Consider the following 836,715-nt stretch of genomic DNA (forward strand, 5'->3'; position numbering starts at 1 on the left):
CGGCGATCAGGAACAACCACGCCGAGCCAAGCATCAGCCGCAGCGAGATCAGTAGGCGCGGCAGCAATTGCGGCAGCACCACGCGCAGCATCAGCGTCCAGGTCGAAGCGCCGAGGGTCTGGGCCTTGATAAGCAACTCGACCGGAATCTCTCGGGCGCGTTGCTCCAGATCACGGGCCAGGCACGGGGTGATGCCGATCACGATCAGCATGACTTTCGACAATTCCCCCAAGCCGAACACGATGAACAGAATCGGCAGGATCGCCAGCGGTGGCACCATCGACAGCACCGTCAGCAACGGCGACAACGGCGCGCCAAACAGCGGCAGCGTACCGGCGGCGATGCCCAGGCACAGCCCGGCCAACGCGCTGATACCGAGGCCGATGGCCAGGCGGCGCAGGCTGGATGCGGTGTCTTGCCACAACACGTATTCGCCGGTGCGGGTGTCGGCGGTGAAGGCCAGGCGTTTCACCGCGTCGGTCATCTGCACGGCGCTCGGTAGCAACTTGTCGTTGGGGTTGTCCGTCAGCCGCTCGGCCGAGCCCATGAAGTAGGCGAACAGCACCAGGGCGAACGGCAGGATCACCAACAGCAGGCGACTCGGGCGATCCGGGTGGCGATTGATCAGGCGCATGGCCAGGTCCTCCTGATTACAGCTTGGCGTCGGCGGCCAACTGCACGTAGGTCGGGTCGAAGCGCAGCTTGAGGTTGTTCTTGTCGCCGCTGGTCACGCCGTTGGCGAACACCATGCCGACCGCGCTGGTGTCCTTGGCGCCTTCACCCAGCAAGCCATGCAGGAAGGAGAACTCGGCCACTTTGCGCATGGTTTCCGGCAGTTGCTTGCTGGTGGAGAACGCCAGGGCTTCTTTGGGGGTGGCGAACAATTTGGTGGTGTCCAGTTGCGACTGGAAACCGGCCAGATCGGTGCCCGAGGCTTTGGCCATGTGTTCGAGGGCGGCTTTGCTGGCGGCGTTTTTGGCGTTCATCAATTCCACCACTTCGAACCAAGCGCCGGTCAGCGCTTTGCCCAGAGCCGGGTTGTCTTTGAGGGTGGCGCTGTTGACCACCATCATGTCCATGATTTCGCCGGGGATCTGGCTGGAGTTGAACACTTCGGTCACCGCAGGCTTGGCCTTGATGTCCGAAAGCATCGGGTTCCAGGTGGTGACGGCGTTGACCTGATCGGTGTTGAAGGCCGCCGAGATGTCGGCGTCGGAGGTGTTGACCACTTTCAGGTCTTTCTCGGTGAGATCGACCGAATCCAGCGCACGGGCCAGCAGGTAGTGGGAAACCGAGAGTTCCACCAGATTGACGTCCATGCCTTTGAGGTCGGTGACTTTCTTGCCGTCGCCTTTGAGCACAATGCCGTCGTTGCCGTTGGAGAAGTCGCTGACGATCAGCGCGGTGCTGTCGACGCCACCGGCCGCCGGAATGGTCAGCGCGTCCATGTTGGTCATGGTGCAGCCATCGAACTGGCCGGCGGTGTATTGATTGATTGATTCGACATAGTCGTTGAGCTGCACCACATCGATCTTGATGCCGTACTTCTTCGCCCATTTGTCGACGATGCCTTGGCTGCCGGCGTATTCCCACGGCATCCAACCGGCGTAGATGGTCCAGCAGACGCTGAAGTGGTCTTTCTGTGCGGCTTGGGACGAGACGCTCACGAGGGCTGCGAAAGCAGCGGCGAGCAGGGCGGGTAAACGAAGCTTGAGCATGGGTGGTTCTCCAGTTGATCAAGGGCGGGCAGGAGTCAACGCGGCACCGTGAACGGTGGCTTGTCTCCCGGGCTTTTATCCCGCCGTGTAACCTCAACTGGAGGTCGCCAACTCTCGGACCAGCCACTCGCCTTAGCGAGCCGGAACCCTAGTCAGCCATTGCAAATTGTGGTGCCGCGAACCTGTGATGACTCCTGCACGTCTTTGCTAAAGCGAGAGCCGTGCCAAGTTGGCTTGAGCGCTCTAGCGTGGGCATTTACGCAATTAGCGCGTTGAGGAGAGGTGGCGACGTCGCCTTGTGATGGTGCATGGGTGCACCGCAATGGATCGGGACGGCCGCTGATCTGAAGGTCCTGGCGGCTCGGCACTCGATGGAATATTTCCAGTCAAAACAGGTGTCAGCCGGCGTGTTCCGGCTGTGGGTCTTTCAGGAGGCCGCCATGTTTCGTCGACTGTTGTTTGGTGTTGTTCTCGGTCTGGGGTTGTCCGGCTGCTACTACTACGCCGGTGGCTACGATGTGTATTCCGCGCCTTATTACTACCCCGACTACTCACCCTATTCCTACTATTACGGACCGCGCTATTACCACGGGCCGCGCTTTTATGGCGGCTATCGCTACTACTATTGGGGCGGGCATTCGCCTCGTTATTACGGAGGTGGATATCGCGGTGGCCACCATTAATCAGCGGGCGAATGATGAAAAACCTTTCATCGGCGACTTGTTTCAATCTGTTTCAGGAACGCACCAGATTTGGAAAACGATGTCTGATCTTTCGACAGTCACCGAATAATTGACTGTCGCCTGCCAGCGTCGCTGGTGTGGCTCACTCGCGGTCCAGGAGGCCGCCATGTATCTGCGAATTCTTCTGATTGCTGTATTGGGATTGTCTCTTGGTGCATGCGTGCCCTATTCCGATGGAGGAGCCAGCTACTACAGTTCCGAGGTCTATACTTCGCCATCCTATTATGACGGCGGACCTTACTATTCAGGCGGCGGCGGTTACTACACGCAACCACGCCGGTACTACGCACCGCCAGCGCGGTATTACCAGCCAACACCGCGGTATTACTACCAGCCGCGGGTTTATCAACCGGCACCGCGTTATTACCAGTCGTCGCCACGAGCCGATTACCGGGCTCATCAGAATCGCGGCTGGGATGACCATAACCGCGGCGGCTGGGATAACCATAACCGTGGCGGTTGGGACGGTCGTAGCCGCGGTGGAAACAACGACTATCGCGGCGGTCATGGCGGACGCGACAACCGTGGCGGAAGGGGCGACCACAGCGGTCGCGGTGATAACGATGGCCGAGGCGGCCACCGTTAAACACTCATAAAAAAGCGGCGCATGAAGCGCCGCTTTTTTATGCCCCGATTTCAGTATTCCTACAGATCGGCCAGAGGATGCCGGCCTTCCCAGGCCTTGTGGAAATGCGCTTCTACCACCGCATCCGGCAGGTTATTGATGTCTGGCCAGTGCCAATGCGGTTTTTGATCCTTGTCGATCAACCGTGCGCGCACGCCTTCGCTGAACTCAGGATGACGGCAGCAGTTGAGGCTCATGGTGTATTCCATCTGAAAGACTTGAGCCAGCGACATGTGCCGGGCGCGGGCGATCTGTTCCCACACCAGATGAGCGGTCAGGGGCGAGCCTTCGCTCATGGTTTTCGCGGCACGGCTGAGCAGCAGATCCGTGTTGTCGCGCAGCTGGCTGATGGCCTTCCAGGCGCAGCGCACGTCACTGACATCCAGCAGCTCATCGATCTGCTGGCGTCGTGGTAGCCACTGGGCTTCAGGCATTTGCGCGATGGCTTCCTGCTGCAAGGCCTTGAGCAGGCTGTTCAGCTGCATCGGTGTCTGTTCCTGCCAGTTCAACTGCAGCAGGCCTTCCATCAGCTCTTCCTGCTGTTCATCGAGCAGGAAACGGTCGGCCAGGTCGAGATCGATCGCATCGCGACCGTTCATATGGGCGCCGGTCAGGCCGAGAAACAATCCGAGCTTGCCGGGCAGGCGCGACAGAAACCAACTGGCCCCGACATCCGGGTACAAACCGATACTGATCTCCGGCATTGCCAGGCGGGTGCTCGGCGTGACAATCCGGATGCTCGCCCCTTGCAGCAGCCCCATGCCGCCGCCGAGCACATAGCCATGCCCCCAGCAGATCAGCGGTTTAGGATAAGTGTGCAGATTGAAGTCCAGGCGATATTCCGCCGCAAAGAAATGCGCGGCCAACGGCGGCACTTCGCCGGGATGGGCACGACAGGCTTCCACCAGGCTGCGGACTTCGCCACCGGCGCAAAAGGCTTTGGCACCGTTGCCGCGCAGCACGACGCAGACGATTTGTGGCTCTTTGGCCCAGACGTCCAGTTGATCGCGCAAGGCGTTGATCATCGGCAAGGACAGGGCATTGAGGGACTTTTCGGCATCCAGGCTGGCGACTCCGATGCGTGCGCCGTCGGTGCCAGTGAGTTCTTCGAAGTGCAGATTCATCGTGACCTCGATCGGGAATTTGAGCGTTCAGTATGATCGCTATGTAGGAAAGTGCTGGATCTGCGTCAGATCAATTGACAAGCGTGATGGGCTTTCCTAGGGTTCGCCCCATTGTTTTTGCCGGATGTAACCATGACTGCTGACGACCGTATCAAACTCGAACCGAGCTGGAAGGAGGCACTGCGTGCCGAATTCGACCAGCCCTACATGGCAGAGTTGCGCAACTTCCTGCAAGAGGAGCGCGCGGCAGGCAAGGAAATCTACCCTCCAGGACCGATGATTTTCAACGCGCTCAATTCGACGCCGCTGGATAAAGTCAAAGTCGTCATCCTCGGCCAGGACCCGTACCACGGTCCGGGACAGGCCCACGGCTTGTGCTTTTCAGTGCAACCGGGCGTACCGGCGCCGCCGTCGCTGGTGAATATCTATAAGGAGTTGAAACGCGATCTGAACATCGACATCCCGACCCACGGTTGCCTGCAAAGCTGGGCTGACCAGGGCGTGCTGATGATCAACACCACCATGACCGTGGAACGCGCCAACGCCAACGCCCATGCGGGCAAAGGCTGGCAACACTTTACCGATCGGATTATCGAAGTGGTCAGCGAACACCAGCCACATCTGGTGTTCCTGCTGTGGGGCGCGCATGCCCAGAGCAAGCAGAAACTGATCGATGCCACCAAGCACCTGGTGCTGACGTCGGTGCATCCATCACCGCTGTCCGCCTATCGCGGCTTCCTCGGGTGCGGGCACTTCAGTCGAACCAACAAGTTTCTTGAGCAGAATGGCGAAACGCCGATTGAGTGGCGGTTGCCGCCAGTCGCGTAATGATCGTTCCCACGCTCTGCGTGGGAATGCAGCCCGGGACGCTCTGCGTCCCATCCAAAGCCGAACGCGGAGCGTCCGTTGAGGCATTCCCACGCGGAGCATGGGAACGATCAGGTTAGGGGGCGTCGGGCTGCCGATTCCAATACTTGAACAGCGGTTCCGCCAGAAACAACACAAACAACAAGCGCATCACCTGCATCGCCGTCACCAACGGCACCGACAACTGCAATGTCTCTGCCGTCAGGCTCATCTCCGCAATCCCGCCGGGCATCATGCCTAATGTCAGCGAACGCAAATCCAGATGCGTCAGCGCACTCAACCCCAATGCTGCCAGCGTGGCGATCAACATGGTCAGCACCGTGCCGATCAAGGTCCGCCCCATAAACGACGGCGCACGCCGGAAAAACTGCCGATTGAAGTGACACCCCAACCCGCTGCCAATCAGCCATTGGCCGATCTGGCTGCCGCCGTTGGGCAAGCTGATGTGCAGATCCCAGCCAATGCTCACCGCCGCACTCACCAGCAACGGCCCGAACAGCCACGGATTGGGTTGACGCAGACGCTCCCAGAGCCAGGCGGCGAGGGCGCCCGCCGGGAATAGAAGTGCCAGCCAGCGCCAGTCAACGGAAGTGGCATGGGACAGTGGTGCACCGTCACCCAGCCAATACTTGAACGCCGCCGGCACACACAGCACCACCACCAACACCCGCAGACTTTGCCCCGCCGCAACGCGATTGAGCACCGCGCCGTTACGCGCGCCGAGGTTGACCATCTCCCCGGAGCCGCCGGGCATGCTGGAAAAGAACGCGGTGGCGCGATCTTCACCGGTACGCCGCATCAACCAGACACCCACCACGGCCGAGAGGCTGGTGACCAATGCACCGAAGAAGATCAGGCCGAAGTGGCTCAGGACCTGCTCCATCACCACCGGGGTGAAGTGCAGGCCGATGCCGATGCCGACAATCCACTGGCCGCACTTGCGGCCGCCAGGAATTTCCGCCAATTGCCAGGGTGTCAGGCAACGCACCAGGATGATCGCCAGCAACGAGCCGACCATCCATGGCAGTGGCCAGCCAATCTGGCTGGCCAGGTAACCGCCCAGCAGACCGACCAGCGGAGTTCCCCACCAGGCTTTGAAGGGTGTTCGATCAGACATCGGCGATAACGCGCCGGGCGACCGAACGTTTGCGCCAGATTCGCAGGATCGGCATCAGCAGCATGATTGCGGTCAGTACCCAGACACCGAAGGTGATCGGGCTGGACCAGAGGATTTCCAGCGCGCCGTTGGAAATCGACAGGGCGCGACGCAGGTTCTGCTCCATCAGGCCGCCGAGAATGAAGCCCAACAGAACCGGTGACAACGGGAAATCCAGCTTGCGCAGGATGTAACCGAAGATGCCGATGCCGATCATCAGGAACAAGTCGAAGGTGGTGGCGTGCACCGCGTAGACGCCGATCCCGGTGATGATCGCAATCACTGGCACCAGCGCCCAGTTCGGCACGGCCAGGATGCGCGTGAAGATGCGGATCATCGGGATGTTGAGGATCACCAGCATGATATTGGCGACGAACAACGAAGCGATCAGGCCCCAGACAATGTCCGGTTGCTGTTGAAACAACAGCGGACCCGGGGTGATGTTGTACAGCGACAGCGCGCCGATCATTACCGCCGTGGTACCGGAACCCGGAACGCCGAGCGTCAGCATTGGCACCAGGGCACCGCAGGCTGCGCCGCCGATGGCGGTTTCCGGTGCCGCAAGGCCACGCATGTCGCCTTGTCCGAACGTGCCATTGGCGCCGGCGATACGTTTTTCGGTCATGTAGGCCACGGCACTGGCCAGTGTTGCGCCGGCCCCCGGCAGAACGCCCATGATGAAACCGAGCAGACCGCAACGGATGTTCACCACGAACACCGATGACGCTTCCTTGAAGTTGAACATCATCCGGCCGGTCGCTTTCACCGCTTCCTGGCCGCGATGGGTTTTTTCCAGCAGCAGAAGGATTTCACTGATGGAGAACAAGCCCAATACCAGCACAACGAACTGAATGCCGTCGGTCAAATGGATGTTGTCCCCGGTAAAACGGTACACGCCGCTGTTGGCATCGATCCCGACGGTCGACAAAAACAAACCGATCAGCGCGGCGATAAAAGTCTTCAGTGGTCGATCACCGGCCATGCCGCCGAGGCAGACAATCGCGAACACCATCAGCACGAAATACTCTGCCGGTCCAAAGGCAATCGCCCATTTCGCCAGCAGCGGGGCGAACAGCACCATGCCGCAAGTGGCGATGAACGCACCGATGAACGAACTCCACGCCGACAGCGACAACGCTACACCCGCCAGACCCTTGCGAGCCATCGGGTAACCGTCGAGGGTGGTCATGACGGTGGAGGCTTCGCCCGGAATGTTCAGCAGGATCGAGCTGATCCGGCCGCCGTATTCACAACCCAGGTACACCGCCGCCAGCAGGATCAGCGCCGACTCCGGCGGCAGACCGAGGGCGAATGCAATCGGAATCAGCAACGCCACGCCGTTGATCGGGCCCAGGCCTGGCAATAGCCCGACGACGGTGCCGATCAGGGTGCCGCACAGCGCGGTCACCAGGTTGTACGGGCTCAGCGCGACGCCGAAGCCCTGACCCAAATAGCCAAGAGTATCCATATCAGTTCTCCAGAACGTCGAGCACGCCCAGCGGCAGTGGCACGTCCATCACCTTGTCGAACAGCAGATAAAGACCGATAGCCATCAGGCTGATGATCACCGTACTGGGTAGCCAGCGGCCGCCATACAGGCGTGCCATAGGGATGCCAATCAGAATGCTGGCGACGATGAAACCAAGGGGTTCGAAGGCCCCGGCGAACACCAGCAACAGCAGTACGCAGATGCCGATCTTGATCAGGGTTTCACGGTCGAGTTTCGGGTCGTCGTCACTGTGCACGATCGGTGTCGGACGAAACACCATGTACAACAGACCAAGGCCCATCAGGCCGAGCATCAATAGCGGGAAGGCTCGGGGCCCCACCGGTTCGTAGGAAAAAGCCGCTTGATACGGCCACGCCATCAGCGCCAGGCCAACACAGGCCAGCAACAGCGCCGAAGCGAAAATGCGTTGTAAGAGCATGAGAAACTCCTGTGCCGCGGCCCCGCAGAACGGGGGCCGCAGCCGCTAGACAGAGGCGATCACTGAATCAGGCCGAACTCTTTGGCCAGCACTTTGTAGTCCGCCACCTGCTTCTTCACGTAGGTGTCCAGCTCCGGACCAGTCATGGCGAACGGGAACAGTTCACGCTGATCGCGCAACTTGGCGAACTCTTCAGAAGCCAGCAGTTTGTCGAAAGCGTCTTTCCACCAGGCGTAGTCTTCATCGCTGACTTTTGGCCCGAGGTAGAAGCCGCGAACCACTGGCCAGACGATGTCGTAGCCTTGCTCTTTGGCGGTCGGAATGTCTTTCATTTCCGGCTCGTCCAGACGCTTCTCGGCGAACACGGCCAGCAAGCGCATGTCGCCGCTCAGGATGTGTGGCATGGAGTCAGAGATGTCGGTGCTGCCAACCTGAATGTGGCCGCCGAGCAGGGCGGTGGCGATTTCACCGCCGCCTTCGAGGGCGACATAACGCAGGTCGCGCGGGTTGATCCCGGCAGCCTTGGCGATCAGGGCGGTCTGCATCCAGTCCTGGCTGCCGACGGTGCCGCCGGAGCCGATCACCACTTTGCTCGGATCTTTCTTCAACGCCTGAACCAGATCGTCCAGGGTCTTGTAAGGCGAATCGCTTTTCACCGCGATGGCGCCATAGCTTGTTCCAACGGCGGCCAGCCAGCGCACGGCGCTTTCATCAAAACGGCCGAACTTGCCTTGGGCCAGGTTCAACAGCGAACCGCTGGACCACGCCACCAGCGTGCCAGCATCGGCCGGACGCTGGGCGACCACCGCGTTGTACGCCACCGCGCCGACACCGCCGGGCATGTAGGTCACGCGCATCGGTTTGGTCAGCAGTTTCTGATTCACCAGCGCGCTTTGCGCCAGCTTGCAGGTCAGGTCGAAACCGCCGCCTGGCGAGGCCGGGGCGATACATTCCGGGCGTTTGGGTTCGGCGAGCAATTGGCCGGCGAACAGCAGGGCGCTGGCGGTGAGAGCAACTTTACGCAGTGATAAGTTCATTCAAGTCTCCTGGGGAGTTGTTGTTATAGGTTTACTGAATTACCAAAGGGCAACGCTATAGCTCACCAGCAGACGCACTTCATCGGCATCGCGAGCGGAGTAGTTGGAGCGGTAAGTGGCATTACGCAGGCGCACGGCGACATCCTTGAGCGCGCCGCTTTGTACGACGTATTTGATTTCGGTGTTGCGTTCCCACTCTTTGCCTTCGTCACCGTTCTTGAGCTTGATGTTGTCACCGCTCAGGTAACGGCTCATGAAACTCAGGCCGGGAATGCCAAGTTTGGCGAAGTCGTAGTCGTAGCGCGCCTGCCAGGAATGTTCTTCGGCGCCGGCAAAGTCATTGATCTGAACGAAGTTGACCAGGTACGGGTCACTGCCATCGACATAAGGGAACGCGCTGTCGCCGGACATGTGCTGATAGCCGGCGCTGAATTTATGCCCGCTCAAGGCGTAGCTCACCAGGCCGTTGAGGGATTTGTTGTCGATCTTGCCGCCACGGGCCGCACCCTGGTCATCACTGATGGCCAGGCGCAGATCGGTGCCGAAAGTACCGGGGCCGAACGGTTGCGAAGCGACAACACCGAGGAAGTGCTGGTTGTAGACTTCATCAAGTTGCGCGAAGTGGTAGCTGCCGGTGATTTTGTCGGTGAACTTGTAGTCCAGGCCGCCAAAGTCGAAATGCTTGCCGGCTGCGGTGCCAGCGAAGCGGCTGTTCTTGTTGTTGAGGGCGATGTCCTCGAAATCGGTGCTGTCGCGGTCCTTGGCTTTCTCCAGACGCCCGCCGGTGAAGGCCAGGTTCTTGATCTCTTTGGAGGTCAGCATTCCACCTTCAAAAGTCTGCGGCAGGATGCGCCCGTCGTTGGGCTTGAGGATCGGCAGTTCCGGAATCAGGCTGCCGATTTTAAGTTCCGTGGCGGAGATTTTCACTTTGCCGGTCAGGCCAAGCTTGGAATACTCATCGGCCGCGCGGCCGTCGTCATGGGTTGGCAGCAGGCCGGTGCCGGTGCGATCGGGACTCGAATCGAGTTTGACCCCCAGCATGCCCAGCGCATCGACACCGAACCCCACGGTGCCGTCGGTGTAACCCGATTGCAGATTGAGCATGAACCCCTGAGCCCATTCGTCCCGCTTGGATTGCTGGGCGCTGGTACCGTCGCGAAAGTCGCGGTTGAAATACATGTTGCGGGTTTCGAGGGTTGCCGTACTGTCTTCGAAGAAGGCAGCCTGGCTCAACGGCGAAAAGCCGGCGAGGGCGGCAGCACTGGCAAGGGCGGTGTAGCTGAGGCGGGAAAAGCGAGCAGGCGGGCAAGCCTGGAGCTGCATGGACTGCATCTTGAAGTACTCCGTTTATTGTTCTTATTGGCGAAAACGCTTCGAGGCGTTTTTCGTACGCTATGTGCGGTAGCGACGGCAGTCGAAACTGTCCGTGGCTGGACTCTAACCGGCCAACCTTTCGCTAACCTTTCAGAAGACTTTCACGGTTTTCGGGCTTCACAGCGGCGGTTGCGGCTGTAAACTCCGCGCCAAAGAATGGCGTCGGCCATCCCTGAATGAGGTAAGGATCCATGCGTGTTCTGCTCGTCGAAGACCATCTGCAGCTCGCCGAAAGTGTGGCCCAGGCGCTCAAGAGCACCGGGCTGACCGTGGATGTGCTGCACGACGGCGTGGCGGCCGACCTGGCGTTGAGCAGCGAGGAATACGCCATGGCGATTCTCGACGTCGGCCTGCCACGCATGGATGGCTTCGAAGTGCTGGCGCGCCTGCGGGCGCGGGGCAAGAACCTGCCAGTGTTGATGTTGACCGCCCGCAGCGACGTCAAGGATCGGGTCCACGGCCTGAACCTTGGCGCTGACGATTACCTGGCCAAACCTTTCGAACTGACCGAACTCGAAGCCCGGGTCAAAGCCTTGCTGCGCCGCAGTGTGCTCGGCGGTGAACGCCTGCAGCGCTGCGGTGTGCTGGCCTATGACCTGGACACCCGGCGCTTCACCCTCGGCGAAGAGTTGCTGACCCTGACCTCCCGCGAGCAGGCTGTTCTTGAAGCGCTGATCGCCCGTCCCGGTCGGGTGATGAGCAAAGAGCAACTGGCCTCGCAAGTATTCGGACTGGACGAAGAGGCCAGCCCCGACGCCATCGAGATCTATGTCCATCGCCTGCGCAAAAAGCTCGACGGCCAACCGGTTGTCATCGTGACCTTCCGCGGTCTCGGCTACTTGCTGGAAAGCCGCGATGCATAAGCCCAGCAGCCTGCGCTGGCGGTTGCTGTGGAATCTGGCGCTGTTGCTGGTGGTGTTGATGTTGGCCAGTGGTTTGAGCGCTTACTGGAACGGTCGCGAAGCGGCCGACACCGCCTATGACCGGACCTTGCTGGCCTCTGCGAGGACCATCGCTGCGGGCGTCTCCCAGCGTGACGGCACGCTGAGCGCCGACGTGCCCTACGTGGCCCTCGACACCTTCGCCTACGACAGTGCGGGACGGATTTTTTACCTGGTCAACGACATCAATCAGAAACTGATCTCCGGTTACGAAAACCTTCCGCCACCACCGCCGGGAACGCCGCGCACCGATGACTATCCGGCACTGGCGCGCTTCTATAACGCCAAGTACCAGGGGCAGAACGTGCGCGTGGTGAGCCTGCTCAAACCCGTGAGCGAGCCGAACATGAACGGCATGGCGGAAATCCGCGTGGCGGAAACCGATGAAGCGCGGGTCAGCATGGCCCGCAGCCTGGCGGCGGACACGTTGCTGCGTCTGGGCATGCTGGCGATGGGTGCGTTGTTGTTGGTGTGGTTTGCGGTCAGCGCCGCGTTGCGTCCGCTGGAACGCTTGCGCACCGCGGTGGAAGAGCGTCAGTCGGACGATCTGCGGCCATTACCGTTGGTGGAAGTGCAACGCGAATTATGGCCGCTGGTGCGCGCGCTCAATCACTTTACCGAGCGCTTGCGCGGGCAGTTCGAGCGTCAGGCGCAGTTCATCGCCGATGCCGCCCACGAGCTGCGTACGCCCCTGGCGGCGCTCAAGGCACGACTGGAACTGGGTTTGCGCTCGACCGAACCTGAAACCTGGCGCAATACATTGGAAACCGTCGCCCAAGGCACGGACCGTTTAACCCACCTTGCCAATCAATTGCTCTCGCTGGCACGGGTCGAAAACGGCGCCCGGGCCATCGCCGAGGGCGGCGCGCAGTTGCTTGATCTCAGTCAGCTGGCTCGCGAACTCGGCATGGCCATGGCGCCGCTGGCCCACGCACGTGGTGTGGCGCTGGCGCTGGAAGCGGACGAACCGGTGTGGTTGCGCGGCGAGCCAACGCTGTTGAACGAACTGTTGAGCAATCTGGTGGATAACGCGCTGGCGCACACGCCGTCGGGTGGCAACGTGATTCTTCGGGTCACGGCACCGGCCGTGTTGGAGGTCGAGGACGATGGCCCAGGCATTCCTCTTGAAGAGCGCGATCGGGTGTTCGAGCGCTTTTACCGGCGCAACCAGCAGGTGGCCGGTTCGGGGTTGGGACTGGCGATTGTTGGCGAGATCTGCCGCGCACACCTGGCTCAAATCAGCCTGCACGATGGCGAGCAGGCGGGATTGAAGGTGCGGGTGAGTTTTATCGCTGGGTAGTTTTGTAGTGTCTGGACTGGCCTCATCGCGAGCAGGCTCGCTCCCACACTGAATCTTTGTAATACCGAAGTTCCCTGTGGGAGTGAGCCTGCTCGCGATGAGGCCGCTGCAATTCCTCGATCAATAAAACATCGACCGCGACTCTTCCAGATCGCGGCACACTGCCTCGTTCTCCGGATCAATTCCCAGCTTTTTGAACGCCGGTACGCTGAATGCGTCGATACGGGCGAGGGGATGATCGGTGTCCTTGTGGCAATACAGGCTGGCCACTTGCACCAGATCGACATAGTCGACCTGCTCGGACTGTCGATTGAAGTCCAGATAAAGCCCCGGCACCTGTACCAGCATCTCCGGAAACTCCCAGACCCTGAGCAGTTTGTCGCCGAGCAGTGGATGAATGTGATCGATCACATGGTTGAGGCTGACCGGGTCAGCCAGCAGTTCATAGTGATCTTCGGCGTAGGTCAGGATCGGCAACACACCGATCTGATGCACCAGTCCGCCAAGGGCTGCCTGGTCGGGCTTGAGTTGTGTGTACCGGCGGCACAATGCATAACTGATCCCGGCGATTTCCAGGCTTTTGCGCCAGACATCGCGCATTTTCTGTTCCACCACCTCGGAACGGGCATGGAAAATCTGTTCCATGACCAGACCGATGGCCAGGTTGCTGCTGTAATTGATGCCCAATCGAGTGATTGCCGTGTGCAGGTCAGTGACTTCCTGGGTCGCGCGCAACAGCGGGCTATTGACCACTTTGATCAGACGCGCCGACAGCGCGGTATCGCGGCCGATCACTTTGCTCAGGGTGCTGACACTGATTTCCGGGTCTTCGGCGGCCTTGCGAATCTGCAGGGCCACTTCCGGTAACGTTGGCAGAACCAGGTCATCGTTATCGATGGCCTCAACCAAATCCTGTTGGACCTTTTCCGCCAGCTCGCTCATTTCGTTTCTCTAGGTATTGCGACAAATGCTGCTGTTAACGCTGGATTTCGCGATCGCGATCCAGTTCGTAAGGCAGGTCGAGCAGGTGCAGGGCTGGCCCTTCGAGCGCGCCCAGATGGATATCCCCCCCGTCCGCTGCTTCGGCTTGCAGCACGGCCAGGAGTTCAATGTTTTGCCCGGCGTTGGCGGCCAGCACCACTTCGCCGATAGAGCTGCCGTGAGTAGGGGAAAACAAGGGTGTGCCAGGTTCAGGCAACTCGTTGGCATCCAGTGTCAGGCGATACAAGCGGCGCTTGAGTTTGCCCAGGTACTGCATGCGCGCAACGATTTCCTGGCCGGTGTAGCAGCCTTTCTTGAAGCTCACGCCACCCACGGCTTGCAGATTGAGCATCTGCGGGATGAACAGTTCGCGAGTGCTCGGCATGACCTGACCGATCCCTGCGCGGATCTGGCCCAACAGCCATTGATTCAGATCGCCTTTGGCCAATACGACGGCCAGCTTGCCCTTGATAAGGTCGGCCTGGTCGGCGGCGACCCAGAGTTCGGCGCGGTCCGGCGAGACGCGAATGGCGATCAAGCCGTCATTGCGCGCGACGCTGTCGGTGTCAGCCGGAAGATCAAGACCGAGGCTGATCAGCGCCGCATCGCCATGGTCGATGCCGAAGCGGACCCAGGCTGCGCTTTCGTCGGTCAGTTTGGATTTGGAAAACACCGCGTACTTTTTCAGGTCCGCCAGTTGCGGTTCCAGCAGTTCGGCGGCCATGGCCATCAGAACGCCGTCGCCTTCCAGCAGGATGCGGAAACTCGACTGCATCCGGCCCTTCTGCGTGCAGCGGGCGCCGAGGCTGGCCTGGGTGTCACTCAGGTAATTGAGGTTGCAGGTCAATTGGCCTTGCAGGAATTTGCCGGCATCCGCGCCGCGTACTGCGAGAACGCCTTCGTGAGACAGGGTGCAGAAAAAAGCAGAATCGGCCATGGGTCATCGCAGGATAAAGAGTCTGGGGGACATCATAAGGGGGCGCTCTTGAAATGGGTAGTTCACAAAGGATCGTTGGTGGCCGACCAAAGCCGAGTGTTCGACTCCGCCTGGGGCTGTATACTTGCCGCCTATTTGAGGAGCGCTCCATGGTCGAAGATGTTGAACTGAATCGCCTCTACTGGCACAGCCGCCGCGGCATGCTTGAGCTTGACGTGTTGCTGGTACCGTTCGTGAAGGAGGTCTATCCGCACCTCAATGATGTCGACCGCGATTGCTACCGCAAGCTGCTCGAATGCGAAGATCAGGACATGTTCGGCTGGTTCATGGAACGCGCCGAATCGGAAGATCCGGAGCTTCAGCGCATGGTTCGCATGATTCTGGATCGTGTCCAGCCCAAATAATGCGTTCGAATGCCGCTGGCATGCCTCACGGCAGTTGCTGGCGGCGTATCTTCTGGCCCAGCTGTTCGCGCTGGGTTCGCTGTGTCTTCTCTCTATACCGGTCTGGGCCAGTCTGCTCGGCGCTTTTTGCTGTCTGGCTCACGGTGCTTGGGCGTTACCGCGACAAATTCTGCTGACACACCCTCAGGCATTTCGCGGCTTGCGTCGCGATGCCGATGGCTGGCAGTTGTGGAATCAGGCAACAGGTTGGCAGCCAGTGCAGTTGCGACCGGACAGCTTGGCATTGCCATTGATTGTGGTGCTGCGTTTTCGACTGCGAGACGAGCGGCGGGTCAGATCAATCTGCGTTCCCCGCGACTCGCAGGCGGCGGATCTGCACCGGCGCCTGCGGGTTCGGCTCACGTTCAGTCGACGTAGGTGGGCGGCACCAGAATAGTGTCCAGGGCCACCGGCAGCATGTTCGGATAGTCGAGGGTGTAATGCAGGCCGCGACTCTCCTTGCGTTCCATGGCTGACTGGATCATCAGTTCGGCCACCTGGGCCAGGTTACGCAGTTCGATCAAGTCCCGACTGACCTTGTAGTTGCTGTAGAACTCGTCGATTTCATCCAGCAACAGACGCACGCGGTGCTGTGCCCGTTGCAAGCGCTTGTTGGTGCGCACAATGCCGACGTAGTCCCACATGAATCGCCGCAGTTCGTCCCAGTTGTGCGCAATGATCACGTCCTCATCGGAGTCGGTGACCTGGCTTGCATCCCAGACGGGCAGGGCGGTCGGAATCGAAACCTGCGGCAGCTGCTCAAGAATGTCCGCCGCCGCGGAGCGCGCGTAAACGAAACACTCGAGTAATGAGTTGCTGGCCATGCGGTTGGCGCCGTGCAGGCCGGTGAAGCTGGTTTCGCCAATGGCATACAGTCCCGGCACGTCGGTGCGCCCCTGCTGATCGACCATCACGCCGCCACACGTGTAGTGCGCCGCCGGAACCACTGGAATCGGTTGCTTGGTGATGTCGATGGAGAATTCGAGGCAGCGCTCGTACACCGTCGGGAAGTGAGTCTTGATGAACGCTTCCGGCTTGTGGCTGATGTCCAGATAGACACAATCGACGCCCAGGCGCTTCATTTCATGGTCGATGGCGCGTGCGACGATGTCCCGTGGCGCCAGCTCGGCGCGAGGGTCGAAGCGTTGCATGAAGCGTTCGCCGTTAGGCAGCTTCAGGTGTGCGCCTTCGCCGCGCAGGGCTTCGGTGATCAGGAAACTCTTGGCTTGCGGGTGATACAGGCAAGTGGGGTGGAACTGGTTGAACTCCAGATTCGCCACCCGGCAGCCCGAGCGCCAGGCCATGGCAATGCCATCACCGCAGGCACCGTCGGGGTTGCTGGTATAGAGATAGACCTTTGCCGCGCCGCCCGATGCGAGGATCACAAAGCGAGCGGCGTAGGTGTCGACTTCACCGGTCCCGCGATTGAGGACGTAGGCGCCGAGGCAGCGATCACCTTCAAGGCCCAGGCGCTTTTCGGTAATCAGGTCGACCGCGACCCGCTGCTCCAGCAGTTCGATGTTCGGTCGTTGCCTGGCCTTGTCGAGCAAGGTTCTGAATATCGCGGCGCCCGTGGCATCGGCGGCATGGATGATACGCCGATGACTGTGACCGCCTTCGCGGGTCAGGTGGAACTCGAATCCGCCATCTTCGGTACCGGACTGTTCATCGCGGGTGAAGGGCACACCTTGGTCGATCAGCCATTGAATCGCCTCTTTACTGTGCTCGACGGTAAAGCGCACGGCGTCTTCGTGGCACAGGCCGCCGCCAGCATTGAGGGTGTCATCGACATGTGATTCAACGGTGTCGGTGTCATCCAGGACGGCAGCGACGCCACCCTGGGCCCAGAAAGTCGAGCCATTGGCGAGGTCGCCTTTGCTCAGTACGGCGATGCGCAAATGACCGGGCAAGGTCAGCGCAAGGCTCAAGCCGGCAGCACCGCTGCCAATTACCAGAACATCGTGTTGAAACTGTTGGCTCATTTCAGGATTCCGCTCAAAGCGACCCGGGTCGGGGTTGGCGCAAGACACCTGGATCGGCGAGTCAAGACAGCCACACAGCCCACTAGTATATAGAGGGGGGGAGCGGCACAATAGCGAGCGCACATGGCATTGTGAAACTACTGTGACGGAAAATACCTGACGCTTCGTCGGATGGTTTTTCGGCCGCTTCGGCGACAAGACGACTGTATCAACGATTTAACAGTTTTTTTCCATTCACGATTGCACAATGTCGCTTTTGCGCAGCTATAAATATTTGGAACTTTTGCCAAAGGCCCAAGACCAATAGACCGTTGCCTGATTCAAGGGACAGTGTCGGCTTCAACGCGGGATCTGTGATTTGATCCTTGCCGGCGAATCCGATGACAAGATTATTCGCGCAGCCGGGTTAACCCGCGCTGCGCTTTTCGTGCGTGCCAAATCAGAGCCCGCAGGAAACTTGCTTGGAGGGGGAGAACTTTTGCGAAAAGCCCGAGTCTATGTTTGCAAGTCTGGTTGTTTAGTTATGCAAGCCTCCTTCGAGCTTATCGAGGAGTGTTCATGCTAACCCAGGAAGAGGATCAGCAGCTGGTCGAGCGCGTTCAACGCGGCGACAAGCGAGCTTTCGATCTGCTAGTGCTGAAATACCAGCACAAAATTCTCGGGTTGATCGTGCGTTTCGTGCACGACACCCATGAAGCCCAGGATGTGGCGCAGGAAGCCTTTATCAAGGCGTACCGTGCACTTGGAAATTTTCGCGGGGACAGCGCGTTTTATACGTGGCTTTACCGCATCGCCATCAACACGGCGAAAAACTATCTGGTTTCACGCGGCCGTCGGCCGCCGGATAGCGATGTCAGTTCCGAGGATGCAGAGTTCTACGATGGCGATCATGGCCTCAAGGATCTCGAGTCGCCAGAACGTGCATTGCTGCGGGATGAGATCGAAGGCACCGTCCATCGAACCATTCAGCAACTGCCAGAAGATTTGCGTACGGCTTTAACTTTACGTGAATTCGATGGTCTGAGTTACGAGGACATTGCGGCCGTCATGCAGTGTCCGGTGGGTACCGTGCGCTCCCGGATTTTCCGCGCTCGGGAAGCCATCGATAAAGCCCTGCAGCCGTTGTTGCAGGAAAACTGAGACAGCGGCGACAGCCAAGAGAGGAACGCCATGAGTCGTGAAGCCCTGCAGGAATCGCTGTCCGCAGTGATGGATAACGAAGCGGACGAATTGGAATTGCGTCGGGTATTGAATGCCTTTGACGATGTAGAAACCCGTGATACCTGGGCTCGTTATCAAATCGCTCGGGCAGTTATGCACAAGGATTTGCTGCTTCCACGTCTGGATATCGCTGCGGCAGTTTCTGCTGCGCTGGCTGACGAAGCCGTACCTGCAAAAGCCACCCGTGGTCCATGGCGCAGCCTGGGTCGTCTGGCGGTCGCTGCTTCGGTAACCCTCGCCGTACTGGCAGGTGTTCGTCTGTATAACCAGGACGAAATCGCTGGGGTCGAACTGGCTCAACAATCCAGTCAACCAGGTCTGGCCGTTCCTCAGGTCAAGGGTCCAGCTGTATTAGCAGGCTACAATGAGAGTTCGGAAGCCACTGGCCCTATGGCCAACGGCGTGTTGCAAGGTCAGCAAGGCTCGCACGATCAGCGTCTGCCAGGCTATTTGCGCCAACATGCTCAACAGGCTGCACTGAAAGGTACTGAGAGCGCTCTGCCTTACGCTCGTGCAGCAAGTCTGGAAAACCGTTAAGGAGGATCATGCGCGCCATCCCTCTACTTACGCTTCTGCTCGGTGGCTGGTTTGTTGTTCCAGCCCATGCTGATGAAGCCCAGAACTGGTTGACCCGTCTGGGCCAAGCCGAGCAACAGCAAAGTTTTCACGGTACATTCGTCTACGAGCGTAACGGTAGTTTTTCTACCCACAACATTTGGCACCGCGTCCAGGATGGCAAGGTCCGCGAGCGTTTACTCCAGCTCGACGGCTCGGCACAGGAAGTCGTGCGCATTGATGGACGTACTCAATGCGTTAGCGGCATTCTGATAGCAGGGCTTGGAGATTCCCCCAGCTCCGCTGCTCGTGCACTCGATCCACAAAAGTTAAAGAATTGGTACGACCTTGCCGTCATTGGCAAGTCGCGTGTGGCTGGGCGTGCGGCAGTAATCGTTTCACTGACACCTCGCGATCAACACCGCTACGGTTTTGAATTGCATCTGGATAAAGAAACCGGCCTGCCTCTCAAATCATTGCTTCTGAATGAACGAGGGCAGTTGCTGGAGCGATTCCAGTTCACGCAACTGGATACCGCCGATCTTCCGTCCGACAGCGACTTGCAGCCTAGTGCCGATTGCAAAACTATTGCCCTCGACAGTGACAAGGCTTCTGCAACCAAGGCGGCGCAAGTATGGCGTTCGGACTGGTTACCGCCTGGTTTCGAGCTGACCAGCAGTACCTCCCGCAAGGATCCAGAGACCAAAACCCAAGTCAACAGTCTGATGTATGACGATGGTCTGGCGCGTTTCTCGGTTTTCCTAGAGCCGTTGAATGGCGCAACAATTACTGACACTCGCACCCAGTTGGGGCCGACCGTTGCAGTTTCCCGACGCTTGACTACCCCGCAAGGCGAGATGATGGTGACCGTGGTCGGTGAGATTCCGATTGGCACCGCTGAACGGATTGCGCTATCCATGCGCAGCGACGCCACTGCAACCAAGTAGTGAGCTGAAATCGAAATGTTTGGTGAGCATTTCAACTTGCAAATATCCCCGATTTTTTCTATAGGTCAGAGCCTCTCGGCTCTGGCCTTGTTTGTTGTTCCCGGAACAAAAATACCGGCGTATCGTTCCCGGTGTTCCTTGCTCCATATCGCTTAACCATGCTCGTCGTAACGGGAGCCGTATGTCGATACCACGCTTGAAGTCTTATCTCTCTATTTTTGCCACCGTGCTGGTGCTTGGTCAGGCGGTCGCTGTTCAAGCGGCTGAGTTGCCTGACTTCACACAGTTGGTCGAGCAGGCCTCGCCCGCGGTGGTAAACATCAGTACCACGCAGAAACTGCCTGATCGCATAGTGAGCGAGCAGATGCCCGACCTTGAAGGCTTGCCGCCCATGTTGCGCGAGTTCTTCGAGCGCGGTATGCCGCCACAGCCGCGTACGCCCCGCGGTGATCGTCAGCGTGAAGCCCAATCCCTGGGGTCGGGTTTCATCATCTCGTCTGATGGCTACATCCTGACCAACAACCATGTGATTGCCGATGCAGACGAAATCCTCGTCCGCCTCGCTGACCGCAGCGAATTGAAAGCCAAACTGATTGGCACCGATCCGCGTTCCGACGTGGCTCTGCTGAAAATCGAGGGCAAGGATCTGCCGGTCCTCAAGCTCGGCAAATCCCAGGACCTGAAGGCCGGCCAATGGGTTGTGGCAATTGGCTCGCCATTTGGTTTCGACCATACCGTGACCCAAGGTATCGTCAGCGCCATCGGTCGCAGCCTGCCAAACGAAAACTATGTGCCGTTCATCCAGACCGACGTGCCGATCAACCCGGGTAACTCGGGTGGTCCGCTGTTCAACCTGGCCGGTGAAGTGGTTGGCATCAACTCGCAGATCTACACCCGTTCCGGCGGCTTCATGGGCGTGTCGTTCGCGATCCCGATCGACGTCGCCATGGACGTTTCCAATCAGCTCAAAAGCGGTGGCAAAGTTAGCCGTGGCTGGTTGGGTGTGGTGATTCAGGAAGTGAGCAAGGACCTGGCCGAATCGTTCGGTCTGGAGAAGCCAGCTGGCGCGTTGGTGGCTCAGATCCAGGATGACGGCCCGGCTGCCAAGGGTGGCCTGCAAGTAGGGGACGTGATCCTGAGCATGAACGGCCAACCGATCGTCATGTCCGCCGATCTGCCACACCTGGTGGGCGCGCTGAAGGCCGGCTCGAAAGCTGATCTGGAAGTGATTCGTGAAGGTAAGCGCAAGAATGTCGAGTTGACTGTCGGCGCTATCCCGGAAGAAGGCAAAGAGCTGGATTCGCTGCCGAAATCTACCACCGAGCGCAGCAGCAACCGGCTGGGTGTTTCCGTGGTCGAGCTGACGGATGAACAGAAGAAAACCTACGACCTCAAAGGCGGCGTCGTGATCAAGGAAGTCCAGGACGGTCCTGCTTCTCTGATTGGCCTGCAGCCAGGCGATGTGATTACTCACCTGAATAATCAGGCAATTGGTTCCACCAAGGAGTTCACGGATATCGCCAAGGCGCTGCCGAAGAACCGCTCGGTGTCGATGCGGGTTCTGCGTCAAGGTCGCGCCAGTTTCATCACCTTCAAACTGGCTGAATAATCCGGTTGTTGGCTGAATAAAAAACCGCCTCGAAAGAGGCGGTTTTTTTGTGCCTGTCATTTTGTTTGAACAGCAGGTCAGCCCATCATGTCCTTGATCATGCGCTCCTGTTCCATCAGCTCACGTTGCCGTGCATCGATCCGCGATGACAGCGGGAAGTTGGTGCCGGCCTTGCGCTTGGCGAAGTCCAGTTGCTGAATGGCCTGGCGGTAATCCCCGACCAAGGCGAAATACTCGGCGCGGGCCTGATGCAGGCCGATGATGTTGCCTGACAGGCCGCGAGTCTCGGCCACCATGTACCAGACATCCGGATCGTCAGGACGGCTCTTGAGCAGATTCTCCAGTGCTTTTTCCGCTTCGGGTGCACGGTTCTGCTTGAGCAGCAGGTCAACGCGCACCGAGTTCAGCGGATAGTTGCCGGGATACTGCGTCAACATTCGGTCAACCCGGGACTGGGCGTCCGGCAGGCGATTGTTGGTGATGTCCAGATCGACCTGCGCCAGGTTGTAGATGATCTCGTTCGGCGACTTGGCCAGAAGCAGCTTGAGGTTTTCCCGTGCTTCATTCAGTTGGCCGCCCTTGATCTGCGCGATGGCCAGGCCATAGCGAGCGACATCATTTTTCGGGTTTTCATCAAGCTGGGCGCGAAAGCGTTTGGCACCCAGGCCTGGGGTTTCTTCATAGATCAACTGGACCCGTGCACGAATCAGCTGATAACGCATCGTGTCTTCGATGCCGCCGGGTTTTGCCTGTTCGGCGCGGTTGCGCGTGTCAGCGATCCGCGACTCGGTCACCGGGTGAGTCAGCAGAAATTCCGGTGGCTTGGCGTCAAAACGGTACTGGCGCGCCAATCGCTCGAACATGGTCGGCATCGAGCGCGGATCGTAACCGGCCTTTTCCAGATTGAGGATGCCAATGCGGTCAGCTTCCTGTTCATTCTGGCGAGAGAAACGCCGTTGTTCCTGAATGGCTGCCGCCTGCGTGCCCGCAATGGCCGCGATCCCGGCGTTACCGCCGCCGGCTGCGGCAATCACGATCCCGGCCAGCAGCGCGGCCATCATCGGCACTTGCATGCGCTGTTGGGCTTCGACGCCACGGGCGAAGTGGCGCTGCGACAAGTGAGCCAATTCGTGAGCGAGTACGGAGGCGTATTCGCCTTCGGTCTGGGCATTGAGGAACAAGCCGCCGTTAACCCCGACAATACCGCCCGGTGCGGCGAAGGCGTTGAGTTGCGGGCTGTTGATCAGGATGAACTCCAGGCGCCGGTCATTGACCTGGCTGGTCTCTACCAGCCTGTAGACGCTGGATTCGACGTAGTCCTTGAGCTGTGGATCGTTGAGCTGCGAAACCTGGCTGCGCAACAGCGCCAGCCAGGCACGGCCCAATTGATGTTCCTGTTGCGGCGAGACGATGGCAGAACTGGCGTCGCCGAGTGACGGCAGGTCGTCGGCGAAGCCCGGTGAGGCGAGCAGGCAAGCGAGCGTCAGCAGGGTAGGGCGCAAAAAAGTCATGCACAAAGCCTTAGTCGACAAAGACCTTACTGTAGCCGGACACTACGCTTCGGACCAGATATTCTAGCCGCTCGACCACCTGTCCCCGGAGTGATGCAATGACCGACGCTGTAGCCCATGACGCCGAGCTCGACGCCAGCGGCCTGAATTGCCCCTTGCCGTTGCTCAAGGCCAAGATGGAACTCAATCGACTGGCCAGCGGCGCAGTGCTGAAGGTCATTGCCACCGATGCGGGCTCGCAGCGCGACTTCCGCACCTTTGCCCGATTGGCGGGTCATACGCTGCTTCGTGAAGAAGATGAAGCGGGTGTTTACCGCTACTGGTTGAAAAAAGCCTGAATTCTGCTGCGTTCGTTTCTAAGGATTATTGATGTTCAAAGTGTTACGCGACTGGATTCAGCGCTACTTCTCCGACGAAGAGGCTGTTGTGCTGGCGGTCCTGCTGTTTCTGGCGTTTACCGCCGTGCTGACGCTGGGCGGCATGCTTGCGCCAGTGCTGGCCGGGATGGTGCTGGCGTACCTGATGCAAGGGTTGGTCGTCACCCTCGAACGCCTGCGCATGCCGGGCGGGGTGGCGGTGGGACTGGTCTTTGCGTTGTTCATGGGGCTATTGCTGGTGTTCATCGTGGTTGTGGTGCCGTTGCTCTGGCATCAGTTGATTACGCTGTTCAACGAGTTACCCGGCATGCTTGCCAAGTGGCAGTCGCTGTTATTGCTGCTGCCCGAGCGCTACCCGCATCTGGTATCCGATGAGCAGGTGCTGCAGGCCATCGAAGTGGCGCGGGGCGAGATTGGCAAGTTCGGCCAGTGGGCGCTGACGTTCTCGCTGTCGAGTCTGCCGTTGCTGGTGAACATCATGATCTACCTGGTGCTGGTGCCGATCCTGGTGTTTTTCTTTCTCAAGGACCGGGAGATGATCGGTCAGTGGGTGCGTGGTTACTTGCCTCGTGAGCGGGCGCTGATCACCCGCGTCGCTCATGAGATGAACCGGCAGATTGCCAATTACATTCGTGGCAAGGTCATCGAGATTTTCATTTGCGGTGGCGTGACCTACATCGGTTTCGTTGTTCTGGGCCTGAACTACGCGGCGCTGCTGGCATTGCTGGTGGGCGTGTCGGTGGTGGTGCCTTACGTCGGCGCTGTGGTGGTGACCGTGCCGGTCATGCTGATTGCGTTGTTCCAGTGGGGCTGGAGCGATCAGTTCATCTATTTGATGGCGGTCTACGGGATCATCCAGACGCTGGACGGCAACGTGCTGGTGCCGTTGCTGTTCTCGGAAGCGGTCAATCTGCATCCGGTGGCGATCATCTGCGCGGTATTGTTGTTTGGCGGATTGTGGGGATTCTGGGGGGTATTCTTTGCGATCCCCCTGGCGACCTTGTTCAAGGCTGTGCTGGATGCCTGGCCACGCAAGGAACCGGTGGTGGCGCCGCTGCTTTAACTGCCGGGTAAGGCATAAGGCCTCTTCGCGAGCAGGCTCGCTCCCACATTAAACCGCGTTTGTCTGGACAGCTCGGGTCAACTGTGGGAGCGAGCCTGCTCGCGAAAGCGTCCGAAAGGACGCTGAAAATCAGGCCTTGTTCAGCGCCTGAGCGGCAGCCAGAACAGCATCCACATGACCCGGCACCTTCACACCACGCCATTCCTGACGCAGCACACCGTCCTTGTCGATCAGGAACGTGCTGCGATCAACGCCCATATATTCTTTGCCATAGAGCTTTTTCAGCTTGATCACGTCGAACTGCTGGCAGAGCGCTTCTTCCTTGTCGCTGATCAGCTCGAAGGTGAACGCCTGCTTGGCCTTGAAGTTTTCGTGTGATTTAAGGCTGTCGCGGGACACGCCAAAGACTTCGGTATTGGCAGCTTTAAAGGCGTCGAGCTGGTCACGAAAGCCCTGACCCTGAGTGGTGCAGCCTGGCGTGCTGTCCTTCGGATAGAAGTAAATCACCACCTGCTTGCCTTTGAGGCTCGCGAGGTTGACGGTCTGCCCGCTGGTGGCGGGTGCTTCGAAGTCGGCAACCGGTTGGTCGATGGCAACGGCCATGAAAGCTTCCTTACATTGGATTTTGTGGGCGCCACGGTTCGATCAGGGCATCCAGGTTCAGCGCGTCGGCGAAATCCAGGAACTGATCGCGCAGCCAGCTGATTTGCACCCCGGCCGGCAAGGTCACGGTAAACGTGGCATTGAGCATGGTGCCGCCGGTTTGCGGAGCCTGATAGGTGTCGCAGGTCAGGTTTTCCAGCTCGACGTTGTGGTCCATGAAGAACTGGCACAGCTCGTTGATGATGTCCGAGCGGTAAGCCGAGCTGACATAGGCGACGTATGGCAGGGCTTGAGGACGATTCTCCAGCGCTGCGCTGCGCACCACGTTGACCGTAAAGGCGTGCTTCTTGGCGAGGCTCGGCAGGCTGCCTTCGAGGCGCGCCAAGGCATCCCAGCTGCCGGAGATCTCGAGGATCAACGCACTGCACTCGCCATGACGCGTCAGGCGAGAGGTGACCACGGCGCAGCGGTTTTCATGGCTGGCGCGGCACAGGACGTTAGTCAGCTCCATGGGGTTGGCGCCGAGGGCACTGATGACAAGGAATTGTTCGCGAACTGTGGGGGTGGACATGCAGCATTCCTAAAGCGATGAGCGGTCGATACTTCTACGGGCTTTTTTTACCGGGGGCGAGCCTGCGGATGCGAATTCAAAAAACCCGAGCCACAAGGTTGCAACATGCTCCAGTGAGGCAGGAGCGAGGGGCGGCAACGCTGGATCGGGGCTTGTGATGCCGAAAATGGAGGCTGGAACCCGGCGTACGAGCTTATCAGTACCGATCAAAGTCTGAAGGGTAGCGAAAAGCGACGCCAAGGGGAATGGCAGCAGCGCAGTACTTTGCTTGTGCAAGCATCTTGGCGCCAGTACCATTACCGCTCTCTTTTTCCGGCAGGAGCGGTTTCATGATTGCGGGCAGTATGGTGGCACTGGTCACACCCATGGATGCACAAGGGCGTCTTGACTGGGACAGCCTCAGCAAACTCGTGGACTTCCACCTTGAAAACGGCACCCATGCCATTGTCGCGGTCGGTACTACCGGCGAGTCGGCAACCCTCGATGTGGACGAACACATCGCTGTCATCAAAGCCGTGGTCAAGCAGGTCAATGGCCGTATTCCGGTCATCGCCGGTACCGGCGCCAACTCGACCCGCGAAGCCGTAGAACTGACCCGCAACGCCAAAGCGGCCGGCGCCGACGCCTGTCTGCTGGTCGTTCCGTACTACAACAAGCCGACTCAGGAAGGCTTGTACCAGCACTTCAAGCACATTGCTGAAGCGGTCGACATTCCACAGATCCTCTACAACGTTCCTGGCCGCACCTCCTGCGACATGCAGGCCGAGACCGTGATTCGCCTGTCCACTGTGCCGAACATCATCGGTATCAAGGAAGCCACCGGCGACATGAAGCGTGCCAAGGCAATCCTTGATGGCGTGAGCAAGGACTTCATCGTGCTGTCCGGCGATGATCCGACCGCTGTCGAGCTGATCCTGATGGGCGGCAAGGGCAACATCTCCGTCACCGCCAACGTCGCCCCGCGCGAAATGGCTGACCTGTGCGAGGCCGCGCTCAAGGGCGACGCCGAGACTGCACGGGCAATCAACGAAAAATTGATGCCGCTGCACAAGGATCTGTTCATCGAAGCCAACCCGATTCCGGTGAAGTGGGCTTTGGTCGAGATGGGCCTGATGCACGAAGGCATTCGCCTGCCGCTGACCTGGCTGAGCGCACCCTGTCATGAAACGCTTCGCACGGCCCTGCGCCAGTGCGGCGTCCTGGTTTAATTGAGGAAGTACTACGCATGAAGCGATTGGCCGGACTTTCCGCACTTGCCTTGATCATCTCCAGCACCAGTGGCTGCGGATGGGTCTGGGGCCCGGAAGGTTATTTCCGTGACCGCGGTAGCGATTACCTGGAAGCGCAACAGACTGCACCCATGCAACTGCCGCCGGATGTCAGCACTGCCAAACGTCTGGATCCGCTGTTGCCGATCCCGCGCAACGTGGCCGATGACTCCGTCAAGGGCGAGTACATCGTTCCTCGTCCGCAGCCGTTGTCGGCAGCGGCTGACGCCAGCGCCTACTCCCTGCAAAAGACCGGTGATTCGCGTTGGATCGTCGCTCAGAACCCGCCGGCCGAAGTCTGGCCAGTGGCCGTGCAGTTCTTTCAGGACAACGGTTTCCGTCTGGACGAACAGCGTCCGCAAACCGGCGAATTCACTACCACCTGGCAGCATTCCGACGAACTGTCCGCTGCAATGGCCAAGCGCCTGAGCGCAGCCGGTGTCGGCGCTGACAGCGAAACCCGCGTGCGGGTCCGCATCGAGCCAGGCGTGCAGCGCAACACCAGTGAAATCTACGTGGTCAGCGCCGAGCGTCCTGCCGGTAGCACCTCCGACGTGGCCTTCACCAACCGTTCGGTCAACACTGGCCTGGACGCGGCACTGGTCGACGACATGCTCGCGAGCATGAGCCGCACCTCGGAGAAGGGCGGTTCGGTCTCCATGCTGGCTTCGCGTGACTCCGATACGCCAAGTCGTGTCAGCCTGAGCGAAGACGGCAGCGGTAACCCTGTCCTGAACGTCGGCACCGACCTGGATCGTGCCTGGTCGAGCGTTGGTCGTGCGTTGGAACAGGGCGAATGGCGCGTTGAAGACATCAACCGCAGCCTGGGTCTGTACTACATCAACCTGGCCGAAAAAGCCGAGAAGAAGGACGAGAAGCCAGGTTTCTTCAGTGGCCTGTTCGGCAGCAAGCCGAACAAGGAAGAAGTTGAAGCCCGTGCCGAGCGTTATCAGGTTCGCCTGAGCAAGGTTGGCGAAAACGTCCAGGTCACCGTCGAGAAAAACATCAACACCGTGGCGCCGGCCGATGTGGCGCGCAAGGTATTGAGCGTGATTCAGGACAACCTGGGCTGATCACATGCGTTTTGCCGTTCTCGGCAGCGGTAGCCAAGGGAACGGCACGCTGATAGCCAGCGCTGACACGTATGTGCTGGTGGATTGTGGTTTCTCCCTGCGGGAAACCGAAAAGCGTCTGCTGCGCCTGGGGGTTAACCCGGCGCAGTTGAGTGCGATACTCGTGACCCACGAACATGCCGACCACGTGCATGGCGTGGGTTTGCTGTCTCGGCGCTACAATCTGCCTGTCTACCTCAGTCGCGGTACCCTGCGCGGGATGCGCAAACCAATTGAACCGGCTGGCCTTCTGGCCGGCGGCGAGCAACTGCAGATCGGCGCACTGAGCATCGGCGTCATTGCGGTGGCCCATGATGCACAGGAACCGACGCAATACGTCTTCAGTGACGGTGAGCGGCGCTTCGGCCTGTTGACCGACCTGGGCTCGTATTGCAACAAGGTGCTGGACGGCTATCGGGATCTCGATGCGTTGATGATCGAGTCCAACCATTGCCGTGACATGCTGGCTCGCGGTCACTACCCGTACTTTCTCAAGCAACGGGTAGGCGGTGAACTGGGGCATTTGAACAACCATCAGGCGGCATTCCTGGTGTCCGAGTTGGGCTGGCAAGGCCTGCAACACCTGGTCCTGGCCCATCTGAGCAGCAAGAACAACCTGCCGCAGCTGGCCCGGCAATGTTTTGTCGACACCCTCGGGTGCGACCCGGACTGGCTGCAACTGGCCGATCAAGATTCAGGGCTCGACTGGCGACACATCGCCTAGCCCACCTACTTAGCAAGCGGAGCCCATCATGGAAAAACGTGAAGAACTCTACCGCGGCAAAGCCAAATCGGTTTTCAAGACCGACGACGCTGACCGCTTGATCCTGCTGTTTCGCAACGACACTTCGGCGTTCGACGGCAAGCGCATCGAGCAGCTCGACCGCAAAGGCATGGTGAACAACAAGTTCAACGCCTTCATCATGCAGAAACTCGAAGCAGCCGGCGTGCCGACCCAATTCGACAAACTGCTGGGCGACAATGAATGCCTGGTGAAGAAGCTCGACATGATCCCGGTCGAGTGCGTCGTGCGTAACTACGCCGCCGGCAGCCTGGTCAAGCGCCTGGGCGTCGAAGAGGGCATGAAGCTCAACCCTTACACCTTCGAATTGTTCCTGAAGGACGACGCCAAGGGCGACCCGTTCATCAACGAATCCCACGTCGTGGCTTTCGGTTGGGGCACCGCTGAGCAACTGGTTCGCATGAAAGAACTGTCGCTCAAGGTCAACGAAGTCCTGAGCAAACTGTTCGACGACGCCGGCCTGCTGCTGGTCGACTTCAAACTGGAGTTCGGCGTGTTCTCCGACGGCTCTATCGTCCTGGGCGACGAATTCAGCCCGGACGGCTGCCGTCTGTGGGACAAGGCCACCGGCAAGAAAATGGACAAGGACCGCTTCCGTCAGGGCCTCGGTGACGTCATCGAAGCCTACGAAGAAGTCGCCAATCGTTTGGGCGTACCGCTTTAATCGACGCAAGCATCTGATAGCACGGAAAAATTTCGCTTAGGGGGTTCGCTTCCGGCAAAAGTGTTGTTATGATGCGCGCCGTTGGAGAGATGCCAGAGTGGCCGAATGGGACGGATTCGAAATCCGTTGTACCTTCACCGGTACCTAGGGTTCGAATCCCTATCTCTCCGCCATTATTGAATAAGACTAAGCCCCTGAAATTGTTAAAGATTTCAGGGGCTTTTTCGTTTCTGGCGTTTCGTTTAGGGCAAATTTGCCGACTGTTTCGCCGGCGAACGGTACGACTTACTCGCGAAACACAGGTGATATCGCCCTTTGCTATCGAACCTGAACTCTCGCCTGGATCACCCACAATCCCAGCAACGTCAGAGCAGCAAAGCCGCCACCCATCAAGAACGTGCCTTGGAAGCCTACCGTGTCCCACAGCGCTCCAGCGATGACGCTGGCCAGCAGCAAGGCCAACCCGGTCAACAGGTTGAACATGCCAAATGCCGTCCCGCGCAGTTCAGCCGGCGCGCAATCGGCGATCAGGGCGGCGAATATCCCTTGGGTAAACCCCATGTGCAGCCCCCATAGAACGACGCCGACGACCAGGCCTCCGATACCCGGCGCGAACGCCAGCGTCAGGTCGGCAGCAATCAGCAATATCAGACCTGCGCCGAGCACCGCCACGCGGCTGACACGATCAGACAAGGCCCCGGCGGGATAGGCTGACAGTGAGTACGCCACCCCCATCAGGACAAGCACCGCTGGCGCCCACATCGGCGCGAGCCCGACGGCCTGGCCGCGCAATATCAGAAAGGCTTCGCTGAAACGCGCCAGGGTGAACACTGCAGCGACACCCACCACCCACCAGTAACCAGCGCCCAGTCGGGCTAATTCCCGTCGGCTCAAAGGCGCACGCACCCGGTACGTCCCTTCCACTGCTTTGGGTTCATGAACGAACACCAGCAGCACCGCGACGGCAAGGAAGGCCGGGATGACGGCCACCCAGAACACGGTCTGGAAGTGGTTCGCGGTTAGCCACATCAACCCGATCGCCAGCAACGGCCCCAGGAATGCACCAACGGTATCCAGCGTTTGCCGCAGGCCGAAAGCTGCGCCCCGTATCGCGGGCGGCGTGATATCGGCCACCAACGCATCGCGCGGGGCGCCGCGAATACCTTTGCCAATGCGGTCGATAAAGCGAGCCCCGATCAGCCAGTCCAGCGAGCCCGCCAAAGGAAAGATCGGTTTGGACAGTGCCGCCAACCCATAGCCCAACGCCGCGAGCAGTTTGCGCTTGCCCAATCGATCGCTGAGTGCCCCGGAGAATACCTTGGTGATCGAGGCCGTAGCCTCGGCTATGCCTTCGATGAGACCCACCGCCAAAACGGAGGTCCCTAGTACGGTGACCATGTAGAGCGGCAACAATGCATGGATCATCTCTGAGGAGATGTCCATCAGCATCGAGACGAAGCCCAGCGCCCAGATGCCGCCAGGCATGGTGCGCCAAACGTTGCCGGTTGACGTTTTCTTGATTGGCGCAGTAACCGAAGTGCCATCTGACTTGTCGGTGGTTTTCATCATGAGCCTCGAAATCCTTGTTTGGCACAGGCCTCTAGCGCCTCGCACCCCCGCAGCCGCGTTGCCGCTACCTCCGCCAAGATACGCTGTATCGATGAGTGATTTCGATCAAACAGATTGCGCCGATCCCACATCAGTTTGTTCTGGCTTACGGTGTAACCCTGGTCATTAGCTATCATGCAATACAGGGCAAATCACCGGATGACGGGGGAATGCATGAACAGATGGCGACGGATTTGGGTGTTTGTGAAGCTGGTGGCAGCATTTGCGGCATGCCTGGCTGTTGCTGTTCAGGCTTTCAGCTACATGTTGGAAAGCCCCGATGCAGCGCAGATGCACCCTTTGAGCATTTTGGTGGTTGGACTGATCTTTGGCTTCGTCACCTATGGAATCCTGTCACTGATTGAAAGGCTTGTGCGGGGGTTTCTGCCCCATCCTGACCCAGTCACCACCACGGTAGCGGCTCAACCTCAAACCGACCTTGAGGAAGATGCCGTGGTGATGGAAGAACAGCCTTTGACCCTGTCAGCTGACGATTCAACTCAGCAGAAAAATCACTGAACAGTCTGTAAGGCATGTATTGCCGGGCGATCACCAACGGCTTGAATCAGCGTTTTTGCGTCGGACCAGATAGCATCGCAGCGTAAGAAAAATATGCTTCTTCAAGGGAAAAGTTACTCAGCGCAGTCACCCAATTTACCGCCCCCCGAATCTGTTGGTCGTCCCGCCAATCAAGGCTGAATCTGCGAAACATCCCCTGACATTGAAAGACCCTGCTGCAAAAAAACCTCATCTACTCTCGTTTCGCAGATCACTGATCTGCCGTCATCAGCAATCGCAAGGAGCGAGCAATGTATTTCGAGATTTACAGGCAAACCCGTGGCATCGCACAGACCGGCAAAGGTCAATGGCGGTGGCGTTTGAGGGCGGGTAACCATGAAACGATTGCCAGTGGGGAGGCTTACGTCAACAAGTCTGATTGTGTGCATGCCATCAGTTTGATCAAAGGGACCCATGATCAGACCCCGGTCAAGGAAATCTAGGCTTCAGGTGGTGAAGCTGCTCAGCCAGAGCAGCTTCGTTTCAACGGGCGGTCTCATGGTTATGAGTGCCGCTGCCGGATTGCGGATTAAACACAAACTGCTTGAGTCGCATAGACGCCGATTGCGACAGCTACCTAAACTGTCATCAGATTTGGGAGCGGGGTCAGTGGATGAATCGTAACGAACTACGCAAGGCCGACATCAACCTGATGGTGGTGTTTGAAACGCTGATGCTCGAACGCAACGTCACCCGGGTGGCTGAAAAGTTGTTTCTCGGCCAGCCGACCATCAGTTCGGCGCTCAATCGCTTGCGCACGATGTTCAACGACCCGCTGTTCATTCGCGTCGGCCATCGTATGGAGCCGACGGCGCGGGCCGAGGAGATTATTTTGCACCTGTCGCCGGCGCTGGATTCGTTGTCGGTGGCATTGAGCCTGACCCATGATTTCGACCCCGCCAGCAGCACCATGACCTTTCGTATCGGGCTGTCGGACGATGTCGAGTTTGGCCTGCTGCCGCCATTGCTGCGTGCCTTGCGCCAGGAAGCACCCAAGGTGGTGTTCGTGGTGCAGCATGTCGATTACTGGCGGATTCCGGATTTGCTGGCGTCCGGCGATATCACCGTTGGTATCAGCCAGACTCGCGGGCTGCCGGCCAACGCCAAGCGCAAGTTGTTGCGGCACATCCTGCCGAGCATTTTGCGCGCGGACGCATCGGACACACCGTTGACGCTCGATGAATATTGCGCACGACCGCACGTGCTGGTTTCCCACACCGCCAATGTCAGTGGTTACGCCGATGAGTGGCTGGCGGAGATTGGTCGTACGCGCCAAGTCGTCCTTTCCGTGCCGCAATACAGCTCGTTGCCGGCCTTGCTTGCAGGGACCGATCTGATCGCCAGCCTGCCGGACTACGCCGCCGAAGCGATGGCCGCGTCCGGCCAGCTGTTCAAGGAACCGTTTCCGTTCAAGACGCCGACCCTGGATCTGTCGATGGTCTGGCTCAGCCATGTCGATACCGACCCGGCCGAGCGCTGGTTGAGGTCGCGGCTGGAGGCGTTCATGAGTGAACGCGCGGTTTTACCGCCCGAGTGAGTAGGGTGATGCTGTGTTATATGTACGATCTTTCTGCCCACTTTCAGGAGCTCAGTCATGCCTCACCTGCACATGGAATACACCGCCAACCTGCCCGAGCTCAATGCCGACGTGGCGTTGATCCGGCTCAATAATACGTTGGTGGCTTCCGGTCAGTTTGCTGCCGAATACGACATCAAGAGCCGAGCGGTGAAGGTTGAGACGTTCAAGGTCGGCACGGTGTCAGGTGAGCGAGCCTTTGTGCATGTGAAACTGGCGCTGTTGAGCGGTCGTTCGCCGCAGATCAAGCAGCAGTTGTCCGAAAGTTTGCTGGCGGTGGTGCAGGAGCTGTGTGAATGGCCGAAGGACATTGAAGTCCAGCTGGCCGTGGAAATCCTCGACATCGATCGAGAGTCCTACACCAAGATTGCCATCAGCCACTGAGTTTCAGGCCATTTCCTGCTCGGTGCAGGCCTTGACCACTTGCTCGCGCAGCCAGGTGTTGGCGCTGTCCTGATCGACATTCTGGCTCCACTGCATGTCGAGGCTGAAACCCGGCAAGCCGTTGGGCGCTTCGCAATGATTGAAGATCGCGTCGTTGGCCAGCAATTGCTGGATACGCCGAGGCAGGGTCAGGATGAAGTCGGTGCCGGTGATCATCTTCAGTGCCGCGCTGTAGCTGTTGGAGCGCGCGACGATCTGCCGTTTTTGCGCCTGCTGCGCCAGCCAGCCGTCGACCATGTTGGTGGTGGAGGTCCAGGGTGTCGGGAACACGTGCCGGCGTTCAACAAAGGCTTGCAGGCTTAAACGCGGCTCCGGCGGTGTGGCACGTTTATCGAAGACACAGACCAGGTCGTCCTCCAGCAGCATCCGGGATTTGAAATCGCCGTGACTGCGATGAAAGTTCGGGCCGAAGCAAATCACCAGGTCGAGGCTGCCGTCGCGCAGTTCTTCGGCCGGAATATCGGTTTCGAACTTGTGCATGTTGACCATGACTGGAAGGTCGGCGAAATCGAAGCTTTTCAACAGGCGCGGCAGGATCAACTGCTCGAAGTATTCCGGTGCGCAGATATTGAAGGTGACGGGTTGCAGGGTGGGGTCGAATGCTGGCGCACCGGCGTGACACAGGTTGATGCTTTCCAGGATCTTCAGCACGTGGGCGTACATGGTGCTGGCTTTGTAGGTGGGGCGCATACCCGCGCGGGTATTGATGAACAACTCGTCTTCGAAACTGGTACGCAGCTTTTTCAGGCAGTAACTCACGGTGGACTGGCTGACGCAGAGCGCCTCGGATACACCGCTGACGCTGCTTTGCTCATACACGGCGATAAACACCATGAGGTCCTGCATATCGAGCTTTCTAAGCAAGTTACTGTTCAACATCCGTTCGTCTCGCTGTGCTCCTTGCGCTGACTGTGCGCAAACTTGTGCGAGTGATCCTAACGGAACGATGGTGCCAGGAGAATGCCTTGTAGGCGTTTTCATGGAAAGTTGTGGGGCAATTCCAGAGGGCTTCAGTCCTGAACGGCGGCAGGCACCCCTCGACGACTGGACATCAGCAGTGCCCACATACCGACTCCGACCAGCAGCGCGCCAATGATTTCCAGCGACAGTGGCGACTGACGTAACCAGAACCAGTGAAACAATGTAAGAAACAGTGTGCTCAGGTAAATGTAGGAAATGACCGAGGAGGGGGCGATAACGCCGATGGCCCGATGCAGCAGCCAGAAGGTCGCCAGCGTGGCGAACACCGCCAGGTAAATCAGCCACCAGAAATCGCTCACGGTCAGCAATGACGCCGATCGCCAGCCGCCGCTGAACCCACAGAATGTCAGCAGAAACAGCGCGCCGAACAGCATGTTCCAGAACGTCATGCCCACCGGGCCGCGACCCTTGAGGCTGCGAGTCTTGAGCCGTTGACTCAGGGGCGAATAGAGCGCCATCGCCAGGCAACCGACGCCATACACCGACACTGCATACAGCGAAGGCAGCTCACCAGGGCCTGCGCCTTTCAAAACCAGCAACACGGCCCCGGCAGCGGCAATCAGCATCGGCAGCACCCGTTGTTTCAGGTGGCTGTCGGGCATCAAAACGGTTTCGAACAGCAATGTCAGCAGTGGCACCAAGGTGAACATCGTCCCGGTGTTGACCGCCGAGGTATAGCGCAGCGCCTCGAACAGCGAGCCGAAATACACCGCCAGCAGCAAGCCGAGCACGGCATGGCCGAACAGTCCGCGGGCGGTCATGGCGGTATCGCCCTTGAACAGCAGCAGCGGCAAAAATACCAGGGCGCAGAACAGCAGGCGCAAACCGGTCAGCAGGATCGGGTCGATGGCTTGGCTGACCTGTGCTGCCGCCGAAAACGATGCAGCGATCAACAGTGCCCAGAGCAGCATGCCGACGTGAGCGGCGGCGAAACCGGTGTGTTTCATGGTGGGGTTTCCGGGTCAGTGAATGTGTTGGGCGTAATGCCGCGGATCGAAGCGCAAGACCATCAGGATCATCAGTGCCATGACGCCGGTCAGTGACCACCAGGCCCATTCGAAGCTGCCGAGCTGATCGCGGATCAACCCGGAAATCAGCGGCGAGAGACCGGCGATCAGGTAGCCGATGCCTTGCACGAACGCGGTCAGGCCACCGGCACGCTGGGGATTGTCCAGATGATCCAGGGACACAATCAGGCTCATCGGGAACAGTCCGCCGATGCCGAGCCCCAGCAGACATGGCCATAACAGAGCCAGGTGTTGCGGACTGAGAACAAGCCCGCAGAAACCGGCCATGATCAGCGCCAGCAACACCACCAGCACCACGCGCCGGTCACGGCTGCGATTGGCGATGGCCGGTGTCAGCAGGCCGGACAACACTTCCATGGCGGTCAGGAAACCCAGCAGCAACCCGGCGTTTTGTTCGCTCCAACCCTTTTCCACGTAGTACGGCGCCAGCCAGGCCAATACACAGGTGTAGGACGCCGTGCCCAGGCCGAAGAAGATTGCGAGCAGCCAGGCGCGGGAATTGCCGAAGAAGGAGCCATTGCGCTGCGCCTGAGCAGTCTGCGCCGGCAGCCTTTCACGTTGCACGCACCAAAACAGCAGCGCTACCAGCGCCAGTGCCGCCCAGATCGCCAGGCCTACGCGCCAGCTGCCAGTGCGGATCATCACCAGCGGCGCAAACGACGCCGCAATCGCTGCGCCGCCCATGATCGACGTGACGTAGAGCCCCATGCAGACGGCAACGTTGTCGCTGAAGCGGGATTTGATCAGCGCCGGCATCAACGCCTGGATCAGCGCGATACCGATACCCGCCAGCACGGCGCTGAGGATCAGTTCGGCCGCCGAATCGAGGAATAACCGCGATACCGTGGCCACGCCGATGATCAGCAGCGAGAGCACCACGGTGCGTTGTTCGCCGATTCGTTGGCTGACGCCCAGCCCAAAGAACATCGCCAGCCCCATTGCCATCACTGGCAGCATGGTCAACAACGAGGCCAGGCTGAAACTCAGTGCAATGTCGCCGCGAATCGCCGACAGCAAAGGACCGACGGCGGCCATGGTCGGTCGCAGGTTCAGGGCGACAAGAATGATGCTGAACATCAGCCAGAGGGCGGGGCGGGAGATTACGCGAACGTTTTCCATCTATCGGGCCTTGAATGACAAGGAGCCGATTAGGCGCGCGAGGCCTGCGGGCCGCAAATCAGAAAGTCCGGAGCAGTATTTAGAAATTAAATATCTCTGCCGCTCCCACATTGGATAGTGGTGTTTTGGAAGTTGAATGTTTAGCCAACTCGCAACCAAAGTTCTTCAAATCCCGATTTAACGGCTTATCTACCCGTGTGACGCTGCGGCTCATCTGTTTTCTGTGGTTTTTTCTATGGACGGTTGTCCCGTCGCACTTCCCTGCGAATTAGCCTTTTGGGCGCTGTGGCACTGCCGTCACGCGCGCCCACCGGATTCCTGCATTTCCCGTTGATTGTTCTTACAGGTCCCGCGCGATGCGCCGGGATCAAAGCGGCGACGCCTGTGCGTTTGCCTGACGCGGAAATAAGAGAATTGCCATGAGTGTTGCCACGACATCTTTCGCCTCCAAGCAAGAAGCCCTGACCTTTCTGGAACAGAACCCGGATATCGAGATGTTCGAGTTGTTCATCCTCGACAATAACGGTGTACCGCGGGGCAAGTTGCTGCACCGCGATGAGTTGCTGGCGGTGTACGAAAGCGGGCGGCCATTGCCGAGCACCATTCTTGGCCTGACCATCAACGGCGATGACGTGGAAAACTCCGGTCTGGTCTGGGACGTTGGCGATATCGACTGCCGGGCGTACCCGATCAGCGGCAGTTTGACGCGCATGCCGTGGCGGCTGATTCCTACGGCGGCGGTGCAGGTCAGCATGCACCCGAAGGAGGGCATGCCCGCGACGATTGCCGATCCACGGCATCTGCTGGCGAAAGTTATCGAAGGCTTGCAGGCCGACGGTTATTACCCGGTGATGGCGGCGGAGCTGGAGTTCTACCTGCTGGATCAGCAGCGCGACAGCAACGGTCGACCGCAACCGGCGCGGGATGTCGATGGCGGACGGCCGCGAGGGACTCAAGTCTACGGATTGCGTGAACTGGAACAGATCGAGCCGTTTCTGGCCGATCTCTACAGCGCCTGCAAACTGCAGGGCATTCCGGCACGCACGGCGATTTCCGAATACGCGCCGGGGCAAGTGGAAATCACCCTCGAACACCGCACCGACGCCTTGCAGGCGATGGACGAAGCGGTGCGCTACAAACGACTGGTCAAAGGCGTGGCGCACAAGCACGGGATGACGGCGTGCTTCATGGCCAAACCGTTCGATGACCTGGCGGGCACTGGCATGCACATGCACGTCAGCCTGGCGGACAAGGAGGGCAACAACCTGTTCGCCAGCGAAGCTGCGGACGGTACTCCGCTGCTCAAACAGGCGGTCGGCGGGATGCTCAGCACGTTGCTCGATTCGTTGCTGCTGTTCTGTCCGAACGCCAACTCTTACCGTCGCTTTCAAACCAACAGCTATGCGCCGCTGGCACCTACGTGGGGCGTGGACAATCGCACCGTGAGTTTGCGCGTGCCCGGCGGGCCGGCGTTTTCCCGGCATATCGAACACCGCATCTGTGGCGCCGACGCCAACCCGTATCTGGCGGCCGCGGCGATTCTGGCCGGGATCCATCGCGGTATTCGCGAGCAACTCGATCCTGGCGCGCCGGTGGAGGGCAATGGGTACGCCCAGGCCACGGAACTGTTGCCGACTGACTGGCTGACCACGTTACGAGCGCTGGAGGGTTCGAGCTGGGCACGGGAAGCCTTCGGCGGTGAATTTCTCGGTGTGTACCTGGCAGTAAAACGTGCCGAGTATCGACAGTTCATGGGCGAGGTCGGCGAGCAGGACTGGCGTTGGTATTTGCATCAAGCCTGAACAGAACCTGAATCGTTCTCAAATAAGTTAGAGATTTTGGCCCAACGCCATGAGCCAACCAATCGTTGGCTTCTTTTTCACAAAATATTGATGGTTGGCTGACTAAAATTAGTGCTGTCACGGTAAATGAAATTTTCACATTTGCCGAAGGCGCTTCTTTTCAGGAACAACCGATCATAATGTTGAAGATTAAAGCCGTGCGGCCCGAGTGGGTAACACTGATTGCCAGTGCCTTCCTATTAACGGGCTGCAACCTTGTTCTCTGGCAACACCTGTTTGAGATCACGTCATCTGACGGCCAAGGCATCGTCATGCGCGTGGCGTTCGGCTTGATGATTCTGGCTGCCTTCAACATTGTGCTGACCCTACTGGCGTTCCGGCCTGTGCTCAAACCGGTCTTGACCCTGATCTTTATGATCAGCGCCGGGGTGGCGTATTTCATGGCCCAATACGGTGTTTTGATTGACACCGGGATGTTGCGTAACTTTGCGCAAACCAATGCGACGGAAGTGCGTGACTTACTCTCGATCAAGTTGCTTGTTTATATTGTTTTGCTCGGTGTTTTGCCGTCTTTTTTGTTATGGAAGACGCCGGTTAGTTACCGTCGCTGGCACCGTGAGCTACTCAGTAAAGTTCTCGTGAGTGTCGCATCGGTTGCTGTGATCGGGGGGGTCGCACTGGTTAACTATCAAGGCTTGTCCTCATTGTTTCGCAATCACCATGAGTTGCGCCTGATGGTGGTGCCGAGCAACTACATCGGTGCCTCGGCCGGCTATCTGCGTGAGCAGGTCGTCTCTGCGCGGCAACCCTTCGTCAAACTGGGCGAAGATGCCCAGCGAAATCCCGCCTTGCAAACCCACGGCCGCAAATCCCTGACCGTACTGGTGGTGGGCGAAAGTGCCCGGGCCGAGAACTTCGGCATCCTGGGGTATGACCGTGACACTACGCCCAAACTGAGTAAAGAAGCCGGCCTGATCGCTTTTACCGATGTGCATTCCTGCGGGACGGAAACAGCGGTGTCGGTGCCGTGCATGTTCTCCGACATGGGCCGCAAGAATTACAACGCCAGCAAGGCAAAAAACCAGGAAGGCCTGCTGGACGTGCTCAAGCGCGCGGGTCTCGATGTGATCTGGCGCGATAACCAATCGGGCTGCAAAGGCACGTGCGATCGGGTCACCCTCGACGACGTCAGTAACCTGAAAGACCCGGTACTGTGCGCCAATAGCGAATGCCGCGATGAAATCCTGCTGCAGGGTTTGCAGCACTTCATCGATACCCTGGATAAAGACACGGTACTGGTGTTGCACCAGATGGGCAGTCACGGTCCGGAATACTTCAAGCGCTACCCGAAAGAGTACGAGCGCTTCACCCCGGTTTGTGAAAGTAACGCCCTGAACAATTGCAGCCGCGAAAGTATCGTCAATGGCTACGACAACACCCTGGTGTATACCGACCACGTGCTGTCCACCCTGATCGATTTGTTGCGTAGCAATCAGGGTAAAGTCGACACCGCGATGCTCTATCTGTCGGACCACGGCGAATCCCTGGGTGAGTACAACTTGTTCCTGCATGGCACGCCTTACATGCTCGCGCCGGAACAACAAAAACATGTCGCGATGCTGGCCTGGTTTTCCGACAGCTATCAAAAGTCGTACTCGGTGGACGCTAATTGCCTGCAACAGAGCCGCGAAAAACCCTTGAGCCAGGACAACCTGTTCCATTCGATGCTCGGTTTGCTGGAGGTCAAGAGCAAGGTCTACAACCAGGACCTGGATATGTTTGCCGGGTGTCGCGGTGCGGTGACCGACGGTGTGTTGGCCAAAGAGTGAGTGCTTCAACCTTTTTTCCACGCACCGGTCGCTAACCTGCGGCCGGTTAGCGTTTTTCCCCCGAGAACCATTGCACATGTCTGCTCAATCCCCATCCGCCATCGAGCTTGAGATCGCCCGGCGCTACGATCAGGAGCACGCCCGCGTCTGTCTTCAGCCGCGCCCCCGTGGCCTGGCCGGGCGGTTGACGTTCTGGCGTGACGAGCAACTGGTGCGCAACGCGCTCAAGGCTGCCGGCGAACCGGGGTTGGTGCTTGATTTGGCCTGCGGTGTCGGGCGCTACTGGCCGGTACTGGCTGAGCATGCAAACCGGGTGATTCTCGCGGCCGACCCGTCGCAGGACATACTCGATCATGCCCGCACCCACCATCCGCAGAACTTGCTGGAGCGGGTCAAGACCTTTCAGAGTTCAGCGTTCACCATTGGCTTGTCGGCGAATGCGGTTGACTGCATTTTTTGCATGCAACTGTTTCAACACATCGCCTGCCCTGAGCATCGTTTGGCCATGCTTAAGGAATTCCATCGGGTCAGTCGCGATACGGTGATTGTGGCGGTACGGGTCGATGCTCATTTCAAAGGCCGGCGCATAGATGTACAGGGCGTTCCGGTCCGACCGTTGGTCAGCAAGGCCGAGGTGGAAGCCGAGTTCAAGCGCGCAGGTTTGCGCTTGCTCAGTCATCAGGACTTCCTGCCCGGCTGTGCGCGGATGCGCGTCTACGTACTGCGTAAGGCCGGCTAGTCTCCGCTTATCAGACATTTCTTGCTGTTCGGCAGGCATTTTCGCTAAAGCTCTTGTTCAGTGGATGCGAGGAAATCGCCGGGGGCGATATATACTGCGCGCCATTCTTCAAGGGAGAGCCGTGTGGCCATCGATATTCACTGGATTCGCGACAACGATAGCCTCGGTCAGTTTTGCGCCGAATGGCAGCAGCTGCCATTCGTTGCCCTCGACACCGAATTCATGCGGGTCGACACCTTTTATCCGATTGCAGGCCTGCTGCAGATCGGCGATGGCGTACGCGCTTACCTGATTGACCCGCTGAGCATCGACAACTGGCAGCCTCTGGCCGCATTGCTGGAAAACCCGGCCGTGGTCAAAGTCGTCCATGCGTGCAGCGAAGACCTCGAAGTCCTGCTGCGCCTGACCGGCAGCCTGCCAGTGCCGCTGTTCGACACTCAGTTGGCCGCCGCTTACCTGAATCTCGGTTTTTCCATGGGCTATTCGCGGCTGGTGCAGGAAGTGCTCGGCATCGACCTGCCCAAGGGCGAGACCCGTTCCGACTGGCTGCAACGTCCACTTTCCGACACCCAAATCAGCTACGCCGCCGAAGATGCCTTGCACTTGGCGGAAGTTTTTGTACAGCTGCGTCCGAAACTGTCTGACGACAAGTACGCCTGGGTCCTGGAAGACGGCGCCGAGCTGGTGGCCAACCTGCGCCGTGAAGTTGATCCGTATGAGGTCTATCGCGAAGCCAAGCTGGCCTGGAAGCTTTCCCGCGCCCAGCTCGCTGTATTGCGTGAACTGTGCGCCTGGCGCGAGCGCGAAGCCCGCGCCCGTGATCTGCCGCGCAACCGCATCGTGCGGGAGCATTCCCTGTGGCCGCTGGCGCGGACTCAGCCGGACAACCTTGGCGCGTTGGCGAAAATCGAAGACATGCACCCGCGCACCGTGCGTCAGGACGGCGAGTTTCTGCTTGATCTGATCAAACGCTCTGGCAGTGTGTCGCCAGATCAATGGCCGCCAGCAGTGCCGGAGCCTTTGCCGGTGGACGCCGCCGCACTGGTCAAACAGCTGCGTGCGATCGGCCAGGCCGAAGCCGAGCGCCTGAACATTGCGCCGGAGCTGATGCTGCGCAAGAAAACCCTGGAAGCGCTGCTCAAGAGCGGCTATCCCAACGGCCCCTACCAATTGCCTGATTCGCTGCGTGGCTGGCGCCGCGAATTGATGGGCCAGGCGCTGCTCGACAGCCTGGCCACCGCCGGAGAACAGCCTTGAAGCGTATTTGTTCCATTTATCGAAGCTTGAAGAAAAACGAGATGTACCTCTATGTGCTCAAAAGCGATGCACTGGAGCGCGTTCCGGAAAGTCTGATGGCCGCCTTCGGCAAACCGCATCACGCCTTCGACCTGGTGCTGACCCCGGAGCGCAAACTGTCGCGCGAGGACATCACCGTGGTGTTGGAAAACCTTGAGAAGCAGGGTTACCACTTGCAAATGCCGCCGGCCGAAGACGAATACATCGAACACTTGCCGGAAGAATTGCTGCGCCGCAACGACCCGATGTGACCGGCAGACAGGTTCTGTTCAGAGCCTTTATGAAACACTGGAATGATTTTGGCGATGGCCAGGCCGATGGAGCGTTACTCCATCGGCGGCCGACTGCTCTGTTTTTGAAAGGTTTGAACCATGCGCGTGCTGATTGCTGAACACGACCACCCGGTGTACGCCCAGCTGTTGCGTCAAGCAGCGCCCGACCTGGAAGTGCTGACCAGCGGCGACTCCGCCGAACTGGCCAGCCAGGCCGCTGATTGTCCGATCTGGCTCGGTCAGCCGGACTTGCTGGCGACCTTGCTGCGTCAGGGCCACGAGCCACAATGGCTGCAATCGACCTGGGCGGGCATTACGCCGCTGCTGGCCGACGGCTTGCCACGTCACTATCGCCTGACTCGGGCGGTGGGGATTTTCGGTCAGGTTATGGCCGAATACGTGCTGACCTACATGCTCGGCCACGAGCGCGAAGTACTGCCGCGGCTGGTCAGCCAGGTCGAGCGCAAGTGGGACAGTCGCCAGGGCCAAAGCCTGGCCGGCCGCAAAGTGTTGATCGTTGGCACCGGTGATATCGGCCAGACCGTGGCGCAGTTTCTTCTGCCGTTTGGCGTCGAGTTGTACGGCATCGCCAGCGAAGCCCGCGAGCAGGCGCCGTTTGTCGAAGTCGGGGCATTGGCTGATCTGCCGCGTCTGGTGGGTGAAGTGGATTACGTGATCAATCTGCTGCCCAATACACCCAACACCCACGACCTGTACGACGCGGCGCTGTTCAAGCAATTCAAACCGACCGGGTTGTTCATCAACGTCGGGCGTGGCGTGGCAGTGGTCGATGCGGACCTGGTGGAGGCCTTGAAAGAAGGGCATCTGGCCGGAGCCGTGATTGACGTCTGCCGCCAGGAGCCGCTACCGCAACGTCATCCGTTCTGGACCGCCTGGGGCCTGCTGCTGACCGGCCACAGCTCGGCACCGACCTCGCCATCGATGATGGTGAACCTGTTTGTCGAGAACCTGCGGGCGTATCAGGCGGGTGAGGCATTGCGTGGGGAAGTGGATTTCAATCGTGGGTATTGAATTACACCGATGATCGTTCCCACGCTCTGCGTGGGAATGCATCCGGTGACGCTCTGCGTCACATCTCAAAGCGGAACGCGGAGCGTCCCTGGCGGCATTCCCACGCAGAGCGTGGGAACGATCGGGTTCAGCGCGCTTAGAGGGTGAAGTCGCCTTCTGCGGCCAACTCGCTCAGCGGACGACGTGGGCTTGGCTCTTCACGCGCTTGCAGGTACTCCGCCAGCGTCGCCTTGTCGCCCAGTTTGCCCACCGCCACCGCTGCGTGCAGCGCATAACCCTCTGGAATGTTCAGCTCCTTGCGCGTCAGGTCCTGGTCGAAACCGGCCATGCCGTGGGTGTGCCAGCCGCTGATGCTCGCTTGCAGCGCCAGATGGCCCCAAGCGGAACCGGTGTCGAAGGTGTGCCACAAGGCCGGGGTTTCTTCGGTGGCGCCAGGTACCGCGAAGGTGGTTTTCGAGATCACGATTACCAGTGCCGAGGCATGCTGCGCCCAGCCGCGGTTGAACTCATTCAGCAGGCCCAGGAAACGCTCCCAGTTCGGCGTGTCGCGACGCGCATACAGAAACCGCCAAGGCTGCGAGTTGTACGCCGATGGCGCCCAGCGCGCGGCTTCGAAGAAGCTCAGCAGCGTTTCTTCCGGGATGCTTTCGCCGGTAAAGGCGCGGGGCGACCAGCGGTCGGTGAACTGAGGGTGGATGGCATAGTCGGCAACGCGTGGATTAGCGCTCATCAAGTGATTCCTTGCTACGTTTGAAAGAATGGGGCGACGCAAAACCCTACTGGGCGGCGCAATAACTGACAAGCTCGTTTTACCGGCAGTCGCCAACGCTTGGCCCACAAGGGCCTTGGCACTAGACTGGCGGCCTTTTCACCACCTGATGTTGATGCTTGAGCCATGGCCGCCAAAGTCGAACCGTTCTGGATACGCAAAACCCTCGATCAACTCGATCAAGAGGAATGGGAATCGCTGTGCGACGGCTGTGGCCTGTGCTGCCTGCAAAAGCTCGAAGATGAAGACGACAACAGCGTCTACTACACGCGTATCGCCTGCAAACTGCTGGACCTGAAAACCTGTCAGTGCACCGATTACCCGAACCGCCGCGATTTCGTCCCCGATTGCATCCAGCTCACGCCCGGCAAGGCCGATGAGTTCAAGTGGCTGCCGCCGACCTGCGGCTATCGACTGGTCAGCGAAGGTAAGGACCTGCCGCTTTGGCACCATCTGGTGTGCGGTGATCGCGATGCGGTGCATCACGAGCGAATTTCCCAGTCCGGGCGCATGCTCGCCGAAGGCAGCGTGGCCGAAGACGATTGGGAAGACCATCTGATTTTTCGGGCGGGTTAATTCCCACTCACAAAATGGGTAGTGATTACTAGAATTTAGGGCTGCTACGCAGCCCAGCGCGAGCAAGCTCGCTCGCCACAAGGAGTGTGTATGGCTGTGGGATGGCGGCTTGCGTTGGCCTTTGGGCTTTTGGCCCTGAGTTCACCCGTGTGGGCGGTGAAGAAGGTTGATCTGGATTACCACGTGCGCCTGTTGCCGCAAAGCGATCAGGCTGAAGTGCGACTGACTCTGGCCCAGGGTTCGGCAGTACGCAGCCTGGATTTTGACCTGGGCGACGGTAGCCAATACAGCGATTTCAAGGCCGACGGCCAATGGCAGTTCACGCCGGGCAAGCAGACCCGTGGTGTCTGGCGTCCGGCCGCCGACAAGGCCAGCCTGACCTACCGCGTACGCATCAGCCAAGGGCGCAAGAGCGGCAGCTTCGATACGCGCATGACGCCAACGTGGGCGCTGATGCGCGGCGATGATCTGGTGCCGGCGGCCAAACTCGATCAGCAGGACGGCATCGAGTTGGTTTCACGCCTTGAATTCGAATTGCCCACCGGCTGGAAAAGCGTTGAAACTGCCTGGCCGCGAATCGGCAAGAACAAATTCCGGGTCGATAACGTTTCTCGCTTGTTCGACCGGCCCACGGGCTGGATGCTCGCTGGCCGCCTCGGTAGCCGTCGCACGCGGCTTGGGGAAACCGAAGTCACCGTCGCCTCGCCTCAGGGCCAGGGCATGCACCGCATGGATGTGCTGACGCTGCTGACCTTTGTCTGGCCGCAAGTGCAGGCGGTGTATCCCCGTCATCCCGTCAAACTGTTGATCGTCGGTGCCAATGACCCGATGTGGCGTGGCAGTCTGGGCGCTCACGAATCGATCTATCTGAACACGCGTCTGCCGCTGGTCAGCGAAAGCGGCACCAGTGCACTGGTACGGGAATTGGCGCAGGTGTTCGGACGGATCAACGACCAGCAGCGCAGTGACTGGATCAGCGAAGGATTTGCCGAGTATTACGCCATCGAACTGGTGCGCCGTGCCGGCGGCATGAGCGATGAGCGGTATGAGAGTTTGCAGAAGAAGTTGGCCAAGGACAGCCAGAAGGTCACGACCTTGCGTGGTGATCAGGCCAGCCCGGCGCAGGTGTCGAAAGCGGTCGTGTTATTGCAGGAACTGGATCGCGAGATTCGCCTGAAGACCCGCAACAAGCGTTCGCTGGATGATGTGTTGCGCGGGGCGATGCATTTGCAGAGTGTGGATACCAAGGAGTTTGTTCAACTGGCCGAAAGCGTGATTGGCGAGTCCTCCAAAGTCCTCGATACCGAGTTACTTCAGTAACACCGCCATCGTCGGAGCGCCGCCCGGAGCAGGCTCGCTCCCACAGGTGAACGCATTCCAATGTGGGAGCGAGCCTGCTCGCGAAGGGGCCCTACGCCTCAATGAAAATCTCGGGTTAAACCCCGGTTTTAGGCGACTTCAACGAATCATTACCGGTCACGGTAGCGGTATTGGTCGCCGCTTCGGCATTCGCCTTCAACCGGTTCAGCTCTTCACCCGCCCGCTGAATCTTCGCCCGCACGTTGTTCATGTCCTGACGGCTTTTCTCCAGCAGGCTTTTCGCCGAACTGTGCCCGGTAATACCACGCGCCAGGGCCACACCGCCGATCGCCACTTGAATCAACCCGAACACACCACCGCGACGCAGGCCCTTGCCGAGCATCACCACGCCGCCGGCCAGTGAACCGATACGTTCCCAACCCTGCACGTTCTGCTCCGTGTGAGTCTGGAACGGGGTGGATTCGATGCGTTCTACGCGTTTGAGTTCGCTCATGATCTGTCTCCTGGCTGGAATGACTGCTTCAAGAATAGATAATTAAGCTGACTGCCGAGGCGGGCGGCTTGTTCCATCGGATATGTGCTGAATCAGCGAAACTTTGCCCCGGAACGAGTGTTGAGCCCCTTGGACATGCGGTCATAGAGCACGACGTTGACGGTGGCCGCCAGGTTCATGCAACCGGTGGTGGGGATGTAGACCACGTCTTCGCACCAGTCGCGAATCTCTTTATCCAGCGAGCCGTCTTCCGGGCCGAAGATGTACAGCGCGCGGTCCGGATGGGTGTATTCCGGCAGCGAACGGGCACCTTCTACCAGTTCCACAGCGACTGGAACACAGCCCAGCGGCAGGATTTTTTTCAGGTCGTCAATGCCGATCAGCGGAATGTCGTAGTGGACGCGCTTGGTGTCGGTGACGAAGTCGGCGGCGCGTTCATAACGCTTGCCGGTATAGAACACGGACGCCACGCCATAACAGCCAGCGGCGCGCATCACCGAACCGACGTTCTCCGGTGATTTGGGGTTATACAAACCAATGCAGCTGTACCGTTTGTCTGCCACGAGCGGGGTGCCTTCGGGGAAAAAACGGCGATTATACGGGGATTGGGGGAGGGCGGGCAGTGATCGTTCCCATGCTCTGCGTGGGAATGCCTCAACGGACGCTCCGCGTTCGGCTGTGAAAGGGACGCGGAGCGTCCCGGGCTGCATTCCCACGCAGAGCGTGGGAACGATCAGTAGCACTGAAGATCTTCAGTCTTCTTTCTTCATCAAGCCGGCCAACGCGGCAAACGGGTTGTGCGTCGCCTTGGCGATTTTCGGCGAGCTCAGCGAGCCTTCACCGAAATACTGTTGATCGGTGTACCGCGAGTGTTCGTTGTCGTGGCAATACAGGCACAACAATTCCCAGTTCGAGCCATCCTGAGGGTTGTTGTCGTGGTTATGGTCGCGGTGGTGCACGGTCAGTTCGCTCAGGCGCTTGCCGGAAAACTCACGGGCGCAGCGACCGCACACGTGCGGGTACATTTTCAGGGCCTTGTCGCGGTAACCCATTTCCTTGTCGCGCTGGTTGTCGGCAAGGATGCGGTCCAGTTTCGACGTGTTAGTAGGTGTTGACGAACTCATGGGTTCACCTTTGTAAAAGACTAATGACGGTATTAATCGCAGTTTAGCTCAGCCCTTGAGCTTCTCGGCAATCCAGATGGTGTGACGGGTGCCTTTGTTGCCGTGGGCGAAGACCTGGACTTCCTCGGCCTTGAAGCCGGCCTTCTTCAGTTTGTCGGAAAACTGTCGGTCAGCGCTCGCGGACCAGACGGCCAGCACGCCTTTAGGCCGCAGGGCCTTGGCGCAGGCGCTCAGGCCGCCAGCGGAGTAGAGCCAGCTGTTGGCCTTCTGGGTCAGGCCTTCGGGGCCGTTGTCGACGTCGAGCATGATTGCATCGAAACCTTGTGGCTCGGCTTGCAGGACGTTGGCCACGTCTTCCATGCGAATGACCGTGCGCGGGTCCAGCAGCGGGTTCCCGGCTTTCTCACCCAGCGCGCCACGGTTCCACTCCACCACCCCCGGCACCAGTTCCGCGACCACCACTTCAGCGGTCTTGCCCAAATGCTTGAGGGCCGAGGCGAGGGTGAAGCCCATGCCCAGGCCGCCGATCAGCACGCGCGAATTCGGCCGGCCGGCCACTTTACGGCACGGGATCTCCGCCAGAGCGTCTTCCGAGCCGTGCATGCGGGTGTTCATCAGTTGCCCGCCGTCGCCGCCCTGGATCTTGATGACGAAATCCTCACCGTATTCGAACAGGCACAAGGCACCGCCATTTTCAGGAATTGGAGCGGTGTCGAGCAGAACGAAACGTTTCATGGGACTCACTTGAGGAGAAATTGGCATAAGAGGGAGAAGGCAAACACGCGCCGTTGGGAGTAGCCTGCAAAAACACAAAAAGGCCAACGGAGCCATTGATGAAGCGCATCATTCTAACGGTCATTGCCTTGGCCGCGCTCTCGATAACTGCAGTGCAGGCCCAGCAGTTGCAAACCACCCCCACTAGCCCTGCGCCGCTGCCCGGTTCGCCCGGCACCGCGACCCCGACACCGTACCCGCAAATCACCCCGACCAGCGTGCCCAAGGTCGGGCCCGGCAGTGGCGGCCCGCCGTTGGTGCCGATTGAAATGCCTAGCCCGCCGACCAAGGACCAGCCACTGCCGGTGCCGGAGCAAACCCCGTCGAAAGCCAAACCGCCCGGCGGTTAAACCTGCTGCGAGAGCAGTTGCCCATCGGCCATGCGCAGGCGTTTGGAGAGGGAAACGGCGAGGGCGCGGATGATTTTGGCGGCGATTTTCGGCGCGTCGTTGAGCATCTTTTCCAGCGAATCCTTGCCCAGATTGAGCAACTGGCAATTGCTCGCGGCCACGCAACTGGCCGAGCGGCGTTCGCCGTCGAGTACGGCCATTTCGCCGAACGCCCGACCGCTGCGCAACGTTGCCATGGTCACCAGGTGACCGTCGCTGTTGGTTTTCTGCACCGCCACCTGGCCGGTATGGATGATGCACATGAAGCTGCCGGCATCGCCCTCATGGAAAATCTCTTCGCCCTGAGCAATGGTGCTGATGCTGAAGTAGCCCGAGGCCGCGGCGAAGTCCGCCGGCAGCAGTTGATCGAACAGGCCACAGTCCATCAGCCAGTCGCGAATTTCGTTGTTCAGTAAGGTCGGTTCTGACATGTCGTCACGGTCTTTTTCTTGTGTCTGGTTCCGGTTTTCTGGACGTCCCCAATCCCTGTGGGAGCGAGCCTGCTCGCGAAGAGGCCAGTACATTCAACATCAATGTCGACTGATCGACCGCTTTCGCGAGCAGGCTCTCCCACAGTGGAGTTGTGTCGCCTCGGGCCCGGTGTTCGGTGTTAAGACCGACACGCCGGGCCAAGTTCCTCAGGCGATGCCCAAAACCTTGAAAACAAATGCGTATTCGAGTGCTACGTCACGCAATCCCTGATAACGACCGCTCATCCCGCCGTGCCCGGCACCCAATTCGGTCTTGAGCAGCAGGGGGTTTGCGTCGGTTTTGGTCGCGCGTAATTTCGCCACCCACTTGGCCGCTTCCCAGTACTGCACGCGACTGTCGTTGTAGCCGGCGATCACCAGCGTCGCCGGATAAGCTTGTGCGGTGACGTTTTCGTACGGGGCGTAGGCCTTGATCCGATCATAGACGTCCGGTTCTTCAGGATTGCCCCACTCGTCGTATTCGGTGACGGTCAACGGCAGGTCCGGGTCGAGCATGGTGTTCAGCACGTCGACGAACGGCACTTCGGCAATCGCAGCAGCAAACAACTCCGGCCGCTGATTGAGCACCGCGCCGATCAGCAGGCCACCGGCGCTGCCGCCGCTGATCGCCAGTTGCTGTGAAGTCGTGAAGCCATTGGCGATCAGGTGTTCGGCGCAGGCGATGAAGTCGCTGAAGGTGTTGTGTTTATGTTCCTGCTTGCCGGCGCGATACCAGGCTTCGCCCAGTTCACCGCCGCCACGCACGTGAGCGATGGCGAACGCCACGCCACGGTCCAGCAGACTCAAGCGGGCGTGGGAGAACCACGGGTCGAGGCTTTCGCCGTAAGCGCCATAGCCGTACAGATAAAGCGGCGTCGGCTTGCCGAGTGCTTCGCGTTTGACGACGAGGCTGATCGGCACTTTCGTACCGTCAGGTGCCGTCGCCCACAGGCGCTGACTGACGTAGGCGTCGGCGTCGAACGGGCCAAGCACCGGGGTTTCCTTGAGGACTTTCTGCTCGCCGCTGCCCAGTATCAGTTGGCGGATTTGCGCCGGACGGTTCAGCGCTTCATAGCGCAGGCGGATCCTGTCGCTGACGAACTCCAGGCTGTTCTGCACATGAAGGCTGTAGGCCGCATCCGGTAATTGCACGCGGTAGCTCGGCAGGTCTTGCGGATGAACTTCGATGATCGGCAAGCCACCCTCACGCAAGCTCAGGGTCATGGCGCCGGTATTCAGGCTCATGCCTTCGATCATCACCGTGTCGCTGTGCGGGATCAGGTTCTGCCAGTCGGCCTCGGTCGGCGCCACGCCGGTGTCTACGGCGTGGTACAGGGCAAAGTTGATGCCGTCGCGATTGGTGCGAATGAACCAGGTCCATTGACCGTCGAGCGCGCTGTGGTCGACGTCGTACTCGTGGTCTTCAACCCTCGGTGCGATGCAAGTAAAGGCTTGTTGCGGCTGGAACGCGTCGAGCACCCAGACTTCGCTGGTGGTCTTGCTTCCAAGGGACAGCAGCAATTGCTGCTCGGAACTGGAGCGGTAGCAATGCATGAAGAATCGACCGTCCGGCTCATGGAACACTTCTTCGGCCGCCGTACCGTCCAGCCGATAGCGGAACAGTTTGTGCGGGCGATGGGTGTCGTCCAGTTCGCCAAAGAACAGCGTCAGGCTGTCATTGGCCCAGGTCATGCTGCCGTCGCAATCCTGGAATTCCAGTTCACTGACACGGCCGTTGGATAATTCCTTCACGAACAGCGTGAAAATCTCATCACCCGTGGCGTCAATGCTGTAGGCCAGACGCTGGTGGTCCGGGCTGATACTGAAGGCACCCAAGGAAAAGAAGCCGCCGTTGGCCAGTTCATTGGGGTCCAGCAGCAGTTGTTCCTGGCTTTCGTCGAGCTGCAGGCTGTCATCGGCAGGGCGCGGGCAGCGGTAGTGACGGGCATATTCATCACCGGCCGTGGTGCGCGTGTAATACAGGTACGGACCCCAAGGGGAGGGCAAGGACAGGTCGGTTTCGAGAATCCGGGCCTTGATCTCTTCGAACAGGGTTTCACGCAACCCGGCCTGATCGGCGGTTTGCGCCTCTTGGTAGCGGTTTTCCGCTTTCAGGTAGTCGAGCACCGCGTCGGTGTCGCGCTCCTGCAGCCAGGCATACGGGTCGTCGCCTTCGGCCTTGTGGGCGATGGGAGCGTCGGAAACGTTGACGGATAGGGGCATGAAGGACTCTCGAACAATGTACAGAATAAGGGCTTCGCAGACGGCATTGTAGGAGCCGAGCTTGCTCGCGATGTCGGCGGCACGGTCAATATTGATGTGCCTGACAGATCGCCATCGCGAGCAAGCTCGGCTCCTACACTGGCATTGGAGCAAGCCTGACGTGCGAAAAGTCGTTACTATAAGCGCCTCTTTGCCTGCCTTGCCATGGACACCATGACCGAGAACGACTATCTGATCGCTTGGGGCCTCTACGCCTTCGCCGCTTTGGGCTGCCTGTTGGTGTGGATGCGTATCACCCGCTGGATGTGGCGCTGGCTGCGTGAGCCGCTGCGGCTATTGGTTGCTGTGTTGCTGTTCAGCCCGACCATCATTGATCCGGTGAAGGAAAAGGTTGCCCCGGCCATCGCCATTACTGCCCTTGATCTATTGTTCAAGGTCGGCAACAACGCCTGGCGCGCAATTTCCGACCTGTTCATGTACGGCATGATCGCCTTCGGCATTTACCTGGTATTTGTGGCGATCCGTTTCCCTATCGAACGTGCGTCGAACGCTCGCAAGGAACAGGCTGCCGCTGCCAAGGCTGCGGCCAGGTCCGATGATTCTGAAGAGGATCATCCCTTCGGCGGTGCGGGCGATGATCGTTACGGTCGTCCACCGGTGCCGAGCAACCCTCAGCGAATGCGGGTCGAACCGCGACTGTAACCTGCCCCTGCCTTTGAGCGAGAATCCGAGCATGTGTGAGTTATTGGGCATGAGCGCCAATGTGCCGACCGATATCGTGTTCAGCTTCACCGGGCTGATGCAGCGCGGCGGCCGCACCGGTCCGCACCGTGACGGCTGGGGCATCGCTTTTTACGAGGGCCGTGGCCTGCGCCTGTTTCAGGACCCGGCGGCGAGCTGTGAGTCCGAGGTCGCGAACCTGGTGCAGCGCTATCCGATCAAGAGCGAAGTGGTGATCGGGCACATCCGCCAGGCCAACGTCGGCAAGGTCTGCCTGTCCAATACCCATCCGTTTGTGCGTGAGCTGTGGGGCCGTAACTGGTGTTTCGCCCACAACGGCCAGCTCTCGGACTTTCAACCGATCAAGCGTTTTTACCGCCCGGTCGGCGATACCGACAGCGAAGCGGCGTTCTGCGATCTGCTCAACCGCGTGCGCGCAGCGTTCCCGGAACCGGTCGAGGTCGAAGAACTGCTGCCAGACCTGGTGGCCGCCTGCGCTGAATACCGCAGCAAAGGCGTGTTCAACTGCCTGCTTAGCGATGGCGACTGGTTGTTCTGCTATTGCTCCACCAAGCTGGCGCAAATCACCCGTCGCGCGCCCTTCGGCCCGGCGCGCTTGAAGGACGTCGATGTGATCGTCGATTTCCAGGCCGAAACCACGCCCAACGACGTGGTCACGGTGATCGCCACCGAACCCTTGACCGAAAACGAAACCTGGACCCGCTACGAACCGGGCCAATGGAGCCTCTGGCGACGCGGTGAATGCGTCAGCCAGGGCAAGACCGAATAAGGATTTCCCTTCATGTTGCTCAGTTATCTACGGCTGGTGTTGTTCGCGGCGGGCCTGTTGATCGGTGTCCAGGTGCCGGGATTCATCAACGACTATGCCAAGCGCATCGAAGCGCATCTGATTGAGGCGCAGACCGGCCTGAGCGGTTTTCAGGGCACGGCGAATCAGTTCTTCAAGGGTGACATGCAGGCATTGGTGGCCCATTACCGCGCCAGCGAAGACCCGATCTTTCGCAGCGATGCCGACAGCCTGAGCACCTTGTTGACCCGTCAACTGGCCCTCGATAAACAGTTCCAGGCCATGCAGGGGCCGTGGTACATCCGCTTCCTGCAAGTGGCATTGGCCGCCGATCCGGATATTCGCAAGGAAACCTGGAATGGCTACAGCTACCAGATCCTGCTGACGCCGGAAGCGATGATCTGGGGCATGAGCGGGGCGATGCTGTTGTCGTTCGGCATTGAATGCCTGTTCCGTCTGATCGACTGGGTGGTGCTGGGCGGCAAACGCTTGCGCCAGAGCCGGCCGATCGAAGATCGGGATGTGCGCGGGTTGTAAGGGGGTTACGCGATCTCTGTGGCGAGGGGGTTTACCCCCGTTCGGCTGCGCAGCAGTCGTAAAACCGGCACACGCGGTTTACCTGATACATCGAGGCGTCTGGTTTTGGGGCCGCTTCGCGACCCAACGGGGGTGAACCCCCTCGCCACAGGGGGGCGGTGTTCAGCGGGCTAGGACGATGTAGTTCTCACCCACCTTCTTCGCATACCCGTCCAACACCTGCTGACACAACGCCACGATTTCTTCGACCCACTCCACGCCAACCCGCCACGACACCACCACCTGCAAATTCGGTGGCCGTTGATCGATGGCCAGCAAGGTCAACTCCCCCCGCGCCAGTTCCTCGGCGACCAGCACCGGTGGCAGCGCGCCAATACCGAAACCATCCCGCAGCAACCGGGTGATCGCCGATACCGAGTTCACGCAGTTCAACCGTGGCGTCAAGATGCCGTTGGCTTGCATCAGGGCGAGAATCTCCTGATGCGGATGGGAGTTTTTCGAATAGGTAATGATCCGTTCCCGCGCCAGGTCGGCAATGCCGGAATACTCGCGGTTGTAGATCGAATTCGTAGCCACAATCCAGCCCATCGGGTGACTGGCGAGCTCAAGGCTGCGCACGCTTTCCTGACGCAACAGGTCGGTTTGCAGGATCAGATCGAGAAAGCCTTTTTGCAGCTGATCGCAGAGGTTGAGCGCGGTATCGGCCACTAACTCGATTTCCACCAGCGGATAGTGATCCATCATTTGCGCCACCAACGGGCTCAACCAGGTATGGATGACCGTGTCCATCACGCCAATGCGAACCCGTCCGACCTTGCTCGAGCGGGTTTCGATCGACTGCTTGAGGGCTTGCATGGTGTCCATCATTTGCTCGGCGTACTCGAGCACTTTCAAGCCTTCGGGCGTCAGGCTCACGCCGCGTGAATCGCGCAGGAACAGCTTCACCCCGAGCTCGCCTTCAAGCACGGCAATGCGGCTGGAAATCGACGCCTGGGTGGTGAAGAGCTTGTCTGCCGTCAGGCGAAAACTCTTGAGTCGGGCGACCCAGACAAAGGTCTCGAGAAACTTCAGGTTCATAAGGACAAATTTTTCTTATGTCTAGAGCGGGTTTTTATTAGTTGGACGCAGCAGGGCAGGGAGCCCAAAAATCAGGTCATCCGGTTCCCACGATAGGCGTCGTCGGGGCTCAGAACAATACCAATAAAAATTAGCGCGGAGATTTGCCATGAGTGCGCCCGACACGCTCGACATCCCCAAAGCCACGGTTCGTCCAGGACCTTTCGACTGGTACCACAATATCAACAAGCAGGAGCGCCGCACCTTCTGGAGCTGCAAGATCGGCTATGGCCTGGACGGCATGGACACCCAGATGCTCAGCTTCGTGGTGCCGACCCTGATTGCGATGTGGGGCATCACCACCGGCGAGGCCGGGTTGATTCACACCAGCACCCTGATCGCCTCGGCCATCGGCGGTTGGGTGGCGGGGATTCTCTCCGACCGCATCGGTCGCGTACGCACCTTGCAACTCACCGTGCTGTGGTTCGCCTTCTTCACCTTCCTCTGCGGTTTCGCCCAAAACTACGAACAACTGCTGATCAGCCGCACGCTGATGGGCTTCGGTTTCGGCGGCGAATGGACCGCTGGCGCGGTGCTGATGGGTGAAGTGATTCGCGCCAAGGACCGCGGCAAGGCTGTTGGCATGGTGCAATCCGGCTGGGCATTGGGTTGGGGGCTGACGGCGATCTTGTATGCGCTGCTGTTCTCGGTACTGCCGCCGGAAGACGCCTGGCGCGCACTGTTCATCCTTGGCATCGTGCCGGCGATCTTTGTGATCTTCGTCCGTCGACTGGTCAAGGACCCGGAAATCTATCGCGAAGCCAAGGCCAAGCAAGAACCCGGCAACCCGGCAAAATTCTACGAGATCTTCGCTCCCGGCATCCTTTTCACCACAATTCGCGCGTCGGTGCTGACCACCGGTGCTCTGGGCGGCTACTACGCGATCACCTCCTGGTTGCCGACCTTTCTGAAGAACGAACGCGGGTTGAGCGTACTCGGTACGGGTGGTTATCTGGCGATGGTGATCATCGGTTCCTACGTTGGCTATGTCATCAGCGCGTATTTGACTGACATCCTCGGGCGTAAAAAGAACTTCATTCTGTTCGCGGTCGGCTCGTTCACCATTGTTCTGCTCTACACCCAATTGCCGGTCAGCAATGGCGTGATGCTCTGGCTAGGCTTTCCTCTGGGCTTCTTCGCTTCGGGGATTTTCAGTGGCATGGGCGCGTTTTTGACCGAGTTGTTTCCAACGCGGATTCGCGGTTCGGGTCAGGGCTTTTGCTACAACATCGGCCGGGCGCTGGCGGCATTGTTCCCGCTGTTGATCGGTTTGATGAGCCAGAAGGTGCCATTGAGTGTGGGAATCGGTGCTTTTGCGGCGGTGTCCTACGGGGTGGTGATTCTTGCGGCCCTGAGCCTGCCGGAAACCCGTGGCAAGCAACTCGAAGCCCAGTAACTTAATGCACAGCAACTGATAATCTGCGGGCAAATGCCTTACAGATAGTAAAGAATAAAACTTACAGGAGTGTTCACCGTGAGCCGCCTGCTATTGAACTGCGACATCGGCGAGAGTTTCGGCAACTGGACCATGGGTCTGGACGCCGAGGTCATGCCCTTCATCGATTGCGCCAACATCGCCTGCGGCTTCCACGCCGGCGACCCTAGCATCATGCGCAAGACTGTCAGCCTGGCCTTGAGCAATGGCGTGCAGATCGGCGCACATCCGGCGTATCAGGATCTGGTCGGCTTCGGCCGCCGTTCCATGGCCTACACCGCCCAGGAACTTCAGGACATTGTGCATTACCAGATCGGCGCCCTCGACGGCATTTGCCGGGCTCAGGGCGCGCGGGTGAGTTACGTCAAACCACACGGCGCGATGTACAACGACATGATGGCCAACCCGGCGCAATTGCGCGCGGTGCTTCAGGCCGTGGCGTCCTATGATCGTGAGTTGCCGCTGATGTTGATGGCCACTCGCGACAACAGCGCAGCCCAGCGATTGGGCGATGAATACGGCGTGACCCTGTGGTTCGAAGCCTTCGCCGATCGCGCTTACGACAGCGCGGGAATGCTGGTCTCGCGGCAACTGCCAGGCGCAGTGCATCACGATCCCGAGACAATCATCGAACAAGCCCTGACCATTGCCCGTGGCGGCAATCTCACGGCCAGCGATGGCAGTGCCTTGCACTTGCAAGCCAATACTCTTTGCGTACACGGCGACAATGCCAGTTCGGTAGCCGCCGTACGGCGTATTCGCGAAGCACTTGATCAGCAGAGCGCGCCATGAACCTGCGGGTAGAAGTGGTGGCGCTGGATTGTTTGATGGTCCGTCTGTTTGATCAGATCAGCGAGGCCAACATGCCGTGGATGCTCGCCGCCAGTGAAAGTCTGCGTGCTGCATTCGCCGGGCATCTGATCGATCTGGTGCCGTCCTATACGACGTTGATGGTGCATTACGACCTGACCGCGTTGAGTCCGGCCCAGGCTCGGGAGTTGATCGCCGAGGCCTTGATCGATCTGTCGCCCAACGCCTGCACCCGCGGCAAATGTCATGTGTTGCCGGTCTGGTATGACTTGAGCGTTGGCCCGGAGTTGAGCCTATTGTCCCAGCGCAGCGGATTGGCCGTGGATGAAGTGATCCGCCGCCACAGCGCGCGCGAATATCAGGTGTTCGCCTTGGGCTTCGCGCCGGGTTTCGCCTTCATGGGGCTGGTGGAAGAAGCGTTGGCCGCGCCGCGTTTGAACACTCCGCGTAAAAAGGTGGCCGCGGGCAGTGTCGGCATCGCCGAACGGCAAACCGCTGCTTATCCGGTGGTGTCCCCCGGTGGCTGGAATCTGATCGGCCGCACCCCGGCCAAATTGTTCGACCGTGAACGCGACGGCTACAGCCTGATGCAACCAGGCGACACGGTGCGCTTCGAAGCCGTCAGCCATGCCGAATTCATCAATCTGGGCGGTGATGACACGCCGTTGGAGGCGCAGGCATGAGCCGTCTATCAATAGAAGCGAGTACACCGCTGTGCCTGTTGCAAGACGCTGGCCGTTTCGGCGTGCGGCATCTGGGCGTGACCCAGGGCGGGGCGGCGGATTGGCGATCGATGTCTTGGGCCAATTGGTTGCTGGGCAATGGCCTGGGTGCACCGGTGATTGAAATCACCCTCGGCGGGTTTACCGTCGTGGCCCAAGAGGATTGCGTGCTGGCGTTGGCCGGGGCGGATCTGGGGGCGCAAGTGGATGGCGAGGCGTTGGCGCCGTGGCGCAGTTTCAGGCTGAACAAAGGTCAGCGATTGCAATTCACTCAGCCGCTACTTGGCGCCCGGGCATATTTGGCGGCCCCGGGCGGATTTGATGCGCCAAAGGTGTTGGGCAGTAGCGCAACAGTGGTCCGTGAGGAGCTCGGTGGGCTTGACGGTATGGGCCGGGCGTTGGCCAAAGATGCGCAGTTGAGCTACTCGGGCAGCTCGCTGTTACTGCTGCGGCAATTGGCGCCCGAACAGGTGCCGGATTTCAAACTCAACGCGCCGCTGGACCTGGTGCTCGGCGCCCAGATCGGTGAGTTCAGTGGACAGAGTTCGTTTGACGCGTTCAACAGCATCTGGACCCTCGACAGTCGTGCCGACCGGATGGGCATCCGCTTGCTGGGAACGGCGTTGCAGTATCAGGGTAAGCCGATGATTTCCGAAGGCATCCCGCTGGGCGCGGTTCAGGTGCCGCCGGACGGGCAGCCAATTGTGCTGCTCAATGATCGGCAGACCATTGGCGGCTATCCGCGATTGGGGGCGTTGACGCCATTGGCCCTGGCGCGACTGGCGCAGTGTTTGCCGGGGGCGAAGGTGCGGTTGAGGCCGGTGGTGCAGGATGTTGCGCATCGGGAGCAGATCGAGTATTTGCGGCGGTTTGTGAACCGCTAAAAGCATCGCGGGCAGGCTCGCTCCTACATTGGATTTTGGTCGTACACAAATAATGTGCACGCTGGAGATCAACTGTGGGAGCGAGCCTGCTCGCGATAGCGTCAGGACAGACAACAGCAATTACTTGGAGAGAAACCGCATCCCTTCTTCAAGCCCCCGCAACGTCAGCGGATACATCTGGTCGTTAATCAAGTCCCGCACGATGTTGGTCGAAGACGTATAGCCCCATGTATCTTTCGGATACGGGTTGATCCAGATGACCTTCTTGTACTTCTCCATGAACCGCTGCATCCACACATAACCCGCTTCTTCGTTCCAGTGCTCGACGCTGCCGCCGGCCTGGGTGATTTCGTACGGGGCCATGGCGGCATCACCGATGAAGATCACTTTGTAGTCGGCGCCGTATTTGTGCAGCAGGTCCTGGGTCGAAGTGCGCTCGGACGTGCGGCGCATGTTGTTCTTCCACACCGATTCATAAACGAAGTTGTGGAAGTAGAAATACTCCAAGTGCTTGAACTCGGTCTTGCAGGCCGAAAACAGCTCTTCGCAGATCTTCACGTGGGCGTCCATCGAGCCGCCGATGTCGAACAGCAGCAACAGCTTGACGGTGTTGCGCCGCTCCGGACGCATCTGAATATTCAGCAGCCCGGCATCGCGCGCGGTGTGGTCGATGGTGCCATCGATGTCCAGCTCTTCCGCCGCACCCTGGCGCGCGAATTTGCGCAGACGTCGCAGGGCGACCTTGATGTTGCGCGTACCCAGTTCCACCGAATCGTCGAGGTTCTTGTACTCGCGCTGATCCCAGACCTTGACCGCTTTGCCCTGGCGTTTGCCGGCATCGCCGACCCGAATGCCTTCCGGGTTGAAACCGCCGGAACCAAACGGGCTGGTGCCGCCAGTGCCGATCCACTTGTTACCGCCGGCATGGCGTTCTTTCTGTTCTTCGAGGCGTTTCTTGAACTCTTCGATCAGCTTGTCCAGGCCACCGAGGGACTGGATCGCCGCCCGCTCTTCGTCGGTCAGCGAACGCTCGAACTCCTTGCGCAACCAGTCTTCCGGGATCAAGGCCTGAAGGTGGTCGTCGAGTTTTTCCAGACCGTTGAAATAGGCGCCGAAGGCCCGGTCGAACTTATCGAAATGCTTTTCGTCCTTCACCAGAATCGCCCGGGACAAGTAATAAAACTCGTCCATGTCGGCGAAGGTCACGCGCTGTTTCAGGGCGTTGATCAGGTCGAGCAGCTCCCGTACCGAGACCGGTACCTTGGCTGCGCGCATTTCATTGAACAGGTTAAGCAGCATGGCTATCGCCCTCTATCTTGTTAAACAGAGGGATCAGCGAGTGCCGCGACGGCTCATGAACGCCAGACGCTCAAGCAATTGCACGTCTTGTTCGTTCTTCACCAACGCGCCGGCCAGTGGCGGAATAGCCTTGGTCGGATCGCGCTCGCGCAGCACGGCTTCGCCGATGTTGTCGGCCATCAGCAGCTTCAGCCAGTCCACCAGTTCGGAGGTCGATGGCTTTTTCTTCAGGCCCGGCACCTTGCGCACATCGAAGAACACGTCCAGCGCTTCGCTGACCAGGTCTTTCTTGATGTTTGGGTAGTGCACATCGACGATCCTCTGCATCGTGGTGCGATCCGGAAAGGCGATGTAGTGGAAGAAGCAGCGGCGCAGGAAGGCGTCCGGCAGTTCTTTCTCGTTGTTGGAGGTAATGATGATGATCGGGCGTTTCTTGGCCTTGATAGTCTCGTCGATCTCGTAAACGTAGAACTCCATCTTGTCGAGTTCTTGCAGCAGGTCGTTCGGGAATTCGATGTCGGCCTTGTCGATTTCGTCGATCAGCAGGATCACCCGCTCTTCGGATTCGAAGGCTTCCCAGAGCTTGCCCTTTTTCAGGTAGTTACGAACGTCGTGAACCTTTTCCGTGCCCAGCTGCGAGTCGCGCAGACGGCTGACCGCGTCGTACTCGTACAGGCCCTGATGCGCCTTGGTGGTGGACTTGATGTGCCAGGTGATCAATTTGGCGCCGAAGGACTCGGCCAGTTGCTCGGCGAGCATGGTCTTGCCCGTGCCCGGCTCGCCCTTGACCAGCAGCGGACGCTCCAGGGTGATGGCGGCGTTGACCGCCAGCTTCAGGTCATCGGTGGCGACGTAGGCCTGGGTGCCTTCGAACTTCATCTGCTAATCCTCGAACGGTAACGCCGACCTGAACGAGGCAGGGCGGGGCGCAATAATTGTAGTACCCGACTATAACGCGGTGCCTGGGCGACTGTGAACGCAGACGGCTTATTCAGTCTCTGAATGGAGCGTCACATCTTGACTCAGTTTCGGCCGCTAGCCAGTATTGAGCTATCGCCATTTTGGCGATAGCTTGCGGGGCATGTCTACTAAATACCGATTTCGCGATACATACCGCATTCAGTTACGCGAGAAGGATCACCCGCCGCCCCATGTTCACCTGACCGGTGGCGGGCTCGACGTGATGCTCAGCCTGGAAACCGTCGAAGTGATGGTGGGCAAGGCGCCGCCGCTGATTATCAAGGAAGCGCTGGCGTGGGTCAGGGCCCATCAGGTGCAATTGCTGGAGGATTGGAAACAATGTTACCCATGAAGCGACCACGGCTGTCGGCCGTGCAGGCGTTGCCGGATCACCGCCTTATGCTGACCTTTATCGACGGTCAGCAACTCACTCTCGATTTGAGTCGGGACCTGCGCGCCTACCCTGGATTGCAGCCATTGCTGGAGGTGGTCGCTTTCGAAAGAGCAACCCTGGGTGATGAAGGCTGGAGTGTCGAGTGGCCCGAGCTGGACATCCAGATCGGCGCAGACACCCTGTATCTGGATGCTCTCGCACAAAATGCAGTAGACGAAAACACCCGGATCTTCATCGACTGGCGCGCGCGCACCGGGCTGCCGCTCAATCAGGCGGCCGAAGCGTTGGGGGTCAGTGCCCGCAGCATCACGCGCTACAGCAGTGGTCGTGAAGCTGTTCCGCGATCGCTGGCACTGGCCTGCCTGGGCTGGGACTTCTTGCAGCAGCAATCGAACCCGGCGCGGGCGGCGGAAGAAACCGGTCGTTACACCGTCACACGCAAGTCTTAGCCGGCATCCGGTTTCGGCCGTTCGTACTGGGCATTGAACGCCTCGATGAAACCATTACGCAAAATCTGCAAAAAAGCCTCGAATGCGCTGATATCTTGTTGATGCACGCTGCCTCTGAGCTGGACGCGAGTGGCGAACTGGTTTTTCGGCTGGTTCTTCAACACATTCTCGGTACCCCCGACGAGTGCTTCCCAGATGGAGCGAAAAATCCCTTTGTCTTTGTTTTCCACGTCCTGTTGCCAATTGAACACATCGACGTCCTTCAGCAGCGGTTTGATGTAACCCGTCAATTGAGCTTTTTTAGCCTCGGCTTCAATGACCACATCACCGTGACCGGCATTGAAGTCGAACTTGCCATAGGCCGAAGCGAAGTCGTTCAAGCGTTTGAGTTCGATGTCTTTGGCCCGCAGGCGGAACTCGAAATCTTCAAAGTTGCTAAAAGGGTCGAAGGTGGCGGTGGTTTCCAGTGGTGCGTGCCCAAGTAGCAGCGCCTTGCCGTCGAAGCGAGCGTCGCGTTTGCCTTTGGTATCGACCACGTTGGTCAGGTTGTAAATGCTGGCATTGACCTGAGTGGCATTCATGTTCACGGGCGGTTTTGAATTGAAGTTTCGGAAGGTGACCCGCCCGTCGTTGATCCGTACTTCGTTCAGGGTAATCGGCAGCAATTTTTCCAATTGTGCCCGCCAGTCGGTACCTTCACCGGTCTGGGAGTTTTTCTTGTTGGCACCGCCGTCGACGAAGTTCACCTCGGGTTTGTCGAACTGCGCCTCAGCTACCACGGCGTGGTCGTACCAGAGTGAGTGCCAGCTGACGGAGAGGTCAATCAATGGCGCGTTGACGAAAGGCACGGGGACCTTGCCATTGACCTTGACGATTTTCAGTCCATTGATTTTGTAGGCGCCGCGCCACAGGGCCAGGTCCACGTCGGTAATCTGCCCACGGTAGTCACCCATGTTCGCCAATCTTTCGTTGAGGTAGTCGCGCACCACGTAGGGCAGGGCAATGTGCAGGGCAACCAGCAGCACGACGAGGCCGGCGAGGGTCCACAGGGGCCAACTGTATCGACGCTTCATGGCGGCAAATCTCTGGCGGTATAAAGCGATTGACTGCTGCGGTTACGGGACGTTCGACTGACTGGACGACCAAGGGCAACAGGCATACCTTGGAGAGCTTATTTAACGCTGTATAAGGACCCAGCCATGAGCCGTATCTACGCTGACAACGCCCATTCCATCGGCAATACACCGCTGGTGCAGATCAACCGTATCGCCCCGCGCGGCGTGACCATCCTGGCCAAGATCGAAGGGCGTAACCCCGGTTACTCGGTCAAGTGCCGGATCGGTGCAAACATGATCTGGGACGCCGAAAGCACCGGCAAACTCAAGCCTGGCATGACCATCGTCGAACCGACCTCAGGCAACACCGGTATCGGCCTGGCGTTCGTCGCTGCGGCTCGCGGTTACAAGTTGATGCTGACCATGCCGGCGTCCATGAGTATCGAGCGACGCAAAGTGCTCAAGGCTTTGGGGGCCGAACTGGTACTGACCGAACCGGCCAAGGGCATGAAAGGAGCGATCGAAAAGGCGGCTGACATTGTCGCCAGCGACCCGGCGGCCTACTTCATGCCGTCACAGTTTGAAAACCCGGCCAACCCGGCCATCCACGAAAAAACAACCGGTCCGGAAATCTGGAACGACACGGACGGTGCAGTCGACGTACTGGTGGCAGGTGTCGGAACGGGTGGAACCATTACCGGGGTTTCGCGGTATATCAAGAATACCCAGGGCAAACCGATTATTTCGGTGGCGGTGGAGCCAGCGGTGTCGCCAGTCATCACCCAGGCAATGGCCGGTGAAGAAATCAAGCCGAGCCCTCACAAGATCCAGGGTATTGGTGCCGGTTTTGTGCCGAAGAATCTTGATCTGTCGATGGTCGATCGGGTCGAGTTGGTCAGCGATGAAGAATCCAAGGCCATGGCCCTGCGCCTGATGCAGGAAGAAGGGATTTTGAGCGGCATTTCCTGCGGCGCCGCCATGGCGGTGGCCGTTCGCCTGGCGGAAACCCCGGAAATGCAGGGCAAGACCATCGTGGTGATCCTGCCGGACTCCGGTGAACGCTACCTGTCGAGCATGCTGTTCAGTGATCTGTTTACCGAGCAGGAGAATCAGCAATAGGCGTTGCGGTTTTTGATCCAGTGGGATGGGGTTGATTCAGGTCAGCCCCCGTTCAGGAACCTTATGTTAAGAAGTGCTTTATTGCGTAATCCTTAACACTGAATGTTGAAATGCACGGGTGTTTCCCGAGGCCGGTAATGTTTATCATGACGGGCTGCCACGTCGGGTAAATGGCGTTATGCAAAGTTGTCTACTATCAAGGAGTTGTTGATGACCGTTTCCCTTGCCGCAAAGGCGTCGCTGTTGTTGCTGTTCTTCGGCAGCACTCTCTATGTGCATTTGCGCGGCAAGGCGCGTTTGCCGGTCTTGCGTCAGTTCGTCAACCACTCGGCGTTGTTCGCACCCTATAACGCCTTGATGTACCTGTTCTCCAGCGTGCCGTCCAAACCCTATCTTGACCGCAGCAAGTTCCCGGAACTGGATGTACTCAAGGACAACTGGGAAGTCATCCGCGACGAAGCGATGCATTTGTTCGACGAGGGTTACATCCGCGCCGCCGAAAAGAACAACGACGCTGGTTTCGGTTCGTTCTTCAAGAAAGGCTGGAAGCGCTTTTACCTCAAGTGGTACGACAAACCACTGCCATCGGCCGAAGCCCTGTGCCCGAAAACCGTGGCATTGGTCAGTAGCATTCCCAACGTCAAAGGCGCCATGTTCGCGTTGCTGCCAGGCGGCAGCCACCTCAACCCGCACCGTGATCCGTTCGGCGGTTCCCTGCGTTATCACTTGGGGCTGTCGACGCCGAACTCCGACGATTGCCGGATCTTCGTCGACGGTCAGGTCTACGCCTGGCGTGATGGCGAAGACGTGATGTTCGACGAAACCTACGTGCATTGGGTCAAGAATGAAACCGACAAGACTCGGGTCATCCTCTTTTGCGACATCGAACGACCGCTGAGCAACCGCCTGATGACCCGCCTCAACCGCTGGGTCAGTGGTTTTTTGGGTCGCGCCACTGCACCGCAGAATCTTGATGATGAACGTGTTGGCGGGATTAACCATGTTTATGCATGGAGCAAGAACTCCAGCGACAAGTTCAGCGGTGTGATCAAACAGTGGAAGCGTCGCAATCCCAAGGCCTACCGTGTGCTGCGACCAGTGTTGGCGGTGGTGGTGTTTACGTTGTTGGGGTATTGGTTGTTTGGGTGATTCCGTGCAAGAAATGAAAAACCGCTCATCGGAGCGGTTTTTTTTCGCCGAAGTTATGGTCGCCCGGCGAGCACGTCAGGTTCGCCTTCGATACCCGTCGCAAGGACCTGTAAAATGCGCCGCTGACTGGCCGTCAGTTCTACTTTGACAGGTTTGTTTTCCTGGGCAGAGGAGCGTTTTCTTATGTGCGGGTTTCTGATGACTCCGTGCATATTTCCTCCGTTATCGGTCATTAATTGAACAGTTTTCACGATACTAGGCTCTCCACAGTTTTGACAAGTCGACGCTTCAGCGTCTTCGTAGAAATCGAGTCGTTTATAAATAGAAATTGCACCTTCCAGCGGTTCCTGTACTTCGATGAATCTACTACCGATAATCACGGCGTAATGTTCGATGGCCGAAACAGCGAGGGCCGCAATCCGGTTTTTTAAAGGATGTGCTTCTCGCGGTCGCCCTTCCAATCGCACGATGCGGATTCGTTGCCGACTGTTGTTCGGATTCGCGAAGCATAGTCCGCACAATTCCTCTTCGAACCAGATGGCAATATCCAGAGACAAAGGCTCCTTTGCTTTCCATCCTATGACCTCATTCCATAAAAAGTGTGGATCCTCCCAGCGCTCGCAAGCATCCAGCGCCTGCGCATTGATGGCGTCAAACCGCACCCGCGATAGATCAATGTCCGTTGGGCCTGCCAGTTCCAGTTCATGTTGCAACTGAGCAGCGCTGATAGCAGCAAGCGTTCTAGCCCTCGATCGATACAACTGATACCGAAGATGCGTCCGTTCCCTTGGCATGTGATCTCGTGCATTCCCTGTCCCTCATAGCGGGCGTTTGCATTTCTCTCCAAGGTAGATTGCGGTGCTGCAGCTGTCGTTACTGGCCCTTTGACCAAGTCATTGCAATCTATGTCGCGGGCTGGTTATAGTCGGCGCTCGCCTGCTTTCCCGAGCACGGCCCTCAAAAAAGATCAGCCCATGCCTGCTTCCCTCATCAACGCGGTAGTCGATTCAGCGGTCAACGCTGGCGTCGTGCCGTGCGGGAATCAGCAGCCTGCGCAGATCAGTCATTACCCCCCACCTGTCAGTAGCTCGCCGGTGTGCGCAGTCGTATCACCGCCAGGCGTTGGCTTTTCGGGCTGATCAGCTTTTTTCTGCTGTTCCCACGCCCGTCTGAAAAAGCGCTCGCTTGAAAAAAACTACTGAATTTCAGCTTCGGCTGAGTTGGCTTTTTGCCTGACTACAGGTGGTATTCATGTTTGTCCTTTCGAAAAACACCGCGCTCGCGGCGGCGTCCACGAGCCTGTTCGTTCTGCTGTGGAGCAGCGGGGCGATTTTCTCCAAATGGGGCTTGGCCCACGCGTCCCCCTTTGCCTTTCTGCTGTTTCGCTTTGCCATCGCGCTATTCGGTCTGGTGCTGCTGGTGCCGTTGCTCAAGTTGAAGCTGCCCAAGGGCGGCAAGCCGATGGTGTATGCGATGGCCACGGGTGTGGTGTTGCTGGGGGCTTATCAGATTTTCTATCTGCTGGCCCTGGACCTGAAAGTCACCCCGGGAGTGATGGCGACGATCATGGGCGTGCAGCCCATTCTCACGGTGGTGATCATGGAGCGTCAGCGATCAGCCAGCAGAATGTTTGGTCTGACGCTGGGGTTGGCCGGGTTGATCATGGTGGTTTACCAAGGCATCGGTCTGGCCGGTATTTCGCTGGCCGGGATGCTCTTCGGTTTGCTGGCACTGGCGAGCATGACGTTCGGTTCGATCATGCAGAAGCGCATCACCGACAATCCACTCGGCACGCTGCCCGTGCAGTACCTGGCGGGGCTGTTGCTCTGCGGAGTCTTCGTGCCGTTCCAACCCTTTCATTTCGAACACGGCACCGGTTTTATCGTACCGGTGTTGTGGATGGGATTGGTCGTGTCGGTGCTGGCGACCTTGCTGCTGTATCGCCTGATCGCCCGGGGCAACCTGGTCAATGTCACCAGTCTGTTTTACCTGGTGCCGGCGGTGACGGCGGTGATGGATTACCTGATTTTCGGCAACCGGCTGGCGGCGTTGAGCATGCTGGGCATGTTGCTGATCATCGTCGGTCTGGTGTTCGTATTCCGTAAAAACGCTTGAAACAAAACAAGGCCTGGGGCATGAGCTCCAGGCTTTGTTTTATGGTTCTTCACGGAATCCCGGGAAACACAGAAACAAGAACGCCAATCCGCTGGAGATTCGGCGGCTGGTGGATGGCGAGGTGAGTGATTTGGCTCTGTAGTCGTCTGAACCGACGCCATCGCGGGCAAGCCTTGCTCCTACAGGTTTGATGTCGTGCGCAATGTACGTGAACGACACGGCACCGTAGGAGCAAGGCTTGCCCGCGATGGCGTCATCAGCAACACCGTCAAACTACTTGGCAGCCACCCCAACAGCCTTCACCACCGATGTCTTCAACACCAACCACAACGCCGCCGCAATCAACACCCCGCCATAGATGTGCGCCATCGACAACGGTTCATCCAGCAACAACGCCCCCCACAACACCCCGAACGGCGGAATCAGAAAGGTCGTGGTCATCGACTTCACCGGCCCGACCGAGCTGAGCAGGCGGAAGTAAATAATGTACGCAAGCGCCGTACATACCAGCCCCAACCCCAGCAGCGACAACCAGACACTCCAGCCGCCCCAGCTCTCCGGTGGCTGGCTGATCACGCTGTAACCGAACAGCGGCAACAGAAACAACGTCGCGCCCAGCATGCTGCCCACCGCCGATAGACGACTGTCGAGACCTCCGGCCTGATCGAGCCAGCGGCGCGCGAGGAATCCGGCGAAACCGTAGCAGGTCGTGGCGAGCAGGCAGGCGAGGGCGCCCATCAGCAGTTCCATGTCGAACGCCACCGGACCGGCTCGGGTCAGGATGCCCACGCCAAGCAACCCGAGGAACACGCCGCCAAGCTTGGCGGCGGTGAGCCTTTCATGGAAGAACAGACCGCCGATCAGCACGCCCATCAATGGCGTTGTGGCGTTGAAAATCGCCGAATAACCGGCCGGTAACACTTGCGCAGCCACCGAATAGAGGGTCGCCGGAATCCCGGAGTTGATCACTCCGAGCAGCATCACGGTTTTGAGTTTGCCTTTGAAATCCCAGCTGATGCGCATCAGACCGAGAATCACCAGCAGGCCGGTAGCGGCAATCGATACGCGGAAAAAAGCAGTGGGGATTGTGCCAATTACCGGGGCGATGATGCGCATGAACAGAAAGCTCGCGCCCCAAATGGCGGCAAGCGATAACAAACGCAGAGTATCGACGGGGTTCACAGCACGTTCCTTCCTTGATGGGCGCGCAAGTGTCGCGCCAGTCAGGACGCAAGGCAATGGTTGCGTTGCGTAACAAAGGGCCACTAAGCTCAGGCCCCACGATAAGCATCAGCCGCCGAGGTTTTACCTATGCCGCAGCAATGGCCAGCCGCCGACATCGCCCGAATGATCCTCGATGGCTTTGACGATTACCGCGAGCATTTCCGCCAGATCACCGACGGCGCCCGGGCTCGCTTCGAGCAGGCCAAGTGGCAGGAGACGCAATCGGCGTCGGCCGCGCGGATCAATCTCTACGAAGAAAAAGTCAGCGAAACGGTGGAACGGCTGCGCATCGCTTTCGACGCCGACACGCTGGATGTCAGCTGCTGGCCGCTGGTCAAAAGCGCTTACATCACGCTGATCGACCTGCGCTTCGACGATGAACTGTCCGAAACCTGGTACAACTCGATCTTCTGCGGGCTGTTCAGCCACGACTTGATCAGCGACGGCTGCATGTTCATTCACACCACCCGGCCGAGCCTGCGCCGGGCCCGCGCCGCACAAACCCGTACCTACAAGCCTCAGGGGCAGCTGTCCGGGATGCTGGCGAGCATTTTTGCCGACTACCGCTTCAGCGAGGATTACGCCGACCTGGCCGGCGACCTGCGCCGCCTCGAAGCTCAACTACGTGAAAACCTGCCGGACTGGGTCTGCAAGGACCCGGAATTGAGCGTCGAACTGTTTTCCTCGGTGCTTTACCGCAACAAAGGCGCGTACCTGGTCGGGCGCATCTACACCCAGGACGAACAATGGCCGCTGGTGATTCCGCTGCTGCATCGCGAAGGTCGCGGGATTCAGATCGATGCGCTGATCACCGATGAAGCGGACGTGTCGATCATCTTCTCGTTCACCCGTTCGTATTTCATGGTCGACGTGCCGGTACCGGCGGAGTTCATCGGTTTCCTCAAGCGCATTTTGCCGGGCAAGCACATCGCCGAGCTGTACACCTCGATCGGCTTTTACAAACACGGCAAGTCCGAGTTCTACCGGGCGCTGATCAATCACCTGGCCAACACCGACGACCAGTTCATCATGGCCCCGGGCGTGCGTGGCATGGTGATGAGCGTGTTTACCCTGCCGGGTTTCAACACCGTATTCAAAATCATCAAGGACCGCTTTTCGCCGTCGAAGAACGTCGACCGCGCCACGGTGATCGAGAAGTACCGCTTGGTGAAAAGTGTCGACCGGGTCGGGCGCATGGCCGACACCCAGGAATTTTCCGACTTCCGTTTCCCGTTGAGCAAGTTCGAGCCGGCCTGTCTGCAAGAATTGCTCGAGGTGGCCGCGTCCACCGTGTCGGTAGAGGACGACACCGTGCTGATCCGCCACTGCTGGACCGAACGGCGGATGACGCCGTTGAACCTGTATCTGGAGAACGCCAACGACGCTCAGGTCCACGAGGCGCTGGAAGATTACGGTCTGGCGATCAAGCAACTGGCGGCGGCGAACATTTTTCCCGGCGACATGCTGCTGAAGAACTTCGGCGTCACGCGTCACGGGCGAGTGGTGTTTTATGACTATGACGAGATCTGCTTCCTGACCGAGGCCAACTTCCGGCATATCCCGCAACCGCGCACGCCGGAAGATGAGATGGCGTCGGAGCCTTGGTATTCGATCGGACCGCTGGATGTGTTTCCTGAAGAGTTTCCGCCGTTTTTGTTTGCTGATTCCGGGCAGCGCAAGTTGTTCGATCAGTTGCATGGTGAGTTGTACAACGCCGATTACTGGAAAAGCCTTCAGGAAGCGATTCGCGCCGGGAAGGTGATTGATGTGTTCCCGTACCGCCGTAAGGGCCTCGACAACGAATAGTCCCGCTGAGTGAACCCCCTGTGGCGAGGGGATTTATCCCCGTTCGGTTGCGAAGCAATCGTAAACCGGTCAGCGCGGTTTATCTGAAATGCCGCGGTGGATGGTTTTAGGGTCGCTTCGCAACCCAACGGGGATAAATCCCCTCGCCACAAAGGCAGGTTGAGTTCGTCGCCGAGCCCCCAAATCTGCGACAATCCACCCCCTGCGCCACTAGACGACTTATTGCGTACCTGATGACTGACGAATCGCCTTCCATCGACAAACTGCTGAAAAACCTCGATCACGCCATGCTCGCCGACCGCCACCGGCTGCGGCGGCAGTTGCTTGAGCTGCGCAAAAAACCTGACGAGGCCAAGCTGGCCCAGTGGGTGACGCGCACGCAGGCGTCCTGTGATCAGGTGTTGGCGCGGCGGGCCAGCCTGCCGGTGATTCGTTACGACGACAGCCTGCCGATCGCCGCCAAGCGCGACGAAATCAAAGCAGCGCTGCTCAAGCATCAGGTGCTGATCATTGCCGGTGAAACCGGTTCGGGTAAAACCACCCAGTTGCCGAAGATCTGCCTGGAAATCGGTCGCGGTCAGCATGGCCTGATCGGCCACACCCAGCCTCGTCGAATCGCCGCCCGTAGCGTGGCGAGCCGGGTCGCTGAAGAACTGGCGACGCCGTTGGGGGCGCTGGTCGGCTATCAGGTGCGGTTCGAAGACCAGAGCGATTCCAACACCCTGATCAAACTGATGACCGACGGCATCCTGCTGGCGGAAACCCAGAACGACCGCTACCTCGAACGCTACGACACGATCATCGTCGACGAAGCCCACGAACGCAGCCTGAACATCGACTTCCTGCTCGGTTACCTGAAAACCCTGTTGCCGCGTCGTCCGGACCTGAAAGTCATCATCACTTCGGCGACCATCGACCTGGAGCGCTTCTCCAAGCACTTCGATGACGCGCCGATTGTCGAAGTCTCCGGCCGCACCTTCCCCGTGGAAACCTGGTATCGCCCGCTGACCCTGGAGCAGGACGAAGAGGGCAACCGCGTCGAGGACGACTTGACGGTGGATCAGGCGATCCTCGCCACCCTCGACGAAATCGCCGCGTTCGAACGCAGCGAGCGCAAGAGCCCTGGCGACGTGCTGGTGTTCCTGCCCGGCGAGCGCGAGATTCGCGACGCGGCGGACATGCTGCGCAAGGCCCAGCTCAAGCACACCGAGATTCTGCCGCTCTATGCACGGCTGTCGCCGGCCGAACAGCAGCGGATTTTCCAGTCGCACCCAGGTCGCCGCGTGGTCCTGGCGACCAACGTCGCGGAAACCTCGCTGACCGTGCCGGGCATTCGTTACGTGATCGACAGCGGTACCGCGCGCATCAGCCGTTACAGCTACCGCGCCAAGGTCCAGCGCTTGCCCATCGAAGCCATTTCCCAGGCCAGCGCCAACCAGCGTAAAGGTCGCTGCGGGCGGGTCGAGCCGGGTATTTGTATTCGTCTATACGGTGAAGAAGATTTCATTGGCCGGCCAGAATTTACCGATCCGGAAATCCTGCGCACCAACCTCGCGGCGGTGATTTTGCAGATGCTGCATCTGCGCCTCGGCGAGATCACCGATTTCCCGTTTATCGAGCCGCCGGATGGCAAAGCCATCAGCGACGGTTTCAACCTGCTGCAAGAACTCTCGGCGGTCGACCGCAACAGCCAACTGACGCCGCTTGGCCGCCAATTGGCGCGGCTGCCGGTGGACCCGCGCATGGGCCGCATGCTGCTGGAAGCGGCGAAACTCGGCAGCTTGCAGGAAGTGCTGATCGTCGCCAGCGCCATGTCGATTCAGGACCCGCGCGAGCGTCCGCCGGAACGTCAGCAAGCGGCGGATCAGGCTCACGCGCAATGGAAAGACGTGGACTCGGATTTCGCCGGGCTGGTCAATCTGTGGCGTGGTTTCGAAGAACAGCGTCAGGCCCTGACCGCCAGCCCGCTGCGCAATTGGTGCCGCAAAAACTTCCTGAATTACCTGCGTCTGCGCGAATGGCGCGACTCCCATCGGCAGTTGAGCCTGATCTGCCGCGACATGCAGTTGAGCCTCAACAAAGAGCCGGCGGATTACCCGAAACTGCACAAAGCCGTGCTCTCGGGGCTCCTCAGCCAGATCGGCCAGAAAACCGATGAAGGCGATTACCTCGGTGCGCGTCAGCGGCGCTTCTGGATTCACCCGTCATCGGGCCTCGGTAAAAAGCGTCCGCAATGGCTGATGGCTGCCGAACTGGTAGAAACCACCAAGCTCTACGCGCGCATGGTCGCCAAGATCGACGCCGACTGGATCGAGCCGCTGGCCGGGCACCTGATCAAGAAAAACCACTTCGAACCCCATTGGGAGAAGAAACGCGGTCAAGTCGTGGCGTTCGAGCAGATCACGTTGTTCGGGCTGATCGTGGTCGGTCGCCGGCCGGTGCACTACGGGCCGATCGAGCCGGTGGTGTCTCGTGAGTTCTTCATTCGCGAAGGTCTGGTACGCGGCGAGATTCAGTCCAAGGCCAAGTGCCTGACAGCCAATGCGCAGTTGCTGGAACAGCTCGACGAACTGGAAGCCAAGGCTCGCCGTCGCGACATTCTGGCCGACGAAGAAACCCTGTATGCCTTCTACGATGCACGACTGCCGGCGGAGATCCACCAGACTGCGACCTTCGACAGCTGGTATCGGGTCAACAGTCAGAAAGACCCGCAGCTGCTGATCATGCGCGAAGAAGACGTGCTGGCCCGCGAGGCGAGTGAAGTCACCGCTTTGCATTACCCGGACACCTTGCACATCGGTGATCTGGAGTTGGCGCTCAGTTACCACTTCGAACCGAACCATCCACGCGACGGCGTAACCCTGCGTGTGCCGGCGCCGTTGTTGCCGATGCTGCCGCCGGAGCGCCTGGAATGGCTGGTGCCGGGCGTGATCGAGGCCAAGTGCATTGCGCTGGTGCGCAACCTGCCCAAAGCCCTGCGCAAGAATTTCGTACCGGTGCCGGACTTCGTCAAAGCCGCATTGCAGCGCATGACTTTTGCCGAGGGCTCGTTGCCTCAAGCGCTGGGTCGTGAACTGTTGCGCATGACCGGTGCGCGGGTCAGTGATGAAGCCTGGGCCGAAGCGTCGCAGCAGGTCGACAGTCATTTGCGGATGAACCTGGAAATCGTCGACGGCCAAGGCAAGTTCCTCGGTGAAGGGCGCGATCTGGCGGAACTGACCGCACGCTTTGCCGAAGCCAGTCAGGCTGCATTGGCTGTGCCGCAAACCGCGAAAAACCAGCAACCGGTGGAGCCGAAAGTGTTTGCCGCCGTCGCCGAGAAAACCCAGCAGAAGATCGCCGGGCTATCGATGACGGTGTATCCGGCGCTGGTGGAAGAGAGTGGCACGGTCAAGGAAGGACGTTTCTCGACGCCGGCCGAAGCCGAGTTTCAACATCGCCGCGCCTTGCAGCGTTTGCTGATGCAGCAGTTGGCTGAACCGGCGAAGTTCCTGCGCAGCAAGTTGCCGGGGCTGACCGAATTGGGCCTGATGTACCGCGACATGGGCCGCATCGACAGTCTGGTCGAAGACATTCTGCTGGCCAGCCTCGACAGCTGCATTCTCGACGGCGAAGACCCGCTGCCACGGGATGGCGCCGGGTTGGCTTCACTGGCTGAACGCAAGCGCGGCGGCTGGACCGAGCATGCCGAGCGCTTGGCCAAGCTGACGCTGGAGATTCTCAAGCTCTGGCACGGCCTGCAAAAACGCTTCAAGGGCAAGATCGACCTGGCGCAAGCCGTGGCCCTGAACGACATCAAACAGCAGCTGAGTCATCTGGTGTATCCGGGCTTCGTCCGGGAAACCCCGATGCAGTGGCTCAAGGAGTTGCCGCGTTATCTGAAAGCGGTCGAGCAGCGCTTCGAGAAAATCGGCGCTCAGGTGCAGAGGGACCGGGTCTGGAGCGGCGAGTTGTCTGGTCTGTGGACGCAATATCAAACCCGCGCCAACAAACATGCCCAGGAAGGCAAACGCGATCCGCAGCTGGAACTCTATCGCTGGTGGCTGGAGGAATACCGGGTTTCCCTGTTCGCCCAACAATTGGGGACCAAGGTGCCGATATCCGACAAGCGCCTGAACAAGCAATGGACCCAGGTCGAACCGTAAACCCTGTGGGAGCGGGCTTGTGTGGAGAGGGGATTTACCTGTGGTGAGAAATTTATCTGTGGTGAGGGGATTTATCTGTGGCGAGGGGATTTATCCCCGTTGGGTGGCGAAGCCGCCCCAAAAACCTGCAACCTCGGTATATCAGGTACACCGAGTGTGCTGGTTTCACGACTGCTTCGCAGCCGAACGGGGATAAATCCCCTCACCACAGATAAATCCCCTCGCCACAAAAGTTCCCACATTAGGTACGCGTTACTCTCGCAAAAGGCGCCAAAACCCATTGTTTATGGCAAACTTCGCGCCTATAAACGCCGGCCCCGCGGTTTTGAGCCTTCACAGGTCTGGGCGGATCGGAATAAAGCGATGCCAGGTTTGCTCCCCCTGACGGGAGCAGATCCTTTGTGTGTTGGTACGTCGGTGCCAACACTTTCTGCCTGAACAGATTAGAGAAACGACCATGCATAACGTCGTCATCAGCGGCACCGGCCTGTACACCCCGGCCAACAGCATCTCCAACGAAGAGCTGGTGCAGTCTTTCAACGCCTACGTCGCGCAATTCAACGCCGACAACGCCGACGCTATCGCGCGCGGCGAAATCGAAGCGTTGACCGAATCCAGCGTGGCGTTTATCGAAAGGGCGTCTGGCATCAAAAGCCGCTTTGTCATGGACAAGGAAGGCATCCTCGACCCGCAACGCATGGCGCCACGCCTGCCGGAACGCTCGAATGACGAGTGGTCGGTGCTTTGCCAAATGGCCATCGGCGCCGCCGAGCAAGCCTTGCAGCGTGCCGGCAAGACCGCCGCGGACATCGACGGCGTGATCGTCGCCTGCTCCAACCTGCAACGGGCCTATCCGGCCATCGCTATCGAAGTCCAGGAAGCCTTGGGCATCCAGGGTTTCGGTTTCGACATGAACGTTGCCTGCTCCTCGGCGACCTTCGGCATTCAGGCTGCGGCCAACAGCGTGCAACTGGGCCAGGCCCGGGCGATCCTGATGGTCAACCCGGAAGTCTGCACCGGTCACCTGAACTTCCGCGACCGTGACAGCCACTTCATCTTCGGCGACGCCGCGACTGCGGTGATCATCGAACGTGCTGACCTGGCGACGTCCAAGTACCAGTTCGACATCGTCAGCACCAAGCTGCTGACCAAGTTTTCCAACAACATCCGCAACAACTTCGGCTTCCTCAACCGCGCGGCGGAAGAGGGCATCGGCGCCAAGGACAAACTGTTCGTGCAGGAAGGCCGCAAGGTGTTCCGCGATGTCTGCCCGATGGTCGCCGAGCTGATCGCTACGCACCTGGAAGAGAACACGCTCAACATCGGCGACGTGAAACGCTTCTGGCTGCACCAGGCCAACCTCAGCATGAACCACCTGATCGTCAAGAAGCTGCTGGGCCGCGAAGCCACCGAAGAAGAAGCCCCGGTGATTCTCGACACCTACGCCAACACCAGCTCCGCCGGTTCCGTGATTGCGTTTCACAAGAACCAGGACGATCTGGCTGCCGGTTCGCTGGCCGTGCTCAGCTCGTTCGGCGCTGGTTACTCGATTGGTAGCGTGATTCTGCGCAAGCGCTGATCGCTATCGTGATGAGGGGCATTTCTGCCAAGTGAGATTACCTGTGGTGAATGAGAATACCTGTGGCGAGGGGATTTATCCCCGTTCGGCTGCGAAGCAGTCGTAAACCATCCGATACGGTCTACCTGGCAAATTGCGGTTGCCTGTTATGGGACCGCTTCGCGCTCCAACGGGGATAAATCCCCTCACCACAGGTGTCGGCAGGGGGCGCCAACAAAAAAAACTCGCGCTGCAGTATCGGACGGATGATGGGGACCGATACCACAACGCGAGTTTGTAAAAGCGCCTCGGGCTTCCTTGCCCGAGTCGTGTAGCGGGGAATCAGAACTTCGCTTCGGCATCCAGTTGCAGGGTGTTGATGTCGGAGTCTTTCAGGTTGGCGTTAGTGTAGTCAGAGTTAGCCATGAAGTACGTCGCGCCGAGGTTGAAGTTCTTGTCCAACTCGTAGCTCACTTTCAGCTTGCTGCCGCGCGAACCGGTGAAACCGTTGGCGAAGTCGGAGTCGGTGAAGGCGCCGACCACCGCGTTACGCTGTACGTCGCGGTAGTTGTAGTCCACTGCGAAGCCGTAGAACTTGGTCTTTACACCGGCCAACCAGGCAGAGTCCTGATCGTTGCTGGCGTCCTTGTTGTTCACGTACTGACCGTACAGCGAGAGCGGCATAGGCAGGCCACCGATGTCGAGCTGGCCGAAGCCTTCGTACAGTTTGAATTGCTCGTTCGGGCTGTTGCCGTTGATGGCCAGTGCGGCTGGAATGCTGGTGCCGCCTGTGCGGATGTCGTCGTCGTTGTCGTAGCCGTAGACGCTGCCACCCAGGGTCAGTTTCAGGTTGTCGGTGATAGCGAAGCGCGCGCCCAACTGGCCGGCGTACAGACGCAAGTCGTGCTTGAACTGCACGCCGTCGCCGTCGACGTTGTCCTTGAGGGTGTAGTGGCCGGCGCTACCGAACAGCTCGGTGCTGGCGCCCAGCGGGTATTTGTAAGCCAGCGACAGACCTTCCGGGCTGATGTCGCTATCCCAGATGATGTCGCCCATGCTCACCCATTGCTGCGGCATCTTGCCGCCAACGATGTGCAGGTTCTTGATGGCGTCCGGGTGGTAGTCGACGTAACCCTGGTCCAGCCAGATCTGCTTCTTGTCGAAGTAATTGTCCAGACTCTGGTTGGTGGAGCGAGCGTCGTCGTTGTTGCCGGTGGCGATACGAATACCGGTGTCGACCTGAGGGTTGATCTCGCTGTAGGCACCCAGGCGGGCACGAATGCGCTGACGATCCTGGTCTTTGCTGTTTGAAACGCCATCGTTGTGGACGTTTTCCTGACGGAAACGCACGTCACCCTTGAATTGGGTCTTGGCGGCCCACGCCAGTTTCTGGTCGAAGGTACTCAGTTCATTGGTTTTCTTCGCAGTCGCCGCGATCTGCTCGTTGGTCTCTTGTTGAGCCTGGCGGGCGATTTGCTGGTCTTTCTGATCCCTGGCCAGCTCGGCTTGCAGTTCGGTGTACTGCGCAGGCGAAATCGAGCCGTTTGCCTTGAGCATGTCGAGCAGTTTGGCGTCGACTGCGGCGCTGGCCGGTACACTCATGGCCAGCAGCAACCCGCCACACAAGGCCGCCGCAGTTTTCGTGGAAGCAAGACGCATATCAATCTCCGAAGATGTAATGGGATGACTGAGCCATCCAGGACACAACCGACCGTTGAGGGCGGAAAACAGTGACCAGGTTTAGAACCCGGCGCTCTAAAAACAGGCGCCAGTATCGCGATGGTTTATGACAGGGCAGTGGCAATGTGATGGCGTCTCGATGACGATACAAAGTCATCGAGAACTATTGAGCTAGAGCGCTGTCGTCGAATTGCTCGTGTGGATTTTTTGGCGATGGGCGATACTCGCCGGGCTTTCACGCAAAGAAGTAGGAAAGAACCGATGCCGCTGCAACGTCTGGAAAGTCTGTCCGAAATCGCGTCGCAGACGTGGGATGCCCTGGTGCCCGAGAATCAGCCCTTTCTGCGCCACGCCTTTCTCAGCACGCTGGAAGACAGCGGCAGCGTCGGCCCTCATTCCGGCTGGCAACCCGAGCATTTGTTGCACATCGAAGGCGATCGCCTGATTGCCGCGCTGCCCAGTTACCGCAAATGGCATTCCTATGGCGAGTACGTGTTCGACCACGCCTGGGCCGATGCCTGTGAGCGTGCCGGGATCGATTACTACCCCAAGCTGCTGACGGCTGTGCCGTTCAGTCCGGTCAGCGGCCCGCGTTTGCTGGCGGCCACGCTCGAGGACGGTTTTGAACTGTTGAAAAGCCTGCCGGGCTACCTTGAAATCGAACAACTCTCCAGTGCCCACATCAACTTCACCGACCCGTTCACTGACGCAGCCTTGGCCGAGCAGCCGGGCTGGTTGCAGCGAATCGGCTGTCAGTACCACTGGCAGAATCGCGGCTATCGGGATTTTCAGGACTTCCTCGACGCTCTCAGTTCGCGCAAGCGCAAACAGATGCGCAAGGAGCGCGAGCAAGTGGCGGGGCAGGGCATTGATTTCGAATGGCTTGAAGGTAGGCAACTCGATCAGGCGCAGTGGGATTTTGTCTATGCCTGCTACGCCAACACCTACGCAGTGCGTCGGCAAGCGCCGTATCTGACGCGGGAGTTTTTCAGTTTGCTGGCCGAGCGCATGCCAGAGTCGATTCGTGTGGTGTTGGCCAAGCAAGGCTCACGGCCGGTGGCCATGGCCTTCAGTCTGGTGGGCGGCGACAGTTTTTACGGTCGTTATTGGGGCTGTCTGGCGGAGTTCGACCGTCTGCACTTCGAGACCTGTTTCTACCAGGGCATGGACTACGCAATTGCCAATGGCTTCCAGCGTTTCGATGCCGGTGCCCAGGGTGAGCACAAGTTGATTCGCGGGTTCGAACCCGTGATCACTCATTCATGGCACTACTTGCGTCATCCCGGGCTGAAAGCCGCCGTCAAAGACTTCCTGCAACAAGAGCGCGCTGGTGTGCTGGCGTATGCCGAGGAAGCGAGGGCAGCCTTGCCTTACCGGCAAGCCTGAAGGGGGGCAAGATCGTTCCCACGCTCTGCGTGGGAATGCAGCCCGTGACGCTCCGCGTCACTGGACGCGGAGCGTCCCTTGAGGCATTCCCACGCAGAGCGTGGGAACGATCATCAATCGATGCCGACAAATCCACCTGTCTGGTGTTGCCACAACCGCGCATACAACCCGCCATGGGCCAGCAGTTCGGCGTGGCTGCCAGTTTCGGCGATCTTGCCTTTTTCCAGCACCACCAGCCGGTCCATGCGGGCGATGGTCGAGAGCCGGTGAGCGATGGCAATTACGGTTTTGCCCTGCATCAGGGTTTCGAGGCTTTCCTGGATCGCTGCTTCGACCTCCGAATCCAGCGCCGAGGTGGCCTCGTCCATGATCAGGATCGGCGCGTCCTTGAGCAGCACGCGAGCAATCGCAATCCGCTGACGCTGACCGCCGGAGAGTTTCACCCCGCGTTCACCGACGTGGGCATCAAAACCGATGCGACCTTCGGAGTCCGACAACAACGGGATGAACTCGTCGGCGCGGGCCTTGTGCACCGCCTCCCAGAGTTCGGCGTCGGTGGCGTCGGGTTTGCCGTACAACAAATTGTCGCGGATCGAACGATGCAGCAGGGACGTGTCCTGGGTGATCATGCCAATGCGCTCGCGCAGGCTTTCCTGGCCGACTTCGGCGATGTTCTGCCCGTCGATGAGAATGCGGCCGCCCTGCACGTCATAGAGGCGCAGCAGCAGGTTGACCAGGGTTGATTTGCCTGCGCCGGATGGACCGATCAGGCCGATTTTCTCACCGGGCTTGATGGTCAGGTTAAGGTCGCCGATGATCCCGCTCTTCTTGCCGTAGTGGAAATCCACGTGCTCGAAACGCACCTCGCCACGGGTGACCGCCAGCGGTTTGGCCTGCTCGCGATCGGTGACGCTGACCGGTTGAGAAATGGTCTGCAAACCGTCCTGGACCATGCCGATGTTTTCGAAAATGCCGGTGACCACCCACATGATCCAGCCGGACATGTTGACGATGCGGATCACCAGGCCGGTGGCCAGGGCAATCGCGCCTACGGTGATCAGCGACTGCGTCCACAACCACAGGGCCAGGCCGGTGGTGCCGACGATCAGCAAGCCGTTCATGCTGGTGATGACCACGTCCATGCTGGTGACCACCCGGCCGGCCAGTTGGGCTTTTTCGGTTTGTTCCTTGATCGCTTCGCGAGCGTATTGCTGTTCGAAGTTGGTGTGGGCGAACAGCTTCAGGGTGGTGATGTTGGTGTAGCCGTCGACGATCCGCCCCATGAGTTTGGAACGCGCATCGGAGGACACGACCGAACGTTCCTTGACCCGTGGCACGAAGTAGTAAAGGGCACTGATGAAGGCGACGATCCAGGTCAGCAGCGGGATCATCAGGCGCCAGTCGGCTTCGGCGAACAGCACCAGCGAACTGATCGCGTAGATCAGCACGTGCCACAGCGCGTCCACCGCTTGCACGGCTGAATCGCGCAGCGAGTTGCCGGTCTGCATGATGCGTTGGGCGATGCGCCCGGCGAAGTCGTTCTGGAAAAAATTCAGGCTCTGTTTGAGCACATAACTGTGGTTCTGCCAGCGGATCAGGCTGGTCATGCTGGGGCTCAGGGTCTGGTGCACCAGTAGGTCATGCAAGCCGACAAAAATCGGCCGGAACACCAGGGCTACCACCGCCATCCAGGCCAGCTCGATGCCATGTTCCTTGAAGAAATCGACGTTCGGTGTGCCTTGGGTCAGGTCGATGATGCGGCTCAGGTAACTGAACAGCGCCACTTCGATCAGCGCACCGATCAGACCGACGATCAGCAGGACGGCGAAACTCGGCCAGACCTGTTTCAGGTAATAGGTATAAAAAGGCAGAACCCGATCCGGCGGCGCGGCCGTCGGGGCCTCGCGGAAAATGTCGATCAGTTTCTCGAAACGGCGATAAAGCATCAGTTCTCCGCCCGCGCACGGGCTCTCCTTTGAACAGTGTGAGCGGCGCACTCCGGCAGCCGCTCAAGACTTCCTGTGTAGCTTAGTCGATGACTTTGGCCGACTTGATGAACACAGGGTCGGCTGGCACATCTTTCATGCCGCCACGGGTGGTGGTTTGCGAGTTGACGATGACATCTACCACGTCCATGCCTTTCACGACTTTACCGAAGACCGCATAGCCGTCACCGCTGTCGAGGAAGTCATTGTCCTTGACGTTCACGAAGAACTGGCTAGTGGCCGAATCAGGATTGGAGGTGCGGGCCATGGACAGCGTGCCACGGACGTTATGCAGGCCGTTTTTGGACTCGTTCTTGATCGGTGCCTTGGTTTCTTTCTGCTGCATTTGTTGAGTGAAACCACCGCCCTGGATCATGAACCCTGGAATCACACGGTGAAAAATCGTGTTGTTGTAGAAGCCGCTGTTGACGTAATCAAGGAAGTTTTTGGTACTGATCGGCGCCTTGACCGGGTCCAGTTCGATTTCGATCTGGCCATTGGTGGTCTCCAGCAGCACGTGCGGCGCCTTGGCGGGCGTTGCGGCCATCAGGTTGGCGGCAAACAGAACGGAGCCAGCGACGAGGGCGATTTTTTTCAGCATGGGTCAGTGATCCTGAGTGAGGTGGTGTCGACTGCGGTGAGAAACTCGAGCAGCGTTTGGTTGAATATTTCGGGTTGATCCAGCGGGGTGGCGTGGCGCGAATCGGCGATCACCACCAGCCGCGCATCGGGCAGCAGTTTTACGTAGGTCTCTTTCAGCGAGACCGGTGTGTAGTCACGGTCGGCGCTGACGATGAGCGTTGGACAGGACACCTTCGAAAGTCGTTCCTGAACCCCCCAGCCAACGATTGCATCGAAGCTGGCGAGATAAGCATGTTTGTCGTTTTTTGCCCAGCGCTCGGACATTTTTTGTCGCAGGTCAGCCTGTTCCGGTTTGGGAAACAGCTTGCCTCCCAGAGCCGTGCCGATGGCGCCGAGACTGAGGACACGCATCAGGCTCCAGCGCTTGAACCACTGCCAGTAATCGTCGCGGCTGCGCAGTTTGACCTCGGGCGCGCTGTTGACGATGCACAGGCTTTTGAGCAATTGCGGCTGGTCCACGGCCAGTTGAAAACCGATCATGCCACCCATGGACAGGCCCACGTAATGAGTGGGGCCCAGGTTCAGGTGTTCAATGAGGGCGACCAGATCGGCGCTGAACCCGGCGATGCTGTAGCGCTCGCGAGGTTTGTCGGAGCGACCGTGGCCGCGTACATCCGGGACGATCACCCGGTAGCGGGCCGACAACGCCGGGATCTGCTTTTCCCAGTCCAGGGTGCTGGAGCCGAGCCCGTGGACCAGCAGCAACGGCGTGCCGTGGCCATATTCCTCATAGTGCAGGTTGCAACCTTCGTGTTCGAAATAGGCCATGCGTACACTCCGTGTCAGGCTTGTTCAGGGGCTGCGAAAGGTGCATCCAGCGGCGCAGTGTCGAAAGTGCGCAGCAGTTCGATGAGAATCTGCGTGGCCGGACCCAAGGGTTTGTCCTTGTTCGAGTACAGATAGAAGCTCGGGTTGCGGCTGCCACCCTGGTCCAACGGTAGCAGCTTGAGCAGGCCTTCCTTGATTTCCCGTTCGATCATGTGCCGAGGCAACCAGGCGAAACCCAGGCCGCTGCTGACAAACGTTGCCGCGGTGGCCAGGCTGCCGACGGTCCAGCGCTGTTCCGCGCCGAGCCAGCCGACGTCCCGTGGCTGCTGGCGACCGGAGTCGCGGATGACGACTTGCAGCTGGCTTTCCAGGTCCTGGAAATTCAGTTCGCGGTTGAGACGGTGCAATGGATGTTCGGGATGGGCAACCGCCACGAACTCGACGTCGCTCAATTCCGCGCCCAGGTAACCGGGAATGCTGAAGCCACTGATGGCCAGATCGGCCACGCCTTCGAGCAAGACTTCTTCCACCCCCGACAATACTTCTTCGCGCAGACGCACCCGGCAGCCACGGCTTTGCGGCATGAACGCGGTCAAGGCGCGAACGAGGCGGGCGCTCGGGTAGGCGGCGTCGACCACCAGCCGCACTTCTGCTTCCCAGCCCTGTTCCATGTGATGGGCCAGGTCTTCCAGCTGACTGGCCTGTTTCACCAGTTGCCGCGAGCGGCGCAGCAGCACGCCGCCGGCTTCGGTCAGCACCGCTTTGCGGCCGTCGATGCGCAACAGCGGTACGCCGAGTTGGTCCTGCATGCGCGCCACGGTGTAGCTCACCGATGATTGCGAGCGGTGCAGCGCTTCGGCGGCCTGGGCGAAACCGCCGTGGTCGACCACGGCCTGTAACGTTCGCCATTGATCAAGGGTCACGCGGGGCGCTTTCATGAATAGCTCCTCTTGTCCTAAGCTGGCAGTCCATATTGGAGACTGCTGAATGAAAAAGCTTTGTGGTGTGGTATCGGGTTGTGTGCTGCTGGCGATGCTGCCGCTGACGGCGTTTGCCTATCCGATCGACGTTGAAAAACAGCTGAACGGCATGAGCATCGACTACAACGCGTATGACACGGATAACGACATCGCCTCCATTCAGGTGAACAACTACGGCACCACCGATGCGGCCTGTAAGGTAGTTTTCAACAATGGCCCGGAAGCGCCACGTACCCGCAATATCGAAGTCGCCGCCGGTAAACACAAAAATGCTACCGCCAAGTTCAACCGAAGCATCATCAAGATGCGTATCAAACTGACCTGCACCCCCAAATGACATTACAACCCTGTGGGAGCGGGCTGTGGTGAGGGGATTTATCCCCGTTCGGCTGCGAAGCAGTCGTCAAACCATTGCATGCGGTTTGACTTTGAAGTGCTGGGGCCGCTTCGCAGCCCAACGGGGCGGTGCGACGTTTCGCTAAATCCCCTCACCACAGCCCGCTCCCACAGGGCATGCTCTGCTTATAAACGAATTTATTGATGGTTTATAGCAGTTATTTGCGCTTTTTCATCGATTTAACTCTGTTTAACCTTCACTCCATCGACTTACAACATTCTCAGATGGAGGCTACATCCCATGTCCCGCGTTCTGATCATCGAAAGCAGCGCTCGTCAGCAAGACTCGGTTTCGCGTCAACTGACCCAGACCTTCATCAGCCAGTGGCAAACCGCGCACCCGAACGACCACATCACCGTTCGTGACCTGGCCGTCAACCCGGTGCCGCATCTGGATATCAACCTGCTGGGCGGCTGGATGAAACCTGCCGAGCAGCGCAACGACATCGAACAGGTTTCCCTGGAACGCTCCAACCAGTTGACTGACGAATTGCTGGCTGCCGATGTACTGGTCATGGCCGCGCCGATGTACAACTTCGCCATCCCGAGCACCCTCAAAGCCTGGCTCGACCATGTGCTGCGTGCTGGCGTGACCTTCAAGTACACCGACACTGGCCCGCAAGGCTTGCTCAGCGGCAAACGTGCCTACGTACTGACTGCCCGCGGCGGAATCTACGCCGGCAGCACCGCGGATCACCAGGAACCCTACCTGCGCCAGGTCATGGCGTTCATCGGGATCCACGACGTGACGTTCATTCACGCCGAAGGCATGAACCTGGGCGGTGACTTCCAGGAGAAAGGCCTGAGCCAGGCCAACGCCAAACTTTCCCTCGTCGCCTGAGGTTTTAATCGCCAGATAATCCCTTGATGTTCAAGTGATCTGGCGCAACCCCTTCATGGCTTTACGCGCATCGAACCTCCCTTTGCACTTGTTGCTCCTGAGTGCTGTAGCCCGATTGAACGCTTTAGCGAGATCGGGCTTTTTTTTGCCTGCGATTTGGTAATGAGCACACAACCCTTGTGGGAGCGAGCCTGCTCGCGATAGCGGTGTGTCAGCCAACATCAATGTTGAATGTAACGCCGTCATCGCGAGCAGGCTCGCTCCCACAGGGGGGTGTGTTGCCTGACAGGTCGCGATGGCTGGCAAAAAAAGCTATCGTCGCCGCCATTCGAAACGAGGCAAGCATGGGCTATCTACTTTTTGTCACGCTGATTCAGGCGTTTTCCTTCAGTTTGATCGGCGAGTACCTGGCCGGTCATGTCGACAGTTATTTCGCGGTGCTGGTGCGAGTGGTGCTGGCGGGGCTGGTGTTCATTCCGTTGACCCGCTGGCGTTCGGTTGAACCGGCGTTCATGCGCGGCATGCTGCTGATCGGCGCGTTGCAGTTCGGCGTGACCTACGTCTGCCTGTACCTGAGCTTTCGGGTGCTGACAGTGCCGGAGGTGTTGCTGTTCACCATCCTCACACCGCTGCACGTGACCTTGATCGAAGACGCGCTGAACCGGCGCTTCAATCCGTGGGCATTGGTCGCGGCACTGGTGGCGGTGATGGGTGCGGCAGTGATTCGCTACGACCGGATCAACCCGGATTTCTTCATGGGGTTCCTGCTGCTGCAACTGGCCAACTTCACCTACGCCGCTGGACAGGTGCTTTATAAACATCTGGTGGCGCGCCACCCGAGCGATTTGCCGCATTACCGGCGCTTTGGCTACTTCTACCTGGGGGCATTGGCGGTGGCGCTACCGGCGTTTCTGCTGTTCGGCAAACAGAACTTCCTGCCCGAAGCACCTCTGCAATGGGGCGTGCTGGTATTCCTCGGCCTGGTCTCGACGGCGCTCGGGTTGTACTGGTGGAACAAGGGCGCGTGCCTGGTGAATGGCGGGACGCTCGCGGTGATGAACAACCTGCATGTGCCGGTGGGGTTGCTGATCAACCTGCTGATCTGGAATCAGCATGAAGCGCTGGGGCGGTTGCTCCTGGGTGGGGCGGTGATTTTGATGGCGGTGTGGATTAGCCAATTGGGTGTGCGAAAGTCTTTGGCGGTCACCTGACCCCGGAGGCTTGGTGCTGTTGTACTGCGATACGTAGCGCCGCCCATTGACTGGCGGGGCATACAGGCTGTGCTAGGGTTTCGGTACCAATTCTTCACCTTTGGGCACCAGCCATGGACGAAACTATCGTTAACGTTACCACCGCGAAGTTCAACGCGTTAATCGCGCTGGTGCAACAGTATGGTGCCGCTTTCGCGGTGAAGATCCTCTCCGCCATAGCCTTCTGGATCGTCGGACGCTGGCTGATAGGCTTTGCTGTCGGCATGGTGCAGCGGGCCCTGGGCAAACAAAAGGTCGACCCGACCGTACTGCGCTATGTTGGCTCAGCCATTACCGTGACGCTGAACATCATTCTGGTGATCGGTATCCTCGGCTACCTCGGCATGCAGACGACCACCTTTGCCGCGCTGCTCGCTGCGGTCGGTCTTGCAATCGGTCTGGCCTGGTCGGGGTTGCTGGCCAATCTGGCGGCGGGCGCGTTTATTATTGTCCTGCGCCCATTCAAGGTCGGCGACTTCATCTGCGCGGGAGGGGTAACGGGTACGGTCACCGAGATCGGTCTGTTCGCTACCGCTATCAACACCCCGGATAACGTGCTGACTCTGGTCGGTAATAACAAAATTTTCAGCGACAACATCCAGAACTTCACCCACAACCCGTTCCGCCGTGTCGAACTGAAAGCACAGCTATCGGGCGCGGCCGACTGGAAAGCGGCGGCGGCCTTGCTGAAACAACACATTGCCACGATCCCCAATGTGCTTGCCGAGCCAGCAGTGGAGGTGGAGATTTTAGAGTTCAATCTGGTCGGTCCGGTGTTGGCGGTGCGTCCTTACTGCCACAACGAGCACTATTGGCAGGTCTATTTCGACACCAACCGCATCATCAAAGACGCCCTCGGTGAAGCCGGTTTCCCGGCTCCGATGCCGGCGCAGACGGTAATCATCCAACAGCAAGCCGGGTGAGCCGAGGTGGTTACATGATGTGTTTTTCGGGCCCAGGGATGTGGCTCGCGCCTAACATGGCCGGCAACAACCCCGCCCGCAAATCCCCGCCACTTGGCTGCTGATACAAGCTCAAGCCAAACTCCGGCAACACCGCGAGCAGGTAATCAAAAATATCCCCCTGGATCCGCTCGTAATCCGCCCACACGGTGGTGCGGGTGAAGCAGTAGATCTCGAGGGGAATGCCCTGCGCGGTGGTTTGCATCTGGCGGACCATGCAGGTCATGTTCGGCTGAATCTCCGGGTGACTCTTCAAATACGCCAGCGCATAGGCGCGGAACGTCCCGATATTGGTCATCCGCCGACGGTTGGCCGACATCGCCGCCACATTACCCTGGGCTTCGTTCCAGGCCTTGAGTTCAGCCTGCTTGCGACTGATGTAGTCGGTCAGCAGATGCACCTGAGCCAGTTTTGCCTCTTCGTCGTCGCGCACAAACCGCACGCCACTGGCGTCGATGAACAGGCTGCGCTTGATCCGTCGTCCACCGGATTGCTGCATGCCGCGCCAGTTCTTGAACGACTCGGACATCAGGCGCCAGGTTGGAATCGAAACGATGGTCTTGTCGAAATTCTGCACCTTGACCGTGTGCAGCGTGATGTCGACCACGTCGCCGTCGGCGCCGACTTGCGGCATCTCGATCCAGTCGCCGACCCGCAGCATGTCATTGCTGGTCAGCTGCACGCTGGCGACGAACGACAGCAAGGTGTCTTTGTAGACCAACAGAATCACCGCCGACATGGCGCCCAGCCCTGACAGCAGCAATAGCGGCGAACGGTCGATCAGCGTGGCAACGATGATGATCGCGCCAAACACGTACAAGACCATTTTCGCCAGTTGTATGTAGCCTTTGATCGAGCGGGTACGGGCATGTTCGGTGCGCGCGTAGATGTCGAGCAGGGCGCTGAGCAGGGCACTGACTGCCAACAGCAAAAACAGAATGGTAAATGCCAGCGCCACATTGCCGAGGAAGATCAGACTGGTCTTGCCCAACTCCGGCACCAGGTGCAAGCCGAACTGGATCACCAGCGAGGGGGTGATCTGCGCCAGACGATGAAAGACCTTGTTATGCCGAAAGTCATTGATCCAGTGCAATGCCGGCTGGCGACCGAGTATTTTGGTCGCATGCAGAATGAGGAAGCGCGCCACTCGTCCGAGGACCAGCGCAACCACCAGCAATACCACCAACGCCAGGCTGGAATGCAGGAGGGGGTGCTGATCAAGGGCACCCCAAAGGTCTTGGACGTTGAGCCAGAGCTGTTTGATATCCATGGGTAAAAACGGTTCTTCTGTAGGACGCGACGGGGCGATTAGAGCATTTAAGACGCTTTGGATGACGTTTGAGGACAAAAGACGCAACAAAAAAACCACTGTTTAGCGCCGTTTGTATAAAGAAACTCGGCCTGAGCGCTCGAAACCGTTACCCTATGCAGCTGTTTTTTTGCATTTCTTCGAGGTAGCACCCGTGTTTTCCCAATTCGCCCTGCACGAACGCCTGCTCAAAGCCGTGGCCGAGCTTAAATTTGTCGAGCCAACGCCTGTGCAAGCAGCGGCTATTCCGCTGGCGCTCCAAGGGCGTGACCTGCGGGTGACAGCGCAAACCGGCAGCGGCAAAACCGCTGCATTCGTTTTGCCGATCCTCAACCGCTTGATCGGCCCGGCTAAAGTCCGCGTCAGCATCAAGACCCTGATCCTGCTGCCGACCCGCGAGCTGGCCCAGCAGACCATCAAGGAAGTCGAGCGTTTCGCTCAGTTCACCTTCATCAAGTCTGGCCTGATTACCGGCGGTGAAGACTTCAAGGTCCAGGCCGCCATGCTGCGCAAGGTGCCGGACATCCTGATCGGTACGCCGGGCCGGATGATCGAGCAACTGAACGCCGGCAACCTCGACCTCAAGGAAGTCGAAGTACTGGTCCTCGACGAAGCTGACCGCATGCTCGATATGGGCTTTGCCGAAGACGTCCAGCGTCTGGTGGAAGAGTGCACCAACCGCCAGCAGACCATGCTGTTCTCCGCCACTACCGGCGGTTCGGGCCTGCGCGAGATGGTCGCCAAGGTACTGAACAACCCTGAGCACCTGCAGCTCAACAACGTCAGCGATCTGAATGCGACCACCCGTCAGCAGATCATCACCGCTGATCACAACCAGCACAAAGAACAGATCGTGAACTGGCTGCTGGCCAACGAGACCTACCAGAAGGCCATCGTGTTCACCAACACCCGGGCCATGGCCGACCGTATCTACGGCCGCCTGGTGGCGCAGGAATACAAAGCGTTCGTCCTGCACGGTGACAAAGACCAGAAAGATCGCAAGCTGGCCATCGACCGCCTGAAGCAGGGCGGCGTGAAAATCCTCGTCGCCACCGACGTCGCCGCTCGCGGCCTCGACGTGGAAGGCCTGGACCTGGTGATCAACTTCGACATGCCGCGCAGCGGCGACGAATACGTTCACCGCATCGGTCGTACCGGTCGCGCCGGCAACGATGGCCTGGCCATCTCGCTGATCTGCCACGGCGACTGGAACCTGATGTCGAGCGTCGAGCGCTACCTCAAGCAGAGCTTCGAGCGCCGCACCATCAAGGAAGTCAAAGGCACCTACGGCGGTCCGAAAAAGGTCAAGGCCTCGGGTAAAGCCGTTGGCGTGAAGAAGAAAAAAGTCGACGCCAAAGGCGACAAGAAGAAAACCGGCGCCAAGGCCCCGACCAAACGCAAAATCGCCAACCGTCCGAAGACCGACGCCCTGTCGCTGGTCAGCAAGGACGGCATGGCGCCGCTCAAGCGCCGCAAGCCGGAAGCGCCGGCTGCTGAATAAGCAGTTCTAACGACCCATAAAAAAACCGGACTTATGTCCGGTTTTTTTATGCCTGGGATTCCTGAGCCGGATCAACCCTCGGTTTTCTTCTCTGCGGAATCCAGCTCCTTCAATCGCTGATCGATCAACTGGCACTTGTCCGGCAGATCCTTGCTGGCCGTCCCCAGATCCATCTTCTGTAACTCGGCGTTGATCTCCTTGGCTTTGGCTGGGTTTTGTTCGGTGAGCTTGGCGACTTCTTTGGCCAGTTGTTCGCGCTTAATGGTGGCTTCTTCGGGCGTGCAGGCCCAAACGGGGAGGGCGCAGGCGAGGGTGGCGGCGAGGGTGAGTTTGAGCAGGGTTTTCATGGGGTGGGCCTCATTTCCGGTTAAGGCGGGTTATCCGGTTGAGGGCTGAAGTGTGGAAAAAGTTCAGAGACGACAAACCCGGTCGCCTTTTGGGCGATGGTTTGCCAACATCTGTGGGAGTGACCTCGCTCCCACAGATGATTTGCAGTGTTTGGGGATAGGGTGTTCGGCAGATGCTCTACCCTCCATGGCAGCAACTGGCCGAGACCTTGTCGTCATACTGATCGTGAAGCCTTACCCATTCCATGATTTCTTCTTCGTTGCGCCCTTTGGGTGTGAGATCCAGGTAGTTATAGGCCCCGACCAACATGTCCAGACCTCGGGCATAAGTGGAATAGGTGTGAAAAATCTCTCCAGCTTCATTGCGATAAAACACGCTGAGGCCGGGGAGTTCTTCTTCGGCGCCGTCGGATTTTTCGTAGTTGTAGGTGGCTTTACCGGCGGTGACGTCTTCTGCTCGGGCCGAAACGCCAAAGTCGTAATTGAAATCGCTACCTTCTGACGACACCCAATCGAATTTCCAGCCCATGCGTCGTTTGAAGGCTTGGAATTCGGCGAACGGTGCGTGGGAAACCGCTACCACGGCGACGTCATGATGGGCCAGGTGTTGGTTGGCGCCGTCAATGTGATCGGACAGGAACGAGCAGCCAGAGCAGCCTTCGTCCCAGCCTTTGCCAAACATGAAGTGGTAGATGATCAACTGGCTACGGCCGCCGAACAGGTCAGCCAGTTTCAGTTCGCCGTTCGGGCCCTGGAAACGGTAGTCCTTGTCGATTTTCACCCAGGGCAGGGCGCGGCGTTCGGCGCTGAGTTTGTCTCGTTCTTTGGTGAAGGCTTTTTCGTGGGCCAGGTGTTGTTTACGGGCGGCGAGCCATTCTTCTCGGGAGACGACGGGATGATTCTGAATGTTCATTGGGATTCTCCTGCGGGGTGCTGGGAGGGGACTTACACAGCCTAGTCGTTTGGCCTACGCCCAATTCGACATACCGCCGGTCGGTGCTGTTCAAAACCTCAGCTGAACGGCTACGAACTGCACCGGTCACAACCTATGAAGGCCATTTCACTGGCGGGCACCGGAGGTTGAATCAGGATGACGACTTATAACTGGGATTTGATTGAACGCTTGCTGCATGAAGTGCAGAACGGCGCTGGCCATACGTTCACCCCACGACCCTACGCCGAGCAGTATGCGGCGGAGAAAGCGTCGAAAGGTGAGCCGTTTGAGAACCTGGATCACCTGAAAACGGTAGCTGGTGAGTACGAAAAGTTACTGTTGTTACGGGGCTATATCGAGCCTCGGCCAGAAGATCAGGGTGGCAATGGCGAGAACTACATTTTGACGCCTCGGGGCTCGAGTTTATTGAGCTTGATCGACAGCAGCATTCCGGGGAATGACCATCCGCGGCAGGTGTTGGATGAGCAGGAAGATGCGCTGGATGAGGTGAGGTTTGATGAGATCGCATCGAGGGCACAGATTGCCTGAAGACGCGCATATCCCCTGTGGGAGCGGGCTTGCTCGCGAATGCGGTGTGTCAGGCAACTATAAGTTAACTGGTACATCGCATTCGCGAGCAAGCCCGCTCCCACAGGGGAGTTGTGTAGCGCTTAACTTTGTTTTGCTGCCTTCAGGCACTTCAAATCGTTGAAGTCCTTGCGCACCCCTTCTATTTTCTTCAGCAACCGCTGGCGCTGTTCCGGCGTGCTTTCGGCCATCAAATCTACAAACAATCCCCGTGCCTGGGCTTCGGTGTTGGCGTAGGCCTGGCGATAAGCGGGCGTCCACAAACTCTCGCGATTGACCAGAAGTGTCTCGATTCGCTGTGGGAATTCTGGACTCTGGCGCTGCGAAACCGCTGCACTGAACTCCTTCTGCCAATGGACGCGGTTGGCGATCCATTGCGTATTCTGGTCACCCAAGGCGTTGGACCACGCGACCACGCGTAGCTGCTGGGTTGCACTGAGTGGGCCGAGCCAGTCATTCAGGCGTTTTTCCATGCGCTGACTGCGTTGCTTGATCTGTTGATCGAGAGACGGTTTGAGGTATCGCTCCTGGCGTTTGTTCTGGTCCTTGGCAAAGGCGTCGTTCATTTCCGCGACTTGTTTGTCATCCAGCCCCTGTAACAGCTCAATGGCCGATGGGGTGATTTCCTTTGCGGTCTGGGCGATGGCCTGTTTGGCTTCCTGGGTGCGGGTTTGCAGTGCGGCGTCGGTGACCTGATTGGTCTCTACCATGACTTTCAAGCGATCCAGCCAGTCGAGGTAGCCCGGCAATTGCGTGGTGCAGTGCCAGATCAGGTGCTCTTTGAGGCGTTCATTAAACCAATCTTTTTGCTCGCCGTTCATGTTCAGGTAGTCGCTGAGCGTCCACGGAATGATCACGTCGAGGTTGCGATAGGCCAGGCCCACGCGGCTGCACGCACCGAGGGCGAGACTGAGGGTGATAATGACGGCGAGACATTTCAACCAGCGCGACATGGGCGAATCCTTTGCGAAGGCCTGGCTTTTTTAATGGGCTTCTTTATGTGAACGCAGGATGAGCCTCGCAGTTCAGCCGATCAGTAAAAGGCGCGTTCGGCCTTGAGGGTGACCAACCCGTCGCATTGGCTGTTGTGCCCGGAATAGGCGGAACAACTGTTGCCGCTCAAGCTGGAGTCACTGTAGATCAGGTCCAGATCGACGCCCATGAACGGGCGGGAAAGTTTCACTGACCAGTCGGTGAAACTGCCTACATACCCACCGTCGACGGACACCGGCGCGTTGAGCTGGTGGGTGGTGTATTTCATGCTGATCCCGATGCCAAACGGCTGATTGCCACCGAGGTCGGCGAATACGGTGCTGTTCTGTTTGTCGGGGTCGTTGCTGAAGGCTGCGCCGAAACGGCTGCCCAGAAAGGTCAGGCCACCGAAAAGCTCCTGGCTGTCGAGGGTGTCCACTTTCGGGTAGCTGTAACGGATCATGCCGACTTCGTACCCGAGGGTATTATCGAAAGGCTGTTTAAAGCCCATGTAGGAGTCGACTTCAAGGTTGGCCCCTGGCGTTAAACCCATGCTCGGTGCCCATTGGCCCACGTAAAAACCGCTGTCGTGACTCAGGTCGAGACCACCGTGGAACGAGCCGGTGCTGGAAGGTTTGACCAGCCCTTGGGCCATGCTGCGGCTGGGGGTGGTGCCGAGTTTGAGATCGAAGTCGCCCAGTTCACCCTGAAAGGTTTGCGCATTGGCGACTGAACACGACAGCAGGGTGCCGAGCAGTAAATAGGAGGGTTTGAGCATGCGTCACTCCATGACAGCGAGGTGCAGGCACTAAAAACCTACTGAAACGCTTGATCTAGACGTGTGTAAGCATACCGGCGAATGATCGGCATCGAGGGCCGTTCGTCGATTTTTGAAATATTGGTGTTTTGCGGGGGTGTTGCGAGGAGGGTTCCAGTCCAAGCGCTTCGAAGCTCAAAGCGCTTAGGGACCAGGTGACGCGGCGGATCTTGGGGAAGTTACTTCTTGCCCAGAGTGATCTGCTTGGACGGGCCGAACGTCTGGCCGCTGACGCCTTTGGCAATTTGCTGGATCTCTCCGCCGGACTTGAGGAACGCAGCAATCTGGTTGTTGATCGATTCGCTGGTTTCAACGGCTGGAGCTGGCTTTGCTTTGCTGTTGGATGCTTTTACACGCATGGCGGCCATTAACCTATAGAAAATTAACTTGGCCAGGCATCGTACAGGAAATACTTGACAATTGCTTGGTAAATATCCCCCCGAAATACACAGGGCAGATGAAGAATTAATCACAAGTTATTATTCTGAATTGGTCTCTAAGCTGCTGTTTTAACTAAGAACGATCGTGAGAAATTACAGTTTTCCGCCTGGCGGACAGGTGCGAAAACCTCCAGAACGGCCTGACGAGCGGCCTGGCGTGTGCGGTAAAGCCCAGGAAAATTAAGCCCTTCAGAGGATTTTCTTGCGCCACTGGGCTGGCCAGCGAACGCGGCCCGCAAAACCGGGTAGAATGCCGCCCACGCAATGAGGGTATTGGAAATGGCTTTAGTCGGGCGCTACAACAGTTTGCAAGTGGTTAAACACACTAACTTCGGTTTATATCTGGACGGTGGCGCGGATGGCGAAATCCTCCTGCCTAATCGTTATATTCCCAAAGATATTCCCAGCGAAGATGAAGATTGGCTCAACGTTTTTGTTTATCTGGACAGCGATGACAAACTCATCGCAACTACCGAAAAACCGAAAGTTCAAGTCGGTGAATTCGCCAGTTTAAAAGTCGTTGAAGTCAACAGCATCGGTGTTTTCCTGGATTGGGGTTTGCCGAAGGATCTGTTGCTGCCGTACTCCGAAGAAAAGCGTCAGATGACCGCCGGCGAGTATGTCGTGGTACACGTCTACCTGGACAAGCACACCCGCCGCATCACCGCGACGGCGCGTCTGGACCGCTACCTCGACAAGACCCCGGCCAACTACACCCCTGGCCAGGAAGTTGATTTGCTGGTTGCCGAAGCCACCGATATGGGCTTCAAGGCGATCATCAACAACAAGCATTGGGGCCTGATCCACAAGAACGAAATCTTCAAGTTCATGCGCGCCGGTAAAGAAGAGAAGGGCTTTATCAAAGAAGTCCGTGCTGACGGCAAGATTAGCCTGAGCCTGCAACCGGTAGGCGAAGAAGCCGCCACCAGCCTGAACTCGAAGATTCTCGCCAAGTTGCGCGACAACAATGGCAGCCTGCCGGTCAGCGACAAGAGCGACCCAACGGTGATCAGCAGTATGTTTGGCGTGAGCAAGGGCAACTTCAAAAAGGCCATTGGTGCGTTGTACAAGAACGGCCAGATCGTCATTCACGCCGATCGCATTGAACTGAGCTGAGCGTAATACCGGTCAAACTCTTGTAGCAGCTGCCGAGTTTCTGCCATGGATTGTGTTGTCGAGGTATCACGGTGAGCGCCACCCGGCGCAGTGCCGATGGGTTTGCCCTGCAAGTGATGATTGGGCTGTGCCTGATCTGGGGTATTCAACAGGTGATGATCAAGTGGGCGGCGCCAGACATTGCGCCGGTCATGCAGGCCGCCGGGCGCTCGGGTATTTCCGCGTTGCTCGTAGGATTGTTGATCTGCTGGAAGGGCGGTTGGGATCAAGTGGGCAACACTTGGCGCGGTGGACTACTGGCCGGCGCGCTTTTTGGCCTGGAGTTCTTCTTCATTTCCGAAGGCCTGCAACTGACTACGGCCGCGCACATGTCGGTGTTCCTTTACACCGCGCCGATCTTCACCGCATTGGGCGTTCATTGGTTGTTGCCGAGTGAGCGTTTAAGGCCGGTCCAGTGGTTGGGGATTTTCCTCGCCTTCGTCGGGATTGCCATTGCCTTTGCCGGTGGGGTCTCGTGGGACAACCTCGATCACCGTATGTTGATGGGCGATGCGCTGGGCGTGCTGGCCGGCGCGTCATGGGGGGCGACCACGGTGGTGGTGCGCGCTTCGCGCCTGTCGGAAGCGCCGGTGACGCTAACGCTGTTCTATCAATTGATTGTCGGTTTCGTAGGCCTGTTGCTGATTGCGATCCTCAGCGGCCAGGTCACCCACGTCAGCCTGACCACCGTGGCGGTGGCCAGTGTGTTGTTCCAGGGATTGGTGGTGTCGTTCTTCAGTTACCTGACCTGGTTCTGGCTATTGCGCCGTTACCTGGCGGCGAACCTGGCGGTGTTTTCGTTCATGACGCCGCTGTTCGGCGTCACGTTCGGTGTGCTGCTGCTGGGCGAAAAGCTGAGCTTCAACTTCGTTGTCGGCGCGGTGCTGGTGTTGTTGGGCATCACCTTTGTCAGCGCTGAGCAGTGGGTGCGCCGTCGCTTGCGCAAAGCCCTTGGACAGAGCTGACCGGGCGCAATAACAGACCGCCAGCGACAATCAAACCACTGCCGGCGAACACCAGCGCGGGCTGCAAACCACCGCTGAAATGGCTGCTCAACGCCGCGAGCATCGGCCCGCTGAGCTGGCCCACGGCAAAGCATGCCGTCAGCAGCCCGGCGTTGCGCTGGGTGGCGTGGGGCGCCAGTTCCCGGGAGCGTTGCATCACCAGCTGCATGCAGGCCAGGAACGGCGTGCCGCAGAGGATCACGCCCAAGGCCAGGCCTGGGCCACTGCCCAACAAGCAGGCGAAGACCCCGGCGGCTTGCAGCCACAACGTCGCCATCAGCCAATAGCGAGTGCCATGCGGGTGTTGTCGACGCAGACTCACCAGCACCACCCCGATGGCCGAAGCAAGTCCGAAGCAAGGCCAGAACAGATCGGCCTGCCATTGGCCATGGAACTGCGCGTTGGCCATTTGCGAGAGGAAAGTGGCCGGAATGATGTAGCCTAAACCGTACAACCCATAGACCACACCTAAACGGCTGATGCCATGATTGCCCGAGCCAGCGACGCTGGGGGCGGCGGCCACGGTCGTGGCCGGTTGCGGCAGGAACGGCAGAATCCCCAGCAGCATCGCCAGCCCGACGCCGGCATACACCAGCCACAAGGCTGCTGAAGTCTGCCCCAGCAGGTTCGATCCCAAGGCCAACAAGCCCGTCAGAAAAATCCCCAGACCCGGTCCGGCAAATACCAGGGCGCCAAGCCGTGGGCGACCGGCCGCCGCGGCCAGTGGCTGGCTCAACGCGGTGATCATCACCAGCACCCAGGCGCTGGCCACGCCGGTGCCGAACCGCAGCACCAGATGGGACCAAAACCCGTTTGCCCAGAACGAGGCCAACGTCAGCAATACACAGAGCCATAAACCGCCCAGCAAACGCCGGCGCACTTGCTGGGGGCGGCGAGAGAACATCGCGTCCACCGCACCGACGAAGTAGCCGAGGTAGTTGGCCGCGGCAATCAGACCGGCGGCGGTCAGGTCGATCTGACCTTCGCTGAGCAGGTGCGGCAACTGCGGCGTGAGGGCGAAACGCCCGATGCCCATGGCCATCATCAGGGCGATGAAACTGGCGAGTAAGCGAATCAGAGGGGACATGGTCTGAATTCCAGCAGAGGATCAATGACCGTCAGGCTAGGACTGATTGACTTTCTTTTAAAATGAATAATAGTGAGTAACTTGTTCTGATTTGGAGAATGGCGTGGAATTCAGCCAATTGCGGATTTTCCAGGCAGTAGCGCAGGAGGGTTCCATCACCCGCGCTGCCGAACGCCTGCACCGGGTGCCCTCGAACCTGTCGACCCGGCTTAAACAGCTGGAAGAGCAACTTGGTGTAGAACTGTTCGTGCGTGAACGTCAGCGTTTGCAGTTGTCGCCTGCAGGAAAAGTCCTGTTGGACTACACCGCCAAGCTGTTCAATCTGCGCGACGAAGCTCAGGCGGCGGTGCAGGGCGGGCAACCGGCCGGGGACTTCGTGCTCGGCACCATGTACAGCACGGCGGCGATTCATCTGCCGGGGTTGTTGGCGCGTTATCACCGCACTTATCCGGCGGTGAACCTGCAAGTGCAGTCCGGCCCAAGCGGCGAATTGCTTGAAGGTTTGCTCACCGGGCGTCTCGATGCGGCGCTGGTGGACGGTCCACTGGAGCTGGCCGGGCTCGACGGCGTGCCGTTGTGCGACGAACGGCTGGTGCTGATTAGCGAAGCCGATCACCCGCCGATCCTCAGCGCGCTGGATGTGGAAGGGCGCTCGGTGTTCACGTTTCGGCAGGGTTGTTCCTACCGCATGCGCCTGGAAGCCTGGTTCTCTCATTACCACGCGGCCATGGGCCGGGCGATGGAAATCGAGTCTTATCCAGGGATGCTTGCCTGCGTGATCGCCGGCTCAGGCGTGGCGCTGATGTCGGAGTCGATGCTTGCCAGTCTGCCGGGCCGCGAAAGCGTGGCGGTGCATCCGTTGGCCGAGCCATTTGCCAGTGCCACCACGTGGCTGATGTGGCGCAAAGGCATGGTCGGGGCGAACTTGAACGCCTGGCTTGAACAGCAACAATTGGTCTATCCATCGGCGCCGAGTCAGGCTCGGGAGATGGCTTGAACTATCGGTCAGGTATTTTGATCAATTCAGTAACAGATCATTGCGACTTTGGGCGAGCATTGCGTAGGACTTCGGACTATTATCAGTGCGAAGTGGCTACAGAATTTTTGGCTACTCGGCACTACCCTGAAGGGGGCACCATGAAAGAGAAAATCCAAAACTGGCTGCACGACCTGGGGGTTGCACTCGGTTTGATCGAACCGCCTCTGCAACCTGTGCCTATTCGCACTGACGACGAACAACGCCGACGCCAGCAGCGTCGCCGGTAACTACCGACACGAGGTCTGTGGCGAGCGGGCTTGTTGTGGAGAGGGGATTTATTCCCGTTGGGCTGCGAAACAGCCCCCAGACCATTCAACCGGGGTTGTATCCGGTTGGCCGCGTCAGGCGATTTTGCGACTGCTTCGCAGCCGGACGGGGTGGTGCGGCATTCCGATAAATCCCCTCGCCACAGGACGGTGTGTCCACTAGTCAATACTGATTAGCAACGGGTGAGTATTTGGCAACCCGTCTCAATCCCGCCCGATCTCGATCAAAAACCTAAACGCCGTCAAACCCAGCTGATCTTCCAGATGGAAGATCAGCTCTTCGATATCTCCTTTGTCCAATCCCAATTGCGCCAGGCTCGCGTTGTCGGCTGAGTACAGCAGGCCTCAGGCGTGCAAGCGTTGCCACTCGTCAATCATCGTGCGCAAATGCTCCCCGGAAAAACTCCCGAAATGCCCGCCATGCACCGTGCGGATCGGCAACTCGCGCAAACGCTGCAGGCTGCGGGCGTAGTCGTCGAGGTTGGAATGGTAGGCGTCTTCGATCAGCGGCCCGTCGTAGATGATGTCGCCGCTGAACAGGGTCTCGGTCGCCGCTTCGTACAGGCTGATACCGCCGGGTGAATGCCCCGGTGTGTGCAGCACTTGCAGCGTGCGGTTGCCCAGATCGAGCACGTCGCCTTCTTCGATCAGGCCGGTGGCTGGGGCAGCTTTGACCCGATACTCGGCGTAGCACAACGGGCAATCCGGGTGCGCTTCGAACATTTCGTCGCCGACAAACGCCGTGCTCAGCGTGTTCTCGCCGTCCGGTGACGCGAGGATCTGTGCTTCGGCCGGGTGCACCAGCCGTTCGGGGAATTCGTGATGCCCGGCGATGTGGTCGAAATGGCAATGGCTGGCCACGGCGACCAGCGGCCGCTCGGTGATCCACGGCAATTGCTCGCGCAGACTAACCAGCCCGGAACCGCTGTCGAGCAGCAAGTCCTTGTCGCGGCCCTGAATGTGCCAGAGGTTGCAGCGATAGAAGGGGCGGATGTAAGGCTCGTGAATCAGGCGAATACCGTCGCTGAGCTGTTTCACTTCAAACCACTGATCGCGAGAAACAATCTTCATCAAAGGTTTTCTCCAGACGAAAAAAAACGGGTGTGGCAACCGACGCCACACCCGTCGAAGAAAGCATCAAGTCGTTATGTTCAGCTTAGGCAGGGCTGGCCACTGCTGCTGGACGAGGGGACAGCAAACTGACCACCACGAAACTCACCAGACCCACACCGAGGCTGTAGTAGATCGGGGTGTTGGCATCCAGACCGTCTTTGAACATGAACACCAACGCTGTGGCGAAGCCCATGCCCATGCTGGCGATAGCACCGGCGGTGTTTGCACGTTTCCAGAAAATCGCACCGATCAGCGGGATCAGCATGCCGCCCACCAGCAGGTTGTACGCCAGGGTCAGGGCGCTGATCACGTCATTCACAACCAGAGCGATGCCGAGTACAACGATGCCGGTCAACAGGGTGAACAGGCGGTTGATGCCCAGAGTCGACTGTTTGCCGCCGCGCAGTTTCGGCAGCAGGTCTTCGGTCAGGGTGGTGGCGGCGGCGAGCAGGCCGGCGCTGGCGGTGGACATCATGGCCGCCAGGGCTGCGGCGATCACCAGGCCACGGATACCGTCCGGCAGGGACAGTTTGACGATGGCGGCGAAGGCGTTGTTGACGTTGTCCAGGTCCGGGATCAGCACATGTGCGGCCATGCCGATCAGGGCGCAGGCCAGTCCGTAAAGGATGCAGTAGAAGCCTGCGAATGTACCGGCGACCTGAGCCACTTTGGCGCTCTTGACGGTGAACACACGCTGCCAGATGTCTTGGCCGATCAGGATTCCGAAGAAGTAGATCATGAAGTAGGTGATGATGGTGTCCCAGCCAATCGTGGTGAAGCTGAAGGCGGTGGCCGGCAGTTTCAACACCAACTCATCCCAACCACCGACGCGGTACAGGCAGATTGGCAACAGGATGAACATCAGGCCCACGGTCTTGATCACGAACTGGACGATGTCGGTCAGGGTCAGGGACCACATGCCGCCGATCGCTGAATAAATCACCACCACGCCACCGCCGACCAGTATCGACAGCCAGAACGGCAGGTCGAACAGCACTTGCAGCACGGTGCCAATGGCCAGGATCGAGACCACGCCGATCATCAGCGCATACGCCAGCATGATCACCGCGCTCGCCGAGCGGGCCATCGGGTTGTAGCGTTTTTCCAGCACCTGGGTAACGGTGTAGATCTTCAGTTTCAGCAGCGGTTTGGCGAGGAACAGGTTCAGCGCCACGATCCCGCAACCGAGGGCCGCGCAGAGCCAGAAACCAGAGATACCATGGACGTAGCCCAGGCGCACGGTGCCGACGGTGGACGCGCCGCCCAGGACGGTGGCGGCCATGGTGCCCATGTACAGGCTCGGGCCGAGGTTACGACCGGCGACCAGAAAGTCTTCGTTGGTCTTGGCCTTGCGCATGCCGTAGTAGCCGAGTATCAGCATCGCGGCGGCGTAGATGAGTACGACGAATAAATCCAATGCCATGATGGCGTGTCTCCGATTGTCTTTTTTATGGTGAAACAAAAATATTTCTGTGGGGCATCCCCCTGTGGGAGTGAGCCTGCTCGCGATAGCGGTCTTGCAGTCACATCAATGTTGGATGTGCCGCCGTCATCGCCGGCAAGCCGGTCTCGCTCCCACAGGTGGATCAGTGTCAGGCGGGCTGACGGAGTTCAGGCTTTGCCATGGTGTGTGTGCCCTTGCTGCGTGCATCGTTTGGACCAAACACCGCGGCCGATTCCGGGAACAGGCTCAACAGCGTCAGGTACACCAGCGACGCCAGGCCAAGGGTGACCGGCAGGCTGATGTCGATGCCGCCGGCCAGTTCACCGAGCGGACCCACGAACTGCCCAGGCAGGTTCACAAAGCACAAGCCCACCGCGGCACTTGGAATCCAGGCACCCAGACCACGCCAGTTCCAGCCGTGCGTGAACCAGTAACGACCACCTTTCTCGCCGCGGGTGAACACTTGCAGGTCATCCGGGCAGTAGAAACCGCGACGCACCAGCAGACCGATGATCATGATCACCATCCACGGGGTGGTGCAGGTGATGATCAGCACGGCGAAGGTCGATACGCTCTGCACCAGGTTCGCTGCAAAACGGCCGATGAAGATGAAGGCAATCGACATCACACCGATCAGCAGCGTGGCCTTGACCCGCGACAGTACCCGTGGGAACACGCTGGACATGTCCAGCCCGGTGCCATAGAGCGAGGTGGTGCCGGTGGACATGCCGCCGATCACCGCGATCAGGCACACCGGCAGGAAGAACCAGCTCGGTGAAACCGCCAGCAGGCCGCCGACGTAGTTGTTGGCCGCGATGTAGTCCGGCGCCTTGATCGCTACGATGGTGGCGGTGGCGAGGCCAAACAGGAACGGGATGAAGGTTGCGATCTGCGAGATCACCACGGCAGCCATGATGCGGCGCTTGGAGGTGTCACGCGGGATGTAACGCGACCAGTCACCGAGGAACGCGCCGAAGGAAATCGGGTTGCTCATCGCCACCAGCGCCGCGCCGATGAAGGCGGCCCAGAAGCCGGGTTGGCCCATGCTGACGGTGCCGGCGTAGTTCACATCAAGTAGTTCACATCAAACGGACCGACGAAAGCGAAGATGCCCAGCAGGAACAACAGGCTGGCGCTCCATACCGCGATCTTGTTGACCCACAGCAGGAAGCGGAAGCCGTAGATGCAAACGGTCAGCACCAGGATCGCGAACAGACCGTAGGCCAGGCCCAGGGTCAGGTCGGTTTCCGGAAGACCGATCAAGCGCTTGGCGCCACCAATCAGCGCATCACCCGAACTCCACACCGAAAGCGAGAAGAAGGCGATGGCGGTCAACAGCGACAGAAACGAACCGACGATCCGCCCGTGCACGCCGAAGTGCGCACCGGAAGACACGGCGTTGTTGGTGCCATTGATTGGACCGAACAGACCCATTGGCGCAAGGATCAGCGAGCCCAGCAACACGCCCAGCACAATCGCCCAGACGCCCGCCTGAAAAGACAGGCCGAACAGTACCGGGAAACTGCCGAGCACGGCGGTGGCAAACGTGTTGGAACCACCGAAGATCATCCGGAACAAATCCGTCGGGCCTGCGGTGCGTTCACTGTCCGGGATCTGTTCGACCCCGTAGGTTTCAATGTGCGTAAGGCTTTGGTCTTTGTTGTTGTTATTCATGATCAGCTCCGATCATAAAGGCGCGCTCATCGTGTGTGAGCGTCACCTGTTTGGCTAAGGGGGTGGCAGCCCTTCCGGCATCGCGGACAAATGTTCGTGGCAGGCCAGCCATAGGCCTTGTTGTTGTCGGCGAAACACAATGGTCTCGCGCTCCTGGCTGAAATGTTGCTCCCCTTGCATGCGCAGCTCGGTGGCCACGTCATGGATGAAAATCGCCACGTCACCCTGCAGGCTGACGAAGGCGTTGCTCGAGGTGCACGAAAGCACTTCGAAGCCATCCTCCGAGCGCCAGGTGTCCCACAACGCTTGATAGGCATCGCGCGACAGCAGGGGCTGTTCGAGGGGGTAGAACACGAAGCTGGCGTCGGTGCTGAATGCTCCGAAGTAAGCTTCGCGATCGTTACGGGCAAAGGCGGCTACCAGATCGGCAGCGGCCTGGAGTACCTGATCACGTTCGTTCACGACCAATCCTCAGCGGTGGACTACGCCAGGCAGTACGCAGAGCATTTCGTACAGCAGGTTGGCGGCCAGCAGCGAGGTGTTGCCGGTGGTGTCGTAAGCGGGCGAGACTTCTACCAGATCGCAGCCGACCAGGTCGAGGCCTTGGCAGCCGCGAACGATTTCAATCGCCTGAATGGTCGTCAGACCACCGATTTCCGGGGTGCCGGTACCTGGCGCCCAGGCTGGATCGATGCCGTCGATGTCGAAACTCAGGTACACCGGACCGCCGCCGACTTTCTCGCGAACTTCGGCCATCAGCGGAGCCAGGGATTTGTGCCAGCACTCTTCGGCCTGAACCACACGGAAGCCCTGGTTGCGGCTCCAGTTGAAGTCATCGGCGGTGTAGCCCTGAGCGCGCAGACCGATCTGTACTACGCGGTCCGGATCAAGAAGACCTTCTTCGACAGCGCGGCGGAAGGTGGTGCCGTGGGCGATTTTCTCGCCGAACATGTGATCGTTCACATCGGCGTGAGCGTCGATGTGCACCAGGCCGACCTTGCCGTGCTTCTTATGGATCGCACGCAGGATGGGCAGGGTGATGGTGTGGTCGCCGCCGAGGGTCAGGGGGATCACATTGTGTTCGAGGATTTTGTGGTAGGACTCTTCGATGATCCGTACCGCGTCCAGCAGGTTGAACGTGTTGATCGCCACGTCACCGATGTCGGCAACCGACAGCGAGTCGAACGGTGCAGCGCCGGTGGCCATGTTGTACGGGCGGATCATCACCGATTCGGCGCGGATTTCGCGAGGCCCGAAACGGGTGCCTGGGCGCAGGGACGTGCCGATGTCCAGCGGGACGCCAACGAAGGCAGCATCCAGACCGGCAGCGGTTGGCACATGGGGGAGTCGCATCATGGTGGCGATGCCGCCGAAGCGCGGCATTTCATTGCCGCCCAGTGGTTGGTGAAGAATCTTGTCCACGGGTAAGGCCTCATCGTCGTTGTTTTATTTATGTCGGTTGCGCAGGTCGGGGAGACGCAGGCACCGCTGTGGGGCGATTCTGCGAAATGTAGTGGCCGGGAAGAATCGCTACGGGCAAATACTTAGTTCAGATTTTTCTAAACTAATGGCCGCGGCGACGATAGACTTCTCCGCATGATCGTTCCCATGCTCCGCGTGGGAATGCATCCACGGACGCTCCGCGTCCCGCTAATTCGTGTATGTGACGCAGAGCGTCACGGGCTGCATTCCCACGCAGAGCGTGGGAACGATCAATATTGCTGGAGATCCTCATGGCCAACGCATTACCCGACCTGAAACTGTTGCGCATTTTCGTCAGCGTGGTTCGCCATCAGGGGTTTGCCAACGCCCAGCAAGAGCTCAACCTCTCGACCTCGGCCATCAGTACTTACATGAGCCAGCTCGAAGCCGCCCTCGGCCTGGTCCTATGCCATCGCGGTCGTGGTGGTTTCAGCCTGACCAGCAAAGGCGAACTGTTCCACCAGGAAACCCTGCGTCTGCTCGGCGAACTCGAAGGCTTCGAGCAATACGCTGCTGCCCTCAAAGGCGAACTGCGCGGTACCTTGAACCTCGGTGTCATCGACTCCACCGTCAGCGACAAGGCCTTGCCCTTCGCCGAAGCCATTGGCGCCTACAGTCAGGAACACCCGGCCGTGCATTTGCATTTGTCGGTCATGAGCCCTTACGAACTGCAACTCGGCGTGCAGGACAATCGCCTCGACCTGGCCATCGGTGCGTTCTCCACGCGCATGAGCGGTCTGGTCTATATGCCGCTGTACCGCGAGCAACACTGGTTGTATTGCAGCAGTCGTCATCCGCTGTTCACCGAGCGGCGCATCCCTGAACAAGTGATCACCCAGCAGCGCATGGTCGGCCGCGGTTACTGGAGCCAGGCGGAACTGGCACGCCACGGTTTCAAACACAGTGCGGCGACGGTGGAAAGTATGGAGGCGCAGCTGATTCTCGTGTTGTCGGGCGCCTACATCGGCTACCTGCCGGAGCACTACGCTCAGGCTTGGGCCGACAAGGGCGATTTGCGGGTGCTGCTGCCGGCGACCTTCGGCTATCAGGCGCCGTTCTCGATGATCGTGCGTCGTGGCCGCAGCCGCGAGCCGTTGATCCAGACCTTTCGCGATTTGCTCAAAGCACAACTGAATCAGGCCGCTTAACGGAAAAACAAGCCATGTCCAGAATCCAATGTCCGCGCTGCCTGCGTCCGCAAACTCATTGCCTGTGCCCGCTGATTCCGAGCCTCGACAGCCGCTCCCGGGTGTTGCTGTTGCAGCATCCGAGCGAAGTGAACCATGCGCTGAACACCGCGCGGTTGGCGGCGTTGGGGTTGAAGAATGCCGAGTTGATCGTTGGCGAGGTGTTCGAGGATTTGCCAGCGCTGTTGAATCAACCGGGCTATCAGGCGCGGCTGTTGTTTCCCGCCGATGATGCGCAGCCGTTGCAGGCTTACACGCTAAATGATGAACCGATGTTGTTGGTGGTTCCGGACGGCACCTGGCGCAAGGCGCGCAAGATGCTGCACCTCAACCCGCTGCTGGCGGCGCTGCCGAGGGTGACGTTGGCGCAGGGCGCAGTGTCGAGATATCGATTGCGCAAGGCACCGGGGCCGGGCGCGTTGTCGACGGTGGAGGCGATAGTGCAGGCGTTGCAGACCCTCGAAGCGCCGACCACTTTTGACCCGTTGTTACGGCCGTTCGAGGCGTTGATCGAGGGGCAGATCGCGGCGATGGGGGAGGAGACCTTTCAGCGCAATCATGGGCCGAAATGATCATTGCCTGTGCGGGCCTCATCGCGAGCAGGCTCGCTCCCACAGTTAACCGAGTTCCTCCAGGAGAAATGCGATCCACTGTGGGAGCGGGCTTGCTCGCGAAGACGGTAGAACAATCAAAGAAAATCCCAGCAGAAACTATCTCCCACAGTTGACCGAGTTCTTCCAGAAGAAATGCGATCAAATGTGGGAGCGAGCCTGCTCGCGATAGCGGTAGAACAATCACAGAAAATCCCAGCAGAAACTATCTCCCACAGTTGACCGAGTTCCTCCAGGAGAAATGCGATCAAATGTGGGAGCGAGCCTGCTCGCGATAGCGGTAGAACAATCACAGAAAATCCCGGCCAGAGACTAACGTTCGCGCATCGCCTCGGTCCGGGCTTTGAGCACGGGTTTAAGCAAGTAATCCAGCACGCTTTTCTCCCCGGTGATGATGTCTACCGTCGCCACCATCCCCGGAATGATCAGCAACGGTTTCACATCCCCGCCCAAGTGATTCTTGTCGGTCCTCACCTGAATCAGGTAGAAGCTGTTGCCCTTGTCATCCGTAATCGTGTCCGCCCCAATCAACTCCAGCTTCGCACTCAACCCCCCATAAATTGTGTAGTCGTAAGCACTGAACTTGACCATCGCTTTCTGCCCCGGGTGCAGAAACGCCACGTCCTGCGGCCGGACCTTGGCTTCGATCAACAAGTTGTCTTCAATGGGCACGATTTCCACCATGTCGCTGCCCGGCTGGACCACGCCGCCAATGGTGTTGACCTTCAGCACTTTGATAATCCCGTGAACCGGCGACACCACCGTGGTGCGGGTCACTCGGTCATCGATAGCAATGCTCGTTGCCGTGATTTTCGACAGATCAGTGCGTTTTTCATTGAGCTCCTTCGCCGCGTCGGAACGGAAGGATTGTTCGGACTCATCAATCTTGCTTTTGATCTCATTGATCGCCGATTCCGCACGGGGAATCGCCAGGGTCGTGGCGTTCAATGAACCGCGAATTTCCACCGCGCTGCGTTTGAGTCGCAAAATTTCCACCGGCGAAACTGCCCCGGTGCCTACCAGGGGCGTGGACATGTTCATTTCTTGCTGCAGCAACGCCAGGCTTGAACTGAATTGGCCCTGTTTGGAGCGGAACTCTGCCAGTTCCTGGGATTTTTGCCGAAGCTGCTCACTCAAGGTGCGCTGTTCGCTGGCCAGTCGACGTTGCCGTTGTTCGTACAGCGAGCGTTCGTCCTCGGCCACTTGCGGCGCCTTGGCGATCACTTCGGGGGACAGTTTGAACGGCCGGCCTTCCGCCTCGGCCGACAGACGTTCGACCTGCGCCGTCAGTGCATAGCGATCCGCCTCGCTTTCGCCCTTGTTCGACAGAAATCGTGTGTCATCGAGGCGCAGCAAGGTGTCGCCCTTGTTCACCATTTGCCCCTCGCGAACGAAAATCTCAGTGACGATGCCGCCCTCCAGGTTCTGGATCACTTGGATCTTGCTCGACGGGATCGCCTTGCCTTCGCCCATGGTCACTTCCTGCAGCACCGCGAATTTGGCCCAGACCACCGCCGTGATAATCAGCGCAGCCGCGAGCCACACGGTGATCCGCGACCAGCGTGGTGAGTCCTGCAACGAGGCGCCGGCGGTTTCCGGCATGAATTCGCTTTCGGCGCTTTTGCTGAAACTGCTGAAGTAGCCGCGCGGCTTCGAATTGGACGAGGTGTCGGAGGATGAACGGGCCATGGCTAGCTCCTAGACAGCCGCAGAGCCGACACGGCCCTTGCGCAGTGCATCGATGACCACTTCTTTCGGACCGTCGGCGACGATCCGCCCGTTGTCCAGCACCACCAGGCGATCCACCAGGCTGAGCATCGAGGTACGGTGGGTCACCAGCAGCAGGGTTTTGCCCTGGACCCAGCGGTGGAGTTTTTGCCGCAGGATGTCTTCGCTGCTGTTGTCCATGGCGCTGGTGGGTTCGTCGAACAACATGATCGGCGGATCCAGCAACAAGGCGCGGGCCAGCAACACCGCCTGGCGTTGCCCGCCGGACAGCAGTTGTCCGCGTTCACCCACTGGCCGGTCGAAGCCTTGCGGATGCTGACGCGCCAGCTCGGTGACACCGGTCAGTTCGGCGACTTCGAGCATCCGTGAATCGCTGATGTAGCGTGCGCCGAGGGTCAGGTTGTCGCGCAGGCTGCCGGCCAACAGCGGCAGGTCATGGGCGACGTAACCGATTTGCTGACGCAGGTCGGCGACGTCCAGTTGCCGCAGGTCCAGGCCATCGAGCAGCAGCTGGCCTTCTTCCGGCGCGTAGAAACCCATGACCAGCCGCGCCAGCGTACTTTTGCCAGAGCCGCTGCGACCGATGATGCCGATCCGCTCACCGGGTTTCACGCTGAAGCTGATGTTGGCCAGGGCCGGAGCGTTCTGGCCGTTGTAATGGAACGTCACACCGCTGACGTCTATTGCGCCTTGCAGTTGCGTGCGTTCAAGCGGCCGTTGTTTGGCGTCGCGTTCCTGGGGCAAGGACATCAGCGCATCGGTGCTTTTCATGGTCAGTTGCGCTTGCTGATAGCGCGTGATCAAACCGGCAATCTGCCCCAGCGGCGCGAGCACCCGGCTGCCAAGCATGTAGGTCGCGACCAGCGCGCCGACGCTGAGGTTGCCGGCGATGATGCTGTAGACCCCGGCGACGATGGTCGCCATGCCGCAGAATTGCTGGATGAACAGCGTGCCGTTGGTGGCCAGCGCCGAGAGGTTGCGCGCATGGCTGTCGAGGCGGGTAAGGGCGCCGTGGGTGCTTTCCCATTTGTGCTGGCGCTCGCTTTCGGCGCTGCACGCCTTGAGGGTTTCCAGACCTCCGAGGGTTTCGATCAGCAGCGCCTGGCGTTCGGCGCCGAGGGTCAGGCTTTTCTGTACGGTGTCGCGCAGGCGGACCTGGATCACCATCGCGAAGAGGATCGTGATCGGAAACGCCAGTAACGGAATCACCACCAGCCAGCCGCCGAGCAGGCCGATCACCACCAGCATCAGCACGGCAAAGGGCAGGTCGATCAGGCTCGTCAGCGTTACGGCGGTGAGGAATTCCCGCAGGCCCTGGAAGTCATGGATGCTTTGGGCGAAACCACCAATGGTCGCCGGCCGCGCTTTCATCGACATACCAGTGATGCGTTCAAACAACGTGGCCGAAAGGATCACGTCGGTTTTCTTCCCGGCGGTGTCCAGCAGGTGCGCGCGCACCACCCGCAAGACCAGTTCGAAACCGGTGCCGATCAGCAAGCCGATGGACAGCACCCACAACGTCGACGTGGCCTGGTTCGGCACCACCCGGTCGTAGGTCTGCATGACGAACAGCGGCACCATCAGCCCCAGCAGGTTAATCAGAAAACTCGCCAGAATCGCGTCGCTGTACAGCCACTTCGACAGCTTCAAGGTGTCGCGAAACCACGCTTCAACCCGCGGCACCAGCGGCGAACGCAGGTCTTCGAGTTCATGCCGTGGCCGCGCGAACAAGGCCTGGCCACTGTAATTTTCGGCCAGCTCCTGCGTGCTGACCCATTGTTCACCGCCGTCGGCTTCGCTGGGCAATATCAACAACTGCCCGTCATCGCCGATGCGTCGCAGAATGGCCGTACGGCCGTTGTTGAGGATTAGCATTACAGGCAGGTTGAGAACGGAAATGTCCGCCAGTTCACGGCGCAGCAATCGCGCCTGCAAACTGGCCCGGGCCGCTGCGCGAGGCAGCAGGTCCAGGCTCAAGCGTTGTTTGTTCAGGGGCAGTCCGGCGCTCAGGCTGGCGCGACTGACCGTCGCGCCGTGGAGTTTGCAGAGGATCAACAGACCGTCCAGAAGCGGGTCATCGAAGCTCAGACGCGGATCGACACCGATGTTGCCGGATTCCATGCTGGTCACATTGATCTCTCCACAGGCCTACTTCAGTTCAGGCAAACGGGCTTCGTTTTTTACTTCCGTGGAGGCGATCGCATCGGCGGGCAACACCACCCGTTGTTTGCTCAGCAACTGCCCCATGTTCGCCAGCACGCGGTACATCGAGAACTCCTCGGTGTAGCGCACTTCGGTGTAGCGGCGGTTGGCGTTGTAGAGCTCGTTTTCACTGTCCAGCAGGTCGAGCAGGGTGCGTTGGCCGAGGCCGAACTGGTCCTGATAGGCCACGCGCACGCGTCGGCTGGTGTCCGCGTATTCGCGGGCGGTCGGGGTTTGTTTCTTGGCATTGACCATGGCGTTCCAGGCCAGGTGAATGTTCTCGTTGAGTTGGCGCAGGGCATTGTTGCGGACGTCCATCGCCTGGTTGATCAGGTGCGCATCGGAGGCCAGGCGAGCCTTGTCGCTGCCACCGCGGAACAGGTTGTAGTTCATCACTATGCCGACTCGCCATTCGTTGTCGTGGCCTTCATCGCCCTGCACGTTGTTGTTCGCACCCACGGCGGCTTCGGCGTCGAAGCGAGGGTAGAACGGCGACTTGGCAACTTCGTACTGGCTCTCGGCCGATTGCACATCGGCCTGGGCGGATTTCAGGTACGGGTTGTTTTCCACCATGCTTTGCTGGGCTTCCTGCAGGGTGGCGGGCAGTTCGCCGCGGGTCGAGGGCGGGGCTTCGAGTTCATCGGGCAGGCGCCCCACGACGGCGTAGAAGTTCGACTCGGCATCCGCCAGATCGACTTCAGCGGTATCGAGGTTGTTTTGTGCCAGTGCCCGGCGAGCGACGGACTGGTCAGAGTCGGCGGTGCTGCCGATACCACGCTGGGTGCGCAGACTGATCTGATCATTGACCCGCATGTGAGCTTGCAGATTGTTTGTGGCCAGGGTCACCAGTTCGCGGCGCTTGAGCACTTCGAGGTAGACCTCGATGGTGCGCAGGGCCAGATCCTGAGCGGTGCCCTGCGCGTAATAGGCCCGGGAGTTGACCACGCCTTTAGTGCGCTGGACTTCGTTCGAGGTGTTGAAACCATCGAAGAGCATCTGCCGTAGACGCAATTCCGATTGGGTGTAGGTCAGAATTTCGGTGTGGTGATTACCTAATGCCCGGGTGTTGGTGTTATCGCTGTACCCGCGCCCGTAGGCGGCATTCAGATCAACCGATGGATAAAATCCTCCCTTGGCGACTTTCACTTGTTCATCGGCCGAGAGGCGGCTGTCCACTCGAGACGCCAGCTCCGGGTGGGTCGCGATGGTGCTCTGGATTGCCTCCGTCAATGACATGGCTTGAGCCTGAGAAGCGCAGGCCATGGCCAGCAGAATTGCGCTGCAGAGGGGGGTTAATACGCGCATGGGTGCCTCTCCCTGATTCCTAATGGTGCTTATTAGTCGCCAAATATTTGACGGCATTTATAGTGAAAACCGTTTCATGCTTGTAACAACACAGCTAAGAACATTCTAGGGAAAACCATAGAAGAATTTTTCATAAGGCTTATGCCAAAAAAAACTTATGCGCTCTGCAAAATCCAGCACATTGTTCACTCCGAAAGCCCTTGATTTACGAGCGTTAGGGCGCTCAGCGGGGCTTGAGGAAAGTTCCAGACCACATATCGACTTAGGGCGGGGAAGTGCTGGAGGGGAGGGAAGCGGACGGTTTTAAGGTGACGGTTTTTTGTCACCTTGGTGGATCAAAGCCGTTACGCATCGCTCAAAAGGTGACGTGGTGCGAAAGTGGATCCCGATGCCATTGATTGCAGAGGGTTTTTATCCCGCAGCAGACACGTCGCCCGCGAGCGGCACGCTTGGCGAGAACGGCGCCAGGGCAGCGGCTTACTCGAAGTAACCGCTGCCAGCAGGCGATTCCGCCAGGCAACCCGTAGGAGCCATGAGCACGTTCTTCGCAAAAACAGGATGCCGACAGCGGTTGGCAGCGGAGGAAGTGCACATGGCTACGCTCATCGGTATTGTCAGTAAGGTCATTGGTCAGGTATTCGCGGTTGCGGGCGATGGCACCCGACGCGCGCTGGTCGAGGGGGACCGGTTATTCGCCGGCGATCAACTGGTCACCGGGGCCGAAGGCGCGGTGGCGGTTCATCTGCACAATGGCCAGGAACTGACACTTGGGCGTGGCAGCAGTATGGAGATGACGCCTCAGTTACTCGCGAATCAGGCACCTCATGTAGACACCGCTGAAGCGGTGACACCGACTCAAGCGCAACTGACCGATGTCGAACAACTGCAAAAAGCGATCGCTGCCGGCGATGACCCGACCCAGACTGCTGAAGCTACGGCGGCCGGACCGGGTTCGACCGGCGCACCCGGTGCACTGGGCGGCGGCCACTCGTTTGTCATGCTTGAAGAGGTGGGCGGGCGGGTCGATCCGACGATTGGTTTTCCTACCGCAGGCTTCAACGGCATTCCCGGATTTCCCCTGGGGCGGCTGGCCGGAAACCCGGACAACGGCGATAACGGTGCAGGCGGTGCAGGCGGTGCAGGCGGTGCAGGCGGTGCAGGTGGTGCAGGTGGTTCGGATGGTGCAGGTGGTTCAGGAGGGACAGGCGTTCTTCCTGTGACACCGGATGTTCCTGTTGTTCCTGTTGTTCCTGTGACACCGATTGTTCCTGATGTGCCGAACAATCCGGTGACCCTCACCGGCCTGTCGGTGGCAGGGGGAGAACTGACCGTCAATGAGGCCAACCTGGCCGACGGTTCGGCCCCCGACCCAGAGGCACTGACCAAGACCGGCACGTTCAGCGTGTCTGCTCCTGACGGGCTGACCAGCCTGAGCATCGCAGGGGTCAACGTGATCAGCGGTGGCGTTGCCGCAGGCTTCCCGCAATCGATCACTACCCCGTTGGGCAACACCCTGACCGTCACCGGCTACAACCCGGCCACGGGGGTTGTGAGTTACAGCTACACCCTCGTCGACAATGAAACCCATCCGACCGGTGGCGGCGCCAACAGCATCACCGAGAATCTCAACGTCGTCGCCACCGATACGGACGGCAGTTCGGCGACCGGGCAAATCAACGTCAACATCGTCGATGACCTGCCGACCGCCAACCCCGACTCGACCGCGGTTGCGGAGGGCGGCATCGTCAGCGGCAACGTGCTGTGGAACGACGTCGGCGGCGCCGATGGCCTCGCCGCAGGAGGCGCGGTGCTCGGCGTGCGTGCCGGTTCCGACACCTCGGCGCCGGCTGTTGGCGGCCTCAACAGCCAGATCAATGGCACCTACGGTTACCTGACGCTGGACGCCAACGGCAACGCCGTCTACCACAGCAACCCGAACGCCGTGAGTGGCCCTGGCGCGACGGACACGTTCACCTACACCCTGCGCGATGCCGACGGTGACCAAAGCACCACCACCATCACCATCGACGTGCACAACTGCAGTATCAGAGCGGTCAGCGATAGCGACGTGACCGTCTACGAAAAAGCCCTCGACCTGAACCAGGACGGCCAGGATCTGGCGCCCGGCACCGTTACCGGCAGCCTGCCGGGCAACACCGGCGAAACCGCCAGTGGCACGCTGGCTGGTTCGGTCAGCGGCGCGGTCGGCGCGATCACCTACACCCTGGTCGGCAGCGCCACTGGCACCTACGGCCAAATCCTGCTCAATCCCGATGGCTCCTATACCTACACCCTGACGTCGCCGGCCAGCACCACGCCGCATGCCAACGACGGGCCGAACACCCTGAGCGAAAGTTTCACCTACCAAGCCACCGACGCCCTGGGCAACAGCACCACCAGCACCATCGTGGTCAACATCGTCGATGACCTGCCGACGGCTCATGCCGACGAGGCTTCGGTCGCGGAGGGCGGCGTTGTCAGTGGCAACGTGTTGTGGAACGACGTCGGCGGCGCCGATGGCCTCGCCGCAGGAGGCGCGGTGCTCGGCGTGCGTGCCGGTTCCGACACCTCGACCTCGGCCATCGGCGGCCTGAACAGCCAGATCAATGGCACCTACGGTTACCTGACGCTGGACGCCAACGGCAACGCCGTCTACCACAGCAACCCGAACGCCGTGAGCGACCCTGGCGCGACGGACACGTTCACCTACACCGTGCGCGATGCCGACGGTGACCAAAGCACCACCACCATCACCATCGACGTGCACAACAGCAGCATTCTGGCAGTCAGCGACAGCGACGTGACCGTCTACGAAAAAGCCCTCGACCTGAACCAGGACGGCCAGGATCTGGCGCCCGGCACCGTTACCGGCAGCCTGCCGGGCAACACCGGCGAAACCGCCAGTGGCACGCTGGCTGGTTCGGTCAGCGGCGCGGTCGGCGCGATCACCTACACCCTGGTCGGCAGCGCCACTGGCACCTACGGCCAAATCCTGCTCAATCCCGATGGCTCCTATACTTACACCCTGACGTCGCCGGCCAGCACCACGCCGCATGCCAACGACGGGCCGAACACCCTGAGCGAAAGTTTCACCTACCAAGCCACCGACGCCCTGGGCAACAGCACCACCAGCACCATCGTGGTCAACATCGTCGATGACCTGCCGACGGCTCATGCCGACGAGGCTTCGGTCGCGGAGGGCGGCGTTGTCAGTGGCAACGTGTTGTGGAACGACGTCGGCGGCGCCGATGGCCTCGCCGACGGGGGCGCGGTGCTCGGTGTGCGTGCCGGTTCCGACACCTCGACCTCGGCCATCGGCGGCCTGAACAGCCAGATCAATGGCACCTACGGTTACCTGACGCTGGACGCCAACGGCAACGCCGTCTACCACAGCAACCCGAACGCCGTGAGCGACCCCAGCGCGACCGACACGTTCACCTACACCGTGCGCGATGCCGACGGTGACCAAAGCACCACCACCATCACCATCGACGTGCACAACAGCTGCATCATGGCTGTCAGCGACAGCGACGTGACCGTCTACGAAAAAGCCCTCGACCTGAACCAGGACGGCCAGGATCTGGCGCCCGGCACCGTCACCGGCAGCCTGCCGGGCCTCACGGCTGAAACAGCCAGTGGCACCCTGGTCGGTTCTGTTACTGGTGCCACCGGCGCGATCACCTACACCCTGGTCGGCAGCGCCACTGGCACCTACGGGCAAATCCTGCTCAATCCCGACGGCTCCTACACCTACACCCTGACCTCGCCGGCCAGCACCACGCCGCATGCGAACGACGGGTCGAACACCCTGAGCGAAAGTTTCACCTACCAAGCCACCGACGCCCTGGGCAACAGCACCACCAGCACCATCGTGGTCAACATCGTCGATGACCTGCCGACGGCTCATGCCGACGAGGCTTCGGTCGCCGAAGGCGGCATCGTCAGCGGCAACGTGTTGTGGAACGACGTCGGCGGCGCCGATGGCCTCGCCGCAGGAGGCGCGGTGCTCGGCGTGCGTGCCGGTTCCGACACCTCGACCTCGGCCATCGGCGGCCTGAACAGCCAGATCAATGGCACCTACGGTTACCTGACGCTGGACGCCAACGGCAACGCCGTCTACCACAGCAACCCGAACGCCGTGAGCGACCCTGGCGCGACGGACACGTTCACCTACACCGTGCGCGATGCCGACGGTGACCAAAGCACCACCACCATCACTATCGACGTGCACAACAGCGGCTTCATGGCGGTCAGCGACAGCGACGTGACGGTCTACGAAAAAGCCCTCGACCTGAACCAGGACGGTCAGGATCTGGCGCCCGGCACCGTCACCGGCAGTCAGCCGGGCCTCACGGCTGAAACCGCCAGTGGCACCTTGGTCGGTTCGGTCAGCGGCGCGGTCGGCGCAATCACCTACACCCTGGTCGGCAGCGCCACTGGCACCTACGGGCAAATCCTGCTCAATCCCGACGGCTCCTATACCTACACGCTGACCTCGCCGGCCAGCACCACGCCGCACGCCAACGATGGCGAGAACACCTTGAGCGAAAGTTTCACCTACCAAGCTACCGACGCCCTGGGTCATTCCACCACCAGCACCATTGTGGTCAACATCGTCGATGACCTGCCGACCGCCAACCCCGACGCGGCCTCGGTAGTGGAGGGCGGCATCGTCAGCGGCAATGTGCTGGCGAACGACTTCGGCGATGCCGATGGAGTTGGGGTGGTCGGCGTGCGTGCCGGTTCCGACACCTCGACCTCGGCCATCGGCGGCCTGAACAGCCAGATCAATGGCACCTACGGTTACCTGACGCTGGACGCCAACGGCAACGCCGTCTACCACAGCAACCCGGACGCTGTGAACGGTCCCGGTGCGACCGACGTGTTCACCTACACCTTGCGCGATGGCGATGGCGACGAGCGGACCACCACCATCACCATCGACGTGAACAATAGCTGCATCATCGACAACGGCGGCGACCAGACCCCAGTCATTGCGAACGCGCCACCCGTGGCAGTCGATGACCACATCATCACCAACGTGCTGTCGGACCACATCGTGGTACCGGAGGGGTTGCTGCTGGCCAATGACACCGATGCGGATAAGGATCCGCTCACTGCATCGCCGACCTCATTCAACACTGGCTGGATTGCCAAAGGCGCGGACTTCACCGGTACCAATCAAAACTTCAGCTTCATCGGCGGTAACGAGCAGGCGGTGACCCTCGCCCGCAGTGCATTCGTCGCCAACACGACAGCCATGACGGCGGTGTTGGTCGTCAGCGGGGCGCTGGGACCGGTCGACAACACCCACGCTGAGGACCGCATCACCATCGACCTCAAACAGGGTGAAACCCTTAACCTGGATCACAATCTGCCGGCCGATCATGTCGCCATGGAGTACTCAATCAACGGCGGCGCATGGGTCGCCCTCGCGGACGGGCAAACCCTCACCGCAACGTCGGACAGCACCTACCAGATCCACATCACCAACATCGACAACCCTGGCCCGGGCAACAGCGGGAATGGGGCGGAAAACTACCAGTTGACCATGACCGTCGACTACGCCGGAGCCCACGACATCACGCCAGATGCCCACGGCACCTATGCCGCCAACGACAGCCATGGCGGCAGCGACAACGGTGCCGTGACCATCACCTATCAGGATGGCCACACCCTCACCGGTACGGCGGGCGACGATGTACTCCTGGCGGGCGCCGGTAACAACGTGATCAATGCCGGCGACGGCAACGACGTACTCACCGCCGGTTCCGGCAACAACGAAATGCACGGCGACGCCGGCAACGACTTGCTGTACAGCGGTGCGGGCAACGACCTGCTCGACGGCGGCACCGGCGTCGACACCGCGAGCTATGCCCACGCCACGGCCGGGGTTACGGTCAATCTGGGCGTGCTGGGTGCGCAGAACACGGCGGGCGCCGGGACCGACACCCTGACGGCGATCGAAAACCTGACCGGTTCAAATTTCAACGACAGCCTCACCGGCGACAACCACAGCAACATCATCAACGGCGGCTTGGGTGACGACATGCTCAACGGTGGGGGCGGCGACGACTTCCTCATCGGCGGCCTGGGCAACAACACCCTCACCGGCGGCAGCGGTGCCGACACTTTCCAGTGGCTCAAAGGCAACAGCGGCCACGACGTGGTCACCGACTTCACGCCGGGCATCGACAAACTCGACCTGTCGCAACTGCTGCAAGGGGAAAACAGCACCGCGGCGTCGCTGGATGACTACCTGCACTTCAAAGTCACCGGCAGCGGCGAATCACTGGTCACCAGCATCGACGTCAGCGCCATGGCGGGCGCCGCGCCGAACCAGACCATCGACCTGGCGGGTGTGAACCTGGCCAGCCATTACGGCGTAACGCCGGGGGCGGGTGGGGTGATTGCCGATGGGCACGATACGGCGACGATTATTAACGGGATGTTGAATGATCATTCGTTGAAGGTGGATACGGTGTGATCTGATATGACAAAACCCGTCATCCCCCTAGAAAGGGATGGCGGGTTTTTTGTTGATCGTTCCCACTCTCTGCGTGGGAATGCAGCAAGGGACGCTCTGCGTCCCAAAAGCGGACGCGGAGCGTCCGGCGAGGCATTCCCACGCAGCGTGGGAACGACTATTAACGAACGGTCGTTCCCCTCACATCGGCTCCGGCGGCCCAATCAACCGCCCCATCACCCCAAACAGTCCCAACTCCCGGATCACCTCCAGTTCTCCTTTGGTCTCGACCATCTCCGCAATCAACGGCAAATCAATGCTGTTGGTGGCTCGAAAAATCGCCTCGATAAACAGCCGTTTATCGCTCTGCTCATCAATGTGACGGATGTACGCCCCATCGATTTTCAAGTAAGCCAGCCCCAGTTGAGCCAGGTTGCCGATCTGGCCGAAGCTGCCGCCGAAATGCTGCAGACCGATGCGGTAACCGGTGTTGAGCAGGCTGTGGCTCAGGCGTTGCAATTCTTCCTGAGGTGGCAGTTGGCGTTCGTCGATTTCCAGAATCAGCAACGGCGCGAGTTCGGGCAGCGATTGGAGCATGTCGAGGATGTGTTGCAGTTGCGCTGGATCGCGCAGGGTGCTGCCGGACAGGCTTAACGCCAGGGGCCAACGGTTGACCACGAGGTAGTCGAGGGTGGCTTCGAGCATGGCCAGGTCGAATCGGGCCGACCAGCCGAGTCGCTCGATCCACGGCAGGAAATGCCCGGCGGCAATGGCCTCGCCGTGTGGGTCGAGCAGGCGCGCGAGGACTTTGTGATGCAGCACCTGGCTGGTGTCGGCGCATTGCACCACCGGCTGGAAATACAGTTGCATCTTGCCTTGGTTCAGGGCGTCGTCAATCCAGGTTTGCCAGTCGTTTTGGGGCGGGTTCGGCGCGGTGATGGAATCGGCCAAGTGGACCCACGGGCGCTCGGGATGTTGCCGGGCTTCGGTCAACGCCCGGTCCAGTCGCGTCAGCACAACACTGGCTGGTTCACCGGGGTGGTAAGGGGCGATCCCCAAATGCGCCACCGGCATGGCGTCGCTGGCGCCGGTCAGGCGCAGGTTTTCCAGGGTGGCGCTGATTTCGCAGGCCAGGCGTGCGGCGTCGGTGCTATCCAGGCCAGGCGTCAGCAGGCTGAATTCACCACCACGATTGCGCGCGGCTAGCCAGGTGCGACGTTCCGGTGGCTCAGTCAGGCGCTTGAGCAATTCGCCGACGGCGCTGATCAACGCATCGGTGCGCTGGCCGCCCAAGCGCTGGTTGAGACCGGCCAGATCGTTGATCCGCAGCATCAGCAAATGGCCATCGCTGCTCTGCTCGGAGACCAGCAATTCGTCGGCAAGCTCTTCATCCAGCAAGCGCCGATTGGCCAAGCCTGTAAGGCTGTCCTGATAAGACTCGACCCGCAGTTTTTCACTGCGTGCGACCTCTTCGGCGAACAGCGCCTTGAGCTTCTCGACCATCTGATTCATGGCCAATACCACGCGTTTCAACTCCGGTGTGCGCGGCAGTTTCGGCAGGCTGAGGAACTCGCGTTTGCTGATGGCTTCAGCCTGTTTGACCATGGTGTCGAGTGGACGAAATTGCCGGCGCAGCAGCCAGCCTCCAAACACGGCACTGAGCAGGCCGCACACCAGTAACCAGATCAGGCTGCCGAGGGTGCTGTCCCAAAGTTTGGCCAGGGCGAACTGCGGATTGCTCAACACCTCGACCCGTGCCGCCTGGGCCCAGCCACGCATGATCAGCGCTTCGCCACCGGGTGGGTGCAGGTTGACCAGGTTCACAAACCAGGCGGGAACGCCCTCGATTTGCCCCGGCGCACTGCGCTCTACCAGTACCTGCGCATTCTCGATGTTAATGATTCGAATGCTGCTGAAATAACCGCTGTCGAAAATCGAGCTGACCATTAATTCGATCATGGCCGGGTCATCGATTTGTGCCGTCAACGACAAACCCAACGCGGTGGCCGCGTCCTGAGCGTGGGAGCGCAACTGGCTGAGCATCTGGTCGCGAGAGCTTTCCAGGCTGACAAAAAAACTGCCGCTGAACGCCACCAGCAAGAACAGGCAGATGGCGAGAAACAACTGTTTACGCAGTGACATAAATCGCTCCTTGCTCAGGTGGCTAGCCGTCGCCCACGGCGAACCCTTCAGCCTGCATCTTTTTCAGTACGTCCTGCCAGCGCGACAGTTTTTTCGAGTCGCCGCTGCGTTTGCCACCATTGGCTCCCGGCAAGTACAGGCCTTCGGCGTTGAAGGCGTACACCGGCAGCAAGTCTTGGCGTTGGGAGGCGGGGCGGACCTCGCCAATCAAGTTGTCCAGCACCAGCGGATCGGCCGTGGGGCTGTTGTAGAACGTCAGCACCATGTGCGCCTGGTTCTGGGTCAGGGCTTTCACGTAGGTGATGCGTAGTTTTTCGCTGGGAATTCCCAGGTAGCGCAGGCTGAAATATTTCGCCAGTGCGTAGTCCTCACAATCAGCGGCACCCTTGATCAGGGATTCGACGGGCGTGGCCCAGTAATCGGTCTGATGCCAAATGCGGGTGTCGTCCAGAAAACTCAGTTGCTGATTGAAGAAGCGATTGACTGCGTTCAGCTGCTCGCGCTCGGGCGCGTTGACTTCGCTACTGATCATTTGACTCCAGGCCTCGATCCTTCCCCGTCCCGGGCCCAGGGTGCCGTAGCGATTTTCGGCGGTTTGCAGAATCTGCGCAAAATCCCAGTTGGCCCCGACACTGCCCAGCCCGGCCAACAGAAAAGTGATCAGCAACAGCCATCCGCCGAACCGAAGTCGGAGCGTTGACCATCTTGGGCTACGCGGACTGCGGGACATGTCTGGCCGCTCGGGTGCAGATGTCTGAAGTCTAGGCGGTGTTTTTTGAAAGGTAGGGTTGATCGTCGGGTCAGTTCGCGGACTGATCGTTCCCACGCTCCGCGTGGGAATGCCGCCCGGGACGCTCCGCGTTCCTTCGACGCGGTGACGCAGAGCGTCACTGGATGCATTCCCACGCGGAGCGTGGGAACGATCATTGTGGCGTTTTCAAGGTTTGTGCAGGGTTTTCTGTTTGAGGATGTAGAGGGTCACCAGCACGGCGCTGGTCAGCATGAACCCCCGCGCCCACGGCAGGGGCACCAGATAGCAGGAGAGCAGGATACTCGCCCACATCAGGCCGATGGCGTAGACCTTACCCTTGAGCGGAATGCCGTTGCCGCTCAGGTAATCGCGAACCCACGGCCCAAGCCGCGGATGTTCAACCAGCCAATGATAAAAGCGCGGCGAACTGCGGGCGAAGCAGGCGGCCGCCAGCAGCAGGAAGGGCGTGGTGGGCAATACCGGCAGGAAAATCCCGATCACCCCCAGCGCTACGCTTAGCCAGCCGATGGCCAGCAGCACGTAGCGCAACATCAGGGAGCGGTTGCCTATGGGGTTGTCCATAGGCAAAACCTTAGTGGTGACGAGGCTTGAGGATCGCCGGTTTTTCGTCTGGTGCCTGGCACAGCAGGTACAGCGCGGTCAGGGCTTCCGGGATCTGCACGATCATGTCGTCCATCAGGTTGGCGTCTTTGGCGATGTCTTCGAACTCAGGCTGTTCGTCGAACAGGCCCGAACCGACCATGATCGGCAGCAGCATTTCGCTGACTTCGTCTTCGGCGGTCTCGAACCAGGCTGCTTCGCGCAGGAACACGCCTTCCATGAAACCGATGCACCAGCCGCGCAGGTCGGAATCGTCCGGCTCTTCACCCAGGTCCAGGTCACAGGGCAGCTCAAACTCTTCATCGGACGCCAGTTGGCGAGCGATGTGAGCCTTGAGGGCCAACAGGGTGGATTCGATCGCTTCACGCTCGGTGTCGTCGGCGTAATGCGGCTCTTCGGCGAAGAGGGCGTCGATCCATTCACGGTCGGGAACGGTTTCGGAACAGATCGACAGCGCAGTGAGGTAGCCGTGGGCGGCCACATAGTCCAGCGCCTCGTCATGCAGTTCGTCGGCGTCGAGGAAGACTTGCAGGCGGGTTAGTTGCTCAGCGAAGGACATTAAAGGGCTACCTTGGGGAATATACGATGCAGGAATTCTAGGCCTTCTTGAGCGGTCAGGCCAGCCGCGCGGAATATTTGGACCCATGCAGGAGTATGGAGCGCCGCAATCCCTGTGGGAGCGAGCCTGCTCGCGATGGCGGCGTTACATTCAATATCAATGTTGATTGGGCTGCCGCCATCGCGAGCAGGCTCGCTCCCACAGGTGGCGGACGGTGTTCGTCCTTGTGTCTTATCAGCGGCACCCTTTGCAGGGGAGGGCTCGGGTATACTCCCGCGTTTTGTGATGCCCTGCCGGCGTCGCGGCTGAAATGTGACGCGTCATGCAATGCGCACTTACGATTTGTCGGTGCAGCCTTCGTGGTTCTGAACCAGCCTTGCAGGGATGTTTTTGTGATTTTTGGAGTTTCTATGCTCGAACAGGCTCAACGCGTCCTCAAGGACATCTTCGGCTACGACAGTTTCCGTGGCCGTCAGGGTGCAATCATTGAGCGCGTGGCCAGTGGCGGCGATGCCCTGGTGCTGATGCCTACCGGTGGCGGCAAGTCCTTGTGCTTCCAGGTGCCGGCGCTGTTGCGCGAAGGCCTGGCAGTGGTGGTGTCGCCGCTGATCGCTCTGATGGACGACCAGGTCGCTACCCTCGAAGAGCTGGGCGTCGCTGCGGCGGCATTGAACTCCACGCTCAGCGCCGAGCAGCAGCGCGATCTGGCGGCACGGATCAAGCGCGGTGAAGTGAAAATGCTTTATCTCGCGCCCGAGCGTCTGGTTCAGCCACGAATGCTGGCGTTCCTGCAAAGTCTTGAAATTTCCCTGTTCGCCATCGACGAAGCCCACTGCGTGTCCCAATGGGGCCACGACTTTCGCCGCGAATACCTGCAATTGGGCCAGTTGGCGGAATTGTTCCCCAACGTCCCGCGTATCGCCCTGACCGCGACTGCCGACAAGCGTACCCGGGAAGAAATCGTCGACCGCCTTCATCTTCAGGATGCCGAGCGCTTCCTGTCGAGTTTCGACCGTCCCAACATTTTCTATCGCATCGTGCCCAAAGAGCAGCCGCGCAAGCAGTTGCTGGCGTTCCTCGCCGAGCGGCGCAGCGATGCCGGCATCGTCTATTGCCTGTCGCGCAAGAAAGTCGACGAAGTGGCAGTGTTCCTCAGCGAGCAAGGTTTCCCGGCGCTGCCGTATCACGCCGGTCTGCCCAACGATACCCGGGCTCACCACCAGAAGCGCTTCCTCAATGAGGAAGGCCTGATCATGGTAGCCACCGTGGCGTTCGGCATGGGCATCGACAAGCCCAACGTGCGCTTTGTCGCTCACCTCGACTTGCCAAAATCCCTTGAGGCTTACTACCAGGAAACCGGTCGCGGCGGCCGTGACGGTCTGCCGGCAGACGCCTGGATGGCTTACGGCCTGCAAGACGTGGTGATGCTCAAACAGATGTTGCAGAACTCCGAGGGCGACGAACGCCACAAACGTCTGGAGCAGCACAAGCTCGACGCCATGCTCTCGCTCTGCGAAGAAACCCGCTGCCGTCGCCAGACGCTGTTGGCTTATTTCGACGAAGACATGCCCGGGCCGTGCGGCCATTGCGACAACTGCGTCGATGGCGTGCAGACCTGGGACGCCACCGAGCCGGCCCGTCAGGCGCTTTCGGCGATCTACCGCACCGGCCAGCGCTATGGTGTCGGGCATTTGGTCGATGTATTGCTGGGCAAGGACAACGAAAAGGTCCGCAATTTCGGCCATCAACATCTGTCGGTATTTGGTGTAGGCAAGGCGATGGGGGAGAGCGAATGGCGCTCCTTGTTCCGTCAGCTGGTTGCCCGCGGTCTGGCGGACATCGACCTGGAAGGCTACGGCGGTCTGCGCCTGAGCGACACCTGTCGACCGCTGCTCAAGGGCGAAGTAACCCTGGAGCTGCGTCGCGACCTCAAGCCGCAAACCACGGCCAAAAGCAGTAAGAGCCAGGCGAGCCAACTGGTTCGCGGCGAAGAGCGCGAACAGTGGGAAGCCTTGCGCGCCCTGCGTCGAAAACTCGCCGAAGAGCATGGCGTGCCGCCGTATGTCATCTTCCCCGACTCGACACTGCTGGAAATGCTCCGCAGCCAACCGACCTCGCTGTCGGAAATGGCCACGGTCAGCGGCGTTGGTGCGCGCAAGCTGGAGCGTTACGGCGAGGCCTTCCTCGAAGTCCTCGGCGGGCAAGTCGAGGCGCCGAAAGTGGTGGCCGATCTGCGCCACGAACTGATCACCCTGGCCCGAGCCGGCATGACACCGTTGCAGATCGCCGGTCAGCTGCAATGCTCGGAAAAGAACGTCTACACCCTGCTCGCCGAAGCGATTGGCAAGCAGCAGTTGTCGCTGGAGCAAGCGCTGGATCTGCCTGAAGAATTGATGGGTGAGATCCAGGATGCGTTCCTTGACGGCGAGGGCGAATTGCCGCCCGTGTCGGAGATTGCCGCACTGTTTGCCGGGCGAGTGCCGGAAGGCGTTTTGTACTGTGTTCGGGCGGCGCTGCAATCCGAATTCGAGATTTAGGTGATCTGCCACATAGATGTAACGATTCAGTACAGAGCAAGCCTTGCCTCTGGCCAAGGGTCATGCTTAGCTGACTAATAATTAGTTTTTCTTTATTTCAGTCTAATCATGAGTGTTTTATGCCGTTAACCGAACAACACCGCTTTGGCATGCAATTGGCCCAGATGTCGCGCGGCTGGCGTGCCGAACTGGACCGCCGTCTGGCTGGCCTGGGGCTGTCCCAGGCGCGCTGGCTGGTGCTGCTGCACCTGGCGCGTTTTGATGATGCCCCGACCCAACGTGAACTGGCGCAGAGCGTCGGCGTTGAAGGGCCGACTCTGGCTCGTCTGCTCGACAGCCTCGAAAGCCAGGGACTGGTGCAACGTCAATCGGTGCTGGAAGATCGCCGAGCGAAGAAAATCGTCCTTTGCGCGCCGGCGCTTCCCTTGATCGAACAAATTGAAACCATTGCTACCCAACTGCGCCACGAGTTGTTCGAAGGCGTCGATGAGGCAGACTTGAAGGTCTGCATGCGTGTCCACGGGCACATTCTGGCCAACCTGGAAAAATCTTGAGGCATTAACGCCCCCAAGACTTTTGAGATACTCCGTTGGGCAGACTATAAAGAACTACTTGGCAATATCGTGTTCGTACCGGATGTGCGAACGCGTACAAGATGGTTCTGGTTATCTAAGGGATGCTCATGCTCGAGAGTTGGCACATGGCTTTACGGTGTTGCGCCAGGCTGCTTCTGGTCGGTGGTGCTGTCACTTACTCGGCATTGGCGCCCGCGTTGGGCTTGGGTGATATCACCCTGCATTCAGCGCTGAATCAGCCGTTGCGCGCCGACATCGCACTGGAAGATGCCGCAGGTCTGGAGGAGGGCGAGCTCTCCGTCAGCCTGGCGACAGCAGACGAGTTCAGCCGCGCCGGCATCGATCGGGTGTTCTTTCTCAATAATCTGAAATTCACCCCGATCCTGCGCGGCAACCGCAGCCTGATCCGGGTGAGCTCCAGCAAACCGGTCAATGAACCTTTCCTGAATTTCCTGGTGCAGCTCAATCAGCCCAACGGGCGGGTGCTGCGCGAGTACACGGTGCTGATCGATCCGCCAGGTTCGCCGGGGATTGTTCCCGTCAATGACGAACCGGTGACCGACGTTCAGCCCTCTGGATTCCCAACGGTTGAGCCGGCTGTTGCGAAGCCACCCGCGGCGAAAGGCAAACAGTCGCCACCCCCTCCTGCCGCCGCGCCTGTGAGTGATCCCGTTGCCGAACAACTGGCCGCCAGCGTGCTGCGAAACCAGCAGCTGCAAGCAACCATCGATGAATTGACTGCGAAGCTTCAGGCCCAGGAGGAGCAGATCTCCGGTCAGAAAAAGCAGGTGACTGAACTGCAAACCCAATTGGCGGAAATCAAGACCGCAACGGTGGAGCCGGCTGCACCCGCCGTTGTGGCTCCCGCGCCGGCTATTGTTGAAGAGCCTGAGGCTACTAACTGGGGGCTGATTCTCGGGTTGTTGGCGGTGGTGGCTCTGGTGTTGCTGGGGTTGTTCGTGAGGCGTCAACGACAACAGGTTCAGGCATTGCCCGACGCTTTACCTGATTTGCCGTCACGGCATGAACCGGTGCTCAATCGCACGGCAGAACCGGTTTCACAGTCGTCAGAGGTGCAACCGGCAACTGAATCGGGTGAAGAGTCGCCCGCAGGCGATGTGCTTGAAGGGGTTGATATCTATCTGGCCTATGGCCGTTTTTCCGAAGCCGCCGGTTTGTTGCGAGAGGCGCTGATCAAGGAGCCGCAACGCACGGATCTTGCCGTTCAGCTGTTGGAAGTCTTGGGTAAACAGGGTGACGCACCCGCCTATGAAACACAGGAAAACAACCTGCGTGACGCCGGATACGACCTGCAAGAACTTCAGAATATTCGCGCCCGGCACCCGAAATTGAACAGTGCGGCACCGTTGGCCGTTGCAGCGTCAATGACTCCCCCCAAGGCTGCGATCGCCGAAGCAGCACCCAACGATGAGTTCCAGTTGAACCTGGATGACCTGTCGATGGATTCGAGTTGGGACCTGATCAGCCCTTTTGAACACTCGCCGTCGGCCGCGAAGCCATCGAGCGAATCCGCGCCGGTCGAGCCGCCGTTTGCCTCGAACCTGCACGTCTTGCCCGAGGTGTTTGAAATGCCCGATGAGTCGACGCTGGACGAGCCCGAACTTGAATGGGTCGCCGAGCCTGATTCACAGACTCTGGATGACGCCTTTCTCAACGAGTTCAGCGATCCCGGCCAGTCGCTGGAACTGCAACCGCTGAACCTGGAACCGCCCGAGCCGAGCAGCGCCGAAAAACTCGAACAAGCCCAGACCTGCATTGATGACGGCGATCTGGACAGCGCCATCGAATTGCTCAACGAGTTGCTCAAGGAGGGTAACGAGCCGCTTAAGCAGACCGCCCGGAACCTGCTCGCCGGGCTATCATAGCGGCGCCCTCTGGCTCAGGAGTTTCGCCGATCATGACTGCACGCAAACCGGAAATCATCATCACGTATTGCACGCAATGCCAGTGGCTGTTGCGTGCTGCCTGGCTGGCCCAGGAACTGCTCAGTACCTTCGGTGACGATCTGGGCAAAGTGTCGCTGGTGCCCGGCACCGGTGGGGTGTTTCACATTTTCTGTGACGATGTGCAGATCTGGGAGCGCAAGGCTGATGGCGGTTTCCCGGAGGCCAAAGTGCTGAAGCAGCGGGTCCGTGATCAAATTGATCCGGACCGCGACCTGGGGCACAACGACCGCACTCAGTGAGAGGCGGCTTCTGCCGCAACGGCTTTCTTGCTTGAGCCGCCCGAGAGTCGGCTGGAGACCACGATCGCCACGATGATCAACGCGCCACCGATCAGCATGCGCAGTGTCGGATTTTCATCAAACAGCAGCCAGGCCATGGTGATGCCGTAAACCGGCTCCAGGGCGAACACCACGGCCGCGGTCCGCGCCTTGATCACTGCCAGGCTGGCGACAAAAAGACTGTGAGCGATGCCAGTGCAGAACACCCCGAGCAGACCGATCCACAACCAGTCGATGGCGCGCACTTCGCTTAACTGCGGTGCCGCCACCGGCAACAGGCACAACGCGACCACCACGTTCTGACACAGCGCCGCCTGCACCGCCGGGATTCGCCCGGAGCTGGCGCGGTTGGTCAGCGATAGCAGAGAGAACAGCAAACCTGAGCCCACCGCCCACAGCAGACCCATTGTGGCGCCGCTGGCCAGATCGAAATCAGGGGTGACCAGCACCAGCCCGACACTGACCAGCACCACCAGCAGGATTTCGTTGGTGCGAATTCGCTCGCGGAAGATCAACCCTTCAAGGATCACGGTAAACGCCGGGAAGCTGGCGAAACCCAGGGTCGCGATTGCCACGCCTGCGACTTTCACTGCAATGAAAAAACTCACCCAGTGTCCGGCCAGCAGTAAGCCGCTGAGCAACAGTCGGCGCCAGTCCACAGCCTCGAGTTTCTGCCAGCGAGTAGTGCTGGCGAATCGCGCAAAAACGGCCAACGCCAGCACAGCGAATGCAGCGCGCCCGAAGACGATGACGGCGGGGGAGGCGGCAGCCAGTTTGCCGAAGACACCGGTCAGGCCGAACATCAATGCGCCAATATGCAAAGCGCCAAGGGCGGTACGGGGAGTCATTGCAATCCTTGAAAAACGTATAAAACCAGGCCCTACATTGAACCGCGCAACTTCCCGTTGTGTCTGTCGCCAGACTATCGTCCTTTGTCGCCAGCCTCTCGGCGCAACTTGCCAGGCGATGCGCCAAACTCCCGCAACACCGCTGCAGCAAATGCACTCTGGGAACTGTAACCGACCCGACTGGCAACCTCGCCGATGGGCAATGGCGAATCCCGCAGCAGTCCCACAGCGATATGCAAACGTCGACTGCGGATGTAATCCATCGGCGTCTGCCCGCATTCAGCAACGAACCGCGCATGCAGCCGTGCGCTGGACAGACCGGCGACGCGTGCCAGATCGGCGACTTGAAGTGGATAGGCGGCGTACTGATCGATGTGCGCATTCAGCGCCGCATAAGGCAGGCGCCGACCGCCGACGATCTCGGGTTTGGCGTTGTTGAGGCTGGCCAGCAACAACACCGCGCCTTGTTGCGCGATCAATGGATCGTTGACCTGACTGTCCGCCAACCAACTGACCAATTGGCTTTGCCCGGCATCCAGCGGCAGGCGACCGGCGTTGTCGAGCAAACGACGGCTGGCCTCGGCGTGATCCCCCAGGGACTGAGCAACCCATTGGTCGCTGGGCACATCCAGCACCAGGCAACGGCTGCCATTGGCGCTACCGCAGGCGTGATGGAAACCGGACGGCACCACCACGAAACTCTGTTGAACCACCTGACTGCCATGCCCGTCGACCTCGAAATCCAGCGCACCCGACAGCCCGAACACCAGTTGCGCGTGGTCGTGACTGTGGACGATCAGGTCATGAGTGTATTGGCGTAGCGTGAGGATCGGTCTCATCGCAGGTCTCCTGGTCAAGGTGCGGTCAGTCTACACCGGCCGGGCGCTGTCACAGGACTGACTCGCCACTGTCATGGGCGATTAACCCGACCGGCGCAAGCTTGCAAAAACTTTTCCAGAGGGTTGCCCATGACCAGCGCCGAGCTCGCCAAACCCAGTCGTAAGCAACGTGTGCGAACCTTGTGGATTTCCGACGTGCATCTGGGCACCCGGGATTGCCAGGCCGAACACCTGTCGCAGTTTCTCAAGGGCTATCACGCGGACAAGATCTACCTGGTCGGCGACATCATCGATGGCTGGAAGCTGCGCGGCGGCATGTACTGGCCTCAGGCGCACACGAATGTGATCCGCCGCTTGCTGACCATGAGCAAACGCGGCACCGAGGTGATCTATGTCACCGGCAACCACGACGAATTCCTGCGCCGCTATTCGAAGCTGATTCTGGGCAATATCCAACTGGTGGATGAAGCCGTGCACGTGACCGCCGATGGTCGCCATCTCCTGGTCATTCATGGCGACCAATTTGACGTGATCACGAGGTATCACCGCTGGCTGGCCTTTCTCGGCGACTCGGCCTACGAATTCACCCTGACCCTCAACCGCTGGCTCAACCATTGGCGCGCACGCTATGGCTACGGTTACTGGTCGCTGTCGGCGTACCTCAAGCACAAGGTCAAAACCGCGGTCAGCTTCATCAGCGATTTCGAAGAAGCCATCGCTCACGAATGCGTCAAACGCGAGTTGCACGGCGTGGTATGCGGGCACATTCACCATGCCGAGATACGCAAGGTCGGCGGGGTGGATTACCTCAATTGCGGGGATTGGGTGGAGTCGTGCACCGCGCTGATCGAGCATTGGGACGGAACGATCGAGTTATATCGATTGGCGGATGCCCAGGCGCGGGAGGCCGAGTTGAAAGCCATCAAAATCGCAGAGCCGGCCTGAAAAGCAGAGTGTCTGGTCTGGCCCCATCGCGAGCAGGCTCGCTCCCACAGGGGATGTGTGTACAACACAAGTCCAATGTGGGAGCGAGCCTGCTCGCGAATGGAATGCGCAGCAGTCCCCGGGATTTATCAGGCTGGCGAATGTTCTTCCATCGCCGCCTTGTAAATCGAGTACTTGGGCTGCGCAAACAACCGTTCCATCATCGGTTCAAAGAAGCTCAGCGGCAGCGTGTCATACGCTGGGTCAAACGCCGCGGCGTCATATTTGGCGCAAAACTCAATGGTCGCCTGATACTGCGGATGCCCGCTGAATTGCTCGCGCAAATGCCGGTCCATCCCTAGATGATGGAAGAAGTAATACCCCTGGAAAATTCCGTGTTTCTCGACCATCCACAGGTTCGCGGCACTGACGAACGGCTTGAGGATTGCCGCAGCGATGTCCGGGTGGTTGTAGGAACCCAAGGTGTCGCCAATGTCGTGAAGCAGCGCGCAGACCACGTATTCTTCATCGCGGCCATCACGCCAGGCACGGCTGGCGGTTTGCAGGGAATGGGTCAGACGATCCACCGGGAAGCCGCCAAAATCACCCTCCAGTAATTTCAGGTGCGCCACAATCCGTGTCGGCAATTGCCTCGCATAGGCACTGAAATCTGCGGCGATGATCGCCCAGTCTTCCTGCGTGCCGTCCTGCATGTGGGTGAAACGGGCGTGGGCGTTCATCGGCTCTCCGCTTGTTCTTATCGAAAGGGATTTTTTGAGTGTAGAGCCTGGATCCAATACCGCACTGGCTGCGCAGGACGCTTTTGTGGCCCGTCGGGCCTAGAAAGGCACGCGACCCAGAATCATGTCTCGGTACATGACGAAATCGCCGAGCAGGCTGTAAAACGGATGTTGAAAGGTCGCGGGACGGTTCTTCTCGAAAAAGAAATGCCCGGCCCAGGCGAAGCTGTAACCCGCCAGAGGAAGGGCCCATAACAGCAGCCAGGCGCCTTTGCCGATGGTCAGGGCCAGGATGAAAATAACCAGCGTCGTGCCGATAAAGTGCAATCGTCGGCAGGTGCTGTTGCTGTGTTCGCTGAGGTAATACGGGTAGAACTCAGCGAAGCTGTTGAAACGTTTGATGTTTTCCACGACTGCGATCTCTGTGGTTATTGTTCTGACTGCAAGTTGTTCTGCGGGTAGCTTATTTGAGTCTAGAGTGATCATTGGCATCAGCCAGTGACAATAGGCGCCACTTTAGTATCCTTCGGAAATTGGCCGCGATAGACGGCTCACTAAGTAGTAAGTAAACGCCATGAGCGAACGAACGACTTCTGCAAGCTGGGCGATGGGGATTGTCAAAGCACTGGAGATGGACGGCCTGGATTGCCGGGTGCTGTTCAAACAGCTGGGGCTCGACTACGCGGCACTGGATGATCCGGACGCGCGCTTCCCGCAGGATTCCATGACACGGCTGTGGCAGCGCGCGGTTGAGCTGTCCGGCAACCCGGCGATTGGCCTGAACATGGGCAAGGTCGTGCGACCGGCCTCCTTTCATGTGGCCGGTTACGCCTTGATGTCCAGCCAGACCCTGGCCGAAGGCTTTCAACGGCTGGTGCGCTATCAGCGGATCATTGCGGAAAGTGCCGACCTGAGTTTCCGATTGTTGGAAGAAGGCTACGCGCTGATTCTGACGGTCCACGGCGACCATCTGCCACCGACCCGGCAGAGTGCCGAAGCGTCACTGGCCTGTGCCCTGGCGTTGTGCGGCTGGTTGACCGGGCGCACCTTGCAACCGCGCAAGGTGCTGGTGCAGGGCGAAGAGCCCGCCGATCTCGAACCTTATAAACAAGCCTTCCATGCGCCTTTGGTGTTCAACGCACCGTATGACGCCCTGATCTTCGAACGCGCTGACATGGAGGCTCCGCTGCCTACCGCCAACGAGGCGATGGCGCTGTTGCATGACCGGTTTGCCGGTGAATACCTGGCGCGATTTTCCGAGAGTCGCGTGACCCACAAGGCGCGACAGGTGCTGTGCCGTTTGCTGCCCCAGGGCGAACCCAAGCGCGATACCGTGGCGCAGACGCTGCACCTGTCGCAACGCACCTTGCAGCGACGCTTGCAGGAAGAGGGCACGAGTTTTCAGACGTTGCTGGACGACACCCGACGTGAACTGGCCGAGCAATACCTGGCGCAGCCGACCATGACCTTGCTGGAAATTGCCTACCTGCTGGGGTTCGCCGATCCGAGCAACTTCTTCCGCGCTTTCCGCCGCTGGTTCGACGCCACCCCTGGCGAGTACCGGGCGCGGCTGATGGACGCGCTTGCGCCTGTCAGTGACGCCAGAACGCCGGAATACACAGAACAAACACCGTAATGATTTCGAGTCGGCCCAGTAGCATGCCGAACGAGAGAATCCACTTGGCCGCGTCCGGCAGGGTGGCGAAGTTGCCCGCCGGGCCAATGGTCTCGCCCAGGCCCGGGCCAACGCCGGACACTGTGCTGGCGGCGCCGGTAAGGGCGGTCATCCAGTCCACGCCGAGCAGCGACAACAGCAGTGCGATCACGCAGATGGTGATGGCGAAGAAAAACGAAAAGGTCAGAATCGAACGCACGATCTCTTCGTCGAGGCGATGACCGTTGTACTTCTGCTTGATCACCGCGCGTGGATGAATCAACTGGTTAAGGTTGGCCTTGAGCAGGATGTACGCAACCTGGAAGCGGAAAATCTTGATCCCGCCGGCGGTCGAGCCCGAGCAGCCGCCGACAAAACCCAGATAGAAGAACAGCATCAGTGAGAAGTTGCCCCACAGGCTGTAGTCCCCGAGTGCGAACCCGGTGGTCGTCACCACCGAAGTCACGTTCAGCGCCACATGCCGCAGCGCCTCCAGCCAATGTAACTGGGTGGTCCACCAGTACCAGGTGCCGAGCACCAGCCAGGTTACCAGCAACATGCCGAGCAAGCCTTGAACCTGCTGATCCTTGATCAGTGCTTTGCGGTTACCGCGCAAGGTCGCTACATACAGGGTGAACGGCAGGCTGCCGAGGATCATGATGACGATCGCCACCCAGTGCACCGCCGGTTGCGTCCACTTGGCCAGAGACTGGTCGGACGTTGAGAAACCACCGGTGGAAATCGCCGACATCGCGTGGTTGATCGCATCGAACAGGCTCATACCGGCCCACCAGAACGCCAGGCTGCCGAAAATGGTGATGCCGACGTAGGCCGCAACGATCAAACGCGCCACCATGTGCGATCGGGGCATGATTTTTTCGGAACGGTCTGACGACTCGGTCTGAAACAGCCGCATGCCACCAATGCGCAGCAGTGGCAGAATCGCTACCGCCATGCCGATAAAGCCGATGCCGCCGATCCAGTGCAGCAACGAGCGCCACATCAGAATGCCAGGGGACATGGCGTCCAGGCCCGTGAGCACCGTCGACCCGGTGGCGGTAATGCCGGACATGCTTTCGAAGAACGAATCGGTGTAGCTGATGTGCTGGGTCAGCAGGAACGGCAGCGCGGCGAAGATGCATACCACCAGCCAGCTACTGACGGTCAGCAGGTACATGTCTCGCGGGCGCAGGTGTACATGTTCCGGGCGACCGGGGATGACCAGCGCGAGGCCGGCGACAAAGGTAATCATGCTCGCCCAGAGGAACGACGTCAGGTCGCTGGTACGGTCGAAAATCACCAGCGTGGCCATGGGCACGACCATGGCGATGGCCAGGGTGATCAGGAAGATGCCGATGATGAAACCAATGAGACGTAAGGTCGGCAACGCCATGAAGTCTGCTCGGGCTGAAATAAAGAAGGGCGCCATTCTACCTGTGGGGTCTGCTATGTAAACCGGCACTCCCGAGGTGGTTGCAGCTAGAATAGCCTCACATTTTTTTCAGGAGGTGGCCGATGCAGGCTCTCGACGCTTTGCTCAACCGTGTTTCCGTTCCACGACTGATAGAACCGGCCCCCACCGCAGAACAGCGTGAAGTGCTGTTTGGCGCTGCGATGCGAGCGCCAGACCATGGCCACTTGCAGCCTTGGCGCTTCCTGACAGTCGAAGGCGCGGCGCGCGAGCAAATGGGCGAGTTGCTGGCCGAAGCGGCGAAGCTGCAGGACAGCGAAGTGTCCGAGGCGGCGTTGGACAAGGCGCGTAACGGTCCACTGCGCGCGCCACTGGTGGTTGTGGTGATCGCCCGGTTGCAGGATCACGTCAAATATCCGAAGTCCGAACAACGGCTGGCGGCGGGCTGTGCGGCTCACGGGATTTTGCTGGCGGCTTATGCGCAAGGGATTGGCGCGGTATGGCGCACGGGTGAGCTGGCGTATTCGGCGCATGTGGCCAAGGGTTTGGGTTTGGCGGAAGGGGAAGAGGTGATAGCGTTTCTTTACCTTGGCACGCCGCAGAAAGAACCGCGCGTGGCGGAGAAAGTCGACCTGGCTGAATTCGTCAGCGCCTGGCCTTCCAAGGGCTGAGAGCGGTCGTTTGTGAGTGAGGGGTGAATCATTGCGATCCAGCCCTCACCCTAACCCTCTCCCGGAGGGAGAGGGGACTGATCGAGGTGTTCTTGGAGCGGCATCGACCTGAAAATCCGAGTTGAACTCAGGATATGAAATGCCCCCGATCTGCTCCCTTTCCCCCTCTCCCCCGTGGGGAGAGGGCTGGGGTGAGGGGCGGGTTTCAGAGCTGCACCATAGCCCCAGGCACCAACGGCAATTCGAGACTGGCGATAAACCCGCCCTCCGGGTGATTAGCCAACACCAGACTCCCGCCATGCCGTTCCGCCGCACGGCGCGCAATCGCCAATCCCAAACCATGCCCGGCCGCCGTCTGCCCCGGCGCCCGGTAGAATGGCTCACCCAACTGACTCAAATGCGCAGCCTCTACCCCCGGCCCATGGTCGCGCACACTGACCACAATCCGCTCACCCTGACGCACCGCCTGCATTTCAATCGATTGCCCCACCGGGTTGAACCGCTGAGCATTGCGCAGCAGGTTGTCGAGGGCGCGCTCGATCATCGTCGGCCAGCCTTTAAGGTTCAACTGCGGCTCGGCCTCAAGGTGCACGTTCTGCTCCGGCGAACCCAATTGAGCATCCTTTTGCAGGGTGTTGAGCAGCGCATTGAGATCAACCTCTTCAGCGCTGGCGTTGTCGGCATCGACCCGCGCCAAAACCAGGATTTCGCTGATCAGTGCTTCCAGTCGGTCGCACTCCCGAGTGAGACGCGGCCAGAGTTTTTGCCGTTCTTCAGGGTTGGCCCGCTCGGCCAGAGCCAGCGCAATTCGCAGCCGGGCAAGCGGTGAACGCAGTTCATGGGACACATCCCGCAGCAACTGCCGCTGACTGCCGATCAAACTTTGCAGACGCGCGCCCATGCGGTTGAAGTCGTTGGCCAGCACGCCGAACTCATCGCGCCGATTGGCCAGTTTTACCAGGCTGTTTTGTTGGTAGGTGGTTTGCCCCAGATCATGCACTGCGCCGCGCAAGCGGTTGAGTGGGCGAGTAATGGACATCGTCACGAACAGGCTGAACAAGGTCAGGACCACCAGCGCGATACCCAGCGCACTCAACGGCCAGAGCAGGCTTTCGCGGTGCCACGCGTCCAGCTCCGGGTGCGGAATGCGGTAGATCAGCAGGTAGGTGTCGCCGGTTTTTTCGCTGGTGTACTCCGCCGTCAAACGACGCCATGGCAGGCGGCGGTCGTCGTTGTTCTGTCGAGCTTCGAAGGCGGCCGCCCGGCGTGGGAAGGTGCCGCGCACCACCGGATCGCCGCTCTCGTTGAGCACTTGAACGTCGATGTGATACTGGCGCTTGCGCTGTTCCAGAATGTCCTGGGCCGCGTCTTCACCCTGTGATTCGTAGGTTTGCGTCCACTGTTCGGCCAAGGTGTTGAGGCCCGGATGGCGGCTGAGAATCCACGCGTCCTGGTTGAGCATGTGCCCCAGCAGAATGGAAAGCCCTGCAACCAGAGCGATGGCCAACCAGAAGCTGGCCAGAATACGCCAGAACAATGAGCGCACAGAAAATCCTCAAACAAACACAAATCCCATGTGGGAGCGAGCTTGTGTGGCGAGGGGATTTATCCCCGTTCGGCTGCGAAGCAGTCGTCAAACCATTGCTTGCGGTGTATCTGAAACACCGCAATGTTCGATTCGGGGCCGCTTTGCAGCCCAACGGGGATAAATCCCCTCGCCACACAAGCCCGCTCCTACATGGGACTGAATGGAATCAGACCCGACGGTGTTAGCCGTCAGGTCCGGGGGTTAGCACATTATTGCGCCTTTTGCGCCTGTTGCGCTTTCCAGGCCTTGAACTCGGCCCATTCGGCGCGACGCTCAGCCTGTTTTTTCTGGATCTCGTCGAATTGCTTCTGTTGATCCGGTTTCAGCAAGGCGCGCACGTCGGCTTCGGCTTTCTTGTGGTTGGCCGCCATTTCATCTTTCATGGCTTTCTGGTCGGCTGGCGAGAGTTTTTCCAGGTACTTTTCGACCACTTGCTTACGCTCGTGCATCTGCTCGCCCATGATTTTGCGGATCTGCTCGCGCTGTTCGCGGCTCAGGTCCAGCTGGCTGTACGGGCCTTTGCCGTGCATGCCGTGCATCTGACCGCCATGGCGTGAGTCGTCCATCGGGCCACCCATCGGGCCGGCACCTTCAGGCATGGCGGCCATGGCAACGGTTGGCAGGGCGGCAGCGAACATTAGAGCGATAAGAGTCTTGCGCATGGTGAATCTCCTTGTCTCGTTCCCGGTACGTTCCGGATGAGTACAGATTACGCAGATCAAGGTCAGCGGCGGTCAGCGGAGCGTAAAGCTTGGGTAAAGACGATTTCTCGCCGACCTGACAAAACTTACAGGCATCGTAGGAGCACGGCTTGCTGGCGATGGCGTCCTTGAGATAGTCATCGCCGGCAAGCCGTGCTCCTACGGGGGAAGATATTCGGGATTAGAGGCTGTAGTAATAGCCGCGGCTGCGCAGGGCCACGATGCGTGGGCGGCCGTCGGGGTGCGGGCCGATCTTTTTGCGCAGGTTGCTGACGTGCATGTCCAGGCTGCGGTCGTACAGCGTCAGTTTGCGGCCGAGGGCGATTTGCGCCAGTTCCTGTTTGTCCAGCGGCTCGCCAGGTTGCTTGAGCAGGGCTTCGAGCAAACGGCTTTCGGAGACGGTGAGGGTGAATTCCTGTTCATCGATGCTGACCACGCCACGTACCGGGCTGAAACACAGGTCGCCCAATTCGAGCTGACTGGAGACGGCTGCCGGATGACTGCGGCGCAACACGGCGCGCAGGCGGGCTGTCAGTTCCCGTGGGTCGCACGGTTTGGCCAGGTAATCGTCGGCACCGAGTTCCAGGCCGAGGATGCGGTCCAGCGGTTCGCCGCGAGCCGAGAGCATCAGCACCGGCAAGTCCGGGTGATCGCTGCGCAATTGCTTGAGCAGCTCCAGACCGCTGCCGTCCGGCAGCATCACATCCAGCACCACGGCTGCCGGCGATGTTTCGGCCAGTGCGCGACGAGCACTCTGACCATCGTGGCAGGCGCGGACGTGGAAGCCTTCCTGGCTCAGCCAACTGCTCAGGAGCTCGCACAGCTCCTGGTCATCATCAATTAATAACAGCTCGCTCATGACTCACTCAATTTAGCCATTGCCTACGTTTTCTGGTGGCACCACTGGCGAAGATACCGCAGAGCAGCGCCAATAGCGCTACCCCGGCGCCGATGACGAACCACTGTTGCTGGTCGGTCAATAGACGCGGCAGCGGGTTGCCGGCCTGGGCTTCCTTGAGTTGCAGCTTGAGGCGCTGATTCTCTTGGCGCAACCGGCTCAGCTGAGCGCTTTCGCGTTCGGCATCGGTATTTTGCAGTTGTTTGCTCAGTTCTTCTCGTTGCTGTTCGCTTACCTTCAAGCGCTGTTGCAACTGGGTGATCTGGCTGCCGGCGCTCAGGGACAATGGCGTGGAACTACCGCCCTCGGCGCTTTCTTCACCGTGGGCAGGGGCCACAATCGACAACGTCACCAACATCAGACACAACGGACCTTTGCGCATCGCCACTCCTGATTCCAATACGAGTATTGGGCAGGTTGTCGGCCGGTAAACGAGAATAATGAGCGTTGAGAGCACGATGAACCGACAAGGTTCATCGTGGGGGGAGAAATTACGGGAGGACTTGCTTGAACGGTTTGACCGAAACGTTGGCGTAGACGCCTGCGGCGATATACGGATCAGCGTCGGCCCAAGCCTGTGCGGCGCTCAGGGAATCGAATTCGGCGACGATCAGGCTGCCGGTGAAACCCGCAGCGCCCGGATCATTGCTGTCGACCGCCGGGTTTGGACCGGCCAAAACGATGCGACCTTCACCTTTGAGCACTTGCAGGCGCTCAAGGTGTGCAGGCCGTGCGGCCAGGCGGGCTTCCAGGGAGTTGGCGACGTCTGTGGCAATGATTGCGTAAAGCATGTCAGTCCTCGGTTTTTGGCGTAGTGGTATCGGCGTCGTGCAGGTGGCGGGACAGGTAAATGCCCTGGCCGACCAGGAACAGCAGCGTCATGCCCAGGCTGCCGAAGACTTTGAAGTCGACCCAGTAGTCCTGAAAGGTGAACGCGACGAACAGGTTGGCGGCACCGCAAAACAGGAAAAACCCGATCCAGGCGATGTTCAGGCGGGTCCAGACCGGATCCGGCAGGGTCAGCGCGTGGCCCATGATGCGTTTGATCAGCAGTTGCTCACCGACGAAGTGGCTGCCAATGAACGCCAGGGCGAACAGCCAGTTCACCACCGGGGCTTTCCATTTCAGGAAGGTTTCGCTGTGGAACGCCAGGGTCAGGCTGCCGAAGACCAGGCAGGCGATGAGGGTCAGCCACTGGCTCTTCTCCAGCTTGCGCTGCTTGATGAACAGCGTGCCGTAAACCACCAGGGAGCTGATGATCAGCATGGCGGTGGCGCTGTAAATACCGCCTACAGTCAACTCGTGACCGGCGATGTCGACGACCCGGGGATCGAGCTTGAAGACGATGAAGAACAGCAGAAGCGGGATGAAATCGATGAATTGTTTCACAGTGGCAGCCAGAAGCAGGATGTGGCGGCATAATAACAAACATATGGGCGCGCGATAGCGCCAGCTGATTTGAGGTAAAAAAGTCCTGTGAATGTTGATTTGCACTGCCATAGCACGGCCTCCGATGGCGCTCTCGCGCCTGCAGTACTGGTTGCGCGTGCGTTCGAGAAAGGCGTGCGAGTCCTGGCCTTGACCGATCACGACACCCTCGAAGGCCTTGATGAGGCCCGCAGCACCGCGACTGCGCTGGGGATGCAACTGGTCAATGGCGTCGAATTGTCCTGCACCTGGGGCGGCGCGACCATTCACGTGCTGGGCTATGGTTTCGACGTCAACGCTGCGCCGTTGGTCGAGGCCATCGCAAAATTGCACGATGGCCGCTGGTTACGGTCCGAAGAAATAAGCCGCAAGTTGGCGCTTAAAGGCATGCCGGGTGCGCTGGAAGGTGCCCGGGCGATCCAGCAGGAACTGGGCGACAGCGGCAACGCGCCGGCCCGTCCGCATTTCGCCGACTGGATGGTGCGTGAAGGTTTCGTCAAGGATCGCGCCGAAGCGTTCCGCAAATGGCTGGGTGCCGGCAAGCTGGGGGACGTCAAGCAACACTGGCCGACCCTGGAAGACACGGTCGAAACCCTGCGCGCCGCCAAGGCCTGGGTCAGCCTGGCGCATCCGTGGCACTACGATTTCACTCGCAGCAAACGTCGCCGGCTGATTGCCGACTATATTCAAGCAGGGGGCCACGCAATCGAAGTGGTCAATGGCCATCAGCCCGCCGAGCAAGTGGGCAGCCTGGCGATTCTCGCCCGTGAGTTCGGTCTGCTGGTCAGCGCCGGCAGTGATTTTCATGGTCCTGGAGGCTGGTCCGAGATCGGTGAATACCGCCCGCTCCCGGAGGATCTGCCGCCACTGTGGTGTCGATTCAAACATGACCCAATTATTGCCGCCGTCTGAACAGGTAGAGAATGTGAGTCAATTTTTCCAGATTCATCCGGAAAACCCGCAAGCGCGCCTGATCAAACAGGCTGTCGAAATCATCCGCAGCGGCGGGGTGGTGATTTATCCCACAGACTCGTCCTACGCCATTGGTTGCCAGATCGGCGACAAGAATGCCGTGGAGCGCGTGCGTCGGTTGCGTGGACTGGATGACAAGCACAACTTCGCACTGATTTGCAGCGACCTGTCGCAACTGGGGCTATTCGCCAAGATCGACACCGGCCTTTTCCGTTTGCTCAAGGCCCACTTGCCGGGTCCGTATACCTTCATTCTCAACGCCACCCGCGAAGTGCCGCGGCTGTTGTTGCACCCGAAAAAACGCACCATCGGCCTGCGTGTGCCGAGTCATCCGATTGCCCTGGCGCTGTTGGAGGAACTCGGCGAACCGCTGATGAGCGTGACCCTGATCATGCCCGGCGACACTGACCCGATGACCGATCCTTACGAAATGCGTCAGTTGCTTGAGCATCAGGTCGACCTGATCATCGACGGCGGTTTCGGCGGAATCAAGGCGTCCACCGTGATCAACCTCGCCGACGGCGAGCCGGAAGTGATCCGTGTTGGCTGCGGCGACCCGACGCCGTTCATGGCCGAGGCGTAGATGTCTGCAGTAGAACCCGTTGTTGACAGTCAGGCCGGAGCCCAGCAAGAGCTGCCCTTCGCGATGGTCTATGGCCAGGCGGTCATGGAAATGCCGCTGGACCTGTACATTCCGCCGGATGCGCTTGAGGTCTTTCTCGAAGCCTTCGAAGGCCCTCTCGACTTGCTGCTGTACCTGATCCGCAAACAGAACATCAACATCCTCGACATCCCGGTGGCGGAAATTACCCGTCAGTACATGGGCTATGTCGAGTTGATGCAGTCGGTGCGCCTGGAGCTGGCCGCCGAGTACCTGGTCATGGCCGCAATGCTGGCCGAGATCAAATCGCGGATGCTGCTGCCGCGTGCCGAAACGATCGAAGCCGAAGAAGACGACCCCCGCGCTGAACTGATTCGCCGCTTGCAAGAGTACGAACGCTTCAAGGCCGCAGCCGAAGGCATCGATGGCCTGAGCCGTGTGGGCCGTGACGTGGTAGTCCCCAAGCTCGACGCCCCGGAAGCCCGGGCACGCAAGCTGTTGCCAGACGTGCGTCTTTCAGAGCTGCTGTTGTCCATGGCCGAGGTCCTGCGCCGAGGCGACATGTTCGAAAGTCACCAGGTCAGCCGCGAGGCACTGTCCACCCGCGAACGCATGAGCGATGTGCTGGAGCGCCTCAAGGGCGGCGGTTTCGTGCCCTTTGCCGAGCTGTTCACCGCTGAAGAAGGACGTCTGGGGGTGGTGGTGACCTTCATGGCGATTCTCGAACTGGTCAAGGAATCTTTGGTCGAGCTGGTGCAGAATGAGCCGTTCGCAGCGATCCACGTGCGGGCCCGAGCCGAATAACGAGTTGAATCATGAACCTGACTGAACCCCGCGAGCTGGCGCCACTGCTTGAAGCCTTTCTGTTGGCCTCGGGAAAACCGCAATCGCTTGAACGCCTGTTCGAACTCTTCGAAGAGGGCGAGCGCCCGGAGCCGCCGGTCTTCAAGAAAGCCCTGACGATTCTCGCCAAGTCCTGCGACGGCCGCGCCTTTGAGTTGAAGGAAGTGGCCTCCGGGTATCGCTTGCAGATCCGCGAAAAGTTCTCGCCGTGGGTCGGACGTTTGTGGGAAGAGCGGCCGCAGCGCTATTCCCGCGCCATGCTCGAAACCATCGCGCTGATCGCTTATCGCCAGCCGATCACCCGGGGCGAGATTGAAGACGTGCGGGGCGTGGCGGTCAACAGTCACATTGTCAAAACCTTGCTGGAGCGCGAGTGGATCCGCATCGTCGGTTACCGCGACGTGCCGGGTAAACCGGCGATGTTTGCCACCACCAAGGCCTTTCTCGATCACTTCAACCTGAAAAACCTCGACGATTTGCCACCGCTGGCCGAATTGCGCGAGCTTGAGCCTGACCCGGTGCTCGATTTCGACGATGCTCCGGTGCCTGCCGCACTGCAGGAGTTGGCCGACGCCAGCGCCGAGCCGGAAGAGCCGAAGGAAGAAACCAGTTTCCACACCCTGTTGCTGGAACTGGACACCATGGAGGAGGGGCTCAAGACCGACTTCGACGATCTGTTGCGCGATGGGGCGGTGACCGAGACCGAAGGGGAGTTGGCAGAGCCCGAGCCTGACACTGAAGTTGAACTTCAAGTCGAGGCTGAAGCCACTGTCAAAGAAGAGCAGGAACCAGAGCAGGAAGATGACATTCTTGGTGTTGCCGACGCTCGCGCAAAGCTCCTGGCCGCTGTAGCCGCGCTGGACCAGTCGACACCTGAGCTCAGCGATGAAGAGGCCGAAGCCCAAGCCCTCGCCGAAGCGATCGAAAACGAACGCCGCCAGCACGAAGACTGACACGAGCCCAATGTGGGAGATCTATGTTGCAGCGCAACCTTGCCTTCAGGCGCCGTTCTTGAGCAACTGGCTGAACGCCTCCAGCTCACTTTTCTCCAGATCGGAAACCAGTACAAATTGCATGTGGTTTTCTTGCCAGAACACGACGTTAAAGCCGCGGACCATCTGACTCTGAAGCGGCTTGTCCGCCTCCTGCGTGGGCAGGATAAACACATTGATAATGTGCTTGGCGCGCCCATAACTCAGGGCCGCCGTGGTCTGATGTTGCAGGTAATCCAACCGTCCACCCAATAATGGAAAGCCCTGCGCCGAGTAATCGAATACCGGTGGCGAGAAGTCGAGCTTGCCGGTGAACCAAGGCTTCACTGTATGGCGGTCGGATGAAACCACATCGTTCAAATGTTCACCCATTAACGAGCGGACATGGCTGGAGACCGCCTCATCCATCAACGGCTGTTCGCTGGCCGGCGTGACGACATACAGCATCACTGCCAAGGCCAGCGCTGTCGCCGAAAAAACAGGCGCGAACCATTTTCGCCAACGTTCCACTGCACGGGTTTGTGGCGCAACAGGGGCGAAAAGGTTGGCAGTCAACGACACCGGTGCCGAGTAATACGGCGCATGTCGCTTCACGCTGACCTTCAGTAGCCGCGCCTGATCATGCAACCGCGCGCAGTTGGCACATACAGCCAAATGCCCGGCGACCCGGGCAGCCATCACCGTATCGAGTTCCTTGTCCAGATAGCCATGAACCAGCATCTGGCAAGCCGTGCAGTCGAGTTCATTCATGATCATGCAACTTCAGTAGTTCGAGCTTGAGCATGGCGCGAGCCCGGGCCAGTCTCGACATGACGGTGCCGATCGGGATGTCGGCGACCAAGGCGATGTCCTTGTAGGGCATGTCTTCGAGCTCCTTCAGAATAATCACCTCGCGAAATATGGGCGGCAGGGCGCACAGGGCTTGCTGGACAAGCATCGCGTTTTCCGTGTGTATGGCCAGCAACTCGGGGGTTTGGCCGTGACTCAACGCGGCATCGTCTTCGGGCAGTTCATCGCCGATAGCCACCCAGTGGTGGCCGGCCGAGGCCTTGAGCCAGGTGTAGCTTTCGTTACGCACGATGGTCAGAAACCAGGCCTTGGCATTGCCGTCGGTGAAACGGTGCAAGAATCTGAAGGCCCGCAGGGCGCTTTCCTGCACGACGTCGCGCGCGGCGCTGTCGTTACCGGTGAGCCAGCGCGCGAGGTTGTAGGCGGCGTCCATGTGGGGCGCAAACAAGTCCTCAAATCGCTTCATAGTGATTCCCGCAACGTCCCACCCCTATAACTGTCATTCGCTGTGTTTTATTCCCGGGGAAAAAATAATTTTGCGACGTGGAATAAAGACTCGTCCCACAAGGTTGTATCTCGTGTCAGCTACATCACTGTAGTCCGCTAGCGAGGGCACACCGATGGACATTCATACGAAACACGAACGACGCACCGACGGTCCGCTGAACCCCGACCGCCGGACACTGCTCAAGTGCTCCGCGTGGGCCGGGGCCGGGGTGCTCTGGGCCCTGAGCGGCGGTATTCCGCGGGCCTTTGCGCTGGACGATTCCGGCAACGTCTCCGACCCCAAGGCGCTGGCCAGCACGTTCCACTTTGTGCAGATCAGCGACTCGCACATCGGTTTCAACAAGGAGGCCAATCCGGAACCGTCGAAGACCTTGCAGGTGGCCATCGACAAGGTCATCGCATTGCCGAAACGGCCGTCGTTGATCCTGCATACCGGCGATATCACCCACCTGTCGAAACCGGAAGAATTCGATACGGCGGCGCAACTGCTCAAGGGCCTTCCGTCCACCGTGCACTACGTGCCGGGCGAGCACGACACCCTCGACGAGGGCGGCGGCAAGCTCTATCTGGAGCGTTACGGCAAGGGCACCAAAGGCAATGGCTGGTACAGCTTCGATGACCACGGCGTGCATTTCATCGGGTTGGTGAATGTCTTCAATTTCCAGGCTGGCCATGAAGCGACGCTTGGCGCCGATCAACTGGCCTGGCTGGCCGATGACCTGCGCGCTGTGACGAGCAGCACGCCAATCGTGGTGTTTACCCATATTCCGTTGTGGACGATTTATCAGCCGTGGGGTTGGGGCACCGAAGATGGCGATCAGGCGATTGCCATGCTGCGCAAGTACGGTTCGGTGACGGTATTGAACGGGCATATCCATCAGGTCATCCAGAAGGTTGAAGGCAATATCACCTTCCACACCGCCCGCGGCACGGCTTATCCACAACCTGCACCGGGTACGGCGCCGGCACCGGGACCGATGACGGTGGCGGCTGATCAACTGCGCAATTATTTAGGGCTCACCGATGTGCGAGCGACGCAGGGCGAGCATCCGCTGGCGCTGATCGATTCGACACTGGTTTAGCGGAGGAACGGGGATGAAAACGCGAATGTTGGCCGTTGTCTGCCTGATGCTGTCTATGCCGGTGTGGGCTCAGGAGGTGAAAATCGATATCAAAGAGTTCATGTTTGCGCCCAAGGATTTGAACGTGGCCGTGGGCACCAAAGTGACGTGGGTAAACGATGACCAGATCCCGCATACGGTGGCGGAAACCCATAAGGTGTTTCGCTCAGGGGCGCTGGATACGAATGACAGCTTTTCCTGGGTGTTCAACACGCCGGGGGAGTTTGAGTATTTTTGTGCGCTGCATCCGCAGATGATCGGGAAGATTGTGGTCAGCCAGTGATGTCGCAAGCAACTTGCGATAGATCGAGCTAAAGAAACCCTAACCCCTGTGGGAGCGAGCAGGTTCGCTCACACAGGGGGGCAGTGTCGCGGTTGAGCAAACTCGGCACCACCGGTCGGCGGAAAATCAAGTAAGTCGCCATTGATCAGCTAGTCTCTGATGCGCGAACGCTCCCATGAGCGTATGATTCGCGACCCTTCGGCGATCCCTTTGCCCTAGACCCAGCTTTCAACTCTTCAGGTCCCTCACTTCAGAGCTGCCTGAACAGACCACACCGGGAGGTGCCCAGATGAGTATCAACGACCAGAAAGACGACCAGGAAATCGGCCCAGCAGGCGAAAAACTGCAGAAAGTCCTCGCCCGTATCGGCGTCGGCTCGCGCCGTGACGTAGAAGCCTGGATCAGCCACGGCCGCATCAAGGTCAATGGCAAAGACGCCACCCTCGGGCAGCGCGTCGACATGCACGACGCCATCACCATTGATGGCAAGGTGATCAAGCGCGAAGAAGCCGCCGAGTCGGTACGCCGCGTGATCATGTACAACAAGCCGGACGGCGAAATCTGCACCCGCCTCGATCCGGAAGGCCGTCCGACCGTTTTCGACAAGATGCCGCGCCCGAAAGAAGGTCGCTGGATCAACATCGGTCGTCTGGACATCAACACCACCGGTCTGCTGATGTTCACCACCGACGGTGAACTGGCCAACCGCCTGATGCACCCTTCCTACGAAATGGACCGTGAGTACGCGGTGCGTGTCCGTGGCGAAGTCGATGACGAGATGATCGAGCGTCTGAAAGCAGGCGTCGTCCTCGAAGACGGCCCGGCCAAGTTCACCGACATCAAGCAGGCGCCAGGTGGCGAAGGTTTCAACCACTGGTACCACTGCGTGGTGATGGAAGGTCGCAACCGCGAAGTCCGTCGTCTGTGGGAATCCCAGGGCCTGGTGGTCAGCCGTTTGAAGCGTGTGCGTTTCGGTCCGGTGTTCCTCAACTCCGACCTGCCGATGGGTCGCTGGCGCGAAATGAGCCAGTACGAAGTCGACATTCTGAGTGCTGAAGTCGGCTTGACCCCGGTGGCCATGCCGCAAATGAACGCCAAGAGCAAAGACAAGCTCGATCGCATGCAGCGTAAATCGTCGCGTCCGATGGGCAAGACCGAGCGCGTGCGTTCGTTGCGTCCAGCCATCGGTAACCAGAGCGCTGCTACGCCGCGTGATACCCGCGAACCGCATATCGAAGGCGAACGTCCAGCCCGCAAACCAGCAGCACCTCGTGCTGACGGCGAGCGCGGTCCACGCACGCCACGTCCGGCCAATGGTCGCACCGAACGCGGCGAAGGCCGCAGTGCGCCAAGCGGTGGTCGTAGCGATCGCGGTGCTCCAGCCGGTCGTGGCGAGTCTCGTGGTGAGTCGGGTCGCGGTACGCCTGTGGCAGACCGTCCTTCCGACACCAAGCGCCCGGCCAAGGCTCCGGCGAAGAAGCGTCCAGGCATCGTTCTGGTCGACAAGGACGCGCCATCGGGCAAGCGCCGTGGTGCGCCAGCCGGTTCGGGCCAACGTCCGGGCTTCGGTCGTCGCAAGCCTGAGTAATCGGTAAGCGCCCCTCTAAAAAACGCCAACCTTCGGGTTGGCGTTTTTTTATGTCTGACTTTAAGTAAGGTGGTGACTGTTCGGGCCTCATCGCGAGCAGGCTCGCTTGTATGGTAGGACTTGAAGGGAGGAGGAGGAACGCGGTCACCTGTGGGAGCGAGCCTGCTCGCGATGAGGCCCGTAGCGGCACCGCCTACTTAGTGGCTAAAACACAAACCGCCCATCAAACACCGGCTCATCATCCAGCGCCAACACGCCGCTGGAAAAGATCAGGTCCAGATGATGGCTACCCTTCGCGCCACCGCCCAATCCCAGATGCAGCCCGCAATGGCGTTCCTCGAACCCGGCATTGCGCGCATACAGCGTCTTCACGCCTTCGTTGGTGCCGATCCCCAGCTCCTCAATCCGTCGATTGGATGGATTGGCCTCCAGGTACTTGTTGAAGTCATGTTCCAGTCCCGGCACCTCGGTGGCGATTTTGCTGATGGTCGAATTCTCGATCCACAACTCCAGTGGCGACTCCAGCACCCCGTATTTGCGGGCAAATGGAATGGTGCTGAGAAAAGTCCCCATGAACTTGACCCTGCCGTTAATGGCCTCGCTGTGCGTGGCAATCTCACCCGGCGCCAGATCGAAGTTGCCGACACCGTTGATGTCGGTCCACTTCTTGATACTGCTCAACGGTGTTTCGAACCACGAGCCGTGATCATCTTTGAAACTTAACGTGGTGGCATGGGACATGCGCTGGATCAAGTGGCTGTTCAACCCGGCAATGCGCTGCGGGGTGACACTGAACGTGTCGTAGAAGTAATCGCCGTAATCCTTGAACAGCAGCGACTTCTTCCAGTTCTCGGCCATGACGCCTTGCAGCGCGCGGACAAATTCCGGGCCGTCGGGGCGCGGGTTGGGCAGGGTGGAAGAGTCGTAGAAGAAAATGTACAGATCGCTGTCGGCAATCGCCTGGGCCAGCAATTCCGTGGGCTCCAGATCCAGTCGCATTGCGCTGAAACTGAAGCGTGGGCTGGCACCGGCCTGTTCGGCGATGGTGCTCGTCAGTGCCTGATAATCAGCCGTGTGGCCGAGCAAGACCTTCGCCGGGTTGATGCCGACAAGGGCAGGGTGCTGTTCGAGGTAGTAAAGGAAATGCGAAATGGCGCGTTGCTTATCCATGTAGTCCTCCCTGACAAACCGAGAAAAAGTGGCAGGCACAACCGGCCGGATCGTGCCTGCCGGGATGTCTTACAGAGGCCACATCGCCGTGCCGAACGGAACAACCGCATCGGCTTGCATCATTTCAACGGCGGCGTCATGGGTCGGTGCTTCAAACCAATCGTCCAGTTGCAGTTCAGTTTCCAAGTCTTTTTCAAGTGCTTGCATTGTGAATCTCCTAGATGACTTTTTCGGTAAGTGCTGCGGCGCGTTTTCAGTCATTGAATAACCCGCCAACTTGCTGATTGATGCGCCTCGGCAAGTCGCTGAAAACCTAGTTCACAGGTTTTTAAATTGCAAAAAAATAATCAAATAAGATTTGTTTGAACTTTTTGTTCTGTTTTTTATTAAGCAATTTGTTAATAAAAAACAGAAAACTAACTCGACCTTTTCCTTAGGAAGCTTCCTACCGTCAATTTGCAGTCAGGCTAACGTCAAATCTGATTCGGCAAATTTACGTTACGGCATGTAAAGAAATGCTGACGAAATAGAGCCTCAAAGCCCTTGGTTTGACGCTTGCGGAAGGGATGTAAGGAAAACCTTCCGCCCAGCAGCCATTTAACCTGCGCGCAGGGCTCTGGCCCGCTTGTTTCAGGCGCGGTTGAAGGGTGAGATGCGCCCCATGCCTGTCGTGCAGGTGCATAACAAGAAGGAGGCGCAATGTACGCCGTGACTCATTTCCACTTCTCTGCGAGGGGCGATTTTTCCGCCGTCCCCGTCGATGACCCGCAAAGGTCTGACTCAATTTTTGCAGCCGCCCGAGACCCTCGAGGCGGACACAGGCAATCCCGGCAAATGACACGCTGATCCAGCAGTGTCTGGCAGCAGGGGGTTACAGGTGTACAATGCGCCGCGTTTTAACTGTGACCTCCTGCGCATCTGCGCAAACCTCAAGGCTATCCGTCTTGTTCACTCCGCCGCGCCACAAGCGTGTCGGGTTCGATTTCGTCACAGATAAAAACAAACAGGTGACGCATGACCGTTGTAAAAACGCTGAACTCCTTTTGCCTTCGCTGGGGTTTGATCGGCGCTGCTTGAAATCGCAACCGAGCAGCAACGTCTAACGAACATCATCAAACCTTGCGTGAGACCCTTTTCATGAGTGGACAAAACTCGCATTCAGGCGAGCTGAAACGCGGCCTGAAAAATCGCCACATTCAACTGATCGCCCTCGGTGGCGCGATCGGTACCGGGCTGTTCCTCGGCTCGGCCGGCGTACTGAAATCCGCCGGCCCGTCGATGATCCTCGGCTACGCCATCTGCGGCTTCATTGCTTTCATGATCATGCGCCAGCTCGGCGAAATGATCGTCGAAGAGCCTGTCGCCGGTTCCTTCAGCCACTTCGCCCATAAATACTGGGGCGGTTTCGCCGGCTTCCTGTCGGGCTGGAACTGCTGGATTCTGTACATTCTGGTGGGCATGTCGGAGCTGACCGCAGTCGGTAAATACATCCACTACTGGGCGCCAGACATCCCGACCTGGGTCTCGGCAGCCGGCTTCTTCGTCTTGATCAACCTGATCAACCTGGCGAACGTCAAAGTCTTTGGTGAGGCCGAGTTCTGGTTTGCGATCATCAAGGTCGTGGCCATCGTCGGCATGATTGCGCTCGGCAGCTACCTGCTGGTCAGCGGCGACGGCGGCCCGCAAGCGTCGGTGACTAACCTGTGGGCCCACGGCGGCTTCTTCCCGAATGGCGTCAGCGGTTTGGTGATGGCCATGGCGATCATCATGTTCTCCTTCGGCGGCCTGGAAATGCTCGGTTTCACCGCCGCGGAAGCCGACAAGCCGAAAACCGTGATCCCGAAAGCCATCAACCAGGTGATCTACCGGATCCTGATTTTCTACATCGGTGCGTTGGTTATCCTGCTTTCCTTGACGCCATGGGACAGCCTGTTGGCGACCCTGAACGCGTCGGGTGATTCCTACAGCGGCAGCCCGTTCGTGCAAGTGTTCTCGATGCTCGGCAGCGACACCGCTGCGCACATCCTCAACTTCGTGGTCCTGACCGCGGCGCTGTCGGTGTACAACAGCGGCACCTACTGCAACAGCCGCATGCTGCTGGGCATGGCCGAGCAGGGCGATGCGCCGAAAGCCTTGTCGAAGATCGACAAGCGCGGCGTGCCAGTGCGTTCGATCCTTGCGTCGGCGGCGGTGACATTGATTGCCGTATTGCTGAACTACCTGATCCCGCAAAACGCGCTGGAACTGTTGATGTCGCTGGTGGTTGCCACCCTGGTGATCAACTGGGCGATGATCAGCTTCTCGCACTTCAAGTTCCGCCAGCACATGAACAAGACCAAACAGACACCGCTGTTCAAGGCCCTGTGGTACCCGTACGGGAACTACATCTGCCTGGCATTCGTGATGTTCATTCTGGGCGTCATGCTGCTGATTCCGGGGATTCAGATCTCGGTGTATGCGATTCCGGTGTGGGTCGCGTTCATGTGGATTTGCTACGGCATCAAGAACAAGCGTCGTGACCGGCATGCGTTGCAAGCTGCGGGTTCCGTAGCGAAATAATGTAAGTACAGAAACAACAAACCCGGCCATGTGCCGGGTTTGTTGTTTTCGGGTTTTACACAAATCCCTTGTAGGAGTGAGCCTGCTCGCGATAGCGGTGTGTCAACATCTTAGTTGCCTGACACACCGCTATCGCGAGCAGGCTCACTCCCACAGGGACCGCATTCTTTCAGTTCATTCGCGGTATCCTGAGCGTTCTGAACCCGGACGCTTTTCCATGCTGGTAATTTCCAACAACGTGCATCTGCCGGATGCCGAGATCGAATTGACCGCCATCCGCGCCCAAGGCGCCGGAGGGCAGAACGTCAACAAGGTCTCCAGCGCGGTGCACCTGCGTTTCGACATTCCGGCCTCGTCCTTGCCCGAGTTCTACAAGGAGCGGCTGCTGGCGCTGCGTGACAGTCGTATCACCAGCGAAGGGGTGTTGATCATCAAGGCCCAGCAATACCGCACGCAGGAAGCCAATCGCGCGGATGCGTTGGAACGGCTGACCGAGTTGATCCTCAGTGCCACCAAGGTCGAAAAGAAACGTCGCCCGACCAAACCGACCCTCGGTTCGAAGAAGCGTCGGTTGGAGTCCAAGACCAAGCGCGGCAGCATCAAGGCCGGGCGTGGCAAGGTCGATTTTTAGCGGGCTTGGCGTTCTTCCCGGTACTTTTCATTGAGATGCTTCGGCGCCTGCCGGTACAAGTAAACACTCAGTGCCAGACCGCTCAACGCGGCAATCGCGGCGAACAGGAAAATCGAGGCAAAGCCAAAACCTGCCGCAATCGCACCCGCCACCGGCCCGGTGATCCCCAGCGACAAATCGATGAACAACGAATAAGCCCCGACTGCCGCGCCACGACTTGAGGCCGGTACCAGGTTGACCGCTTCCACCCCCAGCGCGGGGAATACCAGCGAGAAACCGAACCCGCTCAGTGCCGCACCGGCCAATGCCCAATGAGCGTCCGGCGCCAGCCACAGCAGCAGCAAGCCGAGGGTTTCCACCGACAGGCAGGCAATCGCCACGCGAAAGCCGCCGAGGCGGTTGATCAGGTTGCCGAACAGCAGCCGCGCACCAATGAAACTGGCACCGAACAGGCTCAGGCACAGCACCGCGTTGTCCCAGTGTTGCGTGGCGTAATACAGGGTGATGAAGGTGGCGATGGTGCCAAAGCCGATCGAGCCCAGCGCCAGACCGCAACCATGTGGCAGGACGCGCCCCAGCACATGCATGAACGGCAAACGCTCGCCGACCACAATCGGTGCGGCGGTTTTCGGCCAGGCCAGCACGAGGCCGAGGACGGCCAGCAACACGATGCTCACGCCCATGCTCCACAAGCCCAGCTGATTAACCAGCAGCACGCCCAGCGGTGCGCCGACTGCCAGTGCGCCATAACTGGCGATGCCGTTCCAGGAAATGACCTTGGCGGTGTTCGCCGCGCCGACCCGGCCGATGCCCCAGCCAATCGAGCCGGAGCCCACCAGGCTTTCCGCGCTGCCGAGTACCAGACGGCCGATCAACAGGCTGATCAGGCTCAAGGTCGGCAAGCTTTGGGTCCAGGCCGAAATAAGCATGAACACGCCGCTCAAACCGCAGCCGGCGAGGCCGTACATCACGGCGAGTTTGCTGCCCTTGTTATCGATGATTTTTCCGGCATACGGACGGCTGAGCAGGGTGGCCAGGTATTGCACGCTGATCACCAGGCCGGCAATGACGGCGCCGAAGCCCAGATCGCTGTGGACGTAACCCGGCAACACGGCCAGGGGAATGCCGATATTCAGGTAGCCGATGAAGGTGAACAGGACGATGGAAACGACTTGCAGCGTGACCGCCAGGGGGCGCTGGTTTTCAGACATGGGTAAAGATCCACGGGGAAGCAGGATAGATAGGCTGCTTATGATAGCGGCGCGAGCGGCTACTGGTCGTGGAAAAAGTAAAACTATTTGCCGGACGGGGATGAATCAGGGTTTGGCGGGTGCGACCAGGTGCGTGGTGACCAGGGCGGCCAAGGCGTTTTCTTCGCTGCCGAAGCGGGCGAGCAGCGCGGCGCGTTTTTCGGGGGACAGGCGATTCCAGATCTCGATCATCTTCTCGGTGGTGCCGATCAGGACGCTGGCTTGCTGAGCTTCGTCAAAAGTAGGGCTGAAGTCGTCGGTCATGGTGGGGCTCGGGGTTCAGGCGGTGTGGAAAGCGCATGTTAGCGCTTTCCACACGGTCTGGCATTGCAGGTAAATCAGTCTTCGCTGTCGGCCTTGCGGCGTTCAGTGGCTTCTTTCGGCTCGGGCTGTTGGGCGCCGGCTTGTTGCGTGGGCGTCTGCTCAGTTTCGTGCAGGCTTGGGAAGGGGAGATTAGGGATCTCGTGCATATCGCGCTCCTCGCAAAGTCTGTTGATAGATCTGGTAGATCCGCGCTTTTAAAAAGCTTGGGGAGGATACAGCAGAAGAAATGACAAATAGACTTTTATATCCAATTGTTGCGACGGATGGGATTGTCTAGACAGGTCTGCAAGAGGGAGCGACACAACATAAATGTGGGAGCGAGCCTGCTCGCGAATGCGGAGTGTCAGTCGACATCAACACTGACTGATCCACCGCATCGCGAGCAGGCTCGCTCCCACAGGGGGCTGTGCAGGGTTTGATGCTTATTTGCAGACTTCGGCGATTGCCTCGGCCAGCAAATCAAGGCGTGTGGCATCGATTCCGGCGACGTTTGCCCGACCAGTGCCCACCATGTAAACACTGTGATGATCACGCAATTGTTTGACCTGTTCCGGCGTCAAACCGGTGTAGGAAAACATCCCGCGCTGCACGCCGATATGCGCAAAGCGCTCGCGCAAACCATGAGGTTCAAGCGCTTCAACCAAACCGCTGCGCAGTTGGGCGATACGCAAACGCATGGCTTCCACTTCGTCGGCCCAGAGGCTTTTCAGCTCTGGATCACCGAGGATGGTCGCTACCACAGCAGCGCCGTGATCCGGCGGTGTCGACCACAGGTTGCGGGCGATGTTGGCCAGTTGGCTGCGGATATCCACCAGCTTGTCAGCGGTTTTCGCGCAGACAATCAGCGCACCGGTACGGTCGCGGTACAGGCCGAAGTTCTTCGAGCAGGAACTGGTGATCAGCACTTCCGGCAAGGCGGCAGCGAACAACCGGGTTGACCAGGCATCCTGTTCCAGGCCATCGCCGAAGCCTTGGTAGGCGAAATCGATCAGTGGCACCAGATCGCGACTGCGCACCACATCCAGCACCCGGCGCCAATCATCATGGGACAGATCGAAACCGGTCGGGTTATGGCAGCAAGCGTGCAGCAGCACCACATCGCCCTTCGGCGCTTCATTGAGTACTGCGAGCATCGCTTCGACGTCGAGGCGGTTATCGCTGCCGACATACGGGTAATGACTGACCTTGACTCCGGCTGCCGCGAAGATGGTTTCGTGGATCGGCCAGGTCGGGTTGCTCAGCCACACGCCACGGCCCGGTAGGCACTGGGCGATAAAATCGGCGCTCAAGCGCAGCGCGCCGGTGCCGCCCGGCGTTTGCGTCGCGCCAGTCCGTTGTTCGGTGATCAACGGAGAATCGGCACCCAGCACCAGTTCAACGATGGCCTTGCCGAACGCCGATTCACCGTGGCCGCCGATGTAGGTCTTGGTGGTCTGACGATCCACCAGGCGTTGCTCGGCGAGCTTCACGGACTGGGGGATCGGTGTCAGGCCCTGGGCATCTTTATAGACGCCCACGCCGAGGTCGAATTTGCGCGGGTTGGGGTCCTGCGCATAGGCCTCCATCAGGCCGAGAATCGGGTCGCCGGGTACTCGTCCGATGGCGTCGAAATGCATTATTTGCGGCCCTCGGCGTCCTTGGCCACTTCGTCAGTGCGCGCGGCCATGATGAAATCGTTGCGATGCAGGCCCTTGATGGAATGGCTCCACCAGGTCACGGTGACTTTGCCCCACTCGGTCAGCAGGCCTGGGTGGTGACCTTCAGCCTCGGAGATTTCACCGACGGCGTTGGTGAACGCCAGTGCGTGCTTGAAGTTCTTGAACAGGAAAACTTTTTCCAACTGCATCACGCCGTCGCGCACTTCGATGTTCCAGTCGGGAATCTGCTTGATCAGTACCGGCAGTTCTTCGTCGCTGACTTGAGGGGCATCGGCGCGGCAGGCTTCGCAATGGGCTTGGTTCAATGTGGACATGATGGGTTCCTGAAATCGAATTATTGGAAATCGGCCGTCAGTGTCACCACGCTAAACCAAAGCGTCGGTTCCTGACAGGCTCACTTGATTCTAAAAGCTGCGGATCACGCGGCCTTTGGCGGAAATTTTGGTGTGTGCAAGCCCAGCTGCATGCCTTGCTTGACCATGCCCATGATGTCTTCGTGGGCGAGATCGAACAGGCGCTTGAGGTTCGGCAGGACAAAGTACAGCGGTTGCAGGATGTCGATGCGGTACGGCGTGCGCATGCATTCCAGCGGATCGAAGGTCTGATGTTCAGGTTCGTCCGACAGGCAGTAAACGGTTTCTTTCGGCGAGGAGAGAATGCCGCCGCCGTAGATGCGCAGGCCTTCAGCTGTATCGACCAGGCCGAACTCGATGGTCATCCAGTACAGACGCGCCAGGTAAACGCGTTCTTCCTTGGAAGCCTGTAGGCCGAGTTTGCCGTAGGTGTGGGTGAATTCGGCAAACCAGGGGTTGGTCAGCAGTGGGCAGTGGCCAAAGATCTCGTGGAAAATGTCCGGCTCTTGCAGGTAATCCAGCTCTTCGCGGGTACGAATAAACGTCGCCACCGGGAACTGCTTGTTGGCGAGCAATTCGAAAAAAGTCTGGAAGGGGATCAGTGCGGGTACCCGGGCAACCTGCCACCCGGTGGTTTCACCGAGGACCTTGTTGATCTCACCGAGTTGCGGAATGCGGTCGTGGGGCAGACCGAGTTTTTCGATACCGTCCAGGTATTCCTGGCACGCACGACCCTCGATCACTTTCAGTTGGCGAGTAATCAGCGTGTTCCACACCGCGTGTTCTTCGGCGGGGTAGTCGATAAAACCTTGCGCATCGGGCTCGCGAGCCACGTATTGCGTCTGCTTCATGCTGCTCTCCTGCTAGGGGATTTCGTTCTTGTTATGTCCTGCTATGGACCTAGAAATACCTCAAGAAATGCAGTGTTGCAGCACGCGAGTTGCACCGTTCGTAGGAAATTTCGTCGGTTTTCGTAAAGTATTCGTTACGGATTTGCCGCAATGGCACAGGGATTGAGATTTTCGGGTTTGAAATGGCTTGCAGGTGTCACATAATCTTGACGACTATCTTCACGCTTGACAGAAAAATCTGCCGGGCGCGTTCAATTGAGCGCTGCGATTCCCGTGTGGGAGTGAGCCTGCTCGCGATAGCGGTGTGTCAGCCAGCATAAATGTCCACTGACATACCGCTATCGCGAGCAGGCTCGCTCCCACAGGGAATGCGCACAGGTACTGATCTCATTTATCGTTTTTCGGGCCATTTATATGCGTATCAAAGTCCACTGCCAGAACCGCATCGGCATTCTGCGTGACATTCTCAACCTGCTGGTGGAGTACGGGATCAACGTCGCACGCGGCGAGGTCGGCGGTGAGCATGGCAACGCGATCTACCTGCATTGCCCGAACCTGATCAACATTCAGTTTCAGGCATTGCGTCCGAAGTTTGAGGCGATTGGCGGGGTGTTCGGTGTCAAGCGTGTAGGGCTGATGCCCAGCGAACGTCGGCACATGGAGCTCAATGCGTTGCTCGGCGCCTTGGAGTTTCCGGTGTTGTCGATCGACATGGGCGGCTCGATCGTTGCGGCCAACCGTGCGGCGGCGCAGTTGCTTGGCGTGCGGGTAGATGAGGTGCCAGGGATACCGCTGTCGCGTTACGCCGAGGATTTCGACTTGCCGGAACTGGTGCGCGCCAACAAGTCGCGGATCAACGGCTTGCGGGTGAAGGTGAAGGGCGACGTGTTTCTCGCCGACATTGCGCCACTGCAATCAGAGCATGACGACAGCGAAGCCATGGCTGGCGCGGTGCTCACGCTGCACCGCGCCGACCGGGTCGGTGAGCGCATCTATAACGTGCGCAAGCAGGAGCTGCGAGGTTTCGACAGCATTTTCCAAAGCTCGAAGGTGATGGCCGCGGTGGTGCGCGAAGCCCGACGCATGGCGCCGCTGGATGCGCCGCTATTAATAGAAGGTGAAACCGGTACGGGTAAAGAATTGTTGGCGCGCGCCTGCCACTTGGCGAGTCCGCGGGGGCAGTCACCGTTGATGGCGCTCAACTGCGCCGGCCTGCCGGAATCCATGGCGGAGACGGAGCTGTTCGGCTACGGCCCCGGCGCTTTCGAAGGGGCGCGGGCCGAAGGCAAGCTCGGTCTGCTGGAACTGACGGCGGGCGGTACGCTGTTTCTCGATGGTGTCGGGGAAATGAGCCCGCGCTTGCAGGTGAAATTGCTGCGTTTCCTGCAGGACGGTTGCTTCCGTCGTGTGGGCAGCGATGAAGAGGTTTATCTGGATGTGCGGGTGATTTGCGCGACGCAGGTCGACCTGTCCGAGTTGTGCGCGCGGGGTGAGTTTCGCCAGGATTTGTATCACCGTTTGAACGTGCTTTCACTGCACATCCCGCCACTGCGCGAATGCCTCGACGGTTTGACGCCGCTGGTCGAACACTTCCTCGATCAGGCCAGTCGACAGATCGGTTGCCCGCTGCCGAAACTGGCGCCGGCGGCGATGGAACGGCTCAGTCATTACCATTGGCCGGGCAATGTCCGGCAATTGGAAAACGTGTTGTTCCAGGCGGTTTCCTTGTGTGAGGGCGGGACCGTCAAGGCCGAACATATTCGCCTGCCGGACTACGGCGTGCGTCAGCCACTTGGCGATTTCTCGCTCGAGGGCGGGCTGGACGAGATTGTCGGGCGTTTCGAGAAAGCGGTGCTGGAGCGGCTGTATTCCGAGCATCCGAGCAGTCGCCAACTGGGCAAGCGGTTGGGGGTTTCGCATACGACCATTGCCAATAAGTTGCGTGAGTATGAAGTCGGCAAAGAGCCCGGCAGCGCCTGATTATTGATCGTTCCCACGCTCCGCGTGGGAATGCAGCCAGGGACGCTCCGCGTCCCAAGAGCGGACGCAGAGCGTCCATTGAGGCATTCCCACGCAGAGCGTGGGAATGATCAGGCGACAGAAACCGTGGATTGCCTCGAAGCGGCATAACACCGCCGGTTTTTCGTCTTTGACACAATCCCCGTTTCCCCTCCGAACCCCTCAAGTCCTTTGTTTGCCGGGCCCTGCGCCGCCAGAAAAAAGTTGGTCTGCAAATTGCTTATCGCTCAGCAGTACAGCGGTGGACGGCAAACGTCCGGCATGCAGAGGAAAGAGTGTGGACAAGTACCTTTATGTGGCAATGACCGGCGCCAGCCAGAATGCACTGGCGCAGAAGGCTCATGCGAACAACCTGGCGAACATCTCCACCAACGGTTTCCAGAAAGACCTGGAACAGGCGCGTTCGATTCCGGTGTTCGGCGACAGCTTTCCGGCGCGTGCGTTTGCCCTGTCCGAACGTCCGGCCACCGATTTCTCCCCTGGCGCATTGGTGGAAACCGGTCGCGACCTCGATGTCGCGGTGCAAGGCAATGGCTGGATCGCCGTGCAGAACCCTGATGGCGGCGAAAGCTACGTGCGCACCGGCAGCCTGAACGTCGACGCCCTGGGCGTGCTGCGGGCCGGCAACGGTATGCCGGTGATGGGCAATGGCGGGCCGATTGCCGTGCCGCCCGAGCAGCAAATCGAAGTGGGTGAGGACGGCACCATCAGCATTCGTGCGATGGGCGAAGGTCCGCGCGTGATGGCGGAAGTCGACCGCATCAAACTGGTCAACCCGGACTTCAAGAACATGACCAAAGGCCTGGACGGTTCGATTCACACCAAGGACGGCAAGCCTGCGCAAGCCGATGCCAACGTCAAACTGGTGTCCGGTTTCCTTGAGTCGAGCAACGTCAACGCCGTGGAAGAAATGACTTCGGTGCTGGCCCTGGCCAAGCAGTTCGAGCTGCACATCAAGATGATGAACACCGCCAAAGACGATGACCAGGCCATGGCTCGGGTCTTGCAGATCAGCTAATTATCAGAACGTCGCGCCGTAAAACAGGCGCACGAGGAGAATCGAATGCTTCCGGCTCTATGGGTTGCCAAAACAGGTCTGTCCGCCCAGGACACCAACCTGACGACCATTTCCAACAACCTGGCCAACGTGTCGACCACGGGTTTCAAACGTGACCGCGCCGAGTTCCAGGACTTGCTCTACCAGATCAAACGCCAGCCAGGCGCCCAGTCGACCCAGGACAGTGAGCTGCCGTCGGGTCTGCAAGTGGGTACCGGTGTGCGCATCGTCGGCACCCAGAAAAACTTCACCGCCGGCAGCCTGCAAACCACCGAACAGCCGTTGGACATGGCCATCGACGGTCGCGGTTTCTTCCAGATTCTGCAGCCGGACGGCACGACTTCCTACACCCGTGACGGTACGTTCCACCTGGACTCCAACGGTCAGATCGTGAACGCCAGCGGCTTCGCCCTGGAACCGGCCATCGTCATCCCGAACGATGCCCAGACCTTCACGGTCGGTCGCGACGGCACCGTGTCCATCACCGTTGCCGGCAACCCGGCCTCCCAGGTGATCGGCAACCTGCAAACCGCCGATTTCATCAACCCGGCCGGTCTGCAGGCTGTGGGCAATAACCTGTTCCTGGAAACCGCTGCCAGCGGCGCGCCGCAAGTCGGTACCCCGGGCCTGGCCGGTTTCGGCACCACGCTGCAGAACACTCTGGAAACCTCGAACGTCAGCACCGTTGAAGAGATGGTCAACATGATCACCACTCAGCGCGCTTACGAGATGAACTCCAAGGTGATCTCCACCGCCGACCAGATGCTCTCGTTCGTAACGCAGAATCTGTAATCAAGTCTATGAGGCGGCCATGAGGTCGCCTGCAACACCGTGAGGTAGGGTCATGAATCGCTATGTATCTGTTCTGGCACTGAGTGGGATCGCCGCGCTTTCGGGTTGCGTCGGTCCGACGCCCAAGCCCAATGACCCTTACTACGCCCCGGTGTTACCGCGCACGCCGCTGCCGGCGGCGGCCAATAACGGCTCGATCTACCAGGCCGGTTTCGAACAGAACCTGTACAGCGACCGCAAGGCGTTCCGGGTCGGTGACATCATCACCATCACCTTGAACGAGAAGACCCAGGCCAGCAAAAACGCCAATTCCCAGGTCGGCAAGACCAGCAAGACCAGCATTGGCCTGTCCTCTCTGTTCGGCGGCGGCTTGAGTACCAACGATCCGATTGGCAGCGGTGACCTGAGTCTGGATGCCGCTTACAGCGGCGACCGCGCGACCAAGGGTGACAGCAAGGCTGGACAGGGCAACAGCCTCACTGGCTCGATCACGGTGACCGTTGCCGACGTGTTGCCTAACGGCATCATCGCCGTGCGCGGCGAGAAGTGGATGACCCTCAATACCGGTGATGAACTGGTGCGGATTGCAGGGCTTGTTCGCGCCGATGACATCGCGACGGACAACACCGTTTCGTCGACCCGTATCGCCGATGCACGCATCACCTATTCGGGCACCGGTTCGTTTGCCGATGCGAGTCAGCCAGGCTGGTTCGACCGTTTCTTCCTCAGCCCGCTGTTCCCTTTCTAGGTGGCCACGTTGAATCTTAAACACCTCATGGTGGCCGCCCTGATGCTGTCCGCAGCGTTCAACGCTCAAGCCGAGCGGCTGAAGGATATCGCCAGTATTTCCGGCGTGCGTTCCAACCAATTGATCGGCTACGGCCTGGTGGTCGGACTTAACGGCACCGGTGACCAGACGACGCAAACCCCCTTCACCCTGCAGACTTTCAACAACATGCTCTCGCAGTTCGGCATCAAGGTGCCGCCGGGTTCGGGCAACGTGCAATTGAAGAACGTCGCGGCGGTGTCGATCAGTGCTGATTTGCCGGCGTTCGCCAAGCCGGGTCAACAGGTCGACATCACCGTATCGTCCATCGGTAACTCCAAGAGCCTGCGCGGCGGCACCTTGCTGCTGACGCCGCTCAAGGGTATCGATGGCAACGTCTATGCGGTCGCTCAGGGCAACCTGGTGGTCGGCGGTTTCGACGCCGAAGGTCGTGACGGTTCGAAGATCACCGTCAACGTTCCGTCGGCCGGTCGTATCCCGGGTGGTGCGTCGGTTGAGCGTTCGGTGCCGAGCGGTTTCAACCAGGGCAACAGCCTGACGCTGAACCTCAACCGTTCGGACTTCACCACGGCCAAGCGCATCGTCGACAAGATCAACGACATGCTCGGTCCTGGCGTTGCCCAGGCCATCGACGGCGGTTCGATTCGCGTCAGTGCGCCACTCGATCCGAGTCAGCGCGTCGACTATTTGTCGATCATCGAGAACCTTGAAGTCGACCCGGGTCAGGCGGTGGCGAAAGTCATCATCAACTCGCGGACCGGCACCATCGTGATCGGCCAGAACGTCAAGGTTTCCCCGGCCGCCGTGACCCACGGCAGCCTGACCGTGACCATCACCGAAGACCCGATCGTCAGTCAGCCCGGCCCTCTGTCCAATGGGCAGACGGCGGTCGTGCCGCGCTCGCGGGTCAACGCCCAGCAGGAAGCCAAGCCGATGTTCAAGTTCGGCCCGGGTACCACCCTCGACGAAATCGTGCGTGCGGTGAACCAGGTCGGCGCGGCGCCAGGTGACTTGATGGCCATCCTTGAAGCACTGAAACAGGCCGGTGCGCTGCAAGCCGACCTGATCGTGATCTGAGGACGGCGACCATGGATATGCGCAAGGGCGGATTGGGGGTCAGCAGCAACGATTCGGGTTCCTATTCGGACCTCAATCGCTTGAACCAGCTCAAGGTCGGCGACAAGAACAGCGACGGCAACATGCGCAAGGTGGCGCAGGAATTCGAGTCGCTGTTCCTCGGTGAAATGCTCAAGTCCATGCGCTCGGCCACTGAAACGCTGGGCCAGGACAATCCGCTCAACACGCCGGCAGCCAAGCAATATCAGGAAATGTACGACCAGCAGTTGGCCGTTTCCATGTCCCGTGAGGGTGGCGGTATTGGTCTGGCTGACGTGCTGATGCGTCAGATGTCGAAGAACAAGCCGATGGCCCCGGGCGAGGCCGCTGCCGCGTCAGCCGCCAAGCAAGCTGCCGCGAAAGCCGCCGTGGAAACCCCGATAGCCGCCGGTACGGTCGCCACCAACGGGCCGCTGTCGCGCCTCAATGGCGAGCGTCCGTTGTGGGCTTCGCGCTCGGTGAAGTCGGCCAGCGCGGGCGAGGGCACTCATCGCAATGATATGGCGCTGATCAATCAGCGACGTCTGGCGCTGCCGCCGAAACTGGCCGACCGCTTGCTCGCAGGGCTGGTGCCGTCGGCAACGCCCCCTGCCGCGACCGCCACGACGGCGCAGAACAGCATCCAAACGCCGCAGAGCACCAAGACCGGTGCCGGTCCCCTGTACAACGGCGATTGGCTGGCTTCGCAAACGGATGCGACATCCAGCGGGCGCCTGCAGATTTATGGCCGTGCCATGGCACAAATACCGCTGGCACCGGCGAAGAAAGCGTTCAGTTCCGCCGACGAATTCGTCAACACCATGCTGCCGATGGCCAAAGAGGCCGCCGAGCGCATTGGGGTCGATCCGCGTTACCTGGTGGCGCAGGCCGCCCTGGAAACCGGATGGGGCAAATCGGTCATGCGCGCCCAGGATGGCAGCAGCAGTCACAACCTGTTTGGCATCAAGGCCAGCGGTAGTTGGAAGGGCGAATCGGCGCGGGCAATCACCAGCGAATTCAGGAATGGCGAGATGGTCAAGGAGACGGCGCAGTTCCGTTCCTATGACTCTTACAAGGACAGCTTCCATGACCTTGTGACGCTGCTGCAAACCAACAATCGCTATCAAGATGTTGTGAAGTCGGCCGATAACCCAGAACAGTTTGTGCGCGAGTTGCAAAAGGCCGGTTACGCAACCGACCCGGACTACGCGAGCAAGATTTCGCAGATAGCCAAGCAGATGACGAGTTACCAGAACTACGCTGCGGCGGGCGCTTCCACCACGCCTTTATAGGCACAAGGATTAAGGTCTGAACCATGAGTTTGCTCAATATCGGGATGTCGGGTCTGGCGGCAAGCCAATCCTCTTTGGCTGTGACAGGCAACAACATTGCCAACGTCGACACCGCCGGTTATTCGCGTCAGCAAACCGTGCAGGGCACCAAAGCCTCGCAGCAGTACGGGAATGTCTTCATCGGCACGGGCACGACGCTGGCGGATGTTCGTCGGGTATACAACGCCTACCTCGATTCCCAGTTGCAGACCGCCACCTCGCTCAATAGCGAAGCCGCCTCGTACCAGGCTCAGGTCACGCCGCTGGACTCGATGCTTTCCGACACCAATACTGGGATGACCGGTGTACTGCAGAAGTTCTTCACTTCAATGCAAGGTGTGTCGACGTCCGCGACCGACGATACGTCCCGCCAAGCGGTGCTGACTGGTGCCCAGGCGTTGACCAATCGCTTCAACACCATTGCCAAACAGTTGAACGACCAGAACACCACCATCAACGGCAGCCTGTCGGACATGGCGGCGCATGTGAACAAGCTGGCCACATCGATTGCCAACCTCAACCAGAAGATTGGTGAGCTCTCTGCCGGCGGCGCCCAGCCGAACGATCTGCTCGATTCTCGTAACGAAGCGGTGCGCCAACTGTCCGAGCTGGTCGGTGCACAAGTCGTCGAGCGCGGCACCAGCTACGACATCTACCTCGGCAGCGGCCAGCCGTTGGTGATGGGGAACACCACCAATACTCTGGAAACCGTCGCCAGCAAAGATGATCCGTCGCGCTTGGGTCTGCAGATGAACCGTGGCTCCAGCACCATTGACATCACGGCGGTGATCAGTGGTGGCGAAATCGGTGGTCTGCTCACTTACCGTAAGGAAGTGCTCGACCCGTCGCTCAATGAACTGGGGCGTGTAGCTCTGGTGGTGGCTGACCAGATCAACAGTCAGCAAGCGCAAGGTATCGACAAGAACGGCGATTTCGGCGCGGCGATTTTCAACAACATCAACAGTGCTGCATTGATTAGTCAACGCAGCATTGGCCAGTCGGGCAACAGCGCCGGCTCCGGCAACCTGAATGTCACCATCAAGGACACCGGCAAGCTGACCACCAGCGACTACCGGGTTACTTTTACCAGCGCCACCGACTACAGTGTCAAGCGCTCCGATGGCACTGATATGGGCACCTTCAGTACCACGACCACACCGCCTCCGGTGATCGATGGCTTCAGCCTGTCGCTGAACGGCGGGGCCCTGAGCGCCGGCGACAGCTTCAAGGTGACTCCGACTCGCGGTGCCGCAGCCAGCATCCAGACCGTATTGAGCGACCCGAAAAAGATCGCGGCAGCAGCCCCGTTGGCTGGCGTGGCCAGTTCCAAGGCCACGGGCACTTACACCCAGCCGACGCTGAGCAGCACGATCGATATCTACAACTCGGCAGACCAGGCCGACATGCAGGCTGGGCTCAAGTACTCGACGCCGGTCAAGATAACGTTCGGCGCCCCAAGCGGTGGCAGTCAGACCTATAACATGACCGATGCCCAAGGTAATCCGCTGGGCAGCGGCACCATTGTCCCAGGCCAGAGCAATACCCTGAACCTGAAAGTCCCCATGGTCGATGCCAGCGGCAATCCGATCATGGGCGGTACCCCGCCAGTCCAGAAAACCTTCACCGTGCAGACTACTGTGGGTGGTTCGCCCACCAGCGGCGAAAGTTTCTCGATGTCCCTGACCGGCGCGGCTTCTTCGGACAACCGCAACGCGCAAGCCCTGGTAGGTCTGCAAACCAAGCAGACCGTGGACACCGGTTCCGCGAGCAAGGGTGTCAGTCTGACCGACGCCTACAGCACGCTGGTGACCAGCGTTGGTACCAAGGCTGCCCAAGGCAAGTCCGACAGCGCCGCTACCACGGCGATCCTGACCCAGGCCAAGGGCGCTCGTGATTCGCTTTCCGGGGTCGACCTCGATGAGGAAACCGGCAACCTGGTCAAATACCAGCAGTACTACACCGCCTCTTCGCAGATCATCAAGGCTGCGCAGGAAATCTTCAGCACGCTCATCAACAGCCTTTAAGGAGTCGTAATTCATGCGCATTTCCACCGCCCAGTATTACGAGACAACCGCTGCCAACTATCAGCGCAACTTCAACAAGGCGATCGCGACCAGCAACGAAGCCAGCAGCCTGACTCGTGTCAACACGGCCGCTGATGATCCAATCGGTGCGGGGCGTTTGCTGAAACTAGGTCAGCAAAGTGCGGCGCTGGCTCAGTACAGCACCAACATCGACAGCACCAAAAGTACGTTGAGCCTGCAGGAAACCATGCTGGATTCCATCAGCACGGCCTTGCAGCGCGTCAAGGAACTCGGCCTCAGCGCCGCCAGTGGTAATGCCACCGACGCTGACCGCAAGGCCTATGCCGCGGAAATGAGCCAGATCCAGCAGCAAGTCGCGGGGCTGATGAACTCCAAGGATTCGGCCGGCAACTACCTTTTCTCCGGTTCGAAAACCGACACCGCGCCGTACACCCAGAATTCCGATGGTACCTACACTTACAACGGCGACCAGAGCAGCATCAATCTGACCGTCGGCGATGGTTTGACGGTGGCCACCAACACCACCGGCTGGGACGCATTCCAGCAGACCATCAACACCAGCCGCACACAGACCACCATGACGGCTCCTGCGGTGGATGATGGTCGAGTGGTTCTGTCCAGTGGTCAGGTGGGCAACAGTGCAACTTACGACGCCAAGTTTGCCAGCGGCCAGCCATACACTGTCACCTTCCTGAGCAGCACCCAGTTGCAGATTACCGACGCGCTGGGTAATGACGTGACTACCGAGGCCAGCCAGAACGGCGCATTCAGCAACAGTAACGGCGCCAACCAGGTGGTCAGCTTCCGTGGCGTCGACCTGAACCTGAACATCAATCTCAAGTCGGGCGATGTGGCGGACACGGTTATCGCCGGCCACACCTTCCAGTTGTCGGCCAAGCCGGACACGTTCAACGCCACGCGTAGCGCCGGTAACCTGTCGACTGCCGTCATCACGAGTTCCTCCGTGACTGACCCGGTGGCCTACAACGCTGCGTTCCCGACGGGCGGGGCGATCATTAAGTTCACGAGCGCCACCGGGTTTGATCTGTACGCGGCGCCAGTGACTGCCGACAGCCGTCCTGTCTCGTCGGGCGCCGTGGTGGCTGGCCCTCCAGCTACTGCCACCGCTGCAGGCGTGACGTTTGCTCTGGGTGGCGGCGCTCCGGGCTCGGGCGACCAGTTTGCGATCCAGTCCAACAATCACCAGACCCAGAACGTACTCGATACCCTGGGCAAGATGATCACGGCGATGAATACGCCGGTTGATGGTGATCCGGTTGCCAAGCAGAAGTTTCAGGCGGCCATGGATTCGGGTCTTGACAACGTTGACAGCGCCAGTATTCAGCTGGGCTCGGCGCTCACGTCGATCGGTGCACGTGGCCAGTCGCTGGATGATCAATCCACGACCAACCAGAGCCTGAGCCTGGCGAACACCACGACCCAGTCGTCGATTCGCGACTCCGATCCGGCTGAAGTCATGACCCGCCTGACATTGCAGCAAACCATGTTGCAAGCGGCGCAACTGGCGTTCAGCAAGATCTCTTCGCTGGGCCTGTTCAACAAGATCTGACGGTGTTCAGGTGCGCAAACGCCCGTTAGCCCTGACCCTTCTGTATTTATCGTCTTTTTTCGCGGTTTCAGAGGGCTCGCTGTTCTGAGCGGGTTCCTGCCGCATGTGAGCCCGCCGTGAATTCACTTCCTCTTGTCAGTATTGTCATCCCTGCCTTCAATCCGCGCTTTTTCGACCAGGCATTGCGCAGTGCCGTCGGTCAGAGTTATGGCAATGTCGAGATCATCGTCTGCGACGATAGCCGCGGCAATGACATCAAAGACGTGGTCGTGTCTGTGGTCGAGCAAACCGGTTGCGCGGTGCGTTATGTGCGCAATCCGCGGACACTGGGGATGGTTGGTAACCTGCAAGCCTGCCTGAAAGAGGCGCAGGGCGAGTTCATCAAGGTTCTTTGCGATGACGACCGCCTGTTCGGCGACTGTATCTTGCAACAGGCTCAAGCACTGATCGACCATCAGGATGTCACGCTCGTGTTGGCCCAGCGTTTGTTCTGGGATGCCGACGACTTGATCTTGCCTTCGCGCCTGGAAAACACCCCGTTTTCCCCTGAAAGCAGTTTGTTCAAGGGCGATGACATGCTGGCGATTTTCGAGGGCTTCCCGGTCAACATTTGTGGCGGGTTCAGCAACACTCTGTTCCGTCGCGCAGACGTGATGGAGTTGCTGCCAGCACTGACCCCGCTGGGCCACAGCTTTGTGGCGACCCTTGATTTTGCTTTGTATATATGCTTGCTGCGGCGGGGCAACCTACTCGTGTCCAATAACATTCTGAGTGTCGAGCGCCTGTACCCGGAGCGCTTGAGCGCGCAGCAAGCGATGAAGGACGCGGTCGAAGTGGAGCGCGAATGGCTGGTGCAAATGCTCAAGGTTCGCGGTGGTGAATCTGCCCCCGCACCGGGTTGGGTACGTTATGTGACGGTGGCCCAGGCTGACGAGTCGCCCCGGGTCTGGCAAGAGTTGGCCTTGAGCAGGGGCATGGGCACCAAACAGTCCACTCTGCGGTGGAATGTCGGCGCTACCAGTGAAAGTTTTTCACAGGTATACGCGCAATGGCTGGCGTGCCGCACGCTCTCCGACGTCCAGAAGACATTGCTGCCGGACACGTTGGCGGGCTGGCCGTGCACTCCCAAAATCGTGCCGATCATCATTGATGAACTCGGCAGCAGCTCGGCGCTGGAGCTCACATTACAGTCGCTCGCAGCGCAGCATTATGCACCTGAACTGACTCTGGTCCTGTCGTGTGCCTGTACCGAAGCTGAGCTGGATGAGCGGGTATTCCGCTTGCCGCTGCGAGATGACGGCTTCGAACAGATCAATGAACTGCTGCCACAACTGGAGGGCGCCAACTGGTTCTATTTGTTGCGTGCGGGCGATCGTCTGGTGGCGCCGGCTTTGCTCATGATGGCCGAGCAGATTGCCCTGTCGCCCACTTTGACGTGCCTGTACAGCGATGAAGGCAGCCTTCATCAGGGTGAGTCGGCAAAGCCGGCGTTCAAACCGGACTTCAACCTCGACCTCATGCGCAGCTACCCCTACGTGGGGCGAGCCCTGGCATTTGAGCGCGAGCGTTTTCTGGCGGTAGGCGGTTTCGATCCGGTGTTTTCGGCGCTGACTCCTCACGATGTGCTCTGGCGCATGGTCGAACATGCCGGCGCACAGGTCATCGGGCACATAGCCGAGGTGCTGCTGGAGTCGGCGTTTGACCTGTCCGAATGGTTGGCCCTGCCTGACGTGGTGGAGAATAGCCCGCGCCTGGTGGAGACCCACCTGCAACGCCTGGGCGTCGCCCACACGATTCGCCGCGGCAGTGCCAAGCTGCTGAATCGATTGGATTATCAGCATGAAGAGCGACCGTTGGTGTCGATCATCATTGTCACCAAAGACCAGACGGTCGCGTTGCAGCGTTGCGTCGAGAGCCTGCTGGAGAAGACTGCCTACGCCAACTACGAATTGTTGTTGGTCGACAATGGCAGCGAGAGTGCCGAGGCCCGTGCCTGGCTGAGCGGCATGGCGCAACTGGGCAGTGAACGAATTCGCGTGCTGGCGTACCCGCAACAGGGTAATGGCGCAGCGCTGCGTAATTTCGCCGTAGGGCAGGCCCATGGCGATTACGTTCTGCTGCTCAACCCTTACGCCGTCATCACCCAGGCTGACTGGCTGGACGAGCTGCTCAATCACGCGCAGCGGCCGGAAGTCGGAGTGGTCGGTGCGTTGCTGTTCAACCCGGACGGTCTGGTGTTGCACGCTGGGCTGATCCTCGGCTTGCAGGGGCCAGCCGGCGCCCAATTCTACGGCGTGTCTCAGCAGGGCGCCGGTTATATGTTCCGCTTGCAGGTGGCGCAGAACCTGAGTGCGGTAGGCGGCGATTGCCTGATGATCCGCAAGGCTGTGTTTGACGCTGTCGGCGGTCTGGATGAGCAGAGCCTGACCCAGGCCCTCAACGACGTAGATCTGTGCCTGCGAGTCGGTCACGCCGGGTATCTGGTGGTGTGGACACCTTATGCTAGGCTGGCGCTGGGGGCGCTACCGGCAGTGGTAATGTCAGACGAAGTACAGGCGTTGTGTGAACAAGAAAAGGAAGTGTTTTACAAACGCTGGTTGCCGCTGATTGCCCGCGATCCGGCCTATAACGTCAACCTGTCATTGAAAGGGTTGGGCAATACGAGTTACAGCCTTGAGCCAGGCCTTACCACCGGATGGAGCCCTTTTGTCAGCTCGCAGTTACCGAACGTACTCGTGCTGCCAGTCAATACGTCTGCCGTCGGCCACTATCGCTTGACGCAACCGATGATCGAGCTGGAAGCCGCGGGAAGGGCGCAAGGGCGTATTTGCTACAGCATGCCGCTGATTATTGAAGTCGAGCGCCAGTCACCTGACGTTATCGTGCTGCAGGGGCGGTATTTCGAAACCTCCCTTGCGGATATTCCGCCGCTGAAAACCTACTCCAATGCCCGGCGAATCTACGAGCTGGATGACTATGTGATTAACATTCCGCGCAAGAATGAGCACATCCGCAATATGCCGACCCGGGATGAGATGGAGAGCCTGGTACGGCGCGGCATCGGAATGTGCGACCGCGTAGTGGTGTCTACCCAGCCGCTGGCTGATGTGTTGTCGGACATGCACCACGACATTCGCGTCGTACCGAACATGCTGGCCAAACATCTGTGGACCAACATGAACAGCCAGCGCCGCACCTCGATAAAACCGCGAGTCGGCTGGGGCGGCGGCACCAGTCACCACGGTGACCTGGCGGTGATTGCTGATGTAGTCCGTGAATTGGCCAATGAAGTGGATTGGGTGTTTTTCGGCATGTGCCCGGATGACTTGCGCCCCTACATGCACGAATTCCACGGCGTCATCGGGCTGGACGTCTACCCGGCAAAACTGGCCAGTTTGAACCTGGACCTGGCCTTGGCTCCGCTGGAGTTTCATATCTTTAACGACTGCAAGAGTAACCTGCGTTTGTTGGAGTACGGAGCTTGCGGCTATCCGGTGATCTGCACCGATACCAAGGCATATCAGGGCTATTTGCCAGCCACCCGGATCAAGACCAATACCACCGATGAATGGCTGCAAGCCATCCGCATGCACCTGGCTGACCCGGACGCCAGCTATCGCATGGGCGATGAACTGCGTGAGGTTGTGTTGCGCGATTACGTATTGCGCGGCGATAACCTGCGGTACTGGGAGCATGGCTGGCTCGCCGATTGATCTTCATGCAACGAAAAAAGGCGACTTTGAGTCGCCTGTTTTTTCGTTGCGAATCCATGGCTTCCCGGCACTTTATGCTCGCTGCGCCACGCCCCCCCCCTCGATCGAAAGAGCTGGCGCGTTTCCTGCAAGACTCCCTCCATATCGCCATAAAACGAGCGTTGGCGGCATAGCCGGCAGTGCTCGCTGCGGCGCTGAGCGTTTTCTCCAGATGGCCTGCAAAAGCTTGATAAAGCTTGGCTGAGCCCTGTGACGAACAAGAGGGAAAGAGGATGAAGGCAGTTATTTTGGCGGGTGGCCTCGGCACGCGCATCAGCGAAGAGTCGCACCTCAAGCCTAAGCCGATGATCGAGATCGGCGGCAAGCCAATTCTCTGGCACATCATGAAGCAGTACTCCGCGCACGGAATCCACGATTTCGTGATTTGCCTTGGCTACAAGGGCTACGCGATCAAAGACTTCTTCGCCAACTACTTCCTGCACACCTCCGACGTCACCTTCGACATGTGCAACAACCGCATGGACGTTCATCAGAATTACAGCGAACCATGGCGCGTCACGCTCATCGATACCGGCGAAGAAACCATGACCGGCGGCCGTCTGCGCCGGGCCGCCCGCTATCTGGAAGGTGAGCAGGCGTTCTGCTTTACCTACGGCGATGGTGTCTCGGACCTCAACATCGGTGCTCTGGTGGATTTCCACCTGAACCACGGCAAACTGGCCACCGTGACAGCGGTACAGCCACCGGGACGCTACGGCGCTCTGGAGCGTGATGGTGACGCAGTATTGGGCTTCACCGAAAAGCCCCGCGGGGACGGCGGCTGGATCAACGGCGGTTTCTTCGTACTGTCGCCAAAGGTCCTGCCATACATCCCCGACGATCACACTTCCTGGGAAGCCGAACCGTTGGCGGCACTGGCAAGTGAACAACAGTTGCAGGCCTTTCAGCACGATGGCTTCTGGCACCCGATGGACACTCTGCGCGACAAGAACTACCTCGAAGCGCTGTGGCAGAGCGGGGAGGCCCCATGGAAGCAATGGGACTGAGCCCGGAATTCTGGCGCGGCAAACGCGTTCTACTGACCGGCCACACCGGGTTCAAGGGCAGTTGGCTGACCTTGTGGCTGCAAAGCCTGGGCGCGCAAGTCAGCGGTTTTGCCCTCGACCCGTCGACCGAACCGAGCCTGTTCGAACTGGCCCGGGTGCATGAGGGCATCAATGATCAGCGCGGCGATTTGCGTGACCTCGGCGCGCTGCTGGAACTGATCGCCGAAACGCAGCCGGAAATCGTCCTGCACCTGGCGGCCCAGCCACTGGTGCGCGAAGGCTATCGCGATCCGCTCGGGACCTATTCCAGCAACGTCATGGGCACCCTCAACCTGCTCGAAGCGATCCGTCAGGTCGGTGGCGTACGCGCCTGCGTGCTGGTGACCACCGACAAGGTTTACGCGAACAAGGAATGGCTGTGGCCCTACCGCGAAGACGAAGCCCTCGGCGGCCACGACCCTTACAGCAGCAGCAAGGCCTGCTGCGAGTTGCTGGCCCAGTCCTATGCCGCTTCGTTTTTCCCGGCCGAGCGCTATGCCGAACACGGTCTGGCGTTGGCCACGGCCCGGGCCGGCAATGTGCTGGGCGGTGGTGACTTCGCTCCAGAACGCTTGATCCCTGATGTGCTCAAGGCCTGGTCGGCGGATGAGCCGGTGACCCTGCGTTACCCGCAAGCCGTGCGCCCTTGGCAGCACGCTCTGGAACCGTTGGCCGGTTACCTGCAACTGGCCGCCGGTCTCTATGAAAAAGGTCCCGGGTTTGCCGGTGCCTGGAACTTTGGCCCGAGCGAAGCGGACATGTGCAGCGTCGGCGAAGTGGTCGAACTGCTCGCCAACCGCTGGCCACAAGCGCGCGGATTGCGCATCGAACCGAGCGATTTGCATGAGGCCGGTCTGTTGCGCCTCGACAGCAGCCGCGCCCGTCAACTGTTGGCCTGGGAACCGCGCTGGTCGTTGCAGCAGTGCCTGACCCATACCCTCGATTGGCACCTGGCCTGGCAAAACGGCGACGACATGCGCGCCATCACGTTGGCCCAGTTGAACCTGTACCGAGGCGCGCTGTGAGTGAGTTTCTGTTGAAGTCATTGCCGCTGGCCGGACTGTTCAGCGTGCAGCACAAACGCTTTGAAGATGAGCGTGGGCACTTTGCGCGACTGTTCTGCGAAGGCAGCCTGAGCGCCTTCGGCCAGCTGTTTCATATCCACCAGATCAACCATTCCTGCACCCGTGAGCGGGGCAGTGTGCGGGGTCTGCATTATCAGAACGCCAGCGCACCGGAAGCCAAATTGATCACGTGTCTGCGCGGTGAGGTCTGGGACGTGGCGGTGGATTTACGCCCGGACTCGGAGACCTTTCTGCACTGGCACGCCGAACACCTGCGGGCCGGCGACGGTCGCAGCTTGTTGATCCCGGCCGGTTTTGCCCATGGTTTCCAGTCCCTCACCGATGACGCCGAATTGCTTTACCTGCACAGCGCTGATTACACGCCTGCGCATGAGGGCGGTTTGTCGGTGAACGATCCACGGCTGGCGATTGCCTGGCCGTTGCCTGTCAATAATCTGTCGGCCAGGGATTCCAGCCATCCCGTGCTCGATGAACACTTCGCTGGAGTGCGTGTATGAACTGCCGTGGTTGCGCAACGCCGCTGGCCTTGCCGCTGATTGATCTGGGCACTTCGCCGCCGTCCAATGCTTATGTGCGCGCCGATCAGCTGGAGCAATCCGAGCAATGGGTGCCGCTGAAGGTTGCAGTGTGTCAGCAATGCTGGCTGGTGCAGACCGAGGATTACACCAGCGCCGACAGCCTGTTCGACGCCGAGTACGCCTACTTCAGTTCGTTTTCCAGCACCTGGCTGACCCATGCCGAGCGCTATGTGGGCGAGATGGTCGAGCGTTTCGGTCTGACGGCTGACAGCCGTGTGGTGGAAATCGCCGCGAACGACGGTTACTTGTTGCAGTACGTGGCCGGGCGCGGCATCCCTTGCCTGGGCGTCGAGCCGACCCGCAGCACCGCGCAAGCTGCACGGGGAAAAGGCCTGGAAATCCGCGAGCTGTTCTTCGGCCGCGATACCGCGTTGCAGCTGACAAACGAAGGCTGGGCCGCCGACCTGATGGCGGCCAACAACGTGTTGGCCCACGTGCCGGATATCAATGATTTCCTCTGCGGTTTCGCTACTTTGCTCAAGCCGACGGGCGTGGCGACATTTGAATTTCCGCAGTTGCTGACCCTGATGGCAGGGCAGCAATTCGACACGCTGTATCACGAGCACTATTCCTACCTGTCCCTGACCGCCGTGCAAACGCTGTGCGAGCGCAACGGTCTGGAAGTGTTCGATGTCAGTCAGCTCTCGACCCACGGCGGTTCGCTGCGCGTGTTCGTTCAGCGCGTCGACGGTGTGCGCCGCGAAGTCCTGCCAGCGGTTCAACTGCAACTGCAAGCGGAGCTCGATGCCGGTGTAAAAACCCCCGAGTACTACGCAACCCTCGCGCCCGCCGCCGAACGCATCAAGCACGAACTGCTGCGCTTCCTGTTGCAGGCCAAAGCCGACGGCAAGCGTGTGGTCGGGTACGGCGCCGCTGCCAAGGGCAACACCTTGCTCAACTACGCAGGGGTCAAACCGGACTTGCTGGCCTGGGTCGCCGATGCCAACCCGCACAAGCAGGGCAAGTACCTGCCGGGCAGTCGTATCCCGATCGTTTCGCCGGCGCAGATCGACATCGAGAAACCGGATTACGTGCTGGTCTTGCCGTGGAATTTGCTGCATGAAGTCAGTCAACAATTGGCCCAGGTGCGTCAGTGGGATGGCCGTTTCGTGATCGCCGTGCCCGAGTTGACCGTCCTGTGAAAGTGCTCGTGACCGGCGCCACCGGGTTTGTCGGCCGGCATCTGGTCGCGGCCTTGCTTGCTCGTGGTTGCGAAGTTCGCGCCGTGGCGCGCAACGCCGAGACCGCCGCGAGCATGCCGTGGATCAATGCGGTGGAGTTCATCGCCGCGGATATTCACGCCGCTGACCTGGACATCGCCAAGCTGACCACGGGTGTCGATGCCTTGGCGCATCTGGCCTGGCCGGGGTTGCCGAACTATCAGGCACTGTTCCATTTCGAGCACAACCTGATGGCTGACTACCGGTTCATCAAGGGCGCGGTCGAGGGGGGCGTGTCCCAGGTGCTGGTCACCGGAACCTGTTTCGAATACGGCATGCAGAGTGGGCCGCTCAGCGAGCAGACCGCGCCGCAGCCGAGCAATCCTTATGGGCTGGCAAAGAACACCTTGCGCGTGTTCCTCGAAAACTTGCAGCGCGAGAAGTCATTCACCCTGCAATGGGCGCGGCTGTTTTACCTGCACGGCAGCGGACAGAACCCCAATAGTTTGCTGGCAGCGCTGGATCGGGCGATCGATGCCGGCGACGAACGTTTCAACATGTCGGCCGGTGAGCAACTGCGCGATTACCTGGCCATCGAGACTGCCGCCGGTTATCTCACGGCGATCCTGCAACAGCGGGACTTCAATGGCGTGATCAATTGTTCCAGCGGCCAGCCGATATCGGTCAGAGCGCTGGTCGAGCAGCGGCTGCATGAACGTGACGCATCGATCAGTTTGAACCTCGGTCACTACCCATACCCGACCCATGAACCGATGGCGTTCTGGGGCGTGGCGGACCGCTTGCAACAGCTACTGGGAGCAGAGCATGAGGCATGAGTTGTATCGGGTCGCCGACCTTCCGGTGTTGCAGAATCGCACCTTCGCCGACCCGCAATCGGCCAGGGCTTCGGCCTCGGCCGACATGGTGTTGGTACAGGATGAGCAGAGCGGGTTGATCTTCAACCAGGCCTTCGATGCCGACAAGCTCAGCTACGACGCCGACTACCAAAATGAGCAGGCGCATTCGGTCCAGTTTCAGAAGCACCTGAGCGATGTCGAAGGCATTATTGCCCGCCACTTCAAGGGCCAGGAATTGATCGAAGTCGGCTGCGGCAAAGGCTACTTTCTCGAACTCCTGAAAGGTCAGGGCTATGCCATCACCGGCATCGACCCGGCCTACGAAGGCGACAATGTCGACGTGATCAAGGCCCCGTTCACGCGCGGGCTGGGTCTGGCGGCGGACGCCATCGTGCTGCGCCATGTGCTCGAACACATTCAGGATCCGGTGAGCTTTCTTGCCGAGATCGCCGAGGCCAATCAGGGCGGGCAGATCTACATCGAAGTGCCGTGCTTCGACTGGATTCTCGAGCACCGCGCCTGGTTCGACCTGTTCTACGAGCACGTCAATTACTTCCGTCTCGATGACCTGCGCCGGATGTTCGGCACCGTGCAGGAGGCCGGTTACCTGTTCGGTGGCCAATACCTGTACATCGTTGCGGATCTTTCGACCTTGCGCCTGACCCCGGAACACCCGGTGCCGCGCCTGGACCTGCCCGAAGGTTTCACCCGTAGCCTTGAACGTGCGGTGCAGATTATTCAGGCCGACCCCGAACAAGGTTCGGCGATCTGGGGGGCATCGTCCAAAGGCGTGATCTATTCACTGTTCCTGCAACGGGCCGGTGTGGCAGTGGACCGCGTGGTGGATATCAATCCGGCCAAGCAGGGCCGTTATCTGCCGCTGAGCGGTGTGCGGGTGTCCTCTCCACAAGAGGCCATGGAGGCTCTGCCCGAAGGCGCCAATCTGTTTGTGATGAACTCCAACTACCTCGAAGAGATCAAGCGGATGACTGGTGGACGCTACGTCTATCACGCCGTCGACAACGCTTCGTTCCAGTGACCATTGAGAATTTTGAAATGACCGACAACAGCATCAACAAAGCCTTCGAAGCCGAATGCCAGGCAGAAATCGCGCGTCAGGGCGATGACCAGAAACTCACCGGCCTGGCCCGGGATTTTTTCAATGAATCGGCCAGGCACAAATACAGCTACCACTTCTCGTGGATGGGCCGTCCGATCATCCAGTTGCCGCAAGACATGATGGCCATGCAAGAGATCATCTGGCAGGTCAAACCGGACCTGGTGATCGAATGCGGTATCGCCCATGGCGGTTCGATCATCTACTACGCATCGTTGCTGGAGCTGCAAGGCCACGGCGAAGTGCTGGGCATCGATCTCGACATTCGTGCGCACAACCGCGAAGCCATCGAGAGCCACCCGATGAGCAAGCGCATTTCGATGATCGAGGGTTCGAGCATCGACCCGGCCATCGCCGCCAAAGTGCGCGCTGCGGCCGAAGGCAAGAAAGTCATTCTGGTGCTGGACTCCAACCACACCCACGACCACGTGCTTGAAGAATTGCGTCTCTATGCGCCACTGGTTTCGGTGGACAGCTACTGCGTGGTGATGGACACCGTGGTTGAAGACATGCCGGCCGACTTCTTCCCGGATCGTCCATGGGGCCCGGGCGACAACCCGAAGACTGCGGTATGGAAGTACCTGGAAGAGAACAAGGACTTCGAAATTGACCAGCCACTGCAAAACAAGCTGCTGATCACCGTGGCGCCGGACGGCTACCTACGTCGCGTTCGTTAATTTCGGCACATCATTGAAGCGTTAATCAGGCATTTCGCCGTTTGTGGGGAGAAGTTATGCAAGGCAAGTACGTTTCCGAGTACACATTGCCACTCAATGAATTGCTGACGGTGGTGTTGATTTCCCACAACCGTCCGGCTTTTTTGCGTAGGGCGATCAAGTATTACAGCACCTTGGGTTGCAAGGTCCTGGTGCTCGATTCCGCTGCCGAGCCTCTCCAGAGCGAGTTCTTTGAGGCGGACTACCAGCACGTGCCGCAGTTTGCCTACGACGGCTTCCAGGCCAAACTGGCCTATGGCGTGGAGCAAGTGACCACGCCTTACATGGTGCTGGCGGCCGACGATGATTTCATTGTGCACGATGCGTTGTCCCAGTCGGTAGGCTTCCTAGAGGAAAACCACGACTACGGCATGTGCCACGGTTATTGCCTGATGTACCTGGCCTTGCGCGGCAGCGTGAGTTACTTCCGCCGCGACAAGAAAGTCAACGAGGACTATTCCTCCGATCGACCTCAGGATCGCGTGGTGGACTACATGCGCCATTACGTGCCGCCGTTTTATGCGGTAACGCGCACCTCGCTGATGAAATCCTGGTATTCGCTGTTGCCGCCGGGCACCAGCTTTCAGTGGCAGGAAATCGGTCACGTGTACTACATGCTGGCGAGCGCCAAGGCCCGTATCCTGCCGATCGCTTACGTGGTGCGCGAGATCAATTACGGTCACTCCGAGCACAGCACCGAGGTGTATCACTCGCTGGCCTATAACGACGCCAAATCGGTGGCTGAGCGCGAAGCGTTTGCCGAACTCCTGGCCTCGTTGCCCACCGGGATCAAGGGGCTTGACGCCGAACAGGGCAAGGCGTTTGCCCTGGAGAGTTTCGCAGCCATGACCGACGCCCTGGTCACGGGACGGTCGCTGACCGCAGAGCTGATCTTCGAGTCCACCTGGAACCAGGCCCTCAAGGCCCCGGACCGTCGTTTCGGGCCTAAGCAGTACGTCGAAATGCCGTTCTACAATCCGGTGTTTTTCGACCTCCTGACCGAGTTTGAATTCATGCTACACGCCATGCCGGCCGGGCGTGTTCAATTGGAAGGTCTGGAAGGTGTGTGGACCCAGCAAGAGCACTTGCTGCGCGCACGCAACAACGACACCCCGGAAAGTGTGGTTGACCGTTTGTGGCAGGCTTACGACCGCAATGCGTTCAATCGCACCGTGGTCAAGCGTCTGGCAGCACAACTTGAACTGTTGGGCGAGGAAGACGAGGCACAGAGTATGCGTGACTGGATCGCGCGTCTTGAGGCGTTGTCGGTCGTGGATCATCACGCAACGTTTGACACCATGCAGTCGGGCCGTTTGCTCCAGTGGCTGGAACCGCGTCAGCCCGATGCACAGCAAACCGAGTCGATTGCCCGGTATCTGGCGGCCAACAACGGCGGCCCGCAGTTCGGCATTTTCCTGCTGGACCTGGACAACGACATTAACAAGTTACAGGTCACCCTCGACAGCTTGGTCGAAGGTCGCAGCAAGGCTTTTAAAATCGTCGTGTTCACTACGGGTGAACCACCCGCTGCGACCACCGCACAAAACACTTTGCACTTTGTCCGGGTCACGCCAAACAACTTTGTCGACAAGCTGAACCAGAGTGCCCGACAGTCACGGTGCGAGTGGCTGCTGTTGGCGGCGGCTGGCGATGAGTTCACCGCCAGCGGCTTGTTGCGCGCCAGCCTGGAGTTGATGTCTGCTGCGGATTGCCGCGCGGTGGCCACCGACGAAATCCAGCGCACCCCTGAAGGTTCGCTGGTGGATGTGTTCCGCCCAGGCTTTAACCTTGACCTGCTGCAAAGCCTTCCGGCCCTGATGGCCCGGCACTGGTTGATCCGTCGTGACGTGCTGATCGATGTGGGTGGCTATGAGGCCGACTTCAGCAAAGCCCTGGAATTCGACCTGCTGCTACGCATCATCGAGCAGGGCGGCCTCGGCGGTCTGGCCCACCTCGACGAGCCGTTGCTGATTTCCCAGGCTCCGGTTCTGGAAGAAAACGCCCATGAACGTCAGGCGTTGCTGCGTCATTTGGGCAACCGTGGCTACAAGGCCATGATCACTTCTGAGGTGCCGGGCACTTATCAGGTTGATTACCGTCACTCCGAGCGCCCGATGGTGTCGATCATCGTGCCCGCTGGGGATGATCTGCTGGCGCTGCGGCGCTGCCTGGAAGGGATTCTGCTCAAAACCCGTTACACCCGCTATGAAGTGCTGATTGCGGCAAATCCGAATCAATCGGTCGCTGTCAACGATTGGCTGGGCATGTTGCAGAACGCCAAGGTGGGGGTGTTGTATGCCGATCAGCCGCTGGGCGAAGTGGCGTTGTACAACGCCGCCAGCCAAGAGGCGCAGGGCGAGTACCTAGTGCTGATGGCGACTGAGGCAGAAGTGGTCCATCCGAACTGGATCGAATTGCTGCTCAACCACGCCCAGCGTCCGGAAGTGGGCATCGTCGGTGCCAAGCTGGTGGGTCGCGACGGCAAAGTCTCCCACGCCGGGCTGATTCTTGGGCTCAATGGCAGTGTCGGTTCGCCCTTCATTGGCGAGCGCCACGATGCCAGCGTGTATATGCAACGTTTGGTCGTAGAGCAGAACTACTCGGCCGTGTCGAAGGGGTGCCTGATGGTGCGCAAAGCACTCTTCGACGCGCTGGGTGGCCTGGACAGCGAGGCGTTCGCCGAAGGTTTCAGCGACGTCGACCTGTGCCTCAAGGCTGGTCAGGCTGGTTACCTGACCGTGTGGACGCCGCAGGTGCAAGTTCTTCATTGCAGCAATGTGCCTCAAGCGCCGCAGGCCCTTGAAACCTTGCGTGAAAAGTGGAGCGCAGCCTTTGCGCACGACTCGGCCTATAACGCCAATCTGTCGCTGACGGGCAAGGGGTTCTCCCTGGGCGAAAGTACTCCGATCAACTGGGCAAAGCTGATTGCCTAAAAGGATTCACGGCATGTTCAACGGTAAATCGATTTTTATCTCGGGCGGCACCGGTTCGTTCGGGCGCAATTTCATCCGCCGCTTGCTGGAGCAATACCAGCCCAAGCGCGTGGTAGTGTTCTCGCGCGACGAACTCAAGCAGTACGAAATGCAGCAGACGTTCAACGCACCGTGCATGCGCTATTTTCTTGGAGATGTGCGCGATGCCGAACGTTTGCGCCAGGCCATGCGCGGCATCGATTACGTGGTGCATGCCGCGGCTCTGAAACAAGTGCCCGCCGCCGAGTACAACCCGACCGAATGCATTCGTACCAATGTTAATGGCGCGGAAAACATCATTGCGGCGGCGATCGATAATGGTGTCAAGCAGGTGGTCGCGCTGTCCACCGACAAAGCGGCCAGCCCGATCAACCTGTACGGTGCGACCAAGCTGCTGTCGGACAAACTGTTCGTGGCCGCCAACAACATTGCCGGCGAACAGCAGACCCGGTTTGCCGTGGTGCGCTATGGCAACGTTGCCGGTTCACGAGGCTCGGTAGTGCCGTTCTTCAGCAAGCTGATTGCCGAAGGTGCGACAGAGCTGCCGATCACCGACGAGCGCATGACACGCTTCTGGATCACCCTCGATCACGGCGTGCAGTTCGTGCTCGACAGCTTTGCCCGGATGCATGGCGGTGAAGTGTTCGTTCCCAAGATCCCGTCGATTCGCATTGTCGATCTGGCGCTGGGCATGGCCGATCACTTGCCGCACAAACACGTGGGGATTCGTCCGGGAGAAAAACTCCATGAACTGATGGTGCCGCTGGATGATGCGCGCATGACCCTGGAATTCACCGATCACTACACGATCCAGCCGTCGATCCGCTTCACCAGCGTCGACGTGGATTTTGCCGTGGATAAATTGGGCGAACAGGGCAGGCCGGTGAGCGAAGATTTCGAATACCGCTCTGACACCAATCCGCATTTCCTGTCGCTCGGCCAGATCGTCGATCTGCATGCGGAACTGTCGGCATGATTCCCTATGGCCGACAGAGTCTTGATCAGGCGGACATTGACGCGGTAGTGGCCGTGTTGCAGTCCGAGTGGCTGACCCAGGGGCCGACCATCGAGCGTTTTGAGCAGGCCATGGCCGAGCGTTGCCAGGCTGATTTCGCGGTGGCGGTGTGTAATGCCACGGCAGCATTACACATCGCTTGCCTGGCGGCCGGGCTCGGGCCGGGTGACCGTTTGTGGACCACGCCAAACACCTTTCTGGCCTCGGCTAATTGCGGTCGTTATTGCGGTGCCGAGGTGGACTTCGTCGATATCGACCCATTGACCTGGAACCTCGATGCCTACGCCCTGAAAGCCAAGCTGGAAGCGGCGGAGGACAACGGCACGCTACCCAAAGTCCTGGTGGCGGTGGCCTTCTCCGGGCAGAGCTGCGATATGCGGATGATCGCCGAACTGGCCGAGCGTTATGGTTTCACGATCATTGAAGACGCCTCTCACGCGGTCGGTGCGACCTATGCCGGGCGGCCGGTGGGCTGCGGTGATTTCGCGGCGATGACGGTGTTCAGTTTTCATCCGGTGAAAATCATCACCAGTGCCGAAGGTGGCATGGTGCTGACCAATCGTCGGGACCTGGCCGAGCGCCTGCAACGTTTGCGCAGCCACGGCATGACCCGCGACCCCGGGCAAATGACCGAACCCAGCCACGGCCCCTGGTATTACCAGCAGATTGAACTGGGCTTCAATTACCGCATTACCGACCTGCAGGCCGCTCTCGGTTTGTCGCAGTTGAACAAGCTGAATGCCTTCATCGAACGCCGGCGTGAACTGGCAGCGCGTTATGAGCGCTTGCTGGCGTACTTGCCGCTGACCTTGCCCAGCCCTCAGCCAGAGGCGGAATCGGCGTGGCATCTGTATGTAGTGCGCCTGCAACTCGATCGAATCAACCTCAGCCATCGACAGGTGTTCGAGGGTTTGCGAGCTGCCGGTGTGGGTGTGAATGTGCACTATATCCCGCTGCACTTGCAGCCGTACTACCGTGACCTGGGGTTTGCCGAGGGTGACTTTCCGCAGGCTGAGCGTTACTACGCCGAGGCCATCAGCCTGCCCCTGTATCCATTGCTCAGCGATGAACATCAGGACTACGTGGTCGAGCAACTGCGGCGGCTGACCGAATGAATGCTCCCACAGGTGCGGTGCTTGAAATGAGAGTGTGCGATGCGTGAACTGAGTGAGCAGGAAAAATTCTGGCAAGGAGATTTCGGTAACCAATACGTCGACCGCAATGTCGGGCAAGCACTGGTAGCCGCCAACCTCGCCTTGTTTGCCAAGGCATTGACGCGGGCCGGGCGAATTGAAAGCCTGGTAGAGCTAGGCACCAACGCAGGGAACAACTTGCAGGCATTGCATCAGTTGTTGCCCCAATGCGAATTGTTCGGCGTGGAAATCAATGCCAGCACGTGTGCCCAGGCGCAGGCACTGGGCATTGCGCAGATCTGGCACGGTTCGCTGTTCGATTTCCCCCGTGAACGCAGCTTTGACCTGACCCTGAGCAAAGGCGTACTGATTCATCTGGCGCCGGAGCTGTTGCCGGCGGCGTATGCGCAGCTGTATGAATTGAGTCAGCGTTATATTCTGATCGCCGAGTACTACAACCCGGCGCCTGTCGAAGTCTCGTATCGCGGTAACAGTGGCAAGTTGTTCAAACGTGATTTTGCCGGTGAAATGCTCGATCGTTATGATGACTTGCAGCTGGTGGATTATGGTTTCGGCTACCACCGCGACAGGCAATTCCCTGTGGATGACGTCACCTGGTTCCTTTTGGAAAAACGCCCTTGAACAGCGTCGCAATCATCCCGGCCCGCGGTGGCAGCAAACGCATACCGCGCAAGAATCTCAAGCCGTTCGACGGCGTGCCGATGATTGCCCGTTCGATTCGAACCGCCCTCGATTCGGGGCTGTTCGCCCAGGTGGTGGTCAGCACCGACGATGACGAAATCGCCGAACTGGCGCGGACTTACGGTGCGCAGGTGCCATTCATGCGGCCGGCGGTCTTGGCTGATGATTTCACCGGCACGGCGGCAGTGGTGGCCCATGCCCTCGAAGAACTGCATCGACAGGGCCACGATTTTGATTACGCCTGTTGCATCTATGCCACGGCACCGCTGTTGCAAACGCGATTTTTGCAACAGGGTCTGAACCTGTTGGCGCTGCATCCTACCAAGTCTTTTGCGTTCTCGGTGTGCGATTTCGGATTTCCGGTGCAGCGTGCCCTGACCCTTGATGATGAGGGCGCATTGACCGCGTTGTACCCGCAGTTTCGCGAGACACGCTCACAGGACCTGCCGCCGGCCTATCAGGATGCCGGGCAGTTCTATTGGGGCCGTAGCGACGCCTGGTTGCGCGGCGATGTGGTGTATTCGCCGCAAAGCCTGCCGGTGATTCTGCCTCGCTACCTGGTGCAAGACATCGATACCCCCGAAGACTGGACGCGCGCCGAGTACCTTTACGCTGCGTTGCAGGCGGGTGGTGAATTGCAATGAGAGTGCTGATTCGCGCCGATGCCTCGCCGATCATTGGCAGCGGTCATATTGCCCGCTGCCTGACCCTGGCCAGGGTTTTGCGCCAGCAGGGCGTGCACGTGGCGTTTGCCTGTCGCCGTTTGCCGGGCCATCGGCTCGAGAGTCTCGATGCCGAGGGTTTTGAAACCTTCGAGCTGCCGGATCGTTATCCCGAAGAAGACCCGCGACAGCCCATCGAAGCCATGTTGCCGTGGCAGGCGGATATTGCTGCGATGGGGCAAGCGCTGGACCACCACCCAGCCTTCGACTGGATCATTGTCGACCACTACGGCCTCGATCATCAGTGGCAGACCGCTGCCCGTCGCTGGGCGCCACGGATCGCGGCGGTGGACGATCTGGCGACGCGCACCTACAGCGTCGATTTGCTGCTCAACCAGAATCTCTCCGGTACGCCAGCGGCTTACGTTTCGTTGCTTAAGCCGAATTGCCAGACCTTGCTTGGCCCACACTTCGCCATGTTGCGCGAGGAGTTCTGCTGCCCGGCGATTGAAATCAAGCCTGAGGCCAGGCGTGTGCTGGTGAATTTCGGCGGTTTTGATGCAGCGATGCAGACCCATCACGCGATGCTGGCGCTGATGGACTTCGCTGAGCTGGAAGTCGATTTTGTGGCCGGTGCCGACAACCCGGCGTGGGACGCGATGCAAGCATTGGCGGTCGATCGTCCGAACTGGCGCTTGCAGCGTTTTGTCAGCGACTTTTACCGGTTGATGACCGAGGCCGATCTGTTTGTCGGTGCCGGTGGCGGGACCAGTTGGGAACGGGCCGCGATGGGGCTCCCGGCGATTTGCATTGCCGTGTCCAACAATCAACAAACCAACGGTGAGGTCATGGCCACCGCGGGCGCCCATGTGTTCCTCGGGGCGCGGGAGCAGGTCAGTGTCGAGCAACTGCGCCAGGCCATCGGTTTTGTCGCGGGCAATCAGGGCTTGCGTCAGAGCCTGGCCAAACGTTCCCGGCAGTTAGTCGATGGCCGTGGAGCGCAGCGGGTGGCGGCAGCGCTGGTCGGTGCGATGTTGCCGGTGCGCGAGGCGACTCTGGACGATGCACGATTGTTGTTCGAAGGGCGCAATGCCGAAGCTGTACGGCGTTGGTCGCTGGACAGCCGCATTATCGATTGGCCGTCACACCTGGCCTGGCTGGCGGCGAGTTTGAACAGCGAGCAGCGCTTGCTGTTGATCGCCGAGGCGGGCGATGGCCCGGTCGGTGTGTTGCGTTACGACCTTCATGGGGTGAATGCAGACGTCTCGATTTATCTGTTTGACGGCCGCTTTGGTCTGGGCTGGGGCAGGGCGCTGTTGGCGCGGGGCGAAGCCTTCGTGACCACCCACTGGCCGCAACTGCAGGCCATCACCGCTCAAGTGTTGCCGGCGAATCAGCCGTCGCTGAAGCTGTTTCGCGAAGCAGGATTTACCCAGCGTGCTTGCGCGTTCACGCGCATATTGAAGGATCACCGCAATGACTAGCTTCAAGATTGGCAATCGTTCCATCGGTGCCGATGCGCCGCCGTTCATCATCGCCGAGATGAGTGGCAACCATAACCAGTCCCTTGATGTGGCGCTGCAGATCGTCGAAGCCGCGGCCAAGGCCGGAGCGCATGCCCTGAAGCTGCAAACCTACACCGCCGAGACCATGACCCTGGACCTGTCCGAAGGTGAGTTCTTCATCAAGGACCCTAACAGTCTCTGGGCCGGTTCTTCGCTGTACGCGTTGTACGAGAAGGCCCATACACCGTGGGAATGGCACGCGCCAATTTTCGCCCGGGCCAAAGAACTGGGCATGCTCGCGTTCTCCACACCGTTCGATGACACCGCAGTGGACTTCCTCGAAAGCCTCGACGTACCGGCCTACAAGATCGCCAGCTTCGAAAATACCGACCTGCCATTGATTCGTCGGGTCGCTGCGACCGGTAAGCCATTGATCATTTCTACCGGCATGGCCAGCATCGCTGAACTCGATGAAACCGTACGTGCTGCCCGCGAGGCCGGTTGCAAGGATCTGGTGTTGCTCAAGTGCACCAGTACTTACCCCGCGACGCCTGCCAACAGCAACGTGCGGACGATTCCTCACTTGCGTGAATTGTTTGGCTGCGAAGTTGGCCTGTCCGATCACTCCATGGGTGTGGGAGTGTCTGTCGCCGCGGTGGCACTGGGGGCGACGGTGGTGGAAAAACATTTCACCCTCGACCGTGCCGCGGGTGGTGTGGATGCCAGTTTCTCCCTCGAACCTGCGGAGCTGGCCAGCCTGGTGATTGAAACCGAGCGCGCCTGGCAGGCCATGGGCCATGTGCATTACGGCGTGACCGAAGCCGAGCGCAAGTCCCTGGTGTACCGTCGTTCGCTTTATGTGACTCAGGACATGGCTGCCGGTGAGCCCTTCACCGCCGCCAATCTGCGGGCGATTCGTCCCGGCCTTGGGCTGGCGCCTAAACACGCGGAAAGCCTGCTGGGCCGCCGCGCCCGCCAGGCCATCAAGCGTGGTACGCCGTTGGATTGGTCGTTGGTCGAATAACCTGTTGTGGGCTGATTCGGCAAAATAGAGTGACCTGCGAGTCATAACGCGCATCTTCACTGTATTGTATTAATCGGGGAGGTGGCGCCTGGTGTCTTTTTGACCCAGTGATAGCCTTTTATTCTTCCCGTCTGTCGCTCCCTCGGGGCGACATTTTTCTCTGTTTGTCGGCGCCCCTCGATTCCTTGCGAGCGGTGGTATTGGGCTGTTTATTATTGGGAAGCCGTAATGATTGGCATAAAGAGCATTGCGAGCTACGTTCCTGTAGCCGGCGTGGACAATTACGCACAAGGTGCAAAGTTCGAAAAGGATGAAGAATTCATCCTGGGCAAAATCGGTTCGGCCTTCCTGCCGCGTAAAGACGCCGGGCAGGAAACTTCGGACCTGTGTGTCGAAGCAGTCAATGCGCTGTTCGCCAACAATCCCGATTTGAACCGTGAATCCATCGACGTGCTGATCGTCGTCACTCAGAACGGCGACGAAGAAGGCCTGCCGCACACAGCGGCCATCGTTCAAGACAAACTCGGACTGCCGACCACGGTCGCCGCGTTTGATATTTCCCTGGGCTGCTCCGGCTATGTCTACGGAATCTATGCAATCAAGGGGTTCATGGAAGCCGCCGGCCTCAAGAATGGCCTGTTGGTGACTGCCGATCCGTACTCGAAAATCGTCGATCCGGAAGACCGCAACACCACCATGCTCTTCGGTGATGCGGCTACCGCCACCTGGATGGGCGAAGACGCGCCATGGCAGTTGGGCAAGGCCAAATTCGGCACTGACGGTTCCGGCGCACCGCACCTGAAGGTCACCGATGGCGTGTTCTACATGAACGGCCGTCAGGTGTTCAACTTTGCGTTGCTCAAAGTCCCGGCGCATTTGCATGAGCTGCTGGGCGACTCAGGCCTGACGGCCGACGATATCGATGCTTTCTGCATTCACCAGGGCAGTGCTGCGATTGTCGACGCGGTGGCACGACGCTTTGAAGGTGAGCCCGAGAAGTTCATCAAGGACATGGTCGAGACCGGCAACACGGTGTCATCGAGCATTCCGTTGCTGTTGGAAAAGCATGTCCTGGACTCCAGCTGGAAACGTGTTGCATTGAGCGGTTTCGGCGTTGGTCTGTCATGGGGTTCGGCGATCATCTATCGTCCTTGAACCACTAAAAGCCAGGCACAAAAAAAGCGTTCAAGGTGTAATCTTGAGCGCTATTTTTTTGCCTGTGAAAAGAGCGAGACAGCATGAGCGAAAGCTTTGACGAGAATGCTCGGGTGATAGAACGGCGCTGGCCAATGCTGTATACGAGATTGATGCTTGAAGATAGTGCGGCGATCCATGCCGAGTTGTCCGAGGGGCTGGTTTCTACGCTGAGTATTGGCGGCATTCAACTCACCAGTCGTCATGATCGTGTCCGTGAAGCCCGTGTGCAGGCGGCCAGTCTGCCAACGAGCAAGGCGCAACTGCATGTCTATGGCACAGGACTGGGTGACTTGCCGAATGTCCTGCTGGAGCGTGCCGAGCTTGAGCGGCTGTATATCCACATCCTCAACGGCGCCCTGTTTGTGTTGGTGTTGCAATTGCTCGACCAGCGGCAATGGCTCGACGATCCGCGCGTGGAACTGCTGTATGCCGGTGATCACACGGATATCTACACACCGTTTTTTGCGCTGCCCTCCGAGATGGTGCTGGCAGACGACTTCAACGCGAAGATTCGCGATCGTCTGGTCAGTGAGGTGCATCTGAGTTTCAACAACCGCGATTTCGATCCGCAATCCCCGTTGATTCTCCAGCGCTTGCAGGACAGCCTTGAAGTGCTGCTCGCCGACGACGATGTCGCGCAGTTATTCGGTACTTGCGCGGGTCAGGAAATCTATGTGATTGGCACCGGCCCTAGCCTGGAAGGGCATTTCGAGCAATTGGCCGCGATACGTGAACAGACACTGCGACCTCTGTTTATTTGTGTCGACACGGCTTATCGACCGTTGCGCGAACACGGGGTCAAGCCTGATCTAGTGGTGAGCATTGATCAGCGCATCAGCTTTCGACACTTGCCTTTCGAAGCGTCCGACGGCATCCCGCTGGTGTACTTGCCTATGAGTGACCCGCAGGTATTGAGCGCCTGGAAGGGCAAGCGTTATGGCGGTTACTCGGCCAGCCCGATCTATGCCACGTTGCGCCAACAGCACCCCAGGGCGGAACTGTACGTGGGCGGCAGCGTGATTCATCCGGCCGTGGATCTGGCAGTGAAAATGGGGGCGGGGTGCATCACCCTGTTCGGCGCCGACTTTGCGTTCCCGATGAACAAGACCCATGCGGGCTGGAGTGATGGTGACCTAGGGCCGGCGGTCAGTCAGGCCAGGCACTGGGTGCGCGACGGGCATGGGCGGCGGGTCAGGACGCAATTGAATTTTCGCAGTTATCTGTGTGAGTTGGAGCGCTACATCGTCGGTCACCCCGAGGTGCGCTTCTTTAACAGCAGTCGGGCCGGCGCGATGATTGCCGGCACGCAGTTCAATCAGGAGTTCGTACAGTGAGTGCGCTGTCGCAATGCGTCAACGAATGCCGCCAGTGTGCAGGGTTGTTTCGGCTGGGCCGCGATGTAGAGGCGGCGTTAACCATGGTTGATGTGTTCGACGAGGCGCAGCGACTGTTGTCGACGGCGTCCCGGGAGGTCCAGCAGCAGTGGGCGCAGGTGCTCACCCATATGCTGGCCTGTCAGGAGCGTCAGGATTGGCTGGGGCTGGCTGACTTCATGGAGTACGAACTGGTTGATTTGCTGGGAAACGTGCAGGTTTGAAGACCGGGTGACGGCTCTGTTTTGGGTGTTTGGGCGCCGGACGGTTTTATGACGTCATTTTTCGGGTGGTCAGGGGGCGCTAAGCCTTTGTTTTTTAGGGGGTGGCAGTGTGATGGCAATATTTTTTTAAAAAGCCCTCAAGCAACCTGCATTCCCGACGATAACTATTACGAAGGTTCTCTAGGCCATACCCGGCGGTTGCCAGGGCCGGAAGCCGCAGTACCCAACCAACGAGGAATTCGTCATGGCTTTAACAGTAAACACCAACACCACGTCGTTGAACGTTCAGAAAAACCTGAACCGCGCTTCCGACGCTCTGTCGACTTCGATGTCTCGTCTGTCTTCCGGCCTGAAAATCAACAGCGCTAAAGACGACGCTGCCGGCCTGCAAATCTCCAACCGTATGACCAGCCAGATCCGCGGTCAGAACGTTGCAGTTAAAAACGCCAACGACGGTATCTCGATGGCTCAGACCGCTGAAGGCGCTCTGCAAGAATCGACCAACATTCTGCAACGTATGCGTGAACTGGCTGTACAAGCGCGTAACGGCACCAACGGTACTGCTGACCAAACTGCAACCAACTCCGAATTCGCTCAGATGTCTGACGAATTGACCCGTATCGCTGCTTCGACTCAATTGAATGGCAAGAACCTGCTGGACGGTTCGGCTGGTACTGTACAGCTGCAAGTTGGCTCCGCCACTGGTACTGCCAACCACATCGACCTGGTGCTCAGCTCCAAGTTCGACGCCGTCAGCATGTCGGTAGACAAAGCTACTCTGGCTCTGACCGGGGCAACCGTTACCGGTGCTCAAGCCAACATCGACAACGCGATCACCGCGATCGACGCTGCAATCGCTCAGATCGGCGCTACCCGTGCAAACCTGGGTGCTTCGCAAAACCGTCTGACCAGCACCATCTCCAACCTGCAAAACATCACTGAAAACGTTACTGCTGCACAAGGTCGCGTACAAGATACCGACTTCGCCGCAGAAACCGCTAACCTGACCAAACAGCAAACTCTGCAACAAGCTTCCACCGCTGTTCTGGCCCAGGCTAACCAGCTGCCATCCGCTGTACTGAAACTGCTTCAGTAATATCGGATTGGGTTTTGGCGGGGGAGTGCGCTTGCGTGCTCTCTCGCTTTTTCCGTTTAAGAGGTGATGGTCATGGACATGAGCGTGAAGCTGAACTTGTCTTACCCTGCCGCGAAACCGGCGGTCAGCACTACCGATAAGCCGGCTGAAAAGCCTCGCGTCGAAAGCACCCAGGCTGTCACTGCAGTGGGTAAAAGCTCGGATTCTGACAATTCGGATAAGTTGAAGATGGCTGTTCAGGAGATTGAAAAGTTCGTTCAGTCGGTCAAGCGTAATCTCGAGTTTTCCATCGATGAATCGTCCGGCAAAGTCATCGTCAAGGTAATCGCCAGTGAATCCGGTGAAGTGATTCGACAGATTCCGTCGGCGGAAGCCATGAAGCTGGCTGAAAGCCTGCACAACGCCAGTAACGTGTTGTTCGATATGAAAGCCTGACACTGGCATGAAACGTGTTTGTACGTTCATTGGCCGCGCCTAGTGGTCAAAAGACCGGCGAAATACAGATAGGGAGATGCACATGGCAAGTCCAATTTTACCGGGTTCGGGTCTAGGGTCCGGTCTCGATATCGGTGCGATCGTGACCGCGCTGGTCAACTCCGACAAATCTGCCAAGCAGACGCTGATCACCAATCAGACGTCCATCAACACGGCCAAGATTTCTGCTACCGGTGCTTTGAAATCAGCGCTGGCGGCGTTCCAGACCGCCATGACCAACCTGGGTAAAAGAGACGCGCCTTCATTTTCGGGGTTTAACGCGACGTCGAGTACGCCGGCGACGTTGACCGTCACCTCGGATAACACCGCGGTAAACGGTAGCTACAGCGTTACAGTGAATAATCTGGCGACCGGTTCGAAAGTGGCCAGTGCGGCGTTTGCCGGCGGTGCCAGCAGTGCCATTCCGACTGGTACATTGAAAGTCAGTCAAAATGGTATTGATTATCCGGTGACGATCGCGAGCGGCGCGACCTTGCAGTCGACCCGTGACGCAATCAACACTACGCTGCAGGGCAAAGGTATCAGCGCCAACATTGTCACCGACGCCAATGGCTCGCGATTGGTTATCGGTTCTACGGTGACAGGCGCAGGTTCGGATCTAAAGGTCAGCGGCATTGCCGGCCTGGAAGTCGACGGGACCAACAGTTTGGGCAGCACCCCGGCCGCCGGGGATTCCGGTAATATTGGTGGTTTGGCCGCGGATGCATCGGTCATGATCGATGGTCTGACTGTCACCAGCAAAAGCAATACGATTAGTCAGGCGGTCGGCGGTATCAGCATGACTCTGGTGGCGAAAAGTGCGACACCGGTTACGGTCACGGTAGGCACCAATACCGAAGGGCTGAAAACCTCGTTGCAATCGTTCGTCGATGCTTACAACAACGTGATCAACACCCTGACCAAGCTGACCAAGCCAAGCCTCGATGATGAAGGCAACCCGACCATCGGGGCGGCAATGACCGGTGATTCCCTGCCACGTAACCTGATCACTGCCGTGCGCAATGAGCTGGTGGCGCCGGGTGCGGGCGGTCAATTATCGGTGCTGTCGCAGTTGGGCGTTCAGACCGATCAGAAGACCGGTGCGCTGACGATCGATGCGACCAAGTACGCCAAGGCTATGGCGACTCCGGGGATGAGCAGTTCGGTACAGACTTTGTTCACGGGTACTGACACTAAAAATGGCCTGCTGGCGCGCATGTCGGCGGCGATCACGCCTTATTCCCAGACTGGCGGTATCCTTGATCAGCGCAACAACAGCCTGAGCAGGGTGCAAAAGGACCTGACCACTCAGCAGTCGGCACTCGACCTGCGGGTGACCAACCTGACTGCATCCCTGACTGCCAAGTACAACGCGATGGATCTGCTGGTCGGCCAGATGAAGGCCACCGCCAGCAACATTACTGGTTTCTTCGCGTCGTTGAACGCTCAGCAGTCCAGCAAGTAGTCATGAGTTGATGACAAAAACCCGGCTACGCTTTTCGGCGTACGCCGGGTTTTTGTCTTCTGATCTAAAGTTTTTGGGTTCGTGGACGATACACTGCATACGAGTCATTGAGTGGCAACGAGGTAGAACATGAATCCGATGTTGGCCCTTCGGCAATATCAGAAAGTTGGAGCGCAGGCCCAGACTTCCGAAGCCAGTCCGCACCGTCTGGTGCAAATGCTGATGGAAGGCGGCCTGGATCGCATTGCCCAGGCTAAAGGCGCGATGGAGCGCAAGGACATTCCCGGCAAGGGATCGTCGATCAGCAAGGCTATCGGGATCATCGGCGGCTTGCGCGAAGGCCTGGATCTTGAAAAAAACGCCGATACCGTCGGTGAACTTGACCGTCTCTACGCTTACATGATGAAGCGTCTCGCCGAGGCGAACATCAAGAGCGACCCGCGGATTCTCGATGAAGTCGCTGGTTTGCTGCGCACGGTAAAAGAAGGCTGGGATGCCATCGCCGCGCCGGGTCCGCAGTTTTAAGGGAGATCACCATGAGTCTTGTATTGCAGCGAATCGAACAAACCCGCGAAGCGCTGGTCGGTGCACTGGCCGAGCGCAACTGGGAGGCCATCGGTCAATTGGACCTGGCTTGCCGTTCCTGCATGGAAGACGTCTTGAGTGAAGCTTCGGTGGACGAGGCCGCGTTACGCGACAATCTTGAGGAGTTGTTGGGGGTGTATAAACAGCTTCTTGAGGCGGCTACGGGGGAGCGGCAAGCGATAGTTGATGAGATGTCGCAGATCCACCAAGCACAGAGCGCGGCAAAGGTTTACCATCTGTTCGGTTAATTAATCCCCGGTTAATCCAAACATAGTGCGCCATAAATTTGACTGTGCACGGTTTTTTGACTTAACTAGTGGCTGGTTCCAGATTTCAGGCGTCTACAGGCATAACGTGTCTGCAAGCGTCTAGCTTGCCCCATCATTTTGGGCATTGAGTTGACTAGGGAAGTTGCTATTGCATGTGGCGTGAAACCAAAATTCTGCTGATTGATGACGATAGCGTCCGCCGCCGCGACCTGGCGGTGATTTTAAATTTTCTTGGCGAAGAAAATTTACCCTGCGGTAGCCATGACTGGCAGCAGGCTGTCGGCTCATTGTCATCAAGTCGTGAAGTAATCTGTGTCCTCATCGGGACGGTCAATGCTCCTGGCGCACTCGTGGGCCTGTTAAAGACACTCTCGACCTGGGATGAGTTCCTTCCGGTTTTGTTAATGGGCGATAATTCTTCCGTTGACTTGCCTGAAGACCAGCGCCGCCGAGTGCTTTCGACCCTCGAGATGCCACCCAGCTACAGCAAATTGCTCGACTCCCTGCACCGTGCCCAGGTCTATCGCGAGATGTACGACCAGGCCCGCGAGCGCGGCCGTCACCGTGAGCCCAATCTTTTCCGCAGCCTTGTCGGCACCAGCCGGGCGATTCAACACGTCCGTCAGATGATGCAGCAAGTCGCCGACACCGACGCCAGTGTGCTGATCCTCGGTGAGTCCGGGACCGGCAAGGAAGTGGTCGCGCGCAACCTGCACTATCACTCCAAGCGTCGTGACGCGCCGTTCGTACCGGTCAACTGCGGCGCGATCCCGGCCGAGTTGCTGGAAAGCGAACTGTTTGGCCACGAGAAGGGCGCCTTCACCGGGGCAATCACCAGTCGCGCCGGGCGTTTCGAACTGGCCAATGGCGGCACGCTGTTCCTCGATGAAATCGGTGACATGCCGTTGCCGATGCAGGTCAAGTTGCTGCGCGTATTGCAGGAGCGCACCTTCGAGCGCGTGGGCAGCAACAAGACCCAGAGCGTCGATGTGCGGATCATCGCGGCAACCCACAAGAATCTCGAAAGCATGATCGAGATCGGTACCTTCCGCGAAGACTTGTACTACCGCCTGAACGTGTTCCCGATCGAAATGGCGCCACTGCGCGAGCGTGTCGAAGACATTCCGCTGCTGATGAACGAGTTGATCTCGCGCATGGAGCACGAGAAGCGTGGGTCGATCCGTTTCAATTCCGCGGCGATCATGTCGCTGTGTCGCCACGGCTGGCCGGGCAACGTCCGCGAACTCGCCAACCTGGTGGAGCGCATGGCGATCATGCATCCGTACGGGGTGATCGGCGTGGTCGAGCTGCCGAAGAAATTCCGTTACGTCGACGACGAAGATGAGCAACTGGTCGACAGCTTTCGCAGCGATCTTGAAGAGCGCGTGGCCATCAACGGTCATACTCCGGACTTCTCTGCCGGCGCCATGCTGCCACCGGAAGGTCTGGACCTGAAGGACTACCTCGGTGGTCTGGAGCAAGGGCTGATTCAGCAGGCGCTGGATGATGCCAATGGCATCGTGGCGCGCGCGGCAGAGCGGCTGCGTATTCGTCGCACCACGCTGGTGGAAAAGATGCGCAAGTACGGTATGAGCCGTCGTGACGGTGATGAACAGGCAGATGATTGACGCCTGTTTTTCAAGTCCTTCATTTGTAGGCGGTTTTTTTTAGGCACGGGTATTGCTACGTCCCTCGCAACGTTCCGTTTCACTGACGGTCAGCCAAGCGAGAGAGCACGATGCCCCAAGCCGCCCAGATGTCTCCTGTCCCTGACGCTTCGGGGCAACCGTCGTCCGTAGAGCAGGCGAGCCGGCTTGGCCTCGAGCAGGCGTTTGCACTGTTTAGCCAGATGTCGAGCCAATTGACCGATTCCTACAGCATGCTCGAAGCCCGGGTCACCGAGCTCAAGGGTGAGCTGGCGGTAGTCAGTGCTCAGCGCATGCAGGAGCTGGCGGAAAAAGAACGCTTGGCCAACCGGCTGCAAAACCTCCTCGATCTGTTGCCCGGCGGCGTCATCGTCATCGATGCTCAAGGCATCGTGCGCGAAGCCAACCCCGCTGCCTGCGAACTGCTCGGTCTGCCCCTCGAAGGCGAGCTGTGGCGTCATGTCATTGCCCGCTGCTTTGCGCCCCGTGAAGACGACGGTCACGAAATCTCGCTCAAGGACGGTCGGCGCTTGTCGATCTCAACGCGCTCGCTGGATGCCGAGCCCGGTCAGTTGGTGTTGCTCAACGACCTGACTGAAACCCGTCATCTGCAAGATCAGTTGGCCCGCCACGAGCGTCTGTCATCCCTCGGCCGAATGGTCGCTTCGCTTGCTCATCAGATTCGTACCCCCTTGTCCGCCGCCTTGCTCTACGCCAGTCATTTGACTGAGCAAGCGTTGCCGGTCGAGACCCAGCAACGTTTTGCCGGGCGCCTGAAAGAGCGTCTGCATGAGTTGGAACATCAGGTTCGCGACATGCTGGTGTTTGCGCGCGGCGAGCTGCCGCTGACCGATCGCGTCACGCCCAAAGTGCTGATGCAGTCGCTGCAGGCGGCAGCACTGACCCATGTGCAGGATCTGCCGATTCGTTGGCAGTGCGACTGTCATTCGGGCGAGTTGTTGTGCAATCGCGACACGCTGGTCGGGGCGATCCTGAACCTGATCGAGAACGCCATTCAGGCCAGCGCCGGCGATGTGCGTTTGAAAGTCCATTTCTATACCCGTGACAACAACCTGCATGTAGCGGTCAGCGACAGCGGTAGTGGCATCGATACGAAAGTACTGGCGCGTCTGGGTGAACCCTTCTTTACCACTAAAACCACCGGAACCGGCCTCGGCCTGACCGTGGTCAAGGCAGTGACGCGTGCTCATCAAGGAGAATTGCAGCTGCGCTCGCGGCTTGGTCGCGGCACGTGTGCGCAGGTGATCCTGCCACTTTTTTCGGGTGAAAAGCCCAGCGCTCAAGGCGCGGAGTGAAGGACATGGCAATCAAGGTTTTACTGGTCGAGGATGACCGCGCGCTACGCGAAGCACTGGCCGATACGCTGTTGCTCGCCGGCCACGATTTCAAAGCCGTAGGCTCGGCCGAAGAAGCGCTGGGGGCGGTCGGTGCCGAGGCGTTCAACCTGGTGCTGAGTGACGTCAACATGCCGGGCATGGACGGCCATCAACTGCTCGGATTGCTGCGCACTCGTCAGCCGCAGCTGCCGGTGTTGCTGATGACCGCTCACGGTGCTGTCGAGCGGGCGGTCGATGCGATGCGTCAGGGCGCAGCGGATTACCTGGTCAAGCCATTCGAGCCCAAAGCCTTGCTCGATCTGGTGGCGCGACATGCGCTGGGCTGTCTCGGTGCGACCGAGGGCGAGGGGCCGGTAGCGTTCGAGCCGGCCAGTGCGCAATTGCTGGAATTGGCCGCACGGGTGGCGCGCAGTGATTCCACGGTGTTGATTTCCGGTGAGTCCGGGACCGGCAAGGAAGTGCTGGCGCGTTACATCCATCAGCACTCTCGCCGCGCCAGTCAGCCGTTCATTGCGATCAACTGTGCAGCGATCCCGGACAACATGCTCGAAGCCACCTTGTTCGGTCACGAAAAGGGTTCGTTCACCGGCGCCATCGCAGCGCAGGCCGGCAAGTTCGAGCAAGCCGATGGCGGCACGATCCTGCTCGATGAAATCTCCGAAATGCCCCTGGGCCTTCAGGCCAAGTTACTGCGGGTATTGCAGGAGCGCGAAGTCGAGCGAGTCGGCGCTCGCAAGCCGATCACGCTGGATATTCGAGTCGTGGCGACCACCAACCGTGACCTGGCCGCTGAAGTGGCAGCGGGGCGTTTTCGTGAAGACCTTTACTATCGCCTGTCGGTGTTTCCGCTGGCCTGGCGTCCGTTGCGCGAACGTACCGCCGACATCCTGCCATTGGCTGAGCGTCTTCTGGGCAAGTACGTCAATAAAATGAAGCATGCCGCGGCAAGGTTGTCGCCCGAGGCTCAGGCGTGCCTGATCGGTTATCCGTGGCCGGGTAATGTGCGGGAGCTGGATAACGCGATTCAGCGGGCGCTGATCCTGCAGCAGGGCGGATTGATACAGCCTGAGGATTTCTGTCTGGCCGGGCCCGTCGCCTGTGCGCCGTTGCCAGCCTTGGCGCCAGCGTCCGTGCGAACCGTGGAGGTCGAATCCGAGTCGGCCGGGGCGCTGGGTGATGACCTGCGTCGTCGTGAGTTCCAGATGATCATCGACACCTTGCGCTCCGAACGCGGCCGTCGCAAAGAGGCCGCCGAGCGCTTGGGCATCAGCCCGCGCACCCTGCGTTACAAGCTGGCGCAGATGCGTGATGCCGGAATGGACGTGGAAGCTTATTTGTTCGCCACCTGATTCGTTAGCCATGCAAAGCCCGGGACGGCTTTTGTTTAGAGCGGCCACGGAGCTGGCACCCTTGTTGCTAACACCTCACTACCCGCCGAGTGAGTGTCAAAAAATTGCGGGTCGCCAGAGAGAGTAGACCATGAGCCAAGGTATTGAATTTAATCGATTGATGTTGGACATGCGTTCCATGCAAATGGATGCCATGTCTGCGTCGAAATCGACTGCCGCTGTTCCTGAAATGGGTGGCAGCAGCTTTTCCGACATGCTCGGTCAGGCCGTCAATAAAGTGAACGACACCCAACAGGCGTCCAATCAGTTGGCCAGTGCCTTCGAGATCGGCAAGAGCGGCGTCGACCTGACGGACGTGATGATTTCCTCGCAGAAGGCCAGCGTGTCTTTTCAAGCGTTGACCCAAGTACGCAACAAGCTGGTTCAGGCATACCAAGACATCATGCAGATGCCGGTTTAAGGACGAGATTGAGTCATGGCAGAAGCAGTCGCCGATAATGTTCCGGCCAAGGCCACTCCAATAGATGGCAAGCCGCCGCTGTTCGGGTTGTCCTTCCTGGAAAACCTCTCCGAGATGACCATGTTGCGTCAGGTGGGCCTGTTGGTCGGCCTGGCTGCGAGCGTGGCGATTGGCTTTGCCGTGGTGTTGTGGTCCCAGCAGCCGGACTACCGGCCTCTGTATGGCAGCCTTGCCGGTATGGACGCCAAACAGGTCATGGATACCCTGGCCGCAGCCGACATTCCCTATACCGTTGAACCGAACTCCGGTGCCTTGCTGGTCAAGGCCGATGACCTGTCCCGTGCGCGAATCAAACTCGCGGGCGCTGGTGTCACTCCCAGCGATGGCAACATCGGTTTTGAAATCCTCGACAAGGACCAGGGCCTGGGTACCAGCCAGTTCATGGAAGCGACCCGTTATCGTCGCGGTCTCGAAGGCGAACTGGCTCGCACCATCTCCAGCCTGAACAACGTCAAGGGTGCTCGCGTGCACCTGGCGATTCCGAAAAGTTCGGTGTTCGTGCGCGATGAGCGCAAGCCGAGCGCTTCGATTCTGGTGGAACTGTACGCCGGCCGCTCGCTGGAGCCGGGTCAGGTGCTGGCAATCATCAACCTGGTGGCCACCAGCGTTCCCGAACTCAGCAAATCCCAGATCACTGTTGTCGACCAGAAGGGCAACCTGCTGTCGGATCAGGCGGAAAATTCCGAGCTGACCATGGCCGGCAAGCAATTCGATTACAGCCGTCGCATGGAAAGCATGCTGACTCAGCGCGTGCACAACATTCTGCAACCGGTGCTGGGCAATGATCGCTATAAAGCCGAAGTCTCGGCCGATGTGGATTTCAGCGCTGTCGAGTCGACCTCCGAGCAGTTCAACCCGGACCAGCCGGCGTTGCGCAGCGAGCAGTCGGTCAACGAACAACGTACCGCCAGCAATGGCCCGCAAGGTGTGCCGGGTGCCCTGAGCAACCAGCCGCCGTCGCCTGCCTCGGCGCCGCAAACCACTGGTGGCGCTACCGCGTCGGCCGGCATGGTGCAGCCAGGCCAGCCACTGCTGGATGCCAACGGTCAGCAAATCATGGACCCGGCCACCGGCCAGCCTATGCTTGCACCGTACCCGGCGGACAAGCGTCAACAGTCCACCAAGAACTTCGAACTCGACCGTTCCATCAGCCACACCAAACAACAGCAGGGCCGTTTGAATCGCCTCTCGGTGTCGGTGGTGGTGGATGACCAGGTCAAGATCAACGCGGCCAACGGTGAAACCACCCGTGCACCGTGGACCGCCGATGAATTGGCGCGCTTCACTCGCCTGGTACAGGACGCCGTCGGCTTCGACGCCAGCCGTGGCGACAGCGTCAGCGTGATCAACATGCCGTTCTCCGCCGAGCGCGGTGAAGTGATTGCCGAAATTCCGTTCTACTCCCAGCCTTGGTTCTGGGACATCGTCAAGCAAGTACTGGGTGTCTTGTTCATCCTGGTGCTGGTGTTCGGTGTGCTGCGTCCGGTGCTCAACAACATCACCGGCGGCGGCAAAGATAAACATCTAGGCATCGGCAGCGACGTCGAGTTGGGTGGCATGGGCGGCCTGGACGGCGAACTGGCCAACGACCGCGTCAGTCTCGGTGGCCCGACCAGCATTCTGCTGCCGAGCCCGAGCGAAGGCTATGACGCACAGTTGAACGCAATCAAGAGTCTGGTGGCAGAAGATCCGGGTCGTGTGGCCCAGGTCGTGAAAGAGTGGATTAACGCAGATGAGTGATAACCGAGCCGTTGCCGCCAAACTGTCCAAGGTCGACAAAGCCGCGATTCTGCTGCTGTCCCTGGGTTCGACCGACGCCGCCCAAGTGCTGCGCCACATGGGGCCTAAAGAGGTCCAGCGGGTGGGTGTGGCCATGGCCCAGATGGGTAACGTGCACCGCGAGCAGGTCGAGCAGGTGATGAGCGAGTTCGTCGATATCGTCGGCGACCAGACCAGCCTCGGCGTCGGTTCTGATGACTACGTGCGCAAAATGCTCACCCAGGCCCTGGGCGAAGACAAGGCCAACGGCCTGATCGACCGCATCCTGCTGGGCGGCAACACCAGTGGCCTCGACAGCCTGAAGTGGATGGAACCGCGTGCCGTCGCCGACGTGATCCGTTACGAGCACCCGCAGATCCAGGCGATCGTGGTGGCGTATCTTGATCCGGACCAGGCCGGCGAAGTGCTCGGCAACTTCGACCACAAGGTGCGCCTGGACATCATTCTGCGGGTCTCCTCGCTGAATACCGTGCAGCCAGCGGCCCTGAAAGAACTCAACCAGATTCTTGAGAAGCAGTTCTCCGGCAACTCGAATGCTTCGCGCACCACCTTGGGTGGCATCAAGCGCGCGGCGGATATCATGAACTTCCTCGACAGCTCGATCGAAGGTCAGCTGATGGACTCGATTCGCGAAGTCGACGAAGACCTGTCCGGTCAGATCGAAGACCTCATGTTCGTGTTCAACAACCTGTCCGATGTCGACGATCGCGGTATTCAAGCGTTGCTGCGTGAAGTGTCCTCCGACGTGCTGGTGCTGGCCCTCAAGGGTTCGGACGAAGGCGTCAAAGAAAAGATTTTCAAGAACATGTCCAAACGGGCGGCCGAACTGTTGCGCGACGACCTCGAGGCCAAAGGCCCGGTGCGCGTCAGCGACGTGGAAACCGCGCAGAAAGAAATCCTCACCATTGCCCGCCGTATGGCCGAAGCCGGAGAAATCGTTCTCGGCGGGAAGGGCGGCGAAGAGATGATCTAAGGTCACTATGTCGTCCAAACATGATGAGTCCAACACCGACCTGATCCGCGGCAAGGACGTCGATGGTTTCGACGTCTGGTCGCTGCCCAGTTTCGATCCGTTCGTGCCGGAACCCGAGCCGGAACCTGAGCCCGAGCCGCCGGAAATGGAAGAAGTGCCACTGGATGAAGTCCAGCCACTGACCCTCGAAGAACTCGAAAGCATTCGCCAGGAGGCCTACAACGAAGGCTTCGCCACGGGCGAGAAAGAAGGTTTCCACAGCACTACGCTCAAGGTCCGCCAGGAGGCCGAGGTGGCCTTGGCCGCCAAAATTGCCGCTCTGGAGCAACTGATGGGGCATTTGTTCGAGCCTATCGCCGAGCAGGACACCCTGATCGAAAAGTCCCTGGTCGACCTGGTGCAGCACATCACCAAACAGGTGATTCAGCGCGAACTGGCCATCGACTCGACGCAAATCGAACACGTCATGCGCGAGGCCCTCAAGCTCTTGCCGCTGGGCGTGGGCAATGTGCGGCTGTACATCAATCCGCAAGATTTCGAGCAGGTCAAAGCCCTGCGCGAGCGTCATGAAGAAACCTGGCGCATCGTCGAGGACGAGGCATTGTTGCCCGGCGGTTGCCGGGTCGAGACTGAACACAGTCGCATTGATGCCACGGTCGAAACCCGCGTTGCGCGGGTCATGGACAAGCTCTTCGATCAGTTGCACGAACAGGTCTTGCATCCGGCCGAGCCGGATCTGAGCCTGGAACTGCCGATCAGCGACAAACCAGCGGTCGTGCCGGTCGAACCTGAACCGGACGTTCCCGATGCGCCTTGATCGCACCAGCTTCGCCAAGCGCCTCGGCAGTTACGCCGAGGCCACGGAGCTTGCAGGCGCGCCGATCCTTGAAGGCCGCTTGTTGCGCATGGTCGGCCTGACCCTCGAGGCCGAGGGCTTGCGCGCCGCCATGGGCAGCCGCTGCATGGTCATCAACGACGACAGTTATCACCCGGTGCAGGTCGAAGCCGAAGTCATGGGCTTCTCCGGCAGCAAGGTGTTTCTGATGCCGGTCGGCAGTGTTGCCGGCATCGCTCCCGGTGCTCGTGTGGTTCCTCTGGCCGATACCGGCCGTCTGCCGATGGGCATGAGCATGCTCGGGCGGGTGCTCGATGGCGCCGGTCGCGCGCTGGACGGCAAGGGCGGGATGAAGGCCGAAGACTGGGTGCCGATGGACGGCCCGACCATCAACCCGCTCAAGCGCGAACCGATCAGCGAGCCGCTGGACGTGGGCATTCGCAGCATCAACGGTTTGTTGACGGTCGGTCGCGGTCAGCGTCTGGGCCTGTTCGCCGGTACTGGCGTGGGCAAGAGTGTGCTGTTGGGCATGATGACCCGCTTCACCGAGGCCGACATCATCGTCGTCGGGCTGATCGGTGAGCGGGGTCGTGAAGTTAAAGAATTCATCGAGCACATCCTCGGTGAAGAAGGCCTCAAGCGTTCGGTCGTGGTGGCGTCCCCGGCGGACGATGCGCCTCTGATGCGTCTGCGCGCGGCGATGTACTGCACGCGAATCGCCGAGTATTTCCGCGACAAGGGCAAGAATGTCCTGTTGCTGATGGACTCCCTGACCCGTTTTGCCCAGGCCCAGCGGGAAATCGCCCTGGCCATCGGCGAGCCGCCAGCGACCAAGGGCTATCCGCCATCGGTGTTCGCCAAACTGCCGAAACTGGTGGAGCGGGCCGGTAATGCCGAGAAGGGCGGCGGTTCGATCACTGCGTTCTACACCGTACTGTCCGAAGGCGATGATCAGCAGGACCCGATTGCCGACGCCGCGCGAGGCGTGCTCGACGGGCACATCGTCCTGTCCCGGCGCCTGGCCGAGGAAGGTCATTACCCGGCCATCGATATCGAAGCGTCCATCAGCCGGGTCATGCCGTCGGTGGTTACGCCGGAACACATGATGCGCGCCCAGTATTTCAAGCAACTGTGGTCGCGTTATCAACAGAGTCGAGACTTGATCAGCGTCGGCGCCTACGTCGCCGGTGGTGATCGGGAAACCGACCTGGCGATCTCCCTGCAACCGCAGTTGGTGAAATACCTGCGCCAGGGCCTGAACGACAGCATCGGCCTGGGCGAAAGCGAAGCCTATCTCGGCACGATTTTCGCTCCCGCGGCCGGCGGCTAACCGGCCATGGCCCAGAGCCGAGCCTCGCGCCTGGCCCCCGTGGTCGAAATGGCCGAAAAGGCCGAGAAAACCGCGGTCCTGCGTCTGGGACACTTTCAGGGGCAAGTCCGTCTGGCGGAAAGTAAACTCGCTGACCTCGAAGCCTTTCGTCTCGATTACCAGGAGCAGTGGATCGTGCGCGGCAGCAGTGGCGTGTCGGGCCAATGGCTGCTGGGTTATCAAGGCTTTCTTGCGCAACTGGGGACCGCCATCGACCAGCAGCGACAAAGCCTGGTATGGCATCAAAACAACCTGAACAAGGCGCGGGAGTCCTGGCAGCAGGCGTTTGCCCGGGTCGAAGGCTTGCGCAAACTAGTGTTGCGCTACAGGGATGAGGCGCGGCGGCTGGAAGACCGGCGTGAGCAAAAGCTGCTGGATGAGTTGTCCCAGCGGTTGCCGCGTCAGGATCCGTATTGATCAGGCAGGGTTCAACCGTTTCCCGCCTTGCTCCTGCCCTCGCCAAGTGCTAAACCTTGTACACGTACGTTCACCAATGACAAGGAAGCCGTTAAATGCCAGTTGTTACAGAAGTCTCCCAAGATGGGCAAAAGCTGACGATATCGGTCAAGGGACGTTTCGATTTCGCCAAGCATCAGGAATTTCGTGAATCCTACGAAAATCTTTCGCCAAAACCCGAGTCCTTCGAAGTGGATCTGAAAGATGCCACCTACCTCGACAGCTCAGCGCTCGGCATGCTGCTGCTATTGCGTGATCACGCGGGCGGCGAGAATGCCGAGATCACGTTGACCAACGCTAACGCAGATGTGCGCAAGATTCTCGCCATCTCCAACTTCGAACAAATCTTCGACGTGGCGTGACCGCCATGCAGGCCTTGTTCGAACCGCTGACGATCCTGATCGCCGAAGACAGTGCGGCCGATCGCATGCTGCTGTCGACCATCGTTCGTCGCCAGGGGCATGAGGTGCTGACCGCTGCCAACGGTGCCGAAGCGGTCAAAGCGTTTCGCCAGCAACGACCGCAACTGGTGCTCATGGACGCGATGATGCCGGTGATGGACGGTTTTGAGGCGGCGCGGCAGATCAAGGTATTGGCAGGGGAAACCCTGGTGCCGATCATCTTCCTCACCTCGCTGACCGAAAGCGAAGCGCTGGCCCGCTGTCTGGAGGCCGGGGGCGACGACTTTCTGGCAAAGCCCTACAACCAGGTGATCCTCGGCGCCAAGATCAAGGCGATGGACCGCTTGCGACGATTGCAGGCCACGGTGTTGCAACAGCGCGACCAGATCGCCAAGCACCACGAGTACCTGCTCAACGAGCAGCGCGTGGCCAAGGCGGTGTTCGACAAGGTGGCCCACTCCGGCTGCTTGAGTGCACCCAATATTCGCTACCTGCAATCGCCCTATGCGTTGTTCAACGGCGATCTGCTGCTGGCCGCGTTCACCCCTGCCGGCGACATGCATGTGCTGCTCGGTGATTTTACCGGTCACGGTTTGCCGGCCGCGGTCGGTGCCATGCCCTTGGCCGAAGTTTTCTATGGCATGACCGCCAAGGGTTACGGCCTGTCCGAAACCCTGCGCGAGATGAACGCCAAGCTCAAGCGCATCCTGCCGGTGGACATGTTCTGTTGTGCAACGATGCTGTGCCTGAGTTTTCAGCGACGCTCGGTGGAGGTCTGGAACGGCGGAATGCCGGACGGTTACCTGCACAGCATCGCCAACGGTGAGCGAACGCCACTGGCGGCTCGGCATTTACCGCTCGGCGTGCTGAGCCCGCAATCCTTTGTTGACCGCACCGAGGTGTTTCCGATGGCGGTCGGGGATCGGGTCTTCCTGTTGTCCGACGGGGTGATTGATACCTGCGATGCCAATGAACAGTTGTTTGGTGTGGAGCGATTGCAGCAGGTGTTTGCGGCCAATCGTCAGCCTGATGAGCTGTTCGAAGAGATCGAGCAGGCGTTGCGGGACTTTCGCGGCGAGGCCCGTGATGACGTAAGCATGGTCGAGGTCAGTCTGCTGGAGGCCGCACAACTGAGCCCGCCGGCGCCGGTGTATTCCGACAGTGGTCAGTCCTGCCCGCTGGACTGGTCAGTGAGTTTCGAATTTCGCGCCGCCACGCTCAAACGCTTCAATCCGCTGCCGTATCTTCTTCAATTGCTGCTTGAGGTCCACGGTCTGCGGGCTCAGAGCGGGGCGCTCTACAGTGTTTTGGCCGAACTGTATTCCAATGCCCTGGAGCATGGGGTGCTGGGGCTGGATTCGGCGCTCAAGCGCGATGCCTCGGGTTTTACCCGCTATTATCAACAGCGCAATACCCGCCTGGACGCGTTGCAGGACGGCTTCGTGCGGGTGCATTTGCAGGTGACACCCAAGGGCGAGGGCGGGTGCCTGATTGTTCGGGTTGAAGACAGTGGCAAGGGTTTCGATGTCGCGCGGGTGATGGAGCGGCCCGTTGATGGTGTCCGTCTGTCGGGACGTGGCGTCAGTCTGATCCGTCAGCTGGGCCGCAATGCAAGTTGGTCTGACGATGGTCGAAGTGCCCGCGTGGAGTTTTTCTGGGAGGCTCTGGCATAATCCACGCATTCTTGATCAAGGAGTGAGCAAGTGGCTGACACACACCTGGACCGCGACGTGTTGAACGCGTTGCAAGAGGTCATGGAGGATGAGTATCCGATGTTGCTGGATACCTTTCTCGCCGATTCCGAAGAGCGTTTACGCATCTTGCGAAAGGCTGAAGATGCCGCGCAGCTCATGAATGCTGCCCATAGCTTCAAGGGCAGCAGCAGCAACATGGGCGCCATTCGCCTGGCTGAGTTGTGCCATGAGCTGGAGGAGCGCGCCAAGCAAAAAAGCCTCACCGGCATTGAAAAACTGGTGGACGAAATTGATGACGAATTTGCGTTCGTCCGGCCGCTCTATGAGGCCGAGCGTCAGCGTTCCCTCTCTGGCAATGAGACCGTCCGGCGCTTTTAGCGCCTGTCGCTCAAGTCTGGCTCGACCTTTGCACTAATCTCAATCAACTGTACCTACGATCCCAGTGCAGCGGAGACCGTTCCATGCCCGTTACCCCCAATACGCTTCTTCAGGCCGCCGCGCAGGCCAAGACTCAAGTCGCTTGCGCCAATACACCGGCGCTGGCCGCTGAGCCTGGGGACAAGGCATCCAGCTTCGCTCAGGTCTACGCCAATCAAGCCCGGAGCAAACCCTCTGCGGTGGATGATGGATCGGCCAGGCCGATACGCGATAAAGCGCCGGACAGCCCCGATAAAAAGGACGTCAGCAACGACGAGTCTGCCGCCGCGGAGCCTGCGGTTGCCGATAGCGGCAAATCCTTGCCCGCCGATAAACCGGCGCAGGCTGACGACGAGGCCGCCAGTGATGACGGGTCGGATACTGCGCAGACGCCGGTTGCCGATGCCGCGCCCGTTGACCCGGCGCTGGATCCTGCGTTGATGCAGGCAGTACAACCTGCGGTGCCAGCGCCGGTACCGGCCGCTCCGCCCGTTGTAGTCACCCCGCAACTGCAGGTCGAGGTGGCTGTGACGGCGGCAACGACTCCGGTCGTTGCAAGCACTGACACCGATTTCGATCCCGAAGCTGATCCTCTCGATGCATTGCCGGCCGTGCGTATGGCCATGGAGCAGGGCGGCCATATTTCGGCTGCGAGTCAGGCCCAGCCCAAAGCGGCGCCGACCTCGGCCCAGGCACAGGCCGACGGCGAGTCAACCTCGGCGCAAACCTTCGCCGCCGGCATGGCGAGCATGCTCGATGTGCAAGCCGACAAGGACAGCACCAGCCAGGGCGGCGACAAGGCCTTCAGTGGTCTTATCGATGACGGTCTCAAGGACCTGAAGTCCGCGAGTAGCGATACCCGGGTCGACGATTTCGCCAACCGTCTGGCGGCACTGACCCAGGCGGCCACGCCGAAAACCGCCAACGCGTTGCCGGTGAATCAACCGATCGCCATGCATCAGAGCGGCTGGACCGAAGAAGTGGTGAACCGGGTCATGTACCTGTCCAGTGCCAATCTCAAGGCCGCCGACATCCAGTTGCAACCGGCCGAACTGGGGCGCCTGGACATTCGGGTGAACATGGTTCCGGATCAGCAGACCCAAGTGACGTTCATGAGTGCTCATCCAAGTGTTCGCGAAGCGCTGGACGGGCAGATGCATCGCTTGCGTGACATGTTTGCGCAGCAGGGCATGGGCCAGGTCGATGTCAATGTGTCCGATCAGTCTCGTGGCTGGCAGGGCCAAGGGCAGGAGCAGGCGCAACAGGGTCAAAGTCAGGGGGGACGCACCAACGCCAGCGGTGGTCGTCTCGATTCCATGGACGAAGAGCTGGCACCAACAGCTGCCGAAGTAGCGGCCAGCACCACCAGCGTCATTGGCTCCAGCGCCGTCGACTACTACGCCTGATAAAGCCCAACACGAATCCCTGTGGGAGCGAGCCTGCTCGCGATGAGGCCTGAACAGTCAACATCTTCATTGACTGTTCAACCGCTATCGCGAGCAGGCTCGCTCCCACAGTGGATTTGCAGCGTTCTTCAAATTGCTATCAGTCCCACCCATCTCCCTTCAGACACTTCTGGCATAACACTTGCTCTTGCCTTGCCGTGCGACTGTGAAAACCCGAATAGTGACGGATTATTGGCATGGCGAAGAGCGAAGCAGCAGTAAAAGACCCCGCAACCAAAGGCAAACTCAAGCTGATCATTGTGATCGTGGTGGCCCTGCTGCTGGCGATCGGTTTGTCCGTGGGAGCAACCTGGTTCTTCATGCACAGCGCCCAGAGCAAGCCTGCCGCCGCGGCTGAAACCGCCCCGGTCGGCAAGCAGCCAGCGATTTTCGAGCCCATGGCGCCAGCCTTCGTGGCCAACTACAACCAGAACGGCCGTCAGCGCTACATGCAGGTGAGCATCACCATGCAGGGTCGCAATCAGGCCGATCTGGACGCGCTCAAAGTCCACATGCCTGTCATCCGCAACAACCTGGTCATGCTGTTCTCCGGGCAGGACTTCGCCACCCTGGCATCGCCGGTCGGGCAGGAAATGTTGCGTCAGAAAGCCACGGCCAGCGTCCAGGAAGTGGCGCAGAAAGAACTCGGCAAAGTGGTCATCGAACAGTTGCTTTTCACTAATTTCGTACTGCAGTAGGAACACGACATGGCCGTGCAGGACCTGCTGTCCCAGGATGAGATCGATGCGCTGTTGCATGGCGTCGACGATGGTCTGGTACAGACCGATACCGCTGCTGAACCCGGCAGTGTCAAAAGCTACGACCTGACCAGTCAGGATCGCATCGTCCGTGGACGCATGCCGACCCTGGAAATGATCAACGAACGTTTCGCCCGTTACACCCGCATCAGCATGTTCAACATGCTGCGCCGCTCGGCGGACGTTGCCGTCGGTGGCGTGCAGGTAATGAAGTTCGGCGAATACGTGCACTCGCTGTACGTGCCGACCAGCCTCAACCTGGTCAAGATCAAACCGTTGCGCGGCACCGCGTTGTTCATCCTCGACGCCAAACTGGTGTTCAAGCTGGTGGACAACTTCTTCGGCGGCGACGGCCGTCACGCGAAGATCGAAGGGCGTGAATTCACCCCCACCGAATTGCGTGTAGTGCGCATGGTGCTGGAGCAGGCCTTCGTCGATTTGAAAGAAGCCTGGCAGGCGATCATGGAAGTGAACTTCGAGTACATCAACTCGGAAGTGAACCCGGCCATGGCCAACATCGTCGGCCCGAGCGAAGCGATTGTGGTGTCGACGTTCCACATCGAACTCGATGGCGGTGGCGGCGACCTGCACGTGACCATGCCCTACTCGATGATCGAACCTGTACGCGAAATGCTCGACGCCGGCTTCCAGTCGGACCTCGACGATCAGGACGAACGCTGGGTCAACGCCTTGCGCCAGGACGTGCTGGACGTTGACGTACCGATCGGTGCCACGGTTGCCCGTCGCCAGTTGCGCCTGCGGGACATTCTGCACATGCAGCCGGGGGACATTATCCCGGTCGAGATGCCGGACGAAATGATCATGCGCGCCAACGGCGTGCCTGCGTTCAAGGTCAAGATGGGGTCGCACAAAGGCAACCTCGCGTTGCAAGTGATCGAGCCGATCGAGCGCCGCTGACCGGCGCTCCAAACCCCCTGTGCTTTTAACTGACGGCTCCTGATTGAAGGGATGCCCGCCGAGGACAAATTGATGGCTAACGATATGAACACCCAGGACGACCAGGCGCTGGCCGATGAATGGGCTGCGGCCCTGGAAGAAACCGGTGATGCCGGGCAGGACGATATCGACGCCTTGCTGGCCGCCGACGCCGCCAGTTCGCCGTCCAACCGTCTGCCGATGGAAGAGTTCGGCAGCGTGCCGAAAAACCACGAACCGGTCACCCTCGACGGTCCGAACCTGGACGTGATTCTCGATATCCCGGTGTCGATTTCCATGGAAGTCGGCAGCACTGACATCAACATCCGCAACCTGCTGCAGCTTAACCAGGGTTCGGTGATCGAGCTCGATCGTCTGGCCGGTGAACCGCTGGACGTGCTGGTCAACGGCACGCTCATCGCTCACGGTGAAGTAGTGGTGGTCAACGAGAAGTTCGGCATCCGCCTGACTGACGTGATCAGCCCAAGCGAACGCATCAAGAAGTTGCGCTGAGTGAAAAAGGTTCTGGGGTTTGTGCTGGCGTTGCCGTTCAGCGTTCTGGCTGCCGAGCCGGTAGCGACCGCTACTGCGGCCGCTGCCCCCGCGGTCAGCAGCGGCGTGGCTGGGCAATTGACGCAGTTGGTGCTCGGTTTGCTGCTGGTGCTGGGGTTGATCTTTTTCCTCGCCTGGTTGCTGCGTCGAGTCCAGCAGGCCGGGCCCGCCGGCAAGGGGCAGGTCATCGAACTGATCGGCTCCCGCGCGCTGGGCCCTCGCGACCGGTTGATGTTGGTGCAAGTCGGCAACGAGCAGATCCTGCTCGGCCTGAGCCCCGGCACCATCACCGCGTTGCATGTACTCAAGGAGCCGGTGCAAGTGCCGAGCGGTACTGAAAAAGCGACCCCCGAGTTTGCCCAGCGCCTGATGGAGCTGTTGGGCAAGGATCAGAAGGATAAGAAGTAATGGGTGCGTTACGCATCGTCTTGACGCTGGCCCTGATGCTGGCCGCGCCGCTGGCGTTCTCCGCCGATCCGTTATCGATCCCGGCAATCACCCTGGGCACCAACGCCAACGGCGCCCAGGAATACTCGGTCAGCCTGCAAATCCTGCTGATCATGACTGCGCTGAGTTTTATCCCGGCGTTCGTCATGCTGATGACCAGTTTCACCCGGATCATCATCGTCTTCTCGATCCTGCGTCAGGCCCTGGGCCTGCAGCAGACACCGTCTAACCAGATACTTACGGGTATGGCGCTGTTTCTGACTATGTTCATCATGGCGCCGGTATTCGACCGTGTTAACCAGGATGCCTTGCAGCCGTATCTGGCGGAGAAACTCACCGCTCAAGACGCCGTGGCCAAGGCGCAGGTGCCGATCAAGGATTTCATGCTCGCCCAGACTCGCAGTAGCGATCTGGAGTTGTTCATGCGCTTGTCCAAACGCACTGATATCGCATCGCCCGATCAGGCGCCGCTGACGATTCTGGTGCCGGCGTTCGTCACATCCGAGCTGAAAACCGCGTTCCAGATCGGTTTCATGATCTTCATTCCGTTCCTGATCATCGACCTGGTCGTGGCCAGTGTCCTGATGGCGATGGGTATGATGATGCTCTCGCCACTGATCATTTCCCTGCCGTTCAAGATCATGCTCTTCGTGCTGGTGGATGGCTGGGCGTTGATCATCGGTACGCTGGCGAGCAGCTTCGGCGGTGTATCGCCATGACGCCAGAAGTTGCGGTAGACATCTTCCGGGAAGCACTGTGGCTGACCACCATGATGGTTGCCGTGCTGGTGATTCCGAGTTTGCTCGTGGGCCTGTTGGTGGCGATGTTCCAGGCCGCGACCCAGATCAACGAACAGACCCTGAGCTTCCTGCCGCGCCTGCTGGTAATGCTGGTGACGCTGATCGTCGCCGGTCCGTGGCTGGTGCAGACCTTCATGGAATACATCCTGCAGTTGTATGGCAGTATTCCTCAGGTCATCGGCTAAACCATGTCGCTGCTTCAGCTGACCGATACCCAGATCAGCACGTGGGTAGCTTCCTTCATACTGCCGCTGTTTCGCATCGGCGCGGTACTGATGACCATGCCGATCTTTGGCACGACCCTGGTGCCGACCCGCGTACGTTTGTATTTCGCCCTGGCAATCACAGTGGTCGTCGTGCCCGGCCTGCCACCGATGCCACAGGTTCATGCGCTGGACCTGAGTGCGCTCCTGCTGATCGCTGAACAGGTGATTATCGGCGCATTGATGGGTCTCTCCCTTCAGCTGTTTTTTCAAGCGTTTGTCGTCGCCGGACAGATCATTTCGATTCAGATGGGGATGGGCTTCGCGTCTATGGTCGACCCTACCAACGGCGTGTCGGCAGCGGTGATCGGTCAGTTCCTGACGATGCTCGTTACCCTGTTGTTTCTCGGCATGAATGGGCATCTGGTGGTGTTCGAGGTGTTGACGGAAAGCTTCACCACCTTGCCGGTCGGCAGCGCGATGTTGATCAACCACTTCTGGGAAATGGCCAACAAGCTGGGGTGGGTGCTGGGTGCGGCGATGCTGCTGGTTTTGCCCGCGATTACGGCGTTGTTGGTGGTTAACATCGCTTTCGGGGTGATGACGCGGGCGGCACCGCAATTGAACATCTTTTCCATCGGTTTTCCGCTGACCCTGGTTCTGGGTCTGGTGATCTTCTGGGTCGGTCTCGGCGACATTCTCAATCAGTATCAGCCCTTGGCCACCGAGGCCCTGCAGCTATTACGTGATATGGCACAGGCGCGCTAGCCATGGCCGAGAGCGAGAGTGGTCAGGACAAAACAGAAGACCCCACGGATAAGCGCAAAAAGGACTCCAGGGAAAAGGGCGAGATTGCCCGATCCAAAGAACTCAATACCTTGGCAACCATGCTGGCCGGTGCTGGCGGGTTGTTGATCTACGGCGGCGGGCTGGCCCAGGATCTGCTGGAAATCATGCGTCTGAACTTTTCGCTGCCGCGGGAAGTGTTGCTCACTCCGGGGGCGATGGGGCAGTACCTGCTGCATTCCGGCAAGATCGCGATTCTGGCGGTGCAGCCGATATTGCTGACGCTGCTGCTGGCGGCATTCCTGGGACCTGTCTCCTTGGGTGGCTGGTTGTTCGCCGGTAGTAGCCTGGCCCCAAAATTCAGCCGGATGAACCCGGCGGCGGGTCTCAAACGGATGTTCTCCAGCAGTGCCCTGATCGAACTGCTCAAGGCGCTGGCCAAATTCCTGCTGATTTTATTCGTTGCATTGTCCGTCCTGCGTTCGGACATTGACGATCTGTTACGCATTGCCCATGAACCGCTGGAGCAGGCGATCATCCATAGCGTTCAGTTGGTGGGCTGGAGTACGTTGTGGATGGCTTGTGGGCTGATTCTGATTGCCGCGGTAGATGTCCCGGTGCAGCTTTACCAGAGCCACAAAAAATTGCTGATGACCAAGCAGGAAGTACGCGACGAGCATAAGGATCAGGAAGGGAGGCCAGAGGTTAAACAGCGCATTCGCCAGCTGCAGCGCGAAATGTCCCAGCGTCGGATGATGGCGGCGATCCCCGACGCCGATGTGGTCATCACCAACCCTACCCACTACGCCGTAGCGCTCAAGTACGATCCGGACAAGGGCGGGGCGCCGATGCTGATCGCCAAGGGCAGCGACTTCCTGGCCTTGAAGATCCGTGAAATCGCTGTGGCCAACCAAGTGCTGCTGCTTGAGTCGCCGGCACTGGCGCGTTCGATCTACTATTCCACCGAGCTTGATCAGGAAATCCCTGGCGGGCTCTACCTTGCCGTCGCCCAGGTGCTCGCTTACGTCTACCAGATCCGCCAGCACCGCGCCGGCAAGGGTAAACGTCCGGATCCGCTCAAGGACGACCTGCCGATTCCACCGGATCTGCGGCGCGATTCTTGAGAACCGCCGTCTGTCCGAAAACGCTGTGTACCTGTTAGTTCTGACAGTAGACACGCTTCCTCTTAAACGATGTCATGGCCTTGGGGATTCTCCCCTTCGATGTTCTTGCCATGGTCGTTCAATGAGTGGTTGATCGCTATGGAGGGGCGTTCATTCAGGCATTTGAGGTTACGGTCATGGCAGAACTTGAATACAGGAAGCTTCAAGGAATGGCGTTGGAATTTGTTTCGGGAGTCCTGGAGGAAGATCGGTTAAAGCGCACGATCAGTTACTCGGCTACGTTCGACATGGCGCTGGACTTTACGCATTTTGTGCAAATGGCCAATGCCTATATCCCGGGTTATCTGGATAACCCTATCAATGCGATTCGTCCCGAGCTGGACGGGCTCGGCTACCACTATGCATACAACTACTTCTTCGATGCGGCTGGCAAAATTGGTAATAACAGCGCGTTGTTCGATGTCTTCACTTCCTCGGGTAATTACATGGACAAGTGGTCAAGTGGAGGGCTGGAGGAGTGTTATCAAAAGCCCCGATTCAATGTGACCGATGGTCGTTTGCAGGTGGTCGCGCGTAAGGATTTTCGTTGGGAGAATGGGGACGAGATCAACGTCGAAGACTTGCCGGTCATTCGCTTTCAATGGGCGCTTAACCTCATGCAAGGGCACGACTTTTCTGTTGCTTCGAAGGCGCCTTTATCCGTCGTGGTGCTCGGTTATGCAGAGGAGGATTTTGTAGAGGTGGAGGGTCTTCAAATGCTTAGAGGTACGCGGTACATGGTCGGCAAGACGCTTCATCTCGGCCCGATCCACAAAGAGCAGATTCTGACGGCACGTTGATCCCTGTTTGCAGTCCGTTGCCTTTGTAGCAGGCTCGACAGCTGCTACAAACGCTCAATACCCCCCTCTATTCCCCCGCCTCGGCAAAAGTTGGAAGGCTTCTTGCAGTAGCCGCTCTGCGCCTGCTTCAGGCGTCAAAAAGTCTGCTTTAAAGGAACGGGGAAAACCGGTGGATCGCTCTCAGTTATTCAACACTGCACGCACAAACGTTGCCGACCTGAGTCGAGGCAATCTGGGTGTGCCGTTGTTGCTGCTGGTCATGCTGGCGATGATGATGTTGCCGGTGCCGCCGTTCCTGCTGGACGTGTTCTTCACCTTCAACATTGCCTTGTCGATTGTCGTGTTGCTGGTCTGTGTTTACGCGTTGCGACCGCTGGATTTCGCGGTGTTTCCGACCATTCTGCTGGTGGCGACCCTGTTGCGACTGGCGTTGAACGTGGCTTCCACGCGGGTGGTGATGCTCCACGGTCAGGACGGTCATGCCGCCGCCGGTAAGGTGATCCAGGCCTTCGGCGAGGTGGTGATCGGTGGTAACTACGTGGTCGGTATCGTCGTCTTCGCAATTTTGATGATCATCAACTTCGTCGTGGTGACCAAAGGTGCCGGGCGGATTTCCGAGGTGAGCGCCCGTTTCACCCTCGATGCGATGCCCGGTAAACAAATGGCCATCGACGCCGACTTGAACGCCGGCCTGATCGACCAGAACCAGGCCAAACTGCGCCGGATGGAAGTGGCCCAGGAAGCCGAGTTCTACGGTTCCATGGACGGTGCCAGCAAGTTCGTTCGCGGTGACGCCATTGCCGGCCTGCTGATTCTGTTCATCAACCTGATCGGCGGCATGGCGGTCGGTATCTTCCAGCACGGCATGTCCTTCGGCGATGCCGGTCGGGTGTACGCCTTGTTGACCATCGGCGACGGTTTGGTGGCGCAATTGCCATCACTGCTTTTATCGACAGCTGCAGCGATCATGGTGACCCGTGCTTCCGGTTCGGAAGACATGGGCAAGCAGATCAATCGCCAGATGTTCGCCTCGCCCAAAGCGTTGGCCGTGGCGGCGGGTTTGATGGCGGTGATGGGCCTCGTGCCGGGCATGCCGCACTTTTCCTTTCTCAGCATGGCAGCCCTGGCGGCGGGCGGTGCGTACCTGTTCTGGAAGAAGCAGAACGTGGTCAAGGTCCAGGCCTTGCAAGAGGTCAAGCGTCAGCAGGAGCTGCTGCCATCGCCGGCTCGCGCTCAGGAAACCAAGGAGCTTGGCTGGGATGACGTGACGCCGATCGACATGATCGGCCTGGAAGTCGGCTATCGGCTGATTCCGCTGGTGGACCGCAATCAGGGTGGTCAATTGCTGGCGCGGATCAAGGGTGTGCGCAAGAAGCTGTCCCAGGATCTGGGCTTCCTGATGCCGACGGTGCATATCCGTGACAACCTCGACCTGGCGCCGAGCGCCTATCGCCTGACCCTGATGGGGGTGATTCTGGCCGAAGCGGAGATTTACCCGGACCGTGAACTGGCAATCAACCCGGGCCAGGTCTACGGCACGCTCAACGGCATTACCGCCAAAGATCCGGCTTTCGGTCTGGAGGCGGTCTGGATCGAAATCAGCCAGCGTGCCCAGGCTCAATCCCTCGGTTACACCGTGGTCGATGCCAGTACGGTAGTGGCAACCCACTTGAACCAGATTTTGTACAAGCACTCGAGCGAGTTGATCGGTCACGAAGAAGTGCAGCAACTCATGCAATTGCTGGCCAAAAGCTCGCCAAAACTGGCCGAAGAGCTGGTGCCGGGCGTGGTGTCGCTGTCCCAGCTGCTCAAAGTATTGCAGGCGTTGTTGGCCGAACAGGTGCCAGTACGGGACATTCGCAGCATTGCCGAGGCCATCGCCAACAATGCCAGCAAGAGTCAAGATACTGCCGCGCTGGTGGCCGCGGTGCGCGTCGGTGTATCCCGCGCAATCGTCCAAAGCATTGTAGGGACTGACTCCGAGCTGCCAGTGATCACCCTGGAGCCAAGGTTGGAACAAATATTGCTCAATAGTCTTCAGAAGGCAGGACAAGGCTCGGAAGAGGGCGTTCTGCTGGAGCCAAGCATGGCTGAGAAACTGCAACGCTCGTTGATCGATGCGGCGCAGCGTCAGGAAATGCAAGGTCAACCGGTGATTCTGCTGGTAGCCGGTCCGGTTCGCGCGATGCTGTCGCGATTCGGCCGATTGGCAGTCCCGGGTTTGCATGTGTTGGCTTACCAGGAAATTCCTGACAACAAGCAAGTGACCATTGTTGCGACAGTAGGGCCCAACGGCTGAGGTAGTGGTTTATGCAAGTTAAGCGTTTTTTCGCCGCCGATATGCGTCAGGCCATGAAGCTGGTTCGTGATGAGCTGGGCGCTGATGCCGCCATCATTGGCAACCGCCGGATCGCCGGTGGTGTCGAGCTGACGGCTGCCCTGGATTACAAGTTGTCGGCGCTGGCTCCGCGCGTTCCGAACATGGAACTTGAAGACGAGCTGCGCAAGACCCAATCGCGGATCGTCACCGCCCAGGCCGAACTGAGCCTGCGCAGCGATGGCGAGAGTGATAAGTCCACCAATCGCCAATTGTTCGCCGGCCTGCCACTGACCGCCGCCGAGCCGCTGATCGAACCGACCTACACCGAACCCCGTCGTCCTGCACCGGCTGCGGCACCTGCCTCCGGCGGCGTCGACCCACGGGCGTTCGACTCGATGCGTTTCGAGCTCAACAGCCTGCGCGAACTGATGGAAGTGCAACTCGGCTCCCTGGCCTGGAATCAGCTGCAAGGCAGCCGTCCGGCCCAGGCCAGTCTTTGGCGCCGCCTGCAACGCATCGGCCTGTCCGGCCCGTTGTCGCGCGATTTGCTGGCACTGATTACCGATATTGAAGAACCTCGTCAGGCCTGGCGCATGTTGCTGGCCCACCTGGCGCGGATGATCGCCACACCGGAAGTCGAGCCTCTGGAAGAGGGCGGCGTGATTGCCATGGTCGGCCCCGCCGGCATGGGCAAAACCACCACCCTGGCCAAACTCGCGGCCCGTTACGTGCTCAAGTACGGCGCGCAAAATATCGCGCTGGTCAGCATGGACAGCTACCGTATCGGTGCTCAGGAACAACTCAAGACGTTGGGCCGGATCCTCAATGTGTCGGTGACTCACGTCGATCCGGGGCAGTCACTGGTACAGGCGCTGGAGCCCTTGCTGCGCAAACGCGTGGTGCTGATCGATACTGCCGGCCTGCAGGCCAGCGATCCGGCACTGCGCATGCAGCTCGAAAGCCTGGCCGGTCGTGGCATCAAATCGAAAAATTATCTGGTTTTGGCAACCACCAGCCAGAAACAGGTTCTAACGGCCGCTTATCACAGTTACAAGCGTTGTGGGCTCGCTGGCTGCATCCTGACTAAACTGGATGAAACGGCAAGTCTGGGCGAGGTGTTGAGCCTGGCCATCAGTCATGAATTGCCGGTGGCCTACCTGACCGATGGCCCGCGGATTCCGGATGATTTGCATCTACCGCGTCGTCATCAGTTGGTCAGTCGCGCCGTAAGCGTGCAAATGCAAGAAGAACCCAGCGAAGAAGCCATGGCTGATATGTTCGCTGATATTTACCACAGCCCGACCAAGCAGGTCGGCTGAGGTACTAATGACAGTTTTGTACCTACATCGATGGTCTGCCATGCATTGTTCCGTTTGTGAACGCGCAGCCAGTAATGTGGCCTCCGTCTAAGTAAGACAAGGTAAAGAAATTCATGGGCAGCATGCATCCCGTACAGGTGATCGCGGTGACCGGCGGCAAAGGTGGCGTCGGGAAGACTAACGTGTCAGTGAACTTGTCCCTGGCTCTAGCTGAGCTCGGTCGGCGCGTCATGCTGTTGGACGCCGATCTGGGGCTGGCGAACGTCGACGTCCTGCTGGGACTGACACCCAAACGTACTTTGGCCGACGTGATCGAAGGCCGCTGCGAGCTGCGCGACGTACTGTTGCAAGGCCCTGGCGGCATCCGCATCGTCCCGGCCGCGTCCGGCACACAGAGCATGGTTCATTTGAGCCCGGCTCAACACGCCGGCCTGATCCAGGCGTTCAGCGATATCGGCGACAACCTCGACGTGCTGGTAATCGACACCGCAGCGGGCATTGGTGACTCGGTCGTCAGCTTCGTTCGCGCAGCGCAAGAAGTCTTGCTGGTGGTCTGCGACGAGCCGACCTCGATCACCGATGCCTACGCACTGATCAAACTGTTGAACCGCGATTACGGCATGAACCGCTTCCGCGTCCTGGCCAACATGGCCCAGAGCCCGCAGGAAGGTCGCAACCTGTTCGCCAAGTTGACCAAGGTCACGGATCGCTTCCTCGACGTCGCCTTACAATACGTCGGTGCGGTGCCTTACGACGAAAGCGTGCGCAAGGCTGTGCAGAAGCAGCGCGCCGTTTACGAGGCCTTCCCGCGGTCCAAGTGCTCACTGGCGTTCAAGGCCATTGCACAGAAGGTCGATACCTGGCCGCTGCCTGCCAACCCGCGTGGGCACCTGGAGTTTTTCGTCGAGCGCCTCGTGCAACAAACCGCAGGACCGGTGCTATGACAGCCAGTGGCTACAACCTCTACAAGAAGTCGGCACGTGACGCGCAGTACGAGCTGATCGAGCGTTACGCGCCACTGGTTAAACGCATTGCCTACCACTTGCTGGCGCGTCTGCCGGCCAGTGTCCAGGTTGAAGATCTGATCCAGGCCGGGATGATCGGCCTGCTTGAAGTGTCAACCAAATACGACGCCAGCAAAGGCGCGAGTTTCGAGACGTACGCGGGCATACGAATCCGCGGCGCGATGCTCGACGAAGTACGCAAAGGGGACTGGGCGCCACGTTCGGTCCACCGCAATACCCGAATGGTCAGCGACGCCATTCGCTCGATTGAAGCTAAAACCGGCCGTGACGCTAAAGATCACGAGGTTGCGGCCGAACTCCAATTGAGTCTCGACGATTATTACGGGATTTTGAACGACACCCTGGGCAGCCGGTTATTCAGTTTCGACGATCTGTTGCAGGACGGCGAACACGAAGGGCTGCACGAGGATGGCGCCAGTGCACATCTGGAGCCGTCACGCGATCTGGAAGATGAACGCTTCCAGGCAGCGCTGGCGGACGCGATTGCCAATTTGCCGGAGCGTGAGCGACTGGTGTTGGCGCTGTACTATGACGAAGAGTTGAACCTCAAGGAAATCGGTGAGGTCCTGGGGGTCAGCGAATCTCGGGTCAGCCAGTTACACAGCCAGTGCGCGGCCCGTTTGCGGGGGCGTTTGGGGGAGTGGCGAGCGCGCTGAAGGCAGTGTGGGGACACTGCGAACGCGACTGGTGGGGTGTTGAACCGTACCGGTCCCGATCTGTTGTGCTCCAGACAGTCATCGAGTGCTTTGCCGGATTGATTGAAATGGCGCGTCCAGGTGCTGGGCGCGTTTAAGACTGCTTGGAGGTCGAATTGGACAAGAACATGAAAATCCTCATCGTTGATGACTTCTCAACGATGCGGCGGATCATTAAAAACCTGTTGCGTGACCTTGGGTTCACCAACACGGTCGAGGCCGACGATGGCACTACTGCCATTCCGGTGCTCAACAGCGGCAGCATCGACTTTCTGGTAACAGACTGGAACATGCCTGGCATGACCGGTATCGACCTGCTGCGCCACGTGCGTGCCGATGAAAAGCTCAAGCACCTGCCGGTGCTGATGGTGACCGCTGAAGCCAAGCGCGAGCAGATCATCGAGGCAGCCCAGGCCGGTGTTAACGGCTATGTGGTCAAGCCCTTCACGGCCCAGGCGTTAAAAGAAAAAATCGAGAAGATTTTCGAACGCATCGGTTGATGTGCGAAGCCACTGCGCCACGGGGGGAGCTATGGAGCATTACGAGTCTTCACAGGGCGATTTCGAATCGACTCTGAAAAAACACGCGGTCGAACTGGTCGAAAGCCTTGAAAAAGGCAGGTTCGGCGACGCTGTGCAATTGATCCATGAGCTCAATCAGACCCGTGACCGTGGCCTGTATCAAGAGGTGGGCAAGCTCACTCGCGAGCTGCATAGCGCGATCGTCAATTTCCAGATTGACCCGAACATGCCGCAAGCCGAGGAAGTCTCGCAGATCACGGACGCCACCGAGCGTCTGGGTTATGTGGTCAAGCTGACCGAGGCTGCTGCCAACCGCACCATGGACCTGGTGGAAAACGCCACGCCGCTGGTCAACGGCCTGAGCAACGAAGCCCAGGCCTTGAGCACCGACTGGGGACGGTTCATGCGTCGCGAAGTCGGGGCTGAAGAGTTCCGCGAGCTGGCTCGGCGAGTCGACGGTTTCCTGACACGCAGCAGCGAAGACAATCGCGTTGTGTCGAGCAACCTCAACGACATTCTGCTCGCTCAGGATTACCAGGACCTCACCGGTCAGGTGATCAAGCGTGTGACCCAATTGGTCACCGAAGTTGAAAGCAACCTGCTCAAGCTCGTGCTTATGGCCAGTCAGGTGGACCGCTTTGCGGGCATCGAACATGACCGTGAAGCGATGCTGGCAGAAAAAGATCCGCAAAAACATCTCTCTCAGGGTGAAGGTCCGCAGATTCATGCCGATAAAAGAGAAGACGTTGTGTCCGGTCAGGACGATGTAGACGATTTGCTTTCCAGCCTTGGATTCTAGGAGCACCCCTACACATGAGCTTCGGCGCCGATGAAGAGATCCTTCAGGATTTCCTGGTTGAGGCCGGCGAGATTCTAGAGCAACTGTCCGAACAGCTGGTCGAGCTTGAAAGCCGACCTGATGATGCGGACTTGCTCAATGCAATTTTTCGCGGTTTTCACACTGTAAAAGGAGGCGCCGGCTTCCTCCAGCTCAACGAGCTGGTGGAGTGCTGTCACATCGCCGAGAACGTGTTCGACATCCTGCGCAAGGGTGAGCGTCGCGTCGACTCGGAACTGATGGACGTAGTTCTCGAAGCGCTGGATGCGGTGAACGGCATGTTTACCGAAGTCCGCGAGCGCAGCCCGATCACGGCTGCCACGCCAGAATTGCTGGCGGCACTGGCCCGTCTGGCCGAGCCGCAAACCGCCGATGAAACGGCACCGGTCGCCGACGTGGTGGAAGAACCTGCCGCCGAGAGCGAATCGGGTGACATCACCGATAACGAATTCGAACAACTGCTGGACTCGCTGAACGCCGTCAAGGCTCAGGCAGAAGCCCCGGCCGCTGTGCCAGCGCCGAGCAGCAATGCAGCGGCCAGCGACGAAATCACCGATGCCGAGTTCGAGTCGTTGCTCGATCAACTGCACGGTAAAGGCCAGTTCGCCGTCGATGCGGTAGCCCCGGCGCCAGCCGCACCGGCTGCCCCGAAAGCGGCAGGCGACAGCTCCGATATCACCGACGACGAATTCGAAGCACTGCTCGATCAACTGCACGGCAAGGGCAACTTTGCCGTTGATGCGCTGGAATCGGCCATTGCTGCGGTCCCGGCCCCGGCTGCACCCACCGCTAAAGCGGCTGGGGGCGATCTGATCTCCGATCACGAGTTCGAATCGCTGCTCGACGAATTGCACGGCAAAGGCAAGTTCACTGAAGTCGGTACCGCGTCGGGCGCCAGCGCTCCGGTTGCGGCGCCAGCGGCCAAGGCTGTTGCACCGAAACCCGTTGCCAAAGCGCCCGAGCCTAAAGCCGAAGCGCCGAAGCCTGCCGCTGCTGCCCCGGCTCCGGCTCGTGCCGCGTCCGCGCCGCCACCGGAAAAACCGGCCAGCGAAGCCGAGACCACCGTGCGGGTCGATACCGCGCGTCTCGACGAAATCATGAACATGGTCGGCGAGTTGGTACTGGTGCGTAACCGCTTGGTCCGTCTGGGCCTCAACAGCGGCGACGAAGCCATGTCCAAGGCCGTGTCGAACCTCGACGTGGTCACGGCCGACCTGCAAACCGCGGTCATGAAGACCCGGATGCAACCGATCAAAAAGGTCTTCGGGCGCTTCCCGCGTCTGGTTCGCGACCTGGCTCGCCAGCTCAAGAAAGAGATCAACCTGGAACTGGTTGGCGAAGAAACCGACCTCGACAAGAACCTCGTCGAGGCCCTGGCCGACCCGCTGGTCCACTTGGTGCGCAACTCGGTCGACCACGGTATTGAAGAGCCGGCCGAGCGTGAAGCGATGGGCAAGCCTCGCAGCGGCAAGGTGATCCTGTCCGCTGAACAGGAAGGCGACCACATCCTGCTGTCGATCTCCGATGACGGCAAGGGCATGGACGCCGACGTTCTGCGCGGCATTGCCGTGAAGAAAGGCTTGATGGACAAGGATGCAGCGGATCGCCTCAGCGAATCCGATTGCTTCAACCTGATCTTCGCGCCGGGTTTCTCGACCAAGACCGAAATTTCCGATGTCTCCGGACGCGGCGTGGGCATGGACGTGGTGAAAACCAAAATCGCCCAGCTCAACGGCACCATCAATATCTATTCGACCAAGGGCAAGGGCTCGAAGATCGTCATCAAGGTCCCGTTGACCCTGGCGATCATGCCGACGCTGATGGTCATGCTGGGCAACCAGGCGTTTGCGTTCCCGCTGGTGAACGTCAACGAGATCTTCCACCTCGACCTGTCGACCACCAACGTGGTGGATGGCCAGGAAGTGGTGATCGTGCGGGACAAGGCGCTGCCCTTGTTCTACCTCAAACGCTGGCTGGTCAGCTCCGCCGCTCACGAAGAGCAGCGCGAAGGCCATGTGGTGATCCTTTCGGTGGGCACTCAGCGGATCGGCTTCGTCGTCGATCAACTGGTGGGCCAGGAAGAAGTGGTCATCAAGCCATTGGGCAAAATGCTCCAGGGAACCCCGGGCATGTCCGGCGCCACCATCACCGGTGACGGCCGCATTGCGCTGATTCTCGATGTTCCGAGCATGCTCAAGCGTTACGCCGCACGGCGTATTTGATTCTGGTGGGGCGGGGCGACTGAGCCTCGCTCCCCCTAACGGAGTGTTTATGGCAGTTAAAGTCCTGGTGGTGGACGATTCGGGGTTTTTCCGCCGCCGCGTCTCGGAAATTCTTTCAGCGGATCCGAATATCCAGGTCGTCGGCACGGCGACCAACGGAAAAGAGGCGATTGATCAGGCGCTGGCCCTCAAGCCAGACGTGATTACCATGGACTACGAGATGCCGATGATGGATGGCATCACGGCAGTGCGGCACATCATGCAGCGCTGCCCGACCCCGGTGTTGATGTTCTCCTCGCTGACCCACGAAGGCGCTCGGGTAACCCTCGACGCGCTGGACGCTGGCGCAGTGGATTTCCTGCCGAAGAATTTCGAAGACATCTCCCGCAACCCAGAGAAGGTCAAGCAACTGCTGTGCGAGAAGATTCTCAGCATCTCGCGCAGTAACCGTCGCGCCAACACCTACAGTGCTCCGGCACCGGCCGCCGCACCTGCCCCGACGCCTGCACCTTCGAGCGTCAGCAGCTACGGCAGCAGCGCGCCTGCGCGTCCGGCACCGGCCCCGATTCCGGCGCGTGCCCACGCGTTAGCCTCGTCGTCGCCCGCGCCTAAACGCAAAGCCTACAAACTGGTCGCTATCGGTACGTCCACTGGCGGCCCGGTTGCCTTGCAGCGGGTTCTGACCCAATTGCCGGCCAACTTCCCCGCACCGATCGTACTGATCCAGCACATGCCGGCTGCCTTTACCAAGGCCTTCGCCGAGCGTCTGGACAAGCTCTGCCGCATCAGCGTCAAGGAAGCCGAGGATGGCGACATCCTGCGTCCGGGCCTGGCGTTGCTGGCGCCGGGTGGCAAGCAAATGATGATCGACGGCCGTGGCGCGGTGAAAATCCTCCCAGGCGACGAGCGTTTGAACTACAAGCCGTGCGTGGACATCACCTTCGGTTCCGCGGCCAAGTCTTACGGTGACAAAGTTCTGGCGGTCGTATTGACCGGCATGGGCGCCGATGGTCGCGAAGGCGCGCGTCTGCTCAAGCAGGGCGGCAGCGCAATCTGGGCTCAGGATGAAGCCAGCTGCGTGATCTACGGCATGCCGATGGCCATCGTCAAAGCTGAACTCGCCGACGCAGTGTACAGCCTGGACGATATTGGCAAGCATCTGGTCGAGGCTTGTATCTGATGGATGTTTTAAGCCTTATCGGGATCATCATGGCGTTTGTCGCCATCATTGGCGGCAACTACCTTGAAGGCGGTCACCTCGGTGCCCTGGCCAACGGCCCGGCAGCGTTGATCGTTCTCGGTGGGACCATCGGTGCGGCGCTGTTGCAGGCGCCGATGAGCGCCTTCAAGCGCGCCATGCAGATTCTGGCCTGGATCCTGTTTCCTCCGCGCATCGACCTCGCCGGCGGCGTCGATCGCGTCGTCAACTGGAGCCTGACCGCGCGCAAGGAAGGCTTGCTGGGTCTGGAAGGGGTGGCCGACGCCGAACCTGACAACTACTCGCGCAAAGGCCTGCAACTGTTGGTGGACGGCGCCGAGCCGGAAGCGATTCGCAGCATCCTTGAAGTGGATTTCTACACCCAGGAAAGCCGCGACATCGAAGCCGCCAAAGTCTTCGAAAGCATGGGCGGCTACGCGCCGACCATCGGTATCATCGGCGCGGTGATGGGTCTGATCCATGTGATGGGCAACCTGGCCGATCCCTCGCAACTGGGTAGCGGCATTGCCGTGGCCTTCGTCGCGACCATCTACGGCGTGGCCAGTGCCAACCTGGTGCTGCTGCCGATTGCCGCCAAACTCAAATCCATCGCTTTGCGGCAGTCGCGTTATCGCGAAATGTTGTTGGAAGGCATTCTGTCGATCGCCGAAGGTGAAAACCCTCGCTCTATTGAGTTGAAGCTTCAGGGCTTCATGGATTGATGGGGGTAATGGACTATGGCTCGTCGTCGGCAACCTGAAGAACATGTAAACCATGAACGTTGGCTGGTTTCGTACGCCGACTTCATTACGTTGCTGTTCGCTTTCTTCGTGGTGATGTACTCGATTTCTTCGATCAACGAAGGCAAGTACAAGGTTATTTCCGAAGCGTTGATCGGGGTCTTTACCGACTCCGACCGTGCCCTCAAGCCGATCCCGATCGGTGACGAGCGACCGAAGACCGTGACCCCGGCCAAGCCGCTGGTTAAAGACGCCGAGCAGGTCGACGCCGGTATCGCGGGTGCCAGCGATCCGCTCAAAAGCATCGCCGACGACATCAGCGCCGCGTTCGGCGACTTGATCAGCTCCAACCAGATGACCATTCGCGGCAACGAACTGTGGGTCGAGATCGAACTCAATTCCAGCCTGTTGTTCGGCAGCGGCGACGCCATGCCCAGCGACATCGCGTTCAACATCATCGACAAGGTCGCTGCGATTCTGAAGCCGTTCGACAACCCGATTCACGTCGAAGGTTTCACTGACGATCAACCGATCCGCACCGCGCAATACCCGACCAACTGGGAGCTGTCCTCGGCCCGTTCGGCGAGCATCGTGCGCATGTTGGCGATGCAGGGTGTAAACCCCGGTCGCCTGGCGTCGGTGGGGTACGGCGAGTTCCAGCCAGTGGCCAACAACGCGACGGCCGAGGGGCGGGCGCGTAACCGTCGCGTGGTGCTGGTGGTGTCGCGAAATCTCGATGTGCGCCGTAGCCTCACGGGTACCGGAACGGCCAATGCGAAACCGGATGCCGCGTTGAAGCGTGCTGGCACACAAACTGCACCGACCCCAGTCAAGTCGCCGGGACGAGAGAGTGCCGTCAATTCTCCGTCACCCGCATTAATACGTTGAGCTATTTCTCGGTCCGCCATTTCGACCGGGAGGAACAATCCGAATGAGAGTCTGGGCCGTTGCCAATCAAAAGGGTGGTGTTGGTAAAACCACTTCCTCTATCGCTTTAGCCGGTTTACTGGCCGAGGCGGGCAAGCGCGTGGTTGTGGTCGATCTCGACCCCCACGGCTCCATGACCAGCTACTTCGGTTACGACCCCGACAGCCTGGAACACAGCAGCTACGACCTGTTCCTGCACAAGGGCAGTGTGCCGCAAGGCCTGCCCGGTCAGTTGCTGTTGCCCACCAGCCACGAGAGTATTTCCCTGCTGCCGTCGAGCACCGCGCTCGCGACCCTCGAGCGCCAGTCGCCGGGGCAGAGCGGCTTGGGCCTGGTGATTGCCAAGAGCCTGGCGCAACTGTGGCAAGACTTCGATTACGCCGTGATCGACAGCCCGCCGTTGCTCGGCGTGCTGATGGTCAATGCCTTGGCGGCGAGCCAGCAATTGGTGATCCCGGTGCAGACCGAACACCTGGCGGTCAAAGGCCTGGAGCGCATGGTCAATACCCTTGCGATGATCAACCGTTCGCGTAAACAGGCGCTGCCGTTCAGCATCGTGCCGACCCTGTTCGACCGCCGCACACAGGCGTCCCTCAGCACGCTGCGGGTGTTGCGCGACAAATACCCGGAAGAAATCTGGCAGGGCTACATCCCGGTCGATACCCGCTTGCGCGACGCCAGCCGTGCCGGCGTGACGCCTTCGCAGTTCGACGGCAAGAGCCGTGGGGTGCTGGCGTATCGCGCGCTGCTCAAGCATCTGCTGGCCGCACAACTTGTTCCGCAGGTGGCGTGAGATGAACTCATTACCTGTAGGAGCAAGGCTTGCCCGCGATAGCTTCACTGCGGTTTTCATAGCTACACCGAGTTATCGTTCATCGCGGGCAAGCCTTGCTCCTACAACAACGGTGCGCGCATGAATCGGCCGGTCAAGATCACCTCGCGTCCGCAACTGGCGCTGCAGTCTTATCTGGACAGCTTGCTGATGGAGGCGACTGAAGAGTTGCCGCCGGAAATCGAAGCGTTGGTTGAAATCGTTGAGGTTGTTGAAGCGGTCGAAGTTGAAGCTGCGCTGGACGAGTTCCAGGCAGCGGTGCTTGAAGAGCAGGCTCGCGATGCGCAGAAACCCGCCGTGGTTGCCGCGCCAGTAGCAGCGCCTGTGGTGAAGGCTCCAGTGGCGTTGATCGAAGCACCCGCGCCGGTTCTCGCGCCGGTATCGACCATCGCACCGCTGCTGCAAGCCTTGGTGCCGCCGGTGGTCGAAGTCCATCGGCCGCCGAGCAACACGCCGCCACCCGTGGAAACCGATGGTCGCCCGTCCTGGGCCGCCGAGCCGTTCGAATGCCTGTTGTTCGATGTTGCCGGGTTGACCCTGGCGGTGCCGCTGGTGTGTCTGGGTTCGATTTATTCGTTGGCCGGCCACGAGCTGACGCCGCTGTTCGGTCAGCCGGAATGGTTCCTCGGGATCCTGCCGAGCCAGGCTGGCAACCTGAAAGTATTGGACACCGCGCGTTGGGTCATGCCCGACCGTTACCGCGACGATTTCCGTCAGGGCCTGCAATACGTTATTTCGGTTCAGGGCTACGAATGGGGGCTGGCGGTGCATCAGGTCAGCCGCTCGTTGCGCCTGGACCCGAACGAAATCAAATGGAGAAGTCATCGAGGTCAGCGGCCATGGCTTGCCGGCACGGTGATTGAGCACATGTGTGCGCTGCTGGACGTTTCCGCCCTGGCCGAGTTGATCGCCAGCGGCGGGGCAAAGCACATGAGCGGCAGCAAGCCGCTACACAAACCGACATAGCTGCCGACATAACAAGTATGCGACGGCATTGTTGAATGCCGCCTAAAGAACACACACCGCCAGAAGCGGTTTTTCGAGGGGTCAGGGTATGAGTAATCAAGCGACGAATGCAAAAGGTTCTGAAGATCCGATCCTGCAATGGGTAACCTTCAAACTGGACAACGAAACCTACGGCATCAACGTGATGCGCGTTCAGGAAGTCCTGCGTTACACCGAGATCGCCCCGGTCCCAGGTGCACCGAGCTACGTGCTGGGCATCATCAACCTGCGCGGTAACGTGGTCACCGTGATCGACACCCGTCAGCGCTTCGGCCTGATGAATGCCGAGATCAGCGATAACACCCGTATCGTCATCATCGAAGCCGACAAGCAAGTCGTCGGGATCATGGTCGACAGCGTGGCCGAAGTGGTTTACCTGCGTCAGTCGGAAATCGAGACCGCGCCGAACGTCGGTAACGAAGAATCCGCCAAGTTCATTCAAGGCGTGTGCAACAAGAACAACGAACTGCTGATCCTGGTCGAGCTGGACAAGATGATGAGCGAAGAAGAATGGTCGGACCTGGAGAACATCTGATTGATTCTTGAGGTAGCGGTCATTGTCCTGTTCCTCTTCTGGGCAGGCACGCTGGCGATGTTTCTGGCGTACATACGAGGCCAACGACTGATCGCCGCGCAACAGGCCCAGGGCGATGCGCTGCGCGATCAGCGCATCAAGGACCTGGCCAGGCGCGTCGAGGACTACCAAAGCGGCAACGTGCGCATGGGTGAAGACCTGCACGAACTGCGCGCGGTGGTTGGCCCGTTGCCGGACAAACTGGCTCAGCTGGAACAGCGCGATCCGTCGAGCCTGTCGTTTGCCCAGGCGGCAAAACTGGTCGGTATGGGCGCGAGCGTCGATGAACTGACTCAGTCCTGCGGCTTGACCCAGGCTGAAGCGGAGTTGATGAGCAAGTTGCACAAGAACTGACGCCTACCCAAGATCGTTCCCACGCTCTGCGTGGGAATGCCTCTTGGGACGCTCCGCGTTCCGCTGTTGAATGTGACGCGGAGCGTCCCGGGCTGCATTCCCACGCGGAGCGTGGGAACGATCAGTAGTCTTCGCCGCGATCGGTGATGTCTTTCTCGACCATCGGCGCATTCGGATCATGCCCCGCCGGGAACTTACCCTTCAAATTCCACGCAAACGCAATAATCTCGGCAATCGTCCGATACAACTCTTCCGGAATACTCTCCCCCAATTCCATTCGCGCCAGCAGTTTTACCAACTCGGGGTTCTCGTAAATCGGTACTTCGCATTCGCGGGCAATCTTCAGGATGGCTTCGGCCAGTGCTTCGTCACCTTTGGCCGTGAGGGTAGGGGCGTGGCTGCCGTCGTATTTGAGGGCGACGGCCTGGCGCGGGGTGTTGGGGTTTTTCATGCGGTTTCGTCGACCCAGCGTTGTTCGAGACGGGTTTGAGGGCCTTGTGGCGGTGTGCCGAGGTGGCAATCGAGATCGCCGACATTCAGGCCGGACGCCAGCAGACGCTGGCGCAGTTCGGCCAGATGACTTTCGATCAGGCTGGCGGTGTACGGGCGTTCGGCCCACAACTGGCTGGACAGGCTGCCTTTGATCAGTTGTGCCTGAATCTGCAACGGGCCCAGGGGCTCCATGTCGAACGCCAAGTCCACTCGCCACAATTGTTGTTTGGGTTCGCGTTCGTCGCGGCGTTCGTTTTGCTGATCCTTCTCGGGCGCTTCTTCGCGCTGGAACTTGACCTGCAACGGCACGATGTCCTGCAGATTGCGCATCGGGATTTCCAGTTGCCAAGTGCTCATCAACCGACCGTCGTCAGTGACGCCGGTCTGTTCCAGGCTCGACAGTTGATGACTTTGCAGGCGTGAAACCGCCGCGGCGGCCAAACGCAGCAAGTGTTCGAGATCGCCTTCGCCGTCCATGCTCTGTAACAGGCGCTCGGGCAGCGGGAAGCGGGTTGGCGGCGGTTTGGCGCTGACCTGACCGAGCATGCCGAGGGCGCTGCGCACGAAGTTCGGCATGGCCTGGGCCAGTGTGTTGGCGGCAATGATCGCGCTGAGATTGGTGTTGGCCGGCAGGCCTGGCGTCAATTGTGCGATCAGCTTGAGCAGATCACCTTTCATGTCCGGGGCCAGCGTCGGGTTCTGACCGCTGAGCAATTTGGCTTCAAGGAACAGGCCGCTATTGGTCAGTGCCTGGGCCAGCCCCTTTGGCGTGCTGAGTTGTTGAACATCGGGCAGGCCGGCGAGCAACTTGCCGACGGCGGCACGCAGATCACTGGACGTCTGGTCCGAGGCCGGCAGGTTTTGCAGGAGTTTGAGCAGGCCATCCAGCGAGCCTTGGCGGCTCTGTTGGTTGACCAGTTGCTGGGTCACCGCCAATTGCTCCTGGCGGCTGCTCAATGGCACGAACTTCAATGTCTGGGTGTCCTGCACCAGCGCGCTCAGCAAGGTGCCGATGCGCAGCGGCGTCGGGCTGTCGATGTTCAGGGTGCTGCCGCTCAACGCGGTGTTGAGCAAGCTCACCATCGAGCGAAACACCGTCGGCTGGCCCGGCGCCTGCGGCAACACTTGAGAGGTCAGTACTTTGCCTTGCAGCAGGGTGCCGACGGGCAGTTGTGCCGTGTCGATACGGGTGAGAGTGGCGATGCTGGAGGCGATGGCCTGTTGCACGGTGACGGCCAGATTGCCCGCCGACGGCTGAGTGATCGCCAGGCTGGTGCCCTGAGGCAGCGGTTGGCTGCTGGTGGCCTGGACTGTGGTCTGACGGCCGCTGTCGAGGGTGACCTTGAGCAACAGTTGAAAGGTTTGATCCGCCTGCTTGAGCGACAGCACTTCGGCCTTGGCGGTCTGGCCGGCAGTGATCAGGCCCTCCATCGGCGTCAGTAACTTCAGCAGGTCGCCACTCACCACCAGCGGTCGCGAAGTCGCGGGCATGGTTTGCGGGAGCGGAAGGATGTTCATTTCGCCTGTCATACGCGGTCACAACCTGAGGAAATTGCCCTCTTGAGAGTAGGGCATGGCATGTATAATGCCGCCCCGTTGCACTCGGGGCGCTGAAAACATTTCAAATACTTGATCCAGCTCCTTAGAACGGGCCGCCAATGCATTTATCCTGCATATCTTTAACGGCCGCTCCACTGCCGACTTGAACCCAAAAGGCCCGTGATCTCTTGACCAGTCCTGTCCTGCAAACCGTTGCCCTCGCCTGTGAGCGAGACCTTCGGCTGCTCTTCGAAAATCTCGAATTGAGACTGGCCAGTGGCGAAATGTTGCAAATCAGCGGCCCCAACGGCAGTGGCAAAACCAGCCTTTTACGTCTGCTTTGCGGGCTGATGCAGCCGACTGCCGGTCAGGTGCTGCTCAACGGCCAGCCATTGAACGAGCAACGTTTTGAGCTGGCGCGTAACCTGCTGTGGATCGGCCATGCCGCCGGGATCAAGGATTTGCTGACGCCGGAAGAGAATCTGAGCTGGCTTTGCGCCTTGCATCAACCGGCCTCCCATGAGGCGATCTGGCAGGCGCTGACCGCTGTCGGACTGCGCGGTTTCGAGGATGTTCCTTGCCATACGCTGTCTGCCGGGCAGCAACGCCGGGTCGCGTTGGCGCGGTTGTACCTGGAAAGCCCGCCGCTATGGATCCTCGATGAGCCGTTCACCGCGCTCGACAAACAAGGCGTGGCGCAACTCGAAGAACACCTGGCCGCACACTGCGAGCGCGGTGGCATGGTGGTCTTGACCACTCACCACACGCTGACCCGGATGCCGGCCGGCTATCGCGACATTGATCTGGGGAATTGGGCCGTATGAGAGTTTTCGGCCTGTTGGTCGCCCGTGAAGCCCGATTGTTGTTCCGCCGCCCGGCGGAGTTGGCCAATCCGCTCGTATTCTTCGCGATTGTCGTTTCCCTGTTCCCGTTGGCGGTGGGCCCCGAGTCTCAATTGTTGCAAACCTTGTCTCCGGGACTGGTCTGGGTAGCGGCCCTTTTATCGGTTTTGCTCTCGCTGGACGGGCTTTTCCGCAGTGATTTCGAAGACGGATCGCTTGAACAGTGGGTCCTTTCGTCGCACCCCCTGCCTCTTCTGGTTTTGGCCAAGGTACTGGCACACTGGTCCTTCTCTGGCCTGGCACTGGTTTTGCTCGCTCCATTACTGGCATTGATGCTCGGTTTGCCAACCGCCTGTCTGCCGGTGTTGCTGCTTTCCTTGTTGCTGGGTACACCGGTGCTGAGCCTGCTCGGTGCGGTGGGCGCAGCCCTGACGGTGGGATTGAAGCGCGGTGGCCTGTTGCTGGCGCTGCTGATTCTGCCGTTGTACATCCCGGTGTTGATTCTCGGCAGTGGTGCCTTGCAGGCGGCATTGCAGGGCATGCCGGCGACCGGTTATCTCTTGTGGCTTGGTAGCCTGACCGCCCTGGCGATAACGCTGACACCTTTTGCAATCGCTGCTGGCCTGAAGATCAGCGTCGGCGAATAATGAGGTCTGATCAAATTTTGATCAGCAAAGACCCTTCGCTGCTCGTGATGGCGAGCAGCAACCGTGATGGAAACAGTAATGAACTGGACTTGGTTTCATAAGCTCGGCTCGCCCAAATGGTTTTACGGCATCAGCGGCAAACTGCTGCCGTGGCTGAGTGTCGCGGCGTTGCTGCTGATCAGCGTTGGTGTAGTGTGGGGCCTGGCCTTCGCGCCGCCGGACTACCAGCAAGGCAACAGCTTTCGCATCATTTATATCCACGTTCCGGCCGCCATGCTGGCCCAGTCCATCTACGTGATGCTGGCGGTCTGTGGCATCGTCGGGCTGGTGTGGAAGATGAAGCTGGCCGACGTCGCCCTGCAATGCGCGGCGCCCATCGGCGCCTGGATGACCGCCGTGGCGCTGGTCACCGGTGCGATCTGGGGCAAACCGACCTGGGGCTCGTGGTGGGTCTGGGATGCACGACTTACGTCCATGCTTATTCTGCTGTTTCTGTACTTCGGTCTTATTGCGCTGGGCAATGCGATCAGCAATCGTGACAGTGCCGCCAAGGCCTGCGCGGTATTGGCGATTGTCGGCGTGATCAACATCCCGATCATCAAATACTCGGTGGAGTGGTGGAACACCCTGCACCAGGGCGCGACGTTCACCCTCACCGAAAAACCGGCAATGCCCGCCGAGATGTGGCTGCCACTGCTGCTGACGGTGCTGGGTTTCTACTGTTTCTTCGGCGCGGTGTTGCTGCTGCGCATGCGTCTTGAAGTGCTCAAGCGCGAAGCCCGCGCCAGTTGGGTCAAGGCCGAAGTGCAGAACAGTCTGGAGGCCGCTCGATGAGTTTTGCTTCATTCGGCGACTTCCTCGCCATGGGCCATCATGCCCTGTATGTCTGGTCAGCCTATGGCATCTGCCTGGCGGTGCTGGCCCTCAACGTGGCGGCGCCAATCCTGGCCCGCAAGCGGTATCTGCAACAAGAGGCGCGTCGTCTGCGCCGGGAGAACGGCAAGTGAATCCGCTGCGCAAAAAGCGTCTTATCATCATTCTCGCGATCCTGGTCGGCGTCGGTGCTGCCGTCGGCCTGGCCCTGAGCGCCCTGCAGCAAAACATCAATCTGTTTTACACCCCGACCCAGATCGCCAACGGCGAAGCCCCGCAAGACACGCGCATCCGCGCCGGCGGCATGGTCGAGAAAGGTTCGCTGCAACGTTCCGGCGATTCGCTGGACGTGAAATTCATCGTCACCGACTTCAATAAATCCGTAACCATCACTTATCGCGGCATCCTTCCGGACCTGTTCCGCGAAGGGCAGGGCATCGTTGCCCTGGGCAAGCTCAACGCCGACGGCGTGGTGGTGGCCGACGAAGTGCTGGCCAAGCACGATGAAAAGTACATGCCGCCGGAAGTGACCAAGGCTTTGAAAGACAGTGGTCAATCTGCTCCAACGCCCGCGAAGGAGGGTTGATCGATGACGTCTGGACTCTATATTCCTGAACTCGGCCATCTGGCCATGATTCTGGCGCTGTGTCTCGCGCTGGTTCAGGCCGTGGTGCCGTTGCTCGGTGCCTGGCGCGGTGACCGCTTGTGGATGAGCCTTGCTCAACCGGCCGCCTGGGGGCAATTCGCGTTTCTGCTGTTCTCCTTCGGTTGCCTGACTTACGCCTTCATGACCGACGATTTCTCCGTCGCCTACGTTGCCAGCAACTCCAACAGCGCCTTGCCGTGGTACTACAAGTTCAGCGCGGTGTGGGGCGCGCACGAGGGGTCGTTGCTGCTGTGGGCGTTGATCCTCGGTGGCTGGACCTTTGCGGTGTCGGTGTTTTCCCGACAGTTGCCGCAAGTGATGCTGGCTCGCGTGCTGGCGGTGATGGGCATGATCAGCACGGGTTTCCTGCTGTTTCTGATCCTCACCTCGAACCCTTTCGCCCGTATCCTGCCGCAGATTCCTGCGGACGGTCGTGACCTCAACCCACTGCTGCAAGACATCGGCCTGATCGTTCACCCGCCGATGCTGTACATGGGTTATGTCGGTTTCTCCGTGGCCTTCGCTTTCGCCATCGCTGCACTGCTGGGCGGTCGTCTTGATGCGGCGTGGGCTCGCTGGTCCCGTCCGTGGACCATCGTCGCCTGGGCCTTCCTCGGTATCGGTATCACTCTCGGTTCATGGTGGGCGTACTACGAACTCGGCTGGGGCGGCTGGTGGTTCTGGGACCCGGTAGAAAACGCCTCCTTCATGCCTTGGCTGGTGGGTACGGCGCTGATTCACTCGTTGGCGGTCACGGAAAAACGTGGCGTGTTCAAGAGCTGGACCGTATTGCTGGCCATCGCCGCGTTCTCGTTGAGCTTGCTGGGGACTTTCCTCGTACGTTCCGGCGTGCTGACCTCGGTTCACGCCTTTGCGTCCGACCCTGAACGCGGTGTGTTCATCCTGATCTTCCTGCTGTTTGTAGTCGGTGGTTCGCTGACGTTGTTCGCCCTGCGCGCTCCGGTGGTGAAGAGCCACGTTGGCTTCAACCTCTGGTCCCGGGAAACCCTGCTGCTGGGTAACAACCTGGTGCTGGTGGTGGCGGCCTCGATGATTCTGCTGGGCACGTTGTATCCGCTGATCCTCGATGCGATGACCGGCGCCAAGCTGTCGGTCGGCCCGCCATACTTCAACGCACTGTTCATTCCGTTGATGGCCTTGCTGATGGTGGTGATGGCGGTCGGCATGCTGGTGCGCTGGAAAGACACCCCGGTCAAATGGCTGATGAGCATGCTGACCCCGGTGTTGCTCGGCAGCGCCGCGCTGGCCGTGATCGCCGGTGTCGCTTATGGCGATTTCAACTGGGCAGTGATTGCGACCTTCATGCTCGCTGCCTGGGTGTTGCTGGCCGGTGTGCGTGACATCTTCGACAAGACTCGCCACAAAGGCCTGATCAAAGGCCTGCCGACCCTGACCCGCAGTTATTGGGGCATGCAGGTCGCTCACCTCGGCATCGCCGTGTGTGCCCTTGGCGTCGTGCTGTCGAGCCAGAACAGTGCCGAGCGCGACCTGCGTCTGGCGCCGGGTGAGTCCATGGACCTGGGCGGTTACCACTTCGTGTTCGAAGGTGCCAAGCATTTCGAAGGCCCGAACTTCACCTCCGACAAGGGCACCGTTCGGGTGATCCGCAACGGCAAGGAAGTCAGCGTGCTGCACCCGGAAAAACGCCTCTACACCGTGCAGAACTCGGTGATGACCGAAGCCGGGATCGACGCCGGTTTCACCCGCGACCTCTACGTCGCACTCGGCGAACCGTTGGGCGATGGCGCCTGGGCCGTTCGCGTCCACGTCAAACCGTTCGTGCGCTGGATCTGGTTCGGTGGTCTGCTCACCGGTTTGGGCGGTTTGCTGGCGGCGTTGGATCGCCGTTACCGGGTCAAAGTGAACAGCCGTGTGCGTGAAGCACTGGGCATGACGGGAGCCACGGCATGAGACGTTGGTTGATGCTGTTGCCCTTGGCGATTTTCCTGGTGGTGGCTGTTTTCCTTTATCGCGGTCTGTTCCTGAACCCGGCCGAGCTGCCTTCGGCGATGATCAACAAGCCGTTCCCGGAGTTTTCCCTGCCGGCGGTGCAGGGCGACAAGACCCTGACCAAGGCTGACATTCTGGGTAAACCAGCGCTGGTCAACGTCTGGGGCACGTGGTGCATTTCCTGCCGGGTCGAGCACCCGGTGCTGAATAAACTGGCCGAGAAGGGCGTGGTGATCTACGGCATCAACTACAAGGACGTCAACGCTGACGCCTTGAAGTGGCTGGTGGAATTCCACAATCCGTACCAGCTGGACATTCGTGACGACGCCGGCACTTTGGGTTTGAACCTGGGTGTGTACGGCGCTCCGGAAACCTTCTTCATCGACGCCAAGGGCATCATCCGTGACAAGTTCGTTGGTGTGATCGACGAACAGGTCTGGCGCGAAAAACTGGCGGCCAAGTATCAGGCGCTGGTTGATGAGGCCAAGCCATGAAGCGCTGGATAGCCGCAGCGGTATTGGGTTTGAGCATGGCCGGCGTGGCGCACGCGGCCATCGACACCTACGAGTTCGCCAAAGAAGGTGATCGCGAGCGTTTTCGCGAGCTGACCAAAGAGCTGCGTTGCCCCAAGTGCCAGAATCAGGACATTGCCGATTCCAACGCACCGATCGCCGCCGACCTGCGCAAAGAGATTTTTCGCATGCTCGGCGAGGGCAAGGACAACCAGCAGATCATCGACTTCATGGTCGACCGCTACGGTGATTTCGTCCGCTACAAACCCGCTCTGAACGCCAAGACTGCTGTGCTCTGGTTCGGCCCTGCCGGCCTGCTGCTAGGCGGTTTTGTGATCATCGCCGTGATCGTCCGCCGTCGTCGCGTGCAACGCGCTGACACCAAGGATGAGCTCTCTGCCGAGGAGCGTGAGCGCCTCGACCACCTGTTGGATAAAACCAAGAATGATTGATTTCTGGCTCGCTGCAGGTCTGCTACTTCTGGTTGCCCTGAGTTTTCTGCTGATTCCCGTTCTGCGTGGTCGTCGCGCCCAGCTTGAAGAGGATCGTACGGCCCTGAACGTCGCGCTGTATCAGGAACGCGTGGCTGAGTTGCAGACTCAGCAGGAAGAGGGCGTTCTCGACGCCACGCAAATGGACACCGGTCGCGCCGAAGCCGCCCGTGAATTGCTCGCCGACACTGAAGGCGTCGAGGCGCCTCGCGTGTCCCGCCTGGGCAAACCGTGGCCCTTGCTGGCGGCGATTCTGGTGCCGGTGCTGGGCCTTGGCCTGTATCTGCATTTTGGGGCGAGCGACAAGGTCGAACTGACCCGCGAATTCTCCCAGGCGCCGCAGTCGATGGAAGAGATGACCCGTCGCCTGGAACGTGCGGTCGCGGCTCAGCCGGATTCGGCTGAAGGCCTGTATTTCCTCGGTCGCACGTACATGGCTCAGGATCGCCCTGGCGATGCGGCGAAGATCTTCGAACGCACGGTGAACCTGGCCGGTCGTCAGCCGGAGCTGTTGGGTCAATGGGCGCAGGCTCAGTACTTCGCCGACGGCAAAAAGTGGTCGGACAAGGTTCAGGCCCTGACCGACGAAGCACTCAAAGCCGATCCGAAAGAAGTCACCAGCCTTGGCTTGCTCGGTATTGCTGCCTTTGAAAGCCAGCGTTATCAGGACGCCATCGATTACTGGAATCGCCTGCTGGTGCAACTGCCACCGGAGGACAGTTCCCGCGCCGCGCTGCAAGGTGGCATCACTCGGGCCTCCGAGAAACTCGAAGCCAGCGGTGGCAAGGTCGCCCAGGCGCCCGCCGCCAAGGTGGCGGCACTGCTCAAGGTGCGAGTGGATCTGGCTCCAGAGCTCAAAGCCAAGGTCCAGCCGGGCGACAGCGTATTCATCTTCGCCCGCGCCACCGCAGGGCCTCCGGCACCCCTGGCCGCGAAACGCCTGACCGTGGCCGACTTGCCGGCGACCGTCGAGCTGGGCGACGCCGATGCAATGATGCCGCAGTTGAAACTGTCGAACTTCCCTGAAGTCCAACTGGTTGCGCGCATCTCCCGCGCCGGCAAACCCACTGCCGGCGAATGGATCGGTCGCAGCCAGCCTCTGGCCAGCAGCACCACTGCGCAGCAAACACTGACCATCGACAGCCCGGACAAATGACAGGAAACGCCACTATGACCGCCATCGCCCGTATCACCCTGCTCAGTATGGTTTTGGGGTTAAGCGCTTGCGTGGTCCAACCGCAGCAGCCTGAACGGCTGCCACCGATCCCGCCGTCGCAGCCACGTCCGACGCCGTCCCCGACACCGGGCAAGCCGAGCATCCCGGCCAAGCCCGCCAAACCGCTGCCACGCACCTCCGCCAGCTTCGCACCGCCGCCGGGTGGCAACAGCCATTGGGACGCCAAGCTCGGCGTGTACGTTCTCGATGATCAGACCAACACCTTCTACCGCCAGCGCACGTACTACCGCTGGAACAACGGCTGGAGCCGGTCGATCAGCCCGAACGGGCCGTGGGAAGAGACAGACATCCATGGCGTGCCGGGCGGGTTGGGACGGCAATTCGGGGAGTAAACAGAAACGGCGATCTCAGGATCGCCGTTTTGCTTTTTGGAATCTGAGAAAGTCGTTCAGAGAATGGCGCGGTACTTGGTCAATGCCTTACTCGACTGAACCAAGCCTTGGCGAAATAGAAGATCAAGATAGCTGCTGACATTCATCGGTGGCATCTTCAATTGCTTGCGTTGGCGTTGCGCCGCCGTGACCACTGCTGAAGGGTCGAGGTTGAAGAGGTTGTCGACGAACTCGTCAGGATGCTGAGCCTCGATACCGAAAGGGCCCAATGCTTCACCGGGGAAGTCTTTCTGATTGAACGTGACAATGACGCTGGCGTTGCAGCGAATGGCGGCTGCCAGCACATGTCGATCATCGATGTCTGGCAGCTTCAGCCCTTCGATCAGGTCTTCGTATCCTGTGACACAAGCGTCGGGTAAGGCCTGATCCATCAGCCCGGATGTGCGATCCAGTTGCTCAACGGTTAGATCCGGACGGTTTCTCAGCAGATTGCGTTTCCATTCGTTGTGTATCTCCAAGGACCATTTCGCTCTGAAACGCCCGGAGAGCGCGAGCCACATCAGTAAATCTCTCAAGGGAGCGGGGTACAACACACATGCGTCATATACAGCGGTAAAAGAGGATTGCCTCACTCGTATCCTGTCCTTAACGCTTGTGCCTGCTCGGCGAGAAGCGTCATTGCTTGCTCGCTGGCAGTGTCGCGCCGGTTTTTATAGTCCATCAAATCGGCGAAGCGCACACGTCGGTGCTTGCCTGTTTTGTGGTAGGACAACTCGCCGGATTCAAGCAGCTTGATCAGGTGCGGGCGTGAGACGTTAAGCAGGTCAGCGGCTTCCTGGGTGGTCAATTCGGCGTGAACCGGGACTACTTTGACAGCGTTGCCCGCTGCTAGCTCAGCCAGAATGTCGACCAGTAACCTGAGGGCTGAGGTGGGCAGTTCGACAGTGTGAGCTTCATTCTGCTCGTCGAAAATCTGGATGTGCTGAGTTTCGAATTGAGTGGCGAGGTAGGCAGCCAGAGCGCGTTGGCCTTCGCTAGCAGCCTGAACTTCGCGCTCCATGGGTAGATTGATCGGTGGATGGATGACTGGCGACATGATGGTTTCCGACATTCTGAAAAAACAATGCTGGAAGGCTATTCGAATCAAACGAAAATCGCAATAAACGAAACGAGTGGGTTTCAGGCCTCCTTGGCCAACAACCCCTGCACATACTGCACAAACGCCCGAGCCTTCGCACTGGCCATTCTGCCCGTGGGAAACACCGCCCAAAGGTCCTGATTCGGCAACGTCCAATCCCTCATCACTTCCCTGACCGCGCCGTTGGCCAGTTCCGGGGCAAACATCCATTCGGACGCCATGGTCAGCCCTTGATGGGCAAGCACGGCTGCACGCAGACCTTCGGCGGCGTTGACGCGGATTCGCCCGCTGATGATGACGGACTGATCATCTGTCCCGTTGTGCAATTGCCAATTGGCATTACCGCCCAAGGTGTAGATGACCGCTTGGTGTTTGCTCAGATCGGCAGGGCAGGTGGGCTCGCCGTGTTTTTCGAAATAGTCGGGCGTGCCCAGCACCACGCGTCGACACTCGGCGATCTTGCGGGCGGTGAGGCCGGAGTCGCTCAAGGCGCCCATGCGCAAGGCGATGTCGACGCCTTCTTCCACCAGATTGACGTTGCGATCGTCCAGCATCAAATCGATGTTCAGGCCCGGGTTCTGATCGAGAAATGGCCCCAGGTGCGGAACGATGTGCAGCCGGCCGAAGGTCACGGCGGCGCAGATGCGCAGATTGCCGGTGAGGCCGCTGGCGGCACCGCGAGCGGCATTGTCGGCTTCGTCCGCTTCTTCGATGGCACGCTTGGACCGTTCGAAAAAGGCCAGGCCAGCTTCGGTGGGTGTCAGGCCTCGGGTCGAGCGCAACAGCAGCCTGACCGCGAGGCGCGCCTCCAACTGCGCGATGGCTTTCGAGACCGCGGGCTGGCCGATATTCAAGCGCCGGGCAGCGGCGGAAAACGAGCCGGTTTCCACCACGTAGACGAAGGTTTCCATTGCGCCGAGGCGGTCCATCCGAAGTCCTTGTGAAGATCAAATTGTGGGAGCGAGCCTGCTCGCGATGATGGCGGCACATCCAGCATTAATGTGACTGACAGCCCGCCATCGCGAGCAGGCTCGCTCCCACAGGGGAATTGATGTTGTTGGTTAGAACGCAGCTTTGCCGATTGAGGCGCCGCCATCGACAAACAAGGTTTGCCCGGTGATAAACCCGCTCTGCTCGGACAACAAAAACGCAATCGCCGCCGCGATCTCCTGCGGTTGCCCCAACCGCCCCATCGGCACACCGGCCAGATACCGCGCTTCACCCTCACTGCCCGGCGGATTGTTGGCGCGAAACAGTTCGGTTTCGGTCGGGCCCGGGGCCACGGCGTTTACCGTTACGCCGGTTTGCGCCAGTTCCAGCGCCCAGGATCGCGTGAAGCTGATCAACGCCGCTTTGGCCGCCGCGTAGGCGGTGCGTTGCGTGATACCCAGCACGGTCAGGCTGGAAATGTTCACCACCCGACCCCAGCCCTTGGCGCGCATGTTCGGCAGCAATGCCTGAGTGGCCTGCAATGCCGAATGCAGGTTGACCCGCATCACGTCGTCGAACGTGTCGAGGTCGATTTCCCCCAGCACCTGCGGGCGCACCAGACCGACGTTATTCACCAGCCCGTCGAACTCATAGGTCATGGCCAGATCCGCCAGCACTTCCTGAGTCAGTGCCCTGTCGCTCAGATCCAGCGGAAACAGGATGCCGGGAAAGCTCAGGTCGGGCGATCGGGCGATTCCGACCACCCGATGACCCGCGCGATCCAGATGCTCGGCGACCGCACGGCCGATGCCTTTGCTGGCGCCGGTGATGAGAAAGGTACGTCGGGTCATTGCACACTCCTTGAAAGAACATGCCGCGGCTCAGGCGGCATTTGATCGGTTCAGCCGCGAATCTCATCCCGCATCGCGTCAGGCTCAGGACGTTGAGTGTAATCCGGGTTGACCTCGGCGTAACGGATCAGGCTGAGCGAAAGTATTCATTCTTGGGAAGAATGCCGCGGCCCGCGATCACACTCTGTAAAACAACCGAGCGTCGAATTCCGGATTTTTGTGCTTGAGTAAAGGTAACTCTAGGGTTACTTTTGTTTGAGCCTGAGCAAGGAGGCTATTGGTGCAGAGCAGGCTATTGATCAAGGAGTTGGAGGAGGCTGGCTGGATGCTGGATCGGATTGCCGGCAGTCATCACCTCTTCAAACACCGATACAACCCGTACACGATACCCGTCCCTCATCCGAAAAAGGATTTGCCGATCGGGACGGTCAAAAGCATCAGGAGGCGAGCCGGGCTGTATTGCCCGGGAGCCAGTTATGCAGGAGATCCATAATGCAATATCCAATCTGTATCGAGTGGGGCGACGAGAACACCGCCATCGGTATTCAGATCCCCGATATTCCAGGCGCCGTAACGGCCGGGGATACGTTTGAAGACGCCTACAACGCGGCGGTCGAGATTGCCCACATCATGCTTCAGGAGATTGCGGCTGACGGGGAGTCGATTCCCATGCCTACATCTGCTGCCGCCCACCGTGGGAATCCGGACTTTGCCGACATGGGCTGGGGAATGCTGGAGCTGGACATCGCGCCGTACATGGGCAAAACCGAGAAGGTCAATGTGACGCTGCCCGGTTATGTGATTCAGCGTATTGATCGTTATGTGCGTGAGCACAATGTCAAAAGCCGCTCTTCATTTCTGGCAGATGCGGCGATGGAGAAGTTGGTTCGGCACTGAGTGATTTCAGTCACACAGCAATCGCAGGCAACCTCGCTCCCGTAGGAGCGAGCGGTGCCGCGGTCCGACTTGCCCGCGATGCTTTTAAAGCTTCACGCCGTCGCCAACGAACGCTTCTCTGAAACACTCAAAAACCGAATCAACGCCAGCAGTGGAAACGCGCTACCCACAATCACGATCCACAACCAGCCGCCGTGTTCATACACCGCACTGGCCACCGAGGAGCCAAACGCCCCACCGATAAAAATGCTGGTCATGTACAGCGCATTCAGGCGGCTGCGGCTTTTGGCGTCGAGGGCGTAGACCGCGCGTTGGCCGAGGACCATGTTCATCTGCACGCAGAAGTCGAGCACCACGCCGGTGACCGCGAGGCCAATGACGCTGTAGACCGGATGGATGAAGGCGGGTAGAAAACTCAAGCTGGCGAACAACAGGGCGAGCAGTGAAGCAACGCGGGTGTGGCCGGCATCGGCCAGTCGACCGGCAATGGGGGCGGCGATGGCGCCGATGGCCCCGACCAGGGCGAAGATCGCGATCTGGGTTTGCGACAAGCCATGATTGCGCGCCAGTTCCAGTGGCACGGCGGTCCAGAACAGGCTGAAGGTGGCGAACATGCACCCCTGGTAAAACGCGCGCTGACGCAACACCGGTTGTTGACGCAACAGGGTCCACAGCGAGCCCAACAACTGGCCATAAGAAGCGCTGTGATCAGGCTGGCGCTTGGGGATCGTCAGCGCCAACACCATGCTGATCGCCGCCATCAGCACCGCTGCAATCACAAACATCGCACGCCAGCCAAAATGGTCAGCCACCACGCTGGACACCGGTCGCGCCAACAGAATCCCCAACAGCAAACCGCCCATGATCCCGCCGACCACACGGCCACGAGACTCTTCCGGCGCCAAGTGCGCAGCCAGTGGAATCAGGATCTGCACCGACACTGAACTGAACCCCACCAACAACGAAATCAGCAGAAACACGTTTGGCTGATCGGTGAACGCTGCACCCAACAGACTGGCAATCGCCACCACGGTCGTGATGATCATCAAGCGGCGGTTTTCCAGCAAGTCACCCAGCGGCACCAGGAAAAACAAACCCAACGCATAACCGATCTGGGTCAGCGAAACGATCAGGCTGGCCATGGTGCTGGTCAGGCCGATGTCCGGCGCGATCAGGCCGATGATCGGTTGGGCGTAGTAAATGTTGGCAACGATGGCGCCGCAGCAGAAGGCAAACAGCAGCACCATGCCTCGGGTCATTGTTGCGGTGCCGTGGGGCACTGGGGTCGCTGGGTTCATAACGGGTCTCGCTGAGCAAAAGAGAATGCGCGCAGGCTAAAGGGCTATCGGAATGGGCAGAAGAGGGTTTGGAGTGATAGCAATCATTCCGTTGCGGAATGAGTGACGGACGTTTGTGATGCCCATCGAGGAACCTGGCGTCAAAACATTGAGGTCCGATGATACATTCACTTACATCCTGTTCGATAGCGTGCTTATGTTCTCTCCTCACGTTTCATAACCGGAAGGCACTTCCATGAATGCGATGTTTCGTCACCTGATTCGCGGCGCTTCAGTGGTTACCTTGATCGGCTTGTTCACGGCAGGTCTTGCCCAGGCTGCTGACGCGCCAGGCATGCGTATCGGGGTTCGCGGCGAGATCACCGGGGTCAGCCCCGACGTGCTGAAAGTCCACGTCAACACTGGTGAAAACGTGGTCATCAATCTGACCAAGGACACCAAAGTCCACGCCGTCACCCTGGCCAATATCGAAGACATCAAACCCGGCAGCTACATCGGTTCGGCAGCCATACCGCAGGAGGACGGAACCCTCAAGGCACTGGAAGTCCATGTCTTTCCACCGGAACTGGCCGGCAGCGGCGACGGCCATCGGCCCTTCGACCTAGCCAAGGGCAGCAGCATGACCAATGGCAGCGTGGGTGATCTGGTGGTCAGCAATGGTCGGGTCATGACCGTCAACTACAAGGGCGGCCAGCAGAAGATTCTGGTGCCGGAGGATGTGCCGATCGTGAACCTGGCGCCGGGGGATCGCAGCTTGCTGAAGGTGGGGGTGAAGATCGTGACGTTTGTGACCCAAAGTGCTGACGGGACACTCACCGCGCAATCGATCGCGGCCGGCAAGGATGGCGTGACACCGCCGATGTAACTGCTTGGCGCAAACCCTGTGGGAGTCGAGCCTGCTCGCGATAGCGGCGTGTCAGGCAACAAATTTATCGAATGGATAAATGTCATCGCGAGCAGGCTCACTCCCACAGGGGATCTTCAGCGAACACGAGCCACAAAAAAAGGCGACCTTCTCAGGTCGCCTTTTTCATTGGACTCAGGAATTACTGACCGCTGTAGATCTGATCAAAGATCCCGCCATCATTGAAGTGAGTCTTCTGCACAGTTCTCCAGTCACCAAAGGTCTTCTCCACCGACAGGAAATCCACTTTCGGGAAACGATCGGTGTACTTGGCCAGCACCGCCGGATCACGCGGACGCAGGTAGTTCGCCGCAGCGATCTCCTGACCTTCCGGCGACCACAGGTACTTCAAATATTCCTCGGCCGCCGCGCGGGTGCCTTTCTTGTCGACGGTTTTGTCGACCACCGACACGGGCGGCTCGGCTTCGGCGGAGACGCTTGGGTAAATGACTTCGAACTGATCACGACCAAATTCACGGGCAATCATTTCCGCTTCGTTTTCGAAGGTCACCAGCACATCACCAATCTGGTTGGTCATGAAGGTCGTCGTGGCGGCGCGGCCACCGGTGTCGAGCACCGGCGCTTGCTTGAACAGCTTGCCGACGAAGTCTTTGGCTTTGCTTTCGTCGCCACCGTTTTTCAGCACATAACCCCAGGCCGAGAGGTAGGTGTAGCGGCCGTTACCCGAGGTTTTCGGGTTTGGCACAATCACCTGCACGCCGTCCTTGAGCAGGTCAGGCCAGTCTTTCAGGGCTTTCGGGTTGCCTTTGCGGACGATGAACACAGTGGCCGAGGTGAACGGCGCGCTGTTGTTCGGCAGGCGGGTAACCCAGTTGTCCGGAATCAGTTTGCCGTTGTCCGCCAGTGCGTTGATGTCGGTGGCCATGTTCATGGTGATGACGTCAGCCGGCAGGCCATCGATCACCGAACGCGCCTGTTTGCTTGAGCCGCCGAAGGACATCTGCAGGGTGATGTTTTCGTTGTGCTCGGCTTGCCAGTGTTTCTGGAAGGCAGTGTTGTAGTCCTTGTAGAAATCGCGCATCACGTCGTAGGAAACGTTAAGCAGGGTCGGTGCGGCCTGCGCCATGCTGGTCAGTGCCAGGCCAGCGGCCAGAAGTGAGGCGCTAAAGAGTTTTTTCACTGCGCAGTCCTTGTTCGTAAAGTTTTTATTTAAAAGTGAGGCAATTTGCCAGCGACTATAACGGGGCTCGCATAGTCCCTTAAAGATTAAAAAATACTTTGCTTATTCCATTTTCTTAAACAACGCATTCCCGCATTGTGAGCAGAATGCCGCCCCATGCTCGTGGTTGTTTTTCTTGCACACCGGGCAGTCATGTTGCAGTTGTTCGCCGCGCATTGCGTTGGCCAGTTCTGCGGTGAAAATTCCCGTCGGCACGGCGATGATCGAGTAACCGGTGATCATCACCAGCGACGAAATCACCTGACCCAGCGGCGTCTTGGGCACGATGTCGCCGAACCCCACGGTGGTCAGCGTGACGATAGCCCAATAGATGCCTTTGGGAATGCTGGTGAAGCCGTGCTCCGGGCCTTCGATCACGTACATCAGCGTACCGAACACCGTCACCAGGGTGCAGACGCTGACCAGAAACACCACGATCTTCTGCTTGCTGCCGCGCAATGCGGACATCAGATAGTTGGCTTGCTTGAGGTACGGACTCAGCTTGAGCACGCGGAAAATCCGCAGCATCCGAATGATCCGGATAATCAGCAGGTACTGCGCATCGGCGTAGTACAACGCAAGAACGCCGGGCACGATCGCCAGCAAATCCACCAACCCATAAAAGCTAAACGCATAGCGCAACGGCTTGGGCGAACAGTACAGCCGCAGGCCGTATTCGATGGCGAAGATGACCGTGAAGCCCCACTCGATGTACGCCAGCAGGTCGGCGTAGTTCTGGTGAACCGCGTCGATGCTGTCGAGCATCACGATCACAATACTGGCGAGAATGATCAACAACAGGATGCCGTCGAAGCGCCGCCCAGCCACTGTATCGCTCTGGAAAATCATGACGTAGAGGCGCTGGCGCCAGTCGTTGTTACTGTCCATTAGGTCTTGCCCAAGCCGAAAATCAGAGAAGCGTGGGTGATTGACGAGGATTGCGCAAGCGGGACGCCGAGTAGGCCATGTTCAGCCGGTTTTAGTCGTTCATGGCTTAAGAAATTGATGATCTCGTCGATATAGCGACTTCCCACAGAACAAGAACCTTTGTCTCGATGTGCTGCCCGGATTTCAGGCGAGGGGTTTCAAAAACACACGGAAGCGATATGGATAGTAAGTTTTTCAAGAAAAGCCTGCTGGCAATGGTTATCAGCGCTTCGACCGCTCAGGCATTTGCCGGCGAGTACGACCTGGGTCAGGGTTTCAAGAACTGGACGGGTCAAACCCTTAGTGAAACCTTGACCCTGACCGGGCAACGGACCCGCCAGAGCAACACGGACAAAACGGGTGTCACGTTCTTTCAGAACACCGTCGCGGGCTCACTCATTAACCGGGGCGACTTCACGTTCGACGCTCAAGGCGCGACGGTGACCGGGATCGGACTGGATGTCAGTTTCCGCAACACCAGCGGCAGCAACATTCAGGGTGACTTCATCAATGCCGGCAAGCTTTCTCTTTCCAACGTGAATAGCGCTGAGGGAATCGAGATCGCCAATACCACTATCACCGGCAATGTCATCAATGCCGGGACTGTCTCCATCACCCAGGCATCGGGAGCCAATATCTATGGCTCGCCTGAGGGTATCTACCTCCATGGGACCACTATTGGCGGCGATCTGATCAACAGCGGTGTTGTCGATGTGCAGGGTGACTCTGTCACGGGGCTGATTCTGGATTCCCATGGCGTGCTTCCCGTGAGCATCGCCGGCAGGCTGCTCAACTCAGGGACGATTCGTGCCACGGGTCAGAACGCCTCCGCTTTTCACGTCGAGACCCAAACCAGCGCGTTGAGGATCGAGAACAGCGGCTCGATCATGAGCGTTGGCAAGAACTCCGAGGCTATCGTTTTTTTCGATGGTTCAGTCGATTATTTGCTCAACACCGGGACTATTGAGGCATCGGGTGAAGACGCCGTTGGCATCAAGCTCGACGGAGCCACTTTCACGCAGAATGCTGTGTCTGGCGCTCGGGGCATTATCAACGCCGGCAATATCACTGCGGACGGTGTTGCGATCCGGGTCGATGCGGACCAGACATCAGCGTTCGAGATCAACCAGCAAGGTGGCGAAATTCGCAGCAATCATGCGGCGGCCATCGATGGCGCAGGGTTGGCGCAACTGAACTGGACCGGCGGTGCGATCAAGGGCGATCTGCTCAACCTCAATGGGGTGAATGTCGCGGGTCAGGCCAATTACACCGGTAGCAAAATCGGCAGCACGGTTTCTGTGACGTCGGGCTCTCTGAATCTGCAAAATCAGGGGGTCGTGATCACTGGCGACTTGAACGTCGGTGCCAACAGTGGCATCGATATGTTGCTTTCGGATCGCGTCACACCCGCCACGCCTTATTTGACGGTGGACGGCAAGGCCACCTTCGCCCAGTCCTCCAACGTGACATTGAATGCCAAACCAGGTGATTTCACGCCGACCGCTGCCGGCACTCAATACACACTGGTCAAGGCCAGTAGCCTGCAGAACAACGGGTTGAGCGTCAGCAGTTCGTCTTCGTTGTTGAACGTCGCCAGCTATACAACCGATGCCCAGACGGTTAACGCGCTGGTCACACTGAAAAGTGACCATCAGGTGGATGAAGAGCAGGGAAGCATCGGTACTTCCAGCAGCACCCGCAAGATTCTCAATCGCTTCAAGAATGGCCCGCTGGGACAATTGAACAGTGATGATGCGGTCTTCAAAGCCTTTGCCAACGCCTCCTCCCAAGAGGAACTGGCAAAGCTCGGTGAGCAACTGGCTCCGGACGTCAGCGGTGGGGCGGTCAATGCGGCAGTGTCGGGTCAGGCGATGATGAATGGCGCGATCAGCAACCGCGTTTCCGGTCTGCGCTCGGGGCTCTCATCAGGGGATTCGCTGGCAGAGACCGGCGTATGGATTCAGGGGTTGAGCAGCAACCAGGATCAGGACAGTCGTGATGCGGTCGCTGGTTATTCGGCCAACAGCAGCGGTGTTGCTGTCGGGGCGGATGGCAAGTTGAATACTAATACCACCGTGGGTCTGGCCTATTCGTATCTGAACACTAACGTCACTTCCGATACAGGAGATAAAACCGATGTACAGGGCAGCGCATTGACGCTGTACGGTAGCTGGGATCTGCGCAACTGGTTTGTCGATGGCAGCCTCAGTTACGGACGCAATGACAATGACAGCAAACGTTACATCGCCGACAGCGTGGCCAAAGGCAGCTACAACAGTGACGCGTGGGCTCTGAGCGCCTTGGGCGGTTATACCTTCAAGCTCTCTGACCAACTGATTGTCGAACCCCGTGTCGCCGCACGTTACACCAATATTCAGCTGGACAGCTTTAATGAGCATGGCTCTTCGGCCGCCCTGCACTCCAATGCCCAGCGCTTCGAAATCGGCGAGCTGGGCGCCGGGTTGCGAATGGCTGCCGACGTGCCATTGCTCAATGGCACCCTTACACCTGAAGCGAGTGTGATGGCTTACCATGACTTCATCGGTGACCGGATCAATCAGACCTCCAGTTTCACCTTGGGGGGCTCGCCTTTCATTGTCTCGGGAGCCAGTCCGGTACGTGATAGTTATGAAGGTCGCATAGGGGTGAAGTATCAAATTGATGCTCTAACCCTGGGGACCCATTACAGCTATCAAGCGAAGACCGGTTTTAACGCCGACACCTTTACCCTTGAAGCGCGCTACGCTTTTTGATCGACTGGATTGCAACGGTTCGCGCGGGTGGGCCGTTGCGTCTGATCAACAGGTTAAAACCATGTTTAAAGCACTGGCTGCCATCGGCTTCGCGCTCCTCGGGCTCAGCGGGTGCTCGGGTAAAGTCGATTTGCAGGCGCTAAGCCAAGGCTCTTCGCTTACTCCTGGAACGCTCGATAGTTCGCCTTACACACTCATGGCCTTGCTCCCGCCACCAGGGGGCTACAAGCATCTGCGTGTGTACATTGAAGGCGATGGTCGGGCGTGGGCGACACGATCTCAACCGAGTATCGATCCGACCCCTCGCGTGTCCTTGATGGCGAGACTGGCCGCTGGAGATCGGGGGCCCAGTGCCTATCTGGCGCGCCCTTGTCAGTTCGTGACATCACCAGGCTGCAACCCTGATGTGTGGACTTCCGGTCGTTTCAACTCATCAGTCATAGAGACCATGAGCGCGGCCCTTGATCGTCTGAAAAGCCGCTTTGCCGTGGAGCAGTTCGAACTGGTCGGATACTCGGGTGGCGCGGCGATTGCCTTGATCCTTGCGGGTTCTCGTAACGACGTCACTCAGGTGCAAACGATTGCCGGCAATCTCGACCCGGTAAAGTGGGCGGAGCTGATGCAGCTCGCGCCATTCTCGAAGCCGGTGACACCTCTGGAGTTTCGCGACAAGTTGCGGGCGCTCCCGCAACGTCATTTCATCGGTTTGAATGACAAGGTCGTGCCGCCTCAAATGCTCCGGGTCTATACCACGCAGCTTCAGGGCAACTGCCTGGAAGTCGTCGAAAGCCTCGCCACCCACGATCAGGGATACGATGAAAGTTGGGACGCGCGATCGAATCTGCCATTGGCTTGCGAGACTGATCCATTGCGCTGAATGCAGATTCAGCCCTATCAGGCGCCACCCTTGGTTTGGCGCTCAATAGCACAAGGCGCACTGTCGACAGCGGTCTGGCGTAGCACTCGATTACCGGCACGGATCAGCCAGCAGGAGAGGATGAACGGCGCGGTCAGCGTTGGCAGACCGATGGTGGCAAACATCGGCGTCAGCAACAGCGCTGATGCAATACCGGCCAGCGGCAGCCAAGGCTTCTGGCGCTGCGAGCTGAGGGCGAGGGCGGCGAGGACGGCGTTATAGCCACCGAGGCCGATCAATGCGGTGTAGAAGTCGTGATGCAGCATGCTCCAGCCCATGCCCGCGACAGACGTCAACAATGCCCAGCAGAATGCGCGGCGATCAGCGATCAGCAAACCCACGGCAATCATCGCACCGGCCAGCGGATGACCGAGGAACATCACCTGGCCGAGGCCTTTGAGTGGCGCTGCGAGCATGTTCAGCGTATTGATTTCGATCAAGTGCGCATTGGTCGAGGGCGTGGCGAAGCACAGCAGCAACCAGCCCAGCCCCACGAAGGGCGCCGTATAGGCAGGCAGGTAGTGGCTGACCCGGACGCGCTTGAGCCATTGTTGAGTGAACATCGCGCTCAGGCCGCCAGCGGCGATGATCAGCGGCGGTAACAGCGCTGACCAGGGGAAGTAGAGGCTCAGCAGCAAACCGAGCAGAACACCGTTGTAACTGAAGAGTCCGGCCTGTCGATCGGCCTTGGCATAGCCGCGTCGTTGCGCGGTGAGCAACCCGGCGACACCGCCCAGCAGTGCACCGCCGAGCAGGGCGGGCGCGGTGAACAGAATGGCCAACAGGCACAGCAGACCGCACAGCGGGTTACGCTGGAGGAAGATCTGGCTGAAGCCGTTGAACAGGGCAGTCGCCCAATCGGGGCAGTGGGTGTTGAAGTGGTTGGCAGGCATGGCAGTTCTGAAAGACAAAGGGAGCGAGTCGTCGAGCGCGACCCCGGCTGATCGCCAGCAGGCTGGCTCCCACACTGAATCTCAGTTCAGTATTGATTCTGTGATCGACACAAAACCAATGTGGGAGCCAGCCTGCTGGCGATGAGGCCGGTATGGGCGCTCTAGATCAACGTCTCGATACGCAAGGAGTTAGTCGACCCCGGCTGCCCAAACGGCACACCCGCGGTGATCAATAAGGTGTCGCCACGTTTGGCCATGCCCTGCGCCTGGGCAATCTCCAGCGCCGTCGAGCACACCTCATCCACCTGCCGCAGCCGATCATTGACCACCGAGTGCACGCCCCAGGCCACCGTCAACCGGCGAGCGGTCTGCAGGTTCGGCGTCAGGTTGAGGATCGGCACCGTTGGCCGCTCCCGCGCAGCACGCAAACTCGAGGTGCCGGATTCGCTGTAATTCACCAGGACCGCCACCGGCAGCACATTGCTGATGCGACGAATCGCGCAGCTGATCGCATCGGAAACAGTCGCGTCAGCCTTGGGTCGGCTGACGTCCAGTTGCGCCTGATAGTCCGGACCATTTTCCACCTGACGAATGATCTTGCTCATCATCTGCACGGCTTCCAGCGGGTACTCACCGGACGCTGTTTCCGCCGACAGCATCACCGCATCCGCACCTTCGGCCACGGCGTTGGCAACATCGGTCACCTCGGCACGGGTCGGGGCAGGGGAGAAGCGCATCGACTCGAGCATCTGCGTCGCCACCACCACCGGTTTGCCGAGCTGACGGCAGATGGTGATGATGTTTTTCTGAATCTGCGGCACGCTTTCGGCCGGCACTTCCACGCCCAGGTCACCGCGAGCGACCATGATCGCATCGCTCAATTCGGCGATCTCGCGCAGTTGCGTCACGGCCGAAGGCTTCTCGATCTTGGCCATCAAAAACGCTTTGTCGCCGATCAGTTCGCGCGCCTCGCGGATGTCTTCCGGGCGCTGCACAAACGACAGCGCGACCCAGTCCACACCCAGCTCCAGACCGAAGCTCAAATCGCGACGGTCCTTGGCGGTCAGCGGGCTCAGTTCCAGCACCGCTTGCGGTACGTTCACGCCTTTGCGATCCGAGAGTTCGCCGCCATTGAGTACGGTGGTGTCGATGGCGTCGGCGTACTTTGTCACCACGCGAAGGCGCAGCTTGCCGTCATCCAGTAGCAGGTCCATGCCCGGTTCGAGTGCGGCGATGATTTCCGGGTGAGGCAAGTTGACCCGGCGCTCATCCCCCGGCGTCGGGTCCAGATCCAGGCGAAGCGCCTGACCGCGATGCAGTTGCACCTTGCCTTCGGCGAACTTGCCGACCCGCAGTTTCGGGCCTTGCAGGTCCATCAGAATGCCCAGCGGATAATTCAGCTGGCGCTCGACTTCACGAATCCACTGATAGCGCTGAGCGTGGTCGGCGTGATCGCCGTGGCTGAAGTTCAGGCGAAAGATGTTGACCCCGGCCTGCACCAGCTCACGGATGTCGTCGATCCCGTGAGTGGCAGGACCGAGGGTGGCGAGGATTTTAACCTTCTTGTCAGGCGTCATTTTTAGGGCTCTCGAGAATCAGGATGGCACGGAAGTCGTTGACGTTGGTGCGGGTCGGTTCAGTGACGATCAGCGCGTCCAGCGCCTCGAAATAGCCGTAGCCATTGTTGTTGTCCAACTCGTCGCTGGCGCTCAGGCCGAGGGCGGCGGCGCGGGCGTAGCTGTCCGGGGTCATGATTGCGCCGGCATTGTCTTCGGAACCGTCGATGCCATCGGTGTCGCCGGCCAGCGCGTAGACGCCGGGCAGGCCTTTGAGGCTGTCGGTCAGGCTCAGCAGGAATTCGGCGTTGCGTCCGCCACGGCCATTGCCGCGTACGGTGACCGTGGTTTCACCGCCCGAGAGGATCACGCAGGGCGCCGCCAATGGCTGACCGTGCAGCACGACCTGACGGGCGATGCCGGCGTGAACCTTGGCCACTTCGCGAGATTCGCCTTCCAGGTCGCCGAGGATCAGCGGGCTGAAACCGGCCTGACGCGCTTTCACCGCAGCGGCTTCAAGCGACTGTTGTGGGCGGGCGATGAGTTGGAAGTGACTGCGCGCCAGGCTCGGGTCGCCGGGTTTGACCGTCTCTGATTCCGGGTTCTGCAGCCAGTTGCGCACCGAGGCCGGGACTTCAATGGCGTAACGCTTGAGGATCGCCAGGGCTTCGCCGGAAGTGCTCGGGTCGGCCACGGTGGGGCCGGAGGCGATGACCGTGGCGAGGTCGCCCGGTACATCGGAAATCGCATAGGTATAAACAGTGGCAGGCCAGCAGGCTTTGCCGAGGCGGCCGCCCTTGATCGCGGAGAGGTGCTTGCGCACGCAATTCATCTCGCCGATGGTGGCGCCGGATTTGAGCAGGGCTTTGTTGATCGATTGCTTGTCGGCCAGGGTGATGCCGGCCGCGGGCAACGCCAGCAGGGCAGAGCCGCCGCCCGAGAGCAGGAAGATCACACGGTCGTCTTCGGTCAGGTTGCTGACCAGTTCCAGCACGCGTTTGGCCACGGCCAGACCGGCAGCATCAGGCACCGGGTGAGCGGCTTCGACCACTTCGATTTTTTCACACGGGGCGCCGTGACCGTAACGCGTCACCACTAAACCTGATACTTCACCCTGCCAGCAACGCTCCACCACTTGAGCCATGGCCGCGGCGGCTTTGCCGGCGCCGATGACGATCACCCGACCGCTGCGGTCTTTGGGCAAATGGGCTTCGAGGACTTGCTGCGGATGGGCCGCGTCGATGGCTGTGGCAAACAGCTCGCGCAGGAATTGTTGCGGATTGACCGACATGGCGGGCTCCCGGATTTCTTGTTATTGGAGGGTGGAGCACCCCGGATCCTTGTGGGAGCCAGCCTGCTGGCGATTCAGGCGCCGGGGTCTATCAGACACACCGCGTCGATTTCATCGCCAGCAGGCTGGCTCCCACAGGTCAGGCAGGGCTTGCTACTTATCGCGAATCGAGAAATTCGCCATGTGTTCCAGGCCCTTGATCAGCGCCGAGTGGTCCCAGTTGCTGCCGCCGATGGCCGCGCAGGTGCTGAACACTTGCTGGGTGTTGGCGGTGTTCGGCAGGTTGATGCCCAGCTCGCGCGCGCCGGCCAGGGCCAGGTTCAGGTCCTTCTGGTGCAGGCTGATGCGGAAGCCTGGATCGAAAGTGCCTTTGATCATACGTTCGCCGTGCACTTCGAGGATCTTCGAGGACGCGAAGCCACCCATCAGTGCTTCACGCACCTTGGCCGGATCGGCACCGTTTTTCGAAGCAAACAGCAGGGCTTCGGCCACGGCCTGAATGTTCAGCGCCACGATGATCTGGTTCGCCACTTTGGCGGTTTGACCGTCGCCGTTGCCGCCGACCAGGGTGATGTTCTTGCCCATCGCCTGGAACAGTGGCAGAACGCGTTCGAAGGCATCGGCCTCGCCGCCGACCATGATGCTCAGGGTCGCAGCCTTGGCGCCGACTTCACCGCCGGACACTGGCGCGTCGAGGTACTGAGCACCTTTTTCGTTGATTTTGGCGGCGAAGGCTTTGGTGGCGGTTGGCGAGATCGAGCTCATGTCGATCACGACTTTGCCTTTGCCAACACCGGCCGCAACACCGTCGGCGCGGAACAGCACGTCATCGACCTGCGGGGTATCCGGCACCATGACGATGATGAATTCAGCCTCTTGCGCGACTTCTTTCGGGTTCGCCAGGGCGACGGCGCCACCGGCAATCAGGTCAGCAGGCGCAGCGTCGTGATGCGCCGACAGGAACAGGCTGTGACCGGCTTTCTGCAGGTTCAACGCCATTGGGTGGCCCATGATGCCGGTGCCGATAAATCCGATTTTAGCCATGAGAAAATCCTCTTGTTTTTGTGTTGCTCCCGGCTCTGGACCGATGAGCTCTTTGTGGCGAGGGGATTCATCCCCGTTGGGCAGCGAAGCTGCCCCAAATTTGTTTTCGCTGTGATTCAGGTAGAGCGCATGTGCCGGTTTTACGACTGCTTCGCAGCCGAACGGGGCGGTGCGACGATTCGATGAATCCCCTCACCACAAAAGCCCGCTCCCACAGGGATCTGCGTCAGATTGCGTTATGGGTTTTGAGCCAGCCCAAACCCGCTTCAGTGGTGGTCAGCGGCTTATATTCGCAACCAACCCAACCTTGATAACCGATGCGGTCCAGGTGTTCGAACAGGAAGCGGTAGTTGATCTCACCGGTGCCCGGTTCGTTGCGCCCTGGGTTATCGGCCAACTGGATGTGGTTGATCTCGCCCAGGTGCGCAGCCATGGTGCGGGCCAGGTCGCCCTCCATGATTTGCATGTGGTAGATGTCGTATTGCAGGAACAGGTTGGCGCTGCCGACCTGTTCGCGAATCGACAGGGCTTGCGCGGTGTTGTTCAGGTAGAAACCCGGGATGTCGCGGGTGTTGATCGCTTCCATCACCAGTTTGATGCCCGCCGCTTGCAGCTTGTCGGCCGCGTACTTGAGGTTGCTGACGAAGGTTTTTTCCACGGTGGCATCGTCGACGCCTTGTGGACGAATACCGGCCAGGCAGTTGACCTGGGTATTGCCCAACACTTTCGCGTAAGCAATCGCCAGGTCGACACCGGCGCGGAACTCTTCAACCCGGTCCGGCAGGCACGCGATACCGCGTTCGCCCTTGGCCCAGTCACCGGCCGGCAGGTTGAACAGCACCTGGGTCAAGCCATTGGCATCGAGCTTGGCTTTGATCTCGGCGGAGCTGAAGTCGTAAGGGAACAGGTATTCGACACCACTGAAGCCGGCCTTGGCGGCAGCTTCAAAACGGGCAAGAAAATCCTGCTCGGTGAACAGCATGGACAGGTTGGCTGCGAAACGCGGCATGGTGGTCTCCTGTAAATATGTGCAGATCCCCTGTGGGAGCGAGCTGTGTGGTGAGGGGATTTATCCCCGTTAGGGCGCGAAGCGGCCTCAAACCTGAAAACCGCGGCGTATCAGGTACACCGCACACAATGGTTTACGACTGCTTCGCAGCCGAACGGGGATAAATCCCCTCACCACACAGCTCGCTCCCACAGGGAGAGCGGTCAGCAATTAGTCGAGCAACGAAATCGCGGTTGGCGCATCGTTGCCGACCAGCGCCAGGTCTTCGAATTCGTTGACGGCGTTGATCTCGGTGCCCATGGAAATGTTGGTCACACGCTCCAGAATAATCTCGACGATCACCGGCACCTTGAACTCTTCGATCAGCTCCTGAGCCCTGCGCAGGGCAGGCTGGATCTGACTCGGTTCGAATACACGCAGCGCCTTGCAGCCCAGGCCTTCAGCGACCGCGACGTGGTCGACACCGTAACCGTTGAGTTCTGGAGCGTTCAGGTTGTCGAAAGACAGCTGCACGCAGTAGTCCATGTCGAAACCGCGCTGAGCCTGACGAATCAGCCCCAGGTACGAGTTGTTCACCACCACGTGGATGTACGGCAGCTTGAACTGCGCGCCCACCGCCAACTCTTCGATCATGAACTGAAAGTCATAGTCGCCCGACAACGCCACAACCTTGCGGGTCGGATCAGCCTTGACCACGCCCAGCGCTGCCGGAATGGTCCAGCCCAACGGGCCGGCCTGACCGCAGTTGATCCAGTGACGCGGTTTGTAGACGTGCAGGAACTGCGCGCCGGCAATCTGCGACAGACCGATGGTGCTGACGTAGCACGTGTCCTTGCCGAACACCTGGTTCATCTCTTCGTAAACGCGCTGCGGCTTGACCGGCACGTTGTCGAAGTGAGTCTTGCGCTGCAGGCTGGACTTGCGCTGCTGGCAGTCTTGCAGCCAGGCACTGCGGTTTTTCAGCTTGCCAGCGGCTTGCCATTCGCGAGCGACTTCGATGAACACGGTCAGCGCGGCTGCGGCGTCGGAAACGATGCCCAGGTCCGGGGTGAACACGCGGCCGATCTGGGTCGGTTCGATATCAACGTGAATGAACTTGCGGCCTTCGGTGTAAACGTCGATCGAACCGGTGTGACGGTTGGCCCAGCGGTTACCGACACCCAGCACCAGGTCGGATTTGAGCATCGTCGCGTTGCCGTAGCGGTGCGAGGTTTGCAGACCGACCATGCCGACCATCAACGGGTGATCGTCTGGAATGGTGCCCCAGCCCATCAGGGTCGGGACCACCGGAATACCGGTCAGCTCGGCGAATTCCACCAGCAACTCGCTGGCGTCGGCATTGATGATGCCGCCACCGGCCACCAGCAACGGACGCTCGGCCTGATCGAGCATGGCCAGGGCCTTCTCGATTTGCACGCGGTTAGCGGTTGGCTTGGCCAGCGGCAGTGGTTCATAGGCGTCGATGTCGAATTCGATTTCAGCCATCTGCACGTCGAACGGCAGATCGATCAGCACCGGGCCTGGACGGCCGGAGCGCATTTCGTAGAAGGCTTTCTGGAACGCGTAAGGCACCTGACCCGGTTCCATGACGGTGGTTGCCCACTTGGTCACTGGCTTGACGATCGAGGTGATGTCGACAGCCTGGAAGTCTTCCTTGTGCATACGGGCGCGGGGCGCCTGGCCGGTAATGCAAAGAATCGGGATCGAGTCGGCCGAGGCGCTGTAGAGCCCGGTGACCATGTCGGTACCGGCAGGTCCCGAAGTGCCAATGCACACGCCGATGTTGCCGGCCTTGGTGCGGGTGTAGCCCTCGGCCATGTGCGAGGCGCCTTCAACGTGGCGAGCGAGGACGTGATCGATGCCACCGACTTTCTGCAAGGCGGAGTACAGCGGGTTGATCGCGGCGCCCGGGATGCCAAAAGCGGTATCAACCCCTTCACGGCGCATCACCAGAATGGCGGCTTCGATTGCTCTCATTTTGCTCATGGTTTTGGTGCCTCTTACGTTTTGTAATTGTATACAAGTGGCTTTGCGCAGAGTGTATTCACGGCGGACGGCGCAGGTCAATCCATTTTCTCAAGCGGCCGTTTCATTCGTCGGAAGCCCAATCTACTGTGGCTTTTCGTCGCATGTGGCGTTTTTCGAGAATTATTGTATACAAAAAAATAATTCATTGTGTTCTATTTGTTGCATCGGACTTCGGAACAAAATGCAGTCCAGCAGCTTTCCCTATAACAAAATGAGGACGGCACCATGAGCGCTTTAACCTTGAAAGTCGCAGTCAACCTGGCCAATCAGGCTATCTCCGCAGGGCGTGCAATCTCGGCGGCTCCTTTGACCATTGCAGTACTGGATGCGGGTGGACACCTGGTCACCCTGCAGCGTGAAGACGGCGCCAGCCTGCTGCGGCCGCAGATCGCCATCGGCAAAGCCTGGGGCGCCATCGCCCTGGGCAAAGGCTCACGCCTGCTGGCGCTGGACGCACAACAACGACCGGCGTTTATCGCCGCTTTGAACAGTCTGGGGCAGGGCAGCGTCGTCCCGGCACCGGGTGGGGTGTTGATTCGGGATCAGGATGGGAACGTGCTGGGGGCTGTTGGTATCAGCGGTGATCTTTCTGATGTTGATGAGCAATGTGCGATCAACGCAATCGAGGCGCTGGGGTTGCGGGCGGATGCGGGGGTGACTGCTTGATTAATGGGTGATTGATACACCGCTATCGCCAGCAGGCTGGCTCCCACAGTTTATCTCTGACACTCAGATAATCCCCTGTGGGAGCCTGCCTGCTGGCGATAGCGGCCAACCAGACACATCCTGCCAAAAATCCGCCCCCGCCTTTCGGTTATCACAAGGCTAGGCTCTTTTTGATTTCATCATGAAAAGGGCAAAGGAATGCCGGATTTACCTGCTTCAAACCGTTTGCGCATCGGCCGCTACGCCGAGCAAAGCCGCATCTATCTGTTAACGACAAACACACTCGACCGAGAACCTGTTTTCAAGGACTTCACCTTGGGCAGATTAGTCGTCTCGCAATTTCGCGCTGCGCAGGACCAAGGTTGTGCAAACTCACTGGCCTGGGTCGTCATGCCGGATCATTTTCATTGGCTGATCGAGTTGCAGCAGGGCTCGCTGGCTGGACTGATGCAAAGGACCAAATCATTGAGTACCAAGGCAGTGAATCTGTCTACCGGTCGTGGCGTCAGTCTTTGGCAGCGAGGTTTTCATGATCGAGCGCTGCGTCGTGAAGAGGATTTGGTAAAAGTCGCTCGGTATGTTGTGGCTAATCCATTGCGGGCCGGGTTGGTAGGACGGCTTGGCGACTATCCGCTGTGGGATGCGATCTGGGTTTGATCCAAAACCGAGTCGTCCCCTATCGCCAGCAGGCTGGCTCCCACAGGTGGATTATCTGAGTGTCAGAGATCCACTGTGGGAGCCAGCCTGCTGGCGATAGGCGCACTGCGGTCTATCGGTCAGGCTCACACCCCTTGAGCACCAACCGGATAATCGTCTGCGCCGCCGCTTCATAGTCGGCCTCATCGAGCTTGGCCTTTCCGGTCACCGCAGAAATCTGCCAGTCGAAGTCGGCATAGGTCTGGGTCGCGGCCCAGATGCTGAACATCAGGTGGTTGGGGTCGATCGGGGCGATCTGGCTGCGGTCGATCCAGGTCTGGATGCAGTCGATGTTGTGCTTGGCCTGGCCGTTGAGCCGTTCAACCAGATCGGCGCTCAGGTGCGGCGCGCCGTGCATGATTTCGCTGGCGAACACCTTGGAGGCGAAGGGCAGGTCGCGGGAGATGCGGATTTTCGAGCGAATGTAGCCGCTCAGCACTTCACTGGGCACGCCGTCGGCGTTGAACGGTGTCGAGGCCTGCAGAATCGGTTCGATGATGCTTTCCAGGACCTCGCGGTAGAGGTTTTCCTTGGATTTGAAGTAGTAGTAGACGTTGGGCTTGGGCAATCCCGCCTTGGCTGCGATGTCACTGGTTTTGGTCGCAGCGAAGCCCTTGTCGGCAAATTCTTCACTGGCGGCACGCAGGATCAGTTGTTTGTTGCGCTCGCGGATAGTGCTCATAAACCAAGGGGTTCCTTGCCTGTTCTGGCGGTTGCGCATGGTAGCACCGGCCTCGCGCGGCGCTCAAGAATGCCCCGCGGCACGTTAGGCCGCGCTATGCTGCGCGGCATTCATTATTCGAAGGAAGCCTGATTCATGGCAGGAAGCAGTTTGCTGTTGCTGATCGACGACATTGCCGCGGTACTCGACGACGTGGCATTGATGACCAAAATGGCCGCCAAGAAGACCGCCGGCGTGCTCGGTGACGATCTGGCGCTCAACGCCCAGCAGGTTTCCGGCGTGCGTGCCGAGCGGGAAATCCCGGTGGTATGGGCGGTGGCCAAGGGCTCGTTTCTCAACAAGCTGATCCTGGTGCCCTCGGCATTGGCCATTAGCGCGTTCATTCCGTGGCTGGTCACGCCGCTATTGATGGTCGGTGGCGCCTATCTGTGTTTCGAAGGTTTCGAGAAGCTGGCCCACAAATTCCTGCACAGCAAGGCTGAAGATCAAGCCGAACATGCTGAGCTGGTCGAGGCCGTAGCCAATCCGGCGGTCGATCTGGTGGCGTTCGAGCAGGACAAGATCAAAGGCGCCATCCGCACCGACTTCATTCTGTCGGCGGAAATCATCGCAATTACCCTGGGGACCGTGGCAGATGCCTCGCTGACCCAGCAAGTCATCGTGCTTTCGGGCATTGCCATCGTCATGACCATCGGCGTGTATGGCCTGGTGGCCGGCATCGTCAAGCTCGACGACCTCGGTTTGTGGCTGACCCAGAAGCCTGGGCAGATGGCCAAAAGTATCGGCGCCGGGATTCTGCGTGCGGCGCCGTACATGATGAAAAGCCTGTCGGTGATCGGCACGGCGGCGATGTTCCTGGTGGGTGGCGGGATTCTCACCCACGGTGTGCCGGTGGTTCATCACTGGATTGAGAGCGTCAGCGCAGGGGCGGGCGGTGCCGGGTTTATCGTGCCGACGTTGCTGAATGCGGTGGCGGGGATTGTCGCGGGTGCGGTGGTGTTGGCCGGCGTCATGGTTGTCAGCAAGCTCTGGCGCTCAATTAAAGGCTGAAGCTGTCCAACTGTGGGAGCGAGCCTGCTCGCGATAGCGGTGAGTCAGTCAGTAAAGATTTTGACTGTGCTGACCTCATCGCGAGCAGGCTCGCTCCCACAGGGGATTTGTGGTGCGGCGAGTATGTAAAAAGGCCATTCGATTCGCATTGAATGGCCTTTTTTGTTGCCGATGACTTACTCGGCGATCTGCAACTTTCGCGACTCGGTGTAGACGTAGCGCACTTTCTCGTACTCGAATGGCGAGTTCAGCTGGCCATAGCGGAAGCTGTTCTGGTGGCGCTTGTCGATGCCACGCAGGACCCAGATTTCCGGGTGGTTTTCGCTGACATCGGAGACGTTCAGGAAGTTGATCGCCGACTCTGCGGTGAAATCGACCGCCAGGCCCCCGGTGTCGCGGATGTTCGAAGGGCCGAGGATCGGCAACACGAAGTAAGCGCCGCCCGGCACGCCGTAGAAGCCCAGCGTCTGGCCGAAGTCTTCGCTCTGGCGCGGCAGACCCATGGCGGTGGCCGGGTCCCACAGGCCGGCGATGCCCACGGTGGTGTTGAGCAGCAGGCGTGCGGTGGTTTCCATCGAACGCTGCCCCTTGAACTGCAGCAAGCTGTTCAACAGGTTCGGCACATCACCGAGGTTATTGAAGAAGTTGCTGACACCGGTGCGCAGGAAACTTGGCGTGATGTAGCGATAGCCATTGACCACCGGCAGGAACACCCATTGGTCGAAACGGTAATTGAAGTGGTAGACGCGGCGGTTCCACTCTTCCAGCGGGTCGTAGACGGCCAGCGCGCTAAGCGTCGAGCGTTCGAACTCGCGCTGATCCAGCCCCGGGTTGAATTTGAGTTTGCTCAGCGGCTCCTTGAAGCCGTCACTGTCAATCACAACCGGTGCGTTGGCTTTGCTGTTGTCGGCATTGGCGACGCCTGCGCAGAGTATCGCTGCGATAAGCAGGAGGTATTTAGCCACGGAAGAACTCCAGCATGGCGTCGCTGTTGACGCGGTAATTAAGGTTGCCGCAATGGCCGCCCAGTGGATAAACGGTTAAACGATCGCCAAAAGTCTTGCGCAGGAACCCAAGGTCGCCAGGGCCGAGAATCACGTCGTCGGCGTTGTGCATGACGGCGATTTTCGGGCTGTCGTGCAGGTAATCCTTGAGCGCGTACAAACTGACCTGGTCGATCAGTTGCAGCAGGCTGCCGCCGTCGGTGCGGGCGCGCCACATCGGGATGACCTGTTCGGTGATGTAACAGTCGAAATCGCACTGCAGCGCGCGTTTCAGGAACGGCGTGAGGGTGGTGCCTTCGGTGATCGGGTATTTCGGGGGAGTGATCAGACCGCGGCGGTTGATCAGGTCCGAGGTGAAGGCAATGTCGGCTGCCGAGAAGCGGAACGAAGTGCCGATCAGCATGGCCATCTGTTCGTTGCTCAGGTGCTGCTTGGACTGCTGGAAGTCGTAGAGCAGGGCATCGTTGAGGTCGATGTAGCCTTTCTGCTGGAAGTAGCGAGTCAGTTTGTTCAGCACCAGCTCATAGAACGTTGTGCTGTTGTTGATGCCCTTGACCTCGGTCTGGACCAGCTTGTCGAGGTTGGTGATCGAGGTGTAGAGGTTGACCGGTGGGTTGAGCAGCAAGACTTTCTTGAAGTTGAAGCTGCGGCGGGTTTCATCCAGGTGCGCGACGAACGCCGCATCCAGTGCGCCCAGGCTGTAGCCGGTCAGGTAGTAATCGGTAACGTCCACATGCGGGTTTTGTGCCCGCACGGCCTGCATCACCCGGTACATGTCTTCGGCGTCTTCCTTGGTGATGCCGGGTGTGGCAAAGCGTGAGGCGGCGCTCATGAAGTCGAAGCTGGTGGGCGACGACAGTTGCACCACGTGGTAGCCGGCCTTGTAGTAGAGCTTCTTCAGGTATTCGTTAAGGCTGCTGTCATAGCGCGCGCCGGTGCCGGCGATCAGGAAAATCAGCGGAGCGGCTTTATCCTGGGTGGCGATGCGATAGGTGAGTTTCTTCACCGGCCAGAAGTTGTCCGGCAAATCGAATTCACGCTCCGGGCGTAACCTGACGCTGCGGGTTTCCTGATTGATGTCATCGTCCAGCGGCAAGTCCGGACGCAGGTCCGGCGGTGTCGTCGCGATGGTCGCCTCGAACGGGTTGGTCAAAGGGTAGCCATAACTGGCGGCGTCGATGTCCGCCGCCAGTGCGGACGCACTCAAAATAAGGCCGCCAAACAGGGCGGCGAAGCGCAAGGAACGGAGCATGACTAGATCCCTTAGAGAAAGGTGCCAAATGAAGTTCGCAGGCTATGACCACGGGGTTTGCGCCAAAGTGCCATGGGTCGGCACCAATCAGGGCTAATTTCGGAGTAATAGTAGCTGGACGATACACTTTGCAGCGATTTGGTGGCCAATTATCTGTCACATGCGTTTGCTTAGCGCTGGCGGGGGATTAAGCTGGCCGCCGTTTTCGTTTATTGGAGTGTTTCATGTCCCGCCGTCTGCCTGTGATTCTGCTGCTCGTTCTCCTGCCGTTATGGCTGGCCGCCAGTTATGGCGCGCGTTATGGCTTTATGGAGGATGCTCAATGGGTCGGCATCTGCGTGGACGAAGCGAGCCGCTGGGAATGCCAGGTTCGTTCGAGCCTGGGCTTGATGATTCACTTCAATGTCTTGGGCTTCGCGGCATTGGCGGCAGCCGTAATCGGGTTTGTGCTGCCGGGCCGGGCCGGGTGGTGGTTGGCGGTGCTGGCGCTGGTGTTCGGGTTTCCGGCGTTGGCGTTGTACAACACGACGCTGGCTGTTTTTGCGGTGGTGATTGCTGGATTGCGTCTGGTCCGGGCGTCACGTAGCGCCTGATAGATCGAATCGCGGGCAAGCCTTGCTCCTACAATATCGTGCTGTTCACAGATGATGCGGCCGACGAAAGTCGGTAGGAGCAAGGCTTGCCCGCGATGAGGCCGGCAAGCTCGCTGAAAGGTTAAGCCCTGCGAGCCCGCAAACTGCGCCACAACGCTGCAACCATCAACACACTCACCAGCGCCCAACCCCAGGCCTGCTGATTCTGCAAGCCTTCACGATAAAGCTGCGGCGCAATGCCGGCACCGATGATGAAGGTCAGCAGGGCAATCTCCCGGCGCGGCACACTCACCGGGCGGCACAGATAAACCAGCGCCGGCAGGATGAACGCGACACTCGGGAAACTGCGATAACGCGGGTCGAACACCAGCTCCAGCATCGTCACCGCAGCGGCAAACCCGGCCGCCGCCAGCAACCAGCCCGCCCGACGTTCCAATGCATTGAACGCGCGTCCGCGCCAGCCGGTGCGAGCGCTCAGGGTCAGTGCCGCATGGGCCAGCACCAACACATTCAGCGCTGTCAGCAAAGCGACCCACAACCACTCACTGGTAAACCGCGTAGTGACACGGGCCAGGTCGCCCCAGGCGCCAATCGAGCAAGCGGCCAGCGCACCGAGCAGCGGTAGAACCAGCGCTGCGCGAGTGCTGCGGACACGGCCGCCGAGGATTAACGTGCCAAGGAAAATCAAACAACCCACCACCAGCCACTGCGTCCAGTAAGGCACGTTCGACACCGGACCGGCGAGCACGCCCTTATCCTGGCGATCGGCATCGAACAGCCCCCAGTAACCACCGACCGCACCTTCGCTGGCGCGTTTCCACGGCTGGTCGAAGGCTTCGATCAGGTTGTAATGCCAGCCTTGCTGCTCCGCCATGATGACAAAAGCGCGAATGAACTTGGCTTCATTGACCCGGCTCGGCAGGGCGGTTTCACGCTGACGGCCTTCGCTGGGCCAGCCGGTTTCGCCAATCATCACGTCCTTGGGTGCGAACTTGTTGCCGAACACCTGACGTACCTCGGCCACATGCTGCAGGGCGGCGTCGATATTCGACGGGTCATCTTCCCAGTACGGCAACAAATGGATGGTCAGGTAATCCACCGCAGGGGCGATTTCCGGGTGCTTGAGCCAGAACTCCCAGACGTCGGCGTAAGTGACAGGTTGTTTGACCTGGCTTTTGACTTTGTTAATGAGTTTTGCCAGTTGCGCGCCAGTGACTTCCTTGCGCAACAGGGTTTCGTTGCCGACGATTACCGAGGTCACCACGTCCGCGTTGGCGTTGGCCGAGGCGATCAGCAGGTCGACTTCCTTGGCGGTGTCAACCGGGTTGCTGTTGACCCAGGCGCCGATCATCAGTTTCAGCCCGTGCTTGCGCGCCAGGTCGGGCAAGGCCTCGAGGCCGGTCATGGAATAGGTGCGGATGCATTCGAAGCTTTTGGCCAGCAGCGCGAGGTCGGCGTCCATGCGCTCGGGGCGCAGCTTGAACGGCTGATCGAACGGCGATTGGTCCTTGTCGAACGGGGTGTAGGAGGCGCATTGCAGCTTGTGCGTCGCGCTGGCCACATCCGGCAGCACCACCGGTTTACCGAGGCCATACCAGAAGCCACCCAGGGCAAAAAGCCCCAGCAGGCAGGCGAATAGATAAGCAAAAAAAGGAAAGCGGGATGTCGCGGGCATGGTCAGGCCGTCTGGGAGCAAAGCCGCGCATGTTACCTTCATTTGCCGCGTGCTTGGTGGCCTGCATACTTTTGACATGCAAAGTTTGGGCGGATTGGCGGGCAGACTTCCGGTGGTCTAAATTAATGGCGTTCTGATGTCGTTTCTCGATGCCTTGAGGTCGCTGGCAGAGAAGGTCGCCATTGTCTTGAGGTTGATTATCGAGACGTCAGTACTCCGCTGATGTTCGGATGAGTTTGCGGTGGGCGTGATGGGGGCGCTGTGCACCATAACAATACGTTGACGCGACTCGGCATCCGTCGAGCGCAGCACTTTCGGGGAAGTAACGATGAAGATGCGACGACTCTTGGGCGCAGGTGCCGCTTTGGTGCTGGCGATCAGTTCTACTGTGGCCAGCGCTGAAGGCAAGGCAGTGACTATCGGTTATGTTGACGGCTGGTCGGACAGTGTCGCCACGACCAACGTGGCCGCTGAAGTGATCAGGCAGAAACTCGGTTATGACGTGAAACTGCAAGCGGTCGCCACCGGGATCATGTGGCAGGGTGTGGCCACAGGCAAACTCGATGCCATGATGTCTGCGTGGCTGCCTGTGACTCATGGTGAATACTGGACCAAGAACAAGGATCAAGTCGTCGATTACGGTCCGAACTTCAAGGACGCAAGAATTGGCCTGATCGTGCCCGAGTACGTCAAAGCTAAAAGTATTGCCGATCTGAAAACCGACGACAGCTTCAAAGATCGCATTGTCGGCATCGACGCTGGTTCGGGTGTGATGCTCAAGACCGAGCAGGCCATCAAGGACTACGATCTGACCGGCTATCAACTCAAGGCCAGTTCCGGCGCCGGCATGATTGCCGAGCTGACCCGTGCCGAGAAGAAAAACGAATCCATTGCTGTCACCGGTTGGGTGCCGCACTGGATGTTCGCCAAGTGGAAACTGCGCTTCCTGGACGACCCGAAAGGCGTTTATGGCGCGGCTGAAACTGTAAACAACATCGGCAGTAAAGAACTGGCTACCAAGGCTCCGGAAGTTGCCAAGTTCATGAAGAACTTCCAGTGGGCGTCGAAAGACGAAATCGGCGAAGTCATGCTGGCGATTCAGGATGGTGCCAAACCTGAAGCCGCTGCGAAGGATTGGGTCGCCAAACACCCGGAACGCGTTGCAGATTGGACTAAATGATTTGAGCTGACGCGTCTGGTCAGCACTTCTCAAGGCCGCTTGGCATAACCGCCAAGCGGCCTTTTGTTTTTCCATGTGGGAGCGAGCCTGCTCGCGATAGCGGTGTATCAGTCGATATTGATGTTGACTGATACACCGCTATCGCGAGCAGGCTCGCTCCCACAGTGTTTGATGCAGACCGGAAAATGGCATAACCGTCATGTCGTTCTAATACTAAGGTCGTCTGGAACCAGTTCCGTAGCCGCATAGAGTGGATAACGTTCCAACTTCATCTGTGCTGCGAGGATAAAAACAATGAACGACAGCATTTACCTCTCGATTCAAAACAGCCCACGCTTCAAGGAGCTGGTTAGTAAGCGAGAAAGGTTCGCCTGGATTCTTTCGGCGATCATGCTTGGGCTTTACTCCGGATTCATCCTTTTGATTGCTTACGGGCCGCATATTCTGGGGGCGAAAATCAGCCCCGAGTCTTCGATTACCTGGGGGATACCCATTGGTGTCGGGTTGATTCTCTCGGCCTTTATCCTGACTGCAATCTACGTACGACGCGCCAACGGCGAATTCGACGACCTGAACAATGCGATTCTCAAGGAGGCTCAGCAATGATCCGGCGTCTAATGGCTCTATTGAGCATCGCAGCCTTTGCACCTGGCGCCTGGGCAGGTGAAGCCCTGACCGGCGAAGTGCAAAAACAACCGCTCAACGTTTCCGCGATCCTGATGTTCGTCGCGTTCGTTGGTCTGACCCTGTGCATCACCTACTGGGCTTCCAAACGCAACAACTCGGCGGCTGACTACTATGCGGCGGGTGGCAAGATCACCGGCTTACAGAACGGTCTGGCAATCGCCGGCGACTACATGTCGGCGGCGTCCTTCCTGGGTATTTCCGCCCTGGTGTTCACTTCTGGCTACGACGGCCTGATCTACTCGATCGGGTTCCTGGTGGGCTGGCCGATCATTCTGTTCCTGATCGCCGAGCGCCTGCGTAACCTGGGTAAATACACCTTTGCCGACGTGGCGTCCTACCGCCTTGGGCAAACCCAGATCCGCACGCTGTCCGCTTGCGGTTCGCTGGTGGTGGTGGCGTTCTACCTGATCGCGCAAATGGTCGGTGCCGGCAAGCTGATCCAGCTGCTGTTCGGTCTCGACTACTACGTTGCGGTGATCCTGGTCGGTATCCTGATGTGCATGTACGTGTTGTTCGGCGGCATGCTGGCGACCACTTGGGTGCAGATCATCAAGGCCGTGTTGCTGCTGTCCGGTGCTTCGTTCATGGCGCTGATGGTCATGAAGCACGTCAACTTCGACTTCAGCTTGCTGTTCTCCGAGGCGATCAAGGTTCACCCTAAAGGTGAAGCGATCATGAGCCCGGGCGGCCTGGTGAAAGATCCGGTCTCGGCATTCTCGCTTGGCCTGGCACTGATGTTCGGTACCGCTGGCCTGCCGCACATTCTGATGCGCTTCTTCACCGTGAGTGATGCGAAAGAAGCTCGCAAGAGCGTGCTGTATGCAACCGGCTTCATCGGCTACTTCTATATTCTGACGTTCATCATCGGCTTCGGCGCGATCTTGCTGGTCAGCACTAACCCTGCCTTTAAAGATGCGGCTGGCGCGCTGTTGGGCGGCAACAACATGGCGGCGGTGCACCTGGCTAACGCGGTGGGTGGCAGTATCTTCCTGGGCTTCATCTCGGCAGTCGCGTTCGCAACCATTCTGGCTGTGGTGGCTGGTTTGACCCTGGCCGGTGCTACGGCGGTGTCTCACGACCTTTACGCCAGCGTGATCAAGAAGGGCAAAGCCAACGACAAGGACGAGATCCGCGTTTCGAAAATCACCACCGTCTGCCTGGGTGTGTTGGCAATCGGTCTGGGCATTCTGTTCGAAAGCCAGAACATCGCGTTCATGGTGGGCCTGGCGTTCTCCATCGCGGCGAGCTGTAACTTCCCGGTACTGCTGCTTTCCATGTACTGGAAGAAGTTGACCACGCGTGGTGCGATGATCGGCGGTTGGTTGGGTCTGATCAGTGCCGTTGGCTTGATGGTCCTTGGGCCAACCATTTGGGTGCAGATCCTGCATCACGAGAAGGCTATCTTCCCGTATGAGTACCCAGCACTGTTCTCCATGGCCATTGCGTTTGTCGGGATCTGGTTCTTCTCGATCACTGACAAGTCGACGGCCGGTGTTAATGAGCGTGCGTTGTTCTTCCCGCAGTTTGTTCGTTCGCAGACGGGGTTGGGGGCGAGTGGGGCGGTTGCTCACTAAGGCTTCAGACTTGGCTATATAAGCTGCGTTAAACAGAAATGCCCCGGTCGAGAGATTGGGGCATTTTTTATTGGGCGGTTATCTCCCGCTATAGGAGCATGGCTTGCCCGCGAAGGCGGCCTGACAGCCGACCTGTCTCTTTTGGGTGTACATATCCATTTGTGCAGTAACGGCGGCTTATGGTTTCGCCCTTACGGCGAGGCACTTTTTTCAAACGCCAAAAAAGTACCCAAAAAGGCTCGCCCCGAGCGTCCGGCCCCTCGCCTAGGCTCGGCGTTCCTTCGCTCCGGTGTCCATCCGGGGACACTGCCCTCCGGTCTGCTTCGCGACGACCTACATGCAGCGTGTTCGACTGCGTCGAACGGCGCTGCGCGCCACTCCCCGGATGAACACCTCCACTCAGCCTCCCGAAGGGGCGGGTAGATCAAGATCAAGATCAAGATCAAAAACCAAAGCCAAATCCAAAGAAAGATCAACAGCCACCGGGCGCTCACGCACTGATCGTTCCCACGCTCTGCGTGGGAATGCCGCCGGGGACGCTCCGCGTTCCGCTCTCGACGCCGGACTTGAGTTCTGCGCAAGGGTGACGCGGAGCGTCAGGGGATGCATTCCCACTCAGCGCGTGAGAACGATCAGGTTCATCGCACAAACAAAAACGGCCTCTATATAAATAGAGGCCGTTCCCGGTGCAACTTTAAGACGTTATCGCAAGACAGGTCTTATTTGCGGTCTTCCAGCTTGGTGATGTCACGCGACTCGTAGCCGGTGTACAGCTGGCGCGGACGGCCAATCTTGTACGGGCTGGAGAGCATTTCTTTCCAGTGGGAGATCCAGCCGACGGTCCGCGCCAAAGCGAAGATGACGGTGAACATGCTGGTTGGAATGCCGATCGCCTTGAGGATGATCCCCGAGTAGAAGTCGACGTTCGGGTACAGCGAGCGTTCGATGAAGTACGGGTCGGTCAGGGCGATCTCTTCCAGGCGCATGGCCAGTTCGAGTTGCGGATCGTTGGTAATGCCCAGTTCTTTCAGCACTTCGTCGCAGGTCTGCTTCATGACTGTTGCGCGTGGGTCGCGGTTTTTGTAAACCCGGTGACCAAAGCCCATCAGTTTGAACGGATCGTTCTTGTCCTTGGCCTTGGCGATGTACTTGTCGATGTTCGACACATCGCCAATTTCATCGAGCATGGTCAGAACAGCTTCGTTCGCGCCGCCGTGGGCAGGGCCCCACAGTGCAGCGATGCCGGCGGCGATACAGGCGAACGGGTTGGCACCCGAAGAGCCGGCCAGGCGTACGGTGGAAGTCGATGCGTTCTGCTCGTGGTCGGCATGGAGGATGAAGATCTTGTCCATGGCGTTGGCGAGTACCGGGCTGATCGGTTTGATCTCGCACGGGGTGTTGAACATCATGTGCAGGAAGTTTTCCGCGTACGTCAGGTCGTTGCGCGGGTACATCATGGGTTGCCCCATCGAGTACTTGTAAACCATCGCTGCCAGGGTGGGCATCTTTGCAACCAGGCGGATCGCGGAGATTTCGCGATGCTGCGGGTTATTGATGTCCAGGGAGTCGTGGTAGAAGGCCGAGAGGGCGCCGACTACGCCGCACATGACGGCCATCGGGTGGGCGTCGCGACGGAAGCCGTTGAAGAAGGTCTTCAGCTGCTCGTGAACCATGGTGTGGTTCTTCACGGTGCTGACGAACTGGGCCTTCTGTTCTGCGGTCGGCAATTCGCCGTTGAGCAGCAGATAGCAGGTTTCCAGGTAGTCCGACTTTTCAGCCAACTGTTCGATCGGGTAGCCGCGGTGCAGCAGGATGCCGTTGTCGCCGTCGATATAGGTGATCTTCGACTCGCAGGAAGCTGTCGACATGAAACCAGGGTCAAAGGTGAAACGGCCCGTGGCCGTCAGGCCCCGAACATCGATAACATCGGGACCAACGGTGCCGGTTAAAATGGGCAGCTCGACGGGGGCTGCGCCCTCGATGATCAACTGCGCTTTTTTGTCAGCCATGTGGCCTCCTATTTATGCTTGAAATCATCAGACAGACCCCCCACGCAGGGCCCGCACCACTATAGTGAGATAAATTTGAATGTCAATTTGCCTAAAGTCTTGCTCCAGAAGGCTTTAACCGGACTTTTTCCTCGAAATTGACTGCCATTTACGCCTTTTATACGACTTGTGCAATGAGCTATTAGGGGAAGGCGATTGCGTTGTCATTAGTAGCCTAACTGTCTATACTCGGCCTCCGACCGCCAGGGGCTTTTGGGCCTGCTTTACTGGGGGTCGCACTCCCTGGGTGGTGGGTACCTGACCAGTGCACTCCCCAACAACTTTGCCCTGATTGTTAGGGGCTCTTCAGTGTGAAAAAAAGCCGTGAATAGCCAACGACCTGTAAACCTAGACCTAAGGACCATCAAACTCCCAGTCACTGCTTACACGTCCATTCTTCACCGAATCTCCGGAATCATCCTCTTTGTCAGCCTGGCCATCATGCTTTATGCATTGGACAAGTCGCTCGACTCGGAAGAAGGCTTCGGTCAGGTGAAAGCGTGTCTGACCAGTCCGCTAGCCAAGCTAGTGACATGGGGCATCCTGTCCGCCTTGCTGTATCACTTGGTTGCCGGTGTGCGCCATTTGATGATGGACATGGGCATCGGCGAGTCGCTTGAGGGCGGCAAACTGGGCTCGAAAATCGTTATCGCCTTTTCCGTGGTGGTAATCGTTCTGGCAGGAGTTTGGATATGGTAACTAACGTCACGAACCTGTCGCGTTCGGGCCTCTATGACTGGATGGCACAACGTGTGTCTGCGGTCGTTCTCGCGGCTTATTTCATCTTCCTGATCGGATACGTCGTTGCCCATCCTGGCATCGGCTACGCCCAATGGCATGAACTGTTCGCAAGCAACTGGATGCGTATTTTCAGTCTCCTGGCCCTCGTTGCCCTAGGCGCTCACGCCTGGGTCGGCATGTGGACCATCGCGACCGACTACCTGACGCCAATGGCGTTCGGCAAGTCCGCGACTGCAATACGTTTCCTTTTCCAGGCAGTATGCGGCGTTGCGATGTTCGCGTACTTCGTCTGGGGTGTGCAGATTCTCTGGGGTATCTGATTCATGTCTACTACAGTTAATACGCTTTCGTTCGACGCCATCATTATTGGCGGCGGCGGTGCTGGTATGCGCGCTGCTCTGCAGCTGGCACAAGGTGGTCACAAGACCGCCGTAGTTACCAAGGTTTTCCCGACTCGTTCGCACACTGTATCCGCCCAGGGTGGCATCACCTGCGCCATCGCCTCGGCAGATCCGAACGATGACTGGCGCTGGCACATGTACGATACCGTCAAGGGTTCCGACTATATCGGTGACCAGGACGCTATCGAATACATGTGTTCCGTAGGCCCGGAAGCGGTCTTCGAACTCGAGCACATGGGCTTGCCGTTCTCCCGTACCGAACAAGGCCGCATCTATCAGCGCCCGTTCGGCGGTCAGTCGAAAGACTTCGGTAAAGGTGGCCAGGCTGCCCGTACGTGCGCCGCTGCCGACCGTACCGGTCACGCACTGCTGCACACCCTGTACCAGGCCAACCTGAAGGCCGGCACTGTATTCCTCAACGAATACTACGGTGTCGACCTGGTGAAGAACGAAGATGGTGCCTTTGTCGGCATGATCGTCATCTGCATCGAAACCGGCGAAACTTCCTACGTCCGCGCTAACGCCACTGTACTGGCGACTGGCGGTGCAGGTCGTATCTACTCGTCCACCACCAATGCCCTGATCAACACCGGTGACGGCGTCGGCATGGCTCTGCGTGCTGGCGTGCCGGTACAAGACATTGAAATGTGGCAGTTCCACCCGACCGGCATCGCCGGCGCCGGTGTACTGGTTACTGAAGGTTGCCGCGGTGAAGGCGGTTACCTGATCAACAAGCACGGCGAGCGTTTCATGGAGCGTTATGCTCCGAACGCCAAAGACCTGGCGGGTCGTGACGTTGTTGCCCGTTCGATGGTTAAAGAAATCATCGCCGGCAACGGTTGCGGTCCGGATGGCGACCACGTAATGCTGAAACTCGATCACCTTGGTGAAGAAGTTCTGCACAGCCGTCTGCCAGGCATCATGGAACTGTCCAAGACCTTCGCCCACGTCGATCCAGCCGTGTCGCCGATTCCGGTCGTTCCAACCTGCCACTATATGATGGGCGGCGTGCCGACCAACATCCACGGTCAGGCAATCACTCAGGATGCCGACGGCGTTGACCAGATCATCCCGGGCTTGTTCGCAGTAGGCGAAGTGGCCTGCGTATCGGTTCACGGTGCCAACCGTCTGGGCGGTAACTCGCTGCTCGACCTGGTGGTGTTCGGTCGTGCTGCCGGCCTGTTCCTGGAACAGACCCTCAAAGAAGGCGTCGACTACACCCGCGCTCGCCAGTCCGACATCGACGCTGCCCTGGCACGTCTCGATGGCCTGAACTCGCGTACCGAGGGCGAAGACGTCGCCACCCTGCGTAAAGAGCTGCAAAGCTGCATGCAGAACTACTTCGGTGTATTCCGTACCGGCGAATACATGCAGAAGGGTATTGCTCAGTTGGCTGATCTGCGTGGCCGTATCGCCAACGTCAAGATCAACGACAAGAGCCAGGCGTTCAACACCGCTCGTATCGAAGCTCTGGAACTGCAGAACCTGCTGGAAGTGGCCGAAGCTACCGCCATCGCTGCAGAGATCCGCAAAGAGTCCCGCGGCGCTCACGCCCGTGAAGACTACGAAGATCGCGACGACGAAAACTGGCTGTGCCACACCCTGTACTTCCCGGGTGACAAGCGCGTAACCAAGCGTGCTGTGAACTTCTCGCCGAAGACTGTTCCGACTTTTGAACCTAAGATTCGGACTTATTAAGGGTGGCCGCCATGTTGCAAGTCAGTGTTTATCGCTACAACCCTGATCAGGACGCTGCGCCGTTCATGCAGGAATTTACGGTCGATACCGGTGGTAAAGACCTGATGGTGCTGGACGTGCTGGCTCTGATCAAAGAGCAGGACGAAGGTTTCTCCTATCGTCGCTCTTGCCGTGAAGGTGTTTGCGGTTCCGACGGCATGAACATCAACGGCAAAAACGGTCTGGCGTGCGTCACGCCGCTGTCCGCTGTCGTAAAAGGTAACAAGCTGATCGTTCGTCCTCTGCCAGGTTTGCCGGTAATCCGTGACCTGGTCGTCGATATGAGCATCTTCTACAAGCAATACGAAAAGGTTAAGCCATACCTGCAGAACGACACGCCGGCTCCGGCCATCGAACGTCTGCAGTCCCCTGAAGAGCGTGAAAAGCTCGACGGTCTGTACGAGTGCATCCTGTGCGCTTGCTGCTCGACCTCTTGCCCGTCCTTCTGGTGGAACCCGGACAAGTTCCTGGGTCCAGCTGCTCTGCTGCAAGCGTATCGCTTCCTGGCAGACAGCCGCGACACCAAGACTGCCGAGCGTCTGGCTTCGCTGGATGACCCATTCAGCGTATTCCGCTGCCGCGGGATCATGAACTGCGTCAACGTCTGCCCGAAAGGCCTGAACCCGACTAAGGCCATCGGTCACGTACGTAACATGCTGCTGCAAAGCGGCGTGTGATTCAGCTGTAGTATCCGCAAGACCGCTGTACCCGTAGATGCTACGGCGCAGGCTTCAACCGGCGCCGTAGTTTTAACCTGAGCAGCAGCTTATAAGGCTGCGGCTCTTATTTTGAAGAAATGAGACAAGCAGGGGCATCCGGGCTGGTACCCGGACTATCAGCGTGATCCTAAGTGGCTTGTTTTAGTCGCTGCATTCGGACTTCTGCAAGCGTGCTCGGTGTCGACGCCGGTGGTGTTCCCCTAACCGAGGGTGACCAAGCATGCAAGAAAGCGTGATGCAGCGCATGTGGAACAGCGCCTACCTATCCGGTAGTAACGCTGCCTATGTGGAAGAGCTCTACGAGCTCTACCTGCACGACCCTAACGCTGTGCCAGAAGAGTGGCGCACCTACTTCCAGAAGTTGCCTGCTGACGGCAACACTGCCACCGATGTTTCGCACTCCACAATTCGCGATCATTTCGTCTTGCTGGCAAAGAACCAGCGCCGCGCCCAACCGGTTTCCGCCGGCAGCGTGAGCAGTGAGCACGAGAAGAAGCAAGTTGAAGTGCTGCGATTGATCCAGGCCTACCGTATGCGTGGCCACCAGGCAGCCCAGCTTGACCCGCTGGGGCTGTGGCAGCGTCCTGCACCTGCAGACCTGTCGATCAATCATTACGGCTTGACCAATGCCGATCTTGATACGACCTTCCGTGCCGGCGACCTGTTCATCGGCAAAGAGGAGGCGAGCCTACGCGAAATTCACGAAGCGTTGCAGCAGACATATTGCCGCACCATCGGCGCTGAATTTACGCACATCACCGATTCCGAGCAGCGCCAGTGGTTCCAGCAGCGTCTGGAAAGCGTGCGCGGCCGTCCGACGTACTCCGCCGACATCAAGAGCCACCTGCTCGAGCGTGTCACCGCCGGCGAAGGTCTGGAAAAATACCTGGGTACCAAATACCCGGGTACCAAGCGTTTCGGTCTGGAAGGCGGCGAGAGCCTGATTCCGATGCTCGACGAGCTGATCCAGCGTTCCGGTTCCTACGGCACCAAGGAAATCGTTATCGGCATGGCCCACCGTGGTCGTCTGAACGTGCTGGTCAACACCTTCGGCAAGAACCCGCGCGAGCTGTTCGACGAGTTCGAAGGCAAGAAGAAGGTCGAGCTGGGTTCCGGTGACGTTAAATATCACCAGGGCTTCTCGTCCAACGTAATGACCACCGGTGGTGAAGTTCACCTGGCCATGGCGTTCAACCCGTCCCACCTGGAAATCGTTTCCCCAGTGGTCGAGGGTTCGGTTCGCGCCCGTCAGGATCGTCGTAACGACCCTACCGGCGAGAAGGTTCTGCCGATCTCCATCCACGGTGACGCGGCATTCGCCGGTCAAGGCGTGGTCATGGAAACCTTCCAGATGTCGCAAACCCGCGGTTTCAAGACCGGCGGAACCGTGCACATCGTGATCAACAACCAGGTCGGTTTCACCATCAGCAACCCACTGGACTCGCGCTCCACCGAGTACGCGACCGACGTTGCCAAGATGATCCAGGCGCCGATCCTCCATGTGAATGGTGATGATCCGGAAGCCGTGTTGTTCGTGACCCAGCTGGCCATCGACTACCGCATGCAGTTCAAGCGTGACGTGGTGATCGACCTGGTCTGCTACCGTCGTCGTGGCCACAACGAGGCCGACGAGCCAAGCGGCACCCAGCCAATCATGTATCAGCAGATCGCCAAACAGCGCACCACCCGTGAGCTGTATGCCGATCGTCTGACTCAGGGCGGTGTGCTGGACGCAGAGCGTGTTCAGGCGAAAGTCGACGAATACCGCAATGCGCTGGACAACGGTCTGCATGTTGTAAAAAGCCTGGTCAAAGAGCCGAACAAAGAGTTGTTCGTGGACTGGCGTCCGTATCTGGGCCACGCCTGGACCGCGCGTCACGACACTCGCTTCGATCTGAAAACCTTGCAGGAACTGTCCGCCAAGCTGCTGGAAATTCCGGAAGGCTTCGTGGTACAGCGCCAGGTCTCGAAAATCTACGAAGACCGTCAGAAAATGCAAGCCGGCGGCCTGCCGATCAACTGGGGTTACGCCGAAACCATGGCGTACGCGACCCTGGCGTTCGAAGGTCACCCGATTCGCATGACGGGTCAGGACATCGGTCGCGGTACGTTCTCGCACCGTCACGCTGTCTTGCACAACCAGAAAGACGCGGGTACCTACATCCCGCTGCAAAACCTGTACAAGGGCCAGCCACGTTTCGACCTGTACGATTCGTTCCTGTCCGAAGAAGCCGTGCTGGCGTTCGAATACGGTTACTCGACCACCACGCCTGAGGCGCTGGTGATCTGGGAAGCCCAGTTCGGCGACTTCGCCAACGGTGCCCAGGTGGTTATCGACCAGTTCATCACCAGTGGCGAGCACAAGTGGGGCCGTCTCTGCGGTCTGACCATGCTGCTGCCGCACGGTTATGAAGGTCAGGGTCCGGAGCACTCTTCGGCTCGTCTGGAGCGTTACCTGCAGCTGTGCGCCGAGCACAATATTCAGGTCGCCGTCCCGACTACGCCTGCTCAGATCTACCACTTGCTGCGTCGTCAGGTGATTCGCCCGCTGCGCAAGCCGTTGATCGTCCTGACTCCTAAGTCGCTGTTGCGTCACAAACTGGCCATCTCGACCCTGGAAGATCTGGCCGAAGGTTCGTTCCAGACCGTTATCCCGGAAATCGATACCCTGGACCCGAAAAAGGTCGAGCGCATTGTTCTGTGTAGCGGCAAGGTCTACTACGATCTGCTGGAAAAACGCCGTGCCGAAGGTCGTGATGACATCGCCATCGTGCGTATCGAGCAGCTGTACCCATTCCCTGAGGACGACTTGAAAGAAGTCCTGGCTCCTTACACCAACGCCAAGCATGCCGTTTGGTGTCAGGAAGAGCCGATGAACCAGGGTGCCTGGTACTGCAGCCAACACCACTTGCGTCGTAGCATCAGTACGCTCAATAAGTCTCTCGTACTCGAGTACGCGGGCCGTGAGGCTTCTGCTGCACCTGCTTGTGGTTATGCATCGATGCACGCTGAGCAGCAGGAAAAACTGCTGCAAGACGCCTTTACTGTTTAACGCCTTCGCGCACCTGAAACCGAATTTAAGGACCCACAGATAATGGCTATCGAAATCAAAGCCCCCACTTTCCCGGAATCGGTTGCCGATGGCACCGTTGCCACCTGGCACAAAAAGCCGGGCGACGCCGTCAAGCGCGATGACCTGATCGTCGACATCGAAACTGACAAAGTCGTACTGGAAGTGTTGGCCACCGCTGACGGCGTACTGGGCGCTATCGTCAAGAACGAAGGCGACACCGTTCTGTCCGACGAAGTCCTGGGCTCCATCGAAGCGGGCGGCGCTGCTGCCGCTCCAGCTGCTGCCGCTGCTCCGGCCGCTGCACAAGCTGCTGCTCCTGCCGCTGAAGGCGAAGATGATCCTGTTGCTGCACCGGCTGCTCGCAAGCTGGCTGAAGAAAACGGTATCAACATCGCTTCCGTTGCCGGCACTGGCAAAGGCGGTCGTGTGACCAAGGAAGACGTTGTTGCCGCTGTAGCTGCCAAGAAAGCTGCTCCGGCTGCCGCACCTGCCAAGGCTGCTGCGCCTGCCGGTGCTGCTCCAGTGTTCGCTGCCGGCGATCGCATCGAGAAGCGCGTACCGATGACCCGCGTGCGGGCCACCGTTGCCAAGCGTCTGGTTGAAGCTCAATCGAACATGGCAATGCTGACCACTTTCAACGAAGTCGACATGACCGAAGTCATGGCCCTGCGTTCGAAGTACAAGGACCTGTTCGAGAAGTCCCACAATGGCGTGCGCCTGGGCTTCATGTCGTTCTTCGTCAAGGCTGCCACCGAAGCGCTGAAACGCTTCCCGGCTGTCAACGCGTCGATCGACGGTGCTGACATCGTTTATCACGGCTACGCTGACGTCGGTGTTGCTGTTTCCAGCGACCGCGGCCTGGTTGTTCCGGTTCTGCGTAACGCCGAACTGATGAGCCTGGCTGAAATCGAAGGCGGCATTGCCACCTTCGGCAAGAAGGCTCGTGACGGCAAACTGTCGATGGACGAGATGACCGGCGGTACGTTCACCATCACCAACGGTGGTACTTTCGGTTCGATGATGTCGACGCCGATCGTCAACCCGCCTCAAGCGGCCATCCTGGGCATGCACAACATTCTGCAGCGTCCTATGGCGATCAACGGTCAGGTTGTTATCCGTCCGATGATGTACCTGGCTCTGTCCTACGATCACCGTCTGATCGATGGCAAAGAAGCTGTGACCTTCCTGGTTACCATCAAGAACCTGCTGGAAGACCCGGCTCGTTTGCTGCTGGATATCTGATTTCGTTGCACGGGCCATCCAGTGATGGACGGCCCTCCTGTAATGACCAGCTTCGTCCCACGACGGTCCTCAAAAGGGGCCGTCCGGTTTGATTCGAGAAGGAATGACACATGACTCAGAAATTCGACCTGGTAGTGATTGGCGCGGGCCCTGGCGGTTACGTGGCTGCCATTAAAGCAGCGCAACTGGGCCTCTCCACTGCCTGCATCGAGAAATACACCGACAAGGAAGGCAAACTGGCCCTCGGCGGTACTTGCCTGAACGTCGGCTGCATTCCATCCAAGGCGCTGCTGGACAGCTCCTGGAAGTTCCACGAAGCCCAGGACGGTTTCGCGATCCACGGTATCAATCACGCTGGCGTGACCATGGACGTACCAGCAATGGTCGGCCGTAAAGCCAACATCGTCAAAGGCCTGACTTCGGGTGTTGCCACCCTGTTCAAAGCCAACGGTGTGACCTCGATCCAGGGCCACGGCAAACTGCTGGCCGGCAAGAAAGTCGAAGTCACCAAGCCAGACGGTTCGGTAGAAATCATTGAAGCCGAGAACGTGATTCTGGCTCCGGGCTCGCGTCCAATCGACATTCCGCCAGCTCCCGTTGACCAGAATGTGATCGTCGATTCGACTGGCGCGCTGGAATTCCAATCCGTACCTAAACGTCTGGGCGTGATCGGCGCTGGCGTGATCGGTCTGGAACTGGGTTCGGTCTGGTCCCGTCTGGGCGCAGAAGTCACCGTTCTTGAAGCGCTGGACACCTTCCTGATGGCCGCTGACGCTGCCGTTTCCAAGGAAGCGCTGAAAACCCTGACCAAACAAGGTCTGGACATCAAGCTGGGCGCTCGTGTTACCGGTTCCAAAGTGAACGGCAACGAAGTAGTCGTGAACTACACCGATGCCAATGGCGAACAGAACATCACTTTCGACAAGCTGATCGTAGCCGTTGGTCGCCGTCCAGTGACCACTGATCTGCTGTCCGCTGATTGCGGCGTGACCCTGGACGAGCGCGGTTTCGTGCACGTTGACGATCACTGCGCCACCACCGTACCGGGCGTTTACGCGATCGGCGACGTGGTTCGCGGCATGATGCTGGCACACAAGGCCTCGGAAGAGGGCATCATGGTCGTCGAGCGCATCAAGGGCCACAAAGCCCAGATGAACTATGATTTGATCCCTTCGGTTATTTATACTCACCCGGAAATCGCGTGGGTCGGTAAAACCGAGCAGACCTTGAAGGCTGAAGGCGTTGAAGTTAACGTTGGCACCTTCCCGTTCGCAGCCAGTGGCCGTGCCATGGCAGCCAACGACACCGGCGGTTTCGTGAAAGTCATCGCTGATGCCAAGACTGACCGCGTATTGGGCGTCCACGTGATTGGCCCGAGCGCTGCAGAACTGGTTCAGCAGGGCGCGATCGGTATGGAATTCGGCACCAGCGCTGAAGACCTGGGCATGATGGTTTTCTCCCATCCGACCCTGTCCGAAGCCTTGCACGAAGCAGCTCTGGCTGTGAATGGCGGCGCCATCCACATTGCCAACCGCAAGAAGCGTTAAGACAAGACAATAAGAAACCACGGCGGAAGGCCCGTCGTGAGCCTTGCGTGCAAGACTCACCGCGGAATGTCCGCCGGACGCAGCCTTGCGTAGTCTCGCCGGTTATCCGGAACACCTACGCAAGCAGCAGTCACAGGTGGTGCGGCACTTGAACAAGTGCAGCACCGAATGCGCAGTACCTAACGAAGACGGTAATAAGCATGAATCTTCACGAGTATCAGGGTAAGCAGCTGTTCGCTGAATACGGCCTGCCAGTATCCCAGGGTTTCGCCGTAGACACCCCGGAAGCAGCAGCAGAAGCGTGCGACAAAATCGGCGGGACCGAATGGGTTGTCAAAGCCCAGGTTCACGCAGGTGGTCGCGGTAAAGCGGGCGGCGTTAAGCTGGTTCGCAGCAAAGAAGACGCCAAAGCATTCGCTCAACAGTGGTTGGGCAAGCGTCTGGTGACTTACCAGACTGATGCCAATGGTCAGCCAGTCACCAAGATCCTGGTTGAATCGTGCACTGATATCGCTAAAGAGCTGTACCTGGGCGCTGTCGTTGACCGTTCGAGCCGTCGCATCGTGTTCATGGCTTCCACCGAAGGTGGCGTGGACATCGAGAAAATCGCTCATGACACCCCTGAGAAAATCCTCAAGGCCACTATCGATCCACTGGTTGGCGCTCAGCCATTCCAGGGTCGCGAGCTGGCATTCCAGCTGGGTCTGGAAGGCAAGCAAGTTGCTCAGTTCGCCAAGATCTTCGTAGGTCTGGCCAAGCTGTTCAAGGATCACGACCTGGCTCTGCTGGAAGTGAACCCGCTGGTGATCAAGGCTGATGGCGATCTGCATTGCCTCGACGCCAAGATCAACATCGACGCCAACGCCATGTACCGTCAGCCTAAGCTGAAGACTTTCCACGATCCGTCGCAAGACGATCCGCGCGAAGCGCACGCTGCCAAGTTCGAACTGAACTACGTAGCGCTGGAAGGCAACATCGGTTGCATGGTCAACGGTGCTGGCCTGGCCATGGGTACCATGGACATCGTCAACCTGCATGGCGGCAAACCAGCCAACTTCCTCGACGTGGGCGGCGGTGCTACCAAAGAACGCGTTACCGAAGCGTTCAAGATCATCCTGTCCGACACTAACGTTGCTGCAGTATTGGTCAACATCTTCGGCGGCATCGTTCGTTGCGACATGATTGCCGAAGGCATCATCGGCGCAGTGAAAGAAGTCGGCGTGAAAATCCCGGTTGTTGTTCGCCTTGAAGGCAACAACGCTGAGCTGGGCGCTAAAGTACTGGCAGAAAGCGGTTTGAACATCATCGCTGCTACCAGCCTGACCGACGCTGCTCAACAAGTTGTCAAAGCTGCGGAGGGCAAATAATGAGCGTCCTGATCAATAAAGACACCAAAGTTATCTGCCAGGGTATTACCGGTTCGCAAGGTAGTTTCCACACCCAGCAAGCCATCGAATACGGCACCAAGATGGTGGGTGGCGTAACTCCAGGCAAAGGCGGCACCGAGCACCTGGGTCTGCCAGTGTTCAACACCGTGAAAGACGCTGTAGCTGCCACTGGCGCCACCGCCAGCGTGATCTACGTTCCAGCTCCTTTCTGCAAGGACTCCATCCTGGAAGCAGCATTCGGCGGCATCAAGCTGATCGTTTGCATCACTGAAGGCATTCCTACCCTGGACATGCTGGATGCCAAGGTCAAGTGCGACGAGCTGGGCGTAGTCCTGATCGGTCCTAACTGCCCAGGCGTGATCACTCCAGGCGAATGCAAGATCGGCATCATGCCAGGTCACATTCACTTGCCAGGCAAGGTCGGTATCGTTTCCCGTTCCGGCACCCTGACCTACGAAGCTGTCAAGCAAACTACTGACGCCGGTTTCGGTCAGTCGACTTGCGTCGGCATCGGCGGTGACCCGATCCCAGGCTCGAACTTCATCGACATCCTGAAGCTGTTCCAGGAAGACCCGAAGACCGAAGCGATCGTCATGATCGGCGAGATCGGCGGTTCGGCTGAAGAAGAAGCGGCTGCCTACATCAAGGCACACGTGACCAAGCCGGTTGTTTCCTACATCGCTGGTGTGACTGCCCCTGCGGGCAAGCGCATGGGCCATGCTGGCGCAATCATCTCTGGCGGCAAAGGCACTGCAGACGAGAAGTTTGCTGCCCTGGAAGACGCAGGCGTTAAAACCGTGCGTTCGCTGGCAGACATCGGCAAGGCTTTGTCCGAGCTGACTGGTTGGGCAATCAAGTAAGCCTCGCGCTTATCTGACGCTTCACCAAACAAAGGCCACCTTCGGGTGGCCTTTGTCGTTTCCGGGATTTGTACCGGGCTCTTGTGGTGAGGGGATTTGTACCGGGCCCTTGTGGTGAGGGGATTTATCCCCGTTCGACTGCGCAGCAGTCGTCAAGTCAAGCAATGCAGTGAGCCTGATGTACTGCATTTGATTTGAGAGGGGGGCGCTTCGCGACCCAACAGGGATAAATCCCCTCGCCACAGGGTTCTTTGTAGGAAAATTAGATATGTAAACGCGACACGGAAATGTCGCGTATCGGATAGATCGCACCCTAACAGTGCGTTTGTCGGGCAAATTCGTTAGGCTAGCAGCCATTTTTGCGTCCGCGGCCCACAAGGTTGCTACGCGCTAAACGGGTCAGTCCTATACGGACGGACGGCATTTCCCTCACCCTCAGGGAAATCCCTCTCTAAATTCCGATTCAGTAGTGTGGTATTTCCTTAATGAAAGTGTTGAAAGGCCAGGACATCCTGGCACTTGGTTTTATGACGTTTGCCCTGTTTGTCGGGGCTGGCAACATCATCTTCCCGCCTATCGTCGGTCTGCAGTCCGGTCCAAACGTCTGGATGGCGGCGCTGGGCTTTCTGATCACCGCAGTCGGTCTGCCGGTGATCACCGTTGTCGCCCTGGCCAAGGTCGGTGGCGCCATGGATGCCTTGAGCAGCCCGATCGGGAAAGTCGCCGGTGGCCTGTTGGCGGCCGCGTGCTACCTCGCTGTCGGCCCGCTGTTCGCGACACCGCGCACCGCCACCGTTTCATTCGAAGTCGGCTTGGCGCCACTGACCGGCGAGAGCCCGCTGGCGCTGTTCCTCTACAGCTCGGTGTACTTCCTGCTGGTGTTTTTCATCTCGCTCTATCCGGGCCGGCTGCTGGATACCGTAGGACGTTTCCTCGCGCCACTGAAGATCATCGCCCTGGCCGCGCTCGGCATCGCCGCGTTTGCATTGCCGGCCGGTGATGTCGGCGTGGCCACCCCGGAATACGTGGCGGCACCGCTCTCCCAAGGCTTCATCAATGGTTACCTGACCATGGATACCTTGGGCGCGCTGGTGTTTGGCATTGTCATCGTCAACGCAATCCGTTCCCGTGGCGTCGAGTCGCCGGTGTTGATTACCCGTTACGCGATCATCGCCGGGCTGATTGCCGGCGTGGGCCTGGCGCTGGTTTACATCAGCCTGTTCCGTCTCGGTTCGGGCAGCCATGAAGTGGCTGCAGGTGCCACCAATGGCGCGGCGGTGTTGCACGCTTACGTACAACACACCTTCGGCTCTCTGGGCAGCGGTTTTCTGGCGGTGCTGATCTCCCTGGCCTGTCTGGTGACGGCGGTGGGGCTGACCTGCGCCTGCGCCGAATACTTTAGCCGTGTGCTGCCGCTGTCCTACAAGACGTTGGTTATCATCCTGGCGGTGTTCTCGCTGTTTGTGTCCAACCTGGGCCTGACCAAGCTGATTGCGTTCTCGATCCCGGTGCTGACCGCGATCTATCCGCCGTGCATCGCCCTGGTCGCCCTGAGCTTCTGCAAGGACTTCTGGCATGAGCAGGGCCGTATCGTCGGTCCGGTGATGCTGGTGTCGTTCATCTTCGGTTTGATCGACGCCCTCAAGGGCGCGGGTCTGGCGGACTGGATGCCGACTCAGTTGTCCCACCTGCCGCTGAGCGAGCAAGGCCTGGCCTGGCTGGTGCCGTCGGTCATGACCCTGGTCGTTGCAGCGGTTTGCGATCGCCTGCTGGGCAAACGCGAAGAAGCACTGGCTTAAGTCGCTTCATGGCCCGCCACAAGCGGGTCGTGAACACACATGGAAATGCCCCGTATCAATCGATACGGGGCATTTTTTTTTGGAGGGGGTGCAGTGTCTTTTTCCTTAAGCTAACGTCGAAGCAGTGCCAAGACCTAATGTGGGAGCGAGCCTGCTCGCGATAGCGGTAGATCAGTCAACATATGTGTTGAATGTAAATCCGTCATCGCGAGCAGGCTCGCTCCCACAGGAATTATGTACTCCGCATCTACATCACAAGGACCTGCATGTCGTTCATCCACGCCAACATGATCCACATCCTCGCCGCGCTCTGGTTCGCCATTTGCTGGGGCGGCTACACCCGTTATGCGACGTGGAAGGGCCGCGACACCGCGTGCCTGGCCAGTGTGCTGCACCTTTATCGCGAAGACTGGATGCGCCGCATGCTGTTGCGCGACAACCGCATCGCTGACGCCAGCGTGATCGGTAACCTGGAGCGCAACGCCTCGTTCTTCGCCTCCAGCACACTGATTATCCTGGCCGGCATTCTCACGGTACTCGGAGCCTCCGAAAGGGCAGTATCGTTATTGGCGGATATCCCGATGGTGCAGCAGGCCTCTCAAGGGATGTCCGAGATCAAGTTGCTGTGCCTGGCGCTGGTGTTTGTCTATGCGTTCTTTACGTTCAGCTGGTGCATGCGTCAGTACAACTTTGCGGCCATTCTGGTGGGCTCGGCGCCTATGGTCGGTGAGCGTCACGTTTCCGAACAGGAGCGCAAAGCCTTTGCTGCCCGGGCGGCCCGCGTTATATCCATGGCCGCCAACCAGTTCAACTTCGGGCTGCGGTCCTACTACTTCGGCATGACCATGCTGGCCTGGTTCGTCAGCCCGTGGTTGTTCATGTTGATGAGTGCCGGCGTGGTGCTGGTGTTGTATCGCCGGGAGTTTCATTCCGACGTTCTTGACGTGATGGTCTATACACCTACAGAGGCGCCATTGCCCGAGGCGATTAAAGAGGCTGTTTGATGAGTATTCCGTTCTGGTGTGTATTTATCAGCGCATTGCTGATTTATGTGTCGAGGATTCCAGTCGCCAGGGCGATGAGCGAGCAGGGTGGTTATGACAACCACTTGCCGCGCCAGCAACAAACGCAGCTGACAGGCTTTGGTGCCCGTGCGTTGGCGGCTCATCAAAACTGTTTTGAGGCGTTCATTCTGTTCGCAGTGGGGGTGTTGATGGCGCATACCACGCAGACGGCGGGATGGCTGATCGACTTGCTGGCAATCATCTTCGTGATCACGCGAGTCATTTATTTACTGTGCTATTGGGTTGATCTGGCCTGGCAGCGGAGCCTGGTATGGTTCGTCGGACTAGTGTGTTCGTTGCTGTTGATGATTAGTCCGACTTTTAAAACTATTTTGCTGTAACGCCTGCTTTGCAAAAAACCAGGCAAAAGAAAACCCGCACTTGGCGGGTTTTCTTTATCACTCTAAAAACTGTTTTAGTTTTTAGGTGCTTCTTTTGTGGCTGCTTCGTTCGATTCAGCCTGAGCTTTGGCGGCTTCGGCGTTTTCTTTCGCAGCGTCGTTCACTTTATCCTGAGCTTTGCTCATGTCTTGCTGAGCTTGCTCAGCATGTTTGGTGGCTTCTTGAGCTTTGTCCTCGGATTTTTTATCGCAGGCTGCGAGACCGAGGGAAGCGGTCAACATCAAGGCAATAGCTAAAGTCTTACGCATGGGGTGTTTCTCCTTATGGAAAATATCTACTTGGCCTTTCGAGCGCTGCCCATAGCGTTAAGTTCCTCAATTCATACAGATATATAAGTTTATTCCGACGGGAACTTTTACTAAAAACGCCTGGTACGTTGGCTGAACACTAAGAAGAGTTTTATCAAAATGGCCGAAATCCCCGTTTTTGAGCGCGCTACACGATTTCTATCGGCGCTGCGACATTGTCAGGTACTTGGGCTGCGGGTTCACAGTGCCAGCAGCGAAGGCCTGACAGTTATCCTGCCGTACAGTCCTCAAATTGTTGGCAACCCGCAAACCGGCGTGATTCATGGCGGGGCACTGACCTCGCTGATGGACACGGCCTGCGGCATGTCCACCCTCTGCGTGCTGCCCGAGTTCGAAGTTTGTCCTACCCTCGATCTGCGCATCGACTACATGCACGCCGCCGAGCCGCATAAAGATGTCTACGGTTTTGCCCAGTGCTATCGGGTGACCACGGATGTGATCTTTGCTCGTGGTTTCGCCTACCAGGACGACCCCGAGCAGCCCATCGCCCATGTGGTGGGCACCTTCATGCGCATGGGTAAAGCCATCAAGGGCACCAAAGGCTTTGGCGGCGTCATCGCCGGAGGTGCGAAATGACCGACGCGTTCAAGGAACAACTTCAGCAGGCACATGAGCAGGGCGACTACGCCTCGCTGCTGCACCTGATTCCCTATGCCAAATTGATTGGCGTCGAATGTTCGCGGGTGGGGGATGATCTGCTGTTTCGCTTGCCGGCCAACAAAGACAACATTGGTAACCCTTTATTGCCGGCGATTCATGGTGGCGTGATCGCCGGGTTCATGGAGTTGTCCGCAGCGCTGCACCTGCTGATTTTCACCGGTTCGCCGGGTGTGCCGAAGATCATCGATTTCTCCCTCGACTATCTGCGCGCCGGGCAGTTTCGCGACACTTGGGCCAGGTGCCAGGTTTGCCGGCAGGGCCGCCGGGTGGCGAACGTTGCGATTACGGCCTGGCAAAGTACTGAGGCCGAACCGATTGCCACAGCCCGCGCCCATTTCAAAATTGAATAGCCCTTGAAATCCTGAACTCAGCCCCCAACTTTGATGACAACCCGCCGCCGACCCTTCAGGTCGCGGCCACTGCCATCTGATTGGAGTTTGATGACCATGAGTGTGGAAACTCAAAAGGAAACCCTGGGCTTCCAGACCGAGGTGAAGCAACTGCTGCACCTCATGATCCATTCGCTGTATTCCAACAAGGAAATTTTCCTTCGCGAATTGATCTCGAACGCCTCTGACGCTGTCGACAAATTACGTTTCGAAGCCCTGTCCAAGCCTGAGTTGCTGGAAGGTGGCGCCGAACTGAAAATCCGTGTGAGCTTCGACAAGGACGCTAAAACCGTCACCCTCGAAGACAACGGCATCGGCATGAGCCGTGAAGATGCGATCACCCACCTGGGTACCATCGCCAAATCCGGCACTGCCGATTTCATGAAACATCTCTCCGGCGATCAGAAAAAAGATTCGCACCTGATCGGTCAATTCGGTGTGGGTTTCTACTCTGCATTCATCGTCGCCGATAAAGTCGACGTGTTCAGCCGTCGTGCCGGTGCTGCTGCCAGCGAAGGCGTGCACTGGTCGTCCAAGGGTGAAGGCGATTTTGAAGTTGCCACCGTCGATAAAGCCGAGCGCGGCACTCGCATCGTCCTGCACCTGAAATCCGGTGAAGACGAATTCGCCGATGGCTGGCGTCTGCGCAACATCATCAAGAAGTACTCCGACCACATCGCGCTGCCGATCGAGTTGCCGAAAGAAGTGGCAGCCGTTGAAGGCGAAGAGCAACCGGCCGTTGAATGGGAAACCGTCAACCGCGCCAGCGCCCTGTGGACCCGTCCGCGTACCGAGATCAAGGACGAGGAATACCAGGAGTTCTACAAACACGTCGCTCACGACTTCGAAAACCCGCTGAGCTGGAGCCACAACAAGGTCGAAGGCAAGCTCGAGTACAGTTCGCTGCTCTACGTGCCGGCCCGTGCTCCATTCGATCTGTACCAGCGTGAAGCGCCGAAAGGCCTGAAGCTGTACGTGCAGCGTGTGTTCGTGATGGATCAGGCAGAGTCGTTCCTGCCGCTGTACCTGCGCTTCATCAAAGGTGTGGTCGATTCCAACGACCTGTCGCTGAACGTGTCGCGGGAAATCCTGCAGAAAGACCCGATCATCGATTCCATGAAGTCGGCGCTGACCAAGCGCGTTCTCGACATGCTGGAAAAGCTGGCGAAGAACGAGCCTGAGCAATACAAGAGCTTCTGGAAAAACTTTGGCCAGGTCATGAAAGAAGGCCCGGCAGAAGACTTCGCCAACAAAGAGAAAATCGCTGGCCTGCTGCGTTTCGCATCGACCAACGGTGATGACGGCGAGCAAGTGGTGGGTCTGGCCGAATACCTGGCTCGCGCCAAGGAAGGTCAGGACAAGATCTACTACCTGACCGGCGAAACCTACGCGCAAGTCAAGAACAGCCCGCACCTGGAAGTCTTCCGCAAGAAAGGCATCGAAGTGCTGCTGCTGACCGACCGCATCGACGAGTGGCTGATGAGCTACCTCAGCGATTTCGACGGCAAGAGCTTTGTCGACGTGGCGCGCGGTGATCTGGACCTGGGCAACCTGGATTCGGAAGAAGACAAGAAAGCCGCGGAAGAAGTCGCCAAGTCCAAAGAAGGTCTGGTTGAGCGTCTGAAAACTGCACTGGGCGACTCCGTTGCTGAAGTGCGGGTTTCCCACCGTCTGACCGACTCCCCGGCGATTCTGGCCATCGGCGAGCAGGACCTGGGCATGCAGATGCGTCAGATCCTCGAAGCCAGCGGTCAGAAGGTTCCGGATTCGAAGCCGATCTTCGAATTCAACCCGGCTCACCCGCTGATCGAGAAGCTCGACAACGAGCAGAGCGACGAACGCTTCGGCGACTTGTCGCACATTCTCTTCGATCAGGCGGCCCTGGCCGCCGGCGACAGCTTGAAAGACCCGGCCGCCTACGTGCGCCGTCTCAACAAGCTGCTGGTTGAACTGTCGGTTTAACTGCGTTGTACAAAAACCCGCTTCGGCGGGTTTTTTTTATTCTGCTGAGCTACGGCGGCGCGGTGCATTCATTCACCGATCCGCACGCCAATGTGCCGGGCATGATGATGTATGACGCGAAGACGGCGGCTCGGGCGTTTACCTCGATGCACAATCTGCTGGATGAAGTGTTCAAGGATTGATTGCTGCATACGTGATCGTTCCCACGCTCCGCGTGGGAATGCCTCTAGGGACGCTCCGCGTCCAGTGACGCGGAGCGTCACGGGCTGCATTCCCACGCGGAGCGTGGGAACGATCATTACAGCGGGGTTGGCTCGCTTCGTCCTTTTGGCAATTCGATCCGCTCACTTTCCCCCGGCACCGTCGGCCAATCCCCGGCCGCCCAGCGTCGCCGCGCTTCATCGATCAACGCCGGATCGCTCGCCACGAAGTTCCAGTTGATCCGCCGCGGCCCATCCAGCGGCGCACCACCAAACAGCACGGCATGACAGTCGCTTTCAGCGAACAGTGTCATCTCTTCCCCGACCGGCAACACCACCAGCGAATGCGGTTCTATCAGCTCGCCATTCAGTTGCACCTCGCCGTCCAGCACATACAGCGCCCGCTCTTCATGCTCGGTAGGAATCAGCAAGGTGGTCGCCGTTTGCAGGTTCAACTCGGCATACAAGGTAGGAGAAAGCACCGGGACCGGTGACTCCAGGCAAAAGCCTGACCCGGCAATCATCCGGATCTTCACCCCCAGGTTATCGCTGACCGGCAGCGTGGCCGCCGGATGGTGGCTGTAGTGCCCGGGGCCGTGCTCTTTTTCTTTCGGGGAGGCCAGCCAAATCTGCAAACCGTGCATCGTGAAGCCGCTGTCCTTCAACGCCTCAGGCGTGCGCTCGACGTGGGCAATTGCGCTGCCTGCCGTCATCCAGCTGACATCACCGGCCTCCACTACTTGGTCGGAGCCGAGGCTGTCCTTGTGCTGGATTTTTCCTTCGAACAAGTACGTGAGGGTCGACAGACCAATGTGCGGATGCTGACGGATGTTCATGCCTTTTCCCGCCTCATAACGGGTTTCGAGCATGTGGTCGAAAAACACGAAAGGCCCGACGCTGCGGCATTTGGCTGACGGCAGTGGGCGAAGAATGGGTTGGCCTTCGACATCTTCGGCGCGGGGACGGATCACGAGCGGAGTGTTCATGCTGCATTCCAGGCTGAGCGGGTAATGCGTGGAGCATAACCCGCTTGCGCAGCCCTTGCCGCTATTGGCTGAAGGCACCTTCAGGCAGGTGCGTTTCAATGCTGACGTCGGTGGTGGTCATCAACTTGTGGACCGGGCAACGGTCGGCCACGCGGTGCAGCTCATCGCGCTGAGCGTCGGTGAGCACACCTTTGAGGGTCAGTTTGACGTGGAGGGCATATTTACCTTTCTGCTCTTCGCTGTTGTCACGTTTGACTTCGACGGTGACACCGGTCAGCGGGATGTCTTTCTTCTTCGCGTACATCTTCAGGGTCAGGGCCTTGCAGGCACCCAGGGCCGCGTCGAAGTAATCGTGTGGCTCGGGCGCCGAGTCTTCGCCGCCGAGAGATGTCGGTACGTCGGCAAAGAGTTGATGGTCATCGATCTGTACGCTGTGACGAAAACCTTCGGCGGAAACAGTATTGACGGTGACAGTCATGGGAAACCTCGTAGGCAACAGGAAAAGTCATTCGATCAAAAAAGACCTTGAAGGTATAGAGCATTCCTCCTGTTACGCGTTCCACTTTCTTGTTGGTCCGTTCCCGAGCGCTGAATCGTTACCGCCCGGCAATCGAAGCAGTCGAGGCGTTTTGATATCACGTTTTCGTCTTACGCAAAATTTCTCCGGGCCGATACCTTCTTAAGCAACCCGCTGCAGGGTTGATGCAGCGCTTTTGGAAGGAACCAGAGCAATGAGTATCAGAAGTCTCAATATTGCGCCGCGCGCGGGCCTGGGTTTCGGCCTGCTGGCGTTGATGGTGTTTGGATTGGGGGCGTTCGCCCTGCAGCAAATGTCGAACATGCGCGCGCAGTCCGATCAGGTCGATGACAACTGGCTGCCCAGCGTGATGGCGGTCGGGGAGATGAATCAGGACATGTTGCGGCTGCGGGCATTGACCATGCGCCTGCTGCTCAATCGGGACCCGCAGGCGCTCGCGCAAAACCTCAGCAAACTCAACGAGCTCAAAAGTCTCCTGAATGAGCCTCAGCAGCGCTACGACGCGCTGATTGTGCTGCCCGAAGAGCGGGTGCTGTTCGACCGTTTCAAAACCTCGGAGCAAAAATACCTGCAGTTCCAGACTCAGGTGATGGCGCTCTCGTCCCAAGGACAGGTGGAAGAGGCGGCCGCCATTCTCAATGGCGAGATGAGTCCATTGGCCGATGAAATCACCGCCAACCTCAAGGCATTGATCGAGCTGAACAAGCACAACGCTAACCTGGCGACGGAGGCGGCGCGCCGGGTGTTCAGCCAATCGCGGCTCTGGGTCGGGGTAATGATCGGCCTGACGGCGCTGATGACCATCGGCCTGGCGCTGTTGCTGACCCGCAGCATCGTCGTGCCGCTTTCCCAATCGTTGAAAGTGGCTGACGGGGTGGCTGGCGGCGATCTCACCGGTGATATCAGCATCAGCGGCAAGGACGAGCCGGCGCGGCTGTTGCACGCCCTCAAGAGCATGCAGGGGAGTTTGCGTGAAACCCTGCGGCGTATTTCCGACTCATCCAGCCAATTGGCCTCGGCCTCGGAAGAGCTCAGTTGTGTGACCGAAGAGGCCACCCGGGGCCTGCATCAGCAGAGCCTGGAAATCGACCAGGCCGCCACGGCGGTGAATCAGATGACCGCAGCGGTGGAGGAGGTCGCGAGCAATGCGGTGGCCACGTCCGAAGCGTCTCGGGAATCCGACCGGATCGCCCAGCACGGTCGTGAGCAGGTGCATCAGACCGTGTTGTCCATCGAGTCCCTGGCCGACGATGTCACGGCCAATGCGACCCAGGTCGAGGACCTGGCGCAGAAAGTTTATGGCATCAGCAAAGTCCTGGATGTGATTCGGTCGATTGCCGAGCAGACGAACTTGCTGGCCCTGAACGCGGCCATCGAAGCGGCGCGGGCCGGGAGTGCCGGGCGCGGTTTTGCGGTGGTGGCCGATGAAGTGCGGGCGCTGGCGCACCGGACGCAGCAATCGACCCAGGAAATCGAACAGATGATCTCCGGCATCCAGAAAGGCACTGATGCGGCGGTCAGCTCGATGCAGCAGAGCAACACGCGCGCGCGTTCGACCCTGGAAGTGGCGAAAGCAGCGGGCACGGCGCTGGAGGAAATCGCCACGGCGTTTACCCTGATCAATGAGCGCAACCTGGTGATCGCCAGCGCCTCAGAGGAACAAGCGGCTGTCGCGCGCGAGGTGGATCGCAACCTGATGAACATCCGCGATCTGGCGTTGCAGACGTCGGCCGGGGCGAATCAAACCAGTGCTGCGAGCCAGGAGCTGTCTCGGTTGGCGGTCGATCTGAATACGATGGTGGCGCGGTTCTCGGTCTGAAGTTCGAGCGGTTTTGTCGTTCCGGCGGCGCTACCGGCTGGCTGTGCAAGGTTGCGGGTGGCGCCATCCCGGCCTATGGTCCAAGCGATACTTTACTTGCGACTGGCGCGTGATGACTCGCCGTCGGTTGCTGTCCATCCAGTGCTGATTTGCGTAGCGAGGTGACGACATGCCCACCGACTCCCGACCCGCCGTGCTCGAACTGATCGGCAATACGCCACTGGTGCGCGTCAGCCGTTTTGATACCGGCCCGTGCACGCTGTTCCTCAAGCTCGAATCGCAGAACCCCGGCGGTTCGATCAAGGATCGCATCGGCCTGGCGATGATCGACGCCGCCGAGCGCGATGGCAGCCTGCGCCCCGGCGGCACCATCGTCGAGGCCACCGCCGGCAACACCGGCCTTGGTCTGGCCCTGGTCGGTCGTGCCAAGGGTTACCGAGTGGTGTTGGTGGTGCCGGACAAGATGTCCACCGAGAAGGTCTTGCACCTCAAGGCGATGGGCGCCGAGGTGCACATCACCCGCTCCGACGTCGGCAAGGGCCATCCCGATTACTACCAGGACGTTGCGGCGCGGCTGGCGCTGGAAATTCCCGACGCTTTTTTCGCCGATCAATTCAACAATCCGGCCAACCCGCTGGCCCACGAATGCAGCACCGCGCCGGAAATCTGGGCGCAGACCCAGCATGACGTGGACGCCATCGTCGTCGGCGTCGGTTCGGCCGGAACACTGACCGGGCTGACTCGTTTCTTTCGCCGCGTGCAACCGGAGCTGGTCATGGTGCTGGCCGATCCGGTCGGTTCGGTGATGGCCGAATACAGCCGCAGCGGCACCATGAACACGCCCGGCTCCTGGGCGGTGGAGGGCATCGGCGAGGACTTCATTCCGTCGATTGCCGACCTGTCCAGCGTGCGCCACGCCTACTCGATCAGCGACGAGGAAAGCTTCGATCATGCCCGCCAACTGTTGCGCGCCGAAGGCATACTCGGCGGCTCTTCGACCGGCACACTGCTGGCGGCGGCGCTACGTTACTGCCGCGAGCAGACCGAGCCGAAGCGGGTCGTCAGCTTCGTCTGCGACACCGGCACGCGCTATCTGTCGAAGGTCTACAACGATCAGTGGATGAACGATCAGGGCCTGCTGAAGTACAAACATTACGGCGATCTGCGCGACCTGATCTCGCGGCGCTTCGAGGATGGCCGGGTGATCAGCGTGGGCCCGGACGATACGCTGCTCACCGCGTTCCAGCGCATGCGCTTGGCCGATGTATCGCAACTGCCGGTGCTGGAGGGCGGGCAGCGGCTGGTCGGCGTGATCGACGAATCCGACATTTTGCTGGGCATGCAAGAAGATGCTTCGCACTTTCGCGCGAGCGTGGCCAGCGCGATGACCGATCAACTGCAAACCCTGCCTCCAAGTGCCAGTCTGGCTGAACTTCGGGCAGAGCTCGACCGTGGGCTGGTGGCGATCATCGCCGACGCTTCGGGCTTCTACGGCTTGATTACTCGAGTCGACATGCTCATTCATCTACGGAGATCCCTTACATGAGTCAACACGATGAAAACGCTGTGCCACGTGCCTTCGCCACCCGTGTGATCCATGCCGGGCAAACGCCCGACCCTTCCACCGGGGCGCTGATGCCGCCGATTTACGCCAACTCCACCTATTTGCAGCAGAGCCCCGGTGTGCACAAAGGCTTCGACTACGGGCGCTCGCACAACCCGACGCGTTTTGCGCTGGAGCGTTGTGTCGCGGACCTCGAAAGCGGCACCCAGGCCTTCGCGTTCGCCTCCGGGCTGGCGGCGATCTCCACCGTGCTCGAACTGCTCGACGCGGGCTCGCACATCGTCTCCGGCAATGATTTGTACGGCGGCACCTTTCGGCTGTTCGACAAGGTGCGCAAACGCAGCGCCGGGCATCGCTTCAGCTTCGTCGATCTGACTGACCTGGAGGGATTCGAAGCGGCACTGCAGTCCGACACGAAAATGGTTTGGGTCGAGACGCCAAGCAATCCCTTGCTGAGTCTGACGGACCTCGCTGCCGTCGCACGCATCTGTCGCTCGCGAGGCATCATTTGTGTCGCCGACAACACCTTTGCCAGCCCGTGGATACAACGCCCGCTGGAGCAGGGTTTCGACATCGTGTTGCACTCGACCACCAAGTACCTGAACGGCCACTCCGACGTGATCGGCGGCATCGCGGTGGTCGGACAAAACGCAGACCTGGCGGAACGTCTGGGCTTCCTGCAGAACTCGGTAGGCGCGATCGCCGGGCCATTCGACGCTTTCCTCACCCTGCGCGGCGTGAAGACCCTGGCGCTGCGCATGGAGCGCCACTGCAACAACGCGTTGGACCTGGCGCAATGGCTGGAGCGTCAACCGCATGTGGCGCGCGTCTATTATCCGGGCCTGCCATCGCACCCGCAGCACGCCCTGGCGCAGCGGCAGATGCGCGGTTTCGGCGGGATGATATCCCTCGACCTGAACTGCGACCTAGCCGGTGCCACGCGCTTCCTCGAGAGTGTGCGGATCTTTGCCTTGGCCGAGAGCCTGGGCGGGGTGGAAAGCCTGATCGAGCACCCTGCGATCATGACCCACGCCAGCATCCCCGCGGATACTCGTGCGCAACTCGGCATCGGCGATGCCTTGGTGCGGTTGTCCGTGGGGGTCGAGGATGTCGAAGATCTGCGCGACGACCTGGCACAGGCGCTGGCGCGGATCTGAATATCAGCAGGCAAAAAAAATCCGGAACCCTTATCGGGTTCCGGATTTTTGTGTCGAGCCGGATCAGCTGCCTTTGACAGCCTTGCCGTTGACCGTACCGTCGAGGAGCATGATGTTGTACTCCTTGCCGTCGGTTTCAACCTGTTGCAGACGAACCAGCAGGTAATCCCAGTCCTTGGCGAACCACAGGACGGTGATGCGCTTGCTTTGCGTCGGGTCGCGCACGCGCTCGACCTTGATTGCATCGATCTGGCCAGCCTTGGTGTCGACCTTTTCCGAACCCAGCACGCGGAAATCATAGGTATCGACTTCACCATCGTCGACGACTTGATAACTCATGCTTTTCTTGCCAGCGGCCACGTCGTGCTGCAGGGCGAGCTGATAAGTGGATTTGTCGACCATGCCGCGGTTGAGCGGGATCTTGACCGGGTCACCGCGATCGGTGCCGGTGACCATTTTGTTGGTCCAGTCGAAATCCAGGTCAGCCTTCTTGGCTTTGCCCAGGCCGCCACGTTCGAAGTGGTAGGACTGCGGCAGCATGGTGTCCTTGTCCAGCGTCAGGGTGCTTTCTTCGGTCAGGCTGGCGATCATCATCGAGGCCTTGAAACTGAGCTTCCAGGCGCCGTTGGCTTGCTTGGTCAGGCTTCGTTCAGCGGTGCCGCTCATGGGCAACTGCTTCCAGTCAGCGGTATAGCTGGCGGAGAAAGGTTGAAGTTCTGCAGCCTGCGCAAATGGCAGTGCGAGCAGAGCGCAAGCGAAGAGCAGGGCACGACGCATAAAATCTCCTAGGTTCGAATCAAGTGGCCGCTGGCCGCGAGTAACTTTCCATCCAGTAAAGCACCTTGCTCGCCGAGTGATAAACGACCTTCGGCAAACCAGCGTACAGCCAACGGGTAGATCAGGTGTTCCTGGGTATGAACTCGCTGCGCCAGACTTTGCGGCGAATCGTGCAACTCTACCGGTATTACTGCCTGTACGACCAGTGGTCCGCCATCGAGTTCCTCGGTGACGAAGTGCACGGAACAGCCGTGCTCGGTGTCGCCGGCCTCCAGCGCGCGCTGATGGGTGTGTAACCCTTTGTATTTGGGTAGCAGCGAAGGATGGATGTTGAGCAGGCGACCCGCGTAGTGACGCACGAAGTCAGCGCTGAGAATGCGCATGAAACCGGCCAGTACCACGAGTTTGGGGTTGAACGCGTCGATCTGTTCGATCAGCGCGGCATCGAAGGCCTCGCGGCCTTCGAAAGCCTTGTGATCCAGGGTGCGGGTGTCGATACCCGCGTCCCTGGCGCGTTGCAGGCCGAAGGCGTCGGCGCGGTTGGAAATCACCGCAGCGATGCGGACCGGGCTGTCGCCGGTCCGCGTGCTGTCGATCAAGGCCTGCAAGTTACTGCCGGTGCCGGACAACAGCACCACCACATCACAGGTCTGGGACATCAATGAGCCTTGAGGTTTTTCAGTTCAACCTGGGCCGCGCCTTCGGCAGCGGTGGAGATCTGACCGATGACCCAAGGCTGCTCGCCGGCTTCGCGCAGGACGTTCAGCGCGGTTTCGACGTGCTCTTGAGCAACGCAGATGACCATGCCCACGCCGCAGTTCAGCACGCGGTGCATTTCGTTTTCGTCGACGTTGCCTTTCTCTTGCAGCCAGTCGAACACGGCAGGACGGGTCCAGCTCGCGACGTCAACCACCGCTTGTGCGCCTTTTGGCAGAACGCGCGGGATGTTGTCCAGCAGGCCACCACCGGTGATGTGGGCCATGGCTTTGACCGCGCCGGTTTCCTTGATCAGCTTGAGCAGCGGCTTCACGTAGATACGGGTCGGAGCCATCAGCAGGTCGGTCAGCGGTTTGCCGTCGAGCTGGATGTTTTCGATGTCGGCACCGGACACTTCGATGATCTTGCGGATCAGCGAGTAGCCGTTGGAGTGCGGCCCGGAAGACGGCAGGGCGAGCAGGGCATCGCCGGCAGCGACTTTGGAACCGTCGATGATTTCGGATTTTTCCACGACGCCGACGCAGAAGCCGGCCAGGTCGTAGTCTTCGCCTTCGTACATGCCAGGCATTTCAGCGGTTTCGCCGCCAACCAGGGAGCAGCCGGACAATTCACAGCCAGCGCCAATGCCGGTCACGACCTGGGTCGCGGTTTCGACGTTGAGTTTGCCGGTGGCGTAGTAGTCGAGGAAGAACAGCGGCTCGGCGCCGCAGACCACCAGGTCGTTCACGCACATGGCAACCAGGTCGATGCCGATGCTGTCGTGCTTGTTCAGGTTCAGCGCCAGACGCAGCTTGGTGCCGACGCCGTCAGTACCGGAAACCAGCACGGGCTGCTTGTAGCCGGCCGGGATTTCGCAGAGGGCGCCGAAACCGCCCAGGCCGCCCATGACTTCCGGGCGCGCAGTGCGCTTGGCGACGCTCTTGATGCGTTCGACCAATGCTTCACCGGCGTCGATGTCTACACCGGCGTCCTTGTAGCTCAGGGAGGGTTGCTTGCTCATGATCCAGGCCTTTAGGGGGGATTCAGGGGTAACGACCGAGTCCAGTGGGACCACCGAAACTGACGAAGGCGATTGCCATCCGCGAATTTCAGGGTGCCCGGCTGTTGCCGGTCTGCGAAGGCGCGCGATTTTATCAGGCTTGAGGGGCAGCGGCCATCCTCACGCCGACGGCAGGGGCATATCCGCTTAAAAAAACCTTCATTGCCCGTGTTGGCCGCATCCTTCATGGCTGTATAAGGTATCGCTATTAACCGTCTATCGTTAGGACAGTGCAAAAACTTACCAGGGTCAGGTGAATGTTTTGCTGGGGGGCGTGGTCACAGCCTTGCTCAATCCGGTTCACGCGGCCTGTTCCAGCCGCTCTTGTCGTCAGGAATCCTCCATGCGTTTTTTTTCTAGATTTTTGTTTGCCGGCTGTATGTCATTGGTCAGCCTGGCGAGTCATGCCGAAACCGTCAAAAATCTGTATCAGGTGCGTCAGCCTGTCAGTGGTCAAACCCCGGAAGTGCGCGATCAAGCGACCCAGCAAGCGCTGGATACGCTGGTGTTGCGTCTGACCGGCGATCCCAAGGCTGCGCAAAGTCCGGGGTTGGCGGCGCTGCGCAAGGACCCGCAGCAAATCATCAGTCAGTACGGCTTTGACGCCGGCCCGCCGGAAGTGCTGAAGGTCGATTTCGACCCGGCCACCACCGAGCAAGCGTTGCGTCGTGCCGGGCTGTCGTTGTGGGGGGCGAACCGGCCTTCGATCCTCGGCTGGTGGTTGAACGATTCCACCGAGGGTTCAAGCCTGGTCGGTGATGGCCAGGCCAGTGCTGCACCGCTACGTCGAGCAGCACAACACCGTGGTCTGCCGCTGCGCCTGCCGCTGGCCGATCTGAGTGAGCAGATCGTCGCCACTGCGCCGAATCTGGAAGGTACGGACGCGACGCCACTGCGCGGGGTATCGGAGCGTTACAGCGCTGACGCCTTGCTCGCGGTGCATGCCCGTGAAGAGGGCGGACAGTGGCAGGCCAAGTGGCATTTGTGGCTCGGCGACCAGAAGGAGGCGGGCAGCGTGCAGGGCGCGGATCAGGCCGCGGTGGCCGATGCGGTGATGCTGGCGGTCAGCGAGCGGCTGGCGCCGCGGTTTGTCGTCAAGCCGGGTGCTTCGGGCGAACAATTGCTCGAAGTGCAGGGCATGAACCTGGAACACTACGCGACGCTTGGGCGTTTGCTGGAACCGTTTGGTGCGCGCCTGCAAAGTGTCGACGGCGACCGGATTCTCTATCGGGTCAATGGCAGCGCCGAACAGTTGAAGGCGCAATTGTCGCTGGCCAGGTTGCAGGAAGTTCCTGCAGGTGAGGCGCCAGCCCCCACCGCACCCGTTCAACCTGCCGCCGCCGGTTCGGCTCCGGCCGTAGCACCAGCGCCGGCACCGATGCCGCAATTGCGTTTCCGTTGGTAAGTTTTTCTTTCTTTATATAGATGCATATGGAGTTGTACATGGCCGATACGCGGCGTTGGTTCTGGTTGGGTGGGGTGGTTCTGCTCTGCGTGTTTGTCTGGCTGTTGCATCCGATCCTGACGCCGTTTCTGGTGGCGCTGCTGTTGGCTTATCTGTTCGATCCATTGGTGGATCGGCTGGAGAAGGCCGGCCTTTCTCGGACGTGGGGCGTGGTGGCGGTGTTTGCGCTGTTTACCTTGATCTTCACGACACTGCTGGTGGTGTTGGTGCCGATGCTCGCCAAGCAGCTGTTTCGCTTGTACGAATTGGCGCCGCAGATGCTCGACTGGTTGCAGCACACCGCACTGCCGTGGGCGCAATCGAAATTCGGACTCTCGGATAATTTCTGGAAATTCGACAAGCTCAAGGCGGCAATCAGCGAGCACATGGGCCAGACCACTGACATTGTCGGGGTCGTGCTGAGTCAGGCGACGGCTTCCGGGCTGGCGCTGATCGGTTGGTTGGCGAATCTGGTGCTGATCCCGGTGGTGAGTTTCTATTTGCTGCGGGACTGGGACCTGATGATGGCGAAGATCCGCGGTCTGCTGCCCCGTGATCGCGAAGAGCGCGTTGTGATCCTGGCGGGTGAATGCCATGAAGTGCTGGGTGCATTCGTGCGCGGGCAGTTGCTGGTGATGGTGGCGCTGGGCGTGATCTACGCGGCGGGCCTGATGTTGGTTGGGCTGGAACTGGGGCTGTTGATTGGGATGATTGCCGGTCTGGCGGCGATCGTGCCGTACATGGGGTTCGTTATCGGGATCGGTGCTGCCTTGATTGCCGGTCTGTTCCAGTTCGGTGGCGATCTGTATCCCATGATCGGAATCGTCGCGGTGTTCATGGTGGGTCAGGCGCTGGAAGGCATGGTGCTGACGCCATTGCTGGTGGGGGACCGGATCGGTCTGCACCCGGTGGCGGTGATCTTCGCGATTCTGGCCGGGGGCGAGCTGTTCGGTTTTACCGGTGTGCTGCTGGCGCTGCCGGTGGCGGCGGTGATCATGGTGCTGGTGCGCCATGTGCATGATTTGTATAAAGATTCTGATATGTACAGCGGTGTTGATGAGCCCGAGATTTAAGAGGGCCTGATCAAACATCACGGGCAGCCTGGTTCATTGCCAGGTTGACCCGAATCCCTCACGCGGCTGTCACATGCGCCGCCAAAGAAACTGGCATAAAACCAGTGTGTTAACGCAAACCTTTGATTTTGCTTGTGGTCTGTCGCATTGTGCGACCCGCCTCACGGGTATAAACTTCGCAAACTTTACACAGAGGCCACTAACGGTTCCTTTGGAACTGTTCAGTCAGCATGAAACCGATTCAGCTGCCCCTAGGTGTGCGTCTGCGTGATGACGCTACCTTTATCAATTACTATCCAGGCGCCAATGCCGCTGCACTCGGCTATGTCGAGCGGCTTTGCGAAGCCGACGCCGGCTGGACCGAAAGCCTGATTTATCTCTGGGGCAAGGACGGGGTAGGGCGTACGCACTTGTTGCAGGCGGCCTGCCTGCGCTTCGAGCAACTGGGGGAGCCGGCGGTGTATTTGCCGTTGGCCGAACTGCTCGATCGCGGCATCGCCATCCTCGACAACCTCGAACAGTACGAACTGGTCTGCCTGGATGATTTGCAGGCGGTGGCCGGTCGTGCGGATTGGGAAGAGGCGTTGTTCCATCTGTTCAACCGTCTGCGTGACAGCGGTCGACGTCTGCTGATCGCTGCATCGACATCCCCGCGTGAGCTGCCGGTGAAGCTGGCAGACCTTAAATCCCGTCTGACGTTGGCGCTGATCTTCCAGATGCGTCCGCTCTCCGACGAAGACAAGTTGCGTGCCTTGCAACTGCGCGCCTCTCGTCGCGGCCTGCACCTGACCGATGAAGTCGGGCATTTCATTTTGACCCGCGGTACGCGCAGCATGAGTGCGCTCTTCGAGCTGCTTGAGCGTCTCGATCAGGCTTCCCTTCAAGCTCAACGCAAGCTGACCATTCCCTTTCTGAAAGAAACGCTCGGCTGGTAACAAAAGCCGGTAAAGCCAAGGCCCTGGCGGGTTTCGGCATCTTTCAGGCGTCAAGAATTCCGCTTTCCTACAGGGCTGCAGGCTGCGCGAACGTCTAAAACGGGCTTAAGCGCTTAGATGTAAACGCGAAACCAAGAAGTCACATAAAGATCGATTGAATTTGCAAATGAGGTCGATAGTAGGCATAGTCTCGGCTTCTTTAGAACTATCAGCCACGGTCGTGCCCATGCTAAATCGCTTTGCACCCCTCGTGCCTCTCGCACTCGTCACCCTGTTGTTCGGTTGCGCTGCTCACTCTCCAGTGTCCCAGCAAGAGCAACAACAGCAGGTTAAAAATTCTGCTACCGCTCAATCTTCCGCTCTTTATCAGCAAGCTCTTTTCCAGGAAGAAGCGGCCACCGATAAAGAACTGGCAGACTTCGCCGGCGGCAAGTCGTACCAGCTTCCGGTTCTGGCCGACAGCATCCTCGAACGCGGCATGTCCCTGATCGGTACCCGTTACCGTTTCGGCGGCACCTCCGAAGCTGGCTTTGATTGCAGCGGCTTCATCGGTTACCTGTTTCGTGAAGAAGCCGGCCTGAACCTGCCACGCTCCACTCGCGAAATGATCAACGTCGACGCTCCGCTGGTTTCTCGCAGCAAGCTGGAGCCGGGCGACTTGCTGTTTTTCGCCACCAATGGCCGTCGCGGCCGCGTCAGTCACGCCGGGATCTACCTGGGTGACAACCAGTTCATCCATTCCAGCAGCCGCAAAAGCGGTGGTGTACGGATCGATAACCTGGGCGACAGCTACTGGAGCAAGACCTTCATCGAAGCCAAGCGCGCACTCGCGATGGCACCGACTGCGGCCCCGATCGTCACGGCGCGCAAGTAAGCGGACTTTTTGTAAGGTGAACTTAAAGTCTTACTTGAAGTTTGCCACGTAGCAGCTAGAATCCGATCTTATTATTGATGGCAAACCGCCTGCGTCCTGCGCAGGCGGTTTTCTTTTCTGCGCCCCCTGCAGAAAAAGCCGCAGCCAGATCAGGATGCTCTGCATATGTCGATGTCGGCCCGCCTCGCAATCATGTTCTTCGCAGCGCTGCTCAGCGCCTGCGCCAGCCGTACACCGCCACCTGCGCCGGTGGTTCGCGCACCCATTATTTTCAGTTCCTCCCAAGCATTCTCCCCTGAGGCAGAAGACGTCTTGTTCCGCGCGCTCGGCCTGGTGGGCACGCCGTATCGATGGGGTGGGAACACGCCGGATTCGGGTTTCGATTGCAGCGGGCTGATCGGTTATGTCTACCGTGACGTCGCCGGCATCTCTCTGCCGCGTACCACGCGCGAGATGATCAGCATGCAGGCGGCCAGCGTGGGCAAGGAAGGCCTGCAAACCGGTGACCTGATCTTCTTCGCCACCAATGGCGGTTCCCAGGTCAGTCACGCCGGGATCTACGTCGGCGAAGGTCGCTTCGTCCATGCACCGGCCACCGGTGGCACGGTGAAGCTCGATAGCTTGTCCAAAGCTTACTGGCAGAAAGCCTATCTGAGCGCCAAGCGCGTCTTGCAACCTGAGCACTTGGCACGCAATCCCTAAATGGCAGAGGTTGTCATGACCGCTCGCACACTCAATCTCGACGATTCCCTGTATCAATACCTGCTCGACGTTTCCCTGCGCGAAACGCCGTTGCTCAAGCGTTTGCGTGACGAAACCCAGGCGCTGCCCATGGCTCGCTGGCAGGTGGCACCGGAGCAGGGGCAATTCCTCGCGCTATTGGTGAAACTCACCGGTGCCAAGCGTTTGCTGGAAATCGGCACCTTCACCGGTTACAGCGCCTTGTGCATGGCGGCTGCATTGCCGGATGACGGTTCGTTGATCTGCTGTGACATTCCCGGTGACTACAACGCCACCGCGCGCCGTTACTGGCAGGAAGCGGGGCTTGCCGAGCGGATCGATCTGCGTCTGGCCCCCGCGCTGGAAACCCTGGCTCAGTTGGATCAGCCAGAGTCATTCGACCTGATCTTTATCGATGCCGATAAAGCCAACTACCCACGCTATCTGGAGCACGCATTGCGACTGCTGCGCGTCGGTGGTCTGGCGGTGTTTGATAACACGCTATGGAGTGGTCGGGTGCTTGAGGACAATCCCGAGAGCGAAGACACCCGGGCCATTCAGGCGCTCAATCGCGCCTTGAAGGATGACTCGCGTGTGGATTTGTCGTTGTTGCCGTTGGGGGATGGCCTCACGCTGTGTCGCAAGCGTTGAGCGCGGGTATTGTGGGAGCGAGCCTGCTCGCGAATAGCGGTGGGTCAGGCAAGTTCAATGTCGAATGTGCCGGCCTCATCGCGAGCAGGCTCGCTCCCACAGTTGATGTGTATTGCAGTTATTGGGTTGCCGACACGCGCCACACCTTGTTGCCCACGTCATCCGCCACCAACAAATCACCCTGTCGGTCAATCACCACGCCCACCGGTCGGCCCATGGCTTTTTCCTCGTTGTTGAGGAAGCCGGTGAGCACATCCACCGGCGGCCCGCTCGGTTTCCCTGAGCTGAACGGTACGAAAATCACTTTGTAGCCACTGTGCGGTTTACGGTTCCACGAGCCGTGCTGGCCGATGAATGCTCCTTCCTTGAATTGCGCTGGCAGTCTGTTGCCTTCAGCAAACGTCAGGCCCAACGAGGCGGTATGCGGGCCGACCGCGTAGTCCGGCGCAATGGCCTTGGCCACCAGGCCGGGGTTTTGCGGCTCGACGCGAACGTCGACGTGTTGACCGTAATTACTGTAAGGCCAGCCGTAGAACCCGCCGTCCTTCACTGACGTGATGTAGTCCGGCACCAGATCGCTGCCGATTTCGTCGCGCTCGTTGACCGCTGTCCACAATGCGCCGCTCCGGGGTTCCCAGGCCAGCCCGTTTGGATTGCGAATCCCCGAGGCGAAGATTCGATGGTTGCCGGTGGCGCGATCCACTTCCCAGATTGCCGCGCGACCTTCCTCCTGATCCATGCCGTTTTCACCGACGTTGCTGTTCGAGCCCACGGTGACATACAGCTTGCTGCCGTCCTTGCTGGCGATGACGTTTTTGGTCCAGTGGTGATTCAGCGTGCCGCCCGGCAGGTCGATCACCTTCATCGGCTGCGACTTGATTGCCGTCTCGCCGTTTTCATAGTGGAAGCGCAGCAAGCGGTCCGTGTCGGCGACGTACAGGTCATTGCCGACCAGGGTCATGCCAAAGGGTGAGTTGAGGTTTTCCAGGAACACCGTGCGGGTTTCGGCGATGCCGTCCTGGTCCTTGTCCCGCAGCAGCGTGATGCGGTTCGGGCTCGGTACGGCAGCGCCGGCACGGCCCATGACTTTGCCCATGACCCAGCCACGAATACCTTTGCCGTCATCGGGTTTGGGTGGTGCGTTGGTTTCGGCGACCAATACGTCGCCGTTAGGCAATACGTAGAGCCAGCGCGGGTGATCGAGACCTTCGGCAAATGCCGCCACCTGAGTGCCTGTCGCGGCGATGGGTTTCGCACCGTCCGGCCAGCCAATCGCCGGGGCGATGTTCACCGTCGGGACCAGGGTCTTATTCGGTTCTGGCAGCTTGGGCGATGGGCCGGTGCCGTCGGAGACTTGCAGCCTGGCGGTTTCACCACAGGCCGCAAGCCCTCCGGCGAGCACGATGGCGAGAGCGAGCGGGGGCTTGCGCATGCTGATCTTCCCTAATGAATGCATTGACCTAATCAATAGAGAAGCGCAGGTGCGCGATGGTTCAACCGGTCAGCCGCGGGCTTCCTTGAACAGCACGGCTATGCCGGGGTGATAGTTGCCGGCTTCGTTGCGCAACTTGCGATAGGCATAGGGGAAGTACCAGGCCACCGCGCAGGAGTGTTCTTTTTGCAGGTCGTCGACCATGTCCTGGAGTTCTTCCGGGGTGGCGCTTTGTTGGGCTTTTTGCGGCGCAACGAACAGGCAGCCGAGTTTCAGGTCGCTGGCGTAGCTGATGCGTTTGGCCTCGCTGGTGATGTCCTGCAATGCTTGAGTCAGGTTCAGGCTGTTGACGCGTGGCCAGCGTTGCGTCGCCTGAAGGTAAGCGCGTTCTTCGCTGGTCGCGATAAACAGATCGGCGCGGCCATTGCGTTCGCCTTCTTCGACCTGTTTACGGGTCGGTGTTTGTTGCAACGTGACCATTTCCGCCATCCAGGCCGCGGCGGAAAGCAGGCTCAGGTTGGCTTTTTCGTCGTACCAGTAAGGCGTGTCATTATCGCCGCGCACGGCGTTGTAGCGGTCGATACAGTCAAACCAGCGTTCCAGCACCGGGCGCAGGAATTCCAGCTTCGGATTGCTGATGATCATGCCTTGCATGTGGCTCACCCTTGTTATTGTGTTGTGAGATTGTGGCTCTTTGATATCACTGCTGAGAGTGTGGCACAAGATTGGCGTCAGATAATTGATCGGCGGCAGTTATTCGCTCGCAGGCTGCCCGTCTTCAATTGACGCTCCATCCCCAACCCTCTAACCTTCGCGGCTTGTTTCAGGTGCTCTGTGACCTTGGTCGACAGAGTGAAACAGGGAAGCCGGTGAGTGATTCTCTTCAAGCGACGAAGAGCCATGATCCCGGCGCTGCCCCCGCAACGGTAAATGAGTGAAAACTGCGCCTTGAGCCACTGTGTCGTCGACATGGGAAGGCGCGCAGTCAGGCCAGCGCCGCTCATGAGCCCGGAGACCGGCCTGATCCATCCAGCGGCATCACGGTGGGCGATGCCAGGCTTCTTGCCGTCTATTCTTGTGCCTGCCCGCCGTTATCCAGCCTCAACGGAGAGCTCCCCCATGACTGATACCCCCGATCGTGACGAACGTCATCTGGCGCGCATGCTGCGCAAAAAAGCCGTGATCGACGAACGCATCGCCAATTCCCCGAATGAATGCGGCCTGCTGCTGGTGCTGACCGGCAACGGCAAAGGCAAAAGCAGCTCGGCCTTCGGCATGCTCGCCCGGTCCATGGGCCACGGCATGCAGTGTGGCGTGGTGCAGTTCATCAAGGGGCGCAGCAGCACCGGCGAAGAACTGTTCTTCCGGCGCTTCCCGGAACAGGTGCGTTTTCATGTGATGGGCGAGGGCTTCACCTGGGAAACCCAGGATCGCCAGCGTGACATCGCCGCCGCTGAAGCCGCGTGGGCGGTGTCGCGCGAATTGCTGCGTGATCCGTCGATCGGCCTGGTGGTGCTGGATGAATTGAACATTGCGCTCAAGCACGGCTATCTGGATCTCGATCAGGTGCTCAGCGACTTGCAGGCCCGTCCGCCGATGCAGCATGTGGTGGTGACCGGTCGCGGCGCCAAGCCGGAGATGATCGAACTGGCCGACACCGTCACCGAAATGGGCGTGATCAAGCACGCGTTCCAGGCCGGGATCAAAGCGCAAAAAGGCGTCGAGTTGTGAGCCGCACTTTATGAATAGCCATCGTCAATGCCCGGCGGTATTGATTGCCGCGCCGGCTTCCGGTCAGGGCAAGACCACCGTCACCGCCGCGCTGGCCCGTTTGCATCGCAATCAAGGGCGCAAGGTGCGCGTGTTCAAATGCGGCCCGGACTTTCTTGATCCGATGATTCTCGAGCGCGCCAGCGGTGCGCCGGTGTATCAATTGGACATGTGGATGGTCGGCGAGCAGGAAAGTCGTCGGCTGTTGTGGGAAGCCGCCGGCGAAGCCGATCTGATCCTCATTGAAGGCGTCATGGGGCTGTTCGACGGCACGCCGTCGAGTGCTGATCTGGCGCGGCACTTCGGTGTCCCGGTGCTCGGCGTGATCGACGGCACTGCCATGGCCCAGACCTTTGGCGCATTGGCGTTGGGGCTGGCGAAGTATCAGCCGGACTTGCCGTTTGCCGGTGTGCTGGCCAACCGCGTCGGCACCCTGCGTCACGCGCAATTACTGGAAGGCAGCCTCACTGAAGGCTTGCGCTGGTACGGCGCCTTGTCCCGGGAAACCGGGATCGAATTGCCGAGTCGGCATCTCGGGCTGGTTCAGGCCAGTGAGTTGAACGATCTTGACCTGCGTCTCGATGCAGCAGCTGACGCACTGGCCAGCAGTTGCGAGGTCGCGCTGCCACCGGCGGTGGAATTCGCCGCGCCTGATGTGATCGCTGCAGAACCGTTGCTGGCCGGCGTGCGTATCGCCGTGGCCCGTGACGAAGCGTTTGCCTTCACCTACGGTGCAAGCCTGGATTTGCTGCGAGCCATGGGTGCCGAGTTGTCGTTTTTCTCACCGATCCGTGACGCGCAATTGCCGGAGGCAGACAGCCTCTATCTGCCGGGCGGTTATCCCGAATTGCACCATGTGGCGCTGTCACAGAACACCACGATGCTGGCCGCAATCCGCGCTCACCATGCGGCGGGTAAACCGTTGTTGGCCGAGTGCGGCGGCATGCTGTATCTGCTCGATTCGTTGACCGATGTCGAGGGCACTCGCGCTGAACTGGTCGGCTTGCTGGCGGGGGATGCGGTGATGCAAAAGCGTCTGGCCGCGTTGGCGTTGCAGGCAGTCGAGTTGCCAGAAGGTTTGTTGCGTGGGCACACCTATCACCACTCGCTGACCAGTACGGAGCTTGAGCCGATTGCCCGTGGCCTGAGTCCTAACGGTGGGCGTGGGGCGGAGGCGGTTTATCGTGAGGGGCGGATGACAGCTTCTTATGTACATTTCTATTTTCCGTCCAATCCCACTGCTGTAGCCGCGCTGTTTGTGCCTGACCATAAGGACGCCATCGCGAGCAGGTCGAATCGTCGCACCGTCACTCCCACATTGGAAAGTGGTTTGCCTGAAGAAACGCGGTCCACTGTGGGAGCGGGCTTGCTCGCGAAGAGGCCATGACTGACAACGCATTCAGCCAGGCCGAACGCGAAGCGGTCTACCGAGCCATCGGCGAACGCCGCGACATGCGTCATTTCAGCGGTGGCACGGTCGAGCCCGAGTTGCTGCGGCGCCTGCTCGAAGCCGCGCATCAGGCGCCGAGTGTCGGCCTGATGCAGCCCTGGCGGTTCATCCGCATCAGCGATCGAACCCTGCGCGGCAAGATCCAGTCACTGGTGGAAGAAGAACGCATCCGCACCGCCGAAGCCCTCGGCGAACGCACCGACGAATTCATGAAGCTGAAAGTCGAAGGCATCAACGACTGCGCCGAGGTGCTGGTCGCGGCGCTGATGGATGATCGCGAGCGTCATATCTTCGGCCGTCGCACGATGCCGGAAATGGACATGGCCTCGCTTTCCTGCGCGATTCAGAACCTCTGGCTGGCCTCCCGCGCTGAAGGATTGGGCATGGGCTGGGTCTCGCTGTTCGAGCCGCAAGCACTGGCGGACTTGCTGGGTTTGCCCGCCGGAGCCAAGCCCTTGGCCGTTCTTTGCCTGGGGCCGGTCAAGGAATTCTATCCGGCGCCGATGTTGGTACTCGAAGGCTGGGCGCAGGCGCGTCCGCTCAGTGAGCTGCTGTATGAAAATTATTGGGGAGTGAGTCAATGAGTGTGGCGTTGTTGAGTGTCGCCGCGGTTGCGCTGGATGCGCTGCTGGGTGAACCCAAACGCTGGCATCCGCTGGTGGCGTTCGGCCGTTTTGCCGACCGCATCGAGCAACGTTTCAACGGTGAAGGTCGCGGCTGGCGCAGTCATGGCGTCACTGCCTGGGTGATCGCGGTGTTACCGCTGACCCTGCTGGCCACGGCGTTTTCCTGGGCGCCTTATGTCGGCTGGATCGTCGAAATTCTCGTGCTCTATTGCGCCCTCGGCATGCGCAGCCTCGGAGAACACGTCGAGCCGGTGGCCAAGGCGCTGCGCAGTGATGATCTGGAGGAGGCGCGCAAACGTGTCAGTTATCTGGTCAGCCGCCAGACCAGCGAACTGGATAAAACCGAAGTCGCCCGCGCTGCTACAGAATCGGTGCTGGAGAACGGCAGCGACGCGGTATTCGCTGCGCTGTTCTGGTTTGCCGTGGCTGGCGCGCCTGGCGTGGTGCTCTACCGTTTGAGCAACACGCTGGATGCGATGTGGGGCTACCGCAATGAACGCTTCGAGCGTTTCGGCTGGGCCGCGGCAAAGATCGACGACGTCCTCAACTATATTCCTGCACGCCTGGTGGCGCTGACCTACGCGCTGCTGGGCAAAACCCGCCTGGCGTTGAAATGCTGGCGCACCCAGGGCCCGACCTGGGACAGCCCGAATGCCGGTCCGGTGATGGCGGCCGGTGCCGGAGCGCTCGGCGTCGAGTTGGGTGGGGCGGCGATTTATCACGGTGAACTGCATCAGCGTCCGCCATTGGGCGAAGGCGAACCGGCGGACGCCGACTCCATCGACCGCGGCTGGCAATTGGTCCAGCGCGGGGTATGGTTATGGTTGCTGATCCTCTGCGTGGGGGCTGAATTCTATGCTTGAGCACGGTGGTCGGTTACGCAAGGCGGCGCTCGAATACGGCATCGCCGAAGCCGAGTGGCTTGACCTGTCCAGCGGCCTCGCGCCCTGGCCGTTTCCGGTCCCGCAGATTCCGTTGCGGGCCTGGGCGCGTTTGCCGGAAACCGATGACGGTCTGGAGCAGGCGGCCTGTGATTATTACGGCGCCGCTCAGGTGCTGCCGGTGGCCGGTTCGCAAATGGCGATCCAGTTGCTGCCGCGTTTGCGCCGGGCGGGCAAGGTCGGCGTGCTCTCGCCGTGTTACGCCGAACACGCCGAAGCGTGGCGCCGTAATGGCTACATCGTGCGTGAAGTGCTGGAGCAGGAAGTCGATTTCTATCTCGACAGCCTCGACGTGCTGGTGGTGGTCAACCCGAACAATCCTACCGGCCTGAGCCTGACACCGAGTCGCCTGCTCGACTGGCACTCGCGGCTGGCCCAGCGCGGCGGCTGGCTGGTGGTGGACGAGGCCTTCATGGACAACACGCCGCAGCTGAGCCTGGCACCTTTTGCCAATCAGGTCGGGTTGATCGTGCTGCGTTCCTTCGGCAAGTTTTTCGGCCTGGCCGGTGTGCGCCTGGGTTTCGCGCTGGCCGAGCGCAAGTTGCTCAAGTTGCTGGCCGAGCAAGTGGGACCATGGGCGGTCAGCGGGCCGACGCGGGTACTGGGTCAGGCCTGTCTGCTGGACACCGAAGGGCATGCCCGGCAGCGGGTTCGCACTGAAGAGGCCGGCGCGCGTCTGGCGCTGTTGCTTGAACAGCACGGTTTCAAACCACAGGGCGGCTGCGCGTTGTTTCAATGGCTGATCACCGAACGCGCCGAAACCTTGCATGAATTCATGGCCCGGCGCGGCATTCTGCTGCGGTTGTTCACGCACAACAGCAGCCTGCGCTTCGGCTTGCCCGCCGATGAAGCCGACTGGACACGTCTCGCGCAAGCGTTCGAAGCCTACGCTAGGGAAACCCAATGACTACGTTGATGGCGCAGGGCGCGACTTTGATGGTGCAGGGCACCACTTCCGACGCCGGCAAAAGCACGCTGGTAACGGCGTTGTGCCGCTGGGTCACGCGTCAGGGCGTCAGCGTCGTGCCGTTCAAGCCACAGAACATGGCGCTCAACAGTGCCGTGACCGCCGACGGTGGCGAGATCGGTCGTGCGCAAGCGGTGCAGGCTCAGGCCGCCAACCTTGAGCCGCACACCGACATGAACCCGGTGCTGCTCAAACCCAATAGCGACACCGGCGCTCAAGTGATCATCCATGGCCGCGCGGTCACGACGATGAACGCAGTTGCGTATCACGACTACAAAGCCATCGCCATGCAAGCAGTGCTGGCCTCTCATGAACGGCTGAGCGCGGCTTATCCCGTGGTCATGGTCGAAGGCGCGGGCTCGCCGGCCGAGATCAATCTGCGTGCCGGCGACATCGCCAACATGGGCTTTGCCGAGGCCGTGGATTGTCCGGTGGTGCTGATCGCCGACATCAATCGCGGTGGGGTTTTCGCGCATCTGGTGGGCACGCTGGAACTGCTATCGCCCAGCGAGCAGGCACGGGTCAAAGGCTTCATCATCAACCGGTTTCGCGGCGATATCGCTTTGCTGCAACCGGGTCTCGACTGGCTGGAAGCGCGCACCGGCAAACCGGTGATCGGCGTTCTGCCTTACGTGATGGACTTGCACCTGGAAGCCGAGGACGGCATCGACCAGCGTCAGACCGACAAGGCCGATCAGGTGCTGAAAGTGGTGGTGCCGGTGCTGCCGCGCATCAGCAACCACACCGATTTCGATCCGCTGCGCCTGCATCCGCAGGTGGATCTGCAATTTGTCGGCCCCGGTCAGGCGATTCCACCGGCGGACCTGATTATTCTTCCCGGCTCGAAAAGCGTACGCAGCGACCTCGCGTATCTGCGGGCCAATGGCTGGGACACTGCGATCAGTCGTCATCTGCGTTATGGCGGCAAAGTGCTGGGGATTTGCGGTGGTCTGCAAATGCTCGGCGACCAGGTACACGACCCGTTGGGCCTCGAAGGCGCACCGGGTTCCAGCGCCGGTTTGGGCTTGCTGGCGTTCGAAACCCGGCTCGAAGAAGAGAAGCAATTGCGCAATGTGCGCGGGCGTCTGGCGCTCGAAGACGCGCCGGTCAGCGGTTATGAAATTCATGCTGGCGTGACCACCGGGCCGGCGCTGGAAAACGCCGCCGTGCAACTGGACGACGGTCGCTGCGACGGTGCGCAAAGCGTGGACGGGCAGATTTTCGGCACCTATCTGCATGGCCTGTTTGAATCGCCCGCGGCGTGCAGTGCGCTGTTGCGCTGGGCCGGTTTGCAGGCGGTGCAGGACGTGGATTATCACGCGTTGCGTGAGCGCGATATCGAGCGGCTGGCGGATCTGGTGGAGAAGCATCTGGATACCCGACTGTTGCGTGAGCTCTGTGGGATTTGAGAGGGGTTGAGAATGTCATCGCGGGCAAGCCATGTTCCTACAGGATCAAGAGCCGCTCTTGATCCTGTAGGAGCATGGCTTGCCCGCGATGAGGCCCGTCACCAAACCGCCAATTTGAAGGAATGACCATGCTGCAACTGATCCTCGGCGGCGCGCGCTCCGGCAAAAGCCGGCTGGCCGAAAAACTCGCCTCCGACAGCGGTCTGGCAGTGACGTACATCGCCACCAGCCAACCCCTCGACGGTGAAATGAACGAGCGGGTGGCCCATCACCGCGCCCGTCGTCCAGCCGAATGGGCGTTGATCGAAGAGCCGGTGGAGCTCGCCCGCGTCCTGCGCGAAACCGCCAGAGCCGATCGGTGCCTGCTGGTGGATTGCCTGACCCTATGGATGACCAATCTGCTGATGCTCGACGACGCCGAGCGTCTGTCGGCTGAGCGTGATGCGCTGCTGGACTGCCTGGCATCGTTGCCGGGTGAAATCATTTTTGTCAGCAACGAGACCGGAATGGGTGTCGTGCCGCTGGGCGAATTGACTCGCCGCTATGTCGATGAAGCCGGTTGGCTGCATCAAGCCTTGGCCGAGCGCTGTCAGCGAGTCGTCCTGACCGTCGCCGGCCTGCCCCTGACTTTGAAAGGAACTGCGTTATGACTCAATCCTGGTGGCTGAACCCGTGCAAACCGATCGATGCTCAAGCGGTCGAGCAGGCGCAGGCCCGTCAACAGCAGCTGACCAAGCCGGCCGGCTCCCTCGGTCGGCTTGAGTCGGTGGCCGTGCAATTGGCCGGGTTGCAAGGGCAGGTCAAGCCGAGTCTGGATCAGCTGTGGATCGCGATTTTTGCCGGTGACCATGGCGTGGTCGCTGAAGGGGTGTCGGCATTTCCCCAGGAAGTCACCGGGCAGATGTTGCTCAACTTCGTCAGCGGTGGGGCGGCGATCAGCGTGTTGGCGCGGCAACTCGGGGCCTCCCTGGAAGTCGTCGACCTCGGCACGGTGACGCCGTCGTTGAATTTGCCGGGTGTGCGTCATATGAATATCGGCCCGGGTACGGCGAATTTTGTCGAAGGTCCGGCGATGACGCCGGCTCAAGGCGAACTCGCTTTGCAGGCCGGCCGCGACAGCGTGCAGCGCGCCATCGCGGCGGGTGCGCAGTTGTTTATCGGTGGCGAGATGGGCATCGGCAACACCACCGCGGCCAGTGCGTTGGCGTGTGCCTTGCTCGATTGCCCGGTGGTGCATCTGGCCGGGCCGGGCACGGGTTTGAATGCGGCGGGTGTCAGTCATAAAGCGCAGGTGATCGAACGCGCTTTGGCGTTGCACAGCGCTCAGCGTGGTGATGCGCTGCAAACCCTGTTCAACCTTGGCGGTTTTGAGATCGCGGCCCTGGTCGGCGCGTATCTGGCGTGCGCCCAGGAAGGCGTCGCAGTGCTGGTGGACGGTTTCATTTGTAGCGTCGCGGCGTTGGTGGCAGTGCGCTTGAATCCTGAATGCCGTCAGTGGCTATTGTTCGGCCATCGCGGCGCCGAGCCGGGTCATCGTCATGTACTGGAAACCCTGAACGCCGAACCGCTGCTGGACCTCGGCCTGCGTCTGGGCGAGGGCAGTGGTGCGGCGTTGGCCGTGCCGTTGCTGCGTCTGGCGTGCGACCTTCACGGGCAGATGGCGACCTTCGCCGAGGCCGCCGTGGCGGACCGTCCGGCATGACCTTGCGCCTGGACCTGTTGCGCCACGGCGAAACCGAGCTCGGTGGCGGTTTGCGCGGCAGCCTCGACGATGCGCTGACCGACAAGGGCTGGGCGCAGATGCGCGCGGCGGTGGTCGAGCAGGGGCCTTGGGATCGTTTGGTCAGCTCGCCACTGCAGCGCTGTGCGCGGTTCGCCGAAGAACTCGGTGCACAGTTGGGTTTGCCGGTGCAGTTGGATAAAGACCTCCAGGAGCTGCACTTCGGCGCCTGGGAAGGGCAGAGCGCCGCCGCGTTGATGGAAACCGATGCCGAGGCGTTGGGATTATTCTGGGCCGACCCTTATTCGTTTACGCCGCCTCAGGGTGAGCCGGTGGTGGATTTTTCGACGCGGGTGTTGGCAGCTGTTGAGCGCTTGCAGGCTACCTACGCAGGCGAGCGGGTGTTGCTGATCAGTCACGGCGGGGTCATGCGCTTGTTGCTGGCTCAGGCGCGGGGATTGCCTCGTGAGCAGTTGCTCAACGTCGAAGTCGGGCATGGCGCGTTGTTTTCGCTGACGGTCGAATCCGGCCTGTTGTTAAAGGAAGCGCTCTGACCATGTTGCCGTTCTGGATCGCCCTGCAATTTTTGAGCAGTCTGCCGATTCGTCTGCCGGGCATGCCGGAACCACAGGAATTGGGGCGGTCGCTGCTGTTTTATCCGCTGGTCGGCCTGCTGTTCGGCGGGATTTTGTGGGCGCTCAACTGGCTGCTGCTCGGCACCCCGTTGTTGCTTCACGCCGCGCTGTTGCTGACGGTTTGGGTCTTGCTCAGCGGTGCTTTGCACCTGGATGGCCTGGCCGACAGCGCCGATGCATGGCTCGGTGGGTTCGGCGACCGCGAGCGCACGTTGACGATCATGAAGGACCCGCGCAGCGGGCCGATTGCGGTCGTGACGCTGGTGCTGGTATTACTGCTCAAATTCGCCGCGTTGCTGGCATTGATCGAGCAGCAACACGCCGTTGTCCTGATCATTGTCCCGATGATCGGGCGCAGCGCGATGTTGGGGGTGTTCCTGACCACGCCTTATGTGCGCGCCGGTGGCTTGGGGCAAGCGCTGGCCGATCATCTGCCACGGTTGGCGGGCACGCAGGTGTTGGCGGTGAGTGCGTTGGCTTGCGTTTTGATTGCCGGTCTCAGCGGCGTATTGGCAGTGGTGCTGGCGGCGTTGGTGTTTGCCTGGCTGCGCCAAGTGATGCTGCGCCGATTGGGCGGCACGACGGGCGATACGGCGGGGGCGTTGCTGGAATTGCTGGAAATGGTTTTACTGGTCGGCCTCGCACTGCTTCCGTAGGAGCAAAGCTTGCTCGCGATGGCCGCGCTGCTGTTCTTTCAGGGAAATCGCGTTAACGTTTATCGCGGGCAAGCCTTGCTCCTACAGGTAATTTGTATCAACAATTTGCATTCATTTAACCGCGGGTATATACACGCACCATGCTCGACTCCCAATGTTTATGCATCAACCTGCGTCGCGCCGCCCGTGGCGTCAGCAGGCATTACGACGGCGCTCTCGACGGCTTCGGGATCAACGTCGCCCAGTATTCTCTGCTGTGTAATCTGCAGCGTCTGGATAAACCGAGTATTTCCACGTTGGCCGAGGCCATGGGCCTGGATCGCAGCACCTTGGGGCGCAATCTGCGGGTGCTGGAAGGCGAAGGCCTGCTGATGCTGGTCGAGGGCGAAGACATGCGTAACCGCATCGTCATGCTCACCGAGGCCGGTGTTGAACGCCTGAAAGCGGCCTTGCCCGCGTGGGAAGCGGCGCAACAGCGGTTGATTGACCGCTTGGGTGCCGAGAAACGCGAAACCTTGCTGCGACTGCTGGACGAACTGGCGTGATGCCGGTTTTTCCGATCTTAAGCGGGTATATACCCGCTACCGGAGAACAAGAATGACATCGATGTGGCGTACGTGCGGTTGGGTTTTGTTGGGGAGTGCGCTGATTCTTGCGTTGTCCTTGGGTGTAAGGCACGGCTTCGGGCTGTTTCTGGCGCCGATGAGTGCCGAATTCGGTTGGGGGCGTGAGACGTTTGCCTTCGCCATTGCCTTGCAGAACCTGATCTGGGGCCTGGCTCAGCCCTTCACCGGCGCGCTGGCCGATCGCTTTGGCGCCGCGAAAGTGGTGTTGGTCGGCGGTGTCTTGTATGCATTGGGCCTGGTGTTCATGGGCCTGTCGGATTCGGCCATGACCTTGTCACTGAGTGCCGGCCTGTTGATCGGCATCGGTCTGTCCGGTACCTCGTTCTCGGTGATCCTCGGCGTGGTCGGCCGCGCAGTGCCGCCAGAGAAACGCAGCATGGGTATGGGCATCGCCAGCGCTGCCGGCTCTTTCGGCCAGTTCGCCATGTTGCCCGGCACGCTGGGGTTGATCGGCTGGCTCGGCTGGTCCGCGGCATTGCTGGTGTTGGGCCTGTTGGTGGCACTGATTGTGCCGCTGGTGAGCATGCTCAAGGACAAGCCGTTGCCGGTGTTCGGTCATGAGCAAACGCTGTCCGAAGCATTGCACGAGGCCTGTTCCCATTCGGGCTTCTGGCTGCTGGCGTTCGGCTTTTTTGTCTGCGGCTTCCAGGTGGTATTCATCGGCGTGCACTTGCCGGCTTATCTGGTGGATCAGCACCTTCCGGCGAGCGTCGGCACCACGGTGCTGGCGTTGATCGGGCTGTTCAATATTTTCGGGACCTACACGGCGGGCTGGCTGGGCGGACGGATGTCCAAGCCACGTTTGCTTACTGGCCTGTATCTGCTGCGGGCAGTGGTGATCGGGTTGTTCCTGTGGGCGCCCGTCACGACGACCACTGCGTACCTGTTTGGCATGGCGATGGGCTTCCTGTGGCTGTCGACGGTACCCTTGACCAACGGCACCGTCGCGACCTTGTTCGGTGTGCGAAATCTGTCCATGCTCGGTGGGATTGTTTTCCTGTTTCACCAGCTCGGATCGTTCCTCGGCGGCTGGTTGGGCGGGGTGGTGTATGACCGAACCGGGAGCTATGACTTGATCTGGCAAGTGGCGATTCTCTTGAGCCTGTTGGCGGCCGCCCTGAACTGGCCGGTGCGTGAGCGGCCGGTGGCGCGCCTGCAAACACAGATGAGTGCGATATGAACAGTCTCTGGCCGCGGATCGCTGTCGCCGCTGTCTGCGCCTTGCTGCTGGCCCTGTCGTGGTGGGGGTGGCACCAGGGCGGGCTGGCGTTGATGCAACTGGGCATGGGTGCTTGCTAGCAGGATGTGAGGGCGAGTAACTTCGGTTTGGACGACTTATCGAGGATGCCCCCACATGCTGATGCGCTGGCTCGCAGTTCTCGCGTTACTGGTAGCGTTTAGTGGATTGGCTCAAGCGGCCGAATGCCCGGAGCTTTTGCAAGGCTCGTTGCCCAAGCTGCGCGCCAAGGAATCCATCGACCTGTGCCAGCGCTTCGCCGGCAAACCGCTGGTGGTGGTCAATACCGCGAGCTTCTGTGGTTTCGCCCCGCAGTTCAAAGGCCTTGAGGCGCTGAATCAGCGATACAAGGATCAAGGGCTGGAGGTGATCGGTGTTCCGTCCAATGACTTCAAGCAAGAGTCCAAGGATGGCGAAGAGACTGCCAAGGTCTGCTACGTGAACTACGGCGTGACGTTCACCATGACTGAACCGCAGAAAGTCCGCGGTAATGACGCGACGCACTTGTTCAAGATCATCGCCAGGCAGAGCACCGCGCCGAAGTGGAACTTCTACAAGTACGTGGTCGATCGCAAGGGCCAGGTGATCGCCAATTTCTCCAGCCTGACCAAGCCTGACGATCCCGAGTTCATCGCCGCGGTGGAGAAAGCCCTGGCCTCGCAACCCTGATCGAGTCCATCAAAAAGCCCCGCCTCTGTACAAGAGAGCGGGGCTTTTTCAATTCAGGCGGCGAGCGGTTCAGGTTCGCCGTGAATCATCAGAAGCGGTAGGTCGCGCCAACACCGAAACCGTTCGCACTGTTTTCGTACTTGGCGTTGTAGGACTGACCCAAAGCGTTAGCGCGGTTGACAGTGACAGATTCTTCCTTGAGGTAAGAGTAAGCCACATCAATGGTCCAGTCGTCGGTTGGGTTGAAGCCCGCACCGACACTGAAGATGGTCCGGTCGCCGGTAGGGATGCGTGGCGAACGATCAGTGTTGTTGGTGGGCGACTGGTCAAAGGAGAGACCGGTACGCAGTACCCACTGCTTGTTCAACTGGTAGGAAGTACCCACGGCGTAGGCCCAGGTGTCATGCCAGTTCTGGTCTTCCTTGATGGTACCAACGATTCGTGGGGCGAGGGCACCACCGTTAAGTGCGGTTACGCCTTCGTTGTTGACCGTGATGTCTTTCAGGCGGCTCCAACGAGTCCAGGTAGCACCGGCATAGAGCTTCCAGGCATCATTTATATCTTGAGTCACGGAAAGGTCATAGGACTCAGGTGTTTCGATCTTCAGCGAGGCATCGTAACGGTTGGATTTGAGCAGCTGAGGTGGCACACCAGCGCCGGTAGACACATCGGTGTGGCCGTCGAGCTTGTAGTTCACTTTCGAGTGATAGGTCAGGCCCACGCGAGTGGTATCGGTGGCTTGAACCAGGACGCCGGCGTTAAAGCCCAAGGCCGTATCGTCGCCCTTGATCTCCACATTGTTATCACCAGTCCGGGGGACAGGGAGAGCAATGTCCGATTCCAGGGTGCCGGAAATCCGGTTGATGGTAGGGCCAAAACCGATCGAAACTTTATCGTTGAAAGCGTAGCTGACGGTTGGCTGCAGAGTGATGATTTTGACTTCGCTCTTGCTGCCGAAAGCGCGGCCCTGAAAGCCGCTTTCGTAGTCGGTGATCAGCCCGAACGGAGCGTAGACGCCCAAACCAAAAGCCCACTCATCGTTGATTTTATTGGTATAGAAACCCATCGGTACTGAAGTGAGCGGAACCATATCGCCTTTGTTGGTTCCGCTTGAACGGCCGCTGGTATCGCTGATATCGGTCGAGGCGTCGATCGCTGCGAAACCGCCAGTGATTTGCTGGCCTTTGAGGCGGGCCATACCGGCAGGGTTGCCAAAAACTGTACTTGCATCATCGGCAGATGAAGAGCGCCCCGCAAAACCTGTCCCCATCCCGCTGATGCTTTGTTCGTTAAGGGCAAAGCCACTTGCGAAGATCTGGGTGGATGCCAAGGTAACGGCGAGGCTAAGGGTGGTTTTGAGCATTACTTTTTTCATTATTAGAACTCCTGGTGATCACCGGGGCGAAAATTACCAACATTTTCGTCCCAGCGCTATAGGCTGTATCGCTTGATTTAGAGCGGTTTTGTAGGACAATCCGACCAAAATCGCTGCCGTTTCGCGATCTTGTGGAAACAGCCGGTCAGCAGGCGACCTGATTCAGCGGTGAAACACAGGTTTGCCAGGCGCAGGTGAAGTCTCTCAGGCGTCCTTGAGGCTGGAAGGTCTGGCGCCAGATGCGCGCCATTCCCAGTAGGTCGTCTGCTTCGGGGAGGGGGGTGTTCTGTTCTTCTACCAACAGCCAGGCGATGGCTGTGGCGTAACGCAGGTTGACGGTCAATTCGAGATGCGGGCCACTCAGGAAAGCATGTTGGCTGGCCAGGCCGCGAACCAGGCTCGCGCGTTCCGGGTCAAGTGCCAGGTAGTGGTCCCAAAGTGCCTGGTGGCGGAGTTCGGCGATTCGGTACAAACCGTGCCCGCGGCGGTCATGCAGGGCCGTTCCAAGGGCTGACTGGCTGGCGGCGACACCCAGCAGCAAGGATTCGGCAGTTGCGCTATGGCACCCGAGATAAATCAATGTCGGGCGGATCACATAACGGCACAGTTCGCTGGCAGCGATACCCATAAAACCCTCGAAACATGAAATGGTCGGCGATACCTGAAGAGGCCTTGGCAGCGGGTGAATCGAATCAGGCTCGCCGGAAGCGGCTTAAGCCGCTTGAGTTGAAGTGTAGTGTCATATTCGCGTCGTAAAGGCCTGTTTTTAAAATATTTCCGGCTGCGAGTTATAACCGTTATATCGGTTTGTGCTTAGGCGGCAGCGGCGAAAAGAGAAATTTCAGGCAATAAAAAGCCCCGCTTTTTTAAAGCGAGGCTTTTGAGGTTTTCAGTCTTTCTGGCGTATCAGGCAACCAGTGCCTGACGGGTACGCTCGATCACGGCCTGCAGCGGTTCGGCGCTGGAGTATTGATCGGGGTACAGGCGTTCGCTGTGACGAGCGATGCCGTGTTCATTGACCAGAGTGAAGCTGAAGCAGCCTTTGCGAGCGGCCATGATCAGGCAGTTCATTGGTGCAAAAGCGTTGGTTAGGGTGCGAATGGCATCCTGGGTGTGGATTTGAGTAGACATAGTCATTGGGTGTTCCTACAAGCGACACGGATAAGAACCGTGCAAAGTTAAAACGTTCCAGTGACGACGACCACCATTGGTCGAACGAAGAACCCGACTGGAACAAAGCAGCCAGTTTGAAGCGCTGATAAATTGGCGCGCTTGGGCTGGCAGGTAGGTACTTAGGAGGGCAGGCAACACATCAAGGGCAAAGGTTCTGGGCCCAGGGTGAAGATCCTGATCAATTTGCAGGTTGGTTCGGTCAGAGTAAGTGAGCTTCGCAACACCCTTTGCTTTCGATTCAAAGGCTGTGTTGACGCAAGGTTTACCTGGAAACCATCGAGGTGGTCGATCCCGCTTTGTCGGTGGAGGCTTCCTTTGGGAAGGCTGACCGGGGGGATGTGTTCGACCAGAATTGACTTTCAGCTTGGTACTAACGCCGCGGATACTAACGGATTGAATTGCTGAAGGGAAGTGTGTTAGCAAAATAGTTCTGAGAACGCCCTCATTCAAGGTCCGGATTGGCGCTCGGAAAAAGCCATGACCCGTAGACTTGCCCTGTATTAGCACAAATTCCGACCATTGGTAGTCACAGCTCATCGGGCCAACACCTGCCTGGATCACGGGTTTGCCAAGGTTTATCCCCATGTGCAGGCAAAAAATGCGCCGAAACGGCGCATCGATATAACTACCTCGAAGGGACTTGTGCACATAAGTCACGCAGGGTGTCACGCCGCTGTCATCATCCCTTCAAACGCAGTGGGTGCCTGTAACCAAAATTTAAGTCAATGAAAAACATCGCTTTTTTTTACTGGTGAAAAAATCGTCAGTTTGACTGCGGGCCCCATTCCATACGGCTTTGCGAGAGTTCAAGGGCGGTTGTCCACTGAGTTATCCACAGCTTCTGTGGATTGTCCCGAGCGCTTGCTCTAGGACGGGCGTGCCGGGTTTTTTTAGACTTTACCTGTAAGAAAAAAAGAGTAGAGTGGCGCGCCTTCCGATCTGCCCCACAGTGCTTTATGAAGTTTCGCTCAGTATCAGTCTCTACAACCTCCACACCTCCCAGTATTACTTCGCCCAAGCGCTTTTCGATGCGTGTGGCCGAGTGGCTGCTGGACAGCCCGCGTCTGGGCGAAAACCCCAACGTCAAACACTTCGCCGGACGGTTGCTCAAGCAGCCAGCCCGTGAAGGGGTCGTGGCCGCGCAAAGCCGTCTCGGTCAGCTGATGTGCCGTGAATGCGGGAATGCCCGGGATCGCCGTATCGGTCAGGACCTTCTGCGTTCGGCCGCGCGGGCAGGGGATCGGCGCGCCCAGCAAGAACTGGGTCTGATCGAAGACTGAGCTGTCCAAGACCTGACGCCTTGGTTAACCTTCAAGCTTTATTTCATTGGCAGGAGTGGCTATGGCTATGGACTTGACCAGCGCATTGCTCGGTCTGGCGGGCGCTGCGCTGCCGTTACTGGTACTGGCCTGGCAACTTCAGCGGCGAGCGAGCACCACGCAGTCAGAGGTTGCACTGCTGGAAGAGCGTCTGGCCATGGCCCTTCTGGCTCAAGATGGATTGAACGCGCAACTCGAAGCCTGTCGCGATGAAATAGGTGATTTGGGCCAGGCCAACGCCGCCAAACAGGCAGACCTGGCCGCCCTACGCCGTGAAGTCGAACTGCTGCAGATCGAACGTGACGACGCACGCGACGCCGCCCACGCCTGGAATCTGGAACGCGCCGGCAAGGAGGCTGAGTTGCGCCGTCTGGACGCCCAGGCCGCTTCGCTCAACGCCGAGCTACGTGAGCAGCAGGAAAGCCATCAGCAGCGCCTCAACGACCTGCAGGGCTCGCGAGACGAGCTGCGAGCGCAGTTCGCGGAGCTGGCCGGCAAGATCTTCGACGAGCGCGAGCAGCGCTTTGCCGAATCCAGCCAACAACGTCTCGGTCAGTTGCTCGATCCGTTGAAAGAACGCATCCAGTCCTTCGAAAAGCGCGTCGAAGAAAGTTATCAGGCAGAAGCCCGCGAACGTTTTTCCCTGGCCAAGGAGCTGGAGCGGCTGCAACAGCTGAACCTGCGCCTGAGCGACGAAGCCACCAACCTGACCCGCGCCTTGAAAGGCCAGAAAACCCAAGGTAACTGGGGCGAGCTGATTCTTGAGCGAGTGCTTGAGCACGCGGGCCTGGAGAAGGGGCGCGAGTACCAGACCCAGGTCAACCTCAAGGGGCCGGACGGTGAGCGTTTCCAGCCGGACGTGATCATTTATCTGCCGGGCGACAAACAGGTGGTGGTCGACTCTAAGGTCAGCCTCACGGCCTATCAGCAATACGTCGCGGCCGAAGACGATGCCATCGGCCAGATCGCCATCAAGCAGCACGTGCTGTCTCTGCGCACTCACGTCAAAGGGCTGGCCGGCAAGGATTACAAGCGTCTCGACGGTTTGCACAGCCTGGATTTCGTCCTGCTCTTCGTTCCGATTGAAGCGGCGTTTTCCGCCGCATTGCAGGCTGAGCCGACGCTGTTTCAGGAGGCCTTCGATCGCAACATCGTGATCGTCAGTCCGACAACTTTGCTGGCGACCCTGCGCGTCATCGACAGCCTGTGGAAGCAGGAGCGCCAGAGCCAAAACGCCCGGGAAATCGCCGAGCGGGCCGGGTGGCTGTACGACAAGTTCGTGTTGTTCATCCAGGATCTGGATGAAGTCGGCAATCGCTTACAACAATTGGACAAAGCCTACAGCTCTGCGCGCAATAAGCTGACAGAAGGACGGGGCAATCTGGTCAGCCGCGCCGAGCAGCTCAAGTTGCTTGGCGCACGGGCGAGCAAGAGCCTGCCGGCAGATTTGCTGGAGCGGGCGATGACGGATGTGGATGGGTTGGCCGAATTGCCGGAGTAAGCCGAAAAGCTTCGCGAGCAAGTCGGATCGCCGCACCGCCGCTCCCACATTTGACCGAGTTATCCGGACGAATGCGGTTCAATGTGGGAGCGGCGGTGCGGCGATCCGACTTGCTCGCGAAGGCGGCAGTTGCACCACCACAAGACTCAAACCTGCCGCACTACAACGGCAAATGCCGACTCAGCAACGCCCGCAACGCCGCCGGTTTCACCGGTTTAGCCAGGTAATCCAGCCCCGCCGCATGCACCTGGGCCACCGTCTCCGGTCGCCCATCGGCGCTGATCACTACCCCTGGCACTGGCTCACCCAATCGGGTTCGCAGCCATGCCATCAGTTCGGTCCCGGTCTCGCCATCGTCCAGGTGGTAATCCACCAGCGCCAATTGCGGTCGCATCCCGTCGCTGAGCAGCGCCGCGCATTCATCGCGGTTGCGCGCGGTCCAGACCTGACAACCCCAGCGCGTGAGCAAGCTGTTCATGCCGATCAGGATGCTGTCTTCGTTGTCGATGCACAGTACCTGCGAGCCGCTCAGCAATTTGCCATTGAGCTCGGCGACCTTGGTCGGGATCGCGGTTTGCGCCCGAGCCAACGGCACGCTGACGCTGAACACGCTGCCGCGCCCCGGCCAGGAGCGTACGCGCAAGGTATGACCGAGCACGCGACACAACCCGTCGGCGATCGCCAGGCCCAGCCCCAGGCCTTTCTCAGCACGCGTCTGGTGGCTGTCGAGGCGTTTGAATTCTTCGAAAATGACCTGCTGTTTATCCAACGGAATGCCCGGACCACGGTCCCAGACTTCCAGACACAGCTCGCCCTTGCGTCGGCGAACCCCTAGCAGCACTGGCCCTTTGGCGTAACGGAAGGCATTGGTCAGGAAGTTCTGCAGGATTCGTCGCAACAGTTTGATGTCGCTGTCGACGCGCAACGCACTGCCCCTGACGCGGAATTTCAGTCCTTGGTCGAGGGCCAGCGCCTTGAACTCGGCACCGAGGACGTCGAACATCTCATTGAGCACGAACGGTTTGGGATCAGGGTTGATCTTGCCGTTCTCCAGGCGGGAAATGTCCAGCAGGTCGCTGATCAAGTCCTCGGCCGAGCGCAGTGAAGTGTCCAGATGATGGACCAGTTTCTGCGCCTCAGCGGAGAGGCCATCGTCCTGGTGGGAAAGGGCGGCCGAGAACAGTCGCGCCGCGTTCAATGGTTGCATCAAGTCGTGGCTGACCGCCGCCAGGAAACGGGTTTTCGACTGGTTGGCCGATTCCGCGGTGCCCTTTGCTTCGGTCAACGCGAGGTTGAGTTGCGACAGTTCGTGGGTCCGCTCGGTGACCCGACGCTCCAGGCCCTCGTTGGCTTCGGTCAGCGCTTGCTCAGCCTCGCGGAACGCGGTGATGTCGGTGAAACTCATGACGAAACCGCCGCCTGGCATCGGGTTGCCGATCAGCTCGATCACACGGCCATTGGGGAAAAGTCTTTCAGAGGTGTGGGCGCGTCCCTGACGCATCCAGTGCAAGCGTCGTGCGACGTGCACTTCGGCTTCGCCGGGACCGCACAGGCCGCGCTCGGCGTTGTAGCGAATGATGTCGGCAATCGGCCGGCCAAGCCTGATCAGTCCATCCGGGTAGTTGAACAGCTCCAGATAGCGCCGGTTCCAGGCCACCAGTTTCAGCGACTGGTCGACCACACTGATGCCTTGGGTGATGTTCTCGATTGCGCCTTGCAGCAGCGCGCGGTTGAATTGCAGTACTTCCGAGGCTTCGTCGGCGATTCGGACGACGTCCTCGAGTTGCATTTCCCTACCTTCGATGGCGGCTTTTACCACCGCACGGGTCGAAGAAGCGCCGAGCACACCGGCCAGCAAACGTTCGGTATGGGCGATCCATTCACCGTCGGCATTCTGGTTCGGGTTGAAGCCTTTGCCCTGACGGTAGGCAAAGCGGATAAAACTCTGACGGGCGCGTTCTTCGCCGACGAAGCGTGCGGCCAGCTGCAACAAATCGTCGATCTGCACCGACAGCATCGAACGGGCGCTGGGGCGGGCGCTGATTTCCTGACCGATGAAGCGACCCGCCTGCCAATGTTCCGAAACCCTAGTGCGCGACAGCACCGACACCCAGGCGAACAGTGTGAAGTTGCCCGCAAGCGACAGCACCACGCCTTGGGTCAGCGGGGTAATCGGCAGGTGCAACGGGTTGCTGTGTAACCAGGCCAGGCCCGGGAAACTGCTCAACGACAAGCCGAGGCTGTTGGCGGCAATCGGCAGGATCAAGGTGTAGAACCACAGGAATGTCCCGGCGGCGAGACCGGCGAACACACCGCGACGATTGGCCTGTTTCCAGTACAGCGCGCCGAGCATGGCCGGGGCCAGTTGGGTCACGGCGGCGAAGGCGATCTGGCCGATGGTCGCCAGGCTCGCCGTCGAGCCGAGCAGGCGATAACTGACGTAGGCCAGCAGCAGAATCACCACAATGCTCACTCGGCGCACCGAGAGCATCCACTGGCGGAACACTTCAAACGGCCGCTCGGCATTGTTGCGCCGCAGCAGCCATGGCAACAGCATGTCGTTGGAGACCATGGTCGACAACGCCACGCTGGCGACAATCACCATGCCGGTCGCCGCCGAGGCGCCACCGATAAACGCCAGCATTGCCAGGGCAGGATGGGCTTGAGCCAGCGGCAGGCTGATGACAAAAGAGTCCGGCAGCACCGAACTCGGCAGCAGCATCTGACCGGCGAGGGCGATAGGAACGACGAACAGCGCTGCCAGCGCCAGATAGGCTGGAAACACCCATTTGGCCAGGCGCAGATCCTGGGGGTCGATGTTTTCCACCACGGTCACGTGGAACTGCCGGGGCAGGCAGATGATTGCCATCATTGCCACGCCGGTCTGCACCACCATCGACGGCCAGTTGATGGTTTCCTTCCAATACTCTTCGAGGCGCGGGGCGAGCATGGCCTGGTCGAACAGGTCGTCGAAACCGTCGTACAGGCCGTAGGTCACGAACGCGCCGACCGCGAGAAAGGCAAACAACTTGACCAGGGATTCGAACGCAATCGCCAGCACCATGCCGCGGTGGTGTTCCGTGGCGTCGAGGTTGCGGGTGCCGAAGACGATGGTGAACAGCGCCAGCACCAGCGACACGATCAATGCCGTGTCCTGGGCGCGTGTGCCCATGGCGTCGGCACCGGCGCCGATCAGCAAGTTCACCCCGAGCACGATGCCCTTGAGTTGCAGCGCGATGTAGGGCAACACGCCGACCAGGCAGATCAGCGCCACCACCACCGCCAGCGACTGGGATTTGCCATAACGCGCGGCGATGAAGTCGGCGATGGAGGTGATGTTCTCCTGTTTGCTGATCATCACCATTTTTTGCAGGACCCACGGCGCGCACACCAGCAGCAGGATCGGCCCGAGGTAGATCGGCAGGAACGACCAGAGTTGTTCGGCGGCCTGGCCCACGGCGCCAAAGAAGGTCCAGCTGGTGCAATAGACGGCCAGCGACAGGCTATACACCCAGGCGCGCACTCGCGGCGGCAACGGTGCGCTGCGACGGTCGCCGTAGAAGGCGATGGCGAACATGATGGCCATATAGGCCAGGGCGACGGCGGCGATCAGCCCGCTGGACAGCGACATGGGAACTCCAGACAAAAGACACCCGGGACTCCCGCCCGGACAGACAGTCTCGCACGATGGCAGGGGTTAGTCAGTGTCGACCAAGGTCGCGGCGTGGCGGGGTGTCGCAGGCGGTGTGCCAGTTGGATCTTGGGTGTTTGGGCTGGCCTCATCGCGAGCAGGCTCGCTCCCACACTGGATCTATGTTGGGCACAAATTACGCGTCCACTGAAGATCAACTGTGGGAGCGAGCCTGCTCGCGATGGCGGTATTACTGACTCAGCGCAATCTCGATCAACCGATGCAACTCCTCAACCTCCAGCGGCGCCGCTGAAAACAGGATGCGAAACACCGTCGGCGCCGCCACCAGGTTGATCAGCCGATCAACGTTCGGCTTCGGCTGATCGGGGTAACGATCCAGAATCGTCTGCAACTGCCCGCCTATGATTGTCGCGCAAAGGGCCGGCGTGGTGCTGCATTGCACGTCGCGCAACATGTTGCGGCCGGGCTCGGTACTCATCTCGTCCAGATACTGCTCGGCCCAGGCGCGCACGTCACCGCGCAGGCTGCCGGTATTGGCCGGCTCGCTCTCGGGGCGCATGCGGGCGAGGGCGACGTCCGCCAACAACACCGACAAATCGCCCCAGCGCCGGTAGATAGTCGACGGCGTGACGCCGGCGCGCGCGGCGATTTGCGGGACGGTCACGGTGGTGCGGTCCTGCTCTTCGAGGAGATCGCGGACTGCCGAGTGAACCGACTCTTGCACCCGGGCGCTTCTGCCGCCAGGGCGTAACCCTTCTTTAATAGCCATGCATCGGACCTTAACACAAAGAATTTGCTTTAAGCGTTGGTCAGTAGCACACTCCGCAAAGCAAAAAGTTAGCTTTTGCGGAGTATGCTCAATGTCCAGTTCAACGTCTAATCGTTCAAGCCTGTGGTTCCTGGCGATCACCTTACTCAGTTTTCTTGCAGCGTCCACGGCGCCGACGCCGTTGTATCACCTGTACCAGGAACACCTGCAATTCTCGGCAGCGACCCTGACCCTGATTTTCGGCGTGTACGCCATCAGCTTGCTGGCGGCATTGCTCACGGTCGGTTCGCTCTCGGATTACCTGGGGCGCAAACCGGTGATCTTCACTGCTGTGATGTTGAACATGCTGGCGATGCTACTGTTTATCAATGCAGACAGTGTCGCCTGGTTGATCAGTGCACGAGTGCTTCAAGGTTTTGCTACGGGGATGGCCACTGCCGTGCTGAGTGCGGCGCTGTTGGACACTGATCGTCAGCAAGGGCCGCTGGTCAACAGTGTGGCGCCGTTGCTGGGCATGGCGGCGGGCGCGATGGGCTGCGGCTTGTTGGCTGAGTTTGCACCCCTGCCGTTGCAGTTGACCTATTGGGTGCTGTTCGCGCTGTTTGTGATGCAAGCGCTTTACGTCTGGCGTTTGCCGGAAAGCGTCAGCCCCCAACCGGGAGCCTGGGCTTCGCTGCGCCCGACACTGCATGTGCCGATCCAGGCGCGACGTGCGTTGTGGCTGGTGCTGCCGATCAACATCTCGGTGTGGGCGCTCGGTGGTTTTTACGCTTCCTTGGCGCCGTCTCTGGTGCGCACGGCCACGGGATCGACCTCAAATCTGATTGGCGGTGCGACGGTGGCCGTGTTGACGGTGACCGGCGCGTTGATGATCTACACCCTGCGCGATCGGCCGGCCGACAAGGTCTTGCGCCTGGGTGGCAGTTTGCTGCCGGCCGGCGTCGCACTGATTCTGCTGGCGGTGCACAGCGCCAGCCTGCCACTGTTTTTCGTCGGGACACTGGTGGCCGGATGCGGTTTCGGCGCCGGTTTCCTCGGTGCATTGCGCAGCGTCGTGCCGCTGGCCTTACCCCATGAACGGGCAGGGTTGATGTCGGCTTACTATGTGCTCAGTTATCTGGCGTTCTGCTTGCCGTCGTTGCTGGCCGGGAACTTGACCCGGACCTTCGGGCTGGTGGCCACCACCGATGGTTACGGTGCGGTGCTGATTACGCTCTCGGTCGGCGCTTTGTTCGCGTTGTTGCGTCAGCAGTCCATGAAAGTCTGTGGCGTCGATGTTCGATGACCGTTAGCCTTGGCACCGCCCTGCCTTTCGACGGACCGACGCATGAAAATCATCCGCAGCAAATCCTTCACCGCTGACCGTGCCTGGGGCGCTTTGGACATCGCCAACATGAATGGCATCACCACACGTTTGCACTGGACCGATCAGCCCTATAAATGGCACATCAATGATGGGCAGGAAGTGTTCGTGGTATTGGATGGCGTTGTGCAGATGCGCTATCGCGAAGCAGGTCAGGAGAAAGAAGTGGAGTTGGGCGTAGGCGATATCTTCTATGCCGACGTCGGAACCGAACACGTAGCCCATCCGCAGGGTGCGGCAAGAATCCTGGTGATCGAAACTGAAGGCAGCGTCTGACGCTATATCTGCAAAACAGATAACAGTTAGAGATATTACCCGTTATATCGATATTCGATTCGGATCTACCATGGGCTCCACCTCAACAGAGGACAGGAGTTCACCATGACATGCCCCAACACTGCCCCAGCCGGTTTCAAACCCTTCAGTCATTTGCAGCACCCGCGTGAAGTCATCCGCCAGTTCACCCCGAACTGGTTCGCCGCCACCATGGGCACCGGCGTGCTGGCGTTAGCGTTGGCGCAGCTGCCTGGCGCCAATGCCGGTTTGCACGCAATTGCCGAAGCCCTTTGGTTGTTCAATATCGCCCTGTTCGTTTTGTTCACGGCGCTATACGCGGCGCGTTGGGCGTTGTTTTTCGATGAGGCGCGGCGGATTTTCGGTCACTCCACGGTCTCGATGTTTTTCGGCACGATCCCCATGGGCCTGGCGACCCTCATTAATGGCTTCCTGGTGTTCGGTCTGCCGCGTTGGGGCGAGGGCGTGATTCATCTCGCCGAGGTGCTGTGGTGGCTGGATGTGGCGATGTCTGTGGCGTGCGGTGTGCTGATTCCCTACCTGATGTTCACCCGTCAGGAACACAGCATCGACCAGATGACCGCCGTCTGGCTGTTGCCGGTGGTGGCGGCAGAAGTGGCGGCTGCCAGCGGTGGTCTGTTGGCGCCGCACCTGGTCGATGCCCATTCGCAACTGGTGGTGCTGGTGACCAGCTACGTGCTCTGGGCCTTTTCCCTGCCGGTGGCATTCAGCATTCTCACCATTCTGTTGCTGCGCATGGCGCTGCATAAATTGCCCCACAAAAACATGGCCGCCTCCAGCTGGCTGGCGCTGGGGCCGATCGGCACCGGGGCGCTGGGCATGTTGCTGTTGGGCGCCGACGCGCCGGCGATCTTTGCGGTCAACGGTCTGCCGGGCATCGGTGAAATCGCCGCAGGGCTGGGGTTGGTGGCCGGGATCACCCTGTGGGGCTTTGGTCTGTGGTGGATGCTGATCGCGGTGCTCATCACCCTGCGTTACCTGCGCGTCGGTATTCCGTTCAATCTCGGCTGGTGGGGTTTTACCTTCCCGTTGGGCGTCTATTCACTGGCGACATTGAAACTGGCCAGCACCTTGAACCTGACGTTTTTCAGTGCCTTCGGCTGCGTGCTGGTGGTGTTGCTGGCGGCGATGTGGCTGATCGTCACCAAACGGACAGTGCAGGGCGCCTGGCGGGGTGAGTTATTTGTCTCGCCGTGCATTGCAGGATTAAACAAATAACCTGCAAAGTTTAGGTAATGTGTGGCCTGGATCGTCGTTGGATATTCCAATAACTGCATCCACGCCACTCTCTACCCAACATCAGGGACACATGGAAGATGAGTCACCCCTCACAGTTCACCTTGCTTCGCACCCGGCGCTTCCTGCCGTTCTTCGTCACGCAGTCGCTTGGGGCGTTCAACGACAACATCTTCAAGCAGTCGCTGATTCTCGCCATTCTCTACAAGTTGACGATCGACGGTGACCGCTCGATTTGGGTCAACCTGTGCGCGCTGCTGTTCATCCTGCCGTTCTTCCTGTTCTCGGCACTGGCCGGGCAGTTCGGGGAGAAGTTCGCCAAGGACGCGCTGATTCGTCTGATCAAGCTCGGGGAAATCGCCATCATGGCGGTCGGCGCGGTCGGTTTCATGTTCGATCACCTGTCGCTGATGCTGGTGGCGCTGTTCGCCATGGGCACTCACTCGGCGCTGTTCGGGCCGGTGAAATACTCGATCCTGCCCCAGGCCTTGCGTGACGAAGAGCTGGTGGGTGGCAACGGCCTGGTGGAAATGGGCACCTTCCTGGCGATCCTCGCCGGCACCATCGGTGCCGGGATCATGATGTCCTCCAGTCATTACGCGCCGATCGTCTCCACGGCGATCATCGGTGTTGCGGTGCTCGGCTATCTGGCCAGTCGCAGCATTCCACGGGCCGCGGCCGCCTCCCCGGAAATGCGCCTGAACTGGAACATTTTCAGCCAGTCCTGGGCCACGTTGAAGCTGGGCTTGGGGCAGACTCCGGCGGTGTCACGCTCGATTGTCGGCAACTCGTGGTTCTGGTTTGTCGGGGCGATTTATCTGACGCAGATCCCGGCCTATGCCAAGGAGTGGATGCACGGCGACGAAACCGTGGTGACGCTGATTCTTACGGTGTTCTCGGTCGGTATTGCACTCGGTTCGATGCTTTGCGAGAAACTGTCCGGCCGCAAAGTCGAAATCGGTCTGGTGCCGTTCGGCTCTTTCGGTCTGACCGTGTTTGGTTTGCTGCTGTGGTGGCATTCCGGCGGAATTCCGGACAGCGTTGCAGGCCATGGCTGGATCGAAGTCCTGGGTTTTGGCCATGCCTGGCTGGTGTTGATCGACATTCTGGGGCTTGGGGTGTTCGGCGGTTTCTACATCGTGCCGCTCTACGCGTTGATTCAGTCGCGTACCCCGGAGAACGAGCGGGCGCGGGTGATTGCCGCCAACAATATTCTCAATGCGCTGTTCATGGTGGTCTCGGCGATTGTCTCGATCGTCTTGCTGAGCATGGTCAAGCTGTCGATCCCGCAGCTGTTCCTGGTGGTGTCGCTGCTGAACATCGGCGTCAACGCTTACATCTTCAGCATCGTCCCCGAGTTCGGCATGCGCTTCATGATCTGGCTGCTCAGCCATTCCATGTACCGCGTGGAGCATCGCAATCTGCAGCTGATTCCCGATGAAGGCGCGGCGTTGCTGGTGTGCAATCACGTGTCCTTCGTCGATGCGTTGCTGATTGGCGGCGCGGTGCGTCGGCCGATTCGCTTTGTGATGTATTACAAGATCTACAACTTGCCAGTGCTGAACTTCATCTTCCGCACAGCCGGGACCATTCCGATCGCCGGGCGTCAGGAAGACATTCAGATCTACGAAAAAGCCTTCACGCGCATTGCTCAGTATCTGAAAGACGGCGAGTTGGTGTGCATCTTCCCGGAGGGCAAATTGACTGCCGATGGCGAGATCAACGAGTTCAAGGGCGGGCTGACGCGGATTCTCGAAGAGACGCCGGTACCGGTGATTCCGTTGGCATTGCAGGGGTTGTGGGGGAGTTTCTTCAGCCGCGATCCGCAAAAGGGCGTGTTTCGCCGGTTGTGGTCACGGGTGACGCTGGTGGCAGGTCCTGCTGTGTCGGTTGAGGCGGCAGAGCCAGCCAGGTTGCAAGGGATGGTGGGCGAATTGCGCGGCGCAGTACGCTGATTCCTGTCGTGGCGGGCCGCTAACCCAGCGTGCCCGCTCCGGGCATTCAGCCCGCCATCGCCAACCGGTTACGTCCCTCGCGCTTGGCCACATACAACGCACTGTCGGCCCGTCGCAACAGGCTTTCGGCAGATTCGCCGGGCAATAGCGTCGAGCAGCCAAGGCTGACCGTCAGCTCGGTCACATGGCCATCGGCCAAATAATCCTCTGCCTGCACTGCAAATCGCAGCCGTTCGCCAACCATGGCTGCCGCCTCACGACTCGTGTTGGACAGCAGGATCAGGAACTCTTCGCCACCAAAGCGGAAGACCATGTCCACGTTGCGCAACTGGTTTTTGATCGAGGCTGCAACGGCCTTGAGCACGTCATCGCCGGCGCTGTGTCCGTGGTTGTCGTTGATGCGTTTGAAGTGATCGATGTCCAGCATCAGCAGCGACAAGGGTTGCAGATGCCGACGCGACATCTCGATTTCCCTTTTCAGGGTCTGATCCATGGCAATACGGTTGCCGGTGCCCGTCAGCGGATCGCGCAAGGCGCTTTGGGTGGCGGCGCGGTAGAGCAGGGCATTGCGCATCGGATACAGCAATGCGGACAGCAGTGACTCGAGGTTGCCTTGTTCCTGCTCACTGAAACGCTGATTGCGGCGGAATACCAGTTCGCCCAGATTCTCGCCTTCGTGGCTGAGGCTGTAGCTGATCGAGTGATGGCCGCGCAGGCCGAACTCCAGGCGCAAGTCGCTGGCCGGGTGCTCGTACGTCAAGGCGTCAAGCGGTACTAGTCGCTGAATCTCACGGAAGAACAGCCCGAGAATGCGTTGCGGCTCAAGACTGGTTTGCAGCTGCAGACTGAGTTGCTGGCGCAGTTGCGAAAGGCTGACGGGCCTCTCGATGAGGGTAGGCTGCTGACCAAAGCCCAGGCGTTGCAATTTGGCGCTATCGAAGTCAATTGCGTTGGTCTGGGAAGGTGATTTCATATGGCGTGCACCCCTAAGCAGTAAGGCTGTCTTACAGGCTGGGTGAGAGCGGCTTTGGGCTGCGCGTCATACTGGTCCATCAGTCCCGTAGGACATTTGGCCCAAGTTTAGTCCGCTTTGCCGACGATAAGTAATCTGTCGGCTCAGGCGTCCGCCCGTTTGCTTTCACACTGCGTGTCTGAGCAAATTTAGAGCGAAAGTCGTGCCATTCAGTTCAGTCGGATAAAAAACGTTTTAAATCAAAGAGTTGAAGCTATTGATGGGGGGTGTCGCGTGGTTTTGTGACAGTTGGTTGACGTGTGATGGGGAAGGTTGCGACGCATTTGTATGCCGCGGCGGGAAGCCGTCGCGGCACAAAAGCGACGCGCGGGCGTTACTGAGCGTTGAACGCCTGGCCATTGATGCCGGTGCTGTCCGGACCCATCAGGTAGAGGTAGACCGGCATGATCTCCTCGGGCGTCGGGTTGTTCAGCGGGTTTTCCCCCGGGTAAGCCTGGGCGCGCATGCTGGTGCGGGTGGCGCCTGGGTTGATGCTGTTGGAGCGCACCGGTGCCACGGTGTCGACTTCGTCGGCCAGGGTTTGCATCAAGCCTTCGGTGGCGAACTTGGACACGCCGTAAGCGCCCCAATACGCACGCCCCTTGCGGCCGACGCTGCTGGAGGTGAACACCACCGAGGCGTCCTGGGACAGCTTGAGCAGTGGCAGCAGGGTGCTGGTGAGCATGAACATGGCATTGACGTTGACTTGCATGACACGCATGAAGTTTTCGCCGGACAGCTGCTCGATCGGCGTACGTGGGCCAATGATCGACGCGTTGTGCAGCAAACCGTCGAGATGGCCGAATTCGGTTTCGATCATCGCTGCCAGCTCATCGTATTGATGGGGCAGGGCGGTTTCCAGGTTGAACGGGATCACGGCCGGCTGTGGATGGCCGGCGGCTTCGATTTCGTCGTAGACCTGAGTCAGGTTGGCTTCGGTCTTGCCCAGTAACAGCACAGTGGCACCGTGCGCGGCAAAGGTTTTCGCAGCGGCAGCGCCGATGCCACGGCCAGCGCCGGTGACCAGGATGACCCGGTCCTTGAGCAATTCTGGGCGGGCGGAATAATCAAACATTAAAAACCTCACAACAATTCAATAGGCAGGCATCGCACTGGTGACGCGGGAGCTTCTGTGGCGAGGGGATTTATCCCCGTTCGGCTGCGCAGCAGTCGTAAATCATTGAATGCCGCATATCTGACTCACCGCAATGACCGGTTTGGGGCCGCTTCGCGGCCCAACGGGGATAAATCCCCTCGCCACAAAAGCATCTTGCAGCCAGTCAGGTCAGCAGCTGCACAGCGCGCTATCAAGCACTTTGCGCAACTCCAGCGGATGATCGACCACTACATCCGCGCCCCAATGCCGCGGGTTATCCTCCGGATGAATGTAGCCATAGGTCACCGCGGCCGTTCTGGTGCCCGCGTCGCGACCGGATTCGATATCGCGCAAGTCATCACCCACAAACAACACGCTGGCCGGATCGAGGTCGAGCATCTTGCACGCGAGGATCAACGGCTCGGGGTCCGGTTTGCTGTTCTTCACATGGTCCGGGCAGATCAACAACGCCGAGCGCTCGGCCAGGCCAAGCTGCTGCATGATCGGCTCGGCGAACCGCAGCGGCTTGTTGGTGACCACGCCCCAGATCAGGTTGGCCTTTTCGATGTCGGCCAGCAGTTCGCCCATGCCGTCGAAGAGTTTGCTGTGAACCGCGCAACCGGCGAGGTAACGCTCGAGGAACTCCAGGCGCAATTCCTCGAAACCCGGTGTTTCCGGGTCCATGGAGAAGGTCACCGCGACCATCGCCTTGGCGCCGCCGGAGATCTCGTCGCGAATGTGTTTGTCGTTCATCGGCGGCAAGCCGCGATCGGCGCGCATCGCCTGACAGATCGCAATAAAGTCCGGCGCGGTGTCGAGCAGGGTGCCGTCCATGTCGAAAAGAACTGCTCTGATACGCATCGGCTTACTCCTCGCGCAGGGTCTGGATCATGTAGTTGACGTCCACGTCGGAGGCCAGTTTGTAGTGCTTGGTCAGCGGGTTATAGGTCAGGCCGATGATGTCCTTGACGGTCAGGCCAGCCATGCGGCTCCAGGCACCCAGCTCGGACGGGCGGATGAATTTCTTGAAATCGTGGGTGCCGCGCGGCAGCAGCTTCATGATGTATTCCGCGCCGACGATGGCGAACAGGTACGCCTTCGGGTTGCGGTTGATGGTGGAAAAGAACACCTGGCCACCGGGCTTGACCATACGGAAGCAGGCGCGGATCACCGAGGACGGGTCCGGCACGTGCTCGAGCATTTCCAGGCACGTGACCACGTCGAACTGCTCGGGCATTTCTTCAGCCAGCGCTTCGGCGGTGATCTGCCGGTATTCGACGCTCACGCCGGATTCCAGTTGATGCAGTTGCGCGACCGCCAGCGGTGCTTCGCCCATGTCGATGCCCATGACGGTAGCGCCGCGCTGGGCCATGGCTTCGCTGAGAATGCCGCCGCCGCAACCGATGTCGAGGACTTTCTTGCCGGCCAGGTTGACCCGTTCGTCAATCCAGTTGACCCGCAGCGGGTTGATGTCGTGCAGCGGTTTGAACTCGCTTTCGCGGTCCCACCAGCGATGGGCCAGGGCTTCGAATTTGGCGATTTCGGCGTAGTCGACGTTGCTCATGGTTAAGTCCTCTAAAACTTGAAAAATCCTGTTGCCCCGGTGGTAAGTCCGGGGTGCTTACGATTCGGTATGGCCGCTGATGCGCTGGCCCCACGCCTTGGCGGTGGCGCAGAGTTGTTCTTCATCCAGGCGGGTCAGGCGGCGGTCGTCGAGCAGTTGCTTGCCGGCGACCCAAAGGTGTTTCACGCAATCACGGCCGGTGGCATATATAAGCTGCGAAATCGGGTCGTAGACCGGTTGCTGCGCCAGGCCGGAGAGGTCGAACGCGACGATGTCTGCCGCTTTGCCGACTTCCAGCGATCCCGTTTCGGATTCAATGCCCAGCGCGCGGGCGCCATTGAGCGTGGCCATGCGCAGGGCGCGATGGGCATCCAGCGCGGTGGCCGAGCCGGCGACGGCTTTGGCCAATAAGGCGGCGGTGCGGGTTTCGCCGAGCAAGTCCAGGTCATTGTTGCTGGCCGAGCCATCGGTGCCGACCGCCACATTGACGCCCGCCTGCCATAAGCGCTCCACCGGGCAGAACCCGCTGGCCAGCTTCAGGTTCGACTCCGGGCAATGAATCACGTTGGTGTTACTTTCTACCAGCAACACCATGTCTTCATCGCTGATCTGAGTCATGTGGACGGCCTGGAAGCGCGGCCCCAGCAAGCCCAGGCGCCCGAGGCGGGCCAACGGGCGCTCGCCGCGCTGCTCGACGGATTGCTGCACTTCATAAGCCGTTTCATGCACGTGCATATGGATCGAGGCGTCCAGCTCTTCGGTGATCACCCGGATTTTTTCCAGGTTCTCGTCGCCCACGGTGTAGGGTGCATGGGGGCCGAAGGTGACTTTGATACGCTCGTGGTGCTTGAGATCGTTGAACAGTTCGACGCCCTGACGAATGGCTTCATCCGTCGTGCTGGCGCCCGGGATCGGGAAATCGAGGATCGGAATGGCGATTTGCGCACGGATGCCGCTGTTATGGACGCGCTCGCTGGCAACCTTCGGGAAGAAATACATGTCAGAGAAGCAGGTGATGCCACCTTTGATCTGCTCGGCAATCGCCAGGTCGGTGCCGTCACGTACGAAAGCTTCATCGACCCACTTGGCTTCGGCCGGCCAAATGTGGTTTTCCAGCCAGGCCATCAGGGGCAGATCATCGGCCAGGCCACGGAACAGTGTCATCGCCGCATGACCGTGGGCATTGATCAAGCCGGGGCAGAGCAACATGTCTGGCAATTCGCGGACTTCGATTGCGTTAAGCTTCAGCGCAGCCGAGCGTGGGCCGATAAATACGATGCGTCCGTCGCGGATGCCCAGGGCGTGCTCTTTGAGGACAACGCCAGCGGGTTCGACGGGTACCAGCCAGGTCGGCAGCAATAGCAAGTCGAGCGCAGCGGCAGTGTTCGGCATCGAGAATCGGTTCCAGAGCTTTTGTAAAGGATGGCGAAGTATACCCGAGCGTCTTCGCGGGGGGATCGCTATAATCGACGGCTTTTGTTCATGTGTGCGGGGTGAGGGATGCGCGATCGACTGTTGGCTGCGGAGAAAGTAAAGGCCATCGATTGGCGTGATGGCGCCCTTTACCTGCTGGATCAGCGTATTTTGCCGTTCGAGGAAACCTGGATCGCCTACACCAGCGCTGCTGGCGTGGCCGAGGCCATTCGTTCGATGGTGGTGCGCGGCGCGCCGGCGATTGGCATCAGTACCGCCTATGGCGTTGTGCTGGCGGCCCGCGCGCGGTTTGCCGAGGGCGGTGACTGGCAGGCGGCGCTGGAAGAGGATTTCGCGCTGCTGGCCGATTCCCGTCCGACCGCGGTCAACCTGTTCTGGGCCCTGGGCCGCATGCGCGACCGGCTTGAACGTCTGAAGGATCACGCCGATCCGATGGCGGTACTGGAGGCGGAGGCTATCGCCATTCATGAGAGTGATCGCGAAGCCAACCTGACCATGGCGCAACTGGGTGTGGACCTGATCCGCAAGCACCAGGGCAACGCCCAGGCGATCCTGACTCACTGCAACACCGGTGCACTGGCCACCGGCGGCTTTGGCACGGCGCTTGGCGTCATTCGTGGCGCATTCATAGAGGGTATGGTCGAACGCGTCTACGCCAACGAAACCCGTCCATGGCTGCAAGGTTCGCGATTGACCGCATGGGAACTGTCCAACGAAGGCATCCCCGTCACACTCAATGCCGACTCCGCCGCCGCCCACATCATGAAGACCAAGGGCATTACCTGGGTGATCGTCGGCGCTGACCGGATCACCGCCAATGGTGACGTGGCCAACAAGATCGGCACCTATCAGCTGGCGGTGAACGCCATGCACCACGGCGTGCGCTTCATGGTGGTGGCGCCGAGTTCGACCATCGACATGAACCTGGCCAGCGGTGATGACATTCCGATTGAAGAGCGCGATGGTCGCGAGTTGCTGGAAGTCGGCGGCAAGCGGGTCGGGGCGGATGTCGATGCGTTCAACCCGGTGTTCGACGTGACCCCGGCTGACTTGATCGATGCGATCATCACTGAAAAAGGCATCGTCGAGCGCCCGGATACCGCGAAAATGGCGCAGTTGATGTGCCGCAAGCGTTTGCATTAAAGATTTCTGGCGCCTGATAGGCCGCTATCGCGAGCAGGCTCGCTCCCACAGGGGATTTGTGACTGTCCCAGATCCAGTGTGGGAGCGAGCCTGCTCGCGATGGGGCCCTGATAGTCAACAAATATGCTTCATTCACCCCTGATATTTTCCTCTGAGCCTCTCTCGTCCCCTTTCAGCCTGTCACCGGTCAACTAACTACACTCCATGCGCATCAGGGGGATAGGTGCGTGGCGGCTCTTGTGATAACATCCGGCGGTTTCCAAGGTAGCCCGATGTGGCTGCCTTTACTGCGCAGATCCATGGCATAACTCGTTGATTTGTCGTAAGTCGGTGCATGGCACTCAGCCTGCAGCGGCGAGCTTCGTTCGTCCCATATGGATGTGACGAAGTTTCACCAGAAAAAGGAATCAGGCTTCTCATGGGCGAACTGGCCAAAGAAATCCTCCCGGTCAATATCGAAGACGAGCTGAAGCAGTCCTACCTCGACTACGCGATGAGCGTAATTGTCGGGCGGGCACTGCCGGATGCGCGCGATGGCTTGAAGCCCGTGCACCGGCGTGTGCTGTTCGCGATGAGCGAGCTGGGCAACGACTTCAACAAGCCGTACAAGAAATCTGCCCGTGTTGTCGGTGACGTGATCGGTAAGTATCACCCTCACGGTGATACCGCGGTGTACGACACCATCGTTCGGATGGCGCAGCCATTCTCGCTGCGTTACCTGCTGGTAGACGGTCAGGGCAACTTCGGTTCCGTGGACGGCGACAACGCCGCCGCCATGCGATACACCGAAGTGCGCATGACCAAGCTGGCGCACGAGCTGCTGGCTGACCTGCACAAAGAAACCGTGGACTGGGTGCCGAACTACGACGGCACCGAAATGATCCCGGCGGTCATGCCGACCCGTATTCCCAACCTGTTGGTCAACGGCTCCAGCGGTATCGCCGTGGGCATGGCGACCAACATCCCGCCGCACAACCTCGGTGAAGTCATCGACGGTTGCCTGGCGCTCATCGACAACCCTGAGTTGACCATCGATGAGCTGATGCAATACATCCCTGGTCCGGACTTCCCGACCGCTGCGATCATCAACGGTCGCGCCGGCATCATCGAAGCCTACCGCACCGGTCGTGGCCGCATTTACATGCGCGCCCGCTCGATAATCGAAGACATCGACAAGGTCGGTGGCCGTCAGCAGATCGTCATCACCGAACTCCCTTACCAGTTGAACAAGGCCCGTCTGATCGAGAAGATCGCCGAGCTGGTAAAAGAGAAGAAGCTCGAAGGCATCACCGAACTGCGCGACGAGTCCGACAAGGACGGTATGCGCGTCGTGATCGAGCTGCGTCGCGGTGAAGTGCCTGAGGTGATTCTCAACAACCTCTACGCCCAGACCCAGCTGCAAGCGGTGTTCGGTATCAACATCGTCGCGCTGATCGACGGCCGTCCGCGGATCCTGAACCTCAAGGACCTGCTGGAAGCCTTCGTTCGTCACCGTCGCGAAGTGGTTACCCGCCGTACCGTGTTCGAACTGCGTAAAGCCCGCGAACGTGGTCACATACTGGAAGGTCAAGCGGTTGCCCTGTCGAACATCGACCCGGTCATCGCCCTGATCAAAGCCTCGCCAACGCCGTCGGAAGCCAAGGAAGCGCTGATCAAGACGGCGTGGGAATCCTCCGCCGTGGTCGCGATGGTTGAGCGTGCCGGTGCCGATTCGTGCCGTCCAGAGACCCTGGACCCGCAATACGGTTTGCGCGAAGGCAAGTACTTCCTGTCGCCGGAACAGGCGCAAGCCATTCTGGAACTGCGTCTGCACCGTCTGACCGGTCTGGAACACGAAAAGCTGCTGGCCGAGTATCAAGAGATCCTCAACCAGATCGGCGAACTGATCCGCATCCTCAGCAGCGCCACGCGCCTGATGGAAGTGATCCGCGAAGAGCTGGAAGTGATCCGCGCCGAATACGGCGACGTGCGCCGCACCGAGATTCTCGATGCCCGCCTCGACCTGACCCTGGGTGACATGATCCCGGAAGAAGAGCGCGTCGTGACCATTTCCCACGGTGGCTACGCCAAGACCCAGCCATTGGCTGCGTACCAGGCTCAGCGTCGTGGCGGTAAAGGCAAATCGGCTACCGGCGTCAAGGATGAGGACTACATCGCTCACCTGCTGGTTGCCAACAGCCACACCACGCTGCTGCTGTTCTCCAGCAAAGGTAAAGTGTACTGGCTGAAAACCTACGAAATCCCGGAAGCGTCCCGCGCTGCCCGTGGTCGTCCGCTGGTCAACCTGCTGCCGCTGGACAGTGATGAATACATCACCACCATGCTGCCGGTCGACGAATACACCGAAGGTCACTTCATCTTCATGGCCACTGCCAAAGGCACCGTGAAGAAGACCCCGCTGGAATCCTTCAGCCGTCAACGCAGCGTCGGTCTGATCGCGCTGGAGCTGGAAGAAGGCGATGTGCTGATTTCTGCTTCCATTACCGATGGCAGTCGCGAAGTCATGCTGTTCTCCGACGGCGGCAAGGTCACTCGCTTCAAGGAAACCGACGTTCGCGCCATGGGCCGTACCGCTCGCGGTGTCCGCGGCATGCGTCTGCCGGAAGGCCAGAAGCTGATTTCCATGCTGATCCCAGAAGAAGGCAGCCAGATCCTCACCGCTTCGGCCCGTGGTTTCGGCAAGCGCACGGCGATCACCGAGTTCCCAGAGTACAAACGTGGCGGTCAGGGCGTTATCGCCATGGTCAGCAACGACCGTAACGGCCGTCTGGTCGGTGCAGTCCAGGTGCTCGACGGCGAGGAAATCATGCTGATTTCCGACCAGGGCACCCTGGTGCGTACTCGTGTCGACGAAGTCTCCAGTCTGGGTCGTAATACCCAGGGCGTGACCCTCATCAAACTGGCCAGCGATGAAACGCTGGTAGGTCTGGAGCGGGTTCAGGAGCCGTCGGAAGTCGAAGGCGAAGAACTGGAAGAAGGTGAAGAGGGTGCAGTGTTCGACGGCGAAGTCGTAATCGACGACGTTGTCGAAGACCAGCAACTCGACGCCGCAGCCGACGAAGAACCGCAGGAATAAGCGGACAGACAGGGGGCGGATGAGAATTCGCCCCCTTGTTGTTTGTTCGCAATGAAATATCGACACCCACTACGATCCCTTGTGGGAGCGAGCCTGCTCGCGAAGACGGACTGACATTCAGCAAAGATGTCGCCTGTTACACCGCTTTCGCGAGCAGGCTCGCTCCCACAGATGTTTGTTTCAGCAGGGACCCGTGTCGACTGATAATGCATTTATTGCGTGTTACCTCAAATCAGAGCGAGATTGGATGTGAGCAAGAGAGCCTATAACTTCTGTGCCGGTCCTGCGGCACTTCCCGAAGCTGTCCTGCAGCGCGCCCAGGGTGAACTCCTTGATTGGCACGGCAAGGGTCTGTCGGTCATGGAAATGAGCCATCGCAGTGATGAGTTCGTGTCCATCGCCACCAAGGCCGAGCAGGATCTGCGTGATCTGCTGAATATCCCCTCGAACTATAAAGTGCTGTTTCTGCAAGGTGGCGCCAGCCAGCAATTTGCTCAGATTCCTCTGAACCTGTTGCCGGAAAGCGGCACCGCCGACTATATCGACACCGGTATCTGGTCGCAGAAGGCCATCGAAGAAGCTTCGCGCTACGGAAACGTCAACGTTGCCGCTACCGCCAAGCCTTACGACTATTTCGCTATTCCCGGTCAGAACGAATGGAACCTGTCGAAAGATGCGGCCTACGTTCACTACGCACCGAACGAAACCATCGGTGGCCTGGAATTCAACTGGGTTCCGGAAACCGGTGACGTTCCGCTGGTCGCCGACATGTCGTCCGACATTCTCTCGCGTCCGATCGATGTTTCGCGCTTCGGCATGATCTACGCCGGCGCGCAGAAGAACATCGGCCCGAGCGGCATCGTCGTCAACATCGTTCGCGAAGACCTGCTGGGTCACGCCCGTTCCCTGTGCCCGACCATGCTCAACTACAAGGTCGCGGCCGACAACGGCTCGATGTACAACACTCCGCCAACCCTGGCCTGGTACCTCTCGGGTCTGGTATTCGAGTGGCTGAAAGAGCAGGGTGGTGTTGAAGCCATCGGCAAGCTCAACGAAGTGAAACAGCGCACGCTGTACGACTTCATCGACGCCAGCGGCTTGTACAGCAACCCGATCAACAAGTCGGATCGATCGTGGATGAACGTGCCGTTCCGCCTGGCTGACGATCGTCTCGACAAGCCATTCCTGGCCGGTGCCGAAGCGCGTGGCCTGTTGAACCTCAAGGGTCACCGTTCCGTGGGTGGCATGCGTGCCTCCATCTATAACGCCGTCGACATCGTTGCGGTCAACGCACTGATTTCGTACATGGCAGAGTTCGAGAAGGAACACGGTTAATGTCTGAGCAAGAACTCAAGGCACTGCGCCTGCGCATTGATGCCCTGGACGAGAAAGTCCTGGAGCTGATCAGTGAGCGCGCACGCTGCGCCCAGGAAGTTGCGCGAGTAAAGATGGCCTCGCTGGCCGAAGGCGAAGTGCCGGTGTTCTATCGTCCTGAGCGTGAAGCTCAGGTGCTCAAGCGCGTCATGGAGCGTAACCAGGGGCCGCTGGGCAACGAAGAGATGGCGCGGCTGTTCCGCGAAATCATGTCCTCGTGCCTGGCCCTCGAGCAGCCGCTGAAAGTGGCTTACCTCGGCCCTGAAGGCACGTTCACCCAAGCCGCAGCCATGAAGCACTTCGGTCACGCCGTGATCAGCAAGCCGATGGCGGCGATTGACGAAGTGTTCCGTGAAGTGGCAGCCGGTGCGGTGAATTTTGGCGTGGTCCCGGTGGAAAACTCCACTGAGGGCGCGGTCAACCACACCCTCGACAGCTTCCTCGAACACGACATGGTGATCTGTGGCGAAGTCGAGCTGCGGATTCACCACCACCTGTTGGTCGGTGAAAACACCAAGACCGACAGCATCAGCCGCATCTATTCCCACGCCCAGTCCCTGGCCCAGTGCCGCAAGTGGCTGGACGCGCATTACCCGAATGTCGAGCGCGTGGCGGTGTCCAGCAACGCCGAAGCGGCCAAGCGGGTCAAGGGTGAGTGGAACTCGGCAGCGATTGCCGGCGACATGGCCGCAGGCTTGTACGGGCTGACCCGTCTGGCCGAGAAAATCGAGGATCGCCCGGACAACTCCACGCGATTCCTGATCATCGGCAGCCAGGAAGTGCCGCCGACCGGCGACGACAAGACTTCGATCATCGTCTCCATGAGCAACAAGCCCGGCGCACTTCACGAGTTGCTGGTGCCGTTCCACGACAACGGCATCGACCTGACGCGAATCGAGACGCGTCCCTCGCGCAGCGGTAAATGGACCTACGTGTTCTTCATCGACTTCGTCGGCCACCACCGCGACCCGCTGGTTAAAGGTGTGTTGGAAAAGATCAGTCAGGAAGCAGTGGCACTCAAAGTGCTGGGTTCCTACCCGAAAGCAGTTCTCTAAGGGCGGTAGCAAATGAGTGGTGACTTCCTCGCTCTGGCACAGCCGGGCGTGCAACAACTTTCGCCTTACGTTCCGGGCAAGCCCGTGGACGAACTGGCGCGCGAGCTGGACATCGATCCGGCCAGCATCGTCAAACTGGCCAGCAACGAAAACCCGTTGGGCGCCAGTCCCAAGGCTTTGGCAGCGATTCACGAAGCATTGGTCGAGCTGACCCGCTATCCGGACGGCAACGGTTTTGCGCTCAAGACCCTGCTGGCCGATCAATGCCGCGTCGAGCTCAATCAGGTGACGCTGGGCAACGGTTCCAACGACATTCTGGAACTGGTCGCCCGTGCCTATCTGGCGCCGGGTCTGAATGCGGTGTTCAGCGAGCACGCGTTTGCGGTCTATCCGATCGTCACCCAGGCCGTCGGCGCCCAAGCCAAAGTGATCCCGGCCAAAGACTGGGGTCACGATCTGCCGGCCATGCTGGCCGCGATCGATGCCGATACCCGCGTGGTGTTCATCGCCAACCCGAACAACCCGACCGGAACCTGGTTCGGCGCTGAAGCGCTGGACGAATTCCTGCAGGACGTTCCGGAACACGTGCTGGTGGTGCTGGACGAGGCCTACATCGAATACGCCGAAGGCAGCGATTTGCCGGATGGCCTGGACTTCCTGGCGGCTTATCCGAACCTGCTGGTGTCGCGCACATTCTCCAAAGCTTATGGCTTGGCGGCATTGCGGGTCGGCTATGGCTTGTCCACCGCTGTGGTCGCCGATGTGCTGAACCGCGTGCGTCAGCCGTTCAACGTCAACAGCCTGGCCTTGGCCGCTGCATGCGCTGCGCTGCAAGACGCCGAATACCTGGCCGAAAGCCGTCGCCTGAACGAATCCGGCATGCAGCAGCTGGAAGCGGGTTTCCGTGAGCTGGGGTTGAGCTGGATTCCGTCCAAGGGCAACTTCATCTGCGTCGATCTGGGTCGTGTTGCGGCTCCGGTCTTCCAGGGCTTGCTGCGCGAAGGCGTGATCGTGCGTCCGGTGGCCAATTACGGCATGCCGAATCACTTGCGCATCACCATCGGTCTGCCGGCGGAAAACAGCCGCTTCCTCGAAGCGCTGACCAAGGTTCTGGCTCGTGGTTGATGTCACTGCACTGCAATCTGCTGAACCTATGATCGGTCGCCTGGTGGTGGTCGGTCTGGGGCTGATCGGCGGTTCGTTTGCCAAGGGCTTGCGTGAAAGCGGCCTGTGCCGCGAAGTGGTCGGGGTCGATCTCGACCCGCAGTCGCGCAAGCTGGCGGTCGAGTTGGGTGTGGTGGATCGCTGTGAAGAAGATCTGGCCGCTGCTTGTCAGGGCGCCGACGTGATTCAGCTGGCCGTGCCGATCCTCGCCATGGAAAAAATGCTCGGCCGATTGGCCGGCATGGACCTGGGGCAAGCGATTCTGACCGACGTCGGCAGCGCCAAAGGCAATGTGGTGCGGGCGGCAACCGAGGCGTTTGGCGGCATGCCGTCGCGTTTCGTTCCGGGGCACCCGATTGCCGGTTCCGAGCAGAGCGGGGTGGAAGCCTCTAACTCAGAGCTGTTCCGTCGCCATAAAGTGATTTTGACGCCGCTGGATCAAACTGATCCGGCAGCGCTGGCAGTGGTCGACCGGTTGTGGCGCGAATTGGGTGCCGATGTCGAGCACATGCAGGTTGAGCGTCATGACGAAGTGTTGGCGGCGACCAGCCATTTGCCGCACTTGTTGGCGTTCGGTTTGGTCGATTCGTTGGCCAAGCGCAATGAAAACCTTGAGATCTTCCGTTACGCTGCGGGCGGTTTCCGCGATTTCACAAGAATTGCGGGTAGCGACCCGGTCATGTGGCACGACATCTTCCTCGCCAACCGCGAAGCTGTCCTGCGCACACTCGATACATTTCGCAGCGATCTCGACGCCTTGCGCGACGCGGTCGATGCAGGGGATGGGCACCAATTGTTGGGCGTGTTCACTCGCGCCCGGGTTGCCCGCGAACATTTCAGTAAAATCCTGGCCCGCCGGGCTTATGTGGACGCTATGAATTCCAACGACCTGATTTTCCTGGCACAACCTGGTGGCCGCCTGACTGGGCGGATTCGAGTACCGGGCGACAAATCGATTTCCCACCGTTCGATCATGCTCGGCTCCCTGGCTGAAGGCGTTACCGAAGTGGAAGGTTTCCTCGAGGGCGAAGACGCCCTGGCAACCTTGCAGGCCTTCCGCGACATGGGCGTCGTGATCGAAGGTCCGCACCACGGTCGCGTGACCATTCACGGCGTTGGCCTGCATGGCTTGAAGGCTGCGCCGGGCCCGATCTATCTGGGCAACTCCGGCACTTCGATGCGTCTGCTGTCTGGCCTGTTGGCTGCGCAGAACTTCGACAGCACCCTGACGGGCGACGCTTCGCTGTCCAAGCGTCCGATGAATCGCGTGGCCAATCCGCTGCGTGAGATGGGCGCTGTGATCGAGACCGCTGCTGAAGGTCGTCCGCCGATGACCATTCGTGGCGGCAACAAGCTCAAAGGTCTGACCTACACCATGCCGATGGCCAGTGCCCAGGTTAAATCCTGCCTGCTGCTGGCGGGTCTGTACGCCGAAGGCAAGACCACCGTCACCGAGCCGGCGCCAACCCGTGATCACACCGAGCGCATGCTGCGTGGCTTCGGCTACCCGGTCACCGTCAACGGTGCGACCGCTTCGGTCGAGTCCGGCCACAAGCTGACCGCGACCCACATTGAAGTGCCGGGCGACATCTCGTCGTCGGCGTTCTTCCTGGTGGCCGCGTCGATCGCCGAAGGTTCGGAGCTGGTGCTTGAGCACGTCGGCATCAACCCGACCCGTACCGGTGTGATCGATATTCTGCGTCTGATGGGCGCTGACATCACCCTGGAAAACCAGCGTGAAGTCGGCGGTGAGCCGGTTGCGGATTTGCGCGTACGTGCAGCTAAACTCAAAGGTATCGAGATTCCCGAAGCGCTGGTTCCGCTGGCCATCGACGAATTTCCGGTGCTGTTCGTAGCCGCGGCCTGTGCCGAAGGGCGCACCATCCTGCGTGGCGCCGAAGAGCTGCGGGTTAAAGAGTCGGACCGGATTCAGGTCATGGCGGATGGCTTGCTGGCGCTTGGCGTCAAATGCGAACCGACCCCGGACGGCATCATCATCGACGGCGGCCAGATCGGCGGCGGCGAAGTGCACGGTCACGGCGATCACCGGATTGCCATGGCCTTCAGCGTGGCTTCGCTGCGCGCCACTGCACCGATCCGCATCCATGATTGCGCCAACGTCGCGACGTCGTTCCCGAACTTCCTCGCGCTGTGCGCGCAGGTCGGTATCCGTGTTGCACAAGAGGCTCAGTCGTGATTATCAAGCCACCGGTCATCACCATCGACGGCCCAAGCGGTTCGGGCAAAGGCACTATTGCCGGGATTCTGGCCAAGCGCCTGGGCTGGTGCCTGCTGGATTCCGGTGCGCTGTACCGTCTGCTGGCATTCGCCGCGCGTAATCATGGCGTCGATCTGACCAATGAAGAGTCGCTGAAGCTGCTAGCCGCTCATCTGGACGTGCAATTCGTCGGTGCGACCGAAGGTCATCCGCAGCGGATCATCCTCGAAGGTGACGATGTCACTGATGATTTGCGCAACGAACAAGTCGGCGCCTGGGCTTCCCAGGTCGCTGCACTGCCGGCGGTGCGTGATGCGCTGCTCCAGCGCCAGCGGGCGTTTCAGGAGGCTCCGGGTCTGGTGGCCGATGGTCGCGACATGGGCACGGTGGTTTTTCCGGATGCACCGCTGAAGATATTCCTCACTGCCAGTGCCGAGGAGCGTGCGCGCCGTCGATACTTGCAGTTGAAGGGCAAAGTCGATGGTGTTAGTCTGTCGAGTCTGCTAGATGAGATACGTGTCCGCGATGAGCGTGACACCCAGCGAGCGGTAGCCCCGCTCAAACCGGCGGCTGACGCCATACAGCTGGATTCCACGGAATTATCCATCGATCAGGTGCTGGAACGCATCATGAGCGAGATCGCCATTCGCGATATCGCCGGGTGACCAAGAAGCGACTCAGGGGACCAGTCATAGTCCTGCGTCGCTTCTTCAAATGAACATAACCCACGTCGTCTGGGATGTGGAGATGGGCGTATCCTTCGCCCTTATTCAACAGGAATTAAAATGAGCGAAAGCTTTGCGGAACTCTTTGAAGAAAGCCTAAAAACCCTGAACCTTCAGGCAGGCTCCATCATCACCGGTGTTATCGTTGATATCGATTACCAAGCTCGCTGGGTAACCGTTCACGCTGGCCTGAAGTCTGAAGCACTCATCCCGCTTGAGCAGTTCTACAACGATGCTGGCGAACTGACTATCAACGTCGGTGACGAAGTTCACGTTGCTCTGGACTCGGTTGAAGACGGCTTTGGTGAAACCAAGCTGTCCCGTGAAAAAGCCAAGCGCGCTGAATGCTGGATTGTTCTGGAAGCAGCCTTCGCAGCCGAAGAAGTGGTCAAGGGCGTTATCAACGGTAAGGTTAAAGGCGGCTTCACTGTCGACGTTAACGGCATCCGTGCGTTCCTGCCAGGTTCTCTGGTTGACGTCCGTCCAGTGCGCGACACCACGCACCTGGAAGGCAAAGAGCTGGAATTCAAGGTCATCAAGCTTGACCAGAAGCGCAACAACGTTGTCGTTTCCCGTCGTAGTGTCCTCGAAGCCGAGAACTCCGCTGAGCGTGAAGCTCTGCTGGAATCCCTGCAGGAAGGCCAACAAGTCAAAGGTATCGTCAAAAACCTCACCGATTACGGCGCATTCGTCGATCTGGGTGGCGTCGATGGCCTGCTGCACATTACCGACATGGCTTGGAAGCGTATCAAGCATCCTTCCGAAATCGTCAACGTTGGCGACGAGATCGATGTCAAGGTTCTGAAGTACGATCGCGAACGCAATCGTGTTTCCCTGGGCCTCAAGCAACTGGGCGAAGATCCATGGGTTGCTATCAAAGCCCGTTACCCAGAAAGCACTCGCGTTACCGCTCGTGTAACCAACCTGACCGACTACGGCTGCTTCGCTGAGCTGGAAGAAGGCGTTGAAGGCCTGGTACACGTTTCCGAAATGGACTGGACCAACAAGAACATCCACCCTTCGAAAGTCGTACAAGTCGGCGACGAAGTGGAAGTTATGGTTCTGGACATCGACGAAGAGCGTCGTCGTATCTCCCTCGGCATCAAGCAGTGCAAATCTAACCCATGGGAAGATTTCTCTGGCCAGTTCAACAAGGGCGATAAAATCTCCGGCACCATCAAGTCGATCACCGATTTCGGTATCTTCATTGGTCTGGACGGCGGCATCGACGGTCTGGTTCACCTGTCCGACATCTCCTGGAACGAAGTGGGCGAAGAAGCCGTTCGCCGCTTCAAGAAGGGCGACGAGCTGGACACCGTTATCCTGTCGGTTGACCCAGAGCGCGAGCGCATCTCCCTGGGTATCAAGCAACTGGAAAGCGATCCGTTCTCCGAGTACGTTCAAGAGAACGACAAAGGCGCAATCGTTAAAGGCATCGTGAAGGAAGTTGACGCTAAAGGCGCCATCATCACTCTGGCCGACGATATCGAAGCGACTCTGAAAGCCTCCGAAATCAGCCGTGACCGCGTTGAAGACGCGCGCAACGTTCTGAAAGAAGGCCAGGAAGTAGAAGCCAAGATCATCAGCGTTGACCGCAAGAGCCGCGTAATCCAGCTCTCCATCAAGTCGAAAGACGATGCTGAAGAGAAAGAAGCCATCCAGAGCCTGAAATCTGCTCCGGAAGGTGAAGCTGCAACTGACACCACCATGGCGGCACTGCTGCGCCAGGCAATGGCCAAACAGAACTAAGTTCTGTCGGACCATAGAAAAAGGGCGACTTCGGTCGCCCTTTTTTACGCCTGCGATTTAGTGAATCTGATGGTTTTACGGCGCTGCAATTGTTTGCCGTGAAACCAATCCTCTCAACAAGTTGTCTCTTTCTTTGGTCGGATCAATCGTTTATTTACAGCTAGTCTCTAGCTTGAAGCGAGCGACCGTCGGGTGACGTGTCCGACCTAAGGAAGCGAATGAACAAGCTCATTGTCGTAATAGCAGTTCTGACATTGGCGGGTTGTACCACTAGCGCCAAGACTCACGCGGTGCGTGGGGTCAGTGGCATCGAGATCGATTGTTCGGGGTTGGGGTCGGGATGGGAGAAGTGTCGCAAGCGAGCGAGCAAGGAGTGCAAGGCGGCGGGCTACAAAGTTGTAGCCAGGTCAGATGATGCCAAAGACGAGGATGAGTACCCCTTTGGCTTCAATCCCGCGGGCTATCTGACGCGCACCATGCTGGTCATCTGTCGATGAGTGTGCGAGCGGTGTTCCGCTGCCCTGGAAGAGGGCATCTCATTGTTGGTGGAAGATGTCAAAAACTCAGGCTGTTCAAATTCATCGGGGCGTGCTAAAACCTTTGAAGCGCTGATCTAGCTGCTTGAAAAAGAAGGGAAAAATATGACGAAGTCGGAGTTGATCGAACGAATTGTCACCCATCAAGGGCTGCTCTCATCCAAGGATGTGGAGCTGGCCATCAAGACCATGCTTGAACAAATGTCCCAATGTCTGGCCACCGGTGATCGCATCGAGATCCGTGGGTTTGGCAGCTTCTCCTTGCACTACCGCGCGCCGCGTGTAGGTCGCAATCCAAAAACCGGTCAGTCCGTCAGCCTCGATGGCAAGTTCGTGCCGCATTTCAAGCCGGGCAAAGAATTGCGCGATCGTGTGAATGAGGACGAGGAGGAGATGCTTTGACGGCCACCGCAATTCAAGGAACCGCTTATGCGTAACCTCAAGCGCGTACTGCTCGCCGTATTCATTCTGTTGCTGGTTTTGGCGATCCTGGCGTTCGTTCTCGAGAATCAGCAATCGGTTTCCCTGCTGTTTCTGGGGTGGGCGGGACCGCAACTACCCGTATCGCTGATCATGGTTGTTGCACTGCTGATCGGGATGGTGATCGGGCCGATTCTGGGTTGGTTTCTGGGACGTACGTCCAGAACTTCACGCAAGCGCCTTGTCTGATTGCGACATGGCGCCGAAGGCGAACTAACCTTTAGCCACAGCTTGTCTATATCCATTAGTAAAACCGTCATTAAGCTGTAAAATGCTGCGCTTGTCCGATAGTGGCATATGCCCACGTCGGTTCAAACTGACTCTGTCAGAGGCCTCAGCTACCTTGATGGCTTCTGCATTCATGGATTAGACAGTGCTCGGTTGGCGGCCCTGTCAGTAACTCAAGGGTATGGTTTCGCGTGAAAATTCTAGTAACCGGCGGCGCCGGGTTTATCGGCTCGGCAGTCATCCGTCATATCATCTCCAACACTACCGATGCTGTCGTTAACGTCGATAAGCTGACTTACGCCGGTAACCTTGAGTCATTGGCCGAAGTTAGCCAGAACTCGCGTTACGTGTTCGAGCGCGTCGACATCTGCGATCGTGATCAGGTCGACCGCGTCCTGCGTGAACACCAACCGGATGCGATCATGCACCTGGCCGCAGAGTCCCACGTTGACCGCTCTATCTCTGGTCCGTCTGAGTTTATCCAGACCAACATCATCGGCACTTACACCCTGTTGGAAGCTGCGCGCCACTATTGGGCTGCACTGGATGATGCGCGTAAAGCCAAATTCCGCTTTCACCATATTTCGACTGACGAAGTTTACGGGGACCTCGAAGGTCCGGAAGACCTCTTTACCGAAACCACGCCGTATCAGCCAAGCTCACCATACTCCGCCAGCAAGGCTAGTTCCGATCACCTGGTCCGTGCCTGGAGCCGTACTTACGGCTTGCCGACCCTGGTTACTAACTGCTCGAACAACTACGGCCCATGCCATTTCCCTGAGAAGTTGATCCCGCTGATCATTCTCAATGCACTGGAAGGCAAGCCGCTGCCGGTCTATGGCAAAGGCAATCAGGTCCGTGACTGGCTCTACGTCGAAGACCACGCTCGCGCACTGTACAAAGTTGTGACCGAAGGCGTTATCGGCGAGACGTACAACATCGGCGGCCATAACGAAAAGCAAAACATCGAAGTGGTGCATACCTTGTGCGCTCTGCTCGACGAACTGCGTCCCGATTCTGCTCACCGTCCGCATGCCAGCCTGATCACTTACGTTCAGGATCGCCCAGGTCACGACCAGCGCTATGCAATCGACGCCAGCAAAATCCAGCGTGAACTGGGTTGGACGCCGGAAGAAACCTTTGAAACCGGCATCCGCAAAACGGTCGAGTGGTACCTCAACAACACTGAATGGGTTGCTCATGTAAAGAGCGGCAGCTATCAGCAGTGGATCGATCAGAACTACGCGGACCGCTCGAACAAGGCATGAAAATACTCCTGCTGGGAAAAAACGGCCAGGTGGGCTGGGAGCTGCAACGCTCCCTCGCGCCGCTGGGTGAATTAATCGCCCTGGACCGTCATGTTGTCGATGGTTTGTGCGGCGATCTGTCCGATCTCGATGCCTTGCGCGCGACGATTCGCCAGGTCAAACCCGACGTCATCGTCAACGCTGCGGCCTACACCGCTGTCGATAAAGCCGAGTCCGAGACCGAGTTGGCCGACCGTGTGAACGGTCAGGCAAGCCAAGTCATGGCCGAAGAGGCGACGACCCTGGGTGCCTGGCTGATCCATTACTCGACTGACTACGTCTTCAGCGGCCAGGGTTCATTGCCATGGCAAGAGTCAGATCCAGTCGCCCCGGTGAATCACTACGGCGCCAGTAAACTGGTCGGCGAACAGGCGATTACCGCGTCGGGCTGCAAGCATCTGATCTTCCGCACCAGTTGGGTCTATGGCGCTCGCGGCAACAACTTCGCCAAGACCATGCTGCGTCTGGCCAAGGATCGCGAAACCTTGAGTGTCATCGCTGACCAGATCGGAGCTCCGACCGGGGCAGACCTGATTGCTGACGTGACCGCGCTGGCCATTCAACAAGTTCTGCAACGTCCCGAGCTGTCGGGCTTGTATCACTTGGCGGCCAGTGGCGAAGTGTCCTGGCACGGCTATGCCAGCCATGTGATCGGCTTCGCCCAAGACAACGGCGAGCAGCTCGCCGTAACGGCGATCAATCCGATTGAAACGACGGCTTACCCAACACCTGCGCGCCGCCCTCTGAATTCGCGTTTGAATACTCAGAAGCTGCGTGACAACTTTTCTCTACACTTGCCGGATTGGCAAAGTGGCGTAACCCGAATGCTTAGGGAAGTTCTGAATAAATGAGCACGACAAATCGTAAAGGCATTATCCTCGCTGGCGGCTCGGGCACGCGTCTGCATCCGTTGACCCTTGGCGTGTCCAAACAGATGCTGCCGATCTACGACAAGCCGATGATTTTCTATCCGCTGTCGGTGCTGATGCTCGCGGGCATGCGTGAAGTCCTGATTATCTCCACGCCTGAAGACTTGCCGTGTTTCCGCAAGTTGCTGGGTGACGGAAGCCTGTACGGCATCAAGCTGACCTACGCCGAACAACCTAATCCGGATGGTCTGGCACAAGCCTTCATCATTGGCGAAGAGTTCATCGGCGAAGATCCTTGCTGCCTGATCTTGGGCGACAACATCTTTTACGGTCAGCACTTCTCGGACAACCTGCGTTCTGCCAGCTCTCAACAACATGGCGCTACCGTATTCGGCTACCACGTCTCCGACCCGGAACGCTTCGGTGTTGTTGAGTTCGACAAAACCGGTCGCGCTCTTAGCATTGAAGAGAAGCCACTGAAGCCAAAATCCAACTATGCGGTGACCGGCCTGTACTTCTACGACAACGATGTTGTCGAGATCGCAAAGAGCATCAAGCCATCCGAGCGGGGCGAGCTGGAAATCACCGACGTTAACCGTGCGTACCTGGAGCGGAAGACGCTCAATGTCGAAATGTTGGGCCGTGGCTTTGCCTGGCTCGATACCGGTACCCATGATTCGTTGCTGGAAGCCAGTCACTTTGTGCACACCATCGAACAGCGCCAAGGTCTGAAAGTGGCTTGTCTGGAAGAGATTGCCTACAACAATGGTTGGATCACTGCCGAGCAGCTCGGCGCGCAAGCCGATGCCCTGAAGAAGACTGGTTACGGTCAGTACTTGCAGAAGTTGTTGGACTCGCCTTCCCGGTAAGGGGGGGGGGGGGGCTCGACGACTTGCCGACCCACTGCGCCAGGGTTGAGCGGGTGACGGCCAAACCGGCTTGACTCCTGGCGATAGAGTGGTAAATGGCCGGCGAACTTCGCGATTGTACGGTATCCAGGCCGAGTTCGGATCGAAGTGAATATCGTATCGAGCTGGTGTGTCGTGAGATTGGCGTCCGGTCCGATCGGCTCGAGCTCAAGCACCAGTTTAAGTCTGCGAGTATGGTGGTAAGTGGGGCTGTGTGCGTAGCCGACGGACATTAGCCAGACCGCCAAGCTTTTGCCCGGCAACCAACGGGCGACGCAGCATCACTGGAGTGGCTTGTGCGGAACTTTAAGCGTTTTTTGCTTGACCAATCTATCTTCTTGGTTACTTTTGAGGGGTGGCTTTTGTTTTGTAAAACTAGCATCATGCCTCGCTGGTTTTTTGGGGATGGTCACTGCCGCAGTTACCAAATTTGATCTAATTGCTCATGGCTCAGCTGGGGGGTAACCGGTCCTCTGTTAGGGATGCTAGCAGCCTGGAAGATCATGAGGAGGGCCCGCAAGCAAATTTGAGGTCGTTTCAGCATGGCAGGTGAAGCACATTTCTTGCAGATGGGGTTTCCGGCAATATGATTCGTTTTGCTTTTGTGAAGGTCGTTTTTTGATTTTTGGTACTGGCCCGACAGGGCGGCGGCCAACCTTTCTCGCAAACTGATGAGTGGACCACTCCCGACAAAAAATAGTAGTTGGAATCTAAGAAGGATAACGCGACAAATGCGCAACAACCGTGCTGAGGCCAGACCTAACGATGAAATTGACCTCATCGAGGTTATTCAGGGGTTATGGCTACAAAAATGGCTGATCTTAGCTGTCGTTATGCTATTCGCTTTGGTTGGTGGGGCTTATGCTTTTCTTAGCAAGCCTGTCTACGAGGCTACAGCTTTTGTCATTCCGCCGACGCAGAAAGATATTGCCGATTTTAACTATGGCCGAACCCGAGAGTCGGAACTGGAACCTTACAGCGTGAAATACGTATATGACGTTTTCTTGCGTAATCTTCGAGCTGAATCACTGCGTCGGAATTTTTTTGAAGAGTACTATCTCCCGTCCCTTAATGAATCTGAGCGCGTCGGTCCTCAGGATGGGCTTTATGACCGTTTCTCCAAAGATCTGACTGTTGCGCTTGCTGATAAAAGCTCTCCGGATCGTTTCTCCTTGACGATGCAAAGCAATGATCCGGCCAAGGCTGCAGAGTGGGTGAAGGCTTTTGTAGACAAGGCACGGGTCTTAGCTGAGGGGGAGATGATCGAGAGCGTCAATAGAGAAGCTGAAGTCCGTGCACGAAACCTTGCGCAGCAGATTACTACACTGCGTGAAAGTGGTGAGCGTGTTCGCGAAGATCTTATTACCCAGTTGCGTGAGGCACTGCGTATCGCTGAGGCTATTGGTTTGGAAAAGCCTCCAATCATAAGCGGAAATTTATCGGGCGAAGTGTCAGCCAATATGAATGGCGAGTTAACTTATATTCGTGGTAGCAAGGCGCTCCAAGCTGAAATCAAAAACCTTGAAGAGCGGAAGTTAGAAGACCCTTTCATAAAAAATCTTCGGGCTTTGCAGATAAAGCAAGCCTTCTACAGGGATTTGTCTGTCAAGCCGGGCGATGTGGCGGTTTTCCGTCTAGATGGTCCGATTGAGATGCCAGATCAGCCAATCAAACCGAAGAAAGCATTGATATTGGCAGTGGCGATATTGCTGGGTGGAGTTATTGGTATATTCGTAGCATTGTTCAGAACCCTGTGCCGCCACAGTCGTGAGCTGCGCTCGGTTTAGGTATTCGAGATTGAGTTGTTTGCTTCTGGTGGGGCGCGAAGCGCGTCCCATCGCCGTGAAGGGGGGGGCGTTCGGGGCAGCAGCGGTTTCGGCTCGATGAGTTTGTGGAGCCGATCTTGTTGTCGGTGGGTTTTCCATTAGGACCCAATTGAGCGGAGCGGATTCCGCGGGGCTCATAAATCAGACAGTGCTGCAGGGAGATGATGCCGTGCACAAGGTTGATGGCATTTTTTTGAAGAATGCGGAGCACGGCGAGTCAGTCCCGCTGAGCAGATGATTTGATTGGCAGCGAGAGCTCAGCCCGTCGCTGAGGGTTTGGCCAGACTTTGATTGAGCACTTTTGAAAGTATTTTGGTGGCGATTTGACATGGTAGCATTGGCTTCCTCACGAAAGCCAGCGGAAAACCTTGGGGCCGTAGCGTGCTTTATGCAGCGTGGGCGACGAACTCATTTTAGTCAACTTTAATTTAATCCGATTAACCAGGCGTTTACTTATGCATAAACTGGAAGACATCAAACTTGCCATCGTTGGTCTTGGTTATGTAGGCCTGCCGCTCGCGGTTGAGTTCGGTAAAATTCGTGGTGTTGTTGGGTTCGACATCAATCAGAATCGCATTGACGCTCTCAAGGCGGGACATGACGCTACACTTGAAGTCAGTGATGAAGAACTTAAACAAGCTGCGCTGTTGGATTTCAGCACTAACCTTGAAGATCTGAGTGCTTGCAATACATTTGTCGTAACGGTGCCGACGCCGATCGATCAATACAATCAACCTGATTTGACTCCGCTCATCAAGGCATCGGAAACCATCGGGAAAGTTTTAAAGAAAGGCGACATCGTCATCTACGAATCGACAGTTTATCCTGGTGCAACCGAGGAAGACTGCGTACCAGTGCTGGAGAAGGTTTCCGGCCTAAAATTCAATATCGATTTTTTCGCAGGTTATAGTCCCGAACGTATCAATCCGGGTGATAAAGAGCACCGTGTCACGACCATCAAGAAGGTTACCTCAGGTTCGACGCCAGAAATAGCTGAGCTGGTAGATGAACTGTACAATCAAATCATTACTGCAGGTACACACAAGGCCAGTAGTATTCGGGTTGCTGAAGCTGCCAAGGTTATTGAAAACACCCAGCGTGACTTGAACATTGCATTGATCAACGAGCTGGCGATTATTTTCAACAAAATGGGGATTGATACCGAGGCTGTGCTGCAGGCAGCGGGAACCAAGTGGAATTTTTTACCGTTTCGCCCCGGTCTGGTTGGTGGCCATTGCATTGGTGTCGATCCTTATTACCTTACCCATAAGGCACAAGCGATCGGCTACCACCCAGAAATCATTCTGGCGGGCCGTCGCTTGAACGATGGAATGGGCGCTTATGTTGTTTCGCAACTGGTCAAAGCAATGCTCAAGCGCCGCATTCAAGTTGATGGTGCTCGTGTTCTTTTGATGGGCTTTACATTCAAGGAAAACTGCCCAGATCTGCGTAACACTCGAATCGTCGATATCGTCCGTGAGCTGGCCGACTACAATATTGCTGCGGATATCTACGACCCGTGGGTCAGTGTTGCGGAGGCGCAGCACGAATACGGAGTTACGCCGATTACCGAGCCGGCCATCGACTCCTATGATGGTATTGTTTTGGCGGTTGCGCACAACGAGTTTCGTAGCATGGGGGCGGCAAAGATCCGTCAATTCGGAAGGGCAGAACATGTCTTGTACGACCTCAAGTACCTGCTGAGCGCCGCGGAGTCTGATATTCGTCTCTAAGGAAACTCTGAGTAATACTTCCAGATTTGGTGAAATACTTGCCTTCCTCGAACTGAACTGCTGAGTCCTGATGAAACAGATGTTCTTCACTGATGCCGAGTACGCCTGCAAACGTAGGCAGGCCCGCCGCGAGCGCTTCCTGATCGAGCCGCATTATCCGGAATCCTGCGCGATGCCGATTACATGGGTGGGAACAAGCGTCCTGAGCATCAGAATCGCACGATGATCTGGTCGATTGCGGCGCGGTCCAGCGGCTACAAAAGGCACGGAAAAAAGGTGTTTGGTCGGTCGACTGCGGCTCATGATCGAATACGCCAAGGCCCAAGTACGCGCCTATGTTGAACCTTGTTTCGGGTAATCAAGCGTCAGTTTGGCTATACAAAAGTGCGCTTTCGTGGCCTGATGAAAAACACCGCGCAACAGGCTACTCTATTTGCCCTGTCGAACCTGTGGGTGATACGAAAACGGCGGTTGGTTGCGGGAGATGTGCGCCTGAGATGCAGGAAAAGCGCCTTAAGGAGGCGTCGTTCAAAGGTGAAACGAATGAGTTAAGAACAGGAAAGGTCTGATTTCTGACAAAACCAGTGCTTTTTGAGCCTCAACCAAGGATGGTATCAAAAATCGCTGACTATTCAGGCCTTCCCTAAGGCAATGGTCGACGTGAATCCTATTCTTAATGGGTCGGGTTCCATCAGATTATATTCACACAAGAATCCTATATATGACTTTTTACGAATCTTTGAAGAAAGCACTTCCCATAGACCCGAAAACCTGGCTTGTCACAGGTGTGGCCGGCTTCATTGGTTCTAACCTGCTCGAGGAATTGCTTAAGCTTGATCAGCGGGTAGTTGGGTTGGATAACTTTGCGACTGGTCATCAACGTAATCTCGATGAAGTGAAAAGTCTGGTTAGTGCTGAACAGTGGAGTCGCTTTCGTTTCATAAATGGCGATATCCGAAAATTTGAAGATTGTCAAAGTGCCTGCGTGGGCGTGGACTATGTCTTGCATCAGGCAGCGCTCGGTTCGGTGCCAAGATCGCTCAATGATCCTATTGCAACAAATAGTACCAATGTTGATGGGTTTCTGAATATGTTGGTGGCGGCTCGGGATGCGAAAGTAACGAGTTTTACTTATGCAGCCAGCAGTTCAACTTATGGCGATCATCCTGGGCTTCCAAAAGTTGAGGATGTGATTGGAAATCCTCTCTCTCCTTACGCTGTGACAAAATATGTTAACGAGCTTTATGCTGATGTTTTTGCTCGTAATTATGGATTCAAAACAATAGGGCTACGCTATTTTAATGTCTTTGGTAAGCGCCAGGATCCCGAGGGAGCTTATGCTGCGGTGATTCCGAAGTGGACGTCGTCAATGATAAGCGGTGATGATATCTTTATTAATGGTGATGGTAAAACCAGCCGAGATTTCTGCTTTATTGAGAATACAGTGCAGATGAATTTGTTGGCTGCCACTGCTATCGAAGAAACCGCTTTGGGTCAAGTGTATAACGTTGCTGTTAGCGGGCGAACCGAATTAAATCAGTTGTTTAGTGCTCTTAAGAAAAGCTTATCGGAACAAGGAGTGGTCTACTCGAAAGAACCAGTTTATCGTGATTTTCGAGCGGGTGATGTTCGTCATTCTCAAGCCGATATTAGCAAAGCAAAAACAATGTTGGGTTACGAGCCTGAGTTTGATATTTTTGCAGGGATTGATAAAGCAATGCCTTGGTATTTGTCATTCATGAGTTGATGCTGAATAGATCCGTTGGTTATACGGCTAGCTATTTGAGTCGTGACCGAGTGTCCTTGGTTCATGTGTTTTTATCCAGGCGTGCTGAATTGATAATGCTCAGCATAGCTATGGGCTCGTTGCGTAATGTAGTCACATGAGGTTGCAGTGCAATATAAAAATATATTTTGGAACCTGCTAGGCCTCGGCTTGCCTCTGCTGATAGCTGCTCTGACGGTTCCAGGCTTGATTTCGGTAATAGGCACTGAGCGATTTGGTTTTCTGGCGCTTGCATGGGGATTGATTGGCTACGCCGGAGCGCTCGATCTGGGGGTTGGTCGTGCAGTTACTCAAAGGTTAGCATCCCTCCGAGGGAGGGACAGTGAAAATGAAATTCCCGATGTTATTAGCACAGCAGTTCGAATCACAACGATTATTGGTACTGTAGGATTCATTCTGATTGTACTGGGAAGCTGTTTCGGTGGTTATAATTTCGTACCGCGACAGACTGTTAGTGTTATGGAGGTTCTGATCTCTCTGCTGCTCCTGGCGGTGGCTATACCGATGCAGGCTATCAGTGCAACTTATCGCGGTGTGAACGAGGCATATCTTAATTTTAAGAATATTAGTTTCTTGCGTATTGCTCTCGGTACGGCAAATTTTGGTGCTCCATTCTTGGTTGCGCAACTCACTAACCAGCTGTATTGGTTGATCGCAACTTTGGTGCTTTCTCGAGGGATTGCATTGTTTATGTACAGGAAGTTTGCTTACCAATGCCTGCCAAATGGTGAGGCTGACAAAGGTAAATTTACTAAAGTGCAAGCTAGTAAACTCCTCACGTTTGGAGGTTGGGTCACGGTTAGTAGTGTTGTTAGCCCATTTTTAGTGCAGGCCGATCGTTTTTTTGTCGGAACGCTGATATCCGCGGCGGCGGTAACTGCTTATGTGATTCCTTATGAAATAACGGTGCAGGCACTGATTTTAGTTGGGGCGATTACTACGGTTGCGTTTCCGGTAATTGCTGGTTTCCTGCAAGATGATGTAAAAAAAGCGCATCACACCTTTAATCGATGGCTGATGAGGGTTTCGCTCATCATGTTCTGTGTGATGGGTTGCGTTGCACTATTGATGCCCTATATTTTGAGTCTTTGGGTTGGACAATATGTATCGGAAGAATCTACCTGGGTGGGGAGGATTCTTTGCGTTGGCGTATTTTTTAATGCTGTTGGTTCAATGTATTATTCGTTTTTGCATGCGTCTGGTCGATCTAAAGAAACCGCTGTTTTGCACCTGATTGAGTTGCCTCTATTTGTGGGGGCGCTTTATATACTTATTACATATTTTGGCATCATGGGGGCAGCATTGGCGTGGACCTTTCGAGTTGTTTTTGATTCGCTAGGTCTTTTCTATTTTACTAAATTTAAGCGGTGAAGGTGTGTTGAATATAAGGCTTCCAAAATACCTCGCATTTTTTGTCTTGGGTATGATTTTTCTGGGCTTTAGCACATCCCCTGAAGATGGGGGGGTACTGAGTTTTGGTACGCCTTTTTTTATCGCTTCAATGCTTGCATTCATGCCTGTTATTTTTCGCTATTTGGCTGATATGGATTGGAGGTTTTTTCTTTTTCCATTCCTCTATATATTTTTGATTGTTGTCATGACAGCTTTTTCTTTTAGCCCGTTTCAGTCGTCGGTAAGGGCTTTCTTTAATGTGGTTGGTTTTGTCATTTATTTAGGGCTGATTTGCAGTGTGCTAAGCCAGCGATTGTCGGTCCAGGCGCTTGCTAGGATTTTAATATGTTCGGGCGCAATGTTGGCAATGTATTTCATTGTCAATTTTTTCTTAAGCTCTATGGAGCATGGTATTCAACAGGTCTTACTGGAGCGATATGTTGGGGGGGCTATGTCTCTTCCTTGGGGAGCAAGTAATACTATTGCGCAGGTTTTGTTGCTCTCGGCTGTGTCTTACACAATTTTGGATGAGCGTCGGAAGTTTGATTTTTTGATGTTCTGCTTTATTGCGGTAGGTATATGCCTGACGTTCTCCAGATCAAATATGTTGTTGTTGTTGTTATTGTTTTTTGTCGTTTTTAGGATGCGCCAGCTTGTTGTGGTTGGTTTTATTTCAGTTTTTGTGCTAGGTGTTTTTCTCGCCTACATGGTCATATCGGTTGGCTGGGATTTATCTGGATTTGACACTTTTTTGTCGTCTAGGACGGATGTCGAGTTGTTGGCGACCGGAAATGGGCGATTACAAACGATGATGGAGAAAATTGATTATCTGGTGGATCACCCTTTTGAACCAATCGGCTATTATTCCTCATTATTCCACTTTGAGCTGTCTGCGCACAATTTTTGGATGACCTCATTGATCGAGGAGTCACTGGTCGCGGTTTTGGTTTCTCTGGGCTTCTTTTTTTTCGTAGGGCGGACAGTGTTTCGTCGTGACCGAAGTGTGTTCTTCGGATTCTTGATCATTATGATGGCGTTGATGGTTGAGGATCCGCACTTTACTCAGCAGTATATTACTAGCTTCTGGGTGTATTTAGCCTTGCTGGTTGCTTTTGGCTTCACTGAAAAGGGCGTGGGTGTTGAAAGTGAGTCATAAGATTGATGTGGTTATTGTGAATTGGAACTCTGGCGACCAGGTTTTACAGTGCGTGTCTTCAATAGGCCAAGGTGGTGATAACGATCTAGCGCGAATCATCGTCGTAGATAATGGTTCAACGGATGGTTCGGAAAAGCTGTTGCTACCTTTGACGAATGTTGAGCTAATCAAGGCTGGTCGGAATCTTGGGTTTGGAAAGGCTTGCAACTTGGGTGCAAGGCATGGAAGTGCGAAGTATATTCTTTTTCTCAACCCAGACGCGGCCGTCTTTCCGGCATCGCTACAATCAGTATTTGACTATATGGAACGGCCAGACAACCAGGATGTTGGTGTCTGCGGGGTACAATTGAAAGACGAACACGGTGAAGTTTCACGTAGCTGCACCAGGTTTCCAACCGTGTCAGGTTTTCTTGCACATACCGTTGGTCTTGATCACTTCATTCCCAAGTTCGGTCATTTTATGAGGGAGTGGGATCATGCAAGTGATCGCTCTGTTGACCATGTGATAGGGGCCTTCTATTTTATTCGACGTGAGATTTTCGACCAGTTGCAGGGCTTTGATGAAAGGTTCTTCGTGTATTTGGAAGACCTTGATCTATCACGAAGAGTTAAAACCAAGGGTTGGAGAATAGAGTTCCTGAGTAATATTCAAGCTTTCCATAAAGGTGGAGGGACTTCTGATCAAATCAAGGCGCGACGTCTGTTTTACTCGCAGCGTAGCAAAATTATTTATTCATATAAGTATTTCGGATTTCTGGGAGCAACATCGGTCCTTTTGAGTACGTTGTTGCTCGAGCCACTATCGCGTACCGGGATCTCAATTTTACGTGGTTCATTATCATCTATCAAGGAAACCTGGGTCGCCTACGGGCTGTTGATTAGTTGGCTGCCTGGATGGATTTTCAATGGGCGGAAAAAGAACTGATTCCAGATTGTTGCAGCAAGTGCTTCGATGAGTTGGGGCGCGATACAAGTTGCACTTTGGCTTCTTAGACGAGATGTAGTCAAGCATGAAAATTTTATTATTGTCAAAGTATTCTCGGCTAGGGGCAAGTAGTCGTCTTCGCTTTCTTCAATATATACCCTATCTTGAGAAAAACGGCGTTGAGGTAGTGGTCAATAGCTTGTTTGATGATGCCTATCTTAAGCGTCTATACAGTTCGGGCAAGCGCCCAGTTTTTCGATCTATATATTGCTATCTGGTGCGTTTTTTTGCACTTTTCACCGTTCGGAAATACGATGTTATCTTGATAGAAAAGGAGGTATTTCCTTATTTTCCAGCGACGGCAGAGAGGCTCTTAAGGGCTTTTGCCCCGCCCTATGTTGTGGATTATGATGATGCGATATTTCACAACTATGATCTTTCCTCCAACTCGCTGATCCGCAAGTTTTTGGGCAGGAAAATTGATGTGGTAATGCGCAACGCGCGATGCGTGATTGCGGGAAACGATTACCTTGCCAATCGTGCGACAGCAGCAGGCGCAAAAGATGTTGTCGTGGTTCCCACCGTGGTCGACAAAAGCCGGTATTTGGCGAAACGGGATGCTAGTTGTCAATCGCTCGTTATTGGTTGGATAGGTTCACCTTCCACACAAAAATATGTAGTCGCGATCCGACAGGCGCTTCTCAAGGTGTGCGATGAATTTGGAGCTCGTGTCATGCTGATGGGGGCTACGCCCGACATTGTTGACGAGCTACCCGGGATCGCCGTAGAGGTCCGGTCTTGGTCAGAGGACAGTGAGGTCGACTTCATACGTCAGTTGGATGTAGGTATCATGCCGTTGGTTGATGGTCCTTGGGAGAAGGGGAAGTGCGGCTATAAACTGATTCAATACATGGCTTCCGGTGTTCCCGTTGTTGCTTCTCCAGTGGGCGTAAATATCGAAATTGTCAATGGGAATCAATGCGGGCTGTTAGCGGATAGCCCAGCGGAGTGGGAGTCTTCTTTGCTGAAGCTATTAGGCAATGCTGACCAGCGATTACACTATGGTCGGGCGGGGCGGGCAGCGGTGGAAAATACATACACTCTGCACGTCCAGGTATTGGCTCTTAATAAAATATTTTGTGGAATAGTTGGCAAAAAAAAATGTAGTTTATAGACGGTTTACGCTTTCAGTTCTTGGTAGCAAGGGTTTGAGCGTAACCGGGATTGAGAAAGGCGACCCAAGCTTCATTCGTTTGAGGTTGGGGAGCGTTTCAATCGTTGCATACGTTTCGAGTCAGCAATAGTTGTTGTGGGCGGAGTATGTTCATTTGAATAAGGAGTCTCGGTGATGTGTGGTTTGACTGGTGTTTTTAGTTGCAACCGAAAACCCGAATTGCAAAATATAATCACCAGCATGAATAACGCACTCACTCATCGAGGTCCTGATGACTCAGGAAGTTGGGTGGATGAATACATTGGGTTGGCCTTGGGCCACCGTCGTCTGTCGATTTTGGATTTGACGCCGGCAGGTCACCAGCCCATGCATTCAGCTTGTGAACGCTATACCATCGTCTTCAATGGGGAAATCTATAACCATTTGAAGTTACGTGAAATGCTGATGGCTGATGGTAAAGCCCCTGCCTGGCGTGGGCATGCCGATACCGAAATTCTTTTGGCTTGTTTTGCTGCGTGGGGTATAGAACGCACGCTTGAAGCTACTGTCGGGATGTTTGCCATCGCATTGTGGGATCGCGAGAAACAGTTGCTTACCCTTGCACGAGATCGTATGGGAGAGAAGCCACTTTATTATGGTTGGCAGGGCGAAACGCTGCTGTTCGGCTCAGAACTCAAGGCACTTAAACGTGATCCCGAGTTTAAAGCGGAGGTTGATCGAAATTCTTTGGCTTTATTACTGCGACATAGTTATATACCTGCCCCTTACAGTATTTATAAAGGTATCTCAAAGCTCTCGCCCGGCCACTATGTTACGTTGCCTTTGGGTAACATCGATGCTGCCAAAAAAGCTCAGCCTCAAGCTTATTGGCAAATGAATACAGCGGTGCAAAAAGGTCAGGCCAATCCATTTACAGGAAGCGCAGTTGAGGCTGTAGACCTTCTTGAGCAGGAGCTTCGCAGCAGTATTGGTGAGCAAATGTTGGCTGATGTGCCGCTAGGGGCATTCTTGAGCGGTGGCGTGGATAGCAGTGCTGTAGTTGCGTTGATGCAGGTGCAAAGCAAGCAGCCAGTTCGCACATTTACGATTGGTTTCGACGAGCACGGTTACGACGAGGCTGTGCATGCGAAGGAGGTTGCTCGTCATCTTGGTACGCAGCATACAGAATTGTATGTGCGCCCAGAGGACGCTCTTGAAGTTGTTCCTCGATTGCCGACGATGTACTGCGAGCCATTCGCCGATAGCTCCCAAATGGTGACTTTTTTGGTAAGTCAGATGGCCAGCCATCAAGTGAAAGTCGTGCTTAGCGGTGACGGCGGTGACGAGCTGTTCGGTGGCTACAATCGCTATTTGACTGCACGAAAAGTCTGGGAGCAGATGGGGCTATTACCGAAACCTGCTCGCCATGCGGCAGCTCACTTGCTGCGCTCACTTTCACCCTCGACGTGGGACAGTTTGTACAAGCGGATCAGTCCCATCTTACCGAAGCGGTTACATATCGCGGCTCCTGGTGACAAGGCGCAAAAACTGGCGGATGTACTTGCCCTTTCAGATGATCATGCCTTCTTCCACCAATTGACTAGTCACTGGAAAGACCCTGCCAGTATTGTCATTGGAGCGATCGAGCCACAAACGTTGCTTACAGATCCATCGGCCTGGCCTAAAACGGACAGTTTTGAGCACTGGATGATGGCGATGGATGCTCAGACATACATGACCGATGATATTTTGGTTAAGGTCGACCGTGCCGCAATGGCTGCATCTATTGAAACGCGTGTGCCTATGATCGATCATCGCATCGTCGAGCTGGCGTGGCGTATGCCACTCGATTTCAAGATTCGCAATGGGCAAGGTAAGTGGCTTCTGCGGGAGGTCTTGTATCGTCATGTTCCGAAGGAGTTGATAGAGCGTCCGAAGCAAGGCTTCGGGGTGCCACTCGATAGCTGGCTACGTGGGCCTTTACGTGAGTGGGCTGAATCATTGATTGACGCAGGTCGGCTTCGTAAGGAAGGTTACTTTCATCCTGCTCCTATTCGTCAGATGTGGGACGAGCATTTATCAGGTCGACGGAATTGGCAGCACCATTTGTGGAATGTGCTTATGTTTCAGGCATGGTTGAGTGAGCAAACATGAACTCACTCTTACTAATCGTTGTGAATGACGCGGCATTTTTTCTTTCGCACCGCCTACCTGTCGCGCAAGGCGCGAAAAAAGCGGGTTATGAGGTACATGTAGCCTCGATGCCAGGGCCTGCGGTGGAACGGGTGCGCGATTTGGGTTTTGTTCATCATGAATTGCCACTATCGCGCAGTGGGAAAAATATTTTGGGTGAGATTGTATCCCTGGTATCGATTTGGCGATTGCTCTGGCGTCTGAGGCCCGATGTTTTGCATTTGGTGACGATCAAACCTGTACTCTATGGCGGTATCGCGGCCAGGTTGGCTCCCGTCAAGGGTGTTGTTGCGGCGGTATCCGGCCTTGGTTTTGTTTTTCTGGCCAAGGGGTTGAAGGCTACGATACTGCGCCGAATAATCAGCTCTTTGTATGGCTTTGCGCTTGGGAAGAAAAATCTGCGGGTCATATTTCAAAACCCGGACGATCGCGATGTTCTCGTTGACATGGGCGCTTTGGAGTCCGACAAGGTTGAGGTGATCCGTGGATCCGGGGTCGATTTGGCCTCCTATACAGAGCTCCCAGAGCCTAGCGGCACACCGGTTGTTTGTCTGGCCGCTCGGCTTCTTCGAGACAAAGGAGTCCTGGAGTTTGTTGAGGCCGTTAGAATTCTACGCCAGCGAGGGGTGAGCGCTCGGTTTCAACTGGTTGGCGATCTAGACCTTGGAAACCCCGCGACGATAACTGTCGACGAGCTTGAGGCCTGGCGACAGGATGGCTTCATCGAATTACTCGGTTTTCGAAAGGATATCGCCAAACTATTCGGCGATGCCCATATCGTCACTCTACCCTCGTACCGTGAAGGGTTACCGAAGGTACTTGTGGAGGCTGCTGCCTGCGGCCGAGCGGTAGTGACGACTAATGTGCCTGGCTGTCGAGACGCCATTGAGCCCGGTATTACTGGTTTATTGGTCCCTGTCCGGAATGCGACCGCATTGGCTGATGCAATAGAAACGCTTTTAAATGATTCTGAACTGCGTCAGCGGATGGGGCATGCAGGACGGATGTTGGCTGAGAGCGAGTTTTCAATTGAAAAAATTGTAAAGCAGCATCTGGATATCTATTCCAAATTGGAGCGTACGTCTTGAGCTTGGCAAAAGCAGTTCTAGTTACAGGCGCTACCGGGTTTGTTGGTTCAGGTGTTCTTACGCGTTTAGTGGAGTCAAGCGATACGAAACTGTTGGGTCTTGTTCGGACGCGTGGTGCCCAACTACCCATCAATGTCTTGCCGGTTTTGATGTCGGATGAGGGCTTGATGGGCAACGTACCCCTCCAGGGAGTGGAGGTGATCGTACATTGTGCAGCCCGGGTTCATGTAATGGATGATCGCACAAGCGAACCATTGTCAGAGTTTCGAAAGGTTAACGTCGACGGGACATTAAACCTTGCGCGCCAGGCCGTCGCCGTTGGGGTCAAGCGTTTCATCTTTATCAGCTCGATCAAGGTCAATGGTGAGGGAACGAAGCTGGGAGTGCCTTATGCAGCGGATGATGATCCCAAGCCGATGGATCCTTACGGAATATCCAAAATGGAGGCCGAGAAAGGTCTGCAACAGTTGGCTAAGGAAACGGGTCTAGAGGTTGTTATCATTCGCCCGGTGCTGGTCTATGGGCCCGGAGTGAAAGCTAACTTCCAGACCATGATGAAGTGGCTAAGTAAAGGGGTTCCGCTCCCGTTAGGGACTGTTCATAACAAACGTAGCCTCGTAGCACTGGATAATTTGGTAGATTTGATTGTGACCTGTCTTGATCATCCGGCCGCTGCCAATCAAACGTTTATGGTCAGTGATGGTGAGGATCTGTCCACTGCTGAGTTGCTCTCTCGCATCAGTGGCGCGCTGGGTAGGCCTGCACGTTTATTACCGGTACCTGTGTGGCTGCTTGAGTTGGGCGCAGCAATCGTCGGGCGCAGAGACGTAGCTCGACGTTTGTGTGGTTCGCTACAGGTGGATATCAGTAAAACTCGAGAGTTGCTGGGTTGGGCGCCACCGATACCTGTCGACGAAGCGCTGGCTAAAACGGTCAAAGCGTTTCAAGCAAATAAAAATGGCTGAGATGGTATGGTTCTTGGCAAAAATGTGTTGATGGGGTGTTAGATGGACCTTTTGTTTTTTCTGGCGCTGGTAGTAGCGTTTGCGGCGCTGTGTCTGACCTGGGTTTTGCGGCGATATGCATTGGCACGCAGCTTGATGGATATCCCTAATGCTCGCAGCTCGCACTCTGTTGCGACTCCTCGCGGCGGTGGCGTGGCAATTGTCGTCAGCTTTTTGGTAGCAGTACCTTTGTTTGCCGCTACCTCGAGGCTTTCGTGGGATATGGTCTGGGCGATTCTGGGTGCTGGCGGCGGGACCGCGATACTGGGCTTTCTCGATGACCAGGGCCATATCGCGGCTCGTTGGCGATTGCTTGGTCATTTCTGTGCCGCAGCATGGGCGTTGTTCTGGCTTGGTGGTTTACCTGCAATCAGCATATTGGGCGTTACTCTGAACCTCGATTGGTTTGGGTATGTCGTCGCAGCCTTTTACTTGGTCTGGATGCTAAATTTATATAATTTCATGGATGGTATAGACGGCATCGCCAGCGTTGAGGCTATTTGTGTCTGCGCTGGGGCGTGCTTGATCTATTGGTTTGGCGGATTTGAGAACCTCATCTGGGCGCCATTACTGCTGGCAATGGCAGTTGCAGGATTTCTTTATTGGAATTTTCCGCCTGCCAGCATTTTCATGGGGGACGCAGGCAGTGGTTTCCTGGGTATCATTCTGGCTGTGCTTTCGCTGCAAGCAGCATGGATTGCGCCGCAGTTGCTGTGGGCTTGGTTGATCCTTCTTGGCGTTTTTATTGTAGATGCGACGTTGACGTTAGCGCGGCGTTTATTGCGCGGCGATAAAGTTTATGAGGCCCATCGCAGCCATGCTTATCAATTTGCTTCGCGTGAGATTGGCCGACATTTACCAGTCACGCTGGTTGTGGGGGGAATTAATTTATTCTGGCTTTTACCTATCGCGATGTGCGTCGTCTTGCTAGGTCTGGACGGTGTGGTTGGACTTGTAATTGCCTATGCGCCGTTGGTCGTCCTGGCGTTAAGATTTCATGCTGGTGAACTCGAAAGAAGTTGAGTCATTTGTCTCTCAAAGAGTCAGGTCAGTTTGAACTAAATTCTGAATCTGGGAGATGTTGACGTTGTATTTCGGTTTCGGTTTCGCTTCAGTAAAAGGTGTCAAAAGTCATGGATAAAGTACGCCAGTCGTTATTGAGTTTACCGAGACTGCAAAAGCGTGTGCTGCAGGTGTTAGTAGACGTTGTGTTGGTGTGGGTCGCCCTATGGTGCGCTTTTGTCGTGCGATTGGGGTTGGATGAGTTGATCAACCCATTTACCCAGCATTTTTGGCTATTTCTTTGTGCGCCGATAGTCGCCATACCGTTATTTGTTCGGTTTGGAATGTACCGTGCGGTGATGCGCTATTTCGGCAATGATGCGTTGATTGCAATTGTCAAGGCGGTTAGCCTGTCGTCTTTGGTTCTTGCCTTGATAGTTTATTGGTACAGCAATCACCAGACCGTAGTGCCGCGCTCGATCATTTTCAATTACTGGTGGCTCAGCCTGGTCATGATTGGCGGCGTACGCCTTTTTATGCGTCATTATTTCATGGGGGATTGGTTTTCTGCAGCGCAGCACGTGCCCTTTGCCAACTTGAGCAACAATCTCCCAACAGTCGCTGTCTATGGGGCCGGGGCAGCAGGTAATCAACTGGTGGCGGCACTGCGTATGGGGAAGGTAATGCGCCCCGTGGCGTTTATTGACGACGACAGCAGCATCGCCGATCGGGTTATCGCAGGCCTGCACGTATTTGGTCCGACTGACATCCAGAAGATGATTGATATTACCGGTGCGGAAGAGATTCTATTGGCAATACCTTCGAGTACACGGGCTCGTCGTCGTGAAATCCTTGGCTATCTTGAGCGCTTCCCTCTTCACGTTCGTAGTGTGCCGGGGTTTATGGATCTGGCCAGTGGGCGCGTGAAAGTGGACGACCTGCAAGAAGTGGATATCGCGGATTTGCTAGGCCGTGACATCGTTCCTGCTCAAGAAGAACTCTTGGAGCACTGCATTACCGGCCGAGCCATCTTGGTAACCGGGGCAGGGGGGTCAATCGGTTCGGAGTTGTGCCGGCAGATACTGTCGCTTTCTCCTACTGTTTTGATCTTGTTTGAGCACAGCGAGTTTAACCTCTATAGCATCTTGAGCGAATTAGAGCAGCGTGTTAAGCGCGAGTCTCGAGCAGTCCGCCTATTGCCGATTTTGGGGTCTGTTCGCAACCAAAGCCGACTTTTGGATGTCATTAAAACCTGGCAGATAGAAACAATTTACCACGCCGCTGCATATAAACATGTTCCCATGGTCGAACATAATATTGCCGAAGGCGTGCTCAACAATGTCATTGGTACGCTGAACACAGCACAGGCTGCTTTGCAGGCTGGTGTTGCCAACTTTGTGCTTATTTCGACAGATAAGGCAGTGCGTCCTACCAATATCATGGGCAGCACCAAACGTCTTGCCGAGATGACGTTGCAGGCGCTTAGCCGTGAACTGGCACCTGTGATGTTTGGAGATAGCGGTAACATTTCCCGCGTCAACAAGACTCGTTTCACCATGGTTCGATTCGGTAATGTGTTGGGATCTTCAGGGTCAGTCATCCCGTTGTTTCATAAGCAGATCAAGGCCGGCGGTCCGTTGACGGTCACACATCCGAAAATCACTCGGTATTTCATGACGGTGCCGGAAGCAGCTCAATTGGTGATTCAGGCTGGATCCATGGGGCTTGGGGGCGACGTTTTCGTTCTGGACATGGGCGAGCCGGTGAAGATTGTCGAGCTTGCCGAGAAAATGATCCATCTATCAGGATTGAGCGTACGTACCGAGAAAAACCCGCATGGTGATATCTCCATCGAATTCAGTGGCTTACGTCCTGGCGAAAAACTCTACGAAGAGTTGTTGATTGGCGATAATGTGGAGTCAACCCAGCATCCGATGATCATGCGAGCAAACGAGGATTATCTGCCTTGGGAGACGCTGAAAGAAAAACTGACAGAGTTGTTAGACGCCGTTTCCGATGATGATTACAGTCGCGTCCGACAACTACTACGCGAGACCGTCAGCGGCTACAGTCCTGACGGGGAGATTGTTGATTGGATCTACCAGCAACGTCGCTTGGAGCCTTGAGTACAATTGATTTGATGTGCGTGGTGTCGGTCAAGTGTTAGGGCCGCTTAGAAAAGCTCGGATGAGTTGCTGGAGTAAAGGGGATTGGCAAGGTGATGTTGGATTAGAACCGCGACATGCTTGAAATCAAATGAATACTATTCGTTCGTAGCAGCAACGCCGGCCATCGACCGGTCCTTCCTTGTGGTGCAACAGGCATGGGGCGTTGCGTGCAAGCGCAACCGGTTTTGCGGTGGTGACCACGCTGGTGATTGGGAGGTGAAAGTTCTCTGCGACGGATGTCCACTACGACGTCGAGGATCTCTCCGGTAGTGACCCGCACCAGTTTTCCCTGGGTGTTTTCAAGCTGGTGGTGCAAACCACGCGGCACACCTTTTTGTGAGCAGGAATGATTGTCCTGAACAAATTGCGTATTCGGGCCGATCGTTGTCTCAAATGCCTTGGCATTGAAGCTTTCATAGAAGAAGCCGCGCTCGTCACCAAATACCTTGGGTTCAATGATTAGAACATTGGGTATGTCGGTGTGAGTGGCTACAGCTCAGACGGTGTAACAGTCGACTGGATCTACCAGCAACGTCGCCTCGAACCCTGATTGTTTCACATCCTGTAACGGACACATTTTTGACAGGCTCCAGACATCGCCTAAGTTTGGAAGGCAGCTTCGGAAAAGCTGCTTTCTCAATCGATGTCATGGAGCTTCATTTATGCGTACTGGCTATTTCTACTCTCTGGTTTTTGCCCTGCTCACCAGCGCCTCTATTGCTGCCATTGCTGCGCCCACGGCCAAGCCCGAGGCTGGCAATGCACCCTTGGTGCTGGAAGTTTCTCCCAAGACGCAGTCCGGCAAGGTCGATCTGAATCAGGCCGATGCGCCAACCCTTCAGCGCGAGTTATCTGGTGTGGGTGAAGCCAAGGCCAAGGCGATTGTTGCTTATCGTGAGGGTAATGGGCCGTTTGCGTCGGTGGACGAGCTGCTTGAAGTGAAGGGGATCGGTAAAGCGATTCTGGATAAGAATCGCGAGAAGCTTGAGGTGAACTAAGCTTATACGTCAGCGCCAGGGGCCGGTCATTGATCGGCCTTTTTGCTTTCTGGCGAACGCTGGGAGGGTGCGCCTTTCGTCGATATGTGAAAAATTACGGCTATCATATACGCCTTAAATTATGCCTATAATAAATTGGTTTCCGCCAAGCGCTCTGAGACTCAGACGCTTGTCTTTCCCTAGGCATCTCCCGGGAGCACAGTCATGAACTCTGTCCAGTCCCAAGGTACGGCCCTCGTCACCGGTGCTTCTTCCGGCATCGGTGCGATTTACGCCGAGCGGTTGGCGGCGCGTGGGTTTGATTTGTTATTGGTCGCCCGTGACCAAGAGCGGCTGGAAGCGGCGGCTACCAAGTTGCGCGCCGAGCATGGCGTTCAGGTCGAGGTGCTCAAGGCGGATCTGACGCAAAAGGATGAGGTGCTAAAGCTTGAACAGCGTCTTCGCAGTGATTCGAGTATCAGCCTGTTACTGAACAACGCCGGGGTTGCAGCGGATGGTTTGTTGGCCAATGCCGACATGGATCAGCTGGAACGTTTGATTCAACTGAACGTGACAACGGTTACGCGGTTGGCCTCGGCAGCGGCCGCCAGTTTTGCCAAGGCGGGCCGCGGGACGATTATCAACATTGCATCAGTGGTTGCGTTGTTCCCGGAGCGTTTCAATGCAACTTACAGCGCCAGCAAGGCTTATGTGTTAAGTCTGACTCAATCGTTGAACGCCGAACTGGAGGGCACCGGGGTCAAGGTGCAGGCCGTGTTGCCAGGTGTAACGCGCACCGAAATCTTCGAGCGCTCCGGTTTCGATGCTAGCCAGATTCCGGGGGACATGGTCATGGAAGCCGATGATATGGTCGATGCAGCATTATCGGGTCTGGATCAGGGTGAGTTGATCACCATTCCTTCGTTGCCGGATGTGGCCGACTGGGATGCCTTCGTTGCGGCGCGTCTTGTCATGGCGCCGAATCTTTCCAAGAGTAAGGCCGCCGCGCGTTACACGTGAGGCGTCATGAATCGGCTTGAGGTATTTGCGGTATGAGTGATCGTCGAGTAGTGGTAACGGGCATGGGTTTGGTGTCGCCATTGGGTTCTGGCGTCGAAGCCGTCTGGTCGCGTCTGTTGGCTGGACGTTCCGGGTTGCGCATTTTACCGGATGAGGTGGTGGCCGATTTGCCGGCCAAGGTCGGGGGTGCAGTGCCGACGCTGGCTGACGATCCTGAGGCGGGTTTTGACCCGGACCGGGCGACGGCGCCCAAAGAGCAGAAGAAGATGGACCGCTTTATTCTGTTCGCCATGGAAGCGGCGCGTCAGGCGCTGGAGCAGGCCGGTTGGCAAGCGGCGGACGCCAATGCCCAGGAGCGTACGGCAACCATTATCGGCTCCGGCGTCGGTGGTTTCGGGGCGATAGCGGATGCGGTGCGCACCACGGACAGCCGTGGGCCGCGACGCCTGTCGCCGTTCACCATTCCTTCATTTCTGGTCAACCTCGCCGCGGGTCATGTGTCGATCCAGCACGGTTTCAAGGGCCCATTGGGTGCGCCGGTGACCGCTTGCGCGGCCGGGGTCCAGGCGATTGGTGATGCGGCGCGGTTGATTCGTTGTGGCGAAGCAGACATTGCGGTATGTGGCGGCGCGGAAGCGGCGATCGATCGCGTCAGCCTCGCCGGGTTTGCCGCTGCTCGCGCCTTGTCCAGTGGTTACAACGACACCCCGGAACGTGCCTCGCGGCCGTTCGACAGTGACCGCGATGGCTTCGTCATGGGGGAGGGCGCTGGCCTTCTGGTGATCGAATCCCTGGAGCATGCCCTGGCTCGTGGTGCTCAACCGTTGGCGGAGCTGGTCGGTTACGGCACCAGTGCAGATGCCTATCACCTGACGGCAGGTCCCGAGGATGGCAGCGGTGCACGACGGGCGATGTCGCTGGCATTGGCCCAGGCAGGCATTTCGCCGGCGCAGGTGCAGCATCTCAATGCTCACGCAACCTCGACACCGGTCGGGGATTTGGGAGAGTTGGCGGCCATCAAGGCGTTGTTCGGCACGGATAACAAAATCGCCGTGACATCGACCAAATCGGCCACCGGACATTTGCTCGGTGCCGCGGGCGGTATTGAGGCGATCTTCACGCTGTTGGCAATTCGTGATCAGGTCGTGCCGGCCACCCTCAACTTCGACAACCCGGACCCCGCCGCCCAAGGCGTGGACATCGTCCACGGCCAGGCGCGGCCGATGGCTATCGAATACGCGCTGTCCAACGGCTTCGGGTTTGGTGGGGTGAATGCCAGCGTGCTGTTCAAGCGCTGGGAGGGCTAGTCCCGGGGTTGTTTGAGATAGGCGCGAGTCACGTCGAGAATCCGCTGAGCCAGCTCGGGATTCTCGACACTGCGTGACAGCAGTAAAGCCCCGACCAGCGTCGACATGATGACGATGCTTTGGTCGGCGGCGTCCTCGTCTTCAAGCGTGCCTTGCACTTGTTCGAGCCGTGCGTTGAGCACCACGTCAGTGGTCGGGCTTTGCTGCCCGCGCAGGCCGAGTTCCGATGACATGGTCGGCAACGGGCAACCCTCATCGGGTGAAGTCTGGTGCCATTCGGACAAATAGGCGTCGATGAACGCTTCCAGCGGACGATCCTGGGCGAAGAGCTCGGCGCAAATCACATCGACCTGCTCGCCCGCGGCTTGCAAAGCCTTTTCCACCAGTTCGTCCTTGGACTTGAAATGCGAGTAGAAACCACCGTGAGTCAGGCCCAGTGCTTTCATCAGCGGTTGCAGACCTGTCGCGCCAATGCCATCGCGGCGAAAGCGCGCTGACGCTTCCTTGATGATGCGTTGGTGGGTCTGGGCTTTATGGTCCTGCGAGTAACGCATCGGGTATCTCCGCAACAATGCGCCATATTAACCAATGAAAATGGGATGGTGATTGTACTTCTACTTCTAAAAAGCATGCAGATGCGTCGATCTTGGTAGAACGGCGTTTAAACACCTGGCACGAATAGTGATTACTCATTAACTGACGATTGTTGAACAATCACGAGGCAATGAGTATGAACAGCGGACTGTCCCTGGCTGACCAGATCACCCTTGAGTTGCGCGCTGACATCATTGGCGGCCGTTTGCTGCCGGGCATGGCGTTGGTGGAAAACGATCTGGTGTCCGCCTACAACGCCTCCCGCAATACCATTCGCGAAGCGCTGCATCGCCTGGGGCAGGAAGGTCTGACCCGTTATGTGCGCAACAAGGGCGTGATGGTGCGCAGATTGGGCGTCGAGGACGTGCGGGATCTGTTCAAGGTCAGACGCACCTTGGAGCTGCAGGCCATCAGCGCGAGTCAGCCGCTGCGCGACTATCAATCCGATCGGATGCTCGAAGCCCTGGAAGCCACGGAGCTTGCCCGGGAGCGCGAAGACTGGCGCGCCGTCGGCACCCACAGCCTGGCCTTTCATCAACACATCGTCGGATTGCTGCGCAGTCCGTTGTTCGACGAATTCTTCACCAACGTCGTCGCGCAATTGCGCCTGGTGTTCTGCACCGCCCCCGATGAGTCACGTTTTCAGGCGCCCTGGCTGGCGCGTGACCGGCAGATCCATGAGTTGTTGGCCGAGGGCGACAAACCCGCGGCCGAGGATGCCATGAGCCTGTATCTCGACGATTCCGAACACCTCCTGTTGCAGCTGCTTACCCGTTCTTCCCATCACTGATCGAGGATTCGTGCCATGTACAAAGACTATCCGGCGGCCTATCAAGTCAGCAAAGGTTCCGCCTTGCAGGTGGACAAAGCCTTCTACGAACGGATCCGCGACAAGAAGGACGGGCGCACGTTGATCGAAGAGTTCGAGGTGCCGATCCGTACCGGTCGCGCCTGGAAAGTACCGGCCGGGCATGTGTTCCGGGTGACCACCCCCGTCGGCCCGCAAGTCGGGGATTTCAACGTCTGGAATGCCAACGATCCACGGGAGCGTTTGTGGGCGGCGCGGACCCGGCAGTTACAGGGAGCACATGTCAGCACCCATGACCGGCTCTGGTCGAACCTGCCTTTTCTGCGGCCGCTGGTGACCATCACCGATGACAGCCTGGCCGGTTACGGCATCGACGAACATGGCGGTCGTTTGCACGATTTACTGGGCACCCGCTGCGACCCTTATGTGAACAAAATGCTCACCGGCGAAGACTTCCACCATCACTGCCACTCGAACCTGACCCGCGCGGTGCTGCCCCATGGCCTGACCGAGTTCGACGTGCATGACGTGCTGAACATTTTCCAGTGCACGGGCCTGAATCACGACGACATGTACTTCATGAAAGCCTGTCCGGCGCAGAAGGGCGATTACCTGGAGTTTTTTGCTGAAATCGATCTGCTTTGCGCGCTCTCGACCTGTCCGGGCGGTGATCTGTCGCTGGCCATGTGGGGGCCGGATGCGCAGGACCCGCTAAGCGTGTGTCGCCCGCTCGGGGTGGAGATTTATCGGTTGGAGGATTCGTTGCTTAAGGGCTGGAGCCAGCCGGAGCGGGCTGCATACAAAGGGCTGCATGGCCTGCACATCGCCAAGGCCGATTGGGAAAAGTAGAAACGCAAAACCCTGTCATTCAATGTGAATGACAGGGTTTTGTTTTAGCGGTCCTGCGCATCCTTGGCATCCGCTTGCGCGTTGCGTTCAGCGACGCGTTTGCGTTGCTCCTCGGTCAGTTCGACCTTATTGGCGGTGTCACGCAGCATCATCAAACCACCAACGATCGAGCCAATTGCAACGATCAGAATCAACCAGGCATACCAGGGCATAGGGCTCTCCTTGAGGGCAGGCCGATTGGCGGATTTCGCCAATCGATCGTGCATACCACTTTGAGCGATTAATTTTCGCAGTGGTTCCATTCTATGCCTGTTCTGACAGCCGCACTTCGCCTGTTTAGAGCCCTGTCAGCATCGCGTCCGCCGGCGCATCGGCACGCAGTTGCGCCGTGAGCATGAAGTACACGAAACCCACGGCCATGAAGCCCAGGAAGATCAACCCGATCAGGGTGTTGAACCAGGCCATCGCCACCAGGCAGACCACTGCGAGCACCAGCGCAATGAGCGGCACCAGCGGATAGCACGGCGCGCGAAAGGTGCGCTCCAGATTCGGTTCGGTTTTGCGCAGTTTGAACAGGCTGAGCATGCTCATGATGTACATCACGATCGCCCCGAAGACCGCCATCGTGATCATCGCCGCCGTCAGCGTCATGCCGCCCAGGTTGATCAAACCATCGCTATAAATCGCGGCAATGCCGATCACGCCACCGGCGATGATTGCCCGGTGCGGGGTCTGAAAGCGTGACAACTTGGCCAGGGACACCGGCAGATAACCGGCCCGGGCGAGGGCGAAGAACTGCCGCGAGTAGCCGAGGATGATCCCGTGGAAACTCGCCACCAGGCCGAACAGGCCGATCCACACCAGCATGTGCAACCAGCCCGAACTTTCGCCAACCACGGTTTTCATCGCTTGCGGCAGCGGGTCGTTGATGTTCGACAAGGTGCGCCAGTCACCGACGCCGCCGGCAAAGAACATCACGCCCATCGCCAGTAATACCAACGTCAGAATGCCGCTGATGTAGGCCTTCGGAATCGTGCGTTTCGGATCCTTGGCTTCCTCGGCGGCCATGGCGGCGCCTTCGATGGCCAGGAAAAACCAGATAGCGAACGGAATTGCCGCGAACATCCCGGCAATCGCCGGCGCACCGAATACATCGGAACCGGCCCAGCCGTTCAGCGCGAAGTTACTGAAGCTGAACGCCGGGGCGACCACGCCCATGAACACCAGCAATTCGGCCACTGCGAGAACGCAGACCACCAGTTCGAAGGTTGCGGCCAGTTTCACCCCGAGGATGTTCAGGCCCATGAACACAATGTAGGCACCGACCGCTGCGTGTTTCGGATCAAGCGCTGGAAACTGCACGTTCAGATACGCACCGATCGCCAGCGCGATGGCCGGCGGGGCGAAGACAAATTCAATCAGTGTCGCCAGCCCCGCGATCAATCCGCCTTTCTCGCCAAAGGCGCGGCGGCTGTAGGCAAAGGGACCGCCAGCGTGAGGAATCGCGGTGGTCAGCTCGGTGAAACTGAAAATAAAGCAGGTGTACATCGTGGCGACCATGAAGGACGTCACCAGAAAACCGAGTGTGCCTGCCACGCCCCAACCATAACTCCAGCCGAAGTATTCACCGGAAATCACCAGCCCGACCGCAATGCCCCACAAGTGCAACGTGCCCAGCGTGGGTTTGAGTTGTGTGTTCATGCGTTGCTCCCTGAACGGTTTGGAAAGCTCGGGGGAGGGCGTTTGCAGTGGGCGTGCCATTTTGTATTTGTGCGTCGTAAAGCGCCGAAAGCTGTCGTATCGGGGATGTTCGCGGCTGGATGAATGCTTTTTGTGCTCCAGTTAGGGGCGTCGACGCCTGTTCTGGCGCTATCGCGAGCAGGCTCGCTCCCACATTGGACTGCCGTCGTCCATACAACGCCGAACTCCTGTGGGAGTGAGCCTGCTCGCGATGAGGCCGGTCGGAACACCGCTGTAACGCCGGCATAAACCCACTCTTTACGCTTTCTTTATGCACAGCCAACACCCTCGCTCTCGTTCCTTTACAGCCTCCCTACCGACAATGACTCCACACGCGGCAATACGCCGTAACACGGAGAACTTCCATGAGCGTTCTGGACGGGGTGTCACTGCTACTGGCAGTGGGGCTGTTCATTTATCTGTTGGTTGCGCTGTTGCGCGCGGACCGGAACTAGGAGCGGCTATGCACAGTTATGACTATTGGCTGATCCTCGCCTTCTTCGCCCTGGTGCTGATACCGGCACCGTTTCTGGGGCGCTTCTACTACAAGGTGATGGAAGGTCAGCGCACTTGGCTTTCGCCGATTCTCGGGCCGGTGGAGCGCGGGTGTTATCGGGTGGCCGGCGTTGATCCGCAGGCCGAACAGAGCTGGCAGAAATACACCCTGGCTTTGCTCGCCTTCAACCTCGCGGGCTTTTTGCTGTTGTTCGCGATCCTGTTGTTTCAGGATTACTTGCCGCTGAATCCGCAAAACCTGCCGGGCCAGGAGTGGACGCAAGCGTTCAATACTGCCGTCAGCTTCATGACCAACACCAACTGGCAGTCCTACAGCGGCGAAGCGACCCTGAGCTACCTGAGTCAGATGGTCGGCCTCACCGTGCAGAACTTCGTCAGCGCCGCCACCGGCCTCGCCGTGTTGGTAGCCCTGTGTCGCGGTATCGGTCGCAAGTCGAGCAAGACCCTCGGCAACTTCTGGGTCGACATGACCCGTGCCACCCTCTACGGCTTGCTGCCGCTGTGCCTGCTGCTGGCGCTGTATCTGGTCTGGCAGGGCGTGCCGCAAACCTTCGCTCAGTACGTGAATGCCGTGACGATGCAAGGCGTCGATCAGGTGATCCCGCTCGGCCCGGCCGCCAGTCAGATTGCGATCAAGCAACTGGGCACCAACGGTGGTGGCTTCTTCGGCGTCAACTCGGCGCACCCGTTCGAGAACCCGACGGCGTGGAGCAACCTGTTTGAAGTCGGCTCGATCATTCTGATTCCGGTGGCGCTGGTGTTCACCTTCGGCCACTACGTGAAAGACCTGCGTCAGAGCCGCGCGATCATCGCCTGCATGCTGGCGCTGTTCCTGATCGGCGGCGCGACATCGCTGTGGGCTGAATACCAGCCGAACCCGACCCTGAACAATGTCGCCGTCGAACAGACCGCGCCCCTGGAAGGCAAGGAAGCGCGTTTCGGCACCACCGCCACGGTGCTGTGGTCGGTGACTACCACCGCGGCGTCCAACGGTTCGGTCAACGGCATGCACGACAGCCTCAACCCGCTGGCCGGCATGGTCGCGCTGGTCAACATGATGGTCGGCGAAGTGATCTTCGGCGGCGTCGGTGCCGGGCTCTACGGCATGTTGCTGAACGTGTTGATCGCGGTGTTCCTCGCCGGCCTGATGATCGGCCGCACGCCGGAATACCTCGGCAAGAAACTGCAGGCGAAGGAAGTGCAGTTGCTGGTCGTGACCTTGCTGGTGATGCCGGTCGGCGTGCTGGTACTCGGCGCGATTGCCGCGAGCCTGCCTGGCCCTGTTGCCGCGGTGAGCAACCCTGGTCCTCACGGTTTCAGTCAGCTGCTTTATGCCTACACCTCGGCCAGCGCCAACAATGGCTCGGCGTTTGGCGGCTTCGGTGCCAACACCGCATTCCACAACCTGATGCTGGGCCTGGGCATGTTGATCGGTCGCTTCGGTTACATCCTCCCGGTACTGGCGTTGGCCGGCAGCCTGGCGATGAAGAAAAGCGCACCGATCGGCCAAAACAGCTTCCCGACCCATGGCCCGCTGTTCGTGACCTTGCTGACCGTGACCATTTTGCTGGTGGGCGGCCTGACCTTTCTGCCGACCCTGGCGCTGGGCCCAATCGCTGAACATCTGAGCATGGGCTTCTAAGGAGTCAATGATGAATATGCCCGCAACTAAAGCCGCCACCGTCAAGGCGCCGGAACAACCGAAAACCGCGATCTCGGCCCTCTGGCGTCCGGCGCTGGTGCAAGCCTTCGTCAAGCTCGACCCTCGGCAATTGCAGCGTGCGCCGGTGATGCTGGTGGTCGAACTGACCGCGATCCTGACCACCGTGCTGTGCTTCATTCCCGACAGCGCCGTGCCGACTTTTGTCGCCGCGCAAATCGCCTTGTGGTTGTGGTTCACCGTGCTGTTCGCCAACTTCGCCGAAGCACTGGCCGAAGGTCGCGGCAAGGCCCGCGCCGATAGTCTCAAGGCCGGTAGCGAAGGCCTGAGTGCCCGGCGCAAAACCAGCAACGGCGCCTTTCAAGTCGTGCCGGCCACCAGCCTGCGCAAGGGCGATGTGGTCCGCGTTGAAGCGGGGGAAATGATCCCCGGTGACGGCGAGGTGATTGAAGGTATCGCCGCGGTCAACGAAGCGGCGATTACCGGTGAATCCGCTCCGGTGATTCGCGAATCCGGCGGCGACCGTTCGGCCGTCACCGGCAACACCCGACTGGTGTCCGACTGGCTGTTGGTGCGGATCACCGCCAACCCGGGCGAGTCGACACTCGATCGCATGATCGCCCTGGTCGAAGGCGCCAAGCGCCAGAAAACCCCGAACGAAGTGGCGCTCGACATCCTGCTGATCGGCCTGACCCTGATCTTCCTGCTGGTGGTCGTCACCCTGCAACCGTTCGCTCACTTCGCCAACGGCAGCCTGCCGCTGGTGTTCCTGGTGGCGTTATTGGTCACGCTGATTCCGACCACCATTGGCGGTCTGTTGTCGGCCATCGGTATCGCCGGGATGGACCGCCTGGTGCGCTTGAATGTGATCGCCAAATCCGGGCGTGCGGTGGAAGCGGCGGGGGATGTACACGTCCTGCTGCTGGACAAGACTGGCACCATCACCTTCGGTAACCGTCGTTGCACCGCGGTGTACGCCGCGCCGGGTGTCACTGCCAAGGAACTGGCCGAGGGCGCGTTGTTTGCCTCCTTGGCCGATGACACGGCTGAAGGCAAATCCATCGTCGAGTACCTGCGCGGTCTTCACCCGCAACCCGAGCCGTCCCCCGAGGTGCTGACTGCCGTGCCGTTCAGCGCTGAAACCCGCTTGTCTGGCGTTGACTATCAGGGCCGGATCTATCGCAAAGGCGCGGTGGATTCGCTGCTGGCCTTCGTCGGCCTGAAACGCGCCGATCTGGCCGCGCCGCTGTCCCGGGAAATCGACAAGATCGCCCAGAGCGGCGGCACCCCGTTGCTGGTCTGCGCCGACGGTAAATTGCTCGGTGTCATCCACCTCAAGGACGTGGTCAAACCCGGCATCCGCGAGCGTTTCGCCGAACTGCGCAAACTGGGCATCCGCACCGTCATGGTGACCGGCGACAACCCGCTGACCGCTGCAGCGATTGCGGCCGAGGCGGGCGTCGATGACGTGCTGGCTGAAGCCACGCCGGAGAAAAAACTGGCGCGCATTCGCCACGAGCAGAACGATGGTCGCCTGGTCGCCATGTGCGGCGACGGCGCCAACGACGCCCCGGCCCTGGCCCAGGCGGACGTGGGCATGGCGATGAACGACGGCACGCAAGCGGCACGTGAGGCGGCGAACATGGTCGACCTCGACAGCGATCCGACCAAGCTGCTGGACGTGGTGCAGATCGGCAAGGAATTGCTGGTGACCCGTGGTGCGCTGACGACGTTTTCCATCGCCAACGACGTGGCCAAGTACTTCGCGATTTTGCCGGCGCTGTTCGCCTCGATCTACCCGCAACTGGGTGTGCTGAACGTCATGCACCTGAGCAGTCCGCAGAGCGCGATTCTCTCGGCGATCGTGTTCAACGCCTTGATCATTGTGGTGCTGATTCCATTGGCATTGCGCGGCGTGCGGGTGCAGGCGGCGAGTGCGGCGGCGTTGCTGCGACGCAATCTGTTGATCTATGGATTGGGCGGGATTCTGGTGCCGTTTGTGGGGATCAAGGCGATCGACATGCTGTTGACGGCGTTGCATTTGGTTTGACGTTCTATCGGGTGGCGCAGGCTCTGTGGCGAGGGGGCTTCTGTGGCGAGGGGATTTATCCCCGTTCGGCTGCGAAGCAGTCGCCAATCCGATACACGCGGTGCACCAGAAGAAATGAAGTTGCAGGTCCTGGGGCTGCTTCGCAGCCCAACGGGGATAAATCCCCTCGCCACAGGGTTTGGTGGCGAATTCCAGACCTGAGTTATTTACTGAATTCGAGGATTTTGAAATGTCCACAATGATACGCCCGGCCCTGAGCCTGCTTGTCCTGATGACCCTGATTACCGGCGTCGCCTATCCACTGGTGGTTACCGGTGTCGCCCAGGTCGCGTTCCCCGATCAATCCAATGGCAGTCTGGTCCACGACGCCGATGGCAAGGTCCGCGGCTCGTCACTGATTGCGCAAGATTTCGTCGGTGACGCCTGGTTCCATCCACGGCCATCGGCCGGTGCATTTGCCACCGTGTCGAGCAGTGCCAGTAACCTTTCGCCGAGCAACCCGGCGTTGGCCACTCGGGTGATCGACGATGCCAACAAACTGCAGGTGTCGGGCCAGGGTCCGGTGCCATTGGCGATGGTCACCACCTCCGGCAGTGGTCTTGATCCACACTTGCCTCCGGCCGCAATTGCCTATCAACTGGCGCGTGTTGCAGCGGCGCGCAATCTGCCGGTGGCGACCCTTCAACAATTGATGGATGCGCACATCGAGCAGCCCTTGGTGGGGCCGCCGGTGGTGAACGTGTTGGCGCTGAACATCGCGCTGGAAAATTTGTAGTAGACGATCATTCCCACGCTCTGCGTGGGAATGCATCAACGGACGCTCCGCGTTCGGCTCCGAAAGGGACGCGGAGCGTCCCGGGCTGCATTCCCACGCGGAGCGTGGGAACGATCAATGAGAGAGAACTTCAAGCATGAGTGACTCCGGCCGCGCCGACGCACTGTTAGCAGACCTGCCCCGCGACGGCCGTGGCCGGCTCAAGGTTTTTCTCGGCGCCGCACCCGGTGTCGGCAAGACCTACGCCATGCTGCAAGCGGCCCACACCCAACTGCGTCAGGGTGTGAAAGTCATTGCCGGCGTGGTCGAAACCCACGGTCGCGCCGAAACCGAAGCGCTGCTCGGCGGCTTGCCGCAGCAGCCGTTGGTGCGCTCGGAATACCGTGGCGTGATGCTCGAAGAAATGGACCTCGACGGCCTGCTCGCAGCCAAACCGAAACTGGTGCTGGTGGACGAACTGGCCCACAGCAACGCCCCCGGCAGTCGCCACACCAAACGCTGGCAAGACATTCAGGAACTGCTCGCGGCAGGCATCGACGTGTACACCACGGTCAACGTCCAGCACCTGGAAAGTCTTAACGACAAAGTGCGCGGCATCACCGGTGTGCAGGTCCGCGAAACCCTGCCGGACTGGGTGCTGCAAGAAGCCTACGAACTGCTGCTGATTGACCTGCCGCCACGCGAGCTGCTCGAGCGTCTGCGCGATGGCAAGGTCTACGTGCCGGAGCAGGCGAGGGCGGCTATCGACGCTTTCTTCACCCAGACCAACCTCACGGCCTTGCGGGAACTGGCGATGCAAACCGCCGCCGCTCAGGTCGATGATGACTTGACTCAGGGCTATCGCCAGCTCGGCCAAGCGGCGCCAGCGGTACGCGGTCGCCTGTTGGTCGGCGTTGATGGCGATGCACAGGCCGAGCGTCTGGTGCGTCACGCCAGTCGCGTCGCCCAGCGTCGGCATTTACCGTGGAGCCTGGTGCATGTGGACAACGGCAGCGTGCGTGACGAGCAGTCGCGCCTGCGCCTGCAAAGCGCCCAGCAATTGGCCGAACGCCTCGGCGGCGAAGTGGTGCTGCTGCGCGCCGGCGAGGTGGCGAAAACCCTGATCCAGCATGCCGCTGAACGCCGCGCGAGTCTGGTGTTGGTCGGTCAGTCCCGGCAGCGTTTGCGTCGTCGGTTGTTCGGTGGCGGTCTGGCGTCACGGTTGCTGCGCGATGCGCGCGGGCTGGAAATCAACGTCCTCGACAGCGATCACGAACAACATCAACCGCGCCAGCGTTCGGCGCAGGCACTGGTGTGGTTCGACTACGCGCTGGCGCTGGTGGCGACGGTGCTCGCCACCGCATTGGCATGGGCCGTGGCAAGTGTCTTGCCGCTGCCCAATATCTCGCTGGTGTTCCTCGCCGCGGTGTTGCTGGTGGCGGTGCGCAGCAGCCTGGGCCCGGCGCTGGCTTGTGCGGCGCTGTCGTTTCTGACCTATGACTTTCTGTTCATCCCGCCGAATTTCTCGTTCGCCATCCAACGCGAAGAAGACGTGCTGACCTTGCTGTTCTTCCTGCTGATGGCGGCGCTCACCGGTAACCTCGCGGCCCGGCAACGGCGGCAATTGCAGGCGCTGCGCGACACCCAGGAAGAGACCACCGAACTGCTCGACCTGTCGCGCAAACTCACCGCCGCCACCGACCGCCAGGCGGTGGTCAGCGCAGCGGCCCAGCACCTCGATGGCTGGAGCGATCTGCAACTGTGCCTGCTCAATCAAGACGGCCAGGGCGCCTGGAAAGTCGAAACCGGTGGCCCGCTGGAGTTTTCCGAAGCCGAGCGCGCTGCCGCCGATTGGGCCTGGCAACACGATCAACCGGCCGGCGCGGGCACCGGCACGCTGCCGTTCGGGCGTTGGTGGTGGTGGCCGTTGTCGGTGGAAGACGGGCCGCTGGCACTGCTCGGTGTGTGTGCCAAAGAGGGCCAGACCTTGAGCGGTCAGCGTCGGCGTTTGTTGACCGCGCTGAGCCAGCCGCTGGCCCAGGCGCTGGCCCGGGCGCAATTGGCCGAAGACCTGGAAGCCGCCCGGCTGCATGGCGAAACCGAGCAACTGCGCAGTGCCTTGCTGGCCTCGGTGTCCCACGATTTGCGCACGCCGTTGACCTCCATGCGCGGCAGCATCGACAGCCTGTTGGCCCTCGGTGAGGCGATCCCGCTGGAGGATCGCCGCGAACTGCTTGAAGGCACTCGCGATGAAGCCGAGCGCCTCGATCGCTACATCCAGAACCTGCTAGACATGACCCGCCTCGGGCACGGCGCCCTGAAGCTGGCGCGGGACTGGGTGTCGCCGGCCGACATCGTCGGCAGTTCGCTCAATCGTCTGCGCGCCGTGCTGGCGCCATTGCAAGTGACCACCGAAGTGCCGCCAGAGTTGCCGTTGCTGTACGTCCACGCCGCGCTGATCGAACAGGCGCTGGTCAACGTGCTGGAAAACGCCGCGCGGTTTTCACCGCCTAACGGTCGCCTGCAATTGCGCGCCGGGGCCGATGACAGCGAACTGTTTTTTTCGGTGAGCGATGAAGGTCCGGGGATTCCTCCGGAGGAGCGGGCGAAGATTTTCGACATGTTCTACACCGCCGCGCGCGGTGATCGTGGCGGGCAAGGCACCGGGCTGGGGCTGGCGATCTGTCAGGGCATGGTCGGTGCTCACGGCGGGCGGATCAGCGTCGCCGATGGCATTGAAGGGCGGGGCACCTGCATCACTTTGCACCTGCCGTTGCAGGCTCAGCCAGCCTTTGAAAATTAAGAGCCGAAAGTGAAGCCTGATCGTGCTTGCGCTACTCTCTTGCCACTTCTTTGTGTTGATGTGAATTCATGAGCCAGACCGCGACCATTTTGGTCATCGACGACGAACCGCAGATCCGCAAATTCCTGCGCATCAGCCTTGTTTCCCAGGGCTACAAAGTGCTGGAAGCGGGCACCGGCACCGAAGGCCTGGCCCAGGCTGCGCTGAATAAACCGGACTTGCTGGTGCTCGACCTCGGTCTGCCGGACATGGACGGCCAGCAAGTGCTGCGCGAGTTTCGCGAGTGGTCGACGGTGCCGGTGCTGGTGCTCTCGGTGCGCGCCAGTGAAGGGCAGAAAGTCGAAGCGCTCGACAACGGCGCCAACGACTACGTGACCAAGCCGTTTGGCATTCAGGAATTTCTGGCCCGGGTTCGTGCGTTGTTGCGTCAGGCTCCGGCGGGAGAAGCTCAACAAGCGGCATTGACGTTCGGCCCGTTGACCGTGGATCTGGCGTATCGCCGGGTGTTGCTCGACAGCACCGAAGTCGCGCTGACCCGCAAGGAATACGCGGTGCTGGCGCAACTGGCGCGGCATCCGGGGCGGGTCATCACCCAGCAGCAACTGCTCAAGGATATCTGGGGGCCGACCCATACCGAGGACACTCACTATTTGCGGATTGTGGTCGGGCACCTGCGCCAGAAACTGGCGGATGATCCGACTCAGCCGCGGTTTATCGTCACCGAGGCTGGGGTCGGGTATCGGCTGTTGAGTGAGGACAGTCTTTAGGGTTTTGTGTTGAGTGATCCGGCCCCATCGCGAGCAGGCTCGCTCCCACAGTGATCCGGGTGTTCACAGATCACGTGGCCGCCACAAAACTCTGTGGGAGCGAGCCTGCTCGCGATGGGGCACTTGGATTCACCAGGAACCTCAAGACTCTCGCTCATTCTCATACCGGTCCAACGTATCCCGCGCAATCTCCCGCCCCAGCGCGATCAATTCCGGTGCCTTGTAAAACTCGAAAAACCGGCACACTCGCTTTGGTACGTTGATCAAAATATCCGGCGGATATCCGGCGATCTTGTACTGCGCCAATGAGGTTTGCATCACCTCGAAACTCTGGTTGATCAGGTCCAGCAAAGACGCCGGTCCGACGTTGTCGATGATGAACGAGCCGGTAGCGGACTTCGGCGCACCGTCGCGTTCAGGGGCGGCAGCCGGTTGCTGGGCTTCGGGTTCGGCGGATTCGATCCACGGGTTGATCTCGGCCGCTTCTGCCATCAACGCTTCCTTTTCCAGCAGCAGCAACTGTTCCGCCTGTTTACGGCGGAAGGGCAGTTTTGAACCGAGCGAGCTGATCAGGCTGTCGAAGCGGGTCTTGAACGCCGCCGGGCGCTGGATCACCGGCAGTTGATAGTGGCGCTGGTTGGTGGAGTTGAGGTTGACCGCGATGATCAGGTCGCAATGACTCGACACCACCGGCACGATCGGTAAAGGGTTGAGGATGCCGCCGTCCACCAGCATGCGGTTGCCCTGCATCACCGGGGTGAACAGGCTGGGAATCGCCGCCGAAGCGCGCATGGCCTGGTGCAGGCAGCCTTCCTGAAACCAGATTTCCTGTTGGTTGGTCAGGTCGGTGGCCACGGCCGTGTAGGGGATGCGCAAGTCTTCGATATTGATCTCGCCGACGATCTTGCGTATCTGCCCGAAAACCTTTTCCCCGCGAATTGCGCCCAGACGAAAACTGACGTCCACCAGACGCAAGACGTCGAGGTAATCCAGGCTTTCGATCCAGTTGCGATAATCGTCGAGTTTACCGGCGGCATAGATCCCGCCCACCACTGCGCCCATGGAACATCCGGCGATGCAGGCGATGTCGTAGCCACGCCGTTCGATCTCTTCAATGACCCCAATATGGGCGTAGCCCCGGGCCCCACCTGAGCCCAGCACCAGTGCGACACGCTTTTTCATGAATCGCCCTCGTCTGACAAGGTTCAACAATGCACCCATCGAGGGGCAAGCTTCAATCGCTATGGTCGTTCGGCGCGGCCAGTGCGTCGTTTTTTGACACTCAGGGAAGGCGAATGGGTATTCTCGCGAGCGCTAGAGTTTCCAAGGCGGGGCCAAGGCACTTTTCACGCGCCAGACCGTCTTACCTGCATGCATGTTTACCTATCTTTGAGGTGTGAGTGATGAAAGTCTGGATCTGTGTGCCGTTGATTGCCCTGGCACTCGCCGGTTGTGCCGGTAAAACCGCTTACCGTGACAGCTGCGGTAGCCAACTCGACGCCGCCTGGCATGAGCTGGACCTGGCCAAAGTCGAGGGCTTTGCCGGGACCGTCAGCTACTCCAAGGCGCTGTCATTGCTGACCGGTGCCAAGACCCAGCAGCAATTCGAAGCCTATGAGGGTTGCTCCAGGAAGGCCGAGAAGGCGCGTTTTTATATTCGTGAATCGCGCGCAGGGCGCTGAAAGCCGCTCTAAGCTCTAAGCTGCAAGCAATAGGTCAGTCGCCCCGGATTTCGGCTGGCGGCTTGCAGCTGTTTACGGAGTAAACCCCCATGATTAACCGGTTGGTGGCTCATGTCCTGGGCCTGGAAGTCCGTTTGCTGGCCTGTCAGGCACGCTTGAGTGCCCGCACCGACCCTGAAGCGTTGCACGATCTACGCACCACGGTTCGCCGTTTGCGCAGTTTGCTGCGGCCATTGCGCGGCTTGCCCGGGGTCGAACAGCTGGAAGCGGCGGCGTCCCGGGTCGGCGACTTGACCACGCCGTTGCGCGATCGCGAAGTGCTGGCGGCGTACCTGCTCGAGCATGATCAACCCCAGGCTGCCCATCGGCGTATGGCGCCGATGGCCGAGGCTTACCCGGCGGTCGCGACGAGCCCTGAAGTGGCGCAGTTGCTGATGATCCTCGACGCCTTTCCGCGTTTTCTGCGGGCCTCCCAGCGTCAGGGCCTGGTCAAGGGGTTGCGTCGGCACATCGAAAAACGCTTGGCCAAGCAGTGGAAAAAGCTCGACAAAGCCCTGCACGATCCGGCACATGATCGCCACCGTTTGCGTCTGCTGATCAAACGTGTGCGCTATGGCATCGAAGCTTATCCCGAACTGGATCGATTGCCGAAAGCGGCGATGCCGCGCTTGAAGTCCGCGCAAGGTGCCTTGGGCGATTGGCACGATTGCTTGCAATGGCTGGCCATGGCCGAGCAGGAAACCGATTTGCAGCCCTGCGTCGCGGCCTGGAAAACCGCCATGGCCAAGGCCGAAGGCCGTGCCGACCAAGTCCTCGACAAACTCAGCGCTGACTGTTTCAAATCCTGATACCACCACAAATCCCCTGTGGGAGCGAGCCTGCTCGCGAAAGCGTTTTCACATCCAACATGGATGAGGCTGAAAGACCGCTATCGCGAGCAGGCTCGCTCCCACATTAGATCACTGTTGAATGTTGAATCGATGTCCGGCATGCGGCCTATCTGTCAGTCTCTTTGGCCGGAATAAGCGCTGTGCCATCCTCGCCGGCTGGTTAAGATCCCTTCATCCTTTTCCTGCACCGAGGTTTCCATGCGCTTTTCCGATCTGCTCGACGCTGTCCGCAGCCAGCCGCTGGAGCTGTCTATCCCGGCCGAATGGGCTCAGGGGCGCGCCAGTTTCGGTGGCTTGGTGGCCGCCTTGCAGTACGAAGCCATGCGCGCAAAAGTCCCGGCGGATCGTCCGGTGCGTTCGCTGGCGATTACCTTTGTCGGCCCGGTCGAGCCTGAAGTGCCGGTCAGCTTTGAAGTCGATGTGTTGCGCGAAGGCAAAGCGGTCAGCCAGGTGCTGGGTCGGGCGATGCAGAAGGGCCAGGTGGTGACGTTGGTCCAGGGCAGCTTCGGCGCCTCGCGGCCGTCGGAAGTGGCGGTGATCGCCGAACCGGCACCCGAGATGAAGCACTGGGACGACTGCCAGGAATTGCCTTACGTCAAAGGCGTTACCCCGGAATTCATGCGTCATCTGGCGATGCGCTGGAGCGTCGGCGGTCTGCCGTTCACCGGCAACAAATCCCGCGAGATGGGCGGTTGGGTGCGCTTGCGTGGGGACGTGAAGGAAGAAGTGGTCAGCGAGTCGCATATCCTGGCGCTGGTCGACGCCTGGCCACCGGCGCTGTTGCCGCACCTGAAAAAGCCGGCAATGGGCAGCACGCTGACCTGGACCATCGAATTCGTCCAGCCATTGCTTGAACTGAGCACGCTGGACTGGTGCAAATACCTGGTTGAAATCGAACATGCCGCTGACGGCTACGGTCATGCGGCCGCGAAATTGTGGAACGCGGACGGTCAGTTGATTGCCATGAGCCGGCAGACGGTGACGATTTTCGCCTGATCAGTGACGACGGTGGCGCTCACGCCAGGCGCGCCACCAGCCGCCGCTCAGGAAGAACCGTGGGAAGGTCAGAAACTGCTCGACCAGCAAGCGCGACACGGCATCTTTGCGATCGCTGAACGGCTCGGAGGCTTGCGCTTCCAAGGTGTGACCGTGGCGTTGCAGGCCGAGGGCGGCGAGCAGGCCGATGACGCCAATCGCGATATTGGTGAAGCTCAGACCGAACACTCCCGAGACAATCAGCAGAAACGCCACGATGAACAGCGGCACGGCAATCAGGTGCAGCACCAGATTGGTCGGGTGCTGGTGATTGTTCGGGTACGCTCGCCATTGCCAGGCGGGGAGGTTGGGGTGACGTTTGCCCATGATGGTAATCCTTGGTTCGTTGAGGCTCTTGAACAAAGAATAGGCCGGGGCAAACCCGTCGGCGAATCAAGGCTGGCTATTGGAGTGATAGGTGTCATGGTCAATATTGATGTTGACCGGGCTGACGCTATCGCGAGCAGGCTCGCTCCCACAGTGGAGCTCTTTGGTACCAAAAATTAATGGCCACTGAAGATCACCTGTGGGAGCGGGCTTGCTCGCGAAGGGGCCCTTACAGCTTGAGCTGACCGATTGCCTTGCTCAATTCCCCCGCCAACGCCGCCAGCTCATTGCTGGTAGTCGCCGAATCCACGGTCTGCTGCACGGTGTTCTCGGTCACATCCCGAATGCTCACCACCGCCCGATTCATCTCTTCGGCCACGTGACTCTGCTGCTCGGCCGCCACCGCGATCTGCGTGTTGCTTTCGCGCATCTGCGCCACGGCGCTGGTGATTTCTGCCAATGCGGCACCGGCCTCCTGAGCCTGCTGCACGCAATCGTCGGCCTTGAACGAGCTTTCCTGCATGAAATCCACCGCGTCCCGAGTCCCGGCCTGCAACGCGGAAACCATGATCGTGATTTCGTCAGTGGAGGTCTGGACACGTTTGGCCAGGTTACGCACTTCATCGGCGACCACCGCAAACCCGCGACCCATTTCACCGGCACGGGCCGCTTCAATCGCTGCGTTCAGCGCCAGCAGATTGGTCTGCTCGGCGATGCTGTGAATCACACTGACCACGCCGTTGATCTTCTGACTGTCCTCGGCCAGGCGCTGGATCATCTCGGCAGTCTGTTGCACCCCGCTGGACAGGCCGGCAATCGACTTCTGCACCCGACTGACCACTTCCTGCCCGCTGCCGGCCAGGGTGTCGGCGGTTTGCGAGAGATCGCGGGTGGCGCCAGCGTGCTGGGCAATGTGATAGACCGTGGCGGTCATTTCGTTGATCGCCGTGGCGGCCTGATCGGTTTCGCTTTGCTGGCCGAGCATGCCGTGACGCACCTCGTTCATGCTCGACGCCAGCCGCGCTGCGCCGACATCCAGTTGCCGGGCGGTGCTGGCGACGGTATTGACCACTCGCTGGTAACCGGCCTGCATGGCGTTGAAGGCATTGGCCATCTGCCCGACTTCGTCGGTGCAGGCCAGCGGCACGCGTGCCGACAGGTCACCGGTTTTCTCGACGTGGAGCATCACGTCCTTCAGCGTATTGAGCTGGCTGAGCAGGAAGCGGATCAACAATTGCGAAGCGCCGAGCATCGCCAGCATCAGGATCGCCACCGCCACGGCGTAGTTGGGAAAACGCTCGCCAAATACCTGCGCCAGGCTCGGGCCATGGGCAATCACCGCGACCTGGTTACCCTCCGGGCGCGTAAACACTTCCGCGCCCATCAACGGGTTGTCGCCGAACAGCGGCATGGCATTGATTGTGACCCAGCCGTTGGTATCGGCCAGTTCCAGTACCGGCTGCCCGTTCAGCAACGGTGCTTGCCCGCGACTGAACGTCAGCACGTTATCGGCTTTGGGGAGCGGTTGCCCGGCGGGCCAGGCGCTGAGCAGTCGCGCCTGGGCTTGTGCCGATGCCTGGTAAGCATGGCTGCGGGCCTGTTGTTCGAGCTGTACGGCGTACAACACCAGCAGCAAGGTCGTGACGAAGGCGACGGCGTTGACCGCCCAGAATTTGTATTTCAGCGAGATATTGCTAAGCCAGGCACCCATGGAGGTCTTCTCTGATAGCGGAAACAGTTTCGGCAAGGTGCCAGTATTGTGCCGCTACTCAGGGGGCTGGATCTTGATGTGCGTCAACAATCCCGGCCATGCTCGCGCACAGGAATTGCGGGGCGTAATGCGCTATCCTTCGCGCCTTCAAAACTCCCTCGCTACAGGATTCCGCCCCATGAAAGCCGCACTCGTCGAACTCATCAGCAAAATAAGCTCCGGGTGCATGAGCGATGACGAAATCCTGAAAGTCGCTGACGAAGCGGCCCAGGCCTACGCCGATCCCGAGGCTTTTCTGACGGCCAATCCGGATATCAACTACGACGAAACGTTCCCGATTCCGCTGGGCGAGTGGGTCGTCGTCGGCAGCCTTCCGGAGACCGTGCTGTTCCAGGCCGACACCTATGTGGACCTGTTCGCCCAGATCGTTTCCTCGTTCGGTCCCGGGGTTGATTTCAATATCAAGCCCAAGCAACTGGCCAAGACTGAAGCCCTGACCGCGCTCAATCGCATTCAGGTGCAGATGGGCAGCATGAACAAGGAAAACGGCGGTTACACGCTGATGAACTTCAGTCAGTTGCTCGACGACGAGCTGCAAGTGGTGCTGGTCTACGGCAACGACGTGCCGCGCGTACTCGAGTTGTGCGCCAAAGTCGGCATCGCTGCCGCACCCTCGCTGGAAGCCCTCAAAATCGCCGTCCACGTTTAAAAAACGGAACCCTCGCAAGGGCCGGCTATCCTAAGAGTGCAAACCACTCTTAGGGAGCGACACCATGGGTTCCACGTTCAATGGTCTGATTGGCCTGATTATTCTTGCCCTGGATATCTGGGCAATCATCAACGTGCTCAAAAGTGGTGCCGACACAGGGATGAAAATCATCTGGGTGCTGCTGATCCTGCTGCTGCCGGTGCTGGGCCTGATCATCTGGGCCATCGCCGGGCCTCGAGGAAACGTCCGGATCTGAATACGCACCCAAAGCCGACACCTTTCCCCTGTGGGAGCGAGCCTGCTCGCGATGCAGACGCCGCGGTTTCCCTGTAAACCGCGTTATCGTTTATCGCGAGCAGGCTCGCTCCCACACTGTTCCATGCCTACCCGACAGACGAAGGTTCGACCTGTCATGTGCTGCGACGTAGTATTCGCGTCTTGCCATCTGCATTCATCGGAGCACTTCCCATGAGCGACACCCCGACCAGCGAGTACCTGGAAACCCTCTACGAAGGTTACGGCCAGCGTTTTCGCATGGAAAAACTGCTGCACGAAGTGCGTACCGAACACCAGCATCTGGTGATTTTCGAAAACCCGCGCATGGGCCGCGTCATGGCGCTGGACGGCGTGATCCAGACCACTGAAGCCGACGAATTCATCTACCACGAGATGTTGACCCACGTGCCGATCCTGGCGCATGGCACCGCCAAGCGCGTGCTGATCATCGGTGGCGGTGACGGCGGCATGCTGCGTGAAGTGGCCAAGCACCGCAGCATCGAGCACATCACCATGGTCGAGATCGACGGCACCGTGGTCGACATGTGCAAGAAATTCCTGCCGAACCACTCCAAGGGGGCGTTCGCTGATCCGCGCCTGAACCTGGTGATCGACGACGGCATGCGTTTCGTCGCCACCACCAGCGAAAAATTCGACGTGATCATTTCCGACTCCACCGACCCGATCGGCCCGGGCGAAGTGCTGTTCTCGGAAAACTTCTACCAGGCCTGCCGTCGCTGCCTGAACGAAGGCGGCATCCTGGTGACCCAGAACGGCACGCCGTTCATGCAAATCGAAGAAGTCAAAACCACCGCCGGACGCCTGCGTAGCCTGTTCCCGGACTGGCACTTCTATCAGGCGGCCGTGCCGACCTACATCGGCGGCGCCATGACCTTCGCCTGGGGCGCGACCAATACCGCTTATCGCAAGTTGTCCCGCGAAACCCTGCAGCAGCGCTTCGCCGGCAGCGGCATCATCACCCGCTACTACAACCCGGAAATCCACATCGGCGCGTTCGCCTTGCCGCAATACGTCCTGCAGGCTGTGAACAAGCCTAGCAACGACTGATATCGAGCAAACCAGAAAGGGCCCTCTCAGGTTGTGTGAAAACACACCGCAGACGGCCCTTTTTTCATGCTTCACTTATAGAAGTAGAAGGTCCGGTTGAACGATTGGCCGGGGAAGAATGTCGAGATACATGTAAGCCCATCCATGGGTTTTATCGAGGAGGCACCTGATGCAAAAGTGGAAAGTCACTTTCGTTGATGATCACGGTGAACAAGTTGACGAGGTGTTCGAGAGCGATGAATGCCCGAACAACGAGCAAGCCGCGAAGCTTATTCGCGCCCGGTGCCTGCCTGTGGCTGCCGAACTGGACCTCAACGATCTGGAAGGGCGCGCCGATGATCCGACGGTCAAAAGTCTGAAGACCCAGAACAGCATTGAAATCCTCAGCATCACGCCAATCTGAACATCTCCTGTCACATTTCTAACCAGACCTTGGCAGTGGCTCTATCTTGAGGCTACTCTGCAACCGAGATCAGCGAACGGATCGCTAAGGTCTGGTCTTGTCAGCTACATGCTTGCTTCCCACCGGCAACGTTGTTGCCGCATCGCTCGCCCCATTCGGTTGCGAGTGCCGGGAATACGGAAAGTCTATCCATCAGTCTGAGGGGGACGTTTCATGAGCACAGCCTATCAAGAAGACATCAGCACCAGCGTGTTGCGCCGCATGAAAGAAGGCGGCTTCGACTTTTCACGATTCCATCCCATCGAGTTCTACGCCATTTTTCCGGACGAGGAGCGGGCGCGCAGGGCGGCAGGGCATTACTGTGGTGAATCCTTGAATGCACAAATCAGCGTGCGCGATGACGGCGCGTGGTACCTGGAACTGAGCAAAGTGATGTACGCCACTTATGACGGCATTGGCGATTTTGAGCAGGATTTCGAGGCGGTGGTCGAGCCTTTGGGCGGCATCATCGAAGGATGGGGCGTCAAGCAGGAGGTACGAGGGCGACTCGCATAGCTTATGAACAGTGACAACGCTCAGCAACGGCTGACCTTCGGGTTGGCCGTTTTCGTTTTCGTGGGGCAGAAAACGCACCTGGCAAAACCCTGAAACAAGAATCCGACGCAAAAAAAACCGCCTGAACAGGCGGCTAAAGGGAAGTTCGTCAAGATTTTCAGCGAATGCGCGGATTATCCGCAGCGACTCTCGGGCAGTGAAATCAACTCTGGCTATGCTGGTGATAGGCGACAACATTGCTTCGCAATGAAGCGGGGGCGATCGGGTGGGGGCATTTACCGCACAGGATTGGTGCGGTGCGTGCAATGTGATTATCCAACTGATTGATATCAAAGCGTTTATGCCGATGGCACGGGCTTTGCGAAGCCCAGATGTCCGGGTGACAAGGAGTACGGCATGATCCGCACCTATTTTGATGAGATGTACGATGCCGGCGGCCAGGTCCGCCCGCATTATCGGGAGTTTGCCCGTTGGCTGGCCGAAACGCCTGACGAGCTTTTGGCACAACGGCGACGCGAGGCCGATCTGTTATTTCATCGCGCCGGGATTACATTCACGCTCTATGGTGATGAGCAAGGGACAGAGCGCCTGATTCCCTTCGACACCATCCCCCGCAGCATCCCCGCCAGTGAATGGCGAGTCGTCGAGCGCGGCTGCATTCAGCGGGTCAAGGCGTTGAACATGTTCCTCGCCGACCTCTATCACGAGCAGCGCATCATCAAGGCCGGCATCATCCCGGCCGAGCAAGTGCTGGCCAACGAGCAATACCAGTTGGCGATGCAAGGGCTGAATCTGCACCGCGATATCTATTCCCACATCTCCGGTGTCGATCTGGTGCGCGATGGCGACGGCACGTACTACGTGCTCGAAGACAATCTTCGTACACCGAGCGGCGTGAGCTACATGCTCGAAGACCGCAAGATGATGATGCGATTGTTCCCCGAGTTGTTCGCAGCCCAGCGCATTGCCCCCATCGACCACTATCCGAACCTGTTGCTCGACACCCTGAAAAGCTCCAGCCCGATTGATAACCCGAGCGTGGTGGTACTGACGCCGGGTCGTTTCAACAGTGCGTTCTTTGAACATGCGTTTCTGGCGCGGGAAATGGGCGTTGAACTGGTCGAAGGCGCGGACCTGTTCGTGCGGGATGACAAGGTGTTCATGCGCACCACGGACGGGCCGAAAGCCGTCGACGTGATCTACCGTCGCCTCGACGATGCGTTCCTCGATCCGCTGGCGTTTAACCCGGACTCGATGCTCGGCGTTCCAGGGCTGCTGTCGTCGTATCGCTCCGGCAACGTGGTGCTGGCCAATGCCATCGGCACCGGGGTCGCGGACGACAAGTCGGTGTATCCATTCGTGACGGACATGATCCGTTTCTACCTGGATGAAGAGCCGATTCTGAAGAATGTGCCGACGTGGCAGTGTCGTAATCCCTCCGAATTGTCCCACGTACTGGCCAATCTTCCGGAACTGGTGGTCAAGGAAACCCAGGGCTCCGGCGGTTACGGAATGCTGGTCGGGCCGGCGGCGACGGCGGCGGAAATCGAGTCTTTCCGTGCGCGGATCAAAGCCAAGCCCCATGCGTACATCGCGCAACCGACGTTGTCCCTGTCGACCTGTCCGACCTTTGTCGAAAACGGCATTGCTCCACGCCACATCGACCTGCGTCCGTTTGTATTGTCTGGCCGCGAAACCCGGGTTGTGCCCGGCGGTTTGACCCGTGTTGCCCTGCGCGAAGGCTCCCTGGTGGTGAATTCATCCCAGGGCGGTGGAACCAAGGACACCTGGGTGGTCGAGGATTGAAGGAAGCCTGCCATGTTAAGTAGAACTGCCTCGGATTTGTATTGGATGTCGCGTTACCTGGAGCGGGCGGAAAACCTCGCACGGATGCTCGACATCAGTTATTCGCTGTCGCTGATGCCGCAGGATGGTCGTGGTGACGGCCTGCATGAACTCGCCATGCCGTTGCTGATCACCGGCACCCTGGACGATTACCTGGAGCGCCACGGCGAATTGCACGCTGAGCGGCTGCTGCATTTCTTCGCCCTGGACGCGGCCAACCCGGCGAGCATTTACAGCTGCCTCGGCGCCGCGCGGGCCAGCGCCCATGCGGTACGTGGGCGAATCACCGCCGACATGTGGGAAAACATCAATGCCACCTGGCTGGAAATCCGCGGGATTGCCGATCAGGGCCTGAGTCGCTACGGCATGAGCCGTTTCTGCGAGTGGATCAAGGAACGTTCCCACCTGTTTCGCGGCGCGTCCTACGGCACGATCATGCGTAACGATGCGTTCCGCTTTATTCGTCTGGGGACGTTTATCGAAAGGGCCGACAACACGCTGCGCCTGCTCGACGCCCGCTACGAAATGGCTGGCGATCAGGCAGAAGCGGTCAGCGATGGCACCGCTCACGCCTATTACCAGTGGAGTGCTTTGCTGCGGGCGTTGTCCTCGTTCGAGGCCTACACCGAGATCTACCGCGACGCCCCCGGCGCCCGGCATGTGGCCGAGTTGCTGTTGCTGCGTGCTGACGTGCCGCGTTCATTGCGCGCCTGCACCGAAGAAATCGACCAGATCCTCGCCCAGCTGCCGGGGGCCAACGGCCGTCCCGCGCAACGCCTGGCAGCGGAAATCGACGCACGCCTGCGCTACACCGGCATCACCGAAATTCTCGACGAAGGCCTGCACGCCTGGCTGACCGAGTTCATCCCGCTGGTGCGCCAGTTGGGTAACGCCATACACAGTTCCTACCTGGAGGCTGCATGAGACTTTCCATTAGCCACGAGACCACCTATCACTACGAAGATCAGGTGCGGGCGAGCATCCAGTACCTGCGACTGACCCCCCACGACAGCGAGCGCCAGCACGTGCTCAGCTGGCAGCTCGACTTGCCGCGCCCGGTGCGTGCGCAACTCGATCCGTTCGGCAACATCCTGCACGTGCTGACCCTGGACGAGCCCCACGAGGCGATCATCATCGGCGCCCGGGGCCAGGTGGACATCGACGAATTGCGCGAGGCGGAGCATGAAAGCCAGTCGGCACTGCCGTTCCTGCGCTTCACGCGCTTGACCGAAGCCGACGAAGCCCTGCGTGCGTTCGCCGAGAAGGCGTGCAAGCAACGCCGGGATCGCACGGCACTGATCGACTTGATGCATGGCCTGAACCAGCACATGACCTACACGCCGGGTTCAACCGAAGTGGACACCAGCGCCGCCCAGGCCTTCGCCGGGCGTTCGGGCGTCTGTCAGGACCACACCCACGCTTTTCTCGCCTGTGCTCGCAGCCTGGGCATTCCGTCGCGTTATGTGTCGGGCTATTTGTACAGCGAGAACAGCGAACACCTGGCCAGTCACGCCTGGGCGGAAGCCTGGCTCGATGACGCCTGGTACAGCTTCGACGTGACCAATGAATTGGCGCGGCCCGAGCGTCATCTGAAACTGGCGGTGGGCCTGGATTACCTGGATGCCTGCCCGGTGCGTGGCATGCGGCGTGGCGGTGGTTGCGAGCAGATGCATGCGAAGGTGTTTGTGTCACCGACGCCGATGCCGGTTATCTCCGTCCAACAGCAGTAACCCGGAACACCACAAATCCCCTGTGGGAGCGAGCCTGCTCGCGATAGCGTCTTATCAGTCACCACTTCTGTGACTGACACACCGTCATCGCGAGCAGGCTCGCTCCCACAGGGGGGTAGTGTCAGGGCTTAACTTTTCGCCCAGCCTTACCTGGATGCCTGCCCGGTGCGTGGCATGCGGCGTGGCGGTGGTTGCGAGCAGATGCATGCGAAAGTGTTTGTGTCACCGACACCGATGCCGATTATCTCCGTCCAGCAGCAGTAACCCGGAACACCACAAATCCCCTGTGGGAGCGAGCCTGCTCGCGATAGCGTCTTATCAGTCACCACTTCTGTGACTGACACACCGTCATCGCGAGCAGGCTCCCACAGGGGGGGTAGTGTCAGGGTTTAACCTTGCGCCCAGCCATGTGCTTCAAATACCCCACCAGCCTCTCCAGATCCCCGTCCGGCAACACCGTCGCCGAGAACCCGGGCATCTTCGCCTGTGGCCACTGGCGCAAGCTCTGCGGATCACGAATGTAGCGCTTGAGGAAATCCGCGCCGAAGTACTCGGTCGGGTTAAACGGAATGTTCAGGTCCGGCCCAAATTGCGCATCCCCGGCGCCGTTCAATCGGTGACATGCCAGGCAATTCTTCTGAAACAGCGCAAAGCCCTTGTTCACCGGGTCGTCAGCCTTCAACGCCGGATCGGGCCGCAGGGCAGGGAAGCGCTCGGCCACCGGTGCCATGCGCTTGATGCTCGCGACTTGAAAGGGCCATTGTTCGGGGCTGATGTCGCCCGCCTGCGGATCGGTCCAGACCAGATAGAACGGCCCGGCGCCGGGTTTGCCTTCCGACAGCGGCGGCCACGGCTTGGCGGGTTCTTCAATCGCCAGCCATGCGCGCGCGCCCTGGGTGCTGAGCAACGGTGCGGCTGACAGTTCTGCGGCAAAACCATCCAGGGCTACCGCTTGTAAGTGGTCTTCAGGTTTGATGCCCGTCAACAATGCAGCCAACGGAACAGCGCGATAGCTCATGTCCCGTTTGTAGGAAACGTCATTGCTGACAGTGAGGGTCTGCACCTGAGGATGCTTGAGCAACTCCTCGGTTTGCCAGGTGCGATTGCTCGCGCCCAGCTCAAGGTTCAGCTGTGCGGCAGACAGAGGCGTGCTGAGCAGCAAGGCCCCGAACAAAATGAGCGTTTTCAAATGATCGCCGTCCATGTCGTGGAAGTGCCGTAAAGGTTGGCACACTCACGCTGACCCGGGTAGCGAGCCGGACACATTTTTAGAGGGCGATACCAAAACCTGGCGCCGTATTTTTTATTGACCGACTAGCCGATCACCTTGGTCAGGTTCGGCAAAATCAACAACAGCGTAGTGGCGAAAAGAATGAGCCCGGCTTGACGTACTTTCGATTGTTTGAACATGGCTTGACCGCCTTTATTGTTATTTCCTGATGCCTGCCTGCATTTCTCCATGACGGCAGAGCGTTGCACTTCCTGTTTGACGAGCGCCTCGGCAAAACCCGACGACAACTTCGTACAAGTTCACCTTAGAGCCCGCGTCACGCTTGGTTTAGATCCATTTCGTATGGACTTAACATAAATTGCTTTTAAAAAGGCATGAGGCCTATTGCCAGCTTCTTGGGCGCCCGTTTGCTAGACAGCTTGGGGTCCTGAATCGGTTAATCCGGTGGTTGCCTACCGTCCGTCTGAGCGTGACCGTCAACGTCTGTGAGCACTGCGGTCATTGAATCCGGGGCTGCTCGGCCTAAGGTGGAGACTCTGAATTTACTCCCTGCCCAGGTTCGAGAACGTCATGACCCAAGCTTTGATTTTCGACGCGTTACGCACGCCCCGCGGCAAAGGCAAGGCCAATGGTGCCTTGCACAGCGTCAAACCGGTGAACCTGGTGGCCGGGCTGCTCACGGCGCTGCAACAGCGCACGTCTCTCGATACCAGTCAGGTCGACGATGTGGTACTTGGCTGCGTGACGCCTGTCGGCGATCAGGGTTCCGACATCGCCAAAGCCGCGACCCAGGTGGCGGATTGGGACGTCAGCGTGGCGGGTTTGCAGATCAATCGCTTCTGCGCCTCGGGGCTGGAGGCGGTGAACCTCGGCGCGATGAAGGTGCGTTCCGGCTTCGAAGACCTGGTGGTGGTCGGCGGCGTCGAATCCATGTCCCGCGTGCCGATGGGCAGCGATGGCGGCGCCTGGGCACACGACCCGGAAACCAGTTTTCATAGCCATTTCGCCCCTCAAGGCGTGGGCGCTGACCTGATCGCCACACTGGAAGGCTTCAGCCGTCAAGACGTCGATGCCTATGCGCTGCACTCCCAGCAAAAAGCTGCGCGGGCAAGGGCCGACGGTTCGTTCAACAAATCGCTGGTGCCGGTGCAGGACCAGAACGGCATCATCCTGCTCGATCACGATGAATTCATCCGCGCCGGATCGACCATGGAAGGCTTGGGCCAGCTCAAGCCGAGCTTCGAGATGATCGGGCAAATGGGCTTCGATGCCACGGCGCTTCGGGTCTACAGCCATGTCGAGCGGATCAACCACGTGCACACGGCGGGTAACAGTTCCGGGATCGTCGATGGCGCGGCGCTGATGCTGATTGGCTCCGAAGCGAAGGGCCGGGCGCTGGGTTTGCAACCGCGGGCGCGGATCGTCGCCACCGCCGTCACCAGCACCGACCCGACCATCATGCTCACCGGCCCCGCGCCGGCCACCCGCAAGGCACTGGCCAAGGCCGGGCTACGGGTTGAAGACATCGACCTGTTCGAGGTCAACGAAGCGTTTGCCTCGGTGGTGCTGAAATTCATCAGGGACATGGCGATCGACCCGGACAAGGTCAACGTCAACGGCGGCTCCATTGCCTTGGGTCACCCGCTGGGCGCCACTGGCTGCGCGATCCTCGGCACGTTGCTCGATGAACTGGAAACCCGGCGCCTGTGCTATGGCCTCGCGACGCTGTGTGTCGGCGGCGGCATGGGCATCGCCACCATCATCGAACGCCTCTGAGCCCCGACCGACTTCAAGGAAACCCTTTCATGACCGAAGCCATCCGTTACGAAAAAGGTCAGGACCAGATCGTCGTCCTGACCATCGACATGCCGGGCCAGAGCGCCAACACCATGAACGCGGTCTACCGCGAAGCCATGGCCGCGTGTGTCGCCAGACTGGTTGCCGACAAAGACACCCTCGCCGGCGTGATCATCACCTCGGCCAAGAAAACCTTTTTCGCCGGCGGCGACCTCAATGAACTGATCAAGGTCGGCAAGCCTGAAGCCAAAGCCTTTTACGACAGGGTGCTGACACTCAAAGGGCAGCTGCGCACCCTCGAAACCCTCGGTAAACCGGTGGTCGCCGCGATCAACGGCGCGGCGTTGGGCGGCGGTTGGGAAATCTGCCTGGCGTGCCATCACCGGGTTGCGCTGGACGATTCTTCGGTGCAACTCGGCCTGCCGGAAGTGACCCTCGGCCTGCTGCCGGGCGGCGGCGGGGTGGTGCGCATGGTGCGGATGCTCGGTATTGAAAAAGCCTTGCCCTATTTGCTCGAGGGCAAGAAAGTCCGGCCGCAGCAGGCGTTGCGGGCAGGTTTGATTGATGAGTTGGCGGCGGATCGTGATGAATTGCTGGCCAAGGCGCGCACCTGGATTATCGCCCACCCTTCGGTTGTGCAGCGCTGGGACGTGAAGGGTTATCAGATTCCCGGTGGTACGCCGTCGAACCCGAAAGTCGCGCAAATGCTGGCCATCGCGCCGTCGATCCTGCGCAGCAAAACCCAGGGCTGTCTGCCCGCGCCAGAAAAAATCCTCTGCGCCGCGGTGGAAGGTGCTCAGGTGGATTTCGACACCGCGCACTTGATCGAAACCCGTTACTTCACCGAATTGACCACCGGCCAAGTGTCGAAAAACCTGATCGGCACGTTCTGGTTCCAGCTCAACGAAATCAATGCCGGCAGCTCGCGGCCCCAAGGCTTTGCACCCTACGTGACGCGTCGCGTGGGCGTGCTGGGCGCAGGCATGATGGGCGCCGGAATCGCCTTTGTCAGCGCATCGGCCGGCATCGACGTGGTGCTCAAGGACATCAATCTTGCGGCCGCACAGAAGGGCAAGGCTCATTCGGCGGCTCTACTGGACAAGAAGGTTGCGCGTGGCCAATTGAGTGCCGATCAGCGCGATGCAACGCTGGCGCGAATTCATCCCACTGAAAGCGACGCCGACCTGGCCGGTTGTGATCTGATCATTGAAGCGGTGTTTGAAGATCGCGAACTGAAAGCCAGCGTCTCTTCGGCGGCGCAAAAAGTCGTTGGCCCGGATGCGGTGATTGCTTCCAACACGTCGACCTTGCCCATCAGCGGCCTCGCTGCCGCCGTGCCGGATCAGAGCAAGTTCATTGGCCTGCATTTCTTCAGCCCCGTGGAGAAAATGCCCTTGGTGGAAATCATCAAAGGCGCCCACACCAGCGACGAAACCCTGGCTCGCGGGTTCGATTTCGTCCTGCAAATCAAGAAAACGCCGATTGTGGTCAACGACAGTCGCGGTTTCTTCACCTCGCGGGTGTTCGGCACATTCACCAACGAAGGCATCGTCATGCTGGGCGAAGGCGTGAGCGCGCCGATGATCGAGACCGAAGCGCGCAAGGCCGGCATGCCAATCGGACCTCTGGCGATCTCCGACGAAGTTTCCCTCAGCTTGATGAGCCATATCCGCCAGCAAACTGCCAAAGACCTGCGAGCAGAAGGGAAACCACTGATTGAGCACCCGGCATTCGCCGTGATTGACTTGCTGCTCCAGGAATACAAGCGTCCGGGCAAGGCTGCTGGTGGTGGTTTCTATGATTATCCGACCCGTGGGCAGAAGCATCTGTGGCCAGAGCTGAAAAGCCTTTTCGAGAAGGCTGACGGGCAGATTTCGCCGAAGGACGTGCGCGATCGGCTGCTGTTCGTGCAAGCCATCGAAACCGTGCGCTGTATGGAGGAGGGGGTGTTGACCTCGACGGCGGACGCCAACGTCGGCTCGATCTTCGGCATCGGCTTCGCCGCCTGGACCGGCGGCGCGCTGCAGTTCATCAACCAGTATGGCGTGAAAGATTTCGTCGCCCGCGCCCAGTACCTGGCGGAGCAGTATGGCGAGCGATTCGCACCCCCTGCGCTATTGCTGGAGAAAGCGGCTAAAGGGGAGGCGTTCTAGGGGACGGGTGACGCATTCCGGGGCTTGCCTTGCCACTGTGTTTCAAGGCAGGCTCTGGGGTGTGCATTATTCCCATCATGTGTCAGGTATTTTTTATGTCGTTACGCATCTGCATTCTGGAAACCGACATCCTGCGTCCGGAACTGGTCGATGAATATCAGGGTTATGGGCAGATGTTCCAGCGTCTGTTTTCGCAGCAACCCATCGCTGCCGAGTTCACGGTGTACAACGTGATGCAGGGCGAGTATCCCGGCGATGAGCTGACGTTCGATGCCTACCTGGTCACCGGCAGCAAGGCCGATTCCTTCGGCACTGACCCGTGGATTGAAACCCTCAAGGCTTACCTGCTGACCCGCTACGAGCGCGGCGACAAATTGCTGGGCGTGTGCTTCGGCCATCAACTGCTGGCGCTGTTACTAGGCGGCAAGAGCGAACGTGCGCCCCAAGGCTGGGGCGTCGGCACCCACAAGTACAAACTCGCCGCCAAGGCGCCGTGGATGAGCCCGGTGAGAGAAGAACTGATCTTGTTGATCAGCCATCAGGACCAGGTCACCGCACTCCCGGAAAACGCCACGGTTATCGCTTCCAGCGATTTCTGCCCGTTCGCCGCGTACCACATCAACGATCAGGTGCTGTGCTTCCAGGGGCATCCGGAGTTCATTCACGATTACTCGCGCGCGCTGTTGGATATTCGTCAGGAAGCGCTGGGCGAGCAGATTTATTCGAAAGGTATGGCGAGCCTTGAGCACGAGCATCACGGCACTACCGTTGCGGAGTGGATGATGCGGTTTGTGGCGCACAAGCCAGCATCCGAGTCGGTTTAAAAGATAAAAGCTTCGCGAGCAAGTCGAATCGTCGCACCGCCGCTCCCACAATGATCTCTACAACACTGGAGATCCACTGTGGGAGCGGGCTTGCTCGCGAATGTCACAGGCACCTCGGTAATGGCTACAGCCAGCCCGATTTCTTGAAACTCGCCCACAAACTTACGCACCCCACCGCAATAACCCCCAGCACCCCGAAATAACCGTAATGCCAACTCAACTCCGGCATATCCTGAAAGTTCATCCCGTATATCCCGGCCACTGCCGTCGGGAAGGCGAGAATCGCCGCCCACGCCGCAAACTTGCGCTGCACCACGCTTTGGCGTGAGGCTTCCAGCAACACCCCAACTTCAATAGTCTGGCTGGCAATGTCCGCCAGGGTCGTCAGGTCTTCCATCTGCCGCGTCACGTGGATTTGCACATCGCGAAAGTACGGGCGCATGTTCTTGTCGATGAACGGAAAGTTGAGCTTTTGCAGTTCCTCACCAATCTCTACCATCGGCGCCGCATAACGACGCAAACGCAAGACATCCCGGCGCAGGCTGTGAAGTTTTTGAATGTCGCGTTCGTTCAGAGAACTGCACATGACGTTGCGTTCCAGCTCATCGATCTCTGTATGGATCGCTTCACCCATGGGCTGGTAGTTTTCGATCACGAAGTCGAGGATGGCATAGAGTACGAAATCTTCCCCATGCTCCAGCAACAGCGGACGCGCCTCACAGCGCTGTCGGACATGGGCGTAGGACGCCGAGTGACCGTTGCGTGCGGTAATGATGTAGCCCTTGCCGGCAAAGATATGAGTCTCGATGAACTCCAGTTTTCCTTCATTCCGGATCGGCGAATACGTGACGATGAACAGTGCATCGCCGAAGGTTTCCAGTTTCGGCCGACTGTGTTTTTCCAGGGCGTCTTCAATGGCCAGTTCGTGCAGGTTGAACTGGCGTTGCAGATTGAACAGCTCCTGGGCGTTCGGCTCTTCAAGGCCGATCCAGACAAAGTGGCCAGGCTTTGCAGCCCAGGCAGCGCCTTCATCGAGGGTGATATTGGTGACTTTCTTACCAGCGCTATAAACCGCAGCAGCAACAACTCTACCCATGATAGTGATTCACTTCTTATTGGCAGCTTTCTATTAGCAAAGATGGCAGTGGCAGGCAGTCTCCAGCTTAGCCCTGTCTACTGCTTGAGAGTCAGTGAAATCTGCGGAGTTCGTAGGCAAAAGCTCGCAGGCAAAAGAAAACCCGCACAAGGCGGGTTTCTTTTATGCGGCTTGCAGTTGCCGATCCATCGAAGCGATGCACTCGCGCATCTGCTCGCGGCACTGGGCAATCAGCAGCGGCATGTCATCCAGGCTCAATCCAGCCGTAGGAATCGCCGGTAACGAGCGGATCAGAATCTTCCCACTGCGCCAACGGTTCAATCGCATGTGTTTAACGTAACTGCTGACACACACCGGAACAATCGGTACCCCGGCGGCAATGGCCATTTGAAAGGCGCCTTTCTTGAACGGCAGCAACTCTTCGCCCAGGTTGCGCGTGCCTTCCGGGAAGACCCAAATCGAAGTGTCTTCATTCTGTAACGTGTGGGTAGTGGTCAGCATCGACTGGCGCGCTTTCTGCGCATTGCCGCGATCGATCAGCACATTGCCCGCCAACCAGAACAACTGACCAAACAGCGGTACCCACTTCAGACTCTTCTTGCCGATACACACGGTGCGGCGGGGCACCACGTTGCCGAATACAAACAGATCGTAGTTGGACTGGTGATTGGCGATGATCACGCAGCTGTCGGGTTTATCCATCAGCGGTCCGACGTCAGACTTCACCCGCAGACGCAAAATGCACATTGCCGGCCATGCATAAAGACGCGCACACAAACGGCTGTTATCCGGGTGGAACGGTCGGCACAGGCCAAGAATCACCCCAAGCACACCGGCCAGAATAAAGTGCAGGCCCATCAATAACATACGAAACACAAACAGCATTTACAGGCCCCACCGGGACAAAAGGTGGCGCAGTGTACGGATGTGCACTGTTTTCGGCAATTGCCGCTATAGAGGTGGGAGATAGACGATGTTTGAGCGCATGTTTCCGACTTATGGGTCAGATGCGATCTAGAGCGGTTGTAGGCTATTTAACGGAGCGCATAAGAAAAAGCCCGACACGACGGTCGGGCTTTTCGGTGTGGCACGTTTGGGTTTAAACCAAAAAATCCTGATCCTCGATGATCGCGTTGTCCAGCCTCTCCAGCAGCGCCTTGCGCACTTTGAGCTTGGTGTTCTTGTGCGCAGTCATGTTGATCTTCTTCAACTGACGAGCCGCCGCCAGCGCCGCGCCTTGCAACTCTTCGGCCGACACCACCAGGTCGAAGAACCCGGCATCCACGGCACTTTGCGGATTAAACATCTCAGCGTTGATCACCGCGCGGTGGAACGCCGACTTGCGCAGACGGTCACGGGCCAGCTCGATACCGGCGTGGTGCATGGTCATGCCGATCTGCACTTCGTTCAAACCAATGGTGAACGGGCCGTCGACACCAATGCGGTAATCCACCGACAACAACAGGAACGCACCCTTGGCCACCGCATGCCCAGGGCACGCAACGATCACCGGGAACGGGTGAGACAACAGGCGGCGGGCCAGCGTCGAACCGGCAGTCACCAGCGCCACGGCTTCTTTAGGGCCGGAGGTCATCACCTTCAAGTCATAACCGCCCGACAGCATCCCGGGCGTACCGGTAATGATCACCACCGCACGATCAGTCACTGCCTGATCCAGCGCGGCGTTAAACGCAGCAATCACGTCCGGAGAGATGGCATTGACCTTGCCATTGCTCAAGGTCAGGGTCGCGATACCGTCTTCGAGATGGTAGGAAATCAACTCACTCATGACGCTATTCCTTTCAATAAAGTAGCGCAGACGTTACTCACCGCCGCAGGCTAGGTAAAGCGCCGTGACTGACCGCCCAGTCACCCTTTCCCCGCACGGCAAGCGTCGCCCGCCACGTCAACCGCGCATTCCCCTCTATATAGAGGAGGACGCGAAGCCGGAGATTGGCGGGTTTGCCATGGACTGGAACCTGCTCGAACGACTAAAACGCTAAGCGCATGAAAATTCTGCAAAAAAAGTTTGCCATCGGAAAAGCTTTCGACTACATTAGCGCGCCTCGACAGACAGAACTTGTTTGACGAGATACGGTGAAGTGTCCGAGTGGCTTAAGGAGCACGCCTGGAAAGTGTGTATACAAGAAATTGTATCGAGAGTTCGAATCTCTCCTTCACCGCCAAATTCGATGTAACCAAAACCCCTGATTTCGAAAGAAGTCAGGGGTTTTGTGGTTTCTGGCGTCTGCATTTTGTGGAAGGCAATGTTTCAAGTACAGCGAGGACTACGCTGACCCGAACGCCGAGATCGTGATTGTTCGCTACGCCTCCCATCCGTTAGTCAGTAACTCGGATAACGATCCGGTCACCTTGCGGGCGTTTGATGCGTTGGCTCAACATCTGTCCAGGTTGCCTTGAGTAATTATCCCCAGGTTTTGAAGAAGGAAATTTAATGATCACCACCACAACCCACACCATCGAAGGCCGACAAATCACCGCCTATCTGGACATCGTCAGTGCTGAGTCGGTGCAGGGGGTCAACGTTATCCGCGATATGTTCGCCGGGATGCGGGATTTTTTCGGTGGGCGCTCTCAGACATTGGAGCGGGCGTTGAAGGAAGCACGGATTCAGGCAACCGACGAGTTGAAGGAACGGGCGCGGGCACTTCAGGCTTATGCGGTGGTGGGGCTTGATTATGAGATCAGCATGCCGGCCGGGAAGGGCGGGATGGTGGTGGTGTTCGTGACCGGGACGGCGGTCAAGTTGAGGTGAGTGGGTCACGAAGCCGTTCGTCGGGGATGCAATAATCTGAACTACAAGTCCAGTACTGACTGACTAGTCTCAAAAGCGTTGAAGGTCGATATTTTTCTAGGCATACGGCTTGCCGGTGTCGACCCATTTTTGAGAGGGGAGAAGTATGGCTGATTCGTATATCGAAGACGACGGGTCTGAGTTTCCGATCAACAATTGCGTGCAGTGTGGTCAAGCGGAGTATGTGTCGGGCTTTGGTGAAGACCGGGCTCAAGTTGCCAAAGTGAAATCCAAGGTGCCCCGGACCGAAAAGGCGAATTTCTTGCCGAGGAGGGTGACGGCGCCTTCCAGGAAGTAACCGTTAACCGGACAGTCCCCCCGCCATTGAGCGGGGTTTTTATTTCCACAAGGTAATTGGGATTTTGACTACAGATATAAAACCCACCGTGGGTAATTTTTTCACAAACTTTTCACGCCTGCCTACGTAGGCTCAGCTCATCCGTTAGAAAGCAGTACCTGGCCCGTTCCCCAGCGGGCTTTTTTTTGCCTGTCATAAAACCTTTTCTAAAAACGCTGTCCAACCGTCGCCTAATGCGAGGTTGTACCCGTGCGTGTCTGGACTTTGTCTCCTCAAAAGCATTCAATCTCGCCCCTTTCGGTTACCCCTTTTTTTGAGGTTCTTTTCATGCGTTTAACACTGCCTGCTTTGGTTCTGGGGCTTTTGGTTGCTCAAGGTGCGATGGCTGCGAGTGATGGCACTGCCGCCATCGGTGGTGGTTTGGGTGGCGCGCTGGGTAATGTGGTCGGCCAGAGCATGGGCGGCAGCACCGGTGCAGCGATTGGTGCGGGTGTAGCGGGCGCGGCCGGCAGTGCTGTTGCAGCACGCAAAGGCAGCCGTACTAAAGCCGCCATTGGTGGTGGTATCGGCGCGGCTGGCGGCTCGGTGATCGGCAATAGCCTGGGCGGCAAGACCGGTTCCACCATTGGCGCAGGCTTGGGCGGCGCATTGGGCGGCGGCGTGGGCAGCAACCTGGCCAAAGGTCACAAGCGTCACTGATCCTGATCGATCAGCTCAAAAGCCCGGCTTGATGCCGGGCTTTTTGTATCTGGATGTTTCTTCTTTCGCGCTCTTCGAATTTATAGCTGTCCAACGATCAGCGCTGGTGTGATGAAAAAGCTAGACTCACGCCATCCGTAACGCGTTCTCTTACCCCCGATACGGAATTTAGAGGTTCATATCATGCGTTTGACATTGTCCACGTTGGTTCTGGGACTTTTGGTCGCTCAAGGTGCAATGGCCGCCGGTGACGGCACCGCTGCAGTTGGCGGTGGTATTGGCGGTGCGCTAGGCAACGTGGTCGGCCAGCAAATGGGCGGCAGCACGGGCGCTGCGGTTGGCGCCGGTTTAGGCGGCGCGGCAGGTAGCGCGGTCGGCGCGAACAAAGGCAGTCGCACAGAAGCGGCTATTGGTGGTGGTTTGGGGTCGGCCGGTGGCTCGGTGATCGGCAATAGCCTGGGTGGCAAGACCGGTTCGACCATTGGCGCAGGCCTTGGCGGCGCGGCCGGTGGTGCGGTAGGCAACAACTTGGGTAACGATAGCGGCAGTTCGCACTCCGGTAGCGGCTACAACCATAAGTATAAAAACAAGCACAAGAACAAACATCACTGATTCGACATCGACCTACATCAGAAACCCGGCCCCGCGCCGGGTTTTTCATTTCTGGAGTAGGACTCTGGAACGTTTGGTCGTGGGCCACCTCGAACTTCATACACCCCAGAATGTTAAGAGGCATGCCATGACTCCTGAAACCGAAGGCAAGGAAGAAAAAGGCCCGAGCGGGCTTCCGTTCATTAACGATCCAGGAAACGAAGATCCAGGCTCACTGATGGATGACGCAACAGTGCCGCTCAATGATTCCGATGAGGCGGGCGACGTCGGAAATATCGAGTTCGAAGACGAGGAAGAGGAAGAGGAAGAGGACGAAGATTGAGCCTGCTGTGCGACGGATTTGACCGATCGTCTCTCTGATCGAACGCAATGCAGGGCACAAACCTCAATACTTCAGGGCCTGCTTTTCAGGCCCCACGAGAGGTGCCTTATGAACACTGATCCGAAAGACTCCGACTTCGACGATACCCCCGAATATCCGCTGCCTTCACCGACCGATCCCCTGAGTCGTGATCAACGTCCGCCTGATGACGACACCGCTGTAGAGCAGTTGCCGTCTGATGAAGTGAAGCGTGGGGATGTGGAAGCTCTCCCTGACGACCCGGACATTGCCGGTGAAGAAGGCTCAAACGAACCGAGCTGAACATACGCTGTGGCGTAGCGCCACTCGTCGAATGTGCGGCACCTTTAAAAAGCGATGACTGCCAGAAATCAGGTACGCACCTTTTAAAGGAGATACACCATGATCAGGTCAAAATTGACGGCCCTGACGGTGATCGGCGTGTTGTCGGTCGGCTCAATGTCGGCGTTTGCCGAGTCCTCCGGCAACGATGCACCTGTGGATAAGGGCGGGATGCCGCCGTACTCCGAAATGAATGCGGGCTCCTCGGACGGGAATGCATTGCCGCCTGGCACCATTGAGAGTGGAAATGGTGGTGATGCAAATGGAAGTAGCACCAGCCCGGAGGCGGGAAGTGGGGCGATGAGTGGTGGAGGTTCGATGGGGAGTGGTTCTGGGAGTGGGTCTGGAGGATCCGGTAGTTCCGGGATGAGTGGAAGCGGGAGGGGTGGGAGTTCTGGGACTGCGGGAGGAGGTACGGGTGGTGCTGGTGGGAGTACGAGTGGTTCGGGTAGTTAAGTCCGAAGTCCACCGGAAGATTAGCCCAGTTAGAACTGGGCTTTTTCCAGATACTTTATCTTTACCCTAGCTACTCGTCGGAGATATCAGATTCAACCCATCGCATGAAAAACTCTTCCTGAACCTCAGGTTCGTTTGTCAGATTGTTTTCCTCATAATCAAAGATACTTACTAAATCGCTTCTAAATGCTTGTTTTCCAAGTGTTAGTTCATATGCTTTTACACCTAATGACATCTGTGAGGACATAGTAGAGGGGTGTACGTTTATTTTTGCTCCTTTACACAAAAAAGTTACGTCACGATGGTCTTCCCTGACATGACCTAGGCATTTGTAAAAATCGTCGCCAAAGTACGAATTTCGATAACCATCTTCCATAACAAAAGTGATGCTTAGATTTTCGGAGTCACAGAGAAGCTCAGCGGATTGACGCTTGCCATTTTTGATTATCAAAATCTTTACGCTGTCCACATTCTATTTCCTGTTGGGATTTAAGGTGGTGTGACCAGATGGGCGACCGTTAGCACCAATAGGGGTTGCGCCTAAAATATCTTCTCTTTTGACTCCGCCTTGAATTGCTAACTCTCGCTCGCTACCAAACTTATATTTTTTTCCAAGCTCCGACGCCAGATCTCGCCCAGGTATCATCCGTATGGTGTACAAAAAACCGCTTCTCATGTTGAATCTTGTCGCGAAATCGATTCCAACCTCTCTTACTGGGGTAGTGCTTACAAAATTGCTCGGAGGCTTATTGCTATCTAGGGAATGGAGCAGCAAGTCATTGCTGTCGCCCTTGGTTTTAAATCCTTGTTCAAATATCTCATCTGGGTGACGATGGTCTCCCCGATATAAATATAATTTCTCTGGATATGATGGGAGTTGAGCTTGCCCCTCATCAACCTTAATCTTCCAAGTCGGATCCTCATCCCCAAACGCCGGCCGCTTACACCCATCCCCCCCAGGACACTCACTCAACCCCAGCGGATCAACCCACCCCGCAGGATTCCGCGTGTACTGATACCCGTTTAACCCGCCCGCCAACTTGCTCGGATCCGGTGTCAGATACCGTCCAACATCCGGATTGTAGTAGCGATGCCGGTTGTAATGCAGGCCAGTCTCCGCATCGAAGTACTGCCCCTGAAACCTCAATGGCTGATCAAGCACCTGATGGGTGTCGCGGTTGAGGCGAGTCAGGCGGCCATAGGCTGTGTATCGGGCAGCCCAGATGATGTCGCCGCTGTAGTCGGTGAGTTCTTGCGGCGTACCCAGGTGATCGAGCTGATAGTAAAACGGGCAGGCCTTGCGTGGGCCTTTGCCGTCGAGCATGGCCAGTGGGCGGAAGCTGCCCGGTTTGTAGACGTAGCTGCGGTAGTGCTCGCGGCTGCTTTCGGCGATGAGGTGGTCGCCTTGCCAGAAGAACTCGGTGGTTTTGCCGTCGACGGTTTTGCTGATGCGGCGGCCGAAGGCGTCGTAGCGGTAGCTGGCGCTGCGGCCGTCCGGGGTCGTGACGCCGATGAGGCGGTGCTGGCAGTCGTAGTGGTACTCGGTGATCAGTTTTTGCCCGGTGCCGCGGCGTTCGCGGATCAGGTTGCCGAAGGCGTCGTAGTCGTAGTGGCGGTCGCCTTGCATGAGCAGGCGATTACCCAGCACCTTCGCGGCGCCGGCGCGGTCCTGCATCAGCAAGTTGCCCGCCGGGTCGTGGGCGAAGCTTTCCGGTTGTTGATCGCGGGTGTGACGGACGCGGATCAGGCGGTTGAGCGGGTCGTATTGGTAATTGCGTTGGCCGTGACGGGTGTCGGCGATGCTGTCGAGATTGCCGTTGGCGCTGTAGGCATAGTCGCGGCGATACAGCGGTTGTTGCTGTTGGCTGACAGCGTGGGCTTTCAGACGGCCCTGATCGTCATACTGATAATCACTGAGCAACAGGCCTTGTTGGCGATTTAGTTCGCGCCCGGCGAAGAACGTATGCGATGTCAGTCGCGCGCCGTTGAGGTCGATCGCCGTCAGCGCGCCGCCCTTGGCGTGCTGGTAATCGAGTTTGCTGCCGTCCGGCAGGCGCAGGCGATTGAGCTGGCCGCAGGCGTCGTAGCCATAACGCAACGTGCCCCAGCCCTGATGCTCGGTGATCAGCCGATCCTGCGGGTCGTATTCGAACTCCAGCGGATGGTCATGGCCGTCGTCGACGCCGATCAGTCGGCCGAGGCTGTCGTAGCGGTATTCAACCTGGATGCCGTCGGGCAGCGTCTTGACCAACAGGCGTCCGGCCGAGTCCCGCTCATACGCCGTCACCAGCTGCGAGCCGTCCTCGCCAAACTCGGTTTTCACCAGCAGCTGGCCATTGAGGTCGTAGGCATACGCCGTGCGTTGGCCGTCGAATCCGGTTTCCTGTCGGATCAAGCCATTGGCCGTGTAGTCCAGCAGGTATTTTTCGCCGGATTCGTTTTCGATTTCCGTGAGCAACAGCTGCGCGTTGTCGTAGCGGTACTTCAGCTGGGTGCCGTCGGGATTGAGGCGGCGGCTGACCAGGTGCAGGTCGTCGACGTATTCGTAGCGGGTGACGCGACCCAGTTCATCGCGTTCGGCGGTGATCTTGCCGTAGGCGTTGTAGCTAAACGCGCGGCTGGCGCCGGTAGGAAGCGTGGTCTGGATCAGTCGGCCAACGGCATCCCATTGGTACTGGGTAACGGCACCGTGTTCGTCCTGACGGGTAATCTGCCGCCCCAATGCATCGTAGGAAAACCGCCGCTGGCCACCGTCCGGCAAGGTCTCTTCGAGCAGTTGCCCCAAGGCGTTCCAGACGAACACATGCCGGCTGGTGTCCGGGGAACGGATCGACAGCAGTTGCCCTTTGTCGTCGTAGTGATAGTGGGTGACCTGACCGTCGGGATCGGTCGCTTCGGTGACGTCGCCTTGCGCATTGCGTTGATATTTCCACACCGCTTGGCCGTGGTACCGCGCATGCAGGAAACCGTTGCGATACGCGTAGGCCGTCGGTTCGTCGTCCGGCGGAATCAGCGCGATAAGGCGTCCGACTTCGTCGTAACGGTATTCGGTGACGGCGCCGAGCGGATCCTGCTCGGCCAGCAACCGACCGTGGTCGTCGTAGGCCTTGAGGTGTTCGCCGCCGTCCAGTTCGACCTTGCGCACCAGCCGCGCCCGGTCGTCGTGCTCGTAAATCTCTTCGCTACCGTCGGCGTTCTTGACCAGCACACTGCCGTTGTCGTCCCAGACATAACGCGTGTCCATCTGCGCAAACGACGCCCAATGCCGCGCGCACCGGGCCGCCTTGCCGGCACGCTCCCACTCCCAGAAGAAACTCGCCCCACCGGTCAGTTGCCGCTGCAGGATGACGTGCTGATCGTCGTAGTCGTAGCGCTCGCTTTCGCCGGCGGCATTGGTCGCCTCGATCAAGCGATGACGAGCGTCGTAGCGGTAGGCAACCAGAGTTTGTTCAGTACGCCAAGCGTCTTCCAGGGTGTCGGCCGGCTGAAAACGCTGATACTCGACGGCGATCATGTGCCGGCGCTCATAGCGCAACAGAAGGGAACGCCCTGCGCCGTTGTCGAGGCGCTTGATCCTGTCAGAAATGTCCCGCTGCACCGTCAGCTGATTGCCGTAGGCATCGCTGATCGCTGTCAGACGTCCTGAACGAAAGTGGAAAAACCGCGCTTTTTCTCCAGCCAGGGCGAGGATCAGTTCTTCGGGTTCATCGCCCAGATAAATTGCCGCCCGCGACAGGCTGTTGTGGATCGCCGGGCGTTCGCTGGTTGGCAACGGGAAGGTGGTGCGACGGTTTTCGTGGTCAATCCAGATGACGGTGTCGCCATCGATTTCCAGTCGATGAGACAGCGAATGGCTCCAGCCGAAGCCGAGGCCGTCATCGATTTCAGCGGCACTGGTGCGATAGAGCCGGGTGAAGTCGAACGGCAAAATCCCGTCCAGCGCACCGTCGGTGAGGGTCAGCAGTTCCTCGCCCGTGACCATCGATACCGGGCAGCCATGGGTACAGGTCAACGGTCCGCAATCGGCGCTGTCACCGTTGGGGTTTTTCGCTTGATCCGGGGCATCGTCGCGATGTTCCTGCCTGCCCATCCTGGTCATGGCTTCAGACTTGTCGCGAGCAATGGCCAGCGGATTCTTCACCGATAGAACCGGCGCAACACCCGTGGTGATTTGCAGCGACACGGCGGGCGCAGGATTGATCGGTGCCTTCCGGGCATTGACCATCAGCGGTTTGAGCACGCCAGCGTGGGCTGTCAGGTCGGACTTGGCGGTGAGCCCAGCCAATCGCAAACTGGCGGCCGCCAGCCATTGGCGGGTCTGCGGGGACTTGATCCTGGACAGCACCTTCTCACTCAGGCGCAACTCCAGTCCTGCAGGACCGGTAAGGCACATGAGCAGGAAACTGATCAATATCTGCGTACGAATTTCCGCCACGACCTCGGCGATGTACTGCGGCGGCAGCATCCTCAGCCAGCTGGTGAACGCCGCGATATGAATGAACATCAACGGCTCGTCGCTCAGCATCAGCAACACGTTGGCGATGGACTCCGCCGAAGCATTCAGCAGCGTTTCAAGCTCGGATCGGGTCAGGTATTCAAGGAGTTTTTCGCTGTTGGCCTGCAGGTCAGCGATCAGGGCGTAAATCTGTTTCACGTCATCCCACAAACCGTTCAGCGAGTTCTCGAAGCCGCGCCAGTCGGCCTGTTGCAGCATGCCGTAGCGCTTGATGAAACCGGCCTGGGAGAACCCGGCCCACGCCGGTTCGAACTCGGTCGTCCACTCGTTGCGCAACCAACCTTCCAGCTCGCCGATGACGCCCTGATAGGAGGCGTAAAGTGCTTTGACGTGATCAGCGGATACATCGGGAAAGAAGGTGATGCGATAACGCTGGCCGCGCGGGCAATCGGGGATTTCCTGGATGCCGCTGGGGCCGATCTCGTCGTAGATCGGCTCGCCAAATGTCTGCTCACCCGCCACGTCGGAAAGCAAAGGTTCAAGCATCACCGGCGTATTGCCGATCGGTACGAAGCGCGCAGCCTCAAACATATGCACCAGGGTCAACGGACCGTTGGCCGGGCATGCGGCGACTGTCGAGCTGACTGGCGTGGTGGAATGCTTCGGCGCGCTTAGACGGACTTCGTTGCCGACCTTGAATACTTGCTCGACATCCAGGGCCTTGCCGGTCCAGAAACTTTCAGCCCAGGCGTCGTAGTCGTTCAGGCACAGTCGAAAATCACTCAATACCGTTTCGACATTCGGCTGCTCAGGGTCCATGGCGGCGACCACCAGCAGCCCGATGGTGTTGTTCAAGGCCAGGAGGTTGTCAGGTATGAACATTCGCAGTCCCTCGCGCGGATCAATTCAGAGCGCGAGACTTTGCGGGGGATCGGCGGGAAAAGAAGTCGGGAAAGTAAGTGTTTGGTGTAGGGGAAATCGCTAAATGACGAAGAGCATGTCGGCGCAGGTTTTACTATCGATCAGGCATTGGCCGTTGCCCTATGCCCGCCGCGCTCGCTATGCTGCTGAATCCTTTAATCGATCGCGGACCCGGCCGTACCTGAGCCGCCTCTGGGATGTCATTAGAAAACGGATCAGATGCGATGAATGCACCGCTGAATGAATTCGGCCCGATCAAGGCCGTGATTTTTGATATGGACGGCTTGTTACTGGATACCGAGGGCATTTACACCGAAGTCACGTCCATTATTGCCGCGCGTTACGGTCGGGTCTTCGACTGGAGCGTCAAGCAGAACATCATCGGTCGTGGCGCGGGTGATCTGGCGCGTTATGTGGTCGAGGCGCTGGACCTGCCGATTACTGCCGAAGAGTTCCTGGTGATCCGCGAACCGCTGATGCGCGAGCGTTTTCCTACGGCGCTGGCAATGCCTGGCGCGCAGGAGCTGGTTCGGCACTTGAAGGCCAACAACATTCCGATCGCGGTGGGCACCAGCTCTTCGCGTCAGTCGTTCGGACAGAAAACCACCTTGCACCGCGATTGGTTTGCGCTGTTCGATTTCATCGTGACGGCTGACGATCCGGAAGTCGGCGCGGCTAAACCGGCGCCAGACATCTTCCTCACGGCGGCGCGGCGCCTGGGTGTCGCGCCCGGCGATTGCCTGGTGTTCGAGGATTCGCCGTTCGGTGTCACGGCGGCGAAAGCGGCAGGAATGACCGCGATTGCGATCCCGGATGCGGCGATGGCTGACGAGAAATACGCACACGCCGACGGCATCCTTCGTACGCTGAAAGCGTTCGAACCAAGCGCTTGCGGTTTGCCGGCGCTCGACTGGGCTTGATGCAGAAAGTGTGGGAGCGGCGGTGCGACGATTCGACTTGCTCGCGAAGAGGGAGTATCAGCCAACATTAATGTCGGCTGACACAACGCCTTCGCGAGCAAGTCGAATCGTCGCACCGCCGCTCCCACATTTTTTAGATTGCGTTTAAGTCATCAGGCGCCGAAACCACCGTCGATGGTCAGGCTGGCACCAGTGATGTAGCCAGCTTCGGGACCGACGAGGTAGGCGACGAAGCTGGCGATTTCTTCCGCTTTGCCGTAACGACCCACCGCCATCAACGGGATCAGGCTTTCGGCGAAGTCACCACTGGCCGGGTTCATGTCAGTGTCGACCGGGCCCGGTTGCACGTTGTTGATGGTGATGCCGCGCGGGCCGAGGTCGCGCGCCAGGCCTTTGGTCAGACCGACCAGCGCGGACTTGCTCATGGCGTACGGGCCACCACCGGCGAAGGGCATGCGGTCGGCGTTGGTGCTGCCGATGTTGATGATGCGACCGCCTTCGGTCATGTGTTTGGCCGCTTCCTGGGTGGCGATGAACACGCTGCGTACGTTGATGGCCAGAGTCTGGTCGAAGTCTTCGAGTTTAAAATCCTCCAGCGGTGCGATGGCCAGAACGCCTGCGTTGTTGACCAGAATGTCCAGGCGACCAAAGGCTTTTACGGTGGCGGTCACGGCGTTGCGAATGGCTTCGGCGTCGGCGCTGTCAGCCTTGATGGCGAGGGCTTTGCCGCCGTTACCGGTGATGCTGTTTTGCAATTCTTCGGCTTTGGCCGTGGAGCTGACGTAGGTGAAGGCGACTGTCGCGCCTTCAGCGGCCAGGCGTTTGACAATGGCGGCGCCGATACCGCGGGATCCGCCCTGAATCAAAGCCACTTTGCCGCTGAGGTTCTGAGTAGTCATATCGATCTCCAAAGTCCCGAGGCGAGATGCCTGGGTTGATGGAGCCTAGTATCGATTCAGGATTACCGGCTGTGTAGACAGTAATTGCGATAGTCTGTGTAAACCAAAAGTTTATAGTGACGCTTATGGAAACCTTCAGCAGTATCGAATGCTTCGTGCGCAGTGCCGAGGTCGGCAGCTTCGCCGAAGCCGCGCGCCGCCTGAGCCTGACCCCGGCGGCGGTGGGCAAGAGCGTCGCCAAGCTTGAGGCGCGACTGGGTGTGCGGCTGTTTCAGCGCAGCACTCGCAGCCTGACGCTCACCGAAGCGGGTCATCGGTTTCTCGGCGAAGTGAGTTCCAGTCTTCACACGATCCAGAATGCCGTGGCCAATCTGGCCAGCGCCGAGGGGCTGCCGGCGGGGACGTTGAAGGTCAGCATGGGCACGGTGTTTGGGCGGTTGTATGTCGTTCCGTTGCTTGGGGAGTTTCTGCGGCGTTTTCCGGCGATCAACCCGGACTGGCATTTCGATAACCGTCAGGTCGATCTGATCGCTCAGGGTTTCGATGCGGCGATTGGTGGCGGATTCGAGCTGCCGCAGGGGGTGGTGGCGCGCAAGCTGACACCGGCCCATCGGGTGTTGGTCGCGTCAGCCGATTATCTTGCAGGGCGTGAGGTGATTACCGAGCCCGATGATCTCAAACATCACGATGGCATCCTGATTCGATCACCGCAGACAGGTCGTGTGCGTTCCTGGCAATTGACCAGTCATACCCAGCAACACAGCCCGCTGACGCTCAAGGCGCGGATGACCATGAGCGATTCGGAGGCGGCCTGCGCCACGGCCGTCCAAGGGTTGGGCATTGCGCTGGTGAGCATGCCGTTTGCCGTGGGCTACCTGGAGGCTGGGACCTTGCAGCGGGTGCTGCCGGACTGGTTTGTCGACGACGGCAACATTTCCATTTATTACGCTGAACACAAACTGCTGCCGGGCAAGACCCGGGCGTTTGTGGATTTCATCATTGAGCAGTTTGCGGAGCAGGGGTTGGGGCAGCGGTTTAGTGCGCTCTGAGTAAGGCTCAAAACCGAGGTGTTGCCATCGCGAGCAGGCTCGCTCCCACAGGGGATTTGTGAACGACACAGATCAAATGTGGGAGCGAGCCGGCTCCGGGCGGCGTTCCGACGATGAACGATGACGCGGTCTACCTTCCAAACCGCCCGGGCCAGCCAATAATTTTCTTCGGCCGCGGTGTCGCATAAGTCCGCACTTTGGACGTCGATAATCCCAATCGCACCAACGACTCGGCAATCGTCACCGCCGCCGTCACACCATCCACCACCGGCACGCCAGTGCGCTGACGAATCTGTTCATCCAGCCCGGCCATGCCGCCGCAGCCCAGGCAAATCACCTCGGCCTTGTCTTCAAGCACGGCCAGTTCCGCCTGACGAATAATGGCCTCCAGCGCACGCTCAGGATCGGACTCCAGGTCCAGCACCGCCAAACCACTGGCCCGCACCGATGCGCAACGGTCCCAGAGGCCGGACAGTTTGAGGCGATCCTCGATCAGCGGCACGGTGCGGTCCAGCGTGGTGACCACCGAGTAGGCATGGCCGAGAAACATGGCAGTGCTGGCCGCCGCATCGGTGATGTCCACCACCGGCACGTTGAGCAACTCCTGCAAACCCTCGCGGCCGTGTTCGCCGTAACCGGCCTGGATCACGGCGTCGAAGGGTTGGTCGTAAGCCATCACCCGATCCATCACCGCGATGGCGGCCAGATAACTTTCGAAATTGCCTTCGATGGAGTCAGCACCGAAGTAGGGCGTCAGGCCGATGATTTCCGTGCCCGGCGCGGCCACGGACTGAGCCGAACGCGCGATGGCCTGGGTGATGGATTCGGTGGTGTTGACGTTGACCACGAGAATTCGCATGGAAAGTCCTTATAACGGGTGGTTCTGCGGCCCGACGGTGCCGGGCCGCCAAGGGATTAATGGCTGACGTTATCGACGGCGATGGCTTCACCGCTGACGTCTGCGTAATGGGGCTGCCGTTTGGCGATGATCAGGTAGAGCATCCCGGCAATCCCGGCGCCAATCAGCCAGGAGAAGGGCGATACGCTGTCGAAGCCCGGTACCAGCGCCAGGACAATGGCGATCAGCGCGGCAGGAATAAACGCCGCGACGGCGCGTAAATTGACTCCGCGGCTGTAGTAATAAGCGCCGTTGGGGTCTTCGCTGTACAACTGCGGTACGTTGACCTGACCTTTTCGTACAAGCCAGTAGTCGACCATGATCACGCCGTACAACGGACCGAGCAGGGCGCCGAGGCCGGACAGGAAATACACGATCACCAGCGGGCTGTTGTAGAGGTTCCACGGCAGGATCAGCACCGCGATGGTCGCGCTGATCAGCCCGGCGCGGCGGAATGTCAGGTATTTGGGCGCCAGGTTGCTCAGCACGAAGGCCGGGGCGACGAAGTTGGCCATGATGTTCACCGCCACGGTGACGATCAGGAACGCCAGGCAGCCGAGCACCAGGAAGAAGGTGTTGGGAATCGAGGCGATGATCTCGGTCGGGCTTTCGATGATCCGTCCATTGATCTGAAATTGCGCGCCGCAGAGCAGGACGGTGATGCTGGCGAACACCAGAATATTCACCGGCAGGCCCCAGAAATTGCCGACCTTGATGGTCTTGCGGCACGGCGAAGAACGGGCGAAATCGCAGAAATTGAGGATCAGCGTGCCGTAGATCGACAGCCACAACGCGCCACCGGCAAAGATGTTGCGCCACATCTCGCCGCCGGTCAGTGGTTCGCGGATCGACCAGGCGATGGTCGCATTGGCCTGAAAGTACATCCACGCGGCGAGGGCGGCGACGGTCAGCAGAATCACCGGCCCGGCGAACGCTTCGTAGCGCCGTACCATTTCCATGCCATAGGCGAGAATCGCCAGTTGCACGAACCAGATCGCTACAAAGCACACCCAGCCCAGGCTCGATAAACCGAGGATCGAGTTGTGGTCGTAGTCGGCGAAGCCTGGATGAACCGCGGTCAGCAGTACCCGAAAGACCACCGAGGCCAGGTACGTCTGAATCCCGAACCAGGCAATGGCGATAACGGCACGGATCAATGCAGGAATCTGCGCCCCGTGAATGCCGAAACTGATCCGGCTGATGACAGGAAACGGCACGCCGGTCTTTTGTCCCATGTAGCCGGAGAGGTTCATGAAGCAATACACCAGCGCCGCGCCGATCCCCAGGGACAGCAGGATTTGCCAGCCGCCCAGTCCGAGGGCATACAGCCCGATGGCGAATGAGTAATTGGCGATGTTGTGAACGTCGTTGGTCCACAGGGCGAAGATGCTGTAGCGGCCCCAACGTCGACCTTCGGCCTTGGTCGGCGCCAGGTCCTTGTTGTGCAGGCGAGGGCTGAGTACGAGGGGTTCTTGAAACGTTTGGTCGTGAGGGGTTGAAGTGGGTGGGAAGGAGGGCAGATCCAGCGCGATGTTGTTAGTGGAGTGGCTAGTACGCATTCCGGCAGGCTCCGAGCTTGGCGTCGCGATGACTGTGCATGAGCGTTGGCTCGACAAATCTTCGTCGCGGGCAGTCAGCATCATTGGTTACGGGGCATCTGCAGCCTGTACGGGATAGGGCGCTTCAGGCTTGCGGATCTAAAGTGTGTGTATGTTTTTAGTATTATTGTATACAAAACATGTATGCACTTAAGCCAGATCCATGCCAGTCAGCGATCTATGAATTTAGTTGCTAATTTCGTTTTGTTATCAATGAGCGATAAGTGACTGAAATAAAGGCGATATAAATTGACTGTTTGAACAGGTATTTATTTTTCAGCGGGATTTGTAGGAAAGGTCGACTGAGGAAGTCAAGGCAGGAACGTGTAACTTTTTGGGGCGCTGAAATGAAAAGTGCACACATAAATGGCACCTATGGTGACACTCCTGTGTACACATTTCTAAGGCCAGTCACGACCCCTGTAGGAGCTGAGCTTGCTCGCGATAGCGGACTGACATTCAACCTCTATTTTGACTGTTAGACCGCTATCGCGAGCAAGCTCAGCTCCTACAGGGAGTTGCAAAGGCGGGAGGTTATTCCTTGGATTTGCTGATGATATTGCCCGCATGCAGCCCGCATTCTTTCTGCGTCGCTTCTTCCCACCACCAACGACCTTCGCGCTCGTGCTGGTTCGGCAACACCGGACGAGTGCAAGGTTCGCAGCCGATGCTGATGAACCCGCGTTCGTGCAGGCTGTTGTACGGCAGCTCCAGCATGCGGATGTAGCCCCAGATCTCTTCACTGGTCATTTGTGCCAGCGGGTTGAATTTGTACAGGGTGCGTTCCGGGGTGGAGAACGCGGTGTCGATTTCCAGCACCGCGACGGCGCTGCGAGTGCCAGGGCTCTGATCCCGACGCTGGCCGGTGGCCCAGGCCTTCACTCCCGAGAGCTTGCGACGCAGTGGCTCGATCTTGCGGATGCCGCAGCATTCGCCATGGCCGTCCTTGTAGAAACTGAACAGGCCTTTTTCCTTCACGAAAGGTTCGAGCTTGGTGTAGTCCGGCGACACCAGTTCGATGTCGATCTTGTAGTGTTCGCGCACCTGATCGATGAAGCGGTAGGTCTCGGGGTGCAAGCGGCCAGTGTCGAGGCTGAACACTTTGACGTTCTTGTTCAGCTTCCAGGCCATGTCTACCAGCACCACGTCTTCGGCACCGCTGAAAGATATCCACAGGTCATCGCCAAACTCGGCGAACGCGAGTTTCAGGATGTCCTGGGCGGATTTGTTGGCATAGGTCGTGGCGAGTTCCACGACGTCGAACGTTGGGCTCATCAGGGCGGCTTCCTACAGGTCGGTGGCGCTGGGCGCTCTATATGGCCCTGATGGTAACAAAAACCTACGGCACCTGGCGCGCCCTCTGCGTTGCGCAGGCTTGCCTGAGTCGCTAGAGTTCGGCAGTCCTTTTGCTCGCTCGACTCAATAATCAATACAAATGGGAGTGTCTTGTGGAAATTGCCTGTCTGGATCTTGAAGGTGTACTGGTCCCGGAAATCTGGATCGCCTTCGCCGAAAAAACCGGGATCGAGTCTCTGAGGGCTACCACCCGGGACATCCCCGACTACGACGTGCTGATGAAGCAGCGTCTGCGGATTCTCGACGAGCACGGCTTGAAACTCACCGACATCCAGGAAGTGATCGCCACGCTCCAGCCGCTGGACGGCGCCATCGAGTTCGTCAGCTGGCTGCGTGAGCGCTTTCAGGTGGTGATTCTGTCGGACACGTTCTACGAGTTCTCCCAGCCGTTGATGCGTCAACTGGGCTTCCCGACCTTGCTCTGCCATCGTCTGATTACTGACGATTCCGGTCGGGTGACGAGCTATCAATTGCGTCAGAAAGATCCCAAGCGTCAGTCGGTTTTGGCGTTCAAGAGCCTTTACTACCGAGTGATCGCGGCGGGGGATTCCTACAACGACACCACGATGTTGGGTGAGGCGGATGCGGGGATTCTGTTCCATGCGCCGGACAATGTGATACGCGAGTTTCCGCAATTCCCGGCGGTGCACAGCTTTGAGGAGCTGAAGCAGGAATTCATCAAGGCTTCGAACCGGGCCTTGAGTTTGTAACTACCGTAGTTGACGGTGATCGTTCCCACGCTCCGCGTGGGAATGCAGCCCGGGACGCTCCGCGTCCCAAAGCGGACGCGGAGCGTCCATTGAGGCATTCCCACGCAGAGCGTGGGAACGATCAAGTGTGGTGTCAAAGGTTTTGCAGAGTATCGAGCAACACCTTCACCTTGGTAATCGATTCCTGATACTCGGCCTGCCACTCCGAGTCCGCGACGATCCCGCCACCGCCCCAGCAACACACCTGCCCATCTTTCACCAACAAGCTGCGAATCGCGATCGAACTGTCCATCTCGCCACGCACGTCCAGATACAGCAAAGACCCGCAGTACAACCCGCGCCGGGTCGGTTCCAGCTCGTCAATAATCTGCATCGCACGAATTTTTGGTGCACCGGTAATCGAGCCGCCAGGGAAGCTGCCAGCGATCAGGTCCAGGGCGTCCCGGTCATCCGCCAGTTCTCCGGTCACGCTGCTCACCAGGTGATGCACGTTCGGGTAGCTTTCCAGGCTGAACAACTCCGGCACCCGCACCGACCCGATACGGCAAGTACGGCCGAGGTCATTGCGCAGCAGGTCGACGATCATCAGGTTTTCCGCGCGGTCCTTGGGGCTGGCCAGCAGTTCGGCGGCGTTTGCCGCATCTTCGGCAGCGGTCAGTCCGCGAGGGCGGGTGCCTTTGATCGGGCGGGTTTCCACATGGCGTTCGCTGACTTTGACGAAGCGTTCTGGTGACAGGCTCAACACTGCACCGCCGTCGGGCAGGCTCTGAAAACCGGAAAACGGCGTCGGGCACGCCGACCGTAGCGCGCAATACGCGGTCCATGGATCGCCCTGGCACTGAGCCCGGAAACGCTGGGCGAAATTGACCTGGTAACAGTCGCCGGCCTGAATGTACTGCTGAATGCGTTCCAGAGCGTGGCGATATTCGTCAGCGCTCAGGTCGGCTTTCATCGGGGCTTTCAACTTGAAAGGCTCGACTGCTTCAGCTGTAGGCTCACTGAATAGCGTGATCAGACGCTGACGTTCGCTGTCGATCAGCGACGGGTGGAAGACCAGCTGACTTGTACTCAGTTGGTGATCGCTGATCAGTGCCCAGTCATACAGCCCGAAACGTGCGTCGGGCAATTGCAGATCGTCCTGCGCCTGACTCGGCAGGTTTTCCAGATGCCGACCGAAGTCGTAGCTCAGGTAACCGATGAGGCCGCCAGCGAAGGGCAAATCGTAAGGAACAGCCGCTTCACCGAGTCGTTTCAGATTGTCGCGAAGGCGTTGCAGGAAATCGCTGCCACTTTCGTCAGGCAATACTGCTATTTGCTCCAGCGGCCAGGCACTGAGCAGGTCATAACGTCCACGCTCGGCACTCGGCCGACCACTGTCGAGCAGCACGGCACCGGGGGCATGACGAATCGCCGCGAAGTACTCGGCGGGGTTGGCGCAATAGGGGAGCGGGTGTACGGAACAGGTCAACATGGGCGGGGCAGATCAGCCATCGAGGCGGGGGTGGCGATTGTAGTCTTCTCGGGGAATTGCTCCTAGAGGGGATGTCGGGGAATGGCAGGTTGGTGGGGGATTGAAGATTTGTGTCGGGCTCAAGAACCACCCCTCACCCCAGCCCTCTCCCCAATGGGGAGAGGGGGAAAGGGAGCAGATCTTCAAGCTTTTCAGGATCTAAGTTCGACTCGGACTTTCAGGTCGATGTAGCTCCAAGAGCGCCTCGGTCAGTCCCTTCTACCTCTGGGCGGTCCGACGTTTCGGGAGGGTTAGGGTGAGGGGACGATTTCAGCCCTCAACCGCCGGAATATGCCCAAACATCTCCTGAACAAACTCAACTCGTTCCCGCACCGTCTCAACAACCCCACGAGCCTTCAACTCCTCCAGCCGCGCTTCAACCGCGTGGGTGCGCAACGTCAGCCCGCAATCATTGGCAATCTGAATGTTCAGCCCAGGCCGTGCGTTGAGCTCAAGAATCAGCGGCCCTTTTTCCTGGTCCAGCACCATGTCGACACCGATGTAACCCAGCCCGCACAGCTCATAGCAGCCGGCGGCAAGTTTCATGAAACCGTCCCAGTAGGGCAGTTGCACGCCGTCCACCGCGTTGGTGGTGTCTGGGTGTTTGTTGATGATGTTGTTCAGCCAGGTGCCGCGCAACGTCTGCCCGGTCGCGAGGTCGACACCGACGCCGATGGCGCCCTGGTGCAGGTTGGCCTTGCCGCCGGACTGGCGCGTCGGCAAGCGCAGCATGGCCATCACCGGGTAACCCATGAGTACGATGATGCGGATGTCCGGCACGCCTTCATAGCTGATGCTTTTGAAAATCTGATCCGGGATCACCCGGTATTCGATCAGCGCGCGGTCGCGGTGCCCGCCCAGGGAATACAGGCCGGTGAGGATGCTCGAGATATGGTGCTCGAGTTCCTCATGGTCCATGATCTTGCCGGAGACTGTGCGATAGCGCCCCTCGAACCGGTCGGCAACCACAATGATGCCGTCACCGCCCGCGCCCTGGGCCGGTTTGATCACGAAGTCGTTGCGCCCGCCGATGATCTCGCCGAGGTTGTCGATTTCTTTTTCGGTAGAGATCACGCCGTACAGTTCCGGCACATGAATGCCGGCGGCGATGGCGCGTTCCTTGGTGATGATCTTGTCATCGACGATCGGGTACAGACTGCGCTTGTTGTACTTGAGCACGTAGTCCGCGTTACGCCGATTGATCCCCATGATGCCCCGGGCTTCCAGGGCCTTCCAGGTTTTCCAGAAGCCGAACATCAGGCGTCAGCCTTCTTCAGGAAGGCCTTGAAACGCACCAGTTCGGTCAGGCGGTAGCCGCGATAGCGACCCATGGCCAACATGAACCCCACCAGGATCAACAGTGTCGCCGGGAAGGTGAACACGAAGTAAACCAGCTCCGGAACGCTCATGATCAGGTGTGCCAGCGACGCCGCGAACAGCGTACCGATCGCCACTTTCATGGCGTGGCCGGAACCGCGTTCTTCCCAGGTAATCGACAGGCGTTCGATGGTCATGGTCAGAATCACCATCGGGAACAGCGCCACCGACAACCCGCGTTCCAGACCGAGTTTATGGCTGAAGAGGCTGATCGCCGCAATCAGCACCACCACGAAAGTCAGCACCACCGACAGCCTCGGCAGCATTTGCAGCTTCAAGTGTTCAAGGTAGGAGCGCAGCGTCAGGCCCAGCGCCGTGATGATCGTAAACAGCACAATACCGAAGCCGAGCTGGGTTTCCCTGAACGCCAGGGCGATCAGCACCGGGGTAAAGGTGCCGAGGGTCTGAATGCCGATCAGGTTGCGCAGGATCAAAATCACCAGCACACCGATCGGGATCATCACCATGATCATGAAGGTCTGCTGGGTTTCCAGCGGCAGGCCGTACAGCGAGTATTCGAGGAAGTTGGCGTCGGTGTTTTCGTCGGTCAGCTTGGCCAGGCGAATCGCGTTCATTTCGCTGTTGTTCAGGCTGAAGGTCACGTTGGCCTTCTTGCCGCCATCGACGGTGATCAGGTTGTCGTCGCCGGTCCACCACAACAGGCGATCGGTCGGCAGGCCCTGTTCACCGGTTTCCGGGTTGAAGTACAGCCAGTCGGTGCCGTTGAAACTGCGCAACCACAGTTCCGGTGTTTGCGGTTGGTCGGCCACCAGACGAATGGTGTGGACCTTTTCTACTGGCACGTGCGCGATGGACAGCACCAGCTCGACGATTTTCGCCTTGTGCCCGGGGGACGGATCGCCGCCCAGCAACAGCTTCACATTGTCGTCGTTGAGATTGTTGACACGCTTGATGGCTTCGCCGATGAAGGTTTCGACGTCGGCCGAGTGTTGGCGGATCGGTGCGAGCAGGGCTTCGGCGGCGATTTTTTCCGCACCTTCGACGGCGATGCTGTCACGGAAGGTCGGCCCTTTGACCTTGGATTTTTCACCGGTATAGCGCTTGGTCAGCACCAGGCGGTAATAAAGCGTTTGATTGCCCTTGGCCCGACGTGCCGACCAGGTGACTTTGCGGTTGCCGTCGGCACGGTTCACGGCCACGCCGTAGTTATTGGAAATGAAGCTCTCGTTGAGGCTGACGTAATCGCGGCTCAGCGGCGGCACGAACATCTGGATCTTGACCGGGTCTTTGGTGCTGGCGACGAACTCGACTTTGGCGTCGATGTTCCACAGGTCGTCGGTAGCGTCTTCGGTCACGGGGATGCCGAGCACGAAGATCTGATAGGCCGTGACTGAAATACCCAGCACCACCAGGATGGCGATCAGGAATTTCAGGTGAAGGGTAAGAGAGCGCATTGGAATTACTCTGCGGTATGAGCGTCGGTGGCGCAGGCGGGTTTGCCAGCAGCGTATTTAAGACTGGGGTCGACCAGCGCATCGAAGCGTTTCAGCGCTTCGGAGCCGATCAGGAGCGGGTATTGGAAGGCGCTGCGGTCGGTCAAGTTCACTTCGATACTGCGTAAAGCCGAACCCATGCAGATATTCAGCTCGATCACCGGACGGGCGGTGTACTTCTTGCCTTCTTCCGGGTCGTAGTCGCCGGCCCTGCGCTTGATCTTGCTGACGCGGGCCAGTGGCCGTTCGATCGGATGCGAATGCGCAGCGTCGATGGCCAGATAGAAGCGCACCCAGGATTCGCCATTGCGTTTGAAACGTTTGATGTCACGGGCACTCAGGGAAGCGGTTTTCGCCCCGGTGTCGAGTTTGGCGGCGACTTCCAGGTTGATGCCGTCCAGGGAGGCGTACTCGTTGAGGCCGTAGACAGTCTTTTCCCCCGCCGCGGCGAAACCGGGCAGACAAAGAAGATAAAGGAAGGTGGGGAAGGGCTTGAGTCTCATAAATCCTGGTGCGCAGCGGTCCGTACTTCTATTCAAGACCCTGGCATCGCTGCGCAAGCTCCCTCGTATGCCTATCAACTGTTTATGACAGGCAGTGCAGATGTCACAAACAAATGCGGCCGGCATTCTAGCACGGTGGTTTTATGGCGCCAGCGCTGGCGGGCGGCTATAAACCGCTGTGCTGCTTTGTTATGGTGCGGCCGGTTATTAGACGATTGTCGACAATACCGATTTTCTCTTTGACTATTCGGCCTGTATTCGCTAGGTTTTGCGGCATCCGCTTACAAGGTGTCGACAATATGCTGGATCAACTCGATCCCCCGGTCATTGCCCAAGACGATTCAGAGACACTTTCCGAGAACGTCTTCCGGCGCATTCAGGCGGCCATCGTCAAGGGCGAGATCGCCCCGGGCAGCAAGATCTCCGAGCCGGAACTGGCGCGCACCTATGGCATCAGCCGCGGGCCGTTGCGTGAGGCGATCCACCGTCTGGAAGGCCAGCGCCTGCTGGTTCGAGTGCCGCACGTCGGGGCGCGGGTGGTTTCGTTGAGCCATGCCGAATTGCTGGAACTCTACGAAATCCGCGAATCCCTCGAAGGCATGGCCTGCCGTCTGGCGGCCGAGCGCATGACGCTCGAAGAAATCGACGAACTGCGCCGGGTCCTCGAAACCCATGAGCGCGATGCGGCGTTTCAGGCCGGTGTCGGCTACTACCAGCAGGAAGGCGATTTCGACTTCCATTACCGAATTATCCAGGGCAGCGGCAACCGCACCCTGACGCAGATGCTCTGCGGCGAGCTCTATCAACTGGTGCGCATGTACCGCATCCAGTTTTCCACCACGCCCAATCGTCCGCGTCAGGCCTTTGCCGAACACCACCGAATTCTCGACGCCATCGCCGACCGTGACGGTGAGCTGGCCGAGTTGTTGATGCGCCGCCACATCGGCGCCTCCAAACGCAATATCGCTCGTCATTACCAGGACGGCGCCAACCAGACAGCCACTGAACGAGGTGAGTCATGAGTTCCAACAAGAGCACTCCAGGCCAGCGATTCCGCGATGCGGTCGCCAGCGAACATCCGCTGCAAGTGGTCGGCGCGATCAACGCCAATCACGCGCTGCTGGCCAAGCGCGCCGGTTTCAAGGCTATTTATCTGTCGGGTGGCGGGGTGGCTGCCGGCTCCCTCGGCGTGCCGGACCTGGGCATCACCGGCCTGGATGACGTGTTGACCGACGTGCGCCGCATCACTGACGTTTGCGACCTGCCGCTGTTGGTGGACGTGGACACCGGTTTCGGCTCCTCGGCGTTCAACGTTGCGCGCACCGTCAAGTCGATGATCAAGTTCGGCGCGGCGGCGATTCACATCGAAGATCAGGTGGGCGCCAAGCGCTGCGGTCATCGTCCTAATAAAGAGATCGTGTCCCTGCAGGAAATGGTCGATCGCATCAAGGCAGCTGTTGATGCGCGCACCGATGACAGCTTCGTGATCATGGCCCGTACCGACGCCCTCGCAGTGGAAGGTCTGGAGTCCGCTTTGGATCGCGCCGCCGCGTGCATCGAGGCCGGCGCCGACATGATTTTCCCGGAAGCCATCACAGAACTGGACATGTACAAGCTGTTCGCCAGCCGCGTGAAAGCGCCGATCCTGGCCAACATCACCGAATTCGGCGCGACGCCGCTGTACACCACCGAGCAACTCGCCGCTGCCGATGTGTCGCTGGTGCTGTACCCGCTGTCGGCGTTCCGCGCGATGAACAAAGCCGCCGAAAACGTCTACACCGCGATCCGCCGCGACGGCACGCAACAGAATGTGATCGACACCATGCAGACGCGCATGGAGCTTTACGATCGCATCGACTACCACACCTTCGAGCAGAAGCTCGATGCGTTGTTTGCCGCGAAGAAGTAATTGTAGGAGCGAGCCTGCTCGCGATGGACGCCAACGATAACGCGGTGTCCTTGATGCACCGAGGTGTTCCGTCCACCTTCGCGAGCAGGCTCGCTCCTACAAGTTTCCCTAACAAATTCAAGAAAAACTGGAGACAGCAATGGCCGAAGCAAAAGTACTCAGTGGCGCCGGGCTCCGTGGCCAGGTTGCCGGGCAAACTGCACTGTCCACCGTGGGCCAGTCGGGCGCAGGCCTGACCTATCGTGGCTACGACGTTCGCGAACTGGCGGCTGACGCACAGTTCGAAGAAGTGGCCTACCTGCTGCTTTACGGTGAACTGCCGACCCAAACCCAACTCGCCGCTTACATCAGCAAACTGGGCAAGCTGCGCGACCTGCCGCAAGCGCTGAAAGAAGTGCTGGAACGCATCCCCGCCGACGCCCACCCGATGGACGTGATGCGCACCGGTTGCTCGTTCCTGGGCAACATCGAACCGGAGAAAGACTTCTGCGAACAACACGACGTGACCGACCGTTTGCTCGCCGCATTCCCGGCGATCATGTGCTACTGGTATCGCTTCAGCCATGACGGCAAACGCATCAGCTGCGTGAGCGACGAACAATCCATCGGCGGCCACTTCCTGCACCTGCTGCACGACAAGAAGCCGAGCGAGTTGCACGTCAAAGTGATGAACGTTTCGCTGATCCTCTACGCGGAGCACGAATTCAACGCCTCGACGTTCACCGCGCGGGTTTGCGCCTCGACCCTGTCGGACATGTATTCGTGCATCACGGCGGCCATCGGTTCGCTGCGCGGTCCGCTGCATGGCGGCGCCAACGAAGCGGCGATGGAAATGATCGAGCGCTTCAGCTCGCCGCAAGAGGCCGTCGAAGGCACCCTCGGCATGCTTGCGCGCAAGGACAAGATCATGGGCTTCGGTCACGCGATCTATAAGGACAACGATCCGCGCAACGAGGTGATCAAGGGCTGGTCGAAAAAACTCGCCGAGGAAGTGGGCGACACCGTGTTGTTCCCGGTATCCGAAGCCATCGACGCAACCATGTGGGAGCAGAAGAAACTGTTCCCGAACGCCGACTTCTACCATGCGTCGACGTACCACTTCATGGGCATCCCGACCAAGTTGTTCACCCCGATTTTCGTCTGCTCGCGCCTGACCGGCTGGGCGGCGCACGTGTTCGAACAACGTGCCAACAACCGCATCATCCGCCCGAGCGCCGAGTACGTCGGCGTCGAACAGCGCAAGTTCGTGCCAATCGAACAACGCTGAATGGTGAAGGCCGGCTGAACCGGGAACCTGTAGGAGCCGAGCCTGCTCGCGATGACGGACTGACATTCAACATCGATGTCGACTGATATACCGCTATCGCGAGCAAGCTCGGCTCCTACAGGGCACCGGTCTCAATTCAAATGCCAGGCCCCACCTTTTGAAATCACCGTGACCGAGTCCTGACGATGAATACTGAATTCCGTAAACCGCTGCCCGGCAGCCATCTGGATTACTTCGACGTCCGCGCGGCTGTCGAAGCCATCCAGCCCGGCGCCTACGACACTCTGCCGTACACCTCCCGCGTGCTGGCGGAAAACCTGGTGCGTCGCTGCGACCCGGCCACGCTCACCGAATCCCTGAAGCAATTCATCGAGCGCAAACGCGACCTCGACTTTCCATGGTTCCCGGCCCGCGTGGTGTGCCACGACATTCTCGGCCAGACCGCGCTGGTCGACCTCGCCGGCCTGCGTGACGCCATCGCTTTGCAAGGTGGCGACCCTGCGCAAGTGAACCCGGTGGTGCCGACGCAATTGATCGTCGATCACTCCCTGGCCGTCGAGCGCGGTGGTTTCGATCCGGAGGCGTTCGAGAAGAACCGCGCCATCGAAGACCGTCGCAACGAAGACCGTTTCCACTTCATCAACTGGACCAAAAAAGCCTTCAAGAACGTTGATGTGATCCCGCCGGGCAACGGCATCATGCACCAGATCAATCTGGAGAAAATGTCTCCGGTGATCCAGGTGCGCGACGGCGTGGCATTCCCCGACACGTGCGTCGGCACCGACAGCCACACTCCGCACGTCGATGCACTGGGCGTGATCGCCATCGGTGTCGGTGGCCTGGAAGCGGAAAGTGTAATGCTCGGCCGCGCGTCGTGGATGCGTCTGCCGGAAAGCGTCGGCGTTGAATTGACCGGCAAACTGCAACCGGGCATCACCGCCACCGACATGGTGCTGGCGCTGACCGAGTTCCTGCGTCAGCAAAAAGTCGTTGGCGCATGGCTGGAGTTCTTCGGCGAAGGCGCCTCCGCGTTGACGCTTGGCGACCGTGCGACCATTTCCAACATGGCCCCGGAATATGGCGCCACCGCCGCGATGTTCTACATCGATCAGCAGACCATCGACTACCTGAAACTCACCGGCCGTGAAGACGAGCAGGTGCAGTTGGTCGAGAACTATGCCAAGACCACAGGCCTGTGGGCTGACAGCTTGAAGAATGCGCAATACGAGCGTGGGTTGAGCTTTGACCTGTCCTCGGTAGTGCGCAACATGGCCGGCCCGAGCAACCCGCACGCACGCGTTGCGACCTCGGACCTTGCCGCCCAAGGTATCTCCGGTCAGTGGACCGAAGTGCCCGGTCAGATGCCGGACGGCGCGGTAATCATCGCCGCCATCACCAGTTGCACTAACACCAGCAACCCGCGCAACGTCATCGCCGCCGGCCTGCTGGCGCGCAATGCCAACAAGCTCGGGCTGACCCGCAAGCCGTGGGTCAAATCGTCCCTGGCGCCGGGTTCGAAAACCGTGGCGTTGTACCTGGATGAAGCCGGCCTGACCACCGAACTGGAGCAACTTGGCTTCGGCATCGTTGCCTTTGCTTGCACCACCTGCAACGGTATGTCCGGCGCGCTGGACCCGGTGATCCAGCAAGAGATAATTGACCGCGACCTGTACGCCACCGCTGTGCTGTCCGGTAACCGCAACTTCGATGGCCGGATCCACCCGTACGCCAAGAATGCGTTCCTTGCTTCGCCGCCATTGGTCGTGGCTTACGCCATTGCGGGCACCATCCGTTTCGACATCGAAAAAGATGTGCTGGGTGTGGTCGACGGCAAGGAAATCCGCCTCAAAGACATCTGGCCGAGCGACGAAGAAATCGACGCGGTGGTGAAAGCGTCGGTCAAGCCGGAGCAATTCCGTCAGGTCTACATTCCGATGTTCGCCATCCACGAAGACACCGGTCCGAAAGTGACGCCGCTGTACGACTGGCGCGAGATGAGCACCTACATCCGCCGTCCGCCGTACTGGGAAGGCGCGCTGGCCGGTGCTCGTCCGCTCAAGGGCATGCGCCCGCTGGCGGTGCTGCCGGACAACATCACCACCGATCACCTGTCGCCTTCAAACGCGATCATGCTCGACAGCGCCGCCGGCGAATACCTGGCGAAAATGGGCTTGCCGGAAGAGGACTTCAACTCTTACGCAACGCACCGCGGTGACCACTTGACCGCGCAACGCGCCACCTTCGCCAACCCGAAACTGTTCAATGAAATGGTTCAGGAAAACGGCAAGGTCAAGCAGGGTTCGCTGGCTCGCGTCGAGCCGGAAGGCAAAGTGATGCGCATGTGGGAAGCCATCGAAACCTACATGGAACGCAAGCAGCCGCTGATCATCATCGCCGGCGCCGACTACGGTCAGGGTTCGTCCCGCGACTGGGCGGCCAAAGGCGTGCGTCTGGCGGGTGTGGAAGCGATTGCAGCTGAAGGCTTCGAGCGCATTCACCGCACCAACCTGGTGGGAATGGGCGTGTTGCCGCTGGAATTCAAACCGGGCACCAACCGCAAGACATTGGGCATCGATGGCAGCGAAACCTACGACGTGATCGGCGAGCGCACCCCGCGTGCCGAGCTGACGCTGGTGATCAACCGCAAGAACGGCGAACGCGTCGAAGTGCCGGTGACCTGCCGCCTCGACACCGCCGAAGAAGTGTCGATCTATGAGGCCGGCGGCGTACTGCAACGCTTCGCTCAGGACTTCCTCGAAGAATCGGCGGTTGCCGTTTAACACGATGAGTTCGGGCGGGGCTATGCGGCCTCGCCTGATCCTAAAAGGAACATCATGGCTCACGCACCTCAAATTAGAATCCCCGCCACCTACATGCGCGGCGGCACCAGCAAAGGCGTGTTCTTCAGCCTGAAAGATCTGCCCGAAGCGGCACAGGTTCCAGGCCCGGCGCGCGATGCCTTGTTGCTGCGCGTGATCGGCAGCCCCGACCCGTACGACAAGCAAATCGACGGCATGGGCGGCGCGACCTCCAGCACCAGCAAAACCGTGATCCTGTCCAAAAGCATCAAGGCCGATCACGACGTCGATTACCTGTTTGGACAGGTGTCCATCGACAAGCCTTTCGTCGATTGGAGTGGCAACTGCGGCAATCTGTCGGCGGCGGTCGGTTCGTTTGCCATCAGCAATGGTTTGGTGGACGCCAGCCGCATCCCGCACAACGGCGTTGCCGTGGTTCGCGTGTGGCAGGCCAACATCGGCAAGACCATCATCGCCCACGTGCCGATCACCAATGGTGAAGTGCAGGAGACTGGTGATTTCGAACTCGACGGCGTGACCTTTCCGGCGGCTGAAGTGCAGGTCGAATTCATGGACCCTGCAGCGGAAGAAGAGGGCGGCGGCGGTTCGATGTTTCCTACCGGCAACCTGGTGGATGACCTCGAAGTGCCTGGCGTCGGAACTTTCAAGGCGACCATGATCAATGCCGGTATTCCGACGATTTTCGTTAATGCCGAAGACATCGGTTACACCGGCACCGAGCTGCAAGGCGCGATCAATAGCGATCCGAAAGCGTTGCTGATGTTTGAAACCATTCGGGCTTACGGCGCATTGCGCATGGGCCTGATCAAGGATCTGGACGATGCGGCCAAGCGTCAGCACACGCCCAAGGTTGCCTTTGTGGCCAAGCCTGCGGACTACGTTGCTTCGAGTGGCAAAGCGATTGCGGCGGCTGATGTCGATCTGCTGGTGCGGGCGTTGTCCATGGGCAAACTGCACCACGCGATGATGGGCACGGCGGCGGTGGCGATTGGTACGGCGGCGGCGATTTCCGGCACGCTGGTGAACCTTGCCGCGGGTGGTGTCGAACGCAATGCCGTGCGCTTTGGGCATCCGTCCGGCACCTTGCGTGTGGGGGCTGAAGCCAGCCTGGTGAACGGCGAGTGGACCGTGAACAAAGCCATCATGAGCCGCAGTGCGCGGGTGTTGATGGAAGGTTACGTCCGCGTGCCGGGCGATTCGTTCTGATCTGAAAATCACCCCTCACCCCAACCCTCCCGAAACGTCGGACCGCCCCAGTGGGGAGAGGGGGAAAGGGAGCAGATCTTCTTGCTTTTCAAGTCCTGAGTTCGACTCTATCTTTCAGGTCGCAGCGGATCGAAATACACCTCGGTCAGCCCCCTCTCCCCTCTGGGGAGAGGGTTGGGGTGAGGGGGGATCTACCTGAATAAATACAAAATCAAGCAGGCACCCCAGACCTGCAAAAATCAAAACCAAACCTGCCCCTGAGGAAGAACACCACCACTCAACAATCCTGAACTGGAGTGAATCGAACATGAGCACCAACGTCGACCAGAACAACCGCCCCGACTACGACACGGTCCTGCAGGACATTGCCGACTACGTCCTCAATTTCAAGATCCAGTCCGCCGAAGCCCTCGACACCGCACGCAACTGCCTGATGGACACGTTGGGTTGCGGCCTGCTGGCCCTGCGCTTCCCCGAATGCACCAAACACCTCGGCCCCATGGTGGAAGGCACCGTCGTCCCGTTTGGCGCGCGGGTCCCCGGTACCAGTTATCGCCTCGACCCGGTCAAGGCGGCGTGGGACATCGGCTGCATCGTGCGCTGGCTCGACTACAACGACACCTGGCTCGCCGCCGAGTGGGGCCATCCGTCCGATAACCTCGGCGGCATTCTCGCGGTGGCCGATCACTTGTCGCAAAAACGCCTGGCCAATGGCGACGCGCCGCTGACCGTTCGCGCGGTACTCGACGCCATGATCATGGCTCACGAAATCCAGGGCGTGATCGCGTTGGAAAACTCCTTCAATCGTGTAGGCCTGGATCACGTCATCCTGGTGAAAGTCGCCTCGACCGCGGTCACCGCCAAGCTGATGGGCGCCAATCGTGAGCAGTTGTTGTCGGCGTTGTCCCATGCGTTCGCCGACGGTCAGGCGCTGCGCACTTACCGTCATGCGCCGAATGCCGGATCGCGTAAATCCTGGGCGGCCGGCGACGCGTCCAGCCGTGGCGTGCGTCTGGCGGACATCGCCATGCGTGGCGAAATGGGCATCCCTGGCGTACTGACCGCGAAACAATGGGGCTTCTACGATGTGCTGTTCAGTCACACCAACAACGATCTGGCGCTCAAGCCCGAAGACAAACGCGCGTTCAGCTTCTCCCGGAAGTACGGCAGCTACGTGATGGAAAACGTGCTGTTCAAGATCAGTTTTCCCGCCGAGTTCCACGCGCAAACGGCCTGCGAAGCGGCAGTGACGTTGCATCCGCAAGTCAGAAATCGCCTGCACGAAATCGACAAAATCGTCATCACTACCCACGAATCGGCAATCCGCATCATCTCCAAGGTCGGCCCGCTGGCCAATGCGGCGGATCGTGACCATTGCATTCAGTACATGACAGCCGTGCCGCTGGCGTTCGGCAATCTGGTGGCCGAGCAGTACGAAGACGACTTCCACGCGGCGCATCCGATCATCGACGTGCTGCGCGAGAAAATGGTTATCGTCGAAGACCCGCGCTACACCCGCGAATACCTGGAGGCCGACAAACGCTCCATCGCCAATGCGATACAGGTGTTCTTCAAGGACGGCTCCAGCACCGAAAACGTGTTGGTGGAGTACCCGATCGGCCATCGCCGTCGCCGCTCCGACGGCATTGCGCTGCTGGAAGACAAGTTCAAGGCGAACCTGGCGACGCGCTTCAACGCCCAGCGCAGCGCCGAGATCTTTGCGTTGTGCAAGGACCAGGCGAAGCTTGAAGCCACACCGGTGAACAGGTTTGTGGATTTGTTTGTGATCTGACCGTCGCCTAGGGGTTTGTTTTTTTGCCGATGAGCCACTTCTCCACAGGCAATTTGGTGATCGCAAACCCCGTCAGCAAAATCGCCGAGTACATCATCAATTCCCGGGACACGGTTTGCCCCTCGTACCAGGCGCCGATGATCACTGCGAACACCGGAAAAATGATGAACACAAACGACAGAATGATCGGGCTCAGCCGCTTGAGCAGCAAAAAGTAAACGATAAACCCGCCCACCGACGCCACCAGCCCCAGATAGAGCAGGGCGCTCCACGAACGCGCGGTGATGCCATTGAACACCGGTGCTTCGACACTCAATCCGGCGACAAACAGCATCAGCCCGGCGATGCCGATTGGCAGCGTGTTGTAGGTGATGACGCTGATCGCCGTGCCGTGTTTTTTAGTCACCACGTAACACAGCGCATGCATCACCGCTGCGCAGAGGATGGCCAACACTCCGAACAATTCGGCATGGTCCAGATGCAGCCCCTGGCTGCGGATGATCATGAACAGACTGCCGAAACCGATGGCAATGCCCAGCACTTGCGAGGGGTAGATTTTTTCCCGCAGAAACAGCGCGCAAAACAACAGGATGAACACCGGCATGCAGCTGAACAACAGCGCCGTCAGACCCGATGACACGTGCATCTCGCCGTAGTTGAGCAAGTAGTACGGCAGGCTGAAATACGACAGCGTGACGAAGACAAAAAACCAACGGCTTTCCTTGGGAAACAGCAGCGGTTCACGACGTATCAGGGCGAAGCCGAGAAAGAGCGGGAAGGCGATGAGGAACCGCAGGCCGGCAGCGGTCAGCGGCGGCACGCTTTCAACGGCAATCTTGATCCCGAGCCACGTGGTGCCCCAGCTCAGGCACACGATCAGGAACAACACGCTGGTGATCAGGGCGGCCAGCCAGGGTTTCGTAGTGCGTGAAGGTGCGCTGATGGCTATGGACATGATCGGACTCCTTTTATGTTCGGAATTGACCTCCTTCTGCAAAAGGTCTATCCCTGATTGAACCTGTTTCAAGCACGCTATTCGGGGCTGGAATGACTGTCAAAACAAGTATTGCCATGGTGTCAATCCTGCGCGACGGCCTGGCGAACGGTCTGGGGGTGAAATACAAACGCCTCGCCGACGCGATCGAAAAAGGCATCGCTGAAGGGCTGATCGAGCCCGGCTGCAAATTGCCGCCTCATCGGCTGCTGGCGGATAGCCTCGGTGTGACCATCGGTACCGTCAGCCGCGCTTACGGTGAGCTCGAACGTGTGGGATTGGTGGTCGCTCGCGTAGGAGACGGCACCTATGTGCGTCAGCGTGGGATGGAACGGCCGCGGGACGGCGGCTTTCGCAATGTCAGCGATGAGCCGCAGGCGTTTTTCGACATGAGCCGCAATCAACCGATTCCGAGGCAGGAAGCGCTTTTTTTGAGTCAGAGCCTGCAAGCGTTGTCCCTTGATCCTGAGGCGTTGCAACACATCAGCGGTTACACCGTCGATGTCGGTTTGCCACGCTATCGTGCGGCAGGGGCGCACTGGCTCAGGCATAAAGAATTTGTCCCGAACGCCGAGCAGATCGTTTGCGTGAACGGCGGCCAGCACGGTCTGTTGTGTGCCTTGATGGGGTTGCTCAAGGCGGGTGATACGTTGGTGACAGAGCACCTGACCTACCCGGGGTTGATCAGCGTCGCACGCCAGCTCGGGATAAAACTGATCGGTGTCGGGATGGATGATGAAGGGCTGATGCCCAATGCCCTGGAGGAGGTTTGCCGCAACCATCGTGTGTCGGCGCTGTATTGCACACCGACGATCCAGAATCCTACGGCTGCAGTGATGTCCGTCGCACGGCGCGAGGCGATTGCAGAGAATTGTCGGCAGCACAATCTGTTGATCTTTGAAGACGAAGCCCACGCGGTATTGGCTCAACAGCGACCGTTACCCTTGAGCCATTTCGCCCCGGAGCGCTCGGTGCTGATCGGCAGCCTGAGCAAGGCGGTTTCGGCGGGTTTGCGGGTCGGTTACCTGCATGCGCCGCAACCGTTGATCGGACGTTTGAGCGCAGCGGTGCGCGGGACGTGCTGGATGGCCAGCCCGCTGTCGCTGGAGGTGGCGAGTCTGTGGATAGAAAACGGTAGGGCCGAGCAGTTGTTGAGCCAGCAGATTGCCGAGATTGGTCGGCGCAAGACGTTGGTCAGTGGTGTGCTGGAAGGCTTGGCGTACAAAACTCATTCCCATAGCCCGCACTTCTGGATTGAAGTGCCCGAGCCGTGGCGGGCCTCGCAGATTGCTGAGGAGCTCAAGGAGAATAATTATCGGGTGGCAACTGCTGAAGCGTTTGCGGTCGGACATGGGGCGGTGCCGCAGTTCATCAGGGCGAGTGTGTGTCATTCGACAGGGGATGATCGGTTGTTGCTTCAAGGGTTTGAAGCGTTGGCGGGGGCTTTGGCTGAGACCGAGTGATCGTTCATCGCGAGCAGGCTCACTCCCACAGTTGATCTCTGTCGTACATAAACTTTGTGTCCACTGGAGATCAACTGTGGGAGTGAGCCTGCTCGCGATAGCGGTATAGCGGGCTCTACAGCACTACTTGAACCGCCGCTCCACGCCTTTCTCCACCAGAATCTTCGCCGAAATCTCTTCCACCGAAAAATGCGTGGAATTGATGTGCGGAATGTTCTCGCGACGGAACAGATTCTCCACCTCACGCACTTCGAATTCGCACTGGGCGTAGCTCGAATAGCGGCTATTGGGCTTGCGCTCGTTGCGGATCGCGGTGAGGCGATCCGGGTCGATGGTCAGGCCGAACAGTTTGTGCTGATGGGCACGCAGGGTTGCTGGCAATTGCAGGCGTTCCATGTCGTCTTCGGTCAGCGGATAGTTGGCCGCGCGGATGCCAAATTGCATGGCCATGTACAGGCACGTCGGCGTCTTACCACAACGCGACACGCCCACTAGAATCAGGTCCGCCTTGTCGTAATAATGCGTGCGCGCACCGTCGTCGTTGTCGAGGGCGAAGTTCACTGCCTCGATCCGCTCCATGTAATTGGAGTTGCTGCCAATCGAGTGGGACTTGCCGACGGTGTAGGAAGAATGCTCGGTCAATTCCTGTTCAAGAGGCGCCAGAAAGGTCGAGAAAATGTCGATCATGAAACCATTGGACGTTGCGAGGATCTCACGGATGTCCTGGTTGACAATGGTGTCGAAGATGATCGGCCGAAAACCATCGTTTTCAGCGGCTTTGTTGATTTGTTGTACCATGAGCCGCGCTTTATCCGCGTTGTCGATGTACGGCTTCGTGAATTTGCTGAAGGTAATGTTTTCGAACTGCGCCAGGAGGCTTTGACCCAGGGTTTCGGCGGTAATGCCGGTACCATCGGAGATAAAGAAAGCAGATCGTTTCATTTGCACCTTGGGCCTTAAGCTAGTGACGAATCTTGGATATGATAGGCGCGATTTGCCGGCCGCCAGTGGCCTGCATTCTCACTTATTTTCCAGGTCCAGGCCATACAGCTGGCAAACGCTCCATAGAGCAGCCGGCTTCTGAGCTTTTCCAACACAGTTAGTGGAGAGATCACCTTGGTAGAGTACGTAGTTTCCCTCGATAAGCTCGGCGTCCATGATGTAGAGCACGTAGGGGGCAAGAACGCATCCCTGGGCGAGATGATCAGTAACCTTGCAGGTGCCGGTGTATCGGTGCCCGGTGGCTTTGCCACGACAGCTCAGGCTTATCGTGATTTTCTTGAGCTGAGCGGCCTGAACGATCAGATCCATGCCGCCCTCGACGCCCTGGACGTCGATGATGTCAATGCCCTGGCCAAGACCGGCGCCCAGATCCGTCAATGGATCATGGAAGCCGAGTTCCCCGAGAAGCTCAACGCCGAAATCCGCACCGCGTTCGCCACGCTGTCGGCCGGCAACCCTGACATGGCCGTGGCCGTGCGCTCTTCCGCTACCGCCGAAGACCTGCCGGACGCTTCCTTTGCCGGTCAGCAGGAAACCTTCCTGAACATCCGTGGTGTCGAAAACGTTATTCGCGCCGCCAAAGAGGTGTTCGCTTCGCTGTTCAACGACCGCGCGATTTCCTACCGCGTCCACCAGGGCTTCGACCACAAGCTGGTTGCCCTGTCGGCCGGCGTGCAGCGCATGGTCCGCTCCGAAACCGGCACCGCCGGCGTGATGTTCACCCTCGATACCGAATCGGGCTTCCGTGACGTGGTGTTCATCACCGGCGCCTACGGCCTGGGTGAAACCGTCGTACAAGGCGCGGTGAACCCGGATGAGTTCTACGTCCACAAAGGAACGCTGGCAGCCGGTCGTCCGGCCATCCTGCGTCGCAACCTGGGCAGCAAAGCCATCAAGATGATCTACGGCGAAATCGCCACGGCCGGTAAATCGGTCAAGACCATCGACGTCGACAAGGCTGATCGCGCACGTTTCTGCCTGACCGACGCCGAAGTCAGCGAACTGGCCAAGCAAGCGATGATCATCGAGAAGCACTACAAGTGCCCGATGGACATCGAATGGGCCAAAGACGGCGACGACGGCAAGCTCTACATCGTTCAGGCCCGTCCTGAAACCGTGAAGAGCCGCACCCAGGCCAACGTCATGGAACGTTACCTGTTGAAAGAAACCGGCACCGTGCTGGTTGAAGGTCGCGCCATCGGCCAGCGCATCGGCGCCGGCAAGGTCCGCATCATCAAGGACGTGTCCGAGATGGACAAAGTCCAGCCAGGCGACGTTCTGGTCTCCGACATGACCGACCCGGACTGGGAACCGGTCATGAAGCGCGCCAGCGCCATTGTCACCAACCGTGGCGGCCGTACTTGCCACGCGGCGATCATCGCTCGCGAGCTGGGCATCCCCGCCGTGGTCGGTTGCGGCAACGCCACCCAGCTGTTGATAGAAGGCCAGGGCGTGACCGTTTCCTGCGCTGAAGGCGACACCGGTTACATCTTCGAAGGCGAACTGGGCTTCGACATCAAGAAAAACTCCGTCGATGCCATGCCTGATCTGCCGTTCAAGATCATGATGAACGTCGGCAACCCGGATCGCGCCTTCGACTTCGCGCAACTGCCGAACGCCGGTGTGGGCCTGGCCCGTCTGGAGTTCATCATCAACCGCATGATCGGTGTTCACCCGAAAGCGCTGCTGAACTACGCAGGGTTGCCGCAGGACATCAAGGACAGCGTCGACAAGCGCATCGCCGGTTACGACGATCCGGTTGGCTTCTATGTCGAGAAGCTGGTTGAAGGCATCAGCACCCTGGCCGCTGCGTTCACCCCGAAAAAGGTCATCGTGCGTCTGTCGGACTTCAAGTCCAACGAATACGCCAACCTGATCGGTGGCAAGCTCTACGAGCCGGAAGAAGAAAACCCGATGCTGGGCTTCCGTGGCGCTTCGCGTTACATCAGCGAATCGTTCCGTGACTGCTTCGAACTCGAATGCCGCGCCCTCAAGCGTGTGCGCAACGAGATGGGGCTGACCAACGTCGAAATCATGGTGCCATTCGTCCGTACCCTCGGCGAAGCCAGCCAGGTCATCGACCTGTTGGCGGAGAACGGTCTGAAGCGCGGCGAAAACGGTCTGCGCATCATCATGATGTGCGAACTGCCGTCCAACGCGATCCTCGCTGAAGAATTCCTCGAGTTCTTCGACGGCTTCTCCATCGGTTCCAACGACCTGACCCAGCTGACCCTGGGCCTGGACCGTGACTCCGGGATCATCGCGCACCTGTTTGACGAGCGTAATCCGGCGGTCAAGAAGCTGTTGGCCAACGCGATTCAGGCCTGCAACAAGGCTGGCAAGTACATCGGCATTTGCGGTCAGGGTCCTTCGGACCACCCTGATCTGGCCAAATGGCTGATGGAGCAGGGCATCGAAAGCGTTTCGTTGAACCCCGATTCCGTACTGGAAACCTGGTTCTTCCTGGCTGAAGGTCAGGCTCCGGCTTGATGGTGTGAGTGAAAGGGCCGCTCACTGTAGGAGCAAGGCTTGCCCGCGATGGCGTCTACAAAATCGCCATCGCCAGCAAACTGTGCTCCTACAGGGGGTAGTCGTTTTCTGAGATTGAAGTAGGGCGGGCTCCTCTGGATGCCGCCCTTTTTTGTGCAAGAGCATTATGCAAAGCAGCAGCAACCTATTTCCTGTCGCCCTGATCAGCGCCGAGCGGCGCGGCGATCTGAGCGAAGACGTCTATCGTCTGAAACCCGGCAACAGCCCTGACGGCACCGTCGAACTGGCCGTGACGCGCCTGGGCATGGCGGATGGCTCAGACGCGCGTGGCGTTCCGGTTATTTTGCTTCACGGCAGCTTTTCCAATCGCCGGTTCTGGTTTTCCCCGAAGGGGCTTGGACTGGGCGCCTACCTGACGCGTCTGGGATTCGATGTATGGATTCCCGAAATGCGTGGTCACGGCCTGTCCCAGCGTAACCAGAACTACCGCAAGAACCGTGTTGCCGACTACGCCCGTTACGATTTACCGGCCATTGGCGCGTTCGTGCGCGAGCAGAGCGGCCAGATCCCGCACTGGATCGGTCACTCGCTGGGCGGGATTACCCTGGCAGCGGCATTGGGTGGTGAGTACATCGGCGAGCCGGTAGTGGCTTCCGCAGCGTTTTTCGGCACTCAAATCAGCCGCACCTATTGGCCGTTGAAAATTCCCCCGGTGGAGTGGAGCGGGCGTTTCATTCTTAAACGCTTTGCCCAGTTGTCCGGTTCACGGCTCAAGCGCGGCCCGGAGGATGAGCCCATTGGCCTGGCCCTGGAAAGCATGCGCTGGTATGGCCTGTTCGGGCGCTTTGGCGATGCCGACAAGGATTGGTGGGCCGGATTGGCCGACGTTCAGTTACCGGTATTGGCCGTGAGTGCCGCCGGTGACCATCAGGACCCAACCTGGGCTTGTCGCAAGCTATTTGATCAGGTGGGTTCTGAGCATAAGCAATTCATCAGCCTGGGTCGCGAGCAGGGCTTTGGCGATAATTTCGGTCATGTAGAGATGCTCGTCAGCAAGTCTGCGCAGACTGAAGTCTGGCCGCTGGTGGCGCGCTGGTTGGCAGATCAGCAAACGCCATTGCTGGGTGGAAAACCGGGTCTGGCTGCGGCGGTATGAGCCTGATGCTCTAACAAGGGCATTTCGCTCCGTTCGGCTTGCGGCTAAGATATGACGCATTGAGCTTTTCTGGTCACTTTGCGACATCCTCGATTGTCTTCCTCTCTACAGGAGTTTCTCGATGAACCATTACATCACGCCTGACCTTTGCGACGCCTATCCGGAGCTGGTGCAGGTGCTGGAGCCGATGTTCAACAATTTCGGCGGCCGTGATTCTTTCGGTGGCGAAATCGTGACCATCAAATGTTTCGAAGACAATTCGCGGGTCAAGGAGCAGGTCGAGCTGAAGGGGAATGGCAAGGTGCTGGTGGTCGACGGCGGCGGTTCCCTGCGTCATGCGTTGCTGGGTGACATGTTGGCCGAGAAAGCCGCTAAAAACGGCTGGGAAGGGCTGGTGATCTACGGTTGCATCCGCGACGTAGATATCATCGCGCAGACCGATCTGGGCGTTCAGGCCCTGGCCAGCCACCCGAGGAAATCCGACCGGCGCGGGCTCGGCGATCTCAACGTTGCGGTCACTTTTGCCGGTGTGACGTTCCACCCGGGCCACTACATCTATGCGGACAATAACGGCGTGATCATTTCGCCAAGCCCGCTGAAAATGCCTGAATAAAGCGCTGCACCAACAAAGGGGTGAGGATGTTCGAGGAAGAAAACGCGCAGTGGGGGCTGGTGCATGCCCTGGTGCTGGACGGTAAAGGCAGTGCGCGTTCGATAGCCCGGACTGAACTCGATGACTTGCAGCTGCAGGCCCATGAAAGCCTGTGGCTGCACTGGGATCGCAGTCACCCGCAAACCCAGACCTGGTTGCGACAATCCAGCGGTCTGAGCGAATTCAGCTGTGATCTTTTACTTGAAGAAAACACCCGTCCGCGTCTTGTACAGCTTTCGGACAGCGAACTGCTGCTATTTTTGCGTGGGGTCAACCTGAACCCGGGCGCCGAGCCGGAAGACATGGTCTCGGTGCGGATCTTCGCGTCGGCCCAGCGGGTCATTTCCCTGCGTTTGCGTCCGTTGCGCGCCACCGATGAGTTGCTGCTGCAGCTCGCCGAAGGCAAAGGACCGAAAACGGCGTCAGAACTCATCCTTTATATGGCGCAATACCTCACCCACAAGGTGCAGGATCTGGTCAGCTGCCTCTCGGAAGTCGTCGATGAGGAAGAAGAAAAGCTGGATGCCGACGAACGGTATACACCCGAGCACGGAGCCGTTTTACAGATCCGGCGAAGGGCTGCTGCGTTGAAGCGCTTTCTCGCTCCGCAACGGGACATTTTCGGTCAGCTGACACGGATAAAACTGCCTTGGTTTGTCGAAGATGATGGCGATTACTGGAACGAATTGAATAACAGCCTGACCCGATATCTGGAGGAGCTGGAATTGACCCGGGAGCGGGTGGGGTTGGTCCTCGAGGCCGAAGACAGACGTTTGAGCGTGCGAATGAATCGCACGATGTACCGCTTCGGGATCATCACCGGGATCTTTTTGCCGATGAGTTTTCTGACGGGTCTTCTGGGCATCAATGTCGGCGGGATTCCGTTCTCTGCAAGCCCCTATGGCTTCCTGATCGCGTGCCTGATGATGGTCTCGGTGGCGCTGGGGCAGTGGTGGTTATTCCGACGTTTGCGCTGGGTCTGAGGGTGAGCGATGTGACCCGAGCAAATTTGACCGCGTCTTTCACAGACATCACGAGAGGTGCGTATGCACGATCCGTTTGAACAGTCTTTGCGTGACATGCTCAAGGCATCACCGTCCACCCGGGACGACGATGCGTGCCTTGGGCGTGTACTGAAAACCGCCAACCGCCAGGTCGGCGCCGGTGATCTGTTCAGCCTGCTGGGCCGTTGGTTGCCCGCGTTGATGATCGCCCTGAATAACGGATCGGCCCATGTCGCTCCGGTTTCCCGTCACCGTAAACCTACCGTTCGCACTGCTGATAAGGCTGATTGAATATGGAACTTGATCTCTGGACTCAGAGCCTCGTCACTGCAATGACTGCGTTATGGACCAAGGTTGCAAATTTCATCCCGAACCTGTTCGGCGCACTGGTTGTGCTGCTGTTGGGTTTCGTCGTTGCGAAACTTTTGGACACTTTGCTGTCTAAGTTGCTCGCCAAGCTGGGGCTCGATCGCCTGATGGGCGGCACCGGACTGACCAAATTGCTGTCCCGGGCCGGCCTTCAAGTGCCTATCTCGACCTTGATTGGCAAGATTGTCTATTGGTTCGTTCTGCTGATTTTCCTGGTTTCTGCCGCAGAATCCCTTGGGCTTGAGCGAGTTTCGGCTACGCTTGATATGCTTGCGCTGTATGTGCCGAAAGTATTTGGCGCCGCGCTGGTGCTGCTGGTGGGTGTTTTACTCGCGCAATTGGCCAATGGGCTGGTGCGAGGTGCAGCAGAGGGTGTAGGGCTGGATTATGCTGCGGGCCTGGGGAGAATTGCCCAGGGCCTGGTGATTATCATCAGTATTTCGGTCGCAATCAGCCAGTTGGAGGTCAAGACTGACCTGCTCAACCACGTGATTGTGATAGTTTTGATTACCGTTGGTCTGGCGGTTGCGCTGGCCATGGGATTGGGAAGCCGGGAAATTGCCGGTCAGATTCTTGCGGGAATCTATGTGCGGGAGTTGTATCAGGTTGGGCAACAAGTGCGTGTTGGCGAGGTCGAAGGTCAGATCGAAGAGATCGGCACGGTTAAAACCACATTGCTGACCGATGAGGGGGAGCTAGTCTCTCTTTCCAATCGGATTCTCCTGGAACAGCATGTGAGTAGCCGCTAACCCGGCAAACCCTGCTAATGTATGCCGCCGCAAAAATACCCTGAAAGGGTTGCGGCGGACATTGACCTGACTGTCGGCCCGACTTGTTTTGAATAAAGCTCAATCGCTGTCCACGCGCTACGACCCCCGCGAGCTCTCTGATGAGGAGTTGGTCGCGCGCTCGCATACCGAGCTGTTTCACGTAACGCGCGCTTATGAAGAACTGATGCGGCGTTACCAGCGAACATTATTTAACGTCTGTGCGCGGTATCTTGGGAACGATCGCGACGCAGACGATGTCTGTCAGGAAGTGATGTTGAAGGTGCTGTATGGCCTGAAGAACTTCGAGGGCAAATCGAAGTTCAAGACGTGGCTATACAGCATCACGTACAACGAGTGCATCACGCAGTATCGGAAAGAACGGCGAAAGCGTCGCTTGATGGATGCTTTGAGTCTGGACCCCCTCGAGGAAGCGTCTGAAGAAAAGGCGCCGAAACCTGAGGACAAGGGTGGACTTGATCGCTGGTTAGTGTATGTGAACCCGATTGACCGTGAAATTCTGGTGCTACGATTTGTCGCAGAGCTGGAATTTCAAGAGATCGCGGATATCATGCACATGGGTTTGAGTGCGACAAAAATGCGTTACAAACGTGCTCTAGATAAATTGCGTGAGAAATTTGCAGGCATTGCTGAAACTTAGTTCGGCGCAAATATCTCTTACGTGTAGGCAAGTTCTGATAGACTTGCCGCCGAGTTGTCCCCCGGTTTGCGGGACTGCTTCACAATCACCAGATGGGGATTTAACGGATGAAACTGAAAAACACCTTGGGCTTGGCCATTGGTTCTTTGATTGCCGCCACTACGTTCGGCGCACTGGCACAAGGCCAAGGCGCAGTTGAAATCGAAGGCTTCGCCAAGAAAGAACAGTACGACAGCGATCGTGACTTCAAAAACAATGGCAACCTGTTTGGCGCTTCCGTAGGCTACTTCATCACCGACGACGTTGAACTGCGTCTGGCTTACGACGAAGTGCACAACGTGCGTTCCGATGACGGTCGTAACGTTAAGGGCGCTGATACCGCTCTGGACGCTCTGTACCACTTCAACAACCCAGGCGACATGATCCGTCCATACGTTTCTGCCGGTTTCTCGGACCAGAGCATTGGCCAGAACGGCGGTGGCGGTCGTAACCGTTCCACCTTCGCCAACGTTGGCGGCGGTGCCAAGCTGTACTTCACCGATAACTTCTACGCCCGTGCTGGCGTTGAAGCTCAATACAACATCGACCAGGGCGACACCGAGTGGGCTCCAAGCGTCGGTATCGGTGTGAACTTCGGTGGCGGCTCCAAGCCTGCTGCTGCTCCAGTTCCAGCACCAGCTGAAGTCTGCTCCGACAGCGACAACGATGGCGTTTGCGACAACGTTGACAAGTGCCCGGACACCCCAGCCAACGTAACTGTTGACGCTGATGGCTGCCCAGCAGTTGCTGAAGTTGTTCGTGTTGAGCTGGACGTGAAGTTCGACTTCGACAAGTCGGTAGTCAAGCCTAACAGCTACGGCGACATCAAAAACCTCGCTGACTTCATGAAACAGTACCCATCCACCACTACTACTGTTGAAGGTCACACTGACTCCGTCGGTCCTGACGCTTACAACCAGAAACTGTCCGAGCGTCGTGCAAACGCCGTTAAGCAAGTTCTGACCAACCAGTACGGTGTTGAATCGTCCCGCGTTCAGTCTGTTGGCTACGGCGAATCCCGCCCAGTTGCTGACAACAAAACTGAAGCTGGTCGCGCTGTAAACCGTCGCGTAGAAGCGCAGGTTGAAGCTCCAGCTAAGTAATTAGCTCGCAGCTCTGAAAAGCCCGGCTTAGGCCGGGCTTTTCTTTGTCTGCGATTTGGGTTTTAGCGGGGGATTTGCGTTGCGGTGAAAAGATCGTCCGAAACGCGGCCCGAACCTTCGACAGCTCCTACAGGTTGAACGCAGAAGCTGTGTAGGAGCTGCCGCAGGCTGCGATCTTTTGGCTTTCTTTGCAGGCCGCGACCGCTCCAATCACCAGGATGGCCGGGCTTTTCAACTCAAAGGCGTAGGCATCTTCTTCCATCGCAGTCAGATCGCTCCGACATTCCCGTTGGTGTGGCAGGGAAGCGTTTTCAATCATTGCCACCGGAGTATCCGCCGCCATTCCTCCGGCGAGCAGTTGCTCGCGAATCTCGCTCAGTTTTGCGACACCCATATACACCACCAGCGTCGTACCACCTTGGGCCAGGGCTTGCCAGTTCAGGCTGCTGCCATCCTGAGTGTGGGCGGTGACCAGCGTCACGCCACGCGCAACACCCCGCAGGGTCAACGGAATATCGCATTGCGTTGCACCGGCAAGCCCGGCGGTGATGCCGTTGACCAGTTCCACTTCGACCCCCTGTTCACGCAGCCACTGCGCCTCTTCGCCGCCCCGGCCAAAAATGCACGGATCACCGCCCTTGAGGCGCACCACGCATTTTCCGTGGCGGGCATAACGAAGCATCAGGCGATGAATGAATGCCTGAGGTGTGGAGCGACAGCCGCCGCGCTTGCCCACGGGAATGATTCGCGCCTGCGGGCAATGCTCCAGCACCGCGTCGTTGACCAGGTCATCGATCAGCACCACATCCGCTTCGCTCAACGCTCGCACGGCCTTGAGGGTCAACAATTCCGGATCGCCAGGACCCGCACCCACCAGCCAGACTTTTGCGCTCATAGTGTTTTCCTCACGAGGTGACGGCGACCGGCTGCGCAGTGGCGGCCAGCAAACGCTTGATTTCCGGGACGCAGGAGCCGCATTGCGTGCCGCAGCCCAATTCTTGTTTCAAAGCCTGCAGGTCCAGACCGCGGTTAATGCCGGCGCAGACCGCGCTTTGGCTGACGTTTTTGCAGTTGCACAGGACTTTGTTCCCGGCGGCCGGCGTATTGGCGTTGCCCGGTGGCGCGCTCAGCGGTGCCAGCAGCCAGCGCCGCAGTTGTTCGTCAGCGCGACCTTCCAGCCACAGGCTTTGCAGCCAGTGTTGGGCAAGGGTTTCACCGGCCAGGCGAATCGCGGTGATCCGGCCGTTCTCGATCCGCACCCGTTTACCGATGGAGCGCCGTGGGTCGTCGTAGGCCAAAACCGGGCCATCGTTGAGTCCCAGGCATTGATCGATATCACGCAGCAGTTGCGGGTCGGGCGCGACGGCGCTGGCAGCGCGTATCAGCAGCGCGGGGCGTTCACGACCAGCGAGGCTGAGGCTGACGTAGGAAAACGCCTCACAGAGCGGTCGTAGCGTCTCAAAATTCTGTTGAATATCGCCCTCGATCAGGGCGAATAGCTGCCATGGGAGATTTACGGGTTCGAGACGCACGCCGCTGTGTTTGAGTTCGGGTTGTTTCGACAAAGGGTCGAAAGCCGGTTGGGTGAGCGCATTGACGCCACCCTTGAGGAAGCGGTCACCCCAATGCATGGGTAGAAAGGCCTGACCGGGTCGTACGCTGTCGTCGCCTCCAACGGCGACAATCACTTCGCCGCGGCGACTTTTCAGGCTGACCAGGTCGCCCGATTGCAGTCGATGCCGACGCAGTTCATCGGGGTGCAAACTCAATACGGCTTCGCTGACGTGGCCGAAGAGCTGTGCGGCGGTGCCGGTGCGGCTCATGCCGTGCCATTGGTCCCGCAGGCGGCCGGTGATCAGGGTCAGCGGGAAGCGCGCGTCGCGTTGTTCTTTGGCGGCGCGATACGGGTCGGCCACGAATTGCGCACGTCCACTGGCCGTCGGGAAAATTCCGTCCAGGTACAGCCGGGCTGTGCCTTCGCTGGCGCCAGTGGGGAAGGGCCATTGCTGCGGACCGAGGCGGTCGATCAGTGCATGACTGATGCCGGACAAGTCCAGATCACGCCCGCGGGTCAATTGCTTGTACTCGTCGAAGACCTGCGCCGGGTTTTCAAAGGCAAACAGGCTGCTTTGCCCGGGACGCAGATATTTCTCCAGGCGCTGTGCGAAATCCACCGTGATCGCCCAGTCCGGGCGGGCTTCGCCGGGGGCGACGATGGCTCGACGAACGTGGGAAATGCGCCGTTCAGAGTTGGTCACCGTGCCGTCCTTTTCGCCCCAACTGGCGGCAGGCAGCAGCAGGTCGGCGAAGGCTGCGGTTTCGGTGGTGCGGAAGGCCTCCTGCAACACCACGAACGGGCAGGCTTGCAGTGCTGCGCGCACGGCGGTTTGATCCGGCATTGATTGCGCGGGGTTGGTGCAGGCGATCCACAGTGCCTTGATTTTTCCGCTGCGCACCTGCTCAAACAATTCGATAGCGGTGAGCCCGGTGTTTGCAGGCAGTTGATCCACGCCCCAATACGCCGCCACTTCCGCGCGATGCTCGGCATTGGCAGCCTCGCGATGGCCTGGCAGCAGGTTCGACAGGCTGCCGGTTTCGCGGCCACCCATGGCATTCGGCTGACCGGTCAGCGAGAAAGGTCCTGCGCCGGGGCGGCCGATTTGCCCGGTGGCCAGGTGCAGGTTGATCAGTGCGCTGTTTTTCGCGCTGCCGGCGGTGGACTGGTTCAAGCCCATGCACCACAGCGACAGGAAGCTCGGTGAAGTGCCAACCCATTCGGCGCATTGCTGCAGTTGCTCGACGCTGATCCCGCAGAGTTGCGAAACCATCTGCGGCGTGTAATCGCGCACCAGGTTCTTCAGTTCGGCCAAGCCTTCGGTGTGGGCCTTGATGAAGTCGCGGTCGACCCAGTCGTCCCACAGCAACAGGTGCAAAATTCCATGGAACAAGGCGACATCGGTGCCTGGCAGAATCGCCAGGTGCAGGTCAGCCAGATCGCAGGTGTCGGTACGACGCGGGTCGATGACGATGACTTTCATCTGCGGCCGGCGGGATTTTGCTTCCTCCAGGCGACGGAAAAGTATCGGGTGGGCGTAGGCCATGTTACTGCCGACGATCATCACGCAGTCGCTCAATTCCAGGTCTTCGTAGCTGCACGGCGGTGCGTCGGCGCCCAGGCTGCGCTTGTAACCGACCACGGCCGACGACATGCACAGGCGCGAATTGCTGTCGATGTTGTTGGTGCCCACCAGCGCTCGCGCCAATTTGTTGAAGGCGTAGTAATCCTCGGTCAGCAATTGCCCGGAAATGTAGAACGCCACGCTGTCCGGGCCGTGTTCGGCAATGGTCTCGGCAAAAACGCTGGCGGCGTGATCGAGAGCGGTGTCCCAGTCGGTGCGGCTGCGGGCCAGGCCTTTGCCCAGGCGCAGTTCGGGATACAACGCCCTGGCTGCGAGGTCGCCGGTGAGGTGCAAGGTAGAGCCTTTGCTGCACAGTTTGCCGAAGTTGGCCGGGTGGGCCGGATCGCCGCTGACGCCGAGAATGCGCTCGCCGTCATGCTCGATCAGCACGCCGCAGCCGACTCCGCAATAGCAGCAGGTGGAAGCGGTGATTTGGTTCATCAGCTTGCTTCCCGCAGGGCCAGCAACACCCGGCCATTCTCGACCCGTGCTGAATGGTGGTGAGCACAACCGATGTCCGGGGCCTGGGCTTCGCCGGTTTCCAGGTCGATCTGCCAGTTATGCAGTGGGCAGGCGACCCGTTTGCCATAGATCAGACCCTGGGATAGTGGCCCGCCCTTGTGCGGGCAGCGGTCATCGAGTGCGAAAACCTCATCGTCGCTGGTACGAAAAATCGCGATATCGCCTTTCGGGCCGGCAATGATCCGCGAGCCCAGGGCATTGATTTCTTCCAGTGCGCAGATATCCAGCCAGTTCATACCGGCACCTCCAGATTCTTCACCGTGATGACGTCGAATTCTTTCTTCAACAGCGGTTGCTCCAGGCGTTCCTTCCACGGGTCCTGTTCGAACGACAAGGAGAATTGCAGGCGATCGTTGAGCGCTTTGCGTCGCTGCGGGTCTTCCAGCACGGCTTTCTTGATGTGTTCCATGCCGACCCGTTGCAGGTAGTGCACGGTGCGTTCGAGGTAGAACGCTTCTTCGCGATAGAGCTGCAGGAACGCGCCGTTGTATTCACGCACTTCTTCGGCGGTCTTGAGCTTGACGAAGAATTCCGCGACTTCGGTTTTGATCCCGCCGTTGCCGCCGATGTACATCTCCCAGCCCGAGTCCACGCCGATAATTCCGACGTCCTTGATGCCCGCTTCCGAGCAGTTGCGTGGGCAGCCGGAGACGGCCAGTTTCACTTTGTGCGGCGACCACATGTTGAACAGGTCGTGCTCAAGCTCGATGCCCAGTTGCGTGGAGTTCTGCGTACCGAAGCGGCAGAACTCGCTGCCGACGCAGGTCTTCACGGTGCGGATGGATTTGCCGTAGGCGTGGCCGGACGGCATGTCGAGATCTTTCCAGACGCCCGGCAGGTCCTGCTTCTTGATCCCCAGCAAATCGATACGCTGGCCGCCGGTCACCTTGACCATCGGCACGTTGTATTTGTCGGCCACGTCGGCAATGCGCCGCAGTTCCGAAGGATTGGTCACACCGCCCCACATCCGTGGGACTACAGAGTAAGTGCCGTCTTTCTGAATGTTGGCGTGGGCCCGTTCGTTGATCAGGCGCGATTGCGGGTCGTCCTTGGCTTCGCCCGGCCAAGTGGAAATCAGGTAGTAGTTGAGCGCCGGACGGCACGTGGCGCAACCGTTCGGGGTGCGCCAGTTCAGGTAGCTCAGGGTGCCGGCGATGGTCAGCAGGTGCTGGTCGCGGATGGCCTGGCGGATTTGCCCGTGGTTGAGGTCACTGCAACCGCAGATGGCTTTTTCGCTTTTCGGTTTGACGTCTGCTGCGCCGCCCACGGTGTTGATCAGGATCTGTTCCACCAACCCTGCGCAGGAGCCGCAGGAGCTGGCAGCCTTGGTGTGTTTCTTGACGTCGTCGACGCTGAACAGCCCGTGCTCCTGAATCGCCTTGACGATGGTGCCTTTGCACACGCCGTTGCAGCCGCAGACTTCGGCGGTGTCGGCCATACTCATGGCTTTGTCCTGGCCTTGATGTCCTACGTCGCCCAAGGCGTTTTCACCAAACATCAGGTGATCGCGGATCTCATCGATGGCGTGATTCTCACGGATCTGCCGGAAATACCAGCCGCCATCTGCCGTATCGCCGTACAGACAGGCCCCGACCAGCACGTCATCCTTGATCACCAGTTTTTTGTAGACCCCGCCGATAGGGTCGGAGAGGGTGATGGTTTCGGTGCCTTCGCCGCCCATAAAGTCGCCGGCGGAGAACAGGTCGATGCCGGTGACTTTCAATTTGGTCGACGTCACCGAGCCTTTGTAGGTGGCAAAGCCCAATTGAGCGAGGTGGTTGGCGCAGACCTTAGCCTGTTCGAACAGCGGCGCCACCAGGCCGTAGGCGATTCCACGGTGGCTGGCGCATTCGCCGATGGCGTAGACCCGAGGGTCGTAGGTTTGCATCGTGTCATTGACCAGAATCCCGCGGTTGCAGGGGATGCCGGATTTTTCCGCGAGTTCGGTGTTGGGTCGAATACCGGCGGCCATCACTACCAGGTCGGCGGGGATGATGTCGCCATTCTTGAACTCAACCGAGCCGACCCGGCCATTGCCGGCGTCGTGCAGAGCCTGGGTTTGCTCGCAAAGACGAAAGTGCAGGCCACGGGCTTCCAGGGCGGTTTGCAGCAACTGGCCGCTGGTTTTGTCCAGTTGCCGTTCCAGCAGCCATTCACCGATGTGCACCACGGTGACGTGCATGCCGCGCAGCATCAGGCCGTTGGCGGCTTCAAGACCCAGCAGGCCGCCGCCGATGACCACGGCGTGCTTGTGGGTCTTGGCGGTGTCGATCATTGCCTGGGTGTCGGCAATGTCGCGGTAGCCGATCACGCCCTGCAAGGTATTGCCAGGGATCGGCAGGATGAACGGCGTCGAGCCGGTGGCAATCAGCAGGCGGTCGTATTCGGCCTCGGTGCCGTCTTCGGCGATCACCCGGCGTTTGACCCGGTCGATCTCTACCACTTTGCGGTTGAGCAGCAGCTTGATGTTGTTTTCCAGGTACCAGTCCAGATCGTTCAGCACGATCTCTTCGAAGGTCTGTTCGCCGGCCAGTACGGGCGAGAGCAGAATGCGGTTGTAGTTGGTATGAGGTTCGGCGCCGAAGACCGTGATGTCGTACAGCTCATTGCTCAGCTTGAGCAGCTCTTCGAGGGTGCGAACCCCGGCCATGCCGTTGCCGATCATCACCAGTTTTAATTTTTTCATCAGGTTCTCCGGGGAGCTCGGACCCGCCTCATCAGGGCTTTCAGGTCTTGCTCGACAAAATTTGCGCAAACAAAAAAAGGCGTCCCGCTAGTTGCCTAGCGAGGACGCCTTTGTCCTGGTCCCGTTCTCTCGGGCAGCGCATCCTTCATCGTTGAAGGCTGGGCTTTATGTCTGTTGAGAAAGGTAATGCAGTGGTTGTGCCAACTCTCGCAAATGCAGAATTTATGGGCTTTCGTCATGGGCGGAGGGTGTTTTTGTGCACCGGTTCAATGCGCTATGCCCGGTTTTGAAGCAGAAAAGTCAAAAGATCGCAGCCTACGGCAGCTCCTGCAGGAGATCGTGGGCACCCGTAGGAGCTGGCGCAGGCTGCGATCTTTTGATCTTTTGGGTGCAGTGAAAAACTCAACCATGAAACAACAAAACCAGCAGCACCAGGTTCACCAGCAACGACACCAGCGCCAAGGTCCGCCAGACTTTCAACGGTTCGCGCTCCAGCAACGGTCTGGGGCGCACGCTCAAACTGCGTCGCTCGCCCTGTTCCAGCAGCAGCAACCATTCTTCCGCCGTTTCAAAGCGTTGATCCGGATCCGCCGCCACGGCGTGCTCCAGACTTTGTGCAATCCATTCCGGCAGGTCGGGTCGATAGCGACTGGCGCTGACCGGAACCCCGAACCGTGGGCGCTGGAAGGCTTCGATTTCGCCGTAGGGATAATGCCCGGTGAGCAAGAAATACAAGGTCACGCCGACGGCATATAAGTCCTGTTGCGGAGTCGGCGCTTCCCCGCGAAAGGCTTCGGGCGCGATATAGCTGGGTGTTCCAGGCAAGGCAGAAGGCTGATCTTCGGACAGGCCAGGGCAGTAGGCGAGGCCGAAGTCCAGCAGGCGCAATTCTCCGTCGTCTCCCAGCAGCAGGTTCTCCGGTTTGATATCGCGATGGAGAATCTGCCGTCGATGCAGCATGCCAACGGCGCGCAGCAGGCGTTCGGCCAGATCTTGCCATTGGGGCAGAGGCAGCGGTCCGACATCGGCGTGCAGCTCCGCCAAGGTAGATCCGGAATATTCCCGCATCACGTAGTACAAATGCTGGCGCTGACTGGCGGCATGGACTTCAGGGAAATGCCGCCCGGCCACGCGCTTGAGAAACCATTCTTCCGACAGCAACGCCTGCCCTGCGAGGTGATCGTCACGCAACGCGCCCGGCAAGGTTTTCAGTAGCCAAGGCTGTTGTTGTCCATCGCGCACCCGATAGAGCAGCGACTGCTGGCTCTGGCCGAGTATTCCTTCAACCTGCCAACCCTCGAAGGTCTGACCCGGTTTCAGCGCTGGCGGCAGCGGCCATTGCTGCAAATGAATCAACGCATCGCCGATGCTCGTTTCACCGAGGGCATCGACCCGCACCAACAAGGCGCTGGCGTTGTCCTGGCTGCCGGCCAGATGCGCCGCACTGACCAAGGTCTGTGCAGCGCTGTTCAAATCCGGTTGATCGCGCAGAATTGCCGCAATCGCGGTGTCGCCCAGCACGGCCCAAATGCCGTCGCTGAGCAGTACGAAACTTTCGTTCAACCGCAGTTCGCCATCGAGAAAATCCAGCACCAGATGCTGATCGAGCCCAAGTGCCCGTTTGAGCACATGCTGCATGCCCGGCTGGTCCCAGACGTGATCCTCGCTGACCCGTTGCAAGGTGTCGGCGTGCCAGCGATAAACCCGGCAATCGCCGACATGGGCCAAGGTAAACCGCCTACCGCGCATGACCAAAGCACTGACGGTGGTGAGCAACGGTTGCCCACCGCCATTGGCCTGCAACCAGCGGTTTTGTGCCAGTAGCAGGCGATCCAATGCCTGCGCGACGCCCCAGGTTTCCGGCGTGGCGTAGTAATCCAGCGCAAGAGCCTGCAACGTCGAGCGGGCGGCGAGACCACCATCGGCGCATTGGCTGACGCCATCGGCGATGGCGAACAGGTAACCCTTGCTCGCCGCCAGCGCCGGGGCTGGAGTCACCAGGCGCAGGGCGTCCTGATTCTCCTCGCGAGGGCCAATGGCGCTCGCTTCGGCAAAACTCAGTTGCAGGCTCATTGAGGCTTCAGACCCGTGCAGCGGTCACGGCTGCCGAACCCCAAGTGGTTCTCCAGCGACGTTTCACACCATGCAGACCGAACCAGGCCAGAACGCCAAGGCTGGCGAACAACCACAAGGCCAGTTGATAGCTGCCGGTGCTTTGCTTGATCGCGCCCATGCCCGCTGCCAGTGCAAATCCACCAATACCGCCGGCCATGCCGATCAAACCGGTCATCACACCGATCTCGCGACGAAAACGCTGCGGCACCAATTGGAAAACGGCGCCATTACCTGCACCCAAACCGAGCATGGTGCAGACGAAAAGTGCCAGTGCCGCGTAGGAACTCGGCAGATTGAAACCCACCGCTGCGATGCAGACCGCCGCCACCGAGTACATCCCCAACAGGGTACGAATGCCACCGAAGCGGTCGGCCAGAGCGCCGCCCAACGGACGCATCAAACTGCCGCCGAACACGCAGGCGGCGGTGTAGTAACCGGCGGTCACCGGGCTGAGGCCATATTGGTCGTTGAAATAGCCAGGCAGGGCGCTGGCCAGGCCGATGAAGCCACCGAAGGTCACGCTGTAGAAAAACATGAACCACCAGCTGTCGCGGTCGCCCAAGGCCTTGAAGTAGTCGGACACGGACTTGGCTTTTGGCCGCTCAGGCGAGTTTTTGGCCAGCCAGGCGAAGACGATGATGGTCAGAATCAGCGGGATCAGGGCGAAGCCGAACACGTTGCTCCAGCCAAATGCCGCGGCCAGCACCGGGGCGATCAGTGCAGCGAGTACGGTGCCCGAGTTACCGGCACCGGCGATGCCCATGGCTTTGCCTTGGTGCTGGGGTGGATACCATTGCGAGGCCAGCGGCAGGGCGACGGCGAAAGATGCGCCAGCCATGCCAAGGAACAGGCCCAGCACCAACGCTTGTTCGTAACTGTGAATGCCGAGTTTCCAGGCACCGAACAGGGCGCAGATGACGATCACCTGGCCAATCAGCCCGGCGGTTTTGGGCGACAGGCGATCAGCCAGCAAGCCCATTACAAAGCGCAATACCGCCCCGGCCAGAATCGGCGTGGCCACCACCAGCCCGCGCTGTTGGGTGGTCAGGTGCAGGTCGGCGGCGATCTGCACCGCCAGTGGGCCGAGCAGGTACCAGACCATGAAACTCAGGTCGAAATAGAGGAAGGCCGCGAACAATGTCGGGGTATGGCCAGATTTCCAGAAGCTTGAATTCATCGCGCACCTCAGCTGTTAGGAGTCTCGAGAAGGAGTCATGAGCTTGCAGGTGGGGCGCCGCATCGGCCGCACCACCGGCCCCGGTCTGTGGGGCCAAAACAAAAAAACGCCGCCACCGGATTCGCCAAAGGGCAAATGAGGTGAGCGACGTCTTTGTCGTAGGTGGGGCAACCGCCGTTGGTTACCTGTATCGATTACCTAGCGAGATCTGTGCCACATTCACGCTGATCGTTCCCACGCTCTGCGTGGGAATGCCGCCATGGACGCTCTGCGTCCGCTTCGATCGTTGGGGGGAGTCAGCCGAGCAGCTCACTCATGGCAATGATCTGCTCCGCCACCTGTATCAGCTTCTGCTGCCGGCTCATGGCCTGGCGGCGCATCAGGGTGTAGGCCTCTTCCTCGTTGCAGTCCTTCATTTTCATCAGCAGCCCTTTGGCCAGCTCGATGCGCTTGCGCTCGGCCAGTTGCTGGTCTCGGGCGTTGAGTTGGGCGCGCAGGGCCTGGTCGCTTTCAAAGCGCGCCATGGCCACGTCTAGAATCGGTTGCAAGCGCTGTGCGTGGATGCCTTCGACGATGTAGGCACTGACGCCGGACTTGATCGCCTGACGCATCACATTGGGGTCATGTTCATCGGTAAACATCACGATCGGCCGCGGTTGGTCGCGGCTCACCAGCACCACTTGCTCCATCACATCGCGGCTCGGTGACTCGGTATCGATCAAAATCACGTCCGGACGCACCGTTTCGACGCGCGCGGGCAGGTCGATGGTCAGGCCCGACTCGTCGATTACCTCGAACCCGGCTTCGGTCAGGGCCGCCTTCAGGCGACCGACTTTCTTCGCGGTGTCGTTGATCAGCAGGATACGCAACATATTCGTAGTCTCCTGTCAGCGGCTGGCGAGAAGGGGCGAGCTGTCGCTCATGGCGTGAAGCTTGAAACTGCGGGCATAGCCGGCGGGGTCCAGGCCATCCCAGACCTTGCCGTCGATCAACTGGCTACTGCGCATTGGCTGATCACTCGCGGTCACACCTACAGCGGTGGCGGCCTCTCGATACAAGTCTAGTTGCTGGACCTGACGGGCCACGCCCAGGTAGTCCGGGTCGTCGCGCAACAAACCCCAGCGTCGGAACTGGGTCATGAACCACATGCCATCGGACAGATACGGCAGATTGACCTCGCCATCACCATGGAAGCGCAGCGCGTGCGGGTCTTGCCAGCGATGACCCAAGCCATCGGCGTAGTCACCGAGCAATCGCGGTTCGATGCAGCCGAGCGGTGCGTCGAGGTATTGCGGGGCACTCAACAGCTTCGCGGTGCTGCGGCGATTCTCGGTGCTTTCTTCGATGAAGCGGCTGGCCTCCAGAATCGCCATCACCAGCGCCCGTGCGGTGTTGGGGTATTGCTCGACAAAGGCGCGGGTGCAGCCGAGGACTTTTTCCGGGTGATCGGGCCAGATGGTCTGGGTGGTGGCCATCGTGAACCCCAGGTTCTGCTGCACCGCGCTGGCGGACCATGGCTCGCCGACGCAGAAGCCGTCGATGCGCCCGGCTTGCAGGTGCGCGACCATTTGCGGCGGCGGTACCACCACGCTGTCGACGTCCTGCAATGGGTGGATGCCCTGACTCGCGAGCCAGTAATACAGCCACATGGCGTGGGTGCCCGTAGGAAATGTCTGGGCGAAGGTGAGTTTTGGGCGACTTTGGTGCACGTGCCGCTCCAGTGCTTCAGGACTGGTCACGTCCAGCGCTTGCAAGCCATGGGAGAGGTTGATGCTCTGGCCATTCTGATTCAGGCCCATGAGCACTGCCATGTCGGTCGACGCGACACCGCCGATGCCCAAATGCACGGCGTAGATCAAACCGTACAGACTGTGGGCAGCGTCGAGTTCGCCACTGACCAGTTTGTCCCGCAGGTTGGCCCAGGACGACTGGCGCTTGAGGTTCAGGGTCAGGCCATAAGGTTGAGCGAAGCCCTGCGTGGCCGCGACTACTACCGAGGCGCAGTCGCTCAGGGCCATGAAGCCGAGGTTGATTTCGGTCTTTTCCGGGGCATCGCTGCCGTTGACCCAGGCCAGAGGGTTGGCTGGAACTTCAATCATCAGTAAACACCTTCCATAAAAAAGCGCCGGACCGGGCTGCTTGCCAGGGCAAGGCCAAGTGACGACGCCTTTGTCTTTCGACTCATCCCGCCGTTGGCATGAGTGCTGATGTCAGTGACGGTGCAAGGCATATGCCATCGCTCGCTGATTTTGTCGCACGCCTCGCCTGCAACCTCGATGCCCGGCTATAATCGCCGCCACTTTTCGTAGCCCAGAGTCAAACCCGCCCATGTACACCCTGGCCCGTCAGCTGTTGTTCAAACTTTCCCCGGAAACCTCCCACGATCTGTCCCTGGACCTGATCGGCGCGGGCGGGCGTTTGGGCCTCAACGGCTTGCTGTGCAAGGCGCCAGCGAAATTGCCGGTGACCGTCATGGGCCTGGACTTCCCGAACCCGGTGGGTCTGGCGGCCGGTCTGGACAAGAACGGCGCGGCCATCGACGGTTTTGCGCAACTGGGTTTTGGGTTTGTCGAAATCGGCACCATCACCCCGCGTCCGCAGCCGGGCAACCCGAAGCCACGCATTTTCCGTCTACCGGATGCCGAGGCGATCATCAACCGCATGGGGTTCAACAACCTCGGTGTCGATCACCTGCTGGCTCGAGTGGCGGCAGCCAAGTTCAAGGGCGTGCTGGGCATCAATATCGGCAAAAACTTCGATACCCCGGTTGAGCGGGCGGTCGACGACTACCTGATCTGCCTGGACAAGGTCTACGCCCACGCCAGCTACGTGACAGTCAACGTCAGCTCGCCGAACACCCCGGGCCTGCGCAGCCTGCAATTCGGCGATTCGCTGAAGCAGTTGTTGGCCGACCTGGCGACGCGCCGCGCAGAACTGGCGCTGCGCCACGGCAAACACGTACCGCTGGCGATCAAGATTGCGCCGGACATGACCGACGAAGAAACCGCTCAGGTCGCGCAAGCGCTGATCGAAACCGGGATGGACGCGGTGATCGCCACCAACACCACCCTGAGTCGCGTCGGTGTAGAAGGCATGGAGCATGGTGACGAAGCGGGCGGTCTGTCCGGCGCACCGGTTCGCGACAAGAGCACCCACACCGTGAAGGTACTGGCGGGCGAGTTGGCCGGTCGCTTGCCGATCATCGCCGTGGGCGGCATCACCGAAGGCAAGCACGCGGCTGAGAAAATCGCTGCGGGTGCCAGCCTGGTGCAGCTCTATTCCGGCTTCATCTACAAAGGCCCGGCGCTGATTCGTGAATCCGTCGACGCGATAGCAGCCCTGCGCTAAACCCAGCGGCAACAATGCTTCTGTGGTGAGGTGAGTCTGTGGCGAGGGGATGCCACAGATAAGTCCCCTTGCCACAGATAAGTCCACTCACCACAGGGGTTCATCGCTGAATTTGGAGCAGGCATAAAAAAGGGCTCCTCGAAGGAGCCCCTGGGCCGAAGCCCGCCGCCCGGATGGGGCGTGCGTGGTAAGTCGTTACGTATTCAGATTGTCGTGTCGGAGTGTGTGCCCTGTATTAGCCGACGGCGTGAAGTTCGTTGAGTCTATGGATTCCCGCAGTGCCGGTCATACCGTCCCAGTTGTCGCCGCGTCCTTCTCGCCAGCCGTTAATCCAGGCTTGGCGTACCGACGGTAGAGTAAATGGGCAAAGCTCACGGGATTTGCCACCAACGCCATATTGATATCCGCGCAAAAATGCTCTTTCCAACGGATCACGCTTAAGTCTTCTCATAGGGTGTTGCCCTCACTTGTTGACTGTATTTATCGCGTCGACCTCAATTGAGGTCTGGCAGAAAAACTCCTGCCGTTGGGGCTCGCTGCCGGCGTCGCGAGCCAAGGTGTTGACGTCATTGCGGCGTCAACCTGTGTTGAGTTCTAACCAATGCGTCACATCGAGGGAATGATCGTTTTGTCATAAGGACGTAACGATAAAGATGGTATGGCCATAAGTAACACGATGTTTGCCCGTGTTTATTGGCCAAACCCCGGTATGATCAGCCCCGCGCTGCATGATGGGGTTAATCCTTTGCTGAGAATGGCTCGCGTTGCGGTGGGGCATTATTCGACGAAGGGTCGACTTATGACATTTTGTTGCATCAACTTTTTTATCTGTCTTTGCATCTAAGCTCTTTTAACCCGAGCTTGCAGGGGTGGGACGGCACACCTTCGTGCCACGCGGGCGCTCTTTTAGAAAAGCGCCTGATTGAAAACCGGGCCGGCAATGCGTTGCCGGTTCACTTAGCTAAAGGCTCTGAAATTCCAATGTCCGATCAATTCGAAATCTTCCTCACTTGCCCCAAAGGCCTTGAAGGCCTGCTCATCGAGGAAGCCGTCGGGCTTGGCCTTGAGGAAGCGCGTGAGCACACCTCTGCCGTGCGCGGCATGGCCACCATGGAAACCGCTTATCGCCTGTGCCTGTGGTCGCGTCTGGCGAACCGGGTGCTGCTGGTGCTCAAGCGTTTCCCGATGAAGGACGCCGAAGACCTGTACCACGGCGTGCTGGATATCGAGTGGCAAGACCACATGCTCAACGATGGCACCCTGGCCGTTGAGTTCAGCGGTCACGGCTCGGGCATCGACAACACCCATTTCGGCGCCTTGAAGGTCAAGGACGCCATCGTCGACAAACTGCGCACGCCACAGGGCGATCGTCCGTCCATCGACAAGCTCAACCCGGACCTGCGCATTCACCTGCGCCTGGACCGCGGCGAAGCGATCCTGTCCCTCGACCTCTCCGGCCACAGCCTGCACCAGCGCGGCTATCGCTTGCAGCAGGGCGCGGCGCCGCTGAAGGAAAACCTCGCGGCCGCGATCCTGATCCGTTCCGGCTGGCCACGCATTGCGGCCGATGGCGGCGCGCTGGCTGACCCGATGTGCGGTGTCGGTACGTTCCTCGTCGAAGCCGCGATGATCGCCGCCGACATGGCGCCGAACCTGCGTCGCGAGCAGTGGGGCTTCACCGCCTGGCTCGGTCACGTCCCGGCCCTGTGGAAAAAGCTTCACGAAGAAGCCACTGAGCGTTGCGCGGCCGGTCTGGCCAAGCCACCCCTGTGGATTCGCGGTTACGAAGCCGATCCGCGTCTGATTCAACCGGGCCGCAACAACGTTGAACGTGCCGGCCTGAGCGAGTGGATCAAGATCTACCAGGGCGAAGTCGGGACGTTTGAGCCACGTCCGGACCAGAACCAGAAAGGCCTGGTGATCTGCAACCCACCGTACGGTGAGCGTCTGGGTGATGAAGCGAGCTTGCTCTATCTCTACCAGAACCTCGGCGAACGTCTGCGTCAGGCCTGCTTGAACTGGGAAGCTGCGGTATTCACCGGCGCCCCGGACCTGGGCAAGCGCATGGGCATCCGCAGCCACAAACAGTATTCGTTCTGGAACGGCGCGTTGCCGTGCAAGTTGCTGCTGATCAAAGTCACGCCAGACCAGTTCGTCACTGGCGAACGTCGCACTCCGGAACAGCGTCAGGTCGAGCGCGAGCAAGCCGAAGTCGAAGTCGCAGACAACGACGTGGCACCGGGCAAGTACGAGAAGTACAACAAGAACGGCAACCCGATCAAACCGGCGCCAGTGGTGATCGAGCAGCCGCGCTTGAGCGAAGGTGGGCAGATGTTTGCCAACCGTCTGCAAAAGAACCTCAAGGCCCTGGGCAAATGGGTCAAGCGTGAAGGCATCGACTGCTACCGCGTCTACGATGCCGACATGCCGGAATACTCGATGGCCATCGACCTGTATCAGGATTGGGTCCACGTCCAGGAATACGCCGCGCCGAAATCCATCGATCCGGAAAAAGCCTCGGCGCGCATGTTCGATGCCCTGGCCGCCATTCCGCAGGCCCTGAACATCGACAAGAGCCGCGTGGTGGTCAAGCGTCGCGAGCGTCAGAGCGGCACCAAACAGTACGAACGCCAAGCGGCACAGGGCAAGTTCGTCGAGGTCAACGAAGGCGGCGTGAAGCTGCTGGTGAACCTCACGGATTATCTCGATACCGGGTTGTTCCTCGATCACCGGCCAATGCGCATGCGGATTCAGAAAGAGGCCGCCGGCAAGCGCTTCCTCAACCTGTATAGCTACACCGCAACCGCCAGTGTTCACGCAGCCAAGGGCGGCGCGCGCAGCACCACCAGCGTCGACCTGTCGAAAACCTATCTGGACTGGGCGCGTCGCAATCTGTCGCTGAACGGTTTCTCCGAGAAGAACCGATTGGAGCAGGGCGACGTGATGGCCTGGCTCGATGCCTGCCGTGACGAATACGACCTGATCTTCATCGATCCGCCGACGTTCTCCAACTCCAAGCGCATGGAAGGGATCTTCGACGTGCAGCGTGACCAGGTGCAATTGATCGACCTGGCCATGGCGCGTCTGGCCCCGGGCGGCGTGTTGTACTTCTCCAACAACTTCCGCAAGTTCCAGCTCGAGGAAAACCTCACCGAGCGTTATGCGGTCGAGGAAATCACCGCCCAGACCATCGATCCGGATTTCGCCCGTAATGGCAAAATCCACCGTGCCTGGAAAATCACGGCTCGTTGACACTTGAAGGGATTGGATCCACAGAGCCTTGATTTTTAAAGGCTCTTGGCTTCTTTCTGTGCTGGTCAAATTGATGGCTAATAGCTATAACTCAACGAATGGCCAATGGGCTTTCCCGCACCTGGCGTTTTGAGTTGCGTCTATGTCGTTGCACGCCGTGCGCCCCAAGATCCTGGGTTTTATCAGCGAAGATGTCTCGGCCTGGCTGGTCGCGCTGCTGGTATTGATCGTCGGCGGGATTCTCACGGGATTGCTGGCATGGTCGACGCTGAATCTGTTTCACCAACAATTACGGCAACGCTTCCAACTGCTGGCCAGTGAGCGTTACAGCCGTATCGAAGAACGCTTCGAAGATCAGGAGCAGCGCCTCGATGGCCTGCGCCGGTTCTTTACCAATTCCGATTCGGTCTCCCGCGCGGAGTTCGACGGTTACACCCAACCGCTGCTGCACCGGACTCAGGCCTATTCCTTCGCCAAGCGGGTAACCGGTGCCGAACGGGCGGAATTTGAACGCCAGGTGCGTGCAGAGGGTTTACCCGACTTCACCCTGCGCGAACTCAATGCCGACGGCCAACTGCAACTGGCGGCTGAACGGGATGAGTATGTGGCGGTGCTGTATAGCCAGACCCAAAGCAAACTCGGCTCGCCGCTGGGCTATGACTTGTGGGCTCAACCCTTGCGCCGCGCCACCCTTGAACGGGCCGATCAGCATGGCGGTATGGCGGTATCGCAGCCGATGCATCTGGTCAATATCGAACCGGCCTATGCGCGCGGCGTGCTGCTGGTCGCACCGGTGTTGCTGCGCAATGGTCCGGCTACGGCTGGGGTGAAACCGTTCGGTTATGTCATGGCGGTGATCAGCATGCATCAGTTGCTGGCGGACGGGTTGCCAGAGGCTGGCCGTGACTATCTTTCGGTGCGCATCCTCGACTTATCCACAGACGATCAGCACGAAGTGCTTTATGAGTCCCCTAACCCCCCAGCCCCCAGTGAGTTGGCCGCGACCCGGCTGTTACGGCTTGCCGACCATGACTATCAAGTCGACATTCAGCCCAGCGATGCCTTCCTGACAGCCAATCATTCATCGGTGAACACCCTGGTGGTGCTGGGCGGGTTGCTCAGTCTGTTGCTCAGTGCCTTGCTCTATGTGCTGGTCAGTCAGCGTCAACGGGCGCTGAAAATGGTCGAGCAACGGACCCAGGAACTGCGCGCCCGCGAGCAGGAGTTGCGCGGCACCCACGGCCAGTTGCGTGGCGTACTGAATGCCGCGACCCAGGTGGCGATCATCGCCACTGACCTGCGCGGGGTTATCCGCACCTTTAATGCCGGGGCAGAGCAAATGCTCGGTTACACCAGCAGCGAGGTGGTGGGCCACATGACCCTGGAAAACCTGCACCTGCCCCGAGAACTCCTGGCACGTTCGGCGGAGTTGAGCGCGCGCTATGGCAAACCGATTCCGACCTGCCAGGCGATGTTGGTCGAGGGTGATGAGGGGGGCGGTCACGAAGCGCGGGAATGGACGCTGCTGCGCAGCGACGGCAGCCATTTGACGGTGAACATGCTGGCGACCCCGGTCCTCGACGAGCAAGGTTTGTGGGTCGGGCACCTGGCGATCTGTATCGACATCACTGAACGCAAGCGGGTCCACGAGGCCCTGGCGGCACGGGACCTGTTGTTGAAGAAACTCAGCGCCCATGTGCCCGGCGGGATCTACCAATTCAAGATGGAGTTCGATGGGCGCTTCAGTGTGATCTACGCCAGCGACGGTATTCGCGAGATCTACGAACTTGAACCGGATGTCCTGTTGTTCAACGCCGAAGCGATTTTCACGCGGATTCATCCGCAGGACACCACCCGGGTCCGCGCTTCGATCCGGGCGTCGGCGGAAACCCTCAGCCCTTGGCGCGAAGAATACCGCGTGCAGCTGCCCCTGCGCGGCCTGCGTTGGGTTCGTGGCGAGGCGACACCGGAGGAATTGCCCGGTGGTGGCGTGCTCTGGCACGGCTATGTCTCGGACATCTCCGACTTGAAACGGGTGGAAGAAGAACTGCGGGCGCTATCGATCACCGACTCCCTGACCGGGATCCACAATCGCCGCTATTTCCAGGAACGCCTGACCACCGAAATGGCGCGGGTCGAACGCGGTGGCGGCGAACTGTCGGTGATCATGCTCGATATCGACCATTTCAAACGCATCAATGACCAGCATGGCCACGCGGTCGGCGATCGGGTGTTGCAGATTGTGTGCGAACGCATCGGCCTTCGGCTGCGGCGCACCGACGTGTTCTGTCGCCTGGGTGGCGAGGAGTTCATGGTGCTTTGCCCGGACATCAGCGGCGAGCATGCCCATGTCCTGGCCTTACAGCTATGGCAAGGGTTGCGCAGTTCGCCGATCGAAGGCGTCGGGACAGTGACCGCCAGTTTCGGGATTGCCAGTTGGCGAGTCGGGGAGGGCGCGGATGCGCTGCTGCTGCGGGCGGATTCGGGGGTGTATGCGGCGAAACAGGCCGGACGGGATCGGGTAGAAGGAGAGATGAACTAGAGCTGCGGGCTTCCCCCTGTGGGAGCGAGCCTGCTCGCGATAGCGGTGTGACAGTCGACGTCAATGTTGAATGTCACACCGCTATCGCGAGCAGGCTCGCTCCCACATTGGTTCTGTGGTGTTTTGTCGATCGGGTTAGAGCACCGAAGCCGTTTCCGGCAGTTTCGGCTGGCGATACAGGTCCAGCAGCACCTGATCCAGCACCGACGACGCGCCAAACGGTGCCTTGTCGTTGAGGATCGCCACGACCGCCCAGGTATTGCCGTTGATGTCGCGGCTGAAGCCGGCAATCGCCCGCACCGTATTCAGGGTGCCGGTCTTGATGTGCGCTTCACCGCGCATCGCCGTGGTCTTCAGGCGTTTGCGCATGGTGCCGTCGGTGCCGGCAATCGGCATCGAACTGATGAACTCGGCCGAATACGGGCTTTTCCAGGCCGCTTGCAGCATGCCGGCCATTTCACGCGCACTCACCCGTTCCGCACGGGACAGGCCGGAACCGTTTTCCATCACCAGGTGCGGCGCGGTGATGCCTTTCTTCGCCAGCCACTGACGCACCACGCGCTGTGCAGCCTTGGCATCGTCACCGTCGGCCTCGGTGCGGAACTGCGCACCCAGGCTCAGGAACAACTGCTGGGCCATGGTGTTGTTACTGTATTTGTTGATGTCGCGGATGATTTCCGCCAGGTCCGGCGAGAAGGCCCGAGCCAGGACCTTGGCGTCTTTAGGGGTTGGCGCCAAACGGTCCACGCCCTGAATGCTGCCGCCCAGTTCCTTCCAGATCGCTCGCACGGCGCCTGCGGTGTAGGTCGCGTGGTCGAGCAGCGACAGGTAAGTCTGGGAACTGCAGCCTTCGCCCAACTGGCCGCCGACCGTCACGGTCACGCTGCCATCGGCCTGGGTCACCGGGTTGTAACGCACGCCACCGGTGCATTGCTTGGAGTTGACGGCTTTGACCTGGTTTTCGATGCGAATGGTGGCAATCGGCGGTTCCACCGACACCAGCACCCGGCCGTTGTCGTTGCGCGCCACAAAGCGCAGGGCCTTGAGGTTGACCATCAGCGCGTCAGGTTTGACCAGGAACGGCTTGTTATCGTCATTGCCGTCGTCGTTGAACTGCGGCAATTGCGGCTGTACGAAGAAATTGCGGTCCAGCACCAGATCGCCGGTGATTTGCGTCACACCGTTGGCGCGCAGGTCACGCATCAGCAACCAGAGTTTTTCCATGTTCAGCTTCGGATCGCCTCCACCCTTGAGGTAGAGGTTACCGTTGAGGATGCCGCCGCTGAGCGTGCCGTCGGTGTAGAACTCGGTTTTCCACTGGTGGTTCGGGCCGAGCATTTCCAGCGCCGCGTACGTGGTGACCAGTTTCATGGTCGAAGCCGGATTGACGGAGACGTCTGCGTTGAAAATCGTCGGGGTGCCAGGGCCGTTGAGCGGGATCATCACCAGCGACAGGGCGTTGTCCTGCATCTTGCTGGCCTTGAGGGCTTTTTCAACGTTGGGTGACAGCGCGGTGTTGATCGAGGCGGCGGAAACAGAGAAGGCCAGTGGGAGCAGAAAACCGGCCAGTAACAATGGACGCAAAGATTTGATCATGTGAAATAAAACCCTACAGCCGAGGGGGAAAAAGACGAGGGCATACAGATAAATTCCCTCAGTGGTCATGAAAGTGTCGGCATTATGCCCCAAGGTGTAGTGGCTTGTGCCGTGCCCTGGCCTTCTAATCCGCTATTTTTTACCGACGGTAGGGCTTGCAACCCAGAGAGACGGGCATTCGGCGCCTTAAACTGCTAAAGTGCCGCCCGTTATTACTTATGAGGATTGTTCCAATGGCGACTAACCGTTCCCAGCGTCTGCGCAAAAAACTGTGCGTCGATGAATTTCAAGAGCTGGGTTTCGAACTGAACCTGGATTTCAAAGAAGATTTGGCTGATGAAGCCATTGATGCTTTCCTCGACGCGTTCCTGAAAGAAGCCATGGAAGCCAACGGTCTGGGCTATGTTGGCGGCGACGACTTCGGTCTGGTTTGCCTGCAGAAGCGTGGCTCGGTGTCCGAAGAGCAGCGTGCCGCTGTTGAAGCCTGGCTCAAAGGCCGCAGCGAATTGACCGAAGCGACTGTCAGCCCGCTGATCGACGTCTGGTACCCGGAAAAGCCGATCAATCCGGTAGTTTGATGTTGTAAAAAACGGCGGCCCAAGGGTCGCCGTTTTTTTTATGCCCGCTCCTACAGGGCCTTGCGCCAGTTCAGAATCACCATCGTTAGAACCCCCGCCACAATTCCCCAGAATGCCGAACCGATGGAAAACAGCGTCAGCCCCGACGCCGTGACCATAAAGGTAATCAGCGCCGCTTCACGTTCCTTCACTTCATTCATGGCGATGCTCAAGCCATTGATGATCGAGCCGAACAACGCCAGTGCCGCAATCGACAGCACCAATTCTTTCGGTAATGCGGCAAACAGCGCCGCCAGTGTCGCGCCGAACACCCCGGCAATCCCGTAGAAGATCCCGCACCAAACGGCCGCCGTGTAGCGCTTGTTGCGATCCTCATGGGCATGCGGCCCGGTGCAAATCGCCGCGCTGATGGCCGCCAGGTTGATCCCGTGGGAACCGAACGGCGCCAGCAGTAACGAAGCGATGCCAGTGGTGGTAATCAGCGGCGAGGCCGGCACGGTGTAACCGTCGGCGCGCAGCACGGCGATGCCGGGCATGTTCTGTGAGGTCATTGCCACGACAAACAGCGGAATGCCGATGCTGATGGTCGCGGCGAGGGAGAAGTGCGGCGTGGTCCAGACCGGCGTCGCCACTTCCAGATGAAAACCGCTGAAGTCCAGCAGGCCCATGAGCCCTGACAGCGCCGTCCCGATCAACAGCGCGGCCAGTACGGCATAACGCGGCGACAGACGTTTGACCACCAGATAAGTGAAGAACATGCCCAACACCAGCGCGGTGCGATGCTGCGCGGCGACGAAGATTTCGCTGCCGATCTTGAACAGAATCCCCGCCAGCAGGGCAGCGGCCAATGACGCCGGAATCTTTTTCACCAGCCGTTCGAAGCTGCCGGTCAGGCCACAAATGGTCACCAGAATCGCGCAGGTAATGTAGGCGCCGATGGCTTCGCCGTAGGTCACGCCGCCCAGACTGGTGATCAGCAACGCCGCGCCGGGTGTCGACCAGGCGATGGTGATCGGCGTGCGGTAACGCAGAGACAGGCCAATCGAACACACCGCCATGCCAATCGAAATCGCCCAGATCCACGAGGAAATCTGCGCGCTGGTCAGACCCGCCGCTTGCCCGGCCTGGAACATCAGCACCAGCGAGCTGGTGTAACCGGTCATCATCGCGATGAAGCCGGCGACGATCGCAGAAGGCGACGTATCGGCAAAAGGGCGGATCTGCGTGTGCGTGGCGTCGTTCATGACGGCGGTGTTCCTTATACAGATGAAGATGTCCGCCACAACACAGAACCATTGTGGGAGCGGGCTTGCTCGCGAAAGCGGTGAGTCTGTAGAAGCAGATGTCGACTGACACACCGCTTTCGCGAGCAAGCCCGCTCCCACAGGGGGATTGTGTTCAAGCGGCGGATTCTGCGTTCAAGCCTAAACTCAAAAGTAACCAGTCGTTGCAATACAGCGGAAGTGACAAACAGCCGTACAGTCGTGTTGCCACTGTCCATTGTGTACAATCGCAGTGTTTTTTACGCGATACTTGCCAGCGACCCACTGTGCCGTATTACAGTCACGGTCAATTCGCCGCAGTTCTTCCGACTCGAGTGCCCATGAACGAACAGTTGCAACCCCTCAAGAAACAACCGCGAGCAGGCAAAGCCGGCCGCAGCGGTACCCAGGACGATATTGTCTACGCGCATATCTTCGAGGCCATCCTCGAACAGCGTCTGGCGCCCGGTACCAAGTTGAGCGAAGAAGCGCTGGGGGAAATTTTCGGGGTCAGTCGCACCATCATTCGCCGCGCGCTGTCGCGCCTGGCCCATGAAGGCGTCGTGCTGCTGCGTCCGAATCGTGGCGCTGTCGTGGCCAGCCCGAGTGTCGAAGAGGCTCGCCAGGTGTTCATGGCCCGGCGTCTGGTGGAGCGTGCGATCACTGAGTTGGCGGTGCAGCACGCCACTGCCGAGCAGATTGCCGAGTTGCGCCAGATGGTCAACGACGAGCGCGACAGCTTCTCCCGGGGCGATCGCGGCGCCGGTATTCGTCTGTCGGGCGAGTTTCACTTGAAGCTGGCCGAAGCGGCGAAAAACGCGCCGTTGATCAGCTTCCAGCGCAGCCTGGTGTCCCAGACTTCGTTGATCATTGCCCAGTATGAAAGCGGCAATCGCTCCCACTGTTCCTACGACGAGCACACCCAGCTGATCGACGCCATCGAAGCGCGCAACGCTGAGCTGGCGGTGGACCTGATGATGCATCACATGGATCACATCGACAGCAAACTCAACCTGGACGAAGAAAGCGCGTCGGATGATTTGCATGCGGTGTTCTCGCATTTGTTGCAGACCAAGAAGCCAGGGCGGCCTGTCGCCAAACTCTGACTTCCTGACGCTGATCGTTCCCACGCTCTGCGTGGGAATGCCTCAACGGACGCTCTGCGTTCGGCTCTGGATTGGGACGCGGAGCGTCCCGGGCTGCATTCCCACGCGGAGCGTGGGAACGATCAAAAAATCCCCCGGGCTGTAAAAGCTGCGGGGGATTTTTTATGGCCGAAGAAAACCTAGCGCTGATGCACCTGATTTCCCGCCGCATAGGTCTGCAACACCGTCCGGTCATCCCCCAGCGTCATCAACACAAACAACGTCTCGGCAATGTTATTGGCCTGCTTCAAGCGATAGCTCAGCAGCGGTGTGGCGTTGTAGTCCAGCACCAGGAAGTCCGCATCAGTGCCCGGTTGCAGGGTGCCGATCTTGTCTTCCAGGCGCAGCGCGCGAGCGCCACCGAGGGTGGCCAGGTACAGCGATTTGAACGGGCTCAGTCGCGCACCTTGCAGCTGCATGACTTTGTACGCTTCGTTCAGCGTTTGCAGCAGTGAGAAACTGGTGCCGCCACCGACGTCCGTACCGATGCCGACATTCAACTTGTGCTTCTCGGCCATCGGCAGGTTGAACAGGCCGCTGCCGAGGAAGAAGTTCGACGTCGGGCAGAAGGCGATCGCCGAGCCGGTTTCCGCCAGTCGCGCGCACTCGTCATCGCACAGGTGCACGCCGTGGGCGAATACCGAACGTTCGCCGAGCAGTTTGTAGTGGTCGTAAACGTCCAGGTAGCCCTTGCGCTCCGGGAACAGTTCCTTGACCCACTCGATTTCCTTGAGGTTTTCGCTGATGTGGGTCTGCATGTACAGGTCAGGGAATTCGCTGAGCAACTGGCCGGCGAGGGTCAGCTGTTCCGGGGTGCTGGTCGGGGCGAAGCGCGGGGTGACCGCGTAGTGCAGGCGACCCTTGCCGTGCCAGCGCTCGATCAGCGCCTTGCTTTCGACGTAGCTGGATTCGGCGGTGTCGGTCAGGTAGTCCGGCGCGTTGCGGTCCATCATCACTTTGCCGGCGATCATCCGCAGGTCCAGCTGTTCGGCGGCTTCAAAGAACGAGTTCACCGACTGCGGATGCACGCTGCCGAACACCAGCGCGGTGGTGGTGCCATTGCGCAGCAGTTCCTTGATGAAAATGTCCGCGACTTGGTCAGCGTGAGCCTTGTCGGCGAACTGGCTTTCGCACGGGAAGGTGTAGGTGTTGAGCCAGTCCAGCAGCTGCTCGCCGTAGGCGCCGACCATGCCGGTTTGCGGCAAGTGAATGTGGGTGTCGATGAAACCCGGGGTGATCAGCGCGTCCTGATAATGCGTTATCTGGATATCGGCGGGCAGGGTCGGCAGCAAGTCGCTGGCGTGACCGAGGGCGCTGATCTGGCCGTTATCGACCACCAGCAAGCCATCTTCGAAATACTCATACGAGTCTTCGATGCCCACTTCGGCAGGGTCGGCGATGCTGTGCAGAATGGCGGCGCGGTAGGCTTTGCGAGTCAGAGGCATTGTTGTTCTCAATTCGTGGCTTTTTAGTTCGAAGCGTGGCTGCGGCGTGAGGCAGGCAGCAGTTTGGCGATCGATGATCCGGCGCTGGCGGTGTGCTGGCCGAAATTGGCGTTATAGGTGGCGATGATTTCGCCGGCGATGGAGATGGCGATTTCCACTGGCAACTTGCCTTTGACTTCGCCGATGCCCATCGGGCAGCGCATGCGTTGCAGCACGGCGCTGTCGAAACCTCGGTCACGCAAGCGGTGTTCGAATTTCACCCGTTTGGTCTTCGAACCGATCAGGCCGAAGTAGGCGAAGTCGTTGCGCTTGAGGATCGCGGCAGTGAGTTCGAGGTCGAGCTGGTGATTGTGGGTCATGACGATGCAGTAGCTGCCGGCGGGCAGGTCATCGATTTCGTCCACCGGTTCTTCGGCGACGATTTTGCGTACGCCGTGGGGGATCTGTTCCGGGAATTCGGCTTCTCGCGAATCGATCCAGCGCACCCGGCAGGGCAGGCTGGCGAGCAGCGGCACCAGCGCCCGGCCGACGTGGCCGGCACCGAATACGGCGATCTGCGCCTGGACCTGGCCCATCGGTTCGAACAGCAATACGGTCACGCCACCGCAGCACTGGCCCAGGCTGGCGCCGAGGCTGAAGCGCTCAAGGTGGGTGTCCTGCTTACCGCTGGCCAGCATCTCGCGGCCGATTTGCATGGCCTTGTATTCCAGATGCCCGCCACCGATGGTGTCGAAGGTCTGGTTGGCGCTGATGACCATCTTCGAGCCGGCGTTACGCGGCGTCGAGCCGAGCTCTTCGATGATGGTGACCAACACGCAGGGTTCACCCTGGGATTGCAGGTCGGCGAGGGCGTCGATCCAGTTGTACATATTCACCTCAACATTACTGTTGTCTATCCGGGCCTCATCGCTAGCAGGCTAGCTCCCACATTGTTTTGTGGTGTCCACACATTCTGGATTACCGCGAATCCTGTGGGAGCCAGCCTGCTGGCGATTGGCCGCGCCTCGGTATCAGAGCGAAGCCAACTCAACTTCGGTTTCAGCCGCCTTCGCCTCCTTCAACTGCCGCATCTGCTCACAGCCCCACAACACCCGCTCCGGCGTCGCCGGCGCATCGATTTTCGGTTGATGCTTGTAGTCGCCCAGACTGGCCACGGCGTCCTTGATCGCACACCACGCAGCGATGCCGAGCATGAACGGCGGCTCGCCCACTGCCTTGGAGTGGAACACCGTGTCTTCCGGGTTTTTACGGTTTTCCACCAGCTTCACCCGCAGGTCCAGCGGCATGTCCGCCACCGCCGGGATCTTGTAGCTGGCCGGGCCGTTGGTCATCAGTTTGCCCTTGTTGTTCCACACCAGTTCTTCCATGGTCAGCCACCCCATGCCCTGGATGAAACCACCCTCGACCTGACCGATGTCGATCGCCGGGTTCAGCGAGTCGCCGACGTCGTGGAGGATGTCGGTGCGCAGCATTTTGTACTCGCCGGTGAGGGTGTCGATGATCACCTCGCAGCACGCTGCGCCGAAGGCGTAGTAATAGAATGGCCGGCCCCGCGCCTGGCTGCGGTCGTAGAAGATTTTCGGGGTCTTGTAGAACCCGGTGCTCGACAGCGAAACCTGAGCGAAATACGCCTGCTGGATCAGCGATTCGAAGGTCAGGATGTGATCGCGAACGCGTACATGACCGTTGTGGAATTCCACGTCTTCTTCGCTGACCTTGTACTGCCGCGCGGCAAATTCAACCAAGCGTTTCTTGATGATCTCCGCCGCGTTCTGTGCGGCTTTACCATTAAGGTCGGCGCCACTGGAAGCGGCGGTCGGCGAGGTGTTTGGCACCTTGTCGGTGTTGGTCGCGGTGATCTGCACGCGGTCCATTTCCACCTGGAACACTTCAGCCACGACCTGCGCGACTTTGGTATTCAAACCCTGACCCATTTCGGTGCCGCCATGGTTCAGGTGGATGCTGCCATCGGTGTAGACGTGGATCAGCGCACCGGCCTGGTTGAGGAAGCTGGCGGTGAAGGAAATACCGAATTTCACCGGGGTCAATGCCAGGCCTTTTTTCAGGATCGGGCTGTTGGCGTTGTAGCGACGAATCGCTTCGCGGCGCTCGGCGTACTGGCTGCTTTCTTCCAGTTCGGCGGTCATTTCCTCGAGCATGTTGTGCTCGACGGTCTGGTAGTAATGGGTGACGTTGCGCTCGGTCTTGCCGTAGTAGTTGGCCTTGCGCACCGCCAGCGGGTCGAGGGCCAGATGGCGGGCGATGGCGTCCATCACTTCTTCGATAGCGACCATGCCTTGCGGGCCACCGAAACCACGGTAAGCGGTGTTCGACGCGGTGTTGGTTTTGCAGCGATGACCATTGATGGTCGCGTCGCCCAGGTAGTACGAGTTGTCAGCGTGGAACATCGCACGGTCGACAATCGACGCCGAGAGGTCCGGCGAGCAACCGCAGTTACCGGCCAGTTCCAGGGCAATGCCGTGCAGCCGGCCGGTGCTGTCGAAGCCCACGTCGTATTCGATGTAGAACGGGTGACGCTTGCCGGTCATCAGCATGTCTTCGACGCGCGGCAGGCGCATTTTGGTCGGCTGGCCGGTGAGGTGCGCAATCACTGCGCATAGGCACGCCGGGCTCGCGGCCTGGGTTTCCTTGCCGCCGAAACCACCGCCCATGCGGCGCATGTCGACGACGATTTTGTTCATCGACACATCGAGCACTTCGGCGACGAGCTTCTGCACTTCGGTGGGGTTCTGGGTCGAGCAGTAGACGATCATGCCGCCGTCTTCGGTCGGCATCACCGAAGAGATCTGGGTTTCCAGATAGAAGTGTTCCTGGCCGCCGATGTGCAACGTGCCCTGGATACGATGCTCGGCGGTGGCCAGGGCGCCGGCCGAATCACCGCGCTGATGGGTGTGGCTGTCGAGCACAAAGTGGCGTTTTCGAAGTGCTTCAACCACGTCCAGCACCGGCTCGAGATCTTCGTATTCGATGATCGCGGCCATCGCGGCTTTACGCGCGGTTTCCAGATCCTTCGCCGCAACAGCGAGCACCGGTTGACCGACGAATTGCACGTCGTCGATGGCCAGCAGCGGGTCACCCGGCAGCAATGGGCCGATGTCTTTCAGGCCCGGCACGTCTTTGTGAGTGATGGCGATGCGCACGCCTTCAAAGGCGTAGCAAGGCTGGGTGTCGATGCTGATGATTTTCGCGTGAGCGCGGTCCGACAGGCGTGCGTAAACATGCAACTGGTTCGGAAATTCCAGCCGGTCGTCGATGTATTGCGCTTCACCGGACACGTGCTTGGCGGCGCTGTCGTGCTTGACGCTGCGGCCGACACCGGTGGTCAGTTCCTTGGCGAACAGTTCAGCCAATTCGGCTTGGGTCTTCTCTACAGCGTGATGATTAGACATAAGCGGTCACCCGAGTCTCGATGTGCGGTGTTTGCAGTTCGATGAAGTATTTACGCAACAGGTTCTGGGCGCTGAGCAGGCGGTATTCCTTACTGGCGCGGAAGTCCGAGAGCGGCGTGAAATCTTCGGCCAGTGCGGCGCAGGCGCGTTCGACGGTGTCGTTGTTCCAGGTGGCACCGAGCAATACGGCTTCGCAGGTCTTGGCGCGTTTCGGGATTGCGGCCATGCCGCCGAAGGCGACGCGGGCGTCGGCGATTACACCGTTGTCGATGCGCAAGTTGAACGCGGCGCAGACGGCGGAAATGTCATCGTCCAGACGCTTGGAGACTTTGTAGGCGCGGAACAGTTGTTCGGCGCTGGCACGCGGCACGATGATCTTTTCGATGAACTCGCTTTCCTGACGCGCGGTGACCCGGTAATCGATGAAGTAATCTTCCAGCGCCATCGTGCGGCGGGTTTCGCCTTTGCACAAAACGATCTGCGCGCCGAGCGCAATCAACAGGGGCGGGGAGTCACCGATCGGCGAGGCATTGCCGATGTTGCCGCCGAGGGTGCCCTGGTTGCGGATCTGCAGGGAAGCAAAGCGTTGCAGCAATTCGCCGAAGTCCGGGTACTCGGCTTTCAAGGCCTCGTAGCAATCGGAGAGGGCGGTGGCGGCACCGATTTCCAGGCGATCGTCAAAGCGTTCGATGCGCTTCATCTCGGCGACGTTGCCGACGTAGATCATCACCGGCAGGGTGCGGTGGAACTGCGTGACTTCCAGCGCCAGATCCGTGCCGCCGGCCAGCAGGCGAGCCTGTGGATAAGCGTCATACAGGTCAGCCAGATCGGCAACGGTCAGCGGCACCAGGCAGCGTTTGTCGCCACTGTTGAGTTCGCCGATATCGGTAGGGGCGATGGCCTTCAGGCGAGCGATGGTGTCGGCCTCACGGGCGTCGAACTGGTCCGTTTGCTTGCCGCAGCAGGATTGTTCGGCAGCCGCCAGAATCGGCCGGTAGCCGGTGCAACGGCAGAGGTTGCCGGCCAGCGCTTCGTGAGCTTTATGAGCATCCGGTTGATCGCTGTTCTTTTGCAGCGCGAACAGCGACATGACGAAGCCGGGTGTGCAAAAACCGCATTGCGAGCCGTGGCACTCGACCATGGCTTTCTGCACGCTGTGCAGCTCGCCTTGGTGCTTGAGGTCTTCGACACTGATCAATTGTTTGCCGTGCAGTGACGAAACGAACGTCAGGCACGAGTTGAGGCTGCGATAGCGAATGTGTTCGCGGCCATCGTCATCCGTTTGCAGCTCGCCAACCACCACGGTGCAGGCGCCGCAGTCACCGCTGGCACAGCCTTCTTTGGTGCCGGGTTTGCCCACATGGTCGCGCAGATAATTGAGCACGGTCAGGTTTGGGTCCAGGGCGTGCTCGCTACGGAGTTCCTGGTTAAGTAAAAACTGGATCACGGAAGGCCTCGCAGACTCATTATTGTTGTTAACCGACTTGAACCGAATTTATCAGGTCTGACTTTGCGGTCAATGATTTTCTGACTTAAAGGTCAGGAAATAGCATTTTGTCGATCAACGACTCGTTCCTTCATTATTGACCCTCTCGGGATAGCCTGCTTTTTGCTGGATTCGTGCCAAAAACCGCTGAGTGGGCACTCCGCCATGACCCTTTATGTGCGGTACACTGCGCCGCTTGTGCAGATCGAAGAGTTTGAAGGGACAACCATGACGTTCAAGGCGCCGGATAGCCTCGCCGAGCAAATTGCTCACCACCTCGCCGAACGCATCATTCGTGGCGAAATGAAGCCCGGGGAGCGCATCCAGGAACAGAAGGTCACGCTGGCCCTCAATGTCAGCCGCGGTTCGGTCCGTGAAGCCTTGCTGATCCTCGAGCGCCGCCACCTGATCGCGATCCTGCCGCGACGTGGCGCCCATGTGACCGAGCTCACGGCCCACAAGGTCCAGAGCCTGTGCACGCTGATGAGCGAGCTTTACATCCTGCTGGGCAATGCTGTGGCCAGTGGCTGGCAAGTCCAGGCCGACATGGCGCCGTTCGTGCAAATCCAGCAGCGCCTGACCGCCAGCTACGAGCGCCAGGACATTCGCACCTTTGTCGACGACAGCTTCAGTGTGATGCGCGCCGCGTACCCGTTCGCCAACAACCCGTACTTGCAGGAAACCGTCGAGAATCTGCAGCCGGCCATGAGCCGCGCGTATTTCCTCGCCCTAGAACAGCGCAAGGCCTCGATGAGCGAGTTCCTCGAATTGTTCGAACGCTTGCTCGCCGCTGTGCTGGCCCGTGATTTTCCGCAGATCCGCATTGTGCTGACGGCGTATGCCCAGCGCAGCAGTGATCTGGTGGTTTCTGCCCTGACGGACGCCTGAGCGTGCGGTTAAAGTGCATCAAGCTGGCGGGGTTCAAATCCTTCGTCGACCCGACCACGGTGAACTTCCCCAGTAACATGGCGGCGGTGGTCGGGCCCAATGGTTGCGGCAAGTCGAACATCATCGACGCCGTCCGCTGGGTGATGGGCGAGAGTTCGGCCAAGAACCTGCGCGGCGAGTCGATGACCGACGTCATCTTCAACGGCTCGACCAGCCGTAAACCGGTGAGCCAGGCCAGCATCGAGCTGGTCTTCGATAACTCCGACGGCACCCTGCTTGGCGAATACGCGGCCTACGCGGAAATTTCCATTCGCCGCAAAGTGACCCGCGACAGCCAGACCACTTACTACCTCAACGGCACCAAATGCCGCCGCCGCGATATCACGGATATCTTCCTCGGCACCGGCCTGGGCCCGCGCAGCTACTCGATTATCGAGCAGGGGATGATCTCCAAGCTGATCGAGTCAAAGCCTGAAGACCTGCGCAACTTCATTGAAGAAGCCGCGGGTATCTCCAAGTACAAGGAGCGCCGGCGCGAGACCGAAAACCGCATTCGCCGCACCCACGAAAACCTGGCCCGCCTGACCGACCTGCGCGAAGAACTCGAGCGTCAGCTTGAACGCTTGTACCGCCAGGCCGAGGCTGCCAAGAAGTATCAGGAATACAAGGGCGAGGAACGTCAGCTCAAGGCCCAACTGTCGGCCCTGCGCTGGCAGGCGTTGAATGAACAGGTCGGTCAGCGCGAAGCGATCATCGGCAATCAGGAAGTCACCTTCGAAGCGCTGGTGGCCGAGCAGCGCAACGCCGATGCGGCTATCGAACGCTTGCGGGACGGGCACCACGACCTGTCCGAGCGCTTCAATCTGGTGCAGGGGCGCTTCTATTCGGTCGGCGGCGACATCGCCCGGGTCGAGCAGAGTATCCAGCATGGTCAGCAACGCCTACGTCAGCTGCAGGACGATCTGAAAGAAGCCGAGCGTGCGCGTCTGGAAACCGAGTCGCACCTGGGTCACGACCGTACGTTGCTGCTGACCCTGGGCGAAGAGCTGGACATGCTCACCCCCGAACAGGAAGTCACCAGCGCCGCCGCCGAAGAGGCTGCCGCTGCGCTGGAAGAATCCGAAACCACCATGCACGCCTGGCAGGAGCAATGGGACACCTTCAACCTGACGGCCGCCGAACCGCGTCGCCAGTCCGAAGTTCAGCAGTCGCGCATCCAGCAGCTGGAAACGAGCATGGAGCGCCTGGCCGATCGTCAGAAGCGGCTGGGCGAGGAGCGCGCGTTGCTCTCGGCAGACCCGGAAGACGCGGCGATCATGGAACTCAGCGAGCAGCTCGCTGAATCCGAAGCGACACTTGAGGATTTGCAGACCAGTGAACAAGCTCAGGTCGAAAAGCTTGAACAACTGCGTCAGGAATTGCAGCACGCGCTGACGGCGCAGCAACAGGCCCAAGGTGATTTGCAGCGTCTGAACGGTCGCCTCGCCTCCCTTGAGGCCTTGCAACAAGCCGCACTCGATCCCGGCACCGGCACCGCTGAATGGCTGCGCGAACAACATTTGGCCGACCGTCCGCGACTGGCTGAAGGCCTGAAAGTCGAAGCCGGTTGGGAGCTGGCAGTGGAAACCGTGCTCGGCGCCGACCTGCAGGCGGTACTGGTAGATGACTTTGGCGATTTCGATCTGGCCGGTTTTGCCCAGGGCGATTTGCGCTTGCTCAGCCCGGCCTCCGATGGTGTGCGCGTGCCCGGCAGCTTGCTCGATAAAGTTGAAGCGCAGATCGATCTGGCGCCATGGCTGGGGCAGGTTAAACCGGTCGACAGCCTCGAACAGGCGTTGGCCCTGCGTAATCAATTGACCGCCGGCCAGAGTCTGATCAGCCGCGATGGTTACTGGGTCGGTCGGCACTTTTTACGCGTACGTCGCGCCAGCGAAGCCGAAAGCGGTGTGCTCGCTCGCGGTCAGGAAATCCAGCGTCTGGGCCTCGAACGCGAAGAGCGCGAAGCCACAGTTGAAACCCTGGAAACCCATCTTCAGAATCTCAGGGCGCAGCAGCGTCAGCAGGAAAACGGTCGCGAACATTTGCGCCGTCTGCTGCAAGACGAAGCGCGTCAGCAAGGTGAGTTGAAAGCCCAGTTGTCCGCCGGCAAAGCCAAGGCCGAACAACTGACCCTGCGCCGCACACGCCTGGACGAAGAGCTCACCGAATTGGCTGAGCAACGCGCTCTGGAACACGAGAATATCGGCGAGGCGCGTCTGCAATTGCAGGAAGCCCTCGACAGCATGGCGCTGGACACCGAGCAGCGCGAGCTGCTGCTGGCTCAGCGCGACAGCTTGCGCGAGCGACTTGATCGGGTGCGGCAGGAAGCCCGCCAGCACAAGGATCACGCGCATCAACTGGCGGTGCGTCTGGGTTCGCTCAAGGCGCAACATGACTCCACGCGTCAGGCGCTGGAACGTCTGGAAATGCAATCCGAGCGCCTGACCGAGAAGCGCGAACAGCTCAGCCTCAATCTGGAGGAGGGCGAGGCGCCGCTGGAAGAGTTGCGCCTCAAACTCGAAGAGCTGCTCGACAAACGCATGACCGTCGACGAAGAACTCAAGACGGCGCAGATCGCTCTGGAAGACGCTGACCGAGAATTGCGTGATGCGGAAAAACGTCGCAACCAGGCCGAGCAGCAATCGCAGTTGATTCGGGGGCAGATGGAAACCCAGCGCATGGAATGGCAGGCCCTGACCGTGCGCCGCAAGACCTTGGAAGATCAGTTGCTGGAAGACGGCTATGATCTCCACGGCGTACTCGCCACCCTGGTGGCCGACGCCAACGAGAAAGACGCCGAAGAAGAACTCGAACGCATTGCCGCGCGGATTCAGCGTCTGGGTGCGATCAACCTGGCGGCCATTGACGAATACCAGCAACAATCCGAGCGTAAACGTTATCTGGATGCGCAGAACGACGATCTGGTGGAAGCGCTGGATACGCTCGAGAACGTGATTCGCAAGATCGACAAGGAAACCCGAAACCGCTTCAAAGATACCTTTGATCAGATCAATGGCGGTTTACAGGCCCTTTTCCCAAAAGTTTTCGGTGGAGGACGCGCCTATTTGGAACTGACGGGCGAAGATCTACTCGATACAGGGGTAACGATCATGGCGCAGCCGCCAGGAAAGAAGAACAGCACCATCCATTTGCTCTCCGGTGGCGAAAAAGCCCTGACTGCCTTGGCTCTGGTTTTTGCCATCTTCAAGTTGAATCCGGCGCCGTTCTGCATGCTCGATGAGGTTGACGCGCCATTGGATGACGCTAACGTTGGACGCTACGCACGGCTGGTCAAAGAGATGTCGCAGACGGTGCAGTTCATCTATATCACCCACAACAAGATCGCCATGGAAATGGCCGAGCAACTGATGGGGGTGACGATGCACGAGCCGGGTTGTTCGCGTCTGGTGGCAGTGGATGTCGAGGAGGCGATGGCGATGGTGGATGCCTGAGTCGGCGCTTGTAGGAGAGGTATTTTTGAGTTGTAGGACTTATTTACCTCCCTTGACTTGCTGGCCAATCGACATATTCGCGCAAGCCGTTGTGACAGACGGTGTAAAGTTGCCTTTGGTCGTGCTAGTTTAATGTCAATTTTTCGTATACGTGGGCAAAACGCCTGTCAGAACATAGAGTTGGCGCCACGTTTTAAAGCGGTTTACGAGTTGTAAACCTCTTATTTTTCAGCATTTTTTATAGAGGCACGGGATTACATGGAAATCGGTCTGCGCGAGTGGCTGATCGTCATCGGCATTATTGTCATTGCCGGTATTCTTTTTGATGGCTGGCGTCGCATGCGCGGCGGCAAGGGGAAACTGAAATTCCGTCTCGACCGAAGTTTGTCCAATTTACCGGACGAGGACACCAGCGCTGAGCTGTTGGGCCCGCCCCGTGTGCTGGATACGCATAAAGAGCCGCAACTGGACGAGCACGATCTGCCGTCGGTGAGCATGCCTGCTCGTGAGCCGCGTGAGTCGGGTTCCAAGCGCGGCAAGCGTGGCCATGGCGAGCCTTCGCAAGGCGACATGAACCTGAGTCTGGATCTGGACGGCGGCCCGAGCTTCAGCAGCCGGGACGACGATTTCCCGGACGACACCAAGGCTTCGAGTTCGGCCAGCGACAAAGAACAACCGCAAGCCGAAGAAGTGCTGGTGATCAGCGTGATCTGCCGCGACGCCGCTGGCTTCAAAGGCCCGGCGCTGTTGCAGAACATTCTGGAAAGCGGTCTGCGTTTTGGCGAGATGGACATCTTCCACCGCCACGAAAGCATGGCCGGCAATGGCGAAGTCCTGTTCTCGATGGCCAATGCGGTCAAGCCGGGCGTCTTCGATCTGGACGACATCGACCACTTCAGCACACCGGCAGTGAGCTTCTTCCTCGGTCTGCCAGGCCCGCGTCATCCGAAGCAAGCCTTCGACGTGATGGTGGCTGCGGCGCGCAAACTGTCCCAGGAGCTGAACGGCGAACTGAAAGACGATCAGCGCAGCGTACTGACTGCCCAGACGATTGAGCATTACCGTCAGCGCATCGTTGAATTCGAACGTCGCGCCCTGACCCAAAAACGCTGATTCAAGAGGTTGGAGCGGGCTCTTGTGGCGAGGGGGCTTGCCCCCGTTGGGCTGCGAAGCAGCCCCCAAACCAGCCAACCCGCTGTGTCAGATAAAATACGATCACTGGATCTACGACTGCTTCGCAGCCCAACGGGGGTAAACCCCCTTGCCACAAAGTGCAAGCCAGCAGGCTATCGTGATTAGAAGATTGAGCAGCCTCGGCTGCTCTTTTGCTTTATGAGAGAACACCCATGACCGCCGCCAAAAACCGCATTCTAGAGCTGCGCGATGAACTCGATCAGCACAACTATCGCTACCACGTGCTGGACGAGCCGAGCATTCCGGACGCCGAATACGACCGGTTGTTCCACGAGCTCAAGGCCCTCGAAGCGGCCCATCCCGAACTGATCACCAGCGACTCGCCAACCCAACGCGTCGGCAGTGCGGCGCTGTCGGCGTTCACACAAGTGCGTCACGAAGTGCCGATGCTCAGCCTCGGCAACGCCTTCGGAGAAACCGACATGCGCGAGTTCGATCGCCGGGTAACCGAAGGTCTCGACCTGCCGGTTGGCGACTTGTTCGGCGGCGGCGCGGCGGTGGAATACAGCTGTGAACCCAAACTCGATGGCTTGGCGGTCAGCTTGTTGTATCTGGACGGCGTGCTGGTGCGCGGCGCGACTCGCGGCGACGGCACCACTGGCGAAGACATCAGCGTCAACGTCCGTACCGTGCGCAACATTCCGCTCAAGTTGCACGGTACGGGCTGGCCAGCGACCCTGGAAGTACGCGGCGAAGTGTTCATGTCCAAGGCCGGTTTCGAACGCCTCAACGCCACGCAGCTGGAAGTCGGCGGCAAGACCTTCGCCAACCCGCGCAACGCGGCGGCGGGCAGTTTGCGCCAGCTGGATTCGAAGATCACCGCCAACCGTCCGTTGGAATTTTGCTGCTACGGCATCGGCCAGATTTCGGCCGATATTGCTGATACGCACATCGGCAATCTCAAGCAGCTCAAGGCTTGGGGCATGCCGATCAGTCATGAGTTGAAACTGGCTCACGGCATTGCTGAATGCCTGGATTACTACCGCGACATCGGTGAACGCCGAAATTCGCTGCCCTACGAAATCGACGGTGTGGTGTTCAAGGTCAACAGCATTGCCTCTCAGCGTGAGCTGGGCTTCCGTGCTCGTGAACCGCGCTGGGCGATCGCGCACAAATTCCCGGCGATGGAAGAACTCACTGAATTGCTCGATGTGGAATTCCAGGTCGGTCGTACCGGTGCAGTGACGCCGGTGGCGCGCTTGAAGCCGGTCAAGGTCGCTGGTGTGACCGTGGCCAACGCGACGTTGCACAACATGGACGAAGTGGCGCGTCTGGGCCTGATGATTGGCGATACCGTAATCATTCGCCGCGCTGGCGATGTCATTCCGCAGGTGGTGCAAGTGGTCATCGAGCGCCGCCCGGACAACGCACGGCCAGTACAGATTCCTGAGAAGTGCCCGGTCTGCGGCTCGCATGTCGAGCGCACGCAACTGGTCAAACGCAGTAAAGGTCGCGAGACCGTCAGCGAAGGCGCGGTGTACCGCTGCGTCGGTCGCCTGGCCTGCGGTGCGCAACTCAAGCAGGCAATCATTCACTTCGTCTCCCGTCGCGCCATGGACATCGAAGGCCTGGGCGAGAAGAGCGTTGAGCAACTGGTGGACGAAGGGCTGGTGAGTTCGCCGGCTGATTTGTACGCGCTGACGTTCGAACAGATTGTCGATCTGGAAGGCTTTGCCGAGTTGTCGAGCAAGAACTTGCTCAGCGCCATCGAAGACAGCAAGCAACCGAGCCTGGCGCGCTTCATCTACGCTCTCGGGATTCCCGATGTCGGCGAAGAGACGGCCAAGGTGCTGGCGCGTTCTCTCGGCTCTCTGGAGCGGGTTCAGCAAGCCTTGCCGCAAGTGCTCACGTACTTGCCAGACGTGGGCCTGGAAGTGGCTCATGAGATTCACAGCTTCTTCGAAGATGCGCATAACCAGCAGGTGATCAAGGATCTGCTCAAACACGGCATGCAAATTCAGGATCAGGGTGAACTGGGCGCCGAGTTTGCCGCCAGCACTACGCTGGGTGGTTTCCTCGACAAGCTGCACATCCCTTCGGTCGGGCCGGGTGGGGCGCAGAAACTGGCGGACAAGTTTGGTTCGCTTGAAGGTGTTTTCAGCGCCGACTGGCTGGATATGCGCCAGGCGCTGCCGGAAAAACAGGCCACTTCGGTTCGGGAGTTCTTTGCGGTTGCGCAAAATCGCCAGATTGCCGAAGCCGCCGAGAAACAGCTGCGCGATTTCGGCATGCACTGGCAGAGCGAGAAGAAAGTCGTTGAAGGCTTGCCGCTGGCCGGGCAGACCTGGGTGCTGACCGGTTCGCTGGAATTGATGAGCCGCGACATCGCCAAGGACAAACTTGAAAGCCTCGGTGCCAAGGTGGCGGGCTCGGTGTCGGCCAAGACTCATTGCGTGGTGGCCGGGCCGGGTGCAGGTTCCAAGTTGACGAAGGCTAATGAGCTGGGATTGAAGGTTCTGGATGAAGAGGCGTTTGTCGAGTTCCTGAAGAAGAACGGCATCCCGGTCTGACACTGACACTGAACCTGTGGCGAGGGGATTTATCCCCGTTGGGTTGCGCAGCAGCCCCAGACCCGGCAACTGCATTATCACAGACAGATTGCGTACGCCGGTTTTGCGACGACTGCGTCGCCGAACGGGGATAAATCCCCTCGCCAAATTAGTGATGTCACTCAAAACCGATGTTAGGGGGAACATTGTTGTCTTCAGGATGATCTAGTCTTGGCAAGCCTCAGGGAGAGATCGTCATGTACCGCTTCTTCGAACAGCTCAGTGCGCGCATCGCCGCGCCCTTCATCGGCGAAAGCTCGCGCAACAGCAAGGTCTGGCAGTGCCGCTGCGGGCAGTCACTGTTTTTTCGCAACAGCCAGTGTCTGGCGTGTTCGGCGGCGTTGGGGTATCAACCGGAGCAGGGTCGCCTGTCTTCGCTGCAGCCCGGCGTGCAGGCTGATACCTGGTTGCTCGACGCCGATCCCGAAGCGGGTGTCTTTCGCCGCTGCGCCAACCTCGATTCCCCGGCCGCGTGCAATTGGCTATTGCCCGCCAATGACCACGATGCGTTATGCATCGCCTGCAGCCTGAACCACACCATTCCCGACCTGTCGATTGCCGAAAACCACGAACGCTGGCGCAAGGTCGAAACAGCCAAGCGGCGACTGGTCGCACAGTTGGTCAGCCTGGGTTTGCAGGTGATTCCGAAAACCGTGGACGAAGAGACGGGGCTGGCTTTCGATTTCATTGGTGTCGACCTTGCAGGCAAGCCGCCAACTACCGGTCACGCCAACGGTTTGATCACCCTCGATATCAAGGAAGCCGACGACGCTCATCGCGAGCAGATTCGGGTGCAGATGCACGAACCTTATCGCACATTGCTCGGGCATTTTCGGCATGAGGTCGGGCATTACTACTGGGATCGGTTGATCGCCAACAGCCAATGGCTGGAACCGTTCCGCGGCCTGTTCGGCGACGAACGCACCAGCTACACCGACGCTCTCGAGAGGCATTACCAGCAAGGCGCACCGCGTGACTGGCAGCAACATTACGTCAGCGCCTACGCGACCATGCATCCGTGGGAGGATTGGGCCGAAACCTGGGCTCACTACTTGCACATGATGGATGCAGTGGATACGGCGTTGGGGTTCGGAATGAGCGCCCGGGAGATGGATTTCGACTATCAGCCGTTTCCCCCAAGCACCCTCTACGACCCACAGCATCCCGGCGGCGCGGCGTTCCTGTCGTTCGTCAATGCGTGGATCGAACTGGCCGGCATGCTGAATGAGTTGTCGCGCAGCATGGGGCAGCCGGATTTCTATCCGTTCGTCCTGCCGCCGGCAGTGATCGCCAAGCTGCACTTCATCCACCTGGTGATCCAGCAAGAGGGCGGCCGGGCGGATGAGGTGTTGCAGGACTTGTAGCAACTGCTACGGACAGTGGTATTTCGCTCCCTGTGCATGTCCTTGACCTGATTCATATTTTTAATCTGGATCGAACGGTTGTAACTTCGTCTCAGATAGGTACAATGGCGCCGTTCGCCGTCAGGTGAACGTCGTTATGGTGATCCCATCGGTCCCCCCGCAACGATTACCCGTGAACCTGGTCAGATCCGGAAGGAAGCAGCCACAGCGGGAACATTGTGTGCCGGGGTGTGGCTGGTGGGGTTGCCTCCATAACGCACCGCGAGTCCTCTCTCGCGTTATCTGTCTAAAAAATTACATACGTGTTGCTCTGCCAGGGATCTTGTCCAGGCGGCGTTTTTTCGTTTCCGGTTTTCAGGGCGAACACATAAAAGGAGGCCGAGCTGTCGAATGCGACAGCTCGGCCTCCTTTTTTATTTCTGGCACTAAGGCTTGGACAAGGCCTGGTCAACCGCTGCAATCAGCTTTCCCAGATCCTTCGGGGTGGCTTTATGTATGACACCGAACAGATACGCCCGCTGTTCATCTTCATCGCCTAAATCTGCGAAAAAGGCTTTCAGCTTTACACCCAACACATCAGCAAACAGGAACAAGGCTTCCACGCTGGGGGTGTAGGTACCGGTTTCGAAGCGGCTGATGGTTTTGGGGTCAAAACCGGTTTTTTCACCGAGTTCAGCCTGAGTAAGCCCAGCGACCTTGCGGTAGCGCCGAATGGCCGCACCCAAACTTGAAATTTGCATCGCTTAATTCCCATTTAGAATCAAGAACTTAACGATAGATTTTTGCATTAGACAACTGCATGATCCATCACCTTGCTTTGCAAAATGTGATGCGTTTCGTAGAATCTCCGCTCAAAATGGGTATTTGCGGCCTTTAAGGTTAGTTGATCTCAGCTGTCAGGAGGCCATCAACCGCTGTTCATGGAGTGATAACGTGTTGCTGCGCATTACCTATAAAAACATCTCTTCCGGGCATCCTGCACTGGTCGAGCGGTATCACCGCTAGCCACAGCGAGCCTGACTCATGGATGAGAAATACCGCAGGGCCGTGGATGCCGCCGCGATTTTTTCCGAGACTGATCTGAGCGGCCGGATCACCCACGTCAACGATCAGTTCTGTGCCGTGTCCGGCTATAGCCGCGAAGAACTGCTCGGGCAGAACCATCGTCTCCTCAACTCGGGTCTGCACTCCACCGATTTCTTCGCGGCTATGTGGCGCACCATCGCCTTGGGCAAGGTCTGGAAAGGCGAGATTTGCAATCGCGCCAAGGACGGCAGCCTGTATTGGGTCGACAGCACCATGGTGCCGGTGCTCGATGACGCTACCGGGCGGGTTGACCGGTACCTTTCGATTCGTTTCGACATCAGCGAAAAACACCAATTGCTGCATTCACTGCAATGGCGGGTGGGGCATGACGTGCTGACCGGGCTGCCGAATCGCGCGTTCCTCTCGGATTTGCTGGATCAGGCGCTGGAGTTCTCCCGTCACGAAAACATCCCGCTGGCGGTGTGCATGCTCGATCTTGACGGCTTCAAAGCGGTCAATGATGGCTACGGGCATGCCAGTGGCGATCAGCTGTTGGTCGAGGTGGCCAAGCGTTTGCGAACCATTGTTCGCGGCGAAGATGTGGTGGCGCGGCTGGCCGGTGACGAGTTTGTGCTGGTGTTGCGATACGTGCGGGATCTGCCGGAACTGCGTGCGGCGTTGAACCGGGTGCTCGGCGCTATTTCGGCGCCGTACTCGCTGCATGGCAAGGGCGTCAATGTGTTTGCCAGTATCGGCGTCACCCTGTTCCCCCTCGACAATGAAGATGCCGAAACCCTGCTGCGTCATGCCGATCAGGCCATGTACGTGGCGAAACAACGCGGTCGCAATCGCTTTCATGTGTTCGACGTGTCCCGGGATCAGGAGGTCAAGGCCACTCACCAGACGGTCGAACGAGTGCGCCAGGCGCTGGCTGCCGGTGAATTGCGTGTGCATTTCCAGCCCAAGGTGAACATGCGTCGCGGGGAGGTTGTCGGCTTCGAGGCGTTGTTACGTTGGGAGCATCCGCAACACGGCATGATGCCGGCCCGGGAGTTTTTGCCGCTGGTGGAAGAAACGGACCTGATCATCGATATCGGTGAGTGGGTAATGGATCAGGTCCTGTCGCAGTTGCACCATTGGCAGCAAGCGGGGCAGGGCTGGCCAGTCAGCATTAATATTGCGGCACGACATTTCCAGCGCGCGGATTTTGTCGGCCGGCTCAAACACGTGCTCGCCCGGCATGCCCAGGTGGCTCCGCAGATGCTCGATCTGGAAATCGTCGAGTCGGTGGCGATTGAGAATATTCGGCACGTCAGCGCCTGTTTACAGGCCTGTCAGGCGCTGGGGGTGCAGTTTTCACTGGGGGGCTTCGGCACCGGTTATTCGTCCCTGAGCAACCTCAAGCGATTGCAAACCCAAACCATCAAGATCGACAAGTCGTTCGTGCGCGACATCGTTAATGATCGTGATGATCTGGCCCTGACCATGGCGGTCATTGGCCTGGCTCGGGCCTTTGGCCGGCAGGTGATCGCCGAAGGGCTGGAAAGTATCGAGCACGGTGAATTGCTGCTGCGCCTGGGTTGCGAAGTTGCTCAAGGCTGTTTCATTGCCCGGCCGATGCCGTCCGCAGAAGTACCGGGTTGGGTTGCGGGGTTTGTCGCGCCAGTGCAATGGCAGGCGCTGGATCAAGCAGGCTGAAGTTTTGTGATCAACACCGGCCCCTTGTGGGAGCGGGCTTGCTCGCGAAAGCGGTGTGTCATTCAGCATTGATGTTAATTGATACACCGCTTTCGCGAGCAAGCCCGCTCCCACAGGGGCCGGTGTCTATCAGAAAGATCGCTTAAGGTGTGCCGGGTTCCGAGCCGATATACAGTCGAATGATGTCGTCGATTTCCCCGGACATTTTCATTCGCACCAAGGTGCGCAAAATGCGCTGCACGGGCACCTTGGGGTCGTTGCGCACATAACAACCGACACTCTGTTCCTGCAAAACCGCCACGCCTTGCAGTTGCTGGCCAGGCAGCAGGCGCTGATTGAACCAGTCCAGCGTCCATTGATTGCTTACGGCGTAGTGATAGCGTCCTGCCAACAGTTTTTCCAGCACCTGCTCCTGGTTGCGCGCATCTTCGCGATGCAGTCGGTCGGCCTCAAACAGCGGCTGCAAGGTCGGGTAGCTGTATCCGAGTACCGTGCCGATGGGTTGTCGCGACAAGTCCGCAGGTATCACTGAGGTCAGCGGATCTGAACGGCTGATCAGCATGTCGCGCTGAAACCACAGTGGAATGCTCCAGATGTAGTCCCCGGACTGATTCGGCTGCCAGGACTGCGCGGCATAGCAGCGGATATCGACCTCGCCATGTTCCATGGCGTTTTGCACCCGAGTGCGAGGCAGCACGTGAAATTCGGCCGGCACGCCGACCTGGGTCGCGAGGCTGACCATCACGTCGTGCAGGATGCCTTGGGTAGGGCGGCCGCGGTCCAGTTGCACCATCGGCATCGCCCAACTGTCGGGCACCACGAAGCGCAATGGCGGCTCGGCGCCAGCGACATTCAGGCTGATCGACAGCAGTGCCCCCAAGGCCAGCCGCATAAACGCTCCGGTGCTGATAAAACCCGAGCCGATAAAAGCCCCCAAAGACCATCTTAGCCAGATTAGACGAGCGCACCGGATGCAATTTTGGTCTTGCTCCGATAGCATTAGCTGCTTCTGTTCCTTCGTTGCGACGGTTTTCGATGAGTTATCAGGTTCTTGCACGTAAATGGCGTCCGCGCTCGTTCCGCGAAATGGTCGGCCAGACCCATGTGCTCAAGGCTCTGATCAATGCCTTGGACAGCCAGCGGCTGCACCACGCCTATCTGTTTACCGGTACCCGCGGGGTCGGCAAGACCACCATCGCGCGGATCATCGCCAAGTGCCTGAACTGTGAAACAGGTATCACTTCAACGCCTTGCGGCGAGTGCTCGGTGTGCCGCGAGATCGATGAAGGTCGCTTTGTCGACCTGATCGAGATCGACGCCGCGAGCCGGACCAAGGTCGAAGACACCCGTGAACTGCTCGACAACGTGCAGTACGCGCCGAGCCGTGGGCGCTTCAAGGTCTACCTGATCGACGAAGTGCACATGCTCTCCAGCCACTCCTTCAATGCGCTGTTGAAAACCCTTGAAGAGCCGCCGCCCTACGTCAAGTTCATCCTGGCGACCACCGATCCGCAGAAACTTCCTGCAACGATTCTTTCGCGGTGCCTGCAGTTCTCTCTGAAGAACATGACGCCGGAGCGTGTGGTCGAGCATTTGACCCACGTGCTGGGTGTCGAGAACGTGCCGTTCGAAGACGACGCACTGTGGCTACTGGGCCGTGCTGCCGACGGTTCGATGCGCGACGCCATGAGCCTGACCGACCAGGCGATTGCCTTCGGTGAAGGCAAAGTCATGGCTGCCGACGTGCGGGCGATGCTCGGCACACTCGATCACGGTCAGGTCTACGACGTGCTGCATGCGCTGATCGAAGGCGACGCCAAGGCCTTGCTCGAAGCCGTCCGTCACCTGGCCGAACAAGGCCCGGACTGGAACGGCGTGCTCTCGGAAATTCTCAACGTGCTGCACCGTGTCGCCATCGCCCAGGCCCTGCCTGAAGGCGTCGACAACGGTCATGGCGACCGTGACCGGGTGCTGGCGCTGGCCCAGGCGTTGCCGGCCGAAGACGTGCAGTTCTATTACCAGATGGGCCTGATCGGTCGCCGCGACTTGCCGCTGGCGCCGGATCCGCGCGGTGGCTTCGAAATGGTCCTGCTGCGAATGCTCGCGTTCCGCCCGGCAGACACCACGGACGCGCCGAGGCAACCGCTAAAGACAGTGGGGATCAGCCAGGCCACAGTTGATTCCGCAAATTCAGTGGCTGCCGCGCCCGTTGTTGCGCCGGTAGTCGCTGCGGCAGTTGCACCCGTTGCACCCGTGCCGGTTGCGACGGTGGTTGCTCCAGTACAAGCGCCCGAGCCTGAGCCGGTCGCGCCCGTCGTTGCGCCTGAGCCTGTCGTTGAAGCAGCAGCGGTCGAAGTCGTTGTCGATCTGCCCTGGAACGATCCGATAGAACCCGAAGTCGTTCAGCAACCTGCTGTCGAACCGGTGCTGGAAACTGCCAGCGAGCAACCCGAATTGGCGCCGATGCCTTTGCCAGCGCCAGACAGCGTGGTCCCTGACGCGCCGGAGTGGGCCGCTGCGCCGATTCCGGAGCCGTCGGTAGCCGACGTCGATGCCGCGACGCCGGGCATGGACCTGGACGACGAGCCGCCGCTGGACGAGGACTACATCGAGCCGGACATGGAGTCGGCCTACAGCTACCTCGATGAACTGGCCAGCGAACACACCACCGAGCCAGCGCCGGAAGCCGAGCCTGAGCCGGCCGCCATGCCGGCCACCGGTCAGGCGTTGCAATGGCTGGAGTTGTTCCCGAAACTGCCGATCTCTGGCATGACCGGCAGCATCGCCGCCAACTGCACGCTGATCGCCGTTGAGGGTGACAATTGGCTGATGCACCTGGACCCGGCCCACAGCGCGTTGTTCAACGCGACTCAACAGCGTCGGCTGAACGATGCGTTGAACCAGTTTCACGGGCGTACGCTGACCCTGCGCATGGAGCTGATCAAGCCCGAGCAGGAAACCCCGGCCCAGGCTGCGTCCCGCCGCCGTGCGAACCGTCAGCGCGAGGCCGAAGAGTCGATCCACGGTGATCCGTTCATCCAGCAAATGATGCAGCAGTTCGGTGCGGTGGTCCGTAACGATACTATTGAACCTGTCGAGACCCTGGTCACTCAGGGCTAATAACTGAAGGTGTTCGGCCGAAAGGGCCGGGTGCTGTATTTATCCAAGTACTTTTGAGGTGATTCCCATGATGAAAGGTGGCATGGCCGGCCTGATGAAGCAGGCACAGCAGATGCAGGAAAAAATGGCCAAGATGCAGGAAGAACTGGCCAACGCCGAAGTCACCGGTAAAGCTGGTGGCGATATGGTCACCGTGGTGATGACCGGTCGTCACGACGTCAAGCGCGTGACCATCGATCCAAGCCTGGTCGAAGGCTTGAGCGAAGACGACAAAGAGATGCTGGAGGCCGTATTCGCCGCCGCCGTCAACGATGCCGTGCGCAAGATCGAAGCCAACAGCCAGGACAAAATGTCCGGCATGACCGCTGGCATGCAACTGCCACCGGGTATGAAACTGCCATTCTGATTCGCCAAAGCGCTTCGGATGGGCTACAAAAAAATGCCAGGCATCGCGCCTGGCATTTTTGTTTCTGGCACACACTGATCGTTCCCATGCTCTGCGTGGGAATGCCTCAATGGACGCTCTGCGTCCGCTTTGGGACGCGGAGCGTCCCGGGCTGCATTCCCACGCAGAGCGTGGGAATGATCGGACCAGAAACATCGAACGCGCTATCGCCATAAAGGTCTGCTCCCTATACCGCCAAATTCATCGATCAAAGGAGACGCTCACATGCCACAAGCATTGACCCTCAACCAACGTATCGTCCTGGCGTCCCGCCCGGTAGGCGCGCCGACGCCGGAGAATTTCCGCCTGGAGCGCGTTGCACTGCCGGACCTGGCCGACGGTCAGGTGCTGCTCAAGACCCTTTACCTGTCACTCGATCCCTACATGCGCGGACGCATGAGCGACGCGCCGTCCTACGCCGCACCGGTTGAGATCGGTGAGGTGATGACCGGTGGCGCTGTCAGCCGGGTCGAGCGCTCGCTGAATCCGAAGTTTCAGGAAGGTGATCTGGTGGTCGGTTCTACCGGTTGGCAGAGCCACAGCCTCAGCGATGGTCGCGACATCATTCCGGTACCGTCCGGGCTGCCGAGCCCGTCAATGGCGTTGGGCGTGTTGGGCATGCCCGGCATGACCGCGTATATGGGCCTGATGGACATCGGCCAGCCCAAGGCCGGCGAAACCCTAGTGGTGGCGGCTGCATCCGGCGCGGTGGGTTCGGTGGTCGGCCAGGTGGCGAAGATCAAGGGCTTGCGCGTGGTCGGCGTGGCCGGTGGCGTGGACAAGTGTCGTTACGTGGTCGATGAGTTGGGTTTTGATGCCTGCATCGATCACAAGAGCCCGAACTTCGCCGATGAGTTGGCCAAGGCGTGCTCCGAAGGCATCGACATCTATTACGAAAACGTCGGCGGCAAGGTGTTCGATGCCGTGCTGCCGCTGCTCAATCCCAAGGCGCGAATTCCACTCTGCGGTCTGATCGCGTCCTACAACGCTCGCGAAGCACCCACCGGTCCGGATCGACTGCCGCAATTGCAGCGCACGCTGCTGACCAAGCGCGTGCGAATCCAGGGCTTTATCGTGTTCGACGACTACGGTGATCGTCAGCCGGAATTCGTCAGCGCCATGGCGCCGTGGGTGCGCGACGGCAAGGTGAAGTTCCGCGAAGACGTGGTCGATGGCCTGGAGCAGGCACCTGAAGCATTTATCGGTCTGCTGGAAGGACGCAACTTCGGCAAACTGGTTGTGCGGGTCGCCCAGGACTGAGTAATTGACGCTAAACAGAGGCGCGGGTATAAACCGCGTCTCGTTGTTTTGTCGGACTTTTCCCCATGAGCTTCAGCCCTTTGATTCGCCAACTGATCGACGCCCTGCGAATTTTGCCAGGTGTGGGTCAGAAAACTGCCCAACGCATGGCGTTGCAGCTGCTCGAGCGTGATCGCAGCGGCGGCTCACGATTGGCCTCGGCACTGAGCCAGGCCATGGAAGGGGTGGGTCACTGCCGGTTGTGCCGCACGCTGACCGAAGACGACCTCTGCCCGCAATGCGCCGATACCCGTCGCGACGACACCTTGCTCTGCGTGGTGGAAGGGCCGATGGACGTCTACGCGGTGGAGCAGACCGGCTTCCGTGGTCGCTACTTTGTGCTCAAGGGCCATCTGTCGCCACTCGACGGACTCGGGCCTGAGGCCATCGGTATTCCGCAACTGCTGGCGCGGATCGAAGAGGCGGGCACGTTCACTGAAGTCATTCTGGCGACCAACCCGACCGTGGAAGGTGAGGCGACAGCGCATTACATTGCCCAGTTGCTCAACAACAAAGGCCTGATCGCCTCGCGCATTGCCCATGGCGTGCCATTGGGTGGCGAGCTGGAATTGGTGGATGGCGGGACGTTGGCGCATTCGTTTGCCGGGCGTAAGCCGATCGTTTTGTAGTGTCTGAATTGACGCCATCGCGAGCAAGCTCGGCTCCTACAGGTAGCGCGTTGCTTTTGTAGGAGCAAGGCTTGCCCGCGATGCAGACGACGCGGTCCATCTGATTCACACAATCCTGTTGAAAACCAAGCAAGCGCTCGGTTAACTTCGCTGAACCTTCAGTGGAGCTCGCCGATGCCTGCCTTTCAGGAATACTTCGACCCCAGCCACCAAATGGTCCGCGACAGCGTCAGACGTTTCGTCGAGCGCGAGATCTTGCCGGACATCGACCAGTGGGAAGAAGCCGAAAGCTTTCCCCGCGAGCTCTACCTCAAGGCCGGTGCGGCGGGGATTCTGGGGATCGGTTACCCCGAAGCCCTGGGTGGCAGCCATGAAGGTGATCTGTTCGCCAAGGTCGCCGCCAGCGAAGAGCTGATGCGCTGCGGCTCCGGCGGCCTGGTGGCGGGGCTAGGCTCGCTGGACATCGGCCTGCCGCCGATCCTCAAGTGGGCCAGGCCCGAAGTCCGCAATCGCGTTGTGCCTCAGGTACTCGCCGGCGAGAAAATCAGCGCCCTGGCCGTGACCGAGCCCAGTGGTGGCTCCGACGTTGCCAACCTGCAAACCCGCGCCGTGCGTGACGGCGAGTTCTACCGGGTCAGCGGCAGCAAAACCTTTATCACCAGCGGCGTCCGCGCGGATTTCTACACCGTCGCGGTGCGCACCGGTGCGCCGGGTTTTGCTGGCATCAGCTTGCTGTTGATCGAGAAGGGTACGCCCGGTTTCACCGTTGGCCGTCAGTTGAAGAAAATGGGTTGGTGGGCGTCGGACACTGCCGAACTGTTCTTCGACGATTGCCGGGTGCCGGCAGGAAATCTGATCGGTGCCGAAAACATGGGCTTCGCTTGCATCATGGGCAACTTCCAGAGCGAACGCCTGGCGCTGGCGTTAATGGCCAACATGACCGCGCAACTGGCGCTGGACGAAAGCCTGAAATGGGCTCACCAGCGTGAAGCCTTCGGTAAACCCATCGGCAAGTTTCAGGTGCTCAAGCATCGCCTTGCCGAAATGGCCACGGCGCTGGAGGTGTCACGGGAATTCACTTACCGCCAGGCGGCGAAAATGGCGGCGGGGCAGAGTGTGATCAAGGAGATTTCCATGGCCAAGAATTTTGCTACCGACACGGCTGACCGGATTACTACGGATGCGGTGCAGATTTTGGGTGGCCTCGGTTACATGCGCGAGAGCCTGGTGGAGCGGCTGTATCGCGATAACCGGATTTTGTCGATCGGCGGGGGGACGCGGGAAGTGATGAACGAGATCATCAGTAAGCAGATGGGGCTTTGATCGGAGGTGTGGCGGCTGACGCTATCGCGAGCAGGCTCGCTCCCACAGTGATCTTTGTCGTATGCAAGATTTGTATCTAACGACAATCCCCTGTGGGAGCGAGCCTGCTCGCGATGACGCCATCCCAGACGCCGCCTATTTATCAGACAACGCAAACTGCGTCAGGCAAAACGTCGGAATCCCCATATCTTCCAGCCGCTGCGACCCGCCCAACTCCGGCAAATCAATGATCGCCGCCGCTTCATGAACCCGCGCGCCCATGCGTCGAACCAGGTTCGCCGCGGCAATCAGCGTCCCGCCCGTGGCGATCAGGTCATCGAACATCACCACCGAATCACCCTCGCACAGGCTGTCAGCGTGGACTTCGAGGAAGGCTTCGCCGTATTCGGTCGCATAACCCTCGGCCAATACGTCGGCCGGCAGTTTGCCTTGCTTGCGGAACAGCACCAGCGGCTTGTTCAACTGATAGGCCAGGATCGAACCGATCAGAAAACCACGGGCGTCCATCGCGCCGATGTGGGTGAAGTCGGCCTCGACATAACGATGGGCGAAACTGTCCATCACCAGGCGCAGGGCTGTGGGCGACTGGAACAGCGGGGTAATGTCGCGAAAGATCACGCCCGGCTTGGGAAAGTCGATCACAGGGCGGATCAGGGATTTGATGTCGAAGGAGTCGAAGACCATCGTCGAGGTGTCCTGGCAGGCTGCAAACGACGCAGTATAACGGCGGCTGAACCGTTTCGCTCAGCCGCCATCGCCGAAATCAGCCGTCCAGCGAGCCGCCGGCCAAGGCGCAGAGCTGGATCGGGTCGAGGATATGGATTTCCTTGCCTTCAGCCGCAATCAGTTCGTTTTGCTGGAAACGCGTGAACACCCGGGACACGGTTTCCACCGCCAGGCCCAGGTAATTGCCGATTTCGTTGCGCGACATGCTCAGGCGGAACTGGTTGGCCGAGAAACCCCGGGCGCGGAAACGGGCCGACAGGTTGACCAGGAACGTGGCGATGCGCTCGTCGGCGGTTTTCTTCGACAGCAGCAACATCATTTGTTGATCGTCGCGAATCTCGCGACTCATCACGCGCATCAACTGACGGCGCAGTTGCGGCAGTTGCAGCGCCAGTTCGTCGAGGCGTTCGAAAGGGATTTCACACACCGACGTGGTTTCCATGGCTTGCGCCGAGACCGGGTGTTTTTCGGTATCCATGCCCGACAGGCCGACCAGTTCGCTCGGCAGGTGGAAGCCGGTGAGTTGTTCTTCGCCGCCATCGCTCAGGCTGAAGGTCTTCAGGGCACCAGAACGTACTGCATAAACAGAATCGAAGGTGTCGCCCTGGCGGAACAGGAATTCGCCCTTTTTCAGCGGGCGGCCACGTTTAACAATTTCGTCCAGCGCATCCATGTCTTCCAGATTCAAGGAAAGTGGCAAACAGAGAGGGGCCAGGCTGCAATCCTTGCAATGGGCCTGACTATGAGCGCGCAGCTTTACTGGCTCGGACATTTCTTCAATCCTTGTGGGAAAAAACACACATAAGCCGTAAGGGTAACCCACGGGAGGACATTCAGGCACGCGGCGATTTTGTCGCAGGGTCGTAAAGTCAGCGTTTCGCTGACCGGCCAGTGAGGTGATGGCTAGATCACCCGTGAAAACCGCTGGCGATTGTGCTGTTCCAGGTACGCGTCGAACACCATGCACACCGAGCGCACCAGCAATCGTCCGGCGGGCAATACGGTGATCCGTTCGTTATCCAGTTCGATCAGACCGTCGTCGGCCATTCCCTGCAACTGCGGCCAAAGTTCACCGAAGTAACCCTGAAAGTCGATGTTGAAGGCGTGTTCGATCGCGGCAAACTCCAGGCTGAACGTGCAGATCAGTTGCTGGATGACCGCACGTCGCAGACGGTCATCGGCGTTGCACAGCAGGCCCCGGCTGGTGGCCAGCTGAGAGCTGGCCAGCGTGTTCTGGTACTGATTCAGGTCGCTGTTGTTCTGGCAATACAGATCGCCGATCTGGCTGATGGCTGACACGCCCAGCCCAATCAGGTCGCAATGACCGTGGGTGGTGTAGCCCTGGAAGTTGCGTTGCAGGGTCGATTCTTCCTGAGCAATCGCCAGTTCATCGTCGGGCAGCGCGAAGTGGTCCATGCCAATGTAGCGGTAGCCGGCCTTGGTCAACTGCTCGATGGTGCCCTGGAGCATTTCCAGTTTTTGCGCCGGTGTCGGCAGTTCGTCGCTGTTGATGCGCCGTTGCGACATGAAGCGTTCCGGCAGGTGCGCGTAGTTGAACACCGAGAGGCGGTCCGGTTGCAGGTTGATCACTTCATCAACCGTGCGGGCGAAACTCTCGGGTGTTTGCCTCGGCAAGCCATAGATCAGGTCAATGTTGATCGAGCGAAACTGCAGCGTGCGGGCAGCGTCAATCACCGCGCGGGTTTCTTCCAGGCTTTGCAGGCGATTGACTGCTCGTTGCACTGCCGGATCGAGGTCTTGCAGGCCGATACTGACCCGGTTGAAACCCAGTTCACGGAGCAGGCCCATGGTCGACCAGTCAGCTTCGCGAGGGTCGATTTCGATGCCGTAGTCGCCGGAATCGTCGTCCAGCAAGTTGAAGTTCTTGCGTAACTGGGCCATCAACTGGCGCAGTTCATCGTGACTGAGAAAGGTCGGAGTGCCGCCGCCAAAGTGCAGTTGCTCGACTTTCTGTGCAGGATCGAGGTGGCAGGCGATCAGCTGGATTTCCTGCTCAAGGCGCTGCAAATAGGGCTGGGCCCGGCCGCGGTCCTTGGTGATGACTTTATTGCAGGCGCAGTAGTAGCAAATGTTCGCGCAGAACGGCACGTGCACATACAGCGATAACGGGCGCAGGGCTTTACGGCTGTCACGCAAGGCGTGGAACAGGTCGAACGTGCCGATCTGACCGTCGAATTGCACCGCGGTCGGGTAGGAGGTGTAGCGCGGTCCCGCCAGGTCGTAACGGCGGATCAGGTCGGTGTCCCAACGAATGGCGTCGAGCATCATGCGGGCATTCCCCCGGATAGGCTGGCAATGTCAGCGAGTCTAGGGGGCGCGGCGCTGGGGCATCTTGATTTGCGTCAACGGTCAGGATTTGTGTTGTTGGCGCCGGCCTCATCGCGAGCAGGCTCGCTCCCACAGGGGAATGCATTTCAATGTGGGAGCGAGCCTGCTCGCGATGGGCGCGCCGCCGATCTAGTGGCCCATCAGCCAGTGCTGATGCGGCCCCGGCAAGGTCCAGATGCCGAACAGGATCACCAGTAATCCGCCCGTCATCCGCACGCTACGTTTGCGCAACAGCGCCGTGACCCGCTCAGCCGCCAACCCCGTGGCGAGCAAGACCGGCCAGGTGCCGAGCCCGAACGCAAGCATCAAAAGTGCACTGTCCAGCGCATTGCCCTGGCTCGCCGACCACAGCAGGGTGCTGTAAACCAACCCGCACGGCAGCCAGCCCCAGAGCGCGCCCAGCAGCAGCGCGCGCGGGACGCTCGACACCGGCAGCAGTTTGTTGGCCACGGGCTGGATGTGCCGCCACAGGCCGCGACCGAGGCTTTCGATGCGGGTCAGGCCGCTCCACCAACCGGCGAGGTACAGGCCCATGGCGACCAACAGCAAACCGGCGATGACGCGCATGAACATCGCCGCCGGGCTGTTGGCCACCGCCCACCCGGCCAGACCGATCAGCAGGCCGGCCGTTGCATAGCTGAGAATTCGCCCCAGGTTGTAGGCCAGCAGCAGTCGAAAACGCCGGCTGCGTTGCTCCTTGGGAATTGCCAGGGTCAAGGCGCCCATCAAGCCGCCGCACATGCCCAGGCAATGACCGCCGCCGAGCAGACCGAGGATCACCGCAGACACCAGCAGCGGTGCCAACTCAAGCATGGGGTGGCGCCTTGTCGTCCGGTTTGACCGGATGACCGCTGGCTTCGTCGACCGCGGCCTTGTGGTTCGGGTCCTGGTCGTCAAACAGGATGCTGTGGGCCGGGCCGTCGAGGTCGTCGTACTGACCGCTGTCGACTGCCCAGAAAAAGATGTAAATGGCGATGGCCACGATCAGCAGCGCGGCCGGGATCATCACGTAGAGAGCTGGCATCTTGACTCCATGCCCGCGCGGCTCAGGCCGGCAGCGGACGGGTTTCTGGTGTGGCGCTGACCGCAGGTGTGTTGGGCATGCGAGTCAGGCGCAGGGCGTTCAGCACCACGGTCAACGAACTGATGGACATGCCGACCGCGGCCCATACCGGAGTGATCCAGCCGAGGGCGGCGAACGGCAACATGAGGCCATTGTACAGCCCGGCCCACAGCAGGTTCTCGATGATTACCCGGCGGGTGCGCCGCGCCAGGCTGAAGGCTTGGACCAGTGCGTCGAGGCGGTTCGACAGCAATACCGCGTCAGCACTGGTTTTCGCCAGATCGGTGGCCGACCCCATGGCCACGCTGATGTCGGCGGCGGCCAGCACGGGCACGTCGTTGACCCCGTCACCGAGCATCAACACCTTGCGGCCTTCCTTGTGCAGCTGTTGCAAGACCTGCAATTTATCGTCCGGACGCAAGCCGCCTCGGGCTTCATCGATGCCCAGTTCCGCAGCGACACTGGCGACCATCGGCGAGCTGTCGCCGGACAGCAGCAATGTGCGCCAGCCGCGAGCCTTGCAGGCGGCGAGCAGGGCAGGTGCGTCGGCACGCAGACGGTCGTCGAGAACAAACCATGCCAATGGCCCCTGGCTGTTACCGAGCAACAACCATTGGCCAGCTTCATCCGGCATCGATGGCACGGCAGCGCCACTGAGTTCACAGACAAAACCCGGTTGGCCGATGCGCAGGCGTTGTTCACCGACCAACCCTTCAAGTCCTAGCCCCGGCGTGCTGTGGACTTCTTCGGCGGCCAGCGGCGCCCGGCCAAACGCGCGGGCGATTGGATGTTCAGAGCGGTTTTCCAGTGCAGCGGCGAGGCTCAGGCATTGATCGTTGTTGAGCGCGCCGAGCGGGCGAATCGAACGCAAGGCCAGGCGACCTTCCGTCAACGTGCCGGTCTTGTCGAAAATCACCGTGTCGATCTGATTGAGGCCTTCCAGCACATGGCCGCGAGTCAGCAGCAAACCGAGTTTGTGCAGGGTGCCGGTGGCGGCGGTGAGGGCGGTCGGCGTGGCCAGGGACAAGGCGCACGGGCACGTTGCAACGAGCATCGCCAACACGATCCAGAAGGCTCGCGACGAATCCAGTTCCCACCAGATCAGACCGATGACGGCCGCGGCAATCAGCGACAGCAGCAGGAACCACTGCGCGGCGCGATCAGCAATTTCCGCCAGTCGCGGCTTCTCGGCCTGGGCGCGGTCCAGCAGGCGGACGATGGCAGACAGTCGGGTGTCTTGACCCAGCGCCAGGACTTCCACGGTCAATGCACCTTCGACATTCAGGGTGCCGGCGGTGACGGCATCACCCGGCGTGCGCGGTTGCGGCAGGTATTCGCCGGTGAGCAGGGATTCGTCGATGCTCGACTGGCCGTCGAGGATCTTGCCGTCCGCCGGGAGGATCGCGCCGGGATGCACCAGCACCTGATCGCCGACGCGCAGTTCGCTGAGCAGGATCCGCTCGCTCTGGCCGTCGGCACTCAGGCGCAAGCACGAGGCGGGCAGCAGGTTTACAAGCTGTGCGGTGGCGGCGGCGGTGCGTTCGCGGGCGCGACGTTCCAGATAACGCCCGGCCAGCAGGAATAGGGCAAACATGCCGACCGCGTCGAAATACAGCTCACCGACACCAGTGATCGAGGTCCAGATCCCGGCGATGTAGGCGCTGCCAATGGCCAGCGACACCGAGACGTCCATGGTCAGGTGGCGGGTGCGCAAGTCGCGCATGGCGCCTTTGAAGAAGGGCGCGCAGCTGTAGAACACGATCGGGGTGGTGAGGAACAGCGCGACCCAACGCAGGATGGTGTGCAATTCGGGGCTGAGGTCGATGTTGAATTCCGGCCAGGTGGCCATGGTCGCCATCATCGCCTGGAACCACAGTAGCCCGGCCACGCCGAGTTGGCGCAGGGCCAGGCGGTTTTCGCTGGCCAGTTGTTCGCTGGCGCGGTCGGCCTGATAGGGGTGCGCGGCGTAACCGATATGGCGCAATTCGCTGAGAACCTGGCTCAGCGGCAGTTGCGCATCGGCCCAACGCACATGCAGGCGATGGTTGGACAGGTTCAGGCGCGCTTCGGCCACCGCTGGCAAGCTGCGCAGGTGTTTCTCGATCAACCAGCCGCAGGCGGCGCAACTGATGCCTTCCATCAGCAGGGTGGTTTCGGCCAGTTCGCCTTCGTGGCGAACGAAGGGGGCTTGCACGTCGGCGCGGTCGTATAGCGCCAGTTCGTCCACCAACTGCACCGGCAGCGCTTCGGGGTTGGCCGATGACTCGCTGCGATGCTGGTAATAGGTTTCCAGTCCGCCGGCCACGATGGCTTCGGCCACGGCCTGGCAACCCGGGCAGCAGAACTCGCGGGTTTCACCGAGGACGGCAGCGGTGAAGCGGCTGCCGGCCGGGACGGGCAGGGCGCAGTGGTAGCAGGGGAGTGGAGTGGTCATGAGGCGTTGTCCGATGATCGTTCCCACGCTCTGCGTGGGAATGCCTCCCCGGACGCTCCGCGTCCGCTTCGGCTGGGACGCGGAGCGTCCCTGGCTGCGTTCCCACGCAGAGCGTGGGAACGATCAGGGTGAGGCTTACTTCTTCAGGTCTTCCGCGCCCTGCAGCGGTTCATCACCCAGCAGCAAATCCTTGTCATGGCTGACCTGTTCTTCTTCGAACATGCGCCAGGTCTTGTCATCCTGTACGCCCAGCAGCTCTACAAAGCGGCGACCGTCGACCTTGTCGTTCAACTGGCCAATGTAACGGCCCTGTTCGGTTTCGCTGCGTGCCAGGGTGATCTTGCGATCCTTCTCCGGCTGGGTCGGCGAGATCAGGTTCAGCTCCAGGGTTTTCGGTTGGCTGTTGCCGCTCAGGCGCAGGTCGACTTCACCGGTCACGTCGTCCAGATGAACGCTGGCGCGCAGCAGCAGGGTCTGCGCCAGCAACTCACGGTCGAGGGAGCGGTTAATGCCTTTGCCGGCCTCGTAATAGTTGTCGTTGACCAGGTTGTCCGGATTGTTCACCGCGATCGTCACCATGGACAAGGTCAAGGTCACGGAGCACGCCAGGATGGCGATGATGATCCACGGCCAAAGGTGCTTGTACCAGGGGCTAGCGGCAGTTGCTGCGGGCATGATCACTTCTCTCAACGAATTTGTGGGCCGATGAACCGGCTCTTGGCTTCAACGTGGATGCTGTCGTCGTCGGCATCCTTGAGGATGAATTTCACCTCGTTGGTGCTAGACGGCAGTTTTTCCGGTGCGATGGACAATTCAACCGGCTGGCTGAAAATCTCCCCGGCGGCAACTTTGATTTCGCGCTTGCCTTGCAGCTTGAGGTCCGGCAGGCCAGCGGCTTCGAGCACGTAGGTGTGGTCGCGTTGGTCTTTGTTCATGATCTTCAGGCTGTAGACGTTTTCGATCCGGCCTTCGGCGTTCTCGCGGTACAGCACGCGGTCCTTGCTGACGTCGAATCCGACCAATGAGCGCATGAAGAACGCGCCCGCCAGCAATCCCATCATTGTCAGCAGCACCAGCGCATAGCCGATCAGGCGCGGGCGCAGTTTATGGGTTTTTTGCCCCGACAGGTTGTGCTCGGTGGTGTAGCTGATCAGGCCGCGCGGGTAGTCCATCTTGTCCATGATGCTGTCGCAGGCATCGATGCAGGCCGCACAGCCGATGCATTCGATTTGCAGGCCGTCGCGGATGTCGATACCGGTCGGGCAGACCTGGACGCACATGGTGCAGTCGATGCAGTCACCCAGACCCATGGCCTTGTAGTCGGCGCCTTTCTTGCGCGGGCCGCGGCTTTCACCACGACGCGGGTCGTAGGAAACGATCAGGGTGTCTTTATCGAACATCACGCTCTGGAAGCGTGCGTACGGACACATGTAAATGCACACCTGTTCGCGCAACCAGCCGGCATTGCCGTAGGTGGCGAGGGTGAAAAAGCCGACCCAGAAATACGACCAGCCGTCGGCTTCGCCAGTGAAGAAGTCGATGGTCAGCTCGCGTATCGGCGAGAAGTAACCGACGAAGGTCATGCCGGTCACGAAGCCAATCAACAGCCACATCGAGTGTTTGCTGAGTTTGCGCAGGAATTTGTTGGCGCTCATGGGCGCTTTGTCGAGCTTGATGCGCTGGTTGCGGTCGCCTTCGGTGACCTTCTCGCACCACATGAAAATCCAGGTCCAGACACTTTGCGGGCAGGTATAGCCGCACCAGACCCGCCCGGCGTACACGGTAATGAAGAACAGGCCGAAGGCGCTGACGATCAGGATTCCCGAGAGCAGGATGAAGTCCTGCGGCCAAAAGGTTGCACCAAAGATGAAGAATTTGCGTTCCGGCAGGTTCCACCAGACGGCCTGATGGCCGCCCCAGCTCAGCCAGACCGTGCCGAAATACAGCAAAAACAGCCCGGCACCGCCCATCATCCGCAGGTTGCGAAACAGACCGGTGAAGGCGCGCGTGTAGATTTTTTCTCGAGAGGCGTAAAGGTCGACGCTGTTGTTTGCGTTCTTGGCAGGCGGTGTGACGTCGTGTACCGGAATCTGATTGCTCATCATTGCATCCCACGGCAGTGGAAAAATGCCCCGGTCAGTACATGCCGACCGCGGTCAAAAAGAGGTGTTGCAGTGGCGCAATGATACGCCTGTAGCTCTAGCGTAAGGGTGCGACCTTTGGTCGCGTTGGGGAAAAATCATGAATGGTGTAGCAGATGTAACAAAACGTGATGCAGATCAATTGACTTGTTGAGTATAGCTGCCCGCTCAGCAGGGGGGGGCGACAGTGCGCCCGCAAGGGGCTAACGAATCCGGTTTGCTTGCTGCATACCTTATCCGGACTTTGCATTTATATGAGTTGTAATGCATAGGGCATATTTTTTATTTTTTTAACTTGTAAATGTTAGGAGGTGTTGGACATATCTTCTGTTGATCTAATAGGGCTATTTATTTGTTAATTATCGGGGATCGATATATTTTGCAGTTGCTGCCATTGAGTGGCTGATAAATATTAAAGGAAATGGATTTCTATGAGGTTTTATAAAGAAAGTAAGTTGTTGGTGTGTTTTGCGTTGGCGATGGTTGTTCCCGTGGCCTATGGAGCCTCTTCTACAGAAACACCGCGCCATCTGGTGTTTGCTTCGGACTCGCAATATCCCTGGAGTGATCTTACCGATCAGGACATCACTGACCCAAATAAGGAAGCGCGCTCAAAGGAACTAATAGAGTTGCAATACTCCGATATTTCAAGCTTCAGGAAGCTGAATGGCGGTGCGTCCCGTATACCGGTGATGATCAATGGTGACATTACGGCATTTGGTCATGGAGGCGAGCGCTCATACATGAAGTCGGTTTTCGATAACAAGCTGGAGGGCCTCTATGACTATGGTTTGGGTAATCATGACTATGCCAATAATGTGGATGACTGCTTCTGGAATAACTGTGCGGCGGGAAGTGTCAACGACCTCAAGGATCGTTACTGGGGGAAAGTCGAATCCATGGATCTGGCGGCACGAAGCTCAGGCCTGGGAAAGATCTATTACGGCAGTCTCGCCTACTCGAAAAGTGTCGGGGATGTACATTTCGTTCAATTGAATAACGAGCCGACCTATACCGTCAGTTTTAGCTCTGGCAATCCGCTTTTTCCAACAGACTTTGAAATTACGCCTGCGCTTGACTGGCTGGAGAACGATTTAAAAAAGGCTCGGGAGCAGGGCAAGATCATCATTCTGAATATGCACAAGGTTTACCGGTGGAACGGCAACGATGAGCAAATTTCGAGATTCAAGCAGATGATCGAGCAATACAAGGTGACGGCGGTCTTCGGTGGGCATGACCACTGGGGTGCGGGGACTTATTATTCTTGGGATCGAACCAAGCATTTTGGTGATGTGCCGGTATTCCTCAGCGGCTCCGCTTCGCAGCAAACGTATTTGATTGCCGATCTTTCCATTGAGAAGCAGTCGCTCACTGTCAGTGTCGTTCGAAACAGCAATTGGCCAAGTCGCAAAGTCGACAGGGTCATCCCGCTGCTCAAGTAAGCGTGGAATGAAAACGGCCCCGTCAATTCTCATTGGCGGGGCCGTTTAGTGTTGCAGTCAGGCGTTTGCCTTACTGGGCGTCCGCCACTGGCGCTTTCTCACCGTGAGAGAGGCTGTAGACGTAAGCGGCCAGCAGGTGAACCTTGTCGTTGCCTTGCAGCTGTTCTTGCGCAGGCATCTGGCCCTGACGGCCGTATCGGATGGTCTGCTGCAGTTGAGCGAAGCTCGAACCGTAGATGAACGCTGCCGGGTGGGTCAGGTTAGGCGCGCCCATGGCTGGCGTACCTTTGCCTTCCGGACCGTGGCACGCCACGCAGTTGGCAGCGAACAGCTTCTGCCCGGCTACCGGGTCAGCCTTGGTGCCTTCCGGCAGTTTGCGGCCATCGAGGTTGGTCAGTACGAACGCAGCAACGTTCGCAACGCCTTGCTCGCCGATCACTTCTGCCCAGGCAGGCATCACAGCGTGACGACCGCCCATGATGGTGGTCTTGATGGTTTGCGCTTCGCCGCCCCAGCGCCAGTCGGCGTCAGTCAGGTTAGGGAAACCGTAGGCGCCCTTGGCATCGGAACCGTGGCAGACCGAGCAGTTGGAGGCGAACAGGCGGCCACCCATCTTCAGGGCTTGCGGGTCCTTGGCGACTTCCTCAATCGGCATGGAAGCGAACTTGGCGAAGATCGGGCCGAACTTGGCGTCCGACTTGGCCATTTCCTTTTCCCACTCGTGAACGCCGGTCCAGCCGCTCTGGCCGTTGGCGAACGCGGTCTGCTTCTCGTTATCGAGGTAGTTGTACCCCGGCAGCAGGCCTTTCCAGTTACCCAGGCCCGGGTACAGCACCAGGTAGCCCAGGGCGAAGATGATGGTGCCCACGAACAGCATGAACCACCATTTTGGCAGTGGGTTGTCGTACTCCTCGATCCCGTCGAAGGAGTGGCCAACCGTTTCTTCGGTGGCTTCGCTGCGCTGGCCCTTGCGGGTGGACAGCAGCAGCCAGGTCAGGGCGAAGATTGTGCCGAGACTGAGGACTGTGACGTACAGACTCCAGAACGTAGTCATTCTTTGTTACTCCTAGAAGCTTGCTCGACGTGCTTGATGGCTTCGGGATCATCCGCGAAAGGCAGCAAGGTCGCGTCTTCAAACTCCGACTTGCGCTTGGGGCTGAATACCCACAACGCCAGACCGATGAAGGCCACCATCACAACAACGGTGCCCAGGCCACGAATCATCCCGATATCCATCTAAATCACCGTTTGCTTTTGATGATGGTGCCCAGGCCTTGCAGATAGGCCACCAGCGCGTCCATTTCGGTTTTGCCCTTCACAGCATCCTTGGCGCCGGCGATGTCTTCGTCGGTGTAAGGGACGCCGAGCGTGCGCAAGACTTCCATTTTCTTGGCGGTGTCTTTGCCGTCGAGCTTGTTTTCCACGAGGAACGGGTAGGCCGGCATTTTCGACTCAGGCACGACGTTGCGCGGGTTGTACAAATGCGCACGCTGCCAGTCATCGGAGTAACGACCGCCAACACGGGCCAGGTCCGGACCGGTACGCTTGGAACCCCACAGGAACGGGTGGTCCCAGACGCTTTCACCGGCGACCGAGTAGTGGCCGTAACGTTCGGTTTCAGCACGGAACGGGCGGATCATCTGCGAGTGGCAGCCGACACAACCGTTGGCGATGTAGATGTCGCGGCCTTCCAGTTCAAGGGCGTTGCGAGGCTTCATGCCTTCGACCGGCTTGTTGGTGACGTCCTGGAAAAACAGCGGAACGATCTGGGTCAGGCCGCCGATGCTGACGGCGATAACCATGAAGAAGGCCAGCAGGCCAATGTTCTTCTCGACTGCTTCATGCTTCATCAGTGAGCTCCAACTACAGCAATCTGTTCAGCAGCTTTGGCTTCAGCCGGGTTCGAGGCACGTACGGTACGCCATACGTTGTAGGCCATGAACAGCATGCCGCTGGCGAAGAACGCACCGCCCAGGGCGCGAACGATGAAACCAGGATGGCTGGCTTGCAGCGCTTCGACGAACGAGTAGGTGAGGGTGCCGTCGTCGTTGATTGCACGCCACATCAGACCCTGGGTAATGCCGTTGACCCACATCGAGGCGATGTACAGCACGGTACCGATGGTCGCGAGCCAGAAGTGCGTGTTGATCAGGCCGATGCTGTGCATCTGCGCACGACCGAACAGTTTCGGGATCATGTGGTAGATGGCGCCGATCGAGATCATCGCTACCCAGCCCAAGGCACCGGCGTGTACGTGGCCGATGGTCCAGTCGGTGTAGTGAGACAGCGAGTTGACGGTCTTGATGGCCATCATCGGGCCTTCGAAGGTCGACATGCCGTAGAAGGCCAGCGACACCACGAGGAAGCGCAGGATCGGGTCGGTGCGCAGCTTATGCCAGGCCCCCGACAGGGTCATCATGCCGTTGATCATGCCGCCCCAGCTGGGTGCCAGCAGGATGATCGACATCGCCATGCCCAGGGACTGAGCCCAGTCCGGCAGCGCGGTGTAGTGCAGGTGGTGCGGACCGGCCCAGATGTACAGGGTGATCAGCGCCCAGAAGTGCACGATCGACAGACGATAGGAGTAGATCGGGCGCTCGGCCTGCTTCGGAACGAAGTAGTACATCATCCCCAGGAAGCCGGTGGTCAGGAAGAAACCCACCGCGTTGTGGCCATACCACCACTGGATCATCGCGTCAGTCGCACCGGCGTAGGCCGAGTAGGACTTGAAGAAGCTGACCGGCAGGGAAGCGTGGTTGACGATGTGCAGCATCGCCGTCACAACGATGAAGGCACCGTAGAACCAGTTACCCACATAGATGTGCTTGGTTTTGCGTTTGGTGATGGTGCCGAAGAACACCAGACCGTAAGTAACCCAGACGATGGCCAGCAGAATAGCCAGGGGCCATTCCAGTTCCGCGTATTCCTTGGTCGTGGTGTAACCCAGCGGCAAGGTAACGATCGCGCCGACGATCACCGCTTGCCAACCCCAGAAGGTGAAGGCGGCGAGGCTGTCGGAAATCAGTCGCGTTTGGCAGGTTCGCTGCACGACGTAATAAGAAGTGGCAAACAGTGCACAACCACCGAAGGCGAAAATCACCAGGTTGGTGTGCAACGGGCGTAAGCGTCCAAAAGTCGTCCACGGCAGACCGAAGTTCAATTCCGGCCATACAAGCTGTGAGGCGATGAAGACACCAAGCCCCATGCCAAGGATCCCCCAGACCACCGTCATGATGGCGAACTGGCGGACTACCTTATAGTTATAAGCAGTCGGACTGATTGCTGTGCTCATTCTAAGGTTCCACGGTTTGGGTGTTTTATTAGGAGTAAAAATCGGCCGCAAGTATGTAGAAAGCGGGGGGTCATTGCAACGCGCCATGACCTGGGTCAATGCTTTCAAAAGCTGATTCTGCGGCCTTTCCATGCGTCGCGTAAGGACAAAATTGCCCAAGGGCAAAATGTCGCAGCAGACGAAAATGGTGAGGGGGTCAGGTCGGATGTAACGGGGTGTGTTCAAACACAACGATCGGGTGACAGATGGCAATTGGCACGACAGCCGGTATCTACCAGCCTTTGCGGCCTGTCATCGAGCAGGTTCGTCGAACACATCGGGTCGGGTCGACCTGGAACCGGCTCATGCCAGTCCGCATCGGGGGAAGCTTAGACCCGAATCTGATGAACCGAAAGGAGGACCAACGGAGGGGTGCGACACTTGGTCGCAAAGGGGCAGGGAACTGCCGCATCCGGGAGAATGCGGCAGCAGAGCGGTCGAGATTTATTCGTGTTTGCCTTCAGCCTGCAAACGCTCTGTATTCAGGCCGTGTGACAGGCTGTACACATAAGCGGCCAGCAATTGCACCTTATCGTTGCCGAGCATTTCGTTCTGCGCCGGCATATGGCCCTGGCGGCCATGACGAATAGTCTGTTGCAGCTGCGCCAGGCTTGTACCGTAGATAAAACCGGCCGGTTGCGTCAGATTCGGCGCGCCCATGGCTTCAGTCCCATGGCCGTTTGCCCCATGACAGGCTACGCACATCGTGCTGAACGCTTGCTGTCCGGCGTGCAGATCGGCACCGCTGTCGTCAGGCACTGGCAGACCGGCCAGGTCATGGCGCACATAAGCCGCGACGTTCTTCACGCCGGCATCACCCAGGATTTCACCCCAGGCCGGCATCGCGGCCATGCGACCACCCATGATCGTGGTTTTGATCGTGTCGGCGTTGCCGCCCCAGCGCCAGCTGGTGTCCGCCAGGTTTGGGAAGCCAAAGGCGCCCTTGGCATCCGAGCCGTGGCAGACCGCGCAATTGGAGGCAAACAGGCGACCGCCCATTTTCAACGCTAGCGGGTCCGTGGCCACTTCTTCTACGGGCATCGCCGCGAATTTGGCGAAGATCGGCCCGAACTTCGCATCGGCCTTGTTCATCTCCTTTTCCCACTCGTGGACGCCGGTCCAGCCATTCTCGTAACCCGGCAGGATGCCTTTCCAGTTGCCCAGGCCCGGGTAAAGCACCAGATAGCCCACGGCGAACACCAGCGTGCCGGCGAACAGCATGAACCACCACTGCGGCAGCGGGTTGTCGTACTCCTCGATGCCGTCGAAGCTGTGGCCCATGGTCTGGTCGACGCTGCCCTTGGTTTCGCCCTTGCGGGTGCCGATCAGCAGCCAGGTCAGGCCGATCAGGCTGCCGATGGTCAGTACGCAGATCCACGTACTCCAGAAGGTGGTCATGGCCGGGTACTCCTTGTTTCAGGTTCTTGGGTGGCGTCATCGGGCAGCGGTTCATCGGCGAACGGCAGCAAACGCGCTTCGGCGAATTGCGAATTGCGCTTGCTGTTGAACACCCACAGCGTCAGGCCGACGAAGGCCACGAACACCACGACCGTGCCCAGGCCGCGGATCATTCCACTGCTCATTACGCTTACGATTTCAAAGGGCATGGACATGGCTCACCTCTTGCTCTTGATGGATGTGCCGAGCACTTGCAGGTATGCGACCAGCGCGTCCATTTCGGTCTTGCCCTTGAGCGAAGCCACTGAGCCTGCGATGTCGTCGTCGGTGTACGGGACGCCGAGGGTGCGCATCGCCTTGATCTTGGTTTCGGTGTGGCTGCTGTCGAGTTGATTGGCCACCAGCCACGGATAGCCGGGCATTTTCGATTCCGGCACCACGTTGCGCGGGTTGTACAAGTGCGCGCGGTGCCAATCTTCGGAGTAGCGACCGCCGACCCGGGCCAGGTCCGGACCGGTACGTTTCGAGCCCCACAGGAACGGGTGATCCCAGACGCTTTCACCGGCCACCGAGTAGTGGCCGTAGCGTTCGGTCTCGGCGCGGAACGGACGGATCATCTGCGAATGGCAACCGACGCAGCCTTCGCGGATGTAGATGTCGCGACCTTCCAGTTGCAGCGCGGTGTAGGGCTTCATGCCTTCCACCGGTTTATTGGTCACGTCCTGGAAGAACAGCGGGACGATCTGGGTCAGACCGCCGATGCTCACGGCCAACACCATCAGCAACATCAGCAGGCCGACGTTTTTCTCGATTGTTTCGTGTTTCATGGCGGCCTCCTCAGGCGATCTGCGCGGCAGCGGCGGCTTCGGCAGGCTGCGAGGCCCGCACGGTGCGCCAGGTGTTGTAGGCCATCAGCAACATGCCGCTGAAGAAGATCGCACCGCCTACCAGACGTACGACGAAGCCTGGGTGGCTGGCCACCAGGGTTTCGACGAAGGAGTAGGTCAGCGTGCCGTCTTCATTGACTGCGCGCCACATGAGGCCCTGGGCGATGCCGTTGACCCACATCGAAGCGATGTACAGCACGGTGCCGATGGTGGCGAGCCAGAAGTGCGCGTTGATCAGGCCGATGCTGTGCATCTGCGTGCGACCGAAGATTTTCGGGATCATGTGGTACAGCGCGCCGATGGAGATCATCGCGACCCAACCGAGGGCGCCGGCGTGAACGTGGCCGATGGTCCAGTCGGTGTAGTGGGAGAGGGCGTTGACCGTCTTGATGGCCATCATCGGCCCTTCGAAGGTCGACATGCCGTAGAACGCCAGCGAGACCACGAGGAAGCGCAGGATCGGGTCGCTGCGCAACTTATGCCAGGCGCCCGAGAGCGTCATCATCCCGTTGATCATCCCGCCCCAGCTCGGCGCCAGCAGGATCAGCGACATCACCATGCCCAGCGACTGTGCCCAGTCCGGCAGCGCGGTGTAGTGCAAATGGTGCGGACCGGCCCAGATGTACAGGGTGATCAGCGCCCAGAAGTGCACGATCGACAAGCGATAGGAATACACCGGACGCTCGGCCTGTTTCGGCACGAAGTAGTACATCATCCCGAGGAAACCGGCGGTGAGGAAAAAGCCTACGGCGTTGTGGCCGTACCACCACTGAACCATGGCATCGGTCGCCCCGGCGTACACCGAGTAGGACTTGGTGAAACTCACCGGCAGCTCAAGGTTGTTGACGATGTGCAGAATCGCCACGGTGATGATGAACGCACCGAAGAACCAGTTGCCGACGTAGATGTGCTTGGTCTTGCGCTTGGCCAGCGTGCCGAAGAACACCACGGCGTAGGCGACCCAGACGATGGTGATCAGGATGTCGATCGGCCATTCCAGTTCGGCGTATTCCTTGGAACTGGTGTAACCCAGCGGCAGGCTGATAGCGGCCAGCAGAATCACTACTTGCCAGCCCCAGAAGCAGAACGCGGCGATTTTCGGCGCAAACAGTTGAGTCTGGCAGGTGCGTTGCACCGAATAGAACGAACTGGCGAACAGGGCGCAACCGCCAAAGGCGAAGATCACCGCGTTGGTGTGCAATGGGCGCAGGCGCCCGAAGCTGGTCCACGGCAGATTGAAGTTGAGTTCAGGCCAGACCAATTGAGCCGCGAGAAAAACCCCGAGCCCCATGCCGACGATGCCCCACACCACCGTCATAATGGCGAATTGGCGGACCACCTTGTAGTTGTAGGCGGTACTGATAGAAGTGTTCATGGTTCCCCATCCACGGTTCAGCCGAAGTGAAGGCGTTTGCGTACGGCAGACGCTCCCTTCGCCTGGAGTTATAGGCAGACTAAAAGCGAGGCAAGCATGGACAAAGAGCACAAGGCCAGTATTGACGGGGATCAATGGGCGCGGTGTGTGCGGGAGCATGGATGGTTGTGGAATGCCGCCACGACGCCGGCATCGGCGACGCTGATTCTCGCTCACGGTGCCGGTGCGCCAATGGACAGTGGCTGGATGAGCGACATGGCTGAGCGCCTTGCTGCATCTGGGATCAATGTGCTGCGCTTCGAGTTTCCGTACATGGCGCAACGGCGTGTTGATGGGGGTAAACGCCCACCCAATCCGGCTGCCAAATTGCTGGAAAGCTGGCGTGAGGTCTATGCCCTGGTGCGACGCCATGTCGCTGGGCGTCTGGCCATTGGTGGCAAATCCATGGGGGGGCGGATGGCGAGTTTGTTGGCAGATGACCTAGAGGCCGATGCGTTGGTATGCCTCGGATATCCGTTTTATGCGGTGGGGAAACCTGAGAAGCCGCGGGTCGAGCATTTGGCCGCGCTCAAGACACCGACGCTGATTGTTCAGGGCGAGCGGGATGCATTGGGCAATCGCGAGGCCGTCGAGGCTTACACGTTGGCACCGAGTATCGAGGTGTTTTGGCTGGCGGCGGGGGATCATGATTTGAAGCCGTTGAAGGCGTCCGGGTTTACCCATGAGCAGCATTTGGCGGCTGCGGCGCAGAAGGTTGCTGATTTCCTACGCTAAGCGATCGTTCCCACGCTCCGCGTGGGAATGCCTCAACGGACGCTCTGCGTCTGCTTCTGGGACGCGGAGCGTCCCGGGCTGCATTCCCACGCAGAGCGTGGGAACGATCAGATCAGGCGAGGCGCTATCAGCGGTTAAACCGCTCCACCAACGAATACTGGGTATTCGCCGTCTTCGTCAGCTCTTCACTCAACAACGCCGAGTGTTGCGCCTGTACCGAGGTCTGGTCCGCCAGGTGTGAGATGTTGCTGATATTGCGGCTGATTTCTTCGGCCACTGCACTTTGCTCTTCGGTCGCCGCAGCGATCTGGGTGGTCATGTCGGTGATGTTGGCCACCGCTTCGCTGATCCCCACCAGTGCCTGGTCCGCTTCCAGAACCCGCGCCACACCTTCTTCAGCCTGGCGATGACCAGCTTCCATGGTTTGCACCGCGGTGCTGGCGGTTTGCTGGAGCTTGGCGATCAGGGCGTGGATCTGCCCGGTGGATTCGCTGGTGCGTTGCGCCAGTTGGCGAACTTCGTCGGCGACCACTGCAAAGCCACGACCCATTTCACCGGCGCGGGCCGCTTCGATGGCGGCGTTCAAAGCCAGCAGGTTGGTCTGGTCGGCGATGCCTTTGATCACATCGACCACGCCACCGATTTCGTCGCTGTCCTTGGCCAGTTGAGTCACGGTCAGTCCGGTTTCACCCACCACCACCGACAGGCGCTGGATCGCTTCGCGGGTTTCCCCGGCGATGTCGCGGCCGCGACCGGTCAGGCGATTGGCTTCCTGAGTCGCGTCGGCCGTGCGCTGCACGTGGCTGGCGACTTCCTGCGTGGTGGCGGCCATCTGATTGACAGCGGTGGCCACTTGTTCGGTTTCGACACGTTGACGTTCCAGGCCGGTGGAGCTGCTGTGAGCCAGGGTGTCGGACTGTTTCGCTTGGTCGCTCAGATGCTCGGCGGTGTCCTGCAGGCGGGTCAGGCAGGTTTTCAGGCGGGCTTCCTGGCTGAGGATCGACATCTCCAGGCGCGCCTGGGCACCGCGGCTGTCGGTATACATTTGCGCGATCAGCGGGTCGGAGGTCGTTTGCCCCGCGAGGTGCAGCAGACGCTTGAGACCGCGCTGTTGCCAGCTCAACCCCAACAGACCCAATGGCACCGACAGGCCGGCGGCCAGCGCAAAACCCCATTGGGAGTTGAGCGAGGCACCGATCATGAAGCTCAGCTGGCTGACCAGAATGAACGGCAGCCAGTCCTGCAGCACCGGCAGCCATTTGTCCGTTGAAGGAATCGCCGACTTGCCCTGGTTGATGCGTTGGTAGAGCGCTTCGGCTCGGCGGATCTGCTCGGCGGTGGGTTTGACCCGCACCGATTCATAACCGACCACCTGATTGCCTTCGAAAACCGGCGTGACATAGGCGTTAACCCAGTAGTGATCACCGGTCTTACAGCGATTCTTGACAATGCCCATCCATGGCAAGCCTTGTTTCAGTGTGCCCCACATGTGCGCAAATACCGCGGCCGGGACGTCAGGGTGACGGACCAGGTTATGCGGCGCACGGATCAGCTCTTCACGAGAGAACCCGCTGATCTCGACGAAAGCGTCGTTGCAGTAGGTGATCACGCCCTTGGCATCGGTGGTGGAAATCAACCGTTGCTGAGCCGGGAAGGTCCGTTCGCGTTGTGTGTTGGGCTGGTTATTACGCATGGTGTTTTTTAATCCGCAAGACTTTGCAAGGCTTTGTCAGGTTGTCGGCAATGGGGGGGATTTATTGAAAATATTTTTCACCACTCGGTGCAGGGCCTGAGAAATTGTTGTTGCCAAGCTCGGATCTCGGCGTTTCGATGCAGCTGGATGATGTGAGGTGCAGCGTATGAAAGTGTTGTTGTGAGCTGTGCGTGGGTAGGGTGGGGCTCGAGAGAATTTTTAATTTTGGCTTTTAGAATAATCAGAGTTAACACGGTTGACTTTTTCAAAAAGGCACGGTCTTTGTCGCTGTTGCCCTGTTATTACGTGTGCTAGTTCATGAGTTTGGTTGAGAAGTCAAGGTGTAGCTCTGGGAACTAATTGGGTTTTAATTAGTCGCTGCGACCGTATATAATGTTAAATAAGATTACAGTGTCTTCTGTATTCTGCCTTCGATACCTTGAGTTTCGACGGAAAGCAGTCTTCGTTCTTGGATGTAGTCGAGTATTAGGGAAGAGGTTTCGTGGGTATTTTGGGCTCTGATACTCCTCTTGGTTCCGTCGTTATCGACAGGAACGGGGGCCGCACTGCAACAGTCGCAATATTGATGTGTACCTACAACGGTGAATCATTTCTAGCTGAGCAATTGGCCTCATTTGAGCGGCAAGTCCATCGCTCGTGGACGGTCTACGCCTCAGACGATGGCTCGCAAGACGGGACTTTGGACCTGCTGAAGATGTCAAGCGCTCAGTGGGAGCTGGGTCGCCTTCAGATTGTCGAGGGGCCTCGGCGCGGCTTCGTTGCCAATTTCCTCTCGTTGACCTGTCACGCAGATATAAAAGCAGAGTTTTATGCGTGGGCCGATCAGGACGATGTCTGGAAGGAGGATAAGCTTCAGAAAGCATTAGCCTGGTTGAAGTCTATCCCTGCGCACATCCCTGCACTTTATTGTGGTCGCACCGAGCTGATTAGTGAGTCAGGCGTGTCCTTTGGGTATTCGCCCAAGTTCAGGCTTGCCCCAAATTTCTCCAATGCACTGGTTCAAAATATTGGTGGTGGTAACACCATGGTGTTTAACCAGGCGGCACGTGCGCTCCTGCAAGAGGCGGGCGATAAGCTGACTATCCCTTCTCACGATTGGTGGGCTTATCAGCTTGTCTCCGGGGCTGGGGGGGTTGTCCATTATGATCCTGTACCCACGGTGCTATACCGTCAGCACGCCGAAAACCTGGTCGGTACCAACTCCAGTTGGTTCGCGCGACTCAAGCGTTTACGTATGGCGTTTCAAGGGCGCTTTTACGAGTGGAATACTCAGAACATTCATGCGCTTGAAACAATGCGCCATCGCTTGAGCCAGGAACATCAAGCGAAACTCGCCCAGTTCAAAGCTGCTCGCGGGCAAAAACTTTTTCTAAGGATCCTGGGTTTCCAACGGGCGGGTCTTTACCGTCAGACCTTGTTTGGAAATCTGGGACTGATCTTCGCAACTTTACTGAAAAAGATCTAATTCAATGACCATTTTAGTAACCGGCGGTGCAGGTTTTATCGGTGCGAACTTTGTGCTGGATTGGCTGGCACAGTCGAATGAGCCACTGATCAACCTAGACAAGCTGACCTATGCCGGCAACCTCAACAGCCTCGCGAGCGATGCGGGGCATGTTTTCGTGCATGGCGATTACGCGCCTTCGCATGAGCGATGCATACGCCGGAATGCCCCGACTCTGGGTACTGACTGGCCTATTAATGATCCACCGGTACTATTAGCAAAAGATGTACAAGCTGCTTTGCTTTCGCACGCCGAGGTGTTCAGTTAATGCAACATTTTTCGACATCTCCAGTGGAAATGATCGCCAGCTTTTGGCGTAACCGTGCACTGATCACCGCGCTGACCAAGCGAGAAATACTGGGGCGTTATCGTGGTTCCATTCTCGGCATATTCTGGTCTTTTTTTAATCCATTGCTGATGCTTGCTGTTTACACCTTTGTGTTCAGTGTTGTGTTCAATGCCCGCTGGAGTACAGGTAGTAATTCAAAAACGGAATTTGCTCTGGTGATGTTTTCGGGTCTTATGGTGTTTGGACTATTTTCCGAATGCGTCGGCCGTGCTCCGGGCTTGATTTTGTCTAATGTTAACTATGTCAAGAAAGTAGTATTCCCATTAGAGGTTTTGCCGTGGGTTTCAATGGGGGCAGCGTTATTCCATGCATTGATTAGTCTCGTCGTATGGTTAGTGTTTTACGGGATTTTTTTCGGCGTGCCTCATTTGAGTGTGATTTTGTTGCCGTTCGTTATTTTGCCAATACTCATGCTGTCAATGGGGTTTTCCTGGGCGTTTGCATCGTTGGGTGTTTATTTGCGTGATATTTCACAGATTGTGAGTGTGGCAATTACCATGCTGATGTTTCTATCAGGCATATTTTATTCAGTGTCGACGCTGCCTGTTGAATATCAAGAATTGTTGAAGATAAATCCTCTTGTACCTCTCATTGAGCAGGCGAGGGATGTATTGATTTGGGGCAAGGATCCGGATTATTTATTGCTTTTAAGCTATCTGGGTGGTTCTTTGGTTTTTGCATGGCTTGGCTTCGCCTGGTTTCAGAAGTCACGTAAAGGGTTTGCTGATGTCCTCTGAAGAAAAAGTAACTGCTACTGCTGCTGAGAAGGTATCAATGCCGACTACCTATACAAGCGCCGCCAGCGATATTGTGATTCGCGTCAGCAACTTGAGTAAATGCTTTCAAATTTATGAAAAGCCAAGTGACCGGCTGCTACAAATGCTCGCACGCGGTTTGAAGAAATTTTATCGAGAATTCTGGGCTTTGAAGGGTGTTTCTTTCGAGGTCAAGAAAGGCGAAACTGTTGGTATCGTTGGTCGTAATGGCAGTGGCAAATCTACGCTTCTACAGTTAATTTGTGGAACGTTAAACCCAAGTTCGGGTGGTGTTGAGGTTAAAGGAAGAGTTGCAGCATTACTTGAACTCGGGTCGGGTTTCAATCCTGAGTTTACGGGGAAAGAAAACGTTTATATGAACGCCGCAGTACTCGGCCTTAAAAAGCATGAGGTGGATGCGCGTTATGCCGAGATTGAAGCATTTGCAGATATCGGCCAGTTTATTGATCAGCCGGTAAAAACCTACTCTAGTGGTATGACAGTGCGCCTGGCGTTCGCGGTAGCTATTAACGCTGACCCGGAAGTGCTGATCATTGACGAAGCGCTCTCGGTCGGTGATGAGTTATTTCAGAGAAAGTGTTTTGCCCGTATTGAAGCTATTAAGAAAAAAGGCACAACCATTCTTTTTGTTTCGCACTCTGGGGCGGCAGTAGTAGGTCTATGTGACAGAGCCATATTGATTGACAGCGGAGAGGCGCTGGCGTCCGGGTCTCCCAAGAAAATTATTGGTAAGTATCAACGGCTTTTGTATGCCCCTAATGACAAGAGGGCTGGTATTCGCGATGAAATCAGACTTTTAGATGAGAAGTTGTCGCCAGAAAGCACTGTTGGGGCCGTTTTGGAAAAAGAGACACCGAGTGAAGTTACAGCTTTCTTTGATCCAAGTTTAAAGCCTAAAAGCACATTGACCTATGAGTCTGTAGCCGCTTTGATCGAAACACCAACGGTTCGAAATGCTGCAGGCAGGCAGGTCAATTGTCTGAAGCGCGGCGAAACATATCGATATTGCTACACCGTACGCTTTGATCAGTCCGCAACAAATGTACGTTTTGGTATGCTGATTAAGACAACGCAGGGTTTTGAGTTGGGTGGTAGCGTATCTGCGCATAATTTGGAGGATGCCATTCCATTTGTTGAGGCAGGAACTGAGTACGAAGTCGCTTTCAGTTTTTCATGCGCGCTTAATCCTGCTATCTATTTTCTGAATGCCGGCGTAGTTGGGATAGTGGGTACAGAAGAGACCTATCTACATCGAGTCTTGGATGCCTGTATGTTTCGTGTTTTGCCTGATGAGAAAAGTTTGGCGACGGGAGTTGTAGACTTCCGATGCGAATCAAGCTTCTCAACTGTAGTGTATGGCCAGGACAAGGTTTTAGTATGAGTCAGACTTTAGGTTTTATGGAAGCTCAAAAGCATATTGTAGTTGTGTTGGGGATGCATCGCAGTGGCACCAGCACAATAACACGCGCGCTAAAAGTTATGGGTGTCGAACTGGGGGAGAACTTATTGCCTCCGATGCCTGGCGTGAACGATAAAGGCTTTTGGGAAGACGCTGATATTAATGCGCTGAACATAGAGCTTCTCGGAATGCTAGGGCATGATTGGCATACGCTATCACCCATTTCTTCAGAAGAACTAGAGTCTCCCTCTCTCGGCGACATTAAATTAAAAGCAATTGATTTGCTGCGAAAAAAGTTACGTTCGACCCTATGCTTTGGCATGAAAGATCCTCGAATGGCCAGGTTACTTCCATTCTGGCAATCAGTCTTTTCACATGTCAATGCTCATACGAGCTACGTCATTTCTTGTCGGAATCCAATGAGCGTTGCCCGCTCCTTGAGCGCTCGAGATGGATTTGCGCTTGAAAAGGGATATCTTCTTTGGCAAGAGCACATGCTCAACAGTTTAATCTGGACGGAAAACTGCCCTCGCGTTGTAGTTGACTATGATTGCTTCTTGGATGAACCGGCTAAGGAGATGAGCAGGATCTCGCAGTGCTTGGGTTGTTCCTTGGACGTAGCTAGCGCGGACTATGTAGAGTTTGAAGTTGAGTTTTTGGAGAAAAATCTTCGCCATACCCAATTCCTTGAAAAGGATTTGTCTCTAGACCGTTTAGTGCCAGCCCCAGTGGTCGACTTGTACGGCGTATTATTAGCGCTGGCGAAAGATAAAGTAGCTCTGGACGAGATTTCGGTCACGCTCTCTTTGAATGCACTTAATAAGCAACTTCGCGATTCTAGAGTCTTGTTGGAGTATGCGCGCAAGAAAGAAGATCTTATTGAAAAAATGTCCTTCACTGGTCGGGAAAAGGATGGCCAACTTGCGAATTTGACTCAGGCTGTCGCTGACCACCAGGCAACGTTAGCTGCTCTCAATGACGGGATTTTTGAGCGAGACGAACAGGTTATTGGCTTGCAGCAGGTTTTGTCAGATCGTGATGGGCAATTGGCCTCTCTGCACAATGTCGTTGTCGCACGAGATGAGCAGCTCTTGGGGCTGGAGCAAGAAAATCATGACCTGGATAAACAAGTGGTTGCACTTAAAGAAACCGTTTTAGCCTGTAATGAGCAGATTGATTGCTTGGTTAATGAAACGGTAGAGTTTGATAAACAACTCGCCGCTCTGCATCAAACGTTGGCAATGCGCACAGGCCAGTTTAGTAATACATACCAATTCTTAGTTGATCGCGATGAGCAATTGGCGGGCCTGCAAAAAGCGTTGTTCGCGAGCGATGAGGAAGCCCGTGTTCTCAACTTGTCTGTCGAACATTTTCAGTCTGAGTGTGAGGTGTTGTCTCAAGCTCTGCTTGAGAAGGATATTTTAAGCGTAAGTCTTTATCAGACGCTTGAAGTCTGTAATGATCAAGTGTCAGCGCTGGAAGATAGCCTTGCTGAAAGCCGTAAAGAGGCCTTGGAAAAGGAGGCTGAGTTGTCAGTGCTTGAGAGCCGTCTTGCAGATATTCGTAGAGACAACCTGGATAAAGATTCTGAACTGCAATTGATGGAAGCTGATTCATCCGCCAAGCAGAAACACATACTGGAAAAAAATGCAGAATTGATGCGGCTGTATAGCAGTCACTCATGGTGGCTGACAAAACCGTTTAGATTTGTGAGACGTGCATTAAATTTGAAAAATGGCTATAGAAAGGTCGCGGGTCGAGTCAGGGCCTTCGGATTGTTGGTCAGAAAAGCGAAGCCTGAATATGTAGTCAAAGGCATAAAGCTGCTGGGTAGGTTGGAGCTTCGCAGCCTGCGAGCAAGAATGCGTGTGGTGGCGAATCGGGAAAAGAAATACGCTGCACGCGATAACGTCGCATATGAAGCGTCAGACCTAATGCCATTGCAAATGGAATTGACCACCCCGGTTGATATTATTATTCCGGTTTATAATGGTTATGAGTTTCTCAAGCCGTTATTTGAAAGTATATTGTCAGGGACTAACTCGCCGTATAGAATTATTTTGGTGGATGATGCTAGTCCAGATGATAGAGTGCTGCCGTTAATTGAAGAGTATCAAGATAAATTTCATTCTGCTTTGTTGCTGGAAAACGAAGAGAATTTAGGTTTTGTCCAAACTGTCAACAAGGCCGTCTCTTATACTTCTGGCGATTTCGTTTTGCTGAACACGGACACAGAAGTCCCACACGGCTGGTTAGAGCGGCTGATGGCTCCGTTGCTAAGCGACAGGAGCATTGCAAGTGCAACACCGTTTACGAACGCTGGCACAATTTGCAGTTTTCCTGAGTTTTGCGCAGATAATCCAATATTTATGGGGCTCCCGGTTGGGGAGGTCGATCGGGAATTTGAAAGAGTTTCACCCATAGCGCCTCTGGTGAAAATACCAACAGGTGTTGGTTTCTGTATGGCGTTTAATGGTGACGTTGTTAAGTCCATCGGTATGTTTGATGCTGTCGCTTATGGGCGCGGTTATGCCGAGGAAAATGATTGGTGTATGCGAGCTGCTGCAGCTGGTCATGCTCATGTCCTGGTGACTAATTTATTTGTCTATCACAAGCACGGTGGATCGTTCTCATCCGCTGAAAAGAAAAAGCTCGTCGAAAAGAATTTGGCAACTCTGCAATCCCGGTACCCGGAGTATAACTCTCTAGTGCATCAGCACATATCCGCGGACCCGGCAAGATGGGTAAGGGATATTGTTGCTTTTAACATTATGACAAGGTCTTGTGGTGCGAAGGCATTGTTGATTGTTGATCACAATATTGGTGGTGGGTCCAACCAGTACAGTGAAAAGCTTAAAGATAGCTATTTGAGCAATCGACTTCCCGTCATTTTCTTCTGTGATGATGCCACGACTGGCGAAATGTTTGTGCGTCTTACATTTGGCGAGTTTGATGTAAGAGTCTTTTTTGGTGGTTTGCAAGAAGTAAAGTCAGCACTTTTATTGTTGGATATCGGTGAGGGCTTTTATAATGAAGCGGTTTCTCATAAAGAACCGGAAAAATCGTTGCGATTGTTTTTGGATGTATTGAAAGAAAAGGAAGCAACGCTACAAGTCGCCATGCACGACTTCTATCCAGTATGCCCATCGTATACGCTGATTAATGATCGTGGAGTGTATTGTGGTGTGCCTGAGGATCTAGAAGTATGTAAAAAATGTATTATAAATAATAATGCGGACTTTCTTCATGAGGGTATTGATGTTGCAGCCTGGAGATTGTTTTGGAAGGAGTTATTCACTTATTGCACAGGTATCATTTGTTTTTCAGAGAATACCAAAACTATTTTATTGAAGGCTTACTCCGGCTTTGATCATAAGATTTCTGTAGTTCCTCATGAAGTAAAAATGCAATTTGCAAGCAAGCCAGTAATTGATTTTAATAAGAGACTGCATATTGGTGTGGTGGGTGGCATTAACTATCAAAAAGGCTTGAAGGTAGTAACTGATATGGCAAAGGTTATTCGCAAGAAGAACCTTGATATCATGATTACCGTGGTGGGGATCGTGGACTCCGTGACGCCGATTGATGGGGTGAATGTCACTGGCCCATATAAGCATTCGGACCTTCCGGAGATTTTCGAGAAAAATAATATTAATATCGCACTGTTTCCTTCTGTTTGGCCCGAGACATTTTCCTACGTGACGTCGGAGCTCATGCAGCTTGATATTCCGCTGGCTTGTTTTAATCTGGGGGCGCCCGCTGAGCGGGTGAGTCTTTATGAGCGCGGACTTATATTGGAGAGCATGGACTCTGAAGGTATAATTTATGAGCTGTCAGAGTTCTACTCTAAAATAAAAAGTGAGGCGTAAGCCTTTACTTATAATTGCATAATGTTGCTTGGCTGTATTTTGAGTTCGGGAGGGGGGGTATGTTTAATACCGTTTATATACACGCAGGTCTACCAAAAACTGGGTCGTCATACTTGCAGCACGCTTTGGAGTTGTTGTCCAAAAGCAATAGGCTTGAGGTCGTGCATTATCCAATAAAAAAAGAGACCCAAGCTTTTTCTGGAAATGGTGTAAGTGTGGCCACACAGTTGGTCCCTGAACTGTTTCCAACGTTCATGCCTGAGCAGCTAGAACAAGAGCTTGAAGAGTTACTGGAAGGTTGCGAATCCATTGGTGGGGACTTGCTGATTTCCAGTGAAGATTTTTTCTCGGCGTCGCCTGAAAGATTCGATTATTTTAAAAAATTACTGCTTAAATATGCAGAGAATATAAAGTTAATTATCGTGGTTAGATCCATAGATTCTTGGGTCTACTCATATTATATGCAAATGGTAAAGAGGCATGGTGCGTCTAGCGGGTTTACTACTGAGTGGTTGGAGAAATTTAAAGAAGAGATTTTTCAGAAGTTACAGTCAATAGATAGGTTTGAAGTCGAGACACTCGTTTTGCCTTATAGCAGTACCGGTTTATTAAGAACGTTTTTAAAGGTTATGGGTGAAAGTCGTGAACTGACTAATGAGGTTCCGGATGTCAGGGTTAACCGCAGTTTGACTCAGCAGGAATTAAAAATTCTAGAACGAGTGAATAGTATATTTGGCTGTGCGCGGTTGTCAGAATTAATTAGCGATGAGTTTATTCGCCTCGATAGCGAAGGTTCGTCTGAGCCACTTTCAGCGGATTTGGCTGCTTTTTATATGGATTTTCGTAATGGGTTTGAGGCGAAAATTTGTAATAGCCTTGGAGCGGGGGGCTCTTCGTCGGGATCTAAAGTTATTAAAGATGTAAAGCCTATACTTTTTGCTGAAGTAGATGACCAAACCCTGGTGCCGTCCGCACAGGGTGTAAAGTCAGATGAGTTGTTGTTTGATTCGGTTCTTCCGATGATCAAACTTTGGATGGATGAGGGTGGCGACTTATTTAGAATTAGAAATTTCGCAGCTAAAAACCTCAATCCTACCGTAGATTTTTTCGATCCTGTTCATTACCTTGTCTTGAATAAGGATGTTTTACGGCTTGGTGTTGATCCATGGCGCCATTACCAGAAAAATGGTAAAGGGGAAGGTCGTGACTCTGCTTATGTTAGAGCGGATATCGATTTTCAGTTTTAATCTATTCAGCTATTTAAGAATGGATAGAGTCAAACTATTGTTATTTTAAAGGTTGAGAAATGAGTGTTAGAACAAAAGCAGCAACGTCTTTTATCGTTGCGACACTTCTGTCGTTAGTGGCATGCTCTGATGATGCAGGTCCAAAGAGCCATGTGGTCTCCACTGACTGTTGGTTGGATGCCATTAATGGCGATCGAGCAGATAGTGTGCGGTCTTCTCCAGGAACTATCTCTTTTGGTGGATGGGCTGCAGACAGCACGACTAATACTGTGCCAGTAGATATGGCAATTAAATTGATTGATTCTTCTGGGAAATCGTCCTTGTTTAGTGCCTCTAAAAGACTCAGCCGTCCTGACGTTGTGTCGGTGACTAATAAGACTGGTTACCTCATGTCCGGCTATGATTTTAAGGCAAATGGTGCTTCGCTGGCGCCAGGAGAGTATGGTATTTCGATTGAGATGTATCGTGACAAATCAAATGTTTCTTGTGCAATTTCTAAAAAACTAGTTGTTAAGTGAGTTCTACCCTGTTTCGCCCCTTTTGAAGGGGTGTTTCGGGAGAATCGATGCAGTGCTGCTATAAAAATAATGGCGGGACTGTTATTTGTTATGGTTCTGCCATTAAACAATTTGAGCAAGAATCGGGTTTATGAGATTGCAAGATATACTGCATGATCGTTCAAATAATTTTACTTTGCTTCGCTTAATTGTGGCATTGGCTGATTTGTTTGGGCACTCTCATGCACTATCTCTGTACCGCTCCATGAACCCCACATTCAAAGCCGCAATTTGATGCTGGATGCTGTGCTCCCGATATTTTTTCTGGAGCTCACCCCTCATGATGCGTCCCGACGCCAAAGTCGAAAAAGTCTACCTCTACCCCAAACCCGTGGACCTCCGAAAATCCATCGACGGACTGGCCGCCCTGGTCGAGCTGGATATCAAGGTCGCTGTGTTCGACCCGGTGCTTTTTGTTTTCCTCAACAAGCCCCGCAACCGCGTGAAGATTTTGTATTGGGAGCGCAACGGCTTTTGCCTTTGGCTCAAGCGCCTCGAGTCCGAGCGTTTAAAACATCCCCCAATCGTATGTGATCCATAAACCCCACCTACCGTATGGCCGTGGTATGAAGTCAGGTATCCAAGTCGGATTCATGCTCCACTTGAGTTCTTACCCCAAATAACCGGTCGGCTATCTGCCGACCTCGCTCCAGCCCTTCTGCCGTCAACCAAATCGATTTGTTCTTGTTCACCGGATTGCTGATGAAACCATGTTCATGCAATCGGCTCATGGTCTCGAAGTCGAACCCTTTCCAAGCATTGCCGTTATCAAAACTGAAGGTTGCCAACAGGGCAAGCACGGCTTCTTCAATCAGTTTATCATCGTATTCCATGATCGTTGCTCCGCTCGTATTCTTTAAACTCACCGTAAACCCCACCAGCCATCAAGATGGATAGCGCGTTTAACTACGCGATGCCGGCGAGCAGCTCCAGGGCAGTAACGCTTCGTAATCCTCAACTGAAGAAGCCATCGGCAGGCGCTCAAGTGCGTGGCGCAGCCACGCATAGGGCTCTTGGCCGTTGGCTTTGGCAGTCTCGACCAAGCTGTAAAGTTGAGCGCTGGCCGTCGCACCTTTGGACGTGTCGCTGAACAATCAGTTCTTTCTTCCGATCACGAAGGGCCTGATGGCTCTTTCGGCAGGGTTGTTGTCGATCGGCAAGTAGCCTTCCTCGACGTACCGCTCAAGTTTGTTCCAGTTGCTCGCCAGGTAGCTGATGGCTTTGCCCAGGGCGTTTTGAGCTGTCACCTGTAGCTGCGTCTTTTTCATCCAGCTTTTCAGCTGGGCTAACACCGGCAGGCTGTGCTCGTGACGGCCGGCTTTACGCTCGCCGTCGTTGTCGGCCTTTAGGTCGCGTTCTATGCCATAAAGCTTGTTGATCAGGTTCAGCGCGATGTCGGCACGGCCCGTCTTACCTTTGGGTTAAACTTTTTGCGCTTCGAGGAATTTGCGCCGTGCATGCGCCCAGCAACCTAGACGCTCAACTCCGTCCTGCGCGCCCAGCGCGTTGTAACCGGCATAATCATCGGTCATCACATAGCCGCGATAGCCATTAAGCAGGCGCGTCGGCACCTCCTGCGCCCGGCTGGTGGAGTAGTCGAAAAGGATCACAGGTTTGTCGGGTGGGCCGCCGGTTTGCACCCACATCCAGGACTGACTGCTTGGCTCCCGATCAGGCTCTTTCAACACCTGCACGCGGGTTTCATCGCAGTGGATGATGCGGCTTTTCAGCAACTGGTCGCGCATTAAATTCAGCAGTGGCTGCAAGTGTTCGCCGCACTGGATAACCCAGCGGGCCAAGGTCTGACGCGGGATATCGATGCCATGGCGGCCCAGTACTTTTTCGAAACGATGAAGCGGTAAACCGTCCGCGTATTTGGTGGTCAGCAGCATCGCCAGCACGCTTGGGCTGGCCATGCTTTTTTCAATCAACTGAGCGGGCTTGTCCGCAGTGACCGGTGCCGTTTCACAGGCACGGCAACTGTAGACCTTACGAATGTGTTTGATCACACGGATTTGCATCGGCACGATTTCAAGTTGCTCGCTGACCTCCTCGCCGATGGCGTGTTTGCGGCAGCCGCAGGCACAGGTCAGTTCATGCTCGGGCAGTTCATGAATGACTTCGATGCGAGGGAGATCGGCCGGCAGCGGCTTGCGCTTGCCACGCCGTTGGGTCGGCGCAACAACTTCCTCTTCAGCGGCGTCATCGGTGGGCTCTACGACGCTTTCCGCCTCATTGAAAAGGGCCAACTGTGGCGTTGCCGGATCAGCCGTTTGCTCGGACTTGCGTCCAAACAGGCGCTGACGCAGCAGCGCGTTTTCTTCTTCGAGAAAACCGACTCTGGACTGCATCTTCGCAAGCATTTGCTTGAGCAATTCAGGATCATCGGGGAGGTTTTCGGGCATGGAAATCATGCCCTGGATTATACCGAATCAGGCCACGAATCGCGGTGTCAAAACCTGATGAGGGCGGTTGCGCCAGAGGTCAAAACCATCCAGTAGCCAGTTCAGTTCCTGGACGGTCAGGATGATTGCTTCATCGTTGGCATCGGGCGATGTTTTAAATCGCTCGGATTCGAGGCGCTTGAGCCAAAGACAGAAGCCGTTGCGCTCCCAATACAAAATCTTCACGCGGTTGCGTGGCTTGTTGAGGAAGACGAAAAGCACAGGGTCGAAATACCGCGACTTTGATATCCAGTTCGACCAGCGCGGCCAGGCCATCAATGGATTTTCGAAAGTCCACGGGTTTGGGGTAGAGATAGACTTTTTCGACTTTGGCATCGGGTCGCATCATGGTGGGCTGGCTCCTGAGGGAATCGGGAGCACAGCATCCGGGATCAGCTAAGCGCTTTGAATGTGGGGTTTATGGAGCGCTTAGTGCGCCAGCCAAGCTGGCAGTTGATAAAGGGTGAAAGTCCCTACGAGAGAAGTTATGGCGAAACACCTCGACCCCGAGTCATGCGTTGTGCACCGTGAGGTGTACGGCGAAGCGTTGGCAGGGGAAACCAGCAGGCCAGCCATTGAGCCGCGAAATCATGAGTCCGGGGCGCCGACGCTGTTAAGCGAAGCGGAAGGCCACAGTGTGCATGACGATAATCGCAAGTCATGTATCACGCCCTGCGCGGTCGTAGACCCTGAGCATGCTGGGAAGTCAACTGTACGGAAGCTGGGAGATCTCATTCGTGTCTGGTCGTGACAAGCCAGACGGGGCAGGAAAGGCCACAAGCCGAGCGTCTGCCGTCTACGCGAATGAGAAGTCGGATAGCCCCGTAGTACCTGAGAAGTTACCGAACAATGGGCCTGGCCCGGCGGAGGTGATGGAGGAAAGGGGGCTAGACAAGGGGAACAGTGAGCAACTTTCCGCGCCCCGGACGCAGAGCCGGATAAGCGCGTTCTCAGGGTTGCCCGCTGTACGTCAAGCAGCCCGGCAGGATCGCCGGGTCAAGTTCACGAGTTTATTGCACCACGTCACGGTCGAGCTACTACGCGAGAGTTTTTACAACCTCAAGCGAGACGCCGCCTGTGGTGTGGATGGAATATCGTGGCGAGAGTACGAGCAAGATCTTCAAGAGAAACTGAAAACCTTGCATGACAAAGTGCACAGTGGGCGGTACCGAGCCAAACCTGTTCGACGGGTTTTCGTCCCGAAGGCAGATGGCAGCGAGCGACCGCTGGGTGTCACCGCGCTGGAAGACAAGATCGTCCAGACCGCAGTAGTGCAGGTGCTCAATGCGATCTATGAGCAGAATTTTCTCGGACTCTCGTATGGGTTTCGCCCTGGTCGAGGGCAACACGATGCATTGGATGCTTTGTCGGTGGGAATACAGAACTCTCGGGTTCGGTGGATATTGGACGTGGATATTCGTGCGTTCTTTGACACGATCGATCACGAATGGATGATGTGCTTCTTGCAACACCGAATCGCAGATAGGCGAGTGTTAGGGTTGATAGCTCGATGGCTCCGTACTGGCGTTATCGAGAATGGAAAGCGAATCCCGGCGAAGCAGGGCACACCGCAAGGCGCGCCTATTTCACCGTTGCTGGCCAATATCTACCTGCACTACGTGATGGATTTGTGGATTAGGCAATGGCGTGGGCGTACAGCACAGGGCGAGATGATTGCCGTGAGGTATGCAGACGACAGCGTGCTTGGGTTCGAAAAGCGTGAAGATGCATGGAGCTTTCGCCATGCTTTGGAAGCTCGACTCGCTCAGTTCAACCTGACTCTACACCCAGAGAAAACACGTCTGCTGCGGTTTGGCTGGTTCGCGGCCGAAGACTGCAAGAAGCGTGGCGAAGGGAAACCGGAAACTTTCGATTTCCTCGGGCTCACGCATTTCTGTAGTCAAACCAAGAACGGGATGTTCGTGGTGGGGCGCACGACTATCAGCAAACGTATGAGAGCAACGCTCAAGGAAATACGGGCGCAGTTGCATAAGCGCAGGCACGAGCCTGTCCCTGTGATCGGGCAGTGGTTGAGTCGGCTGTTTAGAGGTTATTGCAATTACTACCACGTACCCGGTAATACACGGAGGCTGGATGCTTTTCGCCGGGAAATTATCGGAGCGTGGAGGCATGCCCTTAAACGGCGGAGTCAGCGACATCGACTGAACTGGGAGCGCTTGACTGCGCTAGCCAGGCTGTTCATTCCCTATCCGCGCGAGCTACCAATGCATCCTCATCCCATAACCCGCTTCGGCGTTAAAACCCAAGGCAGGAGCCGTATGCGGTAATTCCGCACGTACGGATCTGTGCGGGGGGTGGCAGGTGACTGCCATTCCTACCGCGACCTGCCAATGTGTGCCTGAAGGCTTGGCAGTTCAGCTGCTGGAACAAGAATGCCCCAAACCTCGCCTACCTCAGTGGCGCGAAGCCGATCCCGACCGGGCAGTCCGCTCAGGCGCAGAAGCTGACTAGGTGATCGCCGATGCTGCACCAGATCCCACCGCCAGCGCCATGCACTAGGCTTCAAGTACAATTACTACTTTTCTCTGAAAATCCAGACCGACCTCCCCGGTGAAATGCGTTTAACCGGAAAATAGTCTCATATTATGATGATAATGCAGAGCGCTGACTAAAAGTGGTTTTGATTTTATGCGTTTTCCAAAACTTGGCGTGAAAATAACTTTTTTGCGCGGATATGGCCTCTCTTTCGAATAGGCTCTTCCACAAATCTGTAATTTAGTTCGGTGAGTAAAAAAATAAGTACCAGTGCAGTCAGCGCAAATCGTAAAGTGTATGTCTCGTTTAGTACAGTACCCTGAGGCTCAATCCATGCCCATATCTCACGAGTGAACCAAAATGATGGGATGTGAATAAGATAGATCGCATAAGAGCGTGTTCCTATCCATGCAAGATAGTCTCTAATCGGTGAGGGCTTGAAAAAATAACCTTTGTCGTACGAACACAGCCACACAATTACTGCGCAGACGACTGCTGCTAGCCCAGTGTAGAAGGTAACGATCTGATACCGAGTAGTCGCAAATAAGCTAAATAGCAGAAGAGCAGGAATTACGAGACGGAAACGAGAAGAGTTTAGGCTGGGCTCTAGTGCTCTATAGATGGGCGTGTTGGAAAAGATAGCAATCAGAACTCCGAGTAAAATAGCATCCGTCCTGATAAACGAGAGAACTCCATTCCATTCCTGTCGGCTGATGAAAAGTTGGGCGAAAACTAAGCATATAAGTACAAGAGAAAGTCGTTTTCGAAAGAAAAAAACAATGAATGGCAACGCAATATAGAATTGCTCCTCTAAAGACAACGTCCAATAGAGCGCAAATACCCCACATTTGCCACTGCCACTGTCAGTCGTGCAGTTGTAGAAATGAAAATTCTCTACGTGCAGGATGGCGGCGGCAATATCTGCCAAATTCTGGGAATTGAATTGTGCGGCTTGCGTATGGATCATTAGTGGTCCAAGCGCCATAGGGATCAGTAGCCACAACCAAGCGGATGGTGTAATGCGATAGAGCCGTTTCACCCAGAACGCTCCGCATTCCTTCCAAAACGGTATACCTGTTTTGTCTTCTAGCTTCGGTAGCAGTGTTCTCGCAATCACAAATCCAGACACACAGAAAAACAGATCTACTCCAACATACAACCCCTGACCCACCTGTGACCATTTTGTCACGTCCCAAACAAACAGGCCCGCTAGATGGTGCACGATCACAGCTAGGACCGCGATGGCACGTAACACTTGGATCTCTTGGTTTAGTCGATTTTCAGGTGGAGGCCCTATTGCGCTTTCTTTCTGTTGTGTGATGCACATGCTTTCTTGTGTCTCCGTGAGCTTACGCGCAGTTTTCTAGCGCGGCACTGTACTACATAAGTAGTGGCACAATAAAATTGGTAGCTCACCTAAGGAGACGCTGAACAATTCGCTTGCTCGCACTGCCCCCATTTTCAAGCCGTTTTTTTTGAATGTACCGGCCTTGTTCTGCGTTTTTGGGCCGATGTCTGCCTTCATTTTTCTGATCAGCGGGCCTGCCCCGCCTTTCAGACAGGTTTCCCCGGTCGCCCGTTGCAAATACCGCTTGGCCAACCCAAACAAACTGAGCAACGGCGCTATATTCTTTTCAAGTCCACGGTAGCGAACCTTGCGAGTATAGAAGCGCACCTTGATCACCTGGAGGGGATGCTTGACCTTGGCATGCAGTCGCACCTTGGTGTATTCGATTTTTGCGCTTGACCCGGTACAGCTCACGGCCTTTGCCGTGATGCTTGTAGCTGCTTGGCCGTGCTGCAATATAACGTCCCGTCCAGCATGCTCCGGTCGCTTGGCCGCTCCGGTATATCCAGTGTCACCCGAAACATAGGTTTCGGCGCTATGCAGCAACTGGTCGACCTGAGTGACAAACGCCACGTTGGCGGCCGTCCCTACCAAGCTATGTGCCAGCCCCGACATAGCGTCGACAGTGTGGGCCTTCATCCTGATGTGACATTGATTGCCTTCTCGGTTCTTGATCAAGGGCCACGCGGTAATCAGGGTAGCGTCGACGATAGTGCCTTTCTTGAGCAGCAGATCTTGTCTGGCCAGATGCTGGTTAATCGTTTCAAACAGCACCTGCGTAAGCTGATGGATTTCCAGCAAGCGGCAAAATCGCAGCAAGGAGGTGGCATCCGGCGTCGACTCGCGGCCCAGGTTGATGCCCATAAACCCAGCGGTCGTAGGCGGCATCTTCGATACCATCATCGGAGAAGCGGAAACACTGCTGCGCGACATACTTTCGCAGCATGCGTTACAACCCAATCGCAGGGCGCCCGCGCTTGCCTGCTTTAAAATACAAAATGCCCGATACGATGCATCGAACATAGAGGCCAAACAGGTGTACACCTATTTCAGGACTAGACACTCGGTTGCGAGGCTTGTTGAGGAACATGAAAAGCTCCGGGTCGAACACCGCGACCTGGATATGTTGATAGTGCCATTGTGCTTTCGGCCAAACGAACACCCCTCTTCACATTCTTGACATCGCATCGTTTGGGCTCTTATTGGGTAAAGGTAGTCCATCGTATGACACATGATCACGTCAATATAGCTGGTTGCCCCCCAAGGCGTGGCAGTCAGCGTACTACGAAAATTTATAAGTTTATGGTTTCTACGATTGTGGAGATAGAATCGCTAATGGTCATTTCATTTGATCCTATTTCAATCTTTGCATTGTGCGGCGGTTCATACGGACTCCCCACCCCCGACAAATTAGGCAACTGCCCCGATCTCGCCTTCCTGTACAACCCCTTCACATCCCGCGCCTCGCACACCTCCAGCGGCGTGCTGACAAACACTTCCACAAAATTCTCTTCCCCAATCAGCTCTCGCGCCATTTGCCGTTCCCGGCGGAACGGTGAAATAAACGCGGTCATGACAATCAGCCCGGCATCCATCATCAATTTGGCGACTTCGGCGATGCGCCGAATATTCTCCACGCGGTCTGCGTCAGTGAAACCAAGATCCTTGTTGAGTCCTTGGCGAACGTTGTCACCGTCGAGCAGATAGGTTCGATATCCACTGGCGTGCAACTCGACTTCCAGTGCATTGGCGAGTGTCGATTTGCCCGAGCCGGACAGACCGGTAAACCAGATGACCTTGCCTTTGTGGCCATTGAGCTTTTCGCGGTTTTCACGAGAGATCGACAACACTTGTGTGTGCACGTTTTGCGCACGTCGCAGGCTGTGGGTGATCATTCCCGCTGCCACGGTGGCGTTACTGATGCGATCAACGAGGATAAAGCTACCGAGTGTCCTGGAGTGTTTGTAGCTGTCGTAAACCAACGGTTTGCTGGTCGCCAGCGTGCACACGCTGATGTCATTGAGCGATAGCTGGGTGCTGGCGTCATGGGCGAGGGTGTTGATGTCTACCCGATACTTGATGTTGGTGATCGATGCAGATGCCCATTGCGTGGCCAGTTTAATGTCGTAGTTACGACCGTGCAGGCCAGCTTCTTCATTCATCCACACCAGCATTGCTTCGAACTGGTCGGTCGTTTCCAGCGGGCGTTGGCTCAGGGAAATAATGTCGCCCCGGGAGACGTCAATTTCCTTGCTGAGTTTCAAAGTCACCGCATCGCCACACAAGGCTTCCTGCATCGGGCCGTCCATGCTGACGATTTCGGTCACGGTCGCCGTGTGGCCGGAAAGGGTGACGCGAACCTCATCGCCAACGATGACTTTCCCTTCGGCGACATAGCCACTGAACCCGCGGAACGAAGCATCAGGTCGATTGACCCACTGCACCGGAAACACCAGGCGCGCGGATTCGGGAACGTTGACCTCAATCGTTTCCAGGCAGCCCATCAGTGTTGGCCCGGAATACCACGGTGTGTTGGCCGAGCGCTGCGTAATGTTGTCGCCCTTGAGCGCGCTGACCGGGATCGGGGTGATTCTTTCAAAGCCCAGCGTGTGTGCGAACGCCTGAAACGTGTCGACGGCGTGTTGAAAGGTGCTGGGGTCAAAGCCGACCAGGTCCATTTTGTTTACCGCGAGCACCACTTGGCGAATGCCCATCAGCGACGCCAGGTAAGCGTGCCGCCGCGTCTGCGTCAGCACCCCTTGCCTGGCATCGATAAGGATGATGGCCACGTCTGCGGTTGAAGCACCGGTGACCATATTGCGCGTGTATTGCTCATGGCCCGGCGTATCGGCAACGATGAATTTGCGCTTGGCGGTGGCGAAATATCGATAAGCCACGTCGATGGTGATGCCCTGTTCGCGCTCCGCCGACAGGCCGTCGACCAGCAAGGCGAAGTCGATCTCGGCCCCTTGGGTGCCATATTTTTTTGATTCGTTTTTCAGTGCTGCCAACTGATCGTCAGTCAGTTGCCGGGCGTCCCATAGCAGGCGTCCGATCAGGGTGCTTTTGCCATCGTCCACGCTGCCGCAGGTTATAAAGCGCAGCAAGTCCTGACCTTGTTGCTGTTCAAGGTAGGCCTCAATGGTCGAGGGCATGGCGGTGGCTGTTGTTTGAGCGTTAGGTGCCATCAGAAATAGCCCTCCTTTTTTTTCTTTTCCATGCTGGCTGAACTGTCGCTGTCTATGGCTCGCCCTTGTCGCTCGGAACTGCTGGAACCGAGCAGCTCCAGCAGGATGTCTGCGACGGTGGCGGCATTCGATTCCACAGCCCCGGTCAGGGGATAGCAGCCAAGGGTGCGAAAGCGGATGTGTCTGGCTTCAATCTTCTCGCCGGGCAGTAGGGTCATGCGTTCATCGTCAACCATGAGTGTCATGCCGTTGCGCAAGACGATGGGTCTTTCTTTGGCGAAGTACAGGGGCACCACCGGAATGTTTTCCTGGTAGATGTATTGCCAGATATCGAGTTCTGTCCAATTGGAGAGCGGGAAGACGCGAATGCTCTCGCCCTGGTTTTTGCGTGCGTTGTAGATATTCCAGAGCTCGGGTCGTTGCTGTTTCGGCTCCCACTGATGGCTTTGGGTGCGGAACGAAAAAATGCGTTCCTTTGCCCGGGATTTTTCTTCATCCCGGCGCGCGCCGCCAAACACGACGTCAAACTTGTACTGATCCAGCGCTTGCTTGAGCCCTTCGGTCTTGGTGATATCGGTGTGCAGTGCCGAGCCATGATCGAAGGGATTGATGTCTTTGCTGATGGCGTCCGGGTTGATGTGCACGAGCAGATCCATGCCGCTTTCCCGCGCCATGAAGTCGCGAAACCTGTACATCTCTTGAAACTTCCAACGCGTATCGACGTGCAGCAGCGGAAAGGGCGGTGGCGACGGGTAAAAGGCTTTGCGGGCGAGGTGCAGCATCACCGCACTGTCTTTGCCCATGGAATAGAGCATGGCGGGATTCTCGGCCTCAGCGACAGCCTCGCGAATAATTTGCAGGCTTTCCGCTTCAAGGCGCTTGAGGTGTGGTGTGCGCACCGTCAGCGAATCGACAGTCCCGGTTCGATTGCTTTCATCCTGCACGGCCGGATAACTCAACAGCCCCAGCTCGACATTGGCGGGTGCACGTGTGTGTCTGCACACTGCAACCAGTCGACCGCTTGGAAAGAGGGTGATGGGCTTGGCGATATGCGCTTGCAGGCGTTGCAGCGCATCGGTGAGCTGTTGCGCGTCAACGGGATGAGTGCCAAGTGGCAACCAGTAGCGAGCGCCCCTGGCATCGTTGGCATGCAAAAAATCCGCACCGTTAGAGGTGCGGAGCAGTTGGGCGAAAAGCACCAATTTGCGTTTGGTGCGCGCCTTTTCCATATCCGAAGCCAGGACCGAGGGCGTCGGCTGTCGTCCTGACTCATCGCTGAGGTTTTGCGCGGTCAGCTCGGGAGGAAGCAACTCCAATTCGTGCAGTCGTCGTTCGGCGGTGCGCTTGGTATCGGCTTGATTGAGTTGGTTCAGATGAAGAAATGCCAACTGCGTGTCCCACACGACGGGGGCGTCCAATCCAAGAAGATCAGGGTTCAACATGGACAGCTTCCTTTGTCGCAATACGTGATTTGTGTGGGTGTTCTTGAAAAAACGCTATCTAAAACATTTAGATTAATTAGTTGTTGTATTGAATCACAAACTGCGACATGTTTCTTCCGAAAACTTCCACATAACGGGTCTGCGTCAGAACGATTGACGATGCCTTCATATTGGCGAGTTGCCTCAACCGGGTTCTTCCCACACGGATGTCCAGTACCTATGACCGCCTTCACCTCACTTGAACGCTGCATCGCCATCGTCGGCGCAGGTTTCAGTGGAACCCTCACAGCCATCAACACGCTTAGAGCCAACCCGGGAACGGGGCTGCGCATTCTGTTAATCGAGAAAACCAGTCAGATCTGTCGTGGTCTTGCCTATCGCTACGATGACGATAATCTCCTGCTCAATGTTCCGGCAGGCAATATGAGCGCCATTGCTGATGAACCCAACGATTTCGTCGCGTTTTGCGAAGAGCTGGATCCAGCCTTCAACGCTAAGTCATTCATTTCGCGCCGGCTGTATGGCGAGTATCTGGAGCAGAAGTTAAAGGACGCCATGGATCAGTACCCCGGTGTCATTTCAATCGTGAATGCGCAAGTGAATGCCGTACATCTTTCTACTGACTGCAAACCTTACCGGCTGCAACTGGAAAACGCTGAAGACGTGATGGCTGATAAGGTTGTGCTGGCGCTAGGTCACTTTGCCCCGAAACTGCCAGCTGGAATTCCAGTCGCAATGAGCAGCCAGGTGGTCAGTGCCCTGGACTTCGCTGCCATCGACGTCCTTGACCGAGATGCACCAGTGGTTGTCCTCGGGATGGGTCATACCGCTATCGATGCGGTGTTCAGACTGACCAGCTGTAACCCGGGCCGCAAGGTCTACATGATTTCCCGCCGTGGTCTTTTGCCTTTTGGTCACCGCTTCAATCCCCAGCCGCCACGCACCAGCGGATTCCCGTCCTGGCTTGCTTCCCTCCCCATGACCATACGCGCCTATACCCGTGCTGCGCGCAAAGAAGCAAAGGCTCGTGAAGCGGACGGCGGCAACTGGCGGGATATGCTTAATGAGCTTCGCCCTCACACAGCTACCCTATGGAAAAACCTTTCAGACACAGAGCGGGGCAAATTCCTACAGAGGGTCGTGCCGTACTGGGATATCCACCGCCACCGCCTGGCACCAGCCTCCGAGCGCCGCATTAAACAGCTGATCGAATCGGGGCAGGTTGTTCAACTGGCTGGCAGGGTAAGGGGGGTAGAGAAATTCTGTTCAGGCCTTCGGATCAATGTAGCGCTCAGAGGTCATCAAGGCGTAAGTAGCATCGAGGTCGGCGCTCTGATTAATGGAACCGGCCCGAGCTACGATATTGCAGCGGTGGATCAGCCTATTCTCAATCAATTGCTACATGATGGCTTGATCAAGCAGGATCGACAGAAAATCGGACTTGAGGTGGATGAGCATTACCAGCTCATTACGACGGGCGGTGATTCGTTGCGCGGGCTGCACTACATCGGCCCGATGCTCAAAGCAAAGTATTGGGAGGCAATTGCAGTCCCGGAGCTTCGCATCCACGCGCAACAGCTTGGCCAAGGGTTGGCGAGCCAGCCCTTCACGAGGATATGTGTTGTTACCCAGCCAGCATCGGATAGGTGAACAGTCCGAAATGCAGCAGGTTCAGGCCGAAATGGGTGGCGATGGCCGCACCCAAGCCACCAAAACGGTAGGCCAGACCATAGCCGACACCTGCCAGGCTCGCCAGCAACATCCATTGCCAGCCGGCGCCCACATGCGCCAGGCCGAACAGCAGTGAGGCGAGGATCAGGGCGAGGTTTTCACCGTAGGGCAGGTTTTTGAAATACCGGGTCAGACCGCCCTGAATGTAGCCGCGAAAGAGTGCTTCTTCGACCAGGGTCACCAGCAGCAGATTATTCAGTAGCCACAACCAGGCTTGATCGGGCCACTTCGGTGCCCAACTGATCACGCCCAGCAACAGTGCGCCACCCAAGGCCAGCACGGCACTTAACGTCAGCGCCAGCGCGGTGGCATAGATGGAAGCGCGCAGCGGATGTCGGCCGACAATCCACGGGCAGGCCAGCAAAAGCCAGAATCCGATCAGGGGTTTGTCCTGATTCAGGTACATGAAAAACGGCACGGCATCGTCGGTGAATCGTTGAGGGGCGAAACCACGACCGTTGTAGAAACCGGGAAGCCAGTGCATCGCCAGTGCCAGGACCAGGACGAAGAACACCCCATGACCGAGGTAGCGCGCGATGGGGAGCTTTTGCTGACGGACGGCGAAGCCTGTGAACAGCAACAATGCGAAGGAGATTACGGCCAGCCAGCCGAGGTGACCGTAAATCAGTGCCAGACCATAGCCGAGGGAGAGGAGGGCCAGGTAGTTCCATGGCAGGGCAATCATTTGAAGTCCTTGGTTTTTTGGTCAGCGGCTATATAGAGGCATAGAGGCGCGCGATTATAGGGATGTCCGGCCCAAACAAAAACACCGCCCGAAGGCGGTGTCTGTGTCAGCAGGTTGTTACGAGGCAATCAACTGCCGCAACACGTAATGCAAAATCCCCCCCGATTTGAAGTACTCCACCTCATTCAAGGTATCGATCCGGCACAACACCTCGACCTTCTCGTGGCTGCCGTCTTCACGGGTGATCACCAGCGTCAGGTTCATCCGCGGCGTCAGTTCGACGCCGGTCAAACCGAGGATATCCAGTGTCTCCTTGCCGGTCAGGTTCAGGCTCTTGCGGTTTTGATCCAGCTTGAACTGCAACGGCAACACGCCCATGCCTACCAGATTGGAGCGGTGAATCCGTTCGAAACTTTCCGCAATGACCGCTTTGACCCCCAATAGATTGGTGCCCTTGGCCGCCCAATCGCGACTCGAACCGGTGCCGTATTCTTGCCCGGCAATCACCACCAGCGGCGTGCCCGAGGCTTGATAACGCATCGCCGCGTCGTAGATCGGCATCCTCTCCCCGGTGGGAATGTAAATCGTATTACCGCCTTCTTCACCGCCGAGCATCTCGTTACGGATGCGGATGTTGGCAAAGGTGCCGCGCATCATCACTTCGTGGTTGCCGCGTCGCGAGCCGTAGGAGTTGAAGTCCCGTGGTTCTACGCCTTTGTCGCGCAAGTAATGGCCTGCCGGGCTGTCTGCCTTGATGTTGCCGGCGGGAGAGATGTGGTCGGTGGTCACCGAATCACCCAGCAGCGCGAGGATTCTGGCACCGGCGACGTCCTTGACCACCGGCGGCGGCCCGCCGATGTCGTCGAAGAACGGTGGATGCTGGATGTAAGTTGAATCGTCCTGCCAGACATAGGTCGCTGCTTGCGGCACTTCGATTGCCTGCCATTGCTCATCGCCGGCAAACACCTCGGCGTACTCCTTGTGGAACATTGCAGTGTTGACCTGGTTCACCGCGTCGGCGATCTCTTTGGTGCTTGGCCAGATGTCCCGCAGATACACCAGATTGCCCTCTTTGTCGGTACCCAAAGGCTCGCTGCTGATGTCGATGCGCACTGTCCCGGCCAGCGCATAGGCGACGACCAGCGGTGGGGAGGCCAGCCAGTTGGTTTTCACCAGCGGATGCACGCGGCCTTCGAAGTTGCGGTTGCCCGACAGCACCGAGGCGACGGTCAGGTCGGCGGCCTGAATGGCTTTTTCGATCGGCTCCGACAATGGCCCGGAGTTGCCGATGCAGGTGGTGCAGCCGTAGCCGACCAGGGCAAAACCCAGTTCATCAAGGTATTGAGTCAGGCCGGCAGCCTTGTAGTAGTCAGTGACCACTTTCGAGCCTGGGGCCAGCGAGCTCTTGACCCACGGTTTGCGCTTGAGGCCTTTTTCCACGGCTTTCTTCGCCACCAGGCCGGCGGCCATCATCACGCTCGGGTTGGAGGTGTTGGTACAGGAGGTAATCGCCGCGATCACTACCGCGCCGTTTTTCAATCGATAGGTCTGACCTTCGTATTCGTAGTCGGCTTCTCCGGCCAGGTCGGCATTGCCCACCGCGACGCCACCGCCGCCTTCACTTTCGAGGCGGCCGATTTCCTTGCTGGTGGGTTTGAATTGCAGGTCGACGAAGTCACTGAATGCTTGCGCGACATGCGGCAGCGATACCCGGTCTTGTGGGCGTTTCGGCCCGGCAAGGCTGGCTTCGACGCGGCTCATGTCCAGCGCCAGAGTGTCGGTGAACTCCGGTTCCTGACCCGGCAGGCGCCACAGGCCCTGGACTTTGCTGTAGGCCTCGACCAGTTTCACGGTTTCGCGGGTGCGACCGGATAAACGCAGGTATTCCAGGGTGATGTCATCCACCGGGAAAAAGCCGCAGGTGGCACCGTATTCCGGGGCCATGTTGGCGATGGTCGCGCGGTCGGCCAGCGGCAGGTCGGCGAGGCCGTCACCGTAGAACTCGACGAATTTGCCGACCACGCCTTTCTTGCGCAGCATCTGGGTGACGGTCAGCACCAGGTCGGTGGCGGTGATGCCTTCCTTGAGTTTGCCGGTGAGTTTGAAGCCGATTACTTCAGGGATCAGCATCGACACCGGTTGACCCAGCATCGCCGCTTCCGCTTCAATCCCGCCGACGCCCCAGCCGAGTACGCCGAGGCCATTGATCATGGTGGTGTGGGAGTCGGTGCCGACCAGGGTGTCGGGGAAGGCGTAGGTGCGGCCGTCCTCGTCCTTGGTCCAGACCGTGCGCCCCAGGTATTCCAGATTCACCTGGTGGCAGATCCCGGTGCCCGGCGGCACCACGCTGAAGTTGTTGAAGGCGCTTTGGCCCCAGCGCAGGAACGCATAACGTTCGCCATTGCGCTGCATTTCGATGTCGACGTTTTGTTCGAAGGCGCTGGCGCTGGCGAATTTATCGACCATCACCGAGTGGTCGATCACCAGATCCACGGGGGAGAGCGGATTGATACGCTGCGGGTCGCCGCCGGCCTTGGCCATTGCGGCACGCATGGCGGCCAGGTCGACCACGGCAGGAACACCGGTAAAGTCCTGCATCAATACCCGCGCGGGACGGTATTGAATTTCGCGGTCGGAGCGACGTTCCTTGAGCCAGGCGGCAATCGCCTTGAGGTCGGCGCCGGTGACAGTTTTTTCATCTTCCCAGCGCAGCAGGTTTTCCAGCAGCACTTTCAACGACATGGGCAGCTTGTCCAGGTCGCCCAGGCTTTTGGCGGCATCCGGCAAGCTGAAATAGTGATAGGTCTTGTCGTCGACTTGTAAGGTTTTAAGGGTTTTCAGGCTATCGAGGGACGGCATTGAAATGACTCCTTTGGGTCCGCACGGCTACGGACTGACGGGACAGACAGAGCCTTAAACCTAGTCCTGTTTGGTGCTTAAGGCTAATAACTGGACTCTATGGTCGAGTCCAAGGTTCCGAACTCGGCTATCATGCGCCGGTTTTCGTGACAGGCTTTGCTTCAACGCAAGTCTGGGCATCGTGCAGTGGCTGAATTTCTCGCCATCTGCCCAGGAGTAAGAATGAACACCCTCTTTATGCATTGCCGGCCGGGCTTCGAAGGCGAAGTCTGTTCCGAGATTTCCGAACACGCCGCGCGGCTGAACGTGGCCGGTTATGCCAAGGCCAAGACCGCCAGCGCCTGCGCCGAATTCATCTGCACCGAAGAAGACGGCGCCGAGCGCCTGATGCGTGGCCAGCGTTTCGCCGATCTGATCTTCCCGCGCCAGTGGGCTCGCGGGATCTTCATCGATCTGCCGGAAACCGACCGCATCAGCGTGATCCTCGCGCACATGGCGGACTTCCCGCTGTGCGGCAGCCTGTGGCTGGAAATGGTCGACACCAATGATGGCAAGGAGCTGTCGAACTTCTGCAAGAAGTTCGAAGGCCACCTGCGCAAGGCGCTGATGGCGGCTGGCAAACTGGTTGAAGATGCCCACAAGCCGCGCCTGCTGCTGACCTTCAAAAGTGGCCGAGAAGTGTTCATGGGCCTGGCCGAGTCGAACAACTCGGCGATGTGGCCGATGGGCATTCCGCGGCTGAAGTTTCCACGTGAAGCGCCGAGCCGTTCGACGCTGAAGCTGGAAGAGGCGTGGCACCATTTCATCCCGCGTGATCAATGGGATGAGCGCCTGCACAGCGACATGACCGGCGTCGACCTTGGCGCCGCTCCCGGCGGCTGGACCTGGCAACTGGTCAATCGCGGCATGCTGGTGACTGCGATCGACAACGGCCCGATGGCCGAAAGCCTGATGGACACAGGTTTAGTGCAACACTTGATGGCCGACGGTTTCACCTTCAAGCCCAAGCAACCAGTGGACTGGATGGTCTGCGACATCGTCGAGAAACCGGCGCGCAACGCCGCGATGCTGGAAGAGTGGATTGGCGAGGGGCATTGCCGCGAAGCGGTGGTCAACCTCAAGCTGCCGATGAAACAGCGTTACGCCGAAGTGAAGCGCTTGCTGGAGCGCATTGCCGATGGGTTCAAGGAACGCGGGATTCGGGTCGAGATCGGCTGCAAACAGCTGTACCACGACCGTGAAGAAGTGACCTGCCACCTGCGCCGGCTCGACGTAAAGAAACCGAAATCCCGCTGATCTTGCACACTGATCGTTCCCACGCTCCGCGTGGGAATGCCGCCGGGGACGCTCCGCGTTCCGCCTTTGGATGTGACGCAGAGCGTCACGGGATGCATTCCCACGCGGAGCGTGGGAACGATCAGCTGCCAGTGACTAGACACCCGGCAATGCGCGACAATGCCGGCAAGTTTCAGGAGTGAATCATGAGTGAAATGATTGATATGCCGGTTGACGGCACCCTCGACGCCACCGGCCTCAACTGCCCGGAACCGGTGATGATGCTGCACCAGCACATCCGTGATCTGGTGCCCGGCGGCCTGCTCAAGGTGATCGCCACCGACCCGTCGACCCGTCGCGACATTCCCAAGTTCTGTGTGTTTCTCGACCACGAACTGGTGGCGCAGCACGAAGAGGCAGGCACCTACCTCTACTGGATCCGCAAGAAACTCGCTTAACCCGCCGAATGGCTGATGCGGATTCGCTTGCGTGCACTGCGCGTCAGGCGGATCGACAGCATCAGCGCCGCGCAACTCAAGCCCACGATCAATCCCTGCCACAGCCCGCTCGGGCCGCTTGGCGCGCCGAACCACTCGGTCAGGCCCAGCGTGTAACCCACCGGCAAACCAATGCCCCAGTAAGCGAACAGCGTCAGGATCATTGTCACCCGCGTGTCCTGATAGCCGCGCAACGCGCCGGCCGCCGTCACCTGGATCGCATCGGAAAACTGGAACAGCGCCGAATACACAATCAGCATCGCCGCGACATGAATCACCGTCGGGTCGGCCGTGTAGATCGTTGCGATGTGTTCACGCAGCAACAGCATCATGCTCGCGGAAATGCACGCATAGGCCAGCGCCGTGCCCATGCCGACACCGGCGGCAAAGCGGGCCTCGCGCGGTTCCTGACGGCCGAGCGCCTGGCCAACTCGCACGGTCACGGCCATGCCGAGGGAGTAGGGGATCATGAACACCAGCGAGCTGAAATTCAGCGCGATCTGATGCCCGGCCACTACCGTCGCGCCGAGGCTGCCGATCAGCAGCGCAATCACCGCGAAGATGCTCGATTCGGCGAACACCGCGATGCCGATCGGCAGGCCGATGCCCAGCAGGCGTTTGATCACCGACCACTGCGGCCAGTCGAAACGGCTGAACAACTCACTCGACTGATACGCCGGCGCCCAGCGCTCCCACCCGGCCATGCCCAGCGCCATCACCCACATCACGATCGCCGTGGCCCAGCCGCAACCGACACCGCCCATGGCCGGCACACCGAAGTGGCCATAGATGAAGACGTAGTTCAGCGGAATGTTCAACGCCAGCCCGCATAGACCCAGCACCATGGCCGGACGCGTACGCCCCAGGCCGTCACTGAAGCAGCGCAGCACATGGTAGAACGCAACGGCAGGCAAACCGCTGGCGATACCGTGCAGGTATTGCATGCACGGGCCGATCAGTTCGGGATCGACCTTCATGATGTGCAGAATCGGTTCGGCGCTGAACAACATGCCGGTCGCCATCAAGCCCACGACCAGTGCCAGCCACAGTGCCTGGCGCACGATCGGGCCGATCTCGCGGTGGGTGCCGGCGCCGAAACGCTGGGCGACTTTCGGGGTAGTGGCCAGCAGCGTGCCGGTCATTAACAGAAATACCGGCACCCAGATCGAGTTGCCCAGCGCCACCGCCGCCAGATCCCGTGGCCCGACCCGGCCCGCCATCACCGCATCGACGAAGCCCATGGCGGTGGTCGCCAGTTGCGCGATCATGATCGGCAAGGCCAGGCCGAGCAGGTTTTTCAGCTCCAGGCGAACCCGGGCCGGACGGGTGAGGGAAATAGCGGCGGGGCGGTCAGTCACGGAATTCAAGGGCGAAACGTCCAGAGATGTTGATGCGCAAGGCGGCGCATTCTACGCCCTGACGCAGTGGTCAGGAAAAGTCCTGTGTTAGGGATTTGTAATCGACGTTGTTCGAGATCCCCTGTGGCGAGGGGACTTGTCGGACCGCCGCACCGCCCCGTTGGGCTGCGAAGCAGTCCCAGAACCTGTGCACGCGGTGTGTCTGTAATAACGTGGATTCAGGAATAGGGGCCGCTTCGCAGCCCAACGGGGACAAGTCCCCTCGCCACAGGGGGCGTGGTGATACTTAATGCCTGCTGGCCCACTACGGCCATCTGCGCCTACACTGCCGATCCGCCAAAGGAGCCTGCCATGCTGATTGTTGCCGACGAAAATATCCCGCTGCTCGATGCCTTCTTCGAAGGTTTCGGTGAAATCCGCCGGGTGCCGGGACGTTCCATTGACCGCGCCACCGTCGAACAGGCCGATGTACTGCTGGTGCGCTCGGTGACCAACGTTAACCGCGGGTTGCTCGAAGGCAGCAAGGTACGCTTTGTCGGCACCTGCACCATCGGCACGGATCACCTTGATCTGGATTACTTTGAGCGGGCCGGCATCACCTGGTCCAGCGCACCCGGCTGCAACGCCCGGGGCGTGGTCGACTATGTGCTCGGCAGTCTGCTAACCCTGGCCGAAATCGAAGGCGTCGACCTGGCTCAACGCACCTACGGCATCGTCGGTGCCGGTGAAGTGGGCGGCCGGTTGGTCAAGGTGCTGCAAGGTCTGGGCTGGAACGTGCTGGTCTGCGATCCGCCAAGACAAGCTGCAGAAGGTGGCGATTACGTCAGCCTCGAGCAGATCATCGAGCAGTGCGATGTCATCAGTCTGCACACGCCATTGAAGAAACACGGCGCCCAGTCGACCTGGCATCTGTTCGATAAAAACCGATTGAACCAGCTCAAGTCCGGCACCTGGTTGATCAACGCCAGTCGTGGCCCGGTGGTCGACAACGCCGCGCTGCGTCAGGTGCTGCTGCAGCGTGAAGACCTGCAAGCAGTGCTGGATGTCTGGGAAGGCGAGCCTGAGGTCGATGTGGCCCTGGCCGAACTCTGCGTGCTGGCGACGCCGCACATTGCCGGTTACAGCCTCGACGGCAGACAGCGTGGCACCGCGCAGATTTATCAGGCGTATTGCGATTTTCTCGGGCAAGCCGCCCAGATCAACTTGAACGATTTGCTTCCCGCACCCTGGTTGTCGCAAGTGACCTTGAACGCTAACAGCGATCCGGCCTGGTCGCTGGCGATGTTGTGCCGCGGCGTGTACGACCCGCGTCGCGACGATGCGGATTTCCGCCGCAGCCTTGTAGGCAATGTGAACGAACAGCGTGCGGCGTTCGATTCACTGCGCAAACATTATCCGTTGCGGCGTGAGATTGATGGGTTGCAGGTGCGGATCGAGGGGGATTCGCCTGCGTTGCAGAAGATCGTGGCGGCGTTGGGCGCTTCGGCTGTCTGAGCATCGAGTTGGCCCCTTCGCGAGCAGGCTCGCTCCCACATTAATCTCAGTCGTATTGTGGGAGCGGGCTTGCTCGCGAATGGCTGCCCCTCAATTCTGGATCAGCACCCATAAAAAAACCGGCCATCAGAGGCCGGGTCAAGAAGACGGTGGCTATATCACTTTTGTTCGGCAGGCTTGACCAATCGCTTTTCCAGTTCGCGGCAAGCGTCCTGGATCATGTCTTCAGTGATCGGTACTTCGCGCCCATCCTTATCGATAATCGAGCAACCCAGAGACTGGTCTGGCTGTGTGCGGATCACTTCAATCTTGTCTTCGCTGCTGTTTTGCAAGGACATGGCCTGTCTCCTCATCAGGTTGTGTGCTTACTGTAGAACCGCCACGTGACCGGGCTGTGACAACTCCCTGCGATCTTTGCGGCGGAAGCATCAGTCCACCAGAAATATGGCAGCGTTGCCACCCGAACTTTAGACCAATACCGTCTAGGACCTAGTCTTTGCGGTCATATTTAACCTGACTCATTATGATTTACAGCGTTCAAGCCCATCGACCGGTGTAGGCTTGATTGCGTCAAAGCCTACTGGTTGCGCCATCGAATGATCTCCATCCTCTCATCCCGTCAACGGCGCGCCATGCGCCTGGCCCTGCGTTTCATTGCGCCTTATCGCTGGCCGGCCGTCGGTGCCTTGCTCGCATTGATCGTCACGGCGGGCATCACCTTATCCATGGGGCAGGGGATTCGCCTGCTGGTAGATCAGGGCTTCATGACCCAATCGCCGCATTTGCTCAACCAGTCCATCGGCTTGTTTATGTTGCTGGTGGTCGGGCTGGCGATTGGCACCTTCGCGCGTTTCTACCTGGTCTCATGGATTGGCGAACGCGTTGTCGCGGACATCCGTCGTCAGGTGTTCAATCATCTGATTTATCTGCACCCGGGATTCTACGAAGACAACCGCAGCTCCGAGATCCAGTCGCGGTTGACCGCTGACACCACGCTGCTGCAATCGGTGATCGGCTCTTCGCTGTCGCTGTTTTTGCGCAATCTGTTGATGGTGATCGGCGGGATCGTCCTGTTGTTTATCACCAACCCCAAACTCACCAGCATCGTGGTGGTCGCGTTGCCATTGGTGATCGCGCCGATCCTGATCTTCGGCCGTCGGGTGCGTAGCCTGTCGCGCCTGAGCCAGGACCGGATTGCCGATATCGGCAGCTATGTTTCCGAAACCCTGGGCCAGATCAAAACCGTGCAGGCCTACAACCATCAGGTCCAGGATGAGCAGCGCTTCGCCGCAACGGTGGAGGAGGCCTTCAACACCGCTCGCAAGCGGATCTTCCAGCGGGCCTGGCTGATTACCCTGGTGATCGTGCTGGTGCTTGGCGCAGTCGGGGTGATGCTCTGGGTCGGCGGCATGGATGTCATCGCCGGATGGATTTCCGCGGGTGAGCTGGCGGCGTTTGTGTTTTACAGCCTGATTGTCGGCAGCGCATTCGGCACGTTGAGCGAAGTGATCGGCGAACTGCAGCGTGCCGCCGGCGCCGCCGAGCGGATTGGCGAGTTGCTGCGCTCGGAAAATATCATCCGGCCACCGACTACTGGCCTGGTGACCTTGCCTGAACGGGTAAGGGGTGACCTGGTGCTGCAAGACGTGCGCTTTTCCTACCCGTCGCGTCCCGAAAGCTATGCGGTCGATGGTTTGAATCTGACGATCAATGCTGGCGAAACCCTCGCGTTGGTTGGGCCGTCCGGTGCCGGCAAGTCGACGGTGTATGACTTGCTGCTGCGCTTTTACGACCCGGCTGAAGGACGCATCCTGCTCGACGGCGTGCCGCTGACTCAACTCGATCCGTTGGACCTGCGTCGCTGCTTTGCCCTGGTCTCGCAATCCCCGGCGCTGTTCTTTGGCAGCATCGAAGAGAACCTCCGTTACGGCAACCCGACCGCCACCCTGGCCCAGGTTCAGGAAGCGGCGAAAATCGCTTACGCCCACGACTTCATCGAACAAATGCCCAACGGCTACCAGACCCACCTTGGCGACGGTGGCCTCGGTTTGTCCGGCGGTCAACGCCAGCGCCTGGCCATCGCCCGGGCGCTGCTGGTGGACGCGCCGATCCTGCTGCTGGACGAAGCCACCAGCGCCCTCGACGCCCAGAGCGAACACCTGATCCAGCAAGCCCTGCCGAGCCTGATGAAAAACCGCACCACGCTGGTCATCGCCCACCGACTGGCCACCGTGAAAAACGCTGACCGGATCGCGGTGATGGACCAAGGGAAACTGGTGGCGGTGGGGACGCATCAGGAATTGATTGCGAGTAACGCGCTGTATGCGCGGTTGGCGGCGTTGCAGTTTAACGATGGACATGAGGCTGCGTGAATGAGAGCTGCTGAATGCTGCCGTGGTCGGGCATTATGTCGGCCACAGTTGCGAGCCTGGAAAAGGATATGAGCCGTTATCAACCACCGTTGACCCTGACCACCAGAATGCTGGCGTTGGTCGCCGGGATTAGTGAACAAATTGGTCAGCTGGCGGCTGTGGATGAGCGCCTGCAAACGCCTCAACTGCGTCGTAGCAATCGGATTCGTACGATTCAGGCTTCTTTAGCGATCGAGAACAACACCCTGAACATCGAGCAGGTGACGGCTGTTCTGGCGGGGCAGCGTGTGTTGGGATTGCCTCGGGAAATCCAGGAAGTGCGCAACGCTTTCGCGGCTTATGAAGCCATGCCGGAGTGGCAGCCGAGTCGCCGAGCCGACTTACTTTATGCCCATGAGTTGCTGATGGGTGGGTTGATTGACGACTGCGGGCAGTTTCGTCGAGCCGGTGTGGGCATTTACCGTGGCGATAAACTGGTCCATATGGCCCCGCCGCCGAGTCGCCTTGCGCAATTGATTGAAGACTTGTTGGCGTGGCTTGGCGATTCTGATTGGCATCCGCTGATCATCAGCTGCGTCTTCCATTACGAATTCGAGTTCATCCATCCCTTCGCTGATGGTAATGGACGCATGGGCCGTCTTTGGCAGACGTTGATACTCAGTCAATGGCGCCCGGTGTTGGCATATCTGCCTGTCGAAGCGGTAATTCGAGATCAGCAGGATGCTTATTACGCGGCATTGTCGGCGGCCGATCAGTTGGCTGAGGCGACGCCTTTTGTCGAGTTCATGCTGCAGGCATTGAGTCTCGCGCTTGAGGAAGCGGCCCTTAGTGAATCAGTAACCGACCCAGTAACCGACCTGGTAAGCGACCCAGTAGGGAAATTGCTTTCAGCGCTTCATGTTAACGGCCCGCTTAAAATCAGCGACTTAATGACCGAGGTCGGTTTGGCTCACAAGGCGACCTTTCGGGCTAACTACCTCAGGCCCGCATTGGCTGCCTACTTGATTGAAATGACCAATCCCGAGTCGCCAAGCAGCCCTGCTCAAAAATATCGACTGACCCGGCATGGCAAGCGGATTGCCGCACGGCTCAAGTCGGCATAGTCGTTCTGGACGCGAAAAAAATGCCCGCATCAATCGATGCGGGCATTTTTGTCAGTGCTTCAAAGCAGGATTATTGATCGTCAAAGTAGCGCTCATGCCAATCCACCAATGGTTGCGGTGAGTTGAGCTTCTGGCCGTAGATCACCGAGTACGACAACACGTTTTGCACGTACTGACGGGTTTCGTCGAACGGGATGCTTTCCACCCAGACGTCGAAACTCAGGTGGTCCGCACCGCGCAGCCACTGGCGCACGCGACCGGGCCCGGCGTTGTAGGCGGCGGAAGCGAGGACGCGGTTACCGTTGAACTGGCTGTGGACCTGGCTCAAGTAAGCCGCGCCTAGCTGGATGTTCTTGTCCGGGTCGAGCACTTGCTGAGGCGAGGCCAGGGGAATGCTGAACTTGCGCGCGGTTTCCTTGGCGGTGCCGGGCATCAGTTGCATCAGGCCGCTGGCGCCGACGCCGGAACGGGCGTCGTCCATGAAAGCACTTTCCTGGCGGGTGATAGCGAACACCCAGCTCGAATGCAGGCCACGAACCTTGGCTTCGCGCACCAGGGTTTCGCGGTGGGCCATCGGGAAACGGATGTCCAGGTCGTCCCAGTACTGCGCCTGACTGATGGTGCGGATCGCCGGGAAATACCATTTCAGGTCGTAGGCCAGTTTCGCCTGGGCGACCATTTCGTCGCGGCTGAAATGGCGGCTGACGTGGTACCACTCGCGGCGACCATCGACGATCTGTCCGCGAGCATGGAATTCCAGGGCGCGTCGTATGCCGGGGGTATTGCGGACCTTGTTCATCAGCGCTTGACTGAGCACCAGCGGTTTGTTGTTCAACGAGTAGGGCGACTGTGAGCGATCCGCTGCGAGGAAGCCGTAAAAATCACGCTCGCGGGCGAGGCCTTTATAAAGCGTTAGCGCTTCCGGGTTTTGCGGTTGAGCCAGTTCCAGGCTGCGGGCCTGCCAGTAGCGCCAGCGATTGGTGGTCGCCAGATCCTGCGGCAGACGGCGAGTCAGTTGATAGGCATCGTCCCAGCGAGCCAGGCGCAGCAGCAGGCGCAGGCGCCATTCCGACACGGTGTTGTCGCGCAGTTCCGGGTCGTACTTGGTCATCACGTCCAGTGCGCGCGGGTCGAAACGTCGGGCGAGGGTCAGGCCGATTTCCCGGGCAATGGCCACTTTTTCGTCGCGCGAGAAGTGCATGCTGCTGGCATAGCCGTCGAGCAAGGCCATGGCCTTGTCCGGATCCTGTTTGGCCAGGCGGCGCAGGCCGAGGCTGACGATGTCGGACATCGGCTCGTCGGCCGGGGTAAACCGCGACGGTTGATTGAGCAGCTCGGGTTTCTGCGCCACATCCACCAGCAAGCGGCCGCGCGGGCCGAGGGTGGTCAGGCCGCTCACCAGGCTGTTGGCTAGCGGGTAGTTGCGCGACTGGGCGGCAAGCTTGGTGCGCTCCCAGCGTTTCTGTTCGGTCAGTTGACCTTCGGCGGCCCAGATCCCGAACAAGCCATCACACGCCCCAGGCAGCGATTTACCGGTCAGCCAGAGTTTTTCGGCGTTGGCATAACCTTCGGTCTTCTGTTTGCGCGCGATCTGATTCTGCGCGTTCAGGCAGTCCAGTTCGGTGAAATTGAGTTTGGGGTCGTAGTACTTGACGAAGGTTTCCCAGTCGCCGCGATCGGCCAGCCAGCGCAACCAGCGCAGTTTCATCCAGTTGGCTTGCGGCAGGTCGCCGTGTTCAGCGAGAAATTTCTCGATTTCGGCATTGCTCGCGGTTTTCAGACGTGCGGTCAGTTCGTCGTACGCAAGATAAGGCTCCAACGGGTAATCCCTAAGAGCCTGGCTGTAACGGAAGTAAGGACCTGTATCACCCTTGGCCAGGGCACGCTTGGCTTCATCGTAGTATTGACGCTGGGTAGACAGGTCCACCGCCTGTGCTGTTTGGATGGCAGTGGCAGAAAGAAGAAAACAGGATAAAAGACCAAAAAGGCGACTGCGCATGAGACGTCCGAACAGAGAAATCATGACAAGCGTTGACGATGCCAACACTGAATTAACTGTAGCTTAGCCTTTTGCCAGCAGCGGGCGAAAGCTTTGCCGGCCTGTCAGCATCAGTTCGCAACATTTGTCATGCAGAGTGTCGCGAAGGTGAAATTGCCGGCCTTCTGAAGCCTCAAGTCAGGTAGAATGCGCGCCCGGTTTTTGGAGAAGCTCATGACCCTGCTCAAATTCAGCGATGTGTCCCTTGCTTTCGGCTCTACGCCGTTGTTGGACAAGGTGTCCTGGCAGATCGCCCGTGGTGAGCGGGTGTGCATCATCGGCCGCAATGGCACTGGCAAGTCCAGCATGATGAAGCTCGTCAAGGGCGACCAGAAGCCCGATGACGGCTCCGTTTGGCGCGCACCCGGCCTCAAGATTGGCGAATTGCCGCAAGAATTGCCGGTAGCCGACGAGCGGACCGTGTTCGACGTGGTGGCCGAAGGCCTGGACGGTGTCGGCGAACTGCTCGCGCAGTATCACCACCTCAGCCAGAACATCGTCACCGACGCCGACCTGGACAAACTGATGCACGTCCAGCACGACCTCGAAGCCCGTGACGGGTGGCGTTTGCAGCAACTGGTCGACAGCACGTTGAGCCGTCTGCAGTTGCCAGCCGACAAGACCCTCGCCGAATTGTCCGGCGGCTGGCGTCGCCGCGTCCTGCTGGCTCAGGCTCTGGTTTCCGAACCCGATCTGCTGCTGCTCGACGAACCGACCAACCACCTGGACATCGGTGCAATTGCCTGGCTCGAAGAAGCGCTGAAGGATTTCCAGGGCGCCGTGCTGTTCATCACGCACGACCGTTCATTCCTGCAGAACCTCGCGACCCGCATTCTCGAACTGGATCGCGGTGGCCTGATCGACTGGAACGGCGACTACGCCAGCTTCCTCGTGCACAAAGAAGCCTCGCTGGCCGCTGAAGATACTGCCAATGCGCTGTTCGACAAAAAACTGGCCCAGGAAGAAGTCTGGATCCGCCAGGGCATCAAGGCGCGCCGCACCCGTAACGAAGGCCGCGTCCGTGCCCTCAAAGCCCTGCGCAATGAGCGTAGCGAGCGTCGTGAACGCACCGGCAAGGCCAACATCCAGCTGGATACCTCCGACAAGTCCGGCAAGCAGGTGATGGTCCTTGAGAACGTGAGCTTCGCTCACCCGGGCGGCCCGTTCCTGATCAAGGATTTCTCGATGGTCCTGCAGCGCGGCGACCGTATCGGTCTGCTGGGCGCCAACGGTACCGGCAAAACCACACTGTTGAAGCTGATGCTCAACGGTCTGCAGCCAACCAGCGGCACCGTGGAAGAGGGGACGCGCATCGACGTGGCCTACTTCGACCAGTTGCGCCATCAGCTGGACCTGGAAAAGACCGTAATTGACAACGTTGCGGAAGGTCGCGACTTCATCGATATCGATGGTCAGAGCCGCCACGTGCTGAGCTACCTCGGCGACTTCCTGTTCAGCCCGCAGCGTGCCCGCACGCCGGTGAAGGCGCTGTCAGGTGGTGAGCGCGCGCGTCTGTTGCTGGCGAAACTGTTCAGCAAGCCGGCGAACCTGCTGGTCCTCGATGAACCGACCAACGACCTCGACGTCGAAACCCTCGAGTTGCTGGAAGAGGTCTTGCTGACCTTCAATGGCACCGTGCTGATGGTCAGCCACGACCGGGCATTCCTCGACAACGTGGTCACCAGCACCCTGGTCTTCGAAGGTGAAGGCAAGGTTCGCGAATACGTTGGTGGTTATCAGGACTGGCTGCGTCAGGGCGGCTCGCCGCGCCTGCTGGGCGTGACCGAGAGCAAGTCCGGCAAAGCCGACCTGACCTCCGCTGTCGTGACGGCTGAAGCTGCGCCAGTTGTTGCTGTCGTCGAAGCGCCGGTGGCGAAGAAGAAACTCAGCTACAAGTTGCAGCGTGAGCTGGAAATGTTGCCGGGCCAGATCGAAGCCATGGAGCAGCAGATCGCTACCGTTGAGGCGCAAATGGCCGATGCCGGTTTCTATCAGCGTCCTGCTGCCGAGACCACTGCAGTGATCGCTCAGTTGGAGCAGTTGCAGGCTGAGCACGACGTAATGGTCGAGCGCTGGGCCGAGCTGGATGCCTGATTGATCCTGCTATAAAAAAGCCCGGCGTTCAGTGATGAACGCCGGGCTTTTCGTATGGAAGGCGATCTACTGGCCGACATGGATTCACTGTGGGAGCGGGCTTGCTCGCGAAAGCTGCTTAACATTCAATAAAGATGTCGACTGTCACGCCGCTTTCGCGAGCAAGCCCGCTCCCACATCGTTCCGTGTTATCAGCTTTTGATCAGGCGCACCGCGAGCACATCACAGGGCGCACCATGCAGGACGTCATTGGCAGTCGAGCCCAGCAGCAATGCCAGGCCGTGTCGGCCATGGCTGCCCACCACGATCAGGTCGCAGGTTTGTTCCTTGGCCAGGTGGTGGATCTCCTGGCGTGGCTGGCCGTAGGTCAGGTGGCTGTATTCCTTGGAGAGTTCCGGATACTTCACGATCAGCCGGTCCAGGCGCTCCTTGGCCTGATCGAACTGCTGTTGTTGCAGTTGTGACAGGTCCATGGGGACGTCGCCGCCAAAGGCCATGGCCATTGGCTCGACAATGTGCACCAGGGACAGTTTTGCCCCGTTGCTCACCGACAGTTCGCGAGCGCGGTGGATTACAGGATCGCACTCTTCGGTTAGATCTACAGCGACCAGAATGTGGTTGTAGGGCATGAGGTGCTCCTCCTGAGGGTTGCAATATTGGTAAGTATGGCTGGTTTCAAGCGCATTGTTTTCGAAGTGACCCAATGCGCTCATCAAGAATCGGGAGTACAGATATGACGGTCTGGATAGTGGTGTCAATCCTGTTGGTGGTACTGAGTCCGCTGGCATGGTTGCGCCCGTCGCGCCACCAGAGCGGCCGCATGGCCCTGCGCATGGAGGCGCGACGCATTGGGTTGGCGATGCAGCTGGCGCCTCAGGACTGGCCGCACTGGCTGAGCAAGGAGCCGCCGAGCCCTTGTGCCCAATACCATCGACCACGGCGGGGCAATCGGCCGGCGTGCTGGTGTTACTGGCAAAAAACGCCGGGTGTCTGGGTCAATCAGTGGCAGGAGGTCTGCGAGGAACCTGCGTTGCTGATTCATTTCGAAAAGTTGCCAGACAACGTTTACAAGGTCGAAGCAGACAAGCAGATGATCACGTTGTATTGGGGCGAGAAGGGCGAGGCGACGGTTTTGCAGGATATTGATGCGGTGCTGAAGGCTCTGGCATAAATCACGGAAATTTCGCGCCGCAATGGCGCGAAACGTCTGGCAGACAGGCAATAAAAAGCCCGACATCATCATCGGGCTGGAGTTGGCCAGGCAGGCCGGTAATTCTGTGTGGCGCTGATATTACGCTGGGCGTTCGCCAAAAGCGTTGATGTTTTTTCCCTCAAGGTCCCGCCAGCGTAGCTTGTTAAACAAAGGCTGCAGCGAATTAGGGCGACTTTTCTAACTATTGATCCTATGAATGGCCTCACATGCAGCCGCGTGTTGCAGGGCTTCGCGGTACGGAAATGACCGGAAAGTCGCGTTTCAACCCGTATTTTGGGCGATTGACAATTGTCGGAAATTCCGTGAAGGTGACGTACCCAAATCAAACGGGCGTATGAATTGAGCGTTTGTATTACAGACCGCTCCTACAGAATCCCGACTATCGCGTTGGCGGGTGTGCCGGGTGAATGGGCGTAGCATTGACGTTAAACGTCCCTGCCGAACCATTCACTTGCGTCCGACGTGTACTGTTCAGCTTCCATATCGTGGAGATCAGTTGATGATTTACGAAGGTAAAGCCATCACGGTTAAGGCTCTTGAAAGTGGCATCGTCGAATTGAAATTCGACCTCAAGGGTGAGTCCGTCAACAAGTTCAACCGTCTAACCCTGAACGAACTGCGTCAGGCCGTAGACACCATCAAGGCAGATGCTTCGATCAAGGGTGTGATCGTCAGCAGTGGCAAGGACGTGTTCATTGTCGGCGCCGACATCACCGAATTTGTCGAGAACTTCAAGCTGCCTGATGCAGAGCTTGTTGCTGGCAACCTGGAAGCCAACAAGATTTTCAGCGATTTCGAAGACCTCAACGTCCCGACTGTCGCCGCGATCAACGGCATCGCCCTGGGTGGCGGTCTGGAAATGTGCCTGGCGGCGGACTACCGCGTCATGTCCACCAAGGCCAAGATCGGTCTGCCGGAAGTCAAGCTGGGCATCTACCCGGGCTTCGGCGGTACCGTGCGCCTGCCGCGCATCATCGGTGCCGACAACGCCATCGAATGGATTGCCGCCGGCAAGGAAAACCGCCCTGAAGACGCGCTGAAAGTCGGCGCAGTCGACGCAGTGGTTGCCCCAGAGAAACTGCAGGAAGCTGCTCTGGAGCTGATCAAGCGCGCCATCTCCGGCGAGTTCGACTACAAGGCCAAGCGTCAGCCGAAGCTCGAAAAGCTCAAGCTCAACGCCATCGAACAAATGATGTCGTTCGAAACCGCCAAGGGTTTCGTGGCCGGTCAAGCGGGCCCGAACTACCCGGCACCGGTCGAAGCGATCAAAACGATCCAGAAAGCCGCGAACTTCGGTCGCGACAAGGCGCTGGAAGTCGAAGCCAATGGTTTCGTCAAACTGGCCAAGACCTCTGCCGCGCAGAGCTTGATCGGTCTGTTCCTGAACGATCAGGAGCTGAAGAAAAAGGCCAAGGCCTACGACGAAATCGCCAAAGACGTGAAGCAGGCTGCCGTATTGGGCGCTGGCATCATGGGTGGCGGTATCGCTTATCAGTCGGCCTCCAAAGGTACGCCGATCCTGATGAAAGACATCAACGAGCACGGCATCGAGCAAGGTCTGGCCGAAGCTGCCAAATTGCTGGTGGGCCGCGTTGATAAAGGTCGCATGACCCCGGCGAAAATGGCCGAAGTGCTCAATGGCATTCGTCCGACCCTTTCCTACGGTGATTTCGGACACGTCGACCTGGTCGTCGAAGCCGTTGTCGAGAACCCAAAGGTCAAGCAAGCCGTTCTGGCCGAAGTCGAAGGCAAGGTCAAAGAGGACACCATCCTCGCGTCCAACACCTCGACCATTTCCATCACCTTGCTGGCCAAAGCCCTCAAGCGTCCGGAAAACTTCGTCGGCATGCACTTCTTCAACCCGGTGCACATGATGCCGCTGGTTGAAGTGATCCGTGGCGAGAAGTCCAGCGAAGTGGCTGTTGCCACCACCGTTGCCTACGCCAAGAAAATGGGCAAGAACCCGATCGTCGTCAACGACTGCCCGGGCTTCCTGGTCAACCGCGTGCTGTTCCCGTACTTCGGCGGTTTCGCCAAACTGGTCAGCGCCGGTGTGGACTTCGTCCGTATCGACAAGATCATGGAAAAATTCGGCTGGCCAATGGGCCCGGCGTACCTGATGGACGTAGTCGGCATCGACACCGGCCACCACGGTCGCGACGTGATGGCTGAAGGCTTCCCGGACCGCATGAAAGACGACCGTCGTTCGGCCATCGACGTGCTCTACGAGGCCAAGCGCCTGGGCCAGAAGAACGGCAAGGGCTTCTATGCCTACGAGACCGACAAGCGCGGCAAGCAGAAGAAAGTCGCCGATCCGTCGGTACTGGAAGTGCTCAAGCCGATTGTCTTCGAACAGCTTGAAGTCACCGACGAAGACATCATCAACTGGATGATGATCCCGCTGTGCCTGGAAACCGTGCGTTGCCTGGAAGACGGCATTGTCGAAACCGCTGCCGAAGCCGACATGGGTCTGGTCTACGGTATTGGTTTCCCTCCATTCCGTGGCGGTGCGCTGCGCTACATCGATTCGATTGGTGTTGCAGAGTTCGTTGCCCTGGCTGACCAGTACGCTGATTTGGGCGCGCTGTACCACCCGACCGCAAAACTGCGCCAAATGGCCAAAACCGGCCAGCGGTTCTTCGGTTAAGCGCCCCCAACTAGAGTGAGAGTGAATATATGAGCTTGAATCCTAGAGACGTCGTGATTGTCGACTTCGGTCGTACTCCGATGGGCCGCTCCAAGGGCGGCATGCACCGCAATACCCGCGCTGAAGACATGTCGGCGCACCTGATCAGCAAGTTGCTGGAACGCAACGTCAAGGTTGATCCGAGCGAAGTCGAAGACGTGATCTGGGGCTGTGTGAACCAGACCTTGGAGCAGGGCTGGAACATCGCCCGCATGGCGTCCCTGATGACTCAGATCCCGCACACCGCTGCCGGCCAGACCGTCAGCCGTCTGTGTGGTTCGTCGATGAGCGCTCTGCACACTGCCGCGCAAGCGATCATGACCGGCAACGGTGACGTGTTCGTGGTTGGCGGCGTCGAGCATATGGGTCACGTGAGCATGATGCACGGTGTCGATCCGAACCCGCACATGTCCCTGTATGCGGCGAAAGCCTCGGGCATGATGGGTTTGACCGCTGAAATGCTGGGTAAAATGCACGGCATTAGTCGCGAACAGCAGGACGCTTTCGGCGTGCGCTCCCACCAGCTCGCTCACAAGGCGACACTGGAAGGCAAGTTCAAAGACGAAATCATCCCGATGCAGGGCTATGACGAGAACGGTTTCCTGAAGCTGTTCGACTATGACGAAACCATTCGTCCGGAAACTACCCTGGAAAGCCTGGCGGCTCTCAAGCCAGCGTTCAACCCTAAGGGCGGCACCGTGACAGCCGGTACTTCGTCGCAAATCACTGATGGTGCTTCGTGCATGATCGTGATGTCGGCGCAGCGTGCACAAGACCTGGGCATTCAGCCTATGGCGGTGATTCGTTCGATGGCGGTGGCAGGTGTGGACCCGGCAATCATGGGCTATGGTCCAGTACCGGCGACACAAAAAGCACTGAAGCGCGCGGGTCTTGGCATTAACGATATCGACTTCTTCGAGCTCAACGAAGCTTTCGCCGCACAGGCCCTGCCAGTGCTGAAAGATTTGAAAGTACTCGACAAGATGAACGAGAAGGTTAACCTGCACGGCGGTGCGATTGCCCTGGGTCACCCATTCGGTTGCTCCGGTGCGCGTATCTCCGGCACTCTGCTGAACGTGATGAAGCAAAATGGCGGCACCTTCGGGGTAGCTACCATGTGCATTGGTCTCGGCCAAGGCATCTCCACCGTCTTCGAACGCGTTTAAGCGTTTCGTCGAAGGAAGCCGGGGCCAAGTGCCCCGGTTTTTGTTTTTCTGAATTTATTTTTGTTTTTATTTTGAAAAGATTTGAGCGAGGGCCAAACCATGCCGATACAACCTGGGCTCTACCAACATTACAAAGGTCCGCAGTACCGCGTATTCAGTGTTGCGCGGCATTCGGAAACCGAAGAAGAAGTGGTCTTCTACCAAGCCCTGTATGGCGATTACGGCTTTTGGGTGCGTCCCTTGAGCATGTTCCTGGAGTCGGTCGAGGTTGACGGCGAACAGGTGCCACGCTTTGCTTTGGTGCAAGCCGAACCGAGCCTTTTTTCCAAGCCATAAGCTGAGTTCGCGCAAGACCCTGCGCTTGACCTCACCTTGTAGCCACTATATATAGCGGTGCCGCGTCAGGCGCCAACCGCCTTTCACTTCTAGAATTCAGGAATTTTCTGATCCATGGGCAAATCGCTGGTCATTGTGGAATCCCCGGCTAAGGCCAAGACCATCAACAAGTATCTGGGTAACCAATACGTGGTGAAGTCGAGTATCGGCCATATCCGAGACCTGCCCACCAGCGGTTCGGCTAGCGCCAGCAAAGAGCCAGCCGCCAAGCGCGGCAAGGCCGCCGCGGGTGAAGGTCCGGTGCTCACGCCGAAAGAGAAAGCGCGTAAGCAGCTGGTCTCGCGTATGGGTGTCGATCCCGATCATGGCTGGAAAGCCAAGTACGAGATCCTCCCGGGCAAGGAAAAGGTCATCGAAGAGCTGCGCCGGCTCGCCAAAGATGCTGACACCATCTATCTCGCAACCGACTTGGATCGCGAGGGGGAAGCCATTGCCTGGCACCTGCGCGAAGCCATCGGTGGTGATGACAGCCGCTACAAGCGTGTGGTGTTCAACGAAATCACCAAGAAGGCGATTCAGGAAGCCTTCTCCAGGCCGGGCGAGCTGGACATCGACCGTGTAAACGCCCAACAGGCGCGTCGTTTCCTCGACCGCGTGGTGGGTTACATGGTTTCGCCGTTGCTGTGGGCCAAGGTCGCCCGTGGCCTGTCCGCCGGTCGCGTGCAATCGGTTGCCGTGAAGCTGGTTGTTGAGCGTGAGCGTGAAATCCGCGCGTTCAACCCGGAAGAGTACTGGGAAGTTCACGCCGACCTCGGCACCGCCAAGGGCGCAACCGTGCGCTTTGACGTGGCTCGCGAGAAAGGCGAAGCCTTCAAGCCGCTCAACGAAGCTCAGGCCATGGCCGCGCTGGAGAAGCTCAAGGCTTCCAGCTACAGCATCGTGAAGCGCGAAGACAAACCGACCAGCAGCAAGCCGTCGGCACCGTTCATTACGTCCACCCTGCAACAGGCTGCGAGTAACCGCCTGGGCTTCGGCGTGAAGAAAACCATGATGATGGCCCAGCGTCTTTATGAAGCCGGCTACATCACTTACATGCGTACCGACTCCACCAACCTTTCGGTTGATGCTGTGACGATGGCGCGTACTTATATTGAAGGCGAGTTCGGCAAGAAGTACCTGCCGGAAAACCCGAATGTCTACAGCAGCAAGGAAGGCGCACAAGAGGCTCACGAAGCGATTCGTCCCTCCGACGCCAATACCGAGCCAAGCAAACTGTCGGGCATGGAGCGCGATGCTGAGCGGCTCTACGAGCTGATCTGGCGCCAGTTCCTCGCTTGCCAGATGCTGCCGGCCCAATACCTGTCGACCACTGTCACCGTCGGTGCCGGTGACTTCGAGTTGCGCGCCAAGGGCCGCATTCTGAAGTTCGACGGTTATACCCGCGTCATGCCGCAAATCGCCAAGCCTGGCGATGACGACGTGCTGCCGGACATGGCTCAGGGCGACGCGATGAAGCTGATCAAGCTTGATCCGACCCAGCATTTCACCAAGCCGCCGGCGCGCTACTCGGAAGCGAGCCTGGTTAAAGAAATGGAAAAACGCGGCATTGGTCGTCCTTCGACCTACGCGGCGATCATTTCGACCATCCAGGATCGTGGCTACGTAGCGCTGCACAACCGTCGTTTCTACTCGGAAAAGATGGGCGACATCGTTACCGAACGTCTGGCCGAGAGTTTCTCCAATCTCATGGACTACGGCTTCACCGCCGGCATGGAAGAGAACCTCGATGACGTGGCCCAGGGCGAGCGCGACTGGAAAAACGTACTCGACGAGTTCTACGGCGACTTCAAGAAGAAACTCGAAGTAGCCGAAAGCGCCGAAGGCGGCATGCGCGCCAACCAACCAGTGATGACTGACATTCCGTGCGTATTGTGCGGGCGTCCGATGCAGATTCGTACGGCATCGACTGGCGTGTTCCTTGGTTGCTCGGGCTACAGCCTGCCGCCGAAAGAGCGCTGCAAGGCCACCGTCAACCTGGTGCCGGGCGACGAAATCGCGGCGGACGACGAGGGTGAATCGGAATCGCTGGTGCTGCGTGGCAAGCACCGCTGCCCGATCTGCAGCACGGCGATGGACGCTTACCTGCTGGATGAGAAGCGCAAGCTGCACATCTGCGGTAACAACCCGGATTGCTCTGGCTACGAAATCGAAGAGGGCACTTATCGCATCAAAGGCTACGAAGGTCCGAGCCTGGAATGCGACAAGTGTGGCAGCGAGATGCAACTCAAGACCGGCCGTTTCGGCAAGTTCTTCGGTTGCACCAATGCGACGTGCAAGAACACCCGCAAACTGCTGAAAAGCGGTGATGCAGCACCGCCAAAGATGGATCCGGTGAAGATGCCTGAGCTGAAATGCGAAAAGGTCAACGACACCTACATCCTGCGCGACGGTGCTTCCGGCCTGTTCCTGGCAGCCAGTCAATTCCCGAAAAACCGCGAGACGCGTGCTCCGCTGGTCATGGAAATTGTGCCGCACAAGGATGAGATCGATCCGAAGTACCACTTCCTCTGCGAAGCGCCGAAGAAAGATCCGGATGGCCTGCCAGCTGTGATCCGTTACAGCCGCAAAACCAAAGAGCAGTACGTACAGACTGAAGTCGACGGTAAGCCGACTGGCTGGAAAGCGTACTACGACGGCGGCAAGTGGACGGTTGAAGACAAGCGTCCGGCTAAGACTGCCAAGGCTTAAAAGGCGCTGTACACAAAAGGCCGCATGACAACCCTTGGGTTTTCATGCGGCCTTTTTGTTTTGTGCTTGCGGGAAGCGGAGCTGATCCACGACACTGTCTGACCTGCATTAAGCAATTATTTCGTTGTGGAGGCTGCCGTCATGGCCCACGAACTCTATACCCGTACCAACCAGAAGATTTACTTCGCCGGCCTGTCGCTCGAAGCGCTCGCCAAAGCCGAAGAGGGGCGGGCGATGAACTCCCTGGCGCTGATCCAGGCCGGACGCGAGTCGGCCTTGTTTCACCTGTACGGTGCGTTGCTGGGGCTGTGCCATGAAATCGCCGGTTTCTATCGCTTGCCTCAGGCCAATGCGCCTCGTGCCGAGTTATTGCTGACGCGCGAAGTGCTTGAAGCCATCGCGATTCCGGAAATGGCCGAGATGGTCGAGTTGGCCAATAATTCGGAAACCTGGCTGGCCAAACTGCTGGCAGCCCACGCTGCGCTGTTTCAGCCGCCACGGGCGCCGCACAAGCCTAAGGGTGACGTGACGCAGCCGCTGATCCTGGCCGTTAACCTGGATGAAGAAGAGGCTCCTCAAGAGCTGAGCCGGGAAGAGCTGGAGAGCTGGCGTCAGAACCTCAAGGGGCTGGCGATTCGGTTTCGCGAAGGCCTGAACGAGTGCTGAGCACATAATTGCATCGGACACTGCGTTACGTTGGTCTCTTCAGGGATGAAGCATGTCTTCCATTTTGCACAACAAAAAACTGCGTCAGTTATTTGAACAGTCGGACGCCCGTGTCGAAGCGGCAACCAGTACCGCAGATCTGCTCGAGGTGATAAAGCAGCTCAGGGCATTTGGTGCGCCGCTGGCGTTCGATAACGCCACAGCCAGGCTGTTCCGTTATATCGGTTTGGGATTGATCGCCGCCACCCTTCTCTTCATACCTTTTATCGTGCTGGGCATCGCTTTTCTATTGGGCGGCTGGCTTGTGATGGACCACAGGTCCGGGGTGATCGACGCTCTTTCTAAAAAAATCACCCATAAGTCTTCATTGCTCACCTATGGGTTAAGCGAGTCGTTCAACCCGGAAGAGCAAGTGCTGGAGAGGGTGAGCGGGGAGTTCAAAGACTTTCATCGAGGCTCTTACCGTCGACAGATCTTGAAATCGGCTCAAGGTACCTACCTTGGCGCGGTTCATGAGTTGCCCTTCACTTACCAGCACTTGCAGTACGTTGATCGCGAAAGTTACAAGGCCACCGTGCCAGATGGGGCAGGCGGTACCAAGGTTGAAACCAAGACGGTTGACCACGAGTTTGAACGGTACAGCCTGGTGCTGGGTTTTCCGTGGGTCGAGAATGTGGTCGTGCGCGGTGACAGGCATTGGGAGGTGGATCTTGAGGAGGCTCTGGATACAGCTTCCAGCGAATTCAATAGCGCGTTTCACCTGACAGGCAGTACCCAGATGGCCTGTGCCGTTTTTGCCAAGCCCGCGACGGTGCTTCACCTACTGCAGCTCCATCAGCAATTGAGCGACGTCAATCTGGAGTTCTCGGAGCATGGGCGGCTGTGTCTGAGTTTCAGCGATCCTGGATTGCTTGCGCCCAGCGCAACCGAAGGGCTCCAAAATCTGCAGGCCTTTGAGCAGTTAGTTGAGGCGGGTATTCGCTTGCCTCGTCTGGACTTCTTGCTGTCGTGGGTCCATCGATTGGCCGAATTGCATGACGATAACTTCGCGCTTTCCCCGAAACCTTTAAAAAACATGGAGTATTAGACGATGGGGTTGTTATTGATTATCGCGGTGGTAGTCGGGATTACCTTCTGGACCTGTTACAACCGAATCATTGGGCGACATAATCGGGCTCAGCGCGCTTGGGCTGATGTCCTGGTGTATGAGCGGCAGAAAACCCGGGTGCTCGATTTGCTTGAGCAGCAGGTTGCAGGTTTCAAGGAGTACGAAGGTGCGCTGCTGGAAAAGATCACGGGTCTGCGCTCGGCCATCGGCAAACTGCCACAAGAGGCGAACGGGGACGCTCTACAGCCGGTGCAAAAGGGAACGCGGGAATTGCTGACGGGATTGACCGTGGCATTTGAAGCTTATCCAGAGCTCAAGTCCAATGAGTTGGTTAACAACTTCATGCGGGAAATCACTGAGCAGCAAGAAAACATCGGTGCGGCCATTACCATCTTCAATGGCGCGGTAGAGGTGTTCAATAACTCGATCCAGATGTTTCCTAACTCCTTTGTGAATGGCTGCCTCAACAAAAAATCGATAATCACTCCATTTTCCGACTCCCAGGCTTCCGCAACATTTGAGTACAAGCCGAATTTTTAAAGGTGGAGGATGACAGGCTCGGTCAGTCTGGAGTGTTCGCAAAAAGCTTTTTTGTAGCGGCTGGCTGATTACCGTTCCTCAAGATCCCGAGCGAAGCCTGGCCGATGCCTATATAATCCCCGCCTTTCGTGGAGAACAGACCTTTATGCCAACGTCCTTTCTAGAAATTGTCGAGTTACCAGACGGCCGTATCGAGCTGCGCAGGGCTGAGGACGAGGGTTCTCTGGTTACTTTGGATTTCTCCGAGGATGCCAAAGCGTTCCTGCAGGGCCAGCACGTGGAAGTCGCCAAGGCGATGTTGAGCGTCGGCGTTCAGATGGCCGGACGCTTGGTTGAAGGCGATTTCAATACGGACGAGGCGTCTCGGGTTCTTCATTGATCCCGCCTGTCGGTTTTTGTTGATATCGCTACAGGTTGGCTTCTCTATCCTTGGAGAAGCCCCGCGCTGTTCAGCGCGCGCACTATTTGTCAGTTAACCCAGTCGAATATTCAGGCTTTGTGCGTCCCCGATCCGGGCGGCGCTGATCAACTGTTGCCGTGAAGTTGTACTCAATGGGTTGAGCCAGCTGACCACCGTGTGGCTGCGGCCCAGGCGCAAGGCCTCGCAGGTCAACTGCTGAGCGCTCTGAGTGCCGCGCGGTTGCAGCAGCAGGATGCGTTCGCGGTTAAGGCCGGCGTCCCGCAACCAGGCCTGGGTCAGGCTGGCGGGCGGAGCGATCAGCGTCAGCCAGCGCGCATCCTGGTCCTGGCTCAGTTCCCTGAGAATCGGTGCAAGAAGGTTCAGGCAATTCCCGGCTGCACCACGCAGCGACAGCTCACTGAAGACTTCGGGCTCGGTGCTCCAGGGTGACTCGACCACGTCTTTCAGGATCGGCGCCAATGGCTGCACCATGAAAGCCTCGAACAACGGCAGTTGGGCTTGCTGTGATGTGTGTGGGAACTGCATAAAGCCTCCTTTAGCGGCGAATGACGCCGACACTCAAGCCTTCGATCACCAGTTCCTGATCTTTCAGGTTCACTTCGATAGGGGCGAATTCAGGGTTTTCGGCAATCAACCAGACCTTGCTGCCATCGCGCTTGAAACGCTTGACGGTCACTTCGTCGCCGATCCGCGCCACTACGATCTGGCCGTTGCGGGCTTCGCGGGTGGTGTGCACTGCCAGCAGGTCACCGTCGAAAATCCCCACATCCTTCATGCTCATGCCATGAACCCGAAGTAGATAGTCGGCGCGAGGATGGAAGAACGACGGGTTGATGTTGCAGGACTCTTCGATGTGCTGCTGGGCGAGGATCGGAGCACCGGCAGCCACTCGGCCAATGATCGGCAGGGTGGACTCGTCGGCCTTGGCTTCGAAGCCGGGGATGCGAATACCACGGGAAGCACCGGGCGTCATCTCGATCGCACCCTTGCGGGCCAGCGCCTTGAGGTGTTCTTCCGCCGCATTGGGCGACTTGAAACCCAGTTCCTGAGCGATTTCCGCGCGGGTGGGTGGGTAGCCGTTGTCTTCGAGGCAGCGTTTGATGAAGGCCAGAATCTCTGCTTGGCGTGGCGTCAGCTTTAGCATATTGATCGCTCTGTCTTTTTATACAGTGACTGGGATTATATACAGTGGAACGATCTTGGCAATGCTCCTTTTTTTGCCGACCGCCAGACGGTCGATGAGCCTGCTGATTCACGCTTGCGAGTTGTATGGTTAAATAGCTGACCGACCATTCCCAAAACGAACCGTCAGGCTTGACAAGGCCTGGGCTGAAACGTATGTTTCAAACAAGTGTTTGTCAGGCGGAGTAGCCATGGCCCAGTCGGAAACCGTTGAACGCATTCTTGATGCTGCCGAGCAATTGTTCGCGGAAAAAGGTTTTGCTGAAACCTCATTGCGTCTGATCACCAGCAAGGCGGGTGTCAATCTGGCGGCGGTGAACTATCACTTCGGTTCTAAGAAGGCGCTGATCCAGGCAGTTTTTTCGCGCTTTCTCGGGCCGTTCTGCTTAAGCCTTGATAAAGAACTCGAGCGGCGTCAAGCCAAGCCGGAGAACAAGCCGACGCTTGAAGAGCTGCTGGAAATCCTCGTGGAGCAAGCCCTGGTGGTGCAACCACGCAGCGGCAACGATCTGTCGATTTTCATGCGTTTGCTGGGCCTGGCTTTCAGTCAGAGCCAAGGGCACTTACGGCGCTATCTGGAAGACATGTACGGCAAGGTGTTCCGCCGCTACATGATGTTGGTCAACGAAGCTGCACCGCGTATTCCGCCGATTGAGCTGTTCTGGCGTGTGCACTTCATGCTCGGCGCCGCCGCGTTCAGCATGTCCGGCATCAAGGCCTTGCGCGCAATTGCCGAGACAGACTTCGGCGTCAACACCTCCATTGAGCAAGTAATGCGTCTGATGGTGCCGTTTCTGGCCGCGGGCATGCGCGCCGAAACCGGTGTGTCCGACGCGGCCATGGCCACTGCGCAGCTGCGTCCGCGCAGTAAATCAACCCCGGTTGCCGCCAAGGTTTAGCCGCACACGGGTGGGCGCGGCAGCTGACATCCGCTAAGCTAGCCGCCCATGCCGACTCTCGTTCTGAACCCGCTCCCTATTTATATCGCCGACCTGCCGGGCATAGCCCATGGCGGCGATTGCGTGCGAGCCGGGTTTATCGTTATCAAGGAATCTCTATGACTGCTGGCCTGCAAGGCTCGTTGATGGTGGACGTCGCCGGTACCTGGCTGACGGCTGAAGATCGCCAATTGTTGCGCCAGCCCGAAGTGGGCGGCCTGATCATTTTCGCCCGCAACATCGAACACCCGCGCCAGGTGCGCGAGTTGAGCGCCTCAATCCGCGCCATTCGCCCCGATCTGCTGTTGGCAGTCGACCAGGAGGGCGGTCGGGTTCAGCGTTTGCGCCAGGGCTTTGTACGACTGCCAGCCATGCGCGCCATTGCTGACAATTCGAATGCCGAGTACCTCGCCGAGCAGTGCGGCTGGATCATGGCGACTGAAGTGCTGGCCGTCGGCCTCGATCTGAGCTTCGCTCCGGTGCTGGACCTCGACTTCCAGCGCAGCGCCGTAGTCGGCACCCGTTCATTTGAAGGTGATCCCGAGCGAGCAGCGTTGCTGGCGGGAGCCTTCATTCGTGGCATGAACAGCGCCGGGATGGCCGCCACCGGCAAGCACTTTCCCGGTCACGGCTGGGCCGAGGCCGATTCCCATGTTGCGATCCCTGTTGATGAGCGCAGCCTCGACGAAATTCGCGCCAATGACCTGGTGCCGTTCACCCGACTGAGCAAGCAACTGGCTGCGGTCATGCCGGCCCACGTGATCTATCCACAAGTCGATTCCCAGCCTGCCGGCTTCTCCCGCCGCTGGTTGCAGGACATCCTGCGTGGCGAGCTGCAATTCGATGGCGTGATCTTCAGCGATGACCTGTCCATGGCCGGTGCCCACGTGGTCGGCGATGCTGCCAGCCGTATCGAAGCGGCGCTGACGGCCGGTTGCGACATGGGCCTGGTGTGCAACGATCGTGCGGCCGCTGAACTGGCCCTGAGTGCCGCCCAGCGCCTGAAGGTCAAACCGTCCGAGCGCATCGCGCGGATGCGCGGCCAGTCGTACGCCAGCACTGAATACCGTCAAGACCCGCGCTGGCTGACAGCCGTGGGCGCGCTCAAAGATGCTCAACTGATAGATTGAGGACTTTTCGTGATGACGGTTTACGCGATTATCGGCGGCACCGGCCTGACTGAGCTCGAAGGCCTGAGCATTCGTCAGTCACTGGTGGTGGACACCCCTTACGGCGCGCCTTCGGCTGAAGTGCAGATCGGCGAGTACGCCGGCAAGGAAGTGCTGTTCCTCGCGCGTCACGGTCATCCTCACCGCTTCCCGCCGCATCAGGTGAACTACCGCGCCAACCTCTGGGCGCTGAAGCAGGCCGGCGCCGAAGCGATTCTCGCGGTCAACGCCGTGGGTGGGATTCATTGCGCGATGGGTACCGGACATTTCTGCGTGCCGCATCAACTGATCGACTACACCAGCGGTCGCGAACACACCTATTTCGCCGATGATCTTGAACAGGTCACACACATTGACTTCAGCTATCCCTACAGCGAGCCACTGCGTCAGCAGTTGATCGCGGCGCTGGCGGCCGAAGGTGTCGGCTACAGCAGTCATGGCGTGTACGCCTGCACTCAAGGGCCGCGGCTGGAAACTGTCGCTGAAATCGCCAGACTGGAACGCGACGGATGCGACATCGTCGGCATGACCGGGATGCCGGAAGCGGCCTTGGCTCGTGAGCTGGAACTGGATTACGCCTGTCTGGCGCTGGTCGTAAACCCGGCGGCGGGCAAGTCGACGGCAGTGATTACCATGGCCGAGATCGAGCAAGCGTTGCGTGACGGGATGGGGAAGGTGAAGTCGACGTTGGCCCGGGTGCTTAAAGGCTGAGTCTTGATACCTGCGAACTACAGTCACTTTCAGAAGTGTAAATATGATGCTGGCAATTATTGAGCGACTTCATGAGCTGCCGTGGGCGCAGATGTTCAGTCATCGTGCTCTGGATAAGGCTCGCAGATACGCTGTAGAAAGCCGGGTACAAATCCGCGAAATCGAGGACGCTCTCGTTCTCGCCATCTGCAAAGGTTCTCAAGGGAATATCTACGAACAAGCCATTGAACTCATTGAAGACCCTAATGGTGATTTTGAGCTGGTTTGCTCTTGTTCGTGTCCAGTGGTGATCAATTGCAAGCACTGCGCAACCGTGCTTTACAACCTGCAAGAACTTCCGGTGGACTCGTTCAAAAGTAATGCCTCGGTTCACCTGAATCGTGAGTTGGAACGTTGGCTCAATGATATTCCCCGCGACGTTCCAGATCGCGATGGGGCTGCGCAGAGCGCTGGCACTTGCTGGGTTTACAAACTCAAAGCAACGTCCACCACAGGCAAGTGGTTGCTGGAAATCTACAAGGCTCGTCAGCTCAAGGATGGCCGCTTGCAGGACATCAAATCCGTGTACTCGCCGTCAGACGCACTGATGCGAGAGCCCGGCTATCTGTCGGAACTTGATCTGCGAATCGCAAGATTGCTGGTCGCCGTCCACTCCCAACATTCGTTTTACAGCGGCTATCCCCTGCAAGGCAGCAGTGGTGCCGAAGTTCTTCAATTGGCATTGAAAACCTCACGCCTGTATCTCGACTTCGAACAATTGCAGCCGCTGGTGCCTGGAAAGAGCAGGTCTGCGCAGTTTGTCTGGATCGAGCAAGCCAGCGGCAGCTTCCGTCCTCGGTGGTGTAGTGACGATGCTCCTGAAGAAACGATTCTGGCGCTGGAACCTCTGTACTACCTGGATCGCGAACGGATGGAAGTTGGGCCGCTGCTTAGCGAGCTAGACGAAAAGCTAGCCTGCCATCTGTCATTGGTCCCTGACATTCCCGCACGTCAGGCCATGCAATTCAGCCATCGGATGAGTGCGGTGACTCGAGTCGTGCCTCCACCGCATGCATTGATCGAGCGGATCGTCGATGACGTCGAACCCAAAGCCTTCCTGACGCTTGCAAGCACCAACCGTTACAGGAGCTGGAAGCACGAAGTTGAACATCGCGCGGCATTGGCGTTTACCTACAACGGGCACATGGCGGCGGATAAAAAATCCTCAGAAGTACTGATACTGTCCGGCACCGAAACCCTGCGCATTCAACGCAAACCCGCGGCTGAAAAAGCTTTGCGCCAAGCCTTGCAAAAACAGGGCTTCAAAAAGGCCACCCGTAAAAGTGATGCGCTACCCGACAGTGCGGGCGAAATGTTCGATTTGCCGGACGACTCGGCCTGGCTGGCTTTTGTGCAGTCCGTAGTCCCGGCGCTCAGAGAGGCAAATTGGCAGATCCGTATCGGTGAGGGCTTTCATTTCAATGTGCAGCCCGTAGATGAATGGTATGCCGATGTCGAGGAGTCTCCGGGGCGCGAGTGGTTCGATCTGCAGTTGGGTGTCGTCGTCAATGGCGAGCGCCACAGTTTGCTGCCCATCCTGCTGCAACTGTTGCACAGACAACCGCAGCTGCTGAACCCGACTGAGTTGGCCATGCGTGACGATGACGATCAAGTGCTGATCGATCTCAGCAGTGGGCAGTTGGGTGCCAAGCCAGGTATGAAAATTGCGCTGTCCCTGGGGCGAATCAAGCCATTGATGGCAACGCTCGGCGAGTTGTATTTGGGGGTGAGCAGCAGTACCTCGTTACGCTTGAGTGCCCCTGATGCGGCGCGATTGAGTGAGTTGGAGGGGTTACCTCTGGTCTGGCAGGGCGGTGAGCGCTTGCGCAGTTTCGCCAAACGCTTGCGTGAATCGACTCAGGCGAACGTTGCTGTGCCAGAAGGCCTCAACGCCACATTGCGGCCTTATCAGCATGAAGGTCTGAACTGGATGCAGACCCTTCGTGAGCTTGAGGTCGGCGGTATTCTTGGCGACGATATGGGCCTGGGCAAGACCCTGCAAACACTGGCTCATTTACTCGTGGAGAAACAGGCAGGACGACTCGATGTTCCGGCACTTGCGGTGATGCCGACCAGCCTCATCCCCAGCTGGCTCGACGAAGCGGCACGCTTCACCCCGCAGCTGAAAGTCTTGGCGCTGCATGGCGCCACTCGCCAAAAGGACTTCATCAACCTTGCCGAATACGATCTGGTGCTGACCACGTATGCGTTATTGCCGCGAGATCTTGAGGTTTTGCAGCCACAGGTCTGGAGCGTGCTGATTCTCGATGAAGCGCAGAACATCAAAAATCCGCTCAGCAAAGCCGCTCAGGCTGCCCGTGATCTGGAGGCCCGGCAGCGATTGTGCCTGTCTGGCACGCCGTTGGAAAATCACCTCGGCGAGCTTTGGTCACTGTTCCACTTCCTGCTGCCCGGCTGGCTAGGCGACAGTAAAACCTTCAATCGTGACTACCGCACCCCGATCGAGAAGCACGGCAATAGCGAACGGATGCAGCACCTGACAGCCCGCATAAAGCCCTTTCTGCTACGCCGCAAGAAAGAACAGGTCGCCACCGAGTTGCCGCCAAAAACCGAGATTGTGCATTGGATCGAACTCAGCGATGGGCAGCGGGATGTTTATGAAACCGTGCGCGTGGCGATGGACAAGAAGGTGCGTGACGAAATTGCCCGCAGCGGTGTTGCGCGTAGCCAGATCATCATCCTCGACGCTTTGCTGAAGTTGCGTCAGGTTTGCTGCGATCTGCGGCTGGTCAAAATGTCCCTGACGGCGAAAGCACTTCGTGCGGGCAGCGGCAAGTTGATCGGTTTGATGGAGATGCTGGAGGAGTTACTCAGTGAGGGACGCAAGATTTTGTTGTTTTCGCAGTTCACTTCGATGCTTGCATTGATTGAGGAAGAATTGCTGCATCGTGGTGTTGGCTATGCGTTATTGACTGGCGAAACGACTGATCGGCGCACGCCAGTCAAAGACTTCCAGAGCGGCAAGGTGCCGTTGTTCCTGATCAGCCTGAAGGCGGGTGGGACGGGGCTTAATCTGACGGCGGCCGACACGGTGATTCACTTCGATCCATGGTGGAACCCTGCTGTTGAAAATCAGGCCACCGATCGTGCTTACAGGATCGGTCAGGACAAGCCGGTGTTCGTCTACAAGATGATTGCCAAGGGCACGGTGGAAGAGAAAATACAGGCACTGCAACAGGAGAAGGCGGCGCTGGCCGGGGCCGTACTTGAAGGTGGGACGACCGGAGGTTGGAAGCTTGAGCAGAGTGACATTGAAGCGTTGTTTGCGCCGTTGCCTGAACCCAGGTCCTGATAGCTGATTTCTTCAGTCAAATACGATGTGACCCCATCGCGGGCAAGCCACGCTCCCACAGGATTGATGTTAACCCTGTGGGAGCGGCGGTGCGGCGATCCGACTTGCTCGCGAAAGCGATCTACCTGGCGCCGTGGTCCTCAGCGCTTTTCCAGCTTGTCCGGCAAGGGCGCAAACAATGCTTCAATATCATCACTCTGCAACTTCCAGTCCCCGGTCTTGCGTCCATCCAGCACGCCAGCCGCCAAGTCGGATTTTTCCTTCTGCAGATGCTGAATCTTCTCTTCCACCGTGCCCCTGGCAATCATCTTGTAGACGAACACCGGTTTCTCCTGACCAATGCGATACGCCCGGTCAGTGGCCTGATTTTCTGTCGCCGGGTTCCACCACGGATCGTAGTGAATCACCGTGTCGGCTTCGGTCAGGTTCAGGCCGACGCCACCGGCCTTCAAGCTGATCAGAAAGATCTGACGCTTGCCGCTCTGGAAGTCTTTGACCGGTGCGCGCCGGTCGCGGGTCTGTCCGGTCAGCAGCGCATAATCGACTCCGCGTTTTTTCAGCTCATCTTCAATCAATGACAGCATTGAAGTGAACTGCGAGAACAGTAGAATCCGCCGACCTTCATCGAACAATTCCTCAAGCATTTCCATCAGGCTGTCGAGCTTGCCCGACGTGCTGCCGCGAGTGGGCAGGGTGGCATCGTTGACCAGACGCAAATCGCAGCAAACCTGACGCAGTTTCAGCAGCGCCTCAAGAATGATGATCTGGCTGCGCGCCACACCCTTGCGGGTGATCTCGTCGCGGACTTTCTTGTCCATCGCCAGGCGCATGGTTTCGTACACGTCGCGCTGGGCTTCGTTGAGCTCGACCCAATGGATGATTTCAGTTTTCGGCGGCAGCTCAGTGGCCACTTGTTCCTTGGTTCGACGCAGCAGGAACGGTTTTATCCGACCGTTGAGGTGCTGAAGTCGCACTTCGCTGGCGCGCTTTTCGATCGGCACGCGGTAATCGCGGTTGAAGCTTTTTACGTCACCCAGCCAGCCGGGCAGCAGGAAGTGGAACAGAGACCACAGCTCACCCAGGTGGTTTTCCAGCGGCGTGCCGCTCAGGCACAGACGCTGACGGGCATTCAATTCGCGGGCAGCGTGGGCGGCCTTGCTGTTGGGGTTTTTGATGTATTGCGCTTCGTCCAGAACCAACACGTGCAAAGGCTGCGCAGCGAGACGTTCGACGTCTTTGGGCAGCAGTGCATAGGTGGTCAGGATCAGGTCGTAATCGGCCAGCGTGTCGAAATGCTTTTTGCGACTGGCGCCGTACAGCGCCAGCACTTTGAGTTGCGGTGTGAAGTGCGCCGCTTCATCCAGCCAGTTGGGGATCAGGCTGGTGGGCATCACCACCATGCACGGCCGATCGAGGCGTCCGGCGTTCTTCTCGCTGAGAATGTGCGCCAGGGTCTGTAGGGTTTTGCCCAGACCCATGTCGTCCGCGAGAATCCCGCCGACTTCCAGTTGTCGCAACGACTGCATCCAGCTCAAGCCTTCCAGCTGATAGGGGCGCAAGGTCGCGTTCAAGCCTTCCGGTGCGGTCGAGGTGAAGTCCTTTATGTCCCGCAGCCGCTGGGCAAAGGTGCGAATTTGCTCGCCGCCCTCCCAGAGCAAAGGCAGGTCTTCCAGCGGATTCAGTCGCGTGGCATCGGCCTTGCTCAGGCGCAGCGTCGTTTCGCCGGGCCCTTGCAGGTAGAACTCGCCGAGGGTCGCCAGTACCGGTTTCAATCGGCCGAAGGGCAGGGCGACTTGCAACGGCCCGTGCTCGGAGTTCGGTCGATTGGGAATATTCACCAGGATCAACTCGTCGTCGCGACGTCGTGCAAGGCGTTCCGGATTGAGGATCTCGGTGTGAGAGCGCATCAGGTTCAGCAGGATCGGCAGCAGGCTCAGCCGCTCGCCGTTGACAATGATTCCCAGCTCCAGATCGAACCAGTCGCGCTCCGGCGTTTGTTCGACGGTGGCGTACCAATCGTCCACGGCAGTCAGGTCGAAACCGAAGTCTTCGTCGATCTGCAACTCCCAACCCTGGGTACGCAGCTTCGGCAGTTCATTGAGGGTGAAGGTCAGCCAGGCGCTGTCGTTGACCATCTCGAAAAGTTCGCCGGCGCTTTCCGGCAAGGCCTTGCTTTGGCGGGTGGCAACCTTGAAACCGAGGATTCGCAGCTGTTCCCTGTAGGTCTGTTCGACTTCCGGGTGGCGTTTTATCCGTAACGTTTGCGTCTCCTGACGAATCAGAATGTCGGCGTTCTTCTGCCCGGAAACGTATTCATCCAGATAGCTGAATGACAGCGCCGCGCGATGCTGAATGTAACGCTGCATTTTGCCATTGCGCGGTTCGAAGGCGCTGAACTCGATGCTCGCCAGCCACAAGCGAGGTACCGGTTGCACGTTATCCACCAGCACTTGCGGGGCCTTCGGGTTACGGTTTTCCAGTACGGCTTGAAGTTTCTCGAGTAGCTCGGCGTCTTGCGCGGCGGCTGGGTAGGCGAGAGTTTCCTGCACTTTCAGGAGCACCGCTGCGCAATGTTTGCAGTTGCTGTGGACAGGGCAGGTGCACGTGGCATCGATCATCAGCAAAGTGGCTTTGGCCGACTCGCGCAGGCGAATGGTCTGACGGTAAACGTTACCGCCAGAGCCCTCGCAGGCGGCAATGATCGTGGCGTCGCCGGCCTCGACGATCCTGACGCGGTTCTCCAAAGCGTAGCGACGGCCACGCTCCAGGCTCTGTTCCTTGAATCGGCTGACCCAGGAAGGTGCCAGGGGTTTGCTCAGGGTCGCTGACATAAGGACTCAATCAGTCCGGAATTTCATCGGGGACTGGCCGAGGCGCAGGGGTGGTGAGCGAGGTGATCTTGATCAACATGCCCAAGTGGCCGTTGTCGAGGAAGTTCAGCTGACCGTTCTTGGTGTGGCTTTCCTGGTTCATGCGTTCGCTGGCGGTGACCATGCCGTTGGCGTCGATCTGGTTAACCCAGAAGTCGGCGTCTACATCAGTGAAACGTCCCAGTTTCAGGCTCAGGGTGCCTTCGATCGGGAACTGGCCGAACTGTTCCGCGCCGTCGCTGATCGCGATTTTGCTGGCTGTTTCACCGAGCATCTGTTGCCAGGCCTTGTGCAGCAGCACGGTGTAGTCGCTGCTGGCGGTGAGTTTTTTCACTTCGGCATTGAGGCTCGGGGTGCGCAGGCTGTCGGGGCTGATGTGTTGGGCGCCGGCCGCCCAGTCTTCCGGTGCGGCGCGGCTGATGATCGCGGGCACGGCGTTTTGGCGGACCAGAATCATTTCTATCTGATAGAGGTCATCGGCAAACGTCGTCGGCGCAACCAGGGTCATCAACAGGATCAGTGAGCGAAACAGGCGCATGCGGCGTCCTTCAAGCAGTTTTCGGAATGAGGTGCTCAAACAGCGCCTCTACAGTATTAAAGCGCTCTTCCGGGCGCTCCATCGGCACCTGGAATTTAAACATCGTGGCGCCTTCGAATTTGTAGCGTTTGGGCTGGCTCTGGATCAGTTTGATCAGCGTCAGCGGGTCGACCGGGGTTTGCGTCGCGAACTCGATTCGGCCACCTTGCGGGCCGCCGTCGACTTTCTTGATGCCCAGTAGCTCGGCCTGCAATTTCAGCGCGGTAATGCGCATCAGGTTCTTGGTCGGTTCCGGCAACAGACCGAAACGATCGATCATCTCCACCTGCAAATCCTTGAGGCCTTCCTCGTCGGAGGCCGAGGCGATGCGTTTGTAGAGAATCAGTCGGGCGTGTACGTCCGGCAGATAGTCCTCGGGAATCAACGCCGGTACCCTTAGATTGACTTCCGGACCACCGCCGAGCGGCTGATCGAGGTTCGGTTGTTCGCCCTTGCGGATCGACTTCACCGCGCGCTCGAGCATTTCCATGTACAGCGTGAAACCGACGGCCTGGATCTGCCCGCTCTGCCCGTCGCCGAGCAATTCACCGGCGCCACGGATTTCCAGGTCGTTGGTGGCGAGCACGAAGCCCGCGCCGAGGTCCTGGGTATTGGCGATCGCTTCCAGACGTTTTTCGGCGTCAGGCGTGATTTGCTGGCGCGGCGGCGTCAGCAAATAAGCGTAAGCCTGGTGGTGGCTGCGACCGACCCGGCCGCGCAACTGGTGCAGCTGTGCCAGGCCGAACTTGTCGGCACGCTCGATGATGATGGTGTTGGCGCTCGGCACGTCAATGCCGGTCTCGATGATGGTCGAGGCGATCAGCACGTTGAAGCGCTTGTGGTAGAAGTCGCTCATCACTTGTTCGAGATCACGTTCGCGCATCTGCCCGTGGCCGATGCCGATTCGTGCTTCCGGCACCAGTTCAGCGAGGTCGGCGGCGCATTTCTCGATGGTCTTCACATCGTTGTGCAGGTAGTAGACCTGACCGCCACGCAGCAGCTCACGGAGCAAGGCTTCTTTGACCGTGCTCTTGTTCTGCTCCATGACGAACGTCCGTACCGACAGGCGACGGGCCGGCGGCGTGGCGATGATCGACAGATCGCGCATGCCCGACACGGCCATGTTCAGCGTGCGCGGAATCGGCGTGGCGGTCAGGGTGAGAATGTCGACTTCACTGCGCAGGGCCTTGAGCTGTTCCTTCTGACGGACACCGAAACGGTGCTCTTCGTCGATGATCACCAGCCCCAGGTTTTTGATTTTTACATCGTCCTGCAGCAGCTTGTGCGTGCCGATGACGATGTCGATCTTGCCTTCGGCCAGGTCCGCAACCGCAGCGTTGACTTCCTTGGTCGACTTGAAGCGGCTCATCACTTCCACGCTCACCGGCCAGTCGGCGAAGCGGTCGCGGAAGCTGTTGTAATGCTGCTGGGCGAGCAGGGTGGTCGGCACCAGAATGGCTACCTGGCGACCGCCGTGTACCGCGATGAACGCGGCGCGCATCGCCACTTCGGTCTTGCCGAAACCGACGTCGCCGCAAACCAGCCGGTCCATCGGTTTCGGCGCGAGCATGTCGGTGCGCACGGCTTCGATGGTGGTTTGCTGGTCCGGTGTTTCTTCGAACGGGAAGCCGGCGCTGAAGGTCGCGTAGTCGGCTTTCGGGTCGGCGAACGCATAACCTTCGCGAGCGGCACGGCGGGCATAGATGTCGAGCAACTCGGCGGCCACGTCGCGCACCTGTTCGGCAGCTTTGCGTTTGGCTTTCTGCCAGGTCTCGGAGCCGAGGCGGTGCAGCGGGGCCAGGGCATCATCGCTGCCGGTGTATCGGGCGATCAGATGCAGGTTGGCCACCGGCACGTAAAGCTTGGCGTTTTCGGCGTATTCGAGGGTCAGGAATTCAGCGGCCTGACTATCGATTTCCAGGATCGTCAGCCCGAGATAGCGACCGACGCCGTGATCGATATGCACCACCGGTGCGCCTTCGCGCAGCTCGGTAAGGTTTTTGATCACGGCGTCGTTGTTGGCGTCGGCGCGTTTTTCGCGGCGACGGCGTTGCATCACGCGTTGACCGAACAATGGGCTTTCGGCGACCAGCGCCAGCGCCGGGTCGTCGAGTACCAAGCCTTCGTCGAGCGGCGCGATGGTGATCGCCAGGCGCTCTTTGCTCGCGACAAAATCCGGCCAGCTGTCGACGGTTTTCGGTCGCAGCTTCAAGCGTTCCAGCAATTCCAGCAGTACTTCACGACGGCCCGCGGATTCGGCGGTAAACAGCACGCGACCGGGAAATTCGTCGAGGAAACCCGCCAGCGCCGCCAACGGTTGGGTGGCCTTGGCTTCGATGGCCAGGTTCGGCAGCTCCCGAGCGGGGAAGCGCTCGCGGCCGACGCCGGTTTCCACGTCCTGTTGACTGGCGACCACGCGTGGCCAATTCTTCAGGCGCGCAAAGCAATCTTCCACCGGCAGGAACAACTCGGCCGGCGGCAATAAAGGACGGGCCGGATCGACGCGACGCTCTTCATAGCGATTGCGCACGTCGTTCCAGAAGTTCTCCGCCGCTTGCTCGATGCCCGGCAAGGAAAACACTTGCGTTTCCTGCGGCAGATAATCGAACAGCGTGGAAGTCTCATCGAAAAACAGCGGCAAGTAGTACTCGATACCGGCCGGTGTAATCCCGCTGCTCAAATCCTGAAAGATCGGGCAGCGACGGAAGTCGACATCGAAACGTTCACGGAAGCGCGCCTTGAAGCGGGTGACCGCATCCTTTTGCAGCGGGAACTCTCTCGCTGGCAGGAGGCGAACCGTTTCAACCTTGTCGATGGAGCGCTGGTTTTCCGGATCGAAGGTACGAAGGGTCTCGATTTCGTCGTCGAACAGGTCGATGCGGAAAGGCAGTTTGCTACCCATCGGGAACAGATCGATCAACGAACCGCGCACGGTGAATTCGCCATGCTCGTAGACGGTATCGACGTAGCGATAGCCGCTGGCCTCGAGACGGGTGCGCATTTGCTCGACATCTAGCTTCTGGCCGATGTCCAGCACCAGGCTGCTGCCGAGCAGGAATTTGGTCGGCGCCAGACGATGCAGGGCCGTGGTGATCGGCACGACCAGAACGCCATGACTCAGCTCCGGCAACCGATACAGGGCGGAGATTCGCTGGGAAATAATGTCCTGGTGCGGTGAAAACAGATCGTAGGGCAGGGTTTCCCAGTCCGGGAAATGCAGCACCGGCAAATCCGGGGCGAAGAAACTCAGCTCCTGTTCCAGCCGTTCGGCACTTTGGCTGTCGGCGGTCAGCAGCAGGGTGAAGCGCTTGGCAGCGCTGGCGGCCTCGGCAATAGCCAGGCTCAGGGCGGCACCGGGCAGGTTGCCCCAGTGCTGTTTACCTGCCGCGGCAGGGAGAAGCGGTAGACGCAGAACGGGCACGGAAGGTTGAGCTCCAAGCGTTGCGACAAAGTCGGTAATTGTAGCGGTCCCCGGTGCCGCCTGTCAGTTGCAGATGTGTCTATTACACAGGTTGGGCGAAATGTAGTGGTAAAGACAAAATCGGCCCGTTTTTTAGTAAAAATGACTGAATATGTAGTGGCAAAACGGTCGAGTGTTACGGAGGGTTACAGACAAGACAGCGATGTCTCCGAAAAAATGACTGCTTTGCAGGCCCCGGTTTTATTGGGCTTGAGCCTTGCGTCATTTTTTTGAAGAGGATTTTGTTACTGGCTGCGCGACAAGCGCGCATTGCTACGGGAGGCACTCGGCGGCATAATGTAGCCCCTTTTTTCTGCCCCTACATGTGGAAGGTTCCCGTGACTCAGAAGCCCGACCAGTGTCTTGGTGAATGGATCGACCGTGAAGCACTCGCAGAAGCGATGATTCCGCTTATCGGTCAGCTCTACCGCAATAACAACGTGGTGAGCTCGATCTATGGCCGCAGCCTGATCAATCGTTCAGTCATTGCGATTCTCAAAGCCCACCGCTTTGCTCGTCATCGTCAATCCGATGACAGCGAATTGTCCGTCCACGAAACATTCCCGCTGCTCAAGGCAATGAGCGAACTCAAGCTCGGCGCTGCTTCGGTAGACCTGGGCAAGCTTGCAGTCAAGTTCAAGGCTGAAGGCAATGGCCGCACTGCCGAGCAGTTCGTCCGTGAAGAACTGGCTGACGTCGTTGGCCAGCAAAATGTTTCCGCGCGCAAAGGCACCGACGTTGTTCTGTACGGCTTCGGTCGTATCGGCCGTCTGCTGGCACGCATCCTGATCGAGAAAACCGGTGGCGGCGACGGCCTGCGTCTGCGCGCCATCGTTGTCCGCAAGGGCGCCGAGAACGATCTGGTCAAACGTGCCAGCCTGCTGCGTCGTGACTCGGTTCATGGTCCGTTCGATGGCACCATCACCATTGATGAAGCCAACAACACCATCACCGCCAACGGCAACCTGATCCAGGTTATCTACGCGAAAAACCCGACTGAAGTGGACTACACCCAGTACGGCATCAAAGACGCGCTGCTGGTGGATAACACCGGTGTATGGCGTGACGCCGACGGCCTGGGCCAGCACCTGGCTTGCCCGGGTATCGATCGCGTTGTTCTGACCGCGCCTGGCAAAGGCAAGCTGAAGAACATCGTTCACGGCATCAACCACGGTGAAATCACCGCTGATGACAAGATCGTTTCCGCGGCTTCCTGCACCACCAACGCCATCGTGCCGGTGCTCAAAGCCGTCAACGACAAGTTCGGCATCATCAACGGTCACGTTGAAACGGTTCACTCGTACACCAACGACCAGAACCTGATCGACAACTTCCACAAAGGCGATCGCCGTGGCCGTAGCGCCGCGTTGAACATGGTGATCACCGAGACCGGTGCTGCCACCGCTGCTGCCAAGGCGCTGCCTGAGCTGGCCGGCAAGCTGACCGGTAACGCGATCCGCGTTCCGACGCCTAACGTGTCGATGGCCATTCTCAACCTGAACCTTGAGAAAGCCGCCACCCGTGAAGAGATGAACGAGTACCTGCGCTACATGGCGCTGCACTCCGATCTGCATAAGCAAATCGACTACGTCAATTCGCAGGAAGTGGTTTCCACCGACTTCGTTGGCTCGCGCCACGCAGGCGTAGTGGACGCTGAAGCAACCATCAGCCAAGACAACCGCGTTGTTCTGTACGTTTGGTACGACAACGAATTCGGTTACAGCTGCCAGGTGGTTCGCGTGATGGAAGACATGGCCGGTGTAAACCCGCCTGCATTCCCGCGCTAAGCATTAGCCGCACATGAAAACGCCCCGACTTTGATCGGGGCGTTTTTGTTTGTGTGGTGATCGTTCCCACGCTCCGCGTGGGAATGCAGCCCGGGACGCTCCGCGTCCCTGCCGAAGCGGACACGGAGCGTCCATTGAGGCATTCCCACGCAGAGCGTGGGAACGATCTTGTCGAAGAACGCGATCGATCAGGCGCCGCCAACCACAGCTGCCTGCGCTGTCCGCAATTCATGCTTGTTGCCCCGGAACAACACCAGCGTCGCAATCAGCCCCAACACCGCCGCGCCACTGAGCCAGATCCCCGGCGCAGCCTTGTTGTCCAGCACATGAATCAGGTACGTACACGCCGCCGGCGTAAACCCCCCGAATGTTGCAGTCGCCAGGCTGTAGGCCAAAGAGAATCCAGTTGTACGAACTTCCACCGGCATGATCTCGGTCAGCGCCACCACCATGGCGCCGTTATACGAGCCATACAGGAACGACAGCCACAATTCGACGATCAGCAAGTGGCTGAAGCTCGGGTTTGCTACCAGCCATGACAGGGCAGGGTAGGCGGTGAGGATCGCCAGAATCGTCGCCGCCAGCAGTAAGGGTTTGCGTCCGATCCTGTCGGAAACAGAACCCATGACCGGCAGCCAGAAGAAGTTCGACAGGCCAATGCACACCGTCACCAGCAATGCATCCAGATCCGACAGATGCAGTTCGGCTTTACCGAAGGTCGGGGTGTAGGCGGTGATCAGGTAGAACGACACCGTGGTCATCACCACCAACGCCATGCCGGCGATGACGATGCCAAAGTTCTGTCCAATCGAACGAACGATGTCCCGCAGGGTAGGGCGATGTTTGCGCGCCTGGAATTCCGGCGTTTCTTCCAGCGAACGACGAATCACGAAGATCACCGGCACGATCATGCAGCCGATCAGGAACGGCACGCGCCAGCCCCAATCACCCATTTGTTCGGGGCTGAGCCAGTGGTTCAAGCCAACACCCAGCAGGCCGGCGAATACCACCGCCGCTTGCTGACTGGCGGACTGCCAACTGACAAAGAAGCCTTTGCGGCCCGGGGTGGAAATCTCGGCGAGGTAGACCGACACACCGCCCAGTTCCACCCCGGCCGAGAACCCTTGCAGCAAACGACCGAACAGCACGATCAGCGGCGCAGCAACGCCCAAAGTGGCGTAACCCGGCACACAGGCAATCAGTACCGTGCCGGCCGCCATCATCGCGAGGGTGATGATCAGCCCTTTGCGTCGACCATGGCGGTCGATATAGGCGCCGAGGAAAATCGCCCCCAATGGACGCATCAGGAAGCCGGCCCCGAAGGTGGCCAGGGACAACATCAGGGAGGCGAAAGCGCTATCGGCAGGGAAGAAGGTCTTGGCAATGGCCGTGGCGTAAAAGCCGTAGACCATAAAGTCGAACATCTCGAGAAAGTTACCGCTGACAACGCGAAAAATCGCTTTGCCTTTGCTCGTGTTGGAGGACATGTGTAGGTACTCACGCTGGTAAATCTTGTTTGAAACGCTGCACCTGTGGGAGTGAGCCTGCTCGCGATGGCGTGGGGTCAATCGGCATTGATGTTGGCTGACACACCGCTATCGCGAGCAGGCTCGTTCCCACAGGTTTTGCGTTTGACTGACGGGCGCTGGCAGACCTCGCTCTCGAGCGCTCTGAAGCCCATAATGGCGGGCGCGGTTTTGAGGGGGGATGAAGATTTGTTAACTGGACGGTGGACTTGGATCGTGATGCTGGCCGGTGTTTTGTCCGGTTGTGGCAACGGCGACAGCCTGGAGCGCTTCGATGGCCCGACCATGGGCAGTCGTTATTCCATTCAATACGTAAGGCATTCCTCCACACCCGGGCCGAAAGCGGTGCAGACCGAAGTGGAAAATATCCTCGCTGAAGTGGATCGACTATTCTCGACCTATCGCAGCGACTCGGTTATCGAACGCTTCAACGCACTGCCGGCCGACCGCTGTCAGGTCATGCCTGGCCCGGTGCTCGAATTGATCCGTGTGGGCGAGCAACTGTCTTCGCAAAGCGAAGGCTCCTACGACCTGACCGTGGAACCGCTGCTCAATCTCTGGGGCTTTGGCCCGCAGGGCCGTAAGGAAAAAGTCCCGACTGCCGAAGCGCTCGCCGAAGTCAGGCAGCGTGTCGGTCACGCGCACCTGCGCATCGATGGCGATAAATTGTGCAAGGATGCCGCGGTCGAAGTCGACTTCAACAGCATCGCCGCCGGTTACGCAGTCGATACAATTGCCGCAAAACTCGAAGCAATGGGCATCCACAACTACCTCGCCGAAGCCACTGGCGAACTCAAGGCTGCCGGCAAAAAACTTGACGGCTCACCGTGGCGCATCGCCCTGGAAGAACCCCGCGACGACCAACAAGTGGCCGAGCGCATCATCGCCGTCGACGGCTACGGCGTTTCCACTTCTGGCGACTACCGCAACTATTTCGAGCAGGACGGTCGGCGTTATTCCCACACCTTCGATGCCCGCAGCGGGGCGCCGGTCCTACATGCCCTGGCGTCAGTCACGGTGATTCATCCTTCAGCGTTGATGGCCGATGGCTTATCGACGCTGTTGCTGATTCTGGGTCCCGAAAGGGGCTGGGACTATGCCGAAGCGCATGACATCGGTGCATTCTTTGTGATTCGTGCCGATACAGGATTCGTCACACGAACCACGCAGGCTTTTGAGCGCCTGAGTGGCGGAAAAACCGAGTGATCGCGGCGATTCAAGCAGCAAAGACTGGCGTTGTAGTGCAGGCAAAACTAGCCTACGACGCGACCAAGGGTTAATGTGCGCGGCGTTGACGCTTATATAGACTGTGTCCGGGTTCTGCACTGGCCCCAAATTGTTCCTTCACGCCGCAGATCGGCGTGATTTAGCCGCAGGTGCCGAGGGCGCCGCGGCCTGTTCTGAGGAGTATGCATGGCTGTCTACAACTACGACGTGGTGGTGCTGGGTTCCGGCCCGGCGGGAGAAGGCGCGGCAATGAACGCCGCCAAAGCAGGGCGCAAGGTGGCGATGGTCGATAGCCGTCGCCAGGTCGGCGGCAACTGCACCCACCTGGGCACCATCCCGTCCAAGGCACTGCGTCACTCGGTCCGGCAGATCATGCAGTTCAACACCAACCCGATGTTCCGGGCGATTGGTGAGCCACGCTGGTTCTCGTTCCCGGACGTGTTGAAAAGCGCTGAAAAAGTCATTTCCAAACAAGTCGCATCGCGCACCGGCTATTACGCCCGTAACCGCGTCGACGTGTTCTTCGGCACTGGCAGCTTCGCTGACGAGCAAACCATTGAAGTGGTCTGCGCCAACGGCGTGGTCGAAAAACTGGTGGCCAAGCACATCATCATCGCTACCGGCTCGCGCCCTTATCGTCCGGCGGACATCGATTTCCACCACCCGCGTATCTACGATAGCGACACCATCCTCAGCCTCGGCCACACCCCGCGCAAACTCATCGTTTACGGCGCCGGCGTGATCGGTTGCGAGTACGCGTCGATCTTCAGCGGTCTGGGTGTGTTGGTTGAACTGGTGGACAACCGCGGTCAGTTGCTGAGCTTCCTCGACTCGGAAATTTCCCAGGCCCTGAGTTATCACTTCAGCAACAACAACATCACGGTTCGCCACAACGAAGACTACGACCGCGTCGAAGGCGTGGACAACGGCGTGATCCTGCACCTCAAGTCCGGCAAGAAGATCAAGGCCGACGCCTTGCTCTGGTGCAACGGCCGTACCGGCAACACCGATCAGTTGGGTCTGGAAAACATCGGCGTGAAGGTCAACAGCCGTGGCCAGATCGAAGTCGACGAGGCCTACCGTACTTGCAAGCCGAACATCTACGGCGCCGGTGACGTGATTGGTTGGCCGAGCCTGGCCAGTGCTGCTCACGACCAGGGTCGTTCGGCCGCTGGCAGCATCGTTGACAACCAAAGCTGGCGCTTCGTCAACGACGTGCCGACCGGCATCTACACCATTCCGGAGATCAGCTCGATCGGCAAGAACGAGCAGGAGCTGACGCAGGCCAAGGTGCCGTATGAAGTGGGCAAGGCGTTCTTCAAGGGCATGGCGCGTGCGCAGATTGCCGGCGAACCGCAAGGCATGCTGAAGATCCTGTTCCACCGCGATACCCTGGAGGTGCTGGGCGTTCACTGCTTCGGTTATCAGGCGTCGGAGATCGTTCACATCGGTCAGGCGATCATGAACCAGCCGGGCGAACAGAACACGCTGAAGTACTTCGTCAACACGACGTTCAACTACCCGACCATGGCCGAAGCCTATCGGGTAGCGGCGTACGATGGCCTCAACCGGCTTTTTTGAGTGGCTCCGGCCGGTGGCCTGAGCCGGCCGGGGAGACCGATTTCAGCAATTCTCGAGCGTGGCGCTGGCCAAACCGGGAAAGTCTGTAATCAGGCTGTCAACGCCGAAGTCGGCGAGCCTGCGCATTAGCGCGGGCTCGTTGACTGTCCATACCGACACATGCAGCCCCTGACGCTGCGCCTTCTGCAGGCGTTCCGGCGTACACAGGGTCCAGTTCAGCGCCAGAATCTCACAGCCATAGCTTTGCGCGACCTTCAACGGGTCCAGCCAGGCGTACTCGGCCACCAATCCGCGGGACACGTCCGGCACGAAGTCCAGCGCGGCTTTCAATACTTCCCGCGAACTCGAGGTGATCGTCACCTTGTCGAGCAGGCCGAAACGCTGAGCCATTTCGCGAATCGCCAGCACGGTTGTCGCCGCGCGAGTGCGTGAAGCGCTTTTGACTTCCAGTTGCCAGTGCTCGAAGTCGCATTTCTCGAACAGTTCTTCCAGGGTTGGAATCGGGCACGGTTTGATCCAGCCTGGGCCCCCCTTGCGTGCATCGTAGGTCACCAGCTCGGCCGCCGTGTGCTCGACGACTTTGCCGCGACGGTCGGTGGTGCGCTTGAGTGTCGGGTCGTGGATGACCATCAGCTCGCCGTCCATGGACAGGTGCAGGTCCAGTTCGCAGCGGCGCACGCCGTGCTTGAGGCATTGCTGAAAACTGGTCAGCGTATTTTCCGGTGCTTCGCCCTTGGCGCCGCGATGGCCGTAGATGAGGGTCACGGTTCTTCCTTAAATTAAATGCCTGATTCGTTTTGTTCGCGGGCCAGACGTCGTTCCTGGGCCTGCTTCTGCAAAATGTAGCGGGCCAGCAATTGGCGCTGGGCATCGGTCGGGTACTCGAACTCGGTACCGACGTCGTAGCCGTCGCCTTTACGATCGCAATGGGTGACGCGAGCCCGCAACAAGAGTCCGAGGGCTTGCGGCATCAGCACCAGCTTCACCGACAGGTGCGCGCCCGTGGCAAGTGGCGTCGGATGCTGAAAGTCGATCCCGCCTTCGGAAATGATCACCGGCTGCGGCTCGCCGATCTGCCCGAGTACGGTGATTGCGATCACCTGGCTCAGCAAATCGATGCGTTTATTCTGGGATTTCAGGAATGCAGCGAGGTTGCGGTCGCGCTCACTGATCTGGCGCAACAGGTGCTGTGACTCGAATTCGCTCAGGTGCAGTTCGCTGAGCAAGTTGAACAGAGGGGAAGCATCCTGCAACACTTCCTGGCCTGCGGCTTCGGGAGCGGACAGGGGCCGAATTTCCAGTGCGATCGTGTCCTCGATACGGTAGTATTCGCGGCGATCTTCTTCATCTAATGTCGACATGGCGAACCCATGGTAGCGGCGGTGGTCTGAGTGTAAAGCTGGTTATCGACCCCCGCCACAAGGACGTTCCTTTTCCCTCCGAACAAGCCCCGACATGTTCAGACCTCTCTTCGTATTTATTGGCACGCGTTATACCCGTGCAAAGCGTCGCAATCATTTTGTGTCGTTCATTTCCCTGACCTCGATGATCGGACTTGCCCTCGGCGTGGTCGTGATGATCGTGGTGCTGTCGGTCATGAACGGCTTCGATCATGAGATGCGCACCCGCGTGCTGGGCATGGTGCCCCACGCGACCATCGAGTCCGGTGAACCAATCAGCGACTGGCAAAGCCTGGCTGCCAAGGTCAAACAGAACCCGCAGGTGACGGCCGTTGCGCCGTTTACCCAGATGCAGGGGTTGCTGACCAACAACGGCAAGGTGTCCAAAGTCCTGCTCAATGCCATCGACCCTGCGCTGGAACGGCAGGTCTCGATCATTGATAACTTCATGCAGCAGGGCAAACTCGATGACCTGGCGCCGGGCAGTTTCGGCATCGTCATTGGTGACAAGGCCGCGGCCAAGTTGGGTGCGGCGATCGGCGACAAGCTGACGTTCGTGGCGCCGGAAGTCACCGTGACCCCGGCCGGGATGTTCCCGCGCATGAAACGCTTTACCGTGGTCGGCATCTTCCATGTCGGCGCCGGTGAACTGGACGGTTACCTGGGCATCACCAATCTGCAGGATCTGGCCAAGCTGCATCGCTGGAAACCGGATCAGGTCCAGGGCATCCGCCTGAAATTCGACGACCTGTTCCAGGCGCCACGCGTCGCATGGACCATCGCCCAGCAACTCGGCGAAGACCATTTCTATGCCCGCGACTGGACCCGCACCCACGGCAATCTGTATCAGGCGATCCGCATGGAAAAGGCCATGATCGGTTTGCTGTTGCTGCTGATCGTCGCCGTTGCCGCGTTCAATATCATTTCCACGCTGGTGATGGTGGTGAACGACAAGAAGGGCGACATCGCGATTCTGCGCACACTGGGCGCCACGCCAGGTTCGATCATGGCGATCTTCATGGTGCAGGGCACCGTCATTGGTGTGGTCGGGACGCTGATCGGCGCCGTGGTCGGGATCTTCGCCGCGCTGAACGTCAGCGCCGCGATCTCGGCCCTGGAAGGGCTGATCGGGCACAAATTCCTCAACGCTGACGTGTACTTCATCGATTACCTGCCGTCGCAAGTGCAGAGCCAGGATGTGTTGATGGTCTGCGCCGCCGCGTTGGTCCTGAGTTTCCTCGCCACCCTGTATCCAGCCTGGCGTGCCGCGCGCACCCAGCCTGCGGAGGCGCTACGTTATGAGTGAGTTGGGCATGAGTGATAAAGCAATCTTGAGCTGCCGCAACCTGGGCAAGTCCTACGAGGAAGGTCCGGAGTCGGTAGAGGTTCTGGCTGGTCTGCAACTGGAGCTGCATCCGGGCGAACGCGTGGCGATTGTCGGGACCTCGGGCTCGGGCAAAAGTACCTTGCTCAACCTGTTGGGCGGCCTCGATACACCGACCAAGGGCAGCGTCTGGCTGGCCGGCGAAGAGCTGTCGGCGCTGAACGAAAAGGCTCGCGGTTTGCTGCGCAATCGGTCGCTGGGTTTCGTTTACCAGTTCCACCACTTGCTGCCTGAGTTCACCGCGCTGGAAAACGTCTGCATGCCGCTGCTGATCGGCAAGACGGCTATCCCGCAAGCGCGTCAGCGTGCGACTGCATTGCTGGAACGGGTAGGGCTGGGCCATCGCCTGGAACACAAACCGGCCGAATTGTCCGGTGGCGAGCGTCAGCGTGTGGCCATCGCCCGCGCCCTGGTGAACAACCCAGGCCTGGTGATGCTCGACGAGCCGACCGGCAACCTCGATTCCCACACCGCCCAGGGCATTCAGGATTTGATGCTGGAACTCAGCACCTCGATGCGCACGGCGTTCCTGGTGGTGACTCACGACATGAACCTGGCTCGCCAGATGGATCGCGTCCTGCATTTGCAGGAAGGTTACCTGACGCCCATCTGATTGACCGAAACCCGACGTACTGAACAGTACGTCGGGTCTTTTATTTTTATACGGTGCCCAGCGAATGTTCAGACCGTTATCGATCTTTATCGGCGCGCGCTATACCCGCGCCAAGCGCCGCAATCGCTTTGTTTCCTTCATCTCGATGACCTCGATGATCGGCCTCGCCCTGGGCGTGCTGGCGATGATCGTGGTGTTGTCGGTGATGAACGGCTTCCAGCGCGAAATGAGTTCGCGCATCCTCGGCATGGTGCCTCACGCGACTATCGTTGGCGTCAATCCGATCGACGATTGGCAGCCCGTCGCGGCGGCGGCCATGAAGAATCCTGAAGTGACGGCCGCTGTGCCGTTCACCGAGATGGAAGGCATGCTGTCCTACAAGGGGACGATGCAGCCGATCCAGGTCAGCGGCGTTGATCCGGCGCTCGAAGGCAAGGTGTCGATCGTCGCCCAGCACATTGTTCAGGGGCGTCTCGATGCTTTGAAGCCGGGTGAGTTCGGTGTGGTGATCGGTGAGATCACGGCGCGCCGTTTCCGCTTGAACGTCGGCGACAAGATCACCCTGATCGTGCCAGAAGTCAGCACCGCACCGGGCGGCATCACCCCGCGCATGCAGCGGTTGAACGTGGTCGGCGTGTTCAAGGTCGGCGCCGAACTGGACGGTTCCATGGCGCTGATCCACGTGGCCGATGCCGCGCAGATGCAGCACTGGGCGCCGAATCAGGTACAGAGCGTGCGCCTGGCGGTGAAGGATTTGTACGCTGCGCCGAAGGTTTCCAGCGATATTGCTGGCGGCCTGGGCACCGCTTACAAGGCTGATGACTGGACTCACACACAGGGCAGTCTGTTCAGTGCGATGAAGATGGAAAAAACCATGATCGGTTTGCTGTTGCTGATGATCGTCGCCGTGGCGGCGTTCAACATCATCGCAACCCTGATCATGGTGGTGAACGACAAAGGTGCGGACATCGCGATCCTGCGGACCATCGGCGCCACGCCGCGGCAGATCATGGCGATCTTCATGGTGCAGGGCACCGTGATCGGGGTTGTCGGTACGTTGATTGGTGGCGTGCTTGGCGTGATTGCGGCGCTGAACGTCAGTGAACTGGTGGGTTGGATGGAGCGGGTCAGCGGGCAGCACATCTTCACTTCAGACGTGTACTTCGTCAGTAACCTGCCTTCCGAACTGCAGGGGGCGGATGTGCTGTTGATCTGCTCCGCCGGGTTCATCTTGAGCTTCCTCGCCACCGTTTACCCGGCATGGCGTGCGGCGAAAGTCGAACCGGCTACTGCGTTGCGGTATTCGTAAGCCACCCTTGATCGTTCCCACGCTCTGCGTGGGAATGCCTCAACGGACGCTCCGCGTTCGGCTTTGGATGGGACGCAGAGCGTCCCGGGCTGCATTCCCACGCAGAGCGTGGGAACGATCAGGTTCGCGGCAATTCGATCACAAACCTGGTCCACCCGTTATCCGATTCACAATGAATCTGCCCGCCATGGGCGCGGATGATTGACTGAGTTATCGCCAGCCCCAATCCCGCATGTTCACTACTGCCTTCCTGGCGCGCCGGATCAGCCCGGTAGAAGCGATCAAACAATCGCGGCAGCAACGCCCCGTCAATTCCGTCGCCGCTGTTCTCAACGATCACATTCAACCCCTCAGGCTGATCAACAATCCGCACCCGAACCTCGCCTTCGACCGGCGTAAACCGCAACGCGTTATCCAGCAAATTGGAGAGCGCCCGCCGCAACATGCTGCGATCGCCCTCCATGCGCGCACTGCCTTCACGACTCAACCTGACCTGAGCGTCCTCCGCCAGCGGCGCAAAAAACTCCAGTAACAGATCCGCTTCTTCCGCCAGCTCCAGCGGTTCGCGCTTGGGCATCAACAACCCGTGGTCAGCCTTGGCCAGGTACAACATGTCGTTGACCAGTTGCGCCATCCATTGCAGTTCTTCGAGATTGCTGTGCAGTGCTTCGCGGTAATCCTCGATGGGACGTGGGCGGGTGAGGGTGACCTGGGTGTGGGTCAACAGATTCGACAACGGCGTACGCAATTCATGGGCGATGTCGGCGGAGAAGGCCGATAGCCGTTGAAAAGAGTCGTCGAGGCGTCCGAGCATGGCGTTGAAGTTGTGGGCCATTTCCGCGAGTTCTGGCGGCATGTTCTTTTCGGGCAAGCGCGCATTGAGCGATTGCGCTGAAACGCCGCAGGCAACCGCACTCATGCGTCGTAACGGCCGCAACCCACTGCGCGCTGCCCAGGCACCGAGCAGGGCAGTGGCCAGTGCCGACAAACCGACTGTCAACCAGATCAGGTGCTGCATGCGTTGCAGAAAGTGCTGGTGATGGGTGATGTCCAGCAGCAAGGTCAACTGCGGCGAATCGGGTTTGTCGAGGTACAGCGGAGCGTTGAGGACGCGGTAGTCGGTACCTTCGCTACTTACCGTGGACAAACCCGCCTGGGTAGGTAATTCCTGGGGCAGGCGCGTCGAACTGTCATACCAGCGCTTGCCGTCGCTGCCGGTGATCCGCAGCGACAGATCAGCCTGTCGGCTCAATTCATCGGCCAGTTTGACTTCGCTTTCACTCGACTGAATGTCATGAAGTGCCCGACGCAACCCAATCAACTTGCCGTCCAGCAACTGTTGATCGAGTTCAACGAAATGCGCTTCACTGGCCCGACTGAACAACACCCCGGCAAACAGCGACACCACGGCGGTGCACGCCGCAAACAGCAGCGCCAGGCGACTGCTTAACGAAAGTCGACGCATCAGGCGGGGCGCTCTTCAAGGACGTAACCCATGCCGCGTACGGTGTGAATCAACTTGTTGGGGAATTCATCGTCGATCTTCAGGCGCAAACGACGGATCGCCACTTCGATGACGTTGGTGTCACTGTCGAAGTTCATGTCCCAGACCTGGGAAGCGATCAACGACTTGGGCAGGACTTCGCCTTGCCTGCGCAGGAGCATTTCCAGCAAGGCGAATTCCTTGGCCGTCAGGTCGATGCGCTGACCGCTGCGTTCGACCCGACGGCGGATCAGGTCAAGGCGCAAGTCCGCCAGTTGCAAGGTGGTTTCCTGAGGTGTGGCGTTACCACGGCGCAACAGGCTGCGGACCCGGGCCAGCAGCTCGGAGAAGGCGAACGGTTTGACCAGGTAGTCGTCGGCGCCCAGTTCGAGGCCGTGGACCCTGTCCTCCACCGCGTCGCGCGCTGTCAGAAACAGTACCGGCGTGTCGAGGCCGGCACTGCGCACCGCTTGCAGAATCTGCCAGCCATCGCGACCGGGCAGCATCACATCGAGAATCAACAGCGCGTAATCGCCGGACAGCGCCAGTTGCTGGCCGGCGCTGCCGTCCGCCACCAGTTCAGTATTGAAACCGGCCTCGGTCAGGCCTTGGCGCAAGTAGTGGCCAGTTTTCGGTTGGTCTTCGACGATCAGCAGTTTCATGGGCGACTCGAGGTAAATGGAACGGACGCTTTATACCGTGGGTGGCGTTAATACTGGCCAACCTGACAAAGTTGTAATCTGGCTGTCAGGTTGCGGGCAGTCGCAGCAGTTTAGAGTTTTCCACAGGCTGAACCTTATCTTGTTGGAGTACGACTATGTTTTTGCGCATATCACTGGTGCGTGTCGCGTGTTTGCTGGCGCTGAGCTCGCCGGCGTGGGCTGCCCCGGCGCATACCTACGACTTCGGCCAACCGGCCCCGGCGGCCAAGGCGACTCGCAACGTTGAATTCGTCATGGGCGACATGTCGTTCACACCCAAGGCGATTGATATCAAGGCCGGTGAGACGGTTCGTTTTGTATTGGTGAATAAAGGTCAGTTGTTGCATGAATTCAACCTCGGTGACGCGGCAATGCACGCCAAGCATCAGCAGGAAATGATGAAGATGCAGCAGAGCGGCATGCTCATGCCTACAGGCATGAAGGAAATGGACCACGGCGCCATGGCCGGTATGGCCGGCATGGAGCATGGAATGAAACACGACGACCCCAACAGTGTGCTCGTCGAGCCGGGCAAAACTGCTGAGTTGACCTGGACCTTCACCAAGGCCACCAACCTGGAATTCGCCTGCAACATCCCCGGTCATTACCAGGCCGGCATGGTCGGCAAGGTGACTGTCAGTCAGTAAGCACTCAAAGGCGGATGCAAAGGCTGGTAGAATCCGCTGATTCTTCAGTCAGGTTTCCGCCATGCATCCCGCAGCCGAACACTCGCCGCTGGGCAAATCCAGCGAATACATCGCCACCTACACGCCGTCCTTGCTGTTCCCGATCCCGCGCACCGCGAAATGGGCCGAGCTGGGTCTGACGGCTGAAACCCTGCCGTACAAGGGCGTGGATTTCTGGAACTGCTTCGAACTGTCGTGGCTGTTGCCGTCCGGCAAGCCAGTGGTGGCGATTGGCGAATTCAGTATCCCGGCGGATTCGCCGAATATCATCGAATCGAAGTCGTTCAAGCTGTACCTCAACTCCCTGAACCAGACGCCGTTTGCCGACACCGCGAGCCTTGAAGCGACATTGGCCAAGGACTTGTCGGCCGCTGCCGGTAAACCGGTCGGCGTGCGGATTCGCAGCCTGAAGGACGTCGAAGCCGAAGGCGTCGTGGCGTTGCCGGGCGTGTGCATTGATGATCTGGACATCAGCGTCAGCAACTATGAGCATCCGCGCCCGGAACTGCTGCGTTGCGATGAATCGCGCATTGTGGAGGAGAGCGTGCACAGCCATTTGCTCAAATCCAACTGCCCGGTTACGAGTCAGCCGGACTGGGGCAGCGTGGCGGTGCAATACCGTGGCGCGGCGCTGGATCACGCGAGTTTGCTGGAATACATCGTGAGCTTCCGGCAGCACTCGGACTTTCATGAACAGTGCGTGGAGCGGATCTTTCTCGACCTGCAACGGTTGTTGAAACCGGAGAAATTGACGGTGTATGCACGGTATGTGCGCCGCGGAGGGTTGGACATCAACCCGTATCGCAGCACTGAAACCATTCAACTGCCAAACCACCGCCTGGTCCGCCAGTAAAGAACCCCTGTGGGAGCGGGCTTGCTCGCGATGAGTCCAGCACATTCAACATTGATGTTGACTGACACTCAGCCATCGCGAGCAGGCTCGCTCCCACAGGGTATTGCATTGCAAGTCCCGGATATGAAAAAGCCCCGCTATCACTGGCGGGGCTTTTTTTGTATTCGGCGGGTTCAGATCCCCATGTTGGCCAGGGCTTGCACGATGTTGCGCAAGGTGCCAGCAAGGGTCGGGTGTTCGATTTCGAAGCGTTCAACAGCCAGGTTCACATTGTCGGCGAGGCTGGAGTCCTGGGTTTTGGTTTCGAGTTCCAGTTCCAGTTCGATCTGTTGCATCAGCGCGTGCAGGTCTTCGCGCTCGGCTTCGGTCAGCGGTGGATTCTGTTCCAATTGCTCGCGCAGAGTATTGAGTTGTTGTTGCAGTTCGCGGGCAGGCATGGCGTTCTTCCTTTTATCGATAGGCACTGGCATAGACCGCGGCAGCACGCCAAAGGTCTATGGCTTGACCTTTAGATTAATCCACTCGCGCGCAACCTGCATGATCTCGATCAGGGCTTTTCGCCCTTGAGCCGGCGAAGACTGATGTCGGCCAGGCAGGTGTCGAGTTCACCGAGGTGATCGATCACCGAATGCACACCCAGGCCGAACAGTTGCATCGTTGCCTTGCCGCGTTTGAATTCCCGCTCCTGCTGAGTCAGCGCCTGCCACTCGTTGGGTGCCAGGCCGCAGAGTGAGCCGCAGGACGCCAGCCCAATCGTCCACAATCCGGCATTGAGCCCCGCTTGCAGCAATCGTGGTTCGCCGCTGACCAGTACGCAACCCTCCAGCCGTTCGACATTCAACGTCATCAGGGCTTGCCAGCAGGCATGCGGTGCCGGCCATGGATTGTTTGTTTCAGGGTGTTGCGAGGGTTTGATCCATGAAGGCAAGGCAGCAGCCAGTGAATGGCTGAAGGCAGGGGGGAGTTCATCGAGCCAGGCACAGGGAATCTGCTGATGTTGCAAGCTGTGCAGGCTATCCAGCGCGCCGGGCGTAGCCTCAGCGTGTATGGCAGAGGGGATGCCCTGTGCGCGTGTGCGGGCACCGAAATCCACCAGGCAACCACTGAGGCCGAACAGGACGGCGGTCAGGCTGGGCGCAATGTGGGGTAACGTTTCGGCGTGCGGCATATTAACGTCCCTGAAATAGCCTCAAGGCTAGGGCGCGACAGTGACAGTTGAGTGACACTGATGTGAATCGCTCACAATCATCGCGAATGATCCGCAGGCTGCCTTGCTCCGGTGCTGCCTTAAGCGGCTTTTCCGTCTTATACTAGCCAACTTAACGCGTGGGCCAAGCGCCCGCGCCAGTACAATCCAAGGAGTTTTTCTATGCGCTGGAGCAATCATCTAGCTCAGCTTTGTGTGTCTGCCAGTCTATTGCTGGTTCCGTTCGTTGCACAGGCAGCCTCGGAAGACGACCCTTGGGAAAGCATCAACCGCCCGATCTACAAGTTCAACGATGTGCTCGACACCTATGCGCTGAAGCCTTTGGCCCAGGGTTATCAGTTCGTGACGCCGCAGTTTCTTGAAGACGGCATCCACAATATGTTCCGCAACGTCGGTGACGTCACCAACCTTGCCAACGATATCTTGCAGGCCAAACCGGCCGCCGCTGGCGTCGACACCGCACGCTTGATCTTCAACACCACCTTCGGCCTGCTGGGCTTCTTCGATGTGGGCACCAAGATGGGCCTGCAACGCAATGACGAAGATTTCGGCCAGACCCTCGGCTACTGGGGCGTAGGCAGCGGTCCTTACGTGATGTTGCCGTTGTTGGGTCCAAGCACGCTGCGTGACGCGCCGTCCAAGTATGTCGATGGCTACACCGGCCCGTACCCGTACATCAACGACATTCCCGTGCGTAACTCGATCTACGGCCTGAACATCATCGACACCCGCGCCAGCCTGCTGTCGAGCGAGAAGCTGATCACCGGCGACAAGTACACCTTCATCCGCAATGCGTACTTGCAGAACCGCGAATTCAAGGTCAAAGACGGCCAGGTCGAAGACGATTTTTGATCTCGACCGGTAAAACGAAGAAGGCGGCCCAGTGGGCCGCCTTCTTTCGTTTGGCTTTCCTGACCGGTTTGGCTCGGGGTTTTTAACCTTCCATTACGTTACGGTTTTGCCGGTTCTTATAACTCCCGGTGATTTGAAATGGAAAGACGTCAAGCGACCATCGGCGTGAGCTTGAAACGCCCCGCGGATGGGAGTACCGTCTGCGCCTTAGAAGGGCACCTCTGGTGTACCTGTGTGTAGGGCAAATGCTCGAAAACAGTGCAGTAGAGAGGCTAGAAAGCGAATCCAGTAGTGTGAGCCGGGACAAAGCCCCTGCCTGCTACGCCAACCTAATTCTGGCGCCGTTTGCCCACATGCCAAAAACCAGTGCCACGCTGCTGATAATCGATGATGACGAAGTAGTGCGCGCGAGCCTCGCCGCCTATTTGGAAGACAGTGGTTTCAGCGTCTTGCAGGCCAGCAATGGCCAGCAGGGTCTTCAGGTATTCGAGCAAGACAAGCCCGACTTGGTCATCTGCGATCTGCGCATGCCACAGATGGGCGGACTCGAACTCATTCGCCAGGTCACCGAGCGGTCACCACAAACCCCGGTGATTGTGGTTTCGGGCGCCGGCGTGATGAACGACGCGGTCGAGGCCCTGCGCCTGGGCGCTGCGGACTATCTGATCAAGCCTCTCGAAGATCTGGCTGTGCTCGAGCACTCTGTGCGCCGGGCCCTGGATCGTGCGCGCCTGCTGCTGGAAAACCAGCGCTACCGCGAGAAGCTGGAAAAGGCCAACCGCGAGCTCGCCGCCAGCCTGAACCTGCTCCAGGAAGACCAGAACGCCGGTCGCCAGGTGCAGATGAACATGCTGCCGGTCAGCCCCTGGACCATCGACGAGTTCCAGTTTGCTCACCAGATCATCCCGTCGCTGTACCTGTCGGGTGATTTCGTCGACTACTTTCGGGTCGACGAGCGTCGGGTAGCCTTCTACCTGGCGGACGTTTCCGGTCATGGCGCCTCTTCAGCCTTCGTTACCGTGCTGCTGAAGTTCATGACCACGCGCTTGCTGTTCGAATCCAAGCGCAGCGGCACATTGCCGGAATTCAAGCCTTCAGAGGTCCTTGGTCATATCAACCGAGGCCTGATCAGTTGTAAGCTGGGTAAACACGTCACAATGGTCGGTGGAGTCATCGACGAGGAGACAGGTTTGTTGACCTATAGCATCGGTGGTCATTTGCCGTTGCCTGTGTTGTACACGCCAGACAGTGTTCGTTATCTGGAAGGGCGTGGTCTGCCGGTGGGCCTCTTCAATGAAGCCACCTACGAAGATCACGTACTGGAGCTGCCGCCGACGTTCAGCCTGACGCTGATGTCCGATGGCATTCTGGACCTTTTGCCAGAACCTACACTCAAAGAAAAAGAAGCGGCTTTGCCCCAACGGGTCAAGGCAGCGGGCGGCAGCCTGGATGGTCTGCGGCAGGTATTTGGATTGGCCACGCTAGGGGAGATGCCGGATGATATCGCCCTGTTGGTGTTGAGCAGGAATCTTTAATGAGTACCGGTAGAATCCAGTTCGCCGAGCAGGATGGCACCTTCGTCCTGAAGTTCGTCGGTGAAGTTCGCCTGACCCTGTGTTCGGCGTTGGATGCGACTATTGAGCGGATCTTCACGGCGTTGAACTTCAACGCAATCGTGATCGACCTGACCGAAACCCGCAGCATCGACAGCACCACGTTGGGCCTGCTGGCCAAGCTGTCTATCCTGTCGCGGCAAAAGGTCGGCTTGCTGCCGACCGTCGTCACCACCCACGAAGACATCACCCGTCTGCTGCAGTCCATGGGCTTCGAGCAAGTGTTCAACATCGTTGACCGCCCGATCCCGTGCCCTGAGTGCCTGACCGACCTGCCAGACCAGGATCAGTCCGAAGAAGTGGTGCGGATCAAAGTGCTCGAAGCGCACAAGATCCTCATGGGCCTGAACGACTCCAATCGTGAAGCGTTTCATGATCTGGTGAATGCGCTGGAACGTCATTGATTGCTTGAAGTGATGTGGGTCCGAAGACCCCATCGCGAGCAGGTTCGCTCCCACATTAGTCTTGCGTCGAACACACCATCCCGGCTCCCCAAAAAATCTCCTGTGGGAGCGAGCCTGCTCGCGAAGGCGCCATAACAATCACCACATCTTTCAGCGCGAAGCCACTACCCAAATTCAACGCAAAAAAAGGGCGAACCCACCAAGGTTCGCCCTTTTTGCATCAAGCTAAATCAAATCACAGCTTGGCTTGCAGCAACGCCTCAAGCTTTTCCTGGTCGCGAGCGAACTGACGAATACCCTCAGCCAGTTTCTCGGTCGCCATCGCGTCCTCGTTGGACAACCAACGGAACTGCGCTTCATTCAAGCTCAAACGCGCTTCACCAGCGTGACCCGGCGCCAATTTGCGTTCCAGCTTGCCAGTGTCCGCCGCCAGCTTATCAATCAGATCCGGGCTGATGGTCAGGCGGTCGCAACCGGCCAGTTGCTCGATCTGATTCAGGTTGCGGAAGCTCGCACCCATGACCACAGTCTTGTAGTCATTGGCCTTGTAGTAGTTGTAGATGCGTGTCACCGATTGCACGCCCGGATCATCCGCGCCGGTGTAGTCGTTGCCGTTGGCCTTCTTGTACCAGTCGTAGATGCGACCTACGAACGGCGAAATCAGGAAAACCCCTGCATCAGCACACGCCGCAGCCTGAGCGAACGAAAACAGCAGCGTCAGGTTGGTCTGAATGCCTTCTTTTTCCAGAATTTCGGCAGCGCGGATGCCTTCCCAGGTGGAAGCGATCTTGATCAGCACGCGGTCACGGCCAATGCCGGCCTTGTCGTACAGGTCGATCAGACGGTGCGCACGCTTCAATACGGCGTCAGTGTCGAACGACAGGCGCGCATCCACTTCGGTGGAAATACGGCCAGGAATCACTTTCAGAATTTCTTGCCCTACCGCAACGCCAAAACGGTCGCTGGCCAGGCCAACATCGCCTTTGCAGTCGTGAATGCAGGCATTCAGCAACTCGGCATAACCGGGAATGGCCGCCGCTTTGAGCAGCAGGGAAGGGTTGGTGGTAGCGTCCACGGGTTTAACGCGAGCGATAGCTTCGAAGTCGCCGGTGTCGGCAACCACGGTGGTCATTTGTTTGAGTTGTTCCAGCTTGGAAGTCATGGGCGTGCTCTTTCCTATGGGTCTAATGACATTACCCGAGCGCTGACAGCCACTCAAGGGTGCATGTACGTATCGAGGGCTCCAGCGGCAACAACCTGAAAACGGCTGTTTGAATGGCGGGGCGCGGTATCGGTAAATACGATGCCAAATCAGACCACAGGTTCAACCCAAGCGACCGTTAACGCCCCTCAAGCAACTCCGCCGCCTGATCCAGCAACGCCAAAGGCTCTTTAGCCTTGTGAATATCGACCGACAACAACTGCCGAAACTTGCGCGCCCCGGGAAACCCGGTGCCCAGCCCCAGCACATGCCGAGTGATATGGTGCATCGAGCCGCCCGCATCAATGTGCGCGGCTATATAAGGCCGCAACTGCGCCAGCGCCTCAGCCCGGCTGATCACCGGCGCCGTGCTGCCGAACAGTTGCTGATCCACCTCGGCCATCACATAAGGGTTGTGATAGGCCTCACGGCCCAACATCACACCGTCGAACGTCTGCAAATGTTCGTGACAGGCTTCCAGCGTCTTGATCCCGCCGTTGAGAATAATCTCCAACTCCGGAAAATCCGTCTTCAACCGCGCGGCCACGTCATAACGCAGAGGCGGAATGTCGCGGTTCTCCTTCGGCGACAACCCCTCCAGAATCGCAATCCGCGCATGCACCGTAAAACTCGTGCACCCGGCATCCCGAACCGTGCCGACGAAATCACATAACTCCTCATAACTGTCCCGGCCATTAATCCCGATGCGGTGCTTCACCGTCACCGGAATCGACACCGCATCGCGCATCGCCTTCACACAATCGGCCACCAACTGCGGATGCCCCATCAGGCACGCACCGATCATATTGTTCTGCACCCGATCACTCGGGCAGCCGACATTCAGATTCACCTCGTCGTAACCGTGCTCCTGCGCCATTCGCGCGCAGGCGGCCAAGTCCAGCGGCACACTGCCGCCGAGTTGCAGGGCGAGCGGGTGTTCGGCTTCGTTGTGACGCAGGAAACGGTCGTTATCGCCGTTGAGGAGTGCGCCGGTGGTGACCATTTCGGTGTAGAGCAGGGCGTGTTTGGAGAGTAGGCGTAGGAAAAAACGGCAATGCCTATCAGTCCAATCCATCATCGGGGCAACACTGAAACGGCGAGACAGTGAAGGACGGGCATGGCTAGTGTTTATAAGGGGTTCAGATTTTTCGAGATTCATTAATACTGATCTTTTATACAGCAGTTTTTACCCATTTTTCCTTGTTTTTCGGAGTCGGTTGCTACAATGTAGCAACTGACTTCAGCAATGTAGCAACTGGAAATGGGCACGATCACATCACGCAAGCGCAAGGACAACTCGACGGCCTACACGGCGCAAATACGGATCAATCGGGACGGGAAGACAGTTTATCAGGAAAGCCAAACCTTCGACCGTAAGCAGGTCGCCCAGGCCTGGATCAAGCGTCGAGAGACGGAGCTGGCGGAACCCGGTGCCATTGAACGTGCGAACCGCAAAGGCGTGACGATCAAGAAGATGATCGAGCAGTACCTCGACGAGTACGAAAAAATCCGTCCGCTGGGCAAGACCAAGAACGCCACGCTGAAGGCCATTAAGGACACTTGGTTGGGCGAACTCGATGACTCAGCGCTTACCAGTCAGAAGCTGGTGGAGTTTGCGCAGTGGCGGATGGGCAAGGAGGGCGGTGGTGTTCAGGCGCAGACGGTCGGCAATGATCTGTCGCACCTGGGCGCGGTGTTGTCCGTGGCGCGGCCGGCTTGGGGGTATGAGGTCGATCCGCTGGCGATGCCGGATGCGCGCAAGGTGTTGCGCAAGCTTGGCATGGTGAGCAAAAGCAAAGAGCGCAACCGCCGACCCACCCTGGAAGAGTTGGATAAGTTGATGGAGCATTTCTTCGAGGTACTGAAGCGCCGGCCGGACTCGATCCATATGCCGAAGATGATTGCCTTCGCGATCTTCTCGACCCGTCGGCAGGAGGAGATCACGCGGATTCGCTGGGAAGATCTCGACGAATCTCGTCAGGCTGTCCTGGTACGGGACATGAAGAATCCCGGGCAGAAGATAGGTAATGATGTGTGGTGCCATCTGCCTGATGAGGCTTGGGCTATTCTTCAGTCCATGCCCAAAAAGGAAAAGGAGATCTTTCCCTATAATGGCAAGTCAGTGTCGGCGGCCTTCACTCGGGCATGCCCGCTGTTGGGCATTGAAGATCTGCATTTTCATGATCTCCGGCATGACGGGGTTAGTCGGCTGTTCGAAATGGATTGGGATATTCCTAGGGTATCAAGTGTCTCAGGGCATAGAGATTGGAACTCGTTGCGACGCTACACCCATCTTCGAGGCAGGGGGGATTCGTACAGTCACTGGCGTTGGAAGAATCAGCTTGAGCTTCGATCTCAAGAAAATAAATCCCTTGTAGAGCTTGATTTCATATTGCCAGCATCCATATAGGGAAGGCGAAGGATGTGCCAAAATTGAAGCAAGGAAATCAAAATGGCAAATTTTTATATATCTGCAATACGTAAAGACAGCACACACACCCATATCCAGCAGGTGAAGGTCCATAAGGTAAATGGTGATCAGCATGGTCAAGGCTTGACTACCGACAGAGAATTCGTTGCCAACCTCATCTCGTTAGGTAAAACCGTTTTCAGAACGATGACCAAAAATGCTACTACCTCAAAATGGACTGTTGGGGCAGAGGTCCATGTGATAGACGGCGTTTTTATTACTACTGATCCAAATAAAGTCACAAAAGATAACCTTGGCAATTTGCCAACCTTTTAAATCGTAACCTGCCACCTTCGCGAAGTGAACCCAGCATTGAATAATGCTGGATTCTCTTTTTATACCCGTCTTCCCATTAATTGGTTTTGTTCGCGTATAGCACTCTCTCGTTGTTTATCAATGTATTCGGCAAGGTCCTTGATGTGGACTCCAAGTCCGGCTTTTTGGCTATTGGCCCCTAGACGAGTTATTGGAATGTCTATTTCACCTGATAGCCGTTTCTGCTTGAATTTCACTAATGTCAAATTCATGTAGTCCGCACATACCCTTTCTAGGGGAATCACAGCTTGCCCGTTGTACTGGGCCATCAGTAAAAATAAGGTGTTCATTCCTGCCCCTCCCGTTGCATTTGCTCCTCGACAAGAGCGATATGTTTCCATCCTCGACGTGTCCAGGCTGCGTAACCCGCTCTGTATGCGTAATGTTCGCGACAAAAGCTATCGGAAGTACTTGCGCCCAGTGAAGTGATGTAGGTCCGGCGTTGTCCACAGTAGCGCAGCCCTTCAGGCACTGGAAACTCCTTCTCGAACTCTGCGCGCTCATCAATCTGAATCGGTTCAAATACTGGTTGTTCGATGTTGATCTTGCTGCACAAAAGAGGCTTATACCCCTCGACAAGCTGTGCGGGCGGGCGATTCTGAGCGATCAGCGTTGCATAAGGTGTGGCTGCCTCGCGCAGCTTTTCGTGGGGTATAAGTGCCTCGGCAGTGGCGCCGGGAGGGGCAATAATGCCTGCTGCTGCGCAGCAGAGACTGTTTGTTTTCAGTGCGTCGACTCCACTGGCGTTGCAGAGCAAAGCGGTCGATGTTTGGGTGGTGTTCTGGTCCATTTTCATGCCGCTTTCCTCCGGTGTTCGATAGCGAGTTGGTCCATCAGGTGCAGGTGAAGCGTGAGCCGTATTGCGATGGTGGTGAGAAATCTGGCTCATGCTGCCTCCTTGACCAAGTCCGCCAGTAGCAGGGCGTTCTTGGTGTCTTTGTTCAGTTTGCGCAGGGCGTCGTTGCTGATCAGTGCGACCAGTTGCCGGTCGAACTCTTTGCGAAACCGTGTCAGTTCCAGCAACTCAGTGATGGCTTTGGTGTATTGCTGTTGCAAGGCGCCGGCTGCCTGGGGTGACAGGCGCAACATTTGGGGCGCGTGATTCATGCTGCATCCTCCTGCGTTGCTGGCTCCAGCAGGGCTGCCATGGCGAGCGCTTGATCCCGCAGGGCGAGTGAATCGCGTTCGAGTTTTTTGCCGGTGCGGAATGCGCTGAAGGTCTCTGCGGCGATCCTGAGCTTGTCAGCGATGGCCAGTAGAGTTTGATGCTCCTGCTCCCCCAGTTTTGAGGCTGCCAGTGCGCGCTCATAGTGGGCGTATAGTTTGATGCGCTCGGCACGAACTTGGTGTAGTGAGTGCTCCAGGCTGCGGATGGCTTCCGAGTTGTCGGATTGCTGGATGGCTTTGCCTTCGTCGATTCCCTCGATGCGGCCATCGATCAGGCCACCTCGGTAGCCGGTCCAGTAGAGTAGGGCAGCGCCGATGATGAGGCCGATCAATGCGCAGATTTGAATTGCAGTCATGTGGTGTGCTCCTGGTGTTGTCGTAGGCCGGTGGTGGCAGCCGTTGGGTCAGGTGTGTTACTCGGTTGAATCGTCCTGCGGTCGCAGCATCTCTTCGTCTGCCTTGTAGGCGCGGATGTCGATCAGCGAAGCGACATGCCTGATGTGCGCGTACTTCGGCGCCTTGCGGCTGGTGTCCAACGTGGTGATGGGTAGCTGAATCCGTCCGCTGTTGATCTCAGCCACGAACGATTGCTCGTTGAGGTTGCGGAAGTACTGCTCGCGGACTTTTTCCAACGGGATCAGCACATCGCCGAAGGTGCGGTAAAGCAGTTCCACGGTGGCTGACTCGGGTGCGGGTCGAAGTCGTAGCGGTGTCTGGCTGGTGTTATGCATTGGCTTGCTGAGCCTCCTTGCGTTGTGTTCTTGCCGGGTGGTTCCAGGCATTCAGGCAGTGTGTTTTGGTCAGCTCCCGCAGATGTTCCGGCACTTCGAGGAGCGCAGCGTTGCGCTCCTCGCGTGTGCGCATGGCGACGATCTGGCGGGCGTACTCCCTAGGCCACGTCACGGTTGTTTACCGGGATAGCGGGTAGATCCAGCCCCAGTTGATCGGCCAGCCAGCGGATGCCGGGTTGTCTGACGCGGGTTGACTGGCTGTACTGCATGCCGGCGGTCTCGTGGTACCAGTTGCTGTCCTTGACCCGCAGGTACTCGCGATCACGGGCCGGATAGGCGGGTAGGTTCCGGTTATTGAGTAGACCTTTTGCCCGCATAATGTCGATCAGCTTGGGTCTAGTCATACCGAGGTGTTTCGCGGCTTGAGCGAGTGTGCGTTCCATGGCATTCCCCTCAAGCGGCGTGTGCGGCGGGTGTTGCTGCCGCAGCCAGGTGGTTGATGGACTCGGACACTTTCTCGTAGATCTCGACATCGCTTCCGTACACGGTGAAGCATTTGGTGCGCGGCCTTTTCTCGCCAATGCTCATGATGGTGGTAACACCAGAGCGGGTTTGAGTGCGATGCAATGCCACGTGAAGGGGTAGCTCAAAACCCATGTCGAGGCTCACCACACCACCAGTGCGCACCAACTCAAATACCCGCTGCTTGTGCTCAGTATCGAAGCGAGCGCATTGACGGCTGACGTGGGGGAGGTTCAACAGGTCGGCAGCATTGCTGGGGTCGAAGGGGCCATTGACGATCTCTTCGATAAAGTCGGCCAGCTTGAGGTGCATCTTTTTTTCGTTCTTCAAGGTCAGCGTGTGGCGCTCGCTGCCCAGTTCAACGGTGAAGAGAGTGTCAGATGTATTGCGTTCGACTTTCAGGCGAAACGCCAGGGCCTCGCGCTTGGGTGTCGACCGTACAACGTGGTTGAAGGTCTCGGTCAAATTGACCTGAGCGTTGAGCAGTTGCAGCGTGCGGTTATCCAACTTGTACTTGCTCATGCTGCATACCCTCCGCCGTTTGGATCGAAGGGTGCAGGTGTGGCGCGGACTTTCAGCTTTGGTTTGGTGGGGACAAATGCGCAGCCGCATTCGCGGGCCAAGCGGCGAATCTCGAAGATGCGGAACGGATCAGCAGCGGCCGGATGGACGTGCAGGGTAGCTCTGGTGTGCATGATGTTGCCTCGCTCTGTGGTGGAAGAGTAAGACAAAAATAACCCATAAGGTTATTTTTACAAGCTAAAATTAACCTTCTGGGTATTTTTTTTGATGCGTTGCGGTCAAAACAGCTGAAAGAGTCGCCTACCTATTGTAAAAATGATGGACAGCAACTGCATTCGTTCGTAATTTGCAACCTTTAGAAATACCTGCTGCGTTCTATTGCAAGCCGACTGTGCTGCGCGTATGTAAACCAATAATGAGAAAATTATGGAAAAGTTTCTGGGGATGTTTAAAACGAAAGCACCGATAACAATTATCGGAGTAATAGTGATAGGCGTTATTGGCTCTGCAATTTATGATGCAATTGTAAAGCCGGGGTTTGGCGTGGTTTCAAAATTTCTTTTTAGCGTGTTTACTTTAGGCTCGCAGCGGATGAAAGATTCAGCCTATAGTAATGCCGCATTAGACCCGTCGTCTCTTCCTTCTCTAATGCTTCTAATGTTTTTGATTATAGGTATGGTTGTATTTGTTTCATTTAATACGGCGTCCTCTGAAATGCGCAGAAGAAGGCTGGATCGTGGGCGTCAAGGAGGTGATCAATCTGAATGCCGAAATGGGCCTACCGAAAAGAAGCCTATTACCAAGGTTAAGCTGCAGGTTGCGATTTATACATCACGTTTTTCAGCTGTAATCTTTTTGATATTTGCATATGTCATGATTAGCACTACAAATCAGTCGATTCTTGTTTGGCGGATCTACAACGCTAACCTCGCAATAATCGCACCTTACACGCAGTCGGATCAATTGTTGGGGATAAAATCAGCGTTCGCAAAAATGCGGACTGAAAAGGAATTTTTAGAACTTTATCAAGTGATGAAAGAGATCTCTGTAAAGAACAACATTGAGCTTCGTCAGGATGTTGTTTGGTGATGTCGACTTGTTAGCCTAAGTGATTGGCCAGATCTCGCGCGGTAAGCGACTAGTGCGGTCGCATTACTAAAGGTCTGATATTTTCCATCGGGCTCTGCCGCAAATACTCCATTCTTCCGTCATTCTAATAATGCGCTCAGGCCAATCTGGGTTGAGCGCGAATAGATATAATTCATTCCCTTCCTGCTTCAATTGTTTAAGCGTTGCTGCTTGGTCTCTTGTCCTTTTTGCCGCAACAAAGTGACCCGGAGATGCATCAAGCGAGGGGTCAATAACAATCTTATCCCCTTCCATAAACTTTGGTTCCATACTCATCCCTTCTACTCGGAGAATGAAAGCTCGAGGTCCTACCGGACCTGGAGCATCGATCCATTCTTCCGCATCTCTGGGATCGAAAGTGCCATGAGTGTCGCACCAAGCCCCAGCTGCTATTGATCCAATCACTGGCAATTTACGTCCGGTATGGCTAAGCACTGTCGCATTGTTGAATTCGCCTACTCCGTAAGGCATATCCAGATAGCCACCATGAAGATCCAGCGCCTTTTCAATCTCGCGCGCGATTTGATCACCAATACCTTTCGTAGGATTTTTACCGCCGAAGGCACTGACCTGAGCGGGAGCCTTGCCTAGGAGCTCGGCAATGTCTGTAAGCCGCAGCTTCCTCTCCTCGAGAATTCTTCGGAAATTTTGTAAGCGTGTGTCTGAGATTTTCATTGGCCAATTCTGGATGGATTAACCTTATGGGTGAATGCCCTGTTGGGTATTGAAAAAAATAACCATAAAGGTTAATTTGTGGTTCGGGAGGTACATTTGATGAAGCTACGCGACTACATAGGCGGTTTGGATTCACACGCGCTCGCGGCTTACGCCGGGCGATGCGGCATAGCTATCAGCTACCTACGTCTTCACGTCAAATATGCGAGCAAAGATCCAAGCGTCTCTTTGATCAAATCATTGACGCGTGAGAGTCAGGGTAATGTCTCACTTGCCGACGTGCTTGAGCATTTCGGAGTGACCGAGATTGGTATTGCAGGAAAAGCTGCATAGCAAGAAAAAAGGCGACCCAACGGCCGCCCAGTTCCTCCCGACACGCACCACCACAGCGCTGTCGGGTCGCGATAAAGATAGGTGGGCACACCACATGCTAACCACGTCTCTTTACCGCGCTTTCCAAGGCACGGATGCCTTGGTGTTGCTGCCTTTTCCACCACAGATTGGGCAGCTGTTGCGCCAGGGGTGAACAACGGATTGTTCGCCTCGGCACGGTGCCGGTGTCGATCCTGAAGATCTAGCCGGCTTTTGGGCCCTTTCAAGCCACGCGGCAAATGTACCACCACTGCATGTCGCGCGGCACTGGCAACCTTAAGGATTAATGCCATGAGCCGAATCGCTTTGAGTTCTGTAGAACGGGCGCAGCGGGAAATCCTGCCGCTCGATTTAGCGCTTTACCATGCTGCCCGGGACTATCCCGGCGGCGCTGCTGCAATTGCCGCCACCACCGGCAGAAACGCCACCACGCTGCAGCACAAGCTGTCTCCAACCCACCCCAGCCACACGGTGAACATTCAAGAGTTCGGCGAGATCCTGGAGCTGACTAAGGACCGCCGCATTCTCGATGCAGTGCATGCACTGGTTGGGGATACGACTTGGCAGGAGTTGGCCGAGGCATACACCAATGACATGCCCGAAACCTTGACCACCGGCATTGCTGAGTATTTCCGGCAGGTCGCGGATTTGGCTGAGACATGGGCCAAGAGCATTGGCGATGGCGTGGTGACGGACCACGAGCTGGCCGCGATTCGCCTGCAGGTGTTTCGCGGTATTCAAGGATTGCTGGGTATGTTCAACCGCGCCACCTACGTTAATCAAACAACGCGGGGTGTCGACCGTGGCTGATATTGCAGATTTCGCTAACGACCTGGTGCAGGAGCGTCTTGATCAGGCACTCGCTGCACGTAACGCCGCCAAGCCCGCTTCGGCGGCGCATTCATTTCTATTCTGTGAGGGGTGTGATGACCCGATACCGGAAGACCGTCGCTTAGCGCAGCCCGGTTGTTCGCAGTGCGTGCCTTGCCAATCTATCGAAGAATCGCGGGAGGCACGTCGTGCTCGATGAGGTATTGGGTCAATTCGCAGACTACGGCCTTGAGCCGGACCAACCGTTAATTTTTGGCAAGCTGACTCGCTGCAAGACTGCTCAGGACAAGGGCAAGGAAAAGAACGGTTGGTATATCGTCCATGAACATTGCACCGAAAAAGACGAAACGCTGATATTTGGCAGCTTCGGTGACTGGCGTTCGGGCGAAACGCAGAAGATCAAAGTGAAGGCGGGGCGGATATCGTCTGAAGAGCGTGAGGTCATGCGCGCTCGTCAGGAGGACGCTAAACGTCGCGCCGCCGAGATTGCGACCAATGCGGCACGTCGAGCGGCGAACCGGGCGGCGGGGCTGTTCAAGCGCATGCCCGAGAAGGGGCGTAGCGACTATCTGGACAGAAAACAAATTGTCGGTTTTGGTGTTCGTTACGCGCCGCGCACTGGCGCGTTTTTGGTGCCGATGTGCAATGTGCGGGATCAGATTGTCGGTCTGCAGGTGGTCTTTCCGGCGAAGCAGGAAGACACCGGTCGGGATAAATCCTACTGGCCTTACGGGATGTCGAAAGAGGGGGCTTTTCACCTAATCGGGCCTCACCCTGAACCGGGGGAGCCGGTGCTGGTATGTGAGGGTTACGCCACGGGCGCCAGTCTGCATATGGCGACCTCGCTGACGGTGGCCATCGCGTTCGATGCGGGCAATTTGCTAGTGGTGTGCAAGGCCATGCGTGAGCGCTTTCCGGGTTGCCCGCTGATTGTTTGTCGAGATGATGACTGGAAGACGAAACGTGCCAATGGTGATGCCTGGAACCCCGGTGAAGAGAAGGCGAACAATGCGGCACTGATCGTCGGTGGCCAGGTGGTCGCGCCGATCTTCTCCGGTGAGCGGGAGGACAAGTGGACAGACTTCAATGATCTGCATGTCGCCGAAGGCTTGGAGGCGGTCCGACGTCAGGTGCTGGCGGTGGTCAAGCCACCGGCTGCGGGTGGATGGAAAGACCAATTGGCTCGCACCGAAAGCGGCGCCCTGATCGCGCATATGCAGAACGTCGAGTTGATTCTTGGCAACGACGAGCGCTGGGCCGGAGTGATCACTTACAGCGCCTTCAGTTCGAAGAGCGTCAAGCTGCGTTCGGCCCCTTATGGCGGTGGTACGGGCGACTGGGCCGACATTGATGACGTTCGGGTGATGAAGTGGCTCGCGCAGCAATACAACCTACGGGTTAAGTCGACGCAGGTGATTGAGGCGGTGAGCGTTGTTGCTCATGACCATGCTTTTCATCCGGTGCGGGAGTACCTGCACAAGCTCGAATGGGACCGGGTGCCTCGGCTGGAAAGTTGGCTCACCGATGTCATGGGCGTGCAGGCCAGCGACTACTCGGCCAAGGTTGGTAAGCGCTGGTTGCTGTCGGCGGTGGGGCGGGTGATGCGGCCCGGCTGCAAGGCTGACTCGGTGATGATTCTGGAAGGCGCGCAGGGTGCTGGTAAGTCGACGGCGATGAGCATTCTCGGCGGCGAGTGGTTTATGGATACACCTTTCGCCCTGGGCGACAAGGACGGCTTTCAGGCTATTCGTGGCAAGTGGATTGTCGAGCTGGGGGAGCTGGATAGCTTTAACAAGGCTGAGAGTACCAAGGCCAAACAGTTCTTCTCGGCATCTACCGATACCTATCGCGAGAGCTACGGCCGCCGAACAAACGATGTGCCACGCCAGTGTGTGTTTGTGGGGACGACCAACCAAGACGAGTATCTCAAGGACGCCACCGGTAACCGGCGTTATTGGCCGGTGGCTTGTACCAAGGTCGACCTGGAGCTGCTGCGTGAGATCCGTGACCAGCTCTGGGCAGAAGCGATGTTTTGCTATGAGGCAGGCGATATCTGGTGGGTGACGCCTGATGAAGCGCCGACCTTTGCCGAGGCGCAGGAAGAACGTTTTGTGGTGGATGAGTGGGAAGGGCCAATCCTCACCTGGTTGGAAGAATCGCAGATCGGTGAAACCACATCTGGCAGTGAGGTGCTGACTATTGCGCTGAAGCTCGACTTCGGCCATTGGGGTAAGCCCGAGCAGATGCGTGTCGGGGCGATCATGCACCGACTTGGTTGGCGGCGTACTCGGATGCCGGCGCTGGCGAAAAGTGGGCAGCGTCCTTGGGCTTACAAGAAGCCGGCAGGTTGGGGTGGCGCTTCGGCGCTGAAGGTGGAACCGATCGAGGAGCCTTGCTTCGGTGATTAAGCGAATTGATGAAATGCTCAAGCTTTGGGCTGAGGATCTGCATTCTCCTGTGACCACGTACTCCGGTGGGCCGAGCGGCGGGAACATGATCGCCATGTTGATGGAGTGCAAAGGGGAGTTGATCCGTGGGACTCGCGGTAGTCGGGTGTTATTGGATGAGTCGGCGGATATTGAGCTGATTGTGAACAAGCATTTGGAGCCTCGCCTAGCGCAGGTGGTGAGGGAGCACTACTGCAACCATGAAAGCTTCATGCGGCAGAAGCTGCTGCACTGTGCCTGCAGCGTTCGCACTTACTATCTGCGTTTGCATGAGGCTCATGTGAACATCGAGGGAATGCTGATGGGGAAGGCTGCGTGACCCTGGGCATGACTTCGGCTGTTGCTGTCCCGCTTGCCCGCCTTGTCCTACTGCGTTTCAACGCGGTGGGACAAGCGCGGGCCTTGTCGTTGTTGGGCTGTCCCACCGTCCCGCCTTTCGGGGCCTCCCGCCCATGTGAGCGGAGCGGGCACCAGCACGCGCCCGTGGCGCGCACGCGTGTTATTCAATTTCTTCCTTTACACGAGAAAGTAGATAGAACAGTAGGGCAGTGGGGCGAGGCCCCGAATTTAGGCGCTCTCAGGCGTCCCACTTCGATTCTGAAAGGTGGGGCAAATGGGACAACGCAACAGCAACAGATAGCCGAGGTGGTGTATTCACCGACATTGCCTAGGCGTTCACCCTGCGTTACCCACTTATTCACCGGGTGGCATTAAAGTGGGGTTGCTGCCAGTAAAATCCACCTGTAAAAAGTAGTCATCTTCGATAGGTGCGACCGCAGAGAGCGGCAGGCGATACACAACAAACCCGGCCATTGCGCCGGGTTTTTTATTGCCCTGGCTTTTTGAACTCAAGTGAATAGCGCAGATATTTTCTCAAGAAAACGGCTACGCCCAACAAAACCAAGATGCCTACGGCTGTAACGTTCAAAACCACCACACGTTCAAAGTCATAGGGGGCAGTGCTCGTTGCCTCACGGTAGAAGCTGTAGATATGGCTGCATGTGAGCGCCGTCAGGCTGCACCAAACAGCGAATATCTTCAGATCAACAAGGCGTTTTTCGTTTATCGCAAAGTACATCAACACGCTAGAAACAACGGCTACCGCAAGTTCTGCTTTTCCCATTGAACACCTCGTTTGATATGGAGTGAAGAGCTTGAGGTTAAGTCCCTAGGTGTCCCGCAACAAGCAAATCGTTCAACCCACTATCGAGTCTGGAGCAGCAATGACAAACGAGCAGCAAGCGCTGGCAGAGATGCCAATCTGGTTAGTGATCGTCCTAGCTCTGGTCGGCGGTGTATCGGGTGAGATGTGGCGGGCAGACAAGGACGGGGCGAGAGGTTGGGCATTGTTACGGCGCCTGGCACTTCGGTCCGGTGCCTGCGTTGGTTGCGGACTTTCCACCATGATGTTGTTGCACGCCGCCGGGGTGTCGATCTGGACTGCGTCGGCGATGGGCTGCCTGACCGCAATGGCCGGCGCCGATGTTGCCATCGGGTTGTACGAACGCTGGGCCGCCAAGCGGCTGGGCGTCTGCGAAATGCCACCCTCAGACGGTGATCAGGGGTGATGCACCGAATTGGGGCGCCGAAAAACTGCCGGGGACCCTGGGGTTATCCGAGGGGTACGGGGTCGGAAACCCGCGGGAAAGTGTTAGCGGACAGTTCACCAGCTTAGTGAACTGGGGTGAACAGGTGAACCCCCGTATTCATTAGGTGAACAGGACATTCCATCATGACTGTAATCAGCAAAACGGAGTTTGCGGCACGGCGCGGCTGGGCGAAATCGTATGTTTCCAAGTTGGCGAATCAGGATCGGTTGGTACTGACTGACGATGGCAAGGTGGAGTTGGAAGCCACCGAAGCATTGCTGGCCGAGTCCGCCGATCCCAGCAAAGCCGCTGTCGCCAACCGACACGAACGGCTTCGCCTTCAAAAGGAGGCTGAAATCGCCGTCGAAGAACCTGCGGTGCCGCAAGTCGGGCAGGCGGTGGACTTCCAAAAGTCTCGGGCTCTGCGCGAGCACTACCTGGCCCTGCAAGAGCAAGCCAACTTCCACAAACAGCAGGGCACCTTGGTCGAGCGTATCGCGGTGGAAACCGGCGCCTTCAACGCAGGCCGCCTGTTGCGGGATCAACTGCTGGGTATGCCCCCGCAACTGGCACCGGAACTTGCCGTCATGACCGACCCCTGGCAAATCGAAAAGCACCTGACCGCCGCTATCCGTCGCTCGCTTGAGGATGCAGAACGCTTGTCCTCGGCGGATCTTGAGCACGCCCTGACCACGAGTTAAACCTATGCCCACGGAAATTCCTGACGGTGCTGAGGTGTACCGGGAGGCGTATTTTCGTGGGCTGCATCCTGACCCGGACGTCTGGGTCGATGAGTGGGCCGACGAGTACATGCGTATCCCGCGTGACACCGGTGCCGCTGAGCCAGGCCAGTACCGCACCTCGCGTACGCCGTATGCCCGTGAGCCGATGCGCTGCCTGTCGCCGGCTCATCCTTGCAAACGCGTGATCACCATGGTCGCGTCGCAGCTGATGAAAACGCAGATTGCCTTGAACTGGATTGGCGGCCTGATCCACATGGCGCCGTCGAACATCTTGACCCTTTTGCCGAGCCTCGGCCTGGCCAAGCGGGTGTCATCACGGATTGGCAAAACCATTAAGGCGACCCCGGTGCTGCGTGAACGGGTGGCGTCCAGCCGTTCGCGAGACTCACGCAACACTATGGACACCAAGGAGTTCGAGGGCGGGTCGTTGTACGTGACCACCGCCGGCTCGGCCGCCAACCTCTCGGAGCTGTCGGCGCGCTACGTTTACGGTGATGAGATCGATCGCTGGGAAGTGGACATCGGCGAAGAGGGCGACCCTATCGAGCTGGCGGAAACCCGAGGCAGTACCTTCGGCCGCAATGCGAAGTTCTACTTCTCCAGTTCGCCGACGATCAAGGGCGCCTCGCGGATCTCCGACCTGTTCGAGGGCAGCGACCAGCGTTACTACTACGTGCCGTGCCCGAGCTGCGGGCACATGCAAATTCTTGAGTGGGAGCGACTGCATTACTCAAAGGACTTTAGTGTCGTGCATTACCAGTGTGCCGGGCCTGAGTGCGACGTGCTGATCGATGAGTACCACAAGGGCGAGATGCTCGCCAAAGGTGAATGGCGTGCCCATGCCGAAGGCGATGGCGAGACGGTGGGCTTCCACCTCAACGCGCTGTATTCGCCGCTGGGCTGGATGGACTGGAAGTCACTGGCCAAACAATTCGAGAAGGCCAAGAAGGCCCAGGCCAAAGGCGATCTTGAGCCCATGCAGGTGTTCTACAACACCCGATTGGCGAAAGTTTGGGACAGCGCACAAGAGCAAACCAAAGCCGATGTGCTGAGGCAGCGAGCGCGGTTGGAAGGCTTCACCCTCGGCTCACTGCCGGCGGCGGTGCTGATGATCACCGGCTCCGTCGACGTCCAGGCCAACCGCTTGGAGTTCATGGCGATGGGTTGGGGCGTCGGCATGGAGCGTTGGGTCGTCGATTACCAGGTGGTCTCGGGTGATCCCGCAGACGAACGCACCTGGGCGGCCTTGGACGAACTGCTCAAAGCTAAGTATCGCCATCCGTGCGGTGTTGGTCTGGGCGTTCTGGCTACCGCTGTCGACTCCGGTGGCCACCACACCGATGAGGTCTATCAGTTCTGCCGCGTTCGCCGCTGGCGGAATGTGTTCGCCATCAAGGGCGCGAGCAAACCCGGGAAACCGGTGATTGCTCAACGCCCGTCGATGGTTGACGTGACCTGGAAGGGCCAGACCGAACGCAACGGCGCCGAGCTGTGGTTCGTCGGTACCGACACGGCCAAGGACTGGATCTACAACCGTTATTCGTTCCCTTCCGGGCCAGGTGCGTTGCACTTTGCCAATGACCTGCCGGACGACTTCTTTGATCAGTGCGTCGCGGAGCGCAAGGTGGCGCGCTACATCCGTGGCCACAAGCGCATCGAGTGGGTCAAGGGCAAGGCCGAGCGCAACGAAGCGCTCGACTTGATGGTGTATTGCCTGGCCATGGCGCATTACCTGGGCCTCAACCGTTACAAGGAACACGACTGGGAGCGCGTGCGTCAGTCCCTGGCGCAGTCTGGTCTGTTCGACGATGCCTTGGGCATCAAGCCTGTTCAAGGCAAACGTGTTACCGGACCCGCAACACCCGTTGCTGCACCGCAATCGGCTCCACAACTTACTGCGCCGATCGTGCCATCGCGGCCGGCAGCACCGCCACCTCAACGCCGCAGCTCCACCAGCGGTTACCTGAAGAGACGCTGATATGTCCTTTACCCAAAAGCACCTCGACGCGGTTGAGGCGGCCATCGCACGCGGTGAAAAAGTCGTGCGCTACACCGACCGTACCGTGGAATACCGCACCATCGACGAACTGCTCAAGGCGCGCGATCAGATCCGCACTTCGCTGGTCAACTCCGCCGGGCCGCGCTCGCGCGTGGTCAGGCTGTGCCACGGAGGCAAAGGAGTCTAATGGCCCGCCACTATCCGACGCTGACCCGTAACTGATTCGTGTTGCCGTCGAACATCAAGGCCAGTTACGAAGGCGCTGGAGAGGGCCGACGATCCACTGGCTGGGATGCTCCCGACAACGGCGTCAACAGCATCAATACTCCGGCACTGCGTAACTTGCGTTCGCGTTCCCGGGCAGCGGTTCGCAATGACCCGTATGCCTTCAATGTGATCGACAAACGCGTCAGTAATTTGATCGGTACCGGCATCACGCCGCGCCCGAAAACCGACGACGAAGCCCTGCGCAAATTGCTGCAGGAACTCTGGGAGGACTGGGTCGATGAATCGGACGCCGATGAGCGCACCGATTTCTACGGCCAGCAGGCGCTGGCGGCGCGCACGGTTGAAACCTCAGGCGAGTGTTTTGTGCGGTTGCGTCCGCGCAGTTTGGACGAAGGCCTCGCGGTACCGCTGCAGCTGCAGATCCTCGCGCCGGAGTTCGTCCCGCATGACAAGTTCGAGACCACCAAAACCGGCAACCTCATCCGCGCCGGCATCGAGTTCACCCCGGATGGCAAGCGGGTGGCGTACTGGATGTACCTGTCACATCCGCGTGACGCGTCGTCGCTGAACGCCGGTTACAACCAGTTGGTGCGCGTGCCGGCCTCGCAGGTGCTGCATATCTTTGAGCCGGTCGAGCCTGGCCAGTTGCGCGGTGTACCGCGTTTGTCACCGGTGCTCAAGCGCCTGCGCAGTCTCGACAACTACGACGACGCGGTGTTGTTTCGCCAAGAGGTGGCCAACCTGTTTGCCGGATTTATCAGTCGCCCGGCACCGGACTCCGGACAGGCTCCGAGAGATCCGGTGACCGGTCAATTGTTGAGTCTTGATCGTGATGGCTTCACCCCGATGGTTGCGCTGGAGCCCGGCACCATGCAGGAGCTGGGGCCGGGTGAAGAGGTGGAGTTCTCCAAGCCGCCGGACGCCGGCAACAACTACCCGGACTTCATGCGGCAGCAGTTGATGGCCGCAGCAGCGGGGACGGGCACGCCTTACGAGATCCTCACCGGCGACATGCGTGAGGTCAACGACCGGGCGCTGCGTGTGGTGCTCAACGAGTTTCGGCGCCGTCTGGAACAACTGCAATTTGGTGTTTACGTCCACCAGCTCTGCCGCCCAGTGCGGGCCGCCTGGATGGACATGGCCGTGTTGTCCGGTGTCCTGGTGCTGGCCGATTACGCGCAAAAGCGTCGCAATTACCTGCGGACCCGCTGGGTGCCGCAAGGCTGGGCCTACATCCAGCCCGTGCAGGACGTACAGGCGCGGCGCATGGAAGTGCAGGCGGGCTTTGCCTCGCGCAGCGAGATGGTCCTGCGCACCGGCTACGACGCCGAAACGGTCGACGCGGAAAACGCCGCCGATCTGGCGCGGGCCACGCGACTGGGCCTCAACTACAACACTCTCGACGCCGTCGAGCCCATCGACGACAAGGAGCAACCATGAGCAAAAAAGCGCGACCGCGCATCTACAACCGCGCTGGCCAGCGGGTGCAGGTCAAAGACAAAACCTGGTACGCCGTGCACGCCAGTGGCGAGGCCACCGAGCGGGTGATTGAGGTCTTCGTCTACGGCGAGATCGGTGCCTGGGGTGTGACGGCCAATCAGTTCGTGCAGGATCTGCGCGCCATGGACGACGGCGTCTCGGAAGTAGTCGCCGCGTTCAACAGCGTCGGCGGCGACCTGTTCGACGGCTTGGCCATGCACAACGCGTTGAGGCGTTTGGGCGCGCGGTGTACCGGGCGGATTGATGCTTTGGCCGCCAGTGCGGCCAGCGTCGCGGTGTGCGGCGCGCATAAGGTCGTCATCGCCGAAAGCGCGATATTGATGATCCATAACCCCTGGACCTACGCGGCCGGCGATGCCGAAGACTTCCGCAAGGTGGCCGACGTTCTCGACCAGACCATGGAAGCCATCATCGCGGCCTACAAAGCCAAGGCGTCGAACATTGATGAGGTTGAATTGCGGCGGCTGGTCGCTGCTGAAACCTGGCTCACCGCGAATGAGGCCCTGGCCCTGGGCCTTGCCGATGAAATCGGCGACGGGATCAAGGTTAAGGCTTGTCTCGGGCAGGGGGGCGTGTTGCAGCGTTACCAGCATGCACCGGCTGAGCTGCTGGCCCAGCTCGATGAGCCACCCGAAGCGGATCCGGAACTGGAGGTTGAGACTCCACCGCTGGTACCGCCGGTGGTCGACTCGACCAAGTTGGCTCTGATGATCACTCAGCGTTGCACCGAGGCGGGGGTCAGCAACCTGGTTGCGCCGTTGCTCAGTGCGACCAAGCTTGAAAGCGAAGAGATCGTCCTGGCTGGCCTGGCCCGTGCCAAGGCGGTGAATGACCTTTGCGTGGCTGCACGCTTGCCGGAGTTCAGTGCCGAATACGTGGCGGCTGGATTGGATGCAGCGGCAGTGCGGGCGCGCTTGTTCGACAAGATTGTCAGCAGCGGCAAAGGCTTCGAGATCGACAACAGCTTGCCGCTGGACAACGACCCGGCGCCGAAGGTGCTGGCCAAACAAACTGATCCCACCTCGATCTGGGCCGCTCGACAAGCCGCTCACTCTGGAACTGCGCACGGCGCGAAAGGAGCAAGACCATGACCATCAAAAAAGAACCGATCCACGCCGGTGAGTTTCTGCTGTCTGAAGGGGCGGGGAACATTTCGCGTGAGTCGATCAACGTCGCAGCCGGCCCGGCACTGTACCCGGGCCAGGTCCTCGGCCTGGTGACGGCCACCAGCGAATTCGCGCCGTACGCTCCGGCGGCCGAAGACGGTACTCAGGCGGCCGTGGCGATTCTCTTCGGTCCGCTGGGTGAGTCGGATGTGGTGCGCCGTGGTCGCGCGGTGGTGCGATTGGCGGAAGTCAGTGAAGCGCACCTGACCGGACTCGACGCCGACGCTGAAAAAGACTTGGCCGCCCATTTCCTGATCGTTCGATAAGTCGATCAGCCCACTGCATGCACCCCGCCTTGAGCGGGGTTTTTCATTTCTGGAGAGTACCCATGGCCGATATCGCCATTTTTGACGACGAAGCGTTTACCGTTACCGCGCTCACCGCTGCACTCAACGAACAACCGTACCTGCCGGGCCGCATCAGTGCGCTGGGCCTGTTTCGCGAGGAAGGGGTTACGACCCTGACCGTGCAGATTGAAAAGGACGGCGACACCCTGGCATTGGTACCGGCCGGTGAGCGCGGTAGTTCTGGTCTGGTGGTTGCGGCCAGCAAGCGCAACCTGATTCCGTTCAACACCGTCCACTTGCCAGAGCGTTTCACCATCAAAGCCGACGAGATCCAGGGCATTCGCGCCTTCGGGACTCGCACCGAGCTGCAGGCGGTGCAAGACGTGGTCAATGCCCGCTTGGCTAAAGCGCGTCGGCAGTTGGATGCCACGCACGAGTTCCAGCGCATGGGTGCCCTGAATGGCCTGATCCTCGACGCCGATGGCCAAACACCGCTGTTGGACATCTATGCATCCTTCGGAGTGCAGCGTCAGAAGCTGCCCATGGGCCTGGCTGATCAGAGTACCGAGCTGCGGGTGAAGTGCGGCGAAGCACTGGATATGCAAGAGGATGCGCTGGGCAGTGTGACCAGTACCGGCTCTCGCGCCTTCTGCGGCAAGAACTTCTGGAATAAGTTGATCGTTCACAAGGCAGTCAAAGAAACCTACCTCAACAGCCAGCAAGCGGCAGCGTTGCGCGGTGACGCTCGGGAGAGCTTCGAGTTCGGCGGCATTGTCTGGGAGCGCTACCGTGGCAAGGTGGCGGGTGTGTCTTTCGTCCACGACGACAAGGCGTTGCTGATCCCTGAGGGTGTGCCTGATCTGTACATCTCGGTGTTTGCTCCGGCGGACTACATGGAAACGGTCAACACTCAGGGAATCCCTTACTACAGCATGATCGAGCCGCTGCCGTTCAACAAAGGCATGGCCGGGGAAGCGCAGTCCAACCCGCTGCACCTGTGCACCCGACCTCGCGCCCAGATCCTCCTGGAGCTCTGACCATGGGCTTTCGCGATCTGATCGCCGAGATCGACGCGGTGGTGTTCGAAACGCTGGGCGACACCGCACGGATCGAGGGTCGCGAGGAGCCGGTGTTCGGTATGTTTGCCGCGCCCTGGTTGCAGCCGAAGTTCGGCAAGCTCAACACTGGCTTGCGTGAGCCGCGTTTCGAGATCCGCGTCAGCGATTCGCAGGGCCTGGTGCAGGGCCTGTTGGTCAGTATCGATTTGCCCGCCTTGGATGGCGGCGGCGATTACGACCTGCTGCAGCTGGAGCCGAGCGGTGACGGTCTGGTCGCCTTGATCCTGAGGATGCGCCCATGAGTGTCGGTAGCTATTTCAAACCCTCGGCCGGCGGCGGGATGATTTCCATCCAGTCCTCGGCCGCGGACCTTCAGGCGTTCCAAGACTTTGCCAAGTTGGTACCCAAGGCGGCGGCAACGGCGCACCGACGCGCGATCAACAAGACGTTGGGTTGGTTGCGCACGCACATCGCCCGGGCCGTCAGCCGGCAGGAGCGCATCGCGGTCGCGGCGGTGCGTCAACGCTTGCGCAGTTACCCAGTCTCCGGCGGGGCTACGAGCGGCAAGCTGTGGTTCGGTTTGAACGCCATCGAGTCCAGTCGGATCGGCCGAGCACGGCAGACTGGCAGTGGCGTCTCGGTAGCCGGGCGGCGTTACCAGGGTGCGTTCCTGAAGAAGGTCTACGGCAACAAGCCCGACATCTGGATTCGCACGGCAAGCAAGCACTTCAACGCGGACGACTACCCCGACAGCACGGTGTCCCCGGGTCGCGGGCCAAGTTCGGGGTGGGTGGCGGAAAATGGCAGTCGCTTTCCGTTGGCCAAGGCGAAAGTCTCGCTGGAGCAGGCGCGGCCACACTTCGATAGCTGGGTACAGAAGGCGGATGAGCGCTTGCTGGAGATCCTGAAACAGGAGCTCAACTTTGAGCTGCAGAAGTACCTCAAGAGGATAGGCAATGTCTGATGAGACTTTGAGCCTGGACCAGCTTTATCAGGCGGTTGAACAGCATCTGACGACCCATCTACCAGGCGTGCAGGCCGTGACGGTCTGGCCGAACATTTCGGACCGCGTTGCGCTGCCGGCGGTTTTTCTGGAGCTGGCCGAGGTCGAGCCGGGTACCGACATTGGCACGGGTGAAACCACGTTGGTGTGCAGGTTTGAGGCGCGCATCATCGTCGATCCGATCAAGCCGCACCATCAACGGCAGGCCGTGCAATTGGCGACCCAGCTCGCCGTGTTGCTGCGCGCACAGACGTGGGGGTTACCGGTCGAACCCGCCGAGTTCGTACAAGCGCAGCAGGACTGGACCCAGCCGCACCTGGATGGCTACACCGTGTGGCTGGTGGAGTGGACTCAACAGGTGTACCTCGGTGTTGAGGAGTGGCCTTGGCCTGATCAGCCGCCGGGCATGCTGCTGGTTGGGTTTAACAACGATGTCAAAGAGGACTTTGTCCCGGCGGAGGACATGTGAGCGGCTACGCAGTTGCTCAGCATGACCGCATGCTCGCCGGGGTGGTCAAGGCTTGTTATGTGGTTGGGTTGGACTTGGCCGCCTCCCCGCCGGCGTGTCGTGTCTCCGATGGCGAATGGACCAGCGCCTGGGTGCGCTGGCACAGCATCGCTGCCGGCAAGGCCAGGCACTGGCGGGCGCCGTCCATGGGCGAGCAGGGGACGTTGGTCAGTGCCAGTGGTGACGTTTCACAAGGCACGTTTATCCCGGGCCTGTACGGTAATGCCGGCCCACCGCCGGATAACCGCGACCATGTGGAAGTCTGGCGCTTTGATGATGGCGGTTCGTTGATCTACGACTGGCAGGCCAAGAGCTACAGCATCACCCTGCCCAGCGGTACGGTGACCATCAAAGTCGCCAGCACGGAGGCGGTCATCACGGACAGTGCTGTGAACGTGACCACCGGCAATATCAACTTGACAGCGGCGGTGACCATCGACGGCGCATTACACGTCACCAAGGGCATCACCAGTGCCGGCGCGATCATCGACGCCGGTGGCAACAGCAACCACCACACGCATTAATTTCAACCCACGACAGCCCGCCCAGTGCGGGCTTTTTCACGCCTGGAGAAACACATGGCCAAGATCGTCGACATGCCTGTCACCGACGAACAGGTGTTCGCATCATCGATGCGGGAACCGCTACTGCTAACGACACCGGAGGTTTTGAAGTTTCGCGACAAGGTCTATACGTCGCGCACTCTGATCATCCCTGAAACCGACCGCACCCTACCGGTGAGCAAGGGGCTTGTAGAGGTTCTGGTATCCGATACCGACGCCGTCAAGTTCCTGAAAGCCAGCGCCGAATTTGAGCCCGCGAAGGAGTGATTTAGATGATCGGAATGGACCGCCACACCGGCCAACCCATTTCCGGCATCGCTCACTTGCGGCAATCCGTACCGGACATCTTGGGCACGCCGCTCGGCAGTCGCCGGCATCGGATGGATTACGGCAGCAAGCTCCGGCGGTTCATTGACTTGCCCGTCAATGAGGGTTGGAAAAGCGCCGTACAGGCTGAAATCGCCCGTGCCTTGGGGCGCTGGGAGCCGCGTTTGAAACTGGATCAGGTGCGTGTCATTTCCGTTATAGGCGGGCAAATCAACCTGAAGATTGTCGGCGAGTACCTGGGCGACGGCGTCACGTTGGAGGTAGCCGTATGAGTATCGTGGATCTGTCGTCGCTGCCAGCGCCGACTGTGTTGGAACCTCTGGACTTCGAAGAGGTTTATCAGGAAGGGCTGGGCATCTTTCGCGGGTACATGGGCGGTAACTGGACCGCCGCGCTGGAAAGCGATCCGGTGGTGAAGGTGCTGGAGGTCGGCGCATACATCAAGGTCGGCAACCGCGCCCGGGTCAATGACGCCGGCAAGGCGGTATTGCTGGCGCACGCCATAAAGGGCGACCTCGATCACCTGGGGGCCAACGTCAATCTGAAGCGCCTGGTCATTCAAGCCAAGGATCTGCTGGTAGTGCCGCCGGTGCCGGAGGTCAAGGAGGAGGACGACCCGTTTCGCGAGCGTATCCAGTTGGCCTATGAGGGGTTGACCACAGCCGGCCCGCGTAACAGTTACATCCTGCACGCTCGCAACGCCTCGGGGTTGGTGGCGGATGCCACGGCCGAAAGCCCGGCGCCTTGTTACGTTACGGTAACGGTGCTGTGTTTGGACGGGCAGGGCGTGGCGCCGCCGGAGCTGCTGGCCACGGTGGCCGCCACGCTGAATGACGACGACGTGCGGCCGGTGGGGGATCGGGTGACGGTGCAGAGCGCCCAAGTGATCCCCTACCAAATTAACGCGATTCTGCACATGGCCAGCGCCGGCCCCGAAGCGGATGCCAGTTTGGCCGAAGCCAAAAGCCGATTGGCGGCCTGGATCAATCCGCGCAAGCGGCTGGGCATCGAGGTCGCGCGCTCCGGTGTCGACGCTCAATTGCACGTTGCCGGTGTTTCTCGGGTTGAGCTGATCGGCTGGCAGGACTTGGCCCCGACCAAGGCTCAGGCGGCGTTCTGTACGGGCTACACCGTGACGCTGGCGGGCTGACATGAAAAGCCTACTGCCGATCAACAGCACGCAACTGGAACGGGCCATGGAGGCGACGTTTTTCGAGAAAACGATTGTCCCTCTGCGCGACCTCTACAACGCCGATACCTGTCCTGTGCATCTGCTGCCGCATCTGGCGTGGGCGTGGTCGGTGGATCGCTGGGACTACCGATGGACCGAGGCGACCAAGCGCGCCGCGATTAAGGCCTCTTACTACATCCATGCCCACAAAGGGACCATCGGCGCGCTGCGCCGGGTGGTCGAGCCCCTGGGCTACCTGATCGAAATTATCGAGTGGTTCAACACGGTGCCGGAAGGCTTGCCGGGCACCTTCGCGCTGAAGGTCGGTGTGCTGGACACCGGTATCACCGAGGAAATGTATCAGGAGCTAGAGCGCCTGATCGACGACGCCAAGCCGGTCACCCGGCACCTGACGGGGCTGGCGATCAGCCTCGAAAGCCAAGGCTTTTTGAACATCAGTGTTGCCCTGTACGAAGGCGACGAAATCGACGTTTATCCGCCAGTCATGCGTGACATCGAGGTCACCGGGACCATCGGCGTGGTGGGTCGCGAACACTCCATAGACACCCTGGATGTTTATTATGATTGATGCGAATTCGCAGTTTTTCGCGATCCTCACGAACGTGGGGATGGCCAAGCAGGCGAACGCCGACGCGCTCGGCCTTCCCTGGAAGTTCACCGAAATGGGCGTGGGTGATGCCAACAACACCGACCCGATTCCCAGTGCGACACAAACCCACCTGATCAACGAATGGCGCCGCCGTCCGCTGAATCAGGTGCGGGTCGATCCGGTGAACCCGGCGGTGATTATCGTCGAGCAGATTATTCCGGCCGACGAGGGTGGGCGCTGGATTCGCGAAATCGGTCTGTATGACGCGGACGGCGATCTGGTGGCGGTGGCCAACTGCGCCCCGAGCTTCAAGCCGGTGCTGTCGCAGGGCTCCGGCCGCACGCAAGTAGTGCGGATGAATTTCATCGTGTCCAGCACCGGCAACATCACGCTCAAGATTGACCCGTCGGTGGTGCTGGCGACCCGCGAGTATGTCGATAACAAAATTCTGGAAGAGCTGTACAAGCTCGACAACAAGCAGTCGGTGCGGGTGGCCACTACGGCCAACATCGCGTTGGCGGGCCTGCTAACGATCGACGGCGTAACGTTGCTGGCCGGCGATCGGGTGTTGGTGAAAAATCAAATTGCCAGCAAGGACAATGGTCTGTACATCGCGACGGCGGTTTCTTGGCTCCGGGCGTTGGATGCCGACAGTAATGCCGAGGTGACGTCTGCCCTGCTGGTGTCCGTTGAGCAGGGCGCTACGCAGGCCGACACCCGCTGGCAACTGGTCACGGATGGGGTGATTGTCCTGGGCACCACGGCGCTGACCTTTCAGAACATCACTCAGGGCTTTGCGCCGATCAACTCCCCGGCTTTGCTGGGCGCTCCAACGGCACTAACCCCGCCCCAGTTCGACATCTCGCTCAGGCTGGTGAACACCGTCTTCGCCAAGCGGATGGGCGTTGAGTATTCGGGCTTCGCGCCACTTACGGCCAGCACCGCGTTGGGCGCTTCAAGTATTGGCGGGATTGTGGCCGCCGCATCCGCTACACCGATCAACATCACGTTGCCGCCTACCGCCGGGGTTCCTGAGGGGGCGTCGGTCGAGGTGGTGAACGCTGGGGCCGGTGCGGTAACTGTTCTTGCGGCCGGGCTGGACGTGTTGGCGTCTCAGGTCGCCGGAGTGATACCCGTCGTCTTGGGTATGGGGGATAACGCCGAGTTCGTGAAAGTCTCGGGCACCTGGCGCTTGCGTGGCGGGTCCATGGCCCTCAAGTATGCGGCGATCATGGCCGGTGCAAACTGGTTAACGCAGCCGCAGTTCGCCAACGACGATTCGCTCGCTACGACGAAGTTTTTGCAGCGCGCGCTTGGGAGCTACTCCGCGTACAGGCCTATCGCTGTCAGTACCGCGCTAACTGCCCTGCATGTGGGGAGCATCATTCTCCCGACCGCCGGCGGGCTGACGTTCACGCTACCGCCCGCAGCAGGTGTTGCGGCGGGTTCAACGATAACGCTGTATGGCAACTCCGTAGGGGCCACCATTGTGCCGGCCTCGGGTTCAATTACCTCAAACGGTGGTGGTGTAGCCTCAATTACTCTTGGTGTGGCCGACACGATCCAACTTACTTTAACCGCCTCATCGGGGTGGTATATAACTGGAGGGTCCGCGCAACTAATTGGCTCCTCGGTGATGGCGGGTCCAAACTTTGTAACCCCGCCACAGTTCGATAACACCCTGAAGTTGCCTACTACCGAGTTTGTGCAGCGGGCACTAGGTAGCTTTTCGGGTGGCCGTGATGAGGTATCAGTCAGCGTTGTGCTGCCAGTTACCGATGTCGGAAAGTTCGTAGCCTTGACGTTCGCCGGAATTCAAACGGTCGCCTTGCCGTTACTGTCAGACGTTCCCATTGGCGCAACGATCACCCTGCATAACCCGACCACTTTCGACAAAGCCATTACCGTCAGCGGTGCCGACAAGCTCAGTCCGGACGGGACGCAATACACCTCCGTCACCATTAAGCAGGGCGACACAATCTACGCCACCAAGGAAGCTGGGGTGTGGCGGCTGCATGGCGTTGGCTCCATGAAATATTCCGCGCAGTTTGCTTCCTCGTTAGCCGGACCTACATGCACCCAAAGGCTGCCGAGCGGTGACGTTGAGCAATGGGGGCTCTACGTTGGCGCGCCATCTGGCGCGAACGTGGTGATTACGCTGCCGGTGACTTTGTTGGCGCAGGCAACCAATGTCGAGCTGACATTTGTTGACACTGGTAACGATATCGCCGTGGGTCAGGCGCCCGTATTGCAGGTACGCGGCAACACACTGGGAACCCTTACTGTGCGTAATTTGCATAGCATCTCGGCGTCATTTTTCTGGAAGGTGAGGGGTAGGGTATGACTGTTTATTTCTGTCCGAATACGGCTTTTTTCTACGACGATCAGGTGTGCAATTTCATTCCTGATGACGTCGTTGAGTACAGCGCTGAAGAGCGGGATACCTTGTTGGCGCTTGTGTCTCATGGGCGGCGCATCGTTGCGGGACCCGATGGTTATCCGGTGCTGATTGATCCGCCGCCGCTGACGCCGGAGGAGGCTTCCGCGATCGAGCGCATCTGGCGTGACGACAAGCTGGCCGCAACGGATGGTGTCGTAACCCGGCACCGTGACGAGGTGGAGGAAGGCATTGCGCCCACGCTCACAGTCGAGCAATACACCGAATTGCAGGTGTATCGCCGCGACCTTCGTAACTGGCCAGAAGCTGGCGAGTTCCCCTTGAACGAGCACCGGCCCCCAGCGCCGGCTTGGCTCTCAACGCTGCCCCAATAAACGCCCCGCACTGACGGGGCGTTTTCTTTTCCGTTACGCGTCACACGAACATCCCTCACAGCCTCGCTTATGCGGGGCTTTTTCGTTTCTGGAGATTGAGCTTTATGAGTTTCTTTCACGGCGTTACGACCACCGATATCAAGACCGGCGCGCGCACCATTTCCTTGCCGTCGTCGTCGATCATCGGCCTGTGCGACACCTTCACCCCGGGCGTCCTCGGCGGCGGTACGGCACTGGCTGGCGAGCTGAAGTTGATCACCACCGAGCGCGAAGCCATTGCCGCCTTCGGCGCCGATTCGGCGATCACCAAGGCCTGTCAGGCGATCTACACCAAGGCCAAGGCGGTGATCGTCGCCATCGGTGTGCCGAAGCTTGAAGACGCGGCGCTGCAAACCTCGGCGATCATTGGCGGGGTGCTGGCTTCGGGTAAGCGCACCGGCCTACAGGCCTTGCTCGATGGCAAAAGCCTGTTTAACGCTCAGCCGCGGCTGTTGATCGCGCCGGGGCACACGGCCACGCAGGCGGTGGCCACGGCGCTCGATGGCTTGGCGCAGAAGCTGCGGGCCATCGGCATTATCGACGGGCCTGGCACCACGGATGAAGCCGCCATGGCCTACGCCGATAACTTCGGCAGTCGCAACCTGTTCATGGTTGACCCGGGCGTCCAGTACTGGGACACCGGCATCAGTGAGACGGTCGATGCCCCGGGCTCGGCCTGGGCGGCGGGCTTGTTTGCCTGGACCGATGCGGAGTACGGCTTCTGGGCGTCGCCATCGAACAAGGAGTTTGTCGGCATCACCGGAACGACCCGGGCCGTCGAGTACCTGGACGGCGACGAGACGTGCCGGGCCAACCTGCTGAATAACGCCAATATCGCGACGATCATCCGCGACGACGGCTATCGCCTGTGGGGCAACCGCACGCTGTCGAGCGATCCGAAATGGTCGTTCGTCACCCGCGTTCGCACGCTGTTCATCCTCATGGATGCGGTGCAGGCCGGCCACAAGTGGGCCGTTGACCGCTCGATCACCAAGACCTACGTCAAGGATGTGACCGACGGCCTGGAAGCGTTCATGCGCGACCTGAAAGCGCAGGGCGCAATCATCAACTTCGAGGTGTACCCGGACACCGAGTTGAACACCGCCAGCCAAATCGCCCAGGGCAAAGTCTATTGGCGCATTCGCTTCACCGACGTGCCGCCGGCTGAAAACCCGAATTTCCTTTTCGAAGTCACCGATCAGTGGATGACCGAAGTTCTTGAAGCAGCCTAAGGGGCCTAGTCAATGATTCCTCAAACTTTGTTTAACACGAACCTGTTTGTTGACGGCGTGAACTTCTCCGGCGACGTGCCGAGCCTGACGCTGCCCAAGCTGACCAGCAAGACCGACGAGTATCGCGGTGGCGGCATGGCCGGTGCCATCGAAATGGATCAGGGGCTGGAAAAAATGGAGGCGTCCTTTGTCACCAAGGGCGTGCGCCGTGAGTCGTTGAAGTACTTCGGTCTGGCCGATGGCACGGCCTTCAATGCCACTTTCCGTGGCGCCTTCAGGGGGCAAAAGGGGGCAGTGACGGCCGTTGTCGCCACCCTGCGCGGCCGGCTCAAAGAGGTCGACCTGGGCGACTGGAAAGCCGGTGATCCGGCCGAGATCAAACACGCCATTGCAGTCACGTACTACAAGCTCGAAATCGACGGGCGCCTGATGTACGAAATCGACATGGTCGCCGGTATTCAGGTGATCGACGGCAAAGACCAGCTGGCCGAAGTGCGCATCGCGCTCGGCATGTAAGGGAATAGATCCAGATGAAAGCAACTGATAAAGAACTGCCGGTCTGGCTGGCGGTCACCGCTGAGAGCGCCGTCGTGACGCTCTCGCGTCCCAGCGATGCCAACGGGATCAAGGTCGAGACGTTGACCTTGCGGGCCCCTGCCGTGCGCGAAGTGCGGGCGGCCGACCGTGCCTCAAACGGTGATGACGAGCAGCGCGAGCTGATGTTGTTCGCGGGCTTGGCAGAGGTGGGCCTGAAGGACCTGGAAGGCCTCAAGCTGGTGGACTATCGCCGTGTCCAGGCGGCCTATTCGCGCTTGGCGCCCGATACCGATTACTCGACCTCGATGCCGTCGTGGTTGTCGATCACCACCGACAACGTGCTGGTCACGCTGTCGTGCCCGAGCGAAATCAACGGCGTCACCGTCGATAAGTTGGCCATGCGTTCCCCGACCGTGCGCGACGTTCGTTCGGCGAATCGTGAGGCGGGTGGCGATGACGAGCAGCGCGAGCTGGTGTTGTTTGCCGAGTTGGCCGGTGCGCCTGTCGCGGATCTGGAGGGCCTGAAGCTGGTGGATTTCAACCGTCTGCAGGCCGGCTATTTTCGTATGGACCAAGACAACGGGGTTTGACCCCGGCGTCATAAAAATGGCCGCGAAACGTCTGGCGGCGGAAACCGGATTTTCCGCCGCAGAGATTCTGTCGATGCCGTTTGCTGAGATGGTGTGGTGGCTCACGGATTGAGCCGCTGCCAGTAATGCTGTGCAACGGGGAGCCATGACATGGCGAACAAGATCGCCCTCGGGCTGGTCATCGGCGGCGCCGTCAGTTCTACGGTCGGTGCTGCGTTCAAAGACGTGACGGGGCGCATCAAACGCCTCGAGGCAGAAGGCAACAAGGCGCGTGTGCTGCAGCGCACGATTGGCGACACCATTCGCCTGCGCGATGAATGGAAAAAGGCCCACGACAGCGGCACCGCCGGAGCCTCCAAGTTGTTGAGTCGGCTGAACGCCAATCTGGACAGTTTGAAAAAGCAGGGCGTCGAAGTCGGGCGTCTGGAGAAGTCCTATCGGGCCATGGGGCAGGCGGCCAATAAAGCCGAGCTGAAGGCAAAGGGGCATCAACAGCTGGACGCCGGAAAGTCCGGCATGAAAAAAGCGGTCGGCGCCGCTGTCGTCGGTGTGGGCTCTATGGCGGTGCCGACCAAGGTTAGCGCGGACTTTGGCGCCATTGTTCGAGACATCGCAATCAAGGCAGGGATTGCCAACAAGCCACAAGAAAAGGATATGTCACAAAAGATCATCGCCACCTCGCGTGACACCGGCATGGCGCGCAACGACGTGGCCGACGTGGTTAACCAGCTGGTTGGCGCCGGTATGGAGTTGAGCAAGGCGCTGGAATATGCGCCGGTCGCGGCCAAGTTTGTTGTGGGGCAGGGGTCCAGCGGTGTCGACACGGCGAAGATGATCAACGCCCTGGGGCAAAACGCCAAGATCACCGATCCCAAGCAGATGCAGCAAGCGCTGGAAGCGATTGCCTATCAAGGACAGGCGGGCAGCTTTGAAGCGGCCGACATGGCTAAGTGGTTCCCTGAGCTGTTGGCCAACATGGGCAGCCTGGGCATCACCGGCATGGATGCGGTGACGCAGTTGGGCGCCATGCTGCAAGTGCAGATGAAATCGGCCGGCGGCGCCGATGAGGCGGCGAACAACCTCAAAAACTGGATGGGCAAAATCGGCTCCGGCGACACCGTCAAGGCGTATGAAAAGGCCGGTATCGACTACAAGGGCTCGATGCAAACCGGTTTGCAAAACGGCATGTCGACGCTCGAAACCAGCATGGCGTTGGCGCAGAAGTACATCCAAGCCACCGATCCGAAGCGCGCGGCGGCGATGGCTGAAGCGACGTCAAAGATCAGCAAGGAAGCCGATCCGGAGAAGGCCAAGGCCATGATGGCCTCGCTGGAAGAATCCCTGAAAACCGGCGACCTGTTCGCTGACATGCAGGTCAAGGCCGCGCTGTCGGCGTTCATGCAGAACAAGGCGCTGTACAGTCAGCTTAAAAATGATTCGCGTGATGCAACGGGCATCCTCGACAAAAACCTCAGCGAGCGGCGTGAGGCGTCGTCGCAGAAGTGGGCCGAGATGGCGCAGTCGATGGATGACGCCATGCGCAGCGTGGGGGACGCCCTGCGCCCGGTCACGGACACCGTGGCCGAAGCGCTGACCAAGGTCACCAAAAGCATTACCTCGATGTCTGACAGCGCGCCCGGGGTGGTGACGGGGATCGCGTTGGTCGGTGGTGGATTGGTCACGCTCACGGGCCTGTTCAGTTCCTTCAAGATGGGTAAAGGGCTGTTCAACCTGGCGCGCGGATCGCTGGGTGGCGGCAAGGCCGGCGCGGTGCAAAAGGTCTTTGTCACCAACGCCGAGGATGGGGGCGGTGACGGCAAGGATGCCGGGCCCAAGGGCAAGGCCGGCAAGGCGTTATCGCTGGTGGAAACCGGACTCAAGGCGGTGGCGGCTTTCACGGGCAAGGGGGCCGAGGGCGCCGACGATGAAGCGGGCGGCAAGGATGACAAAAAGCCCGGTAAATTCGATCTGATCGCGACCGGCCTCAAAGTGGTTTCGATGGCGAAGGAAGTCGCCTCAGGCGGCGACGAGGGCGGCGAGTCGGGATCGGATGACGACGGCGTCAAGAAGGTTTTCGTGGTCAACGCGGGAGCCCTGGGCGGCGGCGCAGAAGGCCCTGGGGAAACGCGTCGGCGTGGACGCGGGTCAAGGCGCAATGCTTCGCGCCGTCGGCCGTTGCCTCGGCCGGGTGGTGCTTCGCGCTTGCCTATTCCTGGGCCACGGCCGCCGGTCCCTGTGCCGCGTCCGCCGATTCCGCCGATGCCGGTACCGGCCGGTTCGATGTCCCGGCTGGGCGGGGTGGTGCAGGCAGTCGGCAAGATCGGCAAAGCCGCCAGGATGATTCCCGGTGGCTCGCTGATGGAAGCCGGCGCCATGGCCTTTGACACCTATGAGAATGCCAAGACCCGGGGCGAACAGGCCGAGGGTTACGGCGCGGCCGCCGGTTCGCTGGCGGGCACCATGGCCGGCGCTGCTGCGGGGGCGGCCATTGGTTCGGTGGTGCCGATTATCGGCACCGCCATTGGTGGCTTGATTGGTGCCTACCTCGGCAGTCAGGGCGGCCAGATGTTGGGCGGCGCCGTGGGTAAGTCGGTGTTTGGGGGCGACGAGGAAAAGCCCGCTCCACCGGCCACGCCGTTGTTGATGGCGCCACGCCCTGGTCCGGCTATTCCCAGCTTGGCCAGCATGGGCCAATCGTTCAAAGGCGCGAAGGGCTCCGGTGCGTTGCTGATGGCCTCGGGTGCAACCCCACAAGGGCCGGCGCTGGGCGACGTCGCTCGCGCCATGGCCGTACAGGCGCCGACCAAGCCGGCGGCCGTGGCCATTCAGCCGAAGGAGCCGGAGAAGCCGGCACCGACCAAAGTGGATCAGCAGTTTCAGTACTCGCTGAACATGCCGGTCACGGTGCAGGGGGATGTCAAAGACCCGCAACGCATGGCTCAGGAGCTGATGCCGCACATGCAGCGGATGATGGCGGACGCGGCGAAACAGAACGCGACCAAGCTGTACGACGAACCCCACCTGTAAGGAGGCCGCATGGCGTATATGGAACAGTTGCAAGCAGGGCTCAAGTACTTGGTCGAAGCCGGGGAGGCCGGGCGTCGCAGTGCGGACGGCATGCTGGGCCCAGTCAACGGCGCGATCAGTGAAATCACTGGCGCGGCGTCCGAGCTGGAAAACATCCCGTTCGTGGGGCCGGCGATCGGCGCCAAGCTTCAGCGGGTGATGCGCGGCGTCGACGCGGCACAGGCCAAGGTAGGGCAGGTGGTGGCGGTGTACGGCCGGGCGACGCGGGCGGCCGCCGAAGTCCAGGAACGGATGGGGACGCTGAAGGAACAGGCGGGCAAGGCGGCGACGGCGATCAACAACATCGCCGGCAAGGTCAGCCCGTCGTTGGCCAACATTGTGCCCACCAGTTCCTTTGCCGTGGATGCTACGCCGGCGCCGGAAGCGGTGAAGCCGTTCCCGCACCTGCTGATCATTCAGCCCCGCGACCCGAAGATTCAACCGTACTTCTTCAATCTGGACACAGCGGCCTTCGACGAGCTGAGTCGTTCGAGCGAATTCCGCTGGGCCTCCCAGGAGCGCCTGTCGCGCCGCCCGGCGCAGCAGGCGATTGGGATGGGTGAGGAAAAGCTCACGCTCAAAGGCACGATCTACCCGGGCTTCAAGGGGGGCCTCAAACAGCTCGACACGTTGCGCACCATTGGGGCCCGGCTTCAGCCGCTGACCCTGACCACGGGTTATGGCGAGGTGATTGGGACGTGGTGCCTGAAGACCATCAACGATGAACAAGGCGCGTTTTTGCACGGCGGGATTCCGCGTAAACAAGGGTTCACTCTGGAGTTTGTGCGCTATGGCGACGACATGCAGAACGTCTGATGGGGACATGCTCGATGTCATTTGCCATAACGTTTATGGCCATCTGAACGGCAGCACCGAAGCGGTGCTGGATGCCAATCAGGGGTTGGCGGATGAACCCCAGCCCTACCGCACCGGCGTGCTGATCTATCTGCCGGATCTGCCCAGCCCGACCGGGGAGGGGGTCAGCTTGTGGGATTGATGGGCTACACTTTTCTCGTTCACTTCAAACTCCTGACTTTCTTGCCCGCCTTGTGCGGGTTTTTTTTGGACAAAATTCATGACCCCCATGTTTCGAATCGTGGCCGATGGCGCCGATGTGACGGCCAAGATCAACGATCGGCTGTTGTTGCTGCGCACCTCTGACAAGCCCGGGATGGAGTCCGACGAGTTTGAGTTGCGCATTGATGACCGAGACGGCCAGGTGGTGCTGCCTCGGCGTGGCAGTTCGATCGAGATCTACCTGGGCTATGCCGAAACCTCCTTGGCGAGAATGGGGCGTTACGCGGTGGACACGGTCGAGGTGTCGGGGCCGCCGGACACGATCGTGATCAAGGGAAAGGCCAGCGACATGCGCGGCAGTGGCAAGACCATCCGCAGCGGTAGCTGGGAAGACGTGCCGCTCTCGAAAATCGTGGCCGATATCGCCGCGCGCAATGGCTGGCAGCCGGTGTGCCCGGTCTCGACGAAAGTCGCCCGGGTCGATCAGCTCAACGAGTCGGATTTTAATTTCATCACGCGTCTGGCCAAACAGTACGACTGCACGGCCAAGGTGGCGGACGGGAAGCTGTTGGTGATGCCGCGTCAAGCGGGCCAGACCGCCAGCGGCAAGGCGTTCGGCGCGATCACCCTGACGCGGAGCGACGTCAGTCGCTGGCAGTTCAGCCTGGGCGATCGCAACTCGCACAAGGCCGTGGCGACCAAGCACCAAGACAAGAAGACCGGCAAGTTGTCGGTGGTCACCGTGGATAACGAGGACGCTCCGGACGGCCTGCCGGCGGTGCATTCTGATCGGCATATCTACCCGAACAAGACCGCCGCCGAGTCGGCCGCCAAGGCGCGTTTGGCGGCGTTCAATCGCTCGACCGCTGATGTGCGTTTCGAGATGCCCGGCCGGACCGACATCTTTGCCGAACGATTGATCAACGCCCAGGGTTTCAAGGTCGGCCTTGATGGCGAGTACTTGGCGGATTCGGTCGAGCAGGTGTTTACCCAATCCGGCTGGTCGACCACTGTCGAGTGCAATGCCGGCAACCAGGGCAAATCCAAGGGTAGGAAAAAGAAGGTTAAGCCGCCGCTCAAGGTGGTGAATGTCAACGCGCCATAGCGCACCCCATCGCCGCCTGAGTGCGGTTTTTTTATACCTGGAGTTTGTATGTCCATCACAGAACCGCAATTGCTGAGAATCCTCCCCAACGCCCGCCGCCAAGCGGGCGTTTTTGTACCCGCCCTCAACGCGGCCATGGCGCATCGGCAAATCAATACGTCGAAACGTCAGGCGGCGTTCCTGGCCCAAGTCGGTCATGAGTCGGGCCAACTGCAGTACGTCCGCGAGCTGGGCGGCGATCAGTACCTGAGCAAATACGACACCGGCCATCTGGCCGCGAAACTGGGCAATACCCCGGAGCTCGATGGCGATGGCCAGCGCTTTCGCGGTCGCGGCCTGATCCAGGTGACCGGCCATAGCAATTATCTGCGCTGCAGTCTGGCGCTGTTCGGTGACGAACGTTTGCTGCGCACCCCTGAGCTGCTCGAGTTGCCGCAATGGGCGGCCGAGTCGGCCGCGTGGTTCTGGTGGGTACGCGAGCTGAACGCGCTGGCAGATCGAGATGAGTTCGAAGCGATCACTCGCAAAATCAACGGTGGACTCAACGGCCTGCAAGATCGGCTGCAGCTGTGGAAACGGGCGAGGGCAGTGCTATGCGTGTCGTCGACCTGATCCCCGAGCCGTACCGGCTGTTAGCCGTTGGCGTGCTGCTGACCGCTTTGGTCGGCGGATCGGCCTCGTCGGCCTGGAAGGTTCAAGACTGGCGCTACGGCCAACAACTCGCCGAACAGGACGGCCTGCACAAGGCCGATCTGATCGCCATCAGCAACGCTGCAGCTGACCAAGTGCGCACGGCACAGGACAACCGCCTGGCCCTTGAACAGCGGCTGTCGACCAGTGAACAAACCCATTACAAGGAACTCAGTGATGCTCAAACCAACCAGGCTCGCCTGCGTGATCGCCTTGCCACTGCTGATCTGCGCCTGTCAGTCCTACTCGACACCACCGATGCAGGCAGTGGCTACACAGTGTTGGCCGCCACCCCAACCGGCGGCGTGGTTCATGGCCCCACAAGAGCCCAACTTGACCCAGCGCATGCTCAACGAATTATCGGCATCACCGATGCCGGCGACCAAGGATTGATTGCCTTGGCGGCCTGTCAGGCCTACGCCAAAGGAGTCTCAACAGAGAAGTGAAAAAGAGCGACCGGGGTGGATGCGTCAACATCGAATCCGGTCGCTGTCCCCGCAGATTGCCCCTGCAAGTCCAGCCAAGGCTCTTACTCCGTGCACGAAGCGCGGCGAGCCTAGAACCTGTTTATCCATACAGTAAAGGTCTTGCTCTCAATGTCCACACCCATCATCCCTTGGATGGGCGGCAAACGCCGCCTGGCCGACCGCCTCATTCCGCTTTTTCCGCCTCACGAATGCTACGTCGAAGTCTTTGCCGGCGGTGCCGCGCTGTACTTCATGCGACCCCAGGCAGCACCGGTTGAAGTCCTCAATGACATCAACGGCGACCTGGTCACGCTGTACCGCGTTGTACAGAACCACCTGGAAGAGTTCGTGCGCCAATTCAAATGGGCGCTCAGCTCGCGCCAGGTGTTCGAGTGGCAGAAGATGACCCGCCCCGAAACCCTCACCGACATCCAGCGCGCGGCCCGATTCTTCTACCTGCAGCACCATGCCTTCGCCGGTAAGGTCACCGGGCAGACGTTCGGCACCGCGACCACCGGCCCGGCCATCAACCTGCTGCGGATTGAGGAAAACCTCTCGGCCGCCTGGCAGCGCCTGTCCGGCACCTACGTCGAAAATCTCCCCTGGCTTGAATGCGCCGAACGCTACGACCGTGCTCACACCTTCCATTACATGGACCCGCCTTACTGGCAGACCGCCGGTTATGGGGTCGACTTTCCGTTCGAGAACTACGAGCGGATGGCCGACTTCATGCGCCGTTGCAAAGGCAAGGTAATGGTCAGCATCAACGATCATCCGGACATCCGCAGGGTCTTTAAAGGCTTTCATTTCGAGACGCTCGACATCCGCTATTGCAACACCAATCAGCGGCAGGGCAAGGTCGCGATCAGTGGCGAACTGGTGATCATGAACTGGGAGCCGGCTGCCTTGGGCGGATTGTTCTGATCACCATGGAGCGAATCCCGGGCAACCGACACCCCAGAGCTGCAACAGCTCGGTAAGTTTTATCAAAAACTCAACGGTCGCCATAAGAAGAGTCAGCACATTCATTTTTTATTCTCGCAAAGAAATATGCCGCGCTTAATGGCGCGGTAGCTGAGAGGGAGGAAGTGAATCTGTTTTTTTAAACTAGTTGTTTAAAGCAGCGTTCGTCAATGGTTTGTCGCAATTAATTGAACTTTAGGCGGCGAGCACGTCGGGTACATTGCCCTAGGGCTGTATGTGTATATGCTTCGCTGTAACGACTTTGTCCTAGGTCTATGGGTGTTTATGGTGTGCGGGGATTAGGGCTTTAGGTGTATATGGGTTGTTGGTTTTTCCTGCGGCTGTTTATTACACGATAAGTGGAAATTACGTACTTACTTAAGTAAGTAACTGCCCAGCCATTTTCTGCAAACATGGATGGAGGTAGTTGCTGTTGCTGGGTGTGGCTAGTTGAAAGGGCTTGCACATTAAGGCTGTTAATTACACGAAAAGTGTAAATCATGTCGTAAACACTTCAACCGCATCAAGCTGATCAAAGCAGTGCTGGGTCGGCCGGTGCAATGAGTGCCGCACCCTGATTGCGGACATTGCCTACTGCGCGATCAACCTTGAACCAATCGAATGCCTCGGTGGGCTCACCCTGAAGCAGGACTATCTGTTCGGCGCGCTCCTTGGGCGTGCCCGGGGCCAGCCATTCCCGGGCCAGGTCCGGCGATAACGTTACTGGCCGCCGGTCGTGAATGTCTACCATACCCCCGGCGCTGTCGGCGGTGATGATCACGAAGCCGTCATGCTCACTTGGTTCGTGCTCCCCGATCGGATACTGGCCAATCGCGGCACAGAGGATTGGCGTCCGGTCGCGATGGCGGATCAGGTAGGGCTGCTTCTTCGGTCCGCCTTCGTAAACCCACTCAAACCAGTTGTCGATCGCGATGATGGCTCGGTGCGGCCAGATCGCTTTGAAGAATGGCCCGTGGGCGACTTTCTCCACCCGAGCATTGATCGGCGCGGCGCGGTCTTTGGCCCAGTGCGGACGCCAGCCCCAACGAACCATGTCAGCGCGCAGGTATTCACCATCTCGGTGAAAGAGGGCGAGCTGAGTGGTCGGCGCGGCGTTATAGCGTTCGAAAGGCTGGTCGCTGGCATAGTTGAGCAGGGCGTTGGGGATGCTGAGCGCCGCGACGAAGTCGTGAATGCCCCGGTACTGGGAAAGGCGTCCGCACATGATTGCACCCTCCGGCTGTGTATTCAGGGTAGACCAGTGGGGGCCGGCTTCGTTACAAATCCTCGGCCGGCGCAGGTCGGGCAGTCTTCACACCGGTCAAAACGATCAAGGCAACTCGGGCAGATACAGTACCTGGCCAGGTCGATAAGCGGCCGCACTCTTTCGAAGGTGCGCAGGTCGCGGCACTCCTGGGCGACTTGGGCGGCGTCCACCAATGCGCGGTAGAGGTCAGGATCCTCGATCGGCTCGTAGGTGACGCCCTCGACTGTTCTTCCCGTTTCTATGAGGTCGTACTGCTGCCCATCCGGCAGGGTCAAGGTAAGCCCGATGATTCTCGCCACAGCCCCGGACGGGCTGAACAGCAGGTTCGCACCAGTGGCATCGCGGTAAATCTTCCCGTCATAGGAGGATCGCGCACCGTCGGCCAGCGTGCTCGTGGCATAGAAAATCGAACGCCCAATCTTGCCGAGCAGCTCGGTGTTTCCGTGCCGCATGACGTCGTAGGTAGAGGCGCCGCAGTAGCGGCCCGGTGTGGTCTGCAATTCTTCTACGGCGTGCCAGTAGGCGGCGTTCGCCATTTCGTTCATGTCGAACTGCTGGAGTTCATCGATCACCCCCTCGACGACCAGGGTCGCGCTCATTGAATGAAGGGTCTGTCGGTGGGCCTCGGGGTTCTGCATTCGAAAGTCGTGGTCATCGAGGCTCGAGCGCCACTGCTGAAGTCTCAGCGCTTTAGCCTGGTCGAAATTCATGACGGGTTCGCTGTACAAATACTGGTTACATGTACAGTAATCGAGAAGAGACGATCCGGCGAGTGGGAGGCGACGAGCAGTCGTTTCAAGTCGTGCCTGTCTCAAGCAGGTCTTCCGCCGCCGTGGACCAGCGGCGATAGCTCAGGGTGTCTAAGGCGCGCTCACAGCTCGACTACAAACCCGAGCAGCCCGATCCCGTCGGGAAACTTGCCCACGGCACTTAGGCTCGCCCAGGTGCGCAACGCTTCGCGCCGGGAGCGCACAGGCACTAGGCGCGCGGCCGTTAGCCCAACGTAAGAATTACACCGACATGTTGAGGGGTGTTTGCTAAGTTTGCAGGGGCAATGAAATCAGGGGTTTGATGCCCAGGCGAACTCAGTTTTTCGTGCTAAAACCTTGTGCCTGTATCAGTTAGGGCGTTCTACCAATACTGTTGCACTTTGGGTGTAACTTATAAAGTGGAAAGGCTGAACAAGGCGAAATCTACCTTATTGACACCAAAGGACGGGCGATCTTGCCGCGACCAACTACTCTCTTGATGCGGTAATACTGTGACGCTATAAAAATTCGAAGGAATAGACAAATGAAGAGGCAGGACCTAGAACAAAAAATCCTTGCTGAGTTAGGCGACCGGAGAGCCGGAGTAGTAAATCGTAATGCTATCAGTGCTTTGTTCGGTGCTTTTACTGATCCAGTTGCAGCGCTCGGAAAGATTTTTCTGGGACGCGCAGACGCTATCGATGCTGAAAGGTTGAAGATTGAGCGAGGGTGCATTCTTGATTTGCTGTGTGCCATTGATGATGCCTTGGTCAATGTGGGGGAGGCAGCGAAGGCTCAAGGAGTGGTTATAGACGGGCTGATCGAGACAGTCGCGTTTGATGTCGAGGATGTTGTCGGCGTTGATCTTGACAGCAGTGCAGGCCAAACAAGATTTTTGAGCGGGACGCATATAAAAACGGAAGCAACTGGAGCCAAGCGGGTAACCGGACTGAAAATAGGCGGCTCGAACCGTCCTGAGGAGCACTGATGAAAAGCGAAGTATATTTTGGGCATCACTGTCCTACGTGCAACACCACAGTTGGAGTTCTAGCATCAGTTGGCGGGGTGGCTAGATGCCCCAGCTGTAAGGGACCTCTTATAGCTGCTGCGGGTAGTCCACGCACCGAATCGATTGCTAATTTTAAGTGCGAGCACTGCGGGACCCAAGTGGGCTTGCTCAGTGTTGTTGGCGGAAGAGCTCGGTGCCCTGGATGTAAAGCCGAAATAACATAGGAACTATTCTTTTCTCTCGTTGGGACTAAAAAGAGGCCTCCAGCCTCTTTTTAAAAGGCTCAACTGTAGGTGGCTACATTTGATCTTCCGCGCAGATCCCTGCACTAATGATTGCGTCGTCCACTCAACGCTTCCCGTAACAGAGCGGCGGGTTGGCTTTTAGGCTCCAGGAGTTTTCATCATTCCTCACGTGATATAGCACATTGATTGCAGATCATGAACAAGAGACTTGTTTTCTGGCCTTCAAGAATGCACACGAGGGCTATCTCTTCGGCAATGCATTACCTGGTGATCCACCGAGTTGTGTTGCTGGAAGCGGGCAAGGTTCCAATCGATATGGATGGCGGCACTCAAGATTTGTCGGTGCGATTTGAAGATCCCAATGCTGGATACAATCTTTCGAAGGGGACGATGCTGGAAGTCCAGTTCGTTATGCGATCCGCTGGCGGTTGCTTTTTACCGTTTTCAGGCGACTCTGCAACGGTAGTAAGTATTAACTGAGCGTGTCCTAGTTAACGGTTTATTGGTCTAATAACGCAAGAGGAGGCCAAATTTGACCCCCTGCAAAATCAACTATGTCTCTCAGAAGAAGACTGAGAATCACATAGAACGTTATTGAGCAACTTATTGACTGGTCAGGGCTTTGGCCTTTGTGGAAAACTCAGCCTGTGCCTCATCGCCATACATATTGATTTCCGTCAAATTCGCTCTGTAGGTAGCAACACAGCCTTCTGCCATAGGTCTAAACATGGCCTCGATATTTACAAGGTTAGCGTTGATTTCAGTGGTGTATTTATCTACCCATGGCTGGGTATTGTTTAGGAGATAGTCAACATTGGAATACACTACGCTGGCGATAGCCATGTCTATCCCTCCATCGGTCACGGCTGGATTTCCGGGTTGTCCGTGCGACTGAATAACTTGATTGAATGACGTAAAGAGAGCGGAGCACGAAGCGAATTTCATTGCCTTCGGCAGATCAAACGGACGAGGGGGGCGTATTTTTGGGTCAGGTACGGCTTGTTGTTTGGCTACGCTAGCTAGGTAATTTTGGTCTGCGACGGGCAAAATAGTCTTGATGTCAGTTTGCAAGTTCATGTAAAGATTTATATACCCATTATAGTAGTTTTTATCTTTTTGATTGACACACAATGACTTAAGATAATGAAGATCCTCCACTCCCTGTTCTATCCGTTTTGATCTGACTTTCTCCAAGACATCATTGGACTGCCGCATGCCATATACGTATGTTGGTCTTGTGTCACTCAAAAGATCTGCGATCTGTCGTGGAAATACAAAAGTCATAGCCGCAGAGCATGTATTTTCATCTGGGATAAATTGGCCTCGAGATGCGAATGCACGAAATCCATCTATGTCTTTTAAATTAAGAGAGTCGACGGTATAAATGGGTACGATGGGTTCACCGTTTTCGATAATCAGCGGCGAATATATTTCGCTTAATTTTTGGTAGGCTTGTAGGGATTTAGCGGCTCCTCCATCTCTAGCAGAACCGAGAGCTTGCCAAATTTCTACCATTTTAAGCTGTTCTAATAGGGTGCCGTAACTTTTCTGAGTATTAATGTCTGCACGTTTGGAATGAAAGGCGCCATCATTCGCGGCTAAAACGATCAGAGAGTAGCCGGATAGCCCTGCCAAAGAAATTGATAGGACTAATCTTTTCGCTATGTTATTCATTGCTATCCTTTCGAATGAATGATGTGTGACAACATAAAGCCAGCAGGCTTATTTTTAGTTTCCTTCCGGCTATATCGGCTACAGGCATAATATCTTTAACTCAGATGTATTCTGTAGCCTCCGAGTCCATAGAGAGTTTGGTATAGCTATTCGTGTTATCTGCTGGGTATCTCAAAATAGACCAGTAAAGCTACGTCGCTAGATACGAACTTGTAGGAGCTTTACTTGATTTTCAAGTATCCCCATTCGGCTCTCTAGATCGTTCTTTAGCTGGTCATGCCTAGCAGAAAGATTGTTATGCCGTTGCTCATTAAAAGCATTCAGTGACGTAATCCTGTCTTGGATCACAGTTGAATCTATTTGCAACAGGCGAAACTGGTAAAGCAAAGCACAGATAACCCTTGATATTTTGGTGTTTTATACCATTTATCATTGATGTTCCAACACAATCAGGGTGTGAGAGAATAATGAATTTATTGCCTTCTCCCTATTTCTAGGAATGTTTTTAAATAGTTGTCGAGTATGCCTGCGCGATCCAGCATTCTAAATGAGTTTCTATGTTCCGCATCTTTTTCATGGTTGTCAGTGATGCTGCACCATGCGCATTGTTTGGACTGAACATTGGATTTTGGCTCTAAGCATGAAGCGCACCGATCGGTGTGTAAAACAATATCGCTGCCATCGAACGTGTATGTATTGTTGTCACTGTCTAGAAGATACGGGTTTGTAGAGCTTCTGCCGATACGCTTCTCAAAATATTTACACCCGATTTTATCGGAAATTTCTCTTATTTGCTTTTTTGTTTCTGGGGATGATTTCGCACCCACAATTATAGAGCTCACAAAGTCAGCCGGAAAATAAAGAAGTGAAAGGTTTTCGTTTATTTTGTTGGATGCTTTTTGGTTCGTGATCAGCCGTCTTTCTTGTTCGTAGCTCCAGCAGGTTTGCTTTGTAAAGTACGCCGCGCTCGAGACAGCCTGCCAAAGGAATCCTACATGTCTTGGTTTACATAATACGTATGCACGCTGCAGCATGTCTTGCATGTGATCATGGGGATTATCTTGATAGTCGATGTCACCGAAGCTTTCTGCGGCCTCTTGTTCTCTTAGCCATTTCTTTAGCTTGTCTTCATTTATTTCTACAACGAATCCCTGCGAGTTGGATGCATAGTGCGCCCACATGGGGGTTATTAATGGGGACTTGGAGAAGCATGTAACCGGTCTTTCGGTTACCATCGAGATTATTTCTTTATAGTACGCTAGGATTTTTGGTTCTTGATTGTAGTCAATAGTTAGAAAAAATTCGAACGGATCGTTGTAGTCCTTGAGGTAAGATAACTTAAGACTGCATTTATTATCAGTTAGTAAAAACTTATCTGCTATATCTGGCCCCATGTATTTATAGATGTTTTTATTATCGTCCATAATGGTGCGTCTCTGAGTTTAGTAGTTCGAGTTGTCATTTGGCGAGGGCAGAATGCCATGTCTGCTCGGCAAATTGGAAGGAGGTATCACTGAATAGCCACAGATTTTCTAGACGCTTCCGACAGGCAGCTTTTGGCCGAGGCCGTGTAAAAACGTTTTCGACCAGTAACGGCGAGCTGAATCGGGTCAAATAACACGATTCTAGGGGAATTTCAGGTGTTTGACTGACCAGAACGCCGGCAGATTTTACGTAGCGACGCAGACCTAAAAATGATGGATGCGTTTTTACACAGCCTGGACCGCTAACTGTCACTCAGGTGTCATTAGGACTGCGAGCGTCAGCTTGATGAACTCCTCATTTTTGTCGATGGTGTCCAGGGCTCCACGAACATTGTCGGCGACGTCGGCCGATCCGCGCTGCTCAACCCAATTTGAGAGTTCCAAAATGGCGGCTTCCAGGGCGAGCTGGTTTTCATTGATTTTGTACAGCAGGGAAGGGAGCAGGTCTGAATTTGGCATCGCGATTCCTCCGTGAAAAGGAAAGCGTAGCAGCTTGAAAACTTCATGGGTCGGGTGGATTCATGGAGGTTGGGCGCCAATGCACCGAGGTATTTGACAGGCGCGACAGTGCTTGGGATTGGAGCCGAAAATGGTTGCTTAAAATTTGCTACGGGGGGTGAAAGAGGAGGCAGACTTTAATGACGGGCGAATATTGCTGGTACGAAATTGGTACGGAGGTTTTTTGGCCGCCATCTGGGCCTTTATTTTCTGGCGTGTGGCGGTAAGTAAGTCCAATCCATCATGGGTATAAATCTATGGGGGCAAGTGGTCGATTTTGGCTGGAAGCAGTTTGTAAAAACACTTTAGATTAGATTGACCTTCGTTAGGGTTACCTGGCGACACCGTGAACTAGGGCAATGCGGCAGGCGAGGATGGGGCAAAAATGGGGCAAACCGTACGCCAATCCATGCCATTCAATGCCAATCATGCGTTTGTGCATGCAGTGGTGATATGCGCTGAGCCCCCATAAACACATGGGGTTGGGGCTTAATGACCGGAATACTCCAGCACAATTGGCGTGTGATGAGATGGCGGAGCGTAGCGAATGTGTGTGGAGCGCTCGTTAGAATGATGTTTTCGAGATACGCTTGTGGCCGTTTTTGCTCGAGCCGCTCATTGATTGGTCAAGAGTTTGCTCATCATTTGGTTTTCCAGTGGGGAGGGGGTATGGCACAAAAAATGATTTTCCTGTCGCACATTCATGAAGAAAAAGCGCTTGCCTTAAAAATCAAGGAGGCTTTAGAAAACGAGTTCGCGGGCTTTGTAGATGTTTTTGTGTCTTCTGATGGTGTCAGTATCCCAGCAGGCGCAAATTTTCTGAAGAGAATTGAAACTGGCTTGACCGATTGTATTGGGGCCATTTATTTAATTAGCCCGGCCTCAGTCAAACGCAACTGGATTAATTTTGAGTTGGGAGCTGTTTGGGTTCGCAATGTGATCAGTCAACGAGATGGTAACCAAGAAATACCTGCGATTCCTGTATGTCACTCTGGATCGACGCCAGGTACGTTGCCATCACCACTCAATAATTTAAATGGCATTATTGCGAATCAGGCTTCACAACTAGAGTTTGCATTCCGTTCTCTGCAGCTTGCTGTAGGTGGGAGAGGACAGCTGAGAACTGACTTTGACGCGCTGGCGAATCAAGTAGTCGCTTTTGAGGCTGACTACACGCTTGGGGCAAGTGTAGTTAAAATGCTAGATATCCTGGGAGGGACCGAGCAAAAGCGTGCTCTAGTGCGTAATTGTGAAAAGCTAGGAATCGAGGCCCAAGTGGACCTTGGATGTGGTTTCGTTGAGACTAATAAGATCCAAATCCTAACGGAGCTCCAAGTAACAGCTCTGAAGGAGCACGTACGTTTGGTTGTAGAAAATCCTGGAACGAGTTTCCTACCTGGTGGGGCAGTGAATGGTGCTGAGTTGACAGTAGTTTTTGCAGCAGGGCTCATCTTAAGGTTCAAAGATTTGATTGAGTGACGAGTAGCGGGGCTTAGGGCAAATTTAGGGCAAATTCTGGACCGGTGAAAACCGGGTTAAGCCAGTTCAAACATTGGATCACCCCTATTTTTTTGGTCTACAGCGGCCCACAAGGACCGCTGAAGGGGTTCGAATCCCTATCTATGCCCTGCCATTTACTAGAAATGCGTCGACCGGTTGAATCCACAACCCAAAGCGGACGTCCAGACTTTCGGGTTCGGATGGATATCGCCCACAGCGTGATATGAGATCCAACTATCCGCGCGAATCCGATCTAGCAACGCTGCGTTAGTCGCTGGTAATTCCAACCCACGACAGATGGCAATCGACCGTGGGCCGAGTAGCATGAGTGTCGGAACGACTCTCCCCCCTTTGTGCCTCAACACCAACACGAGTTATTGATAGAGGCGGTGCTCAGTTGATATGTTCTATACGGTCGGGCACAACAGCAGAAAATGGAAGATTATTTCCGGGGTAATAGGTATGCGACACCTTTTGAAATGTGCGAGAGATAGAAGATCTATTAGAACTTAATGCGGCAGCCATTGCTCTTGCGATTGTGGTTCCGGCAAGGTGATCCAAATATAAAAACTGTCCGGCAGGATTGACTTCTAAGAAGTAAAGGTCGCCCTGTAAGTCTTCACGAAAGTCAAATGCCCCGTACCGGATGCCATAATTTTTCATAAAGGCTAGAATTTTTGTGCGTAATTCATCGTTGAGGGTGGCTGATTCAGCTTTATTTTTTATATCGATACGAACATCGTAAGGGTATCTAGAGTTTTTTAGGCAAAAACGAACAGGGAATATCTGGTCATCTATGACTATTATTCGATAGTCGTAAGCGCCATCAATATATTCTTGTAAAATGATAGGGCAGAATCCTATGCTGTCTTTTAGATGGTTTTCGTATGTATCTTTGTAAGGTCGGGTTGGCTGCCAAAAATCTTCATTTCCAGCAAATGACTTAAATATTGTTTTGCTGTTATTTTGCTTGATGAAATTGATAGCGTCTTCATAGACGTTGGTGGCGATGGTTTTCGGAACGGATAGGCCGACTTCTGTCGCTACTTCTAATTGTCGGAATTTGCAGTCAGCTGTTTCGTTTTTTTTGTACGGATTGTACCAGCGCACATTAGGGAGAGCTGCCAATACCGCCAGTGCACTTTGCCAGAAGCGTAAATACTCCTCATTAACGAAGCTGTGTGTTTTGATGTCGCTAGGCACCTCTGCATAAATGGGCTGGGGACGCCTCCACCATATAGTCTCCAGTTCGGACACTTCCAAACGGTCACCTGAGCTACTTGTGAGTTGGAGTGCGGATTTTTCTCCGAGTTTCAGGCTAGCTCCGAAGCTTCTACAAAATTCGCCAAAATCCAGTATGTATGGGACGGTGCCTTTATCTAAATTTTCAAGTACCGCAGTTACATGCACATCGCTCGGGTGGGAAAAGATTATGCAGCTAGGCTTTATCAGCATCGTACACCTCACCAAGATGGCCAGAACGCAGTGTCTTCTACTCGTTTTCTTGCCCCGCTCCTGAGTAGTCTTAAATCGGGAGATGGTTGTGGTCCGTGAGGTATATTGTATCCGGCTGCTAAAGGGTCATCATAGCTTTTAAGTGGGGAATATCCGTCGTCGTCATAATATTTTGGATAGGTATTTGCTTCCTCGTCTGCGTAAGCCTCAAGCGCAGGGTCCTTTACCGATGTTTCAATTGTTATTTGGGCATCTGGCTTTAAGTAATAACCATTTATACCCCCGCTTTGCGAAGTGATAGGCACAATTTTCTCAATGTCCGTTGTTCTTACGTAAATGTCTTTTCCATTCGGGAATGTAAGCCTAGTCTGGTCAGACTTATTTTGGTCGGCGTGCTCGAAGCAATACAGTATGTCTCTCATTGTGGTGTCCTCGCTGCATGGCTAGCCATGCAACTATAGACTTGGTCTATAGATGTCGCATCTTCGGTGAGTTATGATTTCAGACTAATGAAGATGGATTTAATAGCGCCCGGCGATAGGTCTAGGCTGTGTCCACTTGTATGACCAAAGTCAACCTGATCTTTTTCGCAAAACTGACCCATTTTTTTGGACAACCCGACAGGCGAGCAGGGTTGAGCAATGTCCGATTTTAGCTGTGGATTCAACTGGTCATCATCACCGCGAGCGTCATCTTGATAAATTCCTCATTGCGATCGATCGCGACCAGAGCGCCGCGCACGTTGCCGGCCACTTCGGCTGAACCGCGCTGCTCGACCCAAAGCGTAAGCTCCATGATGGCGGCTTCAAGGGCGAGTCGGTTTTCGTTGAGCTTGAAGAGTAGGGAAGGGAGTAAGTCAGAATTTGGCATCGCGAATCCTCCGTGAAGAATTCAGCGTAGCAGTCGAATTTTGATAGGGGGGACTTACCGCCACCATATGCAAAGGGCTACACCCCCAAGACTAAAAACCAAGAACCGGTAGTGTCCGTGACTGGCCTGTCTTACAGCCTGCTTAAAAATTGCTACAAAGAGAAAAAATAAAACGGGATGGGCTAGGCCGGCCGGGGCTGAAGTGGACGGCTACATCCAATCCATCATCAGGAAACGGAAGAGTCTCAAGGGGTACCGATGGGTTGGGAAAATCGGCACTGATTTAGAGATACTCCTAAGCCTCAGAGGGAAGCTTGACCTGGCGATACTCAAGTGGAAGATTCAATTTTCCCGTAAGGTATCTGAGATATCTCTCGTCCTCAGGGCTCAGAGCTGTCCGACCAACCGCAACCAGCCTAACCGCTTTTTCTGGTAGCTCATTCCAGTAGTACGCGTACTCGAGTAGCTGACCAATCGCCAAGCGCAAAACCCTACGGGTGCAGAAATCTGACTTAACTTCGAAGAGGATGTTCTCCATTTCCGTTGTTACGGTGACATCTACAAAATTTTCTTCGAAGACGATATTCGCCCCAGGGTATTCAATCTTCAGTTCCTCATGCAGGGCGGCCTGCATTATCCCATGCTCTGGCGAGCACTCCCGTCCCGAGCCGCCGCTCCTGAAATAGCTGTCTTGAATGGGAGGAAGATTCTGTCCTTTCCGAGCCGGGCGGCGTGTATTCACCGTTTCTGGCAGGGAGGTCTCGTGATTAAGCTCAATGAGCTGATAACGGTTGTAGTGCAGCACGGGGTCCCCAGCCTTGGCAAATGTGTTTGGCGGATACCACTCAACATCTTCTGGGCGAAAACGAACATTCAACACGTAAGGGGCCCATTCACCGTTCCCCAATCCACTTCTATCACCATCTACAGTGTCTATTTCCTCCAGCATGCGGTCATACCACCCAACGCGCTTGTAGTGATCCAATGCCGCAATGCCTTGAGCTTCATCTAGGAACTCGATATGGCGAATACGGGCCACATAGCGGCGCCCATCAGGAGTAAGGGTGTAGAGCACAACATCACCTGCACGCTCACCACGTGCGAGCCGTGACTCCCAGCCCTTGTTTACTCCTTGAAGAAAGCCATATTGCCAGCCTCCAATTTGCCATTCGAATCGAAAAAGCCACTCCTCATGGCCATAGCCGTGCTGTGAGGAAAAGGTATTCGATGCTTCGGCTGCGCTCCTGGTGGGGTACTGCCAATTGGAGTCATTTTTACAGATTCGGGTGATATAGCTCGTTACTGTCCTTGTCGTCGATTTTTGGCTAATTGAGTTCACGTTGCCAGCTTCTACTTCAGCTCGGATAGTGGCGGCTGCTGATGCCAATCTATTGGGAACACCGAAAAATTCCCACCAGACGAGTTCGCAGCCTTTGCCCCCATTAGGAAGCCCCTGAAGGCCTGCATCTATGTGAGAAGGTTCGAAATGGCTGAAGTTGGCAAGCTTCATCACAACAGCGTCTGGACTACGGAAATTTTGGGGCATAGACCGCCCCATTAGCGCTCCCATTCGTCTCAGGAAATCAGATAGCTCCTCAACATCTGGGTCATCTTGTAAAAATGTTTCTCGCGGGTGATTCAAGAAAAGATCGAGAGCCAATATCAACTCGTTCCGCGACCACGATGGGCTACGGCGATTTTTGGTTTGTCTCGCTGGGGTTCTGTCCATGATGGTGGCTCATTTGTTTTCGGTGAGTAGGTTGAGCTGAGCTTAGCGAAACCCAACGCCCCCGCCTGCTCAATCTCCAGCATCAACTCCGTCCCCTAATTTTTCACGCTGCCTGGATCGATTGCGGCCTGTCGTGAGGGGCTGCATTCGACCCAAAACTGACGGTGGATGATTGGCAGTGATCGGCCAATAGCGTCCCATGGACACGCTACAATGACAGCGTAATGTGCACAGAAGTCATGTCGCTTTTTCTCCTCACTTTATGCTGTTTTTTTGGCTCGATACAAAGCAACTCAAGGGCACTCCGCGGCCCCTTAACCCCGCACTAGATCAGGAGGCTATATGGCACATCGAATCTTCATCATAAATTCGGACAAGAGCATCGATACCGTCTCGCAGAAGTCTTTTGAGAATTTTTACCTTCGAGATGCGCCCACACTCACCCGTTATGCGAGCCAGGAAATTCATGTGGCTATTGTGTTCTACACACTCAAAGACAAAAGACCCGATCAAATCATGAAGATCGACAGTTTGCGCGTAGCTGTCAAAAATGATGGATCACTTGATCACGATCGGAGGCTTGATTCAATACTTCTGAGCATGGATCGAACTGCCCCAATCTCTAATAAACAAATCACTAGCACACCGTCGAAAACGATAATAGATGCTAAAGCGAAGTTCGACGAAAGGCGCTGGGCTCAATATCACCCGGAAATTCCAGTCCTCGCAATAAAACATATCTTACAAAAACTTTTCAGGGTCGTGACATAACAGTTCATCCAGTTTTTAGTACGGACTAATTGATATGCTAGGTTCTTTTTTACCTCAACCACTTGCAAGGTCCACGTGAGTTGTGCCGCCTTTATCCCAAGCAAGGGGCGACTCCCCAGACGACAAAATAAGAACCTGTAGTGCCCGTGACAGGCCTGTGTGAATACCTGCTTAAAAATTGCTACAAAGGTGAAGAAGTAAAATGGGGTGGACTAAGCGGGCCGGGCCTCTGGTGGATGGCTACATCCAATCCATCATGGGCGCCACGCTGAAGCGGCGGGAGAGCGGGGAGGGTGTTGCGTTGGATACGGACATTAGGGATCTGGATCGGTGAGGCTGGGAGGTGGGGAGTTTATCAGGATTGGGCTGGCGGGGCGTTGGTGAGTCTTGTTACTGCTGATCTGCGGCCGTCATCCTTGGCACCGCCAATGGCTGACTTGACAGCGAACAGCACAGCGCCAGCTGTGGGAGCCCACAGTCCATACCAGTGCGTTATAGCACTGTTCACTAATGGGTATATCCACGCTTCAACATTCGGCTACCGTCATCGTATATGTCTTGATTGCGCAGGCTCTGCTCCTGTGCGTTGAAGCTATATTTGCCTCTGCTGTGATACACCCACAGCCCCCAAACACGAGGAAACCATGATGAACTCCCACAAAGCTGTCGCTGTTTCGCTGGCCTTGCTCAGCGCAGCCTTCCTGACATCTGCCGCCCTGGCCGAGGGAGCGGGTTTAATTGCCGCCACCCCATCCGAACTCAAGTGGACAGCCGCGCCGTCGGTGGGGCCTGGTGCGATGATTGCTGTGATTGAAGGTGACCTGAAAGCCGCCGAGCCCTTCACCCTGCGCTTGAAGCTGCCGGCAAATACGAAAATCGGCGTGCATACCCATCCCGTGACCGAGCGCGTAACCGTTATATCAGGCATCTTCTACTTCGCCACCGGAGACACATTCGATTCGGCACGGGCCAAGGCCTATCAACCGGGTGACACCCTGATCATTCCCGTCGGCATGCCGATGTACGGCGCCAGTCGAGAACAGGAAACCGTGCTCCAACTCCACGGCACGGGGCCTTGGGGGATCACCTACCTCAACCCGGCGGACGACCCCAGAAACAGCAAAATGTAGCGAGCGACAACCAGGTAAAATGAATCAATCGTACCTGAGCCCCGTTGGCTCCGTTTTCACCTACAGAATTTCCTTAGGGGTCAAGCCGCAGGCGCCTACTTGCGGCTATCGTAGAAGGCCTTGGCAGCATCTTCCCAGTTGGCTCCGTCAAATTGTCGAACTGGTAGGGACGAGAGATCGACCTCATTAATGCAGCGCCTTGCACCTGTTTGTTCTCAACCCCAGTTGGGCGGTGAGTTGCTAAGGAAATGAGGTGGTACAAAATTGGTACATGTAAAAATTAGAGTGCGCTTCCGGCCTTTATTTACTGGGTTTTCAGCAAAAATAATTCCCATCCATCATCGGGGCGATGGAGAAGCGACGGGAGAGAGAGGCGGGTGTTGGGAGCGTTGGGCGTTTATCAGGATTGGGGGGGGGCGGGAGTTAGTTGATCACGACATAGGCGAATCTTGCAGCAGTTTTTTAGCGTGTGAGTGGAGGAAGTCTAGGAACGAGATAGATGGGTCAACGAGGCGTCCGAGGAGGACGCCCCTTTGTGACATCAGGACGGTTCAGCATCCATACGTCGCGCAACGACATCCAGCACATCGCAGCCATCGCGCAAAGGTATGCAGCAAAGCATTGCGAAGTCGCTGAGTATCACTGAATCCGTGGTGATGTCGCCGCGCATTGCGAGGTTTTCCAGGATCTGCGTTACCGCACCAATTCGGTAGCGTGCGGTGCTAAGCAGTGAGTGCAGCGGTTGGGTGGTGTTTACGTACAGCGAGGGGAGGTCGTCGGCGTTGCTGGTTAAAGCCATAAATTCTTTCATGTGAAGCTCCATTAATTTGAGAAAACTACTACTCAATCGTCGCCAAACGAATGGGTGGTAGCCGTACGCGGGTTGGCGAACCGGGCAATGGAGAAACCGGCAGACCCTAAGGTCTCCCGCGCACAGCCACCATAAAACAGGCAGCTAAGTGCGTTCCGAAACGCTACGAAAATGCTCGAAGGTTTCAGTTCAATTGCCATCGAGTCGCCAAACCCGACACGCCATTTTGGCGTTGGGTGGACTATAGGCCTCGTGACAAAAGCACAGCAATGGACAAGTGTACGGACAATTCCCAGAGTCGTGTAGGACGTTGCTCTTTTAACAGTTTGTCTGGGAAACACCCATTTTTGCCTAAAACAATCACTACCTGAACCAACGCTGTCACCCAGCAAAGTTTCATAATCCCAGGCAGCCTTGCGGCATAGGATAACGACCTAAGGTCACCGCGCTTCCCACCCACAGGAAACTGAAAAATGATCTCGAACCTCTTCAAAGTCGCTCTGATCGCCGGCGCATTGCTATTGAGCGCCTGTTCGGGGGCAAGCACCCATAGCGAATTTTCGGAAGCCAACCTGCCGTCTGCCGGTTTTGGTCCGGGGCCTGCCAACAACCCCAATAAGATGAATTTCCATGGCAGTGCGCTCGGCAACAGCTTCGGCGAGTACAGTTCGGGGTTGTTGCACGACGATTAACGGCGGAAGTGTTTCCGCCGTTTTGCGTTTTGCCTGATGTGCCGTGTGCTTTGGGTTGGCGACTGCTGTATAGCGCGGCTATTTGGGCTCGGGCGTGGCTATCCACTGGCCCAAAACTTTCTGGTAGTTGCCTGTCACCTTGGCCAGGTGCAGCCACTGATCGACGTACAACTTCCAGGTCATGTCATCACGCGGCAGCAAGTAAGCCTTCTCGCCGTATTGCATGAATTGCTTCGGGTTCACCGCGCACAAACCAGGTTTGAGTTTCTGCTGATACAGCGCTTCCGAAGCATCAGTGATCATCACGTCAGCCTTCTTGTCCAGTAGCTCCTGGAAGATGGTCACGTTGTCGTGAAGCCGTAATTGCGCTTTGGGTAGAAAGGCGTGAACGAAGGCTTCGTTGGTGCCGCCGGCCGGTTCGACCAGGCGAACCGAAGGCTGGTTGATTTGCTCGACGGTCTGGTACAGCGCCTGATCTTCGCAACGCACCAGCGGGATTTTGCCGTCGACGTCCAGCGTGGTGCTGAAGAAGGCCTTTTTCTGGCGTTCCAGCGTCACCGAGATGCCGCCGACGCCGATGTCGCATTTGCCCGCGAGCATGTCGGGCATCAGGGTTTTCCAGGTGGTCTGCACCCACTCGACTTTGACGCCGAGGCTGTCGGCCAGCGAGCGGGCCATGGCGATGTCGATGCCCGAGTATTCGCCGTCTTCGGTTTTGACGGTGTAGGGTTTATAGTCGCCTGTTGTGCACACGCGCAATTGGCCCTGTTGGATGACGCTGTCCAAGTGCGATTGCTCTGCCTGAGCACCAAACGATAGAGCGAGCAGGCCACCGAGCATCATTGTGCTTTTCAGGTTGTTCATTGTTTTCCGGCTTCCATGATGGAGAGGGTGCTGAGAGTACTTACTTTCTGCTGCTCCGCTCAACTTCATCCTCGCCGGGGTGGACTCAGTGACAGCAGCAACTTGAACCGCCGCAGCCAGATTTCTTCTTTACGCTTTCGTGTTTGTCTTCTGTCAGTACGCTTGCTGGATACCCTGCCTCCTTCAATGCCGATAACAGAACATCGCTCTGGGTATCTCCAGTCACCTTGACCCGACCGGACGCCAGATCGACAGTCACTTCGCCCACTCCTGCGAGCGGTTGCAACGCGGCGTTGATGTGTTTGACGCAACTCCCGCAGCTCATGCCTTCGACTTGCAGTTCAGTGCTGTTCATTACGTAAACCTCTTTGACTGTGAGCGGCAGGTGGTGTGATGAAGTAGATCGATGGTTGACCTTGTCACGATGGCAAGGTCAAGCGCTTCTTAAAGGGCGTTAGTTGTTCATCGGCATCTTCATCATGCTCGACTGCTGATCCATCATTTTCATCATCATGCCCATCATCTGGTCTGAGCGGTCCTTGCCGCCGGACATGCCTTTGCCCATTCCCATGCCTTGGCAATGGTTGTGCATCATGCCCATGCTGTCCTTCATCGTGGCCATGCCTTCTTGCATGGCGGCCTGGCGTTCGGCCGGGGTTTTGGCGGCGATCATTTTTTCGTGGGCGGCCTGCATTTTTTCCATCTGCTCGCTCATGGCCTTGTCTTGTGCGGTGGCCGTGGCGGCGGTGGTCGGTGCGGTAGGCGGTGTGTCGGGGTGATTTTCCTCGACGGCCAGAGCAGCCAATGGGCTACTGATGAGCAGTGCGGCGACGAGTGCTTTGAAGTGCATATGCATGGCAATCTCCAGTGAGTCAGGGACGTACAGGAACTGTTGGGCCGCGCTAAAGTGGCGAAGCCAAAGGGAGCGTCCGGAATTGCGGACGCCCGGAGGACGGTTTTAATTGTTGAAGCGAACGAAGCGCAGGCGTAAGGGCGGCCACAGTGCGAGCACTTGGCGGATCAACAACGGTAGGTGAGTGCGGAACCGGAGCATAGTGCGTACTCGATCCGAGGGGTGACCTTGAGCTTAGTCCCGAGCAAGAGGCCGTCATTGATCCATATCAAGTGGTGCCCCTTTACGTTACTCCGCGCTCATTTCCATCTCTGGACTCAACGTCCCCAGCCAGGCCACCAACCCCACAATCAACACGGCCGCCGCCAATTCAACCACCACGCTGCGCCGCAACGTATTCGCCGCCACCCGATACTGACCCTCACGCAACGACCGCTCCAAAAACGGCCCCAGGTGAAACCGGTTCAACGCGGCGAGCACCAGCATCCCGGCAAACAGCGCGATTTTGATGGACAGTAAAATCCCGTAGGTACTGAGCAATACATCGTCGAGCGTTGGGCCCACGATGAACAGGTAGTTCACGATTCCCGTGACCGTGATGACGGCCACGATCACTGCGCCTACTCCTTCAAATTGGCGGACAGCCCGAGCCAGCAATCTGATGCGTTCTTCGGTTTGCAGATCGTTGATCTTTGCCATCAAGGCAAGCGCGACCAGCGCCCCGAACCAGGCCCCCGAAGCCAGCAAATGCGAGATGTCAGTGATAAAGTGCCAGTAACGACGGTCACCTTCATCCATCGCCCCATGACCGCTCCAGGTCAGGCTGGCGAGGGCGATAGCGCCGGCAAAAGACGCGATCAGCAGGCTGAACCCGGGCGCACGTGGATTGAGCATCATCGCCAAACCGCCGACAACCAACGCGACAATGCGCACGACCCAGGCCAGCCCGACATCCGTCTCAAACACCATCATCTCGATATGTGGGCGCAGCTCGGCAAAGTCCGTCTCGCCGCTCATGGCGCTCGCCATCATCACCATGCTGGCGATGGAAAACAGCACAGCCAGCACCGCCGTTCCCACCAACATCGACCGAAACGGCAACGCCGCGCCCGATATCCGTTCCTGTCCTTTAAGGCTATAGAGCCCAAACAGCGCCAGCCCAAACAACAACATCAAATCCACATACAACCCAAAGCGCAGTGCAATGCTGACCGAGTCGCTCATCAATCACTTCACTTTGAACGTAACGTTGCCGGTAATCGGGTGGGTGTCCGATGACACCGCGCGCCATTCGACTTTGTAGGTGCCGGCAGGCAGTGGCGAAAGCGGTGTGATGACCATGGTTTTCGGATCGCTGCCACCAGAGACTTTGGCTTTCATCGGCATGGGGGAGTGCGCCATGCCGGGCATTTCGGTCATGACCAGTTTTGCGCCGGAGAACTGGGTCATGAGGTTTTCCGAGAAGTGCAGTTCGACGGTGCCGGGTGCCGCGCCATCCGCACCTTCGGCCGGGGTGGAGGACAGCAGTTTCGGGTGTGCTTGAGCGAGCGCGCTCATGAGCAGTCCAATGACAACAGCGGTAGTTTTAATCATGCGCATGCAAGGCCTCTTACCGCTTTAAGCGGTTGTTTTTTTGGTTGTTGAGTTAATGCGTTTAGAACCACAGGCGAACACCGAGGACCAGGCGTGCTTCGCTGCGATCCTCACCTTCATCGTTGGCGTAGTCGGCGGTTTTGCCGTAGGTCCGGTTCCAGGTCACGCCGATATAGGGCGCGATTTCCCGGCGGATTTCATAGCGCAGCCGCAGGCCGGCTTCGGTGTTGGATAACCCGGAACCGATCCCCCGTTGCGGATCGTTTTTGCCGTAGAAGTTGAGTTCGGCGGTCGGCTGCAGGATCAGCCGGTTGGTCAGCAGGATGTCGTAGTCGCCTTCCAGTCGTGCAGCGGTTTGGCCGCCTTCGCCGATGAAGGCAGTGGCCTCGGCTTCGAAGTTGTACAGCGCCATGCCTTGCACGCCGAACGCGGCCCAGGTTTGCGGGTCGCCGGGTTTGAAGTCCTGGCGAACGCCGGTCACCACGTCCCACCACGGGGAGATTGCGTGCCCCCACAGGGCCTGGATTTCGGCGTCTTCGGTTTTGCCGTTGGTGCGTTCGCCTTCGGAGCGCAACCACAGGCGATCGATGTCGCCGCCGATCCAGCCGGAGAGATCCCAGGCCAGGGTGCTGCCGTTGTCAGCGTCCTGCCATTCGAGTTTGTCGGCGAGGAAGTAGTAGTTGAGCGCGGTGTCATGCACGTTGTGCCCGGTCGGGCTTGCGTACACGGCGGCGCGGTCGGCATCGGTCAGCGCCGGGATCGGCGTGCGACTTTCGGTCGGCGCGGCGGGCTGCATCTGGCCGTCGTCCATGCTTTGCATTTGGCTATGGTCCATGCCCGGCATCTGGCTGTGATCCATGTTCTGCATGTCGTCGGTGGCGGCCATCGCCGAGGAGAGCGTCAGGCTCGCGGTCACGAGTGCCAAAGAGAGGGAAGTGAGTCTGGTCATGGATAGGCGCCTCATTCTTCCACCCGAACTTCACGGAACATGCCCATTTCCATGTGGTACAGGAGATGGCAGTGATAGGCCCAACGGCCGAGTGCGTCGGCGGTGACCCGATAGCTGCGTCGGGAACCGGGCGGCATGTCGATGGTGTGTTTGCGCACCATGAATTCACCGTTCTCGTCTTCGAGGTCGCTCCACATGCCGTGCAGATGGATCGGGTGAGTCATCATCGTGTCGTTGACCAGCACCACCCGAACCCGCTCGCCGTATTTGAGGCGCACAGGTTCGGCGTCGGAGAACTTCACGCCGTTGAACGACCAGGCGAATTTCTCCATGTGGCCGGTGAGGTGCAGTTCGATGGTACGGCTGGGGTCGCGACCGTCCGGGTCTTCGAAGGTGCTGCGCAGGTCGGAATAGGTCAGGACGCGGCGGCCGTTGTTGCGCAGGCCCAGGCCGGGATCGTCGAGTTTGGGGGCGGTGGTCATGGCTTGCATGTCCACCAGCGGGTTGTCTTTTTCCGTCTCGGGATGGGACTGCATGCCGGGCATGGCCATGGTGCTGTGATCCATGCCCGCCATGCTGCCGTGATCCATGCCGCCCATGCCCATGTCATCCATGGTCACCAGCGGCCGTGGGTCCAGCGGCGGTACCGGCGCGGATAAACCCGCCTTCGCTGCCAGCGTGCCGCGTGCAAAGCCAGTCCGATCCATCGACTGGGCGAACAAGGTGTAAGCGGCTTCGGTTGGCTCGACAATCACATCGAAGGTCTCGGCCACCGCAATGCGAAACTCATCGACGCTCACCGGTTTGACGTGCAGGCCATCCGCAGCGACCACCGTCATTTTCAACCCGGGAATGCGCACGTCGAAGTAGGTCATGGCGGAGCCATTGATGAAGCGCAGGCGCAGCTTCTCGCCCGGCCGGAACACGCCCGTCCAGTTCGAGTTCGGCGCCAGGCCATTCATCAAGTAGGTGTAAGTTGCGCCGCTGACGTCGGCCAGGTCGGTGGGGTTCATTCTCATTTCGGCCCACATCTTTCGGTCGGCGACTGTGGAACCCCAACCTTTCTCGCTGACGTCGTGGATGAAATCACCCACGGTGGGCTTGTTGTAGTTGTAGTAATCGGACTGTTTTTTCAGCGTCTTCATCAGGCTGATCGGATCTTCATCGGTCCAGTCGGTCAGCATCACCACGTAATCGCGGTCGTACTGGAACGGCTCCGGTTCCTTGGCGTCAATCACCAGCGGCCCGTAAACGCCGGACTGCTCCTGAAAACCCGAATGGCTGTGGTACCAGTAAGTGCCGTTTTGCCGGACCTTGAACTGGTAGACGTACATGCCATCCGGCTCGATGCCGTGAAAGCTCAGTCCTGGCACGCCGTCCATGTTGGCCGGCAGCAAGATGCCGTGCCAGTGAATGGAGGTGTTGGCGTTGAGTGTGTTCTTCACCCGCAGCGTCACCGTGTCACCTTCGCGCCAGCGCAACAGGGGGCCGGGAATACCGCCGTTGATGGTCATCGCGGTGCGCGGGTTGCCGGTGATGTTGACCGGGGTTTCGCCGATGAACAGGTCGAAGTCGGTGCCCGCCAAAACCTGGGGCTCGCCAGGGCTGGTGACCGCCCAGACAGGCGTGCGCCATAACCCGAGCCCGCCGAGGAGCCCGCCCGCGGCCAGCCCCTTCACGAAGGTGCGTCTTGATGTGTTGGAATGCATTCCGTTTTCCCGGTCCGTCAGCGTGGAGAGAGCTTGACGACGAGGCTAACGGGCGGTGCCTTTCAGCAGCCTGAGGCGGGGATTACAGTTTTGTCAGGTTCATGCTGTATTTATTAGCGTGTACCGGGTGTTGACGCTGAGGCCACAGTGCCGCCACCGCAATTGATATAGGAAGACGACTTCAACCAGCGCTGATCCGGATAGTAAGAAAACAACAACTGCCCATCTTTCATCGAATCAATCAACTTATGCGCAATCGCCGGCCGCACCGCCGGACAACCCAGGCTTCTACCGATCCGGCCATTCGCTCGGGCAAGAACCGGACTGACATAGGGCGCCCCGTGAATAACGATCGCCCGCTCTAATGCGTTGTCATTGAACCCCGGCTCCAGACCTTCCATGCGCAAGGAATAACCGTTCTGGCCGACATAGCTCGATTGGGTCCGATATAAACCAAGGCTGGTGGCAAAGCTTTCATTCTGGTTGGAGAACTTGACCGCCATGTTCTCGCCGCTGTTGCGACCGTGGGCGACCAGTTCGTGGAACAGTAATTTGCGTTTCTTCAGATCGAACACCCACAACCGTTGTTCGGTCGAAGGCAGTGAGTAGTCGATGACAGCGAGTCTTTGGACAGGGGCTTTGCCTTGGGCCAAGCTGCATTGGGTAGCGCGTACGGCCAGCCCGATGACTTTGGCGTTGGCGTCAGGTGCTGCTTTGAGCAGCGCGGCTTCAAGCGAATCGGCGTAGGCTGCCGGTACTGAAACTGACGTCAGCAGCAGGGCCGTGAATAGGAAGCCAAAGCGGTCTAGCGCCATATGTAAATCTCACATTAATGTTTCGAGTCTAGCAGTGTGCAGAAGTGCTAGCCGTTGAATACGGGGCGATTAAGGATTATCCATGGGGCAGTTAACAAGGTTATTCGTCATAAGCCGCATCTTTTTTATGGGCTTTCTGATCAGCGGCGCAGCGATTGCAGAAACTTCGCCGATTGAGGCGGTATCTGCCGTCATCAGCAGAGCTGGCGCGGCACCTGACGATTACGTCGCTCAAACGATTCAGGCGGCATTTGAGCCATTGAGTTCATCGTTTCCACCCTTGCTCACTTCCCGTGGCTATCGACGGGTGGATCCGAGTCGTGTGGTGATGGATTTTTACATGCATCGGGGTTATCGCTCGGCTTGGGCGAACGACAGCGATGTCATCCAGTTGTTGAAAAGCCTGAGCGAGACCCAGGCCGATGGGTTGGACCCTGCGGACTTTCATATTGATGAGTTGGCGAAGGCCAGAGCGTCGATGCAGGCAGCAGAGCCGACGGTGGCGCAACGGGCGGCATTCGATATCGCGGCGACCCGGACCTTTGTCACCGCGCTGCTGCAATTGCGGCGCGGCAAGGTTGACCCTTCGCGTCTGGACATCCATTGGAACTTCGACCCCGTCGGCGCCGATCCTCGTGGAGACATGAATAACTTGTTCGCCGCGCTCGATGCTCATGACGTGGCACGCGCTTTCGCCGAAGCACCGCCACAAGAGGCGGTTTACCGCAGCCTGCGCGTGGGCCTGGCGCAACTGCGCAAGGTTCGGGACGCGGGTGGCTGGCCGAAGATTGCCGAAGGCCAGTCGCTCAAGCCAGGCATGGATGACGCCTCTGTCGCGCAGTTGCGAGCACGTTTGGTGGCAGGTGGTTATCTGGCCCCATCAAAAAAGCCACGCACTGATTACGACGACAGCGTCACTGCAGCGGTGAAAAAGTATCAGGCCGAGCAATACCTGGGGGCGGATGGCGTGGCGGGGGCCGCGACACTGGCTGCGTTGAATGTGCCCGTAGAGGCGCGGATAGACCAGGTTCGGGTGAACATGGAGCGTGCGCGTTGGTTGCTGTACAAACTTCAGGGCACTTTTGTCATCGTTGATATTGCGGGTTACAAGGTGGCGTTTTATCGCGACGGTAAGGCGATATGGCGTTCCCGGGTTCAGGTCGGTAAGCCGTTCCGCAGTACGCCGGTGTTTCAATCCGAGATTACTTATGTGACGTTCAACCCCACCTGGACCGTGCCGCCGACCATCCTCGTCAAAGACATGCTGCCGAAGATTCAAAGAGATCCCGGCTACCTTGCGGCCAACCGGATAAGAGCGCTTGATCGAGAGGGGAATGTGCTCGATCCAGCGACCGTCGACTGGAATAATGCGCGCGGTATCACGCTGCGACAGGATGCAGGCCCGGACGGCTCGCTCGGGCAGGTGGCCATTCGGTTTCCCAATGAGTATTCGATTTACCTCCACGACACGCCGCATCGCGAACTGTTTGCGCAATCGCGTCGAGCCACCAGTTCAGGCTGCATACGCGTGGAGAACCCACTGCAGTTAGTTGAACTGCTGTTCAACGACCCGGTTCGTTGGAACAGCGCCGGAATACAGGCCCAGTTGGCTAATGGCAAGACCGAAAACATCAGGCTTCCCGTCAAGGTGCCGGTGCTGTTGGCTTACTGGACGGTGGACCTGAGTAGCGATGGTCGAGTGATGTTTAAACCGGATGTATACGGGTACGATTCCGCGGTACTGCGGGGATTGAATCTGCCTTCGGAATTGCCTGTTCTGGATGTGCGACGAGCAGGAACTTCCGCTGTTGCAACGGGGCAAAACCGGCAATGGCCGTGAAGGAAGCGGGACTTGCTATCCGTATGTAACGGTCAGGTCATCGATGCACCAACGATGCAAGCGCTCTGCATCAACCTTTGCGCTCCGTCGCAGATTCCGGGGTTGGCGAAGCCAAAAGGTTGGCTCTCCCGTTGAAAACTATCACAATGCAAAATAGTCACCGATCATCGATGTAAAGGGATAGGAAATTGAAGATGGATGTTGCACAAAAAAAACCATCACTCAACACAGGTATGCTTGATGTGCATGACCTCGATGAGTGCCGCAACATCCAAAAAGGTGCCGTGTTTATCATCGCCTCGGGGGCGTCAGCTAAAGATTTTCCGCTGGAAAAGTTTGCAGATGTTCCGATGATCACAATGAACGGCGCCATTTCCATGTTCTCCGGGACAGGTATCAAGCCGTTCTTTTATGCCTGTACCGATCAAGGCTTTTCCCGACAGCAACCCGAACTGTTTTCAGAGGGCATGCGCATCAGTCAGCGAGTTGCACTGTGGCAAGAGCACATCTGGCATACGACAGTAGCGCCTGAGGGCGAGCTGTATTTGCTCGGTCGAGCACCCAAGCTCTCCTGGACAGACCTGGTGTTCAGGGCCGATAAAGAACTCGTCAGAAGTCGCAAACTCGGAAATGGCCGTAATAGAACCCTTGGTTTCAGCAAGAACCTTAAACGCGGTTTTTTTGATGCCCGTACGGTGGCCTATCTGGCGTTACAGATTGCCTATCACGTGGGGTTTACCAAGGTGTTTTTAGTGGGCGTCGACTTGAATCAGTCGGTGAGCCGTTTTTACGAAGAGGCCGGCACGTTAGCGTCGCCATGCCTGCTCGATCAGCATTTTTATACGAGAATCCTGCCGTCGTTCGAGATCTTGTCCAAGTACGTCGTGGATGAAGATTTTCAGGTCTACAACTTATCCAGTTCTTCAAGGATTCCGGGTGAGCTCATTCCGCGAGTGACGTTGGATGAGATCGACAAGTTGATCTAAAGGTTGTTCGTACTTTATTGAAATGGGTGCCCTCGAGGCTAATGCCGATCAGTTAAGGAACGACACATTCCGTAGCATTGCGGCTTAACTGATCGGAATTACGCCCTCGAGAATGGGGGCTTGCTGAGCCCCCTTATTGATTCCCTACAGCTCCTGATTCCTCCCGAAAAAAACTCTACCAACGCCCGTTGCAACCCGGTCAGCGCTCCCTCGCGGCTGATCAATGCCAACTCGGTCGGTGGCAATTCGGACAGGTCGGTGCACACCGTGTGCTAATGCGCCAGGGCGGGCAGAAAGTGCTCGGGCGCATTTGCACCGTGCGATGCGGCGGCTAGCCAAAGGACATTTGCCCCATACCCCCCCGTAGACTAAGCTCACAAAAAATAAGGGTTTTGGGGTGCTACCCATGCCTTACCCTTACAGGACGAGCTTTTGCCTATCCCTGCGCACAATCCGCACAACGCCACCGGCGTCACGTTGAAACGGTTACCTCTGCGCAAAGCAGCGGTACTGTTTATTGCGGTCGTGTGCCTGAGCCTGTGCGGTTTGCTGTACCTGCAACTGGAGCAGTCGCGCCGGCATGACCTGGCCTTGGCACAAGTGGCGTCATCAAACCTGACGCGGGCCATGGCGCAGCAGGCCGAAGACACCTTCATGCAAGCCGATCTGGTGCTGACCAGTCTGGCCGACTGGATTCAGGCTGACGGTTTCGGCGCGCCCCAAAAGGCACGCTTGCAGAAAACATTCGCCCGGCGGGTGCAGGCGCTGAATCAATTGCACGGGATATTTCTGTTCGACCAAAAGGGGCAGTGGGTCGTTACCTCTTTCGACGAACTGCCACGCGGACCGGGTGTAGGGGATCGCGATTATTTCAAGTTCCACCAGCAGAACGTCTCCTCCCTGGCGCACATCGGGCCGGCGATTCGCAGTCGGGAAAATGGCGAATGGATTATCCCGATATCCAAGCGTGTGAACGACAAGAATGGCAATTTCCAGGGCGTCTTGTTGGCCGGTATCAAGATGGCGTACTTCGATCAGTTCTTCAAAAGCTTCAGCATTGATGACAACGGTTCGATGTTTTTGGGATTGATCGACGGAACGCTGCTGGCGCGACGGCCGTTCGTGGAGTCGCAGATTGGCACATCACTGGCCAAGAGCGAGATCTTCGAGAAATTGCTGCCCGACGCGCCTTCCGGTAACGCGATGTTCAGCTCGCTGGTCGATGGTGTTGTGCGGTTGTATGGCTACCGTCAGCTCGACGCTTATCCGTTGGTCGTGTCTGCCGCCTCGTCCAGGGACGCGATTCTCAAGGATTGGTACGACACGGCATTTCGCTCCTCAGTCATCGTTGCCCTGGTGGTGTTGGGCGTGGGGCTGTTCGGTTGGATGTTCCTTTGTCAGGTGCGTGTCGGCGAACAGGTCGAGGCGGATTTGCGCAAGGCAAAGGAAGCGTTGAAGCTGATCGCGACCCACGACAGCCTGACCGGCCTGGGCAATCGCCGGCTGTTCGAGGGCGCGCTGGACATCGAGTTCAGCCGAGGCGCCCGGCAGTCAAGTTCACTGAGCCTGATCATGCTCGATATCGATTACTTCAAGCGCTACAACGACGCTTACGGCCACGTGGCAGGGGACCATTGCCTGGCTGAAGTGGCGCGGGCGGTGAAGGGGTGCTGCCATCGAAAAGCCGATCTGGCCGTGCGCTACGGCGGAGAGGAGTTTGCGGTGTTGCTGCCCGACACCGACATTCACGGCGCGCTGGTGATTGCCGAGCAGATCCGTCGCAGCGTCATGGACAAGAACATCATCCACAGCGGTTCACCCACGGGCTTCGTGACAGTCAGTCTGGGTTGTTATTCGTTTGTACCGACGGGGCGGGACAGCATGGAAGTATTCATCGAACGTGCGGATGCGGCGCTGTATCAAGCCAAGCATTCGGGGCGAAACCGCTCGGCGGTGCTGTCGATGGAGGGTGGTGTCGATGCGCTGCTGCGTTCGGATCGTTGAGGTGTCTATCGACGCAACACCCCGGCCAGCCGGCTGTCTGCCTGTCAGATCCCCTTAAATTGATCGTCTAGAGTTGCGGTAACGCGGCCAATCCCGGCAGGTCTCCCCACCGCACGGATGATCGTCAAAATGTTGATTACTCAAGCATTGACAGCCGTTGCTCTAACCGGTGCAGCCTGCGCCATCTTTCCGCTCGCGAGCCATGCCCAATCGAAAGTCACAACCGAAGAAGCATACGTCTTCGGCGTGGATGCCTACGTTTATTTGTACCCGCTGACCATGGACATTACCCGCAAGTAATTCCGTATCGAATCCGGAAAATCCTTCAACATGGATGCGCTGGCCCCTGAAACCAAAGCAGCGCTTCAGACCGTACCCTAGGACGCGCAGGCGCTGATGACGTGGAAGGTTCCCACCCTCGCTCGCGTGGTCAATGGCTGGTCGATGAACACCGACACCATGGGCGTCGTCGAAGGCAAGTCACTCGATGGCGCGAACAAGTACGTGCTGCATTTCGACAAGGGTGAAACGCCGCCGGTAAACGCTTTCTGGTCGATCACCTTGTACGACCCCGAGGGTTTCCAGGTCGGCAATGCGCTCAACCGCTTTGCACTCAGTAGCTGGATGCCGTTCAAGACCAATGCTGACGGTTCGCTGGATATCTACTTCCAGCACGAAAACCCTGGCAAGGACCTTGAAGCCAATTGGCTGCCGGCACCGAAGGGCGGGTTCAACCTGACCATGCGTTTGTATGGGCCCAAGCCCGAGGTGTTGAACGGCAAATGGAATCCCCCACCGGTCAAGCCAACCTAGTTCCGCGTTTCAGGCCCAAAAGCAGCCGGCGATCATCGGCTGCTTTTACGCGTCCAGCTGCCCGTCCCGCCGCCGGCACCACCCGTTCCACCGCCCGCCGCGCCCGTGCCACCCCCCGCGCCAGAGCCACTGTTCCCGGGATTGCCACCATTTCCGCCACCCGACGAGTCCGATCCGCTATTGCTGCCGTTAGCGCTATGGTCGCTCGAGGGTTGGTCAGGGTTATTGTTGGGCGCCATGGTCGAGCCGCCGATTGAACCCGATCGGGTGCCGGTCGCATCAGCGCCATCGCCTGAGGCTGCAAAAATACCGACGGACAGGGCGCACAGCACTCCAGCCAGTAACAGCGAAGTCATTTTGATGCTCATCATGGTGCGTCTCCAAAGATGAGTCGTTACCTGATGTGGGTGTGATGGACAGAGCGCGTGGTGCCGGTTGGTTGACACGTGGCCGGTGTGCGTTTCAGGCGAAAGCCTCGCACAGGTGTCAGCGAAGGTTCTATTCTGCCATCTTCTGTTCGAGGTTCTGCCGCACCTGCGGCCATTCCTCATCAATGATGCTGAACCGCACCGAATTGCGCTTGCGGCCGTCCGGCATGATCCGCTCGTGGCGCATGATGCCCTCCTGCTGTGCGCCTAGCCTGAGGATCGCATTGCGCGACTTCTGGTTGTTTTCGTCGGTAGTGAATTGCACCCGCACGCAGTCCAGCGTCTCGAAAGCGTATTGCAGCATCAGGTATTTGGCTTCGGTGTTGACGAAGGTTTTCTGCCAGCGGGCGCAGATCCAGCTGCTGCCGATTTCGAGCTTGCGGTTGAGTCGGTCGATTTTCCAGAAACGCGTCGAACCGATGACCTCGCCCGTGTCCTTGAGCACGATGACGAAGGGCAGCACAGTGCCAGCGTCGCGGCCGTCGAGGGCTTTCTTGAGGTAGCTGTCGACGGTGGTCGGGGAGGGCACAACGGTGACGGTCAGGTTCCACAGTTCACCGTCTTGCGCGGCATTGACCAGCGCATCAGCATCACTCAATTGCAGGGGGCGCAGGCAGATTCGTTGACCTTCCAGTGTGTCCATGAGCAGGCATTCTCGGCATTAAAAGGTACGCGGGTGTTGCGTGCAATTACAGGGCAGCGGCCGTCGATTGGCAATGGTTATGTCAACTGCCGTTACCACCGTCACCGCTCCCCGGTACGCCGATAACCCGTAATCTCAACGAGTTCGTGATGCATACCAGTCTGTTCAATTTGCCCGCAGCGATGTCGTGGAGGACGTCCGGGAGGCCTTGATCCAGAGCCGTTTGCCGGCCAGTCGCCTGGAGCTGGAAATCACCGAAAACGTGATGCTCATTGATGTGGAGGGCGCGTTGGCGACCATGAATGCACTCAAGGAACTGGGCGTGCGGTTGAACATGGACGACTTCGGTACCGGCTATTCGTCCCTGGGTTACTTGCGCACGTACCCGTTCGACGGGATCAAGATCGACAAGCGTTTCATCTCGTCCATGAGCGGCGGCGGCAATGACCGCGCCGTGGTGCAGGCGATCATCAACCTGGGCAAAGCCATGGGCCTGACCGTGACCGCAGAAGGCGTCGAGCCCCTGGAGCAACTGGACTTCCTGGTCTCGGACAAGTGCCATGAGGTGCAGGGTTTCTACTTGAGTCGGACGATGGAAAAACTGGCGTTGCTGTCTTTGCTGAAGGCATCGCATGACGAGTTTCCCGTGTAGGGGGCGCGCCTTTAGTCGCCTGACTCGCTCGGAGAGGCAACTGCCAGCACGCACCCTGGTCACAACTGGACATCGACCCTGCGTTGCGAGCGTTGGCCCATGAAGAACCTGAAAATCGCGACATTCAACGTCAACGGCATGCGCGCCCGACTGCCGAACTTGCTCGCCTGGCTTGAGCGCGAGCAGCCGGACATTGCGTGTTTGCAGGAACTCAAGTCAGTCGACAGTGCATTCCCCGCCGCCGAGCTTGAGGCTGCAGGATACGGCGCGCTCTGGCAAGGTCAGTCTTCGTGGAACGGCGTGGCGATTCTGGCGCGGGATGCGCAGCCGCTGGAGAGTCGTCGAGGTCTGCCGGGCGATGACAGCGACACCCATAGCCGGTATCTGGAGGCCGCCGTGCACGGGATTCTGGTGGGCTGCCTGTACCTGCCCAACGGCAACCCGCAGCCGGGGCCGAAGTTCGATTACAAGCTGGCGTGGTTCGAACGACTGATCCGCTACGCGCAGACGCTTCAGGCCAGTGATCATCCGGTGGTCCTGGCCGGTGACTACAACGTGGTGCCCACCGACCTCGACATCTACAACCCGCGATCCTGGCTGAAGGATGCGTTGCTGCAACCTGAAAGCCGCGAGTGTTATCAGCGCCTGCTGGCCCAGGGCTGGACCGACTCCTTACGCCATCTGTATCCGGAGGATCGGCTCTATACCTTCTGGGATTATTTTCGCCAGCACTGGCAAAAAAACTCCGGGTTGCGCATCGATCATCTGTTGCTTAACCCGGCACTGAGTCCTTATTTGCAGGAGGCCGGAGTCGATGCCTGGGTTCGCAATGAGCCCCACGCGAGTGATCATGCGCCGGCATGGATTCGATTGAGTTCGCGCAAGCGGCGTTGAGATTGAAGTGGGTGGCGATTGGCTAAATCAATTGTCGGTCGAACCGCTTTTTCCCTTATACATGGCGCCCATCGGCGGAGAAATCCGGCCCCCTGCATAAGGACTGAGCAATGAGCGAGCCACAGCTGACGAATCTTGCGTTGTACCTACAGCGACTGGGCTTCGATGCGCCTCCGGCGCCGACCCTGGACACCCTGCGCCAACTTCAACTGCGCCACACCGGCGTCTTCCCGTTCGAAAACCTCAGCACGTTGTCGGGCCAGCCGGTGCTCATCGACCTGCCGTCCATCGAGCAAAAGGTCCTGCACGATGGTCGCGGCGGTTACTGCTACGAACTCAACAACCTGTTCCTGGCCTTGCTCCAGGCGCTGGGCTTCGACGCTCGCGGCCTCTCCGGCCGAGTGGTCATGGGCCAGCCCGAAGGCGCGTGGACCGCCCGTACGCACCGCTTGAGCCTGGTGACCCTGGACGGCGTGCGCTACATCACCGACGTCGGCTTCGGCGGCATGGTGCCCACCGCACCGCTGATGCTCGATACCCCGGCTGAACAGCTCACGCCCCACGAACCCTATCGCATCGAGCCGCACGAGGATGGCTACACCCTGCGGGCCAACGTCGGCGGCGAATGGCGGGCGATGTACATTTTCGATTTGCAGCGCCAGGAAGACATCGATTACGCCGTTGGCAACTGGTACGTCTCAACTCACCCCGAATCGTCGTTCGCCAGGCAGCTGATGGTGGCGCGCACCGGGGAAGGGTGGCGCCGCACGCTGAACAACGGCAGTTTTGCGATTCATCGGATCGGCCGTGAGACTGAACGGCGGCAGGTGGCGGATGTGGATGAATTGATGGGTTTGTTGCGCAGCGAATTCGACATTCGGGTGCCGCGGGAGGCGGCGTTGCGCCGAGTTATTGAAGGGCTGATTCAACGGCCCTGAACCTCACAGCTCCAGCCCCTCCTGCACCACCGAAAGCAGGGTGTCTTCGGTCATGGCGATCGCATCCGGTTGTTGCCCGGATTGATCGATCGCCTGCAGCCACCACTGTGTCTCGCCGTGTTCGCTCACGGTTCGCAGCATCGAGAGTGCCTTTCCTTGGGTGCGGATCTCGACCCGCCCGGCACCATCCTCGGTGAAACGAGCGACGGGGTCGAAGGTGATGCTGTGGTGGTTGCCTTCAATCAGTAACTGATCGATGGCGTAGTCGTAGGTCACCCCGTCAGGATGACGCTCGAAGACGTGCGTCGGTACTCGCCGAATGTTCAGCCCGGCTTCGCTGAGCGGCGCCAGCCAGGCTTCGATGAGGTGGTACAGCTCGTAAACCTGTGCAGGCCAGCTGTCGATCTGCTGATCGGCACAGTGTGTCGTGTCGGCACTGGACTGTTGGGTTTGCTTCAGTTTCGCGACGAGTTGGTCAGCCTTGCTCATGTCGATTTCCTATCGTGGTCTCAGTGAGAGCGTACCTCTATCAAGGTAGTGCACGTCTTGCCTTGCGTCATGTTGCCGGGAGGTTTTGGTTTCAAGGGGCTTGCCCCGCCAATGGGCGAATCGCACCAGGGTCTTCATGGTCGTGAGAACGCCCGGGATTTTGCGTTACGTTGGATTTTCTGGACTCGGCGCCACGCCCAGTGGGTGATCAGTCCTACTGCCGCGCCATCGATCAGCCAGAACGGCCACAGCAACCGCCATTTAGGGTGAAGACAGACCAGCCCGGCGATCGCCACTCCAGCTAACACGCCAGTCACCCAGTTGGCGTAACCCTTGGCGCTAAGCCAGGCGTACAGCGGTGTGAAGCCCACGAGCAGCGGCACCATGCCGAAGATCACGCCACCGACCAAAAAAGCCACAAATACGCCGACACCAACCCAGAGGCCAACCTCCAGGTCGGCGGAATCCATGGCATAGGGCAGGGCAATGACCAGGGCTTGCACGGCGACCACGGTGCAAAACGCGCCAAAGGTCAGGGGCAGGATCTGGGCAAGGTGTTCGAGTGCTGAGCGGTCTATCAAGATGGCGGCTTCCATGTCCGTAATCGTCCGCAAGGGCTGCGGAACGAGAGAGTTTATCAGGGAAGGTGCGGCGCAAGTCTCAGGTGTGAAATGGCCATGTGTCCATAATCTGACTGATTAGTTGTATACAACTCTATAGACATTTGTCCTGAGTCTTGCATACAGTGTGCGCATAACAAAAACCAGGGAACCCCCCAACCATGAAAACGCCCCATGTTTCACACCAACGGCCTGAGGACGAGAATCTCGGGATCGGCGCGAATATGGCTTACGGCCTGCAACACGTTCTGACCATGTATGGCGGCATCGTCGCGGTGCCTTTGATCATCGGCCAGGCGGCCGGGCTCTCGCCAGCGGACATCGGTTTGTTGATTGCTGCTTCATTGTTTGCAGGGGGGCTGGCGACATTGCTGCAAACCCTGGGCTTACCGTTTTTCGGCTGCCAATTGCCGCTGGTACAGGGTGTGTCGTTCTCTGGCGTCGCGACAATGGTGGCGATTGTCAGCAGTGGCGGGGAGGGCGGGTTTCAATCGATTCTCGGGGCGGTGATTGCCGCGTCGTTGATCGGCCTGCTGATCACGCCGGTGTTCTCGCGAATCACCAGGTTTTTCCCGCCGCTGGTCACGGGCATTGTGATCACCACCATCGGCCTGACGCTGATGCCAGTGGCCGCACGCTGGGCCATGGGCGGTAACAGCCATGCTCCGGACTTCGGCAGCATGTCGAACATCGGTCTGGCGGCGGTGACGCTGGTGCTGGTGCTGCTGTTGAGCAAGATCGGCAGCGCGACCATCTCCCGCTTGTCGATCCTGCTGGCGATGGTCATCGGTACGGTGATTGCGGTGTTCCTTGGCATGGCGGACTTCTCGTCCGTCACTCAAGGTCCGATGTTTGGCTTCCCGACGCCGTTCCACTTTGGCATGCCGACCTTCCACTTCGCCGCGATCCTGTCGATGTGCATCGTGGTGATGGTGACCCTGGTGGAAACCTCGGCTGACATTCTGGCGGTGGGTGAAATCATCGGCACCAAGGTCGACTCCAAACGCCTGGGCAACGGCCTGCGCGCCGACATGCTGTCGAGCATGATCGCGCCGATCTTCGGTTCCTTCACCCAAAGCGCGTTCGCCCAGAACGTCGGGCTGGTGGCGGTGACCGGGATCAAGAGTCGCTTCGTGGTGGCGACCGGCGGTTTGTTTCTGGTGATCCTCGGTTTGCTGCCGTTTATGGGCCGGGTCATCGCCGCTGTACCGACTTCAGTCCTCGGCGGCGCCGGTATCGTGCTGTTCGGCACCGTGGCCGCCAGCGGTATTCGTACGCTGTCCAAGGTCGACTACCGCAACAACGTCAACCTGATCATCGTCGCTACCTCCATCGGCTTCGGCATGATCCCCATCGCTGCGCCGAACTTCTACGACCACTTCCCAAGCTGGTTCGCCACGATCTTCCACTCGGGTATCAGCTCGTCGGCGATCATGGCGATCGTGCTGAACCTGACCTTCAACCACCTCACTGCCGGTAACTCCGATCAGCAGTCGGTGTTCGCGGCCGGTACTGAACGCGTCCTGCGTTATCAGGATCTGGCAGCGTTGCGCGAAGGGGATTATTTCAGCGAAGGTAAACTGCGTGACTGCGACGGGAATGAGATTCCGGTGGTGGAGGCGGACCATGAGCATGCAGAGCCGCGGACGGTGCATGCGAAAAGTAGTGAGCACGTTTGACTGCACTCAAGGGCGGATCGAGAGTCAGGTTGACACTCACTCCAGTCATGATTGAACATCGGACTTGAGGTCTGCAATTGCGCATCCTTGGGCTTGGCCTCCAGTATTGGCCCCCATCTTGTTGGCAGCAGAGAAGCTGGCTCCCTCTGAAGTAGTGACGACTGGCATGCCGGTCGGATTCTGAACCCAAGGTCATTCGTGATCTGGAGCTAAAGAATCGCTGCGACTACTCCTCGAAATATTCAAAAGGCGTCCTTTGGGGCGCCTTTTTTATTGCCTGGAATCTGGTTTGGCAATGGTGCCGACCAAGGTGCCTTCAGCACGTCTCCTGGGATACCAGGTCACGACGTAGTAACCCGACGCCGAACCCTTTGTTGATTCCTTTGTGTATCCCGACCCTCAGGAAAATCTCACAAGCTCAACGAGCCTGAAGGGTGAGGGACAAGGACGTTCTCCTTGAGCTTGAGTAACTTTGACACGCGAACAATCCAAGGCTACCGCTAGGCGAAAGGCGCTATTCATAACGTACAAAGAGGCTGGTTTACAGGCCGCATCTGGCCATCACCAAAGTCGTTGCTGGTGCTCTGGGCCAAGGTTTACAGGGGTAAAAGGACAGTAGAAATCTCGGCTACAGAAAGTCAGGAGATTTCCTACTTTCAAAGGAGGGATGATTTGAAGGATTGCGTGTTTATGACGACCACAAAAAAGCCCCTGAATCTTTCGATACAGGGGCTTTTCTATATTGCTGTCTGGCTCCACGACCTGGACTCGAACCAGGGACCCAGTGATTAACAGTCACTTGCTCTACCAACTGAGCTATCGCGGAATGGCGTGTATGTTACTGATTCAAAAAGAGAAGTCAAGCACCTGTTAGCAATTTGACGGGTTCATGGGGACGGGTGGTGGTTTATCGACCGTGGGCGGTTACCAGAATCGCCTCAGAGGTCTACCATGGCCGCCCGGAAGTGGTTACACGCGCTGCCGGCCATTCGCCGAAAAGGTACGCGCCATGAATCACCCAATCACCACACCTCGCCATAACGGGGTGTTCGCATGAGCATCGCTCAAATCAGTCTGCCCAAAGGCGTCGGCCCTCACGCCGAAAAACTGTTCGACGCAATCACTCAGGCCAGTACCGCTGATGAATTGAACCGTGCCGGTGGCAAGGCCGAAGGGTTTGTCCTGGGCCTGGAAAGCACCAAGGCCATCAAAAGCCAGGTCGCCGAATCGCTCTACGTCGCCTATGACGACGCTGCCAGCCAGCGCGCGACCGAATTGGCTTAACCGCCGAAGGTCACTGTAGCGAGCGCCAGTTTGGCGTACAGCATGGTTGCGGCCAGTTGCACCAGCCACAAGGCCAGGCCGCCGAGAAACACGCCGGCAGCGACTTGCATCACCAGATTGTTACTGCGTTTGGCTGGGGTACGAGGCACGAAGTGGTCCAGCTCATCGCGGTCGGCGCGTAGGTCATCGTTTTTCATGTGGGTTCTCGTAAGAATTCGGGGTGTACTCAAAACCTGTGGGAGCGACGGTGCGGCGATCCGACCTGCTCGCGATGGCGGCGGCACATCTTGTATCTATATGACAGAAAGACCGCTATCGCGAGCAGGCTCACTCCCACATTTAATTTGTGTGGAGTTTAAAGGGCGCAGCTGCTGCTTTGAGATTTATCTGTAGCCAATAAAAACGGGAAGCCATTTTGACTTCCCGTTTTTCGTATCACCGGACGATTCAGATCACCGCAACGATGGCCTTGGTCACGACGTCGATGTTGCTCTGGTTCAACGCGGCCACGCAGATACGGCCGGTGTCCAGGGCGTAGATACCGAACTCGCTACGCAGGCGGGTCACTTGCTCAACCGTCAGGCCGGAGTAAGAGAACATGCCGCGTTGACGACCGACGAAGCTGAAGTCACATTGTGGCGCGTTTTTCGCCAGCAAGTCGACCATCTGGATGCGCATGCCGCGAATCCGCAGACGCATTTCAGCCAGTTCTTCTTCCCACTGGGCACGCAGTTCCGGGCTGTTCAGTACAGCGGCGACGATGCTTGCACCGTGGGTCGGCGGGTTGGAGTAGTTGGTGCGGATCACGCGCTTGACTTGCGACAGCACGCGCGCGCTTTCTTCTTTCGATTCGCTGACGATCGACAGGGCGCCCACGCGCTCGCCGTACAGCGAGAACGATTTGGAGAACGAGCTGGAGACGAAGAAGGTCAGGCCCGATTCAGCGAACAGACGCACGGCAGCGGCGTCTTCGTCGATGCCATCGCCAAAGCCCTGGTAGGCCATGTCGAGGAACGGTACGTGACCTTTGGCTTTCACGACTTCCAGCACGTTGTTCCAGTCCGCCGGGCTCAGGTCCACACCGGTCGGGTTATGGCAGCACGCGTGCAGGACAACGATGGAGCCGGACGGCAGGGCGTTCAAGTCTTCCAGCAAGCCAGCACGGTTCACGTCGTGGGTCGCGGCGTCGTAATAGCGATAGTTCTGCACCGGGAACCCGGCCGTTTCGAACAGCGCGCGGTGGTTTTCCCAGCTCGGGTCGCTGATCGCCACGACGGCATTCGGCAGCAGTTGCTTGAGGAAGTCGGCACCGATTTTCAGCGCGCCAGTACCGCCAACGGCCTGGGTGGTGATGACGTGGCCAGCGGCGATCAGTGGCGAGTCATTGCCGAACAGCAGTTTTTGCACGGCCTGGTCGTAGGCGGCAATACCGTCGATTGGCAAGTAGCCACGGGAAGCGTGTTGAGCGACGCGAATCGTCTCGGCTTCGACAACGGCGCGCAGGAGTGGAATTCGCCCCTCCTCGTTGCAGTAAACACCGACCCCCAGGTTGACTTTGTTGGTACGGGTGTCGGCGTTGAATGCTTCGTTGAGGCCCAGGATTGGATCACGTGGTGCCATTTCGACAGCGGAGAACAGGCTCATTTTGCGGCGGCTCTGAATGGAAAATGGAGGGACGTGTCGCGCTCCAGCCGAATGCACTAGAGCGGTGCACAAACGGGGAGCTAGTATAGAGGCCATCTGCGATTGATGGCGACAGACGATTCGGCTTTTGCGGTAAGTTTTTCCGATTATTTCTCGACCGTTAGTCGATTGGCATCGTCAAAGGTTTTACCCGATGTAGGACGTTTGCCTTGAAAGCGATGGCAATCGGCTCCACATTGAGCACAATCCAGTTTTTTCCTCGGGCGACATCGGTCGTTTGCGGTCTTTCCCGTTGCTGCCCGGTTCACCCGGACAGGCGCGACTCCTGCTTCGAAAACCGAGAGGTATTTCATGTCTGAATTCCAGCTAGTCACCCGCTTCGAGCCCGCCGGCGATCAGCCGGAAGCCATCCGCCTGATGGTCGAGGGCATCGAAGCCGGGCTGGCGCACCAGACGTTGCTCGGTGTGACCGGCTCGGGGAAGACCTTCAGCATCGCCAATGTGATCGCCCAGATTCAGCGTCCGACCCTGGTGCTGGCGCCGAACAAAACCCTGGCCGCGCAGTTGTACGGTGAGTTCAAGGCGTTCTTCCCGAACAACGCCGTCGAATACTTCGTTTCGTACTACGACTACTACCAGCCCGAAGCCTACGTGCCGTCATCGGATACGTTCATCGAGAAAGACGCCTCGATCAACGATCACATCGAGCAGATGCGATTGTCCGCGACCAAGGCGCTGCTGGAGCGCAAAGACGCGATCATCGTCACCACGGTGTCGTGCATCTACGGTCTGGGCAGTCCGGAAACCTATTTGAAGATGGTGCTGCACGTGGATCGCGGTGACAAACTCGATCAGCGTGCGTTGCTGCGTCGCCTGGCAGACTTGCAATACACGCGCAACGACATGGAGTTTGCCCGTGCGACCTTCCGGGTCCGTGGCGATGTGATCGATATCCATCCGGCGGAATCCGATTTCGAAGCGATCCGCATCGAGCTGTTCGATGACGAAGTGGAGAGCCTGTCGGCCTTCGATCCGCTGACTGGCGAAGTGATCCGTAAGCTTCCGCGTTTCACGTTCTATCCGAAAAGCCACTACGTGACCCCGCGAGAAACCCTGCTGGATGCCGTCGAAGGGATCAAGGTCGAGTTGCAGGAACGCCTGGAATACTTGCGCTCCAACAATAAACTGGTGGAAGCCCAGCGCCTGGAGCAACGCACCCGTTTCGACCTGGAGATGATCCTCGAACTGGGTTATTGCAACGGTATCGAAAACTACTCGCGCTACCTGTCCGGTCGCGAATCCGGGCAGGCGCCACCGACTCTGTTTGACTACCTGCCGGCCGACGCCTTGCTGGTGATCGACGAATCCCACGTCAGCGTGCCGCAGGTCGGCGCCATGTATAAGGGCGACCGTTCGCGTAAAGAGACGCTGGTGGAATACGGTTTCCGTCTGCCGTCCGCGTTGGATAACCGACCGATGCGTTTCGACGAATTCGAAAGTATCAGCCCGCAGACAATCTTTGTCTCGGCAACCCCGGGTAATTACGAGGCAGAACACGCCGGTCGCGTGGTCGAGCAGCTGGTGCGTCCAACTGGTCTGGTGGACCCGCAAATCGAAATCCGTCCGGCGTTGACCCAGGTCGACGATCTGCTCTCGGAGATCGGCAAGCGCGTGGCGCTGGAAGAGCGGGTGCTGGTCACCACGCTGACTAAACGCATGTCTGAAGACTTGACCGATTACCTGGCCGACCACGGCGTGCGGGTGCGTTACCTGCACTCGGACATCGACACCGTGGAGCGGGTAGAAATCATCCGCGATCTGCGTCTGGGCACTTTCGATGTGCTGGTGGGGATCAACCTGCTGCGTGAAGGCCTGGACATGCCGGAAGTCTCGCTGGTGGCGATCCTCGATGCGGACAAGGAAGGCTTCCTGCGTTCCGAGCGCTCGCTGATCCAGACCATCGGCCGGGCGGCGCGCAACCTCAATGGTCGGGCGATTCTCTATGCGGATCGCATCACCGGTTCCATGGAGCGGGCGATCGGCGAAACCGAGCGTCGTCGCGACAAGCAGATTGCCTTCAACCTGGCCAATGGCATCACGCCCAAGGGCGTGTTCAAGGACGTCGCCGACATCATGGAAGGCGCCACCGTGCCGGGTTCGCGCAGCAAGAAGCGCAAAGGCATGGCCAAGGCCGCCGAGGAAAGCGCCAAGTACGAAGCAGAATTGCGTTCGCCGGGCGAGATCGCCAAGCGTATCAAGGCGCTGGAAGAGAAAATGTACCAGCTCGCCCGCGACCTGGAGTTCGAAGCAGCGGCGCAGATGCGCGACGAGATTGGCAAGTTGCGGGATCGGTTGATCACCGTCTGAGAGTTGTGGTGCCTGTCAGGCTGCCATCGCGAGCAAGCTCGGCTCCTACGGGTGATCATCTATCCTGTAGGAGCCGAGCTTGCTCGCGATGGCCGCGCCTCGGTCTCAATGTGCCTCGCCAGCCTTAAGCCCCGCCGGCAACGCCTTGGTCAGCAACACCGCCAGCATGCTGATCCCCAGCGCGATCCCGACAAAGTGAAACGCATCGTTGTAAGCCATGATCGACGCCTGCTGATGTGCAATTTCGCTGAGCTTGCCCAGCGCGGCCGTCTCACTGCCAAACCGATCCGTCAGCGACGCCATGCGCTCGGCCACCTGCGGGTTGGTCGGCACAATCGCTTCCCGTAAATAATCAAAGTAAGTCTTGGTTCGCGCATCCAGCAACGTGGCGAGGAGGGCGATGCCAATCGCGCCGCCGAGGTTGCGCAGGATGTTGAACAGGCTCGACGCCGAACCCGCGTCCTGCGGCAGGATGTACGCCGTGGCGATCAACGAGATGGTCACCATGATCAGCGGCTGGCCCAGCGCGCGGATGATCTGGATTTGATTGAACTGCGGCCCCGCGAAGTCCGGGTTCAACACGCCCGATGAAAAACTCGCCAATCCGAATAGCCCAAAACCCAGCGTGCACAGCCATTTCGGCGAGACGTACTTCATCAGCTTCGGCACCAGCGGTATCAAAAACAGCTGCGGCACGCCCATCCACATGATCACTTCGCCGATCTGCAGGGCGTTGTAGTTCTGGACCTGCGCCAGGTACAGCGGCAACAGGTAGATCGAGCCGTACAATCCGACACCCATCCCGACACTGGAAATACTCGATAAACCAAAGTTGCGATTGCGCAGGATGCCGAGGTTGATCAGCGGATTGGGCTTGGACGTCTGCACGATCACAAAGGTGATCAGGCTGACCAGCGCGATGCTGCCCAGGGCCACGATCAGGCTCGATTCCAGCCAGTCCTTGCGATGGCCTTCCTCTAGAAACACCTGCAAACAACCGAGGCCGACGCCCAGCGTGAGAATGCCGAGGTAGTCGGTGCTTTTCAGCAGTTCCCAATGGGCTTCTTTCTTCTCCAGGCCGTACATCAGACCGGCGATCATGATCAGGCCCGGCGGAATGTTGATGTAGAAGATGTATTCCCAGCCCCAATTCTCGGTCAACCAACCACCGAGGGTCGGGCCGATGGAAGGCGCGAACGTTGCGGTCATGGCGAACATCGCCATGCCTTTGGCTCGGTGGTGTTCGGGGAGTTTGATCAGCGTGAGGGTAAACGCCAGCGGGATCAGCGCACCGCCGGTGAAGCCCTGCAAGGCGCGGAAGACGATCATGCTTTCCAGGCTCCAGGCCATGGAGCAGAGCAGGGAAGCAGCGAGAAATCCGAGGGACACCCACACCGCCAGTCGCCGCGCCGAGAGCAACTGCACCAGCCACGCCGTCAGCGGGATCATGATGATTTCCGCGACCAAGTACGAGGTGGAAATCCACGAGCCTTCTTCCAGAGTCGCCGACAGCGCGCCCTGAATATCCTTGAGCGACGAGTTGGTGATCTGGATGTCGAGCACTGCCATGAAGGCACCGAGCATCACGCTCATGACCGCGATCCAGTCCCGCCGGGTCGGTTCGCCGACCGGGCGGATCAGTTGATCACCGGCCATCGTCAGGGGCGTCTTTAATATTCACTTTGGCGGTGACTGACATGCCCGGACGAATCTTGCCTTGCAGCGGATTGTCCGCGGCGAAGGTCAGTTTTACCGGAATCCGTTGTACGACTTTGGTGAAGTTGCCGGTGGCATTGTCCGGCGGCAGCAGGCTGAACTGCGCGCCTGAAGCGGCGAACAGGCTATCGACTCGTGCTTCGATGGGCGTGTCGCTGTAGGCATCGAACGTCAGTTCGGCTTTTTGGCCGGGCTGCATATGGCCGATTTGGGTTTCCTTGAAGTTGGCCTGAATCCAGATGTCCTGATCCGGCACGATCGACATCAAGTAAGCACCCGCCTGCACATACTGGCCTTCGCGGGCGGCGCGCTGGCCGATCAGGCCGCTGATGGGGGCGTGGATTTCGCTGCGGGTCAGGTTCAGTTCGGCCTGGGCCAGATCGGTTTTGGCATTGGCGATCATGGCGTCGAGGCGTTTGATCTCGGCACTCAGTGAGTTGATTTGTTGGCGCTGACTTTGTGCGTCCGCCTGGGCCTTGGTCACTTGCGAGCGGGCGATGTGGTTGTCGGCGGAGAGGGTGGTCACCCGTTCTTCCGAGACATAGCCGGGTTTGCGCAGGGTTTGCGCGCGAGACAGATCAATTTGCGAACGACCGAGGCTGGCCTGGCTGGAGGCGACTTGCGCCTCGCTGGCGGCGATCAGGCTGGCTTGCTGAGTCAGTTTGCTTCGGGCTTGCAGGCGTTCGGCTTCACGGGTGGCGAGGGTGGCGTTGGCGCGGTCGACGGCGAGGTGGAAATCATCGCCTTCGAGCTTGATCAGTAATTGACCTTTCTCGACGTGCTGGTTGTCCTGCACCAGCACCTGATCGATGCGCGCGCCCAATTGACTCGACACACGGGTGATCTCGCCCTGGACATAAGCGTTGTCGGTGCTTTCGTAGAATCGCCCCTTGAAGAACCACTGGGCGAAAAAGCCCCCGGCAACCAGCAGGACGAGCAGCAGGAAAATAAACAGGCGACGCTTGAGTTGGGCAGGCATGGGCAGACTGTAGTCGAGAATTTGTAAGGAAAGTTATCAGTGGTCAAATCTGGCATACAGCGAATGATGGGTAAATGCCATCGGCCGATAATCGGCCATTCACCAAGGCTAGAGCGCGTTGTAGACGCAACCTTGGCTTAAATGCCCTGCTCACTGGAGCCGGGCGGCCAACGCCTGTTACCATTCGCCCTTTGTTTTATCTTCATTTCGAGACTTGCCATGACCACCGTCCGCACTCGCATCGCGCCATCGCCTACCGGGGATCCCCACGTAGGTACCGCTTACATCGCTTTGTTCAACTACTGCTTTGCCAAGCAGCACGGCGGTGAGTTCATCCTGCGGATCGAAGACACCGACCAATTGCGTTCGACCCGCGAGTCCGAACAACAGATTTTCGACGCCCTGCGCTGGTTGGGTATCGACTGGAGCGAAGGCCCGGATGTTGGCGGCCCGCACGGTCCTTACCGTCAGAGCGAGCGTGGCGATATCTATCAGAAGTACTGCCAGCAGTTGGTCGAGATGGGCCACGCCTTCCCGTGCTTCTGCACCGCTGAAGAGCTGGACCAGATGCGCGCCGAGCAAATGGCCCGCGGCGAAACCCCGCGTTACGACGGCCGTGCGCTGTTGCTGTCCAAGGAAGAAGTCGCGCGTCGCCTGGCCGCTGGCGAGCCGCATGTGATCCGCATGAAAGTGCCGAGCGAAGGCGTTTGCGTGGTGCCGGACATGCTGCGTGGCGACGTCGAGATCCCGTGGGATCGTATGGACATGCAAGTGCTGATGAAGACCGACGGCCTGCCGACGTACTTCCTGGCCAACGTGGTCGATGACCACCTGATGGGCATCACCCACGTTCTGCGCGGCGAAGAGTGGCTGCCTTCGGCACCGAAACTGATCCTGCTTTATGAGTACTTCGGCTGGGAACAACCCGAGCTGTGCTACATGCCACTGCTGCGTAACCCGGACAAGAGCAAGCTGTCCAAGCGCAAGAACCCGACCTCGGTGACGTTCTACGAGCGCATGGGTTTCATGCCGGAAGCGATGCTCAACTACCTCGGTCGCATGGGCTGGTCGATGCCGGACGAGCGCGAGAAGTTCTCGCTGCAGGAAATGGTCGACAACTTCGACCTGAGCCGCGTCTCCCTCGGCGGGCCGATTTTCGACATCGAGAAACTGTCGTGGCTCAACGGCCAGTGGTTGCGTGACCTGCCGGTGGAAGAGTTCGCTTCGCGCCTGCAAACATGGGCGCTGAACCCGGAATACATGATGAAGATCGCGCCGCACGTACAGGGCCGCGTCGAAACCTTCAGCCAGGTTGCACCGCTGGCCGGTTTCTTCTTCGCCGGTGGTGTGAACCCGGACGTCAAGCTGTTTGAATCCAAAAAACTGTCGGGCGATCAGGTGCGTCAGTTGATGCAGTTGATTTTGTGGAAGCTGGAAAGCCTGCGTCAGTGGGAAAAGGACAGCATCACCGCAACGATCCAGGCGGTGGTCGAATCCCTGGAGCTGAAGCTGCGTGACGCCATGCCGCTGATGTTCGCCTCGATCACTGGCCAGGCCAGTTCGGTGTCGGTGCTCGATGCGATGGAAATCCTGGGTCCGGACCTGACCCGTTTCCGTCTGCGCCAGGCGATCGACTTGCTGGGCGGCGTGTCGAAGAAGGAAAACAAGGAGTGGGAAAAACTCTTGGGCAGCATCGCCTAAAATTGTTTGATCCTGCGTAGGAGCTGCCGAAGGTTCGGGCCGCGTTCGGACGATCTTTTGATCCAGCTCTTCGGCGCTACCCCGGTTTTGCAGGGGGAGGGCGGTAAGTGATTGTTATGTCGGCAAAAAACTTTGAAATTTTTTAAAAATAAGTTTGACAGCTTTCCGATGCGCCATTAAGATTCGCCCCGTCCTCAGCGATGAGGGGCTATAGCTCAGCTGGGAGAGCGCTTGCATGGCATGCAAGAGGTCGACGGTTCGATCCCGTCTAGCTCCACCAATTTACACTTCAAGGTCTGGCCACACCGGCCTTGAAGCGATCACCACTCAGCGGTGATCTGTTGTATAGAAGGGTTTGCGTCCCCTTCGTCTAGTGGCCTAGGACACCGCCCTTTCACGGCGGTAACAGGGGTTCGAGTCCCCTAGGGGACGCCAGTTTTACAGAAGCGATGTTGCAAGATGTCGCTCCGCCGCGAGGCGAAAAATCCGGGGCTATAGCTCAGCTGGGAGAGCGCCTGCATGGCATGCAGGAGGTCAGCGGTTCGATCCCGCTTAGCTCCACCAATTTTACAGTTCAAGGTCTGGCCACACCGGCCTTGAATCGATCAGCTCTCAGCACTGATCAGTTGTATAGAAGGTTTTGCGTCCCCTTCGTCTAGTGGCCTAGGACACCGCCCTTTCACGGCGGTAACAGGGGTTCGAGTCCCCTAGGGGACGCCACGATTACCCGCTCTGCGGGATTTTATAAGGGTCATTCAATTATTGAATGGCCCTTTTGTTTGTCTGGCGTTTGGCCAAATCCCCTATTTCTTTCAAACTGTTCTTCAGACCAGCGGTCACATCCACGACTTGCGTAAAATTATTATGAGAATAATATTCTAGTCGTAATATTCGGAGGCAACGATGAACGATAAAAAAGCTCAAACCCGCGAACGCATCCTCAAGGCTGCCAGCGCAGCGCTGATTCAGCGCGGCCCGGCCGAACCGAGCGTGGGCGAAGTGATGGGTGCGGCCGGCCTGACCGTCGGCGGTTTCTACGCGCACTTCGAAAGCAAGGACGCGATGATGCTGGAAGCGTTCAAGCAACTGCTCGGTCATCGCCGTGGCTTGATCGCCGATATGGACGCCGAATTGACCGGCGAAGAACGTCGCGCGTTGGTTGCTGCGTTTTATCTGTCGCGCAAACACCGTGATTCCTCTGAGTCAGCCTGCCCGATTCCGGCTTCTGTCGGCGAGCTGGGGCGTCTGCCGGACGCGTTTCGCGTGGCGTTGAATGAGCATGTGGAAATGATGGTCGCGCAGTTGGCGGCCAGCCCGGAAGACACCGACAAAGCCTTGGCCGACATGGCTTTGATGGTCGGTGGTTTGGCTTTGGCTCGCGCGTTGGGGCCAGGAGAATTGTCCGATCGATTGCTGCGCGCCGCCAAGTCTGCGGTGCTGTGACCTAAAGGCATTGGCCTGAGGAGTGAGAGCGATGAGCACGTTGAAGTGGGTTCGTGGCGTTAATGGCACCTTGGGCTGGTTCGCACCGAAACTGGTCGCGAGCAAAATGCGACTGGCATTCATGACACCGCGGGAACTGCCGCCGCGTGATTGGGAATTGCCGCTGCTGGCGAAGTCCGAGCGAATCACCTTGCGCTTCGGTCTCTCGGCGCTGCGTTGGGGGCAAGGCCCTGCCGTGTTGCTGATGCACGGTTGGGAAGGCCGGCCGACGCAGTTCGCCAGTCTGATCACCGCGCTGGTCGATGCCGGTTACACCGTGGTTGCGCTGGACGGTCCGGCCCACGGTCGTTCGCCGGGTCGCGAGGCCAATGTGGTGCTGTTCGCCCGGGCCATGCTTGAGGCTGCTGCCGAGTTGCCACCGCTGCAAGCCGTCATCGGCCACTCGATGGGCGGCGCCAGTGCCATGCTCGCCGTTCAGTTGGGCCTGCGTACCGAAACCCTGGTCACTATCGCAGCCCCTGCGCGGATTCTCGGCGTATTGCGCGGTTTCGCCCGCTATGTACGGCTGCCACCGAAAGCCCGCTCGGCGTTCATACGTCAGGTCGAAAGAGACGTCGGCATGCGCGCTGCGGCCCTGGATGTCGCGCACTATCAGCTCGATATGCCCGGCCTGATCGTTCACGCCGAAGACGACTGCTACGTTCCGGTCAAGGAATCGCAGCTGATCAACGAGGCCTGGTTTGATAGCCGTCTGTTGCGCCTGGAGGAGGGTGGTCATCAACGGGTGCTGGCTGACCCTCGGGTGACCGAAGGCGTTCTCTCGTTGCTCGCCGGTCGCAGTCTGCAATCGCGCCAATCGGCCTGAGCATCCGTTACACTGCCCCGGTGAAAATTTTCTGACCGGGAGTGGGGCATGGGCTGGGATCGGGCAACGCCATTTATCATTGATCTGGAAGTCGGCGCAGAGGACATCGATGGGTTGGGGCACGCGAATAACGCGGTGTACGTGACCTGGCTCGAACGCTGTGCCTGGCGCCATTCCCAGCGGCTTGGGCTGGATCTGGTCGAGTATCGTAGGCTGGATCGGGCAATGGCGGTGGTGCGGCACGAGATCGATTACCTGGCGGCCGCCTATGAAGGCGATGAGTTGCAATTGGCGACCTGGATCGTCGATTGGGACCAGCGCCTGAAAATGACCCGGCACTTCCAGTTGAAGCGCCCCAGTGATAACACCACGTTGCTGCGGGCGCAGACCACCTTCGTCTGCATCGAATTGTCGACCGGCAAGCCCAAGCGCATGCCGGCGGAGTTCATCGAGGGCTACGGCCCCGCGTTGTTGTCGCAAAATCTCGAAGCATCCAAAATCTAATGTGGGAGTGAGCCTGCTCGCGATAGCGGCGCATCGGCAGCATCACTGTTGGCTGACACAACGCTATCGCGAGCAGACTCACTCCCACAGGGGAATCTGCGATGTTCTGCAGATTTTCCGCGCAATCCAGTAAACTGCCGCACGTTTTTCGTTGAGTGTGTTTTTCATGCAAATTGCTTTGGCGCCCATGGAGGGGTTGGTCGACAACATCCTGCGGGACGTGCTGACCCGTGTGGGCGGTATCGATTGGTGCGTGACCGAGTTCATTCGGATCAACGATCAACTGCTCACGCCTGCCTATTACCACAAATTCGGCCCGGAACTGCTGACCGGCGCCCGCACCGCCTCCGGCGTGCCGCTGCGGGTGCAGCTGCTCGGTTCCGATCCGGTATGCCTGGCGGAAAACGCTGCGCTGGCGTGTGAGCTGGGATCCGAGGTCATCGACCTGAACTTCGGCTGCCCGGCCAAGACCGTGAACAAGTCCCGTGGCGGCGCGGTGCTGCTCAAAGAGCCTGAGCTGCTGAACCAGATCGTCGAACACGTGCGTCGTGCCGTTCCGGCGCACATTCCGGTGACTGCCAAGATGCGCCTCGGTTTTGACAGCCCGGACGGTGCGCTGGTGTGTGCCACGGCCCTGGCCGAAGGTGGCGCGGCGCACATCGTGGTCCACGCGCGGACCAAAACTGACGGCTACAAGCCGCCGGCCCATTGGGAATGGATCCCCCGAGTGCAGGATGTGGTCAAGGTTCCGGTATTCGCCAATGGCGACATCTGGAGCGTCGAAGACTGGCGTCGTTGCCGTGAAATCAGCGGCGTCGAGGACATCATGCTCGGTCGCGGCCTGGTTTCGCGTCCGGACCTGGCACGGCAAATCGCAATGGCGCGGGCGGGTGAGGACGTCGTCGAGATGACCTGGGCCGAGTTGCTGCCATTGATTCAGGACTTTTGGTTGCAAGCCAAGGCGCAGATGACGGCACGCCAATCGCCGGGTCGCTTGAAGCAGTGGCTGGCGATGCTGACCCGCAATTATCCCGAAGCGGTCGAGCTGTTCACCGTGCTGCGTCGTGAGACCGAACTGGATCATGTCTCGCGTTTACTGGGTCTTCAGGTGTCCGAAGCCGCCTGAAAAAAATCTGTAGATAATCTCTTGAAAAGCAATCAGCGGTCCTTATTTAAGGATTACGCGATGCCGAATTCGGGTCGCGGAGACAAAAAAACTTGCTGATATGTTTCAGGAGATTTGAATCATGAGTACTGCATTTTCCATGGCACCCCTGTTCCGTTCCTCGGTAGGTTTCGACCGTTTCAATGACCTGTTCGAAACCGCTCTGCGCAACGAGCCAGGCAGCACCTACCCACCCTACAACGTGGAAAAACACGGCGACGACCAATACCGCATCGTCGTAGCGGCCGCCGGCTTCCAGGAAGAAGACCTGGAGCTGCAAGTGGAAAAAGGTGTGCTGACCATCAGTGGCGGCAAGCGTGACGCGACCGAAGACGTCACCTATCTGTACCAAGGCATCGCACAGCGTGCCTTCAAACTGTCCTTCCGTCTGGCGGACCATATCGAAATCAAGGCCGCCGGTCTGAGCAACGGTTTGTTGAGCATCGACCTGTTGCGGGTAATTCCGGAAGAGGCGAAAGCCAAACGCATCCCGATCAACGGGACGCAAAAGCCAGCGCTGCAGCACTAAGGCAGCGCAATGAAAAGGGCGCCGCCGGCGCCCTTTTTTGTGCCCATTTGTAGCAGCTGCCGAGCCTGCGAGGCTGCTGCTACAAAATTGCAGGTGTGCAGCTCTCACTTGAGCAACTTCTGGAAGTCCTCCGCCGGCAGCGGCGGGCTGTGCAAATACCCCTGATAGAAATGGCAGCCCAGCCCCTGCAAGAATTCCAGCTGCTCCGGCGTCTCTACCCCTTCGGCAATCACTTTCAATTCCAGGCTGCGGGCCATGGCAACGATGGCGCGGATGATCTCGGCGTCGTTGGGGTCGGTGGTGGCGTCGCGGATGAACGATTGGTCGATTTTCAGGGTGTCGACCGGCAGACGTTTAAGGTAGGTCAGCGAGGAATAACCGGTGCCGAAATCGTCCATCGCGAAACTCACGCCGAGTTTTTTCAGGCTACGCATTTTTTTGATGGTGTCTTCCAGGTTCTGGATCACGATGCCTTCGGTGATTTCCAGTTTCAGCAGCGAGAAGGGCAGGCCGTGGCTTTCGAGGCTGTGTTCGATGCGTTCGACAAAGTCATTCTGACGAAATTGCCGTGGGCTGATGTTGACGCACAGGCTGAAGTCCAGCGGATTGACCAGGCCTTTGGCGATTAGTTGTTTGAAGGCGCTGCAGGCTTCGTCGAGGATCCAGGTACCCACTTCCAGAATCAGCCCGCTGTCCTCCAGCACCTTGATGAACTCGGTGGGGGATTGCGCGCCGAGTTCCGGATGGTTCCAGCGCACCAGCGCCTCGGCGCCGACGATGCGGTCGTTCCGGGCGTCGACCTGAGGCTGGTAATGCACGCGGAACTCACCCCGGGAAAGGGCCTGGCGCAGGTCGGTTTCCATGCGCAAGCGTTCGCTCGCCGCCTTCTGCATGGTGTTGTGGTACATCTGCGCGGTGTTGCGGCCCGAATCCTTGGCCCGGTAGAGGGCGATGTCGGCGCGCTTGAGCAGGTCGGTCGGGGTCGAACCGTGATCGGGAATCAGCGCGATGCCAATGCTCGGGGTGACTTGCAGGCGTTGTCCGTCGAGGAACATCGGTTCCGACAGCAATTCACGCAAGGTGTCCGCCAGTTGCAGGACTTGCTCGCTGACCTCATTGCGCGAGCCTTCGAGTCCGCTGAGCAGCACCACGAATTCGTCGCCGCCCAGACGCGCGACGGTGTCTTCCATGCGCACGCTGGCTTCGAGGCGCGCGGTGATGATTTTCAGCACGGTATCGCCCACCGGATGACCGAGCGAATCATTGATGTGCTTGAAGTGATCAAGGTCGAGAAACATCAGGGCGCCGCGCAGGTTGTGGCGCTTGAGCAGGGCAATCTGCTGACTCAGGCGATCCATCAGCAGGGCGCGGTTGGGCAGGTTGGTCAGCGGGTCGTGGTAGGCCAGGTGGCGGATCTGCGCTTCGGCGTTTTTCAACAGGCTGACGTCCCGCGCGGTCAGCAGCAGGCAGGCGGTTTCGTTGAGGGTGATCGGTTCTACCGAGACTTCGACGGTCAGCAACTCGCCGCGTTTATTGCGCCCGAGCATTTCCTGGTGATGCACCCGGCCCTTGATCTGCAGTTCGGCGAGCAGCGCCGAACGTTGTTTTTCCTCGGCCCAGATGCCGACCTGATACACCGTGCGCCCAACCACTTCATCGGCGCGGTAGCCGGTCAGGCGGCAGAAACCGTCGTTAACCTCCAGATAACGCCCGGTGTCGCGCTCGGTGATGGTGATTGCGTCGGGGCTGGAGTGGAAAGCCTTGGCGAACTTCTCTTCACTGGCCTTGAGCGCGGCTTCCGAGCGTTGCTGCTGAGTGATATCGCGCAGGGTGGTGACGATGCACGGCTGATCGCCGACGCTGATCTGGCGGCTGGAAATCACGCAGGTCAGGGCTTGCCCGTCTTTGTGCTGAACGAGGATCGCCACATTGTTCAGACCCTGTTCGCGGATGACCTGCTCGATCCGTCGCAGGCTTTGCGCCGAAGCGTCCCATAGTCCGATTTCGTCGGCGACGCGGCCAATCACATCGGCGGCGCTCCAGCCGAAGGTCTGGGTGAAGCTGGAGTTGATCTCGATAAATTGGCCGGTGTCCTGACGGGTCACGCAAATCGGGTCCGGGCTGACCTGGAACAGGGTGGCGAACTTCTCTTCGGACGCCACCAGCAGCTGTTCGCGCTCCACCTGATCGGTGATGTCGAGCAGGGTGCCGGCCATGCGCAGCGGAGCACCGTTTTCATCGCGATAGAGTCGGGCGCGGCTTTCCAGGTAGCGCGAGCTGCCATCCGGCAATTGCACGCGGTAGGTCAGTTGATAATTGCCGGCCGGGCCTTCTCGCAGGCTGCGATAGGCATCACGCATGGAGCCACGTTCTTCGTCGGGCACACCTTCAAAAAACTCGTCGAAGGATTCATGGAAGGGTATGGCTTCCAGCCCATGTAGCTGGGCGGCGCGTGCCGAGCCGTACAGCATGCCGCTGGGGATGTGCCAGTCCCAGGTACCCAGTTGCGCCGAATCCAGAGCAAGGTCGAGCCGCTCCTGGCTGTCTTTCAGGGCAAGCTCGGCGGCTTTGCGTTCGGTGGTGTCCAGAAATGTGCTCAGCAGATACGGCTGGCCTTCGAGCTCAACTTTTTGTGCGCTGAGGATGCCGTCGTGGATCTGGCCGTTGCTGGCACGAAATTGCACCTCCATGTTGATCAGTTCGCCCTTGGCCTTGGTGGCTTTGACCAGTTGCGCCCGTTGCTCTGGATGCACCCAGAGGCCCAGTTCCAGGGTGGTGCGACCAATAGCATTCTGTACTGGCCAGCCAAACAGGCTTTCGAAATACTGGTTGGCTTCGCTGATCAGGCCGTCTTCCTGGCGAGTCAGCAGGACCATGTTCGGACACAGGTGAAACAGGGTGGCGAAGCGTTTTTCCGAGCTGCTCAACGCCTGTTCGCGCTGGCGCTGGTGGGTGATTTCGCGGATGACGCCGATCATCCGTGGCCGGCCGTGTTTGTCCGGCAGCAGGCTGCCGTTGATTTCCAGCCAGTGCAGGCTGCCGTCGGGCCAGCGGATGCGGTGATGCATCGCCTGTTCCAGCGGGGCGCCGGCGATCACCGCGTCGAAGGCGCGAATGGTTTTCGCCCGATCCTCTGGCGGCAGCAAGTCGAGGTATTCCAGATCCGCCGGCAGCGGTTGCCGGGGATCAAAGCCGAACAGCGCCTGGGTACCCCGCGACCAACTGATCTGCCCGCGCTCGATGTCCCAATACCAGGCGCCCAGATGTGCACCGTTGAGGGCGGCCAGCAATTGTGGGGCGCTTTCCCAGCTCTGCTCGGACCGTTTTGGGTCAAGCGCCTGTATACGCGGCATCGGCGGAATACGGTCAACAGATTTCGGCATTGGCAAGCCTTGGCTGAGTGAGGTGTCAGGTCAGTGACTCGAGGCCCTATAGACGTAGCACAGCTTAGCCGAGAGTTCCTGGCAGATCGATTTGTGCATCCAGCAAGGCCATGAAGGCTCGCGCCGCATTCGATAGTGTCCTTTCTGTGTGCAGGATATAGCCTAGCTGGCGAGTGAGTTGTATGCCCGGTAAAGGTATTCGGGCCACTTGATCGTCAAGCATAGTGCGCGGCAACACGCTCCAGGCCAGGCCGATCGAGACCATCATCTTGATGGTTTCCAGATAATTCGTGCTCATGGCGATGTTTGGCGTCAGGCCTTGAGCTTCGAACAGGCGCCGGACGATGTGGTGAGTAAAGGTGTTGCCACCGGGGAAAACCGCCGGGTGCAGGGCAATGTCCGCCAGGCTGACCGGGCCGTGGCTGATCAGCGAGTGCTCCGGGGCGACCACGAAGTCCAGCGGGTCGTCCCACACCGGCGTGGCCTTGACCAATGCGTGGGGCTCCGGCGCCAGGGTGATGACCGCCAGTTCGGCGCGGCCATGGAGGATTTCTTCGTAGGCCACTTCCGAATCGAGGAACTGAATATCCAGCGCAACTTGCGGGTAACGTCGGGTGAACTCCCTTAATAAGGGGGGCAAGCGGTGCAGCCCGATGTGGTGGCTGGTGGCCAGGGTCAGGCGGCCGGACACTTCGCCGGTCAGATTGGTCAGGGCGCGGCGCGTGTCGTCCAGCACATTCAGAATCTGATAGGCCCGCGGCAGCAAGGCGCGTCCAGCCTCGGTCAGGCTGACTTCACGGCCCAGGCGATCGAACAGGCGCACCTTCAATTGCTGTTCCAACCCGGCAATTCGCTTGCTGATGGCCGGTTGCGTCAGGTGCAGCCGTTCGCCAGCGCCGGAGAAGCTACCGGTCTCGGCAATCGCGATAAAAGCATTGAGGTTGGCAAGGTCCATTGCAGTATTCCAGTTGGTTATCCAAAGCATAAAAAATATGAATTTGAGTTATTTAATGTAACCCCCTAGGATCGACCTCACAAGCCAAGGGGTTATTGAATTGTTCAAAACCCAGGGCATAGAAACACGCTGATGAGGACCGTCTGATGGCCGGCAAAACGCTTTACGACAAGCTTTGGGATTCCCATGAAGTGAAACGGCGCGACGATGGGTCGTCGCTGATCTATATCGACCGCCACATCATCCATGAAGTGACTTCGCCCCAAGCTTTCGAAGGCCTGCGACTGGCCGGGCGCAAGCCTTGGCGCGTCGACTCGATCATCGCCACCCCAGACCACAACGTACCGACCACTCCGGATCGCAAGGGCGGCATTGAAGCGATTACCGACCAGGTCTCGCGTTTGCAGGTTCAGACCCTTGATGACTATTGCGACGAATATGGCATCACCGAATTCAAAATGAATGACGTGCGTCAGGGCATCGTTCACGTGATCGGTCCGGAGCAGGGTGCCACCTTGCCGGGCATGACTGTGGTTTGCGGCGACTCGCACACCTCGACCCACGGCGCGTTTGGCGCATTGGCTCACGGCATCGGGACTTCCGAGGTCGAGCACGTGTTCGCCACGCAATGCCTGGTGGCCAAGAAAATGAAAAACATGCTGGTGTCGGTCGAAGGCAAATTGCCGTTCGGCGTGACCGCCAAGGACATCGTGCTCGCGGTGATCGGCAAGATCGGCACCGCCGGCGGCAACGGCCACGCCATCGAGTTCGCCGGCAGCGCCATTCGCGATTTGTCCGTCGAAGGCCGCATGACCATCTGCAACATGTCCATCGAAGCCGGCGCTCGTGTTGGCCTGGTGGCTGCCGACGAAAAAACCGTGGCTTACGTCAAGGGCCGTCCATTTGCCCCGAAAGGTGCGGAATGGGACATGGCGGTCGAAGCCTGGAAAGACCTGGTGTCCGACGCTGACGCCGTGTTCGACACCGTGGTCGAGCTCGACGCTACTCAGATCAAGCCGCAAGTCAGCTGGGGCACCTCGCCCGAGATGGTCCTGGCGGTTGATCAGAACGTGCCGGACCCGGCGAAGGAAATGGACCTGGTCAAACGCGGTTCCATCGAACGCGCCTTGAAATACATGGGTTTGAGCGCCAATCAGGCGATCACCGACATTCAACTCGACCGAGTGTTCATTGGCTCCTGCACCAACTCGCGGATCGAAGATTTGCGCGCTGCGGCGGTGATCGCCAAGGGCCGTAAAGTGGCTTCGACCATCAAGCAAGCCATCGTGGTGCCGGGCTCGGGCCTGGTGAAGGCGCAAGCTGAGGCCGAAGGCCTGGACAAGATTTTCCTCGAAGCCGGTTTCGAGTGGCGTGAACCGGGTTGCTCGATGTGCCTGGCGATGAACCCGGACCGTTTGGAGTCGGGCGAGCATTGCGCCTCGACCTCCAACCGCAACTTCGAAGGGCGTCAGGGCGCCGGTGGCCGTACGCACCTGGTCAGCCCGGCCATGGCCGCGGCGGCTGCCGTCCACGGTCGTTTCATCGACGTTCGCGAACTGATCTGAGGAACCGCACATGAGAGCTTTTACCCAACACACCGGTTTGGTCGCGCCATTGGACCGTGCCAACGTCGACACCGACCAGATCATTCCGAAGCAGTTCTTGAAGTCGATCAAGCGCACCGGTTTTGGTCCGAACCTGTTCGACGAATGGCGCTACCTGGACGTGGGCTATGCCTACCAGGACAACTCCAAGCGTCCGCTGAACAAGGACTTCGTGCTCAATGCCGAGCGTTATCAGGGCGCCAGCGTGCTGCTGGCCCGCGAGAACTTCGGTTGCGGCTCCAGCCGTGAACACGCGCCATGGGCGCTGGAAGAGTACGGTTTTCGCAGCATCATTGCGCCGAGCTACGCCGACATCTTCTACAACAACAGCTTCAAGAACGGCTTGTTGCCGATCATCTTGACCGACGCTGAAGTGGATGAGTTGTTCCAGCAAGTCGAGGCGAATCCTGGCTACGAGTTGACGGTCGACCTGCAAGCCCAGACCGTCACCCGGCCTGATGGCAAGGTCTACCGCTTCGAACTTGACGAGTTCCGCAAGCATTGCCTGGTCAACGGCCTGGACGACATCGGCCTGACCTTGCAGGACCACGAAGCGATTGCGGCGTTTGAAGCCAAACACCGTGCGAGCCAGCCGTGGTTGTTTCGCGACGTTTGATTCTCGGTAGGTAGTGCCGGCCTCATCGCGAGCAGGCTCGCTCCCACAGTGGATTTGCGGCGTACACAAAACCCCTGTGGGAGCGAGCCTGCTCGCGATGACGGCAGCCCCTACAACACAAAATATCAGGACATTACGATGACCAGCACCGCCCAGCACAGCCAAGTCGTACAAAAGCAATTCGGTGAACAAGCCTCGGCCTATCTGAGCAGCGCCGTACACGCTCAGGGCACCGAATTTGCGTTGCTACAGGCAGAGCTGGCAGGGCAGGGCGATGCCCGGGTGCTGGACCTGGGTTGCGGCGCCGGACATGTGAGTTTTCATGTGGCGTCGTTGGTGAAAGAAGTGGTGGCCTACGACCTGTCCCAGCAAATGCTCGACGTGGTCGCCGCAGCGGCGATTGATCGTGGTTACAGCAATGTCACGACGGTCAACGGCGCCGCCGAGCACTTGCCATTCGCCGATGGCGAATTCGATTTCGTCTTCAGCCGTTATTCGGCGCACCATTGGAGCGATCTCGGCCTGGCCCTGCGTGAGGTTCGCCGGGTGCTGAAGCCGGGCGGCGTGGCGGCGTTCATCGATGTGTTGTCACCGGGCAGTCCGTTGTTCGACACTTACCTGCAAAGCGTCGAAGTGCTGCGCGACACCAGCCATGTGCGCGATTATTCCGCCGGCGAGTGGTTGCGTCAGGTCAGCGAAGCGGGGTTGCATACCCGTAGCACTACCCGTCAACGGCTGCGTCTGGAGTACACCTCCTGGGTCGAGCGCATGCGTACACCAGAAGTGATGCGCGCCGCGATTCTGGAGTTGCAGCAATCGATGGGCAACGAAGTGCGCGACTATTTTGAGATTGAGGCCGATGGCTCGTTCAGTACAGATGTACTGGTGCTGATGGCTGAAAGATAAGCGTCAAACGAATTTTTCCGGGCGTGCCCCAAGGGCGCACCGACTGATGACATGAGGAAAGCATGAGCAAGCAGATTCTGATTCTCCCAGGTGACGGTATTGGCCCGGAAATCATGGCCGAAGCGGTCAAGGTACTGGAGCTGGCGAACGACAAGTACAGCCTGGGCTTCGAGCTGAGCCATGACGTGATCGGTGGCGCTGCCATCGACAAACACGGCGTGCCGCTGGCTGACGAAACCCTGGATCGTGCACGCGCAGCCGACGCTGTACTGCTGGGCGCCGTGGGTGGCCCGAAATGGGACACCATCGAGCGTGACATCCGCCCTGAGCGCGGCCTGCTGAAAATTCGTGCGCAACTGGGCCTGTTCGGTAACCTGCGTCCGGCGATCCTGTACCCGCAACTGGCCGAGGCTTCGAGCCTGAAGCCTGAAATTGTGGCTGGCCTGGATATCCTGATCGTCCGCGAACTGACCGGCGGCATCTACTTCGGCGCGCCACGTGGCACTCGCACCCTGGAAAACGGCGAGCGTCAGGCTTACGACACCCTGCCGTACAGCGAAAGCGAAATCCGCCGTATCGCCCGTGTCGGTTTCGACATGGCCATGGTTCGCGGCAAGAAGCTGTGCTCGGTGGACAAGGCCAACGTGCTGGCTTCCAGCCAACTGTGGCGTGAAATCGTCGAGGAAGTGGCCAAGGATTACCCAGAAGTCGAACTGAGCCACATGTACGTCGACAACGCCGCCATGCAGTTGGTGCGCGCGCCGAAGCAGTTTGACGTGATCGTCACCGACAACCTGTTCGGCGACATTCTTTCCGACCAGGCGTCGATGCTCACCGGCTCCATCGGCATGCTGCCGTCGGCGTCCCTGGATACCAACAACAAAGGCATGTACGAGCCGTGCCACGGTTCGGCGCCGGACATCGCTGGCAAAGGCATTGCCAACCCGTTGGCGACCATTTTGTCGGTGTCGATGATGCTGCGTTACAGCTTCAATCTGCAGGATGCGGCTGATGCGATCGAGAAGGCCGTCAGTCTGGTATTGGACCAAGGCCTGCGTACTGGCGACATCTGGTCGGCCGGTTGCACTAAAGTCGGTACGCAGGAAATGGGCGACGCAGTAGTCGCCGCGCTGCGGAATCTGTAATCTCTCTGGCCCGCTGCAACTTTCACTCTTGAAAGCAGCGGCCCACTTTTTAAAGAAGGTGTAGTTGCGATGAAACGTGTAGGTCTGATCGGTTGGCGCGGTATGGTCGGTTCCGTGCTCATGCAGCGGATGCTGGAAGAGCAGGATTTCGATCTTATTGAGCCGGTGTTTTTCACCACTTCCAATGTCGGTGGCCAAGGCCCGTCCGTGGGCAAGGACATTGCTCCGCTCAAGGACGCTTACAGCATTGATGAGCTGAAAACCCTCGACGTGATTCTGACCTGCCAGGGTGGCGACTACACCAGCGAAGTGTTCCCGAAGCTGCGCGAAGCCGGCTGGCAGGGTTACTGGATCGACGCCGCTTCCAGCCTGCGCATGCAGGATGACGCGGTGATCGTGCTGGACCCGGTGAACCGCAAGGTCATCGACCAGCAACTCGACGCGGGCACCAAGAACTACATCGGCGGCAACTGCACCGTCAGCCTGATGCTGATGGGCCTGGGCGGTCTGTTCGAAGCCGGTCTGGTGGAGTGGATGAGCGCCATGACCTATCAGGCGGCCTCCGGTGGCGGCGCGCAGCACATGCGTGAACTGATCAAGCAAATGGGTGTGACCCACGCCGCTGTCGCCGATCAACTGGCCGACCCGGCCAGCGCCATCCTCGACATCGATCGTCGTGTCGCCGAAGCCATGCGCAGCGACGCGTACCCGACCGAGAACTTCGGCGTACCGCTGGCCGGCAGCCTGATCCCGTGGATCGACAAGGAACTGCCGAACGGCCAGAGCCGCGAAGAGTGGAAGGCCCAGGCTGAGACCAACAAGATCCTGGGTCGCTTCAAGAGCCCGATCCCGGTCGATGGTATCTGCGTGCGTATCGGCGCCATGCGCTGCCACAGCCAAGCGCTGACCATCAAACTGAACAAAGACGTGCCGATCGCTGATATCGAAGGGCTGATCAGCCAGCACAACCCTTGGGTCAAACTGGTGCCGAACAGCCGCGAAATCAGCATGCAGGAGCTGAGCCCTACAAAGGTCACCGGTACCCTGAACGTGCCGGTTGGCCGTCTGCGCAAGCTGAACATGGGCACGCAGTACGTTGGCGCGTTCACCGTTGGCGACCAACTGTTGTGGGGCGCGGCCGAACCGCTGCGTCGCATGCTGCGGATCCTGCTTGAGCGTTGATCGGTTGAAGTCATAAAAGAACCCGTGCCTTGAAAGAGGTACGGGTTTTTTTGTTCCCGCCGATCGTTCCCACGCTCTGCGTGGGAATGCATCCCGTGACGCTCCGCGTCACTGCCTCAACGACGGACGCAGAGCGTCCATGGCGGCATTCCCACGCAGAGCGTGGGAACGATCGGGGTGGGCGTGAATTGCCTGCATGCCAACCACCCGGTAAAGTGCCGCTCCCCCCGTTTCGCCAGAGGTAGAACCATGAGCCAGTCCTTTGATATTGCCGTGATCGGCGCCACCGGTACTGTCGGCGAAACGCTCGTGCAGATTCTCGAAGAGCGCGACTTCCCGGTCGGCAATCTGCACCTGCTCGCCAGCAGCGAATCGGCCGGGCATTCAGTGCCGTTTCGCGGCAAGAACGTACGGGTGCGGGAAGTCGATGAGTTCGACTTCAGTAAAGTCCAGCTGGTGTTCTTCGCTGCCGGCCCGGCGGTAACCCTGAGTTTCGCTTCGCGTGCCACAGCCGCCGGTTGCTCGCTGATCGACCTGTCCGGCGCCTTGCCGGCTGATCAGGCGCCACAGGTCGTGCCTGAAGCCAACGCGCAGGTGCTGGCCGGTTTGAAAAAGCCGTTCCAGGTCAGCAGTCCAAGCCCTTCGGCCACTACACTGGCGGTTGTGCTGGCACCGTTGCTCGGCTTGCTCGATCTGCAACGCATCAATTTGACCGCCAGCCTGGCCGTCTCCGCCCAAGGCCGCGAAGCCGTGACCGAGCTGGCACGGCAAACGGCCGAGCTGCTCAATGTGCGTCCGCTGGAGCCGACCTTCTTCGATCGGCAGATGGCCTTCAACCTGCTGGCGCAAGTGGGCAAGCCTGATGATCAGGGCCATACGCTGCTGGAAAAACGCCTGGTGCGCGAACTGCGTCAGGTCATGGCGCTGCCTTTATTAAAGATTTCCGTGACTTGCATTCAAGCCCCGGTGTTTTTTGGCGATAGCTTTAACGTGACCTTGCAGTCAGCGAGCGACATCGACCTGGCAAAAGTCAACGCCGCCCTGGAAGACGCGCCCGGTATCGAGTTGGTGGAAGCCGGCGATTACCCGACGCCGGTAGGTGATGCGGTAGGGCAGGACGTGGTCTACGTTGGTCGGGTTCGCCACGGGATCGACGACCTGTCGGAACTTAATTTGTGGCTGACGTCAGATAACGTACGCAAAGGCGCCGCGCTCAATGCTGTGCAGGTGGCTGAATTGTTGATAAAAGACCTGCTGTAAAAGATACTTGGCAACAATTTGTCGAATGAATCCAGCCGGGCGCTATGCTTGGTCGGACTGCTGAAGGCGGGCTCCCTGGGGGGCTTTGCGTGGCATGAATGAAATGATCGCGCGCGATGACTCTTCGCCGCCGCGCGCAATGCCTTACGGCAGCGACTATCAATACCTTCTCGCTGGCCGAGGAATGTTCAAACAAAGGATGAGGCTATGGTTCAAGTTCGCAAACTGGTGTTAGCAATAGCGGCCGCCTCGGCGCTGTCCTCCGGTATGGCGCATGCCCTCGGGCTCGGGGAATTGACCCTGAAGTCGACGCTGAACCAGCCCCTGGTGGCAGAAATCGAGTTGCTCGACGTCAAGGACCTCTCCGCTGCCGAAGTGGTGCCGAGCCTGGCTTCGCCTGAAGATTTCGCCAAGGCCGGTGTCGACCGCCAGGCGTTTCTCAATGACCTGACCTTTACCCCGGTGCTCAACGCCAGCGGCAAAAGCATCCTGCGTGTGACGTCCAGCAAACCACTCTCCGAACCCATGGTGAAATTCCTGGTGCAGGTGATGTGGCCCAACGGTCGCCTGCTGCGCGATTACAGCGTGCTGCTCGATCCGTCCAAATTCTCGCCGCAAACCGCTGAAGCGGCTGCGCAGCCTGCACCGACGCAAACCGTCACCGCACCGGTGACCGGTGGCACCAAAGCAACCCAATACACCACCGCGCCGCGCGATACCCTGTGGGAAATCGCCGAGAAGACGCGCAATGGCGGCTCGGTCCAGCAAACCATGCTGGCCATCCAGGCGTTGAATCCGGATGCCTTTATCGACGGCAACATCAACCGGTTGAAAGCCGGTCAGGTGCTGCGTCTGCCGGATCAGGCGCAGAGCACCAATCTGCCGCAACCGAAGGCAATTGCCGAAGTCTCCGCGCAGAACACCGCGTGGCGTCAGGGTCGTCGCTACGTGGCGAAGCCCGGGACCGGACAGCAGCAGCTCGATGCCACCAAGCGCGCTCGCGGTGAAGGCCCTTCGTCGCAAACGGCGACAGACAAGCTGAGCCTGGTCTCTGCCGAGTCCGGCAAGGCCGGAGGCAAAGGCGCAGCGGGCGAAGCCAAGAATTTGAGCAACAAGCTGGCCGTGACCCAGGAAAGCCTCGACACGACCCGTCGTGACAACGCCGAACTGAAAAGCCGCATGACCGATCTGCAAAGTCAGCTGGACAAGCTGCAACGCCTGATCGAACTGAAAAACAATCAACTGGCCAAGTTGCAGGCTGAAGGCGCGGCGGGTGCGCCGGCATCTGCTGAGACCCCTCCGGCGATGTCAGCCGAACTGGCGGCCAATTCTGATGCAACGCCTGCACCTGCGCCTGAAGCGGCTGCTCCCGAGGCCGCTGCGCCTCCGGCCGAGCAGCCTGTCGAGCCGACGCCGGCAGCCTCCGACGATCAGCAATTCAAGGAACTGCTGACCAATCCGTGGCTGCTGGGCTTGGCAGGTGGCGGTGCCGTGGTGGCGTTGTTCCTGCTGTTGTTGCTGGCACGTCGCCGCAAAGCCCAGCAAGAAGCCGAGAAGCATGTGCGCATGGCCCGTGATTTGGCCGAGGAGCAGGCGTTCTCCGCTGAACTCGACCTGCCAAAAGGCATCTTCGATGATTTGGAAGTGCCGCCGCCGAGCGTGAAGCTCGCTACCGCGCCAACCCCAACGCCACCGCCTGCACCAGCCAAGGCTCCCGCGCCGGCTCCGGTGATTGCTCCGGTTGTGGTAACGCCGCCGATCGCTGCGCCATTGGTTTCGCCTGCTGGCGAGCGCAATGACGATGTGTTGAGCAAGGCGCAGTCGCACATCACTGCCGGTCGTCTGAATCAGGCGGCTGCCTTGCTGGAAGACGGGATCAAGCAAGAGCCGCAACGCAGTGACTTGCGCCTCAAGCTGATGGAAGTCTACGGTCAGCAAGGCGATCGCGATGCATTCGTTGCCCAGGAACGCCAGCTGGTGGCCAACGGGGACAACTTTGCTCAGGTCGAAAAACTCAAGAGCCGCTTCCCGGCCATGGTCATTGCGGCAGCCGGTGGTATCGCAGCCGCTGCGATCGCTGCCGAACTGGACGCGCAATACGTCAAGGATCTGCTGCTGGACGAGCCTGAGGCGCCGGCACCGGCAGTGCCTGATGACTTCGACACTGCGTTCGATTTAAGCCTGGATGATCTGGAAACTGCCTCGGCGGCAGGGGTTGCACCAGAGCCAGAGCCAGAACCGGAACCAGAACTCGATGATCTCGACAGTGCTTTCGATTTGAGCCTGGATGATCTGGAAACTGCCTCGCCGGCAGTGGTTGCACCCGAGCCAGCACCCGAACCAGCATCAGAAAAACCTGAACCTGAGCTCGATGATCTCGACAGTGCCTTCGATTTGAGCCTGGATGATCTGGAAGCGGCCTCTCCGGCAGTGGTTGCACCAGAATCAGAACCAAAAGCAGAGCCAGTGTCTGTGGCTGAGCTGGACGCGTTCCCGCTGGACGACGACCTGAGCTTCGAGTCGGTGTTGCAGCAGCAGACCGACATCAAGGAAAACCTCGATGACCTGTCGGACTTCGACCTGGATATGGATCTCGGTGGGGATGCCTCGCCGGCGACCCTGGCCGAAGACGACTTCCTGTTGAGCCTGGATGACGGCGTCAAGGACCTTGATATACCTGTCGCTGAAGCGCCGGCTGTTCCTGCGGCTGCGCTGGACGATCTGGAGCTGCCAGCCGATTTCGACCTGTCGCTGGCTGACGAAATGGACGCGCCAGACGCTCCGGACGCGTTTGCCGCCGAACTGGAAGACGTCAACGCCGAACTGGATCGTCTGTCCCAGAGCCTTGGCGAGCCGAGCTTCACGGCGGAAGATGCGATGGCCTCCGCCGCTGACGAGCCGGAATTCGATTTCCTTTCCGGCACCGACGAAGTCGCGACCAAACTCGATCTGGCCCAGGCCTACATCGACATGGGCGACGCCGACGGCGCCCGGGACATCCTCAATGAAGTGGTGACCGAGGGTGATTCAGGTCAGAAGACCGAAGCCAAGGAAATGCTTTCGCGTCTGGCTTGATTGATCGGTAAGGCGTAAACAAAACGGCAGCCCATTGAGGCTGCCGTTTTGTTTCAGTCCACGACAGCTCGTTCCCACGCTCTGCGTGGGAATGCCGCCAGGGACGCTCCGCGTTCCGCTTCTGAATGTGACGCAGAGCGTCACGGGATGCATTCCCACGCAGAGCGTGGGAACGATCAACCCCGACACGTAAGGCCACAAAAAACATACGCCTCTGGCGTCCCTGCCTGACAGCCTTATAATGCCCGCCTTTGCGTATATCAGCAGGCTGTCACTCCTTGGCAAATATAGATAATCCGGCCGCCGAACTGGCGGCCGAGGGCTTTTTCCGGATCGCTTTAGGCGTTGAATACAAAGGCTCGCGCTATCGCGGCTGGCAGCGCCAGGCCTCCGGCGTACTCACCGTGCAGGAGACGCTCGAAAAGGCCTTGTCCAAAGTCGCCGACTCACCGGTGTCACTGCTCTGCGCCGGGCGTACGGATGCCGGCGTGCATGCGTGCGGCCAGGTGGTGCATTTCGATACTCAGGTCGAGCGTTCGATGAAAGCCTGGGTCATGGGCGCCAATATCAATTTGCCTCACGACGTCAGTGTCAGCTGGGCCAAGGTCATGCCGGCGCATTTTCATGCGCGGTTCAAGGCCATTGCCCGGCGCTATCGCTACGTGATCTACAACGATCAGATCCGCCCGGCGCACCTGAACGAAGAAATCACCTGGAATCACCGTCCGCTAGACGTCGAGCGCATGGCCGAGGCGGCGCAGTACCTGGTCGGCACCCACGATTTCAGCGCTTTCCGTGCCGGCCAGTGCCAGGCCAAATCGCCGATCAAGGAACTGCATCACCTGCGCGTCACGCGCCACGGCAAGATGATCGTGCTGGACATCCGCGCCAGCGCCTTCCTGCACCACATGGTGCGCAACATTGCTGGCGTGCTGATGACCATCGGTGCCGGGGAGCGCCCGGTGGAGTGGATGAAAGAAGTGCTGGAGAGCCGCATTCGCCGTTCCGGTGGGGTGACGGCGCACCCGTACGGCCTGTACCTGGTGCAGGTCGAGTACCGCGACGAGTTCCAATTGCCCGAGCGTTACATCGGGCCGCACTTCCTGACCGGTTTCTCGGAACTTGACGGCTGACGACCTCGAACGCTTTTGTTACCATCCGGGACTTTCTCGGATTTACCTTGGGGTTCTATCGACATGTCGGCCGTTCGCAGCAAGATTTGTGGGATTACCCGCATAGAAGATGCGTTGGCGGCGGTTGAGGCCGGGGCTGATGCGATCGGATTTGTGTTCTACGCCAAAAGCCCTCGGGCCGTGACGTTTCAGCAGGCGCGCTCGATCATCGAGGCGTTGCCGCCGTTCGTGACCACCGTAGGGTTGTTCGTCAACGCCAGCCGCTGCGAGTTGGGGGAAATCCTCGATGCCGTGCCGCTGGACCTGTTGCAGTTCCATGGCGACGAAACCGCGGCCGAGTGCGAAGGCTGGCACCGTCCGTACATCAAGGCGCTGCGGGTCAAGGCCGGTGACGACATCGCGGCCGCATGCGATGCGTTTCCAGGCGCCAGCGGTATCCTGCTCGACGCCTACGTTGAAGGCGTACCCGGCGGAACCGGTGAAGCGTTTGACTGGTCTCTGATACCGCAAGGCTTGAGCAAGCCGATCATCCTGGCGGGTGGCTTGACGCCGGACAACGTCGCCGAGGCGATTGCAAGGGTTCGGCCTTATGCCGTGGACGTCAGCGGCGGGGTGGAGGCGAGCAAGGGCATCAAGGATCACGCAAAGATTCAGGCATTCATCAAAGCGGTACGCGGAAGCTGATGTGACGGCTGGCACACTGCCGCCGTCCACAGGCATGGCTGAGGGTTTTTGGGGTGTACGCAGGTCACGCTTCACTGACCCGGCAACCCATCGATCATCGCCACACACATGAATTTAGCTCAAGGGCATACGCGGGGCTGCGAACCAGAGTGTTCGGGCCGCCGGTACTGGAGAAAGAAAGCATGAGCAACTGGTTAGTAGACAAACTGATCCCTTCGATCATGCGTTCCGAGGTCAAGAAGAGCTCGGTGCCTGAAGGTCTTTGGCACAAATGCCCGTCTTGCGAGGCTGTGCTGTATCGTCCGGAGCTGGAAAAGACCCTGGACGTTTGCCCCAAGTGCAACCACCACATGCGTATCGGCGCACGCGCCCGCATTGATATCTTCCTTGACGCTGAAGGCCGTGCCGAACTGGGCGCGGACCTGGAGCCGGTTGACCGTCTGAAGTTCCGCGACGGCAAGAAGTACAAGGATCGTCTGAGCGCTGCGCAGAAGCAGACCGGCGAAAAAGACGCCCTGATCTCCATGAGCGGCTCTCTGTTGGGCATGCCGGTCGTGGTGTCGGCCTTTGAATTCTCCTTCATGGGTGGTTCGATGGGCGCCATCGTTGGTGAGCGTTTTGTTCGCGCTGCCAACTACGCGTTGGAAAACCGTTGCCCGATGATCTGCTTCGCCGCTTCCGGCGGTGCGCGGATGCAGGAAGCCCTGATTTCTCTGATGCAAATGGCCAAGACCTCTGCGGTGCTGGCGCGTCTGCGTGAAGAAGGCATTCCGTTCATCTCCGTGCTGACCGACCCGGTCTACGGTGGTGTTTCCGCCAGTCTGGCGATGCTCGGCGACGTGATTGTCGGTGAGCCGAAAGCCCTGATCGGCTTCGCCGGTCCGCGCGTGATCGAGCAGACCGTGCGTGAAAAACTGCCGGAAGGCTTCCAGCGCAGCGAATTCCTGCTGGAACACGGTGCGATCGACATGATCATCCACCGCCAGGAACTGCGTCCGCGTCTGGGCAATCTGCTGGCACAAATGATGGGCCTGCCGACGCCGAAATTCGTCGCCGCGCCAATCGAGCCAATCGTGGTTCCACCGGTACCCGCCAACCTATGATCGAACGTACCCTTGGCGAGTGGCTCGCCTACCTTGAGCAGTTGCACCCTTCAGCCATCGACATGGGCCTGGAGCGCTCGCAACAGGTAGCGTCCCGCATGGGACTGGGCAAGCCGGCGCCTCGGGTGATTACGGTCACCGGCACCAACGGCAAAGGTTCTACCTGCGCATTCGTGGCTTCGTTGCTGCGGGCGCAGGGCCTGAGCGTCGGTGTCTACAATTCTCCGCACCTGCTGCGTTACAACGAGCGGGTGCAGGTCAATGGTGTCGAAGCCACTGATGCCGAGCTGTGCAAAGCCTTTGCTGCGGTCGAGGCGGGGCGTGGCGACACATCCCTGACGTACTTCGAAATGGGCACCCTCGCGGCGTTCTGGCTGTTTCAAAACGCCAGTCTCGATGCAGTGGTGCTGGAAGTCGGGCTGGGCGGGCGTCTGGACACGGTCAATGTGGTCGATGCCGACATGGCGCTGGTCACCAGCATCGGTGTCGATCACGCGGACTATCTGGGCGATACCCGTGAATCCGTAGCGTTCGAAAAGGCCGGCATCTTCCGCCAGGGCGCGCCTGCGCTGTGTGGCGACCTGAATCCTCCACAGCCTCTGCTGGATAAAGCGCGCGAGCTCAATTGCCCGTTTTTCCTGCGTGGGCGCGATTTCGACCTCGGCATCACCGATCACAACTGGCAATGGCGCGGTCTTGACGCTCAAGGGCGTGTGGTTGAGCTGCATGATCTGCCGTTGCTCGATCTGCCGATGGAAAACGCCGCGCTGGCGTTGCAGGCTTACCTGTTGCTCGGGTTGCCTTGGGTGGATGCCCACATTATTGCTGCGCTGAAAGCCACACGGGTGGTCGGTCGCCTCGATCGCCGTCAGTTTGACTGGCAGGGCAAGCGCCTGAACCTGTTGCTGGACGTGGGGCATAACCCCCATGCGGCAGAGTATCTGGCTCGCCGTCTGGCCAGCCGTCCACCGGCTGGCAAGCGTCTGGCAGTGTTCGGACTGTTGGCAGACAAGGATCTGGATGGTGTTGTCGGTGAATTGAATGCTAGTGTCCAGCATTGGGCCGTCGCGCCGCTGGATTCACCGCGAGCACGCCCGGTTGCCGATTTGCACGCGGCGTTGCGCAACCTTGGCGCCTCGGTAACATCCTATGACAGCGTGGCCGCCGCCCTGGAAGGGCAGTGCGCGCTGGCGACGAGCGACGACGAGATTCTGTTGTTCGGATCATTTTATTGTGTCGCCGAGGCCCTCGAATGGCTGGCCCGGCGCTCCACGGAGGAAGCGGCAAATGGCATTGCTGGATAAGGCATACAAACAGCGCATGGTCGGCGCCCTGGTTCTGGTAGCGCTGGCGGTGATTTTCCTGCCGATGCTGTTTTCCCGTCAGGATGAACAGCGTCAAGTGACGGTTGACGCCCCGGCTGCGCCGCAAGCGCCTGCGGTGCCGCCAGTTCAGGTCGATCCGGTGGTGGTGCCTGAGCCGCAAGCGCTGCCTCAGGAACCTGTGCCGAGTGATGATGAAATCGCTCAGCAAGAAGCACCGTCGACAGCGATTGCCCCGAGTGCGCCGGTGGCGCCTGCGCCTGCCGCCAAACCGGTCGCGCCAGCACCTGCGCCGGTCAACAAACCAACGGTTGCACCTGGCCAGCCCATCACGGCTGCACCGGGCAAGCCGGACACGACCCAAAGCCGCGTCGATGCCAATGGCCTGTCGGTCAGTTGGTCGGTGCAACTGGCCAGCCTGTCGAGCCGTGCAAGTGCAGAAAGCCTGCAGAAATCCCTGCGCAGCCAAGGCTACAACGCCTACATTCGTACTGCCGACGGCAAGAATCGGGTGTTTGTCGGGCCGCTGATCGAGCGGGCAGAAGCCGATCGTCTGCGTGACTTGTTGAGCCGCCAGCAGAACCTCAAGGGTTTTGTGGTGCGTTTCCAGCCTGAGCGTGGCTAAAACTATCGACCTGATTTGAAATGCACTGACAATCGCAGCTTACCGACAGCCATGCGCTCTGCTAAAATGCGCCGCCTTATCCGTCTGTAGGCTGCACTGTGCCATTTACCTGGGTTGACTGGGCGATCGTTGCAATCGTCGCCATCTCCGCATTGATCAGTCTGAGCCGCGGCTTTGTCAAAGAAGCACTGTCGCTGGTGACCTGGATCATCGCAGGAGTCGTCGCCTGGATGTTCGGTGGTTCATTGTCCGAGTACCTCGCCGGATACATCCAAACGCCGTCGGCCCGTGTGATCACGGGCTGTGCCATCATGTTTGTCGCCACGTTAATCGTAGGCGCGATGATCAATTATCTTATCGGCGAATTGGTTCGCGTCACCGGGCTGTCCGGGACCGATCGATTCCTCGGCATGGCCTTCGGCGCCGCGCGTGGCGTGTTGCTGGTGGTCGTGGCGGTCGGGCTGTTGAGCCTGGGGCCGGTACAGCAGGACGGGTGGTGGAAAGAGTCACAGCTCGTGCCAAAATTTCTATTGGTTGCAGACTGGTCCAAAAACCTGATTCTGGGGTGGAGCAGTCAGTGGCTTGCCAGCGGTATCAGCGTACCCGCTGAGATACCGTTCAAGGAGCACCTCTTGCCGATGGCCAAAACGCCTCAGTGAGTTGTGTTCAGTTCAGATCCATTAAGTAGGGGTTGCGTCGCATGTGTGGCATCGTCGGTATCGTCGGTAAGTCGAACGTCAATCAGGCGCTGTATGACGCGCTAACCGTCCTCCAGCACCGCGGCCAGGACGCTGCCGGTATCGTGACCAGCCATGATGGCCGGTTATTCCTGCGCAAGGACAATGGCCTGGTACGTGACGTGTTCCATCAGCGTCACATGCAGCGCCTGGTCGGTCACATGGGTATTGGCCATGTGCGTTACCCGACCGCGGGCAGTTCGACTTCGGCCGAAGCCCAACCGTTTTACGTCAACTCGCCTTACGGCATCACCCTGGCGCACAACGGTAACCTGACCAACGTTGAACAGCTGGCCAAGGAGATTTACGAATCTGACCTGCGCCACGTCAACACCAACTCCGATTCGGAAGTGCTGCTCAACGTGTTCGCTCACGAACTGGCCCAGCGCGGCAAGTTGCAGCCGACCGAAGAAGACGTGTTCGCGGCTGTTACTGACGTGCACAACCGTTGCGTCGGTGGTTACGCGGTTGTGGCGATGGTGACCGGTTACGGCATCGTCGGTTTCCGCGACCCGCACGGCATCCGCCCGATCGTCTTCGGTCAGCGTCATACCGACGAAGGCGTCGAGTACATGATCGCCTCCGAAAGCGTTTCCCTGGACGTGCTCGGTTTTACCCTGATTCGCGACCTGGCGCCGGGCGAAGCGGTCTACATCACTGAAGACGGCAAGCTGCACACCCGTCAGTGTGCGACCAACCCGTCCCTGACCCCGTGCATCTTCGAACACGTCTATCTGGCGCGTCCGGATTCGATCATCGACGGCGTGTCGGTCTATAAGGCACGCCTGCGCATGGGCGAGAAACTCGCCGAGAAGATTCTGCGCGAGCGTCCGAACCACGACATCGACGTTGTCATCCCGATTCCGGATACCAGCCGCACCGCGGCCCTGGAGTTGGCGAACCACTTGGGCGTCAAGTTCCGCGAAGGCTTCGTGAAGAACCGCTACATCGGCCGGACCTTCATCATGCCGGGCCAGGCTGCACGGAAAAAATCCGTACGCCAGAAGCTCAACGCCATCGAGCTGGAATTCCGCGGCAAGAACGTGATGCTGGTGGACGACTCCATCGTTCGCGGCACCACCTGCAAGCAGATCATCCAGATGGCCCGGGAAGCCGGCGCCAAGAACGTCTACTTCTGCTCCGCAGCACCGGCCGTTCGTTACCCGAACGTCTACGGCATCGACATGCCGAGCGCTCACGAGTTGATCGCCCATAACCGTTCGACCCAGGACGTGGCTGATCTGATCGGCGCTGACTGGTTGATCTATCAGGACTTGCCTGACTTGATCGAAGCGGTTGGTGGCGGCAAGATCAAGATCGAGAAGTTCGATTGCGCGGTGTTCGACGGTCAGTACGTCACCGGCGACGTCGACGAGGCTTACCTGAACAAGATCGAGCAGGCACGTAACGATGCTTCCAAGGTCAAGACGCAGGCTGTCAGTGCGATCATTGATCTGTATAACAACTGAGTAACTACCGGCCCTGAGGGGCCGGTTTTGTATCTACTAAAAAGAGCAAGGCAAGGAGTGACAGCATGAGTCAGGATTGGGATGCCGGTCGGCTGGACAGCGACCTCGAAGGCGTAGCGTTCGACACCCTGGCCGTACGCGCCGGTCAGCACCGCACGCCGGAAGGCGAACACGGTGATCCGATGTTCTTCACTTCCAGCTACGTATTCCGTACCGCCGCCGACGCGGCCGCGCGCTTTGCCGGTGAAGTGCCGGGCAACGTTTACTCGCGCTACACCAACCCGACCGTGCGTGCGTTCGAAGAGCGCATTGCCGCGCTGGAAAGCGCCGAACAAGCCGTGGCCACGGCGACCGGCATGGCCGCGATCATGGCGGTGGTGATGAGCCTGTGCAGTGCCGGCGATCACGTGCTGGTATCGCGCAGCGTGTTCGGTTCGACCATCAGTCTGTTCGAGAAGTACTTCAAGCGCTTTGGCATTGAAGTCGATTACGTGCCTCTGGCGGACTTGTCCGGCTGGGATGCGGCGATCAAGGCCAACACTAAACTGCTGTTCGTCGAATCGCCCTCCAATCCGCTGGCAGAGCTGGTAGACATCGCCGAACTGTCGAAAATCGCTCACGCCAAAGGCGCGATGCTGGTGGTCGACAACTGCTTCTGCACCCCTGCGTTGCAGCAGCCGCTGAAGATGGGCGCGGACATCGTCGTGCACTCGGCGACCAAGTTCATCGACGGCCAGGGCCGTTGCATGGGTGGTGTTGTGGCCGGTCGCAGCGAGCAGATGAAAGAAGTCGTCGGTTTCCTGCGCACTGCCGGGCCGACCCTGAGCCCGTTCAACGCCTGGATCTTCCTCAAGGGCCTGGAAACCCTGAGCCTGCGCATGAAGGCTCACTGCGCCAATGCCCAGCAACTGGCCGAATGGCTGGAGCAGCAGGAAGGTATCGAGAAAGTCCATTACGCCGGTCTCAAAAGCCATCCGCAGCATGAGCTGGCCCTGCGTCAGCAGAAAGGCTTTGGTGCGGTCGTGAGTTTCGAGGTCAAGGGCGGCAAAGAGGGCGCCTGGCGTTTCATCGATGCGACCCGTCTGATTTCCATCACCGCCAACCTCGGTGACAGCAAAACCACCATTACGCACCCAAGCACCACCTCTCACGGCCGTCTGGCGCCGCAAGAGCGTGAAGCGGCGGGCATTCGTGACAGCCTGATCCGCATCGCGGTCGGCCTGGAAGACGTGGCAGACCTGCAAGCCGATCTGGCGCGCGGGTTGGCTGCCTTGTGATCGAGTTGTCCACGCCAGGCACTGGCACCAACGGCCGAGTTGCACTGGTCACGGGTGCTGCGCGGGGCATTGGTCTGGGGATCTCGGCCTGGCTGATCAGCGAAGGCTGGCAGGTGGTGCTGACTGATCTCGATCGAGTGCGCGGTTCGAAAGTGGCGAAGGTGCTTGGCGACAACGCCTGGTTCATCGCCATGGACGTCTCGAACGAAGGGCAGGTGGCATTGGGCGTCGCCGAAGTGCTGGGGCAGTTCGGGCGTCTGGATGCGCTGGTGTGCAACGCAGCGGTTGCCGATCCGCACAACATCACCCTTGAAAGCCTCGATCTGGCGTACTGGAATCGGGTGCTGGCGGTGAATCTCAGTGGGCCGATGCTGTTGGCCAAGCACTGTGCGCCGTATCTGCGCGCTCACAGCGGCGCGATCGTCAACCTGGCCTCGACCCGCGCCGGGCAGTCGGAACCCGACACCGAGGCTTATGCGGCCAGCAAGGGCGGTCTGTTGGCCCTGACTCATGCCTTGGCGATCAGCCTCGGGCCGGAAATCCGCGTCAATGCGGTCAGCCCGGGCTGGATCGATGCACGGGATCCCTCCGCACGTCGTGCCGAGCCTCTGACCGATGCCGATCATGCCCAGCATCCGGCGGGCAGGGTAGGGACGGTCGAGGATGTGGCGGCGATGGTCGCCTGGCTGTTGTCGAAGAACGCCGGTTTTGTCACAGGCCAGGAGTTCGTGGTCGATGGCGGCATGACCAAGAAGATGATTTACAGCGAGTAATTCGAGCAGGGGCCGCGACAGCGGCGGCTTGAGGTTGCAGGCGGCCATTGGCAGCGCTGCGGGAAATGACATGATTTTGTCTTTTTCAGAAAAACTTCAAGCGGGGTATTGACTTAGCTTCGGTACCTGCGTAAATTTCGCGGCCTCGGAGATGCAAACGGGTGATTAGCTCAGCTGGGAGAGCGTCTGCCTTACAAGCAGAATGTCGGCGGTTCGATCCCGTCATCACCCACCACTTCCGAGAGTCTTGCGAAAGCAAGATGGAAGCTTTTAAAAGCCTCCACCGACGCGCAGCGGTAGTTCAGTCGGTTAGAATACCGGCCTGTCACGCCGGGGGTCGCGGGTTCGAGTCCCGTCCGCTGCGCCATATTTTCCGAATCAGAGTTTGTTCTGGTTCGAGATTGAAAGCCTCGAAGCTTTCAGTCAGACGAGTTACTTGGACGCAAGTCCAAAGCGATACGCAGCGGTAGTTCAGTCGGTTAGAATACCGGCCTGTCACGCCGGGGGTCGCGGGTTCGAGTCCCGTCCGCTGCGCCATATCTGCCTCAAGGCCCACTGAGCGCCTTGGAGCTACGAAGAAAGCTGCTGGTAAAGCCAGTGTCTACTTCGAGTCGATAGCAAAGACCCTGGTCGAAAGACCGGGGTTTTTTGTGCCTGTGATTTGGCTTTTCTCCTGGCCCCCGCAACCATGGGTATTCGTATCTGCCAGCCACATGCGGCCTTGTATCGAATTCTTACTCTTCTCGACAATTTCCCTCAATAGCGCTCAGCCCTGACTTGCCGGTGGCTGCGTGGCAGAAACACCTGTCTCTCATTCACGTATTCAAGTTTTTCCTGGGGACAAAACGCATAAAGCGCTTGGTTTGACGTATCAACACTAATTAGAATGAGTCGCATTTAAAATATTTCTTCGCGCAGGGTTCCTTTAGATGAGTGATGCAGCGATGCCGGCGGCGCAAACCTTCCACGACCTGTACCGCGACCATCGTGGCTGGCTCGAAAGCTGGTTGAGAAGACGCATGAGCAATGGCCATGATGCGGCGGACTTGAGCCAGGATACGTTCGTGCGTTTACTCGCCAGCTCCCAGCACATCGCTGACCTGCAAGAACCCCGCGCCTATCTGGCGACGGTCGGTAAGCGATTGCTCACCAATTTTTATAAGCGCCGCAGCCTGGAACAGGCCTACCTCAGTGCGCTGGCGCTGCTGCCTGATGACTGCATGCCGTCTCCCGAGCAACGCTGGCTACTGCTGGAAACCCTGCAAGCCCTGGATGAATTGCTCGATGGATTGCCGACTGCGGTGCGAAGAGCGTTTCTCTGGAGCCAGTTGGAGGGGTTGGGTTATCACGAGATTGCTGAACGCCTGCACGTCTCTGAGCGCACGATCAAGCGCTACATGGCGCAAGCCTATGAACATTGCCTGCTGGTGCAAATGTGATCGGTTCGACCCCTTCGGCTGAAGCCCGGCAAGTCGTGCGGGCTGCCGCTCAATGGCTGGCACTCATGGAGTCAGGCGCCGCCAACGAGCGCGATCGTGCCAATCTGCAGCACTGGCGTGACAGCCATCCCAGTCATGAACAGGCCTGGCAGAAAGCCCAGCTCTTGCGCCAACGCTTTGCCGACCTGCCATCGGCACTGGCCATGGCCAGCCTGGATCGGCCGCAGACGAGTCGGCGCATGGTGCTCAAGCGCGCCGTCGGCGCGGTGGCGCTGGTGCCAACCGCTTGGCTGATCAGTCGGCAGCTACCTCTGGACGTCTGGCGCGCTGACCTGCGAACCGCGACCGGGGAGGATAAAAAGGTCCAGTTGGCGGATGGCAGCTTGCTGCAATTGAATACCGCGAGTGCCGTCGATATCGACCTGAAGAATCGGCGACTGACACTCGTGGAAGGCGAAATAGCGCTGAATGTGCCCGGCACATCGCCACTGACGGTCCAGACGCACTTCGGGCAAGTGGTCGTCAGTCAGAGCGAAGTGTGCGTTCGTCAGGGGCAGGCGGGGTGCAAGGTGTCAGTGCTTAAAGGCTCGGTGCAGTTGCAGCCTTTGCGCGGACCGGTCTTTTCATTGCGCGCAGGCCAGCAAGTCGGCCTTCAGGCGATGGGAGCCGGACGCGCCGAACCTTTCGATGTGCTAGCCCCAGGCTGGCGCGACGGCGTGTTGATGGCACAGAACCAGCCCCTGGGCGATTTTCTGCGCGAGCTCAGCACCTATCGTCCGGGACTGTTGCGCTGGGAACCGGAACTGGAATCCCTGCGCGTCACCGGCAGTTTCCGTCTGGAAGACACCGATCGCATCCTGACGTTGCTGGCGGCCAGCTTGCCGCTGGAGGTGCATAGGCGAACCCGCTACTGGGTCACGTTGCTGCCGCGCAAAAATAGTGTTTGAGGTGTGTCCCCTTTTTTCGCGTCGCTTGTCATTCAGGGCAAGTGAAACGAAATCAGAGAGATTCTCAATGCCCGTAGTGATGCCCTGCAGTCCGCGTCTGGGTTCTTCCAGGCTGCGCCCGTTGTTGCACTTGAGTCTGATGCTGAGTCTGAGTGCCTGTCCGTTGTTCATCACTGCCGGTTGGGCCGAAGACGCGCCTCGACGCAGTTACCAGGTGCCGGCAGGAAGCCTCAGTGCAGCGCTGACCCGTTTCGCTGGGTTGGCCGGGGTCAATCTGTCAGTGGACCCGGCACTGGTGGGCAGTCGCACCAGCCCTGGACTTTCCGGCGAATACGCGGTCGAGGAGGGCTTTGCCCGACTGTTGCAGGGTTCCGGTCTGCAACTGCAGCCGGTAGGCGAAGAGGCGTACATCCTGACCCCGGCGCCAGAAGGCGGCAGCCTGCAACTGGGCGCCACCTCGATTGTCGGTGCCACTGACTCGGAACACGGCGATCCGTATGTCGGCGGTCAGGTCGCGCGCCGCGGTTCACAGGGCCTGCTGGGCTCGAAAGACTTTATGGAGACGCCGTTCAGCATGACCACCTACACCAGTGAGGTGGTCAAAAACCAGCAGGCGCGCACCTTGGGCGACGTGATCGCCAACGATCCTTCGGTTCGCGTTACCAACCCGGCGGGTGGGCGCTATGAGCAGTTCACCATTCGAGGGTTGAGCCTGTTCAACAGTGATGTTTCCTACAACGGCCTCTACGGCGTCCTGCCGACCTATACGATCGACATGGAGATGGCCGACCGCGTCGACGTCCTCAAAGGCCCGAGCCAGCTCATCAACGGCATCTCGCCGCGGGGCAGCGTGGGTGGAGGGATCAACGTGGTGCCCAAGCGCGCGACCGACAAGCCCATCACTTCATTCACCGGCAGTTACGCGTCCGACAGCCAGGTCGGCGGTGCCGTGGATGTCGGCCGGCGCTTCGGTGAAGACAACAAGTTCGGTCTTCGTTTCAACGGCGTGAAGCAGTCTGGCGACACCGAATGGGATCACCAGAATGTCGACCGCGAGATGGCCGTGCTGGGCCTGGATTTTCGCGGTGAACGCCTAAGGCTCTCGACGGACATCGGGCGCACCGAACGTGATACCGACGCCCCGCAGGAACGCGTACAGGTTGGCCCTAACGCGCAGGTTCCGCATGCCAGCGATGTGCGCCGCAATTATGCGCAGCCCTGGAGCAAGGCGAGTACCAACGACACGTTCGGCATGGTGAACGCTGAATTCGATGTCAACGATTCCGTCATGCTGTATGGCGGCGTGGGCGCGCGTAAAAGTAATCATGACTTCCTCCGACATGCCGTTTCGGTCACCAACGACGCCGGCAATTTCAGCGTTCAACCGCGTGACTTCACCCGTGACGAAAATGTCCGGACGGCCACGGCGGGTGTGCGCAACTGGTTCCATACCGGCCCGGTCAGCCATGAAGTCAACCTGGCCGCCAGCTATTACTACATGGACTTTGAAAACGGCGGCGCCCGTTATGCCGCGGCCAACAGCAACATCTATAACCCCGTGGTAACACCAACGCCGGTCAGGCCCACGCGACAGGATTCGGAGGTCTATACCGAAAACCGTTCCACCGGTGTGGCGTTGTCCGACACCCTGGGTTTCTTCGATGACCGGCTGCTGCTGACCCTCGGCGCCCGCTGGCAGCGCGTGAAGGTTGACGACTGGACCGATAACGTCAGAGGCGACACCGGCTACGACGAGGAAAAGGTTTCGCCGTCAGGCGGCATCCTGTTCAAGGCGACCGACAAGCTGTCGCTGTATGCCAACTATATGGAAGGCCTGAGCCAGGGCAAGATCGCACCGTCTACCTCAGTGAACGAGGACGAGATCTTCCCGCCGTTCATCAGCCGCCAGGTCGAGGTCGGTGCCAAGTATGACGCCGGTCCGTTCGCCGTCACCGCCGCCGTGTTCCGGATCAAGCAGCCGGCTTACGAGACCAATGCCATCACGCGCGTCTTCGGCCCGAACGGCAAGCGTGAGAACACCGGTGTGGAATTGAGTGTGTTCGGTGAACCGCTCGATGGTTTCCGTCTGCTCGGCGGTGTCATGTACATCGACAGCGAGTTGAAGGACACCACCAATGGCACCTTCGACGGCAACCGGGCACCGGCCACGCCGAAATACAACGTGAACCTGGGCGCCGAGTGGGACGTGCCGACTGTACAGGGCCTGACCCTGACCAGCCGTGGCATCTATTCGAGCTCGCAGTATCTGGACCAGTCCAACGTTAAGGAAATCGACTCCTGGGAGCGTTTCGACGTGGGCGCACGCTACGCGTTCAAGGTCGAGGAAAAGAACATCACCCTGCGTGCCAATGTCGAGAACGTGGCGGACAAGCGCTACTGGAGTTCGGCCGGAGCCTCGGATGACAGTGAGCCTGGCTTGACACTGTCGACCCCGCGCACCTACCTCCTTTCGGCGACTGTCGACTTCTGATTTACCCCTGTCATGCGCCCCAGGGACCGGGGCGTATTCGTTGGACCTTGACCTGATTCGTATAGAGGAAGGACATATGCAAACCCTCAGTTAATGAACAATCAAGACACTTGCGTATAAGTCGCTATCTGTCGGTAGCCTATATATAAGTTGTCAGCTGCATTACAAGAACATGGCCAGATCATGGCACTTCCGGAGTTCATACCAGGTTTATTAACTTGGTTTTTTGCGTGCCTGATTATTTTTAAAGTAGTTCAAATCGCTATATGTAAATTTCCAAATTGGTAGTAAGAATTAGTTGCAACAACCTCCAAATGAGAATAAGTTGCATATCGAATTTAACGAGGGTGAAGCGATGTTGAATGATGGCGTATTGCACTCTAATCCTTTGCAAAAGACCAATGCCGACTATTTGGCTCGACAAAGCAAGTTCGAATCTAATGTACGCAGTTATCCACGCAAGTTACCACTGGCGATCGCCAAGGCGCACGGGCTCTGGGTGACGGATGTCGAGGGCAATACTTACCTCGACTGTCTGGCCGGCGCCGGCACTTTGGCCCTGGGGCACAATCATCCGGCCGTCATGGCCAGCCTCGACAGCTTCCTCGCCTCAGGCCTGCCGATGCACACCCTGGACCTGACCACCGCGGTCAAGGACGCTTTCAGCGAAACCTTGCTCAGCCTGTTGCCGAACCAGGGCTGTGATTATTGCCTGCAATTTTGCGGGCCGTCCGGGGCGGATGCAGTGGAGGCCGCGCTGAAACTGGCCAAGACCTACACCGGGCGCAACAACATCATCAGTTTCTCCGGGGCCTACCATGGCATGACCCACGGCGCCCTGGCCCTGACCGGCAACACTGCGCCGAAAAATGCCATCGCCAGCCTGATGCCCGGGGTGCAGTTCATGCCGTACCCCCACGAATACCGTTGCCCGCTGGGCATTGGCGGTGAAACCGGGGTCGAGGCCTTGACCCACTACTTCACCCAGTTCATCGAAGACGTCGAAAGCGGCGTGTCACTGCCGGCGGCGGTGATCCTTGAAGCGGTGCAGGGTGAGGGCGGGGTCAACTGTGCCCCGGTGAGCTGGCTGCGGGCGATCCGTGAAGTGACGCGCAAGCACGGCATCCTGCTGATCCTCGACGAAGTGCAGACCGGTTTCGGCCGCACCGGCAAGATGTTCGCCTTCGAGCACGCCGACATCGAGCCGGACCTGATCGTCATGTCCAAAGCGGTCGGTGGCGGTTTGCCCATGGCGGTGCTGGGCATCCGTCGTGAATTCGACGCCTGGGAACCAGGCAATCACGCCGGGACTTTCCGCGGCAACCAGATGGCCATGGCCGCCGGGCTGGCCACGTTGCAGGTGTTGCAACAGCAAAACCTCGCCGCCCAGGCCGATCGCCAGGGCCAGTGGCTCAAGGACCGATTGGTCGAGTTGCAGGCGCATTATCCGGCCCTCGGCCAGGTGCGCGGTCGCGGCCTGATGCTGGGCATCGAGATCGTCGATGAGCGCCAGCCGGCTGATCGCCACGGGCGTTTCCCGACGGACCCGGCGCTGGCCGTGGCCATCCAGCAACAGTGCTTCAAACAAGGCCTGTTGCTGGAACGCGGCGGACGTAAGGGCAATGTCATTCGCTTGTTGCCACCCTTGATTATCGACGATGAACAATGCCAGCAAGTCATCCAGCGTTTTGATAATGCGATGGCGGCAGCGTTATTGCAGTTGCGCCCTTGAATGAGTTAATCGAAGTTTCGCTGGCAGTTCGCTGAATTGCAGTTTGATGACAGGGCTACAAGTAACTTTGATGGTCGTCTGATTGTTTAAAAAAGTTCAGTGAAGTGATGTCGTTACGTGGGGTTTCGTCGGCTGTTAAACAGGTCGATCAGCAACTAATTTTTTTCGCCATATAACGTGTCCAGTGGCCTCGTGGGCTATTGTGGAGCACCCATGAATCATCCAGATCGCAGTGTTTTATCGAATATGGTCAGTGAGTTGGCGACGACGCGCGCGTTGCTTAATTGTTTGATCAAAGAGTTCGCCTTGCCGGAAAACTGCCTCAGTTACAGTTGGCCGACGCAGATGCAAGGTATCGCCCCGGGCAGTTACCTCGAGGGCCTGGAATGGAAGGGTATTCCCCTGACCATCAGCCTGCCCAACCAGCAGCAATTCTTTGTGATGGTGGACCGCCGTGATGGTCTGGGCAGTCACCGTTACCTGTCGGACGTTTATGCCCGGCGTGGCGAGGGCGACTGGTCGTGCCTGAGGTTCACCGAGTTCGTCGAGCAGTTGCTCGCGGCGTGCGAACACATGACCCGCGCCAGCAACGACGAGTTGCTGGATCAGGTGTTGCAAAGCCAGTTGCTGACCGCGTCCATCGTCGGCCACAACATGGACGGGCAGCACCCGGCACCGCTCAGCGGTTACCTCGCCAGTGAGCAGGGCTTGTGGTTTGGTCATCCGAACCACCCGGCACCCAAGGCGCGCCTGTGGCCAGCTCATCTGGCCCAGGAAACCTATGCCCCGGAATTCCAGGCCCGCACGCCGTTGCACCTGTTCGAGGTGCCGCTGGAAGGATTGAACGTCGGGGCCAACGGCCTGAGCAAAGCCCAAGTGCTGGCCGGTTTTGCCGATCAGGCGCAGGCGCGGCCAGGACACGCGGTTATCTGCATGCACCCGGTTCAGGCCCAGCTGTTCATGCAGGACGGTCGGGTTCAGCGTTTGTTGAAATCCGCGGCCATCGTCGATCTTGGCGCCACAGGGCTGATGGCCAACCCCACGGCGTCCATCCGTACCTGGTACATCGAGGGCCATGAGTTTTTCATCAAGGGCTCGCTGAACGTGCGCATCACCAACTGCGTCAGGAAAAACGCCTGGTACGAACTGGAAAGCGCACTGATGATCGACCGAGTCTTTCGTAACCTCCAATTGACCCAGCCCGAAACCCTTGGCGGGCTCTCGGTGGTCGCCGAGCCGGGCAACCTGAGCTGGGCGCCGCAACAGGCCAGCGAAGCCGATAACCACTGGTTCCGCGAACAGACCGGGGCGATCCTGCGGGAGAACTTCTGCCTCGACACCGGCACCGACTGCAGCATCATGGCCGGTACATTGTTCGCTCGCGGCCTGCATTTACCACCGTTGGTGCATGAGTTCCTGAGCCGGTTCAACGGCCATGACATCGACGATCAACAGCTGTTGAGCTGGTTCGACGACTATCAGGCGCTGTTGCTACGGCCAGTGCTGGCGTTGTTCTTCAACCACGGCATCGTCATGGAACCGCATTTGCAGAACAGCGTGCTGGTGCATGACAACGGTCGTCCACAACGCTTGCTGCTGCGGGATTTCGAAGGGGTCAAACTGACCGACGAACTGGGGGCCTCGCGGATCGATGCAGACGTTCATCCACGGGTGCGCGAGTCGCTGCTCTATTCCCGCCAGCAAGGCTGGAACCGCATCGTCTATTGCCTGTTCGTCAACAACTTGTCCGAGGCTGTGTTGGCCCTGAGTTGGGAGCGTCCGCACCTGGCGCCGCTGATGTGGCAACGGGTGGAGCAGCAATTGATCAGCATCCGCGTCGAATTGGCCCGCGCTGCGCCAGAGTTGGACGCACTGATTGCCGGTCAGCCGATTGCCTGCAAAACCAACCTGAAAGTGCGCCTGGCGGCCAAGGCCGATCGCCAGGCCAGCTACGTCAGTCTGGTGTCCCCGTGGGGCAAGGAGGCCAAGCATGGATAAGCTGCCCGAAGCGGTATTGGCCGCCATCGACGAAGCCCGCACGCAGCACGAAGATCCACTGGCGCTGTTCGTCTATGATCTGGACGCGTTGAAGCAGCACGTGACGCAGGTGATGGCGGCGCTGCCTGAAGGCGTAGAGCTTTACTACGCGATCAAGGCCAACAGCGAGCCGCAAATCCTCGCCGCTGTGGCGCCGTTGGTGCACGGCTTCGAGATTTCCTCCGGCGGTGAGATCGATCGTCTTCAGGCCTGCCCGACGCGCAAACCATTCATCTTCTCCGGCCCTGGCAAACTGGACTCCGATCTGCGTTCGGCGCTGCAACACCAGGTCGAAGCGATTCACATCGAAAGCCTGAATGAAATCGTCCGCCTGCAACGGCTGGCACTGGAAGCGGGGCGCGTGCAAGACGTATTGCTACGGATCAACCCTGAACTGCCGTCGCCGCTCTCCAGCAAACTGGCGATGGCCGGCACGGCCACACCGTTCGGGATCGATGAAGCGGAACTGGCTCAGGCGGTCAGCTGGGTCGATAACGCCAGTCACCTGCGGCTCAAGGGCTTTCATGTGCATGCGATGTCCCATCAGTCGCTGGTGGAACGCCATGAACAATTGCTCGATCTGTACCTGCAGCGCTGGCCGCAATGGAAAGCGCTGTCGGTCGATCCCGCGGCGATCACTCACCTCAATGTGGGCGGTGGCATCGGGGTCAATTACCTCGGGCCGCAGCAATTCGATTGGCAGCGCTTGTGCGCGCACTTGGGCCAGTCCCTTGCAGCGTGTACCGATGCGCCCATCGTGCGCTTTGAGCCTGGTCGTTTCATCAGCGCCTTCTGCGGTTATTACGCCATTGAAGTGCTGGACAGGAAAACCAGTCACGGCAAGCACTTCCTGGTCTGTCGTGGCGGCACGCATCAGTTCCGTTTGCCGGTTGCCCAGGGCCATGATCACCCGGTCATTCATCTGCCCCGGCATCGCGTCACTTCAACGGCGCCACAACAGGAGTGGACCGTCGTTGGGCAACTCTGCACGCCCAAGGATGTGCTGAGTCGCGATTGCCCGCTCACGGACGTGGAGATCGGCGACATGCTGGTGCTGCCCCTGGCGGGTGCTTATGGCTACAACATTTCCCACGCCGATTTCCTCTGTCATCCGCGACCGCCGCAGGTGTTTGTACAACAGGCCGGAGTCGCACCGTGGGATTGACGTTCGCCGTGCCGCGCTGGTTGGTGGTGGTCAATGTGCTGTTGGGCACGCTGACGGTCAGCCTGAACAACAGCTCATTGAATCCGGCGTTGCCGGCGTTCATGGAGGCCTTTGAGATTGGCCCGCTGTTGGCCACCTGGATTGTGGCGGCGTTCATGGTGAGCATGGGCATGACCATGCCGCTCACCAGTTTTCTCAGCCAGCGGATGGGGCGCAAATCCCTCTATTTGTGGGGCGTGGCGTTGTTTGTCTGCGGTTCGCTGCTGGGGGCGCTGGCCAATTCCATCGCGCTGGTGATTGCCGCACGCGTGGTGCAAGGCATCGCCAGTGGGCTGATGATTCCGCTGTCCCTGGCGATCATTTTTTCGGTGTACGCCAAGGGCGAGCGGGGCAGGGTCACCGGCCTGTGGGGCGCGGCGGTCATGCTGGCGCCGGCATTGGGGCCCTTGTGCGGGAGCCTGATGCTGGAGTGGTTCAGTTGGCGCTCGCTGTTCCTGATGAATGTGCCGATTGGCCTGTTGGCGCTGATCCTTGGCGTCGGCGTGCTGCCGGCTTCTGAAGCATCGGAGCGCAAACCTTTCGACCTGGCGGGTTACCTGTTGATTGCGACGGGCATCGGCCTGCTGATGATCGCCGTTGGCCGCCTGCGCCATGCCGAAGCCCTCACTGATCCGCTCAACCTTGGCATGCTGTTGGCGGCGATTCTGTGTCTGGTCGCGTTTGTTCGACTGGAACTGAACCGGACTTCGCCGCTGCTTAACCTGCGCATCTTTGCCCTGCGCGGTTATCGCTTGAGCGTGATCATCGCGGTGGTGCAGTCGGTCGGCATGTTCGAATGCCTGGTCCTGCTGCCACTGTTGGTGCAAGTGGTGATGGGCTACAGCGCTATCTGGACCGGCCTGTCGCTGCTGTGCACGGCGATGTTCGCCAGCCTGTTCGGGCATCTCGGCGGCAAGTGGCTGGACCGACACGGCCCGCGCGGCGTGGTGCTCTGGGGGCTGCTGCTGACCGGGGGCGCCACGCTGGGATTGGGCATGCTGGGGGCTGGCGCTTCAATCGGTGTGGTGTTTTTCCTGATGATGGTCCGCGGCGCCGGGCTGGGCCTTTCCTATATCCCCATCACCACCGCCGGGCTCGATGCGCTGCCTGAACCGATGGTCACGCAAGGCGCGGCGATGAACAACATTTCCCGTCGTCTCGTCTCGTCGCTGGCCATCGTGGTTGCCTCCCTGTGGCTGGAATTCCGCCTGACTGCCGAGACCGGGAGTGGGGTGGTTTCGATGGCCAGCTCGGGGGCGATCAGCGAGGTCTTCATGGCCACCGGCATCCTCATCCTCCTGGCATTGCCCTGTGCCTGGCGTTTTCCCGTTCACGCATCCGACGAGCCGGCCGAGGCACTGCCCTCGGCCCTCGAACACCGTTAATTCTTTCATGGACAAGGTTATGACTATGGCGACTTCTTCACAGGCAACACATCAGGCTGCGGATTCAGCGCCAGGCGTCTGGCTGGCGACGGCCGATCCGCGCCACTATCAGCAAGTGGAACAGCGCGTGGTGGGCCAACTGCTGCAAACGCTGCTGTATGAAAACGTCCTGCCGTATCGCCATTCGCCCCTCGATGGCGGCCAGTACCGTTTTGTCGTCAGCGGCTTCGATGCGCAGCAACAATCGGTGGAGTACCACTGCAGCGGATTGCTCAGCGAAAGCTTCGAGCTGATCCGCCTCGACTATGCCAGTCTCGAACGCGTTGACGCGTTGGGCGCACGCCGTCGGCCGCACCTTCATCAAGCATTGGCGGAGCTGCTGAGCGAACTTCAGGACAGCCCGCATCTACCTCGCTTCACCCATGAACTGGAGCAGACCCTGCTCAAGGATCTGCAATCGCGCAGTCAGGGTTATCAAGCGGCCAAGCCAACCCATCAAATGGATGTCGATGCGCTGGAACAGCACTTCATGGACGCCCACAGCTATCACCCTTGCTACAAATCGCGCATCGGTTTTTCGCTCAAGGACAACGCCAATTACGGGCCGGAATTTGCCGCGCCCATCGCGATTGTCTGGCTGGCAGTGGCGAAAACCTGCGGGGCGATGAACATCTCGCAGCGCCTGGATTACAACGTGTTTATCCAGCAGGAATTCGGACTTCAACGCTGGCAGCAACTGGCTGAGAGCCTCACCGACCAAGGCAAGTCGATGGGCGATTACTGGTTGATGCCGGTGCACCCGTGGCAGTGGGAAAACATCATTGTTCCCGTGTTCTACCCAGAACTGGTCAGCGGTGAAGTGATCCATCTGGGCACCACGGATGATCGCTATCAGGCGCAACAGTCGATCCGCACGTTGGCCAACGTCACTGAGAAAAAGCGGCCTTACGTCAAGCTCGCGTTGAGCATGACCAACACCTCCAGCACCCGAATTCTGGCCCGGCATACGGTGATGAACGGCCCGATCATCACCGACTGGTTGCAGCAGTTGATCGGCAGCGACAGCACCGCCCGCGACCTTGGCTTTGTGGTCCTCGGAGAGGTCGTCGGGGTCAGCTTTGACTACGATCACCTGCCCGCCACGCGGATGTCCCAGGCCTACGGCACGATGGGCACCCTGTGGCGCGGGAGCATTCACCAGTACCTGCAAGACGACGAACAAGCGGTGCCGTTCAATGGCTTGAGCTCCGTGGACAATCGCTACGGCAGCGGTGAACAGACCCCGTTTATCGATGCCTGGATCAAGCAATACGGCCTGCACGCCTGGACCCGTCAACTGTTGCAGGTGGCGGTGTCGCCGATCATTCACATGCTCTACGCCGAAGGCATCGGCATGGAGTCCCATGGGCAGAACATCGTCTTGATCGTGAAGCAGGGCTGGCCGCAACGTATCGCCCTGAAAGACTTCCATGACGGCGTGCGCTATTCGCCGCAACACCTGGGGCGCCCCGAGCTCTGCCCGACCCTGGTGCCGCTGCCCGCCAGCCACGCCAAGCTCAATCGCAACTCGTTCATCCTCACCGACGATCTGGATGCGGTCCGGGATTTTTCCTGTGACTCGTTCTTTTTCATCGCCCTGGCCGAGATGGCGATCTTCCTGCATCAGCACTATCAGCTCGAAGAGGCCCTGTTCTGGAAAATGACCGCCGAGGTGATCACTGCTTACCAGGCTGAACATCCGCAACACCGTCCACGTTATGCAGCGTTTGATGTGTTCGCGCCGTTCTATGAAGTGGAAGAGCTGACCAAGCGCCGCCTGTTGGGCGACGGCGAACGTCGTTTCAAATCTGTGCCGAATCCGCTGCACGCGTTCCGGCCGCAATCATGCTGAGGACCAATCTGCTCAAGCAGAAGCTCAGGACAGGTGAGCCGGCCTACGGCCTGATCAGCTCGATTCCGTCGCCAGCGGCCATCGAACTGATTGCCGAGGCGGGTTTTGATTTTGTGATCATCGATATGGAACACGTGCTGATCAATCCCGAGACCGTGGAGAACATGATCCGCACGGCCGAGAGTTACGCGCTGACCCCGTTGGTACGGGTGGCGGACCTCAACCCGAAAACCCTGCTGCGCCTGCTCGATGGCGGCGCCCAGGGCATTGTCTTGCCGATGATCGAAGGCCCCGAGCCTTTGGCCGAAAGCATTCGTGCCTGCAAATACCACCCGCAGGGTACCCGCAGCCTGAATGCCGGGCGCCCCGGTGCCTTTGGCAAACACAGCCTGGCGGAGTACGTCGCGCTGGCCAACGAGCAAACCATGGTCGTGGCGATGATCGAAAGTGCCGAAGGTGTGCGGCGGGCGGCAGAGATTGCCGCCGTGCCCGGCCTCGACTTGATCCTCGAAGGGGCCGCCGACTTGTCGCAATCGATGGGCATGCCCTGGCAGATCGACCGACCCGAGGTGCAGCAAGCGCTGCTCGCCAGTTGGCAGGCAGCCAGCGCCGCGGGCGTGCCGTATTGCGCGATTCCACGTCAGCCTGGCGACCACGAACGGTGGTTGAGCCGGGGCGTAAAAAGTTTTGTTTTGGGTGACGAGCGTGGCATCGCTTTTCGTGCCCTCCAGGCCAAATTGGCCGCCACTTCAGCAGAAGGAAAATAGTCGGATGAACTTCACCACAATGGCCGCCGACAAGGTGATGCAGGATCTGGTCGATTGTTTGCTGGCCGAACATTTTTTCGGGACCGAGCCGCTGAACCTGGTGGCGCCCTCGTCATCGGCCGATCAGCCGTTTACCGGATTGAGCGCCGAACAACGGATCTGGGAATGGCCTATCGATCCCCAAGGTTGCATCGTCATTGCCCTGCGTCCCGGCATTACCCAGCAGTGGGAAAAAGTACCGGGCACGCCGGTTTTGGCTCGACAGAATGACAAGCTGGCCGCGCTGTCACCCGAGGCTTTCACGACCCAGGTGTTGGCCGGCATGACCGATCGCTACCCGGACAATGAAAAAGGCTTCGCCCTGTTTCTGGATGTGCTGCGCACCAGTGTCCGGCAAACCGAGTTGTCCCTGGCACATCGGGTTAACAGCGAACGCTTGCTGGAAAAGAGCAATGCGGACTTTTTCCTGGCGATGGAGCAGTGGGCTTCGCTGCGTGATCGTCCCTATCATCCGCTGGCCAAAGCCAAGCAGGGTTTGGACGACGCGGAATATCAGCAGTATCAGGCGGAGTTCGCCCGTCCGGTGGCGCTCAATTGGGTCGCGGTCGACCGCACGTTGCTGCAATGCGGCGACGGTGTGACGGACCTGGCGCAGAGTTATCCTGCCCAGTACTTGTTGCCGTTCGCGTTACAGGTCGGCCTGCAACACGAGTTGCAACAACGGGGCATTGCCGATAGTCATATCGCGCTGCCGGTGCACCCGTGGCAGTTTGAACACGTGCTGGAGGCACAGCTCGGCGACGCGTTCGCCAAGGGTGATTGCCATCGACTGGACTTCTCCGACGGTGATTTCTTCGCCACCTCGTCGTTGCGCTCGATGACGCCGTGCTTCAACAGTGCCGATTACCTCAAGTTGCCAATGGCGATCTATTCGCTGGGTGCTTCCCGTTATCTGCCTGCAGTGAAAATGATCAACGGCGGCTTGAGCGAGGTGCTGCTGCGTCAGGCTCTGAGCAAGGATCAAACCCTGCAACAGTCCCTGCACCTGTGCGACGAAACCAAATGGTGGGCGTTCATGCCGCCGGACGCGACGCTGTTCGACGAAGCGCCGCGTCACTTGTCGGCCATGGTGCGCGGCTATCCGCCTGCGCTGCTCGAAGACCTGGACACCCGACTGGTGCCCATGGCGGCATTGGGCACACCGCTGCCGGGTAGCAATCAGCACTTCTTCGATGACTGGATGGCCTACCGCCAATTGCCGGCCAGTGCCGCGTCGGTGATGACCCTGTTCCGCGAGTTGTGCCATAGCTTCTTCGATATCAACCTGCGGATGTTCCGCATCGGCATGCTCGGGGAGATTCACGGGCAGAACGCGGTACTGGTGTGGAAGGCCGGTTACGCCCAGGGCTTGCTGTTGCGTGACCACGATTCGTTGCGCATCTTTGTGCCGTGGCTGGAGCGCAACGGCCTGGCCGACCCGGCTTACCGGTTGAAGAAGGGGCACGCCAACACGCTGTACCACGATCGCCCTGAAGACCTGCTGTTCTGGTTGCAGACCCTGGGTATTCAGGTCAACCTCCGCGCCATCATCGATACGCTGGCTGAGGTCTACGCATTGCCGGCGACCGGGTTGTGGACGGCGATGGGCGAAGTGCTCAACGAGTTGATCGACACCATCGAGTTTGACGCCGAGGCGCGGATCATGATCAAGCACCAGCTATTCGAAGCGCCACATTGGCCGCAAAAATTGCTGCTCACCCCGATGATCGAGCGCGCGGGCGGCCCTGGCAGCATGCCGTTTGGCAAAGGGCAGGTGGTCAACCCGTTTCACCGGCTCGATCATAATGCCTGAACCGCGACGTGAACCCTCCAGGCGCACGCTGTTGCGCCTGTCCCTGGGGGCGCTCGCCCTCAGGTTTTCTGCGCCGGCATGGTCCGAGACCGGCGCTGCACCGTTGCGGGTGATCACCCTGTTTCAGGGGGCCACCGACTGCGCTGTGATGTTGGGCGTGACCCCGTGTGGCGTAGTCGATTCCTGGAGCGAAAAACCGACCTATCGCTATTTGCGCACGGCATTGGGCGCTGTGCCCCATGTCGGGCTGGAGACCCAGCCCAGCCTTGAAGACATCGCACTGCTCAAACCGGACTTGATCGTTGCCTCACATTTTCGCCATGAGCGCATCTTCCCATTACTCAAGCAGATCGCCCCGGTGCTGATGCTGGAGGAAGTGTTCGAGTTCAAGAAGACCCTGGCGCTGATGGGCGCTGCATTACACCAGCAACAGAGGGCCGATGAGATTCTGAATCGATGGCAGCAGCGCGTGGCACAACTGTGTCAGCAACTGCGGCAGACATTTGCCGGACGCTGGCCTCCCACGGTGTCGATTCTGGACATCCGCGAAGACCACATCCGCAGTTACCTGCCGGCGAGTTTTCCGGGCTCGGTGCTCACCGAACTGGGATTCAACTGGAGTGACACTAGCCGTGAGGCGAGCGGGGTGTCGATCAAACTCACCAGCAAGGAAAGCCTTGCGGTGGTGAATGCCGACATCTTTTTTGTGTTCCTGCGCGCGCAGAACGCGGCGGTGCAGCGCAATTACGAGAGCCTGGTGCAACACCCGTTGTGGAAGCAGATGCGTGCCCCGCAGCAAGGACAGGTGTGGCAGGTCGATGGCGTCGCGTGGAGTCTGTCGGGCGGGATGTTGGGAGCGAACCTGATGCTCGACGACGTGGCCCGCGTGGCCGCCGCGCAGGTGGTCTCATGAGCCCGGGAGTCAAGCTGTGCAGCGCGGGTGTCGTGTTGCTGCTGTGCTGCGTGTTGAGCCTGGCGGTCGGTGCCACCTGGATTCCACTGCCACAGATTGCCGCGGCGTTTGTCCATCCCGACCCGTTGAGTATCAATCATGCGCTGGTGACCACCACGCGCCTGTCGCGCACCTTGATGGCGATTTCCGTTGGCGCCAGCCTTGCGGTCGCGGGCGCGCTGATGCAGGCACTGACGCGCAATCCATTGGCATCACCCGGGTTGTTCGGGATCAATGCCGGTGCGACTTTTTTTATCATCCTGTTTTCCTCGATCTTCTCGCTGTCATCCCCGGATGCCTGGCTATGGTCGGCGTTTATTGGCGCTGGCGTGGCGGGGTGTCTGGTATGGCTGATCGGCAACATGGGGCAAGGCAGTCTCAGTCCGCTGCGCATCGTGCTGGCGGGTGCGGCGATCGCCGCGTTGTTCTCCGCTTTCAGTCAGGCGCTGCTGGTGGTGAATCAGGATGGCCTGGACACGGTTTTGTTCTGGATGGCTGGTTCACTGACCGAACGCAGCCTGTCGACCGCTGCGCCGTTGTTGCTGTGCGCTGTGCTCGGGTTGGCGGGGGCGCTGTTGCTGGCCGGGCAGCTCAATGTGCTCAACGCCGGGGAAGAGATCGCCACGGGGTTGGGGCAGCGAACCGGTCTGATCCGGCTGCTGATGAGCGTGCTGGTGATCTGTCTCGCGGGCAGCGCGGTGGCGTTGGCCGGCAGCATCGGTTTCATTGGTCTTCTGGTACCGCACATGGTGCGCAAGGGGTTGTCCATCGACCATCGATGGTTGCTGCCCGGTTGTGCGCTGCTCGGCGCCATTCTGCTGCTGTTGGCGGATACGCTGTCGCGGGTTTTGATCCTGCCTCAGGAAGTGCCGGTGGGGGTGATGACGGCGCTGTTCGGCGCACCGTTTTTCATCCTGTTGGCCCGGCGTGGAGGTCGTTATGGATAAGGTGGTGACCTGGCGCCGGGGCGGGTATTCCCGGCGGGTCAACCTCTCCACGTGGTTGCGATTGGCGGCGGCGCTGGTGCTGACGGTGCTGGTGATGCTCGGCTCGTTATCGCTGGGGAAAGTCATCCTCTCGCCCCTCGAGGTGATGCGAATCCTGTTTTCCAGTCAGGACGCCGGCCTGACATTGATCGTCGAGCAACTGCGTTTTCCACGCATTGTGCTGGCGGCATTGGTCGGGGCTGCGTTGTCGGTGTCCGGGTTGATCCTGCAAAGCATCATCCGCAACCCGCTGGCATCGCCAGACCTGCTGGGCATCACCAGCGGTGCCAGCGCCGCTGCTGTGCTTTATCTGTCGTTCTTGTCGGCGACGCTGGGTCAACAATTTTTGCCCCTGGCTGCGATGCTCGGTGCGGCGCTGGCGACACTGGCCATTTATCTGCTGGCCTGGAAGCAGGGGACCTCACCGCTGCGACTGGTGCTGATCGGTGTGGGCGTCTCGGCGATGTTGACCGCCGCGACGACCTTCATTCTGGTGTTCAGTCCGCTGACCACCACCCTGTCTGCCTACGTTTGGCTGACCGGCAGCGTATACGGCGCCAGTTGGCCCGAACCGCTGGCGCTTGCGAGCTGGTTGTTGGGCATTTGTCCGCTGCTGGTGCTGCTGGCCCGTCAGGTGATGGTGCAACAGTTGGATGACAACCTGGCCCAGGGCATCGGCGTGCGCGTGCAATGGCTGCGGGCCGGTTTGTTGCTGGTGAGTGTGGCGTTGGCTGGTGCGGCCATTGCCTGGGGTGGGGCGATCGCGTTTGTCGGGCTGATCGCGCCACATATTGCCAAACGCCTGGTGGCCCCCGGTTTCGCTGGGCAGGCTGTGATGGCAGCCCTGATTGGCGCAAACCTGGTGATGCTGGCGGACCTGGTCGGGCGCACGCTGTTCTTGCCCCTGGATCTACCGGCCGGGATCTTTGTTGCGGTGCTGGGCACACCCTTTTTTCTCTATTTACTGATTAAACAGCGTCATTAAGGAATTCAACGTATGACGTCGATTGCAAGTCGCGGCCTGACCCTGAGTTATCAGCGCCAGGTGATTATTGACGCGCTGGACATGCAACTGCCCAAGGGCAAGATCTCGGTGCTGATTGGCAGTAACGGCTGCGGCAAAAGTACCTTGCTCAAATCCTTCGCACGACTGCTGAAACCGCAGCAAGGCTCGGTGATTCTCAACGGCGTGGATATCCAGAAAAAATCCACGGCGGCGGTGGCGCGTGAGTTGGCCATCCTGCCGCAAATACCGACGGCGCCCGAGGGCATCACCGTTCGCCAGCTCGTGGCCCTGGGCCGATACCCTTACCAGAGCTGGATGCAACAGTGGTCGGCCGAGGATGAAACCATGGTCAATCGCGCGCTGACGCAGACCAGTCTGCAAGCGCTGGCGGATCGGCCGGTGGATGCCTTGTCCGGTGGGCAGCGCCAGCGTGCGTGGATCGCCATGACCCTGGCCCAGGACACCGGCATTGTGCTGCTGGACGAGCCGACGACCTTCCTCGACCTGGCTCACCAGATTGAAGTGCTGGACCTGCTGCGCGACCTCAACCGGCTCGAAAACAAAACCATCATCATGGTGCTTCACGACCTCAACCTGGCCTGTCGTTATGCCGATCATATGGTCGCGGTGCATGAGCGTACGGCATTTGCCCAGGGCCGGCCTGAAGACGTCTTGACTCAAGCGCTGGTCAAAACCGTGTTCGACCTCAACTGCAGGATTATTCCTGATCCGTTCTTTGGTACGCCGATGTGCATTCCGTTTGGCCGGGAATTGCCGCAATGAGTCTGGCTCACCACTTCACTGCGCAAGAATGGAACGTGCTGGGCGGTGGGTTGCGGTTGAAGAACTGCGCCGAACGTGACCCCTTACGCTCGCTGATGGCGCGTGACCTGTTGCAGGACGAGGTGTGCGAGCGTTTGCTGGACGCATTGAGCCCGGTCATTGGCTCACCGTCGCGGGCGATCACCGCCTCGCTGCTGGGTAAGCGCCTGTCGTTCCTGGCCACCGGCGCGTGTTTGTACGCCATGTCGGTGTACGACAAAGGACTGCTGCTGTCGCTGGACAACACGGTGATCGAGTACGGCCATGATGACGGGCTGTGGACGTCTTCGATGCCGCTGGCTCATTCCCTGCCGCTGGCGTACGGGGCCGGTGAGCGCGAGGCCTGGCGGGAAACCCTGGTGCAGGCGCTGTTTGCCGGGCTGTTGAAGCCGCTGTGGCAAACCTTCAACCGTGTGAGTGGTGTTTCGCGGCGCATCTTGTGGGAAAACACCGCCGTGCGCGTGTATTCGTTGTATGAAAAACGCATGACGAAAATCGACGAACCGTCGGTACGCGAGCGCTATGAAGCCGACTTCAGGTGGTTGCTGACCCAGGCACAACCTGCGCTGTTCGGCCTCGATTACAACCCGCTGAGCCATTTCCGCCGACCGCCGACACTGGTCGACGAGGGGCAGCGCAGCATTCGCTTTCGACGAACCTGCTGCTTCTATTATCTGGCTACGGAGCCTGCTGAATATTGTTCGACCTGCCCATTGCTGCGTCCGGGGAAATGCCGATGAGTTATCAGATCAATCCACGCCAGCAGCTCGTTACCTCGGAGTTGCTCAACGCCTACCAGGCGATCCCTTCGTCGACCATCGGCCATTTTTCCGATCAGGGCTTCCTGCGGGGGATCAAGCCGCTGTTCAACAACATCCGCATGTTCGGCCATGTCGTCACCGTCAAAGTCTTCCCGCCGGATGGCAGTGTTTTGCGTGAAGCGCTGTTGCTGAGTGAGCCGGGCGACGTGCTGGTGATCGAATGTATGGGCGACGAGGAGTGTGGCTGTTGGGGTGAACTGCGCACCCTGGCCGGTCTGATCAAAGGGTTGGCCGGGGTGGTGGTGTCGGGTGCGGTCACGGATGTCAGCGCATTGCGTCGCCATGGGTTGCCGGTCTTTTGCCGGGACGTCAGTGCGTACACGACTCGCGGCATTGGCGCCCGAGGGGAAGTCAATCAGTCGATCAATGTGGGCGGCGTTCAGGTACAGCCGGGGGATCTGGCCATTGGTGATGATGACGGCGTCTTCATCCTCGATGCCCGGCGTGCGGCCGAGCTGCTTCCCGAGCTCTTGGCCAAAGAGGAAATGGACCAGCAGCGCAGGGCGGAATTCTTGCAGAGACTCGATCAGCGAAGGGGCTGACTTCCCGAGCTGAAATGAAAAGGGGCAACTGTGCAGTTGCCCCTTTTTTGCGTCGGTCGGTCAGAAGCCGAGTTTGTCTCGCAGTCCGTAATACCAAGCGCCCAACGCAGCGAACGGAGTGCGCAGCAGTTGTCCGCCGGGGAACGGGTAGTGGGGCAGGTCGGCAAACGCGTCGAAACGCTCGGCCTGACCACGCAACGCTTCGGCCAACACCTTGCCCGCCAGGTGCGTATACGTCACGCCATGGCCGCTGCAACCCTGGGAATAGTAGATGTTGTCGCCCAGGCGTCCGACCTGAGGAAGTCGTGACAAGGTCAGCAGGAAATTGCCGGTCCAGGCGTAATCGATCTTCACGTCCTTGAGCTGCGGGAAAGCCTTGAGCATCTTCGGCCGAATTATTGCCTCGATGTTCGCCGGATCCCGCGCGCCATACACCACGCCACCGCCGAAAACCAGGCGCTTGTCTGCGGTCAAACGGTAGTAGTCGAGCAGGTAATTGCAGTCTTCGACGCAGTAATCCTGCGGCAACAGGCTCTTGGCCAATGCTTCGCCCAAGGGTTCAGTGGTGATCACCTGAGTCCCGCAGGGCATCGATTTGGCGGCCAGTTCCGGCACCAGATTACCGAGATACGCATTGCCCGCCACGATGATGAACTTGGCCCTGACCTTGCCTTGAGGCGTATGCACCACCGGATTCGCGCCGCGCTCGATGCGCACCGCCGGCGATTGCTCATAAATGGTGCCGCCCAGCGACTCGACGGCTGCCGCTTCACCCAACACCAGGTTCAGCGGATGAATGTGCCCGCCGCTCATGTCGAGCATGCCGCCGATGTATTGATCGCACGCGACCACTTCACGGATGCGACGCTGATCCATCAATTCAAGCTGCGTGTGACCGAAGCGCTCCCACAGACGCTTCTGGGATTCCAGATGGCCCATCTGCTTGGCGGTAATGGCAGCGAATACGCCACCGTCCTTCAGGTCGCACTGGATATTATATTTGGCAACCCGCTCACGAATGATCCGCCCACCTTCGAACGCCATCTGCCCCAGCAACTGAGCCTGCTTGGGACCGACACTGCGCTCGATCACATCGATGTCGCGGCTATAACTGTTAACGATCTGGCCACCGTTACGCCCCGACGCACCAAAACCTACCTTCGCCGCTTCAAGCACCGTGACCCGGAAACCGTTTTCCAGCAGAAACAGGGCAGAGGACAGACCGGTGTAACCGGCACCGATCACACAGACATCAGTCTCTACGTCATCCTGCAAGGCCGGGCGCGGCGGAGCCGGATTGGCCGATGCGGCGTAATAGGAATCCGGGTAGGGGGTGTTCGCCATCCTGCAGCCTCTGTTTAATATATTTTACGAGTGCGTCGATCCTACCCGAGATAAAAAACGACCGCCAGCCACCGCAAAATCTTCTTTGCAGCCGCAAAATTAAATATTTTGCATATTCATAGGGTTAGCTCGAAAAAAGGTGTTGACACCCCTCCGGAATTCCGTAGAATGCCGCCTCACAGCAGGCACGTAGCTCAGTTGGTTAGAGCACCACCTTGACATGGTGGGGGTCGTTGGTTCGAGTCCAATCGCGCCTACCAAACAAAATCCGCTCTGCTGGGCGGTCTAGAGGGGTCACCAGAAATGGTGACCCCTTTTTGCTTTCTGCGATTTGCAAAACTTTTGCAAAACTTTTGCAAAACTCCCACCTCAGAACGCCAATTCGGCGCCCACCTCCAGATACTCGATCTTCTTTTCGTCGTGCCCCTCCTGATAGTGCTTCGTCATCTTCTCGTCCGCATGCCCCATCAAAGCCTGAATGTATTCCTGCGGGAAATTTTGCTGTTCGTACAGCCACGCTCCTAAAGCGCGGATCTCGTGAAAAGTGGGGCGCTCGCCGGCCGGAACATGGTCGTAAGCGTGCGCCGCGTCCCGGGCCTTGCTGAACTCTTTGGTCAGGTAGTCCGGGGTCACCGACGTCCAGTGGTCCTTCGCGTCGATTTGTTCCCGGCGCCGTGCCTTCGGTTTGTAGTGGATGAGGTACGGCGAGACCAGCGGTGACCGCAAGCACTCACCGATCACTTCGCGAAGCGCTGCGCCCATGGTGATCTTCAGATGGATCGGGTTGTCGTAGCCCTGGGTCTTCCCGGGCGACACCGTCAGCGTGTTCTTGTCCATGTCGACGGCTGACTTCAGCCAGGTGACGATATCCTCGCGACGCTGAAGACTGGCCAGCGCCAGGCGGATGGCGCGCTTCAGCCAAGGTGGTGTCGTTGCTGCGTCGATGATCATCTTCAACCCGTCGAATGTGTGCCGCTGGCGCTTCTTCTCCGCCTCCTTCTTCACCAGCGTCAGCTCGGCGTTGTTGCGTTCGGCAAGGCCTTTGGCCACGGCGAAGGCAAAGATCTGCACCCACAGCCCGCGGTGCTTCGTGTACGCGTTGTTGCTGAAACCGTCCAGATACTCGGCCATGGCCAGCACATCCATCTGCCCAATCAGCCGATCACCCAGATCCTGTCGGTACCGCTCGAGCTTGAATTTGATTTCCTCCAAGGTGCGAGCGGCGTAGGTTTTGTCTGGCAGCCATTCCTCCTCGAAGCGTTTCAGCAGATTGCTCACGATCGGAAGCCGATCACCGGTCAGGAGGGCGAGCAGCGACCCATCGTCGACGACCAACACCGCGAACTTCAAATTGGCCGCCCTGGCCAGTTTGATTGCCTCCTCCAAGGGCCGGTTGATGCTGGTCATGACGCCGGTGACGGGGTTGCGATACCGCCAATACTTACCGTTCGGGTAAAGGTTTGGCGGCAGCTTCCTGTTCTGAAGTGTGCGCGGCCGGGCAGCCATCAGCCCATCTCCAGCATCTTGGCCAGCAGTGGATCACTCGACCCCATCACTGCTGCCTGAACATCGACGAAATACATCCCGCCTTTTACCTCTCCAATCACTTCGCCTTCCTCGATCCATCTTTTCAATTGTTGCAGGCTCGGCTTTCCGCCGACGTACCGCAGCTTTCTGTATTCGCCTGCCTCCATGAGGCGCGGCAACTTGACCGTAATCTGGGCCAATACTTTTGCCATGATGATGCTCCATGCCGCGCGTGGCGGCAGAAGGTGGGAGGGGTTATTTGCGGCGCTGGAATTCAATGCAGCGGACGATCACGGTCTGAGCGTCCCGGGCGAGCGCCGGCATGGTGCTGAAGGGAAGGTGGCTGCAATTGCGGTGGGCGTGGACGCAGGTGCGACACATGCCGCCTTTGGGCTGATGGGTCATGGCGCAGTCTCCTTCACCCACTCAGCAAACCCAGCCAGCACCGGCTGGATGTTCTTCTCGTCAGCCCAGCCAGCGAACCCGATGAAGCCGTCGGTGTTAAAGGTGACTGCCTCGCGATTATCGAAGTAGAACGACCGGCACCGAATCTCGGCGTAGCCTTCGCGGATCTTGGCTCGCTGATGGCAGCTGAAGGTGCCTTTAATTAGGCCGCTATCCTTCATCTGTTTGTTGATCAGCGTCCGAAGCCTCTGCATGTTTTTCTGGGTGACAACCGAGTAGTTAAGGTTTGCGCCGGAGAACAGAGCGCGAGCTTCATTGCTGTTCATCGCCGTGGCCCCGAGTAGATGAGCCAGGCCATGTAGGCGAGGGCATAGACTGGGGCGATCATGGCGTCACCTGTGATTTCAGATCAGCCAGTGCGAAAACAATGCCGCGGCAGTAGCCATCTTCCCCTTCCCAAACATTGAACGTGGTGTGCGGGATGTCTGTTTCGTAGATCCAGCTGAACCCGTCCTGATCCCAAATAGCCTGGATGGACTCGGCACTCGTTCTGCGTTTTACGAAATCAGCAATCGCTTCATCGTCGTCATCGTCAATCTGCGATCTGTCCAGCAGCCCTTTAGCATCTATCCAGGCAGTGCCGCCGTTGTAGCAGCCGAACTCATCACGGATGGCACCTTCGAATTCCATGAGGTCATCGCTGGCGCCGAAGACGATCACGAGGCCGGCAGCTTTGGCGGCCGCGATCTGGTCTTTGGTGATGGCGCGGTGCGCTGGGTACTGAATGCCGTTCAGTTGTGCTGCGAGCTGATCTCTAGGCATGACTGTTCCTTTGCCGCTATAGCGGCTGACTTTGAGGGGGGAGTAAATTTTCGGCAGGAGTACAGATGTACTCCTATCAGGATTCGGCTGACTCGGTCAGCGTTTCACCCTGGTCCTGCAGGTCGCGGTGGTCAGGCTTGGCCCAGATGGCGATCACCTTTCGGTCTTCACCTTTGAAGCTCGAGAGCCACGGCCCCTCCATGCGCTCATACGAAATGCTCAGTGGGCATGACCGGACCTGCTTTCCGTCTTTGAAGTCAGGGATACGCAACATGGCGTGGGTTTCCAGATCCGGGTCCAGCGTCTGGAGTTGCCGGATCAATTGGCGAACCGTCTTCGGCGCGGCCCAGTTCACCGGCTCGAGCTCGTGCTGGGTCAGCTCATCAATCCGCTGATCCGCTACGTTCAAGCGCAGCTGCAGGGCGTCACGCTCAGCCTTCATGCGATTGAAGGTCTCGCCGAGCACGTACTGCACTGCGCGGTGACCGCATTCACAGTCCGGCCAAGGGTTGTCCTCTGCCCAAGTCCTGCCGTCACCGGTATCCGCCTCGCAGGCCGGCCCGAGGTAAATCACTTTTGGTTCGCTCACCTTGAAAGTCCTCTTCAATTGTCCGTGCCTGTGTAGGTGCGCCAAGGAACCTTGACACCGTTGACCAGAAATCCCCAGTCACCGCGCCACTTGCTGGTGATGAACAGGGTGATGACGCCTTCGTGGAATACCTTGTCGATCCGGTGGTATTCGCCGTGCAGTAGCTGCGCGGTGTCGCCTGGTTGGCGGTCGATGTACTCGGTGGCCTGCGCGTTGGCTGGGACATTCAGTCCGGACAGCGCCGGGTCTTCGTGATCGAGTAGTCGTTGCTCCGTGTAGCAGCCGCGCAGGATGATCGTCCTCGCGTTCCATGGGTGGTCGTGCAGATCCCGGTCTTCATCCGGCCGCATGATGTGGTGGATACGGAACGACCACGGACACCACCAGAGCGCCGGCTTGTGCGTCTCCCGGCTGTACGGGTTGAACAGCCACCAGCGACCCATGTACATCTCGGTGCCGTCGGCGGACATGATGTGCTGGTACGGGGTGCGCTGGGCGCGGGTGATCAGCCGGGTGGCAACGGCTGGGCGTGCAAGCAGCTTGGCGACCAGGCGCCAGAAGAGATTGATCATGCGGCCTCCGAGACGGGCTGGCGGAACACGGAAAGGGGGCCGGCCTGCTTACGCACAGCCTTCATGCCTGCCTCGTCGTAACCCCAGATGTTGCTGTCGTTGAACCGCTCAGGGCCGAGATAGCCAGGGTGCAGCGGTTCGCCGGTGCAGATGTAGTCCCTGAACGCCTTGACCATATCCTTCAGCGTGCCGCCGTGAGTGAATCCGCGCCACCGACCGCCCCACACCGTTTCATGCGTGAAGACGCGCTTCCCGCTGTAGTCGTCGATGAACCAGACCTTGCCGCGAGCGTCGACTTCCATGCTGGCGTAGCGATTCACGGACTGGCTGTAGAAGAACCGCCGGCCGTGGTCGGCGATGATCCGGATAGCCTGATTGACCTGCTCGGCGCGCTGGCGCTTCAGGGCAAGTTTGTTTTCTTTGGGCATGGGGCGTCCTATGCCGGGTCATGCCCGGGCGGTGGCGGATAAAAAGTTTTGGTCGATCTGGCTCAAATTGTGTTAGTGCACTACTGTGATCGGAGAAATAAACAGGAACGACTATTTTTATGGAAGTAGATATGAGTCAGCTTGTAGTTACCTTAATTGTGATAATGCTTCCGGGGATTATTGCGGCAATTATCAGTGATAAAATAACTTTTCATGCAAAATGGGACTCTTTTAAATTTGGCTTGTATTCCCTAGTGCTAGGGGTTTTTTCATATGTCGGATTACAAGCGTTTCACCTTGTTGTTGATTTGGTGCGCGCGGAAGGAATTCCAACGCAGTGGAGCTGGCTAGGCATATGGCAGGCCGCTTTAAAGGCCGAGACCGGGGTAAACGCAAGCGAAGTGTTTTGGGCGACTGCATTTGCTTTTCCGGTAGCACTGGTTTCATCTTTCTGTGTAAACCATAAAGTTTTCAACAGGGTCGCAAGACGGCTGGGAGTTTCAACCAAATTCGGTGATGAGAACCTTTTTTCATATTTTATGGGAGGTAAAGATGTAGATTGGATCTACATACGAGATAAGCCAGATGATCTAACTTACGAAGGGCAGGTGATTTCCTTTGCGGAGAATCCATCGTGTCACGAGGTGGTGCTTGCAGACGTGAAAGTGTACAGGTACAGCGATTCGGAATTTCTTTATGAGGTTCCTTTTGTCTATCTCTGCAAGCCATTCGGCAGTATTGTTATTGAGTTGATCCCTAAGAGCCAATGGAGCCAAACACCATGAGTGACAAGTTTAGAGAGGGGAGTGTCCGAGGGGGAGATAAGGTCAAGGTTGCGAACGACGGCGCATCTAAGAAGGTGGTCGTCTCGCAAAGACCCTCTTCACCACCACCAGCTCCGAAGCCCGCAAACAAGCCGTAGGAGCGAGCCGCTCAGGCGGCCGCTGTCGATTCCGGCGAGTAGTCCATCCATGAAAGCTTGGTCGGCGACTTCCGTCGCAGGTCATTCTGCGGCAGCTTGATCTTCGCCCTGATGATGACGTCGCGGCACCGACCAAGCTTCCGGATGCGCTCGGCATAATCGGCTGCGTACTGGGGGGCGTCGAACATGCTGCTGAGTTGGGCGACTCGCTTGCCGTCCATGATCTTGACCACGCGATCTTCGACAGCCTGTAGCCACTGGCTCATTGACAGCTCAACCCGCTTACCCTTTTCGATCTTGAAGTCGCGAACCTTGCGCTTCGCCTCTTCGCGGGCGAAGTGCTCATTCATTCCAAACACTGCAAATGTGCTCATGGCGTTACTCCAGGCGGTCGAGCGCTTTTTGCAGCAGCGCATTCAGTGAAAGCTCGCGATCTTCGGGGTCCATTGCTCGCTTAATCCACTCGCAAGCCTCTGTCGCGTCGTCGCGCAAATTTTCCAGTTCGTCTTCGTCATCGCTTGCCTGGCTTTCGAGGCGGCGAATGTCTTCACGCAGCTCTTCACGCTCGGCGCTCGGGTCGATGCTCTGCGAAGTCAGGCGACGGGTCAGTTCGGCGGTGGCCGCCGGATCAAGCGCGGCGTAGTGCAGGCACTCTTCGTCGCTTAACGCATTTGCGGGAATGCTCATTGGCAATCTCCAGGCAGACGCCTGCCTCGCCGGCTGGCGTGATTCGTTGAAGTGGGGTATTACGGGTAACCGGCATGGAGCCGGATATGGGGGCGTTATGGGTTATGAGTGGTGGAGTTCTACGCTGAAGTTTGTTGGCTATATCGGTATGGCTTTTGTGTTCATTTCGACTGTATGCCTCGGCTTCGTCAACGATCAGCTTGATAAAATCAAAGATGGAAAAGTTGACGAGCTAGTTGCCGGTAAGAACTCGCTATTGGCAAGCGTCGACGATTACAGACATCAGGTAGAGGAAAAGCAGAAGCAGATAGACGAGCTGAAAACCAAGGCTGCGAACGCTTCGCGAGGAGTTTCAAAGTTTAGGCAGTTTAACGGAGTGCTTAGGGAAACGAGCACGGGGCGCACGTCGGTTGTTGTTGGCGGTAGCTATGAGGAGTCTATTTTCCCCAAGCTCAATGAATTGGCGACCTCCTCAAAGTGGATAGAGTTAGAAGCCCTGTGCACAGAGGGTATAGCTAGGTCCGCTGACTGGATGACACTTTACTTTTTTCGCGGTCTTTCGAGATTGAACCTGTCTAAGTTTGAGCTTGCACAGCTGGACTTAAAAACAGTTATCGATAACGTTGGAGATAGCCCTGAATACGTGCAGGCTAAAGACTGGCTAGCCGCCACAAATCAGGAGCTATCGAAGAAAAAATAGGAGTCAAATTTTCAATGCTTCCCCCTCCGTTACCGGATGCAGCGAGTAGAGTGAGTTATGAGGGCCTTTCGATTTCGTCGTCAGGCTCTGGTGGATCGTCGGCGAGCGACTTAAGGCCGGCCGCTCGAATGATGCGCGACACCTTTTCGCTTACAACGAAAGGTGTCGTGACACAGCGAAGCATCTTTGCTTGAGTGTCGAAGTCTGCGGCGATGAGGTTGGTCAGCAGCCGCTGGTGAATGTCCTGCTGGTTGTTGATGCCGTGGGCCTTCATCACTTTTTGAAGATCCGGTTTGAACACCCCGGCCACCTCAACCGTGAACTTCTCGATTCCCAGCGCGGCGTTCTTGGCCGCTTCCTTCTCGCGCTTCTTGCGCTGCTTGATGGCTTCCGCCGTCAGCTCCTGCTGTTCCTCGGCCATGGCCTGCCTCTTCAATTCCGTGGGCCGGTAGATCCAGCCATGTCTGTCGTCGGCGCTGGCGCACCTGGTTGCTGAGACGCTTCATGATGTGAACTTGAAGCCGTTTTCCCGAGCGATGAGCCGGGCGCGCTTGGCTTCCATGCCGCACTCTTTCGCGGCCTTGGCAATGGGTGTGCCGGCCCAGGCTAACTCCTTCAGCCTGGGCGCGATCTTGTCCCGCTCTACACGCAGCTTGTTGCTGTGAGAGGTGCCGAACATGGCCGCCTTTTCACCACTGACGCCCGGCGCAATTTCCTGCACCGGTTTGCCTGCGCCGAAGTACTGCTCCAGCTGCTGATTCAAGTTCGCGACGATTGAGTCTCGCGGGTTGGGCATTGGTACACCGATCATTTGCCCCAGCCCTCGATGTTGACCTTCACACCGTCGGCCCGAGCTTCCAGCACCTGCGCCAGGTTGATTGCTGCCCGCCAGGTAAAGCGGAAACCCTTCACTTTGCCGGTGGACCGCTCGATGACGTGATAGGCGTTCTCGCCCTTGGTGACTACCTGGAAGCGAACGGCGCTTACTGGCGCGTCCTTGCCGATCATTGCGTAGAACTCGGCGGTTGCCGCCGTTGCGCGGATGGTCAGGGCAATGTTGCCTTCGACTCGCGCTTGCATCAGTGGGTGCATTTGCATGGCTGATCCCTCGGTATGGGGTGGCGTTTATTCGTCAGCACTCGGGCCTCCTGCTGGCTGCCGTTGGGCGCAGGGGAGAGTGCTGACGGATAAAGGCAGGCGTAAAAAAGCCCGATCGAAACCGGGCTTTACCACTTACGTTACGAGCCTACCGAGCCATGAGGGCCGGGTAGGTATCTGAAGTTCACATGGCTGCCAATCCTCCGTGCTGGGTTGAACTAGGGCATTTTTTGCACTAGTTGGTTTTGATACAGGTGGCCGGTATAAGCCGGGGATTCGTCCGCATCCCGCTGCACCCTATCGCCAAGGTGCAGCAGTGATGCTTATTCAGATGGCTTTCCATTGATGGCGAAGCGATCAGCGGTTACCAAAAACTGACCATCGCCGCTGTGGATGCCTAGGCCAAGTCCGGCCGCGTAGAACTTCCCGTCTGCCGATTGCTGCATTCGTACTGAGTAAGGCGACGGCAGAGGCGTATCTGATTGCAGCGCCTCGATCGCCTGCCGGTAGTCGGCTGCGTTGGTACGGTTGTTTGCGGCGTCTTCGAACTGGCCTTCGGCCTCCTGGTTCGCTGCGTTGTTCTCGCAGTTGGAGGCGTGAATTTCGAGCTGGGCGATTGCTGCTGAGTGCTTCATGGTTGATTACCTGTCGGTTGTCATCCCAAAGCACCCTCATAAAAAAGGTGCTTCAGCGATGCTCAACCAAACAACTCGCCCAACTCAGCTCGGCGTGCCAGACGAAGCTCACCAACACGCCGCTCACCGACTCTGCGGTTTTGACGCATCGGCTGGTCATCAATCATTGCGTGAATGGCAATCACAGCAGCGAGCACCACGCAGACTGGCGAGATGATCTGTCGCTTCATCGCCTCAGCGACCATCGCTGCCTGGCGATGAACGCCAAGCTTGAACATCGCATTCGATAGACGCTTAACCACGGTGCCCGGCGCAATGCCGAACGTTTTGGCGATTTCCTTGGCGGTCATGCCCTGGGCAACCGAGAGGACAAACTCAAGCTCTCGAGGTGCAAGACCTCTGCCTAGTTCACCCTTCCATGCCCCGCTTACGATTGTTGTTTCCATCGTCGTGACTCCCGGTTGTTTTCCCGATGCACCCGGAAAGCCAGGTGCAGCAGTGAAAAATTCCGTTGAAGTGTTCTCACCGACCGCGACTCTGTCCGCCGGATAACTATTTTTGGTGCTTTACGCTGCACACCCGGGTCAGTTGCCAACCCTCTGAACCGTTGAGGCCGGTTCATCGCTGCCTTCCATCTGGCCGGTTGTTATCCGGCGATGGAGCAACATTACCTGTAGGTAACGATTGTGGTCAATACCTGTAGGTAATTATTTTTAGAGCGGGCAAAAAAAAGCCCGCTTCAGGGCGGGCTGGGATGTTCGTTTGTTTGCGAATTAAAGTAGAACTGAGTACCAGAAAACCTTGCCAATCACGATGATATCTTTGCGAAGCATTTCGTCGGGGCTGTATTCCTCGTCGGGATGTTCGTCCCGGTTGTAGCTCCGCATCCTGATTCCTCCGCCAGGAGCCCGGTAGAGTGTTTTAACCCTCAATTGGCCTCCGTGGTTGAGCGCGTACATCTTCCCGTCAGTTACAGCGGTGCATCCCTGGTCCACTCCGACCGTGCTGCCATCGGGCAGGACTGGCTCCATGCTATTTCCGCTGACAGTTACGCAGACGGCCTCGCTTGGCTGTACGTTTTGGCGCCTAAGGGTCATTTTGCCAAAGCGCAATTTTTGCTTATGCGACGGTTCCACAACTGTCTTGCCGTTGCCAGCTGATAGCTCTACTTCCTTGAGGAATGGCACGTACACCTCATCATCATCCAGCGGTGTGTCATCGTCCCAGACCGAAAACTGGCCTAGGTATTCGGCGTTGCTAACAACCTTTTCCGCAGGCTGCATGCCTTTCCGGTCCAGTTGATAACGCTCTAATCCAAGCTTCGCTTCGATATCTCGAGCGAACTCTTCTCCGATGTTTTTACTACCAGCTGATGAGGGTGCTGTCGATAGGCAGCGGGAAATGTAGTTGGCGCTCTTTCCCAAAGCATCGGCCAACCTGGCCTGCTTTCCGTCGAAGCGTTGCTTCATAAGTGCCCGCAAATTTTCGCGGCGAATATCTGAAATTTCCATGCGCAAATCATCCATCACCGTTACCAATAGGTAAATTCCCTTTAGGTATTGCTTTGAGATTACCTGCGGGTAATAATCCGAGGCATCTAAAAGGAGGCCCGATATGCGGACCAAGCATCCTCAACTTCTTGAGTGGTTGAAAACAGCAAGTGATGACGCGGTTGTTAGCACCGGCACCAGCCGTGCGTATCTGCGGTTGATCGCTTACGGCCACAAGATTGCTTCCGCCGAAATTGCTGCTCGTGCCGAGTCAGCGACCGGAGGGGCAGTGACGCGAAAAGCGCTGCGTCCTGATGACTGGAAGCAGATTTGGCCAGAGCTCGCAGTGGCATGACATCTGTTTCGTTGAGTCAATTATCCGGGATGGAATAGGGCAAAAGCATCACGCTGCATATGGCTGTTGATTCATCCAGTACTCAAATGACAGGCACAAAAAAGCCGGTGGCTAGACCGGCTTCTTCACAACACAAACACTTGAGGGGCCATTATGAACACGATCGTCGCTCCAAGCAATACGGTCACCATGTCGAGCCGGGAGATTGCCGAGCTCACTGGCAAGCAGCACAAGGACGTCATTCGTGACATCCGCGTGATGCGTAAGGCACTGGCAGACGATGGCGCAGATCTGCGCCATCTCCAAGAGGTCAAGGATGGCCGGGGTTACACCGCCGAATTCCACCTTGACCGCGTCCTAACTGAAACCTTGTTGACCGGCTACAGCATCCCGCTTCGGCATCGTGTCGTGACACGTTTGGCCGAACTCGAAAACGTGTCACGACAGGTTGTCACGATCCCGCAATCCCTTCCCGAAGCTCTGCGTCTTGCGGCTGATCTGGCAGATAAGAACGGCGAGCTTCAGCGCGTAATTTCCGAGCAGGCCCCTAAGATCGCCGCCATCAGGCGCCTTGCCGCAGCCGGTGGTGCTATCTGCATCACCGACGCAGCGAAGCAACTCGGCGTTGCCCCGGCGCGTTTGTTTGCCTGGCTGGAGCAGCACCGATGGATCTTCCGACGGCACGGCTGCAAGCGCTGGGTTGCTTATCAGCCGCGCATTACCACCGGCCACATGACCCACAAGGTCACCGCTCTGAAGCCCGATCCTGAAACGGGTATTGAGCGCGCCGCATTCGATCCCATGGTTACCCCGAAGGGCCTTACACGTCTCGCTGAACTAATGCAGGAGGCCGCGTAATGGCCGGCGACTGGATCAAATTTGAACTCACCACCCTGGACAAGCCCGAGGTCTGCCAGATCGCCGACCTGGCCGATATCGACCCTGACGCAGTTGTCGGCAAGTTGATGCGAGTGTGGGGATGGTTCGACCAACAAACCGAAAACGGTAACGCTCCGAGCGTTAGTAAAAAGTTACTCGACCGTCTTGTTGGCGTTATCGGTTTCTGTGAGCACATGAAGTCGGTCACTTGGATGATCGAAGTCGATGGTGTGATCAGTCTTCCGCATTTCGACCGACACAACGGGAAGACCGCTAAAAACAGGCTTCTCACGGCAAAACGAGTGGCGAACCACAAGGCGAGTAACGGTAAAAGTAACGCTGCGAACGTTAGCTGTGCGTTACCTAAAGAAGATGTAGAGAAGAATATAGAACCTCTCTCTGCGCGAGAGCCTGTTGATCCTCGCATGCCCAGTGAAATGACCCTCGACTGGGTGGCGGATGAAACACTGCTGAAAACCTACGCCTTGCACCGCGGGTTGTCGCTTGATCTGTTCACCGAAGCCGTCCGTGTCGCATTCACTGCTCACTACGAGCCTCAACACCAGGTCAACACCCAGGCTGAATGGGTGGGCATGCTCGTCAAGTGGGTCAACAACGATAAGGTTCGTTCAGCTGCTTCGAATGTGAAGCAGTTCAAGCCGAAACCAGCACCGGCCTCCGACTTCGATGACGACGACACCGAATGGCAGAACGGGGTGAAGCCATGAAGAACGTCTCCGTGATTTCCCAGGGACTCTGGAATAAGGCCCAGGCCGGCGAGTTCATCGCCGCGAGCGATACAGCACCGGTCGCGAATGAAACCAGCAGCACGCTGGTGTCAGCTATCAACGACCTGTTCAAGGAGCTGCGATCGATCCGTTCAGCGTGGCGCCAAGCCTGGCCAGACAAAGAAACCTACCAGGCATCGAAACGCCAATGGTTCCAGGCGTTCATCGAGGAAGGCGTCTGCACTCAAGGCCAAATCAATTTTGGCATGACCCAGGTTCGCAAGCAGTCCGGTGACTTCATCCCAAGCCCTGGTCAATTTATTGAGTGGTGCAAACCAACCCCAGAAATGCTGGGCCTGCCGCCACTTGCGGCCGCGCACCGCGAGGCGTGCCGTAACGCTCATCCCGGGATGGCAGGGCAGGGCAAGTGGTCGCACGACGCGGTCTGGCATGCCGCCAAAGAGTGTGGCTTCGAAAGCCTGAACAGGCTCGATTCAACACTCAGCCTCAAGCTATTCGAGCGAAATTACACCATCACCATTCGCCGCTTGCTGGCTGGTCAGCCGCTCCAAGCGATGCCAAAGGCTCTGCCCGCTCGAGCTGAAGCGAAGGTGACGCCTGAAGTTGGACAGGACGCCCTGGCACAACTGCGTGCCAAGTTGGGAGGTGCCCGTGGCTGATTCCCGTCTCGCTCCGACCAATCCCGCCGAGTACCGCTTCGCCGTGCACTGCTGCGGCTACAAATTGGATCTCACTGACAAGCCAGATCGGGCCGTTGGGCTGTTCGAGCATCGCGCCGTTGCTCAGCACTTCGGTCGCCTGATGTGGCCCAACACCTTCGAAATTATCGACATCATCACCGGGGAGAAGGTATGAGCGCCTACCTGAACGACATCCTGATTCATCTGTTCATCGTTTTCATGCTGATCGCCGCCGGTGGCGTCTTGTGGGGTATCCGCCGCCTTGAGCGCCGTGCGCGCCTCGCACGGGGTAATCACGAATGAAGCCCGCCGCCATGAAGCTGTTCAAGCAGAATCCGGTGCGCGCCAAGGCAATCGACCGCGAAGGCCAGGAACAGGCCGCGCTGATGACCGAAATCGAGCTGCGTTACCCGCAAGTGTTCGAGCTGATCTACCACGTTCCGAATGGCGGTCACCGTCACAAGCTGGTGGCCATGAAGTTAAAGCAGCAGGGCGTGAAGGCGGGCATTCCTGATCTGGTCCTGCCAATGGCTCGCGGCGGGTTCTTCGGGTTGTACATCGAGTTCAAAGCCACTGTTGATCCAGCGGCGGTCTCTGCAAGCCAGGCAGCCTGTATCCGTCGCCTCAATGAGCAGGGCTATCTCGCAGTGGTATGTCGCGGGCACTTCGACGCGATGGAGCAGATCCGGGCTTACCTGCGACTTGCTCCAACCGTGGTGGCCGCATGAGCAGCGCCGCCGTAAAAATCACCGACACAGAGATCAGGCGCCAGGCTGCCGGCGGCGTTCGTGATCTTCGGGACATTGAGAATCGCGGGCTATACCTGCGATTTAATAAGGACCGCGCCCGGGCGTCGTGGTACCTGGTGAAGAAAGGGGAGTGGAACCGTATCGGGGCTTTTCCTGACCTCAATGCCAAACAGGTCGTCGCGGCATTGCCGGCGATTCGCCTGCGCCTGGAGTCCGGTGATGGTTCGAACCTGTCGAAGTGGGTGACAGTTCGTGAGCTGCTGGACTGGTACGCCGAACGCATGTCTCGCGATCGCAACCTGTCCAGCAAGCGTAAGAAGACCGGCGCGTCGCTGATCAAGTGCCATCTGATCCCATGTCTGGGCAATCAGCCGCTCGCCGGTATAGACAAGGCAACCCTCGACAGCCAGTTCATGTGGCCGTTGCAGGAGAAGATCGGCATCGACTACGTGCGGTCGGCATTCCAGCTGCTGGCCCTGGCATTCCGTCAGGCGTTCAAGCTGGGTCACATCTCGGCTAATCCTATGGCCGCCATCAAGTTCAACGACTTCTCAAAGGCCAAGGTCGGGATCAAGCCATCTCGCCTGCGCGGTGTTCAGCTGCAAGGTCTGCTCGAGCAACTGAGCGAAGTCACCAAGGCGGCGCCTCTGGATGCCATGTTGGCCTTGATGATGCTCTGCCATGGAACACGTATCGGCGAAACACGTCAGGCGCGCTGGTCGCACATCAGCCTGGCCGAGCGTGAGTGGTTCATTCCGGCCGAGCACACCAAGACCGGTGTCGAGCATCACCTGCCACTGACAGAGCAAGCGTGCGAGCTGCTGATCCGGTATCGAGAAGGTCAGTACGCCAGAGGATATGACGGCCAGTTCCTGTTCCCGGCCCGCAATGGCAAAGCCTTGAGTGAAGGCCAAGCCAGTGCCGTATTCACCCGGTTGGGGCAGGGCGAGTGGACCAGTCACGACCTGCGCAAGGTGGCCCGCACCGGTTGGGCAGACATCGGCATTGACCACCTGATCGGTGAGCTGCTGATCAACCACGCGATGGGTCACAACGTGAAGGTGTACATCCAGTCGGACGTGATGAGCCGCAAGCGCGATGCCCTGGAGCAGTGGCACGCCCATCTAGACCAGAAGGGTTTCAATCACATTCACGGATTGACCGGCTTTAGAACGGGAGATTCTGGTAATGCGCTGGAAGCCACGGAACATAAGGCCTGCAAGGCCAATCAAGAATCAACCATAGGCGAGGTTTAAAAGTGATCAAAAAGCAGCATGGCCCCGCCTTAGTGCGCAGTTTGATACCGATGACCGACTGCCCTTCGTGTGCCGGAAAGGGGTTTATCAAGGGTTTGCTTCACGAGCTCGATTGCATCGGTTGTCACTCGTCCGGCTTCGTTCATGCTCAGACCCTGGAGCCGTTGTCGGTGGATGACCTGGTGGTCCAGCTTGGTCGACTGGTTCGCCGGGAGCGCAGTCAGTTGGTCGGCAAGAATCCAGCACGCTGCATTGCTGATGAATACCAGCAGAGTAATAGCCGCGGCGCCGGCCGCTCATCGTTCAAGGGGGATTGAGGCATGGGCATCTATAAAGACGTGATGGGCACCCTGGTACGCGTACTGGCCGCCGACAACATCGACAACAGCACCAAGCAGAGTTGGCAGAAGCTGATCGATGCGGACCTTCGCCAGGGTGGTACCGGCAGCTCCATCTCGGTCCGCGACAAATTTGATTACGACTGCTGCCTTTATGCGCTGCTGCACCGCAACCTCGATGCCGCCCATTGGGATGTGCTGGTAGCGAAGTATTCGACCCACAAGGCGAACAAGGTCGGAGCTATCGGGCGCCTGGCCAGCCGCATTGCATCACCAGCCCCGCAGCTCTTCATATATAAGGCGCTCACAGCTTGGGCAATTCCGCAGCTCAAGGGCCTTCAGACTGGAAAGCGCTCCACCGACATGATCGTGCTGCCGGCTGAGTTCTACGACATGAACGCTTGGGATCTAGAGGCCAACCCTGAGCGCACTCGCTACCGCTGGAGGGACGGAATCAAGAAGCGACTAGAGGCGCTGGAGGAGGCGGCGGTGATCCATGCCACCGAGATTTTCGACCTCGAGGAAATCTTTGTCGACGCCGCTTGACCGAGTGGCAGAATGGCCGTAAATTCACCCCATCATGTCGTTCTTGCGCGTATGAGAGACGACACACAAAAGCCCGGCCATTGAGCCGGGCTTTTTATTGCTCAACTGACAATTAGAGGCGCGCGGCATTCTGGTGCAATCCGCGCCAGAGCTTTTAGCCCGTCACTAGATAGCACATAGCTTGCTCCAAATTTGTAGCCGCGGTCACTGACATATCCTTCTTCGATAAGCCATTGCATTGCGCCCCGAACCTCAGAAGAAAAGGCTTCGTACTCTTTGCTTACCTTGCTGTCGCCATCACTGTTATCCGGGACCTCTGTAGTCAGCCCGATAGTTGTGGGTGTTGGATAGGATGTCGCCGGAAAGCGACGGTACATATCCTTGAGAATGCTTGTAGCGACTTCATCGAATCGTTCAATGTGCTTGGTAATCACAATTTGTCTCCTATGTATGTAATGAGTCGAGACAATATCACGCGGCCAGCACTGATCCGTTAACCGCTTTTATGCGTCGCACACCACAGACCTCGGCATCGTCCGGGGTTTTTCGTTTTCGGCTCCATCACACCCATTGCTCCGAGCTGGGAGTGCTGATGGAGCCGTACCTATCACGCTCCCCGCAAGGGAGGACATCGGATGAAGCTCATGCCCGAAAAGAACCCGGACACGTGGGCCGCTATCTGGGTGGCCCTGAGCAATCCACTTTGGCAGGGCGCAATTATGGCGATCCTTATCTCCTTCCTGCGCGTCCTGTATGACGCTAAAGAGACCAGTAAGCGCCGGATCTTCTTCGAGGCGCTGATCTGTGGTGGGTTGAGCTTGTCTGCCAGTAGCGTCATCGAGTGGATGGCTTGGCCATCGAGCCTGTCTGTTGCCGCCGGCGGAACCATTGGTTTCCTCGGCGTCACGGCCATTCGCGAGATGGTGACCCGCTTCCTTGGTCGCAAGGTTGATTCGCTATGAAGGCGTTCGCTGCTGCAGCAATCATCGCGCTCGTTGCCTGCCTGTTGCTGGGCATCCAGCACTACCAGGTCATTGCGCTTGAGGGGCAGGTGACGATCGAGGCCAAGGGCAAGCAGGACGCCATCGCGGCCAACACCGAGAGCCAGGCGACGATCACCACCCTGCGCGCCGAAGCCAAGCGCAACGCTGACTACACCGCCGACCTGGCCACACGAATCAAGGCCAGCGAAAAGAAAGCCAACAAGGCGAGGAAAGACTTTGAAGAACTCAAGCGCAACAGCAAGCCTGTTCGTGATTGGGCTGCTCAGCCTTTGCCTGACGGCCTGCGCGGGAAGCCCGCCGCTGGTAACAAAGACAACAGCAGTAAGAGTCGAGCCCCCTGAGCTGATCCCGTGCGAACGCGTTGATGCCGATCAGGCTGACCTGCGCGACAACGGTGATGTGTGGGACCTCAAAGACCAGGCCGTCAAGTTGCTGGACACGTGCGCCGACCAGGTGGACGCCCAGATCAAGCGCAGCCAGACGAGGTAGACCGCCATGCGTAACGTTGACCCTATGTGGATGGTGCTGGTGTTCGTTGCCGGCTTGGCAGTCGGCAGCAAGATGGTTGGAGGTTGGTAAGGTATGCCTCTGAGGTCGAAGAAACCATGCAATGCCCAGGGCTGCAATGTGCTGACCCGCAACCCACGCTACTGCGATGACCATGTGGACGTCGGCAAGAGCGCCGAGGCCAAGCGCCGCGAGCGGCAGCGTGAGACCAGTGCTCAGCGCGGGTACAGCTACAAGTGGCAGCAGGCCCGCAAGGCCTACTTGGCCAAGCACCCGCTCTGTGTTGAGTGCGAGCGCCATGGGTTGGTGGTAGCAGCCACTGACCTTGACCACATCATCGCTCACAAGGGTGACAAGGCCGTGTTCTGGGACAGCTCGAATTGGCAAGCCCTTTGCCACCCCTGCCACAGCAGGAAGACGGCGTCTGAGGACGGCGGCTGGGGCAATCCTGCGAGGAATCGTGCGAATTGACCGAATTCAGTACCGAAATGAGGTTGATTCTCAATGCGGGAGGGGGAGGGTCAAAAGTCTGGGGTTTTCGATAGCTAGACCGTCCCCTTGGGCTTTCTCGTACGACCGCGAAATTAAAAATTCAGGAGTTGCGCGATGAGAGGTACCGCCACGGTCGCCGGCCGTGGTCGCAAACCCAAGCCGACGGCACAGAAAAAACTCGCTGGGAACCCCGGAAAGCGGGCGCTAAACCATGATGAGCCTCAGTTCACCACCGTCACTAATATTGATCCACCCGAGTGGCTCAGTGAGCGCGCCGCCACTATGTGGAAGATGCTTATCCCTGAATTATTGCGGGAAAAAGTTGTTGCGCTGACCGATCTGCACAACGTCGAGGCGTTCTGTACCGCCTATGACAAGTGGCGCATGTCCGAAGAAGCCGTTCAAAAATTCGGGATCGTGGTCGAGTCTGCCCAGGGCAGCCCGATGAAAAACCCCGCGCTCACGGCAGCGAATGAATCCATGCGCCAGCTGGTCACATTCGGTTCACTTCTCGGCCTCGATCCGGCCAGCCGGACGCGGATCATCGGCGGCAACAAACAATCCTCCACCAACGAATTCGCAAAACTATTGAGTTCCTGATGGCCAAATCCCCGCACCCAAACGTCGACAAGGCGATGGCTTGGGGAAGGTCTCTTTTGCGCGGGAAGGTTCCAGCGTGCCGCTACATCCATCAGGCTGTGCAGCGTCACTTCGATGACGTGGCGGCGAGCCGCAAGCGCGGCTTTCGTTTCAAGTTCGACCCGGCCAAGGCTGAGAAGAAGCTCAAGCTAATCCAGCTCCTGCCGCATACAAAGGGTGAGTGGGCATTCAAGAGGCAACTGATCACTCTGGAGGCGTGGCAACTTTTCGGCTTGGCTGTAACGTTCGGCTGGGTCAAGAAGAAGGGCGGCCATCGCCGGTTCCGTGAAAGCTATTGGGAAGTGCCCCGCAAGAACGGCAAGTCCGTAGTTGCTGGCGGCGTTGGTATCAGCATGTTCGTTGCCGACGGCGAGTACGGCGCCGAAGTGTACGCAGGCGCGACCACCGAGAAGCAGGCGTGGGAAGTGTTCCGACCTGCGAAGCTGATGGTGAGTAAGTCGCCAATGCTGGTGCAGGCTGCCGGTATTGAGGTGAACGCCTCCAACATGAACATTCCGTCCGACTTCAGTCGCTTCGAGCCGCTGATCGGCAACCCCGGAGACGGCGCTTCGCCCAGTTGCGCAATAGTCGACGAATACCACGAACACCCAACATCGGCTCAGTACGACACCATGCTCACCGGCATGGGCGCGCGGCGGCAGCCGTTGATGTTCATCATCACCACCGCCGGCGCCGATATCGAAGGCCCGTGCTACGACAAGCGCCGCCAGGTGATCGAAATGCTCGAAGGCACTGTGCCCGATGACGAGCTGTTCGGATGGATATGGACGCTGGACGAGGGCGACGACTGGACCGATCCGAAGATGCTGGCCAAGGCCAATCCGAATCACGGGGTCTCGGTGTTCCAGGAATATCTGGAAAGCCAGCAGGCTCGGGCAATACGGTCTGCGCGGTTCACCAACACCTTCAAGACAAAACACCTGAACCTGTGGGTGAGCGCCAAGTCAGGCTTTTTCAATATGGAAAGCTGGAAGGCGTGCGAAGACACCACGCTGACACTGGAGCAGTTCGAGGGGCAGGAGTGGAACGCCGGTTTCGACTTGGCGAGAAAGCTCGACATGAACTCCAGATCCAGGCTGTTCTGGCGTGTGATTGATGAAAAGGTCCACTACTACAGCATCGCTCCGAAGTTCTGGGTTCCCTATGACACGGCCTTCAATGCCGATAACAAGCGGATGTCGGAGCGGTTCCAGGCGTGGATTCACTCCAAGCACCTGGATGTGACTGATGGTGCTGAGGTCGACTATCGCGAGATCCTCGAGGACACCAAAGAGGCGAACCGTCACGCTCCGATTCGTGAGTGCCCGATTGATCCGCATGGGGCGACAGGTCTTAGCCATGATCTTGATGACCAAGGTTTTGAGCCGATCACCATCACGCAGAACTACACCAACATGTCCGACCCGATGAAGGAGCTGGAAGCTGCGATAGAGGCTGGCCGGTTCCATCACGACGGCAACCCGATCATGACCTGGTGCATCGGTAATGTGATTGGCAAAAACCTGCCTGGTAATGATGACGTGGTGCGGCCGATTAAGCAGGGCGATGACAACAAGATCGATGGCGCCGTCGCTTTGATTATGGCGATCGGCCGCGTTCTGGCGAACCTACACCCCGACGACACCCTCTCTGACCACATCTCCAAGCACGGAATTCGAACCCTATGACCGACGAAATCAAGCCGACAAAGCTGGAGGCGCTGAAAGAGGCCGCCCCCGATCTCGTCGGCATCCTTGGTTTGGCTTTGCTGACGCGAGGTCTGTGGGTGTGGGTTGGGGAGTCACTTGCGTTGACCGTTTGTGGCGCTCTGCTGATCACCTTGTCCGTGGCCTCAATTCTTCGAGGTGATCGCTGATGCTCCGCGCACTCCTTGGAAGGAAAGGTGGTACTCAGATCATTGATACGCCGGAAAAGCTCGCCCAGGCATTGGGCGCAGGATATGAAAGCAATGCTGGCCAGCGCGTGACCACCACGAGCGCCATGCAGCAATTGGTTGTATTCAACTGCGTGCGGGTGCTGGCTGAGTCAATGGGGATGTTGCCTTGCCGCCTTTTGAAACAGACAGGCCGGGTACGATTGCCAGCTACGGCGCATAGGCTCTACCCGCTGATCACGATGGCACCGAACAGCTACATGACTGCCCAGGAGTTCTGGGAGATGTTGGTGGCGTGCCTGTGCCTTCGTGGCAACTTTTATGCTTACAAAGTGATGGCGCTGGGCAATGTGGTAGAGCTGCTGCCGCTCAGCCCCGACATCGTTACCCCCAAGCTAAAGGACGACTGGACGGTTGAGTACACAGTCAACTTCAAGTCGGGAACAAAGGTCCTCACTCAGGACGAAATCTGGCACGTCCGGCTGTTCACGCTGGATGGGCTGAATGGATTGAACCCAATTGCTTACGCACGTCAGGCGCTCGGCTTGGGCCAGGCTATGGATGCTCATGCGGCCAAGCTATTTACCAATGGCGCCGTTACCAGTGGTGTTCTGAGGACTGAGCAGCAACTCACCGACGAGGCTTTCGGACGGCTCAAGACGGAGTTTCAGGGCGAGCATATGGGCGTGGCTAACGCCTACAAACCTATGATCCTGGAGATGGGGCTGGACTGGAAACCAATCAGCCTCAATGCCCAAGACACCCAATTCATCGAATCCAAAAAGCTGACAGAAGCGCAGATCTGCGGCTTGTTCCGTGTGCCGCCGCACCTGGTGGCCAGCATGGAAAAAATGACGCTCAACAACATTGAGCACATGGGCATGAGCTTCGTGAACTACTCGCTAGTCCCGATCATGACTCGCATCGAACACCGCATTCAGGTAGGTCTGCTCAGTGAGAAAGACCGGCTAACTCATTACGCCAAGTTTAACGCGGGTGCCCTCATGCGTGGCGACCTGAAGGGGCGCTATGAGTCCTATGGTAAGGGCATCCAATGGGGAATTTTGAGCCCAAACGACTGCCGTGAACTGGAAGATGAGAACCCCCGCGAGGGCGGCGACATCTACCTCACCCCCATGAACATGACCACTAAACCAGAGGCTGCCGACGATGCAGACAAAACAGCGCCTTGACGTGCCGCTGACCATTAAGTCGGTCAGCGACAGCGGCGAGTTCGAAGGCTACGGTTCCGTGTTCGGCGTCGTGGACAGCTACAGCGATGTGGTTGTCCGAGGTGCATTCGCGGCAAGCCTCGCCAGATGGAAGGAAAAAGGACGTCTGCCGGCGATGCTCTGGCAGCACAACATGAGCGAGCCGATAGGCATCTACACCGAGATGCGCGAGGACGACGTCGGCCTGTACGTCAAAGGTCGACTTCTGGTCGATGCGGATCCGCTGGCCAAGCGCGCACACGGGCACATGAAAGCAGGAAGCCTTACCGGGCTATCCATCGGCTACATGCTCGAAGACGGCGGCTATGACTATGACAAGGAAAAGGGCATCTGGCTGCTGAAGGCTATCGACCTCTGGGAAGTATCCCCGGTCACCTTTCCGGCCAACGACGAAGCCCGGATCACCGATGTGAAATCTCTGCTGGCCCGTGGCGAAACACCGCCGCCCAGCAAAGTGGAGCGAGCCCTTCGAGAGGTTGGGTTTTCTGGCTCCCAGGCCAAGGCCTTTATGGCCAAAGGCTACGGCGCAGTTTCACCGCGAGAGGCGGGTGCCGACGACGCACTGCAATCCCTGAAATCACTTATGAACCGAATGTAAGGAGCCTCTCATGGCTGTTGAATTAAAAGATGTGGAACAAGTCGCTGAAGCCCTGGGCAAGAAGTTCGACGAGTTCAAAGAAAAGAACGACAAGCGCATTGATGGCCTAGAAGCCGAAAAGGGCAAGCTGTCCGGCCAAGTCGATACGCTCAACGAAAAGCTTGGCGAATTGGATGCACTGAAAAGCGACCTGGAAAAAGAACTGCTGGCGTTGAAGCGTCCGGACGGTACCGGCACCAAAGCAGCCAGCGAGCACAAGACCGCGTTTCTGCAGTTTGTGCGCAAGGGTGTCGATACTGGCCTGGGCGACCTGCAAGCGAAGGCTCTGCAGATTGGCACCGAGGCCGACGGTGGTTATGCGGTACCTGAAGAAATGGATCGCAATATCATCCAATTGCTCCGCGATACCTCGCCGATGCGCCAGGTTTGCAACCAGATCACCGTCGGGTCACCGGACTACAAGCGTCTGGTCGGTCTGGGTGGCGCGGGGTCTGGCTGGGTTGGTGAAACCGACCCGCGGCCGGCGACGGGCACGCCTACCCTTGGGCAGATCTCTGCCTTCATGGGCGAGATTTACTCCAACCCCCAGGCCACTCAAGCCAGTCTGGACGACATCTTCTTTAACGCCGAAACGTGGCTAAACGAAGAGGTCGCACGCGAGTTTTCCGAAAAAGAAGGCAATGCTTTCCTCCTGGGTAACGGCACCAACAAGCCGAAAGGTCTGTTGGCGTATCCATTGCTGACCACGTCCGACGATGATCGCGCGTTCGGCTCGCTGCAAAAGCTGATTTCGGGCGTGGCAGGCACCTTCAATGGTGACAAGCTCATCGATCTGATTCATGCGTTGAAGGCCGGCTATCGGGCTAACGGCAAGTTCATGATGGGCAACCTGACCGTCGCCTATGTGCGCAAGCTGAAAGACAGCGAAGGCAACTACCTGTGGCGTCCGGGCTTGGAAGCTGGGGCTCCTTCGAGCCTGCTGGGCTATGGCATCGTCGAAAACGAAGACATGCCAGATGTCGCTGCCGATGCCAATGCCATTGCTTTTGGTGACTTCAAGCGCGCCTACACCATTGTGGATCGCATCGGTACCCGTGTGCTGCGCGACCCGTACACCAACAAGCCCTACGTTGGCTTCTACACCACCAAGCGCGTCGGCGGCATGCTGGTCGACTCTCAGGCCGTGAAGGTTCTGACCCTCAGCGCAGCCTAATCGTGGCGGGCGTCTTCGGGCGCCCGGCCCGCAGGAGAGCATCATGCCAACAATCAATGTGACCAAACCGTTTCCCTTTGCGGTTGACGGCAATGAAGTGATTCAAGTCGAAGTCGGCGAGCAAGAAGCTTCCGAGCGCTTGGCACTCGTAGCAGTGGAACACCTGGAGTGTGCCACCTTGGTGGGGGGCTCTACAGAGACGGATCCGAAGAAAATGAAGGTTCCAGTGTTGAAGGAATGGCTCACTGCCAAAGGCATTGCCTTCGATCCATCGGCCAACAAGGAAGCCTTGCTGGCACAGGTTCCTTCTGGTGATTGATCTGGTCATCGTCAAGGCTCACTTGCGGGTCGACCATGACGATGAAGATGCACTGATTCAGGGCTACACGGATGCAGCCCTCGGTGCGTTTGAGACCTGGACCAATCGGACGTTGGTCGACCCGGATGGAGTGCTGCCTGATCCAGTCGGCAATGCGCTTCTCATGACCAAATCAATCAAGCAGGGTGCGCTCATGCTGATTGGCCATTGGTACGGCAGTCGTGAAACCGTGGTAATCGGCACCATTACTGCGGAACTTCCCATGGCTACAAATGCCCTGTGGAAACCCCACCGCTGGGTGAATGTATGAGAGCCGGGCCATTGCGTCATCGGTGCATGATGCTGAAACCGGTGCTGACGAAGAACAGGACTGGCGGCTTCGACACCACATGGGTCGAAATCGGTAAGTTGTGGGCTGAGGTCACATTACCTACGGGTCGTATTGCACCGGTGGCCGAGCAACTTAAGGCCGTTGTCAGCGCTGAGATTCGACTCCGTCCGTGCAAGGATGTTGTCGTCGGTAACCGCCTTGTTGAAATGGTTGGTGGAATCGCCACCGCCACCTACCTGATCGAGGCCCAGCTGCCCAACAACGAGCGCGACATGCTTCGATTGCTTTGTTCAAACGTACCCAATCCGTAGAGGTGAATCATGAAGGTTATTGCCCTGGGCATCCTGTCAGGTGCCGTTGGTGAAAAGATCAAAGGTGAAGAGTTCGCCGTAAATGCCGACACCGGCGCCGACCTTATCAGTCGCGGCTTGGTGCGCGCAGCGGATGAGCCGCAAGCAATCCCCAAGAAGGCCGAACCGGCCAAGGAGTGAACCGTGGCCGCTCGCCGTTCCCGGATGTCCGGCGACTTCAAGCTTCGGAAGACGCTGCGCAATATTCACGAAACCATGGATAACGAATTGGCACCTGCCATGCAGGAGGCGGCCAACAAGATTCTGGAAACAATGCGGCAGCTCGTACCGAAAGATACCGGTGCTGCTGCGGCCGCACTGCAGGTTTTTGTTTCGAAAAGCGGCTTGGATGCGCAGATCGGTATCCGGGGTAAAAGGGACACGCGCCGTTTCTTTTATCTGCGCTTCTTCGAGTACGGGACCAAGGGCTACAGCGGCTCCATTTACCGCCGGGCTGACATCAGTGCCGCAGGCGGGGAGCACACCAACAACCGGGACAAGTCCCAACTCAAAGGGCGCCGTAATGCCCTGAACCGGCGCCCCACAAAAAACAAAAGCGACGGTTCTCATTTCTTCGGAAAGTACCCAGATATTCCGGCCCGGCCGGCACACCCTTGGCTTCGTCCGTCGATGGCGGTCAACCGCGAGGTTGTTCTGGCAAACATCAAGGCAGCCGTAGCCCGGACGCTGCACAAAGCAAGTGAGGGCGTTACCGATGGCTGATCCATCCGTTGCATTGCAAGAAGCCTTGTTCGCGCGCCTGGAGGCCGAAGTCTCCTGTCCCGTGTACGACGGCGCTCCGCTGGATACGTCCATGCCTTACATCTCGTTCGACCGGGAGATCTCGGCGAACACCAGTCCTATCGCTGGGCGCAAGCGCGAGCAGCGCCTGATCTACCTGTCGGTTTGGTCTGATGCCCACGGCCAGGCCGAGGTGAAGCGGATCAATGGTGAGATTGTTGCCGCTCTGGATGAGCGCCGCTTGCCGCTGGCAGTAGGCCGGGCTGTATCAGTCCGAGTTGAGCAAGCCGACGCCCAGCGCGATGCTGACGGCGTCACGTACCAGGGATCGATCACGGTCCGGGTTATCACCACCCACTAAATCCCAACACCGGCCGCCCCGCGGCTTTATCCAATGCGCCTTTGGAGGAATCCCCATGGCCGATGACAACCTCAACACAGCCGCCGGCTGCCGAATCTCGATCGGCAGCAAGAACGGCGCCGATACCGAAGCGCTTTACAAGGCTGACACCTATGTCGAGCTCGGTGAAGTCGAAGACCTCGGCGAGTTCGGCGATACCTTCAGCTCGGTGACTTTCACGTCTCTGCGCGACGGCCGCGTGCGCAAGTACAAGGGAACCGCTGATGCTGGCGACCTGACAGTGACCGTTGGCCTGGACAATGGTGACTTGGGCCAGGCCAAGCTGAAGGTTGCTCACAAGGACCGCAGCAAGGGCGACTACAACATCAAGATCACCCTGAACGATGGTGATCCTGATGCCGCCCCGGCGGTGCTGCCGACCACGTTCTACCTGCGCGGCAAGGTGATGAACAACACCGTTGCCGCCGGCGCCGCTGACAACGTGGTTCGCCGCAACGTCACGATCGGCATCAACTCCGACATCCTTGAAATCCTCCCGGCCCCTGTAGCGCCGTAACCTGCGGGGCTTCGGCCCCGACTCTTAAGGATCTGACGAATGAGCAAGACCCTTTTCGGAACCGTCGATATCAAGCTCGACGACGAGACCTACACCTTGATGCCGACGCTCGGCGCCGTGCGCGCAATTGAAGCTCACTTCGGTGGCCTGCGCGGGGCGTCCCAGGCTATCAACGCGTTGAGCGTCGATGGTTGCGCGGTGATCATCGCCAGTGGTGCAGGCCTGAAAGGTAAGGCCGCCGAGGCTGTCGCCGAGCAGGTTTGGCAGGCTGGTGTCCTGGAAGTGTCTGTGCAGCTGAATGCATACCTGGTGGCGCTGTATAACCCGAAGGGTCCTGACGCGGGAAAGGAAAAGCCGGCGGCGGCGTAAGTGCTGTCGAGGACGGCAGCTACGTCGACCGGCTCTACGCAGTGGCCACCGGGTGGCTTGGCTGGTCGCCCGAACTGGCCTGGACCACGCCGATCCCCGAACTGTTCCTGGCCATGGACGCCAGGATCGAGTGGGCACAAATGACCAACCCCTTCGGCGGAGGAAAGACAAAACCCAAGGCGGGCAAGCCATCCGCTTCGACTGTGGCGGATAAGCTGCGGCACGCGCTCACGGGGAGGCAGTCAGCGTAGCATTTTGATAGTCTTCGCCGATCAAGAGCGAGGGATTGACGAATGCAAAAGCTGATAGTGATGCTTCCGGTTTTTTTGTTGTTGGCGGCGTGCGGACAGTCGGAGGCGGATAAGGCAAAGCATGCGGCCGAAATGACTGAGATAAGATATCAGCGCGTGGCCAGGGAGTTTGTAACCGGAGTTTTGAAAGATCCAGGCAGCGCTGAGTTTCGTAATCAGCGCGGGTTTTGTGGTGAGGTGAATTCGAAGAACTCGTTTGGTGGATATGGCGGTTTCAGGAGATTCATCGCAGCAACCAAAGAGATGGTCGTTTTTGAGAAGGATGGTCGCTTAAGCTCAAGCGACTTTGAGCAAGCCTGGTCTAAGTTCTGCCTTTAGTTTTTTTCAACTTTACCTCCCGCTTCGGCGGGTTTTTTTATGCCTGGAGAAAAGCATGGCCGATACCGACGTACAGGGGATGCTCGTCCGCATCGAGGCGACCACAGCCCAGTTGCGTCAGGAGATGGCGCGCGCAGACTCCAGTGTTGCCCAAACGTCTGGGAAGATTGATAAGAGCCTGGGTCGTGTCGATGCTGCATTTGATCGGGCCGGCGAGCGCGCGGAAAATGCTGCAGGTCTCATCAAGAGTTCCCTTGCGGGCGCTGTTGGCCTCGTAGGTCTTGGGAAGATCATTGAAGCGGCAGATTCGTACGGCCAAATGTCTGATCGAATCGGCATGGCAACCAGCAGTGTTAGCGAGTACGACTTGGTCCAGCAGCGCCTGCTCGAAACGGCGAAGCGCACCTATCGCCCTTTAAGTGAAGCGCAAGAGCTGTATATACGAACCTCCGACAGCTTGAAGTCAATGGGTTACAACACTGGCCAAGCACTAGATGTGATGGACAGCTTCAGCTTTTTGCTGGTGACTAACTCGGCGTCTGCTGACAAAGCCAGCTCGGCAATCGACGCTTATTCAAAGGCCCTGCAAACCGGCAAAGTTGAAGCCGATGGCTGGCAATCAATGCTCGCAGCCATGCCGACTGTGGTTGATACGATTTCCGAATCTACCGGTCAGTCCGCCGAGCAGATCCGCAGCCTAGGGGCGCAGGGCAAGCTGAGCCTCGATCTGCTAACGGAAGGGTTGCAGAAATCCGCCGAAGCTAATGGTGTCTTAGCGGACAGCATGAGCGTGGCGGTTCGCGATGCTGTGCAGAACCTTTCAAATGCTTTCACCGTGTACATCGGTCGCTTGAATGAAACAACTGACTTTGCCGGGACTCTCGCGAGCGGAATCGGCACGCTCGGTGACAATTTTGAAACACTCGCCGACATCGCTATCGTTGCGGCCATTGCAGCCTTAACCCGTTACGGGGTGAGTGCAGCAGATTCCGCGGCGGTTTCCATTTATTCCGCATTCAAAGACGCAGCTGCAAGGAAAGCTCAAGCGGCAGCAGTGCTTCTCGCTGCAGAAGCCGAACAGCAAAAAGCCCAGACATCGGTATTTCTCGCCCAGAAAGAAGCGGTTGCAGCACGTGGCACCGCAGTGCAGACGCAGATGTCGATACAACTTGCCGAGGCGCGCCTGGTTGAGGCTCGCGCAACCAACGCTGTCTCAGTTGCTCAAGCTGGTTTGAGCCGGACCACTGGTGTGATCATGGGCGTCCTCGGCGGGCCGCTTGGGATTGCGTCGCTCGCGATCGGCGCTGCCACGGCTTTCCTTACGCTGCGCGACAATACAAGCGTTCTCGAGCAGAAGCTGGGCAATCTGAGTGATCCTCTAGACAAACTGATTGAGAGGTTCGGAAAGCTCAATCGGGCCACCCAATCGGTGACGCTTAACGAGCTGAAGTCAAAAGTCGAGGACATGCAAAGTAAGCTCGGGCAGATGTCCGGGGCTATAGCTGACAAGTTCGAGAGTGATCTTCGAGGTATGGGCGCGGCAGGCGCGGATGGCCTTATGGCTGGTCTTACCCCCCTGCCAAAGGAGGCGCAGCAGGCGCTGGACTTGGTGAGGCAGGCATCCAAAGATCAGGCGGCCGGCATAACTGTTGATTGGAAGGCCGTCACTGATCAGTTGCGTACCGTTCCCGGGGTCACTGCGTCGATGGCGGACGCTATCGACAAAAGCCAGATTCCAGTCAGCGATCTCAGTACTGAGCTTGGCCGGCAAAGCGAGGTGATTTCGAGACTGACCGGCGAGACCGATGCCAATACCGCGGCCCGAAATAAGAACAACGCCGCCATCGCCGCCGCCGAACAGGTAGGTCAGAAGTACCTTGAGCAGCTGCAGAAGCAACTCGGCGCCGCTCAAGACAAAACCAGCCTTGAGGCAGCCAACCGCTTCATTGCTCAAAACACGGATTTAACGGAAGGCATGATTGTTGCCATCCGATCGGCTGCTGCGGCCAAGGATGCCCAAAAATCTTCAGACGATGCTGCCGCCAAGGCGCTGAGGAAGAACACCACCGAAGCGAGCTCTGCCGCGAAACAGCAGCTCAAGTCGTTCGATACCGCCGAGGAAGGCTATCAGCGCCAGATTGAACTGCTCAACACCACGGGTGACAAGCAGAAAAACGCCACCGAGGTGATGAAGCTGTCCTTCGAGCTGCAGGAGGGGAAGCTCGGCAAGCTGAGCGAGGCGCAAAAGAAAAAGCTCATGGGCATGGCTGCAGAGCTCGATGCGCTGAACAAGCTGAAGAAAGCCAACGAAGATGACCTTAAACTCACGGCGTTCAAGAATGCCCAGGCGCTGACCACCAAAACCACAAAGGATGGTTTCGACCAAGAATTAGCCGGCATCGGGATGGGCGACAAGGCCCGTGACCGGATGCGTGCTGATCTGGCCATGCGGCAGAAATACGCCGCTGATGTGGTAAGCCTTAACGAGCAGCGCAACACCGGACAGATTACGCCGGAGCTCTATGCCAATGAAACCCAGGTCCTCCAAGACGAACTGAATAAGCGGTTGGTGGCCCAAGAAAACTTCTACGCTGCCACGGATGAGCAGCAGGCCAACTGGATGAACGGCGTCAACGAGGCGTGGGTAAACTACGCCGATTCGGCGCGGGACTACTCGGCGCAGGCTGCGGACATCACCAACACTGCTCTGAGCGAAGCAACGGGGGGAATGGGCACTTTCTTCGCTGATGTGGCCAGCGGTGCGGAAGATGCAGGTGATGCCCTTGGCGACATGGTCGGGAACTTCGCCAAGTCGATGCTGAAGGCCCTGGGCGATATGGCTGCTCAGTGGCTGATCTATCAGGGCGTGCAAATGCTCGTCGGCAAATCCACCCAGGCAACCGCGGCGGGAACGCTCGGCGCCAATGCGGCAGCGATGTCGCTACAGGCCGGCCTGAACGCCTACGCCTCGACGGCGGCGATCCCGATCATCGGCCCGGCGGCTGCGCCAGCTGCAATGGCTACGGCATTGAGTGTCACCGGCCCGCTCGCTTCGGCCGTAGGCATGACCGCGATGTCCGGGGTCGGCTTTATGGAGGGCGGCTACACCGGTGACGGTCGGCGCGACGAAGTTGCCGGCCCAGTCCACCGCGGCGAGTTCGTGTTCAACTCGGAAGCGACCGCCCGGATCGGTGTGGGAACACTAGAGGCAATGAGTAACGGGAAGGCCGCGATGATCAGTTCGTCCGGAGGCAGCAGCAGTGGTGATTCTTCATCGGGCGGTCCGGCGCCCATTATCTTCAACGCTCCGGTGACGGTGCAGGCGCAGCCAGGCATGAGCGAGCAGCAAGCTCAAATGCAGGGCGAATCAATCAGTGCCGGCCTTGAGTCCAGCTTCGGTCAGTTCCTCGATCGGGAAATGCGCCAAGGCGGCCGACTCTGGAGGCGGAACTGATGGCTGAGGTATTCATTTACGACGTACAGCTCGGCGCCGATGGCGATGTCTCACAGCGGACTTGGGAAAACGAGTTTGGCGACGGTTATGTCCAGTCCGGCGGCATCGGCATCAACACCAAGAGCCAGGTGTGGAACCTGACGCATACCGGGTCGCTGGAGGAGGGCGATGAATTGCCGCTGGTTTGGGCTTTTCTCGATCGTCACGAGGGCTACAAGTCGTTTCTTTGGACGCCGCCGGGAGGAATCCCGGGTCGCTATAAATGCAACGGGTACAAGCCAAGGCCTCTTGGCAACGGCTTGTTCACGCTGACCTTCGCCTTCAAGCAGGTCTACACGCCCTGATTTTTCCAAGTTGATGAACCCCGCCAAGTGCGGGGTTTGTTGTTTCTGGAGCCCTATGAATTACAACGCAGACATCCAAAAGCTTGAGCCAGGTAACCAGATCCGCTTGTTCGAGCTGGACGCCACACGCCTGGGCGCGAACCTCTGGCGCTTTCACGGCCATGCTCAAGAAGGGGACATCATCTGGCAGGGCCAGCTGTATTCACCGCTCCAGATCACGGCGAAGGGTTTCGATATTCGCGGTGATGGCCGGCCTGCTTCGCCCACCTTGCAGGTGGCCAACGAACTGGGCGGCGTGCGCGGAGCACTGACCGCGTTGTGCTTGCAGTTCCGCGACCTTGCCGGTGCCAAAGTGCGCGTCATCGAAACGTTCCGCCACTTCCTGGACGCAGCCAACTTCCCTGACGGCAATCCCACTGCCAGCAACCAGAGCAAGATCAACCTCTGGTACATCGAGCAGAAGACCTCTGAAACGTTCGAGTCGCTGACCTTCGATCTGTCCGGACCCACGGACATGGAAGGGCAGATGCTGCCCTCGCAGCAGATCACCAAGCTCTGCCGGTGGGCGTGTCGGGGCGGCTACCGGGGCGAAGCCTGTGCCTACACCGGCACCGTGATGTTCACGAAAAAGAATGAGCCCACGGATAACCCTGCTCTCGATCGCTGTGGCGGTTGGTGGAGCAGTTGCAAGCTTCGCGGTAACACCCGCCGATTTGGCGGATCCATGGGCGCGAGCCTGATCGCATCTTCGAGGTAATCATGCGGATCAATCAGAAATTGCAGGCAGAGATCCGCGCTCATGCCGAGCGCGACTACCCGGCAGAGGCTTGCGGTGTGCTGGTCAGCACTGAGTCCGGCCGCGTTTACGTCCCGTGCGGCAACAAAGCGAAGACCGCCCGGGAGAATTTCCAGATCGATGAGCGCGACTTGGCCGCTGCCGAGGATCTTGGGGAGGTGCTGGCGATCATTCACAGTCACCCGGACAAGGCGCCGGCGCCGAGCATGGCCGATCGCGTCAGCTGCGAATTGCATGAGTTGCCTTGGGGGATCGTGGGCTGGCCGGGTGGCGAGCTCGAATGGTTCAAGCCCACTGGTTTCCAAGCGCCGCTACTGGCCCGCGACTTTTCCCACTGCCTTCTGGACTGTTGGGCTGCTTGCCGCGACTGGTATGCCCGGGAGGCAGGACTGGTGCTGCCGAACTTCGAGCGCCATGACCTGTGGTGGGAAGAGGAGGACGGCCCCAGCCTTTATGAAGACAACTTCAAGGCCACCGGCTTCTACCAGGTTGATACTGCGCAGCGCGGTGACATGCTGGTGTTGCAGATCCCAACACCTGGCCGGCCATGTTTCCACCCCAACCACGCTGCGATTTATCTCGGGGATGAGCCTGCTTTTGTCAGCGAGCCTGCACCAAAGCTGGGCGGTTCAGGCCCCTTCATCTACCACCACATGGCGGGTCGTCTGGCAGGACGGGAAATCTTCGGCTGGTCGCAGGCGAACCGCGTGAAATTGATCTTGAGGCACAAGGACTACAGGCCATGACGATGACCACCATTAAATTGGGCGGTGTGCTTGGCAAGCGCTTTGGCTGCGAGTACCTGCTCGACCTCTATGGCTTCCGCGACGCCATGAGTGCGCTGTGCAACATGAAGCCGGGCTTCGAGCAGTTCCTTCGCAGCGCCGAAGAACGCGGACTAGTGTTTGCGGTGTTCATTGACGAAAAAAACGTCGGTGAGCAGGAGCTTGATCTCAAGCCTGCAGGGCCAAGTGCGATCCGCATCATGCCGATCATTCAAGGAAGCAAGCAGGCCGGCATGTTTCAGACATTGCTTGGCGTGGCATTGGTCGTTGCGGGCCTGTTCACCGGCGGTACGACGTCGACGTTGGGTATGGGCCTGTTAGCTGCCGGCGCCGCGGTTGGCTTGGGTGGTGTGGTGCAAATGCTATCCCCCACGACCAAGGCCAACACCAGCGATAAAAATGAAGACGGCAACAACCCGAGCTACGGCTTCGGTAGCGCTGTAACCACCATCGCCCAGGGCAATCCGTACCCGCTGCTGTATGGCGAGCGGGAGATCGGCGGCGCCGTTGAGTCTGGGGGCATCTACACGCAAGACAACATCTGATTCCTCGGCAACACCCATAACCCGCTTCGGCGGGTTTTTGCATTTATGGAGATCCCGGAATGGGCGCAGTAGCGAAGAAACGCCAATCGGTGATGGGCGCCAAGGGTGGCCAGGCAAAACAGAAACAGCCGAGCATTGCTTCGAACAGCGTCCCATCAATCGCCACCGCTCGTATTGTTTACCTGTGGAGCTGGGGCCCCATCGTAGGGCCTGTGGATGGGTTGCGCTCTGTGCGGCTCGACGGCACGCCCATCCAGGCGCAAGACGGCACCATCAATTATCCAGGTGTGAAATGGCAGTTCCGATCAGGAGAGCTTAATCAGCCGCGGCTTGAGGGTGTTTCCGAGTCGAGCAACGAAATTGCCGTCGGCCAGGAGTTGCTTACCACTGCCCCGTGGCTGCACACCATCAACAACGCAATGATCGATGCGGTGCGTCTGCGCCTCAGCTGGCCGCAGCTTCAGAGCCAAGATTCCAGCGGCAACATCAACGGCGTACGCGTCGACTACGCCGTGGATATCTCGACCGACAATGGCCCCTATGTGCAGGTGCTGACCTCGTTTGTCGACCGTAAGAACATCACCAAATACGAGCGATCGCACCGCATTGAATTACCGGATGGCGCTCGCTGGACGATCCGAGCCCGGCGCCTGACCCCTGAAGCGAACAGTTCGCTGGTGCAAGACGCAATGGTGGTCGAGGCTATTGCCGAGGTTGTCGACAGCGATCAGGAGTATCCGCTGACGTCGGTCGGCTGCATTGAGTATGACGCCCAGCAGTTCGGCGGCGATATCGCCAAGATCGCGGTATTGATGCGCGGCCGCATTGTGCGGGTGCCTACCAACTACAACCCGGAAACTCGCACCTACGCAGCGGGCGGTCCCGGCACGAGCAACGGCGTATGGGACGGGACATTCAAAGAGGCTTACACCAACAATCCCGCCTGGGTCTTTTACGACCTGGTGCTGCACCCGTATTACGGGCTGGGCGAACGCATTGACGCGACGATGGTTGATCGTTGGTCGTTGTACCGAATCGCTCAGTACTGCGATCAGATGGTGCCGGACGGTAAGGGGGGCCAAGAACCGCGCTTTACCTGCAACCTCTATTTCCAGAAGCAGGCAGAAGCCTATGCCGTGCTTCAGGATCTCGCCTCAATCTTCCATGGCCTGGCCTACTGGGACGGCAGCCAGATCGTCGTCAATGCAGATATGCCGGGGGATCCAGCCTTCAGCTACAGCCCTGCGCAGATCCTCAACAACGGCGCCATTCAGTACGAAGGCACTCGCTGGCGAGATCGGCACACCAACGCCATGGTGTCGTGGGATAACCCTGCTCAGGGCTTTGAGACGGACAAGGAGCCGGTATTCGACGATGAGGCGCTGAGTGAACTGGGCTCGGTGCGGGAGCTCGCTGTCGATGCTTTTGGATGCACCTCCCTCGGCCAGGCGCAGCGCGCCGGTCAATGGGCGTTGCTGACTGAGCAGCTACAAACTCGCGGTGGTACCTTTCGCGTAGGGCTGGATGGACAAATCCCCAAGCCTGGCCAAGTGATCGCTGTTGGCGATCCGATGCTGGCCGGGCGCGCAAATGGTGGGCGCATCTCTGCAGTGAACGGCCGGGTGATAACACTCGACCGCGACCTGGTCATTCCCACTGGCGCCCGTTTGATGTTGAACCTTCCGAGCGGGAAGTCTGAAGGCCGCGTCATCAAGTCGTTTGCCGGTCGCGCCGTTACCGTCATGGCCGACTACAGCGAAGTACCTGAGTCTGAGTGCGGCTGGGTGATCGACTTCGACGATCTGAAAGTCATGCAGTTCTACGTGCGCAATGTCACCCGGCCCGAGTGGCATCAGTTCCAGCTCGAGGTCATCCAGCATGAACCCAGCAAGTTCGACGCAATCGACTTCGGCGCTGTTGTAGACACGCGCCCGATCAGCGGAATTCCAGTCGGCACACAAGAGGCGCCTGCCCGGGTACTGCTCAGCCAACACGTTGTGATCGAGCAGGGCATCGCAGTCACCAACATGACGATCGCTTGGGATGCTGCGCCTGGGGCGGTAGGGTATGACGTTGAATGGCGCTGTGGCGCGCGGGAGTGGATCAAGGTTCCGCGCACGGGTGAGTTGGCGGTGGACGTTCGAGGGATTTACTCCGGCCAGTACCTGGCTCGGGTGCGCGCCGTCAGCGCGATGAACGTCTCCTCCATTCCGACCAACTCGGTTTTGACTGATTTGCTCGGCAAGACTGGGCTTCCACCAGCTGTTACCCACCTCATAGCCACGCCGCTGTTGTTCGGCATCAGCCTTAAATGGGGATTTCCGCCGGGTGCCGAGGACACGCAGCGAACGGAGATATGGTACGGCCCATCGACCAGCTTGGGGGCTGCCACAAAGCTTGCGGATCTGGCCTATCCGCAGAAAGAGTACGCAATGCAGGGCCTTCGTGCCGGCGTGACGCTCTTCTTCTGGGCGCGCCTGGTTGATCGTACCGGCAATATCGGTCCGTTCTATCCCGTCGGGCTCGGGGTCATGGGGCAGACGAGCTCTGACGCCTCGCCCATTCTGGAAATGATTGCGGGCGAGATTGGCGAGACGGAACTCGGTCAGGATATCGTCGACAAGATCAACCTAATCCCCGGCCTTCAAGATCAGATCGATGCGCTCGATGGCCTGACCGGCTACAAGCCTGACGTGATTTACGATAAAGACCAGATGGTGGTTGGGGATGGCTGGATATTCCAGGCCAAAGTCCAAGTGCCAATCAACACGCCACCGCCGAACACCACTTACTGGCTTGACGTGGGTCAGTCGATCGAGACTGCCAATGGTCTGGCGCAGCAGGTTGCGTTCAATACCGCCGATATCACTGAGCTTGACGGCGTAGTCACCGCGCAGTCGACCGCGTTTCAAGCATTACGGGCATCATCTCGCGACGACAATGGCGAAGGGGATCTGGCGGATGCCCTGAAGGGCTGGACCAGTACCGCGGCGATCGCGACAGAAGAAAAGGTGAGGGCGTCAGAGACCGAGGCATCGGCTCGCCGACTGACGACCTTGGATGCGCAGGTCGCTGAGAACTCGGCGAACGTTACCCTGCTCGAAGAAGTGGTGGTCACCAATCAGCAAGCCACGGCACAGCAACTGATTCAGCTGAGTACGACGGTTGGCGGCCAGCAGACCGCGATCCAGCAGAACACGTCCATCATCAACGATGTAAACGGGAAGGTCGCGGCGACCTGGTCTGTGAAGATGCAGTACAACTCAGGGACTGGGCAGTACATCGTTGCCGGTGTAGGCCTGGGCATCGAGAACACCGGCGCCGGCCTGCAAAGCCAGTTCCTGGTGAGCGCCGATCGCTTCGCCATCGTCAACACCATCGCGGGCGGCACCGTCTCGGTTCCGTTTGCGGTGCAGGGTGGCCAGGTGTTCATGAACTCGGCGTTTATCGCTGATGGCACCATCACCAACGCCAAGATCGGCAGCTACATCAGCTCGACGAACTACATCGCCGGCCAGCAAGGCTGGATTCTCAATAAAGACGGAACGCTGGAGATCAACGGCATCGTCCCCGGTCAGGGGCGGCTGGTGATCAACTCGCTGAACGTCTCGGTTTACGACGCCAACAACGTGTTGCGTGTCCGGCTCGGTTATCTGGGGTGAACTATGGCTTCATTTGGGCTGCGTGTTTTTGATGAAAGCGGTGGCCTATCCATGGACACCAACAGCTTCACCTACCAGGTGATCTGGCAGGGCGTGATCGACTTCAGTGGAGTCGCACCCGACTACACGCTGAGCATTCCGGGCTTCAACCCGGCCAACTGCGTGTTCATGATCATTCCGACAAGGGCACAGGATGTGCAGTCATCCGAAACCGACGGGAGCGGGAACCAAAAGTCCTATCCGTTCGTCACGACGGCGGTGGGCCAGGTGGTTGTCAGGAGAAAAAATCCATCCGCAAGTGCTTCCACTATCGGCTCCACGGTTGCCGCCAAGGGCTACGCGATAAGGTACTCGACATGAGCTTTGGATTTCAGAGCATCAACGACAATGCATTTGTTCAGATTGACGCCGAAGCCCCCAGGCTTTGCATGCTCACCAAGGGGACGTATTCAGGAACTACCAATGCGTCCGGGGTGTTTGCCAGAGCAATCACAAGCCAAGACCCGCCGCTAGTGTTCATCCGCCCGGATCAGGGGGCGATTCAGGTGCCGATATCGGTGTGGTTCACCGGCGGGCCGGGAAACTGGACCGGGTTCACCATGAAGGCATCCAACGTCAACGCAACGTTAAGCGGCCAGTACTTCGTGGCCGCCTGGGCGTCCATGGGCACGGCAGCCTATGGACTGCGGTTGTGGGACCAGAGTGCGACACTTGTTTACGACAGTGGCGCGCCGGCGGTTGTCGTGACCTTCGCCGCAGGCAACTGGACGTACCTCGGAGACGAGCAGCTGACCGTGGGCCACCGGTATATCTGGGGAATTAACAAGATGCTCGGCTCAGGCGAGTACGTGTCCCTGAACCCTTTCGCCATGAACTGCCACAACAATGCGTCGGGTGGCGGTTGCGCGCTGGGCGTCGATTACGCCAATGGCCGGATCATGATGTACAGCCTCGCCACAACTGCCTGGACTGACCAAGGTCACCGTCCATTCCTCTGCGCCAAATTACTGGCCTGACTTCTTCCGCTCCGCACATTTCTTTCTGGAGATATTCAATGCCCTGGTACAAATCAGGAACGGTCTCTGTCACTCAAAATTCCAATGCCGTGATCGGCACGGGTACCGCATTCATTGCCAACAGCCGGGTCGGCGATGCCTTTCGTGGCCCGGACGGCGGTTGGTACGAGGTGACGAACATTGCCAGCGATACCGCGTTGTCGATCTCGCCGAACTATCAGGGCGTGACCAATGCAGCAGGCGTCTACGCACTGGCGCCCATGCAGGGTTATGTCAAGGATTCGGCGGACGCATTGCGGGCGCTGGTCAACACATACGGCACGAAACTCGCCGCTCTGGGCACGACCGGCAACTATGACATTCTGCCAGTTAACAAGGGAGGTACTGGAGGTACCACACAGGCGGCCGCACAAACGGCGCTGGACTTGATTCCGCAATCATCTCAAATTGACACAACAAATAACCGTGTGTTGAAAACCGGTGCATGGGGGCTGGGTATACCTGCAAATGCAACTGACGCAAACAACTGCACCGGTAGTGGTGCGGTATATCGTGTAACTTCGCCATTCACCAACTGCCCAACAGCAAATGCTTACTCCATTTCGACAATGATTTACGACAATGAAGTGTCGCAACTGGCCTTTCAGGAAGGAAGCACTGCCATTGCTGTATTCTTCCGTAAACGGCAAGGTGCTTCTACTTGGGGTGCATGGGGTCGCGTTGCAATGTCAGGCGCGGATGGTATAGTTCCGGTTAACGTTGGTGGTACAGGCGCTACCTCTATGGGTGCTGGGGCAGTCGGTACAGTTTCACAAACGTCCGGCGTTCCTACAGGTAAGGTTATCGAGGCAGGGAGTAATACCAATGGAAAATACACCAAGTTTGCATCGGGACTGCTCATCTGTGAAGGCGCAGTAGCAGACTTTCTTGTGGCTGCTAATAGTATAACTGCGTGCCCAACAGCCACCTTCCCATCTGCTTTCATTGATACCTCTTACGTAGTTATCGCGGACGGGACGCCGCAAGCTTCTTACGATACCTATGGTTATATTTCGCCCAACGCAAAAGCCACAACTTTTTTCAATAAAATGTACAAAAACGGGGCCTCCGCCCAGTGGATTGTGCTCGGCCGATATATCGCAACCGGAAGGTGGTTCTAATGCTTATTAAACTTTCACCTGTGCGTTGTGACAATGTGCTTTCCGTTACGAAAGCCGGGGATGTTCTGACAATTAATGGAGAAGCATTTGACTTCTCTTTGATGTCGAACGGCGACACCTTGCCGCGCGAAGCCATTGCCTCCGAGTGGTTCGCAGGCGATGTGTCGAAAGTGGAAGGAGAGCTTACATTGACTCTCATGCTGCCACTGCCGGCTCACTACAGCCCTGAGCAGGCTTACCCAGTCGACCTGGCTGATGTTCCAGATGGTCTAGTCCAATTTCCGCAGCCGCTCCCAGAAGTATCAGTCGAGCCAAATAGTGAGGAGCAAGAATGAATATCGACTGGTCCCAACTCATCACCAAGGCCATGAAGGACGCCGCCCCCCAAGCCGTGCAACTGGCTGAGGCCCGAGCCGAGCTATCGGCCAAGAACGCCAAGGCGGTGGCGCAGATCGCTCGCATCCAAGACCGCGTCGACACGCTTGGTTATGGCATCGATGTCGGTGAGGCTACCGAGGAAGACGAGGCCGAGCAGGCCGCGCTGCTGGTCAGCCTGAAAGCCTGGAAAACCTATAAGTTCGCACTGGGGAAAGTCACCGTGCAGCCGACCTGGTACGCCGCGCCGGTTTGGCCAGTTGAGCCAGTGGCGCCGGTAATCGTGGCAGACCCCCAAACTGTGGCCGCCGACCTGATCTGAAGCGCCACTGCAGCACAACGCAACCCGCCATCGAGCGGGATTTTTTTTGCCTGGAGAAAAGTGATGCCAGTTACCGACAAAGACCGAGACATCCTCGCGCGCACGCTATGGGGTGAGGCGCGCGGTGAATCCCTGGCTGGCCAGATTGCTGTGGCCTGGACGATCCGCAACCGCGTGAACGACGGCAAGCAGAAGTCGTGGTGGGGTGAGGGCTACGCCGGCGTGTGCCAGAAGCCGTACCAGTTCAGTTGCTGGAACAAGGACGACCCGAACTTTGCTTACCTGAGTGGCGCGAAGCCGATCCCGTTCCGCGAGTTTGCTCAGGCGCAGATTGCCGCTGATCAGGTGCTGGCCGGTAAAGTGCCAGATCCCACCGGCGGCGCCACGCACTATTACGCGACCACTATGCCGAAGGCCCCGGATTGGGCAGCGAAGGCCAAGCAGACGCTGAATCTCGGGCACCACGTCTTCTTCAAGGATGTGCCGTGATGCCGGTTCCATGGAGGTTGATCGGCGTCCTACTGCTGATACTGCTCAACGAATTATCGGAATCACTGACGCCGGCGACCAAGGACTGATCGCGCTGGCCGCATGTCAGGCCTACGTGCGGGAGATCTTGCATTAGGGCGTGAGCCTTACGCTACTCATCGAGATGGTGGCAAACTCCCGTATGGCCGGGGAGGGCCATCAATATGAAAACTCTGCTTTTAACTGCGGCCATACTGGTGCTGGCGGGTTGCGCAAACCATCCACTCGACTGTGCGATTGGACTTATTGCATGGGATGACTGCCTACCTGGAACAAAGGGCTATGAAGTTCGCCAGCAAAGCCTGAAGAACCTTTCGGTCGCTAGAGATGAGAAAACGGCGACAGATGACGCAATTTGCCAATCATACGGAGCGAAGCCGGGAAGCGATGCCTACGTGAACTGCAGGGTTCAGCGAGACAAGTAACATTTAAATGATGGTTTTCGGCTTGGGAGTGATGCCGTCGAGTATCCCGCGAAGCCGGTCAGCTTCCCGCTTGTAGCCTCTCGCTGCTATGTCGAGGTCGTACAGCTCCTTGCGGACTTTTGCGAGCTGCCCGGACCGCTCCCGAAGATTGCTCATTGCTTCGTCACGCTGTGTAGAGGCCTCGTCGTACATTTTTACCAAGCCGAAGATGTTTTCCCGTGCGTTGCGCAGTTGTAGATTCAATTCCTGGACTTCGTTTTCCAGCATCAGTTTGTAATGGTAGATGGTTTCCAGTTCGGTCGGGCATCCAAGCCAGTCGCTGGTGTCTTCGATGTCGAGAGGGTCCACGGTCATGCCTTATCTATACTGTTCGGATATACAGTAATAGAGGCGAGCGGGATCGGGCGAGAGTGAGGCGACGAGCAGTAGTCCCATCAGTCCGGTGACATCAACACCGCGAGCGTCAGCTTGATGAACTCCTCGTTCTTGTCGATGGTGTCCAAGGCGCCGCGGACGTTGTCTGCGACGTCAGCCGAACCGCGGGCCTCTACCCAATTCGAAAGCTCCATGATGGCGGCTTCGAGGGCGAGTTGGTTTTCGTTGATCTTGTACAGCAGGGAAGGGAGCAGGTCTGAATTTGGCAAGGCAATTCCTCTATAGATGAGGAAAGAGTAGCAGTCGCAAAGGAATTGGTGTTCAGTCGGCAGGACGCCGGGAAAGGGGGGCTACTGTAGGAATATACAACGCTAAGTTATTGATTCTTATAGGGGCATGTAGTGGTTTTTCACCCATCAAAAAAACCTGTTTATCCTTAAGGATCAACAGCTTGCATGGGTTTCGGGGTCACCTTGACATGGTGGGGGTCGTTGGTTCGAGTCCAATCGCGCCTACCAAACAAAATCCGCTCTGCTGGGCGGTCTAGAAGGGCTCACCGAAAGGTGGGCCCTTTTTTGTTGCTTTGAATTCACGCAGAACGTTCACAAAATATAGGCTTCGTTCACACTGGGCAATGTGAACGCCTAAAGAGTCCGGTTCTGTCCCTCCATATCTCGACCCTCCTCACCACCTGTCATGTCCTACTTGAGCAACCATTTCTCCATCTGTACTGTATGTATACACAGTATTTGGTGCGTGCGTGATGAAAGACGATTTGATCGATGACAGCGGCTTTGAACTGGGCCTCCCCTCACGCGAGGAAATGCTGAAGCACCACTGTGATTTGCTGGGTGCAGAGCTGGAGACGACACGTCGAGACTTGCGGAGGGCACACAAGAACATCGCCGGACTGATCGTCATGTACCGAGACTGCACGAAGGGGCTTGCTGCACTGAAGATTGAACACGAGCGGCTGAAGTGGACGCTGACGGGCATGTACAGCCGGGAACGGGAACAAGGAAAGACCCCGTTGGGGTACGCCTACGGTGACTACTCACCCAAGGACAAGACTTAGCCCCAGGTCAAACCAGTGACGTGATGGCAGCGAGCCACGGCACCCGGTAACATGCCCGGATCACTCAGAAGGAATTCACCATGAAGACATGGATGGCAGGGGTTGCACTATTGGCGCTTGCAGGATGTGCCAATCACCCAGTGGATTGCTCGATTGGCATTACGTGGGACGACTGCCTCCCTGACACCAAGGGCTATGCGAACCGGCAAGAAAGCCTGAACAATCTTGCAGCGGCAAAGGAACTACAAGCAGCCAAAGACGACGCACAGTGTCAGTCCTACGGGGCCACACCCGGCTCTGATGCCTACGTGAACTGTCGTGTTCAGCTGGATAAGACCGCGACTGACCAACTAGCACAAGCAGAGAAAGAAAGGCGTCAGCGTGTTGTGCAGATGCTGAAGACCCAGAGCCAGCAATACCAGCAACCGGCGCCGCAACCCTACGTGGTGCCGAAGCAAACACATTGCACTTCGATGGCTTACGGCCAGACAGTCAGCACCGATTGCTACTAACACCACGGAATCGGAGAGTCAGCATGAAGAAAGGGATGATGGCAGCGGCTGCACTGGTAGGGACTTTGGCAAGCGGTAGTGCCATGGCAGGAGCCAAGATCTATGGATTGGGGGCGACAAGTTGTGGGACGTTCATCTCGTACACCAAGAGCATTCAAGAACCTTACATGTTCTGGTTCAACGGGTTCGCTACCATGGCGAGCGCTCAATCCGGAATTGACTACTTCGAAGGAACTGACAACGAAGGTCGGCTTCTCTGGATACGTAACTACTGCCAAACACACCCGCTAGACCTGTTCAACGATGCCTCAGTAGCCCTGATGGTCGAGCTTCACAGCAAACAGAAGCAGTGACCAAGACCGTTTTCCACGGAATCCATGCCCGCCGCGAGAACAGTGCAACTCTTGAGGCGATCCAGATTCAGGCTGGATAAATAATGATGGGACTCACCCAGCGTGGTGTACTGCATCCAGCGAAGACGGGCACTGTCCACGCCGGGCGAGCAGGACAGATTGTAGGTTGCTGCTCTCTGGCTGTCAGCGATTAAAGGCGTAGTCGCATAATCGCATCTGTGATGGCTTGTGCATTCGTGTCGAGGGTTTCTATGGCCGCTGTTGCGTTAGCGGCGACACTCCCTACACCGTTCTCTGAGAGCCACTTGGTGATCTCTTCTATAGCAGCACCTATGGCGTGCTGGTTATGTAGCAGCAATGTCAGTGCGTCCGCTGTGGCGATGTTGACTTCTGAGTTAGCTGACATGGCTATCTTCCTTGAGTGATGGTGCGAGAATCCTAGCCCATATCGCTGCTGGCTGGGCCAGGGAGGTAATTGCACAGGCCTGCCACATTGTTTGCATTCGACCTTACCAGTCCTTTGGATTGGACTCGGCCAGCACGCTTCTTGATCATGACCGGCCGAAGACGTCCCCTGGACGGAGCCCTGCCTAGGACACGCTACCGTATTCCGTGCGATGACTGCGCACTAGGCCCAGGATCGTAAATGACAATGAAGATTTTGGAATCCGATCCTTGACTAGCACTCAGGCACATCGCCATGCTGCAAGCCATAATGGCGCCTGTAGCTGTTGCGCCCACCTGACGATGACTTACAAGGACAGTTATATGCCCAAAGGTAACCCGACAGCAGCGCAGCTCTGGCAAGGTGAAGTATCTTTCTTCTCTTTGGACACGGATCTCATCCAGTCAGCGGGATACAACTTCGACGGCGGAGCACTTAAGCAACTTCCAAAACAGCTCCCTGACACGATGGGGCTGCATCTGTCTGAAGTTGTAGCTCAGGAAATAGTTTCGCATCGCATGGCAGGCATTACCAAAGCGATTGATTACTTTAAAAGTTCTTCCAATGACCTTAAGCGATTGGCGTCTATTGCTATGGGTGATATAGATGCTAACTTCGATAAGCTTGCAGTCGAGGCCAGTGCATCGAACCACTTCTATCAGCAAATTACAGATTATGTAACTAGCTGCCAAGGTACGATTTTGCCGATCGATGGGCAGTTGCTAACACAAAGAATATTTAATCTTTATTTCGATTCATCCCCCCCGTTTGCTGAGCGTAAGGATAAGAAGGCTGAGTTTCCCGATGCGGCCTCGCTACTTATGCTAGAGGATTACGCAAGACTCAACGGAACCATGGGGTTAATCGCGTCAGGTGACGGAGGGTGGAGCAGCTTTGCAGACAGCTCGGACTATCTCTACTGCGTGAGATCCATCGATGACTTGGCTACTCTTTTCGTCGCCACAGATGACTATGCAAAAGCCATCGAGCAAAAGGTTATTGAATCTGTTAAAAGCGAGAAATCATCTCTCAGAGATAATCTTCATGATGCTCTTGTTGAACACTTAAGTAATTCATCATGGAGTGCATCTGATGTAGTCAGTGGCTCGGTTTCGCGAGTCGAAGCCGACGTCTACGACACGAAACTTGAACAATACACAATCGACTCAGCTGGAGTTTGGTCGATTAGTGATGACAAGAAAACCTGGGTCATTGAATTGGGCATAACCGTAAATGTCTTGCTATCCATAAATGTAGAGTTTTTTGCTTGGGATTCTATCGATCGGGAAGAAGTTTCAATTGGATCAGATGTCGTACCTTCGGACAGTAGCCTTGAGGTTCAGGTGTACTTCACATGTTCCGGGGTCGAAGAAGATTCCCAGCCAGAGGATTGGGATATCGAAATCGAAATTGCTAATGGGGAGTATGAATGCGCCCCGATGGACGTGGACCCAGACTTCGGCGATTGAACTCGGAATGCCTGACAATGAATCGCTAATAAATTAGCGGGTGCTAGGGGCATCCACTATTGGCCGTTTTCTGACGGTCGTAGACCGCTTCTTGAAGGCTGCTGATACCCAAAACTTTTCAGACTCGACACTTGCCCCGGTCGAGTATTGCCCGTGAATCTGTGGCCAAAAATATCGCTAGGGAGGTCCGGGGGGGCGGGGAAATCCTGTCGAATGTGGTGCTTGCTTAAACCCCTCGTAACATCGGCGTGTGCTGGGCTACAGCGCTTTCTAGAAATATCAAGTGGGTGCATGGCCACCCGGAGAACGTCGCTCAAGCAGCTTTCTAGGAGCTTGCTGGGATGCTTACTCGGTTGGCGCCTGCTTGTACTACGCCTTGGCGTTTAGCGACAGTCCAAGGCGAGCCATCAGGCGGGATACAGTCATTGGCTGGAATGTCTTTCCTTTGGCCGTGCTGACGCCCTTAGCGTTGAGACACTGGGCAATGCTGGCAAAGGACGTACAACCGTCGTACAGGCACGCCTTGATGTGATGAGCGATTGCGTCCGCACGGTTATCAGCGTTCTGCTTCTTCGCCTCCAGTGCGGCATCGTTGCCTACTTCCCAAGCCTTCGCCCGGCCAGCGTCACGACGAGCGATCTTCGCTTGTGCCTCGGTATCGCCAGTGGCGGCGAGGGCTTTCAACTCGGCCAGACCATCCTTGGTACGTTGGCGAATCTTGACCAGCTCTTCTTCAGCCAGCAGCGACTTGATGTTGCGGACGAGGCGACTGCCATGAACGTCCTCGGCTTCGACGATGGTGTATTTCTTCTGGAGAACAGCGAAGTGGGCGTGGTCACGGGTCAGGCGGTCAACACGGTGTACGACCACCGGGCAATCCAGCCCTTTAGCCATCGCCAGAGCTAGGCGGCACTGTTGTCGCTCCTGCGGGTCGATGGAACCTGACACGCCCTGATCCGTGAACTGGGCGACGATCTGCCAGCCGTGTGTCTCAGCGGCGATCTGGATAGCGGCGAACTGACCAGCTACCGACAGGCACTGATCGTCTGTACTCATCCTTGCGTAAGCCACGACCTGCTTCATGTTCTCGCCTCGCTATCTGGAGTTGACCTATCTTAACACTTTGTAGACGTTCGACAACGATTTGTTAAGGTCTCTTTTTTGGGGGTTGTTGGTTGAACTGGATGCCTCTGCAAGGTGGCTTCGTAGACCGCTCGTCGGATTGCCGCACCAGATCCCCTTATAGGCGTTCGCAACCAGAGGTAGCCCTATCCACATGGCGTGACTTTGAACCCGGTACCCGACCGCTTAAGATCCGGGCAGGGGTGTCACCGGAAAAGGAATCAACCATGCGACAACTCTTCAAAGCGTTATGGGTACTCAGGGCGGTATTGCTTGAGACTCTGCGGGCGGTCTGGGAACACATGAGGGACCAGCGGGACGACTGACTGCGGTGGGTGGGTCAAGGGGTTGGTACAGCCCCTTGGCGCCCACACACCCCGCTGTAGCGCAGGTCTGGCAATTCCTGGTGGTGTAATCAGGGTGGTGTGAGGAAATCTGGCGTGACGGTGGGAAAGCCGCGTGTGTGGGGCAATCGGCTAAACCCTGGTGCCCGTAAACATTGGCCCTAACGCGATCTACTGTCGCTGGGAGGCTGTAATGCCCACCTGTAGGCAATAGATGTGAGAATTGTTCTCACATAGTTCCTATTCGCTCCTATTCCCTCTTTAAGTCTGCCAGTAGATGTTTATTGATCACCCCGTTTCTTGCTCGCCTGAACCCGTTCTTCCTGCTGCTGCATCGCGGTCACGTAACTGCGTGCCATGTGTTCGATGAACTCCCGGATGGGGAGCTGGTGGCGGCGTGCATGGTACGAAAGGGTGTTGAAGTCCTCGGGCGTAAACCTCACGCCCAGCGCCTTCGTGGGGCTTGAAGTCTGGTCGCTCAAGCTGCTGGCTCTGCGTGCTGGGAGTGGGATTTCAGCAGGTCAGCCAGGGCTTTCTGTTCCTCGGACACTTGGCGCTTGGTGGCGGCTTTGGCGGCTGCTTCTGCGGCTGCTCGTTCACTGCGTTCTACGTTGATAGCCACCAATCTGGCAGTCTCTACGCGGTTACGCTCGTACCGTTCCAGCTCGTACTCTTCTCGAGCCAGTTCTGCCACCTTAGGAAGTTCGGCAGCAATAACCTCATCCGGTTTGCGTAAGATGGCTTTGAAATAGAGTAGTTCTGTAACTACCTTGACGATAGTAAATCCTTCTTTTAGAACGTCCTGAAGTTCGATTAGGGAGACTTCTACAGGTGCATGTTTTACCCAGTCGATATGGGCACCCATGTCCTTATAAAACAGCCCTTCGGAGTTATTGTTATAGCGAGTCGTTCGCTTATTAATCAGTTCCTGCAACTCTACATCATTGTGCGGGAAGACTTCGGCGACTGTAACGCCGTATTCAATGTTTTTGGTGGTCATAATGGTTTCCTTGAGTTACTTGTTTGAACGATGTTGTTTCAAGGCCGCGATAAAGCGTTCCTTGGTGCTTTTAATGTTGGTCTTTGAGTTGGGCTTGCTGGCGCTATTTACGGGCTGCTGAGAGCCTTTAGAAGCGGCCCCAATGGCTAGGGCAACCTTGGCCTGCTTTGCTGCCGCTACCCGTGTCCGGTGGGCTTCTAGGTCTCCCAATGTTGCCACCATGCCGGGGGCAAAGATTGCGTCTTCCAAGGCGTTCAAGAAGATCAGTTCTTCACCCGTAGCCTCGACATAATCAACCTTGTCGGACGATGTAGTTGGTTGTTCGAGGAAGTACGAGAGCACCGCTTGGTTGGTCTTGTCTATTTCAAGCCAGACTGTTGTGTTATTCATCAAACGGCCTGCTGTTTTGGTTGGCTGGTGTTCTCCAGCTCCTGGGCGATAAACTGCAGCTCGAGTTGTTCAATAGTAAACTTGTTGTTGGCTCTCCACGTGCGAACTTGGCATTGAACCGAACAGAAGCGAGAAAGGTTAGAACGGCTAAAGAAGTTGCGGCTGCAAGACTCGCAACAGTGTTTTCGAAGCGGACGGCGTTGTTTCATAGATATTACCTCTGAATGTATGTTGATCATTATTCAAGACGAAAAAACCCGTTCCTCGGGATTGAGGTTGCGGGCGGTGGGTATTGCTAGTGTGTTGCACTCGTTATGGGTAAGTGCGGTATTTGCTCTATTGCAGAGCGAATTAGTGACCAGTTCGTTGCACCTCTGGCCTAGGCATTACATTGAAGGCTTTTGAAATCTCGAAAAGTCTAAGCCCATCCTGTACAACTATCTTCCAATGAAACACCGATCATTCTGCACTGGATCGGAAACAGTACAAGGTAACTCAGCAAGGAAAGGAATAGTCCTTACTAAGTTGTTGCAGGCGGGATGTTTTCGAAGGTGTATCGAGGAGGGATTTAAGTTGTTTCTGCCACTGTTTTATATTACCACAATAACTGCAGAAGTCAATACCTTCATACTAAATTAGTTGCTTTTCTTTCGCTCTTGTGGGTGGTTTCTGTTTCCTGTTGATTCCACTTGCTCCGCTGTTTCCTTGGCCCTTTGGTTCGCACTTGATTGCCTCGGTGGTAGATAAGGATACCGTGGATTACGCCCGGTTGAGTAAACTTAAACAGGGGTAATATGTGGCGTTGTCGCCACGAGAAACAACTTATGCCTCTCGGCATGTTACAAGCGAAGAGCAGGGTGGTGCAGCACCACTCCACCCTACAGATAGAGTTATTGTCTTGCCAAGTTAGTTGTGACGTTTACGTCACGCAGTAATTCTCTCTTAAGTAATATGGTTAGTTAATAACTGTAGAGGTTCAAGAAGGGAGGATAGGGGGTGACCCCCTCCCGCTGTTGCTGTTGCTCTTGCTCTTGCTCTTGCTCTTGCTCTTGCTCTGAATTGTGCAGGAAGTACTGGTGCCCACAGGCACGGACTTATTATTCCTCTTGGGTTGCTCAATCGTGGCTCACGCCACAAGTTATTACGCAAGGTTGAGAGCAAAAGCAAAGCGGGGAGGGCTGTCCGCCCCATCTCCCCTTTAACCCCTATAGAGTTATCATCCGAGCCTGGGGGCACAGGTTTATGCTCTTGGCGTAAACGCCATAAGTAATAAGCTTCTACAGTTGAACCTAACCTTTACAGTTGCGTGTCCGACATCTGCCGTACACTTAGTATGGTGGGCGCGAACTTCAATTCTCGGACAAATGAGAGCTGTTCTCGTCTGTGCTCCGTTGGTCAGCGTCGTGTCCATCCCTGTGCCTGCACGAAGTCAAGGAACGCGTCATGCCTGGATGGCTCGGGGTAGTACTTGATTGCCTCGGTTGATTCCCCGGTTCCTCGGCGGTGAGCGTCCTCGGCGGCCTCAATATCGGGGGTTCCTTCAAGCTCACCAACGAGGGTAGCCGTTCTCTCTAACAGCTTTTCCAGTGGTTCTTCACCGTAGCGTTTTACTGCCAGCTTGAGCAGATACTGCCGCACTGCGTAGCGTTGTTTCGTCCGGGCAAGTACGCCTTCCTGGCTGTCAACCTCCTGCATCGTTCCATGTGACGCGATGTACTCAGTCACGTACTCATCAAGCCTGTTCATCAGGTCGGAGGCGGCATTGATCAGGAAATCACTGCTGGCCCGTGGGTTGTATTCATCGATCCAGTCCGTCAGGAACAACGCGTTACAGTCAGACTCAGCGGCTTGCTTTCGCACCTTGGCCTTTACCCGTTTAATGTGGTCGGAGGTGTAGTTGCTTTCATAGCGGCCTGTCGAGGTGTTCCATTTGCTGCCGTATTCCTGATGAAGAATGCTCCGCAGTTCATAGTCGCGGATGCCATGCTTGCGGCTCGCGAGTGGAAACACTCGTTCAATGGACTTGGCAAACGGTGTTTCAATCTTCGATACGGGTTGTCGTGTCTTTAAGGGCTTGGGAACTCCCTTTACCAACTCTTTAATCTGCCGATCATTAAGCCCGGTAGCGTCTCTGATCTGGTCGTAAGTCGCACCGCTCTTGCGAAGTTCGATTGCGGCCTGTTCTGCGGTGGTGGTTGCAGTAACAGTAGATGTGGTGTCGTTCGTCATGTTGCTCTTCACTCAAGTAATGGTTCTTCAATTCATGGGCAATCCCTCGGTGTGTTCCGGCTATTGTCAGTTAGGAACGCGTGACCCTTATTGCAGACAGCACGAAACTCGCTCTGCTCAGCGGCCTATTGGCTTGAACATGCGAGGTAGTTGTCAGGTAGGGGAGGTGTTGCGGGTGCCAGCCTCTGTGGCTGGGTGTACGGATAGTAACACTTTGGAATTGGCCGTCAAGATAATAATTATGACTACATTGTAGGGTAAATCTAAACTTTAGCCGTCACACTCTCAGAAGAACGTACAAGCCCCATTAAAGCGTTCTTCTCGCTATGCCGTACCTCTGGCTTGGTTTTGTGGTTGCAGTCCTCCAGAGGGTCGTGCAAGTGCTTAAGGAGGGTTGTTGTAGTTGCACGTTATAGTGAAGTTTCCTTTAATGGTCGCTGAACAACTTTCAGTAGTTTTCCAGTGCTGTAGCTATTATATGTAATAGTCTTGTTAGTGAAGTTGGTGTTCTGCTTAAGTCGTCCGCTTTAAGTTTTAGTGTTCTTTTCTTGCTAGTAACAATTGTCTACTGCTGATGCTGTAGTGAGTTGGATAATTGAATGCTGGTGGGCACGAAGTTGGTCAGGTTCGCATATCCAAGGCAGAGCCGTTCCGCATCCTCATCGCATATGCGTAGACCGGCTCTTTAACGGCAAAGGTGCCACCGTGGCGACCGGCTTTGGCCACAATCGGTCTAAGAGTAGGATTTTCTACCTTTAGGTCGGACACCAGAGCCTGGGTTGAGTCGACTTTTCCACCATTGGTGGAGAACTAATTACCGCCCACTCATTTAGCCGCTCGAATTTCGAAGCGCTCGCAATGCGACACCTTGAATTACATCCCCCCGATCCAATCGACGATGATCTTCAGGTGCGAAGGCTGGCTTGCCCTTCTCCGCCTCCAGTTCCTTGGCGACGTAGGTTCCGCCGTGTCGTCCAAGCGTCACGCTAATAGGCGGATTTCCGCCCTTTTCAACCTCGGAAATCAGGGCGGTAACTGTGGGATTTCCCACATTTAGTTCTTGAATCACCGAAGCACAGTCGAAACGGGTCCCTTGACCGGAAGCCATATTGACGGACTTCCCATCAATTGAATTTCGACCCGCCGAATCAGTGCTTGGGCATCCTTGGTGGCCAGGCTGCGATGTCATGATGTTAAAGGCAGGTTATCCTGCCTTTTCGACCTCATCACTAGGACTCGGGTGAAGGCAAAACCAACCCACAAGTCGAGCTTGTGCCTTTCTCCCTGCCTACCATCGTGGCGACCATGCTTGTCGATAACTCCGGGGATTCCCGGAATTAGATTTTCAATCGAATCCTGAGCCCTGTCGTTACGGTCCCCCCCGTGCGGCCACGCTTGGCTACCAAGGATTCAAATGCGTGATTTCCCGCATTTAGCTCAGCAATAAGTTTTACCATCTGATCGTATACGGCCGTCTGTATCTTGCTTGGCGGTGATGCCGCTGCCCTTGCGGATATAGAACGGCTTAAGAGCCCGATTATGGGCTATTAACTCTTCCACTAAGTCGTTTGACTGATTCGGGGGCAACCACTTCGACGGGCGCTGGCGGCCGATGTCACCGGCAGCCTTGTGGACATCGTTGAGGCAATAGCGCCCCCCCCTTTTTTTTTGTCCTGCCGGTAATACCGTCAATTACAACTTGATTTGAGACATGGCCTCTGCCATCGCCTTGAGTGGACTGCGGCTTCCATAAATGCTGAAAGTCACCGCGCCATCCTTGTGTCCTGCTATCCGCTTAATGAGCGAGTCCTGCACCCCGGCATCTCGCAGACCGAACCACTTCGACGGTGCCCGACCAAGCTTCCCCCGCACAGCTTCCAGTTCTGGAAACAGGCGATTTGCTCCTGTGGTTCTGAGTGACTCGACGTGGAGCAACAACCCAAGTTCGATCAAGGCATGGTGCAAGGGCAGCATGCGTCGACTGCTGGCATTCTTAAGGTTCTGGCTTTCACGATTGTCATCGATGCGGATGCACGGGATGCCCTGTTGGTGAGGGCATCCTGTGTCAGGCCGGAGGTCTACGAGCAAGTGGCCAGGATCTTAGCCTCAATTGATCTGGACCGCGTCAAGATTGCTCTCTTTCTCCGCAGAAGAGCGTGGGCTTGTAAGCGGTGGGCTTTGTTGATCTCGCTAGGCGTGGTGCCGGAGGTGTGGTAGATTCGATTTGCTCGTGGCATTTGGCCACGAGGTGGATCACAAGTTGTCAAGCCGCGCATGGTTATTTACCACTGCGATACACACGGCGAGCAACAGCGTGCGGAATCTCTTCATCGAGAATCTCCAAATGTAATCGTGATACTGACACTGTACGTCATCTCTAGCAATACGCGGCCTAGTCTGAAAAGATGGATAATGTTTAGAGCATTAAGTTTAGCCGGTGGGGCGGTTCGGGATTGCCGCCATCCTAGTCCCACCGGTTGGCTTATCAAGGTAAATAGAGCATGGATGAGCTGCTGTGGTACAAGCCAAGGAAATACCTTCACTTCGATAGACCTCTTGGTCAGAAACCTGCCCAAGACTATGTGACATCTCCTTCGAAGGTGGCACAGCATTCATTTTATCCATTCATTACTTACACTTCTCAGGTTTTGAAATATCGCCTTGATAAAGGTCGTGGTGTTTTTACCAAGAAACCAAAGCCAAGGCCTATAAGCTATGCGGCTCACTTGGACTCGCATATATATGCGTACTACTGTTTTCTCTTGAGCGAGAAGTACGAAGCAGAGTTGAATCGTAGAGGACTTCACACTTCGGTGTTGGCTTTTCGGTCAATCGACTCGAAAAGTAATATTCACTTCGCACACGATGCCTTTGAGGAAATTAAGGCTAGGGGTGAATGTTGTGTGCTTGCCTTCGATATTGAAAAGTTCTTTGATAGACTTGATCATTCTATTTTGAAACAAGCTTGGTCAAATCTTCTAGGTGCAAAGAGTCTGCCTGATGACCATTTTTCAGTTTATAAGTCAATCACGAAGAGTGCTAGGGTTGATAAGGTCGATCTTTACAAAAAGCTTGGAGTGTCTTTGCATAACCCAAGCGTAAAAGATGCACGTCTATGTTCTGCAAAGCAGTTTCGTGAAGAAGTACGAGGCGATGGTCTTGTAAGTGTTAATCCAGAGTTTCGTGGGATTCCTCAAGGTTCACCAATAAGTGCAATGCTCTCTAATATGTATATGTTGGAGTTTGATCTGGCGCTGCTTGATTTTCTTTCGCTGATTGAATCAGTTTTCTACAGATACTGTGATGACCTGCTTATTATCTGCGACTTAGAGCACGAAGATGTTGTTCACGACTTTGTGGATGTGCAGGTAAGGAAGTTGAAGCTGGACTTGCAGCATAAAAAGACTGAGATTCGGCACTTTACTTATGATTCATCTCGCAAGCTTAGAGCGGATCAACCAGTTCATTATCTAGGTTTTTCGTTTGACGGTCAGCGTGAACACATTCGTTCATCGTCGATTACCCGTTATTATAAGAAGATGCGCAAGAAAATCTGGGTTACCAAGAAGGCTATGGATCGTTGTAATGGCCTTCGAGCAAGTAGGGGGGAGGCTCCCCGAGAGCTTTTTCTGAGGGCGATTTATCGAGGTTACAGCTGTGTAGGGCGTAGGAACTTTATTACCTATGGCTTCAGAGCTGCAAAAATTATGGACTCCCAATCTATCAGGAAGCAACTCCGTCCGCACTGGAAGAAACTGATGAAGCATATTAACGATGCAGCGTCGAGTAGCTGAATTGACTAATGAACTGCCCAACCAAAACGGATGTGTTTTGGCTAGGCAGTCTAGACAACTTAATCAGTCGATAAGGTGCAGAACGTCCTTAACATTCAAGTGAGAGTAACGGGCTACAGATCGTGTATCCCGGTGCCCAGATACGATCATGATCTGGGCGTTGTTGAATCCTTTCTTTGCGACGTTCGTTATCCTGGTGTGCCTTAGCTGATGCAGGCGGACGCTGCTGTCTAAGCCCGCTTTGACTCGTGCCAATCGCACGGCTTGAGAAACGGCATGTGGAGTGACCGGGAAGATGAGATTGTTCGGGTGACGTTCTACGGTGGCGCACAGTTGGGCGAGCTGGAGAATTTCCACTGCACGGTGGGTGAGGGGAACTGACCGTGTGCCGTTCTTGCCATCAATCACATCGGCAATCCGCTCTTTGAGGTGCAGGCAGTCTTTGGTCAGCTTTAGGATCTCAGAGCGGCGCATGGCAGTCTCATATGCCAATTCGACAATGGGTTTCATGATGGGTGACAGCTTTTCCAGTAACCGCTCAAGCTCGCTTGCACTAATCACCTTGTCTGAAGACCGATCAGGCTTTGGGAGTGCGATGTCACTGACCGGATTGTGGATGTCGATCAGCAGGCCGCGTTTGGCGAATCTGTAGAACCGCGACATGAACGCAAGCTGCGTCCTGCACGTGGACGGCTTCACGGTCTTCAACCGCATAATCTTGAAGTCGTTGATCATCTGCGGCGTGATCTCGTGAATCGGCTGAGTGAAGTGCCTACCCAGATGCTCAACGATTTTCAGTGCGTGGTCGTAACTGCCTTTCCCCTTGAGCATGGTCTCGCAGTAGGTCATGCCCAGCGTATATATAGTGTGATGCTTGCGATCCATCGTCACGGCTTCGATCTGGTTTGCCCAAGATTCTGCCTCGGCCTTCGAACTGAAGGTTTTCGACTGTGGAGATTTGCCCTTTACCCGTACCTGGGCGTTCCAGTTGCCGGACGGAAGTAAGCGGAAATTAGCCATTGTTGACGCCTCATGATGTGAATGGGCGTTCTGTGAAATCCAAGAGCAGCAAGGCTTGCAGCTTGCTCAAGCAGACATTGACATGGTGGGGGTCGTTGGTTCGAGTCCAATCGCGCCTACCAAACAAAATCCGCTCTGCTGGGCGGTCTAGAAGGGCTCACCGAAAGGTGGGCCCTTTTTTGTTGCTTGCGTTTTGAAAAACTTTTTCAAAACCCCACTCAATACGCCAGCTCGACACCCCCCTCCAGACTAATGCTGTTCACTTAAGCGCGGCGTCCATATTTGTGGCGAGGGGATTGAGCGAAACGTCGCACCGCCCCGTTGGGCCGCTTCGCAGCCCAACGGGGCGGTGCGGCATTCCGATAAATCCCCTCGCCACAGGCTCTAGCTCGACTGAAGAATGTCTTAAGTGAACAGCATTACCCCTCCAGACAGGCTTTGGATTTGGCTTGCTGTACCTGACCTGTGAATCATTGAGCGGCCTCATGGTCATATCGCTGACCTTTGCATTCAGGACGTTCAAATGAAGCGTGCAGTAATAATGTTCATGGCCATTTCAGGCTCTCTCCTGCTGGGAGGCTGTGGGCCTCACTGGGACGACGGAGAAAGGTACGGGCGAGATCGTGATCGAGATCATGATTACCGTCGTGGATACGACCGCGGGTATGACGATGATCGAGGGTATGACCGCCGATATGATCGTCGTGACCATGATCATGGGTATGACCGCAATCGTGATCGTGATCGTGACGATAGGGACGACTGAATGCGCTGGCCATCGGCCCTCGGACCGGTCAATGATCGCCCGGTATGCCGATCAGCTTTAGCGGCACGGATTGCCAGTGATTCAGGCGTAAGATAGCGGTGCTACCTCATCAAAAGGAGCCGCATATGATCGCCGACCAAATGAACAAGCCGGTATCTGAGGACAGAGCTGTTTGGGATCAATACTTCTGCGCTGCGTTGATTGCGGAAAGCAATTTGACCGCACCGGTTGTAGGAGGCGCTACGCATGAAGACAGGCAGAACCTGTTGATTGAAAGGGCCAAAGCTCTCGCCGACAAGATGATGGAAAACAGAAAATAACCAGAGCCCAGCCATCGCGCTGGGCTCTTCACATCTGGAACTCGTGCAGGACGATGCTGGAGTGCTGCAACAGGTAATCATGAGGGGGGAGTTGGCGGTCAATCGCGTACTGGATAACCACAAGCCTGGGTCGTCGCCAGGCACTGTAACGAGGGGATTGCCCCCTCGTTACAAATGTTGCATGAAGAGCATGAACCACTACTGGCGTGGTTCATCTCAACAACGTCGGACCTGCATGGTAGGTCCAACCCACTAAAACCAATCTTACTTGGCGTTCAACTTCTTCAGTTCTTCATAAGTCGCCGACTGTACAAACCAGAAGCCGGAGATGATGCACCACGTCAGGGTGCCGGTAATGAAGACGCCTGCCCCGGACCAGAAGCCCTGAACGAAGATCATGACCACTGCGGCGATCCAGATAACGGCCAGTGCGACGTACAGAACTACGTTGTTTACGCCAATTACGAACTCTTTCACGTCTATTCCCTTTTGAATGTTTATCCTCTGGCTCCTTACGCAAGGGCCAGTGGGCGGCATGATAGGGGGATAGGTGGCTGTTCGCCAGTCATGTCACGGCCTGCAGGCAGATTTCCAGATTGTGGACTACTACTGACAAGCCCATTTCCTTATCCCTGTCAGGAGCATCTCTATGCTGTTTCACTGGTTTCTTGCGGCGATCCATCTCTTGGCTGTTGCCTTGGGCCTCTGGGCGGTACTCACCCGAGGGGCGGCGTTAAGCCGCCTGGCCGTCGGTACGGCGCAGGTTCGCAATGTGCTGGTTGCCGATAACGTATGGGGCATCTGTGCGGGTATTTTGCTGATCACAGGTTTGATGCGGGCCTTCGGAGGGTACGAAAAAGGCACCGACTATTACCTTCATCAGCCGCTGTTCCATCTGAAGATGACGCTGTTCGTGATCATTCTGCTGCTTGAAGCGGCCCCCATGATTACCTTGATCAAGTGGCGGATCGCCTTGGGCAGGGGTGCTTCGATTGACCAGGGCCGAGCCAGGCTGTTTGCACGCATCAGTCATATCGAAGCGCTGTTGTTGATGTTGATGGTGATTGCGGCCACCGGCATGGCGCGCGGTGTGACATTCGGCTCATAACGGCGTGATTCGTCGGGGTTAAAGCGAATAATCTGACAGTCACGGCGTGGCCGAAGCCGGTAGCATCGGCTTCACGTAATGGGGGAGGAGGCGAGGCTCAGCAAAATGCCGAGCATGAATCTTTAGCCAGCCATTGCGCTGTAACGAACGGGCTGGCTACTGACTGCAGCAGGATTCAGGGAGTCTGCGGTTTGTCTGGAGCGGTGAGGCCAGCCTGAATGCGCTGATAGATTTCTTCGCGATGAACCGCAACGTCTTTCGGGGCATTGATGCCAATTCTGACTTGCTGGCCGCTAACGCCCAGAATGGTGATCGTAATGTCATCACCAATATTTATGCTTTCACCGACTTTGCGGGTGAGTATCAGCATGGTCTTCTCCTTGATTGCTTTGTGGGGCACCTGATTCGGACAGTGCAGAGGTCGGTGGTATGTATAGATTAGTGCGAAGTCTCACGGTTTGGGTGCCTCTTTCTGACGCACAGATGCTGCATTAATTCCCAAGGCGTAACTATACAGAGGCCGCAACCATCATTCTCGTTGTTTTAAGCCCATTTTGCGGCACTCGGGAAGTATTCATGGATGCTAAAATCGCCGCTTTAAGCATTCTGAGGGAAGCGTTGTGCGCAAAATGGTCTTGGTAATCGCGGTATTGGCGCTGGCGGGATGCGGTGAAGGCAAGAGTATTGACGCGCAAAAGCCGCAACCGGCTGCTGCGACTGCACCTTCGATGGCATCCGCACCACAATGGGATCTCGAAGTTCGAGGCGAAACACCTCAGGCGGTCAGCGATTTGAGCGGCTGGCTGATTGAGCACAGTTTCGTTTCCAATATCGTCAAGGAAAACGGAAAGACCCGGATTCTGCTCGGGCCATTCAGTTCGAAAGCCGAGGCTGAGGCCAAACAGACAGAAGTGCGCGCGGCGCTCACCCGGGCGAAGAAACAGAACATCGAATTGTTGGTTCTCGACCATCCAGTGGCCCAGTAGCAGTCCTTTTTCAGGCTGCTTTTGATGGAATGCCTACCAGGCTCGATCATGGCGATGGATGGTGCGCACTTTACCGCTCGATGCCGGTTGCCCAGCGCCCGGCAATGCGCACTTACACCATTGCGTGCCGAGCAGGCAAAGTGGGTATCAACTTCGAGTTGCACGGCGAAACCGGCCCTGCATCCCGCTGGGCAATTCATGCCGCTGCGAGTGAGCCGATCCAGATCGTCGCACCTGATCGCCAGTTTTCGGCGCAAGACGCGGGTGGTTTCGAATGGAAGCCGCCTCAGCAGCTCAAACATCTGCTACTGGTCGCCGATGCCACGGCCTTACCCGCGGCAAAGCAGACTTTCTCGATATGCGCCATTTATCTGATATCTGATCCTACCGGTTGAGGATCAGATCAGTCGTCAAACTGGCGCCATTTTGCTGCAGCGTTACGAGCTTGTCGCCGGAGCGCGCTCCAGAGTTTGTGAAGCCGGCTGCGATCTTGTCCTTCCACTCCTGGCTGCGCCAAGGCACGATGCCAGCCTCGAGGAACAGCTTGAACAATCCATGGGCCGATCCCATATAGGTGGGCGCACCAAAAACGATGGCGTCAGCCGCCGCTAGCCGGCTCATGACAGCGTCGTCACGCCACCTACCCTCACTATCAATCTGAGCGGGCACGATCTCTATGAGTTCGGCACATGTTCCCGCTACCTCTTCTGCGCCTCGCTTGACATGCTCCGCAACAGTCCGGGTGTGACCTCGTCCGGATGAATACACAATTGCGACGATAGTCATTGATTTCTCCTGATTAGAATTGCGACGCGACAAATCCGCCCTTGTCTGGGGCGATCCAGCGAGGATGGGTGGGAACTGCGTTTGATGCAAGGGCGGGTCATTTCCTTTGAAATCAAGAAAACGGGTTGCTATTCGCGGTGGCAATTCAAACGAGTGATCAGTACCGATGCAATCAGGTACTCAAGTGGACTGCTTGCATTAAACCCGAGGCCTTTGTGTTTTCAGTGAGCGCTTAACCGCAGGCTTTCATGTCGACCGGGCCGACAAACTCGTTGCCGCGTCCCATGACGCACGCCACGCGTTGGTTGCGCTGTCGTTCCCAGGCCTCTACCGGATAGGTTTTGCTCCAGGCTTCGTACAGTTGTCGATCCTGTTTCGACAGGCGCAAACCGTACTGTTTGCTCATGTAGAAATACGTTCGAGCGATCATGCCGCGTATGGACGGGCGGGGCATCACCTTCTTCGCTTTGAAGTCGACCTGGGTCAGACACGAGCCATATTGGCCCGACTGCACCGGCAACCAACCGAAACTGAAGTTGCTGCGATCGCCATTCACCTCACCAATGCTCGGTACCAGGTTGTGCAGGTCGGCTTCAGCCTTCTGGTAAGCCGGATCGTAACGCGTGCAGTTATTGCGCCCACCTTCTTGCCAGCACTGACGCTGATGACCGATCTGCCAGGCCGGAACAATGTGCTCCCACTCGATGCGGGAAGCGCGCTTGGCATTTTTACGCGGTACATAACCGCAGGCTGCGAGGTTGACCTTATTGCCGGTGTATTTGCACCCGCAATAGAACTCTGTGGATTGCGGTGCGTAGAGCTTCCAGGCAACTTTCTTGGCTTCGTTGAAGGTGCGTGGGGCGCCAGCCTGGACGCCGAGGGTGATGAACAAAAACAGCAAAGCAAGCCAGCGGACACTCATTGACTCAATCTTCCTTCGGCACAACCCAAAAAATCTGCACACCGCCATCGTCGCGATAGGCGAGGGTGACGTTGTCGTTCTCGTCGATTTCTTCGAGCAATTGTTCCCACTCATCCACGGGTTCGTCCGGTAGACGGAAGATCAAGGCTGCTTTGGCTTTTTGAGCGGTGGGGGAATTGATGATTTTTTGAACGCGCATACCCATGCGTTCATAGGAGTCAGGAGAGGCAGAGGTGTTGGCCACGGAATTATCCTTATTAAGCTGTACGTGCATACAGTATTTAACTGTAGGCATTTTCGCAACTGCTTAAAATTCAAGAAAATCCTCTGACAGCAATTTTTTCCGTTTGATGTAGGACGAAGGGAAGATTTTTATCGAAATGTCGGAAGGGGGTGTGAGCCACTCGCCTGGGGTGGCGAGTGGTGAAACCAGTGCCCGACCGGAACCGGTCGGGCGAGGGCGAATCAGTATTCCCAGAACATCCGTTGCAGCTCTTTGCTGTCGTTGGTCTTGGTCAGTGCGACCATGGCCAGGATGCGAGCCTTTTGCGGGTTCAGGTCATGCGCCACAACCCAGTCGTACTTGTCGTCTGGCTGTTCAGCATTCCGCAGTACGAAACCGCCGGCGTTGACGTGGGAGGAACGAATGATTTGCACGCCGTCCTTGCGCAGGGCTTGCAGTGATGGGACTACACGGGACGAGACAGAGCCATTGCCGGTACCGGCGTGAATGATGGCTTTGGCGCCAGACTGAGCCAACGCCTTGTAGGCGGTATCGCTGACGTTGCCGTAGGAATAGGCGATTTCGACGTCAGGCAGGCTCTTGATGGTTTTGATGTCGAATTCCGAGTCCATGGTGTGACGCTTGGCCGGCAGACGGAACCAGTAGGATTTGCCCTCGACCACCATGCCGAGTGGGCCCCAGGCACTTTTGAATGCCTCGGTCTTGATGTTGATCATTTTGCTGACGTCGCGACCCGACTGGATTTCATCGTTCATGGTCACCAGTACGCCTTTGCCGCGTGCGTCTTTGCTGCTGGCCACGGCCACTGCGTTGTACAGGTTCAGCATGCCATCGGCCGACATGGCGGTGCCTGGGCGCATGGAGCCGACAACGATGATTGGCTTGTCGGTTTTTTCCACCAGGTTCAGGAAGTAGGCGGTTTCTTCCAGGGTGTCGGTGCCGTGGGTGATAACGATGCCGTCGACGTCTTTGCTGTCGGCCAGTTCAGCCACGCGACGACCCAGTTGCAGCAGGTTGTCGTTGGTGATGCTTTCGGACGCGATCTGCATGACCTGTTCGCCACGAACGTTAGCCAGCTGGCTGAGTTCAGGAACCCCGGCGATCAATTGTTCGATGCCGACTTTTGCCGCTTGATAGGTCGCGCTATTGGCGGCGCTGGCGCCCGCGCCGGCAATGGTGCCGCCGGTGGCCAGGATCACCACGTTCGCCAGTTTCTGTTGGGTTTCGACTTCTTTTGCCTGAAGGGCAGTAGGCAGGAGCAGCAAGAGGGCCAAAGCGCCCGGAACGAAGGTCTTGAAAGCAGATGTCATTATTTTTCTCTCTAGTAGTGAGACGGTGCTGATGCAGGTTCATCTAGATGCGCCCCATGCGGATCTGAACGCTTGGGGTGAATGAGATGAGCAGGATCTGTACCAGTCGTACTTTGAATGAGGAAAACTTTTAACTTGATGATTTGTATCAGTATTTGTTTGAGCTTCCAGAATGATTACACAACCTGTTGTCCGGGTTTCCGAACGCGTTGAGCGTTTGTGTTCGGCTCTCCGAAAAGTACTACGACCTCTATCGAGCAAGTCGCCTTGCGAGATTGCGAATCAGTGCTAAAGAAACCCGCGCTTCGGTCGATGCTCCTTTAAAGGATCTTTCTATTCAGGAGTTCACATGTCGTTATCCATTGGTTTCCCCAACGCCGCAGGCGTCACCATCGGCGGCAAGTCCGCCGCTACGATCCAAGCGTTGAACGACGCCACCGCAGAGGCTGCCGATAAGACGCTGGGCACGAAAGAAGGCGACGGCAACCAAGTCAAGACTGGCTCTTTGGGATTGGATAAAAGCGCGGGCGCGCAGACCGAAACCCCAGACGAGAGCAACCAGAGTGTGGCGGTGAAAGTCCTGCTCAAGCGCATGCAAGAGCTACAACAACAACTGCGCGAGCAACAGCAACAATTAGCCGCAGCTCAGGCGGCGTCTTATCCGACATCGGAAGCCAAGGCCACTGTGGTCATGGCATTTCAAGGACAGATTGCCGATACCAATGGTGCGTTGCTGGAAGTGTCCGCGGCCCTGGTCAAGGAACTGGCCAAGGATTCCAGCACCGGAACGGTGGTCAACACCACGGCATGACTTGAATGCCCGGCTTTTGTCAGCCAGTTCAAATAAATGGTCGTTTCTGCTCGTTGACAAATGTCGGCAGGGTTCGCATAGTTCGGTCTCCGCAAACGTTTGCGCGGTGCTCCCGGTGGGTATCCACCGTGAGCGCAATGAAGCCTACGCCAGCGCAAGCGTTGCTCACAATAATCATAAGATCGGAGTGAACCCATGAAGCTGCCATTCGCTGGACGTCTTCTCGCTGTCGCTATGCTGGCTGCCGCATCCGTCGCGTTACCTGTCTCTTCGGCCTTCGCCGAGACGCCTGAAAAACCCAAAGTCGCGCTGGTCATGAAATCCCTGGCCAATGAATTTTTCCTGACCATGGAAGACGGCGCCAAGGCCTATCAGAAAGACCACTCCGGCGATTTCGAGCTGATCTCCAACGGCATCAAAGACGAAACCGACACAGCTGGCCAGACACGCATTGTCGAGCAAATGATTCTGGCCAAGGTCAATGCGCTGGTCATCGCGCCGGCCGACTCCAAGGCCATGGTTCCTGTGATCAAGAAAGCCATCGATGCCGGTATCACCGTGATCAACATCGACAACCAGCTGGACCCGGCTGTGGTCAAAAGCAAAAACCTCACCGTACCGTTCGTAGGCCCGGATAACCGCAAAGGCGCGCGTCTGGTGGGCGAGTACCTGGCCAAGCAACTGAAGGCCGGAGACGAAGTCGGCATCATCGAAGGCGTTTCAACCACCACCAACGCACAGCAAAGAACCGCAGGCTTCAAGGATGCGATGGAAGCGGCGCAGATCAAGGTCGTCTCTTTGCAGTCTGGCGACTGGGAAATCGACAAAGGCAACAAGGTGGCTGCCTCGATCCTCAGCGAATACCCTCAAGTCAAAGCCCTGCTGGCCGGTAACGACAGCATGGCCGTCGGCGCAGTATCCGCCGTGCGCGCAGCGGGCAAGGCCGGCAAGGTGCAAGTGGTCGGTTACGACAACATCAACGCCATCAAGCCAATGCTCAAGGATGGCCGCGTTCTGGCTACCGCTGACCAGTTTGCGGCCAAGCAAGCCGTGTTCGGCATCGAGACTGCGCTAAAGATCATCAAGGGTGAAAAAGTCGACAGCGGCACCAATGGCGTGATCGAAACTCCGGTAGAGCTGGTTACCAAGTAGTCCTTCTGGCGACACAACGGCGCTCGCCCGTCGGGGCGAGCGCATGGAGAGTTTTTATGTCAGTTTCCGCCCCGAACGCTGTCCTCTCGGTCAGCGGTATCGGCAAGACCTACGCCCAACCGGTCCTGACCGGCATCGACCTGACGCTGATGCGCGGTGAAGTGCTGGCGCTGACCGGCGAAAACGGCGCGGGAAAAAGCACGCTGTCGAAGATCATCGGCGGGCTGGTCACACCGACCACCGGTCACATGCAATTCCAAGGGCAGGATTACCGCCCCGCAAGCCGCACTCAGGCCGAAGACCTCGGCATCCGCATGGTGATGCAGGAACTCAATCTGTTGCCGACCCTGTCGGTGGCGGAAAACCTGTTTCTCGACAACCTGCCCAGCAAGGGCGGCTGGATCAGTCGCAGGCAATTGCGCAAGGCGGCGATCGAAGCCATGGCCCAGGTCGGCCTCGACGCGATAGACCCGGACACGCTGGTGGGCGAATTGGGCATCGGTCACCAGCAAATGGTGGAGATCGCCCGCAACCTGATCGGCGATTGCCACGTGCTGATCCTCGACGAACCGACGGCAATGTTGACGAACCGTGAAGTCGAGATGCTGTTCGAGCAGATCACTCGCCTGCAAGCTCGCGGCGTGTCGATCATCTATATCTCGCACCGTCTCGAAGAGCTGGCGCGGGTCGCCCAGCGTATTGCGGTACTGCGTGATGGCAACCTGGTTTGCGTCGAGCCGATGGCCAATTACAACAGCGAGCAACTGGTGACGCTGATGGTCGGTCGCGAACTCGGCGAACACATCGACATGGGCCCGCGCAAGATCGGCGCTCCAGCCTTGACGGTCAAGGGGCTGACCCGCTCCGACAAGGTTCGCGATGTGTCCTTCGAAGTGCGCGCCGGCGAGATCTACGGGATTTCCGGCTTGATCGGGGCAGGGCGCACTGAGTTGCTGCGCTTAATCTTCGGTGCTGATACAGCGGACAGCGGCACGGTTGCACTCGGTTCGCCAGCACAGGTTGTCAGTATCCGGTCACCGGCTGACGCGGTCGGTCATGGCATCGCCCTGATCACCGAAGACCGCAAGGGCGAAGGCCTGCTGCTGACCCAATCGATCAGCGCGAATATTGCCTTGGGCAATATGCCGGTGATTTCCAGCAGTGGCTTCGTCAACAAGGGTGACGAGATGGCGCTGGCCCAGCGTCAGATCGACGCCATGCGCATCCGCAGTTCCAGCCCGACGCAACTTGTGTCGGAACTGTCCGGTGGTAACCAGCAGAAAGTCGTGATCGGCCGGTGGCTTGAGCGTGATTGCTCGGTGATGCTGTTCGACGAGCCAACGCGTGGCATCGACGTCGGCGCCAAGTTTGACATTTATGCCTTGCTCGGTGAGTTGACCCGTCAAGGCAAAGCGCTCGTGGTGGTGTCCAGCGACCTGCGTGAGTTGATGTTGATCTGCGACCGCATCGGTGTGCTCTCGGCGGGACGTCTGATCGACACCTTCGAGCGTGACAGCTGGACCCAGGATGATTTGCTTGCCGCCGCGTTCGCCGGCTACCAAAAACGTGATGCGTTGCTCAACGAAGCAGCGCCTAGGGATCTCGCATGAATACTGTAGTGACTGCCGGCAAACGTAGTGGCAACTTTTACGGCCTCGGAACCTACCTGGGACTGGCCGGTGCCTTGCTGGCAATGGTTGCGCTGTTCTCGGTTCTGAGCAGCCATTTCCTGTCCTATGACACCTTCAGCACCCTGGCCAACCAGATTCCGGACTTGATGGTGCTGGCGGTCGGCATGACGTTCGTGTTGATCATCGGCGGTATCGACCTGTCGGTGGGCTCGGTGCTTGCGCTCGCGGCGTCAACGGTCAGCGTGGCGATTCTCGGTTGGGGCTGGAGCGTGCTGCCTGCAGCGCTGCTCGGAATGGCGGCGGCAGCACTGGCCGGGACCATCACCGGTTCGATCACTGTGGCGTGGCGGATCCCGTCGTTCATCGTGTCCCTCGGTGTGCTGGAAATGGCCCGCGGTGTGGCCTATCAAATGACCGGGTCGCGCACGGCCTACATCGGCGACGCCTTCGCTTGGTTGTCCAACCCGATAGCCTTCGGCATCTCGCCGTCGTTCATCATTGCCTTGCTCATCATCTTTATTGCCCAGGCAGTGCTGACGCGTACCGTGTTCGGTCGCTACCTGATCGGCATCGGCACCAACGAAGAGGCGGTGCGTCTGGCAGGGATCAATCCGAAGCCCTACAAGATTCTGGTATTCAGTCTGATGGGGCTGCTGGCCGGTATTGCTGCACTGTTCCAGATTTCTCGCCTGGAAGCGGCGGATCCGAATGCCGGCTCCGGCCTGGAGCTGCAAGTGATCGCTGCGGTCGTGATCGGCGGCACCAGCCTGATGGGCGGTCGCGGTTCGGTCATCAGTACGTTCTTCGGAGTTTTGATCATTTCCGTATTGGCGGCCGGTCTCGCGCAGATCGGCGCGACTGAACCCACCAAACGCATCATCACCGGCGCAGTGATCGTGGTGGCGGTGGTGCTTGATACTTATCGCAGTCAGCGCGCAAGCCGGCGGACCTGAGTCATGGCAACAATCAAGGATGTGGCAGCGCTCGCGGGAATTTCCTACACCACGGTTTCCCACGTAGTGAACAAGACCCGACCGGTGAGCGAAGAGGTGCGGGTCAAGGTTGAGGCCGCCATCAAAACCCTCGACTACGTACCCAGCGCCGTGGCCCGGTCCCTCAAGGCCAAAACCACGGCGACCATCGGGTTGCTGGTGCCCAACAGCCTCAACCCGTACTTCGCCGAACTGGCGCGCGGCATCGAGGATTACTGCGAGCGTAATGGCTACTGCGTGATTCTTTGCAACTCCGATGACAACCCGGACAAGCAGCGCAGTTACCTGCGCGTGCTGCTGGAAAAGCGTATTGACGGGCTGATCGTCGCTTCAGCGGGTGGTGACGCGGGGTTGGCGGAGGGCTTGGCAGGCGTGCGCACGCCGATGGTGATCGTCGACCGCGGCCTGGAAGGTGTGAATGCCGACATGGTGCGGATCGATCACGAATACGGCGCCTATCTGGCGACCCGTCACCTTCTGGAGTTGGGGCACCGGGACATCGCAACCATTGGTGGCCCGGCGAGTACCAGCGTGGCGCAGATGCGTCTGGCCGGTTATTGCCGTGCCCTGAAAGAGGCGGGTGTCGAAGTATCCGGCGAGCGCATGCTGGAAAGTGACTTCACCAGCACCGGCGGTTACAACGCCGCCGCGATCCTGTTGGAAAAGAACCCGCCGAGCGCGATCTTCGCCGGTAACGACATGATTGGCATCGGTGTGCTGCGAGCGGCGGCCGAGCGCAATATTCGCGTGCCGACGGACTTGTCGGTGATCGGCTTCGACGATATTCAGATGAGCCGCTATGTGTACCCGGCGCTGACCACTGTGGGGCAGTCGATCCTGCAACTCGGCGAGATGGCGGCCGAAGTGCTTTTAAGAAGAATCGCCGCGCCGGATATGGCCACCGATCAACGGATCGTGACGCCCAGTATTGTCCTGCGGGAGTCGACTGCACCGCTGGCCGGCGTGTTCGCCCAGTTTCGTTGAAATAAAAAGCCGCTAAATCAAAAGCACCGCTGAAACAGAATTGATGAGTAGTGACGTATGCCAGCAAAAGTAGTGGTTATAGGCAGCCTGAACATGGACCTGGTCACCCGGGCGCCACGGCTGCCCCGTGGCGGTGAAACGCTGATCGGCGAGTCGTTTGCCACGGTCTCCGGTGGCAAGGGCGCGAATCAGGCGGTCGCCGCGGCGAGGCTGGGGGCGCAGGTGTCGATGGTCGGTTGCGTGGGCAGCGATGCTTACGGCGAAGAGTTGCGCGGGGCGCTGTTGGCCGAGCAGATCGATTGCCAGGCGGTCAGCACCGTCGACGATTCCAGCGGCGTAGCGTTGATCGTGGTCGATGACAACAGCCAGAACGCAATCGTGATCGTTGCCGGTGCCAACGGTGCGTTGACTGCAGAGGTGATTGATCGTTACGACGCCGTATTGCGGGCGGCGGACGTGATCATCTGTCAGCTGGAAGTCCCGGATGCCACTGTCGGTCATGCGCTCAAGCGCGGCCGTGAGTTGGGCAAGACCGTGATCCTCAACCCGGCACCGGCCAGCCGTCCACTGCCGGCGGACTGGTATGCGTCCATCGATTATCTGATTCCCAACGAAAGCGAGGCCTCGGCGCTGAGTGGTTTGCCAGTGGATTCTCTGGCATCTGCCGAAATTGCTGCATCCCGGTTGATCTCCTTGGGCGCCGGCAAGGTCATCATCACCCTCGGTGCTCAAGGTTCGCTGTTTGCCAACGGCAAAGGCTTCGAACACTTCCCTGCGCCGAAGGTGAAAGCTGTCGATACCACGGCGGCTGGCGACACCTTCGTCGGTGGTTTCGCCGCCGCGCTGGCGGCCGGCAAAAGCGAAGCCGAGGCGATCCGTTTCGGCCAGGTTGCCGCGGCGCTGTCGGTGACCCGTGCTGGCGCGCAACCCTCGATTCCCACCTTGTCCGACGTACAGGCCTTTAAAGCACCATGAAAAAGACACCTTTGCTCAACGTCGCGTTGTCGCGGCTGATCGCTTCCCTGGGTCATGGCGACATCGTGGTGATCGGCGATGCAGGTTTGCCAGTGCCAGCTGGCGTTGAACTGATCGACCTGGCCTTGACCCACGGTATCCCGGATTTCATCAGCACGTTGAAGGTTGTGCTCAGTGAAATGCAGGTCGAGAGCCATGTATTGGCCCAGGAGATCCTGGACAAAAAGCCTTCGGCGTTGGCGGTGCTCGATGAGCTGAATGCCGAAGGTGCGCTGGGGCGGCGTGAGCTGCTCAGTCATGACCAATTCAAAGTCCTCAGCCGACAGGCACGGGCGATTGTTCGTACAGGCGAATGTCAGCCGTACTGCAACATCGTGCTGGTGGCAGGGGTTACGTTCTAACTCGCTGTTGTCTTTCTGTTGTCTCACGCACAAGGAGTGCGCTATGCACCGCTATGTTCAGAAACTGCACCACCTGCTCCGGAGTCTGCTGCTTTTGTCCCTGATTACCGCAACAAGCGCCCAGGCGGCGGAAAAGATCGACTTGATCATCGACACCGATCCGGGTGCCGATGACCTGGTTGCCTTGCTGTTTGCTCTGGCATCGCCGCAAGAGCTGAACATTCGTGCGCTGACCACCGTCGCCGGCAATGTGCGTCTGGACAAGACGTCGCGTAATGCGCGGCTGGCCCGCGAGTGGGCAGGGCGCGAGGAGGTGCCGGTCTACGCGGGCGCTCCGAAGCCGCTGATGCGCACGCCGATCTACGCCGAGAACATCCATGGCAAGGAAGGACTGTCGGGTGTCACCGTACATGAGCCGAAAAAAGGCCTGGCCCAGGGCAATGCGGTCAACTACCTGATCGACACCTTGAAAGCTGCCAGGCCCCACAGCATCACCATCGCCATGCTCGGTCCACAGACCAACCTGGCCCTGGCGCTGATCCAGGAACCTGAGATCGTTCAGGGCATCAAGGAGGTGGTGATCATGGGCGGGGCGCACTTCAACGGTGGCAACATTACGCCAGTGGCTGAGTTCAACCTGTTCGCCGACCCACAGGCTGCGGAAGTGGTGCTGAAAAGTGGGGTGAAGCTGACCTACCTGCCGCTGGACGTGACCCACAAGATCCTTACCAGTGAGGCGCGTCTGAAGCAGATCGCAGCGATCAACAACAATGCCAGCAAGCTGGTGGGCGATATTCTCAATGAATACGTCAAAGGCGACATGGAGCACTACGGCATTCCGGGTGGCCCGGTGCATGACGCGACGGTCATCGCCTACCTGCTCAAGCCTGAGTTGTTCACCGGTCGTTCGGTCAATGTGGTGGTTGATAGCCGCGAAGGCCCGACGTTCGGCCAAACCATCGTCGACTGGTATGACGGCCTGAAAGCGCCGAAGAACGCTTTCTGGGTAGAAAGCGGTGACGCCCAAGGCTTCTTTGATCTGCTGACCGAGCGTCTGGCTCGTCTGAAGTAAGCCATAGATCCGCAGGTACCAGCCTGCGGGTTTACGTTCACTCGCTATCTATCAGGCCAATATAGTCGGTAGGGTACTTCTCGAATATCTGTGCGATGAATATCTGGGCGGCTTGCGTCCCCAGTTCCTTGACCAATAAATCGATACCAATGATTGCCAACTCTTCCGGGCTGCCCGGGCTGTAAGAGCTGTGGCCCTGTGGCCACTTGGCTTTGATGTCGGCGTCGATACTTACGGTGGTCATGATGGCGCTCGTGAAGTCGGGAAAGTCTGAGTGTCGAGTTAACCATTTTGCGCGGCTTTTGGCACTCCGACTTAGGCATGAGGGGAGGGCTATGCGACACTTGGTCTTTGATGATTTTTCAAGGACTGTGCTGTGCAGATCGATTTGAACACTCCTGACGGCTTGACCCTTGAGGCGGTGCGTCAGTTGCTGGCCTCTGCCAGCGACGATGAGCACACTCAATTGCGAGTCACCAAGGGCGGCATCGCCTACATTTCGTCAGTCGTTGTGGGCGGTACTGATATCAGCGGGCTGTTGTTTCGTCTGGAGACGTGGGCCAAGGGATCCGGTTATGTAGGATTGGTCGCGGCCAGTGACGAGGTCTGGGTCATGCAGATTTTCAATGCGCTGAAAGAGAACTGGCCGAATCCGCCGTTCGACTACATTGACGTCTATTGAACGCTGTTCATATTCAGTCACGATTGAGTGGTAAACGGCAGGGCGATGCTCAGGCAAACTCGCCGCGTGTCCGAATAGAGGGCGGGGTACTAGTGCTCCCTGTGAAACCAAACGCCAGAATGGCGGTCGCACGATCTCAGCTTAACTATTGAAAAAAGGAGGCTTCATGCCTTGGAAGCTCGCGTCATTGGGTACTTTGTTGGCCGTTGCCATGCTGGCCGGTTGCAGCACTACCTCCACCGAGTCGACAACAGATCCTGTCACGACGACGGACACGGGTCACAGCCGTTGTGAGGCAAAGGCTGCCGAATTCACCATTGGCAAAAAGGCTTCGCCTGAACTGCTGGAACAGGCGCGTACTCGCGCAGGCGCGCAGAATGCACGGTTCCTCTTGCCCACCGACATGGTGACCCTGGAGTACCGTTCCGACCGTCTGAACCTGAACACCGATGCCAACCGGGTTGTGACCCGCGTCAACTGCGGCTGATCGCTCAGGCGTTTGTGTCGCCCATAAAAAACCCCGTCACATGGACGGGGTTTTTTTAGTGCGGCTGAAAATTACTCAGCGCGGACTTGTGCAGCTTGCATACCCTTTTGGCCTTTCTCAGCCACGAAGGAAACGGTCTGGCCTTCTTTCAGGCTTTTGAAACCGTCGCTTTCGATAGCTTTGAAGTGTACGAACAGGTCGTCACCGCCACCTTGAGGAGTGATGAAGCCGAAGCCTTTTTCATCGTTGAACCATTTAACGGTGCCGGTTTGGCGATTAGACATGGTGTATCTCCAAGAAACATATATTTTCAGTAGTGCTGTGCTGCTCAGGCCAACTGGGCACACCGGGGTATCATAGTCGAAATGTTCGCTTTGGGAGCCCCCCGGACGTGCTGTTTGCCCTGCAGTCGCGTTCTGTTTGCTGCTTGATGTAGCTGAAAGCCCCGTTTTACAAGGCTTTCAGCCGAAAGTAAAGACGATAAAAAAACCTGTAAAACCTGCATAAATTGTACGAAAAAGCTCAAATCCATCACTTTTTATCAGCGTTGATCCGAGTCAAAAGGACTTTTTTCTCACTTTTTCGCCGGTACATTGGCCTTGCATTTGGCTATCTGCGCCAGTGCTTTTTGCTGCAATTCCGGGGCAGCCTTGTTGTCCATCAGCGCTTGGATATCAGCCGCCGGGTAAGACTTTATCGAATCAGCACCGCAAGCGCAGTGAGCCTTCGCTGCTGCAGCACCGATCTGCGGAGTGGCTGCCTGAGTGCACTGAGCCATGTATTTCTCGCGTTCGCCCTTCGGCCAATCGGCATGGGCGGCCAGTGGCAGCAGCAAAACGATGGGGGCGACGACTGCGAATAAACGTTTCAGATGCATGCTGGGATGCTCCTTGTGGGTCAATATCTTGTTATCTGAGGGGTAAAGCAGGGTTCTAGTTCAGCACTCTGGCATAAAATTGCCCGATTTGCCCCAAGACCAAGCCTCGGTGCATCGACGACCGTTCATCTGTGCTAGCATGCCTGGCTCGGGCGTTTGCAGGCTCCGGATGACCTTCAGTCCCGGTAGCGGCAAATGTGCGAATAACCCTGATTTGAATCCCAGTCACTCTGGTTCGGTTTTCCGGTTGGCCGCAAGGCTCCTGCCGCTGTAAGGCAGGCGTTCGTCATTGAATGGCCTGGATCGGATCTTGTACTGGCTCATCCCAACCCACGTGACCTTTGGTAGGGGTCACCACTAGGAGAGGAGGCGCCATGCCAACTATTACTCTTCCCGACGGCAGTCAACGTTCATTCGATCACCCGGTATCCGTAGCCGAGGTCGCCGCATCCATTGGTGCAGGTCTGGCCAAAGCCACCGTGGCCGGCAAGGTCGATGGCAAGCTGGTCGACGCCAGCGACATCATCGGCAGCGACGCTACGCTGCAAATCATTACGCCAAAGGATGAAGAGGGGCTGGAGATCATTCGCCACTCTTGCGCCCACCTGGTTGGCCATGCGGTCAAGCAGCTGTACCCGACGGCCAAGATGGTCATCGGTCCGGTCATCGACGAAGGCTTCTATTACGACATCGCCTTCGAACGTCCTTTCACTCCGGACGACCTGGCCGCCATCGAACAGCGCATGCAGCAGCTGATCGAAAAAGATTACGACGTGATCAAGAAAGTCACTCCGCGCGCCGAAGTGATCGAAGTGTTCAAGGCCCGCGGCGAAGACTACAAGCTGCGCCTGGTCGAAGACATGCCGAACGAACAGGCCATGGGCTTGTATTATCACGAAGAATACGTCGACATGTGCCGCGGTCCGCACGTGCCGAACACGCGCTTCCTGAAATCCTTCAAGCTGACCAAGTTGTCCGGCGCCTACTGGCGTGGCGATGCCAAGAACGAGCAATTGCAGCGCGTTTATGGCACGGCATGGGCAGACAAGAAGCAGCTGGCGGCTTACATTCAGCGCATCGAAGAAGCCGAGAAGCGCGATCACCGCAAGATCGGCAAGCGTCTGGGCCTGTTCCACACCCAGGAAGAGTCGCCGGGCATGGTGTTCTGGCACCCGAACGGCTGGACTCTGTACCAGGTGCTCGAGCAATACATGCGCAAGGTTCAGCGCGACAACGGTTACCTGGAGATCAAAACTCCGCAGGTCGTTGACCGCAGCCTGTGGGAGAAGTCCGGGCATTGGGCCAACTACGCCGACAACATGTTCACCACGCAGTCGGAAAACCGCGACTACGCCATCAAGCCGATGAACTGCCCTTGCCACGTGCAAGTGTTCAACCAGGGCCTGAAAAGCTACCGTGAGTTGCCAATGCGCTTGGCCGAATTCGGTGCTTGCCATCGTAATGAGCCATCGGGTGCGCTGCACGGCATCATGCGTGTGCGTGCGTTCACTCAGGATGACGCCCACATCTTCTGCACTGAAGAGCAGATGCAGGCCGAATCCGCCGCGTTCATCAAGCTGACCATGGACGTTTATGCCGACTTTGGCTTCAAAGACGTCGAGATGAAGCTGTCCACTCGTCCGGAAAAACGCGTCGGTTCCGACGAGTTGTGGGATCGCGCCGAAGCAGCCCTGGCTGCAGCCCTTGATAGCGCTGGCCTGCCGTACGATCTGCAGCCGGGCGAGGGTGCGTTCTATGGTCCGAAGATCGAGTTCTCGCTGAAAGATTGCCTTGGCCGCGTCTGGCAGTGTGGTACCCTTCAGCTCGATTTTAACCTGCCTGTCCGTCTGGGAGCCGAATACGTCTCTGAAGACAACAGTCGCAAGCACCCGGTTATGTTGCACCGGGCGATCCTTGGCTCCTTCGAACGTTTCGTCGGAATCCTGATCGAGCACTACGAGGGTGCATTCCCCGCGTGGCTGGCTCCGACCCAGGCAGTGATCATGAATATCACTGATAAACAGGCTGATTTCGCCGCTGAGGTTGAAAAAACTCTCAACGAAAGCGGATTTCGTGCCAAGTCTGACTTGAGAAATGAAAAGATCGGCTTTAAAATCCGCGAGCATACTTTGCTCAAGGTTCCTTATCTCTTGGTTATCGGAGATCGGGAAGTCGAGATGCAGACTGTCGCTGTGCGTACTCGTGAAGGTGCTGACCTGGGCTCGATGCCCGTCGCCCAGTTCGCCGAGTTCCTCGCTCAAGCGGTTTCCCGGCGTGGTCGCCCAGATTCGGAGTAATTACTATTAAGCGTGAAATGAGACAAGATAAACGAGCTGCACCGAAGGCCCCGATCAACGAGAATATCTCGGCACGCGAGGTTCGGTTAATTGGGGCTGAAGGTGAACAGCTTGGGATTGTGTCAATTGAAGACGCGCTTCTTAAGGCTGAAGAGGCCAAACTGGATCTGGTGGAAATTTCCGCCGATGCAGTACCCCCTGTTTGCAAACTGATGGACTACGGCAAATCGATCTTCGAAAAGAAGAAGCAGATTGCCGCGGCCAAGAAAAACCAGAAGCAGATTCAGGTTAAAGAAATCAAGTTTCGTCCAGGGACGGAGGAAGGGGATTACCAGGTAAAACTGCGCAACCTGGTACGTTTCCTGAGTGATGGGGACAGGGCCAAGGTATCCTTGCGATTCCGCGGCCGTGAGATGGCCCACCAGGAGCTGGGGATGGAACTCCTCAAGCGAGTTGAAGGTGACTTGCTCGAGTACGGTTCGGTCGAACAGCATCCTAAGATGGAAGGACGCCAACTGATCATGGTCATCGCCCCGAAAAAGAAGAAGTAATCAATAGGGCACGGCAGGCCTTCTGATTATGTTTATCAACTGAATGCGGAGTATCCGAACATGCCAAAAATGAAAACTAAAAGTGGTGCTGCTAAGCGGTTTCTGAAAACTGCTAACGGTATCAAGCACAAGCACGCTTTCAAGAGCCACATCCTGACTAAAATGTCGACCAAGCGTAAGCGTCAACTGCGCGGTAGCAGCTTGCTGGCACCGTGTGACGTGGCAAAAGTCGAGCGCATGCTGCGCCTTCGTTAATTTAGTCAAGAATAGAGGAAGTAACTCATGGCTCGTGTAAAGCGTGGCGTCATTGCCCGTAAACGTCACAAAAAAATTCTGAAACTTGCTAAAGGCTACTACGGCGCTCGCTCGCGCGTATTCCGTGTTGCCAAGCAAGCGGTAATCAAGGCAGGCCAATACGCCTACCGTGACCGTCGTCAGAAAAAACGTCAGTTCCGCGCTCTGTGGATCGCTCGTATCAACGCTGGTGCACGTATCAACGGTCTGTCCTACAGCCGTTTCATCGCCGGCCTGAAAAAAGCGTCCATCGAGATCGACCGTAAGGTTCTGGCTGATCTGGCAGTGAACGAAAAAGCGGCGTTTGCTGCGATTGTCGAGAAAGCTAAAGCCACCTTGGCTTAAGTACCCCCGACAGTCACCCGGCCTCACCTCTGTGGGGTCAGGTGTTAAACGTCATAAATAGGGGAAGAGCCTTCAAGCTCTTCCCCTATTTTGTATCTGGAGTCTGTACATGGAAAACCTGGATGCGCTCGTCTCTCAAGCTCTAGAGGCTGTGCAAAGCGCTGAAGATATCAATGCCCTGGAGCAAATCCGGGTTCACTACCTTGGCAAAAAGGGTGAATTGACTCAGGTGATGAAGACCCTGGGGAATTTGCCGGCAGAAGAGCGTCCGCAAGTCGGCGCCCTGATCAACGTTGCCAAGGAGCGTGTCACAGAGGTTCTCAATGCGCGCAAGGCACTGTTTGAAGAGGCCGACCTGGCCGCCAAACTGTCCGCCGAGTCCATTGACGTGACCCTGCCTGGCCGTGGCCAGGCCTCGGGTGGTCTGCATCCGGTTACTCGCACTCTGGAACGTATCGAACAGTTCTTCACTCACATCGGCTACGGCATTGCCGAAGGCCCTGAGGTCGAAGACGACTATCACAACTTCGAAGCACTCAACATCCCAGGCCATCACCCGGCCCGGTCGATGCACGACACCTTCTATTTCAATGCCAACATGTTGCTGCGCACCCATACCTCGCCGGTACAGGTCCGCACCATGGAATCGAAACAACCGCCGATCCGCATCGTCTGCCCAGGCCGTGTGTACCGTAGCGACTCCGATATCACCCACTCGCCGATGTTCCACCAGGTCGAAGGCCTGTTGATCGACCGTGATATCAACTTCGCCGACCTGAAAGGCACCATCGAAGAGTTCCTGCGCGTGTTCTTCGAAAAAGAACTGGCCGTGCGTTTCCGTCCTTCGTACTTCCCGTTCACCGAGCCATCCGCCGAAGTCGACATGGAATGCGTGATGTGCAGCGGTAAAGGCTGCCGTGTCTGCAAGCAGACTGGCTGGCTGGAAGTCATGGGCTGCGGCATGGTTCACCCGAATGTGCTGCGCATGTCCGGGATCGACCCGGAAGAGTTTTCGGGCTTTGCCTTCGGCATGGGTGTTGAGCGTCTGGCCATGCTGCGTTACGGCGTGAACGACTTGCGTCTGTTCTTCGACAACGACTTGCGGTTCCTCGCGCAATTTCGCTAGTCGTAACGAATTCTTAGGAGAGCAGGATGAAATTCAGTGAACAATGGCTGCGTGGCTGGGTAAGCCCGCAGGTAAGTCGTGACGAGCTGGTTGCTCGTCTGTCGATGGCCGGTCTTGAGGTCGATAGCGTTACGCCGGCCGCCGGCGAATTTACCGGTGTGGTGGTGGGCGAGGTGCTGAGCACCGAGCAGCACCCGGACGCCGACAAGCTGCGCGTTTGCCAGGTCAGCAATGGCTCGGAGACTTTCCAGGTCGTTTGCGGAGCGCCGAACGTGCGCCCGGGACTGAAGATCCCGTTCGCCATGATTGGTGCTGAACTGCCAGGTGACTTCAAAATCAAGAAAGCCAAACTGCGGGGCGTTGAGTCCAACGGCATGCTGTGCTCGCAATCCGAGCTGCAAGTCGGCGAAGGCAACGATGGCCTGATGGAATTGCCGGCCGATGCGCCGGTCGGTCAGGACATTCGTGAATACCTGAGCCTGGACGACGCCAGCATCGAGGTTGACCTGACCCCGAACCGCGGCGACTGTCTGTCCCTGGCCGGTCTGGCCCGTGAAGTCGGCGCGCTCTACGCCGCCGAAGTCACCCGTCCGGTGGTTGCTGCCGTGCCAGCCGTGCATGACGAAGTGCGTTCGATCGAAGTGCTGGCGCCAGCCGCTTGCCCGCGTTACCTGGGTCGTGTGATCCGTAACGTTGACTTGTCCAAGCCAACGCCGTTGTGGATGGTCGAGCGTCTGCGTCGTGGTGACGTGCGCAGCATCGACGCTGCCGTCGACATCACCAACTACGTGATGCTGGAGCTGGGCCAACCACTGCATGCATTTGATCTCGCCGAAATCAATGGCGGCATCCGCGTGCGCATGGCTGAAGAAGGCGAGAAGCTGGTACTGCTCGACGGTCAGGAAGTCAGCCTGCGTAGCGATACGCTGGTGATTGCCGACCATACCCGCGCCTTGGCCATCGCCGGCGTCATGGGTGGCGAGCACAGCGGCGTCAATACCGCGACCACTCGCGATGTGTTCCTGGAAAGCGCGTTTTTCGATCAGATTGCTGTCGCTGGCAAGGCCCGTTCCTACGGGTTGCACACCGATGCCTCGCACCGCTACGAGCGTGGCGTGGACTGGCAACTGGCCCGTGAAGCCATGGAGCGCGCCACCGGCCTGCTGCTGGACATCACTGGCGGCGAAGCTGGCCCGATCATCGAAACCGTCAGCGAGCAGCACCTGCCGTCGATTGCACCCGTTACGCTGCGTGCGCAACGCATCACTCAGATGCTGGGTATGGAAATGGATTCGGCCGAAGTCGAGCGACTGCTCAGTGGTTTGGGTCTGAAGATTTCTGCCGATGGGGCAGGGCAGTGGCGCGTTGAAGTGCCAAGCCATCGCTTCGACATCAGCCTGGAAGTCGATCTGATCGAAGAGCTGGCTCGCCTGTATGGTTACAACCGTCTGCCGGTTCGTTACCCGCAAGCTCGTCTGGCGCCGCAGGCCAAGGCTGAAGCGCGGAGCGATCTGCCTGAGCTGCGCCGTCTGCTGGTGGCTCGTGGCTATCAGGAAGCGATCACCTACAGCTTCATCGATCCGAAACAGTTTGAGCTGTTTAATCCAGGAGTCGAACCGCTGTTGTTGGCCAACCCGATTTCGAACGACATGGCCGCCATGCGCTCGTCCTTGTGGCCGGGCCTGGTCAAGGCGCTCCAGCACAACCTGAACCGTCAACAGGATCGCGTGCGTCTGTTCGAAAGCGGCCTGCGTTTCGTCGGTCAGCTGGAAGGCCTGAAGCAAGAGCCAATGCTGGCGGGGGTTGTTTGCGGTAGTCGTCTGCCGGAAGGCTGGGCACAAGGTCGCGATGTGGTGGACTTCTTCGACGTCAAAGCCGATGTGGAAGCGGTGCTGGGCTTCGCCGGTGCACTGGATTCATTCACTTTCGTGCCGGGCAAACACCCTGCGTTGCACCCGGGTCAAACCGCGCGTATCGAACGTGAAGGTCGCTTGGTCGGTTTCGTCGGCGCTATTCACCCTGAATTGTCGAAAACTCTCGGTCTCGACCGTCCAGTCTTCGTCTTCGAGCTGGTTTTGGCCGAAGTGGCATTGGGTAAAATGCCTAAATTCCAGGAGTTATCGCGCTTTCCTGAAGTACGTCGTGATCTTGCACTAATCGCCGAAAAAGACGTCGCAGCCAGTGCCGTACTGGACGTAATCCGTGAAAATGCAGGCGAATGGCTGACAGACCTAAGGCTATTTGACGTGTATCAGGGTAAAGGCATTGATCCTGATAGAAAAAGCCTTGCAGTCGGCTTGACCTGGCAGCATCCATCGCGCACTCTTAATGACGATGAGGTGAATACCACGACGCAAAACATCCTCACCTCGCTCGAACAAAGGTTGAACGCCACGTTAAGGAAGTGACGTATGGGGGCTCTGACGAAAGCTGAGATGGCGGAACGTCTGTATGAAGAGCTGGGCCTGAATAAACGGGAGGCCAAGGAATTGGTCGAACTGTTTTTTGAAGAAATCAGGCACGCTCTTGAAGACAACGAACAAGTCAAATTGTCCGGTTTCGGCAATTTCGACCTTCGGGACAAACGCCAGCGGCCTGGCCGCAATCCGAAAACGGGTGAAGAAATCCCGATCACGGCTCGCCGTGTGGTCACCTTTCGTCCAGGGCAGAAGTTGAAGGCCCGAGTTGAGGCTTATGCTGGAACCAAGTCATAACGACGAACTTCCCGTCATCCCAGGCAAACGCTACTTCACCATTGGTGAAGTCAGCGAGCTGTGTGCGGTAAAACCACACGTGCTGCGCTACTGGGAGCAGGAGTTTCCTCAACTCAACCCCGTCAAACGCCGCGGAAACCGCCGGTATTATCAGCGACAAGACGTGCTGATGATCCGGCAGATCCGCGCGCTTCTTTACGATCAGGGGTTCACCATCGGCGGCGCACGCTTGCGTTTGTCCGGCGATGAAGCCAAAGACGACACGACCCAGTACAAGCAAATGATCCGCCAGATGATCGCCGAGTTGGAGGATGTTCTGGTGGTACTCAAGAAATAAATTCCTGCTTTTAAATACTTCCAGTTTTCAAAAGCTTGCGATATATTCTTGAGCGTTCTTCGAGAAGAGGAACGGGTTTAACGCCTAGTCGGGGCGTAGCGCAGTCCGGTAGCGCACTAGCATGGGGTGCTAGGGGTCGAGTGTTCGAATCACTCCGTCCCGACCATATAATTCAAGGGGTTGCGAGATTTTATCTCGCGACCCTTTTTTATTTTTGGTCGTTTTTACCCCCTCCCCACAAAACCACCGGCTCTGGGTGGAATTTTCGATGGATATCAAGGCGTGGCTTCTGGTTAGATCGGTGACGACGAATTCAGCTTGCCGTGTTGAAGCTCCGATTAAATTCAACTACGTCATGATGAGAGGGATTTTTGGCGAACAGGGCAGAGAGTTGCGCATTGAACGCCTCTCGCTTCTGCGCTGCGACTCCCTTGACTGCGGCATTCAACACGGGACGCATCTCATCAGCGGTGTAATCGCAGCAGTACGCTGGCGTACAGGGTTGTTGACGCCATGAGTCCTCCAGGCTGCCACTGTCGACTGGCTCGAATCCAACTTCATTGACAAGTTGCATGACGAGATTCTTATGATTTGCATCGTCACCAGCAACGGCGACTCCCAGACGGTTTTCCGCGCCTTTTGGCTTTCCAAGATTCTCTAGCGAATAAGCCAGAATATTATTGAATGCCTTGATCACCGGTCGGCCAAGCTGCTCGCTAACCCAGACGCTCTCCGTTTGACCATTTTCCAAAGCAGCGATGCGCTCGTCTCTCAGGCCTGGGTAGTAATTACTCGTGTCGATCACTGGAACCGAAGATGGCAATGCGGCCAGCAGGTTCTTAGGAAGAGCCGCCATGGCCGGTAGGGGGATGGAAACAATCACAGTATCGGCGCCGTCGAAGACATCGTTCAGATCGCAAGCAATAGCACCCACTTCCTTGGCAAAAGCGCTTACCGAGTCTTTTCCGCGAGAGTTGGCGACGCTGACCTCGTGGCCAGCAGTGACAAGCTTGCGAGCAAGGGTTCCGCCGATAGATCCAATGCCAACGATCGCGATTTTCATAATGCCTCCAGAGATTCAAAGTCCGGATACGTTAGTATCAGTACTGCAGTATCCGCAAGAACCGACGATTTAGTCTGTAACCCACCAAAAGGTAAGTATCGATGGCGCGTGACTGGGAATGTGAGAACCCTTTACGACGGCAGGCCTGGTCTGCCGCTATAAACGCTACGCTTCGCGTTTTGGAGGGCAAATGGAAAATTGTGATCATTAATGAGTTGATGGCCGCTAAAGGCCGGCCGCTTCGGTTCTCCGAACTGGAGAAGCTCATTCCCGATGTCACGCAGAAGATGCTCATTCAGCAATTGAAAGGGCTTCAGCAGGACGACATTGTTCAGCGTACCGTATACCCAGAGGTGCCGCCGCGGGTGGAGTACGCGCTAACGGTGCTGGGTCATGCACTCGGCCCGGCTATGACTGCCCTTATAGACTGGGCAGAGCTTCGTCATCAGCACGAGGCAAAGGAGACAAAGCTGTCTAGCGTTAGCGACAATGAGCTGTTGGAACGCTAGTGCGCCGTGTTGGACGTAATCAAAATGTCAGCTCGTTTCAAAGCTGATGAACTGTGGTTTCCAAACGTTAGACTTGTGACTATATGTTTATTTGGTCACGATCTGTAGGTCCTCGATAGGGTGAGTAAGCTATTTCCATGAATCAGCCATCAATATCTTCATCTTCGCCCAGCTCCCGTGGCCCAGTTGATCACGAGATTCGCGATCAAATTGTCGCAGCGGCCAACGAACACTTCAGTCAATACGGCTATGGCAAAACCACGGTTTCCGACCTGGCCAAGGCCATCGGGTTTTCCAAGGCCTACATCTACAAATTTTTTGATTCCAAGCAGGCGATCGGTGAAGCCATCTGCGCAAATTGTCTGGCAGAAATCGTCGCGGCTGTGGAGCAGGCTATCAATGTAGAAGACCTGTCGCCGACGGAGCGCTTTCGACGTTTGGTCAAAACGGTGATCGCCACAGGTGTGAATCTGTTTTTTAACGACCGAAAACTCTATGACATTGCAGCGTTCGCGGCGTCGGAAAGCTGGCCCAGTTCGCAGGTTTATGACGCACAGATCAAAAGCTTCGTGTTGCGAATCGTGCGAGAGGGGCGAGAGATTGGCGAATTTGAACGCAAGACTCCGCTGGACGAGACAGTAGAAGCGATACATCTCGCGCTACGGCCATTCGTTAACCCCTTGCTGCTGCAGTACAACCTCGATTTTGTCGAGAAGGCGCCCACGCTTACCTCCAACCTCATCTTGCGTAGCCTCATGCCTTGACCTTTGAATGCCTTCAACGACAAAGTTTCGATCGGTTTCGGTCCGACCATCAACCGTATCGGTGGTGAAATTTCCGGTATGGTGCCCAATCCGCTTAGCCTTGGTCGCAATGACGGAAAACTCAAAGCACGGGTGACGACACTGCCCTGGGTTTTAACGCCGGTATCTTGGTGCAGGCTACAGATCGACCCCGTTTGGGCGACACTCACGCGTCCGACTTGCAGGGCGCGGATTCCTGCACGCACGACGGGTTGAGGCTGCATCATCACCATTTTCAAGGCCGGGTTGTTTGGCGCTTTCTGCAAATCCGGTATCTGACATCCCAGGGCAAAGTGCAGTAACGACGACGCCGTCATTTTTCAGCTCACGATGAAGCGCATCAGAGAAGCGAAGAGCATAGGCTTTCGCGGCAGAGTAAACGCCGAAATTCTTCACGCCCAAGAAGGACAGCAAGCTTGCGACCATCAGGATTTGCCCACGTTTGCGGGCTCTCATGTCGGCGGCGAAAAAGCGTGTCAGGGCTGTCAGGCTGGCGATATCCAAATCAATCTACGCCAGGGACTCATCCAGAGGTTGATCCAGGAAAGGCCCTTGCAATCCATGACCGGCATTGTTGATGAGCGCATCGATCACTATATTGCGTTCGCGGAGTCGCTCATGCAGTTCGATGATCGCCGGGATCGAGGACAGGTCTGCTTGTTCGACTAACACTTCAACGCCGAAGCGTTCGCGCAACTGCGCCGATAGCGTTTTGCCAAATCCGCTTGATGCTCCGGTGATGAGCACCCAGGAATTCTCCTTCGATTTCATTTCGCTGTACTCCGGTTGGTTTCTATTGAGCTCGCCTGGTCAGGTCATCGTGTCGCAACAGACTGGGCTTCAGGAGGTTGCCAGCCACCACCAAGCGCTTTGAATGCCGCGACCGCCGCTCGTGCCGATTCCGTTCGCGCTTGCACCCGGGCATCGGAAGCCTGCAGCATCGTTTCGTCAGCGTGCAGGACATCGATCAGACTGGCCGTGCCTTTTTCATAGGCAATGAACGACGATTGGCGAGCTTGCGTCAGGGACGCCTCCCCCCCGCTGAGGGTGGTTGCTTGAGCTTCCCGATTTACCAGTGAGGAGAACGCGTTCTCGACATCCTCGGTGGCGCGCAGCACAGACTGACGGTAAGCGGCCAGGGTTTCGGCTTCCTGTCCCTTGGCTTGATCGATTTGGGCGTTTATGCGACCGAAGTCGAAGAGTCTCCAGCGCAGTCCCAATACGCCCGCCGACTGGCTGGCGCCGCCGGTAAAAAGGTTGCCTGCGGATACAGCCGTGGCACTGCCCAGCAATGCGCTCAGGGAGAATTTCGGGTAGTACTCAGCAACCGCCTCCCCGATGCGTGCGTTTGAGGCTGCGAGATGGCGCTCAGCAACAATGAGATCTGGCCTGCGACGCAGCAAATCGGCCGGCGTTCCCATCGCCTTTAACTGCGGCGCTACAGGAATGCTCCCCGTATTTGCCAATTGCGTGCGGTGAGTGCCTGGCGGTGTGCCGAGCATGACATCCAGCGCATTCATGGCAGCATCCAGGCCGGCCTGCAGGGCCGGTACTGTCGCTTGGACCTGCGATAGTGCCCCCTCAGTCTGACGAACCTGATAGTCGGCGGCGAGGCCCTTGCTGTAGAGCAATTGGACTTTCTCTAGTAGCCCCTGCTGCGTTTTGACTTGCCGATTCGCAATGTCCAGCCGGGTCTGCAGTCCGCGGATAGTGATGTAGATATCAGCGGTCTGCGCGGCGATGGCCAATCGTGTGGCAGCGACACCCGCCTCGCAAGCCTGGTACTCGGCCAGTGCAGCCTCGCGTTCGCGTCGCAGTCCGCCAAAGACGTCCACCTCCCAGCTGGCATCGAGGTTGGCCTCGTAGGAGCTTCCGTACCGATCATAGCCAGACGTTGAGTTCAGCACCTGGCCGAGCGGCGTCTCGATTGACTGGTAGGAGCGCGCGGCCTGTCCGCTGATGTTCCCCGAGGGCAGTAAAGCGGCATTTGCAGCACCTAGTCCGGCCCTTGCCTGCGTGACTCGCGCCGACGCCTGCGCCAGGTCCAGGTTCTGCTCAAGCGCCTTGGCGATGAAGTCGGTTAGCACTGGATCACCAAAGCCTTCCCACCAAGCTACAAGGGTGGTTGGCGTCGCTCCACGCCGCTGTTCGACAGAAGGCTGACCCAAGTAATGATCCGAAAGCGGAGCGTCTGGACGATGGTAGTCCGGACCGACCGCGCAACCTGCCAATAAGCCGGTGATGACCAAAAGAGCAATTGGACGGAGGGGAGGCATTGAGATTCCTTCAATCGAGGATATTTGTGACCATATTACGCAATAGTCACTTCCTGTCAATTGAGGTGATTTGAGCATATTTTTGGTTTTAGTCATCTATGACGGCGACTTCTTCGTTGAGCTTGAAACGCTGGATGTTCCATGAATCGTGACTGTTGACACATATGGTCACTAGACTGAGAATATGACGCCTGTCCTATTTTTTTAAGTAAGGGAACCTATGCGCCGGCTTCGACCTTTCCCCATTGCCGCTTGCTTGTTGCCTCTCGTCCTGACGGCATGTGGCGACTCATCCACTGTTGACGATCCACGCACGCATGCTCCTTTGGTGAGGCTTGGAACGGTTCAGGGTTCCTCCGACACCTCACGTTCTTTCACGGGCGTGGTGGCTGCCCGCGTCCAGGGCGACCTGGGCTTTCGGGTGTCAGGCAAGATACTTGAGCGCTTGGTCGACACTGGCCAGACCGTTAAACGTGGTCAGCCGCTGATGCGTCTTGATCCGATCGATTTGGGGTTGCAGGCGCGAGCACAGCAAGAGTCGGTCATAGCCGCTCGGGCCCGAGCCAAGCAGACAGCAGATGACGAGGCGCGATATCGCAGTCTGGTTGCCGCAGGCGCTATTTCTGCATCGGCCTACGACCAGATCAAAGCCGCAGCGGATACCGCAAAGGCGCAGCTTAGCGCCGCTGAAGCGCAGGCTGACGTTGCCCGTAATGCTTCTGGTTATGCGGTGCTGCTTGCCGATTCCGACGGCGTGGTGGTGGAGACGCTCGCCGAGCCCGGACAAGTTGTCAGCCCGGGACAGCCCGTGGTTCGACTGGCGCGGGCAGGGCAGCGCGAAGCCATCGTGCACCTGCCCGAGACGTTGCGCCCCGCAGCAGGATCCACTGCGCAGGCAACGCTTTATGGCAATACCACGGACGCTGTTACAGCGAAGCTGAGGCTGCTGTCTGACTCGGCCGACCGCATGACACGCACCTTCGAGGCGCGGTATGTGCTTGAGGGAGCTCTGGCCAATGCGCCGATAGGTTCGACCGTCACGCTTCGGATCACTGAAGGCACCACGCAAGGGCAGGGGCTGCAAGTACCGATCGCTGCCGTTTATGACCCAGGCCAAGGCACTGGCGTGTGGGTCATCGCCGGTACACCGGCGAAGGTGGCCTGGCGACCTGTACAAGTCCTGGGTTTGAGCGACGACACAGTGCGAGTCGCGGGCGACCTCAAAGTCGGCGAGCAGATCGTAGCGTTAGGCGCACATCTGTTGCGCGAAGGCGAAGAGGTGAGATTGCCTCAACAGGATGACGAAAAAGTTGCCGGGGGGCGTCCATGAGCGAGGGTCGCTTCAATCTTTCCGCGATCGCCGTTCGTGAACGATCTATTACGGTGTTTCTGATCTTCCTGATTGCCGTTGCAGGCACCCTGGCGTTCTTCAAGCTGGGGCGTGCGGAAGATCCTCCGTTTACGGTCAAGCAGTTGACGGTCATTACCGCGTGGCCGGGCGCCACGGCGCAGGAGATGCAGGACCAGGTAGCAGAGCCACTTGAAAAACGCCTGCAAGAACTGAAATGGTACGACCGCACGGAAACCTACACCCGTCCTGGTCTCGCTTTCACGATGGTGTCGTTGTTGGATCGCACGCCACCCTCACAGGTGCAGGAAGAGTTTTATCAGGCGCGCAAAAAGCTCGACGACGAAGCCACCAAGCTACCGGCGGGTGTGATCGGGCCATTGGTCAACGACGAGTATTCGGACGTGACGTTTGCGCTTTTTGCCCTCAAAGCCAAAGGCGAGCCGCAGCGACTGTTGGTGCGTGATGCTGAGTCGTTGCGCCAACAACTGTTGCATGTGCCGGGCGTGAAGAAGGTCAACATCATCGGTGAGCAAGCCGAGCGCATTTTTGTGTCCTTCTCCCATGACCGACTGGCCACCTTGGGCGTTTCTCCCCAGGACATCTTCACCGCGCTGAACAGCCAGAACGTGCTCACACCCGCCGGTTCCATCGAAACCAACGGGCCGCAGGTTTTCCTGCGGGTGGATGGCGCTTTCGATAAATTGGAGAAAATTCGTGACACGCCCCTGGCGATTCAGGGGCGCACGTTGAAGCTCTCGGACGTGGCGACGGTTGAACGAGGCTACGAAGACCCTGCCACCTTCCTGGTCCGCAATAACGGCGAAGAGGCTTTGTTGCTAGGGGTCATAATGCGCGAGGGCTGGAATGGCCTGGACCTGGGCAAGGCGCTGGACGCCGAGACGGCGAAGATAAATGAAGGCATGCCGCTGGGCATGACGCTGACCAAGGTCACTGATCAAGCCGTGAACATTGACTCGGCCGTTGGCGAGTTCATGGTCAAATTTTTTGTCGCGCTGCTTGTGGTGATGCTTGTTTGCTTTCTCAGCATGGGCTGGCGGGTAGGCCTCGTGGTCGCAGCGGCGGTACCGTTGACGCTGGCGATCGTGTTTGTGGTGATGGCGGCCACCGGAAAGAACTTTGACCGTATTACCCTCGGCTCGTTGATTCTGGCGCTGGGACTGCTGGTGGACGACGCGATCATTGCTATCGAAATGATGGTGGTGAAAATGGAAGAGGGCTACGACCGAATCAAAGCTTCCGCGTATGCCTGGAGTCATACGGCCGCGCCAATGCTCTCCGGTACACTGGTAACGGCGATTGGCTTCATGCCCAACGGTTTCGCCCAGTCCACTGCCGGCGAGTACACCAGCAACATGTTCTGGATCGTCGGCATTGCTTTGATCGCTTCCTGGGTCGTCGCGGTGGCTTTCACCCCTTACCTGGGAGTGAAGTTATTGCCAGACATCAAGAAGGTCGAGGGTGGGCATGCGGCTATCTACAACACCCCCCGTTACAACCGCTTCCGCCGGGTTCTGACACGCGTCATCGCCCGCAAATGGCTGGTGGCTGGCACGGTTATCACGCTGTTTTTCGTGGCAGTTCTGGGCATGAGCCTGGTGAAGAAGCAGTTCTTCCCGACCTCGGACCGTCCCGAGGTGATGGTCGAGGTGCAAATGCCCTACGGAACCTCCATCGCGCAGACCAGTGCCACCGCTGCAAAGGTCGAGGCCTGGCTGAAAAAGCAGGAAGAGGCAAAAATCGTCACGGCCTATATTGGGCAGGGCGCGCCGCGTTTCTTCCTGGCGATGGCGCCAGAACTGCCCGATCCATCGTTCGCCAAGATCGTGGTGCTGACGGACAGTCAGGAGGCACGTGAAACCCTCAAGTTCCGTCTTCGCGAAGCGGTCGCTGCAGGGCTCGCCCCAGAGGCCCGAGTCAGGGCAACTCAAATTGTGTTTGGTCCGTATTCGCCATTCCCGGTGGCCTACCGGGTGATGGGGCCTGACCCGACGAAGCTGCGCGAGATTGCGGGTCGTGTACAAGATGTCATGCAAGCCAGCCCGATGATGAGGACGGTCAACAGCGACTGGGGCCCTCTGACGCCGACGCTGCATTTCAACTTGGATCAGGATCGCTTGCAGGCGGTTGGACTGACATCCAGTGCAGTCGCCCAGCAGTTGCAATTCCTGCTGGCCGGCGTGCCGATCACGGCGGTTCGTGAAGACATTCGTTCAGTGCAGGTGGTGGGTCGCGCCGCGGGTGACATCCGGCTCGATCCCGCCCGGATTGAAGGCTTCACATTGGTGGGCGTGGCGGGTCAGCGTATCCCGCTGTCCCAGGTCGGAGAGGTGGATGTGCGTATGGAGGATCCGATCCTCAGGCGCCGTGACCGCACACCGACTATCACCGTGCGCGGCGATATTGCCGAAGGCCTTCAGCCGCCCGATGTATCGGGTGTGATCGTCAAGCAACTGCAGCCGATTATCGACACGCTGCCTGGCGGGTATCGGATCGAGCAGGCGGGTGCGATCGAGGAATCGGGCAAGGCCGGCCAGGCGATAGTGCCGCTGGTTCCCATCATGATTGCCTTGACGCTGTTGATCATCATTGTCCAGGTGCGTTCGATCTCGGCAATGATCATGGTGTTCTTCACCTCGCCGCTGGGATTGATTGGCGTGGTGCCGACGCTACTGATCTTCCAGCAGCCGTTTGGAATCAACGCCCTGGTCGGGCTGATCGCGCTGTCGGGCATCTTGATGCGCAACACGCTGATTCTGATCGGGCAGATCCATCACAACGCCCAAGAAGGCTTGGACCCGTTTCACGCAGTGGTCGAAGCCACGGTACAGCGTGCCCGCCCGGTACTGCTGACAGCACTCGCGGCAATTCTGGCGTTCATCCCGCTGACCCATTCCGTCTTCTGGGGGACGCTGGCCTACACGCTGATCGGAGGCACGTTAGTCGGCACCATCATGACGCTGGTGTTCCTGCCGGCGATGTACGCCATCTGGTTCAAGATCCGTCCTGACTCGTTGGCGGTCAGCGACTCGAGTTCTTTGATGGTGATTTTGGCCATAAAGGGGATTTACCCCCACAAAAACGTCGGCTCTTGATGGACGTTACTGGACTCTCACAGTCAGCGACGAATCTACCTATCCGAACACGTCATGGCCAGTGAGCCCGTCTTCAGCTTCACCGGTCCACAACGCAAAATGGTATCGGCGATTCAGCGGATGATTTACGTGGCGAAGTTGTCGGCGAATCGGGGGGGGGGATTATCGGTATCCGCAGGAGTCGGTGAGGGTGGGGGTGAAAAATGACTATCTCGATTTTCCATTCGCAACCTGATGGATGACGCTGGGGCCGGAACTGTCACCGGCCACCTTCGTGGTACTGCTGGAAAACTCAAAAGCCCCGGAGAGGATTGGATCTAACCTAGATCAACAGTAAACGACTGTTTTTAAGCGAATTTTTTGTTTTTTATCTTCCCAGGCGAAGCGAAAGTTGATAAATTTCCGCGCATCTTGCAGAGGCCCTTACAGGGCTTCTAGCGTAAGGACGCAGCATCTCGATGTTGCTCGCAAGCTGCAAAATCAGGAATAGAGTGCTGGGCACTCGTAGCAACAGATACAGGGGCGTCGCCAAGCGGTAAGGCAGCAGGTTTTGATCCTGCCATGCGTTGGTTCGAATCCAGCCGCCCCTGCCATTTCCCTTATACTCATTCAGGTATAACTCAGCCGGCATGCTCGAAAGCATGTATTGGCGCGTCCTCAGACCGTCACTGCGGCAATAGAATCTTCAAGCGTCCTGCTTATCTGCGCCAATAACCCACATCGATTTCATTGCAATACCGTAACCGTGAACCGCCCACTCTCGAGCGACCGCGCTATCATTCGTCTCGCGAGCGTTTGCAAGCGGGATCCTATAACGTTTGACTTTGCCATTTCGGGTGAAGCGCCAGCCGTTCGCAGTCCCGGCGACAGAGTTGAGGACAATGCAGTCGAAACGGCGATTCAATGGTGATAAGTTTCGTGTCGTTAGCAAGATGTTAAAGGTGGGAAGGGCGCGCCTGGTCATGGGCTCGGATGACGGCTACAGCTTCACCGGGAAATGGAAAGACAGAGCAATGCCCCGCAGAAGGGTTACTGAATGCCGAAGAAAAAGCCGGAAAGTAAAGTAGCAGCGACGGCTACTGCTAATGAAATTGAGCGCGCGATCCAAGCCCTGAACAGAATGGCTGAACGCCTTTGGGGAGAGGGTCGAGAGATCGAGGCGAAAGCCCTCCTTGACGCCCTTGATTCTCTAAACAGGGCACTGGACCGGATCAGGATTGGCGAAAGCCGCAGGGTTGTGACTCTTCATTGAAGACAGCCATGCACACCTTTTTGGATATGGACATTCAATGAAAAGCCCCTCTCCACTTGTTTGGCGGAAAAAACGCTAGCGGCGACGATGACATTGTAACCCCGGAAAAATCGGCGCTCGGTGCTTGTACGAGTTCCGGTTTTTATCCGTAACGCTGGCTTAATCAAGCGATGGTGAGATCACGCTTCTTCAGCGTCTTTCAGTAGACAGCTAAGACATTTTTCGAATGGTAACCGCTGTTTTCGAAGACTACATTCCAGCCCATGAAACGTTATCTGCGGTTTTGTATCATCTTGATGATTAGCCTGGCGCTTCCCCTCAGCGGGATGGCGGGCGTTCAGGCACCGACAGAACCTTGCCCAATGAAGACGATGGGCATGGCGATGATGGACGACATGGGGATGGACTGCTGCAACGATATGAAAAGCCCTTCCGAGCACGGCAAACCGTGTAAGCCGGGCCAGGAATGCAAGACAGGCGGCATGCTGCAAGTCTCGATCTTCAAGCCTCCTGTAACCGTATTCAGCCCCGTCGTGATTTCCTTCTTCACCGATTCCCTACCCGTACAGACCCCGTCCGGGGTATGGCGACCGCCTCGCGTTTGATTCCTGTCCCACATTGAGCCTCTTTCCGCATTAGCGGGATGGACTAGCTGCGCGCATGTCTTTTTGACGCGTGCAGTGGATGATCACAGGAATCGTAAACATGAACTCCAAGTGCTATTGCACAGGCTGGTCCCTCGTGGCCGGTCTGGCGGTAAGCGTGCTGGCGTTGCCGAGTTTTGCTGCCGCCTTGACGCTCGATGAAGCGTTGCGGCTGGCCGAAAGCAATGCGCCGTCGCTGACCGCACAAGACGCGAAAATTCAGGCCGCCAGCAGCGCGGCTATTCCAGCCGGCGAGCTACCTGACCCCAAGCTACTGCTGGGTGTGCAGAACTACCCCATTGGCGGTCCGGATCGCTGGAGCATCGACCAGGACTTCATGACCATGCAATTGGTCGGGGTCAGGCAAGAGATGCCCAACAGCGATAAGCGCAAAGCGCGCGTCGAGGTCGCCGATGCGGCCATCGATCGAGCCGCTGCGGAGCGTCGAGTTGAACGTCTGAAGGTACGCCAGTCCACGGCGTTGGCCTGGATCAGCAGCTACTCGGTTGAGCGCAAAGATGCTCTGTTCCAGGACTTCTACAAAGAAAACCGCCTGCTGAGCGATACCGTCCGGGCCCAGATTGCCGGTGGCCGCGCTCAATCCGCCGATGCGGTGACGCCCAAGCAGGAAGCTGCTCAACTGGCGGAGCAACAGGACGATCTGATTCGTCAACGCGCACAGGCCCGAGCGGCCCTCAAACGCTGGATAGGCTCCGCCGCCAACGACAAGCCTGTGGGCAGCCTGCCTGAATGGCCCGTCGATTCCTCAAGCTACTCCCATAAACTGCAACATCATCCTGAGCTGGCAGCGTTTGCGCCGATGACCCGCGAAGCGCAAGCCAAGGTTCGTGAAGCCATGTCGGAGAAACAGTCCGACTGGAGCTGGGAACTGGATTACCAGCGCCGTGGCCGGGAGTTTGGCGATATGGTCAGCGTGCAATTTTCCTGGGATCTGCCGCTGTTTCCTGACTCTCGCCAAAACCCCAAAATCGCAGCCAAACAGGCTGAACTTAGCCAGCTTGAGGCCGAGCGCGAAGCCCTGTCACGCGAGCACACTCAGCAACTGGAAAACGAACTGGCTGACTTTGAACGCCTGAATCGTGCCGTGCGCCGAAACCAGGAAAGCCTGTTGCCGCTGGCCAAGGAAAAGGTCGAACTCAGCATGGCCAGTTATCGTTCCGGCAAAGGCGATTTGAACGCCGTTGTTGCCGCCCGACGTGAACTCATCGAAGCCCGCCTCAAACAGATCGACGTGGAAGAGCAGCGAGCGCTGACCAGTGCGCGGCTGTATTTTGCTTATGGGGAGTCCAGCCAATGATCCTTAAAAAATGGAATGGGGCATTGTTGGTAGGCATCTCGCTGGCATTGGGTGTTGCCGTTGGCTACTGGTTGGCGCATCAGCGCATGAGCGGAGTACCCGCTACCGCCCCCGATCAGAGCCTCAATCCACCGGATGAACGCAAGGCCCTGTATTGGTACGACCCCATGTACCCACAGCAAAAGTTCGATAAGCCGGGGAAGTCTCCCTTTATGGACATGCAGCTGGTTCCTCAGTACGCCAGTGGGGAAGGGGATCGGGCGACAGTCAGTATCGACCCAGGTCTGACCCAGAATCTCGGTCTGCGTTTTACGACTGTCACCCGTGGGGCCTTTGATTCGAGCCTCGACGTGACAGGTGCATTGACGTTCAACGAACGTGATGTCGCTGTGATTCAGGCACGCACCACTGGCTTTGTTGAGCGGGTCTATGCCCATGCTCCCGGTGATGTGCTCAAAGCCAACGCGGCGTTGGCGGATATCCTGGTGCCGGAATGGGCCGCTGCCCAGACAGAGTTTCTTGCGCTGAGGCGCAATGGAGATGCTGACTTGTTGGCTGCGGCCCGCCAGCGACTACGACTCACAGGGATGCCGGCAACACTGATTACTGAGGTAGAGCGTAGCGGTAAGGTTCAGCCCTACCTGACGCTCACCAGTCCCATTGCCGGTGTGCTGCAAGAGTTGAACGTCCGTGCGGGAATGACCGTAGCGACTGGCGATAATTTGGCACGCGTCAATGGCTTGAGCAGTGTCTGGCTAGCCGTGGCCGTTCCAGAATCGGATGCCGGATCGATCACAGTGGGGCAGGCGGTCGAAGCGCGCCTGCCAGCCTTTCCAGGGACAATGCTCAGTGGCAAGGTCAGCGCGATTTTGCCCGAGACCAATCCGGACAGCCGCACCCTTCGTGTGCGGGTGGAACTACCCAATCCGGACGGACGCCTCAGACCGGGTTTGACGGCGCAGGTACGCCTGAACCGTTCGACCGAGCAAAGTGTGTTGTGGGTGCCGAGCGAGGCCGTCATTCGCACTGGCCGACGTGCTCTGGTGATGCTTGCCGAAGACGCCGGCCGTTATCGTCCAGTAGAGGTGCAGCCAGGGCAGGAAAGCGATGGCAAGACGGCGATCTTGAAAGGTCTGGAAGAAGGACAGACGGTGGTTACCTCTGGCCAGTTTCTGCTCGACTCGGAGGCCAGTCTAAAGGGCATTGTTGCCCGCTCAGAGGAAGAGTCACCACCGCGCGTAGCAGCCTCCAGCTTTCATGAAGCGGTGGGGCAGATCGTTGAGATCAACGATAAAGAAGTCACGCTTGCCCATGGTCCTTTCAAGACGCTGGGCATGCCTGGCATGACGATGACGTTCCCACTCGCTAGTCCGGCGCTGATGCAGGGCCTCAAGACGGGGGATAAGGTTCGCATTGCGGTGAGCCAGACCGATGATGGTTTGCGTGTCGAGCGTCTGGATAAATCGGGGAGCCAGCCATGATTGCTGCCCTGATTCGTTGGTCAGTAGCCAACCGATTCCTGGTGCTGTTGGCGACGCTGTTTGTCACGGCTTGGGGCGTCTGGTCGGTGCAGAACACGCCCATCGATGCGCTGCCGGATCTCTCCGATGTCCAGGTGATTATCCGAACCCCTTTTCCGGGACAAGCGCCGCAGATTGTCGAGAACCAGGTGACCTATCCGTTGGCCACCACCATGCTCTCAGTTCCGGGAGCCAAGACTGTGCGTGGTTATTCCTTCTTCGGTGACAGCTTTGTTTACGTGCTGTTCGAAGACAGCACTGACTTGTACTGGGCTCGCTCGCGGGTGCTGGAGTATCTGAGCCAAATACAAAGTCGGTTGCCGGCCAGTGCCAAGCCGGCGTTGGGACCGGATGCGACGGGCGTGGGCTGGATCTATCAGTATGCACTGGTGGATCGCAGTGGAGGACACGACCTGGCGCAGCTGCGCGCACTTCAGGACTGGTTCCTCAAGTTCGAACTCAAGACCCTGCCCAACGTTGCGGAAGTGGCCACCGTGGGCGGCATGGTCAAGCAGTACCAGGTGCAGCTTGATCCACTCAAACTGGCCAGCCTCGGTATCACTCAGGCTGAGGTGACCGAAGCCATCGGCAAGGCCAACCAGGAAACGGGTGGCGCGGTGCTGGAGATGGCAGAGACCGAGTTCATCGTGCGCGCTTCTGGCTACCTGAAGACGCTCAATGACTTCCGGGCAATCCCGCTCAAACTTGGCTCAGGTGGTGTGCCGGTGACCCTTGGCGATGTCGCCACGATCCAATTGGGCCCGGAAATGCGGCGTGGCATTACTGAACTCGACGGCGAAGGCGAGACCGTCGGCGGCGTGGTGATTTTGCGTAGTGGCAAGAATGCTCGCGAGACCATTGCGGCGGTCAAAACCAAACTCGAGGAATTGAAAAGCAGCCTGCCGGCCGGGGTGGAAATCGTCACCACCTACGACCGCAGCAAGCTGATCGACCGTGCTGTGGAAAATCTCAGCCACAAGCTGATCGAAGAGTTCATCGTCGTCGCGTTGGTCTGTGGAATCTTCCTCTGGCACCTGCGCTCATCCCTGGTGGCGATCATCTCTCTGCCTGTTGGTGTGTTGATTGCCTTCATCGTCATGCGTTACCAAGGCATCAACGCCAACATCATGTCCTTGGGCGGGATAGCCATCGCCATTGGCGCCATGGTCGATGCCGCTGTGGTGATGATCGAGAACGCCCACAAGAAGATTGAGGCATGGCACGCGGCCAATCCGGGGGAAGAACTGAAGGGTGAGCGTCATTGGCATGTAATGACCGAGGCGGCGACAGAGGTAGGCCCCGCGCTGTTCTTCTGTTTGTTGATCATCACCTTGTCGTTCATTCCGGTGTTCACGCTGGAAGCTCAGGAAGGACGGCTGTTCGGCCCTTTGGCTTTCACCAAAACCTACGCCATGGCTGCAGCGGCGGGATTGTCAGTGACCTTGGTGCCGGTGCTGATGGGCTACTGGATTCGGGGGCGAATCCCAGGTGAACAACAGAACCCGTTGAACCGGTGGTTGATTCGGATTTATCAGCCTGCCCTGGACGCAGTCTTGCGTCGACCAAAGATCACGCTGCTGGTGGCACTATTGGTTTTTGTTAGTGCGCTATGGCCAATGTCTCGCTTGGGCGGCGAGTTTCTCCCCCCGCTGGACGAGGGCGACCTGCTCTATATGCCTTCCGCTTTGCCGGGACTGTCGGCGCAGAAGGCCGCGCAATTACTGCAACAGACCGACCGCCTGATCAAGACCGTGCCAGAGGTTGAACACGTCTTTGGTAAAGCCGGTCGCGCCGAAACCGCCACCGACCCCGCACCGCTGGAGATGTTCGAAACCACCATCCAATTCAAGCCGCACGAGCAATGGCGTCCAGGCATGACCCAGGAAAAGTTGGTGGAAGAACTGGATCGAGTGGTACGAGTCCCTGGGCTGACGAATATCTGGATACCACCGATTCGCAACCGTATCGACATGCTTGCCACGGGGATCAAGAGTCCCATTGGAGTGAAAGTTGCCGGCACTAACCTATCGGAGATCGATGCCGCGACTCAGGCCGTGGAGCGAGTGGCCAAGGGCGTACCCGGCGTCAGTTCGGCGCTGGCCGAGCGACTGACTGGTGGCCGCTACATCGATGTGGATATCGACCGCAAAACTGCCGCCCGTTACGGACTGAACATCGCCGATGTGCAGTCCATCGTCGCTGGCGCTATCGGCGGTGAAAATGTTGGTGAGACTATTGAAGGGCTCGCACGCTTCCCGATCAACGTGCGTTACCCGCGGGAGTGGCGTGACTCGCTCGGTGCCCTGGAGCAATTGCCGATCTATACCCCGCTAGGTAGCCAGATCACCCTCGGCACAGTGGCGAAGGTCAAAGTCACGGACGGTCCGCCGATGCTCAAGAGCGAGAACGCACGGCCCTCTGGTTGGGTATACATCGACGTGCGTGGCCGGGACATTGCCTCGGTAGTCGCCGATCTGCGTCGGGTCGTCACTGAACAGGTCAAATTGCAGCCCGGCATGAGCCTGAGTTACTCAGGGCAGTTCGAATTTCTCGAAAGAGCCAACGCACGACTCAAGCTGGTGGTGCCTGCCACGCTGTTGATCATTTTCGTGTTGCTCTACCTGACCTTCGCCCGCTTCGATGAGGCCTTGCTGATCATGGCCACTCTGCCATTCGCCCTGACTGGCGGAGCATGGTTCCTCTATCTGTTGGGGTTCAACCTGTCAGTCGCCACTGGGGTTGGCTTTATCGCCTTGGCCGGCGTTTCCGCCGAGTTTGGCGTGATTATGCTGCTCTACCTGAAGAACGCCTGGGCTGAACGTGAAGACCTCGGCGACAGCACTGAGCGCGGTCTGGTGGCGGCGATTCGTGAAGGCGCCGTGCAGCGTGTTCGACCCAAGGCCATGACCGTGGCCGTCATCATTGCTGGCTTGCTGCCCATCTTGCTGGGTAGCGGGACCGGCAGCGAGGTGATGAGCCGAATCGCTGCACCCATGGTCGGCGGCATGGTCACGGCGCCCTTGCTTTCCCTGTTTGTCATTCCGGCGGCCTATCGCCTGATGCGTCGCCGGCACCTCTCAGTTGAACCCATCAACCCTCAAGGAAAAGTCGTATGAAACTGACCCTGATTGCAGTTGCAAGCACCGTATTTACGCTGTCTCTTTCGGCCCACGCAGAGGATATGCCGGGCATGAAAATGGACGGAATGGAGGGCGTGCAGATGAAGCAAGAAACAACGCAGGCTCCCGTCGCCACCGCCGACGGAACGATCAAGGCTTTCGATACTATGAAGCATACGGTGACCATCTCTCACGGTGCTGTTGCAGCGGTGCAATGGCCGCCAATGACCATGGCCTTTTCCGTGACGGAAGATCAGCTGACAGGGCTGACGGCAGGAGACCGAGTATCGTTTTCATTTCGAGTAGAGGGTGGCAGAGCGACGATTGTTTCAATAAAAAAGTGAATCTGCGGTGGTGGAAGCAACCGGCGCGCTATGTCGTGCCGGTTGAATCCAAAGCCGATAGCTGCCGCAGGAGAGTGAGTCATGCCCAGATGCCGCTATTTCAGGTACCACCCCCACGGCTGGTCACTGACGTACTCGGTCACTTGCTTGACCTCCAGGTAATTGTGCAAGCCCCACTGGCCGAGTTCTCGGCCGATACCGCTGTGCTTCATGCCGCCCCACGGCGCTTCGACAAAGGTCGGTTGCGAGCAGTTGACCCAGATAATCCCGGCGCGCAGTTGGTTGGCGACGCGAGCGGTGCGTTGTAAATCGGCACTCATCACGGCGGCAGCGAGGCCGAAGCGACTGGCGTTGGCCATTTGCACCGCTTGTTCTTCTGTCTTGAAACGCTTGATGCACAGTACTGGGCCGAACACTTCTTCGCGCCAGAGGATGCTGCTGTGTCCCGGCTCGTCGAAGATCGCCGGTTCGATGAAATAACCCTCTGGCTGATGCGCCGGTTGCCGACCTCCGGTGAGCAGGCGTGCGCCGCTGGCCAGTCCCTGATCGATAAAACCGAGGACCTTGTCGTGTTGACCTCGGCTGACCAAAGGGCCCAATAACACGCCGGGTGCCAATCCTGGGCCGATGGTGATCTTGCGGGTTTCCTCGACCAGTCGTTCGATCAGCCGCGAGGCGATGTTTTCCTGTACCTGCAAGCGTGAGGTGGCGCTGCATACCTGGCCCTGATTCCAGAAAATCCCGAACAGAATCCACTCCACCGCCGCCTCGACATCGGCATCGTCGAACACGATGAACGCCGACTTTCCGCCCAGTTCCAGGCTGATGTTCTTGATGTCGCGGGCCGCTGCCGACATGATTTTCGCCCCGGTGGGTACGCTGCCGGTGAAGGCCAGTTTGTCCACGCCGGGGTGCTCGGTGAGCGGACCACCGGCATCAGCCCCGAGACCGCTCACGACGTTCAGAACTCCGGCCGGAAGACCGATGCGGTCGGCGGCGGCCGCCAGTTCCAGCGCCGTGAGTGGCGTCAGCTCGGACGGCTTCAACACCAGCGTCGCCCCGGCAGCCAGCGCCGGGGCGACCTTCCACGCGGCCATCAACAGCGGGTAGTTCCAGGGAATGATCTGCCCGGCAACGCCGATCGGTTCATGGCGGATGCGACAGCGAAAACGTGCGTCCGGCAAGGCCAAAGGTTGGTCCTGCTGCTGGTCCAGTTCGCGGGCCAGGCCGGCGTAATAGCGAAAGCAACCAATCGCATCGCCCACGTCCCACTGCGCTTCGGGCAACGGTTTGCCGTTGTCGCGCACTTCCAGTTCCGCCAGCGCCTGTTGACCGTTCTCCAGTTCATCGGCCAGCGCTTCCAGCCACTGCGCGCGTTCGGCGCCGGTGGTTTGGCTCCAGCCGTTATCGAAGGCTCGCCGGGCGGCGCGCACTGCATGATCGATGTCTTCTTCGGTGCCTGCGGCGACCCGATGGAAAACCTGCCCGGTGGCCGGGTCGATCACATCCAGGTAACCGCCCAGGTCCGGGCTGACCCACTCGCCGTTGATGTAAAGCTGATCACGCATGGTGTGACTCCTGGACGCCGGTGCGGCGGTTTTGCAGGTGACGGGAAGTGAACAGCAGCGCCAGCGACGCGCAGATGATGACGGTCGAGACCGCGTTGATCTCCGGCGTCACGCCACGGCGGATGGACGAAAAGATATAGATCGGCAATGTCGTTTCGGAGCCTGCGACAAAGAACGCGATGATGAAATCGTCGAAGCTGAAGGTGAACGCCAGCAGAAACCCGGCCATGATCGCCGGACTGATCTGCGGCAGGGTGACCCGCCAGAACGTTTGCATCGGCGGCGCATAGAGGTCCGCCGAGGCTTCGAGCAAGGCTTTGTCCAGCAAGTCGACGCGGCTACGCACGATCACCATGACCAGTGCCATGGTGAACAGCGAGTGCGCGGCGATCACCGTGAAGAAGCCCATGTTCAACCGTGGAACGCTCGGTATCCAGGCCGCGAGCAACGGGTTGATCAGGTCGAACAGGCTAATGAATGCAATCAGTGTCGAGATGCCGATGACAATGCCCGGCACGATGATCGCGCAATAGGTCAGCGCATCGAACAGCAACCGCACTTTGGCGCCGGCGCGCTGTAAGCCGAACACCGCGAGCGTGCCGAACAGCGTGGCAATCACCGCTGAAGTGAAAGCAATGAACGCGCTATGACCCAGTGCCTCCATGATGAACGGGTTGCCAAACGCGCGACCAAACCACTGCACCGAGCAGCATTCGAACGCCAGGCCGCTGCGCCCGGCGTTGAAGCTGAACAGCACGATCAATGCGATCGGTGCGTAGAGAAACAGGTACAGCGAAGTCGAATAGCTGCGCAGCCACATGTCACAACCCTCCGTCGGCAGGGCGGCCGCCATAGCGCGCCACCAGTTTCAAATACACGCCGATGATCAGCAGCATCATCGCCACCAAGGTCATCGCCAGCGCGCTGCCGAAGGGCCAGTTGCGCGATTGCAGGAACAGATCGACCAATGCGTTACCGACGAAGAACACTTTGCCGCCACCGAGAATGGCCGGGATCAGGAACTCGCCCATCAACAGGATGAACACCAGCATCACCCCGGTGATGATCCCGGGCGCGGAGAGTGGCAGGGTGATCCGCCGGAAACTTTCGAAAGCGCTGGCACCCAGGTCCGCCGAGGCTTCGAGCAGGCGCTTGTCGAGTTTTTCCAGGCTGACGTAAATCGGAAACACCATCAGCGGCAAGTAGCCGTAAACGATGCCGATCAGCACCGCCCATGGCGTATTGATCAGACGCACGTCTTCAAAGCCAAGGCTGGCGAGCAAGGCTGGAATGCCCTTGCCGCTGAGGATGAAAATCCAGGCGTAAGTGCGGATCAGGAAACTGGTCCAGAACGGCACGATCACCAGCGTCAGCAACAGCGAGCGATTGCGGGTGACCTTGACCGCCAGAAAATACGCCAGCGGGTATGCCGCCACCAGGCACACCAGCGTGCCCAGCGGCGCCAGCATCAGCGTGTTACTGAACGCCGCGCCACGGGAACCGAGGTTCAAATAGTTGGCCAGCGTGAAGCCCCCGGCGTAACCGCCCACGGCACTGCGCTCGCCGAAACTGAAGACCAGGATGATCACCAGCGGCATCAACAACAGCAGCAGGAACCACAGGGTCGAAGGCAAGAGCATCAGCAGGGTGATCCGCCGACCGAGGCTGCGCCGCTGGCGAACCTCGACCGACAGGGCGTTGCCCGGCTGCACCGTTTGCGGGTGGGTGACGGCGTTCATGGGGGACTCCTCATTGGCCATGGTCAGGCGATCAGGCGGACTTGAAGCGAGCCATCAGTTCGGCGCGCGCCGGGCTGGTGAGCGTCGTCGCGGCACCGAACTCGAGAGGGCTGAGCGCTTCGGCGGCCGGGTACATGATCGGATCGTCGAGCATGGCGGTGGGCAGCAACGCATCGACGCGTTTGTCGCCGCTCGGGTAGCCGTGGCTCAATACTTCGAGTTTGTTGTGCTGCGGATCGAGCAGGTAGTTGATGAAGGCGTAGGCCGCGTCCTTGTGCTCCGAGCTTTTGGGAATGGCAAAGAAGTCACTCCACAGTTCGCCACCTTCCTTGCCCAGTTCGAACTGCATCTGCGCGTTGTCGCGGTGCAGCTGAGAGGCATCGCCGGTCCAGGACATCGCCAGCCAGGCATCGCCGCTGCGCATTGACGGCTGGATGTCGGAGTTGATGGCGAACAGGTGCGGCTTGACCTCGATCAGCAGTTTTTCAGCATCGGCCAGTTCTTTCGGGTCCAGGGAATTGAAGCTATAGCCGAAGCTTTTCAACGCGTTGCCGATGGCGGTCAGTTGGTAGTCGTGAACCATCGTCCGGCCGCTGGCGGGGCCTTGAGCTGCAACCCAGAATTCTTTCCAGCTTGAGGGGCCGTTCTTCAGTTTGCCGGTGTCGTAGAGCATGCCGGTGGTCCCCCAGTTTTTCGGCACCGCATACACCTTGCCGTCCACCGTTCCTTGGGCCATGAATTTTTGCTGGAAAGCCGACGCCTCAAAGTTGGGAATGCGCGACAGGTCCAATGGTTCGATCAGGCCCAGGCCAACGTAAGTGCTGATGGTGTAGTTGGTCGGCACCAGCACGTCCCAGCCACTGCCACCGGCCTGCAATTTGGCAAGCATCTCTTCGTTGGAACCGAACACGCTCATCGAAACGCGCGCACCGGTGGTTTTGGCGAAGGTGTCGAGGTTTTCCTGGCTGTGGTAATTCGGCCAGGTCGCCAGCGACAGGCGATCGCCCAGCCTGGCCTGCTCGGCGGCTTCGGCGGTGGAGGTCAGCAGGCCGGGCATGTGGGTTGCGACCACCGCTGCGGCAATTCCCAGGCCTGTGCGGCCGAGGAACTCGCGGCGACTGATCGAGCCGTTCTGCCAGCTACGCAGGGTTTTGATAAACGTCTTCTGGTCCATAGCACGCTCCACATTCGGTTGATGAAACGAATCGATGATTTACAACGCCATGGCCAAGCCATTGGCGTGATCCCAGCCGACGCTCACTGCCGCGCCGTGTTCGAATGCATTGGCGCCGTGATCCTGCTGGCGCGGCACACGCACGCAAACCACGCCAAAGGCTTGGGTGCGCACGCGATATTCGGTGGAGTTGCCAAGGTAGATGCGGTCTTCCACGTGGCCTTGCACCTTCACTTCGCGGGTCATGGCGGCGTTGGCGCTGGCGATGCTGATCAGCTCCGGGCGCACCGCGATGCAACCGGCGACGTCTGCGCTTAAGGCTTTGCCGGTAGGCGTCAGTGGGCTGGTCAGTTCCAGCCCTTGCTCGGTGCGCAGCACGACTGAATCGCCCTGCATTTGACGAACCGTGCCGTTGAACAGATTGGATTCACCGATAAAATCGGCCACGTAACGGCTGGCCGGCGCTTCATACAGTTGTTCCGGGGTGGCGGTCTGGATGATCGAACCGTTGTGCATCACGCTGATGCTGTCACTCATCGATAAGGCTTCTTCCTGGTCGTGGGTGACCAGCACAAAGGTGATGCCGACTTCGCGTTGCAGGCGCAGCAATTCGGATTGCATTTCCTTGCGCAGCTTGCGGTCCAGCGCCGCCAGCGGCTCGTCCAGCAGCAACACGGTCGGCTTGTTGACCAACGCCCGGGCCAGGGCCACGCGCTGCTGTTGGCCGCCGGAAAGCTCACTCGGCTTGCGTTGGCCGAAGCCGCTCAGGCGCACCATTTCCAACGCTTCATCAGCCATGCGCAGTTGATTTTTTTTGTCGGGTCGCGGGGTGCTATAACGCAGCCCATAGGCGATGTTCTGCGCCACTGTCAGGTGCGGGAAAAGGGCGTAATGCTGGAACACCATGTTCACCGGCCGCTCAAACGCCGGCACTCCGGCTACATTCTTGCCCGACAGGCGCACTTCGCCGCTACTGGGCTGTTCGAAGCCGGCGATCATGCGCAGGGTGGTGGTTTTGCCGCAGCCGGAACCGCCGAGGAAGGAATGGAATGAGCCGCGGCGCACCGCGAAGTTCAGGCCATTGACGGCTGACACCTCGCCATAGCGTTTGACCACGTTGCAGAATTCGATATCGCTTGGCGAAGTGTCGTTCACGCTGTTGTTCACGAGGCGGGCTCCCTTGCAGTGATGAATCAGTGCGTCGGGGGCCAAACTAGCAATCGGGGTTTTGCGCTGTATATATCCCTTGGGGGATAGAGTCGGTTTCAGGTGTCAGGCTTCGACGACCAGTTCCTGGCCGGTAAGGTCGCGGATAAACAGCCCGAGCAATTCAGACTGGCTGCCGATACCGAGCTTGGCGTAGATGTTTTTGCGGTGAATCTTCACCGTGCCAGGACTGATGCTCAGTTGTTCGGCGACCGAGGCGCTGGAGTGACCGCGTAGCAGCAATTGGACAATTTCTTGTTCGCGGCCGGTGAGGATGTGCGCGCCGAACTGATCGAAGGCTTCGCGGATCTTGAAGTCCAGGTCCTGCGCCGGGCGTGGTTGCTGGGCTTGACGCAAACGCCAGGCTTCACTGATGACCTGTTCAACCACGGCCTGCGCGCACTCGATCAACTGCATCTCGTCACGACCAAAAGCACAGCTGGCAGTGGATCGCATCAACGACAGAACGGCCATGGCGCCGCCACCGAGGTCGACGAAAAACGCCACTTCTTCAGCCAGCCCGGTTTGCTGGTAATACGTCAGGTAATACTCGCCGAGGTAGAAGTGGTCGGGTGCGAACTGTCGCAAACGCCACAGTCCAGGCGCTTGCCCGCGAGTGCATGCCAGGTAGAACGGATCCAGTAAATAGGGCCCGCACTGATAGTCATCGACATACACCGCACGCTTGTCGGCAGCGAAGGTGTCGAACAGCGCCAACGGCCGATGATTGCCTTCATAGACGAACAGAACGAAGTGATCGACCGGGCAGACTTGCCGCAACCAGTGACTTAAGCCTGCTAACCGCGCATGTCCGGGAGGAAGGTCCAGTAAGTGGGCAAGCCCGGTAGTCCAGAGTTTCAGTTCCTTGGGGCGCATGGCGGCTTCAGGCAGGATTGGATCGCATTTAGATGCACAATTTACGCCATGGCTGTTTTGGCCTTGCAGGGCGGGGCGAGTGACGCCGAGGCGTTGAAAAGACGCCTCGTAACAGGGCTGGATGTTACCGAGTGCTACAGGATCAGTATCAGAAGTGATGGGAGCGGCCACCCATGGGGAGGTGTTTGAATTTCGACAGGCTCAAATCGATGGATCGGCCTCGGCATCGCCTATTCAGACTAGACCGCCCTGACAGTTTACTCGTGCTCCCCCGGCACCAAACTCGAAGGCCAGAGGGGTGTTGCTTCATGCTTGTCTGGCCAGCGACTACAGTTTCTACATGACCGGCGAGGAGTTGTCGGTGTTCAGCCTGAGGGCTTGAACATGCCGCGTATTTTCGACGCGTCCTTCGCCTTGACCCGCTCAAAGCGGCCGGCGCAATTGATGGCGGTCGAAGAGGTCAAGGGCGGCGTTCAGGCGACCATTCGCGTCAGCGTTGAAATCGACGGCGAGGAACGTCCCGGCTGTGTGGTCGACACCATCAGCCGTTACTACCTCGAGTGAACCCTTTGGCAGAACATTCGAGGAATCGAGCATGAAAGAAGCCGTCATCGTTTCGACCGCCCGTACCCCGATCGGCAAAGCTTTTCGCGGTGCATTCAATGACACCGATGCCCCGCAACTCGGCGGCCATGTGGTGCGCGAAGCCGTGCGTCGCGCCGGCATCGAGCCGGGCGAAGTGGACGATGTGATCATCGGCGCGGCGGCGCAGCAGGGCACGCAGTCTTATAACGTGGGGCGTCTGTGCGCGATTGCCGGCGGCTTGCCGACTTCCGTCGCCGGGATGGCCGTCGAGCGCCAGTGTTCGTCGGGCCTGATGAGCATTGCCATGGCCGCCAAAGGCATCATGTGCGACGAAATTGACATTGCCGTGGCCGGTGGCCTGGAGTCGATTTCACTGGTGCAGAACAAGCACAAGAACCTGTACCGCAACCAGTCCGACGCGGTGATCGATCTCGATCCTCACGCCTACATTCCGATGATCGAAACCGCCGAAATCGTCTCCGCACGCTACAGCATCTCCCGCGAGGAACAGGACGAATACAGCTATCAGAGTCAGGTGCGAACCGCGCTGGCCCAGAGTCATGGATTGTTCGACCGTGAACTCGCGCCGCTGACCAGCCGCAAGGCGATCTTCGACAAGGCCAGTGGCGAAACCCGCTTTGAGGCCGTCACCTTGCTGCGCGACGAATGCAACCGCATCGACATCACCCGCGAAAGCCTGAGTGCGCTGGAACCGGTGTGGCCGGGCGGTCAGTGGAGTGAAAAGGGCCGCTTCATCACGGCCGGCAACGCTTCGCAATTGTCCGACGGCGCTTCGGCCTCGGTGTTGATGAGTGCCAAATTGGCCGAGAAGCGTGGGCTGGAGCCGTTGGGAATTTATCGCGGGATGGCGGTCGCTGGCTGTAACTCCGACGAGATGGGCATCGGCCCGGTCTACGCGATCCCGAAACTGCTCAAGCGCCATGGCTTGACCGTGGACGACATTGGCCTTTGGGAGTTGAACGAGGCGTTCGCCTGTCAGGTGCTGTATTGCCGCGACACCCTGGGCATTCCTCCCGAATGTATGAACGTCAACGGTGGTGCGATTTCGGTGGGCCATCCTTTCGGCATGTCCGGTGCACGGATGGTCGGTCACGCGTTGGTCGAGGGGCAGCGCCGCGGATTGCGCTACGTGGTGGTGAGTATGTGCATCGGCGGCGGCATGGGTGCCGCTGCACTGTTCGAGGTGGTCTGAGTGGTCAGGGCACAACAGATTCAAGCTACTTTAAGGGGGATCAAGCACTTGGTGCTTAGTCCTGTTTCTTGTTTTGGGGCTGCGCAAAACTATCCAGGGACTTCGGGATTTCCAATCCCTCTATATAGAAGGATTCGTTTTGTTCTTCTCTATAGAGAAGAAACGGGCTGTTTTCCGGCGTTCTGCAAGTGTTTGATAGAAAAGCGTAATTAAGGGTTGACGGCAGATTCTGGAAGTCTATAATTCGCCCCACTTCCGGCGCAGTCGAAACGGAAAACTCCTTGGTAAACAATGAGTTATACGGTTTTCGACAGCGAGTTGCTTCAGGTCATCGAAGCCCAGAAGGAGTTGATCAGGCAGTCTGTTTTTGCCTAATTGACGATTCGATCTTCTCGGTCGACAGCGGTGTAAAAGAGGTGTTGACAGCAGCGAGTAACGCTGTAGAATTCGCCTCCCGCTAACGAGAGATCGCAAGCGCAAGTGGTTGAAGTTGCAAAGGAAACTTTGAAAACTTCGAAAAATAACCGCTTGACAGCAACAGAGGCTGCTGTAGAATGCGCGCCTCGGTTGAGACGAAAGATCTTAACCAACCGCTCTTTAACAACTGAATCAAGCAATTCGTGTGGGTGCTTGTGGGGTCAGACTGATAGTCAACAAGATTATCAGCATCACAAGTTACTCCGCGAGAAATCAAAGATGTAACCAACGATTGCTGAGCCAAGTTTAGGGTTTCTTAAAAACCCAAAGATGTTTGAACTGAAGAGTTTGATCATGGCTCAGAT

At 58.4% G+C, this 836,715-nt stretch carries 793 protein-coding genes, 14 tRNA genes, 1 other RNA gene, 16 pseudogenes and 2 riboswitches (1 of these 826 running past the window's edge); of the genes and pseudogenes, 537 read left to right on the forward strand and 287 right to left on the reverse strand.

The window, feature by feature from the left end; translation table 11 throughout:
- Window positions 1-634: the 5' portion of an ABC transporter permease gene (locus IB252_RS02430; RefSeq protein ID WP_033054095.1), read on the reverse strand. It extends 182 nt beyond the left edge of the window; only the first 634 of its 816 coding nucleotides appear in the window; it begins with the start codon at window positions 632-634; its stop codon lies off the left edge, out of view.
- Window positions 635-650: 16 nt separating this feature from the next.
- Window positions 651-1,718 (reverse strand): putative urea ABC transporter substrate-binding protein, encoded by a 1,068-nt coding sequence (locus IB252_RS02435; protein ID WP_192406607.1) that lies wholly within the window; start codon window positions 1,716-1,718, stop codon window positions 651-653.
- Between the two features lie 62 nt (window positions 1,719-1,780).
- A riboswitch (guanidine-I (ykkC/yxkD leader) is annotated at window positions 1,781-1,881 on the reverse strand.
- Window positions 1,882-2,158: 277 nt separating this feature from the next.
- Here IB252_RS02435 and IB252_RS02440 point away from each other — a divergent pair.
- Together IB252_RS02440 and IB252_RS02445 are read left to right on the forward strand one after the other, a co-directional pair.
- Window positions 2,159-2,401 (forward strand): hypothetical protein, encoded by a 243-nt coding sequence (locus tag IB252_RS02440; RefSeq protein ID WP_111451037.1) that lies wholly within the window; start codon window positions 2,159-2,161, stop codon window positions 2,399-2,401.
- A gap of 166 nt (window positions 2,402-2,567) precedes the next feature.
- Entirely contained in the window at window positions 2,568-3,047 is a 480-nt protein-coding gene (locus IB252_RS02445; protein ID WP_192406609.1) for a hypothetical protein, read from the forward strand.
- Between the two features lie 59 nt (window positions 3,048-3,106).
- Here IB252_RS02445 and IB252_RS02450 read toward each other — a convergent pair whose 3' ends face one another.
- On the reverse strand, window positions 3,107-4,210 hold the full coding sequence (locus IB252_RS02450; protein ID WP_192406610.1) for an enoyl-CoA hydratase/isomerase family protein: 1,104 nt from the start codon (window positions 4,208-4,210) through the stop codon (window positions 3,107-3,109).
- Between the two features lie 132 nt (window positions 4,211-4,342).
- On the opposite strand from IB252_RS02450, the gene ung reads away from it, so the two are divergent.
- Window positions 4,343-5,038, forward strand: a complete 696-nt coding sequence (ung, locus tag IB252_RS02455; protein ID WP_192406613.1) for a uracil-DNA glycosylase — start codon at window positions 4,343-4,345, stop codon at window positions 5,036-5,038.
- A gap of 115 nt (window positions 5,039-5,153) precedes the next feature.
- Here the strand turns inward: ung and IB252_RS02460 are convergent, their stop codons facing one another.
- Genes IB252_RS02460 through IB252_RS02480 form a run of 5 tightly spaced genes read right to left on the reverse strand, consistent with a single transcriptional unit; the run spans window position 5,154 to window position 10,530 of the window.
- A complete protein-coding gene (locus IB252_RS02460) occupies window positions 5,154-6,194 on the reverse strand; it encodes an AbrB family transcriptional regulator (protein WP_192406614.1) in 1,041 nt (346 codons plus the stop codon).
- Window positions 6,187-7,701 carry a tripartite tricarboxylate transporter permease gene (locus IB252_RS02465; RefSeq protein ID WP_192406616.1) on the reverse strand — a complete coding sequence of 505 codons (1,515 nt, stop codon included), beginning with the start codon at window positions 7,699-7,701 and terminating at the stop codon, window positions 6,187-6,189. Before IB252_RS02465 ends, IB252_RS02460 begins: the two co-directional genes overlap by 8 nt.
- Window position 7,702: 1 nt before the next feature.
- Complete coding sequence (locus tag IB252_RS02470) at window positions 7,703-8,161, reverse strand: tripartite tricarboxylate transporter TctB family protein (RefSeq protein WP_111450842.1); 459 nt, start codon at window positions 8,159-8,161, stop codon at window positions 7,703-7,705.
- 59 nt (window positions 8,162-8,220) lie between these two features.
- The gene (locus IB252_RS02475) at window positions 8,221-9,198 is read right to left on the reverse strand and encodes a Bug family tripartite tricarboxylate transporter substrate binding protein (protein ID WP_192406618.1); all 978 of its coding nucleotides are present in this window, start codon (window positions 9,196-9,198) and stop codon (window positions 8,221-8,223) included.
- 39 nt (window positions 9,199-9,237) lie between these two features.
- Complete coding sequence (locus IB252_RS02480) at window positions 9,238-10,530, reverse strand: OprD family porin (RefSeq protein ID WP_192406620.1); 1,293 nt, start codon at window positions 10,528-10,530, stop codon at window positions 9,238-9,240.
- A gap of 233 nt (window positions 10,531-10,763) precedes the next feature.
- On the opposite strand from IB252_RS02480, the gene IB252_RS02485 reads away from it, so the two are divergent.
- Together IB252_RS02485 and IB252_RS02490 are read left to right on the forward strand one after the other, a co-directional pair.
- On the forward strand, window positions 10,764-11,435 hold the full coding sequence (locus IB252_RS02485) for a response regulator (RefSeq protein ID WP_008153060.1): 672 nt from the start codon (window positions 10,764-10,766) through the stop codon (window positions 11,433-11,435).
- Window positions 11,428-12,813, forward strand: coding sequence for a sensor histidine kinase (locus IB252_RS02490; protein WP_111450837.1), 1,386 nt, complete (start codon window positions 11,428-11,430; stop codon window positions 12,811-12,813). The genes IB252_RS02485 and IB252_RS02490 overlap by 8 nt, the downstream gene beginning before the upstream one ends.
- Before the next feature lie 120 nt (window positions 12,814-12,933).
- Here IB252_RS02490 and IB252_RS02495 read toward each other — a convergent pair whose 3' ends face one another.
- Both IB252_RS02495 and IB252_RS02500 read right to left on the reverse strand, forming a co-directional pair.
- Complete coding sequence (locus IB252_RS02495) at window positions 12,934-13,755, reverse strand: HDOD domain-containing protein (protein WP_192406622.1); 822 nt, start codon at window positions 13,753-13,755, stop codon at window positions 12,934-12,936.
- A 34-nt stretch (window positions 13,756-13,789) separates the two neighbouring features.
- Window positions 13,790-14,731, reverse strand: coding sequence for a YgfZ/GcvT domain-containing protein (locus IB252_RS02500; RefSeq protein ID WP_192406623.1), 942 nt, complete (start codon window positions 14,729-14,731; stop codon window positions 13,790-13,792).
- 149 nt (window positions 14,732-14,880) lie between these two features.
- Between IB252_RS02500 and IB252_RS02505 the strand changes: the two genes are divergently transcribed.
- Window positions 14,881-15,135, forward strand: coding sequence for a succinate dehydrogenase assembly factor 2 (locus IB252_RS02505; RefSeq protein WP_007944081.1), 255 nt, complete (start codon window positions 14,881-14,883; stop codon window positions 15,133-15,135).
- On the forward strand, window positions 15,119-15,571 hold the full coding sequence (locus tag IB252_RS02510; protein ID WP_111450833.1) for a protein YgfX: 453 nt from the start codon (window positions 15,119-15,121) through the stop codon (window positions 15,569-15,571). Before IB252_RS02505 ends, IB252_RS02510 begins: the two co-directional genes overlap by 17 nt.
- Here IB252_RS02510 and nadB read toward each other — a convergent pair.
- A complete protein-coding gene (nadB, locus tag IB252_RS02515) occupies window positions 15,540-17,156 on the reverse strand; it encodes an L-aspartate oxidase (protein ID WP_008153071.1) in 1,617 nt (538 codons plus the stop codon). The genes IB252_RS02510 and nadB overlap by 32 nt on opposite strands.
- A gap of 558 nt (window positions 17,157-17,714) precedes the next feature.
- On the opposite strand from nadB, the gene rpoE reads away from it, so the two are divergent.
- From rpoE to IB252_RS02535, 4 genes are all read left to right on the forward strand, one after another.
- Window positions 17,715-18,296: an RNA polymerase sigma factor RpoE gene (gene rpoE / locus IB252_RS02520; RefSeq protein ID WP_007944079.1), complete on the forward strand. Its 582-nt coding sequence runs from the start codon at window positions 17,715-17,717 to the stop codon at window positions 18,294-18,296.
- A gap of 30 nt (window positions 18,297-18,326) precedes the next feature.
- Window positions 18,327-18,914 carry a sigma-E factor negative regulatory protein gene (locus IB252_RS02525; RefSeq protein ID WP_111450832.1) on the forward strand — a complete coding sequence of 196 codons (588 nt, stop codon included), beginning with the start codon at window positions 18,327-18,329 and terminating at the stop codon, window positions 18,912-18,914.
- A gap of 8 nt (window positions 18,915-18,922) precedes the next feature.
- Window positions 18,923-19,879 (forward strand): MucB/RseB C-terminal domain-containing protein, encoded by a 957-nt coding sequence (locus IB252_RS02530; RefSeq protein ID WP_192406625.1) that lies wholly within the window; start codon window positions 18,923-18,925, stop codon window positions 19,877-19,879.
- A 181-nt stretch (window positions 19,880-20,060) separates the two neighbouring features.
- Window positions 20,061-21,488 (forward strand): DegQ family serine endoprotease, encoded by a 1,428-nt coding sequence (locus IB252_RS02535; protein ID WP_111450828.1) that lies wholly within the window; start codon window positions 20,061-20,063, stop codon window positions 21,486-21,488.
- Window positions 21,489-21,565: 77 nt separating this feature from the next.
- On the opposite strand, the gene IB252_RS02540 is transcribed toward IB252_RS02535, so the two are convergent.
- Window positions 21,566-22,999 (reverse strand): M48 family metalloprotease, encoded by a 1,434-nt coding sequence (locus IB252_RS02540; RefSeq protein WP_111450827.1) that lies wholly within the window; start codon window positions 22,997-22,999, stop codon window positions 21,566-21,568.
- 98 nt (window positions 23,000-23,097) lie between these two features.
- On the opposite strand from IB252_RS02540, the gene IB252_RS02545 reads away from it, so the two are divergent.
- A complete protein-coding gene (locus IB252_RS02545) occupies window positions 23,098-23,337 on the forward strand; it encodes a sulfurtransferase TusA family protein (protein WP_007930235.1) in 240 nt (79 codons plus the stop codon).
- Window positions 23,338-23,368: 31 nt separating this feature from the next.
- A complete protein-coding gene (locus tag IB252_RS02550) occupies window positions 23,369-24,439 on the forward strand; it encodes an AI-2E family transporter (protein WP_046055715.1) in 1,071 nt (356 codons plus the stop codon).
- A gap of 129 nt (window positions 24,440-24,568) precedes the next feature.
- On the opposite strand, the gene IB252_RS02555 is transcribed toward IB252_RS02550, so the two are convergent.
- Together IB252_RS02555 and IB252_RS02560 are read right to left on the reverse strand one after the other, a co-directional pair.
- Complete coding sequence (locus tag IB252_RS02555) at window positions 24,569-25,042, reverse strand: peroxiredoxin (protein ID WP_008153083.1); 474 nt, start codon at window positions 25,040-25,042, stop codon at window positions 24,569-24,571.
- A gap of 10 nt (window positions 25,043-25,052) precedes the next feature.
- A complete protein-coding gene (locus IB252_RS02560) occupies window positions 25,053-25,613 on the reverse strand; it encodes a glycine cleavage system protein R (RefSeq protein WP_008034925.1) in 561 nt (186 codons plus the stop codon).
- A gap of 329 nt (window positions 25,614-25,942) precedes the next feature.
- Here IB252_RS02560 and dapA point away from each other — a divergent pair, with 329 nt between their 5' ends.
- The 5 genes from dapA (at window position 25,943) to IB252_RS02585 (ending at window position 29,632) form a co-directional block, all read left to right on the forward strand.
- Window positions 25,943-26,821, forward strand: coding sequence for a 4-hydroxy-tetrahydrodipicolinate synthase (dapA, locus tag IB252_RS02565; protein WP_008153085.1), 879 nt, complete (start codon window positions 25,943-25,945; stop codon window positions 26,819-26,821).
- A 17-nt stretch (window positions 26,822-26,838) separates the two neighbouring features.
- On the forward strand, window positions 26,839-27,954 hold the full coding sequence (gene bamC, locus IB252_RS02570; protein ID WP_111450826.1) for an outer membrane protein assembly factor BamC: 1,116 nt from the start codon (window positions 26,839-26,841) through the stop codon (window positions 27,952-27,954).
- Between the two features lie 4 nt (window positions 27,955-27,958).
- Window positions 27,959-28,717, forward strand: a complete 759-nt coding sequence (locus tag IB252_RS02575; RefSeq protein ID WP_008153089.1) for an MBL fold metallo-hydrolase — start codon at window positions 27,959-27,961, stop codon at window positions 28,715-28,717.
- 28 nt (window positions 28,718-28,745) lie between these two features.
- Complete coding sequence (purC, locus tag IB252_RS02580) at window positions 28,746-29,459, forward strand: phosphoribosylaminoimidazolesuccinocarboxamide synthase (RefSeq protein WP_008034929.1); 714 nt, start codon at window positions 28,746-28,748, stop codon at window positions 29,457-29,459.
- A gap of 83 nt (window positions 29,460-29,542) precedes the next feature.
- A tRNA-Ser gene (locus IB252_RS02585) sits at window positions 29,543-29,632 on the forward strand.
- 145 nt (window positions 29,633-29,777) lie between these two features.
- Here IB252_RS02585 and IB252_RS02590 read toward each other — a convergent pair.
- A complete protein-coding gene (locus IB252_RS02590; protein WP_192407565.1) occupies window positions 29,778-30,944 on the reverse strand; it encodes an MFS transporter in 1,167 nt (388 codons plus the stop codon).
- A 297-nt stretch (window positions 30,945-31,241) separates the two neighbouring features.
- On the opposite strand from IB252_RS02590, the gene IB252_RS02595 reads away from it, so the two are divergent.
- The 4 genes from IB252_RS02595 (at window position 31,242) to IB252_RS02610 (ending at window position 33,585) form a co-directional block, all read left to right on the forward strand.
- On the forward strand, window positions 31,242-31,586 hold the full coding sequence (locus IB252_RS02595) for a hypothetical protein (protein WP_192406627.1): 345 nt from the start codon (window positions 31,242-31,244) through the stop codon (window positions 31,584-31,586).
- A gap of 290 nt (window positions 31,587-31,876) precedes the next feature.
- Window positions 31,877-32,068 carry a YegP family protein gene (locus IB252_RS02600; protein ID WP_008074435.1) on the forward strand — a complete coding sequence of 64 codons (192 nt, stop codon included), beginning with the start codon at window positions 31,877-31,879 and terminating at the stop codon, window positions 32,066-32,068.
- A 170-nt stretch (window positions 32,069-32,238) separates the two neighbouring features.
- Window positions 32,239-33,162 (forward strand): LysR family transcriptional regulator, encoded by a 924-nt coding sequence (locus tag IB252_RS02605; RefSeq protein WP_192406629.1) that lies wholly within the window; start codon window positions 32,239-32,241, stop codon window positions 33,160-33,162.
- A 57-nt stretch (window positions 33,163-33,219) separates the two neighbouring features.
- Entirely contained in the window at window positions 33,220-33,585 is a 366-nt protein-coding gene (locus IB252_RS02610; RefSeq protein WP_192406631.1) for a 5-carboxymethyl-2-hydroxymuconate Delta-isomerase, read from the forward strand.
- 3 nt (window positions 33,586-33,588) lie between these two features.
- Here the strand turns inward: IB252_RS02610 and IB252_RS02615 are convergent, their stop codons facing one another.
- The 3 genes from IB252_RS02615 to IB252_RS02625 form a co-directional block, all read right to left on the reverse strand.
- Window positions 33,589-34,524, reverse strand: a complete 936-nt coding sequence (locus tag IB252_RS02615) for a LysR family transcriptional regulator (protein WP_008153104.1) — start codon at window positions 34,522-34,524, stop codon at window positions 33,589-33,591.
- Between the two features lie 131 nt (window positions 34,525-34,655).
- The gene (locus IB252_RS02620) at window positions 34,656-35,573 is read right to left on the reverse strand and encodes a DMT family transporter (RefSeq protein WP_192406633.1); all 918 of its coding nucleotides are present in this window, start codon (window positions 35,571-35,573) and stop codon (window positions 34,656-34,658) included.
- A gap of 15 nt (window positions 35,574-35,588) precedes the next feature.
- Window positions 35,589-36,773, reverse strand: coding sequence for a cyanate transporter (locus tag IB252_RS02625; RefSeq protein ID WP_192406634.1), 1,185 nt, complete (start codon window positions 36,771-36,773; stop codon window positions 35,589-35,591).
- Between the two features lie 419 nt (window positions 36,774-37,192).
- Here IB252_RS02625 and IB252_RS02630 point away from each other — a divergent pair, with 419 nt between their 5' ends.
- The 6 genes from IB252_RS02630 to IB252_RS02655 all read left to right on the forward strand — a co-directional run bounded on the left by IB252_RS02630 (window position 37,193) and on the right by IB252_RS02655 (window position 43,743).
- The gene (locus IB252_RS02630) at window positions 37,193-38,575 is read left to right on the forward strand and encodes a glutamine synthetase family protein (protein ID WP_192406636.1); all 1,383 of its coding nucleotides are present in this window, start codon (window positions 37,193-37,195) and stop codon (window positions 38,573-38,575) included.
- 179 nt (window positions 38,576-38,754) lie between these two features.
- Window positions 38,755-40,404 carry a phosphoethanolamine transferase gene (locus IB252_RS02635; protein WP_192406637.1) on the forward strand — a complete coding sequence of 550 codons (1,650 nt, stop codon included), beginning with the start codon at window positions 38,755-38,757 and terminating at the stop codon, window positions 40,402-40,404.
- A 76-nt stretch (window positions 40,405-40,480) separates the two neighbouring features.
- Complete coding sequence (locus IB252_RS02640) at window positions 40,481-41,143, forward strand: class I SAM-dependent methyltransferase (RefSeq protein ID WP_111450815.1); 663 nt, start codon at window positions 40,481-40,483, stop codon at window positions 41,141-41,143.
- Between the two features lie 123 nt (window positions 41,144-41,266).
- The gene (gene rnd, locus IB252_RS02645; protein ID WP_192406639.1) at window positions 41,267-42,400 is read left to right on the forward strand and encodes a ribonuclease D; all 1,134 of its coding nucleotides are present in this window, start codon (window positions 41,267-41,269) and stop codon (window positions 42,398-42,400) included.
- The gene (locus IB252_RS02650; protein WP_007898694.1) at window positions 42,397-42,690 is read left to right on the forward strand and encodes a YcgL domain-containing protein; all 294 of its coding nucleotides are present in this window, start codon (window positions 42,397-42,399) and stop codon (window positions 42,688-42,690) included. The genes rnd and IB252_RS02650 overlap by 4 nt, the downstream gene beginning before the upstream one ends.
- Window positions 42,691-42,810: 120 nt before the next feature.
- Complete coding sequence (locus tag IB252_RS02655; RefSeq protein ID WP_111450813.1) at window positions 42,811-43,743, forward strand: D-2-hydroxyacid dehydrogenase; 933 nt, start codon at window positions 42,811-42,813, stop codon at window positions 43,741-43,743.
- Between the two features lie 136 nt (window positions 43,744-43,879).
- Here IB252_RS02655 and IB252_RS02660 read toward each other — a convergent pair whose 3' ends face one another.
- Complete coding sequence (locus IB252_RS02660; protein WP_008153118.1) at window positions 43,880-44,473, reverse strand: nitroreductase family protein; 594 nt, start codon at window positions 44,471-44,473, stop codon at window positions 43,880-43,882.
- Between the two features lie 165 nt (window positions 44,474-44,638).
- Here IB252_RS02660 and IB252_RS02665 point away from each other — a divergent pair, with 165 nt between their 5' ends.
- Complete coding sequence (locus IB252_RS02665; RefSeq protein ID WP_007898698.1) at window positions 44,639-45,088, forward strand: YcgN family cysteine cluster protein; 450 nt, start codon at window positions 44,639-44,641, stop codon at window positions 45,086-45,088.
- Window positions 45,089-45,178: 90 nt separating this feature from the next.
- Entirely contained in the window at window positions 45,179-46,408 is a 1,230-nt protein-coding gene (locus IB252_RS02670; protein ID WP_192406640.1) for a hypothetical protein, read from the forward strand.
- A 115-nt stretch (window positions 46,409-46,523) separates the two neighbouring features.
- On the opposite strand, the gene IB252_RS02675 is transcribed toward IB252_RS02670, so the two are convergent.
- The 4 genes from IB252_RS02675 to IB252_RS02690 all read right to left on the reverse strand — a co-directional run bounded on the left by IB252_RS02675 (window position 46,524) and on the right by IB252_RS02690 (window position 48,760).
- On the reverse strand, window positions 46,524-46,901 hold the full coding sequence (locus tag IB252_RS02675) for a DUF2892 domain-containing protein (RefSeq protein ID WP_192406642.1): 378 nt from the start codon (window positions 46,899-46,901) through the stop codon (window positions 46,524-46,526).
- A 92-nt stretch (window positions 46,902-46,993) separates the two neighbouring features.
- Window positions 46,994-47,464 carry an RNA methyltransferase gene (locus IB252_RS02680; RefSeq protein ID WP_008153126.1) on the reverse strand — a complete coding sequence of 157 codons (471 nt, stop codon included), beginning with the start codon at window positions 47,462-47,464 and terminating at the stop codon, window positions 46,994-46,996.
- Window positions 47,465-47,653: 189 nt separating this feature from the next.
- Window positions 47,654-48,025, reverse strand: coding sequence for a YajD family HNH nuclease (locus tag IB252_RS02685; RefSeq protein ID WP_111450808.1), 372 nt, complete (start codon window positions 48,023-48,025; stop codon window positions 47,654-47,656).
- Between the two features lie 48 nt (window positions 48,026-48,073).
- Window positions 48,074-48,760 (reverse strand): spermidine synthase, encoded by a 687-nt coding sequence (locus IB252_RS02690; RefSeq protein WP_111450806.1) that lies wholly within the window; start codon window positions 48,758-48,760, stop codon window positions 48,074-48,076.
- A 98-nt stretch (window positions 48,761-48,858) separates the two neighbouring features.
- Here IB252_RS02690 and IB252_RS02695 point away from each other — a divergent pair, with 98 nt between their 5' ends.
- Window positions 48,859-49,149, forward strand: a complete 291-nt coding sequence (locus tag IB252_RS02695; protein ID WP_192406644.1) for a hypothetical protein — start codon at window positions 48,859-48,861, stop codon at window positions 49,147-49,149.
- Here the strand turns inward: IB252_RS02695 and IB252_RS02700 are convergent.
- Together IB252_RS02700 and IB252_RS02705 are read right to left on the reverse strand one after the other, a co-directional pair.
- Window positions 49,146-49,619: a cyclic nucleotide-binding domain-containing protein gene (locus tag IB252_RS02700; RefSeq protein WP_033053557.1), complete on the reverse strand. Its 474-nt coding sequence runs from the start codon at window positions 49,617-49,619 to the stop codon at window positions 49,146-49,148. The genes IB252_RS02695 and IB252_RS02700 overlap by 4 nt on opposite strands.
- A gap of 207 nt (window positions 49,620-49,826) precedes the next feature.
- Window positions 49,827-51,881, reverse strand: a complete 2,055-nt coding sequence (locus tag IB252_RS02705; RefSeq protein WP_192406645.1) for a S9 family peptidase — start codon at window positions 51,879-51,881, stop codon at window positions 49,827-49,829.
- 204 nt (window positions 51,882-52,085) lie between these two features.
- Between IB252_RS02705 and IB252_RS02710 the strand changes: the two genes are divergently transcribed.
- Genes IB252_RS02710 through IB252_RS02720 form a run of 3 tightly spaced genes read left to right on the forward strand, consistent with a single transcriptional unit; the run spans window position 52,086 to window position 53,946 of the window.
- Entirely contained in the window at window positions 52,086-52,583 is a 498-nt protein-coding gene (locus IB252_RS02710; protein ID WP_192406647.1) for an MFS transporter, read from the forward strand.
- Between the two features lie 31 nt (window positions 52,584-52,614).
- Window positions 52,615-53,391 (forward strand): class II glutamine amidotransferase, encoded by a 777-nt coding sequence (locus IB252_RS02715; RefSeq protein ID WP_192406648.1) that lies wholly within the window; start codon window positions 52,615-52,617, stop codon window positions 53,389-53,391.
- Between the two features lie 12 nt (window positions 53,392-53,403).
- Window positions 53,404-53,946, forward strand: coding sequence for a DUF2937 family protein (locus tag IB252_RS02720; protein WP_192406650.1), 543 nt, complete (start codon window positions 53,404-53,406; stop codon window positions 53,944-53,946).
- A 162-nt stretch (window positions 53,947-54,108) separates the two neighbouring features.
- Here IB252_RS02720 and IB252_RS02725 read toward each other — a convergent pair whose 3' ends face one another.
- Window positions 54,109-55,023 carry a LysR family transcriptional regulator gene (locus IB252_RS02725; protein WP_111450798.1) on the reverse strand — a complete coding sequence of 305 codons (915 nt, stop codon included), beginning with the start codon at window positions 55,021-55,023 and terminating at the stop codon, window positions 54,109-54,111.
- A gap of 148 nt (window positions 55,024-55,171) precedes the next feature.
- Here IB252_RS02725 and IB252_RS02730 point away from each other — a divergent pair, with 148 nt between their 5' ends.
- The 4 genes from IB252_RS02730 to IB252_RS02745 all read left to right on the forward strand — a co-directional run bounded on the left by IB252_RS02730 (window position 55,172) and on the right by IB252_RS02745 (window position 58,913).
- On the forward strand, window positions 55,172-56,458 hold the full coding sequence (locus tag IB252_RS02730; RefSeq protein ID WP_111450797.1) for an MFS transporter: 1,287 nt from the start codon (window positions 55,172-55,174) through the stop codon (window positions 56,456-56,458).
- A 78-nt stretch (window positions 56,459-56,536) separates the two neighbouring features.
- Window positions 56,537-57,289 carry a 5-oxoprolinase subunit PxpA gene (locus IB252_RS02735; RefSeq protein WP_111450796.1) on the forward strand — a complete coding sequence of 251 codons (753 nt, stop codon included), beginning with the start codon at window positions 56,537-56,539 and terminating at the stop codon, window positions 57,287-57,289.
- On the forward strand, window positions 57,286-57,990 hold the full coding sequence (locus IB252_RS02740) for a 5-oxoprolinase subunit B family protein (RefSeq protein WP_192406651.1): 705 nt from the start codon (window positions 57,286-57,288) through the stop codon (window positions 57,988-57,990). The genes IB252_RS02735 and IB252_RS02740 overlap by 4 nt, the downstream gene beginning before the upstream one ends.
- Complete coding sequence (locus IB252_RS02745) at window positions 57,987-58,913, forward strand: biotin-dependent carboxyltransferase family protein (RefSeq protein WP_192406653.1); 927 nt, start codon at window positions 57,987-57,989, stop codon at window positions 58,911-58,913. Before IB252_RS02740 ends, IB252_RS02745 begins: the two co-directional genes overlap by 4 nt.
- Window positions 58,914-59,033: 120 nt before the next feature.
- Here the strand turns inward: IB252_RS02745 and IB252_RS02750 are convergent, their stop codons facing one another.
- Both IB252_RS02750 and IB252_RS02755 read right to left on the reverse strand, forming a co-directional pair.
- A complete protein-coding gene (locus IB252_RS02750; protein WP_008153157.1) occupies window positions 59,034-60,212 on the reverse strand; it encodes a vWA domain-containing protein in 1,179 nt (392 codons plus the stop codon).
- Between the two features lie 33 nt (window positions 60,213-60,245).
- Entirely contained in the window at window positions 60,246-61,091 is an 846-nt protein-coding gene (locus IB252_RS02755) for an AAA family ATPase (protein ID WP_008153159.1), read from the reverse strand.
- A gap of 202 nt (window positions 61,092-61,293) precedes the next feature.
- On the opposite strand from IB252_RS02755, the gene IB252_RS02760 reads away from it, so the two are divergent.
- Both IB252_RS02760 and IB252_RS02765 read left to right on the forward strand, forming a co-directional pair.
- Entirely contained in the window at window positions 61,294-61,524 is a 231-nt protein-coding gene (locus IB252_RS02760) for a DUF4160 domain-containing protein (RefSeq protein ID WP_165934043.1), read from the forward strand.
- Window positions 61,512-62,015, forward strand: a complete 504-nt coding sequence (locus IB252_RS02765; protein WP_192406654.1) for a DUF2442 domain-containing protein — start codon at window positions 61,512-61,514, stop codon at window positions 62,013-62,015. Before IB252_RS02760 ends, IB252_RS02765 begins: the two co-directional genes overlap by 13 nt.
- Here the strand turns inward: IB252_RS02765 and IB252_RS02770 are convergent.
- Window positions 62,012-63,088, reverse strand: coding sequence for a DUF748 domain-containing protein (locus IB252_RS02770; protein ID WP_192406656.1), 1,077 nt, complete (start codon window positions 63,086-63,088; stop codon window positions 62,012-62,014). The two genes, IB252_RS02765 and IB252_RS02770, sit on opposite strands and share 4 nt — an antisense overlap.
- 126 nt (window positions 63,089-63,214) lie before the next feature.
- On the opposite strand from IB252_RS02770, the gene cysK reads away from it, so the two are divergent.
- Window positions 63,215-64,189, forward strand: a complete 975-nt coding sequence (gene cysK, locus IB252_RS02775; protein ID WP_192406657.1) for a cysteine synthase A — start codon at window positions 63,215-63,217, stop codon at window positions 64,187-64,189.
- 210 nt (window positions 64,190-64,399) lie between these two features.
- The gene (locus tag IB252_RS02780; protein WP_008153168.1) at window positions 64,400-65,338 is read left to right on the forward strand and encodes an aspartyl/asparaginyl beta-hydroxylase domain-containing protein; all 939 of its coding nucleotides are present in this window, start codon (window positions 64,400-64,402) and stop codon (window positions 65,336-65,338) included.
- 53 nt (window positions 65,339-65,391) lie between these two features.
- Here the strand turns inward: IB252_RS02780 and IB252_RS02785 are convergent, their stop codons facing one another.
- Entirely contained in the window at window positions 65,392-66,132 is a 741-nt protein-coding gene (locus tag IB252_RS02785; protein ID WP_306109819.1) for a hypothetical protein, read from the reverse strand.
- A gap of 457 nt (window positions 66,133-66,589) precedes the next feature.
- Here IB252_RS02785 and IB252_RS02790 point away from each other — a divergent pair, with 457 nt between their 5' ends.
- Window positions 66,590-67,453, forward strand: a complete 864-nt coding sequence (locus tag IB252_RS02790) for a DMT family transporter (protein ID WP_192406659.1) — start codon at window positions 66,590-66,592, stop codon at window positions 67,451-67,453.
- Between the two features lie 273 nt (window positions 67,454-67,726).
- Here IB252_RS02790 and IB252_RS02795 read toward each other — a convergent pair whose 3' ends face one another.
- Window positions 67,727-68,635: a DMT family transporter gene (locus tag IB252_RS02795; protein WP_192406660.1), complete on the reverse strand. Its 909-nt coding sequence runs from the start codon at window positions 68,633-68,635 to the stop codon at window positions 67,727-67,729.
- Window positions 68,636-68,764: 129 nt separating this feature from the next.
- Between IB252_RS02795 and aceK the strand changes: the two genes are divergently transcribed.
- The 3 genes from aceK (at window position 68,765) to IB252_RS02810 (ending at window position 76,207) form a co-directional block, all read left to right on the forward strand.
- The gene (aceK, locus tag IB252_RS02800) at window positions 68,765-70,483 is read left to right on the forward strand and encodes a bifunctional isocitrate dehydrogenase kinase/phosphatase (RefSeq protein ID WP_192406662.1); all 1,719 of its coding nucleotides are present in this window, start codon (window positions 68,765-68,767) and stop codon (window positions 70,481-70,483) included.
- 233 nt (window positions 70,484-70,716) lie between these two features.
- Entirely contained in the window at window positions 70,717-74,628 is a 3,912-nt protein-coding gene (gene hrpA, locus IB252_RS02805; protein WP_192406664.1) for an ATP-dependent RNA helicase HrpA, read from the forward strand.
- Between the two features lie 457 nt (window positions 74,629-75,085).
- Window positions 75,086-76,207 (forward strand): beta-ketoacyl-ACP synthase III, encoded by a 1,122-nt coding sequence (locus tag IB252_RS02810; RefSeq protein WP_111450784.1) that lies wholly within the window; start codon window positions 75,086-75,088, stop codon window positions 76,205-76,207.
- Between the two features lie 321 nt (window positions 76,208-76,528).
- Here IB252_RS02810 and IB252_RS02815 read toward each other — a convergent pair whose 3' ends face one another.
- The gene (locus IB252_RS02815; RefSeq protein WP_192406666.1) at window positions 76,529-77,845 is read right to left on the reverse strand and encodes a putative porin; all 1,317 of its coding nucleotides are present in this window, start codon (window positions 77,843-77,845) and stop codon (window positions 76,529-76,531) included.
- A gap of 282 nt (window positions 77,846-78,127) precedes the next feature.
- On the opposite strand from IB252_RS02815, the gene IB252_RS02820 reads away from it, so the two are divergent.
- Window positions 78,128-79,252 (forward strand): GNAT family N-acetyltransferase, encoded by a 1,125-nt coding sequence (locus IB252_RS02820; RefSeq protein ID WP_192406667.1) that lies wholly within the window; start codon window positions 78,128-78,130, stop codon window positions 79,250-79,252.
- A 113-nt stretch (window positions 79,253-79,365) separates the two neighbouring features.
- Here IB252_RS02820 and IB252_RS02825 read toward each other — a convergent pair whose 3' ends face one another.
- The 4 genes and pseudogenes from IB252_RS02825 to IB252_RS02840 all read right to left on the reverse strand — a co-directional run bounded on the left by IB252_RS02825 (window position 79,366) and on the right by IB252_RS02840 (window position 83,585).
- Window positions 79,366-81,198 carry an ABC transporter ATP-binding protein gene (locus tag IB252_RS02825; RefSeq protein WP_192406669.1) on the reverse strand — a complete coding sequence of 611 codons (1,833 nt, stop codon included), beginning with the start codon at window positions 81,196-81,198 and terminating at the stop codon, window positions 79,366-79,368.
- An 82-nt stretch (window positions 81,199-81,280) separates the two neighbouring features.
- On the reverse strand, window positions 81,281-81,838 hold the full coding sequence (locus IB252_RS02830) for a peptidylprolyl isomerase A (protein ID WP_008153188.1): 558 nt from the start codon (window positions 81,836-81,838) through the stop codon (window positions 81,281-81,283).
- Window positions 81,839-81,841: 3 nt separating this feature from the next.
- A pseudogene (locus IB252_RS02835) lies at window positions 81,842-82,647 on the reverse strand (alpha/beta fold hydrolase).
- A gap of 14 nt (window positions 82,648-82,661) precedes the next feature.
- On the reverse strand, window positions 82,662-83,585 hold the full coding sequence (locus IB252_RS02840; RefSeq protein ID WP_074874335.1) for a LysR family transcriptional regulator: 924 nt from the start codon (window positions 83,583-83,585) through the stop codon (window positions 82,662-82,664).
- Window positions 83,586-83,634: 49 nt separating this feature from the next.
- Here IB252_RS02840 and IB252_RS02845 point away from each other — a divergent pair, with 49 nt between their 5' ends.
- The 4 genes from IB252_RS02845 (at window position 83,635) to IB252_RS02860 (ending at window position 87,037) form a co-directional block, all read left to right on the forward strand.
- Window positions 83,635-83,964 carry a 3-phosphoglycerate kinase gene (locus IB252_RS02845; protein ID WP_111450779.1) on the forward strand — a complete coding sequence of 110 codons (330 nt, stop codon included), beginning with the start codon at window positions 83,635-83,637 and terminating at the stop codon, window positions 83,962-83,964.
- Between the two features lie 300 nt (window positions 83,965-84,264).
- The gene (locus IB252_RS02850) at window positions 84,265-84,864 is read left to right on the forward strand and encodes an FMN-dependent NADH-azoreductase (RefSeq protein WP_192406673.1); all 600 of its coding nucleotides are present in this window, start codon (window positions 84,265-84,267) and stop codon (window positions 84,862-84,864) included.
- Between the two features lie 344 nt (window positions 84,865-85,208).
- Window positions 85,209-86,075 carry a carboxylate/amino acid/amine transporter gene (locus IB252_RS02855; protein ID WP_192406675.1) on the forward strand — a complete coding sequence of 289 codons (867 nt, stop codon included), beginning with the start codon at window positions 85,209-85,211 and terminating at the stop codon, window positions 86,073-86,075.
- A gap of 113 nt (window positions 86,076-86,188) precedes the next feature.
- Window positions 86,189-87,037, forward strand: a complete 849-nt coding sequence (locus IB252_RS02860; RefSeq protein WP_192406676.1) for a mechanosensitive ion channel family protein — start codon at window positions 86,189-86,191, stop codon at window positions 87,035-87,037.
- Between the two features lie 10 nt (window positions 87,038-87,047).
- Here IB252_RS02860 and IB252_RS02865 read toward each other — a convergent pair whose 3' ends face one another.
- The gene (locus IB252_RS02865) at window positions 87,048-88,346 is read right to left on the reverse strand and encodes a mechanosensitive ion channel family protein (protein WP_192406678.1); all 1,299 of its coding nucleotides are present in this window, start codon (window positions 88,344-88,346) and stop codon (window positions 87,048-87,050) included.
- Between the two features lie 193 nt (window positions 88,347-88,539).
- Between IB252_RS02865 and IB252_RS02870 the strand changes: the two genes are divergently transcribed.
- Window positions 88,540-89,886, forward strand: a complete 1,347-nt coding sequence (locus IB252_RS02870; RefSeq protein WP_008153197.1) for a DEAD/DEAH box helicase — start codon at window positions 88,540-88,542, stop codon at window positions 89,884-89,886.
- Between the two features lie 71 nt (window positions 89,887-89,957).
- Here the strand turns inward: IB252_RS02870 and IB252_RS02875 are convergent, their stop codons facing one another.
- A complete protein-coding gene (locus tag IB252_RS02875) occupies window positions 89,958-90,233 on the reverse strand; it encodes a hypothetical protein (RefSeq protein ID WP_192406679.1) in 276 nt (91 codons plus the stop codon).
- Between the two features lie 178 nt (window positions 90,234-90,411).
- Entirely contained in the window at window positions 90,412-91,146 is a 735-nt protein-coding gene (locus tag IB252_RS02880; RefSeq protein ID WP_192406681.1) for a DUF899 domain-containing protein, read from the reverse strand.
- A 177-nt stretch (window positions 91,147-91,323) separates the two neighbouring features.
- Between IB252_RS02880 and IB252_RS02885 the strand changes: the two genes are divergently transcribed.
- The gene (locus IB252_RS02885; protein ID WP_074874388.1) at window positions 91,324-91,716 is read left to right on the forward strand and encodes a transcriptional regulator; all 393 of its coding nucleotides are present in this window, start codon (window positions 91,324-91,326) and stop codon (window positions 91,714-91,716) included.
- Window positions 91,717-91,838: 122 nt separating this feature from the next.
- Here IB252_RS02885 and IB252_RS02890 read toward each other — a convergent pair whose 3' ends face one another.
- The 3 genes from IB252_RS02890 to IB252_RS02900 form a co-directional block, all read right to left on the reverse strand.
- Window positions 91,839-92,708 (reverse strand): DUF6279 family lipoprotein, encoded by an 870-nt coding sequence (locus IB252_RS02890; RefSeq protein ID WP_192406683.1) that lies wholly within the window; start codon window positions 92,706-92,708, stop codon window positions 91,839-91,841.
- An 80-nt stretch (window positions 92,709-92,788) separates the two neighbouring features.
- Entirely contained in the window at window positions 92,789-93,505 is a 717-nt protein-coding gene (locus tag IB252_RS02895; RefSeq protein ID WP_192406685.1) for a TorF family putative porin, read from the reverse strand.
- Between the two features lie 218 nt (window positions 93,506-93,723).
- Entirely contained in the window at window positions 93,724-93,912 is a 189-nt protein-coding gene (locus IB252_RS02900; RefSeq protein ID WP_017337097.1) for a hypothetical protein, read from the reverse strand.
- Between the two features lie 351 nt (window positions 93,913-94,263).
- Between IB252_RS02900 and IB252_RS02905 the strand changes: the two genes are divergently transcribed.
- Both IB252_RS02905 and IB252_RS02910 read left to right on the forward strand, forming a co-directional pair.
- The gene (locus IB252_RS02905) at window positions 94,264-95,100 is read left to right on the forward strand and encodes a S1 RNA-binding domain-containing protein (protein ID WP_008153208.1); all 837 of its coding nucleotides are present in this window, start codon (window positions 94,264-94,266) and stop codon (window positions 95,098-95,100) included.
- A gap of 71 nt (window positions 95,101-95,171) precedes the next feature.
- A complete protein-coding gene (locus tag IB252_RS02910) occupies window positions 95,172-96,104 on the forward strand; it encodes a DMT family transporter (RefSeq protein WP_192406687.1) in 933 nt (310 codons plus the stop codon).
- Here IB252_RS02910 and IB252_RS02915 read toward each other — a convergent pair.
- Window positions 96,049-97,230 (reverse strand): MFS transporter, encoded by a 1,182-nt coding sequence (locus IB252_RS02915; RefSeq protein WP_192406688.1) that lies wholly within the window; start codon window positions 97,228-97,230, stop codon window positions 96,049-96,051. The genes IB252_RS02910 and IB252_RS02915 overlap by 56 nt on opposite strands.
- A 103-nt stretch (window positions 97,231-97,333) precedes the next feature.
- On the opposite strand from IB252_RS02915, the gene ptrR reads away from it, so the two are divergent.
- Both ptrR and IB252_RS30285 read left to right on the forward strand, forming a co-directional pair.
- A complete protein-coding gene (gene ptrR, locus IB252_RS02920) occupies window positions 97,334-98,227 on the forward strand; it encodes a putrescine utilization regulator PtrR (RefSeq protein ID WP_111452683.1) in 894 nt (297 codons plus the stop codon).
- A 140-nt stretch (window positions 98,228-98,367) separates the two neighbouring features.
- A complete protein-coding gene (locus tag IB252_RS30285) occupies window positions 98,368-98,496 on the forward strand; it encodes a PA1414 family protein (protein ID WP_007914492.1) in 129 nt (42 codons plus the stop codon).
- Between the two features lie 243 nt (window positions 98,497-98,739).
- Here IB252_RS30285 and IB252_RS30030 read toward each other — a convergent pair.
- The 6 genes and pseudogenes from IB252_RS30030 to speB all read right to left on the reverse strand — a co-directional run.
- Window positions 98,740-98,862, reverse strand: a pseudogene (locus IB252_RS30030) (acyl carrier protein); the annotation flags it as partial.
- A gap of 18 nt (window positions 98,863-98,880) precedes the next feature.
- Entirely contained in the window at window positions 98,881-99,606 is a 726-nt protein-coding gene (locus tag IB252_RS02925) for an MBL fold metallo-hydrolase (RefSeq protein WP_140684406.1), read from the reverse strand.
- Window positions 99,607-99,691: 85 nt separating this feature from the next.
- A complete protein-coding gene (locus IB252_RS02930; protein ID WP_111452685.1) occupies window positions 99,692-101,071 on the reverse strand; it encodes a sodium:solute symporter in 1,380 nt (459 codons plus the stop codon).
- A gap of 169 nt (window positions 101,072-101,240) precedes the next feature.
- Window positions 101,241-102,766, reverse strand: a pseudogene (locus IB252_RS02935) (purine-cytosine permease family protein).
- 54 nt (window positions 102,767-102,820) lie between these two features.
- Window positions 102,821-103,228, reverse strand: coding sequence for a YybH family protein (locus IB252_RS02940; protein WP_111452687.1), 408 nt, complete (start codon window positions 103,226-103,228; stop codon window positions 102,821-102,823).
- Window positions 103,229-103,237: 9 nt separating this feature from the next.
- Entirely contained in the window at window positions 103,238-104,188 is a 951-nt protein-coding gene (gene speB / locus IB252_RS02945; RefSeq protein ID WP_008153224.1) for an agmatinase, read from the reverse strand.
- A 311-nt stretch (window positions 104,189-104,499) separates the two neighbouring features.
- Between speB and IB252_RS02950 the strand changes: the two genes are divergently transcribed.
- The gene (locus IB252_RS02950; protein WP_008153227.1) at window positions 104,500-105,396 is read left to right on the forward strand and encodes a LysR family transcriptional regulator; all 897 of its coding nucleotides are present in this window, start codon (window positions 104,500-104,502) and stop codon (window positions 105,394-105,396) included.
- Window positions 105,397-105,410: 14 nt separating this feature from the next.
- Window positions 105,411-106,007, forward strand: coding sequence for a tRNA-uridine aminocarboxypropyltransferase (locus IB252_RS02955; RefSeq protein WP_192406689.1), 597 nt, complete (start codon window positions 105,411-105,413; stop codon window positions 106,005-106,007).
- 351 nt (window positions 106,008-106,358) lie between these two features.
- Here the strand turns inward: IB252_RS02955 and IB252_RS02960 are convergent, their stop codons facing one another.
- Genes IB252_RS02960 through IB252_RS02970 form a run of 3 tightly spaced genes read right to left on the reverse strand, consistent with a single transcriptional unit; the run spans window position 106,359 to window position 111,281 of the window.
- Window positions 106,359-107,735 carry an HlyD family type I secretion periplasmic adaptor subunit gene (locus IB252_RS02960; RefSeq protein WP_008153231.1) on the reverse strand — a complete coding sequence of 459 codons (1,377 nt, stop codon included), beginning with the start codon at window positions 107,733-107,735 and terminating at the stop codon, window positions 106,359-106,361.
- A 9-nt stretch (window positions 107,736-107,744) separates the two neighbouring features.
- A complete protein-coding gene (locus IB252_RS02965) occupies window positions 107,745-109,904 on the reverse strand; it encodes a type I secretion system permease/ATPase (protein ID WP_192406690.1) in 2,160 nt (719 codons plus the stop codon).
- Between the two features lie 18 nt (window positions 109,905-109,922).
- A complete protein-coding gene (locus tag IB252_RS02970; RefSeq protein ID WP_192406691.1) occupies window positions 109,923-111,281 on the reverse strand; it encodes a TolC family outer membrane protein in 1,359 nt (452 codons plus the stop codon).
- 592 nt (window positions 111,282-111,873) lie between these two features.
- Here IB252_RS02970 and IB252_RS02975 point away from each other — a divergent pair.
- Complete coding sequence (locus IB252_RS02975; protein ID WP_192406696.1) at window positions 111,874-117,768, forward strand: retention module-containing protein; 5,895 nt, start codon at window positions 111,874-111,876, stop codon at window positions 117,766-117,768.
- A gap of 180 nt (window positions 117,769-117,948) precedes the next feature.
- On the opposite strand, the gene lapD is transcribed toward IB252_RS02975, so the two are convergent.
- The 4 genes from lapD to IB252_RS02995 all read right to left on the reverse strand — a co-directional run bounded on the left by lapD (window position 117,949) and on the right by IB252_RS02995 (window position 121,820).
- On the reverse strand, window positions 117,949-119,889 hold the full coding sequence (lapD, locus tag IB252_RS02980; protein WP_192406698.1) for a cyclic di-GMP receptor LapD: 1,941 nt from the start codon (window positions 119,887-119,889) through the stop codon (window positions 117,949-117,951).
- A gap of 22 nt (window positions 119,890-119,911) precedes the next feature.
- Window positions 119,912-120,619 carry a cysteine protease LapG gene (lapG, locus tag IB252_RS02985; RefSeq protein ID WP_192406699.1) on the reverse strand — a complete coding sequence of 236 codons (708 nt, stop codon included), beginning with the start codon at window positions 120,617-120,619 and terminating at the stop codon, window positions 119,912-119,914.
- A 207-nt stretch (window positions 120,620-120,826) separates the two neighbouring features.
- A complete protein-coding gene (locus IB252_RS02990) occupies window positions 120,827-121,222 on the reverse strand; it encodes a YbaN family protein (protein ID WP_008156164.1) in 396 nt (131 codons plus the stop codon).
- 10 nt (window positions 121,223-121,232) lie between these two features.
- The gene (locus IB252_RS02995; protein ID WP_008156162.1) at window positions 121,233-121,820 is read right to left on the reverse strand and encodes a YecA family protein; all 588 of its coding nucleotides are present in this window, start codon (window positions 121,818-121,820) and stop codon (window positions 121,233-121,235) included.
- Between the two features lie 410 nt (window positions 121,821-122,230).
- Between IB252_RS02995 and recQ the strand changes: the two genes are divergently transcribed.
- The 4 genes from recQ (at window position 122,231) to IB252_RS03015 (ending at window position 127,138) form a co-directional block, all read left to right on the forward strand.
- Window positions 122,231-124,357 carry a DNA helicase RecQ gene (gene recQ, locus IB252_RS03000; protein WP_192406700.1) on the forward strand — a complete coding sequence of 709 codons (2,127 nt, stop codon included), beginning with the start codon at window positions 122,231-122,233 and terminating at the stop codon, window positions 124,355-124,357.
- Between the two features lie 119 nt (window positions 124,358-124,476).
- The gene (locus tag IB252_RS03005) at window positions 124,477-124,911 is read left to right on the forward strand and encodes a MarR family transcriptional regulator (RefSeq protein WP_111451824.1); all 435 of its coding nucleotides are present in this window, start codon (window positions 124,477-124,479) and stop codon (window positions 124,909-124,911) included.
- Between the two features lie 128 nt (window positions 124,912-125,039).
- Window positions 125,040-126,818: a FimV/HubP family polar landmark protein gene (locus IB252_RS03010; RefSeq protein ID WP_192406701.1), complete on the forward strand. Its 1,779-nt coding sequence runs from the start codon at window positions 125,040-125,042 to the stop codon at window positions 126,816-126,818.
- A 32-nt stretch (window positions 126,819-126,850) separates the two neighbouring features.
- Window positions 126,851-127,138 (forward strand): SelT/SelW/SelH family protein, encoded by a 288-nt coding sequence (locus IB252_RS03015; RefSeq protein ID WP_033055915.1) that lies wholly within the window; start codon window positions 126,851-126,853, stop codon window positions 127,136-127,138.
- On the opposite strand, the gene IB252_RS03020 is transcribed toward IB252_RS03015, so the two are convergent.
- Both IB252_RS03020 and IB252_RS03025 read right to left on the reverse strand, forming a co-directional pair.
- Window positions 127,132-128,025 carry a DMT family transporter gene (locus IB252_RS03020; protein WP_192406702.1) on the reverse strand — a complete coding sequence of 298 codons (894 nt, stop codon included), beginning with the start codon at window positions 128,023-128,025 and terminating at the stop codon, window positions 127,132-127,134. The two genes, IB252_RS03015 and IB252_RS03020, sit on opposite strands and share 7 nt — an antisense overlap.
- 74 nt (window positions 128,026-128,099) lie before the next feature.
- Window positions 128,100-128,864, reverse strand: coding sequence for a helix-turn-helix transcriptional regulator (locus IB252_RS03025; protein ID WP_192406703.1), 765 nt, complete (start codon window positions 128,862-128,864; stop codon window positions 128,100-128,102).
- 129 nt (window positions 128,865-128,993) lie between these two features.
- On the opposite strand from IB252_RS03025, the gene IB252_RS03030 reads away from it, so the two are divergent.
- Window positions 128,994-129,809, forward strand: a complete 816-nt coding sequence (locus IB252_RS03030) for a UDP-2,3-diacylglucosamine diphosphatase (RefSeq protein ID WP_192406705.1) — start codon at window positions 128,994-128,996, stop codon at window positions 129,807-129,809.
- A gap of 128 nt (window positions 129,810-129,937) precedes the next feature.
- Here IB252_RS03030 and IB252_RS03035 read toward each other — a convergent pair whose 3' ends face one another.
- The gene (locus IB252_RS03035) at window positions 129,938-130,528 is read right to left on the reverse strand and encodes an HD domain-containing protein (RefSeq protein WP_111451830.1); all 591 of its coding nucleotides are present in this window, start codon (window positions 130,526-130,528) and stop codon (window positions 129,938-129,940) included.
- 99 nt (window positions 130,529-130,627) lie between these two features.
- The gene (locus IB252_RS03040; protein ID WP_008156143.1) at window positions 130,628-130,939 is read right to left on the reverse strand and encodes an Mpo1-like protein; all 312 of its coding nucleotides are present in this window, start codon (window positions 130,937-130,939) and stop codon (window positions 130,628-130,630) included.
- Window positions 130,940-131,102: 163 nt separating this feature from the next.
- Here IB252_RS03040 and IB252_RS03045 point away from each other — a divergent pair, with 163 nt between their 5' ends.
- Window positions 131,103-132,164, forward strand: a complete 1,062-nt coding sequence (locus tag IB252_RS03045) for an AraC family transcriptional regulator (protein ID WP_218536456.1) — start codon at window positions 131,103-131,105, stop codon at window positions 132,162-132,164.
- Here IB252_RS03045 and IB252_RS03050 read toward each other — a convergent pair.
- Window positions 132,121-133,575 (reverse strand): TrkH family potassium uptake protein, encoded by a 1,455-nt coding sequence (locus IB252_RS03050; protein ID WP_192406706.1) that lies wholly within the window; start codon window positions 133,573-133,575, stop codon window positions 132,121-132,123. The two genes, IB252_RS03045 and IB252_RS03050, sit on opposite strands and share 44 nt — an antisense overlap.
- A 122-nt stretch (window positions 133,576-133,697) precedes the next feature.
- Between IB252_RS03050 and IB252_RS03055 the strand changes: the two genes are divergently transcribed.
- Window positions 133,698-134,264 (forward strand): NAD(P)H nitroreductase, encoded by a 567-nt coding sequence (locus IB252_RS03055; protein WP_192406708.1) that lies wholly within the window; start codon window positions 133,698-133,700, stop codon window positions 134,262-134,264.
- Between the two features lie 205 nt (window positions 134,265-134,469).
- On the opposite strand, the gene IB252_RS03060 is transcribed toward IB252_RS03055, so the two are convergent.
- The 6 genes from IB252_RS03060 to IB252_RS03085 form a co-directional block, all read right to left on the reverse strand.
- Window positions 134,470-135,810 carry a sensor histidine kinase gene (locus IB252_RS03060; protein WP_192406710.1) on the reverse strand — a complete coding sequence of 447 codons (1,341 nt, stop codon included), beginning with the start codon at window positions 135,808-135,810 and terminating at the stop codon, window positions 134,470-134,472.
- 251 nt (window positions 135,811-136,061) lie between these two features.
- Entirely contained in the window at window positions 136,062-136,514 is a 453-nt protein-coding gene (locus IB252_RS03065) for a Spy/CpxP family protein refolding chaperone (RefSeq protein WP_192406712.1), read from the reverse strand.
- A 220-nt stretch (window positions 136,515-136,734) separates the two neighbouring features.
- Window positions 136,735-137,412: a response regulator transcription factor gene (locus IB252_RS03070; protein WP_008156129.1), complete on the reverse strand. Its 678-nt coding sequence runs from the start codon at window positions 137,410-137,412 to the stop codon at window positions 136,735-136,737.
- 7 nt (window positions 137,413-137,419) lie between these two features.
- Window positions 137,420-137,833: a translation initiation factor 2 gene (locus IB252_RS03075; protein ID WP_192406714.1), complete on the reverse strand. Its 414-nt coding sequence runs from the start codon at window positions 137,831-137,833 to the stop codon at window positions 137,420-137,422.
- Window positions 137,834-137,942: 109 nt separating this feature from the next.
- Entirely contained in the window at window positions 137,943-138,242 is a 300-nt protein-coding gene (locus tag IB252_RS03080; protein ID WP_059407602.1) for a YciI family protein, read from the reverse strand.
- A 1-nt stretch (window position 138,243) separates the two neighbouring features.
- The gene (locus tag IB252_RS03085) at window positions 138,244-138,840 is read right to left on the reverse strand and encodes a septation protein A (RefSeq protein WP_111451837.1); all 597 of its coding nucleotides are present in this window, start codon (window positions 138,838-138,840) and stop codon (window positions 138,244-138,246) included.
- A gap of 87 nt (window positions 138,841-138,927) precedes the next feature.
- Here IB252_RS03085 and IB252_RS03090 point away from each other — a divergent pair, with 87 nt between their 5' ends.
- Genes IB252_RS03090 through scpB form a run of 4 tightly spaced genes read left to right on the forward strand, consistent with a single transcriptional unit; the run spans window position 138,928 to window position 142,248 of the window.
- The gene (locus IB252_RS03090; protein WP_046046431.1) at window positions 138,928-139,791 is read left to right on the forward strand and encodes a PHP domain-containing protein; all 864 of its coding nucleotides are present in this window, start codon (window positions 138,928-138,930) and stop codon (window positions 139,789-139,791) included.
- 13 nt (window positions 139,792-139,804) lie between these two features.
- Window positions 139,805-140,434: an L-threonylcarbamoyladenylate synthase gene (locus tag IB252_RS03095; RefSeq protein WP_111451925.1), complete on the forward strand. Its 630-nt coding sequence runs from the start codon at window positions 139,805-139,807 to the stop codon at window positions 140,432-140,434.
- On the forward strand, window positions 140,435-141,256 hold the full coding sequence (locus tag IB252_RS03100) for a segregation and condensation protein A (RefSeq protein WP_008156118.1): 822 nt from the start codon (window positions 140,435-140,437) through the stop codon (window positions 141,254-141,256).
- Between the two features lie 11 nt (window positions 141,257-141,267).
- Window positions 141,268-142,248, forward strand: coding sequence for an SMC-Scp complex subunit ScpB (gene scpB / locus IB252_RS03105; protein WP_192406716.1), 981 nt, complete (start codon window positions 141,268-141,270; stop codon window positions 142,246-142,248).
- 45 nt (window positions 142,249-142,293) lie between these two features.
- Here the strand turns inward: scpB and IB252_RS03110 are convergent, their stop codons facing one another.
- A complete protein-coding gene (locus IB252_RS03110; protein WP_192406718.1) occupies window positions 142,294-143,037 on the reverse strand; it encodes an anti-sigma factor family protein in 744 nt (247 codons plus the stop codon).
- Entirely contained in the window at window positions 143,030-143,542 is a 513-nt protein-coding gene (locus tag IB252_RS03115) for a sigma-70 family RNA polymerase sigma factor (protein ID WP_111451839.1), read from the reverse strand. The genes IB252_RS03110 and IB252_RS03115 overlap by 8 nt, the downstream gene beginning before the upstream one ends.
- A gap of 154 nt (window positions 143,543-143,696) precedes the next feature.
- On the opposite strand from IB252_RS03115, the gene IB252_RS03120 reads away from it, so the two are divergent.
- From IB252_RS03120 to rluB, 3 genes are all read left to right on the forward strand, one after another.
- A complete protein-coding gene (locus tag IB252_RS03120) occupies window positions 143,697-144,665 on the forward strand; it encodes a metallophosphoesterase family protein (protein WP_192406720.1) in 969 nt (322 codons plus the stop codon).
- 13 nt (window positions 144,666-144,678) lie between these two features.
- Window positions 144,679-144,987 carry a cupredoxin family copper-binding protein gene (locus tag IB252_RS03125; RefSeq protein WP_192406722.1) on the forward strand — a complete coding sequence of 103 codons (309 nt, stop codon included), beginning with the start codon at window positions 144,679-144,681 and terminating at the stop codon, window positions 144,985-144,987.
- A gap of 289 nt (window positions 144,988-145,276) precedes the next feature.
- A complete protein-coding gene (rluB, locus tag IB252_RS03130; protein WP_111451842.1) occupies window positions 145,277-146,575 on the forward strand; it encodes a 23S rRNA pseudouridine(2605) synthase RluB in 1,299 nt (432 codons plus the stop codon).
- Window positions 146,576-146,779: 204 nt separating this feature from the next.
- Here rluB and IB252_RS03135 read toward each other — a convergent pair whose 3' ends face one another.
- Both IB252_RS03135 and IB252_RS03140 read right to left on the reverse strand, forming a co-directional pair.
- On the reverse strand, window positions 146,780-147,745 hold the full coding sequence (locus tag IB252_RS03135) for a leucyl aminopeptidase (RefSeq protein ID WP_192406724.1): 966 nt from the start codon (window positions 147,743-147,745) through the stop codon (window positions 146,780-146,782).
- A gap of 69 nt (window positions 147,746-147,814) precedes the next feature.
- Entirely contained in the window at window positions 147,815-147,952 is a 138-nt protein-coding gene (locus IB252_RS03140) for a hypothetical protein (protein ID WP_008156111.1), read from the reverse strand.
- Between the two features lie 930 nt (window positions 147,953-148,882).
- Between IB252_RS03140 and IB252_RS03145 the strand changes: the two genes are divergently transcribed.
- Window positions 148,883-150,304, forward strand: coding sequence for an amino acid permease (locus IB252_RS03145; protein WP_192406726.1), 1,422 nt, complete (start codon window positions 148,883-148,885; stop codon window positions 150,302-150,304).
- A gap of 217 nt (window positions 150,305-150,521) precedes the next feature.
- Window positions 150,522-150,935, forward strand: coding sequence for an alternative ribosome rescue aminoacyl-tRNA hydrolase ArfB (gene arfB, locus IB252_RS03150; RefSeq protein WP_008010994.1), 414 nt, complete (start codon window positions 150,522-150,524; stop codon window positions 150,933-150,935).
- Here the strand turns inward: arfB and IB252_RS03155 are convergent.
- The 6 genes from IB252_RS03155 to phhA all read right to left on the reverse strand — a co-directional run bounded on the left by IB252_RS03155 (window position 150,932) and on the right by phhA (window position 155,371).
- Window positions 150,932-152,146: an MFS transporter gene (locus tag IB252_RS03155; RefSeq protein WP_192406728.1), complete on the reverse strand. Its 1,215-nt coding sequence runs from the start codon at window positions 152,144-152,146 to the stop codon at window positions 150,932-150,934. The genes arfB and IB252_RS03155 overlap by 4 nt on opposite strands.
- 105 nt (window positions 152,147-152,251) lie before the next feature.
- Window positions 152,252-152,449, reverse strand: a complete 198-nt coding sequence (locus IB252_RS03160; RefSeq protein WP_192406730.1) for a hypothetical protein — start codon at window positions 152,447-152,449, stop codon at window positions 152,252-152,254.
- Between the two features lie 74 nt (window positions 152,450-152,523).
- Window positions 152,524-152,655 carry a hypothetical protein gene (locus tag IB252_RS30290; protein WP_008156098.1) on the reverse strand — a complete coding sequence of 44 codons (132 nt, stop codon included), beginning with the start codon at window positions 152,653-152,655 and terminating at the stop codon, window positions 152,524-152,526.
- Window positions 152,656-152,931: 276 nt separating this feature from the next.
- On the reverse strand, window positions 152,932-154,125 hold the full coding sequence (locus tag IB252_RS03165) for an amino acid aminotransferase (RefSeq protein ID WP_111451848.1): 1,194 nt from the start codon (window positions 154,123-154,125) through the stop codon (window positions 152,932-152,934).
- The gene (locus IB252_RS03170) at window positions 154,125-154,481 is read right to left on the reverse strand and encodes a 4a-hydroxytetrahydrobiopterin dehydratase (protein WP_060541364.1); all 357 of its coding nucleotides are present in this window, start codon (window positions 154,479-154,481) and stop codon (window positions 154,125-154,127) included. The genes IB252_RS03165 and IB252_RS03170 overlap by 1 nt, the downstream gene beginning before the upstream one ends.
- A gap of 104 nt (window positions 154,482-154,585) precedes the next feature.
- A complete protein-coding gene (gene phhA / locus IB252_RS03175; RefSeq protein ID WP_111451849.1) occupies window positions 154,586-155,371 on the reverse strand; it encodes a phenylalanine 4-monooxygenase in 786 nt (261 codons plus the stop codon).
- A gap of 414 nt (window positions 155,372-155,785) precedes the next feature.
- Between phhA and IB252_RS03180 the strand changes: the two genes are divergently transcribed.
- The 67 genes from IB252_RS03180 to IB252_RS03510 all read left to right on the forward strand — a co-directional run bounded on the left by IB252_RS03180 (window position 155,786) and on the right by IB252_RS03510 (window position 227,331).
- A complete protein-coding gene (locus IB252_RS03180; protein ID WP_074874485.1) occupies window positions 155,786-157,351 on the forward strand; it encodes a sigma-54-dependent transcriptional regulator in 1,566 nt (521 codons plus the stop codon).
- Window positions 157,352-157,667: 316 nt separating this feature from the next.
- Window positions 157,668-158,408 carry a flagellar basal body rod protein FlgF gene (locus tag IB252_RS03185; protein WP_111451851.1) on the forward strand — a complete coding sequence of 247 codons (741 nt, stop codon included), beginning with the start codon at window positions 157,668-157,670 and terminating at the stop codon, window positions 158,406-158,408.
- A 45-nt stretch (window positions 158,409-158,453) separates the two neighbouring features.
- Window positions 158,454-159,239 (forward strand): flagellar basal-body rod protein FlgG, encoded by a 786-nt coding sequence (gene flgG / locus IB252_RS03190; RefSeq protein ID WP_008011001.1) that lies wholly within the window; start codon window positions 158,454-158,456, stop codon window positions 159,237-159,239.
- A 52-nt stretch (window positions 159,240-159,291) separates the two neighbouring features.
- Complete coding sequence (gene flgH / locus IB252_RS03195) at window positions 159,292-159,987, forward strand: flagellar basal body L-ring protein FlgH (RefSeq protein WP_111451852.1); 696 nt, start codon at window positions 159,292-159,294, stop codon at window positions 159,985-159,987.
- A gap of 27 nt (window positions 159,988-160,014) precedes the next feature.
- The gene (locus IB252_RS03200; RefSeq protein WP_111451853.1) at window positions 160,015-161,103 is read left to right on the forward strand and encodes a flagellar basal body P-ring protein FlgI; all 1,089 of its coding nucleotides are present in this window, start codon (window positions 160,015-160,017) and stop codon (window positions 161,101-161,103) included.
- Window positions 161,104-161,114: 11 nt separating this feature from the next.
- A complete protein-coding gene (gene flgJ, locus IB252_RS03205; RefSeq protein WP_192406732.1) occupies window positions 161,115-162,413 on the forward strand; it encodes a flagellar assembly peptidoglycan hydrolase FlgJ in 1,299 nt (432 codons plus the stop codon).
- 23 nt (window positions 162,414-162,436) lie between these two features.
- The gene (gene flgK / locus IB252_RS03210; protein ID WP_192406734.1) at window positions 162,437-164,476 is read left to right on the forward strand and encodes a flagellar hook-associated protein FlgK; all 2,040 of its coding nucleotides are present in this window, start codon (window positions 162,437-162,439) and stop codon (window positions 164,474-164,476) included.
- A 13-nt stretch (window positions 164,477-164,489) separates the two neighbouring features.
- Window positions 164,490-166,067, forward strand: coding sequence for a flagellar hook-associated protein 3 (locus IB252_RS03215; protein WP_192406736.1), 1,578 nt, complete (start codon window positions 164,490-164,492; stop codon window positions 166,065-166,067).
- A gap of 116 nt (window positions 166,068-166,183) precedes the next feature.
- Window positions 166,184-169,780 carry a glycosyltransferase gene (locus IB252_RS03220; RefSeq protein ID WP_192406738.1) on the forward strand — a complete coding sequence of 1,199 codons (3,597 nt, stop codon included), beginning with the start codon at window positions 166,184-166,186 and terminating at the stop codon, window positions 169,778-169,780.
- Between the two features lie 272 nt (window positions 169,781-170,052).
- Window positions 170,053-170,826, forward strand: a complete 774-nt coding sequence (gene rfbF, locus IB252_RS03225; RefSeq protein ID WP_192406740.1) for a glucose-1-phosphate cytidylyltransferase — start codon at window positions 170,053-170,055, stop codon at window positions 170,824-170,826.
- On the forward strand, window positions 170,808-171,890 hold the full coding sequence (rfbG, locus tag IB252_RS03230; protein ID WP_192406742.1) for a CDP-glucose 4,6-dehydratase: 1,083 nt from the start codon (window positions 170,808-170,810) through the stop codon (window positions 171,888-171,890). The genes rfbF and rfbG overlap by 19 nt, the downstream gene beginning before the upstream one ends.
- On the forward strand, window positions 171,887-172,447 hold the full coding sequence (locus IB252_RS03235) for a dTDP-4-dehydrorhamnose 3,5-epimerase family protein (RefSeq protein ID WP_192406744.1): 561 nt from the start codon (window positions 171,887-171,889) through the stop codon (window positions 172,445-172,447). Before rfbG ends, IB252_RS03235 begins: the two co-directional genes overlap by 4 nt.
- Complete coding sequence (locus IB252_RS03240; RefSeq protein ID WP_192406746.1) at window positions 172,444-173,670, forward strand: class I SAM-dependent methyltransferase; 1,227 nt, start codon at window positions 172,444-172,446, stop codon at window positions 173,668-173,670. Before IB252_RS03235 ends, IB252_RS03240 begins: the two co-directional genes overlap by 4 nt.
- Window positions 173,667-174,524: an NAD-dependent epimerase/dehydratase family protein gene (locus IB252_RS03245; RefSeq protein ID WP_192406748.1), complete on the forward strand. Its 858-nt coding sequence runs from the start codon at window positions 173,667-173,669 to the stop codon at window positions 174,522-174,524. Before IB252_RS03240 ends, IB252_RS03245 begins: the two co-directional genes overlap by 4 nt.
- Entirely contained in the window at window positions 174,514-175,584 is a 1,071-nt protein-coding gene (locus tag IB252_RS03250) for a class I SAM-dependent methyltransferase (protein ID WP_192406750.1), read from the forward strand. Before IB252_RS03245 ends, IB252_RS03250 begins: the two co-directional genes overlap by 11 nt.
- 17 nt (window positions 175,585-175,601) lie before the next feature.
- Window positions 175,602-176,339, forward strand: a complete 738-nt coding sequence (locus IB252_RS03255) for a cephalosporin hydroxylase family protein (RefSeq protein WP_192406752.1) — start codon at window positions 175,602-175,604, stop codon at window positions 176,337-176,339.
- 56 nt (window positions 176,340-176,395) lie between these two features.
- Window positions 176,396-179,311, forward strand: a complete 2,916-nt coding sequence (locus IB252_RS03260; RefSeq protein ID WP_192406754.1) for a TIGR00180 family glycosyltransferase — start codon at window positions 176,396-176,398, stop codon at window positions 179,309-179,311.
- Window positions 179,312-179,324: 13 nt separating this feature from the next.
- Window positions 179,325-180,326 (forward strand): UDP-N-acetylglucosamine 4,6-dehydratase (inverting), encoded by a 1,002-nt coding sequence (gene pseB, locus IB252_RS03265; protein WP_192406763.1) that lies wholly within the window; start codon window positions 179,325-179,327, stop codon window positions 180,324-180,326.
- Window positions 180,323-181,480, forward strand: a complete 1,158-nt coding sequence (gene pseC, locus IB252_RS03270; protein WP_192406770.1) for a UDP-4-amino-4,6-dideoxy-N-acetyl-beta-L-altrosamine transaminase — start codon at window positions 180,323-180,325, stop codon at window positions 181,478-181,480. The genes pseB and pseC overlap by 4 nt, the downstream gene beginning before the upstream one ends.
- Before the next feature lie 39 nt (window positions 181,481-181,519).
- Entirely contained in the window at window positions 181,520-182,140 is a 621-nt protein-coding gene (locus tag IB252_RS03275) for a pseudaminic acid biosynthesis-associated methylase (RefSeq protein WP_192406772.1), read from the forward strand.
- Window positions 182,137-182,844, forward strand: coding sequence for a pseudaminic acid cytidylyltransferase (gene pseF, locus IB252_RS03280; protein WP_192406774.1), 708 nt, complete (start codon window positions 182,137-182,139; stop codon window positions 182,842-182,844). Before IB252_RS03275 ends, pseF begins: the two co-directional genes overlap by 4 nt.
- Window positions 182,841-184,346: a UDP-2,4-diacetamido-2,4,6-trideoxy-beta-L-altropyranose hydrolase gene (gene pseG, locus IB252_RS03285; RefSeq protein ID WP_192406776.1), complete on the forward strand. Its 1,506-nt coding sequence runs from the start codon at window positions 182,841-182,843 to the stop codon at window positions 184,344-184,346. The genes pseF and pseG overlap by 4 nt, the downstream gene beginning before the upstream one ends.
- Window positions 184,339-185,391, forward strand: a complete 1,053-nt coding sequence (gene pseI / locus IB252_RS03290; RefSeq protein ID WP_192406778.1) for a pseudaminic acid synthase — start codon at window positions 184,339-184,341, stop codon at window positions 185,389-185,391. The genes pseG and pseI overlap by 8 nt, the downstream gene beginning before the upstream one ends.
- Window positions 185,392-185,619: 228 nt before the next feature.
- A complete protein-coding gene (locus IB252_RS03295; protein WP_123364537.1) occupies window positions 185,620-186,546 on the forward strand; it encodes a ketoacyl-ACP synthase III in 927 nt (308 codons plus the stop codon).
- An 83-nt stretch (window positions 186,547-186,629) separates the two neighbouring features.
- Window positions 186,630-187,922, forward strand: a complete 1,293-nt coding sequence (locus IB252_RS03300; protein WP_192406780.1) for a motility associated factor glycosyltransferase family protein — start codon at window positions 186,630-186,632, stop codon at window positions 187,920-187,922.
- On the forward strand, window positions 187,919-188,185 hold the full coding sequence (locus IB252_RS03305) for a hypothetical protein (protein ID WP_192406782.1): 267 nt from the start codon (window positions 187,919-187,921) through the stop codon (window positions 188,183-188,185). Before IB252_RS03300 ends, IB252_RS03305 begins: the two co-directional genes overlap by 4 nt.
- A 244-nt stretch (window positions 188,186-188,429) precedes the next feature.
- Window positions 188,430-189,281 (forward strand): flagellin domain-containing protein, encoded by an 852-nt coding sequence (locus IB252_RS03310; protein ID WP_192406784.1) that lies wholly within the window; start codon window positions 188,430-188,432, stop codon window positions 189,279-189,281.
- 72 nt (window positions 189,282-189,353) lie between these two features.
- A complete protein-coding gene (locus tag IB252_RS03315) occupies window positions 189,354-189,716 on the forward strand; it encodes a flagellar protein FlaG (protein ID WP_192406786.1) in 363 nt (120 codons plus the stop codon).
- Window positions 189,717-189,798: 82 nt separating this feature from the next.
- Window positions 189,799-191,220 (forward strand): flagellar filament capping protein FliD, encoded by a 1,422-nt coding sequence (gene fliD, locus IB252_RS03320; protein ID WP_192406788.1) that lies wholly within the window; start codon window positions 189,799-189,801, stop codon window positions 191,218-191,220.
- A gap of 129 nt (window positions 191,221-191,349) precedes the next feature.
- Entirely contained in the window at window positions 191,350-191,745 is a 396-nt protein-coding gene (gene fliS / locus IB252_RS03325; RefSeq protein ID WP_192406790.1) for a flagellar export chaperone FliS, read from the forward strand.
- Window positions 191,746-191,756: 11 nt separating this feature from the next.
- A complete protein-coding gene (locus tag IB252_RS03330) occupies window positions 191,757-192,053 on the forward strand; it encodes a flagellar protein FliT (RefSeq protein ID WP_192406792.1) in 297 nt (98 codons plus the stop codon).
- A gap of 173 nt (window positions 192,054-192,226) precedes the next feature.
- Window positions 192,227-193,702: a sigma-54 dependent transcriptional regulator gene (locus IB252_RS03335; protein ID WP_192406794.1), complete on the forward strand. Its 1,476-nt coding sequence runs from the start codon at window positions 192,227-192,229 to the stop codon at window positions 193,700-193,702.
- 128 nt (window positions 193,703-193,830) lie between these two features.
- The gene (locus IB252_RS03340; RefSeq protein ID WP_192407569.1) at window positions 193,831-195,036 is read left to right on the forward strand and encodes a sensor histidine kinase; all 1,206 of its coding nucleotides are present in this window, start codon (window positions 193,831-193,833) and stop codon (window positions 195,034-195,036) included.
- 5 nt (window positions 195,037-195,041) lie between these two features.
- Window positions 195,042-196,427, forward strand: coding sequence for a sigma-54-dependent response regulator transcription factor FleR (gene fleR, locus IB252_RS03345; protein WP_192406796.1), 1,386 nt, complete (start codon window positions 195,042-195,044; stop codon window positions 196,425-196,427).
- A 130-nt stretch (window positions 196,428-196,557) separates the two neighbouring features.
- On the forward strand, window positions 196,558-196,887 hold the full coding sequence (fliE, locus tag IB252_RS03350; RefSeq protein WP_111451874.1) for a flagellar hook-basal body complex protein FliE: 330 nt from the start codon (window positions 196,558-196,560) through the stop codon (window positions 196,885-196,887).
- A 15-nt stretch (window positions 196,888-196,902) separates the two neighbouring features.
- The gene (fliF, locus tag IB252_RS03355) at window positions 196,903-198,687 is read left to right on the forward strand and encodes a flagellar basal-body MS-ring/collar protein FliF (protein WP_111451875.1); all 1,785 of its coding nucleotides are present in this window, start codon (window positions 196,903-196,905) and stop codon (window positions 198,685-198,687) included.
- Complete coding sequence (gene fliG, locus IB252_RS03360) at window positions 198,680-199,699, forward strand: flagellar motor switch protein FliG (RefSeq protein ID WP_007948903.1); 1,020 nt, start codon at window positions 198,680-198,682, stop codon at window positions 199,697-199,699. Before fliF ends, fliG begins: the two co-directional genes overlap by 8 nt.
- 7 nt (window positions 199,700-199,706) lie before the next feature.
- Window positions 199,707-200,516 carry a flagellar assembly protein FliH gene (gene fliH, locus IB252_RS03365; RefSeq protein ID WP_111451876.1) on the forward strand — a complete coding sequence of 270 codons (810 nt, stop codon included), beginning with the start codon at window positions 199,707-199,709 and terminating at the stop codon, window positions 200,514-200,516.
- Window positions 200,506-201,864, forward strand: a complete 1,359-nt coding sequence (gene fliI / locus IB252_RS03370) for a flagellar protein export ATPase FliI (protein ID WP_008151063.1) — start codon at window positions 200,506-200,508, stop codon at window positions 201,862-201,864. The genes fliH and fliI overlap by 11 nt, the downstream gene beginning before the upstream one ends.
- Before the next feature lie 6 nt (window positions 201,865-201,870).
- Entirely contained in the window at window positions 201,871-202,320 is a 450-nt protein-coding gene (gene fliJ / locus IB252_RS03375) for a flagellar export protein FliJ (RefSeq protein ID WP_056742083.1), read from the forward strand.
- 95 nt (window positions 202,321-202,415) lie between these two features.
- Complete coding sequence (locus tag IB252_RS03380; RefSeq protein ID WP_111451877.1) at window positions 202,416-202,721, forward strand: STAS domain-containing protein; 306 nt, start codon at window positions 202,416-202,418, stop codon at window positions 202,719-202,721.
- 5 nt (window positions 202,722-202,726) lie between these two features.
- On the forward strand, window positions 202,727-204,433 hold the full coding sequence (locus IB252_RS03385; protein ID WP_192406798.1) for a fused response regulator/phosphatase: 1,707 nt from the start codon (window positions 202,727-202,729) through the stop codon (window positions 204,431-204,433).
- A 30-nt stretch (window positions 204,434-204,463) separates the two neighbouring features.
- Complete coding sequence (locus tag IB252_RS03390; protein ID WP_192406800.1) at window positions 204,464-204,832, forward strand: Hpt domain-containing protein; 369 nt, start codon at window positions 204,464-204,466, stop codon at window positions 204,830-204,832.
- Between the two features lie 83 nt (window positions 204,833-204,915).
- The gene (locus IB252_RS03395; protein WP_192406802.1) at window positions 204,916-206,277 is read left to right on the forward strand and encodes a flagellar hook-length control protein FliK; all 1,362 of its coding nucleotides are present in this window, start codon (window positions 204,916-204,918) and stop codon (window positions 206,275-206,277) included.
- Window positions 206,278-206,513: 236 nt separating this feature from the next.
- Entirely contained in the window at window positions 206,514-207,014 is a 501-nt protein-coding gene (gene fliL / locus IB252_RS03400; protein WP_111451881.1) for a flagellar basal body-associated protein FliL, read from the forward strand.
- A 9-nt stretch (window positions 207,015-207,023) separates the two neighbouring features.
- Complete coding sequence (gene fliM, locus IB252_RS03405; RefSeq protein WP_008151077.1) at window positions 207,024-207,992, forward strand: flagellar motor switch protein FliM; 969 nt, start codon at window positions 207,024-207,026, stop codon at window positions 207,990-207,992.
- A gap of 72 nt (window positions 207,993-208,064) precedes the next feature.
- Window positions 208,065-208,523 (forward strand): flagellar motor switch protein FliN, encoded by a 459-nt coding sequence (fliN, locus tag IB252_RS03410; RefSeq protein ID WP_111451927.1) that lies wholly within the window; start codon window positions 208,065-208,067, stop codon window positions 208,521-208,523.
- Window positions 208,524-208,970, forward strand: a complete 447-nt coding sequence (gene fliO / locus IB252_RS03415) for a flagellar biosynthetic protein FliO (protein ID WP_111451882.1) — start codon at window positions 208,524-208,526, stop codon at window positions 208,968-208,970.
- Window positions 208,970-209,728, forward strand: a complete 759-nt coding sequence (fliP, locus tag IB252_RS03420; RefSeq protein WP_008151084.1) for a flagellar type III secretion system pore protein FliP — start codon at window positions 208,970-208,972, stop codon at window positions 209,726-209,728. The genes fliO and fliP overlap by 1 nt, the downstream gene beginning before the upstream one ends.
- Entirely contained in the window at window positions 209,725-209,994 is a 270-nt protein-coding gene (gene fliQ / locus IB252_RS03425; protein WP_007948918.1) for a flagellar biosynthesis protein FliQ, read from the forward strand. The genes fliP and fliQ overlap by 4 nt, the downstream gene beginning before the upstream one ends.
- Window positions 209,995-209,997: 3 nt before the next feature.
- On the forward strand, window positions 209,998-210,780 hold the full coding sequence (gene fliR, locus IB252_RS03430) for a flagellar biosynthetic protein FliR (protein WP_008151086.1): 783 nt from the start codon (window positions 209,998-210,000) through the stop codon (window positions 210,778-210,780).
- A 2-nt stretch (window positions 210,781-210,782) separates the two neighbouring features.
- Entirely contained in the window at window positions 210,783-211,922 is a 1,140-nt protein-coding gene (flhB, locus tag IB252_RS03435; RefSeq protein ID WP_192406804.1) for a flagellar biosynthesis protein FlhB, read from the forward strand.
- 176 nt (window positions 211,923-212,098) lie between these two features.
- Window positions 212,099-212,761, forward strand: a complete 663-nt coding sequence (locus IB252_RS03440) for a hypothetical protein (protein WP_192406806.1) — start codon at window positions 212,099-212,101, stop codon at window positions 212,759-212,761.
- Window positions 212,762-212,930: 169 nt separating this feature from the next.
- Window positions 212,931-215,060, forward strand: coding sequence for a flagellar biosynthesis protein FlhA (flhA, locus tag IB252_RS03445; protein ID WP_111451886.1), 2,130 nt, complete (start codon window positions 212,931-212,933; stop codon window positions 215,058-215,060).
- A gap of 11 nt (window positions 215,061-215,071) precedes the next feature.
- Complete coding sequence (flhF, locus tag IB252_RS03450; RefSeq protein ID WP_192406808.1) at window positions 215,072-216,400, forward strand: flagellar biosynthesis protein FlhF; 1,329 nt, start codon at window positions 215,072-215,074, stop codon at window positions 216,398-216,400.
- Window positions 216,401-216,513: 113 nt separating this feature from the next.
- The gene (gene fleN, locus IB252_RS03455; protein WP_008001746.1) at window positions 216,514-217,344 is read left to right on the forward strand and encodes a flagellar synthesis regulator FleN; all 831 of its coding nucleotides are present in this window, start codon (window positions 216,514-216,516) and stop codon (window positions 217,342-217,344) included.
- Window positions 217,341-218,081, forward strand: coding sequence for an RNA polymerase sigma factor FliA (gene fliA / locus IB252_RS03460; protein WP_007894214.1), 741 nt, complete (start codon window positions 217,341-217,343; stop codon window positions 218,079-218,081). The genes fleN and fliA overlap by 4 nt, the downstream gene beginning before the upstream one ends.
- A gap of 167 nt (window positions 218,082-218,248) precedes the next feature.
- Complete coding sequence (locus IB252_RS03465; protein ID WP_003183998.1) at window positions 218,249-218,620, forward strand: chemotaxis response regulator CheY; 372 nt, start codon at window positions 218,249-218,251, stop codon at window positions 218,618-218,620.
- Window positions 218,621-218,651: 31 nt separating this feature from the next.
- Entirely contained in the window at window positions 218,652-219,440 is a 789-nt protein-coding gene (locus IB252_RS03470; protein WP_111451887.1) for a protein phosphatase CheZ, read from the forward strand.
- Between the two features lie 14 nt (window positions 219,441-219,454).
- Entirely contained in the window at window positions 219,455-221,701 is a 2,247-nt protein-coding gene (locus IB252_RS03475) for a chemotaxis protein CheA (protein ID WP_192406810.1), read from the forward strand.
- Between the two features lie 49 nt (window positions 221,702-221,750).
- Window positions 221,751-222,881, forward strand: coding sequence for a protein-glutamate methylesterase/protein-glutamine glutaminase (locus tag IB252_RS03480; protein ID WP_192406812.1), 1,131 nt, complete (start codon window positions 221,751-221,753; stop codon window positions 222,879-222,881).
- Window positions 222,881-223,621 (forward strand): flagellar motor protein, encoded by a 741-nt coding sequence (locus IB252_RS03485; RefSeq protein WP_111451890.1) that lies wholly within the window; start codon window positions 222,881-222,883, stop codon window positions 223,619-223,621. The genes IB252_RS03480 and IB252_RS03485 overlap by 1 nt, the downstream gene beginning before the upstream one ends.
- A 15-nt stretch (window positions 223,622-223,636) precedes the next feature.
- Window positions 223,637-224,527: a flagellar motor protein MotD gene (motD, locus tag IB252_RS03490; RefSeq protein ID WP_008155811.1), complete on the forward strand. Its 891-nt coding sequence runs from the start codon at window positions 223,637-223,639 to the stop codon at window positions 224,525-224,527.
- Window positions 224,528-224,570: 43 nt separating this feature from the next.
- A complete protein-coding gene (locus IB252_RS03495) occupies window positions 224,571-225,359 on the forward strand; it encodes a ParA family protein (RefSeq protein WP_008155810.1) in 789 nt (262 codons plus the stop codon).
- Window positions 225,360-225,479: 120 nt separating this feature from the next.
- A complete protein-coding gene (locus IB252_RS03500) occupies window positions 225,480-226,364 on the forward strand; it encodes a CheW domain-containing protein (RefSeq protein WP_192406814.1) in 885 nt (294 codons plus the stop codon).
- Window positions 226,365-226,452: 88 nt separating this feature from the next.
- Window positions 226,453-226,938: a chemotaxis protein CheW gene (locus IB252_RS03505; RefSeq protein ID WP_008155806.1), complete on the forward strand. Its 486-nt coding sequence runs from the start codon at window positions 226,453-226,455 to the stop codon at window positions 226,936-226,938.
- On the forward strand, window positions 226,939-227,331 hold the full coding sequence (locus tag IB252_RS03510; RefSeq protein WP_074874590.1) for a DUF2802 domain-containing protein: 393 nt from the start codon (window positions 226,939-226,941) through the stop codon (window positions 227,329-227,331).
- Between the two features lie 121 nt (window positions 227,332-227,452).
- On the opposite strand, the gene IB252_RS03515 is transcribed toward IB252_RS03510, so the two are convergent.
- Together IB252_RS03515 and IB252_RS03520 are read right to left on the reverse strand one after the other, a co-directional pair.
- Entirely contained in the window at window positions 227,453-227,782 is a 330-nt protein-coding gene (locus tag IB252_RS03515) for an EscU/YscU/HrcU family type III secretion system export apparatus switch protein (RefSeq protein WP_192406815.1), read from the reverse strand.
- Window positions 227,779-229,353 carry a flagellar hook-length control protein FliK gene (locus IB252_RS03520; protein WP_192406817.1) on the reverse strand — a complete coding sequence of 525 codons (1,575 nt, stop codon included), beginning with the start codon at window positions 229,351-229,353 and terminating at the stop codon, window positions 227,779-227,781. The genes IB252_RS03515 and IB252_RS03520 overlap by 4 nt, the downstream gene beginning before the upstream one ends.
- Window positions 229,354-229,550: 197 nt before the next feature.
- Here IB252_RS03520 and ccmA point away from each other — a divergent pair, with 197 nt between their 5' ends.
- From ccmA to IB252_RS03570, 10 genes are all read left to right on the forward strand, one after another.
- Window positions 229,551-230,186 carry a cytochrome c biogenesis heme-transporting ATPase CcmA gene (gene ccmA, locus IB252_RS03525; RefSeq protein ID WP_007894233.1) on the forward strand — a complete coding sequence of 212 codons (636 nt, stop codon included), beginning with the start codon at window positions 229,551-229,553 and terminating at the stop codon, window positions 230,184-230,186.
- On the forward strand, window positions 230,183-230,851 hold the full coding sequence (gene ccmB / locus IB252_RS03530) for a heme exporter protein CcmB (protein ID WP_111451895.1): 669 nt from the start codon (window positions 230,183-230,185) through the stop codon (window positions 230,849-230,851). The genes ccmA and ccmB overlap by 4 nt, the downstream gene beginning before the upstream one ends.
- Window positions 230,852-230,929: 78 nt before the next feature.
- Complete coding sequence (locus IB252_RS03535) at window positions 230,930-231,685, forward strand: heme ABC transporter permease (RefSeq protein ID WP_111451896.1); 756 nt, start codon at window positions 230,930-230,932, stop codon at window positions 231,683-231,685.
- Window positions 231,682-231,858, forward strand: a complete 177-nt coding sequence (ccmD, locus tag IB252_RS03540; protein WP_008145547.1) for a heme exporter protein CcmD — start codon at window positions 231,682-231,684, stop codon at window positions 231,856-231,858. The genes IB252_RS03535 and ccmD overlap by 4 nt, the downstream gene beginning before the upstream one ends.
- Window positions 231,855-232,310: a cytochrome c maturation protein CcmE gene (gene ccmE / locus IB252_RS03545; RefSeq protein ID WP_054596313.1), complete on the forward strand. Its 456-nt coding sequence runs from the start codon at window positions 231,855-231,857 to the stop codon at window positions 232,308-232,310. Before ccmD ends, ccmE begins: the two co-directional genes overlap by 4 nt.
- 3 nt (window positions 232,311-232,313) lie before the next feature.
- Window positions 232,314-234,302 carry a heme lyase CcmF/NrfE family subunit gene (locus IB252_RS03550; RefSeq protein ID WP_192406819.1) on the forward strand — a complete coding sequence of 663 codons (1,989 nt, stop codon included), beginning with the start codon at window positions 232,314-232,316 and terminating at the stop codon, window positions 234,300-234,302.
- Window positions 234,299-234,835 (forward strand): DsbE family thiol:disulfide interchange protein, encoded by a 537-nt coding sequence (locus tag IB252_RS03555; RefSeq protein WP_192406821.1) that lies wholly within the window; start codon window positions 234,299-234,301, stop codon window positions 234,833-234,835. The genes IB252_RS03550 and IB252_RS03555 overlap by 4 nt, the downstream gene beginning before the upstream one ends.
- A complete protein-coding gene (locus IB252_RS03560; protein ID WP_008145552.1) occupies window positions 234,832-235,305 on the forward strand; it encodes a cytochrome c-type biogenesis protein in 474 nt (157 codons plus the stop codon). Before IB252_RS03555 ends, IB252_RS03560 begins: the two co-directional genes overlap by 4 nt.
- On the forward strand, window positions 235,298-236,500 hold the full coding sequence (gene ccmI / locus IB252_RS03565) for a c-type cytochrome biogenesis protein CcmI (protein ID WP_192406823.1): 1,203 nt from the start codon (window positions 235,298-235,300) through the stop codon (window positions 236,498-236,500). Before IB252_RS03560 ends, ccmI begins: the two co-directional genes overlap by 8 nt.
- A gap of 14 nt (window positions 236,501-236,514) precedes the next feature.
- Window positions 236,515-236,913 (forward strand): hypothetical protein, encoded by a 399-nt coding sequence (locus IB252_RS03570; protein WP_192406825.1) that lies wholly within the window; start codon window positions 236,515-236,517, stop codon window positions 236,911-236,913.
- A 56-nt stretch (window positions 236,914-236,969) separates the two neighbouring features.
- Here the strand turns inward: IB252_RS03570 and IB252_RS03575 are convergent, their stop codons facing one another.
- The 4 genes from IB252_RS03575 to IB252_RS03590 all read right to left on the reverse strand — a co-directional run bounded on the left by IB252_RS03575 (window position 236,970) and on the right by IB252_RS03590 (window position 239,832).
- The gene (locus IB252_RS03575) at window positions 236,970-237,545 is read right to left on the reverse strand and encodes a PIN domain-containing protein (protein ID WP_192406827.1); all 576 of its coding nucleotides are present in this window, start codon (window positions 237,543-237,545) and stop codon (window positions 236,970-236,972) included.
- A complete protein-coding gene (locus IB252_RS03580; RefSeq protein WP_111451901.1) occupies window positions 237,542-238,009 on the reverse strand; it encodes a helix-turn-helix domain-containing protein in 468 nt (155 codons plus the stop codon). Before IB252_RS03580 ends, IB252_RS03575 begins: the two co-directional genes overlap by 4 nt.
- Before the next feature lie 83 nt (window positions 238,010-238,092).
- Window positions 238,093-238,980, reverse strand: a complete 888-nt coding sequence (locus tag IB252_RS03585; RefSeq protein WP_192406828.1) for a LysR family transcriptional regulator — start codon at window positions 238,978-238,980, stop codon at window positions 238,093-238,095.
- Window positions 238,981-239,112: 132 nt separating this feature from the next.
- On the reverse strand, window positions 239,113-239,832 hold the full coding sequence (locus IB252_RS03590) for an SDR family oxidoreductase (protein ID WP_192406830.1): 720 nt from the start codon (window positions 239,830-239,832) through the stop codon (window positions 239,113-239,115).
- A gap of 280 nt (window positions 239,833-240,112) precedes the next feature.
- On the opposite strand from IB252_RS03590, the gene IB252_RS03595 reads away from it, so the two are divergent.
- Both IB252_RS03595 and IB252_RS03600 read left to right on the forward strand, forming a co-directional pair.
- A complete protein-coding gene (locus IB252_RS03595) occupies window positions 240,113-240,325 on the forward strand; it encodes a type II toxin-antitoxin system HicA family toxin (RefSeq protein WP_111451904.1) in 213 nt (70 codons plus the stop codon).
- Window positions 240,325-240,729, forward strand: a complete 405-nt coding sequence (locus IB252_RS03600; protein WP_056742059.1) for a type II toxin-antitoxin system HicB family antitoxin — start codon at window positions 240,325-240,327, stop codon at window positions 240,727-240,729. Before IB252_RS03595 ends, IB252_RS03600 begins: the two co-directional genes overlap by 1 nt.
- 92 nt (window positions 240,730-240,821) lie before the next feature.
- On the opposite strand, the gene IB252_RS03605 is transcribed toward IB252_RS03600, so the two are convergent.
- On the reverse strand, window positions 240,822-242,027 hold the full coding sequence (locus tag IB252_RS03605) for an MFS transporter (RefSeq protein WP_192406832.1): 1,206 nt from the start codon (window positions 242,025-242,027) through the stop codon (window positions 240,822-240,824).
- 235 nt (window positions 242,028-242,262) lie between these two features.
- On the opposite strand from IB252_RS03605, the gene IB252_RS03610 reads away from it, so the two are divergent.
- On the forward strand, window positions 242,263-242,892 hold the full coding sequence (locus IB252_RS03610; RefSeq protein WP_192406835.1) for a hypothetical protein: 630 nt from the start codon (window positions 242,263-242,265) through the stop codon (window positions 242,890-242,892).
- Between the two features lie 181 nt (window positions 242,893-243,073).
- On the opposite strand, the gene IB252_RS03615 is transcribed toward IB252_RS03610, so the two are convergent.
- Both IB252_RS03615 and IB252_RS03620 read right to left on the reverse strand, forming a co-directional pair.
- The gene (locus IB252_RS03615; protein ID WP_192406837.1) at window positions 243,074-244,072 is read right to left on the reverse strand and encodes a sulfate ABC transporter substrate-binding protein; all 999 of its coding nucleotides are present in this window, start codon (window positions 244,070-244,072) and stop codon (window positions 243,074-243,076) included.
- Between the two features lie 102 nt (window positions 244,073-244,174).
- Window positions 244,175-244,999, reverse strand: a complete 825-nt coding sequence (locus IB252_RS03620; RefSeq protein WP_192406839.1) for an ion transporter — start codon at window positions 244,997-244,999, stop codon at window positions 244,175-244,177.
- Between the two features lie 218 nt (window positions 245,000-245,217).
- Between IB252_RS03620 and IB252_RS03625 the strand changes: the two genes are divergently transcribed.
- Both IB252_RS03625 and IB252_RS03630 read left to right on the forward strand, forming a co-directional pair.
- Window positions 245,218-247,791 carry an autotransporter domain-containing protein gene (locus IB252_RS03625; protein ID WP_192406848.1) on the forward strand — a complete coding sequence of 858 codons (2,574 nt, stop codon included), beginning with the start codon at window positions 245,218-245,220 and terminating at the stop codon, window positions 247,789-247,791.
- Window positions 247,792-247,852: 61 nt separating this feature from the next.
- On the forward strand, window positions 247,853-248,668 hold the full coding sequence (locus tag IB252_RS03630; protein ID WP_192406850.1) for an alpha/beta hydrolase: 816 nt from the start codon (window positions 247,853-247,855) through the stop codon (window positions 248,666-248,668).
- A 17-nt stretch (window positions 248,669-248,685) separates the two neighbouring features.
- On the opposite strand, the gene IB252_RS03635 is transcribed toward IB252_RS03630, so the two are convergent.
- From IB252_RS03635 to gcl, 6 genes are all read right to left on the reverse strand, one after another.
- Window positions 248,686-249,600, reverse strand: coding sequence for an urea transporter (locus IB252_RS03635; protein ID WP_192406852.1), 915 nt, complete (start codon window positions 249,598-249,600; stop codon window positions 248,686-248,688).
- A 161-nt stretch (window positions 249,601-249,761) separates the two neighbouring features.
- Complete coding sequence (pyk, locus tag IB252_RS03640) at window positions 249,762-251,177, reverse strand: pyruvate kinase (RefSeq protein WP_192406854.1); 1,416 nt, start codon at window positions 251,175-251,177, stop codon at window positions 249,762-249,764.
- A complete protein-coding gene (locus IB252_RS03645) occupies window positions 251,167-252,447 on the reverse strand; it encodes a glycerate kinase (RefSeq protein WP_192406856.1) in 1,281 nt (426 codons plus the stop codon). The genes pyk and IB252_RS03645 overlap by 11 nt, the downstream gene beginning before the upstream one ends.
- 153 nt (window positions 252,448-252,600) lie before the next feature.
- The gene (locus IB252_RS03650; RefSeq protein WP_074874627.1) at window positions 252,601-253,491 is read right to left on the reverse strand and encodes a 2-hydroxy-3-oxopropionate reductase; all 891 of its coding nucleotides are present in this window, start codon (window positions 253,489-253,491) and stop codon (window positions 252,601-252,603) included.
- A gap of 226 nt (window positions 253,492-253,717) precedes the next feature.
- Window positions 253,718-254,500 (reverse strand): hydroxypyruvate isomerase, encoded by a 783-nt coding sequence (gene hyi / locus IB252_RS03655; RefSeq protein ID WP_192406858.1) that lies wholly within the window; start codon window positions 254,498-254,500, stop codon window positions 253,718-253,720.
- Between the two features lie 210 nt (window positions 254,501-254,710).
- Window positions 254,711-256,486 carry a glyoxylate carboligase gene (gcl, locus tag IB252_RS03660; RefSeq protein WP_192406860.1) on the reverse strand — a complete coding sequence of 592 codons (1,776 nt, stop codon included), beginning with the start codon at window positions 256,484-256,486 and terminating at the stop codon, window positions 254,711-254,713.
- Between the two features lie 267 nt (window positions 256,487-256,753).
- Between gcl and IB252_RS03665 the strand changes: the two genes are divergently transcribed.
- Complete coding sequence (locus IB252_RS03665) at window positions 256,754-257,194, forward strand: GlcG/HbpS family heme-binding protein (protein WP_008145573.1); 441 nt, start codon at window positions 256,754-256,756, stop codon at window positions 257,192-257,194.
- 198 nt (window positions 257,195-257,392) lie between these two features.
- On the forward strand, window positions 257,393-257,851 hold the full coding sequence (locus tag IB252_RS03670; RefSeq protein WP_008145574.1) for an REP-associated tyrosine transposase: 459 nt from the start codon (window positions 257,393-257,395) through the stop codon (window positions 257,849-257,851).
- Between the two features lie 112 nt (window positions 257,852-257,963).
- Here the strand turns inward: IB252_RS03670 and IB252_RS03675 are convergent, their stop codons facing one another.
- Window positions 257,964-258,572, reverse strand: coding sequence for a TetR/AcrR family transcriptional regulator (locus tag IB252_RS03675; RefSeq protein WP_111451918.1), 609 nt, complete (start codon window positions 258,570-258,572; stop codon window positions 257,964-257,966).
- A 135-nt stretch (window positions 258,573-258,707) separates the two neighbouring features.
- Here IB252_RS03675 and IB252_RS03680 point away from each other — a divergent pair, with 135 nt between their 5' ends.
- Window positions 258,708-259,622, forward strand: a complete 915-nt coding sequence (locus IB252_RS03680) for a DUF808 domain-containing protein (protein ID WP_192406862.1) — start codon at window positions 258,708-258,710, stop codon at window positions 259,620-259,622.
- A gap of 176 nt (window positions 259,623-259,798) precedes the next feature.
- On the opposite strand, the gene IB252_RS03685 is transcribed toward IB252_RS03680, so the two are convergent.
- Both IB252_RS03685 and IB252_RS03690 read right to left on the reverse strand, forming a co-directional pair.
- The gene (locus tag IB252_RS03685) at window positions 259,799-260,587 is read right to left on the reverse strand and encodes a VacJ family lipoprotein (protein ID WP_192406864.1); all 789 of its coding nucleotides are present in this window, start codon (window positions 260,585-260,587) and stop codon (window positions 259,799-259,801) included.
- On the reverse strand, window positions 260,580-261,878 hold the full coding sequence (locus IB252_RS03690; RefSeq protein ID WP_008145579.1) for a hypothetical protein: 1,299 nt from the start codon (window positions 261,876-261,878) through the stop codon (window positions 260,580-260,582). The genes IB252_RS03685 and IB252_RS03690 overlap by 8 nt, the downstream gene beginning before the upstream one ends.
- A gap of 224 nt (window positions 261,879-262,102) precedes the next feature.
- Between IB252_RS03690 and IB252_RS03695 the strand changes: the two genes are divergently transcribed.
- Window positions 262,103-262,471 (forward strand): hypothetical protein, encoded by a 369-nt coding sequence (locus IB252_RS03695; RefSeq protein WP_095127736.1) that lies wholly within the window; start codon window positions 262,103-262,105, stop codon window positions 262,469-262,471.
- Window positions 262,472-262,592: 121 nt separating this feature from the next.
- Here IB252_RS03695 and IB252_RS03700 read toward each other — a convergent pair whose 3' ends face one another.
- Window positions 262,593-264,188: a beta (1-6) glucans synthase gene (locus tag IB252_RS03700; protein ID WP_192406866.1), complete on the reverse strand. Its 1,596-nt coding sequence runs from the start codon at window positions 264,186-264,188 to the stop codon at window positions 262,593-262,595.
- A 286-nt stretch (window positions 264,189-264,474) separates the two neighbouring features.
- On the opposite strand from IB252_RS03700, the gene IB252_RS03705 reads away from it, so the two are divergent.
- From IB252_RS03705 to IB252_RS03715, 3 genes are all read left to right on the forward strand, one after another.
- Window positions 264,475-265,326: a glycine betaine ABC transporter substrate-binding protein gene (locus IB252_RS03705; RefSeq protein ID WP_008148577.1), complete on the forward strand. Its 852-nt coding sequence runs from the start codon at window positions 264,475-264,477 to the stop codon at window positions 265,324-265,326.
- A gap of 294 nt (window positions 265,327-265,620) precedes the next feature.
- Window positions 265,621-265,932 carry a DUF485 domain-containing protein gene (locus tag IB252_RS03710; protein WP_017337238.1) on the forward strand — a complete coding sequence of 104 codons (312 nt, stop codon included), beginning with the start codon at window positions 265,621-265,623 and terminating at the stop codon, window positions 265,930-265,932.
- Complete coding sequence (locus tag IB252_RS03715; RefSeq protein WP_192406867.1) at window positions 265,929-267,587, forward strand: cation acetate symporter; 1,659 nt, start codon at window positions 265,929-265,931, stop codon at window positions 267,585-267,587. Before IB252_RS03710 ends, IB252_RS03715 begins: the two co-directional genes overlap by 4 nt.
- Before the next feature lie 719 nt (window positions 267,588-268,306).
- Here IB252_RS03715 and gltA read toward each other — a convergent pair.
- Window positions 268,307-269,596 (reverse strand): citrate synthase, encoded by a 1,290-nt coding sequence (gene gltA, locus IB252_RS03720; RefSeq protein WP_008148584.1) that lies wholly within the window; start codon window positions 269,594-269,596, stop codon window positions 268,307-268,309.
- A gap of 363 nt (window positions 269,597-269,959) precedes the next feature.
- On the opposite strand from gltA, the gene sdhC reads away from it, so the two are divergent.
- From sdhC to IB252_RS03780, 12 genes are all read left to right on the forward strand, one after another.
- On the forward strand, window positions 269,960-270,334 hold the full coding sequence (gene sdhC, locus IB252_RS03725; protein ID WP_111450758.1) for a succinate dehydrogenase, cytochrome b556 subunit: 375 nt from the start codon (window positions 269,960-269,962) through the stop codon (window positions 270,332-270,334).
- Window positions 270,328-270,696 (forward strand): succinate dehydrogenase, hydrophobic membrane anchor protein, encoded by a 369-nt coding sequence (gene sdhD / locus IB252_RS03730; RefSeq protein WP_027922414.1) that lies wholly within the window; start codon window positions 270,328-270,330, stop codon window positions 270,694-270,696. The genes sdhC and sdhD overlap by 7 nt, the downstream gene beginning before the upstream one ends.
- Before the next feature lie 3 nt (window positions 270,697-270,699).
- Window positions 270,700-272,475, forward strand: coding sequence for a succinate dehydrogenase flavoprotein subunit (gene sdhA, locus IB252_RS03735; protein WP_046048042.1), 1,776 nt, complete (start codon window positions 270,700-270,702; stop codon window positions 272,473-272,475).
- An 11-nt stretch (window positions 272,476-272,486) separates the two neighbouring features.
- Window positions 272,487-273,191 carry a succinate dehydrogenase iron-sulfur subunit gene (locus tag IB252_RS03740; protein ID WP_111450757.1) on the forward strand — a complete coding sequence of 235 codons (705 nt, stop codon included), beginning with the start codon at window positions 272,487-272,489 and terminating at the stop codon, window positions 273,189-273,191.
- Window positions 273,192-273,453: 262 nt separating this feature from the next.
- Complete coding sequence (locus IB252_RS03745) at window positions 273,454-276,285, forward strand: 2-oxoglutarate dehydrogenase E1 component (protein WP_192406868.1); 2,832 nt, start codon at window positions 273,454-273,456, stop codon at window positions 276,283-276,285.
- A 42-nt stretch (window positions 276,286-276,327) separates the two neighbouring features.
- Window positions 276,328-277,548 carry a 2-oxoglutarate dehydrogenase complex dihydrolipoyllysine-residue succinyltransferase gene (gene odhB / locus IB252_RS03750; protein WP_008148598.1) on the forward strand — a complete coding sequence of 407 codons (1,221 nt, stop codon included), beginning with the start codon at window positions 276,328-276,330 and terminating at the stop codon, window positions 277,546-277,548.
- A gap of 110 nt (window positions 277,549-277,658) precedes the next feature.
- On the forward strand, window positions 277,659-279,095 hold the full coding sequence (gene lpdA / locus IB252_RS03755; protein WP_111450755.1) for a dihydrolipoyl dehydrogenase: 1,437 nt from the start codon (window positions 277,659-277,661) through the stop codon (window positions 279,093-279,095).
- Between the two features lie 200 nt (window positions 279,096-279,295).
- Window positions 279,296-280,462: an ADP-forming succinate--CoA ligase subunit beta gene (gene sucC / locus IB252_RS03760; protein ID WP_008148602.1), complete on the forward strand. Its 1,167-nt coding sequence runs from the start codon at window positions 279,296-279,298 to the stop codon at window positions 280,460-280,462.
- The gene (sucD, locus tag IB252_RS03765; protein ID WP_008148605.1) at window positions 280,462-281,343 is read left to right on the forward strand and encodes a succinate--CoA ligase subunit alpha; all 882 of its coding nucleotides are present in this window, start codon (window positions 280,462-280,464) and stop codon (window positions 281,341-281,343) included. Before sucC ends, sucD begins: the two co-directional genes overlap by 1 nt.
- 485 nt (window positions 281,344-281,828) lie before the next feature.
- Window positions 281,829-283,142: a branched-chain amino acid transport system II carrier protein gene (gene brnQ / locus IB252_RS03770; RefSeq protein WP_192406869.1), complete on the forward strand. Its 1,314-nt coding sequence runs from the start codon at window positions 281,829-281,831 to the stop codon at window positions 283,140-283,142.
- A gap of 266 nt (window positions 283,143-283,408) precedes the next feature.
- Window positions 283,409-284,146: a DUF599 domain-containing protein gene (locus IB252_RS03775; protein ID WP_008148609.1), complete on the forward strand. Its 738-nt coding sequence runs from the start codon at window positions 283,409-283,411 to the stop codon at window positions 284,144-284,146.
- Complete coding sequence (locus tag IB252_RS03780; protein WP_111450752.1) at window positions 284,146-284,547, forward strand: MAPEG family protein; 402 nt, start codon at window positions 284,146-284,148, stop codon at window positions 284,545-284,547. Before IB252_RS03775 ends, IB252_RS03780 begins: the two co-directional genes overlap by 1 nt.
- A 74-nt stretch (window positions 284,548-284,621) precedes the next feature.
- On the opposite strand, the gene IB252_RS03785 is transcribed toward IB252_RS03780, so the two are convergent.
- Window positions 284,622-284,855 (reverse strand): hypothetical protein, encoded by a 234-nt coding sequence (locus IB252_RS03785; RefSeq protein ID WP_192406870.1) that lies wholly within the window; start codon window positions 284,853-284,855, stop codon window positions 284,622-284,624.
- A 159-nt stretch (window positions 284,856-285,014) separates the two neighbouring features.
- Between IB252_RS03785 and IB252_RS03790 the strand changes: the two genes are divergently transcribed.
- The 4 genes and pseudogenes from IB252_RS03790 to IB252_RS03805 all read left to right on the forward strand — a co-directional run.
- On the forward strand, window positions 285,015-285,491 hold the full coding sequence (locus tag IB252_RS03790) for a PaaI family thioesterase (protein ID WP_192406871.1): 477 nt from the start codon (window positions 285,015-285,017) through the stop codon (window positions 285,489-285,491).
- Complete coding sequence (locus IB252_RS03795) at window positions 285,488-285,925, forward strand: PaaI family thioesterase (protein WP_111450749.1); 438 nt, start codon at window positions 285,488-285,490, stop codon at window positions 285,923-285,925. The genes IB252_RS03790 and IB252_RS03795 overlap by 4 nt, the downstream gene beginning before the upstream one ends.
- A gap of 96 nt (window positions 285,926-286,021) precedes the next feature.
- Window positions 286,022-287,926 (forward strand): molecular chaperone HtpG, encoded by a 1,905-nt coding sequence (htpG, locus tag IB252_RS03800; RefSeq protein WP_111450773.1) that lies wholly within the window; start codon window positions 286,022-286,024, stop codon window positions 287,924-287,926.
- Between the two features lie 41 nt (window positions 287,927-287,967).
- A pseudogene (locus IB252_RS03805) lies at window positions 287,968-288,108 on the forward strand (dienelactone hydrolase family protein); the annotation flags it as partial.
- 116 nt (window positions 288,109-288,224) lie between these two features.
- Here the strand turns inward: IB252_RS03805 and IB252_RS03810 are convergent.
- Both IB252_RS03810 and IB252_RS03815 read right to left on the reverse strand, forming a co-directional pair.
- Entirely contained in the window at window positions 288,225-289,112 is an 888-nt protein-coding gene (locus IB252_RS03810; protein WP_192406872.1) for a pirin family protein, read from the reverse strand.
- A gap of 61 nt (window positions 289,113-289,173) precedes the next feature.
- Window positions 289,174-289,590 (reverse strand): OsmC family protein, encoded by a 417-nt coding sequence (locus IB252_RS03815; RefSeq protein WP_192406873.1) that lies wholly within the window; start codon window positions 289,588-289,590, stop codon window positions 289,174-289,176.
- Window positions 289,591-289,843: 253 nt separating this feature from the next.
- Here IB252_RS03815 and IB252_RS03820 point away from each other — a divergent pair, with 253 nt between their 5' ends.
- The 3 genes from IB252_RS03820 (at window position 289,844) to IB252_RS03830 (ending at window position 294,190) form a co-directional block, all read left to right on the forward strand.
- Window positions 289,844-291,469 carry a methyl-accepting chemotaxis protein gene (locus IB252_RS03820; RefSeq protein WP_192406874.1) on the forward strand — a complete coding sequence of 542 codons (1,626 nt, stop codon included), beginning with the start codon at window positions 289,844-289,846 and terminating at the stop codon, window positions 291,467-291,469.
- 169 nt (window positions 291,470-291,638) lie between these two features.
- Window positions 291,639-293,015, forward strand: coding sequence for a pyridoxal-phosphate dependent enzyme (locus tag IB252_RS03825; protein ID WP_192406876.1), 1,377 nt, complete (start codon window positions 291,639-291,641; stop codon window positions 293,013-293,015).
- Window positions 293,012-294,190 (forward strand): cystathionine gamma-synthase, encoded by a 1,179-nt coding sequence (locus IB252_RS03830; RefSeq protein ID WP_192406878.1) that lies wholly within the window; start codon window positions 293,012-293,014, stop codon window positions 294,188-294,190. Before IB252_RS03825 ends, IB252_RS03830 begins: the two co-directional genes overlap by 4 nt.
- Before the next feature lie 63 nt (window positions 294,191-294,253).
- Here the strand turns inward: IB252_RS03830 and IB252_RS03835 are convergent, their stop codons facing one another.
- From IB252_RS03835 to purM, 3 genes are read right to left on the reverse strand one after another with little or no spacing between them, the layout of a single operon-like run.
- The gene (locus tag IB252_RS03835) at window positions 294,254-294,967 is read right to left on the reverse strand and encodes a DUF3108 domain-containing protein (RefSeq protein ID WP_008148635.1); all 714 of its coding nucleotides are present in this window, start codon (window positions 294,965-294,967) and stop codon (window positions 294,254-294,256) included.
- 8 nt (window positions 294,968-294,975) lie between these two features.
- Entirely contained in the window at window positions 294,976-295,626 is a 651-nt protein-coding gene (gene purN, locus IB252_RS03840) for a phosphoribosylglycinamide formyltransferase (protein ID WP_192406880.1), read from the reverse strand.
- Window positions 295,626-296,684, reverse strand: a complete 1,059-nt coding sequence (purM, locus tag IB252_RS03845) for a phosphoribosylformylglycinamidine cyclo-ligase (RefSeq protein WP_008148639.1) — start codon at window positions 296,682-296,684, stop codon at window positions 295,626-295,628. Before purM ends, purN begins: the two co-directional genes overlap by 1 nt.
- A gap of 382 nt (window positions 296,685-297,066) precedes the next feature.
- Between purM and IB252_RS03850 the strand changes: the two genes are divergently transcribed.
- The 6 genes from IB252_RS03850 (at window position 297,067) to IB252_RS03875 (ending at window position 302,420) form a co-directional block, all read left to right on the forward strand.
- Window positions 297,067-298,128 carry a DUF2066 domain-containing protein gene (locus IB252_RS03850; RefSeq protein ID WP_192406881.1) on the forward strand — a complete coding sequence of 354 codons (1,062 nt, stop codon included), beginning with the start codon at window positions 297,067-297,069 and terminating at the stop codon, window positions 298,126-298,128.
- A 38-nt stretch (window positions 298,129-298,166) separates the two neighbouring features.
- Window positions 298,167-299,240 carry an AI-2E family transporter gene (locus tag IB252_RS03855; RefSeq protein WP_111450742.1) on the forward strand — a complete coding sequence of 358 codons (1,074 nt, stop codon included), beginning with the start codon at window positions 298,167-298,169 and terminating at the stop codon, window positions 299,238-299,240.
- Between the two features lie 230 nt (window positions 299,241-299,470).
- Complete coding sequence (hda, locus tag IB252_RS03860; protein ID WP_008148645.1) at window positions 299,471-300,175, forward strand: DnaA regulatory inactivator Hda; 705 nt, start codon at window positions 299,471-299,473, stop codon at window positions 300,173-300,175.
- 226 nt (window positions 300,176-300,401) lie between these two features.
- Window positions 300,402-301,049, forward strand: a complete 648-nt coding sequence (locus IB252_RS03865; protein ID WP_111450741.1) for a C40 family peptidase — start codon at window positions 300,402-300,404, stop codon at window positions 301,047-301,049.
- Window positions 301,050-301,214: 165 nt separating this feature from the next.
- Window positions 301,215-301,751 carry a C40 family peptidase gene (locus IB252_RS03870; RefSeq protein ID WP_111450740.1) on the forward strand — a complete coding sequence of 179 codons (537 nt, stop codon included), beginning with the start codon at window positions 301,215-301,217 and terminating at the stop codon, window positions 301,749-301,751.
- A gap of 15 nt (window positions 301,752-301,766) precedes the next feature.
- On the forward strand, window positions 301,767-302,420 hold the full coding sequence (locus tag IB252_RS03875; RefSeq protein WP_111450772.1) for an O-methyltransferase: 654 nt from the start codon (window positions 301,767-301,769) through the stop codon (window positions 302,418-302,420).
- A 118-nt stretch (window positions 302,421-302,538) separates the two neighbouring features.
- On the opposite strand, the gene IB252_RS03880 is transcribed toward IB252_RS03875, so the two are convergent.
- A complete protein-coding gene (locus IB252_RS03880; RefSeq protein WP_192406883.1) occupies window positions 302,539-303,852 on the reverse strand; it encodes a PQQ-dependent sugar dehydrogenase in 1,314 nt (437 codons plus the stop codon).
- A gap of 69 nt (window positions 303,853-303,921) precedes the next feature.
- Complete coding sequence (locus tag IB252_RS03885) at window positions 303,922-304,506, reverse strand: hypothetical protein (protein ID WP_192406885.1); 585 nt, start codon at window positions 304,504-304,506, stop codon at window positions 303,922-303,924.
- Between the two features lie 154 nt (window positions 304,507-304,660).
- Window positions 304,661-304,891, forward strand: a riboswitch (cobalamin riboswitch).
- A gap of 80 nt (window positions 304,892-304,971) precedes the next feature.
- Between IB252_RS03885 and cobO the strand changes: the two genes are divergently transcribed.
- From cobO to IB252_RS03950, 14 genes are all read left to right on the forward strand, one after another.
- The gene (cobO, locus tag IB252_RS03890) at window positions 304,972-305,583 is read left to right on the forward strand and encodes a cob(I)yrinic acid a,c-diamide adenosyltransferase (RefSeq protein ID WP_046048017.1); all 612 of its coding nucleotides are present in this window, start codon (window positions 304,972-304,974) and stop codon (window positions 305,581-305,583) included.
- Window positions 305,584-305,593: 10 nt separating this feature from the next.
- A complete protein-coding gene (locus IB252_RS03895; RefSeq protein ID WP_192406886.1) occupies window positions 305,594-307,009 on the forward strand; it encodes a cobyrinate a,c-diamide synthase in 1,416 nt (471 codons plus the stop codon).
- Window positions 307,006-307,656 (forward strand): 5,6-dimethylbenzimidazole synthase, encoded by a 651-nt coding sequence (bluB, locus tag IB252_RS03900; protein WP_192406893.1) that lies wholly within the window; start codon window positions 307,006-307,008, stop codon window positions 307,654-307,656. Before IB252_RS03895 ends, bluB begins: the two co-directional genes overlap by 4 nt.
- The gene (gene cbiB / locus IB252_RS03905; protein WP_192406894.1) at window positions 307,653-308,561 is read left to right on the forward strand and encodes an adenosylcobinamide-phosphate synthase CbiB; all 909 of its coding nucleotides are present in this window, start codon (window positions 307,653-307,655) and stop codon (window positions 308,559-308,561) included. Before bluB ends, cbiB begins: the two co-directional genes overlap by 4 nt.
- Complete coding sequence (cobD, locus tag IB252_RS03910; protein WP_192406896.1) at window positions 308,554-309,546, forward strand: threonine-phosphate decarboxylase CobD; 993 nt, start codon at window positions 308,554-308,556, stop codon at window positions 309,544-309,546. Before cbiB ends, cobD begins: the two co-directional genes overlap by 8 nt.
- 8 nt (window positions 309,547-309,554) lie before the next feature.
- Window positions 309,555-311,015 (forward strand): cobyric acid synthase, encoded by a 1,461-nt coding sequence (locus IB252_RS03915; RefSeq protein ID WP_412548162.1) that lies wholly within the window; start codon window positions 309,555-309,557, stop codon window positions 311,013-311,015.
- A 128-nt stretch (window positions 311,016-311,143) separates the two neighbouring features.
- Window positions 311,144-311,665 (forward strand): bifunctional adenosylcobinamide kinase/adenosylcobinamide-phosphate guanylyltransferase, encoded by a 522-nt coding sequence (gene cobU, locus IB252_RS03920; RefSeq protein ID WP_192406897.1) that lies wholly within the window; start codon window positions 311,144-311,146, stop codon window positions 311,663-311,665.
- Complete coding sequence (gene cobT / locus IB252_RS03925) at window positions 311,662-312,717, forward strand: nicotinate-nucleotide--dimethylbenzimidazole phosphoribosyltransferase (RefSeq protein ID WP_111450732.1); 1,056 nt, start codon at window positions 311,662-311,664, stop codon at window positions 312,715-312,717. The genes cobU and cobT overlap by 4 nt, the downstream gene beginning before the upstream one ends.
- Complete coding sequence (gene cobC / locus IB252_RS03930; RefSeq protein ID WP_192406899.1) at window positions 312,714-313,289, forward strand: alpha-ribazole phosphatase family protein; 576 nt, start codon at window positions 312,714-312,716, stop codon at window positions 313,287-313,289. Before cobT ends, cobC begins: the two co-directional genes overlap by 4 nt.
- 2 nt (window positions 313,290-313,291) lie before the next feature.
- Window positions 313,292-314,026 carry an adenosylcobinamide-GDP ribazoletransferase gene (locus tag IB252_RS03935; protein WP_192406902.1) on the forward strand — a complete coding sequence of 245 codons (735 nt, stop codon included), beginning with the start codon at window positions 313,292-313,294 and terminating at the stop codon, window positions 314,024-314,026.
- Window positions 314,027-314,166: 140 nt separating this feature from the next.
- Window positions 314,167-314,571 (forward strand): MarR family winged helix-turn-helix transcriptional regulator, encoded by a 405-nt coding sequence (locus IB252_RS03940; protein WP_033055842.1) that lies wholly within the window; start codon window positions 314,167-314,169, stop codon window positions 314,569-314,571.
- Between the two features lie 52 nt (window positions 314,572-314,623).
- A complete protein-coding gene (locus IB252_RS03945; RefSeq protein ID WP_192406904.1) occupies window positions 314,624-315,832 on the forward strand; it encodes an MFS transporter in 1,209 nt (402 codons plus the stop codon).
- Entirely contained in the window at window positions 315,829-315,951 is a 123-nt protein-coding gene (locus tag IB252_RS30295; RefSeq protein WP_007977581.1) for a hypothetical protein, read from the forward strand. Before IB252_RS03945 ends, IB252_RS30295 begins: the two co-directional genes overlap by 4 nt.
- A 55-nt stretch (window positions 315,952-316,006) precedes the next feature.
- Window positions 316,007-316,558: a glutathione peroxidase gene (locus tag IB252_RS03950; protein WP_192406906.1), complete on the forward strand. Its 552-nt coding sequence runs from the start codon at window positions 316,007-316,009 to the stop codon at window positions 316,556-316,558.
- Between the two features lie 88 nt (window positions 316,559-316,646).
- Here the strand turns inward: IB252_RS03950 and IB252_RS03955 are convergent, their stop codons facing one another.
- The 3 genes from IB252_RS03955 to IB252_RS03965 form a co-directional block, all read right to left on the reverse strand.
- On the reverse strand, window positions 316,647-317,933 hold the full coding sequence (locus IB252_RS03955; protein ID WP_111450727.1) for an OmpP1/FadL family transporter: 1,287 nt from the start codon (window positions 317,931-317,933) through the stop codon (window positions 316,647-316,649).
- A 145-nt stretch (window positions 317,934-318,078) separates the two neighbouring features.
- Window positions 318,079-318,561 carry a hypothetical protein gene (locus IB252_RS03960; protein WP_111450726.1) on the reverse strand — a complete coding sequence of 161 codons (483 nt, stop codon included), beginning with the start codon at window positions 318,559-318,561 and terminating at the stop codon, window positions 318,079-318,081.
- A gap of 278 nt (window positions 318,562-318,839) precedes the next feature.
- Entirely contained in the window at window positions 318,840-319,064 is a 225-nt protein-coding gene (locus IB252_RS03965; RefSeq protein WP_007898912.1) for a hypothetical protein, read from the reverse strand.
- A gap of 998 nt (window positions 319,065-320,062) precedes the next feature.
- Here IB252_RS03965 and IB252_RS03970 point away from each other — a divergent pair.
- Both IB252_RS03970 and rmuC read left to right on the forward strand, forming a co-directional pair.
- Window positions 320,063-320,386: a sel1 repeat family protein gene (locus IB252_RS03970; RefSeq protein WP_111450725.1), complete on the forward strand. Its 324-nt coding sequence runs from the start codon at window positions 320,063-320,065 to the stop codon at window positions 320,384-320,386.
- Between the two features lie 175 nt (window positions 320,387-320,561).
- Window positions 320,562-321,926, forward strand: a complete 1,365-nt coding sequence (gene rmuC / locus IB252_RS03975; RefSeq protein WP_165934047.1) for a DNA recombination protein RmuC — start codon at window positions 320,562-320,564, stop codon at window positions 321,924-321,926.
- 160 nt (window positions 321,927-322,086) lie between these two features.
- Here the strand turns inward: rmuC and IB252_RS03980 are convergent, their stop codons facing one another.
- Together IB252_RS03980 and IB252_RS03985 are read right to left on the reverse strand one after the other, a co-directional pair.
- Window positions 322,087-325,557, reverse strand: a complete 3,471-nt coding sequence (locus IB252_RS03980) for a PAS domain-containing hybrid sensor histidine kinase/response regulator (RefSeq protein WP_192406914.1) — start codon at window positions 325,555-325,557, stop codon at window positions 322,087-322,089.
- Between the two features lie 250 nt (window positions 325,558-325,807).
- Complete coding sequence (locus IB252_RS03985) at window positions 325,808-326,347, reverse strand: TetR/AcrR family transcriptional regulator (protein ID WP_192406916.1); 540 nt, start codon at window positions 326,345-326,347, stop codon at window positions 325,808-325,810.
- Window positions 326,348-326,438: 91 nt separating this feature from the next.
- Between IB252_RS03985 and IB252_RS03990 the strand changes: the two genes are divergently transcribed.
- The 4 genes from IB252_RS03990 to IB252_RS04005 all read left to right on the forward strand — a co-directional run bounded on the left by IB252_RS03990 (window position 326,439) and on the right by IB252_RS04005 (window position 331,216).
- Complete coding sequence (locus IB252_RS03990) at window positions 326,439-327,632, forward strand: MFS transporter (RefSeq protein WP_192406918.1); 1,194 nt, start codon at window positions 326,439-326,441, stop codon at window positions 327,630-327,632.
- A gap of 42 nt (window positions 327,633-327,674) precedes the next feature.
- A complete protein-coding gene (locus IB252_RS03995) occupies window positions 327,675-327,986 on the forward strand; it encodes a cupin domain-containing protein (protein ID WP_008148700.1) in 312 nt (103 codons plus the stop codon).
- Between the two features lie 105 nt (window positions 327,987-328,091).
- On the forward strand, window positions 328,092-329,243 hold the full coding sequence (locus IB252_RS04000) for a TDT family transporter (protein ID WP_192406920.1): 1,152 nt from the start codon (window positions 328,092-328,094) through the stop codon (window positions 329,241-329,243).
- Between the two features lie 98 nt (window positions 329,244-329,341).
- Window positions 329,342-331,216: an MFS transporter gene (locus IB252_RS04005; protein ID WP_192406922.1), complete on the forward strand. Its 1,875-nt coding sequence runs from the start codon at window positions 329,342-329,344 to the stop codon at window positions 331,214-331,216.
- Window positions 331,217-331,262: 46 nt separating this feature from the next.
- Here the strand turns inward: IB252_RS04005 and IB252_RS04010 are convergent, their stop codons facing one another.
- The 5 genes from IB252_RS04010 to IB252_RS04030 all read right to left on the reverse strand — a co-directional run bounded on the left by IB252_RS04010 (window position 331,263) and on the right by IB252_RS04030 (window position 336,280).
- On the reverse strand, window positions 331,263-332,189 hold the full coding sequence (locus IB252_RS04010) for a GGDEF domain-containing protein (protein ID WP_111450718.1): 927 nt from the start codon (window positions 332,187-332,189) through the stop codon (window positions 331,263-331,265).
- 373 nt (window positions 332,190-332,562) lie between these two features.
- Window positions 332,563-333,303, reverse strand: coding sequence for a YciK family oxidoreductase (locus tag IB252_RS04015; RefSeq protein ID WP_074874751.1), 741 nt, complete (start codon window positions 333,301-333,303; stop codon window positions 332,563-332,565).
- 210 nt (window positions 333,304-333,513) lie between these two features.
- Window positions 333,514-334,185, reverse strand: coding sequence for an N-acetylmuramic acid 6-phosphate phosphatase MupP (gene mupP / locus IB252_RS04020; protein ID WP_111450717.1), 672 nt, complete (start codon window positions 334,183-334,185; stop codon window positions 333,514-333,516).
- 4 nt (window positions 334,186-334,189) lie between these two features.
- The gene (gene ubiG, locus IB252_RS04025) at window positions 334,190-334,888 is read right to left on the reverse strand and encodes a bifunctional 2-polyprenyl-6-hydroxyphenol methylase/3-demethylubiquinol 3-O-methyltransferase UbiG (protein WP_008148706.1); all 699 of its coding nucleotides are present in this window, start codon (window positions 334,886-334,888) and stop codon (window positions 334,190-334,192) included.
- 57 nt (window positions 334,889-334,945) lie between these two features.
- Window positions 334,946-336,280: a TRZ/ATZ family hydrolase gene (locus tag IB252_RS04030; protein WP_192406923.1), complete on the reverse strand. Its 1,335-nt coding sequence runs from the start codon at window positions 336,278-336,280 to the stop codon at window positions 334,946-334,948.
- Between the two features lie 108 nt (window positions 336,281-336,388).
- Between IB252_RS04030 and mtnA the strand changes: the two genes are divergently transcribed.
- The 28 genes and pseudogenes from mtnA (at window position 336,389) to IB252_RS04170 (ending at window position 370,538) form a co-directional block, all read left to right on the forward strand.
- Window positions 336,389-337,465 (forward strand): S-methyl-5-thioribose-1-phosphate isomerase, encoded by a 1,077-nt coding sequence (gene mtnA, locus IB252_RS04035; protein ID WP_192406924.1) that lies wholly within the window; start codon window positions 336,389-336,391, stop codon window positions 337,463-337,465.
- Window positions 337,466-337,883: 418 nt separating this feature from the next.
- Window positions 337,884-340,541, forward strand: coding sequence for a DNA gyrase subunit A (gene gyrA, locus IB252_RS04040; protein ID WP_192406925.1), 2,658 nt, complete (start codon window positions 337,884-337,886; stop codon window positions 340,539-340,541).
- 249 nt (window positions 340,542-340,790) lie between these two features.
- On the forward strand, window positions 340,791-341,876 hold the full coding sequence (serC, locus tag IB252_RS04045) for a 3-phosphoserine/phosphohydroxythreonine transaminase (protein WP_192406927.1): 1,086 nt from the start codon (window positions 340,791-340,793) through the stop codon (window positions 341,874-341,876).
- A complete protein-coding gene (gene pheA / locus IB252_RS04050; RefSeq protein ID WP_111450711.1) occupies window positions 341,876-342,970 on the forward strand; it encodes a prephenate dehydratase in 1,095 nt (364 codons plus the stop codon). The genes serC and pheA overlap by 1 nt, the downstream gene beginning before the upstream one ends.
- 12 nt (window positions 342,971-342,982) lie before the next feature.
- Window positions 342,983-344,095, forward strand: a complete 1,113-nt coding sequence (gene hisC, locus IB252_RS04055; protein WP_192406929.1) for a histidinol-phosphate transaminase — start codon at window positions 342,983-342,985, stop codon at window positions 344,093-344,095.
- 28 nt (window positions 344,096-344,123) lie between these two features.
- Window positions 344,124-346,331 carry a bifunctional prephenate dehydrogenase/3-phosphoshikimate 1-carboxyvinyltransferase gene (locus IB252_RS04060; RefSeq protein WP_263864868.1) on the forward strand — a complete coding sequence of 736 codons (2,208 nt, stop codon included), beginning with the start codon at window positions 344,124-344,126 and terminating at the stop codon, window positions 346,329-346,331.
- The gene (gene cmk, locus IB252_RS04065) at window positions 346,328-347,017 is read left to right on the forward strand and encodes a (d)CMP kinase (protein ID WP_008148720.1); all 690 of its coding nucleotides are present in this window, start codon (window positions 346,328-346,330) and stop codon (window positions 347,015-347,017) included. Before IB252_RS04060 ends, cmk begins: the two co-directional genes overlap by 4 nt.
- A 120-nt stretch (window positions 347,018-347,137) precedes the next feature.
- Entirely contained in the window at window positions 347,138-348,826 is a 1,689-nt protein-coding gene (gene rpsA, locus IB252_RS04070; RefSeq protein ID WP_123364651.1) for a 30S ribosomal protein S1, read from the forward strand.
- A gap of 218 nt (window positions 348,827-349,044) precedes the next feature.
- Entirely contained in the window at window positions 349,045-349,323 is a 279-nt protein-coding gene (locus tag IB252_RS04075) for a hypothetical protein (protein WP_192406932.1), read from the forward strand.
- A gap of 144 nt (window positions 349,324-349,467) precedes the next feature.
- Window positions 349,468-349,764 (forward strand): integration host factor subunit beta, encoded by a 297-nt coding sequence (ihfB, locus tag IB252_RS04080; protein ID WP_008148724.1) that lies wholly within the window; start codon window positions 349,468-349,470, stop codon window positions 349,762-349,764.
- A 27-nt stretch (window positions 349,765-349,791) separates the two neighbouring features.
- Window positions 349,792-350,031: a LapA family protein gene (locus IB252_RS04085; protein WP_192406934.1), complete on the forward strand. Its 240-nt coding sequence runs from the start codon at window positions 349,792-349,794 to the stop codon at window positions 350,029-350,031.
- Between the two features lie 230 nt (window positions 350,032-350,261).
- Window positions 350,262-351,338 (forward strand): dTDP-glucose 4,6-dehydratase, encoded by a 1,077-nt coding sequence (gene rfbB, locus IB252_RS04090; RefSeq protein ID WP_192406935.1) that lies wholly within the window; start codon window positions 350,262-350,264, stop codon window positions 351,336-351,338.
- The gene (gene rfbD / locus IB252_RS04095; RefSeq protein ID WP_192406937.1) at window positions 351,335-352,228 is read left to right on the forward strand and encodes a dTDP-4-dehydrorhamnose reductase; all 894 of its coding nucleotides are present in this window, start codon (window positions 351,335-351,337) and stop codon (window positions 352,226-352,228) included. Before rfbB ends, rfbD begins: the two co-directional genes overlap by 4 nt.
- The gene (gene rfbA / locus IB252_RS04100; RefSeq protein WP_192406939.1) at window positions 352,225-353,115 is read left to right on the forward strand and encodes a glucose-1-phosphate thymidylyltransferase RfbA; all 891 of its coding nucleotides are present in this window, start codon (window positions 352,225-352,227) and stop codon (window positions 353,113-353,115) included. Before rfbD ends, rfbA begins: the two co-directional genes overlap by 4 nt.
- A 770-nt stretch (window positions 353,116-353,885) precedes the next feature.
- The gene (locus IB252_RS04105; protein WP_192406940.1) at window positions 353,886-354,941 is read left to right on the forward strand and encodes an LPS O-antigen chain length determinant protein WzzB; all 1,056 of its coding nucleotides are present in this window, start codon (window positions 353,886-353,888) and stop codon (window positions 354,939-354,941) included.
- Window positions 354,942-355,435: 494 nt separating this feature from the next.
- On the forward strand, window positions 355,436-356,713 hold the full coding sequence (gene tviB / locus IB252_RS04110; RefSeq protein ID WP_192406942.1) for a Vi polysaccharide biosynthesis UDP-N-acetylglucosamine C-6 dehydrogenase TviB: 1,278 nt from the start codon (window positions 355,436-355,438) through the stop codon (window positions 356,711-356,713).
- A gap of 70 nt (window positions 356,714-356,783) precedes the next feature.
- The gene (locus IB252_RS04115; protein WP_192406944.1) at window positions 356,784-356,939 is read left to right on the forward strand and encodes a hypothetical protein; all 156 of its coding nucleotides are present in this window, start codon (window positions 356,784-356,786) and stop codon (window positions 356,937-356,939) included.
- Window positions 356,876-357,265 (forward strand): annotated as a pseudogene (locus IB252_RS04120) (transposase); the annotation flags it as partial. The gene IB252_RS04115 and the pseudogene IB252_RS04120, both read left to right, overlap by 64 nt.
- A gap of 169 nt (window positions 357,266-357,434) precedes the next feature.
- Complete coding sequence (locus IB252_RS04125) at window positions 357,435-358,460, forward strand: NAD-dependent epimerase/dehydratase family protein (protein WP_192406946.1); 1,026 nt, start codon at window positions 357,435-357,437, stop codon at window positions 358,458-358,460.
- Window positions 358,461-358,607: 147 nt separating this feature from the next.
- A complete protein-coding gene (locus IB252_RS04130; protein WP_192406947.1) occupies window positions 358,608-359,870 on the forward strand; it encodes a flippase in 1,263 nt (420 codons plus the stop codon).
- A 52-nt stretch (window positions 359,871-359,922) separates the two neighbouring features.
- Complete coding sequence (locus tag IB252_RS04135) at window positions 359,923-361,047, forward strand: hypothetical protein (RefSeq protein WP_192406949.1); 1,125 nt, start codon at window positions 359,923-359,925, stop codon at window positions 361,045-361,047.
- Window positions 361,037-361,972 carry a glycosyltransferase family 2 protein gene (locus tag IB252_RS04140; protein ID WP_318652707.1) on the forward strand — a complete coding sequence of 312 codons (936 nt, stop codon included), beginning with the start codon at window positions 361,037-361,039 and terminating at the stop codon, window positions 361,970-361,972. Before IB252_RS04135 ends, IB252_RS04140 begins: the two co-directional genes overlap by 11 nt.
- An 85-nt stretch (window positions 361,973-362,057) precedes the next feature.
- Window positions 362,058-363,146 (forward strand): glycosyltransferase family 4 protein, encoded by a 1,089-nt coding sequence (locus IB252_RS04145; RefSeq protein ID WP_192406951.1) that lies wholly within the window; start codon window positions 362,058-362,060, stop codon window positions 363,144-363,146.
- 174 nt (window positions 363,147-363,320) lie between these two features.
- The gene (gene asnB, locus IB252_RS04150; RefSeq protein ID WP_192406952.1) at window positions 363,321-365,279 is read left to right on the forward strand and encodes an asparagine synthase (glutamine-hydrolyzing); all 1,959 of its coding nucleotides are present in this window, start codon (window positions 363,321-363,323) and stop codon (window positions 365,277-365,279) included.
- Window positions 365,276-366,406: a glycosyltransferase family 4 protein gene (locus tag IB252_RS04155; RefSeq protein WP_192406954.1), complete on the forward strand. Its 1,131-nt coding sequence runs from the start codon at window positions 365,276-365,278 to the stop codon at window positions 366,404-366,406. The genes asnB and IB252_RS04155 overlap by 4 nt, the downstream gene beginning before the upstream one ends.
- Before the next feature lie 2 nt (window positions 366,407-366,408).
- On the forward strand, window positions 366,409-367,371 hold the full coding sequence (locus IB252_RS04160) for a UDP-glucose 4-epimerase family protein (RefSeq protein ID WP_192407575.1): 963 nt from the start codon (window positions 366,409-366,411) through the stop codon (window positions 367,369-367,371).
- A gap of 42 nt (window positions 367,372-367,413) precedes the next feature.
- Window positions 367,414-368,433: an MraY family glycosyltransferase gene (locus IB252_RS04165; protein WP_192406956.1), complete on the forward strand. Its 1,020-nt coding sequence runs from the start codon at window positions 367,414-367,416 to the stop codon at window positions 368,431-368,433.
- A 110-nt stretch (window positions 368,434-368,543) separates the two neighbouring features.
- Window positions 368,544-370,538, forward strand: a complete 1,995-nt coding sequence (locus IB252_RS04170) for a polysaccharide biosynthesis protein (protein WP_192406958.1) — start codon at window positions 368,544-368,546, stop codon at window positions 370,536-370,538.
- A gap of 271 nt (window positions 370,539-370,809) precedes the next feature.
- Here the strand turns inward: IB252_RS04170 and IB252_RS30035 are convergent.
- A pseudogene (locus tag IB252_RS30035) lies at window positions 370,810-371,055 on the reverse strand (dTDP-4-dehydrorhamnose 3,5-epimerase family protein); the annotation flags it as partial.
- Window positions 371,056-371,242: 187 nt separating this feature from the next.
- Here IB252_RS30035 and IB252_RS04180 point away from each other — a divergent pair.
- The 3 genes from IB252_RS04180 to fabF all read left to right on the forward strand — a co-directional run bounded on the left by IB252_RS04180 (window position 371,243) and on the right by fabF (window position 373,884).
- Entirely contained in the window at window positions 371,243-371,578 is a 336-nt protein-coding gene (locus IB252_RS04180; protein WP_192406959.1) for a ComEA family DNA-binding protein, read from the forward strand.
- A gap of 204 nt (window positions 371,579-371,782) precedes the next feature.
- Window positions 371,783-372,577, forward strand: a complete 795-nt coding sequence (locus IB252_RS04185) for an SDR family NAD(P)-dependent oxidoreductase (RefSeq protein ID WP_192406961.1) — start codon at window positions 371,783-371,785, stop codon at window positions 372,575-372,577.
- Between the two features lie 32 nt (window positions 372,578-372,609).
- Entirely contained in the window at window positions 372,610-373,884 is a 1,275-nt protein-coding gene (gene fabF / locus IB252_RS04190; protein WP_192406963.1) for a beta-ketoacyl-ACP synthase II, read from the forward strand.
- Here fabF and IB252_RS04195 read toward each other — a convergent pair.
- A complete protein-coding gene (locus IB252_RS04195; RefSeq protein WP_111450694.1) occupies window positions 373,881-374,438 on the reverse strand; it encodes a TetR/AcrR family transcriptional regulator in 558 nt (185 codons plus the stop codon). The two genes, fabF and IB252_RS04195, sit on opposite strands and share 4 nt — an antisense overlap.
- Before the next feature lie 176 nt (window positions 374,439-374,614).
- On the opposite strand from IB252_RS04195, the gene IB252_RS04200 reads away from it, so the two are divergent.
- Both IB252_RS04200 and IB252_RS04205 read left to right on the forward strand, forming a co-directional pair.
- Complete coding sequence (locus IB252_RS04200) at window positions 374,615-375,268, forward strand: GntR family transcriptional regulator (RefSeq protein ID WP_192406964.1); 654 nt, start codon at window positions 374,615-374,617, stop codon at window positions 375,266-375,268.
- Window positions 375,269-375,283: 15 nt separating this feature from the next.
- Window positions 375,284-376,135 (forward strand): urea carboxylase-associated family protein, encoded by an 852-nt coding sequence (locus IB252_RS04205; protein WP_140679870.1) that lies wholly within the window; start codon window positions 375,284-375,286, stop codon window positions 376,133-376,135.
- Window positions 376,136-376,179: 44 nt separating this feature from the next.
- Here the strand turns inward: IB252_RS04205 and IB252_RS04210 are convergent, their stop codons facing one another.
- Window positions 376,180-376,347 (reverse strand): DUF2897 family protein, encoded by a 168-nt coding sequence (locus tag IB252_RS04210; protein ID WP_111450692.1) that lies wholly within the window; start codon window positions 376,345-376,347, stop codon window positions 376,180-376,182.
- A 124-nt stretch (window positions 376,348-376,471) separates the two neighbouring features.
- Window positions 376,472-377,836 carry an ethanolamine permease gene (gene eat / locus IB252_RS04215; RefSeq protein ID WP_192406966.1) on the reverse strand — a complete coding sequence of 455 codons (1,365 nt, stop codon included), beginning with the start codon at window positions 377,834-377,836 and terminating at the stop codon, window positions 376,472-376,474.
- Window positions 377,837-378,240: 404 nt separating this feature from the next.
- On the opposite strand from eat, the gene kdpF reads away from it, so the two are divergent.
- The 6 genes from kdpF to IB252_RS04245 all read left to right on the forward strand — a co-directional run bounded on the left by kdpF (window position 378,241) and on the right by IB252_RS04245 (window position 386,425).
- The gene (kdpF, locus tag IB252_RS04220; protein WP_007899818.1) at window positions 378,241-378,330 is read left to right on the forward strand and encodes a K(+)-transporting ATPase subunit F; all 90 of its coding nucleotides are present in this window, start codon (window positions 378,241-378,243) and stop codon (window positions 378,328-378,330) included.
- A gap of 8 nt (window positions 378,331-378,338) precedes the next feature.
- Window positions 378,339-380,033 carry a potassium-transporting ATPase subunit KdpA gene (gene kdpA, locus IB252_RS04225; protein WP_192406968.1) on the forward strand — a complete coding sequence of 565 codons (1,695 nt, stop codon included), beginning with the start codon at window positions 378,339-378,341 and terminating at the stop codon, window positions 380,031-380,033.
- A 10-nt stretch (window positions 380,034-380,043) separates the two neighbouring features.
- Window positions 380,044-382,101 carry a potassium-transporting ATPase subunit KdpB gene (gene kdpB / locus IB252_RS04230; protein ID WP_192406970.1) on the forward strand — a complete coding sequence of 686 codons (2,058 nt, stop codon included), beginning with the start codon at window positions 380,044-380,046 and terminating at the stop codon, window positions 382,099-382,101.
- 229 nt (window positions 382,102-382,330) lie between these two features.
- Entirely contained in the window at window positions 382,331-382,876 is a 546-nt protein-coding gene (kdpC, locus tag IB252_RS04235; RefSeq protein ID WP_192406972.1) for a potassium-transporting ATPase subunit KdpC, read from the forward strand.
- Between the two features lie 136 nt (window positions 382,877-383,012).
- Window positions 383,013-385,658, forward strand: a complete 2,646-nt coding sequence (locus tag IB252_RS04240; RefSeq protein WP_192406974.1) for a sensor histidine kinase — start codon at window positions 383,013-383,015, stop codon at window positions 385,656-385,658.
- A 68-nt stretch (window positions 385,659-385,726) separates the two neighbouring features.
- Complete coding sequence (locus IB252_RS04245) at window positions 385,727-386,425, forward strand: response regulator (protein ID WP_192406976.1); 699 nt, start codon at window positions 385,727-385,729, stop codon at window positions 386,423-386,425.
- 141 nt (window positions 386,426-386,566) lie between these two features.
- Here the strand turns inward: IB252_RS04245 and IB252_RS04250 are convergent, their stop codons facing one another.
- Window positions 386,567-387,607 (reverse strand): patatin-like phospholipase family protein, encoded by a 1,041-nt coding sequence (locus IB252_RS04250; RefSeq protein WP_192406977.1) that lies wholly within the window; start codon window positions 387,605-387,607, stop codon window positions 386,567-386,569.
- Between the two features lie 221 nt (window positions 387,608-387,828).
- Here IB252_RS04250 and IB252_RS04255 point away from each other — a divergent pair, with 221 nt between their 5' ends.
- The 3 genes from IB252_RS04255 to IB252_RS04265 all read left to right on the forward strand — a co-directional run bounded on the left by IB252_RS04255 (window position 387,829) and on the right by IB252_RS04265 (window position 389,993).
- Window positions 387,829-388,107, forward strand: a complete 279-nt coding sequence (locus IB252_RS04255; RefSeq protein WP_111450681.1) for a hypothetical protein — start codon at window positions 387,829-387,831, stop codon at window positions 388,105-388,107.
- A gap of 89 nt (window positions 388,108-388,196) precedes the next feature.
- Window positions 388,197-388,955, forward strand: coding sequence for a CHAD domain-containing protein (locus tag IB252_RS04260; protein ID WP_192406979.1), 759 nt, complete (start codon window positions 388,197-388,199; stop codon window positions 388,953-388,955).
- Window positions 388,956-389,195: 240 nt separating this feature from the next.
- Window positions 389,196-389,993, forward strand: a complete 798-nt coding sequence (locus IB252_RS04265; protein ID WP_192406981.1) for an acyl-CoA thioesterase — start codon at window positions 389,196-389,198, stop codon at window positions 389,991-389,993.
- Here the strand turns inward: IB252_RS04265 and IB252_RS04270 are convergent, their stop codons facing one another.
- Complete coding sequence (locus IB252_RS04270; RefSeq protein ID WP_111450678.1) at window positions 389,994-390,359, reverse strand: Mpo1-like protein; 366 nt, start codon at window positions 390,357-390,359, stop codon at window positions 389,994-389,996. It abuts the gene before it with no gap.
- A gap of 229 nt (window positions 390,360-390,588) precedes the next feature.
- Window positions 390,589-392,070, reverse strand: coding sequence for a methyl-accepting chemotaxis protein (locus tag IB252_RS04275; RefSeq protein WP_192406983.1), 1,482 nt, complete (start codon window positions 392,068-392,070; stop codon window positions 390,589-390,591).
- Window positions 392,071-392,248: 178 nt separating this feature from the next.
- Between IB252_RS04275 and IB252_RS04280 the strand changes: the two genes are divergently transcribed.
- The 9 genes and pseudogenes from IB252_RS04280 to IB252_RS04320 all read left to right on the forward strand — a co-directional run.
- Window positions 392,249-392,779 (forward strand): hypothetical protein, encoded by a 531-nt coding sequence (locus IB252_RS04280; protein ID WP_046047937.1) that lies wholly within the window; start codon window positions 392,249-392,251, stop codon window positions 392,777-392,779.
- 64 nt (window positions 392,780-392,843) lie between these two features.
- Complete coding sequence (locus IB252_RS04285) at window positions 392,844-393,035, forward strand: PLDc N-terminal domain-containing protein (RefSeq protein ID WP_008148797.1); 192 nt, start codon at window positions 392,844-392,846, stop codon at window positions 393,033-393,035.
- Window positions 393,036-393,247: 212 nt separating this feature from the next.
- Window positions 393,248-394,123, forward strand: coding sequence for a polyamine aminopropyltransferase (gene speE, locus IB252_RS04290; protein WP_192406985.1), 876 nt, complete (start codon window positions 393,248-393,250; stop codon window positions 394,121-394,123).
- 169 nt (window positions 394,124-394,292) lie between these two features.
- A complete protein-coding gene (locus IB252_RS04295) occupies window positions 394,293-394,526 on the forward strand; it encodes a hypothetical protein (RefSeq protein WP_008148802.1) in 234 nt (77 codons plus the stop codon).
- A 213-nt stretch (window positions 394,527-394,739) separates the two neighbouring features.
- Entirely contained in the window at window positions 394,740-395,081 is a 342-nt protein-coding gene (locus tag IB252_RS04300; RefSeq protein WP_008148805.1) for a ribonuclease E inhibitor RraB, read from the forward strand.
- A gap of 396 nt (window positions 395,082-395,477) precedes the next feature.
- Window positions 395,478-396,887: a circularly permuted type 2 ATP-grasp protein gene (locus tag IB252_RS04305; RefSeq protein ID WP_008148806.1), complete on the forward strand. Its 1,410-nt coding sequence runs from the start codon at window positions 395,478-395,480 to the stop codon at window positions 396,885-396,887.
- A 12-nt stretch (window positions 396,888-396,899) separates the two neighbouring features.
- Window positions 396,900-397,850, forward strand: coding sequence for an alpha-E domain-containing protein (locus IB252_RS04310; RefSeq protein ID WP_111450675.1), 951 nt, complete (start codon window positions 396,900-396,902; stop codon window positions 397,848-397,850).
- Window positions 397,847-398,656: a transglutaminase family protein gene (locus IB252_RS04315; RefSeq protein ID WP_192406987.1), complete on the forward strand. Its 810-nt coding sequence runs from the start codon at window positions 397,847-397,849 to the stop codon at window positions 398,654-398,656. Before IB252_RS04310 ends, IB252_RS04315 begins: the two co-directional genes overlap by 4 nt.
- A gap of 147 nt (window positions 398,657-398,803) precedes the next feature.
- Window positions 398,804-398,920 (forward strand): annotated as a pseudogene (locus IB252_RS04320) (transglutaminase family protein); the annotation flags it as partial.
- 118 nt (window positions 398,921-399,038) lie between these two features.
- On the opposite strand, the gene IB252_RS04325 reads toward IB252_RS04320, so the two are convergent.
- Window positions 399,039-399,860 (reverse strand): c-type cytochrome, encoded by an 822-nt coding sequence (locus IB252_RS04325; RefSeq protein ID WP_192407580.1) that lies wholly within the window; start codon window positions 399,858-399,860, stop codon window positions 399,039-399,041.
- Window positions 399,861-400,457: 597 nt separating this feature from the next.
- Here IB252_RS04325 and IB252_RS04330 point away from each other — a divergent pair.
- The 3 genes from IB252_RS04330 (at window position 400,458) to IB252_RS04340 (ending at window position 404,661) form a co-directional block, all read left to right on the forward strand.
- Window positions 400,458-401,663 (forward strand): acetyl-CoA C-acetyltransferase, encoded by a 1,206-nt coding sequence (locus IB252_RS04330; RefSeq protein ID WP_192406989.1) that lies wholly within the window; start codon window positions 400,458-400,460, stop codon window positions 401,661-401,663.
- A gap of 29 nt (window positions 401,664-401,692) precedes the next feature.
- Window positions 401,693-403,837 (forward strand): 3-hydroxyacyl-CoA dehydrogenase NAD-binding domain-containing protein, encoded by a 2,145-nt coding sequence (locus IB252_RS04335; RefSeq protein ID WP_192406991.1) that lies wholly within the window; start codon window positions 401,693-401,695, stop codon window positions 403,835-403,837.
- A gap of 95 nt (window positions 403,838-403,932) precedes the next feature.
- Window positions 403,933-404,661 carry an amidotransferase gene (locus IB252_RS04340; protein WP_192406993.1) on the forward strand — a complete coding sequence of 243 codons (729 nt, stop codon included), beginning with the start codon at window positions 403,933-403,935 and terminating at the stop codon, window positions 404,659-404,661.
- 124 nt (window positions 404,662-404,785) lie between these two features.
- Here the strand turns inward: IB252_RS04340 and IB252_RS04345 are convergent, their stop codons facing one another.
- From IB252_RS04345 to IB252_RS04355, 3 genes are all read right to left on the reverse strand, one after another.
- The gene (locus tag IB252_RS04345; protein WP_111450668.1) at window positions 404,786-405,757 is read right to left on the reverse strand and encodes a magnesium and cobalt transport protein CorA; all 972 of its coding nucleotides are present in this window, start codon (window positions 405,755-405,757) and stop codon (window positions 404,786-404,788) included.
- 162 nt (window positions 405,758-405,919) lie between these two features.
- Window positions 405,920-406,642, reverse strand: coding sequence for a 1-acylglycerol-3-phosphate O-acyltransferase (locus tag IB252_RS04350; RefSeq protein WP_192406995.1), 723 nt, complete (start codon window positions 406,640-406,642; stop codon window positions 405,920-405,922).
- A 214-nt stretch (window positions 406,643-406,856) separates the two neighbouring features.
- Window positions 406,857-407,546, reverse strand: a complete 690-nt coding sequence (locus IB252_RS04355; protein WP_192407014.1) for a crotonase/enoyl-CoA hydratase family protein — start codon at window positions 407,544-407,546, stop codon at window positions 406,857-406,859.
- Between the two features lie 64 nt (window positions 407,547-407,610).
- Between IB252_RS04355 and IB252_RS04360 the strand changes: the two genes are divergently transcribed.
- The 8 genes from IB252_RS04360 to IB252_RS04390 all read left to right on the forward strand — a co-directional run bounded on the left by IB252_RS04360 (window position 407,611) and on the right by IB252_RS04390 (window position 410,824).
- The gene (locus IB252_RS04360; RefSeq protein ID WP_192407016.1) at window positions 407,611-407,760 is read left to right on the forward strand and encodes a hypothetical protein; all 150 of its coding nucleotides are present in this window, start codon (window positions 407,611-407,613) and stop codon (window positions 407,758-407,760) included.
- Between the two features lie 93 nt (window positions 407,761-407,853).
- Window positions 407,854-407,943: transfer RNA gene (locus IB252_RS04365), tRNA-Ser, on the forward strand.
- A gap of 269 nt (window positions 407,944-408,212) precedes the next feature.
- Window positions 408,213-408,533, forward strand: coding sequence for a YbjQ family protein (locus IB252_RS04370; protein WP_192407018.1), 321 nt, complete (start codon window positions 408,213-408,215; stop codon window positions 408,531-408,533).
- 145 nt (window positions 408,534-408,678) lie between these two features.
- Complete coding sequence (locus IB252_RS30040) at window positions 408,679-408,870, forward strand: hypothetical protein (protein WP_111450665.1); 192 nt, start codon at window positions 408,679-408,681, stop codon at window positions 408,868-408,870.
- Between the two features lie 327 nt (window positions 408,871-409,197).
- Window positions 409,198-409,569 (forward strand): bacteriocin, encoded by a 372-nt coding sequence (locus tag IB252_RS04375; protein WP_192407020.1) that lies wholly within the window; start codon window positions 409,198-409,200, stop codon window positions 409,567-409,569.
- Window positions 409,570-409,752: 183 nt separating this feature from the next.
- Complete coding sequence (locus tag IB252_RS04380; protein WP_192407022.1) at window positions 409,753-410,181, forward strand: glycine zipper domain-containing protein; 429 nt, start codon at window positions 409,753-409,755, stop codon at window positions 410,179-410,181.
- Window positions 410,182-410,308: 127 nt separating this feature from the next.
- Window positions 410,309-410,503 carry a hypothetical protein gene (locus IB252_RS04385; RefSeq protein ID WP_192407024.1) on the forward strand — a complete coding sequence of 65 codons (195 nt, stop codon included), beginning with the start codon at window positions 410,309-410,311 and terminating at the stop codon, window positions 410,501-410,503.
- Window positions 410,504-410,611: 108 nt separating this feature from the next.
- Window positions 410,612-410,824, forward strand: a complete 213-nt coding sequence (locus IB252_RS04390) for a hypothetical protein (RefSeq protein ID WP_192407026.1) — start codon at window positions 410,612-410,614, stop codon at window positions 410,822-410,824.
- A 565-nt stretch (window positions 410,825-411,389) separates the two neighbouring features.
- Here the strand turns inward: IB252_RS04390 and IB252_RS04395 are convergent.
- Window positions 411,390-411,788, reverse strand: coding sequence for a hypothetical protein (locus IB252_RS04395; protein ID WP_192407027.1), 399 nt, complete (start codon window positions 411,786-411,788; stop codon window positions 411,390-411,392).
- A 3-nt stretch (window positions 411,789-411,791) separates the two neighbouring features.
- Complete coding sequence (locus tag IB252_RS04400) at window positions 411,792-416,657, reverse strand: RHS repeat-associated core domain-containing protein (protein ID WP_192407029.1); 4,866 nt, start codon at window positions 416,655-416,657, stop codon at window positions 411,792-411,794.
- Window positions 416,658-416,920: 263 nt separating this feature from the next.
- Here IB252_RS04400 and IB252_RS04405 point away from each other — a divergent pair, with 263 nt between their 5' ends.
- Window positions 416,921-417,616, forward strand: a complete 696-nt coding sequence (locus IB252_RS04405) for an HAD-IA family hydrolase (protein ID WP_192407031.1) — start codon at window positions 416,921-416,923, stop codon at window positions 417,614-417,616.
- A gap of 152 nt (window positions 417,617-417,768) precedes the next feature.
- Here IB252_RS04405 and IB252_RS04410 read toward each other — a convergent pair whose 3' ends face one another.
- Window positions 417,769-418,515 carry a 3-oxoacyl-ACP reductase family protein gene (locus IB252_RS04410; protein WP_192407033.1) on the reverse strand — a complete coding sequence of 249 codons (747 nt, stop codon included), beginning with the start codon at window positions 418,513-418,515 and terminating at the stop codon, window positions 417,769-417,771.
- Window positions 418,516-418,640: 125 nt separating this feature from the next.
- Here IB252_RS04410 and IB252_RS04415 point away from each other — a divergent pair, with 125 nt between their 5' ends.
- Window positions 418,641-419,564 (forward strand): LysR family transcriptional regulator, encoded by a 924-nt coding sequence (locus IB252_RS04415; protein WP_192407036.1) that lies wholly within the window; start codon window positions 418,641-418,643, stop codon window positions 419,562-419,564.
- A gap of 130 nt (window positions 419,565-419,694) precedes the next feature.
- Here IB252_RS04415 and IB252_RS04420 read toward each other — a convergent pair whose 3' ends face one another.
- The 3 genes from IB252_RS04420 to IB252_RS04430 all read right to left on the reverse strand — a co-directional run bounded on the left by IB252_RS04420 (window position 419,695) and on the right by IB252_RS04430 (window position 423,335).
- Window positions 419,695-420,423: an aspartate/glutamate racemase family protein gene (locus IB252_RS04420; RefSeq protein ID WP_192407037.1), complete on the reverse strand. Its 729-nt coding sequence runs from the start codon at window positions 420,421-420,423 to the stop codon at window positions 419,695-419,697.
- Window positions 420,424-420,479: 56 nt separating this feature from the next.
- The gene (locus IB252_RS04425) at window positions 420,480-422,021 is read right to left on the reverse strand and encodes an NCS1 family nucleobase:cation symporter-1 (protein ID WP_192407039.1); all 1,542 of its coding nucleotides are present in this window, start codon (window positions 422,019-422,021) and stop codon (window positions 420,480-420,482) included.
- A 573-nt stretch (window positions 422,022-422,594) separates the two neighbouring features.
- Window positions 422,595-423,335 carry a phosphoadenylyl-sulfate reductase gene (locus IB252_RS04430; protein WP_192407042.1) on the reverse strand — a complete coding sequence of 247 codons (741 nt, stop codon included), beginning with the start codon at window positions 423,333-423,335 and terminating at the stop codon, window positions 422,595-422,597.
- Between the two features lie 173 nt (window positions 423,336-423,508).
- Between IB252_RS04430 and thrH the strand changes: the two genes are divergently transcribed.
- Entirely contained in the window at window positions 423,509-424,126 is a 618-nt protein-coding gene (gene thrH / locus IB252_RS04435; RefSeq protein ID WP_192407043.1) for a bifunctional phosphoserine phosphatase/homoserine phosphotransferase ThrH, read from the forward strand.
- A gap of 133 nt (window positions 424,127-424,259) precedes the next feature.
- On the opposite strand, the gene pabB is transcribed toward thrH, so the two are convergent.
- From pabB to IB252_RS04455, 4 genes are all read right to left on the reverse strand, one after another.
- Window positions 424,260-425,597 carry an aminodeoxychorismate synthase component I gene (pabB, locus tag IB252_RS04440; RefSeq protein WP_192407046.1) on the reverse strand — a complete coding sequence of 446 codons (1,338 nt, stop codon included), beginning with the start codon at window positions 425,595-425,597 and terminating at the stop codon, window positions 424,260-424,262.
- Between the two features lie 309 nt (window positions 425,598-425,906).
- On the reverse strand, window positions 425,907-426,893 hold the full coding sequence (locus IB252_RS04445; RefSeq protein WP_192407048.1) for an alpha-L-glutamate ligase-like protein: 987 nt from the start codon (window positions 426,891-426,893) through the stop codon (window positions 425,907-425,909).
- Window positions 426,893-428,428: an inactive transglutaminase family protein gene (locus tag IB252_RS04450; protein ID WP_192407050.1), complete on the reverse strand. Its 1,536-nt coding sequence runs from the start codon at window positions 428,426-428,428 to the stop codon at window positions 426,893-426,895. Before IB252_RS04450 ends, IB252_RS04445 begins: the two co-directional genes overlap by 1 nt.
- 5 nt (window positions 428,429-428,433) lie before the next feature.
- A complete protein-coding gene (locus tag IB252_RS04455) occupies window positions 428,434-428,970 on the reverse strand; it encodes an ATP-dependent zinc protease (RefSeq protein WP_074874996.1) in 537 nt (178 codons plus the stop codon).
- A 302-nt stretch (window positions 428,971-429,272) separates the two neighbouring features.
- Between IB252_RS04455 and IB252_RS04460 the strand changes: the two genes are divergently transcribed.
- The 6 genes from IB252_RS04460 to prpD all read left to right on the forward strand — a co-directional run bounded on the left by IB252_RS04460 (window position 429,273) and on the right by prpD (window position 437,963).
- A complete protein-coding gene (locus IB252_RS04460; RefSeq protein WP_177327884.1) occupies window positions 429,273-429,992 on the forward strand; it encodes a GntR family transcriptional regulator in 720 nt (239 codons plus the stop codon).
- Window positions 429,989-430,879, forward strand: a complete 891-nt coding sequence (gene prpB / locus IB252_RS04465; RefSeq protein ID WP_008146328.1) for a methylisocitrate lyase — start codon at window positions 429,989-429,991, stop codon at window positions 430,877-430,879. The genes IB252_RS04460 and prpB overlap by 4 nt, the downstream gene beginning before the upstream one ends.
- Before the next feature lie 139 nt (window positions 430,880-431,018).
- Complete coding sequence (prpC, locus tag IB252_RS04470) at window positions 431,019-432,146, forward strand: 2-methylcitrate synthase (protein WP_111450650.1); 1,128 nt, start codon at window positions 431,019-431,021, stop codon at window positions 432,144-432,146.
- A 185-nt stretch (window positions 432,147-432,331) separates the two neighbouring features.
- The gene (gene acnD, locus IB252_RS04475; protein ID WP_192407052.1) at window positions 432,332-434,926 is read left to right on the forward strand and encodes a Fe/S-dependent 2-methylisocitrate dehydratase AcnD; all 2,595 of its coding nucleotides are present in this window, start codon (window positions 432,332-432,334) and stop codon (window positions 434,924-434,926) included.
- Window positions 434,927-434,980: 54 nt separating this feature from the next.
- Window positions 434,981-436,171 (forward strand): 2-methylaconitate cis-trans isomerase PrpF, encoded by a 1,191-nt coding sequence (gene prpF / locus IB252_RS04480; RefSeq protein WP_192407054.1) that lies wholly within the window; start codon window positions 434,981-434,983, stop codon window positions 436,169-436,171.
- 307 nt (window positions 436,172-436,478) lie between these two features.
- Complete coding sequence (prpD, locus tag IB252_RS04485; RefSeq protein ID WP_111450647.1) at window positions 436,479-437,963, forward strand: 2-methylcitrate dehydratase; 1,485 nt, start codon at window positions 436,479-436,481, stop codon at window positions 437,961-437,963.
- Between the two features lie 7 nt (window positions 437,964-437,970).
- Here the strand turns inward: prpD and IB252_RS04490 are convergent, their stop codons facing one another.
- The gene (locus tag IB252_RS04490; protein ID WP_192407582.1) at window positions 437,971-438,873 is read right to left on the reverse strand and encodes a DMT family transporter; all 903 of its coding nucleotides are present in this window, start codon (window positions 438,871-438,873) and stop codon (window positions 437,971-437,973) included.
- 137 nt (window positions 438,874-439,010) lie between these two features.
- Between IB252_RS04490 and IB252_RS04495 the strand changes: the two genes are divergently transcribed.
- The gene (locus IB252_RS04495) at window positions 439,011-440,420 is read left to right on the forward strand and encodes a PLP-dependent aminotransferase family protein (protein ID WP_192407056.1); all 1,410 of its coding nucleotides are present in this window, start codon (window positions 439,011-439,013) and stop codon (window positions 440,418-440,420) included.
- A 123-nt stretch (window positions 440,421-440,543) separates the two neighbouring features.
- Here the strand turns inward: IB252_RS04495 and IB252_RS04500 are convergent, their stop codons facing one another.
- The gene (locus IB252_RS04500; protein WP_111450644.1) at window positions 440,544-441,362 is read right to left on the reverse strand and encodes a pyruvate, water dikinase regulatory protein; all 819 of its coding nucleotides are present in this window, start codon (window positions 441,360-441,362) and stop codon (window positions 440,544-440,546) included.
- A 174-nt stretch (window positions 441,363-441,536) separates the two neighbouring features.
- Here IB252_RS04500 and ppsA point away from each other — a divergent pair, with 174 nt between their 5' ends.
- From ppsA to IB252_RS04540, 8 genes are all read left to right on the forward strand, one after another.
- Window positions 441,537-443,912 carry a phosphoenolpyruvate synthase gene (ppsA, locus tag IB252_RS04505; RefSeq protein ID WP_192407058.1) on the forward strand — a complete coding sequence of 792 codons (2,376 nt, stop codon included), beginning with the start codon at window positions 441,537-441,539 and terminating at the stop codon, window positions 443,910-443,912.
- Window positions 443,913-444,078: 166 nt separating this feature from the next.
- Window positions 444,079-445,068, forward strand: a complete 990-nt coding sequence (locus tag IB252_RS04510; RefSeq protein ID WP_111450642.1) for an alpha/beta fold hydrolase — start codon at window positions 444,079-444,081, stop codon at window positions 445,066-445,068.
- A gap of 121 nt (window positions 445,069-445,189) precedes the next feature.
- Window positions 445,190-445,681: a ribonuclease E activity regulator RraA gene (gene rraA / locus IB252_RS04515; RefSeq protein ID WP_111450641.1), complete on the forward strand. Its 492-nt coding sequence runs from the start codon at window positions 445,190-445,192 to the stop codon at window positions 445,679-445,681.
- A gap of 26 nt (window positions 445,682-445,707) precedes the next feature.
- Window positions 445,708-446,703, forward strand: coding sequence for a zinc transporter ZntB (locus tag IB252_RS04520; RefSeq protein ID WP_192407060.1), 996 nt, complete (start codon window positions 445,708-445,710; stop codon window positions 446,701-446,703).
- Window positions 446,704-446,766: 63 nt separating this feature from the next.
- Window positions 446,767-447,015 (forward strand): hypothetical protein, encoded by a 249-nt coding sequence (locus IB252_RS04525; RefSeq protein WP_008146303.1) that lies wholly within the window; start codon window positions 446,767-446,769, stop codon window positions 447,013-447,015.
- 2 nt (window positions 447,016-447,017) lie between these two features.
- On the forward strand, window positions 447,018-447,842 hold the full coding sequence (locus tag IB252_RS04530) for a mechanosensitive ion channel family protein (RefSeq protein WP_046053154.1): 825 nt from the start codon (window positions 447,018-447,020) through the stop codon (window positions 447,840-447,842).
- Between the two features lie 88 nt (window positions 447,843-447,930).
- A complete protein-coding gene (gene sigX, locus IB252_RS04535) occupies window positions 447,931-448,521 on the forward strand; it encodes an RNA polymerase sigma factor SigX (RefSeq protein ID WP_008146300.1) in 591 nt (196 codons plus the stop codon).
- 107 nt (window positions 448,522-448,628) lie between these two features.
- A complete protein-coding gene (locus IB252_RS04540) occupies window positions 448,629-449,663 on the forward strand; it encodes an OmpA family protein (RefSeq protein ID WP_111450639.1) in 1,035 nt (344 codons plus the stop codon).
- A gap of 127 nt (window positions 449,664-449,790) precedes the next feature.
- Here the strand turns inward: IB252_RS04540 and cobA are convergent, their stop codons facing one another.
- The 8 genes from cobA to IB252_RS04580 all read right to left on the reverse strand — a co-directional run bounded on the left by cobA (window position 449,791) and on the right by IB252_RS04580 (window position 461,441).
- Window positions 449,791-450,558: a uroporphyrinogen-III C-methyltransferase gene (cobA, locus tag IB252_RS04545; protein ID WP_192407062.1), complete on the reverse strand. Its 768-nt coding sequence runs from the start codon at window positions 450,556-450,558 to the stop codon at window positions 449,791-449,793.
- A 10-nt stretch (window positions 450,559-450,568) separates the two neighbouring features.
- The gene (locus IB252_RS04550; protein ID WP_192407063.1) at window positions 450,569-453,283 is read right to left on the reverse strand and encodes a nitrate reductase; all 2,715 of its coding nucleotides are present in this window, start codon (window positions 453,281-453,283) and stop codon (window positions 450,569-450,571) included.
- Window positions 453,283-453,600: a nitrite reductase small subunit NirD gene (gene nirD / locus IB252_RS04555; RefSeq protein ID WP_008146292.1), complete on the reverse strand. Its 318-nt coding sequence runs from the start codon at window positions 453,598-453,600 to the stop codon at window positions 453,283-453,285. The genes IB252_RS04550 and nirD overlap by 1 nt, the downstream gene beginning before the upstream one ends.
- On the reverse strand, window positions 453,597-456,050 hold the full coding sequence (gene nirB, locus IB252_RS04560) for a nitrite reductase large subunit NirB (RefSeq protein WP_192407064.1): 2,454 nt from the start codon (window positions 456,048-456,050) through the stop codon (window positions 453,597-453,599). The genes nirD and nirB overlap by 4 nt, the downstream gene beginning before the upstream one ends.
- A 402-nt stretch (window positions 456,051-456,452) precedes the next feature.
- Window positions 456,453-458,123, reverse strand: coding sequence for a bifunctional protein-serine/threonine kinase/phosphatase (locus tag IB252_RS04565; protein WP_111450636.1), 1,671 nt, complete (start codon window positions 458,121-458,123; stop codon window positions 456,453-456,455).
- A 7-nt stretch (window positions 458,124-458,130) separates the two neighbouring features.
- Window positions 458,131-459,342 carry a nitrate/nitrite transporter gene (locus IB252_RS04570; protein ID WP_111450635.1) on the reverse strand — a complete coding sequence of 404 codons (1,212 nt, stop codon included), beginning with the start codon at window positions 459,340-459,342 and terminating at the stop codon, window positions 458,131-458,133.
- A gap of 296 nt (window positions 459,343-459,638) precedes the next feature.
- On the reverse strand, window positions 459,639-460,214 hold the full coding sequence (locus IB252_RS04575) for an ANTAR domain-containing response regulator (RefSeq protein WP_074875038.1): 576 nt from the start codon (window positions 460,212-460,214) through the stop codon (window positions 459,639-459,641).
- A 15-nt stretch (window positions 460,215-460,229) separates the two neighbouring features.
- Window positions 460,230-461,441 carry a CmpA/NrtA family ABC transporter substrate-binding protein gene (locus IB252_RS04580; protein WP_192407065.1) on the reverse strand — a complete coding sequence of 404 codons (1,212 nt, stop codon included), beginning with the start codon at window positions 461,439-461,441 and terminating at the stop codon, window positions 460,230-460,232.
- 229 nt (window positions 461,442-461,670) lie between these two features.
- Between IB252_RS04580 and IB252_RS04585 the strand changes: the two genes are divergently transcribed.
- A complete protein-coding gene (locus IB252_RS04585) occupies window positions 461,671-462,690 on the forward strand; it encodes a quinone-dependent dihydroorotate dehydrogenase (RefSeq protein ID WP_192407066.1) in 1,020 nt (339 codons plus the stop codon).
- A gap of 235 nt (window positions 462,691-462,925) precedes the next feature.
- Here the strand turns inward: IB252_RS04585 and rmf are convergent, their stop codons facing one another.
- Window positions 462,926-463,141, reverse strand: coding sequence for a ribosome modulation factor (gene rmf / locus IB252_RS04590; RefSeq protein WP_003223300.1), 216 nt, complete (start codon window positions 463,139-463,141; stop codon window positions 462,926-462,928).
- Window positions 463,142-463,671: 530 nt separating this feature from the next.
- On the opposite strand from rmf, the gene rlmKL reads away from it, so the two are divergent.
- A complete protein-coding gene (gene rlmKL, locus IB252_RS04595) occupies window positions 463,672-465,942 on the forward strand; it encodes a bifunctional 23S rRNA (guanine(2069)-N(7))-methyltransferase RlmK/23S rRNA (guanine(2445)-N(2))-methyltransferase RlmL (RefSeq protein ID WP_008146282.1) in 2,271 nt (756 codons plus the stop codon).
- Between the two features lie 142 nt (window positions 465,943-466,084).
- On the forward strand, window positions 466,085-468,484 hold the full coding sequence (locus IB252_RS04600; protein ID WP_192407073.1) for a GGDEF domain-containing protein: 2,400 nt from the start codon (window positions 466,085-466,087) through the stop codon (window positions 468,482-468,484).
- 135 nt (window positions 468,485-468,619) lie between these two features.
- On the opposite strand, the gene dacB is transcribed toward IB252_RS04600, so the two are convergent.
- On the reverse strand, window positions 468,620-470,080 hold the full coding sequence (dacB, locus tag IB252_RS04605) for a D-alanyl-D-alanine carboxypeptidase/D-alanyl-D-alanine-endopeptidase (RefSeq protein ID WP_111450631.1): 1,461 nt from the start codon (window positions 470,078-470,080) through the stop codon (window positions 468,620-468,622).
- A gap of 233 nt (window positions 470,081-470,313) precedes the next feature.
- On the opposite strand from dacB, the gene IB252_RS04610 reads away from it, so the two are divergent.
- Window positions 470,314-470,658, forward strand: a complete 345-nt coding sequence (locus tag IB252_RS04610) for a YggL family protein (RefSeq protein WP_111450630.1) — start codon at window positions 470,314-470,316, stop codon at window positions 470,656-470,658.
- Between the two features lie 50 nt (window positions 470,659-470,708).
- Here the strand turns inward: IB252_RS04610 and IB252_RS04615 are convergent, their stop codons facing one another.
- Window positions 470,709-471,902: a benzoate/H(+) symporter BenE family transporter gene (locus tag IB252_RS04615; RefSeq protein WP_192407075.1), complete on the reverse strand. Its 1,194-nt coding sequence runs from the start codon at window positions 471,900-471,902 to the stop codon at window positions 470,709-470,711.
- 359 nt (window positions 471,903-472,261) lie between these two features.
- Between IB252_RS04615 and IB252_RS04620 the strand changes: the two genes are divergently transcribed.
- Window positions 472,262-473,026: a GntR family transcriptional regulator gene (locus tag IB252_RS04620; RefSeq protein ID WP_046047886.1), complete on the forward strand. Its 765-nt coding sequence runs from the start codon at window positions 472,262-472,264 to the stop codon at window positions 473,024-473,026.
- A 179-nt stretch (window positions 473,027-473,205) separates the two neighbouring features.
- Here the strand turns inward: IB252_RS04620 and guaD are convergent, their stop codons facing one another.
- The 4 genes from guaD to xdhA all read right to left on the reverse strand — a co-directional run bounded on the left by guaD (window position 473,206) and on the right by xdhA (window position 479,367).
- Entirely contained in the window at window positions 473,206-474,510 is a 1,305-nt protein-coding gene (gene guaD / locus IB252_RS04625; RefSeq protein WP_192407077.1) for a guanine deaminase, read from the reverse strand.
- Between the two features lie 23 nt (window positions 474,511-474,533).
- Window positions 474,534-475,379: a xanthine dehydrogenase accessory protein XdhC gene (gene xdhC, locus IB252_RS04630; protein ID WP_140679764.1), complete on the reverse strand. Its 846-nt coding sequence runs from the start codon at window positions 475,377-475,379 to the stop codon at window positions 474,534-474,536.
- A 141-nt stretch (window positions 475,380-475,520) separates the two neighbouring features.
- The gene (xdhB, locus tag IB252_RS04635; RefSeq protein ID WP_192407079.1) at window positions 475,521-477,920 is read right to left on the reverse strand and encodes a xanthine dehydrogenase molybdopterin binding subunit; all 2,400 of its coding nucleotides are present in this window, start codon (window positions 477,918-477,920) and stop codon (window positions 475,521-475,523) included.
- Entirely contained in the window at window positions 477,913-479,367 is a 1,455-nt protein-coding gene (xdhA, locus tag IB252_RS04640; RefSeq protein WP_192407081.1) for a xanthine dehydrogenase small subunit, read from the reverse strand. Before xdhA ends, xdhB begins: the two co-directional genes overlap by 8 nt.
- 267 nt (window positions 479,368-479,634) lie before the next feature.
- Between xdhA and IB252_RS04645 the strand changes: the two genes are divergently transcribed.
- The 6 genes from IB252_RS04645 to ffs all read left to right on the forward strand — a co-directional run bounded on the left by IB252_RS04645 (window position 479,635) and on the right by ffs (window position 489,135).
- Window positions 479,635-480,294, forward strand: coding sequence for a GntR family transcriptional regulator (locus IB252_RS04645; RefSeq protein ID WP_192407083.1), 660 nt, complete (start codon window positions 479,635-479,637; stop codon window positions 480,292-480,294).
- A 2-nt stretch (window positions 480,295-480,296) separates the two neighbouring features.
- Window positions 480,297-483,785: a chromosome segregation protein SMC gene (gene smc / locus IB252_RS04650; RefSeq protein ID WP_192407085.1), complete on the forward strand. Its 3,489-nt coding sequence runs from the start codon at window positions 480,297-480,299 to the stop codon at window positions 483,783-483,785.
- A 258-nt stretch (window positions 483,786-484,043) separates the two neighbouring features.
- Entirely contained in the window at window positions 484,044-484,898 is an 855-nt protein-coding gene (gene zipA / locus IB252_RS04655) for a cell division protein ZipA (RefSeq protein ID WP_111450622.1), read from the forward strand.
- A 233-nt stretch (window positions 484,899-485,131) separates the two neighbouring features.
- On the forward strand, window positions 485,132-487,489 hold the full coding sequence (gene ligA / locus IB252_RS04660) for an NAD-dependent DNA ligase LigA (protein WP_192407088.1): 2,358 nt from the start codon (window positions 485,132-485,134) through the stop codon (window positions 487,487-487,489).
- Between the two features lie 236 nt (window positions 487,490-487,725).
- Window positions 487,726-488,892: a putative zinc-binding metallopeptidase gene (locus tag IB252_RS04665; RefSeq protein WP_192407090.1), complete on the forward strand. Its 1,167-nt coding sequence runs from the start codon at window positions 487,726-487,728 to the stop codon at window positions 488,890-488,892.
- A 146-nt stretch (window positions 488,893-489,038) separates the two neighbouring features.
- Window positions 489,039-489,135: signal recognition particle sRNA small type (ffs, locus tag IB252_RS04670), an RNA gene on the forward strand.
- A 182-nt stretch (window positions 489,136-489,317) separates the two neighbouring features.
- On the opposite strand, the gene IB252_RS04675 is transcribed toward ffs, so the two are convergent.
- Window positions 489,318-489,632 (reverse strand): helix-turn-helix domain-containing protein, encoded by a 315-nt coding sequence (locus tag IB252_RS04675; protein WP_008146799.1) that lies wholly within the window; start codon window positions 489,630-489,632, stop codon window positions 489,318-489,320.
- 283 nt (window positions 489,633-489,915) lie between these two features.
- Between IB252_RS04675 and IB252_RS04680 the strand changes: the two genes are divergently transcribed.
- Window positions 489,916-491,616: a putative bifunctional diguanylate cyclase/phosphodiesterase gene (locus tag IB252_RS04680; protein ID WP_192407092.1), complete on the forward strand. Its 1,701-nt coding sequence runs from the start codon at window positions 489,916-489,918 to the stop codon at window positions 491,614-491,616.
- A gap of 142 nt (window positions 491,617-491,758) precedes the next feature.
- Here IB252_RS04680 and IB252_RS04685 read toward each other — a convergent pair whose 3' ends face one another.
- Complete coding sequence (locus IB252_RS04685; RefSeq protein ID WP_192407094.1) at window positions 491,759-492,508, reverse strand: substrate-binding periplasmic protein; 750 nt, start codon at window positions 492,506-492,508, stop codon at window positions 491,759-491,761.
- A gap of 143 nt (window positions 492,509-492,651) precedes the next feature.
- Between IB252_RS04685 and dnaX the strand changes: the two genes are divergently transcribed.
- The 5 genes from dnaX (at window position 492,652) to IB252_RS04710 (ending at window position 498,432) form a co-directional block, all read left to right on the forward strand.
- Window positions 492,652-494,736: a DNA polymerase III subunit gamma/tau gene (gene dnaX, locus IB252_RS04690; RefSeq protein ID WP_192407096.1), complete on the forward strand. Its 2,085-nt coding sequence runs from the start codon at window positions 492,652-492,654 to the stop codon at window positions 494,734-494,736.
- A gap of 67 nt (window positions 494,737-494,803) precedes the next feature.
- Window positions 494,804-495,142, forward strand: a complete 339-nt coding sequence (locus IB252_RS04695; protein ID WP_008028561.1) for a YbaB/EbfC family nucleoid-associated protein — start codon at window positions 494,804-494,806, stop codon at window positions 495,140-495,142.
- Window positions 495,143-495,406: 264 nt separating this feature from the next.
- Window positions 495,407-496,441: an NADP-dependent oxidoreductase gene (locus IB252_RS04700; protein ID WP_192407098.1), complete on the forward strand. Its 1,035-nt coding sequence runs from the start codon at window positions 495,407-495,409 to the stop codon at window positions 496,439-496,441.
- A 65-nt stretch (window positions 496,442-496,506) separates the two neighbouring features.
- A complete protein-coding gene (recR, locus tag IB252_RS04705; RefSeq protein WP_111450615.1) occupies window positions 496,507-497,109 on the forward strand; it encodes a recombination mediator RecR in 603 nt (200 codons plus the stop codon).
- 174 nt (window positions 497,110-497,283) lie between these two features.
- The gene (locus IB252_RS04710; RefSeq protein WP_192407100.1) at window positions 497,284-498,432 is read left to right on the forward strand and encodes an acyl-CoA dehydrogenase family protein; all 1,149 of its coding nucleotides are present in this window, start codon (window positions 497,284-497,286) and stop codon (window positions 498,430-498,432) included.
- Window positions 498,433-498,567: 135 nt separating this feature from the next.
- Here IB252_RS04710 and IB252_RS04715 read toward each other — a convergent pair whose 3' ends face one another.
- From IB252_RS04715 to ccoG, 8 genes are all read right to left on the reverse strand, one after another.
- Window positions 498,568-499,116 (reverse strand): adenine phosphoribosyltransferase, encoded by a 549-nt coding sequence (locus tag IB252_RS04715; RefSeq protein ID WP_111450613.1) that lies wholly within the window; start codon window positions 499,114-499,116, stop codon window positions 498,568-498,570.
- A 79-nt stretch (window positions 499,117-499,195) separates the two neighbouring features.
- Window positions 499,196-499,930, reverse strand: coding sequence for a fumarate/nitrate reduction transcriptional regulator Fnr (fnr, locus tag IB252_RS04720; RefSeq protein WP_046047868.1), 735 nt, complete (start codon window positions 499,928-499,930; stop codon window positions 499,196-499,198).
- Between the two features lie 131 nt (window positions 499,931-500,061).
- Entirely contained in the window at window positions 500,062-501,444 is a 1,383-nt protein-coding gene (gene hemN / locus IB252_RS04725; protein WP_192407584.1) for an oxygen-independent coproporphyrinogen III oxidase, read from the reverse strand.
- Between the two features lie 192 nt (window positions 501,445-501,636).
- Window positions 501,637-502,320 carry a sulfite exporter TauE/SafE family protein gene (locus tag IB252_RS04730; RefSeq protein WP_033055657.1) on the reverse strand — a complete coding sequence of 228 codons (684 nt, stop codon included), beginning with the start codon at window positions 502,318-502,320 and terminating at the stop codon, window positions 501,637-501,639.
- Window positions 502,313-502,531 carry a cbb3-type cytochrome oxidase assembly protein CcoS gene (gene ccoS, locus IB252_RS04735; RefSeq protein WP_111450612.1) on the reverse strand — a complete coding sequence of 73 codons (219 nt, stop codon included), beginning with the start codon at window positions 502,529-502,531 and terminating at the stop codon, window positions 502,313-502,315. Before ccoS ends, IB252_RS04730 begins: the two co-directional genes overlap by 8 nt.
- A gap of 22 nt (window positions 502,532-502,553) precedes the next feature.
- Window positions 502,554-505,004 carry a heavy metal translocating P-type ATPase gene (locus tag IB252_RS04740; protein ID WP_192407102.1) on the reverse strand — a complete coding sequence of 817 codons (2,451 nt, stop codon included), beginning with the start codon at window positions 505,002-505,004 and terminating at the stop codon, window positions 502,554-502,556.
- A 135-nt stretch (window positions 505,005-505,139) separates the two neighbouring features.
- On the reverse strand, window positions 505,140-505,679 hold the full coding sequence (locus tag IB252_RS04745) for a FixH family protein (protein ID WP_038979952.1): 540 nt from the start codon (window positions 505,677-505,679) through the stop codon (window positions 505,140-505,142).
- A gap of 11 nt (window positions 505,680-505,690) precedes the next feature.
- A complete protein-coding gene (ccoG, locus tag IB252_RS04750) occupies window positions 505,691-507,106 on the reverse strand; it encodes a cytochrome c oxidase accessory protein CcoG (RefSeq protein ID WP_111450610.1) in 1,416 nt (471 codons plus the stop codon).
- Between the two features lie 470 nt (window positions 507,107-507,576).
- Here ccoG and IB252_RS04755 point away from each other — a divergent pair, with 470 nt between their 5' ends.
- Entirely contained in the window at window positions 507,577-508,587 is a 1,011-nt protein-coding gene (locus IB252_RS04755) for a metallophosphoesterase family protein (protein ID WP_192407105.1), read from the forward strand.
- Window positions 508,588-508,657: 70 nt separating this feature from the next.
- On the opposite strand, the gene ccoP (IB252_RS04760) is transcribed toward IB252_RS04755, so the two are convergent.
- The 8 genes from ccoP (IB252_RS04760) to ccoN (IB252_RS04795) form a co-directional block, all read right to left on the reverse strand.
- A complete protein-coding gene (ccoP, locus tag IB252_RS04760) occupies window positions 508,658-509,641 on the reverse strand; it encodes a cytochrome-c oxidase, cbb3-type subunit III (protein ID WP_046047863.1) in 984 nt (327 codons plus the stop codon).
- On the reverse strand, window positions 509,638-509,823 hold the full coding sequence (locus IB252_RS04765) for a CcoQ/FixQ family Cbb3-type cytochrome c oxidase assembly chaperone (protein ID WP_003175465.1): 186 nt from the start codon (window positions 509,821-509,823) through the stop codon (window positions 509,638-509,640). The genes ccoP (IB252_RS04760) and IB252_RS04765 overlap by 4 nt, the downstream gene beginning before the upstream one ends.
- A gap of 5 nt (window positions 509,824-509,828) precedes the next feature.
- Window positions 509,829-510,437 carry a cytochrome-c oxidase, cbb3-type subunit II gene (ccoO, locus tag IB252_RS04770; RefSeq protein WP_192407107.1) on the reverse strand — a complete coding sequence of 203 codons (609 nt, stop codon included), beginning with the start codon at window positions 510,435-510,437 and terminating at the stop codon, window positions 509,829-509,831.
- Window positions 510,437-511,879, reverse strand: a complete 1,443-nt coding sequence (ccoN, locus tag IB252_RS04775) for a cytochrome-c oxidase, cbb3-type subunit I (protein ID WP_123360008.1) — start codon at window positions 511,877-511,879, stop codon at window positions 510,437-510,439. Before ccoN (IB252_RS04775) ends, ccoO (IB252_RS04770) begins: the two co-directional genes overlap by 1 nt.
- A 483-nt stretch (window positions 511,880-512,362) precedes the next feature.
- Window positions 512,363-513,316, reverse strand: coding sequence for a cytochrome-c oxidase, cbb3-type subunit III (gene ccoP, locus IB252_RS04780; protein WP_192407108.1), 954 nt, complete (start codon window positions 513,314-513,316; stop codon window positions 512,363-512,365).
- The gene (locus tag IB252_RS04785) at window positions 513,313-513,513 is read right to left on the reverse strand and encodes a cbb3-type cytochrome oxidase subunit 3 (RefSeq protein WP_165934007.1); all 201 of its coding nucleotides are present in this window, start codon (window positions 513,511-513,513) and stop codon (window positions 513,313-513,315) included. Before IB252_RS04785 ends, ccoP (IB252_RS04780) begins: the two co-directional genes overlap by 4 nt.
- Before the next feature lie 21 nt (window positions 513,514-513,534).
- A complete protein-coding gene (ccoO, locus tag IB252_RS04790) occupies window positions 513,535-514,143 on the reverse strand; it encodes a cytochrome-c oxidase, cbb3-type subunit II (protein WP_008157297.1) in 609 nt (202 codons plus the stop codon).
- A gap of 10 nt (window positions 514,144-514,153) precedes the next feature.
- Complete coding sequence (ccoN, locus tag IB252_RS04795) at window positions 514,154-515,578, reverse strand: cytochrome-c oxidase, cbb3-type subunit I (protein WP_111450606.1); 1,425 nt, start codon at window positions 515,576-515,578, stop codon at window positions 514,154-514,156.
- A gap of 96 nt (window positions 515,579-515,674) precedes the next feature.
- Between ccoN (IB252_RS04795) and IB252_RS04800 the strand changes: the two genes are divergently transcribed.
- Window positions 515,675-516,352 (forward strand): alpha/beta family hydrolase, encoded by a 678-nt coding sequence (locus IB252_RS04800; RefSeq protein WP_225607268.1) that lies wholly within the window; start codon window positions 515,675-515,677, stop codon window positions 516,350-516,352.
- Between the two features lie 127 nt (window positions 516,353-516,479).
- Here IB252_RS04800 and IB252_RS04805 read toward each other — a convergent pair whose 3' ends face one another.
- Entirely contained in the window at window positions 516,480-518,045 is a 1,566-nt protein-coding gene (locus IB252_RS04805; RefSeq protein ID WP_192407110.1) for a methyl-accepting chemotaxis protein, read from the reverse strand.
- A gap of 502 nt (window positions 518,046-518,547) precedes the next feature.
- Between IB252_RS04805 and IB252_RS04810 the strand changes: the two genes are divergently transcribed.
- The 8 genes and pseudogenes from IB252_RS04810 to tnpB (IB252_RS04845) all read left to right on the forward strand — a co-directional run bounded on the left by IB252_RS04810 (window position 518,548) and on the right by tnpB (IB252_RS04845) (window position 528,308).
- Window positions 518,548-519,531: a glycosyltransferase family 2 protein gene (locus IB252_RS04810; protein WP_412548155.1), complete on the forward strand. Its 984-nt coding sequence runs from the start codon at window positions 518,548-518,550 to the stop codon at window positions 519,529-519,531.
- Between the two features lie 4 nt (window positions 519,532-519,535).
- Window positions 519,536-519,712, forward strand: a pseudogene (locus IB252_RS04815) (NAD-dependent epimerase/dehydratase family protein); the annotation flags it as partial.
- 125 nt (window positions 519,713-519,837) lie between these two features.
- Window positions 519,838-520,656, forward strand: a complete 819-nt coding sequence (locus IB252_RS04820) for an ABC transporter permease (protein WP_192407112.1) — start codon at window positions 519,838-519,840, stop codon at window positions 520,654-520,656.
- Window positions 520,657-520,693: 37 nt separating this feature from the next.
- Entirely contained in the window at window positions 520,694-522,076 is a 1,383-nt protein-coding gene (locus tag IB252_RS04825) for an ABC transporter ATP-binding protein (RefSeq protein ID WP_225607326.1), read from the forward strand.
- Window positions 522,073-525,963, forward strand: a complete 3,891-nt coding sequence (locus IB252_RS04830) for a glycosyltransferase (RefSeq protein ID WP_192407116.1) — start codon at window positions 522,073-522,075, stop codon at window positions 525,961-525,963. Before IB252_RS04825 ends, IB252_RS04830 begins: the two co-directional genes overlap by 4 nt.
- Before the next feature lie 59 nt (window positions 525,964-526,022).
- Window positions 526,023-527,210, forward strand: a complete 1,188-nt coding sequence (locus tag IB252_RS04835; protein ID WP_192407118.1) for a hypothetical protein — start codon at window positions 526,023-526,025, stop codon at window positions 527,208-527,210.
- A 59-nt stretch (window positions 527,211-527,269) separates the two neighbouring features.
- Window positions 527,270-527,728 (forward strand): hypothetical protein, encoded by a 459-nt coding sequence (locus IB252_RS04840; RefSeq protein ID WP_192407120.1) that lies wholly within the window; start codon window positions 527,270-527,272, stop codon window positions 527,726-527,728.
- Between the two features lie 319 nt (window positions 527,729-528,047).
- Window positions 528,048-528,308: an IS66 family insertion sequence element accessory protein TnpB gene (gene tnpB, locus IB252_RS04845; protein WP_225607269.1), complete on the forward strand. Its 261-nt coding sequence runs from the start codon at window positions 528,048-528,050 to the stop codon at window positions 528,306-528,308.
- 31 nt (window positions 528,309-528,339) lie between these two features.
- Here tnpB (IB252_RS04845) and IB252_RS04850 read toward each other — a convergent pair whose 3' ends face one another.
- The 4 genes and pseudogenes from IB252_RS04850 to tnpB (IB252_RS30310) all read right to left on the reverse strand — a co-directional run bounded on the left by IB252_RS04850 (window position 528,340) and on the right by tnpB (IB252_RS30310) (window position 530,560).
- Window positions 528,340-528,600, reverse strand: coding sequence for a DUF6429 family protein (locus IB252_RS04850; RefSeq protein WP_192407122.1), 261 nt, complete (start codon window positions 528,598-528,600; stop codon window positions 528,340-528,342).
- Between the two features lie 69 nt (window positions 528,601-528,669).
- Window positions 528,670-530,181: pseudogene (tnpC, locus tag IB252_RS04855) on the reverse strand (IS66 family transposase).
- Between the two features lie 18 nt (window positions 530,182-530,199).
- On the reverse strand, window positions 530,200-530,433 hold the full coding sequence (gene tnpB, locus IB252_RS30305; protein ID WP_318652712.1) for an IS66 family insertion sequence element accessory protein TnpB: 234 nt from the start codon (window positions 530,431-530,433) through the stop codon (window positions 530,200-530,202).
- Window positions 530,327-530,560 (reverse strand): IS66 family insertion sequence element accessory protein TnpB, encoded by a 234-nt coding sequence (gene tnpB / locus IB252_RS30310; RefSeq protein ID WP_318652708.1) that lies wholly within the window; start codon window positions 530,558-530,560, stop codon window positions 530,327-530,329. Before tnpB (IB252_RS30310) ends, tnpB (IB252_RS30305) begins: the two co-directional genes overlap by 107 nt.
- A 664-nt stretch (window positions 530,561-531,224) precedes the next feature.
- Between tnpB (IB252_RS30310) and ltrA the strand changes: the two genes are divergently transcribed.
- A complete protein-coding gene (gene ltrA, locus IB252_RS04865) occupies window positions 531,225-532,499 on the forward strand; it encodes a group II intron reverse transcriptase/maturase (protein WP_412548156.1) in 1,275 nt (424 codons plus the stop codon).
- A 359-nt stretch (window positions 532,500-532,858) separates the two neighbouring features.
- Here the strand turns inward: ltrA and IB252_RS04870 are convergent, their stop codons facing one another.
- The 4 genes from IB252_RS04870 to cysD all read right to left on the reverse strand — a co-directional run bounded on the left by IB252_RS04870 (window position 532,859) and on the right by cysD (window position 538,685).
- Window positions 532,859-533,962 (reverse strand): acyltransferase family protein, encoded by a 1,104-nt coding sequence (locus IB252_RS04870; RefSeq protein WP_192407126.1) that lies wholly within the window; start codon window positions 533,960-533,962, stop codon window positions 532,859-532,861.
- A 108-nt stretch (window positions 533,963-534,070) separates the two neighbouring features.
- On the reverse strand, window positions 534,071-534,988 hold the full coding sequence (locus IB252_RS04875) for a transposase (RefSeq protein WP_412548157.1): 918 nt from the start codon (window positions 534,986-534,988) through the stop codon (window positions 534,071-534,073).
- Between the two features lie 359 nt (window positions 534,989-535,347).
- Window positions 535,348-537,243, reverse strand: a complete 1,896-nt coding sequence (gene cysN, locus IB252_RS04880; RefSeq protein WP_192407128.1) for a sulfate adenylyltransferase subunit CysN — start codon at window positions 537,241-537,243, stop codon at window positions 535,348-535,350.
- Entirely contained in the window at window positions 537,243-538,685 is a 1,443-nt protein-coding gene (cysD, locus tag IB252_RS04885; protein WP_192407130.1) for a sulfate adenylyltransferase subunit CysD, read from the reverse strand. Before cysD ends, cysN begins: the two co-directional genes overlap by 1 nt.
- 219 nt (window positions 538,686-538,904) lie before the next feature.
- Between cysD and IB252_RS04890 the strand changes: the two genes are divergently transcribed.
- Window positions 538,905-540,335, forward strand: a complete 1,431-nt coding sequence (locus tag IB252_RS04890; RefSeq protein ID WP_192407132.1) for an FAD/NAD(P)-binding protein — start codon at window positions 538,905-538,907, stop codon at window positions 540,333-540,335.
- Here IB252_RS04890 and IB252_RS04895 read toward each other — a convergent pair.
- Together IB252_RS04895 and acnA are read right to left on the reverse strand one after the other, a co-directional pair.
- Complete coding sequence (locus IB252_RS04895; protein WP_192407134.1) at window positions 540,310-541,101, reverse strand: CPBP family intramembrane glutamic endopeptidase; 792 nt, start codon at window positions 541,099-541,101, stop codon at window positions 540,310-540,312. The two genes, IB252_RS04890 and IB252_RS04895, sit on opposite strands and share 26 nt — an antisense overlap.
- A gap of 117 nt (window positions 541,102-541,218) precedes the next feature.
- The gene (gene acnA, locus IB252_RS04900) at window positions 541,219-543,960 is read right to left on the reverse strand and encodes an aconitate hydratase AcnA (protein ID WP_192407136.1); all 2,742 of its coding nucleotides are present in this window, start codon (window positions 543,958-543,960) and stop codon (window positions 541,219-541,221) included.
- 222 nt (window positions 543,961-544,182) lie between these two features.
- On the opposite strand from acnA, the gene rlmM reads away from it, so the two are divergent.
- Window positions 544,183-545,256, forward strand: a complete 1,074-nt coding sequence (gene rlmM / locus IB252_RS04905; protein WP_008157308.1) for a 23S rRNA (cytidine(2498)-2'-O)-methyltransferase RlmM — start codon at window positions 544,183-544,185, stop codon at window positions 545,254-545,256.
- Between the two features lie 185 nt (window positions 545,257-545,441).
- Window positions 545,442-545,693: a sulfurtransferase TusA gene (tusA, locus tag IB252_RS04910; protein WP_192407138.1), complete on the forward strand. Its 252-nt coding sequence runs from the start codon at window positions 545,442-545,444 to the stop codon at window positions 545,691-545,693.
- On the opposite strand, the gene IB252_RS04915 is transcribed toward tusA, so the two are convergent.
- Window positions 545,690-547,099, reverse strand: coding sequence for an MATE family efflux transporter (locus IB252_RS04915; RefSeq protein ID WP_192407140.1), 1,410 nt, complete (start codon window positions 547,097-547,099; stop codon window positions 545,690-545,692). The genes tusA and IB252_RS04915 overlap by 4 nt on opposite strands.
- A gap of 342 nt (window positions 547,100-547,441) precedes the next feature.
- Between IB252_RS04915 and pdxB the strand changes: the two genes are divergently transcribed.
- Window positions 547,442-548,584, forward strand: a complete 1,143-nt coding sequence (pdxB, locus tag IB252_RS04920) for a 4-phosphoerythronate dehydrogenase PdxB (RefSeq protein WP_192407142.1) — start codon at window positions 547,442-547,444, stop codon at window positions 548,582-548,584.
- A 158-nt stretch (window positions 548,585-548,742) separates the two neighbouring features.
- Here the strand turns inward: pdxB and IB252_RS04925 are convergent, their stop codons facing one another.
- Window positions 548,743-548,922, reverse strand: a complete 180-nt coding sequence (locus IB252_RS04925; RefSeq protein ID WP_008151434.1) for a PA1571 family protein — start codon at window positions 548,920-548,922, stop codon at window positions 548,743-548,745.
- 258 nt (window positions 548,923-549,180) lie between these two features.
- On the opposite strand from IB252_RS04925, the gene IB252_RS04930 reads away from it, so the two are divergent.
- Window positions 549,181-550,956 (forward strand): ABC transporter transmembrane domain-containing protein, encoded by a 1,776-nt coding sequence (locus IB252_RS04930; protein ID WP_192407152.1) that lies wholly within the window; start codon window positions 549,181-549,183, stop codon window positions 550,954-550,956.
- 68 nt (window positions 550,957-551,024) lie between these two features.
- The gene (locus IB252_RS04935) at window positions 551,025-552,059 is read left to right on the forward strand and encodes a Fic family protein (RefSeq protein WP_192407154.1); all 1,035 of its coding nucleotides are present in this window, start codon (window positions 551,025-551,027) and stop codon (window positions 552,057-552,059) included.
- A 70-nt stretch (window positions 552,060-552,129) separates the two neighbouring features.
- Here IB252_RS04935 and IB252_RS04940 read toward each other — a convergent pair whose 3' ends face one another.
- Entirely contained in the window at window positions 552,130-554,058 is a 1,929-nt protein-coding gene (locus IB252_RS04940; protein WP_192407156.1) for a transglycosylase SLT domain-containing protein, read from the reverse strand.
- Between the two features lie 213 nt (window positions 554,059-554,271).
- Here IB252_RS04940 and IB252_RS04945 point away from each other — a divergent pair, with 213 nt between their 5' ends.
- On the forward strand, window positions 554,272-556,191 hold the full coding sequence (locus IB252_RS04945; RefSeq protein ID WP_192407164.1) for an ATP-binding cassette domain-containing protein: 1,920 nt from the start codon (window positions 554,272-554,274) through the stop codon (window positions 556,189-556,191).
- A gap of 191 nt (window positions 556,192-556,382) precedes the next feature.
- Here IB252_RS04945 and IB252_RS04950 read toward each other — a convergent pair whose 3' ends face one another.
- Window positions 556,383-556,820, reverse strand: a complete 438-nt coding sequence (locus IB252_RS04950) for a universal stress protein (RefSeq protein WP_008151425.1) — start codon at window positions 556,818-556,820, stop codon at window positions 556,383-556,385.
- 104 nt (window positions 556,821-556,924) lie between these two features.
- Here IB252_RS04950 and IB252_RS04955 point away from each other — a divergent pair, with 104 nt between their 5' ends.
- The 9 genes from IB252_RS04955 to IB252_RS04995 all read left to right on the forward strand — a co-directional run bounded on the left by IB252_RS04955 (window position 556,925) and on the right by IB252_RS04995 (window position 567,033).
- Window positions 556,925-557,362 (forward strand): hypothetical protein, encoded by a 438-nt coding sequence (locus tag IB252_RS04955; RefSeq protein ID WP_192407166.1) that lies wholly within the window; start codon window positions 556,925-556,927, stop codon window positions 557,360-557,362.
- 541 nt (window positions 557,363-557,903) lie between these two features.
- On the forward strand, window positions 557,904-560,051 hold the full coding sequence (gene fadB, locus IB252_RS04960; RefSeq protein ID WP_111450593.1) for a fatty acid oxidation complex subunit alpha FadB: 2,148 nt from the start codon (window positions 557,904-557,906) through the stop codon (window positions 560,049-560,051).
- 29 nt (window positions 560,052-560,080) lie between these two features.
- Window positions 560,081-561,256: an acetyl-CoA C-acyltransferase FadA gene (gene fadA / locus IB252_RS04965; protein WP_076030378.1), complete on the forward strand. Its 1,176-nt coding sequence runs from the start codon at window positions 560,081-560,083 to the stop codon at window positions 561,254-561,256.
- A gap of 99 nt (window positions 561,257-561,355) precedes the next feature.
- On the forward strand, window positions 561,356-561,592 hold the full coding sequence (locus tag IB252_RS04970; protein ID WP_007953059.1) for a DUF1653 domain-containing protein: 237 nt from the start codon (window positions 561,356-561,358) through the stop codon (window positions 561,590-561,592).
- Window positions 561,593-561,706: 114 nt separating this feature from the next.
- A complete protein-coding gene (gene topA, locus IB252_RS04975) occupies window positions 561,707-564,340 on the forward strand; it encodes a type I DNA topoisomerase (RefSeq protein WP_192407168.1) in 2,634 nt (877 codons plus the stop codon).
- Between the two features lie 141 nt (window positions 564,341-564,481).
- On the forward strand, window positions 564,482-565,006 hold the full coding sequence (locus tag IB252_RS04980) for a DUF6586 family protein (RefSeq protein WP_111450591.1): 525 nt from the start codon (window positions 564,482-564,484) through the stop codon (window positions 565,004-565,006).
- A gap of 52 nt (window positions 565,007-565,058) precedes the next feature.
- A complete protein-coding gene (locus IB252_RS04985; RefSeq protein ID WP_192407169.1) occupies window positions 565,059-566,093 on the forward strand; it encodes a hypothetical protein in 1,035 nt (344 codons plus the stop codon).
- 3 nt (window positions 566,094-566,096) lie between these two features.
- Complete coding sequence (locus IB252_RS04990) at window positions 566,097-566,654, forward strand: LemA family protein (protein ID WP_192407171.1); 558 nt, start codon at window positions 566,097-566,099, stop codon at window positions 566,652-566,654.
- 145 nt (window positions 566,655-566,799) lie between these two features.
- Window positions 566,800-567,033 carry a hypothetical protein gene (locus IB252_RS04995; protein WP_008151412.1) on the forward strand — a complete coding sequence of 78 codons (234 nt, stop codon included), beginning with the start codon at window positions 566,800-566,802 and terminating at the stop codon, window positions 567,031-567,033.
- A gap of 93 nt (window positions 567,034-567,126) precedes the next feature.
- Here IB252_RS04995 and sulA read toward each other — a convergent pair whose 3' ends face one another.
- Together sulA and lexA are read right to left on the reverse strand one after the other, a co-directional pair.
- Window positions 567,127-567,600, reverse strand: a complete 474-nt coding sequence (sulA, locus tag IB252_RS05000; RefSeq protein ID WP_076030379.1) for an SOS-induced cell division inhibitor SulA — start codon at window positions 567,598-567,600, stop codon at window positions 567,127-567,129.
- A 10-nt stretch (window positions 567,601-567,610) separates the two neighbouring features.
- Complete coding sequence (gene lexA, locus IB252_RS05005; protein WP_007933171.1) at window positions 567,611-568,219, reverse strand: transcriptional repressor LexA; 609 nt, start codon at window positions 568,217-568,219, stop codon at window positions 567,611-567,613.
- Between the two features lie 229 nt (window positions 568,220-568,448).
- Between lexA and IB252_RS05010 the strand changes: the two genes are divergently transcribed.
- The 4 genes from IB252_RS05010 (at window position 568,449) to IB252_RS05025 (ending at window position 574,427) form a co-directional block, all read left to right on the forward strand.
- Window positions 568,449-569,156 carry a TetR/AcrR family transcriptional regulator gene (locus IB252_RS05010; RefSeq protein ID WP_008151407.1) on the forward strand — a complete coding sequence of 236 codons (708 nt, stop codon included), beginning with the start codon at window positions 568,449-568,451 and terminating at the stop codon, window positions 569,154-569,156.
- A gap of 158 nt (window positions 569,157-569,314) precedes the next feature.
- Window positions 569,315-570,325 carry a beta-N-acetylhexosaminidase gene (nagZ, locus tag IB252_RS05015; RefSeq protein WP_223526653.1) on the forward strand — a complete coding sequence of 337 codons (1,011 nt, stop codon included), beginning with the start codon at window positions 569,315-569,317 and terminating at the stop codon, window positions 570,323-570,325.
- A gap of 12 nt (window positions 570,326-570,337) precedes the next feature.
- Window positions 570,338-571,075, forward strand: a complete 738-nt coding sequence (locus IB252_RS05020; protein ID WP_192407173.1) for an S-methyl-5'-thioinosine phosphorylase — start codon at window positions 570,338-570,340, stop codon at window positions 571,073-571,075.
- 46 nt (window positions 571,076-571,121) lie between these two features.
- On the forward strand, window positions 571,122-574,427 hold the full coding sequence (locus IB252_RS05025) for a DEAD/DEAH box helicase (RefSeq protein ID WP_192407594.1): 3,306 nt from the start codon (window positions 571,122-571,124) through the stop codon (window positions 574,425-574,427).
- 140 nt (window positions 574,428-574,567) lie between these two features.
- Here the strand turns inward: IB252_RS05025 and IB252_RS05030 are convergent, their stop codons facing one another.
- Genes IB252_RS05030 through mfd form a run of 3 tightly spaced genes read right to left on the reverse strand, consistent with a single transcriptional unit; the run spans window position 574,568 to window position 581,295 of the window.
- Entirely contained in the window at window positions 574,568-577,258 is a 2,691-nt protein-coding gene (locus IB252_RS05030) for a DEAD/DEAH box helicase (protein WP_192407175.1), read from the reverse strand.
- Window positions 577,259-577,268: 10 nt separating this feature from the next.
- Window positions 577,269-577,835 carry a CsiV family protein gene (locus tag IB252_RS05035; RefSeq protein ID WP_192407177.1) on the reverse strand — a complete coding sequence of 189 codons (567 nt, stop codon included), beginning with the start codon at window positions 577,833-577,835 and terminating at the stop codon, window positions 577,269-577,271.
- A gap of 10 nt (window positions 577,836-577,845) precedes the next feature.
- Window positions 577,846-581,295, reverse strand: a complete 3,450-nt coding sequence (gene mfd / locus IB252_RS05040; RefSeq protein WP_192407179.1) for a transcription-repair coupling factor — start codon at window positions 581,293-581,295, stop codon at window positions 577,846-577,848.
- 362 nt (window positions 581,296-581,657) lie between these two features.
- Here mfd and IB252_RS05045 point away from each other — a divergent pair, with 362 nt between their 5' ends.
- The gene (locus tag IB252_RS05045; RefSeq protein WP_192407181.1) at window positions 581,658-583,121 is read left to right on the forward strand and encodes a glyceraldehyde-3-phosphate dehydrogenase; all 1,464 of its coding nucleotides are present in this window, start codon (window positions 581,658-581,660) and stop codon (window positions 583,119-583,121) included.
- Window positions 583,122-583,309: 188 nt separating this feature from the next.
- Here IB252_RS05045 and IB252_RS05050 read toward each other — a convergent pair whose 3' ends face one another.
- Entirely contained in the window at window positions 583,310-584,608 is a 1,299-nt protein-coding gene (locus IB252_RS05050; RefSeq protein ID WP_192407183.1) for an MFS transporter, read from the reverse strand.
- A 258-nt stretch (window positions 584,609-584,866) separates the two neighbouring features.
- On the opposite strand from IB252_RS05050, the gene IB252_RS05055 reads away from it, so the two are divergent.
- On the forward strand, window positions 584,867-585,853 hold the full coding sequence (locus tag IB252_RS05055; RefSeq protein ID WP_192407186.1) for an FAD:protein FMN transferase: 987 nt from the start codon (window positions 584,867-584,869) through the stop codon (window positions 585,851-585,853).
- Between the two features lie 207 nt (window positions 585,854-586,060).
- Window positions 586,061-587,455 (forward strand): Si-specific NAD(P)(+) transhydrogenase, encoded by a 1,395-nt coding sequence (gene sthA / locus IB252_RS05060; RefSeq protein ID WP_074875140.1) that lies wholly within the window; start codon window positions 586,061-586,063, stop codon window positions 587,453-587,455.
- Window positions 587,456-587,497: 42 nt separating this feature from the next.
- Here sthA and IB252_RS05065 read toward each other — a convergent pair whose 3' ends face one another.
- Window positions 587,498-588,220, reverse strand: a complete 723-nt coding sequence (locus IB252_RS05065; RefSeq protein WP_111450580.1) for a glycerophosphodiester phosphodiesterase — start codon at window positions 588,218-588,220, stop codon at window positions 587,498-587,500.
- 14 nt (window positions 588,221-588,234) lie between these two features.
- Window positions 588,235-588,816, reverse strand: coding sequence for a PilZ domain-containing protein (locus IB252_RS05070; RefSeq protein WP_111450579.1), 582 nt, complete (start codon window positions 588,814-588,816; stop codon window positions 588,235-588,237).
- A 94-nt stretch (window positions 588,817-588,910) separates the two neighbouring features.
- On the opposite strand from IB252_RS05070, the gene IB252_RS05075 reads away from it, so the two are divergent.
- From IB252_RS05075 to IB252_RS05085, 3 genes are all read left to right on the forward strand, one after another.
- Window positions 588,911-590,161, forward strand: a complete 1,251-nt coding sequence (locus tag IB252_RS05075; protein WP_008151382.1) for a lipoprotein-releasing ABC transporter permease subunit — start codon at window positions 588,911-588,913, stop codon at window positions 590,159-590,161.
- A 7-nt stretch (window positions 590,162-590,168) separates the two neighbouring features.
- Complete coding sequence (gene lolD, locus IB252_RS05080) at window positions 590,169-590,852, forward strand: lipoprotein-releasing ABC transporter ATP-binding protein LolD (RefSeq protein ID WP_165934003.1); 684 nt, start codon at window positions 590,169-590,171, stop codon at window positions 590,850-590,852.
- Window positions 590,853-590,916: 64 nt separating this feature from the next.
- Entirely contained in the window at window positions 590,917-592,161 is a 1,245-nt protein-coding gene (locus IB252_RS05085) for a lipoprotein-releasing ABC transporter permease subunit (RefSeq protein ID WP_111450576.1), read from the forward strand.
- Between the two features lie 118 nt (window positions 592,162-592,279).
- Here the strand turns inward: IB252_RS05085 and IB252_RS05090 are convergent, their stop codons facing one another.
- On the reverse strand, window positions 592,280-593,626 hold the full coding sequence (locus tag IB252_RS05090) for a heavy metal sensor histidine kinase (RefSeq protein WP_192407188.1): 1,347 nt from the start codon (window positions 593,624-593,626) through the stop codon (window positions 592,280-592,282).
- Window positions 593,626-594,306: a heavy metal response regulator transcription factor gene (locus tag IB252_RS05095; protein WP_111450574.1), complete on the reverse strand. Its 681-nt coding sequence runs from the start codon at window positions 594,304-594,306 to the stop codon at window positions 593,626-593,628. The genes IB252_RS05090 and IB252_RS05095 overlap by 1 nt, the downstream gene beginning before the upstream one ends.
- Before the next feature lie 155 nt (window positions 594,307-594,461).
- Between IB252_RS05095 and IB252_RS05100 the strand changes: the two genes are divergently transcribed.
- Entirely contained in the window at window positions 594,462-594,992 is a 531-nt protein-coding gene (locus IB252_RS05100; protein ID WP_192407190.1) for a plastocyanin/azurin family copper-binding protein, read from the forward strand.
- 61 nt (window positions 594,993-595,053) lie between these two features.
- A complete protein-coding gene (gene queF, locus IB252_RS05105) occupies window positions 595,054-595,884 on the forward strand; it encodes an NADPH-dependent 7-cyano-7-deazaguanine reductase QueF (RefSeq protein WP_192407192.1) in 831 nt (276 codons plus the stop codon).
- A gap of 173 nt (window positions 595,885-596,057) precedes the next feature.
- Here queF and IB252_RS05110 read toward each other — a convergent pair whose 3' ends face one another.
- Both IB252_RS05110 and IB252_RS05115 read right to left on the reverse strand, forming a co-directional pair.
- Complete coding sequence (locus tag IB252_RS05110) at window positions 596,058-596,321, reverse strand: DUF4404 family protein (protein WP_008151367.1); 264 nt, start codon at window positions 596,319-596,321, stop codon at window positions 596,058-596,060.
- A gap of 110 nt (window positions 596,322-596,431) precedes the next feature.
- Window positions 596,432-597,052, reverse strand: coding sequence for an HAD family phosphatase (locus tag IB252_RS05115; RefSeq protein WP_192407194.1), 621 nt, complete (start codon window positions 597,050-597,052; stop codon window positions 596,432-596,434).
- A gap of 201 nt (window positions 597,053-597,253) precedes the next feature.
- On the opposite strand from IB252_RS05115, the gene IB252_RS05120 reads away from it, so the two are divergent.
- The 3 genes from IB252_RS05120 to rssC all read left to right on the forward strand — a co-directional run bounded on the left by IB252_RS05120 (window position 597,254) and on the right by rssC (window position 599,960).
- Window positions 597,254-597,943, forward strand: coding sequence for a VacJ family lipoprotein (locus tag IB252_RS05120; RefSeq protein ID WP_192407196.1), 690 nt, complete (start codon window positions 597,254-597,256; stop codon window positions 597,941-597,943).
- Window positions 597,944-598,296: 353 nt separating this feature from the next.
- Window positions 598,297-599,478, forward strand: a complete 1,182-nt coding sequence (gene rssB, locus IB252_RS05125) for a two-component system response regulator RssB (RefSeq protein WP_149417125.1) — start codon at window positions 598,297-598,299, stop codon at window positions 599,476-599,478.
- A complete protein-coding gene (gene rssC / locus IB252_RS05130; protein WP_007935262.1) occupies window positions 599,478-599,960 on the forward strand; it encodes an anti-sigma factor antagonist RssC in 483 nt (160 codons plus the stop codon). Before rssB ends, rssC begins: the two co-directional genes overlap by 1 nt.
- Before the next feature lie 235 nt (window positions 599,961-600,195).
- Here the strand turns inward: rssC and tal are convergent, their stop codons facing one another.
- The gene (gene tal, locus IB252_RS05135; RefSeq protein ID WP_076030394.1) at window positions 600,196-601,122 is read right to left on the reverse strand and encodes a transaldolase; all 927 of its coding nucleotides are present in this window, start codon (window positions 601,120-601,122) and stop codon (window positions 600,196-600,198) included.
- Window positions 601,123-601,300: 178 nt separating this feature from the next.
- Window positions 601,301-602,320: a tRNA dihydrouridine(20/20a) synthase DusA gene (dusA, locus tag IB252_RS05140; protein ID WP_192407197.1), complete on the reverse strand. Its 1,020-nt coding sequence runs from the start codon at window positions 602,318-602,320 to the stop codon at window positions 601,301-601,303.
- A gap of 102 nt (window positions 602,321-602,422) precedes the next feature.
- On the opposite strand from dusA, the gene IB252_RS05145 reads away from it, so the two are divergent.
- Together IB252_RS05145 and IB252_RS05150 are read left to right on the forward strand one after the other, a co-directional pair.
- Window positions 602,423-603,571 carry a site-specific integrase gene (locus IB252_RS05145; protein ID WP_192407198.1) on the forward strand — a complete coding sequence of 383 codons (1,149 nt, stop codon included), beginning with the start codon at window positions 602,423-602,425 and terminating at the stop codon, window positions 603,569-603,571.
- 42 nt (window positions 603,572-603,613) lie between these two features.
- On the forward strand, window positions 603,614-603,907 hold the full coding sequence (locus IB252_RS05150; protein WP_192407199.1) for a DUF3892 domain-containing protein: 294 nt from the start codon (window positions 603,614-603,616) through the stop codon (window positions 603,905-603,907).
- A 59-nt stretch (window positions 603,908-603,966) separates the two neighbouring features.
- Here IB252_RS05150 and IB252_RS05155 read toward each other — a convergent pair whose 3' ends face one another.
- Genes IB252_RS05155 through IB252_RS05195 form a run of 9 tightly spaced genes read right to left on the reverse strand, consistent with a single transcriptional unit; the run spans window position 603,967 to window position 607,061 of the window.
- Window positions 603,967-604,236, reverse strand: a complete 270-nt coding sequence (locus IB252_RS05155; protein ID WP_192407200.1) for a pyocin activator PrtN family protein — start codon at window positions 604,234-604,236, stop codon at window positions 603,967-603,969.
- Entirely contained in the window at window positions 604,233-604,835 is a 603-nt protein-coding gene (locus IB252_RS05160) for a hypothetical protein (protein ID WP_192407201.1), read from the reverse strand. Before IB252_RS05160 ends, IB252_RS05155 begins: the two co-directional genes overlap by 4 nt.
- The gene (locus IB252_RS05165; RefSeq protein ID WP_192407202.1) at window positions 604,832-605,053 is read right to left on the reverse strand and encodes a hypothetical protein; all 222 of its coding nucleotides are present in this window, start codon (window positions 605,051-605,053) and stop codon (window positions 604,832-604,834) included. The genes IB252_RS05160 and IB252_RS05165 overlap by 4 nt, the downstream gene beginning before the upstream one ends.
- On the reverse strand, window positions 605,050-605,469 hold the full coding sequence (locus IB252_RS05170) for a hypothetical protein (RefSeq protein ID WP_192407204.1): 420 nt from the start codon (window positions 605,467-605,469) through the stop codon (window positions 605,050-605,052). Before IB252_RS05170 ends, IB252_RS05165 begins: the two co-directional genes overlap by 4 nt.
- A 57-nt stretch (window positions 605,470-605,526) precedes the next feature.
- On the reverse strand, window positions 605,527-605,844 hold the full coding sequence (locus tag IB252_RS05175; RefSeq protein ID WP_059181275.1) for a pyocin activator PrtN family protein: 318 nt from the start codon (window positions 605,842-605,844) through the stop codon (window positions 605,527-605,529).
- Window positions 605,837-606,016, reverse strand: coding sequence for a hypothetical protein (locus IB252_RS05180; RefSeq protein WP_192407206.1), 180 nt, complete (start codon window positions 606,014-606,016; stop codon window positions 605,837-605,839). The genes IB252_RS05175 and IB252_RS05180 overlap by 8 nt, the downstream gene beginning before the upstream one ends.
- Window positions 606,003-606,287, reverse strand: a complete 285-nt coding sequence (locus IB252_RS05185) for a phage antirepressor KilAC domain-containing protein (RefSeq protein WP_192407207.1) — start codon at window positions 606,285-606,287, stop codon at window positions 606,003-606,005. The genes IB252_RS05180 and IB252_RS05185 overlap by 14 nt, the downstream gene beginning before the upstream one ends.
- Window positions 606,288-606,297: 10 nt before the next feature.
- Entirely contained in the window at window positions 606,298-606,888 is a 591-nt protein-coding gene (locus IB252_RS05190; protein ID WP_192407208.1) for a hypothetical protein, read from the reverse strand.
- Window positions 606,885-607,061 (reverse strand): hypothetical protein, encoded by a 177-nt coding sequence (locus IB252_RS05195; RefSeq protein ID WP_192407209.1) that lies wholly within the window; start codon window positions 607,059-607,061, stop codon window positions 606,885-606,887. Before IB252_RS05195 ends, IB252_RS05190 begins: the two co-directional genes overlap by 4 nt.
- A 253-nt stretch (window positions 607,062-607,314) precedes the next feature.
- Between IB252_RS05195 and IB252_RS05200 the strand changes: the two genes are divergently transcribed.
- Window positions 607,315-607,977 (forward strand): hypothetical protein, encoded by a 663-nt coding sequence (locus IB252_RS05200; RefSeq protein ID WP_192407210.1) that lies wholly within the window; start codon window positions 607,315-607,317, stop codon window positions 607,975-607,977.
- 66 nt (window positions 607,978-608,043) lie between these two features.
- On the opposite strand, the gene IB252_RS05205 is transcribed toward IB252_RS05200, so the two are convergent.
- A complete protein-coding gene (locus IB252_RS05205) occupies window positions 608,044-608,691 on the reverse strand; it encodes a LexA family protein (RefSeq protein WP_192407211.1) in 648 nt (215 codons plus the stop codon).
- A 99-nt stretch (window positions 608,692-608,790) separates the two neighbouring features.
- On the opposite strand from IB252_RS05205, the gene IB252_RS05210 reads away from it, so the two are divergent.
- The 5 genes from IB252_RS05210 to IB252_RS05230 all read left to right on the forward strand — a co-directional run bounded on the left by IB252_RS05210 (window position 608,791) and on the right by IB252_RS05230 (window position 612,660).
- Window positions 608,791-609,024 (forward strand): hypothetical protein, encoded by a 234-nt coding sequence (locus IB252_RS05210; protein ID WP_192407213.1) that lies wholly within the window; start codon window positions 608,791-608,793, stop codon window positions 609,022-609,024.
- A gap of 330 nt (window positions 609,025-609,354) precedes the next feature.
- Complete coding sequence (locus tag IB252_RS05215) at window positions 609,355-609,873, forward strand: phage regulatory CII family protein (protein WP_059181269.1); 519 nt, start codon at window positions 609,355-609,357, stop codon at window positions 609,871-609,873.
- Complete coding sequence (locus IB252_RS05220) at window positions 609,866-610,093, forward strand: TraR/DksA family transcriptional regulator (protein WP_192407214.1); 228 nt, start codon at window positions 609,866-609,868, stop codon at window positions 610,091-610,093. The genes IB252_RS05215 and IB252_RS05220 overlap by 8 nt, the downstream gene beginning before the upstream one ends.
- Window positions 610,083-612,302: a VapE domain-containing protein gene (locus tag IB252_RS05225; protein WP_192407215.1), complete on the forward strand. Its 2,220-nt coding sequence runs from the start codon at window positions 610,083-610,085 to the stop codon at window positions 612,300-612,302. The genes IB252_RS05220 and IB252_RS05225 overlap by 11 nt, the downstream gene beginning before the upstream one ends.
- On the forward strand, window positions 612,295-612,660 hold the full coding sequence (locus tag IB252_RS05230) for a hypothetical protein (protein ID WP_192407216.1): 366 nt from the start codon (window positions 612,295-612,297) through the stop codon (window positions 612,658-612,660). The genes IB252_RS05225 and IB252_RS05230 overlap by 8 nt, the downstream gene beginning before the upstream one ends.
- A 507-nt stretch (window positions 612,661-613,167) precedes the next feature.
- On the opposite strand, the gene IB252_RS05235 is transcribed toward IB252_RS05230, so the two are convergent.
- Window positions 613,168-613,464, reverse strand: a complete 297-nt coding sequence (locus IB252_RS05235; protein ID WP_192407217.1) for a hypothetical protein — start codon at window positions 613,462-613,464, stop codon at window positions 613,168-613,170.
- A gap of 100 nt (window positions 613,465-613,564) precedes the next feature.
- On the opposite strand from IB252_RS05235, the gene IB252_RS05240 reads away from it, so the two are divergent.
- The 28 genes from IB252_RS05240 to IB252_RS05375 all read left to right on the forward strand — a co-directional run bounded on the left by IB252_RS05240 (window position 613,565) and on the right by IB252_RS05375 (window position 637,532).
- On the forward strand, window positions 613,565-613,909 hold the full coding sequence (locus IB252_RS05240; RefSeq protein WP_192407218.1) for a phage holin family protein: 345 nt from the start codon (window positions 613,565-613,567) through the stop codon (window positions 613,907-613,909).
- 164 nt (window positions 613,910-614,073) lie between these two features.
- The gene (locus tag IB252_RS05245; protein WP_192407219.1) at window positions 614,074-614,631 is read left to right on the forward strand and encodes a terminase small subunit; all 558 of its coding nucleotides are present in this window, start codon (window positions 614,074-614,076) and stop codon (window positions 614,629-614,631) included.
- 4 nt (window positions 614,632-614,635) lie between these two features.
- Window positions 614,636-616,651, forward strand: a complete 2,016-nt coding sequence (locus IB252_RS05250) for a phage terminase large subunit family protein (protein ID WP_192407221.1) — start codon at window positions 614,636-614,638, stop codon at window positions 616,649-616,651.
- Between the two features lies 1 nt (window position 616,652).
- Window positions 616,653-616,859, forward strand: coding sequence for a phage head-tail joining protein (locus IB252_RS05255; protein WP_192407223.1), 207 nt, complete (start codon window positions 616,653-616,655; stop codon window positions 616,857-616,859).
- 38 nt (window positions 616,860-616,897) lie between these two features.
- Window positions 616,898-618,340 carry a phage portal protein gene (locus IB252_RS05260; protein ID WP_192407225.1) on the forward strand — a complete coding sequence of 481 codons (1,443 nt, stop codon included), beginning with the start codon at window positions 616,898-616,900 and terminating at the stop codon, window positions 618,338-618,340.
- Window positions 618,337-619,491 carry a head maturation protease, ClpP-related gene (locus IB252_RS05265; protein ID WP_192407227.1) on the forward strand — a complete coding sequence of 385 codons (1,155 nt, stop codon included), beginning with the start codon at window positions 618,337-618,339 and terminating at the stop codon, window positions 619,489-619,491. The genes IB252_RS05260 and IB252_RS05265 overlap by 4 nt, the downstream gene beginning before the upstream one ends.
- On the forward strand, window positions 619,488-619,832 hold the full coding sequence (locus IB252_RS05270) for a head decoration protein (protein ID WP_192407230.1): 345 nt from the start codon (window positions 619,488-619,490) through the stop codon (window positions 619,830-619,832). The genes IB252_RS05265 and IB252_RS05270 overlap by 4 nt, the downstream gene beginning before the upstream one ends.
- A 62-nt stretch (window positions 619,833-619,894) precedes the next feature.
- Window positions 619,895-620,890 carry a major capsid protein gene (locus tag IB252_RS05275; RefSeq protein ID WP_192407232.1) on the forward strand — a complete coding sequence of 332 codons (996 nt, stop codon included), beginning with the start codon at window positions 619,895-619,897 and terminating at the stop codon, window positions 620,888-620,890.
- Between the two features lie 2 nt (window positions 620,891-620,892).
- Window positions 620,893-621,213, forward strand: coding sequence for a hypothetical protein (locus tag IB252_RS05280; protein WP_192407234.1), 321 nt, complete (start codon window positions 620,893-620,895; stop codon window positions 621,211-621,213).
- A complete protein-coding gene (locus tag IB252_RS05285) occupies window positions 621,210-621,875 on the forward strand; it encodes a hypothetical protein (protein ID WP_192407236.1) in 666 nt (221 codons plus the stop codon). The genes IB252_RS05280 and IB252_RS05285 overlap by 4 nt, the downstream gene beginning before the upstream one ends.
- A complete protein-coding gene (locus IB252_RS05290) occupies window positions 621,868-622,383 on the forward strand; it encodes a hypothetical protein (RefSeq protein ID WP_192407238.1) in 516 nt (171 codons plus the stop codon). The genes IB252_RS05285 and IB252_RS05290 overlap by 8 nt, the downstream gene beginning before the upstream one ends.
- A 29-nt stretch (window positions 622,384-622,412) precedes the next feature.
- Window positions 622,413-622,946: a phage baseplate assembly protein V gene (locus IB252_RS05295; protein ID WP_192407596.1), complete on the forward strand. Its 534-nt coding sequence runs from the start codon at window positions 622,413-622,415 to the stop codon at window positions 622,944-622,946.
- 54 nt (window positions 622,947-623,000) lie between these two features.
- A complete protein-coding gene (locus tag IB252_RS05300; protein WP_192407240.1) occupies window positions 623,001-623,252 on the forward strand; it encodes a hypothetical protein in 252 nt (83 codons plus the stop codon).
- A gap of 5 nt (window positions 623,253-623,257) precedes the next feature.
- Complete coding sequence (locus IB252_RS05305) at window positions 623,258-623,584, forward strand: GPW/gp25 family protein (protein ID WP_192407241.1); 327 nt, start codon at window positions 623,258-623,260, stop codon at window positions 623,582-623,584.
- Window positions 623,581-624,462 carry a baseplate J/gp47 family protein gene (locus IB252_RS05310; protein ID WP_192407243.1) on the forward strand — a complete coding sequence of 294 codons (882 nt, stop codon included), beginning with the start codon at window positions 623,581-623,583 and terminating at the stop codon, window positions 624,460-624,462. Before IB252_RS05305 ends, IB252_RS05310 begins: the two co-directional genes overlap by 4 nt.
- Before the next feature lies 1 nt (window position 624,463).
- The gene (locus tag IB252_RS05315) at window positions 624,464-625,072 is read left to right on the forward strand and encodes a phage tail protein I (RefSeq protein WP_192407245.1); all 609 of its coding nucleotides are present in this window, start codon (window positions 624,464-624,466) and stop codon (window positions 625,070-625,072) included.
- On the forward strand, window positions 625,065-627,437 hold the full coding sequence (locus tag IB252_RS05320; protein WP_192407246.1) for a phage tail protein: 2,373 nt from the start codon (window positions 625,065-625,067) through the stop codon (window positions 627,435-627,437). The genes IB252_RS05315 and IB252_RS05320 overlap by 8 nt, the downstream gene beginning before the upstream one ends.
- Window positions 627,434-627,865, forward strand: a complete 432-nt coding sequence (locus IB252_RS05325; RefSeq protein ID WP_192407248.1) for a phage tail protein — start codon at window positions 627,434-627,436, stop codon at window positions 627,863-627,865. The genes IB252_RS05320 and IB252_RS05325 overlap by 4 nt, the downstream gene beginning before the upstream one ends.
- A gap of 104 nt (window positions 627,866-627,969) precedes the next feature.
- Window positions 627,970-629,136 carry a phage tail sheath family protein gene (locus IB252_RS05330; protein WP_192407250.1) on the forward strand — a complete coding sequence of 389 codons (1,167 nt, stop codon included), beginning with the start codon at window positions 627,970-627,972 and terminating at the stop codon, window positions 629,134-629,136.
- Between the two features lie 12 nt (window positions 629,137-629,148).
- Window positions 629,149-629,652: a phage major tail tube protein gene (locus tag IB252_RS05335; RefSeq protein WP_192407252.1), complete on the forward strand. Its 504-nt coding sequence runs from the start codon at window positions 629,149-629,151 to the stop codon at window positions 629,650-629,652.
- A gap of 14 nt (window positions 629,653-629,666) precedes the next feature.
- A complete protein-coding gene (locus IB252_RS30525) occupies window positions 629,667-630,263 on the forward strand; it encodes a phage tail assembly protein (protein WP_192407253.1) in 597 nt (198 codons plus the stop codon).
- A 150-nt stretch (window positions 630,264-630,413) separates the two neighbouring features.
- Window positions 630,414-633,290 (forward strand): phage tail tape measure protein, encoded by a 2,877-nt coding sequence (locus IB252_RS05345; RefSeq protein ID WP_192407255.1) that lies wholly within the window; start codon window positions 630,414-630,416, stop codon window positions 633,288-633,290.
- Window positions 633,291-633,299: 9 nt separating this feature from the next.
- Window positions 633,300-634,145, forward strand: coding sequence for a phage tail protein (locus IB252_RS05350; RefSeq protein WP_192407256.1), 846 nt, complete (start codon window positions 633,300-633,302; stop codon window positions 634,143-634,145).
- Window positions 634,120-634,326, forward strand: a complete 207-nt coding sequence (locus tag IB252_RS05355; protein WP_192407258.1) for a tail protein X — start codon at window positions 634,120-634,122, stop codon at window positions 634,324-634,326. Before IB252_RS05350 ends, IB252_RS05355 begins: the two co-directional genes overlap by 26 nt.
- 78 nt (window positions 634,327-634,404) lie before the next feature.
- Window positions 634,405-635,451 carry a phage late control D family protein gene (locus IB252_RS05360; RefSeq protein ID WP_192407260.1) on the forward strand — a complete coding sequence of 349 codons (1,047 nt, stop codon included), beginning with the start codon at window positions 634,405-634,407 and terminating at the stop codon, window positions 635,449-635,451.
- A gap of 48 nt (window positions 635,452-635,499) precedes the next feature.
- Window positions 635,500-636,063: a glycoside hydrolase family 19 protein gene (locus tag IB252_RS05365; protein ID WP_192407261.1), complete on the forward strand. Its 564-nt coding sequence runs from the start codon at window positions 635,500-635,502 to the stop codon at window positions 636,061-636,063.
- The gene (locus IB252_RS05370) at window positions 636,045-636,587 is read left to right on the forward strand and encodes a lysis system i-spanin subunit Rz (RefSeq protein WP_192407263.1); all 543 of its coding nucleotides are present in this window, start codon (window positions 636,045-636,047) and stop codon (window positions 636,585-636,587) included. The genes IB252_RS05365 and IB252_RS05370 overlap by 19 nt, the downstream gene beginning before the upstream one ends.
- A gap of 150 nt (window positions 636,588-636,737) precedes the next feature.
- The gene (locus IB252_RS05375) at window positions 636,738-637,532 is read left to right on the forward strand and encodes a DNA adenine methylase (RefSeq protein ID WP_192407265.1); all 795 of its coding nucleotides are present in this window, start codon (window positions 636,738-636,740) and stop codon (window positions 637,530-637,532) included.
- Between the two features lie 571 nt (window positions 637,533-638,103).
- Here the strand turns inward: IB252_RS05375 and IB252_RS05380 are convergent.
- Window positions 638,104-638,796, reverse strand: a complete 693-nt coding sequence (locus IB252_RS05380) for an SOS response-associated peptidase family protein (protein WP_192407267.1) — start codon at window positions 638,794-638,796, stop codon at window positions 638,104-638,106.
- A gap of 23 nt (window positions 638,797-638,819) precedes the next feature.
- The gene (locus tag IB252_RS05385; protein ID WP_192407268.1) at window positions 638,820-639,548 is read right to left on the reverse strand and encodes a hypothetical protein; all 729 of its coding nucleotides are present in this window, start codon (window positions 639,546-639,548) and stop codon (window positions 638,820-638,822) included.
- Between the two features lie 583 nt (window positions 639,549-640,131).
- Between IB252_RS05385 and IB252_RS05390 the strand changes: the two genes are divergently transcribed.
- On the forward strand, window positions 640,132-640,575 hold the full coding sequence (locus tag IB252_RS05390) for a hypothetical protein (protein WP_192407270.1): 444 nt from the start codon (window positions 640,132-640,134) through the stop codon (window positions 640,573-640,575).
- 461 nt (window positions 640,576-641,036) lie between these two features.
- Window positions 641,037-641,321, forward strand: a complete 285-nt coding sequence (locus IB252_RS05395; RefSeq protein WP_192407271.1) for a hypothetical protein — start codon at window positions 641,037-641,039, stop codon at window positions 641,319-641,321.
- A gap of 123 nt (window positions 641,322-641,444) precedes the next feature.
- Here IB252_RS05395 and IB252_RS05400 read toward each other — a convergent pair whose 3' ends face one another.
- From IB252_RS05400 to IB252_RS05410, 3 genes are all read right to left on the reverse strand, one after another.
- Window positions 641,445-642,515, reverse strand: coding sequence for a hypothetical protein (locus IB252_RS05400; protein ID WP_192407272.1), 1,071 nt, complete (start codon window positions 642,513-642,515; stop codon window positions 641,445-641,447).
- Window positions 642,516-642,988: 473 nt separating this feature from the next.
- Window positions 642,989-643,939: a DUF2971 domain-containing protein gene (locus IB252_RS05405; RefSeq protein WP_192407273.1), complete on the reverse strand. Its 951-nt coding sequence runs from the start codon at window positions 643,937-643,939 to the stop codon at window positions 642,989-642,991.
- Between the two features lie 309 nt (window positions 643,940-644,248).
- The gene (locus IB252_RS05410; RefSeq protein ID WP_192407274.1) at window positions 644,249-644,458 is read right to left on the reverse strand and encodes a hypothetical protein; all 210 of its coding nucleotides are present in this window, start codon (window positions 644,456-644,458) and stop codon (window positions 644,249-644,251) included.
- Between the two features lie 708 nt (window positions 644,459-645,166).
- Between IB252_RS05410 and IB252_RS05415 the strand changes: the two genes are divergently transcribed.
- Window positions 645,167-645,976: a toll/interleukin-1 receptor domain-containing protein gene (locus IB252_RS05415; RefSeq protein WP_192407275.1), complete on the forward strand. Its 810-nt coding sequence runs from the start codon at window positions 645,167-645,169 to the stop codon at window positions 645,974-645,976.
- Between the two features lie 414 nt (window positions 645,977-646,390).
- Here the strand turns inward: IB252_RS05415 and IB252_RS05420 are convergent, their stop codons facing one another.
- The 4 genes from IB252_RS05420 to IB252_RS05435 all read right to left on the reverse strand — a co-directional run bounded on the left by IB252_RS05420 (window position 646,391) and on the right by IB252_RS05435 (window position 649,982).
- Window positions 646,391-647,452, reverse strand: a complete 1,062-nt coding sequence (locus IB252_RS05420; protein ID WP_192407277.1) for a hypothetical protein — start codon at window positions 647,450-647,452, stop codon at window positions 646,391-646,393.
- An 8-nt stretch (window positions 647,453-647,460) separates the two neighbouring features.
- A complete protein-coding gene (locus IB252_RS05425; RefSeq protein WP_192407279.1) occupies window positions 647,461-647,874 on the reverse strand; it encodes a hypothetical protein in 414 nt (137 codons plus the stop codon).
- 241 nt (window positions 647,875-648,115) lie between these two features.
- Window positions 648,116-648,322 carry a hypothetical protein gene (locus tag IB252_RS05430; RefSeq protein ID WP_192407281.1) on the reverse strand — a complete coding sequence of 69 codons (207 nt, stop codon included), beginning with the start codon at window positions 648,320-648,322 and terminating at the stop codon, window positions 648,116-648,118.
- Window positions 648,323-648,617: 295 nt separating this feature from the next.
- On the reverse strand, window positions 648,618-649,982 hold the full coding sequence (locus IB252_RS05435; protein WP_192407283.1) for a hypothetical protein: 1,365 nt from the start codon (window positions 649,980-649,982) through the stop codon (window positions 648,618-648,620).
- 411 nt (window positions 649,983-650,393) lie between these two features.
- Between IB252_RS05435 and IB252_RS05440 the strand changes: the two genes are divergently transcribed.
- A complete protein-coding gene (locus IB252_RS05440) occupies window positions 650,394-650,822 on the forward strand; it encodes a hypothetical protein (protein WP_192407285.1) in 429 nt (142 codons plus the stop codon).
- A 647-nt stretch (window positions 650,823-651,469) separates the two neighbouring features.
- Window positions 651,470-651,952 carry a cupin domain-containing protein gene (locus IB252_RS05445; protein WP_192407597.1) on the forward strand — a complete coding sequence of 161 codons (483 nt, stop codon included), beginning with the start codon at window positions 651,470-651,472 and terminating at the stop codon, window positions 651,950-651,952.
- Window positions 651,953-652,493: 541 nt separating this feature from the next.
- Here IB252_RS05445 and IB252_RS05450 read toward each other — a convergent pair.
- Window positions 652,494-652,763, reverse strand: coding sequence for a hypothetical protein (locus IB252_RS05450; RefSeq protein WP_008151340.1), 270 nt, complete (start codon window positions 652,761-652,763; stop codon window positions 652,494-652,496).
- A 473-nt stretch (window positions 652,764-653,236) separates the two neighbouring features.
- On the opposite strand from IB252_RS05450, the gene IB252_RS05455 reads away from it, so the two are divergent.
- Complete coding sequence (locus IB252_RS05455) at window positions 653,237-653,455, forward strand: hypothetical protein (protein ID WP_192407288.1); 219 nt, start codon at window positions 653,237-653,239, stop codon at window positions 653,453-653,455.
- 78 nt (window positions 653,456-653,533) lie between these two features.
- On the opposite strand, the gene IB252_RS05460 is transcribed toward IB252_RS05455, so the two are convergent.
- From IB252_RS05460 to IB252_RS05495, 8 genes are all read right to left on the reverse strand, one after another.
- A complete protein-coding gene (locus tag IB252_RS05460) occupies window positions 653,534-654,319 on the reverse strand; it encodes a transporter substrate-binding domain-containing protein (protein ID WP_192407290.1) in 786 nt (261 codons plus the stop codon).
- Window positions 654,320-654,404: 85 nt separating this feature from the next.
- Window positions 654,405-654,674 carry a heavy-metal-associated domain-containing protein gene (locus IB252_RS05465; protein WP_111450562.1) on the reverse strand — a complete coding sequence of 90 codons (270 nt, stop codon included), beginning with the start codon at window positions 654,672-654,674 and terminating at the stop codon, window positions 654,405-654,407.
- Window positions 654,675-654,773: 99 nt separating this feature from the next.
- Window positions 654,774-655,175, reverse strand: a complete 402-nt coding sequence (locus IB252_RS05470; protein ID WP_192407293.1) for a hypothetical protein — start codon at window positions 655,173-655,175, stop codon at window positions 654,774-654,776.
- Window positions 655,176-655,460: 285 nt separating this feature from the next.
- A complete protein-coding gene (copD, locus tag IB252_RS05475; protein ID WP_192407295.1) occupies window positions 655,461-656,396 on the reverse strand; it encodes a copper homeostasis membrane protein CopD in 936 nt (311 codons plus the stop codon).
- A gap of 3 nt (window positions 656,397-656,399) precedes the next feature.
- A complete protein-coding gene (gene copC / locus IB252_RS05480) occupies window positions 656,400-656,771 on the reverse strand; it encodes a copper homeostasis periplasmic binding protein CopC (RefSeq protein ID WP_192407297.1) in 372 nt (123 codons plus the stop codon).
- 55 nt (window positions 656,772-656,826) lie between these two features.
- Window positions 656,827-657,714, reverse strand: a complete 888-nt coding sequence (locus IB252_RS05485) for a copper resistance protein B (protein WP_192407299.1) — start codon at window positions 657,712-657,714, stop codon at window positions 656,827-656,829.
- A gap of 11 nt (window positions 657,715-657,725) precedes the next feature.
- On the reverse strand, window positions 657,726-659,423 hold the full coding sequence (locus tag IB252_RS05490; RefSeq protein ID WP_192407301.1) for a copper resistance system multicopper oxidase: 1,698 nt from the start codon (window positions 659,421-659,423) through the stop codon (window positions 657,726-657,728).
- Between the two features lie 113 nt (window positions 659,424-659,536).
- Window positions 659,537-660,238, reverse strand: coding sequence for a murein L,D-transpeptidase catalytic domain family protein (locus IB252_RS05495; RefSeq protein WP_192407302.1), 702 nt, complete (start codon window positions 660,236-660,238; stop codon window positions 659,537-659,539).
- 82 nt (window positions 660,239-660,320) lie between these two features.
- Here IB252_RS05495 and IB252_RS05500 point away from each other — a divergent pair, with 82 nt between their 5' ends.
- The 5 genes and pseudogenes from IB252_RS05500 to IB252_RS05515 all read left to right on the forward strand — a co-directional run.
- Complete coding sequence (locus IB252_RS05500) at window positions 660,321-662,078, forward strand: L,D-transpeptidase family protein (RefSeq protein ID WP_192407304.1); 1,758 nt, start codon at window positions 660,321-660,323, stop codon at window positions 662,076-662,078.
- A gap of 194 nt (window positions 662,079-662,272) precedes the next feature.
- Window positions 662,273-663,064, forward strand: coding sequence for a lipopolysaccharide biosynthesis protein (locus IB252_RS05505; protein WP_225607271.1), 792 nt, complete (start codon window positions 662,273-662,275; stop codon window positions 663,062-663,064).
- Between the two features lie 432 nt (window positions 663,065-663,496).
- A complete protein-coding gene (locus tag IB252_RS05510) occupies window positions 663,497-665,068 on the forward strand; it encodes a GGDEF domain-containing protein (protein ID WP_192407306.1) in 1,572 nt (523 codons plus the stop codon).
- A 129-nt stretch (window positions 665,069-665,197) separates the two neighbouring features.
- Window positions 665,198-665,368, forward strand: coding sequence for a hypothetical protein (locus tag IB252_RS30530; RefSeq protein WP_412548158.1), 171 nt, complete (start codon window positions 665,198-665,200; stop codon window positions 665,366-665,368).
- A gap of 6 nt (window positions 665,369-665,374) precedes the next feature.
- Window positions 665,375-665,881 (forward strand): annotated as a pseudogene (locus IB252_RS05515) (DUF1214 domain-containing protein); the annotation flags it as partial.
- 32 nt (window positions 665,882-665,913) lie between these two features.
- Here the strand turns inward: IB252_RS05515 and IB252_RS05520 are convergent.
- On the reverse strand, window positions 665,914-666,252 hold the full coding sequence (locus IB252_RS05520; RefSeq protein ID WP_192407308.1) for a hypothetical protein: 339 nt from the start codon (window positions 666,250-666,252) through the stop codon (window positions 665,914-665,916).
- A gap of 127 nt (window positions 666,253-666,379) precedes the next feature.
- Window positions 666,380-666,952 (reverse strand): GNAT family N-acetyltransferase, encoded by a 573-nt coding sequence (locus IB252_RS05525; protein WP_192407310.1) that lies wholly within the window; start codon window positions 666,950-666,952, stop codon window positions 666,380-666,382.
- A 163-nt stretch (window positions 666,953-667,115) separates the two neighbouring features.
- Here IB252_RS05525 and IB252_RS05530 point away from each other — a divergent pair.
- From IB252_RS05530 to IB252_RS05540, 3 genes and pseudogenes are all read left to right on the forward strand, one after another.
- A pseudogene (locus IB252_RS05530) lies at window positions 667,116-667,604 on the forward strand (EAL domain-containing protein); the annotation flags it as partial.
- 99 nt (window positions 667,605-667,703) lie between these two features.
- Window positions 667,704-668,498 (forward strand): exodeoxyribonuclease III, encoded by a 795-nt coding sequence (locus IB252_RS05535; RefSeq protein ID WP_111450552.1) that lies wholly within the window; start codon window positions 667,704-667,706, stop codon window positions 668,496-668,498.
- A 110-nt stretch (window positions 668,499-668,608) separates the two neighbouring features.
- On the forward strand, window positions 668,609-669,436 hold the full coding sequence (locus tag IB252_RS05540) for an arylamine N-acetyltransferase family protein (RefSeq protein WP_192407312.1): 828 nt from the start codon (window positions 668,609-668,611) through the stop codon (window positions 669,434-669,436).
- A 3-nt stretch (window positions 669,437-669,439) separates the two neighbouring features.
- On the opposite strand, the gene IB252_RS05545 is transcribed toward IB252_RS05540, so the two are convergent.
- Together IB252_RS05545 and IB252_RS05550 are read right to left on the reverse strand one after the other, a co-directional pair.
- The gene (locus tag IB252_RS05545) at window positions 669,440-669,925 is read right to left on the reverse strand and encodes a hypothetical protein (protein WP_192407314.1); all 486 of its coding nucleotides are present in this window, start codon (window positions 669,923-669,925) and stop codon (window positions 669,440-669,442) included.
- Window positions 669,926-670,059: 134 nt separating this feature from the next.
- Window positions 670,060-670,521, reverse strand: a complete 462-nt coding sequence (locus tag IB252_RS05550; RefSeq protein ID WP_192407316.1) for a hypothetical protein — start codon at window positions 670,519-670,521, stop codon at window positions 670,060-670,062.
- Window positions 670,522-670,706: 185 nt separating this feature from the next.
- On the opposite strand from IB252_RS05550, the gene IB252_RS05555 reads away from it, so the two are divergent.
- Entirely contained in the window at window positions 670,707-672,224 is a 1,518-nt protein-coding gene (locus IB252_RS05555) for a nucleobase:cation symporter-2 family protein (RefSeq protein WP_192407318.1), read from the forward strand.
- A gap of 750 nt (window positions 672,225-672,974) precedes the next feature.
- On the opposite strand, the gene IB252_RS05560 is transcribed toward IB252_RS05555, so the two are convergent.
- Window positions 672,975-673,050: transfer RNA gene (locus tag IB252_RS05560), tRNA-Asn, on the reverse strand.
- Between the two features lie 227 nt (window positions 673,051-673,277).
- Here IB252_RS05560 and IB252_RS05565 point away from each other — a divergent pair.
- Window positions 673,278-673,508 (forward strand): hypothetical protein, encoded by a 231-nt coding sequence (locus tag IB252_RS05565; RefSeq protein ID WP_008007186.1) that lies wholly within the window; start codon window positions 673,278-673,280, stop codon window positions 673,506-673,508.
- Here the strand turns inward: IB252_RS05565 and IB252_RS05570 are convergent.
- Together IB252_RS05570 and IB252_RS05575 are read right to left on the reverse strand one after the other, a co-directional pair.
- Window positions 673,505-673,705 carry a hypothetical protein gene (locus IB252_RS05570; protein ID WP_192407320.1) on the reverse strand — a complete coding sequence of 67 codons (201 nt, stop codon included), beginning with the start codon at window positions 673,703-673,705 and terminating at the stop codon, window positions 673,505-673,507. The two genes, IB252_RS05565 and IB252_RS05570, sit on opposite strands and share 4 nt — an antisense overlap.
- Window positions 673,706-673,955: 250 nt before the next feature.
- On the reverse strand, window positions 673,956-675,152 hold the full coding sequence (locus IB252_RS05575; protein ID WP_192407322.1) for an amino acid aminotransferase: 1,197 nt from the start codon (window positions 675,150-675,152) through the stop codon (window positions 673,956-673,958).
- Window positions 675,153-675,503: 351 nt separating this feature from the next.
- Here IB252_RS05575 and uvrB point away from each other — a divergent pair, with 351 nt between their 5' ends.
- Window positions 675,504-677,519: an excinuclease ABC subunit UvrB gene (uvrB, locus tag IB252_RS05580; protein WP_192407324.1), complete on the forward strand. Its 2,016-nt coding sequence runs from the start codon at window positions 675,504-675,506 to the stop codon at window positions 677,517-677,519.
- 105 nt (window positions 677,520-677,624) lie between these two features.
- On the opposite strand, the gene IB252_RS05585 is transcribed toward uvrB, so the two are convergent.
- Together IB252_RS05585 and IB252_RS05590 are read right to left on the reverse strand one after the other, a co-directional pair.
- A complete protein-coding gene (locus IB252_RS05585; protein ID WP_192407326.1) occupies window positions 677,625-679,175 on the reverse strand; it encodes an MDR family MFS transporter in 1,551 nt (516 codons plus the stop codon).
- Window positions 679,165-680,214 (reverse strand): HlyD family secretion protein, encoded by a 1,050-nt coding sequence (locus IB252_RS05590; protein ID WP_192407328.1) that lies wholly within the window; start codon window positions 680,212-680,214, stop codon window positions 679,165-679,167. The genes IB252_RS05585 and IB252_RS05590 overlap by 11 nt, the downstream gene beginning before the upstream one ends.
- 219 nt (window positions 680,215-680,433) lie before the next feature.
- On the opposite strand from IB252_RS05590, the gene gltX reads away from it, so the two are divergent.
- From gltX to IB252_RS05640, 10 genes are all read left to right on the forward strand, one after another.
- A complete protein-coding gene (gene gltX / locus IB252_RS05595; protein ID WP_192407330.1) occupies window positions 680,434-681,915 on the forward strand; it encodes a glutamate--tRNA ligase in 1,482 nt (493 codons plus the stop codon).
- Between the two features lie 204 nt (window positions 681,916-682,119).
- Window positions 682,120-682,195 (forward strand) — tRNA-Ala (locus tag IB252_RS05600).
- Window positions 682,196-682,274: 79 nt separating this feature from the next.
- Window positions 682,275-682,350: transfer RNA gene (locus IB252_RS05605), tRNA-Glu, on the forward strand.
- 53 nt (window positions 682,351-682,403) lie between these two features.
- Window positions 682,404-682,479, forward strand: a tRNA-Ala gene (locus IB252_RS05610).
- An 80-nt stretch (window positions 682,480-682,559) separates the two neighbouring features.
- Window positions 682,560-682,635 (forward strand) — tRNA-Glu (locus tag IB252_RS05615).
- 183 nt (window positions 682,636-682,818) lie between these two features.
- Window positions 682,819-683,358, forward strand: a complete 540-nt coding sequence (locus IB252_RS05620) for a TetR/AcrR family transcriptional regulator (RefSeq protein WP_008028313.1) — start codon at window positions 682,819-682,821, stop codon at window positions 683,356-683,358.
- 31 nt (window positions 683,359-683,389) lie between these two features.
- The gene (locus IB252_RS05625) at window positions 683,390-684,223 is read left to right on the forward strand and encodes an alpha/beta fold hydrolase (protein WP_192407332.1); all 834 of its coding nucleotides are present in this window, start codon (window positions 683,390-683,392) and stop codon (window positions 684,221-684,223) included.
- Between the two features lie 48 nt (window positions 684,224-684,271).
- The gene (locus IB252_RS05630) at window positions 684,272-684,727 is read left to right on the forward strand and encodes an acyl-CoA thioesterase (protein WP_192407334.1); all 456 of its coding nucleotides are present in this window, start codon (window positions 684,272-684,274) and stop codon (window positions 684,725-684,727) included.
- A 166-nt stretch (window positions 684,728-684,893) separates the two neighbouring features.
- Window positions 684,894-685,853 carry a tRNA dihydrouridine synthase gene (locus IB252_RS05635; RefSeq protein ID WP_008151277.1) on the forward strand — a complete coding sequence of 320 codons (960 nt, stop codon included), beginning with the start codon at window positions 684,894-684,896 and terminating at the stop codon, window positions 685,851-685,853.
- A gap of 121 nt (window positions 685,854-685,974) precedes the next feature.
- Window positions 685,975-686,421: an Hsp20 family protein gene (locus tag IB252_RS05640; RefSeq protein WP_008151276.1), complete on the forward strand. Its 447-nt coding sequence runs from the start codon at window positions 685,975-685,977 to the stop codon at window positions 686,419-686,421.
- A gap of 104 nt (window positions 686,422-686,525) precedes the next feature.
- On the opposite strand, the gene IB252_RS05645 is transcribed toward IB252_RS05640, so the two are convergent.
- Both IB252_RS05645 and IB252_RS05650 read right to left on the reverse strand, forming a co-directional pair.
- Complete coding sequence (locus tag IB252_RS05645; RefSeq protein ID WP_192407336.1) at window positions 686,526-689,804, reverse strand: EAL domain-containing protein; 3,279 nt, start codon at window positions 689,802-689,804, stop codon at window positions 686,526-686,528.
- A 64-nt stretch (window positions 689,805-689,868) separates the two neighbouring features.
- Window positions 689,869-690,759: a LysR family transcriptional regulator gene (locus tag IB252_RS05650; protein WP_111450539.1), complete on the reverse strand. Its 891-nt coding sequence runs from the start codon at window positions 690,757-690,759 to the stop codon at window positions 689,869-689,871.
- Window positions 690,760-690,905: 146 nt separating this feature from the next.
- On the opposite strand from IB252_RS05650, the gene leuC reads away from it, so the two are divergent.
- The 35 genes from leuC (at window position 690,906) to IB252_RS05825 (ending at window position 730,544) form a co-directional block, all read left to right on the forward strand.
- Window positions 690,906-692,324 carry a 3-isopropylmalate dehydratase large subunit gene (gene leuC / locus IB252_RS05655; RefSeq protein WP_008151269.1) on the forward strand — a complete coding sequence of 473 codons (1,419 nt, stop codon included), beginning with the start codon at window positions 690,906-690,908 and terminating at the stop codon, window positions 692,322-692,324.
- A gap of 10 nt (window positions 692,325-692,334) precedes the next feature.
- Window positions 692,335-692,979 carry a 3-isopropylmalate dehydratase small subunit gene (gene leuD / locus IB252_RS05660; RefSeq protein WP_192407338.1) on the forward strand — a complete coding sequence of 215 codons (645 nt, stop codon included), beginning with the start codon at window positions 692,335-692,337 and terminating at the stop codon, window positions 692,977-692,979.
- A gap of 138 nt (window positions 692,980-693,117) precedes the next feature.
- The gene (locus IB252_RS05665; RefSeq protein ID WP_192407339.1) at window positions 693,118-693,885 is read left to right on the forward strand and encodes a class I SAM-dependent methyltransferase; all 768 of its coding nucleotides are present in this window, start codon (window positions 693,118-693,120) and stop codon (window positions 693,883-693,885) included.
- Between the two features lie 62 nt (window positions 693,886-693,947).
- Complete coding sequence (gene leuB, locus IB252_RS05670) at window positions 693,948-695,030, forward strand: 3-isopropylmalate dehydrogenase (protein ID WP_111450537.1); 1,083 nt, start codon at window positions 693,948-693,950, stop codon at window positions 695,028-695,030.
- 69 nt (window positions 695,031-695,099) lie between these two features.
- Entirely contained in the window at window positions 695,100-696,212 is a 1,113-nt protein-coding gene (gene asd, locus IB252_RS05675; RefSeq protein ID WP_192407340.1) for an aspartate-semialdehyde dehydrogenase, read from the forward strand.
- A gap of 249 nt (window positions 696,213-696,461) precedes the next feature.
- Complete coding sequence (locus IB252_RS05680; protein ID WP_111450535.1) at window positions 696,462-697,472, forward strand: aspartate-semialdehyde dehydrogenase; 1,011 nt, start codon at window positions 696,462-696,464, stop codon at window positions 697,470-697,472.
- Window positions 697,473-697,679: 207 nt separating this feature from the next.
- The gene (locus tag IB252_RS05685) at window positions 697,680-700,547 is read left to right on the forward strand and encodes a FimV family protein (protein WP_192407341.1); all 2,868 of its coding nucleotides are present in this window, start codon (window positions 697,680-697,682) and stop codon (window positions 700,545-700,547) included.
- Window positions 700,548-700,825: 278 nt separating this feature from the next.
- A complete protein-coding gene (truA, locus tag IB252_RS05690; RefSeq protein WP_111450533.1) occupies window positions 700,826-701,680 on the forward strand; it encodes a tRNA pseudouridine(38-40) synthase TruA in 855 nt (284 codons plus the stop codon).
- A 63-nt stretch (window positions 701,681-701,743) separates the two neighbouring features.
- Entirely contained in the window at window positions 701,744-702,364 is a 621-nt protein-coding gene (locus tag IB252_RS05695) for a phosphoribosylanthranilate isomerase (RefSeq protein WP_111450532.1), read from the forward strand.
- A 182-nt stretch (window positions 702,365-702,546) separates the two neighbouring features.
- Window positions 702,547-703,467, forward strand: a complete 921-nt coding sequence (accD, locus tag IB252_RS05700; protein ID WP_111450531.1) for an acetyl-CoA carboxylase, carboxyltransferase subunit beta — start codon at window positions 702,547-702,549, stop codon at window positions 703,465-703,467.
- Window positions 703,464-704,771: a bifunctional tetrahydrofolate synthase/dihydrofolate synthase gene (gene folC / locus IB252_RS05705; RefSeq protein ID WP_192407342.1), complete on the forward strand. Its 1,308-nt coding sequence runs from the start codon at window positions 703,464-703,466 to the stop codon at window positions 704,769-704,771. The genes accD and folC overlap by 4 nt, the downstream gene beginning before the upstream one ends.
- Window positions 704,755-705,414, forward strand: coding sequence for an SPOR domain-containing protein (locus IB252_RS05710; RefSeq protein WP_111450529.1), 660 nt, complete (start codon window positions 704,755-704,757; stop codon window positions 705,412-705,414). The genes folC and IB252_RS05710 overlap by 17 nt, the downstream gene beginning before the upstream one ends.
- Window positions 705,415-705,512: 98 nt before the next feature.
- Window positions 705,513-706,073: a CvpA family protein gene (locus IB252_RS05715; protein WP_008145596.1), complete on the forward strand. Its 561-nt coding sequence runs from the start codon at window positions 705,513-705,515 to the stop codon at window positions 706,071-706,073.
- 41 nt (window positions 706,074-706,114) lie between these two features.
- A complete protein-coding gene (gene purF, locus IB252_RS05720; protein WP_008145601.1) occupies window positions 706,115-707,620 on the forward strand; it encodes an amidophosphoribosyltransferase in 1,506 nt (501 codons plus the stop codon).
- Between the two features lie 65 nt (window positions 707,621-707,685).
- Window positions 707,686-708,897 carry an O-succinylhomoserine sulfhydrylase gene (locus tag IB252_RS05725; protein WP_046047729.1) on the forward strand — a complete coding sequence of 404 codons (1,212 nt, stop codon included), beginning with the start codon at window positions 707,686-707,688 and terminating at the stop codon, window positions 708,895-708,897.
- Window positions 708,894-709,670, forward strand: coding sequence for an SDR family oxidoreductase (locus IB252_RS05730; protein ID WP_008145603.1), 777 nt, complete (start codon window positions 708,894-708,896; stop codon window positions 709,668-709,670). The genes IB252_RS05725 and IB252_RS05730 overlap by 4 nt, the downstream gene beginning before the upstream one ends.
- A 159-nt stretch (window positions 709,671-709,829) precedes the next feature.
- Window positions 709,830-709,905 (forward strand) — tRNA-Val (locus IB252_RS05735).
- Window positions 709,906-709,960: 55 nt separating this feature from the next.
- Window positions 709,961-710,037, forward strand: a tRNA-Asp gene (locus IB252_RS05740).
- Window positions 710,038-710,130: 93 nt separating this feature from the next.
- Window positions 710,131-710,207: transfer RNA gene (locus IB252_RS05745), tRNA-Asp, on the forward strand.
- Between the two features lie 392 nt (window positions 710,208-710,599).
- Complete coding sequence (locus IB252_RS05750; RefSeq protein ID WP_192407343.1) at window positions 710,600-711,109, forward strand: sigma-70 family RNA polymerase sigma factor; 510 nt, start codon at window positions 710,600-710,602, stop codon at window positions 711,107-711,109.
- Entirely contained in the window at window positions 711,106-712,056 is a 951-nt protein-coding gene (locus tag IB252_RS05755) for a FecR domain-containing protein (RefSeq protein WP_192407345.1), read from the forward strand. Before IB252_RS05750 ends, IB252_RS05755 begins: the two co-directional genes overlap by 4 nt.
- Window positions 712,057-712,123: 67 nt before the next feature.
- On the forward strand, window positions 712,124-714,547 hold the full coding sequence (locus IB252_RS05760) for a TonB-dependent receptor (protein ID WP_192407347.1): 2,424 nt from the start codon (window positions 712,124-712,126) through the stop codon (window positions 714,545-714,547).
- 355 nt (window positions 714,548-714,902) lie between these two features.
- The gene (locus IB252_RS05765) at window positions 714,903-716,279 is read left to right on the forward strand and encodes a diaminobutyrate--2-oxoglutarate transaminase (RefSeq protein WP_192407599.1); all 1,377 of its coding nucleotides are present in this window, start codon (window positions 714,903-714,905) and stop codon (window positions 716,277-716,279) included.
- Window positions 716,280-716,492: 213 nt separating this feature from the next.
- Complete coding sequence (locus tag IB252_RS05770) at window positions 716,493-718,277, forward strand: IucA/IucC family protein (protein WP_192407349.1); 1,785 nt, start codon at window positions 716,493-716,495, stop codon at window positions 718,275-718,277.
- Window positions 718,270-719,481 (forward strand): type III PLP-dependent enzyme, encoded by a 1,212-nt coding sequence (locus tag IB252_RS05775; RefSeq protein ID WP_192407350.1) that lies wholly within the window; start codon window positions 718,270-718,272, stop codon window positions 719,479-719,481. The genes IB252_RS05770 and IB252_RS05775 overlap by 8 nt, the downstream gene beginning before the upstream one ends.
- Window positions 719,478-720,905 (forward strand): DHA2 family efflux MFS transporter permease subunit, encoded by a 1,428-nt coding sequence (locus IB252_RS05780; protein WP_192407600.1) that lies wholly within the window; start codon window positions 719,478-719,480, stop codon window positions 720,903-720,905. The genes IB252_RS05775 and IB252_RS05780 overlap by 4 nt, the downstream gene beginning before the upstream one ends.
- A gap of 25 nt (window positions 720,906-720,930) precedes the next feature.
- Window positions 720,931-722,796 carry an IucA/IucC family protein gene (locus tag IB252_RS05785; protein WP_412548159.1) on the forward strand — a complete coding sequence of 622 codons (1,866 nt, stop codon included), beginning with the start codon at window positions 720,931-720,933 and terminating at the stop codon, window positions 722,794-722,796.
- A complete protein-coding gene (locus IB252_RS05790; RefSeq protein ID WP_192407352.1) occupies window positions 722,790-723,563 on the forward strand; it encodes an HpcH/HpaI aldolase family protein in 774 nt (257 codons plus the stop codon). The genes IB252_RS05785 and IB252_RS05790 overlap by 7 nt, the downstream gene beginning before the upstream one ends.
- A 4-nt stretch (window positions 723,564-723,567) precedes the next feature.
- Complete coding sequence (locus IB252_RS05795) at window positions 723,568-725,415, forward strand: IucA/IucC family protein (RefSeq protein ID WP_192407353.1); 1,848 nt, start codon at window positions 723,568-723,570, stop codon at window positions 725,413-725,415.
- Window positions 725,408-726,328 (forward strand): ABC transporter substrate-binding protein, encoded by a 921-nt coding sequence (locus tag IB252_RS05800; protein WP_192407354.1) that lies wholly within the window; start codon window positions 725,408-725,410, stop codon window positions 726,326-726,328. The genes IB252_RS05795 and IB252_RS05800 overlap by 8 nt, the downstream gene beginning before the upstream one ends.
- Entirely contained in the window at window positions 726,325-727,314 is a 990-nt protein-coding gene (locus IB252_RS05805; protein WP_192407355.1) for a FecCD family ABC transporter permease, read from the forward strand. Before IB252_RS05800 ends, IB252_RS05805 begins: the two co-directional genes overlap by 4 nt.
- Window positions 727,307-728,338, forward strand: coding sequence for a FecCD family ABC transporter permease (locus IB252_RS05810; RefSeq protein ID WP_192407356.1), 1,032 nt, complete (start codon window positions 727,307-727,309; stop codon window positions 728,336-728,338). Before IB252_RS05805 ends, IB252_RS05810 begins: the two co-directional genes overlap by 8 nt.
- A gap of 12 nt (window positions 728,339-728,350) precedes the next feature.
- A complete protein-coding gene (locus tag IB252_RS05815; protein ID WP_192407357.1) occupies window positions 728,351-729,142 on the forward strand; it encodes an ABC transporter ATP-binding protein in 792 nt (263 codons plus the stop codon).
- On the forward strand, window positions 729,139-729,921 hold the full coding sequence (locus IB252_RS05820) for an IucA/IucC family C-terminal-domain containing protein (protein ID WP_192407359.1): 783 nt from the start codon (window positions 729,139-729,141) through the stop codon (window positions 729,919-729,921). The genes IB252_RS05815 and IB252_RS05820 overlap by 4 nt, the downstream gene beginning before the upstream one ends.
- Window positions 729,912-730,544, forward strand: coding sequence for an RraA family protein (locus IB252_RS05825; RefSeq protein WP_192407601.1), 633 nt, complete (start codon window positions 729,912-729,914; stop codon window positions 730,542-730,544). The genes IB252_RS05820 and IB252_RS05825 overlap by 10 nt, the downstream gene beginning before the upstream one ends.
- Window positions 730,545-730,604: 60 nt before the next feature.
- On the opposite strand, the gene IB252_RS05830 is transcribed toward IB252_RS05825, so the two are convergent.
- Window positions 730,605-731,888 carry an NAD(P)/FAD-dependent oxidoreductase gene (locus tag IB252_RS05830; RefSeq protein ID WP_192407360.1) on the reverse strand — a complete coding sequence of 428 codons (1,284 nt, stop codon included), beginning with the start codon at window positions 731,886-731,888 and terminating at the stop codon, window positions 730,605-730,607.
- A gap of 183 nt (window positions 731,889-732,071) precedes the next feature.
- On the opposite strand from IB252_RS05830, the gene IB252_RS05835 reads away from it, so the two are divergent.
- Window positions 732,072-732,148, forward strand: a tRNA-Val gene (locus IB252_RS05835).
- 109 nt (window positions 732,149-732,257) lie between these two features.
- On the opposite strand, the gene IB252_RS05840 is transcribed toward IB252_RS05835, so the two are convergent.
- The 8 genes from IB252_RS05840 to IB252_RS05875 all read right to left on the reverse strand — a co-directional run bounded on the left by IB252_RS05840 (window position 732,258) and on the right by IB252_RS05875 (window position 736,231).
- Window positions 732,258-733,394: a tyrosine-type recombinase/integrase gene (locus tag IB252_RS05840; protein ID WP_192407361.1), complete on the reverse strand. Its 1,137-nt coding sequence runs from the start codon at window positions 733,392-733,394 to the stop codon at window positions 732,258-732,260.
- Entirely contained in the window at window positions 733,394-733,627 is a 234-nt protein-coding gene (locus IB252_RS05845) for a hypothetical protein (protein ID WP_192407362.1), read from the reverse strand. The genes IB252_RS05840 and IB252_RS05845 overlap by 1 nt, the downstream gene beginning before the upstream one ends.
- A 43-nt stretch (window positions 733,628-733,670) precedes the next feature.
- Window positions 733,671-733,820 carry a hypothetical protein gene (locus tag IB252_RS05850; protein WP_192407363.1) on the reverse strand — a complete coding sequence of 50 codons (150 nt, stop codon included), beginning with the start codon at window positions 733,818-733,820 and terminating at the stop codon, window positions 733,671-733,673.
- Window positions 733,817-734,146 (reverse strand): hypothetical protein, encoded by a 330-nt coding sequence (locus tag IB252_RS05855; protein ID WP_192407364.1) that lies wholly within the window; start codon window positions 734,144-734,146, stop codon window positions 733,817-733,819. The genes IB252_RS05850 and IB252_RS05855 overlap by 4 nt, the downstream gene beginning before the upstream one ends.
- A gap of 58 nt (window positions 734,147-734,204) precedes the next feature.
- Window positions 734,205-734,642, reverse strand: coding sequence for a hypothetical protein (locus tag IB252_RS05860; protein WP_192407365.1), 438 nt, complete (start codon window positions 734,640-734,642; stop codon window positions 734,205-734,207).
- 76 nt (window positions 734,643-734,718) lie between these two features.
- Window positions 734,719-735,231, reverse strand: a complete 513-nt coding sequence (locus IB252_RS30065) for a hypothetical protein (RefSeq protein WP_225607273.1) — start codon at window positions 735,229-735,231, stop codon at window positions 734,719-734,721.
- Between the two features lie 14 nt (window positions 735,232-735,245).
- A complete protein-coding gene (locus IB252_RS05870; protein WP_192407367.1) occupies window positions 735,246-735,803 on the reverse strand; it encodes a hypothetical protein in 558 nt (185 codons plus the stop codon).
- Window positions 735,800-736,231 (reverse strand): hypothetical protein, encoded by a 432-nt coding sequence (locus IB252_RS05875; protein ID WP_192407369.1) that lies wholly within the window; start codon window positions 736,229-736,231, stop codon window positions 735,800-735,802. The genes IB252_RS05870 and IB252_RS05875 overlap by 4 nt, the downstream gene beginning before the upstream one ends.
- 119 nt (window positions 736,232-736,350) lie before the next feature.
- On the opposite strand from IB252_RS05875, the gene IB252_RS05880 reads away from it, so the two are divergent.
- A complete protein-coding gene (locus tag IB252_RS05880) occupies window positions 736,351-737,016 on the forward strand; it encodes a hypothetical protein (RefSeq protein ID WP_192407371.1) in 666 nt (221 codons plus the stop codon).
- Window positions 737,017-737,164: 148 nt separating this feature from the next.
- On the opposite strand, the gene IB252_RS05885 is transcribed toward IB252_RS05880, so the two are convergent.
- Window positions 737,165-737,527 (reverse strand): hypothetical protein, encoded by a 363-nt coding sequence (locus tag IB252_RS05885; protein WP_192407373.1) that lies wholly within the window; start codon window positions 737,525-737,527, stop codon window positions 737,165-737,167.
- A 4-nt stretch (window positions 737,528-737,531) separates the two neighbouring features.
- The gene (locus IB252_RS05890; protein ID WP_192407376.1) at window positions 737,532-737,840 is read right to left on the reverse strand and encodes a hypothetical protein; all 309 of its coding nucleotides are present in this window, start codon (window positions 737,838-737,840) and stop codon (window positions 737,532-737,534) included.
- Between IB252_RS05890 and IB252_RS05895 the strand changes: the two genes are divergently transcribed.
- Window positions 737,833-738,540, forward strand: a complete 708-nt coding sequence (locus IB252_RS05895; protein ID WP_192407378.1) for a hypothetical protein — start codon at window positions 737,833-737,835, stop codon at window positions 738,538-738,540. The genes IB252_RS05890 and IB252_RS05895 overlap by 8 nt on opposite strands.
- A 55-nt stretch (window positions 738,541-738,595) precedes the next feature.
- On the opposite strand, the gene IB252_RS05900 is transcribed toward IB252_RS05895, so the two are convergent.
- The 6 genes from IB252_RS05900 to IB252_RS05925 form a co-directional block, all read right to left on the reverse strand.
- Window positions 738,596-738,961 (reverse strand): hypothetical protein, encoded by a 366-nt coding sequence (locus tag IB252_RS05900; protein WP_192407380.1) that lies wholly within the window; start codon window positions 738,959-738,961, stop codon window positions 738,596-738,598.
- An 81-nt stretch (window positions 738,962-739,042) separates the two neighbouring features.
- Window positions 739,043-739,336, reverse strand: a complete 294-nt coding sequence (locus IB252_RS05905; RefSeq protein ID WP_225607274.1) for a hypothetical protein — start codon at window positions 739,334-739,336, stop codon at window positions 739,043-739,045.
- A gap of 11 nt (window positions 739,337-739,347) precedes the next feature.
- Window positions 739,348-739,638, reverse strand: coding sequence for a hypothetical protein (locus IB252_RS05910; protein WP_225607275.1), 291 nt, complete (start codon window positions 739,636-739,638; stop codon window positions 739,348-739,350).
- 323 nt (window positions 739,639-739,961) lie between these two features.
- On the reverse strand, window positions 739,962-740,273 hold the full coding sequence (locus IB252_RS05915; protein ID WP_192407384.1) for a DUF1983 domain-containing protein: 312 nt from the start codon (window positions 740,271-740,273) through the stop codon (window positions 739,962-739,964).
- Window positions 740,274-740,335: 62 nt separating this feature from the next.
- Window positions 740,336-740,719, reverse strand: a complete 384-nt coding sequence (locus tag IB252_RS05920) for a response regulator transcription factor (protein ID WP_192407386.1) — start codon at window positions 740,717-740,719, stop codon at window positions 740,336-740,338.
- 327 nt (window positions 740,720-741,046) lie between these two features.
- Window positions 741,047-741,742: a helix-turn-helix transcriptional regulator gene (locus IB252_RS05925; protein WP_192407604.1), complete on the reverse strand. Its 696-nt coding sequence runs from the start codon at window positions 741,740-741,742 to the stop codon at window positions 741,047-741,049.
- A gap of 145 nt (window positions 741,743-741,887) precedes the next feature.
- Between IB252_RS05925 and IB252_RS05930 the strand changes: the two genes are divergently transcribed.
- From IB252_RS05930 to IB252_RS05970, 10 genes are all read left to right on the forward strand, one after another.
- On the forward strand, window positions 741,888-742,118 hold the full coding sequence (locus IB252_RS05930) for a transcriptional regulator (RefSeq protein ID WP_192407388.1): 231 nt from the start codon (window positions 741,888-741,890) through the stop codon (window positions 742,116-742,118).
- 153 nt (window positions 742,119-742,271) lie between these two features.
- Complete coding sequence (locus IB252_RS05935) at window positions 742,272-742,976, forward strand: phage regulatory protein/antirepressor Ant (protein WP_225607276.1); 705 nt, start codon at window positions 742,272-742,274, stop codon at window positions 742,974-742,976.
- Window positions 742,976-743,725 carry a DnaT-like ssDNA-binding domain-containing protein gene (locus IB252_RS05940; protein ID WP_192407390.1) on the forward strand — a complete coding sequence of 250 codons (750 nt, stop codon included), beginning with the start codon at window positions 742,976-742,978 and terminating at the stop codon, window positions 743,723-743,725. Before IB252_RS05935 ends, IB252_RS05940 begins: the two co-directional genes overlap by 1 nt.
- Window positions 743,722-744,405, forward strand: a complete 684-nt coding sequence (locus IB252_RS05945; protein WP_192407392.1) for a replication protein P — start codon at window positions 743,722-743,724, stop codon at window positions 744,403-744,405. The genes IB252_RS05940 and IB252_RS05945 overlap by 4 nt, the downstream gene beginning before the upstream one ends.
- Complete coding sequence (locus IB252_RS05950) at window positions 744,398-744,601, forward strand: hypothetical protein (protein ID WP_192407394.1); 204 nt, start codon at window positions 744,398-744,400, stop codon at window positions 744,599-744,601. The genes IB252_RS05945 and IB252_RS05950 overlap by 8 nt, the downstream gene beginning before the upstream one ends.
- Window positions 744,598-744,729 carry a hypothetical protein gene (locus IB252_RS30315; RefSeq protein ID WP_263864866.1) on the forward strand — a complete coding sequence of 44 codons (132 nt, stop codon included), beginning with the start codon at window positions 744,598-744,600 and terminating at the stop codon, window positions 744,727-744,729. Before IB252_RS05950 ends, IB252_RS30315 begins: the two co-directional genes overlap by 4 nt.
- The gene (locus IB252_RS05955) at window positions 744,726-745,154 is read left to right on the forward strand and encodes a VRR-NUC domain-containing protein (protein WP_192407396.1); all 429 of its coding nucleotides are present in this window, start codon (window positions 744,726-744,728) and stop codon (window positions 745,152-745,154) included. Before IB252_RS30315 ends, IB252_RS05955 begins: the two co-directional genes overlap by 4 nt.
- A complete protein-coding gene (locus IB252_RS05960; protein WP_192407398.1) occupies window positions 745,151-746,431 on the forward strand; it encodes a tyrosine-type recombinase/integrase in 1,281 nt (426 codons plus the stop codon). The genes IB252_RS05955 and IB252_RS05960 overlap by 4 nt, the downstream gene beginning before the upstream one ends.
- Window positions 746,432-746,463: 32 nt before the next feature.
- A complete protein-coding gene (locus IB252_RS05965; RefSeq protein ID WP_192407400.1) occupies window positions 746,464-746,748 on the forward strand; it encodes a hypothetical protein in 285 nt (94 codons plus the stop codon).
- A 3-nt stretch (window positions 746,749-746,751) separates the two neighbouring features.
- The gene (locus tag IB252_RS05970) at window positions 746,752-747,315 is read left to right on the forward strand and encodes a hypothetical protein (RefSeq protein WP_192407402.1); all 564 of its coding nucleotides are present in this window, start codon (window positions 746,752-746,754) and stop codon (window positions 747,313-747,315) included.
- A gap of 101 nt (window positions 747,316-747,416) precedes the next feature.
- On the opposite strand, the gene IB252_RS05975 is transcribed toward IB252_RS05970, so the two are convergent.
- Window positions 747,417-747,749: a hypothetical protein gene (locus IB252_RS05975; protein WP_192407404.1), complete on the reverse strand. Its 333-nt coding sequence runs from the start codon at window positions 747,747-747,749 to the stop codon at window positions 747,417-747,419.
- Between the two features lie 201 nt (window positions 747,750-747,950).
- On the opposite strand from IB252_RS05975, the gene IB252_RS05980 reads away from it, so the two are divergent.
- The 33 genes and pseudogenes from IB252_RS05980 to IB252_RS06130 all read left to right on the forward strand — a co-directional run bounded on the left by IB252_RS05980 (window position 747,951) and on the right by IB252_RS06130 (window position 771,962).
- On the forward strand, window positions 747,951-748,277 hold the full coding sequence (locus tag IB252_RS05980; RefSeq protein WP_046048566.1) for a phage holin, lambda family: 327 nt from the start codon (window positions 747,951-747,953) through the stop codon (window positions 748,275-748,277).
- Window positions 748,274-748,660 (forward strand): hypothetical protein, encoded by a 387-nt coding sequence (locus tag IB252_RS05985; protein WP_192407405.1) that lies wholly within the window; start codon window positions 748,274-748,276, stop codon window positions 748,658-748,660. The genes IB252_RS05980 and IB252_RS05985 overlap by 4 nt, the downstream gene beginning before the upstream one ends.
- Window positions 748,569-748,808, forward strand: a complete 240-nt coding sequence (gene lysC / locus IB252_RS30070; protein ID WP_318652710.1) for an Rz1-like lysis system protein LysC — start codon at window positions 748,569-748,571, stop codon at window positions 748,806-748,808. Before IB252_RS05985 ends, lysC begins: the two co-directional genes overlap by 92 nt.
- Before the next feature lie 93 nt (window positions 748,809-748,901).
- Entirely contained in the window at window positions 748,902-749,297 is a 396-nt protein-coding gene (locus IB252_RS05990) for an HNH endonuclease (protein WP_192407406.1), read from the forward strand.
- Between the two features lie 135 nt (window positions 749,298-749,432).
- Window positions 749,433-749,918 (forward strand): phage terminase small subunit P27 family, encoded by a 486-nt coding sequence (locus IB252_RS05995; RefSeq protein ID WP_192407407.1) that lies wholly within the window; start codon window positions 749,433-749,435, stop codon window positions 749,916-749,918.
- A complete protein-coding gene (locus IB252_RS06000; protein WP_192407408.1) occupies window positions 749,918-751,645 on the forward strand; it encodes a terminase large subunit in 1,728 nt (575 codons plus the stop codon). Before IB252_RS05995 ends, IB252_RS06000 begins: the two co-directional genes overlap by 1 nt.
- The gene (locus tag IB252_RS06005) at window positions 751,642-751,833 is read left to right on the forward strand and encodes a hypothetical protein (RefSeq protein ID WP_192407409.1); all 192 of its coding nucleotides are present in this window, start codon (window positions 751,642-751,644) and stop codon (window positions 751,831-751,833) included. The genes IB252_RS06000 and IB252_RS06005 overlap by 4 nt, the downstream gene beginning before the upstream one ends.
- Complete coding sequence (locus IB252_RS06010; protein ID WP_192407410.1) at window positions 751,833-753,044, forward strand: phage portal protein; 1,212 nt, start codon at window positions 751,833-751,835, stop codon at window positions 753,042-753,044. The genes IB252_RS06005 and IB252_RS06010 overlap by 1 nt, the downstream gene beginning before the upstream one ends.
- Window positions 753,022-753,681: an HK97 family phage prohead protease gene (locus IB252_RS06015; RefSeq protein WP_192407412.1), complete on the forward strand. Its 660-nt coding sequence runs from the start codon at window positions 753,022-753,024 to the stop codon at window positions 753,679-753,681. The genes IB252_RS06010 and IB252_RS06015 overlap by 23 nt, the downstream gene beginning before the upstream one ends.
- A 10-nt stretch (window positions 753,682-753,691) precedes the next feature.
- Entirely contained in the window at window positions 753,692-754,894 is a 1,203-nt protein-coding gene (locus tag IB252_RS06020) for a phage major capsid protein (RefSeq protein ID WP_192407414.1), read from the forward strand.
- 43 nt (window positions 754,895-754,937) lie between these two features.
- Window positions 754,938-755,213, forward strand: a complete 276-nt coding sequence (locus IB252_RS06025) for a HeH/LEM domain-containing protein (RefSeq protein ID WP_192407615.1) — start codon at window positions 754,938-754,940, stop codon at window positions 755,211-755,213.
- Window positions 755,206-755,523: a head-tail connector protein gene (locus IB252_RS06030; RefSeq protein ID WP_192407416.1), complete on the forward strand. Its 318-nt coding sequence runs from the start codon at window positions 755,206-755,208 to the stop codon at window positions 755,521-755,523. Before IB252_RS06025 ends, IB252_RS06030 begins: the two co-directional genes overlap by 8 nt.
- Window positions 755,520-755,855, forward strand: coding sequence for a head-tail adaptor protein (locus tag IB252_RS06035; protein WP_192407418.1), 336 nt, complete (start codon window positions 755,520-755,522; stop codon window positions 755,853-755,855). Before IB252_RS06030 ends, IB252_RS06035 begins: the two co-directional genes overlap by 4 nt.
- 9 nt (window positions 755,856-755,864) lie before the next feature.
- Window positions 755,865-756,035 (forward strand): hypothetical protein, encoded by a 171-nt coding sequence (locus IB252_RS06040; protein ID WP_192407420.1) that lies wholly within the window; start codon window positions 755,865-755,867, stop codon window positions 756,033-756,035.
- A gap of 24 nt (window positions 756,036-756,059) precedes the next feature.
- Window positions 756,060-756,617: an HK97-gp10 family putative phage morphogenesis protein gene (locus IB252_RS06045; protein ID WP_192407608.1), complete on the forward strand. Its 558-nt coding sequence runs from the start codon at window positions 756,060-756,062 to the stop codon at window positions 756,615-756,617.
- Window positions 756,610-756,996, forward strand: a complete 387-nt coding sequence (locus tag IB252_RS06050) for a DUF3168 domain-containing protein (protein WP_192407422.1) — start codon at window positions 756,610-756,612, stop codon at window positions 756,994-756,996. Before IB252_RS06045 ends, IB252_RS06050 begins: the two co-directional genes overlap by 8 nt.
- Window positions 756,997-757,051: 55 nt before the next feature.
- Window positions 757,052-757,552 carry a hypothetical protein gene (locus IB252_RS06055; protein WP_192407424.1) on the forward strand — a complete coding sequence of 167 codons (501 nt, stop codon included), beginning with the start codon at window positions 757,052-757,054 and terminating at the stop codon, window positions 757,550-757,552.
- A gap of 39 nt (window positions 757,553-757,591) precedes the next feature.
- A complete protein-coding gene (locus IB252_RS06060; RefSeq protein WP_192407426.1) occupies window positions 757,592-757,921 on the forward strand; it encodes a hypothetical protein in 330 nt (109 codons plus the stop codon).
- A gap of 293 nt (window positions 757,922-758,214) precedes the next feature.
- Window positions 758,215-758,550 (forward strand): hypothetical protein, encoded by a 336-nt coding sequence (locus tag IB252_RS06065; protein ID WP_192407428.1) that lies wholly within the window; start codon window positions 758,215-758,217, stop codon window positions 758,548-758,550.
- Window positions 758,551-758,605: 55 nt separating this feature from the next.
- Entirely contained in the window at window positions 758,606-762,004 is a 3,399-nt protein-coding gene (locus IB252_RS06070; protein ID WP_192407430.1) for a phage tail tape measure protein, read from the forward strand.
- Entirely contained in the window at window positions 762,004-762,348 is a 345-nt protein-coding gene (locus IB252_RS06075; protein ID WP_192407432.1) for a phage tail protein, read from the forward strand. Before IB252_RS06070 ends, IB252_RS06075 begins: the two co-directional genes overlap by 1 nt.
- 55 nt (window positions 762,349-762,403) lie before the next feature.
- Window positions 762,404-763,105, forward strand: a complete 702-nt coding sequence (locus IB252_RS06080; protein WP_192407434.1) for a phage minor tail protein L — start codon at window positions 762,404-762,406, stop codon at window positions 763,103-763,105.
- Between the two features lie 2 nt (window positions 763,106-763,107).
- Window positions 763,108-763,890, forward strand: a complete 783-nt coding sequence (locus IB252_RS06085) for a C40 family peptidase (RefSeq protein WP_192407436.1) — start codon at window positions 763,108-763,110, stop codon at window positions 763,888-763,890.
- On the forward strand, window positions 763,887-764,474 hold the full coding sequence (locus IB252_RS06090) for a tail assembly protein (protein WP_192407438.1): 588 nt from the start codon (window positions 763,887-763,889) through the stop codon (window positions 764,472-764,474). Before IB252_RS06085 ends, IB252_RS06090 begins: the two co-directional genes overlap by 4 nt.
- Window positions 764,475-764,533: 59 nt before the next feature.
- Window positions 764,534-768,136 carry a phage tail protein gene (locus IB252_RS06095; RefSeq protein ID WP_192407440.1) on the forward strand — a complete coding sequence of 1,201 codons (3,603 nt, stop codon included), beginning with the start codon at window positions 764,534-764,536 and terminating at the stop codon, window positions 768,134-768,136.
- A 51-nt stretch (window positions 768,137-768,187) separates the two neighbouring features.
- The gene (locus IB252_RS06100; RefSeq protein WP_225607278.1) at window positions 768,188-768,496 is read left to right on the forward strand and encodes a hypothetical protein; all 309 of its coding nucleotides are present in this window, start codon (window positions 768,188-768,190) and stop codon (window positions 768,494-768,496) included.
- Entirely contained in the window at window positions 768,493-769,152 is a 660-nt protein-coding gene (locus tag IB252_RS06105; protein WP_192407444.1) for a hypothetical protein, read from the forward strand. Before IB252_RS06100 ends, IB252_RS06105 begins: the two co-directional genes overlap by 4 nt.
- Window positions 769,153-769,190: 38 nt before the next feature.
- Entirely contained in the window at window positions 769,191-770,312 is a 1,122-nt protein-coding gene (locus tag IB252_RS30075; RefSeq protein WP_225607279.1) for a phage tail protein, read from the forward strand.
- A complete protein-coding gene (locus tag IB252_RS06115) occupies window positions 770,312-770,647 on the forward strand; it encodes a hypothetical protein (RefSeq protein ID WP_192407446.1) in 336 nt (111 codons plus the stop codon). The genes IB252_RS30075 and IB252_RS06115 overlap by 1 nt, the downstream gene beginning before the upstream one ends.
- Entirely contained in the window at window positions 770,644-771,009 is a 366-nt protein-coding gene (locus IB252_RS06120; RefSeq protein ID WP_192407448.1) for a phage tail protein, read from the forward strand. Before IB252_RS06115 ends, IB252_RS06120 begins: the two co-directional genes overlap by 4 nt.
- A 63-nt stretch (window positions 771,010-771,072) precedes the next feature.
- Window positions 771,073-771,498, forward strand: coding sequence for a cell wall hydrolase (locus IB252_RS06125; RefSeq protein ID WP_192407450.1), 426 nt, complete (start codon window positions 771,073-771,075; stop codon window positions 771,496-771,498).
- Window positions 771,461-771,634 (forward strand): annotated as a pseudogene (locus tag IB252_RS30535) (lysis protein); the annotation flags it as partial. The gene IB252_RS06125 and the pseudogene IB252_RS30535, both read left to right, overlap by 38 nt.
- Window positions 771,635-771,701: 67 nt before the next feature.
- Window positions 771,702-771,962: a hypothetical protein gene (locus IB252_RS06130; RefSeq protein ID WP_192407452.1), complete on the forward strand. Its 261-nt coding sequence runs from the start codon at window positions 771,702-771,704 to the stop codon at window positions 771,960-771,962.
- 3 nt (window positions 771,963-771,965) lie between these two features.
- Here the strand turns inward: IB252_RS06130 and IB252_RS06135 are convergent, their stop codons facing one another.
- Both IB252_RS06135 and IB252_RS06140 read right to left on the reverse strand, forming a co-directional pair.
- Window positions 771,966-772,316 carry a hypothetical protein gene (locus tag IB252_RS06135; RefSeq protein ID WP_192407453.1) on the reverse strand — a complete coding sequence of 117 codons (351 nt, stop codon included), beginning with the start codon at window positions 772,314-772,316 and terminating at the stop codon, window positions 771,966-771,968.
- Window positions 772,317-772,396: 80 nt separating this feature from the next.
- Window positions 772,397-772,606 carry a hypothetical protein gene (locus IB252_RS06140; RefSeq protein WP_192407455.1) on the reverse strand — a complete coding sequence of 70 codons (210 nt, stop codon included), beginning with the start codon at window positions 772,604-772,606 and terminating at the stop codon, window positions 772,397-772,399.
- 123 nt (window positions 772,607-772,729) lie between these two features.
- Here IB252_RS06140 and IB252_RS06145 point away from each other — a divergent pair.
- The 4 genes from IB252_RS06145 to IB252_RS06160 all read left to right on the forward strand — a co-directional run bounded on the left by IB252_RS06145 (window position 772,730) and on the right by IB252_RS06160 (window position 774,277).
- Window positions 772,730-772,855 (forward strand) — tRNA-Ser (locus tag IB252_RS06145).
- A 245-nt stretch (window positions 772,856-773,100) separates the two neighbouring features.
- Entirely contained in the window at window positions 773,101-773,412 is a 312-nt protein-coding gene (locus IB252_RS06150; RefSeq protein WP_192407457.1) for a hypothetical protein, read from the forward strand.
- A gap of 80 nt (window positions 773,413-773,492) precedes the next feature.
- Window positions 773,493-773,924, forward strand: a complete 432-nt coding sequence (locus IB252_RS30080; protein ID WP_225607280.1) for a hypothetical protein — start codon at window positions 773,493-773,495, stop codon at window positions 773,922-773,924.
- A gap of 23 nt (window positions 773,925-773,947) precedes the next feature.
- Window positions 773,948-774,277 carry a hypothetical protein gene (locus tag IB252_RS06160; RefSeq protein WP_192407459.1) on the forward strand — a complete coding sequence of 110 codons (330 nt, stop codon included), beginning with the start codon at window positions 773,948-773,950 and terminating at the stop codon, window positions 774,275-774,277.
- A 190-nt stretch (window positions 774,278-774,467) separates the two neighbouring features.
- On the opposite strand, the gene IB252_RS06165 is transcribed toward IB252_RS06160, so the two are convergent.
- Window positions 774,468-774,683, reverse strand: a complete 216-nt coding sequence (locus IB252_RS06165; protein WP_192407461.1) for a hypothetical protein — start codon at window positions 774,681-774,683, stop codon at window positions 774,468-774,470.
- A 362-nt stretch (window positions 774,684-775,045) separates the two neighbouring features.
- Here IB252_RS06165 and IB252_RS06170 point away from each other — a divergent pair, with 362 nt between their 5' ends.
- Window positions 775,046-776,191, forward strand: a complete 1,146-nt coding sequence (locus tag IB252_RS06170; protein WP_192407463.1) for a PIN domain-containing protein — start codon at window positions 775,046-775,048, stop codon at window positions 776,189-776,191.
- Between the two features lie 369 nt (window positions 776,192-776,560).
- On the opposite strand, the gene IB252_RS06175 is transcribed toward IB252_RS06170, so the two are convergent.
- From IB252_RS06175 to IB252_RS06205, 7 genes and pseudogenes are all read right to left on the reverse strand, one after another.
- Window positions 776,561-777,274 carry a recombinase family protein gene (locus IB252_RS06175; RefSeq protein WP_192407465.1) on the reverse strand — a complete coding sequence of 238 codons (714 nt, stop codon included), beginning with the start codon at window positions 777,272-777,274 and terminating at the stop codon, window positions 776,561-776,563.
- Between the two features lie 664 nt (window positions 777,275-777,938).
- Window positions 777,939-778,139 carry a hypothetical protein gene (locus IB252_RS06180; protein ID WP_192407467.1) on the reverse strand — a complete coding sequence of 67 codons (201 nt, stop codon included), beginning with the start codon at window positions 778,137-778,139 and terminating at the stop codon, window positions 777,939-777,941.
- Window positions 778,136-778,657 carry a hypothetical protein gene (locus IB252_RS06185; RefSeq protein ID WP_192407469.1) on the reverse strand — a complete coding sequence of 174 codons (522 nt, stop codon included), beginning with the start codon at window positions 778,655-778,657 and terminating at the stop codon, window positions 778,136-778,138. The genes IB252_RS06180 and IB252_RS06185 overlap by 4 nt, the downstream gene beginning before the upstream one ends.
- Window positions 778,658-778,672: 15 nt before the next feature.
- The gene (locus IB252_RS06190; RefSeq protein WP_192407471.1) at window positions 778,673-779,047 is read right to left on the reverse strand and encodes a hypothetical protein; all 375 of its coding nucleotides are present in this window, start codon (window positions 779,045-779,047) and stop codon (window positions 778,673-778,675) included.
- Between the two features lie 1,395 nt (window positions 779,048-780,442).
- On the reverse strand, window positions 780,443-781,276 hold the full coding sequence (locus tag IB252_RS06195; RefSeq protein WP_192407473.1) for a hypothetical protein: 834 nt from the start codon (window positions 781,274-781,276) through the stop codon (window positions 780,443-780,445).
- An 829-nt stretch (window positions 781,277-782,105) separates the two neighbouring features.
- Window positions 782,106-782,384 (reverse strand): hypothetical protein, encoded by a 279-nt coding sequence (locus IB252_RS06200; protein ID WP_192407475.1) that lies wholly within the window; start codon window positions 782,382-782,384, stop codon window positions 782,106-782,108.
- Window positions 782,385-782,968: 584 nt separating this feature from the next.
- Window positions 782,969-783,325, reverse strand: a pseudogene (locus IB252_RS06205) (integrase); the annotation flags it as partial.
- A gap of 452 nt (window positions 783,326-783,777) precedes the next feature.
- Here IB252_RS06205 and drt2 point away from each other — a divergent pair.
- Window positions 783,778-785,070: an antiviral reverse transcriptase Drt2 gene (gene drt2 / locus IB252_RS06210; RefSeq protein ID WP_192407477.1), complete on the forward strand. Its 1,293-nt coding sequence runs from the start codon at window positions 783,778-783,780 to the stop codon at window positions 785,068-785,070.
- Between the two features lie 63 nt (window positions 785,071-785,133).
- Here drt2 and IB252_RS06215 read toward each other — a convergent pair whose 3' ends face one another.
- Complete coding sequence (locus tag IB252_RS06215) at window positions 785,134-786,090, reverse strand: tyrosine-type recombinase/integrase (RefSeq protein ID WP_192407479.1); 957 nt, start codon at window positions 786,088-786,090, stop codon at window positions 785,134-785,136.
- Window positions 786,091-786,613: 523 nt separating this feature from the next.
- Between IB252_RS06215 and IB252_RS30540 the strand changes: the two genes are divergently transcribed.
- A complete protein-coding gene (locus IB252_RS30540; protein WP_412548160.1) occupies window positions 786,614-786,856 on the forward strand; it encodes a hypothetical protein in 243 nt (80 codons plus the stop codon).
- Window positions 786,857-786,981: 125 nt separating this feature from the next.
- Window positions 786,982-787,176, forward strand: coding sequence for a hypothetical protein (locus tag IB252_RS06225; protein ID WP_111452631.1), 195 nt, complete (start codon window positions 786,982-786,984; stop codon window positions 787,174-787,176).
- A 264-nt stretch (window positions 787,177-787,440) separates the two neighbouring features.
- On the opposite strand, the gene IB252_RS06230 is transcribed toward IB252_RS06225, so the two are convergent.
- A complete protein-coding gene (locus tag IB252_RS06230) occupies window positions 787,441-787,653 on the reverse strand; it encodes a hypothetical protein (protein WP_111452633.1) in 213 nt (70 codons plus the stop codon).
- A 172-nt stretch (window positions 787,654-787,825) separates the two neighbouring features.
- Here IB252_RS06230 and IB252_RS06235 point away from each other — a divergent pair, with 172 nt between their 5' ends.
- Window positions 787,826-788,284 carry a DUF2214 family protein gene (locus tag IB252_RS06235; RefSeq protein ID WP_192407483.1) on the forward strand — a complete coding sequence of 153 codons (459 nt, stop codon included), beginning with the start codon at window positions 787,826-787,828 and terminating at the stop codon, window positions 788,282-788,284.
- A gap of 175 nt (window positions 788,285-788,459) precedes the next feature.
- Here the strand turns inward: IB252_RS06235 and csrA are convergent, their stop codons facing one another.
- Window positions 788,460-788,654, reverse strand: coding sequence for a carbon storage regulator CsrA (csrA, locus tag IB252_RS06240; RefSeq protein ID WP_007938114.1), 195 nt, complete (start codon window positions 788,652-788,654; stop codon window positions 788,460-788,462).
- A gap of 250 nt (window positions 788,655-788,904) precedes the next feature.
- On the opposite strand from csrA, the gene IB252_RS06245 reads away from it, so the two are divergent.
- Both IB252_RS06245 and IB252_RS06250 read left to right on the forward strand, forming a co-directional pair.
- Window positions 788,905-789,270 carry an SPOR domain-containing protein gene (locus IB252_RS06245; RefSeq protein ID WP_192407485.1) on the forward strand — a complete coding sequence of 122 codons (366 nt, stop codon included), beginning with the start codon at window positions 788,905-788,907 and terminating at the stop codon, window positions 789,268-789,270.
- Window positions 789,237-789,665, forward strand: coding sequence for a siderophore-interacting protein (locus IB252_RS06250; RefSeq protein ID WP_318652713.1), 429 nt, complete (start codon window positions 789,237-789,239; stop codon window positions 789,663-789,665). The genes IB252_RS06245 and IB252_RS06250 overlap by 34 nt, the downstream gene beginning before the upstream one ends.
- Here IB252_RS06250 and IB252_RS06255 read toward each other — a convergent pair.
- The 4 genes from IB252_RS06255 to IB252_RS06270 all read right to left on the reverse strand — a co-directional run bounded on the left by IB252_RS06255 (window position 789,655) and on the right by IB252_RS06270 (window position 792,532).
- The gene (locus IB252_RS06255) at window positions 789,655-790,056 is read right to left on the reverse strand and encodes a flavodoxin family protein (RefSeq protein WP_192407487.1); all 402 of its coding nucleotides are present in this window, start codon (window positions 790,054-790,056) and stop codon (window positions 789,655-789,657) included. The two genes, IB252_RS06250 and IB252_RS06255, sit on opposite strands and share 11 nt — an antisense overlap.
- A 232-nt stretch (window positions 790,057-790,288) precedes the next feature.
- A complete protein-coding gene (locus IB252_RS06260; protein ID WP_192407489.1) occupies window positions 790,289-790,978 on the reverse strand; it encodes an endonuclease in 690 nt (229 codons plus the stop codon).
- A 4-nt stretch (window positions 790,979-790,982) separates the two neighbouring features.
- Window positions 790,983-791,273, reverse strand: coding sequence for a DUF1654 domain-containing protein (locus IB252_RS06265; protein ID WP_123365550.1), 291 nt, complete (start codon window positions 791,271-791,273; stop codon window positions 790,983-790,985).
- A 170-nt stretch (window positions 791,274-791,443) separates the two neighbouring features.
- The gene (locus IB252_RS06270; RefSeq protein ID WP_008145640.1) at window positions 791,444-792,532 is read right to left on the reverse strand and encodes an asparaginase; all 1,089 of its coding nucleotides are present in this window, start codon (window positions 792,530-792,532) and stop codon (window positions 791,444-791,446) included.
- Between the two features lie 349 nt (window positions 792,533-792,881).
- Between IB252_RS06270 and IB252_RS06275 the strand changes: the two genes are divergently transcribed.
- The 8 genes from IB252_RS06275 to IB252_RS06310 all read left to right on the forward strand — a co-directional run bounded on the left by IB252_RS06275 (window position 792,882) and on the right by IB252_RS06310 (window position 800,550).
- Complete coding sequence (locus tag IB252_RS06275) at window positions 792,882-793,343, forward strand: hypothetical protein (RefSeq protein ID WP_192407490.1); 462 nt, start codon at window positions 792,882-792,884, stop codon at window positions 793,341-793,343.
- 195 nt (window positions 793,344-793,538) lie between these two features.
- The gene (locus tag IB252_RS06280; RefSeq protein ID WP_192407491.1) at window positions 793,539-794,495 is read left to right on the forward strand and encodes a sugar ABC transporter substrate-binding protein; all 957 of its coding nucleotides are present in this window, start codon (window positions 793,539-793,541) and stop codon (window positions 794,493-794,495) included.
- A 56-nt stretch (window positions 794,496-794,551) separates the two neighbouring features.
- The gene (locus IB252_RS06285; protein ID WP_192407492.1) at window positions 794,552-796,105 is read left to right on the forward strand and encodes a sugar ABC transporter ATP-binding protein; all 1,554 of its coding nucleotides are present in this window, start codon (window positions 794,552-794,554) and stop codon (window positions 796,103-796,105) included.
- A complete protein-coding gene (locus tag IB252_RS06290; protein WP_192407493.1) occupies window positions 796,102-797,079 on the forward strand; it encodes an ABC transporter permease in 978 nt (325 codons plus the stop codon). The genes IB252_RS06285 and IB252_RS06290 overlap by 4 nt, the downstream gene beginning before the upstream one ends.
- 3 nt (window positions 797,080-797,082) lie before the next feature.
- The gene (locus IB252_RS06295; protein WP_192407494.1) at window positions 797,083-798,102 is read left to right on the forward strand and encodes a LacI family DNA-binding transcriptional regulator; all 1,020 of its coding nucleotides are present in this window, start codon (window positions 797,083-797,085) and stop codon (window positions 798,100-798,102) included.
- A gap of 57 nt (window positions 798,103-798,159) precedes the next feature.
- Window positions 798,160-799,077, forward strand: coding sequence for a ribokinase (gene rbsK / locus IB252_RS06300; RefSeq protein ID WP_192407496.1), 918 nt, complete (start codon window positions 798,160-798,162; stop codon window positions 799,075-799,077).
- Entirely contained in the window at window positions 799,074-799,478 is a 405-nt protein-coding gene (gene rbsD / locus IB252_RS06305; protein ID WP_192407501.1) for a D-ribose pyranase, read from the forward strand. Before rbsK ends, rbsD begins: the two co-directional genes overlap by 4 nt.
- 43 nt (window positions 799,479-799,521) lie before the next feature.
- Window positions 799,522-800,550 (forward strand): nucleoside hydrolase, encoded by a 1,029-nt coding sequence (locus IB252_RS06310; RefSeq protein ID WP_192407502.1) that lies wholly within the window; start codon window positions 799,522-799,524, stop codon window positions 800,548-800,550.
- 37 nt (window positions 800,551-800,587) lie between these two features.
- Here the strand turns inward: IB252_RS06310 and IB252_RS06315 are convergent, their stop codons facing one another.
- Window positions 800,588-800,794 carry a hypothetical protein gene (locus IB252_RS06315; RefSeq protein WP_008145651.1) on the reverse strand — a complete coding sequence of 69 codons (207 nt, stop codon included), beginning with the start codon at window positions 800,792-800,794 and terminating at the stop codon, window positions 800,588-800,590.
- 132 nt (window positions 800,795-800,926) lie between these two features.
- Between IB252_RS06315 and IB252_RS06320 the strand changes: the two genes are divergently transcribed.
- Window positions 800,927-801,232: a hypothetical protein gene (locus tag IB252_RS06320; RefSeq protein ID WP_192407504.1), complete on the forward strand. Its 306-nt coding sequence runs from the start codon at window positions 800,927-800,929 to the stop codon at window positions 801,230-801,232.
- A gap of 166 nt (window positions 801,233-801,398) precedes the next feature.
- Window positions 801,399-801,719: an I78 family peptidase inhibitor gene (locus IB252_RS06325; RefSeq protein ID WP_033061805.1), complete on the forward strand. Its 321-nt coding sequence runs from the start codon at window positions 801,399-801,401 to the stop codon at window positions 801,717-801,719.
- A gap of 71 nt (window positions 801,720-801,790) precedes the next feature.
- On the opposite strand, the gene IB252_RS06330 is transcribed toward IB252_RS06325, so the two are convergent.
- Both IB252_RS06330 and IB252_RS06335 read right to left on the reverse strand, forming a co-directional pair.
- On the reverse strand, window positions 801,791-802,003 hold the full coding sequence (locus IB252_RS06330; protein ID WP_007905882.1) for a cold-shock protein: 213 nt from the start codon (window positions 802,001-802,003) through the stop codon (window positions 801,791-801,793).
- A gap of 290 nt (window positions 802,004-802,293) precedes the next feature.
- Entirely contained in the window at window positions 802,294-802,596 is a 303-nt protein-coding gene (locus IB252_RS06335) for a hypothetical protein (RefSeq protein WP_111452649.1), read from the reverse strand.
- A gap of 374 nt (window positions 802,597-802,970) precedes the next feature.
- Here IB252_RS06335 and thrS point away from each other — a divergent pair, with 374 nt between their 5' ends.
- From thrS to IB252_RS06380, 9 genes are all read left to right on the forward strand, one after another.
- Complete coding sequence (gene thrS, locus IB252_RS06340; RefSeq protein WP_008145656.1) at window positions 802,971-804,893, forward strand: threonine--tRNA ligase; 1,923 nt, start codon at window positions 802,971-802,973, stop codon at window positions 804,891-804,893.
- On the forward strand, window positions 804,893-805,444 hold the full coding sequence (gene infC, locus IB252_RS06345) for a translation initiation factor IF-3 (RefSeq protein WP_169857083.1): 552 nt from the start codon (window positions 804,893-804,895) through the stop codon (window positions 805,442-805,444). The genes thrS and infC overlap by 1 nt, the downstream gene beginning before the upstream one ends.
- Window positions 805,445-805,504: 60 nt before the next feature.
- The gene (gene rpmI, locus IB252_RS06350) at window positions 805,505-805,699 is read left to right on the forward strand and encodes a 50S ribosomal protein L35 (protein ID WP_008145659.1); all 195 of its coding nucleotides are present in this window, start codon (window positions 805,505-805,507) and stop codon (window positions 805,697-805,699) included.
- Between the two features lie 27 nt (window positions 805,700-805,726).
- Window positions 805,727-806,083: a 50S ribosomal protein L20 gene (gene rplT / locus IB252_RS06355; RefSeq protein WP_007905879.1), complete on the forward strand. Its 357-nt coding sequence runs from the start codon at window positions 805,727-805,729 to the stop codon at window positions 806,081-806,083.
- 109 nt (window positions 806,084-806,192) lie between these two features.
- The gene (gene pheS, locus IB252_RS06360; protein ID WP_111452651.1) at window positions 806,193-807,209 is read left to right on the forward strand and encodes a phenylalanine--tRNA ligase subunit alpha; all 1,017 of its coding nucleotides are present in this window, start codon (window positions 806,193-806,195) and stop codon (window positions 807,207-807,209) included.
- A gap of 26 nt (window positions 807,210-807,235) precedes the next feature.
- Window positions 807,236-809,617 carry a phenylalanine--tRNA ligase subunit beta gene (pheT, locus tag IB252_RS06365; protein ID WP_192407506.1) on the forward strand — a complete coding sequence of 794 codons (2,382 nt, stop codon included), beginning with the start codon at window positions 807,236-807,238 and terminating at the stop codon, window positions 809,615-809,617.
- A gap of 3 nt (window positions 809,618-809,620) precedes the next feature.
- Complete coding sequence (gene ihfA, locus IB252_RS06370) at window positions 809,621-809,923, forward strand: integration host factor subunit alpha (RefSeq protein WP_002553164.1); 303 nt, start codon at window positions 809,621-809,623, stop codon at window positions 809,921-809,923.
- Window positions 809,904-810,260 (forward strand): MerR family transcriptional regulator, encoded by a 357-nt coding sequence (locus IB252_RS06375; protein WP_003179985.1) that lies wholly within the window; start codon window positions 809,904-809,906, stop codon window positions 810,258-810,260. Before ihfA ends, IB252_RS06375 begins: the two co-directional genes overlap by 20 nt.
- Before the next feature lie 89 nt (window positions 810,261-810,349).
- A tRNA-Pro gene (locus IB252_RS06380) sits at window positions 810,350-810,426 on the forward strand.
- Between the two features lie 147 nt (window positions 810,427-810,573).
- Here the strand turns inward: IB252_RS06380 and IB252_RS06385 are convergent.
- The gene (locus IB252_RS06385; RefSeq protein WP_192407508.1) at window positions 810,574-811,323 is read right to left on the reverse strand and encodes an NADPH-dependent F420 reductase; all 750 of its coding nucleotides are present in this window, start codon (window positions 811,321-811,323) and stop codon (window positions 810,574-810,576) included.
- Window positions 811,324-811,424: 101 nt separating this feature from the next.
- Here IB252_RS06385 and IB252_RS06390 point away from each other — a divergent pair, with 101 nt between their 5' ends.
- The 3 genes and pseudogenes from IB252_RS06390 to IB252_RS06400 all read left to right on the forward strand — a co-directional run.
- Window positions 811,425-811,832: a winged helix-turn-helix transcriptional regulator gene (locus tag IB252_RS06390; RefSeq protein WP_192407510.1), complete on the forward strand. Its 408-nt coding sequence runs from the start codon at window positions 811,425-811,427 to the stop codon at window positions 811,830-811,832.
- Window positions 811,833-811,969: 137 nt separating this feature from the next.
- Window positions 811,970-812,596 carry a TetR/AcrR family transcriptional regulator gene (locus IB252_RS06395; RefSeq protein ID WP_192407512.1) on the forward strand — a complete coding sequence of 209 codons (627 nt, stop codon included), beginning with the start codon at window positions 811,970-811,972 and terminating at the stop codon, window positions 812,594-812,596.
- Between the two features lie 9 nt (window positions 812,597-812,605).
- Window positions 812,606-812,811 (forward strand): annotated as a pseudogene (locus tag IB252_RS06400) (outer membrane protein transport protein); the annotation flags it as partial.
- Here the strand turns inward: IB252_RS06400 and IB252_RS06405 are convergent.
- Both IB252_RS06405 and IB252_RS06410 read right to left on the reverse strand, forming a co-directional pair.
- Window positions 812,797-813,406 (reverse strand): annotated as a pseudogene (locus IB252_RS06405) (SDR family NAD(P)-dependent oxidoreductase); the annotation flags it as partial. The pseudogenes IB252_RS06400 and IB252_RS06405 sit on opposite strands and share 15 nt — an antisense overlap.
- A gap of 44 nt (window positions 813,407-813,450) precedes the next feature.
- Window positions 813,451-814,911 (reverse strand): efflux transporter outer membrane subunit, encoded by a 1,461-nt coding sequence (locus IB252_RS06410; protein WP_192407610.1) that lies wholly within the window; start codon window positions 814,909-814,911, stop codon window positions 813,451-813,453.
- Window positions 814,912-815,131: 220 nt separating this feature from the next.
- Between IB252_RS06410 and IB252_RS06415 the strand changes: the two genes are divergently transcribed.
- The 9 genes from IB252_RS06415 to IB252_RS06455 all read left to right on the forward strand — a co-directional run bounded on the left by IB252_RS06415 (window position 815,132) and on the right by IB252_RS06455 (window position 827,572).
- The gene (locus IB252_RS06415; protein WP_192407514.1) at window positions 815,132-816,241 is read left to right on the forward strand and encodes an efflux RND transporter periplasmic adaptor subunit; all 1,110 of its coding nucleotides are present in this window, start codon (window positions 815,132-815,134) and stop codon (window positions 816,239-816,241) included.
- Window positions 816,238-819,375, forward strand: coding sequence for an efflux RND transporter permease subunit (locus tag IB252_RS06420; RefSeq protein WP_225607281.1), 3,138 nt, complete (start codon window positions 816,238-816,240; stop codon window positions 819,373-819,375). The genes IB252_RS06415 and IB252_RS06420 overlap by 4 nt, the downstream gene beginning before the upstream one ends.
- A 518-nt stretch (window positions 819,376-819,893) precedes the next feature.
- Window positions 819,894-819,968, forward strand: a tRNA-Gln gene (locus tag IB252_RS06425).
- 443 nt (window positions 819,969-820,411) lie between these two features.
- A complete protein-coding gene (locus IB252_RS06430) occupies window positions 820,412-820,627 on the forward strand; it encodes a hypothetical protein (protein WP_111452665.1) in 216 nt (71 codons plus the stop codon).
- 263 nt (window positions 820,628-820,890) lie between these two features.
- Window positions 820,891-821,232, forward strand: a complete 342-nt coding sequence (locus tag IB252_RS06435) for a hypothetical protein (protein ID WP_192407516.1) — start codon at window positions 820,891-820,893, stop codon at window positions 821,230-821,232.
- 100 nt (window positions 821,233-821,332) lie between these two features.
- Entirely contained in the window at window positions 821,333-822,589 is a 1,257-nt protein-coding gene (locus IB252_RS06440; protein ID WP_192407523.1) for a TolC family protein, read from the forward strand.
- A complete protein-coding gene (locus IB252_RS06445; protein ID WP_192407525.1) occupies window positions 822,586-824,070 on the forward strand; it encodes an efflux RND transporter periplasmic adaptor subunit in 1,485 nt (494 codons plus the stop codon). Before IB252_RS06440 ends, IB252_RS06445 begins: the two co-directional genes overlap by 4 nt.
- Window positions 824,067-827,225, forward strand: coding sequence for an efflux RND transporter permease subunit (locus tag IB252_RS06450; RefSeq protein ID WP_192407527.1), 3,159 nt, complete (start codon window positions 824,067-824,069; stop codon window positions 827,223-827,225). Before IB252_RS06445 ends, IB252_RS06450 begins: the two co-directional genes overlap by 4 nt.
- Window positions 827,222-827,572: a copper-binding protein gene (locus IB252_RS06455; RefSeq protein ID WP_192407528.1), complete on the forward strand. Its 351-nt coding sequence runs from the start codon at window positions 827,222-827,224 to the stop codon at window positions 827,570-827,572. Before IB252_RS06450 ends, IB252_RS06455 begins: the two co-directional genes overlap by 4 nt.
- Before the next feature lie 95 nt (window positions 827,573-827,667).
- Here the strand turns inward: IB252_RS06455 and IB252_RS06460 are convergent, their stop codons facing one another.
- The 6 genes from IB252_RS06460 to IB252_RS06485 all read right to left on the reverse strand — a co-directional run bounded on the left by IB252_RS06460 (window position 827,668) and on the right by IB252_RS06485 (window position 834,135).
- Complete coding sequence (locus tag IB252_RS06460; RefSeq protein ID WP_192407530.1) at window positions 827,668-829,140, reverse strand: aldehyde dehydrogenase family protein; 1,473 nt, start codon at window positions 829,138-829,140, stop codon at window positions 827,668-827,670.
- The gene (locus tag IB252_RS06465) at window positions 829,133-829,960 is read right to left on the reverse strand and encodes an ABC transporter permease (RefSeq protein WP_192407532.1); all 828 of its coding nucleotides are present in this window, start codon (window positions 829,958-829,960) and stop codon (window positions 829,133-829,135) included. Before IB252_RS06465 ends, IB252_RS06460 begins: the two co-directional genes overlap by 8 nt.
- Before the next feature lies 1 nt (window position 829,961).
- Window positions 829,962-830,879: an ABC transporter permease gene (locus IB252_RS06470; RefSeq protein WP_192407533.1), complete on the reverse strand. Its 918-nt coding sequence runs from the start codon at window positions 830,877-830,879 to the stop codon at window positions 829,962-829,964.
- A gap of 31 nt (window positions 830,880-830,910) precedes the next feature.
- On the reverse strand, window positions 830,911-832,053 hold the full coding sequence (locus IB252_RS06475; RefSeq protein ID WP_192407535.1) for an ABC transporter substrate-binding protein: 1,143 nt from the start codon (window positions 832,051-832,053) through the stop codon (window positions 830,911-830,913).
- 39 nt (window positions 832,054-832,092) lie between these two features.
- The gene (locus IB252_RS06480) at window positions 832,093-833,220 is read right to left on the reverse strand and encodes an ABC transporter ATP-binding protein (RefSeq protein ID WP_412548161.1); all 1,128 of its coding nucleotides are present in this window, start codon (window positions 833,218-833,220) and stop codon (window positions 832,093-832,095) included.
- 105 nt (window positions 833,221-833,325) lie between these two features.
- On the reverse strand, window positions 833,326-834,135 hold the full coding sequence (locus IB252_RS06485; RefSeq protein ID WP_192407537.1) for a helix-turn-helix transcriptional regulator: 810 nt from the start codon (window positions 834,133-834,135) through the stop codon (window positions 833,326-833,328).
- 429 nt (window positions 834,136-834,564) lie between these two features.
- Between IB252_RS06485 and IB252_RS06490 the strand changes: the two are divergent.
- Window positions 834,565-834,699: pseudogene (locus IB252_RS06490) on the forward strand (dehydratase); the annotation flags it as partial.
- Between the two features lie 31 nt (window positions 834,700-834,730).
- Window positions 834,731-835,933 carry an acetyl-CoA C-acyltransferase gene (locus tag IB252_RS06495; RefSeq protein WP_192407539.1) on the forward strand — a complete coding sequence of 401 codons (1,203 nt, stop codon included), beginning with the start codon at window positions 834,731-834,733 and terminating at the stop codon, window positions 835,931-835,933.
- Window positions 835,934-836,715: the final 782 nt, after the last annotated feature.

The organism is Pseudomonas sp. PDM10 (assembly GCF_014852295.1).
Taxonomy (GTDB): domain Bacteria; phylum Pseudomonadota; class Gammaproteobacteria; order Pseudomonadales; family Pseudomonadaceae; genus Aquipseudomonas.

Bases quoted from the DNA above. Each gene is read 5' to 3' on its own strand.
- pheS (WP_111452651.1), top strand. From the start codon at position 806,193: ATGGAAAACCTGGATGCGCTCGTCTCTCAAGCTCTAGAGGCTGTGCAA.
- IB252_RS02850 (WP_192406673.1), top strand. From the start codon at position 84,265: ATGTCCCGCGTTCTGATCATCGAAAGCAGCGCTCGTCAGCAAGACTCG.
- IB252_RS03915 (WP_412548162.1), top strand. From the start codon at position 309,555: ATGGCGCAGGGCGCGACTTTGATGGTGCAGGGCACCACTTCCGACGCC.
- dapA (WP_008153085.1), top strand. From the start codon at position 25,943: ATGATTGCGGGCAGTATGGTGGCACTGGTCACACCCATGGATGCACAA.
- IB252_RS04600 (WP_192407073.1), top strand. From the start codon at position 466,085: ATGTCGTTGCACGCCGTGCGCCCCAAGATCCTGGGTTTTATCAGCGAA.
- IB252_RS04145 (WP_192406951.1), top strand. From the start codon at position 362,058: ATGAAAATTTTATTATTGTCAAAGTATTCTCGGCTAGGGGCAAGTAGT.
- flgG (WP_008011001.1), top strand. From the start codon at position 158,454: ATGCTTCCGGCTCTATGGGTTGCCAAAACAGGTCTGTCCGCCCAGGAC.
- IB252_RS03870 (WP_111450740.1), top strand. From the start codon at position 301,215: ATGTCGATGTCGGCCCGCCTCGCAATCATGTTCTTCGCAGCGCTGCTC.
- IB252_RS06130 (WP_192407452.1), top strand. From the start codon at position 771,702: ATGAAAACTCTGCTTTTAACTGCGGCCATACTGGTGCTGGCGGGTTGC.
- IB252_RS04410 (WP_192407033.1), bottom strand. From the start codon at position 418,515: ATGACTACTCAGAACCTCAGCGGCAAAGTGGCTTTGATTCAGGGCGGA.
- IB252_RS06055 (WP_192407424.1), top strand. From the start codon at position 757,052: ATGGCCGATGACAACCTCAACACAGCCGCCGGCTGCCGAATCTCGATC.
- fliN (WP_111451927.1), top strand. From the start codon at position 208,065: ATGGCTAACGATATGAACACCCAGGACGACCAGGCGCTGGCCGATGAA.
- IB252_RS03180 (WP_074874485.1), top strand. From the start codon at position 155,786: ATGCGTATCAAAGTCCACTGCCAGAACCGCATCGGCATTCTGCGTGAC.
- IB252_RS05305 (WP_192407241.1), top strand. From the start codon at position 623,258: ATGATCGGAATGGACCGCCACACCGGCCAACCCATTTCCGGCATCGCT.
- IB252_RS02450 (WP_192406610.1), bottom strand. From the start codon at position 4,210: ATGAATCTGCACTTCGAAGAACTCACTGGCACCGACGGCGCACGCATC.
- lpdA (WP_111450755.1), top strand. From the start codon at position 277,659: ATGACTCAGAAATTCGACCTGGTAGTGATTGGCGCGGGCCCTGGCGGT.
- IB252_RS30315 (WP_263864866.1), top strand. From the start codon at position 744,598: ATGAGCGCCTACCTGAACGACATCCTGATTCATCTGTTCATCGTTTTC.
- IB252_RS05455 (WP_192407288.1), top strand. From the start codon at position 653,237: ATGATCTCGAACCTCTTCAAAGTCGCTCTGATCGCCGGCGCATTGCTA.
- prpD (WP_111450647.1), top strand. From the start codon at position 436,479: ATGAGCACCAACGTCGACCAGAACAACCGCCCCGACTACGACACGGTC.
- flgJ (WP_192406732.1), top strand. From the start codon at position 161,115: ATGGATATGCGCAAGGGCGGATTGGGGGTCAGCAGCAACGATTCGGGT.
- IB252_RS02480 (WP_192406620.1), bottom strand. From the start codon at position 10,530: ATGCAGTCCATGCAGCTCCAGGCTTGCCCGCCTGCTCGCTTTTCCCGC.
- pseC (WP_192406770.1), top strand. From the start codon at position 180,323: ATGATTCCCTATGGCCGACAGAGTCTTGATCAGGCGGACATTGACGCG.
- asnB (WP_192406952.1), top strand. From the start codon at position 363,321: ATGTGTGGTTTGACTGGTGTTTTTAGTTGCAACCGAAAACCCGAATTG.
- IB252_RS03165 (WP_111451848.1), bottom strand. From the start codon at position 154,125: ATGCATTTCGACGCCATCGGACGAGTACCCGGCGACCCGATTCTCGGC.
- IB252_RS06475 (WP_192407535.1), bottom strand. From the start codon at position 832,053: ATGGACCAGAAGACGTTTATCAAAACCCTGCGTAGCTGGCAGAACGGC.
- acnA (WP_192407136.1), bottom strand. From the start codon at position 543,960: ATGCCGTCCCTCGATAGCCTGAAAACCCTTAAAACCTTACAAGTCGAC.
- IB252_RS05665 (WP_192407339.1), top strand. From the start codon at position 693,118: ATGACCAGCACCGCCCAGCACAGCCAAGTCGTACAAAAGCAATTCGGT.
- IB252_RS02635 (WP_192406637.1), top strand. From the start codon at position 38,755: ATGTTGAAGATTAAAGCCGTGCGGCCCGAGTGGGTAACACTGATTGCC.
- IB252_RS04015 (WP_074874751.1), bottom strand. From the start codon at position 333,303: ATGTTTGATTATTCCGCCCGCCCAGAATTGCTCAAGGACCGGGTCATC.
- IB252_RS05290 (WP_192407238.1), top strand. From the start codon at position 621,868: ATGTCTGATGAGACTTTGAGCCTGGACCAGCTTTATCAGGCGGTTGAA.
- fliQ (WP_007948918.1), top strand. From the start codon at position 209,725: ATGACGCCAGAAGTTGCGGTAGACATCTTCCGGGAAGCACTGTGGCTG.
- IB252_RS04340 (WP_192406993.1), top strand. From the start codon at position 403,933: ATGTCGTTACGCATCTGCATTCTGGAAACCGACATCCTGCGTCCGGAA.
- IB252_RS30075 (WP_225607279.1), top strand. From the start codon at position 769,191: ATGCCCTGGTACAAATCAGGAACGGTCTCTGTCACTCAAAATTCCAAT.
- pheT (WP_192407506.1), top strand. From the start codon at position 807,236: ATGAAATTCAGTGAACAATGGCTGCGTGGCTGGGTAAGCCCGCAGGTA.
- IB252_RS04700 (WP_192407098.1), top strand. From the start codon at position 495,407: ATGCCACAAGCATTGACCCTCAACCAACGTATCGTCCTGGCGTCCCGC.
- IB252_RS05330 (WP_192407250.1), top strand. From the start codon at position 627,970: ATGAGTTTCTTTCACGGCGTTACGACCACCGATATCAAGACCGGCGCG.
- copC (WP_192407297.1), bottom strand. From the start codon at position 656,771: ATGCGCATGATTAAAACTACCGCTGTTGTCATTGGACTGCTCATGAGC.
- IB252_RS05570 (WP_192407320.1), bottom strand. From the start codon at position 673,705: ATGAAAAACGATGACCTACGCGCCGACCGCGATGAGCTGGACCACTTC.
- IB252_RS03200 (WP_111451853.1), top strand. From the start codon at position 160,015: ATGGTGGCCGCCCTGATGCTGTCCGCAGCGTTCAACGCTCAAGCCGAG.
- IB252_RS05885 (WP_192407373.1), bottom strand. From the start codon at position 737,527: ATGAGCACATTTGCAGTGTTTGGAATGAATGAGCACTTCGCCCGCGAA.
- IB252_RS04800 (WP_225607268.1), top strand. From the start codon at position 515,675: ATGGACAAAGAGCACAAGGCCAGTATTGACGGGGATCAATGGGCGCGG.
- htpG (WP_111450773.1), top strand. From the start codon at position 286,022: ATGAGTGTGGAAACTCAAAAGGAAACCCTGGGCTTCCAGACCGAGGTG.
- IB252_RS30285 (WP_007914492.1), top strand. From the start codon at position 98,368: ATGAAAGAGAAAATCCAAAACTGGCTGCACGACCTGGGGGTTGCACTC.
- IB252_RS05895 (WP_192407378.1), top strand. From the start codon at position 737,833: ATGCTCATTGGCAATCTCCAGGCAGACGCCTGCCTCGCCGGCTGGCGT.
- IB252_RS03335 (WP_192406794.1), top strand. From the start codon at position 192,227: ATGTGGCGTGAAACCAAAATTCTGCTGATTGATGACGATAGCGTCCGC.
- IB252_RS05495 (WP_192407302.1), bottom strand. From the start codon at position 660,238: ATGGCGCTAGACCGCTTTGGCTTCCTATTCACGGCCCTGCTGCTGACG.
- IB252_RS04675 (WP_008146799.1), bottom strand. From the start codon at position 489,632: ATGCAAATTTCAAGTTTGGGTGCGGCCATTCGGCGCTACCGCAAGGTC.
- IB252_RS04385 (WP_192407024.1), top strand. From the start codon at position 410,309: ATGACTCCTGAAACCGAAGGCAAGGAAGAAAAAGGCCCGAGCGGGCTT.
- IB252_RS04450 (WP_192407050.1), bottom strand. From the start codon at position 428,428: ATGCGCTCTCTTACCCTTCACCTGAAATTCCTGATCGCCATCCTGGTG.
- guaD (WP_192407077.1), bottom strand. From the start codon at position 474,510: ATGCCTCTGACTCGCAAAGCCTACCGCGCCGCCATTCTGCACAGCATC.
- IB252_RS05275 (WP_192407232.1), top strand. From the start codon at position 619,895: ATGGCCGATATCGCCATTTTTGACGACGAAGCGTTTACCGTTACCGCG.
- IB252_RS02950 (WP_008153227.1), top strand. From the start codon at position 104,500: ATGGCCAACGCATTACCCGACCTGAAACTGTTGCGCATTTTCGTCAGC.
- IB252_RS04970 (WP_007953059.1), top strand. From the start codon at position 561,356: ATGCCGATACAACCTGGGCTCTACCAACATTACAAAGGTCCGCAGTAC.
- IB252_RS04495 (WP_192407056.1), top strand. From the start codon at position 439,011: ATGACTGTCAAAACAAGTATTGCCATGGTGTCAATCCTGCGCGACGGC.
- hyi (WP_192406858.1), bottom strand. From the start codon at position 254,500: ATGCCGCGTTTCGCAGCCAACCTGTCCATGCTGTTCACCGAGCAGGAT.
- IB252_RS06090 (WP_192407438.1), top strand. From the start codon at position 763,887: ATGACGATGACCACCATTAAATTGGGCGGTGTGCTTGGCAAGCGCTTT.
- tal (WP_076030394.1), bottom strand. From the start codon at position 601,122: ATGACTTCCAAGCTGGAACAACTCAAACAAATGACCACCGTGGTTGCC.
- IB252_RS02825 (WP_192406669.1), bottom strand. From the start codon at position 81,198: ATGCTTTATCGCCGTTTCGAGAAACTGATCGACATTTTCCGCGAGGCC.
- IB252_RS05345 (WP_192407255.1), top strand. From the start codon at position 630,414: ATGGCGAACAAGATCGCCCTCGGGCTGGTCATCGGCGGCGCCGTCAGT.
- uvrB (WP_192407324.1), top strand. From the start codon at position 675,504: ATGTCTGAATTCCAGCTAGTCACCCGCTTCGAGCCCGCCGGCGATCAG.
- IB252_RS03465 (WP_003183998.1), top strand. From the start codon at position 218,249: ATGAAAATCCTCATCGTTGATGACTTCTCAACGATGCGGCGGATCATT.
- IB252_RS04200 (WP_192406964.1), top strand. From the start codon at position 374,615: ATGAACAGCGGACTGTCCCTGGCTGACCAGATCACCCTTGAGTTGCGC.
- fadA (WP_076030378.1), top strand. From the start codon at position 560,081: ATGAGCTTGAATCCTAGAGACGTCGTGATTGTCGACTTCGGTCGTACT.
- IB252_RS06005 (WP_192407409.1), top strand. From the start codon at position 751,642: ATGACCGACGAAATCAAGCCGACAAAGCTGGAGGCGCTGAAAGAGGCC.
- IB252_RS02675 (WP_192406642.1), bottom strand. From the start codon at position 46,901: ATGAGCGAACTCAAACGCGTAGAACGCATCGAATCCACCCCGTTCCAG.
- IB252_RS02600 (WP_008074435.1), top strand. From the start codon at position 31,877: ATGTATTTCGAGATTTACAGGCAAACCCGTGGCATCGCACAGACCGGC.
- IB252_RS04165 (WP_192406956.1), top strand. From the start codon at position 367,414: ATGGACCTTTTGTTTTTTCTGGCGCTGGTAGTAGCGTTTGCGGCGCTG.
- IB252_RS02540 (WP_111450827.1), bottom strand. From the start codon at position 22,999: ATGACTTTTTTGCGCCCTACCCTGCTGACGCTCGCTTGCCTGCTCGCC.
- IB252_RS03875 (WP_111450772.1), top strand. From the start codon at position 301,767: ATGACCGCTCGCACACTCAATCTCGACGATTCCCTGTATCAATACCTG.
- IB252_RS04755 (WP_192407105.1), top strand. From the start codon at position 507,577: ATGAGGTTTTATAAAGAAAGTAAGTTGTTGGTGTGTTTTGCGTTGGCG.
- IB252_RS05265 (WP_192407227.1), top strand. From the start codon at position 618,337: ATGAGCAAAAAAGCGCGACCGCGCATCTACAACCGCGCTGGCCAGCGG.
- leuB (WP_111450537.1), top strand. From the start codon at position 693,948: ATGAGCAAGCAGATTCTGATTCTCCCAGGTGACGGTATTGGCCCGGAA.
- IB252_RS04415 (WP_192407036.1), top strand. From the start codon at position 418,641: ATGGAAACCTTCAGCAGTATCGAATGCTTCGTGCGCAGTGCCGAGGTC.
- IB252_RS05535 (WP_111450552.1), top strand. From the start codon at position 667,704: ATGAAGAACCTGAAAATCGCGACATTCAACGTCAACGGCATGCGCGCC.
- IB252_RS04685 (WP_192407094.1), bottom strand. From the start codon at position 492,508: ATGCGGCTGGCCTTGGGGGCACTGCTGTCGATCAGCCTGAATGTCGCT.
- IB252_RS04260 (WP_192406979.1), top strand. From the start codon at position 388,197: ATGATTAACCGGTTGGTGGCTCATGTCCTGGGCCTGGAAGTCCGTTTG.
- flhF (WP_192406808.1), top strand. From the start codon at position 215,072: ATGCAAGTTAAGCGTTTTTTCGCCGCCGATATGCGTCAGGCCATGAAG.
- IB252_RS05035 (WP_192407177.1), bottom strand. From the start codon at position 577,835: ATGCGCCTGTTTCGCTCACTGATCCTGTTGATGACCCTGGTTGCGCCG.
- gcl (WP_192406860.1), bottom strand. From the start codon at position 256,486: ATGAGCAAAATGAGAGCAATCGAAGCCGCCATTCTGGTGATGCGCCGT.
- IB252_RS06280 (WP_192407491.1), top strand. From the start codon at position 793,539: ATGAAGCTGCCATTCGCTGGACGTCTTCTCGCTGTCGCTATGCTGGCT.
- IB252_RS03865 (WP_111450741.1), top strand. From the start codon at position 300,402: ATGCTAAATCGCTTTGCACCCCTCGTGCCTCTCGCACTCGTCACCCTG.
- IB252_RS05565 (WP_008007186.1), top strand. From the start codon at position 673,278: ATGAGCATCGCTCAAATCAGTCTGCCCAAAGGCGTCGGCCCTCACGCC.
- IB252_RS05680 (WP_111450535.1), top strand. From the start codon at position 696,462: ATGAGCCAGTCCTTTGATATTGCCGTGATCGGCGCCACCGGTACTGTC.
- IB252_RS02710 (WP_192406647.1), top strand. From the start codon at position 52,086: ATGGACACCATGACCGAGAACGACTATCTGATCGCTTGGGGCCTCTAC.
- IB252_RS02495 (WP_192406622.1), bottom strand. From the start codon at position 13,755: ATGAGCGAGCTGGCGGAAAAGGTCCAACAGGATTTGGTTGAGGCCATC.
- IB252_RS02810 (WP_111450784.1), top strand. From the start codon at position 75,086: ATGCATAACGTCGTCATCAGCGGCACCGGCCTGTACACCCCGGCCAAC.
- IB252_RS05850 (WP_192407363.1), bottom strand. From the start codon at position 733,820: ATGACCCATCAGCCCAAAGGCGGCATGTGTCGCACCTGCGTCCACGCC.
- IB252_RS03885 (WP_192406885.1), bottom strand. From the start codon at position 304,506: ATGCAAGGCATGATCATCAGCAATCCGAAGCTGGAATTCCTGCGCCCG.
- IB252_RS05970 (WP_192407402.1), top strand. From the start codon at position 746,752: ATGGGCATCTATAAAGACGTGATGGGCACCCTGGTACGCGTACTGGCC.
- IB252_RS05405 (WP_192407273.1), bottom strand. From the start codon at position 643,939: ATGGACGATAATAAAAACATCTATAAATACATGGGGCCAGATATAGCA.
- IB252_RS03500 (WP_192406814.1), top strand. From the start codon at position 225,480: ATGAATCGGCCGGTCAAGATCACCTCGCGTCCGCAACTGGCGCTGCAG.
- IB252_RS04530 (WP_046053154.1), top strand. From the start codon at position 447,018: ATGGAACTTGATCTCTGGACTCAGAGCCTCGTCACTGCAATGACTGCG.
- IB252_RS05985 (WP_192407405.1), top strand. From the start codon at position 748,274: ATGAAGGCGTTCGCTGCTGCAGCAATCATCGCGCTCGTTGCCTGCCTG.
- IB252_RS03520 (WP_192406817.1), bottom strand. From the start codon at position 229,353: ATGACAGGCGAAATGAACATCCTTCCGCTCCCGCAAACCATGCCCGCG.
- IB252_RS04805 (WP_192407110.1), bottom strand. From the start codon at position 518,045: ATGCGTAATAACCAGCCCAACACACAACGCGAACGGACCTTCCCGGCT.
- IB252_RS05055 (WP_192407186.1), top strand. From the start codon at position 584,867: ATGCTGGCCGGTGTTTTGTCCGGTTGTGGCAACGGCGACAGCCTGGAG.
- IB252_RS05555 (WP_192407318.1), top strand. From the start codon at position 670,707: ATGAAAACGCCCCATGTTTCACACCAACGGCCTGAGGACGAGAATCTC.
- IB252_RS02995 (WP_008156162.1), bottom strand. From the start codon at position 121,820: ATGTCCTTCGCTGAGCAACTAACCCGCCTGCAAGTCTTCCTCGACGCC.
- IB252_RS03620 (WP_192406839.1), bottom strand. From the start codon at position 244,999: ATGGACAGTAACAACGACTGGCGCCAGCGCCTCTACGTCATGATTTTC.
- purM (WP_008148639.1), bottom strand. From the start codon at position 296,684: ATGAGCAAGCAACCCTCCCTGAGCTACAAGGACGCCGGTGTAGACATC.
- fliP (WP_008151084.1), top strand. From the start codon at position 208,970: ATGGGTGCGTTACGCATCGTCTTGACGCTGGCCCTGATGCTGGCCGCG.
- IB252_RS04875 (WP_412548157.1), bottom strand. From the start codon at position 534,988: ATGTCGCGCAGCAGTGTTTCCGCTTCTCCGATGATGGTATCGAAGATG.
- IB252_RS05370 (WP_192407263.1), top strand. From the start codon at position 636,045: ATGCGTGTCGTCGACCTGATCCCCGAGCCGTACCGGCTGTTAGCCGTT.
- IB252_RS03605 (WP_192406832.1), bottom strand. From the start codon at position 242,027: ATGAACCCAGCGACCCCAGTGCCCCACGGCACCGCAACAATGACCCGA.
- rlmM (WP_008157308.1), top strand. From the start codon at position 544,183: ATGAACACCCTCTTTATGCATTGCCGGCCGGGCTTCGAAGGCGAAGTC.
- IB252_RS03135 (WP_192406724.1), bottom strand. From the start codon at position 147,745: ATGGATAAGCAACGCGCCATTTCGCATTTCCTTTACTACCTCGAACAG.
- IB252_RS06255 (WP_192407487.1), bottom strand. From the start codon at position 790,056: ATGACTATCGTCGCAATTGTGTATTCATCCGGACGAGGTCACACCCGG.
- IB252_RS04300 (WP_008148805.1), top strand. From the start codon at position 394,740: ATGAGCACAGCCTATCAAGAAGACATCAGCACCAGCGTGTTGCGCCGC.
- IB252_RS03970 (WP_111450725.1), top strand. From the start codon at position 320,063: ATGAAGTTTCGCTCAGTATCAGTCTCTACAACCTCCACACCTCCCAGT.
- IB252_RS05945 (WP_192407392.1), top strand. From the start codon at position 743,722: ATGAAGAACGTCTCCGTGATTTCCCAGGGACTCTGGAATAAGGCCCAG.
- IB252_RS06265 (WP_123365550.1), bottom strand. From the start codon at position 791,273: ATGCCTACAGTTAAATACTGTATGCACGTACAGCTTAATAAGGATAAT.
- nadB (WP_008153071.1), bottom strand. From the start codon at position 17,156: ATGAGCCAACAGTTTCAACACGATGTTCTGGTAATTGGCAGCGGTGCT.
- IB252_RS05045 (WP_192407181.1), top strand. From the start codon at position 581,658: ATGTGGAAGGTTCCCGTGACTCAGAAGCCCGACCAGTGTCTTGGTGAA.
- IB252_RS05650 (WP_111450539.1), bottom strand. From the start codon at position 690,759: ATGGACCTTGCCAACCTCAATGCTTTTATCGCGATTGCCGAGACCGGT.
- IB252_RS06275 (WP_192407490.1), top strand. From the start codon at position 792,882: ATGTCGTTATCCATTGGTTTCCCCAACGCCGCAGGCGTCACCATCGGC.
- IB252_RS04615 (WP_192407075.1), bottom strand. From the start codon at position 471,902: ATGAACGACGCCACGCACACGCAGATCCGCCCTTTTGCCGATACGTCG.
- IB252_RS05445 (WP_192407597.1), top strand. From the start codon at position 651,470: ATGAACTCCCACAAAGCTGTCGCTGTTTCGCTGGCCTTGCTCAGCGCA.
- sucD (WP_008148605.1), top strand. From the start codon at position 280,462: ATGAGCGTCCTGATCAATAAAGACACCAAAGTTATCTGCCAGGGTATT.
- IB252_RS05385 (WP_192407268.1), bottom strand. From the start codon at position 639,548: ATGAATTTCGACCAGGCTAAAGCGCTGAGACTTCAGCAGTGGCGCTCG.
- IB252_RS05380 (WP_192407267.1), bottom strand. From the start codon at position 638,796: ATGTGCGGACGCCTTTCCCAGTACCGGGGCATTCACGACTTCGTCGCG.
- IB252_RS03145 (WP_192406726.1), top strand. From the start codon at position 148,883: ATGAGTGGACAAAACTCGCATTCAGGCGAGCTGAAACGCGGCCTGAAA.
- fliI (WP_008151063.1), top strand. From the start codon at position 200,506: ATGCGCCTTGATCGCACCAGCTTCGCCAAGCGCCTCGGCAGTTACGCC.
- IB252_RS06045 (WP_192407608.1), top strand. From the start codon at position 756,060: ATGTCCGGCGACTTCAAGCTTCGGAAGACGCTGCGCAATATTCACGAA.
- IB252_RS06285 (WP_192407492.1), top strand. From the start codon at position 794,552: ATGTCAGTTTCCGCCCCGAACGCTGTCCTCTCGGTCAGCGGTATCGGC.
- IB252_RS02750 (WP_008153157.1), bottom strand. From the start codon at position 60,212: ATGCTGCTTAACCTGTTCAATGAAATGCGCGCAGCCAAGGTACCGGTC.
- accD (WP_111450531.1), top strand. From the start codon at position 702,547: ATGAGCAACTGGTTAGTAGACAAACTGATCCCTTCGATCATGCGTTCC.
- folC (WP_192407342.1), top strand. From the start codon at position 703,464: ATGATCGAACGTACCCTTGGCGAGTGGCTCGCCTACCTTGAGCAGTTG.
- IB252_RS06430 (WP_111452665.1), top strand. From the start codon at position 820,412: ATGCCGAAGAAAAAGCCGGAAAGTAAAGTAGCAGCGACGGCTACTGCT.
- rpsA (WP_123364651.1), top strand. From the start codon at position 347,138: ATGAGCGAAAGCTTTGCGGAACTCTTTGAAGAAAGCCTAAAAACCCTG.
- ccoN (WP_123360008.1), bottom strand. From the start codon at position 511,879: ATGAGCACAGCAATCAGTCCGACTGCTTATAACTATAAGGTAGTCCGC.
- mupP (WP_111450717.1), bottom strand. From the start codon at position 334,185: ATGCGTATCAGAGCAGTTCTTTTCGACATGGACGGCACCCTGCTCGAC.
- IB252_RS05295 (WP_192407596.1), top strand. From the start codon at position 622,413: ATGCTCGCCGGGGTGGTCAAGGCTTGTTATGTGGTTGGGTTGGACTTG.
- IB252_RS30080 (WP_225607280.1), top strand. From the start codon at position 773,493: ATGAAGACATGGATGGCAGGGGTTGCACTATTGGCGCTTGCAGGATGT.
- arfB (WP_008010994.1), top strand. From the start codon at position 150,522: ATGCTGGTAATTTCCAACAACGTGCATCTGCCGGATGCCGAGATCGAA.
- IB252_RS02905 (WP_008153208.1), top strand. From the start codon at position 94,264: ATGGCTTTAGTCGGGCGCTACAACAGTTTGCAAGTGGTTAAACACACT.
- IB252_RS05120 (WP_192407196.1), top strand. From the start codon at position 597,254: ATGCGCTGGAGCAATCATCTAGCTCAGCTTTGTGTGTCTGCCAGTCTA.
- ccoN (WP_111450606.1), bottom strand. From the start codon at position 515,578: ATGAACACTTCTATCAGTACCGCCTACAACTACAAGGTGGTCCGCCAA.
- IB252_RS30295 (WP_007977581.1), top strand. From the start codon at position 315,829: ATGAACAGTCTCTGGCCGCGGATCGCTGTCGCCGCTGTCTGCGCCTTG.
- IB252_RS03985 (WP_192406916.1), bottom strand. From the start codon at position 326,347: ATGGCTATTAAAGAAGGGTTACGCCCTGGCGGCAGAAGCGCCCGGGTG.
- IB252_RS03045 (WP_218536456.1), top strand. From the start codon at position 131,103: ATGAGCGAACGAACGACTTCTGCAAGCTGGGCGATGGGGATTGTCAAA.
- IB252_RS04405 (WP_192407031.1), top strand. From the start codon at position 416,921: ATGAATGCACCGCTGAATGAATTCGGCCCGATCAAGGCCGTGATTTTT.
- aceK (WP_192406662.1), top strand. From the start codon at position 68,765: ATGCCGCAGCAATGGCCAGCCGCCGACATCGCCCGAATGATCCTCGAT.
- rraA (WP_111450641.1), top strand. From the start codon at position 445,190: ATGAACCATTACATCACGCCTGACCTTTGCGACGCCTATCCGGAGCTG.
- IB252_RS06445 (WP_192407525.1), top strand. From the start codon at position 822,586: ATGATCCTTAAAAAATGGAATGGGGCATTGTTGGTAGGCATCTCGCTG.
- flhB (WP_192406804.1), top strand. From the start codon at position 210,783: ATGGCCGAGAGCGAGAGTGGTCAGGACAAAACAGAAGACCCCACGGAT.
- zipA (WP_111450622.1), top strand. From the start codon at position 484,044: ATGGAAATCGGTCTGCGCGAGTGGCTGATCGTCATCGGCATTATTGTC.
- cobO (WP_046048017.1), top strand. From the start codon at position 304,972: ATGACTGATACCCCCGATCGTGACGAACGTCATCTGGCGCGCATGCTG.
- IB252_RS02880 (WP_192406681.1), bottom strand. From the start codon at position 91,146: ATGAACATTCAGAATCATCCCGTCGTCTCCCGAGAAGAATGGCTCGCC.
- ccoO (WP_008157297.1), bottom strand. From the start codon at position 514,143: ATGAAACACGAAACAATCGAGAAAAACGTCGGCCTGCTGATGTTGCTG.
- IB252_RS05490 (WP_192407301.1), bottom strand. From the start codon at position 659,423: ATGCATTCCAACACATCAAGACGCACCTTCGTGAAGGGGCTGGCCGCG.
- IB252_RS04280 (WP_046047937.1), top strand. From the start codon at position 392,249: ATGAAAGCCGCACTCGTCGAACTCATCAGCAAAATAAGCTCCGGGTGC.
- sulA (WP_076030379.1), bottom strand. From the start codon at position 567,600: ATGCAGTTCCCACACACATCACAGCAAGCCCAACTGCCGTTGTTCGAG.
- IB252_RS03895 (WP_192406886.1), top strand. From the start codon at position 305,594: ATGAATAGCCATCGTCAATGCCCGGCGGTATTGATTGCCGCGCCGGCT.
- IB252_RS05505 (WP_225607271.1), top strand. From the start codon at position 662,273: ATGGATGTTGCACAAAAAAAACCATCACTCAACACAGGTATGCTTGAT.
- IB252_RS05250 (WP_192407221.1), top strand. From the start codon at position 614,636: ATGCCCACGGAAATTCCTGACGGTGCTGAGGTGTACCGGGAGGCGTAT.
- IB252_RS06020 (WP_192407414.1), top strand. From the start codon at position 753,692: ATGGCTGTTGAATTAAAAGATGTGGAACAAGTCGCTGAAGCCCTGGGC.
- IB252_RS05825 (WP_192407601.1), top strand. From the start codon at position 729,912: ATGCCGATGAGTTATCAGATCAATCCACGCCAGCAGCTCGTTACCTCG.
- tviB (WP_192406942.1), top strand. From the start codon at position 355,436: ATGCATAAACTGGAAGACATCAAACTTGCCATCGTTGGTCTTGGTTAT.
- IB252_RS04345 (WP_111450668.1), bottom strand. From the start codon at position 405,757: ATGGGTAGAGTTGTTGCTGCTGCGGTTTATAGCGCTGGTAAGAAAGTC.
- rpmI (WP_008145659.1), top strand. From the start codon at position 805,505: ATGCCAAAAATGAAAACTAAAAGTGGTGCTGCTAAGCGGTTTCTGAAA.
- IB252_RS02690 (WP_111450806.1), bottom strand. From the start codon at position 48,760: ATGAAACGTTTCGTTCTGCTCGACACCGCTCCAATTCCTGAAAATGGC.
- IB252_RS05925 (WP_192407604.1), bottom strand. From the start codon at position 741,742: ATGAAGCAACGCTTCGACGGAAAGCAGGCCAGGTTGGCCGATGCTTTG.
- IB252_RS06375 (WP_003179985.1), top strand. From the start codon at position 809,904: ATGCTGGAACCAAGTCATAACGACGAACTTCCCGTCATCCCAGGCAAA.
- IB252_RS03880 (WP_192406883.1), bottom strand. From the start codon at position 303,852: ATGCGCAAGCCCCCGCTCGCTCTCGCCATCGTGCTCGCCGGAGGGCTT.
- xdhC (WP_140679764.1), bottom strand. From the start codon at position 475,379: ATGTACAACTGGATCGACGCCCTCGCCGACCTGCAATCCCAGGGTGAA.
- IB252_RS06025 (WP_192407615.1), top strand. From the start codon at position 754,938: ATGCCAACAATCAATGTGACCAAACCGTTTCCCTTTGCGGTTGACGGC.
- tusA (WP_192407138.1), top strand. From the start codon at position 545,442: ATGAGTGAAATGATTGATATGCCGGTTGACGGCACCCTCGACGCCACC.
- IB252_RS03310 (WP_192406784.1), top strand. From the start codon at position 188,430: ATGGCTTTAACAGTAAACACCAACACCACGTCGTTGAACGTTCAGAAA.
- IB252_RS04895 (WP_192407134.1), bottom strand. From the start codon at position 541,101: ATGATTGCCCTGCCATGGAACTACCTGGCCCTCCTCTCCCTCGGCTAT.
- IB252_RS03945 (WP_192406904.1), top strand. From the start codon at position 314,624: ATGACATCGATGTGGCGTACGTGCGGTTGGGTTTTGTTGGGGAGTGCG.
- ihfA (WP_002553164.1), top strand. From the start codon at position 809,621: ATGGGGGCTCTGACGAAAGCTGAGATGGCGGAACGTCTGTATGAAGAG.
- IB252_RS05335 (WP_192407252.1), top strand. From the start codon at position 629,149: ATGATTCCTCAAACTTTGTTTAACACGAACCTGTTTGTTGACGGCGTG.
- IB252_RS04950 (WP_008151425.1), bottom strand. From the start codon at position 556,820: ATGCCCTACAACCACATTCTGGTCGCTGTAGATCTAACCGAAGAGTGC.
- IB252_RS03125 (WP_192406722.1), top strand. From the start codon at position 144,679: ATGAAAACGCGAATGTTGGCCGTTGTCTGCCTGATGCTGTCTATGCCG.
- IB252_RS06470 (WP_192407533.1), bottom strand. From the start codon at position 830,879: ATGAACGCCGTCACCCACCCGCAAACGGTGCAGCCGGGCAACGCCCTG.
- fliR (WP_008151086.1), top strand. From the start codon at position 209,998: ATGTCGCTGCTTCAGCTGACCGATACCCAGATCAGCACGTGGGTAGCT.
- rplT (WP_007905879.1), top strand. From the start codon at position 805,727: ATGGCTCGTGTAAAGCGTGGCGTCATTGCCCGTAAACGTCACAAAAAA.
- IB252_RS02615 (WP_008153104.1), bottom strand. From the start codon at position 34,524: ATGTTGAACAGTAACTTGCTTAGAAAGCTCGATATGCAGGACCTCATG.
- kdpA (WP_192406968.1), top strand. From the start codon at position 378,339: ATGCACAGTTATGACTATTGGCTGATCCTCGCCTTCTTCGCCCTGGTG.
- rbsD (WP_192407501.1), top strand. From the start codon at position 799,074: ATGAAAAAGACACCTTTGCTCAACGTCGCGTTGTCGCGGCTGATCGCT.
- IB252_RS04420 (WP_192407037.1), bottom strand. From the start codon at position 420,423: ATGCGAATTCTCGTGGTCAACGTCAACACCACCGAATCCATCACCCAG.
- copD (WP_192407295.1), bottom strand. From the start codon at position 656,396: ATGAGCGACTCGGTCAGCATTGCACTGCGCTTTGGGTTGTATGTGGAT.
- IB252_RS03250 (WP_192406750.1), top strand. From the start codon at position 174,514: ATGAGGCATGAGTTGTATCGGGTCGCCGACCTTCCGGTGTTGCAGAAT.
- IB252_RS03330 (WP_192406792.1), top strand. From the start codon at position 191,757: ATGAGTCTTGTATTGCAGCGAATCGAACAAACCCGCGAAGCGCTGGTC.
- IB252_RS03940 (WP_033055842.1), top strand. From the start codon at position 314,167: ATGCTCGACTCCCAATGTTTATGCATCAACCTGCGTCGCGCCGCCCGT.
- eat (WP_192406966.1), bottom strand. From the start codon at position 377,836: ATGAACACACAACTCAAACCCACGCTGGGCACGTTGCACTTGTGGGGC.
- IB252_RS03340 (WP_192407569.1), top strand. From the start codon at position 193,831: ATGTCTCCTGTCCCTGACGCTTCGGGGCAACCGTCGTCCGTAGAGCAG.
- IB252_RS04400 (WP_192407029.1), bottom strand. From the start codon at position 416,657: ATGTTCATACCTGACAACCTCCTGGCCTTGAACAACACCATCGGGCTG.
- IB252_RS05725 (WP_046047729.1), top strand. From the start codon at position 707,686: ATGAGTCAGGATTGGGATGCCGGTCGGCTGGACAGCGACCTCGAAGGC.
- IB252_RS04840 (WP_192407120.1), top strand. From the start codon at position 527,270: ATGAGTGTTAGAACAAAAGCAGCAACGTCTTTTATCGTTGCGACACTT.
- IB252_RS05025 (WP_192407594.1), top strand. From the start codon at position 571,122: ATGCTGGCAATTATTGAGCGACTTCATGAGCTGCCGTGGGCGCAGATG.
- IB252_RS06450 (WP_192407527.1), top strand. From the start codon at position 824,067: ATGATTGCTGCCCTGATTCGTTGGTCAGTAGCCAACCGATTCCTGGTG.
- IB252_RS06485 (WP_192407537.1), bottom strand. From the start codon at position 834,135: ATGCGCCCCAAGGAACTGAAACTCTGGACTACCGGGCTTGCCCACTTA.
- IB252_RS03065 (WP_192406712.1), bottom strand. From the start codon at position 136,514: ATGCGCAAGACTCTTATCGCTCTAATGTTCGCTGCCGCCCTGCCAACC.
- IB252_RS03600 (WP_056742059.1), top strand. From the start codon at position 240,325: ATGCAATATCCAATCTGTATCGAGTGGGGCGACGAGAACACCGCCATC.
- IB252_RS02785 (WP_306109819.1), bottom strand. From the start codon at position 66,132: ATGCCAAGGGAACGGACGCATCTTCGGTATCAGTTGTATCGATCGAGG.
- IB252_RS02550 (WP_046055715.1), top strand. From the start codon at position 23,369: ATGTTCAAAGTGTTACGCGACTGGATTCAGCGCTACTTCTCCGACGAA.
- IB252_RS05400 (WP_192407272.1), bottom strand. From the start codon at position 642,515: ATGAATAACATAGCGAAAAGATTAGTCCTATCAATTTCTTTGGCAGGG.
- IB252_RS05695 (WP_111450532.1), top strand. From the start codon at position 701,744: ATGTCGGCCGTTCGCAGCAAGATTTGTGGGATTACCCGCATAGAAGAT.
- IB252_RS05090 (WP_192407188.1), bottom strand. From the start codon at position 593,626: ATGCGTCGACTTTCGTTAAGCAGTCGCCTGGCGCTGCTGTTTGCGGCG.
- IB252_RS02465 (WP_192406616.1), bottom strand. From the start codon at position 7,701: ATGGATACTCTTGGCTATTTGGGTCAGGGCTTCGGCGTCGCGCTGAGC.
- IB252_RS04890 (WP_192407132.1), top strand. From the start codon at position 538,905: ATGACCGCCTTCACCTCACTTGAACGCTGCATCGCCATCGTCGGCGCA.
- lapG (WP_192406699.1), bottom strand. From the start codon at position 120,619: ATGTCCCGCAGTCCGCGTAGCCCAAGATGGTCAACGCTCCGACTTCGG.
- IB252_RS02725 (WP_111450798.1), bottom strand. From the start codon at position 55,023: ATGAACCTGAAGTTTCTCGAGACCTTTGTCTGGGTCGCCCGACTCAAG.
- IB252_RS05805 (WP_192407355.1), top strand. From the start codon at position 726,325: ATGAGCCCGGGAGTCAAGCTGTGCAGCGCGGGTGTCGTGTTGCTGCTG.
- IB252_RS03995 (WP_008148700.1), top strand. From the start codon at position 327,675: ATGAAAATCATCCGCAGCAAATCCTTCACCGCTGACCGTGCCTGGGGC.
- IB252_RS03830 (WP_192406878.1), top strand. From the start codon at position 293,012: ATGAGTCAACACGATGAAAACGCTGTGCCACGTGCCTTCGCCACCCGT.
- prpC (WP_111450650.1), top strand. From the start codon at position 431,019: ATGGCCGAAGCAAAAGTACTCAGTGGCGCCGGGCTCCGTGGCCAGGTT.
- IB252_RS05010 (WP_008151407.1), top strand. From the start codon at position 568,449: ATGGCCCAGTCGGAAACCGTTGAACGCATTCTTGATGCTGCCGAGCAA.
- IB252_RS05425 (WP_192407279.1), bottom strand. From the start codon at position 647,874: ATGAGAGACATACTGTATTGCTTCGAGCACGCCGACCAAAATAAGTCT.
- IB252_RS03005 (WP_111451824.1), top strand. From the start codon at position 124,477: ATGCCGTTAACCGAACAACACCGCTTTGGCATGCAATTGGCCCAGATG.
- IB252_RS30290 (WP_008156098.1), bottom strand. From the start codon at position 152,655: ATGCACGAGATCCCTAATCTCCCCTTCCCAAGCCTGCACGAAACTGAG.
- IB252_RS05890 (WP_192407376.1), bottom strand. From the start codon at position 737,840: ATGAGCATTCCCGCAAATGCGTTAAGCGACGAAGAGTGCCTGCACTAC.
- fliF (WP_111451875.1), top strand. From the start codon at position 196,903: ATGGCAGAAGCAGTCGCCGATAATGTTCCGGCCAAGGCCACTCCAATA.
- IB252_RS03120 (WP_192406720.1), top strand. From the start codon at position 143,697: ATGGACATTCATACGAAACACGAACGACGCACCGACGGTCCGCTGAAC.
- IB252_RS05815 (WP_192407357.1), top strand. From the start codon at position 728,351: ATGACGTCGATTGCAAGTCGCGGCCTGACCCTGAGTTATCAGCGCCAG.
- IB252_RS03495 (WP_008155810.1), top strand. From the start codon at position 224,571: ATGAGAGTCTGGGCCGTTGCCAATCAAAAGGGTGGTGTTGGTAAAACC.
- IB252_RS05155 (WP_192407200.1), bottom strand. From the start codon at position 604,236: ATGAACACCTTATTTTTACTGATGGCCCAGTACAACGGGCAAGCTGTG.
- IB252_RS04375 (WP_192407020.1), top strand. From the start codon at position 409,198: ATGCGTTTAACACTGCCTGCTTTGGTTCTGGGGCTTTTGGTTGCTCAA.
- IB252_RS04610 (WP_111450630.1), top strand. From the start codon at position 470,314: ATGGCGACTAACCGTTCCCAGCGTCTGCGCAAAAAACTGTGCGTCGAT.
- ung (WP_192406613.1), top strand. From the start codon at position 4,343: ATGACTGCTGACGACCGTATCAAACTCGAACCGAGCTGGAAGGAGGCA.
- IB252_RS04370 (WP_192407018.1), top strand. From the start codon at position 408,213: ATGATCACCACCACAACCCACACCATCGAAGGCCGACAAATCACCGCC.
- IB252_RS03255 (WP_192406752.1), top strand. From the start codon at position 175,602: ATGACCGACAACAGCATCAACAAAGCCTTCGAAGCCGAATGCCAGGCA.
- IB252_RS04355 (WP_192407014.1), bottom strand. From the start codon at position 407,546: ATGAGTGAGTTGATTTCCTACCATCTCGAAGACGGTATCGCGACCCTG.
- sdhD (WP_027922414.1), top strand. From the start codon at position 270,328: ATGGTAACTAACGTCACGAACCTGTCGCGTTCGGGCCTCTATGACTGG.
- scpB (WP_192406716.1), top strand. From the start codon at position 141,268: ATGAACCTGACTGAACCCCGCGAGCTGGCGCCACTGCTTGAAGCCTTT.
- IB252_RS03815 (WP_192406873.1), bottom strand. From the start codon at position 289,590: ATGACTGTCACCGTCAATACTGTTTCCGCCGAAGGTTTTCGTCACAGC.
- IB252_RS05410 (WP_192407274.1), bottom strand. From the start codon at position 644,458: ATGCCAAATTCAGACCTGCTCCCTTCCCTGCTGTACAAAATCAATGAA.
- IB252_RS04195 (WP_111450694.1), bottom strand. From the start codon at position 374,438: ATGCGTTACTCGCAGGACCATAAAGCCCAGACCCACCAACGCATCATC.
- lolD (WP_165934003.1), top strand. From the start codon at position 590,169: ATGAGTGATAAAGCAATCTTGAGCTGCCGCAACCTGGGCAAGTCCTAC.
- IB252_RS03010 (WP_192406701.1), top strand. From the start codon at position 125,040: ATGCTCGAGAGTTGGCACATGGCTTTACGGTGTTGCGCCAGGCTGCTT.
- kdpC (WP_192406972.1), top strand. From the start codon at position 382,331: ATGTCCACAATGATACGCCCGGCCCTGAGCCTGCTTGTCCTGATGACC.
- IB252_RS05765 (WP_192407599.1), top strand. From the start codon at position 714,903: ATGTTGAATGATGGCGTATTGCACTCTAATCCTTTGCAAAAGACCAAT.
- IB252_RS06060 (WP_192407426.1), top strand. From the start codon at position 757,592: ATGAGCAAGACCCTTTTCGGAACCGTCGATATCAAGCTCGACGACGAG.
- ccoP (WP_192407108.1), bottom strand. From the start codon at position 513,316: ATGACCACCTTCTGGAGTACGTGGATCTGCGTACTGACCATCGGCAGC.
- IB252_RS05795 (WP_192407353.1), top strand. From the start codon at position 723,568: ATGAACTTCACCACAATGGCCGCCGACAAGGTGATGCAGGATCTGGTC.
- IB252_RS04255 (WP_111450681.1), top strand. From the start codon at position 387,829: ATGAAAGTCTGGATCTGTGTGCCGTTGATTGCCCTGGCACTCGCCGGT.
- IB252_RS02555 (WP_008153083.1), bottom strand. From the start codon at position 25,042: ATGGCCGTTGCCATCGACCAACCGGTTGCCGACTTCGAAGCACCCGCC.
- IB252_RS04550 (WP_192407063.1), bottom strand. From the start codon at position 453,283: ATGAACCAAATCACCGCTTCCACCTGCTGCTATTGCGGAGTCGGCTGC.
- IB252_RS04980 (WP_111450591.1), top strand. From the start codon at position 564,482: ATGGCCCACGAACTCTATACCCGTACCAACCAGAAGATTTACTTCGCC.
- IB252_RS02620 (WP_192406633.1), bottom strand. From the start codon at position 35,573: ATGAAACACACCGGTTTCGCCGCCGCTCACGTCGGCATGCTGCTCTGG.
- fadB (WP_111450593.1), top strand. From the start codon at position 557,904: ATGATTTACGAAGGTAAAGCCATCACGGTTAAGGCTCTTGAAAGTGGC.
- IB252_RS03485 (WP_111451890.1), top strand. From the start codon at position 222,881: ATGGATGTTTTAAGCCTTATCGGGATCATCATGGCGTTTGTCGCCATC.
- IB252_RS03935 (WP_192406902.1), top strand. From the start codon at position 313,292: ATGTTGCCGTTCTGGATCGCCCTGCAATTTTTGAGCAGTCTGCCGATT.
- IB252_RS05940 (WP_192407390.1), top strand. From the start codon at position 742,976: ATGGCCGGCGACTGGATCAAATTTGAACTCACCACCCTGGACAAGCCC.
- IB252_RS06465 (WP_192407532.1), bottom strand. From the start codon at position 829,960: ATGTGGCTGCGCAGCTATTCGACTTCGCTGTACCTGTTTCTCTACGCA.
- IB252_RS04275 (WP_192406983.1), bottom strand. From the start codon at position 392,070: ATGGGTGCCTGGCTTAGCAATATCTCGCTGAAATACAAATTCTGGGCG.
- IB252_RS05920 (WP_192407386.1), bottom strand. From the start codon at position 740,719: ATGGAAACAACAATCGTAAGCGGGGCATGGAAGGGTGAACTAGGCAGA.
- IB252_RS05390 (WP_192407270.1), top strand. From the start codon at position 640,132: ATGAAGAGGCAGGACCTAGAACAAAAAATCCTTGCTGAGTTAGGCGAC.
- ccoS (WP_111450612.1), bottom strand. From the start codon at position 502,531: ATGCCAGCTCTCTACGTGATGATCCCGGCCGCGCTGCTGATCGTGGCC.
- IB252_RS02875 (WP_192406679.1), bottom strand. From the start codon at position 90,233: ATGAAAACCCTGCTCAAACTCACCCTCGCCGCCACCCTCGCCTGCGCC.
- IB252_RS06385 (WP_192407508.1), bottom strand. From the start codon at position 811,323: ATGAAAATCGCGATCGTTGGCATTGGATCTATCGGCGGAACCCTTGCT.
- ccmB (WP_111451895.1), top strand. From the start codon at position 230,183: ATGAGAGTTTTCGGCCTGTTGGTCGCCCGTGAAGCCCGATTGTTGTTC.
- IB252_RS02765 (WP_192406654.1), top strand. From the start codon at position 61,512: ATGTTACCCATGAAGCGACCACGGCTGTCGGCCGTGCAGGCGTTGCCG.
- IB252_RS02685 (WP_111450808.1), bottom strand. From the start codon at position 48,025: ATGAGTTCGTCAACACCTACTAACACGTCGAAACTGGACCGCATCCTT.
- pseG (WP_192406776.1), top strand. From the start codon at position 182,841: ATGAGAGTGCTGATTCGCGCCGATGCCTCGCCGATCATTGGCAGCGGT.
- hisC (WP_192406929.1), top strand. From the start codon at position 342,983: ATGAGTGGTGACTTCCTCGCTCTGGCACAGCCGGGCGTGCAACAACTT.
- IB252_RS03990 (WP_192406918.1), top strand. From the start codon at position 326,439: ATGTCCAGTTCAACGTCTAATCGTTCAAGCCTGTGGTTCCTGGCGATC.
- IB252_RS06495 (WP_192407539.1), top strand. From the start codon at position 834,731: ATGAAAGAAGCCGTCATCGTTTCGACCGCCCGTACCCCGATCGGCAAA.
- fnr (WP_046047868.1), bottom strand. From the start codon at position 499,930: ATGTCCGAGCCAGTAAAGCTGCGCGCTCATAGTCAGGCCCATTGCAAG.
- IB252_RS04075 (WP_192406932.1), top strand. From the start codon at position 349,045: ATGAACAAGCTCATTGTCGTAATAGCAGTTCTGACATTGGCGGGTTGT.
- IB252_RS03560 (WP_008145552.1), top strand. From the start codon at position 234,832: ATGAAGCGCTGGATAGCCGCAGCGGTATTGGGTTTGAGCATGGCCGGC.
- IB252_RS05575 (WP_192407322.1), bottom strand. From the start codon at position 675,152: ATGAGCCTGTTCTCCGCTGTCGAAATGGCACCACGTGATCCAATCCTG.
- IB252_RS02560 (WP_008034925.1), bottom strand. From the start codon at position 25,613: ATGTCCACCCCCACAGTTCGCGAACAATTCCTTGTCATCAGTGCCCTC.
- cobC (WP_192406899.1), top strand. From the start codon at position 312,714: ATGACCTTGCGCCTGGACCTGTTGCGCCACGGCGAAACCGAGCTCGGT.
- IB252_RS05810 (WP_192407356.1), top strand. From the start codon at position 727,307: ATGGATAAGGTGGTGACCTGGCGCCGGGGCGGGTATTCCCGGCGGGTC.
- IB252_RS03480 (WP_192406812.1), top strand. From the start codon at position 221,751: ATGGCAGTTAAAGTCCTGGTGGTGGACGATTCGGGGTTTTTCCGCCGC.
- IB252_RS04125 (WP_192406946.1), top strand. From the start codon at position 357,435: ATGACTTTTTACGAATCTTTGAAGAAAGCACTTCCCATAGACCCGAAA.
- IB252_RS03570 (WP_192406825.1), top strand. From the start codon at position 236,515: ATGACCGCCATCGCCCGTATCACCCTGCTCAGTATGGTTTTGGGGTTA.
- IB252_RS04510 (WP_111450642.1), top strand. From the start codon at position 444,079: ATGCAAAGCAGCAGCAACCTATTTCCTGTCGCCCTGATCAGCGCCGAG.
- IB252_RS06420 (WP_225607281.1), top strand. From the start codon at position 816,238: ATGAGCGAGGGTCGCTTCAATCTTTCCGCGATCGCCGTTCGTGAACGA.
- IB252_RS04250 (WP_192406977.1), bottom strand. From the start codon at position 387,607: ATGAAAAAGCGTGTCGCACTGGTGCTGGGCTCAGGTGGGGCCCGGGGC.
- IB252_RS04085 (WP_192406934.1), top strand. From the start codon at position 349,792: ATGCGTAACCTCAAGCGCGTACTGCTCGCCGTATTCATTCTGTTGCTG.
- ccmD (WP_008145547.1), top strand. From the start codon at position 231,682: ATGAGTTTTGCTTCATTCGGCGACTTCCTCGCCATGGGCCATCATGCC.
- IB252_RS06015 (WP_192407412.1), top strand. From the start codon at position 753,022: ATGCAGACAAAACAGCGCCTTGACGTGCCGCTGACCATTAAGTCGGTC.
- pseI (WP_192406778.1), top strand. From the start codon at position 184,339: ATGACTAGCTTCAAGATTGGCAATCGTTCCATCGGTGCCGATGCGCCG.
- IB252_RS04955 (WP_192407166.1), top strand. From the start codon at position 556,925: ATGACGGTCTGGATAGTGGTGTCAATCCTGTTGGTGGTACTGAGTCCG.
- topA (WP_192407168.1), top strand. From the start codon at position 561,707: ATGGGCAAATCGCTGGTCATTGTGGAATCCCCGGCTAAGGCCAAGACC.
- lapD (WP_192406698.1), bottom strand. From the start codon at position 119,889: ATGTCACTGCGTAAACAGTTGTTTCTCGCCATCTGCCTGTTCTTGCTG.
- fliH (WP_111451876.1), top strand. From the start codon at position 199,707: ATGTCGTCCAAACATGATGAGTCCAACACCGACCTGATCCGCGGCAAG.
- ihfB (WP_008148724.1), top strand. From the start codon at position 349,468: ATGACGAAGTCGGAGTTGATCGAACGAATTGTCACCCATCAAGGGCTG.
- IB252_RS02525 (WP_111450832.1), top strand. From the start codon at position 18,327: ATGAGTCGTGAAGCCCTGCAGGAATCGCTGTCCGCAGTGATGGATAAC.
- IB252_RS05485 (WP_192407299.1), bottom strand. From the start codon at position 657,714: ATGACCAGACTCACTTCCCTCTCTTTGGCACTCGTGACCGCGAGCCTG.
- IB252_RS04940 (WP_192407156.1), bottom strand. From the start codon at position 554,058: ATGCGCAGTCGCCTTTTTGGTCTTTTATCCTGTTTTCTTCTTTCTGCC.
- IB252_RS03155 (WP_192406728.1), bottom strand. From the start codon at position 152,146: ATGTCTGAAAACCAGCGCCCCCTGGCGGTCACGCTGCAAGTCGTTTCC.
- IB252_RS02820 (WP_192406667.1), top strand. From the start codon at position 78,128: ATGCCGCTGCAACGTCTGGAAAGTCTGTCCGAAATCGCGTCGCAGACG.
- IB252_RS05935 (WP_225607276.1), top strand. From the start codon at position 742,272: ATGAACACGATCGTCGCTCCAAGCAATACGGTCACCATGTCGAGCCGG.
- IB252_RS02790 (WP_192406659.1), top strand. From the start codon at position 66,590: ATGTTTGTCCTTTCGAAAAACACCGCGCTCGCGGCGGCGTCCACGAGC.
- IB252_RS03650 (WP_074874627.1), bottom strand. From the start codon at position 253,491: ATGGCTAAAATCGGATTTATCGGCACCGGCATCATGGGCCACCCAATG.
- IB252_RS02440 (WP_111451037.1), top strand. From the start codon at position 2,159: ATGTTTCGTCGACTGTTGTTTGGTGTTGTTCTCGGTCTGGGGTTGTCC.
- rssB (WP_149417125.1), top strand. From the start codon at position 598,297: ATGCCAAAAACCAGTGCCACGCTGCTGATAATCGATGATGACGAAGTA.
- IB252_RS02970 (WP_192406691.1), bottom strand. From the start codon at position 111,281: ATGCGCGTATTAACCCCCCTCTGCAGCGCAATTCTGCTGGCCATGGCC.
- nirB (WP_192407064.1), bottom strand. From the start codon at position 456,050: ATGAAAAAATTAAAACTGGTGATGATCGGCAACGGCATGGCCGGGGTT.
- IB252_RS05355 (WP_192407258.1), top strand. From the start codon at position 634,120: ATGGCGACGACATGCAGAACGTCTGATGGGGACATGCTCGATGTCATT.
- IB252_RS06195 (WP_192407473.1), bottom strand. From the start codon at position 781,276: ATGACGAACGACACCACATCTACTGTTACTGCAACCACCACCGCAGAA.
- csrA (WP_007938114.1), bottom strand. From the start codon at position 788,654: ATGCTGATACTCACCCGCAAAGTCGGTGAAAGCATAAATATTGGTGAT.
- IB252_RS05210 (WP_192407213.1), top strand. From the start codon at position 608,791: ATGAAGCTACGCGACTACATAGGCGGTTTGGATTCACACGCGCTCGCG.
- IB252_RS06065 (WP_192407428.1), top strand. From the start codon at position 758,215: ATGCAAAAGCTGATAGTGATGCTTCCGGTTTTTTTGTTGTTGGCGGCG.
- IB252_RS04565 (WP_111450636.1), bottom strand. From the start codon at position 458,123: ATGAGCCTGCAACTGAGTTTTGCCGAAGCGAGCGCCATTGGCCCTCGC.
- IB252_RS03260 (WP_192406754.1), top strand. From the start codon at position 176,396: ATGCAAGGCAAGTACGTTTCCGAGTACACATTGCCACTCAATGAATTG.
- IB252_RS05245 (WP_192407219.1), top strand. From the start codon at position 614,074: ATGACTGTAATCAGCAAAACGGAGTTTGCGGCACGGCGCGGCTGGGCG.
- IB252_RS05160 (WP_192407201.1), bottom strand. From the start codon at position 604,835: ATGAGCCAGATTTCTCACCACCATCGCAATACGGCTCACGCTTCACCT.
- IB252_RS02720 (WP_192406650.1), top strand. From the start codon at position 53,404: ATGTTGCTCAGTTATCTACGGCTGGTGTTGTTCGCGGCGGGCCTGTTG.
- drt2 (WP_192407477.1), top strand. From the start codon at position 783,778: ATGGATGAGCTGCTGTGGTACAAGCCAAGGAAATACCTTCACTTCGAT.
- IB252_RS03170 (WP_060541364.1), bottom strand. From the start codon at position 154,481: ATGTCCACATTGAACCAAGCCCATTGCGAAGCCTGCCGCGCCGATGCC.
- nirD (WP_008146292.1), bottom strand. From the start codon at position 453,600: ATGAACTGGCTGGATATCTGCGCACTGGAAGAAATCAATGCCCTGGGC.
- cbiB (WP_192406894.1), top strand. From the start codon at position 307,653: ATGAGTGTGGCGTTGTTGAGTGTCGCCGCGGTTGCGCTGGATGCGCTG.
- IB252_RS05770 (WP_192407349.1), top strand. From the start codon at position 716,493: ATGAATCATCCAGATCGCAGTGTTTTATCGAATATGGTCAGTGAGTTG.
- ccoG (WP_111450610.1), bottom strand. From the start codon at position 507,106: ATGAGCAATCAGATTCCGGTACACGACGTCACACCGCCTGCCAAGAAC.
- IB252_RS02865 (WP_192406678.1), bottom strand. From the start codon at position 88,346: ATGGATATCAAACAGCTCTGGCTCAACGTCCAAGACCTTTGGGGTGCC.
- IB252_RS02595 (WP_192406627.1), top strand. From the start codon at position 31,242: ATGAACAGATGGCGACGGATTTGGGTGTTTGTGAAGCTGGTGGCAGCA.
- IB252_RS02470 (WP_111450842.1), bottom strand. From the start codon at position 8,161: ATGCTCTTACAACGCATTTTCGCTTCGGCGCTGTTGCTGGCCTGTGTT.
- nagZ (WP_223526653.1), top strand. From the start codon at position 569,315: ATGACTGCTGGCCTGCAAGGCTCGTTGATGGTGGACGTCGCCGGTACC.
- fleR (WP_192406796.1), top strand. From the start codon at position 195,042: ATGGCAATCAAGGTTTTACTGGTCGAGGATGACCGCGCGCTACGCGAA.
- IB252_RS04580 (WP_192407065.1), bottom strand. From the start codon at position 461,441: ATGATTGAAGTTCCAGCCAACCCTCTGGCCTGGGTCAACGGCAGCGAT.
- IB252_RS05300 (WP_192407240.1), top strand. From the start codon at position 623,001: ATGGCCAAGATCGTCGACATGCCTGTCACCGACGAACAGGTGTTCGCA.
- IB252_RS05150 (WP_192407199.1), top strand. From the start codon at position 603,614: ATGGCAAATTTTTATATATCTGCAATACGTAAAGACAGCACACACACC.
- IB252_RS05115 (WP_192407194.1), bottom strand. From the start codon at position 597,052: ATGCCGCACGCCGAAACGTTACCCCACATTGCGCCCAGCCTGACCGCC.
- IB252_RS06290 (WP_192407493.1), top strand. From the start codon at position 796,102: ATGAATACTGTAGTGACTGCCGGCAAACGTAGTGGCAACTTTTACGGC.
- IB252_RS04000 (WP_192406920.1), top strand. From the start codon at position 328,092: ATGACATGCCCCAACACTGCCCCAGCCGGTTTCAAACCCTTCAGTCAT.
- IB252_RS30525 (WP_192407253.1), top strand. From the start codon at position 629,667: ATGAAAGCAACTGATAAAGAACTGCCGGTCTGGCTGGCGGTCACCGCT.
- IB252_RS05095 (WP_111450574.1), bottom strand. From the start codon at position 594,306: ATGAAACTGCTGATCGTCGAAGACCAACCGAAAACTGGCCACTACTTG.
- queF (WP_192407192.1), top strand. From the start codon at position 595,054: ATGCATCCCGCAGCCGAACACTCGCCGCTGGGCAAATCCAGCGAATAC.
- IB252_RS05320 (WP_192407246.1), top strand. From the start codon at position 625,065: ATGATTGATGCGAATTCGCAGTTTTTCGCGATCCTCACGAACGTGGGG.
- IB252_RS02755 (WP_008153159.1), bottom strand. From the start codon at position 61,091: ATGAAGTTCGAAGGCACCCAGGCCTACGTCGCCACCGATGACCTGAAG.
- IB252_RS02740 (WP_192406651.1), top strand. From the start codon at position 57,286: ATGAACCTGCGGGTAGAAGTGGTGGCGCTGGATTGTTTGATGGTCCGT.
- IB252_RS02715 (WP_192406648.1), top strand. From the start codon at position 52,615: ATGTGTGAGTTATTGGGCATGAGCGCCAATGTGCCGACCGATATCGTG.
- IB252_RS04030 (WP_192406923.1), bottom strand. From the start codon at position 336,280: ATGCCGAACACTGCCGCTGCGCTCGACTTGCTATTGCTGCCGACCTGG.
- IB252_RS02960 (WP_008153231.1), bottom strand. From the start codon at position 107,735: ATGGCCCGTTCATCCTCCGACACCTCGTCCAATTCGAAGCCGCGCGGC.
- IB252_RS03025 (WP_192406703.1), bottom strand. From the start codon at position 128,864: ATGAGACCGATCCTCACGCTACGCCAATACACTCATGACCTGATCGTC.
- IB252_RS06115 (WP_192407446.1), top strand. From the start codon at position 770,312: ATGCTTATTAAACTTTCACCTGTGCGTTGTGACAATGTGCTTTCCGTT.
- fliA (WP_007894214.1), top strand. From the start codon at position 217,341: ATGACAGCCAGTGGCTACAACCTCTACAAGAAGTCGGCACGTGACGCG.
- IB252_RS04210 (WP_111450692.1), bottom strand. From the start codon at position 376,347: ATGCCCTGGTATGCCTGGTTGATTCTGATCGTTGCAATTGGCTCGATC.
- IB252_RS03505 (WP_008155806.1), top strand. From the start codon at position 226,453: ATGAGTAATCAAGCGACGAATGCAAAAGGTTCTGAAGATCCGATCCTG.
- IB252_RS04455 (WP_074874996.1), bottom strand. From the start codon at position 428,970: ATGAGACTCAAGCCCTTCCCCACCTTCCTTTATCTTCTTTGTCTGCCC.
- rmf (WP_003223300.1), bottom strand. From the start codon at position 463,141: ATGAGAAGACTTAAGCGTGATCCGTTGGAAAGAGCATTTTTGCGCGGA.
- IB252_RS05175 (WP_059181275.1), bottom strand. From the start codon at position 605,844: ATGCATAACACCAGCCAGACACCGCTACGACTTCGACCCGCACCCGAG.
- IB252_RS04850 (WP_192407122.1), bottom strand. From the start codon at position 528,600: ATGGAATACGATGATAAACTGATTGAAGAAGCCGTGCTTGCCCTGTTG.
- rfbG (WP_192406742.1), top strand. From the start codon at position 170,808: ATGGAAGCAATGGGACTGAGCCCGGAATTCTGGCGCGGCAAACGCGTT.
- IB252_RS04935 (WP_192407154.1), top strand. From the start codon at position 551,025: ATGAGCCGTTATCAACCACCGTTGACCCTGACCACCAGAATGCTGGCG.
- IB252_RS06310 (WP_192407502.1), top strand. From the start codon at position 799,522: ATGCACCGCTATGTTCAGAAACTGCACCACCTGCTCCGGAGTCTGCTG.
- IB252_RS03115 (WP_111451839.1), bottom strand. From the start codon at position 143,542: ATGAAGCGATTTGAGGACTTGTTTGCGCCCCACATGGACGCCGCCTAC.
- fliE (WP_111451874.1), top strand. From the start codon at position 196,558: ATGAGCCAAGGTATTGAATTTAATCGATTGATGTTGGACATGCGTTCC.
- speE (WP_192406985.1), top strand. From the start codon at position 393,248: ATGAGCGACACCCCGACCAGCGAGTACCTGGAAACCCTCTACGAAGGT.
- IB252_RS04575 (WP_074875038.1), bottom strand. From the start codon at position 460,214: ATGTTGCGTATCCTGCTGATCAACGACACCGCGAAGAAAGTCGGTCGC.
- cobU (WP_192406897.1), top strand. From the start codon at position 311,144: ATGCTGCAACTGATCCTCGGCGGCGCGCGCTCCGGCAAAAGCCGGCTG.
- IB252_RS05525 (WP_192407310.1), bottom strand. From the start codon at position 666,952: ATGGACACACTGGAAGGTCAACGAATCTGCCTGCGCCCCCTGCAATTG.
- hda (WP_008148645.1), top strand. From the start codon at position 299,471: ATGAAACCGATTCAGCTGCCCCTAGGTGTGCGTCTGCGTGATGACGCT.
- IB252_RS03950 (WP_192406906.1), top strand. From the start codon at position 316,007: ATGCTGATGCGCTGGCTCGCAGTTCTCGCGTTACTGGTAGCGTTTAGT.
- fliM (WP_008151077.1), top strand. From the start codon at position 207,024: ATGGCCGTGCAGGACCTGCTGTCCCAGGATGAGATCGATGCGCTGTTG.
- IB252_RS04265 (WP_192406981.1), top strand. From the start codon at position 389,196: ATGCGCTTTTCCGATCTGCTCGACGCTGTCCGCAGCCAGCCGCTGGAG.
- IB252_RS03555 (WP_192406821.1), top strand. From the start codon at position 234,299: ATGAGACGTTGGTTGATGCTGTTGCCCTTGGCGATTTTCCTGGTGGTG.
- IB252_RS04335 (WP_192406991.1), top strand. From the start codon at position 401,693: ATGACCGAAGCCATCCGTTACGAAAAAGGTCAGGACCAGATCGTCGTC.
- IB252_RS02730 (WP_111450797.1), top strand. From the start codon at position 55,172: ATGAGTGCGCCCGACACGCTCGACATCCCCAAAGCCACGGTTCGTCCA.
- motD (WP_008155811.1), top strand. From the start codon at position 223,637: ATGGCTCGTCGTCGGCAACCTGAAGAACATGTAAACCATGAACGTTGG.
- IB252_RS02925 (WP_140684406.1), bottom strand. From the start codon at position 99,606: ATGAAGATTGTTTCTCGCGATCAGTGGTTTGAAGTGAAACAGCTCAGC.
- cysK (WP_192406657.1), top strand. From the start codon at position 63,215: ATGAGCCGTATCTACGCTGACAACGCCCATTCCATCGGCAATACACCG.
- IB252_RS04835 (WP_192407118.1), top strand. From the start codon at position 526,023: ATGTTTAATACCGTTTATATACACGCAGGTCTACCAAAAACTGGGTCG.
- fliG (WP_007948903.1), top strand. From the start codon at position 198,680: ATGAGTGATAACCGAGCCGTTGCCGCCAAACTGTCCAAGGTCGACAAA.
- IB252_RS03855 (WP_111450742.1), top strand. From the start codon at position 298,167: ATGGCCGATACGCGGCGTTGGTTCTGGTTGGGTGGGGTGGTTCTGCTC.
- IB252_RS05165 (WP_192407202.1), bottom strand. From the start codon at position 605,053: ATGAATCACGCGCCCCAAATGTTGCGCCTGTCACCCCAGGCAGCCGGC.
- IB252_RS05460 (WP_192407290.1), bottom strand. From the start codon at position 654,319: ATGAACAACCTGAAAAGCACAATGATGCTCGGTGGCCTGCTCGCTCTA.
- IB252_RS05540 (WP_192407312.1), top strand. From the start codon at position 668,609: ATGAGCGAGCCACAGCTGACGAATCTTGCGTTGTACCTACAGCGACTG.
- IB252_RS04425 (WP_192407039.1), bottom strand. From the start codon at position 422,021: ATGCGTACTAGCCACTCCACTAACAACATCGCGCTGGATCTGCCCTCC.
- IB252_RS05075 (WP_008151382.1), top strand. From the start codon at position 588,911: ATGTTCAGACCTCTCTTCGTATTTATTGGCACGCGTTATACCCGTGCA.
- IB252_RS05415 (WP_192407275.1), top strand. From the start codon at position 645,167: ATGGCACAAAAAATGATTTTCCTGTCGCACATTCATGAAGAAAAAGCG.
- IB252_RS06330 (WP_007905882.1), bottom strand. From the start codon at position 802,003: ATGTCTAATCGCCAAACCGGCACCGTTAAATGGTTCAACGATGAAAAA.
- IB252_RS04995 (WP_008151412.1), top strand. From the start codon at position 566,800: ATGCCAACGTCCTTTCTAGAAATTGTCGAGTTACCAGACGGCCGTATC.
- IB252_RS02545 (WP_007930235.1), top strand. From the start codon at position 23,098: ATGACCGACGCTGTAGCCCATGACGCCGAGCTCGACGCCAGCGGCCTG.
- rfbD (WP_192406937.1), top strand. From the start codon at position 351,335: ATGAAAATACTCCTGCTGGGAAAAAACGGCCAGGTGGGCTGGGAGCTG.
- IB252_RS04325 (WP_192407580.1), bottom strand. From the start codon at position 399,860: ATGGACGGCGATCATTTGAAAACGCTCATTTTGTTCGGGGCCTTGCTG.
- IB252_RS04010 (WP_111450718.1), bottom strand. From the start codon at position 332,189: ATGAAATCACCTTCCCAGACCAACGCAATTGACTTCGATAGCGCCAAA.
- phhA (WP_111451849.1), bottom strand. From the start codon at position 155,371: ATGAAGCAGACGCAATACGTGGCTCGCGAGCCCGATGCGCAAGGTTTT.
- rfbA (WP_192406939.1), top strand. From the start codon at position 352,225: ATGAGCACGACAAATCGTAAAGGCATTATCCTCGCTGGCGGCTCGGGC.
- IB252_RS03550 (WP_192406819.1), top strand. From the start codon at position 232,314: ATGACGTCTGGACTCTATATTCCTGAACTCGGCCATCTGGCCATGATT.
- odhB (WP_008148598.1), top strand. From the start codon at position 276,328: ATGGCTATCGAAATCAAAGCCCCCACTTTCCCGGAATCGGTTGCCGAT.
- fliL (WP_111451881.1), top strand. From the start codon at position 206,514: ATGGCGAAGAGCGAAGCAGCAGTAAAAGACCCCGCAACCAAAGGCAAA.
- IB252_RS06165 (WP_192407461.1), bottom strand. From the start codon at position 774,683: ATGTCAGCTAACTCAGAAGTCAACATCGCCACAGCGGACGCACTGACA.
- IB252_RS04330 (WP_192406989.1), top strand. From the start codon at position 400,458: ATGACCCAAGCTTTGATTTTCGACGCGTTACGCACGCCCCGCGGCAAA.
- IB252_RS03275 (WP_192406772.1), top strand. From the start codon at position 181,520: ATGCGTGAACTGAGTGAGCAGGAAAAATTCTGGCAAGGAGATTTCGGT.
- ligA (WP_192407088.1), top strand. From the start codon at position 485,132: ATGACCGCCGCCAAAAACCGCATTCTAGAGCTGCGCGATGAACTCGAT.
- IB252_RS06460 (WP_192407530.1), bottom strand. From the start codon at position 829,140: ATGCGTGATCAGCTTTACATCAACGGCGAGTGGGTCAGCCCGGACCTG.
- IB252_RS02760 (WP_165934043.1), top strand. From the start codon at position 61,294: ATGTCTACTAAATACCGATTTCGCGATACATACCGCATTCAGTTACGC.
- IB252_RS04390 (WP_192407026.1), top strand. From the start codon at position 410,612: ATGAACACTGATCCGAAAGACTCCGACTTCGACGATACCCCCGAATAT.
- IB252_RS03785 (WP_192406870.1), bottom strand. From the start codon at position 284,855: ATGCGTAAGACTTTAGCTATTGCCTTGATGTTGACCGCTTCCCTCGGT.
- IB252_RS04985 (WP_192407169.1), top strand. From the start codon at position 565,059: ATGTCTTCCATTTTGCACAACAAAAAACTGCGTCAGTTATTTGAACAG.
- purN (WP_192406880.1), bottom strand. From the start codon at position 295,626: ATGTCCCAGACCTGTGATGTGGTGGTGCTGTTGTCCGGCACCGGCAGT.
- IB252_RS05915 (WP_192407384.1), bottom strand. From the start codon at position 740,273: ATGAAGCACTCAGCAGCAATCGCCCAGCTCGAAATTCACGCCTCCAAC.
- gltA (WP_008148584.1), bottom strand. From the start codon at position 269,596: ATGGCTGACAAAAAAGCGCAGTTGATCATCGAGGGCGCAGCCCCCGTC.
- IB252_RS06100 (WP_225607278.1), top strand. From the start codon at position 768,188: ATGGACACCAACAGCTTCACCTACCAGGTGATCTGGCAGGGCGTGATC.
- IB252_RS05845 (WP_192407362.1), bottom strand. From the start codon at position 733,627: ATGGCAAAAGTATTGGCCCAGATTACGGTCAAGTTGCCGCGCCTCATG.
- IB252_RS04715 (WP_111450613.1), bottom strand. From the start codon at position 499,116: ATGGTCTTCGACTCCTTCGACATCAAATCCCTGATCCGCCCTGTGATC.
- IB252_RS06440 (WP_192407523.1), top strand. From the start codon at position 821,333: ATGAACTCCAAGTGCTATTGCACAGGCTGGTCCCTCGTGGCCGGTCTG.
- IB252_RS06395 (WP_192407512.1), top strand. From the start codon at position 811,970: ATGAATCAGCCATCAATATCTTCATCTTCGCCCAGCTCCCGTGGCCCA.
- IB252_RS05785 (WP_412548159.1), top strand. From the start codon at position 720,931: ATGGCGACTTCTTCACAGGCAACACATCAGGCTGCGGATTCAGCGCCA.
- IB252_RS02530 (WP_192406625.1), top strand. From the start codon at position 18,923: ATGCGCGCCATCCCTCTACTTACGCTTCTGCTCGGTGGCTGGTTTGTT.
- rluB (WP_111451842.1), top strand. From the start codon at position 145,277: ATGAGTATCAACGACCAGAAAGACGACCAGGAAATCGGCCCAGCAGGC.
- IB252_RS03030 (WP_192406705.1), top strand. From the start codon at position 128,994: ATGACCAGCGCCGAGCTCGCCAAACCCAGTCGTAAGCAACGTGTGCGA.
- IB252_RS02610 (WP_192406631.1), top strand. From the start codon at position 33,220: ATGCCTCACCTGCACATGGAATACACCGCCAACCTGCCCGAGCTCAAT.
- IB252_RS03015 (WP_033055915.1), top strand. From the start codon at position 126,851: ATGACTGCACGCAAACCGGAAATCATCATCACGTATTGCACGCAATGC.
- IB252_RS04105 (WP_192406940.1), top strand. From the start codon at position 353,886: ATGCGCAACAACCGTGCTGAGGCCAGACCTAACGATGAAATTGACCTC.
- cobA (WP_192407062.1), bottom strand. From the start codon at position 450,558: ATGAGCGCAAAAGTCTGGCTGGTGGGTGCGGGTCCTGGCGATCCGGAA.
- rfbF (WP_192406740.1), top strand. From the start codon at position 170,053: ATGAAGGCAGTTATTTTGGCGGGTGGCCTCGGCACGCGCATCAGCGAA.
- IB252_RS05905 (WP_225607274.1), bottom strand. From the start codon at position 739,336: ATGCCCAACCCGCGAGACTCAATCGTCGCGAACTTGAATCAGCAGCTG.
- IB252_RS03635 (WP_192406852.1), bottom strand. From the start codon at position 249,600: ATGCCTGCCAACCACTTCAACACCCACTGCCCCGATTGGGCGACTGCC.
- IB252_RS06120 (WP_192407448.1), top strand. From the start codon at position 770,644: ATGAATATCGACTGGTCCCAACTCATCACCAAGGCCATGAAGGACGCC.
- IB252_RS06050 (WP_192407422.1), top strand. From the start codon at position 756,610: ATGGCTGATCCATCCGTTGCATTGCAAGAAGCCTTGTTCGCGCGCCTG.
- pheA (WP_111450711.1), top strand. From the start codon at position 341,876: ATGTCTGAGCAAGAACTCAAGGCACTGCGCCTGCGCATTGATGCCCTG.
- IB252_RS06080 (WP_192407434.1), top strand. From the start codon at position 762,404: ATGAATTACAACGCAGACATCCAAAAGCTTGAGCCAGGTAACCAGATC.
- thrS (WP_008145656.1), top strand. From the start codon at position 802,971: ATGCCAACTATTACTCTTCCCGACGGCAGTCAACGTTCATTCGATCAC.
- IB252_RS02575 (WP_008153089.1), top strand. From the start codon at position 27,959: ATGCGTTTTGCCGTTCTCGGCAGCGGTAGCCAAGGGAACGGCACGCTG.
- IB252_RS05255 (WP_192407223.1), top strand. From the start codon at position 616,653: ATGTCCTTTACCCAAAAGCACCTCGACGCGGTTGAGGCGGCCATCGCA.
- IB252_RS02700 (WP_033053557.1), bottom strand. From the start codon at position 49,619: ATGTCAGAACCGACCTTACTGAACAACGAAATTCGCGACTGGCTGATG.
- kdpB (WP_192406970.1), top strand. From the start codon at position 380,044: ATGAATATGCCCGCAACTAAAGCCGCCACCGTCAAGGCGCCGGAACAA.
- IB252_RS03820 (WP_192406874.1), top strand. From the start codon at position 289,844: ATGAGTATCAGAAGTCTCAATATTGCGCCGCGCGCGGGCCTGGGTTTC.
- IB252_RS05030 (WP_192407175.1), bottom strand. From the start codon at position 577,258: ATGTCAGCGACCCTGAGCAAACCCCTGGCACCTTCCTGGGTCAGCCGA.
- mtnA (WP_192406924.1), top strand. From the start codon at position 336,389: ATGCGCGATCGACTGTTGGCTGCGGAGAAAGTAAAGGCCATCGATTGG.
- flgK (WP_192406734.1), top strand. From the start codon at position 162,437: ATGAGTTTGCTCAATATCGGGATGTCGGGTCTGGCGGCAAGCCAATCC.
- IB252_RS06135 (WP_192407453.1), bottom strand. From the start codon at position 772,316: ATGACCGTGGACCCTCTCGACATCGAAGACACCAGCGACTGGCTTGGA.
- IB252_RS03080 (WP_059407602.1), bottom strand. From the start codon at position 138,242: ATGCTTTACGCAATCATTGCCACAGACGTCGCCAACTCCCTGGAAGCC.
- IB252_RS06075 (WP_192407432.1), top strand. From the start codon at position 762,004: ATGGCTGAGGTATTCATTTACGACGTACAGCTCGGCGCCGATGGCGAT.
- IB252_RS03580 (WP_111451901.1), bottom strand. From the start codon at position 238,009: ATGTCGCCAGTCATCCATCCACCGATCAATCTACCCATGGAGCGCGAA.
- IB252_RS02885 (WP_074874388.1), top strand. From the start codon at position 91,324: ATGACGACTTATAACTGGGATTTGATTGAACGCTTGCTGCATGAAGTG.
- IB252_RS03715 (WP_192406867.1), top strand. From the start codon at position 265,929: ATGATCCGGCGTCTAATGGCTCTATTGAGCATCGCAGCCTTTGCACCT.
- dacB (WP_111450631.1), bottom strand. From the start codon at position 470,080: ATGATCAAATCTTTGCGTCCATTGTTACTGGCCGGTTTTCTGCTCCCA.
- IB252_RS04185 (WP_192406961.1), top strand. From the start codon at position 371,783: ATGAACTCTGTCCAGTCCCAAGGTACGGCCCTCGTCACCGGTGCTTCT.
- IB252_RS05420 (WP_192407277.1), bottom strand. From the start codon at position 647,452: ATGCTGATAAAGCCTAGCTGCATAATCTTTTCCCACCCGAGCGATGTG.
- IB252_RS05545 (WP_192407314.1), bottom strand. From the start codon at position 669,925: ATGAGCAAGGCTGACCAACTCGTCGCGAAACTGAAGCAAACCCAACAG.
- fliS (WP_192406790.1), top strand. From the start codon at position 191,350: ATGAATCCGATGTTGGCCCTTCGGCAATATCAGAAAGTTGGAGCGCAG.
- IB252_RS06415 (WP_192407514.1), top strand. From the start codon at position 815,132: ATGCGCCGGCTTCGACCTTTCCCCATTGCCGCTTGCTTGTTGCCTCTC.
- tnpB (WP_318652708.1), bottom strand. From the start codon at position 530,560: ATGATGCGACCCGATGCCAAAGTCGAAAAAGTCTATCTCTACCCCAAA.
- IB252_RS02435 (WP_192406607.1), bottom strand. From the start codon at position 1,718: ATGCTCAAGCTTCGTTTACCCGCCCTGCTCGCCGCTGCTTTCGCAGCC.
- recR (WP_111450615.1), top strand. From the start codon at position 496,507: ATGAGCTTCAGCCCTTTGATTCGCCAACTGATCGACGCCCTGCGAATT.
- IB252_RS02630 (WP_192406636.1), top strand. From the start codon at position 37,193: ATGAGTGTTGCCACGACATCTTTCGCCTCCAAGCAAGAAGCCCTGACC.
- IB252_RS04180 (WP_192406959.1), top strand. From the start codon at position 371,243: ATGCGTACTGGCTATTTCTACTCTCTGGTTTTTGCCCTGCTCACCAGC.
- IB252_RS04115 (WP_192406944.1), top strand. From the start codon at position 356,784: ATGAAACAGATGTTCTTCACTGATGCCGAGTACGCCTGCAAACGTAGG.
- IB252_RS05110 (WP_008151367.1), bottom strand. From the start codon at position 596,321: ATGCCTGCCCGCGAACTGCAACAACAACTCAATACTCTGCGCGAGCAA.
- IB252_RS04540 (WP_111450639.1), top strand. From the start codon at position 448,629: ATGAAACTGAAAAACACCTTGGGCTTGGCCATTGGTTCTTTGATTGCC.
- cobD (WP_192406896.1), top strand. From the start codon at position 308,554: ATGCTTGAGCACGGTGGTCGGTTACGCAAGGCGGCGCTCGAATACGGC.
- IB252_RS05200 (WP_192407210.1), top strand. From the start codon at position 607,315: ATGGAAAAGTTTCTGGGGATGTTTAAAACGAAAGCACCGATAACAATT.
- IB252_RS03745 (WP_192406868.1), top strand. From the start codon at position 273,454: ATGCAAGAAAGCGTGATGCAGCGCATGTGGAACAGCGCCTACCTATCC.
- pabB (WP_192407046.1), bottom strand. From the start codon at position 425,597: ATGTTGACCTGTTCCGTACACCCGCTCCCCTATTGCGCCAACCCCGCC.
- IB252_RS05205 (WP_192407211.1), bottom strand. From the start codon at position 608,691: ATGAAAATCTCAGACACACGCTTACAAAATTTCCGAAGAATTCTCGAG.
- IB252_RS05640 (WP_008151276.1), top strand. From the start codon at position 685,975: ATGAGTACTGCATTTTCCATGGCACCCCTGTTCCGTTCCTCGGTAGGT.
- IB252_RS05635 (WP_008151277.1), top strand. From the start codon at position 684,894: ATGCAAATTGCTTTGGCGCCCATGGAGGGGTTGGTCGACAACATCCTG.
- IB252_RS02460 (WP_192406614.1), bottom strand. From the start codon at position 6,194: ATGTCTGATCGAACACCCTTCAAAGCCTGGTGGGGAACTCCGCTGGTC.
- IB252_RS02780 (WP_008153168.1), top strand. From the start codon at position 64,400: ATGACCGTTTCCCTTGCCGCAAAGGCGTCGCTGTTGTTGCTGTTCTTC.
- IB252_RS06390 (WP_192407510.1), top strand. From the start codon at position 811,425: ATGGCGCGTGACTGGGAATGTGAGAACCCTTTACGACGGCAGGCCTGG.
- fabF (WP_192406963.1), top strand. From the start codon at position 372,610: ATGAGTGATCGTCGAGTAGTGGTAACGGGCATGGGTTTGGTGTCGCCA.
- IB252_RS05470 (WP_192407293.1), bottom strand. From the start codon at position 655,175: ATGCATATGCACTTCAAAGCACTCGTCGCCGCACTGCTCATCAGTAGC.
- IB252_RS05750 (WP_192407343.1), top strand. From the start codon at position 710,600: ATGAGTGATGCAGCGATGCCGGCGGCGCAAACCTTCCACGACCTGTAC.
- IB252_RS05235 (WP_192407217.1), bottom strand. From the start codon at position 613,464: ATGGGAAAAGCAGAACTTGCGGTAGCCGTTGTTTCTAGCGTGTTGATG.
- IB252_RS02505 (WP_007944081.1), top strand. From the start codon at position 14,881: ATGGTCGAAGATGTTGAACTGAATCGCCTCTACTGGCACAGCCGCCGC.
- IB252_RS05085 (WP_111450576.1), top strand. From the start codon at position 590,917: ATGTTCAGACCGTTATCGATCTTTATCGGCGCGCGCTATACCCGCGCC.
- IB252_RS04270 (WP_111450678.1), bottom strand. From the start codon at position 390,359: ATGGGCAAACGTCACCCCAACCTCCCCGCCTGGCAATGGCGAGCGTAC.
- IB252_RS02500 (WP_192406623.1), bottom strand. From the start codon at position 14,731: ATGGCCGATTCTGCTTTTTTCTGCACCCTGTCTCACGAAGGCGTTCTC.
- IB252_RS05840 (WP_192407361.1), bottom strand. From the start codon at position 733,394: ATGGCTGCCCGGCCGCGCACACTTCAGAACAGGAAGCTGCCGCCAAAC.
- IB252_RS05365 (WP_192407261.1), top strand. From the start codon at position 635,500: ATGTCCATCACAGAACCGCAATTGCTGAGAATCCTCCCCAACGCCCGC.
- IB252_RS04315 (WP_192406987.1), top strand. From the start codon at position 397,847: ATGAGACTTTCCATTAGCCACGAGACCACCTATCACTACGAAGATCAG.
- IB252_RS03670 (WP_008145574.1), top strand. From the start codon at position 257,393: ATGCCGGATTTACCTGCTTCAAACCGTTTGCGCATCGGCCGCTACGCC.
- IB252_RS03710 (WP_017337238.1), top strand. From the start codon at position 265,621: ATGAACGACAGCATTTACCTCTCGATTCAAAACAGCCCACGCTTCAAG.
- IB252_RS05930 (WP_192407388.1), top strand. From the start codon at position 741,888: ATGCGGACCAAGCATCCTCAACTTCTTGAGTGGTTGAAAACAGCAAGT.
- IB252_RS02855 (WP_192406675.1), top strand. From the start codon at position 85,209: ATGGGCTATCTACTTTTTGTCACGCTGATTCAGGCGTTTTCCTTCAGT.
- ubiG (WP_008148706.1), bottom strand. From the start codon at position 334,888: ATGAGCAACGTCGACTACGCCGAAATCGCCAAATTCGAAGCCCTGGCC.
- IB252_RS03980 (WP_192406914.1), bottom strand. From the start codon at position 325,557: ATGTCGCTGTCCAGCGGGCTGATCGCCGCCGTCGCCCTGGCCTATATG.
- IB252_RS06315 (WP_008145651.1), bottom strand. From the start codon at position 800,794: ATGACCACCGTAAGTATCGACGCCGACATCAAAGCCAAGTGGCCACAG.
- IB252_RS05760 (WP_192407347.1), top strand. From the start codon at position 712,124: ATGCCCGTAGTGATGCCCTGCAGTCCGCGTCTGGGTTCTTCCAGGCTG.
- IB252_RS06235 (WP_192407483.1), top strand. From the start codon at position 787,826: ATGCTGTTTCACTGGTTTCTTGCGGCGATCCATCTCTTGGCTGTTGCC.
- IB252_RS04285 (WP_008148797.1), top strand. From the start codon at position 392,844: ATGGGTTCCACGTTCAATGGTCTGATTGGCCTGATTATTCTTGCCCTG.
- IB252_RS02955 (WP_192406689.1), top strand. From the start codon at position 105,411: ATGTCCAGAATCCAATGTCCGCGCTGCCTGCGTCCGCAAACTCATTGC.
- purF (WP_008145601.1), top strand. From the start codon at position 706,115: ATGTGTGGCATCGTCGGTATCGTCGGTAAGTCGAACGTCAATCAGGCG.
- IB252_RS04570 (WP_111450635.1), bottom strand. From the start codon at position 459,342: ATGAATTCAAGCTTCTGGAAATCTGGCCATACCCCGACATTGTTCGCG.
- ccmI (WP_192406823.1), top strand. From the start codon at position 235,298: ATGATTGATTTCTGGCTCGCTGCAGGTCTGCTACTTCTGGTTGCCCTG.
- IB252_RS04525 (WP_008146303.1), top strand. From the start codon at position 446,767: ATGCACGATCCGTTTGAACAGTCTTTGCGTGACATGCTCAAGGCATCA.
- IB252_RS03965 (WP_007898912.1), bottom strand. From the start codon at position 319,064: ATGTCTACTCAAATCCACACCCAGGATGCCATTCGCACCCTAACCAAC.
- IB252_RS03475 (WP_192406810.1), top strand. From the start codon at position 219,455: ATGAGCTTCGGCGCCGATGAAGAGATCCTTCAGGATTTCCTGGTTGAG.
- flgH (WP_111451852.1), top strand. From the start codon at position 159,292: ATGAATCGCTATGTATCTGTTCTGGCACTGAGTGGGATCGCCGCGCTT.
- IB252_RS04155 (WP_192406954.1), top strand. From the start codon at position 365,276: ATGAACTCACTCTTACTAATCGTTGTGAATGACGCGGCATTTTTTCTT.
- IB252_RS05710 (WP_111450529.1), top strand. From the start codon at position 704,755: ATGGCATTGCTGGATAAGGCATACAAACAGCGCATGGTCGGCGCCCTG.
- IB252_RS05270 (WP_192407230.1), top strand. From the start codon at position 619,488: ATGACCATCAAAAAAGAACCGATCCACGCCGGTGAGTTTCTGCTGTCT.
- IB252_RS03700 (WP_192406866.1), bottom strand. From the start codon at position 264,188: ATGAAGGTAACATGCGCGGCTTTGCTCCCAGACGGCCTGACCATGCCC.
- IB252_RS02915 (WP_192406688.1), bottom strand. From the start codon at position 97,230: ATGTCCCCTCTGATTCGCTTACTCGCCAGTTTCATCGCCCTGATGATG.
- IB252_RS06270 (WP_008145640.1), bottom strand. From the start codon at position 792,532: ATGACATCTGCTTTCAAGACCTTCGTTCCGGGCGCTTTGGCCCTCTTG.
- IB252_RS06125 (WP_192407450.1), top strand. From the start codon at position 771,073: ATGCCAGTTACCGACAAAGACCGAGACATCCTCGCGCGCACGCTATGG.
- IB252_RS04240 (WP_192406974.1), top strand. From the start codon at position 383,013: ATGAGTGACTCCGGCCGCGCCGACGCACTGTTAGCAGACCTGCCCCGC.
- cobT (WP_111450732.1), top strand. From the start codon at position 311,662: ATGACTCAATCCTGGTGGCTGAACCCGTGCAAACCGATCGATGCTCAA.
- IB252_RS04830 (WP_192407116.1), top strand. From the start codon at position 522,073: ATGAGTCAGACTTTAGGTTTTATGGAAGCTCAAAAGCATATTGTAGTT.
- IB252_RS03395 (WP_192406802.1), top strand. From the start codon at position 204,916: ATGCCCGTTACCCCCAATACGCTTCTTCAGGCCGCCGCGCAGGCCAAG.
- sdhA (WP_046048042.1), top strand. From the start codon at position 270,700: ATGTCTACTACAGTTAATACGCTTTCGTTCGACGCCATCATTATTGGC.
- IB252_RS04925 (WP_008151434.1), bottom strand. From the start codon at position 548,922: ATGTCCTTGCAAAACAGCAGCGAAGACAAGATTGAAGTGATCCGCACA.
- IB252_RS02745 (WP_192406653.1), top strand. From the start codon at position 57,987: ATGAGCCGTCTATCAATAGAAGCGAGTACACCGCTGTGCCTGTTGCAA.
- IB252_RS06455 (WP_192407528.1), top strand. From the start codon at position 827,222: ATGAAACTGACCCTGATTGCAGTTGCAAGCACCGTATTTACGCTGTCT.
- IB252_RS03680 (WP_192406862.1), top strand. From the start codon at position 258,708: ATGGCAGGAAGCAGTTTGCTGTTGCTGATCGACGACATTGCCGCGGTA.
- dnaX (WP_192407096.1), top strand. From the start codon at position 492,652: ATGAGTTATCAGGTTCTTGCACGTAAATGGCGTCCGCGCTCGTTCCGC.
- rpoE (WP_007944079.1), top strand. From the start codon at position 17,715: ATGCTAACCCAGGAAGAGGATCAGCAGCTGGTCGAGCGCGTTCAACGC.
- IB252_RS02770 (WP_192406656.1), bottom strand. From the start codon at position 63,088: ATGAAGCGTCGATACAGTTGGCCCCTGTGGACCCTCGCCGGCCTCGTC.
- IB252_RS02490 (WP_111450837.1), top strand. From the start codon at position 11,428: ATGCATAAGCCCAGCAGCCTGCGCTGGCGGTTGCTGTGGAATCTGGCG.
- IB252_RS05980 (WP_046048566.1), top strand. From the start codon at position 747,951: ATGAAGCTCATGCCCGAAAAGAACCCGGACACGTGGGCCGCTATCTGG.
- IB252_RS05145 (WP_192407198.1), top strand. From the start codon at position 602,423: ATGGGCACGATCACATCACGCAAGCGCAAGGACAACTCGACGGCCTAC.
- IB252_RS05590 (WP_192407328.1), bottom strand. From the start codon at position 680,214: ATGCCTGCCCAACTCAAGCGTCGCCTGTTTATTTTCCTGCTGCTCGTC.
- fleN (WP_008001746.1), top strand. From the start codon at position 216,514: ATGGGCAGCATGCATCCCGTACAGGTGATCGCGGTGACCGGCGGCAAA.
- kdpF (WP_007899818.1), top strand. From the start codon at position 378,241: ATGAGCGTTCTGGACGGGGTGTCACTGCTACTGGCAGTGGGGCTGTTC.
- IB252_RS05500 (WP_192407304.1), top strand. From the start codon at position 660,321: ATGGGGCAGTTAACAAGGTTATTCGTCATAAGCCGCATCTTTTTTATG.
- IB252_RS05775 (WP_192407350.1), top strand. From the start codon at position 718,270: ATGGATAAGCTGCCCGAAGCGGTATTGGCCGCCATCGACGAAGCCCGC.
- sucC (WP_008148602.1), top strand. From the start codon at position 279,296: ATGAATCTTCACGAGTATCAGGGTAAGCAGCTGTTCGCTGAATACGGC.
- IB252_RS05395 (WP_192407271.1), top strand. From the start codon at position 641,037: ATGAACAAGAGACTTGTTTTCTGGCCTTCAAGAATGCACACGAGGGCT.
- IB252_RS06040 (WP_192407420.1), top strand. From the start codon at position 755,865: ATGAAGGTTATTGCCCTGGGCATCCTGTCAGGTGCCGTTGGTGAAAAG.
- IB252_RS05880 (WP_192407371.1), top strand. From the start codon at position 736,351: ATGGAAGTAGATATGAGTCAGCTTGTAGTTACCTTAATTGTGATAATG.
- IB252_RS03960 (WP_111450726.1), bottom strand. From the start codon at position 318,561: ATGGGTATCGCTGCCAGCGAACTGTGCCGTTATGTGATCCGCCCGACA.
- IB252_RS02890 (WP_192406683.1), bottom strand. From the start codon at position 92,708: ATGTCGCGCTGGTTGAAATGTCTCGCCGTCATTATCACCCTCAGTCTC.
- IB252_RS06185 (WP_192407469.1), bottom strand. From the start codon at position 778,657: ATGACCACCAAAAACATTGAATACGGCGTTACAGTCGCCGAAGTCTTC.
- IB252_RS02845 (WP_111450779.1), top strand. From the start codon at position 83,635: ATGAAAAAGCTTTGTGGTGTGGTATCGGGTTGTGTGCTGCTGGCGATG.
- IB252_RS04500 (WP_111450644.1), bottom strand. From the start codon at position 441,362: ATGAAACGATCTGCTTTCTTTATCTCCGATGGTACCGGCATTACCGCC.
- IB252_RS04730 (WP_033055657.1), bottom strand. From the start codon at position 502,320: ATGCTTGAGTTGGCACCGCTGCTGGTGTCTGCGGTGATCCTCGGTCTG.
- IB252_RS05070 (WP_111450579.1), bottom strand. From the start codon at position 588,816: ATGTCGACATTAGATGAAGAAGATCGCCGCGAATACTACCGTATCGAG.
- IB252_RS03075 (WP_192406714.1), bottom strand. From the start codon at position 137,833: ATGCGCAAAGGTCCGTTGTGTCTGATGTTGGTGACGTTGTCGATTGTG.
- IB252_RS05190 (WP_192407208.1), bottom strand. From the start codon at position 606,888: ATGAGCAAGTACAAGTTGGATAACCGCACGCTGCAACTGCTCAACGCT.
- bamC (WP_111450826.1), top strand. From the start codon at position 26,839: ATGAAGCGATTGGCCGGACTTTCCGCACTTGCCTTGATCATCTCCAGC.
- rlmKL (WP_008146282.1), top strand. From the start codon at position 463,672: ATGTCCGATCAATTCGAAATCTTCCTCACTTGCCCCAAAGGCCTTGAA.
- IB252_RS04445 (WP_192407048.1), bottom strand. From the start codon at position 426,893: ATGTTCGGCTTCTGGAAAACCTGGAAGGCCCTGGAAGCCCGGGGCATC.
- IB252_RS05050 (WP_192407183.1), bottom strand. From the start codon at position 584,608: ATGTCCTCCAACACGAGCAAAGGCAAAGCGATTTTTCGCGTTGTCAGC.
- IB252_RS03825 (WP_192406876.1), top strand. From the start codon at position 291,639: ATGCCCACCGACTCCCGACCCGCCGTGCTCGAACTGATCGGCAATACG.
- IB252_RS06435 (WP_192407516.1), top strand. From the start codon at position 820,891: ATGAAACGTTATCTGCGGTTTTGTATCATCTTGATGATTAGCCTGGCG.
- IB252_RS02485 (WP_008153060.1), top strand. From the start codon at position 10,764: ATGCGTGTTCTGCTCGTCGAAGACCATCTGCAGCTCGCCGAAAGTGTG.
- IB252_RS04645 (WP_192407083.1), top strand. From the start codon at position 479,635: ATGACGTTCAAGGCGCCGGATAGCCTCGCCGAGCAAATTGCTCACCAC.
- IB252_RS03645 (WP_192406856.1), bottom strand. From the start codon at position 252,447: ATGTCGGTCAATCCGCAACAATTCCTGCGCGAGCTGTTTGCCACAGCC.
- purC (WP_008034929.1), top strand. From the start codon at position 28,746: ATGGAAAAACGTGAAGAACTCTACCGCGGCAAAGCCAAATCGGTTTTC.
- IB252_RS06085 (WP_192407436.1), top strand. From the start codon at position 763,108: ATGCGGATCAATCAGAAATTGCAGGCAGAGATCCGCGCTCATGCCGAG.
- IB252_RS03955 (WP_111450727.1), bottom strand. From the start codon at position 317,933: ATGAAAAAAGTAATGCTCAAAACCACCCTTAGCCTCGCCGTTACCTTG.
- IB252_RS02990 (WP_008156164.1), bottom strand. From the start codon at position 121,222: ATGGACAACCCCATAGGCAACCGCTCCCTGATGTTGCGCTACGTGCTG.
- IB252_RS06260 (WP_192407489.1), bottom strand. From the start codon at position 790,978: ATGAGTGTCCGCTGGCTTGCTTTGCTGTTTTTGTTCATCACCCTCGGC.
- IB252_RS04005 (WP_192406922.1), top strand. From the start codon at position 329,342: ATGAGTCACCCCTCACAGTTCACCTTGCTTCGCACCCGGCGCTTCCTG.
- fliD (WP_192406788.1), top strand. From the start codon at position 189,799: ATGGCAAGTCCAATTTTACCGGGTTCGGGTCTAGGGTCCGGTCTCGAT.
- IB252_RS03690 (WP_008145579.1), bottom strand. From the start codon at position 261,878: ATGCTCCGTTCCTTGCGCTTCGCCGCCCTGTTTGGCGGCCTTATTTTG.
- IB252_RS05550 (WP_192407316.1), bottom strand. From the start codon at position 670,521: ATGGAAGCCGCCATCTTGATAGACCGCTCAGCACTCGAACACCTTGCC.
- IB252_RS03110 (WP_192406718.1), bottom strand. From the start codon at position 143,037: ATGAATGAACTCGACTGCACGGCTTGCCAGATGCTGGTTCATGGCTAT.
- cysD (WP_192407130.1), bottom strand. From the start codon at position 538,685: ATGTTGAACCCTGATCTTCTTGGATTGGACGCCCCCGTCGTGTGGGAC.
- IB252_RS06105 (WP_192407444.1), top strand. From the start codon at position 768,493: ATGAGCTTTGGATTTCAGAGCATCAACGACAATGCATTTGTTCAGATT.
- IB252_RS05100 (WP_192407190.1), top strand. From the start codon at position 594,462: ATGTTTTTGCGCATATCACTGGTGCGTGTCGCGTGTTTGCTGGCGCTG.
- IB252_RS04380 (WP_192407022.1), top strand. From the start codon at position 409,753: ATGCGTTTGACATTGTCCACGTTGGTTCTGGGACTTTTGGTCGCTCAA.
- lexA (WP_007933171.1), bottom strand. From the start codon at position 568,219: ATGCTAAAGCTGACGCCACGCCAAGCAGAGATTCTGGCCTTCATCAAA.
- IB252_RS05830 (WP_192407360.1), bottom strand. From the start codon at position 731,888: ATGGCGAACACCCCCTACCCGGATTCCTATTACGCCGCATCGGCCAAT.
- IB252_RS04060 (WP_263864868.1), top strand. From the start codon at position 344,124: ATGATCGGTCGCCTGGTGGTGGTCGGTCTGGGGCTGATCGGCGGTTCG.
- IB252_RS04430 (WP_192407042.1), bottom strand. From the start codon at position 423,335: ATGAGCCCAACGTTCGACGTCGTGGAACTCGCCACGACCTATGCCAAC.
- IB252_RS05625 (WP_192407332.1), top strand. From the start codon at position 683,390: ATGAGCACGTTGAAGTGGGTTCGTGGCGTTAATGGCACCTTGGGCTGG.
- IB252_RS03380 (WP_111451877.1), top strand. From the start codon at position 202,416: ATGCCAGTTGTTACAGAAGTCTCCCAAGATGGGCAAAAGCTGACGATA.
- IB252_RS03440 (WP_192406806.1), top strand. From the start codon at position 212,099: ATGGCAGAACTTGAATACAGGAAGCTTCAAGGAATGGCGTTGGAATTT.
- fliJ (WP_056742083.1), top strand. From the start codon at position 201,871: ATGGCCCAGAGCCGAGCCTCGCGCCTGGCCCCCGTGGTCGAAATGGCC.
- IB252_RS06170 (WP_192407463.1), top strand. From the start codon at position 775,046: ATGCCCAAAGGTAACCCGACAGCAGCGCAGCTCTGGCAAGGTGAAGTA.
- brnQ (WP_192406869.1), top strand. From the start codon at position 281,829: ATGAAAGTGTTGAAAGGCCAGGACATCCTGGCACTTGGTTTTATGACG.
- IB252_RS02590 (WP_192407565.1), bottom strand. From the start codon at position 30,944: ATGCCTGGCGGCATCTGGGCGCTGGGCTTCGTCTCGATGCTGATGGAC.
- IB252_RS03240 (WP_192406746.1), top strand. From the start codon at position 172,444: ATGAACTGCCGTGGTTGCGCAACGCCGCTGGCCTTGCCGCTGATTGAT.
- IB252_RS03535 (WP_111451896.1), top strand. From the start codon at position 230,930: ATGAACTGGACTTGGTTTCATAAGCTCGGCTCGCCCAAATGGTTTTAC.
- IB252_RS06010 (WP_192407410.1), top strand. From the start codon at position 751,833: ATGCTCCGCGCACTCCTTGGAAGGAAAGGTGGTACTCAGATCATTGAT.
- IB252_RS05800 (WP_192407354.1), top strand. From the start codon at position 725,408: ATGCCTGAACCGCGACGTGAACCCTCCAGGCGCACGCTGTTGCGCCTG.
- IB252_RS05685 (WP_192407341.1), top strand. From the start codon at position 697,680: ATGGTTCAAGTTCGCAAACTGGTGTTAGCAATAGCGGCCGCCTCGGCG.
- gltX (WP_192407330.1), top strand. From the start codon at position 680,434: ATGACCACCGTCCGCACTCGCATCGCGCCATCGCCTACCGGGGATCCC.
- IB252_RS03215 (WP_192406736.1), top strand. From the start codon at position 164,490: ATGCGCATTTCCACCGCCCAGTATTACGAGACAACCGCTGCCAACTAT.
- prpB (WP_008146328.1), top strand. From the start codon at position 429,989: ATGAGTTCCAACAAGAGCACTCCAGGCCAGCGATTCCGCGATGCGGTC.
- IB252_RS05630 (WP_192407334.1), top strand. From the start codon at position 684,272: ATGGGCTGGGATCGGGCAACGCCATTTATCATTGATCTGGAAGTCGGC.
- IB252_RS02900 (WP_017337097.1), bottom strand. From the start codon at position 93,912: ATGGCCGCCATGCGTGTAAAAGCATCCAACAGCAAAGCAAAGCCAGCT.
- IB252_RS30040 (WP_111450665.1), top strand. From the start codon at position 408,679: ATGGCTGATTCGTATATCGAAGACGACGGGTCTGAGTTTCCGATCAAC.
- IB252_RS03140 (WP_008156111.1), bottom strand. From the start codon at position 147,952: ATGCAAGCACTTGAAAAAGACTTGGAAACTGAACTGCAACTGGACGAT.
- IB252_RS03070 (WP_008156129.1), bottom strand. From the start codon at position 137,412: ATGAGCGAGCTGTTATTAATTGATGATGACCAGGAGCTGTGCGAGCTC.
- leuD (WP_192407338.1), top strand. From the start codon at position 692,335: ATGAGAGCTTTTACCCAACACACCGGTTTGGTCGCGCCATTGGACCGT.
- IB252_RS03050 (WP_192406706.1), bottom strand. From the start codon at position 133,575: ATGGCGTTGCCGACCTTACGTCTCATTGGTTTCATCATCGGCATCTTC.
- IB252_RS03695 (WP_095127736.1), top strand. From the start codon at position 262,103: ATGTCCCGCCGTCTGCCTGTGATTCTGCTGCTCGTTCTCCTGCCGTTA.
- IB252_RS05450 (WP_008151340.1), bottom strand. From the start codon at position 652,763: ATGAAAGAATTTATGGCTTTAACCAGCAACGCCGACGACCTCCCCTCG.
- xdhB (WP_192407079.1), bottom strand. From the start codon at position 477,920: ATGTCTAATCATCACGCTGTAGAGAAGACCCAAGCCGAATTGGCTGAA.
- IB252_RS30540 (WP_412548160.1), top strand. From the start codon at position 786,614: ATGAAGCGTGCAGTAATAATGTTCATGGCCATTTCAGGCTCTCTCCTG.
- IB252_RS03020 (WP_192406702.1), bottom strand. From the start codon at position 128,025: ATGACTCCCCGTACCGCCCTTGGCGCTTTGCATATTGGCGCATTGATG.
- IB252_RS05440 (WP_192407285.1), top strand. From the start codon at position 650,394: ATGGCACATCGAATCTTCATCATAAATTCGGACAAGAGCATCGATACC.
- IB252_RS06150 (WP_192407457.1), top strand. From the start codon at position 773,101: ATGAAAGACGATTTGATCGATGACAGCGGCTTTGAACTGGGCCTCCCC.
- IB252_RS03630 (WP_192406850.1), top strand. From the start codon at position 247,853: ATGTTTAAAGCACTGGCTGCCATCGGCTTCGCGCTCCTCGGGCTCAGC.
- IB252_RS05870 (WP_192407367.1), bottom strand. From the start codon at position 735,803: ATGATCAATCTCTTCTGGCGCCTGGTCGCCAAGCTGCTTGCACGCCCA.
- hemN (WP_192407584.1), bottom strand. From the start codon at position 501,444: ATGCTCGACGCCATTCGTTGGGACACCGACCTGATCCGCCGTTACGAC.
- IB252_RS04695 (WP_008028561.1), top strand. From the start codon at position 494,804: ATGATGAAAGGTGGCATGGCCGGCCTGATGAAGCAGGCACAGCAGATG.
- IB252_RS02930 (WP_111452685.1), bottom strand. From the start codon at position 101,071: ATGGCATTGGATTTATTCGTCGTACTCATCTACGCCGCCGCGATGCTG.
- IB252_RS05310 (WP_192407243.1), top strand. From the start codon at position 623,581: ATGAGTATCGTGGATCTGTCGTCGCTGCCAGCGCCGACTGTGTTGGAA.
- ccoO (WP_192407107.1), bottom strand. From the start codon at position 510,437: ATGAAGCATGAAGCAGTCGAGAAGAACATTGGCCTGCTGGCCTTCTTC.
- IB252_RS05285 (WP_192407236.1), top strand. From the start codon at position 621,210: ATGAGTGTCGGTAGCTATTTCAAACCCTCGGCCGGCGGCGGGATGATT.
- IB252_RS04710 (WP_192407100.1), top strand. From the start codon at position 497,284: ATGCCTGCCTTTCAGGAATACTTCGACCCCAGCCACCAAATGGTCCGC.
- IB252_RS06295 (WP_192407494.1), top strand. From the start codon at position 797,083: ATGGCAACAATCAAGGATGTGGCAGCGCTCGCGGGAATTTCCTACACC.
- IB252_RS04740 (WP_192407102.1), bottom strand. From the start codon at position 505,004: ATGACCACTCCACTCCCCTGCTACCACTGCGCCCTGCCCGTCCCGGCC.
- IB252_RS06070 (WP_192407430.1), top strand. From the start codon at position 758,606: ATGGCCGATACCGACGTACAGGGGATGCTCGTCCGCATCGAGGCGACC.
- IB252_RS03590 (WP_192406830.1), bottom strand. From the start codon at position 239,832: ATGACCCGACGTACCTTTCTCATCACCGGCGCCAGCAAAGGCATCGGC.
- IB252_RS05620 (WP_008028313.1), top strand. From the start codon at position 682,819: ATGAACGATAAAAAAGCTCAAACCCGCGAACGCATCCTCAAGGCTGCC.
- IB252_RS05520 (WP_192407308.1), bottom strand. From the start codon at position 666,252: ATGATGAGCATCAAAATGACTTCGCTGTTACTGGCTGGAGTGCTGTGC.
- IB252_RS06000 (WP_192407408.1), top strand. From the start codon at position 749,918: ATGGCCAAATCCCCGCACCCAAACGTCGACAAGGCGATGGCTTGGGGA.
- IB252_RS03810 (WP_192406872.1), bottom strand. From the start codon at position 289,112: ATGAACACTCCGCTCGTGATCCGTCCCCGCGCCGAAGATGTCGAAGGC.
- IB252_RS02660 (WP_008153118.1), bottom strand. From the start codon at position 44,473: ATGAGCGCTAATCCACGCGTTGCCGACTATGCCATCCACCCTCAGTTC.
- tnpB (WP_225607269.1), top strand. From the start codon at position 528,048: ATGATGCGTCCCGACGCCAAAGTCGAAAAAGTCTACCTCTACCCCAAA.
- IB252_RS04825 (WP_225607326.1), top strand. From the start codon at position 520,694: ATGCCGACTACCTATACAAGCGCCGCCAGCGATATTGTGATTCGCGTC.
- IB252_RS02830 (WP_008153188.1), bottom strand. From the start codon at position 81,838: ATGCTGAAAAAAATCGCCCTCGTCGCTGGCTCCGTTCTGTTTGCCGCC.
- IB252_RS06175 (WP_192407465.1), bottom strand. From the start codon at position 777,274: ATGAAGCAGGTCGTGGCTTACGCAAGGATGAGTACAGACGATCAGTGC.
- IB252_RS04680 (WP_192407092.1), top strand. From the start codon at position 489,916: ATGGATGAGAAATACCGCAGGGCCGTGGATGCCGCCGCGATTTTTTCC.
- leuC (WP_008151269.1), top strand. From the start codon at position 690,906: ATGGCCGGCAAAACGCTTTACGACAAGCTTTGGGATTCCCATGAAGTG.
- IB252_RS04820 (WP_192407112.1), top strand. From the start codon at position 519,838: ATGCAACATTTTTCGACATCTCCAGTGGAAATGATCGCCAGCTTTTGG.
- IB252_RS05900 (WP_192407380.1), bottom strand. From the start codon at position 738,961: ATGGCCGAGGAACAGCAGGAGCTGACGGCGGAAGCCATCAAGCAGCGC.
- IB252_RS05820 (WP_192407359.1), top strand. From the start codon at position 729,139: ATGAGTCTGGCTCACCACTTCACTGCGCAAGAATGGAACGTGCTGGGC.
- IB252_RS04135 (WP_192406949.1), top strand. From the start codon at position 359,923: ATGATTTTTCTGGGCTTTAGCACATCCCCTGAAGATGGGGGGGTACTG.
- IB252_RS02705 (WP_192406645.1), bottom strand. From the start codon at position 51,881: ATGCCCCTATCCGTCAACGTTTCCGACGCTCCCATCGCCCACAAGGCC.
- IB252_RS05465 (WP_111450562.1), bottom strand. From the start codon at position 654,674: ATGAACAGCACTGAACTGCAAGTCGAAGGCATGAGCTGCGGGAGTTGC.
- IB252_RS04295 (WP_008148802.1), top strand. From the start codon at position 394,293: ATGCAAAAGTGGAAAGTCACTTTCGTTGATGATCACGGTGAACAAGTT.
- IB252_RS03835 (WP_008148635.1), bottom strand. From the start codon at position 294,967: ATGCGTCGTGCCCTGCTCTTCGCTTGCGCTCTGCTCGCACTGCCATTT.
- IB252_RS06325 (WP_033061805.1), top strand. From the start codon at position 801,399: ATGCCTTGGAAGCTCGCGTCATTGGGTACTTTGTTGGCCGTTGCCATG.
- IB252_RS05185 (WP_192407207.1), bottom strand. From the start codon at position 606,287: ATGGAACGCACACTCGCTCAAGCCGCGAAACACCTCGGTATGACTAGA.
- IB252_RS04305 (WP_008148806.1), top strand. From the start codon at position 395,478: ATGATCCGCACCTATTTTGATGAGATGTACGATGCCGGCGGCCAGGTC.
- IB252_RS03470 (WP_111451887.1), top strand. From the start codon at position 218,652: ATGGAGCATTACGAGTCTTCACAGGGCGATTTCGAATCGACTCTGAAA.
- IB252_RS03740 (WP_111450757.1), top strand. From the start codon at position 272,487: ATGTTGCAAGTCAGTGTTTATCGCTACAACCCTGATCAGGACGCTGCG.
- IB252_RS04350 (WP_192406995.1), bottom strand. From the start codon at position 406,642: ATGCTGTTTGTGTTTCGTATGTTATTGATGGGCCTGCACTTTATTCTG.
- IB252_RS02695 (WP_192406644.1), top strand. From the start codon at position 48,859: ATGAAGCGCATCATTCTAACGGTCATTGCCTTGGCCGCGCTCTCGATA.
- pdxB (WP_192407142.1), top strand. From the start codon at position 547,442: ATGCTGATTGTTGCCGACGAAAATATCCCGCTGCTCGATGCCTTCTTC.
- IB252_RS30530 (WP_412548158.1), top strand. From the start codon at position 665,198: ATGTTGATTACTCAAGCATTGACAGCCGTTGCTCTAACCGGTGCAGCC.
- rssC (WP_007935262.1), top strand. From the start codon at position 599,478: ATGAGTACCGGTAGAATCCAGTTCGCCGAGCAGGATGGCACCTTCGTC.
- IB252_RS04665 (WP_192407090.1), top strand. From the start codon at position 487,726: ATGTACCGCTTCTTCGAACAGCTCAGTGCGCGCATCGCCGCGCCCTTC.
- IB252_RS03160 (WP_192406730.1), bottom strand. From the start codon at position 152,449: ATGACCGACGACTTCAGCCCTACTTTTGACGAAGCTCAGCAAGCCAGC.
- IB252_RS05020 (WP_192407173.1), top strand. From the start codon at position 570,338: ATGACGGTTTACGCGATTATCGGCGGCACCGGCCTGACTGAGCTCGAA.
- asd (WP_192407340.1), top strand. From the start codon at position 695,100: ATGAAACGTGTAGGTCTGATCGGTTGGCGCGGTATGGTCGGTTCCGTG.
- IB252_RS02655 (WP_111450813.1), top strand. From the start codon at position 42,811: ATGCGCGTGCTGATTGCTGAACACGACCACCCGGTGTACGCCCAGCTG.
- prpF (WP_192407054.1), top strand. From the start codon at position 434,981: ATGGCTCACGCACCTCAAATTAGAATCCCCGCCACCTACATGCGCGGC.
- IB252_RS03610 (WP_192406835.1), top strand. From the start codon at position 242,263: ATGAATGCGATGTTTCGTCACCTGATTCGCGGCGCTTCAGTGGTTACC.
- IB252_RS02605 (WP_192406629.1), top strand. From the start codon at position 32,239: ATGAATCGTAACGAACTACGCAAGGCCGACATCAACCTGATGGTGGTG.
- IB252_RS02895 (WP_192406685.1), bottom strand. From the start codon at position 93,505: ATGCTCAAACCCTCCTATTTACTGCTCGGCACCCTGCTGTCGTGTTCA.
- IB252_RS03035 (WP_111451830.1), bottom strand. From the start codon at position 130,528: ATGAACGCCCACGCCCGTTTCACCCACATGCAGGACGGCACGCAGGAA.
- IB252_RS03385 (WP_192406798.1), top strand. From the start codon at position 202,727: ATGCAGGCCTTGTTCGAACCGCTGACGATCCTGATCGCCGAAGACAGT.
- IB252_RS05325 (WP_192407248.1), top strand. From the start codon at position 627,434: ATGACTGTTTATTTCTGTCCGAATACGGCTTTTTTCTACGACGATCAG.
- IB252_RS03775 (WP_008148609.1), top strand. From the start codon at position 283,409: ATGTCGTTCATCCACGCCAACATGATCCACATCCTCGCCGCGCTCTGG.
- IB252_RS06200 (WP_192407475.1), bottom strand. From the start codon at position 782,384: ATGGCTTCCGGTCAAGGGACCCGTTTCGACTGTGCTTCGGTGATTCAA.
- IB252_RS02625 (WP_192406634.1), bottom strand. From the start codon at position 36,773: ATGGAAAACGTTCGCGTAATCTCCCGCCCCGCCCTCTGGCTGATGTTC.
- IB252_RS02840 (WP_074874335.1), bottom strand. From the start codon at position 83,585: ATGAAAGCGCCCCGCGTGACCCTTGATCAATGGCGAACGTTACAGGCC.
- IB252_RS03850 (WP_192406881.1), top strand. From the start codon at position 297,067: ATGCGTTTTTTTTCTAGATTTTTGTTTGCCGGCTGTATGTCATTGGTC.
- IB252_RS02445 (WP_192406609.1), top strand. From the start codon at position 2,568: ATGTATCTGCGAATTCTTCTGATTGCTGTATTGGGATTGTCTCTTGGT.
- IB252_RS02860 (WP_192406676.1), top strand. From the start codon at position 86,189: ATGGACGAAACTATCGTTAACGTTACCACCGCGAAGTTCAACGCGTTA.
- IB252_RS06160 (WP_192407459.1), top strand. From the start codon at position 773,948: ATGAAGAAAGGGATGATGGCAGCGGCTGCACTGGTAGGGACTTTGGCA.
- IB252_RS04990 (WP_192407171.1), top strand. From the start codon at position 566,097: ATGGGGTTGTTATTGATTATCGCGGTGGTAGTCGGGATTACCTTCTGG.
- IB252_RS05280 (WP_192407234.1), top strand. From the start codon at position 620,893: ATGGGCTTTCGCGATCTGATCGCCGAGATCGACGCGGTGGTGTTCGAA.
- IB252_RS06335 (WP_111452649.1), bottom strand. From the start codon at position 802,596: ATGCATCTGAAACGTTTATTCGCAGTCGTCGCCCCCATCGTTTTGCTG.
- rbsK (WP_192407496.1), top strand. From the start codon at position 798,160: ATGCCAGCAAAAGTAGTGGTTATAGGCAGCCTGAACATGGACCTGGTC.
- IB252_RS05375 (WP_192407265.1), top strand. From the start codon at position 636,738: ATGTCCACACCCATCATCCCTTGGATGGGCGGCAAACGCCGCCTGGCC.
- IB252_RS05910 (WP_225607275.1), bottom strand. From the start codon at position 739,638: ATGCAAATGCACCCACTGATGCAAGCGCGAGTCGAAGGCAACATTGCC.
- IB252_RS06190 (WP_192407471.1), bottom strand. From the start codon at position 779,047: ATGAATAACACAACAGTCTGGCTTGAAATAGACAAGACCAACCAAGCG.
- IB252_RS02815 (WP_192406666.1), bottom strand. From the start codon at position 77,845: ATGCGTCTTGCTTCCACGAAAACTGCGGCGGCCTTGTGTGGCGGGTTG.
- IB252_RS03625 (WP_192406848.1), top strand. From the start codon at position 245,218: ATGGATAGTAAGTTTTTCAAGAAAAGCCTGCTGGCAATGGTTATCAGC.
- IB252_RS05645 (WP_192407336.1), bottom strand. From the start codon at position 689,804: ATGCCGAAATCTGTTGACCGTATTCCGCCGATGCCGCGTATACAGGCG.
- hrpA (WP_192406664.1), top strand. From the start codon at position 70,717: ATGACTGACGAATCGCCTTCCATCGACAAACTGCTGAAAAACCTCGAT.
- IB252_RS03300 (WP_192406780.1), top strand. From the start codon at position 186,630: ATGAGCGAAAGCTTTGACGAGAATGCTCGGGTGATAGAACGGCGCTGG.
- IB252_RS03055 (WP_192406708.1), top strand. From the start codon at position 133,698: ATGCAGGCTCTCGACGCTTTGCTCAACCGTGTTTCCGTTCCACGACTG.
- ccoP (WP_046047863.1), bottom strand. From the start codon at position 509,641: ATGACTACGTTCTGGAGTCTGTACGTCACAGTCCTCAGTCTCGGCACA.
- IB252_RS06035 (WP_192407418.1), top strand. From the start codon at position 755,520: ATGAGAGCCGGGCCATTGCGTCATCGGTGCATGATGCTGAAACCGGTG.
- IB252_RS05790 (WP_192407352.1), top strand. From the start codon at position 722,790: ATGCTGAGGACCAATCTGCTCAAGCAGAAGCTCAGGACAGGTGAGCCG.
- IB252_RS05240 (WP_192407218.1), top strand. From the start codon at position 613,565: ATGACAAACGAGCAGCAAGCGCTGGCAGAGATGCCAATCTGGTTAGTG.
- IB252_RS03100 (WP_008156118.1), top strand. From the start codon at position 140,435: ATGTCTGCAGTAGAACCCGTTGTTGACAGTCAGGCCGGAGCCCAGCAA.
- IB252_RS05875 (WP_192407369.1), bottom strand. From the start codon at position 736,231: ATGCCCAAAGAAAACAAACTTGCCCTGAAGCGCCAGCGCGCCGAGCAG.
- IB252_RS04310 (WP_111450675.1), top strand. From the start codon at position 396,900: ATGTTAAGTAGAACTGCCTCGGATTTGTATTGGATGTCGCGTTACCTG.
- IB252_RS03295 (WP_123364537.1), top strand. From the start codon at position 185,620: ATGATTGGCATAAAGAGCATTGCGAGCTACGTTCCTGTAGCCGGCGTG.
- IB252_RS04245 (WP_192406976.1), top strand. From the start codon at position 385,727: ATGAGCCAGACCGCGACCATTTTGGTCATCGACGACGAACCGCAGATC.
- IB252_RS04745 (WP_038979952.1), bottom strand. From the start codon at position 505,679: ATGCCCGCAGCAACTGCCGCTAGCCCCTGGTACAAGCACCTTTGGCCG.
- IB252_RS05995 (WP_192407407.1), top strand. From the start codon at position 749,433: ATGAGAGGTACCGCCACGGTCGCCGGCCGTGGTCGCAAACCCAAGCCG.
- IB252_RS04520 (WP_192407060.1), top strand. From the start codon at position 445,708: ATGTTCGAGGAAGAAAACGCGCAGTGGGGGCTGGTGCATGCCCTGGTG.
- IB252_RS03705 (WP_008148577.1), top strand. From the start codon at position 264,475: ATGAAGATGCGACGACTCTTGGGCGCAGGTGCCGCTTTGGTGCTGGCG.
- IB252_RS03315 (WP_192406786.1), top strand. From the start codon at position 189,354: ATGGACATGAGCGTGAAGCTGAACTTGTCTTACCCTGCCGCGAAACCG.
- pyk (WP_192406854.1), bottom strand. From the start codon at position 251,177: ATGACGCCTGACAAGAAGGTTAAAATCCTCGCCACCCTCGGTCCTGCC.
- IB252_RS04205 (WP_140679870.1), top strand. From the start codon at position 375,284: ATGTACAAAGACTATCCGGCGGCCTATCAAGTCAGCAAAGGTTCCGCC.
- gyrA (WP_192406925.1), top strand. From the start codon at position 337,884: ATGGGCGAACTGGCCAAAGAAATCCTCCCGGTCAATATCGAAGACGAG.
- IB252_RS05860 (WP_192407365.1), bottom strand. From the start codon at position 734,642: ATGCCTAGAGATCAGCTCGCAGCACAACTGAACGGCATTCAGTACCCA.
- IB252_RS04930 (WP_192407152.1), top strand. From the start codon at position 549,181: ATGATCTCCATCCTCTCATCCCGTCAACGGCGCGCCATGCGCCTGGCC.
- IB252_RS03515 (WP_192406815.1), bottom strand. From the start codon at position 227,782: ATGAAAAACCCCAACACCCCGCGCCAGGCCGTCGCCCTCAAATACGAC.
- IB252_RS02670 (WP_192406640.1), top strand. From the start codon at position 45,179: ATGGCTGTGGGATGGCGGCTTGCGTTGGCCTTTGGGCTTTTGGCCCTG.
- dusA (WP_192407197.1), bottom strand. From the start codon at position 602,320: ATGAATCTCGAAAAATCTGAACCCCTTATAAACACTAGCCATGCCCGT.
- IB252_RS03665 (WP_008145573.1), top strand. From the start codon at position 256,754: ATGAGCGCTTTAACCTTGAAAGTCGCAGTCAACCTGGCCAATCAGGCT.
- IB252_RS04945 (WP_192407164.1), top strand. From the start codon at position 554,272: ATGACCCTGCTCAAATTCAGCGATGTGTCCCTTGCTTTCGGCTCTACG.
- cysN (WP_192407128.1), bottom strand. From the start codon at position 537,243: ATGGCACCTAACGCTCAAACAACAGCCACCGCCATGCCCTCGACCATT.
- IB252_RS05315 (WP_192407245.1), top strand. From the start codon at position 624,464: ATGAAAAGCCTACTGCCGATCAACAGCACGCAACTGGAACGGGCCATG.
- sthA (WP_074875140.1), top strand. From the start codon at position 586,061: ATGGCTGTCTACAACTACGACGTGGTGGTGCTGGGTTCCGGCCCGGCG.
- IB252_RS05430 (WP_192407281.1), bottom strand. From the start codon at position 648,322: ATGCCAAATTCTGACTTACTCCCTTCCCTACTCTTCAAGCTCAACGAA.
- IB252_RS06215 (WP_192407479.1), bottom strand. From the start codon at position 786,090: ATGGCTAATTTCCGCTTACTTCCGTCCGGCAACTGGAACGCCCAGGTA.
- IB252_RS05990 (WP_192407406.1), top strand. From the start codon at position 748,902: ATGCCTCTGAGGTCGAAGAAACCATGCAATGCCCAGGGCTGCAATGTG.
- IB252_RS05215 (WP_059181269.1), top strand. From the start codon at position 609,355: ATGAGCCGAATCGCTTTGAGTTCTGTAGAACGGGCGCAGCGGGAAATC.
- IB252_RS04585 (WP_192407066.1), top strand. From the start codon at position 461,671: ATGTACACCCTGGCCCGTCAGCTGTTGTTCAAACTTTCCCCGGAAACC.
- IB252_RS05350 (WP_192407256.1), top strand. From the start codon at position 633,300: ATGGCGTATATGGAACAGTTGCAAGCAGGGCTCAAGTACTTGGTCGAA.
- IB252_RS05585 (WP_192407326.1), bottom strand. From the start codon at position 679,175: ATGGCCGGTGATCAACTGATCCGCCCGGTCGGCGAACCGACCCGGCGG.
- IB252_RS02475 (WP_192406618.1), bottom strand. From the start codon at position 9,198: ATGAACTTATCACTGCGTAAAGTTGCTCTCACCGCCAGCGCCCTGCTG.
- IB252_RS04765 (WP_003175465.1), bottom strand. From the start codon at position 509,823: ATGGATATCGGGATGATTCGTGGCCTGGGCACCGTTGTTGTGATGGTG.
- IB252_RS05195 (WP_192407209.1), bottom strand. From the start codon at position 607,061: ATGCACACCAGAGCTACCCTGCACGTCCATCCGGCCGCTGCTGATCCG.
- IB252_RS02640 (WP_111450815.1), top strand. From the start codon at position 40,481: ATGTCTGCTCAATCCCCATCCGCCATCGAGCTTGAGATCGCCCGGCGC.
- IB252_RS03795 (WP_111450749.1), top strand. From the start codon at position 285,488: ATGACCGACGCGTTCAAGGAACAACTTCAGCAGGCACATGAGCAGGGC.
- IB252_RS05855 (WP_192407364.1), bottom strand. From the start codon at position 734,146: ATGAACAGCAATGAAGCTCGCGCTCTGTTCTCCGGCGCAAACCTTAAC.
- pseB (WP_192406763.1), top strand. From the start codon at position 179,325: ATGTTCAACGGTAAATCGATTTTTATCTCGGGCGGCACCGGTTCGTTC.
- recQ (WP_192406700.1), top strand. From the start codon at position 122,231: ATGCTCGAACAGGCTCAACGCGTCCTCAAGGACATCTTCGGCTACGAC.
- IB252_RS05170 (WP_192407204.1), bottom strand. From the start codon at position 605,469: ATGACTGCAATTCAAATCTGCGCATTGATCGGCCTCATCATCGGCGCT.
- IB252_RS03780 (WP_111450752.1), top strand. From the start codon at position 284,146: ATGAGTATTCCGTTCTGGTGTGTATTTATCAGCGCATTGCTGATTTAT.
- IB252_RS05960 (WP_192407398.1), top strand. From the start codon at position 745,151: ATGAGCAGCGCCGCCGTAAAAATCACCGACACAGAGATCAGGCGCCAG.
- IB252_RS03790 (WP_192406871.1), top strand. From the start codon at position 285,015: ATGGCCGAAATCCCCGTTTTTGAGCGCGCTACACGATTTCTATCGGCG.
- IB252_RS03675 (WP_111451918.1), bottom strand. From the start codon at position 258,572: ATGAGCACTATCCGCGAGCGCAACAAACAACTGATCCTGCGTGCCGCC.
- acnD (WP_192407052.1), top strand. From the start codon at position 432,332: ATGAATACTGAATTCCGTAAACCGCTGCCCGGCAGCCATCTGGATTAC.
- IB252_RS06095 (WP_192407440.1), top strand. From the start codon at position 764,534: ATGGGCGCAGTAGCGAAGAAACGCCAATCGGTGATGGGCGCCAAGGGT.
- IB252_RS02535 (WP_111450828.1), top strand. From the start codon at position 20,061: ATGTCGATACCACGCTTGAAGTCTTATCTCTCTATTTTTGCCACCGTG.
- IB252_RS04170 (WP_192406958.1), top strand. From the start codon at position 368,544: ATGGATAAAGTACGCCAGTCGTTATTGAGTTTACCGAGACTGCAAAAG.
- IB252_RS06225 (WP_111452631.1), top strand. From the start codon at position 786,982: ATGATCGCCGACCAAATGAACAAGCCGGTATCTGAGGACAGAGCTGTT.
- IB252_RS05955 (WP_192407396.1), top strand. From the start codon at position 744,726: ATGAAGCCCGCCGCCATGAAGCTGTTCAAGCAGAATCCGGTGCGCGCC.
- IB252_RS05360 (WP_192407260.1), top strand. From the start codon at position 634,405: ATGACCCCCATGTTTCGAATCGTGGCCGATGGCGCCGATGTGACGGCC.
- bluB (WP_192406893.1), top strand. From the start codon at position 307,006: ATGACTGACAACGCATTCAGCCAGGCCGAACGCGAAGCGGTCTACCGA.
- IB252_RS02665 (WP_007898698.1), top strand. From the start codon at position 44,639: ATGGCCGCCAAAGTCGAACCGTTCTGGATACGCAAAACCCTCGATCAA.
- IB252_RS02975 (WP_192406696.1), top strand. From the start codon at position 111,874: ATGGCTACGCTCATCGGTATTGTCAGTAAGGTCATTGGTCAGGTATTC.
- IB252_RS06410 (WP_192407610.1), bottom strand. From the start codon at position 814,911: ATGCCTCCCCTCCGTCCAATTGCTCTTTTGGTCATCACCGGCTTATTG.
- IB252_RS04620 (WP_046047886.1), top strand. From the start codon at position 472,262: ATGAACGAACAGTTGCAACCCCTCAAGAAACAACCGCGAGCAGGCAAA.
- IB252_RS03585 (WP_192406828.1), bottom strand. From the start codon at position 238,980: ATGGACCGCCTCGGCGCAATGGAAACCTTCGTCTACGTGGTGGAAACC.